Source organism: Brenneria sp. L3-3C-1 (genome assembly GCF_016456245.1).
Lineage (GTDB): Bacteria > Pseudomonadota > Gammaproteobacteria > Enterobacterales > Enterobacteriaceae > Brenneria.
In genome coordinates this window covers 1-922,746 of the sequence record NZ_JAEMHF010000001.1, presented here as the reverse complement: position 1 = coordinate 922,746, position 922,746 = coordinate 1, and the positions used below count along the sequence as shown (strand labels likewise).

Below are 922,746 nucleotides of genomic sequence, written 5' to 3'. Positions count from 1 at the left end.
TAAGAGGAACCGTGACGGATGAAAGTTTAATGCAACGAATACGGTCGATGTTTTCCATAAACAAACCTTTTAATCAGTAGGGAGTAGGGAAAGTTATCTTCTATTCCCTTGGACTGATTGTCTAATCCAATCTAGGCATGGATTTATGCGCGTTTTAAATAAATGTTTCTCGTAGGAATAAAAATATCTGATGTCCGGATATTTAAAAAATAGAAAATGATTGGGGACGAAACGAGAATTATCGCGTCAGCAAGACGCGTGATTTTTGGGGATACGAATTATAGCAGCAAAATAGCCAATCAATCAGAAGCAAAAACCGAATTTCATTCACCAATGAATAATCATTAATTACGTTTAAACTTAATGATTACAATTGACGCCGACACTTTCTCGCAAAATGCCCGCTAACATGAAAAGCGCCGGATTATCGCTGTCTTTACGCCACACAAGGCGCAACTCACTGCGTAATTCTTGTTGCATATCCAGTTTACGAAACACGACGTTGGGCAGGCGAAATTGCTCACTACCGCTGGGCACCAACGCCAGACCCAGTCCGCCATTTACCATGGACAGTATCGCAGAGGTGGAACCGGCGCTGTGTTCATAATTGGGCTGAATGCCGCAACGGTGAAACGTACCGGCAATCAACTCATAAAAAGGTTGCCAACCTGAAGGTGAATAGATAATAAACGGTTGCTGATGCAGTAAGGCGGCGGGAATGATGTTGTCGATCTCGGCTAAAGGATGATCGGCCGGAATGGCCAGTAAAAATGGCTCATTGATTAAGACATCACTATTAAAATCCGCATCTAAAGGATAAGCGCGGATAACGCCAATATCGATCTGACGCGTTCGCAACCCATTAAGCTGCTCTGAAGACGACATCTCCTTAAGCTGGATATTGAGTTGCGGATATTTCAGTCTTACCTGGTTAATCACCGTCGGCAGGTAGGCGTAAATGGCGCAGGAAACAAAGCTGAGCGTGACGTTTCCAATTTCGCCCAGTGAGACGCGCTTCGCTATTTGAGCGGCGTGATGGGCTTGCTCAAGCAACGGATTGGCCTGGGTGAGAAACGCCCGGCCTGCCGCAGTGAGCTTAACCGAGCGGGTTGAGCGCTCAAATAGCTGAACGCCCAATTGATGCTCCAGCATCTGAATTTGCCGGCTCAATGGCGGCTGCGTCATGTTGAGCCGCTGCGCTGCGCGCCGGAAGCTGAGTTCGGTGGCGACGGCGGTGAAACAGCGTAATTGAGATAATTCAAACATTGAGTCAATTCCTGCATTAATCGATGCTATTTATGAAATTAAAAGTATCAATCTTTGCGCCTACCATACCATTGGCGTCACCCCAAAACTGTGGCGCGCCGGACACTTTTACAGCATCGTTATGCACTCCGGCATGAATCGTACCGGTGGTTGGATCGACGCGATGATGAATAATGCTAGAACGCCGGTCCGGTTAAAGATCCGGGCGGTTACCACCTTGAATTTGCCGATAAAATCGGGCGGCGCCGATGAAGATAAAACGGGTGAGCCAGCGTGCGATCAGGAAATCGCTGTCCGGCCTGTTTTTTCCTGCCAGGTGGATTAATGCCGGCATTTGCGTCGCAGGGCGCGGATCTGCCGTAGGCACTCACGCAGGGAAATCGTGCGGAAAATATCACGCATCATGGCGGCATCGGCGCGCAGACCGCGCAGCCAGCCCATTTTGGCGGCTTTGTAAGGGCTAATGACAGACCGCCACTTTACGACCTGGATGCGTACATTTTTACCGATCCAGAGACGATTGAGCCATACCTCAAGCCCGAAATGCGGCAACGAACGTAATTCATCCAGATATGGCGCAACCAGGGCGCGGGCAAATACACGCTCCCCGGAAATATAGTCAAGACCAATTATCCGCCAGATTAAAGGGCTGTTGCGTCGCAGGCTGATCGTGACATCGGACTGTTGTCGCCGTACCGGTTGTATTAATGCGGTGATGTCATCAGCCGTCAGCCCGATCAGGTCGGCATCAAGCAGCAGAAGATGAGTGCCGGCGGCGGCGGCAATACCTTCGGCCACGGCCCGGCTTTTGCCCCGGTTTTCCGGCAGCCTGATGACCGTTATTCCCTGCCGCTGCGCCAGCTTGGCGGTGCCGTCGGTGGAGCCGTCATCCACCACGATGATTTCGGACAATAGCGGGTGGCCCGTCACCGCGTCGAGTACGCTTCCGATCCTCCGGGCTTCGTTCCGCGCCGGGATGATACAGCTTACGGAGATCATTTTTTCTGCCTCAGCCACAGCACGCCGCATGCAACCAGCAGAATCAGCAGCGCCAGAGAGACATACACCAGCCAGTGATCGACCTGTTCGATGGCATGGCCGAAGAGCCAGCCGACCGCGACAAAAAACAGACTTTTGGGAATGGTGGCCAAGGTGTTATAGAGCATAAAGCTGCCAAAATGCATGCGCGCCATGCCGGCTGCCGCCAGAACAACCGCGCCGGCTGAGTGGGTAAGCTTACCGAACACCAGTAACCTGCCGCCCCGGTGGTCAAAACTGTCGACCATCTGTTCTAGCCTGGCGTGGCTCAGTCCCAGGCGGGTCAGCCATTTCGGCGGATGGCCGTCGGAATTTATCGCCCAGCGACCCAGGGCGTAAAATCCCGTGTCGCCGGCCAGATCGGCAAGGATGACCACCATACACACCGCGCTCAGACTGAAGTAGTCGAGGCGGGCCATGTAAGCGGCAATAACGGTGACAATGGGGCCTTCGATGACTGCCAGCGGTGTAAGCAATATCAGCCCATGCGCTTTGATGAGTGCCTCAATAGTTTGTAGATCGAGCATGCCGGTAATTTCTCTTCTCACTCTTTGGGTTGCTGGTTGCCTGAGGGCAGCGGCTTGGCATCCAGTACGTTACCACGCCAGACGAAGCTGCGCCCGGTCCAGCACCATAACCACAGCGCGGGCAGTAAAAGATCGCGGATCGCCATGGCCAGAACGTCTTGCAGCCGGTGCGGCCACCCGACCGCTCTTGCCAGTCCCCATTCTCCAGCATACCACAACGCCATGAGCGCCGGCGGTACTGCCCATGGAAGCACGCCTGTCGCCGACAGGTAGCTTGCCGCCGCCAGCGCCGGCAGCGATCCCAGCAATATCTCCGGCACGAACAGCCACAGAAAACCAAAGCGGCGGATACGTGCCCAGCGTAACTGCCGGCTCCAGACCGCACTCAGACTACGGCGTCCAATCGGCAGTGGAAAAGGGCGCGGAGGCAGCCGTACCTTGAGTCCGGCGCGGCGTACCAGTTTGGTTGACGCGACATCCTCCGCCAGTTCAGCGCCAAGCGCCGCCAGACCTCCGCCATTTTCCAGTACATCGCGGCGCCAGAAGAGCGTCTTCCCCTGTGCAAAGCCGGTTCCGGTCAAATCAGCCAGGAACTGCCAGCGGGCCTGATGGGTATTGAACATCGCCGCCTCCACCGAACCCCACAGATTCTGCGGCCGGACGCCGACGGCGGGAGAACTGACCAGCCCGGTGCGGTCGTCAAAGACATCTATCAGGGAGCGCAGATAATCGGTCGGCAGCAGCAGATTACTGTCGGCCATCGCCACCCAGTCCGCACGGGTGGCCAGCCAGGCCTTGTTAAGATTGTTTATCTTGGGGTTGCCGGAGATATTGTCTTCGCCTATCAGCAAACGCGCCGGCTGCCCGGGGTAGGAAGCGATAACCTTTTTCACCAGTGGGATGACCGGATCGTTTTCGGAAGCGACACAGAACAGGATTTCGTAAGCGGGATAGTCTTGCAGGAAGGTTGAACGCAGCGTCTCTTCTTCGAAATTGTCCTGTCCGCACAGAGGGCGTGTTAGCGCAATAAAGGGATACTCGCCGTGCGGGTGTTTGTTTTTCAGCGGACGACGCAGACGCCACAGGGCAAGGCCGAGGGAGCCAAACTGAATGACGGTGAGCGTCGCGCAGATGACGGCGGCAAAATTGGCGGTTAGCGTCATGCGGTAGCGGTCTCACTGTCGGGTTCTGAAACGGAAACGGGCAATAATGGCAGGGATGACGGGCAACTGCTCCAGTCAATCAGGCTGAACCTGCCCTGAGTGTCTTCCGCAATGGCGCTCAGGCTGTTAATCCAGTCTCCGCAGTTGGCATACAGAATACCGTTGCGCATTTGCAGCGCAGGTTTGTGCAGGTGACCGCAGATGATGCCGTCAGCGTCGTTTTGCCTGGCCAGATCTATCAGACGCCGTTCGATGTGATTGCCGACTCTCAGCAGCGAGCCGACCCTGCTTATCAGGTGATGGAGCGGGGCGGATGTCTCCGCACGCTGGGAGTCCGGCAACCCCTGCCGGCGGCGCAGATACCAGTCGATGCCGCTGCCCAGACGTGAGACGGCATGAGAACGGCCGGGCCAGAAATCGCAGCAATCGCCATGCAATACAAGATAGCGGCGTTTGTCGGCGGCCTTGTGGATGACCGGGTTGGCGGTCGGCGCGATGGCGGTCAACAGCGGGTGAACGCATCGTCCCGTCAGGCTAAGCGGATCGTGATTGCCGGGTAGGCGCACTATCTTGACGCCCTGCCGCTCGCGGCGGCAAAGCAAATCGATGATAAGGTCATGGTGTCGTGTCCAGTGGACTGCGCGGCGATGCCAGATGTCAAAGATATCTCCCACCAAATAGATATGATCGGCTTCATGCAGCCGGAGAAACGCCAGCAGTTTATCTGCGCGGCATCCCCGCGATCCCAGATGCAGGTCTGAGAGAAAAAGACTGCGATAGCGTATCGGGGAAAGGAGAAGACTATCGTGTGACATAATGCCTCCAAGTATAGGCTCCGATTTACAGACAGCCAAAAATGCTCAGATAATACGTTGTTATGTACCACTATAGATGCTAAATGAGGGCGTACCCAAAGTAATGGAGCCGGCAGTTAGGCATGCGGGTCTGAGTAAGACCTTGGTGTTTCGAGCTGGAAGAACGCAACCTAGAGTGAGCATGAATGGGTATCTTGCCGATGATTTCTTAAGGAAATCTTAACGACAATTTCGCCTGGGCCGCACACGGCGCCGGTTTATTTTAGCTCAGGGAAGCATGACGTGACGGGAATGGATAATTGGCGATAATCGCGAAAATAAAATGATCGGATTTCTGCCCGGCGAGCGGATAAGACTGAAAGCGCCGCGATCGTGATTCCCGATACGCAGGTTAGGGTTGGCTATCAATGGATACAAAAGGAGAGGTTTTCACCTCTTTTCAACGACCTACAGACCTTAGTGGAAGTCTGTGGAATTTGAATTGGTACGACCGAGTGGACTCGAACCACCGACCCCCACCATGTCAAGGTGGTGCTCTAACCAACTGAGCTACGGTCGTACAGGAAATACTGCATTTCAACGGATGCTGTCTTGAACACTAACCGTTTGATTAAAATGCTTTTCTTTGTCCCAGTGGCTGGAACGGACGCTATTATGGACTCGTCCGGGATAGATGGCAAGTCCTTTGTTCAGTCGCTGTTTTCAGATGCCGAATGTTTAACCTGTTACGTGCCTTGTTCACCCATCTGACCGATTTATTCCGCCGGTGGCGAGGTGTGCTTGTTGGAATAATAGATAACAAAAAATCTCAACGTTGTTAAAGAATTGAGTGATAGTTTCCGATAAAGGTAACATCAGTTACGAAATATCACCGAGTTCCAAGAATGCGAAAAAATTTGCCTGTCACCCAGAATGGTTACGTTTTCCCTGGGGATCAAACACTTATCTCTATTACCGATCTAAAAGGAAGTATTACTTACTGCAACGCCAATTTCATTAACGTCAGCGGTTTCACCAGTGAGGAACTGCTGGGCCAGCCGCACAACATCGTACGTCATCCCGATATGCCACAGGAAACTTTCCGTGATATGTGGGCCACGATCAAGTCGGGTTTGCCCTGGACGGCGTTGGTGAAAAACCGGCGCAAGAATGGCGACTATTACTGGGTGCGGGCCAACGTAACGCCGGTGCGCGACGGCGAACGTACCGTCGGCTTTCTGTCGGTGCGATCGCGGGCGCCGGATGAGGAGATTGCCGCTGCCGAGCGGCTATACGCCATCATGCGTCAGGAGGCGGATCAGGGACGCCGCCGCCACGCTCTGCATCGGGGCCAACTGGTGCGTCGCACGCTGACAGGCTGGCTGGCGCGCGGGTTCAACCCCGGATTGTGCGGGCATATCGTCTTTTTGAGCATGCTGGCCGCGGGCGGGCCGCTGCTGGCGCAGGCAGCGGGCGCGCCGTTGTGGGGAACGGCGTTGGCGGCGACCGTCAGTGCGGCGTTGGTCGCCTGGCTGTTGATGCGCCAGACGGTGACGCCGCTGCGTCAGGTGGTGGCGGTCGCCAACCTGATGGCCGGCGGCGACCTGACTCGTTTTGTGCCGGTCACCGGCCGTGGTGAAATCGCCCAGATTCAGTTGGCGCTGGCGCAGCTCAATGTTTCGGTGCGCACTGTGGTGCGCGATGTGCGCCACGAAGTCGCCAACCTGTTGGGCGGTACTCAGGAGATCGCCAACGGCAATAAGGACATGGCTACGCGCACCGACTCTCAGGCCGGCAGTCTGGAGCAGACCGCCGCGACGATGGAGCAAATCTATCGCACCATTCAGCAGACCACCCAACTGGCCAACGACGGCGCTCAACACGCGCGGTTCACTGCCGAGGCGGTGCTGCGCGGCGATGACGCGGTGCAGGGCGTGGTGCGCACCATGCAGGCGATCGAAGAGTCGTCGCAGCGCATTCAGGATATCATTCAGGTGATCGAAGGGGTCGCTTTCCAGACCAACATTCTGGCGCTGAACGCGGCGGTGGAAGCCGCGCGTGCGGGCGAGCAGGGCAAAGGGTTCGCGGTGGTGGCGACGGAAATTCAGTCGCTGGCGCAGCGTACCGCCGGCGCGGCCAAAGAAGTACGCAGCCTGGTTGAAGAGTCCGGCGCCAGGGTCGGCGAGGGCGGTAAGCGTGCCGCCGATGCGTTGACCCGTATGCGGGAGGTGACCGACGCGGTAGGCCTGGTGAGCAGTATGCTGGATCAGATCAATACCGCCGCCCGGGAGCAGTCCGCCGGCGTCGGGCAGGTGAATGACGAAGTCTCCAGCCTGGATACCATCACCCAACAGAACGCCACGATGGTGGATGATCTGGCCTCGGCGGCCAACGCCCTTAACCGTCAGGTGGAGTTGGTGCATAACACTATCCGGGTGTTCCGTCTCACCGAACGCGATACCACGCTGGCTGAGGTGGATGCCGGCGAGTTGCGCCGTAGCTGGAATAGCGGCATGAGCGGTGAGGGGAGCCATATCGATTTCGAGCATGCCGTCACCAGCCACCAGCAGTGGCGCGTTACGCTGCGTAACGCCATCAATCGTAAGCTGGCGCTGGATCCGAAAGCGGGGCGCGACGACAGCTGCGCGCTGGGAGCCTGGTTGAATGGGCCGGGTAAAGCGCGGCTGGGAGGAACGCCGGAGTACGAGGCGCTGGTTAACGCGCACCGGGCGTTTCACGCCGAGGTGGGTACGGTGGCGGAACTGATTAACCGCAAGAAGATGAGTGAGGCGGAACAGAAGCTGGCCAGCAACCAGCCGCTGTATGACGCCGGACAGCAACTGGTACAGGCGATCCGCATGCTGTCGGGCCGCGCGTAATGGGGTTGCGGGTACTGGTGGTGGATGATGATGTTCTGAACCTGCGCATCGCCGCTCGGCTGTTGCGTGAGTTGGGGCACTCCGGCGCGCTGGCGGGCGAGGGTGAAAAGGCGTTGCAACTGGTGCGACAACAGCCGTTTGACCTGATGCTGCTGGATATCAATATGCCGAAGCTGAATGGCGAAGAGACGTTGCGCGCCCTGCGGGCGCAGGAGCGGCGCAGCGGCGGGCCGCATCTGCGGGTAGTGATGGTTTCCGGGCACAACGGCGAGGAGACACGGCGTCATTACCTTGCCCTTGGCGCCAATGGCTTTCTGGAAAAACCGCTTTCTCAGCCAGCGTTGCAGGCGGCGCTGGCGCAACTGGACAAAGGCTGAATGCGATGACGGCGGTTTTCTGCTGGGGGATGGCGGCGACGGTAGCGGCGCTGGTGCTGTACTGGCGCCACGTGCGCCGTCGTGACTGGGATTATATGAGCCAGATGGTCGGTATGATGCGGTTGCGCAGCGACGCCGCCTGCCTGCTGCGGCCGGATGGCCGGGTGGCGTGGGTCAACGAGGCTTATGGCGAAATCACCGGCTTTGGCGGCGCGGCGTTGACGGATAGCGACTGGTTCGGCTTCCTGAGCGAACGGGTGGCGGACAGCGCGCCGGTGGCGGCGATCGACAGCGCCATGAGCGGACGGCGTGAGCTGCGTATCGACCTGATGTTCCGTCTGGCCCGCGGCGAAGAGCGCTGTATGATTGTGGAACTGCACCCGCTGCGCAAGCTGGGGCGCGGCGCGCTGTCGGGGCGCTCATTCACCGGTTATCTGGTGGTGCAGGTGGACATCGACCAACAGCGTCGCGAGCGTAAAATGACGCAGCTCGCGCTGCGTGACCGCCAGGCGGTGCTGGATATCCTCGATCGTTACGCCATCGTCACCGAAACCGATCTGCAAGGCCGAATCACCAAGGTCAACGACCGTTTTCTAACGGTTAGCGGCTACCGCGCCGAGGAGGTCATCGGCCAGCGCCACAGCATGTTCACTTCCGGCACGCATGACGCACCGTTCTGGCGCGAAATGTGGCGCACCGTTTCTCGCGGCGGCATCTGGCACGGCGAGATCTGCAACCGCGCCAAGGATGGTTCGCTCTACTGGCTGGACAGCGTGATTGCGCCGATGCTGGGGGAAAAGGGCCGCCCGGTGAAATACATGTCGATCCGTTCCGATATCACCAACCTGAAACTGAGCCTCGATATGCTGGAACGTACCGGCAAGATCGCCAGCGTGGGCGGTTGGTATTATCTCCCGGAAAACCGGAAGCTGCACCTCACCCGGGGAACGTGCAATCTGCTGGGGCTGTCCGAGCGGGTGATGAATCTGGACAGAGTGCAGGCGCTGATACAGCGCATGATGCCGCAGCAGTGGTCGGCCTATCGCGCGCAGGTGCGCCACACGATGGAGAGCGGCGAGCCTTTTTCATTTGAGGTGCGGCTTGTGCTGATGGGCGGGCGCGCCATTTGGGTCAACATCAGCGGCGAGGTGCAGTATCAGCAAGGCAAACTGTACCGGCTGGTGGGAGCGATGCAGGATGTCAGCGCTCAGGTGGAGGCGCGGCTGCGCGTCGAAACCAGCGAGCGGGTGCTGAGGTCGGCGCTGGATGCGCTGGATGAAGCTTTTGTGCTGTATGACGCCGATGAACGGCTGGTGCTGTGCAACGACCGCTACCGGGAGATATTTGGCGATAGAGGGCATCGGATACAGCCCGGTATCTCCGCCGAGGCGGTGCTGGAACTGGCGGTGGAGGCCGCTATCACGCCGGAGGTGCACGACGACGCCGAGGGTTGGCGGCGCCAGCAGCGCGAACTGTGGTTTCAGCCCACCTTTCACCAGCAGATAAAATTGAGCGACGGGCGCTGCATCAAACGTGTCGGCGTCACCACCTCGGACGGTATGCGGGTGCTGTTCTGGATCGATGTCACCGACCTGCATCAGGCGCTGGAAGAGGCCGATGCCGCCTCGCGCAGCAAGAGCCGCTTTTTGGCTAACATGAGTCACGAAATTCGTACGCCGATGAACGCCATCATGGGCATGATGCAGCTGATAGAACACACCGGCGCCAGCGCTGAACAGCGCGAATTGTTGCGCAAGATGGAAGGCGCGGCACATTCGCTGCTGGACATTCTCAACGATATTCTCGACTTCTCCAAAGTGGAAGCCGGCATGATGCTGCTGGATACCGAGCCGTTCAAACTGGCGGATTTGCTGGCGGATGTCTCCACCATTATGTCCGGCACGCTGGGCGGCAAACGGCTGGAACTGGTGTATGAGTTGGATCCCGCCGTTCCGCCGCTGTTGTTGGGGGACGCGCTGCGGCTCAAACAGATCCTGATCAATCTGGGCGGCAATGCGGTGAAGTTTACCGCCAGGGGCGAGGTGCGGTTGCAGTTAAGCTGCCTGCGGCACAGTGAACAGGGCGTGTTGCTGGAGTTCGCGGTGCAGGATACCGGCATCGGCATCAGCGAGGATGCCATCAAACACATTTTCACCGGATTTAATCAGGCGGAAGCCTCTATTTCACGCCGCTACGGCGGCACCGGGCTGGGGCTGACCATCAGCCACCGGTTGGTGGAACTGATGGGCGGACAACTGCGGGTGCGGAGTGAAATAGGGCGCGGCAGCCGCTTCTGGTTCCAGATTTGGTTGCAGCCGGTGAAAAAATTCCCGGCAGACATTGCTGATGTTGCGTTAGCGCCGCCCCGTCAGAGCAATGAACAGCGATGGGATGTGGCGGAAGATGGCGCGTTGCCGCCAGCGTTGGCGGGGAAACGGGCGCTGCTGCTGGAGCCGCATCCGCTATCCCGCACGGCGATCGGCAAGCTGCTTGAGCGCTGCGGCGGCTGGCAGGTCGCGGCCTGTGTCGATGCTGCATCCGCGCTGGCGGCGCTGGATGACGAAGCGCCGCCGCAACTGGCGCTGCTGAGCGTGGATGCGCCGGGCTATCAGCCGTTGCTGGCGCGGTTACGCGCCGAACCGGGCCTGCCGGGGCCGGTGATCCTGCTATTGTCATCCAGCCCCAGACCGCCGCACGACGGCATGCCGATGTTGTACAAGCCGATCAGCTTTTCCATGATCCAACATGCGATTCAGCGGCGCAGCCGATTAGCGCAGTCCGATTCGCCGACGCAGCCATGCCGGTTGGCCGGGATACGCCTGTTGCTGGTGGAGGATAACGAAATCAATCAGGATGTGGCGATCCGACTCTTGGCGCGCGAAGGGGCGCGGATTAGCGTGGTGAGCGACGGGTTGCAGAGTATTCAGGCGCTGGATGCGGCGCCGGACGCCTACGATCTGGTGTTGATGGATATGCAGATGCCGGTGATGGATGGCTTGCAGGCCACGCAGGCTATCCGCAGCGAATCGAGTTTCGATCGGCTGCCAATCATCGCCATGACCGCCAACGCCATGCCGTCGGATCGGGACGCCTGTCTTGAGGCGGGCATGAATGGTCATATCGGCAAACCGTTCCATCTGGAAGAACTGGTCGACATTATTCTGCGCCATACCGGAAGAACGGTTCGCGCCGACGTCGCGCCGGCGCCTGAAGCGGATGCGACGCCGTCGGCGCCAGGCGATGCGGCGCTGCTGGATGTCGCCGACGCCCTGCAACGGTTAGGTCAGGATCGGGCGTTCTATTCGCAACTGCTGCATGACTTTGCCCCGGCGTCCCGGCGTCTGGTCGCGCGCATCACCTGGAGTCTGGCGGAAGGCGAATGGGCCGACGCGCGCGATGCCGCCCATCAACTCAAGAGCACTGCCGCCGCGACCGGCGCGCGCCGATTGACGGCGGCCTGCGCCGCCATCGAACAGGGCGTCGGGAACGGCGCTGAACGTCCGGCGCTGACGCGGCAGGCCGCTGGTCTGCCTGTGGCGCTGGATGAAGCGCTGGCGGCGCAACAGGCGTGGTTACTGCGGCATGACGGCGTTGTTGAAACGCGCGCGGACGATCTGATTACCGCGGATAACCGCGTGCTGGAATCGGATCTGGCGGAGCTGGCCGCGGCTTTGCAGACCAACGACATGGCCGAGCTGGATCTGTTTGATGCGCTGCTGGCGCGTCATGGCGCCGATTTAAGCCCGCAGACGCAGGCATTATGCGACGCGATGGACGCCTTCGATACGGATACCGCGCTTGCCATCGTTCAGGCATGGTTGGAAGAGAGGCATGGGGCGTAACGCCGTATCCCTCTCGCGGCGTAAACGGCTATCGCGCGCTTACTGTTCTTCGCTCAATACCCGCTGAAGAATGGCAAACAGCTCATCAATCTGCCCGCGTGTTGAAAGCAGGATCGGGGCGATAATCAATGAATCTCCGGTTGATTTGAGGTGCAGCCCTTGCTCAAACAGCTTCTTTTGTAGCCGATAACCGCGCAGGCCGGGTTTCTCCGCCGGGCGCACATCAATGCCGCCCAGCAGCCCGAACCCGCGGATATCGGTAATAACCGGTATGCGCTGTAATTCAAACAGCTTATCCAGAAAGTAGGGGCTAAGCGCGTCACTTTTCGCGAAAGCGTCATCGGTCTGATATAGCCGTAGGGTAGACAGCGCCGCGGCGCAGGCGGCTGGGTGGGCGCTCCAGGTGTAGCCATGAAAGAATTCAATGCTCAGCTCATCGGCGGCGTTAATAATTTCATCATAAATGCGGCGGTCTACGGCGACGGCGGCCATCGGTTGTGTGCCGTTGGTCAGCGCTTTGGCAAGGGTGATAATGTCCGGGCGAATATTAAACGTCTGGCTGGCAAACGCCTTGCCTGTGCGGCCGAATCCGCAGATCACTTCATCCAGAATCAATAAAATATCATAGCGATCGCACAGTTGCCGAATACGCTCCAGATAGCCTTTGGGCGGCACCAGCACGCCGGTGGAGCCGGCGATAGGTTCGATGACACAGGCTGCTACATTTTCTGCCCCGTGTAACTCAATCAGGCGTTGAAGGTCGTCGGCCAGATAGGCGCCGTGTTCCGGTTGACCCCGGCTATAGCGATTCTCTTCCAGCCAGGTGTGGCGCAGGTGGATAACCTGCGGCCAGCTACCGGCGAACTGTCGACGATTGTTGGTCAGCCCGCTTAAGGCAACGCCGCCAAAGTTGACGCCATGATAGGCGCGCTCGCGGGAGATAAACAGCGTGCGTGAACCTTGTTTACGCGCGCGCTGGTAGGCAAGCGCCACTTTCAGCGCGCTATCGATCGCTTCTGAACCCGAGTTCGCAAAAAAAATGCGATCAAGCCGGGGCGGCAATATTTTCGCCAGTTCATGGGCGGTTTTAAACGCCAGAGGGTGACTGCGATAAAAGCTGGACGTGTAGTCCAGCGTCAGCAACTGCTGATAAACCGCCTCGGCAATTTCAGGGCGACCGTGCCCCAACGCGGAGGTAAACAGACCGGAGGCGCCGTCCAGTACGCGGTTGCCAGCGGCATCCTGATAGTAAACGCCTTTCGCTCCGGTGAATAATTTCGGATCCTGGTGAAAGTCACCATTGGGGGTAAAGGGGATCCAGAAATTATCGTTAATCAGCTTACTCGCATCTTCTTGCTGTTTGGACATGGCGCGTACCTAGCTCTATTCGGGGGTTAAACACCTTGGTCGGATTACCGGCTAAATCATCTGACAACCAGCCTGGCTTATCATACCGTTTTTCAAAGAAGTCATGCGGCGAACGATGCAGGCATGGCTACATAATAGACAACGTCGAGCCGCTGCGCCGCAAGCGCGGGTTGAGCGCGGTATGCAATGCGTCGCTCAGCAGGTTAAGCGCCATGACCGTCAGCATAATGGCCACGCCGGGGAGGGCGGTCATATACCATCCGGTGCGCAGCGCATCCCGCCCGGTGCCAATCATCGACCCCCAGCTCACCACGTTGGGATCGCCCAGCCCGAGGAAAGATAAACCGGCTTCGGACAGGATAGCGTTGGCAATCAGCAGCGCGGTGGAAACCACCACCGGCGTCCAGGCATTGGGGAGGATTTCACGAAAGATAAGATGCATATCGCCGGCGCCCAGAGAAATACTGGCGCGGACGAATTCCCGTTCGCGCAACGCCAGAAATTCAGTTCGCACGAGTCTGGCGATGCTGGTCCAGGAGGTGATGCCGAGGGCGAAAATGATGGTGGCGATGGACGGCTGCAATACCGCCACCAGAATGATAGCCAGCAGAAATGCCGGAATGGTTTGAAACAGCATGGTGATCCCGGTCAGCACGCTGTCTACCCGTCCGCGGTAAAAACCGGACGCCACACCGACGGCGATGCCGATCAGTAGGGCCATCACCGTTGAGGCGATGCCCACCAGCAGCGATACGCGGGCGCCGTGAAACAGTCCGGCCAGAATATCCCGTCCCATCAGGTCGGTGCCGAGCGGGAACTGAACGTCCTGCCCCGGCCACAGATAGGGAACGCCCACCATATTCATAGGGTCCTCGGGGAAAAGCCTGCTCGCCGCACCGGCAGCCGTCAGTACAGCCAGCAGGATGGTAAGGCCGATCGTGGCCGAGGGTTGTAGTAACCAACGCATTCTCTTTCCTGTTTATCTTGCCGGCGTTCAACGCCCGCGATTAACGATTCGTACCCGCGGATCGAGCCAGGCATGCACCATGTCCACCGCCAGATTCGATAACACCACCAGCACGCTGCTGAACAGCAATACACCCAGCAATACCGGGATATCCCGGCTACGGATGGCGTCAAACGACAGTTGCCCCAGTCCCGGCCAGGCGAAAACGGTTTCCACCACGATCGAGCCTCCCAGCAGGGCGCTGCTCTGTAATCCCAACATGGTGATCACCGGCAGCAACGCATGACGCAGCGCGTGGCGGAAAAGCACCCGCTGTTCACGCGCGCCTTTGGCCCACGCGGTGCGGATAAAGTCCTCGGACAGCGTTTCAATCATCGATGCGCGGGACAGCCGGGCATAGACCGCCATGTAATAAATCGCCAACGTCAGCACCGGCAGCACCAAGTGCGCCGCTATATCCCACAGTTGACGCAAACCGGTGTATCCGGCATTGATATCTTGCCAGCCGCTGGCGGGCAACCATGACAGCTTAACGGCAAACAGTACGATCAGCATGAGCGCGACCCAGAACATCGGGGCCGAATAGCCGATGGTGGCAAGCGCGGAAATGACCGTGTCAGCCGCGCCGTGCGGCCGCCGTGCCGAGGCGATGCCCAGCAGAACGCCGACAGTCACCGACAGGATCAGCGCGGCGCCCACCAGCAGCAGGGTCGCGGGCATTCGGTCCAGAATCAGATCCAGCACCGGTTCGCCGAAACGGAACGAGAACCCCAGATTGCCCCGCGCCAGTTCTCCCAGATAGGCCATGAGCTGTGCGAACAGGTTGCGATCCAGCCCGTACAGTTCGCGCAGATGCTGGATGAGTTCAGGCGCGGCGCTACCGCTTTCGCTGGCGATGACATCCACCAGATCGCCCGGAAGCGCCTTCAGCAAGAAGAAGTTAAGCACCGCCACGGCGATGACGACGCCAACTAACTGAAGCAACCTGAAAAGAAGCCGTTTGCTCATCGTGTCATTTTCCTGCTATCGCGCCTCATTTTTTGTCCAGCCAGACATGAGCAAAATTATTCTGGCTATGGTTGAACGTGTCCGTCACGTTACGCAGATTCCTGGCCCAGATGCCAAACCACTGGAATTCAAAAATATTAATCTGCGACAGATCGCGCTGCACAATTTGCTGCAATGCATGATAGAGCGCCACACGCTTTTGCGGATCCACCTCGATTTGCGCCGCTTCGATAATTTGGTCGGCCTCGGGGCTGGCATAGCCGGAGGCATTGGTCCAGGGGGTGCCTTTGCTCTCCGCTTTCGACCAGTACAACTGTTCGACGCCCAACTGCGGATCGGTCCAGTTTACCCCCCAGGAGCTGGCTAACTGGTAGTCATAATCCTTAAAGACATTTTTACTCCAGGTAGCCAGATCCAGCGCGCGCAGCGTCACGTCGATGCCAATGGCGCGCAGCGCCTGACGCACGAATTCGCCGGTTCGGCGGTAGTCGTCGCCAAAAGGAATAAAGTCATGATTCAGTTTAAAGCGCCAGCCATCCGCTTTTTTCGGATAGCCCGCTTCATCCAGCAGCGCCTGCGCCTTTTTAGGGTCGAAAGGATATTGCTGGGTATCGGCGGTGTAAAAGGTGCTTAGCTGGGAGGATACCGGGCCGGTAGCCGGTTTGGCATAGCCGCCCCATACCGTTTTAACCAGCAGATCTTTATTGACGGCATGGGCGATGGCCTGGCGAACCTTCAGGTTGCCCAGAATCGGATCGCGCAGATTGGGGAGCAGCCAGAATGAGGTGGCGAAACCATTGTACCCCGCGGTATCCAGCGTCAGGTTAGGCAGTTTCGCCAACCGATCCGCATCGGCGAAGGTCACGGGGTTACGCTCGCCGTATTGGATCGCGCCGGTTTCAAACGCGGTGGCGCGGCCGGAAACATCGGGAATGATTTTGAATAACAGTTTGTCGAGGAAAGGTCTGTCGGGCTGCCAATATTTATCAAATCGCTCCAGTGAGATATGGCTGCCGCGCTGCCATGCCTTAAACACGAAAGGCCCGGTGCCGACCGGTTTGTTGTTATACGGATTATTGGGAATATCGGTGCCTTCATACAGATGTTTGGGCAGAATCGGCGTCGCGACCACATCAAGGGCGTTAAGCACCACCGGCGTGGGCTTGGAGAGCGTCAGCACCACGGTATGGTCGTCAGGCGTTTCCGTGGCGGTCAGATACTGGAACACCCGGCGGGCGAAGGGGGAATATTGCCGCCAGATATGTTCCGCCGAGAACTTCACGTCTGCCGAGGTGAACGGCTGGCCGTCGTGCCAGAAGACGTTTTGGCGTAAATGGATCGTCACCTTCAAGCCGTCATCTGAAAGCGCGACCTTTTCCGCCAACTGCGGGCGGGGGGAAAGGTCCGGCGCGTAATCAAACAACCCATCGAAAATCTTGCTGACCACCGTACGCCCGGGCGTCGAGGTATTGATAAAGAAAGCCAGCGTGGGCGGTTCCGGATGCACCACCGCCTCCAGCGTACCGCCGCGCACCGCGCCGGCCACGGTATTCGGCAGGCTGCCGACCTCGGCCATACTGTCTCGCGGCCATAGCCCGCCAAACACGCCAGAAGCCAGGATCGCGCCGGAGATACCGAGAAATTTTCGACGGTTGATTTCGTATTCGATAAGCGCCTCCGGGGTGTTGTCGGAAGGACGCCGAGGATCGGTTGGGTGATTAGGCATAGTGCATTTTCTCCGGGTGAGGTGGATGATTTTTTTTGCCGGGCACGGCATCTAGCAGCGTGCGGGTATAAGGATGTTGAGGTTGATGCCAGATGCGCTGGTGATCGCCTTCTTCAACGATGCGTCCGCCGTTCATGACCAGAACACGATCGGCGATATAGCGCACCACCGCCAGATCGTGAGAAATAAACAGATAGGTCAGACCCAGCTCCGCTTTTAAATCCACCAGCAAATTAAGCACCTGAGCCTGAACGGAGACATCAAGCGCGGAAACCGGCTCATCGCAGATCAATAATTGCGGGCGTAATACCAGCGCCCGGGCGATGCCGATACGCTGGCGTTGGCCGCCGGAAAATTCGTGGGCATAGCGATTTCGTGCCGTGCCGGGCAGGCCGACGTCATCAAGAATGCGCACAATGCGCCGTTCCCGCTCGCGTTTATCTTTGATGCCGTGGATCGCCAGCGCGTAGCCAAGAATATCGTCAATGCGGTGACGCGGGTTGAGCGAACTGTACGGGTCCTGGAAAATCATTTGTATCTGTTTTCGCCAGGGCAGCAACGCCTTACGGGATAGCGGCGACAAATCCTGCCCGTTAAACCGCACCTGGCCGCTCTGCACGGGTTCCAACTGCATAATGGCGCGCGACAGCGTCGACTTGCCACAGCCGGATTCCCCCACCAGACCCAGGGTTTCGCCGGCCTGAATATGCAGTGAAACATCGTTAACCGCCGCGGCGCCGCCTCGGTCGCTGTTATAGTTTACGGTGAGGTTGTCAACCGACAGCAGCGGAACGGTATCCGGCTGCGGCTCAGGAAAATGGAGCGGGCGCAGCGGAGGCGGCGCGAGCGTAAACCCTTCCTTATCACTGAAATGAATTTCCGCCAGACGCGAGCGGCGGTAATGCCGCTCCTGATCCATATGCAGCGAAGCCCGTAGCAGTCCTTGCGTATAGGTGTGCTGCGGATTACCCAGCACCTCATCGACCGGGCCTTCTTCCAGTTTGCGCCCGTTATGCATGACGGCCACCCGATCGGCCCATTGGGCGACGACGCCTAAATCATGGGTGATCAGCAATACCGCCATCTTTAATTCCCGACGCAACTCATCAAGCAGCGCGAGGATTTGTGCCTGAATGGTGACATCCAGAGCGGTCGTCGGCTCATCGGCAATCAACAGCCGAGGCTGACAGGCGATGGCTATGGCGATCATCACACGCTGGCGCTGGCCGCCTGACAGGCTATGGGGATAATCGTTAAATCGGTCTCTGGGATTGGGCAGCCTGACCAACGCCAGCATCTCAATCGCGCGTTCTTTCGCCTGCGCCCGACTTAATGGCTGATGCAGGGTCAATGCCTCGGCGACCTGTTGCCCGATGGTCAATACCGGGTTTAACGAGGTCATCGGTTCCTGAAAAATCATCGAAATAACATTGCCGCGCATTGCGGCTAGCTGCTTTTCACTCTGACGTAGAACAGCGGTTCCATCCAGCAGGATCGCGCCGCTAAGCGTGGCCTGTTTGGGCAACAGCTGCATAATGCTCAACGCCGTGGTGGACTTCCCGCAGCCCGATTCCCCCACCAGCGCCAGCGTTTCTCCCGCGGTTATTTGCAGGTCAAGATTATCTACCGCCATCTGCTCGCGGAAATGAACGCTCAGTCCCTTTATATCCAGTAATACCGTCATCCAGATACCTTAAATAAATTGCCGCATCGTTTTGCCCGTTTCCCTGAAATAATCGTGGGCGGGGGAAAGAGGGTCGCAGCCGTCGGCCCGCGAAAGCAGACCGGCGACGCGTAATCACTTTAATCGCATTGGCGGCATGTTCTTTAGGATAGTTTTGCATTAGTTATGCTGCGTGATTATATGATGGTTGCCACAATATGGGTTCCGGCTACTTTTACTACGCCAATAAAAAGATAAACTTAGCTGTGAAGATGCCGATATGGGGTTCAGGGAACAGATTGTTTACACCGGCAGGGAGTTCGCAGCGATGAAATCGATTAGCAGAACAGCAAAAGTCGCCATGATTTTTAATATCGCGCTCGGCGCGCTGTGCATGCTACTCCTCGGCCAGTTGGTGATAGCCGAAATCGATCAGCAAAAATTACGTGATTACTCCGCGTCGCTGGTTCTTCGGGCGGACGGCGTGGCGATGCAATCCGCACGGGCGATTGATGAGGCCAGCCGTTTGGCATTCGATCCCTGTACGGATGACGATCTGTTTCATCTGCGTTTTCTGGTCTACAAATACCGCTACCTGCTGGATATCGGTCGTCTTCACGATGGCAAACTGATCTGCACCGCCGGACGCGGGATCCTGCCGTCTCCGCTCGAACTGCCGGCTTCCGATCTGGTGGGGAAAAGCGGAGCCCGGCTTTGGCGGGCGATAAAAGGATTGATTGACCCCAGAATGGAAATGGATGCCGCCAGCCAAAACGACGTCGTCGTATTCACGTCCCCTGATGCTTTCGAGCGTTTCTCCCTTCCCATTCCCGGCTATAGCGCGCTAATAACCACGGCGGACGATGGTCATATTTTCCAGACGTTTGGCGCAAAAGAGACCTATTCGCGGCAGGGCAGCGCCTGGTATCAGCAATACCGACTGGGGTATCAGTGCAGTCAAGTTTATAACATCTGCATCTACGTTCGCCTCAACGGGTCAGGGATCTTTTCTCTGCCGGTTTATATCAGCATGATCGTTTCGCTGCTGGGCGGATTATTGAGCGGGGCGTTATCGCTGGTGGCGATACTGCTTATCGAGCGGAACAAATCGTTCAGCAAACAACTTTATCGAGCCGTATGCGATAAACAGTTTCACGTCAGATTTCAACCCATCGTCTGTCTGCGCGATAACAAAATGATCGGTGCGGAAGCGCTGATCCGCTGGACCAATCGCCAAGGGGAGGCGATTCCGCCGGATGTTTTCATCCCGGTAGCGGAAAAAATGGGCATTATCGGGCAAATTACCCGTCAGGTAACCCGCATGGCGTTGATGGAGCTACAGGATATCCTGACCGCCAGTAAAACCTTTTACATCAGTATTAACCTTGATATTAGCGATGTATTGGATACTGATTTTCAGTCTTATCTTGATGAACTCACGCAGTCATCCGGCATTGCCAGACAACAGATTATGTTGGAAGTCACGGAGCGTTCGACGGCAAATCATACCTTGATGTCCAAAAGGCTCACCGAGTTGCATGATGCGGGATACCGGATTGCGCTGGATGATTTCGGCACCGGTTATTCTAACTTGTCCTATCTGGCCGTAATGCCGTTTGATGTGATTAAAATCGACAGGATCTTTACTGAGGCAATCGGCACGGATTCCGTGAATGCGCAGATGGTTGAGTATCTCTTTAACCTGATGGCCATGTTCGATGCAACTGTGGTGGTTGAGGGTATAGAAACCGCTGAACAGGCCGACTATGTCGGTCTGCATTGCCCACATGCGGTTGGGCAAGGCTGGTATTTCGGCAAACCGGTGAGTAGCGCGGATCTCAAGGCGCGTTATCTTTCCGACGCGGCCGATAAAATCTAATCGTCTATTTACGCAAACGTTTTCTTACTACGCTGTTTGTTTATAAAAAGCGGTTCAAACCGGCGAAATTGTTTAGCAAAATATTCCGAGGCTAAAAATTTCCCATGTAGGGCGCAGGTAAATAAATGTTACCCGGATTGTCGGAAAAGGTAAGAAAATGATAGCGCTGAAGTATTTTTTTAACCGTATAAATCAGAGTGAAAGATTAACGAATATACAATGTCCGGTTGATGATTTTTTCGCCTAAAAGACAGCATCTAAATGAATTTATTTAAAAAATGGATTCAGACTTTGCCTTAAGGCAACTAATTTTCTTGTGGTTTTATTTTAACCACCTAAATCTTTTTAAAATATGAGTGATTGAAAATAGAATATGGAGTATGTACCGTAATAGGGATTTTATGAAAATCAGGGAATGCCGGGAATAACACCTTGTAATATTGTTATAGTTTGAATTGCAGTAAATTTTGCTTGCTATTTAACCGTTTAGGTTTATAGAGATTTAATGTCAATAGGCTTATAGTCCTTCCCTACTACCAAAACTGATTAAACATCCAACAATAAAAGCAGCGTTTATAATCACTATCCGGTTGCTTTTTTTTGCTGTGGTTTTATTAATCGTTTGCAATGACAGTCGTTGGATTTAATTTTCAGACGATAGCTTTTATCAAAAAATTTTTTGATTGTTTTTTATATGGATAAGTAAACGAAAATGAATGATGAAACGGATAAATTAGATGAATAGATTATGTACTCATATAAATATTTAGAATGGTTTGGAGCTTTATATTATAAATAATAAGCTAATTAATTAAATATTGTCATATCAATAAAATATGTAATAAATAGGGATGGAATCCTGTGTCTGAGCAAGAAATATTTTTTCGTAATACGCAAAACAATTCGTATAAACACGCTTTTCCACTGTCTGCGGCGCAGCGAGGGATCTGGTTTGCCCAGCACCTTAACCCCAGTGCAAAAGCGAAGGTTTTCAAGATTGCCGAATATTTTGAGATTTCGGGTTCGCTTGACCCGAAAATATTTGAAACCGCCGTTCGCAGAACGGTTGCCGAAACCGAGTCCCTGCGGATAACGCTGAAAAACGAAGCACAAGGTCCCCGGCAGTATGTTGGTGTGACCCCCGATTGGGCTTTTCCGATACTCGATCTGCGTGGGAACGCCGATCCCGATGGCGCGGCGGCCAAGTGGATGCAGGCCGATCTGGATAAACCTTACGAGCCGCAATGCGGCAGACTCTTTTCCTTCGCTCTGATTCAGACAGCGGCGGAGCGATTCTTTTTCTATCACTGCGACCATCATCTGATTACGGATGGTTACGGCTCGGCGTTGTTTGTTCGCCGCCTGGCCGAGGTTTATTCCGCCCTTGTCGCAAACCATGAACCGCCGGCCTGCACATTTGTCGGGCTGGCGGATGCGCTTGACGCCGACAGCGACTATGAAACGTCGTCTCTGGCTCAGCGCGATCGCCGATACTGGATGGACCTTCTTGCGGATCGGCCTGCGCCGGTCAGTCTGGCTGGAAGGCAGGCGGTTTGCTCCGATATTGTGCGCCAGCAACAGTATTTACCGGCGCGAACCGATGATCTGCTGCGCCGTGTCGCGCGTCAGCATGATGCAACCTTGCCGCAACTGCTGATTACGTTAATCGCCATCTACCTGTATCGAATGACCGGACAGGATGATTTGCTGCTCGGCTTGCCGGTAACGGCCCGGTCCAATCGTAAGCTGCGGCGTTTCCCAGGCATGGTCAGCAACGTTCTGCCGTTGCGGCTGAAGCTGGCATCCGCTGCCACGCTGGTTGATTGCCTCCGGCAGACCGAGAGCCATGTGTATGGCGCGACCCGGCATCAGCGTTACCGGGGCGAGGCGCTGAACGCGGAACTGGATCTGATGGCGGGGCGCGGCATGTTGTTCGCCACGGCGATCAATATTATCCCGCTCCAATATGACCAGCTTTCCTTTGGCGGTTATAGCGCGACGGTGCATAACCTGGCCCTCGGCCCCACGGACGACCTCTCCATCACCGTACTCGACCGCGGCCCGGGCGGCGGTCTGGAACTGTGTCTGAGTGGGAATGCCGCGCTGTACGGCAGCGACGATATGGACTGGCATTTCCGTCGTTTAGCGCATTTTTTTGCCGCCACGGCGGATAATCAGGACAAGCAGATTGGGGATTACGCGCTGCTGCTGCCCGATGAGCTTGCGCTGCTCAGGCAGTGGAATGCAATGCAGACCGTCTATGCGTCGCCGGACTGTATCCACCAACGGTTTGAACGACAGGCGCGGGTACGTCCCGATGCGGTGGCCGTGGTCTATGAAGATTGTCAGTTGAGCTATGGCGAATTGAACGGAAAAGCCAACCAGCTGGCGCATTGGCTGGTTGAGCAGGGTGTGCGTCCGGACAGCCGGGTGGCGATTGCGCTGGCGCGCGGCTGTGACCTGCTGGTCGCCATTCTGGCAACGCTAAAGGCGGGCGGCGCCTATGTGCCGCTCGATCCGGGCTATCCGCAAGAGCGCTTGCGGTATGTGTTACAGGACAGTGCCCCCGAGGTGTTGATCACCACCCAGACGATCCGGCCTCTGCTGGGCGATTTGCCTGATCATCTGAGTCTGGTTGCGCTGGACGACGACAGCCAACCCTGGGCGCGCTGCTCCGCCGCGGATATCGCGGCGGCTGCGTTGGGGCTGACGGCGCGCCATCTGGCCTACATCATTTATACTTCCGGCTCTACCGGCCAGCCCAAAGGGGTGATGGTCGAGCACCGCAACGTGACGCGTCTGCTGGCGTCGACGCAGTACTGGTTCCACTTCGATCCTCAGGACACCTGGACGCTGTTCCACTCTTACGCCTTTGATTTCTCGGTCTGGGAAATTTGGGGCGCGCTGCTGCATGGCGCTCGTCTGGTGGTGGTGCCGCAGTCTGCCACGCGCTCGCCACAGGACTTCTATCGGTTGCTGTGCCGGCAAAAGGTGACGGTGCTCAACCAGACGCCGAGCGTATTCCGCCAGCTGATTGCGGCGCAGGCGGAAAGTCGCGACGCGCATTGCCTGCGCTATGTCATTTTCGGTGGTGAAGCGTTGGAGGTCGCCACGCTTGCGCCCTGGTATCGGCAGAATGCCGACAGTATCACGCAGTTAATCAATATGTACGGCATTACCGAGACGACGGTGCATGCCACTTATCGTTCTCTGGACGCCGCCGATGTGACACTAGCGGGAGAAAGCCCGATAGGCCGGCCATTGCCCGATTTGCGGGTATATATTCTGGATGCGCAGGGTAATCCGTTGCCGCTGGGCGTAGTGGGGGAACTGTATGTCGCCGGCGCCGGGGTGACGCGCGGTTATCTCAATCGGCCGCAGCTGACCGCTGAACGCTTCCTGCCGGATCCGTTCGCCGATGAAGCGGATGCCCGCATGTACAAGAGCGGGGATTTGGGGCGCTGGCTGGCCGACGGCACCATCGAATACCTGGGCCGTAACGATTTTCAGGTCAAGATCCGCGGCTATCGCATTGAACTAGGCGAGATCGAGTCGGCGCTGCTGGCCTGCGACGGCGTGCGGGAGGCGGTGGTCGCCGCCGTCAGCGCGCCCTCGCAAACACAGGATAAACGCCTGGTGGCCTACTATGTTGCTGGCGGCGAGCATAATCTCTCCGTCGAAACGATGAAGACACAGCTTGGCGCTCGATTGCCGGAATATATGGTGCCCGCGGCTTATGTCGCCCTGGATAACATACCGCTGACCGCCAACGGCAAGGTGGATCGCAAGGCGCTGCCGGCGCCGGATGAAGCGGCCTTTGTCCGTCAGGTTTATGAAGCGCCGCAAAGCGCGGATGAACAGGCGCTGGCGGCGCTGTGGCGATCGTTGCTGGGCGTGGACAAGGTCGGTCGTCACGACAGTTTTTTTGCGCTGGGCGGCCATTCGCTGCTGGCGGTGCAGTTGATTTCGCGGGTACGCAGCGAACTGGATCGCGAACTGACGCTGGCGACGCTGTTTGCCCGGCCGGTGCTCAGCGAGTTGGCGGCGGCGCTGGAGGAGGCGCGGCAGGGGAGTCTGCCGGCCATTGTACCGCAGCCGGACGGCGAGACGCCGCCGCTGTCGCTGGCCCAGCAGCGGCTGTGGTTTCTGGCGCAGATGGATGAGGCGGCCAGCGCCGCGTATGTTATCGCCGGCGGCGTACGGATGCTGGGTGAGCTGGATGTGGCGGCGCTGCAACAGGCGCTGGATCGCATCGTGGCCCGTCACGCCGCGCTGCGTACCCATATTGAGAACCGAAACGGGGTGCCGGTGCAGGTGATTGAAGCGGAAGAGCGCGGCTTCCCGCTAAGCAGGATTGATATGGACGGAGAGAACGGCGATCTTGCGCCCTTTGCGCCGACGTTCTATCTGACCACCGGGCCGCTGGCGCAGGGACAACTGGTGCGGGTAAACGCGCAAGAGCATCGGCTACGGCTGGCGATGCACCACATTATTGCCGATGGCTGGTCGTTAGGCGTGTTTATGCGGGAATTAAGCGCGTTATATGGCGCTTTTAGCCAAAACCAGAACGACCCTTTACCCGCTTTGTCGATCCAATACGGCGATTATGCCGCCTGGCAGCATCAGCACCTGCGCGGGGAGGTATTGCACACCCAGCGGCAATATTGGGTGGAACAGCTGCGCGGCGCGCCGGACTGTCTGACCCTGCCGACCGATCGGCCGCGGCCGCAGACCCAAAGCTATGCGGGCGCCGGCGTATCGGTCACGCTGGACAAGACGCTGACAAAGGATCTGAACGCGCTAAGCCAGCGCCACGGCTGCACGCTGTTTATGACCCTGCTGGCCGGCTGGGGCGCGCTGATGGGGCGGCTGTCCGGGCAGGACGATATCGTGATGGGTTCGCCGATCGCCGGGCGTAACCGTCGTGAGATCGAACCGCTGATCGGGATGTTCGTCAACACGCTGGCGCTGAGGATTGATCTCTCCGAGCAGCCGGACACCGACGCCCTGCTGGCGCAGGTTAAAGCCACGGCGCTGGCGGCGCAAAGTCATGCCGATATCCCGTTTGAGCAGGTGGTCGAGGCGCTGTCGCCAACCCGCAGCCTGTCGCACAGCCCGCTGTTTCAGGTGATGCTGGCGTTGCAGAATACCGCTGATAACGCGCTTGAACTGCCGGGGCTGACGCTGTCTATACATGCCGGTGAGATAACGACCTCCCAGTTTGATCTCAGTTTGGATCTGCAAGAGGTGGCCGGGCAACTTGAGGGAACGCTGTACTACGCCACCGCGCTATTTGATGAAAATACGGTGCGGCGCTATCTGGATTACTGGCAGAGACTGTTGCGCGGCATGGCGGCCGCGCCGCATCAGCCGGTGCGGGCGCTGCCGATATTGTCGGCCGCCGAACGCCAACGGGTGCTGGTCGACGTCAACAATACTGCGATGGCGTATCCGCCCGAATGCTGCCTGCATACGCTGTTCGAAGCGCAGGCCGCGCAACAGCCGGAGGCGCTGGCGCTGATCTGTGACGACCGGCGGCTGAGCTATGGCGAACTGAACGCCCAGGCGAATCAACTGGCGCACTGGCTGATTGAACAGGGCGTGCGCCCGGACAGCCGGGTGGCGATTGCGCTGGAACGCAGCAGTGAACTGATCGTGGCGATGCTGGCGACGCTTAAGGCCGGCGGCGCCTATGTGCCGCTGGATCCGGGCGTGCCGCCGGAGCGGCTGGCCTATATGGTGGCGGACAGCGCGCCGCAGGTGATGATCGCCAGCCGTGCGACGCGAACTCGATTGGGCGAGCTGCCGCCGGAAACGCAACTGATCGCTATCGACGCCGGGGCGTGTCCGTGGGCCGACTGCGCGCGGGACAATATCGCGCCGCCGCGGCTGGGGCTGACGCCGCGTCATCTGGCCTACATTATCTATACCTCCGGCTCGACCGGCCAACCCAAAGGGGTGATGGTCGAGCACCGGGGCGTCGTCAACCTGGTGCGCTGGCACTGTCAGGCCTTTGGCCTGCGGGCGCAGGACGCCGCATCCTGCGTGGCGGGGCTGGGCTTTGATGCCGCGGTGTGGGAAATCTGGCCGCCGCTGTCGGTCGGGGCGCGTCTGCTGCTGCCGTCACCGGCGGTGTCCCGTGATCCCGGGCAACTGCTGGATTGGTGGGCGGCGCAACCGATCAATGTGGGCTTTTTGCCGACGCCCGTCGCCGAGCTGGCCTTTGCCCGCGGACTTAACCACCCGACGCTGCGCACCTTGCTGGTGGGCGGGGATCGGTTGAACCGCCGACCGGCTGAGGGTGCAAACTTCACGCTGGTCAACAACTATGGCCCGACCGAAAATACGGTGGTGGCGACCTCCGGGCGCATCTGCGCCGCCGATCGGGTGCTGCATATCGGCCGTCCGATCGCCAATACCCGCACATATATCCTGGATGCCGAGGGGCAGCCGGCGCCAATGGGGGTCAGCGGCGAGCTGTATATCGGCGGGGCGCAGGTGGCGCGGGGATATCTCAACCGGGCGGATCTGACCGCCGAACGCTTCCTGCCGGATCCGTTCGCCGATGAAGCTGACGCGCGAATGTACAAAACCGGCGATCTGGGACGCTGGCTGGCCGACGGCACCATCGAATACCTGGGGCGTAACGATTTTCAGGTGAAAATTCGCGGCTTCCGCATCGAGCTGGGAGAAATCGAATCGGCGCTGCTGGCCTGTGAGGGCGTGAGTGGGGCGGTGGTAACTGTTTCGGGTGAAGAAAAACGTCTGGTGGCCTACTACACCGCCGACGATGCCACGCAGGCGACGTCCATTGAGGGGCTAAAAGCCCAACTTGGCGTTCGCCTGCCGGAATATATGGTGCCGGCGGCCTATGTAAGACTGGAGCGTATTCCGCTGACGCCAAACGGCAAGGTGGATCGCAAGGCGCTGCCGGCGCCGGATGAAGCAGCCTTTATTCGTCAGGCATATGAAGCGCCGCAGGGCGCGGATGAGCAGGCGCTGGCGGCGCTGTGGCAATCGCTGCTGGGGCTGGACAAGGTGGGGCGTCACGATAATTTCTTTGCGCTGGGCGGCCATTCGCTGCTGGCGGTGCAGTTGATTTCGCGGGTGCGTACTGAACTGGATCGCGAACTGACGCTGGCGACGCTGTTTGCCCGGCCGGCGCTCAGCGAGTTGGCGGCGGCGCTGGGCGAGGCGCGGCAGGGGAGTTTGCCGGCCATTGTACCGCAGCCGGACGGCGAGACGCCGCCGCTGTCGTTGGCTCAGCAGCGGCTGTGGTTTCTGGCGCAGATGGATGAGGCGGCCAGCGCCGCATATGTTATCGCCGGCGGCGTAAGGATGCTGGGCAAGCTGGATGCGGCGGCGCTGCAACGGGCGCTGGATCGCATCGTGGCCCGTCACGCCGCGCTGCGTACCCATATTGAGAACCGACACGGGGTGCCGGTGCAGGTGATTGAGGCGGAAGATCGCGGCTTCCCGCTGAGCAGGATTGATATAAACGGAGAGAGCGGCGATCTTGCGCCCTTTGCACCGCGATTCAATCTGACCACCGGGCCGCTGGCGCAGGGACAACTGGTGCGGGTAAACGCGCAAGAGCACTGGCTGCGGCTGGCGATGCACCATATTATCGCCGATGGCTGGTCGATAGGCGTGTTTATGCGGGAATTAAGCGCGTTATATGACGCTTTCAGCCAAAACCAGAGCGACCCATTACCCGCTTTGTCGATCCAATACGGCGATTATGCCGCCTGGCAGCATCAGCACCTGCGCGGTAAGGCGTTGCAGGCTCAGCAGCAATACTGGACAGAGCAATTGCGCGGCGCGCCGGACTGTCTGACCTTGCCGACCGATCGGCCACGACCGGCGGTACAAAACTACGCCGGCGCGCATATGGCGATCACGCTGGATAAGGCGCTGACGAAGGATCTGAACGCGTTAAGCCAGCGCCACGGCTGCACGCTGTTTATGACCTTGTTGGCCGGCTGGGCCGCGCTGATGGGGCGGCTGTCCGGTCAGGACGATATTGTGATGGGTTCGCCGATCGCCGGGCGTAACCGCCGTGAGATCGAACCGCTGATCGGGATGTTCGTCAATACCCAGGCGCTGAGGGTCGACCTGTCCGGTCAGCCGGACACCAACGCCCTGCTGGCGCAGGTTAAAGCCACGGCGCTGGCGGCGCAGAGTCATGCCGATATCCCGTTTGAGCAGGTGGTCGAGGCGCTGTCGCCAACCCGCAGCCTGTCGTATAGCCCGCTGTTTCAGGTGATGCTGGCGCTGCATAACATGCCCGACAACGCCTTTGAACTGCCGGGTCTGAGGCTGTCTCCGCTGCCTAACGAGACGGCGACGTGCCAGTTCGATCTCAATCTGGAACTGAGAGAGACGAATGGTCAGTTGGCAGGCACGTTGTATTACGCTACCGCGCTATTCGACGCCGGCACGGTTCGGCGTTATCTGGATTACTGGCAAAGCCTGTTGCGCGGCATGGCGGCCGCGCCGCGTCAGCCGGTGCGGGCGCTGCCGATATTGTCGGCCGCCGAACGCCAACAGGTGCTGGTCGACTTCAATAATACCGCGGCGGCGTATCCATCCGAATGTTGCCTGCCTGCGCTGTTCGAAGCCCGGGTTGTCCAACAGCCGGATGCGGTGGCCGTTGTCTGTGAAGAGCGGCGGCTGAGCTATGGCGAACTGAACGCCCGGGCGAATCAACTGGCGCACTGGCTGATCGCACAGGGGATTCGTCCTGATGATCGGGTGGCGATCTGTATGGCGCGCAGCCTCAACATGGTGGTGGCGCTGTTGGGGATCCTCAAGGCGGGCGGAGCCTATGTGCCGCTGGACCCTATCTACCCTCGCGAACGTCTGGCTTACATGCTCAAGGACAGCGCGCCGATGGCGGTACTGATCGACGGCATGGGGCGGTCGGTGCTGGCGGGATGTTGCGCCATGCCGCCCGCCTTTGATCTGGAGGCGGACGCCGCCCGATGGGCCGACCAGCCCGCCGGCGATCCAGACCCACGGGCCATCGGGTTGACTCCACAGCATCTGGCCTATGTGATTTACACTTCCGGTTCGACAGGGCGTCCCAAAGGGATCGCCATGCCGCATGCGCCATTGGTGAATCTGATCCACTGGCAGAATCGCAGACCGACGGTATCCACGCTGCAATTCGCCTCCTTCGGCTTTGACGTCGCATTTCAGGAGATGCTCAGCTCGCTGGCGGGAGGCGGTGTGCTGGAGATGGTGGCGAGCGAAACCCGACTCGATATGACGCGTCTTGCGCGCTTTCTGAACGATCGCTCCATCGCACGCGCTTTCATTCCCCCGGCGCTCTTGCAAGCGCTGGCCCGGGAGAAGCAGGAACAACAACCGGCGCTGCCGATTGCCGAGGTCATCACCAGCGGTGAAACGCTGCGCGCCAGCGCAGAGATCCGTGCGTTGTTCGCCGGTTCTCCCCAGTCCCGGCTTCACAATCAGTATGGGCCGGCGGAGACCCATGTGACGACCGAGTATATCTGTCCAGAGGCGGTGTCTGACTGGTCGGCGTTGCCGTCGATTGGCCGTCCGATCGCCAACGCCCGGATTTACATTCTCGATGCGCAGGGTGAACCGGTGCCGATAGGGGTGGCAGGCGAGATCCATATCGGCGGCGTCGGCCTGGCGCGCGGCTACCTGAATCTTCCGGAACTGACCGCCGAACGTTTTCTGCCCGATCCATTCGCCGATCGGCCGCAGGCCCGAATGTACAAAACGGGCGATCTGGGACGCTGGCTGGCTGATGGCGCCATCGACTATCTCGGTCGCAATGACTTTCAGGTGAAAATTCGCGGTTTCCGTATTGAGCCGGGGGAGATCGAAACCTGCATGCGCGCTCATCAGGGGGTTGAAGAGGCGCTGGTTGTGGCGCGTGAGGCGACGGCGGGCGAGACGCGTCTGGTGGCGTACTATCAGGGGCCGGCCGGCGTCGATGCATTACGCGCCCATGTGGCGGATCGGCTGCCTGATTATATGGTGCCGTCCGCCTGGGTATCGCTGGCGGCTTTCCCGCTGACCCCGAACGGCAAAGTGAATCGTCAGGCGCTGCCTGAGCCGGATGACTCGGCTTTTGCGCGCATGGCATACGAAGCGCCGGAAGGGGAAATGGAACAGGCGATCGCGGTTATCTGGCAGTCGCTGCTGAATGTGGATCGCCTCGGCCGCCACGATAATTTTTTCGCGCTGGGCGGCCACTCCTTGCTGGCGGTGCAATTGATTTCTCGCATTCGCCTCGAACTGGAAGTTGAAGTCCCATTGGCCGAATTATTCGCTTATCCGAGTCTGAGCGCGTTTAGCGAACGGGTGGTGGATATCAGCATCGAGCAATTTGATATCACCGATCTGCTGGAGATCGCAGGATCGTTGGAAGGAGAAAACCATGCATAACAGGGATGAAAATCAAATAACCATTAACGCATTGTCTAGAGAGGAAAAAGCCAGACTACTTGAGTTGGCAAAATCGAAAGGGCTGAAGCGTAAAACCGATCGACATAGTCAAACCATTCAACCCGCCGCCCGCTCCCCCGAGGGGGAGCCGCTGGCCTTCGCGCAGCGTCGGCTGTGGTTTCTGGCGCAAATGGAAGACAGCAGCGCGGATGCCTATATTCTGGGCGGCGCGTTTCAGCTCAAGGGGCGGCTGGACGTCGCCGCGCTGCGCGCCGCGCTCGATCGCATGATCGCCCGTCACGAAATATTGCGCACGCGTTTTATCAACGCGCGCGGAACGCCGCTGCAACGGATTGACCCCGCCGACAGCGGATTTATCCTGGATTATCGGGAATTACAGGAGCCCACCGACGTCGAGCCGCGTTTTTCTCCCCGCTTCGATCTGGAACACGGCCCGTTGATTGGCGGGCAACTGGTTCGCGTGGCCGAAGAAGTCCATTTGCTGCGCATCGCCATGCATCACATTATTGCCGACGGCTGGTCGATAGGCGTGTTTATGCAGGAACTGGGCGCCCTGTATGCGGCGTTCAGTCAGGGGCTGCCCGACCCCTTGCCGGCGCTGAATATCCAGTATGCCGATTATGCCGCCTGGCAGCATCAACACCTGCGGGGCGCGGCGCTACAGGAGCAGCAGGCCTATTGGGCGCAGCAACTGCGCGGCATACCGGCGTGTCTGACCCTGCCGGGCGATCGGCCGCGGCCGCAAACGCAGGATTACCGCGGCGCCGGCGTACCGGTCACGCTGGACAAGACGCTGACGGCCGGGCTGAAAGCGCTGGGGCAGCGCCACGGCTGTACGCTGTTTATGACGTTGCTGGCCGGCTGGGCGGCGCTGATGAGCCGGCTGTCCGGTCAGGACGACGTGGTCATCGGCACCCCGATCGCCGGACGTAACCGCCGTGAAATCGAATCGCTGATCGGCATGTTCGTCAACACCCAGGCGCTGAGGGTCGATATGTCCGGCCGGCCGAATACCGATGCGCTGCTGGCGCAGGTCAGAGCCACGGCGCTGGCGGCGCAACGTCATGCCGATATGCCGTTTGAACAGGTGGTTGAAGCGCTGGCTCCCAGCCGCAGTCTGTCCCATAGCCCTATTTTTCAGGTGATGCTGGCGCTACAGAACACCCCTGGCGATACGTTTGAACTGCCCGGATTGACGATATCGCCAGTGACCGGCAAGGCGGAGACCTCCCAGTTTGATCTGAGTCTGTCGTTGGCGGAAACAGGGGAACAGCTTGCGGGGACATTATTCTATGCCACCTCACTGTTCGATGAAGCCACCGTACAGCGTTATCTGAATTACTGGCTGCGATTGTTGCGCGGCATGGCGGCCGATCCTCTCCAGCCGGTGCAGAGCTTGCCGATGTTTTCGGACGCTGAACGGCGGCAGGTGCTTTATGATTTCAACCATACGCAGGCGGCATACCCGGTCGAACGCTGTATACATACGCTGTTCGAACGGCAGGCGAAAGCCTGTCCGGACGCGGTGGCGGTGGTGTATGACGACCAGCCGCTAAGCTATGGCGACCTTAACGCGCGCGCCAACCAACTGGCGCACTGGCTGGTCGAACTGGGCGTACGTCCGGACAGCCGGGTGGCGATTGCGCTGGCGCGCGGCAGTGAAATGGTCGTGGCGATGCTGGCGACACTCAAGGCGGGCGGCGCCTATGTGCCGTTCGATCCGGATATCCCGCAGGAGCGGCTGATCTACATGCTGCGGGACAGCGCGCCCAGCGTGCTGATCGCTACGCGGGCGATGCGGGACAGGCTGGGCGCGATGCCGGACTCTCTCTCCACGGTCGAACTGGATAGCGACGTCCGCCCCTGGATACAGTGCCCCGCCACGGATATCGCGGCGGCCACGCTGGGGCTGACGGCGCGCCATCTGGCCTACGTGATCTACACTTCCGGATCAACCGGTCAGCCCAAAGGCGTGATGGTTCATCATCAGGCGGCGGTGAACTTCCTGCTGTGCCAGCAGCGTCAGCATAAGGTGACGCCGGAGGCGCGTCTGCTGGCGGTAACCACCATTTCGTTCGACATCCACGTGCTGGAAATCTACCTGCCGTTGATTAGCGGCGCGCAACTGCATCTGGCGAGCGACGCGCTACGCCGGGACGGCGAGCGTTTGGGAAACTATCTGTGCCGGCAGGCGATTTCCCTGTTTCAGGCTACCCCGGCGACGTGGAAACTGCTGATCGAATCCGGCTGGCGCGGGGTGCCGGGGTTGAAAGCCCTGATCGGCGGAGAGTCCTTCCCGCAGGGGCTGGCGGCGGCGCTGCTGGCGCGGGTGGGCGAACTGTGGAATATGTATGGCCCGACGGAAACCACCGTATGGTCCACCACCTGGCGCATCGACGACGCGGACGAACCGATATTGATTGGCCGGCCGATCGCCAATACGCAGGTGTACCTGCTGGATGCGCAGCACTCGCCGGTGCCGGTGGGCGTTGCGGGTGAAATTTATATTGCCGGCGCCGGGGTGACGCGCGGTTATCTTAATCGGCCGCAGCTGACCGCCGAACGCTTCCTGCCGGATCCGTTCGCCGATGAAGCGGATGCGCGGATGTACAAAACCGGCGATCTGGGACGCTGGCTGGCCGACGGCGCCATCGAATACCTGGGCCGCAACGATTTTCAGGTGAAAATTCGCGGCTTTCGCATTGAACTGGGTGAGATCGAGTCGGCGCTATTGGCCTGCGACGGTGTGCGGGAGGCGGTGGTCGCCGCCGTCAGTGCGCCCTCGCAAACACAGGATAAACGCCTGGTGGCCTACTATGTTGCTGGCGGCGAGCATAATCTCTCCGTCGAAACGATGAAGACACAGCTTGGCGCTCGCTTGCCGGAATATATGGTGCCGGCGGCTTATGTGAGGCTGGAGCGTATTCCGCTGACGCCAAACGGCAAGGTGAACCGCAAGGCATTGCCGGCGCCGGATGAAGCGGCCTTTGCCCGTCAGATTTACCAAGCGCCGCAAGGCGCGGATGAGCAGGCGCTGGCGGCGCTGTGGCAATCGTTGTTGGGCGTGGACAAGGTCGGTCGTCACGACAATTTCTTTGCCCTGGGCGGCCATTCGCTGCTGGCGGTACAACTGATTTCCCGGGTGCGCAGCGAACTGAATCGCGAGCTGGCGCTGACGACGCTGTTTGCCCGGCCGGCGCTCAGCGATCTGGCGGCGGCGCTGGGGAAGGCGCGGCAGGAGAGTCTGCCGGCCATTGTATCGCGGCCGACGGGTGAGGCACCGCCATTGTCGCTGGCCCAGCAGCGGCTGTGGTTTCTGGCGCAGATGGATGAGGCGGCCAGCGCCGCGTATGTTATCGCCGGCGGCGTACGGATGCTGGGTGAGCTGGATATAACCGCGTTGCAACAGGCGCTGGATCGTATTGTGGCCCGTCACGCCGCGCTGCGTACCCATATCGAGAACCGACACGGGGTGCCGGTGCAGGTGATTGAGGCGGAAGATCGCGGCTTCCCGCTGAGCTGGCTGGATGCCGGGGGGCAAATGGATAATCTGCCGCCCTTTGCGCCGAGGTTTGAGTTGACCACCGGGCCGCTGGCGCAGGGACAATTGGTGCGGGTAAACGCGCAAGAGCACTGGCTGCGGCTGGCGATGCACCACATCATCACCGATGGCTGGTCGATAGGCGTGTTTATGCAGGAACTGCGCGCGCTGTATGCGGCGTTTAGTCAGGGCCGCCCCGATCCGCTGCCGCGGTTGCCGATTCAGTACGGCGATTATGCCGTCTGGCAGCATCAACATCTGCGCGGGGAGGTATTGCACACCCAACGGCAGTATTGGGTGGAACAGCTGCGCGGCGCGCCGGACTGTCTGACCCTGCCGACCGATCGGCCGCGGCCGCAGACCCAAAGCTATGCGGGCGGCAGCGTATCGGTCACGTTGGATACGAAACTGACGGCCGAACTGAAGGCGTTAAGCCAGCGCCACGGCTGCACGCTGTTTATGACCCTGCTGGCCGGCTGGGGCGCGCTGATGGGGCGGCTGTCCGGGCAGGACGATATCGTGATGGGTTCGCCGATCGCCGGGCGTAACCGCCGTGAGATCGAACCGCTGATCGGGATGTTCGTCAACACGCTGGCGCTGAGGATTGATCTCTCCGAGCAGCCGGACACCGACGCCTTGCTGGCGCAGGTTAAAGCCACGGCGCTGGCGGCGCAAAGTCATGCCGATATCCCGTTTGAGCAGGTGGTCGAAGCGCTGGCGCCTACCCGCAGCCTGTCCCATAGCCCTATTTTTCAGGTGATGCTGGCGTTGCAGAATACCCCCGACCGCGTTTTTAATCTGCCGGGACTGACTTTGTCTGCGTTGTCCGAAGAGGTGACGGTGTCACACTTTGATCTTAGTCTGGAACTGAGTGAAACGGATGGTCAGCTCAAGGGGAGCGTATTTTACGCCAGCGCGCTGTTTGATGCCGGAACGGTGCGGCGCTATCTGGATTACTGGCAGAGACTGTTGCGCGGCATGGCGGCCGCGCCGCATCAGCCGGTGCGGGCGCTGCCGATATTGTCGGCCGCCGAACGCCAACAGGTGCTGGTCGACGTCAACAATACTGCGATGGCGTACCCGCCCGAATGCTGCCTGCATACGCTGTTCGAAGCGCAGGCCGCGCAACAGCCGGAGGCGCTGGCGCTGATCTGTGACGACCGGCGGCTGAGCTATGGCGAACTGAACGCCCGGGCGAATCAACTGGCGCACTGGCTGATTGAACAGGGCGTGCGCCCTGACAGCCGGGTGGCGATTGTGTTGGAACGCAGCAGTGAACTGATCGTGGCGATGCTGGCGACGCTTAAGGCCGGCGGCGCCTATGTGCCGCTGGATCCGGGCGTGCCGCCGGAGCGGCTGGCCTATATGGTGGCGGACAGCGCGCCGCAGGTGATGATCGCCAGCCGTGCGACGCGAACTCGATTGGGCGCGCTGCCGCCGGAAACGCAACTGATCGCTATCGACGCCGGGGCGTGTCCGTGGGCCGACTGCGCGCGGGACAATATCGCGCCGCCGCGGTTGGGGCTGACGCCGCGTCATCTGGCCTACATTATCTATACCTCCGGCTCGACCGGCCAACCCAAAGGGGTGATGGTCGAGCATCGGGGCGTCGTCAATCTGGTGCGCTGGCACTGTCAGGCCTTTGGCCTGCGGGCGCAGGACGCCGCATCCTGCGTGGCGGGGCTGGGCTTTGATGCTGCGGTGTGGGAAATCTGGCCGCCGCTGTCGGTCGGGGCGCGTCTGCTGCTGCCGTCACCGGCGGTGTCCCGTGATCCCGGGCAACTGCTGGATTGGTGGGCGGCGCAACCGATCAATGTGGGCTTTTTGCCGACGCCCGTCGCCGAGCTGGCCTTTGCCCGCGGACTTAACCACCCGACGTTGCGCACCTTGCTGGTGGGCGGGGATCGGTTGAACCGCCGACCGGCTGAGGGTGCGAACTTCACGCTGGTCAACAACTATGGCCCGACCGAAAACACGGTGGTGGCGACCTCTGGGCGCATCTGCGCCGCCGACCGGGTGCTGCATATCGGCCGTCCGATCGCCAATACCCGCACATATATTCTGGATGCCGAGGGGCAGCCGGCGCCAATGGGGGTCAGCGGCGAGCTGTATATCGGCGGGGCGCAGGTGGCGCGGGGATATCTCAACCGGGCGGATCTGACCGCCGAACGCTTCCTGCCGGATCCGTTCGCCGATGAAGCGGATGCGCGGATGTACAAAACCGGCGATCTGGGACGCTGGCTGGCCGACGGCACCATCGAATACCTGGGGCGTAACGATTTTCAGGTGAAAATTCGCGGCTTCCGCATCGAGCTGGGAGAGATCGAATCGGCGCTGCTGGCCTGCGAGAACGTGAGCGGGGCGGTGGTCACCGCCGTCAGCGCGCCCATGCAGACGCAGGAAAAACGTCTGGTGGCCTACTATGTTGCTGACGATAACCTGTCCGTCGAAACACTGAAGACACAGCTTGGCGCTCGATTGCCGGAATATATGGTGCCGGCGGCCTATATGAGGCTGGAGCGTATTCCGCTGACGCCAAACGGCAAGGTGGATCGCAAGGCGTTGCCGACGCCGGATGAAGCAGCCTTTGCCCGTCAGGCGTATGAAGCGCCGCAGGGCGCGGAAGAGCAGGCGCTGGCGGCGCTGTGGCGATCGCTGCTGGGCGTAGACAACGTGGGGCGTCACGACAATTTCTTTGCGCTGGGCGGCCATTCGCTGCTGGCGGTGCAGTTGATTTCGCGGGTGCGTACTGAACTGGATCGCGAACTGACGCTGGCGATGCTGTTTGCCCGGCCGGTACTCAGCGAGTTGGCGGCGGCGCTGGGCGAGGCGCGGCAGGGGAGTTTGCCGGCCATTGTACCGCAGCCGGACGGCGAGACGCCGCCGCTGTCGCTGGCCCAGCAGCGGCTGTGGTTTCTGGCGCAGATGGATGAGGCGGCCAGCGCCGCATATGTTATCGCCGGCGGCGTAAGGATGCTGGGCAAGCTGGATGTGGCGGCGCTGCAACGGGCGCTGGATCGCATCGTGGCCCGTCACGCGGCGCTGCGTACCCGTTTCGAAAGCCGGGGGCAGCAGCCGATGCAGATGATTGAGGCGGAAGATCGCGGCTTTCCGTTGAGCAGGATTGATATAAACGGAGAGAGCGGCGATCTTGCGCCCTTTGCGCCGCAATTCGATCTGACCACCGGGCCGCTGGCGCAGGGACAACTGGTGCGGGTAAACGAGCAAGAGCACTGGCTGCGGCTGGCGATGCATCACATCATCGCCGATGGCTGGTCGATGGGGGTATTTATGCGGGAACTGCGCGCGCTGTATAAGGCGTTCAGTCAGGGCCGCCCCGATCCGCTGCCGCGGTTGTCGATCCAGTACGGCGATTATGCCGCCTGGCAGCATCAACATCTGCGCGGTGAGGTGTTGCAAGCCCAGCAGCGGTATTGGGTCGAACAGCTGCGCGGCGCGCCGGACTGTCTGATCCTGCCGACCGATCGGCCACGGCCGCAGACCCAAAGCTATGCGGGCGCCAGCGTATCGGTCACGCTGGACAAGGCGCTGACGAAGGATCTGAACGCGCTGAGCCAGCGCCACGGCTGCACGCTGTTTATGACCCTGTTGGCCGGCTGGGCCGCGCTGATGGGGCGGCTGTCCGGTCAGGACGATATCGTGATGGGTTCGCCGATCGCCGGGCGTAACCGCCGTGAGATCGAACCGCTGATCGGGATGTTCGTCAATACCCAGGCGCTGAGGGTCGATCTGTCCGGTCAGCCGGATACCGACGCCCTGCTGGCGCAGGTTAAAGCCACGGCGCTGGCGGCGCAAAGTCATGCCGATATCCCGTTTGAGCAGGTGGTCGAGGCGCTGGCTCCGGCGCGCAGTTTGTCGCACAGCCCTGTTTTTCAGGTGATGCTGGCGCTACAGAATACCCCTGACGAAGCGCTCGACCTATACGGACTGACGCTGTCGCCGCTGGTTAACGAAACGACCACCGCCCAGTTTGATCTCAGTCTGGAACTGAGAGAGACGAACGGTCAGTTGACCGGCGCGTTGCGCTATGCCAGCGCGTTATTCGATGCCGGCACGGTGCGGCGCTATCTGGATTATTGGCAGAGATTGTTGCGCGGCATGGCGGCCGCGCCGCGTCAGCCGGTGCGGGCGCTGCCGATATTGTCGGCCGCCGAACGCCAACGGGTGCTGGTCGACTTCAACAATACCGCAGCGGCGTATCCGTCCGAATGCTGCCTGCATACGCTGTTCGAAGCGCAGGCGGCCCGTCAGCCGGAAGCGCTGGCGATAATGTATGCCGGTCAACAGGTTAGCTATGGCGAACTGAACGCTCGGGCCAATCAACTGGCGCACTGGCTGGTCGAACAGGGCGTGCGTCCCGATAGCCGGGTGGCGATTGCGCTGGAGCGCGGCAGTGAACTGATCGTGGCGATGCTGGCGACGCTCAAGGCCGGCGGCGCTTATGTACCGCTGGACCCAAGCTATCCGCCGGAACGTTTGCAGTTCATTCTGGCAGATAGCGCGCCCGAGGTGCTGATTACCGATTCGCAAACCCGTGGGGTGTTTGACACGCTGCCGCAGGCAATGATTGTGTTGAATCTGGATTGGACGCCGCGGCGCGATGACGGTCGCATTGAAAATAGCAACCCGGCACGGAAGGGGATCGCCGCCGCGAATCTGGCTTACATTATGTATACCTCAGGTTCTACCGGCCAACCCAAAGGCGTGATGGTGGAACATCGCAACGTGGTCAAACTGGCGCTTAATAACGGCTATGCGGATTTTCAGGCCAATGACCGCGTGGCATGTCTCGCCAACCCGGCATTTGACGCCAGCACCATGGAAATATGGGGAACATTGCTCAACGGCGGCGGCATGGTGATCTTCAGCCGCGACCTGGTGCTGGATGCCGAACGCTTTGCGGCGGAGCTGCGTCGTCAGCAGGTCAGCGTCATGTTTATGACGATTGCCTTGTTTAATCAGTATGCGGAAACCTTGCAGGAGGCGCTGCCCGCTCTGCGTTATTTGATGGTGGGGGGAGAATCGCTGGATTTGGCCTTTATTCGTCGTGTGTTACGCCACGGGCCGCCGCAGCACTTCCTGCATGTTTATGGCCCGACTGAAACCACCACCTTTGCCACGGCTTACCGCATGAATGATGCCGATCCGCAGGCGGCGAGTATGCCGATTGGCCGGCCGATTGCCAACACGACGACTTACCTACTGGATAGTTATCATCAGCCGGTGCCGGTCGGCGTCGCCGGCGAGATCCATATTGGCGGCGCCGGAGTGGCGCGGGGGTATCTGAATCTGGCGTCACAGACGGCGGAACGCTTCCTGGCGGATCCGTTCGCCACCGAACCAAAGGCCCGCATGTATAAAACCGGCGATCTGGGGCGCTGGCGCGCGGATGGCACGATCGAATTCCTGGGACGTAATGATTTTCAGGTCAAAATTCGCGGTTTCCGTATCGAACTGGGAGAGATCGAATCGGCGCTGCAGGCCATTGACGGTGTTCAACAAGCGGTGGTGCTGGCGCGAGGGGATTCCGCTCAGGAAAAACGTCTGGTGGCGTACTTTACCTCGTCGCAAACGAATGTCTCCATTGCTTGCCTGAAAGCTCAGCTTCAGGCTCATCTGCCGGAATATATGCTGCCGTCGGCCTATGTAAGGCTAGAGAGCATTCCGTTGACGCCGAACGGCAAAGTGGATCGTAAGGCGCTGCCCGAGCCGGATGACGGGGCGTTGATACATCAGGTCTATGAAGCGCCGCAAGGCGAGGTGGAACAGATCCTGGCGGAGGTTTGGCAGTCCCTGCTGGGCGTCGAGCGGGTGAGCCGCCACGATGACTTCTTTGCGCTGGGCGGCCATTCATTGATGGCGGTGCGGTTGATCAATGAAGTGCGTAAACAGGGCATTGAGCTGGCGCTGGCGACGTTATTCGCCGCGCCGCAGTTGCAGGCGTTGGCCGTGCGCCTCCAGACCGGCTTTATTCATGGCAGGCACGATCAGGCGATAGCGTTTCGCTCTTCAGGTTCGCAACCTCCGCTGTTTATTGTGCCGGAAGCCAGCGGCGAGCTGTTTTATGGGCCGCTGCTGACGAGCTGTATCAATAGCGATATTCCGGTCTACGGTTTGGCGGCACCAGACCGCAATCAGCCTACTTTCAAGACATTACAAGGCGCCGCCGCCCGTTATGCGCGCATGATCCGCGCCACGCAGCCGGAAGGGCCTTATCGGCTGCTGGGTTGGTCGTTTGGCGGTACGCTGGCCTATGAAATTGCCGCGCAGCTTCTGGGGCAGGATCAGCAGGTTGAATTTCTGGGCATGTTGGATACCCGGCTGCCGGACTCGCCGGACGGGCATATCGTTCCCCTGAATGAATTGTTTGCCATGACGGATGAGGAAGATATGTTGTCTTTCCTCGTCCGGGGCGACCTTGAGGCGATGGTCGGCGACGATGAGGCGGCAGAGGTGGCGCGGAAAGGGAACTGGCGGGATCATTATGCCCTTGGTCAGAAAATCGGGATGTTGCCGGCAGGCTGGTCGCCGTCATATTACCGGAATTGGCTGTGCCACCGGCTGGATCTGCTGCGAGTGGAATACGCGGTTCCAACCCTGCCGCTGGCGCTGGATATCGTTGTCGCGCAGGATGAGGCGGTTGACGGCGGTCGTTGCCTCGGCTGGGATCGGGTGTTGCCGGAGAACCGTATTCAGCTTATACCGGTGTCCGGCGATCATAAGAGCCTGGTGTCCGAACCTTATGTGCGCGAAGTAGGACTGGCGATTTCCGATGCGATTCAGGCGCGGAGCCAGCGGCGGGTATCCAATACCGAGGCATCCTCTAACGACGATGATCCGGTGATGACATTACAGACGGGCCAACGCCACAGCCCGACCCTGTTGTGCATCCCCGGTGCGGGAGATAATGTCTTTGCCTTTATGGATCTGGTTCAGTCGCTGAACGCGGACTGGACGGTGCTGGGACTGCAACCCCGCGGCCTGTTGGGGGATGCGGTGCCCCATGCCGGCGTGGAAGCGGCCGCTATGCATTATCTGCGGGCGCTTCGCCGCCATACGCTGGAAGGCCCGGTGCATCTGTTGGGACACTCGTTTGGCGGCTGGGTGGCGCTTGAACTGGCGGTGCGACTGGAGGCCGAGGGCATTTCACCGGCGTCTCTCACGCTGGCGGACTCCGATGTACCGGAGCCGGTGGCTCGGGAGTACACGGATCTACAGGCGCTGATGGCGCTGATGGAACTCTTCGAAATGCAGGGAGAGACGCTGGGGATAATGGAAAGCGATTTGGCCGTCCTGACTCAGCCGCAGCGGCTGGCGGTGCTGCACCAGCGTCTGATTGCGCGGGGGCTGCTGCCGGTGAAAGCGCAGGTTGGGGATCTGGCAAACATTTTCCGGGTATTCGCAACCAATATTCGCACCGGTTTTCAACCCGCCGCCTTACCGACGATCGCCTCTCATCTGGTGCTGGCCAATGATAGCGACGCGCGACGACTGGCGGGATGGCAAGCCCTGCTGCCGCAGTTACAACACGTATACAGCGCAGGCAACCATATCAGGCTGCTGAAAGCGCCCTATGTTCGGTTGTTGGCTGATACGCTGAAACGGCGATAAATAAAGGCGGTTTGATCTTGCGGCGGCACTGTTCAGTGCGCCGCGCATAGGGCCGGGGGATGACTCCGGCCCTATGATTATCCCTGATCCTTTGGTCATTCTAGGCGGTATATGCGGTCAGACTGTGATAATTATCTTTAGCGATTTGCCATAAGTCATCTTCCCAGTGGGTTGGGCTTAACTGCTCCGGGCACCAGACGCCATCATAGCCCGTGGCGCGCACCGCGTTTATCCACGCCGGAATATCCACATCCCCTTCGCCAGGTTGGTAATCGCGCTGCACCCATTCGTCCCATACTTCGCCCGGTCGCGCCGCACGCCCGTCGCAGAAGTGGACGCCGTATATCAGATTCACATCCATGCGCGCCACTTCATCCGGCGTCGTCGCGCCGCCCGCATGCAGGTGCCAGAAATCGATAACCAAACCGACATTATCGCGTCCGACACGTTTAATAATCTCAAGCGCCTGGCTCAGGCTGTTAAAGCGGGTAAAGGCGACCACTTCTATCTGGAGCTTGATGCCATAGCTTTTTGCTATATCAGCGATCTCCGAGATATTCTTCACCAGGATCTCATTGCGGGTTTCTTCACTGAGGTCGTCCAGTTCGTTGAGCGCCATAACTTGCACTACCGGGCAGCGTAACATCTGCGCGGCATGACAAATTTTGCGCGCTTCCTGGATCAACGCTTCGTGTTCGGCAGGCTGGTATCGCCCAATGCGCTTAAGCGCGTTAATGCAACTGATTTCAATACCATAGCTCTCCATCAGTTGGGTGAAGTTTTCGAAACTTCCGCCATTGTCCAGATAACGAAACAAATGCTCCGGCAAAATTTCCAGCGCATCAAACCCACTGTCTTTTGCAATCCGTAGCTGAGTGACCGCGTTGCTATACCAGACAGAAACGCCATGTAATGCTTTTTTCATTTTAACTCCATCCAAATCAAAAAGTTGGGAATACCGATTAAGCTAGCTATCCCCTCTGGCAAAGCATTAATCAGGTTAAGGTTGTTGGAGAGGATTATAGGAAATGAATATTTCATTTTTTGGGTGAAATAGAAATTGATTTTTTGTTTTTTCATGTGATCTATATCACGAAATATGAGTGATGGTTTTACTCGTGTTTTTTTGTCTTTATTTTTTATGATGTTATGTTTCTTTTTTCATCCATCAAGGCGCCGGTGGTTGATAAACAGATAGCGGCATTATTGTTTGTTTTTTTGATCTCCTTCCCAAAATGAAAAATAAATTTTATTATCTGTTGATATGGAGGTTTTTTATTTCATACTAGCAAAAAAGAAATTCGTTATGTCATCCGTTGCCGTTCAGGGGGAGCGGGCGTCAGGGAAAGGGAACGTTTTCCGGTGGATTTCGCCAAAATTGCTGATGGAGATGGTGGTATGAACTCTCGTGTCATTCTGTATGAAACGTTTCAGAACGCGTTAAAAGATGTCCGATGCCGGACGGTATTCACGTTTACCGGCGGTCATACTCTGTCAAAGACACTAGCGCATATATCCCTGAGCAACGCCGTGTTGCCGGGGTAGATGTTGCGGGTCGGATAAAGGTGATGAAACGGTTTTTCTTTTATAAGAAAGATCACCTTATAGCACGCAATAATTAATACGAAGTTATTATGGTTTATCTATTTTGCCGATATGGCAGGTGCTATTTTTACCCGGACTTTGTTTTGAGGAAAAATAAAACCGCATTATAAATGGTTGATTTTTTTCCTGAAATCATCTGTTTTGCATTTATTTAGAATAATACAAGTTAATGTTTGTTTTTTTAATCAATTTCATTCAAATCCTAACATACATCGGTGATGGAATATTTTTCATAAGCCTGTATGCGGCGTACATAAGGGTACTATTATGAATAGTGGGGAAAAGAAACATAATCTTGCATATGTCCTGCTGATATGTAGCGTTGCTGCATTGGGGGGGCTGTTGCAAGGTTATGATACATCGGTTATTTCAGGCGTTATTGAACCATTAAACAAGCATTTTAGTTTAACGTCCTCTGAAACGGGATGGGCCGTTTCCAGTATTGTTATCGGTTGTGTTGTCGGCGCTTATCTGGCCGGTAAATTGGCCGATCGCTATGGCCGGAAAGCGGCGTTGATTATTACCGTTTTTTTAATGATGGTGTCGGTTTTAGGCATGGCGCTGGCGACGACATTTACTCTCTTTATTATCTTCCGGATCCTGGGAGGGTTCGGTATAGGTCTGGCGTCGGTCGTATCGCCCATTTATATGACGGAAGTCGCACCCAGGGATTATCGCGGGCGCGTCGTAACCATGAATATGATCTGTTTTGTCGGTGGTCAGGTTCTGGTTTTAATCGTCAACTACTTAATTGTCAGAAACGCTGAAGAGTCATGGATAATAGATCTCGGCTGGCGTTACATGCTGGCCATCGGCATTATTCCCTGCATTTTATTTCTGTTGTTTGTCGGTTTTATTCCCGAGTCTCCTCGTTGGAATGTCATGAAGGGACGAGACAGCGCGGCGCTTCACACGTTGACGCGAATCTCGAACCAAGAACATGCCCGTCATGTTTTGCAGGAGATTAAAGAGTCATTCATTACCAAAGCGCCATCCGCCGAAAACGCCGGTCTGTCAGGGCGTGGGATTCATCGCAAAGGCACTTCATTTATTATCATCGCTGTCATGATTGCCATGTTTAATCAACTTACCGGAATTAATGTTATTCAGTATTTTGGGCCGACGCTGTTAATGAATGTGACGGGAAATATGCAGGAAGCCATGTATATGGTGACCTGGCTGGCGGGTTTGCAATTTATTGGCGTATTAGTCGGGATGACGTTGGTTGACCGCTATGGCCGCCGAATTTTATTACTTATCGGCTCCTGCGGTACGTTTTTCTGCCTTGCTTTGACTTTCGTGACGTTCTATTTCGGCGTAAGAGGTTATGCCTCGATCATCGGTTTATTGGGATTCATGTTTATTTTCGGTATGACCTGGGCGCAAATAGCGTGGACCGTAATAGGCGAAATCCTGCCTAACCGTTTACGCGCCGTCGGGATGGGAATCGCCTATGCGGCAATGTGGGGATCAAACTTTGTCATCAGCCAGATATTCCCCGTCATTAATGATCATCCCTGGTTACGTGAGAAATTTCATGGCGGATTCCCGCTGCTGTTGTTCTCCATCTGTTGCCTGATCTCCTGGTGGTTCGTACACCGCTATGTTCCTGAAACAAAAGGTGTGGCCCTGGAGAAAATTGAAGAATTGATTTCTGTACGGCGGGAACAAAAGCCAAACGTCACTGCGACCACAGATGTAATAAATTAAGCCCTTAATTAACGATATTTTGTCAATGGAGAGATTACGATGACCATACATATTGCAAATGCGCCTTGTAGTTGGGGTGTGGACGATCCGAAGAATCCAAATTTGCCTCCATGGGAAAAAGTACTTAAGGAAGCCAGCCAGGCCGGTTATAAAAGCATTGAATTGGGGCCGTGGACGTATTTGCCGACTGATGCGGTAAAACTGACGGAAGCGTTGAATCAATATCAACTGTCCATTGTTGCCGGTACGATTTTTGATGATCTGGTCAGTGAAGCGAATTTCGATAACATGATCGAACTTACGCATAATCTCTGTCGGAATCTTGCCAAAATTCCGACGGCGCAAAAAACGCATGGTAATAACTACCCGGCGCCGTACCTGGTGATTATCGATTTCGGCGACGCCGAGCGTGCGCGTTATGCCGGACACTCCGATAAGGCGCCCAGGCTCAGCGCCCAGGACTGGCGACGAATGATGGATCATATTAAACAAATCAGCCAGATTGCCTGGAACGAGTACGGCGTTCGGCCGGTAATTCATCCCCATGCCGGCGGTTGTATTGAGTTCGCCGACGAGATTGATCGGCTGGCGAAGGATATTCCCCATGATATCGCCGGCCTCTGCCTCGACACCGGGCATCTTTATTATTCGGGAATGGATCCTGTGACCTGGTTAACGCGACATTTCGACCGTTTAGATTACATTCACTTCAAAGATGTCAACGAGCCGGTGCATAAAGATGTGCTCCGCCGGGGACTGGATTTCTTTGCGGCCGCGGCGGAAGGGGTTATGTGTCCGATAGGGAAAGGCGCCATTGATTATCCTGCGGTAAAAGCCTTGCTGGTCGAACGAGAATACCAAGGTTGGATCACGATCGAGCAGGAACGCGATCCGCGCCAGGCTGAAGGCAGCCTGCGCGACGTGACCGAAAGCCTGCATTACCTGAAAGCCGTCGGCTTCTGAGATGAGGGGAACATTATGATTAATGGCACCAAACCGGTTGGAAGATCGTTGCGCTGGGGAATGGTCGGCGGCGGCGGGACGAGCCAGATCGGTTACATTCACCGTTCCGCGGCGCTACGCGATTCGACATTTACCCTGCTTGCCGGCGCGCTGGATATTGATGCGGAACGCGGCCGGGAGTTTGGTCGGCAACTGGGCATCGACCCTGAACGTTGTTACCCGGATTATCAGACTCTGTTCGCGGAGGAGGCTAAACGCGAGGACGGGATCGAGGCGGTCTCCATCGCGACGCCCAACAATACCCACTTTGCCATTTGCAAAGCCGCACTGGAGTCAGGTCTGCACGTCGTCTGTGAAAAACCGCTATGTTTTACCGGCGAAGAGGCCGGCATTCTGGTGAAGCTTAGCGAAGCGAAAAACAAGATCGTGGGTGTGACCTATGGCTATGCCGGCCATCAGTTGATTCTGCAAGCCAGGGATATGATAGCCCAGGGCCTGTTGGGCGAAATCCGGATTATCAATATGCAGTTTGCTCACGGTTTCCATGCCGAAGCGGTGGAATTGCAGAATCCGAGCACCCGCTGGCGAGTGGATCCGAAGTTTGTGGGGCCGAGCTACGTGCTGGGCGATTTGGCCACGCATCCGCTGTTTTTGGCCGAAACCATGGTGCCGCAGTTGCATATCAAGCGCTTGCTGTGTTCACGCCAGAGCTTTGTGAAAACCCGTGCGCCGCTGGAAGATAATGCCTACGTGCTTATGGAGTATGACAACGGCGCGGTGGGCACGATGTGGAGTTCCGCGGTGAACAGCGGTTCGATGCATGGTCAGAAAGTACGCGTTGTTGGCTCGAAGGCCAGCCTGGAATGGTGGGATGAACAGCCAAACCAGTTGCGCTACGAAATTCAGGGTGAACCGGTACGCATTCTGGAGCGCGGTATGTCGTACCTCAGCCCGGTGGCGCTGGCTGACGATCGCATCGGCGGCGGTCACCCGGAAGGGTTGTTTGAGGCATGGTCTAACCTGTATCGCCGCTTCGCCATTGCCATGGATGCGGCGAACCGCGGAGACAAGGCGTTCCTTGACGGGTTCTGGTATCCGGATGTCCGCGCCGGGCAATTGGGCGTCAACTGGGTCGAGCATTGCGTAAAATCCGCCGATGCCGGCGCTCAGTGGGTGGATTTTAATATCGAATAAGGCATTACCGACAGGCCCTGCCATCAAAGTAGGGCTTCTTTTTAACGGAGTGATTATGTCTGCAATCCCATCAGTAAACGAGATTATCGAGCAGGAACAGCGGATTCGGGTGAGCGATTTTGATTTTAACGCCGCCTGGTTTATTGGCGGCCGGATCCGCGAAAGGGCGATTAGCGAAAACCTGCCAATCGCGATTGAAGTCTATGCGTTTGGGCAAATACTTTTTCTTACCGCACTGAAAGGATCAAGCGGCGAACATCTTGAATGGATGGCGCGCAAGAGAAATACGGTGTTAAGAAATTCCCGTTCTTCATTATTGACCGGTGAGCAATACAAGGCCGAAGGTCGGTCAATGGAAGATTTGCCCTATATTGATGCCCGTCAGTATACGGACAGCGGCGGCAGTTTCCCTATTTTAATGAAAAGCGGCGCGGTGATTGGCGCCGTGACGGTAAGCGGTCTGGCTTCTCATGAGGATCATGATTTAGCCGCGTGGGGGATCGAGAAATATCTGCAATACCGGGATGAAAATAGCGATCGCCAGTGACTGATGATAAGCCGATGCAGAATGATGTTTCTGTATGAAATTAAATGAGGTGTTTCTATGTTTAATATAGCGTTGCTGGGTGCGGGAAAGATCGGCAGTATTCATGCGAATAATATTTTTAGACATAATGAAGCCACGCTGTGGTCTGTTGTGGATCCTAATGCTGATAATGCCAAACGGTTAGCCGAGAAATATGGCGCTCAGTGGTATATCACGGCGGAAGACGCGCTGGCTGATAGCAACGTTGATGGCGTTTGGATTGCATCGGCAAGTCATACTCATGCGGATTTAATCGAACTGGCCGCCCTCCATGGAAAGGCCATATTTTGCGAGAAGCCCATCCATCTTGATTCCGCACGAGTGAGCGAATGCCTGGCAACGGTTCAAAAGCACAATGTTCCGTTGATTATAGGCTTTAATCGTCGATTTGATCCGCAATTCAGCCGTATTAAAGCGCTTGCGGATCAAGGGAAAATTGGCAAAAAAGAATCGCTGTTGATTATTTCCAGGGATCCGCTTCCGCCGCCTATCGACTATGTCAAAATTTCGGGAGGACTCTTCAAGGATATGATGATTCATGATTTTGATATGGCCCGATTTATCATGGGGGAAGATCCCGACTCAATTTTTGCCCAGGGGAGCAATTTAGTCGATCCGGAAATTGGCGCCGCCGGAGATATTGATACGGCATTCGTGACGTTAAAGTTTCCATCGGGAGCGATAGCGACGATTGTGAATAGCCGTCGCTCCGGCTATGGCTACGACCAGCGTATTGAATTGCACGGTTCTGGCGGATTGCTTAGCGCGGGGAATATCTATGAGGATCAGGTCTGCGTCTGGGATACGTCCGGCAGGAAATCGGCGCCGCCGGAACACTTTTACCTGCAACGGTACAAGGATGCTTATGCCGCGGAGTTAGATCATCTTGTCGCCGTCATGGGCGGGAAAACGTCGCCCGGATGCAGCGGCGAGGATGGCGAGAAAGCGTTGTTGCTGGCGCTAAAAGCCGCGGAGTCTTTAAAGGAAGGTAAGGAAATTCCAATCAGCTACTAGTTATCGTTGAATATCCGCCCGGTGCGTCTGGTTGTGAGGCGTGTCGGCGGCGATTGGGATTGTTGTGATCGGAAGCTTCTCGTTATATTGCAATGGTCGGCAATCGGGTTGATTTTATCTGGGGCACCGACAATGACGTTGCAACGTAAAGCTGATTTATTACTGGTTTTGACCACCCTCATCGCCGCCTGCGGCTGGATATTTTCCCGTGAAGCGATCGCCGGTATGCCGGTGTTTGCTTTTCTTTGTTTACGTTTTCTCGGCGCGGCCGCGTGCCTGTTGCCTTTCTGTCGCGGCCGGCGCATTCCTCGTCGTCAGTGGCGTCCGGTGCTGGTTAGCGGCCTGTGGATGGCGCTGAGCATGTGCTTATGGATTTATTCCGTCGCCACCACGCTTTCCCTTGGCGAAGGGGCGTTCATTATGAGCCTCTCGATGCTGTTTGTGCCGCTGGTCTCCTGGGGATTAATGAAAGCCCGCCCGTTACGCGCTTTCTGGGAATGCCTGCCGGTGGCGATGGTGGGGCTGGGCCTGCTGAGTCTGCGCCAGCCGGTGGAATTTCATGCCAGCCAGGGCTGGTTTCTTCTGGCGGCTATCGCTCAGGCGATAGCGTTCTGCCACACCAGTCGTTGCGCCCGTGAGGTGCCGCTGATCCCCCTTACCACGATACAATTGGCGTGTACCGGTTTCAGTGGCCTGGTTCTGACTCTGATATTCGAGGAGTGGTCGCAGCCTTTCACGCTGACCACCGGGTTGTGGCTGCTGGTCAGTATTTTTATTGCCACCTGTTTACGTTTCGGTCTGCAACTTCAGGGACAAAAACACACCACGGCCGCCAATGCCGCCATTATCATGATTCTTGAACCATTGCTGACGGTGATCGCCGTTGCTCTCTGGTACGGCGAACAGTTGCCTGCTCAGCAGATTATCGGTGGGATCCTGATTCTGCTGGCGCAATTCTGGTATCGCTGCCGCACCTTCTTTCTGATGTCGGTCAACGTCAGGAAATCCCTGTGATCTCGACGATTGCCTTTGGTCTGAGTCTGCCTTGGCGATCAACGGTTTCGACAGGGAGTCGCGTATTCAGTCGATGCTGAATTTAATCATTGGCGGTGCTCATAACGTAAGGGAAAAAGTAATGCTGGCGGTATATCAGTGAATAATTTTTTTCACTATCGGTAATTTTTTTAAAAAATGCGTTTCGAATAAACAAGAGAATATCTGTTTTTTAACCTTTAACATTATTTTTTGTTACATCCGCCGGAAGAAAAATAGAAAGCTAAAAAAAGCTATAAAGAACAATGCGCTTATGATTGGTTTCATAAAAAATGCCTAAATTAATAACGTGTTATTTATCATTTTGTTGAAAGGCTAAATAACATTTTTCATCCAGTAGCCGACGCTATCCATCCAAATTTCACTGAAAAAGAAACGATATTCTTTATATTTGATCTATCTCCCAAAAATGGAATTTTCATTCCAGTTAGAATAAAAAAAGAAAAAATAATCGTTATTGTAGGTGGGGGCTCTCTTCTTCCGGGATGCAAGGGCGCATCTTGATTAAATCGGCGATGAGGAATCAATTTTTTTAACTAAAAGCCAGACATGCTCAAGGGCAAGGGCGGCAAGGATGATACCGGCAAGACATTCCCTTGGTGAAAGGGAGGGTTTTTACTTAAAAATTTAATCCCTTTAGGAGAACACTTATGTCAGTTGTCAAAAACAGTGCCGAGCTGGACAAACTTGTCACCCGAGTGCTCAACGCACAGCGTGAATACGCCAGTTTCACGCAACAGCAGGTGGACAAAATTTTCCGCGCCGCTGCCCTTGCCGCGTCGGATGCCCGTATTCCGCTTGCCAAAATGGCGGTGGACGAATCCGGCATGGGGGTAGTGGAAGACAAGGTGATCAAAAATCACTTTGCATCCGAATATATCTACAACGCCTATAAAGACGAGAAAACCTGCGGCATTCTTGAAGAGGATGTCGCCTTTGGAACGATAACCATCGCCGAGCCCATTGGGATCATCTGCGGTATCGTGCCCACGACCAATCCGACTTCCACGGCGATTTTCAAGGCGTTGATCAGCCTGAAAACCCGCAACGGCATTATTTTCTCCCCCCATCCCAGAGCGAAAAACGCCACCAATAAAGCGGCGGAAATCGTTTTGCGCGCGGCGGTTGAAGCCGGCGCCCCGGAAGACATCATCGGCTGGATTGACGAGCCTTCCGTCGATCTCTCCAACCAACTGATGAACCATCCCGGCGTAAACCTGATCCTGGCGACCGGCGGCCCGGGTATGGTCAAGGCCGCCTACAGCTCCGGTAAGCCGGCTATCGGCGTCGGCGCCGGTAATACGCCGGTGGTGATTGACGAGACCGCGGACATTAAACGCGCCGTGGCGTCGATTCTGATGTCCAAAACCTTTGATAACGGCGTTATCTGCGCTTCCGAGCAGTCGGTGGTGGTGGTTGATGCGGTGTATGACCGGGTGCGGGAACGTTTTTCCTCGCACGGCGGCTATCTTTTGCAGGGGAAGGAGCTGAAAAAGGTTCAGGATATTATCCTGAAAAACGGCGGGCTGAATGCGGCGATAGTAGGTCAGTCGGCGACCAGGATTGCTGAAATGGCGGGAATCGCCGTACCGCCGGATACCAAAATCCTCATCGGCGAAGTGACGCTGGTGGAGGATAGTGAACCCTTTGCTCACGAAAAGCTCTCTCCGACGCTGGCGATGTATCGTGCGAAAGATTTTGAAGACGCCGTATACAAAGCGGAAAAACTGGTGGAAATGGGCGGCATCGGCCACACCTCCTGCCTGTATACCGACCAGGATAACCAAACGGCGCGTGTGGCCTACTTCGGCGACAAAATGAAAACCGCCCGGATCCTGATTAATACCCCGACTTCGCAGGGGGGGATCGGCGATCTGTACAACTTCAAGCTCGCCCCGTCGTTGACGCTGGGATGCGGCTCATGGGGAGGAAACTCCATCTCTGAGAACGTGGGGCCTAAGCACCTGATCAACAAAAAAACCGTTGCTAAGCGAGCTGAAAACATGCTGTGGCATAAACTCCCCAAATCCATCTATTTCCGTCGCGGTTCGCTGCCTGTCGCATTGGATGAAGTCATCGGCGACGGCTACAAACGTGCGTTTATCGTTACCGACCGTTTCCTGTTCAACAATGGCTACGCCGATCAGGTCACGTCCGTATTGAAAGCCGCCGGTATTGAAACCGAAGTCTTCTTTGACGTGGAGGCCGATCCCACCCTGGCTATCGTGCGTAAGGGCGCGGAACTGATGAACTCCTTCCTGCCGGATGTCATCATCGCGCTGGGTGGCGGTTCGCCGATGGATGCGGCGAAAATCATGTGGGTGATGTACGAGCATCCGGATACCCACTTTGCCGATTTGGCGCTGCGCTTTATGGATATTCGTAAGCGTATCTACCGGTTCCCGAAAATGGGCGTGAAGGCGAGAATGATCGCCATCCCCACGACGTCCGGCACCGGTTCTGAAGTCACGCCTTTCGCGGTCGTCACCGACGATGCCACCGGGCAGAAATATCCGCTGGCCGACTACGCTCTGACGCCGGATATGGCGATCGTCGACGCCAATCTGGTGATGAACATGCCGAAATCCCTGTGCGCCTTCGGCGGTCTGGATGCGGTTACTCATGCGCTGGAAGCCTATGTCTCCGTTCTGGCCACCGAATTCTCCGACGGTCAGGCGTTGCAGGCGCTAAAACTGCTTAAAGAAAATCTGCCGGCCTCTTACCGCGAAGGCGCTAAAAATCCGGCGGCCCGCGAGCGCGTACACAGCGGAGCCACCATAGCCGGCATCGCCTTTGCCAATGCGTTCCTCGGCGTGTGTCACTCCATGGCGCATAAACTGGGGTCGCAATTCCACATTCCGCACGGTCTGGCGAACGCATTACTGATCGCTAACGTTATTCGTTACAACGCGAATGACAATCCGACCAAACAGACCACATTTAGCCAGTATGACCATCCGCAGGCCCGTCGCCGCTATGCGGAAATCGCTAATCACCTGGGGTTGACGACGGCGAGCGATCTGACTTCGCAGAAGATTGAGAAATTGCTGAACTGGTTGGAGGAAATCAAGGAAGAACTGGGTATTCCGAAGTCGATTCGCGAAGCCGGGGTGTCGGAAGCCGATTTTCTGGCGCATCTGGACAAACTGTCGGAAGACGCATTTGACGATCAATGCACCGGGGCAAACCCGCGCTATCCGCTGATTGCCGAACTGAAGCAGATTCTGCTGGACAGCTACTACGGGCGCGAATATGTCGAGGAGTACAACGCTGTTCCGGCAGCCGGCGAGCGTGTTGATTCCCGCGCCGCGCCACAAAAGGAAAAAGCGAAAACCGATAAGGAAATCAGCCAGTCGCTAAGTTAATCGCGGGACTGGAGGCAGGGAGGCCGATTCGGATAAATAACGCGGCGTCGTCTATTCGTGTTGGAAACGCTGGGGTCGGATTGCATGTATGCAAAACCATGCCCTGAGGATGAACAAAGATTGGACATCATACTGATTGGAGAAATCTTATGTCTAAAGTAGAAACGTTAAAATATTTTGTTAATGGCCAATGGTTGGATTCAAAAACCGATCGGTTTATGGATGTGCATAATCCCAGTACGGGCGAAGTGATAGCCAAAGCGCCTTGCTGCACGGAGCAGGAAGTGCAGGCGGCGATTACCGCCGCCAGGAACGCCTTTCCTGCCTGGTCGGATACGCCGGCTATCAAGCGTGCGCAAATTATGTTCCGTATCCGTGAGCTACTCATCAAGCACGAAGAGCGTCTGACCGCCCTGGTCGCCAGGGAAAACGGCAAAGCCTGGGGCGATGCGCTTGGCGATGTGCTGAAGGCCAAAGAGGGCACGGAGCTGGCCTGTTCCGTACCCACCTTGCTGGCAGGTGAAAATTTGCTGGATGCATCGGCAGGGATTGATACTAACCTTTACAGAGAACCCATCGGCGTCTTTGCCGGTATCGTCCCGTTCAATTTCCCCGCGATGATCCCGATGGGGTGGATGGCGCCGTTATGTATCGCTTCCGGCAATACCATGGTGATCAAAGCGGCAAGTATGACGCCGTTGACCTGCATGGAAATCGCCAAACTTTATCAGGAGGCCGGCGTGCCGGAGGGGGTTATCAATATCGTCACCTGCTCGCGTCATGAAGCGGATCTGCTCCTGACCAACCCTGATGTAAACGGCGTTTCCTTTGTCGGTTCCACCTCCGTCGGTCTGCACGTTTATTCAAAAGCCGCGGCGCATGGCAAACGCGTTCAGGCATTGTGCGAAGCGAAAAACCACGCGCTGGTCTTAGCGGATGCGCCGGTGAACCGTACCGCCGCGGGGATTATCAATGCGGCCTTTGGCTGTGCCGGCGAACGCTGTATGGCTTTGCCTGTGGTGGTGGTTCAGGAAGAGATCGCCGACCAGCTTATTGCCGCCGTGGTTGAAAAGGCGAAGGCGCTGAAAGTCGGTCCCGGCTATTTGCACGAAACCGATATGGGGCCGGTCGTCTCCGCCGAACATAAAAAATCGGTGGAAGGCTGGATAACCAAAGGCGTGGAAGAAGGGGCCAAACTGGTGCTCGACGGCCGGGGTTATAACGTTGCCGGCTATGAAGAGGGCTACTATGTCGGTCCGACGGTGTTCGACCATGTAACGGAAGAGATGAGCATCGGCACGGAAGAAATTTTTGGTCCGGTTTTGTGCTTTAAACGGGTGAAAACTTTCGACGAAGGGTTGACGCTCATGAACCAGAATCCCTTTGCCAATGGCTCGGTTATCTTTACCCAAAATGGTTACTACGCGCGGGAATTCCAGAAGCGAACCCACGGCGGTATGGTCGGCATCAACGTCGGCATTCCCGTGCCGGTAGGCGTATTCCCGTTCTCCGGGCATAAGCATTCTTTCTTTGGCGACCTGCATTGCCTGGGCAAAGATGGCGTTCGTTTCTATACCGAATCCAAATGCGTAACCAGTCGTTGGTTTGACGAGGAAGAGATCAAGCGCGAGAAAGTCGACTCCTGGGACGGCACCATCTGATCGTTTGGTACGATGCCGTCCTCTGATGAGGCCGGCCATCGGGTCAAACCCCGAACATTGGGTAACCAATCAGTAGGGGTTCGTTCACCTCACGCCGCTATTCGAAAAACATCAATCATAATTTTCCCCGTAAAGACCGATCAACCGGCGCACCACGCCGTTCGTCCAGCCAAAACCATCCTGAAGCGGGTATTCGCCCCCGCCGCCTTCACGCGGCGTACCGTCGGCAATGTGATATTTTTCAATCAGCTTATGGTTCTGCCGGTAAAAAAGATTCACCGTTTTTAGCCAGTTACGGGCGATTTCATCGCCAAGCGCATCATTGCCGTACAGCTTAAAGCCCTGAATGGCCATCCATTGCAGCGGCGCCCAACCGTTGGGTTTATCCCATTGCTCACCGGTTTCATACTCGGTCGCCATCAGCCCCCCGGGGGTGAGCAGACGGGCGCGCACCGCTTCCGCCAGCCTGTCGGCCTGTTCGTGCGTGGCAAGCCCCACATACAGCGGTACGATACTGGCGGCGGAAAAGAGCGCCATCTGCTGACGATGCCAGTCATAGTCGCGAAAATACCCGTTCACTTCATCCCACAGATAGCGGGTGATCGCCGTGCGGCGGTCTTCCGCTTTTTGACGGAATAGCGCTTCCGTCGCTTTATCCCCTTTCAAAACAGAGATATTGGCGATAGCGCTCTCCAGCTTGTAAAGAAACGCATTGAGATCCACCGGGATAAACTGTGTGGTGCGAATACTGGCGAGGCGATGCGGATCGCGCAGCCAGCGCGACGAGTAGTCCCACCCCGACGCCGCTCCCGCCCGTAGATCCCGGTAAACTTGATTCGCCGGACGGCTGGAGTGTTTCGCGGTTTCCACATCTTCCAGCCAGGATTCGTCGCGCGGGGTATCCCTGTCGTCCCAGTAGCGGTTAAGCAGCTCGCCGTCGGGCATCCGTACCACGTGGCGATAGGCTTGATTCAGCGCCAGCGATTCGGCGCCGTCCATCCAGAAAGCATACTCTTGCTGTAGATGATCCAGATAACGCCGCGCGCCGCGCACGCCGTCTTCTTCAAACAGCTCCACCATCAGGGCGAACACCGGCGGCTGCGAACGGCTGAGATAATAGGTGCGATTGCCGTTGGGAATGTGGCCGTAGTTTTCAATCATCCAGGCGAAATTATCCGCCATACAGCGCAGCAGATCGTCGCGTCCGCTTTCCGCCAGCCCCAGCATGGTGAAGTAGGAGTCCCAGTAGTAGGTTTCGCTGAAACGGCCGCCCGGCACAATATAGGCCTGCGGCAGCGCCAGCAGCGACGACCACGGAATATGATCCTGAGGCTCGCGCGTCAGCACGACCCACAGATTATCGATATGTTCCTTAAGGGAATTTTCCGGGTCGGAGACATAATCGCTGCTATGGTCTTCCTCCAGCCAGAAATGCTCGTCGACAAACTGTCTCAGGTCAAACCCCGGCTTATTTTTCACCCGCCGGTAGCGAATAAGAATCTCCAGCGGGTCGCGTTTGGGCGCGCAGTCGGGGAAAGTCTTGCTGTCATCAAAAATACGCGCGGACTGCACGTGTTCGAACAATTCCAGATAGCGATCGGCGGGGGTCAGCGCGTCGGAGGGCGGAAGCCCTTCGATCATCTCCGGCTCCGGCTCCGCTTCGGGCATGTTATCCAGTGTCAACTCGCAGGGTTCAAGTTCGTATTGGCGATTTTTGTCGATGTCGGACTCCACTGATTCAGCAACGTGTAATTTTGAATTGAACATGTGCTACAAACCTCAGCATTGCGTCGAAAAAAATACGGGATATTGCCTGAGCGTGTCTCTATTTAAGTGTAGACATTCGCTTTATCACCTCCAGTAAAAATGTGCTATTCATCACACTTATGGCTATCGCCAATGCAGGGGGTGATTATATAAGGGATTATTTATAAAGGTAAAAATAACGATCCTCCGTGAACGCGCCACGCAAAAATCCGGCGTGTTTCATTTGCAACGATTTATGAACGGCCCCGGCTGGCGGGGCAATATTGAGGAAGGGAGGGGCGCACGCCGGCATCGAAAGCCGGACGGCGTTAGGGCGTCATAATGTCGGCGCGTCGGCGACCGCGCTGTGTCCGGCGTCGCGCGGCTGGATAGCCCGCAGGTCTTTTAGATAACTTTCACGCCAGTGCGCGATATCGTTTTCACGCAACACCGCCATCATGTCGTTGTAGCGGGAGAGACGTTCGGCCAGCGGCATAGTCAGCGCTTTATCCAGCGCTGCCGCCACCTCATCCCGATCGTAAGGATTGACGATCAGCGCGGCGGTCAGTTCATTGGCCGCGCCGGCAAAGCGTGACAGCACCAAAACGCCCGGATCGTCAGGATCCTGCGCGGCCACGTACTCTTTCGCCACCAGATTCATGCCATCACGCAGCGGCGTGACCAGCCCGACATCCGTCAGACGAAATATTTTCATCAGCAGACGGCGGTCGAAATGCTGGTTGAGATAGTAGAGTGGGGTGCGGTTTAGCGTGCCGTATTTGCCGTTAATCCGGCCGACCTCCATCTCCAACTGGTGGCGGATATCCTGATAAGCCTGTACATCTCCGCGCGAGGTTGGGGCGATTTGCGAATAGCGAACCTTGCCGCGATGCTGCGGGTAGTGCTCCAGCAAGGCTTCATACGCCAGGAAACGTTCCGGCAGCCCTTTAGAATAATCCAGCCGCTCGCAGGAAATAATATTCTGCGCATCGCCCAACTCGCGTTTCATCGCGACCATTTTGGGCGGCAGCGGCCCTTCCGCCATCTCTTTAATGCTGTCCGGCTCTATGCCTATCGGATAAACCGCGGTCATAAACGTATTGCCGAAAGCGCTATGGGTTTTCGTCCCGATCTGCTGCAACTCGGTCAGTTGGTTGAGGTTGTCAAGAAACGCCGTCCGGTCGGCTTCCGTTTGGAATCCGAGCAAATCAAATTCGCACATCATTTCCAGCAATGTTTCATGCGTGGGCAGCGCAGTAAAGATTTCCGGCGTCGGGAACGGGATATGCAGGAAGAACCCGATACGGTTATTCACTCCTATTTTGCGCAACGCGGCGGCAAACGGCAGTAAATGATAGTCATGGATCCACAGAATATCGTCCGGCTTAATCAATGGCTGTAGCCGTTTCGCCAGCATTTCATTAACCCGGCAGTAGTTTTCCCAGGCTTCGCGCTGAAACTGCACCAGATCGATGCGGTAATGGAATGCCGGCCAGATGACGGTATTGGAAAACTGGCAGTAATAAAGATCGTAATCGTTTTGATTAAGCGGCAGCGAGGCATATGTGATGCCATCCTGTTCCACCAGACTCAAATCATCATCATCTTCTTCACCAGAGATTTCACATATTTCTCCATTCCAGCCAAACCACAACCCCCCGGTGGTTTTCAGTGCATCCAGAATACCTACGGCCAGTCCGCCGGCGCTGGACTTCGACCCATCAGGAATAGCGATACGGTTAGATACGACTACCAGACGACTCATAACTTTAACTCCTTACCGACGTTATCTTGCTTTAATCGCAATAGTAGTTGTTCAAGCCAACCGTAAACATCCGCCACGTGTTTGAGGCGGTAGCGGGCATGGCCTGAACCGTCTCCGACCTTGACTGAAATGCCTTGCATGGCGTTCACTACCGCAAATCCTTTCTCATCCGTCAGGTCGTCTCCAACAAAAACCGGAATGCGCCCGGCGAAAGGGGCTTCTTGCATAAAAGCGGTAATCGCCGCGCCTTTATCCGTTCCTTGCGGCTTTATCTCCACCACGCACTTGCCCGGCTGTAGCGTAAGCTGAGGAAAGCGCGCCACGGCGGACTCCGCCAGCGCCAATACCCGCTGTTGATACGGCATCGCCTGGCGGTAGTGCAGCGCGAAAGCCATGCCTTTGGTTTCCAGCAAGGTGCCCGGCATGGCGGCCATCCCCTGTTCCAGCATGTGCCGCAGGGGAACCGCCACGTCAGCCGGCAGCATGACGCGATGCAGATTGCCCTCGCCGTCACGCCGCTCGGCGCCGTGCACGCCGGCCAGAGGCAGCCTGAGCGGCGCAGCCAGTTTATCCAGTTGTTCGATAGGACGGCCCGATACCAGCGCCAGCGCGCCGCGACACGCGGCCGACAGCGCCTGCAAATTGGCGCGGACGGCGCGAGGTATGACAACGTCGTCTGGCTGCGGTCGAATCTCCGCCAGCGTGCCGTCCACATCGAAAAAGAAAGCGTATAGCCCGCCGCCCAGCGCGGGGAAAGGGGGAGTGTCTGTGGTGTTTTCTGTTGTTATGGTGGTCAAACTGATTCTCCTGTCTGAATGAGGTTCGCACTGCACTGTGTGACGGTAAAGTGTTACGCGACTTATCGTCGCGGTGTCATTGCACGCGCCAGGTGAAGTTCCTGAATCGCAATCGCGCGAGGAGTGTCTGATGCCACGGTGAAGCAAGGAAACGCCGCAAACGAAATAACGTGAACATGCGGCGAATGGGTAGGATAAAAACAGCTTATTTCGATAACTTCGTTGATAGTACGCTCTACAATTGAATAGATATAACCCAATAACCATAACCTGACTGTGAACATCATTGTGTTCTAGTGTAGACGCGGCTGGATATTTTTCCAGGCCGCGCGGAAGCGATCCGCCGCCTCATCAGGATAAGGATACAGGGTCTGGGCTGCTGCAAGCAGCCTGAACCTCTCTACTGAAGTTGCTTATCTTCGGCGGGCAGGGCGTCATGTTTATCAGCACGATGCTCGATACTCACGCGGTATTGGCGTTGCATATCCGTTCTCCCTTGGCCGATGAGTTAGCCCCTGGTTTTTCCCGCCGCCGGGGCCGCGCCCAGCGTCCCAAACTCAGCGGCGACCTTGACGTAAAAAAGGTGTATTTGCGCTGTATCCAGATGCTGTAGAAAACGTTGGGCCTCTTCTTCAGTTACCACCAGCGTTACCTGAACCGGCTGATCCGACAAATCGAAGAGATTGACCGCATGCAGTGCGCCATCATGCCCCAGCCCTTCAAGGGCGCCATTCAGCGTAGCGCCGCGCAGGCCCTGACGTTTGGCTTCCTCAATCAGCCATTGAGCAAGCGGCAGACGACCATACATGCGATCCTGCTGGGTAAAGAAAGTAATTTGATAGCCGTGCATATTTCCCCCTGAAAGAAGTAAGTTGACCCGGTAGTTTTCGTCAGCGTCCGATCTACCTTTACGTTGACGTTGATTCGGCGCTTTTGACACGAACGGTCGGCGTGACCGACATACCCACGCGCAGCTTTTGCGCATCTTTCTGCCCGTTCTGCAATTGAATACGGACGGGAAGACGCTGAACGATTTTAGTGAAATTACCCGTGGCGTTATGAGCCGGCACCAGCGAAAAACTTGCGCCGCTGGCCGGCCCTACGCTTTCAACATTACCTTTGAGTCGTACCCCGGGCAGCGCATCCACCGTGATGTCAACCGATTGGCCGATCTGCACGCGGGCCAGTTGAGTCTCACGGAAGTTGGCCTCAATATAGACTTTGTCCAGCGGAACCAGGGTGAGCAGGGATTCGCCCGTCTGCGCATAGCCGCCGACCCGCACATGACTCTGGGCAACGATGCCGGCAACCGGCGCGGTCACGCTGGCATAGGACAGCTTCAGATCCGCATTGGCTTTTTGCGCCCGCGCCTTTTCAAGCTCGGCGCGCAGGATCGTCACTTGCTGTTCGGCCGAACGCAATCCGGCCTGATCGCGTTCATAAGCGGCGCGCTGCACGGCCCGTTCCGCTTCGGCCTGCTGCTGCGCCTGCACCGTGCCCGATCCATTACGCGCCAGGTCGGCGAAGCGCTGATGGTTTCTTTCGGCCAACTTGAGACTGGCGCTCGATGCGGCTACGACTGAACGCGCCTGTGCGATCACGCTTTGCTGGCGATCCAACTGCGCCTGGAGGCTATCGACGGCGGCTTGCGCATTGTTTACCTCGACGATCAATTCGCGATCGTCAATGTGAAACAGCGGCGCGCCTTTCTCTACGTGTTGATTGTCATCGACTAATACTGTGGTGATAACGCCCGAAACCTGGGGAGCTATCACCGTTAAATCCGCCCGCACGTAGGCATCGTCCGTAGTTTGCGAGGAGGCGCTGGCTTCCGGCCTGTTGAGTATAAAAAATGCGGCTGTCAGAACGACGGCGGCAACAAGCGCGATGATGATTTGCAGATGATTTTTTTTAGTCATTTTCACTTTTCTTTAGCTTATTTTGGCGGCCGCGTCAGTTTGAGCGGCCGATGGAACGGATGGAACAATGCGAGGCACCACGGGCGCCGGAATGTGTTGAAACTTCAGTACGAGCGGGATCAGCAACAGCACCATGAGGCCGATCGCACGATAGACGTCCGCCACGGCCAGAACGCTGCTTTGCCTTGCAATCTGCTCGGCCAGTTCGGCGGGCGTGGTATCAAAGCCGGCCCAGTGAGGCATGAGGTTGCCGGCCCGATCGCGCAGCGTCTCGTAGTGGAATCGGGAGCGCTCCACGTTCAACTGGCCGGTGAATGCTCCGGCCAGGATGGTGCTGATGACCCGCACGATATTGACCAAGCCGGCGAGAAAGGGTCCTTCCATCGGCTGCACGACGCTGACGATAAGAAACAGCATGGCGACCATCGCCAGCGGTTGCCCAATGGCGTGCAGCAGTGTGGCGGTCAGAAACTGCCGCACCATCCATTCATCCGTGATGCCGGAGGCTAACCAGCACGCAGCGGCCATGCATGCCAGCCCGGCCGCAAAGACATGGCGCGCGTCGACCCAGCGCCGATACAGCAGCATCGCCACGCAGGAGCCCAGCACCAGTTGCGGAAGCCCGACCATCAGACCCAGTGGCGCACTTTGTTGCAGACGAAAACCATGCAGAGTGGCAAGCGCATTTGCCGGCAGGCCAACACCGGCAAACATCGCCACCAGAAGGCCGGTCAGAGAAATGAAGCCCAGCCAGATGTTGCGGCGCTTTAGCAAGTCCAGCCGGACGAACGGCGCAGCGTGAAACCACTCACTCACCAGGAACAGCGCCGTGAAGCCGACGCCGACACCGAGCGCGGCAACGATAACGGGCGAGTGGAGCCAGTCCAGACGCACGCCTTGGTCGATACCCACCACCAGCAGCATCAGGCCGGGTATGGCGAACATCATGCCGAACCAGTTAGCCTGTTTCAGCCGCGGCAGCGCCGTCGGCATTTTGGGAATACCCCAACCGACCATAGCCATGGCGAGCAGCCCGAGCGGGATCACATGCCAGTAAGCCCATCGCCAGTTCTCAAGATGATCTACGCTCAAGGCGGCCAGCCAGAGCGCGACATTGGGCGACAGCGTGGCCGTCATTGCAAACAGCGCCAGGCCGTGCAACCGAATCGGCGCCGGCAGGAAACGCAGGGCGGCCATCATCAGAATCGGCACCAGCGATCCGGCGCACAGGCCGTGCAGAACGCGCAGCGCCAGCAGTACGTGCAGATCGCGAATAAAGGGCAGCACGGCGGCCAGCGTAAGCGCCGCCGCCAGCATCGTCAAATGGAAGCGGCGCATCGAGAACGTGATGGCGAACCAGGCGGCAAACGGCATAGCAGCCAGCTCGCCGGCCGAATAGGCCGTGGAGAGCCAGGAAATATCATCTTTAGCGAAACCCAGCCCTCCTTGTATATCAACCAATACCAGTGCGGGAACGCGACTGCTTAGGCCCGCCATCATAGCGGCCAAAAGAACCCCCAGCAGACCGACGGTCAGACGGATACCAAAAACCGGCTGCGCCGGCGAGACGGCGGGAGCCGGCGCGGATATTGCGGCGCTCATGATAACGCCTTGGCCGAAGCCGCATCGCAACGGTTGGCGACGCCGTTGCGCTCCCGGCTTGCGTCGAAACGCAGAGCCGCTGATGTCGGGCCGATGGACAGGATCTGCCCCGAGGGGACAACGGCGCACTCTGCCCGTAATCGAGCAACCAACGCAGGGGGGCCTTGATACAACGGTGTGTATCGAGCAGGACGATTCATTTAATTCCTCAAACCGAGACGGTACTGACTGGTCTCTTCATTTAAACGTCAAAAAGAAAGGGGATATTACGAAATACTTGATGTGTGGAAACCGGTCGGTATCCTACAGTTCAAGACAAGCGCCGTCAATTGGCTAATATTGATATCATCAATGGGTTTTATGAATGGATACCGGCAGGTATACTTGCCAAAACCTGAAGTTTACTGTGCCCCTGGAGCTCCCTGTGTGCGAATCTGCTTATCCCCATCGCGACAAGACGCCCGTCATCTTGCGCGCCGCGGCATCGGTGTTCCTGACCCATGGCTTCAGCGCTGCGACCACGGATATGATCCAGCGCGAAGCCGGCGTCTCCAAAAAAACGCTGTACGCCTGCTTTCCCAGTAAAGAAGCCATGTTCATGGCGATGATCGAGTGCCAGTGTGCGTCGATGGCGGCGACCGTCAGGGCGATACAACCGGCCCCAAACGATCTTAATAAAACACTGACGGATATCGGCAGAGCCTATCTGGATATCGTGCTGTCTGATACTGGCGTGGCGTTGTTCCGGGTGGTTGTCGCGGAGGCCCCGCGTTTTCCCCAGGCCGGGAGGCATTTCTATCTGGCTGGCCCCAAAGTGGTCACATCGATGGTGGCGGAGTGCTTAAGCGAAGCCTCGCGGGCCGGCGATATCGACATCCACGCCATCGGCGCCGAGACCGCAGCGTCGTTATTCATCGGCATGGTGCGTACGGAAGGGCAGTTGGAGGGGTTGCTGCATCCGGGGTCGCGGCCCTCCGTCGAGCAACTGGACCGGTGGGTACGGCTGGCAGTAGATACTTTTCTCGGCCGATTCGCCGTCGCGCGCGCATGATTGCGCCGTTGCCGGAAAGGGGTATGGCAAGTAGGGGCGTAATTTATTTAACGATCTATGGTCATTAGGGGATGTCTGCGGAACAAAAAATGGTGCGTTCTAATGGACTCGAACCATCGACCCCCACCATGTCAAGGTGGTGCTCTAACCAACTGAGCTAAGAACGCATTTGAGGATAAATTCTTTGAAAATCAGGCTGTCAGCCTGACAGCGGGACGAATATTAGCGGGCTATACTGCGGCTGGCAAGGGGAAAAATGCAATTTTGTTCCCTCGGACGGCGCGGCTGCTGCACTTGTATTCATTCCGCTGGTTTTTCCATCATTTATGGCGCAAAGAGCCGCGTTCGTCGCGGCTGAAACCGGGGTTAACGGGCCGCCCGCGCTAAAATCAGCGCCGCTGGCTGGCGCTGAAGCCAGCGGATCCGGGTCATCATCATGATCGCGGCGGCGGTTAAGCCAATAATAAATCCGCACCAGAAACCCGCGGGGCCCATGCGGGGAACGATATGGTCCGTTAGCGCCAGCAGATAGCCGCTGGGCAGCCCCAGTACCCAATAGGCCGTGAAGGTGATGTAAAAGATCGAGCGGGTGTCTTTGTAACCGCGCAACACCCCGCTGCCGATAACCTGTACTGCGTCGGAGATTTGATAGACGGCGGCCAGTAACATTAAGTGGGATGCCATCGCTACCACGGCCGGATCCTGATTGTAAAGCAGAGCGATAGGCTCACGTAACAAGGTGGTGAAAATCGCCGTGCAGAGCGCAAACAGCACGCCGGTCATCAGACCGGTATAGGCGGCGATGCGGGCGAGTTCGACGGCGCCTTCCCCCAGCCGGTGACCGACGCGAATGGTGGTGGCGACGCCGATGGAAAGGGGAAGCACGAACATCAGTGAACTGAAGTTCAGCGCGATCTGGTGGCCCGCGACATCCACCACCCCCAACGGAAGCACCAACAGCGCCACCACGGCAAAGAGGGTAACTTCAAACAGCAGCGCCAGCGCAATAGGCAGGCCGAGAGTAAACAGGCGCTTCAGCGTGTGCCAGTCGGGCCTGAATCGACGCGGCAATTTAATATCGCGCAACCAGGCTACACGTTTGGTGTAGCCTAACAGCAGCAACAGCATGATCCAGTAAACGGTTGCGGTTGCCACGCCGCAGCCAACCCCGCCCAGTTCCGGCAGACCGAATTTACCGTGGATAAATACATAGTTAATGGGAATATTGATTAAAAGTCCGATAAAACCAATGACCATCCCCGGTTTGGTTTTCGACAATCCCTCGCACTGGCAGCGCAAAACCTGATAGAACAGATAGCCCGGCACCCCCCACAGCAGCGCATGCAGATAGCCAATCGCTTTTTTCGCCAGTTCCGGCGATCCGTCATTCATCAGGTTGATGACGTATTCGCCCTGATACAGCGCCAGCATGATGAGAAGCGAGGCGAGCAGCGCCAGAAAGAAAGATTGTTGAACCTGATGCGCGATGCGCTCCCGACGGCCGGCCCCATTCAACTGCGCGACGACCGGCGTCAGCGCCAGCAATAATCCATGCCCGAAAAGAATGGCGGGCAGCCAGATGGACGTTCCGACGGCGACGGCGGCCATATCCGTGGCGCTGTAGGCGCCGGCCATAATGGTATCGACCACCCCCATGGATGTCTGAGATACTTGCGCAATAATGACAGGAACCGCGAGCGCCAATAAATTACGCGCTTCTGACCGATACTTCTGCACAAACACCTTCCTTGAATTGACGAACCGGATAGCGGAATAATTAATCGTGGATAAATACAATTCTGTCTCAGCCCGAGACGAGGCTGGTATTGTAACGACTTGTCGGCCGGAAACCAGCTTGCCGGAGAATAAATTAACCGAAGGCGACTGGCCGATTAACATACTCGCCGATTTCGGTAATGGGTTTGGTTTTCAACTTAATCTGGGGCACACTGCATAACAGTCATTTATAGCAATCGGCAATGAGCGTGCTATCGGTATCGTTTAGCACCTATTTCATTTACATCGTTTTTAAGAGGCAAGCCGTATGTTTACCGGTATTGTTCAAGGCACCGCGCCGGTGGTGTCCATTGATGAAAAATCAAATTTTCGTACCCATGTTATTCAACTGCCGCCCGAATTATTGTCGGGACTGGTTCCCGGCGCTTCCGTCGCTAATAATGGCTGCTGCCTGACGGTGACCTCAGTGAAAGGCGATCGCGTCAGTTTTGATTTAATGAAAGAAACGCTCCGGCTGACCAATCTGGGAGAGATCGCCGAAGGCGATCGGGTAAACGTTGAGCGGGCGGCAAAATATGGTGATGAGATCGGTGGACACGTGATGTCCGGTCATATCATCTGTACCGCAGAGGTGGTGAAAATTCTGGTGTCGGAAAATAATCACCAGATTTGGTTCCGGCTGGCTGACGAATCACTGATGAAGTATGTGCTGCACAAAGGTTTTATCGGGATTGACGGCATCAGTCTAACGATTGGGGAAGTCACCCGCAGCCGTTTCTGCGTGCATTTGATTCCTGAGACGCTGAACCGCACCACGCTGGGACAAAAGCGCCTGGGGCATCGGGTGAATATTGAAATCGACCCGCAAACACAAGCGGTCGTCGATACGGTTGAACGGGTATTAGCCAACCGGCAGCCGGCTCCGGTTACGTCGGAAGAGTAGGCTGACGAAAAAAACGCTGGCGCGGCGTTAAGCGTTTGGCTAGCAAAAGCAAGCCGTTCGGAAAAGGTTCCCGTACGGCCTTGTCAAAATCCGTTCAGCGTGGAACGCGCACGCCGCCTTCGATACCGTCAATGCTGAACAGCACTTGCCAAAGCTGAATGTTACGGGCGCGAAATGCGCCGGCGCAGGCATTGAGATAGTAGCCGAACATGCGACGGAACCGTGCGGAGTAGCGCTCGGAAAGCTCAGGCCAGGATTGTTGGAAACGCTCGTGCCATGCCATCAGGGTGCGATCATAATCGGCGCCAAAGTTATGCCAGTCTTCCATCACCATATAAGGTTCGCTGGCGTGCGCGATATGTTGTACTGAAGGTACGCAGCCGTTAGGGAAAATGTATTTATTAATCCAGGGATCGACTTCGGCGTTGGTTTTTTTGGCGCCTATGGTGTGCAGTAAAAATAATCCGTCTGCTTTAAGATTTTTTCTGACGACACGGAAATAGGTGTCGTAGTTTCTCGGCCCGACATGTTCAAACATCCCGACAGAGACGACCCGATCAAATTGCAGATTCAGATCGCGATAATCCTGTAGCAAAATGGTGACATCCAGATCTTTGCAGCGCTCCTGCGCCAGCTTCTGCTGTTCTTTGGAAATGGTGACGCCGCAGACCGAGACGCCATACCGGCGAGCGGCAAATTCCGCCAATCCGCCCCAGCCACAGCCGATATCCAACAGTTTCATTCCTGGTTTGAGTTGCAGCTTTTCGCAGATCATCGCCAGCTTGTCTTGCTGAGCCTGCTCCAGCGTGGACGCCTGTTTCCAGTAGCCGCATGAGTACTGCATCGCGGGATCCAGCATCAGCGAAAATAAGTCGTTGCCTAAATCATAGTGCTCTTTGCCGACTATCCAGGCGCGCTTTTTGGATTGTAAATTTATCAGCCGTGCGGCAGCGATGCGCAAGATATCTTTGAGATGGTGGGGGATTTTTTCATCCAATCCGGCGCGTAATACGCGATGAAAAAATATGTCTAGTCTCTCGCACTCCCACCAGCCATCCATATAGCTTTCACCCAATCCCAATGATCCTTCACGCAATACGCGCTTAAAAAAATCAGGATTTTTAACTTTGATATCGAAAGGGCGGGAACCGTTGATTTTGATATCAGCGATAGCCAGCATTTCCCGCACAATTTGGAACCAGGATGTGTTATGGCGGTCAAGCTCCGCCACATCTTCTATACATGATGAACTCATAACTTCTCCCTACCTTGCTTTCATGATGAAACCGCAAGGAAAACATAGACAATTTTTACCTATTCTCGGTATCGGTGGGGATCGCCCATCGTCTACTCTCTGAATCGTCAGAGGAAATTGAAGAGAAAAGCCGGTACGCAAATACGTAGGGGCACTTATCCTTAAGATAAAAACGCACATTCCCTATGCGCTTAACACTAAAAGATAGTGATAAATAGAATTGTTGTCACAAAAAATCATAAATAGTTTATGACTGCTTCAGTCGGGGTACAAGTATAAATTGACTGAAGCAGTTGTTGGTATCAAGCATCTTGCCGCGTGATATAAGAAATTCGTCTGTTATCAGGAGTAACGTCGATAGTCGCGAAAGGGACCGTCGGCAACGGAACGGCGCTCAATCAGGGTAGGGTGTACTTCGATAACCTGGGCATCTTCACGCTTGCTGGTGATACGGTCCAGCAACATGGAAAAAGCGGATTGCCCCAGCCGTTCTTTGGGCTGATGAATGGTGGTCAGCGCCGGGGTAAAAAAGCGGGCATGGCGGATATTGTCGTAGCCAATCACCGAAATATCCTGAGGAACGCGCAGCCCCAGTTCATCGGCGGCGCAGATCGCTCCCATCGCCATAATATCCCCGCCGCAGAACACCGCCGTCGGCCGGTGTTTCTGCGCCAGAATTTGGTGCATCGCCTTATAGCCGGATTCCGGCTCGAAATCGCCCTGAACGATCCATTCATCATGAATCTGAATATCGGCGTCGTTCAACGCTTTTAAAAAACCAAGATAGCGCCCGCTGCCGGTATTTCGCTCTTGAATGCCGGGGATGGCGCCGATGTCCCGATGACCGCGCTCGATAAGGTAACGGCCCGCCATATAACCGCCCTCAAAGGCGTTATCGATAATGGTATCGGTAAAATCGCTGTGCGCCTGACCCCAATCCATAACCACCATCGGAATGCTGCGATAGTTTTCCAGCATGGCGAGCAATTCGGGTGGATATTCCGCACACATGACCAGCAAGCCATCGACGCGTTTTTGCGCCAGCATGGAAAGATAGGCGCGTTGTTTATCAAGCTCGTTATGCGAATTACATAAAATCAGCGTATAGCCTTTGGCATAGCAACTGTTTTCAACGGCTTCTATGATTTCCGCAAAATAGGGAGCTTCACTTGACGTCGCCAGCAAACCAATGGATTTAGTGTGATTAACTTTAAGACTGCGGGCGACGGCGCTGGGCGAATAGTGTAATTCTTTAATGGCTGCGCGTACGGCAGCCTTGGTCTCTTCGGCGACGAAACGTGTTTTATTAATCACGTGTGATACGGTTGTGGTAGAAACGCCGGCGCGTTTCGCCACATCTTTGATCGTTGCCATGTAAAAATAACTCCTGAACGCACTTATTACAGTCGTAAGTATATTGTTAATCGTTTGCCTGCGTTTATCGTTCTCTTTCTTAGTGAAAAAACAGGATTTCAGAAGGAGAATGCCGAATGTTATACCTGAAGGGGCAAGGTTGACGTTTTTCGACCACTATTTTTCGAATACTACGCGGCGCGTCGTTAAACAGCGGATTTTGTCCGATTTGCCACCAAAGTGGAAGCGGTAATTTATACTATTATTGATACATAGGTATAAGATTTTTCTTTCAAACTATGGAAGAATCGCTATCGTCATTAAGCGGTTTTTTACCCGAGGTTGGGGCTGAGCTTCCAAAGATGGTCAATACTTTCTTCCGATAACTTGTGTGCGCAAAGGAGACACCTATGGATACTGACCTGAAGATGTCGTTGCTGACCACCGTTGGTGCGCTGGCGATGATCATTGTCTTTAGTTTTGTCGCGGTACTGAATTAATTGGCGTTGGGGCGTTCCGCCGTTTAACGCTATCACTATTTACTCAGGCATGTTTTACGGTGTGAAAACATGCCTGAATTCTTTCTGCCTCGCAGTTTAGCTTGTTGTGCCCTCTCTGAGCCAGCGTCAGCGCATGGTCTGAGGAGTGACGACGCGCCGTGCGCCGACATAATGATCCTGCCAGTAATCCTCACTCAGTTTACTAATGCGAATATCCGAGCCGGTACGCGGCGACTGAATGAATTTCCCGTTGCCCAGATAAACCCCGACATGATCGGCGACGCCGCGATTGTTGATGCGGAAGAAAACCAAATCGCCGCTTTCCAATTCGCTTTTCTGAATCGGCGCCGCATCGCGTAAATGATACATTTCATTCGCCGTGCGGGGGATGGGGATTTTAACCACGTCTTTGTAGGCGTAATAAACCAAACCACTACAGTCAAAACCGGTAAAAGGCGATGATCCGCCCCAGCGATAAGGTTTTCCCACCTGGCTCATCAGCTTGTTCATCGCCGTTAATTTGGCTTGTTGATAGCGTTTTTTATGCGCGGCGCTTAATGCCAATCCTTTCTCTTCGCTTTTCCGGTTTTTTAGATCGGTGTTTTTAAGGCCGTGTTTTACTCTGGCGTTCGACGAGGAAAGTCTTACCCCGTTTTTCGTCTGCGACTTTTTGAGGCCGGTCTTAATTAACGCCGGGGTGTTGTTCTTTGTTCTTGATGCGATTTGCTGCGGTTTATGCTGCGTCGTGCGGACGGTTTTAACTTTATTGATCTCAGGATGCGGCGTATTCGCTTTGCGGCTGTTTCCGGGGTGTTTGTTTTTTTTATGATTGTCATCAGGTACGGCGCCTACGCTGGTTTTTGGTGACGATGATTTTGGCGTATGCGGCGTCGCCTGAGCTATGCTCGGGAGTAAATTACTGAAAAATAATATAAAAATAGCAATAAACACGCGCATCATGAAAATGGCCGAATTTAATCCTTAAATCGTTCAAGCGGAACAGTATTCCCGAAAACGGCCGTATAAAAAAGTGGGAATGACCACTTTGTGTATACAGAATAGTGAAAAAAAGTTAATGATGGTTTTTCGGTGGATTTATCATCGTTTTCTGCCGTGAATTTATCAACAGCGGTGTACGCTAGGGGAAAATATATCCCTACAAAAAATAGCGTTTTTTTGTGGCGGCCGCTCTCGGTACAATATCATTGAGTGGATGGCGCTGTAATGGCACATCTGATAGCGCTTATGGTTAATGAACATGACGTTAGCCATCCTATAGGTTAAGGAAGCAAGAGAATGACGACAACGACAATTGAAAAAATTCAGCGCCAGATCGCTGAAAACCCGATTCTGCTGTATATGAAAGGTTCACCTAAATTGCCAAGTTGCGGGTTTTCCGCACAGGCGGTACAGGCGTTGTCGGCTTGTGGCGAACGTTTCGCCTATGTCGATATCCTACAGAACCCGGATATCCGTGCCGAATTGCCTAAGTACGCAAATTGGCCGACGTTTCCCCAGCTGTGGGTCGACGGTGAATTGGTCGGTGGCTGTGACATCATTATTGAAATGTATCAGCGCGGCGAGTTACAGCCGCTGATTAAAGAAACAGCGGAAAAATATAAATCTCAGCAGGAAGGGCAGGAATAAATCCAGCGGGAGTCGCATACGCTTGCATATGCAATGCGGATAAAATTGCGGCGGGATGAAAAAAAGACAGCGTGGCGAAAGCTACCCTGTCTTTTTTAATGCGGTTTAACTGGCAACGGAGGTGGTTGCTGATTGGTTTTCGTCAAAAGCGATAGGCCATCCGCCCATCCGTTTCCAGCGGTTAACCAGTTCGCAAAACAACAGCGCAGTCTGATTGGTATCGTAAAGTGCGGAATGCGCCTGGCTGGAGTCAAAAGCGATCCCGGCGGCAAGACAGGCTTTGGCGAGAACGGTTTGCCCCAAGACCAGGCCGCTCAGCGCCGCCGTGTCAAACGTGGCGAAAGGATGGAAAGGATTGCGCTTCAAACTGCATCGTTCAGCCGCAGCCATCATGAAGCCATGATCAAAGGTTGCGTTATGCGCCACGATAATTGCTCGGTTGCATCCCTGATCTTTTATGCCCTTGCGCACGACTTTGAAAATTTCATGCAGGGCGTCATACTCGCTGACCGCGCCGCGTAATGGGTTAGTGGGGTCAATGCCGTTAAACGCCAGCGCGGCGGGTTCCAATATTGCGCCCTCGAACGGCTCAACGTGGAAATGCATGGTGTCATCCGGCTGTAGCCATCCATCAGCGTCCATTTTTAATGTTACCGCTGCAACTTCCAGTAATGCATCGGTTTTGGCATTAAACCCGGCAGTCTCAACATCGATCACTACCGGGTAAAACCCGCGGAAACGACCGCTCAGGGCGTTCAGGTCATTTTTATCAGCCATTAGTCTCTTAATCTTTAGCAAAACGCAGCGCGCATTATGGCAAATTTCGGCGAGAGATGCAGTATTCCCCGCTTACCCGGGCCTGGCGCATATAAAGGACTGGTGCCTGTCAGGCACCAGTAAAGCGTCACTGATTGCCAATTCCCTGACCTGATTGCGCTCTTTCAATCAGCTCGATTTTGTAACCGTCCGGATCTTCAACGAACGCAATGACGGTGGTGCCGCCTTTTACCGGACCGGCTTCGCGGGTCACATTTCCCCCCGCCTGGCGAATGCGATCGCAGGTGGCGGCGACATCATCGACGCCCAGAGCGATATGACCGTACGCATTGCCTAGATCGTAACTCTCTATGCCCCAGTTGTACGTCAATTCAATGACCGCCCCTTCGCTTTCCTCGGTATAGCCGACGAACGCCAGGGTATATTTATACTCTGCATTTTCATTAGTACGCAGCAATCGCATACCCAGCACTTTGGTATAAAAGTCGATGGAGCGTTGTAAATCACCAACACGCAGCATAGTGTGAAGTAGGCGCATAATTTCAATTTCCTCGATTGGCTACTGTAATTAACGGCAACATGACGGAAAAAAGCTGACCGGAGGCAAGTATAGCGTTGTCGATATGCTGAGTCCAAGCCATTGCCGGGAAAAGCAGCAAGCCTGGCGACCCGCCGTTGCCGGGGCATAATTATGTTAGCACATCGCTTCTGGCGGCCTTTTATCGGCTGTAAGGCGGGAAGATCGCGCCGGGAGGCCGCATAACGGCGCGGAAAAATCGTTTGAAATTACAAGGGCTACCTAATTATTTTGCTCGTTATCGTTAGCAAGGGCTTGCCAGAGAGTGAGAACAGAGCTTCAATAACCCTGTAGTAAAAGAAAGGAGGTACGGTGCCAGAGCAACTTGAACTCTTTGCTGTTCCCAATCCGTGCCGTGGCGTTTGTCAGGCTGATGCGCGCGGCTTTTGTCGCGGTTGCTTTCGCAGTCGTAATGAGCGTTTTGCCTGGGGGCAGATGAGTGATGCCCAGAAACAGGATGTCCTGCGCTTGTGCAGGCAGAGATGGAAACGTTCGCAGCGAATGGAGAACGTCAAGCAGGCCGAAGAGCCGCAGCAGCCGTCTTTATTTTAACGTTAGCTAAACAGTCACTGAATAAAATAAGCTCAAGATCATTTTTAAGAGACTTTTATTTGCTAGAATCCTTTTTTCTAAAATAATAAAAGCTATTTTTCTATTTTTTATAAATCAGAATTGATTGCAATCCAGGGATATAACTTAGCATGCTAATTATAAGGAGAGGTTATGGAATTGCCATTAGGATCTGATTTAGCCCGTTTAGTGCGCGTCTGGCGCGCATTAATTGATCATCGGTTAAAACCACTTGAGCTGACCCAAACGCATTGGGTAACCCTGCACAATATATATCATCTGCCGCCGGGGCAGTCACAGATTCAACTGGCCAAAGCTATCGGGATCGAGCAGCCTTCATTAGTCCGTACATTGGACCAACTGGAAGAAAAGGGATTGATTACCAGACACGTATGCTCACATGACCGACGTGCTAAACGTATACTGCTTACTGAAGCCGCCGATCCGATAATACAAGCGGTTAATGATGTGATTAGCCATACCCGCAACGAGATTTTATTTGGCATCACTCCCGAACAGCTCGATGAATTAGTCTCGTTGGTTGCGCGGTTGGAACAAAATATACTGGCATTGCATGAGAGTCATTCTTAGTTAATTACCCAAAATAGTCTTTGAGGAAAAGAAATAAATTTCGGCAATGTTAGCTACGTTTATTATTGATCGTCTTTTGGCAGAGACTTAATTATTGACAGCCATCACCACCCGTGCAGGTGGTGATGGCTGTTATGGATTAGCGGGGAGAGACGGTAATGCTGCGGCCGTTGCTCGCCATTGCTACACGCTGCCCGGCGCTGAAAGTTGTGTTGCCTTGTTTTTGAACAACCATGATGGTGCTGCCGTCGTCTTTACGGATTTCCAGCTCAACACCTTGAGTGCGGTTCATCGCGCCCGTCGCGCTTTGACCGGCTACGCCGCCTGCAACCGCGCCAGCGGCCGTTGCCAGACTACGACCGGTTCCCCCGCCGACGGTGTTCCCCAGAAAGCCCCCCAAAACCGCACCGCCAAGGGCGCCGATGACGTTGGAATCTTCACCCGCCTGAATTTGTACCGGACGTGTCGATACAATTGTACCGTAGGTGACGGATTGCACCTGTTTGGCTTCGGAGGCGCTGTAAACATCTCCTGAAAGCGTACTGGTATTGGCACAACCAGCCAGTGTGATACCCGCCAGGGTAACCACAAACAAACGCTTCATCATATTCAATACTCCTGTAATGGCGATATGTCGGGTTGGCTGAGCCTTGGCCGACGAATGTTATACAATCAAATTATGGTCTGGCTTAATGCTCCATTCCACTATTTTTACGCTTTTTTGCAGAATATAATCGTGTTGTTAAATTGAGAGTAAACGGAGAGCAAAATCCGCCAAATTCGTTTCTTGTTAAAAAAGATCGTCAATCGACTATTTTTTAACAAAAATTCACCCGAGATAACAAAACACAAAAAATATAATAATCCCGTGTTTTAAAATGCTATTTTTGTCGTAATCCAATTTTCAATGGTGAGTTTTCTTATATCCCGCGGGGAAAAGGTCAGGAAATGAGATCAGGCAGATACATTGGTGTGATGTCAGGCACCAGCCTCGACGGTATTGATGTCGTGATGGCCGCTATTGATGAATACACTGTGGCACAGCAAGCCAGCTATTGCCATCCGCTACCGCAGGATATCAAAAAGGCGATTCTGGGGATGTGTCAGGGGCAGAGGGTCACGCTGTCTGCGCTTGGGCAACTGGATACTCGTCTGGGCATAGTGTTCGCAGAGGCCGTGCTGGCGCTGCTCAAACAAACCAGAATGAGCGCGCGCGATATTACGGCTATCGGTTGCCACGGGCAGACCGTCTGGCACGAGCCGACGGGCGAAGCGCCCTGTACGCTACAGATTGGCGATAATAACCGTATTGCCGCCATGACCGGTATTACCACCGTGGGCGATTTTCGCCGCCGCGATCTGGCGTATGGCGGGCAGGGCGCGCCGCTGGTGCCGGCATTTCATCATGCGCTGTTGCAGCACCCGGTCGAGCGGCGCATTGTGCTCAATATCGGCGGTATCGCCAATGTGTCGCTATTGGCGCCGGGCGCCGCCGTACGCGGTTATGATACCGGTCCGGGAAACATGCTATTGGACGCCTGGATCTGGCGTCATTGCGCGCAGCCCTACGATAAAGACGCCAAATGGGCGATGACGGGGCAGGTTCACCCGCTGTTGTTACGCCGCATGATGGCCGATCCCTATTTTTCGCTCAGGGCGCCGAAAAGCACCGGGCGCGAATATTTTAATCTGGGCTGGCTGGAGAAAAGGCTGGCGGGTCTGCCGCCAATATCGCCTCCGGACGTTCAGGCTACGCTGGTTGAACTGACGGCGATGAGTATTGCCGAGCAGGTGCTGCTGAGCGGCGGGTGCGAGCGATTACTGGTGTGCGGCGGCGGCGCCCGCAATCCCCTTATTATGGCCAGGCTTTCGGCGCTGTTGCCCGGTATAGAAGTCAGTACGACGGATGAGTTCGGCGTCAGCGGCGATGATATGGAAGCGCTGGCTTTTGCCTGGCTGGCGTCGCGAACCCTATCGGGCTTACCGGGAAATCTGCCATCCGTTACCGGCGCTAGTCAGGAAACGGTGTTAGGGGCCATTTATCCCGCCATGACGGACTAATCGGATTTTGCTGAGGTTTCATTAACTAACCTATTGTTAAACTGCTAACAGTGGAGATGTTGCCGTTGCGGCGCGCATTTCACTGACATCAGAAAACAGGAGAAAATAATGAAACCACTGCTGACAGGGGCGGTGCTGATCCTATTAAGCGGATGCAGCTATTTTGGTCATCAACAATCGGTTAGAACCTTGTCTTACCAGTGCGGCACGATGCCGCTGACGGTAACGATACAACAGGAGGATAAATCGGCCTCGCAGGTCAGCTTTCTGCTTGACGGGGAGCGCCACACCTTACCGCAATCGGTCTCCGCCTCCGGAGCCAGATACAGTGACGGAACCTATACTTTCTGGAGCAAGGGAAACCATGCCTTTATTCAGCGCGGTGAACGGGTCATCGTTGATGACTGCATGTTGAAATGATGATGCCATAGGGCAAACAGCGCATATTGCGGCCGAACGGATTGATTCTGACCGGCGGCCGGCGGACTGCGTTGTTGCTGATTGAGATTTTCCGGGCGCGGGCGCAGAATAATAAAATTCATATCCTCTTTCGAGTCGTTATTGCCACAGCAGGACATCATCACACTATGACACAGGAAAGTACGCCCTCCAGCACCACGCCTTCCTTTCAGGAACTCGATATTGCCGATCTGCGCCGTGAATATACCCGCGGGGGACTGCGCCGCAGAGACCTCACCGATAACCCGCTGGATCTGTTTGAGCGCTGGTTAAAACAGGCGTGTGAAGCGAAGCTGGCCGATCCCACGGCGATGTCGGTCGCCACGGTGGATGAACGGGGACAACCCTATCAGCGTATCGTGTTGTTAAAACATTATGATGAAAAGGGCATGGTGTTTTACACCAATATGGGCAGCCGCAAAGCGCAGCATCTGATGCACAACCCACAAATCAGTCTGCTGTTTCCCTGGCATATGCTGGAGCGGCAGGTCATGGTGTTGGGCCGTGCCGAGAAACTGCCCGCGCTGGACGTGCTGAAGTATTTCCACAGCCGCCCCAAAGACAGTCAGATTGGCGCGTGGGTGTCTAAACAGTCCAGCCGGATCTCTGCCCGCGGCATTCTGGAAAGCAAATTTCTGGAGTTAAAACAGAAATTTCAGCAGGGCGAAGTGCCGCTGCCGAGTTTCTGGGGCGGCTTCCGCGTGACTATCGACGCCATGGAGTTCTGGCAAGGCGGCGAGCACCGTCTGCATGACCGGTTCTTCTATCAACGGCAAAATGATGGCTGGCAGGTTGATCGTTTAGCGCCTTAATCTTGAAATATCCTGGTTAAACTCTGGCGCTCCCGCCGTGAGCGCTTTATCCTATGGCGTTTCGCGCCTGCGGCGTGTTTGCCCGGATTGCGCGATTAGCTTGGCGTTTCAGCCTTGATTTAAACGGGATGCGTATACCTATTAATATGTACCGGCAAGCTGGTTGCCTTGGCGGGACAATGACACATTTTGCATAAAAACGGAGTTATCGATGGCGAGTAGTGACCTGATTAAACAATTGCAAGAGCGGGGCCTGATTGCTCAGGTGACGGATGAGGAAGCGTTGTCAGAGCGGCTGGCGCAAGGGCCGATTGCACTGTATTGCGGCTTCGATCCTACTGCTGACAGCTTGCATTTGGGGCATCTGGTGCCGCTGCTTTGCCTGAAACGTTTCCAGTTGGCCGGGCATAAACCGGTGGCGCTGGTAGGCGGCGGGACCGGCCTGATTGGCGACCCCAGCTTTAAAGCAACGGAACGTAAACTGAACACTGAGGAAACCGTCCGTGAATGGGTGGAGAAAATCCGCCGTCAGGTTTCTCCGTTCCTGGACTTTGACTGCGGTGAAAACAGCGCGATTGCGGCCAACAACTACGATTGGTTCGGCAATATGAATGTGCTGGATTTCCTACGCGATATCGGCAAACATTTCTCAGTTAATCAGATGATTAATAAAGAAGCGGTTAAGCAGCGTCTGAACCGTGACGATGTGGGGATCTCCTTTACCGAGTTTTCTTACAATCTGCTACAGGGATATGACTTCACCTCTTTGAATAAGCAGTACGGCGTCGAACTGCAAATCGGCGGCTCCGATCAGTGGGGCAACATTACGTCCGGTATTGATTTGACCCGCCGAATGAATCAGAAACAGGTTTACGGCATGACCGTGCCGCTGATTACCAAAACTGACGGCACCAAGTTCGGTAAAACCGAAGGCGGCGCAATCTGGCTGGACGCCAGCAAAACCAGTCCTTATAAATTCTACCAGTTCTGGATCAACACGGCCGACGCCGATGTTTATCGCTTCCTGAAGTTCTTTACCTTCATGAGCCTGGGAGAGATTGATACGCTGGAAGAAGAAGATAAAAACAGCGGTAAGGCGCCGCGCGCTCAGCACGTACTGGCGGAAGAAGTGACCCGTATGGTGCATGGCGAAGCGGGATTGGCCGCGGCACGCCGCATCACACAGAGCCTGTTTTCCGGTTCCTTGCAGGATATGACGCAGGAAGATTTTGCCCAGTTGGCTCAGGACGGTATGCCGTTCGTCGAGCTGGAGCGGAATGCCGATTTGCAACAGGCGCTGGTCAGCGCCGAGCTGGTGCCGTCGCGCGGTCAGGCCCGCACGATGATCGCCTCCAATGCGGTGACGATCAACGGTGAAAAACAAGCCAATCCCGAGTATGCGTTCAGTGACGGCGATCGTCTGTTTGACCGTTATACTTTGCTGCGTCGCGGTAAAAAGCATTACTGCCTGATCTGCTGGAAAGCATAAAAAAGGGCAGGCCGACAGGGAGCGAAAGCTCCCTGTATTTTGTCAGCCGTTATTGATGCGCAGTTGCGCAGGCAAGGATTTGAGTCATACGTAATGAAAAATATACTTTCTATTCAGTCACATGTTGTTTTTGGACACGCGGGGAATAGCGCCGCCGAATTTCCGATGCGGCGCATGGGCGCAAACGTTTGGCCGCTGAATACGGTGCAGTTTTCCAATCATACGCAATACGGCCATTGGACCGGTTGCGTTATGCCCGCCAGTCATTTAACCGAGATCGTTCAAGGCATCGCGGATATTGATCGTCTGAAAGATTGCGATGCGGTGCTGAGCGGTTACATTGGTTCGGCTGAACAGGGCGAGCATATTTTAGAGATTGTCCGGCGGGTCAAAACGGCGAATCCCGAGGCGCTCTATTTCTGTGATCCGGTAATGGGAACGCCGGAAAAAGGGTGTATCGTGGCGCCGGGCGTGTCGGAGTTCCATTGCCGCCGGTCGTTACAGGCTGCCGATATGATTGCGCCCAACCTGCCTGAACTGGAGCTGCTCAGCGGTCATACCGTACATAATGTGGAAGAAGCGGTGGCGGCGGCTCGGGCGCTATGCGCGCAAGGCCCGGAAATTGTGCTGGTCAAGCATCTCAGCCGGGCGGCTTATCGTCATGACAGTTTTGAAATGCTGCTGGTGACGCCGACGGATGCCTGGCACATCAGCCGTCCGCTGGTTGAATTTGAACGTCAGCCCGTCGGCGTCGGCGATTTGACCAGCGGAGTGTTGCTGGTGAATTTACTCAAGGGCGTTGCGCTGGATAAAGCGTTGGAGCACACCACGTCGGCGGTTTACGAGGTTATGCTGATGACCAAAGAAATGAACGCCTATGAACTGCAACTGGTCGCCGCTCAGGAAGGCATCGCGAATCCGCGTCATCATTTTCAGGCGCTACGTTTGTAGCGTCACGGATAATAAAATAAAGCGCATGGCGACTCGCCGCGCGCTTTACTCTTTAACCTTTCAACCTTTCAACCTTTCAACCTTTCAACCTTGAGCGCCGTTGCAACCGACGGCCTGGCGGCGATGTGTTCAAGATAAGCGGCCAGCGCCGGATGACGGAACATATCCAGCTTCAATGACTGCGCCCAGCGCATAACCGTAAACAGGTAGGCGTCCGCGATGCTAAAACGGTTGGCGACCAGGTAGTTCTGTTCACTCAGCACCAGGTTGATATAACGAAACCTCACCTGTAGATATTCAAATAACAGTTCTTTATAGGTTTCCGGCGTACCGGGACGAAATATGGGGGCAAAGGATTTATGCAACTCCGTGGCGATGTAGTTAAGCCACTCAATGGTGTGGTAACGCGCCATGCTGCCAATGGGGGCGATAAGGTTGCAGTGCGGAACCCGGTCTGCGACGTACTGGGCAATGGCGACGCCTTCGGTCAACACGGTGCCGTCGTCCAGTAACAAGGCCGGCACCAGCCCTTTAGGATTAATCGACAGATAATCGATACCGCGTTCAGTTTTCCTAGTTTTGAGATCCACCTTTTCAAGTTTGAAGTCCAACTTGGACTCCAGCAAAACGATATGAGTAAAAAGGGAACTGCTTTCAGGCTTGTAAAACAGTTTCATATATAACCCCTTGATATTATTATTTTATCCATCAAAAGATGGGCTACCGTTTATTTAATAAACGTATTTTGTATTTTTACTATAAATCTTGATATCAGGTTGTGAAGCGTCTTGCAAAACATTAGTCATACAAAAAAGCAATGAAAAAATTACCTGTTGGCTTTATTTATATCGGTCAAAAAGACCGTTAACTTTACTTAATTTAGCCGCAGTCTAAACCTTCCTTCAGACTTTTATTAATCGTCATAGGCTATCGCTGCATTCATATCGCATGTTGCGAAAATGTTATTATTTGTTTGTGTTATATTTAAACAAGACCGTATGTTCAGGCTGGATATTGAATGGTCGGTTGACACAAAATAATGATTAATCAGGTCACTTTGGGAGGAAGCATGTCATCTCATTTTCTTCGCGACACCTGCCTGGATACGCTTAGGGTGCGGCAACAAACCTATCACTATTACAGTTTGCCCCTGGCGGCCCGGCAGCTTGGAACGATTGATAACTTACCCAAGTCGTTAAAAGTATTATTGGAAAACCTGTTACGCCATCTGGATGGCGATACGGTTCAGCACGACGATCTTCTGGCCGTGGTTTCATGGCTGAAAACCGGGCATGTCGAGCGGGAAATCGCCTATCGTCCGGCGCGCGTGCTGATGCAGGATTTTACCGGCGTACCCGCGGTGGTCGATCTTGCCGCGATGCGCGCGGCGGTGGAGCGCCTGGGCGGTGACGTTAATAAAGTGAACCCGTTGTCGCCGGTTGATCTGGTTATCGACCATTCGGTGACGGTAGACCACTTTGGCGATGAGCAAGCGCTGCTGGACAACACCCAGTTGGAAATGGAGCGCAACTATGAGCGATACCAGTTTCTGCGTTGGGGACAGAATGCGTTCAGCCACTTCAGCGTGGTGCCGCCGGGAACCGGCATTTGCCACCAGGTTAATCTCGAATATCTGGCGAAAGCGGTGTGGTATGAAAAACGGCAGGATAAGCTGATGGCTTATCCCGACACGCTGGTCGGGACGGATTCACATACCACCATGATTAACGGCCTTGGCGTGCTGGGGTGGGGCGTCGGGGGGATTGAAGCGGAAGCCGCGATGCTGGGGCAGCCGATTTCGATGCTTATCCCGGACGTGGTGGGCGTTAAATTGACCGGAAAAATGTGCGAGGGGATCACGGCGACCGATCTGGTGCTCACCGTGACCCAAATGTTGCGCAAACATGGCGTGGTCGGGAAATTTGTTGAGTTCTACGGCGACGGTCTGGATTATTTGCCGTTGGCCGACCGGGCCACCATCGCCAATATGGCCCCGGAATACGGCGCCACCTGCGGCTTTTTCCCGGTTGACCACATTACGCTGGAATATATGCGGCTGACTAACCGCAGCGAAGAGCAAATCGAACTGGTGGAAGCCTATAGTAAGCAACAGGGATTGTGGCGAAACGCCGGCGACGAACCGGTATTCACCAGTCAGCTGACGCTGGATCTGGGTAGCGTTGAAACCAGCCTCGCCGGCCCTAAACGGCCGCAGGACAGAGTGGCGCTGAGCGCCGTGCCGCAGGCGTTCAACGCCAGCAGGGAGCTGGACGTCAATACGGTGAAAAACCGGCCGGACTATGAAGAATTCACGCTGGCCGGTGAGACGCACCGCTTGTATCAGGGCGCCGTGGTGATTGCGGCGATCACCTCCTGTACCAATACGTCAAATCCCAGCGTGTTGATGGCGGCCGGATTACTGGCCAAGAATGCGGTAAAACGCGGGCTGAAGAAAAAACCCTGGGTTAAAACATCGTTGGCTCCCGGCTCCCGGGTGGTAACCGATTACTACGCCAAAGCGGGACTGACGGCCTATCTTGATGAACTGGGTTTTAATTTGGTGGGTTACGGCTGCACGACCTGTATCGGTAATTCAGGGCCGCTACCCGAATCCATTGAGGCGGCGATTAAAGCCGGAGATTTAACCGTAGGCGCGGTGCTATCGGGAAATCGTAACTTTGAAGGCCGTATCCATCCGCTGGTGAAAACCAACTGGTTGGCCTCGCCGCCGCTGGTTGTGGCGTATGCGCTGGCAGGAAATATGAATATTGATCTTACCCGTGAGCCGCTGGGTGAAGATCGGGAAGGTCGGCCGGTTTATCTGAAGGATATCTGGCCTTCGGCGAAAGAGGTGGCCAATGCGGTATTGAATGTCAGCGCGGATATGTTTCATAAACAATATGCCGCGGTATTTGAAGGTACGCAGGAGTGGAAAGACATCGAGGTCGATGACAATCCCACCTACCAGTGGCCCCAGGAGTCGACCTATATTCGTCAGACGCCATTCTTCCTTACCATGGGGAAAGAGCCGGAACCGGTGCAGGATATCCATAACGCCCGCATTCTGGCGATGCTGGGCGACTCCGTCACCACCGACCATATCTCCCCGGCGGGTAATATCAAACGGGACAGCCCGGCCGGCCGCTACTTATTGGATCGCGGCGTCGAGACCAAAGAGTTTAACTCTTATGGTTCGCGGCGCGGAAATCATGAAGTGATGATGCGCGGCACCTTCGCCAATATCCGTATCCGCAACGAAATGGTGCCGGAGAAGGAAGGGGGATATACCCGGCATATTCCTTCGCAAAATGTGATGACAATCTATGACGCGGCGATGCGCTATCAGGAAGAAAATGTCCCGCTGGCGCTGTTTGCCGGAAAGGAGTATGGCTCAGGATCCAGCCGGGACTGGGCGGCGAAAGGCCCGCGTTTGCTGGGAGTGCGTGTGGTGATCGCCGAATCATTCGAGCGTATTCACCGTTCCAATCTAATCGGTATGGGGATCCTGCCGTTGGAGTTCCCGCTTGGGGTGACGCGTAAAACGTTGATGCTGAGCGGCGATGAGCAAATTTCCATTACGGGATTAAACCGCTTGACGCCCGGCGCGTCGGTAGATGTGGTTATTACCGATGGCGAAGGGAGAAATGAAGTGATTAAAACCCGTTGCCGTATTGATACCCGCAACGAACTCACCTATTACCAGAATGATGGCATCCTGCATTATGTGATCCGCAATATGCTCTGAGCCATGCCCGATACCGGCGGCTCCCGGTATCGGGATAACGGTGGGCAGACTACGCGCTGGATCAAATTCTAATCATTGAGGTGATTGTATTTCGTACGGTTAATGACAACGTTCACAGTTCCACCCGGTGCGCTGCGCTAAGGTTCTCGACGGAGTTGCCGTTTTCCGGCGAGAGTTTCTCGCCCTGCAAGCTGGGGAAGACAACCTGTCCTCACGGATATGCAGGGTCGGAACTCTCTCGGCGCTCTGGTTTTCAGACGTCATCAGGATAGTCTTAGGGCGATAGCGAACGCGTTTGTCATAACCGGGTTGTCTTCGTATTCAATCGTCCGTTTCCTTTTGTGGATGCCAGTCAGGCATAACTCTCTTTTTAAATCAAATACCGTTAATAACCGCGGATATAAATTTCCAGCTGTCGCTGTATGACATCGAAAAAATATCCATGTGATTTGAATGGTTAAAAAATAAGCCAACGCCGTCGCCATTTGAAAAAGGAATGCTGAACAAGGCGTTAAAGCGTCGGCGATAAGAAACTCAATAATAAGAATAGAGATAAAGAGAGGTTGACTTATGAAACGTTTATTTCCTATCAGAATCCTGCTCGCCGCGTTGGGGGCGGCGCTGTTTTCTCTCCCTGTCCATGCGGATCAGGTATACAACACCGATATCGTCGTCGTCGGTGGGGGCGCTACGGGTCTCGCTGCGGGCGTACAGGCAAAAATGCTCGGGGCTGAGGTAATCATATTGGAAAAACAGGCCATTATGGGAGGTTCGGCCAACTTCGCCGAAGGTATTTTCGCCGCGGAAAGCGCGATGCAAAAAAGACAGGGTATTGATGTCTCCAAAAAATTCGCCTTCCAGGCGATCATGAATTACAGCCACTGGCGCGCCAATGCGCCTCTTGTCAGCGCCATCGTCCTCAAATCCGCCGAAACCCTCGAATGGTTGCGACAATTCGGCGTGAATTATGAGTTCATCGGCGTAGGAGGGTTCGGCGGGCCTCTGACCTGGCATGTGGTAGGCGAACTGGAGCTTAACGGCAAACGCTATCACCACGGTAATGCCGTGATGGTGGCGCTTGACAAGAAGTTTCGCGACCTGGGCGGCACGGTGCTGCTCCAGACCCCCGGCAAGAAACTGATCAAAAAAGATGACCGGGTGGTTGGCGTTGAAGGCGTAAACAAAGACGGCGAGAAAGTGATCGTCAACGCCAAAGCGGTCGTCATCGGAACCGGCGGTTACGGCAACAATAAGGAAATGCTGCAAAAATACTCCAGATTTCCCGACGTGATCATGGTGGGTCAGGCGGGTAAAGACGGCGAAGGCATTCAGATGGCCTGGGAAGCGGGCGCCGCCGAGGAGGGCGCGGAGATTATGATCTCCTATCGCCCCGGCCTGGCTGATTTTTCCACCAAGTCGCACCTTATCGCCGCCGCCGTTCAGCCCTACCTTTACGTTGACCCCAACGGCAGAAGATACACCGATGAGTACAACATCGCCGAGTGGCCATTCTCCGGCAATGCGCTGGAGCGAATCGGCGGCGTGGCTTACTCCATCTACGACGAGCAGACAAGACAACTGTTTCTGAACGAAGGTATCCAGATGCCGATAGGCGAATGGGTAACCTATGGCACCCGGCTGGATAAACTCGACGAGGAATTCAATAAAGAGCTCGCCAAGAACAACGGCAACGTTTTCAAATGCGGCACCATCGAGGAGGTTGCGCAAAAAATCGGTGCGGATCCTGACGTGCTTAAAGAAACCATTGCGCAAAACAACAACGCGGCGGCAAGGCATAAGGACGAACAGTTCTTTAAAAACGCCGATTTCCTGCGTCCGGTGGAAATAGGCCCGTTCTATGTGACGAAACTTCAGCCCAGAGCGCTGGGGACGTTCGGCGGTATCCGGATCAATGAGAAAACCGAGGTCGTCACTGCTCAGGGAAAAGCGATTCCCGGGCTTTACGCCGGCGGGCTTGATGCGGGCGGCATGTACGGCGACAGTTATGACCTTGAAATGGGCGGAGCCAGTTTCGCCTTTGCGCTGAACTCAGGTCGGATCGCCGCTGAAAACGCGGTCAAATACATAAAATAATTATCCGCTATTAACCCGCTGCCTATTGGCGCGGGTATTTTTCATTTTTTCGAGAGGGACGCAAAATGAAAGCTCTGGCTTTATTATCAATCGTAATCGCCTTGGTGTCAGGCTCCCCGGTATTTGCAGCAGACAATCTGAAACAGGCCTTTGAACAGGGAACGCTCAAGGGGGAACTGAGAACCTATTATTTCGAACGAGAGTTCGAAGAAAGTGATAAACGCGCCGATTTAGCCACCGGCACGTTATTCTACTATCACACCGCCGCGGTTAATGGATTGAGCGCGGGCGCCGCTTTCGCCAGCGCCAATGATCTCGGCAGCAATGATGACCACAGTGTTTATGGTCTGGTTAAGGGATACGGCACCAACAAGCATCAAAGTCTCTCCCGCCTTCAGGAATATTATATTCAGGGCGAATGGTTCGATACCAAAATGAAATTCGGCGCCCAGGAAGCCAATACGCCCTTTATGAATGCGCATGACGTAAGGCTGATGCCCAAGACCTACAGAGGCTTTTCCGCGGTGAACAACGCCATAGAAAATCTGGAACTGTCGGCGTACTACATGACCGACTTCGCCGGCTGGTGGGACGATAGGTTCACTTCCCTGATCACCGTGAATGGCGAAGAAGTTAACCGGGATCTTATGGTCGGCGGCGTGAAATACACGCTACCTTTCGATTCCGCGCAAGTTCAGCTCCAGGGCTGGATGTACCATATGGACGATGTATTCGACTCCGGTTTCTTTAAAGTTCACGCGGCGAAGAAGGTCGGCGACTACGAGCTGTTTTTCGTTCCGTCGGTGTTGTTCCAAAAGTCAATCGGCGATGAGTTGGGCGGCCGGGCGTTCGACACTTACCAGTATGGCTTCAATACCGGTTTCAAAGCCCACGGTTTCAATGTGGCGGCTTTTTACGCCAAGACCGGCGACGACGAGCTGTATACGCCCTGGGGAGATGAAAGAGTCATCATACAGCAGGTCAACGCCGCAGGCCGGGCCGATGAAACGGCTTACGCGCTGAGAGTGGCCTATGATTTCTCTCAAATAGGCATCAAAGGGCTTAGCGCCTATGTATTCCACGCCTATTACGATACCAACAGCGTTCAGTATTTCTCGCAGCAGGCGCAGGATGTCAACGAGACCGATTTTAGCGTTCAGTATGACTTTTCCGGCGCGCTTGAGGGACTCAGCGCGCGGGTGCGTTATGCGATCATCGATGCGGAGAAAGGGGAGAACCTCAATGATTTACGGTTTTATCTCCGTTACAGCTTTGTTCTCGGCGGAAAATAAAACCTAACCGAATGTTTTTTTGTTGCGCGCCGTCAGGTCAGGCGACTCGCCTGACCTGGCTTTATCCGGCTATTTCATATCCAGCAGATGGCCCATCTTGGCGGCTTTCGTCGCCAGATAGCGTTCATTCTTCGGGTTGCGGCCGACCAGCAGCGGCACCCGCTCGACGATATTAATGCCGGCTTCATTGAGGATTTTTACTTTTTGCGGATTATTGGTCAGCAGTCGGACTTCATCAATACCCAGCAGCTTGAACATGTCCGCACATAATGTGAAGTCGCGCTCGTCGGCGGCAAAGCCCAGCTGGTGATTCGCTTCAACGGTATCCGCGCCCAAATCCTGCAACGCATAGGCGCGAATTTTATTCAGCAAACCAATATTGCGGCCTTCCTGCCGGTGATACAGCAGGACGCCGCGGCCTTCTTCGGCGATATGGCTCAGGGCGGCTTCAAGCTGAAAACCACAGTCACAACGCAGGCTAAACAACGCATCACCTGTCAGGCATTCAGAGTGCACCCGCGCCAGAACCGGGATCGGGCCGGAAATATCACCATAAACCAATGCGAGGTGATCGTGTCCTGTGGCTAATTCTTCAAATCCCACCATCAGGAAATCGCCCCAGGGGGTGGGTAATTTGGCATCTGCCACCCGTTTTAGCTGCATGTTATTCTCCAAAAAAACAAAAATGCTGACGCGCATCCTACTGCCGGATTGGGGCCTTGACCAGCAAAAAGCCATAGCTGAAAAGTTAGGGCATTGCACTCGCCGATCGTGTTCAGGCGGCTCAAGAATTTTACGGCGATGTTCGCTCATTGACGAAACCGGGAGCTATTTTACGCCATACTGACCGTTGATGTCGGTTTTTCTGATAGAATTGTGAAAATATTGTTTCAGTCATCACACTGAATTATAGGAAGAAATGATGTACGAAATCGCCAGACGGACCACTATCGGTGCAGCATTTCTGCTGCTAATGCCATTGATTATTTGGGCTAGCGGATGGCAGTGGCAACCGAAAGATAGCGGGCTATGGTTGCGGATGTTGTTCTGGACGACAGAGACGGTGACGTCGCCGTGGGGCATTTTAACCAGCACGATATTAAGCGTCTGGTTTCTGTGGTGCTTGCGATTTCGACTGAAACCGGCGCTCGGCCTGCTGGCGATCATGATTATCACGGTTCTGATCGGCCAGGGGATGAAGTCGGCGATCAAAGAGTGGGTGCAGGAGTCGCGTCCGTTCGTCGTCTGGCTGGAAAAAAATCACCAGATCGACGAAGGCTACTTCTATTCTCTGCCGCGCAAAGAGCGCTCGGCGCTGGTAAAAAACCAACTGCAAGACGAAGCGCAGATCCCCCAATGGCTGCGTCATCACTGGCAGTTTGAAACCGGGTTCGCTTTTCCGTCCGGGCATACGATGTTCGCCGCCACCTGGGCGCTGCTGGGCGTCGGATTGTTGTGGGCGCGCCGGCATTACAAAACGGTGGTGGTTTTAATGCTGTGGGCGAGCGCGGTGATGGGAAGTCGTCTGGTATTGGGGATGCATTGGCCGCAGGATCTGGTGGTTGCCACGCTGATAAGCTGGTTGCTGGTGATCGTTGCCTGCTGGCTGGCCCAGCGCTGGTGCGGCCCGCTTTCGCTGCGACGTGAAGAAATCGCCGAGCAGCAACAGGATGACGCTTCTCAGAGGAAAGCGTAAATCGCCCAAACGGCGCATTATGCGCCTTAATACTCTTCTGAATCTCCGCGGATGACCGGCCGTCATCCGCCTGCGTACCGCTCAATTCCCGCCTTACTCTGCGTTGAATCACAAATGTAAACAATTTGTGAGCTGCTTCGCTATTCCTGTTTTTACCATTGGACAATTTCCATTTTGCTTGCAAAACTCCATTTGAATGTTAATTCAATATTGAATATATATTCAATGAGAGGAATAATAATGAAACCTTACCTACTGAAACCCTGCCTGACGGCGATCATGCTTTCCCTTTCCGCCGCTGCCTATGCGGCCGACAACGGGCTGATTGCCATTATTACGCCATCCCACGATAACCCTTTTTTTAAAGCCGAGGCGGAAGGCGCCAAGGCCAAGGCAACTGAATTGGGCTACACCACCCTGGTCGCTTCCCACGATGATGACGTGAGCAAGCAAAACCAGCTGATTGAAACGGCGATTGCCCGCAAAGCCAAAGCCATCGTGCTGGATAACGCCGGCGCCGATGCCACCATCGGGCCGTTGAAAAAAGCCAAAGCGGCGGGAATACCGGCCTTTCTCATCGATCGCGAGATTAATGAAACCGGCGTCGCGGTGGCGCAGATTGTTTCCAATAACTATCAGGGCGCGCAGCTTGGCGCCGAGAAGTTTGTTGAATTGATGGGGCAAAAAGGCAAATACGTGGAATTGATCGGCCGTGAGTCAGACACCAACGCGCACGTTCGTTCCCAGGGCTATCACGACGTGATCGATGAATACCAGGATCTGAAGATGGTTGCCCGGCAGACCGCCAACTGGAGCCAGACCGAAGCTTTCAACCGAATGGAAGCCATCCTACAGGCTAATCCGGATATCACCGGGGTCATTTCCGGCAACGACACCATGGCGCTGGGCGCCGAAGCGGCGCTAAAGGCGGCTGGGCGGCATGATGTCATTGTGGTGGGGTTTGACGGCAGCGACTACGTGCGCGATTCCATTATCAATAAAGGCAACATCAAGGCGACGGTGCTGCAACCCGGCTGGGAGCAGGCCCAGATGGCGGTGGAACAGGCCGACTATTATCTGAAGAACGGTAAAGCCCAGCATGACGAAAAGCAGTTGATGGACTGCATTCTGATTGATGAATCCAACGCCGGCAAGCTCAATACCTTTGCGTTGAAACCCTAAGCGCGCGGCAACCGTAAAAAGGACTGACCGGGGGGCGTAAGCGCCCCGCGTCAGGCAAGCTGCGACATCGCATAACATTAGGAGCCATTATGCAGCGTTATCAACGATGCCGTACCGGGTGGATCGGCCTGTGCGCGCTGTTGCTGTCGGCCTGTACGGTGGTGGATCTGGATGAAAACGGCAAACCGATTATCCCCGCCGATCCGTCCGCGACCCCGAGCTACAGCAACATGACGCCGGATACTATTGCGACCGAACTCTGGCAGCCGAAGCTGCTGCCGCTGGCGCAGGAACAGGCGCTGAGTTGGGATGAACTGAAAAAGTTGCAGGCATCGCTAACGGGCAGCGCCGGCAAAGCGGTGTATGCGCGGTTTCAGGGGCAGGTGGTGAAAATCGATCGTCAAGGCCGTGAAGGACGGCTGGAGATCGGCGTGCAGGGCGAGACGGTTGTGTTGCAACTGGGGCCTATCGTCAAGGGCAATGCGCTTCGCGATGCCGCCGGATTCATTCGCTTTGAGGATTTTAAAAATCAGGTGCAGTTCGCCCAGTTGGCGCGTTCGCTGAATAAAAAGGCCATCGAGAATTTGCCGGTTATTGATGACGGCTGGCAGGGAAAAGATATCCGGGTGCTAGCCGCGTTAAGGCTGACCGTGCAGGGCATCAGCGACGCGGTGCCGCTCGAATTGCTCCCGCCCGAATCTTCCGGGGAGGCGCAGTAAATGACTCAGAAACCGGATATTGTTATGGCTACCCGCGGGGTCACGATGCTGTTTCCCGGCACCAAAGCGCTGGATAACGTGGATTACAACGTCTATCGCGGCAAGGTGAATGTGATCATCGGGGAGAACGGCGCGGGCAAATCGACGCTGATGAAAATACTGGCCGGCGTTCAGCAGCCGACCGCCGGCCAGATCCTGCTGAACGGCGAGGTGGTTCGTATCGCCAATACCCGCGATGCGGCGGCCAAAGGCATCGGCATGGTGCATCAGGAGCTGAACCTGTCTGAAAACCTCACCGTGGCGGAGAACATTTTTCTTGGGCGGGAGATTCAGAAAGGGCTGGGGCCCATCGATTACCGGCAACAGGAGAAAATCGCCGCACAGCTGATGGCGCGCCTCGATCAGGATATATCGCCCCGCACCGAGGTGGCCGGCCTGAAAGTGGGGCAGCAGCAGTTGGTGGAAATCGCCAAGGCGCTGGCCGAACAAGCCGATATTCTGATTCTGGATGAGCCTACCTCGGCATTGAGTAAAACCGAAGTGGACATTCTGTTTCGGGTGATCCGCGAACTTACCCGGCAAAACGTCTCCATTATCTATATTTCCCACCGTCTGGAAGAACTGATGGCCATTGGCGATTACATCACCATTTTGCGCGATGGCCGTTTTCAGGCGGAAGCGGCGGTCAGTGAAATCGACGTGCCGTGGATCATTCGGGAGATGCTGGGAGGCGATCCGGTATCCAGTTTCCTCCAGCCGGGGAGGACTTTTGGCGCGCCGGTACTGGAAGCGGAACACATCACCTGCCTCAACGATGCGGGCAACAAAGTGGTCAACGATGTCTCCTTTGTGGTGAGAGAGGGTGAAATCGTTGGCGTTTACGGTCTGATGGGGGCCGGACGCACCGAACTGTTCGAGTGTCTGCTGGGAACGCAGCATGACTATCTGGGCAAGATTTATCTCGATAGCAAACCGGTGCATACGCGTCTATCCACCGCCCAGCGCATCCGCATGGGCATGAGCCTGGTGCCGGAAGACCGCAAAAAAACCGGCATTTTCCCCTTATCGTCGGTGGCCTCCAACCTGACCATCGCCAGCTTATGGCGGCGGCTGAAATACGGTATGGCGATATTTCACCAGGAGGAAGAGAAAGTGGTCGCCAGCACTATCGGCAGACTGGGTATCAAGGTTTCCTCGCCGCAGGTGGAGATTCAGGCGCTGAGCGGCGGCAATCAGCAGAAAGTGGTTATCGGCCGCTCGCTGCTGACCAGCCCCAAGATCCTGTTGCTGGATGAGCCGACCCGCGGAATCGACGTGGGCGCAAAGGCCGACGTGTTTGAGATGATGGTCAAACTGTCGGAGCAGGGGATCGGCGTACTGTTTTCCACCTCGGACCTGAAGGAAATCATGGCGGTATCAGATCGTATTCTGGTGATGTCGAACGGCAAACTGACGGCGAATATTGTTCGTCAGTCCGCCAGCGAGTCGGCATTGGTTTCGGCAAGTGCACAAGGGTTCTGACAATGAAAACGACTAACCTTCCGGCGGCGTCCGGCGCGCTATTACCCGGCAAGTTCGTACGCTCGCGGGAGAGCATGCTTTTATTGATCCTCAGGTTGCGCACTTTTATCGCGCTGTTCCTGATTCTCGGCTTTTTCGCCTTTACCGTGCCGGGTTTTCTGGCGACCGGCAGCCTGATCATTATGGTCAAACACATCGCCATCAATGCGTTTCTGGCGCTGGGGATCACCTTCGTCATCATCACCGCCGGCATCGACCTATCGATAGGCGCAACGCTGGGGCTATGCGGCATGATCGCCGGCTATATGATTACCCAGGGGATCGTACTGCCGATGTTCGGCGTCGCCATTTTCCCCAGCGTATGGGTGATTGTGCCGGTGGTATTGCTGATCGGCGCCTTTATCGGGGCGATTAACGGCTGGATCATCACCCGTTACAACGTGGCGCCGTTCATTTGTACCCTGGGTACGATGTACATCGTACGCGGCGCCGCCATGCTGATTTCCGGCGGTGAAACTTTTCCGGGATTAGCGGGAAATCCCCAACTGGGCAATACCGGTTTTGAACTGATCGGCGCGGGCACGATCCTCGGCCTCCCGTTTGCCATCTGGCTGATGTTCGTGCTGGCGCTGATTATCGCCTATGTGGCTCGCCGTCTGCCGTTCGGCCGCCATGTTTACGCCATTGGCGATAACGAACGCGCCGCCGAGCTATCCGGGGTGAAAGTGCGCCAGGTAAAAGTCTGGGTATACACCATTTCAGGTTTCTGCGCCGCCATTGCCGGGATTGTGGTTTCTTCCCAACTGGTCGCCAGCCATCCGGCCACCGGGACGGCGTTTGAAATGAACGCCATCGCCGCGGTGGTGCTTGGCGGAACCTCGCTGGCCGGAGGAAGGGGAACGATACTGGGAACGCTGATCGGCGCTTTTGTCATCGGCATTCTGGCGGATGGCCTGGTGATGATGGGGGTAAGTGAATTCTGGCAGATGGTGATTAAAGGCATTGTGATTATTGTGGCGGTCATCATTGACCAGATGCAAAACCGCATGCAGCACAAAGCGGCGATTGTATCGCAAAAGGTAGCAGCGGAAGGGGTGTAGCGGTCTGGCATCGCTATGCCGCCAGTGGCTGCTCAGCAAGTGGGAGGAGGCAGTTGGTGGGCGCGCCAGATCGGGAATGCTGTTTTTTTTGTCTGTTGTGGAATAAATATTCGAATTTGAGTAAAAATTCAAGGCGAGGTGAGGTATGAATCCGTATGCATTGTCGGTGGAGGCGCTGACGCGAAAAGCCCGCGCCATTCGTCGCCGAATCATTAATCTGAATGCCAACAGCCCGGCGGGCGGCCATACCGGAGCCGACCTTTCACAGGTTGAAATCCTGACGGCGCTTTACTTCCGTATCCTGAACTGCGCGCCGGACCGTCTTCAGGACCCGCAGCGGGACATCTATATCCAGTCCAAGGGACACGCGGTGGGAGGGTATTACTGTTGCCTGGCGGAAGCGGGTTTTTTCCCTGAATCCTGGCTGGCGACTTATCAGCACCCGGACTCGCATTTACCGGGACATCCGGTGAAGTACAAGACGCCGGGGATCGAGCTGAATACCGGCGCGCTGGGTCACGGCCTGCCGGTTTCCGTGGGGATCGCGCTGGCGGCGAAACGGGACAACAGCCCGCGGCGGGTATTTGTGGTGACCGGCGACGGTGAGCTGGCCGAAGGCAGCAACTGGGAGGCGGCCCTGGCGGCGGCGCATTATCAACTGGACAACCTGGTCATCATCAACGACAAGAACAAGTTGCAACTGGCCGGCACCACCTGTTCCATCATGAACACCGACCCGCTGGCGGATAAATGGCGCGCTTTCGGCCTGAACGTCACCGAATGCGCCGGCAATGATATGCGGTCGGTAGTGGAGACGCTGGAGAACCTGCCCGCTAACGGTAAACCCAACGTGGTGATCGCCAATACGGAAAAAGGCGCGGGCGTCTCCTTTATTCAGGGGCGCGCGGAATGGCATCACCGGGTGCCGAAAGGCGAAGAAATCGCGCTGGCGTTGGAGGAGTTAAAAGATGAATAACGCGGAACATCTGGCCAGTGTGATGGTCGAGCAATTTATTAAAGCGGTTGAGCGGGGCATCGATCTGGTGCCGGTGGTGGCCGACTCTACCTCCACCGCGAAAATCGCCCCTTTTATTAAGCGATTCCCCGAACGTATCGTCAACGTGGGGATTGCGGAGCAAACCATGGTGGGAGCGGCGGTGGGGCTTTCCATCGGCGGTAAGGTGGCGGTGACCTGTAACGCCGCGCCGTTTTTGATTTCGCGCGCCAATGAACAGGTCAAGGTCGATGTCTGTTACAACAACAGCAACGTCAAGCTGTTCGGGTTGAACGCCGGATGCAGCTATGGCCCGCTCGCCAGTACCCATCACAGTATCGATGATATCGCGATACTGCGGGGCTTTGGCAACATTGAAATCTATGCGCCGTCCAGCCCCGAAGAGTGCCGCCAGATTATCGACTATGCCCTGGAGCATCAGGGGCCGGTGTATATCCGCCTTGACGGCAAACCGTTACCGGCACTGCACGATCGGCATTACCGCTTTGCGCCGGGGCAGATCGATGTGCTGCGTACGGGCCGCGATATCACGCTGCTCGGGCTGGGGTCTACCGTGCACGAAGTGGTTGCCGCCGCTGAGTTACTGGCGGAAAAAGGCATCGCTGCTACGGTGGTCAACCTTTCTTCGGTACGGCCGTGCGACACTCGCCGACTGCTTGAAATTCTGCGCACGGCGCCGCGGGTCATCACCGTTGAAGAGCATAACGTCAACGGCGGGGCGGGCAGCCTGGTGGCCGAGGTCTTGGCGGAAGCGGGCAGCGGCATTTCCCTGTTGCGCCTGGGTATTCCTGACGGCCAGTATGCGATAGCGGCGGATCGGGAGGCGATGCGCGCGCACCACGGCCTGGATGCGTCAGGCATTGTGCAGGCGGCGCAACGTCTCTGTCCGGGAGCCTAATCATGTTTACACCGGTTATTTTGGCAATAGACGAAGGCACGACTAATGCTAAAGCGGTCGCGGTAGATGCCCAGGGAAATATTCTGTCCAAGGCGGCGGTCGCCTTGCAGATCGCCCACCCAGAGCCGGGACGGGCGGAGCAGGACGCCATGGCTATCTGGCACGCCGTTTGCCAGGCGGTGGAGGGCTGTCTGTCATCGCTGAACCGGGTGCAGGTGGCGGGTATCGCCATCAGCAATCAGCGTGAGTCGGTGCTGATTTGGGAAAGGCGTTCCGGACGGCCGCTGACGCCATTGGTCAGTTGGCAGGATCGCCGTTCAGAACGTTTTTGCCAGGCCTTGCAGGGCGGCGCCGAAGAAAAGCTGATCGAAGCCCGCACCGGTCTGCCGCTGGATCCGCTGTTCCCGGCGGCCAAAATCCACAGCATGCTGGCCGAGTTGCCGGACGGCGTGTCCCGCGCCGCCCATGGCGAATTATGCATCGGAACCGTTGACTGCTGGCTTAACTGGCAGCTCAGCGGCGGCCAGGCCTACTCGACGGATTACTCCAATGCCGCCCGCACTCAGCTTTTCGATATTCACCGCCAATGCTGGGATGAAGACCTGCTGGCGCTTTTCGCCATTCCCAGCGTATGTCTTCCTGCGGTGACGCCTTCGGCGGCGCTGCATGGGCATACCGCGCTGACGGAAATAAAAGGGTTGGCGGCCGGCATACCGATCGTCGCGCTGATTGGCGATTCCCACGCCGCATTATACGGACAGGGGATCAATCAAAGCGGCGCCATCAAGGCCACCTATGGCACCGGCTCGTCGTTGATGACCACCATCGCCGGCCCGCACGCTCACGCCAGCGGATTAAGCACCACTATCGCCTGGCACGACGGCGAGCTGCGCTATGCGCTGGAAGGAAACATTACCCATACCGGCTCCGGCTTTGCCTGGATAGGCAAGATGCTGGGCATTCCTTCCGTCGCGCAGTTGACGGAACTGGCTTTGAGCGCGACGTCGGCGCAAGGGGTGTTTTTTGTCCCGGCGTTATCGGGACTCGGGGCGCCGCACTGGGATACCCATGCCCGCGGTCTGCTCTGCGGCCTGACCGACGCAACCACGCCGGCAACCATCGCCAGAGCGGGGTTGGAGGCGATTGCCTACCAGATCGCCGATGTTTTTTTTGCCATGGAGCAGGCGGCGCAATGCACGTTGCCGGCACTGCGCGTAGACGGCGGCGCCACGCAAAACCGCTGGCTGATGCAATTTCAGGCCGATCTGCTGCAACGTCCCCTTATCCGCAATCATAACGCCGAGGTCTCGGCGCTGGGGGCGGCCTATCTGGGGGGTAAAACGCTGGGATGGTGGCGTGACGGCGAGCAAATCGCCGCCTTGCCGCGAGAAGTGGAGTTTATCGAACCGCGGGCGCTGCATGGGGCGCTCCAGGAGAGTTATGCGCAGTGGCAGACGGCGGTGGCCCGCGCTCGTTTCACCCGGTCTCTTTGATATGCCAGGCGACAATACCTGTGCCTGGCTGATTACTAATAAATGAGGACGACTTAATTATGGCAACCTACACCTATCCTGAATTCGGCGCCGGTTTATGGCATTTCGCCAACTACATCGATCGTTACGCCGTCGATGGCTATGGTCCGGCGCTGAGTACGCTGGATCAGATTAAAGCGGCGAAAGAAGTCGGCGAACTCTCTTACGTCGATTTACCTTATCCGTTCACGCCCGGCGTCACGCTGGCGGAAGTAAAAGATGCCCTGAAAGACGCCGGGTTAAAAGCGATTGGCATCACGCCGGAAATCTATCTGCGGAAATGGTCGCGCGGCGCGTTTACCAACCCCGATCCTGCGGCACGGGCGGCGGCCTTTGAACTGATGCACGAGTCGGCCGGCATTGTGCGTGAATTGGGGGCGAACTACGTCAAAGTCTGGCCGGGACAGGATGGCTGGGACTATCCGTTTCAGGTAAGCCATAAAAATCTGTGGAAACTGGCGGTCGACGGCATGCGCGATCTGGCCGGCGCCAACCCGGACGTAAAATTCGCCATCGAATATAAACCGCGTGAACCGCGCGTCAAAATGACCTGGGACTCCGCCGCCCGTACATTACTGGGTATCGAAGATATCGGTCTGGATAACGTCGGCGTGCTGCTGGATTTCGGACACGCGCTGTACGGCGGCGAATCTCCCGCCGACTCCGCTCAGTTAATCATCGATCGCGGCCGCTTATTCGGTATGGACGTCAATGATAATCTGCGCGGCTGGGACGATGACCTGGTGGTCGGCACCGTGCATATGACCGAAATTTTCGAATTCTTCTACGTATTAAAAATCAATAACTGGCAGGGCGTCTGGCAATTGGATCAGTTCCCATTCCGCGAAAACCATGTCGAAGCCGCCCGACTATCGATCCGTTTTCTGAAACACATCTATCGGGCGCTGGATAAACTCGATATTTCCGCGTTGCAGGCGGCGCAGGAAGCGCAGGATGCCTTGCGGGCGCAGCGTATCGTACAGGATGCGCTGCTCTCGTCGATCAATGTCGACGAGTAGGGGATAAACCGCCCGCCGGGCTCCTCCGGCGGGCAATCAGTTCTGAATTACACCAGCGTTTCGGCCGTAAGCCTGTCGGTGATCAGCACGTCAATATAGTTGCCCGTTAACGCGCCCTGAATGGCGGCGCTCTTGTCCACGCCGCCGGCCAGGGCGACCACCCGCGGACAACTGCGCAACTGCGGCAGCGCCATGCCGATAACCGGATCTTCCCCATCCTGCAATACCGGTTCCCCCCGCGCGTTATAGTAGTGCAGACACAGGTCGCCCACCGCGCCGCGCTGCGCCAATAAATGCAGCATTTCCTCGTGGTAATAGTTGCCGGAATTTTTTAACAACTGCGACGGCTCCAGTACGCCAATGCCAACCAGGGCCAGACTGACATCGCTGAATTTGTCGACCACGCTGGACACTTCATCGCTGGTAATCAGCCGGGTGCGGTCTTCCACCGAGCGTTCTATACTTTGCGCCGGCAGCAGATAGGCCGGGCAGTTTAGCAGGTTGGCCAGGGTTTGCGTCAGGATGGTGGCCTGCACATTGCCGTTGGGGCCGACGCCGCCGAGTAATTGAATCACGCCACGCGCCTTGGTGCCGAGCGGGTGGAGATTATCCACCATCGCGCGCAGCGTGCTGCTCCATGATGAGATACCCACCAGATCGTCGGGGCGGATACTGGTCTGTAGATAATGGGCCGCCGCCGAACCAATGGCCTGTTTCACCTGGGAAAGGTTGGCAGTATCGGCTACATCGACCACAATTGCCTGGTCGATGGCATAGCGTTTCTGAATGGCCGATTCCAGCGCCATAAACATATTGGGGGGCTGAACCACGCTGATTTTGACCACCCCCTCTTTAACCGAGCGGGTAAGGGCGCGTGATACAAAAGATTGTGACAAATGGAGGGAGTCGGCAATTTCTGATTGTTTCATCCCTTCGCTATAATAGAGCGTGGCGATCTTGACCAACAGTCGCTGTTCGTCCTGTTTTGACATGTTTATCCCTCCGGTTGACGCGCGCCTATCATTTTTATTCAGCTTGGAATAAATAACAAGCACAGGCGCTAGTCGCGGCATACGGCAGGGGCGCGATTTCCCAGCCGGCGGGGGAAATGGTAATTTAATGGGGTTTATCGCCAAAATTTGGCATAATTCATTTAGTTAATAGGAAATCACAGGAAAGAAAACGTGAAATATTTGCTGATTTTTTTACTCGTGCTGGCGATATTCATCATTTCTGTCACACTGGGTGCGCACAACGATCAGGTGATTACGTTTAATTATCTGCTGGCGCAAGGGGAGTATCGTATATCGACGCTGCTTGCCACATTGTTCGCGCTGGGATTTATTCTTGGCTGGGTGATTTGTGGCCTGTTTTATTTGCGTCAGCGCATTGCGTTAGGCCGTGCTCAACGTAAAATCAAGCGCCTGGAGCAACAACTTTCAGTCTCGAATGAGGAAAGCGTGACGCCAGTACAGCCAGCCACCCACTAAGGAATCATTTTCTATGTTAGAACTGCTGTTTCTGTTGCTGCCAGTAGCCGCCGCATACGGCTGGTACATGGGCCGCAGAAGTGCGCAGCAGGATAAGGATCAAGAGTCTAACCGCCTGTCACGCGAGTACGTAACAGGGGTAAACTTTCTGCTATCCGACCAACAGGATAAAGCCGTCGAGCTGTTTCTCGACATGCTCAAGGATGACAGTAATACCTTTGAGGCACATCTCACGCTCGGCAATCTGTTTCGCTCACGCGGCGAAGTCGATCGCGCTATTCGTATTCATCAGGCATTGACGGAAAGCACCTCTCTCTCCTTTGAGCAGCGCTTGCTGGCGGTGCAGCAGCTTGGCCGGGACTATATGGCCGCGGGGCTGTACGATCGGGCCGAAGAGATTTTCAATCAACTGGTGGACGAAGAAGATTTCCGCCGCGGCGCGCTACAGCAGCTTTTGCTGATTCATCAGGCGACCAGCGACTGGTTAAACGCCATCGAGGTGGCGGAAAAACTGGTCAAAATGGGTGAGCATCAACTCCGGGTGGAAATCGCCCATTTTTACTGTGAGCAGGCGTTACTCGCCATGGGGAGCGACGATCTGGACAAAGCGCTGGCGCTGTTGAAGAAAGGGGCGGTGGCGGATAAGCAGTGCGCCCGCGTATCAATAATGATGGGGCGAATTTACATGGCGCAAGCGCAATACGCCCGCGCCGTCGATTCGTTGCAACAGGTGCTCGATCAGGACAACGAACTGGTCAGCGAGACACTATCGATGTTGCAAGAGTGCTATCAGCATCTACAGCAGCCTCAGGCCTGGGCCGAGTTTCTGAAACGTTGTGTGGAGGAAAACTCCGGCGCGACGGCGGAACTGATGCTGGCCGATATCCTTGAGCAACAGCAGGGGGCGGAAGCGGCGCAGATCTATATTACTCGTCAGCTTGAGCGGCACCCGACGATGCGGGTCTTTCATCGGCTGATGGATGTTCACCTTAATGAAGCAGAGGACGGCCGGGCAAAAGAGAGCCTGCTGGTTCTGCGCGACATGGTGGGTGAGCAAATCCGCACCAAACCTCGTTACAGCTGCCGCAAATGCGGTTTCTCCTCTCAATCGTTATATTGGCATTGTCCTTCCTGCCGCAGTTGGGCAAGCATCAAACCTATCCGTGGACTAGACGGTCAATGACCGCGCCGTCGCATCACGCCGTGTACGGCGCGATGTGTTCTTAGGTTACTCTCAATTTAGTTACAACATACTATATTAATAACCCAACTTGCCGTTCCAGTCGCTATCATTGATGGTATCCGCTGAACAGGCGGCTGGGATTTCGGCGGCAGGGCATGTAAAATGCGGCGGGAATTTTGAACGCGAATAATGACTTGGCAACAGCAACGGGTGACACGTGAAAAACGAAAACAGAAAAGAGAACCGTCGGGCCGCATCATCTCCGATTATTGTGGCGCTGGACTATGCCGATCGACAGTCTGCGTTGTCGTTTGTTGACCGAATTGATGCTCAGGATTGCCGGTTAAAGGTGGGCAAAGAAATGTTCACGCTATTTGGCCCGGACTTTGTTCGTGAGTTGCAGCAGCGCGGTTTTGATGTCTTTCTCGATCTCAAGTTTCATGATATCCCGAATACCGTCGCGCATGCCGTTGCCGCCGCGGCCGATTTGGGAGTATGGATGGTGAATGTCCATGCCAGCGGAGGGTCAAGAATGATGATGGCGGCGAAAGACGCGTTATTGCCATTCGGTGATGACGCGCCATTATTGACCGCCGTTACGGTGCTGACCAGTATGGAAGAGGACGATCTGCGGGCTTTGGGCATCACGGCCAGCCCGGCGGAGCAGGCGGAAAGGTTGGCGCTGCTGGCGTATAACTGCGGTCTTGATGGCGTGGTCTGTTCCGCGCATGAAGCCGAACGTCTGAAACAGGTCTGCGGGGAGTCCTTCAAATTGGTCACCCCGGGGATCCGTCCCGCCGGCAGCGATGTCGGCGATCAGCGCCGCATTATGACGCCGGTTCAGGCGCAGAGCGCCGGTGTGGATTATATGGTGATCGGCCGTCCGATCACCCAGTCCGCCGATCCGGCGCAAACGTTGCGTGATATCCGCGCTTCGCTGGTCAGCGGAGCGTAAGTGATGAACCGTAACGACAATAGCCATTTAGTATATTCCACCGAAACCGGACGTATTAAGCCGGCGGAAGAGAAGGTTGCCCGCTCCCCGGGCGACGGTATCGTCCGTATTCAGCGCCAGACCAGCGGGCGCAAGGGTAAAGGCGTTTGCGTAATAAGCGGTATCGATCTGGATAACGGAGCACTGGATAAGCTGGCGGCTGAACTAAAGAAAAAGTGTGGCTGTGGCGGCTCGGTGAAAGACGGCGTGATTGAAATTCAGGGGGATAAACGCGACTTATTGAAACAACTGCTGGAAGCCAAAGGAATGAAAGTCAAGCTGGCTGGCGGGTAAGCTGGACGGCGAATAACAGCAGGCCCAGAAAAAACGCTCTGACGCCTGCTGTCAGCGAATTCGTTAGTCGACCTGACGGCCGATAATGCCCCCGATGGCCGCGCCACCCAATGTACCCAGCGTGCCGCCGTCGGTCAGGATAGCGCCACCCACCGCACCGGCGCCCGCGCCAATGGCAGTGTTACGGTCTCGCTTAGACATATTTGAACAGCCAGCTAACGCCACTGTCAGCGCAATAGCTAAAACTGAAGTAGCAAACCGCTTATTTACTTTCATATTGTTCCCCTTTCTACTCTTGGCCTCACTTTTTCAAGTGAATAAAATATCGTACTGCCACTTTTTCACGGTATTAAATAAACAGACCGCGCCTTCCTTTCTCTGCTGGTCAGTATAATCATCGGAAAAAACCGTAACAGGTAAAAAATCTTAATTCCCTAACGTTACGATAACGATAGCAATATTTGGTAAAATAGTTTGTTTTTTAGACACACAAATAAAAATAAATAGCGTCTTACAGCAGAACGCTGCCGGATCTTTAGCGATTTAGCCCATAGCGACGGCAGCAGGCGGTCGGGAGAATGGCGTGATATCCATTCATAGGGGCAGACGATGTTAGATGAACTTAAGCAACAGGTATTGGAAGCCAATCTGGCATTGCCGCGGCATCATCTGGTGACGTTTACCTGGGGTAATGTCAGCGCCGTAGACAAACGGAGCGGTCTGCTGGTGATTAAACCGTCAGGCGTGGAATATACCGCCATGAAGGCCGATGACATGGTGGTGGTGGAACTGGAAAGCGGCAAAATTATTGAAGGGACGAAAAAACCGTCTTCCGATACCGATACTCATCGCGTGCTGTACCTGGCGTTTCCTGAGATCGGCGGCATTGTCCACACCCATTCCCGCCATGCCACCATCTGGGCTCAGTCGGGTAAAGATATCCCGGCCTGGGGAACCACCCATGCGGATTATTTTTATGGCGCCATCCCCTGTACGCGTTTAATGACCGATGAGGAAATTAACGGTCGCTATGAATGGGAAACCGGCAAGGTGATTGTCGAAACCTTTCATTCCCGCCAACTTTCCCCGATGGCTATTCCCGCAGTGCTAGTGAACGCGCATGGGCCGTTTACCTGGGGAAACGATGCCGATAACGCAGTGCATAACGCCGTCGTGCTGGAGGAAGTGGCCTATATGGGGATGTTTTCACGTCAGTTAACGCCTGAGCTGAATGTGATGCAGCAAACGCTGCTGGATAAACACTATCTGCGCAAGCATGGTAAAAACGCCTACTACGGGCAATAACCCGGTTGAAAAAATCCCTCCGTTGCGGAGGGATTTTGATGCTGAACGGTCGGATTTCGAACCGGCTGATTAACTGCGATGCGCATCCTCACGAAACATCACCGGCGTTTCCTGCGCGGTCGGTGTTTCGCTGTTCAGGGCGCGACGGATAACGAACAGCGCCGATATCAGCATCGTAATGGCGACCAGCATAAAGAAACCGCACAGCGCGGCGTTAATCTGGTTACTGAATACGATGGTTTCCATATCCTTAATGGTTTTAGCCGGGGCAATCAACGTGCCTTGCTCAATGCCGGCAGAGAAACGTCTGGCCTGCGCCAAAAAGCCGATGTTGGCCTGCTCATGGAAAATCTTCTGCCAGCCGGCGGTCATGGAGGTAATGAACAACCAGATCGTCGGAAGGATAGTGACCCAGGCATAGCGCTGCTTTTTCATCTTGAACAGTACGACGGTGCCAAGGATCAACGCCATGGACGCCAGCATCTGGTTACCGATACCGAACAGCGGCCACAGCGTATTGATCCCGCCCAGCGGATCGATAACGCCCTGGTAAACGAAGAATCCCCAGCCTGATACCGCGACAGTCGTCCCGGCCAGATTACCTAACCACGAATGGCTGTTTGCCAGTCTGGGGATCACCACGCCCACCAGATCCTGCACCATAAAACGACAGGCCCGGGTGCCGGCATCCACGGCGGTCAGGATAAACAGCGCTTCAAACAGAATGGCGAAGTGATACCAGAAAGCCATCATTGCCCGACTGTTAAATATTTCGGTAATGATATACGCCATTCCCACGGCGAAGGTCGGGGCGCCGCCGGCACGGGACAGCACCGAGGCTTCGCCCACGTCGGCGGCAATGGCGGAAAGCGCTTCCGGCGTAATGACAAAGCCCCAGCTATTAATCACCTGCGAGGCGCTTTCCACCGTGGTGCCAATCAAGGCCGCAGGGGAGTTCATCGCGAAATAGACGCCGGGTTCGATGACCGAGGCGCAGATTAACGCCATGATGGCGACAAAGGATTCCATCAGCATGGCGCCGTAGCCGATAAACCGGATATGGCTTTCACGCTCCACCAGTTTTGGCGTCGTACCGCTGGACACCAGCGCATGGAAGCCGGAAATCGCGCCGCAGGCAATGGTAATAAACAGGAAAGGGAACAGACTGCCGGAGAACACCGGGCCGCTGCCGTCGATAAAGCGGGAAACGGCGGGCATTTTCATTTCCGGCATGGCGAAGACGATACCGACAGCCAGCCCGACAATCACCCCGATTTTCAGGAAGGTTGAGAGATAATCACGCGGCGCCAGCAGCAGCCAGACCGGCAGCACGGAGGCGATAAAACCGTAGATCACCAACGCCCAGGTCAGCGATGTCCCTTTTAAGGTGAAGAACGGCCCCCAGTAGGGATGAGCCGCGATGTTGCCGCCATAAACAATCGCCAGCATCATCAGTACAAAACCAATAATCGATACTTCAGCGATTTTCCCCGGGCGCAGGAAGCGCATATAAACGCCCATAAACAACGCAATCGGAATGGTGGCGGCAATGGTGAATAATCCCCAGGGACTATCCGCCAGCGCTTTTACCACCACCAAGGCCAGCGCCGACAGGATGATGATCATCACGCCCAATGCCCCAAGCATGGTAATCACGCCGGCAAAGGCGCCCAGCTCTTGCTTGGCCATTTCCCCCAGAGAGCGGCCGTCACGGCGGGTAGAGATAAACAGCACCAGAAAATCCTGCACCGCCCCGGCCAGCATGACGCCGACTAAAATCCAGATCGTACCGGGCAGAAACCCCATTTGAGCGGCCAGGATCGGGCCAACCAACGGCCCGGCGCCGGCAATGGCGGCAAAGTGGTGGCCGAACAGCACCCATTTATTGGTAGGAACGTAGTCCAGACCGTCATTATGGCGTTCTGCCGGCGTCAGGCGTCGGTCGTCAAGCTCAAAGACTTTTTTAGCGATAAACAGACTGTAGAAACGATAGGCAATGCTGTAACAGGCTACCGATGCAACAACCAACCACACGGCATTGACGTGCTCACCGCGGCTAAGGGCCAGCATGGCGAAAGCGGTTGCTCCCGCCAGACCGACCAGCAGCCAGATCACGATGCTCTTGACGTTATTCATAACCACAGCTCCTTCATTATTCAGGAAGATGTTAGCGCGAGTGTTAATGCAATTTAACAATAGTGGGTTTAATGGCGAAGAGAAGCGGCTGGATAAGAAAATGTGAGCAACAATAAGTTTTTGTAAAGAAATTTAAAGACTAAACCGCTGTTGACCGGGCAGAGGCGGCTATAAAAGCCTAAGAACCACGTTTATGCCGCCGATCCGTTGCGCATCGGCGGCATAAGGGCGATTAGGCGGCCGGTTTGGCGATAATACTGCGGGTTTCGAGGCGCACCTCGGCAATAACCACATCCAGGGTATCGCCCTGACGATAAACCGCTTCACCTTTGATCAACACGGTTCCGGTGTCCTGGCTGCATACCAGCTCATCGCGCACGGCGTGAATAAAGGAGGAGGGGATAAACGCCACCGCGCCGTTATCCAGCAGGCGAACGCGCAGGCCGCCGCGGGTAACATCCATGATTTCCGCCGGGAAGCGAGTAGAGGTTCCCGCCTTATCCTTAAGAAAACGGGCGTACAGCCAGTCGCCGACGTCTCGTTCCGCCATACGGTTAAGGCGACGACGCTCCGATAGCTGCGCGGTTATTTCATCCTGCGGTTTTTCCGCCGTCTGTCCGGCGATCACCGCCTTCAGCAACCGATGGTTGACCATATCGCCGTATTTACGAATCGGGGACGTCCAGGTGGCGTAGGCTTCCAGGCCCAAACCAAAATGCGGCCCCGGCGTAGTGCTGACTTCGGCGAAAGACTGGAAACGACGAATGCGGCTATCCAGAAACTGGGTGGGTTGCGCATCCAGTTCGCGGCGCAGGGCGCAAAAACCGTCAAGCGTCAGTAGCGCCTGCGCATCGGCCTGAATACCGTGCGTATCTAAAACGGCGACGGCTTGTTCGACGGACGCCGGATCGAAACCGTTATGGACGTTATAGATACCAAAACCCAGTTTGTCGCGCAGCACAATGGCGGCGCAGACGTTAGCGGCGATCATCGCCTCTTCGACGATGCGATTGGCGATACGTCGCGGCTCAACGACGATATCCAGCACTTCGCCTTTTTCGCCCAGCAGGAAGCGATAATCCGGGCGATCTTTGAACACCAGCGCGTTGGCGGTGCGCCATGCGTTGCGGGATAGACAAACGCGATGCAACAAGCGGATCTGCTCGGCAATCGCCGCGGAAGACGGCTGCCATTCACCCGCTTGTTCCAACCAGTCGGAGACCTCGTCATAGACCAGCTTGGCTTTGGATTCGATCCAGGCGGCAAAGAAGTGGATATCATTACCCAGCGAACCGTCGGCGGCGATGGTGACGCGGCAGGCGAGAACCGGGCGGCGCTCATCGGCGCGCAGCGAACAGATATCATCTGACAATTGGCGCGGCAGCATCGGAATATTGAAGCCGGGCAGGTAATTGGTGAATGCGCGCTGGCGGGCGATGTTATCCAGTTCGCTGCCTGCTTCAACGTACGCCGTGGGATCGGCAATGGCGATAGTCAGCAGCAGCGAGCCGTCGCCCTTGTCCTGCACATACAACGCATCATCCATATCTTCGGTGCTGGCGCTGTCGATGGTAACGAAACTCAACGCGGTAAGATCTTCGCGTACCAGCGCGCCATCGTTGAGTTCGGCGGCATCGGCATCGGGGGCGGCGCGCTCCAGATTGTGTCGTGACAGTGTCACCCACCACGGCGCCAGCGGATCGTCGCCGGTGGTGATGTATTGGGTCAATTCAGCATGAAAACCGCGATCGCCCTTCAGCGGGTGGCGACGCATTTCAGCCACCGCCCAGTCACCATCCTGAAACGTATGACCGAGGTCGCGGGCGGGACGGCAACCGATGGCCTCTTTCAGTAACGGATGATCGGGAATAATGGATAAACGATCGTCTTTTTTCTGCACGCGGCCGACAAAGCGGCTCAGGAAAGGTTCAATCAGCGTTTCCGGTTCAGCAATTTCACGTTCTTTTTCGGTGTGCAGCGTGGCGGTGATGCGGTCGCCGTGCATCACTTTTTTCATGTGCGGCGGGGGAATGAAATAGCTTTTTTGCGCATCAGCTTCAAGAAAGCCAAATCCTTTGTCGGTGCCTTTGACGACACCTTCGACTCGTGGCGTCTGAGAGTGAAGTTGCTGTTTTAGCTGTGCAAGCAGCGGATTATCTTGAAACATAGCGTCCAGAAATACGGTTATAAGTAGCTCGATTAGCGGCAGACAGTTTTACGCGAATCAGCGGCCGGCGGCAAGCCCGATGTGCGGATGATCCGGCGCGCTGCGCCGCCGGATATGACGGCGATTTTACGCGGTTGTGATGTTTTTCAGCGCCTTCGACGGCAGGTCGGCCAGCGGCAGGTTTGCGCGAACGCGCCCAACATCAGATAAGACGGCGTTTCTTCTTAAAATGTGACCAAACGCAGATTCTTGATCTTTTGTCTAGTTGTATAGACAAATCTTGCCATTTTCCGGCTATTACTTAATCAATGCCGAAAAACAGGAAGGGTAGATGATGAAAGATCTTGGCAATAAAGTTCATGCTTTTGGTAAAGCGCTGATGATGCCGATTTCGGTGATCGCCGCCGCCGGGATTTTTTTAGGGCTGGCGGCAGCGATGCAAAACCCGGCCGTCACCGGCGATGCCTTTGCGGATATGCAAATTCCGCAATTGATCATTGGGTTTATCCGCCAGATTGCCGGGGCGCTGTTTGCCAACCTGCCGCTGTTTTTTGCCGTTGCCAGCGCGATTGGTCTGGCGAATGCGGAAAAGCCCACGGCGGCCTTTGCCGCGGTGATCGGCTTTATTTCCATGCACGTCGGGGTAAAGGCGACGCTTACCGCACAAAACCTGACGCCCGTCACCACGTCCATTGATGCGCTGACTGCGGCAGGCATGGATCACACCGCCGCGCTGATGTATGCCGCCGAATTTACCCAAACGCTGGGCATCTTCACCTATAACATGAGCGTGCTGGGCGGAGTGATTGCCGGGGTGATCACGGTGCTGTTGCACAACCGCTTCTACACCATTGAATTACCGACGGCCATCAGCTTTTTTGGCGGGCGACGCTTTGTGCCGATCATTACCGTGGTGTGCCTGCCGTTAGTCGGCATCGGGCTGGCGCTGATTTGGCCGACCATCGGCAAAGGCATCGCCTGGGTGGGAGAACTGATCGGTCACAGCGGACAGTATGGCGCTTTTTTGTATGGCTTTTCAGAACGTATTCTGATCCCGACCGGCCTGCACCATATTCTGAATGAAACGGTGCGTTTTACGCCGATTGGCGGGGTGGCGACCATCGATAACCAAACGGTGGTCGGCGCGCTGAATATCTTTAATGCGTCGTTGACGCATCCGGGGATGGTCAGTGACGAGACCATTCGCGGGGCGACCACCTTTCTGGCGCAGGGCAAAATCCCGATCATGATGTTTGGTCTGCCCGGCGCCGCGCTGGCGATGTATCACTGTGCGCGTCCGCAGCATAAAAAACGGGTGAAAGCGCTGGTGCTGGCCGGGGCGCTGGCCTCATTCACCACCGGCATCACCGAACCGCTGGAGTTCTGCTTTATCTTCGTCTCTCCGCTGTTATATCTGATCCATGCCGCGCTGAGCGGGCTGTCTTTTATGCTGATGTCGATGTTGCATCTGATGATCGGCAACATTCAGGGCGGAGCGATTGATCTGGTGGTGTTCGGCATACTGGGCGGGTTGGAAACGCGCTGGTGGTATGCCGTGTTGCTGGGGTTAATTTACTTTCTGGCCTACTACTTCGCTTTCAGGTTCATTATCCGGCGCATGAACGTTGAGACGCCCGGGCGGGAATCCGAGGAGCACGCGCCGGAAACTCAGCCGATCAGCGCCGACCAGCGCACGAAAGATATCATTACCGGACTGGGCGGAGAGAACAATATCACCGACGTGGATTGCTGCTTTACCCGCCTTCGCGTACAGGTGAAAGACATGACGCTGGTGGTGGACAAGACGTTGATGTCCACCGGCGCGAACGGTATCAACCGGGTTAACGAGCATAATATTCAGGTTATTTACGGCCCGAAAGTGGAAAAAATCGCCAGTGACGTCAAAATTGCGCTTGGCGTGACAGGGTAACGTTATTTGAACCGGACAAAACAGGAAATGGCTATGACGAAGACGTACAGCATGGTGATTGTCGGTGGCGGATCAACCTGGACGCCGGGTTTGTTGAAAGCATTATGTAAACGGCAGGCGACCTTTCCGCTCAAGCGCGTGGTGATGTTTGACGTCAACGCCGGGCGGCAGGCGGTGATTGGCGATTTTGCCCGACTGCTGTTCAGTGAGGAATATCCGCAACTCGATTTCTCCTATACCACCGATGTGGACGAAGCGTTTCGGGAGGTGGATTTCGTTTTCTGCCAGATGCGCACCGGCGGTTATGACATGCGGGAAAAGGATGAAAAAATTCCGTTGTCGCTGGGGGTTATTGGACAGGAAACCTGCGGCCCGGGCGGTTTTGCCTATGGGATGCGCTCTATCGGCGACATGATTGAACTGGTGCAGAACGTGCGTAGTCGTTCACCCGATGCGTGGATCCTGAACTACACCAACCCGGCGGCGATCGTCGCCGATGCGCTGCGGGTAAAATTTCCCCACGATCGGCGCATCCTCAATATCTGCGATCAGCCGGTCAATTTGCTGCGTTCTTACGCTCGTTTGTTGGGACGCGAGGCTAATGAGTTCGAACCGGTCTATTTTGGTCTGAACCATTTCGGCTGGTTTACCCATCTGTATGACCGGGAAGGGACGGATCTGCTGCCGCGGTTAAAAGAGATTATCCTCAACCAGGGGTTTAAACCGGCGGACGCGGAACAGCGGGATCGCTCCTGGCTGGATACCTATGCGGTGGTTGCCGACATGATGCGGGATTTCCCGGATTTTCTGCCGAACACCTATCTGCAATATTATCTCTATCCCGACTATAAGCTCAGCAAGCTGGATCCGAACTTTACCCGCGCCAACGAGGTGATGGCCGGAAGAGAGAAGCGGGTGTTTGAAACCTGCCGCGCCGCGGTGAAAGCCGGCACCACAAAAGACGCCAGCGTGGTGCATAACGATGCGCACGGCGACATGATTGTCGAAGTCGCTGAGTCTATTGCCTACAACCAGCATCGTATATTTGTGGTGATCGTGGAAAACAATGGCCTGATAAACAATCTGGATGACAGTGCGATGGTGGAAGTGGCCGCCACGTTAGGCAGCAACGGGCCGCGGGCTTATGGCGTCGGCAATATTCCCACCTTTTACAAGGGGATGATCGAACAACAGTTCGCCTATGAACGGCTGACGGTTGAAGCCTGGTTTGAGGGTTCTTACCACAAGGCGCTACAGGCGCTGACCCTCAATCGGTTGGTGGTGGATGCCAAAAAGGCCCGTAAGGTGCTGGATGCCTTGATAGAAGCGAACAAAGGCTATTGGCCGGCGCTGAAGTAGTCGCGAAACAGGTTATAGCGCCAGCAACGGGCGCGGCGGCGCATCAAGCGTAAAGGTATAGTGCCGCTGGTTGTAGTAGACATTCGACAGTTCGAATGGCACGCCGTTGGCGAAAAATGCGATCACGCTGGCGCGCAGCACGGGTTCATCACGCGCCAGCCCCAGCGCTTCCCGTATTTCCGACGCGGGAAGTTCGGCAAAGATCTGTTTGCGGCTGCCGACGGCGTCATAGCCTTTTGATTTGAGGTAAGCATATTTGGACTGGCTGAGATCCTGCTCTTGCAGATCGGGGAACAGCGCCTGATTCATCCACGATTGTTCATAGACAAACGGCGTGCCGTCAATCAGGCGCAGGCGAACCATATACAGAACCGGCGCGGATTCAGGCAGTTGCAGCGCGCTGGCCACCTCAGGACTGGCCGTCTGCCGGGAAAAGTGCAGCAGATGATTGACGATCTTACGCTGGGCGCTGCTGGCGACCTCGCTGGACGTCAGGTGTTGATCGAGCGGCAACTGCACCTTGACGCGGGTATCTGGCTGGGCGACAAAGGTGCCGCGGCCGCGAAAACGCTCGACCAACCCCTGCCTGACCAGATAATCCACCGCTTTGCGCGCCGTCATCCGTGAAACCTGATATTGCTGACACATTTCCGCCTCGGTGGGCAGCGGATCGCCGGGCTTCAGCACATTCTCACGGATCTGGCGGCCCAGAATCTGCTCGATTTGCAGATAAAAAGGGACAAAGGAATGCTTATCAATCATCTCATCTTTCTCCCGTTGGTTCGCCTGTCCGGTCTATAGTATAGACGGGCAGTTATCTATACAAGCAGGCGGCGGCGACCCTGCGCGCATAAAAAAACACGCCGTGATGGTGTGTCAGACCGTTGACAAAGCTCGTTATTAGGGAGAGCGTGGCGAGGGGCCGTAGCGGCGTAAGCCGCCGGAGCGCCCCTCGGTACGGTAGGCCCGGGTATCTCGGGCTTACAAACGACTTTGTCAGCAACCTCACACGCCGTGATGGCGTGTTTTTTAACCCGACGGACAAATTTAGGCGCCGTTTCCGGCAAAACCCTTAATTATCCAGATCGCCCATGGCGGCGATATTGAAACCGCCGTCGACGTGCAGAACTTCACCGGAGATGCCGGCTGCTAAATCAGAGCACAGGAAGGCCGCAGAGTTACCGACGTCTTCGATGGTGACGACGCGGCGGATTGGCGTTACGGCTTCACAGTGAGCCAGCATTTTCTTGAAGTTTTTAATGCCTGACGCGGCCAGCGTACGGATCGGGCCGGCGGATATGGCGTTAACACGCACGCCTTGCGCACCCATGGCATTCGCCATATAACGCACGTTCGCTTCCAGAGAGGCTTTGGCCAGGCCCATCACGTTATAGTTCGGGATGGCGCGCTCTGCGCCCAGATAGGACAGGGTAACCAGCGCGGAATTCGGGTTCAGCATTTTACGGCAGGCTTTCGCCATCGCCACGAAGCTATAAGAGCTGATGTCATGGGAGACGCTGAAACCTTCACGGGTGACGGCGTCGACATAGTCGCCGTCAAGCTGGTCGGCCGGCGCGTAAGCGATGGAGTGAACGAAACCATCAAAGTTAGGCCAGACGTTGGCCAGTTCGACAAACAGCGCTTCAATACTTGCATCTTCAGCGACATCACACGGCAGAACAATGCTGGAACCCAGTTCGCTGGCAAAGCCTTCAACGCGAGATTTCAGTTTATCGTTTTGATAGGTGAACGCCAGTTCGGCGCCTTCGCGGTGCATCGCCTGTGCGATACCGAATGCAATGGAACGGTTACTGGCAACACCAGTTACCAGAATGCGCTTGCCGGTAAGAAAACCCATAGCAGTAATCCTTGTGATCATTGTTGCTGCGCTCATCAATGTTGAAATAAGTCGTTAATGATGAGCGGGATGAATAAACCGGCCGATTCTAGCATGCCTGAAGCCGATAGCGATACTCTGTGTTTATGTCCGATGATGCGGCGCGGTTACCATTGCGCCCCCCCGTCGCGTCGCCAGGCATCGGCGCTCAGCGCCTCGCCGAAATGGCTGGCAATCAGGCGCTTGGTCAGATCGTGAAGTGGAGAAGAGAGCACGTCGGCCGTGCTGCCGCGTTCTACCACCTCGCCCGCCTGCATGACCAGGATCTGATCGCTGACGTGTTTCATCATGCCCAGATGCTGGGTGACATAAATATAAGAGATACCGTGCTTTTCCTGGAGTTCCAGCATCAGATTAATAATCTGTGATCGCATAGACATATCCAGCGACGCCAGCACTTCATCCGCGACGATGACTTTAGGTTGCAGGATCAGCGCCCGCGCCAGCCCGACGCGCTGTTTCTGGCCGGGAGCCAGCGCGTGGGGGTAATAGTAAGCGTGATCCGGCCGCAGCCCCACCTGTTGCAGCGTCAGATTTATCGCCTTTTCGCGCGCTTCGGCGCTGAGATCGGTATTCAACCGCAGCGGGACATCCAGCAACTGGCCGATGCGCTGCCGCGGATTCAGCGCATTGCCGGCATCCTGAAAAATCATACGGATACGCTGGCTGCGATAGCGATAATCACCGTAGTGCAACGGATGATCGTCGATGAGCAGTTCGCCGGAGGTCGGGGCTATCATGCCGGCCAGCATTTTCGCCAGCGTGGATTTCCCCGAACCATTTTCGCCGATGATGGCCAACGTCTGACGTTCACGTAAGGTAAAGCTGACGGACTTCACGGCCTCAACATGCTGACGGTGAAACAGACCGGTGCGATAGCGGAACGTTTTGGTCAGGTTACGGGCTTCAAGTAATGTTTCAACCATCAGGACCCCTCCATGTTGAGTGGAAAGTGACAGGCATACCAATGGTTCTTGACCGAGAGCAACTGCGGGGTTTGCATACACTGTTTCTGTGAGTAAGGACAACGCGGCCCCAGACGGCAGCCGACGGGTAAATGCTCCAGCGAGGGGATCGCCCCCGGCAGGGTATTCAAGCGGCTTTTGTGCGGCAGCGAGCGGCCAAAGTCCGGCATCGCCCGGATCAGCGCCTGGGTATAAGGGTGATGCGGCGCGGTAATCAGATCTTCACTGGTGGCGCTTTCCACCGTCTGGCCGCAGTACAGCACGTTAATGCGATCGGCCCATTTGCTCATGGTTTGCAGATCGTGACTGATCAGCAGGATGGTGGTGTTGTTGTTCTGGTTGAGTCGCGCCAATAAGCGAAAAATCTGCGCCTGCGTGGTGGATTCCATTGCGTTGGTGGGTTCATCGGCGATCAACAGGCGCGGCTGGTTTGCTAGCGCGATGGCGATCATCACTTTCTGGCATTCTCCATCCGTCAGTTCATAGGGGTGGCTGCCCATAATATTTTTATGATCTTTGATGCCGACGCGGTGCAGCAGTTCGACGGCCCGACGTTTTCGCCAGTTGAACCGTTGCCACCAGCGACCTTTATACGTCCAGCCGGGGATAGTTTGTATCAATTGCCGGCCGATTTTTTCGGCGGGATCCAGGCAGGACTGCGGCTCCTGAAAAATCATGGAGACGTTATGTCCCACCAGTTTGCGCCGTTCGCGCGGCGTCAGTTGCAACAGGTCAATGTCATCAAAACGAAAACGATCGGCGGTCACCCGCCAGTTATCTTTGGTGATACCGCAGATGGCTTTGGCAATCAGACTCTTGCCCGATCCCGATTCGCCCACCAGGCCGCGGATTTCCCCTTCGTTCAGCGTCATGCTCACCCGGTCGACCGCTTTTACCGCGCCGTCCGCGGTGAGAAATTCAATGGTCAGATTACGAATATCAAGCAAGGGCATACGTCGTCTCCGCCATTATTCCGTTTCTGCCAGCAGGGCGCGGCGAATGCCGTCCCCGAGCAGGTTAACAATCAGAATGCTTAGGGCAATCGCCGCGCCGGGCAACATCACCGTCCAGGGGGCGGCATAGACCAGCTCTAAGGAATTACCCAGCATGGCTCCCCATTCGGTGGTCGGCAACTGCGCCCCAAGGTCAAGAAAACCGAGTGCGGCTATGTCGAGAATCGCGATGGACAAGGCGCGGGTGAATTCCGACACCAGCGTCGCCGCGATATTCGGCAACACCACATACCAGACAATATACAGCATGGACGCGCCATCGAGACGGGTGGCGACGACATACTCTTTGTCCATTTCATCATGCACCGTACTATAGAGGGTACGCACCATGCGGGGTAACAGCGCCAGCCAGACTGCCAGCATGGCGTGCTCCAGTTTCGGGCCGATAAAGGCAATCACCACAATGGCCAACAGCAGCGACGGAATGGACAACAGGGTGTCGAGAATATGGTTAAGCAGGGCGGAGCGCAGCCCGTGGGTGACGCCGGCAAACACGCCCAGAATGACGCCGCACAGCGCCGCCGCATGGGTGACGAGCAATGCCGCTCCCACGGTAGGGGCGGCGCCGCTCAGTAGCCGGCTCAACAGATCGCGCCCCAGATCGTCGGTGCCGAGGAAGAACGAGACTTCACCGTAGTGCGACCAGGACGGCGGCAGCATCTGGTAGCCGAGGAATTGCTGGCTAACGTCGTAAGGCGCCAACAGTTTGCCGAACAGGCACAGGCCGAGCAACAACAGAAAACCGTAGAAGCCGATCATCGCCAGCGTATCCTGATGGAATACCCGCCAGGTATCGCCCAGACGGCTGGGGATCCGTTTTTCGCTGTAAACGTTATCGAAGGGCATAAGATTCCTTATGTTTCAACGGATTTGTCATTGCGCCCCATACATCGGACAGCACATTAACCGTGATGACCATTGCGCCGACGACGATGACGCCTGCGGAGATCGCCGCATAATCCTGCTGGCGAATCGCGTTGACCAGCCAGCGCCCCAGCCCCGGCCAGTTGAACACCACTTCGGTAATCATCGTGAGCGTCAGCATGGTGGAAAACTGCAATCCCAGCTTCGGCATGATTGGCGGCAGCGCATTATGCAGCACGTGGCGGCGAATAATCGTCAGGCGTGATAAACCGCGCGTCGCCGCCGCTTTAATATAACTTTTGCCGATAACCTCGGTGGTGCTGATCCGCATCAGCCGTATCACCTCTGTCGTCGGCCCCACCGCCAGTACGGTAACGGGAAGGATCAGGTGCCGAATGGCGCTGACGATCATCTCATTACGATAAGGCGAATCGGACAGCCAGGCATCAATCAGCGCAAAGCCGGTTACGGTTTTTACCTGATAGAGCAGGTCGAAGCGCCCGGATACCGGCAGCCAGCCGAGGTGCAGGGAGAAAAACAGCGTGAGCAGCAGCGCCAGCCAGAATACGGGCAGCGAAAAACCGATGAGCGCCAGCGTACTGATAACAATGTCCGGCCCTTTGTTTTGCATCACGCCGGCGGTAATCCCCAGCGGGATCCCCACCAGCAAAGAGAGAATAAAAGCCAGCAGACACAGTTCGATGGTGGCGGGAAAAACTTCTTTTAGCTGCACAAGGATGGCCTGACCGTTGATGCTGGAGCGGCCGAAGTCACCCTGCAACAGGCCGATAAGGTAAAAGCGATAGGCGTCAAACAGGGCGGCGCCGCTGAGCGGAGCGTGCGGCGTGTAATAGCTCAGACTGAAACCAACCAGCGTCAGCAGGAACAGCGTCACCAGCAACAATAACAGGCGGCGCAGGGTAAAGATAATCACGGTTTTTCTCCTCCCGCGGCGCTTTGCTGATGAGCGCGGCCATTCTCCCGAAAAACGCCGGCGAACGAGGCGTTGCCGAACGGGCTGAGCACGATCCCTTTCATATCGTAACGGTAAGCGAGCAGACGCAAGGATGAGGCCAGCGGCAAAACCGGTAGCTGTTCGGCCAGAATCTTCTGCGCCTGTTGGTAATATTCAATCCGTTTCGCCAACTGCTGGGAAGACAGCGCGTTTTGCAATACCTCATCAAAAGTAGGATCACACCAATGAGCATAGTTAGTTTGGGAGCGAATGGCGGCGCAACTCAATAACGGGCGAAAAAAACTGTCAGGGTCGTTACTGTCGGTCGTCCAGCCGGCCAACGTCAAATCGTGGCTGAGTTCCATCAGCCGCGCTTCCTGAAAACGTCCTTCAACCGGCACAATGGTCACCTGTACGCCCACCTGAGCCAGATCGGCCTGTATCAGCTCCGCGGTTTTCAGCGGGCTGGGGTTGTAGGATTGCGACGCGCTGGGCACCCACAGACGCAGGCTGAGATTAGTTATGCCCAGCTCCTGCAATAGTTGGCGGGATTTCTGCGGATTGTATTCGGTTATCTGCGCGTCATTGTCATACGCCCAGGAGGCGCGCGGTAAGATCGATGCGGCGGTTTCAGCCGTGCCGTAATAAATTGACTGCATCAAGCGGTCATTGTTGATCGCCAACGCGATGGCTTCACGAATGCGGCGATCGTCCAGCGGCGGTTTACGCACGTTAAATGCCAGATAGGCGACGTTCATCCCGGGGCGTAATGACAGGCGTAAGCGCGGATCGTTACGTAAAATAGCGAGCTGGCTGACGGCGGGGTAGGCAAGCACGTCGCATTCGCCGGTCAGTAATTTGGACAACCGGCCGGTGCCGCCGGAGCCAAGATCGACCACCACCTGCGGCATGCGCGGCAAACCGCGCCAATAGAGGTCGTTGCGCGTCAGGCGAATATATTGCCCGTTGCGGTATTCATTCAGCATATAGGGGCCGGTGCCGACCGGTTCGCGATCCAGTAATTCTTGCTTGTCATGTTCAGACAGCGCCTGCGCATATTCGGCAGACAAGATCGGCGCATAGTGTGTCGCCAGATGCCACAGGAAAGAGGCATCCGGGCTGTTTAGCCGGATTTCAACGCTGTACTCGCCCAATTTGCGAATGCTTTGTACCGAATCGGCAAATTGCAGACTGTCGAAATAGGGATATTCACCGCCGTTGACATCATGATACGGGTGTTTTTGATCCAACATGCGTTGAAAGCTGAACAGCACATCGTCCGCGTTCATTTTACGGGTAGGGGCGAACCAGGCGGTGGTTTGAAAAGGAACGTCGCGTCGCAGATAAAAGCGATAGGTCGATCCGTTATCCAGCACTTCCCATCGCTGGGCCAGCTCCGGCATCAGGCGATATGTATAGGGGTCCACATCCAGCAGGCGATCGTAAAGCTGGGCGGCCAGCGTATCAATCGTAACGCCGCTGCGCGCCATTTGCGGATTAAACGTATTCAGCACATCGTTAACGCAATAGACAAAGCCGCTTTGGCGGATATCCTCCGACGGCGCGGGGGTTGAGGCCGCCGGCGCGGGCGCAGCCAGCCACAGCAATGCCAGTGCGAAATAAGTTTTTCCAGACATACGGGAGTTTTCTGTCAAGACGTAATACACAGAGTGTACCGCACTCTGGCAATCCTCCCCACTCCGTTGTGTGCGGATGGCGACTTTCCAACCGATGGTATTATTTATAGCGAATGTTTGTCTTGGATCACGTTGGGGTCATTCCATGACGAGAATTACGGATGATCGGCTAAGTTATGCAGCGATGATGCCGTTATACCTAAAAACTTTGTCTGAACAATGGAGCCATTCAGGATGGACGCTATCAAGCCTCCTTGCCCCCTTAGCCTCGAATTTTCACATGAGACGGAAACGGAAGATGTCGCCAATAACCCGGCTGATTTAAGCGCGGACGCCGCCGTTGCGATATTCGAGTCCATTCCGTTTTCCGATGACAGCGTGGCGCGCACCGAAAGCGACACCGCCAGGCAGCCGCCAAACCTGCTGCCGGCGCTAAGCGAAGAAGAAAAAGAGAAGTTAAGGCAGTTGGCGGAGGCCTCGCCCGCGACGCCGTTGGATCGTGTTGACGATCTCGCCGCCGCTTTTTTTATTATCGCCATTGAAAGAACCCGGGGTTCGGCCACCAAACTTGCCAATGCCTTATATGATGCCTTTTCCGGCCCGCTAAATGACGACAAGACGGCGATGATGGAGGCGTTTGATATCGCGATGAAAAAAGAGATGCTCTCTTTTATCAAGATGACGTTTATCCCCGAAGCGTATCAGCCTCAGGCCGCATCAATAATCGACAACTATATCGGCGAACTGGTGTCGCGGCGGGATGGCATCCGTCTGGGGGCGGCCAATGCGGAGTTTTTGCTGGCTTCCAGTCTGGGCGATGAAGACCATGCTGCAAGGGTGCGGGGCGATATTGACGCGATGAAACAGGGCAGATATCACTCACAGCGCGAAATGTCCCAGGCGTTATCCATTGCCGACAGCGCGTGCAGCGCGGTGGATATGCTCGACCAATTTGAAATGATGCTGAGAAACAGCGATTGTTGCGCGCACACGCTGGACACCGAATTGCAGCACTTAAGTCTGCTGGCCGACCACTGGGAGGATTTTGTGCAAAAGTATGCCCGGCTGACGTTGAAAAAGCACTGAAAGCGCGATAAAAGCGTCGAGCCGATTGGTGAGGAACCCTATAATCAGTATGGAAATGAGAAAAATTCTCAACAAAGTGCTTTACAAATGATAGTGATAACTATTACCATCAATTCCGCGCTTCAGTAGTTGCCGCTTCGCAGGCACTAAAGAAGAGCACGACATTGCTCACATTGCTTCCAGTATTATTTTAGCCAGCCTCCGTGCTGGCTTTTTTTTTCAGTCGATCCGACCGCTATGGCGTCGCGGGCCAGGTCTTCATCCGCAGGGGAAGGGCGTCACCCAATGGCCCCGTTGCTGACGCGCTTGAAACGCGCGCCGCCGTTTTGCGCAAACAGTTGTAGCATGCGTTGCCGTTCCAGCGGGTAGATGCGGCTACTCAGACAGCTTTCACCGTCATTAACGAAGATTTCAACCGAAGAGCGATCGAAAAAGACGCGCAGTTGCAGGGTATCGAGCGACGTCACCGGTACGCTGCGATAGCCGCTGATGCCATACTGTGGATAACGGCGTTCCAGCACCACACGCTGCGACTGATTATCGACATAGATAAACAGCCCTTGTTCGATATTTTCCTGGCCGCCGAGCGACAAACCATACTTCTCGGCATCGCTGGCCCGCAGATCGATGTCCAACGTCACGTAATGCGCCTCGCAATCCTGCATCAGCGGCATGCTGGCGTTTTTCAGCTCGATATCCTGCTGGCGATGCGGCTCGCGGCAACTGGCGTCCACTTCTGCCGCCGGGACGACGCGCAGCGTATTGTCCGGTTTCAGCGTCAGTTCGCGCGGCATTGACAGCATACCGGCCCACAGATGGTCTTTTTCCGGCATCGGCGACTCCCACATGTCCAGCCACCCCAGCATAAGGCGTCGCCCGTCCGGCCCCGATAGCGTTTGCGGCGCATAGAAATCGTGACCGGCATCGATCTCGATAAACGGCGTTTCAATAACAAACTCGCCGCCGGGTTGCCATGTCCCGACCAGATAGCCGCTCTGGAACAGATTACGGTTGTGGTATCCATCGGCTTTCATTCCCTGCGGCGAGAACATCAGCACCCATTTATCCCCCAGCGGGAAGAAGTCAGGACATTCCCACATGTAGCTTTCGCCGGGCGCAGAGCGCGCCAGCACGCCTTGCGGCTGCCAGTTGTGAAGGTCGTCGGAGCGCCACAGCCGGACTTCGCCGCGGTCTGCAACGCGCAGCCCGACCACCATGTACCAGTAATCGTCCATTTTCCAGACTTTCGGATCGCGAAAATGCTGAATGCCATCCGGCGCATCGAGGATTTTTCCCTGTGCGGTGAAGTTCACCCCGTCGCGGCTGGTGGCCAGACATTGAACCTGACGCAGCCCTTTATCGCTGGCGCGGTCGCCGTCGTGAACATGGCCGGTATAGATCAGCGATAGTTCACCATCGTTATCCACCGCCGAACCGGAAAAACAGCCGTCTTTATCCGCGTCGCCAACGGGCGCCAGCGCTACCGGCAGATGTTCCCAGTGAATAAGGTCGGAACTGCGCGCATGGCCCCAGTGCATCGGCCCCCAGGTGGCGTCATAGGGATGATGTTGGTAAAACGCGTGCCACATCCCCCCGAACCAGATCAGTCCGTTTGGATCGTTCATCCAGCCAACGGCGGGCGCCAGATGCCAGGTTGGATACCATTGCATATTCATCAACGGCCGGGTGGCGGCAATGTGACTATTCGCTTTATCGAGTAATTCATTCATAACAACTCACTTTATTGTGCGCAGAGTAAAGGAAAGGGGAGGACGAACGGATTTATCCGGCTCCAGTAGAACGCAGGAAATCAGCGTGGTGACCAGAACGATGCTCCCCATGAACAGGTAGGTCTGGGCGAAGCCCAACAGTTCATAACCGTAACCCGCGAGTGGAGACAACAGGCTGCTGACGACGGAACTGATGCAGGTAAAGCCCACCAGATAAATGGTTGACGACAACCGCTTATCAAAATTCAGGCTGTTATATTTAAACAGAGAAATTAAAAGAATCGGTAACTCAATGGCATGCAGTAATTTCATCATCGAGATCAGATACACGCCGCTGACCAGACCGGAACCAATGACGCGCAGCGCCATGACTGCGCTCGCCAGCAACAGGCCATTTTTGGCGCCGATGCGGTTAACCAGAAACGGCGCGAGGAACATGCCGCCGGCCTCAAGGAAAACCTGTAGCGAATTCAGGTAGCCATACATGGTATTGCCTGAATGAAGATCGGGAAACTGTGAGGAGAAATAGATCGGGAACTGCTGATCATACACGCCATAAACGCAGGTGCCGATGACAAAGATGACCAGCGCCCAGAAGCGTTGCAGACGCAGCAAACCCAGCGCGTCGGCCAGCGTGATATTGGCCGGGTTGCCGAACTGAAGTTGGCTCATGGCATTATCTTTGGCGATGCGCAGCAGGCTCAGACTAAGCAGAAACAGCCCGCCGGACACGGACGCCAGCGCAAAGTTGTACCAGGGATTGATATTGAAATTGATGCCGGCGAAGAACGTAGCCACCGCCCAGCCCAGCGAGCCCCACATTCTGGCCCGGCCGTACTCAATGCTTTTCATCCGGCAGAATCGCTCGATATAGGCTTCCAGCAGACCGATGCCGCCGTTGAACGTGGCGCCGATGTATAGCCCGCCGACGATACCGCCGAGATAGATGTTGAAGCGCAGAATGTCCGCGAACCCCATAAAAAACGGGCCGCTGCTCACCAGCAGAGCGGCAATCACCCATAGCTGATGTTTGCCCAGCCCCAGCTTGTCCTGAATGTATCCGTACAGCGGCTGCGAACAGAATGACACCAATGAGATGGCGGCAAAGATAATGCCGGTATCGGTCGCTTTCAGATTGACATACTGATTAAGCCAAATGGACAGCAGGGAGCAAGTGGATGACCAGGTAAAGAAAAAGAAGAAAAATAAGCTACTTAACAACAAATACGTTTTTCTGGTTTCAGCGTTCATGGTGAGAACTCCTGACAGGTCGATAACGCAATTGTTAACGTTAACTTAGAATAAACCAAAATGGTTAATAACGGATATGTGATGTTAATCATGAAAGTTAACGTTAACATTTTATTTTTATCCGCAACCCGATACATTCCGTTCAGACGCTTTCCAGCCCGATTGAAACGGGCTACCGCCGGATCCTGCGTGAGGGCACGCAACGAAACGGTGTTCTATCTTTTTGATAATCAAGATGTTGCTGAGGTAACTATGGCGAATAAAGTCTGGGTGTTGGGCGATGCGGTCATCGATTTGTTTACTGATGAGATGCAGCGCCTGCTGCCTTGTCCAGGCGGCGCGCCCGCCAACGTGGCGGTGGGGATCGCCCGACTGAACGGGAACAGCGCGTTTATCGGCCGGGTGGGGGATGAACCGTTCGGCCACCGTTTGCAACAGGTTCTGCAACAGGAACGGGTCGATACCGCGTTCCTGCATTACGACACGCGGCATCGAACCTCCGTTGTGCTGGTGAGCCTCAATGATGACGGTGAGCGACAGTTCACTTTCATGGTTCGGCCCAGCGCGGATTTGTTCCTCGAAACCGGCGACCTGCCGCCGTTTTCCGCCGGAGAATGGCTGCACTGCTGTTCTATTGCGCTGGCGGCGGAGCCGTCGCGTTCCACCACGCTACAGGCGATCAGGGAAGTCCGGCGAGCCGGCGGCTGGTTAAGTTTCGATGCCAATCTGCGCGACGATCTGTGGCCTGACCGCACGATGATGCTGAGCTGTGTGCAACAGGCGCTGGCGCAGGCTGACGTGGTGAAGCTGTCCGACGACGAACTGAAGCAACTGACGGGGATGGACGACATCACCCGCGCCATCGACGCGCTGAGCGCCGATATCAATCCGGCGCTATTGGTGGTTACGCAAGGCAAGGCAGGCGCCTGGGCCGGTAAACCCGGGAGTATGTCTTTCTATGCGGCGCAGGCGATTCGGGCGGTGGATACCACGGGGGCCGGTGATGCATTTATGGCCGGTCTGCTGGCTGGGTTGAGCGGGTTGGGCGACAACTGGCGCGACAGCGATGCGCTGCCGGCCATGATGGCGCAGGCGCAGGCCTGTGGCGCACTGGCAACCACCTCGAAAGGCGCAATGACGGCGCTGCCGCACCGTGAGGCGTTGGCCGACTATCTCTCGGTGATGGAGATGTCGCCGCACTGTTGAGCAGGAGGGGGCGATGAATATTTTCATTCATATGGCGATGGCGCTCTGTCTGGCGGCGCCGGTGTCCGGTATCGCCGCGCAGATAACGGCCTGGGTGATTGACGGCGCGCCGGAGCGCCCCTATTTCGCCCAGCTCGAACAGGGCTTTAACCAACGTTATGCCGCGCAGGGGATCTCGATAAAGATCAAACCGATACCCGGTTACAACGATGCGTTGCAGGCGGCATGGATGTCCAACGATCTGCCGGATCTGGTGATGATAGATGGCCCGAATATGGCGAGCTATATCTGGTCCGGCATGCTACAGCCGCTGGATCCGTTTATTGCGCCTGAGGTGTTGCATGATTTTCTCGATGGGGTAATCGCGCAGGGCACCTATAGCCCGGATAAACACGTTTACATGCTGAGCCAGGGAGACTCGTCGGTGGTGCTGTGGGGGAATAAACGTTACCTTGAGGCGGCGGGCATCCCCATCCCGACCCGGCTTGAAGACGCCTGGGACTATGCGCAATTCAGCGCGGTGCTGGCGAAGCTGGCGGCCCTGCCCGAAGTGAAATGGCCGCTGGATTTCAAGCTCAACTACAGCGGCGAATGGTTGACCTACGGCTATTACCCGTTTATCCGTTCTGCCGGTGGCGATCTGATCGACCAACGGCGCTGGCGGGCGAGCGGCACTCTGGATGGCCCGGCGACCGTCGCCGCCGTCGAGAAGCTGAAACATTGGCAGCATCAGCGTTGGCTGGTGCCCGCCACGGCGGGCGACAACCGTTTCTTTGGCGACAGAAGCGCCGCGCTGTCCTGGGTCGGCAACTGGATGTGGGAAACCTACCATCAGGCGCTGGGGGACGATCTGGTGCTGATCCCGGCGCCGCGCTTCGGGCGTCAGGCTTATGCGCCGAACGGCAGTTGGGGTTGGGCGGTGCCCGTTTCGACCACCAAACGGCAGGAGGTGAGCCAGTTTCTGAATTACCTGTTTTCCGCCCGGCAGATAAAGACCTACTGCGACTTTACCGGCTATGTTCCGGCGCGGCGGGCGGCAATTGCGCTGATGCCGGCCTATGCGCCCGGCGGCGCGCTCAGCCTATTGACGCAGCAGGCCAGCCATATTGCGCTGGTACGGCCGGTTCATCCGGCATACCCGGTGATCTCCGGCGAATTTGGCAAAGCGTTGAAAAACAGCATGCAGGGCGCGGATAGCGCGACGGCGCTCAAGCGGGCGGCCGCCGCCATCGATCGGGATATTGACGACAACATGGGGTATCCACCGTTTAACGGGGTTCCCCTGCCTTCCTCCGCTGAATGAGATCACACTATGCGCAAACTACGATATCGCGTTCCGGAATATGCCATGCTGCTTCCCGCCGTGGTTTTGCTGACGGCGTTTGTGGTGATCCCGTTTATGTGTTCGATTGCCTTTTCATTTACCAATGAACGGCTGATGCCTCGGCCGATACCTACCGCATGGGTTGGCCTGACCAACTACCGGCGCATTTTTACCGACCCCGAGTTTTGGCAGGCGGTCGGCAATACTCTGCGCTTCGCGGCGATAGTGATACCGCTGCAACTGGCGCTATCGCTGGGGGCGGCCCTGCTGCTTAACAGTAAATTGCGCGCTATGGCGCTGTTTCGCAGCATTATAATCATGCCGCTGCTGATCCCGATGACGGTGATTGCCGCGATCTGGTCGGTGATGCTGCAAACCCCGGATGGGCTGTTCAACGGCCTGTGGGCCGCTCTCACCGGCGCGCAACAGGTGAAAGACTGGCTTGGCGATCCGCGCTATGCGCTGTATGCCATTATCGCGCTGTCTATTTGGGCGTCGTTCCCGTTCCAGATGCTGATTTATCTGGCCGGATTGCAGGAAATCCCGAAAACGCTGTACGAGGTGGCGGTCATTGACGGCTTCGGCCGTTGGCAGCAGTTCCGCTATATCACTTTTCCCGGCCTGCGCAATACGCATATTTTTGCGGTGATCATCACCACAATCGGCGCATTCAGCCTGTTTACACAGGTGAACATTCTGACCGGCGGCGGGCCGAACGGCGCGACCACCACCATTATTCAGTACATGTTCAGCAACGGATTCTCGGCACAGCGCATTGGCTTCGCTTCCGCCGTGTCGGTAGTGTTCTTCTGTGCGGTGCTGCTGCTCGGCCTGGCGCAGAAAAAACTGATGAGCGAAAAATAACGGTGACCGTATGCAACTAATCAAATACCTGTTAATCAGCGTGCTGGCGCTGACGATCGCGGTGCCGCTGATGATGATGGTGACCATTAGTCTGAACCCGGATAATACGGATATCCTGCGCAGTATGGGGGGGTGGCGAGCCTTTATCCCGCGGCATTTTTCTCTGGACAACTATGCGGCCATTCTGGCCGATACCAACCATCCGTTCGGCCGCTATATTTTCAACACGGCGCTGATCACCGCCGTAACGCTGACGCTGTCCCTATTGATTAACTCCGCCGCCGCCTTTTCACTGGCCTGGGGGCAGGGGAAACATCGGGCGGCGCTGCTGGCGCTGATCGTTGCCTTGCTGGCTATTCCAGGCGAGACGCTGGTATTGTCGCAACTGTTCATCGTCAGTCGGGTGGGGATACTGGATACCTATCTGGTGCAGATTATTCCCTGCGTGGCGAACGCCTTCTTTATCTTTCTGTTTTATCAGTTCTTCAGCCGCATTCCGCGCGATCTCATCGACGCCGCGCGCGTGGACGGTTTCAGCCTGTTTCGCACTTGGCTCAATGTTGGTCTGCCGTTGTCAAAGCCGGTGTTTGTCACGGTGGCCACGTTACAGTTTCTCGGCAGTTGGAACAGTTATCTATGGCCGATCATGGTAACGCGCGGCCCGGAAGTCCGTCCGCTGTCGGTGGCGATGTCCGCTTATTTCGGCAGCAACCAGCTTTACTGGGGCAATATCATGGCCTTCGCGGTGATGATGGCGCTGCCGGTGATGCTATTTTTCCTGCTGGTACAGCGGCACTTTATTGCCAGCATTACCGGTTCGGCGGTGAAAGAGTGACCCTGCGGGGACACGTATTAAGGATGCGCCATGTCTAGTCTGATCCTGAAAAATGTACATAAATCATTTGATAACACGCCTGTTTTGCACGACATCAGTATGGAGATCCATGATGGCGAGTTTATGGTCTTCGTCGGCCCTTCCGGCTGTGGTAAATCCACGCTACTGCGGCTGATTGCCGGGCTGGAGAGCATCGGCGGCGGTGATATCTGCATTGATGGGCGGCGGGTAAACCGGCTGTCGCCGTCCGAACGCGGTATCGCGATGGTGTTTCAATCCTACGCGCTTTATCCGCACATGACGGTGCGCGAAAATATGAGCGTCGCCCTTAAGGTGGCCGGCGTCAGCAAAGCGGACATCGTGCGCAAGGTGGATAATGCCGCGCAGATATTGCAGTTGGAAACGCTGCTCGATCGTAAACCGAAACAGCTGTCCGGCGGTCAACGCCAGCGGGTGGCTATCGGCCGGGCGATTGTCCGTAGCCCGCAGGTGTTCCTGTTTGATGAGCCGCTGTCTAATCTGGATGCGGAACTGCGCGTACAGATGCGTCTGGAGATCGCCAGCCTGCATGAACAGCTGAAAAGCACCATGATATACGTGACGCACGATCAGGTTGAGGCGATGACCATGGCCGATCGCATTGCGGTATTGCGCGCCGGGCGGGTAGAACAGATCGGTACGCCGTTGGATCTGTACCATCATCCGCTCAATCAGTTTGTCGCCGGCTTTATTGGTTCGCCGAAGATGAATTTTATCCCCTTGAAGCTGCTGCGGCGCGATGGAGTTCGGGTCTGGCTGCAAACCCTTGACGGACAAACGTTGACGCTGCAAACCCAAACACCGCTGCCGCACGACCTGCCGTTTGCCACGCTGGGGATCCGGCCTGAGCATATTGCCGTTGACGGCAGCCGGGAGTGTGTCCTGCCGGTCACCGTAACCGCCATTGAGATGCTGGGGGGAACCAGCTATGTGCATGCGCGCACGACCGACCAGCAAGAAATTGTCTGTGAAGTGAAATCCTCGCAGTTGCCTGAAAAGTACCGCCAGGCTGATTTCTGTTTCTCCTCCGCCGACTGCTATCTGTTTGATCATCTGGGCAACAGCCTGCCGCTGCACCGTTGATTCTTCTGCCTATCGCGTCCTGACCAGGGCTTGATAGGCGGTTGACGCTCCTTCACGTTCTCCCGCCGATCCGAAAGTTGGTTTTTATTTATGATTTTCCAAGGCTATTATTGTCATGGGATGAGGTGATGGATGATAAAATGGAAAAGAAGAGTAATCGTATAGTTTCATATGTATTGATGATATTAGGCGCCGTTTTCTTACTGATTTTTATAGTTGTTGGCTATAAGACCATGCTTTCTAATGGACATTCTGTTTTTGACAGTAGAACATTTTGCGGCGAAGTAAAAAATGCGAATACGCTATACTCGTCTGACTCATTATTGCTGAGGTTGGATAATAATATTAAGGGAATAATGCAGTTAAGCGGCAGTGTCAATATTAGCGAGGAAACATTTAAAAAATACAATCTGGATAAAAACAAATTGCATTTAAGAATGGAAGGGTTACAGGTTATTCCCGCATTTCCATCGTTTGTTTTCAACGATATTGTCGTCGGCGAGTTTAAAAAAAACTTCAATTCAGTAAATAAAAACGCATTTGCAGAAATTGAAAAAAAGCCTGTTGATTTGCACAGCAATGACGAGGATTTTCCATTTGAGACGTATCGCTATGGCTACAGGTTTATTCCCTATATAACGCTTGACGGCCAGAGAGTGGATATCGCGATGAGTAATATAATAACCATCGCTCAGCTATCGTCATCCTTTTCCCCCAGAGTGGCGAGTTCACCGGCACAATATATGGACAATAGAACCGGTGAAGATAGCCTGGATCAATTTAACGGCGGCTACAAAAATAATGAGTGCGCTATTCTTATAGAAAGAAGCGCTATGTTTAAAACCATGGTGATTTTATTGATTGTTTTTTTGTTCTTTCCCTGTTTGTTTGCCTTTTTAAGGCAGGATATTCAGTCAGGAATTGATATCATTGCCGCATTGATCAGCGTGGCGGTCATTCGTTCATTTTTGATCGGTTCAATCGATGATTTTGATTTTTATAAAATAGACTTCTTCTTCGGCCTGGCAATCGTATTGCCTGCGGTGATCCCGCTGTTACGGTCTCCGTGGTTTAATCGTGAAAAAAATCGTCTTCTTCCGGCGGGTAGACGGCGGCGTTAGTCGCGTCGCAACGGCATGAGGATATCCCCATGACGATCCGGCAACGGAAATCGGTGCGCCGCGGGGGCGCACCGTCGTCGCGCGGGGGTGTCGGATCAGAAATTGAAATCCGCGGACAGCATGTAAGACATATTGATGGCCTTGCCGTTGGTCACCCAACTGCCGCCCTGTTTGTCATCCGAGGCTTTTACTTCACCGGCGACGGTAAACCGCTTGCTGACAGGGTAGGTGGCGCCCAGCGCCGCGTATTTGTAGCGGGTGTTTTGGAAGACTTCGCCATCCGTTTTATTGGCGTTGTATTTGCGATAGTGGCCGATGCCGCTGTGCAGCGTAGTGGTCAGGCCGCTGTCCCAGTTATGCCAGACGCCGATGCGGGTGGTCCAGTCCTGGTCATTGATATCTCCCCACTGTTTGCGCTGCATCGTGGCTTCGCTGTAGCGGCTGCGCAGCCAGACGCCGGTGCTGTCGGTAATGATGTACTGTATGCCGGGTTCGATTTCACTGGTCGAAATATCCGTGTCGTTAATGAATTCGCCGCCGGCGGATCGTTTGTGCTGTAGATCCTGATACAGGTAGCCAAACATCGCTAGGCGATCGGTAAGGCGATATGTGCCATAAAGCTTGTAGCGCACCTGCCAGCGTTCGTTGAGCGATTCGCTGCCGCCCAGCAGTTCCGCGCCAACGCTGCCGCGTGCGAACGGGTGTTCGTAGCCGAAGATCAACTGGGTACGCTGCGTCTGCCGTTCATAGCGCTGGCTGGTAAAACCGCCCTGATATTCCGTTTCCCGCGCATTGTAAAAGGCCAGATACCATGGCGGCAGGCTGTCATGGCGCAATACCGCCTGCGACAGCACAAAGTTATCCGCGCCGTTGTGGGTAGCGCTGTTTTTCCAGTTGGAATCGGTGATTTCCAGTTTACTTTTAATATTGCCGTGGACTTTTCCGCCGTGCGGATAGGACGAACGCGTGGTCGTCCACATCACATCCTCATTCAGATAAGACCAGGGATTGACCCCGACTACGGTGCCATTATCGTTGCGCATGATATCCATGGCTGCCTGACTGGCTGCCGGCAGCAGCGCGATGGTGAGCAGAACCCATGTTGTGGAGATAACGGTTTTCATAAATAATCCCTTGCGACGGTTTTCGCAATGCAGTGAGAAATAGGGCGATACGCGAATCAAAACTGCCGAATACGCAGATTGCGGGTATCGATATCATTCCGGGTGGCGCTGATCGCCCATTTCTTGCCGGCAATATGGTACATGCGCGTGCTGAAGGCGATCGTGTCATTGATGTAGAACACGGCAATGGAGTCCTCAATAATCACTTTCAGCGCAAGCGTGTCGGATAATGGCGTAGTTATCCCGCTTTCCGGCTGACTGGTTGGCAGCGCATCGATGCCGGCGGTATAGAAAAGGACCTTATTGGTCTTTTTATTAAACACGACGTTGACCGGCGCGTTTTGCGGGATATCGTCGCTCATGCCGAAGCTGAAAATAGCGCCGTTGCCGGTGAGGCGCAGATCGCCGCTAATTTCGGTAGTGCCGGTCAACGGCGCAAATACCCGGCTGCTGATTGCGCCGAACGAGGCGGCGCTGTGGGTCGTCGCGACGGGGTGTAATACGCTGGCCTGAGGGACTTTTTGTGCGAAAGCCGCCTCCATTTCCTGCGGCAACCTGGTGTGCAGTTGGCCGTCGGTCGCGGCCGTCAGTTCATGAGCGATAAGGTTGCCCGCCCAGTCGGTGGTGCCTTTATTGTTTTCATCGGCTTTGGTCGGCACCCAGCCGAAAACAAACAGACGTTTGTTCTGTTCCACCAGCTTGCCGGCGTAGAGTCCGGCGCCGTCAAAATAAAATTTTTCCGGTTTAACAAAGGGGCCGTTGGGGGATTCCGCCATACGGTACTGGGTCTGGCGATGAGGCCATTGGTCGCTGAAGCTGAGATACCAGCGGCCGTTGAAGTTAACCAACGTCGGGCATTCCAGATTGGCGTCATAGCTGGGGGTGTCATTGCGAAACAGAACGCCTTCGTCGCGCCAGGCGGTCAGGTTATCGGAGGTGTATTTGACAATTACGCCCGCGCCATTTTGACGGGTGGTAATCAGCATCCAGTAGCGGTTTTCCTCAGGAATATAGACCACATGCGGATCGCGGAAATCGCTTGCCCGATAGTTTTTGCCGGGGAGGAAGGTATCCTTAGGGTGCTTGGTCCAGTTGCGCATATCGTTACTGGTCGCATGCATAATCGACTCTGCCGGATAGACGTTCTGGTTATGCGCGGTGTACCAGGCGTGATAAACACCGCCGACTTTAATCACCGAACCGGTGCCCAGCAACAGTTCCGGGTTATCGAGATCGTTGATATAGGGAATCACTTCGCCCAGATTTTTATAATGATACAAATTCTGGCTTTCCAGCAGATGCCAGGCGTGTACGCCCAGATCCTTGCCGCCGCGAACGTCATTAAGGTGAAAAACGTAAAACCGGTTATTTTCGGAAAAGGGCATGGGGTCGCCGATATAGGAGCCGGGGATGCGTGGAAAAAACGCGCTTACCTCACTGGGTGTCCCGGTTTCGCTGGCCGCCGGCTTGCTCTGAGCCGGCGGCATTGAGTAGGCGGTATTCAGCGATGTTATCAGCAGCATCAGTATCGCCGTGGAAATGTTGTTGGGTCTGAACATGATGTTCTCTCTTGTATGGAATAGTTATTTTCACAGGGGCATAGGAATCAGAAACTGTATTCAACGCCGACCACGGTAAACGGATTCCAGGAATGGCCGTCATTGGCCCATTGGCCGTGCGACTTGGTAAACTGGGCTTTGAATTCGCCGTAAAGACGCAGGTTGTCGACAATGGGGTAGCTGGCGGTGGCGCCGATGAAGTGATATTTGCCGTTGTAGAATATTTCGGATCTGTTGGCGTCATTATAAATTTTGTCATTGCCAAATCCGACATACACCGACGTCAGTAGGGGATACCAGTTGCGCCATAATCCGGCGCTTATTTTCCACTCTTCTTCGATAATATTTCCCCAGAATTTGCGCGCCTGTTTATCCCAGGAATAATAAGGACGCAGATAAATGCCTAAATCCGGATTCGCCCGATATTGCAGCGAGGGTTCCATTTCCATGGAATGGTGTTCCAGATCGTTATTATTCGAATCGTTACTTTGTGGTTGATATTCGCGGAACACGTAGCCGGAGACCGACCACTTATCGGTCAGACGGGATTCGCCCCACAATTTCAGCCGGCCTTTCCAGCGTTTTGTCGCGCTTTCAGTGCCGCCCAATACTTCGATGCCCCAGTTGCCGCGGTAAAATTCGTTGATTTTGCCGATATACATCTCGTTGATGGTGTTGGTGCCGCTATAGTCCTGATTAGAAAACTGACCTTTATAATTATCTTCGCGGGCGTTCCAGTAACCAAAATACCAACCCGGTAATTCATCATGCCGTAACCAGGCCTGAATCAGCGCCAGCTTGAATTTGCCGCCGTTTTTGCTGTTGTCTTTCCAGCGCGTGTCGTCAATTTCAATTTTACTGCCGATATTACCGTGCAGGCCGCCCGCGTCCAGCGAACTGTCCACGGTGTTCCAGTGCACCGACTGTTGCTCCTGAGAGATGCGGGCGATATCCACATTCTCCGCTTGATAATCATTCGCCGCGGTCGCCTGCCCGGTCGTCCCCAGAGAGGCTACCCCGGCGCTGTCGGTTGTGCCGCCGGATGACACGCGCTGTTCCGCGGCAGGCGGTTCCTCGGTTGTTGCCGCGGCGGCCTGACCGGCAAGCAGCGCCATCGAAATGCAAAAATAGGTATTTTTCATCGCGTATCATTCTCGTTGTCATTATTGATAGGGAGATAACATCTTTGCTCCATCTACACGGCAAACCGTGTTAGTTAACGTTAACATCACGCCATAAAACAGGAGAAGATCAGGGATGATGGATTTATGATGTTAATCACAATGGTTAACGTTAACATTGGTTTTATGCGAGCGACATCATGTTTATTATTTAAACTTATTATTTTTGCAGCCGGCGGCCTGAATATACGTAGAATCAGCCGCGTGGGCGGCACGACGCCGTTAGCGGTTGCCGCCGGTCGGTTGGTCACCTCGCACGAGGGAAACACAAATGATTCAGTCAGCGATGTTCACCCACGAAACATCGTCGTTGTCGGATATAAAGTAGGGAAAGGACGGTATGGCTTCTTTAAAAGATGTGGCAAAACTGGCGAATGTTTCTCTGATGACGGTATCCCGGGCGCTTAACAGTCCGCAATCGCTGAAGGCGGAAACCTATCAGCGCGTCAAACAGGCGATTGAAACCCTGAACTACGTTCCCGACCTGTCGGCAAAAAAAATTCGCGGCGCCAGAGCAACGCCGAAAACCATCGGCGTACTGGCGCTGGACACCGTCACTACGCCGTTTTCGGTTGAAATGACGCTGTCGATTGAAGAGACCGCCCGGGCGTACGGCTGGAACAGCTTCGTCGTCAATATGTTCGAGTCAGACTGCGTGGATGACATCGTTGACCTGCTGCTGTCGCACCGTCCTGCCGGGATCATCTACACCACGATGGGGCTGCGTAGAGTACCGGTGCCGAAAAAGCTGCTCAGCCTGCCGTGTGTGCTGGCGAACTGTGAAAGTGAGCAAGACAAGGTCGCCAGTTACATACCGGATGATGAGCAGGGGCAGTATGACGGCTTTCACGCGCTGCTCAGCGCGGGCTACCGTAAGCCGCTGTGTATCCATCTGCCGCAGGAGCGGCTGGCCAGCGGTCGTCGGCGTCAGGGCCTGGAGCGCGCCTGCCTTGATTTTTCCCTCGATCCGCAACAGATCTGGCAGCATCATCTGCGGCTGGGTGACGAGCACTATATGGATGCGGTGACTATCGTCGAGCAATATCTGCATCGCGGCAAACCGCTGTTCGATTCGGTGGTGTGCGGCAACGACAGGGTGGCGTTTCTGGTCTACCAGACGCTGCTGTCAAAGGGCATTCGCATTCCTGATGACGTTGCGGTGCTGGGCTATGACAATCTGGTGGGGATCGGCGATCTGTTCCTGCCGCCGCTGACTACGGTACAACTGCCGCATTACGAAATTGGCCGACAGTCCACTCTGCATATCATCAATCGTCTGGAAAACCACGATATCACTAAAATCGCCAGTCCATTGCTGCGCCGGCGCTCCCTGTAACCTGACGGCCAGGGCAGGCCGTTCGCCAGCGCGCCCGACCGGCGCGATGGGTTGCCGCTGGCGCAGGGTTAGTCATTGACCATAATAGCGTGCTTTTTCAGCAGCCCCCGCAGTTGATGATAGGTCAGGCCCAGCAACTCGGCGGCTTTGCGTTGATTAAACCGCGCCTGCTTCAGCGCCTGATCGATAAAGTCCTTTTCCTGCGTGAGCTGCCACTGCTTCAGATCCAGCGGTAAATCCGGCAGCGCGCGCTGGTCGGCCGTTGTGCCGGGTTGGGTTTCCGGCGCGGAAGAAGGCTTCTGGAAAGGATTGAGGATAATGCTGTCCAGCGCCCGATCGCTGCTGCCGTGCCGGTACACTGAACGCTCAACCACATTCTTCAATTCACGGATGTTTCCCGGCCAGCCATAGTTCAGCAGCGTGTCGCGAGCGTGCGGCGTGAATCCTGGAAACAGCGGCAGGCGTAATTCGCGGCACATCTGAATGGCAAAATGCTCCGCCAGCAGCATGATGTCCTGCTGGCGTTGGCGCAACGGCGGCAGTTGCACCACGTCAAACGCCAGCCTGTCAAGCAGGTCGGCGCGGAATTTCCCGCTGGCCGCCAGCGCGGGAAGATCGTCATTGGTGGCGCACACTAGCCGGACATCCACCTGAAGTGACTGACCGCCGCCGACGCGCTCCAGCACGCCATATTCAATCACCCGCAGCAGTTTTTCCTGTACCAGCATGGGCGCGGTCGCCAGTTCATCCAGAAAAAGCGTCCCGCCGTCGGCGCGCTCAAAGCGGCCCAGATGGCGTTTCTGCGCGCCGGTAAACGCGCCCGCCTCATGACCGAACAGCTCGGAATCCAGCAGATTTTCATTCAGCGCGGCGCAGTTCAGGGAAATAAACGGCCCTTGCCAGCGGGGAGAGAGGTAGTGCAGGCGGCTGGCAATCAGCTCTTTGCCGGTGCCGCGTTCGCCAATCACCAGCACCGGCTTGTTGAGCTGCGCCAGTTGCGAAACCTGTTCCAGCACTTCAAGAAAGCTGTTGGCTTCGCCGAGTAAATTTTCTTTTTCCTGCGCCATCGGTTTCACCCTGTTATTTTTACTAATAATTAGCCTATTTGACTAATCTAGCGGGTATTGAAGAATAGTCAAAATTATTCAGGTCATATCTTTCAATGAGTTAGAGGAAAATTGAAATTGGCACGGTTATTGATATAGGTATAACCATATCGCTGCTCGCGGGTGGTGATAATCAATCAGGCGTAATCAGACGCTGGAAATCATTAAGAGGATTGGATTATGGGTATTTTTTCTCGTTTCGCCGACATCGTGAACGCCAACATTAATTCATTGCTGGATAAGGCTGAAGATCCGCAAAAGCTGGTGCGGCTGATGATTCAGGAAATGGAAGATACGCTGGTTGAAGTACGTTCGACCTCTGCACGCGCGCTGGCGGAAAAGAAACAGATTGCCCGCCGTATTGAGCAGGCTCACACGCAGCAGGCGCAGTGGCAGGAAAAAGCGGAACTGGCATTACGGAAAGATAAAGACGATCTGGCCCGCGCCGCTTTGATTGAAAAACAGAAACTGACGGACCTGATTACGCTATTGCAGCATGAAGCGGAAAACGTGGAAGAGACGCTGGATCGCATGAAGCGCGAAATTGGCGAGCTGGAAAATAAACTGAGCGAAACCCGCGCCCGCCAGCAGGCGTTAACGCTGCGTCATCAGGCTGCGTCCTCATCGCGCGATGTGCGTCGTCAACTGGACAGCGGGAAACTGGATGAAGCCATGGCGCGTTTTGAACAGTTCGAACGCCGCATTGATACGATGGAAGCGGAAGCGGAAAGCGTGGGTCTGGGAAAACAAAAACCGTTGGATCAGCAATTTGCCGAGCTGAAAGCCGATGATGAAATCAGCGCGCAACTGGCGGCACTTAAAGCTAAAGTTAAATCAGCAGAATAAACCGGGCCGGCTGTCGCCAAGGGTGGCGGCAGCCATAACGGCGAACATAATAATTTTAAGGAGACACGATGAGTGCTTTGTTTCTTGCCATACCGCTGACCATTTTTATGCTGTTTGTGGCACCGATATGGCTTTGGCTACATTACAGTCAGCGCAAGCAAAACAATGCTCAACTGGGACAAAGCGACATGCAGCGTCTGACGCGACTGACCGAAGATGCCCGCCGTATGCGCGAACGCATTCAGGCGCTGGAAGAAATTCTGGACGCGGAACATCCGGACTGGAGAAAATCGTAATGAAAAATACATGGTCGGGTAAAACCTTATATCGCATACCGGAAGAGGGGATGCTGAAAGGCGTCTGCGCCGGGTTGGCGCGTTATTTTGATGTACCGGTCAAATTGCTGCGGGTGATTGTGGTGCTGTCGATGTTCTTCGGCCTGTTCTTCTTCACCATACTGGCTTATATCATTCTCAGCTTTATTCTTGAGCCGGCGCCGGCGAATAGCTACCGCGATGCGTCGCCGCAGACGCCGAATCAGTTGCTGAATGATGCCGATGCCACCCTGAACGCCAGCGAGCAGCGCCTGCGCAATATTGAACGCTATGTCACTTCCGATACCTTTGGCGTCGAGAGCCGCTTTCGCCAGCTTTAAACGTTTTACCTCTCTGCAACGGTAATGCTAAATATCCGCTAAGCGTGCGACGCCGATGTTATTAAAAAATAATATCGCGTCGCGCCTTACTTTTTCGCCCCAGACGGCCGTCGGCGTCAGGTTTGTGAGTCTCCCTGATTTCGTGTACAAACGCATCATTGGTTTCAACTAAATAAGGTGCTTCATGGATGATTCAATGTGGGTGATCGGCTTATGGCTGTTGCTGATTTACATCATTTTGATGCCGTTCGTGGTGTTGGTGGCGTATAAGCGCAGCCTGCGTAATCAACAGCGGACCGAGCAACTGGCGCAAACGGTGGCGCAGTTGCGCTCGGATCTGACCCGTATGTCGGCGCAGATTACTCAGCCGCCGCATCAGGCTTACTCACCCTCATCGCCGGGCGCGACAGCATTATCACCCATGACGTCGGCGCTGGCCGAGGCCGACGCCGCAACACAGCCGGTTATCCCGTCAGCCGACGTCGACGCGGCGCCGGTAAAAGAAGACGCCTCGTCATCTGCGGATAACGTCTGGCGATCCGCCTCATCCGAGTCGCATTCAGGTCTGTTTTCCTCTCTGGCGGGCTGGCTGCTGCAAGGCAATCCGCTGGCGAAGATAGGGATCCTGTTGCTGTTTTTCGGCCTGGCTTACCTGATGAAGTTCAGCATTGAGCACGACATACTGTCCATTGAGTGGCGTCTGGGGATCGCGGCGTTAATCAGCGGCGGGCTACTGGCGTTCGGCTGGTGCCTGCGGCGCCGGCAACGGCTGTATGCGCTGATATTACAAGGCGGGGCGGTCGGCGCTTTGTATATCACGATATTTGGCGCCTTTAGGCTGTACCTGCTGTTGCCCTATACCCTGGCTTTTGCCCTGCTGCTGGCGGTTTGCACCGCCAGCGTCGGACTGGCGGTGTTGCAGCGTTCCTTAAGCCTGGCGATGTTAGCCAGCATCGGCGGTTATTTGGCGCCGATCCTGCTGTCGCAGGGAAGCGGCGACCATGTGGTGCTGTTTTCCTATTATCTGCTGTTGTCGCTGGGTATTCTGACCATCAGCGCGCGCCAGTCCTGGCGGGAGCTTAACCTGTTAGGGATGATTTTTACCTTTGGCGTGGCGACGGTTTGGGGGGCGGAGCATTATCAGCCGGCGCACTACCTCAGCAGCCAGCTATTCCTGATTGTCAATATTCTGATCTTCGGCGTCGGCGCGCTACATTTCTCGCTGCGCCATCAGCCTGTGGGCAAACAGATCGTCGATGGCCTGCTGCTGTTTGCTCCGCCGTTAATCGGCTTTGGCATGCAGTATCTGATAACGCAGCCGTGGACCTATGGTCCAGCGTTATCGGCACTGGGCTACGGCCTGTTTTATCTGTCGTCGGGAATATATTTCCGTCGCAAAACGCCGCGTTTAGGGCTGTTTTCATTGGCGTTGAGCGCCTGTTTTCTGACGCTGTCCGTGCCGCTGGCCTTTTCCGCGCAATGGACGTCAATGACCTGGCTGTTGGAAGGGTTGTGCGTCTTGTGGGCGGGACTGTACCAAAACCAGCGGCGCATGGGATGGAGCGGGGCGGCGATTATGCTGCTGGGCGTGCTGTCGGCCGGCTATGCGCTGTTTTTCACGTCGCTCACGGTTCTATCCTTCCTGTTTATCTTCGGTATTCTGGCGATGACCGCCCTGTGCGCCAGCCTGTGCTGGCGGCGCTATCGTCAGGTGGAAACGCATTGGCGCGCATTCAGTCGCATCTTCTTTATGCTGGGCATCGCGACATGGCTTGGCTGGTTGCTTTATGCCGTCGATCGGGCGCTGAACGCCTACGTCGCCGCATTCTGGCATGGCAGCGAGTTTATGCCGCCCTGGCGCACGCATGCGTTGCTGTTCCCCCCATTGCTTCTGCTAACCATCGCCTTGTCCGCGTTGATATGGCATACCGCGGGGAGACGTCTTAACTGGGCCGCGCTGCGCTACAGCGGTGGGTTGCTGTGGGGCGCTATACTGCTGGCGGTGTTGCAGCAATTTCTCGGGGCGGAATATCGGCAGTTGCCGCTACTGAATATCGGTGAACAACTTACGGCGCTGGGAAGCTGGCTGGCATGTTTCGCCATCGCCTACCGGTTGCTTTATCGCGATGAAATCTCGCTGCCAATCCGACTGACGCAGGGTTTTCATCTGTCGCTGTTCTGGATGTGGGTGAGTTTTCTGTTTCTGATGGCGTCACAGTATCTGTATCCGCTGATCCCGCCGCAGGTGGAAGAAGGCGCGCCGCTGCTGACGATCGTGCTGCTATCGGCCATCGTCATCGCGCTGGCGTCGCCAACACGGCATCGGCTGTGGCCGCTGACGCGGTGGGCGCCGTTGTATAACCGCACGGGGCTGGTGCCGTTGGTCGCCATTCTGTTTACCCTGCTGGGGAACGTCAACCTGATGGACGGGCAGTGGAACAGTGACCAGGCGTTTTATATACCGCTGTTTAATCCGCTGGAAGCCGGCATGGCGCTGGCGCTGGCTGCGTTGGTCATAGGATATCGCCGGATGATAACGGCGTCGGCGCAGAATGCAGGATTAAGACGTCGTTGCCGTTTCGCGCTATGGTTATTAGGTTTCTGGCTGCTCAACGGGATGCTGTTGCGTGCGCTGGCCAGCTATACCCCGATCCCCTGGTCAGCCGACGCCCTGTGGGATTCGCGACTGGTACAAACCACCTTCGCGCTGCTATGGACGCTTTCCGCGCTGATCGGCATGGTGTGGTCAACCCGACGCCAGCAGCGCGGCGGCTGGTTGGCCGGGGCGGCGTTGCTGGGCGTGACGATAGTCAAACTATTTTTAGTGGATAGCGCGGTCGGCGGCGGACTGGCGCGAGCGGTGGCCTTTATCGGCGTCGCGATCCTGATATTGATTGTCGGCTATTTTGCCCCCTTGCCGCCGAAACAGCGCTCGAGCGCCTCTGCAATATAAAGACAAGGCATACAGGAGTCAGAGTTTATCCAATGAAGCGATTACAAAATGAGATTAATTCGCTGGTTAACCGCGGCGTGGACCGCCATCTGCGGCTGGCGGTTACCGGATTGAGCCGCAGCGGGAAAACGGCCTTCATTACGGCATTTGTCAATCAATTGCTGAATATACACAGCGGCGCCCATCTTCCGCTATTTTCCGCCGTACGTGAAGGGCGGTTGCTGGGCGCCAAACGCGTTCCGCAACGCGACCTCGGCGTTCCGCGGTTTGCCTATGATGAAGGGATGGCGGCGCTTTATGGATCGCCGCCCGACTGGCCGACGCCGACGCGCGGGGTCAGTGAAATCCGTCTGGCGCTTCGCTACCGCTCCAATGACTCGCTGCTGCGGCATTTTAAGGATACTTCCACGTTGTATCTGGAGATTGTTGATTACCCCGGCGAATGGCTACTGGATTTACCGCTGCTGGAACAAACCTACCTGAGCTGGTCGCGCCAGATGGCGGGGCTGTTGCAGGGCGATCGCGCCGAGTGGGCCAAACCCTGGCTGGCGCTGTGCGAAAAACTCGACCCGCTGGCGCCGGCTGATGAAAACCAACTGGCGGCCATTGCGCAGGCTTATACCGATTATTTAGTCCGCTGCAAACAGCAAGGATTACATTTCATCCAGCCGGGACGCTTTGTGCTGCCGGGGGATCTGGCCGGCGCGCCGGTGCTGCAATTTTTCCCGTGGCCGCAGATAGATAAGCTGGGTGAGGCTAAGCTGGCGCAGGCGGATGTCAAAACCAATATCGGTATGCTGCGCCAGCGTTTCGACTATTACTGTCAGTCGGTGGTGAAAGGGTTTTATAAACATTACTTTGTGCGTTTCGACCGCCAGATTGTGCTGGTGGATTGCCTGCAACCGCTGAACAGCGGCATACATGCCTTCAACGATATGCGGCTGGCGCTCACCCAACTGATGCAAAGCTTTCATTACGGCAAACGCACGCTGTTCCGGCGTCTGTTCTCTCCCTGTATCGATAAACTGATGTTCGCCGCCAGCAAATCCGATCATATTACCGCCGATCAACATGCCAACCTGGTGTCGTTGCTTCAGCAACTGGTGCAGGAAGCCTGGCAGAACGCCGCGTTTGAAGGGATTAGCATGGATTGCGCCGGTATCGCCTCGATCCAATCGACGCAAAGCGGCGTGGTCGAGCATCAGGGGCAGAAAATACCGGCGCTGAAAGGCAACCGCCTGAGCGACGGCCAGCCTTTGACGGTTTACCCCGGCGAAGTGCCGGCCCGTTTGCCTGGCGCGGCGTTCTGGCAGGCGCAGGGATTCCATTTTGATGAATTTCGCCCGCGTGAAATGACCGTGGACACGCCATTGCCGCATATCCGGCTGGATACGGTGATGGAGTTTTTGTTGGGAGATAAATTGCGATGAACGAACCACTGAAACCGCGCATGGCCTTTGATAAAGCATCGCCTGCGGAACCTCAACCTCAGTTACGCGCCAACGTCGCCTTCGATGAGCAGGATGCGGAACACTTTTCACCGGTCAGCCGCGAACAGGAAGTCCCTGAAGAAGGCGCCGCGGAAGCGGTCGTCAATGCGGCTTTACGCCCTAAACGCAGCCTGTGGCGGCGCCTGGTGATGGCCGGGCTGACGTTGTTTGGCGTCAGCGCCATCGCCCAGGGCGTGCAGTCGCTGCATAATTCCTGGATACAGCAGGACTGGATCGCGTTGGGCGGGATTACGGCAGGCGGTTTGATTGTGGTGGCGGGCGTGGGATCGGTCGCCGTCGAATGGCGGCGTCTTTATCGTTTGCGGCAGCGGGCGGAGGAGCGGGATATTGCCCGCGATTTGCTGCACAGTCACGGTATTGGCCGCGGGCGTGAATTTTGCGAAAAACTGGCCCGTCAGGCGGGGCTGGATAATGGACACCCCGCGTTACAGCGTTGGCAAGCATCGCTACATGAAACGCATAACGACCGTGAAGTGATTGAACTCTATGCCCGGTTGGTTCAACCGGTGCTGGATAGTCAGGCAAGGCGTGAAATCAGCCGTTCGGCGGCGGAATCGACATTGATGATCGCCGTCAGCCCGCTGGCATTGGTCGATATGGCGTTTATCGCCTGGCGAAATTTACGGCTGATCAATCGCATTGCCGCGCTGTATGGCATCGAGCTGGGTTACTTCAGCCGTATCCGTCTTTTTCGCTTGGTGCTGCTGAATATTGCTTTTGCCGGCGCCTCCGAACTGGTGCGGGAAATCGGCATGGACTGGATGTCGCAGGATCTGGCCGCCCGGCTGTCGGCCCGGGCGGCGCAGGGCATCGGCGCGGGTTTGCTTACCGCCCGGCTGGGCATCAAGGCGATGGAGCTGTGCCGCCCGCTGCCCTGGCTGGATGACAAACCCCGCCTGGGCGATTTTCGCCGCGAGCTGATAGGGCAGGTGAAAGAGACGCTGCAAAAAAACCGCTAGCAGATGTGACGCGTTGCCCGCCGCCGGCTGGAAAATAGATCGTTAAGTGTCAACTTTTGCTGACACTTTGCTTCATCCTGCGCGGACGAAAGAGTATTATCAGATCTTATTAGCCTGTCGCACCTGTTAAAGAAGGTTGTCATTGATGCGTCTGGAAGTTTTTTGTGAAGACCGTATCGGTCTGGCCCGCGAATTATTGGATCTTCTGGCGTCGCGTAATATTGATTTACGCGGCATCGAAATCGATCCTGCCGGTCGTATTTACCTGAATTCATCCACTCTGGATTTTGATGATTTTCGCCTGTTAATGGCGGAAATCCGCCGTATCGAAGGCGTCAGCGATGTGCGCACCGTGGCCTTTATGCCCTCTGAACGGGAACACCGGGCGTTGAATGCGTTATTGGAATCCATGCCTGAGCCGGTGTTTTCACTGGATATAAAAGGCAAGATTGAGCTGTCCAACCCCGCGGCCGTCAGCTTGTTCGACATTCCCGCCGAGAAAATCTGCAATCTGACCGTTTCGCATCTGATCGCCGGATTTAACTTCGCCGCCTGGCAGGAGCAGGGAAGCAAGCCGGTAACGGAGCGGGTGGTGATCCGCGGTCAGGATTTCCTACTGGAAATCACCCCTATCCATCTGGACGATGAGCAGGGTGAAAACTCAGCGGCAGGCGCGCTGGTGATGCTCAAATCCGCGGTGCGAATGGGGCGGCAGTTGCAGGATTTATCGGTTAATGACGATAACGCGTTTGAGCACATTGTCGCGGTCAGTCCAAAAATGCGTCAGGTGGTCGAGCAGGCCCGTAAGCTGGCCATGCTGGATGCGCCGCTGCTGATTATCGGGGATACCGGCACCGGCAAAGATATGCTGGCCCGCGCCTGCCATTTGCGCGGCCCGCGCGGCAAGCAACCGTTTCTGGCGCTGAACTGCGCGGCGCTGCCGGATGACGTGATGGAAAGCGAGCTATACGGCCATGCGCCGGGAGCCTACCCCAATGCGTTGGAAGGCAAGAAAGGCTTTTTTGAGCAGGCCGACGGCGGTTCCGTGTTGCTGGATGAAGTCGGCGAGATGTCGGCGCAGATGCAGACCAAACTGCTGCGTTTTCTGAATGACGGCACGTTTCGTCGGGTAGGCGAAGATCATGAAATGCACGTTAACGTCAGGGTCATTTGCGCGACGCAGAAAAATCTGCTGGAGATGGTGCAGCGCGGTGAGTTTCGCGAAGATCTCTATTACCGCCTTAACGTGTTGACGCTGACCTTGCCGCCGCTGCGCGAACGCCCGGCGGATATTATGCCGCTAACGGAACTGTTCGTTGCGCGTTTTGCCGATGAGCAGGGCATTCCGCGTCCCAAACTGGCCGCCGATCTGCATCAGTTCCTGCCGCAGTATGGCTGGCCGGGTAATATACGCCAGTTGAAGAATACGATTTACCGGGCGCTGACGCAGTTGGCAGGCTATGAACTACGGATGCAGGATATTGAACTGCCAGTCTTTTCGGTTGAGCTGCCGCAGAGCGAGGAACTGTTGGATGGATCGCTGGATGATATCAGCAAGCGTTTCGAGCGTTCGGTGTTGACCCGGTTATATCAGACCTATCCCAGCACGCGTAAACTGGCGAAGCGCCTGGGGGTATCGCACACCGCGATTGCCAATAAACTGCGGGAATACGGCCTCAGTCACCGCAAGGCGTCGGGAGAGGACGAGGAGTAAAAACGGCTGCGTAATGCAGCCGTTTGTTTCATGGGGTTATTTCAATACGGCCAGCGCGGCATCGTAATCCGGCTCGGTGGTGATCTCGTTCACCAGCTCGCTATACAATACCGTGTCATTCTCATCCAGCACCACAACGGCGCGGGCCGTCAGGCCTTTCAGCGCGCCATCCGCGATAGCGACGCCATAGTTTTCTTTGAACTCTGCGCCGCGCAGGGTGGACAATACCACGACGTTATTCAAACCTTCCGCACCGCAAAAACGCGACTGTGCAAACGGCAGGTCGGAAGAAATACACAGAACAACGGTGTTATCCAGTTCAGCGCCCAACTGGTTGAATTTACGCACGGATGTGGCGCAAACGCCGGTATCAATGCTGGGGAAAATATTCAGAATTTTGCGTTTGCCAGCATAATTGCTGAGAGCGACGTCCGACAGATCTTTGGCAACCAGCGTAAAGGCTTTAGCTTTGTCGCCCTTTGCGGGAAAGCTGCCTGCCAACGGCACTGGATTACCTTGAAAATGTACGTTCTGTGACATGTATGCGTCCTTAATTACAGATGGTTAACATGCTGCTCAGTTTAGGGCAACATCGGCAACATTGATATAAAAATTACGACATGACAAGCAATGCCGTCATGGCATTCAGATAACACTCACTGGCGGCGTCCGCCGAAACAGGCGGGAGCTCCGCCGTAATGCATGGCAACATTCGATCGGCGCACCAGCTGCCAAAGGAGCCTGGCGTGTCGTAACCCACGTTGGTCACTAACGGTAAGTCAAATTGCTGCGCCAACCACTGTCCGAAAACCGAGCGTTGAGGATCCTCAATGCAGGCCAGTGGTTCATGAAAAGAGACAACCCAGGCGGGATTAAGTTTCTCAATCAGCCCGCAAAGCGCCTTTGTTTCTGGTTCCGAAGCCGGCGTTTCACCGGTGGACAGCTCCACATCCCGCTGTTCGGCGCGGCTATTCCAGCGGTATACCGTATTACCCGGCTGCCAGTTGGTGGCGGGAAAATTGCGGTTGAGATCGACGCCGTTGGCGTTTGCCCGCAGCCCTAACTGACAGCCGTCAGGGTTGACGGCAAGCACCACGTGGTGATGGCGTTGTCCGGGAAACAGAGTTCGCAACGCACAAGACAGCGTCACGACGGCGGCCGTCTCATCGCCGTGCGTGCCGGCGATAATCAGTCCGCTGCGCTGCTGAGCCAATTCAGCCGGAAAATAGAGTAATGGCGCGCCCAGCAGCGATTTCCCATAGGGTTCGCCCAGAGAAGGGAGATTGCCTCGCAGATGGCGAGCTTGCAGGGGGATGGTATTCTTTTCCATTGGTTTGCCCGTTAGAGTCTTTAACCTGAACCTGTTTCATCATAACGGCTGGGGGTAAAAATAGCATCTGTGATGCGGGTAGGGCTAAATACGGCAATATAAAAGGTTTACGCTGGCTGCATCGTATGATTTCTGACTATTATATTATTCAATAACTTCATCATTGTCTGAGTCAAATCATCATGCGATATGGTCATTTTGCATTCTATGCCGCGCTGACCGCGGTTGCGGCCGGAAACGCCACGGCGGCGCAGGTTCCGGCGGGCGCCGTGTTGGCTGAAAAACAGGAAATTGTACGTCACATTAAAGACGAACCGGCTTCGTTGGATCCGATAAAAGCCGTCGGGTTGCCGGAAGCGCAGGTCGCGCGGGATCTGTTTGAAGGTTTGGTTAATCAGGACGCCAACGGCAACATTGTGCCGGGCGTGGCGCAACGCTGGCAGACTAATGATAACCGCACCTTTATGTTCACCTTGCGCAATGACGCCCGCTGGTCGAATGGCGACCCGGTCACGGCAAAGGATTTTGTCTACAGCTGGCGTCGGCTGGTCACGCCGGAAAATAGCTCGCCGTTTGCCTGGTTTGCCCGGCTGGCGGGGATAATGAATGCCGAACAGATTATCAATGGCGCAATGCCGGCCGATAAGCTCGGCGTTACCGCCGTTGATGACCATACGCTGAAGGTTCAGCTCAGCAAACCCGTGCCGTATTTTGTCAGCCTGCTGGCGAATTTTAGCCTGTTTCCGGTGCATCAGGCCACGGTGGAAAAATACGGCAACGACTGGACCAAACCCGGCAATCTGGTGGGCAACGGCGCGTTTAAACTGCAACAGCGGGTGGTAAACGAAAAGCTGGTGCTGACGCCCAATGAATATTATTGGGATCACGCCAATACCCGGCTGACGCAGGTGACGTTCGTGCCGATTAATCAGGAATCGAACGCGACAAAACGTTATTTATCCGGCGACATCGACATTACCGAGTCATTTCCCAAAAACATGTACCAGAAGCTGTTGAAAGAGTTGCCTGGTCAAGTCTATACGCCAGAACAGTTGGGAACCTATTACTATGCTTTTAACACCCAGCGGGCGCCAACTGACGATGCGCGGGTGCGTAAAGCGCTCTCTTACGCGATCGATCGTAAAGTTATTGCGGAAAAAGTGTTGGGAACCGGTGAAAAACCGGCGTATCACTTTACACCGGATGTGACCGCCGGGTTTACGCCTACCGAGAGTCTGTTGCAGCAATATTCACAGGCCGAGCTGGATGCGCAGGCAAAAGCGTTGCTGTCCGCCGCGGGCTATGGCCCCGGCAAGCCGATGAAGCTGTCGTTGTTGTATAACACCTCGGAAAACCATCAGAAAATCGCCATCGCCATCGCCTCAATGTGGAAGACGAAATTAGGCATTGACGTACGCTTGTCCAATCAAGAGTGGCAGACCTATATCGACAGCCGCAACAGCGGCAATTTTGACGTGGTGCGGGCTTCCTGGGTTGGAGATTATAACGAAGCGTCCACTTTTCTGTCGTTATTAACCTCGCATCACAGCGGCAATATTGCGCGATTCAACCATGCCGATTATGACCGTTTAATGGATGAAGCCGGTAATCAAACCAACGCTCAGGCGTTGAATGCCGATTACAACCGGGCGGAGCAAATTTTGATGGAAGAAGCGCCAATCGCGCCGATCTATCAATACACCAACGGGCGTTTGATTAAGCCCTGGGTAAAAGGCTATCCGATCGCCAACCCCGAGGACGTGGCCTACAGCCATATGCTCTATATCGTCAAACACTAGGTCAGATTGCCGGAGGCAAGCGTGGGATCCTTTGAGGGAAAAGAACTGCAACATACCGGCGCTGTTTATGCGTATCAGTTGGACGGTAAGGGCGGGATCGCGCCGATAGGCGATCGTGACGTGGCAAATAGCATCAGGCCCTGCTGGTTGCACCTTGACTCCACGCAGCCAGCCAGCGCGCACTGGCTGAGCGAAACCGATCTGGTGCCGGACAGCGTACGCGATGCGTTATTGGGCGAAAGCGTGCGCCCCCGAGTCACCCGGCTGGGTGAGGGCACCATGATTACGATGCGCAGTATTAACTGGAATGAGAATGCGCGTCCGGACCAACTGGTTGCCATACGGATTTTTATTACCGACAAGCTGATTATCTCTACCCGGCGACGTAAGGTTTTGGCTATCGACGAAGTGATGACCGATCTTAAAGAAGGCCACGGCCCTACGGATAGCGGAAGCTGGCTGGTTTCCATCGCCGAGTCGCTGACCGATCATACCAGTGACTTTATCGATGATTTGCATGAAAAAATTGTCGATCTGGAAGAAGATCTGCTGGAGCAAAAAATTCCGCAGCAGGGCGAACTGGCGCTGATCCGCAAACAGCTGATCGTCTTGCGGCGTTACATGACGCCGCAGCGTGATGTGTTTTCCCGTCTTTCGGGAGAGAAGTTTCCCTGGATGCAGGATGACGACCGCCGGCGCATGCAGGAAATTGCCGACCGACTGGGGCGCGGACTGGAAGATCTGGATGCCAGCATTGCGCGCACCACCGTCTTATCGGATGAAATAACCACCTTAATGACCGATGCCATGAACCGGCGAACCTATACCATGTCGCTTCTGGCGATGGTTTTTTTGCCCACCACATTTTTAACCGGATTATTCGGCGTCAATCTGGGCGGGATCCCCGGCGGCGGTTCCCCGTTGGGGTTCGCCACTTTTTGCCTGATGTTGGTAGGATTGGTAGGTGGCGTTGCCTGGTGGTTAAAACGCAGTAAATGGTTGTGAACGCCGGTTTATGATTATTGCATAATGCATCACAGGCTCCGGCCGATATGCAGAAAAACGTGACTAAGTTGAGCAATATCAACATTTGTTGCAGGCTGCTGCGGCACTATTACCCTCGCAGGTGAATGCAACGTCAAGCGATGGGCGTTGCGCTCCATATTGTCTTACTTCCTTTTTTTGAATTACTGCATAGCACAATTGATTCACACCATGCCGACGATTTCGTCGGCATTTTTTTATGGCAATCTGCCCGTCGGCCCGTGTAGAAAGGGCGCCGGGCGCGCCGGTGCTATTTAATTTCCAGTACGTCCAGCCTGGTCTGCGGCTGAGCCTCTTCGTCGTCTTCCGGCTGCCAGCCGACGGGCCGCAGCGGCAGCTCTTCCCGGTCAAAGGCTAAATCGCCGCCGTCGATTACGTCACTGCCGTGGTGAATACTTTTAAAATCAAACAGCGCATGATCGGCAAGGTGGGAGGGAACCACATTCTGCATCGCGCTGAACATGGTTTCGATCCGGCCGGGATAGCGCTTATCCCAGTCACGCAGCATATCCTTGATTACCTGACGTTGCAGATTCGGCTGCGAGCCGCAAAGATTACATGGAATAATCGGATACTGACGGGCCTCGGCAAAGCGCTCAATATCTTTTTCACGGCAATAGGCGAGCGGACGGATAACTACGTGTTTGCCATCGTCGCTCATCAATTTGGGCGGCATCCCTTTCAGTTTTCCGCCATAGAACATATTCAGAAACAGCGTTTGCAGAATGTCATCACGGTGATGACCGAGCGCAATTTTGGTCGCGCCCAATTCCGTTGCGGTGCGATACAGAATGCCGCGCCGCAGACGCGAGCACAGTGAACAGGTGGTTTTGCCCGCCGGAATTTTTTCTTTAACAATGCCGTAGGTGTTTTCTTCGACGATTTTGTATTCAACGCCAATAGCATCAAGGTATTGCGGTAATACATGTTCGGGGAAACCAGGCTGCTTCTGATCCAGATTGACGGCAACCAGCGAAAAGTCAACCGGCGCGCTTTGTTGCAGATTTCGCAGAATTTCCAGCATGGTGAAGCTGTCTTTACCGCCGGACAGGCAAACCATAATGCGATCGCCTTCTTCAATCATATTGAAGTCAGCGATAGCCTCGCCAACGTTACGACGCAGGCGCTTTTGAAGTTTGTTGAGATTGTATTGTTGTTTTTGACTGACCACGGCTGTCTCTACAGTAAGCACATTAACGGTTAAATAAAGCAACACCGATGTAAAACCGATCGGCGCAGGTATCGCCAGTATGGTACGGATTACGGCGACGAATGCCAGATCGTTTTACCGCAGTGTTTTAAATAAGAAATATTTTCATGTGTGGCAAGCGGCAGATTCGTCGTAGCGAAGCACCATCACTCTGGAAACGAAATCCTCATCTTTTTTCGTATGCGGCACATTTATCGGTGTAATGGTGAAATAAGGTGTGGTAAATAACGTTGTGTAGATTAATTAACCATTTCGTTCTAAAAAATGTACTGGAGTCAGGAATGAAATTGCATCACTGGCTATTCACTGCCGCTGCCCTTGTGCTGGCAGGGTGCGGGAGTAGCGAAAAAACCACGACGGTAGACCAGGCGTTTAATAACAGCGAAAGCGCGGTGGCGCTGCTGAAGAGCAGTACGCTCGCGGACGTTAACTGTACGCTGGCGGGGGGGACTATGGCGATGTCCAGGCAATTGGACGGCGCCAGTGTGGGAACCTGCCAACTGGCTAACGGTAAGCGCTGTGATGAACGGTCGTTGATGAATGGCACCTGTCCCGCCGGCTGATCCCTGCGGAGGCGCGAGAACCGCCGCAGGGCAAGCGATATAGGTTAGGGGTTCAATAGATTAGGGCATTCATCATCCCTGATTATCTGGTGCAGGTTTTGCAGCGTTGTTTGTGAAATACTGGTCAGGGCTTCTTCGGTCAGGAATGCCTGATGTCCGGTAAACAGCACGTTATGACATGCCGACAGACGCCGGAAAACATCGTCCTGGATAACGTCGTTGGATTTGTCCGCAAAGAACAGATCGCGTTCGTTCTCATAGACATCCATGCCTAACGCGCCGATTTTCTGTTGTTTCAGCGCGTCAATGGCCGACTGTGAATCAATTAATCCCCCGCGGCTGGTATTGACGATCATCACCCCGTTTTTCATCTGCGAGAACGCGCTCTGGTTAAGCAGATGGTGGTTTTCCGGCGTCAGCGGGCAGTGCAGCGAAATGACATCCGAGCGGGCGTACAGTGTTTTCAGATCCACATATTCCGCGCCCAGCTCAAGCGCCTGAGGGTTGGGATAGGGATCAAACGCCAGCAGGCGCATACCGAATCCTTTCAAAATACGCATGGTCGCGACGCCGATTTTTCCGGTGCCGATAATACCGGCGGTACGATTGTGCATATTGAAGCCAATCAACCCTTCCAGGGAAAAATTCGCATCGCGGGTGCGTTGATAAGCGCGATGAATGCGGCGGTTGAGACACAACATTAATCCGACGGCATGCTCGGCAACGGCCTCCGGCGAATAAGCCGGAACCCGAACCACTTTTATTCCCAACTCGTTGGCGGCGTCAAGATCGACGTTATTGAAGCCCGCACAGCGGAGCGCCACGATTTTCACGCCGAGTTCGGCCAGTTCGGTCAACACTTCGCGACTGCCGTCATCGTTGACAAAAATGCACACCGCCTGACAACCGTCGGCGGTTTTCGCTGTGCGTGACGTCAACATAAATTCAAAAAACTCCAGCTCATAGCCAAACTGCTGGTTGACCTGCTCTAAATATTTACGGTCATATTGTTTGGTGCTGTAGACTGCCAATTTCATAGCGTAGTTTCTCCGCATAATTCCCAGATCGCGCTATCAGAAAATGCTTAATAGCCAAAATTGTTGCTTAACTAACAATAACAGTTTGGGAATGAAATAAGTGCAAATAATTCATTCATAATGATAGAACGCGAAAGGTGTTTTCGGGTTTAAATAAAACAGGATATTTTTCATCCGCTAATGATTAAAAAATACTCGCTGGCAGGGTTGGTGCTGATAGTTCTGTTGTTGGTCGGATCGTGGCGGGCGCTGCCTCAGTGGCTGCCACGTCTATTGAGTCTCTGGTTGCCGTCAGAGATGTCGCTGACGTTAAATTCATCGATGGGTTGGCATAACCGCGGACTGCAAAACGATGGTTTTAGTCTCAAGGCGGGCGACTGCCTGCTGCTTGAGGTGCGTGATATCTCTTTGCATCGGCAGTCAGGCCGCTGGCGAGTCGGTATCGAGACCGCTACGCTGGATAGCGACTGCCTGTCGCACTTATCTACGGAGGATAATGCCGCGCCGGCGCAACTTTCCCAGTGGCAGCAGCGTTTGCCCGCCGCAGATATCGTGATTGAAAAATTCACTCTGCAACCCTGGCTGGCGTACGCCGGAAAAGCCCGGTTAACCTTTGATGGTCATCAGCGGCAGATAGTACATTATCAGGGCGATCGGTTGGCTTTTCAGGCTGAACTGAATGATCGGCATCTAACATTGCATGACGGCATGTTGGCGACCCCGGCGGGCGATACCCGGTTGCGGGTCAGCGGGGAGATGGAACTGGCCGCCACGCTGGCGCAGTCGCCCGCGCAGGGCAGACTAAACGGCCATCTTGAGAGCGGGCAAACGCCGGAATCCGTATCCGTGCTGGTACGTTGGGAAAATCAACAGGGCGAGCTTTCGCTGAATGCGGCTGGCGATAACCAACCGCTGGTGTCATTACCGTGGCGGCTTACTGAAGACACGATTCAGGTGAATGAGGGGCTTTGGCGCTGGCCTTATGCCGCGCAACCCCTCTCCGGCAAGGTCGCCATCACGCTGCGGGACTGGCGTCAGGGGCTGGATAAAACCCGTATCGATGCGCGTATGAACCTGTTGACCCAGGGGCATAACGGTAAAGCCAATGCGGTGCTGGTGTTGGGGCCGGGCCATCTGGGGCTGATCAATAGCGAGCTGCGTTTTCAGTTGACCGGTCAGGCCAATCTGTCGGCGGTGTCGTTGACCGCATCGTTGCCGGGCATGATACAAGGTTCGGTATTAAATCCGGAATTGACGATTTTACCGGGCGCGTTGTTACGGGCATGGGGAACGCTGGCGCCTCAGGTAAGGCTTGAGGAAGCCCGCTGGCCGCTGGCGGGATTGCGGGTCGGCGCCACGGGAATTAACGGTCGCTTACAGGCCATTGTTAAGGCGCGGGACGAATATTGGGGCCGATTTAACCTGCATCTTGACGGTCAGGCGCGGGACTTCTGGCCGGATAAAGGCCAGTGGCAATGGCGCTACTGGGGCAGCGGGCAACTGCCGCCGCTGAAGGGAAAATGGGATGTCGCCGGCCGCGGGAGCTGGCAGGACACGCTTATTGAGATTGAGCGGCTTTCCAGCGGGCTGGATCAGTTGAGCTATGGGTTAGTGAGGGTGCGTCAGCCCCGGCTGACGATCGCCGAACCGTTGCGCTGGCAGCGCGCCCGCTCGGGAGAGCATTTTCAGGGCGCATTGCAGCTTGCGGCGCAGCAGGTGGATTTCAGCAACGGCGGTTATCTTCCTCCGTCGCGGTTAACGCTTGAGCTAAATGGCCGCGACCCCGCCGATTTCCTGTGGACAGGACAACTGCAAGCGCAGGATATCGGGCCGGTCACGCTGCGCGGCCGCTGGGACGGCGAACGTCTGCGCGGCGGCGCGTGGTGGCCGCAACAACCGCTGAGAGTCTTTCAGCCGCTGCTGTCCCCCGGATTGAAAATGACTATTCGTACCGGACAGTTTTACGCCCAGTCGGCGTTTTCCGCGGCTCGCGGCGAAGGGTTCAGCGCGGGCGGGCACTGGGTCGTGAAAAACGGCGGGCTGTGGTTGCAGGACGGCGAGGTGAGCGGGGTCAATTTTACGCTGCCTTATCGTCTTAAGGATCAACACTGGCAATTGGGCGTGAAACAGCCGGCCACGCTACGCATTGATACGCTGGACAACCTGTTCAGAGCGACCAATATCCGCGTCGATCTGCAAGGGTTTTACCCTTACAGCGAAAAACAGCCGCTGACTTTGTCACAGGCCAGTATGGATGTATTACGCGGACACATCGATCTTTCGGCATTACGCTGGCCGCAGCGCGAGGCGGCATTGCTCAAAGTGGAAAGCGTGGAGCTTAGCGAGCTGTTGACGGTATTGAAGTTGAAACAGCTGGCGATGTCCGGGCGGGTGAGCGGGGTCTTGCCGCTGAACTTTAATCATCCGAACAAGCTGATCCAGGGGGGACGTTTTAGCAACGATCGCTTCCTGACGCTGCGGCTGGATAAGCAGATGGCCGACGAGCTGGCAAGCAAAAATAGTGTCAGCGGCGCGGCCATCGACTGGTTGCGCTATCTGGAAATCGGCCGTTCCTACGCGACGGTCGAGTTGGATAATCAAGGGGCGATGTCGCTTAGCGCGCAGATTGAAGGGAAAAATCCTACACTCAGCGCCGACAGACAGGTGATACTCAACTATCGCCACCAGGAGAATATCTTCCAGCTATGGCGCAGTTTACGGTTTGGCGATAACGTGCAGGATACGCTGGAGCAGCAAGCTAATGAATAAGTTCAGGATAGGATGATGAAAAATCTGTATATATTGTCGGGAACGCTCTGCGCCCTGAGTTTACTGGCCGGGTGCGTGCCGCGTATAGAAGTCGGGGCAAAAGAGCCGATAACCATCAACATGAACGTCAAAATCGATCATCAGATTCATATCAAGGCGGATCAAGAGGCCGTTCAACTACTAGGCCAGTCAGACAATGCGGCGGGGGAAGAGATAAAGAAAAGCGCGCCGCAGGGCGCGCAATAAAGAGCCAAGCACAAAAAATGAAACACAGGGTAGTAATGATGAGGATTGACGTTAAGACGCGGCCAACTGAGATAGCTGCGCTTTGGCGTCTTCAGCGGCTTTTTTAGCCACGTCCGGGCCGTAAGCGATGCCTTCGGCAAAAACGAACTCAACGTCGGTAATACCGATGAAACCCAGGAACAGGCGCAGGTACGGTTCCAGCAGGTCGCTGGGCGAATCTTTATGGATGCCGCCGCGGCTGGTCAGCACGATGGCGCGCTTGCCTTTTACCAGACCTTCAGGGCCTTGCTCGGTATAGCGGAAGGTCACGCCGGCGCGGGCAATCAGGTCAAAATAGTTTTTCAACTGCGTCGGAATATTGAAGTTATACATCGGAGCGGTAACCACGATGACATCATGGGCCTGCAACTCGGCAATCAATTCATCGGACAGCGTCAGCGCTTCCTGCTGGCGCGGAGTCAGCGGCGCATCAGACGGGCGCAGGGCGCCGACTAATTCACCGTCAAGCACCGGAATCGGCTGGGCGGCCAAATCGCGAACCGTGATACTGTCGCCCGGGTGGGCGGCCTGCCATTGTGCACTGAAGTAGTCAGCCAGTTGGTTTGACTGGGAGAAATCCGCCAGGATGCTTGATTTCAGAATTAATATTTTACTCATGCCAATTCCTTATTTTATTGAGGTTGGGACACCATTGACCAAACGCCCCTTGTTGAGTCACATCTTATGCGGCCTGTTAGCCGGTTGAAAGTGCAATATTTCGAGCACATTGTTCGATTTTATTGAATAAGGATTCGGTGCCGCCGGTTAGAGCCGCGGCCGGCGATGTGCTACCATGCCCGCCGAAAAATGAAAGGCGGACAAACATCCCGCCTGGTCAAAGAGTATTAAGGAATAGCCACGTGAAATCACCTCTCAACGCATTATCTTCGCAGCTCAGTGAGTTAATGCTGCGCGATGGGCAACGTCTGCGCCGTCGTTTACAGGGCGCGGCGAAAGTCGGCAGTCCGCAGGCGCAGACCGCCATCGCCCAGGAAATTGAAGGTGAGATCGCCGCGGCCCGCCAGAAGGTGGAAAACCGCCGGGCAAGCCGCCCGTCCATCACGTACCCTGAACAACTGCCCGTTAGCCAGAAAAAAGATGCTATCCTGAATGCGCTGCGCGATCATCAGGTAATTATCGTCGCCGGGGAAACGGGGTCGGGCAAGACCACGCAGCTACCGAAGATCTGTCTGGAGTTAGGGCGCGGCGTGCGCGGGCTGATCGGCCATACCCAGCCGCGGCGTCTGGCGGCCAGAACGGTGGCCGATCGTATTGCGGCGGAACTGGAGACGCCGCTGGGCGGTTGCGTGGGCTACAAGGTTCGCTTTAATGATCGGGTGGGGGATAACACGCTGGTGAAGCTGATGACCGACGGTATTTTGCTGGCGGAAATTCAGCAGGATCGTCTGTTGATGCAGTACGACACCCTGATTATCGATGAAGCGCACGAGCGCAGCCTGAATATCGACTTCATTCTGGGGTATTTACGCCAGCTGTTGCCGAAACGCCCCGATTTAAAAGTTATTATTACCTCCGCCACCATCGATCCCCAGCGTTTTTCGCGTCATTTTAACCACGCGCCGATCATTGAAGTGTCCGGGCGAACCTATCCGGTCGATGTGCGTTATCGCCCGGTGGTGGAAGAGGCGGAAGACAGCGATCGCGATCAGCTACAGGCGATTTTTGATGCCGTGGACGAACTGGGACGCGAAGGGCCGGGGGATATCCTGATTTTCATGAGCGGCGAGCGCGAGATCCGCGATACGGCGGATGCCCTGACTAAATTGGATTTGCCGCATACCGAGATCCTGCCGCTGTATGCCCGCTTATCCAATCAGGAACAGAACCGGGTATTTCAGTCGCATCATGGCCGTCGCATCGTGCTGGCGACCAACGTGGCGGAAACCTCGTTGACGGTGCCGGGTATTCGTTACGTGATCGACCCCGGCACCGCCCGCATCAGCCGTTATAGCTTCCGTACCAAAGTACAGCGTTTACCGATTGAAGCCGTCTCGCAGGCGTCGGCCAATCAGCGAAAAGGGCGTTGCGGCCGCGTCGCCGCCGGGATTTGTATCCGGCTTTATTCCGAGCAGGATTTTCTGTCCCGCCCGGAATTCACCGATCCTGAAATTTTGCGCACCAATCTGGCTTCCGTCATTCTGCAAATGACGGCGCTGGGGTTAGGCGATATCGCGGCGTTCCCCTTTGTGGAAGCGCCGGACAAGCGCAACATTCAGGATGGCGTACGATTGCTGGAAGAACTGGGGGCGATTCAACTGGCGGAAAACGGCCATTATCAACTGACGCCGCAGGGGCGCCAACTGGCGCAGTTGCCTATCGATCCCCGTCTGGCGCGTATGATATTGGAAGCGAGCAAGTCAGGCTGCGTGCGGGAAGTGATGGTGATTACGGCGGCGCTGTCGATTCAGGATCCGCGTGAACGGCCGACGGACAAGAAGCAGGCGTCGGATGAAAAGCACCGCCGTTTCGCCGATAAAGAATCCGATTTTCTGGCCTTCGTCAACCTGTGGGACTATCTGCGCGAACAGCAAAGGGCCTTATCGTCCAGCCAGTTCCGGCGGTTATGCCGCAGCGAGTACCTAAATTATCTGCGGGTGCGCGAATGGCAGGATATCTACACCCAACTGCGTCAGGTGGTGAAAGAACTGGGGCTGCCGGTGAACAGCGAGCCGTCCGATTATCGCAGCATTCACTGCGCGTTGCTGACGGGGCTGTTGTCGCACATCGGCCAGAAAGATATTGAAAAACAGGAGTTCAGCGGCGCGCGTAATGCCCGCTTTGCGATTTTCCCCGGTTCCGGTTTGTTTAAAAAGCCGCCCAAATGGACCATGGTGGCCGAACTGGTGGAAACCAGCCGTTTATGGGGACGTATCGCCGCACGCATCGAACCTGAATGGATTGAGCCGCTGGCGCAGCACCTGATAAAGCGCAGCTACAGCGATCCGCACTGGGAAAAAGCCCAGGGCGCGGTGATGGCGCAGGAGAAAGTCACCCTGTTTGGTCTGCCGATTGTGATGGCGCGTAAGGTGAACTATAGCCAGATCGATCCGCTGCTGGCGCGTGAATTATTTATCCGTCATGCGCTGGTGGAGGGCGACTGGCAAACGCATCACGCTTTTTTCCGCGCCAATCTAAAGCTGCTGGCGGAAGTCGAGGAATTGGAAAATAAATCCCGCCGCCGCGACATTCTGGTGGACGATGAAACGCTGTTCGCATTTTACGACCAGCGCTTGCCGCACGATATTATTTCCGCCCGCCATTTTGATAAATGGTGGAAAAGCGCCAGCCGTCAGGATGCCGATCTGCTGAACTTTGAAAAAAGCATGCTGATTAAGGAGGGGGCGGATAAGGTCAGCGCGCTGGACTATCCGAACTTCTGGCATCAGGGCGACCTGAAGCTGCGCCTGTCGTATCAGTTTGAGCCGGGAACCGACGCCGATGGCGTGACGGTGCATATCCCGCTGCCCATTCTCAATCAGGTGCGCGAAGAGGGTTTTGAATGGCAAATCCCCGGCGTGCGGCGCGAACTGGTTATCGCGCTGATCAAATCCCTGCCCAAACCGATGCGGCGCAACTTTGTGCCGGCGCCGAATTACGCCGAAGCGTTTCTGGCGCGCGCGACGCCGCTGGAACGAGGGTTATTGGATGCGCTGGAGCGCGAATTGCGACTAATGACCGGGGTGACGGTGCCGCGTGACGAGTGGCAGTGGGAACAGGTGCCCGATCATCTTAAAATCACGTTCCGCGTGCTGGATGAGAAAAACCGTACTCTGCGGGAAAGCAAAGATCTGAATGCGCTGAAAGAGCAGCTCAAGGATAAAGTCCAGCAGACGTTATCGGCGGTGGCTGACGAGGGACTGGAGCAGCGCGGTATCCACGTCTGGAGCTTTGGCTCCCTGCCGGACTGCTATGAGCAGAAACGCGGCGGCTATTCCGTGAAGGCCTATCCGGCGTTGGTGGATGAGAAAGACAGCGTGGCGATCCGTCTGTTTGATACGCCGCATCAGCAACAGCAGGTTATGCGTCAGGGGTTACGGCGTTTGCTGTTGCTGAATATTCCGTCGCCGATTAAGTATCTGCATGAGAAACTGCCCAACAAAGCGAAGCTGGGCCTGTATTTTAATCCTTACGGCAAAGTGCTCGATCTGATTGACGACTGCATCGCCTGCGCGGTGGATAAGCTGATTAGCGAGTTTGGCGGCCCGGTATGGCAGGAAGAGGCGTTCCAACGCCTGCATGAAAAAGTGCGGGCGGAACTCAACGATACGGTGGTCGATATCGCCAAACAGGTTGAGCAGATCCTGACGGCGGTGTTCGCCATTAACAAACGGCTGAAAGGCCGGGTGGATATGGCGCTGGCGCTGGCGTTAAGCGACATAAAAAGCCAGCTCAACGGCCTGGTGTTCCGCGGCTTTGTCACCGCCAACGGTTGGCGGCGGTTGCCGGATGTGCTGCGCTATTTACAGGCCATTGAACGTCGGCTGGAAAAATTGGCGCAGGATGTGCACCGCGACCGGGCGCAAATGCTGAAGGTTGAGCAGGTGCAACAGGCCTGGCAGCAGTGGTGGAATAAACTGCCTCCTGAGCGCCGCGACGACGACGATGTGAAAGCGGTTCGCTGGATGATTGAAGAACTGCGGGTGAGCTATTTCGCCCAGCAGTTGGGAACCCCGTTCCCGATATCAGACAAGCGGGTGCTCCAGGCGATGGAGCAAATCGAAGCATAAACGCGCCGCGCGCGGCGTTAAGCATGGCGCTCGGCATCAGGCGGGCGGGCGTCAACTTTTAGCCGCACATAAACCGACTTGATTTCCTCTTCGCCGTATTTTTGTTCCAGACGTTTGATGATGAAATGGCCTTTCGCCATATTTTGATAATGATTAATGAACAAGGTATTAATGGCCGCTCCGCTGGCCGCGCCGACAATCGGAACGATCTGGGCGGCCATTTTTTCGGTGATGGTAATACCCAGTCGTGTGGCGACGGCGTCAATCAACCTGGCCAGCGTCCTTCCCGCCTGGGACGAGGTGATCCTGGCCGAGGTTTTTTCCGCCCCTTTTTTACTGGCGATATCGATTAATTCACGCGTGGTATGTTTGGTAATGTCGGCCAGCACCGCCCGGGAAGCATAGTAGGCGGAATCGGCGGCATCATCGCTTTTGGAACGGCCGCCGAGGGCGAAAACCTCGACGCAGGCGGCTTTGACGGAAAAATCCGTCAGCGAAAAGCCTTCGCTGCGGGCGATATCGGCGACGGAACGCATCATAATCGTGGTGCTGACGGGAAGTTCGACGATTAAGCCGGCCGCGCCGAAAAAACCGCTGACGGCGCCGGACGTGGCGGCCGCCAGCTTATGGGTTTTAGGCGATGAAGCCCTTTTCGGATCGTCATCCAGGGTATACAGCGCGGCATCGACGGACTTATGCAACGCAGCATGCACCACATCCTGTATTTTGCTTTTTACCCACTTAGGCAGTTTGGACAGGCTCCACTCAATCGGCCCGCCGACCAGATTCGCCAGTTGTATGGTGATGGAGGGCGCCTCCAGCAGGGCAATCGCCTGTCTGATGTCATGAATATCTTGTTGGTCATCAAAAATGGTCATAGCAATGGTCTTGGCCCTTATCTTGTCGGCTTCCTACCACCGTCTGTGTCGCGCGCGTTCCTACGCCCGCGCCTGACGGTTAATCAATACTTAAGTAGTAGTGAATGACGGAGGGATATGCAATGTCATGGCGAAGAATTAAAATAGCCGCACGGTGCGCCGCCCAACCCTGTCGGCACGGATAACATTATCCGTGCTGATGGTGACTCAGCCACGCCATGAAATCTTTTGGCGGCAGCGGCCGGGAGAAATAATAGCCCTGAACTTCATCGCAATCGAATTGCGTCAGGTATTCGAGCGTTTCTTTATTTTCAACGCCCTCCGCCAGAACATCGTAATCAAGCTTATGCAGCATACTGATGATCGATTCAACGATGGTTCGACTATCGTGATTGGTTTTAATATCCTGGATCAACGACTTATCCAGCTTGATGATGGTCGCCGGGATATTTTTCAGGTAACTCAAATTGCTGTAGCCCGCGCCAAAATCATCCAGCGAAATCGTGAAGCCGCGCTGTTTTAGTTCGAGGATGGTGGCAAGCGTCTCGGAGCTTTCCACGATTTTTTGCGTTTCCACGCATTCAATTTCAATATCAGCGCTCGTCAGCCCGTGGTTGCTAAGGATATTGACTAGCCGCGAAATAAAATTATCTTCAGCGAAATTACTGGCGGCGACGTTAATGGATATCGGAAATACAATGCCCGCCTGACGCCAGAGTTTTGCCTGCTGAGCGGCTTGCTGAATAACCCACTCGGTTAGCGGGCGCATCAGGGTCGTGCCTTCCGCCAAAGGAATGAAACGGTCGGGGTAAATCTCCCCCAAATTGGGATGATGCCAACGGATAAGGGCTTCCGCGCCGATCACGTTGCCGGTCTTGATATTCAATTTGGGCTGATAAACCAGATACAGGCCGGGCTTGTTATGCTGCAAAACATCGGAAAGCTCGTTGAGCAGGGTAAAGGCGATTTGCTGCGCCTTATCGCTGCTTTCGTTGTAAGCGCATTGGCGGACATTATTTTTCATCGCATCCTGCACCGCGCTCATTGACTCGCGCAGAATGCGCTGCGGATCGTTTACCGGAACCTGAAATTCCGTATAGCCGACAAATAATTCCAATTTTAATGGGACATGGCTGGTGATGCTTTCCGGAATATGATCGGCACAGCGCATCAGTTCAGCTAAAATCCGTTCTTTTCTATCCGCCTTGATCAGCAGGGCAAAGCGGCCGACGGCGACGCAATAGACATTTTCACGTGAATCAAACGCCAGGCGCAGAAACAGGCCGATATCTTTCAGCACGCTTTCGACCGTCGGCATACCCAGCGCCCGCCCCATTTCATAGGCATAAGAGATATCAATGCTGTCAATGAGTATCAGCAGATAGTTTTCATAGATATCCGTCATGTGATTAATATCCTCTATTAATCGCTGACGGTTCGGCAACATGGTGACCGCATCGATGAGGCCGATAGCATTACGGTATTTGATCAATGATATGGCGATGGCCGCCAGATTCTTTAGCGTGTGCAACTGGAGCATGCTGAACGTGCGGGGCGTATAGTCGATGACGCACAGGGTGCCGATGGCGTAGCCTTCTTCGGTGAACAGCGGGATCCCGGCATAAAAGCGGATATGCGGCGGGCCGGCGACATAGGGACTGTCTTTAAATCGTTCATCCTGCAAAGCATCCTGACAGATAAGAAAACAGCCGGTTTGCACGGTAAATTGATCGAACGAGCCGATTTTTTCCATTTCGTTCAAGGCGAAATTGGTTTTCGCTTTGACGTGCTGTTTCTGTGATCCGCTCAGGGTGATTAATGCGGTCGGCATTTTCAGCAACTGGCATGCCAGCACGGTGATCTTGTTAAGCGTATTATCCTGAAAGGTATCCAGATCCTGCACGATATCCAGAGTCTGCATGCGTTTTTTTTCATCATGATTTAAATGGCGTAACATGCTGATTCCTCTTTACTCGTAACAACATATCTTATGCTTACACAGTAGCATGGCGGCACCGGGCAAGCTAAGGCGTTAGTGATGACGATCTTGATTTGTTGGCCAATGTTTCCAGCGCTTGACGGATTGCCGTCACCGCAATGGCGCGATTATCCGCTTTATCACGATCGCCGGCGGCAGGCGCGGAACTTTGAATGCCCATCAGCACCCATCCCGAGGCGGTGCGCAGCAGTAACGGCGAACCGCTGTCGCCCGGCAAGGTATCGCATCGATGTGATAGCACCGCAGACTGGATCCAGCCGGTAATCACGCAGTCCTGATGACGGTAAAGCGTATTCGGATGATCTTCAGGATAGCCCGCCTGCGTAACACGTTGCCCATGTTGCGCCAAGGCTTGCATCAATGCCAGGCGGCTATCTTGCCATATGGGCAGGGGGGTAATCCCCGGCGGCGTCCGCTTTAAGCGAATAAGGGCGTAATCCCACGGCGCAGCGGCAGGGGGAACAATCCAGCCGTCGCCATCGGCCTCCAGTCTTTCACTGAGTTTCTTATTGACCAAAACCTCAATGTCTTTTGCTTCATATTGCCAGCCGTTGTCTGTCGACAAAAAACGCAGCGCGACCGGCAGGTCAGGCTCGCTGTTGGCGGGGCTCAACACACAATGCCCGGCGGTGAGCGCCAGATGCGGCGAGATAAGCGTTGCGGTGCACAGATTGCCACTGGCGCTTTCAAGCTGGCCGATAGCCTGCCACGGCCATTGTGCGGCATCAGGAACCCGATCCCGATCGTCATGGTTGAAAAATAACCTCTGCTGCTGTTTTTCAGCTTCGGATGCGGTATCTCCCGCCCAACTAAACAGGGTGAAAAAAGATAATGAACATAACAACCAGGCTGATATGCGCATGTACATGTAATAGTGTGCCTTAATCTGGACGTCAGCGATTTGTTAAATAGCTTTGATTAAATAACTATAGCGTCAATTTGCCGGGAAAGAGGATTGCTTGGCGGTGTTTTTAGCCAGTAATGGGAACTTAACCTGATGATCTATAGAAAAAAGAGCAAGGCGATAAGTCCGCAGATAAGCACCAGGGATAGCATGATTTCAAATGAATAACGATGCGGCAGCATTCGATATCCCATAAAAGAAACACCCGTCTTACCGGGTGTCTGAGGTGGATAAAAATCGGTCACGGCATAACGCCGCGCTTATCAAGCCGCCGGCGTGGTGGTCGCCGGTTTGACGGTTTTGGCTTTTTTCGCTTGTTTTTTAGCGGCCTGTGCTTTTTGCTCGACCGTATTGGCTTTTTTCAGGTGTTTTTTATTGTGGGTTACTTTAGCCGGCGCGGTAGGGGCGGCCGCTTGAGCCGGGGCGCTGGGGGCGATGTCGGCGGCAAATGCTACGGAAGACAGACCCAGCGCCGCACCGGCGATCATTACTACGACTTTATTCATCATCATTATTTCCTCGTTATCTCATTCAGGTTTCGTGACCCGGGTTTGGGTCGGTGAAGAGAGCATAAAGAAAAGAGCAATCGCGTTCCGTAAGTGATTGGTATCGGCGTGTAACAGTTTGTACAGCGCCCGTTTTCAGCCAAAAGATCGCCGAGTTACCGATCGGCTCTCGGTGTGGCGGCGGTTTTCACCGGCCAGCAGAATCGGAAACGGGCGCCGCCCAGCGGGCTGCCGTCCACGGTGATGCTCCCTTCATAAGCGCGAACGATGGCATAAACGATGGCCAGTCCCAGGCCGCAGCCGCCGCTGCTGTTTTCGATCCCGGCCTCCAGGCGAATAAAAGGCTCAAAGATAGATTTTCGATTTTCGGGTTCGATGCCGGGGCCGTCATCCTCAACCTGCAAACAGGCTCTGTCGCCGCCGTCCGGTTGCAGACTGATATGCAAGCGCGAGCGGCAGAAGCGCAGGCCATTGTTGACCAGATTATCCAGCACGCGCTCCATCAGGCGCAGATCGAGCGCGCCGAAATTTGCCCGGCGGGAAATATCAAGCGTGATGGTTTTGTCGGGATGGATCAGCCGAATATCATCGATTTTGGTTTGCAGCCAGACGGGAAGATCAATCTCGGCGAGGTGCAGCGTGACCTGTGGTCGATCCAGCCGGGCATAGGTAAGCAACTCATCGATCAAAGCTTCAAGCTGACCAATATCCCGGTTTAATGCCAGCTGTTCCTCGTCGGTCAGATGTTCACTGATAGCGAGTCGATAACGGAGTCTTACCAGCGGCGTGCGTAGCTCATGGGCAATATTATCGATCAGTCGTTTTTTGCTGGTGATCAGCTGATTCAGGTTGTCCGCCATCAGGTTAAACGCGACGCCAAGCCGAAACAGGCTGGAGGTGTTATCGAAGTGCGTACGCGCTTCAAGGTGTCCATCCCCCAGGCGTTGAGCGGCGCTTTCCAGTTTCAGCATCGCCCGCCAGTGCGGGCGCATCCACAGGAAGACCGGCAACGCCAGCGACAGGCCGATCAACATGACCAGCAACAAGTCCAGCAAGCGCATTTCATGCAGAAAAAACAGATAGGGAATCGGCCCGACCGCCAACACATAATGGCTGCGCGGAATACGCTGAATAAACGTGTATTCATCATCTAGGGCGACAATCGCGCCCTGATTCAACCGCTGCTGGGTTCTGGCGGGCAGCGTGTAGTTGCTCAGTGGTTCAATGTGCAGTTTAAACGACAGGTTCAAATCAAGCTGGTTGATGGTCTTATGCCAGTCGCGGGGCGGAATAGCGCGCAGCTCGTTACGGATCAGATAGAGCGAGCTTTTCATCAGGTCGTCCATGGATTGCCGTCCGGCGCGTTCGGCGGTGACTTTATACACCAGACCGACCAGCAGGGTCATCACCACAAAGCAGGCAAACAGCAGCAGAAAAAACTGGATGAACAGCTTTTTCATGGTGCGACAGGCTCCCAGCTATTAGGGGCGAACAGATAGCCTTTGTTACGCACCGTCTTGATGCGAAAGGGGTCCAGCGGATTGTCGTACAGCTTTTTACGCAAGCGGGAGACGGCGACGTCAATGCTGCGATCCATGCCATCGTAACTGACGCCGCGCAGACTTTTCAGCAATGCATCGCGATCCATAATGTGGCCGGCATGGGTCGCCAGTTGCCAGAGCAGGTCAAAATCAGCGGTTGATAGCGCAATATTTTCGTCACCCAATGTAACTTCACGGTTAACCGGATCGATATGCAACAGGCCGAAATTCAGGGATTTATGGATCTGCAACGGCGTAGCGGACGTAGCCGCGGCGGCTGACGTTGAGGCGGCATACTGCCGGAAATGCAGCCGCAGGCGGGCGAGCAGCACTGCGGGCGGGGTGGTTTTCAAAATATAGTCGTCGGCGCCCATTTCCAGCGCCAGAATATGATTCATATCGCTGTCCAGCGAGGTCAGCAGAACAATCGGGCCGCCATACTGCGGACGCAACTCCCGGCAGAGGGTCATACCGTCTTTACCGGGCAGCATAATATCCAACAGCACCAGGTCGGGCTGTTGCTGTTCGACGAACGCCAGCGCCCGATCGCCACGCGGCTCCACCCGAACCTCAATATCATATTTACCCAGATAGGCGGCAATCAGCTTACCGACTTCAACATCGTCTTCTACAAAAACAATTTTATGCATGGCATCCGTATCATCATGAACAATGCTGCCGATAGCATAGATCGATGGCTATTGCGGCACTAGTCATGAAGCGTAAACGGGTGTTAAACCGCCGGCCGATTGTTATCTCAACGCAGCGGCCGGCCGCCATCCAGCGCGATGGTTTCTCCGGTGATATAGCGGCTGGCGAGCAGGTAGTCGACGAGCCGCACAATTTCCTCTTCGCCTGGCGCGATTTTCATCAGGGATTTATCCAGCGCCTGCCGGCGATATTGCGCATCATCATGGGGATGAAACATGATCAGCGCGGGGGCGATGGCATTAACTTTGACTTCGGGCGCCAGTTTACGGGCAAAGGAACGGGTCATATTATCCAGCGCGGCTTTACTGGCGGCATAGGCGATATGTTTATCACTGCCTTTTTCCACCACAAAGTCGGTCAGATGAATAATATCAGCGCCGGCGACGCCTTGACCGCACAGGCAGGGCTCCAGCAACTGATTGAGCAGATAGGGGGTATAAACATGGATCTGGAGCATATCCGCCAGCGTCTTTTCCGGTGGAATATCGGCACTTTCCGCCTGCCAGCTACTGGCGTTATGGATAATCGCCCGCAGATGCGGCGTCAAGGTTTTGATCTGCTCGGCGAACGTATAAATCTGCTCGGTGGTGGAGAAATCAGCCGGCAGACAGACCGCGCCCTGTTGCGCTAATGCCTCAAGCTCGGGATAAGGCGTGCGTCTGCTGATGATGACCGGGATGTCCCGCGCCAGAAATGAGCGAGCCAAGGCCAGCCCGATGCGTCGGGCGCCGCCGGTAATCAATACGGGGGCGGAAGGAAAAGTTGCCACAGTCAATACTCCTGAATTGGCTGGTAACACGACAATAAACCGTGACAATATACCTGAATAAACTATCTTGCATGATAGGGTTTTGTGGTGAAAATGTGCGATAAATCCACTGGTAGAGAGGTGTAAAGGGGAATGGAAACGCGTCGCCCTGAATCTGTATATTCCAGTGAAAAAATCTGTATCGATTACACAGATTATCTGGCCGCGCTATGCAATAAGCGCTGGCGTTTCATGGATGCCATGTATGGCGTGTTGCCGATTTTCGGCATGGTGACGAAAGCGCCGTTAGCCAGACAGACGGCACCCAAAGATCGGCTGAAAGTGCTCGCCTTGCAGGTCTTGTCCACGCAGGTGAGTGATGAAACCAATATTGTCAGGCTGATTGCGCTGGCCCGGCGTCAGGGGCTGGACGCTTTTGACATCCAGTTGCCTTACCCGCTGACGCACGAGCAATTGAGCGTAATTGGCGAGGAGTTCCATGACTCGCTGTCATTAACCCAACGCGACGATCGTCTGTCCGTTCGTCTCGATTTACCCGCCGTGCCTCACTAAAAAAACATGTCGTCCGGCCGAGGTTTTCGTGTCATCCCGCGACCGCTGTTTTTCTTTCTTCCGCCGTTACTTCAAGCGCCTGCGCCAAAGAGCCGTAAAAGCTAAGACGGCCTTCGACGGGGTGCACATTCGCACGGGCCAGCGTTTTCAACGGCTGGAACGGAATATCGGTAATGATGAGGTGTTTACCTGCCGGTAAGGCGTCGCTAAAGCGCAGAAGGGCGTTCAAGCCTCCGGCGTCCAGTACCGAAACGGCATCCCATTGCAGAATGATGGTTTGGTAATTTTCACTGCGCATCATCAAATCATTAAAGATACGCTCGGCGGCGGCAAAGAACAGCGGGCCGTTGACGCGCAGCACCAATTGCTCCGGTTCCCGGGTTTCCGGCAATTCACTCAATTTGGTCATCTGAGCGATGCGCCGCATAAACAGCAGCGAAGCCAGCACAATTCCGACGGTGATGGCGATCACCATATCGAACAAAACGGTCAGCGACATGCACAGCAGCATCACGATGATGTCGTCTTTCGGCCCATGACGCAGCAGGTCGATTACCTTATGCGCTTCACTCATATTCCAGGCGACGATCAGCAGCAGCGAGGCCATCGCCGCCAGCGGCAGGTAAGACAGCCAGGGCGCCAGCACCAGCAAGGCCAGCAACACCAGCAGCGAGTGGACAATGGCGGACACCGGCGATGTGGCGCCGGCGCGAACATTCGCCGCCGAACGGGCGATGGCGGCGGTGGCGGTAATGCCGCCGAAGAACGGAGCGATGATATTGCCAAAGCCTTGTCCCATCAGTTCGGCGTTCGAGTTGTGTTTTCTGCCGGTCATGCCATCCAACACCACGGCGCACAGCAAAGATTCAATGGCCCCCAGCATGGCCATTGAAAACGCCGCGGGCAGCAGGGCTGAGATACTCTGCCAGTCGAGTTTCATGGACTGACCGCCGGGCGTCACGACATCCCAGGGCAGAACAAGCTGCGGCAGGATAGGCGGAATGCCCTGGCCTTGTGTGCCATCGGCAAGCAGATAGCTGAAACGAGACCCGATGGTCGCCACCTCGCCGCCAAACAGCGACACCACGCCCATTACCGCAACGCCCGCCAGCAATGCCGGCAGATGGCCCGGCAAGCGGATCCCCAGTTTGGGCCAGCCGATCAGCACCAGCAGCGTGGCGACGCCAATCAGCGTATCGCCAATTTGTAAGGTGGGCAGAGACTGGGCCATCGCTGAGACTTTTTCAACATAGTGTTCGGGCACCACGGCCATCTGCAAACCGAAGAAGTCCTTGATTTGCATCGTACCGATGGTAATCGCGATCCCCGAGGTAAAACCGAGGGTGACCGACAGCGGAATATATTCGATTAAGCGCCCGAGACGGCATATTCCCATCAGCAGCAGAAACACGCCGGAAAGCAAGGTGGCGACCAGCAAGCCAGACAGGCCGAACTGTTGCGATACGGGATAAAGGATGACGACAAAAGCCGCCGTCGGGCCGGAAACGCTATAGCGGGAGCCGCCGCTGACCGCGACGACGATCCCGGCAATCGCCGCGGTATATAAACCATATTGAGGAGGAACGCCGCTGGCGATAGCCAGCGCCATTGCCAGCGGGATGGCAATAATCCCAACCGTGATCCCTGCAATAATGTCCTGGGTAAAACGTTGAAGTGTATATTTTTCGCGCCAGCACGCCTCGATCAGGGCGCTGAACGGTTTGATACCGTTAATTCCATGCGTTTTCATCTAAGAGAGAACCAATAAAAGAAGAAACAAAAATGGCGGGCCGGCTGGGTCCGTCGTAGAAATGCGCTATATACGATACGCCGGATGTGCTTGGAAGATCCAGATATACATCAAAGGTAAGCGGATTGAGGCAGGCCGACACTGCGGGAATACAGTGTCGGCAGGCGGGGCGATTAAAGCATGATGGTCATCAGATAGGCGGCGAACAGCGCCAGATGTGCGCTGCCGCTCAGGACATTGGTTCTGCCGGTTGAAAACGTAATGTGACATAGCACCAGCACGGCCAGCATCACCACGATATGCGGCATATCCAGACCGAAGTTCAGCGTCTGGCCGGTGATCATGGCGATGATGGTCACGGCGGGGACGGTCAATGAAATGGTAGCCAGAACCGAGCCGAAAAACAGATTCATCGCCCGCTGTACCTGATTTTTCAGTACCGCACGGATTGCGCCCAACCCTTCAGGCGACAGAATCAGCAAGGCGACCAGGAAGCCGGTAAACTGTGCCGGCGCATTCATTTCCGTCAACAGGGCTTCCAGCGGCTGCGAGTCCATCTTGGTGACGCTGATAACGGCAATCAGGTGGATCAGCAACCATGCCGTGTGCCACAGCGAACTGTGCGCCGACGGCTTGCCATGATGAGCGTCGTCGTCGCCTTCATCTTCATGCTCATAGACAAACAGGCTTTGGTGAGTACGGGTTTGGATCAGCAGAAATACGCCATACATCGCGGCGGAAATCAGCGCAACCAGCAGGGATTGCGTCACGCTGAAATTTCCTTCAGGCAAGGCGCTGGGGAAAACCAGCACAATCACCGACAGCGGAAAAATCGCCATTAAATACTGTTTAATACCGCTCAGGTTGACGTATTGCGTCGCAAACTTGCGGCCGCCCAGCAGCAGCGCAAAGCCGACCAGACCACCGGTGACGATCACGATAATTGAATAGAGCGTGTCGCGCATCAGATCCGGGCCTGCGTCGCCGGTCGCCATCAAGGCTGAAATCAGGCTGACTTCAAGAATGACCACCGACAGGCTTAGGATCAGTGAACCGTAGGGTTCGCCCAAGCGATGAGCCAGCACGTCGGCATGGCGGACAACGCTAAAGGCGCTGAAAAGGATCCCGGCTAAAGCCAGTAAGTTAATACCCAGAATGGCGAGGAAATCTTGTGTGCCCCCCCACAGGAACAGAACGATCAGCGCGGCTATCGGCAGAATAAGTGAATATTCCTGATGGCGGGTTTTGACAACCTCAGTGTAAGACTTCATTGCGGGGTTCTCCTTATCCAACGGAATTATGCGCTATGGCATAAAAAACGGAATGTCATCAGTTTTTCTTTTCTTTTCGGCAAAGACGTTACTAAAAAGTAGTTATAGCGTAAAAAAAGAACCTGTAGATTAACAGATTCTCTAATGGCTCGCGGACTTTTTACCGATTTTTACGCTTTGAGCGGTAATTAAAATGAAAAGGGAGAATATCGTTAATCTTCTCCCTATCTATATAATATTAATTATTTTTTTTATAGCTAATCAGCATAATTGTCCATGATATCGTAGGGTTTATGCTGATAAGCCTCTTTATTTAGTCCTTCTCGCCAGTAAGGAGCCGCATAAAGCTGATTCCTCTTATATCCGCCATCGCGCCGGACTTGGATAAACCGAGCGTTTGTGACCTGCATTGCACCCGCGATCCGTGTGGATTAACCTTAGCAGGTTTGTATTTTACGCGCCGGATAAGAATGGGGTTCCTGATACAAAAATCTGTTAACCGGCGAAACGATTGGCCGATCTATGTTACCTAGAGAGCGGGGAGAGCGAATTATCCGCGTAAATGACGCAATCGTGCGCTTTTGTGTTTTTGTGAACGACATCAAACTTGATTGCGATGCCGGAAATGAATAATCTCAGTGTCGTTGCTGTCGTAAAATTAACCAAGCGACAGTGTTGGGTTTTAAGGATGGAACGACAACAGGCCAAATGGGTAGAAGTAGAAAAGGATAGGGTTCGGGGGTTATATAGCCGTGTTGACACGCGATTTTTTGCAGAAAGCAGATTGTAGAACGTCTTTTGGATCGATTGAGGAAACCTTATTACTTACGCCGCAACAACGTGCTGATTCGCTGGAGAAAACGCTGGCCCGTCGCCCCGATTGCAGTCCTGTCTGGGTATTCGGCTACGGCTCACTGATGTGGAACCCGATTTTTGATGCGGAAGAAGCCTGTCTGGCCACCTTGCACAACTGGCATCGGGCTTTTTGCTTGCGTTTGACCCTTGGCAGGGGCACGGTTAGCTGTCCTGGTCGTATGCTGGCGCTGAAACCGGGCGGGAAAACCACCGGTTTGGCTTTTCGTCTGTCAGAATCGTCGCTGCGTGAGGATCTGGAACTGCTGTGGAAGCGTGAAATGCTGACCGGATGTTACCGCCCGCTGTGGTGTGAACTGCATCAGCAAAACGGTGACACCGTCACGGCTCTGGTGTTCGTTTCGGAACCGGCGCATCCGCTGGTTGAAGAGGACACCTGCATTCAACGGGTTGCGCCGTTGATTGCTCAGGCCAGCGGCCCGCTGGGAACCAATGCACAGTATCTGTTTGCGCTGGAACATGCGTTGAAGAACTTCGGAATGGCCGATGAAGAGCTAAGCGAACTGGCTCAGCGGGTTCGTTTGCTACAGCAACAGATCGCGGCTAATAACACCGGCAATGCCTGAAAAGACAATCGACGAACGACCTGTCCCTGACGTTCGCCGATCGAATCCCAAGCAGAACGCGGAGGATCACCAGCCGACGCCGACACCCATCGTGTACAGCGTATCGTTAACATTCCCCTGATCGCTTTCGATGCGGGTGCGCGACACTTTCATACTCAGGGAAGACCAGTCAGTCAGCTTGAAGCGCAGACCGGCATCGGCTTTCAGATAAAACGGCGCGGTAGCGTCGAAAGAACGACCCAGTTCACCGCCGGTGAAAGCCTGCACCGATTTACTGAACAGATAGCGGTTGTAATCCCACTTAATGCCGCCTGAGTAGAAATTATCTTGCTCGTTGGTCTGATAGACATAGGTTTGAGAACTGATCAGCGATGTCAGCGAGAACGCCCCAAGATCGTTATCCCAGAACTGATAACCCGGGCCGAGACCGATTGAGCGGTTGATTTTAATGCTTTCTATCCAATCGCGTTTGTACTGGTAGCGCCCCTGCCAGAACCAATGTTCATCCAGGAATTTATCCAGCGCATATTCGCCGCCCGCATTCTTGGTGCTTTCCACATTGTTTTCTTTAGCCAGATGGTAACTACCGTCAAGGTTATGACGCCAGGTGCCATGTCGGGCCTGTGTGTTGAGGGTCACATCATAGTTATCGGTTTCGGTCGAACTTTTCTTATGCGCCATGCCTGCGTCAATGTTGCCTTTCATGGTGAAGTCCTGTACCAGCGGCTTCTGTGCAACAATGGAGGTGATTTCCGACAGCTGTAGCGTTTGCGGCCCGGTTGCCTCGCTGGAAATCGACGGCGTGGCGATAATGGCGCGATTGTCTCCGGCTTTAATCACCGGATACAGCTCGCCTTCCTTATACCGTTCCCCTTGAATCACCAAACCGTGATCGGTCTCGAAGGTTTTCACTTTGTCCCATGCCACGGAGATTGAACCGGCATAGTCGGAGGTGATGAATAATTTACCGCCGTCAAGCAGTGTGATTTTACCACTGAGTTTGTCGCCATTGGTCAACCAAATGGTATCGGCATGGCTTTGGGAAATGCCGGTGGACGCCAGGGCGATAACCAGACTCAGGGAAGATATTGCATGTTTGGATAGTGTCATTTTGCCAGATAAACAGTGGTGACAGGTTTTGAAAGACGTCATTTAAGACGTGCAGCCGATGAATAATGAACCGGTTCAGTCCGGAAGCGCAAACAGTAACAGGAATCGAAAGGATGCTCTAGCCCAAAAACGCGATTGATTAGAATGTAAATAGTTATAAAAGATATGATTGATGATTAACAGCTATAACGCGATGTTCATCACATTTGCGTTATAGCTGTCGACAGGGTTAAGCCGCGTTTCGCGAGCGGGATGGCGGGCGAGGAGTCAGGAAGCGTGCCGTCAGGAACTGCCGGACACGAAAAACAATCCGCTCCTGGAACAATACGCACAGCGCCACGGTGGATAGCAGGAAAATGAGATATCCCATCATGGATAACTGAACCTGCCCGGCGGCGGCGATACACTGATCCCAATCGCTGAAACAGGCCAGCGGATTACCCCTAACCAATTGTTCCATCGTGCGGAAGAGATTAAACAGCGGTACGTGAAGCGCAAAAATGGACAGCGATGCGGCGCCCAATCGTGGCGACCAGTGTCGCAGCCATTCGCTATTGGGATCGCGGGCCAGCGCGCTGAGGCAAACCAACCCAACCTGAGCGGGCAATAATAACCCGTTGTGCAGCAGGAAATACCAATACGCCTCACCGTGGGTGAAAAGCCAGGTGGCAACGATAAAATTGGCGACAATGAAAAGCGCCGCGGCATAACGCTGGCCTTTAGTGAGCGGTTCGACGCCTTGCTGACGATATTTTCGGAACAGGGCATAGCCCAGAATACCGGCCAGAAACTCGGGCAAACGGAAAATGGGGCCGCGTTGTAACAAGCCGGTGTAGGGCATGCCGTATTGCTGCTGCCAGATGACCCAGATCGGCGGCAGCAGATACAATAGGCAAATAATCCCCATCCATAACCACGGATGGCGGCTGTTGAGCAGCCGGGGCGCCAGCAACGGGAACGTCATATAAAAGAAGAACAGGGTGGAAAGCGACCACAGCGGCGCATTGAAGGTTAGAAAATAGGGGTTCCATGCCTGTAGCATTAACAACTGCAAGAAGCTGTTAAAAGCCAATTGGGTATTCGTCATATAATGACGCAACGCCTGCGGATCGGCTGCCGGATCGTTGGTGTCGTAAATTACAAAGCGAGCGCTGGCGACCTGTCCTTCCGGCGGAATTGCGAGCCATTGCATGAGAGTGACAACGGCGATAGAGGCCAGCAACGCGATAATATGAATCGGATAGAGATTAAAAAGACGTTTTGCCCAGAACTGACGGGCCGGTTCGCGCAAGCGTCCGTCTTTGATGTAAACATGCGCCAATAAAAAGCCCGACAGCACAAAAAACGTGCTGGTGGCAAAAAATCCCATGCTGGTGAGTTCACTTAAAAACGGCACGCGCTCACGTTGGGGATAAATATGCACGGTGTGATAAATCATCACATAACAGCCGAGCAGAAATCGCAGCCATTCCAGCCCGATAAAGCGCTCTTTACTCACTTTCTTCATGTCGTTCCTCATTCAACCGCTGTTATAACAGCGGGCAAGTGCGGTAATTGCTCAGTTTAAACGAGAGCAACGCTGCGTTAATTAGGATAATAGCTATAATTGCCGCCCTCGTTTAGGAATTGTTTAGTTTTGCGCGAGCAGAAAAATTCGCTGGAAAATCCGACTCATAAAGGAATAATCTACTCCCTACGGGTCTTCTTCGTGGCTGTGCGTTATCAGTCTTTACAGTTAAGGGAACAGAATAGTGTCCGAATATATTGCATCAATAACCTGGGAGCGCGACGGGCAGCCTTTTCTCAATAACCGCTATAGCCGGCTGCATCACTGGCAGTTCGATGGCGGCATCAGATTACGCGCATCGTCCTCACCGCATGTTGTACCGTTGCCCATGTCGGTCAGTGATGCGATCGATCCTGAAGAGGCGCTGGTGGCTTCGCTGTCGAGCTGCCATATGCTGTGGTTCCTCTCCATTGCCGCACAACATAAATTTTGCGTCGATGATTATCAGGACAACGCTGTCGGCACGATGGGGGTGAATCAAGCCGGCAAAACGGCGATGTTGAAGGTGACATTACGCCCGCAGGTGCGCTTCAGCGGCGAAAAACAGCCTACCGCTGATGAGTACGAGCAACTGCACAAACTGGCGCATGACGCCTGCTATATCGCCCATTCGGTGAATTTCCCGGTGGAGTGTCAACCGCGGATTGGGTGATTGCGTTACAGGCGCGCACCATTTACACTGTATAAAAACACAGTTAAAGGGGCGCTATGCAACGGTTTATCCCTGATCCGCATCCCGAGGCGCTGGAGATCAATCTCTATGCCGATGCGGTGCCGGCCGGGTTTCCCAGCCCGGCCAATGATTATGTCGAGCAGCGAATCGACCTAAATAAGGTTTGCGTCCACCATCCGGCGGCGACCTATTTTGTCCGGGTCGCCGGCCAGTCGATGGTGGAGGGCTGCATCCATGATGGCGATCTGGTGGTGGTCGACAGTTCATTGCAGGCGCGGCACGACGATATTGTCATTGCCGCCCTTGACGGCGAATTTACCATCAAGCGCTTGCAGGTACGACCAACGCTGGCGCTGATGCCGATGAATGCCGCCTACGCGCCGATCCCCATTAACGACAGCGCCAACCTGGATATCTTCGGGGTGGTTACCTATGTCATACACGCGACGCGCTAATGTACGCGCTGGTGGATGTGAACGCGTTTTACGCCAGCTGTGAGACCGTCTTTCGGCCGGATCTGGTCGGAAAACCGGTGGTTGTGCTCAGCAATAACGATGGCTGCGTAATTGCGCGCTCCCACGAGGTAAAAAACCTCGGGGTGAAGATGGGCGCGCCGTTTTTTCAAATAGGCGATCTGATCAAAAAATACAATATCGCCGTTTTCTCCTCCAATTATGCGCTGTACGCAGATATGTCCGCCCGCGTGATGAGCATTCTGGAGGAGATGGCGCCGGCGGTGGAGATTTACAGTATCGATGAGGCTTTCCTTAATTTGTCCGGCGTTGGCCACTGTATGTCGCTGGAACAGTTCGGCCGGCAGGTGAAAGAGAGGATCAAGCGCGAGGCGCATCTGACCGTCGGCGTGGGCATCGCCCCGACCAAAACTCTGGCTAAACTGGCCAACCATGCGGCGAAAACCTGGGCGAAAACCGGCGGCATTGTGGATTTATCCAGCCCGGTGCGACAGGAAAAGCTGCTGGCGATCACCCCTGTCGGCGACGTCTGGGGGATCGGACGGCGGCTGGCGCGTAAGCTGGAATCGGCCGGCATTGATACGGCGTTAAAACTGGCGCGCAGCGACCTCGCCTATATCAGAAGAACGTTCAGCGTAGTGATGGAGAGAACGGTCAGGGAACTGCGCGGTCAGTCTTGTCTGGAGGTGGAGGAACTGGCGCCGGCGAAACAGCAGATACTCTGTTCCCGGTCGTTCAGTTCACGCATTACCGACTACGCGCATATGCGTCAGGCGGTTTGCCGCTATGCGGAACGCGCGGCGGAGAAGCTGAGGCACGAGCGGCAATACTGCTGTCAGGTGTCCGTTTTTATCCGTACCAGCCCGCATGTGGGATATGAGGCGTATTACGGCGATCAGGCTACCCGCATGACGCGCGTGCCGACCGACGATACCCGGGATATTATTTCTCTGGCCGTTGAATCATTGGATCATATCTGGGCGCAGGGATATCGGTATATCAAGGCGGGCGTTGTGCTGTCCGATTTCTATCGTCACGGCGTGGCGCAGTTGGACATGTTTGATGCGAGGAAACCGCATGTGAACAGTGAGTCGCTGATGTCGACGATTGATCGCATCAATCATTCGGGCAAAGGAAAAATCTGGTTCGCCGGACAGGGGATTAATCCCGGCTGGTCGATGAAAAGGGAGCGGTTGTCTCCGGCCTATACGACGCGAATTGATGAGTTAAGGGTGGTGAAGTCATGATTGTGCCTGAAAAAATGCCCGATATATACCAATATCCGGAACATCTGCGCGATGCCCTGGTCGGGCTGCCGGCGGCGCCGGGTGTGTATGTGTTCCACGGCAGCAGCGATATCCTGCCGCTGTACATTGGCAAAAGCGTCAATATTCGGGCGAGGGTGATGTCGCATATGCGTACACGCAACGAGGCCAAACTGTTAAGGCAGACCCGGCGTATCACGTTTATCGAAACGGCAGGGGAAATCGGCGCGCTATTGCTGGAAGCGCAGATGATTAAACAGCATGGGCCGTTATTCAATAAACGCCTGCGCAGGTCGCGTCAGCTCTGTTCTATTCGCTTCGACGGCGTCAGCGTGGAGGTTGTCTATGCGAAAACGGTGAATTTTTCCGCCACTCCGAATCTGCACGGGATATTCAGCAACAGAATGTCTGCCCTCAATACGCTGAAAGCGATCGCCGATGAAGAAAAGCTTTGTCTGGGGGTATTGGGGCTCGAAAAGATACCGGCCGGCAGACCCTGTTTTCGCCACGCGCTGAAAAAGTGTGCGGGCGCCTGCTGCGGTAAAGAGTCGCTGACGGCGCATCAGGGTCGACTGGGCGGTCGGCTTGACGCCTTACGGCTGATTTGCTGGGCGTTTCCCGGCCCGGTCGCCATCAAAGAGAGTCGTCCGGGCATGACGCACTACCATATCATTCATAACTGGCTTTACCTGGGGACGGTACGGCAATTGCAGGATGCGTCGTCGCTGAAGCAGGTGGCGACGAATTTTGATAGCGATGGCTATAAGATTCTGTGCAAACCCATTATCAGCAATAGCGTGGAGATTATCCCCCTTGACGAGTAATCCCCGCGTCAGCCGACGACGCGGATTTTTTCCTGCGCCTGGCTGACGGTTTTTTCAATCCTTGTCTATACTTGGATTCGCGTCTTATCGATTGGAAAGGTAAGGGCGTTATGGAACTAAAAAAGCGAGGGTATTATGGGAATTTTGTCTTGGGTAATTTTTGGCTTGATTGCGGGTATTTTGGCGAAATGGATTATGCCCGGTAAAGACGGCGGTGGTTTTTTCCTGACGATAGTGCTCGGTATTGTGGGTGCGGTGGTGGGGGGATACATCAGCACTTTCTTTGGTTTCGGCCGGGTAGACGGTTTTAACTTTGGCAGTTTCGTTGTCGCGGTGATCGGCGCCATTGTGGTGCTGTGGATCTATCGCAAAATCCGCAGTTAATTCATCGGCAAGATCAAACCGCCCCGAATAAACGGGGCGGTTTCGTTGTATACAGAATGCCCCCTGCCAGGCAGGGGGCGTTTCTAAGGCATATCCCATCAATGCGTGGTGATCACATCCAGCGCGCGCAGGTGCTCCGGGTGCCAAGATAAGGTGACTTCCGAGCCGGGTTTCCAGTGCGGCTGGATTTCACTGGCAGGCAGTTTGACCATAAACTGCGGCTGGCCGGCGACTTCCGTCATCATCCGTACGTGGTCGCCCAGATAAATAAACTGTTGGATCCGCGCTTTCACCTGCTGAGCGCCGTCGGCGATGTGTTCGGCGTTAATCCGGATCCGTTCCGGGCGGATACACAACGTGATCTTTTTGCCCGGTGAACTGGGGCGCACTTTCAGCGCCCGTAACTGGGTGCCGTCATCCAGCGTGGCGCGATAGAAGTCGCCCTCCGCACCCGCCTGGGTCGCGAGCAGCGTATTGTTTTCCCCGATAAACTGCGCCACAAATGCGTTTTCCGGCTTTTCGTAAATGTCGCTGGGGCTGGCCATCTGCTGGATAATCCCGTCGTTGAACACCGCCACCCGGTTGGACATCGTCATCGCTTCGCTCTGATCGTGCGTGACATACACTACCGTTAGTTCCAGCGCCTGATGCAATTCTTTGATTTCCAACTGCATATGTTCGCGCAGCTGTTTATCCAGCGCGCCCAGCGGTTCGTCCATCAACACCAGCTTCGGTTCAAACACCAGCGCACGGGCCAGCGCCACACGCTGTTGCTGGCCGCCGGACATTTGTGCCGGATAGCGGTCGGCCAGATTGGTCAGCTTGACGCGATCGAGCACCCGATCGACTTTCTCTTTTATATCTACGCGGCTCAAACGACGTATCGACAGCGGAAACGCCAGGTTCTCCGCCACGGTCATGTGCGGGAACAGGGCATAATTCTGGAATACCATACCGATACCGCGCTGGTGGGGGGGAAGGTGATGCAGCGGCGTATCACGCAGCAGAATTTCGCCCTGAGTCGGGTTTTCAAATCCGGCCAGCATCATCAGACTGGTGGTTTTTCCTGAACCAGAAGGGCCAAGCAGGGTCAGAAATTCGCCTTCATGGATATCCAGATTCAGGTTTTTCACCACTAAACGATCGCCATCGTAGGTTTTCTGGATGTTCTTGAAGCTGACATAATTTCTCATTCTTCCATTCTCTCGCGGTGACTGTATCTTAAATAAGTTGAATGCATAAATCATGCCGACTTTAGTAAAACTGAGCATTACGAGGGAGTTAAAACCGATAGGGCGGAAAATGGAGATGTGGTGTTGCCCCATTATGGTGAATGCTACTTATAGAGTGGCTCCATAATGGTGCATAAAAAGCAGACTGATCAGGGGGCCAAAGCGGCGTGTTTCAGCGCCTGAATGCACTCGACGATAACGGCAAACGCATCGCTCATTTTAGACTCTTCAACGCAGGCATAACCCAGTAATAACCCCCGCTGATTGGTCGGCCGCAGGTAATAACTGGACAGCGGTTTTACCATCACCCCTTGTCGAAGAATACGCGAGCTGAGCAGGACATCATCGATATTCGCCGGCAGCTTCAGCAGCATATGCAGCCCGGCATTACTGTTGTCGCCGACATAGTCCGCCCCCAGATATTGTTCGATCAGTTCGGTCAGCAGGGCGCGGCGCCTGGCGTACAGCAGCCGCATTCGGCGAATATGCGCGGCGTAGTGACCTTCCTGAATGAACTGGCTGAGGGTGGCCTGCGTCAGCCAGTGGCCGCCGCGATAGAGTTCGGCGTGGGCGATTTTCAGTTCCTGCGCCAGCTGCGGCGGCAGCACCATATAACTGACGCGCAGGCCGGGATACAGGGTTTTGCTGAAGGTGCCGATATAGATCACCGGCGACTGGGTCTGCAACCCTTGCAGCGCGGGGATCGGGTTGCCGGAGAAGCGAAATTCGCTGTCGTAATCATCTTCCACCACCCAGCAGCCGTGCTCCTGCGCCAGGGTCAACAGCCATTGACGGCGCGCCAGGCTCATCACGGCGCCTAACGGATACTGGTGCGACGGCGTCACGCAGATTAACCGGGGCGTTGACTGCGGCGATACCGTATCCGGCGGCACCATGCCCTGATCGTCCACATCAATCGGCGCCACCCGCAGTCCGTTAATCGTCAGCACATTACGCATCCCCCAATAACAGGGATCTTCAATCCAGGCTAAATCGCCGGGGTTACACAGCATTTTCGCCAGTAAATCCATGGCCTGATGGGTGCCTTCGGTGATTAAAATCTGTTCGGCCGTACATTCCACCGAGCGCGCCACGCGCAGATAATCCACCAGCGCCAACTGAAGCTCCGGGTTGCCGCCGATAGGGGAATAAGAAAGCTGTTCGGGGATGACGCGCCGGGTCAGGCGGGTTTGTATGCGGCGCCACAGGTCGTGGGGAAAGCTGGCGATGTCGGGAATTCCGGGCATAAACGCGCCCCATTGCCGGGCGGAGGCACCGGCATAGCCCAGCAGATGCAGCCCCCTGCGCGACAGCTCCTGCACCGGCAGGCGGGAGGAGGATTCCCGCTCATCCCGCACCGGGGTCATATTGCCGTCGGGCAGCTGTTCCGTGACGAAAGTGCCGCTGCCGGTACGGGTCTCGATATAACCTTCGGCCAGCAGCTGTTCATAGGCCGCCAGCACCGTATTGCGCGACAGCGACAGCTCCTGCGCCAAATCGCGTGAAGAGGGCAGCCTGCTGCCCGCGGTGATGGCGCCGTCGAGGATCGACAGACGGATACTGTCATACAGACGCTTATTCAGCGTACCTTCCTGTTGGCCACCTAGCCGCTGAAGCAACAGGTCGGTTAATAACGAGCGCAAAGTGGATCCCTCAAATATTCAGAACTGGCACTGGATTATAGAACCAACTGGCGCATAAATAGCAACAGAAACATGTGACGCCACGCATCACATAGCCTCTACGGATATAATGAGTTTGGGTGTGTTCTTAGAATCGGAGCAGGAAATGAAGAATAGCGAATTGAATCAACGCCGTTTGGCCGCCACACCGCGCGGTGTCGGAGTGATGTGTGATTTCTACGCCGCTCGGGCGGAAAACGCCACGCTGTGGGACGTTGAGGGCCGTGAGTTTATCGATTTTGCTGCGGGTATCGCCGTACTGAACACCGGCCACCGTCATCCCAAGATTTTGGCGGCGGTGCGCGAACAACTGGAATGCTTCACTCACACGGCTTATCAGATTGTGCCTTACGGCAGCTACGTCAATCTGGCCGAGCGCATCAATGCGCTGGCGCCGATTAACGGCCCGGCAAAAACCACATTCTTCACCACCGGGGCTGAAGCGGTGGAAAACGCCGTGAAAATCGCCCGCGCCTATACCAAACGTCCCGGGGTGATTGCGTTTAATGCCGCCTTCCACGGCCGCACGCTGCTGACCATGACGTTAACCGGCAAAGTGGCACCTTATTCCACCGGTTTCGGGCCATTTCCTGGATCCATCTTCCATGCGCTGTATCCGAGCGAGCAGCAGGGCATCACCGTCGCGCAGTCGCTGGAAAGCATTGACCGTCTGCTGCATACCGACATCGCGGCGGATCAGGTTGCGGCGATCCTGCTGGAGCCGGTTCAGGGCGAAGGCGGTTTCAACGTCGCGCCGCCCGAGTTTATCAGCGCATTACGCAAACTGTGTGATGAGCACGGTATTTTGCTGATTGCCGATGAAGTACAAACGGGGTTTGCCCGTACCGGCAAGCTGTTTGCGATGGAATACTATACTGAACAGGCTGACCTGATCACCATGGCGAAAAGCCTGGGCGGCGGTTTCCCCATCTCCGGCGTAGTAGGGCGCGCCGACGTTATGGACGCGCCCGGCCCTGGCGGTTTGGGCGGCACTTATGCCGGTAACCCGCTGGCGGTGGCCTCGGCGCTGGCGGTGCTGGACGTGATTGAAGAGGAAAAGCTGTGTCAGCGCTCGCAACGTCTGGGAGCGGCGCTGGTGGAAACGCTGGAAAAAATCAAACAGCAGTGTCCGGCGCTGGCGGCGATTCGTGCTCAGGGTTCAATGGTGGCGGCTGAATTTAACGATCCGCAGACCGGCAAACCCTCGGCTGAGCTTACCCGCCAGTTCCAAAAAGAAGCGTTGAATCAGGGGCTGCTGTTACTGACCTGCGGCATCCATGGCAACGTGATTCGTTTCCTGCACCCGTTGACGATTCCGGACGATCAGTTCAGCAAGGCGATGACTATTCTGACTCGTGTATTTACGAAGTAAAAGGAACGCTATGCAACTGAAACAAAAAGAGTTATTACGCCAAAGCTGCTTAATTGACGGTGAATGGCATGACAGCCAAAGCGGTGAGAAGCTGGACGTGACCAACCCGGCGACGGGCGACGTTCTGGGAACCGTTCCTTTGGTGACGCCGCGGCAGACGGAGCAAGCCATTGCAGCGGCTGAACAGGCGCTGACCGGCTGGCGTCAGCGTACCGGAAAAGAGCGCGCCGCGGCGATGCAAGCCTGGTCGCGGCTGATTATGGACAATCAGGAAGATCTGGCGCTTCTGCTTACGGCGGAGCAGGGCAAACCGCTGGCGGAAGCGCGCGGGGAAATCGCCTATGCCGCCTCGTTCATCGACTGGTTCGCCGAAGAAGCCAAGCGCATTGAAGGCAGCGTGCTGCAATCGCCGCAAGGGCAGCAGCGCTTGCTGGTGATCAAACAGCCTATCGGGGTGTGCGCGGCGATCACGCCGTGGAATTTCCCGGCGGCGATGATCACCCGCAAGGTGGCGCCGGCGCTGGCGGCGGGCTGTACCATGATTGTCAAACCGGCCGAGCAGACGCCGTTCACCGCACTGGCGCTGGGTGAGCTGGCCCAACAGGCGGGCATTCCTCGCGGCGTCTTGCAGGTGATTACCGGTGATTCCAAATCGGTCGGCAAAGTGCTGTGCGATAGCCCGGTGGTGCGTAAGCTGAGCTTTACCGGCTCCACCGAAGTGGGCCGGATTTTAATGGCGCAAAGCGCGCCGACGGTGAAAAAACTGTCGCTGGAGCTGGGCGGCAACGCGCCGTTCATCGTGTTTGACGATGCCGATGTGGATTTGGCGGTGAAAGGCATTCTGGCGTCTAAATTCCGCAACAGCGGGCAAACCTGTGTATGCGCCAACCGAATTTATGTGCAAACAGGGATTTATTCGGCGCTGGTGGAAAAGCTGGTTGAAGAAGTCAAAAAGCTGAAAGTCGGCGATGGCACTCAACCCGGCGTGACCCAGGGGCCGCTGATCGATGCGGACGCCATCGATAAAGTTCAGCAGCACATCGCGGATGCGCTGAAGCAGGGAGCGACACTACTGTTGGGCGGTAAGCCGCATGAACTGGGGGGGACGTTCTTTACCCCGACGATTGTCGGCGATGTGACCCGTGATATGCGTTTCGCCCGTGAAGAAACGTTCGGCCCGGTGGCCCCGCTGTTTCAGTTCAGCGATGAAGCGGAAGTAGTCGCTATGGCGAATGATACCGAGTTCGGTCTGGCGGCGTATGTCTATACGCGGGACGCCATTCGTCAATGGACCGTACCGGAAGCGTTGGAGTACGGCATGGTGGGGATTAACACCGGCCTGATATCCAATGAAGTGGCGCCGTTCGGCGGGGTGAAACAGTCCGGTTTGGGACGTGAGGGATCGCGTTTCGGTATCGAAGATTATCTGGAAATGAAATACCTCTGCGTCGATCTTTCCCGATAGCTTTTATCGGGGAGATCATGTTGGGAAAACCGGTGGCAGCCGGGTATGGCTGACGCCGGTTCACTAGAACCCGCACGCAACCCTATGGTGCAAGGAAATCGCAATATGCACCATCAAAAGGCAACGCAGGTAAAAGAAAAACAGTGCGATCGTTCAGGTATTAATCACGACGTTTTGCATGGCCTTTCCCACCCGTCATGATGACCAAACATTAATAAAATTGCTGAAATGGCACGGTTTATGCTTGAAATATGATACATGATGCATCAAAAAACAGCTGATGCGTAATTGCCGATTTTTACGTTGACTAACACTCCAGGAGCCAAACTATGTTTAAGACCAAAACAAGGTTAAAGAAAGTTGCCGTATCCGCATTTCTTATCGCCATGGCCTGTCAGGCTCAAGCGGAATCCTTAACGGTTGTGTCTTTTGGCGGCCTGAATAAGGACGCGCAGGATAAAGCATTCTATAAACCGTTTGCCGCCGCCGGTAAAGGCACGGTGGAAGCCGGCGAGTACAACGGTGAAATGGCCCGTATCCGCGCAATGGTGGAAACCGGTCAGATTGGCTGGGACGTGGTTGAGGTCGAAGGCCCGGAACTGCTGCGCGGCTGTAATGAAGGCTTATTTGAACCGCTGGACTGGTCAAAGCTGGGCGATGAGTCTCAGTTTGTAAAAGGTTCAGTGTCAGAGTGCGGCGCGGGGATCTTCCTGTGGTCGACCGCGCTGACCTATAACGCGCAGAAACTGCAACAGGCGCCAAAAAACTGGGCGGATTTTTGGGATGTGCAAACCTACCCCGGAAAACGCGCCCTGCGTAAAAGCGCCAAATTCACGCTGGAAATCGCGTTGCTGGCCGACGGCGTGAAACGGGAAGATCTCTATAAAGTGCTGGCGACGCCTGCCGGCGTCGACCGCGCCTTCAAGAAACTGGATCAGATTAAATCCAATATTCAGTGGTGGGAATCCGGCGCGCAACCCGTACAGTGGCTGGTTTCCGGCGATGTGGTGATGACGTCGGCCTACAACGGTCGAGTGGCATCCGCGCAGCAAGAAGGGCATGACTTCAAGATCGTCTGGACGGACAGCCTCTACGATCTGGACAGCTGGGCTATCGTTAAAGGTTCCAAGCGCAAGGATTTGGCGGAACAGTTTATTGCGTTTGCCAACCAGCCTGAAAATCAGAAAGTGTTTGCTGAAAACATCCCTTACGGTCCGACCCATGTGAAGGCCACCAGCATGCTTGAACCCGCGGTCGCCGCCACCCTGCCGACGGCGCCAGAGAACCTGGCACAGGCCTTGCAGGTTGATACGGAGTTCTGGATCGACCACGGCGAAGAGTTGGAACAGCGCTTTAATTCATGGGCTGCGCAACGATAATCCGGTGGGTTAAGCCGAATTTTCGTGGCGCCGGGACAAGGCGGCGATGCCTTGTCCCGCAGCGCAGGCCGGCGATGGATAGTTAAGCGCGGGATGCCGGCCGATAAATCAGCAGTTGTTTTACCGTAAGTATGATGGAGATAAAACCTATGTCCCAGAGCGAAATGTTGGCGACGACGCCGCCATCCGGCGAGAAAGAAGGGAATGCCGCTCTGAAACAGCAATTGCGTGTCGCGCAGTCGATGTATAAAAAACGCTCTCTGTTGCTGATTGCGCCGCTGTTTCTGTTTATCGTGGTGAGCTTTCTCTTCCCCATTGTGTCGATTCTGGGCAAAAGCGTAGCGAATCCGGAACTGAGAGAAAACATGCCGAGCACGGTATCCGCAATGCGCCAGTGGTCTGGGAATGCCGTCCCGGATGAAAGCGTATTTAAAGCGGTGGTCAGCGATCTGCGCGAAGCACGCAGCAGCGGGAAACTGACCGCAATTACCAAACGACTGGGATACGAAGGCTCTGAATACCGCTCGTTGATCACCCGCACGCTGCGCAAACTGCCGGCGGATGATAGCGCCGATATCCGCGGTCAGCTAATCAGCGAGCAGCCGTTATGGGGCGAGCTTACCACCTGGCAAACGCTGGATCGCGCCTCCCGGCCTTTTACCAGCTATTACCTGTTGGCGGTTTTTGACCATAAGGTCGATGCGCAGACTCAGAAAATAGTGGCGCAACCGGCCGAACAGTCGCTGTATGTCGATGTGTTGCTGCGTACTCTGCTGATGGCGGGCGTGGTGACGTTGCTGTGTGTCGGGCTGGGCTATCCGTTGGCGTACTGGCTGGCGAAACAGCCGTCCAACCGCGCGAATTTGCTGTTGATTATGGTACTGCTGCCTTTTTGGACCTCATTGATTGTACGTACCGCTAGCTGGATCGTGCTGTTGCAGTCCGGCGGCTTGATTAACCGGACGCTGCTGAGCGTCGGCATTATCGATGAACCGCTGGTGCTGGTATTTAACCGCATCGGCGTCTACATCTCGATGACGCATATTCTGCTGCCGTTTTTTATCCTGCCGTTATATGCGGTGATGAAAGGCATTTCACCCAACTATGTTCGGGCGGCGATATCCCTGGGCGCGCATCCCTTTATTGCCTTCTGGCGGGTCTATGTACCGCAGACTTATGCCGGCGTCACCGCCGGCGCAATACTCGTCTTTATGATGGCGATCGGCTATTACATTACGCCGGCCTTGTTGGGCGGGCCAAGCGATCAGATGCTGAGTTACTTCGTTGCTTTCTTCACCAATACCACCATGAACTGGGGTATGGCCGCCGCGTTGGGTACGCAGTTGCTGGTCATCGTTACGCTGTTGTACGTGGTATACATCCGCGTCACCCGTACCAACGCCGAAATCGCGGCGCGCTAACGATGCTCTGTTTATTGATGAAAACAAGGGGAAACGAAAATGAAACAGCAGGGTGAGTTAGTTATCCGCTTGTGGAATACTTTCTTTAACTTTTATGGCGCGGCAATGTTGTTATTTTTGATCGTGCCGGTATTGGTGATTGTGCCGCTGTCTTTTAACGCCGGCTCCTTTCTGAGCTATCCGCTAACGGGCTTTTCCCTGCGCTGGTATCACGAGTTTTTCAACTCCAGCGCCTGGCTGGGCGCGTTGGGCAACAGCTTGCTGATTGCGCCGTTGGCGACGCTGTTGGCCACCGGACTTGGCGTGCTGGCTTCGGTTGGGCTGGTGCGCGGCGAGTTTCGCGGTAAATCGCTGGTGATGGCGGTGCTGATATCGCCGATGATCGCCCCGGTGGTGATTGTGGCCGTCGGGATGTTTTTCTTTTTCGCCAAGCTATCATTATTGAATAGCTACCTCGGTCTGGTGCTGGCGCATGCCATGCTGGGCGTGCCGTTTGTGGTGATCACTGTGACGGCGGTGCTGAAAAACTACGATCAAAATCTGACCCGCGCCGCCGCCAGTCTCGGAGCGCCGCCGCTGCTGGCGTTTCGCAAGGTGACGTTTCCGCTGATCGCGCCCGGCGTGTTCTCCGGGGCGTTGTTCGCGTTCGCGACATCGTTTGACGAAGTGATCGTCACGCTGTTTCTGGCCAGTCCGCGTCAGCGCACCTTGCCGCTACAGATGTTCGCCGGTATCCGTGAAAACCTTGATCCGACCATTGCGGCGGCGGCGTCGATGATGGTGGGCGCCGCGCTGATCTTGCTGATTGTGATGGAAGTTTTACGCCGTCGATCGGAGCGTTTGCGCAGCGGGCGGTAAGAATCCCCACGCCGGCCTCCCTCTGACGGGAGGCCGGCAGGTGGTATCAACTCTCTGAGCTGAATAAATTTCAGCTTTTTTTACGCAGTATTTTATGATGCATCAAACATCTCATTGAACAGCTATCGAGAGGTAATGGTATGACAGACCAAAAGACATTACTGCTGACCGGCGCCAGCCGGGGGATTGGGCATGCCACCGTGAAACACTTCCATGCCGCTGGCTGGCGAATATTCACCGCTTCCCGTCAAAGCTGGGTTGAGGAATGTCCGTGGGCGGAAGGGCTGCTGAACCATATTCACCTCGATCTGGAAGATATCGATAGCCTGCAACAGACATTGCCGTTGATTAAGGCGAAGCTGGGAGGACGGCTCGACGCGTTGGTGGATAACGCGGGAATTTCGCCCAAAGGCGAGGGCGGTAGCCGTCTTGGCGTGCGTGATACCGACTATGCGACCTGGATGCGGGTGTTTAACGTGAACCTATTTTCCTGCGCGCTGTTGGCGAACGGCTTATTTGATGAACTAAAAGCTTCGCAAGGCAGCGTCATAAACATCACCTCGATCGCCGGTTCCCGCGTCCATCCGTTTGCCGGTGCGGCCTATGCGACATCAAAAGCGGCGCTCTCCGCCCTGACGCGCGAAATGGCCTTTGATTTCGGACAGTATGGCGTGCGAGTCAATGCGATTGCGCCGGGAGAAATTGAAACCGCGATTTTATCCCCCGGCACGGACGATATCATTGAGCGGCAGGTGCCGATGCAGCGTTTGGGCAAACCGGAAGAGGTGGCGAGTCTGATCTACTTCCTGTGCACCTCGGGGGCCTCGTATGTCAATGGCGCGGAGATCCACGTCAATGGAGGTCAGCATGTCTGAATGGCCGGGGGGTAATCAGCCATTGCCGTCGCCGAATGCCGAGGTATTTATCGATGCCGATCTGATGACGCAGTCGGTGCCGCAGGTATCCTGCCGGCAGGCGGCGGAGGTCGTGCAGCAACATTATGGTCTGCGTGGCGACGTTAAACTGTTGCAGGGCGAACGCGATCTGAATTTTTGTCTGACCGTTTCGCCTGAGCGGCGCTATATGCTGAAAGTGATTAATGCGGCGGAGTCCGCCGAAGTCAGCGATTTTCAGACTTCGCTGTTACTGCATATTGCCCGGCAGGCGCCCGAGTTGCCCATTCCCCGCGCGATCGTGACGCTTGACGGGCAGGCGGAACCGATTGTGGATATCGGCGGCGTAGCGTTACGGGTGCGTGTGGTCAGCTATCTGGCGGGAACACCGCAGCATCTGGCATTTCCCGCGGTCGCGTTGATGCATGATTTGGGCGACACGCTGGCGCGGTTGGATCGGGCGTTGCACAGTTTCACTCATCCGGCGGCCAAGCGTTCGCTATTGTGGGATATTAGCCGGGCGGAGCAGGTGCGCCCTTATCTGACCTATGTCCGCGACCGGGAACAACAGCAACATATCAGCCGGGTATTTGACCGCTATGATGAATATGTCGCGCCGGTATTAGCCTCGCTGCGCCATCAGACTATTCATAACGATCTCAACCCGCACAATGTACTGGTTAACCCGCAACAACCGACCCAGGTGGCGGGCATTATTGATTTTGGCGATGCGTTGCATGCTCCGCTGGTTTGCGAACTGGCGACGGCGCTGGCGTATCAGATCGGCAACGGCGCCGATCCGTTTGAATATGTTGTGCCGTTTGTCTTTGCATATCACCAACAGTTGCCGCTGACCGCCCGGGAGATCGCGCTGTTGCCCGATCTGATCGCCGCCCGGATGGCGCTGACCATGACCATTGCCCAATGGCGCGCGTCGCTGTATCCCGCCAACCGGGATTATCTGCTGCGTAATCTGCCGTACTGCTGGCGCAGTCTGCGCCAGATGAAAAATTATACCTACGATCAATGCGCCGCCAGACTGTATCAGGCCTGCTATGGAGAGGAATTATGAGTAAAGTGACAATGTCACACGAAGCGACGCGCAGTGACGATCTGTTGTCCCGTCGTCAGCGGGTATTGGGCAGTGGATACCGACTATTTTATGAGCAGCCACTGCACGTGGCGCGGGGCGAAGGCGTCTGGCTGTTTGACCATCAGGGCAACCGCTATCTGGATGTTTATAATAATGTCGCCTCGGTGGGACATTGCCATCCGGCGGTGGTTGAGGCTATAGCCCGGCAGAGTGCGACGCTGAATACCCATACCCGCTATCTGCATGAGGCGATTGTTGATTTCGCCGAAGATTTGCTAAGCGAGTTTCCGGCTGAGTTAAATAATGTGGTGTTCACCTGTACGGGCAGCGAAGCCAACGATCTGGCCCTGCGGGTCGCCCGCCACGTCACCGGCGGAACCGGCGTTCTGGTCACCCGCTGGGCGTATCACGGCGTCACCAGCGCGTTGGCGGAGCTGTCGCCGTCGCTGGGGGCCGGCGTGCCGCGCGGCAATCACGTTAAGCTGATTGATGCGCCCGACCGCTATCGCCGGCCCGGCGAGTTTATCGCCAGCATCCGCTCAGCGCTGTCCGCGATGCAACGCGAGGGTATCCGGCCTGCGGCGCTATTGATTGATACCATTTTTTCCAGCGATGGCGTGTTTTGCGCCCCCGAGGGCGAAATGGCGCAGGCGGCGGCGCTGATCCGTCAGGCCGGCGGACTGTTTATTGCCGATGAAGTTCAGCCGGGATTCGGCCGCACCGGCGAAACCCTGTGGGGCTTTGCCCGGCATGGCGTGGTGCCGGATCTGGTCAGCCTGGGCAAACCGATGGGCAACGGCCACCCGATAGCCGGACTGGTCGGGCGGTCGGCCCTGCTGGAGGCTTTTGGGCGTGAGGTGCGTTACTTTAATACGTTCGGCGGTAATCCGGTGTCCTGCCAGGCGGCGCATGCGGTACTGCGCATTATTCGGCAACAACGGCTACGGCAGAACGCGCAACGGGTGGGAAATTATCTGCATCAGGGATTACAACAGTTGGCGCGGGATTTTCCGCTGATAGGCGATATCCGCGCCTACGGGCTGTTTATCGGCGTCGAACTGATCGCCGAAAGTCACGGTAAACGGCCGGCCACCGAGTTGACGGCAAAGGTGGTGAATGAAATGCGCCGGCGGGGTGTGTTGATTAGCGCCACCGGTCCGGCGGCGAATATTCTGAAGATCCGTCCGCCGCTGATATTTAAGGAACCACACGCCGACCTGTTTCTCAATACGTTGAGTGATGTGCTGAAGTTATTGCGATAGTCACGGAGGTTACTCCATCTCGATAATCTCTTTTTTCTGCGCGTCCTCCAACTGGCGCAGGACGCGATAAACCTGCGCCACCGCCTGTAATGTTTCCCGCGGAATATAGTGGCCTTCCGGGGTGCGGCGGTACAGTGTGCGGGTCAACCAGATAAAGCGGATCACCGGGATGTCCGCTTCTTTGGCGCGGGCAATCAGCTGTTGCGCCTGTTGGTCTTCGCCTTTGCACAGTATGCGCGGTAGCGGCGTTTTACCCGGCCGGTAGTAAAGCGCCACCGCATAGTGCGTCGGGTTGACCAGCAGCATATCCGCATCTTCCACACGTCCTTTGGGACGCGGCGCGGCGGGCTGGTTTAATAGCTCATTCGCCATCGATTTGCGGTGTCCTTTCATGTGCGGGTCGCCTTCCGAATCTTTGTGTTCGTTGCGTAAATCCTGGTGGCTCATGCGCTGTTGCTTGAGGAAAAAATATTTTTGCAAACCGAAATCCATCACCGACAGCACCAGCAGCGCGGTCAGCGTGGTGCGGGCGATACGGGTCAGCAGCGCCTTGACGCCTTGCCAGAATCCGTTCAGATCGCCGTAAGCCAGCTCGACCAGCGCCTCCAGCTCCGGCACCACCACTTTATAAAATACCGTGCCGATGACCGCCGCTTTCAGAATATTGGTCAGCATTTCCGTCAGCTTGCGCATGGAAAACATTTGTTTGAATTGATTGACGGGGTTCAGCCGGTTCAGGTCGAACTTGAGCGCTTCGGGGGCAAACAGCGGGCCGTACTGTATCCAGCCGCCGACGATGCGCAGCAACACCGCTATCGCCGCGCCCAGCAGGCAGAGCGTGCCCGCCAGTATCGCCGCATCGTGAAAGATCTCTTTTGCCGCCTGGGCAAACGGCGCGTCCAGCCGGCGCAACGGCAGTTGTATCAGCGACTGTAGTTTCCCCAGCGTCGTGTCGGCCAGCGCCATAACGCACTCAATCAGCCCCACGCAGATCAGCAACTTGGGCACATCCTGACTTTGTCCGACTTCGCCTTTACGCCGGGCGTCTTTAAGTTTTTTGTCGGTAGGCTTTTCGGTTTTTTCGCTCATCGGCGCATACTCTGTTGGTTTTCTCCGGCTGACGCTCGCGCGTTTCGCCTCCTGGCACGCTAATGGGAAAAAAGCAGGGGAAACACATGCTTCAAATCCGGCAGCACCCGCAGTTTCTGATCGCCCAGGTAGTGCAGCACCGGCAGATAGACGATAAAAAACGCCATGCCCAGCAGACACTTGGCCGGAATCGACAGCACGAAAACCTGTAGCTGCGGGCTATAAAGACTCAGCAGGGAGATACTGAACTCCAACAGCAGCAGCAACGCGACCAGCGGCCCGGCATAGATCACCAGATGGGTGAAGGTTTCCGCCAGCAGCGTCAGGTATACCTCAAACCCCTGTTCGCCGGGCGCGGGCAGCCAGGCGAGGGCGGGCCACACGCGATAACTGTCCCATAACAGCTGGGTGAGGCTGCTCAGGCCGCCCCCGATAATCAGCAGCAGAATAATCAACTGCTTGAGCAGATGGCCGAGCGGGGTGCTGTCGGCGCCCAACGCCGGGTTGAGCTGGCCGCCCATCAGGGCGCCGCGCTGGTTGTCAAACAGCGCGCCCACCGACTCGAACAGCCAGAACGGCATCGCCAGGATCAGCGCAATCAACAACCCGACAATCACCTCCTTGAGCAGCAGGCCGGGCAGCATCGGCCACGAGAGCGGCGTTTGCAGCAACTGCTGCTGGATAACCGGGGCCGGCAGCAGCGTCAACGCGATCACCACCGCGTTGCGCATCATGCCTTTCAGCACGTTAAGCGAAAAAACCGGCACCAGAATAAAGCAGGGATATATCCGGGCCAGCCCCAGCGTGATGGCGATGATAAAATCATAAACCTGCTGAATAGTGGCAATCATCGCGCGTCCTCAGACTCCGGTATGTTCAATCATATTGAAGGCGGTGATGGCGAGCTGCATCAGCTCCACGCCGATCCACCGTCCGCACAGGGCCAGCACCAGGCCGACGGCGAGCAGTTTGACGGCGAACGGCAGCGTTTGATCCTGCAACTGCATCACCGCCTGTAACAGCGAGATCAATACGCCGACGGTAACCGCCACCAGCAGCGGCGGCGCGGAAAGCAGCACCACCATCACCATGGCCTGCCGGAAAAGGGTAATAATCTCCATCAAAGCCTCACAGGTAACTGTAAAACAGCCCGTCCAGCAGGCGCGTCCAGCCGTTAACCAGCACGAACAGCAGCAGCTTCAACGGCAGGGAAAGCGTCATCGGCGCGACCATCTGCATCCCCAGCGCCAGCAGGACATTCGACACAATCAGGTCGATGACGATAAACGGGATATAAATCAGGAAGCCGATTTTAAAACCGGCCTGTAACTCAGACAGTACAAACGCCGGGATCACCAGCAAAAGGTTTTGCGTGTTCACCTTTTCCGATAGCGATACGGGCCACATGCGCAGACTGTTTTCATGCAAATGGGTGAGAATATCCGGGTCGGTATTGCGCGCCATAAAGGTTTGCAACGGGCCGAGTCCATAGCTCACGCTGTCCTGCAAGCGCGTGATATCGGTCATATCCAGCGGCTTTTCCTGCACCCGCTTGGTAATGTCCTGAAACACCGGCGCCATGACAAACAGCGTCGCCGCCAGAGCGATACCGTACAGCGCCATATTGGGCGGCACCTGCTGTACGCCGATGGCGTTGCGGGTAATCAACAGTACGATGGCAATCTTCAGAAAGCAGGTACAGACAATCATCAGCAGCGGGATCAACGACAGCGCGCCGAGAAACAGCGCAAACATCAACGGATCGAACGCACCCGACGTCATAGGGCCGACTCCCGTTCTGATGTGTTTTCCGCGTCGACGGACGCCGCGAGAGACAACAGCCGGGTGATCTGCAACCCCAGTTTGCCCTCCACATCCACCAGATCCCCCTGGGCCAGCGGGATCTCGCCGTAGTAGAGCCAGGCTTCCCCCGGCGTCACGTCACTGAGCGTCAACACCGAACCCTCGGCTAAACGCTGTAAATCGGGCAGCGTAGACATCAGGTTTCCACACCGGACGGTCAGAGTAACCGGCAGCGGCGGCAATGGGGCCGTAAAATCGGTGACGTTGTCACTCTCTTGATGGAAAACGGCCGGATTTTCCGACGGTAAGGGCGCGATTGATGAACTCACAGGCAGGTTCTCCATGTCAGTAACGGTAAAACGATAAGGGGCAAGTCCGGTCAATTGCAGGTTGCCGTACAGACGCCATGGCGGCAAAACCACGCTCCCCTGACCGGAAGGTGAAAAATAGGGATAATTCGGCAGCAGCACCGCGCCCGGCTGGATGTGGCGCAGAGCTTCAGGCGTCACCATCGCTTCGGCCAGCACCAGCGGCGATGACAGGGTAAAAATATCCGGCAAGGGCGCGCAGGGCCGCCGCCAGCCGGCGTGGGACAACAGCGCCAGCCAGGTGCTCGCCGCGGTCTGTATCCGGCTGCGGCTACGGATGCCGTTCCAGCTTACGGTCAGCCAGCCGTCAATCGGCTCATGATGAGTCTCGGACTCCGCGTACGGATAAATTTCACCCAGCAAAGCATGCAGCGCCGGACAGAGCGACTGGTTATATAGCGTCCAGTACCATTCATAGGCCGGATCGGCGGCGTCGGTGACCGGCAACAGCGGGCAGTCGGCGAGCAGGCTCAGCATCGGCGCGGGTTCGGAAAGGGAGAACCGTCCGCCGTCGCAACGCCAGTGGCTATTCAGATCCTGACTTTCCCCGTCGGCCAGGCGCAGATGCAAAGCGCCGGCCTGGCTGTCACGGTGGAACGGCAACGTCAGTCCGGCGGCCAGCGCCTGCCTTACCTGCGCCTGTTCGGCGCTTATCGACGCCAGCGTCAGCGGACGAACGTTCATCGGTATGACTCCCTGGCCTCAAAGCTCAGGTTCACCGGACAATTCAACGCGTCAGATAAGGCGCGGCGACACGACTCCCGGCGATCTTTCAAACACTGGTAGCTTTCCCGGCTGAAGCGTAATGAGATATCCCAGCCGCGCGGCGTCAGATTTGCCAGCCGGGCGTCGATATCGCCTAACTGCGGGAGCTGCAAGCTGAACGAAAAGGGCGGATAGCCGATGTTGTCCAATGCTTCAATCAGTTCGCATTGTAACGGCGACCAGAGAGACGGCAACGATTGTGACGGCGTCACGTCTTCTGCGCCGTGCGGGGCGAAAGACGGCGGCGAAAGAGAAAGGCAAGCCGGATCGGTCGGCGGCAGGTCGCGGGCGTCATCCTGCTCCAATGCGAATTCAAAGCCGGTCGAGAAGTTGAAAGCCTCCCAAAAATCCACACCGGCTTTTTCCTCCGACGAGGTCGCCCGGCCTCCTTGCGTGTGGAAAGCGGCGGTTTCCGGTGATGAAATCAGTCGATTGTTCATAGATTCTCCTGAGGTAACGTGAGCAGAAATTCCAGTTTTTCTACCGCTTTCTGACACTGACGGGTGGTCTGCCGGGCGTGCTTAACCTGTTGTTGTTGGTTCTGCTGCGCGACACGGTTGCTTTCGCCCCGTTGCGTTTCGGCATGGATGTCGTGAAGAAGTCGCTGCTCGTCATGCAATCGCTTTTTAAGGTTTTCCTGCGTCTGTTGCCGGCCTTGCATCTGGCTTACAAAGGCGTCCCGCTGTTGCCGGCCGCTCAGTTGCAGGGCGTCCAGACGTTGCCGATGCGCCGCTTGTTCGGCGTCAAGGCGGTTAAGCGTTTGTTCTTCCTGGCGTAGCTGCCGCTCGCTGCGGCTCAGCCGCTGGCGGCGTATCGGCATCAGCAGGTTTAGCGTAGCCTGCAACGCGTCGGCTTCGGGGAGGTTATGAGGCATAGCGGCTGACTCCGGCCAATTGTTGCTGAATGACGTCATACGGCATGGGATCGCGCATGGCCTGACGCAGGAACTGGGTAATTTCCTCATGGGCGCTGACCGCCGAATCGGTCAGCGCATCGTGACCGGGCTGATATTCCCCCAGCCGGATCAGCATTTCGACCTGCTTGTAGGCCGCCATCAGGCGACGGATGGCGCCGGCATGGCGGTTATGCTCGAGCTCAACCACATTACTCATGGTGCGACTCAGGCTGGCCAGCACATCAATGGCCGGATAATGCCCCTGTTCGGCCAATCGCCGGGTGAGCACAATGTGTCCGTCAATCAACGAGCGCACTTCATCCGCCACCGGATCGTTCATCGAATCCTGTTCGATCAGCACCGAATAGAGCGCGGTGATGGCACCTTGCTGCGTCTGCCCGGCGCGTTCCACCAGCCGGGGCAGTAAGGTATAAACCGAGGGGGGCAAGCCGCCGCGTCCCTGCGGTTCGCCCAGCGCCAGCCCGATCTCCCGCTGGGCGCGGGCAAAACGTGTCAGCGAATCGATAATCAGCAGCACCTGTTTACCGGCGGCACGATAGGCTTCGGCAATGGCCGTAGCGGTAAAGGCGGCGCGCGCGCGCTCCATACTACTGCGATCGGAGGTGGAGCAGACCAGCACGGTACGGCTGCGCAATTCGTCATCCAGTTCATGATCGAGGAATTCGCGCAGTTCGCGGCCGCGTTCGCCAATCAGCCCGAAAACGATGGCGTCGCACGGGGTGTTGCGCGCCAGTTCCGCCAACAGCGTGGTTTTGCCGCAGCCGGCGCCGGCAAAAATGCCGACGCGCTGTCCCTGACCGAGGGTGAGCAAGCCGTCAACCGCGCGCAGGCCGGTGGGCAATGGGGCGCTAATGCGCGGACGGGCGGTCGGCGGCGGCGCATCGCCCAGCACCGGCATGGCGTGGCCGTGCGCGTGGCCGGGTTCGACAAACGCGCTTTGGCCGCCGGCCTCCAGCGCCCGCCCGAAGCCGTCCAGCACGCTGCCGAACAGGGCGTCGGAAACCTGAATGCAATGGGGCTGATACAGCGGCGTGACTACGGCGCCCTGGGCGATGCCGTCCAGCGCCCCCAGCGCGGACAAAAAGGTGTTATGCGGGCTAAAGCCCACCACCTCCGCCATCATCTGGCTTCCGTCCTTGCGCGACACCAGACACAAATCGCCGATGCGCGCCTGCGGCAAGCCGCACTCCAGCAAAATGCCGCTAATCGCCAGGATACGCCCCTTTAAATCAATGGGCGCGAAAGCGGATAGATGTTGTCGCTGCTGCTGAACCCAGTGAGCGAGCAGCGGGAAGGGAGCGATTGCTTGCGTGTGCATTTACCAGTTCACCTTTATCTGCTGTTTGCCGCCAAATTCAATCTGATGATCGTCAATGCTCACCAGACGAAGGCTGTCGATTTCATCGCCGACAAAAAAACGTCTGCCGTCGGCGGTGACCACGTTGGCGTGCGGTCCGCCGGTCACCTGAACTATCTGAAAGGGCAGTTTTTCCACTTTCAGCCGGGTGCGGTTTTCGACGATCAGCGCGGTTCTATAACGTTGGTGGAGTTGGATGAGCATCCGTTCCAGTTTTTTTTGTTCTTCAGGCGTTAATTGTCCGGTCAACGTAATGCGGTCGTGATTGGCCGCGGTTTTCACCGCGCCGCCGAGTTCCCGTTCCTGCAACAGGGTGTGCAACGTCGCGCTCAGTTGCGGCAGCGTCCCGATCGCCCGGCGCGAGTCCTGCGGCGATGGCGCGGCGGGCATCGCTACGCTCTCCTGTAGCTGCCAACTGCCGATCATGCTAATCAGCAATAGGCTGAGCAGCAGATAGCAGCCCTTGGCCCATAGGGGTAAGCGGGAAGGTTTGACCGGCGAGACGTCAGGAACCGGCTGGGGGGAGGATCTTTCCGCCACAGCCGCCGATTCCGCGCTGGCCTCTGCTTCCGGGATCGCGCTATCCGGCGGCGCGCGCTCTTCTTCTTCATCGTGCCAGGGGGTATCGGCAGCCACGACGCACAGCCAGATCTGGCCGGCGGCAAACGGCGTACCGGGCGACAGATCGGCGACCTGCGCGATCGCGTGTCCTTCGGCGTCACACAGCGCGCCGGCCAGCGCGGAAAGCCGCCAGCCGGTTTCCGTTTTTTCCAGCAAACAATGATGGGACTGAATCCCTGGATCGTAGAGCACCAGGTCGGCATCGTCGGCGGCGCCCACCCGCCAGGAAGTACCGCTTAACGGCAGCGCCGCGCCACGATGTAAACCAGTCAGCACGCGTAACTCAAACATATCTTCTTCCTATGCGCTAAAAGGGGCTGAGGCGTCATACAGGTCAATGCGCCCGATGACGTTGATCGACAAATTGGATTCCAGTTCGGTAAAAGAGAGCACCGGAACGCGGTGGAATTCGTCCTGCAATAGCGTCCGCAGCGGGCTGCGTAAGTCTTGCGCCACCAGCAGCAGACCGGAGAGCGGCGCAAAGGACGGAAAGGCGCGCCGCAGTTGTTCGAGCAGGGCGCCTGCATCGTCCTGCGCCAGCGCAAAGAAGGTTTCATTTTGCGTTTGGCGCAGCGCGTCGCGCAGTTGTTCTTCGCTTTCCGGCGTCAACAGCCAGACGGCCAGGCTGTTCTCCTGACTATACTGATGGCAAATTTGCGACTTCAGCGCCAGACGTACGTAGTCGGTCAATGCATGGGTATCCCGTTCATGCTGGCCGACCTCAATCAGCGCTTCGGCAATCGGGCGAACCGAACGTAACGGAACCCGTTCGGAAGCCAGCCGCTGCAATACGCCGGCAAAACGCGACAGCGGCATAATGCGTTGCAACTCCTGCGCCAGTTCCGGTTGTTCGCTCTCCAGCCAGGCCAGAATGGATTTGGTTTCCTGCAAACCGATGAACTGCGCGCCGGTGCGGTGGATAGCCTGCTCCATCCGTTCAAGAATCAACTGTTCCGCAGACCAATACGCCATCTCATCCTGCTGTAGCGCGGCATGCGTCTGCGGCAGCCACAGCCAGTGGTTTTCTTCCCTTAACGGCGATCCCGGCTCATGCCCGTCGGGCATTTGCCGATCGACGGACGATAGCCTCACGGCAACAAGGTCGGCGGTGAAAGTCGCTTTGACGTAAGGGATCTCATACACGCAAAACTGAAATTCATCCTCGGCGAGACGAGCGCTGAACTCGATATCAAACGACGGCAGAGTAAAGCCGAACTGGTAAACCAGCCGGTTGCGCAAGCGGCGAATATTTTGTATCAGCGAAAGGGTCGCCGGTTGCCCCTGCCAGACCGGATGAAAAAGCAGTAAATAGGCGCGGGTCGGGTTGAAGCGACGCAAGTCCTGATAGCCGTTTTGCTCCGCGGGCAGGTTATCCGCCTGCAACTGGCTTTCACTCAGCAACCCTTGCTGTTTGATGCGCCAAAGTTGAAACAGGCCGCTACCCAGCGAGCTCAGGCTGATCATGACAAACACCAGGGTCGGCATACCGGGCAGCAAGGCAAAACCGAACATGCCAATGGCGGAAATAATCCAGGCTTTCGGCTGACTGGTCAGCTGCTCGGCGATTTCCCGGCCGATATTGGCGTCAACTTTTTGTCCGTCTGCCGAGACGCGGGTGATAATCATCCCGGCGGTCAGGGAGATCAGCAGCGCCGGGATCTGGGCGATCAGTCCATCGCCGATGGTTAACACCGAATAGATATGCATGGCGTCGGCGGCGGCCATCTCATGCTGCAATACGCCGATAGCGAAGCCGCCGATCATATTGATAAACACAATCACCAGCGAGGCGATGGCGTCGCCCTTAACGAATTTCATCGCTCCGTCCATCGCCCCGAACAACTGGCTTTCTTTGGCTAGATTCTCACGCCGCTGGCGAGCCTGATGGGCTTCAATCAATCCGGCCCGCAGATCGCTGTCGATAGACATTTGCTTACCGGGCATGGCGTCCAGCGTAAAACGCGCCGCGACCTCGGCCACCCGCTCGGAACCTTTGGTGATCACCAGAAAGTTCACCACGGTCAAAATCAGGAAGATCACCAGACCGACCGCCAGATTACCGCCCACCACATAGTTGCCGAACGCTTCCACGATATGACCGCCGTCCTGTTGCAACAGGATCTGGCGAGTCGTGGAGATGGACAGCGCCAACCGGAACATGGTGGTCAGCAGCAATACCGCCGGGAAGGTGGAGAAAGCCAGCGGCTTGGGTAAATACATCGCCAGGACGATCAATAGCGACGAAATACAGATGTTAAAAGCAATCAGCACGTCAATCAGGCTGGTTGGCAGCGGAATAATCATCATGAACACGATCGACATGACGATAACGGCCCCCACCACCTCGGAGCGCTGCATGGCGCTCAGGGCGATGCGGTTAAGAAAGACGATCAGTAGATTCATGCCGACCCCTTACCCGGCGAATGGGCGGCCTGCTGTTTTTCATACTGCGCGAATTCGCCGATCAGACCGCGAATAATCTGTAGCGCCGTTTGCCGGTTTTTGACATCGCGCCACAGCGGCTGCGGCAGTTGACTCACCAGCGGCAGCAGGCCATTGAAAAACAGCGTTTGATGGTGCGGTTGCGTACCCGCCACTTCCCGCCCCAGGTTATGCAGATCGCGGGCATAGGCGCCGTTGGCGCTCAGGCCGATCAAGCGGCGCGTCAAATCCACCGCGCCGAGCGTAAACGCCGGGAGTTTGGTTTCCAGCCGGGCGAGCAGGGCCTGACTGGACGACAGCGTATGGCTTAAATGTTGCGCGTCGTTGAGGTTGCTCAGCATCTTGCTTAAGACGGTTTTGGAAATGGACGGCGCCAGTGATGCGATGTCCGCCGCCAACGCACGTTGCAACGTTCTCAATCCGATAGAAAAGGTTTTGCTGTCAAAACGCTCCAGCAACGAATCCAGCAGGGCGCTGGCCGATTGCTGATGCACGATTTTCTGGTAATAGAGATCGCGCATGGCCTGTTTTTGTTCCGGCTGGGTGCTGAACAGGGAAATGGCCGCTGCCGTATTCAACCCCGCCCGAACCTCCGGCCCTTTTGCCTGATGCAGCGTTTGCAGCGCCTGTTCAGCCACCGCCGCCAGCGCCGGTTGCTCCTGCGCCTGACTGAGAACGTGGCGTAACAGAATATCGCCGCGCGCCGGGTCATTGCCGGCAGCCTGTAGAATATCGTCCAGCGTTGGCGGCGTTTCCCGCATCAACAGGTTGCGCATGCGGCCTAGCTGTTCATCCAGCGTACTCTGTGACGGATTTTCCAGCATTCGGAACAATTCAGTGAGTTTTTCAATCCGCTCGACGCTGGCCGTGGTGTGCCCCTCCGGCTGGCTAATATGACGCCGGTTCAGGGACTTGCTTCTGCGCTCGGCATGCTCGCCGAACGCCATGGCGATTTCTTCCATTGAGGTCGATAACGGCGCGTGCAGCGGCGCATGTTGCGCCGTGGCTTTCGGTGTTGCCGCGGCCGCCGGCTCATCGTCGCTGGTTATCTGCCGAGTCAACGGCGTAGTTGGCGGTAAGACACCGGGGATCTTGATCATTTTGCGGTCCTGCGTGAATCGACAAGTGCTGTTGTGTGGCGGAAAAGCGCGGCAGGTTCCCGAAAATAGCGTGAAAGCAATTTGCGGCGTCCGGGAGAGTGGTAATGTGACTGAAATGTTATTTTGCATATTGCAAAAACTGGCGAAATCAATTGGTTTTTCTTGGCAAAAAATGGCACAAAGATAGGCTGTGTTAAAATTAAATATTTAAATATCAGTTAGATAAAATTAAAGTCGGGCTGGCACAGGGCTTGCTCTACCGTTTTCGCCAATAGGGGCAAATTAACGGAGAGTAAACCAATGGAAATGTTCACCCTGACACATGCCGAGCAAGTCAACGCGGTATACCCGACGCCTTCTGTTAACTGGGAGGCGGTGTTTCGTCAGCACGGGAAGAAGCTGTATCACTTCATCTACAAACGTGTCGGTAACCATGACGACGTCGAGGATTTACAGCAAATGACCTATCTGGAAGTGCTGAAACATCAGGATAAGTTTGCCGGCGCCTCTCGCCCGGAGACCTGGGTATTTGGTATTGCGCTTAATCTGGTGCGCAATTATTTCAGACAGGCCAGGCTGCGTTCACAGGAAATAGGGGATGAAGCGCTGGAACACCTGGCGGGTGATGCCGATCCGGGCATTATCACCGAGAGCCAGAATGCGCTGAAGAGAGCGCTTGAGGCGATGGCGTATTTACCGGAGGACACTTGCCAAATGCTGATTCAGCTGGTTGATTCCGACGCCAGCTATCAGGATCTTGCTGTACGGCTGAATATTCCTATTGGTACGGTGCGCTCGCGTTTGTCGCGCGCACGTTACGCTATTCGTCGCGCTGTGGATGCCTGAACCGTGTTCGGCAGCGCGGATAATTGTCGCTGTCAGGTGATGCGATCTTCATCATCGCCGGTTTTTCCCTGTCAATAATCCTGTGGCGTTGACGAAACACCTGCATGGCGGGGCCATGCAGGTAATCTTAATTCACCAAGGAGATGACAATGATGTTTACCCAACCCTTTCGTGCGGATCACGATACGCAACTCCCCAAACTGGAATTGGTGGATTTTGCATTCAGCCGCATCAAAGATGCGATTTATATCGTAAATGCCGAGGAGCGCTTTTGTTACGCCAATGAAGCCGCCTGTCAGACGCTGGGCTACAGCATAACCGAGTTTATGCGCCTGAGCGTGGTGGATATCGATCCTCGCTGGCCTTCTCAGAATCGCATACCGACCTGGTGGCAGGAATATAACTCGGATAGAGGAATAACCTTTGAAACGCAGCACATGACCCGATATGGCATGATTATTCCGGTAGAAGTCAATTTAACCCACTTCAAACATAAAGGATGTAGCTACAGCATGTGTGTAGTAAGAGATATCAGGGAACGTAAACATATTGAGCAGTTGGCCTATGCACGAGAACAGGAGTTTCGCGCGCTGGTCGAAAATACGCCCGATTTGATTATTCGTTTTGATCCGCAATTAAACTGCCTGTACGCCAACCCGGCGACGCTGACCCACCTTAATTTCACCATCGAGCAATTACGCGGGCGTATGATGACCGAATTGATGCCGGGGGCAGGATGCGCGGCGCGGATGGAACAACTGGTGAAACAGGTGGTGGATACACGCAGCAGCGCCGAAGGCGAACTCATGGAAGAACGGGGAAAAGGCGTTCAGCGCCACCAGGCTATTCAACATATTCGCTGTGTGCCTGAATTTGATCAGCATGGCGCGCTGGTTTCTATCCTGACGGTGGGCAGGGATATCACGGCGATCCGCTACGCGGAGAAAAAGCTGGCGGATTCACATATGCAACTGCGTCTGCTGGCGCGCCAGCGCGAAATTTCACGCGAGGAAGAGCGTAAACACATCGCCCAGGAGATCCATGACGAACTGGGGCAACATCTGACGACCATCCGTATGAGCCTGTCGCTGCTGCGGATGTGTTTTGCCAAAAATAACCCGGATATGCTGGAGCCGTTGCAGAAACTGATGCTGTTATCGGATCAGACCATCCAGGTGGTGCGCAATGTCGCCACCCAACTGCGGCCCAATGTGCTGAATATGGGGCTGACGCCGTCGCTGGAGTGGTTGTGCGACGAATTCAACCGTAATCATCGTACCGTCTGTCTGTTCAAGTGCAGCGGCCCGCGGGTGGTGCTTAATGATGAAAGCGCCACGGCGGCGTTCCGCGTCGCGCAGGAATCCCTGACCAATGTGGCCCGCTATGCCGATGCAACACAGGTGGTGATAACGCTGAAGAACCAACCTAACAGGGTCGTGTTGCGTATTCAGGATAACGGTAAGGGCTTCGATGTACGGATCAATAACCCAAACGCCTTTGGTCTGATAAGCATGAAAGAGCGCGGACGTATGCTGGGCGGCGATGTGTCTATCAAGAGTACGCAAGGAAAAGGGACGGTGGTACAACTGAGTTTTCCCAAGGAAGCGGCGAGCTGAAGCCGGAACAACTTACAAAAAGGAATGATGCTATGTCTAAACAGATACGTTTAATGATCGCCGACGACCACGTGATCATGCGTGAAGGGCTGAAGCAGATTTTTGCGCTGGATGCGGCGTTGAGCGTGGTGGCGGAGGCGGGCAGCGGGGCGCAGGTGTTGACCCAGTTGCGCTGTCACCAAATTGATATGCTGCTGCTGGATATGTGTATGCCCGGTATCAGCGGCGAAGCGCTGATACTGCGCATCGTGGCGCAGTATCCCCGGTTGCCGATTCTGGTGCTCAGCATGTTCAGCGAGGCGCAAATCGCCCAGCACGCGCTCAAGAGCGGCGCCAGAGGCTACATCACCAAAGATAAGGATCCGGAGGCGCTGCTGTCCGCCATTCGACGGGTGGCCGGCGGGGCGCGCTATATCGACCATACGATTGCCGAGCAACTGGTGTTCTCCAACTGCGGGGAAAGCGGCCGGGCGGCGCACGACATCTTAACGTCGCGTGAGCTGCAAATCATGATCATGTTCGCGCAGGGCATGGGGATTAACACCATCGCCGATGAGCTGGCGATCAGCAACAAAACCGTCAGTACCCATAAGGCGCGTCTGATGGAAAAAATGCAGTTCAGCACCAATGCTGAAATTATTAAATATGTGTTTACCAAAAAGCTGATCGCCTGAGCGGCCTTTACAGTTTCTTGAATATAACCTTACGATTTCTTTAATATTGGATTTTTCATTAACCTATTGTATTTATATGGATTAATTTCAAAATTGTAGGAATTTCCTGACAATATTTTCGGCAATTCCTACGTGATGTTCAGCGATAATCCGATAGTTTCAATTTTCAATGCCGGTAATGCTTGTTACGGTTTCAACAACGTGTAACCGGGTTCGCTAATCCTCCCCGGTGTTGTATGGATCGAATGGCCAATTTAACCATGAGCGGTATACGGAAGGTATAAAGTTAGCCCGGATGGGCGCAGGAGCAGGCATGATTAATGATTTCTATCAAGATGGACATTCTCATTTGATTCCAGAGACTGCCGCGCATTACAGCGATGATTTTCACGCGGCGTTGTCTCCTCTGATCAACACCATTGCACCACTCAATGTCGATATTGTACTGGAAGGAGAAACCGGAACAGGGAAAGATACGCTGGCTCACCGTATTCATCAGGCATCAAAATGCAGCGGCCCGCTGGTTGCGGTGAACTGCGCGGCTATTCCCGAGAGTCTGGCGGAAAGCGAATTGTTCGGCGTGGTGTCCGGCGCCTATACCGGCGCCAGCCGCTCCCGCGCCGGTTATCTGGAAAGCGCCGACAAAGGCATCCTTTTTCTGGATGAGATCGACAGTATGCCGATGACGCTACAGGCTAAAATGCTGCGGGTGCTGGAAAGCCGGGGCGTAAAGCGGTTGGGCAGCACGCAATTTACGCCTGTCGATATGCGGGTGATAGTGGCGACCCAAACGCCGTTGCTGCAACTGGTGGAGAAAGGCTTATTCAGACGGGATCTCTATTTTCGGCTGGATACGGTAAAAATACAGTTGCCCACTTTGCGTTCGTGCAGTGATTTAATTATCCCGCTCTTTCAGCGTTTCAGTCTGGAAGCCGCGCAACGTCTGAAAAGGTCCGTACCGCTGTTGACGGCGGATATTCACGAATTGCTGCTGACCCACGCCTGGCCCGGTAATATCCGCGAGTTAAAGGCGGCGGCCGAACGCTGGGTGCTGGGGATTTCTCCGTTGGCCATGGTGCCGCTGGCGCGTCATTCCCCTCTGCAACTGCGAGACCGGTTAAAGCGTATCGAGAGATTCCTTATTCAGGACTCCCTGCGTCGGCACGATCACTGCATCGATGAGGTGGTGATGGAACTGGGGATCCCCAAACGCACGTTATATCACCGTCTTAAGGTGCTGAACGTCAGCGCGCGGTAGGTCACCCCCGGCCTGCATACGTCAACTGCTTCTTCGTTATAAATTCACGGGGAGGTTTCGCGGTAATGATTTTTTGGCAACGTTGCATTGTTCGGGCTCATTCCCATCTTTTGCCGTTGGCCGGCGTAAAAAATTATGCTGAGGAATCGGAGGTCTCCCGAATGAGCCGCAGGACGCGGCGAAAGCCAGTGCCGCGTCGGGAACGCGTCACTGGCGGTTCGACAGGAGACCTTCGGTTCCGAAGGCACCGCGCAGCGGCATAATTTCAGCCGAAAGCCAGGGTTCGCAGGGCTGCGGCGCTTGAGCGCCCTGCGTCGGGCGCGTGCTACGGCGTGGCATGAAAATACCTCTCTTTTCGCGCACGAAATAGCGCTGAACTCACATATACCCTTAATCGGTAAATATGTACTAAAAGACAGAGGTCAAAGGGAGTACAGGGGTAACCCGCAGCGGTCTAATAATTGTTCTGGTTTGATAAAAACTTTCTCCCGGGCGGGAACTCCCTGAAGCGCGCTTCCACTTAATGGATGAACAAGATAACTGTATGCACAGTATGACGGTTCACTACCGTAAACATTCATTATATTGGAGATATATCATGGCGATGGGACTTTCTCAGATTGCTTCACAGGGCGCAGCGCAAACGTTGGATTCCGCAATGGCGGGTTCGCTGACTCGTGCCGCCGGCGCTCAGGCACAGAAAATTGCGTTGGATACCGAAAACTCCATTCTGGATGGTCAGATGGATTCTGCATCCAAATCACTGAACTCAGGACAGAAAGCGGCTAAGGCGATCCAGTTCTGATAATAGGTTACACCGCCGGGGAATCATTCCCCGGCTTCACGTTTATCCTGCCCGCGACGGAATACCACACCATGAAAATTACCCGTGTTAACGAGCAGCCTTCGATAGGCGGCAACCTTGAAGCGGAACCGAACTCGGTCAGCAGCCACGATGTGTCCTGGTTCAGCGCAGCGCTTGAAGACGCGCCGGTGACGCCGGTCAGCGGCAATAGCAGTTGGCTGGGCGCGCTGGCCGAAAAATCACAGGGGTTGGGATCGGTATTTAAGGAGGCGGAACGCGAGGTGGGGCAATCCATGCGTTCCAATAACCCGAAAGATGTGCTGGATGCGACGCGCACCCTATCGTCTTTTTACCTGGAAAGTCTGCTTAGCGCCAAGCTGGTGGCGAAAAGCGTGCAGAGTCTGGAAAAACTCACCAACTTACAGTAATGGCCTATGAAAACGCAGACACGAGCGATAATTGTTTTGTTAGCGCTGTTGCTGACCGGCTGCGGGAAGCTTATCGAGCTTAACCGAGGCCTGTCGGAAAACGATGCCAATGAAGCGATCGCCATGCTGGGTCGTTACCAGATTGTCGCTGAGAAACGGGCTGACAAAACGGGCGTCACGCTGGTGATCGAAGCGCAAGATATGGAAAGGGCGGTCAATATTCTTAACGCCGCGGGTTTGCCGCGTCAGTCGCGCACCAATCTGGGGGAAGTGTTTCAGAAAAGTGGCGTGATCTCGACGCCCCTGGAAGAGCGGGCGCGCTATATCTATGCGCTGTCACAGGAAGTGGAAGCCACCTTGACCCAAATCGACGGCGTATTGGTCGCCAGAGTCCATGTGGTGCTGCCGGAGCGTATTGCGCCCGGCGAACCGGTGCAGCCGGCCTCCGCGGCGGTGTTTATAAAATACCGCGCCGAACTGGATCCGGACGGCATGGAGCCGCGTATTCGACGAATGGTTTCCAGCAGTATTCCGGGGCTGGCAGGGAAAAGCGATAAAGATCTGGCGATTGTTTTCGTACCTGCGGAACCTTATCAGGACACCATCCCGGTGGTTACGCTGGGGCCGTTCACGTTGACGCCGGATGAAATGGTGCGTTGGCAGTGGTGTGCGGCGCTGCTGGGCGCGCTGCTTATCGGTCTGCTGGGGTGGCGGGTTGGAAAACCCCATCTACGGCAGTGGCGGCGGAAACGCGCCGATGCACAGCAGCACCGAGCGGGGGCGGCATGAAGGAGAAAGCAATCCCGCTCAACGCGTTGACATGGTGGGTCGGGGGCTGCGTATTGCAGTCCGATGCCAGTTGGAACAGTCGGGCGTTTTTCCCCCCGGACATGGGCGACGCGTCGGCATGGATTCACGTCAATGCGCAACAGGTCTGCCGCCATTTTCATCTGCCGCTCTCGTTGCCGCAGGCGCCTGTATTTTCTCTGATGCATATCGGCCGGCTTAGCGCCTCGCAACGTAAGCAGATTTTGCGTCTGATGGCGCTGGTTTGTCAGCCTCCGCGACCGGCGCAGGCGGTAACGGAAGAGCAGGGAAAATGGTGCCGGCGGCTGGCAAAAGCGCTGCGTCCTGGGCTGTGGCTACCTGACGATCTCACCTTTATTGACGACGACTATGCCGATACGCTGACGCTGCTGCGCGCCTGCTATGGCGAACGTTGCTGGCCCCGCTTACGGTTGCTGTTCCCTCGCCCGTGGACGACAGGCTGCCGATTACTGGCAAATCCCTTACCGGGCGCAAGGCTGAATACCTTATGTGATGCGCTGATCTGGAAAGCGGCCGCTGTCGAGCACGATGAACCTCTATTTCGGGAGAAGGAAGATGTTAACCAGAAAGACGTTTAGCGCATTACCCGGCGCGACCGGTAATGAAGCGATAATTATTTCCGCGGCGCGGGTGGCCGAACATCAACGAAGCCGAACGCTGTGGGACGAGGCCAATGCGCGCGCGGCGATTTTACTGCAACAGGCGCGCGAGCGGGCGCAACAGGAGACGCGTCAAACGCTTGAGCAAGCCGAAGCCGGCTTTTGGCAGCAGGCGAATCAGTTGTTGCAGGGGATGGCGCAAGAGCGGGACAACCTGGAGCAGATTTTGGTAAAGCAGGCCGGACAATTACTGCGTGAGGCGCTGAGCCGTTTACTGGATGAGGTTCCCGAGTCGGCGCAGCATACGGCGTTGCTAAAGCAACTATTAAAGCAGCAACAGGGGGAAGGGAAAGGCACGCTTTATTGCCATCCGGGGCAATTAGCGGAAGTGGAACGCTGGCTGAAAGCGCATCCCCATCTGGAATGGCGTCTGGCCAGTGATGAGACGCAGGACGACGATGCGCTGAAGCTGATTACCGCCCACGGCGTAATGTCGCTGAGTTGGCGGCGGGCGATCGCTCAGTTGCTGCCGCCGGACGTGCCGATGTCAGCGGATAGCGGCGAGTCTGGCGCGCCGTCCGAGCAAATCGCGTAATAACGCGCTCTCGTAGGGAACCGCCGTAATGGATTGATCACTCAACTATCAGGTCAATCACAGGAGAGTTCATTATGGCTATTAATCCTACACAGCGTCGTCTGGACACGCATTTGGTTAACGCACAGCAGAAACTGGACGACATCGCCTTGAATGTCGCGGACGGGGGGGCCAGTCAGGCCGATAGTTTCGCCTTTTTTGAAGCCAGTATGGATTACTCGAATGCCAGTTGGGCGGTCGGGCAACTGTTGAGCGTCAAACATGGTTTGGCGAAGGCCATTATCAATGACTTCAACTGATTTGGCGGCCGTACTGGAGGACTGGCTGAACAGCGCCTCAGCCATGTTGCGGCTGGAAATCGACCGGGGCGCGGTGGCCGTTATGCGGCATCCGGGCGGTATCGCCTGCTGCGCCGCCATTCCGCTTGCCGCCGCGCCGAACGACATGCTGCTCGAACGCGCTCTGTGCCTGGCTGAAGCCGCGCGTCGCCAGTTTCATGATGATGCCGCCATGTTGTCGCTTTCGCCTCAGGACCAACAGCTATGGTTATGGATGCGGCGCGAACCTGACGACATCATGCAACTGTGCCGCACTCTGGAGACGCTTCTTAATCAACGGGATGCGTGGATGAACCTATTGTTGCCCCCGCCCAGAACGGCCCTGTCTGCATCACTCAATTTGAATACGCAGGTTTTTTTGCAAGGAGAACAGCATGCATAAGGCGTTATATGGATTTTTATTGGCGTTGTATCGCGTGTTTTGCTGGTCGCTGGTGCTGATCGGCATGGTCCCCACGCTTCATGCCGCCACGCCGCCGGAATGGAACAAAGGCGCCTATGCCTATTCGGCGGAACAGACGCCGCTGTCGATTATTCTGACCGATTTTGCCAACAGCTACGGCGTGGATCTGGTGCTGGGGAATATTTCCGACAATGAGGTGAGCGCCAAAATTCGGGCCGATAGTCCGGTTGCTTTTCTCGATCGGTTGGCGCTGGAGCATCGTTTTCAATGGTTTGTCTATAACAACGCGCTTTATGTCAGTCCGCAGGATGAACAGGCCTCGGTGCGTTTGGAAATTTCACCGGACGCCGCGCCCGATCTTAAGCAGGCGCTCAGCGGCATCGGGCTGCTCGATCCGCGTTTCGGCTGGGGAGAGCTGCCGGACGAGGGGGTGGTGCTGGTCACCGGGCCGCAGGCCTACATTGATTTAATCCGCAATTTTAGCCAGCAGCGGGAAAAGCAGGATGAACGCCGCAAGGTGATGATATTTCCGCTGCGCTATGCCTCGGTTTCTGATCGAACGCTGCAATACCGCGAACAGCGCGTCGTGATCCCCGGCGTCGCCACGATCCTCAATGAACTGATGGACGGTCAACGCAGTGCGCCGGTCGGCGCCTCGGGGCCGCTTCCGGCGCAGTCGGACCCCGGCATGGAGGCGATGCGCGAAAGCACCCGATCGATGATGATCCGGCTTGCCGAACGCAACAATCCGCCCCGCGGCGGAGAAGAACGCGGGCGTTATACGCTGAGCGGTAAAATCTCCGCCGATGTACGCAACAATGCGTTGCTGATCCGCGATGATGAGAAGCGTCGCGAGGAGTATCAGCAATTGGTCGAGCATATCGATGTGCCGCAAAATCTGGTCAACATTGACGCCATCATTCTGGATGTGGATCGCTCCGCGCTATCTCGGCTGGAGGCCAATTGGCAGGCGCAGCTCGGCAACGTCAGCGCGGGCAGCACCATGATGATGGGGCGCAGTACGCTGTTTGTCAGTGATTTCAAACGCTTCTTCGCGGATATTCAGGCGCTGGAGGGTGAAGGCACGGCCTCGATCGTCGCCAATCCCTCGGTGCTGACACTGGAAAACCAGCCGGCGATTGTCGATTTCAGCCGCACGGCGTTCATTACCGCGACCGGTGAACGGGTGGCGGAAATTCAGCCCGTTACCGCCGGCACCAGTCTGCAAGTAACGCCGCGGGTGGTGGGGCAAGGGGATCAGCGCAGCATCCAACTGGTCATCGATATTGAAGACGGTCAGGTTGAAACCGGGCGCGACGGCGCCGCATCCGGCGTGAAGCGGGGTACGGTCAGCACCCAGGCGTTGATTGGCGAAAACCGGGCGCTGGTGCTGGGCGGTTTCCACGTGGAAGAGAGCGGCGATCGCGATCGCCGCATCCCGATTCTGGGCGATATCCCGCTGTTGGGCGCGTTGTTTACCTCCACCCGGCATGAAGTTTCCCGCCGTGAACGGCTGTTTATTCTGACGCCGCATCTGGTCGGCGATCAAACCGATCCGACACGCTATGTGTCAGCGGAAAACCGGCACCAGTTGAACGGCATCATGAATCGGGTTTCACAGCGCAACGGAAAAACGGATTTGTACAGTCTGGTGGAAAATGCCCTGCGGGATCTGGCCGGCAAGCAATTTCCGGCCGGCTTTCAACAGGAAAATCGCGGTGCGCGACTGGGAGAAATCTGTCGATCGCAGCCCGGACTGGTCTATGACAGCGCCCGTTACCAGTGGTACAGCAACGGTCAGGTGCGATTGAGCGTCGGCGTGGTGCGTAACGCCGGTACGCGACCGCAGCGCGTCGATGAAGCCGCCTGCGCCGGCAGCCGGACGCTGGCCGTGGCGGTGTGGCCGAAAACCCTGCTGGCCCCGGGCGAATCCAGTGAGATTTTCCTGGCGTTGCAGGCTGCGGCAGCGACGCAACCGGCGCGTCGTTCCTTACTGACGTCTCACTAGCGGCGATAAGACAGGAGAAAGAGAGAAATGATATGGCGTAAATATGGATTACTCATTGCTACGGCGCTGTTGTTAAGCGCCTGCTCCGCGCCGCGGTCGGTGGTGAACTGTACGTCGGTCACCTGCCGCCCGCAGCCTGACGATCGGCAGCTCATCATTTGGTGGCAGCCGGATTTGCGCAGCGGGCCGGCGGACTATAGCCGAGTCAGCCTGGATGAATGAATACATGGATGTTTTCACCAGCCAGGCTGATTTTTCGACCGCGCTGGGCCGCTTGCCGGCCGGCCGCTGGGAACCCCAGCCTGGCATAACGCTACAGTTTCAGCAGCTCGACTCCCCGCAACAGGAACGGCGCAAGATCCTGCAATTGGCGCTTGCGCCCGGCAAGCGCTATCCCGGTATGCTGCGCCAGATTTTACAACGGCGCTTTCTGGAGGCGGAGACGATCGCGGAGTGGTATCTCAGTCTGGATGAGCGTCAGAACCTGCTATTGCGCTGTGTGTTGCCTGTATCCGATGACTTGCACCAGCAGGTCATCGCCGATTTATGGCGGCTGGCCGGCTTGCCTGCGCGTTGATAAGTCATTCAGAAGAAAATGCTTTTTTCAAACCGTCACCGGGGAACCGAACCGGCCGCGGAATCACTTAAATGGGGAGCGCTACTTTGGATTTTCCGCAGGGCAAATACGACGGCGCTTTAACAATCCATTTAATTGTTGAGGAAATATTATGCTTAATTCACTTGGTAGCGGTGCCTCTGTGCAAATTACTATTAAGGCCGGTGGCGGCGACAACCCGTCGCAAGCGAACGGTCTGCCGGGGCTGGTGCAGAACCTGGCTAACGGACAAGGCAATAATTCTATTGTAGACCAGTTGTCCGAACTCATGACCTCCATGCTGTTTATGGGAAGCATGCTGGGCGGCGGTTCACAGGGGCAGGGGATGGGCGGCGGTATGTCGAGCGGCCTGGGCGGCGGCTTGGGGAGTACGCTCGGCGGCGGTTTGGGCAGCATGCTGGGTGGTGGGTTGGGCGGCAGCTTGGGCAGTACCCTCGGCGGCGGGTTAGGCAGTGGGCTTGGCGCCGGTCTGAGCGGCATGAACCCTTCCATGCAGTTGGGCAATCTGCTGCTAAGCGCGTTGTCCGACTTGCTGGGCGGCAATCAGGCGCAAAATGGTCAGAACGGCCTGTTCGGACAAAAACAGCCAACGAGCGAGGAAACCTCGGCTTACACGCAAGGCGTTCAGGATGCGCTGACGGCAATTTTGGGCAACGGTTACAGTCAGGCCTCCAGCAACTTCTCGCCATTGGCGTTGGGCAATAACGGTCTGGAAGGGTTGAATGGGGCGTCTTCATTCAACCAACTGGGCAGCACGCTGGGCATGAGCGTGGGGCAGAAAGCCGGTCTGGAAGCGTTAAACGATATCAGCTTTCATGGCAGCAAAAATCACCACTTTGTCGATAAGAAAGATCGCGACGTGGCGCAAGATATCGGTCAATTCATGGATCAGTATCCTGAAGTTTTTGGCAAACCGAAGTTTCATAAGGTCAGCCTTGGCCAAGATATTGAAGACGATCGTTCCTGGGCTCAAACGCTTAAAAAGCCTTATCGCGAAGGGATGACCACGGACAGCATGGAGCAGTTCCAGAAAGCGGTTGGTATGGTGAAAAGCGCCGTTGCCGGGGATACAGGCAACACTAACCTGAATGCCCGCGGCAACGGCGGGCAGTCGCTTGGTATTGATATCTCCATTCTGGGCGACAAGCTGATCAATAACGCGCTGGGTAAGCTCGGGAGTTAATCGCCGAAAGGTTACTCTTTAGTAAAAAAGAAGAAGCGGGGATTTCCTCGCTTCTTCTTTTTTTTATCCCGATAGCCTGTCGGACTCAGGGTAACTCAACCTTGCAGAATAAATACAAAAGTTGCGTAAGTTCTTGCATAAATTCGACTTAAAGAAAAGTTGATGTAAGGCAATGTTTAATAAAAATAATATGATAAAAATCAGTAAACTTATGGATATACAACCAGTGAAGTTAACACGTTCTTTTAACAACAAGGAGTAAGACCATGCCACCCTCATAAGGCCGACCATCCCCTGGTGCGGGCGGTGGCCAATACCGACACCATCCGCCTGAAAGCCGGGTTTGACTGGAGCAGTCGGGAGGATGTGCGCATCGCGTTTGTCGGGCTGTTTGATACGGTCAAATCGTCGTACCATCCCCGCGTCAATATCCGTTTGCGGGACGACAGCGCCGAGCGGGTGGTGCATCTGACGGCGCTGGATGAAGTACGGAAGCACTTTCCGCTATCGCGCATTACCCCTACGGCCATCGGCACCAGCATCCCGTCGCATTTTACCGAACTGGCTCTGCCGGGAGCGCACTCGGATATCGGCGGCGGCTATTACAGCCGCTGGAGTCTGCGTAACCCGAACAGCAACCCGGCGCTGACCGAGTGTATCGAACTGGAGCGCTTTATGAGTGAAGAAGAGGCCTCCACGCCCGATACGGCCAGCCGTGCCTATCGTCAGGCGCTGGCCTATGCCGAGGAGAAAGTTGCATTGGGCTGGGTCGGACGGCTTAATCCTCACTTGCGGCGTGGGGCCACGCCACCGGTGGGGGAAATCAGTTTACTTCCCTATTCGTTTATCCGGCGGCGCGGGAAGGATGATGCCTGGCCGAGAAAGGCCGTTTATGTGGAGGTGGTGATGAGCCGGGTGGTGGAGGGGGAATACGCCCGCATTCCGTTACATATGATGGTGGAAGCGGGGCGGGCTGTCGGCGTACCGTTTAAGGCGTGGCGTTCAGAAGACAAGATGCTTCAACTCGAACCGCTCTCGATTAATCGCCCGGCGGTCAATCTGACTAAATTGGATGAATATTGGGCGCTGGCGGCCACCGAACAGGGCGTGGTGAAGAACCTGGGTCAGTCGCTGCCGCCGGAGGTTTACCGGGCGCTGCGTCGTGACTATATGCACCACAGCGCCAGCAGTCAGGGTATCGCCAATCCGGCCAATACCCACAAACAGGAAACCAGCGTGAGCCGGGAACGGCGGCATATCATCGGCAATCAGGAGGCATGATGTTTAAACAACTTATTGTATTACTGGGGCTTTGTATCTCATTGGCTGCCTGTGCTGCGACACCAATGATCCCGGACTTTTCATGGCGATATGGTACCGGCAGCAATATTGATATCACTCGAAATACGCGGACGGAGTTTTATCGTGATGGAAAACTGGTTTACTCCGATCGCGAAGCTGGCGGTGGGGCCGGTGGGCTCTTAAGTGACCGAATCAAAGGTCAGCGTTACTACTGGGCCGGGGGGGGCGGATTGCCTACCGAAGGCGTCGTTGTCCCAGACGAAGCGGTGATAGAAATGGTGTCCTTCTACGATCGTAAACGTTACCGCATCAAGGTTGATTTACCCGCGGATTTAGAGCAGCAGATGAGGACGGTTTATCAAATACACGGACGCTATGATCGCCGGGAACGTTTGTACTTTGGGCTGGCGCCCGGCGGCTATTATGAGGTTGTTTTGATGGGGCGTGGGCTTGGCGTAAGTCCGGATCTATTACTTGGCCGGGGTATTGCCGAAGAGGTTACCGATGACTGGTACGATAAAAAAGTACCGGTGGCAAGGCAATATGGTATTGACGAGTTTGATCAAAAATACGGCGAGTTATTTAAGCAACATCTTATCCCACAGGGAATGGACTGGGCGCCGATAATGGATGCCTACCGCGCCGCGCAACCTAAAACGGATCAGCATCCATTTAAAGAATAAGCGTCGGTCGTGCGTCATAACGCTATTTGTCTGAGGCGGTGTGATACACCGCCTTTTTAAACGCCGTTACTGCCGGCGCAGGGCGATGCAATTATCCGCCACCCGCCGGGCGATCCAGAATGCCGTCTGGGCCGCATCGCTGTGTAAATCGTTTGCGATGCGCCCCTCGGCCTGGTGCAGAAAGTCCGGCTCCAGCGAATCGACAAACGCGTCAAACGCGAATTTGCCACGGTATGGCGCGCTTCGCCGCGACAACACGGCATTCAGCTGTTCGCGAACCAAACCAATAGCGCGTTCGAACGCTTCGCGTTGCATGGGGGTCAGGTATCCCCCCTGCTTCACCACGTCAGCCCAGCGGGAAGGCGCGGCGTGATTATCGCCTGTTATGTGCAGCATCTTAGTTCACTCCTATGCTGGCGGAATCGGGCACTTTGTAGTGATTATTGACGTTCACCAGATTGATGTTGTTACCGGTGATTTTTAAGTTATCACTGTCGCTTTTCACAAAAGAGAACTTGCCGTTTTCTGCGTCAATATTGCTCAGGTTCATGTTCCAATTGCCTTGCTGACCGCCATTGGTGCGAATAAAGGTGCCGAAATCTTTCACCTTGAAGTTATCAATGGTCAGATTGGCATCGGCATTCAGTTGGAACACTTTGTCTGAGGCGTTCTGCGCGCTACTGTTGGTGATGTGTACGTTGGCCGGCTTACCGTTGTTGGATTTAACGGTTAGCGCATCTTCACCGACGTTGGTCCAATGCACGTTGTTAATCTCGGCATCACCACGCACGTGCACGCCGTCCGCGGCATTATCGCCAAACACCACGTTTTTCAGGGTGGCGCCGTGAGCCAGTTCAAACACCGGCTTCTGTCCCTCTTTCTGACTGCCATCGCCTAATTTACTGCTGGCGACAAACGTTTTACCTCCACCGTCAAAAACTTGTCCGGGGCCGACCTTAATTGTTTCATCCACGGTGGTGACGTCGCTACCGGCGGTGGGAAAGGCTACAGCGGCGGCCTTACCGGTATCGGATACGGCGCCGTTGCCTGCTACGGTCGAAGAGGGTGAGGAAGGCGGTGAAGAGGGCGCGGCGCCGTTGCCGGCAGGGGCTGAAAACCCGGGCGAACCGCCGCTGCCGACATTGCCGTCGGCAGGAACGGATGGTGCGCCTTTCCCGCCGCCGGATGACGTCGGCGCTGCCGCGCTGCTCGGCGCGGAAATGTCCTTGTCCTGATTATTCGGCTGACCGAATGCTCCCTTTTGCGCATCCATCAGGTTGGCAATCAGTTCCAGCAGCGCTTTCAACAGCGGGTTGTCGCTAATCTGACCACCGCCGTCGCCGGTGGGGCTGATGGCGTTACTCAGCGCATTGTCTGTGGTGTCCTGTAATAATTTCCGGCTCAGGTCTTCCGGTTGTTGCGCGTCCCCGCTGCCGGCGGCTCCCGACAGCGGCGATGCGCCTGCGCCCTGACCGGCGCCCGAGGAGGTGTTGTTTTGCGCATCGTTGGGTATCAATGCTTCCAGCAGTTTCATCAGCATGTCGGCCGCGCTGCTGTTCTGACCGGCGTTCTGACCGCCGGAACTCCCGGGTTCGGCGGCTTGGCCGGTCGGATCGTTGCCCGATGACGCTTGTCCGCCACTTGCGGCGGAGAGAAGGAGAGCGCTGAGCAGCATCCCCATCGTTTCTTTCAGTTGGTCGTTTTGATGTGCGGAACGGGGCGAAGCTCCCCCGCTGGCGGACTGCGGTGAGTCGGTGTTCGGCGTCAAGAGTCCCGCGCCGGGCGGCAGGTTAAATGAGAGTGTGATTTCAGACATGGTTGCTCCTTTACAGGGTTGGTTTTGGTAGCAAATAGCCGTAGTAAATGGCGATTTGTGGTTAGTCGAGTGTTAAGTGATGAAAAGGAGCGCATTGGTTCCGGATGGGGCTGGCAAAGAGAAAAAAGGGGTGAGGGAACCGATAAACAAATACGGCCACTTAGCAAGCAACGCCATTTTCTTATCCGGGGAAGTTGATTATGCAAAAAATTCAGCACGTGCAGTCAAGCAGGCCAATTTCGGAGATTGAACCAGCCTCATCGTCCCAATCCACGCTAGCGCAGGGTAAAAGCAGTAACGCGAGTCAGAAAGGTTCGCCGTCGCTGATTCAGCAGGGACTGCATGATAAAAATAAGCCGCCGGTGCTTGAGCAGGGAAGCGGCAGTCAGGTGAGGCATCAGGGCGCGCGTCCGACGGATCTGCGCTCGTCGCTATCCTCGGGCGGATTGATCCAGGGTTTGCCGCGCTCGCTGCGCGATTCGCTGTCGTCAGGGGGGCCGATTCAGAGCCTGGCGCGTCGGGAATCGTCGCCGGCGTCGTTATCACCGGGAGGCGGCGGCAGACTGACCGGCAGTGAGCGAGGGCATAGCGAGCGGTTCTTTACGCCCCCAAGCTCGTTGCCTGCTTCCCCTCGGCACAGCAATGCCGACAGCGACAGCCACGGGTCGCAGCGCTTCTATACCGCCCCCTCATCGCCGTCCGGTTCGCCGCCGCGCGAGGTGGGCCGCAGGGTATTCGAGCAAGGCGAAAGCAGCCATCAGGCGCCGATTTCCGGGGCAACCTCTCAGCCGTCAAGCGCCATTGCGCCTTCACGTTCATCGCTGGGTTCCGGCGGGCCGATTCGGAATCTGACGCGCTTCGCTCCCCCTGAGGAATTCAAGGTTAAGATAGATGACCATGGCAAAATTCAGTTCGGCAAAGGGCTGCCGAATACGTTGGCGACGTTATTACAGCAGACGCTGGGGAAAAACAGTCAGCCGTTTATTGCCCATCATGAAAGCCAGGACGCCCAACAGCACGCGTTGTTAGATAAATCCGGCCGCGTGTTTGTGATCCAGCGCGAGGGGGAAAACGCTATCGCGCTGCACAGCAGCGGGCGCAGCCCCATTCCCGGCGTGGGCCGTGCGGGCAGTGCGCCGTCAGGCAGCGTGCAGTTGACGCTTACGCCGGGCCAAATCAAGCTTCAGTCTTCTTCTGCCGGCGCGCGCGGAGAAGAGGTCAGTATCCCGTTGTCGGGAAAGATGAATCACGAACTGCTGACCGGGATTTACCGACAGCCGGCCTCCGCGTCCGCGCCGGGCGAGCAATTGCGCATTCATGATAAAAAACTGTTTGCGCTCAGCCCCGACTTCGGCGTTTGGCAGCAAACCAGCGAGGTTCCTCACAGCTTGTTATCCCGGCAGGGCGACGGGCAATTGTATGCGGTTGAGGATAAACATACTCTGAATAACCTCTCATCAGGGGCGGGCGCGTCGAAGTTCAGCGACGAAATCAGCGATTTCTCCGCCAATAAAAACGGGCAACTGGCGGTGCTGACCAAGCGCGATCACCTGACGCAACTGCATCTTTTGCCCGCGCTGGACGCGTCTCCCCAGCCTGTCGACTTGCTGAATGATGGCAAACCGGTGCAAGCGCAGTCCGTTGCCCTCACCGCCGAACACCTGCTGATCGCCGATCATGAGGGTAATCTCTACAATGCGCCGCTGCCGGGGAAGGACGAGAAGAGCGTGACGTTGACGCCTTATGATACGCCGGAATTGGACGCCACGTTGGGGGCCAATCGCCGCATTACCGGATTTGCCCATGATGAGCACGGCCAGACGCATGCGCTGGCGACCGATCGGCAAGGTCAAAAACACGTGGCGTCATTGGGGCAAAATGGACTGTCGCCGGAACCAGGCTGGAATCTGAGCGATCGTCTGGTGGTGGATGACGCGCTGGGGCTGAAGGCTCAGGCGCCGGTGGGGCTGGATACCATTGATCTGGGGCGGTTGGGGAAGCTGGCGCTCCAGGACGGAAAAGTTCATTTTTACGATAAAAACAGCCAGAGTTGGGAAGCATCCAGCGTCGAGGCCGGTCAGCTTAAGCGCGGGCTGGATAATCAGGCCTACATCCTGAAAGACAGCAAAATTACTCCGTTATCTATCGGCCAGAAATCCGATGAATTCATGCACGGCGACAATACGGTGTTCGCCCTGTCGCAGGTGCGCCAGATGCCGACTGACGGTACCGCGCTGCCCGGTATTAGCAAAGAGGACAACGTTTCGGTCATCGCGATGATTAATCGCAATAAATTCGTGGCCGTCAATCAGCAAGGCGATCTGCATTTCCACCAGCATAAACCGGGTCTGGATCAAGTGGCTATCCCGCCGCTGGCGCTGCCCAAAAACGGCCTGTCCGGTGAAATACGTGACATCACGCTGGACAAGCAGCAGAACCTTTTTGCGCTGAATAAAGAAGGGCAACTGTTTCAACTGCCGAAAGCCGACTGGCAAAACGCGGCTCATCACGGCGCTGCGCAGTGGCGGCCGGTCGGTACGCCGATAGACGGTAAAATAAACGCCATCGGAACCGATGCGCAGCATCATTTACAAATCGCGCACGACGAGCATCAGTTGTATACCCGGCAGTCGGACGAGTGGAAAAGCGAGGTGCCGAAAGGACAAGCAACGCCTTCCGACGATGCGCGAGCCGCGGAAACCGTGTTCGGCACCTTGCGACGCGCCACCAAAGGCAAGCGGTTGCCGGCTACCGGCGTTACGGCCAAAGCCGATTTGCAGATTATGGGAAAAACCGGCGCAGAGTCGCAGAAGGTTAAAAGCAAGCTGTCCGATCTGGTGCGGGCGCATATCTTCAACACGTCGCTGGATATACCCCGACCGATAAAGACCTTTGCTAACCATGTACAGCATCAACTGGTGGGACGGGAAGGGCTGAAGCCGATTTATGAGATGCAGACCGCTTTGCTGAAAAAGCTGGAGGCGAACACCGGTCAACCTCAGGAACCAATGATGGATCTGGCGAGCAAGATGGAAAAACTGGATCTCGGCGAACAGGGTAAGCCGTTGGTGGACCTATTAAAGCAGTTTCGTACCGAACTGGAGACCAGTTCGGCCAGAGCCGCGTTGAACATCGGAAAACATTTGGGCGTAGTGGATGCCAATGGCGCGATAAACACGCAGAGCAAACCGGCGCTCCCGGACGAACAGTCCAATGCCGTCAGCCTGAGTCGTCAGGAGAAAGATCTGGCGCCCATGCTGCTCGCCGCCATGGAAACCACCCCCGCATCCAAAGAGAGTATGGCCAGAACGCTGGTGAAACAGTTTGTGGATAACCAGATGCCGATACAGCAGAAGCTGAATTCCGCTACGCTCGGTCAGCAGCGGGATACCCACGATGCATTGTCGCTGGCTAAAACCCGGCTGGTGTTGGATACGCTGACCCTGGGGGATTTGTATCAGTTGACCGACCGCCTCGGTACATTGTCCGGCACGTCGCCCGGCAAGGAGGCGCTGGCCTCGTTGACCACGGAGCTTAACGCGCTGCGGCAGGATACCTACGGGGCGAACCCGGTGAAGAAACTGACCGATATGGGCTTTGCCAATCATAAGGCGCTGGAAGCGGACTACGACTCTATCAAAACGTTTATGAAAGCGTTCAGGAAAGAGGAGAACGCGGTCAGCGTCACGTCCAGAACCGTGATGCGGGCCGGCAGCCAGACTGATATGATTGATAAAATGAAAGCCACGCTGCTGTCGCTGGATAGCAGCGAAAGCATCGCTTTCAGCCGCACTTATGGCGGCGGCGCATCGTTGGCGTTTGTGGTATTGGGAACGCCGCTGCCTTTCCCGCCGGTGCCCGGCGGCAGCGTCAGCGGCGAAAGGACTTATAATTTGAGCTTTGCCCGCGGGGATAACGGCGTTTCTGTGACGTTCGAACGCAGCGGCGGCATTACCGGCAAACTGTCCTATTCCGGCGGTTACGACGTCAGTGAATACCTGACGGGGACCACCTCGGCGGAAATGACGCAGGAAATCAACGATAAACACAGCTTTGTTCCCGATATTCGCGCCTCTGCCAGCATATCCGCCAGCCTACAGGTGGCGCAGCAGAACGCCATGAAATTTTCACTGACCGAGGAAGAGCTGCCAGGGTTTATCGAAGGGCTGACCAAAGGCACGCTTAACCCGCTGGCCCTGATGGATAAGGGCGAACAACACAGCGTGAAGTCGGGCAGAACGGTCAGCTTTAATCTGGACGGCAGTGCCGCGCTGGAGATACGCGGCGGGATTGACTTGACCACCAAAGGCGCTAAGCCTTCCACCGTCACGCTGCGCGGAACTGCCGGGATGACGGCAAGCGCGAACGTGCTGTCCGCGAACAGCGCCAAAAGTGTCGAGCAGAGTGAAAATTCGGACAGCTATACGGTCTCCGACAACCGTATGCAATTCATGAATCAGATTGCGCTGGGGGCCAACGCCGGGATCAACGGCGGGATCGCCAGAACCACCGATGATGGGTCCGGGCTGGTCCCGATCTTTGCGGCGGCGAGCGTTGGGGTAAACGTTGCGGTGGATTCGCGTACCAACCAGTCTATCAGCTTAAATATGAAGAAAGCGGTGCCGATGCAAAAAACCGACATCGCCTCGATGACCCAATCGCTGGCGGCGGCCTTTACCGATCCGGCCAGCAATCTGGTACTCGATAATGTGAAAAAAATGACCAAACCGGATGACCAGTTGGCCATCCTGAGCGAGCATTTTGCCGACAAAACCGCGAAAACGGACATGCAGCATCAGGTGCTGACGCAGTTGAAACGTCTGGACCTGCGTCAGGACGCCGCGATGCGGGATGGCGCGACGCTGGACAGCGTAAAACACTCCACCTCATATACCAATCTGAGCAAACTGACGGAAAACGGCCTGTTTCAAGTGCTGGGCAGCCATCTGTTTTCGACGCTGCCGCCCAGTAATGCCGATCGCGTTAATCAGATGATTGCGCAAAATCCGGCGTTAAAAGATATCGTGAGTCGGTTGCAGGATAAGGATAACGCCACGGTGACGGTGGGGCTGGAACTGAAAGACGATGTTCGGGCAAAAGTAGAGCAGGGTATTCAGAATAAAACGCAAGGAAAAGATGACGTTATCGCGCTGTTCAAAGATAAGAGCAACCTGCGCCTGGCGAGTATCGAGGTCATGCAGACGGTGAAAAAGAGCGAGGGGTTCACTACGCCGGCAGTCATCATCAACGCCGCAAGCAGCGCGGCCGTAACCATGAGCAAACTGCTTGGCAGCGTCAGCTTCACTTACGGCCAGGACCAGACGATACCGCAAAGCTACACGCTCGGCGGAGAAATCGCCAAAGCGCATCCGTCCACCGCCAGCGCAATACAACAGTTGCAGCAGACAGGTTTGCAACTGAAAAGTTAATCGTGATTAAGGAGAAAACCCATGACACCGGCCCAACAACATATTACCCGTTTATTACACCATTACGGCAAGATTCATCAGGTTTCGCTTAGTTTACAAGACGGCGTTTGCGCGCTGTATGAGCCAGGCGGGCAGGAGGCGGCCGTATTGGAAATGCCCGCTAATGGCGACGCGTTGTTATTGCACGGCGAGATTATGCGCTTTCAGGACGATAACCCTGCGGCGACCTATCACCTTATGCTGCTGCTTAATTTTGAAATGGCGGCGATGAAAGGTTGCTGGCTGGCGCTGGATGAGAACACCACGCTACGCCTGTGCAGCCGGCAAACGGCGGACTCACTGGACGAGTCCCGTTTTACCGCGCTGCTTTCCGCGTTTATCGATCAGAAAAAGGAAGTCCGGCTGCTGATCAACGAACTGCTGTCGCCGGGAAAAGCGGCCTGATACCGCCGGCGGGAGCCGGCTTAGCCTACGCCTGCTGCTCGGCGGCAATAAACGCCAGCATGGTTTCGCTGCCATCCAGAATATCGCGCTGGATGGCGCGCATCGCGGCTTGGCCGTCTTGTTGGCGCAGGGCGGTCAGCACTTCCTGATGATGTTCGATAGCCATTTGCAGCGAGAAATGGGCATAGGCCCGGGCAATCAGCGGCCCGGTGCGCATCCACAGGCTGCCGATAAACTGCGTCAGCAGCGGCATCTGGGCCGACTGCGCCAGCAACAGGTGAAATTCGCTGTTCAGCCGCAACGCCTCGCTCAGGTTTTTGTCTTCAATCGCCTGGCGGTTGCGTTGAATATTTTCTTCGATACGCCGTAAATCCTGCGGAATAATCAATCCGGCCGCCAGTTCTGCGCCCGTTCCCTCCAGCGACAGTCGCAGGGTACGGATTTCTTTGAATTGATCTTCGGTTAATTGTGGAACGCGGATATCGCGGGGGGTCTTCAGCACCAGCGCCTGTTCTTTAGCCAGTTGCAGAATCGCGTCCCGCACCGGGGTAACGCTGGTACCGACCTGCGCGGCAAGCTCCCTGATGCGCAGGCGATCGTCAGGCTTGAGGCGACCGACAATCAGCGCCTCGCGCAACATGGTATAAACGCTGGAACCCAGATAGCTGTGGTTGATTGGTCCGATTGGATAATTCACGCCTGCTCCCAAAGAAAGGGCGTCAGCGCCGCCCAAAGTCATCAATATACAATATGATGCATCAAAAATGCCATTCAAGATGCCACAGGTTTCCCTGATTTCTTGCGGTGTCATTATTCTTCTATTTCCTACGTGGAATTCACTATTTTTTGCGGCATCGAAATGACGAACGTCATATTTCTGTAATTATTCGTTAGTGCGATATTTTGTATTGAGTTAAGCCAAATTAATTATTGTAAAATAATATGTCGAAAAATATATTGAGCTTGGTAATTAACGGTTCTACTATGCCAGAAAAAATTAATAACCTCAGGGATGAAAACGATGCTGGTTTTTATCAGGCGGCTTTTGATTCTGCCTATTCTTTTTCCTTATTTCGTATTGTCGGCACCGCTTAACCCGGCAGAGTGAGGCTAAGCGGAAGCTCAGGCCCGGGAGCGATTGAGTCGTGAAGGCGTCCCGGCCGAAGAGATGGATGCGCGGATACGTACCAGCGATGAAGTAAAACAAGTTGAACAGGACTATGGTGTCGGCGGACGATACTGGATGGCGGGAACGGCGCTGACGGCCGCACTGTCGGGCGGACTCGGCGGTAATGTGAACGGTGCGGTTGCCGGCGCGGCGGCCCCCTACCTGGCGGGTCTGGTGAAGGACGTTGCGCAAGGGAATGAGCCAGCCCGCATCGCGTTGCATACGGTACTGGGCGCGTTTCTGGCACAGGCGCAGGGCGGCAGCGCGGCGGGGGGCGCGGCGGGAGGATTGACCTCAGCGGCGGCGGCAGGGATGCTCGCGAAAGCGCTGTATCCGGAAGTCGAGCCGGAAGCGTTGTCGGCCGAGCAAAAACAACTGGTGGCGAATCTGGCGGCGATCGCAGGCGCTGGCGTGGGAGGGCTAAGCGGTGGTAATCTGGCCTCAGCGGGCAGCGGCGCGAACACGGCGAAGAATGAGGTGGAGAATAACTATCTGAGCGTGTCTGAGAAATCAGAGCTTGAGATAGCGAAGCAAAAACTCCGTAACAGCAAAGACCCGGAAGAGCGGGAGCAGGCCGAGAAAGATATTGCCCGGTTAACGGAACTGGATATCTCAAGGGATGGGGCTGTACTTGTGGCCTGTGGTAATGGTGCCGCCGGAAGCGCGACCTGTGCAGCGGCCAGACTGGATGCGTATCAGGCCAAAGCCGAGTACGAAAACACCGGCAACTATAACTCCAGAGCCAGCCAGCAGTACGCCGATGCCTACGGCCAGATAGTGAACCTGCTGAATATCACCAGCGTTGATGCGCAGAATCAGCAGCAGGTGAAGGATGCGATGGTGAACTATGCCATGCAGCAGCTTGGCGTGGATAAGGCGACAGCGGAGCAGTATGTCTCGACTTATGATGGGATGAAGATCGTTGCTGCTTCTGTTACTCCTGTATTGGGAAGCGCGGCGGCGAGTAAATTAGAAGCCATAGGTAAAAGCTCAGCCTTACAGACAAATATAGGTGGTAAGCCTATAACGTTCGATGGTGAGTTTTATTCTGTAGATGGAATGAAATTCAGTAAAAGTTATTACGAAAGATTATGGACCCAGGGGCGGCCTGCGCCATTCATACAAGCTAAGGAAGTCTTGAATAGTAACCCTAAAATCGAAAAAGATCCCAGAGGTGCTCCCGGATATTACAGATATGAAGGTGCGGGGTTGGAAATGATTTACAATCCTTCTACTGGTCAGATTGGCCATATTCAGCCAGTCAAAATTAAGTAAGAGGTGAATATGGATTTGTGGCTTGATTTAGAAGATGCATTGAAGCGTTATCAAGATAATATATCGTTGATTAAACAATATATTAGGAAGTATGAAATGCGTTGTGAGGAGTTGATCGAAGCCATCAGCGCTAAAGAATTTAATGATTGTCAGGAGGATTTTAATGAGCTTTTTGGCATTCAACAGTATTTTGCAACTGCATTATATAAGTATGATTTTCATCCAGAAAAAAAGATAACTGATTTTATTTATCATATGGATCGTGATGATCTTTATTCTCGTGAATTCTGGTTTAAGAAATTTAAAGAAGGTCAAAAATGGCCCAGTGATTAAAACAAATCCCGGCCCCTAAAACAGGCCGGGATTTTTACATTTACCAATCAGAACCTAACCTCCGTCTCAATCACCAACTTCCCGCGCTCAATGGTCACGATAACCGGCCGGCCGGTATAAAGCCCAGCTCTTCCAGCCACCTGCCGCTGAGCTTAAGCTGCGGGCTGGGCGGCTTCTTACCGCCGTCGGGGCATATGGTAATGAGGTTGTAGGGGTTTATAAGGAAGAAGGGGGTGACGGAACGGGAAAGGAAGAAAATACTAACAGATAATAATAGATAATATCCTGTATGGTTGGAGGCAATGATGGCAACCAGTATCGCGTTAAGTCCTTACTTCGAGCAATTTATCCGTGAACAAATCGAAAGTGGCCGTTACAACAATGTCAGCGAGGTCATCCGTGCAGGGCAGCGGGCATTGGAAGAGCGAGAGCAGCAGGTAAAGCTTGATGCGCTACGAACGGCGGTAGAGTTGGGTATGAACAGCGGAAAGGGCAAGGATGCTGAAGTGGTGTTCGGGCGTCTATCGCAGAAATATCGATGTATGGTTGAGGGTGAGAAAGCGGAATGAAACTGACCGTATCGCCGCTGGCAGAGCAGGATATCGAGGCGATAGGGGACTATATCGCGCAAGATAATCCGGTACGAGCGCTGAGCTTTATCAAAGGTCTTTACTAACAGTGTTGTGTAACAGGCGACAATCCCTGGCTTTACCGCGAGCCAATCCATCAGAAGTTGTGCCTATGGCCGTTATCTTATCCTGTACGGCACGACAGATACGAAGTGAGGATCGAGCGTATCTTGCATGGTGCGCGTGATATCGACAGCCGGTTCTCTGTGAGGATGCAGGCTGCGCCCTCTGCTGTTGGCAGTGGCAATCGTTCTGAAACCTCGCAGGTATGGCCACCCTCCCTGGCGGCGGAAGCCCCAGCGTCAGTGCTCAGGCAACGTCAACCCTGAAAGGGAAATCGCCCCTGACGGGCATCACCTCTCCACTGCACCACCTACACCGTAGATAGCATCCCGCAGATCGGTAACGAAGCTGCCGGCCATTCCTTCATATAAGGTATTGGTAAGCGCCACCGCGCTGATCCCTTGTTTTTTATCCACAAACCACGAATGGCCGTAGACTCCGCCCCAACGCCAGGTTCCTACTGATTCCGGCGATGCGGCGGCCAGCGGGTCGCGCAGTACGGAGAACCCCAGTCCGAAGCCAATGCCGGGCGCATCAGGCAGAGGCTGTCCGTTGGTTTGATCGCGGCCCATTTCTTCAACCAGATCAGCGGAAAGTAATGGCGTCCCGCCCTGACGCAAGGTCTCCAGCAAGGTCGATACATCATCGGCTGTGCCGATCATGCCGGCGCCGCCTGACGGAAATGCCTGTGGATTGTACGCACGCGCGAGAGAAAAACGTACGCCGCCGCCGCTGCCTTCTGAAAGCGGAACTGTGTCGCCTTCCTGCAAGCGATATGGAGATGGCGATGCATTGACGTAAGGCGTAACAAGGCGATCGGCATCCCGGGTATAAAAACCGGTGTCATCCATATGCAGCGGATCGGTGACCAACAAGCGTACGGCATCGCCTAACGGTTGGTTGCAAACTTGCTCAATAACCGCGCCCAACACATCCATCGCCAGCGAATATCCCCATGCCTTTCCCGGCGGATAAAGCAGCGGAACGCTTGCCAACCGGCGTAGATTCTCGGCCAGCGTTATCTGTGCGTCGTCCAGACCGTCAGAGATCCCGGCGCGGGCATAAGCGCCGTGGTCATCGCTTTCGAAAAAACGATAGCTCAATCCAGCGGTATGGCTGAGTAACTGGCGCGGGGTGATTACCGGAATGTCGCCGTTTGCCAGTCGCGGCTGAAAATCAGGCAGCCAGCGCCGGATGTCCTCATCAAGTCCCAGCCTGCCTTGTTCCACCAGCGCCATCGCCGCAGTGGCGACAATCGGCTTACTGACGGACGCTAAACGAAACAGGGCGTCCTCTGTCATTGGCCGTCCGCTTTCCCGATCGGCAAGACCGGCGGCGCGGCGGTATAGCGCTTTACCATGATGGCGGATAATAATTACCGCGCCGACAATACGTTGCCCGGCAATGGCGCGATCAACCACCGCATTCACGCGGGCAGGCAACGCGGCATCCATAGCCGGCGGCGATATTTCTGACATCGTTAACTCCTTAGGCGAATGATGCCGAAGATAGATATTTATGCGAGTAGCGACAGCAAGGCTGGGGCATTTATCGCTAAAGCTCAAAACCGGGCGCCACCTCTTTTACCGGCTTTTTGCACTCCTCCGGTTTGGGGGTTCCGGCAGGAATATTCTTGCAGTCGGTGGCGAAAGGATTGAGCGCGTCACGGTTGAGATAGAGGATAAACAGCACCAGTATAATCAAGATCAGGATACGTTTTCTTTTCATTATTCTGCTTCACGCCGCTAATAAATATAAGCTTTCAGCATTATACAGGAATGTTTTTGCTGCGCCGATTGTTATGGGACGCCACGGGCGGTAATCCATTATTCAGCACGCCCTGCTGATGCAATGCCGCTTCAGCCAGTTGTGCAAAATAACGGGCCGCGGGGGCGATAGCGCTTTCTTTCGGGTTGAACTGCGGGTGGTGCAGGCCGAATTGGCTATTCGAACCGATGCTGACAAAGGTTCCCGGCACCTGCTGGAGATACAGCGCAAAGTCTTCGCCGCTCATTTGCAGTTCGGCGTCTTCCACATGGTAACCCGCGTCACGGGCGATTTTCTTGCTGAAGTCCGCCCAGTACGGCGTATTGACCACCGAGGGCGGCCCCGGTTGCCAATCCAGATGCGCTTTTGCCCCCAAAGCAAGGGTAATGCCGTTAATCAATTGTTCGATGCGTGCCGGGATCTGTTCCCGAATCTCGGCGTTGTAGGTGCGCACCGTACCTTCCAGTTCCACCGTTTGCGGCAGCACATTCCAGGTATTTCCGCCCTGTATCCGCGTAATACTGATAACCAGCGATTCAAGCGAGCTAAAGCTGCGGCTAGGCAAGGTCTGCAACGCATTCACAATGTTGCAGGCGGTGACGATGCTGTCGATGCCTTCTTCCGGTTTGGCGGCATGAGCGCCTTTACCCGTTACGCTGATGGCAAACCGGTCAACGTTGGCATAGAACGGCCCGCTGCGCGTGGCGAAAGTGCCCGCCGGTAATTCAGGGGCGTTATGCAAGCCGAAGACCGCGGCGACGTCTTGCAAGGCGCCCGACTCAATGAAATGCCGGGCGCCGCTGGAAACCTCTTCCGCCGGCTGAAACAGAATACGGACTTTACCGGGCAGCGACGATTCGCGTTTTTTCAGTAAACAGGCGGCTCCCAGCATCACCGCGCTATGAAAATCATGACCGCAGGCATGCATAACGCCCGCGTGCCTGGAGCGGAAAGCCACATCGGTCAGTTCTGCAATGGGAAGAGCGTCGATATCGGCGCGTAATGCGACGATCGGCCCCGGGCCGTTGCCCAGTTCAGCCACCACGCCGGAAGTTAACGTCAGCGGCAGTAAACGAATGTCCCTTTCTTGTAACCACCGGGTAATTCTGGCGGTGGTCTGGTGTTCCTGGTTGGAAAGTTCGGGGTATTGATGTAACTCGCGGCGCCATGCAATCAGTTGTTGGTCGAGCAGAACGTCACGACAGGGGATAATTTCAGTCATATCAATCAGACAGCCATTCCGTGATGAATTAAGTCAAAGGTAGTTGAAGGGCACCACTAACATAAATACCGTCTGGTTATATTTCATAGCGGATTATCATGACCGCGTTTTGCCCGCCGTCGGCCGATTCCTCCTGTCGTCTTTGTCTCCTTTACAACAATTAGTCAGATTATTGTACCTAACCCCCCGCGACACACCGTGTCCGTAATATAAATTATCATTATTTATCAAATAATTAACCTCTTCCGTGCGGCTGGTATGCACCCTGCAAGATAAATCGGGACATTCACTGTGAAAGAGGAAGACACCATGGCAATACGTCAGTGTGCGATTTATGGCAAAGGGGGGATCGGCAAGTCCACCACGACGCAAAATCTGGTGGCGGCGCTCGCCGAACTGGGTAAAAAAGTGATGATTATCGGCTGCGATCCGAAAGCCGACTCCACGCGTTTGATTCTGCATGCCAAGGCGCAAAACACCATTATGGAAATGGCCGCCGAAGTCGGATCGGTAGAGGATCTTGAGCTTGAAGATGTATTGCAGATTGGCTACGGCGGGGTGCGCTGCGCCGAATCCGGCGGCCCGGAGCCCGGAGTGGGCTGCGCGGGACGCGGGGTGATTACCGCCATCAACTTCCTGGAAGAAGAGGGCGCGTATGAAGACGATCTGGATTTCGTGTTCTATGACGTGTTGGGCGACGTAGTGTGCGGCGGGTTCGCCATGCCGATCCGCGAAAACAAGGCGCAGGAAATCTACATCGTATGCTCCGGCGAAATGATGGCGATGTATGCGGCCAACAACATTTGCAAAGGGATCGTGAAATACGCGAAATCCGGCAAGGTGCGTCTGGGGGGATTGATTTGTAACTCCCGCCAGACCGATCGCGAAGATGAGCTGATCATCGCGCTGGCCGAAAAGCTGGGCACCCAGATGATCCATTTCGTGCCGCGCGACAATATCGTACAACGCGCTGAAATCCGTCGCATGACGGTGATTGAATACGATCCGACCTGCAAGCAGGCTGACGAATACCGCACGCTGGCCAGCAAGATCGTCAACAACACCAAAATGATCGTACCGACGCCGGTCACTATGGACGAACTGGAAGCCTTGCTGATGGAATTCGGGATCCTCGATGAGGAAGACGAAGCCATCATCGGTAAAACCGCAGCCGAAGAAGCGGCGTCGGCCTGAGGAGTCAGCACATGACAGACACCATTACGCAACAGAATCAGGCGCTGATTCAGGAAGTGCTGGAAGTCTTTCCCGAGAAAACCCGGAAAGAACGCGCCAAACACATCATGACCGTTGACGAAGGGATGGAATCGGTCGGGAAATGCATGACGTCCAACCGCAAGTCTCAGCCAGGGGTGATGACGGTACGCGGTTGCGCCTATGCCGGTTCCAAAGGGGTGGTTTTCGGGCCGATTAAAGATATGGCGCACATTTCCCACGGGCCGATTGGCTGCGGGCAATACTCCCGCGCCGGTCGACGTAATTATTACACCGGGGTGAGCGGCGTCGACAGCTTCGGCACCCTGAATTTCACCTCGGATTTTCAGGAAAAAGACATTGTTTTCGGCGGCGATAAAAAGCTGCGCAAGCTGATTGATGAGCTTGAACTGCTGTTCCCGCTGACCAAAGGGATCAGTATCCAGTCAGAATGCCCGGTCGGGCTGATTGGCGATGATATTGAAGCCGTCGCGCGCTCGGCCAAAGAGGCGCTCGGCAAGCCGGTGGTGCCGGTGCGTTGTGAAGGATTCCGTGGCGTATCGCAGTCGCTCGGTCACCATATCGCCAACGATGTTATCCGCGACTGGGTGCTGCCCGCGCGAGACGACCAACCGTTTGCCGCCACGCCGTATGACGTCGCCATCATTGGCGACTACAACATCGGCGGCGATGCCTGGTCTTCCCGTATTCTACTGGAGGAAATAGGGCTGCGGGTGGTGGCGCAATGGTCCGGGGACGGCACGCTGATTGAAATGGAAAATACCCCCAAGGTGAAGCTCAATCTGGTGCACTGCTATCGCTCCATGAACTATATCTCCCGTCATATGGAAGAGAAATACGGCATTCCCTGGCTGGAGTACAACTTCTTTGGGCCGACGCAGATCGCCGCCTCGCTGCGTAAGATCGCCAGCCAGTTCGACAGCGTTATTCAGGCCAACGCCGAAGCGGTGATCGCCCGCTATCAGGCACAGACCGACGCGGTGATCGCCAAATACCGCCCGCGTCTGGAAGGGAAGAAAGTGCTGCTGTATATCGGTGGGTTACGTCCCCGTCACGTGATTGGCTCGTATGAAGATCTCGGCATGGAGATCATCGCCGCCGGGTATGAGTTTGCGCATAACGATGACTATGACCGTACCTTGCCGGAGCTGAAGCAGGGCACCCTGTTGTTCGATGACGCCAGCACCTATGAGCTGGAAGAGTTTGTCAAGCGGCTGAAACCCGATCTGGTGGGCTCGGGTATTAAAGAGAAGTACGTGTTCCAGAAGATGGGGGTGCCGTTTCGGCAGATACACTCCTGGGATTACTCCGGTCCTTATCACGGCTACGACGGATTTGCGATCTTCGCCCGTGACATGGATATGACGCTGAATAACCCGTGCTGGAAACAGTTAACCGCGCCCTGGCTGAAATCCGCCTGAGGCCTGACGACCCGTTTATCCCGTAAGTTCACCGATTCGTGGCGCGGGAGGAGAATGCGATGAGCCAGAATACCGAGAAAGTGAAACCCTGTTATCCGCTGTTTGAACAGCCGGAATATCAGGCGCTGTTTGCCAGCAAAAGCGAACTGGAAGAATCACACAGCGCGGAGCGTGTGCAGGAAGTCTTTGAATGGACCACCACGCCGGAATATGAGGCGCTTAATTTTCAGCGTGAGGCGCTGACCGTTGACCCGGCGAAAGCCTGTCAACCGTTGGGCGCGGTGCTGTGTTCGCTGGGATTTGAGAAAACCTTGCCATATGTGCACGGTTCCCAGGGATGCGTCGCCTATTTTCGTACCTACTTTAACCGTCACTTTAAAGAGCCGGTAGCCTGCGTTTCCGACTCGATGACCGAAGACGCGGCGGTGTTCGGCGGCAATAACAACATGAACCAGGGGCTGCAAAACGCCAGCGCCCTGTATAAACCGGAAGTGATCGCGGTTTCCACCACCTGTATGGCGGAGGTCATCGGCGATGATTTGCAGGCCTTTATCAGCAACGCCAAAAAAGATGGCTTTGTGGCCGATGGCATCGAGGTGCCTTATGCCCATACGCCCAGTTTTATCGGCAGCCATATCACCGGCTGGGACAATATGTTCGAAGGCTTTGCCCGTACCTTTACGCAGGGCGTTGAGGGATATCAGGCCGGCAGCAACGGCAAGATCAATTTGGTCACCGGATTTGAAACCTATCTCGGCAATTACCGGGTGCTGAAACGGATGATGGCGCAGATGGCGGTGCCGTGCTCGCTGCTGTCCGATCCGTCGGAGGTGCTGGATACGCCGGCCGACGGTCATTTCCGCATGTATGCCGGCGGCACCACGCAGGCTGAAATGCGCGATGCGCCAAACGCCATCGACACGCTGTTGCTGCAACCCTGGCATTTGGTGAAAAGCAAAAAAGTAGTGAAAGAAGACTGGGGGCAACCCGGTACGGAGGTTTCGGTTCCAATGGGACTGGCCGCCACCGATGATTTTCTGATGACCGTGAGCCAACTGACAGGGAAACCCATTGCCGAAGAGCTGGTTCTGGAACGCGGCCGGCTGGTCGATATGATGATGGACTCCCACACCTGGCTGCACGGCAAGCGTTTTGGCCTCTATGGCGATCCCGATTTTCTAATGGGCCTGACCCGCTTTCTGCTGGAACTGGGCTGCGAACCGGCGGTTATCCTTTGCCATAATGGCTCCAAGCGCTGGCTGAAGGCGATGAACAAACTGCTGGAGTCGTCGCCGTATGGCAAAGACAGCGAGGTGTTTATCAACTGCGACCTGTGGCATTTCCGCTCGCTGATGTTCACCCGTCATCCGGACTTTATGATCGGCAACTCATACGGCAAGTTTATCCAGCGTGATACCAAAGCCAAAGGCGACCGGTTTGAAGTGCCGCTGATCCGCATCGGTTTCCCGATCTTCGATCGCCACCATCTACATCGGGCGACGACCTGGGGTTACGAAGGGGCGATGACGATGCTGACCACGCTGGTGAACGCCATCCTGGAAAAACTCGATCAGGATACGATGGCGCTGGGTAAAACCGACTACGGTTATGACCTGATTCGCTGACGATAACGCCGTTCCGCCCCAAAGGCGGCACGGTTTTTTCCGATCCACCGGAGGACGTATGGCCAGTATCATTCTTCGTCAGCTTGCTGACGGCATCCATTGCTATATTGCCAAAAAAGATCTGGAAGCCAGAGTCACGTTTCTGGAGTTCGACCGGCCCGACTGCTGGGGCGGGCGGATCCAACTGGAAGGGGGACAAGACTGGTTTGTTACGCCGTTAACGGAAAAACCCACGTTTCCCGTCACCTTACGGGCGAAGAAATGTGAAGGTTAACGGCTGCCTACGGCCTTTCGAACACCACAACTACCGGAGATGCTCATGAGCCTGACTCGGGACGATTTACTTTTCTGGCGGCTATTCGCCCTGGCGCAACTGCTGCCGGAAATTGCACCCGCAACGTTGATTAACTGGCTGGAAACCACCTGCGACGAGGCGCTGACGCTGGAGCGCCTGTCCGCACTGTCGCTTGACGAATTATCCCGCCATCTCCCTTTGGATAAGGCTGCGCTGAGCGTAGCCCGCTGGCAGCAAATCATGGATTGCCTGCACGGTAATCTTCCCCCCCATTTGACCGCGCAATCCGAGCGCAAGCAGGGGCAACAGCTACAGGTGGCGTTCGCTTCCAGCAACGGTCTGACGGTTAACGGCCACTTCGGTCAGTGCCGCCTGTTTTTTATTTACGCCTGGGATCGGCAGGGGCCGTTTCTCAGCGGATTACGCCGTTATCAGCCGCAGGAGGGAGAAGACGGAAACGAAGGACGGCTGCGGCTGCTGACCGATTGTCATCTGCTGTTTTGCGAATCGATCGGCGGGCCGGCGGCGGCCAAGGTGATCCGGCATAATATCCACCCGATCAAGGTGCCGGCGGCCACTACCATTGACGAGCAATTACGGGCGCTGCAAGGGATGATTAGCGAGCATATGCCGCCCTGGCTGGCAAAACGGCTGGGCAAAGACAATCCGTTGCAACAGCGGCAGTTCGGCTTTTAATCTGCGACCTGAGGGGCACGGAGCGTGCCCCTCAGGGGGATTAGCGATGGCTGTCGCCGCAGTCGCAGCCCCAGTTTTTCAGCTTCGAGGTTTTGCCAATTCCCGGGTTGAGGCTATTGGTCGGATCGTTGTGCTGATAAAACGCTTTAAGTTGAGGCTTAGCCTGGTACAGATGCCCGACGTTATGCTCGGCCGGATACTCCGCGCCGCGTTGGTCGAGTAGGGCCAGCATTTTCTCTTTCAGCTTATGCACATCGACGCCTTTCTTCACGATGTAATCCTGATGGAAGACGTAGCACATGAAGTGACCGTAATACAGACGGTGTTCCAGCATGTCATCAAACTCCGCCGGCAGGTGCTCAAACCATTCGTGATCGTTACGCCGCAGGGCGATATCCAGCGGCAAAATGTTTTCCACTTCTTTGCTGTGTACCGCATGGTAGCGGATCGCCGCCCCGGCCGCCGCAAAGCGGTGCAGAAAAGCTTTGGCGCCTTCTTTCTGCGTACAGACAAAAAATTCGCCGTCGGCCTCGCGGAAATACTGCTCCAGCCACTGCCGAGCCTCTTCAATCCCGTCGCCGGCCATTTTCAGCATCAGGTGATGTTCAAAGCGATCGCGATAGGCTTTCAGCCGATCAGGCAGGTGTGAAGGCAGCAGGCGGCTGAGTAGCTGCATGGTGCGATCCACCAAATGTGACGGCAGAAAGGGCGCTTTACCGAAGATCGCGTCCATCCGTCCTTTCAGATTAAAGAACATCGGCATTTTATCGGTGCCCAGCTTGTCGATCATGATGAACGTGTCTTTACCGTAAATTTCGGCCATATTGAACATATCGCGGTGCAGATATTCACCCGCCACCGGCAGGTTTTTAAAGTTGGCGAGAATATGACGACGCAGTTCGGTCAACACCTGCGGCTGATTGGTGCCGATATAGAACACCTGCTGCGACTTTTGCGCCGGGAAGGTATCCAGACGGACGGCGAAAACCGCCAGCTTCCCGGCGCAGCCCGCGGCCTCAAACAAACGGCGTTCATCGGCGTTAAAGCGTGACGGCGTGTCCGCGTCCACATCACGGATACGTTCGGCATATTCATGGTCGGACGCCTGCCGCTCGTCGTGGATCACATCCTGAGCGCGGTATTGCTTTGACTCCAGACGGGTCAGGATCTCTTCCGGGGTATTTCCCAGCTTGATCCCCAGATGGTTAATCAATTCCGCCTGTCCCTGTTCATTCACTCGTCCGTAAAGCGCCATTTCGGTATAGGCCGGGCCGCGGTGCACCAGCGAACCGCCGGAGTTGTTGCAGATACCGCCGATCACCGACGCGCCGATGCAGGAAGAGCCGATCACCGAATGCGGTTCGCGTCCCAGCGGCTTCAGCACCCGCTCCAGGTGCCACAGGGTACTGCCCGGCAGCGCCACAACCTGCTTGCCGCCGTCCAGTAATTGAACCTTATCCAGCCGCAAGGTATTGATAATCACGATTTCACGGTCGTAGCCATCGCCGCTCGGCGTCGAACCTTCCGTCAGACCGGTATTGGCCGCCTGCATCAGTACGATACGGCCGGCCTCGATACAGGCTTTGAACACTTTCCACTGTTCCAGCAGTGACGCGGGGAACACCACGGCCAGCGCATCGCCCTGACCCGAACGGAATCCTTTACGATAGCGCTCGGTTTTATGCTCATCGGTAAGGATATGGGATTGTCCGACAATGCTGGTTAGGGTGCGAATAAGCGTCTGAGAATTAACGGAGGAAGTTGGGGGGGTTGCATAGTCCTGCATGACAATGTGTCCTGGTAATTAATCTATAGATAGCGATAAAAGCATAGCGCTTACTTTGAATTTTGCTCACCGTTGTTGCGCCGTTAAGTCCTTGATTCCGTCTGCCCGCCTGACAATCATTGTTGGTTTTGTCGCACAAACGACAATGATAAATGATTAAAAATCAAATAATTAATTTCTGGCTCGCCAATTGCAGCAGGGATGATGGAGCCACATTAACGGTGCCGAGGTGAGTGATGAGAAAGAGTGAAATTGTGGCATTAATGGATCAGCCGGCCTGTGATCATAATGGCGGTCATAAAACCGGCTGTAGCGCCCCCAAACCCGGTTCGGCGGCGGGAGGCTGCGCATTTGACGGCGCGCAAATCACCCTGTTGCCGATTGCCGATGTCGCCCATCTGGTGCATGGCCCGATTGGCTGTGCGGGCAGTTCCTGGGATAACCGCGGCAGCCACAGCTCCGGGCCGCAGATTAATCGGCTGGGGTTTACCACCGATATGAGCGAGCAGGACGTGATCATGGGACACGGCGAGCGACGCCTGTTTCATGCGGTGCGCCATATCGTCGAGCGCTACCGTCCGGCGGCGGTGTTTATCTACAACACCTGCGTCCCAGCCATGGAGGGGGACGATATAGAAGCGGTGTGCCGGGCGGCGGAGCAGGTCAACCATGTTCCGGTTATCGCTATCGATGCCGCCGGATTTTACGGCAGTAAGAATCTGGGTAACCGCATTGCCGGCGATATTATGGCGAAAAAGGTGATCGGCGGCCGGGAACCCGCCCCCTGGCCGGCGGACTTCGCCATCCCGGAAGCGCAGGGACACAGCATCGGTCTGATTGGCGAGTACAACATCGCCGGCGAGTTCTGGCATGTATTGCCGCTGCTGGATCGGTTGGGGATCCGCGTGCTGGGCAGCCTTTCCGGCGATGCCCGCTTTGCCGAGCTTCAGACGTTGCACCGCACCGAAGTCAATATGTTGGTGTGTTCCCGGGCGTTGATTAACGTGGCCCGCCATCTCGAAATTCACTATGGCACGCCGTGGTTTGAAGGCAGCTTTTACGGCATCCGCGAGATGTCATCCTCGCTGCGCACGCTGGCGGGGTTGCTGAACGATGCGGATTTGCAGGCAAGAACCGAAAAGCTTATCGAACAGGAAGAGCGGGCCGCCGGCCTGGCGCTGGAACCCTACCGTCAGCGGCTGCAAGGCAAGCGCGCGTTGCTGTACACCGGCGGCGTAAAGTCATGGTCGGTGGTGTCTGCGCTACAGGATCTGGGCCTTGAGGTGGTGGCGACCGGAACCAAAAAATCCACCGAAGAAGATAAGGCGCGCATCCGCGAACTGATGGGCGATGACGCCGTGATGCTGGAAGACGGCAACGCCCGCCTGCTGCTGGATACGGCCTATCGCTATAACGCCGACATCATGATTGCCGGCGGGCGCAACATGTACACCGCCTATAAAGCCCGCCTGCCGTTTCTGGATATCAATCAAGAACGGGAACACGCCTTTGCCGGTTATCAGGGCATTGTCGCGCTGGCCCGTCAGCTTTGCCTGACGCTGGAAAGTCCAATCTGGCCGCAGGTAAATCGCCGGGCACCCTGGCATATCTGAGGAAGGAGAAGCGTAATGGCGCAGGTTTTAAAATCGGCAAAACCACTGGCGACCAGCCCGATTAAAAGCGGGCAGCCGCTGGGGGCTATTTTAGCCAGCATGGGGCTGGAGGGGGGTATCCCGCTGGTGCATGGCGCCCAGGGGTGCAGCGCATTTGCCAAAGTGTTTTTCATTCAGCACTTTCACGACCCGATCCCCCTGCAAACCACCGCGATGGATCCGGTCACTACCATCATGGGATCGAACGATAACATCCTGGCCGCCTTGTCGTTACTGTGCGAGCGCCATAACCCGAAGGTGATCGTGGTGCTGAGCACCGGCCTGTCGGAGGCGCAGGGAACGGATCTGGCGTTTGCCTTACGCCAGTTCAGAGAAGGCTATCCCAAATATCAGTCTGTCGCCGTGGTCACGGCCAGTTCGCCGGACTTTTACGGATCGATGGAAAATGGCTATGCCACCGTGCTGGAAAGCGTGATTGAACAATGCGTGCCGGCGTTGCCGACCGCCAGCGTGATACGCAAAAAGCGGGTGAATCTGCTGCTGGGGCATATGCTGACGCCCGGCGATCATGAACAGATCCGCAGCTATGTCGAGGCGTTCGGCCTGCAACCGATTATCCTGCCCGATCTGGCGGGGTCGCTGGACGGCCATCTGGCGGAGGGTGATTTTTCCGCCTTGACCCAGGGCGGTACGCCGCTGCGCTTGCTGGAACAGATGGGGCAGAGCGCGTCCACCGTGGCCATCGGGGTATCGCTACAGCGGGCCTCGCGCCTGCTGGAAAGCCGCAGCCATACGCCATCGCTCTGGCTGCCGCACTTGATGACGTTAGACCAGTGCGATGCGTTTATCGATCATCTGCGCCAGTTGTCCGGCCGCGAGGTGCCGAACTGGATCGCCCGTCAACGCGGTCAGTTGCAGGACGCGATGATTGATACCCATGTCTGGTTACAGGACAAGCGGCTGGCGATTGCGGCAGAAGGCGATCTGCTGGCCGCCTGGCTGGATTTCGCCATCAGTCAGGGGATCCGCCCCGCGTGTGTGGTCGCCCCGGCGAACCAACCCGGTTTATCTTCACTGCCCGTCGCCGAGGTGCAAATCGGCGATCTGGAAGACATGGACGATAAGTTACAATGTCACTCAGCGGATATGCTGTGCGCCAACTCGCATGCGGCGTCGCTGGCGCAGAAATACCATCTGCCGCTGGTGCGTATCGGTTTTCCGCTGTTCGATCGCATCGGCGAATTTCGCCGTCTGCGGCAGGGTTATGGCGGCATTCGCGATACCCTGTTTGAGTTGGCGAATGCCATGCGCCAGGCGCACCACGAACTCCCGGTTTATCACTCTCCGCTGAAGCAGGCTTTTCCCTCTGCCGTTACGCAGCAACCCATCATGGAGATAAAGCCATGCGACATTTAACCCGTCAGTTGGCGATCCCCTCTGTCGATAGCTGGATTATTCGCATCGCGTTTGCCAGCGTCGATTTACGCGTCGTCGATCAGCATTTTGGTTCATCGCCGCGTCTGGCGATTTATGGCATCCGTCGTGATGAAGTACAACTGCTGGAAGTGGCTGATTTCACCGTCTTGCACGGACACAGCGAAGACAAACTGCTCAGCCGAATCAGCGCGGTGGAAGGCTGTTTCACCCTCTACTGCACGGCCATCGGCGATACGGCGTTCAGACAGCTGCTGGCCATTGGGGTGCGGGCGGTGAACGTTGCCAACAATACCCCGATCGCCATGCTGCTGGCCGATGCGCAGGCGTTGTGCGACGAGGGACGGATCAGGAAATCCCAGCGGAAAAAAGACAGCAACCGTTTTGACGCCATGATGCAGGAAAGCAGCTGGTACGACGAACAGTGAAACGTGTCGGCTGTGCGACAAAACCGACAATTACCGGCGTTTATGCAACAGCTCAACAATCACCTGCGTCGCTATCTCACTGATAAAAGAGATTTTTGTGACTGGCATCACATTTGCTCAACGATAAGTGTCAGGTACAGGAGCCAAACCATGATCCATATCGATGCGATGACCGTAAACCAACTCAGGCGGCGCCAGCAGCAGCGCGCTCAGCCTACCGCCGGACTGGCGCTGGTCGTCAGGGGCGATGCCTGCCGCGGCTGGACATTACAGATGATCTGGCGGACGCAGGCGTTACCGCACGAAGAATGCCATGACATCGCCGGGTTGCGGCTGTTCGCCGCCGAGCAACATTGGCGGCAGTTGGATCAGGCGCGCATCAGCTCGGATACGCAAGGTATCTGGGTGGAGTTTCAGCCGCTGGGATGCCGTTGTGAAGACGGGTCGTGCGCGGTGGCGACATTATAAGATCGTGAGCCGTAACAAACGGGAGAAGAGAGCATGTGGAATTATTCTGAGAAGGTAAAAGAGCATTTCTTTCATCCGCGTAACGCCCGTGTGGTGGAACAGGCGAATGCGGTGGGCGATGTCGGTTCTCTCAGCTGCGGCGATGCCCTGCGGTTGATGTTGCGGGTCGATCCCGATAGCGAAGTGATTCAGGAAGCCGGATTTCAAACTTTTGGCTGCGGCAGCGCCATCGCCTCTTCATCGGCCTTGACCGAGCTGATTATCGGTAAAACGCTGGACGCCGCCTCGCAGGTGACCAACCGGGATATTGCCGATTATCTTGATGGCTTGCCGCCGGAGAAAATGCACTGTTCCGTCATGGGACAAGAAGCGTTGCGGGTGGCGATTGCCAACTATCGCGGCGAAACGCTGAATGAGGATCACGAAGAGGGCGCGCTGATCTGCAAATGCTTTGCCGTTGACGAAGGGCAAATTAAACGGGCGGTGCTGACCAACGGGCTGACCTCGCTGGAAGAGGTCATTCAGTACACCAAAGCCGGCGGCGGATGCACGGCATGCCATGAAAAAATCGAGCAGGCGCTGAGCACCATTTTAGCCGCCGCCGGCGATAACCCGACGGCGGTGGAGGGAAAAGAGAAAAGCGAACGCTGGCGGGCGGTGGAAGAGGTGATTACCGGACTGCGGCCGCATATCCAGATGGACGGGGGCGACATCACGCTGGTCAAGGTAACGGACGATGAGGTGCGCGTCGCGCTGTCCGGCAGTTGCAACGGCTGCATGATGACCGACATGACGCTGGGCTGGCTGCAACAGAAGCTGCTGGAACGGCTGGGGGTGGTTATCCGCGTGGTTATCGATACGCCCGCCGCCGCCGGGGTCATTCTCCAGACTTCTGACCTTTAAGGAATGCGCATATGAAATCAATCTATCTGGATAACAACGCCACTACCCGTCTGGATCCGATGGTGCTGGAAGCCATGCTGCCGTTTTTGCAGGATCAGTACGGCAACCCGTCGTCGATTCATGACTTTGGCGAACCCTCCCGTCGCGCGCTGGCCAAAGCGCGCGAGCAGGTCGCCAGTTTTCTGGGCGCGCGCCACGACAGTGAAGTCATCTTCACCTCCTGCGCGACCGAAGCGACATCGACCGCCATTCTCTCCGCGGTGGAAGCCTTTCCCGCCCGGCGTGAAATCATCACCACGGCGGTGGAGCACCCGGCTACGCTGGAGGTCTGCGAACATTTGGAGCGGCAAGGCTATAAGATCCATCGGCTGGGGGTAAACGAACAGGGCGCGCTGGATTTGGATGTCTACCGCGCCTTATTGCATGACGGCGTCGCGCTGGTGAGCGTGATGTGGGCGAATAACGAAACCGGGGTGCTGTTTCCGGTCGAACAGATGGCGCAACTGGCCCACGAACAGGGCATTTTGTTTCACTGCGATGCCGTACAGGCGCTGGGGAAAGTACCGGTCTCGGTGGCGGATTCAGCCATTGATATGCTCTCATGTTCGGCGCATAAAATTCACGGACCGAAAGGCACCGGCTGCCTGTGGCTGCGGCGCGGCACGCGCTTTCGTCCGCTATTGCGCGGCGGACATCAGGAGCGCGGGCGGCGGGCGGGCACGGAAAATATTGCCGGTATCGTCGGTATGGGCATGGCGAGCGAACTGGCCGCCATCCACCTGCCGATGATGAACGCCAGCATCGCTCCGCTGCGCGACCAATTGGAAGCCGGGTTGCAGACCATCGCCGGCACCCGAGTGATGGGCGCCGGGCAGCCGCGCACGCCGAACACGCTCAATATCGCCTTTGAATTTATCGAGGGGGAGGCCATTTTGCTGATGCTGAATCAGGCAGGGATTGCGGCTTCCAGCGGCAGCGCCTGTACCTCCGGTTCGCTGGAACCTTCCCACGTCATGCGGGCGATGAGCATTCCCTATACCGCCGCGCACGGCAGCATCCGTTTTTCGCTATCGCGCTATACGCGCGAAAAAGAGATCGACTACGTACTCGAACAGATCCCGCCGGTGATCGACCGTTTACGTGCGCTGTCGCCTTACTGGCAGCAGGGGAAACCGGGTGAATTCGCGCCCGCCTGGGGTTAACCGGGGAGATTCCGCCGATGAAAACCATCGTCATTAATGACACCACGCTGCGTGATGGCGAGCAAAGTCCGGGCGTGGCCTTCAGCGCCAGTGAAAAATTGGCGATTGCCGAATCGCTGGCGCGGGCGGGCGTACCGGAGCTGGAGGTTGGCACGCCCGCGATGGGCGAAGAGGAGTGCGCACGCATTTATCAGATCCGTCAGGCGTTGCCGGATATCAGCCTGATGGCCTGGTGCCGGCTTAATGAACAGGATATTCAGCAGGCGGCGCGGCTGGGGGTGAACTGGGTCGATATTTCGCTGCCGGTGTCCGCCTGTTTACGGCAGTTCAAAGTCGGCCTGCCGTGGGCCGACATGCTGCGGCGGCTCAGCGACCTGATCCCGTTTGCCCTGTCGCAGGGGCTTAAGGTGTGCGTCGGCGGTGAAGACGCCTCACGCGCCAGTGAGGCGGATTTGGCGGCGGTGGCGCAGGTGGCGATCGTCGCCGGCGCCCGCCGGATGCGCTTTGCCGATACGCTGGGATTGCTCGATCCATTTTCGACCCTGCGCCAGATCCGGCAGCTACGGCGGTATTGGCCGGGCGAATTGGAGATCCATGCCCACAACGACTTTGGCATGGCGACGGCAAACACGCTGGCGGCGGTGCGCGCCGGCGCTACGCACGTCAGCACCACCGTTCTGGGATTGGGCGAGCGGGCGGGCAACGCCGCGCTGGAACAGGTGGTGCTGGGGTTGTCGCATACGCAGCTGGGCGACAGCCAGATTGATACCCGTCAACTGTCGGCCCTGTGCCGACAGGTCGCCGCCGCCGCCGGGGAAAATATTCCTTACCGGCAGCCGCTGGTAGGCGATCGGGTATTCACTCATGAATCGGGCGTACACGTGGCCGGTCTGTTGCAGGGCGTGGAGAGCTATCAGAGCATCCCGCCACAGTTGCTGGGGCGGGAACATCAACTGGTGTTGGGCAAACATTCCGGCCGGCGGGCGCTGGAAGCGGTGTTCGCACAGCTTGGGCTGCCGGTGAGCGCGCCGCAAATTCCGCTGCTTCAGCAGGCGCTGCGCGCGTTTGCGGAAACCGATAAACGCAGTCCCACCCGCGATGAGCTTTACCGTCTGTATTGGGGGATAAGCGACACACCGGCCACGGCGCTTAACGTTGTCTGAAGGCTGAGGACTCCCTGGAAAATAAGTCCGCATAAAAATGTGGCTAAGGGACAGGGTCTAAAGGGGGATAAGTATGGACTGGTTTGATGAACTGCCCGGCGTAAGCCAGTTAGAGAGCGCCGAGGATTTTCTGCGCTTTTTCGCCATTGCATTTGATGAACAGAGCGTGCGGGTTAAACATCTGCATATTCTGCATGCTTTCAACCTGCGGCTGCGGCGATATCAACCCGATGATGAGCCGGATCTCGCGCCGCAACAGCGTCAGCGATACCGGCTCGAACAGGTCCGATCGATGTTGCGGGAAAGCTATTGGCACGTTGTCGGCGGCGAACTGCGGGAGCGCTCGCCGCTGAAAGTGTATCAACGCACCGCCCGCTGTTTTATCCCCTGGCTGCTGTTGGATGAAGGAGAGCATAGATGAAACCCCGGTTTGAATTTGGCGAAGCGGTGCGGGTGATCCGTACCCTGCGCAATGACGGCACTTTTCCGGCGCTGGCGCGCGGCGAGCAACTGGTGCGGCGCGGGACGGTGGGCTATGTGCGGGAATGGGGCACGTTTTTGCAGGACAATATTATCTATCAGGTACATTTTCTGGATGACGATCGCATCGTGGGATGTCGCGAGCACGAACTGCTTCCCGCCTCGGCGCCGTGGGTCGATGGGGGTTTCCAATACGGCGATTGGGTCTCCGCCGCCATGATTCTGGCTACCGATCATCATATCCGGGTACAGGCCGGAGAGGTCGGCCAGGTTATGGGCGTTGAACGAGATAGACAACCGATGCAGTTTATCGTGCTGTTCGGCGGCACATTGTTACAGGTGCCGGAACACGCTTTGGAGGCCCTCGATCATGACAGCCTGTAAAACGGAAACCTTCTCCATGTGGCAACGCTATTGCCAACTCAAGTTATCCTTATCGCTTTATCACTGTCTGCCGTGGCAATTAACGTCAACGCAGCAGGCCGAATTTAGCCAACGGTTGGCGCATCAGTGGCGGCTGGAAAGCGCTATTCAGGCGCAGGCGAAACAGCAGGGTATACGGGCGGATGAGCAAAGCATCATTACCGCACAGTATGTGCTGCGCACTTTTTTCGATGATGAACCAGCCTGGCATGATGCATTGAGACGCGCGGGTATTAATGAAACCGGACTGCGACAGGCGCTGGCGCATGAGGCCACGTTAACCGCGATGCTTGAAACGGTCGCGGATCGGGCGCCGCCGGTCAGCGATAGCGAGATAGAGACAGGGTATCAGCAACATAGGTCTCGTTTTCAGCAGCCGGAGAAGCGGTTGGCGCACCATTTATTACTGGTGGTGGATGAAACGCTGGCTGATTCCGGCCGCGATAGCGTGGCGGACAGAATGGCGACGCTGCAACGGCGGTTACAGATAGATCCTCGCCGTTTCTCCCGGCTGGCGAAGCGTTTTTCCGAGTGCCCCACGGCGTTGGAAGGCGGTAAGTTGGGATGGGTTAAGCCGGGAATGCTGTACCCTGAACTGGACAGGGTCTTATTTTCACTGGAGGCGGATGCGCTTAGCCCGGTGGTGGAAAGCCCGATGGGTCTGCATATTCTCTGGTGCCAAGCGATTCAGCCCGCCGGAGAACTCCCCAAAACACAGGCGCTGGCGCAAATCCGCCAGCAGTGGCGGGAAACGCGCCGTCAGCAGTATCAGCGCCGGTGGCTGGCGGAGATTTTGCGTTAAATCGGGTTGGTTAAGCCCGCGCCTCCCCGCCTTCGCGATGAGGCATCATCCCGATAGCCGTTGACGGTTCCAGCGAGAGATCCCCGCCTACTGCTGCGGGGATGACGGGTAGAGGCGTATAACGGAGTGGCGGAGAGTGACGGCGATGGCAAGACTGTGAACACCGTTTCCTGCTATTAAATCGTCGCCAGAAGCTCGCTGACCCACTGCGTGACGCGTTCTTCCGTCAGATCCTGCTGATTATCCTGATCCAACACCAGCCCGACGAAGCTGCCGCTTTCCAACGCCGCGGAGTCGGTGAAGGTATAGCCTTCGGCCGGCCATGTGCCGATGATGTTGGCGCCGGCCTCGCTGACGATGTCGTACAGCTCGCCCAATGCGCTGACAAAGGCATCGGGATAGCTGACCTGATCGCCTAGTCCGAACAGGGCGACGGTTTTGCCGCTCAGATCGGCGTTTGCCAATTCATCGGCGAACTCCGCCCATGATTCGCTCATACATTCCGCATCCAGACCGGGAAGTTGCCCGTCGCCCAGCGTGGGGGTGCCCAGAATCAAGGTGTCGTAGGCCAGCAAATCGCTGAGTGAGGCGCGGTTGATATTCACCGGTTCAGCGGCCTGTTCGCCCAGCTTTTGCTTGATAAGCTTAGCCACCTTGCGGGTTTTACCGGTGTCAGTTCCGAAAAAAATGCCGATAGTGCTCATGGTTACAGTCTCCTAAGACAAAAATTACTCATCGTCGTCCGCCTGCGCGGCATTACGTTCAATCGGCAGATAGATTTCTACCCGATCGCCTTCGTGAATTTGGCTGTCGGCAGGACAAAGACGGCCATAAATCCCCATACGGTGAATGTCCGGATCCAGCGCGGGATACAGCGCCGGTAGCGGTGAGGCCAGAAAGGCCTGCCGCAACGTGACGGGCTCGGGCATCTCCATTTCGATGCAGCGGCTCTCGTCGCCGTTGGCGTGGGCAATGGTGAATTTCATCCGTGGCACCCTCCGCATCCGGCGCCGCAGCCGGAACCCGACGCCTCTTTCTTCAATACGTCGCGACCATAGCGCAATACTTTGACGCCGCGGATCGCCGCCAGCACCAATCCCATCACCACAAAACCGCCCGGCGGCAGTAACATCAGCAGGAAACCGTCATAGTTCGGCAGCAGGTGCATTTCCAGAAAATGGAACGCCGGCCCCAGCAACTGCTCGGCGCCGCTGAACAGCGTGCCGCTGCCGATGATTTCGCGGATCGCGCCCATTGAGGTCACTCCGAGGGTAAAACCGAGTCCTGTCGCCATGCCGTCCAACGTGGCAGCAAACGGCGGGTTATGGGCGGCAAAGGATTCCGCCCGGCCGAGCAGGGCGCAGTTCGCCACAATCAGCGGGATAAACAGCCCGAGGATTTTGTGCAGATCGTGCATCCAGGCGTTCATTGACAGATCAAGCAGCGTCACCAGGCTGGAAATGATCAGGATATAAACCGGGATCCGGATCTGATGCGGGGTGATATGCCGCAGCAGCGACACCAGCAGATTTGCCCCGGCCAGCACCGCGGTGGTCATCATCCCCATCCCGAAACCATTGGTCGCCGTGGTGGTCACGGCCATCAGCGGGCACAGGCCGAGGATCTGCACGTAGGTGATATTGTTGGTCCAAATCCCGCTGACCAGAATGTCCCGGTAGGCGGGACGCTCGGGCGGCGCGGTCGCGGTAATTTCACTCATGGGGTTTCTCCTCATTCAAGCCAAGCAACGCCGCGCGGTGACGTTGAAACAACAGCAGCGTTTGATGAACGCTTTTCACCACCGCGCGCGGGGTAATGGTGGCGCCGGTAAAGGCATCAAACTCGCCGCCGTCTTTTTTGACGCGCCACTGTTGCTCGGTGGTGTTTTGCAGCGATTTACCATTAAAACCCAGGATCCAGTCGCCGTGGCTCAGCTCGATTTTGTCTCCCAGTCCCGGCGTTTCGGTATGCGAGATGGTTCGCACGCCGGTAAGTTCGCCGTCGGCGTTAATGCCAATCAACAGGCTGATGACGCCGCTGTAGCCTCTTTCGGCGCCAAACATCACCACGCCGCTGGGTTGACCGCGCAGCGCGGCACGATAAATCCGTACCGATTGCCCCTCCAATGTCAGGGTAATTTCACTGTCGCTGAGCACATTATCGTGCAGCGCCGGCGGGAAAACGGCCGACAGCTGACGCTGGGTGTCTTCCTGATGACGCAGTTCAATTTCTTGATAGGTGGCCCACCACACGCCGCCGATCATCAGGCTGATCAACAGGGTAAAGGTGCCGAGCAATAAACTCAGGTTGATCGGGTGGCTGCGTGGCGGCCAGCGCAGCCCGTTGTAAGAGGCAGAAGCCATATCATTTCTCCTTCTGCGTTTGATAGCCGTAGGCGCGCGGACGGGTCCAGCTATCTATCAGCGGCGTAATGGCATTAACCAGCAGCACCGCGAAAGCGACGCCTTCGGGATAGTTGCCGAAGCTGCGGATAGCCCAGACCAGCAGTCCGGCCAGCGTGCCATAATACAGGCGGCCTCGCGGGCTGCCGGGGCCGGTCACCGGATCGGTGATAATGAAAACCACGCCCAGCATCAGCCCGCCGGTGGTCAGTTGCGCCATGGGCGGCAAAATCGTCTCCGGCGCGATAAGCCACTGCACTGTGCCGGGAAGCAGGCAGCCAACCAGCATGGCGACCGGCGCATGCCAACTGAACACCCGCTGCTGTAATAACCACAGTCCGCTTAGCGCCAGCAGCAAGGTGGAGGTTTCGCCAAAGCTGCCGTTATGGGTGCCGAGCAGGGCGTTCTCCCATGAAAAAGCGGCTTGAGCCTGTTCGCGGAAAGCGCCCAGCAGGGTGGCGCTGGTGGTGCCGTCGGTATGCAGGGAATACACCGCGCCGTGCCAGAATTCACTGGGAACGACCCAATGGGTCATTTGCACCGGAAAGGATATCAACACCACGACGCGCGCCAGCATGGCGGGATTAAACAGATTCTGGCCGAGTCCGCCATAGATATGCTTACCCAGCAGGATGGCCACGGCGGAACCGAATGCGCCCAGCCACAGCGGCGCATGAGGCGGCAGGCTGAGGGTAAACAGCAGAGCGGTCAGCAGCGCGCTGCCGTCAAACACATGGCCGAGCGCTACCGGGTTTATCCGCAGGCACAGCGCTTCGCACAGCAGGGCGGTGACAATGCTGGTGAACATCAGCATCAGCGCCGGGGCGCCAAACTGGATAATGCCCAGCAGCACCACCGGCAGCAGCGCCAGATTAACTTTATACATCAGGTTTTGGGTGCTAAGCCCTTGATGTACGTGAGGTGATGTCAGCATGCGGAACCCTCCATCGGCGCATCGGGTGTGGTAGCGCGGCGGCGCGATGGCTTGGCGGCTTTCGCCGCGGCTTTTTCCGCCGCTTCACGAGCCAGTCGTTCCTGTCGGCGCAGGCTGTTGGCGCTGGTGCGCTGTATTTTTTGCTCCTGACGTTGTTCCAGCCTGAGCTGCTGTTGTCCCCAGTCAAAAAACTGCGTTAGCGGCAGCACGGCGGGACACACCCATGAGCAGGAGCCGCACAGCAGACAACTGCTCAACCCCAGATCCCGGGCGTTATTCAAGGCATCCATTTTCAGCTCGGCCAGCATGGCCAGCGGGGGCAGTCCCATCGGACAGGCATCCACGCAGCGACCGCAGCGCAGGCAGGCGCTGGCGTGCGGCTGGGGAATTTCATCTTCTGTCAGCAGCAGCAGGCCGCTGGTGCCTTTGGTGATCGGCGCCATAAGATCGGTGGTGGCGCGGCCCATCATCGGCCCGCCTAGAATTATTCTGGCCGGCGTGCTTTTTAATCCGCCGCAGGCGGAGATGATGGCGTTTATCGGCGTGCCGATAGGCACCAGCAGATTGCCGGGTTGCTCAATCGCCCGTCCGCTGACGGTGATGACCCGGTGGGTCAACGGCTGACGAAAACGGATGGCATGAAAAATGGCGATGCAGGTGCCGACGTTCTGCACCAGCACCCCCATTTCAGGCGAGCGTTTGTTATGCGGGATTTGCCGGCCGGTCACCGCTTCAATCAACTGTTTGGCCGAACCCATCGGGTAGAGGGAAGGCAGGGCGACCACATCGATATCCGTTTCATCCTGACACAGCCGGTCAAGCCGCTGGATCGCCTCGCTTTTGTTATCTTCGATGCCGATGTAGACATGACGGGCTTTGGTCAGCTCCTGTAAATAACGGATACCGCCGATAAGAAATTCAGCCTGCTCCTGCATCATGCGTTCGTCGGCGGTAATGTAAGGCTCGCACTCGCCGCCATTGATGATCAGATAGTTGATTTTATGCCGCATCGCCAGCCGGATTTTATCCGCCGCCGGGAACATCGCGCCGCCCATGCCCACAATGCCCGCCTGCGCGATTAACGACAGCATCTGTTCGGCGGAAGGGGCCGGCGGGGTTTCCAGCCGTATGCTTTTCGCCGGGGAGGGTAAAACCCGTAGCCGGATATAACCGGACTCGCCGGGAACCACCTCGGTCACTATGCCGCTCGCCGGACTGTGCAACGGCGCCGACATACGGCCAAACGGCCGGGCCAGACGCTGGCCTGAGGTGACGGCGTCACCGACTTTCACTTCGGGAAGCGCCGGCGCTCCGGTATGCTGGCGCAGCGGCAGGGTCAGTTTATCCGGCATGGCGAGAGTCCGGATCGCCAGGTCGCGGGTTAACGATTTGTGGCTATAAGGACGGATGCCGCCGTGCGGCGTGGTGAGGGCTTTAAGCATAATCAGGCTCCTGCCGTAAAGGTAACCCCGGTTTGGCGATCGCGGGGGTAAGATGAGGATCGGCCTGGAGATCGATACAATTGTTGGGGCAGGCGGCGACGCAGGCGCCGCATCCGGTACAGTCCTCACTCAGCACGCCATGCAACTGCCGGGTGGCGCCGATGATGGCGTCAAAGGCACATTGTTTTAAGCAACGGCCGCAGCCGTCACAGGTTTGGGGTGCGATCACCGCCACTTTCGGCCCTTGCGTGCCGTCGTTATCCAGATTGACCCCCATTAATGCCGCGATGCGCTGGGCAACCCTGTTTCCGCCGGGCGAGCAGATCGTCACCGCGGCTTCGCCGCTGGCGATGGCAATCGCGGCCGGCCGGCAGCCGGGGTAGCCGCATTGCCCGCACTGTCCGCTCGGCAGTATCGCCACAATGCTCTCGACCATCGGATCGCTGTCTATTTTCAGGTAGATAGCGGCATAGCCCAGCAAGGCGCCGATCATCGCGGAGATTAACGGGATGACGAGTAAGGAAAGTAAAAGCATCGCCGTCTCCCTATGAGGACAAACCGGCAAAGCCGGTAAAGGCCAGCGCCAGAATGCTGGCGGTAATAAAGTTGAGCGGCGTGCCTTTAAATAGCAGCGGCGGCAATGCGCTGGCCTGCCGTTCGCGTAAACCGGCAAAGATAACCATCACCAGCGAATACCCCAGCGACGCGCTGAATCCAAACAGTACGCTGTGGGTGAAACTGAGTTGCTCCTGGAGGATCAACAGCGCCACTCCGAGCACGGCGCAGTTGGTGGTAATCAAGGGCAGAAAGATGCCCAGCGTGCGGTAGAGCGCCGGGCTGTACTTCGCAATCACCATTTCAATCAGTTGAACCAGCGACGCGATCACCAGAATAACCGACAACAGCCGCAGATAGCCCAGGTCGAGCGGCAGCAAGATCCAGGCGTCAACCATCCAGCTCAGTCCGGCTGCCAGGGTAATAACCGCGGTGGTGGCGATGGATATACCGATCGCGGCGTGAACCTGATTGGTGACGCCCATAAAGGAACAAAGCCCCAGGAAGCGCGCCAGTACAACATTATTGACCAGAATATTGGCCAACATGATTAACAGTATCTCTTTCATTTTTCCCCCAGACGTGATGATTGCCAAAGGAGTATTGCGAAAGCCATGCCAGCTTGCTCAGGTCAATAAATGTGCAATCAGGGTGCAAAAAGCTGCGCCAAAAGCGAGCAGAGGAAGGGAGGTTAACGATGTGATACAGCTCACAGACAACGAGAAATCGCTTATTCGGCTGAAAAACCCTTATCAGGATCAAGGTTTTTGCTGTTTTCTGTCAACGAGGAACAAATCTTGCACTTTCACTAGGGTTATTTCATGTCGTTCGATGTCTGTTCCGCAATCTGACAATTTGTCATGAAGCCGACAGAATCCGCAATGCAAACCGGAGGGGCCCGGATGAGTTCATCATTAATCTTGGATGATGTGCAACTGATTACATCATCTTTGGGGGGAAGGGGGCTGCATGCGGCAGTATTCCACACTGCGGTTGAGCAATCTTCAGTGGCGATTTCCATTACCGATCCGCAGGCCAACATTGTTTACGCCAACCCGGCCTTCGCCGAGCTGAGCGGCTATACGCTGCAAACCTTGATTGGCGCCAACCACAATCTGCTCTCCAGCCACCAGACGCCGGAATCGGTTTATCAGTCCCTGTGGCAAACGATCACCGGCGGCAATGCCTGGAGCGGCCAGCTTATCAACCGGCGGAAAGATTCCTCGCTTTATCTGGCGGAGATCACGATTTCGCCCATCGTCAACGCGCAGGGCGAAATCGAACATTATCTCGGTATGCACAAGGATATCAGCGAGCGCTATGCGCTGGCGCAGCGGGTACGTAACCAGATGACGCTGATATCCGCCGTACTGAATAATATTCCGGCGGCGGTAGTGGTGGTGGATAGTCAGCAAAAAATCGTGATGGATAATCTGGCTTATAAAACCCTTAGCGCCGACTGCGCGGGTCAGGAGCCGCTGGCGTTACTGGACGGTTTGAACCGTTGCGCGCCGGCCCCGTTGCTGCCGCTGACCATTCGCGGCGCGCAACGGTGGTTTTCGGTCAGCTGTTGGCCGCTGCACGCGGTTAATGAAGAAGCCAGCCTGTATTTCACCGACAGCGCGCCGCCACGGCAGTTGGTGGTGATTGTTGACTGCACCGAGCAACAGCGGCAGATGACTCAGGATCGCCGCACCCACCTCGAACGCCAGATTAGCGTCAATAAAATGATGGCGGCTATCCGGGAAACGCTGGACGCGGCGCTGATCCAACTCAGTTGCCCGTTGAATATGCTGTCCGCGGCGCTACGGCTGAATCCTGATGCCGATAATGTCGCCCTGCGCGCGGCCTGGAATGAAGGCAAAGAGGCGCTGGCGCGTCTGACGGCTTGCCGTCCCTCAATGGATCATGAATTAGCGGATAGCTGGCCGGTGGCGGGGATGTTGATGGATCTCGCGGAGCTTTATCAATATCGTCTGAACAAGGTGGGCAAATTGGTCTGGTCCTGTTCTTCGGAGGATTTAACGCTGCGCGGGCAGCGAACGCTGATCCTCACAGCGCTCAGCCTATGGCTCGATCGCTGTCTGACGCTGTCAGGAAAAGATGAGGCGGTGATTGAGATCCAAGCTCGGCAACAATGCCGCCATCTGTGTTTTTCCGTCTACGATAACCTGTCGCCATCGGCACTGCGCGCTCCGCATCCGATGGTGGAAATTCTGGCCACCGGACAGTGCATGGAATTGCGCCTGATTCAGATGATTATGTCGCAGTTGCACGGTACGGTCAGCATAGAGACGTTGTCATCGGGTAGTACTCGGATGACGCTCGCTCTGCCGCTCGACGGCTTATCCCTCACCGATACCGACGCTTTGGGAGGATGAAAAAATGGCTCATTTTCCGACCACGGAACGCGTTACCCGCCGCTTAGACCTGCAACAGCAGGTTGTCGCGTTGCATAAAATCAGCGTGGCGCTCAGCCATTCGCTGGATTTACCCCACACGCTGGAGGCAATGATTCAGGCGCTGCACGATCATGCGTTTATGCAATACGGCATGGTATGCCTGTTTGATAAAGATCGCTCGGCGCTGTTCATTGAGGCATTGCAGGGTGCAGATACGCAGATTATTAAAGGGGGACGAGGCATTCGCTATCGGGTTGGCGAAGGTATTTTAGGGTCGGTGATGAGCCAGCGCGCATCGCTGGTTTTACCCCGGGTATCGGACGATCCGCGCTTTCTGGATCGCCTCAACCTTTATGATTACGCCCTGCCTTTTATCTGTGTGCCCATCCCAGGGCCGGATGAGGTGCCATTGGGCGTGTTAGCCGCTCAGCCGATGGAACTGCACGAAGACCGTCTGCCTTCCAGCACCCGCTTTCTGGAAATGGTGGCCAACCTGATAGCGCAAACGGTTCGTTTGGTCAGCCACGCCACCGGGGAAAGCGAAGCGCTGCGAACCGAGCGCGACAGTCTGCGCAGAAAAGTTCAGCAACAGTATGGTTTTGACAACATCGTCGGCAAGAGTCTGCCGATGCGGCATATTTTCGACATGATGCGTCAGGTGTCCCGTTGGGACACCACGGTGTTGATCCGCGGCGAAAGCGGCACCGGTAAAGAGATGATCGCCAACGCCATTCACTACAACTCACCGCGCGCCGGCACGCCGTTTGTGAAGTTTAACTGCGCCGCCTTACCGGATTCACTGCTGGAAAGCGAACTGTTCGGACATGAGAAAGGGGCGTTTACCGGCGCGATTAAGCAGCGTAAAGGACGTTTCGAACTGGCGGATGGCGGAACGTTGTTTCTGGATGAAATTGGCGAGAGCAGCGCCTCCTTCCAGGCCAAGCTGTTACGCATTCTTCAGGAAGGGGAAATGGAGCGCGTCGGCGGCGACGAAACCCTGCATGTGGATGTGCGCATTATCGCCGCCACCAACCGCAATCTGGAAGATGAGGTGCGAGCCGGCAACTTCCGCGAAGATCTCTATTATCGTCTGAACGTGATGCCGATTTTTTTACCGCCGCTACGGGAACGGCTTGAGGATGTGCAGGATCTGGCGCAGTTTCTGCTGACGAAGCTGAGCAAGCGGCAAGGGCGGGAACTGCATATCAGCGACGGCGCGCTAAGGTTGCTGATGAACTACGACTGGCCCGGCAATGTACGCGAGCTGGAGAACTGTCTGGAGCGTGCGGCGGTGATGGCGGAAGACGGCCTGATCGATCGGGACGTCATTCTGTTCAACTACAAGGAGAACTCGCTGGCGCCGTTTAGCCGCGGTAAAACGAGCGATGCGCTCGCTAACGTCAGCGGCGAACCGAGCATTGAAAGCATACAGGACGAGCGGCAAAGATTGATCGCCGCGCTGGAGCGTACCGGTTGGGTGCAGGCCAAGGCGGCGCGTTTATTGGGGATGACGCCCCGGCAGGTGGCCTACCGTATTCAGATCATGAACATCAATATGCAGCGGATGTGACATGATGTCGCATTCAATACATTGTCTGACAATGTCAGTTATGAAGCAGGATGGCTACCAGATAACTATCTATTTATTAAAAAGTTTTTATTTTCCTTTTCCCGGCATGGCGTTTGCAAAAATAAGCTGAGGTTCGCTCATTACTGGGGTTATGCATATGGAAAACAACGCGTCATTTTCAGGCAAACGCGCATGCGGGCCGATGAACACGGCACATTTTACGCCGTTACAGGCGGATAAAGTTTCCCGTCATCCGTGCTATTCACCGCTGGCGCACCATCGCTATGCGCGTATGCATCTGGCCGTCGCGCCGGCCTGCAACCTGCAATGCAATTACTGCAACCGCAAGTATGATTGCAGTAACGAATCCCGGCCCGGCGTTGTCTCTGAGCTGCTGTCGCCGGAGCAGGCGATCGCCAAAGCCAGGTATGTGGCCTCGCAAATCCCGCAACTGTCGGTCATCGGTATTGCCGGCCCCGGCGATCCGCTGGCTAATCTGGCCCGTACTTTCAAAACGCTGGAAGGGCTACGCACGGAAATGCCGGACATCAAACTGTGCCTGTCGACCAACGGCCTGATGCTGCCCGATGTGGTCGATCGGCTGGTTGATCTCGGGGTCGATCACGTCACGGTGACGGTGAATGCGATCGATGCGGTGATAGCCGAAAAAATTTATGACGGCCTGTGGTATGAAGGAGACAAGCTGCACGGGCGTATTGCCGCCGACTTGCTGATAGAGCGTCAGGGGGAGGGCATTCGTCGGCTGGCCGAGCGCGGGATTATGGTTAAAGTGAATTCTGTGCTGATCCCGGAAATTAACGCGGCGCATCTCGGCGAAGTCAGTTTACAGGTTCGTCAGTGGGGCGCGGTGCTGCACAACGTGATGCCGCTGATTGCCAGACCGGAACACGGCACCAAGTTTGGTCTGGAAGGCGTACGCGAGCCCAGTGTGGAAGAGTTGGGTCAGGCCCGCAGTCACAGTGGACGCTATATGCCGCAGATGGCGCACTGCCAGCAGTGCCGCGCCGATGCCATCGGCATGTTGGGTGACGATCGCAGCCAGGAGTTTCCGCTGGCATCGTTGCCTGAGCAGCAGGAGCCTAAACTGACCACGCTATTTCGGCGGGCGAGCATTCAGGCCAGCATCGCGTCGCAAGGGGAGTCCGAGGAGCCAGACGCCTGTCTGGTGGCGGTGGCGACCGGGCAGGGCGACGTTATCGACCAGCATTTCGGTCATGTCGATCGCTTCCATATTTACAGCATTTCCCGTGCGGGCATCATTCCGTTGGGCGAGCGTTTCACGCAGCGTTACTGCAAGGGGCCGGCCGATTGCGAAGAGCAGGAGCCGGAAGATCGGTTGGAGCAGGTGATTGCCCTGCTGGCGGATGTCAAAGCCGTCTTCTGCGCCCGTATAGGTTTGGCGCCGTGGCAGCGTCTGGAGTCGGCAGGCATCGAACCTGACGTCAACGGCGCATGGCGGCCGGTGCGGGAAACGCTGGAACAGTGGCGCGCCCAGCGCATTCAACCGGAGGTCAGTCAGCAGGGGGTGGCATGACGATCGCAATTCAGACGCCTGAAGCATGGTTACGCCGTCTGGTCGACAATCATCTGCGCGGTCTGGCTCGTTTTCCGGCGCAAATGAATCTGGATGATGCCGCCTGGCACAGCCTGCTGTTACGGGTGGGATTATCAGACACCGCCCGTTCGCCGCATTTACGCCAGCAGGATGCGCTGCTGAGCCATTTACTGACGCCTCGTCGTCAGGAGTGTGAGCAACTGGCCTGCTGGCTTGAGCAATACATGACGCCAGACGCCGTCCCGATGCATGCGTTAATTGCCAGTGCATCGATGGGGTTTAATCATCTGTGGCAGGATCTGGGGCTGGCGTCGAGAGCGGAGTTGCGCGAGTTGATGACGGCCTGTTTTGAACCCCTGATCGGCATGAATGCAAAAAATATGCGCTGGAAAAAGTTTTTCTACCGCCAGGTTTGTCTGGCGCAGGAGGGCGAGTTGATCTGCCGTTCGCCCTCCTGCGAAAGCTGTAGCGAAATCGCGTTCTGCTTCGCACCGGAAGTCTGATGTGGCAACGTTCTGGTAAAAAACAAGACGGAACTGCTAGCGCTAATTGAAGCGCATTCTGATGAGCAACTCTATGGTCAACCCTGGTATGGCAAATGGACGCGCGGCAGGATGATCCAGTTTAACACCGCTTCACCCTATAAAAATGCAACGGGCCGGCTGCGTGACTGGGGGAAGAAAAAGTAGATTATGGTCACGCCGGCGATCGGTATTCTGCTTTATGGTGCGGCTTATCCATTACCCTGCGGTACGGCGTTTTTTCAGACAAAACCTTAAATATCCCTTGTCTTCGACTGTTCTATACTCAAAGTAAGTTATGAATCAGGCGTATGAATGGAGGGAAAACAATGATCAATATCAGCACATTTTCTTCAGTGCCATATAACCCTATAAACAACCACGAGTACGTACAAAGGATTGCCCGCGTGCAGCAGTTAGGCGGTCAGGCTAATCAGGAGGCCTCTTCCGGTACGACAGAGGATAATGAGGCCTCACAGTTGAAAGCTAAAATGCTGGAAGCGCAAATTGAAACGCTACAGCAACAGCTTTCCAGTCTACAGTCTCGGCGCGGTCAGCCGACCGGCTATGACAGCGGCGCCGATGTCATATCGCCGGTGGCCGATGGCATTAATCGCCCGACGGCGACGAATCAGGTCAACGTCTACGTATAAAGCGTTTCTAAACATGCCAGGTGCTGTCAGGCACATCGGTGATAAACATATGCCCGGGCGCATGGGTGATGGCAAAAGGCACGCCGGACGCCATCACCGCTGCCTGAGGGGTAACGCCACAGGCCCAGAACACCGGAAGTTCGCCGGGTTCGATGCGCACGGCATCGCCGAAGTCGGGGCGCGCCAGATCGGCAATGCCCAACTGCGCCGGTTCGCCAATATGTACCGGGGCGCCATGTACCGCCGGGAATCGACCCGATATGGTCGCGGTCTCCGCGATGCGATCGGCGGGGATGGGGCGCATGGACACCACCATCTCGCCGTGCAGGCGGCCTGCCGGCCGACACTGACGGTTGGTGCGGTACATCGGAACATTGCTGCCATCGGTAATATGGCGCACCTCTATTCCCGCTTCCTGTAGCGCCGTCTCGAAGGTAAAGCTACAGCCGATAAGAAACGTCACCAGATCCGGATATTCGGCCCACAGTGTGCTCACGTCACTCAATTCCTCCACCAACTTGCCGTCGCGCCACAGGCGATAGAGCGGAAAGTCGCGACGCAGATCCGCGCCTTCGGCCAACACCGTGGTGTGGCTGCCGGGATCGCTGACGTCCAGAATCGGGCAGGCCCGTGGATTGCGCTGAGCGTAAAGCAGAAAATCGTAGGCCCACTCGCGCGGCAGCGCGATCATATTGGCCTGCGTCATGCCGGGTGCGACCCCGGCCGTGGGGGCAATCAACCCGCCGCGATAACGGTCGCGCGCCGCGCGGGCGGCATCGACAGCCTGACGTTTTGCCTGTTCGAGTGCGTTCATAACACCTCCTGAGTCGTAAAGGGACGAAAGCGTAGGCCGAAATGTGCCTGACGCGCCACTTTCCACTGACCGAAACTTTTACCCCAATGGCTATTGTCGAGCGTTGCCATGAGGCGCCTTTGCCTCAATCCACGCTGAGGAAAGCGAAAATCGGGCCAATGGATTTGATCGCCATATACCAGGTCAGCAGACAGGTGACGGCCCCCAACAGCAACAGCCAGCGCGGATAGAAATAGCCTTTCATCAAATCGCTGCGCCGCCAGCCGACGTAAATAAACAGCGTCAGGCCGATGGGGAGGATTAGCCCGTTGAATCCCCCGGCGAAAACCAGCAGCGCCGCCGGCGGCGTACCCAGCAGCAGGTAGATCAGCAGGGATAGCGCAATAAAGATCACCGTGGCCTGATTGCGTCCGCGTTCGGTTATCTGCGGTTTGAACACTGTGATAAAGGAGATGGAGGTATAGGCGGCGCCGATCACGCTGGTAATACCGGCAGCCCACAGGATCAGCCCGAAAACACGTAGCCCGAACTCACCGGCGGCGGCCTGAAAGGCTTGTGCCGCCGGATTAGCGCCCTGACCTGAGGTATCGATAATCACGCCGCTGCTGACTACCCCAAGAATCGCCAGGAACAACACATAACGCATGACGCCAGTCACCATAATCCCGTGCAGCGCGGCTTTGGAAACCTCGTTGATGTGCTCCGCCCCGGTCGTGCCTTTATCCAGCAGACGGTGAGCGCCGGCATAGGTGATATAGCCGCCGACGGTGCCGCCGACAATAGTCGTAATGGTGGCGAAGTTGATGTGATCCGGCCAGACGGTCTGGCGAAGCGCTTCGCCCAACGGCGGATTGGAAGCATAGGCGACGAACAGCGTCAGGGCGATCATCAACAGCCCGAGCACGATCATGATGCGGTCAACGGCGACCCCGGCGCGGCGCGACAGAAAAATCCCGATAGCGATGACGGCGCTCAGCGCGCCTCCCCATTTGGGCGGCAGCCCGAGCATGGCATTCAGCCCGAGGCCGGCGCCGGCAATATTGCCGATGTTGAACACCAGCCCGCCGAAAATCACCAGCACCGCCAGCAAATAGCCACTGCCGGGCAGCGTCGCATTGGCGATATCCGAGGCGCGCATACCGGTCAATGTCACAATGCGCCAGACGTTTAACTGAACGACAAAGTCGATCAATATCGAGGCCAGAATACCGAATGCGAAAGCGGCGCCCATTGTGGCGGTAAAGGTAGCGGTCTGGGTAATAAAACCGGGGCCGATCGCCGAGGTGGCCATCAGAAATATCGCCGCGGTAAGTGAAGCGCGGCGTTTTTTGGCAAAATCACCGGTTGCCTTGGTTGGCATGGTATGAACTCCTGGCGGATTAATGTTTACGGATAAAAAGCAATAGTTGTGCCAGTGTCATACCTTTGAAGATAACCTATTGGTTATTAAAGATTGTTTTGTTGAGGCATGACGTTGATATGGTTGTCCTTATGAACCAGCATAGAACATGTAACGGCGAACGCGCACCGTATGGGTCTGGAAAGGGAGGGAGCGGCATTGCCGGCGCGATCGTCGCAGGCGGCATTAGGTAGCTATCAGGCGTTTTTCTGCAAGGAGCGATTCGGTGACAAGATCGCGCTTGTCACCGGTATTTTGATGTTTAGACGTTAAACAAGAAATTCATCACGTCGCCATCTTTTACGATGTACTCTTTGCCTTCTGAGCGCATTTTTCCGGCTTCTTTGGCACCTTGTTCGCCTTTATAGGTGATGAAGTCTTCATAGGCGATGGTTTGTGCGCGAATAAAGCCTTTTTCAAAGTCGGTGTGGATCTTACCTGCGGCCTGTGGGGCGGTTGCGCCGACAGGAATGGTCCAGGCACGGACTTCTTTAACGCCCGCGGTGAAATAGGTTTGCAGATTCAGCAATTCATAACCAGCGCGGATCACGCGGTTCAGACCGGGTTCGGTCAGGCCCAACTCGGCCATAAACTCTTCACGCTCTTCATCATCCAGTTCGGCGATATCGGATTCAACCGCGGCGCAAACCGGAACGACGACAGAACCTTCCGCCGCGGCAATCGCCCGAACCTGATCGAGATACGGGTTATTTTCAAAGCCGTCTTCGTTAACGTTGGCAATGTACATGGTCGGTTTTAGCGTCAGGAAGCTCAGATAGCGGATGGCGGCTTTTTCTTCCGGGCTAAGATCCAATGAACGCAACATACCCGCATTCTCAAGCTGCGGCAGGCATTTCTCTAACGCGGCCAGTTCGGCTTTGGCGTCTTTGTCGCCGCCTTTGGCTTTTTTCTGTACGCGATGGATAGCGCGCTCACAGGTGTCCAGATCGGACAGCGCCAGTTCGGTGTTGATAACATCAATATCATCAGCCGGGTTAACTTTGCCCGAAACGTGAATAATGTTGTCGTTTTCAAAGCAGCGCACCACGTGACCGATGGCTTCCGTTTCACGGATGTTGGTCAGGAACTGGTTACCCAGGCCTTCACCCTTGGAGGCGCCTTTTACCAGACCGGCGATGTCAACAAACTCCATCGTGGTGGGGAGGATACGCTGCGGCTTGACGATCTCGGCCAGTTTATCCAGACGCGGATCCGGCATCGGCACCACGCCGGTATTCGGTTCAATGGTACAAAACGGAAAGTTGGCCGCTTCGATACCGGCTTTGGTCAATGCATTGAACAGAGTGGATTTACCGACGTTAGGCAGCCCAACGATACCGCATTTGAATCCCATGTTTATATCACCTTAAATTACTTATTAATCAGACAATTAGTATCGCATGCCTGTCAGAATGAAAATATTCCGGCCGATTATACACGGAATGACGATTTATCTCGAACCGTCGACAATGAATTATGCCGCTTTAAACGCGTGTAAGCGGTTCATGGCTTTGACCATGTCTTCTTTCAGCAGAATCTCGGTGCAACGAACCGCTTCATCAATCGCGTCATCGATCAGCTTTTGCTCGCTGGCAGGCGGTTTGCCCAGAACAAAACCGGTCACTTTGCTTTTATCGCCCGGATGGCCGATGCCAATGCGTAAGCGATGGAAGTTAGGGTTATTTCCCAACCTACTGATAATGTCTTTCAAGCCATTGTGGCCGCCATGTCCGCCGCCAAGTTTAAGTTTGGCGATACCGGGCAGTAAATCCAGTTCATCGTGCGCCACCAGAATTTCATCTGGTTGAATACGATAAAACGTCGCCATAGCGGCGACGGCCTTGCCGCTCAGGTTCATAAACGTGGTGGGAACCAATAACCGGATATCATGCCCGGCCAGATTCAGGCGTGAGGTATAACCATAAAATTTGCTTTCTTCTTTCAGCGGCTGACGGTGAGTTTCAGCCAGACGATCAACGTACCAGGCGCCCGCGTTGTGGCGGGTAGCGGCATATTCGGCGCCAGGATTGGCCAGACCAACAATTAACTTGATGCTACTCACGATAGTGTTCCAGATTGAGCGTTGTGTAGAAATAACGCGGCGTGATTTAAATAAGCAGTAAAGTGCGCTAGTTTACACACAGGGCAGGGCAATCGCCAAATATCAACCTGACGGACGGTACGAATAATAATTAATACCGGTTAGTTATTATTAAATGTTTCGTCTATTTATTTGTTTAAACGTAAAGAAATCTCTCTTTTCACACCATTATCTGTGATCGCTCACGCAATCATCCGACCAGTCATTGTCTATAATTACATCAACACGAAAAGGATCGCAGTGGCATCCTCATTCATCCACCGAATTTATCAGGAGGTGACAGATGAAACGTAAAAGTGCAACCACATTAGGCAATGTGCTGATGGGTATCGGGATGGTTCTGATGATTGGCGGAATTGGTTATTCCGTCATCAGTCAATTCCCTGAATTGAACTTACCGCAATATATGACCTATGTTGATTTGGTCGCTATTTTCGCCGGGGCTATTTCCTGGCTGGTTGGCGCGCGTATTAGCGGTCGTGAAAAAGTGGCCGATCGTTACTGGTGGGTAAAACATTTCGATAAACGCTGCCGGCGCGAGCATCATTCATAAATCAATAAAAGCTGAACCCGAATTCAAATTCCGCCGTGGCGTGTAGCTATGGCGGTTTTCTTTTTTATATTGCTGATAAAAAATGCACCCTTACTTATTGGCCTGAACGTCCAACTTTCGGGGTGCGGTTCATTTCTTAGCGGTAAATCCATTAATCGTCAGTAACCGGGTATCCGGTTAAAAACGATTAATGCTCAAACATGGCGGAAATAGATTCTTCGTTGCTGATACGGCGAATCGCTTCAGCCAGCATACCTGAGAGGGTCAGGGTGCGGACATTGGGTAGCGATTTGATTTTGTCTGTTAGCGGGATGGTATCGCAGACAATTACTTCATCAATAACTGAGTTTTTAATGTTGTCGTACGCATTACCTGAGAAGATCGGATGCGTAGCGTAGGCAAACACGCGTTTGGCGCCTCGTTCTTTCAATGCCTCGGCGGCTTTACACAGCGTACCGCCGGTATCGATCATATCGTCAACCAAAACGCAGTCACGGCCGGCAACGTCGCCGATGATATGCATCACCTGAGACACGTTGGCGCGTGGGCGGCGTTTATCGATAATCGCCATATCGGTGTCATTCAGCAGCTTGGCAATGGCACGGGCGCGAACTACGCCGCCAATATCGGGGGAAACCACAATCGGATTCTCCAGATCTTGTTGCAGCATGTCTTCCAGCAGAATCGGGCTACCGAAAACGTTATCGACTGGAACGTCAAAGAAGCCCTGAATCTGTTCTGCGTGCAGGTCTACCGTTAATACGCGGTCAACGCCGACGCTGGAAAGAAAATCGGCCACCACTTTAGCGGTGATTGGCACACGGGCGGAACGCACCCGGCGATCCTGGCGAGCATAGCCAAAGTAAGGAATAACGGCGGTGATACGTCCCGCGGAAGCGCGACGCAGAGCATCAACCATAACAACCAGTTCCATCAGGTTATCGTTGGTAGGCGCACAGGTGGACTGGATGATGAAAATATCACCACCGCGTACATTTTCATTGATTTGCACGCTGACTTCGCCATCGCTAAAACGACCGACAGCGGCGTCGCCTAGGCTAGTGTACAAACGGTTGGCAATACGTTGTGCTAGTTCCGGGATGGCGTTACCAGCAAAAAGCTTCATATCAGGCACGAGAAGAACCTCAGGCTTGCGTCCAGAGAAATATTGTACCCGCTATACTATCCGGGAGCGGGGAACAACAACAGGTACAATATGCATACGGGTGTATGAATTAAGTTTGATTAGACACTACCCAACCGCGGGCGGGTTATCATCAAAACCTAACATTGCCCGGAAATCGTACGTTGCAGCGGAGAGACATTAACGCCTCGCGCCACAAAACCATTTAACCATTCCGGGGCCTGGTCAAGCACCTGACGGGCTTCGTGCTCGGTGTCAAACTCAGCAAACACACAAGCACCCGTTCCGGTCAGGCGCGCCGGGGCGTATTCTAGCAGCCATGAAAGTAGCTGTTCAACCTCGCGAAAACGTTTTCTTGCGATAGCTTCACAATCATTGACGAAGGTCTGTTTTAATAGCGATTCTAACGATCGGGCCGGAGAATTTCGTTTTAGCTGCGGATCGCCGAAAATCAGCGGGGTGGAGATACTGATGCCGGGGTGGGCGACCAGATACCATTTCTCCGGCGGATTGGCGGGCGTCAGCTTTTCGCCGATGCCCTGCGCAAACGCCGCGTGCCCATGAACAAACACCGGAACATCGGCGCCGAGTTGCAGGCCAAGCGCGGCCAATGCGTCGGCGCTCAGGCCGCATCGCCATAGGTGGTTGAGCGCCACCAGCACCGTGGCCGCATTGGATGAGCCGCCCCCCAGACCGCCGCCCATCGGCAGACGTTTATCAATGCCGATGTCCGCACCGAAGAAATCGGGATGGATATCCTGACTTCGGCAATGCCGCTGGAGCAATCGCGCCGCACGAACAATCAGGTTCTGTTGATCATCAATGCCGTCTAGCGGGGTGAGCAGACGGATATCATCATCCTGACGCGGAATGATGGTCAGCGTATCGCCATAGTCCAAAAACTGAAATAAGGTTTGCAGCAGGTGATAGCCGTCCGCCCGACGTTCGGTAATATAAAGAAACAAATTCAGCTTGGCCGGCGCGGGCCAATTCTCAATTAAATTGGGCCGCATGGGTTAGTTAACCGTCCAGTTATCCATTTTCAGTTTAATGCGCTGCTCGCCCTGAGTGAGTTCCAGACTCTCCGGCATCGGCGGCGTTACTTTATGACTATAACTTTGATAATTGACGGTCCAGCTCTGATCCCCCTGACGGTAGGTCGCGGTCTTGAGCAAATACTGGCTGTCGAGCGTGAAGTCGCTGGCGTCGCCGGGCAAACCGAGGATCCACTGACGCAGGTTATTCAGCGGGATCGCCATGCCTGTCAGCTGTCGCACCATATCTTCGGCATCTTTGCCGACATAGCGCTTGCCCTGATTGTCGCTAATCTGCACGCTGCCCGGCTGTGCTCTTAACTCCAGTTCAGTGCTGCCCAACGGATTGGTCAGCAGCAGACGATAGCGTTCGGCCGAGGACTCATGCCAGAAAAAACGGGCATATAGTTTTTTGCTATCGGAGATATAGGCGAAGGAGCCGCGCGTCTGATATTCGCTCAATTGTTGCACTTTTTGCTGGTGCTGTTGCCACTCGGGCGATGTCGGACTTTTCCCCGGTAACGAAGGTTGATGAAGGCTACAGGCAGCCAGCAGAAGGCTGGTTAACGGCAGGAGCCGCAGGCAACGGGCGGTATTTAGTGGCATGTCGCTCAGATCCTATCAATCAGGTTTAGTATCACGAATGGTCACGCTAACGGGCTTGTCGGTCAGCGTCAATGTTTGTCGCTTATATCACAGAGTATATACGTCCTATGGCGTGCAACCGCGCGCTGTCGCTTTTCTTGCTTCTCCGCATCAAGTAGAATGCCATACGGACCAAACCCATACTAACATCGGTATTACTCAAGAATTGTTCAATGACCCTGCTTGCGCTTGGTATTAATCATAAAACTGCGCCGGTTTCTTTGCGGGAACGTGTTGTTTTCTCGCCTGAAAAACTGGGGCAGGCGCTGAATAGCCTGTTACAGCAACCGCTTGTTCAGGGCGGCGTAGTGCTGTCTACCTGTAACCGCACCGAACTCTATCTCAGCGTGGAAGAGCAGGGGAACCAGCGTGAGCAACTGATCGACTGGCTGTGCGAATACCACCACTTGCATCCCGATGACGTCAGCACCAGCCTGTACTGGCATCAAGACAACGCGGCGGTCAGCCATTTGATGCGGGTAGCCAGCGGTCTGGATTCACTGGTGTTGGGTGAGCCGCAGATTCTGGGTCAAGTGAAAAAAGCCTTTGCGGAATCACAGCGCGGACACTCCCTTTCCGGCGAACTGGAGCGGCTGTTCCAGAAATCATTTACCGTCGCGAAGCGGGTGCGTACCGAAACGGATATCGGCGCCAGCGCGGTTTCCGTGGCGTTTGCGGCCTGTACGCTGGCGCGTCAGATTTTTGAGTCTCTTGCCGATGTTAACGTGCTGTTGGTCGGCGCGGGGGAAACCATCGAACTGGTTGCCCGTCATTTGCGGGAGCATCAGGTCAACCGTATGGTGATAGCCAACCGCACCCGCGAACGCGCGCTGTCCCTGGCGGCTGAAGTGGGGGCGGAGGTCATTACGCTTGCCGAACTGGATGAGCAGCTTGCTCATGCCGATATTGTGATTAGCTCCACGGCCAGCACGTTGCCGATTATCGGGAAAGGAATGATGGAAAGGACGCTGAAGGCAAGACGCAATCAGCCAATGTTGATGATAGATATCGCCGTCCCGCGCGATATTGAACCGGAAGTGGGTAAATTGCCTAACGTTTATCTCTACAGCGTAGATGATTTACATGCCATCATTCAGCACAATCTTGCTCAACGAAAAGCCGCCGCCATTCAGGCGGAGTCGATCGTTCAGCAGGAAAGCGCTGACTTTATGGCCTGGCTGCGGGCGCAGTCTGCGGTCGAAACCATCCGTGATTACCGTGCTCAGGCCGATGAACTGCGGGCGGAAATGACGGCCAAGGCGCTGGCGGCCATTCAGCAGGGGAATGATGTTGAAGCGGTGATCCAGGAATTGACGCACCGCTTAACCAATCGTTTAATCCATGCTCCCACCAAATCTCTTCAACAGGCCGCCCGCGACGGCGATCTGGACCGTTTACAAATTTTACGTGACAGCCTTGGGCTGGACTAGCATTCATCTCTCTTAACAGGATTTAACAGCCCGCATGAAGCCTTCTATTGTTGCTAAACTGGAAGCGTTACAAGAACGCCATGAGGAAGTTCAGGCGTTGCTCGGCGAGTCTGGCGCGATCGCCGATATGGATCGTTTTCGCGCCTTGTCTCGCGAATACGCCCAGCTTACTGACATTACCCGCTGTTTCCAGCAATGGCGGCAGGTACAGGAAGATATACAAACCGCTGAAACCATGCTTGACGATGTGGAAATGCGCGAAATGGCGCAGGAAGAATTAAAGCAGGCCAAAGCCGAAAGCGAAGAACTGGAACGGCAGCTTCAGGTTCTGCTGCTACCGAAAGATCCCGATGATGAGCGCGGTTGTTTTCTGGAAGTGCGCGCGGGAACGGGTGGGGATGAAGCCGCGATTTTCGCCGGCGATCTGTTCCGCATGTACAGCCGTTATGCCGAAACTCGCCGCTGGCGGATTGAAGTCATGAGCGCCAGCGATGGCGAACACGGCGGCTATAAAGAAATCATCGCCAAAGTATCCGGCGACGGCGTTTACGGACAGCTCAAATTTGAGTCCGGCGGCCATCGCGTGCAGCGCGTTCCGGCTACCGAGTCGCAGGGGCGAATTCATACCTCAGCCTGTACCGTGGCGGTGATGCCGGAAATCCCCGAAGCCGAGCTGCCGGAAATCAGCCCGGCCGACTTGCGTATCGATACGTTCCGTTCTTCCGGCGCCGGCGGTCAGCACGTTAACACCACCGATTCCGCCATCCGCATTACCCACTTGCCGACAGGCATTGTTGTGGAGTGCCAGGATGAACGTTCCCAGCACAAGAACAAAGCCAAAGCGCTCTCCGTGCTGGGCGCGCGTATTCGTGCGGCTGAAATGCAAAAGCGCCAGCAGGAAGAGGCCTCTACCCGGCGTAATCTGCTCGGCAGCGGCGATCGTTCGGATCGTATCCGAACTTACAATTTTCCACAGGGAAGGGTGACCGATCACCGTATCAATCTGACGCTTTACCGTCTGGACGAGGCGATGGAAGGCAAACTGGATATGCTGATCCAACCGGTGGTGCAGGAATATCAGGCCGACCAGCTTGCCGCGCTGTCCGAGCAAGAGTAATGAACTATCAAACCTGGTTGCTGCTCGCCGCCGAACGTCTGTCGGCGGGGGAAAGCCCGAAACGGGATGCGGAAGTCTTGCTGAGCTTCGTCACCGGCAAAGGGCGGACGTTTTTGCTGGCGTTCGGCGAGACCGTGCTGACCGATACGCAACAGCAGCGGCTGGACGCCTTACTCACGCGGCGGATCAATGGCGAGCCCATAGCCTATCTGACCGGAGAACGGGAGTTTTGGTCTCTGTCTCTTGCGGTATCGCCCGCTACGCTGATCCCGCGTCCTGATACCGAGTGTCTGGTTGAACAGGCGTTGCAACGCCTGCCGCCCGCGCCGTCTTCCATATTGGATTTAGGCACCGGTACAGGCGCGATTGCGCTGGCGATCGCCAGTGAGCGCCCGGATTGTCAGGTAATCGGCGTGGATGTCCAGCCGGAAGCCGTTGCGCTGGCCAGTCGGAATGCCAGCCGGCTTGGCATTGCCAATGCCGGTTTTCTGGTCAGCGACTGGTTTTCAGCGCTGTCGCCGGAACGCTTTGCGCTGATCGTCAGCAATCCGCCTTATATTGATGCCGATGATGCGCACCTGTCCCGGGGGGATGTACGGTTTGAGCCTGACAGTGCGCTGGTCGCAGCGGAAAACGGGTTAGCCGACCTGCGGTTTATTATTGAAAACGCCGTCGGCCATATACAGCCGCAGGGTTGGCTATTACTGGAGCACGGCTGGCGGCAAGGGGCGGCGGTGCGTCAACTGTTGCAGGCGCGGGGGTTTCAACGGATAGAAACCTGTCAGGATTATGGCGGCAACGACCGCGTCTCGCTGGGGCAATGGTCGGGGCGATAAATAAATCATTATTCAGAAGGAAACGCGAGTGGCACTGTTTTTAGGATTCGCCTATCTGCATATGGTGACCGTCGGCGTCAGCATTGCTTTGTTTGTTCTACGTTTTTTCTGGTTGTGTCGACAATCGGTCATGTTGCGGCAACGTTGGGTCAAGATACTGCCGCATATAAACGACACCTTGTTGTTAGTCAGCGGGATCGGCTTGATGGTGCTTAATCGTGTTTATCCGTTTACTGCGGAGCAAAGCTGGCTGACGGAAAAACTGTTTGGCGTTATTATTTACATCCTGCTTGGCGCCGTTGCCCTCGGGAAACGCCCACGCAGTCAGAATGTGCGCTGGCTGGCGTTTATACTTGCTTTGGTATGCTTTTATCTGGTTATGCAGATTTCGCTTACCAGGTTACCGTTGCTGATGGAATAACTATGAGTTCTATTGCTGATTTTGAATTCAACCGTTCACAGTTAAGTGAAGGCGTCGTATTAGTTTCACAGGCCATTCGCCGTGACTTCCCCGCTCAGGATGTGCGGAAAAATCTGCAACAGTTGGTTGACGAGGCCCGTGCGGCTATCTCCGAAGATCTTGAACAGGATCTGCGGCTGGAGAAATTAATTAAGCTTTTCTTTCACACCTGGGGATTCGGCGGGGCCAGCGGCGTTTATCGGCTTTCCGACGTGCTGTGGCTGGATAAGGTGCTGGAGTCCCGGCAGGGAATGCCCGTCTCTCTTGGGGTTATTTTTCTGCATATCGCCCATGAGCTGGAGCTTCCGCTTATGCCGGTCATTTTCCCGACCCAGCTGATTTTGCGGGCCGACTGGCTGGACGAAGAAATGTGGCTGATCAATCCGCTGAATGGCGACACCTTGAGTGAACATGTGCTGGAAGTGTGGCTGAAAGGCAATATCGGCCCGTCATCGCAGCTAATGGATGAAGATCTCGACGAAGCAGAGAATGTGCTGATTGTTCGTAAAATGCTGGATACGCTGAAAGTCGCGCTGATGGAAGAAAAACAGATGGAGCTGGCCTTGAGAGCCAGTGAAGCGGTGTTGCAGTTTGATCCTGACGACCCGTATGAAATTCGCGACCGCGGTCTGATTTATGCCCAACTGGACTGCGATCATATCGCACTGTCCGATCTTAACTATTTTGTTGAGCAATGCCCGGAAGATCCGGTGAGTGAAATGATCAAAGTCCAGATTCACTCAATAGAGCAAAAACAAATCGTTTTGCATTAATCCCTATTTAATTTATCCGACATTAAGGTAACTGCATGAAGAACAAAGTGGTCAAGGTTGGGGATATCCCTGTTGCCAACGATCTGCCTTTTGTATTGTTTGGCGGCATGAATGTGCTTGAATCACGCGATATGGCGATGCGCATCTGTGAACATTACGTAACGGTGACGCAGAAGTTGGGCATTCCCTACGTGTTCAAGGCTTCATTTGACAAAGCCAACCGTTCCTCTATTCATTCTTACCGCGGGCCGGGTCTGGAAGAAGGGATGAAGATTTTCCAGGAGTTGAAACAGGCGTTTGGGGTAAAAATAATTACCGATGTGCACGAATCCCATCAGGCGCAGCCGGTTGCCGATGTTGTCGATGTGATTCAGCTACCGGCTTTTCTGGCTCGCCAAACCGATTTGGTTGAAGCCATGGCGAAAACCGGCGCGGTGATCAATGTGAAAAAACCGCAGTTCGTCAGTCCGGGACAAATCGGCAATATCGTCGATAAATTTATCGAAGGCGGCAACGATCAGGTGATTCTCTGCGATCGCGGCAGCAACTTTGGCTACGATAATCTGGTTGTGGATATGCTGGGCTTTAACGTAATGAAGCAGGTATCCAACGGTTCGCCGGTGATTTTCGACGTCACGCACGCGCTGCAATGTCGCGATCCGTTTGGCGCCGCTTCCGGCGGTCGTCGGGGGCAGGTGACCGAACTGGCCCGGGCGGGCATGGCGGTGGGGTTGGCGGGGCTGTTTATTGAAGCCCATCCCGATCCGGCTAACGCCAAATGCGACGGCCCTTCGGCGCTGCCGTTAGATAAGCTGGAGCCTTTCCTAAGGCAGATCAAAGCCATTGATGATCTGGTCAAAAGCTTCCCTGAGCTGGATACCAGCAACTAAGCGAAAAATACCGGCGTAAAAAACCCGCAATAATGCGGGTTGAAGTCGCCGTATGACCCGCAAAATGCGGTTTTTTTTATTTATACAAATCGGCGCTGATCGTCATGTTCGAGCCTTTGTTCTGCGATTTCTGAGTAATGTGATAGTACTTGGCGCCTTTTTGTCCGGCGCGTTTGGCTACCGCCTCAGAGACGGCGGGTTCAGTGGTGAAATTTCCACGGAAGGTGATCGAATCAAAGGGCACCATCTGCGCCGCCGTGGCGTTATTCAACTCCTCGATTTTCGTCCCATTCGATAACGTTACGGTGTAACGGCCGCCTTTTGATGACTGCGTTTCAAAGAAATTACCCACATTACGGCTCGGGCTGCCGGAGTTGGCGACGCCGGGGATTTCCACCTTGGCCGCCGCTGCGCCGCCTGTGGCCAGAGCGGCGCGGCCGGCGTCGGAATCGGCAGGAATGAGATCGGTGCTTTGTATCTGACGTTTTGGCGCATCGGCTTTGTAGACGTAGGCCGTGACTCTCTGATTACCGCCGCTTGAGTTAACGTCAATTTGCCGCACGATATAGAAAGAGTCGGCATTTTTCTCTTTTGCCGCTTTACCGATGGCCTCGTTCAGAACGGGCTGAGTAGGGAATAAGCCGCTAACGGTGACCGTATCAAACGGTTCCAGGCTGTAAGCCGCGTCTTTTGTCAGTTCTTTTACCCCATGAAACGTACGTAACTTAACTTCATTGCTCACCTTCGGCGCATCTTTATGATAGAGATCGACCGTCACATTCCAGTTTCCCCGGGAATTTACGTCGCTCATGGCCTGCACATAAAAGGCATCGGCGCCGTGTTTGTCCGCACGCTTTGACGCCGCGGCAACCGCGTCATTGATAGCGTTAAAACGGCCGATGAATGAAATTCGTTCAAACGGTTGCAATGATTCAGCCTGTTCCGGCGTGAGTTCCTGTGCTGCCTGTGCTGAAAATGCAGCTAATGAAAGTAACGTGGATGCAATAACGGTAGTTTTCAGCTTCATAAAAAATCCTTTCGCCCGACGCATTGGGTTTTAACGTGCTTAGACATCAAGATGTAACAGAATAGCCGTCGATTATCGCATGGAATAAACACTCACGCTTCAGCATTTTCAACGACATCCGAGGTTTCTTTGTGCGCGGGGGAGGAAGGAAAATGCCAATAATAACGGTTAATGATTATTTTGCCATCATAAGCGATATTTATACAGGTTCTATACATTAACAACCCTGTAACACGTGGTTTTTGTGAAATACCCCAGAACAATACTTCATTAATAGTGCTACAAAAGAGCGAGGTAAGCGTGATTTTTGACCAAAAAAAGCCTGCGGCGCCTGCTATAACTCGGCTTTTATATGAAATTCATTTTATGTATGGATCATCGATCACATTTTCAGTAGGTTATAGGTGAATTTGCTTAAAGAGATAAAAGGTACAATGGGTCTCGGCTGATTCATATACCGATAGGGTGATGATAATAACCTTCGTTAAAAATAAGCGAAAAAGGGAATCAGTATGCGTATTGGTGTTCCAAGAGAACGGTTGACCAATGAAGCTCGGGTTGCGGCAACGCCGAAAACGGTTGAACAGTTGCTGAAACTTGGTTTTGAGGTCTCGATAGAACATGAGGCAGGGAAACTTGCCAGTTTTGACGATGCGGCTTATACAGAAGTCGGCGCGTCGGTGGTGGATAACACAGCAGTCTGGCAATCCGACATTGTCCTCAAGGTCAATGCGCCGCTGGACGATGAGATTGAGCTTACCCGCGCGGGAAGTACGATCGTCAGCTTTATCTGGCCTGCTCAAAATCCTGAATTGCTGGAAAAACTGGCGGCCCGTCAGGTGACGGTGCTGGCGATGGATTCGGTTCCCCGAATCTCTCGCGCCCAGTCAATGGATGCGCTCAGCTCAATGGCGAATATCGCCGGTTATCGCGCCATTGTCGAGGCGGCCCATGAGTTTGGCCGTTTCTTCACCGGTCAGATTACCGCCGCCGGTAAAGTGCCGCCGGCCAAAGTCATGATCATCGGCGCCGGGGTTGCCGGCCTGGCCGCGATTGGCGCCGCCGGAAGTTTAGGGGCGATTGTCCGCGCTTTTGATACGCGTCCTGAAGTGAAGGAGCAGGTCAAAAGTATGGGCGCCGAGTTCCTGGAACTCGATTTTGAAGAGGAAGCCGGCAGCGGCGATGGCTACGCCAAAGTCATGTCTGAAGCGTTTATCAAAGCGGAAATGGCGCTGTTTGCCGCACAGGCGAAAGAGGTGGACATCATTGTCACCACGGCGCTTATTCCAGGCAAACCCGCGCCGCGTCTGATTACCAAAGAGATGGTTCTGAGCATGAAGCCCGGCAGCGTGATTGTCGATCTGGCTGCGCAAACCGGGGGCAACTGTGAACTGACCGTGGCCGATCGGGTGACGGTGACGGAAAACGGCGTCAAGATTATCGGTTACACCGATCTGCCCAGCCGTTTGCCGACCCAGTCTTCCCAGCTTTACGGCACCAATCTGGTTAATCTGCTGAAGCTGTTGTGCAAAGAGAAGAATGGCGAAATTGACGTTGATTTTGAAGACAATGTCATTCGCGGCGTAACGGTAATCAAAAATGGCGAAGTGACCTGGCCTGCGCCGCCGATTCAGGTTTCCGCGCAGCCGCAGCAGGCAAAACCTGCGGCCGCCGTCGTCAAAGAAGAGGTTAAACCCGCTTCTCCGTGGAAGAAATATGCTTTCCTCGCCATTGCCATCCTACTGTTTGGCTGGCTGGCGAATGTTGCACCGAAAGAGTTTTTATCGCATTTCACCGTCTTCGCCTTGGCTTGCGTGGTGGGGTACTACGTGGTGTGGAATGTCAGTCACGCGCTGCATACGCCATTGATGTCGGTCACCAATGCGATATCGGGCATTATCGTTGTAGGGGCATTGTTGCAAATCGGTCACGGCGGATGGGTCTCTTTCTTCTCCTTTATTGCCGTATTGATTGCCAGCATCAATATTTTCGGTGGTTTCACCGTCACTCAGCGCATGCTGAAAATGTTCCGCAAAAACTAAGGGGTAACACATGTCTGGTGGATTAGTGACAGCTGCATACATTGTTGCCGCGATTTTGTTTATTTTTAGTTTGGCGGGCTTGTCCAAGCACGAAACCTCCCGTCAGGGGAATATTTTCGGCGTCGTCGGGATGGCGATTGCGCTGATCGCCACGATCCTGGGGCCTGACGCCGGAAACGTCGGCTGGATTATCATCGCCATGGTTATCGGCGGTGCGATTGGCGTTTATCTGGCGCGTAAAGTCGAAATGACCGAAATGCCGGAACTGGTCGCCATTCTCCACAGTTTTGTGGGGCTGGCCGCGGTACTGGTCGGGTTTAACAGTTTTCTCGATCACGGTGAAATTACCGATCCGGTGATGGTGAATATTCATTTGACGGAAGTCTTTCTGGGTATCTTCATCGGTGCGGTGACCTTTACCGGTTCGGTGGTGGCCTTTGGCAAATTGCGCGGCATTATTTCATCCAAACCGCTGATGCTGCCTCATCGTCATAAAATGAACCTGGCGGCGCTGGTGGTGTCTTTCCTGCTGCTTCTGGTGTTTGTCAATAGCGACAGTGTGGCGTTGCAGTCCGTCGCCTTACTGGTGATGACGGCGATTGCTTTGGTGTTTGGCTGGCATTTGGTTGCTTCCATCGGCGGCGCCGATATGCCGGTGGTAGTTTCCATGCTGAACTCGTATTCCGGTTGGGCCGCCGCCGCCGCAGGCTTTATGTTGAGCAATGACCTGTTGATCGTCACCGGTGCGTTGGTGGGGTCTTCCGGTGCGATTCTGTCTTACATCATGTGTAAGGCGATGAACCGTTCCTTCTTCAGCGTAATTGCCGGCGGCTTTGGTACGGATGGTTCCTCCACGGGTGAAAGCGAAGAAATGGGCGAATACCGCGAGGCTTCGGCAGAAGATGTCGCTGAATTGCTCAAGAATTCGTCTTCGGTGATTATCACGCCGGGGTACGGTATGGCGGTCGCACAGGCTCAATACCCGGTACATGATATTACCGCGAAGCTGCGCGCCCGCGGCATCAACGTTCGGTTTGGCATCCATCCGGTGGCAGGCCGTTTGCCGGGTCATATGAACGTGCTGCTGGCCGAAGCGAAAGTGCCTTACGACATCGTATTGGAAATGGATGAAATTAACGATGATTTCGCCGATACCGATACGGTGTTGGTCATTGGCGCGAATGACACGGTAAACCCGGCTGCTCAGGAAGATCCGCATAGCCCGATTGCGGGGATGCCCGTTCTGGAAGTGTGGAAAGCGCAGAATGTTATCGTGTTTAAGCGTTCGATGAATACGGGTTATGCCGGCGTTCAGAACCCCTTATTCTTTAAAGAAAATACGCAAATGTTGTTTGGCGACGCCAAAGACAGCGTAGAGGCGATTCTGAAAGCACTGTAATCTTTATACCGACGAAACAAAGGGGCGATGTTCGCCCCTTTGTTATATATCACCCGCTAATCCTATTTTTTATCCTCATCGTCGTCCTCTTCCAGCGTAATCGGCGAGACGAAGTCATCGGGCTTTATCGCCAGCAAATCGCATTTCAGATGGTCAATCACATGCTCCACCGTATTACCGATAAATGCCGCGGAAAGACCGGTTCGGCCGAGAGATCCCAAGACCACGACTCCCGCCTGCAAATGTTCCGCCAAATCGGGAATAACTTCCTCCGGCAAACCCTTTTCGACATGCGTGACGCGCTCATCCAGATTGAATTTCTGGCGTAATGCCTTCATGGCGATAAGGTGCTGGCCGCGGATGGCATCGTTGTAGACGCCGGGATCAAAATCAGGCAGTTCAATAGCGATATTAATCGGGGTAACCGGATAGGCGCCAACAAGATGGACTTCAGTTTGGTTGACCTGCTTAGCCAGCTCCAGCGTTTCTGATACCAATTTGAGGTTTAGGGGATCGTGATAGGGGTCTTCGCTGGACAGGTTGACGGCCACCAGCGCCCGGCTTTCTTCCGGCCAGGGCTGATCTTTGACCATCCAGACCGGGCAAGGGCATTTACGCAATAGCTGCCAATCGGTGGGCGTGAAAATCACCGCTTCCAGGCGATCGTGCTGATGCGCCATTTTCAGCAACAGGTCATGCTGCCCGGCGATAACCTCCTGGATGATGGCTTCAAATGGCTTATTGTGCCAGACCACTTTAATTTCTATCGGTACACCCGCATCAAGATAATATTTGCATTGTTCCGCAATCCACTCGGTACGCTGCTGAATTACCCCCTGACGCATTTCTGTCCGTTCGTCAGGGGACAGCAGGGTGGTCATTTCATAAGAAAAATCATAAATAGGCAGGAATGCCTTGATACGGCCGCCAAGTCGCTGAACCAGATAAACCGCCCGACGCAGCGCTGGTTGGTCATCCTGATTCGGGTCAATAGCTACAAGTAAGTTCTGATACTTTGCCATAGGTCCTCCAAACAGCTGTTAATTCACAGTCTGTAATTTAAGAGTACCCAACGGAATCGTTTTCGACAACAGATGAAGAGGGCCGGATCAATAAAATGAGACAATAACTGATCCGGCAATGACTTAGGATTTATTCGGAGAAGAACCCGCCAGTTCGGAAAGCGCGTCGACATTTTCAATGGTGATATATTTGCCTTTCACGGCGAGAGTTCCATTTTTTTGAAAACGGCCAAGCAGGCGGCTGATGGTTTCCACCGTTAATCCCAGATAGTTGCCGATATCACCACGGGTCATGGTTAAGCGGAACTCACGGGGGGAGAAGCCGCGTTCGGCAAAACGACGGGACAGGTTATAAATGAAAGCCGCCAGACGCTCTTCCGCATTCTTTTTCGACAGCAGCAGGATCATGTCCTGATCGCCGCGAATCTCACCGCTCATCAGACGCATCATTTGCTGACGCAAATTCGGCATTTTCCCGGAGAGGTCATCAAGCGTTTCAAATGGAATTTCACATACCATGGATGTTTCCAGCGCCTGAGCAAAGCTGGGATGTTGCGCGTTGCCAATCGCATCAAAGCCAACCAGGTCGCCCGCCAGATGAAAACCAGTTATCTGCTCATCGCCTTGTTCGGTGATGGTATAGCTTTTAATCGTGCCCGAACGGATAGCGTAAAGCGATTTCAACTCGTCGCCCGCTTTGAACAAAGCCTGTCCCTTCTGGATAGGCTTTTTCCTTTCAATGATATTATCGAGCTGATCGAGTTCGTGCTCATTTAAAGTAAATGGGATACATAGCTGGCTGATGCTGCAATCCTGGCAGTGGATGGCACAACCACCAGACTGGATGCGTCGGATAATTCGCTTTTCCGGTATCATAGACTTTGCTCAGGCGATAATTGATATTGGTCAATTTTAACAGCTTTTATCGTCGGTGATAAGTCCGACAACCCTTGGAATAGACTAATAAATAGTGAACTAATGATAGTTTTAATGCCATATGGGGGAAAATAGTCGTTAGCGATCAGCATTTTGTCAGAAAAATATTTTTTATAGCGGCAATATATTTTGCTGCGGGAAATAACCTTCATGCGTTAATAACCATTGTTTACGATGAACGCCGCCGGCATAACCGGTTAATGTACCATTGGCGCCGATAACTCTATGGCAGGGAACAACAATACTCACCGGATTGGCGCCATTGGCCATACCCACCGCACGAGCGGCGGCCGGCCGTGCCAACTGGGCAGCCAATTCTCCATAAGTAGCTATTTTACCACAGGATATATGCCGCAGCGCCTGCCAAACCTGCTGTTGAAACGCCGTACCGACCGCGGCAACCGGCATAGTTTCAATAACATGTAAATCACCGTCAAAATAGCGTTGCAATTTTTCCGTCAATCCACCGGGATTGCGGTAAGGCTGTAACGAGTAGGGATCATTTCTGTAACCGATTTTAAGCAAACGATGTAATCTTTCTTGATATTCACGCCATTCAACTGCTCGCAGGCAATTATTTTCATCAGCAATAATTATCAATTCCCCTATAGGGGTTGGCATACTATCCAGAAAGAAAATCTGCACAATGATTCCTTACCTAATATATTACGTTTGCTCATTTTTCCTTTCAAACCTTAATACCTGCATGCGGCCTGAATAAACCGCACTATATCAGAAAATATATTAGGATGAGTTCGATCCTCTTAAAGAGGCATTTCTTTATGAGTGAGAGTGCATTTATCTGGTTTTTCTGCCAACGATGCCGGCGTAATCAACTCCAGCTCAACGCCCAGACGGATAGCCTGCCGGGCGTTGCTGACGCCCAGTTTGGAGACAACATTCCCCATATGAAATTTCACGGTACTGACAGAAATTCCGGCGATGACGGCAATCTCCGCATAGGTTTTTCCCATACTGGCCCAGTACAGTATTTCGTTTTCCCGGTGGGTAAATATGGCCTTGTTCGTAGCGAGTTCGTTCTGTTGTCTGCCGGATGAGGCAGAGCGGGCAAGTCGATACATCTGTTCGTTAATATCAATCAGTAACATCTGCATGGCTCCACGTTCAGCAGACAGGCGCTCTTCCAGCTCCCCCTGTCCTCGGCTATTGGTAATGACGGACAGCAGGGCCAGATTGTTGAGTTGATCGTGGAGCACAAAAGTGAAACCGTTGACGATATTGTATTGTCGGGAAAGCGAAAAGATTCTATCCGACATCAGCGTGATATTTTCATCCCACGCAAAAGGAGATGTCCGTCTGAACGCATTAAGGATCACCGGATCAGTAAGCTGAAAATTGTTGGCGCGGTAGAGATTGATCCATTCCTCAGGATAACTGGAAATAATAATCACATCTGATGGATTTTTTTTGCTGATGACAGTGTAAGCGTATTTGGGATTTCCCGGCAGGAGTAATTTTCTGTCAATATAGTCGCTCAGCGTTTTCATTACTGCCTGATTTTCATTGAAAATAGAAAACATGCCGGCTCCCAAAGGTATCCCTTCCCGCTGGACAGAAAATATGTACTTAAGTACAGGTCAGTTTCAACTTAAGTACAACTTACGGATTCAACCCCATAATTTATAATACCCGCGTTGCGGCGGAAATAAAAAATCGCCGCCCTCTACGTCCCGAAAGGGACGGGCAGGGGAAGCCCGTCATAAAAAACCTGACCAACAGGGTCAGGCAGCTAATTCAGCCAACACCAGGGAAAACCTTCCGGCCAGACGGGACAGATAAAAAGTCACTGCTGACCGGAATACTTTTATCTATTGTTTCAAACCTGGCGCAGAAGCTTAGCGAAATAAATCTCATGTTAAGCTACTTTCTCCCGCTCAGGTTACTTTTTAACGTATTTTTTACACGATGCCCCTCAATTCCCTTTAATAACCCCGCAGGCCATACGTGCGCCGCCGCCGCCCAGCGCTTCCGGGCTATCGGCGTAGTTATCGCCGCCGGCATGGATCATTAACGCATGGTTTTGCACGTCGGACAGTGATTTTATCCGCGGCGCCAGTACCTGGTAGGTGGCGCTGCCATCGGCGTTGACCACCAGTCCGGGCAAATCGCCCAGATGCCCTTTATCATTATAAGGTCCCAGATGCTGGCCGGTTTTTTCAGGATCGAGATGCCCGCCCGCCGCCAGCGCCGGAACAGATTTACCGTTCTGTTCCGCCGGTTCGCAGCTTGCTTTTTCATGAAGATGGAAGCCGTGGATCCCCGCCGCCAGTCCTTTTAAATCCGGGGTAAAGAGCAAACCATGCGGGGTTTCCGTCACCAACACGTCGCCAAGCGCGTTGCCATTGCCGGTTGGCAGCGCTTCATAAAGCGTCACCGTAGTGCTTGCGGCGTACACGGAACAGGAAAAGAACACGCCTGTAAGGATAAGTGCCTTCAGTTTCATTGTCTCTTGCCTCTATTGTTGTGGAACCGTTTGAGTATTCAACAAGCCAATATCGCCATGCCGGAATGAAAGACAGCTTGGAATGAAATAATAGTTGAGTCTGAAGGCGAGTCAAATGGTTGCGGTTTTCCGTTGCCCCCGGCCTGACGGCAGGGGGCGGATGGAGAATATTACTTTTCGGCGGGCTTTATCACATTCAATATGGCACCCAATTGCTCGCGTTGTTCGGCGCTGACCTCACGTCCGGCAGCATATCCGGCATTTTGAACGATCATTTCATTAAGACCGACCAGCCAGTCGTAGATATAAAACGCCGTGTTGTTGATAGGGGTCGGCGCCAGCCTGGTCAGCCGTTGCGATGCGCCCCAATTCACCGCCTGTTTTACCGGTTTGGCGAAAATTTTATGTCCTCGATTTATACGGCTGGCAGGACGCAGCGCTTCATCCATCTGCTGAAATCCCAGCCAGGCGACAAAGTCGCCCAGCACGGTGAGAACGCGCGATACCTGGCGATCCGCTTTACTTTCACGATGTACGCTTAACTGTTCCGTATCCGCCAGCATGCTGACCAACGTGTCTTCGATGTTCAGCCGGATGCTGGCAGTGATAAGCTCTTCCGCCAGCAGTTCAATGGTCGCTTTGGCCACCCCCAGCAGTTCTACCAGCGGGGCGTTTTCCGGCAGGCTGCGCAGATGGTTGATCCAATAGCGGTAAACGAGGTGGGCGTATTCCGCTTCATAGCCATGATCGCGCGCCTGGAGCGGAGAGGCGGGTTGATCGACGTCGATAGGATCGTCAGCAAACAGATCGATGTCGATCCCGATGCCGAACGGCTCGGAACCGGTTAACGATGCGCCGGGTTCGTCGCTTTCCTGATGGTGGTGATAGCCGGGCTGAACCTGCTGTTTCAGGTAGAGGCGGCGCAATTCGTCGCGTGACGGCAATAAGCGCTCCAGCAATTCGCCATGTACGCCGGTGCGGGTTTGCAAGGCTTTAAGCAAGGTTTCGGCGATACGCTGCTTTTGGGCCGGATCGTCCGTACCCGCTGGCTGATACCAGTTGCCCAACAGGTTATCTCCCAGCTCACGCTGAATTTCGCTGAGTTGTTCGCTGATGCGCCCGAGTTTCACTTCGCGGTGAACTTCCGTACCCAGCCAGGCCGCCATCCGGCTTACGCCCCGTTTATCCATTGCCAGCATGGTGCCCCACGCATCGCCCGGGTTCCCGACATAGCGCTGAACCGCGGCGTCATGATTTTGCCCGTGGGTAATGCGTCGATCAAAGCGGGTTACGGCCCAGATCAATCCCGGTTTGCGACGACTGCGAACCTGCGTATTTTCGCCCTGAGTTTGTTTGACCCAGTAATCCAACGCCTTGCCGACGATTTTTACATCAGCGCGCTTGCCCGCGGCGGTGCAGACCATCAGCACATTCATTTCCTGATTATCGGTATAGCGTTCAAGCAGATAGGCGCGCTTGGCCCGCAGAAGCGTATGCGCCAATGGATGAATATCCATTTCGGTTTGTTGTGGGTCAGCCGAGTCGGGCGTATCACCGAAACCGGGAAAATCCAGTATATCGACCTGTTCAAACAGCGCTTCACGGGTAGGGGAATGCAAAGGGATCAATAATTCCGCCGCCAGCATCGTCAGTTCGGCCTGCGATAACTCCGCGGCTTTTCCCGCCCGTCCGTTCAATACCGGACGTACCGAAATACCGGTATCATTGACGGTGTTAAGGTGCGCCAACGTCGCCCCGTTAATAATTCCGTTCACGGGGCGCAGGGACTCATCCACTAACACCCGGATCGGAGCCAGTACCTTATGCGCGCCGGAAAGATGTTGCAGCGTGTGGGCGAAATGACGATAGGCCGCGGTCAGCGCCTGATGATCGCCCCACAATAGCGAGAACAATTGCGCGCGATCGTCAACGCTGAGGTAAGGCGCCAGATCGATGGCCACCGGCCAAAAATGCGTTTCCAGTTGCTTTTGCCGCTTAGCGTCATGGCGGGCCAGATAGTCCCACAATGCGACCACTTCATCGGCGCTCATTCCTGCAACCGGTTCTGGCTGACGGTGCATCAGCAGCGTTTTCAGATGTTCGCCGATGTACTGCTCATCCAGCTCCTCGAACGCTTTTTCCTGATTGAAATCGTGCAGAAAGGCGTTGGCGATAATCTTGCCGATATCCGCTTCGCTGAGCAGCAGCAACTGAACAGGGAAGGACTTATTTTTTACGCCGGCCTGACGGCTAAAACGGGTAACCAACGCGGCGGATTGATTTTCAGGGTTAATATGAGTAAGAAAATCAAGCTGTTGACCTTCAAGCGAGGTTTCCAGTTTACCATTCTCACCGCCGGCCAGGGCGGAGATCAGATAAGATTTTCCGGCCTGCGATAGACCAAAGAAACCAATGGCGATCTCTTTTAGCGATACGTCCGACAGGTGATTGGCTTTATTGCGGTGGCGGCGCAATTTAACCATCAGCCTGTCGGCTTCCATATCCAGCCGCGGCGCATTCTGCCGCGTGGTTTCAATCCAATCGATCGCCCGATCAACACCTTGCGCTACGGCCTGTAGCTGGCTATTGAGTCGGCTTGACAGTTGTTTGGGCGTTAATGGTTTCATTTTCTAAATACGCTCCCACTATCGATCCAATAATGGGTTGCTCCTGAGCCGTTAGCGGCTAATGTGTTCAATTTCAGCCGTAAATGTTGGGGGGGAACGCGAGTGCCATCGTCCAGAACGGCGTCGGCGATTTCAAAGCGTTCCGGACTGTGCCGATCGTCGCCGTTGTTCACGGCCAACTTGACGCGCAACACGCTATCGCCAACCACTTTTCTCGCCAGATCCTGATCGACAATCGACAGAATATACAGGGACGATGCGGGCCAGCGTTCATTGTCCAACTGACGGAAACCGAGGCAGAGCGATCCGCGCACCTGGAAGCTGTCGTTAGGATCGAGCGCAAAATCAGGATCGTCCAGATCGATCTCGCCGTAGTAGACATTGTCGGTGGTCAGCGCGTTATTGCTATCCATCATGCCCAGATAGCGCACGGTGGAATAGGGCTGGAAATCACCGACTTTAAAATAGAAGCCGGGCAAGCGCAGGTCGAGCGCCAATAGACAGAGCATGGCGCCGACCGCCGCGGTGGATTTCGGATTATCAATACGGCCGCGTTTGTTAAACGGATACCAGTCGTTGGTATGATAGCCGTCCAGCGACAGCATGCGGTTAATCGGCAGCGGCTGTAAATGCCGGAATAAGGCCTGGATACCGGGGAAACGGGAAGGGCGGCCGGTAAGCAACAATACATCGCAGGAGTAGAGCGAGACCACCTCGGACATTAAGCGCAGGTTTTGGGTGATATTCATGCGGTTGGATAGAAATTCCCCATGCAGCTTGCTTAATCTGAGAATAAGCGGCACCTGCAAAATATCAAACGAACTGTCGCCGGCCGGCAGTTCGCGCTGAACTTCGGTATTGATGTATTCCAACACTTTCTGCGTCGGTTGCTGTTCCAGCAGTTCGCCAAAGGCGGACTCTATTTCAGCGCTGACGTCCAGCGGATCGAAACGCTCATAGGCTTCCAGAATCGATCGGCCGATAGGAATGAAAATCTGTAACGTGACCTGCTGACGCAACGTGAGTTGCCCGTCTATGCGACCGTCGTTGCCGAACAACCTGGCCATCAACTCGTCGGGGCTGGCTATGCCGGCCGTTTTCAACGCCGCCTGTAACGCCGGTAAAACATAAAGCTGGATGACATCCAGCAGAATATCGTCGCCCGCAACCTTAAATCCTTCGCGGAACAGCAACCGTGGGATGATTTTGACATTACTGCCGATGCCGTCATCCAGTAAATATTGCGTGATAGCCAAATCCGTCGTACCGCCGCCGATATCAATAGACGCAATGCGTAATGTTTTACCGGCCGGCTCATCTGCGGACAACTCTTTATCCGGGCGCGCCATACTGGCAAAAAAATCTTCGGCGCGACCGCCGAAATTAACCTGCGCTTCGTTGTACAGATACACCATTTGCCCACAGGTCGCTTCATCCCACTCGATCTGTACATTCGGCACCGGAACACGGCTTTTCTGCTTATCTTCAGGCGTCGTGAAATCGTCATCCAACGGATGCCAGCCCATCGATTTCCATACCAGGGCAATCGCTTCATTCATCCGGCGCCGAAAAATTTCCCGCTCGGGTTTCGGCATTGCCGAGGGCAGGGTAAGAATGATGTTACGCAACTGACGCGGCGCCGTGGCGTGGATCATTTTCAGGCGCTGAGCCGCGCTGTTCATCTGCATCAAAGCCTGCAACAGCAGTTCGGACAGCATAAACGTCATCACTGAACTGCGGCTATAGTGTGGGGAAAAAACCGGCAAACGCGTCTCGAACGGCAGATCGTACAGCGGCTGACCTTCATCATTAAGCAAGATGGTCAGCGGCATGGCCGTCGCCAGAGGCTCGTTGAGGGTATCCGCTTCGGGCTGACTGAAACGCCAGCCCGGCGCATAACTCTCTTCATCCCACAGATAACGGCGCGGGCTGGAGATACCGGTCGATCCTTCCGCGCCCTGGCGTAACAGCGCCATGCGGCTGGCTTCACGGCCGACGCGGGTAATTGACGGCCAGATAAACGCATCATCGCGGCCGCTTTCAACGGAGAAGTTTTGCTTACCGAATTTAGCCTGGGCGAATTCAACCCGGCTTTCAAACAGCTCGTTATACAGGTAGTGCGGCGCGCTCAGGTCGCGCAGTTGCAATTCGTATGTCTGCTTTAATCCGTTGCTTTCATCGGCGTGGTCTTCAACTAAAATACCGCAGGTGTGCGAGTTGCCCACGTCCAGAATCAAATCGACGTTAACCGCCGGTTCCTGAAGCGTACTGGCGTTAATGCGTATTTCCGGCACGGATAGCTGATTGCCCAGCATATCCAGCAAATTCATGTAATGCGCCTGATACTCAAATCCCCTGAGCGCTATTTTAATCTCTCTTTCATTACGATTTTCCAGTCTACTCACCTGCTGAGTAAAGACTTCGCGCAGCCAGCCATCGACCCAGGTCAGATCAAGAAACTCGCCCAATTCATCACTGTGATAGGCCAGAGCAAAACTGCCTCCGGTTTTGATGTCGTTGACATTGGGCGCCAGGGATTCATATTCATGTCCCTCGGGATAAACTTTGGTATCAAAAGCCAGGCAAATCCGATGGGTGTTACCGTCCTGATCCGGCGTATCCAGCGCTAAAACCTGCACCCGCGCCCAGTTATCCGGCCCGCCCATAAAGGTGCGCGGCGGATTAAAACGGAAAAAGGGCAGCGGCAGCCAGATTTTTTCCAGTAGCTTCAACGATTGCGTAAGCGGAATGCTCAGCTCCGGCTTCACCACTTCAGGCGGCGCGCCCGCCGGCGACGGGAGTAAGTATTTATCCGTCTGCTGGTTATAGATCAGGCGCAGCAGCGGCCCGTTGGCGCTTTTGCGCACATAGGTATTCGGCAAGTCATCGGCCGGTTCCGGTTTTAGGGCGAAATCCAGAAATTGAATGCCGCTGTCCTGAATAAGCGTAATTCTCTGTTTATAATCGGTGATCGTCGCCAACATTATGATTTACTCTCGCGCTTTATCGTCATCGGGAAGACCGCATCAGCGTTATAGCGACCGATACACTCTGCAACGCCCGCCGAACCTTGTTTACATACCAGTTCGGGCATCTGGAATCTGGTGTTATCGCTGCACCGCGCCCGATATCGGCTGTTGATCACCAGATTGCCCGATCTCATCAATCCGGCCTCAATGTCCGCCCGGCACGTGACGCCATCGCCATGCGTGATCCTTGCCGTACCCTTGCCGTTCTTAATCTGATATCTCAGGCTTGGCGGGCGACCGGTCACGGTCAGCGGGGTTTTGGCGTCAACGGAAACCCGCCAGTTTCCGTTAAGGAAGTTGACCGATCCAATCCTTACCGCATCCGCCGGCATGACCAGTACGTCTTTGCTTACGGCGACAGCTGGAGCAGGGGGCTCCTGCGTGATTACCGGCTCCGGAACCGTCTCTTGTTCCGCTATGGGATCTTTCGGTTCGGTATCCGCCGGCGGCGTGGCGACGATGGGTTCAACCGGCGTCGGCGGCGCTTCAACAGGTTCAGTCACCGCGGCTTCCACAGGATTAGCGGTTTCGCTATCGGTAGACGCTTCAGGTTCAGGAGCGGCTTCACGCGCCGATGAAGGTAAGACGCGTTTTTCGGGTGTTGCCACTGCCGCGATCGGTATCGACTCGGCCGTGGCCTGGTGATCGGAGACGCATCCGCGGATCTGTAGAAACAGGATCGCTAATAAAGCGGCGGCGGGGAATAACCACCACAGGCGCAGCCACTGATTGGGGGAAGATGCTGCGACTTCCTGTTGTGGAATAGGGGGTTGCGGCTTGACTACCGGCTCAGACGGCGCGATCGGCGCAGCGGCAGGGGGCTCAACATTGACTGGCGCTGGCGCGAGAATAGGCTCCGCGTCTTTTAGCGCCAGACGTAAACAATCCAGCGCATCCGCCCGGGATTTTTTATCGAGATTGACAAAGCCCCAGAAGGTCAATACCGGTTTGCCATCCACCAGATAAACATGGTTCGAACCGGGGAACTGAATGGCTTTCGCCAGTAACACCCCAAAAAGCTTTTGACCGGGTTTTTCTGCGTTTTGCGCCTGTTGGCTGATCTCAGCGACGGCCGACTGATAGGTTTCCAACAGCTTTAACGCTACGGCGCGTTCCTCTTCACTGGCGGCAATCCAGGATGTTACCTTGCCTTCAATCGGCGAGTACCAGTCAATGCGATCGCCAGCTTCGTTAGGTTGGGGGATGGCCAGACAATCCGCAATCTGTTGTTGTTTCCTGAGACGTAATGTTTCCCGTAACTGAAGCGCTGATGCATAAACTGGCTGTCCATTTTCGCCCAGAGCCAGAAAATCATCCAAACTCCCGCTACGTAAAAATAATTTTGCCACGCAAAAGAGACCTTTTGTAATAGATGCCTAAGGCAGAAAATAGAGTGTAATCTGCGACAGGGTATACTTTAGTGCTAATGATGGCGAATCAAACGCTTAAAGAAGGGGCAAAACTAACAAATATTTAAGGCATAGACCGCGTGTTTTCCGTCACACGCCCTAATACGTTGTTGACTCAGGCGCGGAGATACCGTCGCCTGAGTCGATTATTTCCACTAAACCGCCGGATGCTCTAACGGCGCGGCCCGCGTAAATTGGTGCTGGACGACCATTCATAGGTAGCGGCTATATCAGGTTTAAATTTGTTCTTTTTTTTCTCGGCGCGGGCTTGTCTGGCGATAGCTTCCCGTTCTTTCATCAGCTTATCGATGTAATCGTCTTTGATATGATTACTTTCAGAATTAGTCAGCGGACGGCCGTGTTTTTTTCTTTCCTGATCGAGCAGCGTTTTCAGTTGACGTTGTTCACTTTCCGTCATGTCTTTTTGCGTCAGTCTTGGCATAGGTATCGGCCTGATTGAGGGCTGGAAGTTTCATTGTAGAGGAAAACCGCGCCGCGCTCAGGAAAATCATAACGGCTGATAAACAATTGGCTTCTAAGTGGCTTTAAATTAAGGCAAACTGACCATCGGGGTTTGGCGGGAAATTCCTTACAGGCCTCTAACAAACATCGCTATTTCTTATGAAACAATGGTCGTGTAGTCCCCATTGTTTGTTCGCTTAAATTTATAAATCATATTCGGATCAACATTCAGCTATGCAAGATATCGCTTTCCGCGCCGACGTCGTCGGCAGTTTTCTCCGTCCGGCAGTGCTCAAGCAGGCACGTGCCGATTTTCAGGCCGGCAAGATCTCTGAAGACGAACTTCGCCGTGTCGAAGACGAGGCCATCATCGATCTGGTCGCCAAGCAGAAAGCCGCTGGCCTTAAAGCGGTCACCGACGGCGAGTTCCGCCGCACCATGTGGCACTCGGACTTTTTCTGGGGCTTCGACGGCATTGAGCGCAAGTCGTCGGACTACCGCGTAAAGTTCAATGAAGTCACCACGAAATTTGATACCTCGCGCATTGTCGGCAAGATACGCTTTAGCCGCCATCCGTTTATCGAGCACTTCAAATTCCTGAAATCCATTGCCGGCGACGATGTCATTGCGCGCCAGACCATTCCTTCGCCATCGCAGTGCTATTGGGAATTCTTCCGTCCTGACAACTTGCAGGAAACGCTTCAGCAATATCCCGACCTGACCGAACTACAGCAAGATATTATCCAGGCTTACCGCGATGTGGTTCGGGCCTTTTATGATGCCGGCTGTCGCCATTTACAGTTTGACGACTGCACATGGGGTTTCCTGGTCGATCCTAAGAAATTCAATGAAATGAAAGGACTGGATGTCGATTTTGAGACAGTCGCCCAGCTTTACCTGGACATCAACAACCAGGTTCTCGCCGACAAGCCGGCCGATATGGTGATCAACACGCACATCTGTCGGGGAAATTACTCGTCAGACTGGTGGACCTCCGGCGGCTACGAGCCGGTCGCGCCATATGTACTCAACAAAGAAAATGTCGATGCGTTCTATCTGGAGTACGACACCGATCGGGCCGGCGGTTTCCAACCGTTGGAAAAAGTGGGCGAGGGTAAAACCGTGGTTCTGGGGCTGGTAACCTCAAAGTCGCCGGTACTTGAAGATAAAGAACAACTCAAAGCACGTATCCGCGAAGCGTCAAAATTCGTTCCGCTTAAACACCTGTGCTTAAGCCCGCAATGTGGTTTCGCCTCCAACGAAGAAGGCAATATGCTGACTGAAGAAGATCAGTGGGCCAAAATCCGACTTATCGTCGAGGTTGCCAATGAGGTCTGGGGTGAATAAGACCGTACGGGGATACTGAGCCAAGAGAGATAGAGGCGGGTGGAAAACCTGTCTCTATTCTCTATTTATAAAAGGTAAGAAGCGTTCTTTGCCCATGAAGTTAATTTAACATAATATACATTATGCGAACCAAGATAAGAATGGGCGGAAACTGGCGCTCCCGGTGCTGTCATTGTGTTGATACGCTGAATCAAACACCACTTCCTCAGTGCCATCATCATGCCGGATAATCAGGTCTTTCAATTACGTCAGTCATTCTCCCCGAAACTTTATAAACCATACACACCGCAAAACCCCATTTAAATCAAACATCGAGACATCCGCGGCTAAATGACCTTTTCAGCAAAACGTCTGTCCGTGTGAGGCAAGCACGCTGCGGATTCCCCCTACATAGTATCAATAGATTATCAGCCCGGTTTTGGCACTGATACCAACGTTTTCACCTATCTGCCAAGCGACAATAATGAGGAAATGCCATGGCTATTGAACGCCCTAGTCTTGAAGAACTGCAACAGATCGCCGGCCGATTGCACATTCAGCTTTCACCGGAGCTGGCCAGTGAATATCTGGCGCTGATGCAAGCGAATTTCGACGCCTATGACCTGATTGACGAACTGCCTGATGATATCCCCGAGGTGCGTTATCCACGCGACGCAGGTTATCGGCCCAAGGAAACGGAAAATCCTTATAACGCCTGGTACTACAAAACCGAAGTGAAAGGCGCCGACGGCGGCAAGCTGGCTGGCCGTACCATCGCGATCAAGGATAACGTTGCGCTGGCCGGCGTACCGATGATGAATGGCACATCGACGCTGGAAGGATTCGTACCGTCCTATGACGCCACCGTCGTCACCCGACTGCTGGATGCCGGCGCCACTATCCTCGGCAAGGCTACCTGCGAGCACTTTTGTCTTTCTGGCGGCAGCCATACCTCCGATCCGGGGCCCGTACACAACCCCAACCGTCACGGCTACTCCTCCGGCGGTTCTTCATCCGGAAGCGCCGCACTGGTTGCCGCCGGTGAGGTTGATATGGCTATCGGCTGCGATCAGGGCGGCTCCATTCGCATCCCCTCGTCGTTTTGCGGCACCTACGGTATGAAACCGACCCACGGTTTAGTGCCTTACACGGGCATTATGCCTATTGAGGCCACCGTGGATCATGCCGGTCCGATCACCGGCAATGTGCGCGATAATGCCTTGATGCTTGAAGTTATCGCCGGTGCCGACGGGCTCGATCCCCGTCAGTACGCGCCGTCGGTTCAGAACTACAGCGAATTTTTAGGACGCGGCGTCGATGGCCTGAAGATCGGTATTGTGACGGAGGGGTTCCAGTTGGCCAATCTGGATCCGCGCGTCGCCGCCAAAGTCCGCGAGGCCATTGCTCGCCTTGAGTTTCTGGGCGCGACGGTGGGTGAAATATCGCTGCCCGAACACAGTCTGGCCGGCGCGCTCTGGACCCCGATCGGATGCGAAGGACTGACCGCGCAGATGATGCACGGCAATGGCATGGGATTTAACTGGGCCGGTCAGTATGATGTGGCGCTGCTGGATAAACAGGCGCAATGGCGCGCCAACGCCGATGCCCTTTCCGCTTCGCTCAAAATCTGTATGTTCGTTGGTCAGTATGGTCTGGATCGCTACCACGGGCGCTACTACGCCAAAGCCCAGAACATCGCGCGCCGGGCTCGTGCCGGCTATGACCGCGCGCTGGCAAGTTATGACCTGCTGGTCATGCCAACAGTTCCGATCGTCGCCCAACCGCTGCCGGAACCCGGCTGTTCGGTGACCGACTATATCGCCCGTGCGTTTGAAATGATCGGCAATACGGCGGCGCAGGACATTACCGGTCACCCTGCCATGTCCCTTCCCTGCGGCCTGGTTGATGGCCTACCCGTGGGGATGATGCTGGTTGGCCGTCATTATGCCGAAGGCACCATCTATCAGGCGGCGGCGGCGTTCGAAACGGAAGGCGACTGGCGCACGTTCTAAAATCCGCCACGGCAAGGCCGACAGGTCTTGCCGTGGCTTGAAACGTTTTATCGAATGGCCGCATCCGTAAGTTACTGTGTTTTATGGAGATAATATGTCGCAATATGCACCGCTTTTTTCAGCTTTCCGGTCATGCCCTCTCGCCCTCCGCGCTCTGTATCCCCGCAAGATTCGTCCCCTAAGTCGTTGGCCCCTGCTGATGCTCTTGGCGGGTTCCGGGTTTTCTTCTTTTACCTACGCCGCCGCCACTCACTACCCGCTGACTGTCGAAAACTGCGGTCACATGCTTACTTTCCAGCGCGCGCCGACGAAGGCGGTAACCATCGGTCAGACCGGCAGCGAGATGTTGTATGCGCTGGGTCTGGGCGACAAACTGGTGGGAACCTCGCTCTGGTTTAATGACATTTTGCCGCAATACAAAGCGCAAAACGATAAGGTCCCGCGACTTGCCGACAACGCCCCGGGTTTCGAGACCGTGATTGAAAAACGTCCGGAATTGGTGGCGGTGCAATTTGAATGGATGGTCGGCCCGCAAGGCGCAGTGGGTACTCGTCAGCAATTTCATGAATTACATATCCCCACCTACCTTATGCCCGCCGACTGCGAAGGTAAAAACAATTTGATTGGCGCCGACGGCACACGTCTGGAAACGTTCAATATTGAAAGCATCTATAAAAGCATCCGCCAGTTGGCGGCGATTTTCGATGTTCAGGCGCGCGGCACGCAGCTTATTGATGAACTCCAGGCCAGCCTGTCCGAAACCAAAGCGATGTTGCAGCATAAAGATTTAAGCAATATCAGCGCGTTATTCTGGTTCTCCAGTTCGGATCTGAACAGCGATCCTTTTGTCGCCGGGCGCAAAGGTATCCCCGATTTCATGCTCAATACGCTGGGCGTACGCAATATTGTTCAGTCCGACGAAGAATGGCCGACGGTAGGCTGGGAGACCATCGCCAAAGCCAACCCCACTTTTCTGATCGTTGCGCGCATGGATCGGCGTCGTTTCCCTGCCGATGATTACCGCAAGAAACTGGCGTTTCTTCAGCATGATCCGGTCACCCGTAATATGGACGCGGTCAAGAATAACCGCATCATTATCCTTGACGCCGAAGCCATGCACGCCAGCCTGAGAATGTTCAACGGCCTGGAGACGCTCGCATCATCCATCGTCAATGCAGATATGCCGGAATGACAGGGAAACTGATCGCGAGTCTGCTGGCCTGCCTGTTACTGCCGATGGCGATACTGGCGGGTATCGCCATCGGTGAGACATCGATTAACCCTGCGGTGGTTATGCAGGTGCTCGCCAATAAGCTGTGGTCGGCCGGCTATATACTGGATCCGATAGACGAAGGCATTGTCTGGAACTATCGGCTGACGCGCGCGCTGGTCGCCGGCGCCTGTGGCGCAGGTCTGGCTACCTGCGGCGTCATTCTGCAATCCCTGCTGCGCAACCCGCTGGCTGATCCCTACTTGCTCGGCATCTCCGCCGGCGCCTCGACCGGCGCGGTTTTGGTTGCATTATTTGGTTTGGGGGCCGGCTACCTTTCTCTCTCCGGGGGCGCGTTTATCGGCGCCATCGCCGCCTTTTCTCTGGTAACGCTACTGGCCAGAGCTGGCGGAACCGCCGCACCCACAACGCAGATTATCCTGGCGGGCATTGCCGGTTCGCAACTGTTCAATGCGCTCACCGCATTTTTAATCACCAAGTCCGCCAGTTCCGAACAGGCGCGCGGCATTATGTTTTGGCTGCTGGGTAGCCTCAGCGGAGTACGCTGGCCATCCGTGTGGCTCGCGGTTCCCGCATCATTGGTAGGGCTGCTCGTCTGCCTGTGGCACCGCAGAGCGCTTGACGCATTCACCTTCGGCGTCGATTCGGCGGCGGGGCTGGGCATCTCGGTACGACGGATACAACTGCTGCTGATCGGTTGCGCCGCGTTGGTGACCGCCGTCATGGTTTCCATCGTCGGCTCTATCGGTTTTGTCGGACTGGTGATCCCTCATGCGGTTCGCCTGCTGGCGGGAACCCGGCACGCTCGGTTGCTGCCGCTCAGCGCGCTAAGCGGCGCGCTGTTCTTGATCGCCGCCGATATCCTCTCCCGCACGTTAATTAAAGGCCAGGTAATACCCGTCGGGGTCATCACGGCCCTGGTCGGCGCCCCGGTATTCGCTCTGATCCTGATGGGCAGAAGGAAAACAAGATGATCGCCGCAAAACCGCTAACAGAACACATTGTACTGCGTTGCTCAAATCTGGGTTTCAAAGCCGGTAATACCCTGCTGCTGCAAGATGTCGAACTGGCCGTACGCCGTGGAGAAACCCTCGGCATCGTCGGCCCCAATGGCTCAGGCAAATCAACCCTACTCAAACTGCTCGGCGGTTTGCGTATTCCCAGCGCCGGAACCCTCTGGCTTGATGAGAAAAAAATGCAACACTGGCCTCGCCGGCATATTGCCCGCGAGCTGGCTATGGTCGAACAACAGGCCGATACCGATGACGCTATCAGCGTATTCGATGTCGTCGCGTTGGGGCGTACGCCGTGGCTGTCGGCATTACATCCCTGGTCGCAGGACGAGGATGCCATCGTCTGGCAGGCTCTGCGCGACGTCGGCGCCGCTCATCTCGGCAACAGGCGTTGGAACAGCCTTTCAGGCGGCGAACGCCAACGCGTGCATATTGCCCGAGCTCTGGCGCAGCGTCCGCAAATTCTCCTGCTGGATGAGCCTGGCAACCATCTGGATATCCAGCATCAATTGGATATTTTGCAACTGGTTCATGACCTGCCCGTGACCACCTTGATTGCCTTGCACGATCTCAACCAGGCGCTTGTATGCGATCGGCTGGCCGTGCTGGATCGTGGTCGGCTGGTCGCTCTGGGGCCGCCGCTTGAGGTTTTGACGCCACAATGTTTGCTCAATACATTCGGCGTCCGCGTCCATTATCTGACCGACCCGTTCGACGGCGCGGTTTTACTGCGGTTTAAGCAAAATGATGGCGGCGGGTTGTCCCTATCGCAATAGTGAATGTCCCATACAGCAAAGCGTAATAAGACAAATCTCCCTATTTTGATTTCACGGCACCTGGTGCCTTTACCGTAAGTACGCGATTAAGAACAATCACTGGGGAGTTTACGATGAATCATCTGGATAATAAGCAATTGTCTTCGAGCGGCGCCGGGCCCAAGCTGGCGGCGCTCGGCCTATTGATGGCGGCGCTGGCACCGCTAAGCGCCCAGGCGATTGATGTTGATGCCGCCGACTTTGTGCCGGCGCCGGCGGGCACCACCGCCGGTTTGCTCTACCTGCAACACGCCGAGCGCGATCGCTTTTATGCCCAGGGACGTGAAACCTTGCGGGATCCGCGGCTGGTTTCCAATGTCGGCATCGCCAGGCTGATTCACTACACTGACGTGGGCGGGCTAACCGTCGCGCCGCAAATACTGGTGCCTTTCGGTCGTCTGGCGGCCAGCCGCGATACCAGCGCCCTGGGCGATACTCGCGGTGTGGGCGACGTCATCGTGACGGCCCCGACCTGGCTGGTCAACGATCCCCAGTCGCGTACCTACTTCGCTCTGGCGCCTTACCTGTATTTGCCGGTCGGAAGCTATGACAAAAACCGGTCGCTAAATATGGGCGAGAACCGCTGGAAGTTCAACCTACAGGCCGGGCTGGTGAAAGGCTTTACCGATAACTGGTTTATCGACATAACCGCCGATGCCATGTTCCACGGCAGGAACGACGACTATGGCGCATCCGGCGCCACGCTCAAACAGGATCCGCTCTATCAGGGGCAAGCCTATCTGCGTTATCAGTTCACGCCTACGGCGAATGCCTTCGTCGGGCTGTCCCAGAACTGGGGAGGCAAGACCAGGGTAAATGGCGTAACCAATGATGATGCCGCCGAACAACGTAAATTCAGCGTCGGCGGCAGCTACTTCGTTACCCCTAAAACCCAACTGCTGGTCGCCGCGGGGCGCGATATCAAAGTGGAGAATGGCTTCAAGGAAGACGCCCGCATCAACTTCAGAGTGATGCAGGTATTTTAAGCCGGATTAAGGTGATTGCAGGAAAATGCGGCGTATCCGGAACGGATCTCCCTTGTTATCGTCGGCGCCTGTCCTTGTCAGCCTATCCGATGTCCGGTACAGCAAAGCAGGCGGCAGGCAATCACCTTATCTTTCCTTTATCGCGGTTTTCGATGCCTTTTCTTGCGGGAATACGCCCGCTTCTGGCTGGCCGTTACCGGGGCGGTCGCCAGCAAAAATCCCAATCCCGATGTTATCGAGGGGGTTACATGAACGGAGTACACGACATTGGCGGTATGGACGGCATGGGGCCGGTGGGACCGACCAAGTGGGAGCCGGTCTATCATGCGCCGTGGGAAAAGGCGGCCTATGCGCTGTTTCCTTTTGCGGCGCGCGCAGGGATGTTCGGACTCGACGAGTTCCGCTGCCATCTTGAGAAACTGCATCCGCTCCACTACCTGACGGCGTTCTACTATGAACACTGGGTCGATGCAACCGAACAAATCGGAGAGAAAAAAGGCTACTGGACTCAGGATGAGCTCGACAAGCGTACCGAATACTATCTGCAATATCCTGAGGTTCCGCTGCCCCCCAATAACGATCCCGAACTGGTTCAATTCGCCGAATGGGCGGTACGCAATGGCTTTTCGACCGCGCGTCAACTGGATACCGAACCTAAATTCAAGATTGGCGATCGGGTGACGGTCGACGCCAGCGTACCGAAACTCCACACGCGGCGAGCAGGCTATGTGCGTGGACGCACGGGCGAAATCATCATGTGTCACGGCGCGCACGTTTATCCGGATACGACCGGTAACGGCCTGCCTGAAACATCGGAACACCTTTACACGCTCCGCTTTACCAACGAGGAACTGTATGGCGCCGAAGCGGCCGAGCCGAACGGCGCCGTTTGCACCGACGCCTGGGAACCCTACCTTACTTTGGCCAAATAAGGAATTGCCGTTATGACACGAGTTAGCCTTGCTTACACCCCGAAAACCGAGGAGGAGATCGCCGCCCGCGTTAAGGCGATTGAATCCATCCTGATAGAAAAGGGTCTGATGTCCGAGGCCGGGGTCAATAAATTCGCCGAGCTTTATGAAAACGAGGTCGGGCCGCATCTGGGCGCCAAGGTGGTAGCCAGAGCCTGGACCGATCCGGCGTTCAAGCAACGTCTGCTGGCGGATGCGACCAAAGCCTGTCAGGAATTGGGCATCGGCGGTCTACAGGGCGAACATATGATTGCCCTGGAATGCACCGATACGGTACATCACGTTATCGTCTGTACCCTTTGCTCCTGCTATCCCTGGCCGGTGCTCGGCATGCCGCCGAACTGGTATAAATCGATGCCCTATCGTTCGCGGATCGTTCGGGAGCCGCGTAAAGTCCTGAGCGAGGATTTTCATTTTGAACTTCCCCTTTCGACCGAAATACGGGTGTGGGATTCCAATTCAGAGATCCGCTATTGGGTGTTGCCTAAACGTCCGGCGAATACCGAAGGCATGAGCGAAGAGCAACTCGCCGCGCTGGTGAACCGCGATGCGCTGATCGGCACCGGACAGGTAACGGCCGCCTAACCCTATCGGAGAACCTATGACCACTCTCATCAGCAAGGATAATAACGAACTGGCAGCGGTGTTAAATCGCCGCGAAGGACAGGCGCCATTCAACAAACCCTGGGAATTGCGGGTCTTTGCCATCGCCGTGGCGGCCTGTGAGGCCGGCGAGTTCGAATGGGCCGAGTTTCAGGAAGCCCTGACGGAAGTAATAAAACAGTGGGAGGCCGCGAATCCCGGCTTTACCCAGGACGACTGGAGCTATTACGAGCATTTCGTCATCGCCCTGGAAGTGGTGCTGGCCAGCCATGGCAAGCTGTCGGAAGACGGCTTGGATCAGCGTGCGCAGGTGATCCTTGAGACGCCGGTACATAAACACCATGTGGCGAAATACGATCCCATCATGATCGATCCGGCACGCATCTGATTGCCCGACCGGTTGTAAAAACGTTCGCGTATGGAACGGGGCCTTGCCCTGTTCCATACGATGACCGCCGTTGAATCACCGCTATTTTCCCGCCATTTTTCATTTCTGAGTCTGTCCCGACGTCGCATCGATCCCAGTGAATTTACCTGATTGCCCTCTTCCGGCGGAAACCATTGCACTACAAAAGAGCGCCTGCGCCAAATTGAATCAGATAAGTTTACTTATCCTATTGATTTTTATTAATAAAATATTGGAATGGTTTTTGCTTATATTCATCGTCAGGAGGATCAGGCTGTTTCAGTTGGATTTTTCCGGAGTCACTGCACGATGAGGGTTATTTATGTCTATCACTTATTCAACGGCCCATATCTCTGAAAAGCAGAGGTTTGAATATTGGAAAGAGGTTGTTTGCAGCCACTGTCTTTTAGCCAAAAGCGAACCGTTGGGAAGCCGGAGCTTTGATGCTTCCATGCAGTTTCATTCCGCACACCCGATGGCTATCAGTACACTATCCGCGCCCGCGCATCAGTGGAAGCGTTCGGCAGAAGCGATACGTAAAGGTCCTGATGACGATCTCTGGTTAGCATTAATCCAGCACGGTCAGGCCTGGATAGAACAGAATGGCCGACAGGCCGTGCTGTCGCCGGGTTCGATGGTGATTTATGACTCGGCAAGAGAGTTCGATTTCAGGATAGACTCCCAGGCGCTTCATCTGTTAAGGATCCCGCGCCATTTGCTGGCTGCCCGTTTTCCCAAAGCAGAACATCTTACCGCGATAACCCTGGACGCCTCGCGCCCCGGGATCGTTCCGTTACGTGAAATGTTGTTGCAAGCGCGCAGCGAATCCGTGGCCAGCGTTAATCCCAACACCGCCTCGCGGTTCTTTACGATGATGCTGGATATGTTGGCGTTCAGCCTTGAGATCGACGCGAGTCAAGAGCATTTGTCCGGTTCGCGTAATCTTTATGAAAAAGTGATGCGCTTCATCCGTAATCACTTGCAGGATGAGACGTTATCGCTGGAAAGCATAGCCAAGGCACATTATGTTTCCTCCCGCACCCTTACCCGCGCGTTTGCCATTCACCAGAAAACCCCGATGTCCGCGGTATGGCATGAGCGCCTGTTGGCCAGCCGCTGCGCGTTGGAGGAAGGCCGGGTTCACAGCGTTTCACAAGCCGCGCTGGAGTACGGATTCAAAGATTTCTCTCACTTCAGTCGCGCATTTCGCCGTACTTTCGGCCAATCGCCGAATACGCTGCTGATGCATACTTCATTCAAATAAAGGCTCAGGGGCCAGCTATCTCAGCCTGCATAACTTGACCGTGCAGGTCGTTTGGCCCTGACTTATACTCGTCATACTTCAGTTGCATGTGCGTTGGCTGCTCTCACTCACCGCGGCCATTACGTAATTTGCCTAACCGGCGATTTATGCATAGAGTTAAAGTTAGTGATGTAATTCACATTTCATTTTCAGCCTGGCAAATCAGTTATAGACAGCAACTCAACGCAGCGTTGTACACCCATCGTTATTGTCCATCTATCCCCGATAATTTATGGAGAACCAATGTCAGAATTGAGTTCCAATCTGATGATTTTCAGCGATCTTGATGGTTCGCTGCTTGATCATGATACCTACGGTTGGGAGCCTGCGCGTCCGTGGCTGGAACGACTGGCGCAGCTTGCGATCCCGGTGATCATCACCACCAGTAAAACGGCGGCGGAAGTCGAGCAACTGCGAGAGGCTCTCGGCCTCGCCCGTTTTCCTTATATCGCCGAAAATGGCGCCCTGATTGCGCTGCCGGCCGACTGGCGCTCGCACCCGAGTTATCCGCGTAAGATTTTTGATGCGGACTACCCTTTCATTTGCGCTCAGCTTAATCAACTGCGGGAAAAGCATGCCTTTCGCTTTAAAGGCTTTGCCGATATGGATTGCGCCGAGGTTGCCGCGTTAACCGGATTGTCGGCGCGGGATGCTGAACTCGCTCGCCGCCGCGAAGCCTCTGAACCTATTCAGTGGCTTGACGATAGCGATGCGCTGATGCGTTTTCGTCAGCGACTGACCGATTGCGGATTATCACTGACCCAGGGCGGACGCTTTTATCACGTGATGGGCATTGGCGTCAGTAAGGGGATCGCCGCCAACTGGATAAAAAAACAGTACCCCTATAAAGGCGAACATCATGTCACGACCATTGGTCTTGGCGACGGGCCGAACGATGTCTCTTTACTGACGGCAATGGATAATGCGGTCGTGATTAAAGGTAAAGGAAATCAACTTGTCGACTTACCCGATAACTATGCCGGCCGCTTATATCGCACCCGGTCTATGGGGCCTGCCGGCTGGAGCGAGGGCCTCGACCACTTTCTTGGTGATTAACTTTTATATTAAATATTAATTAAATAAATAATAAATGGCATGGGAGAACACGATGAGTGAATTTTATCAGGATGGGATAATTACCAACTTTCATAATCTGACCCGGCGAAATGTTGAAGAGTTGGAATATGAACTTCAGGTGTTTTCCGGGCAGAACAGCATGGGGCTTATCCTCCCTTCTCTCTATTCAGAGCTGGAAGGACCCGCTTTAGATAACATCGTCGACCTATTGTCCCAGGTGCCCTATCTTGGCGAGATTGTCATTGGTTTGGATCGGGCCGACCGGGAGCAGTTTCACTATGCCCGTAAGTTTTTTTCCCGCTTGCCGCAGCGTCACCGAATCCTGTGGAATGACGGCCCGCGTCTTAAACAACTGAGCGATGAACTGGCTGATAAATCCCTGGCGCCGACCGAGCCGGGCAAAGGCCGCAACGTGTGGTTTTGTGTCGGTTATACATTGGCTTCGCGTCGATCGGCCTGCGTGGCGCTGCACGATTGTGACATTGTCACCTACGATCGCCGCATGCTGGCCCGCTTGCTCTATCCGGTGGCGAATCCGCATTTCCATTATGATTTCTGCAAAGGTTATTACGCGCGGGTGGCGGACCGGAAACTCAACGGCCGTGTGGGCCGCCTGCTGGTTTTCCCGTTACTCAAATCGTTGCAAAAGGTTTACGGCAATTCTGACTATCTGGAGTATATGCGCAGCTATCGCTATCCGTTGTCGGGCGAATTCGCCATGCGTACCCATATATTGAATAACCTGCGTATTCCCAGCGATTGGGGACTGGAAATCGGCGTGCTGTCGGAGATACACCGCGGGACGGCAACCAGCCGTATCTGTCAGGTGGATATTGCCGACAATTATGATCATAAACACCAGCCGATGTCGGAAGACGATCCCAATACCGGCCTGCAACGCATGGCAACCGATATCACCAAAGCGTTGTATCGCAAACTGGCTATTCAGGGCGTGAATATCACCACCGACTCTTTCCGTGTGCTGCGCGCGACCTACTACCGCACGGCGCTGGATATGATTGACGCCTTCGAACACGATGCCCGCATGAATGGGCTACAGTTCGACCGCCATCAAGAAGAGTCCGCGGTTGAGTTGTTTGCCGATGTCATTACGCTTTCCGGTCAGGTATACACTGAAAGCCCGGGCGACAAACCCTTTGTTCCCAGTTGGAACCGCGTACAGTCCGCTTTCCCCGATATTCTTGAGCGCTTATATAACGCCGTTGAAGCGGATAATCAGGACGACTGAATTTCTGTACCATCGGTTTCCGTTACGTTCCCGGCCCTCATATTAGGGCCGTTAAAACTGGATTTTTCAGACAAAGTGGCACAAAGTCATGACTGTCCTGCAACCTGTCTGGGAGTAAAAAATGGAATATCGTCAATTAGGCCGTTCAGGCCTGAAAGTATCGGTTCTGAGCCTGGGCACCATGACATTTGGTGGTCAGGGAAAGTTTGCGAAAACCGGCAATACCGATCTGCAAGGCGCCCGTCGACAAATCGATCGCTGCATTGATGCGGGCATTAATCTGTTCGATACCGCCGATGTCTATTCAAACGGAGATTCAGAACAAATTCTTGGTAAGGCATTGAAAGATAAACGCCATCAAGTATTGATTGCCAGCAAGGCGCGTTTTCCCATGGGCAACGGCCCGAACGATCGCGGTTCGTCCCGTCATCATATTATCCGGGCCTGCGAAGCGAGCCTGAAAAGGCTGGATACGGATTACCTCGATCTCTACCAACTCCATGAATGGGATGGACTGACTCCGCTGGAGGAAACGCTGGATGCGTTAGACTACCTCGTCAGCAGCGGGAAAGTGCGCTACGTCGGCGTATCCAACTTTTCCGGCTGGCATGTGATGAAAACATTGGGTATCGCTGAAAGGCAACGTACCGTACGTCCGGTTAGCCAACAGATCCATTACACATTACAGGCGCGGGAAGCGGAATATGAATTGCTGCCGATAACTCACGATCAGGGGCTGGGGGTTTTAGTATGGAGTCCGCTGGCCGGCGGCTTGCTGTCAGGAAAATACCGCCGTAATAAACAGCCCGAGGGAACAACCCGGCATCTTGAAAACTGGAACGAACCGCCCGTGCGCGATGAGAATGCGCTATATGATATTGTCGAAGTATTAGTTGATATTGCGGCGCAGCGCGGAATTTCCGCCGCCCAGGTCGCATTGGCCTGGCTATTGAATAATCGCGCCGTCAGTTCGGTAATCATTGGCGCCCGGCGCGACGACCAGCTTGAAGATAACCTTAAAGCTGTTAATGTTATCCTCAACGAGCAAGAGATTGCGCGGCTAAATGACGTCAGCCGGCTCCCTCTGCTTTATCCGTACTGGCATCAGGCGCAGACAGCCTCCGATCGCCTAAACAATGCCGATTTATCGCTCATCGCCCCCTATTTGAAATAATGACACGCAGTCAGAGGAAGATAACAGCATGATAATTTTTGTTACCGGCGCAACCGCTGGATTTGGTGAGTCTATTACCCGCAAATTTATCAAAGAGGGTCATAAAGTCATCGCCTGTGGTCGCCGTCAGGAACGGCTGGATGCCCTGAAAGAAGAGTTAGGCAAGTCGCTGCATACGTTACGGTTGGATGTGCGCAATCAGAAATCCATCGATCAGGCGATAACCTCCCTGCCCGCCGCCTGGCGCAACATCGATGTTCTGGTGAACAATGCCGGGCTGGCTCTGGGCCTGGAGCCGGCGCACAAGGCCTATGTGAATGACTGGGAAAATATGATCGATACCAATAACAAAGGGCTGGTCTTTATGACCCGCGCCCTGTTGCCGGATATGGTCAAACGCAATGTCGGGCATGTTATCAATATCGGTTCCACCGCCGGCAACTGGCCTTATCCCGGCGGGAATGTCTATGGCGCGAGCAAAGCTTTTGTCCGGCAGTTCAGCCTTGGCCTGCGGGCGGATTTATTCGGTACTCAGGTTCGCGTCACTAACATTGAGCCAGGCCTGGTCGGCGGGACAGAGTTTTCCGCCGTCCGTTTCAAAGGCAATGAAGATAAAGTCAATCAGGCCTACGATAAAACCAAGCCGCTTATGCCCGAAGATGTTGCCGAGGCCGTATTCTGGGTAGCGACGCTGCCTGCTCACGTCAACATCAACTCTCTGGAAATGATGCCGGTCAGCCAGTCTTTCGCCGGGCTGAACGTTTATCGCGAAAGTTAATCCTGCATGGCGCGGAGTCGATCTTCGCGCCGTAACCTCCCTTCCGCCGTCTACCCGACCTCCGCCGTTATAGTGCCGTTGATAGGAAGAATGATACACTTCTACCCTAAGCGGCGAATGTTCCCGGCCTCTTCCCTCCAGCGCCATTACGTGCGGCGGGGTTGATTTTTGTCATTACCGACATCATTTGCCATAGTAATGACGGTTGTCTTTATCCTATTTTTATCAAGGTGAACCATGAACTCACATTCTTTTGTCTCTTTGATTCGGGCCTTGATCCCGCTGTCCATGATAATGGTCGCCGCCGCCTGGCAGCCCGCGGCGCTGGCGGAAACCCGCCATGTTATTGTCGAATCGGGGGATAGCGCCTTATCCAAAGAAGCGGCGCGTCAAAGCGGCGAACAGTGGAATTCAACCCGTTCTTTGCGCAGTAAGGTCAACGCGCGTACCGAGAAAGAATTCGACAAAGTTGAAAAGGCGATTGACGGGCAGGAGAAGTGTAACGCCAGCTATAACGTTAACGCCTACTGGGAAGCCAATACCGAGCGCTGTCTCGACCGCCGGACGGGTCGCCCGGTTACCCCCTGATTTTTAGTCTACGCTTGTAAAGTAAACATCATCTGCCTGACGGTATAACGTCGGGCAATGGGTAGGACTTTATTCAGAAAAAGGGTGATAAGATGAAAAAAACAATTATTTTTGCTGCGGCTTTATTGGTGATTGCCCCTTTGGCGGCGCAAGCGTCCTGTGAGAGCGTCAAGGCGGATATATCACAGAAAATTATCAATAACGGCGTGCCGGAGTCCGGATTTACGCTTGATATCGTTCCTAACGATCAGGTGAGCCAGATCGGTGGTCAAGTAGTTGGACATTGCGAAAACGACTCGCAAAAGATTGTCTATACCCGCCATGCCGATGGCGAAGCGAGTACCGACAGCGTCCCGTCGACGGCGGATAGTCAACCCGAGACCAGCGCGCAATAACGCAATACGCCGGATTTCCCTGACAGACTAAGGCGCGGTTTCCGCGCCTTAGTCTTATATAGCATTCCACTATTACCGCCCTGCTGGCGCATGTCCCGGTCGTTGACTGGCGGGGATCATCCAGGCGGAAAATAAAGCAATCACCGAGATCAACGCGGAAACAATAAACACCCAGTGTAAGGAAGTCGAAACCTGCCACGACAGCGATTCAAGCTGCGTTACGCTCATGATGCTCTGGCGGTGGGCGTCCATCAGCGTTTGTAATGGATCGCTCATTTCAGGCAGACGTAGATGCAAATTGATATTCAGCGTGGCCCCCAGGATTGCCGTACCCAGCGCGGAACCCAGCATCCGAGTGAACATCGTGGACGCGGTCGCAATGCCACGGATGGAATAATCCACCGCGTTTTGCACCGAGACTAAAAAGGTGGTGTTGCTTAATCCCATCCCTGCTCCGATAAGAAAAGCCGCGACGCGCGCCCAGTTCAGATTGCGATCGGGCGCGAGGATCAGTAATGTCAGGCTACCGGTAATAAGCAGCAATCCCCCGCAAACGGCGGTAAAACGGTAGGATGTCCACAGCATTAATCTTCCGCTCAGGGTACTGGCCAGCGGCCAGCCAATAGACGTCAGCGCCAGAATACTGCCGGCTTCCAGCGGCGTTCTGCCCATCACGCCCTGAATAAAGGTCGGCAGAAAGGCACTGACCCCCATCATGGCGGCGCCGATAACCAGGCCGCCGAGGTTACCTGCGACAATCACCCGGTTACGCCACAGCGCCAGCGGAAAAAGCGGCTCCGGGGCGCTCGTTTCCTGCCTGAATAACAACATGCCGCCAACGACGGTGATCGCCAGTAAAGGAATAACCCACAATCCAAACATTTCCGCCTGTAATAACGCCATCAACAGGCTGGCGACCGTGATGGCGAGGTAGAATGCCCCCGCCCAGTCCAGTTGATGGGGCCGAACCTGGTTAACCGCGGGTAAAAAACGGGCTAATAAGAATATCGACAGCAACCCAATGGGGACGTTAACCCAGAAAATCAGCGCCCAGTTGAAATGCTGAACAATAAAGGCCCCCATCAGCGGGCCGACTATCGCTGATACCCCCCACACGCTGGAGAGATAGCCCTGAATTTTAGGCCGCTCCGTAGCGCTATACACATCGGCGACAATCGTAAAGGCGATTGGCGTAATCGCCCCGGCGCCCAGCCCCTGGATGGTGCGAAACAGAATTAACCATCCCATATGGGTAGAAAAACCGCACAGTACCGATCCCAGCAGAAAAATAATCATGCCAATGAAAAATACGCGCTTACGGCCGAAAAGATCGGCCAGTCGACCATAGATGGGAATGCTGATTGCCTGCGTCAGCAAATAACCGGCGAAAACCCAGCCCAGCAGTGAGAAACCGCCTAAATCGGCGATAATCGTCGGCAATGCCGTTGCCACAATGGTGACTTCAATGGCCGCCGTGAACATCGCCAGCATGCAGGCAATCAACACCCAGTGACGATGCGCTACCGGAGGATGTTCAGAATTATTCGCTGTTTTCATTATACTTTCTGCCTGGAGGGGAGAATTTGTTTTGAGTATATCAGGTGTTGCCCTGCTGAATATGAAGGGAAAAAGTAAAAAAAGCGGGTATCCCGCATTTTGCGGGAATTGAGCAAACGAGAGACGGAAATTTAAGACGCGTTATGCTGAAAATAATCTATTCAATCGCATTAATTAACTCACAGCGGAAAGATCGATATAGGAAGATAAATCACGCTGTTCGGCCCGGGGTAAATAAGGTAATTCACCTAATTGCGGCGCGGGAATTTTTTTACGCAGGGCGGTAATAATTTCCGCATAATTCGCCAGCCCGGGATTAATCCGGTTTGCGACCCATCCTACCAACGGCAATCCATCGTTAATAACGGCCTGCGCGGTTAATAACGCATGACTGATGCAGCCTAATTTAATGCCGACCACCAAAACAACCGGCAACTGTTCCTGCACCACCCATTCCGAATAAGGACGCAGATCGTTCATCAACGTACGCCAACCTCCGCTGCCCTCTATCACCACAACGTCGGCCAGTTCGCTCAAGTGATTCAGCCCCTGAGTCATGGCGCTGTAATCAATCGGATGTTCGCTGGCGCTGATTTCATCTTCCCGTAGCGCAATAGGATTAACCGACTCATAGGGTAAAGCAAGCGAGGATGCCGCCTGCAATAACAGCGCGTCTTTATTTCGCAACCCGTCTTCCGTATCCACACATCCTTTTGCTATCGGTTTATAGCCTGCCACCGGCTTGCCGGTCATTGCCAGTTTTTGCAGCAACGCTCTGGATACCACCGTTTTACCCACTGCGGTATCGGTGCCTGTGACAAAAATACGTTTCAACATGAGATAACTCCGGGCCACCTGAAAAATAACAAGCACTGCAAAAAAATGCTTTCCAAGAGTGAAAGTCTAGGCGATGCACCATTCAGGCAGCTTGCGTTAGCTCAATGTTTTGCCTGTCAGAACTTTCGCGCCGGAAAGAGAAATATACAGCGAAAGATGGCAATTACCCCTGCAACAATTTCACCAATAATGAACCGTTATACAACGCCTCTTTTACCAATGCTGCGCCAGGCATGGTGCCCTGATTATAAAACTCGGTCGCTTCGACCTGAATATTATGACTATAAGGAGGAAAAGACTGCTGATGGATACATCCCATTATGGCCGGATATAAAATGTCGGCCGCTTTATTGAGTGGAGAACCGACTAATATTTTATCGGGATTAAATAAATTGACCATAATGGCGACAATACGTCCCACGTTATTACCGACATCGGTAATCACATCCTTCGCCAACTGATCGCCTTGCAGCGCCGCTTCACACAGGCTATCCACCGTTAGGGCGGAATCATGCAGCATTGAGCTCATCGATGTACTCATGCGCCGATGCGCCAGTTCCAACATACTTTCCGTACCGGCGACGGTTTCAAGACATCCGTGATTACCGCAATAACAGCGTTTACCGTAAGGATCGACCTGCGTATGCCCTATTTCGACCAGATTACGGCTGCCCGCATGCAAAATACGCCCGCCGGTAATGACGCCGGCGCCGACATTGTGATCGATAACCACCTGAATAACGTTCTGACAGCCGCGCGAGGCGCCGTATAACGCCTCTGCCATCGTCCAGGCGCAGATATCATGTTGTACATAAACGGGTAATCCGGTTCGCTGCTCCAGCGCCGGCCCGATGGCCATCTCTTCAACGTCGTAAAACGGCATCCGGTGAATAATGCCGGTTGCGGCGTCAATCATGCCCGGCGCGGTAATGGCGATGGCGGTCAGCCGCTCCAGCTGTTTTTGATGGCGAATAAAGAAGCGATCGATTTCATTCAGAATACGTTCGAGCAACGGCTGCGGATGTTCCGCCGGAAGAGGAACGCAATCTTCAACAACCAGCTTGCTGCTCAGATCGCGCAGCGCCAGCGTGATGGAATTGTGGCTGATGCGAGCGGAAAGATAATGCCACGCCTGCGTATCAAGGATCAGCCCGATAGCCGGACGCCCCCTGCTGCCGATATCCTGATATTCGGTTTCCTGCACCAGATGGGCTTCCAGCAGCTCGCGTACAATCTTGGTGATGCTGGCCGGCGCCAACTGCGCCCGTTTGGAGAGTTCGATGCGTGATATCGGGCCATATTTGTCGATCAGCCGGTACACGGAACCGGCATTCATTTGTTTAATTTGATCGATATGTCCTGGCTGTCCGTCGGCAATCACAAACCTGACTCCTACTTTTCATTGCTAGCACTGCTAATGGGGGATCTGTTTATTACTGCATTACAACCGTACATTTTTACCATCGCGCAAACTGCCGCTACCGTATTCTATTTTTCACGCTGCGAAATAAAAAACTGAGGGTATGGTGGAGCTTTTCGTTAAAAGCGTCAAATATTTGATTCGTTATGTGATTTAACGCACATATTGAAAATATTATCGGTTAAGCATTAGCGAAATCAGCGTCTGGGCCGCCGCCTTCAAAGGCCGGTGTCGGGCCGTGACCAGCCATACTTCCGTAATCGCATCCTGTTCAGCCAGCGGCAAATATTTCACGCCGTCGACATTAATACGCATAAAAGATGCCGGAAGAATGGAAACCCCCAACCCTGACGACACCAGGCCGACAATCGTCATGGCTTCGCCGACTTCCTGCGTGATATAGGGGCTAATACCGTACCGCTTCAGCAGCGTCAATGTCTCGTCGCACAGGGCCGTACCGACGGCGCGTGAAAAGAAAACAAACGGCTCATTCGCCAATTGGCGAATACTGATAGATCCGCCAGACCGGCTGGCCAGCGGATGTTCCTCATGTACTACGGCAACCAGGGCTTCATGCAGCAACAGTTGATGCTCAAGGGCATCGGGCAGCGGATTATTACGCATAACACCCAGATCGAGTTTACCGTTTAGCAGGGGTTCGATCTGCTGTTTGGTATTCAACTCCATCATCTGAATATGTACCTGAGGGAAGGATTGCCGAAAGCGCAGCAAACTGCGGGATACTTTTTTGATAAAAGGAGCTGATGAGGTAAAGCCGATGGTTAACTCCCCCGTTTCACCGCGCTGGATCCGTGCGGCGCGTTCCGCCGCCTGATTCACCTGCGCGATAATTGACCAGGCCTCTTTTAAAAACATTTCGCCCGCCGGCGTCAGCCGGACATTACGGTTATTGCGCTCTAATAATCTGGCGCCGACCTGCTCTTCCAGAATCTGAATTTGTTGGCTGAGAGGCGGTTGGGAAATAAGCAATTTCTCCGCCGCACGACCAAAATGCAACTCTTCGGCAACAGCAATAAAGTAGCGGAGATGACGTAATTCGATATTCATATTTTATAAGTATTAATCATGATTATTAATATATTATACAAAATATTATCGCTCTTCTATGATCGCCGCATCTTTCCTTTCTGAACCTGGAATTATTTTGAGTACCCCGTCATCTCCGGCATCGGGGCCGATGCCCGTGTCTATCACTCATGATGTAGATGCTAAACCGACCGTTAACGGTAAGTTACCTTATATCAAACGTGGCACTCCGCAGTTTATGCGCGTGACGCTGGCTCTGTTTTCCGCCGGACTCGCCACGTTCGCCCTGCTTTATTGTGTCCAACCGCTGTTACCGGTTCTTTCTCAGGACTTTGCCATATCCCCGGCGACCAGCAGTCTGTCGCTTTCGGTATCAACGGTCACGCTGGCCATCGGGTTGCTGTTTACCGGCCCTTTGTCGGATACCGTCGGACGCAAGAATGTGATGGTTGTTTCGCTGATGTTGGCGGCTACCTGCACCCTCATTTGCGCGTTTATGAGCAGTTGGAACGGCGTACTGATCATGCGCGCCATGATTGGGTTATCGCTGAGCGGCGTTGCGGCTGTCGCCATGAGTTACCTGAGTGAAGAGATCCATCCCAGCGTACTGGCTTTTTCGATGGGACTTTATATCAGCGGCAACTCCATTGGCGGCATGAGCGGACGCCTGGTCAGCGGCGTATTGAGCGACTATTTCCCGTGGCGGGTCGCCGTTGGGGCGATTGGCGTACTGGCGCTAATCGCGGCGCTGACTTTCTGGAAAATTTTGCCTGAATCACGGCATTTCCGGCCCGGCTCGCTGCGACCCAAGAGCTTATTGCTGAATGCCAAACTACACTGGCATGACGCCGGATTGCCGTTGCTGTTTTTGCAGGGCTTTTTGCTGATGGGATCGTTCGTTACGCTGTTTAATTATATCGGCTACCGATTATTGGCTTCCCCCTACTTGCTTAGCCAGGCGATCGTCGGTTTATTATCAGTAGTTTACCTGACCGGCAGTTACAGTTCGCCGAAAGCCGGCGCATTGACTTCCCGCTACGGCCGGGGGCCGGTGTTGAGCATTTCCATTATGTTGATGCTGCTGGGGCTTGGCGTTACCGCCTTAAGCCCGTTGGCGTGTGTTTTTATCGGTATGATGTTGTTTGCCGCCGGTTTTTTCGCGGCCCATGCCGTTGCCAGCGGCTGGATTGGTCAGCGCGCCCGCCGGGCAAAAGGCCAGGCCTCGTCGATGTATCTGTTTTCCTATTATCTGGGCTCCAGTATAGCGGGAACCCTGGGCGGCGTATTCTGGCACGCTTACGGTTGGGCGGGGATCACCGTATTCCTGACGACGATGCTGCTGATGGCGTTACTCGTGAGCTTTCGCCTGAAACAGCTTTCCTGATGCCGCATTGCCCGATAAATCCCTGCTTGGCGAACTGATACACTGTTGCCGATGTCAGGGATTTATATTATAACCATTAGTATGTTGTAACTAAATTGGTGTGCTGTTATGGATCGTTATTCGCTCATTCATCAAATGCACGGTTGCTTTACGTCGCTGGAAGAAAAGCTGGCCTCGATGCAGGATCTATTTTCCGCATTCAGATTACTGGCCGGACGCGTTTATTCGTTACCCGATATCGAAAAAGGCACCGAACACGACGCCATAGAACAGATCGCCGTTCGCCAGCATATCGGCCAGGAAGCGCGGGAAGTCGGATTGGCGCATTTTAAGCGTTTGTTTATCCACCACTACCCTGAAACGATCAGCAGTAAAGCCGCAATACGACTACCCGGCGCGCTGTGCTTTTCCGTCGATCGGCAGCAGTATCAGCAGGCGCAACGGCTCATTACCGAGATCAACGCGCTGAAGAAAACGCTGGAACGGATTGTCACCGTTGAGTCCGGGTTGGCGCCTGAACAACGCTTTGAGTTTGTACATGCCCATCTGCCAGGGCTGATTACATTAAGCGCCTACCGGACGCTGACGCCGATTGTCAATCCCGCTTCCGTGCGTTTTGGCTGGGCAAATAAGCACATCATCAAAAATATGACGCGCGCGGAGTTACTGGCGAAGCTGGAAAAAAGCCGGCAAGCAGGCAGAAGCGCCGCGCCGTACAGCAAAGAGCAATGGGGAGAATTAGTGGCGCAGGAAATTGAAGAAATATTGCGCTTACCGGAACAGGCCGTGTTGAAAATAAAGCGACCGGTCAAAGTCCAACCGATCGCCAGAGTGTGGTATCCGCAGCAGCAGAAGCAGGTGCAGCACCCCTGCCCGTCACCGCTGTTGGTGCTGTGTCAGCAAGAGTGCGGCGGCGGCGCGCCCATTATTGGCGAACTAAATAACTATGATACGAACAACATAAAACATAAGCATAAACCACCGGCCACGCCGCTGCGTTTGCTGATACCACGTCTGCATCTGTATACCGATGAACGGTAAGTCAATGTCCAGGCAGTCGCTCACGCCAGACAAGACAACCCCATTGAAGCATCAGCGTTTCAGGCTGCCGACCATATCCTGCGGCCGCACCCACTCATCGAACTGCGCATCGGTAAGATACCCCAGTTTCAGCGCCGAAGCCTTCAGCGTCAGCCCTTCTTTATGCGCCTTCTTGGCAATCTCGGCGGCTTTGTCATAACCGATATGGGTATTGAGCGCCGTAACCAACATCAGCGATTCATTCAGCAACTGATCGATGCGTTCGCGATTGGGTTCGATACCGACCGCACAGTGTTCATTAAAGCTTTTCATTCCATCGGCCAGCAGGCGGACGGATTGCAGGAAATTATGGATCACCATCGGGCGGTAGACGTTCAGCTCAAAGTTACCCGATGCGCCCCCGATATTAACAGCGACGTCATTGCCCATAACCTGACAGCACAGCATGGTCATGGCTTCGCACTGTGTCGGGTTAACTTTGCCCGGCATAATGGAGCTGCCGGGTTCATTTTCCGGAATGCTCAGTTCGCCGATGCCGCAGCGCGGGCCGGAGGCCAGCCAGCGAACATCGTTGGCAATCTTCATCAATGACGCGGCCAGCCCTTTCAACGCGCCATGTCCGTGAACCAGCGCATCACAGGTGCCCAGGGCTTCGAACTTATTCGGCGCGGTCACCAACGGCTGCCCGGTGAGTTTCGCCAGTTCCGCCGCCACGCGAACGGCATATTCGGGATGGGTATTTAACCCGGTTCCGACGGCCGTTCCGCCCAGCGCCAGCTCGCACAGATGGGGCACGCTGTTTTCAATATGCTTTAGATTATGTTGCAGCATGGCGACCCAGCCGGAAATTTCCTGCCCCAGCGTCAGCGGCGTGGCATCCTGCAAATGGGTGCGCCCGATTTTCACGATATCGTTAAACTGTTCGGCTTTATCGGCCAGCGTACGCTGCAACTCCTGTAGTTCGGGGATCAGATGTTCATTAATCGCCGATACCGCGGCGACATGCATCGCCGTTGGAAAAACATCGTTAGAGCTTTGGCTCTTATTGACATCATCGTTGGGGTGAACCAGGCGATTATTGCCCCGCTCTCCGCCCAGCAGTTCGCTGGCGCGGTTTGCCAGCACTTCATTCATGTTCATATTACTTTGGGTGCCGGAACCGGTTTGCCAGATGGCTAACGGAAACTCGTCGGCATGCCGGCCGGCCAGCACCTCATCGGCCGCCTGAACAATAGCGTTGCCTCTGTCTGCGGGGAGCAATTTCAGATCCATATTCACGCTGGCGGCCGCACGCTTGGTTTGAGCCAAGGCGTAGATTAATGCCCGCGGCATTTTTTCTTCGGAAATACGAAAATGCTCCAGCGAACGCTGCGTCTGCGCGCCCCATAAACGTTCGGCGGGAACATCGATCGGCCCCATTGAGTCTTTTTCACTACGCGTCGTGGTCATTGCCTTTTCTCCTTAGCATTCTGAATGATGAGATGAATAGCCTTAGCCGCACTGTCTGGAATAGTGGCACATAAAACATTACCATGGTGTGAGCAGAGACAACGTATTCATAGTCAATCACTTTATTAACTATTTGAATTATTTCAACCAACAGATATTTAACATTTAGGAAGCCAACATGCAAAAAATGCTCAATCGTGTCCAGCACTACGCCTGGGGTAGCAAACACGCATTAACTGAGCTTTATGGCATTGATAATCCTAATGATTTACCAATGGCTGAACTATGGATGGGCGCTCATCCGAAAAGCAGTTCACACGTAATCGATGAAAAAGGTCACCAACGCAGTCTGCGGGACGTCATCGCCGCGGATTTATCCGGACAGCTTGGCGCAAGCGTGGCGCGGCGTTTCGGGGAATTACCGTTTTTATTTAAGGTGTTGTGCGCGCAACAGCCGCTTTCCATTCAGGTTCACCCCAGTAAATCGGCGGCGGAACAAGGCTTTGCTAAAGAAAATGCAGCCGGGATCGCGCTGGATGCGGCGGAAAGAAACTATAAAGACGCCAATCACAAGCCGGAATTGGTTTTCGCGCTCACCCCTTTTCAGGCGATGAACGGCTTTCGGGAATTATCTGAAATCGCCACGCTATTGCAGCCCGTCGCCAGCGCCCATCCCTCCATTACCGCCTTTTTACAGCAGCCGGACGGCAAAAATCTCGCCATGCTGTTTACCAACCTGCTGAGCATGGATGGCGATCAAAAAAGCCGGGCGCTGGGCGTGTTAAAAGCCGCCCTGAACAGCCAGCACGGCGAACCCTGGTCAACCATTCGGGACATCACGCAGTTTTATCCGGACGATTGCGGCCTGTTCTCGCCGCTGTTGCTCAATGTGATTACGCTTCAGCCGGGTGAAGCCATGTTCTTATATGCGCAAACGCCTCACGCCTATTTAAACGGGGTGGCGCTGGAAGTCATGGCCAATTCGGACAATGTGCTGCGGGCAGGATTAACGCCGAAGTACATTGATATTCCGGAACTCCTGGCCAATGTGCAATTCGACGCCAAACCGGCGGCCCAGTTATTGACCGCCCCCATTTCGCAAGGAAATGAGCTAAGCTTCCCTATTCCCGTCGACGATTTTGCTTTTTCTCTGCATAACCTGGACGGCGCTTCACAAACGCTCAGCCAGAACAGCGCCGCCATCGTTTTCTGTGTTGACGGCGATGCGCGGCTGCAAAAAGGCGACGCGCAAGTCAGGCTCAAGGCGGGGGAATCCTGCTTTATTGCCGCCAATGAATCGCCGGTGACGGTGCAGGGACAAGGGCGCATCGCTCGCGTATTTAATCGGTAATGACCGGTACATACCCACCCGCCCGGAAGAGTCCGGGCGCGCGTTTAATAAAGGATGAAAAAATGAAGAAGTCATTAGTTGCCGCCAGCGTGATCGTCGCTCTGGGAGCAGTCTGGACCGGCGCTTCCTGGTACACCGGTAAACAATTGGCTCAGCATATCGATGAGTTTACCGACAACGTCAATATGCAATTGAAAACAGCTTATCCCGACGCCGGATTGAAAGTCGTGTACCGCGATTATCAGGGCGGTATCTTCAGCAGCAAATTGGCGTACGTTGTGCAAGCCGATGGCTCGGCAAAAGGACAACAGATCCTCGCTCCCGGCGAGGAAGTGGTCTTCAATGAGTCGGTTTCTCACGGCCCTTTCCCGTTAGCGCAGCTTAAAAAGTTTAACCTGATCCCGGCGATGGCCTCGGTACACAGTGAACTGGCGAATACGCCGGTGGTGAAACCGTTGTTCGATCTCACCGGCGACAAACCGTTTATCGCCGCCGAAACCCGCGTGGCCTATAGCGGCGATACCCGTTCGGATGTGACGCTGCTCCCCATTGAGTATCAGGGCGCCGATCAGAAATTCTCTTTCAGCGGCACTGAATTGCAGTTGGATATCGCCAATGATTTGCGCAGCAGCAAGCTGGCGGGCACTGTGAATAACCTGCTGATGGAGAAGAAAAATCCCTGGGGTGAAACCGAGCAGGTCAGCATCAATGACATTGTGGTGAACACCAACAACCATAAAGGTAAATTCGACCTCAATTTAGGCGACGGCGCCCTGGCGTTTAAGACGTTGAAATTTACCGTCGAAGGCGGTGAGCCGGTTACCTTGAATAATCTGTCGGTACAAAGCAGCGTGACGGAAGATGAGAACAATCTGGCAGGCAACATAGCGATGACGCTGGCCTCGCTGGCGATCGGCGATCGTAACCTCGGCGCAGGCAATATCAATATCGCTTTCTCACGTTTGGATGGCGAAGGCACGAAACGTTTTGCCGCCGAGTATCAGCAGAAAGCGCAGCAGCTTCTGCAAAACGCCGACACGCTGGATCCCGCAGTCTATCAGCATGAAGTCGCCATGATTTTCCTGCACAATTTGCCTCAGTTGTTGAAGGGCAATCCGAATGTCACCATCGCCCCCATCAGTTGGAAAAACAGCAAAGGCGAAAGCACCTTCTCGCTGGCGCTGGATTTAACCGATCCTTTGCAGAACAGCGCGAAAGCCGCCGATCCGGCCGCATCAGATGAAGAAAAAATCATTCTCCAGTCGGTCAAAAAGCTGGATACCCGCTTGAATGTGCCGTTAGCCATGCTGGCCGAACTGATGGTTCAGGCCGGGCCACAACCCGCCAATGAAGAAGAGAGGACGCAAGCCAATCAAATGGCGCTGCAACAGGCGCAGATGATGGCAAGTATCGGACAAATGAACCAGCTTACCGTCACCAAAGACGATGCCATCACCAGTTCGTTACAGTATGCCGACGGTCAGGTTGATTTCAACGGCAACAAAATGCCACTGGCGGATTTCATCGCTCCCTTTATCCGCATTCCCGGCGAAGAGGAGTCCCTTCCTGCTCCGCCCCCCGCTCAGTAACATATTGCGGTTCGGATAGCGAAAACCCCGTGACGGCCTGCGTCGTCACGGGGTTTTCCGGTTGCCGGAGGCTATGCCCCGTTGAGAGATTGAGTATGCAAAAATTCAAACTTTTCATGGAAGAACATCAAACCGCAATCTACTTTATCGCGGTGATAACGGCCGTGCCGATGGCCCTGTTACTCCCCGGGACAGAAAAACTGAGTACGGCGATCAATCCGGCGCTGGCCCTGATGCTCTTTGTCACATTCCTGCAAGTGCCGCTAACGTCACTGAAACGGAGTATGACCCAGGCACGGTTTCTTATTGCCTTGCTTAGCGCCAATTTTATCGTTATACCGCTGTTTCTCGCCTGCCTGCTGCCCTATTTACCTGCCGATCCGCTGATCCGGCTCGGTATTCTGCTGGTATTGCTCGCCCCGTGCATCGACTACGTGGTGACATTTTCGCATCTGGGACGCGCGGATGCGCCGAAGCTGCTGGCCGCCACGCCATTGCTGCTGGCGGCGCAAATGCTGGCATTGCCGTTTTATCTTAATCTGTTTCTTAATCAGCAAGCGGCGGCGCTCATCCATATCGCGCCGTTTGTGCATGCGTTTATCGGGCTGATTGCGCTTCCCTTGCTGCTGGCCGGAGGGGTTCAGTGGGGGGCTGCGCGTTTTCAGTCCGTGAACAACGCGGCCGACAAGCTCGGTCTGTTGCCCGTTCCCGCCACCGCGTTGGTGTTATTCGTGGTGGTGATTACGGTTATTCCCCAGCTTAAATCCACCTGGTCTATCGTCGCGATCGCCATTCCATTCTATGCGTTGTTCGCGCTCGTCGCGCCGATTCTGGGATGGTTCACCGGTAAAGTCTTCCGTCTCGATCCCGCCGGCGGACGCGCCATTGCCTTCAGCGCCGCGACGCGCAACTCGCTGGTGATTTTACCTTTGGCGCTGGCCATACCCGGAGCGATCCCGGTGCTGCCGGCCATCATTGTCACTCAGACGCTGGTAGAGCTGTTAAGCGAACTGATTTATATCCGCGTGCTCCCCAAGCTGGGCGGGCGAACACGCCGGACGCCGGCCCGATAAGGTGATTTTCGCTACCCGGTCATCGATATCGTCGCCGACTTTTTTTAGCAAAAAATGGCAATTCGCCATCATTTGTTTTTATACTGCACGGCACTTACGGGCTATTGTCCGGTTTACTGATACGACTATTTGCAAAGAGTACATCATGATTGACTCGCTACTCCCTCTCACGGATATTCACCGCCATCTGGATGGTAATATCCGCGCTCAAAGCATTCTGGATCTGGGCCGCCAGTTCAACATCGCCTTACCCGCCAACGATCTGGCGTCGCTCCGCCCTCATGTTCAAATTATTGAAAATGAACCGAATCTGCTCGGTTTTTTGCAAAAACTGGACTGGGGCGTCGCCGTTCTTGGCTCACTGGATGCCTGCCGTCGTATCGCTTATGAAAATGTTGAGGACGCGGTCAACGCCGGGCTGGATTACGCGGAACTCCGCTTCTCCCCCTACTACATGGCGATGAACCATCAACTGCCGATTGCCGGCGTGGTTGAAGCCGTGGTGGATGGCGTCAGCGCCGGTTGCCGCGATCTGGATATTGATATCCGCCTGATCGGGATCCTGAGCCGCACCTTTGGCACGGAGGCCTGTCAACAGGAGCTGGACGGCCTGCTGGCCTATCGCGATAACATCGTGGCGCTCGACCTGGCCGGCGATGAACTGGGCTATCCCGGCGAGCTGTTTTCCTCGCATTTCAGACAGGCCCACGACGCGGGTTGGCACATTACCGCCCATGCGGGAGAAGCCGCCGGCCCTGAGAGTATCTGGCAAGCCATCAATCAACTGAAAGCGGAACGAATTGGTCACGGCGTAACGGCCATTATCGATAGCGAATTAATGAGGTACATGGCGGAAAACGACATCGGCATTGAGTCCTGCCTGACTTCCAACATTCAGACCAGCACCGTTGAGTCGCTGGATCAGCACCCGTTGCTCCATTTCCTGCGTCATGGTATTGCGGCGACGATTAATACCGACGATCCGGCCGTACAGGGCATCGAAATCAAGCATGAATACCAGGTTGCGGCGCCGTTGGCCGGTCTGACGGCGAAAGAAACCCGGCAGGCGCAAGAGAATGGATTAACCATCGCCTTTCTCAGCGATCAGGAAAAGAAACAGCTACGCGAAAAAGTGCTGCGCAAACGCGCTTCGGCACAGTAGCCGTCATAAAAAAAGCGACCGATGAACCATTAATGCCGTTGCTGAAGGATACTTAGGTGGTATATAGAGCACCGAACGATCATATCGCCGGTGCTTTTTTCCGGAAGAATAAAGGTTTTTACGTTTTATCTCATTCAACCGGCCGCTCAATCAAAAAATCCGCACTGAAATAACAGCCATCAAATAGCGTCAGGGGCGGCAGAAACCAGTCGGTGAGCCAGCGTCGACTCACCTTCCGCCGTCAGTAACCTCTCGAAGACATCCCGGACGATAGGTTTACCGTCACAAGAAGCGCCCGGTCATTCAGTGCACGCGTCCAGTCGCCCTTCCACATAGCCTTTATTTTCGCGAGCCAGCTTGATCCATTTCCATATCCCAAAAGCGGCGATGAAAATCAGCAGTGTGTATTCCAGAGACATGAAATAGACACCCTGCTTCGCATACAGCCAGACCGACAGCACGTCCAGCCCGCACCAGATGATCCAGTTTTCGACATACTTTTTTATCATCAGTATTGTGGCGACAATCGACATGACCATGATGGTGGAATCCGCTATCGGATAAGGATCCGGAATGGCTTCCGGGCGCGGTAGCGTAACGCCGAAAATGTGCATCACATCGAGCGCCACATTACTCAGCCAGACGAATACCGTATCAATGTTAGCCGCGACCAGCGCAATACACAGCACGCTAATAATGCAGACCACCACCGTATGTTTTACCGGCATCCATCTGACCACAATTGCCGGGCTTTCTGAGTTATCGCTCTGGTGCCACATGTACCAGCCGACTATGTTAGCGACGAGGAAGAACACTTGCAGCAACATGCTCGCGTACAGCTGGATTTGGTAAAATACCAGCGTGAATAACAGCACATTTAAAATTCCGAATAAATAGTTGATGGTGATTGCCCGACTCGCCAGCCAGATATTAATTAACCCCAGCACTGTGCCAATGGCCTCAATCCACGATAGATCGTAGCCGCCGGTACCAATAGGAATATGTACCATTATATTGTGAATACTGAACAGGTCTAACATGGCGGCCTCTTACTTATTGTTATATTGATTCAACAGGGAAATAACGTCGCTGGTTTCAGCTACCCAGCCGTAATTCTCTTCAATAACGCTCATGGATTCAGCCATACGTTTCTCGTTCATCGCCGCGATAGCATCGCTAACAGCAAGAACGGCATAAGCGTGATTCCAGGCTTGACGTACCGTATCTTCGACGCAGCATTCAGCAACCACTCCGGTAACCACCAACGTATCCACGCCAAGCAGGGCCAGAAGTTCGCCAAGCGACGTGCCGTAAAAGCCCCCGTAGCCGTATTTAAATACGGTGAACTCGTTATCTCTGGGTTTTAGCTCGTCAATCACCGCCGAGCAATCCAGTTCCGTTTCAGTATCGCGATAGCGGCGCTTAAAGCCGAGACGGCAGGATTTCGTGTTCTCGTCCAGTAAGCTCATCCAGGAAAACTTACCTCCCAGGCGATGATGTGGATCATTCTCCACCGCCAGCCATCTTAAAAAGATCACCGGTTCGCCTCTCTCACGAAAATAGTGCAGCAGTGCTAAGTTACGACCAATAATATCCCTGCCCCCCGGCACCTCCAGCGGAGCCCCATCCCGAATAAAGTCGTTCTGCATATCCACAATAATCAATGCAGTTTTTTTAATAGCGGGGAAATTTTCTGTACTCATTTTATCCTCCAGTGGCTTTGAGAGGCGTTTTGCAAGGTTTATGCCAGCTTCAGGCAGGCGCTTTAATACTTTCAGGAGAGGCGGTTTATTTTGTTGGGGAGATGGGTCAGACGATATATTTCACTGGAAAAGCGATCTTAAAAACGGCGCCCTAGTTCCCATTTTCCCGTAGATTCAGCGTTGACGGCCTCCGGCAGAAAACGTCAGGAAGAAACAATAATGCACCATAAAAAACAATAACTCAGAGCACCTGCACTACAACGGCACAAGCGGGCGCAGAGTGTTCATAAGAAGGGCCGGAAACAAAAAAGCCTCGGAATAGACGAACGCCGTTCACTTAAGCCTTATGTGACTTGTAGCTGAACGGATACTTAGATGGTATATAGAGCACCGAACGATCATATCGCCGGTGCTTTCTTTTTCAGGGGACTGATTCCGGATTGTCTCTTACCGGCTATCGCTTAAGTACTTTTAAACGATCGGCATTAACCGGTGAACCAGCGCTTTTTTACAACGCATGGCGGATTACTTCTGCGGCGCGGTGTTTTGCTCTGCCGAAACAGGTTTTAACCGTTTGGCGTAGCGCTGCGCCAACGCCGCGCAAACCATCAGCTGAATCTGATGGAATATCATTAATGGCAATACCATCGCCCCCACCGCCGCGGCCGGGAACAAGACGTTCGCCATCGGAATGCCGTTCGCCAGGCTTTTCTTGGAGCCGCAGAATACGATCGTGATCTCATCTTCCGTATTGAATCCCAGCTTACGCGCCACCAGCACATTGATCGCCAGCACGATGGTCAGCAACACAATGGAACATCCAACCACGGCCAGTAAAGACCAGCCGTTAATCTGACTCCAGATCCCCTGCACCACGGCTTCGCTAAAGGCGACGTACACCACCAGAAGAATTGATGACCGATCGGTAATATTAATCAGTTTACGGTGACGTTCTATCCATTTGGCAATCAACGGGCGCGATAAATGACCGATCACGAACGGCACCATCAACTGCATGATAATCGAGCCGATGGCGTGCAGCGTATCCGTCGATCCTTCGCCTTGCGTGTGCATCAGCAGGCCGACCAATATCGGCGACAGGAATACGCCGAGGATGCTGGAAGCCGATGCGCTGCAAATGGCGGCCGCCACGTTGCCCCCGGCCATCGAGGTGTAGGCAATGGCCGACTGTACGGTCGCCGGCAAGGCGCACAGATAAAGGAAACCAAGATACAGCGTGGGGGTAAGCACCACCGGCACCAGAACGCTCATTCCCATGCCCAGCAAGGGGAACAGTAAAAACGTGCTGGCGAACACCACCAGATGCAGCCGCCAGTGTCCCATGCCGGCGGTAATCGCTTCCCGCGACAGCTTGGCGCCATGCATAAAAAACAGCAGCGCGATAGCTGCTGTCGTCAGATATTCAAAAAAGACCTTAACGGCGCCCTCACAGGGAAACACGGATGCCGTAACCACCACCAAAACCAATACCAGCAAAAATTTGTCAATGCGTAACCGCTGCAACCACCCCATTTTTAATACCTTTTCCCAATGGCTAATCATTAGCCTGATTTAAACAATACAGGCGATCCTAAGATCGCCTGCTTAAACCCTGAAGCAACTATCTGTGATAAAAAACGACAGGTCTAGCTATTTTTCAGCGTCATCGCTTTTTTCTGTTGATGCGAGATCAGCCCCAGCTCAATCAGTTCCATGACCTGGATCGCCTGATGAACCGTCACCGGATTCTCCCCTTTGCCGGTTAATGCATCACGGATCGCCGCATAATAGGCCGGATAGTTGCCGGGAAGCGAGGGAACGACCTGCTCGGCCGTGATGCCGTCATGATGCAGAGTCAACACGCCATCCTGCCGATCCTGTCCCCAATCCGCCTGGGGCGGACGCTCACCCTTTTTCAACCGATCTTCCTGCGGATCCAACCCGTATTTGACAAAGCTGCCGCGCGTGCCGTGGACGATATAACGCGCGGAAGGCGCGGCGGCCAGCATGCTGGCATGGAGAACGATACGGCGTTGGGGATAAATCAGGGTGGCGTGGAAATAGTCTATTGCCTTGCTTCCCGGCCGCAGCTGCGCCATATCCACCTGAATCGCCACCGGGAAACCAAACAGTTGCAAAGCCTGATCCAACAAATGCGGCCCCAGATCGTACCAGATGCCGCTGCCATTGCTGCCATCTTCACGCCAGCGTTGACGAACTTCCGGGCGGAAACGGTCAAAGTGCGACTCCATATAGACCACATCCCCTAACGACCCGCTATGCAATATATTCTTCAATGTCAGAAAATCGCTGTCCCAGCGGCGATTTTGGAACACCGAGAGCAGTTTGCCGGTATGTTCCGCCACCAACCCCAGTTCATGGGCTTGTGACAACGTCACGGTAAACGGTTTATCCACCACCACATGTTTGCCCGCTTCCAGCGCCTGTTTGGCTAACGGAAAGTGGGTGTCGTTAGGCGTGGGGATCACAATCAGATCGATATCAGGGTCGTTGAACAACTGTTGCGGCTCATGCACTACTCGCATATTCGACCAGTCGGCATGAACTTTATCGGCATCGCTGCTGGAGACAGCCACCAGCTCCAGACCTGACGTCCCGGCAATAAGCGGCGCATGGAACGTCTTGCTTGCATAACCGTACCCTATTAATCCAACACGAACGCTGTCACTCATGACGATCCCCCTTTAGACCGTTTTACTTCAAATAGTGAGCACAGTATAGCATTGGAAAAATCGCCTATTTACCGGATTAAGTCATCTTATTTAGCCGCCGCTCAGGCGCCGATAACTTTTGCGGCCCTGGCTCCCCACATCGGCGAGTCTGGCGTTTTAACCGCAGGATAATTGATTTCACTGCTGCGACGCCGGAAATCGCTGGGGCTGACGCCGACGCGTTTACGGAACACGCGTGAAAAATAAAGTTGATCGTCATACCCGACGACCCGGCCGATATTGGCGATGGATTCCTGTGTGGTCTGCAACAGTAATTTGGCGCGGATCACCCGCTGGTCTTCACGCCAGCGCAGAATATTGATGCCAACCTGTTCACGGAACAGATGGGCCAGCCGCGACGGCGACAGGCAGACGTGCCGGGCGACCTCATCAATCCGTAGCTCGCCGGCAAGGTTGGCGGTAATAAACTGACAGGCCTCAATCACCCGCGGATCCATAATTTTTTGCGGACTCAGCGGATCTTCTTCCATGGCCCTCAATAGTAGGCGTTCAAGTAAATTCATGCCCAGCTCTTCCGAGAATCGCCGCCCGGAGCGCTGCGTTTGTTCAATATCGGCAAACAGCCGATCGAACTCCAGCAACAATTGATTATTCGGCAGGCTCAGGCGCCCGACGTCGCAGTGCCGACTATGCCACTCCAGCCAGTCGGCCCAATAGGCCCGAGGGCGGAAATACACCCAGCGGTGATACCAGCAATCGCTGTCGGGCGAGCGTCCGTAAAAATGCGCCGATTTTGGGGGAAACAGCAGTAGCTCCCCCGGATTGCAATAAAAGGCATTCTTACCGTCAAAAACCTGCCCTCGCCCTTTTATCGTGAGATTAATAATGTAGCCTTTCATGCCGTCAGGGCGATCGATAAAGAAATCGAGCGGGCCGTTCGCCAGGATCGGCGTCAACCCGGCGACCAGATAGGCGTTAAACGCATAGCCCGGCAGCAACGGATTGGACTGGGATTCATCTGCCACGCGGTGATACATCAAACCTCCGGAATGCGCAGAGTAAAATACGAAATTTTTCTTCCTTGTCCCTTATCCGCGCCGCGCCGATAGGGACATAACGGTCATCAAGCCTATGCGGTCTTTTTCGCCATCTGTTTGTAACGGTCGAAGATCACCGCCGCCAGCAGAATCAAACCGCGCACCACATATTGGGAAAACGGCGAAATATTCAATAGGTTCATCGCATTTTCCACGGTGCCCAGAATCAGCACCCCGGCGATCACATAGGAAATTTTTCCGATGCCGCCCTTCAAAGACACCCCGCCCAGCACACAGGCGGAGATCACGATCAGCTCATAGCCAATGGAGGTCATCGGCTGGCCGCTGGTCATGCGTGAGGCCAGAATGATGCCCGCCGCGGCGGATACCAGCCCGGAAAGCGCAAAGATGATGATTTTCGTGCGAACGACAGGCACTCCCGCCAGCCGCGCGGCCTCTTCATTGCCGCCGATCGCCAGCGTATTGCGCCCGAAGGTGGTTTTATTCAGCAGCAGCCCGAACAACACCATGCACCCCAGGGTAATCCAGATCGGCGCCGGCAGTCCCAGCCAGTTGGCATAACCCAGTTCAAAGAAGCGTTCGTCTTCAATCCCCACCGCCTTACCATCAGAGATGATGTAAGCCAGCCCGCGCGCAATCTGCATCGTCGCCAGCGTGGTGATCAGCGCGTTGATCTTAAGACGCGCAATGATAAAGCCGTTAAGCAGACCGAATGCCACGCCCAGCAATAATCCGGCGCCGACGCCGATCCACAGGCTTTCGCTGAGGTTGATCACCACCGCCGTGGTCACGCCGGCGCAGGCGATAATGGACGCGACGGACAGGTCGAAATCCCCGGACGCCAGGCAGAACAACATGCCGCAGGCCACCATACCCGACATGGATATCGCCAGTCCCAGTCCTTTCATATTGATAAAACTGGCGAAGTTGGGCACAAAAATCGCGCATCCCAGAAACAGCACGGCAAAAACCACCAGCATGCCGTAGTTATCCCAAATGCGGGACATGCCGGCCCCGACTCTTTTCTTCTCGGAAGCCGCAGCGGTTACCGTTGAATCTGTTTTACTTATTGGCATGGTTTTGCTCCTTTACGGTCAGGCAACCGCAGATTCGATATCAGGGGTTCGTAACATCGCCAGACTCAGCGCTTTTTGCTCAGTGGCCTCGTCATGCAGAAGTTCGCCGGATACCTCGCCCTCGCGCATCACAATAATTCGGTCCGCCAGTCCGAGCACCTCCGGCAGATCGCTGGAGGCGAACAGAACGGCAATGCCTTGTTTCGCCAGTTCATAAATGACGTGGTAAATTTCATGTTTGGCGCCGACATCAATCCCGCGCGTTGGCTCATCCAGCAGGATGACTTTCATCTCTTCCGATAGCCAGCGGCCGAGAATCGCCTTCTGCTGATTACCGCCGGAAAGATTCATCATCAATTGTTCCGCGCTCGGGGTTTTAATGTTCAGCGCCTGAATGCGGCGGGCGGCATTATCTTTTTCCCACGGGGTGTTGATGATAAAACCGGCTTTCAGACTCTTGCGGCGGGCGCTGATATTAATGTTGTCGCGCACCGAGTGAACGGCAATGATGCCCTCCGCCTTGCGGTCTTCCGGGCACAGCATCACGCCCTGACGGATGGCATCAATCGGCGAATTCACCACCAGCGGCTTGCCGTCCAGCAGCACCTGCCCACCGCTGATGCGGGTCGCGCCAAACAGCCCTTTCATCAGTTCGCTGCGCCCGGCGCCCACCAGTCCGAACAGCCCGACAATCTCCCCTTGACGCACATGCAGCGAAATGGCCGACTTCACCCCCGGCGCCTTAACCTCCCTCAACGTCAGCCGCTCCTCGCCGTGCGGACGTGGCGCATAGCCATAGATATCCCCCAGATTTCTTCCCACCATCGCCAGCACCAGCGATTCATGGTTGACCTGTTGCATATCATCGAACGTACGCACATAGCGGCCGTCTTTAAACACCGTGATGGCGTCGGCGAGAGCGAAAATTTCCTCCATACGGTGTGAAACGTACAAAATAACCCGCCCTTCGCGGCGTAATTCGGCGATCACCCGGAACAGTTGTTCGATTTCACGCGCGGATAGCGAACTGGTCGGCTCATCAAAAGCAATAATTTTCGCGTTGCGGGCCAGCGCCTTGGCAATCTCCACCATTTGCCATTGACCGATAGACAGGTACTTAAGCGGGGTATCGGGGTCGATATCCACCCCCAGATGTTCAAGTTGCAGTTTGGTTTCGTAACGCAGCAGCGAATAATTCACCAGGCCGTACTTGTGCGGCAACTGACCGAGATAAATATTCTCCGCCACCGTCATTTCCGGCACCAGATGCAACTCCTGATAAATAATCGCCACGCCGGCATTCAGCGCATCCATCGTATTGTTGAACCGCACGGGCCGCCCCTGAATATGGATTTCTCCGGCGGAAGGCAAATAGTTGCCGCTCAGGATTTTCAGCAGCGTGGATTTACCCGCCCCGTTTTCTCCCATCAATGCATGGATCTGACCTGCCTGGCAGGAAAAGCTGATGTCCGCCAGCGCCTTGACGCCGGGAAATTCTTTTCCAATGCCATGAAACGACAAATAGGGTGACCGTGCCGTCATTTCCGTGTCCTCATGGTTAAAACCGTTGTGGCAGAAACGGCGAAGACATCCATGTCTTGCCGCAAAAAAGGGCTTACAACAGGCCTTTTTTCTCCAGTTCGACTTTGAAGTTGTCGCGGGTGATCAGCACGACATCGGTAACTTCGGTAAATTTTTGCGGTTCAACCCCGTTGGCGACCCACTCATTCAGCATCTGGATACTTTTATAGCCGTGGATATCGGGACTCGGCAACAGCGAACCATAAAAGCCCGTGCTCTGTCCTTTTGACAGTTCACTCACCGCATCCACGCCGTTAATGCCGATGCCAATCACGTTCTCCGCTTTGAACCCTTGCCCTTCGGTAGCCCGCACGCCGCCCAGCACGGTGTTATCGTTCATGCCGACAATCAGCCAGTTTTTCACTTGCGAATGTTGCACCAGCATGGAGTTGGCGGCGTCGAATGCGCCGGGAATATCATTGGATTTGGTCGGCACCTGATAGATTTGTTTTTCCGGGAAACCGGCGGCTTTCAAGGCATCCATCGAGCCGGAAGTCCGGCGGCGGGCGGTATCCAGTTCATTGGCGGTAATCGCCATCACCGCCGTTTCATCGACTTTCCAGCCGCGTTTATTCATTTCCTTCCACAGCTCCTGCCCCTGTCGCTCGCCGATTTTGGTGGCGGCCATCATCACCAGCGGCACGGTATCCATCGGTTCCCCTTTGGCGTTGACGAACTGATCGTCGACGGCGATGACTTTCAAATCGTAGCCGCGCGCTTTGGCGACAATGGCCGGCCCCAATTTCGGATCGGGAGTGCAGATAACGAAACCTTTCGCCCCGCTGGCCGCCAGGCTATCAATCGCGTTAAGGGTTTTTTCGCCGTCCGGAACGGCAATTTTGATAACGTCGAAACCGAGATCTTTTCCTGCCTTATCAGCAAATTTCCATTCAGTCTGAAACCAGGGTTCTTCGGGTTGTTTCACCAAAAACCCCAGCTTCATTGTTTCGGCGATAGCCGATTGTGACATAACGGCGGCCAGCCCAATCGTCGCCAGCGCCTTAGTGAATTTATGCATGATGTTCTCCGGTATAGTGATTTTTTACACCTCAGAGGATCGTGGGTGTGTAATCGTTTCCAGTAAGGCATTTTCAGTCTGGATAAAGTAAAAACACGGACTTAGTGCAAATTCTTTACTCAGCGGCATTCAGACGTTGTATGTTTTAGCGGTTATTTTCATCAATAATATAGAGCGTTATCACATAGCGGAATAACGACAGGTTTGTGCATATATTTAGCAAATTTAACCAGTCATTAACTTTTGACGAACATCACAAAATGACTATCGGCGGCAGAAAAATACATACTTCCAGCTAACCGCTCCTCACTCCGCCGGGCATCCCCCCTCTATCGTAACCAGCAATAAATAACGGCGGATGAACAGGAGCAGAGCAATGAATGCGGGTGCGATTACGATTGGCCTCGACTTTGGCAGTGATTCGGTGCGCGCATTGGCCGTTGACTGTCAAACCGGACAAGAATTAGCAACAGAGGTGGTTTTTTATCCCCGCTGGCGTGAAGGAAAGTATTGTCAGCCGGCGCAAAACCAATTCCGCCATCATCCGTTGGATTATATCGAATCACTGGAACAGGCGATTCGTGCGGTCGCGGAACGCCTGACGGCCGGACAGCGTCAACAGATCATCGGCATCGGGGTGGATTCAACCGGCTCCACCCCGGCCCCTATCGATGCGCAAGGCGACGTTCTGGCATTGCGTCCCGAATTCGCCGAAAACCCCAATGCCATGTTCGTACTATGGAAAGATCACACCGCCATAGAGGAAGCGGAGGAGATCAACGCCCTGTGCCGCAGCGGTCGGTTTGCGGATTACACCCGCTACATCGGCGGCGTTTACTCCTCGGAATGGTTCTGGGCCAAAATTCTCCACCTATCGCGTCAGGACGCCGCCGTGCGCCAGGCCGCCGTTTCCTGGATCGAACTGTGTGACTGGGTGCCCGCCCTGCTGTCCGGCGCCACAACGCCGGGCGGCATCAAACGCGGCCGTTGCAGCGCCGGCCACAAATCGCTCTGGCACCCGGACTGGGGCGGCTTGCCGTCAAAAGATTTTTTACAGGCGCTCGATTCCCGCCTGACCGAAAACCTGCAATACCCGCTGTTTACCGACACCTTGACCGCCGATCGGCCGGTCGGCACTCTTACCGCTGACTGGGCGCGGCGCCTCGGCCTGCCGGCGACCGTGACGATCGCCGGCGGCGCATTTGACTGCCACGTCGGCGCCGTGGGGGCCGGCGCCAAACCCTATACCCTGGTCAAAGTGATCGGAACATCCACCTGCGACATTCTGATTGCCGACGACGCGCGCATCGCCGATCGGACAATCACGGGGATTTGCGGCCAGGTTGATGGCAGCGTGGTGCCCGGCTATATCGGGCTGGAAGCCGGGCAATCCGCCTTTGGCGATATGTATGCCTGGTTTAGCCGCCTGCTGAACTGGCCGTTGCAGCAGGCGATCAGCGATCATCCCGAACTCAAAATCCCCTTACAGGACACCGAAACCCGGCTGCTGGAGCGGCTGACCCAGGCCTGGGCTGAAAACCCGACGCTGGATCGCCTGCCGGTGGTGCTCGATTGGTTTAACGGACGCAGAACTCCGTTCGCCAATCAGCGGCTAAAAGGCGTCATCGCCGACCTGAATCTGGCAACCGACGCCCCAACGCTGTTCGGCGGGTTTATCGCCGCCACCGCCTTCGGCGCCCGCGCCATTATGGAATGTTTTGAAGATCAGGGCATTGCGGTTGAAAACATTATGGCGCTGGGCGGCATCGCCCGTAAATCGCCCGCCATCATGCAGGTCTGTAGCGATGTGATGAACCGTCCGTTGCAAATTGTGGCCTCCGATCAATGCTGCGCCCTGGGCGCGGCCATCTTTGCCGCCGTCGCCGCCGGCGTTCATGCCGATATCCCTGCCGCGCAACGCCATATGTCCAGCGGTATCGAACGCACACTAATGCCGGATAGCCGGCGTGTTGCCCGCTACCAGCAGCTTTACCAACGTTACCAACAGTGGTGCCGCATAGCGGAACCGGCTTACGGCCCGCAGTCCGGGGCCGAAGCGTAGAACCTATTTTCCCCCCACGGGAATACCGCAACAGGAGTCAGCATGGATCATTTTAAGCAACATGAAGTCTGGTTCGTTATTGGCAGCCAGCATCTTTATGGGCCGGAAACCTTACGTCAGGTAAAAGAAAATGCGGAAAAAGTGGTTGCCGGTCTGAATCAGGAAGCCCGTCTGCCGGTAAAACTGGTGCTTAAACCGCTGGTGAAAACACCGGATGAAATCATCGCGCTGTGCCGCGACGCCAACTACCAGCCAACCTGCATCGGCCTGATCGCCTGGCTGCATACCTTCTCGCCCGCCAAAATGTGGATCGGCGGACTGACGATTCTCAACAAGCCGCTGCTGCAATTTCATACGCAGTTCAACGCCGAAATTCCGTGGGACACCATGGATATGGATTTTATGAACCTAAACCAGACCGCGCACGGCGGGCGGGAATTTGGGTTTATCGGCGCCCGGATGCGTCAGGCGCATCAGGTTGTGGTCGGTCATTGGCAGGATAAAAACGCGCACCGGCGCATCGCCAAATGGATGCGGGTGGCCGCCGCCATTCAGGAAAGCAAACAGCTGAAACTGGCGCGCTTTGGCGACAATATGCGTGAAGTGGCGGTCACGGAGGGCGATAAGGTCGGCGCACAGATCCAGTTCGGCTATTCCGTCAGCGCCTGGGGGCTGGGTGATTTAACCGAGGTGGTCGATGCCGTTTCCAAAGCGGATATTGATGCGCTGGTGGAAGAGTATGAAGCCAGCTATCAGTTGACCGACGCCGTAAAGTTGCACGGCCCCAATCGCCAAAACCTGCTGGACGCCGCACAAATCGAGCTGGGTATGCGGCGTTTTCTGGAGCAAGGCGGCTATAAGGCCTTCACCACCGATTTTGAAAACCTATACGGACTGAAGCAGTTGCCGGGGCTGGCGGTACAGCGTCTGATGCAACGCGGCTACGGCTTTGCCGGCGAAGGCGACTGGAAGACCGCCGCCCTGCTGCGCATCATGAAAGTGATGGCCGGCGGATTGCCGGGCGGCACCTCGTTTATGGAGGACTACACCTACAATTTCCAGCACGGAAATAATCTGGTGGTCGGTTCACATATGCTGGAAGTCTGTCCCAGCATCGCCAAAGAACAGCAACCCGTTCTGGACGCGCAGCATCTGGGGATTGGCGGCAAAGCGGACCCCGCCCGTCTGATTTTCTCCGCCCCGGCCGGACTCGCCCTGAATGCCAGCGTTATCGATATGGGCGATCGCTTCAGAATGCTGGTCAACATGGTGGATACCATCGAGCAGCCCCGTCCCTTGCCCAAACTGCCCGTCGCCCGCGCCATCTGGCAAGCCCGGCCGTCGCTGGAGGTGGCGGCCGAAGCCTGGATGTTAGCCGGAGGCGCGCATCACACGGTATTCAGTCAGGCGCTGGACGTGGATTATATGCGGCTGTACGCTGAAATGCAGAACATTGAGTTACTGGTGATCGACAACGATACCCGACTTGCTGATTTCAAGGATGCGCTGCGCTGGAACGAAGTGTACTACAAGCTTTGTAGCCGCTAAGGCGCAAATAGCATTATTGGCATAGGCCGGCGAACGCCGGCCCATACCCTTTATTATCGCCATCTGCTAACCTTTGCGTTTCTTTCATCCTGGCTACGATATCGACACCTATTCAGGTTTTCGCCTATATCCCTACTTTAGATGTGTTGTCGAAAGCCTGACAATACCCGATAATACGCGGGTTTTGTTTTTTAGGCATAGTAATGACCGAATACGCACTGCTGTTTGTTAGCGCCCTTCTGGTGAATAATTTCGTTTTAGTGAAATTCCTGGGGCTGTGTCCGTTTATGGGCGTTTCCAAGCGATTGGAGACGGCCATCGGCATGGGCCTGGCCACGACATTCGTGATGACGCTAGGCTCCATGTTCTCATGGATAATCAACGAATTTATCCTGGTTCCACTCAATATCGTTTACTTGCGGACGATGGCGTTCATTCTGGTATTGGCGGTGGTCGTTCAGTTTTCCGAGCTGGTGGTGCGTAAAACCAGTCCGGAGCTTTATCGCCTGCTGGGGATTTTTCTGCCGCTGATCACCACCAACTGCGCCGTGCTGGGGGTTGTATTGCTCAATGTCAACATGTCGCATGGCTTTCTTCAGTCAACGATCTACGGGTTTGGCGGGGCGGCCGGTTTTTCTGTTGTTATGGTGCTGTTTGCCGCCATTCGCGAACGTCTCGCCGTGTCTGACGTTCCCGCGCCTTTCCGCGGCTCATCGATCGCCCTCATTACCGCCGGCCTGATGTCGCTGGCTTTCATGGGCTTTACCGGTCTGGTGAAGTTCTGATGACGGCTATCTGGATCGCCATTGCGGCTCTCAGCTCGCTGGCACTCTTTTTCGGATTGATCCTGGGCTATGCCTCGCGCCGTTTCCAGGTGGAGAGCGATCCGGTCGTTGAACAGGTTGAAGCCATGCTGCCGCAAAGCCAGTGCGGCCAGTGCGGCTACCCCGGCTGCCGGCCCTATGCCGAAGCGGTTTCCCTGAATGGCGAAAGCATCAACAAGTGCGTGCCCGGCGGCGAAGCGATGATGCTCAAGCTGGCCGAGAAGCTGAATATCGATCCGCAGCCGCTCGATGGGGACAGCGCGGCGCGGAATCCAGAGCGCAAAGTGGCCTGGATTGATGAAAGCAACTGTATCGGCTGCACGAAATGCATTCAGGCCTGCCCGGTAGACGCCATTATCGGCAGCACCAAAGCCGTACACACCGTCGTCAGTGAGTTATGCACCGGCTGCGACCTGTGCGTCTCCCCTTGCCCCACTGACTGTATTGAATTGCGGCCCGTCGCCCCGACGCCCGCAAACTGGAAATGGGATCTCAATACGATTCCGGTGCGCGTTATTCAAGTAGAACACCATGCTTAAGCTGTTTTCCACCTTAAAAAATCGCCTGGAGCGTGCGACGGCCCGCAGGGAAACGGGCAGGAAGCCCGTTACAATAGAAGACCGGATTTGGGATTTTAACGGCGGCATTCATCCGCCGGAAATGAAAACGCAGTCCAGTCGGGTTCCATTACGCGCCGTACCGCTGCCGGAACAATTTATCATCCCGCTTAAACAACATCTCGGGCCGGAAGGCGAACTGTGCATAAAAATCGGCGATAAGCTCCTGCGCGGTCAACCGCTGACGCTGGGTAAAGGCCGGACGTTACCCGTCCATGCCCCGACCTCCGGCACCGTCAGCGCCATTCGCCAACATATGACGGCGCACCCTTCCGCCTTGCCTGAACTCAGTGTGATCATCACCCCCGACGGCGAGGATCGCTGGTGTGAACGCCATCCCCTCAGCGATTATCGCACCCAACCCGTAGCGACCCTGCTCAGCCGTTTGCATCAGGCGGGGATTGCCGGGTTAGGCGGCGCGGGCTTTCCTACCGCCGCTAAATTACAGGGCGGCATGCGCGGGATTGAAACGCTGATTATCAATGCCGCCGAGTGTGAACCCTATATCACCGCCGATGATCGATTGATGCAGGAACACGCGGATGAAATTGTACAAGGCATCGATATTCTGGCTCATCTGTTGCAGCCGCAGCGTATGCTGATCGGCATCGAGGATAATAAACCGGAAGCCATTGCGGCGCTACGACAGGCCTTGAACGCGCGTACCGATATCCATTTACGCGTTATTCCGACCAAATATCCTTCCGGCGGCGCCAAACAGCTCACCAAGATTTTGACCGGCAAAGAAGTGCCCTTTGGCAAACATTCCGCCGCCATTGGCGTACTGATGCAAAATGTCGGCACCGCCTTCGCAATCAAGCGCGCCATTATCGACGGCGAACCCCTGACCGAACGGGTGGTAACGCTGACCGGCGAGGCATTGCGTCAACCGGGAAACGTCTGGGCCAGATTAGGTACTCCGGTTCGCCATTTACTGCAACACGCCGGGTTCGAGGTTAATCAACAACCCATGGTGGTGATGGGTGGGCCGTTGATGGGCTTCACGCTGCCCTCGCTGGATGTTCCTATCGTCAAAATCAGTAACTGTATTCTTGCCCCGTCACATTCAGAGATAGCGCCTGCCGCCGAAGAGCAATCCTGTATCCGTTGCAGTCAATGCGCCGACGCCTGCCCCGCCGGATTATTGCCGCAGCAGTTGTATTGGTTCAGCCGCGGGCAGGAACATGAAAAAGCGCGCGACCATCATCTGTTTGACTGCATCGAATGCGGCGCCTGCGCCTACGTATGCCCCAGCAACATTCCGCTGGTGCAGTATTACCGGCAGGAAAAGGCGGAAATCCGGGCGGTAGATGAAGAGACACGGCGCGCGGCGCAGGCCAAAGCGCGTTTTGAAGCCAAACAGGCGCGTCTCAAACGTGAAAAACTGGCGCGGGAGCAGCGGCATAAACAAGCCGCCGCCGGCGTGACAAGCAGCGACAAGCAAACCGTACAGGCAGCGCTGGAACGCGTTCGCAACAAGCAAGCAACGGCGAAATCCGCTGCCGCGCAAGCGGTAATTGAGATTGTGCCGGGGCAACAACCGGACAACAGCGCGGTGATGGCCGCCCGCGCCGCACGTAAGGCGCAGGCGCGCGCCCAGCAAACGCCATCCGCTGAAACGCCCGCGGCCGCCACGGTTGATCCGCGTAAAGCCGCCGTCGCCGAGGCTATCGCCCGGGTGAAGGCCCGCAAGGCTGCGCAGCAGGCCGAGACGAACGGTGAAGCTCCACCGCCCCCTGCGCCGCATACCACCGACGCCGAACCCGACGCGGCGGTTGATCCGCGCAAAGCCGCCGTCGCCGCGGCCATTGCCCGGGTGAAAGCTCGCAAGGCTGCGCAGCAGGCCGAGAGCAACGGTGAAACTCCACCGCTCCCTACGCCGCACATCGCCGACGCCGAATCCGATACGGTGGTTGACCCGCGTAAAGCCGCCGTCGCCGCGGCCATTGCCCGGGTGAAAGCCCGCAAGGCTGCGCAGCAGGCCGAGACCAACGGTGAAACTCCGCCGCCCCCTGCGCCGCACATCGCCGACGCCGAACCCGACGCGGCGGTTGACCCGCGTAAAGCCGCCGTCGCCGCGGCCATTGCCCGGGTGAAAGCCCGCAAGGCCGCACAAGCTTTATCGAAGCATCAAGAGGAATAAATGGCTTTTAAGATTGCGAGTTCACCATTTACACATAATCAGCAGCGCACTCAGCGTATTATGTTGCTGGTGAGCATTGCCTGTATTCCTGGCATGTTGGCTCAGTATTATTTCTTTGGCTATGGCAACCTGATTCAGGTATTGCTGGCGGCGGTTACTGCTCTCGCCGCGGAATCAGTGACATTGTCACTTAGAAAATTCCCTGTTCGCGCCACGCTGGTCGACAATTCCGCTTTGCTCACCGCCATTCTGCTCGGCATCAGTCTGCCGCCGCTGGCGCCCTGGTGGATGGTGGTCATGGGAACCGCCTTTGCCATTGTGATTGCCAAGCAACTCTATGGCGGGCTGGGTCAAAATCCGTTCAACCCGGCGATGATTGGCTATGTGGTGTTGTTGATTTCATTTCCGGTGCAGATGACAAGCTGGCTGCCTCCCGTGCCGCTTCAGAGTTTCCCCATCGGTTTTTACGATACGCTACTGACCATTTTTACCGGCCATACGCCGTCAGGCCAGTCGGTGCAACAGCTGATGCAAACGGTTGACGGCGTCAGTCAGGCGACGCCGCTGGATACGTTTAAAACGGCGTTACGCTCAGGCCAGCCGCCGCAACAGATCCTGCAACAGCCATTATTTTCCGGCGCGCTTGCCGGCGTTGGCTGGCAGTGGGTGAATATCGGTTTCCTGATTGGCGGCCTGTTCCTGCTGCAACGGGGAACGATTCGCTGGCATATTCCCGTCAGCTTTCTGCTGGCCTTGACCTTGTGTGCGACGTTGGGCTGGCTGCTGGCGCCGGGAAAATGCGCGCCGCCGCTGCTGCATTTACTCTCAGGCGCCACCATGCTGGGAGCATTTTTTATCGCCACCGATCCGGTCACCGCCTCCACCACCAACAAAGGCCGTCTGATTTTCGGCGCGCTGATCGGTCTGTTGGTCTGGCTAATCAGAACCTATGGCGGTTATCCTGACGGGATTGCCTTTGCGGTCTTGCTGGCAAATATTACTGTACCGCTGATTGATTATTACACCAAGCCTCGTGCTTACGGCCACCATCGCTAAGGAGTGATCATGTTTTCCACGATGCGTCGCCACGCGGTGACGCTGGCGCTTTTCGCCGCAGGCACCACCGCGCTTACCGCCGTGGTCAATAGCCTGACGGCACCGACCATTGCGCAGCAGACAGCGTTACAGCAAAAAAGGCTGTTGGATCAGGTTGTTCCCGCCGACCACTATAATAATGATATGCAGCAAGAATGTTACCTTGTCACCGATTCATCGCTTGGTTCGTCTACGCCGCACCGGGTGTTTATTGCCCGCAAAGACGGCGAGCCGGTGGCGGCGGCGCTGGAAAGCACCGCGCCGGATGGCTATTCCGGCGCGATCTCTCTACTGATTGGCGCGGACTTCAGCGGTAATGTGCTGGGCACGCGTGTCACCGAACATCATGAAACACCGGGGCTTGGTGATAAAATCGACGTGCGTATTTCAGACTGGATTACCCGCCTGAGCGGCCAAACCGTACAAGACGGCAATGACGCGCGCTGGGCGGTCAAAAAAGAAGGCGGCATGTTCGATCAGTTTACCGGCGCCACCATTACGCCGCGCGCCGTACTCAATAGCGTAAAACGCAGCGTACTCTATCTGAAAACGCTGCCGCCCCAGCTTAATTCCCTGCCCACTTGTGGAGAGAGTCAATGAGTGAAGCCAAACATCTGCTGATCCAGGGATTATGGAAAAACAACTCGGCGCTGGTGCAACTGCTTGGGCTGTGCCCCCTGCTGGCGGTTTCCTCCACCGCGACCAACGCCCTGGGATTAGGGCTGGCGACCACGCTGGTGCTGATCCTCACCAACGTTGCCGTTTCCGCGCTGCGGCGCTGGGCGCCGGCGGAAATCCGTATCCCCATTTACGTGATGCTTATCGCCGCCGTGGTCAGTACCGTTCAAATGCTGATCAATGCTTATGCTTACGGGTTATACCAGTCCCTGGGTATTTTTATTCCGCTGATCGCCACTAACTGTATCGTGATCGGCCGCGCGGAGGCCTTCGCCTCTAAAAATCCGGTGGGGCTGTCTGCGGTGGATGGTCTGGCTATGGGGCTGGGCGCGACCAGCGCCCTGTTGGTACTCGGCGCCCTGCGAGAAATCATCGGCAACGGCACCCTGTTCGACGGCGCGGATTTGCTGTTGGGCGACTGGGCCAGAGCGCTGCGTATTGAGGTGATCCATCTCGACTCGCCGTTCCTGCTCGCCATGCTGCCTCCCGGCGCCTTTATCGGACTGGGACTGATGCTAGCGGCAAAATATCTGATTGATGAAAAAATGAAACAGCGCAAAGCGAAAGCCGCCGCGGAAGTAAAATCCACTTCAGCCGGCATCGCCAGGGAAACAGTATGAATAAACAAAAAAGGATTGAGATTTTAAGCCGGTTGCGCGCCGTTGATCCGCATCCCACGACCGAACTGAAGTTCACCACGCCGTTTGAATTGCTGATTGCGGTTCTTCTTTCCGCGCAGGCAACCGATGTCAGCGTCAACAAGGCGACGGCGAAACTTTATCCGGTGGCCAACACGCCCGAGGCGATGCTCGCCCTGAGCGTCGATGGCATCAAGGCGTACATCAAGACCATCGGCCTGTTTAACAGCAAAGCGGAGAATGTGATCAAAACCTGCCGCATACTGATAGAACAGCATCAAAGCCAGGTGCCGGAAGATCGTGCGGCGCTGGAAGCCCTGCCCGGCGTGGGGCGAAAAACCGCCAACGTCGTGCTCAACACTGCTTTTGGCTGGCCGACCATTGCCGTGGATACGCATATTTTCCGCGTCTGTAATCGCACGGGCTTTGCGCCAGGCAAAAACGTTGAACAGGTTGAAGAAAAGCTGCTGAAGGTGGTGCCGGCTGAATTTAAGGTGGATTGCCACCACTGGCTGATCCTGCACGGACGATACACCTGTATTGCCCGTAAGCCCCGCTGCGGCTCCTGCCTGATTGAAGATCTCTGCGAATACAAAGAAAAGGTATACGCATAAATCAACGCCTTGTTATCCGGGCGTTCAACGACTCAGGAAGCGAGTATTGAACGCCGGAATAAGCCGACTATTTTACCGGCAGCGCAATGTCTTTAAACATGGCTTCAATTTCGTCATTCGAACGCAGAGCCACGGCGGTATCCACCACGTCACGCGTCAGATGCGGCGCAAACCGCTGAATGAAATCGTACATATAACTTCTCAGGAAGGTACTGCGCCGAAAGCCGATTTTAGTGGTGCTGTAGCTGAAAATACTGTTTGCGTTGATCGTCACCAAATCGGTTTCGATCTGCGGATCTACAGCCATATTGGCTATCACCCCGACGCCCAACCCCAGCCGAACATAGGTTTTAATCACGTCCGCATCGGTTGCGGTAAACACGATGCGCGGCGTCAGACCGGCGCGATTAAACGCCGTATCCAGTTCCGAGCGCCCGGTAAAGCCAAAGGTATAGGTCACTATCGGATAAGCGGCCAGCTCTTCAATGGTGATATCCGTTTTCGCGGCCAGCGGATGATCGGGCTTGACCACAACGGCGCGATTCCAGTGATAGCACGGCAGCATAATCAAATCGTCGTACAGGTGTAACGCTTCGGTGGCGATGGCGAAATCGGCCGACCCTTTGGCTACCGCTTCGGCTATCTGCGTCGGCGACCCCTGATGCATATGCAGCGAGACCCGGGGATAACGTTCAATAAAGCCTTTAATCACGCTGGGTAAGGCGTAGCGAGCCTGCGTATGCGTAGTGGCGACGTATAGCGAGCCTTTATCCGGGTAAGTATGCTCCCCGGCGACGGCTTTGATGGCATCAACTTTCGACAACACTTCCCGCGCGATACGGATGACTTCCTGCCCCGCGGGCGTCACCTGCGTCAGATGCTTGCCACTACGGGCAAAAATCTGAATGCCCAGTTCATCCTCCAACATTCTGACCTGTTTACTGATCCCTGGTTGAGAGGTATACAACCCTTCCGCGGTAGAAGAAACATTCAGGTTGTGATTAACAACTTCAACAATATAACGAAGCTGTTGCAGTTTCATAATTTATCCCATTCTTAATTGAATAATGCGCACGACACCCAAAATCCCGACGATGTTCCGTTGTTTTAAAATAGACTTCCGCACCCTGACAGTCCGGTGCATATTTTCATCAATTAATGCCATTTAATCATAAAAATAGGTTTTATATAACCACCATCGGATGGTGTTCCGCAATAAATCGCTATCCCTCTATCCCGATCAAAAAAAGCCAGCCTAACAAGGCTGGCTCAGTACGGAATGAACGCTGGTCAAGACAGCGTTAGAGGTTGCTGACAAAGTCGTCGGTAAGCCCGAGATACCCGGGCCTACCGTACCGAGGGGCGCTCCGGCGGCTTACGCCGCTACGGCCCCTCGCCACGCTCTCCCTAATAACGGGCTTTGTCAACGGTCTGGAACGCAGGTCAAGACGGCGTTATTTCTTGCCTTCCACCCACTTGCCGTCAACATAGAACGCTGACCATCCGGTCGCCTTGCCGTCTTTTTCTGACGAAACATACTGCTGTTTGGTCTTACGGCTAAAACGCACCATGGTTTTGTTGCCGTCTTTATCAACCAGCGGCGCATCAGCCAGATAGCGTAATTTCTCCGGCAGGCGATCCTTAAACCGATGCAGTTCTTCGACCAACGGCGCGCGCGTCTCACGGGATTTGGGGAACGTATTGGCCGCCAGAAATACGCCGGCCGCCCCATCTCGCAACACGAAATAGGCATCGGACTTCTCACACGGAAGTTCCGGTAAGGGAACCGGATCTTCCTTAGGCGGCGCCACTTCGCCGTTACGCAGAATTTTACGCGTATTGCCGCAGGTGTCGTTGGTACAGGCCATGTATTTACCAAAACGGCCCATTTTCATATGCATTTCCGAACCGCATTTTTCGCATTCGACAACCGGGCCGTCATAGCCTTTGATACGGAACTCGCCGGCTTCAATCTCATAACCGTCACACGCCGGGTTGTTGCCGCAGACGTGCAGTTTGCGTTGGTTATCAATCAGATAGCTATCCATTGCCGTGCCGCATTTTGAACAGCGGCGACGGGCGCGCAGCGCGTTGGTTTCAGCCTCATCCCCTTCCAGCACGTTAAGCACTTCCGCTTCAGGGATCAGATTGATGGTGGTTTTGCAGCGCTCTTTCGGCGGCAGCGCGTAACCGGAGCAGCCGAGGAACACCCCGGTACTGGCGGTACGGATGCCCATTTTGCGCCCGCAGGTCGGACAATCAATGCTGGTCAGCACCATTTGGTTGGGCCGCATACCGCCCTCTTCAGGATCCTGCTCCGCGGTTTCCAACTGCTGGCTGAACTCGGCGAAAAACTCGTCCAGCACCGCTTTCCACTGCGCCTGATTGTTCGCCACCTGATCCAGACTGCTTTCCATACGGGCGGTGAAATCGTAGCTCATCAGCTCACGGAAATTCTCTTCCAGCCGATCGGTGACGATCTCGCCCATTTTTTCCGCGTAGAAACGGCGGTTTTCCACCCGCACATAACCGCGATCCTGAATAGTCGAAATAATCGAGGCGTAGGTGGAAGGACGGCCGATACCGCGTTTTTCCAATTCCTTAACCAGCGAAGCATCGCTGTAGCGAGCGGGCGGCTTGGTGAAATGCTGCCCCGGCAACAACTTCTGTAGCCTGAGTTGTTCACCCACCGCCACGGTCGGCAACGTGCGATCTTCATCATTTTTACGCAGCGCCGGCATCACCTTGGTCCAGCCGTCAAAACGTAAGGTGCGTCCTTTGGCACGCAGTTGATAATCCACCGCCTTAACAATCAGCGTCGTGGAGTCGTACTGCGCCGGCGTCATCTGGCAGGCCACAAACTGCCGCCAGATCAGTTGATACAGTTTCTGCGCATCGGCTTCCATATCTTTAAGATGATCGGCAAGCACTTTCACATTGGAAGGACGAATGGCTTCATGCGCTTCCTGTGAATTTTCTTTGCTGCTGTAGTGATTGGCCGCATCAGGCAGATAGCGCTTGCCAAATTCCGCGCCGATATAATCGCGCGCCATGGTCAGCGCATCCTGACTCAGATTGGTTGAATCGGTACGCATATAGGTAATGTGGCCGGCTTCATACAACCGCTGCGCCATCATCATGGTTTTCTTGACGCCGAAGCCCAGGCGGGTACTGGCGGCCTGTTGCAGCGTGGAGGTAATAAACGGCGCCCCCGGCTTGCTGCTGGTGGGTTTGTCTTCCCGCTCCGCCACCACATATTGGGCTTTTTCCAGCAGGCTAACGGCGGCCTGGGTCTGATCTTTATTGACCGGCTTGAACGGCTTGCCGTTATGGTGAGTAACCTGCATTTGCAACTGGGTATCGCTGCCCGCCAGCAAATCGGCATGCAGTTCCCAGTATTCTTCAGGAACAAAGGCTTTAATTTCACGCTCGCGATCGACAACCAAACGCACCGCCACGGACTGTACGCGCCCGGCGGATAAACCGCGGGCAATCTTTTTCCACAGCAACGGCGAAACCATGTAGCCGACGACCCGATCCATAAAGCGGCGGGCCTGCTGGGCATTCACGCGATCGATATTCAACTTGTCCGGATGTTCAAACGCCTGCTGGATCGCGTTCTTGGTGATTTCGTTAAACACTACGCGGCTGAAACGCGAATCGTCGCCGCCGATAATTTCCCGCAGGTGCCAGGCAATGGCTTCCCCTTCGCGGTCAAGGTCGGTTGCGAGATAGATGTGGTTGGCGTTTTCCGCCAGCGTTTTCAGTTCGGAAACGACTTTTTCCTTACCGGGCAAAATTTCATAATTGGCCTGCCACCCATGATAGGGATCGACGCCCATACGGTTCACCAGCGCGGATTTCTCATCCTTTTTGACTGCTTTTTTGGTTTTGTCTTTGGTTGAGTCTGCGTTCTTTTTACTGGCTGAGCCACTGGTCGGCAAATCGCGCACGTGACCGACGCTGGATTTCACCACGTAGTCATTGCCTAAATACTTATTGATCGTTTTGGCTTTTGCCGGGGACTCAACTATAACGAGAGCTTTACCCATATGTACTATTACCTACTGGATTCTTCTGAAAATCAGATATCTTTTGGGGGCACCCGCCGCAATAAACAAGGGCGGATACGCGATTAATTGTGGATCACGGCGTCGTTCGCTTATTCATCATAGACGAGCGTTGTTAGCCAAGTGACCGTCCGTAACCTTTCCTATTCTGTCTGAATAGCCAGGTGTTTATTTCAACATCGGATAAACGTGGACGGCCATAACGTAAAGAATTCATTCCACTGACCGCGCAAAATCCCACACTCTACCTGATAAATGACGTCACGCAACCTAATTAACATGGAAAAACCGTTTTATCCACCCGATGCTGAACTCAGTATCGGCAGGCAAGTGACTAAAACTTAGTACATTTGCGATGGAATCGTTTTGAGCGGTACAATTCTCCCCAACCTAGCGGCGAGGTCGAACAGCGAAAAGCGTCGATCGCGAAACACCACGGCAAAATAAGTTTGATTTCTGGAGTGTGTAATAAATGTCCGATGAAATGCAGTTTACCGCAGAAAAATCCCCCATCGACCGCCAAACCCTGCTGGCCGAAGCCAATCGCCTCATCAAGGAGCACGATGATTATTTACACGGTATGGCGGCGGATGACGTAGAGCAAAAAAATGGCGTGCTGGTGTTCAAGGGGGAGTACTTTCTCGATCACAACGGCTTGCCCACATTAAAAACCACCGCTGTATTCAACATGTTCAAACACCTGGCTCACGTACTGTCGGAAAAATATTATCTGGTTGATTAATACGCCATCGCCCGCGGTTATCGCGGGCGATGAGCATCGGACAGGACGGATATTAAAGCAGCGGCTTATTTCCGCGCTGCCACCAGCGCAGCATTAGCCGTTCAAGAGTCTCACCCGCACTGCCGGTCAACCGGTCCAGCAGACGCTTACGGCGCGTATAGCGCACGCTGAGCACTTCGTGATTGGCCATCTCGGCAATCAGCAAATCGTCGCTGGTGCCAATCGCATCCACCAGCCCCAAATCTTTGGCCTGCGAGCCAAACCAATGTTCGCCGGTCGCCACCGCATCGATGTCAAGCGAAGGGCGCATCTGTTGCACAAACTGTTTGAACAGGCCGTGGGTGACATTCAAGTCTTCGCGAAATTTCTCGCGCCCCTGTTCGGTATTTTCGCCAAACAGCGTTAAGGTACGTTTAAACTCGCCCGCGGTATGCAGTTCAACATCAATATCTTTGTTTTTCAGCAAACGGTTGAAGTTGGGGATCTGGGCGACCACGCCAATCGATCCCACAATGGCAAACGGCGCAGCGACAATACGATCGGCGACGCAGGCCATCATGTACCCGCCGCTGGCGGCCACTTTATCGACGGCCACCGTCAGACGAACGCCGCCCTGACGCAGTCTTTGCAGCTGCGACGCGGCCAGGCCGTAACCATGAACCACCCCGCCGGGGCTTTCCAGACGCAGCAATACTTCATCCTGCGGTTTTGCCACCGCCAGCACCGCGGAAACTTCCTCGCGCAGCGAACTCACTTCTCCGGCATCCATACTGCCATTGAAATCCAGCACATACAGACAGGGTTTGGCGCTTTTTTCCTCACCGCGCCTGGCGCGCTGCTTATCTTGCCTGGCCGAGGCCTTTTGTTTCTTTTTTTCCTGTTTGGATAACAGCTTACGTTCGGCATCGCTTATGTACGCCATCCGCATGTCCCGCTGCATATCGCGATACTGCTCCCCCAGGTTAACCACCTGCAATTCGCCTTTTCGCTGACGTTTTCGCTGCGTCATACCGACGACTAAAACCACCAGCGCGCCAATAGCCACGACGATGGTGAGCGCTTTAGCCAGGAATAAACCGTACTGAGAAAGTAATTCCACAAATACCGCCCTCATTGACTGCGTATTGAATATGATGTTGATTATGCTAACCAACCGCGTGGTCAGCGTCTTACTTAACCTAACCGATGACGCGCAATATGGCGATGTTATTCACGCCGTTTGTGTATTTCCCGCTGCTTTTTACCGCACACGCGCTAAGAAATGGCGTCAGTCTCATTGAAAACAGCGCTTATTTAAGGCATAAAACCGTCATCTTGATCCTATTTCGAATGCCTTTACAGCCAGATACCTTGGCATAGCCTTATTCACGCATTTTATTGAAGGTATCCGGTTCGTCTGTAAGAGGATATTGCCCGTGTACTACCAGCCTCAAAACGACCTGCTGCAACAGAGAATCATTCTGGTCACCGGCGCCGGTGACGGCATCGGTCGCGAAGCCGCCCTCACCTATGCCCGCTTCGGCGCCCGGCTTATCCTGCTGGGCCGCACAGAAAGTAAACTTCAGGCGGTAAAACAGCAGATTCGCGAAGAAAACGGCGCCGCAGCGCAGGTTGTTGTCTGCGATATGTTAACCGCCGATTCGGCCCAATTTTTTCAGATAGCCGAACAACTGGCCGGCATCGTTCCTCATCTTGACGGGGTGCTGCACAATGCCGGAATGCTGGGAGAAATTACGCCGATGACGCAACAATCGGTCGCTATCTGGCACGATGTGATGCAGGTTAACGTCAACGCGACATTTATGCTTACCCAAGCGCTGCTGCCCCTGCTGCTGAAATCCCCCAGCGCCTCGCTGGTGTTCACCAGTTCCAGTGTCGGGCGCCAGGGCCGCGCCAACTGGGGCGCCTATGCGGCGTCAAAATTCGCCACCGAAGGCATGATGCAGGTGCTGGCGGACGAGTATCGCCAGCAAAATCTGCGAGTGAACTGCATCAATCCCGGCGGGACGCGCACCGCCATGCGCGCGGCGGCATTTCCCGAGGAAGACGCGGAGAAACTGAAAACGCCCGAGGATATTATGCCGCTGTACCTCTACCTGATGGGCGACGACAGCCGCCGCAAAACAGGCATGAGTTTTGATGCTCAACCCGGCAGGAAAGCGGGCCCGGCCGAATAACCCGAAGAGGAACTCCCATGAGTGACCAACGCCACCAACAGCGTCAACAACGGATCAAAGAGCGCGTCGACGCCCGCATTGCCGCCGCCAGCGAAATACGCGGTATCCTGATGATTTTCACCGGTAACGGCAAAGGCAAGACCACTGCGGCTTTCGGTACGGTGACCCGGGCCGTGGGCCATGATCTACGCGCCGGCGTCATTCAGTTCATTAAAGGCGAGTGGCCCAACGGCGAGAAAAACCTATTGCAAAAACATGGCGTGGAGTTTCAGGTTATGGCGACCGGTTTCACCTGGGAAACGCAGAATCGCCAGACCGACACCGACGCCGCGCAAAAGGTTTGGCGACACGGCAAGCGGATGCTGGCTGATCCACAGTTGGATCTGGTGGTGCTTGATGAACTGACGTATATGGTCAGCTATGGCTACCTTGAACTGGAAGAGGTGCTGAGCGCCTTGCGCGATCGCCCTGCCGGACAGACGGTCATCATCACCGGCCGGGGTTGTCACCGTGATTTACTGGAGATGGCGGATACCGTAACCGAAATGCGCCCGGTAAAACATGCCTTTGAAGCCGGCATCAAGGCGCAGCAAGGCATTGACTGGTGAAGCGACGGGCAGCAGCGCTGCCCGTCGGACGTTGAAACTCTACCCGTTGCGCTTCGGTTTCGGCGAGGAACGGCGCGCCGGGGCAACCTGACTATGGCGTTTTACCGCGCGGCGGATCTGGTTGGCCTTCACCCGCCGGCGCTCACGCTCAACCGGCAGCTTAGTGACGGTTTCCGGCGGCAACTGTACCCGTTCGCGCAGATAGTTCACGCTTTCCAGCGCCATTTCCGACCAGCCGCCGCGCGGCAGGCCTTTCGGCAACGGGATGTCGCCGTAACGCACGCGGATCAGGCGACTGACCTGAACGCCGACCGCTTCCCATAAGCGACGCACCTCACGGTTACGCCCCTCGGTCAGCGTGACGTTATACCACTGGTTCAGTCCTTCACCGCCCTGATAACGGATGGTGCGGAATGAGGCCGGGCCGTCTTCCAGCTGTACGCCTTTACTCAGCTGTTTGATCTTCTCATCGTTGATTTCACCAAACACCCGCACCGCATATTCACGTTCGACTTCATGGCTGGGATGCATCAAACGGTTTGCCAGCTCGCCGTCAGTGGTGAACAGCAGCAATCCTGAGGTATTCACGTCCAGACGCCCTACCGCTACCCAACGCGAACCCTGAATTTTCGGTAATCGATCGAACACGGTCGGACGACCATCGGGATCGCTGCGGGTACATAGCTCGCCTTCCGGTTTATAATAGATGAGAACGCGGCAAACGGTCTCTTCGGTTTCCTTAACGGAAACGATATGACCATCAATGCGGATTTTAGTGGCTTTTGTCACATCGACCCGGTCGCCCAGGGTGGCGATTTTGCCGTCCACGCTGACGCGATTGGCCTGGATCATACTTTCTATTTCACGACGCGAACCATGTCCGGCACGCGCTAATACTTTCTGTAACTTTTCGCTCATCGAGCAACCTCTGAGTGTCGCCTTCACAGGCGTCGGGGGGATTCATAAATCACTGTTTAAATTCAGTTACTTATGTATAGATCGTTGGTTATAAAAAACGCTGGCGCGATTATACAGAGATCCGCGCCGTTTGTATGCCGATTGTTACAATCGGCGGCTATTTTTGTCTGTTTCTCAACCAAATCAACGCCATGTGCAGGCTATCGGTAAGTTGATGCTAGAGGAACGGCGTGATATCCCCGGTTCCTTCACGGGCAATGCGGGGCGTGGATTCGGTCAAATCGATAACCGTGGTCGGCTGCTGACCGAGAAAACCGCCATGAATCACCAAATCGACATGTTTTCCCAGCGTTTCCTGAATCTCTTCCGGATCGGACTCGGCAAAATCGTTGCCTGGCAGCATCAGCGTGGTCGACATCAGCGGCTCGTCCAATGCGGCTAATAAAGACAGCGCGATGGGATTGGACGGTACGCGCAACCCAATGGTTTTACGTTTTTCATTCATCAAACGGCGCGGCACTTCTTTCGTTGCCTTGAGGATAAAAGTGTAATTACCCGGCGTGTTGTTTTTGATCAGACGAAACGCCGCATTATCGACGTAAGCGTAGGTCGACAGCTCGGACAGATCGCGGCACATCAGGGTGAAATTATGGTTATTGTCCAGATCGCGGATACGGCAGATACGCTCCATCGCATTCTTTTCGCCCAACATGCATCCCAGCGCATAACCGGAATCAGTCGGGTAGACAATCACTCCGCCTTTATGCAGAAAGTCCACCGATTGATTGATCAACCTTGGCTGCGGATTCAGTGGGTGGATATAAAAAAGCTGACTCATGACCCTACCTCATGCTTCTAAAATACGGGAACGCGGTTCATCACGCCCCGTGTAATCGTGCAACGTCGTTATTTTCGCTTCAGCGGCCGAGGTGAAGAACGCGTGTCGCCACCGTCTACCGCATTCATTATTCCGCCAATGCCGGATGCCGCCATACCGGCTCCACCCCGGCAGGCAACCATAGCTTGCGCCCCAATTCAATCCAGGCGCAAGGCTGATGGAAATCCGATCCCTGCGATCCCAGCAACTGAAATTCAGCGGCATAACGGGCAAGTTGCGTACGCTCGTCCGGCGCCTGCTGGCATTGCGCCACCTCCATAGCGTCGCCGCCGTTGTCCGCAAACGCGGTCAACAAACGTTTTAACCATTTAGCGGTTAAATCATAACGCCCGGGGTGCGCCAGTACCGACACCCCGCCAGATTGATGAATAGCATCAATCGCTTGCTTTATTGTACACCACTGCGGCGGGACATATCCGGTTTTCCCTTTTGCCAGATACTTCTTGAACACCTGATTAATATTCGGCGCAATGCCCTGCTCCACCAGATAACGGGCAAAGTGTCCCCGGGTAATCTGGCCGCCAATCGCCAGGCGACTCGCGCCGGCCAACGCATCGGGTATGCTCGCTTTGGCCAAACGCAGCGCGATCTGCTCCGCCCTTGCCTGCCGTGACTGCGCCTGACGCAGCAACAGTTCACACAGCGCCGGATGATGGATATCCATGCCCAAACCCACGATGTGAATCTCATGGTTTTCCCACAGGGTGGAAATTTCCACGCCGGAAATCAATCTCAATGGCAATGCCTGCTCATTAATCGTCCGCTGGGCCTCGGTCAGTCCGCCGGTTGTATCATGATCGGTGATCGACAGAACATTAACCCGCATCGCTACCGCCCGGGTCACCAATGCGGCCGGCGCCAATACCCCATCCGAGGCCGTAGTGTGGCTATGCAGATCGTAGAGCGCAAAAGAGGGTGGCTGTTGAGGTTGTTGTGGCACAAATATTCCCGTTACTGGCTGTGTTCATGGTTTAAGTTGGCTATGATGCCATTAACGCGCCGGGAAGAGTAATCAAGATCCCGCCATCGCGGCGGACGCGGCACCAGAAAGTTTAGGCGAGCCAATAAAATAATCTTATTACCGGTGTTGACTTTCAACGCCCGAACTAGTTTACTAGTACGCAGGTTCAGCATACAGCAAACGAGATAATGATAATGGCAACGCAAAACACGATGAAACTTGGTTGGTGGCGCTCTTCCCTTTCGCGGGTGGAGTAATCACGCATAGCTTTTATCATTACATGCAGATATTCCCAAGCCCGCTTATCCAGCGGGCTTTTTTATGGCGGACAATTCCTGTCCGCCCCCTTTTCGGGCCGTCACTGCGTGACGTTGAAAAACACTTGCGTGTTTTTTTATGGGCAAGTAAATAAAACAGGTAACAATGATGCAAACAATACGACCGCAACTGGAGCTTCTGCGTACCGAGGCCGTCTACCGAAACGATCCTAACGCCATTTTTCATCAGCTTTGCGGCGCCAGACCTGCCACCTTGCTGCTGGAATCGGCTGAAATCGACAGTAAACGAAATCTGAAAAGCCTGTTAATTATCGACAGCGCATTACGCATTACCGCGCTCGGTCAGCAGGTTTCCATTCAGGCGCTGACGGCCAACGGCGCAGCGTTGCTGCCGCTGCTGGACGCCGCTCTGCCGCCCGGCGTGATTATAGAAGCCCGTCCCAACGCTCGGGAACTCACCTTTCCGCCTATCGACAGCATGCAGGACGAAGACGCCCGTTTACGCTCGCTGTCGGTCTTTGATGCGCTGCGCACGATTCTGACGCTGGTCGCCTGCCCTGCGGACGAACGCGAAGCCATGTTTTTAGGCGGTCTGTTCGCCTATGACCTGGTCGCCGGTTTTGAAGCCTTACCCGCATTGAGCCAGCAGCAACGTTGCCCGGATTTCTGCTTCTATCTGGCTGAAACGCTATTGATTCTCGATCATCAACAACAGGTCACGGTTCTCCAGGCCAGTCTGTTTACGCCGGACGGCGCGGAACGGCAACGACTGCAACAACGACTGACGCAGTTACAGCAGCAACTGGAACAACCCGCGCCGGCGCTGCCGCATCAGTCGATTGACAGTATGACGCTCAACTGCAACCAGAGCGATGAGGCATTTGGCGCCGTGGTCAGCCAGATGCAACAGGCGATTCGCATCGGCGAGATTTTTCAGGTGGTGCCGTCACGGCGCTTTTCATTGCCTTGCCCTTCGCCGCTAGCCGCCTATCAAACGCTGAAAGACCATAATCCCAGCCCTTATATGTTTTTTATGCAGGATCAGGACTTCACGCTGTTCGGCGCGTCGCCGGAAAGCTCGCTGAAATACGATGCCGACAGCCGCCAGATTGAAATTTATCCGATTGCCGGCACTCGCCCACGCGGACGGCGGGCGGACGGTTCATTGGATCGCGATCTTGACAGCCGTATCGAACTGGAAATGCGCACCGATCATAAAGAAATGGCCGAGCACCTGATGCTGGTCGACCTGGCGCGTAACGATCTGGCGCGCATCTGTCAGCCCGGCAGCCGTTATGTGGCTGACTTAACCCAGGTTGACCGCTACTCGTTTGTTATGCATCTGGTCTCACGCGTGGTGGGCACCCTGCGAGAAGATTTGGATGCGCTGCACGCGTATTGCGCCTGTATGAATATGGGCACGCTGAGCGGCGCGCCGAAAGTCCGGGCCATGCAACTGATTGCCGACAGCGAGAAAACCCGCCGCGGCAGCTATGGCGGCGCCGTAGGTTACTTTACCGCCCGCGGCGATCTGGATACCTGCATCGTCATTCGCTCAGCCTACGTTGAAGACGGCATCGCCACCGTTCAGGCCGGCGCCGGCGTCGTTCTGGATTCCAATCCTCAGGCGGAAGCCGATGAAACACGAAATAAGGCCCGCGCCGTTCTGCGGGCCATTGCCAGTGCGCACAACGCAAAGGAGTTGTTCTAATGGCGGATATATTACTGCTCGATAATATCGACTCGTTCACCTACAACCTGGTGGATCAACTACGCGCCAGCGGTCATCAGGTGGTCATTTATCGTAACCATCTGCCGGCCGACGCCATTATTGAGCGCTTAAAGCAAATGGAACGGCCGGTGCTGCTGCTGTCGCCCGGGCCGGGAACCCCCGCCGCCGCCGGTTGTATGCCTGAGTTGCTGCAACGCCTGCGCGGTCAATTGCCGATTATCGGCATCTGCCTGGGGCATCAGGCCATTGTGGAAGCCTACGGCGGCCAGGTAGGTCAGGCCGGGGAAATTCTGCACGGCAAAGCCTCCATTATCGATCATGACGGCTTGGCGATGTTCGAAGGCTTGCCTAATCCGTTGCCGGTCGCGCGCTACCATTCGCTGGTCGGCAGCAATATTCCGGCGACGCTGACCGTCAACGCCCATTTTAACGATATGGTGATGGCGGTTCGCCACGATGCCGACCGCGTTTGCGGCTTTCAGTTTCATCCGGAATCCATTTTAACCACCATGGGCGCACGGCTGCTCGAACAGACGCTGAACTGGGCATTGGCGTAAAAAAAAAGGACATCATCATGCAAAACATTCTTGAAAAACTCTATCAGGCTGAGACGCTCAGCCAACAGGAAAGCCAGGCGCTGTTCGGCGCCGTTGTCCGCGGCGAGCTTGAAAACAGCCAGTTGGCGGCGGCGCTGATCAGCATGAAAGTTCGCGGTGAACATCCGCAAGAGATTGCCGGCGCGGCGAACGCCCTGCTGGCCGATGCCCAGCCGTTTCCGCGCCCCGACTATCCGTTTGCCGATATCGTCGGCACCGGCGGCGACGGCACCAACAGTATCAATATTTCCACCGCCAGCGCTTTCGTGGCGGCCAGTTGCGGGTTGAAGATCGCCAAGCATGGCAACCGCAGCGTCTCCAGCCGTTCAGGATCGTCCGATCTGCTGGCGGCGTTTGGTATCCGGCTTGATATGCCCGCCGAGCAATCCCGGCAGGCACTGGATGATTTAGGCGTGTGCTTTCTGTTTGCGCCGCAGTATCATCCCGGTTTTCGCCATGCGGCGCCGGTGCGCCAGCAATTGAAAACCCGCACCCTGTTCAACGTACTGGGGCCGTTGGTCAACCCGGCGCGTCCTCCGCTGGCGCTGATTGGGGTTTATCGCCCGGAACTGGTGCGCCCTATCGCCGAAACCTTGCGGGTTCTGGGATACCGGCGCGCGGCGGTGGTACACGGCGGCGGCATGGACGAAGTCGCCATTCATGCGCCGACCCAGGTCGCCGAGCTGAACAACGGCGATATTGAAACCTATGAGCTGACGCACCAAGACTTCGGACTGGACAGCTTCCCGTTATCGGCCTTGCAGGGCGGTTCGCCGGAAGAAAACCGTGACATTCTGGCCGCGCTGCTACAAGGTAAGGGAGCGCGTGCGCACGATGCGGCGGTTGCCGCCAACGTCGCGCTGTTAATGAAGCTGTTCGGACAAGAAAATTTGCGTCAAAACGCGCAACAGGCGTTGGAAGTGATTCATAGCGGACAGGCCTACCAGCGAGTCACCGCCCTGGCCGCAAGAGGATAAAGCCGTCATGCAGGAAACCATACTGAATAAAATAGTGCGTGATAAAGCCCTATGGGTTGAAGATCGCCAGCAAAAGCAGCCGCTGTCGACGTTCCGGCACGATGTCGTGCCCAGCCAGCGGGACTTTTATCACGCGCTGCGCCAGAATCAGCCGGCGTTTATTCTGGAGTGCAAAAAAGCGTCCCCCTCAAAGGGATTAATTCGTGATGATTTCGATCCGGTGAAGATTGCGCAGGTCTATAAAGACTACGCCTCGGCCATTTCCGTGCTGACCGATGAAAAATATTTTCAGGGCGATTTTGCTTTTCTTCCGCAGGTCAGCGCGGCGGTTCATCAGCCGGTGCTGTGTAAAGACTTTATTATTTCGGAATATCAGATCTACCTGGCCCGCTATTATCAGGCAGACGCCATCCTGCTGATGTTATCCGTGCTGAACGACCAACAGTATCGGCAGTTGGCCGATGTCGCCCATAGCCTGAAGCTGGGCGTGTTGACCGAAGTCAGCAACGAGGAAGAACTTCAGCGCGCCATTCAACTGGAAGCCCGGGTGGTCGGCATTAACAACCGCGATCTGCGCGATCTCTCCATCGATCTTGAGCGTACCCGCCGGCTTGCCCCACGTCTGCCGGCGGAGGTGACCGTCATCAGCGAGTCGGGGATTCATCGTCATGCGCAAATTCGCGAGCTGAGTCAGTTCGCCAACGGTTTTTTAATCGGCAGCTCCTTGATGTCCGAACCCGATCTGACGCTGGCCGTGCGCCGCGTTATTCTGGGAGAAAATAAAGTCTGCGGCCTTACCCGCGCGGAAGACGCGCAGGCGGCCTACCAGGCGGGCGCCGTCTATGGCGGTTTGATTTTTGTCGACGCCTCGCCCCGTCATGTCGAGATCGAACAGGCGGCGGCGGTTATCAACGGCGCCCCGCTGCGTTATGTCGGCGTGTTCCGCGATGCGCCGGTCGAGCGCATCGTCAGTATCGCCAAGCAGTTGAATCTGGCGGCTGTCCAGCTTCACGGCGGCGAAGATCAACACACCATTTCTTTGCTGCGTCAGCAGTTGCCCGCCGCCTGCCAAATATGGAAAGCGCTGAGCGTCGCGTCCGGCCTCCCCGAGAGAAATCTACAGGCGATCGACCGCTATGTGCTGGATAACGCTCAGGGCGGCAGCGGTCAAGCGTTCGACTGGTCGGTGCTCAATGGCCAGAACCTGGACAACGTGCTGTTGGCGGGCGGTCTGAACGCGGATAACTGTACGCAAGCCGCCCGACTGGGTTGCGCCGGGCTGGACTTCAACTCCGGGGTGGAAAGTCAGCCCGGGAAAAAAGATGCGCATAAAATCGCGGCTGTTTTTCAGGCATTACGGGCCGTAACCCCGTAACACCCTGGCAGCACGGCTCATATTAAATCGATAAAAGACAGGAATATTATGACGTTACTCAACCCATACTTTGGTGAATTCGGCGGCCAGTATGTGCCGCAGATCCTCATCCCGGCTCTGCGTCAACTGGAGGAAGCCTTTGTCGCGGCACAGCAGGATCCCGAGTTTCAGGCCGAATTTACTGATTTGCTGAAAAACTATGCCGGACGGCCGACCGCGCTGACCCTATGCAGAAACCTGACCCACGGCACCCGCACCAAACTGTATCTGAAACGTGAAGATTTGTTGCATGGCGGCGCGCACAAAACTAACCAGGTGCTGGGACAGGCGCTGCTCGCCAAACGGATGGGGAAAAGCGAAATCATCGCCGAGACCGGCGCCGGGCAACACGGTGTCGCCACCGCGCTGGCGTGCGCCCTGCTGGGGTTGAAATGTCGTATCTATATGGGGGCGAAAGACGTTGAGCGTCAATCCCCCAACGTGTTCCGTATGCGCTTGATGGGCGCCGAGGTCATTCCGGTGCACAGCGGTTCCTCAACGTTGAAAGATGCCTGTAATGAAGCGCTGCGCGACTGGTCCGGCAGCTATGAAACCGCGCACTATCTGCTGGGCACTGCCGCGGGTCCCCATCCGTATCCGACGATTGTGCGTGAGTTTCAGCGCATGATCGGTGAAGAAACCAAAGCGCAGCTGCTGGAAAGAGAGGGCCGCTTGCCCGATGCCGTACTGGCCTGCGTAGGCGGCGGCTCCAACGCCATCGGGATGTTTGCCGACTTTATTGATGAAACCGCCGTTCGCCTGATCGGCGTTGAACCCGCCGGACTCGGCATTGAAACCGGACAGCACGGCGCGCCGCTTAAACATGGGCGGGTCGGCATCTATTTCGGTATGAAATCTCCGATGATGCAAACCGCTGACGGGCAAATCGAAGAGTCCTATTCGATTTCCGCCGGTTTGGATTTCCCCTCCGTCGGGCCTCAACATGCGTATCTGAACAGCGTCGGCCGGGCCGATTATGTGTCCATCACCGATGACGAAGCACTGGATGCCTTTAAGGAACTCTCCCGGCATGAAGGTATCATTCCGGCGTTGGAATCCTCTCATGCGCTGGCTTATGCGCTGAAAATGATTAAGCAGGAACCGGAGAAAGAACAAATTCTGGTGGTCAACCTGTCGGGCCGCGGCGATAAAGACATATTTACCGTTCACGATATTTTGAAAGATCGGGGAGAAATTTAATGGAGCGCTATCAACACCTGTTCAAACGTCTGGCTGACAATAAAGAAGGCGCTTTTGTTCCCTTTGTCACGTTGGGCGATCCATCGCCTGAGCAGTCGCTGAAAATTATTGATACCCTTATCGCGGCCGGCGCCGACGCGCTGGAGCTGGGCATCCCCTTTTCAGACCCGCTGGCCGATGGGCCAACCATTCAGGACGCCACGCTGCGCGCCTTTGCCGCGGGCACCACCCCCGGCCACTGCTTTGAGATGCTGGCCGCTATCCGGCAGAAATACCCTGATATTCCTATCGGCTTACTGATGTATGCCAATCTGGTTTTCAGCAACGGCATTGATGAATTTTATCAACGTTGCGCGCAGATCGGCGTCGATTCCGTGCTGGTCGCCGATGTCCCGGTTGAGGAGTCCGCGCCTTTCCGTGCCGCGGCGCAACGTCACGGCATCGCCCCGATTTTTATCTGCCCGCCCAATGCGGATGACGACCTGCTGCGTGAGATTGCGTCCTACGGCCGTGGCTATACCTATTTATTGTCGCGCGCCGGCGTCACCGGTGCGGAAAAACGCGCTCAGTTGCCGCTTCATCACCTGGTCGCCAAACTGCATGAATACCATGCCGCGCCGCCGCTTCAGGGATTTGGTATTTCAGAGCCTTCTCAGGTGCGGGAATCATTATCGGCGGGCGCCGCCGGCGCCATTTCCGGCTCGGCAATCGTGCGGATTATTGAAAAAAACCAGCATCAACCTGACGAAATGCTGGCGCAGCTTCACGCCTTTGTCAGCGAAATGAAAGCGGCAACGCGTTGATAACATTTCCACACAGCGCCAACGGCGGATAGTTATCCGCCGTTGGCGATTTGATGCGCCGCCGGGCAGGCTGGCGCATCATGTCATTAACATCAGAAACGATATCCGACGCCAAACATAAACACCCACGGGTCCAAACGGGTGCTGACGTTTTGCTGTTCGCCGCCCGCTTTAAACCTCACTTCCGTGTCGATGTCCATCCACCACAGTGACGCATTAATCAACCAGTTTTCATCCAGGTTGTAATCCAGACCGGCTTGCGCGGCCACGCCCCAGGAATTTTTCAGGCTCAGATCGCTCAGCCCGGCATCTTTCCCTCTTTGATTGAATTTTTCATCATAAAACATGGTGTAGTTCAGACCGACGCCCAGGTAAGGACGCAGCTTGTCGGCTTTATCGCCAAAGTAATACTGTGCGACCAGAGACGGCGGCAAGTGGCTGACTTCGGCAATGTTGCCGACGCCGTTAAGGCCGACGCGATGGGTGAACGGCGTCGCCGCCAATAACTCCACGCCAATGTTGTCGGTCACCAGATAACTGAACGTCAATCCCAACTGGGTATTATTATCAACCTTGAACGATCCCAGACTTCCCAGCACATTATCCGACCCTTCCACCGGACGAACCGTTGCCGTTCCGCCACGAACAATGATATCACCCGCCTGATGAGCCTGGGCAAATGCCGGCATAAGTGCAGCAGCCAGTAATACAAAAGACGCTTTTTTCATTATCCACTCCCTTTATATGGTTTAAATTTCGAGCGAAATATACCTCCATGTGGGTATTGTTGTTTTAATCCAGATCACATCTTTTAAATACTTTTTGCAAAAAACGAACTCGATCAATTCTACGTAACTCATTAAAAATGCAAGAATTGATCTACATCAAAAATAACTAAAGATACATAAAATGCGTTTTGGGAAAAATACGCTGCCAAAAGGGTGATTTCAGCGCTAGATTTTTATTCTGACTGACAGGATTCAATACCGGTTAAGGGCGGTAATTAATTAAATGAGTGACAATGCCTGTATGCACTGCGGCGCTTGCTGCGCTTATTTCAGGGTATCTTTCTACTGGGCTGAAGCTGATGATGGCGGCGGCGTAGTACCTGCCTTACTCACAGAACCTCTTACCCCTTTTTTACGCTGCATGCAGGGTTCAAATAGCAAAAATCCTCGCTGCTGTGCGTTGGAAGGCAAGATCGGCGTCAATGTCAGCTGTTCGATTTATGTTAATCGGCCATCGCCATGTCGTGAATTTATGCAATCCGGAGAAAACGGCCAAATAAATGACGCCTGCAATCGTGCGCGGGCCAGTTATGGATTGCCACCGCTGATCGCCGCCATTGAACCATCGGCGGCGGGATGATGAGAAATGAGAAGATCGCGCCCCCTGCGGGGGTGCCACAGTCTGGCGTAACAGGTTACAATTAAAGGCTAAGTAACATTGCTTATCTTTTCTCAAGGAGTTTGCATGCCTATCACGGCTAACACTTTGTACCGTGACACAATGAATTTTACGCGTAATCAGTTCATCAGTATTTTGATGATGGCGCTGTTGACCGCGTTCATTACTGTCATTCTGAATCAGGCCTTAGCCCCCGGCAATGAGGAATTACAAACGCTTAACGCCGCCAGCGGCGATCTCTCCTCATCCGCCGAACTGGGTATGATGGACTTGATCCAGCAGATGACCCCGGAACAGCAAACCGTGCTGCTCAAAATGTCTGCGGCCGGAACCTTTGCCGCCTTGATCGGCAACGCGATTCTTACCGGCGGCATACTGCTGCTGATTCAGATGGTTTCCGCCGGTAATCGCACCAGCGCGTTGCGGGCGATCGGCGCCTCCGCGCCCGTCTTACCCCGCCTTTTTATCCTGATCCTGTTCTGTACCCTGTTGGTTCAGCTTGGCATGCTGTTTCTGGTTGTTCCGGGCGTGTTATTGGCTATCGCATTAAGCCTGTCGCCGGTTATTGCCGTCGTTGAGAAACGTGGCGTATTCGGCTCCATCAAGGCAAGCGCGAAACTGGCTTATGCCAACCTACGCGTCACCGCGCCGGCCGTGATCCTGTGGTTATTGATCAAAGTTGCCATTCTGCTGCTGGTGACCAAAATCCCGATATTTTCGCCGACCGTCATTGCGGTGTTGCTAAATGGCCTGAGTAACCTGATATCCGCTATCCTGCTGATCTATCTGTTCCGCCTTTATATGCTGCTTCGCGCCTGATTTAACCTGTGCCGTACAAGCTGCGGCACATCTTCTTGTTTTTTATTGTTACTGCGCCGCCAACCTTTCCAATCGTAATTTTCTGCAAATTATTACGATATCAAGGGAACTGTGCCCCACAATAAAGGATAATACGCGCAGTTATCAGATAGCCATCCGGGTTATCGTCAACAAATTAGTGAGTGACGGATTGACACAATGAAGCAACTTCTTGATTTTCTCCCGCTGGTGGTTTTTTTTGTTTTTTACAAACTGTATGACATCTATGTTGCGTCCGGTGCGTTGATCGCGGCGACAGCGCTGGCGCTGATCGTCACCTGGGTGATTTATCGTAAAATAGAAAAGATGATGCTGGTGACCTTTGCCATGGTCGCCATTTTCGGCACATTGACGCTGGTATTCCATAACGATCAGTTTATTAAGTGGAAAGTCACCATCATTTATGCGCTATTCGCCATCGCGCTGCTGTTCAGCCAGTTCGTGATGAAAAAAACGTTGATCCAGAGAATGTTGGGCAAAGAGTTAACCCTACCGCAGGCGGTTTGGGGAAAACTGAACTTCTCCTGGGCCATGTTCTTTCTGGCGTGCGGATTGTTAAACATTTATATTGCTTTCTGGATGCCGCAAAGCGTTTGGGTTAATTTCAAAGTCTTTGGTTTGACTGGCGTTACCCTGCTATTTACATTGATCTGCGGCGTTTATATTTATCGGCATTTGCCTGACGATCGGGAAAAGTCAGAAGAAAACGGCGGCGAGCACTAACAATGCCCGCTTGATAAAAACAGCATAATTTATTGATACCACAATGAGCCAACAAAACGTGTTACCTCAGGGCGAGCTGGTACTTCGGACTCTGGCAATGCCTGCGGATACCAATGCAAACGGGGATATTTTCGGCGGCTGGCTAATGTCGCAGATGGACATGGGCGGCGCTATTCTGGCAAAGGAGATCGCAGAAGGCCGCGTCGTGACCGTACGGGTCGACGGAATGTCGTTTTTAAAACCGGTCGCCGTCGGCGACGTCATTTGCTGCTACGCGCGTTGCGTGCGTACCGGCCGTAGCTCCATCAATGTGAACGTCGAAGTTTGGGTAAAGAAAGTATCATCCGAACCGATCGGCCAACGCTATCGTGCGACCGAGGCGCTGTTTACTTATGTCGCCGTTGATGAAGACAGTCGTCCGCGCGAGCTGCCGATGGGCAAATGTCACTTTAACCCCGAAGACTGATACGCGCTTTGCTGCGCCAGCCATCCCACAAAAGAGAAAAGCCGCTGATAGCGGCTTGAGGTTGCTGACAAAGTCGTCTGTAAGCCTGAGATACCCGGGCCTACCGTACCGAGGGGCGCTCCGGCGGCTTACGCCGCTACGCCCCCTCGCCACGCTCTCCCTAATAACAGGCTTTGTCAACGGTCTGAAAGCCGCTGGTAGCGGCTTTTCTCCTAAACGCAGGCGTGATTACTCCATCACCGCCCCGCCATCAATCCTGAAGACGATGGTCACGACCAAATCCTTACCCGGCTTGTTGGCCTCATAACGCCATTTCCGCATCGCCTGTTTGATATCACGTTCAAACATATTCCGAGGCTCTGCTGAAACCACCCGAACGTTGTCTACCCGTCCGGAACTATCCACATCAAACTGCATTTTCACCCGGCCTTCAACCCGCAATGAAAATGCCCGTGCCGGATACTGCGGCTGAACCCGACTAAGCGGTCTCGGCCCTGTCGACTGTGTGTTCGCTACCGGCGCGGGAGCTTGTCTGACTGGCGCATTGGTCACATTTCGCGTTGGTTCATCGCTGGTAAAGGGTGCCGGCGGCTGTTTTTCAGCGACCTTCTCCCGTTTGACCGGTTTCGGTTGCTCCACCTTCTTCACCGGTTTTGGCTTAGGTTTAGGTTGTGGCTTCGGTTCAGGAAGCGGTACGGGGACAGGCTCAGGGATCGGTTCAGGTTCAGGAACCGGCTCGGGTTCCGGGATTGGCTCAGGCTCGGGAACAGGTTCCGGCTGTTTTACCGGTTCCGGTTCAGAGGGAGCGGGCTCTGCCGCTGGCGCCGCTTCAAGCGCGGCCGGATTCACCATAACCACGCTGATTGGTTTAGCGTGCTGAGGCAGCTCGATCGCGTTATTAAACGACGCGTACAGCAAACCCGCAATCAGTGAACTGTGAACGCCAACTGAAAGTATAAACGGCCATGAATAGCGGCGGGTCAGGAGAAACTTTTTTTGCGGCATAGTATGTCTTCATCCTCTTATGCCGCCCAAGTTTAAATGCAAATAGCAATCATATTCAATAACAACACGTGTGATTGTTAAAAAAAACCAGGCTAAACTTTATTTATCTGGCAAATCAGTCTATTGCCCCTGCCGTTCCATCACGTATGATAAATCACTTCTTTTACCCCAACCTGTGAGGCTCGCCGATGTTATATGTTATTTACGCCGAAGATTCCGCCGATTCACTGGAGAAACGACTGGCGGCAAGACCCGCTCATCTTGCCCGACTGAAACAGTTGCAGGATCAAGGACAACTTATTACAGCCGGCCCCCTGCCGGCCGTTGACAGCGAAGATCCGGGCGCCGCCGGTTTTAGCGGTTCAATCATTATCGCCGAATTTCCCTCGCTGGAGGACGCGATATCCTGGGCAAACGACGATCCCTACGTTGCCGCCAACGTTTACCAGCAGGTAACGGTAAAACCCTTCAAAAAAGTTTTTTGATGTGTATGAAAAATTAACGGCCGTTCGATGCGGCCGCTAATTTTTTCAGCAGATTACCACTCGTAGGCTACCGCATATAACAGCGCGCGCCGCTGCTGTTTTTGCTGCAAATAGCGGGCGTAGTGAATATGGCGGTAAGTGCGCGATTGCGCCTCCAGCCAGCGACCTTTTCGACGCTGCATCTGACGCAACATCCTCCAACGGCTGACTTCATTCCGGCTGCGTTTCATGGCATAACTCTTATATCAGTAACTCGCGGCGCATATTATAGGCCCTTGATTGCGCGATCCAAGCAGTGTTTGCATTTCCCTTAGCGTACAATGCATCAATAGCGCTATTTTATTCAGAGCAAAGACATTTCCTCTTTTATCAAACTATGCGTACACTTTGTCGATGACTTACAGAAGGGATCTCCGCTGCCTTTATGACAACATTTTATACCGTAATAAGTTGGCTGCTTGTTTTCAGTTACTGGTTGCTGATCGCAGGTGTTACCCTGCGTATTCTGATGAAACGTCGGACGGTTCCCTCCGCCATGGCCTGGTTACTGGTTATCTACATTCTGCCCCTTGTCGGTATTGTCGCTTATCTCTCTTTCGGTGAATTACACCTTGGCAAACGCCGGGCGGAACGCGCCAGTAAAATGTGGCCATCCACGGCGAAATGGCTGCGTGAACTGAAAGAATACCGGCGGATTTTCGCTACGGAAAACAGCGAGGTCGCCAGCGCATTATTTCAACTGTGCGAACGCCGTCAGGGCGTGGGCGGCGTAAAAGGCAACCAGTTGCAACTGCTGACCACCTTTGATGACACCATTAAATCGCTGATCCGCGATATTGAACTTGCCCATAACAATATTGAGATGGTGTTCTATATCTGGCAGGCCGGCGGGATGGTCGATCAAGTCATGTCGTCACTGATTGCCGCCGCCCGCCGCGGCGTGAATTGCCGGATATTGCTCGACTCCGCGGGCAGCGTGCAGTTTTTTCGCAACCGCTACCCGGAACTGATGCGCACCGCCGGTATTGAGGTCGCCGAAGCGTTAAAAGTGAATTTACTTCGGGCATTTCTGCGGCGTATGGATTTACGCCAGCATCGTAAAATTATTCTGATCGATAATCGTATTGCCTATACCGGCAGCATGAACATGGTCGATCCGCGTTTTTTCAAGCAGAACGCAGGCGTGGGTCAGTGGGTTGATCTAATGGCCCGTATTGAAGGTCCGGTTGCGACGACGTTGGGCATTATCTACTGCTGCGACTGGGAAATGGAAACCGGCAAACGGCTATTGCCGCCCCCGCCCGACGTCAATATGATGCCGTTTGAACAAGAAACCGGGCATACCATCCAGTTGATTGCTTCCGGGCCGGGCTATCCGGAAGAGTTGATCCACCAGGCGCTGTTAACCTCGGTTTACTCCGCGCGTAAGCAGTTGATTATGACCACGCCCTATTTCGTGCCCAGCGACGACCTGCTGCACGCCATATGCACCGCGGCGCAACGCGGTGTGGATGTCAGCATCATCGTGCCGTATAAAAATGATTCCGTACTGGTGGGCTGGGCCAGTCGGGCATTTTTTGCCGAATTACTGGCGGCGGGGGTAAAAATCCATCAGTTTAAAGACGGACTGCTGCACACCAAGAGCGTGCTGGTCGATGGGCAATTGAGTCTGATCGGCACCGTCAACCTCGATATGCGCAGCCTGTGGCTAAACTTTGAAATTACCGTGGTGATTGACGATGCGGGTTTCGGCACCGACCTCGCCTGTGTGCAGGAAGATTATATTGCCCGCTCCACGCTGGTGAATGAAATTGAATGGCAAAATCGGCCTTATTGGCAGCGGATCGTCGAGCGACTGTTTTACTTTTTCAGCCCCCTGCTATAAATATGGTTTTTCCCGTGTTCTAATAGCGCCATCACGCATTAACAGGATATCTTGTATGGATTTGAATAATCGCCTGAGCGAAGACGAAACGCTGGAACAGGCCTACGATATCTTTCTTGAGTTGGCGGCGGATAATCTCGACCCGGCGGATATTTTGCTGTTTAACCTACAGTTCGAGGAACGCGGCGGCGCCGAGTTATTCGATCCTGCCGAGGACTGGTTGGAACATGTTGATTTCGACCTTAACCCCGATTTCTTTGCCGAAGTGGTAATAGGGCTGGCGGAACAAGACGGCGAGGATATCACCGACATTTTTGCCCGCGTGCTGATTTGCCGGGAAAAAGACCACAAGCTTTGCCATATCCTGTGGAAAGAATAGGCCGTCGCTTTTCTGACCTATCTACGCCCGTCGCCCCTTATCCTAGGGACGACGGAGATAATCATCAGGCTTTCTCCGGCAACAACGACTGCGGGTCCACTTTCAGGCAGGATACCGCATGGGTGAAACTCCCTTCCAGCAGCGGTCGGGTTATCGCACACTCGGGGCCGACAATCGGACAACGCGTACGGAAGACACATCCCGAAGGCGGATTAATCGGCGAAGGCAGTTCCCCCTCCAGCAACGGTATCCGCTTATTTCTTTCCTTATCCGGATCAGGAATGGGAACGGCCGACATCAAGGCCCGGGTATACGGGTGCAGCGGATGGTAATAGACCTGGTTATAGGTTCCCAGCTCCACCGCATGCCCCAGATACATAACCAGCACCCGGTCGGAAATGTGCTTCACCACCGATAAATCATGCGCAATGAAAATCAGGGACAGCCGCATTTCACGCTGCAATTGCCGCAGCAGGTTGACAACCTGCGCCTGAATGGAGACATCCAGCGCGGAAACCGGCTCATCGCAGATGATCAGTTTCGGTTCCAGAATCAACGCCCGGGCGATGCCTATACGCTGGCACTGTCCACCGGAGAACTCATGCGGGTAGCGATTGATCAAATTGGGCAGTAAACCGACCTTCAGCATCATTCCTTTGACGCGTTCTTTCACCGACTGACGAGAAAGTTTGGGATGGTAGGTTTTTAACGGCTCCGCGATAATTTCACCGATCGTCATCCGCGGATTAAGCGACGCCAACGGATCCTGAAAAATCATCTGGATATCGCTGCGCACCCTGCGCCACTGCATATCGTTCATCCCCAGCAAATCTCTTCCCAGCCAGGTGATGTGTCCGGACGTGGCCTTCACCAGACCGATAATGGCGCGCGCCAGGGTGGATTTGCCGCAGCCGGATTCGCCCACGATGCCCAGCGTTTCGCCTTCATACAAGCGCAGCGTAACGCCATCCACCGCCTTCAGCGTTTTCGCCGGCTGCCAGAACCATTGTTTATCATCCCTCACCTCAAAGTGAACTTTCAAATCAGCCACTTCCAGCAAGACTGTTTTTCCCTCCTCCTTATTCATAACACCTCCTCGATGGCTCTAAAGCAGGCTCGCAGGCGACCCTGTTCGAAAGACTCCAGCGCCGGCGTGCCATGACACACATCCATCGCATAGGGACAGCGCGGCTGAAACGGGCAACCTTTCGGCAACCGCAGCAAATTAGGCGGATTTCCAGGAATGGTCGCCAGCGTTTCATCCTCCGCATCCAGGCGGGGAACGGCATGCAGCAGCCCGACGGAGTATGGATGACTGGGGCGATAAAACACATCACGCGCGCTGCCATATTCCATGGTGCGTCCCGCGTACATTACCAGCACCTTGTCACAAATACCGGCCACCACCCCCAGGTCGTGGGTGATCATAATAATGGCGGTATTGAATTCGCGTTTCAGATCGTTCAATAACGCCATAATCTGCGCCTGCACCGTCACATCCAGCGCCGTTGTCGGCTCATCCGCAATCAACAGTTTGGGGCGGCACAGCAGCGCCATAGCGATCATCACGCGCTGCCGCATGCCGCCGGAAAACTCATGCGGATACATTTTCATGCGTTTTCTCGCTTCCGGCATTTTTACCGCGTCGAGCATTCTGACCGATTCTTCAAAGGCTTCACTTTTGCCAAGACGCTTATGCAGCATCAGCACTTCCATCAGTTGTTCGCCGACCCGCATATAGGGATTCAACGACGTCATCGGATCCTGAAATATCATGGCGATTTCTTCAGCGCGTAACTTATTTAACTGACGCTCCGGCAGATTGAGGATCTCGCGGCCATGAAAGCGTGACGAACCGCTGATATAACCATTGCCGGCTAACAACCCCATCAGCGCAAATGCGGTCTGGGATTTTCCCGAGCCGGACTCGCCGACAATCCCCAGCGTCTCCCCCGCATTCAGGGTAAAATTGAGATCGTTTACCGCGGTCACTTCGCCGTCCGGGGTACGGAACGTCACCCGTAAATCCTGAACGCACAGCAGCGCTTCGGTTGAATCCATCCTATTCATGCGACACCTCATCAGCGATCTTTCGGATCGAGGGCATCACGCAGGCCATCGCCGATAAAATTAAAACAAAACAGCGTCACCACCAGAAATGCGGCGGGATAAAACAGTAGCCAGGAAGACACTTCCATGGAATTGGCGCCATCATTCAGCAGCGCGCCCCAACTGCTTAACGGCTCCTGGGTTCCCAGCCCCAGAAAGCTCAGAAATGATTCAAACAGGATCATGCTCGGCACCAGTAATGAGGCATACACCATCACCACGCCCAGGACATTCGGTACGATGTGACGTAACACTATGCCGCGCGTCGATACCCCGGAAACCACCGCAGCCTCAATGAACTCCTTACGTCTCAGACTGAGCGTCTGCCCGCGGACAATACGCGCCATATCCAGCCAGGACACCATGCCGATCGCCACAAAGATCAACAGCATGTTCTGACCGAAAAAGGTCACCAGCAAAATAACGAAAAACATGAACGGGAATGAGTTGAGGATCTCCAGCAGACGCATCATCACCGAGTCGACTTTGCCGCCAAGATAACCGGACAGCGCCCCATACAAGGTGCCGACAATCACCGCGACCAGCGCGGCGGCCACCCCCACCATTAACGAAATCCGTCCGCCAATGGCCACGCGCACCAGCAGGTCGCGCCCTGAAGAATCCGTACCGAAATAGTGCCCGGACGCCATATCCGGAGCGGATGACATCATGCTCCAGTCCGTATCCGCATAATTAAAGGGCGATAACAGCGGAGCGACGATCACAAATAACGTAATCAGTCCCAGCATAACGAGACTGGCCAAGGCGGCGCGATTGTGAATAAACCGCTGCCGGGCGTCTTGCCACAGGCTGCGGCCTTCAATTTCCATCTGCTCGCTGAAATTATCCAACGCCTCAATATCTCTGCGATTCCAAAACATAGCGCCTCCGGTCAGTAGCGAATTTTCGGATCGATAACCGCGTATAACACATCAATTATCGCATTGAATAAAATCGTTAATCCGCCGACCAAAATAGTCAGACTCAACACCAATGAATAATCGCGATTCAGCGCTCCATTAACAAAAAGTTGCCCGATACCCGGTAAGCCAAAAATCGTTTCGATAACCATAGAGCCGGTAATAATGCCGACAAAAGCCGGCCCCATATACGACAGCACCGGCAACAAGGCCGGCTTTAAAGCATGGCGCAGAATAATGCGACGCAAAGGCAATCCCTTGGCGCGCGCGGTACGAATAAAATTGGAATGGAGCACTTCAATCATCGATCCCCGGGTAATGCGCGCGATACTGGCGATATAAGAGAGCGATAATGCCACCATCGGCAAAATCATATATCTGGGCGCCCCGCCATTCCAGCCGCCACCCGGCAGCCAGCGCAGCGTAATCGAAAATATCAGCACCAGTAACGGCGCCACCACAAAACTGGGGATCACCACGCCGGTCATGGCAAACCCCATTACCGTATAATCCCATTTACTGTTTTGATTCAGCGCGGCAATCACCCCGGCGCTGACGCCGAAAACCACCGCCAGCAAAAATGCGGCCGCCCCCAATTTAGCGGAAACCGGAAATGAAGCCGCCACCAAATCGTTCACGGAATAGTCTTTATATTTAAATGAAGGGCCGAAATCCCCCTGAGCCAGTTGCCATAAATAGCTGCCATACTGGGTCAGTATCGGGTCGTTAAGGTGATATTTGGCCTCAATATTGGCCATCACTTCAGGCGGGAGGTTACGCTCCCCGGTAAAAGGGCTACCGGGTGCAAGACGCATCATAAAAAATGAGAGCGTGATCAGAATAAACAGCGTCGGAATCGCTTCCAGACAACGACGGAAAATAAATTTTAACATTGCCCGTACCTATAAAACCTGCAAAGAGACGCGGGCGCCAGTGTCAGGCCGCCCGCGATATTATCAGTGCTTAATGATATAAAGATCTTTCACATAGATATTATCCATCGGATCTTTACCGGTTAACCCACCGACGTAAGGCTTTACCAGCCGGGTATTGGCGTAATAGTAAACCGGAACGATAACCGCATCGTTATCCAATAGCGTTTCCGCCTGTTGATAGACGGCGGCACGCTCTTCTTCCGTTTCGACCTGCAACGATTTGGCGATCAGCGCATCAAAATCACTGCTCTTATAATGTGATGTATTACTGCTGCTATCGGACAGCATACTGTTGAGGAAGGTGGAAGGTTCATTGTAATCGGCGCACCATCCGGCGCGGGCGACATCAAAGCTGCCCTGATGGCGGGTATCCAGGAACGTTTTCCATTCCTGATTCTCAAGTTTCACATTCACGCCAATATTCTGTTTCCAGATGGAGGCCGCCGCAATCGCCATCTTTTTATGCAAGTCGGAGGTGTTGTATAACAAATTGAAGGTCAGCGGCTTGTCCGGGCTATATCCCGCCTCCGCCAGCAATTTTTTCGCTTCCTGATTGCGCTTTTCCTGCGGCCAGCCAAACCATTCCGGCGGCGTTTGGGCGATACCGTCAATATAGGGCGGCACAAAACCATAGGCGGGAATATCCCCCTGATTCTTAACTTTGTTGGTTAAGATATCCTGGCTCAGACCCAGGCGCAGCGCGGTTCTGACCCTAACGTCGTTAAACGGCGCTTTTTGATTGTTCATCTCGTAGTAGTAGGTGCACAAATACGGGTTTATTTGCACTTCCTGCGGGAGCTCTTTTTTTAATTTTTGGAACAGTTCAATCGGCAGGTAGTTATAGGTCATATCGATTTCACCGCTGCGATAGCGATTAACATCCGTCACTTCTGATGAGATAGGCAAATAAGTCACCTGATTGATGACTGTTTTTTCGTTATCCCAATAGTTGGCATTGCGCTCCAGCACAATCTTTTCATTCACGATCCACGTTTTCAGCTTATAGGCGCCATTCCCCACCCAATTCTGCGGTTGCGTCCATCTTTCACCAAACTTCTCCACCACCGCTTGGTTCACCGGCGACATGGCGGGATAAATGGGTAGTTTATAAAAATAGGGAACCGCCTCAGAGAGCGTGACTTCCAGCGTATGATCGTCCAGCGCTTTTACCCCCAGCGTATCGGGACTCTTTTTACCGGCGATGATGTCATCAATATTCAGTAAATGGCCGTATTGCAGATAGCTGGCATAGGGAGAAGCGGTTTTCGGATCGGCCAACCGGCGCCAGCTATATACGAAATCGTGCGCAGTGACAACGTCACCATTTGACCACCGCGCATCTTTACGTAAATGAAAGGTCCACACCTTGAACGCGTTGTTGTCCCAGCGTTCCGCAACCCCGGGGATCACCCTGCCGTCGACATCCGAAATCACCAGCCCTTCCAGTAAATCGTGCGACACATTGGACTCAGGAACGCCTTCTATTTTATGCGGATCCAATGATGCCACCTCTGCGCCATTATTACGTACCAGCACCTGATTCTCTGCCAGCGCCACACCAGCAGGCACCGTAGCGGACCAGGCTTGAGTGCCTGAAATTACACCTAGAACGACGATGATGCCTGCGGCGGCCAATCTTTTTTGGGTGGTAATATGCGTCATTATCTTCTCCTGTTTTGTTTATCACATACCGGTAAACTCATCCTGTAATTACTCTTTTGATAACTTCACTATTATTTGATTACTCCCTGTACAGCCCCTCGCTTCCTGGCTGTCGCAGACGGGTACGGCGGGAAGAATATTCACCATCCACGAAAGAAACGACTGGAAGAACACGCGATCTCATCTCTATGGATTGCCTTCTTATCCCCTTCAGATGTTCAATGCGATAAATACCCTTATATCATTTGATCACGCGTTAGTTACTTATAACGCTAATGATTATGACAATGCCACAACATTTAGCGGGACTAATAAGTTTAGTTTATGAATAGACCTAAATAACCGCCCACAACTCGACGCTATTATCGAAAAAGTGACGCCATACAAATGGCGCGAGGGATGAGGCTTGATATATAAGAATTTTTTACAACAGATAAAATGAGGGGAATGAAGATGTCATCATGGAGACATTTTTCGAGATAAGTCGCTACTTATCGTTGATAAGATAGTTAGTCATACTGATAAATAGGGGAAGAACGCCTGTCAGATCGATCAATCCAAACAATCCGATGAGAAACTTGATACAGTCCGAAAAATCCCTCAATAAGTGACCACATACCCTCTCGTTCGGGTTGCGCACGCACGGGTGCCTCGGCGGCGCCGATATCATATAACATGGCTATATTTATCCTTACTTTGCTGCGGGATTTTATTTCACGCTCTATCTGTTAAATAACATTTAAAAACAATTTATATACATTTTGCAGTTACATATAAAAGGAAGCGGACGATAAAATAGCGCCTTGTTGAGAATTATTCTCAAAAAAGCCCTGCTGAAAGGTGTCAGCATCGAAAAATATAGATGGAGATCACAAAAAGAACCTTTATAAGCGAGTATGCTGTTCCGTAACCCGTGGTCGGTACTGTGACAAGCTCTTTGAGTCAATCAATGCAGAAATGAGAATAGTGACCCTGTTAGGTTTCTCCGAGCAAACACAACATGCGCTCATTTATCTATACTCATTTACTTAGCAAACTATTGACTGAAAGAGTTTAACATTATCAGGAGAGCATTATGGCCGTAACCAATGTTGCTGAACTTAACGCACTGGTCGAAAGAGTGAAAAAGGCGCAGCAGGAATTTGCCAATTACACTCAGGAACAAGTCGACAAAATCTTCCGGGCAGCCGCGCTTGCTGCCTCAGATGCTCGAATTCCACTGGCGAAGATGGCTGTCGCCGAGTCTGGAATGGGTATCGTGGAAGATAAAGTAATCAAAAACCACTTTGCTTCCGAATACATTTACAACGCCTATCAGGATGAAAAAACCTGTGGCGTGCTTTCTACCGACGACACCTTTGGCACGATCACCATTGCCGAACCCATCGGTCTGATCTGCGGTATCGTTCCGACTACCAACCCCACTTCCACTGCGATTTTCAAAGCATTAATCAGCCTGAAAACCCGTAACGGCATCATCTTTTCTCCGCATCCGCGGGCAAAAAATGCGACCAACAAAGCCGCCGATATCGTCCTGCAAGCCGCTATCGCCGCGGGCGCGCCAAAAGATATCATCGGCTGGATCGACCAACCTTCGGTTGAACTGTCCAACCAGTTGATGCATCACCCGGATATCAATCTGATTCTGGCTACCGGCGGCCCAGGCATGGTTAAAGCCGCATACAGCTCCGGTAAACCGGCAATCGGCGTAGGCGCAGGTAATACGCCGGTGGTTATTGATGAAACCGCCGATCTTAAACGCGCCGTAGCGTCAATTCTAATGTCAAAAACCTTTGATAACGGCGTTATCTGTGCTTCTGAACAGTCAGTGATTGTAGTCGACAGCGTCTACGACGCCGTTCGCGAACGCTTTGCCTCGCACGGCGCTTATATGCTGAAAGGTAAAGAACTGCATGCCGTACAGGGCATTCTGTTGAAAAATGGCGCCCTGAACGCCGATATCGTCGGTCAACCGGCGCCAAAAATCGCGGAATTGGCTGGCATCAGCGTCCCTGCGAACACCAAAGTGCTGATCGGTGAAGTCACCGATGTTGACGAATCCGAACCGTTTGCTCACGAAAAACTGTCCCCGACCCTGGCGATGTATCGCGCTACCGATTTTAACGATGCCGTGATAAAAGCCGAGAAACTGGTCGCAATGGGCGGGATTGGTCACACCTCCTGCTTGTACACCGATCAGGATAACCAACCGGAGCGTGTGAATCACTTCGGCAACCTGATGAAAACCGCCCGTATCCTGATCAACACCCCGGCTTCTCAAGGTGGTATCGGCGATCTGTACAACTTCAAACTCGCCCCATCCCTGACGCTGGGTTGTGGTTCCTGGGGGGGTAACTCCATCTCGGAAAACGTCGGTCCGAAACACTTGATCAACAAGAAAACGGTAGCCAAGCGAGCAGAAAATATGTTGTGGCATAAACTTCCCAAATCTATTTACTTCCGTCGCGGTTCATTACCGATTGCGCTTGAAGAAGTCGCTTCCGACGGGGCAAAACGCGCATTCATCGTGACCGACCGTTTCCTGTTCAATAACGGCTACGTCGATCAGATCGTTTCCGTCCTGAAAGAGCGTGGGCTGGAAACCGAAGTCTTCTTCGAGGTTGAAGCGGACCCAACGCTGAGCATCGTGCGTAAAGGCGCGGAGCAGATGAACTCCTTTAAACCGGATGTCATTATCGCGCTGGGCGGCGGTTCCCCGATGGATGCGGCGAAAATCATGTGGGTCATGTACGAACACCCGGATACGCATTTTGAAGAACTGGCATTACGCTTTATGGACATCCGTAAACGTATTTACAAGTTCCCGAAAATGGGCGTGAAAGCCAAAATGATCGCGGTTACCACCACCTCCGGCACCGGTTCCGAAGTCACGCCGTTTGCCGTGGTGACCGATGATGCCACCGGGCAGAAATATCCATTGGCCGACTACGCATTAACGCCGGATATGGCGATTGTCGACGCCAACCTGGTTATGAATATGCCGAAATCCCTGTGTGCGTTCGGTGGTCTGGATGCCGTCACTCACGCGCTGGAAGCCTATGTTTCCGTGCTGGCGAACGAATATTCAGACGGTCAGGCATTGCAGGCGTTGAAACTGCTGAAAGAAAACCTGCCGGCCAGCTATCATGAAGGCGCGAAGAACCCGGTAGCTCGCGAACGTGTTCATAATGCCGCGACGATTGCCGGTATCGCTTTCGCCAACGCCTTCCTGGGTGTTTGTCACTCAATGGCGCACAAGCTGGGCTCTGAGTTCCACATCCCGCACGGTCTGGCGAATGCCATGTTGATCTCAAACGTTATTCGCTATAACGCCAACGACAACCCGACCAAGCAAACGACGTTCAGCCAGTATGACCGCCCGCAAGCTCGTCGTCGCTACGCTGAAGTCGCCGATCATCTGCGTCTGACAGCACCAAGCGATCGTACTGCGCAGAAGATTGAAAAATTGTTGAACTGGTTGGAAGAAATAAAGGCAGATCTGGGTATTCCTACCTCTATCCGTGAGGCTGGCGTACAAGAAGCCGACTTCCTGGCGAAAGTGGACAAACTGTCCGAAGATGCCTTCGACGACCAATGTACCGGCGCTAACCCGCGTTATCCGTTGATTTCAGAACTGAAACAAATTCTGATGGATACGTATTACGGGCGTAAATTCTCTGAAAACACCACAGAGAAAGGTGCTACCGAAGCCGTTGCGGCAACACCCGCCGCGCCTGCAACAAAAGTAGCCAAGCAAGCCAAAAAAGTGACGAGTTAACCCGTCGGGGGAATAACAGCCTCAACAGAGGCTGTTGTCCAAGCACCTCGCATCAATACCCTGTCAGCCCGCTGTCAGGGTATTTTTTCGTCCTGCGTTAAAAAAGCCGCCGTAGGCTATTGTCGGAATAGTTTATCCCTGGCGGAGTAAATCTGCGCATTGATTTGCATTAACCTTGTTACCCCCCCTCGCCTCATTTCGCCCCTCTGCGAGCCTGTGGCGCGAATTCAGCGACCCCCTACGAGAGGGGTTAAGATTATTTAATATCGCCGTCTGGAGCCGTTTTCGAGCGTTAAATGCCATCGTAGGCGACGCTGCATAGCTTATTCAATTTCGCTTCTAACTAACCCTAATGCGATTTTGTAGTGCTTTCTGCAAACGGAGACATAACTGTCATTGCCGCCGATAACCACCTGTTCCCCTTCGTGGAGAGGATTTCCCTGCGCATCCAGACGTAACACGCGGTTCGCTTTACGGCCGCAATGGCAAATCGTTTTGAGTTCAATCAACTTATCGGCCCAGGCTAATAAATAGTGGCTGCCTGAAAACAGCTCGCCACGAAAATCCGTGCGTAAGCCGTAACACAATACCGGGATATCCAATAGGTCGACCACATCTGAAAGTTCGCTAACTTGTTCACGCGTCAGGAACTGACATTCATCAATTAATACGCAATGAATAGGCTGGCTACGGTGCTCTTTCAATAGCAGGCTAAATAAAGGCGTCTGCTGATTAAACAGTAGCGCAGGAGAAGAAAGGCCGATCCGCGAACTAACCATCCCCACCCCATGCCGGTTATCTATTTCCGCGGTGAAAACCAGCGCCCTCATGCCGCGCTCTTGATAGTTATATGAGGACTGTAATAGCGCAGTGGATTTCCCTGCATTCATTGCTGAATAATAAAAATAAAGTTGAGCCATACTCAGATGCTCCAAAAGACGGGCTATATCGCGTATGCGGTTAAAATTTATTGTAACAACCCACCGTTAGCCCATGCAATGGGCTATTACTTGCGCAGCCTCGCCCGGTTCATCTATTGATAGGCTTCATCGGATAAAAGATATAAACATTCCTTATAACGATAGAATCCGTCACAATATCTTATCGAACACATCGGCGCGGCAAATGACGGTTAAATGTATTCTCCGTAGGAGAGACGTATTTTATATTCATGTAACATGGCATGTGATATCTGTTTTAAAAATGGCAATTTTTAACAAACTTACAAATTTGACTATTGCAGAAAAGAAAATAGCACTCTATTATCTCACTACACGCCACCAATAATATAAATTTGAGATTATCACAATGAGCGAAGCACTAAAGATTCTAAACAACATCCGTACTCTGAGAGCCCAGGCAAGAGAATGCAGTCTGGATACTTTGGAAGAAATGCTGGAAAAACTGGAAGTCGTGGTAAATGAACGCCGCGAAGAAGAAAGCCAGGTTCAGGCAGAAGTTGAAGAACGTGCACGTAAATTACAGCAATATCGCGATATGTTGATTGCGGACGGTATCGATCCTAACGAATTATTACAATCTTTAGGTTCAGTCAAAGTTGCCGGTAAAAGCAAGCGTGCCGCCCGCCCGGCCAAATATCAATATACCGATGAGAATGGCGAAGTTAAAACCTGGACAGGTCAAGGCCGTACTCCTGCGGTAATCAAAAAAGCGATCGAAGAACAAGGTAAATCTTTAGACGATTTCCTGCTCTAATCTGTATTTAAAATACACCAAACGCAGATACCCTTGATTTTTATCAAGGGTATTTTTTTGTGCAAAGTAACAGGTATATCGGTGAGAATTCATGCTCCCTGTCCTGTGTAATAAAACAGAGAGCAGTTATTGCTAAATATTATTTTTCTTCAGCTTCAATAGTTTCCCGCAGCCATTGGGTGAGTTCACCGCCCAGGCTATCATGGCGCATACCATATTCCACGAACGCCTGCATATACCCGAGCTTGTTGCCACAGTCATGGCTGACACCTTTCAGGTGATACGCTTCCACCGTTTCTTTTTCCATTAACAACGCAATGGCGTCGGTTAGCTGAATCTCATTGCCGGCGCCTGGAGGGGTTTTCTCCAGCAAAGACCAAATTTCAGCAGAAAGAACATAACGGCCGACAACGGCTAAATTTGAAGGGGCCTCGGAAGCTTTCGGCTTTTCAACCACGCCAACCATTGGCGCACTGTCGCCCGCTTTTAATTCCACGCCCTTGCAGTCTACAACGCCATAACTGCTGACATCGTCAACGGGCTCAACCATAATCTGACTATGGCCGGTTTCAGAAAACCGTTGCAACATTTCGCTCAGGTTATCTTTCTTCAGATCGGATTCATATTCATCAATAATCACATCCGGCAAAATAACCGCAACAGGTTCATCACCCACTAATGGATGGGCGCACAATACGGCATGCCCTAATCCTTTAGCCAGCCCCTGACGAACCTGCATAATGGTAACGTGCTTCGGACAAATAGATTGCACTTCTTCCAACAGTTGACGCTTAACACGTTTTTCCAACATGGCTTCCAGTTCAAAACTGGTATCAAAGTGGTTTTCGATGGAATTTTTAGAAGAATGTGTAACCAAAATTATTTCATTGATTCCCGCGGCGATACACTCGTTGACTACATATTGAATGAGCGGTTTATCCACCAATGGCAGCATTTCTTTGGGAATAGCCTTCGTGGCCGGCAACATACGCGTTCCCAATCCCGCGACAGGGATTACCGCTTTTTTTACTTTTTTATTAACAGTCGACATAAACAACCTCTTATATATCGTTCAAATAATGAACTTTATTTATCTGGTCTAAAAACTGGATAAGTATACCAGTTTAGCCGGGCCACGCTTGCCCATCGTTATAGTTCCATTAAAAATAAGACAACTACCTACATAGTAGAAAATAAAAAATAATAACGAAAGGCGAACACGGCCAGAAGAGAGTTATCACCCCTACCTATCGGATTATTCTGTAGAAAGCATTAAGCGTAAGCGCCCGCCACCGCCCCATATCTGGCATTGCCACGCTTCACACTGGTGATTTAACTGATTGAGGTAAGCCTCATCGAGTGTTCCCAACGGCACGCCGCTATTGAGCGCAATTTGATTTTCATTGACGTTTAATGTGGCGTTTAACCCGGCGGAGATCAGTATCAGCCGTTTTAATTCACGATGATAATAACCGACCAGCAAGGGGAAACGCCCTTCCAAACTTGCCTGGCGTAATAACTGATTTACCTGTTTTAATAAAAGCGGCAAATGGGGTAAACGGTGCTCCTGGTTTGCCAGATGCTCCTGAAGCACGCCGTTAAACAAAGTACGAAGTAATAATGCGGCCAACGTGCCGTTATTGTTGACCGCCTGAGTGACATCAAGGCAGTAGAAAGCCAGTTCATCTTCAGAGAGCGCGGCAATATCCAAAACCAATCCCGGCTGTTCGGCAACCGTAAGCTGTCGATAATTAATTCGACAACGGGCGAGCGTTTGCTGCACCGGCGGCTGTAGTTGCGCTAAAAGTTTTGCCACCGCATCAGGCGATTGATTAAGCGAATCCATATCCAACATTAATTGCTCAAGCTCATGAGCCGGCGAAGTAAACATGTCCGGATACAGACAAGTCATAACCGCCTCGCGTAAACGAGCATAATCACGAATAGGTTTCAGCAACACATCCTGAACGCCAAGCCGCAGAACCTTGGCGACGTCCGCCATTTGACTGGTCGCGGAGATCACCAGTATCGGGATATGGTTGTCTTGTAAGCGTAACCGCTCCAGGAACTCAATGCCGCCCATCATCGGCATCTTTAGATCGCAAATAATTAAATCAGGCTGATGATGCTCCAGAACGCTCAACGCCTCCAGGCCATGAATAGCTTCCAAAACCGAAGCACCAAGCGAAGTCAGATAACCGGAAAGTACGGAGCGGAAAACAGCCTCATCCTCGATAATCAATATATGTTTACCCGCCAATGGTTGTTCCATCAGTTGCCCCTTACTTCAAACTCTTTAATGTTTTACCGCCAACGCTCAGCACGGCCTGACGTCGCTTATACTGGTTTTCAATGCGATTTTTTTACCAAAGGTAACAATTCATCGCGCTTTTTCTCCACTGCCTGACGACCGGCTTCAATCGCTTCCTGTGCCCGATGAAAATCCAGAGTGGCGATTTGCGGGCAATAAGGCTGTAAGAGTACATCAGGCGGGTCGCCCGCCATCCGGGTCATCTTTAATCGGTTTTCAAGAATCTGGATTGATGTACTCATGATTTCCATTGCTGTCGGCGAAATCCCGGTGCGCTGGCGACGTTTTCGTAACAAACGCTCACGAATTCTCCCGCGCCAGTTATTTACCGCAACATCCCCTTCAGACTCTGGCAATGTCGGCTTAACCGACAGCAAATCATGGTGGTCAAGGCTGGCGTCCTGTTGCAAATCAACGGCGATCACAACATCCGCCCCCATCGCCCGAGTCAGCGACACCGGGACCGGATTTACCACCGCGCCATCTACCAGCCAGTAGCCATTAAACCAAACGGGAGACAACAAACCAGGGATACTGCAAGAAGCCCGAATTGATTGATGTAAATCTCCTTTTGTTAACCACAACTCTCGTCCCGTGCTCAGGTTGGTGGCCACGGCGCCATATTTAATATCACAATCTTCAATCCTCTGCGTATGTAACAAGTGCTTCACATTGTTAAATACGCGATCGCCGCGTAATAAGCCGCCGCGCTGCCAGGAGAGATCCATCAAGCGGATTACGTCCCAATAGCCAAATCCGCTTACCCAATGCTCCATGTCATCCAGCCGGTGCGTCGCGTACGCCGCGCCGACCAATGCCCCGACGGAACAACCGGCAACAACATCAATGTCAATGCCCAACTCCGTCAGCGCCTTGATAACGCCAATGTGAGCCCATCCTCTGGCGGCCCCGGAACTGAGTGCCAGACCCACTTTTATCTGCCGCATGGTTGTCCTCATGTGTTTTCATTCTAGCGCACATTGCTACATCCTGAGCTTCTTAGGTAACATATCGGCCTCATGGATGGGAAGCTCACTATTATTTATCAAGTTTTAAATTAATTTTCGTCAGGAGATGCTGTGCCGGAACTTTGCCCCTGTAGCCGCGGGCTGCCATATGACTCATGCTGCCAGCCGTACCATGCCGATACGATGACGGCTGCCGACCCTGTTACATTGATGCGCTCGCGCTATGCCGCCTATGTCAAATGCGACGTGGATTACCTGATAGCAACCTGGCACCCCAGCCATCAAGCGGAAAAATGGCGAGCCTCTGTGACCGAAAGTTGTCAGGAGACCCGCTGGCTTGGACTTAACATATTGGCAACCTTTCCGGGTAAAACGCCAGACGAAAGTTATGTCGAATTCGCCGCCCGCTATACCTCTGCCGCGAACCCACAACAGGCAGGATTGATGCGGGAACGCTCGCGCTTTCTTCGTTATCATGATCGCTGGTACTATATGGACGGCATTCATCTGCAAACCGGCAGAAATGAACATTGTCCGTGCGGTTCCGGCAAAAAATACAAAAAGTGTTGCGGACAGTAAGATACGGGCATTAACCCGCAGTGAATTTCGGCACTGCATTAACCTACGATCGCTATTTTAGTTTTGGACAGGATCCACGCGCTCATGCAATCGCAAAATATACAAAGAAAAGTATTACGGACTATTTGCCCCGATGCTAAAGGGCTTATCGCAAAAATTACCAATATTTGTTACAAGCACGAACTTAACATTGTGCAAAACAACGAGTATGTCGATCACCGCACCGGGCGCTTTTTTATGCGTACCGAACTGGAAGGAATTTTTAACGATACCACCCTGCTCGCCGACCTTGACGGCGCGCTTCCTGACGGATCGGTGCGTGAACTGACCAATGCCGGCCGCCGCCGGATTGTCATTCTGGTGACGAAAGAAGCCCACTGCCTGGGCGATTTACTCATGAAAAGCGTTTACGGCGGTCTGGACGTCGAAATTGCCGCCGTTATCGGCAACCATGAAACATTACGTACCCTGGTTGAGCGGTTTGATATTCCTTTCCATCTGGTCAGCCATGAAGGCTTATCCCGCGAAGAGCACGATCAACTGATGATCGGGCAAATTGACCAATATCAACCGGACTACGTTGTTTTGGCAAAATACATGCGTGTGTTGACGCCTGCTTTTGTGCAGCATTATCCGAATCAGGTCATCAACATTCATCACTCATTCCTGCCGGCATTCATCGGCGCCCGCCCTTACCATCAGGCCTATGAGCGCGGCGTAAAAATCATCGGCGCAACGGCGCACTACGTGAACGATAGCCTGGATGAGGGGCCGATCATCATGCAGGATGTCATCAACGTTGATCACACCTACACTGCCGATGACATGATGCGTGCCGGCCGGGATGTCGAGAAGAACGTATTAAGCCGCGCACTTTACCGGGTGCTGGCGCAGCGTGTTTTTGTCTACGGGAATCGCACGATTATTCTTTAACTCGCGTTCGGGCATTGTTTTTGTATGCGAATAACGCGAATGGAATAAAAAATCGGCAAATACTTTTGTTTTTGATATATCAGGCTTTACAGCGGCGCATCATTTGATATGATGCGCCCGCTTGAAGCGAAAGCCTCTTGCAGCAAGGCCAGTGGTGGGGTTCCCGAGCGGCCAAAGGGAGCAGACTGTAAATCTGCCGTCACAGACTTCGAAGGTTCGAATCCTTCCCCCACCACCACTTCAAATTAGTATTCTGAATCAACTTCCACGCTAAAAATTCATATTCCCGTCAGGGGAAGGTGAGAACCTTCGAGCAAGTCAGACTAACTCTTCCAACTCCCCGACACATAAGAAAAAACCGGCAGTTGCCATGACCAGCGGATCGCCGCCAGCCGCACGGATAGACCGATGCTGAATGAAATCAACAGATTGATATCATGATTGACGTTTAGCGCCTTCAATCCCAGATAAAGCAGCGCCACTAACAGCGACACGCTGGCGTAAAGCTCTTTCTTGAGCACCATCGGCGTTCGATTACAAAAGATATCCCGCAAAATACCGCCAAAAATCCCCGTCACAATTCCCGCCATAACCACCACCGTGATGGAGTAATTTAACCCCAGCGCGACGTTACAACCGATAATCGTAAAAGCGATCAACCCCATGGCATCCAACACCAAAAACAGACGGTGCAAATGATGCATAACGCGCGCGATGATAATGGTGAAGAGACCGGCGCCGATGGTGAGATAGATATAACCGGGATGTTGAGTCCAGCCGATAGGATAGTTGCCAAGCAGAATGTCGCGCACCGTTCCACCGCCAAGCGCAGTGATAAACGCGATCATGCCGACACCGAAAATATCCATATTACGCCGTCCGGCCGCCAGCGCTCCGGACATGCCTTCCGCGGTGATCGCGATCAGATAGATATAGGTAAGCACACAAGATTTCCTGTGGAATGCGCCCCTCCCTCTGTCCGTTTTACCTGAGAGTTTACGCAGCGAGCGCTGCTTGCCCCTTCGGTGGGTTGCCGCAACAACCTCTCTCCAGTTGGCTTAAATGGAATTCGCAGTATGGCGGCCTGAGCGATTATGGGAGTTTGCGCCTTCGGCGGGGCGCCACGTTTCGACGCCCTCTCTCCTGCGAGCAGCGGAGTATACGGGCTCTTCCCTTACGGTTCAACTACCGTAACTGATTCTTATTTTCCTATTATGCCTGCTCCCACGCAACCGTGACTCGTCACCTGAATTTCTGTTAACATCTGAGAACATTTTCATTGAACGGCAGCTAACATGAAAGTTGTTTCTTTTAATATCAATGGCCTGCGGGCGCGCCCTCATCAGTTGGCCGCCATTATCGAACAGCACCAGCCGGATGTGATCGGATTACAGGAAACCAAAGTCCATGACGATATGTTTCCGCTGGAAGAGGTGAGCCAGTATGGCTATCACGTTTTTTATCACGGGCAAAAAGGTCACTACGGCGTTGCGCTGCTGTGTAAGACCGCGCCGATGGCGGTGCGTCGGGGTTTTCCAACGGATGAAGAAGACGCGCAACGGCGGATTATTATGGCGGATTTCGCCACCGAGCAGGGTACGCTTACCGTGGTGAACGGCTATTTCCCTCAGGGTGAAAGTCGCGATCATCCGATTAAATTCCCGGCCAAAACACGCTTTTATCAGGATCTGCAAACCTATATTGAGCAGAGCCATATCGCCGATCAGCCGTTAATCATTATGGGCGATCTGAATATCAGCCCCACCGATCTGGATATCGGCATTGGCGAAGAGAACCGCAAGCGCTGGCTGCGCACGGGCAAATGCTCGTTCTTGCCGGAAGAGCGCGAATGGCTGGCCCGCTTACAAACCTGGGGGCTTACCGATACGTTCCGGGCGGCCAACCCGGACTGTAACGATCGTTTTTCATGGTTTGACTACCGTTCTGCCGGTTTTGATACCAACCGGGGCTTGCGTATCGATTTGATACTGGCGAGTCGGTCGCTGGCGGAACGCTGTATCGACACCGGCATTGACTATGATATTCGGGCGATGGAAAAACCGTCCGATCATGCGCCGATATGGGCGGAGTTCTCGTTGTAGTCGTAAAGGCAGAGGCGTAACGGCGAACCGCCGTTACGCCTCACCGCTGATTGAATCCGCTGCTCAGGGTTACTGTTTGAGCGGTTGCCAAATCAGGTTATTGGTTCCCAGCGTTTGTTTATCCCGCACGCATTGCAGGATCACGCCGTCTATTTTCAACACCGCGCCTTCCGAATAGTTACGATTTTCGTAAACACAACAGCGCATACAATTATTCTGTCCACGCGTAGCGGAACCCGCGCCCCACGCTTCGGCGGGAACAGGCACCACGATATCTGTCGCGCCACGATTTGGATTTGCCTGAACCGTCGCCGACAACGTCAGCACCGCGGCGGAAATAAACCAGCAAACTAACGATCTCATTAACTCTGATCCTTCTTTTTGGGCTGAGGCTTACGCCGCTTTTTACTGCTTGCCTGAGGGGCGGTGATGCCTTTAAATGCACTCACGCCTCGACTCTGTCTGGCTTGATAAATCAACGCCTGCAAAGAATGCGTCAGCGGTTGCATAAAATCCTGATAGCGACACTTTTTTTCGCTGATTTGCGTCAGCGTCGCTTCCCAATGCGCCGTCATATCCGGATGTGCTGCGCTGTCCGGCAGAGAGTGAATCAATGCCCGCCCCGCTTCGCTGGCATGAATATAACGCCCCTTTTTGAATAAAAACGTCCGCTTGAACAGTAACTCGATAATACCCGCGCGCGTGGCCTCCGTTCCTAAACCATCGGTTGCCCGCAGGATTTTCTTCAGTTCTTTATCCTGCACAAAGCGCGCGATGCCGGTCATCGCCGACAACAAACTTGCATCGGTAAACGGCCGCGGAGGCTGCGTTTGCCGTTCCACCACCTCGCCGCGCTCGCACAGCAACTCATCGCCTTTGGCGACCACCGGCAACGGGGTGCCCTCATTTTCCTCATCCCGCTCCTTCCCGCCCAGCAGCGTACGCCAGCCGGCCTCCGCCAGAAACCGGGCTTTGGCGACAAATTTCCCCCCGGCGATATCCAGATCGATAACGCATTTCCGAAACACCGCGTCGGGGCAAAACTGCATGATATATTGTCGGGCAATCAGCCCGTAAACTTTACTCTCATTATCCGATAATGCGGCAGGCGCACTGCGCGCCGTGGGGATAATCGCGTGGTGGGCATCCACTTTTCCGTCATCCCAACAGCGGTTGCGACGCTCGATATCCATAACCGGCTGCGGCAATAAATCCGACTGATGCGCCGAAATGGCGTTCAGAACCGCGTGGCGGCCGGCAAAATGCTCCTCCGGCAGGTAACGGCTATCGGAGCGCGGATAAGTAATCAGCTTGTGGGTTTCATACAGCTTCTGACAAATATCCAGCACCTGCTGGGCGCTGAGCGCAAACCGTTTGGCGGCTTCAATCTGCAACGTCGACAACGAATAGGGCAACGGCGCCGTTTCCGATTCCCGCTTATCATTATAGCCAGTCACAAACGCAGGCTGACCGTCGATGCGTTTGACAACGTGCTCCGCCAAAGAACGGTGTAGTAACCGCCCTTCTTCATCCTGATAAGGCTCACAGGACTCGCTCGGCTGCCATAGCGCGACAAATCGTTCGCCTGCCGGGGTGAGGATATGCGCTTTAACCTCGAAATAATCTTTCGGGACAAAGTTCTCGATCTCTTCATCACGGCGCACCACCAGCCCCAGCACCGGGGTTTGCACCCGGCCGACCGACAGCACGCCGTCATAGCCGGCATTGCGCCCCAGCAGCGTGTAAGCACGGGTCATATTGATGCCATACAGCCAGTCGGCCCGGGAACGCGCCAGCGCAGAGACGCACAGCGGGATGAACTCCCGGTTCTCCCGCAGCCTTGACACGGCCCGTTCGACCGCCTGGGGATTAAGATCGTTGACCAGACAGCGCCTAACCTGATGGCGCTTTTCTGCCGGCAGGGAAAGATACTCCAGCACCTCGTCAACCAGCAGTTGCCCTTCACGATCGGGGTCGCCCGCATGAATGATTTCGCTGGCGTCCGCCAGGAGTTTTTTGATGGTGTTGAGCTGTTTGCTCACCGAAGGTCGAGGCTGCAACAGCCATTTCTGCGGGATAATCGGTAAATCGGCCAATGACCAGCGCGCGTAACGCGCGTCATAAACATCAGGTTGCGCCTGTTCGAGCAAATGCCCGACGCACCAGGTCACCACATCGTTCTGACCGCAGGCGATAAAACCCTCGCCGCGTCGATGCGGTTTCGGCAATACGTCGGCGATCGCCCGCGCGAGGCTGGGTTTTTCGGCAATAAAAAGTCGCATTACGCACCATTGCGCTGAAAGACGGTTTCACAACTGCCGTTGTGCAAACAACATGGAAAAAGCGGGAAGAAACAACGCCCCTTCAATTGGCGCCGATCAGAAATAACGGACAAATTTTTCAGCATCAAGCGGCATCACCCGGGTCGAGGCTTTCAGTTGCGGCGTCCCCAGATAGAGGAAACCGACAATCTCATCCTGTTCGCGGCAATCAAAGGCTTCGCGTACCTGCGGATGATGCGTCCAGGCGCCGCTGCGCCAGATGCCGTTATATCCCTGGGCCAGGGCCGCCATTTGCATGGCCTGAACGGCGCAGCCGGCGGAAACGACCTGCTCCCAGCGCGGGACTTTGGGATTAGCTTCGCAATGCGCCACAACGGTAATAATCAGCGGCGCGCGAAACGGCGCCTGCCTGGCTTTTTCTATGCCGGCTTCATCCATGCCTTCCTGCTTTGCCGCTTCGGTCAGTAATCGGCTAAAACGTTCGAGCCCTTCATTTTCGATTACAAAGAATCGCCAGGGCTGTAAAGTACCGTGATCCGGCGCTCGCATACCGGCGTGGATAATATGGTTAAGCGCTTCACCGGAAGGAGCGGGTGTTGTCAAGCGTGAAGCCGAACGACGATTAAGTAACAGTTCGAGAGCATCCATCGCACATCTCCTGTATGGCAATCTGATTTTTGTGGTAAGGCGACATTGCGCGCCACGGTAGCACAAGTAGAAGTTTTGTTACAAGATACCCCCATCCGGGCGCCGTCCGGGTACTATTTAATGCTGACTTTTTACCGTCCGCTCATTAGGATATTAAGCTGTTTTCCCGTTCCCGGAGATATCATGCGCACATTGTGGCGAATTTTTAGCGGATTTTTTAAGTGGACATGGCGTCTGCTTAATTTTATCAGAGAATTTATTCTCAATATTTTTCTTATCGCGCTCATTCTTATTGGCGTCGGGATTTATACACAATTCAGCGGCACCCCGGCCGAGACCGCCCGCGGCGCGTTGCTGATCGATCTGACGGGCGTGGTGGTCGATCAGCCCACCATGAATAATAAATTTCGTCAGTTGGGGCGCGAATTTTTCGGCGCTTCCAGCAACCGTCGGCAGGAGAACTCCCTGTTTGATATCGTTGACAGCATTCGCCAGGCAAAAAATGACGATAACATTACCGGCATCGTGCTGGATCTGAGCGATTTTACCGGAGCCGACCAGCCATCATTACACTATATCGGCAAAGCCCTGCGGGAGTTCCGGGACAACGGCAAGCCGGTCTACGCCGTCGGCGATAGCTATAATCAGGCGCAATATTATCTGGCCAGTTTCGCCAATACCATCGCGCTAACCCCGCAGGGGAATGTGGATCTGCACGGTTTGGCCACCAACAATCTCTATTTCAAATCCCTGTTGGACAAACTGAAAGTCACCACCAACATTTTCAGGGTTGGAACCTATAAATCAGCCGTTGAGCCATACCTGCGCGACGATATGTCCCCGGCCGCCAGAGAGGCGGACAGCCGCTGGATCAACACGCTCTGGCAGCACTATCTGGACACCGTCGCCGCCAACCGGCAGATCACCCCGCAGCAGTTGTTCCCCGGCGCAGCCGCTATCATCGCGGACTTGCAGGCCGTACAAGGCGACACCGCACGCTACGCCTTGCAAAACAAGCTGGTGGACGAAGTCGCCTCCCGTTCCGTTATCGAGCAAACACTGGTAAAAACCTTTGGTTGGAACAACAAAACCAATAACTTTAATTTCACCAGCATTTATGACTACGCGCCTAAGCCGCCGGTGCAGAATAATAATCAGATAGCCGTGATTTTTGCCAATGGCGCGATTATCGACGGCCCGGAAACCCCTGGCATGGTAGGCGGCGACACGACGGCCGCCCAGATCCGCGCCGCGCGTCTCGATCCGAAGATTAAGGCGGTGGTTATGCGGGTCAATAGCCCTGGCGGCAGCGTAACGGCCTCTGAAATGATCCGTTCGGAGCTGATGGCGGTACGTCTTGCCGGCAAGCCGGTGGTGGTGTCAATGGGCGGTATGGCGGCATCGGGCGGCTATTGGATTTCAACGCCGGCCAACGCCATTATCTCCAGCCCGAGCACCCTAACCGGTTCTATCGGCATTTTCGGCGTGATCACCACATTTGAAAACTCACTGGAAAGCATCGGCGTCCACACCGACGGCGTGGCGACCTCTCCGCTGGCCGATCTGTCGATTACCAAATCGTTACCCCCGGAATTCAGCCAGATGGTTCAGTTGAGCATCGATCGCGGGTATAAGAATTTTATCGACATCGTCGCTCAGGCGCGTAAGAAAACGCCGGAACAAATCGATCAGATCGCACAGGGACATGTCTGGACCGGCAGCGATGCCAAAGAGAATGGACTGGTCGATCAATTAGGCGATTTTGACGATGCCGTGAAAAAAGCCGCCGAACTGGCCAAACTGGGCCAGTATCAGCTTAGCTGGTTTGCCGAACAGCCAAGCCTGTTTGACGCCATGCTGAACCAGATTAACGCTTCGGTTTACGCCTGGTTGCCCACCGCCGTTCAGTCGCTGCTGCCCACCCCGATGGCGCAGTTGGCCCAGGCGGTACAATCACAGCCGTCCATCATGAATAACCTCAACGACCCGCAGCACCGCTACGCACTCTGCCTCACCTGCGGTGAAATCCGCTAAAGGCGGCTTAAGTCCGGCGTTGCCATTTTATGCGGCGACGCCGGACTGTTATGATCGCCGGCGGCGGGGAAAACGACATTAATCACGGAGTCAGCGATGAACAGAGCGCTATTACTGATCGATTTGCAGAATGATTTTTGTCCCGGCGGCGCGTTAGCCGTCAACGAAGGGGATCGGGTAATCGATGTCGCCAATCGCGCCATCGCCGCCTGCGTCACCGCGAACATCCCGGTTATTGCCAGCCAGGACTGGCATCCGGCCGATCATGGCAGCTTTGCCGTCAACGCCAACGCGCCGCTGGGCGAAACCGGCGAGCTGGACGGACTCCCGCAGGTCTGGTGGCCGGTGCACTGCGTTCAGGATCGGCCTGGCGCGCAGTTTCATCCGGCATTACATCGGCAGGCGATAGAATGGGTGGTGCGTAAAGGCACTCAGGCCGACATTGATAGTTACAGCGCGTTCTTTGACAACGGCCACCGCGCTAAAACCGAACTGGACGACTGGCTGCGCTCCCGCCAAATCACGCATTTAACCGTAATGGGCCTCGCCACGGATTATTGCGTCAAGTTCAGCGTGCTGGATGCGTTGGCGTTGGGCTACAAAACGGATGTGCTGACGGAAGGGTGCCGCGGCGTCAACCTTCGCCCGGAAGATAGCCAGACCGCCCTTCAGGAAATGCAACGGCATGGGGCGAACCCGATCTCGCTGAAAAACTTCATCGCCAGTCTGCCGCGCCGCGCATAGCGTATGAAGTCGGAGTGGGATCAGTCCCGCCCGCTGGGGCAGCCTGCCCCGCGCCGTGTTTATTTCTGTGGTTTGATCCTGACGAAGGCCGCGGCGTCACTGAACTGTTGCTTAAGCTCCTGTTTGCTTTTCATGACGATTTCACCATCGGTGCCAATGGTCATGTGCTCTGGCTGTTGGTTATGACGCGCTTGCCATAACATCACCATTTGCAGACAGTTCTCTTTTTGCTCCGCGGATAAAGCGACGCCATCCGGCCACTTCCCTAATTCAACCGCCGTTGCCAGCCGCTGATAAATCTCCGGCGTCATCGCATCAATCAGGCTATTGAGTTGCATATCCTTATCCCTGCATGTATTTAGCTGAAACGTTTAAAGCTATACGACTGCACCGACGCCGATTAGCCGTCGACGCGCTCGCCATCCACGTCATCAATAAAACTTAGCGACGCGGAATTGACACAATAACGCTCCCCCGTCGTCGGCGGGCCGTCAGGAAAGACATGCCCTAAATGCGCGTCGCAGTTTCCGCAGCGGATCTCGATACGACGCATATTATGGGAGTGATCGTCAATATAGCGAATGGCGTCCGCCGACACCGGCCGGTCAAAGCTCGGCCAGCCGCATCCTGAATCATACTTATTATCTGAATAGAACAATGGTTTCCGACAGCACAGGCAATGATAAACACCCGTACGCTTGTTGTGCAGCAACTTACCGGAATAAGCGGGTTCAGTGCCCCGTTGCTGGGTCACGTAGCGTTGCATTTCTGTCAGATCTGTTGCCTCTGAGGCTGTTTGCTGAGAGGGATGGTTACTCATAGGGATCTCGCAAAGTCTGGTATCTATAAAATTCATCATCAATTATAACAAAAAATTAACAACCTTGCAGGCCATTTTGGCTTAATATAATAGCGGCTATCAGGGGAATATTTAATTGTGATGCTTGTCACAATTTTGCCTGATACAGGCTTTACTATAGAAGCAAAATGCCCGTTATCAGGCTGAGATGTTCTTAATTTACAGCACTGGCGGATTTTCGTTCAAAGATTGGTCATAGGTTTGACTTACAGCAACTATTGACACGATTCCGCTTGACGCCCAGCAAGGTTTTTGTAATTTTACAACCAACCTTTTATTCACTAACCAATATCTGGTGGAATATATGACTATCAAAGTAGGTATCAACGGTTTTGGCCGTATCGGCCGTATTGTTTTCCGCGCTGCGCAAGAACGCTCTGACATCGAAATCGTTGCGATTAACGATCTGTTAGACGCTGATTACATGGCGTATATGTTGAAATATGACTCTACTCATGGTCGTTTCAACGGCACCGTTGAAGTCAAAGATGGCCATCTGGTTGTTAACGGCAAAACTATTCGTGTTACCGCAGAACGCGATCCTGCGAACCTGAAGTGGAATGAAGTAAACGTTGATGTTGTTGCTGAAGCAACCGGTCTGTTCCTGACTGACGAAACCGCTCGTAAACACATCACCGCCGGCGCGAAAAAAGTGGTTCTGACCGGCCCGTCCAAAGACAGCACGCCAATGTTTGTTATGGGCGTTAACCACAAATCTTACGACGGTCAGGATATCGTTTCCAACGCATCTTGCACCACTAACTGCCTGGCGCCGCTGGCTAAAGTCATCAACGACAACTTCGGTATCGTTGAAGCGCTGATGACCACCGTTCATGCGACCACCGCGACTCAGAAAACCGTTGACGGCCCGTCTCACAAAGACTGGCGCGGCGGCCGCGGCGCATCTCAGAACATCATCCCGTCTTCTACCGGCGCTGCCAAGGCAGTAGGTAAAGTCATCCCTGAACTGAATGGCAAACTGACCGGTATGGCGTTCCGCGTTCCTACTCCGAACGTATCCGTTGTCGATCTGACTGCTCGTCTGGAAAAACCGGCTTCTTACAAAGAAATCTGCGCGGCTATCAAAGCAGCTTCTGAAGGCGAACTGAAAGGCGTTCTGGGTTATACCGAAGATGACGTGGTTTCCACCGATTTCAACGGTGAAAAACTGACTTCCGTATTCGACGCCAAAGCCGGTATCGCACTGAGCGACAACTTTGTGAAACTGGTATCCTGGTACGATAACGAAACAGGTTACTCTAACAAAGTACTGGATCTGATCACCCACATCTCCAAATAAGTTCGTGTGATGATTCAATGATGAAGGGCGACCGGTTGGTCGCCCTTTTTATTTGCTGATTAACAACAACCAAAAATAGGCAACATCATGAATGATAAGATTTTCGAGCTTCCCGTCACCCAAAAGATTACCCCGGCCATAAGCCTGCGACAGGTAGAGCAACTGCCGGTGGTTGTCGTGGATCATCCTCAGGTTCGCGCGGCCGTAGCGCTACAGGGCGCGCATCTGTTGAGCTGGCAGCCAACGGGTCAGGCGCCCGTTCTTTGGCTGAGCGGCAACACGACGTTCGTCGAGCATGTGGCAATCCGCGGCGGCATTCCGATCTGTTTCCCGTGGTTTGGCCCCTTTGCCGAACCTAATCACGGTTTTGCCCGTTTGCTGCCGTGGGAATTCACCTCCCACAGCGAAGATGAACATGGCGTACAGCTGGCTTTTACCCTGCGGGACACCGCAGAAACGCGTAAAACCTGGCCGCATGAGTTTACCCTGATCGCCCGTTTCAAGCTGGGTAAAACCTGTCATATCGAACTGGAAGCGCATGGCGATTACTCCATCACCAGCGCCTTGCATACCTATTTCCAGATCGGCGATATCAGTAAGGTCGCCATCCGCGGCCTGGGCGATCGGTTTATTGATAAAGTGAATCAGGGCAAGGTAACGACGCAGTCAGGCGATCTGGTTTTTAGCGATCGTACCGACCGCATCTATACGCATCCGCAGGATATTAGCGTTATTAATGACCCGGCATTACAACGCACGATTGAAGTGCATCACGCCCACCATAGCGATGTTGTATCGTGGAACCCCGGCGCGGAATTATCGCACACCATCGGCGATATGACCGACGACGGTTATAAAACCTTTGTGTGCGTGGAAACGGCGCGAATTCATCAGCCTTTCGTCGCAACCGTGCAGTCTCCTGCCCGTCTGTCCGCGACTATTTACATCAAGCCGGCCGCGTAACCGCAAGATGGCCTATGCTCTCCCGATCATAGGCCATCAACACCGCTGGCTCACACCACATCCAGATGCTGTTTACGCTGAGGCGGCGGAAATGCCCGATCCAGCAAGACGAGCTCATCAGGTTGCAGCATAATATCCATCACCTGTGCATTTTCTTTAACATGCTGTTCGGAACTGGCTTTAGGAATGGCTATCACGCCGGGTTGGCGAATAACCCAGGCCAGCAAGACCTGAGCCGGCGTGATGGCGTGCTGCCTGGCGATAGCATTGACCACCGGATCGGCGAATAATCCATCACGCAACCGCCCCGCCTGTGCAATCGGACAGTAGGCCATCACCGGCACATGTCGTTGCCGGCACCATGGCAGCAAATCGAACTCAATGCCGCGTGACGCCAGATGATATAGCACCTGATCGGTCATGCATGCGTTGCCGCCATCCAGCGACCAGAGTTCCTGCATATCATCGGTATCAAGGTTGGACACGCCCCAACGACCGATTTTGCCTGACTGCTGTAGTTGCTGCATGGCCGTTATCGTATCGATTAGCGGAATGCCGCCGCGCCAGTGCAGCAGATACAGATCGATATGGTCGGTTTGCAGACGTTTCAAACTCTGTTCACAGGCTTTAATCGCTTTTCCGCCGCCGGCGTTGTGCGGATAAACTTTAGAAACCAGGTAGACCTTGTCGCGCCGCCCGCGGATCGCTTCGCCGACGACGATCTCCGCCCCGCCCTCCGCATACATTTCCGCCGTATCGATCAGCGTCATTCCTTGATCAATGCCGGCCTGAAGCGCTTTTACCTCCTGGTCTTTTGTCCGGGAATTTTCGCCCATATACCATGTGCCCTGCCCGACAGCAGGCACTTTCGTTCCGTCTGGAAAACTAACGTCTCTCATCGCCATGATTGATCCCCCTGAGATAAAAATAGCACAACGCTGAGTGCACAATTAATGTGCAAATGGGGTGATTTCACCCCATTTTTGTGCAGCGAATGCACCATGATATCGAAGGCGCGTTAAAAGCGATAACTGACACCCACGCTCATTAACGCGCTATAGCTGCTATCGACTATCGGGCTATCTTTCGTTTCGTCGGACAAACGGGTATAACGGCCCACGGCCCAGGCGCTCCAGCTTGGGTTTATCTGGTAGTTGGCGCTAAGCTCGACAAACGGCGCCCATCCATCGCCGGGACGATAACGGCTAAACCCTGAACGCGCCGATTCCTGACTGCTGACGCCATAGTAATAGCGGTTCATATGCTCGCTGAACCAGGTCGCGCCGATGCCCGGCGTAATGCTCAGGTCGCCCAGCATGAAGCGATAAAGATAGGCGGTATCCCAGATGAACCCGTTGCTGTAATCCAGCGTGTCGCCGGCCAGTACGGTACGAATCTGCCCCCAGTCGGCGATATGGCTATAGGCCGCCCCGGCCATCAGCGTGCCGCGCCGCTTATCCAACTGCCTCATCCGCGGGTCATCGTTATCGCCGGGCTTAAACCCCAACGGCAGGTAATAGGCCGTCAGCGATAGCTTGTTGGCGCCGTCATTCCACAAATAGTACCCACCACCCAAACCACGAAAATAAAAATTTTCGCTTTCGTAATTCAGCACGGGAAAAGGGAAAACATGATTGTCATCACCGCGATACACCGACGTTGAACCGTACGCTCCCGCGCCTAATGACACCTCAGCCGCATGGGCCGCGGGCAACGCGACGGCAACCGACACCAGCGCGGCTGACAGACATAATTGAGGCCTATTCACAATTTTTTGTTTCCTATTCCAGATAAACATCGTTAAAAATGATGACTCAAGCATTCATACTCTCGCCTGGTTTACATAAAAATAAGGCGGCGAGTTACTTATATCAATATTGCCGCAGTCTCACAAACACGGCGTCAACACCCACCAGACGGGATGTTACACGCTATGCTCAGGAAGTGAGTCATTGAAATATCTTAAAAATATGTCTTCCGGGTAGAGAAATTTTTGCGGATGCAAACTACGCTTTAATAGAGAAGGTGAAGTTTTCCGAGTCTACGAGCCGGCATAAAAGCACAATCTCGCTTTGCACCACAAGTTGGCATAAGGGTTGCTGTACTCAGGGGGATTTCTTCTTTCGGAGAGCTAATACATTATAGGTTGTGCAAATTCCACACGCTCTCTTAATCTGTGCTAATCGACGAAGGACGGGCATCGCTATGAACATATTTGATCATTACCGTCAGCGCTACGACGCTGCCAAGGATGAAGAGTTCACATTGCAGGAATTCCTTACCATCTGTCAGCAAGATCGTAGTGCGTATGCGAATGCGGCTGAGCGATTACTAATGGCCATCGGTGAACCCATGATGGTGGATACCGCTCATGAATCGCGCTTATCCCGTTTATTTTCGAATCGGGTCATTGCCCGCTATCCTGCTTTTGAAGAGTTTTATGGTATGGAAGACGCCATAGAACAAATCGTGGCTTACCTGAAACACGCCGCTCAAGGATTGGAAGAGAAGAAACAGATTCTGTATCTGCTGGGGCCGGTGGGCGGGGGTAAATCCTCCCTGGCTGAACGCCTGAAAGTGCTGATGCAGCATGTTCCCATTTATATTCTCAGTGCCAACGGCGAACGCAGCCCGGTCAACGATCATCCGCTGTGCCTGTTCAACCCGCAGGAAGACGCCGCCATTCTGGAGAAAGAGTACGCCATTCCGCGGCGGTATCTGGGCACCATCATGTCACCCTGGGCGGCTAAGCGTTTGCAGGAATTTGGCGGCGACATCACTAAATTCAAAGTGATTAAAGTCTGGCCGTCCATTCTGGCGCAGGTGGCTATCGCCAAGACGGAGCCGGGGGATGAAAACAATCAGGATATTTCGGCGCTGGTCGGGAAAGTCGATATCCGCAAACTGGAACATTACGCCCAGAACGATCCCGATGCTTACGGATACTCCGGCGCACTCTGCCGCGCCAACCAGGGCATCATGGAATTCGTCGAAATGTTCAAAGCGCCGATTAAAGTGCTGCATCCGCTGCTGACGGCAACGCAGGAAGGTAACTACAACGGTACGGAAGGCATCGCCGCCCTGCCGTTTAACGGCATCATCCTGGCGCACTCCAATGAATCTGAATGGGTGCAGTTCCGTAACAACAAAAACAATGAGGCCTTCCTTGACCGCGTCTACATCGTGAAAGTGCCCTATTGCCTGCGCGTCTCTGAAGAGGTCAAGATTTATGACAAACTGCTTAACCACAGCGAACTCACGCATGCCCCTTGCGCGCCGGGTACGCTGGAAACGCTGGCCCGTTTCTCGATCTTGTCGCGCCTGAAAGAACCTGAAAACTCCAGCCTCTATTCGAAGATGCGGGTTTATGACGGCGAAAGCTTGAAAGATACCGATCCGAAAGCGAAATCCTATCAGGAATACCGTGATTATGCCGGCGTGGACGAAGGCATGAACGGTCTTTCAACCCGTTTCGCCTTTAAGATCCTTTCCCGGGTATTTAATTTCGATCACAGCGAAGTGGCGGCTAACCCGGTACACCTGTTCTATGTGCTGGAGCAACAGATTGAACGCGAGCAATTCCCGCAGGAGCTGGCGGAAAAATACCTGGAACACCTGAAAGGTTACCTGATCCCCAAATATGCGGAATTTATCGGCAAAGAAATTCAGACAGCCTATCTGGAGTCCTACTCCGAATACGGGCAGAACATCTTTGATCGTTATGTCACCTATGCTGATTTCTGGATCCAGGATCAGGAATACCGCGACCCGGATACCGGTCAACTGTTTGACCGCGAGTCGCTGAACGCCGAGCTGGAGAAAATTGAGAAACCTGCGGGGATCAGCAATCCCAAAGATTTTCGTAACGAAATCGTCAACTTTGTGCTGCGCGCCCGCGCCAACAACAGCGGACGGAATCCGAACTGGACCAGTTATGAGAAACTGCGGACGGTGATTGAGAAGAAAATGTTCTCCAACACCGAAGAGCTGTTGCCGGTGATTTCGTTTAATACCAAAACCTCAACGGATGAACAGAAGAAGCATGATGATTTCGTCGATCGCATGATGGAGAAAGGCTACACCCGCAAGCAGGTTCGTTTGCTGTGCGAATGGTATCTGCGCGTGAGGAAGTCATCATAATGCGGCACGATGCTGGCAATGTCGTTTGGGGGAAATATGGCCTATTTCATTGATCGACGGCTTAATGGCAAAAACAAAAGCATGGTTAACCGCCAGCGCTTTCTACGCCGCTATAAGTCGCAAATAAAACAGTCGATTTCCGAGGCCATCAATAAGCGTTCGGTGACGGATATCGAAAGCGGGGAGTCGGTGTCGATCCCCAATGGGGACATCAGCGAACCCATGTTTCATCAGGGCCGCGGAGGACGGCGTCATCGCGTCCATCCCGGGAACGATCACTTTGTACAGAATGACCGAATCGAGCGGCCGCAGGGAGGCGGCGGCGGCTCCGGTCAGGGCGATGCCAGTAAAGACGGCGAAGGCCAGGATGAGTTTGTGTTTCAGATCTCCAAGGATGAATATCTGGATCTGCTGTTTGAGGATTTGGCGCTGCCGAATCTGAAAAAAACCCAGCACCGGCAGCTTAATGAGTACAAAACCCATCGGGCGGGTTACACCGCCAATGGCGTTCCCGCGAATATCAGCGTGGTGCGCTCGTTGCAAAACTCGCTGGCTCGACGGATGGCAATGACCGCGGGCAAACGCCGGGAGTTGCATGTCCTGGAGGAAACGCTGGAGCAACTGGCGAACACCGAGCCGGCGCAGCTGCTGGAAGAAGAGCGTCTGCGCCAGGAGATTGCCGAGCTGCGCCAAAAGATTGCCCGCGTGCCGTTTATCGATACGTTTGACCTGCGTTACAAAAACTATGAACGCCGGGCCGAGCCATCCAGTCAGGCGGTGATGTTTTGTCTGATGGATGTTTCCGGCTCCATGGATCAGGCGACAAAAGATATGGCTAAGCGCTTTTATATTCTGCTCTACCTGTTTCTCAGCAGAAACTATAAAAACGTCGATGTCGTTTATATTCGCCACCACACGCAGGCCAAAGAGGTGGATGAGCAAGAGTTCTTCTATTCACAGGAAACGGGCGGGACCATCGTTTCCAGCGCCTTAAAGCTTATGGAAGAAGTCGTCAAGGAACGTTATGACCCGTCGCAATGGAATATTTATGCCGCCCAGGCATCCGACGGCGATAACTGGGCCGACGACTCACCGCTGTGCCACCAGATCCTGGCCAAACAACTGCTGCCGATGGTGCGCTATTACAGCTACATTGAAATCACCCGGCGTTCACATCAAACGCTGTGGCGTGAATATGAAATGTTGCGCGATGAGTTCGACAATTTTGCTATGCAGCATATTCGCGATCCGGATGATATCTATCCGGTTTTCCGCGAACTTTTCCGTAAACAGACCGTCGGTAATTAGCATAAATAAACCAGCCAGTTACTCTTTTCTGGCTGATTTTATGCTCCCCATCCCCTGCCGGTTCGCTACGTTCGAGCGCGATTTTGTGGTCAACGCGCGATAGTTCGGCCTGCACGAATTAGCGCAACGGCATCTTTTGTTACAACGTCACCAATATAACGCTTTCATTCATGAACCGCGGGCATTACCCTATCGGTAAATAAAATTTAGGTTTCTGTCTGGTGATGCAAAAATTTGTTCTGCTCTTGCTGGCTCTGGTATTACTGGGGCCGCTGGGCATCGATATTTATTTACCCCTGATCCCCGCCATTGCTCAAGGATTGAATAGCTCGGAACCTCTGATTCAATCAACTATCGCACTGTTTATTCTGGTGATGGGTTTGGGCCAACTGGTCGCCGGCCCGCTGGTAGACATGTACGGTCGCCGACCGATGGCGCTTGCCGGCGTGATTCTCTACATCATCGGGGCGGCGATGGCGGCGTTGGCAAATGATGCCGTCGTTTTTATTGTTTCACGCCTTTTTCAAGGTATCGCCGTCTGCTGCACCGCCGTGGCGATTTTCAGTTGCGTACGCGACAGACTGAATGGCAATGATGCCGCCCGAACATACGGTTTTCTTAACGGCACGCTCAACATCGTGCCGGCATTGGCGCCGTTGCTCGGCGGACTGCTGGCCGAAGCCTTTGGCTGGCGCGCGCCGTTCTGGTTTCTGACCGGCTACAGCGCGGTGATCCTGGTGTTGATCGGCTTTTTTCTGCCCGAAACCAGGCCGGACACAACCCTGCCTATTCGTGAGTTGCCCCTGCGGCAATATGCCCGCATTTTATCCAATCCGCGCTTTTTAGTCTTTGCGTTAGTCAATGCGGGAGCAATGGGAATGGCGCTGACCTATGTCACCTTTTCATCAGTGGTATTGATGAATCAGGCGCAGTTGACGCCGTTGCAGTTTTCATTCGCTTTCGGCGGAAATGGCTTTTGGATTATGCTGGTCAGCTTTTTTGCCAACCGGATTATTCGCAAAGCCGGCCGGCCGGTTTGTCTGACGATGGGCAGCATACTGATGGGGGCCGGATTCCTCAGCCTTCTTCTGGGCGTTGCCCTGCTGCCGCCGCATTTGCAGAATAGCTGGCCAAGCTACATGCTGCCCGTCGGACTGGCCTGCGCCGGGCTGGCATTTTTAATCGGCCCGGCCACCAGCTACGCGCTGGAACCGTACTCCAATGAAGCCGGGATTGCCTCGGCGATGGTCGGCTTTATTCAGATGGCCGGCGGCGCGGTATTAGGGCTGGCGGCGATGGCATTGCCGCTGCCCGCTAAAGTGTCACTGGCGATGGTCATGCTGTGCGCGGCGTTGCTGGCCGTCCGGGCCAGGCTGTTAACCCGCACGTTGAAAGGCCGCATTACACCGCTGCCTCAGCGTTAGACCTTGGCGTAGCGGAATACCGATAAATCGTCGGATTGAATATCCGGCGTTTTACCCGAAATAATATCGGCCAGCAGTTGGCCTGAGCCACAGGCCATCGTCCAGCCTAAGGTGCCATGCCCGGTATTCAGGTACAGGTTTTTCAGCGGCGAACGTCCGACCAACGGCGTGCCGTCCGGCGTCATAGGACGTAACCCGGTCCAGAACGTCGCCTGCTCAATCGGCCCGCAATGCGGGTAAAGATCGCGTACCACCCTCTCCAACGTTTCACGCCGTCTCCCATTCAGCGAGGTATTGAAACCGACGATTTCCGCCATGCCCCCTACGCGGATACGCCGATCAAAGCGCGTGATGGCGACCTTATAGGTTTCGTCCAGCACCGTGGAAACCGGCGCGGCGCTGGCATCCGCCAGCGGAATGGTCAGGGAGTAGCCTTTAAGCGGATAAACCGGAATAGCGAACCAATCGCGCAACAGCCCGGTAGAATATGAACCGCAGGCCATGACATAAGCATCCGCGGTTAACACTTCATCATCACATTGCACGCCAACGATCTGTTGCCCTTCCACCTGTAGATGGCGAACGGCCATACCGAACTTAAATACCACGCCGGCGTCCGCGGCCATTTTCGCCAGTTGGCGGGTGAATAACTGACAATCCCCCGTTTCATCATGCGGCAGACGCAAGCCGCCGGTGAGTTTATCCGTCACGTTCGCCAGCGCAGGTTCGACGGTGGACAATTGCAGCTTATCCAGCAGTTGATAAGGTACGCCCGCCTCTTTCAATACCGTGATATCGCGGGCCGCGTTTTCGTATTGCTGCGCCGTGCGGAACAATTGCAGCGTGCCGCCCTGCCGGCCTTCATATTGGATATCGGTTTTCTGACGCAGCGTCTGCAAACAATCCCGGCTGTATTCAGCCAACCGAACCATACGGGCTTTATTGATTTTGTAATGGCTGCTGTCGCAATTCAGCAGCATCTGCCACATCCAACGCAACTGTTCAGTCGAAAAATCCGGCCGGATCGCCAGCGGAGCATGCCGCTGAAACAACCATTTGACGGCTTTCAACGGGATACCCGGCGCGGCCCAGGGAGCGGAATAACCCGGGGAGATCTGTCCGGCATTGCCGGCGCTGGTTTCAAGCGCCGGCTCCGGCTGCCGGTCGATGATCGTCACCTCATGCCCGGCCTGCGCCAGATACCAGGCACTGCTTACCCCAATAACGCCGCTCCCTAGAATTGCAACCCGCATCTTTACTTCTCTCCCTCAATGATTCCGATTTACCGTAACCCTGTAATATGCTGGATAATCGATTGTCTATTAGAATAAAAGACTACTCTAGCATTTAGGTAAAAATTGTCATCAGGTGTAGATATAGCATTTATCTATTGTTCGTTAGCGGTGCGAACAGCCTATTATACGAACCTATGCCATGAATATTTTCTGCCAACCTACCGTTTTTACGTCACTTTTATCAGATTGAGCTACGATTAATAATGTCTGTACGATATGGTGCAGACGAATCACGTAAGGGGCGCGCTGATGGCTATATCGACTGATAACCCGGTAAAAAAAACGCATCACCTGGACGATGGGCCAGACTGGTCGTTTGAGTTATTGCAGGTCTATCTGGATGAGATAGATCGGGTAGCGAAACTTTATCGTCTGGACACCTATCCTCATCAAATTGAAGTGATTACGTCCGAACAAATGATGGATGCCTATTCCAGCATCGGTATGCCGATCAACTATTCTCACTGGTCATTCGGGAAAAAATTTATCGAAACCGAGCAGCGTTACAAGCACGGTCAACAAGGTCTGGCTTACGAAATCGTTATCAACTCAGACCCTTGTATCGCTTATCTGATGGAAGAAAATACGCTGCCCATGCAGGCGTTGGTCATGGCTCACGCCTGCTACGGACATAACTCCTTCTTCAAAGGCAATTATCTGTTCCGCAGTTGGACTGACGCCGGCTCGATTGTCGATTATTTGATTTTCGCCCGGCAGTATATTGCGCAATGCGAAGAGCGCTACGGCGTGGAAGAGGTGGAACAACTGCTGGATTCCTGTCACGCACTGATGAACTATGGTGTCGATCGCTACAAACGTCCGCAGAAAATATCGTTGGAAGAGGAAAAATCCCGGCAGAAGAGCCGTGAAGCCTATTTGCAAAGTCAGGTCAACGATTTGTGGAAAACGCTTCCCCGCCGCGAACAGGGCGTTTCTCAGGAACAAGCGCGGCGTTTCCCGCAAGAGCCGCAGGAAAACCTGCTCTACTTTATGGAAAAAAACGCGCCGCTGCTGGAACCCTGGCAGCGAGAAATTTTACGGATTGTCCGTAAGGTCAGCCAGTATTTCTACCCGCAGAAACAGACTCAGGTGATGAATGAAGGATGGGCCACGTTCTGGCACTACACCATTCTTAACCACCTATATGATGAAGGCCGGGTTTCCGAACGTTTTATGCTGGAATTCCTGCATAGCCATACCAACGTCATATACCAGCCGCCGTATAACAGCCCGTACTACAGCGGGATCAATCCCTACGCACTGGGCTTTGCGATGTTTCAGGACATTAAGCGCATCTGTCAGGAACCTACGGAGGAAGATCGTTACTGGTTCCCGGATATCGCCGGTAAAGACTGGCTCGACACGCTTCATTTCGCCATGCAGAACTTTAAAGATGAAAGTTTTATCAGCCAGTTCCTGTCGCCGAAGCTGATGCGCGATTTCCGCCTGTTTACCGTTCTTGACGACGATCAGAATAATTATCTGGAAATCGCCGCGATTCATGATGAAGAAGGCTATCGATTAATCCGGCAGGAGTTGTCCGCGCAATATAACCTCAGCCATCTTGAACCGAATATTCAGGTCTGGAATGTGGATTTGCGCGGTAATCGTTCCATGACTTTACGCTATATCCCGCATAACCGTGCGCCGCTGGATAAAAGCAGGAATGAAGTGATGAAGCATGTTCATCGCTTGTGGGGATTTGAGGTATTTATGGAACAGGCGAATGACGATGGCAGCATCGAGTTGCTGGAGCGGTGTCCGCCACGCAGCGTATCGTCCTCATAGCGCTCGAACATTGATAGCAAAACGCCCGTTGATAAAGGGTATTCAGATAACAGCCTGAATACCCTTTTCGTCATCAGCGACGGATTTCAGCGATATCGCGTGGAATGGCGCTCTGCATGCTATGCCAGATCGCACCGCTTTCCTTACCATAATGACGCACCACATCCATCACCTGCTCATATAATCCGTCATGACACAGCGTTTCCAGCCGGCTATAGAAATCCAAAGCCAGTTTTCGCGCGTCAGGATTAGAAAAATAGTAACGGCCCACGCGAATATACAGCCCTTTCAAGCCGTTCAGGATCAGGCCGTAAATCGGATTACCGGACGCAAACGCCAGGCCGCGGAATACGTTGTAATCAAGCTGGGCGAAAGAATCCGCATTATCATCCACCGATGCGGTTTGCTGTAAGACTTCGCGGGTCTTTTCCGGGTGTTGCCGTAACGCCGTACGGATAAAAATAGCCGCGATATTGGTACGAACCGCCAGAAGATTATCAATGAGTTGCGGGACGCTATCGTGATCGAGCCGGGCCAGCGTTTCCAGAATATTCAGCCCCGAGGTTTCCCAGAAGTTGTTGATTCTCGTTGGTTTACCATGCTGAATGGTCAACCAGCCGTCACGGGCCAATCGCTGAAGCACTTCTCGCAATGTGGTGCGCGTCACCCCTATCAGCTCGGAAAGCTCTCTTTCTGCCGGCAGAATCGACCCCGGAGGAAAGCGGTTATTCCATATACTTTCAATGATATATTCTTCCGCGAATCCGGCCGGACTTTGCGCCTTTATTACCATGAGTTTGATATTCCGTAGCGATATTTACTGATGAAAGCTTAGCTCATCATACCAGACGAACTAAACATGACATAGTATGGCGGCGATACGCCCGACAAATTCAACCTAAAACTGTGACCACCGGCAAAACCACCCAAAGCGTCCACGCTATATAACCGGCCGGCTATTGAATTTTTCCTCTGGCCCCGAGTCCAATACGTTTAGCGATGAAAAAGCGCCTCTGCGTCGATCAGGCGTGGTTATGGCCGTCATTAACGGCCGCGATCGTGTATAGTGGTCAGGCGATAGTAAGTACCGTCAGCAGCTTTCAGTGGTGTTGAACTATCGCTGAATAAAGAAGAGAATCAAATAAATACCTTTGTTACAGTTTGCACAGTGAAATGATGGTAGTGAAACCGGCCAGGTTTACGCTGCTGATTCGATCATTTTTAGCATGGAATACTCGTATGTTGCGATTTCTCAACCGTTGCTCGCGCGGGCGCGGAGCCTGGTTGCTATTAGCATTCACGGCCTTAATCCTGGAATTGGTCGCGCTTTATTTCCAGCATGTCATGCTATTGAAGCCCTGCGTGCTTTGCATTTATCAGCGTAATGCGCTGTTCGGCATCATGGGCGCCGGTTTGTTAGGCGCGATAGCGCCAGCCAGCCTGTTACGTTATCCCGCTATTGCGCTATGGATATACAGCGCATATGAAGGGCTGCGTCTGGCCTGGAAGCATACGGATATCCTGCTGCACCCATCGCCTTTTAATACCTGCGACTTTTTCGTCAGTTTTCCGTCATGGTTGCCGCTGGATAAATGGCTCCCCGCCGTCTTCAACGCAACGGGGGATTGCGCGGAACGTCAATGGCAATTTCTTTCGCTGGAAATGCCGCAGTGGCTGGTGGGGATATTCGCCGTCTATTTGCTGATTGCGGTGCTGGTGTTAATTGCTCAGCCTTTCCGCCCTAAGCGTCGCGATCTTTTCAGCCGCTGAAAAATTAGCGTACGGCCAGAAAGAAAGCCCGGATGAAAAAACCGGGCTTTCTTAGCTATCGTTGCTGCTGTGCTCCATAAATATCCCTGTAATGGTCTAATCTTTCTATGAAATACTGCCTTTTCTCTTGTGGGATTTTTTCCGCTATTTCATCAGCATTAATCTTTTTTTTCTGACTCTCCATGAAAGCAATCGTTGAAGCAGCAAAGTCAGCGTACTGATCGCTGTACCCAAGAATCATCTTTTCAAAGTTAATCATCTGCTCCCCCCTTTGTTTCGCCGTTGTTGTATTAAAATTATACAACACATTTGGATTTTCACCTGGGAGAGGCGCAGCAAAATATGACGTTATCTGGCCCACGCCGGCTTGTTCAGGATATGGTCTTGCCAATCCACAACCTCATTTTCCCGCACGGCAATGTGCCGGACAGAAATGCGCTCGCCGTGCATCGCTGCTTTAGAGCCGGTAATCAACGGATGCCATTGCGGCAACCCTTTTTTTTCATGGATGAGCCGATAGGCGCAGGTGGCCGGCAACCAGTTAAAGGTCAGCAAATTTTCGCGGGTAAGTTTGATGCAGTCAGGTTCATACTCAAAGCGCCGGCTGTAATTACGACATTGGCAGCTTTTTATATTCAGCTGATTACAGGCGACGTTGGTAAAGTAAATCTCCTCCGTATCCTCATCAATGAGTTTATTCAAACAGCACTGCCCGCAGCCATCGCACAGCGACTCCCATTCGTCGTCGGTCATGTCGGATAAGGTCTTTTGCTGCCAAAAAGGGCGTTCAGTCATTTTTCTTTCCGGGTTAATCTGTTGGGGCGCTCTGTATAACGGGTTTAACACGCCGAGGCAAGTTTTGCTACCCGTCCGCACCGACGCGGGTAGCACGGCATTTAGATAATACGGGTGTTGAGGGTACGGTCATTGACGGTGATTTTCAGCATATCGCCAGACTGAATCGGCCCAACCCCTTGAGGCGTTCCGGTCAGAATGATATCGCCGGCCCGTAACGTAAAGAAGCGGCTCATATAGGCAATCAACGGCAGGATCGGTGTAATCATATCGCGGGTGTTCCCCTGCTGGCGAACGTCGTCATTCACTTTCACCCTCAGTTCGGTCTGCTGCGGATCGCCGAATTCGGCCACCGGAATAAAGCCGGAGATCGGGCAGGAGCCATCAAATGCCTTCGCTTTTTCCCACGGTTGCCCCGCTTTTTTGCATGCGGACTGTACGTCGCGCAGCGTCAAATCCAGCGCCACGCCGTAACCGGCGATCGCCCGCGCGACCCGTTCTTCATTCGCCTGCTTAAGCGGCGTGCCAATCAGCACCGCCAGTTCGACCTCATGATGTACCGAGCCGAGATTTTTGGGAATAGCGACTGGCTGACGTAAATCGCACAGCGCAGTTTCCGGCTTGATGAATAAAACGGGTTCAGTCGGCGTCGCGCTTCCCATTTCTTTAATGTGCGCGGAATAGTTGCTGCCAACGCACACCACTTTGTTTACCGGGAAATCAAGCAGCGCCCCCTGCCAGTCTCTGTGTTGATACATGAATCGTCTCCTGCCCTGTCAGTTGGGTAAATATTACACTTATCACAATAAGAGCGTATAAAAATGCAATCTTGCAGAAATACGCGCTATCACGTCAAAACTCAGCCTTTGGAGAAAGGAGGGCTTGCCTTGAAGCAACCCCACCTTTTACCCTATTCCACCGTTCAATTCTGCCATCATCATCACTCTCTGCGCCATCGCGCCGCAGGGAAGCGCATTTCTTTTTGAAAAATAAACCGGACGTTATTATGACTAAGGCATTATCCGAAAATAACGGTGGTATTATTTTTTTACATTTACCAAAGCGTTTTTAATAAATTTTCCGGCGGCGGCGGAACCTGTAGATAAAAACCCTGATCTTCAAGCGCGCGTTTAACTTTTTCAATATCGGCGCTGGCCAATTTCTTACTGCCGTCCAGCGGTAATAACATGGCTAAATGCGGCGTGCCGAAACTTTTCATCAATTCTTCCGGCACCCGGGAAAAATCGTCTTTTTTTTCGACATACAGATAGGTTTGTTCGCGTTTGGCGCTTCGGTAGATCACACAAAACATTTTTTTTACTCTATTTAATGAGAATGGCGTCTTGCCTGTATATAATTGTGACTATAACATGCTTACAGCGCTCTGGAATATCATGCCTTAGATGTTACTCTGAGGATTAAAAGATGCTGAAACTGAGTCAGGATAGATGTCACAAACGCCAATTGAACTAAAAGGCAGCAGCTTTACCTTATCGGTTGTTCATTTGCATGATCCCCAACCCGAGGTAATTTATCAGGCATTACAGGAAAAGATCGAGCAAGCGCCGGCTTTTCTGAAAAATGCCCCCGTTGTCATTAATGTCGCCGCGTTAACCGCGGATATCGACTGGATAAAATTACAGCAGGCCATTTCTTCCACCGGGCTGCACGTCGTGGGCATCAGTGGATGCAAAGACGAGCAGTTGAAACAGGTTATCACGCAAGCGGGGTTGCCCCTGCTGAGCGAAGGAAAAGAGCAGCGGCGGGCGACGCCCCCCGTCATGGCGGTGCCTGCCGTCGTGAAGACCCAAGTCATCAGCACTCCCGTTCGTTCCGGCCAGCAAATCTATGCGCGGAACTGCGATCTGATTGTGACCAGCAGCGTCAGCGCGGGCGCGGAAGTGATCGCCGACGGCAACATTCATATTTACGGCATGATGCGCGGCCGCGCCCTGGCCGGCGTATCCGGCGATGTGCAGAGCCAGATATTTTGTACGCATCTGGCCGCAGAGCTGGTGTCGATCGCCGGCCGCTACTGGCTTAGCGATCAGATACCGTCTTCATTTTCCGGGCAGGCGGCAAGGGTTAACCTGAACCTGCTGGATAACGTTTTAAACATACAACCTCTAGACTAAGCCCTTTCAAGGAAACATTTATGGCACGCATCATTGTTGTTACATCGGGTAAAGGGGGCGTTGGCAAGACCACTTCAAGCGCGGCCATTGCTACCGGTTTAGCCCAAAAAGGAAAAAAGACGGTTGTCATCGACTTTGACATCGGTCTGCGCAACCTCGACCTGATCATGGGGTGCGAGCGTCGTGTGGTTTATGATTTTGTTAATGTTATTCAAGGCGATGCCACATTAAATCAGGCGCTGATTAAAGATAAGAGGACGGAGAATCTTTATATTCTGCCGGCGTCGCAAACCCGCGACAAAGATGCGCTTACCCGTGAAGGCGTGGAAAAAGTGCTTGATGACCTGAGCGAAATGGCTTTTGACTTCATCGTCTGCGACTCTCCGGCCGGCATCGAAACCGGCGCGCTGATGGCGCTCTATTTCGCCGACGAAGCCGTTATCACCACCAACCCGGAAGTCTCTTCAGTACGCGACTCCGACCGTATTCTGGGTATTCTGTCCTCCAAATCGCGCCGTGCCGAACGTTCGGAGGAGCCGATTAAAGAACACCTGCTGTTGACCCGCTATAACCCCGGCCGGGTCAATCGCGGCGACATGCTGAGCATGGAGGACGTACTTGAGATTCTCCGCATTCCGCTGGTTGGGGTGATCCCGGAAGATCAATCCGTTCTGCGCGCGTCCAACCAGGGCGAACCGGTGATCCTAGACCCGGAAGCCGATGCGGGTAAAGCCTATTCAGACACCGTTGATCGTCTGTTAGGCGAAGAGCGGCCTTTCCGCTTCGTTGAAGAAGAGAAGAAAAGTTTCCTTAAACGACTTTTTGGGGGATAAATTATGGCATTACTCGACTTCTTTCTGTCCCGCAAAAAAACGACGGCCAATATTGCCAAGGAACGGCTGCAAATTATTGTCGCGGAGCGACGTCGGGGAGATAGCGAACCCCATTATCTGCCGCAATTAAAACGGGATATTCTGGAGGTCATCTGTAGATATGTACAGATCGACCCGGAAATGGTCACCGTTCAGTTAGAGCAAAAAGGCGATGATATTTCCGTGCTTGAACTGAACGTCACATTACCGGAAGCGGAAGAAACACCGAAATGATTTTTCCGCCATAACACTCTCTGCTTATTTGCAGAGAGTGTTATATAACCGAAAAATACGCGAGTTGAATAAAAGACATTGCTGCTGAAAGGGTTCTCTGTTTATTTCGGATATCTCCGAAATAAACGTTTTTTACGCCCGCCGTTAATACGCCTGTAAAATTTCCCGCAGCTCATCGCCATATAAACGATTACGCCAGCCAGACAACATTTCCGGCGCCGGCTCCTTCCCGCCACTTAATTTCCAGTGCCAGTTAAGCAGCCGATTAATCTGACGCCGTGACGCCAGTAGTTCGGCGGATAATCCGCTACGTTCGTTTACGCGTTGTACCAGCGCCTTAATATCTTTAAATGCCTTTTTATAGCCGGGATAGTCGATAAGATTGATCACCGGAGCCGGGCAGTCGGCGTCGGTCATGGCGTTAGTCTGATCGACCAACGCCAGCAGCGTTTTGCCGTGATAGCGGATCTCCGGGCCGCTCAGCCCTAACGAATCCAGCTCGCCCAGCGACGCGGGTAAAAAACGCGCCACCTGCCACAGATTCTCTTCACGTACCACGAAATTCACCGCGCTGTCGCGTTCACGCGCTTTGCGCAGACGCCACTCGGCAAGCTTCTGAAGACAGGCCAGATTACGGCCGCGCAACTGCCAGGCATTGCCTATTTCACGATAGGCCAACTCGGGAGCCAATATTTCCTGCTTGCGCTGACACAGTAAACGGCACTCATCCAGCGCAGCCGCCATCCATCCGGCGGCCTCCGTTTCCTCGACCAGTTTTATTGCCATCGGCAACAGATAGAACACATCGGCGGCGGCATAGTCGCACTGTCTGGCGCTTAATGGACGTGCCATCCAGTCAGTTCGCGACTCGCTTTTATCCAGCGCGACATCCTGATATTCGGCCACTAACGCCGCAAAGCCATAAGAGAGCGGCTTGCCTAAAAAAGCGGCCAAAATCTGGGTATCGATAAACGGCTCGGGAGACAGGCCAAACGCATTGAAGAAAACTTCCAGATCCTCGCTGCCGGCGTGCAAAAACTTGATGACCTGCTCGTCGCGCAATAGTAGCTGAAAAGGCGTCCAGTCGGCGATCGTCAAGGGATCGATAAGCGAAAGCCGTTCACCATCGAACAACTGAATCAGCCCTAATTGCGGATAGTAGGTACGGGTTCTGACGAACTCGGTATCCAGCGCAACCTGTTTATATTGGCGCGCATGCGTGCAAACCTGTTTTAACCCGGCGTCGGTGGTGATCAACTGATAATTCAAAACATCATTCTCTTGGTTGTTTCAATATAAAACATTGATAAAAAGTAACGCCGGCTATACCGGCGTGAGATTGGCCGCGGCGCGTAATCCGCCGCCTATCGGCAGGGTCAACGATAATGCCTGAAACCTATGATATCCTGTCCTGCCCGCATCTGGCAGACGTTTTACTGATAAATCACCCGCGGCTATCCATTCTGCTACGGCGTTGCGGTTTCCCTGGTTTTATCGGGGTCGTCGCGCAACTCCCGCCGCAAAATCTTTCCTACATTCGATTTAGGTAAATCCTCGCAAAACTCAATTTCTTTCGGCACTTTATACCCGGTAAGATTGCGGCGACAGTGAGTGATCAGTTCGTCTTTGGTCAGCGAACCGTCACGACGCACCACAAAGGCTTTTACCGCCTCGCCGGAAACGTCATTGGCGACGCCGATAACCGCAGATTCCGAAACTTTAGGATGGCGGGTAATCACATCTTCAATTTCAGTCGGATAAACGTTAAACCCCGACACCAGGATCATATCTTTTTTGCGATCGATAACCCGCAGGAAGCCTTGATCATCCGCGGTGACAATGTCACCGGTGGCCAGCCAGCCGTCTTTCAATACCTCGTCGGTCGCCGCGGGCTGCTGCCAATAGCCCAGCATCACCTGCGGGCCACGGATCCACAGCTCCCCTGATTCGCCGGGCGCGACATCATTGCCTTCGCCATCAATGATGCGCACATCCGTCGACGGCACCGGCAGACCGATGCTTCCGCTGTAATATTTCAAATCGTAGGGATTGCCGGAAACCAGCGGCGAGCTTTCCGTCAGCCCATAGCCTTCCAGCAGATGTTTGCCGGTCAGCTTTTCCCAGCGTTCGGCCACCGCCTGCTGTACCGAGGCCCCGCCGCCGACCGACAATCGCAGCGTCGAGAAATCCAGCTCATGAAATTCTTTATTATTCAACAGCGCATTAAATAACGTATTGACCCCGACCACGACGGTAAACGGATGCTGCGATAACTCCTTCACCAGCGCGGGGATATCACGGGGATTGGTTATCAACAGATTGGTTCCGCCAAATTCGATAAACAACAGGCAATTCACCGTCAGGGCGAAAATATGATACAGCGGCAGTGCGGTGACCACCACCTCATGCCCTTCCTGCAATACCGGGCCATAGGCCGCTTTACACTGCGCCAGATTCGCCTGCAAGTTACGGTGAGTCAGCATCGCGCCTTTGGCGACGCCGGTGGTGCCGCCGGTATATTGCAGGAAAGCCAGGTCGGCATTGATGATATCCGGCTTCACATATTGCAAGCGCCGCCCCTCTTGCAACACCCGCCGGAATGAAATGGCGTCCGGCAGATGATATTTAGGCACCAGCCGCTTAATGTACTTAACCACAAAATTGACCAGCGTCCCTTTCGCCGTCGATAGCTGATCGCCCATGCGCGTTAGGATAACGTGCCGCACCTGAGTGTTATGCACCACCTTTTCCAGCGTGTGCGCGAAATTGGATACAATCACAATGGCGCTGGCGCCGCTGTCTTTCAACTGATATTCCAGTTCACGCGGGGTGTACAGCGGATTGACGTTGACCACCACCATACCGGCCCGTAGCACGCCAAACAACGCCACCGGGTATTGCAACAGATTTGGCATCATCAATGCCACACGGTCGCCTTTCTTCAGTTTAAGCTGATTTTGCAGATAGGCGGCAAACGCCCGGCTGCGCTCTTCCAGCTTACGGAAAGTCATCACTTCGCCCATATTGCTGAATGCAGGCCGATCGGCGTAACGCGCCACCGCATTCTCAAACATTTCAACCAGTGAGGAATAGCAATCCGGATCGATGTCGGCGGGTACACCTGCCGGATAGCGCGATAGCCAAATTTTGTCCAAGACATCACTCCCGAGATATTTTTTTAGCGGCATCGTCAGCCTCACTACCAGATGATTGTTAACATTATTTTAACTCAGCTTACCAGTTGAAAAGCAAACAATGTCAAGGTTGCGAGGCCGATCACTTATTTTATGTTAATAACTTGTTCAAAAAAAATCAGGCAACCCGAGTCGCCTGATTTCTATCGTGCCCAACGGTGGTTTATTCCGTCACTACCGTCTCAATCTGAGCCGGGCCGTACCATCCACCGCCGAATCCCCAACCGGGGCCCCAGCCATAGCCGTAGCGGGCATGCCAGCCCCACGGGCCGTAAGCCCCCGGCGGCATCACCACACGCTGCGCCACATTCCAGCGTTTATATCCCTGAGCGTCAACCACCACATAGCGGTATGGCTTGTCGCCGATGGCCCCCTGCTCCGTTCCCGTGATGGGGCCGACAACGGTAACTAATTTGTCTTTAAAATCCACCGGCTCCAGAAAGCGGTTTACATAAGCAATAAAGCGTCCTTCGGAAGGCAGATTCAGACGGGGTTTAGCGCCGCTGTCCAGCGGCATGGCGGCAATTTCCAATCGGGTTTTGTCGGCTTCATTCCGAATGCCGACCACCCGGCCGCCAAAGCGGGACTCTTGCCCCACATACAGCTGCGGCGCATTCATGACCCGCACAAGATCGTCCTGAGGCGTTGGAGAAGTTCCCTTGATGGCATCAGGCACCGTGACGCATCCGGAAAGCAGCCATGCTGCGGCGATAAGGATACCGCCCCAGACAGCCCGTTGCCGCCGGGCATGCCGCGTTTTATCATTCATATACCGTGCAATAATCATGACATCTCCTTTTCCAGGGCCTGATAATTAGACTATATCGCACAGAATAAGTTGCTGTTCATTCACGACCGGGCAGTTTTTTCCAGGCGACTTCATTGCGCAGATAACGGGGTTGAACCCGTTCCACGCTTACCGCCCGACCGTCCAGCCATTGCATCAATGCCAGCGGCAGCATATCTTCCGCTTGGGGTAACAGCGTGTCGCCATCCAGCAATGCTATTGCCGGGTGATTCACCAGATCGGCGTAGGTTTTCCATCCCGTGCCGGCGGTTGCCCACCGGCCACTCAATTCAGCGCTCAGATCCCGCGCCTGTTGCGGCGTCAGCACGGCTTCAGACGCGTCGCCTTGCCAGCGCCCATCGGCCTCTTGCTGGTATCTGGCCCAGTAAACTTCACCCATGCGGGCATCAATGGCAGCCAATACCCGCGTGGCGCCGGTACGGCGAAATGCGCCCTGCGCCAGGGTCGCCAGCGTGGAAACGCCGATCATCGGCAGCTCGGCGCCCAGAGCAAGTCCCTGAGCAATACCAATACCGATACGCACGCCGGTAAAACTCCCCGGCCCCTGACCAAATGCCAGCGCATCCAGCGCATTGAGCGTCAGGCCGCTTTCCGCCAGCACCTGCTGAACCATCGGCAACACACGCTGCGTATGTTCCCGGGGACAAATTTCAAATAAAGAATGAATTTCACCATCATTCCAGAGTGCGACGGAACAGGCTTCCGTCGCGGTATCAAGCGCTAGAATTCGCGTAGACATGCCAACCTCAGGCGGGATAAAAAATAAGTCTTAACGGCGCGCATCATAACATAGCCCCCGGCACATTTCCGTTATGCTTTCCGGGTAAGAAATTCGATGGCCTGGCCGAGATCGCGGGTGCGGGGAGCCGGCGGCAGGCTATTGAGAAACACGGCGCCATACGGGCGCATAACCAGACGGTTATCGCAAATAACCAGCACGCCGCGATCGTCAATATCCCGAATCAAACGCCCTACACCCTGTTTCAGCGTGATCACCGCATCCGGCAATTGCACGTCATCGAAGGGTTCGCCGCCCCGCAAACGGCAATCTTCAATGCGCGCCTTCAATAGCGGATCGTCCGGCGAAGTGAACGGAAGTTTGTCGATAATCACGCAAGACAGCGTATCGCCGCGCACGTCAACCCCTTCCCAAAAGCTGCTGGTCGCCACCAGCAGTGCGTTACCCGCCGAGACAAACTGCGAGAGGAGTTGCGCTTTACCGGTTTCCCCCTGCAATAAAACCGGCAACGTCAGCGTTGCCCGGAATTCGGCGGCCAGCTCGCGCATCATCTGATGCGAGGTGCACAACATAAAACAGCGCCCCTGATTCGCCTCAATCAGCGGACGCAGCATGGCGGCCAGTTGCCGGGCGGCGCCGGGTCGATGGGTTTCCGGCAGATAGCGCGGCACACAGAGCAATGCCTGACGGGCATAATCAAACGGACTGGGCAGCAGCAAGGTATGGGTATCGGCGTCATCCAGCCCCAGCCGCCGGGTAAAATGCGTGAGCTGCTCATTAACTGACAGCGTGGCGGAGGTAAATACCCAGGCCGACGGTTTTTCTTTCATCAGTTCGCGAAAGCGATCGGCAACGGAAAGCGGCGTCAGCGCCAGAACGAAGTGACGGGAACTGCATTCATACCAGTAGCTGTAACCGGGTTGCTGCACATCCAGCAATCGTTTTAAACGCCCGCGGTATAGCGTCGCCCGTTCAAAGGCGGCGTCCAGCAAAGCTGAGCGCCCCAGCGAGAGTTTAGCCACGTCATAACACAGCTCCAGCGCATCATCCAACAGCACCAGCGCGCGCTGAAGCGACGGCTGATTGAGGATTTCGCGCAGATTGCCGCGGAACCCGGGGTCGCCCAGCGCCAGGCGGAAATCCTGGGTGCTTTGCGTCAGACGATCCGCGCTCTTTTGCAATTGCGCCGCGTCACGCACCTCGGTGCGGTAGGCGATGCTCATATCTTTCGCCAAATCCATCAGTTGCCGGCTGGAAAGCTGCTGACCGAAATACTGGCTGGCGATATCCGGGATCTGATGGGCCTCGTCAAAAATCACTACCTCGCTGTCGGGGATCAGTTCGGCAAAACCACTCTCTTTAACCACCATATCCGCCAGATAGAGATGGTGATTGACCACCACGACATCCGCATCCATGGCTTTGCGGCGCGCCTTAACGACAAAACATTCTTTATATCGCGGGCAATCACTGCCCAGGCAATTATCATTGGTGCTGGTCACCAGCGGCCAGACCGGGCTATCTTCCGCCACCCCGGCACAGGTCGTCACGTCGCCCTCCGCCGTTTCAGAAGACCATCCCCGCAGCCGAACCAGTTCGCTTAGCGTTTCCGCGGAAAGATCGCCGCCCGCCAGCGACTGTTGGTCAAGGCGCTCCAGACACAGATAGTTGGATCGTCCCTTCAACAGCGCCAATTTACCTTTGTATTTCAGCGCCTGCGCCACCGTCGGCAAGTCTCGGCTATAGAGCTGATCCTGTAATGCTTTCGACCCCGTCGAAATAATGACTTTTTTATCCGATCGCAGCGCCGGCGCCAGATACGCATAGGTTTTGCCGGTTCCGGTTCCGGCTTCCACCACCAGCGCCTGCCGCTTATCAATCGCCTGAGCGACAGCCTGTGCCATTTGCCGCTGGGGTTCACGCGGTTTAAATCCGCGGATGGCTTTCGCCAGCGCCCCGTCGGTTGCAAAATCATCTATTACACGATCGTTTGTCACACTGTCTCTCTTTATCGGATATGCAGACGGCCGACGTTACCTGATGATAGCGCCGCGCCGATTATGCCAAGACTCAACTACGGCTACCACCCTAAATCAGACGGACTTTTTATCCGCGCAAATGAAAGCGGCGTAAAAGATTATGTTAGGCTTGACGCCGTTATTCACCAACGATGAAGAGACAACACGCTTATGCCAATTACCAGAATCGATGCTGAAGCCCGCTGGTCCGATGCTGTTATTCACAACAACACGCTGTATCACACCAGCGTGCCGGATAATCTGGATGACGACGCCCGCGCCCAGACCGAAAATGCCCTGGCGGCGCTGGATGCCGTGCTGCAACGGGCGGGAACGGATAAAAGCCGTCTGTTGGACGTCACCATTTTTCTGGCCGACGCCGAAGATTTTGCGGCGATGAATGCCGTCTGGGATAGCTGGGTCGTGTCAGGCAGCGCGCCGGTGCGTTGCACCGTACAGGCCAAGCTGATGAATCCGAAATATAAAATTGAAATAAAAGCGATTGCCGCCGTATAAAGCGATAGCGGAGGAATAGCCGTCAGTGCTCTTCCTCTTCTTCGCCGTCGTCAAAAGAGCGCGTCTCATCCTCATCGTTTTCATTGGTTTCTTCATCATCAAACATAGCAGTGACCCTGTCACCTTTATGCGTTTCACGAATCTCGGCCGCCACCGTCGCGATAGCCTGACCGCTGCTCATTCCCTGCGACATCAGCGCCTGAATACGCTCTACGGCTTCCTGCTGCTGCTCATGCGTCAATGCCGGCATACCTGCAATCATGATAAACTCCTGGTGGTTGAATCGGGGCGTATCATCGCACGCTATCTCAGCCATACACCAGAACTTCCGGTTTGTGGTACGCTAGCCCACCGGGAAAATCCCCGGGCTCACCACAGAAACCGACGTCCACCTGCAAAGCATGAGATTATACGAAAATACCATGTCCTCATCCCCTGTCTATCACGCGCTGCCCTATCAGCCGGATGCATTGCTGACGCTTTTCGCGCCGTTTTCGCAACAACCGTGGGCCATGTTGCTGCATTCCGGTTTTGCCGAACATTCCCATAATCGTTTTGATATTATGGTGGCCGACCCCAGAGTGACGATCTGCACGCGCGGCGGGCAAACGGACATTATTCGTGACGATGGCAGGCTGGTCTCCGCCGACGATCCCTTTTCACTGTTACAACAGCAAATTGAAAGTCTGGGGATCGCCGCCGACCCGCACCCTGATTTCCCCTTTCAGGGCGGCGCGCTCGGTCTGTTCGGTTACGATCTCGGCCGCCGCATTGAAACGTTGCCGACACAGTCCGCGCAGGACATCGACCTGCCGGATATGGCCATCGGTCTTTATGACTGGGCGTTAATTGCCGATCATCAGCGCCAGACATTAACGCTGATCGTACATCGCCACCTTCAGCATCGGCTCGACTGGTTAGCGAACCCGCCGGTCTATGATCGTCAGGCGGATTTTCAGCTCACCGGGCCGTGGCGCGCCAATCTGTCACGCGAAGCGTACGGCGAAAAATTTCGCCGAATACAGGATTATCTGCTGTCGGGAGATTGTTATCAGGTCAATCTGGCGCAACGCTTTGTCGCCGAGTATCAGGGCGATGAGTGGCTGGCTTTTTTACGCCTGTCATCCGACAACAAAGCGCCGTTCTCCGCTTTTCTGCGTCTGCCCGAAAATACGGTGATCAGTCTGTCTCCGGAACGTTTTCTGTGGCTGGAGAATCAACGCATTCAGACGCGGCCGATTAAAGGCACGCTGCCGCGGCTGGCGGACCCGGCGGCGGATGCCAGACAGGCCGAGCGGCTGGCCCGGTCGGAAAAAGATCGGGCGGAAAACCTGATGATTGTCGATTTACTGCGTAATGATATTGGCCGGGTCGCGGCGCCCGGCAGCGTCAGCGTACCGCAACTGTTTGCCGTTGAGCCTTTTCCGGCGGTGCACCATCTGGTCAGCACCATCGTGGCGCGGCTTCCCGAGACCTGCCGCGCGACGACGCTGCTGCGGGCCTGCTTCCCCGGCGGTTCCATTACCGGCGCGCCCAAAATCCGGGCGATGCAGATTATTGAAGAGCTGGAGCCGCACCGGCGTAATGCCTATTGCGGCAGTATCGGCTACCTTAGCGTTTGCGGCACCATGGACACCAGCATCACCATTCGTACCTTATTAACCGAACAGGGGAAAATATACTGCTGGGCCGGCGGCGGAATTGTTGCCGACAGTCAGGAACAGGCGGAATATCAGGAAACATTTGATAAAGTAGGCCGTATCTTGCCGTTGCTGAATGCATCGAATCAGCAGGATGAATTGGATCGTCAACCAGATGCTCAGGTTAATACCCGTGACACATTCCGTGATTGAGACCAGCGCGCCGGCGCTACGCTCGGCTGCGCCTTTTAATTTGGCCGAGTTTATTACCCGCTTTCAACTGCAAACGCCGCCGCCCGCGTCTGTCGCCCGCCAGCCGCGCCATGCCGCGGTGTTGGTGCCGATTGTCTGCCGCCCTACGCCGACCCTGCTGCTCACCCGACGGGCCTCCAACCTCAGAAAACACGCCGGACAAGTCGCTTTCCCCGGCGGCGCGGCCGATAGTGATGACCGCTCATTGATCGCGACGGCTTTGCGCGAAGCGCAGGAAGAAGTCGCCATTCCGCCGCAGAATGTGCGGGTGCTGGGCGTGTTGCCGCCGGTAGACAGCATCAGCGGGTTTCAGGTCACGCCCGTTATTGGTCTTATTGCCGCCCGGACGCATTTTTATCCTAATGAACACGAAGTGGCCGAGCTGTTTGAAATGCCGCTTGAAGAGGCATTGGCGCTGACGCGCTATTACCCCGTTGATATCGAGCGACGGCAGCGGCCCCATCGGGTTTACCTTTCCTGGTATCGGCAGCAATTTGTCTGGGGATTGACGGCATCGATCATTCGCCAGCTTGCGCTGCATGTTTCCAGCGCGCCCTGATATTGCCCCCACTTCTTTTCCATCGCCAATTATCCCTGCTATTTACAGGGTTATAATGGTGATTAATTACCCCACCCAGCCTTTCTGGAATAAGTTCTGTTGTGAACTGGCATAAGTTTATTTCATGCGAAAAAGAAAGCCACACAACATATTCCACACTACAATAGCGCAATTTTGAGAATTTTATTCTAACCAGCGGATTAACGTGCGCTTTTTAAGGGGTTTTGTGTGATAAGCGTTTTCGACATGTTTAAAATCGGTATTGGCCCCTCTAGCTCTCATACGGTAGGACCGATGAAAGCCGGTAAGCAATTTGTCGATGAGCTAATAAGCCGGCATTTACTGGACGCCACCACGCGGATCGCGGTTGATGTTTACGGTTCGCTGTCGCTGACCGGAAAAGGACATCACACCGATATCGCCATCATCATGGGGCTGGCAGGCAACATGCCGGACACCGTCGACATTGATGCCATTCCGAGTTTTATCCGCGACGTTGAGCAGCGCGAACGCCTGTTACTGGCGGATGGGCGGCATGAAGTCGATTTCCCGCGTGAAGGCGGTATGGTGTTCCGCAGCGAAAACCTGCCGTTGCATGAAAATGGTATGACCATCACCGCGTTTGCCGGCAGCAAAGAGCGTTACCGCAAGACCTACTATTCCATCGGCGGCGGGTTTATCGTCGATGAGGAAAACTTCGGCAACAGCGTGTTAAATGAAGTCTCGGTGCCCTATAACTTTCATTCAGCGAAAGAAATACTGGCGCACTGCAAACAAAGCGGCCTATCACTCTCCGGCATGGTAATGCGTAACGAACTGGCTTTGCATAGCCGTCAGGATATCGAAGATTACTTCGCCGCCGTCTGGCAAACCATGCGCGCCTGTATCGATCGCGGCGTCAATACCGAAGGCGTTTTACCCGGCCCTCTGCGGGTTCCCCGCCGTGCTTCAGCCTTGCGCCGCATGCTGGTCGCCTCCGACAAACTGTCAAACGATCCGATGAATGTCGTCGACTGGGTCAATATGTTTGCCCTGGCGGTAAATGAAGAGAATGCCGCCGGCGGACGCGTCGTTACCGCGCCGACCAACGGCGCCTGCGGCATCGTGCCGGCCGTCCTCGCTTATTACGACCATTTCATCGAACCGGTGGGGCCGGGCATCTATATCCGCTATTTTCTCGCCGCCGGCGCAGTGGGGATTCTGTACAAAATGAATGCCTCCATTTCCGGCGCGGAAGTGGGTTGTCAGGGAGAAGTGGGCGTCGCCTGCTCAATGGCGGCCGCCGGGCTGGCGGAATTAATGGGCGCCAGTCCGGAGCAGGTCTGCGTCGCCGCGGAAATTGGCATGGAGCACAATCTGGGCTTAACCTGCGATCCGGTTGCCGGTCAGGTGCAGGTTCCGTGCATTGAACGCAACGCCATCGCCTCGGTAAAGGCGATCAACGCCGCACGAATGGCGATGCGCCGCACCAGCGAACCGCGGGTATCGTTGGATAAGGTGATCGAAACCATGTACGAAACCGGTAAGGATATGAACGCCAAATACCGCGAAACGTCGCGCGGCGGGCTGGCGATTAAGGTTCAGTGCGACTGATTTACGCTATGTGAGAAACATCGCGGCGGAAACCAGCCCCGTAGAGTTCGGGGCTGTTTTATGACGCTTACTCTTCTTCCTCATCAACCGGCTCGGTGATTTTTTCCACCCTGACCAGCTCAATGCGGTACTCCGACACCTCCATGATTTGGAAGCGCAACCGGTGGATTTCAATCACATCGCCCACCTGCGGAAACTCATCGCTGTGTGCCAGCAGCATTCCCGCCAGAGAGGCATAATCCTCTTTCGGGCTGACCAGATCGCTGCTGTCGACGACCTGCTGCAATGAGTGCAAATCCGTGCCGCCTTTAACCAGCCAACCGTCGCCGTCCGCCACAATCTCCAGCGTTTCATCCTCATCCGGGAATTCACCGGCAATGGCTTCCAGTACGTCAAGCGGCGTCACCAGCCCCTGCACGACACCGAACTCGTTGCTTACCATAACCAGGCTCCCTTTGGCCCGACGCAGCACCGGCAGTAAATTGATCACATCCAGCGTTTCCGGCACCACGATGGGCGGGTTCGCGGCGGCAAAGCTCTCTACATCGGTGTGATCTTCCAGCGCGACCAGCAAATCCTTGGCGCGGACGACGCCAATGAGTTCATCCAGCGAACCCCGGCAGACAGGAAATAGACTGTGGGGGGTATCCAGCAGTTGCAAGCGAATTTCGTCAATGGAACGCTCACTGTCCACCCAGGAAATTTCCGTTCTCGGCGTCATGACACTGCGTAAAGAACGCGACGCCAATGTCAGAACCCCGCTGATCATATAGCGTTCCTCTTCAGCAAAGGTTTCGGTCATGACTTTCTTCGGTTCATCGTCCACATCGTCGGTGGTTTTTCTGGTGCCCATCAAACGCAAAATCGCCTCCGCGGTTCGCTCGCGCAGAGGGCGTCGCGACTGATGTTTCATAAAGTTATGTCGGGCAATCTGGTTAAACATTTCGATCAGGATCGAGAAACCAATCGCCGCATACAGATAACCTTTGGGAATATGGAAGCCGAAACCTTCCGCCACCAGACTTAAACCAATCATCAGCAGGAAGCTGAGGCACAGCACCACCACCGTCGGATGGGCGTTGACGAAATTGGTCAGCGGTTTAGACGCCAACAGCATTACACCCATGGCGATAATGACCGCGGTCATCATCACGCCAAGATGGTTAACCATTCCCACCGCCGTAATAACGGCATCCAGCGAGAAGACCGCATCCAGCACCACAATCTGCGCCACTACCGCCCAAAAGCTGGCGTGCGCGCGATTGCCGTGCTCATCATGCGATTTATTCTCCAGCCGTTCGTGGAGTTCCATCGTGGCTTTGAACAGCAAAAACAGCCCCCCGAACAGCAGAATAAGATCGCGTCCTGAGAAGCTAAAATCAGCAATGTGAAACAGCGGACGAGTCAGCGTGACCATCCAGGAAATCAGAGACAACAGCCCCAAACGCATTAACAGAGCCAGCGATAAACCGATAATACGGGCTTTATCGCGCTGTTTGGGCGGCAGCTTATCCGCCAAAATGGCAATAAAGACCAAATTGTCGATGCCCAGAACAATTTCAAGTACCACCAGCGTCAATAGGCCTGCCCAGATTGAAGGATCCAGCAAAAATTCCATGTCAGACTCCGAAAAATGAACGAGCAAATGACATCAATGCGTTAATTGCATTGAAGGGTAATAAAAAGAGTGGGTTTGAATCAGGGTGCCTCAGATGAAGATGGGAACGACCAACTGAGTACAGAAAACCACCAGCGTTAGCGGGTAAACAGAGAACGTTTTGTCGGTGACAGTCCATGGGAAGGGCGGATGCCCGGTGCTCCTAAGCAATTTAAGGGAAGATTACTCTAACAGGTTGCCCCCATTTTTCACAAAGATTTTCTTACGCTCAGCATCAACTAACCGTATGCAACATTTCTATTGTTTACTCCACATTTGAGTAACAGATCAAACTTTTTACCGATCAAAGGTGGAGCCGCATCACACTATTTATTTTTTCGATGAGTAAAATAAATCCGTCAAATCGTCGTTTCACGTTTGATTGCCTGACCCGATTCATTGAATGTCGAATGAATTTTAACGTTTTTTACCTATTGGATAACCAAGTTAGATTCTTACGACCATACTGATAACACTGCGGTTAACTTTCAGTATCTGAACGTTAATCCTGTTTCCTGACGTATTACACATGCAATTTGATGGTGAATAATGAGGAGGTAGCAAGTGAGTATTGCGATAATGTTATGCACTCACGGAGCCACTGCGGGGCCGCTGCTAAAAACGGCTGAAATGATCCTTGGCGAACAAAGCAACGTCGCCTGGGTTGATTTTGTCCCCGGTGAGAACGCTGAAACATTAATGGAAAAATATCAGCAGGAGCTGGCCCGGTTAGATACGTCGCTTGGCGTATTGTTTTTAGTCGATACCTGGGGAGGAAGCCCGTTTAACGCGGCCAGCCGCATGGTAACGGATAAAGAAAACCATGAAGTTATCGCCGGGGTAAATATCCCCATGCTGGCGGAAACGTTTATGGCGCGAGACGACAATCCGGCATTCGCCGATTTGGTGGCGATCGCCCTTGAAGCCGGCCGGGACGGCGTAAAGGCGCTGAAAACGCAGGAGAAACCGAAAGCGGCCGTCTCCCCTGCTCCGGCATCCCCCAAGGCGCCCGCCGCCGCTCCGGCTTCCGGAACCGGCGAACATATGAAAATAGGTCTGGCGCGTATCGATGATCGCTTAATTCACGGTCAGGTCGCCACCCGTTGGACAAAGGAAACCAATGTCACGCGCATTATCGTCATCAGCGATGACGTCGCGGCCGATCATGTCCGCAAAACCCTTCTGACCCAGGTCGCCCCTCCCGGGGTTACGGCGCATGTAGTCGATGTCGAGAAAGCCATTCGGGTTTATAACAACCCGAAATATGCATCCGATCGCGTTATGTTGTTATTTACCAACCCGACCGATGTATTACATCTGGTTGAAAATGGCGTAAAAATAACCTCCGTTAATATTGGGGGCATGGCATTCCGTCAAGGAAAGACGCAGGTCAATAATGCGGTCTCTATTGATGAAAAAGATATTGCCGCGTTCAAAGAGTTGGATAAACGCGGAATTGAATTGGAGGTCAGAAAAGTTTCCAGCGATACCAAACTCAAAATGATGGACTTAATTAATAAGATGGCTCGTTAACACCCAATAAATAACGCGGCGTAACGATTTATTTTATACCCTTAAAATTTCAAATTGCCGCCAGGCGGTAATCGGGCGAATCCCTGAAGCTTGCGCAAAATAAGCGAACGGGACGAACGAAAGCAGCCGACGCAGCAACGTGAAAAATGACGGGGATACTCAGAAACGCTTTCATAGGAGAAGTACAATGGAAATCACCACACTTCAAATTGTGCTGATATTTCTTGTCGCTTGTGTCTCGGGGATGGGATCGATTCTTGATGAATTTCAATTCCACCGCCCACTGGTCGCCTGTACGCTCATCGGGGCGGTATTAGGCGATTTGCAAACCGGGATCATTATCGGCGGTACGCTGGAGATGATCGCACTCGGCTGGATGAACATTGGTGCGGCGGTCGCCCCCGATGCAGCGCTGGCTTCCATTATCTCAACCATCCTGGTTATTGCCGGCGGACAAAGCGTCGGCGCCGGGATTGCCCTGGCGATCCCGCTGGCCGCCGCCGGGCAGGTACTGACGATTATTGTCCGAACCATTACCGTTGCCTTCCAGCATGCCGCCGACAGCGCGGCGGAACGCGGTAATTTAAGCGCCATCAGTTGGCTGCATGTCTCAGCCCTGCTGCTTCAGGCGATGCGTATTGCCATTCCTGCCGTTATCGTTGCGATTTCCGTCGGTACTGATGCCGTTCATGCCATGCTGAATTCAATCCCGGACGTCGTCACCAACGGCCTGAATATCGCCGGGGGCATGATTGTGGTGGTCGGTTATGCGATGGTCATCAACATGATGCGCGCGGGCTACCTGATGCCTTTCTTCTATCTCGGTTTCGTTACTGCCGCATTCACCGATTTCAACCTGGTGGCGCTGGGTGTGATTGGCGTTGTCATGGCCGTGCTGTATATCCAGCTCAGCCCGAAATACAACAAGACGCAGGGTCAGCCTGTAGCGGCGGGTAGCAACGATCTTGATAATGAACTGGACTAATAGGGGTGAGAGAAATGGTTGACACAACTACAACTGATGTAAAGAAACTCACGGCCGGTGATATTCGCGGGGTGTTTATTCGCTCCAACCTGTTCCAGGGGTCATGGAACTTCGAACGTATGCAGGCGCTCGGTTTCTGTTTTTCCATGGTGCCGGTGATCCGCCGTCTTTACCCCGAAAATTCGGAAGAACGCAAACAGGCGATTAAGCGCCATCTGGAGTTTTTCAACACCCAACCGTTTGTCGCGGCCCCGATTCTGGGCGTGACGATGGCCATGGAGGAGCAACGCGCCAATGGCGCGCCGATTGACGACGGTGCGATCAACGGCCTGAAAGTGGGCCTGATGGGGCCGCTGGCCGGCGTAGGCGACCCGATATTCTGGGGCACCGCGCGCCCAGTTTTTGCCGCGCTCGGCGCGGGGATTGCGATGAGCGGCAGCCTGCTGGGGCCGATACTCTTTTTCGTGCTGTTCAACCTGGTGCGTCTGTTGGTTCGCTACTATGGCGTGGCTTACGGCTACCGTAAAGGGGTTGATATCGTTAATGATATGGGTGGCGGCTTCCTGCAAAAGATGACCGAGGGGGCATCGATTCTCGGCCTATTTGTCATGGGGGCGCTGGTCAATAAGTGGACGCACGTTAATGTGCCTTTGGTGGTATCGAGGATCACCAATCAAAACGGTGAAACCACGGTGACTACCGTCCAGTCGATTCTCGACCAGTTGATGCCGGGGTTGATCCCGCTGTTGCTGACTTTCGGCTGTATGTGGCTGCTGAGGCGTAAAGTCAACGCCTTGTGGCTCATCATGGGATTCTTTGCCATCGGGATCTTCGGTTATTGGATCGGCCTGCTTGGTTTATAATGCGTACCTTGCCGGAGGTTTTCACCTCCGGCCTTACGCGGCCGAAACACAACTCAAGTCTGGAATACCCTCTTGTCCGGCGCGATATTCCGGCTTAAAACACCATTCAGATTAACACTCGCTGTTCCTCATACTTACAAATGGAGTTACCCATGACGGTTACGGATATCGCCCTGGTTGTGTCGATTGCACTGGCGCTGATTTATGCCATCTATGACGAATTCATCATGGATAGGCTGAAGGGAAAGACGCGGCTCCGCGTCTTGTTAAGGCGTGCAAACCGACTGGACGCGCTCATTTTTATTGGTTTAGTCGCCATTCTTATTTATCAAAATATCATGAATAATGGCGCGATAATGACGACCTGGCTCTTACTTTCCCTGGCATTAATGGCGATCTATCTTGCCTATATTCGCCGCCCCAAGTTGCTGTTTAAATCAGCAGGGTTCTTTTATGCCAATATATTTATTCCTTATAACCGTATTAAAAATATGAATTTATCTGAGGATGGGGTTTTGGTCATCGATCTGGAGCGGCGGCGATTATTAATTCATGTCGAGCAACTTGATGATTTGGAAAGAATATATAATTTTATGATTGAAAATCAATAGGATATAGTAAAATTATCGTAAATTTTTAATATTATTAAACATACCATTAACTTATTTGTGGTATTTAATCCTTATTCTATCTGACGTTATTTTATGCATTTATCCCTATCTTTATTTAAATGAAAATAATTATCAATTGCATTATTAACACTTAGATTTTTTATTGTTGTTTCACCCCTAAATAATATGCTAAGGTTGCGCCGTCATTGGGGAGTAGCCGGTTTCTGATATTTAATATTAGAAATGCTCGTATCAACATACTCGTTTTATATCCGTATTAAGGATATTTAAAACGTGGTGCGGGCGGCCGATTGGCAGGCGAGACCATAGACACGGCGATCATCATCTGGTTGGGGATGATCTACGTGGATATGGAGAACCACCCAGCCGAGGCTATTACAATGAACCTATCAGCAACACTTATCCTGGCTTTTGGCATGTCGATGGATGCATTCGCCGCATCAATTGGTAAAGGCGCCGTACTGCACAAACCCCGATTCCGGGATGCCATTCGTACCGGTCTGATTTTTGGTATCGTTGAAGCCATCACACCGTTAATTGGCTGGTCGCTCGGTTTTTTTGCCAGTCAGTTCATTATTGAATGGGATCACTGGGTTGCTTTCATGCTGTTGGTGATTCTCGGCGGGCGCATGATCATCGGAGGCTGTAAAACGGCCAAGACCTGTCACTGCGAAAAAATCAAGAAACACAGTCTGGCTCTGTTGGTCTGCACCGCAGTGGCAACCAGCCTTGATGCCATGACCCTTGGCGTGGGACTGGCATTTTTACAAGTTAATATTTTCCACACGGCGATGGTTATTGGCTGCGCCACCATGATTATGGTGACGTTAGGCATGATGATTGGCCGCTATATTGGCCCGATCCTCGGCAAAAAAGCGGAGATAGCGGGTGGCATCGTGCTGATTGCCATCGGCTGCAATATTCTTTACGAACATCTTGGCTATTTAGCCTGACGCCCGCGCCTGCACTGAGGTCTCATCGGTGCAGGGCTTCCCGCCCCGCACGTTTTACGCTATCGCAGTTTATGCCGGCTCCCCGGCGGGGCCGGCATCGTCAATACGCTGATGCAGCCGGATAATAAAATCCGTCTCGCAGCTAAATTGCCTCATTGCCAACAGCTTTTGGCTGACCTCCGGCGTGGCGCGCCAGGCGAACGGCGTCATCTGCAACAAGGCGGCGCTCTCCTGCCCCGATAATTGCATCGGATAGGCCAGGGGTTGCTGTTCGATCAACTGAAACCCCGCAAGCGTTTCGTCTCTGATGGGATGCAACCGTACCTGGTCATAGACTTCGGCTTTTAGCTGGTAAAGATGCCGCGGCCCCGGCGATACGGTAATAACCCAGCCGCCGCCTTTGACCGTGCGCTGTAGTTCAGCCTCATTGCAGGGCGCATAAATCTTCAATATGGCATCCAGCGAGCCGTCGTTGAACGGCAGTCGTTGGCTTGATGCGACACAGTAGTCGACCTGCGGATAACGTTTTGCCGCACGTTGGATAGCGGCTTTTGACACATCCAGTCCATAGACGGTTATTGCCCGGCTTGATTTAAGCGCGTCAGCCAGCGCCGCCGTGTAATACCCTTCCCCGCAGCCGATATCCAGCAGCGCGGCCGCATCATGCGGCAATGCCTCATTAATGCGCTGCGTAACATATTCACGCAATGGCTGATAATGTCCCGCCTCCAGAAAACGTCGGCGCGCCTGCATCATCTCGGCGCTGTCGCCCGGCTGTTTTGAACGTTTAAATTGCACCGGCAACAAGTTCACATAACCTTCTTTCGCACAGTCGAAACTGTGACGACCGCACGACCACTGCTGCGCTATCCGGCGTAAGGGTTGCCGGCATAGCGGGCATTGATAAAACATCAGCACGTATTCCCTGCTAAAAAATATTCTTTATACCCGTCATACTTCAAGTTGCAGGCGCGTTGGCTTTATTACTCGGCCCTCTATGGGCCTCGCCCCGTTGGGGCCGCTGCAAGCAGCGTTCAAATCTGCCTCAGGCAGATTTGAGATTGCTAACAAAATCGTCTGTAAGCCCGAGATACCCGGGCCTACCGTACCGAGGGGCCATTATGGGACACATCCTTGTGTCCCACCCTGCGGGCCAGCATAAATGCTGTTCAAATTTGCTCCTGACAAATTTGTCGGCGGCTTACGCCGCTACGGCCCCTCGCCACGCTCTCCCTAATAACGGGCTTTGTCAATGGACTGAAATCAGCCCCAGGCAGATTTGTCGCTCACCCCGATCGCTCACGGGCGTAAGCTCCCGGGGATGAATGAGAGACATCCGGTCTCTCACCGCAGGCCAGCCGTTGGCTGGTCAAATTCGTTCCCGACGAATTTGTCGCGGTGTCGCCGCCTTGCTGCAACTCGAATTATTTAGTGTATATATTTGCGTCATAAGTGTTGCGTCGATAAAAATCAGGCAACAAAAAACCCGCACCATGGCGGGTTTTGCAACGTGTGCGGTAATTACAGCGCAGTAACGTTGACGGCAGACGGACCTTTCTGACCGTCTTGAATTTCGAACTCTACGTTCTGGCCTTCAGCCAGAGTTTTAAAGCCGTTGCCTTGAATTGCAGAGAAATGTACGAATACATCTTTGCTTCCGTCAGCCGGAGTGATGAAACCAAAGCCTTTAGACTCATTGAACCACTTAACCTGACCTTTAATCTTTGCCATTTCAGATATTTCCTTTAATTGTTTAAACCGCCAGAGGCGTTATACAGACAAACCAAAGTCGTTACTGCTTGAGGCACTAAGATAAGGATCGGCAGAGAAGCGGTATTCAACGCTAACGTTTGTACTCATATCTTCTTTACTGAAAATGCCATTCATATACAGAACTGTACCTCGTTTTACCCAAGTGCGTTATTACACACTCTTTAATCAATGGCAAGCCATTTTTTTTCAGTCGTGGACGAGCTGCACAGATTAGGCGTATTGATGACTTATAAATACGCAATGACGCGCTAAATCACTGTCCCGGATAAGGAACATGTCGCCCTGAAATGAGGACAATGTGGAAATGAAAAAGGCAAAAGTGGTAAATCGCCGAGGCTTAGATAAAAAATAACTATCAAATACCATTTTTGCCTTTTATGGACCGCGCTTTAAATCAACAAGTAAGAAATGTCACTTTTTCTATAACTTTTCTTACTTTTTTTGATTAGTCCAGCGATAACATAACAATAAACAATGGAACTAATAAAATAAGTAAAATACAACTTATCAGCTTCCAACGTCTTTCTGATTTTGAACTCATATTCCTGTGCTTCCTCCCGACACAAAATGTAGACTAAAACCCTATGTTTTGTGTTTTATCGGCAGACTCGGTGATTTTATTAGCTCAATTGTTCAGCGTATCGGGTAATCTGGGCTTATTGCGCATAAACAGTGCGGATATGCGCGTTAGGGTTAGACTTACGTTGCAACGTTACGTACGATTTATTAAATTATATCAATATTTTTGTTATCGAAGGAGCATTATGAGTTTCATGCTCATGTGCACACAGTTCATCACCCGCCGAGTCGTTCAACACGCCATCAATATCCATCGCTCTCTTGACTTAAATGATATTGATAATTATTCTCAAAAACCATTTCCCGACTTGTTAAGGATGTTCGTATGAATGTTGTTCTGGCCCAGTTACCTCCTCTTTTGCGACGTATTGCGCTGTCGAGCGTCCTGATTATGTCCGTTTGCAGCGTCCAGGCGGCGGAAAAGCTTAAAGTCGTCACGACATTCACCATCATTCAAGACATGGCGCAAAACATTGCGGGAGACGCCGCCATTGTCGAATCCATTACCAAGCCGGGGGCCGAAATTCATGACTACCAACCGACGCCGCGCGACATTGTTAAAGCGCAATCGGCCCAGTTGATATTATGGAACGGCATGAATCTGGAACGCTGGTTTGAGCGTTTTTTTGAGAATGTCAAAGATGTTCCCGCCGTGGTGGTGACCGAAGGCATTACGCCGCTTCCCATCCGTGAAGGCGCCTATAACGGCAACCCGAATCCGCACGCCTGGATGTCGCCTTCCAATGCGCTGGTCTATATTGAAAATATCCGGGCCGGACTGGTGAAGTATGACCCGGCGAACGCGGAAACCTATAACCGCAACGCCAAAGCCTATGCGGAAAAAATCCAATCCATCGATTCGCCGTTGCGTGAGCGGTTGTCCCGTATTCCTGAACAGCAGCGCTGGCTGGTTACCAGCGAAGGCGCATTCAGCTATCTGGCAAAGGACTACCAGTTCAAGGAAGTCTATTTGTGGCCGATCAACGCCGATGAACAGGGATCGCCTCAGCAGGTGCGTCGCGTGATTGATGTCGTCCGGCAGCAAAAAATCCCGGTGGTGTTCAGTGAAAGCACCATTTCAGACAAGCCGGCAAAGCAGGTCAGTAAAGAGACTGGCGCCAACTATGGCGGCGTACTCTATGTCGATTCTCTGTCAAACGAAAAAGGCCCGGTTCCGACCTACATTGACCTTTTACAAGTCACCGTAGAAACCATCGCCAAAGGATTTGATCAATGAGCAGTGAGAGTGCTACAGCTACGCAATCATTAGAAGTCAACGATGTCTCCGTAACCTACGGCAACGGACATCAGGCGATTCGTCATGCCTCTTTCGCATTGAACGGCGGCACGATTTGCGCGCTGGTCGGAGTCAACGGCAGCGGGAAATCCACCCTATTCAAAAGCATTATGGGTCTGGTGAAACCCACCGCCGGGCAAGTTCTGTTGAACAAAAAACCCATTGTTCAGGCTTTGAAACAGAATCTGGTCGCTTATGTTCCACAAACCGAGGATGTGGACTGGAACTTTCCGGTGCTGGTCTCCGATGTGGTGATGATGGGACGATACGGGAAAATGAATTTTCTGCGTATTCCCAGTCAGCAGGATCGCGCCATCGTTGCCGAATCACTGGAACGCGTCGGTCTTTCGGCGCTACATCAACGGCAGATAGGCGAATTATCCGGCGGCCAGAAAAAACGGGTTTTTCTGGCGCGCGCGCTGGCGCAACAGGGCAGCGTGCTGCTACTGGACGAACCCTTTACCGGCGTGGATGTGAAAACAGAAAACGCGATTATCGACCTGCTGCGCACATTACGTAACGAGGGACATCTGATTCTGGTTGCGACGCATAATCTCGGCAGCGTCCCCGAGTTCTGCGATAACGTTATTTTGGTGAATCGTACCGTGTTGGCCTCAGGGCCGACGCACAGTACGTTTACCCAGAGCAATCTGGAAAAGACCTTTGGCGGCGTTCTGCGTCACATTAACCTTGGCGGCCCGCACCTTCACGATGATGATGATGCCCGAACGGTAACGGTGCTGACCGATGATGAGCGCCCCGCCGTTTTTTACGGCTCAACCAAAAGCGATCCTCCCGCTTCACGCGCCATCGCTCCGGAGGAGAAAGAACACCAATGATCGAACTGTTGCTACAGCCCTTTAGCTATAACTATATGGTGAAAGCTATCTGGGTCAGCGCCATAGTAGGCGGCGTTTGCGCCTTTCTCTCCGCCTATCTGATGCTTAAAGGCTGGTCATTGATGGGCGATGCGTTATCGCATTCCGTCGTTCCCGGTGTCGCCGGCGCCTATGCATTAGGTCTGCCGTATGCCGCCGGCGCTTTTTTTACCGGGATGCTGGCCGCGCTGGCCATGACCCTGATCCGGCACATCACCCGATTGCGCGAAGATGCGATTATCGGGTTTATTTTTTCAACCTTTTTCGCCGTCGGGCTGCTGATTATTTCACTCAATCCCACGTCGGTTAACGTTCAGTCCATTATCTTCGGCAATATCCTGGGTATCGCCGATGAAGACGTGCTTCAGGTTGAGATCATTATCGGTATTACCTTTATTATTCTGTGCCTGATATGGAAAGACCTGCTTGCGGTGTTCTTTGATGAAAACCATGCCCGGTCTATCGGCCTGTCGCCGCTGAAGCTGAAAATTCTGTTTTTTACCCTGCTTAGCGCCTGTACCGTCGCAGCGTTGCAAACCGTCGGGGCGATCCTGGTCATTGCGATGGTGATTACTCCCGGCGCGACGGCCTATCTGCTCACCGATCGATTCGGCCGTTTGGTGCTGATCGCTATCGCGCTTGGCGCAATCACCAGCGCGGTGGGCGCCTACCTGAGCTTTTTCCTGGATGGCGCCACCGGAGGCGTCATCGTCACGTTGCAGACGGTGGTGTTCCTGCTGGCGTTTCTGTTTGCGCCCAAACACGGATTGCTCGCCTCGCGTCGCTTAAGCCGGCGCGAGCAAACGGGAGATGCGCTATGAGCCTGATACTGAGTTGGATAGCAGAGCCGTTATCCTACCCGTTTATGCAGCGGGCGCTTATCGCCGCGGTGGTGACCGGGACAGTGTGCGCGGTATTGTCGTGCTATCTGGTGCTGAAAGGCTGGTCATTGATGGGAGATGCGATTTCACACGCCGTTTTACCCGGTATCGTGGTTGCCTTTCTGCTGGGGATCCCTCTAGTGATTGGCGCGTTTATTTCCGGCGTTTTCTGTGCGGTCGCCACCGGTTATGTCAAAGAGCATAGTCGGGTTAAAGAAGACACCGTGATGGGGATCATCTTTTCAGGCATGTTCGCGCTGGGGCTGGTGCTGTTTGCCCGTATCGATACCGACCAACACCTTAATCATATTCTGTTCGGTAATGTACTGGGGATCACCTCGCAGGAACTGACGCAGATACTGATTATCGCGGGAATTACGCTGGCGGTGATCCTGCTCAAGCGCCGGGATTTCATGCTCTACTGCTTCGATCCCAATCACGCGCGCGTTATCGGGTTGCCCGTCAAGCTGCTGCATTACGGCTTGCTCTGCCTGCTGGCGTTAACCATCGTCGCGTCATTGCAGGCCGTCGGCGTCATTCTGGTCATCGCCATGCTTATCGCCCCGGGTATCATTGCGTTTATGCTCTGCAAGCGTTTCGACCTTATGCTGCTCGTGGCGACGCTGGTTTCCATCCTATCCTGTGTCGCCGGCACGATGATCAGTTTCTACATCGATGGCGCGACCGGCCCCTGTATCGTTATCGTCCAGGCGTTGTTCTTCGCCGTGGCGCTGAGTTATCACCAGTTGAAGCTTCATCGCCAGCCGGCCAATCAGGCCGCGGTAAACACCGTACCGCGCTGATCCTCTCTGAAACCGGCGGTTCTCCGTCGGTCAGACCGTTGACTAACCTATTACCCTTTATTGAACGGTAATAATGGAATGGAAGAGTAAAGCGTCCGCGCCAGGGATGGCGCGGTTCGAGCTTACAAGGATGTACTTGCAGCGTCTTTACGATCCATCCATCATTACCGCTCACCGGACTTTGTCAGCAAACTCACCGGCGATTCTCCGCCGGTTTCGCTTTCCGTCCGCCGTGTTATTTGCAACAGCGTCTATACTTTTCTGCGGACATCCTTTCACCATTGCATCAATCGTCATCACTGTGCTGTAGATTCAGTTTTTATAAAGTTCAATAGATTACCGTAACGGCATGACCCAATCGCACAAACGGGTATCGGGCAACATCAACGGGAGAATGATCTTATGTGGCAAGCTATCAGCCGGCTTTTGGAAGAACATCTCGGTGCTGCTGAAATTCAGGAACGCCGGGAACTGTCGGGCGGAGAGATGCACCCAGCCTGGTATATTCGTTATGGCGAGCATGAGGTTTTCGTCAAATGCGACCTGCGCGAAATGCTGCCGAAGTTCACCGCGGAAGCCGATCAACTCGCCCTGCTGGCGCGTAGCGCTACCGTCAACGTGCCCGAGGTATACGGCGTCGGCAGCTCCCGTGATAACAGCTTTCTGCTGTTGCAGTTCCTGCCGGTAAAACCGCTGGATGCCCACAGCGCCTGGTGTCTTGGCGAGCAATTAGCGCGCTTGCATCAATGGAGCGATCAGCCGCAGTTCGGCCTGGATTTTGATAACGATCTGTCGACCACGGTTCAGCCCAACTGTTGGCAGCGGCGCTGGTCGTCTTTTTTTGCCGAACAGCGTATTGGCTGGCAATTACAACTGGCTGCGGAAAAAGGCATGCATTTCGGTGAGGTTGATAGCCTGATTGCGCGCGTGGAACAACGGTTAGCCGGCCATCAGCCGCAGCCGTCGTTACTGCATGGCGACCTGTGGCCGGATAATTGCGCCAACAGCGATAATGGCTGTTATCTGTTCGATCCGGCATGTTATTGGGGAGACAGAGAGTGCGATTTGGCGATGCTGCCCCTCTACCCGGCGTTGCCGCCGCAAATTTACGACGGCTACCAAAACATCTGGCCGCTGGATAAAAGCTTTATCGAACGGCAACCGGTCTATCAGATTTACTACCTGCTCAACCGCGCCAACCTGTTCGGCGGCAAGCACATTGTCGAAGCTCAGCAAGCGATAGAGCAACAGCTCTATTCCTGACCCCTCGCAGCGGTTGTACGGCAATCATGCGATTCCGGCGCCTACCGGCGCCGGAACGTCGAACTAGGCCAGCAAGCCTAATAACCGCAGCGCCATATACCCCACTCCGGCAATCATCACCGGCAAAATATAGAGCGGGAAGAATTGCAGAAAAATGGTGTGACGCGGCACCACGACGCGCCCTTCCAGCTTCTCGCGGGTGCTGCTTTCGTTGCCTTTCGCTTTTTCCAGGATCAGTTGATCCTCAATGCCTTCACGAATCGCCTTTACCTGCCGGGACATGCGGGCGCCGGAAACCTGTAGCGCCAGGCCGACAAAAATCAGAATGTATATCAGCCAGAACATCAGGCTGGCGGCGATAAAAAAACGCGAGAAATCAGGAACCGGCGAGTTGTACCAGAAAATATTCAGGAACGGCGTATTAAACCGCACCATATCGATCATCAGATGCAGGAAATCCAGCAGCACCGCATCAATTCCCTGCTTTTTCTGCGTATAGGCATAAAGATAATTTGCCAGCGAAATAATCGTGGACAGCAAAGCCGGAATAAAAATGATCCATCCCGCGATACGTTTAACCACCGCTAAGCGACCGGCCTGTTGATACGTCATGAGTTCCCCTTTGAGTGACGCACTGTTGTTATACGCAACACGATGTTGCGTATAACAAGTGTATACCTAAAACTTTAAGTTTATCATCAGTCAACGCATCAGCGCTCGACTGGCTTTATAAGCAACCGTTTAGCTTATAATAAGCCGTTACAATAACCTATGTATTACGGAGCCACTCGCATGACCTCTGCCCCCTCAATTCGCGCGGTAATTTTTGATATGGACGGCCTGCTGATCGATTCTGAACCATTATGGGATATGGCCGAACTTGAGGTCATCGCCTCACTGGGGATCGATACTTCGCTGCGGCAATCCATGCAGGATACGCTGGGATTACGCATTGATATGGTGGTTGATCTCTGGTATCAGCTTGCGCCCTGGAAGACCCCCAGCCGGGAAGTGGTTGTCGGCCGTATTATTGAACGGGCGATTGCCCTAGTCGCCGAGCGCCGCCCTTTACTGCCTGGTGTCGAACATGCTTTGCAACTCAGTCGCGAGCAAAATCGCAAAATCGGCCTGGCCTCGGCGTCGCCGTTGATGATGCAGCAACAGGTGTTGCGTATGTTCAATCTGGAACACTATTTTGACGCGCTGGCTTCGGCCGAAAATCTGCCCTATAGCAAGCCGCATCCGCAAGTCTATTTGAATGCGGCCGAACAGTTGGGCGTCTCGCCTTTACGGTGCGTCACGCTGGAAGATTCGGTGAACGGCATGATTGCGACCAAAGCGGCCCGAATGCGTTCCATTGTCGTACCCCAGGCGGAATTCAGCCAGGATCCGCGCTGGGCTTTGGCCGATCGCAAGCTTAGCTCGTTGCAACAGCTTGAGGCAGCGCATATTTCGTAAATAAAACCGAGGAAAGCCTGAAACGCTGCTGGAAAAACGCGGTAGCATTGGCCGGAAAAAAACCGGCCAACCGCCAGGCGATTTAAAGGAAATCGTCGCGTTTCGGTGAAAACGTGTCAATCAATATACTGCCGTCTTCCAGCGCAACCACGCCGTGCATTTCGTCCTTTACCGCCATATAGGCATCACCGGTTTTCAGGACGCGTTTTTCACCTTCAATCACCACTTCAAAACTGCCGGCGGCGACATAGGCAATCTGATCGTGAATATCATGCTTGTGAGCCGTCCCGATGGCGCCTTTGTCAAAATGCACGCAGACCATCATCAGCTCATCACTCCAGGTCATGATCTTACGCTTGATCCCGCCGCCGAGCGCTTCCCACGGCGTTTCGTCGTCAATAAAATACCTTCTCATCATTTCCCCTTATATTTCTATTACTCATCGGTATCGAACAAAGATGAGCGTGTCACGGTGACTACCGCCATCTTAGTGACATCAGCGCCAGATGAAACCTAAAATAAGCAAAATCATGACGCCCCTCAAGAAATAAATAAAACATAATTTCATTTTTATTGAATTCGCATCCCAATCAAACTATTATCCTGCTTAACAAGAAAGAGCCGGGCAATTGACGTTCAAGTGACGTTGTCACTGCCACGCAGCCTCATTTGTTCCGCCCGGTACTTTCTCCAAAGCGCTAAAGCGTCATTGTTGTTTTGTTGATGTCTGAAAGAGAGGCGAAAAGTTAAAAACGAGCAGGCGGTGTTGTTACCGATCTGCTCGATCCATTCCGGTGTGGGCACCAGACGCTGCACCTTTATCTGGGGCATGGTTGGCGAGGGTCCGGTTTTCGGTGACAGGGATCACGTCAAGGTTAGCGAGTTACGTTAATCGCTTTCAGCCGGAATAACCGGTGTTCCCTACAGTAACAGCTAACGACGAATTATTGTCGCTTATAGAGAGATTAACGCTATGATTTTAAATTCTTTTGATTTACAGGGTAAAATTGCTCTTATCACAGGCTGTGATACAGGGTTAGGACAGGGTATGGCTATCGGCCTGGCGCAAGCCGGCTGTGATATTGTCGGCGTCAACATTGTCGAACCGAAAGACACTATCGAGAAAGTCACCGCGCTGGGCCGCCGTTTCCTAAGCCTGACCGCGGATATGAGCAACATCAACAGCCACGCGGAACTGGTGGAAAAAGCCGTTGCCGAATTCGGCAAAGTTGACATTCTGGTCAACAACGCCGGCATCATTCGCCGTGAAGACGCCATCGAGTTCAGTGAAAAGAACTGGGACGATGTGATGAACCTGAATATTAAGAGCGTGTTCTTTATGTCTCAGGCGGTCGCCCGTCAGTTCATCAAGCAAGGCAGTGGCGGTAAAATTATCAATATCGCATCGATGCTGTCTTTCCAGGGGGGGATCCGCGTTCCTTCTTACACCGCCTCAAAAAGCGCCGTGATGGGCGTTACCCGTTTGCTGGCGAACGAGTGGGCCAAGCACCGCATCAATGTCAATGCGCTGGCCCCGGGATATATGGCAACCAACAATACCCAGCAGCTACGCGCGGATGAAGAGCGCAGCAAAGAAATTCTGGATCGCATCCCGGCAGGCCGTTGGGGATTACCGCAGGATTTGATGGGCCCCGCCGTATTCCTGGCTTCCGGCGCGTCTGATTATATCAATGGCTATACTATCGCCGTTGACGGCGGGTGGCTGGCTCGCTAGTACAGGCTTTCGCAGTAACCATTACGCTATAACCCCCTGTTAAAAGGCACAATATTGATTGTGCTTTTTTATTTATTTTTCAAAAAGTTATTTTTACTTCTATTTTATCCCTCTTCTCTAAAATGCGTTTTTAAAAAATTTAAAAACAACGTTCCGACTTTGATCACACTTTCGCGATTGCGTGAATGACGGCAAGGCGACTCGCGCAATATAATCAATCAAAACAGTGTTTCTATTTATAAGGAACTGTTGCGCAGTTCCATAAGCAGGTACTCCATGAGTATTTTTGAAAATTTTTCCACCAGCAAAAAAGCCAGACTTGATGAATGGGTTGATGCCGTAAGCCGCCATATCGACACGGTTCAGAATGTGGCTCACAGCCGCACAAACCCTACGCCGTTGTTGGCTGATGGATTTGATGTACGCAGCATGGAACCGGTCGTGTGGCGGTTTCCTGATGGTCGCAACGCGCCAATTTCAAACTTTGCCAGTCAGCAAAACTGGCTGAGGACACTGTGCGCGATGAGCATCATTAGCGGGGAATCCCGTTATCAGCAGCAGGCCGAGGCGCTTAGCCGCTATTTCCTCAACCATTTTGTCGATGAGAACAGCGGATTATTTTATTGGGGCGGCCATCGTTTTATCAATCTGGATACCCTGCAAAGCGAAGGCCCGGAATCGAAAGCCCAGGTACATGAGCTCAAGCATCATCTGCCCTACTACGCGCTGCTGCATCGCGTCAACGCGGAAAAGACGCTGAACTTTTTTCAGGGTTTCTGGAACGCCCATGTCGAAGACTGGGATTCGCTGGATCTGGGCCGGCATGGCGATTACGCCAAACCCCGCGATGCAGACGTTTTTCTTCATCCCCGTCGTGATGTGGTCGACCCTGCGCAATGGCCGACGCTGCCGCTGACTAAAGGATTGACCTTTGTTAACGCCGGCACCGACCTTATTTACGCCGCCTTTCACTATGCGGAATATACCGGCGATCGGCAAGCGGCCGCATGGGGCAAACATCTATACCGGCAATACGTGCTGGCGCGCAATCCGGAAACCGGCATGCCGGTTTATCAGTTCAGCTCGCCGCTGCAACGTCAACCGGCGCCGCAAGATGACAACCAAACCCAATCGTGGTTCGGCGATCGCGCACAGCGGCAGTTCGGCCCGGAATTCGGCGACATTGCCCTAGAGGCCAACGTCCTGTTCCGTGACATGCGTCCGTTGCTGATCGACAACCCGTTAGCGATGCTGGACATTCTGCGTACCCGGCCAGACGACGAAATCCTTGGCTGGGTTATTTCCGGGCTAAAAAACTATTATCAATATGCCTATGATGTAACCAGTAACTCGCTGCGTCCGATGTGGAACAACGGTCAGGATATGACCGGTTATCAATTCAAACGTGACGGCTATTACGGAAAAGCGGGCACGGAATTGAAGCCCTTTGTTCTGGAAGGCGATTATTTATTGCCTCTGGTGCGGGCTTACCGCCTTAGCGGCGACGAGGATCTGTACGCATTGATTAATACCCTGCTGACTCGTCTGAAGCATGAAGATATTCATCACATCGCCAGTCCGGTTTTTTTATTCGCCATAATTGAACTGGCCGAGCACACACAGTCGGAACAATGGGCGCAATACGCCTGGCGGTTAGCTGACGTTTTATTTGAAAAACATTTCCATCGAGGTTTATTTATTCGTTCAGCGCGACATCGCTATGTTCGTCTGGATGATCCCTTTCCATTGGCTTTATTGACTTTCGTGGCCGCCTGTCGCAACCAATTAAGCGATATTCCACCGTTTTTAACCCAGGGTGGGTATGTTCACGGTGATTTTCGCGTTAACGGGGAAAATAGAATTATCTATGACGTGGAGTTTATTTATCCAGCGTTATTAACGTCTTAATTTTTTGTTTTTTAATGATTCACAATTACTAAATAGGTAAGCATTATGAATGAAAACAGAATGCTGGGGTTAGCCTATATCTCTCCCTATATTATAGGATTGATAGTCTTTACCGCTTTCCCCTTTATTTCATCTTTTATACTCAGCTTTACCGAGTATGACTTGATGAGTCCTCCTGAATTCACTGGTATTGAAAATTACCATCGGATGCTGCTTGAGGATGATCTTTTCTGGAAATCAATGGGCGTAACCTTTGCCTATGTATTTCTGACCATTCCGCTGAAATTAATATTCGCGCTATTAATTGCGTTTGTGCTTAATTTCAAATTGCGCGGCATCGGCTTCTTCCGTACTGCTTATTACGTTCCGTCCATTTTGGGCAGCAGCGTGGCGATTGCCGTGTTATGGCGTGCGCTTTTCGCCATCGACGGCCTGTTAAACAGCTTTCTGGCCGTGTTCGGCTTTGATGCCGTCAACTGGCTCGGCGAACCGTCGCTGGCATTAATGTCCGTTACCCTGCTGCGCGTGTGGCAGTTCGGTTCGGCGATGGTTATCTTCCTGGCCGCGTTGCAGAACGTACCGCAGTCGCAATATGAAGCCGCCATGATCGACGGCGCCTCCAAATGGCAAATGTTCCTGAAAGTCACGGTGCCGTTAATTACGCCGGTTATTTTCTTCAACTTTATTATGCAGACCACCCAGGCATTCCAGGAATTCACCGCGCCTTACGTCATTACCGGCGGTGGTCCAACGCACTACACCTACCTGTTCTCGCTCTATATCTACGATACGGCATTTAAGTATTTCGATATGGGCTACGGCGCCGCGCTGGCATGGGTTCTGTTCCTGGTCGTTGCCGTCTTCGCTTCGATTGCCTTTAAGTCGTCCAAGTACTGGGTGTTCTACTCCGCGGATAAAGGAGGAAAAAATGGCTGACATGCATTCAAATATGAGCTCCGCGCAAGAGATTGCGGCGTTGGAAATTCGCCGTACGCTGCGTAAAGAAAAAATCAGCGCCGCCATTCGTTACGTGATTCTGTTGTTTGTCGGTCTGCTGATGCTCTACCCGCTGGCCTGGATGTTCTCGGCATCGTTCAAGCCGAATCATGAAATCTTTACCACGCTCGGTCTGTGGCCGGAACACGCCACCTGGGACGGCTTCCTTAACGGCTGGAAAACCGGTACGGAATATAATTTCGGTCATTACATGATCAACACCTTCAAGTATGTGATCCCGAAAGTGCTGCTGACCATTATCTCTTCCACCATCGTCGCTTACGGCTTCGCCCGTTTCGAGATCCCGTGGAAGAATTTCTGGTTCGCCACGCTTATCGCCACCATGCTGCTGCCTAGCACCGTGCTGTTGATCCCCCAGTACATCATGTTCCGTGAAATGGGCATGTTGAACAGCTACCTGCCGCTGTATCTGCCGCTGGCGTTCGCCACCCAGGGTTTCTTTGTGTTCATGCTGATCCAGTTCCTGCGCGGCGTGCCGCGTGATATGGAAGAAGCGGCCCAGATTGACGGCTGCAACTCCTTTCAGGTGCTGTGGTATGTGGTGGTGCCGATTCTGAAACCGGCCATTATCTCCGTCGCGCTGTTCCAGTTCATGTGGTCGATGAACGATTTTATCGGTCCGCTGATCTATGTCTACAGCGTGGATAAATATCCGATTGCGCTGGCGTTGAAAATGTCCATCGACGTAACAGAAGGCGCTCCGTGGAACGAAATCCTGGCGATGTCCAGCATTTCGATTCTGCCCTCCATCATTGTTTTCTTCCTGGCGCAGCGTTACTTCGTACAAGGCGTGACCAGCAGCGGCATTAAAGGTTAATAGAGGATCTATCATGGCTGAAGTCATTTTCAATAAGCTGGAAAAAGTTTACTCCAACGGTTTCAAAGCGGTACACGGCATCGATCTGACCATTAAAGACGGCGAATTCATGGTTATCGTCGGCCCTTCAGGCTGCGCGAAATCCACTACGCTGCGGATGCTGGCCGGTCTGGAAACCATCAGCGGAGGCGAAGTGCGTATCGGCGAACGCGTGGTAAACAACCTGGCCCCCAAAGAGCGCGGGATTGCGATGGTGTTCCAGAACTATGCGCTCTACCCGCATATGACGGTAAAAGAGAATCTGGCGTTCGGCCTGAAGCTTAGCAAAATGCCGAAAGCGCAGATTGAAGAGCAAGTTACCGAAGCGTCCAAAATTCTGGAATTGGAAGATCTGATGGATCGTCTGCCGCGCCAGCTTTCCGGCGGCCAGGCGCAGCGCGTCGCGGTGGGCCGCGCCATCGTGAAAAAACCGGATGTTTTCCTGTTTGACGAACCCTTGTCAAACCTGGATGCCAAACTGCGCGCGTCCATGCGTATCCGTATTTCCGACCTGCACAAGCAGTTGAAGAAAAGCGGTAAAGCGGCAACCACCGTGTATGTCACCCACGACCAGACCGAAGCCATGACCATGGGCGATCGTATTTGCGTGATGAAACTGGGTCATATCATGCAGGTGGATACCCCGGATAACCTGTACCACTTCCCGGTAAACATGTTTGTCGCCGGCTTCATCGGCTCTCCGGAAATGAACATCAAACCAAGCAAACTGGTGGAAAATGACGGTCAGATTGGCCTGACCGTCGGGCACTACACGCTGGTATTGAATCAGTCCCAGCAGGATAAGGTTCGCCCTCACGCCGGTCAGGATGTGTTCTTCGGTATCCGTCCGGAATACGTGACCGTTTCCGAAACACCGTTTGAGGCCAACCATTCTCAGGGTGAACTGGTTCGCGTAGAGAACATGGGCCATGAATTCTTTATGTACATAAAAGTTGATGGCTTTGAATTAACCACCCGCGTCCCGTCCGACGAAGCGCGGGTGATTATCAAGAATGGCCTGCACCGTCAGGTGTTCTTCCAATTTGATATGGATAAATGCCATATCTTTGATGCAAAAACAGAAAAAAACATCTCTCTCTAACAGGAGTAGTAACCGATGAAAAAAGCGATCCTACACACGTTGATAGCCTCATCTCTGGCATTATTGGCGGCTCCATCTTTTGCCGCCGATCAGGTTGAATTAAGAATGTCCTGGTGGGGCGGCAATACCCGCCACCAACAAACGCTCAAAGCCATTGAAGAGTTCCATAAGCAGAACCCGAATATCACGGTTAAAGCAGAGTACACCGGTTGGGACGGACACTTGTCCCGTCTGACCACGCAAATTGCCGGTAATACCGAACCTGACGTTATGCAGACCAACTGGAACTGGCTGCCGATTTTCTCTAAAAACGGCGAGGGTTTCTATGATCTGAACAAAGTCAACGATACGCTGGATCTGACGCAATTCGATCCCAAAGAGCTCAGCAGTACCACCGTCAACGGCAAGTTGAACGGCATTCCTATTTCCGTCACCGCCCGGGTGTTCTATTTCAATACTGAAAGCTGGAAAAAAGCCGGTCTGGAATATCCGAAAACCTGGGATGAATTGCTGAATGCCGGCAAGGTGTTTAAAGAAAAACTGGGCGATCAATACTATCCGGTGGTGCTGGAGCATCAGGATTCACTGGCGCTGTTAAACTCCTATATGGTTCAGAAATACAACCTCCCCGCCATTGATGTGAACGCGCAGAAGTTTGCGTATACCGATGCGCAGTGGGTTGAATTCTTCGGCATGTATAAAAAGTTGGTCGATAGCCACGTAATGCCTTCAGCGAAATACTATGCTTCTTTCGGTAAGAGCAACATGTATGAGATGAAGCCGTGGATCAATGGCGAGTGGAGCGGCACCTATATGTGGAACTCGACGATCACCAAATATTCCGACAACCTGCAACCGCCCGCCAAGCTGGAGTTAGGTCACTATCCCATGCTGCCGGAGGCCAAAGACGCCGGCCTGTTCTTTAAACCCGCGCAAATGTTGTCAATCGGCAAATCAAGCAAACATCCTAAAGAAGCGTCTCTGCTGATTAACTTCCTGTTGAACAGCAAAGAAGGCGTTCAGGCGCTGGGACTGGAACGCGGCGTTCCGTTAAGTAAGGCCGCCGTAGCCCAACTGACGGCTGACGGCGTAATTAAAGATGATTCTCCGGCGGTTGCCGGTCTGGCTCAGGCGCTGTCACTGCCGCATAACGTGAGCGTTTCGCCTTACTTTGACGACCCGCAAATCGTTTCTCTGTTTGGCGATGCTATTCAGTCCATCGATTACGGTCAGAAATCCGTTGAAGAAACCGCGAAATACTTCCAGCGTCAATCTGAACGTATTCTAAAACGTGCGATGAAATAAAATACGCTGCAATTTATCAATTAACCAACCTGCCATTAACACGGCAGGTTTTTTATTGTTTTTAGTTTTATTTATTTTAAAACAATGAGTTTATTTTATTTCATTTAAATTGAAACAACCCCACTATCCAACCCGATCGCAATCACAATTTAAAACATCATTTCAATTCTAATTTATCAAACAGACCTGGATCACAAAATACATTTTAATAATAAATACAATAGAACTTGCTCCAAAAAAGAAAAACGCGTCTTTGTATTAAACATCATCCTAACTATATAGGAATTATAACAATGAAATTAAAATTACTCGCTCTGGCTGTCACTTCATTAGTCAGTATTAACGCGATGGCCGTCAATATCGATTATCGCCATGAAATGAAAGATACGCCCAAGAATGATCACCGCGATCGTCTGTTGATGTCTCACCGTTTCGCTAATGGTTTTGGCCTGTCGGTTGAAGCTAAATGGCGCCAATCTTCTGCTGATACCACGCCGAACAAACCTTTTAATGAAACCGTAAGCAACGGTACTGAAGTGGTGGCCAGCTACGTTTACAATTTTGATAAAACTTTTTCTCTTGAACCAGGATTCTCTTTAGATTCAAGCTCTTCATCCAACAACTACCGCCCTTATCTGCGCGGTAAAATCAACATCACCGACGATCTGTCCACTTCGCTGCGCTATCGCCCTTATTACAAACGTAACAGCGGGAATATCGGTAAAACCGATACGCAGGAAAATGGTTATAACCTGACCGGCGTTATCAGTTATAAATTCCTGCAAGACTACCAGATTGATTACGAACTGGATTATAAGAAAGCCAATAAAGCCGGCGCTTACCAATATGATAACGAAACCTATAATTTCGATCATGACGTAAAACTCTCTTATAAGCTGGATAAAAACTGGAAGCCCTATATGGCGGTGGGTAATGTCGCTCAGGACGGCACCAGCGATCATCGCCAAACGCGCTACCGCGTCGGCGTAACTTATAGCTTCTAATCCGCCAACGGTTGTTTTAATGTTTAGACCTTATTAATAACCAGGGATGTTGGAATTAATGTATTAGTCAAGTTAATTTTAACATCCCGTTATTAAGGTAGTCTGTGGTTAGTGAAACAAGTAAGTGAGTATTGTTTTGTGTTAGGTAAATGGCTGTGTCTGAATTACCCTCATCGTATATTAACGTAATTTATTGATTTATTTTTGCGGTTCAGGGTGGTCATTCTCTCTCCGATTCAATGACCGCCCTATTTTTTGTCGCCGCCCCATTCGCCGTAAAAACCCTGGTTGCCGCATCGGCGCCGGGCGCATCCCCGACTGTCGCCTACCGCCATATAACAAACTTATAAAAGAACTGATATCCTGTCGGTGTTTGTCATCATTTTTGAAAAATTGCTCATCTAACTGATAGGGAGAAGTGGAGATGAATTTTCCGCTGCTGTTAAATATTTTGGCGTTTGCCGCACTGCTGCTTTTAGTGGGATACGCCAGCAAAGGCAAGTCATGGAGCCTGGCAAAAAAAGTTTTGCTGGGTCTGGTTATCGGGGTTCTGTTTGGTCTGGCCCTACACCTGATCTACGGCGGCGATAACCCGGTTATCAGCCAATCGGTCGCCTGGTTTAATATCGTCGGCAACGGCTACGTGCAACTGTTGCAGATGATTGTTATGCCGCTGGTATTTGTTTCCATCCTGAACTCGGTCGCCAAGCTGCATAATGCCTCGTCGTTGGGGAAAATCAGCGTATTAACGCTGGCTACCCTGTTATTTACCACGCTGATTGCCGCGCTGGTCGGGGTTTTCGTGACCAATCTGTTCGGGTTGACGGCAACTGGACTGGTGCAGGGCGCGCAGGAAACCGCCCGCTTGTCGGCCATCGAAAATAACTACGCGGGCAAGGTTGCCGATCTGAGCATCCCGCAGATCATTCTTTCCTTTATTCCTAAAAACCCGTTTGCCGAACTGACCGGCGCCAATCCCACGTCGATTATCAGCGTCGTTGTTTTTGCCGTCTTCCTCGGCGTTGCCGCGCTGCAACTGATGAAAGACGACGCCGCCAAAGGCGAGCGGATCCTGGTTGCCATTGATACCTTGCAATCCTGGGTGATGAAACTGGTTCGTCTGGTGATGAAACTGACCCCGTACGGAGTATTGGCGTTAATGACCAAGATGGTGGCCAGCTCCAACCTGCAAGATATCCTCAAGCTAGGGAGCTTTGTGGTGGCGTCTTATCTGGGTCTGGCTATCATGTTCGGCGTTCATGCGCTGATTCTGTCGCTGACCGGCATTAATCCTGCCCGGTTTTTCCGTAAGGTATGGCCGGTGCTGACATTTGCCTTTACCAGCCGTTCCAGCGCCGCCACCATCCCACTGAGCATCGAAGCGCAAACCCGCCGTATCGGCGTACCAGAATCCATCGCCAGCTTTGCCGCCTCATTTGGCACCACTATCGGCCAGAATGGCTGCGCCGGACTTTATCCCGCCATGCTGGCGGTGATGGTCGCTCCGACGGTGGGGATTAATCCGCTCGATCCGGTATGGATTGCCACGCTGGTCGGGATTGTCACCATCAGTTCGGCAGGGGTGGCCGGCGTCGGCGGCGGCGCAACCTTTGCCGCGCTGATCGTTCTGCCGGCAATGGGGCTGCCGGTTACCCTGGTTGCTTTGCTGATTTCTATTGAGCCATTGATTGATATGGGACGTACGGCGTTGAATGTAAGCGGTTCAATGACCGCGGGCACGGTCACCAGTCAGTTATTGAAGCAAACGGATAAAACCGTGTTTGATGCGCAGGAAGAAGCCGAGTTGGCGCATCGATAACATTAAATAAAACGATAAGGCGTCGGTAAGCGATACCCGGGCCTAGCGTACCGAGGGGCCATTATGGGACACATCCTTGTGCCCCACCCTGCGGGCCAGCATAAATGCTGTTCAAATTTGCTCCTGGCAAATTTGTCGGCGGCTTACGCCGCTACGGCCCCTCGCCACGCTCTCCCTAATAACAGGCTTTGTCAATGTCGGTAATGATTTACCGACGCCTCTTACGACTAATTCAATGCGCTATTCAGAAGAATGGCCGTGATTATCCCGGTGGCAGCGGCAATCAACACGTAGTTGCCGTTAATATAAGCCCAGTGCTGCCCGGCAGGCGGTTCACGTAAGCCGCGGACGCGCCAGTCATTCACCCGATAATTATCGCCACGAAAATGCTTGGGCGCCGCCTGGCCTTTTCTGAAATCATTGCCGTTCCACGCAAAGTGGTCCCGTTCGCGGAATTTGGCCGTATTACGCTGTTCACGTGAAGCGGACTTTACGCCATTTTTCCCTTTGTCGCTGTTGTGGTGACCGTTGGAGACATTTCTTTGTTTACCGGTACGCTCACCGCCCTTTTGGTTGTTACCTTGTTGCCATTTCTGGTCTTGCGATCTATTCGGCCCTTCAGCAAAAGTGAGGGGTGAAAAAGAGCTGGTGATCAGAAATAACGACATCGCCAGTGCCAGTGTTTTTTTCGTCATTGCATTTTCCTCGACGCATGTACAGTCTTGTAAACCGGTTAGCAGCAATATCGGTTACAATCTCACGCGGGTGAAGATGGAATAATCTTAATCCCCTGTCATCTGACAATGTTTTACCTAATCCAGGCAAATTCTTAACACTACCCATTAACACTGCATCTATTAACACTATGCGCGCGTGCTTTTCTCCCCCGCTCATTCAGGGTGAGGCGCTTTGGGGACGCAAGGTCTACAACGATGTTTACAGATCATGCTGAAAGCCGCTGTTCTCTGATGAGAAAGCGTCTTCCAGCATGTTTTCAGATATGAGAATGTAGATATAGCAGAAAGTCAGATAAGCCCATGCGCTACGTTATGATGTAGCTATTAATTTCAATTACCGCTGCGGGTTAGTGTCATAAGCCTGACAGCTTTGGAAACCTTTGTTACGGACATGGCCGGTGTCGTCATAGCTGACAAAGTAATTCTGCGCCGTGCCGTCACGATTTTTCAGCAGATAATCGCTACAGGTGCCTGTCGCGTTCACCAGACGTCTTTCCATGCCTCCCGAACCAGCAATCTGAAGAACCTGCTGCTTCGTCATCCCGACCTTAACGTCTTTCACCACCGGTTCATTGACATAACTCTCAGCTTTGTTATAAGTCGAACATCCAGAAAGAAAGACTGCTCCTGCCGCCGCAATACACAACATTAGTCGATTATTTTTCATTGCATTACCTCATGTGAATGGGTCATAGATAAGGCTAGATGGCAAACGGCGTTTTTTCAAATTATAACCCTACCTATAACAAAATTAGATAAGCGCCCGGAACGGCTTCATCCATAGGTAAAACAACTGGCTGCGTGCTTGTTCTTTTTCTTCATGCCAATTAGCTTTACACTCTGGTAATTGGGATAATTATTTCGCAGGATCAATAAGTTCAGAAGGGGGGAGATTATGTCATTACAGCAGGAGATTATCACTGCGCTGGGGGTGAAAAGCGCCATCGACCCGGTGAAAGAAATCCGCGTTAGCGTTGATTTTTTAAAGAATTATCTGAATGCTCACCCGTTTGTGAAATCTCTGGTACTGGGGATCAGCGGTGGTCAGGATTCGACGCTGACCGGCAAACTCTGCCAAACGGCAATTACCGAGATGCGTAATGAAACCAGCGATGACAGCTACCAATTTATCGCCGTCCGTCTGCCTTATGGCGTTCAGGCCGATGAAGCCGACTGCCAGGACGCCATCGCTTTTATTCAACCAGACAGAGTGCTGACGGTTAATATCAAACCGGCGGTGGAGGCCAGCGAAGCCACGCTGAAAGCGATTGGCATCGAGCTTTCCGACTTTGTTAAAGGTAACGAAAAAGCCCGCGAGCGGATGAAAGCCCAGTACAGCATCGCCGGCATGAATGCCGGACTGGTGGTAGGAACCGATCATGCGGCTGAAGCCGTGACCGGCTTTTTCACCAAATACGGCGACGGCGGAACAGATATCAACCCGATATTCCGTCTGAATAAACGTCAGGGGAAAGCGCTGCTGCGGGAACTGGGCTGCCCTGCTCATCTTTATACCAAGGCGCCGACGGCCGATTTGGAAGAAGACCGCCCGTCGCTGCCCGATGAAGTCGCGCTGGGCGTGACTTATGAAAAGATTGATGATTATCTCGAAGGGAAGCAAATTGGCGCGCAAGACGCCGCCATCATTGAAAACTGGTATCGTAAAACCGAGCATAAACGTCGGCCGCCGGTTACCGTTTTCGACGATTTCTGGCGTTAATCCTTCAGTTTTGTGTGGAACGGATGCAGGCAACGGCATCCGTTTTTATTATTTCCGCTCCCTATACCTAAGTCAGACACAACATCATGATCTTGACGCCGCAACGCGCCACACTCGCTGGTTTGCTGGCAATTGTTCTGTGGAGCACCTCCGTCGGGCTGATCCGCAGCCTGACCGAATCACTCGGCACCCTTGGCGGGGCCGCGATGATTTACAGCACCAGCACGCTCTGTCTGTTGCTGTTTTATGGTGTACCCAAAATAACAACGCTGCCCAAAGTCTATCTTCTGGCCGGGGGAACGCTCTTTATCTGCTACGAAATTTTTCTGTCCGTCTCTATCGGACTTGCCAATACCCGTTTACAGGCCATGGAACTCGGCATGATTAACTATTTGTGGCCCAGCCTGACCATCCTGTTCTCCATCTTTATCAACCAGCAAAAAAGCCGCGTCCTACTTTGGGCGGGGCTGGCTCTTTCACTATCCGGTATTGTCTGGATTATGCAGGGGGAAGGCGAATGGTCTCCGCGCATGCTGTGGCAAAACATCCTCACCAATCCGCTGGCTTACGGGCTGGCCTTCTCGGCGGCCATCGCCTGGGCGCTGTATTGCAATATCGCCAAACGTTTCGGCCGCGGGGAAAGCGGCGTGTTAATCTTTTTCCTCATCACCGCCATCGTACTATGGCTGCAATATGCGTTCAGCGCGGAGAACGCCCTGAGCTTCACCATCACCAACGCCATTGAACTGATCTTCATGGGCGTCTCCACCGCCGTCGCCTACTCCGCGTGGGACACCGGCATTCAGCACGGTAATCTGACGTTGCTGGCAACCGCCTCTTATTTTACCCCGGTGATTTCAACGCTTTTGGCCGCACTGTGGCTGAGCATCACCCCTTCGTTCTCTTTCTGGCAGGGCGTCATCATGGTGACGCTGGGATCATTGCTGTGCTGGTTTACTACCCGTCAGAATCGCAGATAAGCCGTTAAATCGATTTCACCGCCCTTGGATCACCTCATCCACGCTGCAATCCCCATCAAGGAAAAAGGCCGCTTGCGCGGCCTTTTGTGTTATCACTTTTACTCTTTGGGAGAGGCGTTCTCTACCCTGCTTTTTAACTTTTGCCCCGGACGGAACGTGACCACACGGCGCGCCGTAATCGGAATATCTTCGCCAGTTTTTGGGTTACGTCCCGGACGTTGGTTCTTGTCTCGCAAATCAAAATTGCCAAAACCCGACAGTTTGACCTGCTCGCCATTTTCCAAAGCGCGACGAACTTCTTCAAAAAACAGCTCGACTAGCTCTTTGGCATCCCGTTTGCTCAGCCCGAGCTTCTCAAACAGGTATTCTGACATTTCAGCTTTAGTAAGCGCCATAGGTTCAATCCCTCAAGGATGCTTGGAATCGCTGTTTTAATGCTGCTACACATTGCGCAACGGTAGCGGCAATTTCCTCTTCTGCCAGTGTACGAGAGGTATCTTGCAAGATCAGGCTGATAGCCAGGCTCTTATACCCTTCCGCTACGCCCTTACCTCGGTACACGTCGAATAAGTTTACGCCAACTAACTGATTTGCGCCAACTTTCTTACACTCGGCTAAAATATCACCAGCGGGAACGTTTTCAGCCACTACCACAGCGATATCACGGCGGTTCGCGGGGAAGCGAGAAATGTTGCTCGCATCAGGCAGCACGCGGTCTGCGACCTTATTCCACAGCAGTTCAAATACCACGGTGCGGCCATTCAAATCCAGCTTACGTTCCAGTTCCGGGTGGATAACCCCAATAAATCCAATGCGTTCCCCGCACAGATAAATAGCAGCACTTTGCCCCGGATGCAATGCCGGATTACCTTCCGCTCTGAACTCAACGGCGGATAATTTACCCGTCAATGCCAGTATCGCTTCCAAATCGCCTTTTAAATCATAGAAGTCAACCGCCTGACGCGCCAGATCCCAATGCTCTTCATAACGACTGCCGGTAATAACCCCCGCCAGCATCACATCCTGACGAATGCCCAGATCGGCGCCGCTGTCCGGTACAAAGCGCAATCCGCTTTCAAACAGGCGCAGGCGGTTTTGCTGGCGGTTCTGGTTATACACCACCGCGCTCAGCAGGCCGCTCCACAGCGACAGACGCATCGCCGACATCTCCGCGGAGATCGGGCTGGGCAGCATTAACGCCTCTTCACCGGGATGGACAAGCGCCTGAATTTTAGGATCGACAAAACTGTAAGTAATTGCTTCCTGATAGCCGCGATCGACCAATAGCGTCTTCACGCGCTTCAGCGGAAGAGAAGCCTCGCGATGAGACGTCATCTTCAACGGCGCCTGAGTGGCGATATTGGGGATATTGTTATAGCCATACAGACGGGCAACTTCTTCCACCAGATCTTCTTCGATTTCCATATCGAAACGCCAACTTGGCGCGGCGGCCTGCCATCCAGCATCGGTCTTTGTTACCTTGCAGCCGAGGCGGCGTAAAATATCATCGACCTGATCGTCGGCAATATGATGACCGAGTAAACGATCGAGTTTTTCACGGCGCAGCGTAATGGTCGCCCGCGCCGGTAAATCCGCCTCGCTGGTTACATTCACCACCGGGCCGGCGCTGCCGCCGCAAATATCGATTAACAGAGCGGTCGCCCGCTCCATCGCCTTAAACTGCAAAGCCGGATCGACGCCGCGCTCATAGCGATGAGAAGCATCGGTATGCAAACCGTAGCGACGCGCACGTCCGGTAATCGACAGCGGATTAAAGTAAGCGCACTCCAGTAAAACATTTCGCGTCTCTTCATTAACGCCTGAATGCTCGCCGCCAAAAATCCCGCCCAGCGCCAGCGCTTTTTGTTTATCCGCGATCACCAGCGTATCGGCGTTCAGCGTCACTTCATTGCCGTCCAGCAGCGTCAACGTTTCGTTATCCTGGGCCATGCGGACCACAATCCCGCCTTCCAGACGGTCGAGATCGAACGCATGCATCGGCTGACCAAGTTCCAGCAACACATAGTTGGTGACATCCACAACCGGATCGATAGTGCGAATGCCGCAGCGGCGCAGTTTTTCACGCATCCATAGCGGCGTAGCGGCTTTGACATTGATGTCTTTGACCACCCGCCCCAGATAACGCGGGCAAGCCTGCGAGGCTTCAACCTGAATCGGGAACCTATCCTCAATGGTGGCCGCAACGGGCTGAATATCAGGCTCTGTCAGCGGTAATTGGTTCAGCACGGCCACATCGCGGGCAACGCCGATGATGCCCAGACAATCGGCGCGGTTCGGCGTGACGCTGATATCAATAGCGTTGTCGTCCAGTTGCAGGTACTGACGAATATCCGTCCCGATCGGCGCATCCAGCGGCAGTTCGATGATGCCGCTATGATCGTCGGAAATACCCAGTTCAGAAAATGAACACAGCATCCCTTCGGACGGCTCGCCACGCAGTTTGGCGGCTTTGATTTTGAAATCGCCAGGCAATACCGCGCCGATGGTCGCCACCGCCACTTTTAGCCCCTGCCGACAGTTCGGCGCGCCGCACACGATGTCCAGCAGGCGCTCGCCGCCCACGTTGACTTTCGTTACGCGCAATTTATCGGCGTTCGGGTGTTGTCCGCACTCGACCACTTCGCCGACCACCACGCCGTGGAACGCGCCGGCAACCGGTTCGACGCCGTCGACTTCCAGACCGGCCATAGTGATTTGTTCAGATAATGTATCGCTGTCTACCGCCGGGTTTACCCACTCGCGCAACCAGAGCTCACTGAATTTCATGATGATATTCCCGCCTTACTTAAACTGTTTGAGGAAACGCAGATCGTTTTCGAAGAATGCGCGCAAATCGGTTACGCCGTAACGCAGCATGGTCAAGCGCTCCATGCCCATGCCGAATGCAAAGCCGGAGTAAACCTCAGGATCGATACCCACATTGCGCAGCACATTCGGGTGCACCATGCCGCAACCCAGCACTTCCAGCCACTTGCCGTTTTTCCCCATCACGTCCACTTCAGCGGACGGTTCGGTAAACGGAAAGTAGGAAGGACGGAAACGAACCTGTAAATCTTCCTCGAAAAAGTTACGCAGAAAATCATGCAGCGTCCCTTTCAGGTTGGTAAAGCTGATGTTTTTATCAACAATCAGCCCTTCCATCTGATGGAACATCGGCGTATGGGTCTGATCGTAATCATTGCGATATACGCGACCAGGGGCAATGATGCGGATCGGCGGCTTCTGTTGCTCCATGGTGCGAATTTGCACGCCGGAAGTTTGCGTACGCAGCAGGCGTTGCGCATCAAACCAGAATGTATCGTGATCGGCGCGCGCCGGGTGATGCCCGGGGATATTCAACGCATCGAAGTTATGATAATCATCCTCGATTTCCGGCCCCGTCGCCACGGAGAACCCCAACTCGCCGAAAAAGGTTTCAATGCGATCGATCGTGCGGGTCACCGGATGCAGGCCACCGTTCTCACTGGTGCGTCCCGGCAGCGAGACGTCGATGGTTTCCTCAGCCAGACGGGCGTTCAACTCAGCCGCCTCCAGCGCCTGCTTACGCGCATTCAGCGTGTCCTGCACCTCCTGCTTGGCCTGGTTAATAACGGCGCCGGCCGCAGGGCGCTCTTCCGCCGGCAGCTCGCGCAGCGTGGTCATCTGAAGGGTTAAGTGACCTTTTTTGCCAAGATACTCAACGCGCACGTTATCCAGTGCGCTGATATCCCCGGCCTCTTCTATGGCTGTTCTGGCTTTGGCAACCAGTTCTGCGAGATGTGGCATTGCATTCCTCTTCTTCTGCCTGTACGGCCAAATGTCATGATTGGAAAATGTCATATCAATAGCGCGTCATGCTTGCCCGCGCATTGAAAAATTACGTCGTATTAAACAAAAAAGCCTCCCTGAGGGAGGCTTAGGCGCTACTTTTCGTTTCTTTTCTTACGCGCAAAGCCCCCCGGAGTTCAGGCGCTAAAGTAAAAAAAGAAACGGAAAATAGCAGTATGCATACTTGCGTTACCTTGTCGTTATTGGAAAACGGAAAAACAAAACAACGTTATTGAAAAATGAGATACCAAAAATGTCAACAGCAACACTTATTGCGCTGAACGCCAAGCGGGTCAAAACGAAAAGAGGGAGCCAAGCTCCCTCTCTTCACTGACTTACGCCAGCGCTGCTTTCGCTTTTTCAACCAGTGCGCTGAATGCGACTTTGTCGAATACGGCGATATCAGCCAGGATCTTACGGTCGATTTCAACAGAGGCTTTTTTCAGGCCATTGATGAATTTGCTGTAAGACAAGCCATTCTGACGGGCTGCTGCGTTGATACGTGCAATCCACAGCTGACGGAATTGACGTTTACGTTGACGACGGTCGCGGTAAGCGTATTGACCAGCTTTGATTACTGCCTGGAAGGCAACACGATAAACGCGCGAACGGGCACCATAGTAACCTTTCGCTTGTTTCAGTATTTTTTTGTGACGTGCACGAGCAACCACACCACGTTTTACGCGAGCCATATGCTCTCTCCTAAAGTCTTATTCTAAATTCAAAAAAGGTTACTTATGCGTACGGCAAACAGGCGATGACCAGACCCAGATCCCCTTTGGAGACCAGACCTTTCGGACGCAGATGACGTTTACGTTTAGTCGCTTTTTTGGTCAGAATATGACGCAGGTTAGCATGCTTACGCTTAAAACCACCGTTGGCGGTTTTTTTGAAGCGTTTAGCGGCGCCACGTACTGTTTTGATCTTTGGCATGTTAATTTCCACTTCGCATTGTTAATTACAACGAATCAGATAAGGCGAACAAAACCCGCACGGCGCGAACGCGGCGCGGGTTCAGCTACTTGAATGCCTTACTGTTTCTTCTTAGGTGCGAGCACCATGATCATCTGGCGGCCTTCAATCTTCGATGGGAAGGATTCAACCACTGCCAGTTCACTCAGATCGTCACGAACGCGGTTAAGCATTTCGATGCCAATCTGCTGGTGCGCCATTTCACGACCGCGAAAACGCAGCGTGATTTTGGCTTTATCGCCGTCTTCCAGAAAGCGAATCAGGTTGCGTAGTTTGACCTGATAGTCGCCATCATCGGTACCAGGCCGGAATTTAATTTCCTTAACCTGAATGACTTTTTGCTTCTTCTTCTGTTCCTTTGTAGCCTTACTCTTCTCATAGAGGAACTTGCCGTAATCCATGATTCGGCAAACCGGCGGCTCGGCGTTAGGACTGATTTCAACTAAATCAACACCTGCTTCCTCGGCTTTTTCTAATGCTTCATTCAGACTGACAATGCCAAGCTGTTCGCCTTCGACGCCTGTCAGGCGTACCTCATGTGCGCGAATTTCTCTGTTGATGCGATTAGGACGCGCCGGTTGAACTCGTTTTCCGCCTTTAATACCTTATTCCTCCAATTGATGAAGACTACGGCTGCGAATCTCTTGTTGCAGCTTATTAATAACGTCACTGACATCAAGGCTCCCCAGGTCTTTACCGCGACGGGTACGGACAGCAACTTTGCCTGCCTCAACCTCTTTATCGCCACAGACCAGCATATAGGGAACACGCCGTAAAGTGTGCTCGCGGATTTTAAAGCCTATCTTCTCATTTCTCAAGTCTGCTTTTACGCGAATGCCTGCTTCTTGCAGTTTTCTGGTCAATTCGCTGACATAATCAGACTGGCTATCGGTGATATTCATGATCACCGCTTGTACCGGGGCCAACCAGGTTGGGAAGAAACCGGCGAATTCTTCGGTAAGGATACCGATGAAACGCTCCATTGATCCCAGAATGGCCCGATGAATCATTACCGGTACCTGACGTTCGTTACTTTCACCCACATAGGAAGCATTCAGGCGACCCGGTAGTGAAAAGTCGAGTTGCACCGTACCACACTGCCAGGCGCGATCCAAACAATCATGTAAGGTAAATTCAATTTTTGGTCCGTAGAACGCCCCTTCGCCCGGCTGATATTCAAATGGAATATCATTTTCGGTCAATGCGGCGGCCAGATCTTCTTCGGCGCGATCCCACATTTCATCGCTGCCGATACGTTTTTCAGGACGGGTAGACAGTTTCACCACGATTTTTTCAAAACCGAAAGTGCCGTACATATCGTACACCATCTTGATGCAGCTATTCACTTCCTCACGGACCTGTTCTTCCGTGCAGAAGATATGCGCATCATCCTGCGTAAAGCCGCGAACGCGCATCAAACCATGTAATGAACCCGACGGTTCATTACGATGGCAACTGCCGAACTCAGCCATCCGCAGCGGCAGATCGCGATAAGATTTCAATCCCTGATTGAAAATCTGCACGTGCCCCGGGCAGTTCATCGGCTTGATGCAATATTCCCGGTTTTCCGACGAGGTGGTAAACATCGCTTCTTTGTAGTTGTCCCAGTGCCCGGTTTTTTCCCACAGCACGCGGTCCATCATGAACGGGCCTTTAACTTCCTGATACTGATATGCCTTCAGCTTCATGCGCACAAACGCTTCAAGCTCGCGGAAGATAGTCCAGCCATCATTGTGCCAGAACACCATTCCCGGCGCTTCTTCCTGCATATGGTAAAGATCGAGCTGCTTGCCAATCTTGCGGTGATCGCGTTTGGCGGCTTCTTCAATACGTTGCAGATAGGCGTTGAGCTGTTTTTTATCCGCCCAAGCCGTGCCGTAAATACGTTGCAGCATTTTGTTGCTGCTGTCGCCGCGCCAGTAGGCGCCGGACGTTTTCTGCAATTTAAAATGGTGGCAGAAACGCATATTCGGTACGTGCGGGCCACGGCACATATCGACATATTCCTGGTGATGATACAACCCAGGACGGTCGTCATGACTGATGTTTTCGTCCAGAATGGCGATTTTATAGGTCTCGCCGCGGGCGGCAAAGGTGTCGCGCGCTTCCTGCCAACTGACTTTCTTTTTAATCACGTTATAGTCGGTATCGGCAAGCTCATGCATACGCTTTTCAAGCAGATCGATATCTTCCTGCGTCAGGGTGCGATCGATATCCACATCATAATAGAAACCGTTATCGATGACCGGACCAATCGCCATCCGGGTATCAGGCCACAACTGCTTGATGGCATGACCCAGCAAGTGAGCGCAGGAGTGACGAATAATCTCCAGACCCGCTTCATCTTTGGCGGTAATAATCGCCAACTGGGCGTCGGTTTCGATTTTGTCGCTGGCGTCGACCAATTCGCCGTTCACGCGGCCGGCGATACAGGCTTTTGCCAGTCCGGGACCGATATCAAGGGCGACATCAAGGGGAGAAACGGCGTGGTCGTAGTGACGCTGACTTCCATCAGGAAGGGTAATAACAGGCATTATAATTCCCTTATTTGCAGTGGTGACCCACACGAAAGATCACATGCAAAAAACAATTTCTTTAATTTCAGATGATTGCATGTCAAATCAGACCCACAATGTCAGATTGGCAAGCAAGTTGGCACACGGTTTCGTTTGATGTGCACACATTCGCCTAAAAAGGCAGTCAGGATAATATCACTAAATAATCCAAGGATAAACGAACACATGCCGTTTGGAATAGCCATCATATTAGCCACAATAAAAATGCGTCATTAGCGCAAATTTGTTAATTGGCACACTGAATTCAAAAAGATGAAACGCTATTCTAATCGAGTATCAATGCGTCATTTATTAACTATACACCGTTACTATATCTATCATTCAGAAAGGAAATGAAGCATGAAAATGAAATTTTTACCCATCGTTCTCGTGGGTTTCGTTGCCGTTACTGCTTTTGCCGCAGAAAGCGTGATTAAGGATGGCACCTATAAAGCCGAGGCCATCGACTTTGATGCGCACGGATGGAAACCCTTTCTGGATCTGACATATAAGGATGGGAAAATCACTGAGGTCAAATTTGACTATACCAGTGAAAAAGACGGTCGCCTGAAAACCAGCGACAACGAATACATCAAGAAAATGGCCGCCACGACGGGCACATCACCGGATATCTATACGGTAAAACTCTCACAAAGCCTGTTGGCAACGCAGAATATCGACGCTGTCGATGGCGTAACGGGAGCAACGCACTCGACGGAAGACTTTAAAATACTTGCCGGCGCGGCAATAGAGAACGCTAAAGCGGGTAATTTAGAGACGGCTAAAATCGAATAAACTTTTATCGTTCCATGCGGCAGCAAAGTCGCATTTTCCTGTACCGCCTGAAGGCGCAAGATAATCCGCTTTGCTGCATATTACACCCTCTTTACGTATTCTTTCCGGCCGTCATTAACGTTCTGGAATGACGTTTTTAAAGTCAAGCACCGCATCATCCTGCGCCTGCAAATCGGCGGTATCTTCCTTTGCACGTTGTGGCACTAACATATTCAGCAAATCCAGCTGTTGCCGTTGTTGTTCAACGATCTCCTGCAACAGTTTGATTTGCTCATTCGCTCTGACGCTGGCCCGGTTAATAAAAAACCAGACCAGTAGAACCAGAAGCGCAATGAGTGCAATAAAAATCATCTCTAATGTATTCACAGCTATGCCACTCATAACAATTTGCCAGATAACAACTCACGGGCTCTCATCTTAGCATCAAGCCGAAGGTAAGTTCGATACTCTGCAATGCAGCCTGACGCCCGCGACCATCGCTGCGCCGTGGCGCGGTTTTTTACAGCGTGCGCGACATCGCGCAGGACAGCAGGCCGCCATAAAAAAACCTGTCGCAAGGACAGGCTTATATGCAGACATGTCTTAATATCAGAAAGGGTAATCGTGATAGCCCATTTGTTCAGAGATATTTCTGGCGGCGGTATGCAACATGCCGACATATCCGAGTTTATTTTCTTCAGAAAAACGAATGGTCGGGAATGAAATACTTAACCCCGCGATAACGACGCCGAAACGGTCAAAAACAGGAACCCCGATGCAGCGTAACCCTTCTTCCTGTTCTTCATTATCCTCACCGTATCCCTGTTCACGAACCACATCCAACTGCGTCAGCAGATCTTCGGCAGTGCAAAGGGTATTCGGCGTGCTGCGCGTAAACTCGACGGTAGATAGAATATCCTTGACTTCCCCGCTATCGCGCCACGCCAGCAACACTTTACCAATGGCCGTACTATACAATGGATTACGGCGACCAATGCGGGAATACATACGCAGGTTATACATCGAATCAATCTTGTGGATATAGACGATGCTGTCTTCATCCAGTGCGCCGAGGTGAATGGTTTCCCGGGTAAGCGCGGAGAGCTCCCGCATTTGGATATCCGCGCTGCGGATTAAATCGACGTTCTGCAAAGCTTTCGCGCCGAGCTCAAACAATTTCAGCGTCAGCGAATATTTCTCTGATTCGCCTTCCTGCGCCACATAGCCCAGGGATTTCATCGTCTGCAAGAAACGGTACACGGTACTTTTAGACATCATCACGCGCTGCGAGAGTTCGGTAATACCGATTTCACGCTCTTCGCCTAATGCCTGCAAAATACCAAAAACCTTTAAAACGGACGACACGGAATCGGGTTGTTTATCTAAATCTGCAATAGCCATTTTTGTGGTTACCCTACTCAGTTTTCTTGTTTTAAAAAAAATAGAACAATGGTTTTAGTATAAAGGGAACTCGTTGATGATGGCAATGGAACAACGACGATAATCAAGCAACTTTGATAAATATCAGGGTAAAAAAAATTTACTAATTAATAGGTAAGTTAATTCGTGGTCATAAACTGCGCCGTGTAATGACGCAGTTTATTCACGTAAATTACTGCCAGACGGAATCCGGCACTTTAGCCAGATAAAGCGCCGGTTTACCATCGACATCGGACGTAAACAGAATGTGTTTATTATCCGGCGTGAAGGAAGGATGCGGGTGAGTGACCTGACGGTCTCCTTCTAATACCGCCCAGGAGGTATTGTGCTGCGCAACACGGTACTGTTTGCCGCTGTGCATATTAAATACGTACAGGAAAGGATCGTTTTCAATCTTATAACCGCTATCATCCTGCACATCAACCGGTGCATCAGAACCATCGCCGACCAGCAATGAGCCGTCAAAATTGCTCATCAGGTGAGAACAGGCCGGCATAACCATTAACTGACGGTTTTCCAGCGTAACCGGATCAACCCGGCAGATATACCGGTTCGGATCGCCTTTGTGGTAAGACACATAGATCATCGCCGAACCGTCTGGCACCCAGAATTCATGGGTGCAACTCTCGCCTTGCGCATGTGCTTTTACTTTACGCATGTTGCTGCCGTCTTCATTAATGAACCACATCCGGGCGTCCACCCGATCGTGCGGGCCTTCATGACAGAAAGCTACGGTATTATCATCCCCGGGGCGATAAATCGGATGGCCCAGCCATTGGTTTTCCTGAAGTATGGTTTGCGCTTTACCGGTTGCCAGATCGACCCGGATCAGGCGGCAACAGGGATTGGTAAAATAGAATTCCTGGAATTTTTTCCAGTCCGTCAACGGCCGCCAATCTTCTTTTTTAATTTCAATGCCGACCATTTTAGTACAATCGGAATTCGCCACCCAGGTACCGTAACCCACCCAATCATCAGGAACCTGGTAAATCATTTTCTCTTCCAGCGTTTCCAGATCGACACGCATCAGATTACGTACATTTTTTACGTAATACAGCGCATCGTCGTCAGGGGAGAGGAAACCGCCAAAGGTATTATCGCCCTTGCCTTCGGTTAACTGCGTTGCCTGCTGCGTTTCCAGATCCAGCAGGTAATAGTTCCACGGGCCATCAAAAGCGCCGCCAAACAGCAACTTGCTTCCATCGTTGGTGAAACATTTCTGATAAAAATAATTGCGGTGGCAGATAACATCGGGCGGAGTCAGCCGTACAACGTCTGTGCCGGTTGCCGAATCCTGATAGGTATGAAACGCGAGGGAGAGCTTGTTGCCTTTGGCCATTCCGTAAATCCTTAGAACCGATCGTGAAAAGTCTGACGCCGTGCGCGCATACCATGATGTCGCTTATCATTGCGATCATCTAAAACTCCACCTTCCTGGCTCACGCGATAACGCCGGTCACCCAACATTATAGAAACAATGTTTCAATTTTCCGTGATCGCGATTTTGTTTTATGAAACATTCCGGTATTTAGATCGGCGCTTTCTGATTTAATGACATTGTTATTGTTGAGGCAAAAAAAAAGCCGCGCAGGACATTAACGGGAAACAGAAATGACCAAGGCCCGTTAAGGGCCTTGGGGGAAACAGACTTGAACGGTTATTTCAGGTAGGCGCCGGAACGCAGAGCTTCGATCCGTTTATCCAACGGAGGATGCGACATAAACAACTCGCTGAACGACTTGGATTTACCGTTAATACAGAAGGCCAGCATGCTGCTCTCTTCCTGTGGTTCATAACTGGTTTTCAGCCGTTGCAACGCGGCAATCATTTTTTCACGCCCTACCAGTTTCGCCGACCCCGCATCCGCATGGAATTCACGGTAGCGAGAGAACCACATGGTAATAATGCTGGCAAGAATACCAAACACCAATTCCAGCACCGTGGCAACGGCAAAGTAGACGAGCGGATTACCGCTTCCCTGGCCTTCATCCCGATTCCCGGACAGAAAGCCGGAAGCGACCTGAGCAATCAGGCGGGAAATAAAGATAACAAAGGTATTCACTACGCCCTGGATTAACGTCATGGTGACCATATCGCCATTAGCCACATGGCTGATTTCATGAGCAATGACCGCTTCTGCTTCATCACGGCTCATATTTTGCAACAGCCCGGTGCTGACAGCGACCAGCGATGCGTCACGCCGCGCCCCGGTGGCGAAAGCGTTAATATCCGGCGCATGATAAATCGCCACCTGGGGCATCACGATACCCGCCTGCTGAGACTGCGAACGGACGGTTTCCAGCAACCAACGTTCTGTTTCGTTACGTGGTTGTTCAATCACTTCCCCACCAACAGATCGTAATGCCATCCATTTAGACATCAGCAGTGACACAAACGCACCGCCAAAGCCGAACAGCCCAGCCATAATCATTAAACCCTGGACACTGCTGGATTGAATTCCCGTCAGGCTGAGTACCAGCCCGAAAACCAACATCACCGCCAGGTTGGTGATCAGGAAAAGCGCAATACGCATCATAGAAGTTTGATTTCCTCTCGCAGAAAAATAAAGTTTGCAACAATCCATATCGTATGGGCTGCGGCGCCATTTTCAAGCATTCTTAACTTTTCAGTTACTAAATCCACATAACTTTACATTTTTCAAAAGGAAAGTCGCGATAAAGCCAAAGCGGAGCGCGCATCGGCGGCGGTCAAGGTTTTGTTTCCAGCATCGCATGTTGACGAAAAGTCATGTCGATGACGGCCAGCGCTCCCCCCGCTTGAACGTGAATTAGCACATCCTGTTCAACAGCAGATAGGATCTAAGGCAAAAATAAGCGTACTATCAATTTATGTCGATAAAGTTAACACTTGGTCATTAGAGTATTATTGTAGTGTTGCAGAAAAGAGATACGCTGTTTGTTCGGACATCCATCGCCCCCCGACAGCGTTTACCATCATGTGGAAATATCTAGCTTAAGCAGTCTCTACGTATTTCCCTCTATTATAAGGAAAATAATATGGCCTACGCCACAACGAACCCTTACACCGGGGAATTAATAAAAACTTTTCCTGATGCGACGGATGCCGAAGTCGCATCCGCAATAGAACACGCGCATGCGACTTTCCTGGCATGGAAAGACACCTCTTTTGCGGAAAGACGAGCCATCATGCAACGTGCAGCGGATTTACTGCGTGAAGAGAGCGACAGCTACGCAAAACTCTTGACGTTGGAGATGGGTAAACTGTTCACCGAAGCAAAAGCGGAAGTCGAGTTATCCGCCCAGATTTTCGAATATTACGCAAAATACGCGGAATCACTGCTTGAACCGGAAAAGCTTCCGGTAGCCGATCCTGCCGAAGGTGAAGCAGTGGTATACCATGAACCGCTTGGTGTCCTGTTAGCCATCGAACCGTGGAATTTCCCTTATTACCAGATTGCCCGCATCATTGCCCCGCAGTTGTCCGCCGGGAATACCATCTTGCTGAAACATGCCTCAAACGTTCCGCAGAGCGCGGCATTGTTTGACCGTCTGATGCGTGATGCAGGCTTGCCGGAAGGGGCTTTCAAAAATATGTACGTCACGCGTTCCCAGATTGAACGCATCCTTAACGATCCGCGCGTGCACGGTGTTGCGCTCACCGGCTCTGAAGACGCCGGCGCGCTCGTTGCCCAGCAAGCCGCCAAAGCACTCAAAAAATCGACGCTCGAACTGGGCGGCGCGGATGCGTTTATCGTACTGGCCGACGCCGAAATGGAAAAAACCGTCAAATGGGCGGTATTCGGACGTCACTGGAACGGCGGACAGGTCTGTGTGTCATCTAAACGCATGATTATCGTCGATGAGGTTTATGACGAATTCCTCAAGCTGTATACCGATGGCGTAGCGGCATTACGCGCAGGCGACCCCATGTCCCCCGATACCACGCTTGCCCCGCTTTCATCGCAAAAAGCGGCGGATGAGGTGAAAGAGAAAATTCAGTTTGCTGTGGATCATGGCGCAATCGCCACAGAGGTTGGTCCTAAGGTCCCGGAAAAAGGCGCATTCGTTCAGCCAACCATTCTGACAAACGTGTTACCGGACAACCCGGCCTATTCCATGGAGTTTTTCGGACCGATATCAATGCTTTTCCGGGCCAAAGATGAAGCTGACGCGATCCGCATCGCCAATGATTCTCCCTTCGGTTTAGGCGGCTCTGTCTTCACCCGGGATACCAAACATGGCGCGGAAGTCGCAAAAAAAGTCTCAACCGGTATGATGTTTGTTAACCATCCGACCATGGTTAAAGCCGACCTTCCCTTTGGCGGGGTCCGTCGTTCAGGGTATGGCCGTGAGTTAATTGGATTGGGCATCAAAGAATTTGTAAACCATAAATTGGTCAACATTGTCGATATTGATGCTGAATTCTGATCGCGGGTTTTCTGACATAATGACCTGTATGCGGTGTTTTCACTGCGCAGACTAAAAATACAGGTCATTATTTAAATGAACATTATTATATGGAAGAAAATATTATGGCGACTATTAATCTCGTAGGTATAGCAGGCAGTTTACGTCAAAAATCAACCAACAAAGGCCTGTTGCGGGCAGCGAAATCACTATTACCAGACAATGTATCGCTGGATATTGCTGATTTAAACGACGTGCCCTTTTATAATGCAGACATAATAATCGTACCCGATGCCGTTCAACGAATAATACAGCAGGTCAAAAAAGCGGACGGTTTAATTATCGCCTGTACGGAATACAATTACTCTATTGCTCCCGCGTTGAAAAATATTCTGGATTGGATATCACGTGACGACGATAAAACATTACTGGCAGGAAAGCCGTTAGCGATAATGGGTTCCGGCGGCGGTATGGGAACATCGCGCGCGCAGTACCATTTACGTCAGGTTTGCGTATTTCTTGAGTTGCAACCCTTGAATAAACCAGAGGTTTTCTCAAACGCCTTTAGCGGTAGCTTTGACGCGGACGGCAACCTTGTTGACGAAAAAATCAAAGGTTTAATATCACAACAGATATCCGCGCTAGTGGAAACCATCAATAAAGCGTAAAAACACAATGGTCAGCATCAACCTGAAAAGCGCTGTCTGACATAGGTAATATAAAACCTATGGCGCGAGTCAACTATGCTGACCACGATAAAACATCAAGCTGGAAAATAGGTTATCGAATGCTCGGGCGTATCGTTTTTAGCATTGATGATCAAATCCCAGTCGCCGGTATAAGGGACCGTTAAATATATTTCATTCTCAGCTCTTACGCTAATAGCATCCTGCATAACGCTTTTATTCTGAGGGTCGGTCGCGTGCGCGCCATTAACCATCTGAAGCTCAAACGCATTAGCGCATCGAACGATTACCGTATCACCACCAAAAAGACTTAAACACGTGCGAATTACAGACATACATCCTCCGCGGCACACAGCCATTGGCATGCCTTCATGAAACAAATCTATGGATCATTTCCCACAACGGGATTTTCATAAGAACAAAATGTATACCGATAGATTGTGATCTAGATCAACTTAATTCCACGTTTCCGGCGAATCGCCTGTGGAATAAGATTAGCTTATGGCAGGCAACCTTACTTACATACACAAAAAGCGCTAATTGATAATCCTCCGCCTATACTTTCAGGGTCATGGTGAAATTACAGAGGCTTTTATGCTTTGGTTTGAGGAAGGTTTGTATTTAAGAATAAAACAGTTGGAAAACGGCCCCTCACCCTTGCCGCTTAACAGCGGGTTTAACTGTGAAACCGCCTACCGAGCGATTGGCGTGTTCAATCCGTCCGAAACATCGGACGCCTATTATATTTTTTCCAACGATAGAGATGAGATATGGTTTATCTGCAACAGACACCTGCGAACGGTGGCCATCTCGCCAAAACCCGCGGATTTCCGCCGGCCGCTGGCTTCATTTTCAGCGATGACCTGAATGATAATCGGACGCAAAGTCCAAAAGAGTGCTTGAGCGTAAAAAGAGCGCGTTGAAGCGATCCGCAATCGCATTAGAATAATAAACGGAAGCATTAAGCCTCCGTTTATTGGATAACCGTCGCTTACATGTTATCGATAATATCCTGCGCGAACTCGCTACATTTCCGCAGCTTAGCGCCATCCATCAGACGTTCGAAATCGTAGGTCACGGTCTTATTCTTGATCGCGCCTTCAACGCCTTTAACAATCAGGTCGGCGGCTTCGAACCATTGCAGATGGCGCAGCATCATTTCAGCAGACAGGATAACCGAACCCGGGTTCACTTTGTCCTGACCGGCGTACTTCGGCGCAGTACCGTGAGTCGCTTCAAACAGCGCGCATTCATCGCCGATGTTCGCGCCGGGGGCAATACCGATACCGCCGACCTGCGCGGCCAGGGCGTCGGAAATGTAGTCGCCGTTCAGGTTCATACAGGCGATGACATCGTATTCGGCCGGACGCAGCAGAATTTGTTGTAAAAACGCATCCGCAATGACGTCTTTAACCACAATCTCTTTACCGGTTTTCGGATTGTTGATTTTAACCCACGGGCCGCCATCAATCAGTTCACCGCCAAACTCTTCACGCGCCAGTTGGTAGCCCCAGTCTTTAAAGGCGCCCTCGGTGAATTTCATGATATTGCCTTTATGAACCAGCGTGACGGAGTCGCGATCGTTGGTAATCGCATATTCAATCGCCGCGCGCACCAGGCGTTTCGTGCCCTGCTCGGAACAGGGTTTGATGCCGATACCGCACTGCTCTGGGAAACGAATTTTGTTTACGCCCATTTCGTCACGCAGGAATTTAATCACTTTATCCGCTTCAGCCGAGCCGGCTTTCCACTCGATACCCGCATAGATATCTTCCGCGTTCTCACGGAAGATCACCATGTCGGTCAATTCAGGGTGTTTAACCGGGCTTGGCGTGCCTTCGTAGTAGCGCACCGGACGCAGACAGATATACAGATCCAGTTGCTGACGCAAGGCAACGTTCAGAGAACGGATGCCGCCGCCGACTGGCGTAGTCAACGGACCTTTAATCGCCACACGATATTCACGAATCAGATCCAGCGTTTCTTCCGGCAGCCAAACGTCTTTGCCATAAACCTGCGTTGATTTTTCGCCGGTATAAATTTCCATCCAGGAAATAGCGCGCTTGCCCTGATAGGCTTTTTTTACTGCCGCATTAACAACATTGATCATCGCCGGCGTCACATCGACGCCTATGCCGTCCCCTTCGATAAAAGGAATAACCGGATTATTGGGAACGATCAGCTTGCCTTGAGCATCAACCGTGATCTTTTGACCTTCTGTCGGTACCACTACTTTGCTTTCCATTAACCTCTCCTTCGAGCGCAATTGTGTTAATGACTTGTAAGATGTGAGTCGATACTACTTGAATATTTTGCCCGCGCCAATCGCAAACCATTTCGAGTATAATGATTTTGTTATCCGCGACCATAAAGACGATGAATAAATTCCCTGTTAAAAATCACCAAGTTAAACGTTTCAGCTCACGGGCGGCGGCAAAACGCGGCAGTAAGGGACCACGACGTATCGTATTGTTCAATAAACCCTTTGACGTGCTGCCGCAATTCACCGATGAGGCCGGACGCTCAACCCTGAAAGACTATATCCCGATCGAGGATATCTACGCCGCCGGACGTTTAGACCGTGATAGCGAAGGGCTGATGATCCTCACCAATGACGGCAAGCTTCAGGCCAGGCTCACCCAGCCGTCGCGAAAAACCGCCAAGACCTATTATGCTCAGGTTGAAGGCATTCCCGATCAAGCGGCGCTTGCGAAATTTCGCGCCGGGCTGGCGCTGAAGGATGGTAAAACCTTACCGGCGGGCGTTGACATCGTTCCTGAACCTGAATGGCTGTGGGAACGGGTTCCGCCTATTCGGGAGCGGAAAAGCATTCCCGACTGCTGGCTGAAAATCACGCTGTATGAAGGACGCAACCGTCAGGTGCGCCGTATGACGGCTCATATCGGTTATCCCACGCTGCGTTTGATCCGCTATGGTATGGCAAACCAGACCGTGGAAAACCTGTTGCCCGGAGAATGGAAGGAGATTGTTGATGTTTAAGCCGCACGTTACCGTGGCCTGCGTAGTGCAGGCTGAGAACCATTTTCTGGTGGTCGAAGAGTTGATTAACGATAAGCTGCTGTGGAATCAGCCCGCCGGACATCTCGAAGCCGATGAAACGCTGATTCAAGCCGCCAGCCGCGAGCTATGGGAAGAAACGGGCATTCAGGCCGCGCCGCAGAGTTTTCTGCAACTGCACCAGTGGATCGCGCCGGATCGGACGCCGTTTCTGCGCTTTTGTTTTGCTCTCGACTTGCCGCATCGTCTGGAAACCCAGCCGCACGACAGCGATATTGAGCGCTGCCGCTGGCTGACGGCCGAGGAAATCCTTCACTCCAACCAGTTGCGCTCACCGTTAGTCGCCGAGAGTATTCGCCGCTATCAGCAGCCGGAACGCTACCCGTTAACCCTGCTCGGCGCCTTTAACTGGCCATTTTAGCGGACAACGCATCAGGAATAGCGATGCAGGCCCGGCCGCATCATGATAAAATGCGCCGCTTGTTTTTCGCTTTAATGCGTAAGTGTTCCAGTTCGTGAGATCGTGAGACGTCCATGTCAGATAACAGCCAGAAAAAAGTGATTGTCGGTATGTCCGGCGGTGTTGATTCATCCGTTTCCGCTTACCTGTTGCAGCAACAGGGCTATCAAGTCGAAGGCCTGTTTATGAAAAACTGGGAAGAGGACGACGACACGGAGTATTGCTCCGCCGCCGCCGATCTTGCCGACGCGCAGGCCGTCTGCGACAGGCTTGGCATTGCGCTGCATACCGTCAATTTCGCCGCCGAATACTGGGACAATGTGTTTGAACTGTTTCTGGCCGAATATCGGGCGGGCCGCACGCCTAATCCCGATATTCTGTGCAACAAAGAGATAAAATTTAAAGCCTTTCTTGAATTCGCGGCGGAAGATTTAGGCGCGGACTACATCGCCACCGGCCACTATGTCCGCCGCCAGGACGTTGACGGGAAAAGCCGCCTGCTGCGCGGGATCGACGGCAACAAAGATCAGAGCTATTTCCTCTATACGCTGAGCCATGAACAGATTGCGCAAAGTTTGTTCCCGGTGGGCGAACTGGAAAAACCGCAGGTGCGTAAAATCGCCGAGCAATTGGATCTCGCCACCGCCAAAAAGAAAGACTCCACCGGTATTTGCTTTATCGGCGAACGTAAATTCACTGATTTCCTGGCCCGCTATCTGCCTGCCCAACCAGGCCCGATTTTGTCCGTGGATGACGGTAAATCCATGGGGCAGCATCAGGGGCTGATGTATCACACCCTGGGACAGCGGAAAGGGTTGGGCATCGGCGGCGTCAAAGATGGCGGCGAAGATCCCTGGTATGTGGTGGATAAGGACGTAGAAAACAACATCCTGTATGTCGCCCAAGGACATGAACACCCTCGCCTGATGTCTTACGGTTTACTCGCCCAGCAGTTGCACTGGGTTGATCGCCAGCCATTAACCACGGCATTACGTTGTGTGGTGAAAACCCGTTATCGTCAGGCTGATATCCCCTGCACCGTCACCCCGCTGGGTGACGATCGCATCACCGTACGTTTTGATGAGCCGGTAGCCGCGGTGACGCCGGGTCAGTCGGCCGTTTTCTATCTAGGCGACGTTTGCCTGGGTGGCGGCATCATTGAAGAACGCTTACAGGAGTGATCGTGGCCAAGAATTATCATGATATTACCCTGGCGCTGGCAGGCGTCTGTCAGTCCGCCTACCTGGTGCAACAGTTAGCCCATACCGGCAACTGCGACAATGACATTCTGCATACGTCGCTCAACAGTATTCTGGTGGTGAACCCGGCCTCGACGCTGTCCGTCTATGGCGATACGGAGCGCAATCTGAAAACCGGGTTGGAAAGCCTGCTGGGTATATTAAACACCAGCGGCAAAGGCCCGGGAGCGGAATTATCGCGCTATGCTTTCAGTCTGATTGCTCTGGAGCGCAAGCTGCACGCCAAAAGCGCGGCGCTCGACGAACTGGGTAAGCGCATCGGGCAGTTGGAGCGTCAGTTGGAGCATTTTGAACTGCTCTCTGATACGATCATCGGCGCGCTGGCCGGCATTTATGTGGATGTGATCAGCACGCTGGGGCCGCGAATTCAGGTAACGGGGTCGCCAGAGATACTGAAAAACAGTCAGATCCAGGCCAAGGTGCGCGCTGCGCTATTAGCCGGTATTCGCTCTGCGGTGCTGTGGCAGCAGATTGGCGGCGGACGCCTGCAACTGATGTTCTCCCGCGGTCAACTGGTGAAAGAAGCAAAACAGCTATTGGCACGGTGCTGACCCCCAATTTACGCGTACTTATTGTTATTAAAATCAATCCCAGGAGTTGCTTGCGATGGAATTATCCTCACTGACCGCCGTTTCCCCGATAGATGGCCGCTACGGCGATAAAGTCAGCACGTTGCGCGCTATTTTCAGCGAATTCGGTTTGCTGAAGTTTCGCATACAGGTTGAAGTACGTTGGCTGCAAAAGTTGGCGGCCTGTGCAGAAATCCAGGAAGTTCCTGCATTTGATGCCGACGCAAACGCTTTCCTTGACCGGATTGTCGCCGAATTTGACGAACAGGACGCCGCGCGCATTAAAACCATTGAGCGCACCACCAACCACGACGTCAAAGCCGTCGAATATTTTCTGAAGGAAAAAGTCGCCGCCGTTCCGGCGCTGCACGCCGTCAGTGAATTCATTCACTTTGCCTGTACTTCGGAAGACATCAACAACCTGTCTCATGCGCTGATGCTGGATACCGCGCGCCGCGAAGTCATTCTGCCCAACTGGCGTAAAATCATTGACGCCCTGGCGGATCTGTCCCGGCAATATCGCGATATCCCGCTGCTGTCGCGCACTCACGGTCAGCCGGCCACGCCGTCGACCATCGGCAAAGAGTTTGCCAATGTGACCTATCGTATGGAGCGTCAGTATCGCCAGCTTCTCCAGGTCGACATTCTGGGTAAAATTAACGGCGCCGTGGGCAACTATAACGCGCACATTGCCGCCTACCCCGACGTTGACTGGCACCGGTTCAGCGAGGAGTTCGTCACTTCGCTGGGGATCGCCTGGAACCCCTACACCACCCAGATCGAGCCGCATGACTACATCGCGGAACTATTTGACTGCATCGCCCGCTTTAACACCATTTTGATCGACTTCGACCGCGACATCTGGGGTTACATTGCGCTTAACCACTTCAGGCAGAAAACCATCGCCGGTGAAATCGGCTCTTCCACCATGCCGCATAAAGTGAACCCGATTGATTTCGAGAACTCAGAAGGCAACCTGGGATTAGCCAATGCCGTTTTAGGCCATTTAGCCGGCAAACTGCCGGTTTCCCGCTGGCAGCGCGACCTGACCGACTCGACGGTATTACGCAACCTGGGCGTCGGCGTCGGCTATGCGTTGATCGCCTATCAGTCAACGTTGAAAGGCATCAGCAAGCTGGAGGTTAACCGCGACCACCTGAGTGAAGAACTGGATCACAACTGGGAAGTGTTGGCGGAACCGATTCAAACCGTGATGCGCCGTTATGGCATTGAAAAACCTTACGAAAAGCTAAAAGAACTGACGCGGGGCAAACGCGTTGATGCGGCAGGCATTCAGGCCTTCATCGACGGGCTGGCCCTGCCGGAAGCAGAAAAAACGCGGCTGAAAACCCTGACGCCGGCGAATTACATCGGCCGTGCGGTAAAAATGGTTGATGACCTGAAATAAGCGTATATCACCACTGGCGGGCCGCGCGCCCGCCTTTTACTCCCTTCTCCTCCCCCTTTTCCCGCCTGTTTATTCTCTGTTTATGCTCTCTATGGATAATTACTAGATTAAAATTAAATAACACGATGAATTTCGATTGCGTATGACTATGATACGAAACAGTGTTTGCCTATGGACCGCTTTACCTGTTTGACAGAGGAAATAACGATGCGCATTCTGGTCGTCGAGGATAATGTTTTATTACGCCATCACCTTACCGTTCAAATGAATGAGATGGGACATCAGATTGATGCTGCCGCGGATGCCAAAGAAGCCGATTATTTCTTACACGAACACTCGCCGGATATTGCAATCGTCGATCTCGGATTGCCTGATGAAGACGGCATGAGTCTGATCCGTCGCTGGCGTTCACAACAGATTAAGTTACCCATTTTAGTGCTGACGGCGCGAGAAGGCTGGCAGGATAAAGTGGCCGTATTGGAAGCGGGCGCGGATGACTACGTCACCAAGCCTTTTCATATGGAAGAGGTGGTCGCCCGTCTGCAAGCCCTAATGCGCCGCAATAGCGGGCTGGCGTCGCAGATTATCAGCATCCCGCCGTTTGAAATCGATCTGTCGCGGCGCGAAGTGATGATTAACGGCGCGGCGATCAGGCTGACGGCATTCGAATACACGATCATCGAAACCCTGATCCGCAACAATGGCAAAGTGGTCAGCAAAGAATCGCTGATGTTGCAGCTCTACCCGGATGCCGAGCTGCGTGAAAGCCACACCATTGACGTACTCATGGGCCGATTGCGCAAAAAAATACAGCTTGCCGATTCGCCCGATGTCATCACTACCGTTCGCGGATTAGGTTATCGTTTCGATATTAATACCTGTCAGGCGCAAAATGAGTAATAAAAAATCGCCGGGATCGATATTCAACATCGCCGGCGACGGCCCGAAAGGCGGCGAGCGGGCAGCCCGCCGTAAACGCCCCCCATTTTCACTGCGTGTCCGCTTTTTATTGGCCACGGTCGCCATTGTGCTGGCGCTCTCCTTGTCTTACGGCGCCGTGGCGATTATCGGCTACAGCATCAATTTCGATAAAACCTCTTTCCGCTTGCTGCGTGGTGAAAGCAACCTGTTTTACAGTCTGGCGCAGTGGCGGGATAACCACTTAACCATCGCCACCTCGCCGGATATCGATATCAATTTCCCCACATTGGTTTTAATTTACGATCGGCACGGAAATATACTGTGGCGTGAAAAAGAAGTGCCTGAGCTGGAAGCCCTTATCAATCCTGAATGGTTGAAAAAAACCGCCTACCATGAATTGGATACCGATACCGATACCAGCAGCGCCGTGCTGAAAGGCAATACTCTGGTACTGAATAGCCTCAAAGCGCTCCACGGCGTTCATTCGAATACGCTGACGCATTCCATCGCCGTTAATGTCTATCCGCGTACGGAACATCTTCCGCCGTTGACGATTGTGGTGGTCGACAGGATCCCCCAGGAGTTGCAACAGGAAGATATTGTCTGGGAGTGGTTCAGCTATGTTTTTATCGCCAATCTTATTCTGGTTTTTCCCTTACTCTGGCTGGCGGCGCACTGGAGCCTGCGTCCGATCAAAAATCTTGTTGAGCAAATTGCCGAACTGGAAAACGGCACCCGCGAACAGTTGGATGAAAACCCGCCCCGGGAATTATTCAGTCTGGTCAGCAATCTGAATATTTTGTTGAACAACGAGCGCCAGCGCTATCACAAATACCGCACCACCCTGACCGACCTCACCCACAGTATGAAAACCCCGTTGGCGGTGCTGCAAACCACGCTGCGGGCTTTACGTACCGGTAAGGAAATCAACATCGATCAGGCGGAACCCATTATGCTGGAGCAGATAAGCAGGATATCGCAACAGATTGGTTATTACCTGCATCGGGCCAGCGTGCGTTCCGAGCACCATATGCTGATGCGCGAGGTGCACTCGGTACCCGCATTGCTGGACGGACTGTGCTCGGCGCTAAACAAGGTTTACCAGCGCAAAGGCGTTGTCCTGACGCTCGATATCTCCCCCGAGCTGACCTTCGTCGGCGAAAAGAACGACTTTATGGAAGTGCTTGGCAATGTGCTGGACAACGCCTGCAAATACTGTCTGGAGTTTGTGGAAATCAGCGCCCAGCATTCCGACCATAGACTGCATTTGATTATTGATGATGACGGCCCCGGCATCCCGGAAAGCAAGCGGGCGCTGATTTTTCAGCGCGGACAGCGCGCCGACAGATTACGCCCGGGTCAGGGGATCGGCCTGTCGGTCGCCGCGGAGATTATCGAACAATATCAGGGCGAGATCATCATCAGCGACAGTGTTTTAGGCGGCGCCCGGGTAGAAGCCATCTTTTCCCGCCAGAATCTTAGTCAGAATCTTAGTCAGAATGAGGTATGAAAGTCAGTACAGCCAACCACGCTTCCGCTATAATTGCTGACGGCCCCCGTTTTCTGGAAGATATGGTATGGACTATCAACTCAATCTCGACTGGCCGGATTTTTTAGCGCGCTACTGGCAAAAATATCCGGTTATTATCAAGCGTGGTTTTACTAATTTTATCGATCCTATCTCACCCGATGAGTTGGCCGGTCTGGCCCTGGAAAATGAGGTCGATAGCCGGTTGGTCAGCCATCATGACGGACGCTGGCAGGTAAACCACGGCCCCTTTGAAAGCTTCGATCACCTGGGCGAAAACAATTGGTCGCTGCTGGTTCAGGCGGTCGACCACTGGCACGAGCCCTCCATCGCGCTAATGCGTCCTTTCCGACAGTTGCCCGACTGGCGTCTTGATGATCTGATGATCTCTTTTTCCGTACCCGGCGGCGGCGTTGGCCCGCATCTGGATCAGTACGACGTGTTCATCATTCAGGGAACCGGCCGCCGCCGCTGGCGGGTGGGCGAAAAGGTGGCGATGAAACAGCATTGTCCCCACCCCGATCTGCTTCAGGTCGATCCGTTTGAAGCGATTATTGATGAAGAGATGGAGCCGGGCGATATTCTGTATATCCCCCCGGGATTCCCGCATGACGGTTACTCACTGGAAAACTCGCTCAATTATTCGGTGGGGTTCCGCGCTCCGAATGCCCGCGAGCTGGTGAGTGGTTTCGCCGATTACGTGCTATCCCGCGAACTCGGCAGCTATCGCTACAGCGATCCGGCGATCCCGTCCCGCGATCACCCAGCCACCGTGCTGCCGCAGGAGTTAAACAATCTACAGCACATGATGCTGGATCTGGTTCAACAGCCAGAACATTTCCAGAACTGGTTCGGCGAGTTTATTTCGCAGTCCCGTCACGAACTCGATCTCGCGCCGCCGGAACCGCCCTACCAGGCCAGTGAGGTTTATGATTTTCTGCGGCAGGGCGAGCAGTTGCGCCGCCTAGGCGGATTACGCGTGCTGTGCGTCGGCGATAACTGTTTCGTCAACGGTGAAATGATCGATAGCCCACACAAACCGGCGCTTTCAGCGCTGGCCGAACATCATGCGATTGACGCCGCGATGCTGGCGGACGCGCTGGAAGATCCGGCGTTTCTGGCCCAGCTAACCGTTTTGATTAACAATGGCTATTGGTATTTTGCCGACTAGATCAATTACTGCTCAGGCGGGATCTTCCCGCCTGTTTTTGATGACGACTATCCCTGCCCGCCCACGACGTTTAAAAACGCTTTCCGGCGTTTTATATCAGGTTTTAGCGCGTAATGCGGTTAACTCGGCGATACGCATAATGACCGACACAGACTGCTCCATGCCTTCCAGGGTAACGAATTCATGCTTGCCGTGGTAGTTGTAACCGCCGGTAAACAGATTAGGACACGGTAGCCCCTGAAACGACAGATGGGCGCCGTCAGTACCGCCGCGGATCGGCTTAAGCACCGGTTCGATATCGCAATCGCGCATGGCCTGCTGCGCCAGCGCAATAATATGCGGATGCTGCTCAACCTGCTCACGCATGTTGTAGTAGCTGTCGGTTATCGTCACCTCTATATAGCAATCGGGGTGCAGCCCCTGTCCCACTTTCTCCGCAATATCCAGCATCTTTTTCTTGCGCTGCTCAAACCCGTTACGATCAAAATCACGAACGATATAATGCAACTCCGCCCGTTCGACCACGCCTTTAATGCTATGCAGATGATAAAAACCCTGATAGCCCTCGGTATTTTCCGGCGCCTCATCGGCGGGCACCTCATGATGATAACGCGACGCCAGATTAAGCGCATTGACCATCACCCCTTTGGCGCTGCCGGGATGCACGTTATTACCGACAATTTTCACCGTCACCGAGGCGGCATTAAAGTTTTCATACTCAAGTTCACCGACGCCGCCGCCGTCAACGGTATAGGCCCACTGTGCATTGAATGCCTTTACGTCAAAAAATTGCGCGCCTTTGCCAATTTCTTCATCTGGCGTAAACGCAATCCGGATCTCCCCATGGGGCACCTGACGTTTTTTCAACCGCACCAGCGCGGTAATGATTTCCGCAATTCCGGCTTTATCATCCGCGCCGAGCAGCGTTTTTCCGTCGGTGGTAATCAGCGTATGTCCCAGCAACTGATGCAACACCGGGAACATCACCGGCGAAAGCACTTCATCGCCAATGCCCAACGCGATGTCGCCGCCGCGGTAGTTTTCCAAAATTTGCGGGTTAACGTGCTTTCCGGTGTAGTCGGGAGACGTATCCATATGAGAAATAAAACCGATAGTCGGCACCGACCAGGCCACATTGGCGGGTAACGTCGCCATGACACATCCGTGTTTACTTAGCGTGACCTGCTCAAATCCCAGATCGAGCAATTCCTGCTGTAATGCGCGGGCAAGCTTCAGTTGCCCCTCAGTGCTTGGCACCTGCCGGACACCCGCTTTTGATTGAGTATCAAAAGAAACGTAATTTAAAAATCGATCGAGTAATTTATCCATCTCTATTGCCTCTTGAACCCTGAATTTCATTATGAAGACGGCATCTACGGCAGATATTGCGTCAGGTCAGTTTTTACCGTGTTAACACGCAGAAGCGAAATAGCGCTCCCGATCGCCAACTGCGCTTAAATGACCGATTAGCGCCACCATAAGAAAGTAAAGTCGACAGAACCCCGGCCGCGAATTACAAACCGCTTTCAATAAAACAACAACCGAGCAACATAATATTCCTGCCGCATTGCCCATCCGGCAAACGATTTGTGGTTGTTATCGCCAAGTGTAGCGGCACAAGTTGTGCGTTCAGCCTGCTTTCCCGTAGAATGCCGACCCTCAACTGAGATTCCAGGCTGAAAGGTGATAACCCTTGGCCGCCGCCCTCTTCCGTGGACGCGCCATATTTGGAAATAGAGCAATAACCCTAAATGAAAGATAATCGTCCTGCTACTCCGGTCGTTGAACTGCTCGACGTCCATAAAAGTTTTGATGGTAAAGACATCATTTCTCACTTTAATCTCACCATTAACAACGGTGAGTTTCTTACTATTCTCGGGCCTTCCGGCTGTGGTAAAACCACCGTGCTGCGCTTGATTGCCGGTCTGGAAACCGTGGACAGCGGCAGGGTAATGTTGGAAAAACAGGATATTACCCACCAGCCTGCCGAGCACCGGCACATTAATACCGTTTTCCAAAGCTATGCGTTATTTCCCCATCTCAGCGTTTTCGACAACGTCGCCTTTGGATTGCGGATGCAAAAAACGCCCGAAGCGGAAGTCGTTCCCCGGGTGCTGGAAGCGCTGAAGATGGTGCAGTTGGAAGAGCTGGCCCCGCGCCGGCCGCATCAGCTCTCCGGCGGGCAGCAACAGCGCGTGGCGATCGCCCGGGCAGTGGTGAATAAGCCTAAGGTGCTGTTGCTGGATGAATCGCTCTCGGCGCTGGACTACAAGCTGCGTAAGCAGATGCAGAATGAGCTAAAGGCGCTGCAACGGACATTGGGTATCACCTTTATTTTCGTCACCCACGATCAGGAAGAGGCGCTCACTATGTCCGATCGTATTGTGGTGATGCGCGACGGCCGCATCGAACAGGACGGCACGCCGCGTGAGATTTACGAAGAGCCGCGCAATCTGTTCGTGGCCAGCTTTATCGGCGAGATCAACATATTCGATGCGACCGTCATCGCACAAATTGACGAGCAACGGGCGCGCGCCAGCGTCGAAGGACACGAATGCGTCATCACCGTCGGTTTTCCGGCAATGGTCGGACAACGGCTCAAGGTACTGTTGCGGCCGGAAGATCTGCGGGTAAAAGAGATCAACGACAACGCCGCCACCGCCGGGATTATCGGCTATGTCCGCGAACGTAACTATAAGGGAATGACGCTGGAATCCAGCATTGAGCTGGAAAGCGGGAAAATAGTCATGGTCAGTGAATTCTTTAACGAGGACGATCCCGATGTCGACCATTCGCTGGATCAAAAAGTAGCGGTAACCTGGGTCGAAAGCTGGGAGGTCGTTCTGCACGATGAAGAAGCCGCGTAAACGCTTTCAAAATACCATTATCACCATTATTGTGGCCTGGCTGGTACTGTTCGTTTTCATGCCCAATCTGATGATTATCGGCACCAGTTTTTTAACCCGTGACGATACCCATTTCATCAGTATGACGTTGACGCTGGACAACTATACGCGTCTGGCCGATCCAATGTATGCCTCGGTGCTGCTGCATTCGCTGAATATGGCGGTGATAGCGACGTTGTGCTGTCTGCTGCTTGGCTATCCTTTTGCCTTTTTTCTGGCCCGCCTGCCGCAAAAAGTCCGGCCCTTGCTGATGTTTTTATTGATTGTTCCGTTCTGGACCAACTCCCTGATCCGTATTTACGGGCTGAAGCTGTTCCTGAGCACGCGCGGCTATCTGAATGAGTTTCTGCTATGGATCGGTCTGATTGAATCGCCCCTGCGCATCATGTACACCTCGGAAGCGGTGATCCTCGGCCTGATCTACATACTATTGCCGTTTATGGTGCTCCCGCTTTATTCCAGCATTGAGAAGCTGGATAAATCCTACCTTGAGGCCGCCCGCGATTTAGGCGCCAATAAGTGGCAGGCGTTTGTGCGCATCGTTATTCCGCTAACCATGCCCGGCATCATTGCCGGTTGTCTGCTGGTGCTGCTGCCGGCGATGGGGCTGTTTTTCGTGGCCGATCTCATGGGCGGCGCGAAAAACCTGCTTATCGGCAATGTGATTAAAAGTCAGTTCCTGAATATTCGCGACTGGCCGTTCGGCGCCGCCACCAGTATTTGTCTGACCCTGATCATGGGTCTGCTGCTGTTGGTTTACTATCGCGCCGCCCGGCTGTTGAACAAAAAAGGGGCGCTGGAATGATTGGTCGTCTGTTGCGCGGCGGATTTATGTCCGTCATTTACGCCTATTTGTATATTCCCATCATCATTCTGATCGTCAACTCCTTTAATCAGGCTCGCTTTGGCATCAACTGGCAGGGCTTTACCCTCGACTGGTATCGGCTGCTGATGAATAACGACAGCCTGTTGCAGGCTGCCCGGCACTCTCTGACCATGGCGGTGTTTTCGGCCAGCCTGGCCACGCTTATCGGCTCGCTGACCGCGGTTGCGCTCTATCGCTATCGTTTTCGCGGTAAACCCTTTGTCGGCGGCATGTTGTTCGTGGTGATGATGTCGCCGGATATCGTCATGGCGATATCCCTGCTGGTGCTGTTTATGCTGCTGGGCATATCGCTGGGATTCTGGTCGCTGCTGTTTTCCCACATTACTTTTTGTCTGCCTTTTGTGGTGGTCACCGTCTATTCACGTTTGAAAGGGTTCGATGTGCGGATGCTGGAAGCCGCCCGCGATCTGGGCGCCAGCGAAGCGATCATTCTGCGAAAAATCATTCTGCCGCTGGCCATGCCGGCGGTGGCGGCATGCTGGCTGCTGAGCTTTACCCTGTCAATGGACGACGTGGTGGTGTCATCATTCGTTACCGGGCCGGCCTATGAAATCCTGCCGCTGAAAATTTACTCCATGGTCAAAGTCGGCGTTTCGCCGGAAGTGAATGCGTTAGCGACCATTTTGCTCATACTTTCGTTATTACTGGTGCTATGCAGTCAGCTTATCCTGCGCGATCGCACTCAAAAATAATCTTTATGCTTTGGGATATAAGGAGACAAACAACATGAAAACGTGGTCATATCTGCTGGCTGCCTGCGCCATGGCTTTCAGCCTCAACACGGCCAATGCCAACGATGGAAAAACACTGTATTTCTATAACTGGACCGAATATGTTCCCCCCGGTTTGCTGGAACAGTTCACCAAAGAAACCGGGATCAAGGTGATTTACTCTACCTATGAATCCAACGAAAGCATGTACGCCAAGCTGAAAACCTATCAGGACAGCGCCTACGATCTGATCGTGCCCTCGACCTATTTCATTTCAAAAATGAGTAAAGAAGGCATGCTGCAAAAAATCGACACCAGCAAACTCAGCAATTTCCATAATCTCGACCCGAACCTGCTGCACAAATCGTTTGATCCCAATAACGACTACTCCGTCCCTTATATCTGGGGAGCGACGGCCATCGGCGTCAACCGCGATGCCATCGATCCCGCCAGCGTCACGAGCTGGGCCGATCTGTGGGATAAGCAATATAAAAACAGTCTGTTATTGACGGACGACGCGCGCGAGGTGTTCCAAATCGCGCTGCGTAAACTCGGATACTCCGCCAATACCACCGATCCGCAGCAGATAGAGGCAGCCTATAAAGAACTACAGAAATTAATGCCCAACGTGCTGACCTTTAATTCAGACAACCCGGGCAATCCGTTTATGGAAGGCGAAGTGGATCTCGGCATGGTGTGGAACGGCTCGGCTTACGTGGCCCGGCAGGCCGGCACGCCGCTGGACATCATCTGGCCGCAAGAGGGAGGGATTTTTTGGATGGATAGTCTGGCTATCCCCGCCAACGCCAAAAATGTCGAGGGCGCGATGAAAATGATTAACTTCCTGCTACGCCCGGAAATCGCGGCGCAGGTTGCGGAGACGATCGGCTATCCAACGCCGAATCTGGCGGCGAAAAAATTGCTGCCGGCGGCCGTTTCAGGCGACCAAACGCTGTATCCGGATGAAGCGATAATCAACCACGGGGAATGGCAGAATGACGTCGGCCACGCCAGCGCCCTGTACGAAACCTATTTCCAACAGTTAAAAGCCGGGCACTGATCGGCCTGGCAGTCTGACCGGCAGGCGGCTCCCCTGCCGGTCAGGCACAAAAAAACTACCGACCGCCCCACTCATAATACTGACTCAGGCTTTTATCGCACGAACAGCAACTTCCGCATTTGCCGCCGTCCTCAGCCCGGTGCAGCCGTATTTTGCCTTTTTGCACCCAGACCTCCAGCATCCCTTCGATCACGCCCGGTTCAGTGTGAAATGCGCTGCTGATTTCCTGCAATGACGCTCGCTTTTGCCGGCGCACATAATCACGTAACTCAATTAAGGTCATACCGCCTCCGTGCAGGCGAGTTCCCTCACCTGCGACATTAACAACTCAAACGCTCTCGTTCAGTTGACTCACGCCAACCGCTGGCCTTGCTGCGGCATTTCGGCGTAAAAACAGGATGGTTATCAGCAACGCCAACAGCACAGCGGCAATCGCCAGCGTTGAATAGATCGGATGTTGGGCGAAACGACCAACCTGATAGACCACCACCGCCGTGCCGTAACCTAATTCAATGGTCCAGGCCACGCAAAACAGCGTCCACGCCGTACCAACCTCACGCCAGATGGCGGCCACCGCAGCGACGCAAGGTACATAAAGCAGCACCATCAGCAGGTAGGCGAACGCCCCCAGCCGGCCATCAAACAGTTGGCCGATCACCGTCAACGATGAAACCGAAAACGCATTTTCTTGCGCCACCGATTCGGCATTGCTCAAATCACCGACCTCAATACCCAGCGGGTCCAGTAAGGCGCCGCCCAGCCCGCTGAGGTTTTCAGGAATGGTCGCCAGCGCGCCGACGATCCCCGCTTGCAGGCTGAATGGCGCCTCCGCGCTTTCGTCAGCCCCGCTCTGGGCATCGGCCATCGCGCCATAAAGCGAATCCAGCGTCCCGACCACCGCTTCCTTGGCGAAAATACCGGTAAACACGCCGACCGCCGCCGGCCAGTTTTCCGCTTTTATGCCCATAGGCGCGAATACCGGCACAATTTGCCGCCCGATAGCCGACAGCACCGATTTGTCGCTATCCTGATTATCAAATGTGCCGTCAGTACCCATTGAGTTCAGAAAACCTAATACGGTGACCACGATGACAATCAGTTTCCCGGCTCTGAAAATAAAATTTTTCAATCTGTCCCAGGTACGAATCAGCACGCTGCGCAGGCCGGGTAGATGATAAGGCGGGATTTCCATGACGAACGTGGACGCCTCGCCTTGCAACACGGTTTTTTTCAGCATAAAACCGGTGGCGACGGCGGCGACGATCCCAATCAGATACAGACCGAACACCAGATTCTGCCCACCGCGGGTGAACAGCGCCGCGGCAAATAAGACGTACACCGGCAAACGCGCGCCGCATGACATAAACGGCGCCATCATCACGGTGACGATGCGGTCACTGTGTTTTTCCATGGTGCGCGTCGCCATCACCGCCGGCACGTTACAGCCGAAACCAACGATCAGCGGCACAAACGCCTTGCCTGGCAGGCCGATGCTGCGCATGAAACGATCCATGACAAACGCGGCCCGCGCCATATACCCGGAGTCTTCCAGATACGACAGGAACAGATAGAGACAGCCAATCACCGGGATAAACGTCGATACCGTCTGAATCCCGCCGCCAATGCCGTCGGCAATCAGCGTTTTCAGCCAGGCGGGCGTATTGAGCGCAACCAGCAGTTCCCCCATGCCGTCAACAAAAACAGTACCGAAGAATTGATCGAAGAAATCAATAAAAGCGCTGCCGATATTGATCGTGAATACAAACATAAGGTACATCACCAACAGGAATATCGGGATGCCCAGAAAACGATGCAATACGATGCGGTCTATTTTATCCGTCAGCGTGGCGGACATTTCACCGCGGCGAGTAATCACCGAGCGCGCAATCGCCGACACGAATTGATAGCGGCCATCCGCCAGAAAGATATCCAGCTCGTCTTCATAGTGTTCAATCAACGCCGCCACTTTGGCATCGGCCATTGCCAGCAGCGATGCGGGAATGCCGGCGCGAACCGTGGTATCCCCTTCAAGCAGCTGAAGCGCCAGCCAGTGAGGATTGGGTATTTCAGCGTGTTCGGCGAGCCGTTGCGCAATGTCTCGCGCCGCCAGTTGAAGCGGCGCATCGTAAGGAATGGCGACGTTGGGCGCCGCCGGAAGAGAGACGGCCGCAAAGCAGGTCTGGCGTAAATTATCGATGCCTTTTTTCTGACTGGCGGTAATAGGAATGACCGGGCATCCCAATTGTTGCTGTAGCCCGGCGATATCAATATCCAACTTACGTGATAACGCGATATCCATCATATTTACGGCGACGACCATCGGGACATTCATATCCAGCAGTTGCGCCGTTAAATAAAGATTTCGCTCCAGATTGGACGCATCGATAATATTCAACACCAAATCCGCTTCGCCGGATAAAATATAATCTCTGGCAACGCGTTCATCTTCTGAACTTTCGGATGAGGGATTGAGTGAATAAACGCCGGGAAGATCCACCAGCGTCGTGAGCTGGTTTTGATAGCGGTAGTAGCCGACTTTTTTCTCTACCGTCACCCCCGGCCAGTTGCCTACCGTCTGCTTACCGCCGGTAAGCACGTTGAACAATGTTGTCTTGCCGCAATTAGGGTTGCCGACAACGCAAATAACGGGTTGCGCATCCATAAGGATTCCTGCCTGATTTTATTGATTCAGCATTTTTCGAGAATAAGTATTTGCGCCTCGCTCTTACGGACGCTGATTGCCGCGCCGCGTAAGCGCAATTCGATGGGATCGCCTAGCGGCGCAACCCGCGACACGGCGAACTCCACCCCCGGCGTGACGCCCAATGCCAGCAGACGCTTACGATAATCCGTGGAGCCTTTTTGAAAGCCAATGACTCTCCATTTGGTCGCGACGGTGAGTTCTTCCAGAGACATCTTCACTTACCTTCTGTTAGTGCGTCGACTGTGGAGAAACCCACACCTGTTTTCCCATATCCCAATTAATGGCGATGCGCCCGTCACCGGCGGCAAGCATCAACGGCTGGTTTTCTTCCCGCTGAATAACACGCACATTGCCGCCCACACGGATACCTAACTCGGTTAAACGCTGCCGGTTTTCCTCGCTCAAACGAATGCGGGCAACAACCGCATTCGCATTGAGAGGGATATCCAGCAATGTTTGAAGAAGTAACGCCATGTTTATTTCCTTGCTTCTATAAAATTAAATTCAAATAAAATAATTATATTGAGTATTATCACCCGGAATACACGCCGGAGAATGAATATGACTTATAACTATTCTCAATCATATTCCTGCATCGACTCGTACGCTTGATTCACATCAAATAAAAGCCCGTTCCCGCAGGGCAGGACGCGCTAATAAACGAAACGGCTATTATGCCGGCAAGAAAAACCCCGGACGCGCCGGGGTTGGTTCAGAACAGATAATAAACGGTGACTGACTACTTTTGTTGCTGTGCCAGATCGTGAGCAATCTGCACCGTTTCATCCAGATAAGGATCCGGAGCCTGATAATCTTTCGGCAAGGCTTCCAGCGATTTCAGCGGCTTTTTGCCTTCGCGGATCAAACGATCGTTAATCCGGTTCAGACGCATCGCTTCATCATCGTTATTCTCTTTCTCACGCTGGGCAAGATTGAGCGATACCGTATTGCGTTTGTCTTTCATCGCGTTATATCGCGCAATATCCTCGGCGATATATTGAAACTCCGGATCTTTGGCAATACGCGTCTGATGATTTTCATTTAGCGTGCTGATAATCGGTTTCAGATCGCCGCTCTTGGTGTAGTCAGCGGCTTTAATGCTATCCCACGGCAGCGCGTTGTCCTCGAATTTCTCGCCGGTATCAACCGTTTCGGTTCCGGTCGGCATCATCACATCGGGCGTTACGCCTTTCATCTGCGTACTGCCGCCGTCAATACGATAAAATTTCTGGATGGTATACTGAACCGAGCCTAATGACGGCCACTCGGGGCGCAACATCTGATCATAGATGCGATTCAGAGAACGATATTGCTGCACGGTGCCTTTACCAAAGGTCGGTTCGCCCACCACCAGCGCGCGGCCGTAGTCCTGCATCGCCGCGGCGAAAATTTCGGACGCGGAGGCGCTGAAACGGTCGACCAGCACCACCAGCGGCCCTTTGTAATACACCGTGCCGTCAGTATCGCTGTCTGCGCGAATTTTGCCGTTATTATCGCGAATTTGCACCACCGGCCCGCTGGGAATAAACAGGCCGGACAACCCTACCGCTTCGGTCAGCGCGCCGCCGCCGTTGCTGCGCAGATCGATAACGATGCTGCTGACGTGCTGTTTCTCCAGCTTCTGCAACTGCACTTTCACGTCATCCGTCAGGCCCACGTAGAACCCCGGAATATCCAGCACGCCCACTTTCTCTTTGCCGACATTCTTGACCGACATCTTGACCGCGCGGTCTTCAAGACGAATGCGCTCGCGCGTCAGCGTCACCGTCCGGGTTTTGGTGCCTTTGCCCGCCGGCAGAATTTCCAGCCGAACCTGACTGCCTTTCGGCCCTTTAATCAGCGCGACCACATCGTCAAGACGCCAGCCGATGACATCCACCATCGGTTTACCGGTCTGACCGACCCCCACCACGCGATCGCCCACCGTAATGCTTTTGCTTTTCGCCGCCGGGCCGCCGGGCACCATGGAGTTAATCACCGTGTAATCGTCGTCCATCTGCAATACCGCGCCGATCCCTTCGAGCGACAGGCTCATTTCGGTATTGAACTGCTCGGTATTCCGTGGCGATAAATAGCTGGTATGCGGATCAATTTCCCGCGCAAAGGCGTTCATGATCAGTTGGAAGACATCTTCGCTATTGCTCTGGGCCAAACGGCGGATGGCAAACTGATATCGCTTGGTCAGCGTTTCCTTAATCTCTTTATCTTCTTTACCGGTCAGCTTCAGGCTTAACCAGTCGTATTTAACTTTCGCGTCCCATAAGCGGTTCAGCTCGCCCACGTTTTGCGGCCAGGGCGCCTTGCTGCGATCGAGGTCGATAGTATCATCGCCGCTAAACGTCATCGGCTTGTCCAATAACGACAACGCATACTGATAGCGCTCAAAACGCCGCTTCTGCGCCAGATTGTACAGCGCATAGGGAAGATCCAGCGTGCCGGACTTCAGTTGATCATCCAACTGCGTTTTCTTATCGGCAAACTGCGCGATATCTGAAGCCAGCAGCACGTTATGGCTGTAGTCCAGCATATTCAGATAGCGGGAAAAAATTTTCTCGGAAAACGCGTCGTCCAGCATAAACTGGCGATAGTGAGAACGCAGAAAGCGCGAGGCGACTCTGTCGCTTACCGTGACATGCTGCGGCTCCTGCTGTAACTGAGGAACTTGTTCAACGCGCGTTATGGTCTCATTTGCAAATGCAAAACCGACGCCCGCCAGCAGTAGACCTGCAATAACGGTTATTCTGGCTAAATTGTTCATGCCCAGGTTGGCCTCCGTATCAGAACTGCAAGTGTTCTGCGCGCACGATCATCGCCATTCCCGAAGCCAACTGAACCCTGACCTCGCCTTTGGCAATCTCAAGCACAGTGGCATCCATGGCATCTTTGCCGGCTCTGACTTTGATTTCCTGACCGATTTGCAGTTTGGATACGTCCGTAACCGCAACCCGCTGTTGTTGAGGCTCGTTGCCGGCAGGTCTTGCCTGACGGGGCTGAGCGTTGGCGGGATGCTGAGAAGAGGACGATGACTGACGGGAAGAAGCCTGGCGTGGTTTACGCGGCGCGGTACGATTGGCGTCGCGCTCACGACGCGGCGCGTTTTTACCGTTCGCCGGGCGAGCACGCGCCGGTTCGGCCGTCTCGCCGGCTTCGCGTTTTTTCGCTTGTTGCTCGGCACGCTGGGCCTGAACCCTGGCTTTCGCTTCTTCCAGTTGCTTACGCGCATGATCGACATGCTGCTGTTCCAGTTCGCCGCAGGGATTTCCATCCAAATCCACACGCTGAGCGCCCAGCTTAACACCGTACAGATAACGCCAGCTTGAGGTATAGAGCCTCAATGCGGAACGCAATTGCGTTTTGCTGACGTTATCCGTTTCGTGTACGCGCTCAACAAGATCTTGAAAAATACCGATCTTTAACGGTCTGGTTTCACCTTCGGTGGTGAAACAAAGCGGGAACCGCTCTGCCAAAAGGGCAATGACTTCTTTACTACTGTTCAACTTAGGTTGATTTTCCATGAAATTTCCTGATTACAACGGGTTTGCCAACCGGCGCAGGCATGAACAGGCGTCATTATAATGACGCCATCGGCAATTGCTACGTTATCCTTGTCTCAACGTGAGAGAATTGACAAAAGTCAGTACATCGCTCTGTTCAAGTTGTGCACAAAGTGCTGTCGCCACCGCCTTAAGCCCCTCTTCATCATCTGCGTCAAACCGTTGATAAACAGTGCTATCAATATCTAAAACACCGATCAACCGACCGCCGACCGTCAGCGGCAGCACAATTTCGGCGTTACTTGCGGCATCGCAGGCAATATGGCCGGGAAACGCATGAACATCGCCTACGCGTTGAATCTTATTTTCAGCGACTGCCCGGCCGCATACGCCTTTACCTACCGGAATACGTACGCAAGCCACCCGGCCCTGAAACGGCCCCAAAAACAGCGAGTCCTGTTCCAGTAGATAAAAACCGGCCCAGTTAACCCCATCGAGACGTTCGAACAACAGTGCGCTGCTGTTCGACAAGAGGGTGATAAAACGATTCTCCCCCTCAATCAGCGCGGATAAATCGCGAACCAGATCGGTATAAAATTGTTGTTTTTTCATAAAATACTATTCTGTCTTTTTCAATCTATCAGCCATATACACCAAAATCACAAACCACAAGCAACCGCTACAGGATGCCACAAGATTTATTCATTAGCGCGCGGAATCATCCTCTTTAAAATACCGTGACCCTGCATATCGTGCTATTTGTCATTTAATCTTATCATCTACAGAGTGTAGCGCCGTTTTATGTCACCCATCATTCAGTTACGCTATGCTCTGGTTCGGTTACACTTATCCGTACCCGATACACGCGCAAGCGGGTCCATCTGACAGCAGGAAATATGAAAATAGTTAGCATAGCCAGTCCTGCGCCACTCCCGCCATCAAGGCCCCCCTGTGTTGACGGCGCCGGCGTGCCCGCGCGACGGGCCGGACGTTATCACCGTTGTCCTGAATGCGATGCTTTTTTTGTCTTGCCCGAGCTTAAACATAACCAGACGGCAAACTGCCCGCGTTGCGACGCCAGGGTAAGCTCAGGACGCGACTGGTCAATATCCCGGTTGGCGGCGATGGCCGTCGCCATGCTATTGCTGATGCCGTTTGCGTATACCGAACCGTTGATCAGCATCCGTCTGCTTGGCGTCTCCATTAATGCCAGTCTGTTTGAGGGGATCTGGCAAATTACGCGGCAAGGGAATCCGGTCACCGCCAGCATGGTGGCGTTTTGTACCGTCGGCGCGCCGCTGACGCTGGTATTTTCGCTACTGTATCTGTTTTTTGCGCCGCGCATCGGCTTGAATCTGCGCCCGATTTTGTTAATGCTCGGCAAGCTCAAAGAGTGGATGATGCTGGATATCTACCTGGTCGGCATCGTGGTCGCCGCCATCAAGGTCAGGGAGTTTGCCGACATTCAGCCAGGCGCCGGCCTGATTGCCTATCTGGCGCTGATGACGCTAAGCGTGTTGACGATCATCCACCTGAATACCGATCAGCTATGGCAACGGTTTTATCCGCGCCTGCGCCCGGTTATCTCACCGGAACGTTACCGGATATGCCTCGCCTGTCATTTCAGCAGCGCGCCGGATAACCGTGGACGCTGCCCGCGCTGTCATATTCCGCTGCGCCTGCGGCGAAGACATAGCCTGCAAAAATCCTGGGCGGCGCTGATTGCGTCGATTATCTTTCTGTTGCCTGCCAATCTACTGCCGATTTCCATTATTTATGTGAATGGCGTTCGCACCGAAGACACCATTTTTTCCGGCATTCTGTCGCTGGCATCGGGCAATATCCCGGTGGCGTTGGTGGTTTTTATTGCCAGTATTCTGGTGCCTTTTACTAAGGTTATTGTGCTGACAGGGTTGCTGTTAAGTATTCATCTGCGGGTTGAGGACGGTCTTCTCGCCCGGATGAAGATGTTGCGCGTCATTCGCTGGATCGGCCGCTGGTCAATGCTGGACTTATTCGTCATTGCGCTGACGATGTCGCTGGTCAACCGCGATCAATTACTTGCTTTTACCATGGGGCCTGCGGCTTTCTATTTTGGCACCGCAGTGATTTTAACTATCCTGGCCGTTGAATGGCTGGATAGCCGACTGATGTGGGATAACCATGCAAGACAAAATATCCGAGACACCAACCGCCGCCGCTGTGAAGAATAAACGCCGGCTGTCGCCGTTTTGGCTGCTGCCGTTGATTGCGCTGATGATCGCCGGTTGGCTGGTGTACACCAACCAACAGGAGCGAGGCACGACCGTCACCATTGATTTTGTGTCGGCCGACGGCATCGTCGCCGGCCGCACGCCGGTACGTTATCAGGGGGTCGAAGTCGGCACCGTGCAGAACATTACGCTCAGTGACGATTTACGCACCATTCAGGTTGAAGCCAGTATAAAAAGCGACATGAAAGACGCGTTACGTTCCGGAACCCAGTTCTGGCTGGTCACGCCGAAAGCGTCGCTGGCGGGGGTTTCCGGTCTGGATGCGTTGGTCGGCGGTAACTATATCGGCATGATGCCCGGCGACGGCGAACCCCAGGAGCATTTTTCCGCGCTGGATACCCAACCCAAGTACCGGGTCAACACCGGCGAACTGCTGATCCATCTGCACGCCGATGATTTAGGCTCCCTGAGTAATGGCTCTCTGGTCTATTACCGCAAGGTTCCGGTGGGAAAAGTCTACGACTACACCGTCGCGCCGGATCATAACGGCGTCATGATTGACGTGCTGATCGAGCGACGATTTACCCATCTGGTAAAGAAAAACAGTCGTTTCTGGAATGTATCGGGCTTCAACGCCGACGTCAGCTTCGGCGGCGCCCGGGTCGAAATGGAAAACCTCGCCGCGCTGGTCAACGGCGCCGTCGCCTTTGACTCCCCCGATGACAGCGAAACCGCCAACGCGGAGCAATCCTACCGCCTCTATCCCGATCTGGCGCAAAGCCAGCGCGGCGTGGCGATCTCGCTTGATTTACCCTCCGGCGACAGTTTGTCGGCGGGGCGTACGCCGCTGATATATCAGGGATTGGAAGTCGGCACGCTGGAAAAAATCACGCTGGTGCCGAACAGCAGCAAGGTCGCGGGCGAACTGATTATCGATCCGGCGGTCGTCGCGTTGATGCGTGAAGGGACGCGTATCGAATTGACCAAACCGCGCTTGTCGCTGAGCGATCTGAATATCTCCCGTCTGCTCAGCGGCCCGACCCTGACGCTCATTCCCGGCGAGGGCGAACCGCGCCACCACTTCACCGTGGAGGACAGCGGCCAGCAACAGTTGGCACAACCCGGCGCGTTGTCCATCCAACTGAATGCCGCGCAAAGCTACGGTATCGATAGCGGCCAGCCGGTGTTATTGCACGGCGTACAGATTGGTCAGGTGGTTAAGCGCACCCTGGACGAAAAAGGCGTCAGCTTTACCCTGGTGATCGAACCTCAGTACCGGCAGCTTCTGCATCGCGACAGTAAATTCGTCGTCAATAGCCGCCTGAACGTCAAAATGGGTCTGGATGGCATACAGATGCTGGGAGCCAGCGCGCAAGAGTGGATCAGCGGCGGCGTTCAGGTCTTGCCCGGCAGTCAGGGCGAGGTGCAGCAGCGTTATCCGCTTTATAGCGATCTCGACAAGGCGGAAGCCGGCATCCGTGGCGGCGCACCCTCCCCGACCTTGACCCTGGTGACCGACAGTCTGCCCGATATTCAGGACGGTTCGATTGTGTTGTATCGCAAGTTTCAGGTTGGCGAAATCATGCAGGTACGGCCGAAAGCGGATTCCTTTGAGGTGGATGTCTATATCCGGCCGGAGCACCGCAAGCTATTGACGGATAAAAGCGTTTTCTGGGCTGAAGGCGGCGCCCGCATCCAGTTGAACACCTCCGGGCTAACGGTGCAGGCCTCGCCGCTTAACCGCGCGCTCAGGGGAGCCATCAGCTTCGACAATCTGGCGGGCGCGCCGGAAGTCAAAGGCGGCAAGCGAGTCCTTTACAACAACGAAACCGCGGCACGCGCCGTCGGCAGCCGCATTACCCTGCGAACCTTTGATGCCGGCAAGCTGTCGCCGGGCATGCCAATCCGCTATCTGGGGATCGATATCGGTCAGCTTGAATCCCTGCGGCTCTCCGAGCAACGTAATGAAGTATTGGTACAGGCGGTGCTTTATCCTGAATATGTGCGCGGATTTACTCGCGCGGGAACTCGCTTTTCGGTGGTTACGCCGGAGATTTCAGCAGCCGGGGTTAATCACCTGGATACCCTGTTCCAACCCTATATCAATGTTGAACCCGGCAGCGGCAGCGTAACCCGCAGTTTTGAACTGCAACAGGCCAGCATTTCGGACTCTCGCTATCAGGATGGTTTGAACATCAGCGTGGATGCGCCGGAAGCGGGCGCATTGCAGGTAGGCACGCCGGTGCTGTTCCGGGGAATTGAAGTGGGAACCGTCACCGGCCTGTCGCTGGGCACGCTGTCCGACCGCATATCCGTCGCCCTGCGCATCAGTAAACGCTATCAGCATCTGGTGAGAAACAACTCGGTCTTCTGGCTGGCCTCCGGCTATAACCTGGAGTTCGGCCTGACCGGCGGCGTGATAAAAAGCGGGACATTCCAGCAGTTTATCCGCGGCGGGATTGCATTCGCCACCCCGGCGACCACCCCGCTGGCGCCGCGGGCCCAGGAAGGGAAACATTTTCTGTTGCGCAACGAAGAACCCAAAGAGTGGCGGCAATGGGGAACGGCGATCCCCGCGAATTAAGCGCGGCAAAGGGCAGTTTGACTGCCCTCAGACCGTTGACAAACCTATCACCCTTTATCGAACGGTGATAATGGAATGGAAGAGTAAAGCGTCCGCGCCAGGGATGGCGTGGTTCGAGCTTACAGGGACGTACTTGCAGCGTCTTTACGATCCATCCATTATCGCCGCTCACCAGACTTTGTCAGCAAACTCAGGGCAGTTTGACTGCCCTTTTTCTTCCCACGCGGTAAGCCCTGCAAATATGTTACACTCCACCACTTAATCTTTATCGCGGTAACGGAACCTCTTAGCGTGGCTAAACAGACCCCAGCCCATTTACCCCCGGAATTTCTCTCGGCAATCCAGACGATCATGCCCGCCCATCTGACGATGGACGATTTTATCGCCGCCTGTCAGCGCCCCTTGCGCCGCAGTATTCGCGTCAATACGTTAAAAATCAGCACCGCGGAATTCGTAAAGCTGGCGGAGTCCTATCAATGGCGTCTCGAACCGATTCCCTGGTGCAGTGAAGGTTTTTGGCTGCTGAACGGCGATGATGAAACCGTGCGGTTAGGTAATATGCTGGAGCACCTGAGCGGCCTGTTTTACATTCAGGAAGCCAGTTCCATGCTGCCGGTCAGCGCCCTTTTTCATCAGGATACCGCCCCGCGCCAAGTATTGGACATGGCGGCGGCGCCCGGCTCCAAAACCACGCAAATCGCCGCCGGAATGGATAATCAGGGCGCCATCATCGCCAATGAATATTCCGCCAGCCGGGTGAAGGTACTGCACGCCAATATCAGCCGTTGCGGCGTCAGCAATACGGCGTTGACCCACTTTGACGGACGGGTCTTCGGCGCCGCGTTACCCGAATATTTCGATGCGATCCTGCTTGATGCGCCCTGCTCCGGCGAAGGGGTGGTACGTAAAGATCCTACGGCGATGAACCACTGGTCGCCAGAAAGTATCGTCAGCATTGCCGCAGTCCAGCGCGAACTGATCCTCAGCGCCTTTCATGCTTTAAAACCCGGCGGGGTAATGATTTATTCCACCTGTACGCTGAACACGCAGGAAAATCAGCAGGTATGCCGCTGGTTGCAACAGGCTTATCCAGAGGCCTGTGAATTCGAGCCGCTGACCGATCTGTTCCCGGATGCGGCGCTTGCCGCCACGGAAGACGGTTTTTTACACGTCTTCCCACAAATTTACGACAGCGAAGGCTTTTTCGTCGCGCGTTTGCGTAAAACGGCCAGCGTCCCGCCGCTGCCTGCGCCCGGTTACAAAGTCGGGAAATTCCCTTTCTCGCCGCTGAGCGCCAAAGACAGTGCGTCGGTTGTTCAGGCGGCGCATCAACAGGGACTGAGGTGGGAAAACGAACGGTTACAACTGTGGCAACGCGACAATGAAATCTGGCTGTTTCCCGCCGCGCTGGCATCCGCTTTCGGGAAAATCAGATTCTCACGCATTGGCCTTAAACTGGCGGAACGGTTTCCCAAAGGCTATCGTTGGCAGCATGAAGCCGTTGTCGCCCTGGCGAACGCTGATGTCGGCCACGCCTATGCGCTCAGCGATCGACAGGCATGTGAATGGTTTCAGGGCAAGGACAGCTATCCGGAACCCGCGCCCGCGGCCGATGAACTGTTGCTGACCTATCATCGCACGCCGGTGGGACTGACCAAGCGTATTGGCAGCCGGATAAAAAACAATCTGCCGCGCGATCTGGTACGCGACGGCGCCTGTTCCGCGGTACAGATTAATAACCGCTAAACCTCGCATCCGTCTATCCGGTGGCGATAAAACCACCTGATAGACGGCATCGCCTCACTTCTCCCTGATTTTCATCTACAATTGCCTACATAGCGACGAGGCAACAGCAGCACGATTTATTACGGAGAGTTGAGAGCATCATGTTTGCACTGGTGATATTTGTTTGTTATCTCGGCAACGGCTGTGATGAATTGATGATCGGTGCTTACAATACGGAACCGCAGTGTCTCAAGGCCATGGATGAGCAACGATTACGTCACGCCGGGTGCTATCCTATCGAAGAATTTATCGATGGTTTTTGGCTGCCCGCTCAGGAATACGCGGACTTTTAACCCGTGCCTGCCCGATACTCAGTTAGCGACACACGCCAAAACCGCGCATCCCCAGATGAAAATGATTGGCATGGGCCGCGTTGTATTCCGGCCCCAGCGAATTGCCAAAAAAACCACAGCTTTGCTCAAACGTGGTTCGCAGATAATCGCCGGTTTCATCCGTCGCTTTCCACTGATTCAACACGCTGATGCGTCGCCCGTCCGCTAGCCGGAAACCGGCTATATCCCAGGCATCCGCCGTGGCGTGTTCGCTTAGCCGGCCTTCGGGACGATGATAGATATTACGACACGCATAGCTGCCGAGATGATCAATGCGCGACAGCGCGGCGCCAAGCCGCTGCGCCTGCGGTATCGCCGATTGCGTGACGAACATCGTGCTGCTGAGCGCCAGCGGGCAACTGGCTAAAAAGCTTGAACCGAGCGTCACGTCGCCAAAACGCTGAACGCGAACAGGAGAAGATAACGGGCATTGCCCGTCAATATCGCCTGGCAAAGAGAACGTAATGCGGCCCTGATCCTGCGCCTGCCTTAATACCGCCAGACAGGCAGCGGGATCGTCCGCCAACTGCTTTAGTTTGATACGGGTAATGAACGTTGGCGGATCGTCGACAGACAACGGCGAGAACGGATCGTAACCGGGCGGAAGGTGCCGTTGGAGTACCGGAAAAAAAGCAATCAACGCCCCTAAAACAACCAGGCACACCAGCAACTTCCACATTTACCCTGTCTCCTCGGTTATCGCGCACCCTTAAACAATACTAGGTTATCGGCGTAAGGGCGTAAAAAACGCGCCTGTTCGGAAACATGGCGGCAACAACGTCACCGGTTTTATAAAGTAAAATCCTCAGCGGACATGCCCAGCGAAACGCCGGCTTCAACGATCTTTTGCCACTCCTGATCGGAAATGACAATCCCGTCGGCCTGCCGCCGCGCGCGGGTTTTTATCTCTGGTTCACCGGCAATCAGAATCGGCTGTTCAGGATCCGGCGCTGTTGAAGAGCGGACATAGTCCAGCATCGCATCATATTCTGTCTGCAACCACGCCATTGACACCATACTGGCCGGGTCAATCACAATAGTGGTCATGTTATTTACGATCGCCCCCCGGCGTGGATTTTCCGGCTGGATCGTCCCACCGCCGGACAACAATCCCGCCAGCAGTTCGGCGGCAATAATCAGTCCACCGCCTTTGTGCCGGGCGATAGGCTTCAATGCGCCGTGTTTTTCCCCTTCCCACATCACCCGCGGGTCGTTGGTGGAGATGCCGTTGGCGTCAAGCATAACCTCTTCATCAAACTTTTTTCCCGCCAGATAGGCTACCCGGGTTTTCCCCAGCGCGACGATGCTGGTGGCGAAATCGAGTACGAAAGCGGCATTGTTTTCACTCCCTGGAAAAGCGATACAAATCGGATTAGTGCCAAACCGCGCTTCGCTGCCGCACCAGGGGGCGACGATCGGGTCGAGGTCATTCACATTAACAAAATGAATCGACACCAGCCCCGCTTTGGCCGCCATTTCGCCATAAGTGCCGATACGGCCCAAATGACAGGTTGACGAAAGCGTCATCAAACATACGCCGGTGGTCTTCACCCGCTCGATCGCCGCCTGCATGGCCTCTTTACCGGTGCGCTGACCAAATCCGCGCTCACCGCTAAACTGCAACACCGCGCCGCCGTCGCGGATTTTACGGGCCGGGGTGTTCGGATGCATTACCCCATCCGCAATAAAACTTACATAATGCGGCAACATCCCCACACCGTGACTGTCATGCCCTTTCAGGTTGGCCGCCACTAAATGTTCGGCCACACAAGCGGCCTCCTGTTCTTCACAGCCCACTTTTTGCAATAGCGCCTGTGCAATACCCGTTAAGCGACTTTCTGAAATCTGCATCTGTTTCCCTTCGCATTTTGCTAACGAATTAAGTTATCTAGCTCTACTTATCCTACTGCTGAATTTATCAGCATGAAAACCTTTAAAATACGCCATCCGCCCGGTGCTTGATCGATAGAACACCACGGATGGATGAATCGATCGCTACAACCGATCGATAACGCAGAATTGATCTGTATAAACGTTTATAAAATACACAAATCCAATGTCATGATAATGCTGAAACTCAAACAATAACGATGACATCAGGGAAAGCAAAGCCCATCCTCTGTAGGTGGGCTTTTTTTATATCGAGCGGTGGCCGGGAGCTCATTGATGAGATCCGCCAACCGTTCATGCGATAGGAAATCTTGCCTGGCGACGCGAAGGGAAGGAGAAAGGGAAAGAGTTTGTCCGGAAGTTACGCGGTCACAAATCAGCCAAAATGACGGACACGTGGGTGGATGCGCGAGGAAAAGAATACACTTATCTGTAAAAGACCGAATATCGATTTTCGGGGGGAATTTCGGGATTTTTCGGGATCTCAAAAATAAAATCATTAAATATCAATAATTTAAAAAAAGACCGAATACGATTCCTGTATTCGGTCTAGGGAAATGGCTCTTGGAAGAGAGCCGTGCGCTAAAAGTTGGCATTTATACAAGCTGAACTAGCCTTGTCACCTAAGCGTAGCCAACTCCCTTGCATTTTCCAGTTTCCCTCTCATTGTGATTATCACAAATGGAACGTATTTCACACTTTATAGTAACCATTAGTAATTATTTAATTAACATTTACTCAAAAATCAACCGCATTATGGTTTACTGATGGGATCGCAAAGTTGTTCGGCACGTTCAATAAAAGGCTGTAAACTTTTTTTCTGTCCGGGATTGGCGGGATCATCCAACCAGATGGCATCAATCGGCTGCGCGTTGACCAAGCCGGCTTTCATTTGTGCGGTCGCGATGTCATTGAGCGGATACTGCATCAGGGTGCCCGTGTGTAAGGCATACAGTGCATTGCCAGGGCGGCAAATAAGTTGAACCTCTTCCCGCGTAAATGCCCACTTCTCTCCGTACTGTAGACGGCTTATATTCGCCAGTTTTGCGGCGGCAACGGCATTAACGGACAGTGAAGCGAAAACGAGAGATAACAGCAATTTCTTCATCATAATGCTCCTGAACATGACTATTCAGACGATCATGCCCCATCGCGGTCGCGTAATGATCTGAATCAGAAAGACAGTTTTATAGCATATAAAACATAAGGTTACTATATGGATGCCGGCAGCGATCATAACGATAGCGGCGGATAAAGTCGAGCGGCAAAGTCAGCATCATTCAGGATGTGGATGTGCAAAACAGAGGTAAGATAAGCGATGAGCCCTAGCGGAAGAAGGTTGGGAAAGGAATATCAGAGATTTGAAACCGGTTCAGCGTGTCGCAAGAGCGGGACAATGCGCCCATTCAACCGGGGCGCACCGTGTTTCCGTCAGCCGACAGGACTCAGGCTGATTCGCCACCCGCGACATTCGCCGCCATTTTTTTCAGATCCTGGTCGATAAAGAACAGGCCGCCTTCACTGGTGTTAACCAGCGCCAGCTTATCAAGGATAGATCGGAACAGTTTTTCTTCTTCATGCTGTTCAGCCACGTACCATTGCAGGAAATTAAATGTTGAATAATCCTGCAAAGCCATTGCGGCATGGGCCAGTTCGTTGATTTTTCCAGTAATCAGTTGCTCATGTTCATAGGTCAGTTTGAATACGTCAGCCAGCGACGCAAACTCGACCGGCGGCGCGGCGATGGTGCCTAATACGGGCATGCTGCCGGTATCGTCCAAATAGTTGAACAGGCGCTGCATATGCTCCATCTCTTCCTGAGAGTGTGTCTTCAGAAAAGCGGAAGCGCCTTCAAAGCCTTTGTCGCCGCACCAGGCGCTCATCTGTAGATACAAATTCGCAGAATAAAATTCCAGGTTAAGCTGCTCGTTCAATTTTTGAATCATTTCTTTTTTTAACATCGTCGTCCCTTATATCTCTGGCAGGTAAATTAATTCGAAATTATTATGCCTTGAATAAATAAAATAAAAAACATCTTATTAACTAAATTAACAATAAATATTTATATCCTTATAAATCAATATATTATTATTTTGCGTTATTGATATTAATTTTCATTTCCAATAAATAATTCGTATTATGAGTGATAATCATTTTTATTATCAAAGAGCAAATTAAATATAAATTTAACTTATTTTTGTCATCGGCAGACATTACCGCGGCTTGCCATTTTACCGCCTCTGCTTTACCTTGACGCGCAAAGTGTCGTCGATAAGCAGGAGAAATCCCACATGAGATATAATCTGGCAGACCTTTCCAAAGAAGAGATGGACAAGGTGAATGTGGATCTGGCGGCGTCAGGTGTTGCCTTTAAAGAGCGTTATAACATGCCAGTGATCCCTGAAGCCGTGGAGCGGGAACAGCCGGAACATCTGCGTAATTATTTCCGTGAGCGCGTTGCCGTCTATCGTCAGCTGTCTTTGCAGTTTTCACGTCTGCCCTATGAGCCTAAATCCAAGTAACCGCTGCCGCCTATCACGCCGGACATACTTCGTATTGATAAAAAATACTTTCTCCTTGCATGTGGGGCCAAACAGGCAGCTAATGGATTAGCAAGCCACCCTTTTACCAAGCGAGGTCAGAAATGAGTAAAGGAATGGACAGCAAAAAGAACAGCAAGAAGAAACCCTTGAAAACCGCAGCGGAAAAACGCGCGGATAAAAAGGACAAGAAGGCTAATCCGCAAGCGGATGCCATCACTTAAAAACATCAATGCTGATCGGTAAACCCGCTTTCAGCGGGTTTACTCTCACTAACTCAGTCGCTTTCAAGAACCATCAGCAGAAACGCATATTCCAACGCAATATCCTCATAATGCTTAAAGCGCCCCGACTTTCCGCCGTGCCCGGCGTCCATATCGGTATACAACAGTAAAAGGCGTTGATCCGTTTTCATTTCCCGCAGCTTTGCCACCCATTTCGCCGGCTCCCAATACTGGACTTGCGAATCGTGCAACCCGGTGGTAACCAGCAGGTGCGGATAAGCCTGCTCCGTTACCCCATCATAGGGACTGTATTGTTTGATGTAGTCATAGTACTGGCGATCGTTCGGATCGCCCCACTCGTCGTATTCGCCGGTAGTCAGAGGGATAGACTCATCCAACATGGTGGTCAGAACATCAACAAACGGAACCTGCGCGACGACGCCTTTAAATAAATCCGGCGCAAAATTCACCACCGCGCCCATCAGTAATCCGCCGGCGCTGCCCCCCATTGCGAACATTTTCCGGCGATCGCCATAGCCTTTTTCAGCTAATGCGTTTGATACATCAATAAAGTCGGTAAACGAATGCATTTTGTTCAGCAACCGGCCGTCGTCATACCACTGTTGCCCGAGTTCGCCGCCCCCTCGAATATGGGTCAGAGCAAAGACGAATCCTCTGTCCAGCAGGCTTAATCGACTGACGCTGAAATCCGGATCCATACTGCTGCCGTAGGCGCCATAACCATATACCAGTATGGGATTCCGACCGGGCTTGAAATGCTTGCGGTGATAGACCAGAGAGACGGGAACCTCTACGCCGTCCCGGGCGGTGATCCACAGGCGCTCGCTGCAATAATCATCCGCAGTAAAATTTTTTACTTCGGCCTGCTTGAGTAACTGTTGCTGCCCGGTGTCCATATTCAGTTCATAAAGCGAACTCGGAGTGGTCATGGATGCGTATCCATAGCGCAGCAACGAGGTTTCCGGCGAGGGATTATAAGATAACCAGGTTACGTAGCTTGCATCATTGAAGGTAATATTTTTCTCCGCCTGCGTTTGCCAGTGAATTTGCCGCAGGCTGGTTAATCCCCGCTCTCTTTCCTCGACCACCAGCCAATCGCGAAACAGCTCGAAACTTTCAAGAACTCGCTGCTCCCGCGGAGCGATAAGCGTTTCCAGGTTGCTTTCTCCCCGATCCGGCGTGCAATACAGGCCGAAATTTTTCCCTTCCCGGTTGGAACGCAGATAAAACATGCCCCGATAGTGGTCTACGCCATACTCATGCTCTTTGCGACGCGGGATGAAGACCTGCGGCGCCGCATCGTCGCGGGTCGCATCGATCAGCAAAACTTCCGTGGTAGTCGTGCTGCTGAGGTAAATAGTGATGTAACGCTCTGAGGTTGTCTTACCCAAACTGACGTAATACGTATCATCCTGCTCTTCATAAACCAGTTCATCGGACGATGGATGGCTTCCCAGCCGATGGCGATAGACCTGATAAGGTAATAAGGTTTGCGGATGTTTGCGGACATAATAAAGAACGGCGGAGTCTGCCGACCATTCCGCCCCTGAAGAAACCTTTTCAATCACGTCGGGCAGCCAGGCGTCGCTGTTCAGATCGCGAAAACGAATATCGTACTGACGGCGGGACAGAAAATCCTCCGCCAATGCCAATACCTGATTATCGGGGCTGACGGCCAACGCGCCCAGACTGTAGAACTCATGATTTTCCGCTCGCTGATTCCCATCAAGCATCGTCTGCCATTTATCCGTCTCGCTCTCCGGCTGGCGCAGATAAATAGGATACTCTTTACCCGGCTCATAACGACTCTGATAACGGTAACCGTTTTTAACATAGGGAACCGACATATCCTCCGACGGTATCCGGTTAACCATTTCATCATACAGCGACTGCTTCAGCGCGTCGTAAGGCGCCATCACCTCGCGACTATACTGGTTCTCCTGCTGAAGATAGGCCAGCACGTCAGGATCTGTGCGCCGGTCGTCACGCAGCCAATAGTAGTTATCAATACGGGTGTCATTGTGAATGGTCAACGGATGGGGTCTTTTTGCTGCTTGCGGTACGGTCATGTCGTTCAGATCCTTGGTTTGGGAATAAAAAGAGTGGCACGATTCTCCGTGGATGCCAAGTAACGCCGGCTTTCCCTTTCGTCACATCATTACCTCAGATGCGTACGCAAACGTTTTCGTTTATACTGCGGCCATTTTTCACAACCAGATCAGGTATCACGTTATGTTAACGATTGGAACTGCCCTGCGTCCCGATGCCACACGCGTCATGCTGCTGGGCTCCGGTGAGTTAGGCAAAGAAGTGGCGATTGAGTGTCAGCGGTTGGGAATCGAAGTTATCGCGGTCGATCGCTATGCCGATGCGCCAGCCATGCAGGTTGCTCATCGAAGCCATGTCATTAACATGCTGGACGGCGAAGCATTAAAAGCGCTGGTTGAAGCCGAGCATCCTGATTATATCGTGCCAGAGATCGAAGCTATCGCCACCGATATGCTGGTTAAGCTGGAACAACAGGGGCATCACGTGGTTCCCTGCGCCCAGGCCACGCGTTTAACGATGAACCGTGAAGGTATTCGCCGTCTGGCGGCCGAAACGCTGTCCATACCGACGTCAAGCTACCGCTTTGCGGACAGCGAAATAAGCTTTCATCAGGCCGTGGCTGACATTGGTTACCCTTGTATCGTTAAACCCGTCATGAGTTCATCAGGTAAAGGGCAAAGTTTGATTCGGGAACCCGGGCAGTTGGATAAAGCCTGGCAGTATGCTCAGCAAGGCGGCCGCGCGGGCGGCGGACGGGTTATCGTTGAGGGATTGGTCAATTTTGATTTCGAAATTACCCTGCTGACCATCCATGCGGTGGATGGTATCCATTTTTGCGCGCCAATCGGTCATCGTCAGCAAGACGGCGATTATCAGGAATCCTGGCAACCACAGCAGATGAGCCCGTTGGCGCAGGCGCGCGCGCAAGAAATCGCCGGCGACGTGGTGAAAGCGCTGGGCGGCTACGGGCTGTTTGGGGTTGAACTGTTTGTCTGCGGCGACGAGGTTATTTTCAGCGAAGTCTCGCCACGCCCGCATGATACCGGCATGGTGACGATGATTTCTCAGGATCTGTCAGAATTCGCCCTGCACGTGCGCGCGTTTCTGGGGTTGCCGATCGGCGCCATTCGTCAGTACGGCGCGGCGGCCTCGGCCGTGATCCTGCCGGAACTGGAGAGCCGGAATGTTCGCTATCAGGCGCTGGCGACCGCGCTGCATCCCCACACGCAGATCCGTCTGTTTGGCAAACCGGAAATCCAGGGTAAACGCCGCATGGGCGTTGCGCTGGCGACCGCGGAAACCATCGATGAGGCCGTCGCGCTGGCGAAAAAAACCGCTTCGGCGATAAAGGTCGAGGGTTGAGCGGGGCTGAATCCGTAAAAAAGCCATCCGGCGGATGGCTTCAGCAATACTTCGATAGGCTTATTACGCCGCCGCGCCTGCAACGGCCTTGCGCGCCAGCTCAGTGATACGCGCATAATCGCCGCTTTCCAACGCATCATTCGGCACCAGCCAGGAACCGCCGACACAGAGTACGCTTTTCAGCGCCAGATAATCACGGTAGTTATTCGGCGTAATCCCCCCGGTCGGACAGAAGCGAATTTGCGCAAACGGCCCGGCGATCGCCTGCAACGCTTTAACGCCGCCATTGGCCTCCGCCGGGAAGAATTTAAACTCGCGCAAACCGTAATCCATACCCAGCATCAGTTCAGAAACGGTGCTGATACCCGGAATCAACGGGATGCGCCCTTCCGTCGCCGCTATCAGCAACGGCTCGGTGAGACCGGGGCTGATAGCAAATTGCGCCCCCGCCTCAGTCACCGCGGCCAGTTGCTGAGGATTGATTACCGTACCTGCGCCGACAATCGCTTCAGGCACCTCTTTCACAATGGCGCGGATAGCGTCTATGGCGCAGTCGGTACGTAATGTCAGCTCCAGCACGCGAACGCCGCCAGCGACCAGCGCCTTTGCCATCGGCACCGCATGCTCCAGCTTGTTAACCACAATAACAGGAACAACGGGGCCCGCCGTCAAAATCTGTTCCGCGCTCGTTTCCCAGTTTTTCATCAAGAGTTATCTCCAGTCATGCCCAGGGGCATCATTAATGATATAGCGCGCCCCTGCCACAGGGGTCTGCATTTGCAGACGTCCGACCGCACCGTTAGCCACACATTAAAACCATAACCACATAATACAAATGCACCCTGTCCGAGCCGCGGACACGGCGTATCCGTTATTCAAACTCGTTCCACGAACGACCGTCGCGGGTGATCATCGCCACCGACGCCACCGGCCCCCAGCTCCCCGCCTGATAAGGCTTCGGCGCGTCGTTGTCCATTGACCAGGCGTCCATGATCGAGTCAACCCACTTCCAGGCTTCCTCGACCTCGTCGCGACGCACAAACAACGCCTGAATCCCCCGCATGGTTTCCAGCAACAGGCGCTCATAGGCATCGGCCAGGTGTTGTTGATTAAAGGTCTCGGAGAAACTCAGATCCAGCTTCACCGTTTGCAAGCGGTGCTTATGCTCCAGTCCGGGGATTTTATTCAGGATCTGAATTTCAATCCCTTCATCCGGCTGCAAACGAATAATCAACTTGTTCTGCGGCAATTGCTGATAAGAGTCGCGGAACAGGTTCAACGCCGGGTTTTTAAAATACACCACGACTTCGGAGCATTTCGTCGGCAGACGCTTGCCGGTACGCAGGTAAAAAGGCACCCCCGACCAGCGCCAGTCATCAATATCAACGCGTATTGCCACAAAGGTTTCGGTGCCGCTGCTTTTATTCGCGCCCTCTTCTTCCAGATAGCCGGGAACTTTATTCCCCTGCACAAAACCAGACGTATACTGACCCCGTACCGTTGTTTCATGCACGTTATTACGATCGATGCGGCGTAACGAACGTAGTACTTTCACTTTTTCATCACGGATGCGATCGGTCGTCAGGTCAGAAGGCGGCGACATCGCAATCATGGTCAGAATCTGCAACAGATGGTTCTGGATCATATCGCGCATCTGACCCGCTTTATCGAAGTAACCCCAGCGTCCCTCAATCCCCACTTCTTCAGCAACCGTGATTTGTACGTGATCGATCGTCCGGTTGTCCCAGTTGGCGGAGAACAACGAGTTGGCAAAACGCAGGGCCAGCAGGTTCAGCACCGTCTCTTTACCCAAATAATGGTCGATACGATAAACCTGACACTCGTTAAAATACTCGGCGACCTGATCGTTGATGACGCACGAGGAAGCCAAATCGGTTCCCAGCGGCTTTTCCATCACCACGCGCGCCGGCTCTTTATTCAGTCCTGCGGTGCCCAAACCACGGCAAATCGCCCCAAAGGTACTGGGCGGCATAGCAAAGTAGTTAATGGTGGTGCGGCTTTTCTGGTCGAGCATTTTGCCCAACTTGCCGAAACCTTGCGTATCGTCAACATCAAGATTACAGAAATCCAACCGGTTGCTTAACGTTTCCCACAACGCTTCATCAATCGGCTCTTTCATAAAGGTATCCAGCGCATCACGGATCACGCGGGTGTATTCAGCTTTATCCCAGTCGGCTCGTCCTACGCCGATGATCCGCGTTTGCGGATGGATATGACCTGCTTTTTCCAACTGATACAGGGAAGGCAGCAATTTACGGCGCGCCAAATCGCCCTTCGCGCCGAAAATAACCAAGTCGCACGCCTGGGCTGTTGAAGTTACCGCCATGTTCATCTCCTCGTTGCGGGATACTGTAATTTTATTACAGCAGTAATGTACTCTTTTTGACTCGGGCCAGTAAACCCGTCCAAATACTCAAAACCTCGGTTTAAGCTTACTGAAAATTACCCAAAAACCGGCTTGTTACAATGACTAAAGCGCATGAGGCATATGCCTGAAAGAGAAATCTTTCATCATTTCTGACAGCAGATTACTTTTCTGAAAGTTAGACACATGTCATGTTCTGGCAAAAAAAGCGCACAACTTCACGTTTTGCTCTCTGCCAACCGTCAAAGGCCGTAGTATATTTTCACGAAATCCGCATCGGTTGCTCCTTTGGTTGAAATCGGAAAAACTTACATGGCCTTTCTCATATGAATATGCTGGAAAAAATTCAGAACCACCTGGAACTTCTGAGCAAGTCGGAAAGAAAAGTCGCTGAAGCGATCCTGAGCGCCCCGCAAACGGCAATCCATTCCAGCATCGCCACCCTGGCCAGAATGGCTGTCGTCAGTGAACCCACCGTCAACCGTTTCTGCCGCCGTCTGGACACGAAAGGGTTTCCTGATTTTAAGCTACATCTGGCGCAAAGTCTGGCGAATGGCACACCTTATGTGAATCGCAACGTAGAAGAGGATGACAGTGTCGATGCCTACACCAGCAAAATATTTGAATCTACGATGGCCGGGCTGGAACATGTGAAGTCCTGTCTGGATATCATGGCGATTAACCGGGCGGTGGATCTGCTTACCCAGGCGAAAAAAATCTCTTTCTTCGGTTTTGGCGCATCGGCGGCGGTCGCCCATGACGCCATGAACAAGTTCTTTCGGTTCAATATTCCCGTGGTTTACTTTGACGACATCGTCATGCAGCGCATGAGTTGCATGAACTCCAGCGAAGGAGACGTTGTTGTGCTCATCTCGCATACCGGAAGAACGAAAAGCCTGGTTGAAATGGCGCGGCTAGCGCGGGAGAATGATGCTACAGTGATCGCCATCACATCCGACGATACGCCTTTAGCGCGTGAAGCCTCTCTGACGCTCAGGGTGGAAGTTCCGGAAGATACGGATGTGTATATGCCGATGGTATCCCGCATTGCGCAACTTACCCTGATTGACGTGCTGGCAACCGGCTTCACGCTGCGGCGCGGGGAAAAATTCAGAGATAACTTGAAGCGAGTCAAGGAAGCATTACGGGAATCGCGCTTTGATAAAGAGGCGCCATTTCTCCACCCTTTCAGTTGATTTTTAATACTGAACGTTATTTATTTTTACAAGGCTATAACCATTTAATCTGAAAGATAGAATAACTATAAACCAGACTCAATACGGAACTCGGGTAACGTATATCCAACCGATTTCAAGGCCCGCCGGATGGTCACGGAACGAATCCTCGCGGTTTAGCAAACCCGCCGACGGGATGCGGGAAAAAGACCGGCGACGTGAAAGATGAAAGGTATAGATGAAATAGTTTCGTTGTAAAGTTACACTTTACATCGTTATCCGATATTAATCGCAACACTACTGCTTCACAAGTCAACGGAGTTATACATGTCCAGACGGCTCAGAAGAACCAAAATCGTCACCACCCTGGGGCCAGCTACCGACCGCGACAACAATCTGGAAAAGATTATCGTTGCAGGCGCTAACGTAGTACGCTTGAATTTTTCTCATGGCACAGCAGAAGATCATCTATTACGTGCCAATAAAGTGCGTGAAATTGCGGCGAAATTAGGCCGCCATGTTGCCATTCTTGGCGATTTACAGGGTCCCAAAATTCGCGTTTCCACCTTCAAGGAAGGTAAAGTTTTTCTGAATATCGGTGATAAATTCCTGTTGGACGCCAACATGTCCAAAGGCGAAGGCGATAAAGAGAAAGTCGGTATTGATTACAAAGGCCTGCCCAGCGACGTGGTTCCCGGCGATATCCTGTTATTGGATGACGGCCGTGTGCAGTTGAAGGTTCTTCAGGTTGAAGGCATGAAGGTTTACACCGAAGTCACCGTCGGCGGGCCGTTGTCTAACAACAAAGGGATTAACAAGCTCGGCGGCGGTCTTTCTGCCGAAGCGCTGACGGAAAAAGACAAAGAAGACATTATCACCGCGGCTAAAATCGGTGTGGATTATCTGGCCGTCTCCTTCCCTCGCACCGGCGAAGATTTGAATTACGCCCGCCGTCTTGCTCGCGATGCTGGTTGCCACGCAAAAATCGTTTCCAAAGTTGAACGCGCAGAGGCCGTTTGTTCCGACGAAGCGATGGACGATATCATTCTGGCTTCTGACGTCGTCATGGTCGCCCGCGGTGATTTGGGCGTCGAAATCGGCGATCCCGAACTGGTCGGCATCCAGAAAAAGCTGATCCGCCGGGCGCGTAAGCTCAACCGTGCGGTGATCACCGCCACGCAGATGATGGAATCGATGATCACCAATCCGATGCCGACACGAGCGGAAGTCATGGACGTCGCCAACGCCGTACTGGACGGCACCGATGCCGTTATGCTCTCTGCCGAAACCGCCGCCGGGCAATATCCGGCCGAAACGGTATCGGCGATGGCGAAGGTGTGTCTTGGCGCGGAAAAAATCCCCAGCATCAACGTATCCAAACACCGCCTTGATGTACAGTTCGATAACATCGAAGAGTCCATTGCGATGTCTTCAATGTACGCGGCTAATCACCTGAAAGGCGTGACGGCGCTGATTGCTATGACGGAATCGGGGCGCACCGCGCTGATGATGTCCCGTATCAGTTCCGGTCTGCCCATTTTCGCCATGTCGCGTCATGAACACACGCTGAATCTGACGGCGCTTTATCGTGGCGTTACGCCAGTGCATTTTGACAGCTATACCGATGGCGTCGCCGCCGCCAATGATGCGGTCATCCAGTTGCGCGATAAGGGCTTCCTGATGTCCGGGGATCTGGTTATTGTGACTCAGGGCGACGTAATGGGCACCGTCGGCACCACCAACACCATCCGTATCCTGCGCGTCGAATAACCGTTCGCCATCACCATAGCGAACCGATCAAAAAAGCCGGATGATTGAAAAATCATCCGGCTTTTTTATGCGCCCATTGTTCTTAAAAGCGGCTCGGCGCATTCAGGCCGCTATTGCTTATAGAGATCGTCACGGCAGTAGGGTTCTATCTCCCCCGGCTTGCGGGTTTTCAGCAATTTCAGGATCCAGGTGTACTGTTCCGGATTCGGCCTGACCAGGATCTCGACCTCTTCATTCATGCGGCGGGCAATCTGCCTATCGTCCGCATTTTCCAGACCGTCCATCGGCGGGCGAATGAATACGTCAAGACAACAGGTTTTCGCGTTATACACCGGGAACAGCGGCACAATATCCGCACGGCATACTTTCATCAGGCGACCAATCGCCGGCAACGTCGCTTTATAGGTGGCGAAAAAATCCACAAACTCGCTGTGCTCCGCCCCATGATCCTGATCGGGAAGATAGTATCCCCAGCACCCTTTCCGCACTGAGCTGATAAACGGTTTTATACCGTCATTACGCGCATGTATACGCCCGCCAAAGCGGCGGCGCAGCGTATTCCACCAAAAGTCCACCAGCGCATTTTTTTGGTTATGGAACATCGCCGCCATACGCTGTCCGCGAGACGTCATCAGCATCGCCGGAATATCGACGGCCCAGCCATGCGGCACCAGGAAAATCACGTTACGGCCTTGTTCCTTCAACTTATTCAGTATCTCTTCGCCGTGCCAACGGACGTGTTTTTCCACACTTTTGGGATCGCGGATACCCACATCCACCATCATGATCATCGCCTGCGGCGCCGTGGCGAACATATTATCGATAATGGTTTCACGCTGCGCCTCGGTTAGCTCGGGCATACAATACAGCAGATTAATACGCGCCCGCCGACGGGCACCCTTTGCAAACCGACCAACCAGACGGCCTAACCCGCCCAGGACGGGATTTCTCAAGCGCGCAGGGATATACGCGGCAATCGCCATCGCCCCAACGCCCAGCCAGGTGCCCCAATAGCGCGGATGATAAAAGGCGCGCTGGAACTGCGGAACAAACTCATCGTTGTTTTTTTTATCTTTTTCCATACATCAACTCTTCAAATAAACCTAAAGCAAAAATATCAGGAACCTATAAATGAAAACGCCGGCAGCAAGCTGCCGGCTAACTATTCGTCATCAGCAACTAATCAAACTTGAGCTGAGGAACAATCTCTTTCACCTGAGCCAGATAATCATTGCGTTCCTTACCAGCCAATCCTTCAGAGCGAGGCAGTTTGGCCGTTAATGGATTGACCGCCTGTTGGTTTACCCAGAATTCATAATGCAGATGCGGCCCGGTGGAACGGCCGGTATTCCCGGATAAGGCGATGCGATCCCCTCGCTTGACCTTTTGGCCCGGTTTTACCAGGATGCGATTCAGGTGCATATAGCGCGTGGTGTACTGACGACCATGACGTATCGCAACATAGTTGCCCGCCGCGCCGCTGCGTTTGGCAATCACCACTTCGCCGTCACCCACGGCCAGCACCGGCGTTCCCACCGGCATGGCGAAATCAACGCCTTTATGCGGCGCGACGCGGCCGGTAACAGGATTAAGACGGCGGGGGTTGAAGTTGGAAGAGATTCGGAACTGTTTCATGGTAGGGAAACGCATAAATCCACGCGTTAAGCCGGAGCCTTCACGATCGTAAAATTTACCGTCTGCGGCGCGGATCGCAAAGTAATCTTTACCGCCGGTATTCAGGCGGACACCCAGCAGTTCACTCTGTTCACTGCGGCCATCCAGCATCTCGCGGGACATCAGCACGGAAAAGGTGTCATCTTTGCGCAGCTTGCGAAAATCCAACTGCCATTGCAGCGCTTTAATCACCGCACTGACTTCACTGTTGGTTAAGCCGGCATTTCTGGCGCTGTTGACGAAACTGCCGTTTAGCCGACCATTTAACACGCTATTGCGCCATTCCCCTTTCAGCATTTCGATCCGCTCTTTGAAATCGGAACCGACGCGCTCATAAATCCGGGTTTCCCGGCGGGACATCTGCCAGGTCAGACTCTGCAAGTCGCCGTTATCGCCCAGCACCCAGGATATCTGCTGACCAATCTTAAGGTTGCGCAAATCCCGATTTTGCTCTGCCAGCCGTGTGACATCGCCAATATCAATGCCGTACTGAGTAAGGATGCTGCTTAACGTATCACCGGTCGACACCACATATTCATGCACCCCGCCGTCATCAGCGACTTTATCGTCCAGCTCATCCTGCGGGATCTCGTCATCCGGCGTAGGCTGATCGATAGGTTCGCTGGCCTCCGGCGTCAGTGTGCGCAATTGCTGGTTTGCGTCCAGCGCGACATCTTTCACTATTACCGGGGCATCATTAACGGGGGGATAAACAAAAGGCCGCCAAACAGCAACGGCCAATGTGACGACGGTAAGCGACCCCAGCATGACGCGGTGGGGTCTTGGTAAGCTATTATACGCCAGAGCGATAGTTCGGACTATCTGCTGCACTTATTCGTATCCTCATGATTTTTCCTCCAGGCAGCTCAGATACTGGCTCGACAGCTGCGTCAAGAAATTCACATAGCTATCTTTACCCAGTGCGATATCGCTTCCCAACGGATCCAGCACGCCCGAGCGCACGTCAGTTCCCTTGGCGACAGCATTAATAACGGCTGGCCTGAATTGTGGCTCAGCAAAAACGCATACGGCTTTATGCTCAACCAACTGTGTTCTTATCTGATGTAAACGCTGTGCGCCGGGCTGAATCGCCGGGTTGATCGTAAAATGACCTAATGGGCTTAAACCATAGCGTTGCTCAAAGTAGCCATAGGCATCATGAAATACGAAATAACCTTTACCCCGCACAGGCGCTAGCATGTTAGCAATTTTTTTATCTGTTTGCGCGATTTTATCTGTGAAATAAAGCAGATTCGCGTCTAGTTTGTCTTTATTCTGAGGCATAAGTTCCAATAATTTTTCATGAATAGCGACGGCTGCTTGTTTTGACATCTCCGAAGACAGCCAAATGTGCATATTGTACTCACCGTGATGGTGCCCATCGTCATCTTCCGCATGCGCCGAATCCGCAGCGTGATGAGGCTCACTGACGCCCTCGTGATGCTCGTGATCATGGTGTTCATCTTGATGATCGCCATCGTCATGCGCGTGCTGATGTTGGGCTTCTTTTTTCAGCGCCGCTTTTATCGCCGGCAATTCGGATAACGTAATTTGCCTGGCGGGCGCCAACTGCGACAGCGGCTTGCCTAAAAAAGCTTCCATTTCCGGGCCGACCCAAATAACCAGCTCAGCCGACCGTAAACGCTGGACATCAGCCGGACGCAAGGCATAATCGTGGGGCGAAGCGCCGTTGGGCAGCAGGACATCGGTTGGCGTAATTCCATCCGTTATCGCGGCGGCGATAAAACCCAGCGGGCGGATAGAGGTTACGACCTCGGCGCAAGCCGCATTAATCGACGCACCGGAAGCCATCAGTGCGCTGACAACAAACACACTTTTTAACCATTTATTTTGTTGAATAGGCATTTGCATCGCATATTTTCTCATTGATTCAGGTGTGAATTGTTATATTATAACATTACGAAATCTGTGCAAGTCGAATTCTATGTCCACATTGGTATCACTCAATAATATTTCCGTGTCATTTGGCAGCCGGACAGTGCTGTCGGATATCTCGCTGTCGTTACAGCCGGGACGTATTCTTACGCTGCTGGGGCCTAACGGCGCGGGGAAATCCACCCTGGTGCGCGTTGTTCTAGGCTTGCTGTCGCCCACCTCCGGCTCTTTGCAAAAAACGCCCGGGCTACGTATTGGCTACGTCCCGCAAAAACTTCATCTGGACCCTACGCTGCCGTTAACCGTTAGCCGTTTTATGCGCCTGCGTCCCGGCGTGAAACAACAGGATATCTTACCCGCCCTCAAACGCGTTCAGGCCGCGCACCTGCTGCAACAGCCGATGCAGAAACTGTCCGGCGGCGAAAATCAGCGCGTTCTGCTGGCCCGGGCTTTAATGAACCACCCACAGTTGCTGGTCTTGGATGAACCAACGCAGGGCGTGGACGTCAACGGCCAGCTCGCGCTTTATGATCTGATCAATCAACTGCGTCAGGAATTCAACTGTGGCGTATTGATGGTTTCCCACGATCTCCATCTGGTGATGGCAAAAACCGACGAAGTGCTGTGCCTTAATCAGCATGTCTGTTGCTCGGGATCGCCGGAAGTGGTGTCCCTGCACCCCGAATTTTTAGCCATGTTCGGCCAGCGCGGCGCCGAGCAGTTAGCGATTTACCGACATCATCATAATCATCGTCACGACTTAAACGGACGTATCATTCTGAAAAGACAAGGCGGGAACGACGCATGATTGAGCTTTTGCTTCCCGGCTGGTTAGCCGGTATTTTCCTTGCGCTGGCCGCGGGGCCGCTGGGGTCATTTGTTGTCTGGCGGCGCATGTCCTATTTCGGCGATACGCTGGCTCACGCCTCCCTGCTGGGTGTGGCCTTTGGCCTGTTGCTGGACATTAATCTGTTCTTCGCCGTCATCGCCGTCACACTGGCGTTGGCGCTGGGTCTGGTCTGGCTGGAGCGGCGCCCTTATCTGGCGGTTGACACCCTGCTGGGTATTATGGCGCATAGCGCGCTGTCGCTCGGTCTGGTGGTGGTCAGCCTGATGGATAACGTTCGGGTGGATTTGATGGCTTATCTGTTCGGCGACTTGCTTTCCGTGACCACGGACGATCTGTGGATTATCGGCTGCGGCGTGGCCGTGGTGGTTGCGGTGCTGAGCTGGCAGTGGCGCCCGCTTCTATCCATGACAATCAGCCCTGAACTGGCCCATGTGGATGGCGTCAATCTGCAACGCACCAAGCTGCTCCTGATGCTGGTTACCGCGCTGACGATTGGCATCGCCATGAAGTTCGTCGGCGCGTTAATCATTACCTCGCTGCTGATTATCCCGGCCGCCAGCGCCCGCCGCTTTGCCCGCACACCGGAGCAAATGGCCGGCTTCGCGATTATTATCGGCACCATCGCCATTACCGGCGGTCTGGCGTTTTCCGCCGGTTACAACACGCCCGCCGGGCCGTCTGTCGTTCTGTGCGCGTCACTGCTGTTTATGGCAAGCCTGATCAAAAACCGCCGGGAGCGATTCTAAACGCCGCCGAGTATCTCAGGCTTATTGACGACTTTGTCAGCAACCTCAGCCGCCTTACAGCCGGCTACTCTTCACGCGTCAGGCCAAAATGGCGGTAGGCATGCTGGGTCGCCATACGCCCGCGCGGCGTGCGCTGAATAAAGCCCTGTTGAATCAAAAAAGGTTCCAGCACATCTTCGATGGTTTCCCGCTCTTCGCCGATCGCCGCCGCCAGATTATCCAGCCCGACCGGGCCGCCGGTAAACTTCTCGATGATCGCCAGCAGCAGTTTCCGATCCATGTAATCGAACCCTTCGGTATCCACGGCCAACATATCCAGCGCCAGCGTAGCGACTTCGCCGGTGATTGCCCCCTCGGATTTGACTTCCGAGAAGTCCCGCACGCGACGCAGCAACCGGTTGGCAATACGCGGCGTACCGCGTGAACGGCGCGCCACTTCCAGCGCGCCGTCATACGTTAACTCGACGCCCAGACATTGCGCGCTACGACTGACGATATGTTGCAGATCGGCCACCTTATAAAACTCCAGACGCTGCACAATGCCAAAACGATCGCGCAACGGCGAGGTGAGCGAACCGGCGCGAGTGGTCGCGCCGATAAGCGTAAACGGCGGCAAATCAAGTTTAATCGAACGCGCGGCCGGCCCTTCGCCAATCATGATATCCAGTTGATAATCTTCCATCGCCGGATACAGAATCTCTTCGACCACCGGCGACAATCGGTGGATTTCATCGATGAACAGCACATCGTGCGGTTCGAGGTTGGTCAGCAGCGCCGCCAAATCCCCCGCCTTCTCCAGTATCGGCCCGGACGTGGTGCGCAAATTCACGCCCATCTCGTTGGCGACAATGTTCGCCAACGTCGTTTTCCCCAAACCGGGAGGCCCGAAAATCAGTAGATGATCCAGGGCGTCGCCGCGTTTGCGCGCCGCCTCAATGAAAATTTCCATCTGCTCGCAGACCTGAGGCTGACCGACATATTCCGCCAACAGCTTCGGGCGAATGGCGCGATCAATAAATTCCTCTTCGGGAACAGCCTCTGCGGAAATCAAACGATCTGCTTCAATCATGAATACCTCACAGCGCAGCGCGTAATGCGTCCCTGATCAGGGTTTCGCAGTCTGAATCCGGACGAACAACCTTGGCGATTAACCGGCTGGCTTCCTGGGGTTTATAACCCAGAGCAACCAGCGCGGAAGCGGCCTCCGCTTCCGCATCGCCGGCCGCATTATCGGCGGAGGACGTCGATGTCGGCGGGATATCGCTGGCTGAATTAAACAGATCGCCGCTTAGCCCTTTAAAACGATCCTTCATTTCAACCACCAGACGCTCGGCGGTTTTTTTACCTACGCCGGGCAACTTAACCAACGCGCCGATCTCTTCGCGTTCAACTGCGCTGACAAACTGCGAGGCGGACATCCCGGAAAGAATAGCCAAGGCCAGTTTCGGCCCCACGCCATTGACTTTAATCAGCTCGCGAAACAGCGCCCTTTCCTGCTTGTCATTGAAGCCAAACAACAGTTGCGCGTCTTCACGCACCACAAAATGGGTAAAAATAACCGCTTCCCGGGACAGTTCCGGGAGTTCGTAAAAGCAAGTCATTGGCATGTGGACTTCATAGCCAACGCCGTTGGCTTCTATCAGCACCTGCGGCGGTTGCTTTTCCAAAATAATGCCTCTGAGACGACCTATCACGTTGATCTTCCTTTTACGTATTATCAGCAAACAACAGGATATAGCTTATAGCATAAAAAAGGCTGGATGAATATCCAGCCTCGGTTTCAGCGTAACCGCCCAGACGCCGGATGACGTTTCTCAATGCCGAGACGGATAAGGTTCTGGTTAAAATGACAGTGGGTAATGGCGATCGCCAGCGCATCGGCCGCATCAGCCTGCGGACTGGCGGATAATTTGAGCAGCGAGCGCACCATATGCTGCACCTGCTTTTTATCGGCCGCGCCCGTTCCCACCACCGTCTGCTTCACCAACCGCGCGGCATACTCGAACACCGGTAAATCCTGATTCACCGCCGCCACGATCGCCGCGCCGCGCGCCTGCCCCAGCTTGAGCGCCGAGTCGGGATTTTTCGCCATAAACACCTGCTCAATGGCGAAACAGTCCGGGTGAAACTGGGTAATGATTTCACTCACCCCGGCGTAAATCAGCTTAAGGCGGGTAGGCAAATCATCGACAACGGTGCGGATACAGCCGCTGCCGAGATACGCGAGCTGACGCCCCTGCTGGCGAATGATGCCATAGCCCGTTACGCGCGAACCGGGGTCGATGCCGAGTATTATCGCCATCGTCACGCTCCGCCGGTTCGCCGGATGGAAAGGCGCCGCCTCTCCATCATCGTGCCGCCGTTATAGTAATTCGGCCACCTCATCGGAGATCTCGCCGTTGTGATAAACTTCCTGCACATCGTCGCAGTCTTCCAGCATGTCGATCAGGCGCATCAGCTTCGGCGCGGTTTCGGCATCCATATCCGCTTTGGTGGAGGGGATCATCGACACCTCGGCGGCTTCGGCCACCAGGCCCGCCGCATCCAGCGCATCCTTGACTTCGCCAAAGGTTTCCCATGGCGTGAAGACATCAATGGCGCCGTCGTCATAGGTTACCACGTCGTCCGCGCCCGCTTCCAACGCGGCATCCATCACCGTGTCTTCATCCAGACCCGGCGCATAGGAAATAACGCCTTTTTTGGTAAACAGATAAGCCACCGAACCATCCGTGCCGAGGTTGCCGCCGCTCTTGGAAAAAGCGTGGCGCACTTCGGAAACCGTGCGATTGCGGTTGTCGCTCAGACATTCAACCATCACCGCCGTACCGCCGGGGCCGTAACCTTCATAAATGATGGTTTCCATGTTGTTGTCTTCGTCGCCACCCACTCCGCGGGCGATGGCGCGGTTCAGGGTATCGCGCGTCATGTTGTTGGACAGGGCTTTATCGATGGCGGCGCGCAGACGCGGGTTTGATCCCGGATCGCCGCCGCCCAGCCTGGCGGCGGTAACCAGTTCGCGGATGATCTTGGTAAAGATTTTGCCGCGTTTCGCGTCCTGTGCTGCTTTACGATGCTTTGTGTTGGCCCACTTACTATGACCTGCCATAAAAATCTCCGAAAAAAGCCTGTTTGTTCAGGCCGGATAAATAACAAATTCCTCAATCGCCTGCCGGTTGCTCCACGACTTGGTAAGCCGCGCCGCGCTGGGCGCATCCAGCCACTGGTAAGCGAGGTGTTCGGTAATCGCCACCTCGCGTTCCTCGGGTAGCGCCAGACAGAACCAGTGTTCTGTGTTGCGCGTCACCCCCGGCGCATAGCGACGTCTTAAATGAGCAAATAGCTCAAACTCAATACAGCGCTGACAGTCAAAGAGTGATAACGCCTCTGCGGATATATCAATATTAACTTCTTCTTTAACTTCACGCTGTGCGGCCGACGGCGCATTTTCGCCTTCCTCAATGCTCCCGGTGACGGATTGCCAGAAATCAGGATCATCACGCCGTTGCAGCATCAGCACCCGCCCGGTGTCACGGGCATAAATCACCACCAGAACCGAAACGGGCCGCTTGTATTTCATCTTATTGGTTCCCGGATTTACCGTCCTGCGCCGCTTTCCCTTTCCCCACCACGGCAATCGACAACTCCTCAAGCGCGGTTGGGTTGGCGAAGCTCGGGGCTTCCGTCATCAGACACGCCGCCGCCGTGGTTTTCGGGAAAGCGATAACATCGCGAATATTATCGGTGCCGGTCAGCAACATCACCAGACGATCCAGACCGAACGCCAGTCCGGCATGCGGCGGGGTGCCGAATTTCAGCGCGTCCAGCAGAAAGCCGAATTTTTCGCGCTGTTCGTGCTCGTTGATGCCCAGAATGCCGAACACCGTTTGCTGCATATCGCCGTTATGAATACGCACAGAGCCGCCGCCGACTTCATAACCGTTCAGCACCATGTCGTAGGCGTTGGCGATGGCCGCTACCGGATTGGCGGCAAGTTCGGATGGGGACATGTCGCGCGGCGCGGTAAACGGATGGTGCATGGCCGCCAGACCGCCTTCGCCGTCGTCTTCAAACATCGGGAAATCGATAACCCACAATGGCGCCCAGCTCCCTTCCCGGGTTAGGCTCAGATCGCGGCCCAGCTTCAAACGCAACGCGCCAAGCGCATCCGTCACCACTTTGGCGCTGTCGGCGCCAAAGAACAGGATATCGCCATCGGCGGCGCTGGTACGCTCCAGCAGGGCGGACAATACCTCTTCACTGAGGAATTTGGCCACCGGGCTTTGTACGCCCTCAAGACCTTTGGCGCGTTCGTTAACCTTGATATAGGCCAGACCTTTGGCGCCATAGATTTCGATAAACTTGCCGTACTCATCGATCTGCTTGCGGCTAAGCTTCGCGCCATCGGGAACGCGGATAGCCGCGACGCGGCCTTTGGCATCGTTCGCCGGGCCGGAAAAAACTTTGAATTCAATATCTTTTACCAGATCGGCCACATCCACCAGTTCCAGCGGGTTGCGCAAATCCGGCTTGTCCGAACCAAAACGGCGCATGGCTTCGGCAAATGTCATGATCGGGAACGCGCCCAGATCCACGCCTTTAATTTCCAGCCACAGTTCGCGCACCAGTTTTTCCATCACCTCACGCACCTGCGAAGCGCTCATGAACGAGGTTTCCACATCGATCTGGGTAAATTCAGGCTGGCGGTCGGCGCGTAAATCTTCATCGCGGAAGCATTTGACGATTTGATAATAGCGATCGAAACCGGACATCATCAGCAGCTGTTTGAACAACTGAGGCGACTGCGGCAGCGCATAGAATTTGCCTTTGTGCACCCGGCTCGGCACCAGATAGTCACGCGCTCCTTCCGGCGTCGCTTTGGTCAACATCGGCGTTTCAATATCCAGAAAACCGTGATCGTCCATAAAACGACGCACAAAGCTGGTAATGCGCGCACGGGATTTCAGACGCTGAGCCATTTCAGGGCGGCGCAAATCCAGATAACGGTACTTGAGACGCGCTTCTTCCGTGTTGGTCTGGTTCGAGTCCAGCGGCAGCGGCTCGGCGCGGTTGATGATGGTCAGCGCCGTGGCAAGAACTTCCACTTCACCGGTGGCCATATCCCGGTTGATTTGACTGTCAGGACGGGCGCGTACTACGCCTTTCAGTTGAATACAGAATTCGTTGCGCAGTTCGGATGCCTGTTTCAGTACATCCTGCCGATCCGGATCAAAGAACACCTGCACCAGACCTTCGCGGTCGCGCATATCGATAAAAATCAAACCACCCAGATCGCGACGGCGGTTAACCCAACCGCACAATGTCACTTCCTGGCCCACATGGGACAAATTCAACTGCCCGCAATATTCAGTACGCATCACTATGTCCTTTTACTCAGCCGCACAACCCACCCCTTTTCGCCGCACTGAGCGGTTGAAAAAGCCGTGGTATCTTTGCTGAACGGCATGGTTTTTCTGGATTACTGTCCGATGAAAAAAGGCGGCTATTATAAAGGAAATTCGCCCGGACGATAAGTATGAAGGTAACGCTCTGCGGCTAGCCCGCACACTCTTTTTGACAATTTTCGTTATCGGTTAATGAAATGATCGCTAATATAGGCTTAATTTGTTACCGGAACAAAACAATGTATATCGGATTACCCCAATGGCAACATCCTGCCTGGAGTCGTTTAGGATTGCACGATCTGGCGGATTATTCCCGCTACTTTAACTGTGTTGAAGGGAATACGACTTTTTATGCGTTGCCCAGCCGTGAACTGGTGATGCGCTGGCGTGATATGACTAGCGATGATTTTCGATTCTGCTTTAAATTTCCGTCCGCCATCAGCCATCTGGCTGGGCTGCGCAACTGTGAACAGGAGGTGCTCGGCTTCTACCAATGTCTGGCCCCGCTGGCATCGCGGATTGGGCAACTCTGGGTTCAGTTGCCCGCGGCTTTCGGCCCGGCCCAGCTTCCCACGCTGTGGCAATTTCTCGACGCGCTGCCGCAAGGCTTCAGCTACGGCGTTGAGGTTCGCCACCCAGATTTTTTCGCCAAAGGCGAGAGTGAACGCGCCTTGAATCAGGGGTTACGGAAGCGTGGGATGAACCGCGTTATCATGGACAGCCGCCCGGTACATCATGCCGCGCCGGACAGTCCGGCGATGCGGGAGGCGCAACGCAAAAAACCGCGCGTCCCGGTTCATGCCGTGTTGACCGCCACGCAACCGTTAATTCGCTTTATCGGCAGTGAGGATCTTGAGGAAAATCGGTCCTGGTTTCAGCCGTGGCTCAATAAACTGCCGCAATGGTCTCACGCGCGACCTTTTCTGTTTATTCATACGCCCGATATCGGCGATGCGCCGTTGCTGGCGCAACAGCTCTGGCCGTTACTGGCCGGTATTATTCCCACGATGCCCGCGCCGCCAGACTGGCCTCAGCAGGCATCCCTGTTTTAATAACCATTTGTTGTTGACTGACAAAGACTGATAACTCATGTGAATAACCGCGGCGCGCCCGTTATTCATTAGTTCTTTTCCTTATAAACGTAACTATAACCGGGTTCATTTCAGATAAAAAAAGTTGGCTTTACAGGCGACAGTTCTGCCAGGGAAAGCTATTATTCTGCAAGCCGTTTTCGGTCAGTCATGGAGTTAAAAATGGTAAGCGCGCTCTACGTAGTGCTTGGCGCATTGTTGTTGATCAAGTTGTCTGTCGACGTGGTTAAACTCAGAATGCAGTACCGCGTAGCCTATGGCGATGGTGGATTTTATGAACTACAGACGGCCATCCGGGTTCATGGCAATGCGGTGGAATATATTCCTATCGGCGCTATTCTGTTAGTTTTGATGGAGATGAACGGCGCCATCGTCGCGATGATCCACCTGTGCGGCATGCTGTTGATTGTCGGGCGTCTGTTTCATTACTACGGTCTGCGGCAGCGTGAGTTTCGCTGGAGACGCTCGGGCATGGCGGCAACCTATGTCTCATTACTCCTGATGTCGCTGGTCAACCTCTATTATCTTCCCTGGGAAATGGTTTTTACCCTGTATTAAGCCCTCTCGCGCCCCAAGTCATGCCGGGTTCGGATGATGTCGACCGGCAGCCAATACGCCGGTAGCTTGAAAGATGCAGGGTATACATGCTTTCTTGCATCATTCTGCTAGAATATGCCCCCTCAATTATCACTCTCAGCCATTACTTTTGCCATGCCAAACCGCGACCTGCTTTTTTCCGCCCCGATTGCCAATCTCGGCGACTGGACATTCGATGAACGCGTTGCCGAAGTCTTTCCAGATATGGTTCAGCGTTCCGTCCCCGGCTATTCCAACATTATTTCAATGATCGGAATGCTGGCGGAACGCTTCGTGCAACCGGAGAGTCAGATCTATGATCTGGGCTGCTCCCTGGGCGCCGCCACCTTGTCGATAAGGCGCAATATTCACGTGCCGGGTTGCAAAATTATCGCGGTGGATAATTCGCCGGCGATGATAAAACGCTGCCGCAATCATATTGATGCTTTCCGTTCGGATACCCCGGTGGAGATCCTCGAAGCGGATATTCTTGATATTGAAATTGCAAACGCATCCATGGTAGTGCTGAACTTCACCCTTCAGTTTCTCGATCCGGCCAACCGGCAAACATTGATCGACCGGATCTATGGCGGGTTAAAACCCGGCGGCGCGCTGGTGTTGTCCGAAAAATTCAGTTTTGCCGATGCCGAGGTGGATGAGCTGTTATTCAACATGCACCACGATTTCAAACGCGCCAATGGCTACAGTGAATTAGAAATAAGCCAAAAGCGCAGCATGCTGGAAAACATCATGCTGACCGACTCCGTGGATACCCATAAGCGTCGCTTGAAGCAGGCTGGCTTTGAGCATGCCGAACTCTGGTTCCAATGCTTTAATTTCGGTTCATTACTGGCGCTCAAGACAGGGGACAAGGCGTGATCGATTTCGGCAATTTTTATCAGCAAATCGCTAAAGGTCCGCTAAGTCACTGGCTTAATACCCTGCCCTCGCAGTTAAGTCGCTGGCAGCAGGAATCGCTGCACGGTAAATTCAAACTGTGGTTCAACACCCTTGAGCATCTTCCCGCGCTGACGCCCACGCATCTCGATCTGACAAATAGCGTGACCGCCGGCATGGCGCCGGATATTTCCGCCGGACAGCGTGAAGGGATAGAAGTGCTGCTGCGCAACCTGATGCCGTGGCGCAAAGGCCCGTTCTCGCTTTACGGCGTAAATATCAATACCGAATGGCGCTCTGACTGGAAATGGCAGCGCGTGCTTCCCCATATCTCGCCGTTGCAGGATCGTCTGATTCTTGATGTCGGCTGCGGCAGCGGCTATCACCTGTGGCGGATGGTAGGTGAAGGCGCGCGTATGGCGGTCGGCATTGATCCCATGCAGTTGTTCTTGTGTCAGTTTGAAGCGGTACGCAAGCTGTTGGGTGATGACCAGCGCGCCCACGTGTTGCCCCTTGGCATCGAACAGTTGCCGGAGTTGGCGGCGTTTGACACGGTTTTTTCCATGGGCGTGTTGTATCACCGCCGCTCGCCGCTCGATCATCTGTGGCAGTTAAAAAATCAGTTGGTGTCCGGCGGCGAGCTGGTGCTGGAAACGCTGGTCATCGACGGTGACGAAAATCAGGTGCTGGTGCCGGGAGAACGCTATGCGCAGATGCGCAATGTCTATTTTATCCCCTCGCCCGATGCGCTGACCCAATGGCTGAAAAAATGCGGATTTGTGGATGTCCGGGTCGTGGATATCTGCCCCACCACGCCGGAGGAGCAGCGCAGAACCGACTGGATGATCACCGAATCACTGGCTGATTTTCTCGATCCCGCCGATCGCTGTAAAACCGTGGAAGGCTACCCTGCGCCCGTGCGCGCCGTGCTGGTCGCCCGCAAGCCTTGAGGTTATGGGCAGAAAAAAAGCCCCGGCAACACGCCGGGGCTTGGTACTCGCAAGCAAACCTGTCGGTATGCTGCGCGGCAAGGGTGCTCTGGCAGGTTGATATGCACAACCTGAAAACAGTTATGAAACCGATGATGTTGCACGGTCTGTGCTTAATGCTCGTTTCATCGCAGCCACCACATCGCCATCAACACAATACTGGCTAAACTCATCCATATCGGTATCTGAGCACATGGACACACCAATTTTGCGATAGCGCATCACTGATGGCATCCACAGTCCGGCAGAGCTATGCAGTTCTTGAATACCGCTTTGCTGGAATTTATGGAGATTGGTCAATCGCACACCGGATCCGGCCATAATGATTGGACCGCGGCTGGCATGAGTTAGTTCACGCAATAATACCAATCCGTTTTCGGCAGTCTGCTGTTGCCCGGACGACAGGATCCGGGCGACGCCCAAATCCGTCAGTTGTTCCAGCGCAATATAAGGATTCAGGCACATATCGAACGCGCGGTGAAAAGTCACCGCCATTCCCCGGGTCAGCGACATAATCTCTTTCATCCGCGGTAAATCGACATGCCCTTCAGCATCAAGAATACCGATAACCACACCAGGAAAACCCATCTCCCGAATTTGCTCAATATCATATTTAATCGACGCGAATTCGCTGGCGCTATAGCAAAAATCACCGCCGCGGGGACGCACAATAGGATGAACGGGAATCGCTATTTTCTCACGAGCAAGGCGCAAGACTCCATATGCCGGCGTTAATCCCCCGTCCCGTAAGCCGGAGCATAGCTCAACCCGATCCGCACCCGCCTGTTCTGCGGTGATTGCGCACTCAATGCGATAACAACATACCTCCAGTTTTGGCATATCCACCTCCATTTAACGCTGCTGAATACCACTAAATTTCATTTCCCTAAATTACGCGGGATCGTCCATGAATTACGTGAATTGATAACTATGGCATTCAAGCGTGCGCCATGAGGAGACCAGGGTCACATTGAATACGATAAATACCTGCAATAAATATGACATAAACCACAATTCTATTAATGTGTTTAGCAGCAGGATAAATCGTGAAACGCTGGCTGCTCGGTCACAACAATTTCCGTCAGCGCCGCTTTCATAGGTCGCCGTTTTCACTTGCCACAATATCCCGAATATCAAATGGGTGAAACTTTATGGTTACCTTTCCATTGGTGACGGCCAGCGTGGGATTAGGGATACGCTCTTTTTCACCCTGCGGCGAACTGAAATTAAGTTTTATGCCCGGCGTACGCAATGCTTCATCGGATAAACCGGCTAGCGCTCTCTGATGCAAAGTATCCGGTTCGCCCGGCAGCAACAACTCCACATGCTCCCATCCTTCATGCGGATAATGTTTTTTCCCCGGCCAGGGTAACTCAATACAATCAATGCGCCAGGGGCCGATTTTGATTGCCGAATTTAATATAAACAGACAAATAGGTCGCCCATTAATCCTATTTTCGGAAAGCAGGCTTCCGATGTTCAACATCTGTGTTTTCCAGCGTTCCGCGGTCGCATTCTGATGGCAACGCAACGAAATGTGATCGGCGTTGAACTGCGTCAAATCCAGTTGAAGCACCGCCGCAAACTCATTCAACTTTTGCTCGAAACGAACCAGATCCACCGCCAAATCTTCAGGCAACATATAGGTATGACTCCTCATTAACCACGCAAATTATCAGGGGGAAATTTACAGGGTGAGAATATCACCATCCATCACTTTTTAATGTGGTTATATTTTTATTCTTTTTTGGTTATTCGTGCTTTCGGCGCCAAAAGTCATCGTGAAATCGGGATAAACAGAATCAACAGGATTGATTAATAATCCCAAAAATGCCTGCTATTTATTGACCTACCGATCCTCGCCCGACCTTTGTTGAGAGTTGTCTTAAATAAAATCACACCCATTGAATGAAGAAAAGAAACAGGATAATTTGAACGTCCAAATAATAATGCGAGTCTTCATCATGATGCTATTAATCATTTCAATTCTGCTGGTCATTATTGCGGCATATGCTATTTTTCGCCACTTTAAAACCAAGAGCGAACACAAAATTGGCGTAAACTCAAAGACAAAGAAACGTTAAGATCGAAACGCTCGGTTGTCCCTATTTCACATAAAAATTTCAATACGCCGGCCAAATATCACTTTTTATCTCATCCCATCTCCCGTCACTTTCAATGTAAGCATGTCACTTCCCACCGCCGCGCCCGCCCCATCTGCTGACTCGTAAAGGCAAATATGGTATAAGCAGGGCTTGATTTTTTATTTAAGGTAAACCGGTGAATATTCAGGCTCTTCTCTCCGAAAAAGTTAGCCAGGCATTGGCCGCAGCGGGCGCTCCTATTGGTAGCGAAGCGCAGGTCCGCCAGTCGGCGAAAGTACAGTTTGGCGATTATCAGGCTAACGGCGTTATGGCCGTTGCCAAAAAACTTGGCATGCCTCCGCGTCAATTGGCGGAAAAAGTCGTTCAGCTTTTAGCGCTGGATGGCATCGCAGAAAAAACAGAAATCGCAGGCCCGGGTTTTATTAATATCTTTCTCGATAAACAGTGGGTTGCCCGCCAGGTAGAGAATGCGCTGATCGCGCCCAAACTGGGCGTAACACCGGTTGAACCGCAAACTATCGTGGTTGATTATTCAGCCCCCAATGTGGCCAAAGAGATGCATGTCGGCCACCTGCGCTCCACCATTATTGGCGATGCGGCGGTGCGTACATTGGAATTCCTGGGTCACCGCGTCATCCGGGCCAACCATGTCGGTGATTGGGGCACACAGTTCGGGATGCTGATCGCCTATCTTGAAAAAGTGCAGAATGACAATGCCGGAGAGATGGCGCTATCTGACCTTGAAGCGTTCTACAGGGAAGCGAAAAAGCATTATGACGACGATGCCGAGTTCGCGGAACGAGCCCGGCGCTATGTGGTAAAACTACAGGGCGGCGATGAATATTGCCGTCAGATGTGGCGCAAGCTCGTGGACATCACCATGACGCAGAATCAGATCTCCTATGAGCGCCTTAACGTCACGCTGACGAAAGACGATGTCATGGGCGAGAGCCTGTACAACAGCATGTTGCCGGGCATCGTCGCCGATCTGAAAGCGCAAGGTCTGGCGGTTGAGAGCGAAGGCGCAACGGTTGTTTTCCTTGATGAATTCAAGAACAAGGAAGGCGAACCGATGGGCGTTATCATCCAGAAAAAGGATGGCGGCTATCTCTACACCACAACCGATATCGCCTGTGCGAAATACCGCTATGAAACGCTGCATGCCGACCGGGTGCTTTACTACATCGATTCGCGTCAGCACCAGCATCTGATGCAGGCCTGGGCGATTGTACGTAAGGCGGGCTACGTGCCGGATTCCGTCAGTCTGGAACATCATATGTTCGGCATGATGTTGGGCAAAGACGGCAAGCCGTTTAAAACCCGCGCCGGCGGCACCATTAAGCTTTCCGATCTGCTGGATGAGGCCTATGAGCGCGCCTGTAAGCTTATTGCCGAAAAAAATCCGCACATGGACAGCGACGAATTGCATGAGCTGGCGAAAGTGGTGTCCATCGGTGCGGTAAAATATGCCGACTTGTCCAAAAGCCGCACCACCGACTATATTTTTGACTGGGATAACATGCTGGCGTTCGAAGGCAATACCGCGCCTTATATGCAGTATGCCTATACTCGCGTGGCCTCGATCTTTAAACGCGCGGACATTCAGGAAGGCAGCCTGACACAGCCGGTTATGCTGAGTGAAGAACGTGAAATTGCCCTCGCCACCCGGTTGTTGCAATTTGAAGAAACCATCACCACGGTTGCCCGCGACGGGACGCCGCATGTGATGTGCGCCTATCTGTACGATCTGGCGGGGCTGTTCTCCGGTTTTTACGAACACTGCCCGATTTTGAATGCCGAAAACGATGAGGTTCGTCAAAGCCGCCTGAAACTGGCATTGCTGACGGCCAAAACGCTCAAACAAGGCCTGGATACGCTGGGTATTGCTACCGTAGAGAAGATGTAAACTCCGGCCCTCCCCTTAACTGAACCGATCCCTAAACCTGGACATCAGTTTAGACGGGGAGGGAGAAAACGAGTTTGGAAGAGCAACTCAGACGCTGCGGCGGGCGAAATCGCGCGGTCGGAATCCCAGTACCGCCAACGTGACAAAATAGGCCCCCGCCCCCGCCGCCACGACCAGCATCAGCCGTGTTATGCGCCAGGTCATACCGCCGACATCCCAGGCGGGCATCCACCACAGCAGGCCAACCAACACCAGCGACATCATAATCACGGCAATGGCCAGCTTCAGCAGAAAGCGCGTCCAGCCGGGTTGCGGATGAAAAATATCCTGCTTGCGTAATTGCCAGAACAATAATCCGGCATTCAGACAGGATGCCAGCCCGATGGAAAGCGCCAGCCCCGCATGTTGCAACGGACCGATAAAGATCAGGTTCATCACCTGAGTCAGAATCAGCGTCACAATCGCAATTTTCACCGGCGTCTTGATATCCTGCCGGGAATAAAACCCGGGCACCAGCACCTTCACAACGATCAGCCCCATTAACCCCACGGAATAAGCAATCAACGCCCGTTGCGTCATCGCCGCATCAAAGGCGCTGAATTTTCCGTATTGAAACAGCGATACCGTTAACGGTTGGGCCAGAATCCCCAATGCGACCGCGCTGGGCAGCGCCAGCAAAAAGCACAGCCGCAATCCCCAGTCCATCAGGCGGGAATATTCATCATGATTGCCGCTGGCAAAGCTTTTCGCCAGCGAAGGCAGAAGAATGGTGCCCAATGCCACGCCCAGCACCCCCGACGGGAATTCCATCAGCCGATCGGCGTAGTACATCCACGATACCGCCCCTTCACTGAGAAATGAGGCGAAAATGGTATTGATGATCAGTGATATTTGACTAACCGATACCCCCAGAACCGCAGGCCCCATCAGTTTCATCACCCGCCAGACGCTCGGCTCGCGCCATTTGATTCGGGGCAATACTAGCATGCCGATCTTTTTCAGGTGCGGCAGTTGGTAGCCGAGTTGCAGCAAACCGCCGACCAGTACCGCCCAGGCCAGCGCCATCACCGGCGGATCAAAATACGGCGTCGCGAACAGGGCAAAACCGATCATGCTGACATTCAGCAGCGTCGGAGCAAATGCCGGCACCGAGAACCGATTCCAGGTATTCAGCACCGATCCCACCATTGAGGTCAGGGAAATCAGCAAGATATAAGGGAACGTGACCCGCAACAGCGCCGAGGTAAGTTCAAAACGATCGGGCGTAGCCGCAAAGCCGGGGGCGGTCACCATAATCACCCACGGCGCCGCCACCATACCCGCCACGGTCACCAGCGCCAGGATCAGCGTCAGCATACCGGAGACGTAGGCGAGAAAGGTTCGGGTCGCTTCATCGCCCTGCTGACTTTTATATTCAGCCAGAATGGGCACAAAAGCCTGAGAGAATGCGCCCTCCGCAAAAATGCGGCGTAACAGATTAGGGAGTTTAAAGGCGACAAAGAATGCGTCCGTCGCCATGCCCGCGCCAAAAATTCTCGCCACTATTGCATCACGCACAAAACCTAACACGCGTGAAAGCATGGTCATTGAACTGACGGCTGCCAGTGATTTAAGTAAATTCATCCGATTATATTCTGAAATGTTCGGGACTGTTATCGACCATTCTGCGGTCATCCTGATTGCGCGGTGCGACTAGTCTACGCATTGCGCGCTTAATAGCTACCCGGCATTGTAACGACCGTTGAACTTTTCAGCGCATTCTCAGCACGTCTCTATCACTCGCGGGGTTTATCCCTTTACGCCAACAATGCCGCAATCTGCCGCTTAAGCTCCGCCACCGCTTTCTCCAGCGCTTCGACGCGCACGGCAAGCGGAAGCGAGGCTGTCTCCGTCTCTGTCGGCAACGCAACGTCTTCGCTTACCTCACCGCTGAAAAGATGCATATAGCGGCTTTCGCGTTTGCCCGGCTCTCGGGCCAGACGCACCACAAACGGGCCATCTTCGCGCTGCCGCATCTGTTCCAGCACGTTTTCCACCTCATTCACATCCGCAAACTCGTGCAAGCGAGCGGCCCGGGTACGCAGTTCACCGGGAGTTTGCGCGCCGCGTAGCAGTAACGTCGCCACCAAAGCCACTTCGGCGGAAGACAATTTCAGATCGCCGAATTCCGAGTTACAAAACCGCTGCTCGTATTTAACCACCCGATGACCAAATCCGCTGAGCGTGCGCAAAAAATGTTTTTTTACCAGCAGATCGAGCGTTTGCTGAACATCGTTTTCGCTCAGATCCATTACCGGTTCACGATTCGTTTTCTGATTGCAGGCTGTTGTCACGCCGTTTAGCGACATCGGATACTGTTCCGGCGTGGTGATCTGCTTTTCCAGCATACAGCCAATTACTCTGGCTTCTCGAACACTTAGCTGATATTTCATCAGGTACCCTTAGCGCGGCGGCTTCCAGTTAGGGGTAGTCAGGACGGTCAGAACGTGGTCCTGCCATTTTCCATCGATAAGCAGATAATCTTTCGCATACCCTTCCCGTTCAAATCCCAGCCGGGCCAGCAGATTTCCGCTACGTTGGTTGTGCGGCATATAGTTAGCCATAATGCGGTGCATATATTGCTGACGTTGCATATAACGCAACGCAGGCTGAAGCGCTTCGTACATCAACCCCTGCCCCTGCCATTTTTGACCAAGAGAGTACCCCAGATAGCAGGCGTAGAAAGATCCCCGCAGCACATTGCTAAAATTCGCCACCCCCCACACCTCATTCTCATTGGGGTCAAGCAGTAGAAAATAATAGGCGCTGCCTTGTTTGTGCATATCATTAATCACACTCAACCGCGCCTGCCAGCCCGAAGGATAGCAATGGCTGGCATCACGCAACGGTTCCCAGGGCTTAAGGAAATCACGGTTTTCCGAATAGTATTCCGCCAGACGCCAGGCATCACGCTCATGGGCCAAACGCACCACCAGCCGATCGGTCGTCAAATGCACCCGTGATGGCGCAGAACGGTAGCCAAACATTTCCCCCCCTGAATTGCGGGTTGCTCGATAAATAAAATTTATCGGAATAAACGGATAAATATTTCCTACAGACAGAAAATATCGTTATTACTGACCACTCTTACTATAACCGCATAAATTCTCTGGCGTAAAATCCCCACCGCTGAGTTATTGTTCGATCGGAACGATAAACTGCGCTTTTTTAGCGGAAATGCTAGCCGGATAACGCTCTGACGATAAAAAAATATTATCCATCAACAGGCTATCCCAAACACCCAATAGAGTTCAAAATAGTCACGTGGGTTATTTTCTTTCTTCTTCCTCGTGGTGAAACATGCCTCTGATGTCACAAGCTCGGAGCTTGGGTAAATATTTCCTGTTACTGGATAATATGTTGGTGGTTCTGGGGTTCTTTGTTGTCTTCCCCCTTATTTCCATTCGTTTTGTCGATCAACTGGGTTGGGCTGCGTTATTGGTCGGCATTGCGCTGGGATTACGTCAGCTTATTCAGCAAGGGCTGGGCATTTTCTCCGGCGCCATTGCTGACCGGTACGGCGCAAAACCGATGATTATCACCGGGATGCTATTACGCGCCGCCGGTTTCGTTTTTATGGCTATTGCTGACCAACCCTGGCTGTTATGGTTATCCTGCGCGCTTTCCGGGCTGGGCGGCACGCTATTCGATCCGCCGCGAACGGCGCTGGTGATTAAACTGGTTCGACCGCAGGAGCGTGGCCGTTTCTACTCCCTGCTGATGATGCAGGACAGCGCCGGGGCGGTAATTGGCGCGCTTATCGGTAGTTGGCTGCTTCAGTATGACTTTGAAGTGGTTTGCTGGGTCGGCGCCATTATTTTCGTGCTGGCCGCAGCGTTAAACGGATGGTTGTTGCCGGCTTACCGAATTTCGACCGTCAGAACGCCAATCCGTGAAGGCATGACGCGCGTTATCCGCGATCGGCGTTTTCTGACCTATGTCCTGACCCTGACTGGTTATTACATGTTGGCGGTGCAGGTGTTGTTAATGCTGCCCATCATGGTCAATGAGATTGCCGGCACGCCGGCGGCGGTAAAATGGATGTATGCCATTGAAGCCGCCCTTTCGCTGACGCTGCTTTATCCGATTGCCCGCTGGAGCGAGAAACATTACCGGCTGGAGCAGCGCCTGATGGCCGGGCTGCTGATTATGACCGTCAGCCTGTTCCCCATCGGTTTGACCGCCAGTCTGCAATCCTTGCTGATGCTAATCAGCCTGTTTTATATCGGCGCCATTATTGCAGAACCGGCGCGCGAAACACTGAGCGCCTCGCTGGCGGATCCCCGCGCCAGGGGCAGTTACATGGGGTTCAGCCGTCTGGGGCTGGCGCTGGGGGGCGCCATTGGCTATAGCGGCGGCGGTTGGCTGTTCGACGTAGGGCATACTCTGGAGCAACCTGAATTACCCTGGTTCATGTTAGGCGTTATCGGCCTGTTGACGCTGGCCGCGCTCTATTGGCAGTTCAATCAGCGCCGTATTGAACCGGCAATGCTCGGCGGTCACTGATTTAGCTGTTTTACCGGCGTATTTGATCTCCCGGGTATTGCGCTGCATACTTTCCTAATGCATTCAATCGATTGTTGCTCTGTCGTTTGATGACCCGTTCCACTCGCGGCCGCAGGCGCGGCCATGTGTTATCAGTGAACCAGAGGATACGAATATGAAGCTATATGTCTACGACCACTGTCCGTATTGCGTAAAAGCGCGCATGATTTTCGGCCTGAAGAATATCCCTGTCGAACTGCAAATTTTAGCCAACGATGATGAAGCCACGCCCAAAAAGCTGATCGGGCAAAAAATGGTGCCGATCCTGCAAAAAGACGACGGCAGTTGTATGCCGGAAAGCATGGACATCGTTCATTTCATCGATAATTATGATAAAAAACCGTTACTGACCGGTCCCATCAATTCGGCGATCGATGCCTGGCTGCGTAAGGTATCCGATTATACGCCGCGTCTGATTATTCCACGCTTTGCTCAGGCAGCGTTTGAAGAGTTCGCCTCCGCATCGGCGCGGCAATATTTCATCAATAAAAAAGAGGCTCAGCTCGGCAGTTTTGCAGAGCATCTCAGTCACTCGAAGGGGCTGATCAAAAAACTGAATAATGATTTGCAGGAGCTTGATCCGCTGATCGTTCAGCCCAACGCCTGCAACGGGGAATTGTCCACCGATGATATCCACCTGTTTCCTCTGCTACGTTCTCTGACGATTGTCGCTGGCGTCACGCCGCCGTCCCGGGTTGCCGACTACCGTGACAATATGGCCAAGCAGACGCAGATCACGCTGCTGAGCAGTCTCGCGCAATAATAACAGCATTTTCCAGCCGCTTCGCCGGGAAGCGGCTTCGGCGTTTTCAGGGCTATCCGATTGGTGAAGACCACCCGGCGGCGCACACTGATACCGTGGCATCAACCACAAGATTACACACCTGGAAATAATAATAGAGGTCAGAAAATGAAGAAGTTGGGATTCGCAGCCACGGCATTGCTGCTGGTCTTTACGTTAAGCGGCTGTAACAAGCTGACGCAGTACACGCTCAATGAGCAGGAAATCAACGAATACCTGCAAAAGCACAATGATTACCAGAAACAACTGGGTATGCCCGGCGTTGTGGACGCCAATATCGTCTTAACCGACCTGAGCAGTCAAATCGGCCGGACTGAGCCCGGTAAAGTTACCCTGTCCGGCAATGCCCGGGTTGATGTCACCTCGCTGCTTGGCGATCAAACCGCCGATCTGAAACTGACGCTGAAGGCGCAACCGGTGTTCGATAAGGCGCAGGGCGCCATTTATCTGAAAGAGATGGAGTTGGTTGATTACACCGTCCAGCCGGAAAAAATGCAGACGGTGATGAATACCCTGAGTCCCTATCTGAATCAATCGCTGAAAAGTTACTTCGCGCAGAAACCCGCCTATATCCTGAATGCGGATAACAGCGCCACCGAGGCGTTGGCGAAGAAGATGGCGAAAGGCATTGAGATCAAACCGGGACAAATCATTATTCTGTTCACTGACTAATACGCACCGCAGGTGACGGCGCCGCTGTCACCTGATCCCTGCCGGAAAATGCCCTACTCTGCGTCGGTTGACAATCCGCCCGCCTCATCCAGTTCATCACGCATGGCGTCAAGCGCCTCACGGCAAATAGCCGCCAGCGTACGGTAAAATGCCGTCTTCGCGTGGCTTTCCACCTTACCCAAAAAACGGCCGCTCCAGGGCAACAGGTATTCATCAAACAGCGCGATCTGTGCGGCGGTTTCGTCTTCCCCGGCCTGATCCTCCAGCCATGACGCCGCCAGGAGCAACCCGCCGAAGTGATCGACTGGCCCGTCGTTAAGCGGCATCCCGCGCTGTTGTAAAAATGTTCTCACGTCAGTGGGTTCAGCATCCGTTTGATAGGCCGAACGCCAGGGAGACACCGCGCAGTCATCGCCGACGAACAGAGACTGATAATCGGCCTCCATGGCTGACGCGTCATAACCCTTTTGCAAGCGCTCCAGCAAGGTATCCTGTTCCAGCGGCCAGTGCTGTTGCAGTTTGCCTTCTTTAATCAGCGTAAGCAGCGGTGTTAACAGCGGATCCTGCGGCTGGCGATAAAATAAGGAGCCGAGGATGCGGCACACTATAGAAAACTCATTCATTCAGACAACCCGTTGATGATTATTAAGTGACAGCGTCACAAATCGGCAAGTTCGGCAATTGCCGGCCTTCCCCTCTGTTCAAGAAAATTCAATACCCGTCGGGGACTCACGTTCAATACGCGTTCCTGCGGGAAATTCACCTCCTGCAAAATACGTTGGCAATGGGTGAAGTCTCCCAGAGAAAATGCGATATGGGAATCAGAACCTAAAGAAAGCAAACCACCGGCATCACGCACGGCTTCGGCGATAGCCCGGCAGTTAGGCTCGCTCCCTTTACGCGAATGCATAAATGAGGAGTTATTTAACTCCAGCGCCACATTATATTTGGCGGCGGCCTCGGCGATAGCGCGAATATCGACCGGGAATTTCGGGTTGCCGGGATGACTGATAATATGCGCGTCGCCGTTGGCCATCGTGGCGATCATGGCAGCGGTATGGGTCTCTTTATCCTGCGGCGGGAATACCGGCTCATGAAAGCCGGCAATGATTAAATCCACTTGATCCAGCATCGGCCCGGCGCAATCAATTTCCCCTGCCACATTTTTAATGTTGGCTTCGATGCCGCGCAGAATACCTACGCCATCCACCTGTCGCGGCCAGATCCGCATATTCATAAAGTGCCAGTAGTGCGGCGCATCGGCCATATCGGGGCCATGATCGGTAATGGCAAACAGACGGATACTCTTCTTTTTCGCCTCGGCGATATAGTCATGCAAGGTGCTATATGCGTGGGTGCTGGCAACGGTATGCATATGTAAATCGACGGGATACATAATTTCTCCTGAGTCAGCTTTTCGTCGAAAAAGCATAACATTTTTGCGCGCCGCGCACAGCCAATGAACGGCCCAATAACCATGGAGCAACAAAAAAGAAACATTCCACTAAATACATCAGGCGCCATTTGAAATGACAAACAGGGATAAATGGCGAGTAAAGCAGCAAATTGCGTTAACTTTAGCTAAACGCGCGCCGTAGCAGCAGAAGTTTATTGACGCTGCTGCGCAATTTCCCTACATTAGCGCCGTCGCCGGTACTGCGTACTGACGACCCCCGGTGAGGTGTCCGAGAGGCTGAAGGAGCACGCCTGGAAAGTGTGTATACGTGAAAACGTATCGAGGGTTCGAATCCCTCCCTCACCGCCATATTTGATACAAAATCAATTAGTTACATTACAATATTGATTTTGTCCTGCATAAAGTAATGCATAAAAAAGTTCGCTTCGGCGAACTTTTTTGTTTGTGAAATCCAGTATCCCTATCATTAGGCCAGTTTTTTCCTTCGCCAACTTCCCAACAGACAGATAAAGAAAAGCTCGGTGAGGGAACGGGAAGAAATCATCGATCAATGTCGGGCATTAATTTACGCGGTCGTTGAACTGGATGAACCCAAGGTTAAAGAGATTTTGATCTTCGTGCTGTGGGAACGACTTGAGCTGTTATTTCGATCTTTTCATGTTCAGGGATAAAGGGTGATAGGGTAAATAATGAAGGCCAGTCATAGCCTTCATCAAACGATCACCATCTGAGCATTGAAGTAGGTAAATATGTTATTGCCTCAACTTTTTCATTAAGATCATAATCTATCTGCATACTCACCGGAAGACTATAATTTTTTAAATGATAAAGATCTGTATAGCCAATATCTCTTTTTAATCTCTTCCTTGGTGGCAGAAATTTACAGGGTTCACCAAACTTTTCCTGAACCCAGCTTCTTGACATCGTATTTTTTAGCGGATGCGGTAGTTTATTTGGGAAATAATACCCGGATTTTCTATTTGATATAATCAAAGTAATTTCATTCAATACTCGATCATTTCTATTAAAAGAGAGATAAATACCCTCTTTTGCCATATCCAGACTAATACTAGAGCTGCCAGAAAAACCAGTCGGTTTGGTTTTATAGGAAATCAGACCTGCATCAAATATTTCCTGATGAGTTTTCCCCAAGCTATCGATTAATGCTTCTACATTTACGGTCATTAATACAACCCCTGATCTTCATTGAGTTTATGCATTTTTTCCCTTGCCGCCTCCAACTGCTCTTCTGTCACACCATACTCTTTCAGAGTAGGTTTTATCGCGTCAAAGTTGCGATCTACCGCACCGCGTAAATCATGAGAGTCTCGATCAATATCTTGCGGCCCATTGCGCCAACCATAAGTTTCACTAATTTTTTGGTGAACTTCAGCAGGAATGATTATAGCCGAGACATCCTTAGCCATCTGTTCTAATTCATATTCTTTAGCATCAGGATACAACCGCTTCAAAAACTCTATTACAGCTGCAGCCGATGGCATATGGTCTGCATGGTATTTTCCCTGCCGTGAACGCCCCTTAAAATTACTGTATAAATCAACATCAAGCAAGTTAACGGGTGGCTTACTCAAATAAACATAAATCGGCGGAAATGCATTTTCCGGAAACACCAGAATATAATCCCGAAAATCTTTCTCTTCCGGGATAGGTGTCGCAAGGATACTGACATCCTCAATTTCCGGAATTTCAAATCCCGGTATCGCTGACGGGATAACCGGCTGTTCACCGTGTGCCGTGTCCGTTGGCAATTCCATTCCCGGATTATCCGGCGTCCATAAAATGGTTGGCCCGGTTGCGCCATCTTCCCAGAACTCGTAGCGGTTATTGGGGAAATCATGTTTCAGCAGCCTGACACGAACCCGATCGCGTCCGCTTTCCATGCTGGTGTGGTAGCCCACCGCTTTCAGTCTGCCGGTTTCCTCATCTTCCACCCACTGATAACGCACTCGGCTCGGCGCCGTTCCCTGCTTTTTCGCCGCCTCCAGCAGCTTTCCCGGGGTTAACAGGTCAGATTGTTCACCTTTCAGGTGCTGTTGAACCAGCGCCCCCATCAGCAAAAAACTCTGCGCCATCTGTAGCTGCCCCTGCCAGACGGGCGGGCCGGAGAGCCGTTTCATCTGATGTGTCAGCGCCTTAGCCGCATCTTGATTTGCCTGTGCCACCGCGCCGCCAGCAGCAGTCGCGCCTGCTTCCGCTGCCGTACCGGCCATCACCAACTGTGGCGGTGGCGGCAACATAGCCGCATCCGCTTTACCAACAAGCAGGTCGAATAGCGTCTTATACCACGGCTCCAGCGGCGGCGATTCAGGGCGGGTATGGGATGATGTCCCGGTTAATAATTTAGCGGAAACAGAGGCATCGGTTTTGGCCGGCAACGGAGAGGTTTTTTTCGTTTTCGCCGCCTGCGCATATTGCTTCACCTCACTCTGTTTCTCAGGTGATGCAACAGGCTCAGCGACATAAACGCTCATTTCCCCGATGTTAGACTGCGGCTCGTTTTCCTTTCCCGCGTCCGTACAGCCCGCGCCACGCAAACAGGATTTGGCGAAAACCGGCTCTATTGTCAGCATGGGTGTCAAGGCCACGATGGGAGAGCGATTCAGTGCCGTTTGTTTTGCGCATTCCTGAACAGGGGACTTATAGGGCGTATCGCCAATGATAACGTTGCCGCTGCCGGAGATAATCACCCCGCCACAGCTAATTCCATCACCCATACGCGCGGCGGGTTTACCGTTAATAAAGACGGTGGATGAACCTTCGGCTATTTTTCGTGAATGCACCCCGTGCGGAGCATCGGGACAGGGGCAACCGTGAAGCTGGACAGTATCCCCCTGACGGGCTGCGGGCCGGCCGTTGATGAAAACGTCAGGGCTGCCTTCGGTTATCGGTGTTTCAGGAAAGCACTGGTGACCGCTTCCGCTATCGTTAAGACGCGCCGCACCCGGCATAGTCATTCTCCTTTGACAATCAAGCATTCCTTTTGATAGGCGGATTTTGTACGTTTTTTATGGGTCATTCAATAGCGGAACCGTTAACCGCCATAGAGGAAATATCGATAAGGTTCGGACGCCGCTAAGCATAAAAAAGCCCCCGCAAACGTGCGGAGGCAGTTCCCTTATATACATGACAAGACGCGTTAAGCGGTAACCGCCCTGTCCTCCATGGCCTGTCGCCAACCTCCCAACCAGTAGGACCGGGCGTTTATTGATTGATAAGGACAAAACTCCCTCGGTCTGCCGGAAATACCCGCTTGATAACCACGTGAATGAGCCCTTTCAAGGCGATCGCGTTTCTGTCTCTTCATGCCTTATTTCCCTCATTATTCATCTGGTGGAAAGAAAACAATGATTACTTTATAAGCAACCACAGACTATGAATAGCCATTTTGCCGCCAAAGATCAAGGCGCAAAATTCACGCCAATGTCACATTTGTGAACTAAAATAGGATTTTTCCCTGACAGGAAAGAAAGGCGCCGTTAGCCGCCGGAGTAAAGACCGCTGAGGGCGATGCCCATTCCGGCCATCACCCCCAGAGACCCCGTCAATCATCAGGACTAATAGGTTGAAGCCGTCTGCTGGGCGATGGATTGCGCGACCTGCCGCCATCCCTGCGCCAACGTTCTGACCAGCGCATCATAGCCATCCTCCGACTGCGGCAGCACCAGGTTAAACGGTTGTTTAAGCAGTTGTCCGTGATGATTCAGCACCCATTCCCCGCGGATCGCGACTTTGCCATCGTAACGGCCGTGAAAAGCGGTCACCGAGATATTCAGCACCGATTGCTCACTCCCCTGCGGCTGAGTCGTCACCAGCCACCCCGGCATGTCGTGGCTCAAATTCGCCACCAGCGATTGCTGGAGCTGTTGCTCCAGCGGGCTGGCCCACAGGTTATTGCTGGCAATGACATATTGCACATCATTAGTTTGGTAAACCAACCCCGCACTCGCCAGATAGTCCGCTAGGCTGAGGTGTTCCAACCACAATTGCCGGCCGTTCGCCGTTTTCTCGACCGGCGCAACCGCCTCCTGCATAGCCGGCAACTGATAGTAGGTTTTTTGCGGGTTGCTGCCGCAGGCCGTCAGCAACAACACCAACGCCAGAGTCCATCCTTTCATCATTGTTTTGCCTTCTTCGGTTGAGGATCTTCGCTGCCCGATGCCTCAAACACCAGGGCGTTGCTCTTCTCATTCAAGGTGCGCAGAACGGGCTGTAGTTCGCGCAGTACCTGATCCAACCGCTGCATATCGCCCAGCATCTTGTTATAAGCCGGGGAACCAGGCTGGAAGCCTTTCATGCTGCGGTTCAGCTCGCGCAAGGTTTGCTGCATATCCTGCGGCAGATCCTGCATCGCCTTGCTGGTGGTGATCGCATTGAGCGAGGCCAGCGTTTTTTGCATTTCGCGCAGCGTTGCCTGACTTTCCGCCAACGTTTTGGTTGCTTCGTTCACCATCGGATTCAGCGGCAATGCATTCACTTTATCCAGTACCGACATCAACTTATGCTGAATCTGAGACAGACCGCCGCTAACGGTCGGTAATACCGGATAACCATCAATCGTCAGCAGCCTTTTATCCACCTTTTCATGCGGATAAAAATCGAGATCGATATATAGCGACCCGGTCAGAAGATTCGCGCTTTTTAACGCCGCCCGCAGCCCTAACGGCTGGGCTTTGCTCAAATGCTGTTCGAAATCGAATTTGCCGCCCAACTTGTGATCAAAGCGATCGGGTTCAATGCGGATCAATACCGGGATCCGGTAATCGTTATCGATATTCTGTTTCAGATCCTTGGTGAAGAACGGCACCGTCGCCACCGTCCCCAGCCGGATCCCCCGGAATTCAACCGGCGCGCCGGGTTGCAATCCGCGAATGGATTCGCTGAAAAACACCAGATACTCGCGGTAATCGGTATATAGCGAATCCTGAATGCTGCGCTGGTTGTTGAATAGCCGATATTCGGCCTGCGCGACAGCCGGGTCGCCGGGCCCCCAGCCAGTCGGCACATCAAAGCTTACGCCGCCGCTGAACAGCGTGGCTATCGATCCCATTTCCAGCCGCATCCCCTGCGCCGACATATCAAAAGACACGCCGCTGTCTTTCCAGAAACGAACGTTGGTGGTCACCAAACTGTCGTAAGGTGCGGAAATAAAGAGTTGATAGCGCATTTTCCGCGCGCCGGGATCGAACTCGCTGGTTTCAACCGAGCCGACCCGATAACCGCGAAACAGTACCGGATCGCCGGCATTCAGTTGACCGGCCTGCTCGCTGTCGAGAATAACGCGAATGCCTTTGGCATCCGGGGAGGCCAAAGGCGGTGAATCCAGCAGGGTAAATTCCTTTTTTTCGCCGTGGTGAGAACCGGGCTGAAGTTCAATATAAGCGCCCGACAGCAGCGTGCCCAGACCGGAGATCCCCGCACGCCCGACCTGCGGTTTAACCACCCAGAACGCCGAGTCCTCCTTGAGCAAACCATCCATATCATCATGCAGGCGCGCTTTGATTTCCACCCGATGGAGATCGTCGCTCAGTTCGACGCTTTCGACGATGCCGACATCCACGCTGCGGCTCTTGATCGTGGTTTTCCCCGCTTCAATGCCCTCGGCATTACTGGTCACCAACGTGACCTGCGGCCCTAAATGGCTAAAGTGATAAAACAGTATCCACGCCCCGATCAACACCGTTACTATCGGAACGATCCAGACAGGCGACCAGCGTTTAATCGTTTCTACACCCGCAACGGCGTATTTATCTTTCGTCAACGGAGGACTCCTTATGCAAAACATCATCACGGCGATCCCACAGTAACCGGGGATCAAAGGTCATAGCGGCAAACATCGTCAGGATCACCACCGAAGCAAACAGCACCGCGCCAATGGCAGGATAAATGCTCATTAGCAACCCGACGCGCACCAGCGCCGACAGCACGGCGATAACAAACACATCGATCATCGACCAGCGCCCGACAAATTCCACTATTTCATACACCACATGCAGGCGCTCGCTATCCGGTTTCCCCTTGCCGCCGGCGCTCCAGCATAACCACCCTAATGCCAGCATTTTCAGCGACGGCACCATGATGCTGGCAATGAAAATCACCATCGCCACCGGATACGATCCCGATCCCCACAAAAAGATGACGCCGGACATAATCGTCGATCCCATCAGGCTGCCTAACGATTCCGTTATCATAATGGGCATCAGATTCGAGGGGATATACAGCATTACCGACGTGATCAACAGCGCCATCGTCCATTGCAGACTGTGTTTTCTGCGCGCATGTCCGCGACTGTGGCAACGCGGGCAAACCAACCGATCGGCGGGCAATATCGCCGTACAGCACCGACAGGAGCGAAGCCCTTGCGCCAATCCGCTGACGCCGGTCTGCGGAATGGCCGGCAGATCGGGCGGCGGCACGATATCGTTCCACAACCAGCGGCGATCCAGACTTTGGAACGTCAACAGTTGCAGCACGCAGAACAGCACATAGGGAATAAAGCTGTTTCCAACGCCAATATCGCCGTAAGCCATCAGTTTGACGAAACTGACCAGCACCGCGGCCAGGAAAATCTCCGCCATGCCCCAGGCTTTCAGTTGGAACAGGATCTTCCCCATGACTTTTTTTATCGCCAGCGGTAACGAGATACGCAAAAACAGCAGAATCACCGTCGCCATACACATGGCGGGAACAAGCTGAACAAACAGCATAAACAGCGTCGCCACGCTGGCATAATCTTCCGCCACCATCACTTTGGGGATTTCAATCAGGGTGATCTTGCTGGTGACGCCGGCGACCCGCATGGAAACAAACGGGAACAGATTAGCCAGCAAAAGCATAAACAGCGCGCTCAAGGCATAACCGATCGGGCGTTTGCGCGGTTCCGTCTGATAGCTGGTCAGCGCCGTTTTACAGCGCGGGCACACCGCTTTTTGACCATGCGCCAACTGCGGCAGTTTGACCAACAAATCACACTGCGGGCATAACATATAGTCATCGTGATGATGGTCGTGAGAACACACCGCTCGCCGTCTCCTTCAGGAATGCGCCTGACGCGGCCATCGCGTCAGGCCGTTTAATGCTAAATCAGCCGTTCCTTTGCGCTTCAAGCGCTTCCCAACGTTCAAAACAGGATTCCAGCGTTTTTTCAGCCTCCGCCAATGCCGTCAGCACCTGCTGGGTTTCCTCGTGCGGACGACTGAAAAATCCGCTATCGCTCATTTGTGTTTGCAGCGCCTCGATTTGCTGTTCCAGTTGCTCGATTTGCAACGGCAGTTGATCCAACTCGCGCTGTTGGTTATAGCTGAGTTTTCCCGCATTGCGTTTAGCGGGCGGCGCGCTGCCGTTGCCCACGGATGATGTCTGCGCCGGCGCGGAGGATGCAGACGCGGTGCGCAGCGGCGTCGACTCGCTACGCTGCTGCTGGGCATCGTAGTAGCCGCCGACATAGCGGGAAATCACCCCGTTGCCCTCAAAGATCCAACACTCCGTCACCGAATTATCCACAAACTGGCGATCGTGGCTCACCAACAGTACCGTACCCTGGTAGCTGTCGATCAACTCTTCCAGCAATTCCAGCGTTTCCACGTCCAGATCGTTGGTGGGTTCATCGAGGATCAGCAAATTACTGGGCTTCAGGAACAAGCGCGCCAGCAATAACCGATTACGTTCGCCCCCGGACAGCGCCTTTACCGGCGTCATCGCGCGTTTGGGATGGAACAGGAAGTCCTGCAAATACCCCAGCACATGACGCGGGCGGCCATTGACCATCACTTCCTGTTTGCCTTCCGCCAGGTTATCCATCACCGTACGCTCCGGATCCAACTCGGCGCGGTGCTGATCGAAATAGGCCACTTCCAGCTTGGTTCCACAGTGTACCCGTCCGCTGCTTGGCGTCAGTTCGCCCAGCATCAGCTTTAACAGCGTGGTCTTACCGCAGCCGTTCGGCCCCACCAGGGCGATTTTATCGCCGCGCTGTACCTGCGCCGAGAAATTACGCGTCAAAACCTTATTATCGATCTGATAGTTAACCTCTTCCAGTTCAAACACGATTTTGCCGGAACGTGCGGCTTCCTCCACCTGCATTTTCGCCGCGCCCATCACTTCACGGCGCTGCGAACGCTCATTCCGCATGGCTTTCAGCGCGCGCACCCGGCCTTCATTACGCGTGCGACGTGCCTTGATGCCCTGCCGGATCCACACTTCTTCCTGCGCCAGTTTGCGATCGAACTCGGCATTTTGCAGATCTTCCACCCGCAGCGCTTCTTCTTTCCCGGCCAGATACTTATCGTAATTTCCCGGCCAGGACACCAGCTTGCCGCGATCCAAATCGACAATCCGGGTCGCCATATTGCGTATAAAGGAACGGTCGTGGGAAATAAACACGATGCTGCCCTGGAAAGTTTTCAGAAAGGCTTCCAGCCAATCAATGGTTTCGATGTCAAGGTGGTTGGTCGGTTCATCCAGCAGCAAAACCCGGGGCGAACTGACCAGCGCCCGCCCCAGCGCCGCTTTACGCAGCCAGCCGCCGGATAAGGACGCCAGCGGCGCGTCGGCGGCCAGGCCAAGCTGTTCCAGCACCTCGTGAATGCGGCTTTCCAACTGCCACAGCCCCTGGTGCTCAAGAATATCCTGAAGCTTGGCCAGCTGATTCAGATTCTTTTCACTGGGATCGGTTTCTACCAGGCGCAGCGTCGCGTGATAATTCTTCAGATAATCCGCCTGCGCGGCGACGCCTTCAGCGACAAAATCAAATACGCTGCCGGCGATATCGCGCGGCGGATCCTGTTGCAGACGCGCGACGATCAAGTCTTGCTCATAGGTGATCCGGCCGTCATCCAGCGGAATTTCTTTGGCCAGTATTTTCAACAGCGTCGACTTGCCCGCGCCATTGCGGCCGACCAGACAAACGCGTTCGTTTTCTTCGATATGAAGTTCGGTGTTATCCAACAGGGGGGCGTCGCTGAATGACAGCCATGCGCCCGATACGCTGATTAATGACATTGCTATTACTTTTCCTCGCCGGCATGCTTTAGCAGCCAGCAGTTATGAATCTGACGGTTGCGGGCAAAATCCTGTGATTGGGTACGGGCGGTGATCTCGTGCGCCGCCAGACCTAACGCAGCCAATCCCGGCATATCCATCTGGAATCCGCGTTTGTTGTTGGAGAACATGATCGTTCCTCCGCGACGCAGCAGCCGTTTAAGATCTTTCATTAACGCCAGATGATCGCGCTGTACGTCAAAGGTGTCTTCCATGCGTTTGGAATTGGAAAACGTCGGCGGATCGATAAAAATAACGTCGAACTGTTCATTCGTTTCACGCAGCCACGACAGGCAATCGGCATGGATCAGGCGATGTTGCCGCCCGGTCAGGCCATTGACCCGCAGGTTTTTCTCCGCCCATTCCAGATAGGTTCGCGACATATCCACAGTGGTGGTGCTACGCGCGCCGCCCAACCCGGCATGCACGCTGGCCGTGCCGGTATAGGCGAACAAGTTGAGAAAATCTTTGCCCCGGCTCATCTCACCGAGCATTTTACGGGCGATGCGGTGATCGAGGAACAAGCCGGTATCCAGATAGTCCGTCAGATTGACCCACAGCTTGGCGTTATACTCTTCCACCAGCAAAAATTCGCCCTTTTGCGCCAATTTTTCATATTGGCTTTTCCCCTTCTGACGCTCACGGGTCTTCAGGATCAGACGATTCGACGGCAGTTCCAGCACGCTTAGCGTGGCGTTGATCACATCAAACAGACGCTGGCGGGCTTTCTGCGCATCAATGGTTTTAGGCGGCGCGTACTCCTGCACCACCACCCAACTGCCGTAACGATCGACGGCGACATTGTATTCGGGCAGATCGGCGTCATACAGGCGGTAACACTCAATGCCCTGCTGTTGCGCCCATTTTTCCAGCTTACGCAGATTTTTACGCAGCCGGTTGGCGAAATCCTCGGCGATCTGCCCCGCGCCTGCGCCCTGACTTTCCGCCAGTTGATAATTTTTCTGCACACAGTCCAGCGGGCCGTTTTTGGCCTTGAACTGGCGTTCAGCGCGCAGTTGCAGACAGCTGAGCAATTCCGGAGAGGCGCTGAATAACGACAGTTGCCAGCCGCCGAAATCGCTTTTCATCTTGCGACCCAACATATTGTGCAGCGCGATCAGCGCCGGTTCGCTTTCCAGGCGCTCCCCGTACGGCGGGTTACTGACGACCGTGCCTTTCGGCCCTGCGGGTAACGGATTCTGAAGCTGTACGGCGTCTTTGACGCTGAAGGTAATTAAATCAGCCACGCCCGCCCGACGGGCATTGGCCCGGGCAATGTCGATCACCCGGCGATCGTTATCCGAACCAAAGAAACGCGAAGTGGTTTCCTGTAATCCCTGCCGGGCGCGCCGCTGCGCTTCGGTGGTGATTTCATGCCATAACTCGGCATTATGCTGCAACCAGGCGCTGAATCCCCAGTGGGTACGATGCAAACCGGGCGCGCGATCGGCGGCAATCATCGCCGCTTCGATCAATAACGTGCCGGAGCCACACATCGGATCAACCAGCGGGGTGCCCTTTTGCCAGCCGGAGCGCAAGACAATGGCGGCCGCCAGATTTTCTTTCAACGGCGCCAGCCCCGCCAAATCGCGATAGCCGCGCTGATGCAAACCCTCGCCGCTAAGATCCAGCGCCACGCTTGCCGTGTCGCGCTGTAAAAAAACATTGATGCGGATATCCGGCTGCTGTTTAGCCACATCAGGTCGTTGACCGGTCTTACGGGTAAAGCTGTCCACAATCGCATCTTTTACTTTTAACGCGCCATACTGACTATTGCGGATATCGTCATTGGTGCCGGTAAAATGCACCGCAAAGGTTTTGTCGACGCTGAAAATCGTCGACCAGTCAATCGCCTGTACGCCGAGATACAAATCCAGATCGCTATGCACCTTAAATTCATTCAGCGGCAGCAGAATACGTGATGCCAGACGACTCCACAGCAGACTCTGATAAAGCAGGCGGTTATCACCCTGAAAATGCACCCCGCCCTGCACCACGGCACAGGCCTGCGCGCCCAGCGCTTCCAGCTCACTTTTTAACAGTTCTTCCAGACCACGGGCCGTGCTGGCAAACAGAGCATTCATATCGTCGATATCACCAATAAAGAAAATTGAGCCGCATTATAGCTAATCCGTGACGCTTGTCATAAAGTTGCCGTTTTACTTCAGCAAGGATCAATCAGTGCTCGGCGTAACGCGGCTTTATATTCATCCGGTAAAATCCATGCGCGGCTTGCAGTTGTCCCATGCCTTGGCGTCCCCAGGCGGTTTGGCGCACGATCGTACTTTCATGGTAACCGAGCCCGACGGAACCTTTATCACCGCTCGCCAGTATCCGCAGATGGTGCGGTTTACCCCGGCCCTGCTGGCGGATGGCGTGTTTATTTCCGCCCCCGACGGGCAAACCGCCAGCGTTCGCTTTACTGATTTCATCAACACGCCGCAGCCCACGGAGGTCTGGGGCAATCACTTTACCTCACTCATCGCCCCTGATTCCGTTAACCAGTGGCTGAGCCGCTATTTTCAACGTCCGGTGCAATTGCGTTGGGTCGGCAACGCGCCGTCGCGGCGCGTCAAGCGTCGCCCCGACGTTCCACTCTCTTTTGCCGACGGTTATCCGTTTTTACTGATCAACGACGCCTCTTTCCAGGCGCTGCGTCAGCGCTGTCCGGCAGGCATCAGACTGGAGCAGTTCCGCCCGAATCTGGTGGTCGCCGGCGCGGCGGCGTTTGCGGAAGATAGCTGGCAAACCCTTCGCATCGGCGAGGTCATTTTCGATGTGGTCAAGCCTTGCAGCCGCTGTGTTCTGACCACCGTCAGCATTGAACGCGGCATAAAACACCCGACCGCGGAACCGCTGGCAACCTTGCAATCGTTCCGCACCGCGGAAAATGGCGACGTCGATTTCGGGCAAAATCTGATCGCCAGGAATTCCGGTATTATTCGAGTCGGCGATGCGTTGGAGGTGCTGGCCGTCAAACCGCCTCGTCACTATGGTTCAGGGCCAGTCGTGGAGAACGTTCCCGCGCCGGAGAAAGAACAACAAACCGTAACGATTGAGTATCAGGGCAAACGTCTGATGGGAAATAATCAGCAAATCCTGCTGGAACAGCTGGAACAACAAGGCATGCGCGTTCCCTATTCCTGTCGGGCCGGCGTATGCGGCTGTTGTAAGCTGACGTTAATCAGCGGCACGGTCTCAGCGCTCAAGAAAAGCGCAATCGGAGAAAATGGCGCGATCCTCGCCTGTAGCTGCATTCCGCAAAGCGATATCCGCCTGCAATAGCAGATGCCAGAGGTTAAACGACCTTGGCGAACAGATAAGACGATGGCGTCTGTTCAGGTTCACTCTGGATGGCAACCGGCAATAATCGGTCATGCATGATTTTTATCGCATCCCCCAGCACCATCATTTTGGCGTTCAGTATTAGCTGTTCCTGCGCCAGCAGACACAGGCTGGCTTTATCGCCGGCTTCGGCGATCAGAAAACACGCGGTATCATTGTTTTCGGTCAATTGAACCTGAACGATATCGCCCGCCTGCGGCGCGGGTACAGTCGCGACATGCTGCTGCACGAAATGCCAGCTTTTGGGCATCAGCGGTTTAAGAAAACGACTGGCGACCAGCGCATTCAAAATTAGCTCACCCTGAAGGTCGCGACTCAATGCCATCTTTTGGCACTTTTCGTTATAGGTAAAAAATAAAGCCGCGTCTTCAACACAAAATGCGCTTTCATTAAACGCATCCGGGGTTAACATTTTAGACGGGAAACGCGAACGGAATAACATGCCATTGGCGAGATCCAGCATCACCCGATCGTGTTCGGTATCAAAATACCAGCGCCAGTTATCGTCAGGTTTTAACTTCATATTATTTACCCTTCGCCTTTTGTTGCATCTATTATAGGAAATGGCTGATTGCAAAACCATGTAATAAAAAACTATGCAATAAAAAAACCGGCAGGTGTTGATAGTTTATTTATGCAAACGAGTAAAATATAGACTAGCCGGGGGAATAAATAAACCCCCGGAGATAAATGAAAGACAGAAATGATTAAATATGCGTAACAATATCTTTAATCAGGCCGGGTCCCCGGAAAATAAAGCCTGAATATATCTGAATCAATGTCGCGCCCGCATCCAGTTTTTCACGCGCGGCAACCAAAGAATCAATGCCGCCTACGCCGATAATCGGCAATCGTCCGGCTAATTCCTGCGATAACCGCCGGACAATTTCCGTGCTATGCAGCTGTAAAGGACGACCGCTTAATCCTCCGGTCTGACCGCAGTGATTTAATCCCTGGATCAATTTTCTGTCGAGCGTGGTATTGGTGGCAATCACGCCGTCAATGTTATGACGAACCAGGCTGTCGGCTATTTGGATCAATTCCTCTTCAGAAAGATCCGGCGCGATCTTTACCGCCACCGGAACATATTTTTGATATTTCTCACTTAACTCGGTCTGCTTATTTTTTATCGATAGTAAAAGATCGTCCAGCGCCTCGCCATATTGCAGCGTGCGCAATCCCGGCGTATTGGGCGAAGAGATATTTATCGCAATATAGCCGGCGTGAGGATAGATCTTATCCATGCAGATCAGATAATCCTCTTTACCTTGTTCTACCGGGGTATCTTTATTTTTACCGATATTGATCCCCAACACGCCGCCAAATTGTGATTTTTTGACATTCTCGACCAGATAATCGACGCCTTTATTATTAAAGCCCATCCGATTAATTAATCCTTCGGCTTCAACAATGCGGAACAATCTCGGCTTATCGTTCCCGGGTTGCGGACGCGGCGTGACCGTTCCCACTTCAATAAAGCCAAACCCCATTGCGCCCAATGCGTCAATACAGTCGCCGTCTTTATCAAGCCCTGCGGCCAGGCCAAGTGGATTTTTAAATGACAATCCCATGCAGCTAACGGGTTTGGTCGGAACGGACTGACGGACGAGAAATTCAAAAGGGGTATGGGTAATGCGGCGTAATTGCTGGAAGGTCAACTCATGTGCTCGTTCTGGATCGAGCTGAAATAACGCTTTCTTGATAACGGGATAGAACATATCGTCTCCTGAGATCCCAATCGCGAATAAACAAAGTCGGAATACGGCGAGATGGTAGTTCCATCACAGCGGAAAGTAAAACGTTTGCGCAATTCCGTTGACTAGCCGCAAACCTGAAAGAGAGGTGAGATGCCCGATATCACGGGCATCTCACCACGGGGAAAAGACCAAATAAGGCGAGGAAAAAGCGTTAATCCTGCAACGCTTTGCCAATCTTCTCGAACAGATCGCCAGACAAATTCTCCAGCGTTTTCAACTGTTCCAGCGCCTGACGCATCAACCCCTGCCGTTTGGCGTCATAACGTTTTAAGCGGATCAACGGCTCAATTAACCGCGCGGCGACCTGCGGATTGCGGGTATTAAGATCGATAAGCACCTCGGTCAGGAAACGATAACCGCTGCCATCTTCCGCATGGAATGCGGAAGGATTAGCGGCGACGAACGCCCCAATCAGCGCCCGCAGACGATTCGGGTTGTTCGGGCTGAACGAGCGATGGCGCTGGAGTTCACGAACCCGCTCAAGCACATCCGCCGCCGGGCTGGTAGCCTGGATCGTAAACCATTTATCCATGACCAGGCCGTCCTGATGCCAGCGATCGTCAAAGCGGGCCAACAGCGCATCGCGTCCCGGTAACTGCGCGCTAACCGCAGCGGACAGCGCCGCCAGCGAGTCCGTCATGTTATCGGCCTGCTGGAACTGCGCGGTTACCAGGTTGTCGGCCTGAGCCTCATCGCCAAACGCCAGATAATACAGGCAAATATTCCGCAAGGCGCGTTTACCGATATCCGCGTGCTCAATGCGATATTGCGGCGTCTGATTGGCGCGATAAACCGCCAGCCATTCATCCGCCATCTCTTTTGCCATCGCGCGGATCAGGCCATCGCGCACCGCCGCGATCGCCACCGGATCGATGGTGTCGAACAGCTCGGCGATTTCATTCTCGCTTGGCAGCGTCAGGATCTGCGATGCCAGCATGGGATCCAGATTTTCATCCAGCAAAATAGCGCGGAAAGCATCAACTACATGCATCGGTAACGAAAGCGACTGCTGTTGCTGATAACGGGAAACATTCAGACGAATGTAATTGGCCAGCAAACTTTGCGCCGCATCCCAACGAGAAAACGCATTGCTGGCGTGACGCATCAGGAACGTCAGTTGCGCATCGCTCCAGGCATAATTCAGTTTTACCGGCGCGGAAAACTCACGTAATAAAGAAGGAACCGGCTGACAGGGAACCCGATCGAAAATAAAGGTTTGCTCTGCTTCGGTCACGTTCAATATGGAAGACAGCCGCTGACCGTTTCTTTGCAGCGGGATCGCCTGTCCCTTCTGGTCGTACAATTCAATATCCAGCGGGATATGCAGCGGCAGTTTGGCCTGCTTATCGGCCCCCACCGGCGTCATCTGGCTGACGCTCAATAAATATTGCTGCGTTTGCGGATCGTAATCGTCGCGCACCGTCAGCACCGGCGTACCCGACTGACTGTACCAGCGGCGGAACTGAGTGAGATCCACACCGGAAGCGTCTTCCATCGCCTGGACGAAATCATCGCAGGTCGCTGCGCTGCCATCATGACGCTCGAAGTAGAGACGCATCCCGGCCTGAAATTTCTCTTCCCCTAATAAAGTATGCATCATCCGGATCACTTCCGATCCTTTTTCGTACACCGTCAAGGTATAGAAATTGTTCATTTCTATCACCTGATCGGGACGAATAGGATGGGACATCGGGCCGGCGTCCTCGGCAAACTGCGCCCCGCGCATCACACGCACGTTATCAATACGATTAACCGCGCGGGAACCCAGGTCGGAACTGAACTCCTGATCGCGGAAAACCGTCAGCCCCTCTTTCAAACTCAGTTGGAACCAGTCACGGCAGGTGACGCGATTTCCGGTCCAGTTATGGAAATACTCGTGACCGATCACCGCTTCGATATTCAGATAATCTTTATCGGTTGCGGTTTCAGCCTTGGCGAGCACATATTTGGAGTTGAATACATTCAATCCTTTATTTTCCATCGCGCCCATATTGAAGAAGTCCACCGCCACAACCATATAGATGTCGAGGTCATACTCCAGCCCGAAACGGGTTTCATCCCACTTCATGGCATTCTTCAATGAGGCCATCGCCCAGCCGGCGCGATCCAGATTGCCGCGATCGACATACAGCTCAAGCGCCACATCCCGGCCGGATCGGGTGGTAAAGCGATCCTGTAAGACATCAAAATCCCCCGCCACCAGCGCAAACAGATAGCACGGTTTGGGGAACGGATCCTGCCATTCGATCCAATGGCGGCCGTCGGCGAGATCGCCTTGCGCAATCCGGTTACCGTTGGAAAGCAAATAGGGATAACGCGACTTGTCGGCAGTGATGCGCGTGGTGAATTTAGCCAGCACGTCCGGGCGATCGAGGTAATAGGTAATGTGACGGAAGCCTTCCGCCTCGCACTGGGTGCACAGCGCTTCGCCTGACTGGTATAACCCTTCCAGCGCGCTATTGGCCGCCGGATTGATTTCAGTTTCAATACTCAGCGTAAATTCAGCCGGTAACTGCGTCAGTGTCAGCCCGTTATCCTGTTGCTGATAATGCGGCCATGACGAGCCATCCACATGCAGGCTTACCAGCTTGAGGCCCTCGCCGTCCAGCTTCAGCGGCGCGCCCGGTTGACCTTGCAACACCACCTGACTCACTGCTTTTACATGGGTTTTCTCCGCATCCAGTTCAAAATCCAGCGCAATATCGGTAATGGTGTAATCCGGCGCTCGGTAGTCCTGGCGATATTTTACTTGCGGCTGTTGATTCATATAAAGTTTTCACCTCGTCATAAGCTTCAGAAATTAAGTTTATGCCTGTTACGCCAATGTTACCATGATAAAATAATGAGAATAATAATCATCTCAGAGCACATTTGAATCTCGCCTAAGCGGCCCCATTATGTTGTGATAAGGCAAAATTTGGCTAAGCAGGGTATACTGCGTGAACCCTGCCGATTGTCCCGACTGTGGATATGCGTCTAACGAGGATGCTGTAACGCATTATGACTTTACACACTTCCCCGATTCTAACCTCATTATTGGATACCGATGCCTATAAGCTGCATATGCAACAGGCGGTATATCATCATTATTATCCTGTCGATGTAGCGGCTGAATTCCGCTGCCGCGGCGATGAGTTGTTAGGAATCTATGCTGAAGAGATCGCCGAACAGGTTGATCTTATGCGGTACCTGGTTTTGAGTGACGAAGAATTCAGCTATCTTTCTTCTCTCCCTTTCTTTAAACAGGATTATCTCAACTGGCTGCGGAAATTTCGTTTTAATCCGCAACAGGTCAGTATTAAAAATCATCAAGGCAAATTGGATATCCGCATTGCCGGGCCGTGGCGCGAGGTCATTTTATGGGAAGTCCCGCTGCTGGCGGTGATTAGCGAAGTCGTCCACCGCAACCGCTCTCCTCTGGTTGGCGCGGCGCAGGCGCTGGATCAACTGCATAAGACATTTGAGCACTTCCGTAAAATCAGCGCCGATGTCGATATCAGCCATTTCAAGCTGATGGATTTCGGCACCCGTCGTCGCTTCTCACAAGATGTGCAACAGACGATTGTCAGTACGTTGCAGGCCGAGTTTCCTTATTTAATCGGCACCAGCAACTATGACTTGGCTCGCCGATTAAAACTGGCCCCCGTCGGCACGCAGGCGCACGAATGGTTCCAGGCTCACCAACGGATAACCCCGGTGCTTGCCAACAGCCAGCGCGCCGCCTTACAGATGTGGTTACGTGAATATCCCGACCAGTTGGGTATCGCGCTGACAGACTGCATTACCATGGATGCCTTCCTGCGCGACTTCGATCGCCCGTTCGCCACGTCTTACCAGGGGCTGAGGCATGACTCCGGCGATCCCGTTGCCTGGGGAGAAAAAGCCATTGCCCACTATCAGCGCCTGGACATCGATCCGTTAAGCAAGACGCTAGTATTCTCTGATAATTTGAATCTTGATAAAGCGCTGGCGCTCTACCGCCATTTCTGGCAGCGCATCAATCTGGTATTTGGTATAGGGACGCGTCTGACGTGTGATATTTCCGGGGTCAACCCCTTGAATATCGTGATTAAGCTGGTGGAATGCAATGGTAAACCAGTGGCGAAACTGTCTGACAGCCCCGGTAAAACGATTTGTCAGGATCAGGCTTTCGTGTGCGAATTACGCAAAGCTTTCGCCCTCCCCCGCGTTAAAAAAGCCAGTTGACCCGTTTCGAGACCCTTTGATTGGATAACTTTTAACCCAGCCACGCCGGAATGCGCAAAACTTTATGGCATTCCGGCGATTTCTGCTTGTGTCCTGCCCGACGGCAAGTAACATAACGAAATGCCCGCAGACAGGGCATTCACTGTTTTTAAACACTATTAATTGAAGAGAGAATTTTATGAGCGTAGTGCCTGTAGTCGACGTACTGCAAGGCCGTGTTGCCGTTGACAGCGAAGTCACCGTGCGCGGCTGGGTGCGTACCCGGAGAGATTCTAAAGCCGGTATCTCCTTTGTTGCCGTTTATGACGGCTCCTGCTTTAATCCATTACAGGCTGTCGTTAATAATAATCTCTCCAATTACCAAGACGACGTCCTGCGTTTGACTACAGGGTGTTCCGTGGAAGTCACCGGCAACGTCGTCGCCTCTCCGGGCGAAGGTCAGAGCTTTGAGTTGCAGGCATCCGAAGTCAAGGTTATTGGCTGGGTGGACGATCCGGATACCTATCCCATGGCGGCCAAACGCCATAGCATCGAATATCTGCGTGAAGTCGCGCATTTACGTCCCCGGACGAACCTGATCGGCGCGGTGGCCCGCGTTCGTCATACGCTGGCTCAAGCTATTCATCGTTTCTTCCACGAACAGGGTTACTTCTGGGTGTCAACTCCGCTGATTACCGCGTCCGACACCGAAGGCGCGGGGGAAATGTTCCGAGTTTCCACCCTCGATCTGGAAAACCTGCCGCGGACTGAACAAGGTAAAGTCGATTTCAGCGAGGACTTTTTTGGTAAAGAGGCCTTCCTGACGGTTTCAGGTCAGTTAAATGGCGAAGCCTATGCCTGCGCGCTGTCTAAAGTTTATACTTTCGGCCCGACTTTCCGGGCGGAAAACTCCAACACCAGCCGTCACCTGGCCGAATTCTGGATGATCGAACCGGAAGTGGCCTTTGCCTCTCTGGACGATATCGCCGGACTGGCCGAAAGCCTGTTGAAGTATGTGTTTAAAGCGGTGCTTGATGAACGGGCGGACGACATGGCGTTTTTTGCCGAGCGGGTGGATAAAGAAGCGGTCAGCCGTCTGGAAAGCTTTATCACCTCTGATTTTGCTCAGGTCGATTACACCGACGCCGTCGAAATCCTGCTGAACTGCGGGCAAAAATTTGAAAATCCGGTGTACTGGGGCGTCGATCTTTCCTCAGAGCACGAACGTTATCTGGCGGAGAAACATTTCAAAGCGCCGGTGGTGGTTAAAAACTACCCGAAAGATATCAAAGCCTTCTATATGCGCATGAACAGCGACGGTAAAACCGTTGCCGCCATGGACGTATTAGCACCGGGCATTGGTGAAATCATCGGCGGATCTCAGCGCGAAGAGCGTCTGGATCAGTTGGACAAACGTTTGGAAGAGATGGGACTGAGTAAAGAAGACTACTGGTGGTATCGCGATTTACGCCGTTACGGCACCATCCCTCATTCCGGATTCGGATTGGGATTTGAACGTCTGATTGCCTATGTTACCGGCGTACAAAACGTGCGCGATGTTATCCCCTTCCCGCGTACACCGAGAAACGCCAGTTTCTAAATAAAAATTTAATATAAGTAAAACAAATAGGTAGCAAAGAAGAGTCGGTTTTCCCGACTCTTTTTTTTTTAATTTTAGTTATGCGTCACAAAGTTCCCTAAAATTTACATTTTGTAATACATATTTTCCATTAGTTACTGGATTACGAAGTTAGTAGCATTTTCGGGGTGGATTAACAGGCGTGTGAATGGAAAACTGCGTTCAGACACAGGAAGACACCAAACTTTCAGGAATGTTCCGTAAGGAATTTTTTATGGCAGTGGCAGGTGTCTGAATAACACCAATGAGGGTAATAATGATGAAGCGCAACATTCTCGCAGTGGTAATCCCAACTCTGTTAGCAGCTGGTGCAGTAAACGCAGCCGAAGTTTATAACAAAGACGGCAACAAGCTGGATCTGTATGGCCGAGTACAAGGCATGCATTACTTCTCCGATAATACCGGTAATGACGGCGACAAAACCTATGCGCGTCTGGGTTTCAAAGGTGAAACTCAGATTACCAGCGACCTGACTGGTTATGGTCGTTTCGAATACGAATTCAGAGGGAACAGATCAGAAAGTGGTGGTTCAGCTAACAGCGACAAAACTCGTTTTGCCTTTGCCGGTCTGAAGTTCGCGGACTATGGTTCTTTCGACTATGGACGTAATCAGGGTATCGCCTATGACGGTATTGCTTATACCGACGTATTACCGGAATTTGGTGGCGATCAGTCTAACACTGATAACTTCCTGACTAGCCGTTCTACTGGCGTGGCGACTTACCGTAATACCGACTTCTTTGGCCTGGTTGACGGCTGGAACTTTGCTATTCAATACCAAGGTAAAAACAGCAGCGATACCTCGAATAACCGCAGTAACATCAGTGAACAAAATGGTGATGGCTGGGGTATTTCATCCTCTTACGAATCAGACATTGGTCTGGGCGTTGTAGCTTCTTATGCTGCCATCGACCGTACTAATGAGCAGAATAGTTCTGTTACTACTGGTCGTGGTAAGAAAGCTGAAGCCTGGGCTACCGGTCTGAAATATGACGCTAACGCTATTTACTTGGCTGCAACCTACGGCGAATACCGCAACCTGTCGTTTATTGGCCAGGAATCTACCCCTGCCAGTCTAACTGACACCGATGGTTTCGCAGACAAAACCAAAATCTTTGAAGCTGTAGCTCAGTATAACTTCGATTTTGGCTTAACGCCTTCTTTAGCATATGTATCAGGTAAAGCTAAAGATGATGTAAATGGTAAAAACGATTACATCACCAAGTATGTCAGCGTTGGCGCGACCTATGCTTTCAACAAAAATATGTCTACCTTTGTTGATTATCAAATCAACCTGATTAAAGACGACAACGCATATGGTGTCAATGATGACGACACTGTTGCAGTTGGTCTGGTTTATCAGTTCTAAGTTGATTGCATACCGTATAGCGGTTTAAACCGTTTACCGTATAGAAAAGGCAGAACTTCGGTTCTGCCTTTTTGTTTTTTTCGTCCCTATTATTCCTTTGTTGCCAGTCTTTTATTTTGTTTCCCCCGTTCCGCTGGTTATTTCCCTTTCTTTTTTAACCCAACGGTTGGCAAAGCCTTTTACTGGCGGTAATCTGAGAATTCTTGCTTAATCTCTGCCATGGAACACCCTATCAATGTTTGAAAATATCGCTGCCGCACCCGCTGACCCCATTCTCGGACTGACCGATCTTTTCCGCGCCGACGATCGTCCGCATAAAATTAATCTGGGCATCGGCGTTTATAAAGATGAAACCGGTAAAACACCGGTATTAACCAGCGTCAAAAAAGCGGAACAATTTCTGCTGGAAAACGAAACCACCAAAAACTACCTCGGCATTGACGGTTTGCCGGCATTTGGTCAGTGCACGCAGGAACTGCTGTTTGGCAAGCAAAATAGCATCATTGCCGACAAACGCGCCCGTACGGCGCAAACGCCGGGCGGTACGGGCGGTTTGCGCGTGGCGGCCGACTTTATCGCCAACCAGACCAGCGCCAAACGCATTTGGATCAGCAACCCGACCTGGCCGAACCATAAGAACGTATTCTCCGCCGTGGGGCTGGAAGTACGTGAATATGATTACTACGATGCCGCCAATCACGCATTAAACTTTAATGCCCTGTTAAGCAGCCTTGAATCGGCTCAGGCTGGCGATGTGGTCTTATTCCACGGCTGCTGCCACAACCCTACCGGGATCGATCCTACGGCTGAGCAGTGGGCGCAATTGGCCGAGCTTTCGGTGCAAAAAGGCTGGCTGCCGCTGTTCGATTTCGCCTATCAGGGTTTTGCCCGCGGATTGGAAGAAGATGCCGAAGGACTGCGTATTTTCACGGCCAAGCATAAAGAGCTGATCGTTTGCAGTTCTTATTCCAAAAACTTCGGTCTGTACAATGAACGCGTGGGCGCCTGTACGCTGGTTGCCGCCGATGCCGACACTGCCGATAAAGCCTTCAGCCAGATGAAAGCCGCTATCCGCGCCAATTACTCCAATCCTCCCGCTCACGGCGCAACGGTGGTGGCAACCATTCTGGCTAACGATGCCCTGCGCGCCATCTGGGAGCAGGAACTGACGGCGATGCGCGAACGTATTCAGCGGATGCGTCAACTATTTGTGAATACGTTGCAGGAGAAAGGGGCCAAGCAGGATTTCTCTTTCATTATTAACCAAAACGGCATGTTCTCATTCAGCGGGCTGAATAAAGAGCAGGTTTTACGGCTACGGGATGAATTCGGAGTTTACGCCGTCAACTCCGGCCGTATTAACGTAGCCGGAATGACGCCGGAAAATATGGCGCCGCTATGTGAAGCCATTGTCGCCGTGCTGTAAACCGGCCAACCGATAAACGTAAAAAAGCCGGTGACAAACCGGCTTTTTTATGGCGATCTACCGCCACCGTCTCTGGGTGACATTGAAAACGCGCCGGCGTTTTTTGCTGCCGACGTTCAAGTGTTTATTACATCGCTACCAAACCGCAGGCTCATCGCGAATAAACGGATTGGTTTTACGTTCCTGACCAAAGGTTGATATCGGCCCGTGGCCCGGAATAAAGGTAATATCATCCCCTAGCGGGAGTAATTTATTGCGGATTGAGGAGATTAAAGCCTGATGATCGCCCTGGGGGAAATCACTGCGCCCCACGCCGCCATTGAAAATAACATCACCCACCTGCGCCAGACGCGATACTTTATCAAAGAAAACGATATGTCCGGGCGTATGGCCAGGGCAATGAAATACCTCAAGGGTAACCTTGCCGATTGTAATCTCATCGCCTTCTTTTAACCAACGGGAAGGCGTTAACGGTTTACACTCACTCAGCCCGAACATACGGCTCTGCGCGGGCAATCCTTCCAGCCAGAACGCATCTTCGATCTGCGGGCCGATAATCGGCACCTGATAAAATTCCGCCAGTTCAGCCGCGGCGCCGACATGATCCAGATGCCCGTGAGTCAACAGAATCTGCTTAACGGCAACGCCTGCCTGCGCCACCGCCTGTTTTATTCTATCCGCATCCCCACCGGGATCGACGATGGCGGCTTCATTGGTATTCTCACACCATAATAATGTGCAATTCTGGCTGAATGCCGTAACGGGGATAATTTGATATTTCATACTGCTCCGGGATAAACAAAATAATAACAATCCATTACAGCCAGTCAGTTTACCAGGTGCGAACAGGCCCCGTATCAATATGGACAAAATTACTGCGCGGATAATATCCAACGCCGCCGGCACGCATTTTCATCGCGGCTTTACGCAGGTTGGCAAGCTGGACGCCTTCAATATGGAAGTCCATCGCCTGCCCTTTGGTATGATAGCTTTGCTTGGCGACGCCTTTGCGATGCGCCCGCAGTTCATTATTGGTATCTATTGCGCGATACCCGGAAATCAGTTGAACCGGCTTGTTGGTTTCCAACATCACCTGTAATCGATAAAGTTGATCAAACAATTGCGGATCAATCGTTTTGACTTTGTTAGCCCGGTAATCGCGGAAAAAATGATTAAGACGGGATAACTCTTCTTTATTATATCGCCTGCCGTCAAAAAACTCGGCTTTAAGGCGTTCTCCCGTATTGAGATTATTGAACGTCAAAATACGTGGACGGGGCGTAGATAACGTAGCCATTGCCTGACCGGGAAGAAGTGCAATACCTAATGCCGCACCACCCAGCGCCAGCCATTTACGGCGATGATTGTCGATGTCTTCCATAAAGCGGATTACCTGGATATAAAGAACGGTGTCATGGGAGCACGTAAAATGCGCCGTCTGGAACCATAACCGCCTATGAAAAGTGAGTCAACCCGCTTTACTCAAGGGTTTGCGGGGGATCGCAATGATTCCCCGCCTGGCAAATAATGGGCTTATTTCGCTAAACCCCGAAATATTCAATACTTACTGCAATAACAACCCGGCTCTGGACAGAATGTGCGTCCCCGATCGCGCCGTGGAATCATAATTGTAAATATCTGTTCGGAACTGCGGCTTACCGTCATCGGCCACCCATGCGGTTAAATAATAAAGACTTACCGGGATCCTATGTTTCATCGGCACATAGGTGGTATTGCCCCGCTCCAGCGTCGACGTGATACGCTCATTATTCCAGCCGGTATCCTGCAATAACATATTGGCAAGTTCGGAGGCTTTATTCACGCGAACACAGCCGGAACTCAGCGCCCGGATATCCCGCTGGAACAAATTATGATTCGGCGTATCGTGCAGATAAATCGCTTCAGAATTGGGCATATTGAACTTATAACGCCCCAGCGCGTTATTTGCCCCCGGCGCCTGACGCAGGCGATAGGGGAAACGGCCGGGCGACACCATCGGCCAGTCAATCATCATCGGATCGATCGCTTCCGCTTCCTGACTCCAGTCAGCCAGAATGGTGTAACCGTGGCGCTGTAAGTAACCGGGATCCTGAATAACCTTGGGAATAATATCCTGTCGCGTTAACGTCGTCGGCACGTTCCACGGCGGGTTGACCACCACATTATAAAGCGAACTGCGCATAAGCGGCGTTTTGCGCTTCGGCTGGCCGACAATGACCCGCGATGACAGCCTTTCGGCGCCATCCTGATAATAAATCAGCGAGTAGTTCGGGATATTAACCATGATGCCGGTGTGAACGTTATCCGGCAGCAGGCGCAAGCGCTGGATATTCAGCGCCAATAGCGTAGCGCGCGTTTGCGGCGAAACATTCAGCCAGTCGCGGGTTCGCTTACCAATAACGCCATCGCCATCCAGCCCCTGCCAGTGCTGAAAACGTTTTACCGCGTCGACCAATTCGCCGCTGTAGATATTTTCAGATGCAATAAGCTCGCCGTCCGCCGACGGGTTGTCCAAAGATTGACTCGCCGCCGCCGGGGATGCGGCGGTCAGCGTATGATCATTAAACAACGCGCTCTCCCCGGCAGGCGCCAACATCCCTGTGCGCTGCAAAATTTCACGCAGCGCCGGCAGCGCCTGACTTGACTGCCCCGGACGTAAACTTTCAGACAGGTTCAATGTCGGCCAGGGGCGATTATCCGCCAGCATTGCCTTCAGCGCCTGATGCATTTTGGCATACTGTGAATGCTGCGGGGCCAATGCCACCACATAAGCGGCGTTATTGCCGGCCATCACCGCCTGTTGCCACTGACTGACGACCATTGCTGAAGGAGATTGCAAACGATAAGGCACACTGCTGTATAACCAGCTATTGCCATTGCTTTCCACGCCGGAAACAAACTGTAAATAGCCCAGCATGGCATCGGATAAAACAATATCACGCGCAAAACCGGTTAGCTGAGGATCGGTAAGCCAGGTCACCCAAGTGGTAAACTGCGGCTGCACGCCAGCCATCGCCAGCTCAGCCAATTGCTGTTGAAACTGCTGTACGGCCCGACTGTCCGTCCACATCGGTTGCATTTGATGCTGTGCATAGAGCGATGATAAATCGGAGAGATAATACGGCGTAATGCTTTTAGGCAACGCCGCCAACAAGCTCGCCCGGCTATGTTCCACCGAAACGGCCCCCACACTTTGGGATAGGCCAGACAACGCCACGGCTGATGTTGCCAGCACCGAAAACGAAGGAGACAGGCTACAGACCCAAATACAACCACTCCACAGTAGCCTCTGCGTTTTTCGCTTATGTAACAACATCCATTTATCCCCTGTACACATTAACCACAATGCCTTCCACGACAAGCCATTTTGATGGTGTAAATAAATTAACCCGGCTTAAATATTGCAGAGAAAATGGTTGTTTTTTTAAGTAGCAATATTAACCGGTAATTATCTGCGGCATATATTGCCTTTCCAGACTGAAATACTTCATCGGTCTTACTATCAGTATATAAAGAGAAAAATATTTTTGCTTCTCTGATGACAGGATTATTTTACTGGTCCGGCAAGTTGCCCGATTAACTTTCACATAATCATCGTCAGGCTAAAAAATAAAGCCGCTCAAAAAAGCGGCTTTGCACATAAAATACTTTGTTCACCCACGCTAGGAAGCCTGTTCCCGGATCTCTGTCGCGTCACCGGCAAAGCCCCGCAGCCCTACCACATGAACGTGTTCGTTGTTCTGATAGACCTTACGAACCAGCTTATAGGTAGTGCCTTTTTCCGGGCTGATATTTTCCGGGGCGGCAATAATCAACTGCATTTCCAGACGATCGCAAAGCTCAAACAGCGTAGCAATCGACTTCGCATCCAAGCGGGCGGCCTCATCAAGGAACAATAAGCGGCAAGGGGATATGTCTTTGCCACGCAGGCGCTTCGATTCCTCTTCCCAGCTTTGCACCACCATGACCAGAATCGACATACCGGTGCCGATCGCCTCCCCGGTCGACAACGCGCCGCTTTCGGCCCGTAACCAGCCATCGGCTCCCCGGTTGACTTCGACTTCCATCTCCAGGTAGTTCCGGTAATCCAGCAGCTCTTCGCCAATGGTTTGCGGCGTCCGCTGCCCCATATCGATTTCAGGATTCAGGCGTTGATACAGTTTCGCCAACGCTTCGGAGAAGGTCAGCCGGTTACTGTTGAACAGATCCTGATGCATCTCCTGCTGTTCGGACAATACGTTCAGCAATGTAGTATGCGTTTCCCGCACGTTCACGTTCAGACGCACGCTTTTCACCTGACCGAAAGCGACGGATTGCAGCCCCTGATTCAACATGCGGATACGGTTTTGCTCGCGCTGGATGGTCTTGCGGATAATATTCGCCACGCTGCGCGAACTGATGGCCAGCATCTGCTCACGCGCGGTCAGCTCTTCCGTCAGACGATTCAGCTCAATCTCCATCTGTTCGATGGCCTCCACCGGATCGTCGGTACGGATAATATCCTGCCGGATACGCTCGCGCAGATGCTGGTATACCGCGATATAGAACTGAATTTTGCGCTCCGGGCGTTTGGGATCTTCGGAAAGACGCAGCACGTCGCGCAGATGTTCATTATCCGCTACCGCCAAACGCAGCGCGCCCAGCGCCTTGTCCGACATGGAACGCAGTTCGTCGCCATCCATATAGGCCAGTTCACGGCGGTGCAAACGCCGCTCAACGCCGTTATCCCTGACCAGGCGCATCACCGTGCACCAGCCCGCCTTGGCGGTTACCACCTGCTCGCGCATCTGATGGTAATCCCGCTCCAGTTTGCGTAATTTCTTCTGCAACCCCTCCATTTCCGCTTCACAGAACGTAATCTGTTTTTCCAACTGATTGCGGCGCGCGCGGTTATTACTTAAGGCGGCATGCAGTTCATCGCGACGTTGACGGGCGCGAGACTCGGCATCCGCATCCGCGCGCACGCCAATGTCCTGAAGCTCTTGCGTCAGCTCTTTCAGCATGTCGCACTTCGCGTCGTAAGAGCTTTTCAGCGACGCCTGCACCTGACTGTATTGCGTCAGTTGAGACTGATGCTGACGCAGTTGTTCGCGGGCCCGGGTTCGTTCCGTCTCAGCCTGCTCCAGACGATGGCGCAGTTTGTCATTCAGGTCTGCGTTTTCGCCCAGCATCCCCGCCGAGTCGGTATAGCTGAAATGCGCCCGACGTTGCACAACCTCGGTGAGCGCAAACGCCTGCTGTTTCGCCTGGCGCTGCGCATTCTGCGCCTGCACGTAATCTTCCTGAAGCTGTTGATGCTGTTGCGGATCGTTTTCCAGAACCGACGCCACTGATTCCAGCTTTGTCAGCGCCGCGCCATGTTGCTGGATAAAACGCACCGACTCTTCGGTCTCTTCCAACTCGGCGCGAATTTCCTCAACGCGATCCGGCAAGCTGTCATCGCACAACAGGCTGATGCGCGGGATCAGCTTATTAAGCTGACTGCTGCCCTCTTTCGCCTGTTCATATTGCTGACGCTGCTGCTGATTCTCACCGTCGAAATTCGCCATCGCCCGCTCAAGCTCGCCACGGCGTGAATTCAAGGCATGAATTTCCGCTTCCGGATCGTCATCAAACGCCACCGCCAGATGCGTACCGATAAAACGGCTAAAGGATTGATGCAACCGCTGGGTTTTCTGCACGTCGAATGACAGCGTGGCATAGTGCTCCGCCAGCGTTTCACGTTCGTCGCGCAGGCTTTCGAGACGCATTTCGCGCGCGGCGCGGCCAAATAAAGGCACCTCCGGGAAGCGGGAGTAACGCCACTGCCGGTCGGCCACTTTCACCACCACCGCCCGCTCCAGCTCCTCGACGGCAAACACGCTGTCATCAAATGATTGCGGATCCCCTTCGATCAGGTACAGATCTTCAGGGCAGTCTTCCAGACCCGCCAACTGCTCCCGCACCAATGAGAGATCCGCCACCACGATGCCGTGCCGGGAAGGGCCATAAAGCGCTGAGAAATAAGGTGCGTCATCCAGCGTGACGTCATCGTAGATTTCCGACAGCAAGACGCCGCCAAAGCGTTCCGCCAGCGCATTCAACCGCGGATCTTCGGAACCGCCGGGCTGGCTGAGGCGCTCAATCTGCGCTTCGATACTGCGTTTGCGGGCGGCAATTTCATCGCGCTCGACCGTGGTTTCACGCTCGCGCTCCAGCAATTGCTGCATGTACTCCGTCACCTGCCGGCTGTCTTCAAACGTCTCGCCGCTTTGCTCGCTCAACTGGGTCAACGTTTCCTGCGCCGCCAGCCAGACCGGCGCGCGGGCGGTCAATTGCTGAATGCGTTGCTGTACCTGATCCAGTTCCTGACGCAGCGCCATGCGGCGCTCGCCGGCTTCCGCCACCAGCGACGACAGGGTTTCAATACGCGCCTCAAGCTCCTGCTGAAGAGATTCGAGATCTTCCGGCTGATAATCCTGCCCGTGACGTTTACAGAAATCCTGCAATAGCCGCTCCGCGTCCTGCTGTTCGCGCAGTCGCTGTTCCAGCTCCGATAACCGCATACGCAACGGCTGCACGCGCTCAGCCTGATAACGCTGTGAGGAACTGTCGCGCAATAGATCACGCGCCACCTGCCAGGCGTCGCCGCGGCTGACCGCGCCGGCAATCCGGGTCACCAGTTGGTAAGCCTGTTCAAACTGGCTGTGCGCGGCATCCGCCACGCTCAGTTTCTGCTCCAGCATCAGCAGCACTTCCGTGGTTTCCTGCTCTTTCGCCTGATAGCTTTCCAGCCATTCATCCGCGTTGTCGGCGGTTAGCTGCGGCAACTGGCATAACGTACGCGCACGCTCCAAGGCCTGTTGCGCCTGCTGATATTGAATCGCCCGGGTTTGCTGCACATCAAGCGCCTGCTGGTAGTCGGCAAGCTGGCTTTTCAGCTCATCCACTTCCAGTTCGGCGGCATCGGCCCGGGCTTCATTCTCAGCCTGTTGCTCCCGCGCCTCTTCAACCACTTCATTTTGTTCTTCCAGCCGGTAGCTCAGCTCTTCCAGATCCGCGTTGTAACGCTCGATTTTTTCCTGCTGACGCATGGCGGTCTGCACCAGATTCAGGTGGTCGCTGGCAGCCTGATAATCCGTTTCCAAATCGCTCTCGGCGCCGCTTTGCTCTTCGAGTTCACGGGCCATTTCAACATGGCGGTATTGTTCGGCAACCAGCTGTTTACGGCTGCCGAACAGATCGCGACGCAGTTCCAGCGCGCTATCCAGATGAATACGCCGCTCATTGGCATGGCGCATATAGTCTGCGGCGACATAGGACGTGGCCTCGGAGATCAAGTGCTTAAACAAATCACGATCGGACTGGGTGACGCGGATGGCTTCCAGCGTCATGCGGTTCTCGCGCAGTGCCGCTTCCATATCCTGGAACGCTTTGCGCACGCCGCTGTTTTCCGGCAGTAAATAATCGCGCAGCGAGCGGGTGATGGCGCTGGAGATGCCGCCGTACAATGACGCTTCAATCAGCCGATAGAACTTGCTGCGATCGGCGGCCGAACGTAAACGGCGCGGAACCACGCCCAGATCGAACATCAGCGAGTGGTAATCGGTGATGGAGTTGAATTGTTTGAACTGAACCCCTTCCATCTCCTCAACCCGCTCTTTCAACTCCTGCAAAGAGAGAACGCGCGCCTGACGCTCGCCGACCACCTCGGTCAGAATTTGCGTCGGCTGGATGGCCGTCGGCAGCCCCTGGATGGTGAAAGGCTTGATATCCACCTTGCGATCGCGGCCGGCGACCTGTTGCAGGCGCACCCCCACCAGCACACGCTGATGACGGGAGTTAATCACATCAAGGGTGGAATAGCAGACCCCGGCGCGCAGCTTGCCGTGCAGCCCTTTGTCGCGTGAACCGCTGGTGGCGCCGGCCTCGGTGGTATTACGGAAATGCAGTAACGTCAGGTCGGGGATCAGCGCCGTAATAAACGCCGCCATGGTGGTCGATTTACCCGCCCCGTTGCCGCCGGATAGCGTGGTGACCAGCTCATCCAGATCAAACGTGCGGGCGAAAAAACCATTCCAGTTAACCAGCGTCAGTGAGCGAAATTTACCGCGTTCAATCATTCCTGTTCATCCTCAACACTCTCCGACCGGGTATCGTCTGCGCGATCGTTTTCGTCGCTTTCGTCTTTCAGCGACAGGCTGCCTTCAACCGGCATCGCTTCACCGTCGCGAATCATCCGTAGTTGCGCCTCACGGGCATCGTCGCCGCTGCGCACATCGGCGCCGAAGCGGAATACCGATTCGGTAATACGAAACTTGCTGTTGTCGCTGCCCATGAAATAAATCATGCCCAGCCGACGCAGACGGTTGAGCGACGTGCGTACTTTTTCCTGAAGCTTTTGTCGATCCAGATCGGAACCTGTCGAACGCTGGTTAACCAGCTTCAGCAATTTGTTTTCATCCGCCAGACTGAGCAATTCTTCATACAGCTCCTGCGGACTGAAAATACCTTCATGCGCCAGACGTTCAGGACTGAGGTATAAATAGCAGAGAATTTTCCCCACCATCATATCCAGTTCAGACAAGACCGAGCGCGGGATCAGCGTCGTCGAGCGCGGACGCAGGTAGAAAAAACCTTCCGGCGCGCGGATCAGCTCCACATTGTAACGGCCGTAAAACTCTTCCAGTTCTTCCTGAAAATCCATCAGAAAGGCATGATTTTCAAGCTCTTCAATCCCGATATGACGGCCGGCGCGAAGCTGGCTGTCCAACGCGGGGAAGAGCATATTCGACAGCGCCGTCGCCAGCCTGACTGGCATGATTTGTTCAATATTTGTCGATGACATGGGCCTGTACCTTGGCTCCGTAATCATTGATTACCTGCCATAGCGCAGGCAATCCGGTGAAATCTGATTCGGCCACACCCAGGCGGACAGCCTGGTCGACCACGATTCGGGCAACATCAAAATGCCGAGAGCGGGGATACTGCGTGAGATACTCGCGCATCACATCGCTTAAATTAAGCGGTATTTGTTGCGCCTTATATTTATGCAGCGCCTGTTCCACCAACGCGATCAACTGCTCGCGCATCTCGCTGAACTCTTCATATTCCAACTCCGGCGGCAATTCGCCGGTCACTTCGTCACTGCGTAACGCCAACTCCTCATCACGCATATCCAGCAAACGATCGGCGTTGGCGAAAGTTAATGCCCACGGACTGTCAAAATAGCTTTGCACCGACTGGCGCAACCGTTGGGCGAACACCCGGTTTTTATCCATATCAATGGCGGTACGGATAAATTTATGCACGTGGCGATCGTAACCGATCCACAGATCAATGGTTTGCTGGCCCCAACTGACGATACGGTCAAGTTTGCTTTGCAGATCGAACACCAGCTTATCAACAAATTCCAGGTTATTCGGGTTGTTCAGAATCGCATCCTGGATACTCAACAGACTGGCCTGCAATTTGTCGCCCGCCGCTTCCAGCGTATCCTGCAATTCGCGCAGCGTGCTTGATGTTTCCGTCAACAGCTGTTCACAACTGGTGATCGCCGCGCGCCAATCCTGGCTCAGCAAGGCGGCGATATCGTCTTTTACCCCCTGCTGCTGTTCATCCATCAGCCGTTGGGATAGATCGATGCTGTCAAAAATTTCCGCGACGGAATATTTCAACGGCGCAAAAACATGCCGATGCCAGTGAAACTCGTCGCCGCCCTCTTCCGCCGCATCAGCCGCACGTTTAAGCTCCTGAGCCACAATAGAAAGCTGCATGGAGAGACGCAGCGTCGAGAACTCACGCTGGCGAATGTAATAATCGGTAATGCCGATCCCCAGCGGCGTCAGGCGATAGATGGCATTGCCATCCGCCAGTTCGCTGGTAAAGCGATTAAGCAGCCGTTGGCGCACCAAATCGTTAATTGCATTATTGGCGCGCACGGCAATGGTTTCGTTTGTCTGATCAAATCCCTGACTGACATGGCGAAAAGCATCAACCAGTTCGCCTTCGCTCATTTCACCATCCATGCGCTCACCGTTCAGTGTCGCTATCGCCAGCAAAAAAGCCAGACGCTCCGTGGGAAGTGAAAGGGAAAAATCATTTTTTCGTGCCCAGGCCACCAGTTCGGGTACAGTCTGGGAAAAATCACTCATAATGCATCCTTCAAATGGGGTTTGCGCGCCATGACATGGATATAGCGCCCCAGACTCACAAAGGGCTCCTGCCGACAGTAACGCTGCTCAAGTTCCAGGATCTCGGCAAAATTATCACTTTGTTGCTGCTTATTCTGCAAATAGTCATGAAACACCCGCACGCCCGTCTTACCCTGGATAGACAACCCCAGCTCATCAAGCCAGCCATAAACCTGCTGCGGATCCAGCGGGTGATCGGGCGATAGCGACCGCCGTTTACGCTTCGGCATGCCGGCCTGCACATAGGCAAAATTACCCAATACCATATTGCGCATCAACAAAGCATGCTGGTTATAGAACATCAGCGACAACACACCGCCCGGCGACAAACAATCATACAATATCTTAAGCGCCTGCTGTGGTTGCGCCACCCATTCCAGCACCGCGTGAAACAATATCAGATCGGCGGGCTTATCCATATATTGACCGATATCCTGCGCGGCGCTTTGTACAAAACGCATGTTATGGATCACATCCTGTGCGCCGGCGGCCTGTTTGGCGCGCTGAATCATCTCATCTGATAAATCGCACAACAAGACCTGATGTCCTAAAGCCGCCAGACGGCAGGCCATATGTCCTTCGCCGCCGCCCGCATCCAGAATGTTCAGGGGCCGGTCGGGAAACTGCGCCAGCAGACCGCTGAGATCCTGCCATAATACCGCCTGTCGCAGTCTCCCCTTGGTGGTGCCATAAATGTTCCGGGCAAACTTTTCAGCGATATCGTTAAAATTGCGATCCTGCATCAGTCAAAGGTTCCGCATAATGATAGTCATGGCTAATAAAAAATGCGTGGCAATCGCGCGCACCGGGCTTGGTTGAAGCTGCTATTCTGGCACAGGCTGACGTAGAATAAATCGTCTTACCTAATGATATCTGCCCGGATGCGGTTTTTTTCACCCACAGGATGCAATTGTATGCTTTTCATCGTTAAAAAATCTATCGGCGGCCTGTTGCAGCCCTTACCGTTGCTGTTGTTATTAATGGGCATCGGTCTGTTGCTGTTGTGGCGCACGCGATGGCAACGCGGCGGTAAAACGTTGATTCTGGTGAGTTGGCTGACGCTGGTGTTGATCAGTATTCAGCCCGTCGCCGATCGTCTGCTCTTGCCGTTGGAAAAGCATTATCCCACCTGGCGGCAGAACCAGCCCCACGTGAATTACATTGTGGTATTGGGCGGAGGATACACCTATAACCCGGACTGGGCGCCAAGCTCCAACCTTATCGGCAACAGCCTGCCGCGCGTAACCGAAGGTATCCGGCTTTATTACGCCAACCCCGGCGCCAAAATGATTTTCACCGGCGCCGCGGCGCAAGGCAATCCGGTGAGCAGCGCGAAAACGGCGGCGCTGGTTGCTGAAAGCTTAGGGATCCCGGCTCAGGATATCCTGATACTGGATACGCCGCGGGATACGGAAGAAGAAGCCGCCAGCACGGCAAAAATCGTCGGCAGGCAGCCCTTTTTACTGGTGACCTCGGCTAACCATTTACCCCGCGCGATCCGTTTTTTCCAGGCGCAAGGCTTGAACCCGATCCCCGCCCCCGCTAATCAAATGGCGATTACCACGGCGCTGAATCCGTGGGAAAAGGTATTTCCTTCGGCCTACTATCTGTCGCACAGCGAGCGGGCCTGGTATGAAACGTTAGGGCGCCTATGGCAAAGCCTGAAAGGCGTCAAAGCGGCGCAGAACTCGCCGGATCAATAAGCGTCGCCGGCTTTTATTCCAACCAGGGGGACAGCTCGCACGAGGCGGCATCAAACAATCGGCGATCCAGTTGGCCGGTATGAATATAGCGGGCGACGGCTTCCCAGATAACGTACAGCCAGCGGCGGTAAACAAATGACTCGGCAACCGGCGCTTTGCTGAGATAGTGATATAACAGCTGTTCCGGCATGCCCGATTCGCATAGCCGCAGCAGCTCGTACTCTCTGGGCGCCCAGAGCATCATGCCCGGATTGATCATCGCCAGTAGCTGATCGCTGCGGGGATCTTTCAGCATACTGCGTAAAGAGAGATTACCGTGCACCAACACACAGCTATCGTTGAAATCATCAAATAACGCCGGGAGGCATTGACGGGAACGGTATAGCAGACTGCGATCGCCCTGCGTCAATAACGGCGCATTGATGTTGAGCAGCGTGGCCCACAGAACTTCCAGGCGCTGTTGATACCAGCTAAACCAGTCATTTTCCTGCGTGCTGTCAACCGAACCGACACAACCGTGGCTATCGATACGGTGCCAGGCCAGCACGCTTTCCACGATTTGATCCATCAGCAGCGTCCAGCGCTGCGCCGTGCGGGTCGGCGCCTCCACGGAAACGCCGCGCAGACGTTCGATCAACAGCAGCTCTTTATAGGGCGGCTGCTGGGTAATCACCACGCCGTATACCGTCGGTAGCCGGACATCGCCTTCACGCGCCAGCATGGAAAGCTTATAGGCCTCCTGCTGCGCCACCCCCTGACAAACGTAGCTTTTCGCTAGCAACGGGATAGCATTGCCTTCTTTATCGTACAACGCGTACAGATGCGCGTAAGGCTGTTCGCTTACGCACTCCAGCCGACTCAGGCTTTCCCCAAGCACCGTACTTAATTCAGCTTTCAACAGTTCCATAAATGGCTAAAACCTCTACTGAGCAGAATCGCTCCATTTGCCATCATGCGGTCAGCCGGTGACAATTTCCTCAATACAGATCAAATAAAGGAAGATCGGCGGTCGTTCTGGATAACCACCCTCTTCATGATGCGCTCACGTCAACGCGCCATGACTTCCCGCACGCGCGCCAAATCCTCCGGCGTATCGACGCCCACGCTGGGAACCGCTTTCGCCACCGCAACGTGGATTTTTTCGCCATACCACAGGACCCGCAGTTGCTCCAGCAGTTCAATTTTCTCCAACTGACTGGGCGCCCAACTGACATAACGGCGCACGAAACCTGCCCGATAGGCATAGATGCCGATGTGCCGCAAAAAATGGTCGCCGATGGTCTCTTTTGAATGCGCAAAGCGCTCACGATCCCAGGGGATGGTCGCACGGGAAAAATACAGCGCGTAACCTTGCGCATCCGTCACGACTTTAACCGCATTGGGATTGAACGCCTCTTCACTGGTTTCAATCGGCACCGCCAGCGTCGCCATCCCGGCGTGGCTGGCGGCCAGATTTTCAGCGACCTGACGGATGATCACCGGCGGGATTAGCGGTTCGTCACCCTGCACATTGACAATGATTTCATCATCGGAAAACCCGTAGCGTTCAATCACCTCCGCCAAACGCTCGGTGCCGGAATTGTGATCCGGACTGGTCAGGCAAACCTCGCCGCCAGACTGGCGGACCACCGCCTGCACATCCGGATGATCGGTCGCCACAATAACCCGCTGCGCCCCCGACTCCTGGGCGCGCTCCATAACATGCACAACCATCGGCTTGCCGTTGATATCGGCCAGCGGCTTGCCCGGCAAACGGCTGGACGCAAAACGCGCCGGAATGATGACGTTGAAGTTCATTGAGTTATCTCGTCAGCCCCTAACGTACGCGCTTCGTGCTCCAGTAAAACAGGAATGCCGTCGCGCACCGGATAAGCCAGCCCATCAACCTTGCATATCAGTTCCTGTTTTTCTTTATTAAAGTACAGTCGTCCGTTACAGACCGGACAGGCGACAATTTCAAGCAAACGGTGATCCATGCTTCCTCCATCAAGAAGCTATCTATATCCGTTATCTTTCAAGTTGCAGCGAGTTGGCTTGCCGCGCCTCAAAATCCATCGGGTATAACAAGGTTAAAATACAACAAACATCGTCAGTCGCAACGCTGGCGCCGGTCTTTCCGCGACAGTTGAAGCAGCCTGTCTAATCGGTTGAGCAATTGTGCGGCATGCGGTTCGGCCAACACCGCGTCAACCGGCAAATACCACCAGTTTCGGCAGGCGAACGGCTTGCATTTGACCGCATCCTTTTCCGTCATCAGCAAGGGTTGCTTTTCATCAACGGTCAGTCGTTTTAGCTGGTCGGCCTGATAGCTTTGATGATCGGCAAAAGCCACCTCACGGGAAACGCTCACGCCTGCATCACGAAGCGTAGCAAAAAAACGCTGTGGATGACCGATGCCCGCCATCGCCACCACGTTCGACAACCGATTCACCGGGCATTTTTCCCCGGAAACCAGATTAACCGCCATTCCTGCCGTCAAGTGCATGGCGATCTCACCGGCCTGCGCCGTTCCGCCGTTGACGATGACCGCATCCACCGATCGCAGCCGGTTTTCCCGCTCACGCATCGGGCCGGCCGGCAACCACCAGCCATTGCCAAAACGCCGAACGCCGTCAATCACCACCAGTTCGATGTCGCGCTCCAGCGCATAATGCTGCAATCCGTCATCGGTGATCACCACATCCAGCGGATAACGCGCCAGCAGCGCTTCCACCGCCTGACGCCGCACTGGCGCGACGGCGACCGGCGCGCCGGTGCGTTGATAAATCAGTACCGGCTCATCGCCTGCCTGAGCCGCGGTCACGCCATCACCAACCAGTAACGGGTAGCATTCCGCTTTGCCGCCGTAACCACGGGAAACGACGCCCGCCCGATACCCTTGGCGCTGCAACTGCTCTACCAGCCAGATAACGACCGGGGTTTTGCCGTTCCCCCCCGCCGTCAAATTTCCCACCACCAATACCGGCACCGACGCTCGCCAGCGTTTACGCCATCCCCGGCGATAACTTAGGCGTATCAGAAAAGTGATAAGCCCGTATAACGCCGACAAGGGTATTAATAGCCAATAAAGCGGCGAGCGTCCCGACCAGATTCGCTCAATCATTCGCCAAACTGCATTTTATGTAATTGGGCGTAGGCGCCATTATTTTCCAGCAGCGCCTTATGCTCGCCGCGTTCAATAATACGCCCGTCTTCAACAACCAGAATCTCATCGGCTTTCTCAATGGTGGACAGACGATGCGCGATAACCAACGCGGTACGATCTTTCTGCAACTCATCCAGCGCCGCCTGAATGGCGCGCTCCGACTCGGTATCCAGCGCCGAGGTCGCCTCATCGAGGATCAGAATAGGACAGTCGCGCAGCAAGGCGCGGGCGATGGCGATACGCTGCCGCTGCCCGCCCGACAGCAGAACGCCGTTCTCGCCGATCATGGTGTCCAGTCCGTTTTCCATCTTGCTGATGAAATCCATGGCATGCGCCATTTTAGCCGCGCGCTCCACCTCTTCCCGGCTATAGCGGTCATTACAGGCATAGGCGATATTATTGGCGATCGTGTCATTAAACAGGTGCACATTCTGCGACACCAGCGCCACCTGACTGCGCAGGGACGCCAGCGTGTACTCGCGCAGGTCATGCCCGTCCAGCAGGATTTCGCCGGCCTGAATGTCATAAAAGCGGGTGATCAGATTGGCGATGGTGGATTTACCCGATCCCGAACGGCCGACCAGCGCGACGGTTTTACCAGGTGGAATATGCAGGCTGATATTTTTCAACGCCAGATTCTCTCTGCCCGCATAGGCAAAATCAACGTTGCGGAACACCAGATCGCCCTTTGCCCGGCCAAGCTCCAGTTTGCCGGTATCTTTTTCCTGCTCCATATCCAGAATGGCAAACAGCGTCTGGCAGGCGGCCATACCGCGCTGGAACTGAGCATTAACGTTAGTCAGCGATTTTAACGGACGCATCAGCGCAATCATTGATGAGAAAACCACGGTAATGGTCCCGGCGGTCAGGGTGTCCATAACGCTTGGGAAACTGGCGGCGAACAGCACGAAAGCCAGCGCCAGCGAAGCAATCATCTGAATAATGGGATCGGAAATCGATGAGGCGGAAACCAGCTTCATGCCCTGCTGGCGCATACGGTTGCTGACCTTGTTGAAGCGCTGAGCTTCCACCTCCTGACCGCCGAAAATCAACACCTCTTTGTGGCCTTTCAACATCTGCTCTGCGCTGGTGGTGACCTGCCCCATCGTATTCTGCATATTTTTACTGATATCGCGAAAACGCTTGGAGACCAGCCGGATCGCCACCGACACAATCGGCGCAATCACAATCAAGATGATGGATAGCTGCCAGCTATAGTAAAACATCAGAATGAAGAGACCGATAATGGACGCCCCTTCCCTGACCACCGTAATCAAGGCGTTTGAGGATGAGGCGGCGACCTGCTCGGAATCATAGGTAATACGGGACAACAGCGTGCCCGTTGATTGCTGGTCGAAAAAGGTAACCGGCATTCCCATAATGTGGTTGAACAGGCGGCGACGCATGCTCATAACCACTTTACCGGACACCCAGGCCACGCAATAACTTGACACAAAACCCGAGGTGCCGCGCATCAGCATCAGTCCGATAACCACTAACGGCATCCAAACCAAAACGGTACGATCGGCTTTGCCAAATCCTTCATCAAGTAATGGCTTAAGCAGAGACAACATTAAGGTATCGCCAGCCGCATTAATAACCAGCGCGATCGCGGCCACAATCAGCCCCGCTTTAAAAGGAGTGATCATCGGCCATAGGCGACGAAACGTCTGCCAGGTGGAGAGATCCTTATCATTCAGCATGCAATAAACCTGAACCGGGAAGAAATAGCCGCCTATTCTACTCATTATACCGCTTTACGCCAAACCACCGATGATACCAGCGGGGCGATATTTGCTCTCTGAAGCGCAGCAGATGCCACGAATCGTTGAAAAAACGCACACTCAGCTGTCCTGACGTCGCCGTATCAAGCCATTCATAGCCATACTGGCGATAACGCGCCACAATTTTTGTCGACGGCAGACGCCACGGATTATAGCGCGCGCTGGAAGAGATAATGCGCTGTGCGTCAACGGCGCGGATAAAAGGCGGCGAAGACGAACTGCCGCTTCCGTGATGAGGAATTTGTAACAAATCCGCAGCCAACGCATTTCTTTGCCATTTAACCAGTTGCCGCTCCGTTTCGGTCTCAATGTCCCCGGTCAGCAATACGCGGTGTTTTCCATCGTCGATACGCACCACGCAGGAATCGTTATTCTCCGCCCTCTCGACCTGCGACACCGGCCACAATACGGTAAAGCGCAACCCCTGCCAGCGCCAGTTTACGCCCTGCCGACAAGGCTGATGGCCGTCCTGTCTGAAAGCGCTGTAAATTTCCGCGTCAGGATACGCCGCTGTGACGGACGCTAATCCGCCGGCATGATCGCTATGGCTGTGGCTCACAATGATTTTTTCCACCACCAGCCCGCGCCACCGTAGATAAGGCAGTATTTCCCTGGTCGCCATGTCGCCGCCGTCCCAACGGTTTCCGGTATCGTACAGGATGGCTTTCCCGTTACGCTCGATAACCACGGCAAGCCCGTGCCCGACATCCAGCATGTCGACCCGCCAGTTGGGTTCCTCATTTTTTATCCGGGACAGGGCCAGAACCAGGACGATGGCAACCACGCTGGCAGGATAGTCGCGCCACCACGTAAAGCGCCAGATCACCACCATCAGCCACCCGGCAATACTGCCGATAAGCAGGGACGCGTGTAGATCAATCCAGCCGGTCTGCATCACGGTCAGCGGGATAAACACGGCTCTCAGCGAACTGTCCGCCAGCCACCATAGCCAGTAATTCAGTTCGGTGACGAACATCATGGGCAAGGCCAGCAGCACTAAGGGCGTGGTGATCAATGACACCACCGGCACGGCCCATAGATTTGCCGGCAAAGAGGTCAGGCTGAATCCATGAAACATACTGAGTTGCAGCGGCATCAACAGCAGCGTCATCCCGGTTTGCAAATGCAGCCAGCGTAGCCAGCACCAGCCAAAACCGGTTTGACATCGTTGCGGCAAGGGCGCCCACTGAAACCAGAAAATCAATGAGGCCACCGCCAGACAGGATAGCCAGAAGCTGTCGGACAGCACGCTGAGCGGGTCACAAACCAAAATAAGCGCCACACACCATAGCCATACCTGCCATGGCGAACAGATGACGCCTTTCATCCTCAGCAGGATCCACAGGCTGAGAGCCAATGCGGCCCTTATCGCCGGGGGATTCCCGCCGGCGAGCCATACATACCCCCACGCCACCAATCCGCTGGTGAATAAGGGAAAACGGTAGCCGATTGTGTGCTCCGGCAAAAAATATTGCATCGTCCGGGCGATCCCCCAGCCGAATAATGCGGCAAGCGCAATATGCAGCCCGGAAATCGCCATCAGGTGCAAGGTGCCAGTTCTCTGGAGTGTAAGCTTGGTTTCGGGACTGACGGTTTTCATTTCGCCGAAAGTCAGCGCCAGTAAAATAGAACGCCACGGCAGCGTCATTGTCCGTTGTTCGGCATGGGAAATAATACGCTGGCGCAGACCACAGGATGGGTCGATCGCCTGCGCCGACATTATCCGTGCCGATAATGGCTGACGCCTGGATATCGCCCAGCGTTGACTGTCAAACCCGCCTTGATTCAGTCGACTATGTACCGGGCGAAAATTGGCGGCGATCCGCCAGCGTTGACCGCCGCACCAGCCCCGCATATTTTGTGACAATGTCACATTCGCGTAAAGGGGTGGAAATATCCGCTTCTGGTCTATTTTCTCCAGCCGGATAACCACCCGAGACTCATCAAGTTCGGCAAAACGCATACTGTTAATCGTGACGACCGCGTTGACCGGGCGCGATGTAACCTGCTCAATTTGTTGCAATAGCGTTTGCGCCGTTAATCCCGCCCAACAAAAACCGAACAGAACGACCGCCATTATCCGTAACGCATAATGAAGACGCCGCCATCCCATCATCACGGCCAGCGCCATCCCGCCCCATAGCACGCCGGCTGGGGGAATTTGCGGTAGGATCAGCAACGGCAAAATACCGAGGATCGCGGCAATAGCGACAGTGCTTACGGATAATCGGCTCATCACCCCGCCCCCCTGGAAACAGCGCTTAGCCGTATCAATGTTTTTAGGAGAAGGAATAGTGCGACATCATGAACCGTTGGCGCAGGTCAAAAATCAATCCATACAATGGGCTACGCAATCAATATTGTCGGTTTCAGTCAATTAAGGGGAGGAATGCGAAGCGCATTCAGCTTTCAGCGCGGGAAATGAGCGCCAGGTATCTACAGCAAACCGGTACGGCCGTAAAATAGCGCGGCAGGGATTAAAAAATCAGGGACCGCTTAGGCGATCCCTGATTGTTACAGCGGTTAGGTTCAGCCGCTCGGGTTATTTCACTTCACCCATAGTTTTCAATTTTTTGGACAATTCACGACGCTCTTTCGACAGATCGGCGTTTTTAATGATGTAATCATCCACGCGATCTTCATAATCACTGCGCATGCTGGCAATGATGCCCTGAATGTCTTCGATGGTCATGCCAGGCTTAATGTACTCGCTCAGGTTATCGAGCAGTAAGACACGCTTCTGGTTATCACGAATTTTCTTTTCGTTATCGACGATTTCACGTTGCAGTTTATTTTTACGACGAAACATACGCACAAACTCCAGAACATCCTGGAAACAAGGCTTAGTATCCTTATCCATTTTTCTACCCTTACTTAAGTCATACACAAATTCTAATACGCTAACCATACAGGTTAGCAGCTATCTGCGACAAGATGGTTTTCTCCGGAATCGATTAATTACCGATAATACACGGCGATACGTTGGCTATTCACCTGCTCGATAGCCACCTCGGTATCAAAGATATCTTCCAGTATTTCAGAAACCATAATCTCTTCGGGCTTACCGCTGTAGATAATCCGCCCTTTGCGCATGGCGATAATATAGTCGGAGTAGGCTGAGGCAAAATTGATATCATGAATGACCAGAACAATGGTTTTTCCCAGTTCATCCGCCGCCCGACGGATCTGTTTCATCATTGCCACCGCATGTTTCATGTCCAGGTTATTGAGCGGTTCGTCCAACAGCACATACTCCGTATCCTGACATAAAACCATGGCCACATAGGCGCGCTGCCGCTGTCCGCCTGAAAGCTGATCCAAAAAACGGCCTTTCAATTCGGTCAGATCGAGAAATTCCAGCGCCGCATCTATACGCTGACGATCGTCTGCATTTAACCGCCCTTTGGTATAGGGATAGCGCCCAAACCCAACCAACTCGGCCACGGTCAACCGGCTGGTAAACTGATTCTCCTGCCGCAGCACCGACAAACAAGTTGCCAGCTTGTCACTCGGCGTCCTGGCGACATCCATGCCGTTAACGCGGACCTGCCCGCGATCGGCGTCCAATAAGCGGCTGATGATGGACAATAACGTCGATTTCCCTGCCCCGTTAGGGCCGATAATCGAAGTCACGCCGCCCCGGGGGATGGTGGCGGTAACGTTTTCCAATACCGCCATATGATTATAGGTTTTAGTTACATCGCCGATCTCAATCACACGGAAACCTTTTTAAGTAACAATAGAATAAACAGTGAACCACCGATAAATTCAATCACCACCGATAATGAGCCGGACATCCCCAGCAGATGTTCCAGCAGCAGTTGTCCGCCGACCAGGGAAATAATGCCCAGCAGAAAGGCGGCCGGCAGCAAAAAACGATGTTGTCTGGTGCCAATAATCATATACGCCAGATTGGCCACCATAAATCCCAGAAAGGTCAACGGCCCGACCAGCGCCGTCGATATCGCCACCAGCACGGAGACCAACAGCAAAATCACCGTCACGCTGCGCTTGTAATCCAGCCCCAGATTAATCGCGGTATTACGTCCCAGCGCCAACACATCGAATCGAAAGCGCATCCGCCATATCACGACGGCGATAATCACCGAGATCGCCGCCGACAGCCCGATCAACTCAGGCGCGGCGCGCGTGAAGGTGGCGAATATACGGCCCTGCAAAATAGCAAACTCGCTGGGGGAGAGTAAGCGTTGCATCAGGTTGGCGACGCTGCGAAACAGCGTGCCGCAGATAATGCCCACCAGCAAAATCAGATGCAGGTTGTTACCATTTCCGGTAAATAACCAGCGGTAAAGCACGGCGGAAAACATCACCAGCAACAACGCCTCGGTGATGAATTTACCCTGAATGCCCAAACCCGGTATGCCCTGAGTACCGAAAATAAAAATCAAGGCGGTTTGAATCAGAATAAACAGCGCCTCAAACCCCATGATGGAAGGCGTCAGAATACGGTTATTGGTCACCGTCTGGAACAACACCGTCGATACGCTGGCGGCAAACGCCACCAACAGCATCGTCGCCAGCATCCATCCCCGATGCGTCAGGATATAGCGCAGATTGCTGCCGAGATTGACGGTCATAAATATCGCCATCGCCGCCAGTGACAAGGCGCCCAACAGCAATAAACGCCGGCGGGGAGATAATCCCCGTTGTTTTTCGTGCGCCACGGCAGGCACCGCCGAATTCACTTTATTAACTGACATGACGTTTTTGACTTAGCAGCAGGAGAAGAAAAACGATAGCCCCGATGACACCCAGAATGACGCTGACCGGTATCTCAAACGGATAGCGAACCACCCGGCCGATGATGTCGCACAATAACACCAGACCTCCCCCCAGCAGACACACCCACGGAATGGTTTTACGGATATTATCGCCCATTATCATACTGATAAGATTGGGAACGATAAGGCCGAGGAACGGTAACGCGCCAATCACCACCACCACCACGCCGCTCACGACCGCCACAATCGACAGCCCCATCAGCATCACCCGCCGATAGTTAAGCCCGACATTGACCGAAAACTCACGCCCCATGCCCGCCACGGTGAAGCGATCCGCGATCCAGCAAGCGACAAGCGTCAGTATACCGACCAGCCACAGCAGTTCGTAGCGACCTTTCAATACGCCGGAAAAATCCCCCGACTCCCAACTGCCGAGCGCCTGCAACAGATCAAAATGCATGGCGCCGAACGTGGTGATCGCACTGATAACGGCGCCGAGCATAATCCCCACCAGCGGCACCACCAATGCGGATTTCAGCACTATCCGCCGCAACAGCAGCATAAATAATAGCGTACCGGCCATCGCAAACAGACTGGCGACAATCATTTTGACAAACACGGAAGACGTCGGCGCCAGAACCATCATAACCAGCAGGCCCAATCCTGCGGACTGGGTTGTTCCGGCCAATGACGGCTCCACGAAGCGGTTTTGCGTCAACAATTGCATGATCAAACCGGCCACGCTCATCGCGCTCCCCGCCAGCAGCAATGCCAGCGTTCGCGGAATGCGGCTGATCAGGAAAATATCGCGCATGGACTGATCGCTCCAGAGCGCCTGCATACTCACCCGGCCGGCGCCGACAAACAGACTGGCAACGATCATTCCGCCCAGCAGCATGATACCAAGCGCAAAATAGAAAGGTTTCATTGTTCCTGCCACGATCGTGCTATTGCTTATTCAACGCGTTATCGACGTCCGTAATCAGCTTTTTATAGCTTTGCAGGCCTCCGGCGATATAAAGCGATGCGGAATCCAGATAAACGATATGATTATTTTGCCAGGCGTTGGTCTTATGAATCAGCGGATTGTCCAGCACCTGCCGCGCCGACTCCCCGCTCGCCTGCCCGATGGCGCTATCGCGATCCAGCACAAACAGCCACTCAGGATTTACGCTGAGTATGAATTCCGAGGTCACCACATTACCGTGCCGGCCCGCCTGCGGAAATTCCGTGGCGGGGGTAAATCCCAACTCATCAAAAATAAATCCAAAACGCGATGCCGGGCCGTAAGCCGACATTTTTCCGCCGCTGATCATCAGCACCAGGGCATTACCGGCATTGACGGCTTTAGCCTGGGTTTGGGCAATCTGCTGTTTAAAATCAGCTAACTGTGCTTTGGCTTCCTCTTCTTTGCCGAAGAGGGTTCCCAATTGTTCAATACGTTGGGAGAAACTCTGCATAAACTGGTTTTCATCAACGTCGAGCGATATCGTCGGCGAGATGGCGCTCAACTTATCGTAAGCATCGGTGGCGCGTCCCCCGGCGATAATCAGGTCAGGTTTCATGCTGCTGAGCACTTCATAGTCAGGCTCGAACAACGTGCCGACGTTGATGTATTCACTGCCGCGATATTTGGCAAGAAACTCAGGCAGTTGCGTACTGCTCTGCGGAACGCCGGCCACCTCGATATTCAAGGCATCCATCGTATCCAGGGTGGAGGGATTGAAGACGACGACTTTTTGGGGATGCAGCGGAACCTGCGTGGTTCCTTGCGCATGCTCAACGGTTATCGTTTCCGCGTTTTCTGATGACGAAACCGCCTGATCGCAACCTGCCAGCGCGAGCATTGACGCGAGTAACGTCGTTTTCACCGTAAAAGCTACGTTCACCTGCATTATTTTCCCCTTTCGCTGATTATCGCTTGGGACAATAGGCCGCAAGCAATAAATAAAAGAATCTAATTATCATTCGCATTAAAGGGGAAATTGTACCCGAATGGGCGTCAACATGCCTAGCAATTATACCCGCGCGGGATTTGACCCACATCAGGAAAGCGACACAGAAAACCTATTCAATGATATTCTTATTGCTTTATTAGCATTCAAACTCATCATCTAACGCAATGTAAATATGGCCGATAAAACACAACCTACGTTTTTCATTCATGACTATGAGACATTCGGTAAGCACCCGGCCCGCGATCGGCCCGCGCAGTTTGCCGGAGTGCGCACCGATATGGATTTCAACATCATCGGCGATCCGCTGGTCATCTATTGCAAACCGGCGGATGATTATCTGCCGGAGCCTGAAGCGGTGATGATCACCGGCATCACGCCGCAGTTGGCCTTGGCCAAAGGCGTGAACGAAGCCGAGTTCGCCCGCCATATTCATGAAGCATTCAGCGTTCCCGGCACTTGCGTCATGGGCTATAACAACATCCGGTTCGATGACGAAGTCAGCCGCAATATCTTTTATCGTAATTTCTATGATCCTTACGCTTACAGTTGGCAAAACGGCAACTCGCGCTGGGATTTACTGGATGCGCTGCGCGCGTGCTATGCGCTGCGGCCGGAAGGAATTGTCTGGCCGGACAACGATGACGGCTTGCCCAGCTTCAGACTGGAACATTTAACCCGGGCCAACGGCGTCTCCCATGAACATGCCCACGACGCCATGTCCGACGTTTACGCCACCATCTCCATGGCCCGGCTGCTGAAGCAGGCTCAGCCCAAGCTTTTTGATTATCTTTTCCAGTTGCGCAACAAGAATAAGGTCAACGCACTGCTTGATATTCCGCAAATGAAACCCCTGGTTCATGTTTCCGGCATGTTTGGCGCGGCGAGGGGCAACACCAGTTGGGTGGCGCCGCTGGCGTGGCATCCCGACAACCGCAACGCCGTCATCATGTGCGATCTGGCCGGCGATATGACCCCGCTGCTGGATTTGGATGTCGATGAATTACGCCAACGGCTGTATACCCGCCGGGATCAACTGACGGCCGACCAGCAGGCCGTTCCCATCAAATTGGTTCATATCAACAAATGCCCGGTGCTTGCGCCCGCCAATACGCTGAGACCGGAAGACGCGGCACGATTGGGTATCGATCGCCAACGGTGTCTGGATAATGTAAAACTGCTGCGGCAGAACAGTCAGATCAGAGAAAAAGTCGTGGCGCTGTTTGCCGAGTCGCCGGCATTTAACGCGCCAAGCGATGTCGATCAGCGTCTCTATGACGGCTTTTTTGGCGATGCCGATCGCATGGCGATGAAAATCATTCAGGCAACCGCGCCGCAAAATCTTCCCGCGTTGGATCTCAAATTCGTCGACGACCGTCTGGAGCCGCTGCTATTCCGCTATCGCGCCCGCAACTTTCCAAACACGCTGGACGACAGCGAACAGCAACGCTGGTTGCAGCATCGCCAGGGGGTGTTCACCGCGGAGCGGTTGCAGGAATACATTGCCGAATTGGATGCGCTATATCAGCGTTATGACGGGGATAAACAAAAAACCGATTTAATTAAGGCGCTGTGGGCTTACGCGCAAGATCTGGCGAGCTAGTCGCTCATTGCCGAAAGTCCGGGGCGGAGAACCGGTTCTCCGCCCTTTTCGTCCGGCTATTCAGCGAGGTGCCGGATAACTTAAATCAACTCTTCACTGCATTGCGGCACCGGTTGACGGAAACTGCGCGTGACGAAAGCCAGATAAAGCAGACCCATCGTTGCCCAAATCAGGCCGAGGGTCATGGAGCTTTCCTCCAGATTAACCCACAGCGCGCCAACGGTCAGCGCGCCCAGAACCGGTAAAATAAGGTAGTTGACGGTATCTTTCAGCGTGCGATTGCGGCGCTCGCGAATATAGAACTGTGAAATCACCGACAGGTTCACGAAGGTGAAGGCCACCAGCGCGCCGAAGTTAATCAACGCGGTAGCCGTTACCAAATCGAAAGAGACCGCCGAGAGCGCAATCGCGCCGACCAGCAATACGTTCAGCGATGGCGTCCGCCATTTCGGATGAATATAGCCAAAAAAGCGTTCGGGGAATACGCCATCGCGGCCCATCACATACATCAGGCGCGATACGCCGGCGTGCGCCGCCATCCCGGACGCCAGCACCGTCACGCAGGAAAACACCAGAATAATCGACTGAAAAAATTTCCCGGCGACATACAGCATGATTTCCGGCTGCGAGGCGTCCGGATCGTTAAAGCGCGAGATATCCGGAAAGTACAGTTGCAGAAAATAGGCGACGGCGATAAAAATCACCCCGCCGATCAATGCGGTCAGAAAAATCGCTTTCGGGATAACATTGCCGGCATCCTGCGTTTCTTCAGACAATGAACTGATGCCGTCAAACCCCAGGAAAGAGAAGCAAAGGATCGTCGCGCCGGTGATCATCGGCACGACCTGCGCGTTTTCCGACCAGAAAGGTTGCGTGCTGACGAGCGTTCCGGCCCCTTCTCCGTGATAAACGCCCTGAATGACCAGTCCCAAAAACACGACCATGATGGCGACCTGCACCACCACGATGACGGAATTAAGATTGGCGACCACATTGATGCCGCGCAGGTTAAACAGCGTCATCAATCCGACCAGCGCCGCGACGAAAATCCATGACGGCACGCCGGGGAAAATGGCTTCAAGGTAGATTTTCGCCAGCAGAATATTGATCATCGGCATAAACAGATAGTCCAGCAGCGATGACCACCCCACCATAAATCCAACATGCGGGCTAATGGCTTTTTGTGCGTAGGTATAGGCGGAACCGGCGGATGGAAAGCGGCGAACGAGCTTGCCATAACTTAAGGCGGTAAACAGAATGCCTGCCAGGGCGAAGGCATAAGCGGTGGCGACGTGGCCGTCGGTCAGGCCGGAAACGATACCAAACGTATCAAAAATGGTCATTGGCTGCATATAAGCCAGCCCCATCATGACAACCGGCCATAACGTGAGTGTTCTTCTTAATTGCACACGTTTCGCGGAACTTACTGATTGCCCCATTATCCCTTTCCTCACGGTGGCTCACTGGCACACACAAGCAGACTTATCTATCCGGATCATTGTCCGGCCTCTTTAGTTGAAGACCTAAATGCAAAAAAATAACCGACGCTATGGAGCGTCGGTTATTTTGCAAGGCGCGTATTCTGCACCAGTCATTCCCGTCTGACAAGATGTTGAGAAATCCGGAAACAATTTTATGGCTATCGCGTTTTATTAAAAAGTCATCATGCGGCTGCGTGTAAGCACGTTGGCAAAAAAATCACAGTTCCTGAAACTTTCTTTTCTTCTCATTGTGTAATCTTTCAAGCTCGAAAATGACCTGTTGCAGGTCACGTTCCTGGGCGGCAGACAGCATCGGAAATTTAAAGCTCAGGCGCTGGGTGATTCTCACCTCGCCTTTATTATCCACGTCTTTCATCGTCGATTGACCGACAAACTGCAAATCCACGCAGAAGAACCCATATTCATCGAGATCCATCTCAACCCCGCTGATGATATCCCCTTCCTTCAATAACCCGGTGGTATCCCGATCGGTATACAGGCTTACCCCGCCGAGAGAGAGATCCCTGATGGTAAATTGAAAGCGGCTGTCATCCGGTAATTCGCCACGGCACAGCAATGGCGGCCAAAGCGGCGTATTAATACGGAAATAGGTTCTGCGCTGGATGAGGTAGAGTTGTTCCGGAATAGAGGCGGTGAACGCGGGTAAGCCTTGAAAATCAACCGTTCGGGCGATTTCAGCGCTAAACTCGACTTTAGCTCCGGTCGGTTCAGCCACGAAACTCAATGCTCCCGCATACAAGGCGCGGCTATTCTCGCGTTCGACGCCACCCAGATCAAAAATAAAAATGTTATTGTCGGGTATGACATCAAGTATTTTACTGATGAACTGACCACGAGAATGATGAACCATAACCGTGGTGTCATTTTTCTTTAATTCACGCAGCGTTGCGCAGATAGCCAGTTTGTTACGCTTAACAAACTGCTCTTTCAAATTTTCATCCACTACTTCCATCCCCACCGTTTAGCCAATGGTTTATATTTATGTTTTGACATGATAAATATTGCTTCAATCGGTATCGACCGGCACAGCTCACAACTTTAGAGCAAATGCCGAAAAAAATACAATAACCCGTCGGCAAATCAGCGCTTTCTCCTGACGCCGGAGGATCGCCGTTCTGGTCGTTGCTCTCCGCTGCCCGCAATGGGGAAACAACACCGCATATGCCTTTTATTTTCTGATTAAATACGCCGAATTGCTGTTTAAACGCTCATTTTTCACACCGAAAAATTGCTATTTATCATCTTCAAAAATAAACTCGGCTTAATAAGAATTTACTATGAATTTTTCGTATATTTGCACAATAAACCCCGTGCTTGCGCCCAACGCCAAGAGATCTTAATCACAAATTCTTATTACACCTTATAAAAAAACTAAAACTCCAGGCATGCGGACCGATAAATCATCTCGTCCATAAATCAAATAATATTTCCCATTATTCATCATGAGTGTGTTTTATACACGGAGAGGCACAATGCATTCTTTAATTTCCCGCATTCGTAATGTTAAAATTTCCCACAAGCTTTACATCGGCTTTGGCGTTGTCCTTCTATTGGTCATTATTGCATCGTATCTGAGCGTTAATCGATTTAAAGAAATTAGAAATATTTATGAAAAAACCAACCTGATATACAATATTAACATTGAGGTTTTTCAGGCTAAAATCAATCGGCTAAAATATTTTTACACTGCTGATGAACAGTCTCGCGAAGTTATGTCAAACTATATCAAACACGCGACTCAGTTTACCCAGGAAGCAAGTAAGTTGTCATGGAGCGCTGAGGAAATAGCACATATTAACGATATAGATCAGTATCTTGATGAATTTCAGACCACCATTGGCAACATGGGCGTCGCCACAAAGAAAACCGTTGATTACAAAGCACAAATAGACAGCCTTAATAATGAAAATCACCTTCAAAATTTCAACAACAATCTTTATCGTCAATTAATAGAGAACGATCTTTTTCATAAAATTAACGATTTTTCGTTATTAGTTACGGAGATAAAAAATCACGCGTATGAACTTCAAATTAAAGGCACCGATGAGTCGCTAAAAAAACTGGAAGAAAAATTCAGTAATTCAGAAAAGGCTTATCAGGATATCGCCCCGGCTTTGTTGCCGGAGCAAAAGGTCTTAGTCGATGGCCTGTGGCGATATGCGGTCAACTACAAAACGCTTAATGAGGATTATTTTAAATCTCTGAACGAACTGAAACTGGCGGAGGATGCCGTTAAAGTTGCGGGCGATAAAAGTAGCGCGGCCCTTAAAGCCATCATTAACATTGTAAAAGAAAAAAATGATGTTCTGGCCTACGACTCCGCCAATATCACCATTATTATTGGTCTTATTGCCGTTATCATTGGCATCGCCGTTTCAATGTATATTACACGCCAAATCACCAAACCCGTTATTCACAATCTTTCTCTGGCTGAACAAATCGCCAGCGGCGATCTTACGGCTTCAATAACCGTCGATCGCCATGATGAACTAGGGCAATTGACCGCGGCAATGGCACGAATGAACGAAAAACTGCGCCGTATGATTAGCGATGTCCGCGACAGCGTGGATAGCGTCGCCAACTCGGCCGCCAAAATCGCGGTCGGCAATAACGACCTGTCGTCCCGTACGGAACAGCAGGCGGCCGCCGTGGTTGAAACCGCCGCCAGTATGGAAGAATTGACCTCCACGGTGAAGAACAATGCGGAAAATGCCCGACATGCCAGCCAGATAACGGCGGAAGCATCGCACAATGCTTATAAAGGGGGAGAAGTGGTGCGCAACGTGGTCAGCACCATGGATGACATCTCAGCCAGTTCCAGGAAAATCGCCGACATCACCGCCGTGATTAATAGTATCGCTTTTCAAACCAATATCCTGGCGCTGAACGCCGCCGTTGAAGCGGCCCGGGCCGGCGAGCAAGGACGTGGGTTCGCCGTCGTCGCCAGCGAAGTGCGTAACCTTTCTCAACGCAGCTCTCAGGCGGCCAAAGACATTGCCGGTCTGATATCCGAATCGGTTTCGCGCATTGATGTGGGTAACCAGTTGGTTGCCCAGGCGGGTGATACCATGGATCAAATCGTCGCTTCCGTTTCCCGGGTTAATGACATCATGAACGAAATCTCCGCCGCATCCGATGAGCAAAGCCGTGGGATTGAACAGATAGCCCGCGCAATCGGCGAACTGGACACCACGACCCAGCAGAATGCGGCGCTGGTGATGGAATCGTCTATTTCGGCCAACTCGCTGGAGGAACAGTCAGACCTGCTGGAAAAAATGGTGGCTAATTTCCGTTTGTCCCAGAACGAAAACCCCGCACAAACCAGGCTGGCGGTAATCACCCCGCCTTCAGCGCAAAAAACGCTGCCTCAGGCCAGCCGCGGCGCGGACACAACGGCGCCGAATAAAGACTGGTCGGCATTCTGATCCCCATGCCCTGATTGCCGCCAGGCTAATCAGGGCAACCTGAAATCTCAGGTTGCCTGCATTCTGTTACCCCAGCGGCATGGTCATCGGATCCGGATACTGATAGTCAAATCCGAGTTCATTGCAAATACGCTGACCATCAACGATACGGCCTGAAGCCATATTTTCATCAGCGACAAACTGCGGCGGGGTTAATCCTAACTGACGAGCCTGCTCGGGATAATAATCCTGTTTCGCCGGGTGCCCCGGCGCACAGAGATTATACAGATGCCCGCCGTGCGGGCGTTTTAATAATAGCTGGATGGCTTCCAGCACATCTTCCTGATGAACCAGATTCACGCCGCGAGCGCCGCCGGTCAGCCCGGTTTTCCCGGCCAGAAAACGACCGGGGTGACGATCGATACCCACCAGTCCGGCCAACCGCAGGATATCCACCGAGGTATCCGGCAAATGTTGCAGCCACTGTTCGAGCGACACCAGTACCTTGCCGGCAATGGATACCGGTTGCAGCGGTGAGTTTTCCCGCACGACGCCGGTGGTATTGCCATACACGGAGGTTGAACTGGTGAAGATAATCCGCGGAACTTTAAAAACCCGGGCGGTATTAACCAACTGTTGCACCGCCTGAGCATAATGCTCCCCGCCCTGCGCCGTACGGCTGGCGGGCAACGTGATAATCAGCACATCCACCTGCAATAAGGCGGTTAACTCGTCGGCATCACACATCAGCTCAGGCGTCAGTCTGAGCTGATAACATTCGATGCCGCTCAGCCGGGCGGCTTCAACGCCGTCAATGGTGGTTTTACTGCCGACAACCTGATAGCCATGACCATTCAGCGCCAACGCCAGCGGCATACCCAACCACCCCAGTCCGACAATCGCCACTTTCTTCATCATTCACTCTCCCGCACATCCGCCGCAATATTTATCGGGTACTTACCGTCGATGACACCCTGCACGATCAATCATCCCGCATCCAGTAAAAAAGTGTTGCACAAATACCCGCACATGGTTTAGGTTATCCGACAGGCAGTTACTCTATTGATACAACCAAGAGATATTTTATGACAAGCGTTCTGTTTAACCACCATCATCACCATCACCCTGACTAGTCTTTCAGGCGATTGGTGCTGGAAGACGTTCAGATCTTCCAGTGGCGCAGAACGAAAAGAGAGCCCTCGGAAGATCACTTCCGAGGGTTTTTTTATGGGCTGGCTTTCATGCCTCCCCCTGCGGGCCGTTGCCAAGCAACGTTAAAAAAACGCTCCGCGGTTTTTTATAGCCCGATTTTTTTAGCATAGTATTTAATTTGACAGGTAATGAGGTTTCCATGCTGGATAAAACACGTTTACGGATAGCAATGCAGAAGTCAGGCCGCCTGAGCGATGATTCACGCGAACTGCTGGCACGTTGCGGTATCAAAATCAATCTGCAACAACAGCGTCTTATCGCGTTTGCTGAAAACATGCCGATCGACATTCTGCGCGTTCGTGATGACGATATTCCGGGACTGGTGATGGATGGCGTCGTCGATCTGGGCATCATCGGTGAAAACGTGCTGGAAGAAGAGTTGCTCAACCGCCGCGCCCAGGGCGAAGACCCTCGCTACTTTACCTTACGCCGTCTGGACTTTGGCGGCTGCCGTTTGTCGCTGGCCATGCCGCTGGACGAAGAATATACCGGCCCGCAGTGTCTGCAAAGCAAACGCATCGCCACCTCCTATCCTCACCTGCTCAAACAATATCTCGATAAACAAGCCATTGATTTCAAATCCTGTCTGCTGAACGGTTCGGTTGAAGTCGCGCCTCGCGCCGGGTTGGCGGACGCGATCTGCGATCTGGTATCGACGGGCGCCACGCTGGAAGCGAACGGCCTGCGCGAAGTCGAAGTCATCTACCGCTCCAAGGCCTGCCTGATTCAACGCGACGGTGAAATGTCCGCCGACAAACAACAGCTCATTGATAAATTGCTGACGCGTATGCAGGGCGTTATTCAGGCGCGTGAATCAAAATATATTATGTTGCACGCGCCAAGCGAACGGCTGGAAGAAGTCGTCGCCCTGCTGCCTGGCGCGGAGCGCCCGACCATTCTGCCGCTGGCCGGCGACCAAAGCCGCGTCGCCATGCATATGGTCAGCAGCGAAACCCTGTTCTGGGAAACCATGGAAAAACTCAAATCTCTCGGCGCCAGTTCCATTCTGGTATTGCCGATTGAGAAAATGATGGAGTAATGACGATGGCCGACAGCAACTTCAATACCCTGATTGACTGGCAAGCGTGTAGCGCCGAAGAACAGCGCCGGTTACTGACTCGCCCGGCGATCTCGGCGTCCGATCGCATCACCGGTATCGTAAAAGATATTCTGGCAACCGTGAAAAGCAGCGGCGACCAGGCATTACGTGAGTACAGCGCAACGTTTGATAAAGTTCAGATCGACGCTATCCGCGTCAGTGAAGCGGAAATCGCCGCGGCCTCGGCCCGTCTGGGCGAAGATGTGAAACAGGCGATGGCGGTGGCCGTGCGCAATATCGAAACCTTTCACAATGCGCAAAAACTCCCCACTGTCGATATCGAAACTCAGCCCGGGGTACGCTGCCAGCAGCTTACCCGCCCTATCGCCACCGTCGGCTTATATATTCCGGGCGGCTCGGCGCCGCTGCCTTCAACGGTGCTGATGCTGGGCACCCCGGCCCGCATCGCTGGCTGTCAACGCGTGGTGTTGTGTTCTCCCCCGCCTATTGCCGATGAAATTCTGTACGCCGCCCAGCTCTGCGGTATTCAGGAAGTGTTCCAACTGGGCGGCGCGCAGGCTATCGCCGCCATGGCCTTTGGCACGCAAAGCGTCCCCAAAGTGGATAAAATATTCGGCCCCGGCAACGCCTATGTTACCGAGGCCAAACGTCAGGTCAGTCAGCAGCTTGACGGCGCGGCGATTGATATGCCCGCCGGCCCGTCCGAAGTGCTGGTGATTGCCGACAGCGGCGCCACCCCGGCGTTTATTGCCGCCGACCTGCTGTCACAAGCGGAGCACGGCCCTGATTCACAGGTTATCCTGCTGACGCCCGACGCCGCATTGGCCAAAGCGGTGGCCGATGCCGTCGAGCAGCAGCTCGCCCAGCTTTCCCGCGCCGAGATCGCCCGGCAGGCGCTGTCCGGCAGCCGGGTCATTGTGGCCCGTGATTTAGCGCAGTGTGTGGAAATCAGTAATCAATACGGCCCGGAACACTTGATCATTCAGACGCGCGATGCGGAAAAATGGGTCGACCGCATCACCAGCGCCGGTTCCGTTTTCCTGGGCGACTGGTCACCCGAATCGGCGGGCGACTATGCGTCCGGCACCAACCATGTATTGCCGACTTATGGCTATACCTCAACCTATTCAAGTTTGGGATTGGCGGATTTCCAGAAACGGATGACGGTGCAACAGTTAACGCCGCAGGGTTTGCTGCAACTGGCGCCGACCATCGAAACGCTGGCGCAGGCCGAACAGCTTACCGCCCACAAAAATGCCGTCACCCTGCGTGTCGCTGCCCTTAAGGAGCAAGCATGAGCATTGAACAACTGGCCCGCGCCAATGTGCGCGCCCTGACGCCCTATCAGTCTGCCCGCCGGCTGGGCGGTAACGGCGACGTGTGGCTGAATGCCAATGAATATCCGCAGGCGCCGGAATATCAGCTCACGCTATCGACGCTGAACCGCTATCCTGAATGTCAGCCCAAACAGGTGATTGAACGCTATGCCGAGTATGCCGGGTTAGCGCCGGAGCAGGTGCTGGTCAGCCGCGGCGCGGACGAAGGCATCGAACTGCTGATTCGGGCTTTCTGCGAGCCGGGTAAAGACGCCATTCTGTTCTGTCCGCCGACCTATGGCATGTATGCGGTAAGCGCCGAAACGTTCGGCGTGGAACGCCGTACCGCGCAAAGCACCCTTGACTGGCAGTTGGACATGGACTCCATCGAACGGCAACTGGACGGCGTAAAGCTGGTGTATGTATGCAGTCCCAATAATCCGACCGGCAATCTGGTGAAACAGGAAGACCTGCGTCGCCTGCTGGATCTGACCCGGGACAAAGCGCTGATCGTCGTCGACGAAGCCTACATTGAGTTCTGCCCGCAGGCCTCGACCGTCGGCTGGTTGGCGGACTACCCGCATCTGGTCATCCTGCGGACCCTGTCGAAAGCCTTTGCGCTGGCCGGACTGCGCTGTGGCTTTACGTTGGCCAACGCGGATGTGATTGCCTTATTGCTGAAGGTGATTGCCCCGTACCCGCTGTCGCTGCCGGTTGCCGATATCGCCGCGCAGGCGCTGAGCGCGCAGGGAGTGGCGAACATGCGGAGAAACGTGGCCGAGGTGATGGAAAATCGGCGCTGGCTGGCCGACCAATTAGCGTCGCTGGCCTGTGTGGAAAAGGTATTCCCCAGCGAAAGCAACTATCTGCTGGTGCGTTTTACCGCCTCCAGCCAGGTTTTCAAGATTCTGTGGGATGAGGGCATTATCCTGCGCGATCAGAACAAACAGCCCGGGTTGTCCGGCTGTTTACGCATCACTATCGGCAACCGTTATGAATGCGAACGCGCCATCGACGCATTACGGTCATTGCCTGGAATCAACGCTTAATCTCAAGGAGCCAATGTGGGCCAGAAATATCTCTTTATCGACCGTGACGGAACATTGATTGCTGAGCCGCCCGAGGATTTTCAGGTTGACCGGTTGGATAAGCTGGCGTTTGAGCCGGAGGTTATTCCCTCTCTGCTGGCATTGCAAAAAGCCGGATTCAAGCTGGTGATGATCACCAATCAGGACGGACTCGGCACCGCCAGCTTCCCGCAGGAAACGTTCGATCCGCCGCATAATCTTATGATGCAAATCTTTACCTCGCAGGGGATCCGCTTTGAACAGGTGCTGATTTGTCCGCATTTGCCGTCGGACAACTGCGACTGCCGCAAACCCAAAACGGCGCTGGTGGAGGCCTTCCTACAAGGCAGCGTGATGGACAGCGCCAACAGCTATGTGATTGGCGACCGCGAAACCGACGTAACGCTGGCGCAAAACATGGGCATTACCGGCCTGCGTTATCAGCGTGAAGGCCTGAACTGGAGCGCCATCACCCACCAGCTCACCAAACGTAACCGCCACGCGCATGTCGAGCGAGTGACGCGCGAAACGGCCATTGACGTTAACGTCTGGCTGGATCAGGAAGGCGGCAGCAAGATCAACACCGGCGTCGGTTTTTTCGACCACATGCTGGATCAGATCGCCACTCACGGCGGTTTCCGCATGAAAGTGGAAGTGAAAGGCGATCTGTATATCGACGACCACCACACGGTGGAAGATACCGGTCTGGCGCTGGGCGAAGCGCTCAGTAAAGCGTTGGGCGATAAACGCGGTATCGGCCGCTTTGGCTTCGTCCTGCCGATGGATGAATGCCTGGCGCGCTGCGCGCTGGATATCTCCGGGCGACCGCATCTGGAATACAAGGCCGAATTCAGCTACCAGCGGGTGGGCGATCTGAGTACGGAAATGGTCGAACATTTCTTCCGCTCGCTCTCCTATGCCATGGGCGTCACGCTACACTTGAAAACCAAAGGGCGTAACGACCATCACCGCGTCGAAAGCCTGTTTAAAGTCTTTGGCCGGGCGCTGCGTCAGGCCATTCGGGTTGAGGGCGATACGCTGCCGAGTTCAAAAGGGGTGTTGTGATGAAGGTTGTCATTCTGGATACCGGCTGCGCCAACCTGTCCTCCGTTGACTATGCGGTGCGGCGTTTAGGCTATCAGCCGGTGGTCAGCCGGGAAGCCGATGTGGTGCTGCATGCCGACAAACTGTTTTTACCCGGCGTCGGTACGGCGCAGGCGGCCATGAACCAGTTGGCTGAACGCGATCTGATCGATCTGATCAAAGCCTGTACCCAGCCGGTGTTGGGCATTTGTCTCGGCATGCAGTTGCTGGGAACATCCAGCGACGAAAACGGCGGCATTGCCACGCTCGGCATTATTGATACGCCGGTCAAACGCATGACGGATCATGGTTTGCCGCTGCCCCACATGGGATGGAACCAGCTCGTTCCGCAGGCCGGGCACCGACTGTTCCGCGATATTGACGAAGACGCCTACTTCTACTTTGTCCACGGCTACGCCATGCCGGTCTGCCCGCATACCATTGCGCAGGCAAACTACGGCGAGCCTTTCACCGCCGCGGTGGAAAAAGATAATTTCTTTGGCGTGCAGTTTCACCCCGAGCGTTCCGGCGCGGCCGGCGCCCAACTGCTGAAAAACTTTCTGGAGATGTAAATCGTCATGATTATTCCCGCATTGGATCTGATCGACGGACAGGTCGTCCGGCTGCATCAGGGCGATTATGGACAGCAACGCCAGTACGGCAGCGATCCCCTGCCCCGGCTACAGGATTATCAGCGGCAAGGCGCGCAGGTGTTGCATCTGGTCGACCTGACCGGCGCCAAAGATCCTTCCGCCCGTCAAATTCCCCTGCTGAAGACGCTGCTGTCCGGCGTAAGCGTACCTGTCCAGGTCGGCGGCGGTATCCGCAGCGAGCACGATGTGGAAGCGCTGCTCAACGCCGGCGCCCGCCGCGTGGTGATTGGCTCCACCGCGGTAAAACAGCCGGCGCTGGTTCAACAATGGTTCACCCGCTATGGCGCACAAGCGCTGGTGCTGGCGTTGGATGTGCGCATTGACGCCAGCGGCGTCAAACAGGTGGCGATCAGCGGCTGGCAGGAGAATTCGGCCGCGACGCTGGAGCAAACCGTCGAACACTATCTGCCGTTTGGCCTGAAACACGTGCTGTGTACCGATATTTCACGCGACGGCACGCTCAGCGGCTCAAACGTCGAACTGTATCGTGAAATCTGCCAGCGCTATCCGCAGGTGGCCTTTCAGGCATCTGGTGGCATCGGTAACCTGGCGGATATTGCCAATTTGCGCGGTAGCGGTGTGCAGGGCGTGATCGTCGGACGTGCTCTGCTGGAAGGTAAATTTAACGTAGCGGAGGCCATTTCATGTTGGCAAAACGGATAATACCCTGTCTGGATGTTCGTGACGGGCAGGTGGTCAAAGGTGTACAGTTCCGCAACCATGAAATTATTGGTGATATTGTCCCACTGGCGCAGCGTTATGCACAGGAAGGGGCCGATGAACTGGTATTTTACGATATCACCGCCTCATCGGACGGCCGCGTCGTCGATAAGAGCTGGGTCTCCCGCGTGGCTGAAGTGATTGATATCCCTTTCTGCGTCGCCGGCGGCATCAAGAGCATAGAAGAAGCCGGGCAAATACTCTCTTTCGGCGCGGATAAGATCTCGATTAACTCACCGGCGCTGGCCGATCCGACGTTGATTACCCGCCTTGCCGATCGTTACGGCGTACAATGCATCGTGGTGGGTATTGATACCTGGCATGATGCGGCAACCGGCCGTTATCACGTTAATCAATACACCGGCGATGAAACGCGCACCAAAGTCACGACCTGGGAAACACTGGATTGGGTGGCGGAAGTACAAAAGCGCGGCGCGGGTGAAATCGTACTGAATATGATGAACCAGGACGGCGTGCGCAACGGCTATGATTTACATCAGCTCAAGCTGGTGCGTGAGGCGTGTCATGTTCCGCTGATTGCCTCCGGCGGCGCCGGCACCATGGAGCATTTCCTGGCCGCCTTTCAGGATGCTCAGGTTGACGGCGCGCTCGCGGCATCGGTATTTCATAAACAGATCATTAATATTGGTGAACTGAAACACTATCTTAAGCAACAAGGCGTGGAGATTCGGGTGTGTTAAGCGAACAGCGTATTTTAAACGACGAACAAAGAAACCAACTCGATTGGGAAAAAACCGACGGCCTGCTGCCGGTTATAGTGCAGCATGCGGTTTCCGGTGAAGTCCTGATGTTGGGCTATATGAATCAGGATGCGCTGAAAGCGACGGAAAGCAGTGGCAAAGTGACGTTTTTTTCCCGTACCAAACAGCGTTTGTGGACCAAGGGAGAATCTTCCGGCAACTTTCTCCACGTGGCGTCAATTACGCCGGATTGCGATAACGACACGCTGTTGGTTCTGGCGAATCCCATTGGACCGACCTGCCATCGGGGCAGCAGCAGTTGCTTCTCTCCCGCCGCCAGCGAGTGGCAATTCCTGTATGAACTGGAACGGTTGCTCGGCGAGCGTAAGAGCGCCGATCCGGCCAGCTCTTATACCGCCCGCTTATATGCCAGCGGCACCAAGCGCATTGCGCAGAAAGTGGGCGAAGAGGGTCTGGAAACCGCGTTGGCCGCCACCGTTCACGATCGGGAGGAGTTGACCAACGAAGCGGCGGACTTAATGTATCATCTGCTGGTGTTGCTACAGGATCAGGATTTGGATCTTGCCACTATCATTAACCGTTTACGCGAACGGCACCAATAATCATCGCTCGGGCATTCCAGTCAGCGGATGCCCGGTTTAACCTCGATCGACCGCTGATTACAGCCTGTTCGTCTCTTCTTCTGAGACTCTCACTGCACCATTTTCGTACAAATCGATAGCCAAAACGGTGCATTGCACCACGCCTTTGTGACCATGCCTCTACCTCTTATGCGGGCATGAAATCGGCATTCTCATTATTAATCAACTGATAATCATCGCGGCAATATCACTGGCACAAAATATGCTTAGTTCTATAAATAGGAACCAGGTTCCATTTTATGAGACTTTGTATGAGCATATTAAATACCACGGCGGCCATTCTGAACTTAATGAGTCAGCTAAAACGCGGTATTACCGCCGGCGATATCATTACCCATTTGCAGTTGCCCAAAAGCACCACCTCCAGAGTGCTGAAGCAACTTTGCGAAACCGGATTTCTAAGCAAGGATACCCATAGCGCCACCTATCACCCGGCATTAATGCTGCTGGAAGTGGCTTATCTGGCGCATCGCACCTCGTCGCTTACCGACGACATTGAAAAGGCGCTACGCGCTTTATGTCACGCTACCGGCCATACGGGTTATCTTTCGGTATTGGATGGGGCGGATATTCTGGTGTTGCGGGTGATCCCCGGACGCCATGCGTTGCAGGTCATGACCTATCCGGGAACCCGTTCCCCCTGCTGGGCGACATCGACCGGTCGTTCTCTGCTCTCACGCTTTACCCCTGAGCAGTTGCATTCCTATTTCGACGACACGCTATCACCCGAGAGCAAAACGCAGATCGCATTCGAACGGCTGGAGGAACAGCTCCAGACGGTCAGGGAACAACGCTGGTCTTCCGCTATCAACGAAGCCGTTTCCGGCACCGCTTCGATCAGTTGTTCGGTAAAAAATCCGCAAAGCGGCGAAGCCATCGCTTTTTGTCTGACATTCCCGGCCAGCATGGCGAATGAACAGGAAATACAGCATCTGGCAAGGCAGCTTGGCAACGCCGCCATGTCAATCGGCAAGAAATACGGCGATCCGTACTGGTTACGGTGAGTCCGTAAATTAAAAAAACAAGCATCTTCTTTTAACATCAGGAGTGGTATTACATGTCAGATCATTCATCCCTCCACCAGACGAATCATCCGGGGAAAGAGAAAAAACCGCATCACGCAAGCTTTAATCCGCTGACGTTGGTATTTCTGGTCATCCTGAGTCTGTTTGGCGCGGTTATCGGCATTCAGCTATTGACGACCCTGGGCGTCACGCCCAACACCTCAATTATCGGCGCATTGATCGCGATGATTATTGCCCGTGTTCCACTACAGCTGTTACGCCGCTTCCGCTCGATCCACGTGCAAAATCTGGCGCAGACGGCCATTTCCTCAGCTACCTTTGGCGCGGCCAACAGTCTGTTGCTGCCTATCAGCGTGTTATGGCTGTTTGGCCGGCCCGATCTGGTCGTACCGGTATTTATCGGCGTCTCTCTGGCCATGTTGCTGGACGCTTTTCTGCTTTACCGGATGTTCAATACTTCCGTGTTTCCGGCGACCGGGACATGGCCGCCGGGGGTAGCGGCCGCAGAGTCGATCAAGGCCGGCGATCGGGGGGGCAGCCAGGCGGCGATCCTCAGCGCCGGGGTGGCTATCGGCGCCATCGGTTCCTGGTTCAAGTTGCCGATGGCCGCATTGGGTACGGCGTTCATCGGCAATATCTGGGCGCTTACCATGTTTGGTATCGGTCTATTATTACGCGGCTACAGCCAGCCCATTTTGGGCATTGATATTAATAAAAATTACATTCCGCACGGCATGATGATCGGCGCCGGCCTCGTCGCGCTTGTTCAGGTGGTTATGCTAATCCGCGGTAAAAAAACCACCCAGACAGTGCTGTCGGCCGCAGCACTGAAAGCCGCCAATGACGACCGCCGGCATATTCTCAGCGCACTCCGCATGGGCGCCATCGGCTATATTGTGCTGGCGATGCTGATTGCGGCGGGCACCGGGCTTTATAGCGAAATGTCCATCGTCATGTTGCTGGCGTTTATTCTCTATGCCGCTTTTGCCGCTTTTATCCACGAATTGATTGTCGGACTGGCGGCCATGCACTCCGGCTGGTTCCCCGCATTTGCCGTCGCCTTGATCACCTTGATTATCGGTATGATGATCGGTTTTCCATTGCTGGCGTTGGCCGTACTGTGCGCCTTTTCCGTCGCCACCGGTCCCGCTTTTGCCGATATGGGTTATGACCTGAAGGCCGGGTTTATCTTGCGGGACAACGGCGCCGATCCCGCTTTTGAATTGGAAGGACGTCGCCAGCAGCTATTTGCCGCCATGATCGCCTTTATCATCGCCATCCCGGTGGTTTATTTCTCCTATCAAAGTTATTTCCAGAATAATTTGGTTCCTCCCGTCGCTAAAGTGTATGTCGCAACCATTCAGGCCGGCGTGTCGATGGATATCGCTAAATCCCTGATGATCTGGGCGGTGCCGGGCGCATTGATCCAATGGCTGGGCGGTTCAAAACGTCAACTGGGCGTTCTGCTGGCGACCGGTCTGCTGATCACCAATCCCTTGGCCGGCTGGGCGGTATTGCTGGGGATTACGCTACGCCTGCTGGTCATAAAAGTCGGCGGAGAAGAAATGCGTAACCGGATGGAAGTTTTTGCCGCCGGACTGATTGCCGGAGATGCCATCTTTAACTTCTTTAACTCGATTCTCGCCAGCAAGATCGGCGGAAAATAACGCTAATAAACTATTTTTGTACGCAACGAATGTCACATCATCTAACCATGAGAGAGTAAAATGAGCCTGTTACAAACCTTACACGTATTCGAAGCGCTTGATAGCGCCGCCGCCAGCGGAAAAACCGTGGTTGAGCTGCTGTCCGCCTATCCCGATGTCAATGTCAGCGTGACGGAATTCAAGGGCGATAAAGGAAAAACGGACTTTGTTAAAATCGTTATTCCCGGCAACGCCGGCAAACACGCCGGCGGCCAGGCTCCGACGCTGGGTATTGTTGGACGTTTAGGCGGCATTGGCGCCCGACCGGAGCGCATCGGGCTGGTTTCCGATGGCGATGGCGCCGTCGCCGCCATCGCCGCCGCGTTAAAGCTGGCGCATATGCAAACACAGGGAGACACGCTGCCGGGCGATGTGATTATCACCACCCATATCTGCCCGGATGCGCCAACCCGGCCGCACGAACCTGTGGACTTTATGGACTCTCCGGTCGATACCGAAGATATGAACGAACAGGAAGTCATGCCGGAAATGGATGCGGTGCTGTCTATTGATACCACAAAAGGCAACCGTATCATCAACCACAAGGGATTTGCCATTTCACCCACCGTGAAACAGGGTTACATTCTGCGCGTAGCCGATGATTTGCTGCGCATTATGGAAATGACCAGCGGCAAACTTCCGGTCACGTTCCCGATCACCACCCAGGATATCACCCCGTACGGCAATGGCGTGTTTCATCTGAACAGCATTCTGCAACCCTCCATTGCGACTTCAGCTCCGGTGGTCGGCGTGGCGATCACCGCTGAAAGCGCGGTGCCTGGCTGCGGAACCGGCGCCAGCCATGAGGTGGATATCGCCGCCGCCGCCAAATTCGTGGTCGAAGTGGCTAAAGAGTTTACCCGCAATACCTGCCGCTTCTTCGATCGGGACGAATACGATCGCCTGATTGAACTCTACGGTTCGCTGGCCCACTTGCAAAAACGCCAATAATGGAGATGTCGATGCCTCTGCTCGGTACATTGACCATCGGTCAGGCGCCTCGCGCCGATATTACTCCCATACTGGCGTCACACCTGCCGGCGGGAACGCGCTGCATTCATGCCGGGGTTCTGGACGGTTTGGATAAAACGGCCATTGAGCGGCAATTCGCCCCGCAGCCGGACGATGCGCTGTTAACCAGCCGTTTGCTGGACGGCAGCGCGGTTATTTTAGGCAAAGCGGCGGTACATCAAGCGATCCAACAAAAGCTGCGTTACCTCGAGCAACAGGGGTGTTCACTGATTCTCTTGCTGTGCACCGGCGAGTTTCATGGTCTTTCCTGCCAGCAGGCATGGCTGGTTGAACCCGACCAGGTGGTTCCTCCCGTTGCCGCCACGCTGATCGGCGAGCGTCAGGCCGGCATCCTCGTGCCGCTGGCGAAACAGATCGCCAGCGAAGGGCAAAAATGGGGCGATATGCGCCATCCGCCGGTTTATGCGACGGTTTCGCCTTACGACGGCAGCCGGGATGAGTTGATACAGGCAGCGCTCGCCTTAAAAGACCAGCAGGCAGAAGTCATCATTATGGATTGTATGGGTTATACCGAGTGGCACCGACAGCAGGTTCGTCAAGCGACCGGTTTGCCGGTGTTGCTTTCCAACGCGCTGATAGCCCGCCTGATCGCCGGGCTACTTTAACCACAAGGAATACCTTATGGAGCTATTACTGTTAAGCAACGGAACGCTGCCGGGGAAAAACTATCTGGAACATGCCCTGAACGCCATTCAGGCACGGGTGAAAACCCGGCGGAATGCATTGTTTATCCCTTTTGCCGGGGTGACGACGAGCTGGGATGATTATACGCAAAAAGTGCGACACGCATTATCGGCGATAGATATCACTATTACCCCGATTCACACCCAGACGAACCCGCAGCAGGCCGTACTCGATGCTGATACCATCATCGTCGGCGGCGGAAATACCTTTAACCTGCTGAAATGTTGTCGTGAGCGGGGATTGCTTAGCGCCATCCGCCAACGCGTCCTGGAGGGCGCGGCTTATATCGGCTGGAGCGCCGGCGCCAATCTGGCCTGTCCGACGATTTGCACCACCAACGATATGCCCATTGTCGATCCGCAAGGATTTGATGCGCTGAATCTGATCGACTTCCAGATCAACCCGCATTACACCAACAAACTTCCCGATGGGCATCAGGGGGAAACCCGGAACCAGAGGTTAGCCGAACTGTTGATGGCCCAGCCGGACATCACCATTATCGGCCTGCCTGAAGGGGATTGGTTGACCGTCGACGATCGGCAGGTCTGGCTGAACGGCCCCTACCCGGCAATACGGTTTACCGCGCGGCAACCGCCGCAGACGCTGGCTTGCGGCGAAATACGCCTGTCATAACCTCAGCGGTTGTTATCCATAAATAAGGAGCGCCCATGACACTCGGCATTATTCGCGTACTTACCACGCAAGATCAAACCCTGCTTGAAGAGCACGGTCGCCTGCTTGAGCAGGAGTATGGTTTATCATCCATCAGCCGTTGTATTTCCGAACAGGAACACGGCATTTTTGACCAGCGCAGTGAAGCCATCGCCGTCCCTAAAATCATTGCGCTCGGCCAGTCCTTTCAACAAGCAGGATGCCAGGCTATCTTTCTTAGCTGCGCCGCCGATCCCGGTCTTGAACAACTGCGCCAGGCGGTCACCATCCCGGTTATCAGCGCGGGCAGCGCCTGCGCCCGGATAGCCGCCAGTCTGAAATTACCCGTTGCGGTTATCGGGATTGGCGGCCAGGCGCCCGCGCCTTTCAGGCGGTTATTGGGGGAGACGGTTGCCTACGCGCGTCCGGATGGCGTAACGCAAACCACCGATTTGTTGACGCCGGAAGGAAAAGAAAGCGCATTCGCCTGCGCCCGACAGCTCTATGATAACGGCGCGAAGGCGATCGCATTTTCCTGCACCGGCTTATCGACTATCGCCCTGGCGTCGCGTATCAGGCAAGAAATAGGTTGCGTTGCCATCGATGCCGTTAGTGCCGCGGGTATGTTTGCCATTGAGTGGTTAGGTTCGCCGGCATCGTCCAGCCGCTAATACATAACCGTCGCCGTCAAGCTATCGCGCCATAAAAAATGGCACCTTTTCAGGTGCCATTCAGGAAATTCTCTTGCAAGCAAGACTACAGTCCATCAGCCGAAAATAGCGGCATGATTAACCGTAGATATTGGCGCGATCGCGCAATTCTTTACCCGGCTTGAAGTGAGGGACGTACTTGCCTTCCAGCTCAACTTTTTCACCCGTTTTCGGATTGCGACCAACGCGTGGTGCACGGTAGTGAAGTGAAAAACTGCCGAACCCACGGATCTCAATACGATCACCTTCGGCCAACGTTGTGGCCATCTGCTCGAGCATCTCTTTCACTGCATCCTCAACCACTTTGGCGGGGATATGAGATTGCTGTCCAGCAAGTCTTTCAATAAGTTCAGACTTGGTCATGGTTCCTCCAAGTACGTGATTACGTGAATAACCACGATAACTTACTACCGTTTCAAGAGTGAGCAACCAGGTTGCTCACTCCACCGTTATTACTCGCCTTTCGCTGCTTTGAAAGCTTCAGCCATAGCGCTGGAGAAGTTGCCGTCTTCCTGTTTGTTGTTAACAGTGGCGATAGCATCTTTCTCGTCTGCTTCGTCCTTGGCACGAACGGACAGGCTGACAACGCGGTTTTTACGATCAACACCGGTGTATTTCGCTTCAACGCTGTCGCCAACGTTTAATACCAACGTTGCATCTTCAATGCGGTCGCGAGACGCTTCAGAAGCACGCAGATAGCCTTCTACGCCGTCTGCTAATTCAACTGTAGCACCTTTGGCGTCAACTGCCGTAACTTTACCAGTAACAATCGCACCTTTCTTGTTTACAGACAGGTAGTTATTGAACGGGTCTTCAGCCAGTTGTTTCACGCCCAGGGAGATACGCTCACGCTCTGCGTCAACCTGCAATACAACAGCGGCGATTTCGTCGCCTTTCTTGTATTCGCGCACCGCTTCTTCGCCGGCCACGTTCCAGGAGATGTCGGACAGGTGAACCAGACCGTCGATGCCGCCATCCAGACCGATGAAGATACCGAAATCAGTAATGGACTTGATCTTGCCTTCAACGCGGTCGCCCTTGTTGTGGGTTTCAGCGAATTGCTGCCACGGATTGGCTTTGCATTGTTTCAGACCCAGGGAGATACGACGACGCTCTTCGTCGATATCCAGAACCATAACTTCCACGACATCGCCAACGTTGACAACTTTGGACGGATGGATGTTTTTGTTGGTCCAATCCATTTCGGATACGTGCACCAGGCCTTCAACGCCTTCTTCGATTTCAACGAAGCAGCCGTAGTCAGTCAGGTTGGTCACACGGCCGGTCAGACGCGTGCTTTCCGGGTAACGCTTAGCGATAGCAACCCAAGGATCTTCGCCCAGCTGTTTCAGGCCGAGGGACACGCGAGTACGTTCGCGGTCGAACTTCAGCACTTTAACGGTGATTTCGTCGCCCACATTAACGATTTCGCTTGGATGTTTAACACGTTTCCAAGCCATATCAGTGATATGCAGCAGGCCGTCAACGCCACCCAGATCAACGAACGCACCGTAGTCGGTAAGGTTCTTGACGATACCTTTGACTTCCATGCCTTCTTGCAGGTTTTCCAGCAGTTGATCGCGTTCAGCGCTGTTTTCAGATTCGATAACCGCACGGCGAGAAACAACAACGTTGTTGCGTTTCTGATCCAGCTTGATCACTTTGAACTCAAGCTCTTTGCCTTCCAGATGCAGCGTGTCGCGTACCGGACGAACGTCTACCAGAGAACCAGGCAGGAACGCACGAATGCCGTTCAGCTCAACGGTGAAACCGCCTTTAACTTTACCGTTGATAACACCGGTAACCGTCGCAGCTTCTTCGTAAGCTTTTTCCAGCATCAGCCATGCTTCATGACGTTTGGCTTTCTCACGAGACAGCAGCGTTTCACCGAAGCCATCTTCAACAGCGTCCAGCGCAACGTCGACTTCATCGCCAACCTGAATTTCCAGTTCGCCCTGGGCGTTTTTGAATTGCTCTACCGGAATGGCGGATTCAGATTTCAGACCGGCGTCAACCAGTACCACATCTTTATCAATAGCAACCACAACACCACGAACGATGGAGCCAGGACGGGTTTCGATTTCTTTCAGGGATTCTTCAAAGAGTTGAGCAAAAGATTCAGTCATGTTGATAATCTTAGGAGTCTTCAATTTAACGTCCATCTGGCTTCCTGCTCGATGGGGTTGTTTAACATGCCCCGCTGTGCATCCTTACAGCGAGGTAAAAATTCTTGGGTTTTCCGCGTGTTACGCTAAAATTTCGCGGGAATAAGCCAGCGCTCGCGCAATCACGTCGTCAATTGTCATAGCCGTTGAATCCAGCACCAATGCATCAGTCGCGGGCACCAATGGCGCAACGGCCCGATTACGATCGCGATCGTCGCGTTCTCTTATCTCGGACAAAAGACGTTCAAAGTTAACATTAAAGCCCTTCGCCTGCAACTGTAGCATGCGCCGCTGCGCCCGTTCCTCTGCGCTGGCATCCAGAAAGATCTTCACCGGCGCATCCGGAAACACCACGGTTCCCATATCGCGGCCGTCGGCAATCAGCCCCGGCGCTTCACGAAACGCACGCTGGCGGCGTAATAATGCCTCGCGGACCCGTGGGAACGCCGCCGTCTGAGACGCCGTATTGCCGACCGTTTCGGTGCGGATCTCATTACTGACGTCCTCACCTTCCAAAATCACCTTTAACTGCCCGTCCTCAGAGATAAAACGCACATCCAGATGTGAGGCCAAAGGCACCAGCGCCTCTTCCGAATGGATATCCACCTGATGGTGTAACGCCGCCAGCGCCAGAACACGATAAATCGCCCCTGAATCCAGCAAATTCCACTGTAAAGCTTCTGCCAGCGCCTTGCACAAAGTGCCCTTACCCGCGCCACTCGGTCCGTCAACCGTAATCACCGGTGCAGTCACCGTCATTTCTCTCTCCTTTACACTGGGAATACCGTTGCTGTCGTTTAAGACACTACGGTGCTTCATTATACGCATCAATGGCGAGAAAGGTTATATCGACGGGAAAAATAAGACGGCGCCCGATCTCGTCGGATCGGGCGCTGAGCAGGATTGGGGTTGAAAATCGCCCCTGTTACGCCAGTTCGCTTAAGCGCGCCAGTTGTTCAAAATAGTCCGGAAACGTTTTGGCGGTGCATTTCGGATCGAGAATGGTGACCGGCGTATCGGACAACGCGACCAGAGAAAAGCACATTGCCATCCGGTGATCGTTATAGGTTCCTATTTCAGCAAATTTCAGCCGGGCGGGCGGCGTGATGCGAATATAATCCTCGCCCTCTTCAACCTCCGCGCCCACTTTACGCAATTCCGTCGCCATTGCCGTCAAACGATCGGTTTCCTTTACCCGCCAGTTATAAATATTACGCAGCGTGGTCGTCCCGCCCCGGGCAAACAGCGCGGTGGTCGCAATGGTCATGGCGGCATCGGGAATGTGGTTCATATCCATATCAATGGCATGAAGTTCGCCGCGCCGGCATTCAATATAGTCATCACCCCAGCGGATGTCGGCGCCCATCTTCTCCAGCACATCGGCAAAGCGGATATCGCCCTGAACGCTTGCGCGCCCCACGCCGGTAACCCGCACCGTTCCCCCCCTGATGGCGCCCGCCGCCAGGAAATAAGACGCCGATGACGCATCGCCTTCGACCAGAAAATCGCCCGGCGCACGGTATTGCTGACGACCTGCGACAGAAAACCGCTGGTAATTATCGTTACGCACATCGATACCAAAGGTTTTCATCATATTCAGCGTGATATCGATATAGGGTTTGGAAACCAGATCGCCCCGGATGCGGATATGGGTATCCTGAGGAGCCAGCGGCGCGGCCATCAGCAGCGCGGTCAGAAATTGGCTGGATACGCTGCCGTCGACGCTGATTTCCCCACCCTGAAACCCGCCGCGCAAGCGCAAGGGAGGATAGTTTTCCTGCTCCAGATAATCCACTTTCGCGCCGCCCTGACGCAGGGCGTCAACCAGATGACCGATAGGGCGCTCTTTCATGCGCGGTTCGCCGGTCAGAATGATATCGCCGTCGCTCAGACACAGCGCCGCCGCCAACGGACGCATTGCGGTTCCCGCATTCCCCAAGAACAGCTCAAGCGGTTGCCCGGCTTTCAATGCGCCGCCCAGACCGGTGATTTCGCACTGGGTGCGGTTGGCGGAGAGTTGATAATTTACCCCCAACGCCTGTAACGCAGTCAGCATATGACGAACATCATCGCTATCCAGCAGATTCGTCAGCCGCGTTACCCCGTCAGACAGTGCCGCCAGTAGAAGCGCGCGATTGGATACGCTTTTTGAGCCGGGGAGGTTAATGGTGCCGTTAATCAATTTAACCGGCTGTAGGGTCAGGGATTCCTGCATGTGAAACTTATTCTCCAAACGTGAACACAGAAACCCCGGTCTCGCCGGGGTTTCTGAATCAATTACCCATAATCAGTTGGCGCCCGACGGCATTACCCGTGACGACGTTCAAAATCCGCCATGAATTCGGTCAGCGCCTTAACGCCCGCCAGCGGCATCGCGTTATAAATAGATGCCCGCATACCGCCTACCGCACGGTGTCCTTTCAGCGCATGAAGACCGGAAGCCTGGGCTTCTTCCAAAAAGACTTTGTCCAGGTCGGCATTGGCCAGCAGGAAAGGCACATTCATGCGGGAACGGTTGGCGACGGCAACGTCATTGCTATAGAAATTGCTGTTATCAATCGCGCTATAAAGCAGGTCCGCCTTGTCCTGGTTGCGTTTTTCCATTTCAACCAGACCGCCCTGCTCTTTCAGCCACTTAAAGACCATGCCGGAAAGATACCAGGCAAAAGTCGGCGGGGTGTTAAACATGGAGTCGTTATCGGCAAGGATCTGATAATCCAGGATCGATGGCAACTCACGACGCGCCTTGCCCAGCAAATCATCACGGACAATCACCAGCGTCAGCCCTGCGGGGCCAATGTTTTTCTGCGCGCCGGCATAAATAACGCCATAGCGGCTGACATCAATCGGGCGGGATAGAATGCTGGAAGAGAAGTCCGCCACCACGACTTTATCGCCAAAATCCGGGGTTTCTTCGATAGCCAGCCCGTCAATGGTTTCATTAGGACAATAATGAACATACGCGGCATCGTCAGACAGTACCCATTCGCTCATGGGTTTGGTGCTGCGCAGGCCATTCACGCGCGTTTTCACATCGATGACCGTCGGGGTGCAGTATTTTTCCGCCTCATTTACCGCACTGTGCGCCCAATAGCCGCCGTCAATATAGTCGGCCTGCGTTTTATCCCCTAACAGATTGAGCGGAACGGCCGCAAACTGCGCGCGGGCGCCACCGTGACAAAACAGCACTTTATAGTTGGAGGGGACTTTCAGCAAATCGCGCAAATCCTGTTCGGATTCGGCGGCGACCTGCATAAACTCTTTACTGCGGTGGCTGATTTCCATTACCGAAGTACCCAGGCCATGCCAGTTGCATAATTCCTGTTCAGCCCGACGTAACACTTCAACCGGCAGCATAGCTGGACCGGCGCTAAAATTAAAAACCTGAGTCATTTCCCCTCACCACATCTTAAAAATAGCGATTAATTTATCACAATGGTTCGAAACACACTGCTTTACCCTGATACCGGTTTTATCACTCGTCACCCGTGGCTGCAATGCTTATTGCGCTTTGTCGCGCAAAACAGCGTGGCTGACGGCGTGTCTCACTCCATGTTATCAATCTGTTATAGAATGAATAGAGTCGGCGGCCAAAAGCCCGTATCATGCACCTCTTATTCAAACCTGCAAAAGTGAAAACCATGACCCAAACGTTCATCCCAGGCAAAGACGCCGCCCTGGAAGACTCCATCGCCCGTTTTCAACAGCAACTCCTGGATCTGGGGTTCAACATCGAAGAAGCCTCGTGGCTGAATCCGGTGCCTAACGTCTGGTCAGTCCACATTCGCGATCGCGATTGTCCGCTCTGTTTCACTAACGGCAAAGGCGCCAGCAAGAAAGCCGCATTAGCTTCAGCGCTGGGCGAATACTTTGAACGTTTATCGACAAACTATTTCTTTGCGGATTTTTACCTCGGCAAAGCGATTGCGCAGAGTGATTTCGTGCATTATCCCAATGAAAAATGGTTCCCCCTCCCCGCGGATAATACGCTGCCGGACGGCATTCTGGATCCTCGCCTGCGTGAGTTTTACGATCCGGAAAACGAACTCGGCGCCAGCGATTTGATCGATCTGCAATCAGGTAACGCCGCTCGGGGGATCTGCGCGCTGCCGTTTATCCGCCAGTCTGATTTGCAGACGGTGTATATTCCGATGAACATCATCGGCAACCTGTATGTTTCCAACGGCATGTCCGCGGGCAATACCGCCAACGAGGCCCGCGTTCAAGGGCTGTCTGAAGTGTTCGAACGCAGCATCAAAAACCGCATCATTGCCGAATCAATCAGTCTGCCGGCCATTCCGCAGGCGGTATTAAACCGCTACCCCGGCGTGGTTGAAGCCATTGCCACGCTGGAAAAAGAAGGCTTCCCGATCTTCGCTTACGATGCCTCTCTCGGCGGTCAATACCCCGTTATCTGCGTTGTGCTGTTTAATCCGGCAAACGGAACCTGTTTCGCCTCATTTGGCGCGCACCCTGATTTCGGCGTGGCGCTGGAACGTACCGTAACCGAACTGCTGCAAGGCCGCGGGCTGAAGGATTTAGACGTTTTCACACCGCCGACCTTTGATGAAGAAGAGGTGGCGGAGCATGCCAATCTGGAAACCCACTTTATCGACTCCAGCGGTCTGATCTCCTGGGATATGTTCAAGCAGCAGGCGGATTACGCGTTTGTCGACTGGAGTTTCAGCGGCACGACGGAAGAAGAATTTGCGACGCTGATGGCGATCTTCCAGCGGGAAGATAAAGAAGTGTATATTGCCGACTATCAACACCTGTCCGTCTACGCCTGCCGGATTCTGGTTCCCGGCATGTCAGACATTTACCCGGCCGAAGACCTGCTGTTGGCGAATAACAGCATGGGCGCCCACCTGCGTGAAACGCTGCTGGCCCTGCCGGATAGCCAGTGGAAAAAGGAAGATTACCTTACTCTGCTGCAACAGCTGGATGACGAAGGCTTTGATGACTTCACCCGCGTACGCGAATTACTTGGTATCGCCACGGGTAAAGATAACGGCTGGTTTACTTTGCGCATCGGCGAACTGAAATCCATGCTGGCGCTGGCCGGCGGCGATCTGGATCAGGCATTAATCTGGGTAGAATGGACGCTGGATTTCAACGGCTCGGTCTTTACCGCCCAACGCAGCAATTACTACCGCTGTCTGCAAACGCTTTTGCTGCTGGCGCAGGAGCCGGAACGCGAACCCGCCGAATATTACGACGCCTTCGTCAGAATGTACGGACGTGAAACCGTGGACGCCGCCAGCGCGGCAATCGCCGGCGAACAGAGTTTCCACGGGTTGTTCTCCATCGACGATGGATTTACGGCCTTACCTGCGCATCGATCGCTGCTGGCGGCTTATGAGAAATTGCAACAGGCCAAGCGTCGATACTGGCCTTGAAATAGCTGACTGGGCGACGCCGGCGATGCCCCCTGTCGCCCGTCACGCCCGTCACGCCCGTCACGCCCGTCACGCCCGGGCGATGTTCTACTAAAAAAACCATGCGATAACCCTTAGTTTTAAGGGGTTATCGCTGTTTGATAATCAATATCGCCGGTTAATCCAATCCTTATCATTCCGCACATTGTTATTAAATGGTTAAATTTAAATTAAATTACATCAAAAATACCGCACCTAAATTATACAAAACGTTATATTTATTAACCCCAAAACGGGATGGAAATGCCGGTTAATTCAAATCTTTTTGCAAACTTTAAAATATTTTTTCCAAATAAAAATCAAATGGATACATGTAAAACGCCCCCTTTCATCCCCATGCAAGCCGGCGTTAGTTTTGAGCAATATGATCCACGTCAAATTTTGCTTTATACTGCTTTGTTAGTATCTCGACGCTGATAAATTTTAAGAGAGAGTTAGTGTGAAAGCTGACAACCCCTTTACTCTACTATTACCGGCCGCAATGGCGAAAGTAGCCGAAGATGCCGGTGTCTATAAAGCAACAAAGCAACCGTGGACCACGTTTTATTTAGCGATCACCGCAGGCGTTTTTATCTCGATCGCCTTTGTCTTTTATATTACGTCCACCACCGGCACCTCGACGATCCCGTTTGGCATCGCCAAGCTGATCGGCGGTATTTGTTTCTCGCTGGGGTTGATGCTGGTCGTGGTGTGCGGCGCGGATTTATTTACGTCCACCGTACTGACGGTTATCGCCAAAGCCAGTGGACGTATAACCTGGAAACAACTAGCCTGTAATTGGGTTAATGTCTATATCGGCAACTTGATCGGCGCGCTTTTCTTTGTCGCGCTGATTTGGTTTTCCGGCGAGCACATGGTCGCCAATGGCGCATGGGGGCTCAACGTTCTGCAAACCGCCGAGCACAAGCTTGAGCATACCTTTGTTGAAGCGCTGTGCCTGGGGATTCTGGCGAACTTGATGGTATGTCTGGCCGTATGGATGAGTTATTCCGGCCGTACCCTGACCGACAAGATGTTTGCGATGATTTTACCGGTCGCCATGTTTGTCGCCAGCGGATTTGAACACAGTATCGCCAACATGTTTATGGTTCCGATGGGGATCGTAATCAAAAATTTCGCGGAGCCGGAATTCTGGCACGCAATAGGAATGGCGCCTTCCCAGTTTGAACATTTGACCGTTAGCCATTTCATCAGCAGCAACCTGATTCCAGTCACGATAGGAAACATCATTGGTGGCGGCCTGCTGGTAGGTTTAACATACTGGGTAATTTATTTGCGCGGCGGAGACAAGCACTAGGGTGCAATCGGCCGCAACGTCGGGTTTTAAAAAATCCATATCAAAGGTAGGTGTAAAATGACCGAGCTGAATGAAAAATTAGCCAGCGCATGGCAAGGCTTTAGCAAAGGTGAATGGCAGGATGGAGTCAACGTTCGTGACTTCATTCAGAAAAACTACACGCCGTATGAAGGTGACGAATCTTTCTTGGCCGGCGCGACTCAAGCCACTTCCGCGCTGTGGGACAGCGTGATGGAAGGCATCAAACAGGAAAACCGCACTCATGCACCTGTTGATTTCGATACCAACGTTGCAGCGACCATCACTTCCCACGATGCCGGCTACATCAATAAAAGCCTGGAAAAAATCGTCGGGCTGCAAACTGAAGCGCCGCTGAAACGTGCGCTGATTCCGTTCGGCGGCATCAAAATGGTTGAAGGTTCATGTAAGGTTTATGGCCGTGAACTGGATCCGCAGCTGAAAAAAATCTTCACCGAATACCGTAAAACCCATAACCAGGGCGTTTTCGACGTTTATACCCCTGACATTCTGCGTTGTCGTAAATCAGGCGTTCTGACCGGTCTGCCTGATGCCTACGGCCGTGGCCGTATCATCGGCGACTACCGTCGCGTAGCGCTGTACGGTATTGACTACCTGATGAAAGACAAGTTTGCTCAGTTCTCTTCCCTGCAATCCAAACTGGAAAACGGCGAAGATCTGGAAGCAACCATCCGTCTGCGCGAAGAGATCGCCGATCAGCACCGCGCGCTGGGTCAAATTAAAGAGATGGCCGCCAAGTATGGTTGCGACATTTCCCGTCCGGCGACCAATGCTCAGGAAGCGGTACAGTGGACCTACTTCGGCTACCTGGCCGCGGTTAAGTCTCAGAACGGCGCCGCGATGTCTTTCGGCCGCGTATCCACATTCCTGGATATCTATTTCGAACGCGATCTGAAAGCCGGCAAGATTACCGAAGAAGACGCGCAGGAACTGATCGACCATCTGGTGATGAAACTGCGTATGGTTCGCTTCCTGCGCACGCCCGAGTACGATGAACTGTTCTCCGGCGACCCGATCTGGGCAACTGAATCACTGGCGGGCATGGGGCTTGACGGACGTACGCTGGTTACCAAAAACAGCTTCCGTTTCCTGAATACCCTGTACACCATGGGGCCGTCGCCTGAACCGAACATGACTATCCTGTGGTCTGAAAGACTGCCGCTGAACTTCAAAAAATACGCGGCGAAAGTCTCCATCGATACCTCTTCTCTGCAATATGAGAATGATGACTTGATGCGTCCGGACTTCAACAACGATGACTACGCTATCGCCTGTTGCGTAAGTCCGATGGTCGTCGGTAAGCAAATGCAGTTCTTCGGCGCCCGTGCAAACCTGGCGAAAACCATGCTGTATGCCATCAACGGCGGCGTGGATGAAAAACTGAAAATGCAGGTTGGCCCGAAATCCGCGCCGATCAAAAGCGACGTGCTGGATTTCGATGAAGTGATGGAACGTATGGATCACTTTATGGATTGGCTGGCCAAGCAGTATGTCACCGCGCTGAACATCATCCACTACATGCATGATAAGTACAGCTATGAAGCCTCGCTGATGGCGCTGCACGATCGTGACGTGTATCGCACCATGGCTTGCGGTATCGCCGGTCTGTCTGTTGCCGCCGACTCCCTGTCCGCCATCAAATACGCCAAAGTCAAACCTATCCGTGACGAAGACGGTCTGGCTATCGACTTTGACATCGAAGGCGAATATCCGCAGTTCGGCAACAACGACGCGCGCGTCGATGAATTGGCCTGCGATTTGGTTGAACGCTTCATGAAGAAAATTCAGCAGCTGAATACCTACCGCGGCGCAACGCCGACGCAGTCTGTCCTGACCATCACCTCTAACGTGGTATACGGTAAGAAAACCGGTAACACGCCTGACGGACGTCGTGCCGGCGCGCCGTTCGGACCGGGCGCCAACCCGATGCACGGTCGCGACCAGAAAGGCGCGGTCGCCTCTCTGACCTCGGTTGCCAAACTGCCGTTCGCCTATGCGAAAGACGGTATTTCTTATACGTTCTCCATCGTTCCTAATGCACTGGGTAAAGACGATGATGTGCGTAAAGCCAACCTTGCCGGTCTGATGGATGGTTACTTCCACCATGAAGCGGCCAGCATTGAAGGCGGCCAGCATCTGAACGTCAACGTGATGAACCGTGAAATGCTGCTTGATGCAATGGAAAACCCGGAAAAATATCCGCAGTTGACCATTCGCGTATCGGGCTATGCAGTGCGTTTCAACTCACTGACCAAAGAGCAGCAGCAGGATGTAATTACCCGTACATTCACACAGTCGATCTGATTTCCCTGACTGTCTGAAAAGGCGTAAAATAAAGGCTCCACGTTAGTGGGGCCTTTTTCTCACCCTATCGCGTCACAGAGTGTCAAACCTGTTTCGCCAGCCCTCTATGAACATTCCCGCGATAAACATGGTGGATGGCTGGCAAAACAGATTCGACGCAGCATCGGTCGGGGGGTATGCGCTGTCATTATTGACAGGTATTCCGCCCATTTTCTTATGACTGCGCTCATAAAGACCGCTATTGTTCGGTCAAACCTGGAGAAAACCTCGCAATGTCAGTAATCGGTCGCATCCACTCCTTCGAATCCTGCGGTACTGTCGATGGCCCGGGGATTCGTTTTATCGTTTTCTTTCAAGGCTGCCTGATGCGCTGCCTGTACTGCCATAACCGGGACACCTGGGATACGCACGCCGGTAAAGAAATCACGGTGGAAGAATTAATGAAAGAAGTGGTGACTTATCGCCATTTTATGAACGCCTCGGGCGGCGGCGTCACGGCTTCCGGCGGCGAAGCGATTCTACAGGCCGAATTTGTACGCGACTGGTTTCGCGCCTGCCGCGCGGAAGGCATCAATACCTGTCTGGATACCAACGGATTCGTACGCCGTTACGATCCGGTGATTGACGAGCTTCTGGACGTCAGCGATTTGGTCATGCTTGATCTGAAACAGATGAATGATGATATCCACCAGAATCTGGTCGGCGTGTCCAACCATCGGACGCTCGATTTCTCCCGCTATCTGGCAAAACGCAATCAGCGCACCTGGATACGTTATGTCGTCGTTCCCGGCTGGTCAGATGATGATAAGTCGGCGCATCTGCTCGGCGAATTTACCAAAGACATGTCGAATATCGAGAAAATTGAATTACTTCCTTATCACGAACTCGGTAAGCATAAGTGGATAGCCATGGGCGAGGAATACAAACTGGACGGCGTGAAGCCTCCGACAGCGGAGACCATGGATCGGGTAAAATCCATTCTTGAAGGATACGGCCATAAGGTGATGTACTGATTTCGCCCCGCCTGAAAGCATCGAACCGCCCATAAGCATCCACTTATGGGCAGCGATTATGCCAGCCGTCCCGCCGCCTTTATCTTCACCTGAACCGCGTTTCCCGGCAAATAAGCCAAAGGGATCTCCTGATAATCCACGATCGCAATGCTGCCCGACATCGCGCCCGTCTGCTCCGCCAGCGCAATGGCTTGCTGCTGCAATTCAAGCCTGATACGGTCGCGATCGTGTTCAGAGATTTTGACCACTTTATCGATTTGCGCGCCCACCAGCCCTAAGGCGACGCCAATTGCATTAGCGGCCTCAAAGTTCCGCGGACGGATCACCTCGCTGATGCCGGACAACGTATCGGGCAGCAGTACGCTACCGCCGCCGACCAGTACGGCCGGAACGCTGCCTACAGACGATTTCATGCGATCGATCGCCTCTTCAACCTGCTGAATCATTTTCTGGTATACCTGTCGGCAAAACTCCTTGGCCAACTTGGGTAATGTTGCCGTCAGCGCCGACGGCCAGCGGCTGGCATCCAGTTGCATCATGACATCGCTTAAGGTCAGGGTGTCGCCGCCGAAGCTCAGACCCTTTTGCAGCAGGCGATATCCCACGCTGTCGGGGCCAAGCGTGATATTACCCGCCGAATCCCGTCGCACGCAGGTGCCGCCGCCGATACCGATAGAGACAATATCCGGCATTCTGAAGTTGGTGCGAATATCCCCCACTTCGACCGCGATGGCCGACTCCCGCGGAAAGCCGTTTACCAACACCCCGATGTCCGTGGTGGTGCCGCCGACATCAATGATTAAGGCATCGTCCAATCCCGACAGGTGGCAAGCTCCGCGAATAGAGTTAGTGGGGCCGCAGGCCATTGTCAGGATCGGATACTGCTTGACCGTATTTTCAGACATCAGCGTACCGTCATTTTGTCCGAAAAAGGGCGTCGCCTTAATGTCATGATGTGATAGCGCCTGCATAAATCCATCAACAAAGCGATGGGCGGTGCGCTGTAGCGCGGCATTGAGAATAGTGGCGTTTTCTCTTTCCAGCAGACCGATATTGCCGATTCGATGCGACTGCGACAGCGAAACATCAGGCAAGGCGGCACGGACCCAGTCGGCAACGATCTGTTCCTGGGCGCTATTCACCGGTGAGAACACCCCGCAGACGGCTACGCTATCAACGTTCCCACGCATTTTTTCGCATGCGGCCATCACCTCATCATAAATAACGGGATGAATTTCCTTACCGTCGAACTCATAACCGCCATGTAGCTGATAGAAATGCGGGCCGAGGATTTGCCGCCATTCATCACTCCAGTCAAACAGCGGCGGAACTCCGTCGCTGCTGGGTAAGCTAAGCCTTAACAGCCCCACCCGATTCAACCCTTTCCGCTCGACGAGCGCATTGGTGCATTGCGTGGTACCCAGCATGGCATAACGAATTTCCTGCGGATGCACACCGGACAGTTCAAGTACCTGGGCGATAACCTGCACAATACCGCTATAAATATCATCGCTGGTGGGGAATTTTGCCGTGGCGATACACTGAAGATCCGCATCCAAAATGGCGGCATCGGTATTCGTGCCACCGACATCAATGCCGAGGCGGTAATCATTTTTCCCGGACATAGTAGACCTCAGTGGTTAACAAGCTGCTCTATTGGCACATACTGCACCGGATACCCAAAATACCCCGGTCCGACGACCTCTAGTCCTTTAGCCGTTCGCCACTTTTCATTGCACGGATAAGCAATGATCTCAACCCGCTGACCATAACGCAGGTGCTCGGTAATAATTGGACGCCCCGTTTCCCTGTCCAGTATCGAAATCAAATCGGGCACGATCGCCAGCAGATTATCCTGGGTCGGCACGGCCACCTCTGAGGAGCGATAAGCCAGCAAAAGTTCATTTTGAAAAAGTACGGTAAACATCTCGCCTTTCGAACAGCCTATGCCTTCAACAACCACTTTTCCCCGGGCAAAACCACCGGTGGTGCGGCGATCGACATCAACGACTTTCCCTGATGCGATCACGTGCGCATTTAATACTGGCAGTAAGGCCTGAACCCCGTTGCTTCCCGACTGATGCGCCAGCCGGATGGTGCGTCCGATATTTTCAGCCAGCATCAGGGTTCCCTTTATCGCGCTTTGCTTAAGCTGCCGGCCTCTTAATGGATAGTCGCACATGGCGCAGGCGGCGCCCATTTGTTCGGTAATGGCACGCGCCAGCCGTTCAGACCAGATGCCGTCGATAGGGTTGAGGATCACCGAATTCCCTTTTTCATCGGCCAGCGTATTGGGGGCCGAAGGCAAACCATCCAGAAAAAACGTTACCATCTGCGCTTCCGGAAAAGCCCGCCCCATCGCATCGCAATCAATGACCGGTAAATCTTTTTTCGCCGCGGTGATAAAGGGGATCAGGGAATTGACGCCGCCAGCCTCAATGGGGAATGTCGCCGCGATCGGTTGCGCCAGCACGTTCTCCATGCTTTCAAACGCCTGCACAAACTGATGGGCGGTCATGATTTTTTCGACAATAACCGCGGTGGCGCCAATCATGCTGCATGGCGCCACCAGATCATCATCTTTGACTTCATCCAGACTGAGGATGGCAACCGGCTTCATCTGCCGCATAGCATGTTTAGCCATCAACGCGCCGACGTAAGGATCGCCGCCCCCGCCGGTGCCAAGTACCGCTGCGCCTAACGCAATATCGTCAATCGTTTTAGCGTCAATATAACGGACCATTATTCACCCGGTTACCACTTCAATCACAAGCCTGACTGCGATGAGTCGGCCAATGGCGGAAAGATTTTATTTATGGCGAGATAAACCGCCATACTAGCCATCACGCCATCCAGGGCGGAAATTGAACTTATCGTAAAGGCGTCAAAAAAATCCGGGGACGTTAAGACGCTAACCACACTGCCGCACAACCATGCAAGAGCCGCAGTCAGGTTGAGCGCACAGGGTTGTGATATAGCCTGCTTCAGGCGTTCGGCATTAAGGAAATAATATTCGACGAGATAAACGCCCGCGATAGGTGAAATCAACACGCCTAAAAGCGATAAGAATTGGGTAAAGTTATTAATCATGCCATTGTAGGCCAATAACAACCCGACAATCGCCATCAGAACAACCAACACCGGTCGGGATAATGCTCTAACCACGACGGATAATCCCAAAGATGCGGAGATCAGGTTAGAACTATTGGTTGTCCATTGAGCAAAAATCAGCACCAGAATCGCTGACAACCCCAAACCGATGCTGAAAAAGACTTCAACCAGATCTTCACTGCCGACCAAACGGGTCAATACCAAAGCAACCAATATGGTGGAGCTATTACCCAAACAAAAACCCAGCCCCGCGCCGAGCAGCGCATCCTTACGGGTTTTAGCATAGCGTGCAATATCCGGGGACATGACGGCGGAGACGATCCAGATGGAAACAACATAGGAGATGGCGGCGCCCATGCCGATAGGCGTTTTAATGGCTATTTCCGGCGCGGTTGAATGACTTGTCGCCGCCAGCGCAATGCCGGTAATAATTAATATCAGCATAAGCGGCACGCTGAATATGCTCAGCTTACCCAGCGCCCTGACGCCCCAGATAGCGGTAAACGTCATTAACGCCATACCAAAGAGCAGTATCGGCAGGCGGCCGGGCTCAAATTGATAATGCATTAATGCCTTTTGCAGCATCACGCCAAAGAAATCGAGTTGGAACGCAAACCACCCAACAAAAGAAATCGCCGAGAAAATCCCAATCAATTTACCGCCGAGGCGGCCAAATACAGAAATACTCAGCAGTGTGGTCGACAGTCCGCAACCATGCCCGACGTTAGCGCATAGTGCCGCCAGTATCCCCAGCAGGGCGGAACCGATCAACGTGGCGCTGACCGCCTGTATAAAAGGCAAGCCGGAGCTTAAAAAAGCGCCGAGAAATAAACCTGAAATATCGATCCCGATCGCCAGCCATATCAGGGCGATAACATACCAGCGCTTACGGGCTTCAGGCGGCACGGTTTCATATTCATAGTCATAGATTTGCCGGACTTTCGGCCGAGCTGCTGGCGCAATATTCCCTTGAGACATATATCCTCCACTAAATAGCAACCTAATTATTATTTTGCCTTTATTATATTTTATAGGGGTTATATGACGCCGTATAGAAAAATGGCGCGGCCAAATAATTGACCGAGCCATTTTTGAGAGAGACCCTGGTGTGACGCATAAAACCACGTTTTTTCGTGGCGTCACATTAAATACGTGACGTGCATACAAGATAATGAGGAATTATATTGATTAATACAGATATATTTTGATGTTAACATTTACGTTTATTATGTATTCGAAGGAACGGCTATGCGCTTAGACAAACTGGAGATTCGCTGGTTAAAGCTTTTCTGTAAAATAGTGGAAAAACAAGGAATTACAAACGCCCAGGCTGCCACAGGCCTCAGCCAGCCGATACTCAGTCACTATCTTTCACGGCTTGAAGATGAGCTGGACCTGGTGCTCTGTGAACGAGGCCGCGGGGGGTTTTCTTTAACAACGGAAGGCGAAGCCGTCTATCAGGAAGCAAAATCCCTCATTGCCACGCTGGATGATTTCGCCAATCGATTAGCACACATTAAGCATCAACTGATCGGCAAGGTTCGCATTGGCTGTCTGGACAATACGGTAACACACCCGGCAAAAGTCATATCAACCGCAATCGCCAAACTCTATAGTCAAAGTGAAGAAGCGACGGTTGAACTTGAAATAGGCGATTATACCCCGTTGATGGAACGCTTAAAAAACGGTCACCTAGATATCATTCTCAGTGTGCTGCCCGACGACATTCCACCTGATATCTTTTTTCAGCCGGTTTTTATTGAACATAGTAATTTTTATTCCGCATCGCAAAATGCAGATCGGATAGAACAGGAATGGCGAAATGGCACGCTTAACCCGCGCCGATTACTGATTGGAGGACATGCATTGCATGAAATCAGCAAGCAATTAGGGCCGGTCGCCAAGCAAGGGTTACAAAATACAGCCTGGCACCTTGAAAGCAGCTTATTGCTGCTATTGGCGGGAACACATACGGGTTTTCTTCCCGATCACTATGCTTCCCCCTGGGTTGCGCAAGGGAAGCTAACCGCGATTTCACCAGACATTCTTGGCCTGACCAGTATTTTTTATCTTATTCGCAACGCCAAACAGCGGCTAAGTCCGGTTGCAGAGGCATTGTGGAATAACATGGTCAAAGCCGGCGAGAGTTCACTCGCCGGCTTGCAGTCATAGCGTCAGGCCGCTGCGAATGGTTTTGGATGGTGATCGGCTTTCTTCAGCAACATCACCAGATAAAACAGCGAAACGGCGGCAATCAGGACAAACAGCAACCGATCTGAATACGTTTGCATCAGTACCGCCGCCAAGGCAGGCCCACACAGACTGCCCAACGTACAGCTCAGCAATAGCGCCTGATTCATGGCGATGAGTTCATCAGGGCGAACTTTCTCGCAGGCCCATGACATCGCCACGGGATAGAGCGTAAAGCCGGCGCAACCCAGCACGAACAATGCCGGAGCCAATGCATAATGACTAATGCTGAGCATCGCAAGACACCCGACAATCACGGCAAAAACCAGCACCCGCAGCACCAACAGTCGGCCATAGCGGTCAGCCATACGCCCGACCGGCCATTGGCCGACAATACCCGCACTAATCAGCAGCGCCATCCAGTAGCCAACCCGGGCATCGCTCATCCCTTGATGGGAAAGATACAGCGGCATTAAACCGTACAGCGAACCAAGAATAACGCCGGAAATAACACAGCCGTGAATACCTATACGCGCACTGCGATATTTCAGCATTTTCCAGATATTAACCTTATGTTCCTGCCCTATCGGCGCCGGAATACGGGTAAACAGCAGCGGCAATATCGCCAGAACAATCAACGCCATCACCCAGGGTAAAACGCTGAGCAACGCCGTTGGCAACATGCTAAGCAATAACTGCCCCATTACGCTGCCCAGATAATAGGCCATCATATAGGCGGCTAAAAGTTGGCCTCTCTGGGTTGAGGTGCCGCTGCAAAGTAGCGCGCTTTCGACTATCACCCAAATTAGCGCACAGCCCACACCGGCCAGAAAACGCCAGAATAACCAACTCCAGAAATCAACAGAAATGCCCAGACCGAGGGTCGCTATTCCGAACAACGCGACGGCGCAATAATAACTGCGATTAAATCCATAAAACCTGATTAACCGGCCTGCAAATAACGTCCCGACCAGATTTCCGCTGAAATAAGACGACCCGACAAGGCCAACCTGCCAAACTGGAAGTTGCTGATAATTTAACCACAGGGGTACCATGGTATTCAGTACGGCAATACAAACCGTCAGCAACAAAAGGCCGCAGAGCAATAACAGCACTGGGCGAGAATAAGCGGGCATAGTGAAATGGATAACCAGACAACCAGAAAAAAGTGATCGCATCATGCCACTGCGTATTTAAAAGTCAATCCAGTGAAAATCAGTGCATTACACTGATTTCTCCTTTGATTTAAATAATTTATCAAACGCAGGTTTAAACGGATGAGCGGCAGAATGATCTGGGATCTACCTCAATGATTTTAAATAAATTTAATTTTTAGAAGATAATCAAAACGTATAGTCGAGCTGAAAAAAGTATTTTCTTGATTAAAAAATATTACCGTATGACGGCATTAAAAAAAGCGCCATCAGGCGCTTTTTAAGATAGTGGACGGTTAATTAGCCGATAAATTCCTGACCGCTCATATACGGACGCAAAACGTCAGGGATCGCAATGCGGCCATCCGCCTGCTGATAATTTTCCAGCACCGCAACCAGAGTACGTCCGACAGCCAGCCCCGAACCATTCAAGGTGTGAACCAGGCGGGTTTTTTTATCGGTTTTACTGCGGCAACGCGCCTGCATGCGTCGGGCCTGAAAATCCCACATATTGGAACAGGAAGAAATTTCGCGATAAGTATCCTGAGCCGGTAACCACACTTCCAGATCATAGGTCTTACTGGAGCCGAATCCCATATCTCCGGTACACAACAGGACTTTACGGTATGGCAGTTTCAGCAATTGCAATACGGTTTCAGCATGGGTGGTTAATTCTTCCAGTGCCTGCATTGAATCTTCGGGACGCACAATCTGCACCAGCTCGACTTTGTCAAACTGATGCATGCGAATCAAACCGCGGGTATCACGGCCATAAGAGCCGGCCTCCGAACGAAAACACGGCGTATGGGCCGTCATTTTCAGCGGTAATGACGCTTCATCCAGAATTTCATCGCGCACCAGATTAGTCAGCGGAACCTCGGCGGTAGGAATCAACGCGTAGTTGCTGGTTTCCGCCTCTTCGCTTAACGGCTTGGTATGAAACAGATCTTCGCCGAATTTCGGTAGCTGCCCCGTCCCGTACAGCGTCGCATGGTTGACCAGATAAGGAACATACGCTTCCTGATAGCCATGCTGCTGAGTGTGCAGATCGAGCATAAACTGAGAGAGCGCACGATGCAGACGGGCGATCGGCCCTTTCATCACCACAAAACGGGCGCCGGCCAGTTTTGCGCCGGCAGCGAAATCGACCCCATCGGCCATCTCGCCAAGCTCCACATGATCGCGCACCGGGAAATCAAACTTGCGCGGTTCTCCCCAGCGGCTGACCTCTTTATTGTCGCGCTCATCCTTACCAACTGGAACGGAATCATCCGGCAAATTGGGGATCGCCAACGCTAAATCGCGGATTTCATTTTGCAGTTGATCCAGCTCGGCTTTGGCCGCATCCAGTTTCTCGCCCAGCTCGTTAACTTCGCGGCGCAACGGCTCGATATCTTCACCACGGGCTTTTGCCGCACCGATCTCTTTCGATCGGGAATTACGTTCCGCCTGTAGATTTTCAGTGTCTACCTGTAAAACCTTGCGACGTTCTTCCTGCTTACGCAGAGTATCAACATCCAGCTTAAAGCCTCGGCGAGCCAGTAGTTTTGCGGCGACTGCGTCTAGCTCATTGCGCAGTAAATTGGGATCGAGCATGCTAATCCTGTGCTTATGATTATCAAATGAAAGGGTGTTGTTCCCGGCATATACACGCGTCCGGGCGTCAGAAATTATCGCGTTAACCTTACCGCAACGCTTGATTTAGCGGTAGCGTTTTGTCGGGCTATTTTGATCCTGAGCGGCAAGCCAGGCGAGCTTTTCACCAATTTTTCCCTCAAGACCGCGTGACGACGGGGTGTAATACTGCGCATCGGCCATTTCGGGTGGGAAATAGTTCTCTCCCGCCGCATAAGCATTGGGTTCATTATGGGCATAGCGATATTCCGCTCCCAGGCCCATTTCTTTCATCAGGCGCGTCGGAGCATTCCGCAGATGCTCGGGAACGTCGTAATCCGGCTTTTCCCGCGCATCATGCAGCGCGGCCTTAAATGCCGTATAAACCGCGTTGCTTTTCGGCGCGCAGGCCAGATAAACAATCGCCTGCGCAATCGCGCGTTCGCCTTCCGCCGGTCCTACGCGGGTAAAACAGTCCCAGGCGGCGATAGCGACCTGCATCCCGCGCGGATCGGCATTGCCGACATCCTCAGAGGCAATCGCCAACAGGCGGCGGGCAACATACAGCGGATCGCCCTCGGCGGTAATGATGCGCGCATACCAATAGAGCGCGGCATCAGGCGCCGAGCCTCGCACCGATTTATGCAGCGCCGAAATCAGATCGTAATAACGATCGCCTTTATTATCAAACCGGGCGCTGCGTTCGCCTGACACTTCTTTCAGCAAGGCCGGCGTCAACGTGCGTATGCCTTGCGCATCCACCTCGGCCATATCCGCCATCATTTCCAGGCTGTTCAGCGCCCGACGGGCATCCCCATTGACCAATTCAGCCAACATGCGCCGGGTATCGTCTGGCAATACGATATTTTGCCCGCCGTAGCCCCGCTGACCGTCATTCATCGCCTGTTGCAGCACCTGCTCAATATCTTCCGCGGTGAGCGCTTTTAGCAGATACACACGGGCGCGAGATAACAATGCCGAGTTGAGTTCGAAAGAGGGGTTTTCGGTCGTCGCGCCGATAAATGTAATTGTGCCGTCTTCAATGTGCGGTAAAAACGCATCCTGCTGACTTTTGTTGAACCGGTGGACTTCATCGACAAACAAAATCGTACGCCGCCCGGCATAACGATTTTGCCGCGCCCGCTCGATGGCCTCGCGAATCTCTTTTATTCCTGACGTCACCGCCGAAATCCGCTCGACGTCCGCCTGCCCGTAATGTCCGATCAATTCCGCCAGCGTCGTTTTCCCGGTGCCGGGCGGCCCCCACAGGATCATCGAATGAAGCTGACCGGCCTCAATGGCGCGCGGCAACGGTTTACCCGCGCCTAAAAGGTGCTGTTGACCAATATACTGGGCCAATGTCGCCGGCCGCATACGCGCCGCCAGCGGTTGGAATTCATTACGGGAAAAATCAAGCGACAGATTGCTCACCCGGACCTCACTGACGTTGATCGTCCAGCGACACGCCTTGCGGCGGCGTAAAAGTAAATTTTGCTGAATCAACCGCGCTGTTTTGCTGATTCTTCAGCACATAGCGGCTACGCTGCCCATCCTGCTCCGTGGCGGTGAACTGCCTGATGGTGCCGTTGGGGGTTACGCTGATCGCAAATTGCTTCAGGTTGCCGTTGGCGGACTTGGGCGTTAGCTCAAAATCGTCGCCTTTCTGGCGCACATCATATCTGCCCCAATCGCTGGCGTCGTTGCGGGTAATCAGCATAAACGGCGTATTGCCTGTCGCGTCTTTTAACCAGGTGGCCGTCACCTGTTCGACAAACGGGTTGTAGAACCAGAGGGTTTTACCATCAGACACCAAGACACTTTCGTCCGGCGACGTGGTTTGCCAGTTGAACAGATTGGGGCGTTTCAGCCACAATTCGCCTTCGCCTTCCTGCACGGTGGCGCCATCGGCGCTGGTCACGGTCTGCGTGAAACCGGCATGGAAACTGTTTACTTTACTAAGCCGATTTTGCAAATCACCGGCCGCATCCGCCCACACCACGGTTGATGTGATGCCAGACATCAAACAACAGGCGACTAACCATTTTTTCATCATACTAAAATCCTTTGAATTTCCTGACATCACAACCGGGTTGTGAAGACATCAGACTCTCTGCGTGGTCAATACTTTAGCTGAACCCACTCAGACAGCGATAGGCGAATTGTCTGCTAATTGCGGCTTTTACGCTTCTTTGCATAAGGGCTGCAACCGCAGCCCTTTATATTCACTCCATTGGCGGCGGGGCCAGCACCTCGCGGTTACCGTTATGCCCGGGAGAACTGACGATCCCCTGCGCTTCCATCTGCTCCACGATACGCGCAGCGCGATTGTAACCTATGCGGAACTGTCGCTGTACGCCGGAGATCGATGCCCGGCGCTTGTCCACCACAAAGGCAACGGCCTGATCAAACAGCGGATCGAGTTCTTCATCGCCATCCAGACCGAGGCTGCCCCCTTCGCCATCGTCGCCGCCGCTGACGATATTCTCAATATATTGGGGCCGCCCGCGCGCTTTCCAATCCTGAACCACCGCGTGAACTTCCTGATCGCGAACAAAAGCCCCGTGCACACGCACCGGTATTGATGAGTTGGGCGCCATGTACAGCATATCCCCCATCCCCAGTAGTGATTCGGCGCCGCCCTGGTCAAGGATGGTGCGCGAATCAATCTTGCTGGATACGGTGAACGCGATACGGGTCGGAATATTGGCTTTGATCAAGCCGGTGATCACATCCACCGAAGGCCGTTGCGTAGCCAATACCAGGTGAATACCCGCCGCACGCGCTTTCTGCGCCAGTCGGGCGATCAACTCTTCAACTTTCTTGCCCACCGCCATCATCAAATCAGCAAATTCATCGACCATCACGACGATATAAGGCAGTTTTTCCAGCACCGGCGGCGTCATATCCATACTGTCGCCCGGCTTCCAGAACGGATCGGGAATAGGACGCCCCATCGCATTCGCTTCCATCACCCGTTCGTTATAGCCGGACAGATTACGCACCCCCAGCGCCGACATCAGCTTATAGCGGCGCTCCATTTCACCGACGCACCAGCGCAGCGCATTCGCCGCATCTTTCATGTCCGTAACGACTTCCGTTAACAGATGCGGGATCCCTTCATAAACGGACAGCTCCAGCATTTTCGGGTCGATCATGATAAAGCGCACTTCTTCCGGCGTGGCCTTATACAACATGCTGATAATCATGGCGTTAACGCCGACGGATTTACCGGAACCCGTCGTACCGGCCACCAGTAGGTGCGGCATTTTCGCCAGATCGGCCACCACCGGCTGCCCGGCAATATCTTTACCCAGCACAATAGCCAGCGGCGAAGGATTATCACGGAACTTGGCACAGTCCAGCACTTCCCGCAGATAAACGGTTTGGCGGTGCTTGTTAGGCAACTCCAGCCCCACATAGGGTTTACCGGGGATAACTTCAACAATACGTACGGCAACCACCGACAGCGAACGCGCCAGATCGCGTGACAGATTGGAAATACGCGCGGCCTTCACGCCCGGCGCCAAATCCAACTCAAAGCGGGTAATCACCGGCCCGGGATAGTGATCGACGACATCGGCTTTTACCCGGTAGTCACCCAGCCGCGCCTCGATCAGACGCGCCGTCTGCTCCAGCGCGAAACTATCCACCGGCGCTTCACTTTCCGGCGGCGGCGTCAGTAAATCCAACGTCGGCAGCGGTGTGGTCGGTTTTTGCAACGGCTGATCGTTACGAACCAGGAAAGGGTGAATCAAACTATCCATTATCGGTTTACGCGCGGGAGCCGCCGGCTCTATCGGCGAAACCGCATCGGCGTTGGCGGCCGACGTGTTCTGCTCATGTTGCCGGGAATCAACCGCATCATCTCCGCCCTGTTGCGGCGGCGTATCGACATGTTCGGAAGCGGATAAGGTAAACAGCGGTTCACTGGGGCCGTCATCAACCAGATCGGCCAGGGGAGAAAAGCCGGGAATCTGTGCGCCCGACGGCATATCAGACAAGGCGGCGCGATTTAGCGTCGGTTGCTGCTGCGCCGGCATGCTCTCATCCACCCCGCCATAGCGGGACTGCTGCTGAGCATCAAAATCCTTAGCCAGTTGCGCTTGCAGCAGCGCTTCCTGATCGTCTTCCTGTTGCGGATAATCTTCGCCATAGCGCTGACGCTGCTGCTCGATATACGCCTGCTGTAACGCGGCTTCCTGCTGCGCAATATCATCCGGGGATTCCTCGCCGTGCGCCGGACTGCTGTTATCCATATCGCTCTGAGCTTGCGACGCCCTGGCCTGTTGTTCAGCCAAGCGCTGCGACGGTAATGTAATACCGTACGAGGCCAGCTCGCGACGAGTCGGGATGCGAACCGGATTCGGACGCGGCAACTCCGGCCCAACGCCCTGTTTTACCTGAGAATTGCCGTCATCATCGGCACTAAAGGCCGGCATAAAGGTATTATTCGCCTTGAACGAAGGTTCCGTTCTGTCTGGCGTTTCGGACTGCCCGGCATAAGGCGCCCGATCGATAGGCTGCGCGACCTGCGATTGCGCAATCGGCGGCGTATCCGCACTGCCGGATGGGTGGTAGGCTTCCGCGCCGTCGTCATGGGCCGCGGGAACGGGCGTCGGCACCTCAAAAGAATACAACGGCGGATTGAGCGTTGAAGCGACATCAATTTGCTGCCGGGCGGCGGGTTGCTCCGGCATGCCCTGCTGCGTGTCCATCGCCAGAGACGCCACGAGCGACGAATCCGATGAGGGGGCGGCCGCTGGCTGCTCGCCGCCCTGCTCCGCCGGACGTGTTTCGTGGGTTGCCGAGGCTATCGACGGCGCCGAGAATAAAACATCATCATCGCTGTCGGCCGACGTTACGGACAGATCTTCCCGACGATCGACGGACTCGGAAGACAGCGGTTCAGGCAGGTTATCGCTGCGCGAGCGATTAGACATGAACGTCAGACAGCCCAATACCGCCGAACCTATTTTTTCGGCGATGGTCAACCATGACCAACCGGTAAACAGCGTCAGGCCCGCGGCCCAGACGCACAGTAATATCAGCGTCGCCCCCATGCCGTTAAAGCGGGGAACCATCGAACTGCTCAGCAGGCTGCCCAATACGCCGCCGGAGGCAAAATAGTAGAGGTCGTCAATATTCAACGCCGCCAGGCCGCAGGAGGTCAGAATCAGCGCCAGAGTGCCAATCAGGCGCAACGAAAATGTAAAGTAGTCGATCGCGCTCTGGTTATCGCGATGACGAAAAGCCGACCAGCACAGACACAACATTATCGGCGGAATGGCATAAGCCAACACGCCAAAAACAAAAAACAAGGTATCCGCCAGCCAGGCGCCCGCTACGCCGCCGAGGTTATGGATAGGTTCGTGCCACGCGGTTTGCGACCAACTGGGGTCAGAAGGACTAAAACTAAGCAACGCGACGCTTAGATAAACAGCAAAAAGCGCCACTACGATCAATATCGCTTCAAGTAAACGGCGAGAACCACTGAGTTTTCTCAGGGTAATGTCTTTATCTTCTGTGTATTCCTGGCTCAAGCGTCTCTCCAGGGGCCTGTAAAGGTTTATGACAAAGCGCCGAGAAAAACCCGGCGCTGAAACTGTATAAATTCACAGGAGTGTAGCTGAATTTATCGGGTTTTGCACCCATGCATTTATCGGGTCTTAATGACCAAACGATTGCTTTGTTTAACTTCTTCCATCACCACATAGGTGCGGGTGTCGTTCACACCCGGCAATCGAAGCAGCGTCTCGCCCAACAACTTACGATAGGCGGACATATCCGGTACACGGGTTTTCAACAGATAGTCGAAATCGCCGGAAACCAGATGACACTCCTGAATTTCTTCAAGCTTTTGCACTGCCGAATTAAATTGCTCAAACACATCGGGCGCGCCGCGATTTAGCGTAATTTCAACGAACACCAGCAGCGATGCATCCAGATAGTGTGGATTCAGCAGCGCGGTATAGCCATTAATAAACCCCTGCCGTTCCAGGCGACGTACGCGCTCCAGGCAAGGCGTCGGCGATAGTCCCACTCGTTTGGACAGCTCGACATTAGAAATACGTCCGTCTTTTTGTAATTCGTTCAGGATATTGCGATCGATACGATCGAGGTCTTTTCCTGGCCGTTTTTTAGTCTCTACCATTATTATTGTCTCTCTCACTCTTCCTTGCACCTGCTACACTCCGACCAACTTCAATGTATCAGAGCCACCCTAAAGAAGACCCGCTGTCAATTTTGTATATCAAAAGTCATTGTCTCTTTCCGCCGCTGTCTGTCATCGTCATGCGCTAGTGGTAAAATGTCGAACCAGGCAAAAACGAATTGTCCGTGGCTTAAAGACCAGCCAGCCAGACGACGAATAAAAAGCCGAGCTTTTAACTATTCACATACAAAAAATTTCCTCTTACCCAGATGTTTTCGCAAAAGCACAGCGGATTGTCAAAGCAAAACAACTAAAATCAGAAGAAAGTACCAGATTAGATAAGGCAAACGCGTATTGTGGGGCGCATTCAGTCATTTTACTTATGAATGTGGCTGATCTATCAGCCATTTATCGTCGCAATAGCCACCAACGATTAAACCTATAGCTAACAACTTCGCCACATACTTTTTTTACTTCGGTAATTTCCTTACAATCACGTTAATCTCCGTCATCATGAAATGAGGAACTCATGAGTACCGTTAAACACCACAAGTTATTGATTTTGGGTTCAGGCCCGGCCGGATACACTGCCGCGGTTTATGCTGCACGGGCTAATTTAAAGCCGGTACTCATCACCGGGATGGAGAAAGGCGGCCAGTTGACCACCACCACCGAAGTCGAAAACTGGCCGGGCGACGCTGAGGGTTTGACCGGGCCTCTGCTGATGGAACGGATGCAGGCGCATGCGGAAAAATTCAATACCGATATCGTATTCGACCATATTCAACGCGTTGATTTGCAAACCCGCCCTTTTCGTCTGTTTGGCGACAGCGATGAATATAGCTGCGATGCGCTGATTATCGCCACCGGCGCCTCCGCCCGTTATTTGGGCCTGCCCTCCGAAGAAGCCTTTAAGGGCAAAGGCGTGTCTGCCTGCGCCACCTGCGACGGTTTCTTCTACCGCAATCAGAAAGTCGCCGTCGTCGGCGGCGGCAATACCGCCGTTGAGGAAGCGCTCTATCTATCCAATATTGCAGCGGAAGTGCATCTGATTCACCGCCGCGACAGTTTCCGCTCAGAAAAAATCCTGATTGACCGTCTGATGGATAAAGTGAAAAACGGCAATATCATCCTGCATACCGACCGTACGCTGGATGAGGTTCTCGGCGACAACATGGGCGTGACCGGCGTGCGTCTGCGCGATACGCACAGCGGCGCGACGGAAGAACTGGAGCTGGCCGGCGTATTTATCGCTATCGGCCATAGCCCGAACACCGCGGTATTTGGCGGTCAGCTTGAACTGGAGAATGGCTACATCAAGGTACAGTCGGGGATCCACGGTAATGCCACCCAAACCAGCATTCCTGGCGTTTTTGCCGCGGGTGACGTGATGGATCACATTTATCGTCAGGCAATCACCTCGGCAGGAACCGGCTGCATGGCGGCACTTGACGCCGAACGGTATCTGGACGGGCTAACCGCCGCGAAATAACCCCGCTTTGCCTTCCGGGGCGTTTTCACCGCCCCGGATAACGTTCTCTTTTCCCTTCATCACGCAAAAATTGATCGTCTCCCTGCCTTTTCGTTTGCAGAGCGCTTTTGTCGCGGTAACATGGCGGCATTCTGAGCGTAGGAGAATAAGCTTGTTAACTAACGGTTATATAAGCGTTATTTTCCATTAACACTCTTCATGTGAAATAACCACCTGGTGCCTGATGAAAAAAACCAGACAGCAAGAACTGACCTCTTGGCTGAAGCAGCAAAGTAAGCTGGCGCAACGCTGGTTACGGCTTTCACTGTTGCTCGGTTTCCTTAGCGGGGTGCTGATTGTCGCGCAGGCATGGCTCTTGGCCTCGCTGCTGCATGCCTTGATTATCGATCATACGCCGCGCGATGCGTTGCTCACGTCTTTTCTGCTGCTTGTCGCCACCTTTGTACTGCGGGCATTGAATAGTCTGCTGCGCGAGCGCGTGGGTTTTCTATGCGGACAGGCGGTACGTCGGCAAATCCGTAAGCTGGTATTAGATCGCTTGCAGCAGTTGGGCCCGTCCTGGGTTCAGGGGAAACCGGCGGGAAGCTGGGCGACCATGATCCTCGAACAGGTTGAAGATATGCAGGATTACTATTCCCGCTATCTGCCCCAGATGTATCTTGCCGCGCTGATCCCGCTGCTTATTCTGATTACCCTATTCCCGATTAATTGGACGGCAGGTCTGATTCTGTTGCTGACTGCGCCGCTGATCCCGCTGTTTATGGCGTTGGTCGGCATGGGCGCGGCCGATGCCAACCGGCGTAACTTTCTGGCGCTGGCGCGTTTGAGCGGCCATTTTCTCGATCGTCTGCGCGGGCTGGAAACCCTGCGTCTGTTTAATCGCGGCCGTGGGGAAACGGAGCAGATCAGCAAAGCGTCTGAAGACTTTCGCCGCCGTACCATGGAAGTCTTGCGCATGGCTTTCCTCTCCTCCGGCGTACTGGAATTCTTCGCCTCGATTTCTATCGCCGTGGTGGCCGTTTACTTTGGTTTTTCTTATCTGGGAGAGCTGAATTTCGGTCATTACGGCGCCGGCGTGACGCTGTTCGCCGGGTTTCTGGTGTTGATCCTGGCGCCTGAATTCTTCCAGCCGCTGCGCGACCTCGGCACGTTTTACCACGCCAAGGCTCAGGCCGTCGGCGCCGCGGAATCGCTGGTGACTTTTCTGACGGCGGAAGGCGAAACCGTGGGCTTTGGCGAGCGTGAATTCAGCAGCGAGCGGCCGATAGCGATCCAGGCCGCCGATCTGGTCGTTCTGGCGCCCGACGGCACGCCGCTCACTCAGCCGCTGACATTTACCATTGAGTCCGGCCGGCGTATCGCGCTGGTGGGCATCAGCGGCGCGGGAAAAAGTTCGCTGCTGAACGTGCTGCTTGGCTTCCTGCCCTACCGCGGCTCCCTCACCGTAAACGGCATTGAGCTGAATACGCTGTCGCCCGAATCATGGCGCCGGCAGTTAAGCTGGGTGGGACAAAACCCTCATCTGCCGGAGCAGAGCCTGCGGGGGAATATTTTACTGGGAAAACCGCAGGCAACCGGGGATGAATTGCAGCAGGCCATTGAACGGGCGTACGTGCATGAGTTTCTGCCCCAACTGCCGCAGGGTTTAGATACGCCCATCGGCGATGGCGCGGCGCGTCTTTCCGTCGGGCAGGCGCAGCGCGTCGCGGTCGCCCGCGCGCTAATCAATCCATGCCGTCTGTTGCTGCTTGATGAACCGGCCGCCAGCCTGGATGCGCACAGTGAACAGCGGGTAATGGGGGCGTTGAATGCCGCGGCGCGTAATCAAACAACGCTGCTGGTCACCCATCAATTGCACGACACCCTTGATTACGACGCTATCTGGGTCATGCATCATGGCCAGCTCGTGCAACAGGGTAACTATCGGACGCTCAGCGCGCAATCCGGCGCCTTTGCCGAACTGATGGCGCAACGTCAGGGAGTGTTATGATATGTCTCAAATAAAAACCATGCGGGTTTTAAAACCCTTTCTGAGGTTATATCGCCGTCATATCTGGCGCTTGAGTCTGGGGATCCTGTTAGCCATTGTGACGTTGCTGGCCAGCATCGGGTTGCTGGCGCTGTCGGGCTGGTTTCTGGCTGGCGCGGCATTGGCAGGCGCCGCCGGGTTATATACCTTTAACTATATGTTGCCCGCGGCCGGGGTGCGAGGCGCGGCCATTACCCGTACCGCAGGCCGTTACGCCGAAAGGCTGGTAAGCCATGACGCCACTTTCCGCGTTCTGCAACACCTGCGCATATTTACCTTTTCACGGATTCTGCCTCTGTCTCCCGGCGGCATCGCACGATTTCGTCAGGCCGACCTGCTGAACAGGCTGGTCGCCGATGTTGATACGCTCGACCATTTATATCTGCGCGTTATTTCGCCGATTGTCAGCGCCCTGCTGGTGATTCTGATCGTCACTTACGGTCTAAGCTGGCTGGATGCCTCGCTGGCGCTGACATTGTGCGCCATCATGCTGAGCCTGCTGTTGATTCTGCCAGTCGCATTCTATCGCGCGGGTCATCCTATCGGTGAGGATCTGACCGCCTTGCGGGCGCAATATCGTATCCAGTTGACAACCTGGCTACAGGGTCAGGCGGAATTGACCGTTTTTGGCGCGCTGTCGGCTTCGCGTCAACGGTTGGCGCAGTTGGAAATGCGCTGGCTGGCGCGGCAACAGCAGCAGGCTAACCTGACCGGACTGTCTCAGGCGCTGATGATCTTATGCAGCGGGCTGACGGTCACCCTGATATTATGGCTGGCGGCGGCAGGTATCGGCGGCGATACGCAGCCCGGCGCGTTGATTGCGCTGTTTGTCTTTGCCGCGTTGGCCGCCTTTGAAGCGCTTGCGCCCGTGACCGGCGCTTTCCAGCATATGGGACAGGTTATTGCTTCCGCCGCCCGTGTCGATCAGATTATCCGCCAGCCGGCCGAGATTACCTTTCCGCAACAAGGTCCGCCGCTCGCGCCGACGGCCTCGCTGGCGTTAAATCGCGTCAGTTTCACCTATCCGGATCAACCACTGCCCGTACTAAGCGATATTTCGCTTAGTATCCGTGCCGGCGAGCATCTGGCCCTGCTTGGACGGACCGGATGCGGCAAATCCACCCTGCTGCAACTGCTTACTCGCGCGTGGGACTGCGCACAGGGCGAGATCGCCCTGAACGGCTTGCCGTTATCCGCATGGCGAGAGGATGAACTGCGCGGCATGATGAGCGTCGTGCCTCAACGCGTGCATATTTTCAGCGCCACGCTGCGCGATAATCTGTTACTGGCCGATCCCGAGGCGCGGGATGAACAGCTGAAGACGGTGTTAAAACAGGTTGGTTTGGATAAACTCCTGGAAAATGAAGGACTGAATGCCTGGCTCGGCGAAGGCGGCCGCCAGCTTTCCGGCGGCGAACAGCGCCGTGTCGGCCTGGCCCGGGCCTTGTTGCACAATGCGCCGCTGGTATTGCTGGATGAGCCAACCGAAGGTTTGGATGCAGAAACCGAACGGCGTATTTTGCAACTGCTGCGTCGACACTGTGAAGGAAAAACCTTGATTGTGATTACGCATCGGCTGTATGAGTTAGCATCAATGGATCGTATTTGCGTGATGGATGGCGGTCGGATAATCGAACAAGGGAACCATCAGGCGTTGATGGCTCAGCAAGGGCGCTACTGGCAATTTCACCAGCATATTTGAATCTCCAACCGCCTGTCAGAGTGTAGGCGGTTATTTAACCGGAATATTATGCGACTGTATCAGCTTTCCTGCGACTCACTTCATTTCCCCGATCCGATTAATGCGCTGGACGAGCCGAACGGATTATTGGCGATAGGCGGCGATCTTTCCGTTGCGCGGCTGACGGCGGCTTATCGGCAGGGGATATTTCCCTGGTATTCCCCCGGCGAACCTATTTTATGGTGGTCGCCCGATCCGCGAGCGGTACTGTTTCCGGGCGCCTTTCATATCAGCCGCAGCATGAAGAAATTTCTGCGTAAGCACGATTTTCAGGTCACCCTCAACCATGCTTTTAATGACGTGATCGCCGCTTGCGCCAATGAGCACGACGGCGGAACCTGGATTAGTCAGGAAATTACTCTGGCATATGCGCAACTTCATCAGTCAGGACAAGCACATTCTGTCGAAGTGTGGCAGAATGGCTCGCTTGTTGGCGGACTGTATGGTGTTTCGCAAGGCGGATTATTTTGCGGCGAGTCAATGTTCAGCCGAACCGATAATGCATCCAAATATGCTTTACTGACATTCCAACAACATTTTATTGGTCACGGTGGTTATCTGATCGACTGTCAGGTACTAAATGCGCATACCGCATCACTGGGGGTAGGTGAAATTCCCCGCGACCGCTTTTTGCAATTTCTTTTTCAATTGCGGGATAAACCGGTGAGTGATGGCTGTTGGCGCCCGCAAACGCTGGCTCGGCCGAGGCCATGATAACTAACGGCGGTTTATAAATAAGACTCAGTTTATGAACGCTCCTTTACATAATGTGGGTTTTTCGGCATTATCTTGCCGGTTAAAAACAAAGGTAGTTACACCTAGAGGATTCGATGGCCAAAGAAGACAATATTGAAATGCAAGGCACCGTGCTTGATACGCTGCCCAATACCATGTTCCGCGTTGAATTGGAAAACGGGCACGTGGTTACCGCTCATATCTCCGGTAAAATGCGCAAAAACTATATCCGCATCCTGACGGGTGACAAAGTCACTGTAGAGCTGACCCCGTACGACCTGAGCAAAGGCCGCATTGTCTTCCGCAGCCGTTAACCGGTTCGCCCATCGCTGACAGCAGCGATATTCGAGGATGTACCACCTCTGCTGCCCTTTCCGTTTTCGGCAAGGGCTTTTGCTTTTGGTTGTTCCCCGCCGCAGGGAAAAAAACCGACGATCAAAAAAAGGGCGATGCGCTATGCACCACCCTTTTTGACTTTGCCGCTATTCAACGCAGGGAGTATCGCCCTTAGTGAATCGCGCCTTCGGTTTTACGTTTCTGAGCGCTCTGGAAACCATAGGTCAATTGCTGAGTGTCTTTATCCAACTCGACTTTGACCGAACCGCCATCCACCAATGAACCGAACAGCAGTTCATTCGCCAGGGGTTTCTTCAGGTTTTCCTGCATTACCCGGGCCATAGGCCGCGCGCCCATCGCTTTGTCGTAACCCTTCTCCGCCAGCCAGTCTCGCGCTTCGTCGCTGACTTCCAGCGATACGCCCTTCGCATCCAACTGTGCCTGCAATTCCACGATGAATTTATCCACCACCTGCTGAATAACCTCGGCGGACAAATGGTTGAACCAGATAATGCCGTCAAGACGGTTACGGAACTCAGGCGTAAACACTTTCTTGATCTCTTCCATCGCGTCGGTACTGTTATCCTGCTGGATAATCCCGATAGAGTTACGCTGGGTTTCCCGTACGCCGGCGTTGGTGGTCATCACCACGATAACGTTGCGGAAATCGGCTTTACGGCCGTTGTTATCCGTCAGGGTGCCGTTATCCATAACCTGCAACAACAGGTTAAAGACATCGGGATGCGCCTTCTCGATTTCATCCAGCAGCAACACCGCGTGAGGATGTTTAATCACCGCATCCGTCAGCAAGCCGCCCTGATCGTAACCGACATACCCCGGAGGCGCGCCGATTAAACGACTGACGGTGTGGCGTTCCATGTACTCGGACATGTCGAAGCGCAACAGCTCGATATCCAGCGCTTTCGCCAGTTGCAGCGTAACTTCCGTTTTACCCACCCCGGTCGGCCCGGCAAACAGGAACGACCCCACCGGTTTGCGCTCGTGGCCCAATCCCGCACGGCTCATCTTGATGGATTCAGACAGCGCTTCAATGGCCTTATCCTGACCGAACACCAGCATCTTCAGACGATCGCTCAGATTTTTCAGCACATCGCGATCGCTGGCGGACACGGTCTTTTCAGGAATGCGGGCGATACGCGCCACCACGGATTCGATATCCGCCACGTTAACCGTTTTCTTACGCTTGCTGATCGGCATCAAACGGCTGCGGGCCCCCGCTTCATCGATAACATCAATCGCCTTATCGGGCAGGTGACGATCGTTGATGTATTTCACCGCCAGCTCTACCGCCGCGCGCACCGCTTTCGCCGTATAACGGACGTCGTGATGCGCTTCATATTTCGGCTTCAGGCCGTTAATAATCTGCACGGTTTCTTCCACGCTCGGTTCGGTGATATCGATTTTCTGGAAACGACGCGCCAGCGCCCGATCCTTTTCAAAGATATTGCTGAACTCCTGATAGGTGGTAGAACCAATCACGCGGATCTTGCCGCTGGATAACAGCGGCTTAATCAGGTTGGCCGCATCGACCTGACCGCCGGAGGCCGCGCCCGCGCCGATAATCGTATGTATTTCATCAATGAACAGAATACTGCTCTTATCCTGTTCAAGCTGTTTCAACAGCGCTTTGAAACGCTTTTCAAAGTCGCCGCGATACTTGGTGCCCGCCAGTAACGAACCGATATCCAGCGAATACAGCGTGCAGTCGGCCATCACTTCCGGCACGTCGCCTTGCACGATACGCCAGGCAAGGCCTTCAGCGATGGCGGTTTTACCCACGCCGGACTCCCCTACCAGCAGCGGGTTATTCTTACGGCGGCGGCATAGCACCTGAATGGTTCGCTCCAGTTCTTTATCCCGACCAATCAGGGGATCGATTCCGCCGACGCGCGCAAGCTGATTCAGATTGGTGGTGAAGTTTTCCATACGGTCTTCCCCTCCGGTCTGTTCTTCATTGACAGGGTTCTCCGGGTTTGGCGCCTGCCCGGATTCTTCTTTGCGCGTCCCGTGGGAAATAAAATTCACCACGTCCAGACGGCTGACATCATGCTTGCGCAACAGGTACGCGGCCTGCGATTCCTGCTCGCTGAAAATGGCGACCAGCACATTCGCCCCGGACACTTCGCTGCGTCCCGACGACTGAACGTGGAAAACCGCCCGCTGCAACACGCGCTGGAAACTGAGCGTCGGCTGCGTTTCACGCTCTTCATCCGCTTGCGGCAGCGTTGGCGTGGTTTGTTCAATAAAGATTTCCAGCTCCTGACGGAGCGCGGTTAAATCCACCGTACAGGCTTCCAGTGCTTCACGTGCGGCCGGATTACTGAGCAGTGCCAACAGCAAATGCTCCACGGTCATAAACTCGTGTCTGTGCTCACGCGCTCTGGCGAAAGCCATGTTGAGACTGAGTTCCAGTTCTTGATTGAGCATAGGCACCTCCCCCAATAAATTGCCTGACTTCAGGCTTTTTCCAGCGTACAGAGCAGCGGGTGCTCATTTTCTCTGGCATAACGATTTACTTGTACAACTTTGGTCTCAGCCACTTCAGCACTGAATACGCCACAAATCGCCTTTCCCTGATAATGAACCGTCAACATCAATTGCGTCGCCCGTTCAATATCATAAGAAAAGAACTTTTGCAGAACGTCAATAACAAATTCCATCGGTGTATAATCATCATTGTTTAATAGCACTTTATACATTGATGGAGGTTGTAATTTTTCTTTGAGTTGATCGGCGGTCAGTTGTTCCGACTGCGACCACGTACTGTTGTTTCCCATTCTCTGCCCAATGTCGTCTGAATATCATCGTGCTCATCAGTATTTACAGTAGCACGTCTGGTTTTCATTTTTCCATTTAGCTAATTAAATGGTGGCGAGAAAGCAAAAATCAATCTTTGTCATCTCGCGAATTGACTGCGAAATCCTGAACCGTCGCCGTCAATAGCGTTATCTGCATCAAACTTTGAAAAACTCCCCCGCCCCCCTTGCTTGACGCCGGGATCGATTTCACTAAAGTGTAGAATTGAATTGATGAGGTTTTAATCAATTCGTATTCAGTTTAACCAAATAACCTCACCTTACACATAAAAGAATACTCTTTCGAAGGATGTCGATGTATGGAGACAGGTACTGTTAAATGGTTCAATAACGCCAAGGGTTTTGGTTTTATCTGTCCTGAAGGGGGCGGCGAAGATATCTTCGCTCACTACTCAACTATTCAAATGGACGGATACCGAACGCTAAAGGCCGGACAGGTCGTCAGGTTTGATGTTCATCAGGGACCGAAAGGAAATCATGCCAGTCTGATCGTGCCACTGGTGAGCGAGGCTGTTTCCTGACTCTTACTGTCTTTCAACGATTTCTGACATTTACTCGGGTAAGACAAAATGCTGGTCGCCTATCGGCCAGCATTTTTATGCCGCCGGAAGCCGGGTTCGCCCTCCCCTTGTAATGCGTCTTTCACCGCCCCGGCGCGCTAATCGGCGCGCCCGCGCGCCAGCCACAGCACCCGGGAAAACATGCTGCGAATCAAGGGCGGGATCGCGTCGCTTCCCATCGTCGCGGCTTCCATCGCCACCTCGATAGCCAAATCGGGTTTTGAGGAGCGCTGAATCGCTTTGAGGATGATTTTATGCATGGATAACGGCACCTTTTCAGGCAGCAGCGCGACGCGGTGATAGACATGTCCGAATCCGGCACGATACATATAGTGCTCCATATCCAGCGCGGGCAAGACGGTCAGATGATCCCGATCGCTTTCGCCCTGTGCCGCCAGCAGGCTTTGCGCCGTTGCCACATACTTTTTCCCCGCATCGTCGCCATCCACCAGCACATGCCATTCAATCCCCATCCGCTGGGCGAACTTCAACAGCGGCCGCAGCCCCGATTGAGCAAACTCAATCACTTTGACGCCTTCAGCCTCAAAATGATGACCGCACTGACGCGCCAGCTCATTCAACATCCAGACTTCCGTTTCCCCCTCCACCAGCAGCCAGCAACGCGCAAACAGCGACGCGGGCCGATTAAAGCGAATATGAAAGGCAATGCGGCGGCTGTCTTCCGCGCTCATCCCTTGTCGGCCGATACGGTAGGTGGCTACGCGCGATGATTCCCGCACCAGCCGGCACACCTGCTCCATCGGCACCAGCGACAGCAGTTCGCCGGAATTGGTGGTGGTGACTTTCTGTAGCGGCAACTGCATCAGTAATCCCCACGCCACCGACAGCATAATCGGATGCAGTCGCGTTTCAGGATCTTCGATCACCAGCAGAGGACGGGAATGCGGATCCAACGCCACCGCGCCTTTGGCCTGAAGCAGCGTGGAAAATAGCTCAAGCAAAATAATCCGGCGGCTGCGGCTCTTCGGATCGGCAATCAGCCGGTTGATGTTATCCAGCGAGCGCCAGGATTTGCCGTTATGCATCCGTTCATGACGATGATGCCGCCGCTCATTCAGGGTGGCGCTTTGTTCAGAAAAATAGTGCTCCAGCAATTGGCGCATCGCCGCCAGACCTTGCCGTAGTTCTTTATCCGTCAGTTTCTGCGGATTTTTAGCCAGTTCGCCCATCAGTTGTTCAAACTGCTGCGCCAGCTTTTCATTGCCGTTGTCCGCGGTGACGGCCAGGGTTCCCGAACGTAAATGCCGCATAAAGCGGGCGTCCCGCAGACGCAGCACCGGATGCAAACGGATCACTTCACGGGCCAGTTCGTCAATATTGCTTAACGCAATCGGATGCCCTTGCGCATCAAGAAAACTGCGCCAGGTAAAGACGGCCCGGCTTTCATCCACTTCGCCTTCCAGCCGATAGAAAATGCGGTGCAACGACGCATCGCCTTCGACCCAGACGCGTTTGAGCGGACGATAACGCGGCGCGAGATGGTGTCCGGGCGCATTTTCGCAAAAGGTAAAAATGATCTGCAAATGACGCTCACGGCTGTTTTCGTCACCCGGCTTAAAATAGAAGTCCTGTAATTCAAAATGATACAGGGGCAATGTCGGCGCCAGCAGCAGCGATAACGCATCCAGCAGGCTGGACTTTCCCCAGGCGTTCTCGCCTATCAGCACGGTATTATCATCCAGTACCAATGACAGGCGATTAATCCCCCGGAACCCCAGAATCTCTACGTTTTCCAGATACATCCACGTCTCCCGTTTCCGTCTCGCCGTTATGACATGATAGCAAAACAACCTGTTGCAGGTTATCCCGCCAGACGATACTTTACTCAAGATGATAATTTGTTTAATTTTAATAGATTATGTCATTTTCCCCTTCCGCCGCCGGCTTTTCTCGCTAAGGACGCCCATTCTGTGATGTATTCAGGGTTATTAATCATTTTAGTGCCGCTTATGCTTGGCTATCTGGTGCCGCTGCGCGTCAAAAAAATCTTACAGGCAATTAATCAGTTATTAAGTTGGATGGTGTATGTCATTCTGTTTTTAATGGGCATCAGCCTGGCGTTTCTGGATAACCTCAGCAGCAATCTGCTGCTGATCTTTCAGTACACCGCCGTCTGTACCGCCTGCATTGTTACGCTGAATATCGCGGCGCTGTGGTTGCTGGAAAAACGCTATGCATGGCGCGGTAGACATGAACAGCAAACGCCGCCCTCGCGCCTGCATATGATTCTGGATTCCCTCAAGCTGTGTCTGGTGGTATTTGGCGGTTTTCTGCTGGGATTAACGCAATGGCCGGGCCTGACCTATGCCAGTCAGGGCAGCGAGTATGCCCTGATCCTGTTGCTGTTTTTCGTCGGAATACAGTTGCGCAACAGCGGAATGACGCTGCGTCAGATCGTGTTGAACCGCCGGGGCATGATGGTGGCGCTGATTGTCGGCGTCAGCGCACTGGCAGGCGGCCTGCTCGCCGCCTGGCTGCTCGGCCTGCCGCTCAAAACCGGGCTGGCGATAGCCTCTGGCTATGGTTGGTATTCGTTATCCGGCATTCTGCTGACCGACGCCCTGGGGCCGGTCATCGGCAGCGCCGCCTTTTTTAACGATCTGACCCGTGAACTGTTGGCCATTATGCTGATCCCCGCGCTGGCGCAGCGTAACCGTTCCTGCGCCCTGGGGCTTTGCGGCGCAACCTCGATGGACTTCACTTTGCCGGTGTTGCAGCGCAGCGCCGGCGTGGAAATGGTTCCCGCAGCCATTGTGCACGGTTTTCTGTTAAGTCTTGCCGCGCCGATCCTGATGGCCGTATTTTCATCCTAGCCGTTCATTTCCCCCGCTGTTTTCCCGTCCTATCGCGGGCAGTGATTAAGTGTCGTTTTCATTGCCCGCGAACAAAGTTGCGCTAAATCAAGTTTATCCCACGTTGCGTTAAAAACGCCTTTTTCGCTATGCCGTGAACCTCTATGCTTCAAACAAGTATTTTAAATACAACTTTAAAAAAGGAATCATTATGTTTTGCGTGCAATGTGAACAAACCATTCATACCCCGACAGGAAATGGCTGCTCTTATGCTCGGGGCATGTGTGGTAAAACCGCGGAAACCTCCGATCTGCAAGATCTGCTGGTTGCCGTGCTGCAAGGGCTATCGGCCTGGGCGCTGAAAGCCCGCGAACTGGAGATTATCGATCACGATATTGACGGCTTTGCGCCACGCGCCTTTTTCTCCACCCTGACCAACGTTAACTTCGATTCGCAGCGGATTGTCGGTTACACGCGGCAGGCAATCGCGCTACGTCAATCGCTGGCGATTCGCTGTCGTCTGCTCGATGCGCAGGCAGCGGTCGATCATCCGTTGGCGGAACTTCAACTGGCGGGAAACGATATTCCGACGCTGCTGCGACAGGCGGCCGGTTACGCTCTTGATAATGATAAGGCCAGCGTGGGGGATGACATTCACGGTTTACGTATGCTCTGCCTGTATGGGCTGAAAGGCGCCGCGGCGTATATGGAACATGCCCATGTGCTGGGCCAGTACGATGAAACCATTTATGCGCAATACCATGCTTTTATGGCCTGGCTGGGTACGCAGCCCGCCGATGCGGATACCCTGCTGAACAACGCCATGAGCATCGGTCAGTTGAACTTTAAGGTGATGGCGATCCTCGATCGCGGCGAAACGGAAGCCTATGGTCATCCGACGCCCACCCGCGTCAACGTCCGCTCTGTCGCCGGTAACGCCATTCTGATTTCGGGTCATGACCTGAAAGATTTACGTATGCTGCTGGAACAGACCGAAGGCGCCGGGGTGAATATCTATACGCATGGCGAAATGTTGCCGGCGCACGGTTATCCGGAGCTGAGAAAATTCAAACATCTGGTCGGGAACTACGGCAGCGGCTGGCAGAATCAGCAAAACGAATTCGCCAAATTCCCCGGTGCGATCGTCATGACCTCCAACTGTATTATCGACCCGAACGTCGGCAACTACGGCGATCGCATCTGGACGCGCAGCATCGTCGGCTGGCCGGGCGTCAACCATCTGGAAGGCGACGATTTCAGCCCGGTGATTGCCCAGGCGCAACGCCTGGAGGGCTTCCCCTACAGTGAAATAGAGCGCCGGATTACCGTCGGCTTCGGCCGCGAAACCCTGCTAAGCGCCGCCGATACGGTGATCGATCTGGTGGCGCAAAAGAAATTGCGCCACGTCTTTCTGGTCGGCGGTTGCGACGGCAGCCGTGAAGAGCGCAGCTACTTCACCGATTTTGCCCGCAATGTGCCCGACGATTGCCTCATCATGACGCTGGCCTGCGGCAAATACCGCTTCAACAAGCTGGATTTCGGCACTCTGGAAGGCTTGCCTCGTCTGCTGGATGTCGGTCAGTGCAACGACGCCTACTCCGCCATTATTCTGGCGGTGAAACTGGCTGAAAAACTGGGCTGCGGCATAAACGATCTGCCGCTCAGTCTGGTGCTGTCCTGGTTTGAACAGAAAGCCATCGTCATTCTGTTAACCCTGCTGTCCCTTGGGGTGAAAAATATCTACACCGGCCCCACCGCGCCGGGCTTCCTGACGGACAATCTGCTGGCCATTCTGCATGAGAAATTCGGCATGCGGCCAATCACCACCGTCGCACAGGATATGAACGCCATTCTCGCCGCCTGATGAATTTATACGCCGTCAACCCTACAGCTACAGGGTTCTGGCCCGACGCCGCCAGACAGCCGGCCTTTCCAGCCATGATGGCGCGCTCACCGCCATCATGCATCGCTTTACTGTTGTTTTCCCCGTTCCCGGCTATAGTAATAAACCGTATCGCGATTTGTCCTCCGGAGCCTATTCGTTATGACATCCCATCCCGCCCCGATTCTGATTCTGGGCGCCAGCGGCTATATCGGCCGTCACTTAACCGAACGGTTCAGTCGGCAGGGGTTGCCGGTGATTGCCGCCGCCCGCCGGATAGACGCCATTGACGCGCAGCGCTGGCCGGGAGTGACGTGTCGGTCGGTTGATTTGTGTAAACCCGAAACGCTGACCGAAGGGCTGTGGGGCGCGGAAACGCTCTATTATCTGGTTCACAGCATGGGGGATGGTGAAAACTTTATCGCTAAAGAGCGTGTCGCGGCCATGAATCTGTTGCTGGCGCTGCCCGCCAGCCGGGTAAAACACATTGTTTATCTGGGTGCGCTACAGGCGAAAAATGACAGTTCTCCGCACTTGCAGGCCCGCAAAATCACCGGAGACATTCTGCGCGGCAGCGGCATACCGGTCACGGAACTGCGGGCCGGCATTATTGTCGGCGCAGGTTCGGCCGCATTCGAGATCATGCGGGATATGGTGTACAACCTGCCGGTATTGACGCCGCCACGCTGGGTGCGCTCCAAATCTTCTCCGATTGCGCTGGAAAACCTGTTGGTCTACCTGACCGAGATCCGCCTTCATCCGGCCCCGGAACACCGCATTATGGATGCGGCAGGTCCGGAATATATCAGCTATCAGACCCTGTTTGAGCGTTTTATCGCCATCAGCGGCAAACGCCGTTTGTTGATCCCCGTGCCGATGCCGACGCATCTGGTTTCGGTCTGGTTTTTGCACCTGATCACCTCCGTTCCGCCGACGGTGGCCCGCGCGCTTATTCAGGGACTGAAACACGATCTTCAGGCGGATGGCTCGGCATTGCAGGCGCTGATCCCCCAGACGCTGCTCACCTTTGATCAGGCCGTGCGTACGACGCTGCAAAGCGAAATGGAAAGCACTCAAAGCGCCGACTGGGGCAACGATACGGAAGTCCGCGCCCGCTGGAAGCCGGACTACGGCTTCTATCCCAAACAGGCCGGGCATTCGGTCACCACTCCGGCATCCAGCCAGGCGCTTTGGCGGGTGGTTCAGCAGATCGGCGGCAAAGAGGGCTATTTCTATGCCAATGCGCTGTGGAAACTGCGGGCCAGGCTCGACGATCTCAGCGGCAACGGTGTGAGCTATGGCCGTCCGGATCGGCCAACGCTCGAGATCGGCGATAAAATTGACGGCTGGAAAGTCATCTCCATCAAGCCACAGCGGCAATTGGTGATGCTGTTTGGCATGAAAGCGCCGGGGCTGGGGAAACTCACTTTTACCATCACCGATCGGGGCACCCAGCGCACGCTGGATGTCCGGGCGCGCTGGCACCCCGCCGGCTTTAACGGACTGGTCTACTGGTTCTTGATGATGCCGGCCCACCTGTTTATTTTCCGCGGTATGGCCGCGCGCATCGCCCGGCTGGCGGAAGAGACCGCCTGATGTCAGACCGCGGTTACAGCCTTGAACTTCCCGCCGCGCCATATTTTTCCAGCAGCGCGTCGACAATGGCTTCGGTTTGCGCATCCGCCAGTCCCTGATGATTTTCCGGGCGGAAATGCATTTGAAACGCGGCGATCGTCTGCCGTTTCTGACGTTCGGTCATGTCATCGGACAGCGGATAACCGTAGCGCGCCAGCTTATCCAGCAAACGCCCGACGTCCACCGGCTGACGTTCGGCTCTGCCATTGAGATAAAACGATACCCTCGCCTCGTCCGGCCAGGCGCCGATACCGGCCTGCGCCAGTGTTTGCCAAGGGAAAAGCGGGCCGGGATCCTGCTTACGCAACGGCGCAATATCGCTGTGCGCCACGACGTTTTGTGGCGCAATCTGATAACGCGCCACGATTTGACCGGCTATCGCCGTTAGCAGCGCAATTTGCTCCGCCGGAAAGGGCGTCCAGCGCATGCCGATCAGCGTTTGCCGATAACCCGGATTTTCAAGTTCGATACCGATCGATGAATTATTCAGCCGGGTAAATCCGCGCCAACCGCTGACGCCGGCATGCCAGGCGGCCTGCGATTCCGGCACCAGACGCCAGGCCACCGGTTTCCCGTTCTTCAGCGGCGGAACGGCCGGGATCAGATAGTGTGAACTGACCCGCTGATCGGTCAGAATATTCAGGGACGTTGGGAAATCTTCCGCCGTATAGTGAATCACCAGAAAGCGAATACGTGATTCCTGCGCCTGGGACGCCTGCGTGGTGACCAGATGGAACTCGTTTCGATCACGCCAGGAGGCGGCTGACTGGCAGCCGGCCAGGACAAACAGCATCAGCATAGTCATGCATTTAATCATGGTGTTTCCGTTGCAACACATTCCTGCACAGACGATAACCCGCTCACTAACGGCTCACTTTTACCGCCGTACCGCTCACGGTCACCATCAGCATACTGCTGTCTTTGCCGACCGTCTCGTAATCAATATCAATGCCCACGACGGCATTGGCGCCTAAATCCGCCGCCTGCTCCTGTAACTCTTTAAAAGCAATCAGCCGCGCTTTACGTAATTCTTTTTCATACGCCCCGGATCGGCCGCCGACGATGTCGCGTATTCCGGCGAAGAAATCACGAAAAATATTCGCGCCCAGGATCGCCTCCCCCGTCACGACGCCACAGTATTCGGTAATGGTAAATCCTTCCAGACTCGGTGTGGTAGATAATTGCATCATAGACTCTCTGACTGTTAACGGCGCGACAGCGCCTTTCTGCGATAGCGGATGTACTACCTTACCACGCTATTATGCGCCAATATTTCCTGCCGGCATGTTTATGCCGATTGGGCGGAGATTATTATGCTTTACCGGCAAAATCGCCCCTCAAGCCGTACGCTAATATTTTGTGCTATTATTTACGCAATAAGTCGCCTGTTAGCAAATTTTAACCCATGGCGATTGCATAACTATTCTGCCGACGTTAACATTCGCGGCATCAATGTCTATTCAATTCTTACGCATGAGTATTCAACTAAACAGCATTAATTGTTTCTACGGCGCGCATCAGGCGCTATTCGACATCACTCTGGATTGTCCTGCGGGCGAAACACTGGTGCTGCTTGGGCCAAGCGGCGCGGGCAAGAGTTCTCTGCTGCGCGTGCTTAACCTGCTGGAAATGCCGCGCTCCGGCACGCTGTCCATTGCCGGCAATCAGTTTGATTTCAGTCATGTCCCCGCCGATGGCGCTATTCGCGAATTACGTCAGAATGTCGGCATGGTTTTCCAGCAGTATAATCTGTGGCCGCACCTGACCGTCGCTCAAAACCTGATCGAAGCCCCCTGCCGCGTACTCGGGCTAGGCAAAGATCAGGCAAAGGCGCGTGCCGACAAGCTGCTTAGCCGCCTGCGCCTGAATGATTTTGCCGATCGTTATCCTCTGCACCTTTCCGGCGGTCAGCAGCAGCGCGTCGCCATTGCCCGCGCGTTGATGATGGAGCCTCAGGTGCTGCTGTTCGACGAGCCGACCGCCGCGCTGGATCCTGAAATCACCGCTCAGGTGGTGAACATCATCCATGAACTGACGCAAACCGGGATCACACAGGTTATCGTAACCCACGAAGTCGAATTTGCCCGCAAGACGGCCAGCCGGGTGGTGTATATGGAAAACGGCCGCATCGTGGAGCAAGGGGATGCCGGCCACTTTGCCCAGCCGCAGACGCCTGAATTCGCCGGCTACTTATCTCATTGATTAACATCAGGAAAATCACGATGAAAAAATTGATCGTTGCAGCACTTCTGGCGGGTTTGAGCGCATCGGCCAGCGCCGCCGACACCATCCGCTTTGCCACCGAAGCGTCTTATCCCCCGTTTGAGTTCGTGGATGCCAATAATAAAATTCAGGGTTTTGACATCGATCTGGCCAACGCGCTGTGCAAAGAGATGCAGGCGACCTGCACCTTCAGCAATCAGGCTTTCGACAGTCTGATCCCCGGCCTGAAATTCCGCCGTTTTGAAGCGGTTATCGCCGGTATGGATATCACGCCGGAACGTCAGCAGCAGGTATTCTTTACTCAGCCGTACTATGACAACTCGGCGCTGTTTATCGCTCAGAAAGGTAAGGTCGCCGACACGGCGGCGCTGAAAGGCAAACGCGTCGGGGTGCAGAACGGCACTACGCATCAGAAATACCTGATGGAGAAGCACAGCGACATTACTACCGTTCCTTACGATAGTTATCAGAACGCGGTGCTGGATCTGAAAAACGGTCGGCTGGATGCGGTGTTCGGCGATACCGCCGTGGTGAATGAGTGGCTGAAACAGAACGCCAATCTGGCCGCGGTGGGGGAAAGCGTCACCGATAAAGATTATTTCGGCGTGGGTCTGGGGATTGCCGTTCGTCAAAACAATGACGCGCTGTTAAAACAATTCAACGACGCGCTCGACAAAATCAAGCAGGATGGCACTTATCAGACCATCTACAAAAAATGGTTCCAGCAGTAATCTGACGCTCAATGATTGAATTTCAACCTCTTGCAAGCGCCGCCGGGATGACCGTCGGCCTTGCCGTCTGCGCCCTGGCGCTCGGGCTCACTCTCGCCATGCTGTTTGCCATTTGGGAAACCGCCCGCTGGAAAGCGGTAAGCTGGAGTGGAACCGCGCTGGTGACGCTGTTGCGCGGCCTGCCGGAAATTCTGGTGGTGCTGTTTATCTATTTTGGCTCTTCCCAATTGCTGCTGATGCTGGCGGACGGTTTTACGCTGGATCTCTATCTGGTGCAGGTTCCGGTTAAACTGGACATGGAGATGTACGAAATCAGCCCGTTCCTGTGCGGTGTTATCGCGCTGGCGCTGTTGTACGCCGCTTACGCCTCCCAAACGTTGCGTGGCGCGCTGAAAGCCGTTCCACAAGGGCAATGGGAGTCCGGTCAGGCGCTGGGACTGGGCAAATCGGCGATTTTCATCCGCCTGATCATGCCGCAGATGTGGCGTCATGCGCTGCCGGGTCTGGGCAACCAATGGCTGGTGTTGTTGAAGGACACCGCGCTGGTTTCGCTGATCAGCGTGAACGATTTGATGCTGCAAACAAAAAGCATTGCGACGCGAACGCAGGAACCCTTTACCTGGTACGTGGTCGCCGCGGCCATTTACCTGGCGATCACGCTGTTAAGCCAGTACGTTCTGAAACGTATTGAGCTGCGGACGACGCGTTTTGAACGGAGGCCTTCCTGATGCTCGCTTATCTACCTGAGCTATTAAAAGGCCTGCACACCAGTCTGACGCTGACGGTGGCGGCGATCGTCGTCGCCCTGCTGCTGTCGCTGCTGCTCACTGTCGTTCTGACCTTGAAAACGCCGGTGATTGCGCCGCTGGCGAAAGTCTATATCACCTTGTTCACCGGAACGCCGTTGCTGGTTCAGATCTTCCTGATTTACTACGGCCCTGGCCAGTTCACGTCCATTCAGCAAATTCCCTGGCTGTGGAAACTGCTTTCTCAACCGTGGCTCTGTGCGATGGTCGCGCTGGCGCTGAACAGCGCGGCCTATACCACGCAGCTGTTTTACGGCGCGGTCAAGGCGATCCCCGCCGGGCAATGGCAATCCTGCGCCGCGCTGGGCATGTCGCAACGCCAGACGTTGCGTATTTTGCTGCCCTTTGCCTTTAAACGCGCGCTGTCGTCTTATTCAAATGAAGTCGTACTGGTGTTTAAAAGCACCTCGCTGGCCTACACCATCACCTTGATGGAAGTGATGGGCTACAGCCAGCTAATGTACGGACGCACCTATGATGTGATGGTTTTCGGCGCGGCGGGTATTATTTATCTGTGCGTCAATGGGGGGCTTACCCTGTTAATGCGCGTGATCGAACGCCGCGCGCTGGTATTTGAACGCCGTAACTGAAACCGGAATCAATCCGTACAGTTAACTGTAAATAAATAAAGAACCGACCTGGAGCAGGTAGATGAAAAAATTATTGATCGCCACCTTACTGGCTGGAATGACATTCAGCGCCGCCGCCGCGGACACCATCCGTTTTGCCTCATCGGCGACCTACCCTCCTTTCGAATCTCTGGATGCCAATAACGAAATCGTCGGTTTCGATATGGATCTGGCGAAAGCGCTGTGCAAACAGATGCAGGCGACCTGTACCTTCACCAACCAGGCGTTTGACAGCCTGATCCCGGCGCTGAAATTCCGTCGCTATGACGCGGTTATTTCAGGGATGGATATTACGCCGGATCGCAGCAAGCAGGTGGCGTTCACCCAGCCTTATTATGCCAACTCTGCCGTAGTGATCGCCCAGAAAGGAAAATTCACCGACTTTGCTGAACTGAAAGGCAAACGTATCGGTATGGAAAACGGCACCACGCATCAAAAATACCTGCATGACAAGCACCCGGAAGTGCAGACGGTCGCTTACGACAGCTACCAAAACGCGGTGCTGGATCTGAAAAACGGCCGTATTGATGGCGTGTTCGGCGATACCGCCGTGGTGAATGAGTGGCTTAAAACCAATCCGAATCTGGCTACCGTCGGCGAGCACGTGACCGATGCGGAATATTTTGGCACCGGTCTGGGCATCGCGGTTCGCCCGGATAATCAGGCGCTGCTGGAAAAACTGAATAACGCGCTGGACGCCATCAAAGCGGACGGCACCTATCAGGCCATCAACGATAAGTGGTTCCCGCAATAAGTTTTTCGCCGCTCACACTACGCGGCCATTTTGCGCCGCGTAGTCATACTCACGCTTTTCTTTGCAACAGCGCCAGCACTTCATAGTGCGCCGTATGCGGAAACATATCGAACAGTTGCACCCGTAGCACACGGTAGTCGTCCAATTCAGCCATATCCTTCGCCATGCTCTCGGCATTACAGCTGGAATAGAGAATGTAATCCGGCGCCATACGGCTCAGGTAGGCGCACAGCTCGCCTCCGATCCCCCGACGCGGCGGGTTGACCAGCACCAAATCAGGAATTTCCGCTTTAGCGGTGGCGAACTGTGTTGAATCCAGCGCCTGAAACTCCACCTGGGTTAACCCCAACTGTCGCGCGGAGCGGCGCGCACAGGCAATGGCTTCGGGGCTGATTTCAATCCCCGTCAGGCGCACTTGCGGCGACGCACAGTGCAAACCAAAGCCGCCCACGCCGCAGAATAAATCCCACATACTGCGAATGTTCAATTCGGCTACCCAGTCGCGGGCGGTGGCATACAACGCGGCGGCCACCTGCGGATTGGTCTGGAAAAAACTCTGCGGCCGGATATGCAACGGCACCCGATTAAACGCTTCGGCCAGTGAGGAAGCTTCGCTGAGAACGATCTCCGTCTTTCCTTCCATAATCGCCTGATGAACCGGCTGGATATTGGCGGAGATCACCTCAAGCTGGGGAAGTTGCTGCCGTAACCACGGCAGCGCCGCGCGCAATGGCGCGAGCTTGCTTTCCGAACGTAAGACAAAACGCAGCATAAAAGCGCCGCTCAGGGTGCTTTGCGTCAGCAGCAGGTATTTCAGTTCTCCCCGGCGACGCGCGACGTTATAGGGCGTCAGTCCGGCTTTGGCGATAAAGGTCTTCAGTACGTCGAAAACCGGCAGGAAGCCGGCGGGATAGAGCGGACAGTCGCAAAGATCGACCGCAGTGCCATCCCGATGCAACATACCCAATAGCGGCCGCTCAACGCTTCCGCTGACCACCATTTTGGCTTTATTACGAAACGCCGTCTGTGCCGACGGGCAAACAGGCAGCCATTGCCGAACCGTGCGTGACTGTAGCAAATCAGCAAGGTGTTGTTGTTTTTCGGATAATTGCTGTGGATAGGCTTTTTCCAGCCATTGGCAGGAACGGCAGGTTCCTGCGCTGTATCGGGCACAATGCATAGATTAAAAATATAACTGTCGCGATAAATGCAGAATGAGGCGGATTATACCACCCCAGTTGACGATCCCATCCATCTTTCAGAAAAACGCCGGGAGCGCTTTTCAACGCCGCGTGCGGCGGCCCGCAGGGCGAGTCTCATGGATGAGACGAGTAAAAAAACGCCGGGAGCGCTTTTCAACGCCGCGTGCGGCGGCCCACAGGGCGAGTCTCATGGATGAGACGAGTAAAAAAACGCCGGGAACGGCGCGGTAAAAACAGCAGCACGATGACCAGTAAATCCGGTATCTTCTGCAATAACAACTGGTGCAGCACCGCCACGTGATCGTCGCCAGTGATATGGAATATGGCGGGGAAATAGTCGCTCACGGACGCCAGCAGCATATACGGCACCACCAGACACTGGCAGATAACATATCCCCAACGCCCCCAGTTGGCGCCCGTCAGCACGGCGAATCCGCAACGCACCTCGGCGCAAACCACCACCAGCGACAACAGAAAAATCAGCGTTGAATCCCATGACTGCGCGCTGCTCCCTATCCAGTCTCCCAGACCGCTCAGACCCAACTCCCAGACCAACAGTAAAACACCCAGGAAACGGGTGGCGATAATAGCGATGCCCGCCACCATGACCGGAACCGGAGCGTACGCTTTTTGCAGTGTGATTTCCTTTTTACTGTACAGAATTTCTCCTCTCTCCCTTCATACAGAACGATAACGCCACCAGACAATGGCGGCGTTATCGTTGACTCAGCGTACGGCGAAGAAACGGCTGGCGATGAATCAGCCCCGTCTCGCTTTTTGCATATCGCGCTGGCGCTGTTTCTCTGCCCTGGCCATAAACCACCAGGCAATAAAGCCAATAATTCCCACCACCAATAGTATCAAAGAAGCCAGCGCGTTAATCTGCGGATTAACCCCCATCCTCACGCTGGAGAAGACCAGCATCGGCAGCGTGGTCGACCCCGGCCCGGCGACAAAGCTGGCAATCACCAAATCGTCCAGCGACAGCGTAAACGCCAGCAGCCAGCCGGAAATCAACGCCGGGGCAATCATCGGAACCGTAATGATGAAGAATACCTTTAGCGGCGTGGCGCCCAGATCCATCGCCGCCTCTTCAATAGACCGATCCAGCTCTCGCAGACGCGCGCTGATCACCACCGTGACATACGCGGTACAGAATGTGACATGCGCCAGCCAGATGGTCAGCATCCCGCGCTCCGAAGGCCAACCGATGGCGTGCCCCAGCGCCACAAACAGCAGCAGCAGGGAAAGGCCGGTGATCACATCCGGCATGACTAATGGCGCGGTCAGCATAAACGCAAAGCCGTTCGAACCGCGAAAGCTGCCGAAACGCACCATCACCAGCGCCGCCAGCGTCCCCAGCACCACGGCCATGGTGGCGGATGCCGCGGCAATCGTCAGGCTGAGCAGCACGGCGCTGATCATCGCAGAGTTATGAAACAGCTCGACATACCAGCGCGTCGACCACCCTGCCCATACCGTCACCAGCTTGGAACTGTTGAATGAATAGATCACCAGCATCAACATCGGCGCATAGAGGAAGGTAAAGCACAGCACCAGAATAACGATACGCCACGGTGAACGAACCACCGGCAGATTGTTCATACCTCGCCCTCCGCTGCTTTGCTCTGGTGCTTGTGAAACCAGATGATTGGCATAATCAACAACAGCAACATGATAATCGCCACCGCCGATGCAACAGGCCAATCACGATTGTTAAAGAACTCCTGCCAAAGAATACGGCCGATCATAATGCTATCCGGTCCCCCCAACAGTTCAGGGATCACGTACTCGCCCACGGTGGGGATAAATACCAGCATCGAACCGGCGATAATTCCCCCTTTGGTCAGCGGTACGATAACGCTGAAAAAGGTTTTTAACGGGCGCGCGCCTAAATCAAGCGACGCTTCAACCAGCGAGTAATCCAGCCGGGTGAGCGCGGTATAGATCGGCAATACCATAAAGGGCAGATAGGAATACACCACGCCGATATACACCGCCAGATTGGTATGCAAAATCACCAGCGGCTGATCGATAACCCCCAGCCACAGCAGGAAGTTATTCAGAATACCGTTATTTTTCAGGATCCCCATCCAGGCATAGACGCGGATAAGAAAGGATGTCCACGACGGCAGAATAACCAACAGCAGCAGAATATTACGGGTGGACGGTTTGCTGTGCGCCACCGCCCAGGCCAGCGGATAGCCGATCGCCAGACAGCATAGCGTCGATACCGCCGCAACCTGCAATGATTGCAGATAGGCATCAATATAGAGCGGATCGTCGAGCAAATGCAGATAGTTTGCCAGATTCAACGAAATATCCAGCCGGTCATCCACCCAGGAAACCAGATCGGTGTACGGCGGTATGGCTCGCGCCATTTCCGCCAGACTGATCTTGAATACGATCAGGAACGGCAGCATAAACAGCAACAGCAGCCACAGATAAGGCAGCGCGATAACCAGCTTATGCCCGTGATCCTGGCGCCAGCGCAGCATCAGCAGGGTTAACCGACGGCGTTTTTTTTCCGGCGACTCCACGGTGTTATGTTCAGAAAACATTGTCATGACAATTCCTCACTACACCGTCAACACCACGCAACTATCCGCGTCCCAACACAAACGCACCTCGTCGCCCCAGGTCGGCGTGCCTTTACGGTAGCGATAGGCGTTCTGCAATTGCGCGCTGATAATCTGTCCGCTGTTCAGTCTGACATGATAAATCGACAGATCGCCCAGATAGGCGATATGCACCACTTCCCCAACGGCGAAATTGCAGCCATCAGCCGGTATCTCATCACCGAGCATGATTTTCTCCGGCCTAAGGGCGATATACACCGGCACGCCATCCACCACGGAGACATCGGAATCAACCTTCAGCGGATGCACCAGCCCCGGACTTTGTATAATCAGCGCGTCATCCCGCCGCTCCGTCAGCACCCCTTCGAACATATTGACCGAACCAATAAATTCGGCGCTGAAACGGGTATTGGGGTTTTCATATATTTCTTCAGGTTCGCCGATCTGCACAAATTTCCCGCGGTTCATGATGGCGATTCGGCCCGCCATCGTCATCGCTTCTTCCTGATCGTGCGTCACCATCACGCAGGTCACGCCGACGCGCTCCAGAATATCAACCACCTCAAGCTGCATGCGGTCGCGCAGTTTCTTATCCAGCGCACCCATCGGTTCATCCAGCAACAACAGCTTCGGACGTTTTGCCAGACTGCGCGCCAGCGCCACGCGCTGCCGCTGGCCGCCGGAAAGCTGATGCGGTTTGCGGCCGGCAAACTCCTGCATATGCACCAGCGTCAGCATTTCCTCCACCCGATCTTTGATTTCAGAACGCGACAACCGATCCTGCTTAAGACCAAAAGCAATATTCTTTTCCACCGTCATATGAGGAAACAAGGCATACGACTGGAACATCATGTTGATCGGACGCTGATAGGGAGGAACCCGTGACAGATCCTGACCATCCAGGACGATTTGCCCCTGCGTTGGATGCTCGAAACCCGCCAGCATGCGCAACAGCGTGGACTTTCCGCAACCGGACGCGCCCAGCAGGGCAAATATCTCGCCCTTATAAATCGTCAGACTGACATCATCAACAGCGGCCTGACCGTCAAATGATTTGGTCAGATTACGAACTTCCAGCAACGGGGTAACCGCTTTTTGGGGCTTGGGCTGGGGACGGGGAATGGCTTCATTCACTTCGCATTGCTCTCCGGCAAAAGCAGAACAAGTCACCGCCTTGATGTATCAAGGCGGTGACACAGATATTGTGCAAACAGGCGGGATTAGCCGCCTGTTAGTTATCCCATGAATTCAGAGCAAAAAACGTTTATTTACCGCTTTTTACCTTAGTCCATGCACGCGTACGGGTACGGTCAATCTGGGGAGATTGCACCTTAAGCGTAAACAGTTTAGCGCGAACATCCGCAGGCGGATAGACACCCGGATCGTTACGAATTTCTTCGTTCACCAACGGCACCGACTCTTTATTCGCACTGGCGTAGTACACATGATTACTGATATTGGCCATCACATCCGGCTTCAGCAGATAATTCATAAACTGATAGGCTGAATCAACATTCTTGGCGTCGACCGGCATGGCAAGCACGTCAAAGAAAGCCAGCGCCCCTTCTTTCGGGATGCTGTAATGAATGTTGACGCCATTTTTAGCTTCTTTGGCGCGGTTGGCCGCCTGCATCACGTCCCCCGCCCAGCCGATAGCCACACAAATATCGCCGTTAGCCAGGTCGTTGATGTATTGAGACGAATGGAAGTAACGAATGCTGGGGCGCAGTTTTAACAACAGGTCGGTGGCTGACGTGGTGTAGTCGCCCGCCGTGGTGCTGTTCGGATCCTTGCCTTGATAGTTCAGCACGGTGGCGAAAATTTCTTCCGGCGCATCCAGGAAAGAGACGCCGCAGCTTTTCAGTTTTTCCAGATTTTCCGGTTTCAGCACCAGATCCCAGCTGTCCACGGGCGCATCGGCTCCCAGAGCGGCTTTGACTTTATCAATGTTGTAACCGATGCCGGTCGTCGCCCATAAATACGGCAGCGCATATTTGTTATCCGGATCGTGCTGGGCGATCAACTTCAACAGTTCGGGATCGAGATTGTTATAATTCGGCAGCTTACTTTTATCTAATGGCTGAAATACCCCCGCGGCAAGCTGGCGTTCCAGGAAGCTGGCCGAGGGAACGACCAAATCAAACCCAGTGCTGCCGGCCATCAATTTGCCTTCCAACACTTCATTGGAGTCAAACACGTCATAAACCACTTTTACGCCTGTTTCCTGCTGGAAATTTTGCAACGTATCCGGCGCAATATAATCAGACCAGTTGTAAACATGCAGCGTTTTCTCTTCCGCAGATGCGGTGACGGACGCGGCCATCAGCAAGCCGGCAACAACACCCGATAACAATTTTTTACGTTGGGTGAACATCCGTTCCTTCCTCCATACAAGGGGGTGATTCATGGGAGTCTGTGTGTCTCATTCAGAGACGAAACTCCACCTGCGCCTGTGCGGCAGCGATAGAAATCAATGAATGACTATGCACTGAATTCATCATAGTAGATATCGACCTAAAGACGACGCTATCGCATGCCTGTTACAGCAATCAAGCATAACCGCACTACATCGGTCATACCATAGTCGAAAGTAAAAAATGGCTTTTATCGATTTTTTATTCACATTTTATCTATGTAATACGGCCAATTAGCGATAAACAGCGCTGAATATCCGGCAATCGGGCGATAAATGCAGAATAAACAGCGGGTAGCAGAAAATAAGAGAAACTGATTGCTGCCGTTGGCAGCAATAGGACTAATGAAGGAAAGAGCTATTCATTCCGCCAGCAGAGGACTCTTCTTCATCACCGATAAACAGCAGATTATTGGCGCCGGCCTCTAAAATCACCATCGAGATTTGTTCTTCAGACTGCTGCATGAAATGCCTGAACTGTTCCAGCGTCATACCCGCGGCGACGCTGAACGCCTGACAAACAATCAGCTTCGGCAGATTATCATCCTGAACATCGATAAATGCTTTTACCGTCAGGGAGCTGGCGTTGATCTGGCTCAGGTCGCCGACCAACGGAATCAACGCGCTGGGCTTCACCTCCGCCAGCGCGGAGAACAGAACCACGTTATCCACCAGATCGACTTTCGCATCGAATACCCCATCAAAATTCTGCATGTGAGGTAAATGGAGCGCCTGACAGGAATCACATTCAAAAAACACGATGTTTAATTGATCCAGCCACCGCCGTAGCATAGTCAAATCCGGGACGATGAGTGAATCCATCATTTTTGCCTCATACCGACTGTTGTTAAAAAGGGCCCATAGCTTACGGAATATTACGTTCCGACGCCATGATAAACACGCCTTAAATCACATTAAACCGTGATAAATCACAAACGATCGGTTCCGATATTTACCGGCCAGACCGCCAGGCGGAAAACTACCTTTTATTCACCAATAACGCACGAACATGCTGCTCAATAAATTCGATCATCATGCCGGCAATATCAACCCCGGTGGTGGTTTCAATCCCCTCCAGCCCTGGGGAGGCATTGACTTCCATCACTAAAGGGCCGCGTTCGGCCCGCAGAATATCGACGCCCGCCACGTTCAGCCCCAGCGTTTTTGCGGCTTTAACGGCAATGGCCCGTTCCCGGGAAGTTATCTGAACTTTACTTGCCGAACCGCCGCGATGCAGATTGGAACGGAACTCGCCCGGTTTTGCCTGCCGTTCGATGGCCGCCACCACCCGGTTGCCGATAACCAGACAGCGAATGTCTCTGCCCTGCGCTTCACGGACATACTCCTGCACCAGAATATGGGCATTCAGTCCCCGGAATGCGTCAATAACGCTTTCCGCCGCCTGTCGGGTTTCAGCCAGCACCACCCCGATCCCCTGCGTCCCTTCAACCAGCTTGACCACCAGCGGCGCGCCGCCGACCATTTCTATCAGATCGCCGGTATCATCGGGTGAATGAGCAAAACCGGTGACCGGCAAATCCATGCCGGCGCTGGCTAATAGCTGTAGGGAATGCAGTTTGTCGCGGGCACGAATAACCGCGACGGAATTGTTCAGCGGAAAACCGCCCGACATTTCAAACTGGCGCAGCACCGCCGTGCCATAAAACGTGATAAGCGAACCGATACGCGGGATAACCGCATCATATTTCACTAACCGACGGCCGCGGTAATGCACCGACGGCGCCGCCGAATTGATATTCATGTAGCAGGACAACGGGTCAAGAATATCTATCTGATGTCCGCGCTCTTCCGCGGCTTCGCGCAGACGTTTGCAGGAATATAACGACCCGTCACGAGACAGAATGGCTATCTTCATAAATGTCCGAGGGATACGCTAGCGTACCGCCCATCCCTGTTGATGTAAGTAGTCCAACATAAACGGGCGCAGTTCTTTTTTCAGCGTGCGCCGTACATGCTCGCTCCAGGTGTCGCGCCGATTGCTGGTGCGCTGAAGATAATACTCCGCCAACTGCTGGTCATATTCCGCCAACTTCTGGCGATCGAGCGGCTGATAAACGTTCTCATGCACCAGCATCTCCACCGGCATACGCGGCTTTAACTGCGGATCGGCGTCAGGGTAGCCCAGGCAAAGTCCAAATAGCGGCAAGACCTGTTGCGGTAGTTTCAGTAATGTCGTGACATCCGCAATCTTGTTGCGAATACCGCCGATAAATACGCCGCCAAGCCCCAGGGACTCCGCGGCGACCAGCGCATTCTGCGCCATTATCGCCGTATCGACGCAGCCGATCAGCAATTGCTCCGCCAGGCCGGTTTCAGCCTGTGGAAATATTTGCAGATGACGATGGAAATCGGCACAAAAAACCCAGAACTCCGCCGCCTGAGCGACATAAGCCTGCTCACCCGAATAGTGAACCAGCGTTTGCCGCATCGCCGGATCGGTAATACGGATAATGGCGCTGCACTGCAAGAAACTGGAACTGGACGCACTCTGCGCGGCGGAAAAAATCGCGCGACGTTGCTCGTCCGTCAGCGGTTGTGCGGTAAAAGCACGGATGGAGCGATGGCGTTGTAGTAAATCAATAGTGGGCGTCACTCTGCATATCCTTCAGGCATTAAGTCATACACCGTAATGGTTCCCCCGCCCGCCGTCTCGACCGGGACGAGGGAGACACCGAATAACTGCATCATACTGATGACGATTATATGCCAGCCGGCCGGACAGACCAACGCCGCCTGCTTTTCAGCCTCATCATTGAGAGAACAAATCGATGCAACAGGTAATTACTACTTCTTTTCATCAAACAATGCGAGCATAGTAACGCCCATTAACGACAGGCATTGCGCCAATAGTTTTGGAAAAACATTTTTTATTGTTCATTTTACTAAGGAGTTTACATGTTCGCTGTGATTTTCGGGCGGCCTGGCTGCCCTTATTGCGTCCGCGCTAAAGAATTGGCGGAAAAACTGGCGGAACAGCGTGATGACTTCAGATTCCGCTATGTCGATATCCGCGCGGAAGGGATCACCAAAGAAGATTTGTCGAAAACGGTAGGCAAACCGGTGGAAACCGTGCCGCAGATTTTCCTGGATGAAAAGCACATCGGCGGCTGCACTGATTTTGAGGCTTACGCCAAAGAAAACCTGTGTTTATTTCAGCAATAACCTCTCCGACACATAAAGCAAAAGGCGCATCTTGCGTCTTTTTTATGCCTGCGGCTTAACGGAACGCCCGCTCAGCGCAAATACCGCCGATAGATCGCATGCAGAAATAAAAAAACCAGCGCCCCCAGCACGCTCCAGAAAACGGCGCTCAGCATATAGGCCAACTCCTGCCAGAAAGAGTGATGGGGCGTACGCCAAAAGTGCAGCACAAGCAGGCACACCGGCATTGCCACCAACGCGCCAATCAACGGGTAAAGCAATCGCCCATTCGCGGACAGGCAGCTGGCGACCACCCCGGGTAATAAAAAAAGCAGCATTCCGAAGTCGCCGCGCAGTCCATCCCCGGCGACCACATCGGACACATTCATTTTTTGACTTAAAAAAACCACGGTAAACAATAAAAAACAGCAGGTCGCACCAACCCAACCTTTATCGCTCGCCATACGCATCCTCTCTTGTCTGATACCGCCTCTGACACAGTCAATATGCGCAGCTGAACATCCCCGATATGAAAAAAAGTGAGGTATCGCCGCTATTTATTCAGCGTATACTGGTTGTAGAGTCAACAAACCTCTAGAATAGCGGCGCCACAATAATTGCACTGAACAATTTGTACTGAAGGATTTATACTGATCACCGCTGATTTCTTTCAGCTGACGGTTATTTTTGATGTCAGTGGAATCTCTGCACTTAATGGTTAAATTTAGCCTCTATCGCTTTTTATATCAAGAACTTACTGGTAAACAACAAGTTACATCCCATGAATATAAACGTCGCTGATTTGTTAAACGGGAATTACATTCTGCTTTTATTCGTGGTTCTTTCATTAGGACTCTGCCTGGGGAAATTACGCCTGGGGCCGGTACAACTCGGTAATTCTATTGGTGTTTTAGTTGTATCGTTATTACTCGGCCAGCAGCACTTTTCGATTAATACCGAAGCGCTCAGCCTCGGATTTATGTTATTTATTTTTTGCGTCGGTGTTGAGGCCGGGCCAAATTTCTTTTCCATTTTTTTCCGCGACGGCAAAAATTATTTGATGCTCGCCCTGGTGTTGGTCGGCAGCTCACTGCTTTTAGCTTTGGGATTGGGAAAATTTTTCGGCTGGGGGATCGGGCTGACCGCCGGTATGCTGGCGGGCGCCATGACGTCGACGCCGGTGTTGGTCGGCGCCGGCGATACCTTACGAAATGTGTCCAGCATCGGCTCACAGCTCGGCGTCGAACAGGATAACCTCAGCCTCGGTTACGCCCTCACCTATCTGATTGGTTTGGTCAGCCTGATTTTTGGCGCCCGCTATCTGCCCAAATTACAGCATCAGGACTTACCCACCAGCGCCCAGCAAATTGCCCGTGAGCGCGGACTTGATACCGACAGCCAAAGAAAAGTTTACCTGCCGGTTATCCGCGCTTATCGCGTCGGGCCGGAGTTGGTCGCCTGGGCGGACGGTAAAAATCTGCGGGAATTGGGCATTTACCGCCAAACAGGTTGCTACATCGAACGTATTCGACGTAACGGCATTCTGGCTAATCCCGATGGCGACGCCGTGCTGCAAATCGGCGATGAGATTTCCCTTGTCGGCTACCCCGATGCCCACGCCCGCCTTAACCCAAACTTTCGCGACGGAAAAGAAGTCTTCGATCGCGACCTGCTGGATATGCGCATCGTAACCGAAGAAATTGTGGTGAAAAACCACAATGCCGTCGGTAAACACCTCAGCCAGTTAAAACTAACCGACCATGGCTGTTTTCTTAACCGCATCATTCGCAGCCAGATTGAAATGCCGATTGACGATGGCGTGGTGCTGAATAAAGGTGATGTGTTGCAGGTAAGCGGTGATGCGCGCCGGGTAAAAAGCATCGCCGATCGGATTGGGTTTATTTCCATTCATAGTCAGATGACCGACCTGCTGGCCTTCTGCGCTTTCTTTATCATCGGCATCATGGTCGGCCTGATCACTTTCCAGTTCAGTAATTTTACCTTCGGCATCGGCAACGCCGCGGGCTTATTATTCGCCGGCATCATGCTCGGCTTTTTGCGGGCCAACCACCCGACTTTCGGCTATATCCCGCAAGGCGCGTTGAATATGGTGAAAGAGTTCGGCCTGATGGTGTTTATGGCCGGCGTCGGGCTCAGCGCGGGCGGCAGTATCGGCCGCAGCTTCGGCGAGATCGGCGTACAAATGCTGGTATCGGGGTTAATTGTCAGTCTGGTGCCGGTGGTGATTTGTTTTCTGTTTGGCGCCTATATACTGCGGATGAACCGCGCGCTGCTGTTTGGCGCGATGATGGGCGCACGAACCTGTGCCCCGGCGATGGAGATCATCAGCGATACCGCCCGCAGCAATATTCCGGCATTGGGCTATGCCGGAACTTATGCCATCGCCAACGTATTACTGACGCTGGCGGGTTCATTGATTGTGATTATCTGGCCTGAATTACCGGGTTGATAGTAAATGTAAAAAACCGTCACTATTTATTAGAAGGGGCAGAACTTTTTCCTAGCGACGAAGTCTGAATTAATGCCACTGCTTTTCTTTAGATATCCCCATATTGAGGAGCCCATCTTTCCCGCCTTTGAGGTTCAAGATTGATGGGCCTTTTCTTTTTCCGAGCCTTCGGAAATGACGCTGATACGCCTTTTCAAGGTGTCGCCATTAACCGAATAAACCACCAAACCACTGCTGAAGTTTTATCATCACCGAATCCCACAGCCGGCTGAAAATTCCCGCTTCAGGAATGTCGTCCAGCGCCACCAGTTGACGTTGCCCGATGCTTTTGCCATCCAACTGAAAATCAATGGTGCCGACCACCTGATTCTTCGCCAATGGCGCAGACAACTGCGGCTGGAGCAGCGTAAAGCTGGCTTTCAGATTTTTCATCTGTCCTTTGGGGATCGACAGTGCGGCATCTTGCGCCACGCCGAGTCGGGCGTCTTTTTGCGTGCCGAACCAGACTCGCTGCGTGGTAAAGGGAGCGCCCGCCTTGATTGGCGTTACCGTTTCAAAAAAGCGGAATCCCCAGGTCAGCAGTTTTTCGCTTTCACGGAACCGCGTCGCATCCGTCGGCGCCCCCAGCACCACGGAGATCAGGCGCATATTTCCTTCCGTGGCCGACGCCACCAGATTATGTCCTGCTCCGCTGGTATGACCGGTTTTTATACCGTCCACATTCAGATTGGTGCTCCACAGCAACCGGTTACGATTGGGCTGCCGGATATTATTGAACGTGAACTCTTTTTCTTTATGCAACGCGTATTCGTCCGGCACGTCACGGATCAATGCCTGCCCCAGTAACGCCATATCCCGCGCGGTACTGTACTGGCCCGGCGCATCGAGGCCATGGACGGTGAGAAAGTGGGTGTTGGTCAATCCCAGCGCGTTGACATAATTGTTCATCAGACTGACGAACGCATCCTGGCTGCCGGCGACATAGTCAGCCAGCGCAATGCTGGCATCATTACCCGATTGAATAACGATACCTTTATTCAGTTCCGAAACCGGAATGCGATCGCCAGGTTTAAGAAACATCAGCGAGGAGCCGCGTAATACCGGATTCCCCGTCGCCCAGGCATCCTTCCCCACGGTGACGATATCCGTAGGATTGATTTTCCCGGCCTTTATCGCCTGCCCGGTGACATAACTCGCCATGATTTTCGTCAGGCTGGCAGGATCAAGACGCTCATCCGCGTTAGATTCAGCCAGCACTTTTCCGCTGTGGTAATCCATCAAAATATAGGCTTTAGCGTCAACCTGAGGAACCGCCGGAAGCTGCTCCGCCTGCGTTAAAGGCGTGATACTCGCCAGTAATATCGTTCCCGCAGTAAAGAATGTTAATCTGGAAAGGAGAGTCGTTGTCTTCATGAGATCGTCGCGATATCCATAGGTCATTAAAAATATTTGCTTTTCAATATGTTTTGAAAAATTCTGCAACATCCAAAGGTAACGTTTCGCCACCCTCAAGGAAACTGTTCAGTTGTAAAGATAATCAAAGAAATGAAAAGGTCTAAAAAATCAAAGATAAACAAAGGAATTGCGTTGGCAATAAGAAGTGTCTTACTACAAAAATACATAGAAAAGGATGTGCGTGGCTATCTTTGAGAACCTCCTCCCTGAGGTTCTCTGAATGTAAAACCTGAAAGGCTTAACGCCGCTCGCGCTTATCCGCCCGCTTTGACAGCCAGTCGCCCAGCGTTTGAACGATCTGCACCAGAATGACCAGCGCGATAACCGTCACGATCATGACATTGGTTTCATAGCGATAATAACCGAAGCGAATCGCCAGATCGCCGACGCCGCCGCCGCCGACAATCCCCGCCATCGCCGAATAACCGATCAGGCTGACCAGCGTAATGGTCAGGCCGCGCAATAAGCCGGCTTTGGCTTCCGGCAATAACACGGTACAGATAATACGCATCGGGCTGGCGCCGAAGGCCTCGGCTGCCTCGACAATACCGGGATCCACTTCACGCAGCGCGCTATCCACCAAACGAGCGTAGAACGCAATGGCCGCCACCGACATCGGCACCGATGCCGCCACCGGGCCGATGGTGTTGCCTAACAAAATCTGCGTCAACGGCAACAACAGCACCAGCAGAATCACAAAGGGTATCGACCGAATGATATTGACCAGCACCGTGCTGAGTAGATACACCGCGCGGTTCTCCCAAAACAGGTGACGATCGGTGACATAAATCAGAAAACCCAACGGTAACCCACCGATAATCGCCAGCAGCGTTGAAATGCCGACCATCTGAAACGTTTCGCCGAATGCCGCGACCAGATCAAACCATAAATCAGCCATGTAACACCTCCACCTGCGCGGTTCTGGCCTGAATATACCCGACGGCTTGCGCGACTTTTGCCGGATCGTCAGGATGCGTTAACAGAGCGACCAGTATTCCCAATGCGCGGTTACCGATATATTCAATTTTGCCGTGCAGAATGTTGACGGAAACGCCGTAACGGGTTGCCACATCAGAGAGCACCGGCTGCTCGGCCGATTCGCCGACGAACAGGATTTTCAGCAAGGTTCCCTGTAAATCTTCCAGCAGGCGGGGAGGCAGCTCAAGATTCAGCGTATGGGCCACCAGTTGCCGTGTGAATGGATGCTGCGGCGCGGCGAAAATATCAAACACATCGCCCTCTTCCACCACTTTACCGCCGGTCATCACCGCAACCCGGTCGCATACCGATTTGATGACACTCATTTCGTGTGAAATCAAGACGATAGTAATACCCAGTTTCTGATTAATCTCTTTGAGCAATACCAGGATCGCCGCCGAGGTTTCCAAATCAAGCGCCGAGGTCGGTTCATCGCACAGCAGCACTTCAGGATGATTGGCAATGGCGCGGGCGATCCCCACTCGCTGTTTCTGCCCGCCGCTCAACTGAGACGGAAAAGCGGCGGACTTATCGGATAACCCCACCAGACTAAGAATTTCCGGCACCCGCTGAGCGATGTCAGCATTGGATTTCCCCGCCGCTTTCAGGCTGAATGCGACGTTTTCCGCCACCGTGCGCGTTTGCATCAAATTGAAATGCTGGAAGATCATACCGATTTTCTGGCGCTGTTCGCGCAGGCTTTTGCCATTCAGATCGCTGACTTTCACCCCGTTGACCCGCACAACTCCGGCGCTGGGGCGCTGTAATAAATTGATCGTGCGCAGCAGGGTGCTTTTCCCGGCGCCGCTGGTTCCAACGATGCCGTAAACCTCTCCCGGCTGAATATGCAACGTCACATTATCAACTGCACGATTGCCCTGCTGTTTCCCCTGTGGGAAATCAACGCACACACCCTCTAACTGAATCATTATCCGCAAACTCCCGGCATGAGCGGAAAAAACAAAGCCGGTCACAGACCGGCCAGACAAATACAGCATATTAATCATTAATCGCCCGTCAATACCGGCTGGCATATTACTGTGCGGGCGTTGGCGTTTTCGCCTGCATCCATTCCGGTTTCTGGAACTGACTGAACATTGAATCCGGCTGGTTAATCACCGCCGCATAAGCCGGCGATTCGACGACGGCCTGGGTATCTTTGACAAACGGCTTATCCAGATCGTCAGTGCGCACCGCAATCACGTTTTTCAGATTTTCATCCAGCGTTTCCAGTTTGATCGCCGACGAAAGCTTCAGCCCTGCCGCAAAAGCAAAGTTACCGTTAACCAGCGAGGCGGTCACGCTATCCAGCGTGCGCGGCAACTGTGCGGCTTCCAGCGGTTTGAATACCAGCCCGCGCGGATTTCCAACGATATCTTTTTCCGATGCCTTGGTTGGGTCGATATCGGGCTTGATGGTGATCAGCCCCAGCGATTGTAAAAAGCGCAGGCCGCGAGCCAGATTGGTGGCATCGTTGGACAAGGTGATGACATCGCCGGTTTTCAATTCGTCCAGCGACTTGATTTTATTGGAGTACAGTCCCATGCTGGCGGTCGGTACAACGATCAGCTTGCTGATTTTGAGATTTTTGTCGGCGGCGAATTTTTCCAGATACAACGTATGCTGGAACAGGTTGGCGTCAATGCTGCCGTTGGCTAATGCGAGATTCGGCTGAACATAATCGCTGAACTCACGCACCACCACTTTATAGCCTTTCTTGGTCAACTCAGGTTTAATCGCCTGATTAACCATATCGCCATAAGGCCCCGGCGCCACGCCAAAGACGATGGTTTGCGGATCGCCGCTGGCACAAGCCAGTTGCACACCGGCGGCGAGCAGCGCAATACCCAGCGTTGCGCGAAGAGAATACGTTAATTTCATTGCTTGGCTTTCCTGTCTGAATATAACCTGCTGTCATTATTAGGAATGACACGTTAAATCATAAAGACCAAAAAGGCATATCATTATTTCTCATCTTCTATTCACTTTCTGATTCATTCAGTCGGTGTCAGAATAAAAGCTCTTTTCTCATGCTGAGGTGCGACATGATAACCATCTGGGGTCGTGTAAATTCGACCAACGTTAAGAAAGTGCTTTGGTGCGCGGCGGAATTGGCCCTGCCTTATCAACATATTTTGGCGGGCAGAGAGTTCGGGCGCAATCATGACGCCGACTATCTGGCGATGAACCCCAACGGACTGGTCCCCTGTTTACAGGACGATAAATTGGTACTGTGGGAGTCCAACACTATCGTGCGTTATCTGGCGGCGCAATACGGTCAGGATTCGCTGTACATTGCCGACGCCGGCGCGCGGGCAAGCGCGGAAAAATGGATGGACTGGACCAGTACGCTGGCGGTTTCCTTTGCCGGCGTATTTATCAGCCTGGTGCGCACGGCGCCGGAAGATCGTGATATGGCGCTGGTGGAGAAAAGCCACGCAGAATGCGAGCGTTTACTGACGATTGTCGATACCGCGCTGGCAAGCCAACCGTGGCTGTCGGGCGATAAATTCGGTATTGGCGACATTCCGCTGGGCTGCATCGCTTACGCCTGGTTTAACATGGATATCACGCGGCAACCGCATCCCCATCTGGAGCGCTGGTATCGGCAGTTAACCGAACGCCCGGCCTATCAGCAAACGGTGATCATCCCGCTGACCTGAATGTTTTACGCTCACAGGCACCCCGCAAGGTGCCTGTATTGTTAACCGCCCGCGCCATTGCCGTTACTCCGGCCCGACTTTCAACAGCTTGCCGTTATCATGATCGGTCAACAGATAGATATAGCCGTCAGGCCCTAAGCGCACCTCACGGATCCGTTCGCCGCGATCCTGCAACAACCGCTCTTCCGCGACCACCTTGTCGCCCTCCAGCGTCAGACGAATCAGATTTTCTTCCGCCAGCGCGCCAATAAACAGCGAGTTTTTCCACTGCGGGAAACGGTCGCTGTTATAGAACGCCATTCCACTGACGCCCGGCGACTTTTTCCAGTAAAAATCCGGGTTAACCATTCCGGCGACCTCTTCGCCCTTGGATTCCGGGATCTTCAGCCCGGAATAGTTAATACCGTGCGTCGCAATCGGCCAGCCGTAGTTTTCACCCGCTTTAGGAATGTTGATTTCATCACCGCCTTTCGGGCCGTGTTCGTTTTCCCACAGTACGCCGGACCAGGGATTAATCGCCAGCCCCTGGGGATTCCGATGCCCATACGACCAGATTTCCGGACGCGCATTCGGCGTATTGATAAACGGATTATCCGTCGGTATTTCGCCATTTGCGGTCAGACGCACAATCTTGCCCTGTAACTTATCCAGATCCTGCGCCGTCGGACGCTGGTTATTTTCCCCTAAGGCGATATACAGGTATCCCTGACGGTCAAAGGCCAGTTTGCCGCCGAAATGATTGCCGGTGGACAGTTTCGGCTCCTGACGGAAGAAAACCGTGAAATTCTCCAGTTGGCTCTCATCGTCCGACAGACGGCCATAGCCAACGGCCGTTCCCGCTTTTCCATCGCTGCCCTCCTCGGCAAAACTCAGGTAGATTCGGCGACTTTGCTCAAAATCAGGCGATAGAGCCACCTCCAGTAACCCGCCCTGTGATTCGGCATACACCTCGGGTACGCCTGCTATCGGCGCGGAAAGCCCGGTTTCAGCCTGCCAGCGGCGCAGGTTTCCGGAGCGCTCGGTGATCAACATTCCCCGATCGCCCGGCAGAAAAGCCAGCGACCACGGATGATCGAGCTTATCCTGCAATTCCGTGACTTTGGGCTGAGCCGCCGGCAAATAACCAGAAAACATCAAGGACGCGCCGATCAGTAACCAGCGCGTCTGACGCAGCCATAACCAAGGCCGGGAAGCATTGCGTATGGCGTTATCAGGCAACGGGTGATTAAACATAGCGTTGTCTCCGTTCAACTAATGTGCTGTAAATTTAGGTGTTGGACGATATTTGTGCAAAAAAATACGCCGACGTTTACATTTTTAGGCGCAGACATAATTAACGTGCTGAGTTTTAACCAGTGACTATAAGCCACACTAACTATAGTGTAGAATTCTGCGGTTTTCTTTTTGAATGAATTGTGAGCAAATAACATGCAACAACACCGTATTGGATTCGTTTCTCTCGGTTGCCCGAAAAATCTGGTGGACTCGGAAAGGATCCTGACCGAACTGCGTACCGAAGGCTATCAGGTGGTGCCGCGCTATGACGATGCCGAACTGGTGATCGTCAATACCTGCGGTTTTATTGACAGCGCGGTACAAGAGTCGCTGGAGGCCATCGGTGAAGCGCTGAATGAAAACGGCAAGGTCATCGTCACCGGCTGTCTGGGCGCGAAAGAAAATCAAATCCGCGAAGTGCATCCCAGGGTGCTGGAAATCACCGGGCCTCATAGCTACGAGCAGGTGCTGTCGCATGTCCATCGGTACGTGCCGAAACCGGAGCACAACCCGTTCACCAGCCTAATTCCGGCTCAGGGAGTCAAGCTGACGCCCCGCCATTACGCCTACCTGAAAATATCGGAAGGCTGTAATCACCGCTGCACGTTTTGCATTATTCCGTCGATGCGCGGCGATCTGGACAGCCGTCCCATCGGTTCGGTGCTGGATGAAGCCAAGCGTCTGGTGGACGCGGGGGTCAAGGAATTGCTGGTGATCTCTCAGGACACGTCCGCCTACGGCGCCGACGTTAAGCAACGCACCGGATTCTGGAACGGACAGCCGGTTAAAACCAGTATGGTCAGCCTGTGCGAACAACTGGCTTCGCTGGGCGTGTGGGTTCGTCTGCACTATGTTTACCCTTATCCGCATGTGGATGAGGTGATCCCGCTGATGGCGGAAGGGAAAATCCTGCCGTATCTGGATATCCCGCTGCAACACGCCAGCCCGCGCATCCTCAAGCTGATGAAGCGCCCCGGCGCCGTCGAACGTACGCTGGAACGCATAAAAAAATGGCGCGAAATCTGCCCGCAGCTGACATTACGCTCGACGTTTATCGTCGGCTTCCCCGGCGAAACGGAAGAAGACTTCCAGATGCTGTTGGATTTTCTGCAAGAAGCCCGGCTGGATCGCGTCGGCTGTTTCAAATACAGCCCGGTGGAAGGCGCGACGGCCAATCAACTGCCGGATCAGGTGCCGGAAGAGGTCAAAGAAGCGCGTTATCATCGCTTTATGCAGCTTCAACAAGGGATATCCGCACAGCGGTTGCAGGAAAAAATCGGCCGCGAACTACAGGTGCTGATCGACGAAATTGATGAAGAAGGCGCCATCGGACGCAGCATGGCCGATGCCCCGGAAATCGACGGCGCGGTCTACCTGAATGGCGAAACCAACCTTAGCGTCGGCGATATCGTGACGGTAAAAATCGAACACGCCGACGAGTACGATCTGTGGGGAATCCGCGTTTAACCGAACCCGGCGCCATCGGCCGGTGGCTTGAATCATTTAAGCCGCCGGCATTTTTATCCGCTATTTTGCCGTCATCGTCGAAAAATCAGGCAATAAGTCCCACCGACGTCGCCTGTGTCTTGCGTCCCCCAGTCAGGTAAAGTAGCCTTGAGACATGACAACCCCAATCGCCTTACCTGAGGCATAAGCATGTGGAAACGCCTGATATACGGCCTGTTAACGATCATTGGCGTGCTGTTGCTGTCTGCTTTTGCTCTCGATCGCTGGATCAGTTGGAAAGCTGCGCCCTTTGTTTACGATGATTTGCAGCAACTGCCGTCACGCCAGGTCGGCGTGGTGCTGGGCACCGCCAAGTATTACCGCACCGGCGTCATCAACCAGTATTATCTTTTCCGTATTCAGGGCGCTTTGAATGCCTATAACAGCGGTAAAATCAGTTATCTGCTGCTTAGCGGCGACAATGCGCTGCAAAGTTACAACGAACCCATGACCATGCGGCGCGATCTGATTGCGGCAGGCGTGACCCCGGTAGACATCGTGCTGGATTATGCGGGGTTTCGTACATTGGACTCGATCGTCAGAACACGCAAAGTCTTTGATACCAATGATTTCACCATCATCACCCAGCGTTTCCACTGCGAGCGGGCATTATTTATCGCCCTGCATCTGGGTATTCAGGCGCAGTGCTATGCGGTTCCCTCGCCCAAAAATATGCTGACGGTACGTCTGCGGGAATTTGGGGCCAGGCTGGGCGCGCTGTTTGATCTGTACATTCTGAAGCGGGAACCCCGTTTTCTCGGGCCGCCGATCTCCATTCCTACCGAGCATGACATTCCCGATGACGCCCCGGACTACCCTGCCGTTCTACCTGAACAGATCCTCAAATCGGCCCGGTAGCACGTTGGGTTATCGTCTGTCGCCGCTGTGCGTAAGTTTCACGCCGCCGTCACGATCATAAGACCGTTTTGGCAATCGCCATGGTTAGCTTGCGCCACAGCCATTCAATTGGCCCCTGTCGAAAATGACTCAGCCAGTAATGAGAAAGCAGCAGGTTCACCCCCCAGACCAGGGGAACGACCGCCAGCAGTTGCAGACGGTCTAAGCGCATAAACAGTCCGAGATGGTTAAACAGCAGAGTACAGACCAGGGTTTGCAATAAATAATTCGTCAGCGCCATGCGTCCGATATCACTGACCCAATAGGTAATCCGCCACTTGCATAATGTTGACCAGAATCCATAGCACAACGCGAGATATCCCACCGCTTGCAAAAGGGCGCTCAGTTCGCGCGGGATCTGCAATAACAGGCCGCTCCAGCGATATTCCCACTGCACGGCCCACTGAGCGACGACACCGCTGGCGTTGATACCCAACGCCAGCGGAATCAACCATAAAGCAAGCTTACGGTAATGCGCCTGGCTGAACGTCCCTTTTAGCCAGCCGCTGCGCATCAGGCCGGCGCCCAATAGCATCGAACCGGCCAACAGCCAGCCGTACTGGACGCCCAGCGACAATAGGCTGTCAGTCAGCAGACTCACCCGGTTGCCCCACGCCTCCGGCCCTCCCGTCGTTTGCCAATAGACCTCATAGGCAATATCGGATGCGGCCGGTTGCCAGAATCGTCCCGATTGCAGACTGAGCAACTGACTTAAAATAAACAGGACGCCGACCCCCACCAGATACATTATCGCTCCGGTGCGCAGCAGAGCCTGACTTCCCTGCGCATGGCGGATCATGCCGTAGCACACCAACCCAATCAGGCCATAATCCAGCAGAATATCGCCGTCCCAGAAAAAAATGCTATGCACTAAACCCAGCAGCATCAGCCAAAAAAGCCGGGCGTGAACCCAACGCTTTCCCCTGGGCAACAACAGCTGTAGTCCGGCCCCGAACAGCAGAGAAAATAACGTCAGAAATTTTGCCTGCACGATAAGATCCATCACGGCCCAGGTCCAGACATCACTCAGCGATGGCGCGCCTTGCCAGGCAGGATTGAGATAGGCCGCTTTCGGTAAGCCGAATGCGTTGATATTAAGTAATAGAATCCCGAGTACAGCGACGCCCCGGGCAAAATCCAGCGTGGCTATACGGGGTGACGGCGTCGGTTGAGAAGGCATAGATCTTAGGTATTAAGTCATCGGAATGACGATTGTATTAATAGATGACCGGAAATAATACGCATTTTATTGATACGTTGGCCATTATCTGGCGCCGGCCAACGTATCAATGCGAAAAGAACGGAACTAATTGTGGTGACGTACCGCGCGCAGGAACTCCTGACGGGTATTCTGACTGGATTTGAACAATCCGCCCAGTGAAGTGGTGGTGGTTGCGCTGGTTGCGTCACGGATGCCGCGCGCTTTAACGCAATAATGTACGGCATCGATCGATACGGCGACGTTGCTGGTGCCCAGCAACGTTTGCAAGGCGGTCAGGATTTGTTGCGTTAAGCGTTCCTGAACCTGTGGGCGCTGGGAAAAGAACTGCACGATACGGTTGATTTTCGATAAACCGATCACACCGTCTTTCGGAATATAAGCCACCGTCGCCTTACCATCAATGGTCACAAAATGATGTTCGCAGGTGCTGGTTAACGTGATGTCGCGGACGGTTACCATTTCATCCACCTTCATCTTGTTCTCGATGATGGTGATTTTAGGAAAATTGGCATAATCCAGCCCGGAGAAAATTTCATCGACATACATTTTGGCAATACGGTGCGGCGTCTCCGCCAGACTGTCATCTTCCAGATCGAGACTTAACAGATTCATGACTTCCGTCATATGCTCGGCAATGCGCTGTTTACGCGTTTCCCGGTCCAACAATTCGCCGCGTAACGGCGTTTCGAGGCCGCGCGCCATCAGCGCCTCATGCACCAGGACGGCTTCTTTACTTAACGATGACATTATTATTCTCCTGCAGGTGTTACTTATATTGATGCTGGTCAGGCCAAAACGCCGTCACCACTCTAGTTGAGAGAGGCACGATTATCCAGTGATTGTATGTCATGATTGTTGAAATAGATTCAGCTTATCGCCAACCGATCTTCAGCGGCAAACCGAAATGAAATGATGGAAAACAACAGGCGCCGAGAGCGACCCCGGCGCCTGTCTGGCGTTTACTATCGCTGATGCGGCCTTAAGATCGGCCGGTATGCTTATTTTTTAATTAGAACGTTTCCCAATTGTCATGCGCGCCGCCCCCCTTTTTACCGCTATTTGTCGTCAATAATGCGGGCTTTATTGCCGTCGCCGGTTCTCCAGACAGCAGATTTTTACCGTATTGCCGTTTTTCGCCTCCCGGCAATTGGAAGACGGATACCGCTTCGTTTAACTGACGGGTTTGTTCTTCCAGAGAAGCGGCGGCGGCGGCGGATTCCTGCACCAAGGCGGCATTCTGCTGGGTCACGCCGTCCATTTCAGCCACCGCCTGACCAATTTGGCTGATGCCGCGGCTTTGTTCGTCAGACGCTGAGGCGATTTCGCCCATCAGATCGTTTACCCGGCTAATGGCGGTGATGATTGACTCCATCGCGTCACCGGTTTGCGTTACCTGATGCGAGCCGGTATTCACCCGTTCTACCGATTCAGCAATCAGCCCTTCGATCTCCTTGGCGGCCTGCGCGCTACGCTGCGCCAGATTACGCACCTCACCCGCCACGACCGCAAAACCGCGCCCCTGCTCGCCGGCCCTGGCCGCTTCTACCGCCGCGTTCAGCGCCAGAATATTGGTCTGGAAAGCAATGCCGTTGATTACGCTGGTAATATCGGCGATCTTCTTCGAACTGGTGGAAATATCGGCCATGGTTGACACCACGCCGGTAGTCACTTCACCGCCTTTTTTAGCGGCAACGGAGGCATCCAGAGCCAATTTGCTGGCCTGATGAACATGCTCTGCGTTTTGTTTCACCGTGGCGCCAAGCTGCTCCATGCTGGCAGCCGTCTGTTCCAATGCCGCGGCCTGCTGTTCGGTGCGGGAAGAGAGGTCATTGTTGCCGCTTTTAATTTCACTCGCGCCTTGATAAATAGAAGCGGAACTGTCGCGAATGGTTGAAACCGTGTTGATCAGGCTTTGCTGCATATGTTTTAAAAAAGGGATCAACTGGCCGACGCAGTTGCGGCCAAACTCTTCCAGATGAAGCCCTAACTGACCATCGGCCAGCACCCTGAAATGATCTTTAATGAGGTTTAACGGCTTAACCAGATAATTGACCAGATAGCGATCGGTCAACACCAGAATCAGCAGGCCGAGTATCACCGCAACCAGTAACGTACTTTTATTCCAGCTGACTAGCTCATACACCCGGGACAGCGAACCGCTGGAGGCGGCAAGCGCGCTGGTCTGATAGTTATCCATCGCCAGACTGTATGCCACGCGCGAAGGAAGAAACCGATCTCTGAACTGCTGACGAAACGCCTCGTTATTATTTTCCCTGACCACCGCAAGAAAAGGCCTTAATCCATCTTCCAGCGCCGCTTGCCATGTCTTTTGCAGATTGTCCACCGTGGCGGTATCGACGCCGCGATGATCGGCGGCCTTAAATTTATCCAGCACCGCCTGGGCATCCTTCAATGCCGCCTCAGCCTCGGTAAGATTTACGGCCGCCTTATCCGTTTCGCCGGTTTGGGTATAATCCATTGCCAACTGTATGCGGGTCAGCGTACGCGCAAACTGCTCGCTGCCGTCTGCCAGCGTGTCGACATTCAGTTTCTGCACCTCGCCGGATTCCAATAATTTTGTCATTTCACTCAGTGAAGATGACATATAGAAAGAGACGCCTCCCCATAAGAGTAAGAATATTCCCAATATTGTTAAAAGCATCGCTCTGATGGTGATATTTTTTAAAAAGCTCACGGAAGACTCCTGTTAATTATCTGGTACTTCGCACCTGCGTTTTTTTAGTCATTAACCAGCGCATTTTTAAATAAAACTCGACTGACGTTGCATAATTTAATGATGAGTGGTGAGGGAATTTACTTAACCTCCTCTTGTTCACAACAGGAAAGAGACATTCCATCACAGAACCAATAGCATTCTTTCCTGATGAACACTCTTGTTATCGGCAGATTTCGTCAGGGGTTTACCTTTTTCGATCACCAATCACGATCAAAAACCCGCCAATGATAGATTTAACCTATTGTTTACTCGTGATTATTTATAAAACCTTTTAACTTGTTATTTTAACGGTTTATTTATAATTCTTTTCGTATCCAGGATTTGAAATTCCAGATATTTATTCAGCCCAGGATAGTCTGTTTCAGGATCAAAAAAATATGCAGTTACGCATTCTATTTTGTCCGCTTCGTCACAGAAATATATTTAAATAAATAGAATGTCACACTAAATAATTCTTATTCCTGAAAGACTGCAAGCGACGGACAATTCGTCGGGAACGAATTCGACCAGCCAATGACTGGCTCACACTTTACGGCCAAGCTTTCAGCTAGGTGTTACATGAAAGTTGCTAATAGAGTGACTTATGGTTAAACTCACAAAAAATGAATGATTCATGCAAAGTTAATGACAAAAAGTGAAAAAAATGGATCTGACCCAGTTACGTATGTTTTGCCTGGTTGCCGAAACGGGTTCAGTCGTCCGGGCGGCAGAACAACTTCACCGGGTTCCATCGAACCTTACGACCCGCCTGCGGCAGCTCGAACATGAGTTGGGAACCGATCTCTTTATCCGCGAAAAGCAACGCTTGCGGCTGTCCCCCGTCGGGCACAATTTTCTTTGCTACGCGCAACGTATTCTGGCGCTGAGTGAAGAAGCCATCAGTATGACCCGCACGGGTGAACCGGCTGGCAATTTTGCCTTGGGTTCGATAGAAAGCACCGCCGCGACCCGACTGCCGGGCCTGCTTGCAGCTTATCATCAACGCTATCCCGCGGTGGCGCTTTCACTAACGACCGATACCAGTGGGGAAATAGTCGAACGGGTTCGCGCCGGAACGCTGGCCGCGGCTTTCGCGGACGGCCCGGTTTCCTATGATGAACTGAACGGCTGCCAAACCTTTCCTGAGCATCTGGTGTTGATCTCGGATGCCAATCACGCGCCGATTCACCGGGCGCAGGATGCCAAAGACGATACGCTGTTCGCTTTCCCGCCGCGCTGCGCCAACCGTTCCCGATTGGAAAAGTGGTTCAGGCAGGATGGCGTGGCGCCCGGCAACATTATGGAAATCCGGTCATATCAAGCCATGCTCGCCGGCGTCGCCAGCGGAGCCGGACTGGCGTTTATCCCCGTCTCCGTACTTGAACGGTTAGCGGCGCATGAGTACGTGCAGATACACCCATTACCCGCTGAAATCGCCGATACCGCCACCTGGCTGATATGGCGGCGCGATGCGTTCGGCCCCAATGTCGAAGCGCTGAAAAAGCTCATCATTGAACAATCTTCAACCTGACGCCATGTTTTACCGAGACCAACAATAATTTTAACTGCTTCCGCAACCTATTGCCGCTAGAGGAGTAACACCATGCAAATGATCAAAACCCGCGCCGCCGTCGCCTGGGGCCCAAACCAACCCTTGTCGATTGAAGAAGTCGATTTGATGCCGCCGCAGAAAGGCGAAGTTCTGGTGCGCATTATTGCCACCGGCGTTTGTCATACCGATGCGTACACCCTGTCCGGTAAAGATCCGGAAGGCGTTTTTCCGGCCATTCTGGGTCATGAAGGCGGCGGCATCGTTGAAGCCATCGGCGAAGGCGTGACCAGCGTAGCCGTTGGCGATCACGTTATTCCGCTGTACACCCCTGAATGCGGCGAGTGTAAATTCTGTCGTTCCGGAAAAACCAACCTGTGTCAGGCTATCCGCGCCACGCAGGGCAAAGGTCTGATGCCGGACGGCACCACCCGTTTCTCTAAAAACGGTCAGCCGATTTTCCACTATATGGGAACATCGACGTTTGCAGAGCATACGGTGGTGCCGGAAATTTCTCTGGCTAAAATCAGCAAAGACGCTCCGCTGGAAGAAGTCTGCCTGCTGGGCTGCGGCGTGACCACCGGCATGGGCGCGGTGATCAATACCGCCAAAGTAAAAAAAGGCGATACGGTAGCGATTTTCGGCCTCGGCGGCATCGGGCTGTCGGCCATTATCGGCGCGCAAATGGCCGGGGCCGGCCGGATCATCGGGATTGACCTCAATACCAGCAAATTCGATCTGGCGCGCAAGCTGGGCGCCACCGATCTGATCAATCCGAAAGACTACGATAAGCCGATTCAGGACGTGATCGTCGAACTGACCGACGGCGGCGTTGATTTCTCATTTGAATGTATCGGCAACGTGAACGTGATGCGTTCCGCGCTGGAATGCTGCCACAAAGGCTGGGGCGAATCGGTGATTATCGGTGTCGCCGGAGCCGGTGAGGAAATTTCCACGCGTCCGTTCCAATTGGTGACGGGCCGCGTCTGGCGCGGTTCCGCCTTCGGCGGCGTGAAAGGCCGCAGCCAACTGCCGGGCATCGTACAGCGCTATCTGGACGGCGAATTCCAGCTTAATGATTTCATCACCCACACCATGAGTCTGGATGAGATCAATACCGCGTTCGATTTAATGCATGAGGGCAAATCGATCCGTTCGGTTATCCATTTCAGCTAACAGCGACATCAACCCGGCCCTTTTGATTTCAAGGTATTGCCGCAGACGTCCCGGACATCCGCCGGTTAGGGTGTCCGGGATCGCCGCAGACTCGCGGCAACCGGAAAGATTAAGGGATATACCCGATAAAAGGAGGCAGCACAGCGATGATACCGTCACTGGAACTTCTGGAAGAACACCGAATGTTTGGCGGCTGGCAACAGCGCTACCGCCACGCGTCCGATACGCTGAACTGCGACATGACATTCAGCATCTATCTGCCGCCGACGCCGGATGACACGCCGCCGCCCGTGCTTTACTGGCTGTCCGGACTCACCTGCAACGATGAGAATTTCACCACCAAAGCCGGCGCTCAACGCATCGCGGCTGAAAAGGGGCTGGTTTTGGTCATGCCGGATACCAGCCCGCGGGGGCAAGGCGTTGCCGATGACGCGGGATACGATCTTGGACAAGGCGCCGGCTTTTACGTCAACGCCACCCAGCAGCCTTGGGCCGCGCACTATCAGATGTATGACTATATCCGTCAGGAATTGCCGGCCATCATTCAGCAACACTTTAATGTGAACGATCGGCAGTCTATCAGCGGACATTCCATGGGCGGACACGGCGCGCTGATGCTGGCCTTACGCAATCCGGGGCAGTACCTTTCCGCGTCCGCCTTTGCGCCGATCGTCAACCCGTGCCAGGTTCCCTGGGGACGCAAGGCGTTCGAGAGCTATCTGGGCCAGGACGAAACGCAGTGGCTACAGTACGACAGTTGCCATCTGCTGGCGAATACCCGGCATAAGCTGCCCATTCTGGTCGATCAAGGCGACTGCGACCAGTTCTTACCCGACCAGCTACAGCCGGCGAAACTGGCCGAACTGGCTCGACAGCACCAGCAACCGCTGACGTTGCGTACGCAGTCTGGTTACGACCACAGCTATTTCTTTATCGCCAGCTTTATTGAGGATCATCTGCGCTTTCACGCACAGTATTTGTACCAGCAATAATCTCCGCTATGCAGGAGCCGACGCCGATCGGTTCCTGCGTCTTGTCCGCCTGAATTACCGCTCTCGACCGACCGCAAATTGCTGCTGGAGAAAATTGTTTTTTTCCGGTAGACAAACTTATAATCAGACGCAGCCTTTAAACACGCCATGCCCGTTTCTTGAAAAGAAGCAAAAGAACATGACGCCTGGCTGGAGATCGGCGCACCGGTGCCGATATACACATTGCGGTAACGTCGATATCTGGAATGTGGCATTGATTGTTCAGGAGTACGGAATTTTGCAAAGAAAACGGGTTTCATCATCAGAGCTGTTCGCTATCGGATACGATGCGGAAAAGAGTCTATTGGAAGTCGAATTGCTGAATGGCAGCATATATCAGTATTCCGGGGTCGCGCGGATGATCTATGAAGAGTTAATGGCCAGTTCGACCAAATACCGCTATTACTCACGTTACATCAGAAGCTCGTTTCCCTACGAAAAAATACAATAGCGGCATAAACTTTAAATAACAAAAGGTTGTTTTTGGGGATGTTCTCTTCGCGTAAAAAATCGCGCTGAAGTGGACGGGTCCGCCGGGTGAGCGGCAGGACGCCGCGAAAACCAGTGCCGCCCCATGTCGGGCTCGTACGGCAACGGTTGCAGAAAGCCGTATTGGTTGGTGCGCACGAAACCCCACTGCACTGGCAGAAATTTTCCCCAAAATTTATGGGAATTCCTCAGCCTTTACCGGCGACGCTCATTTATAAGCCCCGTTGCTTGCCGTTAATCGGCCAGCGTCTCCACCTTATGAAACGCATCCAGTATGACCTGCTCATCCAACGCCAGCGGCAAATAGTGAATAGACTCGCCCGGTTTCAGCGCGCGGGCGATCACCGCCTGCATCGCGGCGCGATCGTTGATATCCACCGCCAGCTCCGCCAGCGACGTCGGCAATCCCAGCACCTTGAACGCGGCGCGGAGCTGCCGCAGCGTGGCATCATCCCCCAGCAAGGCGCTTTGAACCAAAATGCCGTAGGCGACTTTTGTCCCGTGCAAAAACCGTTCGGTCTGCGGTAAAACCGTCAGTCCATTGTGGACGGCGTGCGCCGCCGCGACCCGGGTATAACGCTCCCCCAGACCGCCGACCATACCGCCGCCGGCAATAATGGCATCCACAACGTCCAGGAAATCCTGCGTCAGTTCGCCGCGGGCGACGGCCGTCATCGCCGAGGCACTCTGCTTCAGCAGCACATCGCGGATATCCAGCGCCGTTTGCAGGCCAAGACGCACCGTTAACGATAAGGCGTCAGGCTGCGGGCTGAGCACCATGGCCTCATACCACTTCGCCAGCGTGTCGCCGATGCCCGCCAGCAGGTATTCTGGCGGCGCGGCCAGAATAATGCGCGGTTCTACCAGCACCAGATGATTGGCATCGGTGAAAATTTCAAAATTCAGCGCCTGACCGGCATCGTTATACCACACCGACAGCGGCGTCCAGGCGGCGCACGTCGCCGCAATCGTCGGGATCGCCACCAGCGGAACGCCCACCTGCCGGGCCACCACTTTGGCGGTATCCAACACCGCGCCCCCGCCGATGCCGATCACCACCTGACAATGCTCCCCGGCCCGCGCCGCCAATCGGGCCACTTCGCTTTCGCTACAGTGCGCGCCGCACAGCACACGCCGGGATGAATCGGCATTAAACGCCGCAGGTAAAAACGGCTCGGCGGCGGCCAGAGCGCGTTCTCCGTATATCCACAGGGCATTGTTAAGCACCGCCGGCGGATAAAACGTCAGCAATTTATCGATTGCCCCGGGAAAAGAAAAGTAGTTGGCCGGACCGACCTGTACGCGGATTGCCGTTGTGTTCATCTGCTGATATTCCTTGCGGTGCGATTTTTGTTATGAGAGCCACATGCGCGGGCTAACCCGTCATCCCTGCATCGCCAGGTCGTTGGCCTGTTGACGCGAGGAGGACGATAAAACCAGTTTGCTGATAACACCATCTTATTCACTTGGCTGACGCGGTTTAAGAATTTTTTTACTTAACTTATGCTTTTTCATTCGTAGCCTGCGCGCCGCCGGGCGCTGAATCTGTATTTAATTCTGCCGGTTATGTGATACCTTTCACATCCGTTTTCTGACGATATTTACCGCCAAGAGCGTTAACGAACCATGACGTCCATCACCCAACCTACCCGATTGGAAATGCGCGACATTTCTATTTCATTCTCCGGCTTTAATGCCTTGAAGCAGGTTAATTTCACGCTGGAAGGGGGATCCATTCATGCCTTGACCGGCGCAAACGGCGCGGGTAAATCGACACTGATGACCATTTTGTCCGGCGCCTATCGTCACTATCGCGGCGATATCCTGATTGACGGCGTTCCGGTGGATATTCACTCGCCGCGCGCCGCCAAACGCCACGGCATTCATCTGGTGCAGCAAGAGGTGGATGTGGCGCTGGTTCCCAGCTTATCCGTGGCTGAAAACATCATGCTGGATACGCTGGCACAGACGGGCCATCTGCTCGATTGGCCCCGGCTATATCGACAGGCGCAGGCGCTGCTCGATCAGCTCGGCGTAGATCTGAACGTACGTCGGCGTCTGGACAGGTGTTCTCTCGCCGAGAAGCAGCAGATCCTGCTCGCCAGAGCGCTGTCCCATGAGTGCCGTTTTTTAATTCTGGATGAACCGACCGCCCCGCTCGATCAGGCGGAAAGCGCGCGCCTGTTTCAGGTGGTTCGCCGCTTGCGGGCTGAGGGGATCGGGATTGTTTTTATTTCTCACCGCATCCATGAACTGAGCGAAATTTGCGATACGTTAACCGTACTGCGCGACGGCGCATTGGTCAGCAGCGGCCCGATGCAGGGCTTAAGCGGCGAACAGATCGTGGAACGCATGCTCGGTCATCAGTTGGATGACATTTTCCCGCCGCGTCGGACGCGACCGCCGCAAGAGGTATTGCTTCAGGTCAGCGGGCTGCACGATGAAATTCTGCTGCGCGATATCTCTCTGACGCTGCGCAAAGGTGAAATTCTGGGCATAGCCGGGCTGGCCGGCGCGGGGAAAACGGAACTGTGTAAAGCGCTGTTCGGCGCGACCGTCAGTCAGGTCGCCGACGGCGAATACCGTGGCGCGCCCTGGAAACCGCACTCCCCCCATCGCTCGGTTGAAATCGGCATTGCGCTGGTGCCGGAAGAGCGGCGTAAGGAAGGGATCTTTATTGAGGAGTCGGTCGCCATGAACCTGAGCGTCAGCGCCAGCGACAGTTTTTCCCGCTGGGGCGTATTCAGCCACCAGCAGGCCCTTCGCTGGGCCAGACACCTCATTGCGCAGTTGACCGTTCGAACCACCGGCCCTATGCAGAAACTCGCCCGGTTATCGGGCGGCAACCAGCAAAAAGTCGCCATTGGCAAATGGTTACGCAGCGACGCGCAGGTGCTGATTTTTGATGAACCCACCAAAGGGGTGGATATCAAAGCGAAACAGGATTTGTTTTCCCTAATTGATGGCTTGGCGCAACAAGGCAAAGGCATTATTTACGCCTCGGGCGAATTTTCCGAACTCGTCGGCCTGTGCGATCGGATTTGCGTACTGTGGGACGGCCGTATCGTCGCCGAACTGAATGCATCAGACATTGATGAAGAAACATTACTATTGTATTCAACTGGAGGAACTCCCGCGTGAGTCACCAACTTTCACCTAACGGGGTGATCCCCTTTCGCCACCGCTTTTTCGAATTTTTGTACCAGTGGGGCATGCTGATTACCGTCGTGGCCTTGATTGCGTTGTTTGGGATGGCTTCGGATAATTTTCTGGATCCTTACAATATCATCAATATCTTGCGCTCGATTGCCATTGTGACGGTCATCGCCATTGGCGTGTCCATTTCGCTGTCGGTGGGCGGGTTTGACCTGTCCGTCGGTTCGACCGCCTCGCTGGCCAATGCGCTGGTGATATCCCTGTTCGTCTGGCATGGATTTGGCACTACCGGCGCGATTGTCCTGACGTTGTTGCTGTGCACGCTGGTCGGGCTGTTCAACGCGTTTCTGATCGTGGTGCTGAAGATCCCCGATATGCTGGCGACGCTTGCCAGTCTGTTTGTGATTCAGGGCGTGGCGATGACCTACAGCTATGGCGGCTCCATTACTCAAAACATGGTGTTGCCGAGCGGTGAAATGGCCGAGGGCGTTATTCCTGAGTTTTTCGCCACGCTGGGGCAGGTTCCGGTGATCGTCGTCGTCATGCTTGTCGTCACGCTGGTTGTGCAGTTGTATTTATCATTGACCAAGCATGGACGCAGAATGTATGCCATCGGCGGTAATCCTGAAGCCGCGCGATTGGCGGGTATTCGCACGGCCCGCTATCGGGTTCAGGCCTATATTTTCTCATCGCTGCTGGCGGCGCTGGGCGGCATTCTGCTGGCTTCGCGTATCGGTTCCTCGCAGGTCAACGCCGGCGGCGGCTATCTGATGGATGCGGTTGCGGCGGCCTATATCGGTTTTTCACTGGCGGGATCGGGCAAACCGAATGCGCTGGGAACGCTGGTAGGCGCCGTTATTCTCGGCGTATTGCAAAACGGGCTGGTGATGCTCTCCGTTCCCTACTATGCCATGGACATCATCAAGGGGTTGGTATTGGCGCTGGCGCTGGCGATGACCTACATTCAAAAACGCTGATTATAATCATACTCACCGCCGGCAAAGGCGGTGAGATACCGGACGCGGCTTTTATTTATTCCTGGCATCCTACTATTTTTAATAGCCAGACTGCCGGCATACTGCATTTCCGATCCCGGCCGTTTCCCTGCCGAAAAATAACGGCCATTGCGCGACCTTTGCCTAAATCAGCAAGGCTGATAGTTTCAATCATCATGAATTAATCGCATTCAAGCACTAACGGTAAATATCCGGCGTCTATTAGATAAGAAGCAATAATAGAGTAACCACAAAATAATAAGGCGTATCGGTAGCGTATTAATCTTGTTCGTCTAATGTCGCTTTCATTTATTAATCTTATTAATCGCCTTGCTGCTGAACAAACTCGTCGATATTCTCAATTGTTTTTTCCATCAATGCCTGTAGCGACGATGCCGATGTCCAGGAAATATGAGGCGTAATCAATAGATTAGGAAGTATTTTTGCCGCCAGCATAAGCGGATTGTCCTTAGCGGGCGGTTCTTGCGTCAAACCGTCCAACGCCGCCCCCGCAATGCCGCGCCGGTTTAACACCGAAATTAAGGCCGCTTCATCAATCAACCCGCCTCTGGCGGTATTAATAATAAACGCCGTCGGTTTACACAATGCCAGCGTTTGCGAATTGATCAGACAGCGGGTTTCCTCACTTAACGGACAATGCAGAGAAATAATGTCCGCAGATTGCAAAACCTGCTCAAACGGCAAATATCCCGGCCGACACGGCGCTCTCCCGTTGCGCTCGGAAAAAATGACTTTCATCCCCAGCGCCGTCGCCAGCCGAGCCACCTCGCGGCCAATCGCTCCCGCGCCGAAAATCCCCAACGTCGATCCGGCAATGTCCTTAACCGGGTGGTCAAAGTAGGAAAACTGCGTCTGGCTGGCCCATCGATCGCTAAGCTGATCGCGATACCATCCCATCAGGCTGTGCTTAAGCGCAAAAATCATGGCGATGGTGTGCTCGGAAACGGCCTGGGTTGAATAGTCAGGCACATTCTTCACGGCGATCCCCAACTCGGCGGCAGCGACGGTATCAATATTGTTTGTCCCGGTCGCCGTTACCGCAATCAGCTTCAGATCGGGCAATGCCGATAGCGTTTCTCGCGTTAATAACGTTTTATTGGTAATAATAATATCACTGTTTTTTGCCCGGGCGATAACCTGCTCGGGAGACGTATAACTATATTCAACCCATTGATGACGACATTGCGGTCGCCTGAAACTATTTTTTTTCAGAAAAATGGTTTCAGGCAATGCGCCCTTATCCAGAAAGGTAATTTTAAGCATCGTAGTTAACCTGATAATTATTTATACGTTAAAAGTATGATCGCGATAGTAACAAAGTCCATTCGCCAAACCTAATAACGCCATTTTTTGCCCCTGAATAACCGATGAAATATGCCGACTATATTTCAACAAAAAGATAGTGAGTTAATTATTTCATTAAAAATTACTTTGTGATAAATCTGAATATCACTAAGTATTGATGATAATTGTCAAAAATACAGCTAAGGATAGCGTGCGATAAGGACGGGCAGGAATAACCGCCATAAAAAAGGGTTGTTCCCGTCTGGCGGAACAACCCGATAAAAGCGCTTATTTGTGATCGGGGAAAGTCATATCCTGATATTTGATAAAGCGCGTTCCCCGGCACAATTTGTAGCCAAACCAGATCAGTAAAAATAGCGGGAGCCCGACATACGTCGCCGTGACGCCATACCAGTCAATTTTATCTTCCAGAAACGCCTGATAGTTCTGTCCCAGCGTAATCACCAGACAGAGTACGAAAGCAAAAATCGGCCCCAGCGGGAAGAAGCTCGAACGGTATGGCAGGCGATTCAAATCATGCCCTTGCATTATATAACCCCGGCGGAAACGATAATGGCTGATCGCAATTCCTAGCCAGGCGATAAAGCCGGTCATGCCGGAGGTGTTTAACAACCACAGATACACCGTCTGGTTGCCATACATGGATGACAGGAAACACAGCGCGGCGACTACCGTCGTCGCATACAGCGCATTCCGCGGCACGCCGCCTTTTGACAATCTGGCGAAAATACGCGGCGCCTTGCCTTCCGAGGCCAGGGTAAACAACATACGGGTGGAGGCGTACATTCCTGAATTCCCCGCTGACAGCACCGCCGTCAGGATAACCGCGTTCATCACCGCCGCGGCTGAAAGCAAACCGGCATTCTGGAACACCAGCGTGAACGGGCTGACGGTGATGTCTTTTACGTCATTACGCAACAGGTTAGGATCGGTATACGGGATAATCAGGCTGATGATCAGGATGGCTAAAATATAGAACAACAAAATACGCCAGAATACCTGACGAATCGCCCGCGGAATATTCTTACCCGGATCTTGCGACTCGCCGGCGGCGACCCCAATCAACTCCGTACCCTGAAAAGAGAAACCGACAATCATCGCCACCCCGATCATGGCGGAGAAACCACCGGCAAAAGGCGCATCGCCAATTTGCCAGTTATGGAACCCCGCATTTTCGGCGCCGCGCAGAATGCCCACGATCATCAGGACACCCACGGCAATAAAGATAATCACCGTCGTCACCTTGATCAGCGAGAACCAGTATTCCGCTTCGCCAAATCCCTTCACCGAAATGTAATTCAGCAGGAACATCAGCGCTAAGAACAGCGCGCTCCAGATCCAGCCGGACACTTCCGGGAACCAGTACCCCATCACCAGTTGGGCGGCGACAAGATCGACCGCAATGGTCACCGCCCAGTTGTACCAGTAGTTCCAACCCAGCGCGAAACCGAATCCTTCTTCTACATAGCGCGAACCGTAGGTTGAAAACGAACCGGAAACCGGCATAAACGCCGCCAACTCTCCCAGGCTGGTCATCAGGAAATAAACCATCAAACCAATCAGGGCATAAGATAACAACGCACCGCCCGGCCCCGCCTGTGAAACCGTCGCGCCGGAGGCGACAAATAATCCGGTGCCTATCGAACCGCCAATGGCGATCATCGTCAAATGCCGTGCCTTAAGCTCACGACGCAGGGTAGGTGTCCCCTGGGATTGAATATCTTGCTGAGTCATTATTATCCTGACTGCCGTTACTAAAAATCGAGGCGGGATTGTAGCAAATAGCCTTTATCTGAATAGCCATGATCGCTGTGTTATAAGATAGCTTAATAACTCGAAGCCGATCATTAGCAATAGCTTTTTCCTATCCGGCCTCCCGGCAATAACTCAGGAAACGCTGCAAAACATTCGAAATATGCTTCTGACGGTGATGAACCAGATACAGCGTACGCATGAATTTGGGCAACGGCACAGACAACTCAACCAGCGTGCCGGTTTCCAACTGTTCGGCAATGACCTGGCGCGACAGACAGCTAATACCAATACCATGACGTACCGCGTGTTTAATGGCCTCGGAATTGCCCAACTCCATCACTAAACGAAAATGAGGCAAACGCGCCAGCAGCAGATGATCCAGCACTTCCCGCGTTCCCGAACCGCGTTCGCGCATAATCCAGGGCGCGTCGGCCAATGATGATAGGGAAAGTTCCCGCTGGCTAAGCGGATGCGTCGGCGAACAAAAAACCACCAGTTCATCTTCCAGCCAGGGTTGGGTAACCAGATCGGTATGATGGCATGGCCCTTCTATCAACCCAAGGTCGACACTGAACTCCGACAGGCTGGTAATCACATCCTGCGTGTTCCCAACATGCAGTTCCAGAGGAATGTCGGGGAAATCCTGCCGGTAACGGGCAATCATGGCCGGCAACAGATAGTTGCCGATGGTGCTGCTGGCATAAATGCGCAATGCCCCATTGTCCTGGCGAAAAAGTTGTTCCACCTCCAGTGATTGTTCAAGCAACGACAAAGCCTTCGGATAGAGCAGTCTGCCATGCTCATTCACCACCAGTCGTTTGCCGACGCGATCAAAAAGCTGAACGCCCAGTTGCCCTTCCAAATCGGCCAATGCGGCACTCACGGCGGATTGAGAGAGTGCAAGCACAACCGAAGCCTGAGTGGTGGAACCACTCCTCAGGACTTCTGCAAAAACTTCCAGCTGGCGTAAAGTGATATGCATAAGGGCTCTTTATCGAAAATAGCTATAGGTTGCGAATATATTAATCAATTTATTTTTTAAGTCTTCTGATTATAGGCTGAGCCCGTCGCTCGGAATACGCAGAACAGCGTTACAAAATGTTGACTCTTTCTGCTGTGCCGCCCCCGAACATCTCCTGTCACAGAACGATAACGCGGCTTCCCGACTTATCAGCGATAAGTTTAATAACTTTTTTTATTCTCTGACCGGCAAATATTCCGAAAGTATCACCATGGGATCGGCGCCAGGCAAAACCGCGGCGGCCGCTGACGGAGCGGATATCAATCCAGCCGTTGAAATGATGCCATTGGCGCGAATAATTTATCCGTTAACGTCTCATTACCCCACCGGACAATGGCATAATGCCGCCGTCATCAAGAGGAGAAGAACATGAAATACGTAGGTGCCCACGTCAGCGCCGCCGGCGGCGTCGATCAAGCCGTTATTCGCGCCCATGAACTGAACGCAACGGCGTTCGCGCTGTTTACGAAAAACCAGCGCCAATGGGAGGCGGCGCCGCTCACTGCGGAAATCATCGAACGGTTTAAAGCGGCTTGTGAACGCTATGCCTACGCGCCGGCCCAGATCCTGCCTCATGACAGTTATCTGATTAACCTCGGACACCCCGAAGACGCGGCGCTGGAGAAGTCTCGCGTCGCCTTTATTGACGAAATGCGCCGCTGCCAACAGCTCGGACTGAGCTTGCTTAATTTCCATCCGGGCAGCCATTTGAAACAGATTGATGAAGATCGCTGTCTGGCACGTATCGCCGAGTCGATTAATCTCGCGTTGGCGGAAACGCAGGGGGTGACCGCCGTTATCGAAAATACCGCCGGACAAGGGAGCAATCTGGGATACCGTTTCGAACATCTGGCCGCCATTATCGACCGAGTTGAAGATAAAAACCGCGTGGGCGTCTGTATAGATACCTGCCATGCTTTCGCCGGCGGTTACGATTTACGTACTACAGAAACCTGTGAATCGACGTTTGCCGAATTTGAACGCGTGGTGGGATTCCATTACCTGCGGGGGATGCATTTAAATGATGCGAAAAGCGAATTCAATAGCCGCGTCGACCGGCATCATAGTCTGGGTGAAGGCAATATTGGTAAAACCGCCTTCAGCTATATCATGAAAGATAAACGTTTTGACGGGATCCCTTTGATTCTGGAAACCGTTAACCCGGATATCTGGGCGCAAGAAATTGCCTGGCTAAAATCTCAGGCTTAACCCCATCGAAAAAAATAGCGCCAGTCGGCATGATGCCGACTGGCGCTACTCCACAACCTCCCTGTTTATGGCCGAACGATTAAGCTTTTACCAATTGTTCATCCGGGCGCTTTAGCAACGCGTACAGCACGCCCGCCACCACGGTTCCGGCAATGATTGACAGCAGATAACCAATAGCCGGCGTAATCGCGCCAGGGATCAGCAGAACAAACAGACCGCCGTGCGGCGCCATCAGTTTCGCGCCGACCGCCATGGACAACGCGCCTGTCAGCGCCCCGCCGACGATACAGCACGGCAGAACACGCATCGGATCGCGGGCCGCAAACGGAATAGCCCCTTCGGAAATAAAGCACAGCCCCAGAACCAACGCGGCTTTGCCCCCTTCACGCTCGGTCGTGTTGAACTTGTTGCGCGCCAGAAAAGTCGCCAGCCCCATCGCCAGCGGCGGAACCATACCGCCCGCCATGACCGCGGCCATCGGCGCGTAAATCTGACTACTGAGCAGCGTGGTGCCAAATACATAGGCCACTTTGTTTACCGGCCCGCCCATATCCGTACACATCATGCCGCCCAGGATCGCCCCCAGGATCACCGCATTCGCCGTTCCCATGGATTGCAGCCAGCCTGTCAGGCCGGTCAGGATTTTAGCCACTGGCGTACCAACGACATAAATCATGATCAGGCCGGTAATCAGCGTCGCGATCAGCGGAATAATCAGAATAGGCTTAAGCGCGGCCATACTCTGCGGCAACGGCAGCCGGTTGTTTATCTCTCTGGCAACGTAACCGGCCAGGAAACCGGCGATGATCCCGCCGAGGAAACCCGCGCCGGTGCTGACCGCCAACATCCCGCCGACCAGGCCCGGCGTTAACCCCGGACGGTCGGCGATGGAGAAGGCGATGTAACCGGCCAGTATCGGCACCATCAGCGCAAACGCGGAACCGCCGCCGATCTGCATCAGCGCCGCCGCCAGCGTTCCTTCCTGTTTAAAGGCCTCGATACCAAACACAAACGACAGCGCGATACACAGACCGCCGGCAACCACCATCGGCAGCATGTAAGACACGCCCGTCAGCAGGTGACGATACGGACCCGCGCCGCCTTTCTGAGCGGATTCCGTGCCTGCCGCCGTTGTTTGACCGCTCGGCTGATAAACTTTGGCTTCCGCTACCGCTTTATCCAGTTCCTGTGCGGTCTTTTTCAGCGCCAGGCCTGTAGAAGTGCGGTACATTTTCTTACCGGCGAACTTGCTCAGATCGACTTCGATATCCGCGGCGACGATCACCAGATCGGCCTGTTCGACCTCTTCCGGCGTAATCGGATTCCCGGCGCCCACCGAGCCGCGGGTTTCCACTTTGACCCACCAGCCGCGTTTTTTCGCTTCGGTTTCAATCGCTTCAGCGGCCATAAACGTATGGGCGACGCCTGTCGGACAGGCCGTCACCGCAACAATGCGTTTGGCTGCGGTATTTTGCTGAACCGGTGCTGACGCGGCGGCCTGATAGGTCGCGGCTTCCGCTTGCGCCTTGGCGAGGAACGCGTCCGGCTGGCTGGCTGCCAGCTCCACATCGCCCACAAACACGCGTTTGCCATTCAACGCGCTGTCCGCCGCGGCGGTCGCACCCAGAATGATCACCAATTCAGACTCGTCAGCCTGTTCCGTAAACGTCAGCCCTGCTTTCGCAGCGGCAGCGCCGAGTAGGTTCTTCACCAGATGGCTTCTCGCCAGACCCAGTGATTTATCTAAAATCAGCAGCGTTTTCATTGTTTGTCTCCTGCTGTTAATTAAAGGGTTTCAGATCGACACGCGCCATCATTGCGGCCAACTGAGGACGGTCGGTAATTCCAACATTGCTTTGGCTTACGGCCAGTGCGGACACCGCCGTCGCCAGACGCAAAGTATGTTCACTGGACTCACGCATTAATAAGCCATAAATCAGTCCCCCAACCATGGAGTCGCCTGCTCCTACCGTACTGATCACTTCGCAGGCCGGCGGTTTCGCCAACCATGCGCCCGAGGCATTCACCCACAGGGCGCCTTCCGCTCCCAATGAGATCACGACATGCGCGATACCCTGCTCACGCAGCGCATGCGCGGCATCAACCACATCCGCCAGCGTAGGCAACTTACGTCCGGCCCAGATTTCCAGTTCCCGGCGATTGGGTTTTACCAACCAGGGCGCGGCTTTCAAACCTGCCACCAGCGCGTCGCGGCTGCTGTCGAAAATAATGCAGGGACATTGGCTGCGCAGGCGGGACATCCAGTCGGTAAAGTCGTCGGGCGCGACACCCGCCGGCAGACTTCCGCTAACGGCGACCATGTCGAACTGCCCCAGCCAACTCAGCGAGTCGTTGACAAAGCGCTGCCAGTCCTGCGGCGTAACATCAAACCCGGAAAAATTGAAGTCGGTAACATCGCCGTCTTGTTCTGTTAATTTGACATTGATACGCGTGCGGCCTGAAACCACCTGAAAGCGGTTTGCAATGCCCAGTTCGCTGAACAACTGCTGGAAACCATCCTGATTGTCTTTGCCCAGGAATCCACCCACCGTGACATCAATCCCGAGGTCTTTCAGCACCTTGGCAACGTTAATACCTTTGCCGGCGGCGTGGAGGCCTGCCGTCTGAACCAGGTTCACTTCGCCCCGCTCAATCTCCGGGCAATAGCCAACCAGATCGTAAGCCGGATTCAGGGTAATGGTGGCAACTCGCCTGCTCATGCTGCCTCCTCGCCCAAACCAGAACTAATGGCTTCGCCAATGGCGGCCAGCGCCTGCTCGGCATCGTCGCCGTTCGCGGTAAACCGCAGTTTGTGACCTTTCTTCACACCCAGCGCGATAACTTTCATCAGGCTGCGACCGTTCACCGGTTTGCCCGTACCGTTAAGGTTGGCGACGGTAATTTCGCTGCCGAACTGTTTGATCACGTTAACCAGCATCGTGCCCGGACGCGCATGCAAACCATGGTCGTTGCGAATGGTGAATTCGGCCGTCAGTACTTTACTTTCTTCCGGCACGTCGCTGGTCAGCAGCGCCAACAGCGTTGCGGCGTCGGCGGTCAGCAGACGTTCAGCTTTTTGTTCGATCAGTAGTTTGCTCAGGTAATCAATCGGCGGAAGCGCTTGTTCATCGGCGGCGGCGACCGTCACCAGCAATGCGACCGACTCATCATCAACCTTAAACGGCGCGGCGGGACGAGCAACGGCGACCGCGCTGCTGAGGTTCCCCTCGGCGTTGTCGCTGAACCAGACGCCCTGCCCCAGATTCAGCGGCGTGGCGCCGACAACCGCGCTGACGAAACCGGCATCCACCGCGCCGATCTGTTGCAGACGACCGGCGTTCAGCGCCTGAAGCGTCAGCAGGTTGTCCGTCGCCACATCCAGTGAAATCAGCGAAGTATCGAAACGGAAATCGGCCAGTTGCTGCTCGCCCATCAGCAGGCTGCGGAATTCTTCCGCCGAGTCGGTGCTCGCCAAACGCGCGGCGACGCGGTCGTCGCTAAGCACATGCGTGAGTTGACGTAACAACGCCAGATGCTCATCGGAACGCGCGGCGATCCCCAGCACGACATAAGCGGTCTGGTCTTCACCCCAGGCGATGCCCTGAGGAAACTGGAAAACCTGTATTCCGGTTTTCAGCACCAAATCGCGGGTATCGGTGGTGCCGTGCGGGATCGCAATACCGCTTCCCAGATAAGTGGACGTCTGTTGTTCGCGCTGTAGCATGCCATCGACATACGCTGCGCTGACGCACCCGGCGTCGGTCAGTGCGGAAGCAACAAGCTGTATGGCTTCCTGCTTGCTGCTGGCCGTCGCGCCTAAATGAATATCTTGCTGTGACAACTGGAACATGGCTCTCCTCTCTTACTGAAAGTTGAATCGTTTCAGCTTTTATGTGGAAAAAAGCGTGGCTCGTGTAGGCATTGCTTCCAAAGACATCGCTGAAACGTTTCAATGAGTCTGTTGCCATTACGAGGTTTATGCAAGTATTCTGCACAATCGGCGTAACGAAATTATGACATCACGCACATTTTTGCCTGCACCAACCGCAGCGGCGCCATAAAAATCGCCTTAAGCTGAAACCTTGCTGAAGAAAAATAATGAAACAGTTTTTCTGTTTTTTTATAAACCGGCGTAGAATGACGCGCTCGATCTCTCCTCTGCCTGCTGCTTAAGCGTTACCACTTTATGCACACAACCGTCAGCACAACCCGACGTCAGCCCGACCTGACTTCGTTAGCCTTTTTAGTCATCGCATTCCTGACCGGGATCGCCGGGGCATTGCAACTTCCGACCCTCAGCCTTTTCCTTTCCACAGAAGTGCAGGTACGGCCATTTCTGGTTGGGATGTTCTATACCGGCAGCGCGGTCATCGGCATAATCGTCAGCCAGCTACTGGCGACCCGCTCAGATCGGCAGGGCGATCGCAAGACGCTTATTTTTCTGTGCTGTTTATTAGGCGCCCTGGCCTGTATTTTGTTTGCCTGGAACCGTAATTACTTCATTTTGCTGTTCGTCGGCGTATTGCTCAGCAGTTTCGGCTCTACCGCCAACCCGCAGCTCTTCGCACTGGCCCGGGAACATGCGGATCGCACGGGCCGAGAAGCCGCGATGTTCAGCTCCATCCTGCGCGCGCAGATCTCCCTCTCATGGGTTGTCGGCCCGCCCATCGCATTTGCCCTGGCCCTGGGTTTTGGCTTCACGGCCATGTATCTGACCGCCGCGGTGGTTTTTATCCTCTGCGGCATACTGGTCAGGCTTTTTCTGCCGTCCATGCCGAAAGTGAAGGTGAAAACCGCCGCCACCCTGGAATCTCCCCGTCGCAACCGCAGAGACACGCTACTGTTATTCGCCGCCTGCACGCTGATGTGGACCTGTAACGGTATCTACATCATCAATATGCCGCTCTACCTGGTGCATGAGTTGCATCTGCCGGAAAAACTGGCCGGAGTGATGATGGGAACCGCCGCCGGGTTGGAGATCCCGACCATGCTGATCGCCGGTTATGTCGCCAGACGTTTTGGCAAACGCTTTCTTATGCGGCTGGCAATCTCTGCCGGCCTGCTGTTTTATGTAGGATTATTGTTTCTTGATAGCGAGATTGCCTTGCTAGCGTTACAGCTGCTGAACGCGGTGTTTATTGGCATTCTCGCCGGGATCGGCATGCTGTATTTTCAGGATCTGATGCCCGGTCAGGCCGGCGCGGCAACAACGCTCTTTACTAACACCACCCGGGTAGGCTGGATTATTTCTGGCTCACTGGCCGGTATCGTCGCGGAAATCTGGAACTATCACGCCGTTTTCTTTATTGCGCTGATCATGATAGTCGGATCGGGTTATTGCCTGTGGCGCATCAAAGACGCGTAACGCGATCACCGTCAGGCGCGGTGTCGGCTTCCAGTTGGATCAGGTAAATCAGCGCATCGTCCCGATGGCTGAAACACATATCGGCCCGCGGCTGTAACCCGGCGCACACCGCGGGTCTGAGCGGCGAATGAAACAGTCCGCAGCGCATATGCGCATCCAGGTGAATACACCGGGTATTGGCAGGCTTGCCGTTGGGCATCCCCGGCAGCGGGCTGGATATTGAGGGCGCGATGCAGCAGGCGCCGCAATCAGGGCGACAGTCCATCAGTAAGCTCTCCGGCGGGCTGACCAAAGATCAGGGATCGTTCGACACCTTAACAGTCATCCGGGCAAAAACCTACGCCTATCGGCCATCCGGTTATTCGTGCGGGCGCTATTATTAAATGATGCTTGACGTATGAATTCCCGCTTGCCTGAATCCGGCGGCGCGAGTAACGTGTCGCCACAAAAAACTCACTCCTCATAACAGGTAATTTTTATGGCAAGAGCGAACGAAATTAAACGCGGTATGGTCGTTAACTATAACGGCAAGCTGTTATTCGTGAAAGACGTCGATATCCAGAGCCCAAGCGCCCGCGGCGCCAGCACATTGTACAAAATGCGTTTTTCCGACGTGCGCACCGGGTTAAAGGTTGAAGAACGTTTTAAAGGCGATGATATTCTCGATACCATTTCCCTGACCCGCCGCACCGTCACCTTCTCTTATATTGACGGCGACGAATACGTCTTTATGGATGACGAAGATTACACGCCTTACCACTTCAAAAAAGAACAGATAGAAGAAGAGCTGCTGTTTATCCCCGAAGGCGGTATGCCCGGTATTCAGGTGCTGTCATGGGATGGTCAAATCATCGCGCTTGAATTGCCGCAAACGGTGGATATGGAGATTATCGACACCGCCCCGGGCATCAAAGGCGCGTCAGCCAGCGCTCGCAACAAACCGGCGACCATGGCAACCGGCCTGACCATTCAGGTGCCGGAATATCTGAGCGCCGGCGAGAAAATCCGTATCCATATCCCTGAGCGCCGTTACATGGGACGTGCCGATTAAGTTCCCGTTGCTCATCCCGCCGGGCGACGCGGCGGGATCAATCCTTTCCAATATTCGCTCTGGAGCCTGTTTTGTTAACGAAAGTGAATTTGATTACCGGCTTTCTTGGCAGTGGCAAAACCACGACGATTCGTCATCTGCTTGCTCAGAAACCCGAGCATGAAGTCTGGGCCGTATTGGTCAATGAATTTGGCGAGGTTGGGATTGACGGCGCGTTACTGGCGGATTGCGGGGCGGTATTGAAAGAAATCCCCGGCGGCTGCATGTGCTGCGTGAATGGCTTGCCGATGCAAATCGGGCTGAACATGCTGCTACAGCAGAAAAAACCGCACCGTTTGTTGATTGAACCCACCGGCCTGGGTCACCCGAAACAGATCCTTTCGTTGCTGACGGGCGAAAGTTACCAGCCCTGGCTGACGTTACAGGCGACACTCTGTCTGCTGGACGCCCGCCAACTGCATGAGCCGCGTTATACGGAAAATGAAAATTTCCGCGATCAACTGGCCGCCGCCGACATTATCGTCGCCAACAAGCAGGACACCTATGGCGATGCGGATCGCGCCGCTTTACGACAGTGGCAGCGCAATAATCACGACGATCGGCTTATTGTTCCGGCCTCGCGGGGACAGATCGATCGGCAGTTGTTGGACCAGCCGCGTCATAACGTGCGTGAACTGCCGGCAAGCGCGCACCATCACCCGCACAACGCCACGCACGGACTGGCCGCTTTACGGCTGCCGGACGCAGGCTCCTGGCGCCGTTCATTGAATCAGGGTCAGGGCTACCACGCCTGCGGCTGGGTTTTCTCTGCGGAGACGCTATTTGATACCGCCGCGCTGCTGGATTGGGTTCGTCTGTCCCCGGTCAGCCGGGTCAAAGGGGTTATGCGAATAAAGGAAGGCACGTTGATCGTCAATCGTCAGGGGTTCGACCTGCATATTGAAACCAAACCCGCCGCACCGGTCGATAGCCGTATTGAGTTGATTAATGAACAACCGGCAGAATGGAATAATTTACAAGCCGGGCTGTTAAAGGCTCGTTTAACTACGGCGGAATAGAATAACCGTTTGGTTCTCGGATTTTGAGTTATTCCCCGCATGTCTCGACGTAATATTCCTGCTATTTTGCTGCTCAATATCTTGGGTATTGGGCTATTTTTATCCTGGTATCTGCCGCCAAACCACGGCTTTTGGTTTAGGTTGGACAGCCATATTTTCTTCTATTTTAATCATCAACTCACCCAAAGCCCGCTATTCCTGAAATGGGTGGCGCTGACCAACCTGCGGGCGTTTGATGGCTGCGCGCTCATCGTGATGGGCCTGTTGTATCTGTCGTTTTATCTAAAGGCCGCGCCGCCAGAGCGCCGACGTTTGCTGATTATCGGCATCGTTATGCTGTTCACCGCGTTGGTGCTTAATCAACTGGGACATTTATTGCCGGTTCAGCATGCCAGCCCCACGCTTTACTTCAGCGATATCAACCGGGTTGCCGACCTGACGGATATTCCCGCCAAAGATGCGTCAAAAGACAGTTTCCCGGGCGATCACGGCATGATGCTGATGGTGTTCGCCGCCTTCATGTTACGCTACTTTACCCGAAGCGCGTTCGCGGCAAGCGTCGCAATCGCGGTGGTTTTCGCCTTACCCCGTATCATGATCGGTGCCCACTGGTTTAGCGACATTGCGGTTGGCTCGCTCTCGGTTGTGCTGGTCGGATTAAGCTGGTGGCTGCTCACCCCCGCCAGCGACGCATTAATTAATTTGCTGCAATGCTGTTTGCCCGGCAAATACTCGTTAAGAAAAAACCATCCCTAACCCTCAATTACGACCACGTTCTTCTTGCCGATCGTCTAATCGATCGGCAAATAAAACCGTCCCGTCCCCGCCACAAAACCAGCACGAGATTGTTTACTGACACATTTCCTCAACAAAAAGTGCTGTTATTTGAGTTTTTTTTACATCGTTTTTTTTGCTAATTTCATCATTAAATCTTATAAATAAAATAGTTAAAACTGCTCGCAATCTGTTTATCGATACGGTAGTCTCAACGAAGTTTGCTTTTTTCCACTCCTTGAACTAGCGGAAATAAGAAAATAATGTGCATTCCGGCACGTTTTCACCGTTGCGCATTTGGTGAACCGGGAACTCTGCTTTAATCTGAATCTCGTTTTCGTTTGGCATTTATTACATAACGGTATTTATCGTTAAGGACTTCAAGGGAACATAACAATAATGGTCAAGTCTCAACCGATTTTGAGATATATCTGGCGGGCGTTGCCTGCCGTGGCGATAGCAATAACGCTTTCCGCATGTGGTAGTAACAGTGCATCTAACAATCAAAATGCTCAAACTGAGATGCATGCAGTCAATGATAAAGACGGTCTTTTACTGCAAGCCTCTCAGGATGAATTTGAAGCATTAGTTCGTAACGTGGATATCAAATCCAAGTTACTTAACCAATATGCCAGTTGGAAAGGTGTGCGCTACCGTTTAGGCGGCGACAGCAAGCGCGGCATCGATTGTTCCGCGTTCGTTCAACGAACGTTCCGCGAACAGTTCGGTATGGATTTACCCCGCTCAACCTACGAACAACAAGAAATCGGCCAGAAGATCCAACCCGCTAAACTGCGTCCCGGCGATCTTGTCCTGTTCCGTGCCGGTTCAACCGGGCGCCATGTCGGTATTTATCTCGGTAATAACCAGTTCGTTCATGCCTCAACCAGCAGCGGCGTGATGATTTCCAATATGGATGAAAGCTATTGGAAAAAACGTTATCACGAAGCCCGGCGCGTACTGAGCAAAGGAACGAACAGCTAATCGATTTCTCCCCTTGATGTACGATGTACAATACCAAACGAGATGATGGAACGCTGCTTAGCAATAAGCGGCGTTTTTTATTTGCCCCGCGCCGACGGCGCTTTGCGCTCAGCGTAGCTACGCCCTGGTCAGATGATGATTATGGTAGGTCTATGGGTGGAATTCGTGGTAAAAGTGGAAAATCGGGTTTAGGGAGGTAATGATAATGCCTGTTGTTTCAAGAACTTTATGACGTTAAAAACCTCTATAGAAAATCACGCCTGAACACAGGCCTTGGGTAAATCGAATTCATCCGCAGGAGATTACCGTTAAGATGTTGAAACGTGTCATGACTGCCGTATTACTTTACACCCTGTCCCTGGGATCGTATGCCGAAACCGAAACTATTGGGCACAGCGATGCTTTCGCGCTTTTGGGTGAACCTAAATACCGCGCCGATTTCCGTCATTTTGACTATGTCAATCCCGATGCCCCGAAAGGCGGCAGTATCACGCTCAGCGCACTTGGCACATTCGATAACTTTAACCGCTATGCTCTGCGTGGCGTGGCGGCGGTTCGTACCGAACGTCTCTATGATTCACTGTTTGTCGCCTCCGACGATGAACCCGGCAGTTATTATCCGTTAGTGGCCCAATCAACCCGTCACGACGCCAATTTTCACTGGATAGAAGCCACGTTGAACCCCAACGCGCGTTTCCATGATGGCTCGCCGATTACCGCCGCCGACGTGGCGTTTACCTACAATATGTTTATGACGCAGGGTGTGCCGCAGTTTCGTCTCTACTTCAAAGGGGTTACCGCCAAAGCCGTGGCGCCGCTTATCGTGCGTTTTGATTTTCCCGTCCCTGATAAAAACCGCATGTTCAGCCTGCTCTCGCTGCCTATCATGCCGGAGAAGTTCTGGAAAAATCACAATTTTAGCGAGCCGTTATCCTATCCTCCTCCGGCCAGCGGCCCGTACCGCATCACCGCTTACCGTACCGGACAATACGTCACCTATTCACGCGTGAAAGACTATTGGGCCGCCGATCTCCCGGTGAACAAAGGCCAGTATAATTTTGACACCATCCGCTATGACTACTATCTGGATGACAGCGTGGCGATGGAAGCCTTTAAAGCGGGAGCGTTCGATATGCGGGTGGAAAGCTCGCCGAAACACTGGGCGACGCAATATCATGGCGGCAACTTTGAACGCGGCTACATTCTCAAGCAGGATCAGGAAAACCAGTCCGCACAGGATACCCGCTGGCTGGCCTTTAATATTCAACGGCCAATATTCAGCGATCGGCGGGTGCGCCAGGCGCTGACGCTGGCATTCGACTTCAACTGGATGAACAAAGCGCTTTTTTATAGCGCCTATCAGCGCGCCAATAGCTATTTTCAAAATACCGAGTATGCCGCCACCGGGGAGCCGGGCGCCGACGAATTGGCCTGGCTGACGCCATTGAAGGATAAGCTTCCCCCCGAGGTGTTCGGCCCCCGTTATCAATCGCCCTCTTCCGACGGCAGCGGCTACGATCGGCAGAACTGGTTAACAGCGCTGAAACTGTTGGAGCAGGCCGGATGGGAGTTGAAAAATCAGCAACTGGTTAACCGCCAGACCGGCAAGCCGTTTACTTTCGAATTGCTGCTGCCCAGCGCGGCGAATTCCCTGTATGTGCTGCCTTTTCAGCAGAATTTAAAAAAGCTGGGCATCAACATGACCGTGCGTAATATTGACAGCGCGCAATTCACCAGCCGCCTGCGCAAGCGTGATTTTGATATGCTGCCAACGCTATACAGCGCCGTTCTCTATCCCAATGATGACCTGCAAATACGCTGGCACTCGCACTATATCGATTCCAGCTACAACACGCCCGGCGTGAACGATCCGGCCGTTGATTCACTGATTGAGGCGATCGTCGCACATCAGGGACAGAAAGCCCCGCTGCTGTCGTTAGGCCGGGCGCTGGACCGCGTGCTGACCTGGAATCAGTTTATGATCCCCATGTGGTATTCCAATCACGACCGTTTTGCCTACTGGAATAAGTTTGCCATGCCGGCTATTCGCCCGGCCTACTCGTTAGGTTTTGATGGCTGGTGGTACGATGTTAAACACGCGGCAACACTGCCGGCAGAGCGACGTTAAGGAGTCAACGTGGGCGCTTACCTGTTACGCCGTCTTTTATTGGTGATCCCGACACTGTGGGCGATTATCACCATCAATTTCTTTATTGTACAAATCGCGCCGGGCGGCCCGGTCGATCAGGCCATCGCCGCAATTGAAATGGGTCATGGCAGCGGTTTCACCGCCAGCGGCGGCATTGATGCCGGCATCGCCCGTTCAGGCGGAAACGGCGCGCCGTCTATCGAAAATAGCTATCGTGGCGCGCGCGGGCTGGATCCGGAAGTGATTGAAGAAATCACCCGGCGCTATGGTTTTGACAAACCCATTCATGAGCGTTATTTCAAGCTGCTGTGGGATTACATGCGCTTTGACTTCGGCGACAGCCTGTTCCGCGGATCGTCGGTAATGCAATTGATTAAGGAAAGCATGCCGGTTTCGATTACCCTGGGCTTGTGGAGCACCTTGATCATTTATCTGGTTTCCATTCCTCTCGGGATCAAGAAAGCGGTGAAAAACGGCACGCCGTTTGACACCTGGAGCAGTACGCTGATCATTATCGGCTATGCCATTCCGGCTTTTCTGTTTGCCATTCTGTTGATTGTTCTGTTCGCCGGCGGCAGCTATCTGGACTGGTTCCCTTTACGCGGTCTGGTGTCCAGCAATTTTGACACCCTGCCCTGGCACAGCAAAGTAACCGACTATCTGTGGCACATCGCCTTGCCGGTGTTGGCCTCGGTGATCGGCGGTTTCGCCACCCTGACCATGCTGACCAAAAACTCATTCATGGACGAGATCCGGAAACAGTATGTGGTCACCGCGCGCGCCAAAGGGCTGGATGAGAAAAGCATTCTCTATCGCCACGTTTTTCGCAACGCCATGCTGCTGGTGATTGCCGGGTTCCCGGCCACCTTTATCAGCATGTTTTTTACCGGTTCGCTGTTAATTGAAGTGATGTTCTCGCTGAACGGGCTGGGGCTGTTGGGTTATGACGCCACGCTGCAACGCGACTACCCAGTGATGTTCGGTACGCTTTACATCTTTACGCTGATCGGTTTGTTATTGAATATCCTCAGTGATATGACCTATACGCTGGTTGATCCGCGTATTGATTTCGAGGGACGCCAATGAGCCGATTAAGCCCGATTAATCAGGCGCGCTGGGCGCGTTTTAAAAGTAATCGCCGGGGATATTGGTCGTTGTGGATCTTTCTGGCGCTGTTTATCGTCTCCCTGTTCTCAGAACTGATCGCCAATGACAAACCGCTGCTGGTGAAGTATGACGGCCAACTCTATGCGCCGGTTTTCGTCGACTACAGCGAAACGACTTTTGGCGGCCAGTTTGATACCGCGACGGACTTCCGCGACCCTTATATCGCGCAACGCCTTGACGCTCACGGCTGGGCCCTGTGGCCGCCGGTTCGCTATAACTACGACACCATCAACTACGCCACCACCGTGTCGTTCCCTTCGCCGCCGTCATGGCGCAACCTGCTGGGAACGGACAGCCAGGGAAAAGATGTCGTCGCTCAGGTGTTATACGGCTTTCGCATCTCGCTGCTGTTTGGCCTGGCGCTGACCGCGCTCTCCAGCGTGATTGGCATTACCGCGGGGGCAACGCAAGGATATTACGGCGGCCGACTGGATCTGTGGGGGCAGCGTTTTATCGAGGTCTGGTCCGGTATGCCTACGCTGTTTCTGATTATTCTGCTTTCCAGCGTAATTCAGCCTGATTTCTGGTGGCTGCTGGGCATTACCGTGTTATTCGGCTGGATGAGCCTGGTGGGCGTGGTGCGGGCCGAGTTCCTTCGCACCCGCAATTTCGACTATATCCGCGCGGCGCAGTCGATGGGCGTCAGCGATCGGGTTATTATGTATCGCTGCATGCTACCCAACGCGATGGTCGCCACGCTGACCTATCTGCCGTTTATTCTGTGTGGTTCGATCACCACGCTCACCTCATTGGACTTTCTGGGATTTGGTTTGCCGATGGGCTCCCCCTCATTAGGCACGTTATTGCTGGAGGGCAAAAACAACCTTCAGGCTCCCTGGCTGGGCATTACCGTATTTATGGTGTTGTCTATTGTGCTGTCATTACTCATTTTTATCGGCGAAGCGGTGCGCGACGCCTTTGACCCCAGCAAGGCGCATTAATATGTCATCTCCTTTATTACATATTCAGGATCTCAGCATCGCGTTCCGCAGCGGAACGCAGGAACAGCGGGTAGTCGACCAACTTTCGCTAACGGTCAATGCCGGTGAAACGCTGGCGCTGGTTGGCGAATCGGGTTCGGGAAAAAGCGTCACCGCGCTGTCGGTTCTCCGTTTACTCCCGTCCCCCCCGGTGGTCTATCCGCAGGGTGATATTTTGTTCGCCGGCCAGTCGCTGCTGCATGCCGAGGAAAAAATACTGCGTCAGATACGCGGCGATCGCATCGCCATGATCTTCCAGGAACCGATGGTTTCGCTCAATCCGCTGCAAAGCATTGAGAAGCAGTTAGTCGAAGTGCTATCGCTGCACCGGGGAATGCGTAATGAGGTTGCCCGCAGCGAGGTGGTTTCCTGTCTGGATCGCGTGGGCATTCGGCAGGCCAAAAGCCGGTTAGGCGATTTTCCCCACCAGCTTTCCGGCGGCGAACGGCAGCGGGTGATGATCGCCATGGCCTTGCTGACCCAGCCCGATCTATTGATCGCCGATGAACCCACCACCGCGCTGGACGTTACCGTACAGGCGCAAATTCTGAAGCTGCTGGACGAGCTGAAACAGGAACTGGGGATGAGTCTGTTATTCATCACCCACAACCTGAATATCGTCCGGCGCTTAGCCGATAACGTGGCCGTCATGCAGACGGGCAGATGCATTGAGCGCAACACCTGCGCAGGGCTATTTGCCGCCCCCCGGCATCCCTATACCCGTCAGTTGCTGGACGCCGACCCCTCCGGCGAGCCACAGCCGTTAACCAGCGAAGAGGCGCCAATTCTGCGGGTTAATCAGCTGCAAGTCTCCTTCCCCGTCAAACGCGGCCTGCTGCGACGCACCGTCGATGAAAAACAGGTGGTTAAAGATATCAGTTTCACGTTGCGGCGGGGAGAAAGCCTGGGGCTGGTGGGCGAATCCGGTTCGGGGAAAAGCACCACCGGGCTGGCGTTACTACGTTTGCTGCGTTCCCGCGGAGAAATCTGGTTTGATAACCAGCCGCTGCATGAATTTAACCGCCAGCGGATGTTGCCCTTCCGGCGGCGGATCCAGGTGGTCTTTCAAGATCCCAACTCCGCGCTGAACCCGCGGCTGAACGCCGAACAGATTATTTCCGAAGGGCTGACCGTACATCAAAAACTCAGCAATGCGGCGCGGGAACAGCGGGTGATTGAGGCCATGCAGGAGGTGGGATTAGATCCGGCCACGCGTCATCGTTACCCTTCCGAGTTTTCAGGAGGACAACGTCAGCGTATTGCGATTGCCCGGGCGCTAATCCTGCAACCGGAACTGCTGATCCTTGATGAGCCTACGTCGTCGTTGGACAGAACGGTGCAGGCTCAGATACTCGCCTTGCTGAAGTCGCTTCAGCAGAAGCACCAGCTGGCTTATCTGTTTATCAGTCACGATCTACAGGTGGTTCGGGCATTGTGTCATCAGGTTATCGTGCTAAAACAAGGTGAAGTGGTGGAACAAGGCGACTGCCGGCAGGTATTCACGCATCCGGCACAAGACTACACGCGGGAACTGTTGCAATTGTCGTCGTAATAAACGACGGGCATTAAACCACGATATACCAGGAAGCGCGGCAATGCCGGGGGGACGGATGTTGCCGCTCAAAACGGATACTGTGCCGACACGGTTTCAGCAATCGCCACGCCGACATTTTTCAAACGACACATAACCGTGCTTTCATCATTACGGTGTAAAAACAGGCAAGGCTCGCCTTCCCATTCCACAACGGCGCACTCAACCTGAATTTCGCTCAGAGACTGATTCAACTGGTGCATAATTTTCCACGCGACATCGCCATCGTGACTCAACAATTTGAGACCAATCAGATTATTGCCTTCATCTCTGCCGCTCAACGGAATCGGTTCAACTTTTACACCGGCAAAACCCGATAACCAGCGATAACTTTGCGGCAAACGATGCACTACCGAAAGTTGGAAGTTATCCACTACTGTTCTTCCTCAGGTTAAATTTTACTGCAAATTCACAATACAATAACATATTTATCATAGTAGCCTGAGCGCCACATCTTTTGCCACTTTTTAAGGCTATAAAAAGCAACAGGATCGACTCAAACAAGCCTCTACACATGTTGATATAGGTTACAGCAAGACACATTAATGTTAGAGCGATCACAAATTACGCTTCTTTTCAGGCTATATGTAACCTTTTCCACGTAATACCTCAACCCCTTTTACTTTATTTGTTCACTTATAAGTCATATATTTTACATATATAAAACAAATTAACCTACCGAACGCAGATGTGTCCAAGGCATATCGGAGCAACCGGGGAATGAATAGCGGGAAAAACAAAGATATGTGACAGCCGACGACCGCTCGCTGTCACAAAATTAGAATGGGCCGCAACGACTTGGCGTAGCGCTTATGCGGACGGCTTATCTGATGCCGGCGATTTCCTGGCTGCTCAGTTCCCGGTATTCGCCCGGTTCTAATGCGCTGTCCAGGATGATATCGCCGATACGCTCACGATGCAGCTGTACGACACGATTGCCGACCGCGGCGAACATCCTTTTCACCTGATGATAACGCCCTTCGCTGATGGTCAGACGCACCTGATAATCCGTTATCCGCTCCAGCGTAGCGGGTTTGGTTAAATGCTTCTCGCCATGCAACTGCACGCCGTGGGCAAACTGCGCTGCGGTATCCTCGCTTAATGGCTGTTCCAGCGTCACCAGATAGGTTTTCTCACAGTGATGCTTAGGCGAAGTAATACGATGCGACCATTGTCCGTCATCGGTCAGCAGCACCAGCCCGGTGGTATCGATATCCAGACGCCCTGCCGCATGCAGCTTATACGCGACGGGAACATCCATAAAATACAGAATGGTCGGATGATCGGGATCTTCCGTTGAACACACATAGCCCTGCGGTTTATTCAGCATAAAATAGCGAGGCCCGGATTGCTGTATCAACGGATTACCATCAAACGCCACCTCATGTTCAGGCAACAGCTTAAAAGCGCCGCTTTTTACCACCTCACCATCAACGGTGACCCGCTGCGCGCGCAGTTCGCGCGCCACCAGCGAACGGCTGATTTCCAATTGCTGGGATAAAAATTTGTCCAATCGCATTAAAGACCAACTGACTGTTTAACTCATGAGAGCGACACACGCCGCACCTTGCGTCAGCGTGCCGTACTCATGAAAATGAAAAAGGAGCAACGTGACCCGCTGCCGGAATCGTCTAGTATAACGGGGCGTTAGCCGAGGTACTAGAATTCAACGACGCTCATTCCGCTTTGCCGCCGCGCTAATCGTCAGCGGATATCTCACGCGCGCTATCGCACCGGACATCGGCAACAGGCATAATAAGCACAATTGCTTACGTTGAGGGTTAAGATATGTCATCCATTCACGGCCATGAAATCTTGCAAATGATGATCGCCACCGGTGAATCTTTCACCACCGAGCAGCTTATCGCCGCCATTGAGCGCCGTTTTGGCCACGACGCACGTTTCCACACTTGCTCAGCCGCGGAGATGAGCGCCGCCATGCTGGTACAGTTTCTGGCCGAGCGAGGCAAGTTTATTCCGCTGGATACCGGGTTTACCACCAGCGCCAGCAAAATCTGTCAGCACTAAACGATGTCGTTTACCCTACGGCCCTATCAGCGTGAGGCCGTATCCGCTACGCTCGACTATTTTCGCCGTCACGCCCAACCGGCGGTCATTGTACTGCCCACCGGGGCGGGTAAAAGCCTGGTCATCGCCGAATTAGCTAAACTGGCACGCGGCCGCGTGCTGGTTCTGGCGCATGTCAAAGAACTGGTGGCGCAGAATCATGCCAAATACCGCGCCTGGGGATTGGAAGCCGACATCTTCGCCGCCGGACTCCGGCAGCGGCAAAGCCAGGGAAAAGTCGTATTCGGCAGCGTACAGTCCGTCGCGCGTAATCTGGATCAATTCGATCACGCCTTTTCATTACTGATCATTGATGAGTGCCACCGTATCAGTGATGACGACGACAGCCAGTATCAGCAAATTATCCAGCATCTTCAACAAACCAATCCGCAACTACGGCTGTTAGGACTGACCGCCACGCCTTATCGGCTGGGGAAAGGCTGGATTTATCAATATCACTATCACGGCATGATTCGCGGCGACGAAAACTGTCTGTTCCGCGATTGTATCTATGAACTGCCGCTGCGCTACATGATCAAACATGGGTTTCTGGTGCCGCCTGAACGGCTGGACATGCCCATTGTCAAATACGATTTCAGCAAACTGGCGGCCAGAAGTCATGGCCTGTTCAGCGAGGTCGATCTTAATCGTGAACTAAAACGTCAGCAGCGCATCACCCCGCATATCATCAGCCAGATAGTGGACTACGCGCAGACACGCGCGGGCGTGATGATCTTCGCCGCAACCGTGGAACATGCCCGTGAGATCCATGCGTTATTACCGGCCGATCAGGCGGCGCTGGTCAGCGGCGAGACCCCTTCCGCGGAGCGGGATGCCCTTATCGAGGCCTTTAAACAACGGCAGTTACGCTATCTGGTCAACGTTGCCGTATTGACCACCGGTTTTGATGCGCCGCACGTTGACCTGATCGCCATATTGCGCCCGACAGAATCCGTCAGCTTATATCAGCAAATCGTAGGCCGGGGCCTACGCCTGTCTCCCGGCAAAACCGACTGCCTGATTCTCGACTACGCCGGCAATCCCCACGACCTCTACACGCCGGAGGTCGGAAACAGCAAACCGCACGCCGATAGCCAGCCCGTTCAGGTATTTTGCCCGCAGTGCGGGTTTGCGAATTTATTCTGGGGGAAAACGACGACGGATGGCGAGGTCATCGAACATTACGGTCGTCGCTGTCAGGGTTGGGAACAGCCGGACGACGGCCCGCGCCGGCAGTGTGATTATCGATTCCGTTTTAAAGTCTGCCCGCACTGCGGCGCCGAAAACGATATTGCTGCCCGCCGCTGCCATCAGTGCGAGGACGTGCTGGTCGATCCTGACGATATGTTGAAAGCCGCGCTGAAGCTAAAAGATGCGCTGGTGCTACGCTGTAGCGGAATGCAGCTCACGCCCGGACGAGACGCCAAAGGAGAATGGCTGAAAATCACCTACCATGACGAAGATGGCGCAGAGGTCAGTGAACGCTTCCGCCTGCAAACGCCGGCCCAACGCCATGTCTTTCAACTGAATTTTTTACGCATTCATCAACGGGCGCCGGGCGTCCCTATGGTCTGGCAAACGGCGGCGGATATTCTGGCGCAACAGCCTCTATTGCGCCCCCCCGACTTTGTCGTCGCCCGCAAACAGGGGAAATTCTGGCAGATCCGGGAAAAAATGTTCGATTATCAGGGCCGTTTTCGCCGCGCAAACGAACTGCGGGGCTAACTAATTCGCGGTTTTATTTGCCCGACGCACCATATTCCGCTAAAATTCAGCCCGCTTTTGTACCGCAAAAGCAGAACAACCCAACTTGCTGCTGGGTCGCCTGTAGCAGGATTACTTATCTTAAGTAGAGTAAAAAATGATTACTATCAAAGCAGAAGCACGTAAAGAGCAGGGTAAGGGTGCGAGCCGCCGCCTGCGTACCGCTGGCAAATTCCCAGCCATCGTTTATGGTGGTTCAGAAGCGCCGATTTCTATCGAATTGGATCACGATGTAGTAAAAAACCAGGAACTGAAAGAAGGTTTCTACGGTGAAACCGTTATCCTGTCTATCGATGGTAAAGAAATTCAGGTGCGAGTTCAGGCTGTGCAGCGTCACGTATTTAAGCCAAAACTGACTCACATCGACTTCGTTCGCGTTTAATTACGCTGAAGTCATCCGGGACGCCGGGAAAAACGCCGCTTTCGCGGCGTTTTTTTGTCATCATGACTAACCGTACGCATTGAGGGTACGCTGGCACAGTTCAGAGCGCACGCAATCCTGTTTACCGAAAGACACCACGCCAATCATATCGTCCTCCGCAAAACGCTCCAGCGCATCGCGCAGCCCGGACTTAACGCCGGCGGGTAAATCGCACTGCGTCACATCACCATTCACAATTACCGTTACATTTTCTCCCAAACGAGTAAGAAACATTTTCATTTGGTTAACCGTCACATTCTGCGCTTCGTCCAGAATCACGACCGCATTTTCAAACGTCCGACCACGCATATAAGCAAACGGTGCGATTTCCACTTTGCCTATTTCCGGGCGTAAACAATACTGCATAAACGACGCGCCCAGCCGTCGCAATAACACGTCATAAACCGGACGGAAATAAGGCGCAAACTTCTCGGCAATATCTCCGGGTAAAAAGCCTAAATCCTCATCGGCCTGTAATACCGGCCGGGTTACAATAATACGATCAACCTCTTTATGAATAAGCGCTTCCGCCGCCTTGGCCGCGCTCAGAAACGTTTTGCCACAACCCGCCTCACCGGTGGCAAAGATTAACTGTTTATTCTCTATTGCAGACAAGTAATGCTCCTGGGCTAGTGTCCGGGCTTCAATGACAGAGGTGTCGCGATTTTCCCGCGCCATACCTATCGATTCAATCCCGCCCATATTAACCAGAGAAGTGACCGATTCTTCCTCACGTTGACGATGACTACGCGATTCGCGCCGAATAACGCGCTTCGCTTCACGACGTGCTTTGATCACTGCTTTTTGTCTTCCCATAGTGGCACCTTACAGTTTGTTTCACTTACCGCACTGCCGCAGCAGCGCGTGACGTTTCACTCACAACGAGGTTTGGCTTCCTTATTAAGCCGATGAGAACAGAATAGACAACATGCAAACCGGAACGGTACGCAGACCGGTTGGATGGAATAATCAATGAGGAATAACCAGACGGAACGGATGAACAAGAAAATGGGGTTAACAACAGGTAGCGCAGTGTAGAAAAATGGTGGGAGGAAAATCCCTCGCATCGGCGAGTCGACAAACTTCGACAACGTAGTCCAAAGCAGGACATTACCATCCGCGTTCCTCACTGTGACAACAACTATTCCAATGAATAATGATTGACCGCATTAGAACCACTGTTAACCATTAGACTAAAAATTAGTGCTGTATGATTGCAGTAGTATGACAGTGCAATAGTTTGCCCCTATCTTGCAAGCTTTTTCACACTGCCATAACATTTACGTATAGTCGGGATACCACGATCCGGCAACCTTCGGGTATAAAAAAAGATGGCATCGATCAGTAGTGCTTCTGCCAATCCAGATATTGATCGTATTTTCGCAACGCGCTCCTATAGATATTATTGTCGATTTCGGGGAGGTAATCGTGAATATATTGCTGTAGGTTTTCTTTGGTAAACCGTTCTATGGGATAATTTCTTGCCGTCAGCAGTTCGTCTAAACGACGCAACCGAATCACATATTCACGCAGTGTGCTGTGCCTGACTTCCGTCTGTTCAATGAGGTATTGGGTGAACGCTTTTATATCGAAATAGTTAGCCTGCATATTGCATAATATTTCGCTACAAAAACGACAGAGGGGGATGAGCTCCTGTTGCAGACCTGACCATATTTCGTCGTCAATTAACCTATCGATGTCGCCTACCGATTTTTTATTAATAAGCTGATTACGAAACACCAACGAAACGCGGTCAAGTTGTTTATTACAATGCGAGCAATGTGTTTGTTTATGTTTGAAATCTTTCAGATAACGGCTGAGAAGCTGTTTCTTCCGAATTGATAGAGGCATGAATCCATTCCATGACAAATACTTGTGATAACACGATCCCTACGCAGCTAAATTAAACATCGTTCATTAATTTTACGCGCAGGCGCTTTATCGCCTGGCTATGCAACTGACTGACCCGTGACTCCCCTACTTCCAGCACCGCACCGATCTCTTTCAAGTTCAGCTCTTCCTGATAGTAAAGCGTCAACACCAATTTTTCGCGTTCAGGCAGGTTTTCAATCGCCTCCATTACCCGATGGCGTAAATTACCTTCCATCAGTTGATGCAACGGATTGGCATCTTCATTCCCTTCCAACAACGCTTCTGCGCTATCGCCATGTTCTTCACGCCACTCATCGTAAGAAAAAAGCTGGCTATTATTGGTATCCAGCAAAATCTGACGATAGTCTTCCAGCGTGATGTCCAAAGACTGCGCAACTTCCTGCTCCGTTGGTGCACGGCCCAGCTGCTGTTCAGCTCGTTGCATTGCTTGTGCCACTTCCCGCGCATTACGCCGCACACTGCGCGGCGCCCAGTCGCGACTGCGTAACTCATCCAGCATTGAACCACGGATTCGCTGAACTGCATACGTCGTAAACGCCGTACCTTGCAGTGAATCGTAACGCTCAACCGCGCTAAGCAAACCGATACCGCCGGCCTGCAACAGATCATCAAGCTCAACGCTCGCGGGGAGACGAACCTGTAGACGCAAGGCTTCATGACGCACTAAAGGAACATAGCGCTTCCAAAGTGCGCTCTTATCCATTGTGCCTTCGGCGGTATACAGATCGCTCACAGTGACAAATACCTACGATGATAGTGTTATCGACACTATTATGCTTTTGAGTAGGGTCGCCAATCGCTTGAATAGCGCCAGAAAAGGCACCCTATTTAGGATATGCTCGTATCCGCGCGGCTAAACGTCCGCTATTGCCATTGGGTAAAACGTCAGTCAAGTCGCGGCCCAACGATGAGTTTTAATTTTATCATCCGAGGCTACCGTCAAATCCAGCAACGGGAACGCCGGGTAACACATTCCTCTCAGGCCTTGTTATAAACTTGGCAACAAGATTTATCTGGTATGTTCCGCCTTTATTTTTTCTTTTATCTCAAGCGCCGCATCTATCAATGAAATTGCATATCTTGCCATTCTTATTCTGGCGCTAGACATTAAATAAACCAGCGTTATCGATAAGAAAAAGAGGCTACCGATAATAAAATAATGACTATCACTCCATAGCAAACTAAAGTCTATCCTACCAATTTCTTTAAAAAAGAAAACTGCGCTTCCCGAACAAAAAATGGAAAGCATAACAATAATTGACCGATTCAGACGCTGTGAATAACCCACACTAATCTCTTCTATTTTCTTCATCTTAAACAAGGTGATATCACTTACACATGTTAGTCGATCAATCGCTTTCCCCACATATTCCCTGTCATTAATTTCAATCTACACACTCTAAAGAATTCAATGGAAAGCAAAATGAAATAACATAAAGACAAGAAAAAAACCATTGAAAATGAAATATTCTGAATATTTCTGAAAAACGACCAGCCATATTCAAACCATAGAAAAAGTAAAGCCACAACCACTAATATTGTCATTATCCCTATAATCCATGGAAGAGATTTTATGAAATATGCTTCACCTTTATTAGCTGTAAACGGTTGGGTATATTCAAAGGATTTTTTTATTTCCTCATTCATAGTATCTCCTTTATGGGGAAAAACCCAGCAGCGGTTTCTCCCCATATTTACCCTATCAATCCGGCAGCCACGCCTTACGCCATAACGCCAGATTGTCGCCGGTCAGCATCCAGTCGCGTTTCACCGCGGTCTGCAACGCATCACCCATCTGCGCGGTGGCATCCAGATCGGCCAGATGCATACGAATCGCATCCATCCAGTCTTTATAGCGATTGCGTACTCGAGTAACCGGCAGATCGCCCTGATACGGGTCGAGGTCGGTACAGATAACCGGGAAACCGCAAGCGCCGTATTCCAGCAGGCGCAGGTTACTTTTACAACGGTTAAACAGGTTATCTTCCAGCGGCGCCAGCGCCAAATCGAGGTTCAGCGACGCCAGTTTGGCCGGGTAGAGATCGATCTCCACGCCGCGATGGAATTCATGCACATAGGGGCGCAGTTTCTCCGGGCACATGCCGAAAAATACCCACTCTACTTCATCGGCCAGATCGCGCACAATATCGGTAATTAACTCCAGATCGCCGGTGTGGCTGCTGCCCCCGCCCCAACCGACGCGCGGTTTTTTGCCCTGACGGCGTTCCCCCTGAACACTTCCCCACCACTGCGGCGGCAGCCGGTTTTCCACCACGCGGATATTGGGGTGCAGATCGGCAAAGGCTTCGGCCAGCGGCGCGGTAGAGACCACAAAGCGATCCATAAAGCCGAGGCTTTTACGCATCAGACGCACCACATCTTTGGGAATTTTGGCCCGATGCACGCTCTTTAACGGCACGTTGGGCAGATAGTCGTCCAGCTCATAAACCTTAAACGTCCGCGTGAAGCGGTTAAGACGCGCGATCCAGTCATGGAAGTAGGCCGAGGTTTGGCGCTGCAAGATCAGCACATCCGGCGCATAGCGTGCCATGGTGGGCAGATTAAGATAAACGTTGGACAGTTTGCCGTCGATCAGCCCCGCCTCTTTTAGCGCATTAAAGGGTTTCATCACCCGGTAATGGCCGCAGCCGGCCTGATCGGCAAAATGCGCCATCACCACCGGCAGCGGACGCCAGGTCAAAGGCCGCCAGCTTAGTTCGGCATCCGGCTCCAGTTCAAAACCCCGGCCGTGCAATGACAGATTGGTGTTATAAGCGGGATCGCGGGCGATCACCGGCAGCCATTTCTGATACATGGCGTCCTGCTCGGCGGCAAAGCGCAGACGCTTGGCTTCCGCCACGGCGGTATCCACGTTTTTCTGGCTGACGCTGCCTTCGTGCATCACCACCGCATACGGGGTCCAGACGGTAAGGTAGCCCGCCTCACGCACCTTAAGGCACAGATCGACATCGTTATAGGAGACCTTAAATGCCTGTTCATCCAGTCCGCCCACCTGCTGATACACCGATTTGCGGATCAGCAGACAGGCGGCGGTCACCACACTATAGTTTTGATCGACCTGCAGGCGCTGCATATAGCCCGCCGCATCCATCGGGTCGCCGTTAAACGGATGTTCCGCCGGGCTGCGCAGCCCCAGAATCACGCCGCCGTGCTGGATGCGCCGATCCGGATAGACCAGCTTGGCGCCGACAATACCCACTTCCGGGCGCAGGGCGTGATTGAGCAGATTATCCAGCCAGTCTTCCTGAATAATCGCGGTATCGTTATTCAGCAACAGAAGGAAGTCGCCGCGCGCCTCATCCACCGCCATATTATTGATGGCGGAATAGTTGAAGGCATGCGGATAACGCAGCACGCGAATACGATTCGGGTCGACCTGCGCTAGGCCGTTTAGCCATGCCTGCGCTTCCGGGGTTTCGCTGTTGTTATCGACGATCAGCAGTTCGTAATTTTTATAGCGGGTCTTTTCCAGCAGGCTGGTGACGCAGGCGATCAGCACCGGCAGTTGATCTTTGGTGGGAATAATAATGGAAACTAGCGGCTGTTCCTGATGGGCATAATTCAGCCGATAATGGCCCGGCAGCACGGATAAAACCTGTCCCTGCGAATAACCCCGGCGCTGTAAATGGCGCACCAGAATCTTTACTTCATCGGCAACCGTGCGCAGACTGATATTGTCCGCAATGGTCAGAAACTCCGCCAGATGACCAATGGATCCGATGCCTTTCTGTTCAATCAGCCGGACGATAAATTCGAATTCCAGCGCCTCGGGAAATGCCGCGTCAAAGCCGCCCAGCTCGCATAATACCTGCCGGTTAAACAGCCAATGCCGCGCCATGACCGCAGGTAAACTCAGCAGATAATCAAGGTTAAAATCCGGTCGGCACGATGCGCCCAGTTGATTATCCGCGCCGCGCAACAGTTGATCGCCATATACCGCGGCGCAGCTCTGCGCAGAAACCAGTCCCAGGCTGGTCATCAGCAGGCCGCCGGCGGTAAAGGTTTCCCCGGCCTGCACCAACATCAGCCAGTCAAAGGCGTAATCATCCGCAATCTGATTCAGCGACTGCGCCAGCGACTGTTGCTCTCTTTTACGCAGATCGTCGCACGGGAACCGATCCAGAGACAGATCGGCGCTGGTCAGAACGATGCGCAGCAGCTTCACGCCTGGATGCTGGGCGGCGATAATGCTGTCCAGCGTCGCCAGCAGCTTCTCTTCGTCTCCCTCTTCATCCAATACGACGATGGCAAACTCGCGGCCATCGGGATGCTGTGCCAGATAATCGGTAATCAGACGCGATTCACTGGCCGTCGGCACACGCTGCGCCAGCCATTCGGCGGTGGATTTTACCCCGGCACTACGCTGCTGCGCCTCTTGCAGCGCCTGTTCAAGATTAAACGGCGTAAAGCTATCCGGCTGGGCGGGGTCGGCGATTTGAATCTGACGACTTGGGGCGGCAACGTTATCGCCATCCTGCCAACCACGCAGCGTATCACGGAACAGCGTATACTCGCCTTCCGCCTTAGCACTCAGCGTGGACGATAGCGGCTCGCTGTCGATACGGTGATCGGTCAACGGCTCCGCCAGCATAATCAGGTTGCCCTGACGCAGCAGTTGGCTGTAAAGCGCCAGATCGGCAATCGATGCGATCTCTTGTCCATCAATCTGGAACCATGCCGGTGCCAGCGCCAGTAAATCCGTGCGACGAAACAGTACACAGCTCAGTTCGCCGATAAAATTCAGCACCGATTCGGCCAGAAAATGGTTCAGGCTGCGCCCGTCGATGATCTGATCCGCAGCGAACGGGTAAGCGGTGGCCATAATATCTTTTTGCACCTGCCCTTCGCCATCAATGCGGCGGCGGCGCGAACTGGCCAGCACAATATCGGGACGGGTCTCTATGGCCGTCATCAGTTTACGAACATGGTCTTCGCGCAGCACATCGCTGTCGGCCAGCAGCTTGATATACTGCCCTTGCGCCTGTTGCAGCGCCTGATTCAGCACCTCTGCGCGTTCAAATGAGGGTTCATGACGCTGGTAATGGATGGGGTAGCGGGAGGCGCTGCTTAGCCGGTAAACAATATTCTCGACCAGATTATCCCCGGTGCCGTCGCAGACGATAATTTCCAGGTTATCGATATCCTGCAGACAGGCACTGCCTAACGCCTGTTCAAAATAGCGCGCGTTGGCGGCCAGAATAATCACGCTGACCAGCGGGCTTGCTGTCATGAGTGGACCTCTTTAACGGTGAATTAACCGGCGAGCGCGACACGTATTGCCACCATCCGGTGAAAAAATAACGGTTATTTTAAAATGATACGAGGGGGAATGATGCGGTAAGCTCAGCCGGTTTACGGCGGTAATTCCGGCTATAAAAAAACCCTGCCGAAGCAGGGTTGAGATGCATGCAAAAATAAGAAAGGAATTATTGCAGCAGAGACAGTACGGTCTGCGGAACCTGGTTGGCCTGGGCCAATACGGAAGTACCAGCCTGTTGCAGGATCTGCGCCTTGCTCATGTTAGACACTTCCGTCGCGTAGTCGGCGTCCTGAATACGGGACTGGGCTTCGCTCAGGTTAGTGGTTGTGCTACTCAGGTTATTAATGGTGGAATCAAAACGGTTCTGCACTGCACCCAAGTTGGAACGCATATCGTCAACAGTAGACAGCGCTTTATCAAGCGTAGTCAGCGGATCGCTGGTCGCGGCTTTAGTCAGGTTATCCGTCGAAGTATCAACGTTTACAGTCAGGCCACCGCTGCTATCGATAGACATATCATTAGCAGTCAATTTGTAGTAAGCCGTATCACCGCTCGCACCAACGCCGTCTACATCGCCAGTCAAAGTACCGCTGACAAAGTAGTTGCCATTGCTGTCTTTAATCAGACCAGAAGCATCCAGAGAAGACGTGCCGGTACCGCTCAGAGAAACACCGGTGATTTCGGTGCTGTTGTATTTGTCACCAGTTACAGTGGTACCATCGCTGATAGCAACAGCACCAGTAGTGCCACTCGGACCATCAACGTTGAAGCCGGTCAGGTTCAGCGTAGAAGTGTTAATTGCTTGTAAGTCGATCTTGATGGTCTGACCATCCTGAGAACCAACCTGGATAGAAACAGAGGTTTTGCTACCGTCCAGTACCTTAACGCCGTTAAAGTCGGTCTGCTGAGAGATACGGTCTACTTCAGACAGACGCTGAGTGATTTCGTCCTGGATGGACTGCAGGTCAGAAGAGCTGTTGGTACCGTTCTGCGCCTGTACGGTCAGGGTACGGATAGCTTGCAGGTTATCGTTGATTTCGTTCAACGCGCCTTCAGTGGTCTGCGCCAAAGAGATACCGTCGCTGGCGTTGCTGGAAGCCTGAGTCAGGCCGTTGATGCTGGAAGTGAAACGGTTAGAAATCGCCTGACCGGCGGCGTTGTCGGCCGCGCTGTTGATTTTCAGACCGGAAGACAGACGTTCGATCGCCGTACTCAGTGATGCCTGAGACTTGTTCAGGTTATTCTGTGCAACCAGCGAGATGCTGTTGGTATTGATTACTTGTGCCATATAAGGAGTTCCTTTTAATCATCCAGTGGATGTTTAGCAATAAAGGTTCAGGCTTAACTGCCTACGGCGTCTACCACCGTCCTCTCTGATATCGGCGTTACCTTTCTAACCTTTAGCATTTAATTTAAAAAATTTTTACGTCAGGAGGAGTTTTATTCCGCTGCTCGGTGCTTTTATTACATTTATTCCGCCGTCTCTACGTTTTTACGCTGGCCCTCATTTCCGTCGTCCCTGCGGCCGTTGGTAGGGATCTGCTTTAAATGGCAGCTCGGTGCAGGAGATGCGCTTCTGTGCGCTGAGGGGGCCTCATAAATTGGAATATGTTATATCGAGAATATTTCGTGCGCGATAAAGCCACCATTTCTCTGCTACGTCGTAGTACGCGCCCGACGCAGGGTGGTTCAAACGCCGCCACCCTACGAACCCGGGCTTGTGGCTGAAATCACGCCGCTGGCGCGGTTCCTTCGGCGGTCGCCCCCTTTCCCGAACCGCCAGTGACGCGGCATACTCGCCCCATCCATGGGGCTCGCCCTAACGGGCCAGCACAAGTGCTGTTCAAAAACGCTCCCGGCGTTTTTGTCCGACGCGGCACTGGCTTGCGCCGCGTCCTGCGGCGCATTCGCGGGGTCGCCCACCTCAGCGTAATTTCTTACGCCGTAGGGTGAATAGCTTAAAGACTGAATTTATATTTAATATCAGCATGCTAAATATAAAGATACAAACAAGGTATTTTTATAGGGATTCCCCAGTGCCTTCGCAGACATGATGGGGAAAGTGGCCTGACTGCGAGTGCTTAACACAGTATTTGCGGCCGTTGGCGGAAACCTCCGAGCACGACCGAAAAAGCAGACATATCGCAGATCCGCGCCGTACTCTTCTGTTAATAGCCCGATAAAGCCATCATCAGTTTGCTTATTAACGGCAACGATATTTTTTCTTTCAGGTAAATTTTTATTCCATGCTGCCGATAACCACAAAACTGGATTTAAACGTCACTCATCAGGAGTAAGGATTTATGGCAACCACCATCGCCTCTACTACATCTACTATCGGGTCGCTGACATCGACGCTGGGACTCGGCGTGGGTTCCAGCCTGGATCTGTCCTCGCTGCTGGAATCCATGCAGGCCGTGGAAGAACAGAAGCTGACGGTCATCAGCAATAAACAGACCGCCTATCAGGATAAATCCGACGCCTATGAGGCGCTGCAGACGGCGCTGGAAACCTATTCCACCGCCACGGCAAAACTGACCGACAGCGATCTGTTTAACGCCAAAAAAACCTCCACCAATACCGCGTTTACCACTGAAGTCAGTTCTTCCGCCACCTCCGGCAGCTACAGCGTTAACGTAACCCAGTTGGCAACCGCGCAAACGCTGGTCACAGAAACTCAAGACAGCAAAACTACTCAACTGGGCACCAGCGGGCTAAGCGATCGCACCTTGAGCATTACCGTCGGTACCGGCAGCGCGGTGAGCATCAGCCTGACCGACGATCAGACCACTCTGACCGGCATCGCCAGTGCGATTAACTCAGCCAACGCCGGCGTTACCGCCAGCATTGTGCAGTCCGGCGATAGCAGCTACCAGTTGACCATCACCTCCAATGAAACCGGTGAAGCCAATACTATCGCCATCAGCAGCAACGACAGCGCGCTGGAAAGCATTCTCGGCGATACCAGCACCACCCGCACCGAATCCGTTGCCGCGCAAAACGCCAAATTGACCGTTAACGGCGTGGCGATTGAGCGTAGCAGCAATACCGTTACCGATGTGCCGGCCGAGGGCGTGACGCTAACGCTGACTTCGACCTCCAGCGCGGCGGAAACGCTGACCATCAGTAAAAGCATTACCGACGCCACCAGCGCCATTAAAGCCTGGGCGACCGCCTATAATACCCTGCAGACCGCGTTTACCACCCTCTCCGATCCCGAACAGGATACCGGCGTGCTTTCCGGTGATTCGGTGCTGCGTTCGGTAAAAAATCAGCTTAAATCGTTATTAAGCACCGCACAGAGCAGCGACACGTTTAAGGTGGTCAATGAGCTGGGTATTACGCTGAAAAGCGACGGCACGTTATCCGTCAACGATACCGACCTGATCAACACCCTGACCGAGAACTCGTCGGCGGTCAGCGACTTTTTCGTCGGCGATGGCAAAACCACCGGGCTGGCGACGCAAATGGTGGCCAAAGTGGACACCTTTACCGCTACCAAAGGCACCATCGCCCAGGCGAAAGAAGATATCACCGATATGCTCAGCAACCTGAGCAAGCAGTACACCAAGGTGCAGACCAGCATCGAGTCCACCATGGCCCGCTACAAAACCCAGTTTGTTAAGCTGGACGTGTTGATGTCGGAAATGAGTACGCTGAGTACCTATCTGACCAACCAGTTTGAAGCGCTGACATCCAGCAGCAACAGTTAATTTTGGAGTTCACCATGTCAACGATGTACGGCTCTCAGGCCTATGCCAAAGTCGGATTGGAAAGCAGCGTGATGAGCGCCGGCCCGCACAAACTGATTACGCTGCTGTTCGACGGGGCATTAAGCGCGTTGATGCGCGCCGATATCTTTATTCAGCAGGGCGATACGGTTGCCAAAGGCAATGCCATCACCAAAGCGATCAAAATTATCAGCAGCGGGTTGCAGGCCTCGCTGGATATGCAAAAAGGCGGTGAAATCAGCCAGAATCTGGCCCAGCTTTACGATTATATGGTGCGGAAACTGCTGCACGTAAATTTATACAATGACCGTGATACGTTGGCGCAGATTATCGAGTTGCTGCGCGGCATCGCCGATTCCTGGAAAGAAATTGGCGAGGATACGCCGGAGCAGGCAAAGGCCGGCTAATATAAACATTCCTGTAGTTTTATCGCGTTTTACACAAGGAAAATGTAATGCACGTCAGTCAATCCATGCTGAGCGGCTATAAAAGTATATTAGACATTAGCATTAACATGCTTCAGCTGGCGCAGCAGGCTGACTGGGAGAAGTTGATCGAACTGGAACAACTGTACGTTAATGCCATCAATGAACTGCCCGCCATCACCGAAGAGCAGACCGATAAGACGACGTTATCAGAACAGCAGCAGATCCAGGATTGCCTGCAACAGATTCTGCATAATGAAAGCGAAATCAGCCGCTTGCTTAAAGAGCGGATGGAAGAGCTAAAAACGCTGATCGGGACGTCATCACGGCAAAAGTCGGTGAATCAGGCTTACCATAAATTTGCTGATGATGAGTCTATGTTGCCGGGAGATATAAGTTAACCAGACAGACGCCGCTTACGGCGGCTTGAAAGACGGACATCTCCCGCGCCAGCAAACGCAGACCCCGCCTAAGGCAGCGGAGAATACGGGAAAGAGACGATGGTATAGGGCAGGAATGGCATTTTTCAGGGTAATACGGATTAACCAGATAATCGCTTATCGGTATTACACTGTCATATTCATAACTTCCTGGTAAGCCGAGACCAGCTTATTTCTTACCTGAATGCCCATCTGTAATGAAAGAGAGGATTTTTGCAAATCAACCATCACATCATTAAGCGCTATGCCGGGCTTGCCCAGTTCAAAATCCTGCGCCTGAGTACGCGCCGCCTGTTGCTGCGTGCTGATTTTGTCAAGGGCGGACTTCAGCTCAGCGGCAAACCCACCATTGCTCACATTCGATGAGACGCCGCCACCTGCCTGCGCCTGTATCGCGGTTGCCTGCAACTGCTGCACTACGGACTCTATACCCTGAATTGACATTTCGTTACCACTACAAATTAAATCATGATGAAACCATACCAGATTATTGCGTCTTCTAACGCGCTAAATAGCTATAAAAAACACAGCTAATTCAGCCATCGAAAGTGTACCTACAAGGAAATAATGTCATTCCTCCCCATTGGAGGCAGCCATTGTTGATGCGAATAACGTTATAGCTCATCAGGGAGTCTGTTTTGTTGTTACTAATAATTATCAAGATGTTTACCATCAGGAATATTGCATGAGCTCCGTGAAAAGCAGCCCACTCTCAAAAGGTAGTGATGGATTGACAGCGCTGCTCAGTCGCTTACGGGCCAACCCTAAAATACCTTTATTAATAGCGGCCGCGGCAGCCATTGCCATTATTACCGCACTGGCCCTGTGGGCGAAGAGTCCGGACTATCGGGTGTTGTACAGCAATCTGAACGATCGCGATGGCGGAGCCATTGTACAACAGTTGACTCAGATGAATATCCCCTACCGCTTCGCTGAAGGTGGCGGGGCATTATTAATTCCGGCCGATAAGGTGCATGAAACCCGCTTGCGTCTGGCACAATCGGGGTTACCCAAAGGCGGCGCGGTTGGATTCGAATTGCTCGATCAGGAAAAATTCGGCATCAGCCAGTTTAGCGAGCAGATTAACTACCAGCGGGCGCTGGAAGGTGAATTATCCCGTACCATTGAAACCCTGGGACCGGTGCAAAATGCCCGGGTCCATCTGGCCATGCCGAAACCTTCGCTGTTCGTGCGCGAGCAAAAGGCGCCCTCCGCATCCGTTACTCTGAATCTGTATCCGGGACGGGCGCTGGATGAGGGGCAAATCAATGCTATCGCCTATATGGTATCCGGCAGCGTGGCCGGCCTTCCGCCCGATAACGTCACCGTGGTGGACCAGAACGGCCGTTTGCTGACGCAATCCGACGGCACTGGCCGCGATCTGAACGCTGCGCAGTTGAAATACACCAATGAAGTGGAAAGCCGCTATCAGCGCCGTATTGAAGCCATCCTGTCGCCGATGGTCGGGACCGGCAACGTTCATGCACAGGTAACGGCTCAGTTGGATTTCGCCAGCCGGGAACAGACCGACGAGCAGTATCAGCCTAATCAGGCGCCGGAAAAAGCCGCGATTCGCTCGCAGCAACTCAGCCAAAGTGAACAACGCGGCGGGGCAAATTCTGGCGGCGTACCCGGGGCGCTGTCCAACCAGCCCTCCCCCGCACCTGTCGCTCCGATTACCACGCCGGCGGCCAATGCAAACAATAATGCCGCTAATCAGGCCGGGCAACAAAATAACGCAACAACCGCCCAAACCGCTGCCACTAGCCTGCCCGGCAATACCCGCCGCGACGAAACCACCAACTATGAGGTAGATCGCACCATCCGCCACACCAAGCAGAGTGCCGGAACGGTACAGCGTCTATCCGTAGCGGTGGTGGTCAACTATCTGCCGGCGGGTGAAGAGGGTCAACCCGCCGCCCTAACCGACGCGCAGTTGAAACAGATCGAAGATCTGACCCGCGAAGCCATGGGGTTCAGCAGCGAACGCGGCGATTCAATCAACGTGGTCAATACGCCCTTTACCCAGTCAACCGAGGGCGGCAGCGAGCTTCCATTCTGGCAGCAGCAGGCCTTCTTCGATCTGCTGATTAATGCCGGCCGCTGGCTGCTGGTGCTGATTGTCGCCTGGATATTATGGCGCAAGCTGGTGCGTCCGCAGTTGCAGAAGAAAACGCAGCAACAAGAGGCGGCGCTGGCTGCCGCCACTATGGGTAAAGGCGGAAAAGATGATGTGGTCGTGAACCTGAGCACATCGGAAGTAGAACTGCAAAGAAAATCGCAACAGCGTGTCAGCGCCGAATTGCAAAGCCAGCGCATCCGCGATCTGGCCGAAAATGACCCGCGCGTTGTCGCCTTGGTAATACGTCAATGGATGGGTAGTGAACTATGAGTCTGACCGGAACGGAAAAAAGCGCCATCTTATTGATGACGATCGGCGAAGATCGTGCGGCGGATGTGTTTACTCACCTCTCTACGCGTGAAGTCCAGCATCTGAGCGCATCCATGGCCAATATGCGTCAGGTTTCCCATCAGCAACTGACAGAAGTGCTGAAAGAGTTCGAAGTGGATGCCGAACAGTACGCCGCGCTGAGCGTCAATGCGGGCGATTATCTGCGTTCCGTGCTGGTCAAGGCGTTAGGTGAAGAGCGCGCCTCCAGCCTGTTGGAAGACATACTGGAGAGCCGTGAAACCACCTCGGGTATGGAAACCCTTAACTTTATGGAACCGCAAAGCGCCGCCGATCTGATTCGTGATGAGCATCCGCAGATTATCGCCACCATTCTGGTGCATCTGAAGCGCGCGCAGGCCGCCGATATTCTGGCGTTGTTCGATGAGCGCCTGCGCAACGACGTTATGCTGCGTATCGCCACCTTTGGCGGGGTGCAGCCTGCCGCACTGGCCGAACTGACCGAAGTGCTGAACGGTTTGCTTGACGGGCAAAACCTCAAGCGCAGCAAGATGGGCGGCGTGCGCACCGCCGCTGAGATTATCAACCTGATGAAAGCGCAGCAGGAAGAAGCGGTTATTGAAGCGGTACGCGAATTCGACGGCGAGCTGGCACAAAAAATTATCGACGAAATGTTCCTGTTCGAGAATCTGGTCGACGTGGACGACCGCAGTATTCAGCGGCTATTGCAGGAAGTGGAATCCGAATCGCTGCTGTTGGCGCTGAAAGGCGCAGACGAACCGCTGCGCGAAAAATTCCTGCGCAATATGTCGCAACGGGCGGCCGAAATTTTGCGCGACGACCTAACCACCCGCGGGCCGGTGCGGATGTCGCAGGTGGAAACCGAACAGAAAGCCATTCTGCTTATCGTTCGCCGTCTGGCCGACAGCGGCGAGATAATTATCGGCGGCGGCGAGGATACCTATGTCTGATGCCCTGAACGATCAACCATGGCAACGCTGGACACTGGACGACTTCGCCGCGCCGCCAGTCTCGCCAGCGCCGGAATCGCCATCCAGCGACGCGGATGAGCGAACGGAGGCGGCGGACGCGGTTGTTCAACCCGTTGACGAACTGCAAATATTGCGTGACCGTGTTCAGCAGGAAGCTTATCAGACGGGTTTTAGTCAGGGACAAAAACAGGGGTACGATGCCGGTTATCAGGCTGGATTGACAGCCGGTCAACAACAGGGGTTACAGGATGCTCACCAGCAGCAACAGCCGCTGACCGAGCAGTTGCAGCAGATGGTCACCGAATTCCAGCAAACGCTTGACGCGCTGGACAGCGTTATTCCCGCCCGGCTGATGCAGTTGGCGCTGACGGCCGCCAAACAAATTCTGGGACAGCCTCCGGTCTGCGACGGCACCGCCCTGCTCAATCAGATTCAGCAGTTGATTCAGCAGGAACCCATGTTAAGCGGCAAGCCTCAGCTACGCGTGCACCCGGCCGATCTCGAACGTATCGAGCAGGCTCTCGGCCCAACGCTAAGCCTGCACGGTTGGCGTCTGCTGGCGGATAATCAGCTTCACCCCGGCGGATGCAAAGTCAGTGCCGAACAGGGCGATCTCGACGCCAGCCTGGCGACCCGCTGGCAGGAGCTGTGCCACCTTGCGGCACCGGGAGAGCTATGATGACGCAACGCCTCGCTCGCTGGATCTCGTCGCTGGATGTGCTTGAAAAGCGCATTGCCGCTACGCCGTCCGTACGTCGCTACGGCCGCCTGACGCGAGCGACCGGGTTAGTCCTTGAAGCCACGGGGCTGCATCTGCCGTTGGGCGCGACCTGTTTTATCGAGCGGCAAAACGGTCATCAGACCGAAGAGGTTGAAAGCGAAGTAGTCGGCTTTAAAGGGCAGAGTCTGTTTCTGATGCCGCTGGAAGAAGTTGAAGGCATTACGCCAGGCGCGCGAGTCTATGCCCGGCAAAGCCTTGAGGGCACCCCACAGGGGAAACAATTGCCGTTGGGACCCGAACTGCTCGGCAGAGTGCTGGACGGCAGCGCTAAACCGCTGGACGGTTTTCCTGCCCCGGAAACAGGTTATCGCGCGCCGTTGCTTACCGCACCATTCAATCCCTTGCAGCGTACCGCGATTGAACATGTTCTGGACGTTGGAGTACGCGCCATCAACGCGTTGTTGACCGTCGGCCGCGGCCAGCGTATGGGGCTATTTGCCGGCTCCGGCGTGGGTAAGAGCGTGCTGTTGGGGATGATGGCCCGTTACACCCAGGCGGATGTTATCGTGGTGGGGCTTATCGGCGAACGCGGTCGGGAAGTGAAGGATTTTATTGAAAATATTCTCGGCAGCGAAGGGCTGGCTCGTTCAGTGGTCATTGCCGCGCCGGCGGATGTGTCTCCCCTGCTGCGCATGCAGGGCGCGGCCTATGCCACGCGCATTGCCGAAGATTTCCGCGATCGGGGCCAGCACGTCTTGTTGATTATGGACTCCCTGACCCGCTATGCCATGGCCCAGCGCGAAATCGCCTTGGCGATTGGCGAACCACCGGCGACCAAAGGCTATCCGCCCTCCGTTTTTGCCAAGCTCCCGGCGCTGGTGGAACGCGCGGGTAACGGTATACATGGCGGCGGCTCCATCACCGCATTTTATACTGTGCTGACCGAAGGGGACGACCAGCAGGATCCGATAGCCGATTCCGCTCGCGCCATTCTTGACGGACACATTGTTCTGTCTCGTCAGTTGGCAGAGTCCGGCCATTATCCGGCCATCGATATCGAAGCGTCGATCAGCCGCGCCATGACGTCGCTGATCGACGAGCGCCACTACGCCACGGTACGTCAGTTTAAGCAATTGTTATCCAGCTATCAGCGCAATCGCGACCTTATCAGCGTGGGAGCCTATGCCAGCGGCAGCGATCCGATGTTGGATCGGGCGATTCAACTGTATCCGCAGTTGGAGGCTTTTTTGCAGCAGGGCATGTTTGAACGCTGCGACTATGAAACGGCGCGGCAGAATCTGGACATGCTTTTCCAGACAGATAGGGGCGCATGATGAAAAGTGAATCGCCGATGGAAACATTACGCGATCTGGCGCAAAAAGATGCGGACGAAGCAGCCGTACTACTGGGTAAAGTTCGCCAGTCGCATCTTCAAGCGCAAAAACAGCTCGACATGTTGCTGCAATATGAGGACGATTATAGGCAGCAATTGCAAAATAATCTGGGAAGCGGCATCGCCTCTAGCAATTGGCATAATTATCAACAATTTATACAAACGCTTGAAAAAGCGATCGAGCAACATCGGCAACAGTTGACGCTATGGAATCAGCGCTTGCAGCAGGCGATTCAAGCCTGGCAGGCAAAACAGCAACGTCTGAACGCTTTTGTCACATTGCAGGAACGAGCCACGCAGAAGCTGGTGCGGCAGGAAAACCGTCGCGAACAAAAACTGATGGATGAGTTTGCACAACGTACCTCGTTGAGGAAATAATTTATGAATCTGTCCACTGTCACCATGATTACTACAAATGACAATCAACGTGTTGACCAAAACGTTGTGAATAGTGGTATTCCCGATTTTTCTGCACCAGAGCAAAGTTTCGATCGGGTTCTTGCGTCTACGCTGAACAATAGTCAGAAAACCGCGGTGAAGGAAGAAAAAACGTCGGATAAAAATCAGGCGGATAGCGCCGAGCCGCAGGGCGCGGAGGTTGCTCAGGCCAGCGGCAGCGCCGAACAGGCATTGACGGAAGTCGCCGCGGAAAATGTATCTTTCCATAAGAGCAAAAAATCAACGCAGGATGAGAACGTCGATGCCGCCAGCGCGGATGTCGCGCTTTCTTTCGTTGCTGCCGGTATGCAGAGTGAGAGTAAAATAGCTTTACCCACCGCTGACGGCTCTACGGCGGTAGCGGTCGGGCAGAGTCCGGCGACGGCGGATGAAGCGACTCAATTGCTGGTTTCGATGATCCAGGCTAGCCAGACGCCGGCGAGTACGTCGGTTCCGGCGGCCAGCGTCGCCGCGGAAGGTACTGAGCAGGCGGCAACCGCAGCGATACTGGCGCCCGTAACGCAGGCGAAAGCATCAGCCACGGCAGTGGATAACAGCGCCCTTCTGGCGGAAGATAATGCGCCCGATACGCTGCCATCGGCCACCACGGCCTCGCAATCCAAATCTTCGCTCTCCGGCCGTAGTCTATCCGAACATAACGAAGCCATCGCCAATGTAAAGAGCCGCACACAGGCTCTACAGCAAGAAACCTCGCTCAGAGCCGGGTCTGACGTCGCATCATTTACTTCGGCCGGTCAGCACGACGCGCAGCCCGCCGGCAATCAGTCGTTATCCACCGCGACCGTTGCCGTACAGCAACCGGTATCCGTAAGTGCGCAAGCACCGGCAATTCAGACCAGCGCATCAATAGCGCCAACGATAACCGCGCAGATCAACGCGCAGTTGGGCAGCGACGAATGGCAACAGGCCGTCAGCCAGCAGGTGATTATGTTTACCCGCAACGGTCAGCAAAATGCGGAACTGCGACTGCACCCGCAGGAACTGGGGGCATTGCAAATCAGTCTCAAGTTGGATGACAACCAGGCCCATCTGCATCTGGTATCGGCAAACAGCCAGGTAAGAGCGGCGATGGAGGCAGCCCTCCCCCATCTGCGCACCTCAATGGCGGAAAGCGGCATCAACTTAGGGCAAGCCAGTGTGGGCAGTGATGCCTCGCCAGGGTGGCAGCAGCAGGAACAGCAGCAATTCCAGAGTGGAAGCGCCGAGCAAAGCCTATTGAATGAAGGCATTGGGGCGCAGACAGTCGTTCAAACAGCATCGGTCGCCGATGTGGCCGCCCTCTCTGGCAGAGTAGATATTTTTGCCTGACCTGTGTGAGTAAACGCACAAGTTAACGCGATTTTCTTGGTCTATTCCCGCTATTGATGGCCGGAATTGACGGGATAATCATTGATATTACGCATTAATTCAGAGCGCTGCTATTCTGCACTGGATATCAATAGTCACAGGAATTATCTTTAGCTATGTCTGAAAATGCACTCCCGTCAGGACGTAAACGCTCTGTTTGGCTTATCGTTTTGCTTATTATCCTCTTTGCCGGCGGCACCGCGGCGGGCGTAAGCTGGTGGTTTTTGCATCAGCAAAAATCTGCCGCCGCCGAGCAGGTAGCGCCTCCGCCGCCAGAGCCGGTTTTTATGCCGTTGGATACGTTTACGGTTAATCTGGTCAACCCAGACAACGACCCTGACCGGGTACTGTATGTCGGTTTTACCCTGCGTTTGCCGGATGAGGTGACGCGCAGTCAGTTAAATAACTATTTGCCCGAAGTACGCAGCAGACTACTGTTGCTGCTTTCCCGCCAGAATGCGATCGAGCTGGCTCAAGAGCAGGGGAAACAGAAACTGGTGGAGGACATTAAACAGGTTCTAAGTACACCACTGGTTCCTGGTCAACCGAATCTGATCGTTACTGATGTTCTGTTCACTGCTTTTATACTGCGATAAATATTATGGGCGATAGCATTCTTTCTCAGGCAGAAATTGACGCACTACTGAACGGTGACAGCGATGGCGGCGAAAAACCGGATGTCGCCTCCGGAACCGATGGGGATGTCAGGCCCTACGATCCCAATACGCAACGCCGCGTCGTGCGGGAACGTTTACAGGCGTTGGAAATTATTAACGAGCGTTTTGCCCGCCAGTTTCGCATGGGGTTGTTCAACCTGTTAAGACGAAGCCCGGATATTACCGTCGGGGCGATAAAGATCCAGCCTTATCATGAGTTTGCCCGTAACCTTCCGGTGCCGACCAACCTGAACCTGATTCACCTCAAGCCGCTGCGCGGTACGGCTCTATTTGTTTTTTCGCCAAGCCTGGTGTTTATCGCCGTCGATAACCTATTTGGCGGCGACGGCCGATTCCCTACCAAGGTCGAAGGTCGTGAATTTACCCATACGGAACAGCGTGTTGTGAAGCGTATGCTACGTCTGGCGCTGGAGGCTTATAGCGATGCCTGGAACGCCATCTATAAACTCGATATAGAGTACGTTCGCTCCGAAATGCAGGTAAAGTTCACCAATATCACCACCTCCCCTAACGATATTGTAGTAACCACGCCTTTTCACGTTGAAATTGGTTCGCTGACCGGCGAATTTAACATCTGTATTCCTTTCGCGATGATTGAGCCGCTGCGTGAATTGCTGGTGAATCCGCCGTTGGAAAACTCGCAGCGGGAAGACCAAAGCTGGCGGGAAACCCTGACCAAACAGGTACAACATTCAGAGCTGGAACTGATAGCCAATTTTGTCGATATTCCTTTACGCCTGTCGCGGGTACTCAAATTGCAGCCCGGCGACGTACTGCCGATTGATAAACCGGAAAGATTAATTGCCCACGTTGACGGCGTTCCGGTGCTGACCGGGCAATACGGCACGCTGAACGGGCAATATGCCTTGCGTGTGGAACATTTAATTAACCCCATATTGAATTCTCTGAATGATGAGGAACAGCCCCATGAGTGACAACAAGAACCCGTCCGAAGAAAAGGATTCCGTGGACGATCTGTGGGCTGATGCGTTTAACGAGCAACAAGCCGCAGAAAAAACCCCCGCCAGTACCGACGGCGTTTTCAACGCACTGGATGTGCAGGACGGTATCGGTTCGCTGCATGACATCGATCTTATCCTGGATATTCCGGTCAAACTTACGGTCGAACTGGGCCGCACCAAGATGACGATTAAGGAGCTCCTGCGTTTATCCCAGGGGTCGGTCGTCGCCCTGGACGGATTGGCCGGCGAACCGCTGGACATCCTGATTAACGGATATCTGATCGCCCAGGGGGAAGTGGTGGTTGTGGCGGATAAATATGGCGTCCGTATTACGGATATCATTACTCCGACCGAACGTATGCGTCGCTTGAGCCGCTAATGCTGAGCTCGCTTCCATCATCTTCCCAGACTGCACTGTCGACCGTCCCGGCCGAACCTCCCTTGACCGGTGGTATGCTGCTGACGCAGGTCGGCGGCGTACTTGGCGGGATCCTGCTGTTCATTCTTTTGATTGCCTGGCTAATGCGTAAACTGGGTTTTGCCCCGCAGACCAAGTCCAATAAATTGCTCAAGGTGGTTTCGGCATGTCAGGTCGGCCAGCGGGAAAGAGTAGTGATTGTTGAAGTGGATGACAGTTGGCTGGTGTTAGGCGTGACCACGCAAAACGTTACCCTGCTGCACACGCTGCCCGCCCGGCCGCAGGATATCGTCGAATCCGCTCAGGCAAAGCCAATGGAGTTTGCCCGGTTGTTGCAAAAAGTATTAAAGCGTCCGGAAAAGCCGGAATGAATATGATCCAACGTCTATCATCCCGTTTATTGAAAGCGTCCCGCGGGTTGGCCTACCCGGTCGCCGGCAGTTTACTGCTGCTGTCTCCCGCCGTTTTTGCCCAGTTGCCGGGATTAGTGAGCCAGCCGCTGCCGAATGGAGGGCAAAGCTGGACGTTACCGGTTCAGACTCTGGTTCTACTGACGTCGCTGACGTTTATTCCGGCTGCGCTGCTGATGATGACCAGCTTTACCCGTATCATCATAGTGCTCAGCCTGTTGCGTAATGCGCTGGGCACCCCTTCGGCGCCGCCGAATCAGATACTGCTGGGGCTGAGCCTTTTTCTGACGTTTTTCATTATGTCGCCGGTGCTGACCAAGATTTATCAAGACGCCTACCTTCCGTTTAGCCAGGACAGCATCAGTATGGAGGTAGCGATCGAACGCGGTGCCCAGCCGTTGCGCGAATTTATGCTGCGTCAAACGCGCGAAGCCGATTTAGCGCTATTTACCCGCCTGGCCAATATCCCGGCACCGGAAGGCCCGGAAGCCGTTCCCATGCGCGTATTGTTGCCGTCTTTCGTCACCAGTGAATTGAAAACCGCGTTTCAGATCGGTTTTACCGTATTTATTCCTTTTCTTATTATCGATCTGGTGGTTGCTAGCGTCCTGATGGCGCTGGGGATGATGATGGTTCCGCCGGCGACGGTATCGCTGCCGTTTAAACTGATGCTGTTCGTGCTTATTGACGGTTGGCAGCTCCTTCTGGGTTCCCTGGCTCAGAGTTTTTATAGTTGATCTAAAAATAGTGTGGGGAAAAGAGCATGACACCAGAATCGGTAATGGCTCTCGGCTATGAAGCGATGAAAATCGCCTTGTTGCTGGCTGCGCCGCTGTTGCTTTCCGCGCTATTTAGCGGATTGATCGTCAGCCTGTTGCAGGCGGCAACGCAGATTAATGAAATGACGCTCTCTTTTATTCCCAAGATATTGTCCGTATTTGTCGCCATTCTTATCGCCGGACCCTGGATGCTCAGTCTGATCCTTGATTATATGAGAACGCTTTTCAGCAATCTGCCGACCCTTATCGGTTAGCCATGATTGAATTAAATAGCCAGTCGTACGCTGAATGGTTGGTGCAATATTTCTGGCCTTTCGTCAGACTGCTGGCGCTGGTGGCGACCGCGCCGATACTTAGCGAACGGGAGATCAACTTTCGGGTGAAAATTGGTCTGTCCCTGCTGATAACCTTTCTTATTGCTCCGCATATCGAATTTAATCCAACGCCTATTTTTTCCGCCGCAGGGTTCTGGCTACTCTTGCAGCAGATGCTTATCGGTATTACGTTGGGACTCACCATGCAGTTGGCGTTTGCTATTTTCCGCCATGCCGGTGAAGTGATTGGCCTGCAGATGGGGCTATCTTTCGCCACCTTCTTCGACCCTTCCGGCGGTCCGAATATGCCGGTATTAGCACGGTTCCTGAATCTGCTGGCAATGATGCTGTTTCTGACCTTTGACGGCCATTTATGGCTGATTTCTCTACTAGCCGATAGCTTTCACACGCTCCCCATCGGCGGCGGGCCGTTAAATGCCAACGTTTTTCTATCCATAGCCAGAGCCGGCGGCATCATTTTTATTAACGGACTCATGTTGGCTTTGCCCATCATCACGCTGCTGCTGGTGATTAATATGGCGCTCGGGATATTAAACCGGGTTTCACCGCAGTTATCCGTCTTTGTTATTGGTTTTCCCGTTACGCTGACCGTAGGGATATTAACCATCGGATTACTGCTTCCCCTGATTGCCCCTTTCGCCGAACATGTATTTGGCGAAATCTTCGATTTGCTGGCCAATATATTGTCAGATTTGCCATCCTAATGGATAAAAAAATGTGTGTCATCATTACGATGACACACATAAAAAATGTGCCCGGTTTGTAGCACATTTAAATTACGTAAACGCTTTATCCGTTAATCTGGAATAATGATAAATCTTTCATACCGGAGAAGGCTTGCAGCGCTGCCTGCAATGTCGTCTGTTGTAAAATAAAGGAAGAATAGGTGGCGATCGGGTCGGCCTCGACCAATGAACTCATTCGATCCGAGTATAAAATATCCCGCGAACTGCCGATGGTAGTCAGCGTGGTCAATTCGTTAACTTTACTTCCGACTTCCGCCTGCACAGTGAGCACATTATCCAGCGAATTTCCGAGTCCGCGATTGGCTTTGTCCATCAATGCGGTATAAGCCTCGGTGTCTGCGTCGGTGCTTTCGTTCAGCGACATACTCAGGGCTTCCAGCGCATAATCAATGGTATTGAAGATATTGCTTTCGCTGTCGGAACCATCAGGCTCGGTGGTAAAACCGGCCGCCAGCGTCATAAATACGCTGCTGCCGGTGTTGCCGATGGTCAGCGTACGGCTTGAATCCACTTTCAGGCTGATTGCCGTATCGCCTCCCACGTAGCTGACATTGCCATCGGCATCGGCGGTAAAAGGCGCGGTATTCGTTGCATAACCGGCAAAAACATAATTACCGTTGCTGTCCGTACTGTTGGCCAGAGATAGCAGTTGATCTTTATATCCCTGCAATTCGGTGGCCATTGACTGGCGATCCGCATCACTGTAAGTGGTATTCCCCGCTTTCACCACCAGCGTCTGAATACTTTGCACCACGTCAACAACCTGCTCCAGTATGGTACTTTCCAGATTCAAACTACTGCTTGCGCTGGTACGCGCCGCGGTATATTGGCTGCTGGCCGCCTGAGTCTGCGCCAGAATAACCGCCTGAGAGGCGGCTATCGGATCGTCTGATGGCGAATTGACACTTTTCCCTGACGCCATTTGTAAGGCGGTATTCTGAAACTTGCTATTGACCTCGTTGATATTATTAATCAACGTCTGGTAACTGTTCATGGTGCTAAGACGCATGGGATCGTCCTCTTGCTGAATTTATGCCGTATGCGGGCGAGAATCAGTTATTCACTGCCGACAGTAATGAATCAAAAATAGTACTTGCAGTAGACAGTACCTTCGCATTGGCCAGGTAATACTGCTGATAACGCGTCAAATCGATATATTCTTCATTCAGATCAATACCTGAAATAGACTGCTGTTTTTCAGTAAGCTGATCGACAATACTGGATTGCACCGTACGATTGGTTTCCGCGCTTTGCGCTTTGACGCCGATATCACTAACCAGGGAGGCGTAGGCATCGTTAAAGGTCGCATTGCCGCCAACCAGGTTTTGATTTTGCAAATCCAATAATGCCAATGCGTTACTGTTATCGCTTTCACCACCGCCGCTGCCGGCCGCAATCAGCGCGACATCGGTGATTTTAACGGATAGGCTGTTGACGACATCGCTAACGGTATTAACGACAAAACTGTCATTCGCCGCCGCGTCGCCGCTCACGGTTACCGTCAGTCCGTCAAAACTTAACGTGGTATTGCCGTCAACGTCGGTGTCGCTGTCCACCGTTATACTGGCGTTATCGGACACGCGCGTCACCTGCCAGGCGGAGCCATCATAGCTCACTGAGTAATCACTGGCTTTCACCGCGCTGGTATCGGTATAAGCGGCGGAAAGCGTGGCGGTGCCGCTGTTTTTGGTGCTGCTGGCTACCGCAGGCGAAGAGAAGCTGAAGAATTCATCTCCCGGCTCGCCCTCTAAATCCACGCCGGCTTGGTGCTGGGTATTAAAACTGTCCGCCAGGGTCAACGCCACCAGCCCAAGCTGATCGCGCGCGCTGTCCAGCACGTCGCTGCGGAAGGATAACAGCCCGCTGATGCTGCCGCCGGTCAGCGTACCCTCATCTATTTCGACTGGATCGCCGATGCCGTTATCATAAGCAATGGTAATACGGGAGGTATCCGTACTGGAAGCAACCGCGGTCAACTGATAGGCGGTATCTCCCTGAACCAGCGTCTGCCCGTTGGAAAGGCTGACATTAATGACGTTGCTGTCCTGGGTACTGACCGTGACGCCAACCAGTTTATTCAGGTTATCAATTAACAGATCGCGTTGATCCAGCAAATCATTAGCAGAAGTACCGCTGCTGCCCAGACGGGTTATTTGCTGGTTGATATCGGCGATCTGTGAGGCGTAGTTATTGACCAAATCAATGTTTGTCGACAGTTGCTGATTAATCGAGCTATCCATTTCACGCAGATAGTTATCCGCGCTGACAAACTGGTTGACCAGGCTTTGTGCGCTGCTGATTACCGTTTGGCGCGCCGAAGTATCGCTGGCGTTTTCCGTCAGCGACTGTAGGCCGGAGAAAAAGGAGGACATAATGGTGGAAAGACTGCTTTCACTGTCGGACAACAGATTATCCACCTGGGAAATTTGCTCGTAATAGGCATTGATCGACTGATAACTGGCCGTCGATGAGCGCAGCTGCGCCACGACCAGCGCGTCGTATGCGCGATCGACCGTCAGGATCTTCACCCCGGTACCCACAGTACCATAGCTGGTCGTCGTTCCCGCGCTTTCCGCCAGGCTGACGCTCTGACGGTTGTAACCGTCGGTATTGGCGTTGGCAATATTATTTGATGTGGTGCTTAACGCAAGATTTGCCGCCTTCAGGCCTGAAGATGCAATGTTAATCAAAGAACTGGCCATTATATTTCCTTCTTCTGCCATCGGGAAAACCCGATAACGCTTCGTCTATTCTGTTTATCGGCGTCCGGGAACAAAACTTGAGGAGAACTCAGGTAAAGATGGTGATAAAAATTTAAAATAAGGTGTTTAAATCATGTGTATAAGCCTGCGCCGCTTTCTGGGCCGAACTGCGGATTTGTTCAATAATCTGCACCAGTTTGCGGCCATAGTTCGGATCCGTGGCATAACCTGCTTTCTGTAGCGCATAGGCCGCCTGTTCCGCACTATTCGCCTGCAACACCTCTTTGTAGCGGGAATTTTTCGTCAGCAGCGTAATGTAATCGTTCAACGCGTGCAGATAGGAATCGTATACTCTGAAATCCTGCTTCAGTTTATAAGACTGACCATCCTTGTATTCCGTGGTCATTACAGATGTTATCTCGCCGTCCCAGTTGCCGCCGGCTTTTACCCCAAAAATATTGTGACTGGTTTTGCCGTCACTGGTGGTAATTTCTCGTTTACCCCATCCGGACTCCAGCATCGCCTGAGCCATAATCAGGTGATGAGGGATGCCGCTCTGCAAACTGGCTATCATCGCCGGCACCGACAGACGCTCGGCAAAAGACGCGCTGCCCGTTGCCGAATAACCAACGGCGTTATTTTCCTGCGCGGCGTTTTCCAACTGGCTGCGACGGATAAATTCACCGATAAGGGCCGGCGGCATGGTCGAACTCGCCAACCGCTCCGGTCCCAATGGCATCGGCGTTTTGCCCGCCTCTTCACCCGGCTCCGCAGCCGCTTGACGGCTCAATTGTTTGACCATCATGTCCGCCAGCCCCAAGCCTTTGGTCGACAAATTCTGGGCTATCTGCTGATCATACATGCTGGTAAACATACGCGTCTGGTCGCTGCTCAGCAGACCATCCTGAGGCAGAGTATTACGCATGCTCTTCAACATCATATTGACGAACAATCCTTCAACCTGCTGGGCTACTTTATGCAATGCCCCAGGCGTATTCTGCACAGCCTCGCGGCGCAATCCACTCACGGATTGTACATCGTAGGCCGCCGAGGCCTGCTCCATCAGGTTGCTAGGCGGTAACATTAAATGATCTCCACTTCCGCTTTCAGACAACCTGCGCTATGCATTGCCTGGAGGATCGACATCAAATCCATTGGCGTGGCGCCCAACGCATTCATCGCCCGCACCACATTATTTAAATTGGCGCTGGCGTTAACGCGCTGCAAGGAGCCGCCCTCCTGCCGCACGGAGATTTCGGTCTGTTGCGTTACCACGGTCTGGCCGCCCGCGAAAGGCGTGTCCGGCTGGCTGACCGCTTGCTGATTATCTACCACTACGGACAGGTTGCCCTGCGCCACCGCGCAGGAGTCCAGCATGACATTCCGGTTCATAACTACTGAGCCGGTACGGGAATTAATGATGACTTTGGCATCAATTTCCCCGACATCCACGTGGATGTCCTGTATTTGTGCCAGAAAACGCACCTGCTGAGTATTGCTTTGCGGCAGTACGACCTCCACCGTGCGGCCATCCAGCGCTTGAGCGGTGCCCATGGTATTCTGGCGGTTGATAGCGTCGCTGATACGTTGTGCAAGACTAAAATTGTCCTGCTTCAATTGCAGACTGATCCGGTTCGAACTGCCAAAAGTGCTGGGAAGTTCTCTTTCGATAATCGCACCATTATTTATTCTGGCGCCGGAAAGTTGGTTAACCTTAACCTGACTGCCGCCGGATGAAGCGCCGGCGCCCCCTACCAGTAAGTTACCCTGAGCCAAGGCATAAACCTGGTTGTCAACGCCCTTCAATGGCGTCATCAGCAGGGTTCCCCCACGCAAGCTTTTAGCCGAACCCAGAGAGGAAACCACCACGTCGATTTTTTGCCCGGCGCGAGCAAAAGGCGGATAGGTAGCGGTTACCATCACCGCCGCCACATTTTTCAGTTGCATATTGGTCCCGCTGGGGACGGTAATCCCTAGCTGAGAGAGCATGTTGGTCAGACTTTGCGTAGTAAACGGCGTCTGGGTGGTCTGATCGCCGGTTCCATCCAGGCCGACCACCAGGCCATAACCAATCAGCGGGTTATCCCGCACGCCCTGAATGTCAACCAAATCACGCAACCGTTCCGCCGTTGCGGATGAAGTCAGCGCCAGCGTAAAAAATGCGTACATAATCAGTTGACGATACATTGACATAATAAACCTCTTAGAACGGTGCAATGTTAAGGAAGAATCGTTGCAGCCATCCCATGTTCTGCGCTTCATTAATATAACCTTTCCCAACGTATTCGATTCTGGCATCGGCTACCTGGGTTGAGACAACTGAATTACTTCCTGTGATTGTTCTTGGATTCACTATGCCGGAAAAACGGATATATTCAGCGCCCTGGTTAATGGCAATCTGCTTTTCACCTATCACTTTCAAATTGCCATTAGTCAGAACATCGCTAACCGTCACGGTGATGGTGCCCGAGAAGGTATTCTGTGCGCTGGCCCCGCCGGTTCCCTCAAAATCGTTAGTGCCCGAGGCGGTCAGGTCTGCTTTGCCGTTACCCAGCAATCCGCTTAGTGCCGTCGGTACGACCGAAAACCCCACAGCGGTGGAACCATCGCGGCTGGCATTCGCCGATGAGCTTTTACTGGCGCTGACGTTTTCCTGTAGGGTAATCGTCAGGATATCGCCGACATTGCGCGGCCGACGATCTTCAAACAATGGCTGATAGCCATAGTTCATCGGCTGCACCGACTGGAAAATAGAACCGTTGGTGGCATACAGCTGGGCTGGCGCAGGCGACGCGCTGGTTTCACCCTCCACCAACGATTTATGCGGAATGTATGCACACCCGCTTAAAATCATCACCGCCAGCAACGGCCAGCTTAATCGCCTTTTCCGTAATAAAGGCTTTGAGGTCCAACAACACAACATGCTTAACCTTATGTTCTTTTTATGCCAGAGATTGATCAGAGCTGTGTTAAGCGTTGCAACATAGCATCGGAGGTCGACACGGCTTTACTGTTGATTTCATACGCGCGTTGAACCTGGATCATATCGACCAATTCCTCGGCAACGTTGACGTTCGAGGTTTCAACGTAGCCCTGGTACAGCAGCCCCGCACCATTTTGCCCCGGCGTGGATTCGGTAGGCGCGCCGGAACTCTCCGTTTCCTGATACAGATTTTCGCCCAGACTTTGCAACCCGGTAGGGTTAATGAAGGTACTGAGCGTCAGTTGCCCGACCTGACTGGCCGCGGTTTGTCCCTGTAGCGTCACGCTAACCACGCCGTCACGCGCCACCGTCATGGTTAAGGCGGTATCAGGAATGGTAATCGCTGGCTGTACCGAATAGCCGCTGGAGGTTACCAACTGACCGTTGGCATCCAGTTGGAAAGAACCATCGCGCGTATAGGCAGTCGTGCCATCCGGTAACTGGATCTGAAAAAACCCCTGCCCGTTGATGGCCACATCCTTGCTGTTTTCGGTTTGCTCCAAGTTACCCTGGCTGTGTAAACGCTCGGTCGTCACTGGACGGACGCCGGTACCCAGTTGTAAACCGGAGGGTAACGTAGTTTGTTCCGACGACTGAGCGCCAGGCTGACGAACGGTCTGATACAGCAGATCCTCAAATACCGCCCGCTGTCTTTTAAACCCATTGGTACTCACGTTCGCCAAGTTGTTGGAAATAACATCCATGTTGGTCTGTTGAGCATCAAGCCCGGTTTTGGCAATCCAGAGAGAGCGGATCATGGTGTTTCCTTAATAGATAAATTAACTCACGGATAGCAACTGGTTAGCGCGTTCAGCATTCTGATCCACGCTGCTGATGATCTTCATCTGCATTTCAAAACGACGAGAGTTGCCAATCATATCAACCAGGGCATCAACGGTGTTGACATTACTTCCTTCCAATACGCCGGGCATGACTCTAACCGCGTCATCGTCCGGCAACGCGTTGCCCGCCTGCTGACGCGCCGCATCGCTTAGATGGAAAAGGCCGTCATCGCCGCGCACCAATTGCCCAGGTTCCGAGCTCACCAGCTTAAGCGCCCCCACCTGGGCGATGGTATTGGGGTTGTCGCCGTCGCCCAACGCTGAAACCGTGCCATCCGCCGCGATAGTGATACTCGCCTGGGTGGGCACCGCCAGCAGGCCGCCATCGCCCACAACGGGATAGCCCTGAATCCGCAATTGTCCTTCAGCATCAACCTGAATGCCGCCGTTGCGCGTATAGGCTTCTTCGCCATTCGGTAACTGTACTGCCAGCCAGCCCTGATCTTGCAGCGCCACATCCAGAGAACGCCCGGTATAGTTCAGCGGCCCCTGAGACGTATCCGCCATTGGCGTTGAAGCTACCACCAGCGTCCGCGTTTGCAATGTCGGCCCTTCCACCGGCACCGCGCGCATGGCGGTCAACTGTGCCCGAAAGCCCGGTGTGGACGAATTAGCCAGATTATTGGCAATAACGGAGTGCTGCTCCAGCGTTTGGCTGGCCGCCCCCATAGCGGTGTAAATTGCGTGATCCATAAAGCCATCCTGTACGGTTTATTAGCGCAGGTTCACCAGGGTGTTCAGAATGGAGTCCTGGGTTTTAATCGTTTGCGCGTTCGACTGGTAGTTGCGCTGCGCAACGATCATATTCACCAGTTCGGAACTCAAATCGACGTTTGACGACTCCAGCGCACCGCTGGTAAGTGTCCCGAATACCCCGACGCCGGCGGTACCCACAATCGCCGCGCCTGAAGAGGAGGTCGATGACCAGACATTATCCCCTTCGGATTTCAGGCCCTGCGGATTGGCAAAGCTGGCCATAACGATCTGACCCAATAATTGAGTTTTCCCGTTGGAATAGGTGCCTGTGATGGTGCCATCGTTATTGATGGTGTAAGAAGAGAGGCTTCCGGCGGTATAACCATCCTGACTTGAACTGCTTATACTACTGGCGCTGGCGCTTTGCTGGGTAGTGCCGGTGAATGCCAGAGTGAAAGAATTATCCGCAGAGCCGTTAATACCATTGGTTTCAATAGTCAGTTCAGTGCCGCTGGTTAACACGCCACTGCTGTTAAAACCCAATGCCCCCAGAGTCTGGACTGTAGCCGTGGCGTCGCTGCTATCAATACCATAGACGTTCCAGGTGTTATCTGCCGTTTTAGCAAAATACAGGTTAATGTTGTGAGTATTTCCCTGGCTGTCATAGGAGGTCAGCGTACGTGAGTAGCTATAGGTACTGGAATCTGTCGCATCAAAGGCGCTGGTAATTATATCTTCGCTGGAGTTCAGGTTCAGTACCATTGACGCGCTGTTAGTTGCCTGAGCGGCGATGTCGCTGGAGGAGATATTGAGTACCGTAGGTTCGGCGCCGGTGTTAATCGCCGGCGGCGTACCTGTTGCCGCGTAGCCGGTCAGGTAATAGCCGCTACTGTTAATAAGATTGCGTTCGTTATCCAGCGACAGTTCGCCATTACGTGAGTAGTAAACCGAGCCATTTTCATCGGTCATGCGGAAAAAGCCGGTTCCGGCGATGGCCACATCCAGACCGCGATCGGTAGACTCAACCGTACCGTCGCTAAAGTCCTGATTGACGGAGGCTATCTTGACCCCCAAACCAACCTGGGAGGAAGCGAAAATATCGGCAAAGGATACCGACGCCGATTTAAAACCGGTTGTTTCCGAGTTGGCAATGTTGTTACCGATGACATCCAGGTTGCTGGACGCGGCATTTAAGCCACTAATCGCCTGTGAAAAACCCATAGCGGGGTACTCCTTGAATAAAGTAAGTTACGCCAAACGCCTGCGTTAGCCGCGTTCAACGTGGAGAAATAGACATTAAATAATCTGCTTCACATCGCTAAGCGATGCGGTTCCCGCCAGACCCAGATTAAGCGTGGCGCCGTCTGAACTGGTATTCACGCCATAAACCAGCGCATATTTCAGCGGCGTGGCTACTACGCTGCCTCCGGATGAAGACGTAGCGGTTACCGTATAGCTGTAGCTACCTTCGGCAACAGCGGCGCCGCTATCATCGGTGCCATCCCAACTGTATGTCTGCACCCCGGCGCTTTGCTCACCCAGGCTCACCGTGCGTACCGCATTGCCGCTCGAATCCTTAATGGTCACCGTTACGTTGCTGGCCGCGCTGTCCAGCTCGATACCAAAAGGCGTAATCGAACTGCTTTCACCCACCACTATGCTGTTGCCGGAAATAAGCACGCCATGACCGATCAGGGTTGAAGCCTGTAATGTCTGACTGGTATCCAGTTGTCCGGAAATGGAACCCAGCGTGGTATTGAGCTTCTCAATGCCGCTAAGCGTGCTGATTTGCGCCAACTGGCTGGTGAGTTCGGTGTTATCCATCGGATCGGTGGGATCCTGATTTTTTAATTGCGCCACCAGCAACGTCAGGAACTCGCTCTGGAGATCCGAACTGCTACTGGTCGTTGATGACGAGGTGGTGGTAACCGTACTGTTATCGGTCGACTCATTAACTGAAATAGCAATGCTCATGTCCCCTCCGTTACTGGCCTAATGTCAGCGTTTTTTGCATGAGTGTTTTTGTCGTGTTCAGGACTTCAACGTTAGCCTGATAACTCCTTGAGGCTGAAATGGAGTTAACCATTTCGGCGGTAACATCGACATTCGGCATACGAACATAACCCCGTTCGTCAGCCAGCGGATTGCCAGGTTGATAGACCAGTTTGTCCGGCGCCGGATCTTCAATTACGCCAGCCACCTGAACACCCCCGATCTCCTGACCGGCGGGAGCGGCCACCTTGAACACCACCTGTTTAGCCCGGTATGGCGTACCGTCGGCACTGGTGACGCTGTCGGCATTGGCCAGGTTACTGGCGCTTACGTTCATGCGCTGGGACTGTGCCGTCAGCGCCGAGCCGGAAATTTCAAAAATATTGAGTAGTGACATAGGCGTTATTTATCCTGTAACACTGACGTCATGCCTTTAATCTGCCCGCTCAAAACGGTAAGGCTGGTTTGATAACGCAGGCTATTATCAGCAAAATTGGTTCTTTCCCGATCCATATCGACCGTATTACCATCCAATGCTGGCTGATCGGGTATCCGATACAACAAGTCCAACGATGGCGGCGACGACGTTTGCGCGGGGATGTGCCGGGATGATGTCACGGCGAGAGAAAGCTCCGAACCGGACGCCCGGCCTTGCTCAATGGCTTTAGTCAGTTCGGTGGAAAAATCGATATCGCGCGCCTGATAACCTGGCGTATCCGCATTGGCGATATTGCCGGCCAGAATCTCCTGCCGCTGCGCACGCAAATTCAGTGCTTCTTGTTGAAAGCGTAAAGCCGCATCAAGTTTGTCCAGCATCTCTCTACTTTCTCCCAGGGAATTTACATCGGCAGACACTATCCAGTGCAGATAGCATAAACGGGATAGAGATACCCCTATCGCTGGAATAAGCGGGAAATGAATGGCTAATTTCCCGATTGGCGGAAGTGGCGAAAAGGTACACTACCGACGGTGGAATAGATTCCCGGCAATGTAACGTTGCTGATTAAGGCTTTAAATCAATTGACGAGGGCAAATCATGGGGGGCAATCGACTGGTTTGGTTTAACGTCGCTTTGGCTCTGCTGGCGGTCGGGCCGGCTTTCGCCAGTGAGCCTTATCCAAAGGCATCATCTTCACAAACCTCATCGCCACAAACGCTGTCCTCGCAAATAGAAACATTTATCCGTCAGCAGATTACTATCCCCGTCGAACGTATCGATGTGAAGATAAAGACGCCGAACGCCGGCCTGCCTGACTGCGCCGCGCCACAGTTTGCCCTCCCTTCGCGCAATAAAATATGGGGCAATCTGAGTATCAGAGTCACCTGTGGTTCTGATAGGTATTTCGTGCAGACCAGCGTTCAGGTAACGGGAGAGTATCTTGTAACCGCGCGCCCAATTCCCCCGAAACATAAAATTAGCGTTGAGGATATCAAACGGCAGCGAGGAAGGCTCGATACCCTCGCCACCATACCGGTAACCGAGCCCGGCCGGGTCCTGGGTTCCGTCAGCCAACGGATGATCGGCGCCGGACAACCGCTACAGGAAAGAATGTTCCGTCAGCCGTGGGCGGTCAAATCCGGGCAAACAGTACAGGTCATTGCCAGCGGGGACGGTTTTAACATCAGCAGTGAAGGTAAAGTAATGAACAATGCCGTATTGAATGATAAAGTCAGAGTCAGAATGAATTCTGGTCAGATAGTGAATGGCTCGGTGGAAGCTGACGGTACCGTTAAGGTTGCGTTATAAATAATTAAAGATTTTGCTCAGTTAGCCGATGAATTAGTCATAACCCGTTAGCTGTTTGCCATAACGACCCGAGAGGACATCATGAGTATCGATAGTACACGCCCGATATCAGGGGTAAAATCTGTTCAAAGCCAAGAGACAGAGTTACTCCCTCATGCCAAAAACAAGACCAGCCAGACACCGGTGCAGAGTACGGTCGCTACTGAAACGCAGGTCAATATCAGCAATGCCCAGACGCAACTGACTCAATCAAGCGAGTTCGATATCGATATCGAAAAAGTTGAAAGTCTGAAGCAGGCTATTCGCAACGGCGAACTAAAAATCGATACCGGTAAAATAGCGGACGCACTCATTGCCGAAGCGCAATCAGGAATAGACGGATTATGACCGCATCGGCTACGGACATGTTCGATATTCTGACCCGCATCCAGGATGCGCTGCGGCAGCTAGATGAGATACTAACCCAGGAACAGCAGGTGCTAAGCGCCGGTAATGTCAATGCCGCTTTTTTGCATCGTCTGACTGAAAATAAAAATGAACAGTTGTCTACGCTCGATCATTTCGACAAGTTACGCATTCAAATGGAGCAAACGCTCTCCATTACCGCGCCTTACGATCGGCATCCCGAACTTAACGAGTCCTGGCTGGCTATCCAGAGTCAGACCCGTAATCTAAGCCAGAATAATCATCGCAATGGCCTTCTGCTTGAACAACATTTGAAACATACGCAAGACGCGCTTGGTTTTCTGGAAAAGAAAAGCCAGCAAAACCTCTACGGGCCGGACGGTCAGTCTCACCGGCAGGGAAGTAAACTAGGCAGGAAATTTGGCGTGTGAAGCGTCGTGGTTAATATTGATAAATGAGTATGGCAGATAGTTAATCCCGATCGCGGTAGTTAACCAATACCTGGTAGCTCAGCACTCTTACTGGTGGCCTAATCGCCCCTTTCCCCGGTAGCTGATATAAAAAGTACAGCGGATTATTAGCATCAATCCCCTGCAAAGCCTGAGTTCTGCCGCTCCCCCCATCCAACGGAACACAAAGACCCGGCGTGCATAATGCGACCCGCATTCCTGATGGCGGCAACGCCTGTAGTTTATAATTCCAATGAATGGAAGTTACCACACGGCCGGGAGGAAGCGCCCCCTGGGAGCGCATAACCGGAGATGAGGTAGCAATGCCACGCTGGCTTATCACGACGTTTGCACCGCTACCTTCCCAGCTACCATCAGCCGCCAGCGCGGTCTGGATAAAAAACGGCAGTAATAGCAAAGCGAGTTTTTTCATTTCGTCGCACCAATTACCGACGTCATATGTATCTGGCGATTGTCGTTGATTTCCTGATTCGACAACACCACCAGTTGTGGGACATTACGGCGTAAAAAGCGCGCCAACAGCGGGCGCAGTGCATGATTGACCAATAAAACCGGCGGGGCATTGAGCGCTTCCTGTTGCTGCACGGCCTGCTTCGCTTGTTCCAACACCCGATCGGCCAAGCCAGGCTCTAATCCGCCGCCGTTTTGCAACGCTTGCAGCAGTATTTTTTCCAGACCGAAATCCAGGCCTATCACCTGTATTTCATCCTGCCCAGGGAACCATTGCTGGGTAATGGCGCGTCCTAAGGCAACACGAACAACCACCGTCAGCTCATTGGGATCTTTTTGTATCGCCGCGTGTTCTGATATGGTTTCAATAATTGTTCGCATATCTTTAATCGACACCCGCTCAGCCAGCAAATTCTGTAATATCTTATGCAATACGGTGAGCGTGACGACGCCAGGAATAAAATCCTCCGTCAGCTTTGGCATTTCTTTGGTAACCCGCTCCATCAATTGCATGGCTTCCTGACGACCAAATAGATCGCTGGCATGTACAGTAATCAGGTGATTAAGATGCGTGGCTACCACCGTGCTTGCCTCAACCACGGTGAATCCCTGAGCCTGAGCCTGCTCTTTCAATGCGCTTTCGATCCATACGGCAGGTAAACCAAAAGCCGGATCCTGAGTGACGTCCCCTGGCAACTTGCCAATGGCATTACCTGGATTAATCGCCATCCAGCGACCGGGGTGCGCCTCGCCCTGCCCAATCTCAACGCCGTTCATCAAAATGCGATACCCGGCCGGCTGCAACTCCAGGTTATCCCGGATATGGACGACCGGCGGTAAGTACCCCATTTCCTGGGCGAACTTCTTACGAATACTGCGGATCCTGCCCAATAACTCGCCATTCTGCTGGGAGTCGACCATGGGAATCAACCGATACCCCACTTCCATACCCAGCGGGTCTTCCAGTTGCACATCCGCCCAGCTGGCTTCAATGATTGGCTGGTTTTCTTTAACCGCGGGTTCAGCGCTACCGGAGGGAGTATCCGCCACCTGTGCGCCTCTCATCCACCAGGCCAACGCCAACAGCGCTGTGGTAAACAGCAGAAATACAAAATTGGGCATACCGGGAACCAACCCGATCAGCCCCAGCACCGCCGCGCTCAATATCATCACCCGGGGATTATTAAACAATTGGGTGACCATCTGCTGCCCGACATCCTGATCGGTGCTGACGCGGGTAACAATCACCCCCGCGGCGGTCGAGATAACCAAGGCGGGAATTTGCGCCACCAGGCCATCGCCGATGGTGAGCAGCGTATAGCTCTCCGCCGCCTGCGCAAGCGGCATGTCATGCTGTAGTATCCCAACCATTAATCCGCCGACAATGTTAATGACCATAATCATCAACCCGGCGATGGCATCGCCACGCACAAACTTGCTCGCACCGTCCATCGAACCATAAAAGTCGGCTTCCTGAGTAACTTCAGAACGCCGTTTTTTCGCCTCGTCCTCGCCGATCAATCCGGCGTTGAGGTCGGCGTCGATCGCCATCTGCTTCCCTGGCATACCGTCCAATACAAAGCGCGCGCCCACTTCGGCGATACGCCCGGCACCTTTGGTGATCACCATAAAGTTGATCAGAACCAGAATGATGAATACCACGATACCGATGGCGAAATTACCGCCTACCAGAAAGTGCCCAAAGGATTCAACCACTTTCCCGGCGGCCGCCGTTCCGGTGTGCCCTTCCAGCAAAATAATACGCGTCGAAGCCACGTTCAGCGACAAACGCAGCAACGTGGAAAACAGCAGAATGGTCGGGAATGCGGCGAACTCCAACGTACGCTGGGTGAACATTGCCACCAGCAGTACCATAATCGATAAGGCAATATTGAAAGTAAACAGCAGATCCAGAATAAAAGGGGGCAGCGGCAGTACCATCATCGACAAAATCAACAGGATCAGTATCGGTCCCGCCAGAATCTGCCATTGGGTGCTTTTAAAATTACTGGGTAAACGCAGCAATGCGGCCAGATTAGCCATCAGTATCGTTCTCTCTCGCAAAGTCCAGGGCGTCTGGCACAGGTAAATGTTCAGGTTTGCGCGGTATCAATCCCCCTTCGCGCCGCCAGCGTCGGAGCTGATAGACCCACGCCAACACTTCGGCAACCGCAGAATATAATTCGGCAGGAATATGTTTTCCCACTTCGGAATGACGGTATAGCGCTCGAGCCAGCGGTGGTGCCTCAAGCACGGGGACGCGGTGTTCTACACCGATTTCACGGATACGCAAGGCAATCTCGCCCGCGCCTTTTGCCAACACTTTAGGCGCATTCATCTTCTTTTCATCGTATTTCAGCGCCACCGCATAGTGCGTCGGGTTGGTGACAATGACATCGGCCTTGGGCACATCAGACATCATTCTTCGCTGCGCCATGGCCCGCTGTTGCTGACGAATACGTCCTTTTACGTGCGGATCGCCTTCATGTTCCTTGTGCTCGTCACGTATTTCCTGCTTGGTCATGCGCAATTTTTTGATATGGCTCCAGATCTGCCAGAACACATCAAATGCTACCATGGGGATAAGCCCCATCAGAATAAACAGCCCGCATATGCTAATCAGATTAAGCGCATCCCCTAGCGCCGCCACCGGCGGTTCGCTAATCAGGTGCAGCATATGCGGCCAGTTATGCCAAAGAAACCAGCCGGTAATCCCCCCGACCATGGATGATTTCAATATCCCTTTGAATAACTCGGCCAGCGCCTGGCTGGAAAAAATTCGCTTCAGCCCGGTTAGCGGGTTCAGTTTCTTCAAATCAACCTTAAGCGATTTAGTACTGAACAGAAGCCCGCCAAGCAGCATAGGCGCAGAAAGCGCGACCAACACCGCGCCCCCCATAATCGGCAGCAGCGCCATCACCGCATGTTTAAGCAGTCGCCCAAGCTGCCGCAGCATCTGCTTATCATCATTGATGATCGCGTGGTTGAAATACAGCCCGTCGGCAATCATCGCCGTCAGCTTTCTGGCCATCGCTTCTCCGCCCACCCACAGTATCGTCAGCCCGACGGTCAGCATCAAAATAGAAGTCAATTCACGGGAACGGGGGATCTGACCATCTTCACGCGCCTTCTCCTCTTTATGGGGAGTGGGGGATTCTGTTTTTTCCAGATCGCTATCTTCAGCCACTTCAGCGTTCCTGTTGTTACTACCTGGGATAGGGATTTGCTGCCTAGCATGACAAATATGGAAAAACTTTATGGCTGGAACAACGGGAGAAACTTACGTTTCTTTAGCGGATAGTAAATGAGTCATTAGGGAAGAAAACGGCTTAACTATTTACGGCCGGATAAAACGGCCATAAATAGCTAAAGATTATGCTTATGCATCTCAACTCGCGTGTGTGACGGTGTTATGCGACACACGCTGTTTTTAATCTCTGGAACTAGAACCCCAGGCTATCTAACAGATCATCGACCTGATCCTGATTAGAGACAACGCCCGCCGCGGTTTTATCCACCTGAGGACCGTTTAACAGACCGTCATTGGCGCGTTTGGGCGTAGCCGGTTTCTCCGGCATATTTTCCAGCAGCACCATCAGTAATTGTTTTTCAATTTCCTGAATAACATCCATCATGCGCTTGATGACCTGACCGGTAAGATCCTGGAAGTCTTGAGCCATCATGATTTCCAGCAGTTGCGCGTTGGTAAATGAGGTATGTTGCGGGACATCCTCAAGGTAGCTACGCGTATCGGTCACCAACTCGCGCGCATCGGCCAGCTCAATAGGATTTTCAAACCATTGATCCCAACGAGTCTTCAGCGATTTAGCATCAGCTTCCAGCTGATTCTGACGTGGCTGTGCGGCTTCAACACAGCTTAGTGCCCGCTCTGCCGCCTGGGCGGTCATTTGCACGACATAGTCAAGACGATCGCGGGCATCAGGGATAGCTTCCGCCGCTTCTGCAATCGCATTATCCAGTCCTAACTCCCGCAGGCTGTCACGCAGCATGCGAGTCAATTGACCAATACGAGAAATAATCTCGGTGGCCGAAGCGGTGTCGTTCACGGGCGGCATCGGATGTGACGTCATAAGATCCCCTTACATACCCAGTTTTTCGAAAATCTTACTCAGCTTCTCTTCCAGGGTAGCAGCAGTAAATGGTTTAACTACGTAACCACTAGCACCAGCCTGTGCTGCGGCGATAATATTTTCTTTCTTCGCTTCCGCGGTGACCATCAATACCGGGAGCTTTGAAAGCGCGCCGTCGGCACGAATGGTTTGCAGCAATTCCAAACCATCCATATTGGGCATATTCCAGTCAGAGATGACGAAATCAAAAGCACCGGCACGAAGCTTGTTCAGCGCGTCAGCACCGTCTTCCGCTTCTTCTACGTTATTAAAGCCCAGTTCCTTTAGCAGGTTGCGAACAATTCGGCGCATTGTCGAAAAATCATCTACTACTAAAAACCTGAGTTCTTTGTCGGCCATACCTACTCCTAAAATATTTATTGCTCACCGGGAGCTGCTTATATACGTAATGCCTGTCCGGCAGAGATTTGAGCCAGCATCCGCTGACTAACCTGGTGCAAATCCACCACTTCGTCGACGCCCCCCATAGCGATAGCTTCACGCGGCATACCAAATACCACGCAACTCGCCTCGTTTTGTGCCAGGGTATAGGCACCGGCCTGATGAAGTTCCAACAAACCGGCAGCTCCGTCGTTTCCCATTCCCGTAAGGATAACCCCTACGGCATTTCGTCCGGCATACTGCGCGACCGAACGAAATAATACGTCAACTGATGGACGGTGACGGTTAACCGGCGGACCATCATTTAAGCGCACCTGATAATTCGCACCGCTGCGTGCCAATTCAAGATGCCGGGCTCCCGGAGCAATATACGCATGTCCTGGCAAAACACGCTCACCATCCTCAGCTTCCTTCACGGTAATCTGACATAGCTTATTCAGACGCTCAGCGAAAGATTTGGTAAATCCCGGCGGCATATGCTGCGTAATCAGCAATGCCGGGCTGGTCGGAGGCAGGGGCTGCAACACGTGGCGTATCGCCTCCGTTCCCCCTGTCGATGCGCCAATGGCGATCAATTTCTCACTGCTGAGCAATGGCGTATGTTGAATCATCGCCATCGGCTCATTGGTTTTGCTGCGCTGCGGCAATCGCGCCTTAGCGGCCATGCGGATTTTCTCAGCGATAAGTTCGCTGTACGCCAGCATGCCTTCACGAATACCTAATTGCGGTTTGGTCACAAAATCGATGGCGCCCAATTCCAAAGCGCGCAGTGTGATTTCAGAACCTTTCCCGGTCAGGGACGACACCATAACAACCGGCATCGGGCGCAGGCGCATTAATTTTTCCAGAAAATCCAATCCATCCATGCGCGGCATTTCGACATCCAGTGTTAATACCTGCGGATTGAATTTTTTAATCAAGTCGCGGGCGACCAGTGGATCCGGCGCCGTGGCAACCACTTCCATATCAGGGTGGCTGTTAATGATTTCAGTCATGATCTGACGCATAAGGGCAGAATCATCAACACACAACACTTTAATCTTGCTCATTATCTTTCCTTAGCCAGTCCATAAACAGTCTGCCCGCGCAGATAGAATTCCCGGCTGATCTGACTGAAATTCTCTGAATGACCGGCAAATAACAGCCCGCCCGGTTTAAGCAACGGAACAAATCGGCGTAAAATGCGCTCCTGTGTTTCTTTATCGAAATAAATCATAACATTACGACAAAAAATGGCATCAAACGGAGCAGGAATCGACCACTCGGGCGCCAACAGGTTTAATTGCTGGAAATGCACCATAGAGGCCAGTTCCGGGCGAACACGCACCAACCCGCTATGCGGGCCGGTGCCGCGCAAAAAGAAGCGCTGCATCTGCTGTGGAGAAAGCGAACGCAATTCCTCCTGCCGATATATGCCGGCCGTGGCTTTTTCCAGCACTTGCGTATCAATGTCGCTGGCCCACACCTGGCAGCCGCTGACGCGGTTACCCAAAACCTCGGCCAGCGTCATCGCCAGAGAATAAGGCTCTTCGCCGGTTGACGCCGCCGTGCTCCAGACGGTATAGCCATTAGGGCGCTTACGTGCGTGTTCCGCCAGTATCGGAAAGTGATGGGCTTCCCGAAAAAAAGCCGTCAGGTTGGTGGTTAGCGCATTCACAAAGGCCTGCCATTCAGCACTGTTGGGATCGGATTCCAGCAATGCCAGGTATTGGCCAAAATCAGTTATTCCAAGCAAACGCAAACGTCGCACCAGACGGTTGTAAACCATTTCTCTTTTATGATCGGCCAGCACGATGCCGGCCCGCTGATAAATTAACTGGCTGATGCGCCGGAAATGAACATCCGACAATGGCAACCGGTCTACCATCTGCGTCAGGATCGAGGCAGATTCAGGGCGATTTTGCGATGGTGAACTTTTCATATCAAACCGCTCGAATATCTAATTTTGCAATGGTGTTTTCCAATCTGAACTTTCCCTTACAGCTATAGCAGGTTTGTCTTTGTTATCATTTATCAGGTATTCATCTCTTGATGATGCGAGATTAAAAACTGACACTGTACTGGTGAGCATCCCGGCCTGTTCCGCTAGCGATCTGACCGCAGAAGATGCCTGTTCCACCAAAGCCGCATTTTGTTGGGTAACGCTATCCATCTCCGTGACAGCTTGAGCGACCTGCTCTATTCCCCGACTCTGTTCATCGGAAGCTGATGCGATTTCACCCATAATATCTGTAACCTGTGCTACAGATCGAACAATATCACTCATCGTGCTACCCGCCGATTCAACCAATTCAGAACCTTGCAGGACACGGCTGGCAGACTCATCAATCAGCCCTTTGATTTCTTTGGCCGCTTGCGCGCTGCGCTGCGCCAAACTCCGTACTTCACCCGCCACGACGGCAAAACCCCTTCCCTGTTCGCCTGCTCTGGCCGCTTCCACCGCCGCGTTTAATGCCAAAATATTGGTCTGAAAGGCAATGCCATCAATGACGCTGGTTATGTCGCTGATTTTTTGTGAGCTCAATGCGATGTGCTGCATCGTTATCACGACATTATCCGTTATTTCACCGCCCTTACGCGCCGTAACCGAGGTCTGCTGCGCCAGTTTCGCCGCCTGGTGAGCATTATCGGCGTTCTGTTTCACTATCGACGTCAATTGCTCCATGCTGGCGGCGGTTTCTTCCAGAGCCGAGGCCTGCTCTTCCGTTCGGGAAGACAAATCATCATTGCCGGCGGATATCTCCTGCACGCCATGTAACATGGCGTCAGTTCCCTGTCTGACGGAATGAACCATCCCCGCCAGCGAAGCCTGCATTGTTTGCAAGGCGCTATACATAACGCCTATTTCGTTGCGTCCAAAGTCGGCAATTTTTTCAGCAAGATTGCCGTCAGCAATGCGCTCAAAATGCTCACGCATCATGTCCAACGGCTGTAACAACGCCTTTTTCAACCAAACTAATCCGAGCAGCGTAATCAAAATCGATAGCGTGACCACAATACCGAACGACCATTTAGAGTCGGAATAAGATTGTCGACTACTCTCTCCGGCCACGTTCAAATGCCCATTTACATATTCCAGATAGGCTGAAAAGTTAACTTCAAAGTTATCCTGAAAAGACTGTGTCGGCTGATCAAGAAACGGCTGCAATTGCCCGCTGTCCAAAAACATAATCAATTCAGCGAGGGCGGCATGAAGCTTCTCATAGCTCACCCTTACGTTATCCGTCAGTTCCACGCCCTTATCGGTTATTCTGGGAACGGCAAGATACTGTTTAAAATGTCCGTCCGCCTGAGCCAAATACGCTCTGGCGCTGGTCATCAGAACCGATACCTGCTCCTGAGCAACATTGCGGGCAGCACGTGTTGCCGCCCGGTTCAATGTATTACGCGTTTGCAGCAACGCGACCCAACTCATCGTCAATGCATCCCGCTGCTGGCTTCCCACATTTACCTGCGTGAAATTCCGGTAGTCCGCCCGAAACCCGTTAAACGAGAAACTACTTGATGCCAACTGTATAACGAAAAACACCATCAACAATAAAAACAAGCTGGTGGAAATACGGATCCGCCGAAACATTCAATATCCCTTAACTTTCCTAATTAAGCCAAAAAACCTTTACGACAGATTGATATTGGTTAGGTTTAGAACGTTTCCCAATTCTCTGTCGAGTGGCCTTCTTTCGACTTTTTATCCGCATTCGTAGATGCCGCCAACAGCGCAGGTTTCTGACGACTTTCCGCTTGCGGCGCTTTATTCATGCTTGTATTCGCCTCTGAAAGGCGGAATACCGCCACAGCCTGGTTGAGAATACGAACCTGCTCTTCTAATGCGACGGCCGCAGAGGCAGACTCCTCAACCAACGCGGAGTTTTGCTGCGTTACGCTGTCCATTTCCGTGATAGCCTGGCTGACCTGATCGATCCCTTTACTTTGCTCGTCAGACGCGGAGGCAATTTCGCCCATAATGTCAGTAACCCGGGTTACCGCACTGACAATCTCCTCCATGGTTTCACCCGCACTTTCAACCAGCACAGAACCTTCATCGACACGGCTGACGGAATCTTCAATCAAACCTTTAATTTCTTTTGCAGCCTGTGCGCTGCGCTGGGCCAGACTACGAACTTCGCCGGCGACTACCGCAAAGCCACGCCCTTGTTCCCCTGCCCGCGCCGCTTCGACGGCGGCATTCAGCGCCAGAATATTGGTCTGGAAAGCGATGCCGTCAATCACACTGGTAATATCGGCAATTTTTTGCGAGCTGCCGGCAATATTGTGCATCGTTTTGACCACATTATCGACGACCTTGCCGCCTCGCTGCGCGGTCTCTGAGGCGCTTAACGCCAGTTGGCTGGCCTGACGGGCATTCTCGGCATTCTGCTTCACCGTCGAGGTCAATTGTTCCATGCTGGCGGCCGTTTCTTCCAGCGCGGCGGCCTGCTGCTCGGTACGCGAGGAGAGATCGTTGTTGCCGGCGCTAATTTCGGTCGCGCCGGTATAAATCGCATCCGTTCCCTGACGCACCGCGCTTACCGTGGTAACCAGTTCACTCTGCATATCCCGGATACTGCCCGCCAGTATCCCCATTTCATTTTTGCTGTGAAAATGGATAGCTTTCGTCAGGTCTCCCCTGGCGATATGCCGAATATGTTCAACAATATGATTTAATGGCGTAATCAATATGCGTTGGATACCCATCCAGGTAATTAACGCCAATAAAAAAACCAGCGCGATGATTGTGCCTAGTATCCACAGCGAGGAATGATAAGCGTCATCGTTTTCAGCGATACCCGACTGATGCAGCTTCTCACTATCAGCCTGATAGGCGTAATAAGCCCGTTCAAAATTGTCCTGAAATCCCTGGGTAGGTTGTTCGACAAATTTTTCAAATTCATTGCTGCTGAGGAACTGAACCAGCTCTGACAAAGCCTGATACAGCGCCGCATAATTTTCTTTCACCGCATTGGCTACCGCCGCATCCTGCTGCATGACAAGTGCCGTTTTCTCATAATTGGCAAAATGCGTACCGGCAGAATTCAACTGTGTTTTGGCCAGATTGAGTAATTCATCAAACGCAGCGCCCGCTCCCCGCCCTTCCGTGTCCAACGCCACGCGAATACCTGCCCGGTTTAGCGTATTTCTCGTTTGCAGCAAATATGACCAGGTTGCATCTAATTCTGATTTTTTCTGATTAATAATCTGAGTCGAACTAAAAATATCTTTATCATTTTTTAGCGCACTGAAAAACAGTCCGCCAGATATAAGCTGAAGTGCGCCAAATAATACCAATATAAGTATCAAACTTGTAACAACTTTCATGCGAGTGAACATATCATATCCTTTGAGTAGAGCAACTACCGGTAGTATCGGCATTGTTCTGAATATCTTTATGATTTCTTAGATCGAAGGGGCTTGAAGGAGAGGTGCGGGCCACTTGTGAGCGACCCACACAAATAAGTGATAAATCAGACTTTCATTACACTGTCGACCAGTGCCATTTCTTCACTGCTGAGAAGTTTTTCAATATCAACCAGGATCAGCATCCTTTCACCTAATGAGCCCAACCCGGTCAAATATTCAGTTGACAAGGTAACGGCAAACTCAGGCGCTGGGCGGATCTGGTCGGCAGTTAAAGAAAGCACATCAGAGACGCCATCGACGACAATCCCGACAACACGCTGTCCGAGATTCAACACGATAACGACAGTGTTGTCGTCATAATCAACTTCTTGTTGAGCAAATTTAATACGCAAATCAACAATAGGCACAATTACGCCACGCAGGTTGGTGACGCCTTTAATGAAAGTCGGCGTATTGGCGATCCGGGTTACCTGATCGTAACCACGAATTTCCTGTACCTTTAAGATATCAACACCGTATTCTTCATCGCCCAGCGTAAAAATTAAGAACTCCTGTCCTACAGTTTCACCGGCTAATTTCGCGACGTTTGCAAGTCCAGTCATGTTTTCCACCCTTTATTCAACTAGCTATTTTATTTTCAAGCAGCGGTTTCAACCACACGCTTTTCACGATTAAGCGCCTGTAACGCCGATACATCCACAATCAACGCAACACTACCGTCACCTAAAATAGTAGCGGCGGAAACACCTGGCACCTTGCGATAATTACTTTCCAGATTTTTAACGACAACCTGATGCTGTCCGATCAACTGATCCACCAGCAATGCATAACGGCGGCCCGCACTTTGCAGGATCACCACGATACCCTGAGTCGCATCGGTCTTAGCGCCATCAACATCAAAAATATGAAACAGTTCGACTAATGGCAAATACTCGCCACGTACTTGTAAAACCCGTTCGCCGCCGGCCAATGGATAGATATCTTCCGCCTGTGGCTGCAATGATTCCATAACCGCATTAAGCGGCAGGATAAAGACTTCGTTATTTACTTTGACAGACATCCCATCAAGAATAGCCAGTGTTAACGGCAGCAGAATCCGGATAGTCGTTCCTTTCCCGGCCTGGAAATGGATTTCAACGTGCCCGCCCATTTCCTGAATATTACGTTTCACCACATCCATACCCACGCCACGCCCGGAAACGTCGGTCACTTTTTCCGCAGTCGAAAAACCGGGAGCGAAGATCAGCATGCCGATTTCCTCATCAGACATGCCGTCGCTCACGGTCAGTCCTTGTGAAATCGCCTTGGCCAAAATCCTTTCCCGGTTCAGCCCGGCGCCGTCATCCACCACTTCAATGCAGATATTACCGCCTTGGTGTTCGGCGGACAGCGTCAGATTACCGACTTCAGACTTACCGGCGGCAATACGCTTCTCTGGTGATTCGATGCCGTGATCAAGACTATTGCGCACCAGGTGGGTAAGAGGATCGATAATACGTTCGATCAGACTCTTGTCTAATTCAGTGGAACTGCCAAGCAGCGTCAGCTCTACCTGCTTGTCCAACTTGGCCGCGAGATCGCGGACTAGGCGCGGGAACCGGCTGAAAACATACTCCATCGGCATCATACGAATAGACATGACCGACTCTTGTAAATCGCGGGCATTACGTTCCAGTTGCCCCATGCTATTCAGCAAGTCGCCGTGTACAACCGGGTCCAGTTCACTTGACTGCTGTGCCAACATGGATTGGGTAATGACTAATTCGCCGACCAGGTTAATGAGCTGATCAACCTTCTCTACCGCCACGCGGATACTGGTATCACCCGTTTTACTGCGGTTCTTCGCCGCATCGTGGACGACATGCGGTTTTGCAACGGCAGGTGCGGCGGCAGTTTTAGCCGCCGGCGCGGCAGGCGCGGCCTCGGCCACTGGCTCTTTGATCGCCGGTTGAGCGTCTGCAACAGCCGCTTCCGGCTGGCTGGCTGCTCCGGGATTAAAGCTGATCTGCTCAGGCTCCAACACAAAACACAGAACCGCGCTGATATCTTCTTCACTGGCGGAAGTCTCTAAAGTGACTTCCACGCTGCTATCGGTCTGGTGTGTGTCTTTCACCGTGCCCAGATTACCAAGCTCCTCCAGCATTTGGGGAATTTCCTGCGACTTGAGGCCGGTAAGCGCAATGCGTATCTCGCCCTGCCCTGCCGACGCTGGCGTTTTAGGAGCAGCGCTATTCTGCTCCGTCGCACCAGGAGCGGGAGCAGCCTGAGTCGCGGCGGCATCTGCCTGAGACTCTAAAGCCAGTTGGCGCAGAGCCTGACAGATATACTCAAAGCTCTCAGCATTGGGCTCCTGTGCGGTTTTATAAGCGTCCAACTGATCCTGCATAATATCTTTTGTTTCCAAAAACAGGTTGATGATATCGGTGCTAAGACGCATTTCACCACGTCGCGCACCATCAAGTAGATTTTCTAAAAGATGGGTTGTTTCCTGTAAAACAGTAAAGCCAAATGTTCCGGCCCCCCCTTTTATTGAGTGAGCGGCGCGGAAAATGGCATTCATTTGTTCCGTATCGGGTTCCAGGGGATCGAGCAACAATAAGTGCTGTTCCATATCCGCCAGTAATTCGTCTGCTTCATCAAAGAATGTTTGATAGAAAGCGCTCATATCCATGCTCACGTGGTCACCTCTGCTGTGAATCGCGGCTTATTATTGAGAAGGCGTCGCCTGACTGTCCGGCGCAGCAGGCAACTCAGTAGTTGGCTGTTGACGCTCCGGAGCAGGAACTCCATTAACGGGTTGCGGCGGAGTTTCACCACTTCCATCCATATTATTACTATTGTCGGCAGATGGAGCGGTAGGTTTAGGATTTTCCAACTCCATATTTTGTAAATTGTCCGCGTTATCGATATCTACTGCGTTGCGCTCCGCATTTTCGTGTTCAATATTCCTTTGCGCCTGCCTATTGAGCACCAACAGACTGATTCGACGATTGATAGCATCACTGCCGCCGCTCGCCTGCTTCAGGCCCATCGTCGCCGCCATACCGACCACCCGAAGCACTTTACCGTCAGCCAACCCTCCGATGAGAAGCTCACGACGGGAAGCATTCGCGCGATCGGCTGATAATTCCCAGTTGCTGTAGCCACGCTCGCCGCTGGCGTACTGCACATCATCGGTATGACCGGAGATACTCAATTTATTCGGAATATCATTCAGGATAGGCGCGATCGCACGCAGAATGTCACGCATATAAGGTTCCACCTGCGCACTGCCCGTTTTAAACATCGGGCGATTCTGGCTATCAATAATCTGTATACGCAGCCCTTCATCCACCATCTCGATCAACAAATGCGGACGTAAAGCGCGTAACCTTGGGTCTGCTTCAATAAGCTGATCTAATCTTTCTCGCAGCCTGTTCAAACGGATTTCGTCTAATCGCCCTTCCAGCGTATCCATTTTCACGGTCTTTTTAACCTCGCCCTCCTGCTGTGTCGGATCATCGCCACCGCCGGGGATCACGCTGGAACTCTCACTGACCTTAGAACCGGTGGTTAAGGCTATTTTTAGCGGAGTTCGGAAATATTCCGCAATCTGGGCAAGCTGCATTGGCGTAGAAATCGCAATCAGCCACATCACCAGGAACAATGCCATCATCGCCGTCATAAAGTCAGCATACGCAATTTTCCAGGAGCCGCCGTGGTGAGCGGCGTGCCCGGACTTACGTTTTTTACGAATAATGGGGTGCTGGTGTTTCATGCGTCATTTTCCGCTGCCTGCTGAGCGGGAGCTTTCACCCGACGGATATGTTCTTCCAGTTCGATAAAGGAAGGTCGTTCAGTCGAGTACAATGTCTTACGACCAAACTCTACCGCAATTTGCGGTGCATAACCGTTAAGGCTGGAAAGCAACGTAACTTTAATGCATTGTAAAACCTTTACTTTTTCAGAGTTTTTCTGGCGAAGCAACGTTGCCAATGGAGAAACGAAACCATAGGCCAGCAAAATGCCCAGGAAAGTCCCCACCATTGCGTGGGCGATCATCATTCCGAGTTCAGCGGCGGGACGATCGACATACGCCAGAGAATGAACAACTCCCATTACCGCGGCAACAATACCGAACGCCGGTAATGCATCGCCGACCATCGCCAGACTGTTGGCCGGAACATCGCTTTCATGTTCGACCGTTTCGATTTCTTCATCCATCAGCGTTTCAATTTCAAACGCGTTCATATTGCCGCTCACCATCAAGCGCAGATAGTCGGTAATAAACTCAACAATATTATTGTCTGCCAAGATGCGGGGATAGCTTGAAAAAATTTCGCTTTCTCGTGGATTATCAATATCAAACTCTAAGGAGAGCATACCCTGTTGGCGGGACTTGGCCATCAGGCGAAAAAGCAACGCCATGAGATCCATATACAACGCTTTATTGTATTTGGATCCTTTGACCAGAAGCGGCAAGGCCCTCATGGTTGCTTTTATCGCTTTGCCATTATTGCCGACGATAAAAGCCCCCAGGGCCGCACCGGCGATAATCAATACCTCAGCAGGTTGATAAAGCGCGCCCAGGGCCCCACCGACCATGAGATAACCGCCAAGTATCGAGCCCACAATCACGATATAACCCAATATAACCAGCACAAGAATTCCTTAATGTAAAAAGGTGGGCGGAAAATGAGATAAAACGCAGCGGTTTGAAGCCAGGAATTACTTGAGGAGAAATCTATCACTGTCCTCAATAACAAACAGTGATAGATTCACAAATCGCTACCAAGCTCAGACTGCGTGTTTTACCTGTTCATCCAGCAGTTGAGGTATTATATCGGCAAGATTTTGCGAAAGTTTACGTCTTTTTACCGCCCTGGAAGGGGGCTGGCATAAGCTACAGACAAAACTGTTTTTTGGCTGGTGTGCGTGAGTGATAAACATACCGTTACAGCAGTGACATGCTGAGAGTTGCAGCATCCCGCTATCAACAAATCGAACCAGCGTCCAGGCCCGCGTTAACGCCAGCAAAGGCGTGTCATTATGCGGTGAACATTGCTCTAAATATAGCCGATAGGCCTTAATGACCGCCTCGACACCGCTGCATTGCCCATTTTTCTGCAAAAAACTATAAGCGTTATAGAACATGGACGAATGAATATTCTGTTCCCAGGTCATAAACCAGTCCGTTGAAAAAGGCAGCATTCCCTTTGGCGGAGGACTTCCTCTAAGTTCTTTATATAGCTTAATCAGGCGCCCGCGGCTTAGTTGCGTTTCACTTTCCAGCATCTGCAAACGCGCACCCAGAGAAATGAGTTCCATTGCTAACTGGATGTCTTTCGCTTCCTGAACAATACTTTTCTCCGCCATTACTATGCCCTTTTCTTAGGCAGATTCTCTTCTTTCGAAGTTAACTGTTGTAATAAATGACTCGACAACAAAATACCCGTATGAATTTGCTGTAAATCATCCACACGTGATTCTTGAGTCAAGAGCTTGATGGTATTGTGATCGTTAAAACGGAAATGACATATCAGTTGGTTGGTTTCAGCCAATTTGACCATCTGCGGCAAAGTCAGCTGCATCAGCATATCCGCCATCGCTTCATCAATGCCCAAACGAAACATCGCAGAGGCTTTTTCATCATTAATTAAGCGTTGTGCCAGTAACAAATAAGACAGATTAATGTCATAAATGTGTTTGAGTAATTCAGAGGTACCCATATTTCCCATCCCGACAGGCTATGTTTAGAACATAAGTTAGGTGATAGACCATATCGCCCAGTTCAAAAATCACTCTCCATTGATGGCATAAAAAACTATCAGCGCCAAATGCAGTTACTCTTTTCAATGCAGGATAGTAAGTACTTCCGCCAACTCTCATCATGCATCCATTACGCATCGAATCCATTCGTCTTCCAGCTCTTCAAAGCCCTTCAAGGTCTCTGTTACAACCAGAGCATAGGATTAATCCTAAAACAGAGCAACTGTACCGCCTTATCCGTAGCACATACAACGCGACTGAAGAATGATTTTAGTGATTATGTGATAGCGATCACAAAAATGAAAGCACTACGCGTGATTTTTCATCTAGCAAGCGTTCTGAATTACTCATTTTTCACACAAAAATTAGCATTAAGCGTTACAAAAAAGCATCATTTATGGTGAAAAAAAACTCTTTATACGCTATCCAAATGATAAATAAGCAAAAAATAGAATTTACGACCGCACAGCGAATTGACATCGAGATAACTGCTTGTGCTTTTTACTAAAAACGTTCATTTCCTTACGAAATGAAGCAGTCTCACCCCCCTCGCTTACTCGTCACCCCGTCGCTCCTTTTGATGGTTGATGCGCGACGCCCCAGCAGAAAGTCGCAATGCATGCAGGAGCCACGTTTCCCTCCTTACGCTCATGCATTACGATTCTCTATTTCTTCATGCCCGGAAAAATAAAAAACGACAGAAACTGTTGTAATATAGAAAGCCGGCCTGACAATTTACCAATTTTGATTACTGAAAATAGATTATTCAGATAATAGAAACTAACGACAGATGTTTCGATTAGATTTATGAAAAAACAATAAACGATGCTGCTCTACCAGACGATAAAGTTAATGTAATCGCATATAATCGAAAGTCGTTTAATTTCTCCATCATGATAGATATAAAGTTTAATCGATTCGTCACCGGAAACACCTGACATAAAATTATAAACGCATTAACCTTATCGCACCCCGAATATTGAGTTCATACAAGGACTGACAAAACGGAAACCACACCCGTGTTTATATTTAATTTATTGCACTACGGCCAACCGGGAGCAGTGTAATCCCAAAGTAGCAGTTGCTTCACGTTACTAATTTCCTTTCATCAAACATTTACCAATATTTAGGATTTAACAACAATCGATTTTATTTTCGTTTAAAGAGTTAAAAACGTGACATAGATCGCACTGAACCTTATTAAGGTTTATCCAAATTTGCCGATTATCTTTTACATTAGGCATCAGGTTAACAGAGTGTCGTCAACACAGACTTTTAAACTGAAATGCCAATGCTGCGAGCCAGCAGCAGCGTAAATTATAATGACTTCTTCTGACAATGAGCGGATAGATATGACAATAAATTCAAGACCTGAGCAGCAGGGTAAAACTGGCTTGTTAAGCAATTTACGGCTAGTCCCTTTATTCGTCATTATTCTCGGGGGTATCATGCTGTTGTTTGCCTTATCGATAGGCGCGTCCAGTTATTTTTTGCAAAACAGCAACCGTTCGCTGGCAAATGTGATACACGAAAGCGATGTTCGTGCGGAAATCTCGGATAGCACCAACCATTTGCGAACTGCGCGTCTGTTGTTGATTCATGCGGCGGCGGCGGCCCGCATTGGCGATACCGCCGTCTTTAGCGAGAATTTAAAGCTGGCTATGTCGCGAATTGAACGCTCCAAACAGGCATTTGACTTTTATGAGCAGCGTGCGGAAAAAAGTGAACGCGAGGCCGCTTTTGACGTAGAACTGCGTAACGCCTATGAGGCTTATGTCAACCAGGGGATCATGCCGCTTATCGATTCAGCCAAAGAAGGATTATTCGAGGAAGTGTTATCGCATGAATCGGAAGAAACCCGCAGGTTGGATCTGGCGTATAACATCCCGCTGGCTCAGGCTCTTGACTATCGGGTGCAACGCGCTCAATCGCTTAATGAAGCCGCGCAAGAAAATGCCCTACGCGGCTATTCGCTGATGGGCGCCAGCTTCGCTATTTCCATCGCATTAACATTAGTGACGTTTTTGCTTCTCCAACGCGCATTAATTAAACCGATGAACCAGTTAGTCGGCCGCATCCAACGTATAGCACAAGGAGATCTCACCCAAAAATCTGAAAAATATGGTAAAAATGAAATCGGCCTGTTGGGGCAAAACGTGCAACAGATGCAGTTTTCGTTGGTTAACACGGTAACAACCGTACGCGAAAGCGCAGACTCAATCTATCAAGGTTCTACTGAGATCTCATCCGGCAATATCGATCTTTCCTCCCGGACAGAGCAGCAGGCTTCGGCGCTGGAGGAAACCGCCGCCAGCATGGAACAGTTGACCGCCACGGTGAAACAGAACTCTGAGAATGCGCATCACGCGAGTCAACTTGCCGCCAATGCCTCAGATAAAGCGAAAAAAGGCGGGGATATTGTCGCCAACGTCGTTAATACAATGAATAATATTTCAGGCAGTTCCAGAAAAATATCTGAAATTACCAGCGTAATTAACAGCATCGCCTTCCAGACAAACATTCTGGCATTAAATGCGGCGGTTGAAGCCGCCAGAGCCGGCGAACAAGGCAGAGGTTTTGCCGTGGTTGCCAGTGAAGTTCGCAGTCTGGCGCAGCGCAGCGCGCAAGCGGCAAAAGAGATAGAAACATTGATCTCGGAATCAGTGGATTTGGTTAATAACGGATCGGTGCTGGTTGATAACGCCGGTCAAACCATGAAAGAGATTGTTGATGCTGTAACTAACGTAACAGATATCATGGGAGAAATTGCCACCGCCTCTGATGAACAGAGTCGTGGTATCACTCAGGTCGGTCAGGCTATTTCTGAAATGGACAGCGTAACCCAGCAGAACGCGGCTTTAGTACAAGAAGCCAGCGCCGCGGCGGCTTCTCTGGAAGAGCAGGCCGCGCTGTTGACCCGTGCCGTGGCGACATTTATTCTGTCCGAGCATCAGTCAAAAACGAACACCGCCGCCCCTGCATCCCGGGCGGCCATATCAACACAATCCCCCTCCTCACTGGCATTGCCCCGGCAAAAAAACCCATCGGGTAAAGAACATTGGGAAACCTTTTAACATAGCGGGCTAACGCCCGTAGCAGGTATTGACCAGGTCAATACCTGCTATACATCACTCCCTGAAGAATGCTTAAGTTCCACAAACGTCCCGTCTTTACTCTCAACTTCATTAAAGAACCAAACGCCGGCAGGATAGTCTTCAAGCGAGACTAAATACATCGTTCCTTCCTGAAACTCTTCAACGGCCAGGATAACCCCTTCTCTCCGCTCCCTTCCATCGGTTTTAACTGTGACTAAGTCATTAACTTTCATAAAATTTCTCAAAAATCTCTCTGACCCAAAGGAACATTATCAGCATTGCTGAACGTGATATCCAATAAATTTCAAGATACGGAGGAGACAGCCGGCTCGCCTGCAACTTGAAAGATGAAAGGTATATAATGATATAACATGTAGATAACTGTTAGCTTATCTTTACAGGTTCGGACGATATATCAAACAATTGCCCTAATAGCTTCCATTATCCAGAATAAGCGAATAAATTCCCATCTTAAAACTCCCGACACATCGCAGATAGAGATCAAAATTTGAACAACCCATTGAATGCTAAGAGACAGATAGAGAACGAAACAGCAAGTTACCACCACGCTGTGCTGTCAGAATGGAAACTGTTGATAACCATAACCTCGCCTGAAGCCTTTCATCTGCTGCAAACACTTGCTGATAAGAAGTCCTCGCTCCTGGCAGATGAATTCTATTCACACATGCTGGCAGATAACGAAGCGGCCCTATTTCTTTCAAATCAGCAAGTCCATAACAAACTTCATGGTTCAATGCATAAATGGGTAGCCGCTATCCTATCTAATACGGGTGAACACCTGAGCGAGTTAATTGCGCATCAGAAAGAAATCGGGAAAATTCATGCCCGTATTAGTATTCCCATCGAGTTAGTTGCGCGCGGTGCGCGGTGTTTAAAATGGAAACTCTACGAATATATATCCCAAGAAACTGACGACAAGACATTATGTTTTGAAGTGATGCGTTTTGCTTCAATTTCTATGGATATCGCGATAGAAATAATGAGCGAGACCTACTCCCAATCCCATGATAGAGAGGCAAGAAATGAAGAGTCTTACCGCTTATTCTCAATTTTGGGCAATGCCGACATAGAGCGTGAGCGTCAAAACGCGGCGTTATTAAACTGGGAGAACGCATTTATTTTTAGTGTAGCTACCGGCGCCCCGCTGGCGAGTATTCAAACGTTAGAGGATTCTGAGTTTGGTTTATGGTTTAACCATAAAGGGAGATCCTGCTTCAATAATACTCATGAAGTAAATGCCATTAGTGAAATGATCGTTGAGATTGATAAATACGTTGGTAACTTTACTCATACATCGCCGCTGGCACAAATCGACTACTCGCCATTACTTAAATCAGTAAGGAATAAAATTTATAAAATAAATACATTAATGGGGTATTTATTTGATGAAGTTCAAAAATTAGAGAGTGGAAAAGACACGCTGACATTTTTACTGAATCGCCGCTTCCTGTCGACAATTCTGCGGCACGAAACCTCACTAGCTATGCATACAAACGTCCCGCTCACGGTGGCCATGATTGATATTGACCATTTTAAATTCATCAACGATACCTATGGTCACGTGATAGGCGACACCGTATTAAAAAGCATTGCCGACATTCTTTATGAAAATACCAGGAACAGCGATTATGTTTTCCGCTATGGTGGAGAAGAGTTCATGTTGGTCCTGGTCGCAACCTCAAAAGAAGCGGCCTATATACTTATCGATCGTCTCAGAAAAGAAATTCAGGATCACGAAATCCGCCTTCAGAGTGGTGAAATAGTAACGGTAACCATAAGCGCAGGGATCGCCGTTTATAACGGACATCCTGACTATCAATGTTTAGTCAAATCAGCGGATGATGCGCTCTATCAGGCCAAAACTCGCGGCAGAAACCGGATTGAATACGCCCACGGATAAAACAGCGACTCACATTACAGATAAAAGCGGGCGCAGTACCCGCTCGGATGCCGGCGAACGCATCCAGACAGGCAAACGAAACACTGGCGTACATTCGATAAATAAGCATGATCATTAACAACACGACACGTGTAAAATCCTTTATAGTTCTATCCAGCGTCCCACACCAAGGAGGATAAGTCATTGCAGCGGCAATTTGTGTCATCGTCAAGAATTCGTTCGATTGGATACGATCCTGAAAAACGTATTCTTGAAATAGAATTCCATAACAAAGATATCTATCAATACATTAGCGTTCCTGAACGCATTTACGGGAAATTTGTTTCTGAATCTGTTGTATCCAAAGGCCGCTTCTTTGATGGCGTAATAAAAGACAAATATCTGTGCCGAAAAATAAAATAACGGTCGGATACAGTAGGGAAATAAGGGTTAAGGATCTGCCTTTCGTCAACCAGCAGCCATAGCGCTGCCCTGCTTTAGCGCCCAGTTTTCGACGGCGCCGCCGTCGATGAGCATCTTTTAAAAGAAAGGGCGCTCCAGATAATTGGCATGCGGACAGTCCGCTGCATGTTGCAGGCCGTCACGCACTGCCATCAAATGTTAGATCGTTTCATCAATGGCTCTGGCCTTTGCTGCCGGTTTGCTCGTCAGTTATATACGGCGGTGTTAACGGTGAACGTATGTACGGTTACGCAGTGTCAAGACTCATACCACATTTGGCGTGGTCTGTATTTTGCGGCGTTAGTAACCAGTTGGCTGATGGGGTAAGAAAGACTGCCCGTATAGATGAGTGCAGCCACTTAAACCGCAGACGACGCGCTATTTCCGAGCGGATAAGCACGTTTCCCCAGCTTGCTTTTTATTTACTCGCTTTTTTTCAATCTGTTATACGAACACCTAACCACTACGCCTTCGATCGTTTTCACCGATCGATACGATCTAATCGATCTATGAAAACGATTATCTTTTGATCATAATCGCGGATAAGATATTTCTGAAATTAAACATAACAACATGTTTCGATTACGTTTTTATTCTCATCACGGGAAGGGACTTGTGCGCTCATTACCACCTGGGAGGAAACCAGCATGTTGGGAAAGACGTAACCGACTCAGCGAGAAACTATAGAGAAATATTTTTATATATCGGGAAACAGGTATATAAAAAGCATTCAGGTTAATTTTAATGAATATGATTTTCTTAAACGATGCGTTATTGATATCTCAGGGCGTCCATCGGGCATGCTATTGCCATCCATTAATGCAGGACAAATGTATAAAAGTACATTTAAACGGCGAATATAATCGCGAAACCATTAGAGAAATTAAATATTATCAGCGGATAGCGAATAAAGTATTTACAGTTCCTGTAATATCGCACTATCATGGTATAGTTAAAACCAATCTTGGAACAGGTTATGTTTTTGATCTTATCAAAGACTATACTGGAGACGTATCAAAAACGTTGGAGCACTACATCATCGACAGTTTACTCTATAAAAAACATAAGGCGGATATCGAACTGGCCTATCATCGTATGGCTCTATGGGCGAAAAAATACGCCATCGTCACGATGACGTTGAAACCTTACAATATTATATATCGTTTAAAGAATCAGAATGATGGCGACCTGATTATTATCGATAACCTAGGATGTGCGAATTTATTTCCTTTGGTGTATTACTCGGACTTTTTCGCCAGACAGCAGTTATCCAGAAGGTTTTTTAATTTTGAAAAAATGCTGAGCCATCAATATGGAATAATGCTTCCATGCAGCAGTAATGAAATTCACATTACTCCATAAATAATTTAGGTTCTAAATGAATTTTTTTACAAAAACTGGCTTAGTTGAATAAACTGGAAAACAATAAAAAATGAATTCCCCTTCTATTCAGAAAAAATACTCATGGTCTGCTATGTTATGGCTTTTAGTATTTTTCTTGTATTTCTCATGCACGCTGCAACTGGTTATTCTGTTTTCCGGACACAGCGGATTTAACGGATTAAGGGATGCGTTGCTGTATAGTCTGTTATGGTTCATTCCGGTATTTTTCTTTCCACGTCAGACGCGCCTTATTACCGCAGTGCTCGGTATTATCCTGTGGGCAACAGCCTGTGTCGCGCTGGGATATTATCTAATATATGGGCAGGAGTTCTCACAAAGCGTACTGTTCGTGATATTTGAGTCCAATAGTACAGAAGCCGGGGAATACGCCAGCCAGTATCTCAGTATCAGGCTGATTGCCGTGATTCTGCTGTATACCGCCATCGCCGTCTATCTGTGGACTCACATACGCCCGATCTGGTTGCCTATGCGCTATCGCCTCGTTTCCACATTCGTCATTCTCACGGTGCTGTTTGGCGTCCCAATCTATAAAAAAATAATAAAGCAAAATCTGCCGGGTGAAGAAGCCGTCGCCTATCTGGCCGGACGCATGGGCACCACCGCGCCGTGGCAATTTGTCGGCAGCTATCTGGAATACCGAAATCAACTCGCCAGTATGGAATCCATGCTGCGACAGAACGCTGCTTTACCGCCACTGCCGAATCTGAAAGATGCCAATGGCGATATTCCCCGCACGCTGGTGCTGGTCATTGGCGAATCCACTACCCGTACCCGCATGAGCCTGTACGGCTATCCCCGTCCCACGACGCCCCGCCTCGATGCATTGCGCAAAACCGATCCCAATCTGGTTGTATTCAATGACGTGGTAGCGCCGCGACCTTACACCATCGAGTTATTGCAGCAGGCGCTGACCTTTGCCGACCAACAGCAGCCGGATCGTTATCTTACTCAGCCATCATTAATGAACATGATGAAACAGGCCGGGTATAAAACGTTCTGGATCACCAATCAGCAAACCATCACCAAACGCAATACCATGCTGACGGTCTTCTCACAGCAGACGGACCGGCAATTTTATCTGAATAACCAGCGCACGCAGAGTTCCCGGCAGTATGACGACGCCGTGCTGACACCGTTTGACGAAGTGCTGCGCGATCCGGCGCAGAAGAAATTTATCGTGGTGCATCTGCTGGGCACACATATGAAATACCTGTACCGCTACCCGGAAAGCTATCAACGCTTCAATGACCGCAAAGGCATACCCGCCGGGTTAAGCGATCAACAGGCGGAGACTTACAACAGCTATGACAATGCCGTACTGTATAACGATTTTGTCGTCGGCAGCCTGATCGAAACCTTTGCCCGCCATCAGCCCAACGGCTTTCTGCTTTATTTCTCCGACCACGGCGAGGATGTGTATGAAACCCCGCCGCATAACGTGCTGGGCCGCAACGAGAGCGCGCCGACCCGCGCCATGTACACCGTTCCGTTTATTTTGTGGCTGTCGCCCGAATGGCAAAAAAGCCATCCTCGCCAATACACTACATATACAGACCGGAAATACAGCAGCGCCCATCTCATTCATACCTGGGCAGATTTAGCGGGGCTGAGTCATGATTTCTACGAACCGGGCAAAAGTCTGGTCAGCGCGGACTTCAGGCCGACAGCACGCTGGATCGGTAATCCATATGAGAAAATCGGATTGAAGGATTTTGATGCGTTGCCTTCGGTTATTAATACACCTAAAACTGAGTAATGAAACTCTGGCTGGTCATTAATAACAAAATGCGATTATTATCGCCAAAAGTATATTATTTACCGGTGGTTAGCCGCGTGGTATCAGTCTTTGCAGCGTGAGAGTGAGAGAGAAATACAGGCCCAAAATATCATTGAACAGGTGGCTGCCATCCGGTTGCAACAACCCCGGTTGGGTACGCGTAGATTGCATTACTTGTTACGACAGCAAGCAGAGCCTGCATTGCAGGTTGGCCGCGATCGCCTGTTCCAGATACTGCGTTGCTCGCGATTACTGGTGATGCCTAAACGGGCTTATCACAAAACGACAAATAGCCATCATCGCTTTCATCGTCACCCTAATTTATTGAAGTCAGGAGAAAATCAGATTGTTGCTAGCCACCCGGAACAGGTATGGGTCGCAGATATCGCGAACCTTCCACTGCGTAAGGGAACGGCGTATGTGAGTCTGGTAATAGACGCCTGGTCGAGAAAAATAGTGGGATATCATGTACATGAAAGCTTACATACCCACTACGTGGCCAACGCGCTCAAGATGGCACTCGTTAACAGACGCACGGCATCTCCGCTGGTACACCATTCGGAAGGGGTATCCAATACTGTTCAACAGAATATCAGACGCTACATGAGCGTCACGGCGTCATCTGCTCGATGACGGATGGATATGACTATTATCAGAATGCGCTGGCGGAACGGGTAAACGGGATATTAAAAATGGAATATCTACGCGTTAAGCCGGAAGATATTGGGCAAGCAAGAAAGATGGCCAGGGAGTCGGTAGAAATCTACAACACACCCGATGAAGTTCATCGGGCTTTAAGGCTGAAAAGTGTCAACCTATATCAGAACCAGTCACTAAAATCGGTGCTGCCAATCTGCTGCCATTTTGCTGCCACTTGCCATTTTCCAGGCACAAAAAAACCGCCTGTTTGGCGGCTAACGACATTGCACAAAGTGCTTGTTTTAATTGGGTTTTTATCGATGGTGCCCGGGGTGGGACTTGAACCCACACAGCGCGTACGCCGAGGGATTTTAAATCCCTTGTGTCTACCGATTCCACCACCCGGGCTTGGATATTGGAGGCGCGTCCCGGAGTCGAACCGAGGTAGGCGGATTTGCAATCCGCTGCATGGCCACTCTGCCAACGCGCCTTACCTTTAAATCTTTCCCAGCATTAATCGCTGAAAATATTGGAGCGGGAAACGAGACTCGAACTCGCGACCCCGACCTTGGCAAGGTCGTGCTCTACCAACTGAGCTATTCCCGCGGTCATACGAACATGCTGATTTTTTTACTAACTTTCAGCAAATCAGCGCTGCTGTTGATGCGGTGCATTCTACTGACCTGACGTGATGAGTCAACAGAATTATCGCCCAAAGGCGTTCGTTTGCTGGTTTTTACAGCGGGCTATCCCTGCCCGCTGCCCTTCGGGCCGTCGCAAGCGACGTTTAAAAACTCTCCCGGCGTTTTTATACCGCGGGCTATCCCTGCCCGCTGCCTTCCGAGCCATCGCAAGCGACGTTTAAAAACGCTTCCGGCGCTTTCCTTCACTCAAGGTTGAAGCAAATCATGTCGTGCGGCATTCAAGTATTGAAACATTGACCAGAACGTCAACACGGCGGCAATGTATAAAGCGATCACCCCGGCGCCTTCTACAAAACGTTCCGGACGCCACAATAAAGCCACCAATGCCAGCATTTGCGCCGTGGTTTTTACTTTCCCAATCCAGGAAACAGCCACGCTGCTGCGTTTACCTATCTCCGCCATCCATTCACGCAATGCGGAAATGATAATTTCACGTGCAATCATCGTTGCAGCAGGCAACGTAATCCACCAGGAATGATAGTGCTCCGCCACCAAAACCAATGCGACGGCAACCATCACTTTATCTGCGACGGGATCGAGAAACGCCCCGAATCGCGTAGTTTGCTTCCAGCGGCGGGCCAGGAAGCCATCAAACCAGTCTGTAACCGCTGCAAAAACAAAAATCAACGCACACACCAAGGGTGCCCAGACGAATGGAAGATAAAACGCCAGCACAAAAAACGGGATTAAAGCAACACGAAACAAAGTCAGCAACGTCGGTATATTAAATTGCATAGCGCTTAGGTAACTATTTGGCTGGAGTGGATATTACGAGTATGTTGCTACATTGTCCCTAGTGTTTCAATGCATGGAAGATTTTTTCTGCCAATGCATGTGAAATACCCGGCACATTTGCAATTTCCTCAATGCTGGCGTTCATCAAAGGCTGCAACCCGCCCATGTATTTCAGCAGGGTCTGTCGGCGTTTAGGGCCGACGCCTTCAATGAGCTCTAGTGTACTGGTATTTTTAACTTTTGCTCTTTTCTTACGGTGCCCGCCAATCGCGTGATCGTGTGAGTCATCACGAATATGCTGAATAACGTGCAAAGCAGGAGAATCTGACGGTAAAGCAATACCCTCGCCCGTTGCCTCAAAAAACAGCGTCTCCAGGCCGGCTTTGCGGTCACTGCCTTTAGCCACCCCCAGCAACAGAGGCTTATTCTTATCCCAGGGAACCTCTAACGAGTCAAATACGGCTTTTGCCTGACCAAGCTGCCCTTTACCGCCATCAATAACGATTACATCAGGGATTTTTCTGTCGTCCAACGCCTTACCGTAACGACGTTTAAGAACCTGAGTCATCGCGGCATAATCATCACCGGGCGTAATCCCACTGATATTATAGCGCCGATATTCCGAACGTAGCGGACCATTCGCATCGAATACCACACAGGATGCCACAGTCTGCTCTCCCATAGTATGACTGATGTCAAAACACTCCATGCGATTAATTTCCGGCAGTTGCAAAACCTTTGCCAACGCAGACAAGCGCTGGTGTATGGTTGACTGTTGCGATAACTTCGTCACCAGCGCCGTTGCCGCATTCGTGCGGGCAAGTTTCAGATAACGAGCGCGATCGCCACGCGGTTTGGTCTGAATCTGCACTTTTCGTCCGGCGACTTCCGTCAAAGATTCAGTTAGCAGATCTTTATCCGGCAACGTGAAATCGAGCAGAATCTCTGCGGGTAAGGTTCGAGCCAAACTTCCCTGCAAGTAAAATTGCCCCACGAATGTTTGTACAACTTCACCCAGTTCGGTTCCGCCGGGAACTTTCGGAAAATAGCTGCGGCTGCCCAATACTTTTCCCTGTCGGATGAACAACACGTGTACACAGGCCATTCCGGCGTCAAAAGCCACGCCGATGACATCCAAATCTTCTCCAGTGCCTGAAACAAACTGCTTTTCCGTGACTCGTCGAACAGCCTGAATCTGATCGCGGATACGGGCGGCTTCTTCAAAATTCAGCGCAGAACTCGCCGCTTCCATTCGCGAGATAAGCTGATTAAGCACCTGCTGATCTTTACCGGACAAAAACAAACGTACATAGTCAACCTGCAACCGGTAGTCTTCTTCACTTACCAGCCCGCTGACGCAGGGCCCAAGACAGCGACCAATTTGATATTGCAGACAAGGACGTGAGCGGTTGCGATACACGCTATTTTCACATTGCCGAACCGGAAAAAGCTTTTGCAACAGAATCAGCGTTTCACGTACGGCGTTACCGTTCGGAAATGGCCCGAAATATTCACCTTTTGCGTGTTTGGCTCCACGATGAACAGCAAGGCGGGGGTGTCGATCGGCGCTCAGAAAAATCATGGGATAAGATTTATCATCACGCAGTAAGACGTTATAGCGTGGCTGATAAAGCTTAATATAGTTATGTTCCAGCAGTAAGGCTTCGGTCTCAGTATGGGTGATCGTCACATCGATCTGTCTGATACTTTTTACCAGAGCTTCTGTTTTACGGCTGGCGACGTTGCGGCGGAAATAGCTGGACAGCCGTTTTTTTAAATCTTTCGCTTTACCGACATAGATTACCGTATTCGCGGCATCATACATGCGGTAGACCCCTGGCTGGCTGGTTACCGTCTTTAGAAATGCCGGGGCATCGAAACTTTCACTCACTACTTAACAATGTCTCCGCATTAAAGAGGCCGTGGCGAATTGCCAGGTGCGTTAACTCCACGTCACCATGAATGTTCAGTTTACTGAACATCCGATAGCGATAGCTGTTCACCGTTTTAGGACTAAGATTGAGCTGATCTGAAATTTCAGTCACCTTTTGTCCTTTGGTGATCATCATCATAATTTGCAATTCACGCTCAGACAAACACTCCAGCGGCGTCTCTGCCTGCGGCTCTAACTGACTCAATGCCATTTGCTGCGCAATATCGGAGGCAATATACCGTTTACCTGCATGCACGGCGCGGATGGCACAGATAACTTCCTGCGGGGCAGCGGCTTTACTGACGTATCCGGCGGCACCCGCCTGCATTACTTTAGCAGGTAAAGGATTCTCCGTATAAATAGTTAGCATGATAACCTTTATATCAGGAGAAAATCGCAGTATTTTACGCGTTGCCTCAAGACCGCCAATCCCCGGCATATTCATGTCCATTAAGACAACATCAACATCATTGCTGCGGCACCACCTGACGGCGTCCTCACCACATGATGCCTCGCCAACGACTTTGAGACCTTTGATATCGTCAAGAATGCGCCGTATCCCTGCCCGCACCAGTTCATGGTCATCAACAAGAAAAACGCTAATCAAAGAATAATTCTCCAAAAAAGGGAGTAACACTTACATAACGAGTTGCTTGCAGGTGATACTACGCTGGTTTCAAAAGATAACGAATACAGAATTTATATGAATTATGTATTTTTAAATATGCGATGTAGTAATAAACGCTCGCTACCAGAGCACAATGATAACAATATATCATTAACTCCGGGATGCATATTGATCACATTCTTAACATTTCAGATTATGGCTTTCAAAACGCTGACCCCATATCACCAGTCATCCGCGCATCGTAAAAACACAACGACAATCAGTAACATTATGTTTCTATGTCAATCAAAGATAGCTATTGTAACCATATGTTATATCAGTGCTTTTCATCCACTATGCGTATATTTTATAAAAAATATAGTAAGAAAAAGCGTCCAGGCTGAAAGCCTTATGTATTCAGTCAAAAATTTCTAAGCACTGCCCACTATATAAACCTGGGCAATTAAATACAATTAAAATAAAGTTAAATGCGTAAAAAACAGCCACTACATAGTGATTGCTCATTAATAATAGCCGTGAGGAATACACATTATGCTATACTCGCGGCAATCTGACGATGCTGGCAGCGGCTCTTTCGCCCCCTGTAGGCTGACTAAAACACATTTTATGCTGTTTCTTGTTAAGGAGAAAACATGAGCAACGTAGATTTTTCCACCGCAGCGACCGTAGAAACGCTGGCACACGAAGTAACTTGTTTAAAAGCAACCATCACGCTGTTATTAAAAGCCATCGGCCAGGCTGATGCAGGCAAAGTCATCATCAATATGGAAAAATATATCGCTCAACTGGAAGACCCTGAGCAGGCTGAAGCCTTTAGCACCACCGTCAAACAAATCAAACACGCATATCGCCAGTAATCTGTTTCCCGTCAGCCACAAGTCTCTTGATGTCGCTGGCGGTGCCTTTCTTTGGAGGTGAAGCTCTTCGTATGAGGACTCATGTTCGATATGACGCTTCATGCCCGCAGAAAGCGCTTCTTTGTATACCGTTCCTATGTCCATTCTGTGTTTTCGCTCGCTGATACTTTGCAATTAGTGCTAAATGTTACTGTTACTTTATGGTTACTAAAAATAACAGTAATTAAAAAACAGATAAACTTTTATTAAAATAAGGAGAAATAAAGGTTATTCACTCCTGACACTTAATTAGCAAAGGCATCTTATTGTTTGATAATTATTTTATCCGGATGGCATTTATTTAATGTGCGCATTAAGAAACTCAATACAGAAAGCAGAATAACGACATCGAAGAGGTGTTACAGGACAAGCAACGATAGGATAGATTAAGAAATGATGTAACTCATTGAAATGTTGGTGGGTCGTCGGGGGTTCGAACCCCGGACCAATTGATTAAGAGTCAACTGCTCTACCGACTGAGCTAACGACCCAACGGCATGGATTATTCTCTTCTTGGCGGCAACTGTCAAATAGTTCACATTGATTTTTTCTTACTTTTCCACACGCCAAAATTACATTGTGAGCCATACGTAATTTTGCTAACCTGTGCGCCGCGCAATTTAGTCCTTTCATATTACAATATGCCATTTATTCGGGGCAAAAAACACACAGAATCATTTCGTGCAATTATTCGCCATATTTATACCAGCCACTCCCTATAATCAGTGCGACAGATAGGCTATCTTATCCATACCCATTTTTGTTATGAGAGAGCCGTTCAAGATCTCAAAACAACATCACATATAAAAAGGAAATTGTATTAAATGGTAGATCAATCAAAAGAGGTGACGGACCTTGCCGATTCTGGAGGCGAAGGGCTACGGCGAAACCTGACCAATCGCCATATTCAGCTCATCGCTATTGGGGGCGCCATTGGTACCGGGTTGTTCATGGGGTCGGGAAAGACCATCAGCCTGGCGGGGCCGTCGATCATCTTCGTTTATATGATCATCGGTTTCATGCTGTATTTCGTTATGCGAGCAATGGGCGAGTTACTGCTCTCCAACCTAAACTATAAGTCCTTCAGTGATTTTTCCGCCGACCTGCTCGGCCCCTGGGCAGGATTTTTTACCGGTTGGACATACTGGTTTTGTTGGGTCGTTACCGGTATTGCCGACGTAGTGGCGATCAGCGCTTACGCGCAGTTCTGGTTTCCCGACCTATCACAATGGATATCATCATTACTCTGCGTTCTATTATTGCTCACGCTTAATCTGGCGTCAGTAAAGCTGTTCGGCGAAATGGAATTCTGGTTTGCGATGATCAAAATTGTGGCCATTGTCGCCTTGATTGTTATCGGCGTGGCGCTCGTCATGATGGCCTTCCCTTCGCCATCAGGTTCTGTCGCATCGTTTAATAACTTATGGAACGATGGCGGTATGTTCCCTAAAGGCATTGGAGGATTTTTTGCCGGATTCCAAATAGCCGTATTCGCTTTCGTCGGCATTGAACTGGTTGGCACAACAGCTGCAGAAACGAAGAATCCAAGAGTCGTGCTTCCCCGGGCTATCAACGCGATACCGATCCGCATCATCATGTTCTACGTTTTTGCGTTGGCCATGATCATGTCAGTTACGCCGTGGCGCGATATTGCAGCCGACCGCAGTCCCTTTGTTGAAATGTTTGTACTGGTCGGGCTGCCCGCCGCGGCCAGCGTGATTAATTTTGTAGTGCTGACTTCCGCGGCATCGTCAGCCAACAGCGGCGTTTTCTCCACCAGCCGGATGTTGTTTGGGTTAGCCAAACAGGGAGATGCGCCGAAACATTTCAGTATGTTGTCTAAACGCGCAGTTCCTTCCACAGGATTACTGTTTTCCTGTATCTGCCTGTTGTTTGGTGTCGTGTTGATTTATCTCATCCCGAATGTGATGACGGTATTTACTCTGGTAACGACGGTTTCGGCCATTTTGTTCATGTTCATCTGGAGCATTATTCTCTGTTCTTACCTGGTGTACCGTAGAAAAAGGCCTCAATCGCACGCCGGCTCGCAATATAAAATGCCTTGGGGTATTGCTATGTGCTGGGTTTGTCTGGCGTTTTTTGTCTTTGTGATCGTTCTGTTAACTCTACAGCCCGATACCCTGCAAGCACTGACGGTAACGCCATTGTGGTTTATTATCCTGGCGATAGCCTATCGGGTTATTCGGAAGAAAAAACAGCTGGCTTGAGATAAATAAGAATAGTTTGGACTCACTAAAGACGCTGGTTAAAAATCAGCGTCTTTATTTCTTTGGCATTTGAAGATAAAGACAAAAACATTAATTTCATAAACCGAATTACAGCAAGCTTTATAAACGAACATTAAACGAAATCATTAATTAGCCTAGTTTTCATAACAATATGGAAAATTAATCACGTATAGAGATGCTCGTGATGCGATTAATATTTCTAGTTAATAATTCGGCTGCTAAACAAAAATCCTCGCCCTTGCTCTGCGTAGCCTCTGCTAATACGCCTTGTACCTTCTTGGTTAACTCATTAATTTTCTCGTCATCTAGCATTGAAACAATGGCAACCACCAACATTTCTAACGATTCGATTTTGGCATGAAGTTCTTTTTCCCCGACCTCTTTTTCTGCCAGTCTTATCAAGAGTTGATAGAGAAGACTATTCATATGAACCCCTTACTCAAAAAAATTAACTGTTGTATATCCCGACAGGCACCAACAGTACGTTAGTGTATGGGATTTAAAAACATTGTGAGGATTAATGTAACACCTAAACCAACCTTACTACCAGTATATATCACAACTTTGATATCAACACATTCAACGGGGAGGCGATAAAATGAAATCGCAGATAAAGTAGGTAAGCGAAGTCATATTTAAAAAAGCATTTTATTTTATATATGCAGAAGATTTCAGGAAGCGGGAAGCGAGCAACTGACGAGACGAATGTTGTGGAGAGAGCAAGCGTTTTCAGGAGAATCAACCGTTTGCCACATTGAGAGACAGCGGATATAGCCAGCCATCACGAAATGGCTGGCTACTAAAATCTATACGTTTACCGACTGCCTGACCCCATTCACTGCACTTTTGGCCTGTTCGCATTGGTATAAAATGGTTTGCGCATGCGAATAAAGGATTTTCCCTGCTTCTGTGGGAGTAACTCCACGTCTGCTACGTACCAGCAACTGTTTTTCAAGCTCACTTTCCAGCGTAGCGACCTGCTGACTCAGCGCCGGTTGCGCAATGTGCAACAACTCAGCAGCCTGGGTCAGGCTACCGATATCAACGATTTTCACAAAATATTTGAGCCGTCTAAGATTCATTTCTGCCTCCTGAGTAGTTACCCCAAAGAAGGTTGCAATAACCGCGCCATATTGTGAACGTAAGACGTTGGAAACCTGATACCTGCTTGATAAGTTACGGGTAAAATAAGGAAAAGAAATGGTTCACCGGCTAAGGCAGACCAGTTGAAAGGGAATGATATCGATTTTTCTTTGTCTGGATGTGCACCACGCTAATGCAACTACTGCTATTTCAAGGTGCAAGCGCCGATGTAAAAGCACCGGAGCCGCGTCAAATCATCATGCAACTTGCGCAGTGATTTCAATATGTTGATTATTACTTCAGCAATCAATTGCTATAAAGCATAACAGCCTTTGACAAGGTGAAATGCTCCCGCTATTATCCCCCGCAGTTAACCGATTCCTCTGTAGTTCAGTCGGTAGAACGGCGGACTGTTAATCCGTATGTCACTGGTTCGAGTCCAGTCAGAGGAGCCATTTACTAGTTCTGTTGATGTCTACTGACGTCTACAGGTCATTGAAAGAAGAGTGAAAACCTTCCTTCTACATTCCAACAATATCCACTGAAATCTACCTATATCATCCGGTATTTTTAAGTCCATCGGAAAATCGGGAAGATTGTGTTCGCATTGTTGCTGCTATCCTTTGTGACCGGAACCCAAAATCCAGCTCTGACCTTTAATCAGGAGCTACGATCGTGGCACTTTCCGATACCGCTGTCCGCCGGGCCAAAGCAATCGGCAACGCCTATACCCTTTCCGATATGCTCACGACACGATCGTAGTCGCATTGGCCCGACACGGCTTGTTCTGAAGTAGTCCTTGTGTTACGGCCCGCTTTGGGGCCGTCTTTATAACTATTCTTTGCACCTTAGACCGCTTTCTTAAACGCCAGGCAACCAAAATTTACTCGATCATGTCCAGTAAATGATTTCATTATCGTTTTTCAAATCTCCGAGAAAGCTATTCAATACGATTCTGTCACTGGTGCTGGGGGTCACACTATGGACATACGCTCCATTGAGCATTGCAACATCCCCTGTCTCTACAGGAATATCAATATAATCAAAATTGCTCAGATAGTCCTGTGGATAAGGATAACCGACACCTTCCACCCCAAACTTCTCCGCTAGCTCAGAACTATGCTTCAAATCAAAGACGCGGAGCATTCCACTTCCACTTTGGCAACGCGCGTAGAAGTTGACGGCTACCAGAGTGGTGATGTGTTGAGTTTCCCAGCCTTCATTCCTTGAGCAGAAAACCTGCGATACGTCGTCATGAGGCCGCAGAAGAAACTGTGACCCCGGTTTCTCCTGCCATGAAATAGCCCTGGTAGGTAATGCTTCATGTTCACACCAGGTAGCCGGACGGAACATATTGCCTCGATAATTCTGGGCTATAGAATATAGTTCCTGCACCGGGTTTTGATCAATGTCCTCGAACAGAGACGCGACTGCCTTCCTTTGCTCGCCGCATACTTTGTAGTAATTTTCCGGAGACTTAAAATAATGCGATTCACCGATCATTATTCCCGGGACATTATCCTTACGAGGCTGCGCATCGCCTGTAGAATAAAAATTACTGGATATCTTTTCGCATACTGAAATATCAGAAAAACCTCGCAACCATACCGCATCAACTTTACCTTCCATTATATCGAACACAGCCTTACCAACATCTTCGCTGTTATTCCCTTGAACTTCTCTAACTCTGACCATTTGTTTCTACTCCTGTAGGCTTCTTTAATAACCTGAATACATCCCATTTCAAATTTATTCCTGCCGCCCCCAAAAGAATCAGACCTATTCCAGCCCATTGATCCAATGAAAGAGTGACGCCCAAAAATACAGAATCAATAAAAATAGCTAATGCCGGATATATGAATGAAATAGAAGCAGCACGGTAAGCTTCAATTTTTTGAAGTGCACCATAGAGCAGGATGTACATCACTCCGGTGTGCAAAACACCCAAAAGCACGGTGGCGAATGTTTGGCGGTCCCATGTCGGAGAGATAAGCATGCTCAGATCCGCAAAAGGCCACAGCGCCACAGCACCTAACGTCATCTGGAATAGCGCGATCAGCGTCGGTGGGTACCCTTTCAGGATACGTGCGTACAAAGCCGCCACTGCATAAAGCGCAGCCGCAATCAATGCCTGAGCAACGCCAATCAAATAATGGCTTGTCTCATTTGGAATACCATCATGACCAACCATCTGTGAAATAAATAGCAATCCGGCAAGCGAAACGGATGTCCAAATAATAATATTCGCTGTAATCTTTTCTTTGAAAAGAATGCTACCCAGTATGATCATCATTATCGGCTGGGTATTATATATCGTGGTCGCTACACCGATTGATGTTTTTTCATAGGACGCAAACAAGAAATACCAGTTCCCGAGAAGTGCAGCGCCGCCAATGAGCGATCCCATAATAAGGCGGGAAGTAATCAACTTATGATTCAGATATTTTCTAGCAAAGCATATTCCAAGAAGAACAATCATACCAAAAAGACAACGATAAAAAATCAAACTGACTTCAGTCTGTCCGGATGTCATTACCGTAATGCCGATCGTTCCACAGATCGTCATTGCTGCAAGCATCTCAACTATGCCTTTATTTTTCATAAGCCCACCATTAATTAATGACAGGTAAATTTTATTTTATAGTCCTTTCACATTGAATACATTTAATGATATGTTTAGGCCTTAAAGCCTTTTTTAATGACTTTTTTTTGATTATCGGCTAATTTAATTAAATATGGATAAAATAGACTGCAAGCTGCTCGAAACCCTTCACGGGGACGGTCGTATGACCGTAAAGTCACTTAGTGAGCACATCAACTTGTCACAACCCAGTTGCGCAGAGAGACTTAGGCGGCTTCAGGACCAAGGTATTATCGAAAAATTCTCGGTTCAGCTTTCGCCTAGTGCACTAGGATTCCCTATCACCGCCATCGTGCGGGTACGCCCTCTCCCGGGAGAACTTAATCGCGTGGAAAAACTCATCGCCGCGATCAAAGAAATTACACAGTGCGATAAGGTAACAGGAGATGATGCGTTCTTTTGTCGACTTCATTTACGCCATATTGAAGAGCTGGATATTTGTCTTAGTAAAATTTCCCGCTATGCAACGACCAGCACATCTATTGTAAAATCAAGCCCTGTGGCTAACCGATTGCTGCCGTTGCGTTCTTCAGAGTAGAGCAATGATCCAGCTAAAAGAGGATCTTGCTCAGCGACGGTGGACACAGCCTTAAGCGAGGTTTCTTGTTTCACATTGTCGGACTTAGTCCGCTCCGGCGGGGTCGGTTGTAATCAACCTCGATATACTCGAATACTGCCGATTTTATCGTTTTCCGAGTAGTAAAACGCTCTCCCTGGATCAACTAATTTATAAACGCCCTGGAGTTCTAATGAATTCCAGGGCGTTTTTCATTTTCAGAGGTTAATGGCGCGGCTATTCACGACAGCGTCAGAAAGCCAGGCTTCATAGCGGGGATGATGCTCACGCATCAAACCCGCTCATCATGCATTACCATCCCATGATGCGGTGCCAGATACCCTGCCCGCCATTGTCCTGACTGAGCACCTGATACTGCTGATGCATGGCCGCTGTCGCGCAGGCATGATTTGGCAAAATGCGTAACCGTGATCCCACCGGAAAGTCATCCGGCTTCAGCGTGCTCTCAACGGGAAGCGCGATGATGCCGTGCTCCTGGTTGGTCGTTGTGAGACAAACATCCAGCGGTTTACCATCCATATCGCAGACCAGCCCGTAACCATAATCGGTCGGCTGCGTGGCGGTGCCGCGATCGCGAGACATGGCCATCCATCCGGCATCAATGAACACCCAGTTCTTGTCGCGGTTGTGACCGATGACCGACGCTACGACAGAGATAGCAATGTCGTCTATGTTGCAGACACCCACATTCTTCATGACCAGATCAAAACAGGTAAACACGCCTGCACGAACTTCTGCAATGCCCGACAGGTCTTCGGCAAAATGTGCCGTGGGGGTCGCGCCGACGCTCAGCACCGGACAGGCAATGCCTTTAGCCCGAATACGCGCGGCGGCAGCCCGGATAGCATCGCACTCATTGCGCGCGGCCTGACGAATTTGTTCATCCGTCCGGCAGTTATAGGATTCACCCGCATGCGCCAGCAACCCCGTCAATACCGCGCCGTTGCCGTGAACGAGCTGGGCCAATTCCGACAGCGCTTCGCTTTCCGGCGGAATACCGCCACGGTGTCCGTCGCAGTCAACCTCGATGAAAACTGAATATATCACGCCGTTATCACTGGCGAACGCCGACACAGCCCGCGCCTGCTCCGGGCTGTCCAGCAGAATATGAATATTGACGCCCTGCTTCATCAGACGCGTCACACGCTCCAGCTTATGCGGTGCAATGCCAACGGCATAAAGCAGATTGGTGTACCCGGCCGCGGCAAAGGCTTCGGCTTCCGCGAGCGTAGACACCGTGGCGGGCGAGTCCGGATTTTTCAACAGATAGCGGGAAGCCTCAAGGGAGCGAAGCGTTTTCAGGTGCGGGCGCACCTGGCTGCCCAGCTTCTCGATCCGCTCATATAACCGATCGATATTTCGCTGATACTTATATTCATCAATCAGCAGAAAGGGAGTATTAATATTCTGTAGCAACAGTAAATCAGACATGATGTGTTTTCCCGGTAAGTCGACGTCGCTATTCGCGCATTATTTCACGGTCGCCAGTGCAACGGCTTCGACCTCGACTGCCGCACCGTAATGAAGTTCAGAAACGCCGGCGACAACACGTGAGGGGCGAGCATCACCGATCCAGTCGGCATAAAGTGTATTAAATGCGGGCCACAGGCTAATATCCGTAACGTAAACCCGCACCGAAACCAGCTCTTTGCGGCTAACGCCCGCACCGACCAGACAAGCATCAAGGTTACTGAGTACCTGTCGAACTTGTTCTTCGAAAGGCGCGGCAACCTGTTTTTCTCCGGTCGTTTTAATGGGCAGTTGACCTGAAATCCAGACGAACCCGCCCGCCGTACAGCTGTGTGAATAGTGCCCGCCGGGAGGCGGGGCGTTGTCAGCGTTATTAATCACAATCTGTGTGTTCATGATGCTTTTTCCTTTCGTGAGTATAGCCGCCGCACGGTATAGTCTCGCGGCCAATGTCGACGCGGCCCGCCGGCGCAGAGCCGGCAGCGTGATCCCACAGAGTCCATGAATCAAAGAGCGCGGTGAGAAGATCGAAAAGTTTCGCTTGGGGATAGTCTGGATTGACAGTAGCGAAAGATTGCTGCATTGCGCTGGCCTTTTTCGCAATCGACGCGTATCAATAGGTCCGATTATAAAGTTCGAACAGGCACTGTCAATTAAGTCACTCTAACTCTTATAGTTAGTAAAACTGAATCTAAAATCAGGCAACGCTTTCAAATCGGCTTCACCCATCGCTTACGCGCCAAAGCACTATCAGGTTCGCCACGGAGGAGTGGGTTTGAATCTGCTCTGCAAATACGTCATAAAGTGTCGGGTTCGCGCCGGTAAACCGGCACGGTTGTGAGTCAGAGCGATCACATTGGCGTCTGGCGCCTTCCAGGTCGGTAGCAGCCTGACAAGTCTTCCGCTTTGAATATCGTCGGCGACGTCCCATTCGGAGCGCAGGATGACACCACGTCCTTCGCAGCCCCAACGGCGAATGACGTCGCCATCATTGCAACTGAGGCTTGACGACACTCTTACGCTGCGGCTGGTTTTCCCTTTGCTGAAATTCCACAAGGAAACGTCTTCGTTGTTCTCCGAGAGCACGATGCAAGGCATATGCATTAGTTCATCCGGAGTGGTTGGGTTGCCATAACGCTGAATAAACGACGGCGAGGCGCAGACGAATCTGGCATTTGGCGCAATGGCAAATCCAACCAGATTGGAGGCGAGCAATTCGCCGATATGTACGACGATATCGAAGCGATCGACCGTTTCGGTGAGCGGACGGTCTGAAAGCGTTAACGCCAGGGTAACCTCCGGGTGCTGCTGCTGAAAGTCGGCAATAACCGGAGCCAGGTAACGACGCCCGAATCCCAGGGGCGCGTTAATCTTCAAGGTGCCGACCAATCCTTCCCTGCGTTCGTGCAAATCTTCAAATAGCGCATCGAACTGTTGCAGCAGATCCCCGCCGCGTTGGCATAGCAGTTGCCCCTCCTCCGTAAAGAGAAGTTTGCGCGCGGTGCGATCCACCAGCCGCATCGACAATTTTTTTTCCAATAATTGCAAACGTTGGGTTACCGCAGAAGGGGATAAACCCAGTTTCCGCGAAGCGGCAGTGAGGCTTCCACTGTCCCTGATTGTGAGCAGGAACCGAATATCGCTGGATTCTGTCATTGCAGTTTTTCTAACTTTAAAAGTTAGCCATATTAAATCGTTTAACCTCATGGTCAAGCGATCTCAGCCCGCACGCGTCGGCATGTCGGGACAGATAAGCCCCCTTGAAATCGGACTTAACCCGACGTTGATCGGCATCGGATAAGATCGGCGCCGCAACGCCCTTCCGGCATACTGAAAACCACCAGAAGCCATTCTCGTTTATTGATAAAACGCAGGTTTAATTATTTTAATATTCGGGATTTGCCGGCCTCTGCCCGTTGCTTAACGTTGATAAGGCAGAGACCGTGGAAAAAAGAACCATCGTTCGAAATTAATGGGACGGCGCGTTATCAAGCACACCCTGAATCGCCGTCGCCAATTCGTTAATTTCGAATTTTGCCACATAAGCATCAGCCCCTACATTGCGAACATGATCTTCATTGGCGCTGCCGGACAGCGAAGAATGGATAATAACCGGAATATGCTTCAGGAAATCATTACGTTTAATATTTCTTGTCAGCGTAAAGCCATCCATTTCCGGCATTTCCAAATCGGTCAACACAAACGCGATCTTGTCCGAAATCGGCTTACCTTCCGCCTGCGCTTCTTGCGCCATCATCTGTATTTTATTCCAGGCCTCCAGCCCGGTAATATGCATAACGGAAGGAATAGCCATCATATTCAGGCCTTGTTCAAGCAGCGAACGGGCAACTTTGGAATCCTCCGCCACAATAGCCACCGCGCCCGGTTTGATATCAAACGTTTTCGATTCCACGTTCTCGATCTGAATATCGCGATCAACGGGAATGATGTCATGCAGGATCTGCTCAACATCCAGCACCAACGCCAGGCGATTACTCTCTTTATCGCTGTCAAGGCGCGCGATACTGGTGATATAGCTGCTGCTGACGCCAGACTCGGCAGCAAGCACCTGACTCCAGTCAAGACGCACAATGTCGTCAACGGATTCAACGGCAAATGCCTGGGTGCTACGCGCGTATTCTGTCACAAGAAGAATATTGAGCCCGGTAACCGGCGTACAGCCCGCTACGGCGGGAAGATCGATGACGGGAATAATCTGTCCGCGAATATTCACCATGCCAAGCATCGGTGATTTCATCCCCGCCGCCTTGGTCAAGGATGGCATCGGAACGATTTCGCGTAGCTTAAATACATTAATCCCAAATAACTCTGACTGTTCGCTGTGTAATGCAGTCCCTAATCGGAACAATAAAAGTTCAAACTTGTTAGCTGAAGTGAGGTTTGCTCTCTCATCAATCTCTTTTTGAAAATTATCCATACTTTCCTCAATGCAAAGGCATTATCAATGCTCGGTCACAACCCGGCATTAGCGATGCGGACTACATCCGACGTCCTCACTTTACGCGATCAATAGCCCTGTTCCAATCTCCCTTGGATGTTATTCCGCCCGTTGCGTTATTCGTTGTTGATCCCCACGGAATATGGTTTTCCGCGGCGAGTAAAAACGGCCACTCTATGAGCGGCCATTTTCCCTGCCGGCAAGGCGTTAAAAGCCGTAACGGATCGCATCCTTGCTCTGCTGCATCAACGCATCAATTTTTTGTGAATAGCGCTCCGCCCCGCCGCTGTCGCCGGCCTGAGCACATTCACGCCGTCTGATATTGTAGGCTTTCATCAGTTGCGCCTGAGCAAAACCGGGTTTGCCATAACACGCAATACTTTTTTCCCAACAGGCGATGGCATGCTCGATATCATTTTGCTCCAGGGATTTTTTCCCCAGGTCATTCAGCGCCTTGGCGCGCGCCTCATCGCTCAGCCCCTGTTGCATAATATCGTCTATCGTGGCGCTCATACGGCCTCCGTCAGGCACTATTGGAAGAAGTTAAGAATGTAGCCGAACACCAGTCCGACGCTGATAACGTCTGAATCGCTGAATGTGACATTCTCCAAACCAAACGACCCCAGCAGCGGTAACAGCAACGCGGGCAATAACGTAATGAACAACCCGTGGAAAACCCCGCCGATGATGGCTCCGCGTCGCCCGCCGACCGCATTGGCGAAGATACCCGCCGTGCCGCCGGCAAAGAAATTGGTCAGCATTCCCGGCAGTATCATCGCCAGCCCGACGGTGGGGAATAGAAACATGCCGATCACCGCGCCCACAGTGGTGGAGATAAAGCCGATAATCACCGCATTGGGCGCATAGGGGAACAGCACCGGGCAATCCAGCGCCGGCACCGCATTGGGTACGATACGCAGCGCAATACCGCGGAACGCGGGAACGATTTCCGCCAGCAGCAGGCGAACCCCGGCCAGCAGCACATAGACCCCGACCACAAACTGGATCGACTGGATAAAGGCATATACCAGATAATTGACGCCATTCGAGGAGGCCGCCACCACCTCCGGGCCGGCGGCAATCGCCGGGATAAGGTAGATGGGGATCATCACCACCATCATGGACAGATAGGTGTCCTGTAAAAAGGATAACGCCGGCGGTAATTCCAGATCTTCGGTGCTTTTACTGGCATCGCCGGTCACTTTCGCCACGCCGGCCTGCACGATATAACCAATGGTGCAAAAGTGCCCCAGCGCGATATCATCGCTGCCGGTAATTTTACGCACGATCGGTTGCGCCATGGCGGGCATTAATACCGCCATCATCCCCGCAATCACCCCGCCAAGCAGAATGAGCTCCACGCCGCGCAATCCCCCCATATAGCCGATAACCGAACACACCGTCGCCATCCATAGCGAAGCCTGCCCGGTTAAAAAGATATATTTGTGGCGGGTAAACCGGGCAATGGCGATATTCACCACAAACGCGATAACCATAATTAATGCGGTTTCCCTTCCCAACGTTTGCTGGGCGATCCCGGCAATAGCGCCAACGTCGGTAACCACGCCGCGCATATTAAACCCTTGCTGGAAAATATCGCCAAGAAATGTCAGCGTCGCCACGATAATATTGGCGCCGGCGAGCAAAACTAAAAAACCCAGTAATGTTTTTAATGTTCCGGTGATAACCTGACCCGGACTTTTCTTTAGTGCAATCAGCCCGATCATGGCAATTAATGATACCAATATCGAGGCTTGACCTAGCACGTCATGGACAATGAAATTAAGGAAAGACATAACAATCCCCCTGTTCTATTTCGTCGTAATCGGATAACTCAGAAAAAATTAAATAAGATAGCCTTTTTCTTTCAAGATCGGTTCCAGCTTGGTTTTTATCTCATTTTTATCAACCAGCCGTTTTAAATAAATCACGGTGGCATTAATGGTATAATGCTGAAACTGCGATCTGAAATTTTCACCCGTCATAATAATATCCGCCCGGGAAGAGGTCGCGCTGGATATATCACAATGTGAAAGCTCGGCTTCAACACCCAGATCTTTCAGGGCTGACTCAATACTCATCTCACAGGCAAAGCTACTGCCCAGCCCGGCCCCGCATACCGCAAGAATCGATAGTTTTTTCATCAGTATTTCCTTAGTTGATCATATTCAGGTTTCGCGCCGCGATAACCCAATGCGGATCTCATTCTCATTTGCCATCGACGGCAATGCCCACCGGCGGCCATGACCTGCTCGTTATTCAAAATAGACTAATAATATCAAGCACCTCGATTTTGCTACCGGCATTTTTTAACCTGCTGACGATTTCATCCTCGCAAAATAGTTTTGAAAGACTGGCGATCATTTCAATATGGGAATGGCTATCGATGGCTGCCAGTGCAAAAACAACGTAGACCGGATCATTATCAGGGCTACCGAACTTTACCCCTTCAGAAATAATCATTAATGAAAGTGCGGTTTTAATCACGCCATCTTCCGGCCGTGAATGAGGCATCGCAATTCCCTCCCCTAATACATAGTAGGGACCAATCTCTTCATGCATGGCATAAATAGCGTCAAGGTAGCGAGGTTCAACCGAGCCATCATCGATCATTGGCCGGATGGATAATGCAACCGCCTGACGCCAATCATCAACCTGCGTGAACAATTGAAGATTATTTTCATTAATCCAGTCAGTTAACATATTTCTCCTTATTCAGAATGAGCGTGTTAATTTAATATACTTTCCGAATAATTTAAAAAACGTGATCAAGTTTAATTATTTGGATCTAATTTAATATATCTATAACAATGAATAATTAATTTAACACAAAAGGTCTTTCTGATTAGATGAATTAATCAGTCAGTTTTATTTTCTCCATTAACTATAATTTAGGATAATTCCGTATATCTTTTTAAATTAACCTTAATTGATTATTTATTCAGATAATACCTCCTGCATCCAGGCGGTGATTTTTTCAATATCAACCGGCAACGTTTGGTCGACAATAAAAAGCGGGCCTAATTTCATCGGCTCGGCCACCCGCGCCAGTTCAATCAGTTCAGGAATATAGTCGGCACCGGGATGGCCGGGTAAACGCTGCCCCAGACGGGATTCATAACGCTGCGCCGCCAGCTCGCCGGCGATCTGGCACCACACTTCCGCAAGCTGCGTCACCCCCGACTCCGCCAGATAAGCCTTAAGGCTGGCTTTAGGCTGGAAGCCAAACCACGCATCGATAATAAAAGTATTTCCCACCGGCGCGCTGGCGACGATAGACCAAATCGCCTGATAACTCGCCATGCCCAGCAGACGGTTGAATTTACGATCCACGCCGTCAAGATGCTGTAAAAACGGATTCTTGACGCCATCCAGCGATAGAACGGGCCAGCCGGTCGCGGTCGCCAGCGCGATGGCGATGCTGCTTTTACCGGATGCGGGAACGCCGTTAACCATCACAACGCGTTTTCCGGGCACCCCGACAGGCGCTGCGGATTGCTTAGGCATGATTTACCCGATCCTCTCTCTGATGTTCAGTGTGTTGAGCGCCATGAAAATGTTGACCGATCACCGCTTGAATCTCTTTCAGCCGCGGGATGGCAAGTTTTTCCAGCTTTTCGCGGGTTACCGCGCGGTCGAGCGAAATACAGTCTTTCCACAACGCGCGCCCGGCGATCACTCCCGACGCGCCATTTTGCATGGCATCGGCCACCTGCGTTAAGAACGTGCTATGGTCGACCCCCGCTGAGAGTACCGCCCACGGCACCTCTCCGGCAAGTTCGGTAATCGCGGCACAGGCCTGCGCCGAGCCGGGATAAGGGATTTTCAACACTTTCGCCCCGCATTCCAGCGCCATTTTGGTCCCTTCGTAGATCAGCGACGGAAGTTTGCTTTTGTATTGCGCCTCCGTTTCCCCTGCCAGCGGATAGGTCAGAAATTCCACGACCAGCAATAAATCTTCACCGGCAAAGTCTTCGATGCATTGGCGTAGAATAGCCATATTATGGATATTCGCCTGCGGACAATCGGCGCGTAAATACACCATGATTTTACCGCCATTGCCGCCTAACTCACGTACGCGGCGGGCGTTGATGCCGGGCACCAGCCGCGAAAGGCGATAGCCTTCGTCGGTGGCGTCCCACCCGGAGGCATCCAGGCCGATCAATAGCGCGGTATCACGCGCGATAATGCCGTCGTCCACCAGGTCGGGAACCGCACAGACCGGATCGACCAACACACAAGAAGCCTGACTCGCCAGATAGCGGGTAATATCCGCTTTAATCTGTCCCAGTTGATGTTCGGAAATATTGGCCTGTTGATCGGGGTTCGAAGAGAGCAAACTACGCATTGCCCCGCGTTGATCGCAGGCAATAACCAGCATCGCGCCGTTACTGCCGCAAATTTGCTGATAACCGCGTAGTTCAGAGGTGGACATATGTGACATTGCGTTCTCCTTGGTAGGGTTTTTCGTCGATGAAACATCGTGTTGATAGCTGGCGTAACAACCTTCAACATGCTGTCCTGTCAGGGTTTTACGCCTCGACTACGGATTGCAATTTCAGTGGTGTTGCGCAATAATTCTCCAACTGACGAAATGAGTGTAATACATTGCAGAAAGGAATTTCAAGCTGAAAGAAAATATTTTACCCGACGTCGCGGCAACGCGGGCGATGATGCACATGGTGGCAAAACTGCACTACCAGTCAGATATGTCTCAGGTTGATATAGCTAAAAAACTGGGCGTCTCTACCGCAACCATTTCGCGACTGTTAAACAAAGCACGCGCAGCGGGTATTGTGCGTATTGAAGTCATTGAGTTGACCTCCGCCGAGGAAATCACCGCCGATCTGATCCAGCATCTGGGGTTGAAAACCGCGGCGGTGGTTGAACCCCCGCCGACCAACGTGCTTGGCGCGCTGGTCACACCGCTGGCCGGGTTATTACAGCAGGCGGATTTGCCTGCCGGCGCCATTATCGGCATCGGCTGGGGACGCGCGGTCAGAGAGGTGACGCTGTCAGGTTTGCCGCGTCTGCCGGGCGTACTGACCGTGGCGCTTAACGGCGGGATGCAGCAGGCCGCGGCCCATTTTCAGATCAATGAGTTTGTGCGCCAGGCCGCGGAACAGATGGGCGGCACGCCGCATTTTCTGCATGCGCCGTATATTTCCTCCACCGAGCTGCGTGACGCCTTTCTTTGCGATCCCAGCGTTCAGCAGATAGCGTCACTGTGGGACAGGCTTGATGTGGCAATCGTCGGCGTTGGATTGACCCATGCCCCCAACCCGTCTGAAACCACCACCGCCACCCCGGACGAGCAGGCGCTTAGTCAGGCGGCCGGCGATGTTATCCGCCATTATTTCACCGAGTCCGGCGAGATCCTGCACTGGGCCGGGGAAGATCGCATGATCGCCGCCACGCCGGCGCAGTTGCGTCAGACCCCGCTGAGTATCGGCGTCGCCGCCACGCCGGAGAAAGCGGCCGGGATTATCGGCGCGGCGCGTTCGGGGATGATTAATGCGTTGGTTACGGATGTGAAAACCGCTCAGGCTATTCTTGACCGCCTGCTAGATTCCTGAATACGCCGCGGCGCGCAGTGGAAAAACAAAGCGCCGCGGCCGGGCGCAGGCGGGTTTTTACTCCTGACAATGGCGGGCAAACCGGCTTCAGATTAGCGGACGTTCGCCAGTTCAGTGGTTCTTTTCACCGCCGCCAGTACGCTACGCTGCAACCCCGCGGCAAAATCACTGTTGTTAAGCTCGAACAATCCGTGCATTCCCACCCCTGCCGGCGAATTATTGATGTCCAGCAACTGGCGCGGATGTTTCTTGCTGATCTTCAGCATTTCAGCGGCGCCGACCAGGTTTTCCAACACCACCTGGGTCGCCTGCGCGCGCGGCAATCCCGCCAGCACGCCGGCGTCCGTCAATGATTCGATAAAATAGTAAATATAGTTTGGCCCGGCGACGCCAAAGCCGGTAAAGACGTCGAGCAACCGTTCTTCGAGATACAGAAACTTGCCGAAGCCCGATAGAAAATCCTCAATATTTTCAGCGCGGGCATGGGCGTTCAGCGTGACGCCGCTATAGCCGTAGCCGGTGTCGGTCAGCGTGTTGGGTATCACCCGGGCGATCGCCCGGCTCGCATCCAGCAACGACGCCAACTGGGCCAGGGTCACGCCCGCCACAATCGACACGATGGTGCTGTGCGCCGCCGCATGCTGGTTAATACGCTGCGCGACGGCGGACAGATCGTCCTGCGGACGCACGCCAATCACCACCAGATCCGCCTGCGCCAGCGCGTCCGCGGCGTCTTGCGCAGTCGACAGCCGATAGGTCTGGCTGACCGTTTCGATACGGGCCGGATCAATATCTTCAATACTGATGCGATCGGCGGATAATGTTTTGCGCGCCAGCGATGCGCGAATAATGGCCTCCGCCATCTGTCCGGCGCCAATAAAATGAACCTTTGCCATATTAACCTCCCGGTCATATCCCATGCGGGATAACCGTTATTATCGTGATGAATCCTGCGACAGTCGGATCGATTTTTGAGTGCTCGCCTGCACCGCCTGAATGATCGCCGCACGGAATCCTTTTTCTTCCAATACGCTGACGCCGTCAATGGTGGTGCCGCCCGGTGAACAGACATTGTCTTTAAGGACTGCGGGGTGCTGACCGCTTTCCAGCACTAACCTGGCGGAACCCAGCACCGTTTGGGCGGCAAACTGATAAGCCTGATGGCGCGACAACCCGCCGGCCACCGCCGCATCCGCCATCGCTTCAATCAAAATAAAGATAAAGGCCGGCGCGGAGCCGCTTACCCCCGTCACCGCATGAATCAGGTGTTCCGCCACACGCTCGCAACGCCCGACGCTGCCGATAATCTGGCTAACCAACGTATACTCTTGCGGCGTAACCTGTTCATTGGGCGTAAGTGAACAGATAGCGGCGCGCACCAGCGCTGGCGTGTTGGGCATAACCCGCACCACTTTTTTATCGCGCCCGATAATAGAGGTAATCGTCTCAATGGTAATCCCAGCGGCAATTGAGATTAAAATATGATGAGGCTGTAACCAGGGCGCGATATCTTGCAAGGATGTACGGATAACATCCGGCTTAACCGCCAGAAAAATAATATCCGTTTGTTGCGCCAGCGCCGCGGCGCTATCCGCGGCGACAATGCCGTTCTGCCGGGCAAGCGTATCGGTAATTTCACTCACAATGTCATAACCGAAAATTTGCCGCGGGGAGACGCTTTCACTGGAAATCAAGCCCAGCAAAATTGCCTTGCCCATATTCCCGCAGCCGATAAAACCTATTTTTTTATCCATTACATCATCCGATTATATTAACCTTAAATAAACTGATATTCCCCATCACCGACGAACAGGCTGAGCTGTTTTAATTCAGGGTTGTCAGTCTGCAACCGAATCGCCGCCAGACGATTCAACTCGCCGGTCTGGAAAATAAATTGCCGATCGCCAATACGCAGCCGCGCCGGATCCTGTTCGCTGTACGGCAAATTAAACAATCGCTGCCAATGGGCGGCGACCTGTTGCGGCTGTTTGACCTTGAACAGCGCGGATTGGATCGTGATATTGCCCGCCGGATGAGGCCGATCGAGACCCCGCTGGCGGAGTAAACGCAAACGCGCGTCGTCGGCGTCGCCCCACTGAATAATGAACGGATAGGCAACGCCCTGATAATCGCCCGCGATGGTGAACATGCGCCACTCGATAAGATTGCCTTGGGCGTCATGACGCTTGCCATCAACGATCGGGGAAAGCGCCAGATCGTGCTGCTGAAGCGCGGCGTAGCTGGCATCAATGTCATCGCTGCGCAGGGCAAGGCGATACAATATCTGATGTTGCGGTAAAAGGGTCTGCGCGTCATGCGCCAACAAAAACGTATCCCGGGCGGCAGCCAGCTCGGCCGCATCGCGGATAGCCAAAAATTCGATATAGGTCAGACCAAAATAGCTCAGCGCATTATGGGTTCCCCATCCCGGATGGGAGCCGCCGGGAAAAGCCGCCAGTTGATGGTGGTTAAATGCCGCCACGGCATCGTCCGGATTATTCACGTAGTGAACCACATGATCCCATAATAAATTTGCCATACTCGCCTCTCATAATAGATGGATAATAATATTAGAAGAGTAATCAGGTTATTTGGTTAATGATTTTTTTATATTACCTTTTCCGGAAAATGAATATATAAAATCTTCACTTTGTATATATCAATAATGCAAGGCGATAGAATAAAACGTCATTTCCCTAATAATAATTTCTGCCTTTATTCTGCCGTTCAATTGCACTATTTTCTTCTTTAACAGGGATTGCTATGAATATTTCACGCAGACGTTTATTGATCTCTTCGGCTGCCATCACGGCCGCCTTGCCCTTTAGCGCCTTCCTGTCGGCCACGCCGAGCGGCGCGCTTGCGGTTGCGCCGGGAAGTCCGGTTAAGGGCGGGACGCTTGGCGTCCATCTGGCGTCGGAACAGCGTATTCTCAATCCGGCGTTGCGCGCGTCTACCGGCGTTTACATCGTAACCAGCAAAATCATTGAGTCGCTGGTGGATTTGGATGCGCAAGGCAATATCATTCCGCAGTTGGCTACCGAGTGGCACACCACGCCTGATGGCAAAACCATCACTTTTAAGCTGCGCGAGCAGGTGAAATGGCATGACGGCAAACCCTTTACCGCCAAAGACGTGCAGTACAACGCGCTGGAATTATGGAAGAAGCAGCTTAATTACAGCACCGCGCTGCAACAATACCTGGAGACGGTGGATACGCCGGACGATCACACCGTGGTGTTCCACTATTCCCGTCCGATGCCGATTGAACTGCTGTTGCGCGCGCTGGCCGACCTCGGCTATGTGGTTCCCCGCCATATCTATGAAAACACCAACGTACTGGAAAATCCGGCGAATACCGCGCCGATTGGCACCGGGCCGTTCAAATTCGTGCAATATGAACGCGGTCAATACATTATCGCCACCCGCAACCCGGATTACTGGCGGCAGGATCAGCCGTACATTGAACGGATTGTCTGGCGCATCATCACCGATAAATCCGCCGCGACCGCCGCGTTGGAAACCGGGCAACTCCAGCTTAGCGCTTACTCTCAGCTTTCGCTGGCGGATTTGGATCGTCTGAATAAACACCCGGACTTTGAGGTCACGCCGAAAGGTTCGGAAGCCAACGTGTTTAATAACACGCTGGAATTCAATTTCCGCCGCAAAGAGATCGCCGATGTGCGCGTCAGGCGCGCGCTGGCCCACGCCATTGATATTCCGTTCTTTATCGAGAATTTCCTGTACGGTCAGGGAAAACCGGCCACCGGCATTATTCCGTCCACTTCGACGAAATTTTACCCGCCCGACAGCAAACCGCCCTACCCGTTCGATCGCCATAAAGCGGAAGCCCTGCTGGATGAAGCCGGCTACCCGCGGGCCGCCAACGGCGAACGCTTTAGGCTGAAGCTGGTGCAGTTGCCGAACGGCGAGGATGTTCCGCTGTTCGCCACGTTTATTCAGCAATCGCTGGCCGAGGTGGGGATTAAGGTGGATATCGCCAACTACGACTACGCCGGCGCGTTGTCGGCCGTTTACAAAGAACACAGCTTTGATATCGCCACCGGCTGGCACCAGTACCGCGGCGATCCTGCGGTGTCCACCACCGTCTGGCTGCGTTCCGGCAGTCCGGCGGGATCGCCGTGGACCAATCAGTTCGGCTGGCGGTCCGATGTGATTGACGCCTTGATTGACGACGCCGCCTCCGAAATCGACCCGCAAAAACGGCGCGAACTTTATGCCAGGCTGGTTGAAGAGGCCAATGAACAGTTTCCGATCTGATTCGCCATCGAGCGTCAGTTCTATACCGTGGTGAACAAAAAGCTGAAAAACGGCCTGAACACCGCCCGCTGGCCCTCCAGCAGTTGGCACGATGCCTGGTTAGAGGCCTGAGCGGTATGAGGCTATTACTACTCAGCGGCCGCCGTCTGGCGGCGGCCATTCCGGCATTGCTGATCATCCTGACCGGTTTGTTTCTGCTGTTGCAGCTGGCGCCGGGCGATACCGTTGATGCGCTGGTGGCGCAGGTGGGCGGCGCCGATCCCTCGATGATCGAAGAACTCCGCCGCTATTACGCGCTCGATCAGTCCACGACGGTGCGGCTGGGTGATTATCTATGGCGCCTGGTTCACCTCGATCTCGGTCAATCGGCGATTTACGGCAAACCGGTGGCGGAAGTGATTCTGGAACGTTTACCGGCGACGTTGCTGTTGATGGGGTCGTCGCTGGCGCTGGCCGTGCCGGTGGGGATGGCGCTGGGCATTATTTCCGCGCGCCGGGTGAATCGCTGGCCGGATACCTTGATTTCCTTGTTGGGGCTGATTTTCTATTCCACCCCGTCGTTTTGGTTTGGATTAATGGGGATCTTCCTGTTCTCTATCTATCTTGACTGGCTCCCTTCCGGCGGTTTTGAAACCATTGCCAGCGGGTTGTCGGGCTGGCCCCGCATCTGGGATATCGCCCGGCATCTGGTGCTGCCCACGCTGACGCTGGCGCTGATTTTTCTGGCCATTTATTTACGCATCATGCGCGCCTCGATGCTGGAAGTCGCCACGCTGGATTTTGTGCGTACCGCCCGCGCCAAGGGCCTGAGCGAAAACCGGATTGTGACCAGGCATATTCTGCGCAACGCGCTGCTCCCGCTGATCACTCTGGTTGGGTTGCAGGCGGGCACCATGCTGGGCGGCTCGGTAGTGGTGGAAAGCGTATTCGCCCTGCCCGGTCTGGGCCGACTGGCCTATGAGTCGGTGATGCAACGCGATCTCAACACCCTGCTGGGGGTGGTTTTTGTGTCCGCCCTATTGGTGATCGCGATTAATTTTTTGGTAGACCTGCTGTATGCCAGGCTCGATCCGCGTATTTCAGGTGAACGGTCATGAGCCGGTTTTTCAAACGTTACGCCCGCAGCGCCGCAGCGCTATGCGGCCTGATTTTGCTGCTGTTGGTGATCGGTATGGCGCTCACCGCCGATATTTTTTTCCCGGACAACCCGCTGCGGCTGGCGGGAAGACCGCTGCAATGGCCGTTGAATAACCCGAACTTTCTGCTTGGCACCGACCATACCGGGCGCGATATCGCCGCCCAGATTTTCCACGGCGCACGAATTTCGCTGACCATCGGGCTGGTGGCGACGGTTATCGCCATCCTTATCGGCATTGTGGTGGGCGCCCTGTCAGGCTTCTACGGCGGGGTGGTTGACGATGTGCTGATGCGCTTAACCGAAGCGTTTCAGATCCTGCCCAATTTTCTGCTATTGCTGGTGCTGGTCGCCGTTTTTGGCTCGACCTTGTCCACGGTGATCCTGGCGATTGGCATTGTCTCCTGGCCGCCCGCCGCCCGTCTGACCCGCGCCGAATTCATGTCGTTGCGCAACCGTGAATTTGTCCAGGCCGCCCGTTCGCTGGGGATGCGCGATATGCCGATCGTATTTCGTGAAATTCTGCCCAATGCGTTGCCGCCGATTGTGGTGTACGCCAGCGTGATTATGGCGGTGGCCATCCTGCTGGAAAGCGCGCTGGCGTTTCTCAACCTGTCCGATCCCAACGTGCCTTCCTGGGGCAACCTGATCGGCGGCGGGCGTAGCGTGCTGCGTCAGGAATGGTACGTATCGGCCATTCCCGGCATTGCCATTTTACTGACCGTGCTGTCTGTTTCGCTGGTCGGACAGGGACTCAATGATGCGCTAAATCCAAGGCTGAAAAACCGATGAGCGTTTTATTATCGATTAACGATCTCAGTGTCGCACTGCCGGCCGATGCCGATCGCCCGTGGGCTTTGCGCCACGTGTCACTCGAGCTGCACAGCAATGAAATCCTGTGCGTGGTGGGCGAAAGCGGCTCGGGTAAATCCATGACCGCCAGCGCGATTATGGGATTATTGCCCGATCAGGTTCGTCCGACGGCAGGCAGTATCACGTTTGAAGGACAGGATCTGCTGCGTCTGACGGAAAACGAACTGCGCCAACTGCGCGGCGCGCGTATCGGAATGATTTTTCAGGATCCGATGACCGCGCTGAATCCGCTGCACAGGGTGGGCGATCAGATCGCCGAAATGTTTCTTACGCATCAGCATGGGCTATCGCGGCGCGAGGTGAACGACAAAGTGCGGCAGTTGCTGGCCGATGTGCATATCCCGGATCCGCCGAGCGCCGAGCGCGCCTATCCTCACCAGCTCTCCGGGGGACAGCGCCAGCGGGTGATGATTGCCCTGGCGCTGGCACTTGAACCGCGGGTGTTGATCGCCGACGAACCGACCACCGCGCTGGATGTCACCACCCAGGCGCAGATCCTCCAGCTTATTCGCGAACTGCAACAGCGCAAGGGCACGTCGGTATTGTTTATCACCCATGACTTCGGCGTGGTGGCCGACATCGCCGATCGGGTTGCGGTGATGCAGCACGGCCAACTGGTGGAACAGGGGCCGGCCAGCCGCGTGCTCTATGCGCCGCAGCATGAATATACGCGCGCATTGATTGCCGCCGTTCCCGCGCTGCATCCGGCGACGCCGCGTCATGCCGCCGATAATCCGCCGATCCTGACGGTAAAAAACATCGCCAAAACCTTCCGGCAGTCGGGATGGCTCAAGCGTCATCAGCGCCAGGTCAACGCCGTACAGGATGTCAGCTTTGCGTTGCCGCAGGGCAGCACGCTGGGGATTGTGGGGGAAAGCGGCTCGGGAAAATCAACGCTGGCGCGCTGTATTGTGCGCCTGTACCGGCCTGACGCCGGCGAAATCCTGTTTGCCGATGGCGATCTTGCGCCGATGAGCGGTCAGGCGCTGCGAGAACAGCGTCGCCATATTCAGATGGTGTTTCAGGATCCCTTCGCCTCCCTCAATCCCCGGCAGAAAGTGGGCGAAATTGTGGCGAAAGGCTTGCTGATACAGGGCGTATCGCGTGATAAGGCACGGGAAAAGGTTGAGGAATTGTTTACGCTGGTCGGACTCGATCCCGCCGCCATTCAGCGCTATCCGCATGAATTCTCCGGCGGTCAGCGTCAGCGTATCGGCCTGGCGCGCGCGCTGGCCGTCGAACCCAGAATTCTGGTGGCCGACGAACCGGTCTCCGCGCTGGACGTGTCCGTGCAGGCGCAGGTATTGGCCTTGCTGGCGGAACTACGTGAACGACTGGGGCTGTCGTTGATTTTCATTACCCATGACTTACGCGTTGCGGCGCAGGTCTGCGACCGCATTATCGTGATGAAGTCAGGCCGTATCGTGGAGCAGGGCTTGACCGGGCAAGTGTTCCTGCAACCCCGGCACGACTATACCCGACAGCTACTCAGCGCCATTCCCGGCCGGGAATGGCAGGCGCCGGCGGCCTGATCGGCAGGCTCGTGAATTGTCATCGACATCGCTATTGATTCGCTGCCGGCATTCGGCAGCGAATCAAATAACGTCCTTGTCTTCTCAGGCGTTAAAGCCCAAGCAGCTTATCCACCATCACGTTCAGTTGCAGCCAGAACGTATAGCCATTCTCGGACTTGATGCCGGTATAAGGGTACTGCCAGTTGCTGTTATTCCAGGTGCGGGCGCCGATCATCTGCAAGTTGACTTCCGGCGTCAGCATGATGGAGGCGTCGATGCTAAGCTGATATTCGTTGCCCGGCACCTGCCACCCCGTTCCGCCCGACACGTCGTACATATCCTGTAAGTAGCTTCGCTCGCTGCTGGTGAGTTTGGCCCAGCGGAAAGTCAGACCATAGCTGTCGTGAGGACGGCTCTGCCACGGCCCGGACCAGATCAGTCCGGCATCCGCCAGCGTGGCGATGCCATTGTGAGCATGCGATTGCAGCGCATGCGTCACGCTGCCATGCAGGCTGATGGCGCTGGGGGCCGGGTTTTGTAGATCGCCCCCGCCGTCGCGCCGCCACAGGGCTTTTTTGGCGGTGAGATAGACGCCGGAGACGCCATCGTGGGTGCGCACCGGCGAACTCGCGTCGTACACTTTGGAGGTGCCGTTTACCGTGTAGTAAACGTCGTCATACTCCTTGAAGTTGTGAAATGCCATGGCTTCCCAGTTGAAGGGGTACGGCTCCTGTTGCCAGTTGACGCGCCGCGCCAGATTAGCGACCAGCAAGGTGTTGCCGCTCTCGAAATCATCTCCCCATCTTTCCCAGCCGTTGGTGAACGGAAACGCCTGATAGGTGCGCCAGACGCCGACGCCGGACTCCAGCGTCGGCGCAAAGCGATAGCCGATACGCGCGCCCCAGCCGGCATAAGGCGGCGGCGCGAATACCGCCGTTTCGTTCAGAATGGTATTCACGCAGGACGACGCGATATTACAGTTGGTGAAGCCGAAGAACTGTCCGGGATTGCTCTTACCGGCCTCAATCGATATCCGATCGTCGAACAGCTTCTGCTGGTAGGTAAAACGCATCAAATGCGCCGTTTTGGGAATGTAGGGCGGCGGGTTGCCGGCCAATACCCCGCCGGACTGGGTGCCGAGATCCAGATTATGGGTAAAAGGCACCCACAGTTGCATAAAGTGGATGCTGCCGCCGGGAATCAATCCCATATGATCGAGATCGAAATCCGCGCCGGCCATCAACATCGTCAGCGTTTCATGATTACCGGTGTCGGTTCCTGCGCTGGGGTTGCCCAAATAAAGCTGAGAGGCGATCAGATGCGGCGTAACCCCATGTTCCGCCAGCCATGTTCCCGCTTCGGACAGCGGACGTCCCGAGGTTTCCTCGTCGGCGGCAAACACCGGGCCCCCCGCCAGCAGCATGCCGGATACGACAACGCCGGCGGATAGCATGCTAGTCCATATATTATGATGCGTTATTTTCATTGTTCTATCCCACAGAGAGCAATGAGACGAGAACAGCCCGTCATAGAATGACAAAAAACAACAGAGTGAAATAGGAATCCCTATTTATTGCCGGTTATTTATTTCAGCGTTACGTTATCCCGGCGCTAAATAAGATTTACTCACACTCTTTTCGGTCACGAATACATTTAATGACGGTTCGATAATAATAATCCCCCGACTGCCGGTTTTATTTTTATCGTGCGGTTTCCGTCTCTGGTTTTAATTAATGCGGCACATTCTGTCGGTGCCGCATGGTTGTAAGGCAATACGACCGTTATTTTTTAAGAATAAATTGCGCCGCATGTTCACCGGCGATACGCCCGGAGTTGAGCGCAAAACCATTCGCCAATCCCTGATAAGGCGGATAACCCGGCACGCTATAGAAACCGGCCGCATTGTTCCCGACCGCATACAGGCCGTCGATAGGTTTCAGGTTCGCATCGGTGACCTGCAAATCGGAGTTTACCCGCACGCCGCCCAGCGAACTCAGGCTGACCACTACCGCCTTGAAAGCATAAAACGGCCCTTTTTCGATACCGTACGCCAGATATTCAGGCTTTTTGCCGAAATCCTTATCCTGTTTGGCCTTCACGTTGCCATTGTAGCGGTCAACGGTGGCTTTCAGACTCTCAGGCGCGATCCCCATGTTCGCCGCCAGTTCGGCAATGTCCTTGCCCTTGAAGATCGTCTTGCTCTGTCCGCCTCGGGTGCCCGCATCCGCCAGCGCGACGAAGTCGCCGGGTTTGGGCGGGTTGGCCGGGCCGGCACCCGACAGCGGGAACGGCATGGCGTTGGCGGTAAACGATTTCAGCGTCGGGGTATCGACGACGATGTAATAATTCCCGCCGACGGAATAGGCGACGTTGGCCCAGAACGCGGTATCGTAGATATGACCTTCGTTGGCGAAGCGCTCACCCACCACATCCACCCACAGCAGCGGGGATTTAAGCAGCCAGATCAGCGGGCTGTCCAACGCCGCCGCGTCGCCGCCGCCATGATGCGCGGCTTCCGAAGGATCGATGCCAACCAGTTGGGCGGCGTGAATCAGCGCGGACTGCATATCCCATTTCGCGCCGCCGGCCGCCCAGGCCATTTGCAGCCCTTCACCCATATTGGGCCATGCCAGCGGGAAAATGTTCGACGTCAGCATCGCTTCATCCAGCATCTTTTTGTTGGCGCCGAATCCGCCGCTGGCCAGAATGACCGCTTTGGCATGCACGGTTAATTTACCGCCGTCGGCCTTTTCCGCGATCAACCCTGTCACTTTCCCTTTATCGTCCTGAATCAGTGATTTACCAATGGTTTTGGTCATCACTTTTCCGCCCAGCTTGGTAAAGTCGTCGTACAACGTCTTGTAAGCCGCTTCACCGCCGTTTTTGATGCGGTGATAAACGTCCGATTTAATCGGGTCTTCAAGGTGCGCCTGCTGTACCGAGCTTTGCTTGGCGTCGCGCGTGGTTTCCACGATTTCCAACTCCACGCCATGTTTGATCATCCAATCGACCGTCGATGCCGATTTATCGATGATCTTTTTGGTCAACGGCCCGTTGGACAGATACTGGTTATATTCCAGCAACCGCTGCGTCAGTTCGGCGGCGGTATATTTCATGCCTTTCGCTTTTTGCAGCGACGACTCCACCGCGGTAAAGCCGCTGGCCATCCGACCCGCGCCCCCCAGCACCGGCATCTTCTCGATGACCAGCACCGTGGCGCCCTTTTCCGCCGCGGCCAACGCCGCGGCGGTGCCGGATACGCCGCCGCCGACCACCACTACGTCGACGCGGGTTTCCTCATCCTGCCCCTGTCTGGCGACCTTTCCCTGATAGCGCGCCACGTCCGCCCCCGCCTGACTCAACGCATTGGCGACGGCTTTTTTTACCGCGTTGCTGGTCATCGTCGCGCCGGTCACGCCGTCCACATTCAGGCTCTGATGTTCGACAATCGCCTGGCCCACCGCCGGCCCGGCCTCGCCGCCCAGTTCCGGCGTTTCCTGACTGGCATCCACCGCGATATCTTTAATCACCCCTTCCTTATCGACGGTGACCGTCACGCTGACCATTCCCTCGTTGCCTTTCTCCGCGGCGCTGTACTGCCCGGCGGTAATCGCGGCCTGAGCCGCGCCCATCATGCCGCACGCCAATAACACGATGGCAAGCCGCCCTTTCCAGGCGCTTCCCTTATTTTTAGTTATCATAATTTCACCTTTATAGAGATATTTTCATTATGCTAATGTCGCATTTGCCATTTCGTCCTTTATTTCCATCCGCAAAAATAACCACACTTATTTTTTAAAATCAGTGATATAAACGACAAAACCCTTTTCACCGCGCTTATTTACCTTTACCTGTCGTGGTCTTTAATGCATTTTTTCGAATGACTTACGTTTTCCCTACATGACGTTCAAATGCGTTCCACTATCACCGCTACGCCCTGACCGCCGCCGACACACAGCGTCGCCAGCCCCAGCGTTTTATCTCTGTCAACCAACGCATGTAACAGCGTCACCAGGATCCGCGCGCCGGATGCGCCAATCGGATGGCCCAGGGCGATAGCGCCGCCATTAATGTTGGTTTTATCCCGATCCAGCTTCAGTTCGTGGCTGACGGCGACAAACTGAGCGGCAAAGGCCTCGTTGGCTTCGATCAGATCAAGATCGCCCACCGTTAAGCCAGCCCGGCTCAACGCCTGCCGGGTGGCGGGAACCGGCCCCAGCCCCATCACCGCCGGATCGACGCCGCTGACGGCATAACTGCGAATACGGGCCAAAGGTTGAATCCCCTGCCGTTTCGCCCATGCCTCGCTCATCACCAGCAGCGCCGCCGCGCCGTCGTTGATGCCAGATGCGTTGCCCGCCGTTACCGAGCCTGCCGGATCAAAAGCCGGCGCCAGTTTGGCCAGACTTTCCGCCGTGGCGTTGGCCCGCAGGTGCTCATCAACGGCAAAGATGCTGTCGCCGTGCCTGCTTTTCAGCGTCACCGGGACGATTTCCCGCTGGAATGCGCCGCGCTCAATCGCCGCCGCCGCCCGCCGCTGGGAAAGCAATGCCGCTTCATCCTGCTCCTGACGGCTGATATGACAGCGTTTGGCGACATTTTCCGCCGTGACGCCCATGTGATAATGATTGATGGCGCAGAACAGACCGTCAGTGACCATGCTGTCCGTCGCCCGCTGATCGCCCATTCGGTATCCCCAGCGGGCCTGATTGAGCAGATAGGGCGCCGCCGACATGTTTTCCATGCCGCCGGCCAGCACCACATCCGCATTACCGGCGGCGATGCTTTGCGCGGCGAAAATCACGCTTTGCAGGCCGGAACCGCAGACCATATTGACGCTGGTGGCCGGCGTGGTATCCGGCAGTCCGGCTTGCAGCAGCGCCTGCCGGGCCGGATTCTGTCCCAGCCCCGCCTGTAGCACGTTGCCGAAAATCACCTCATCGACCGCCGATGGCTCAAGCCCCGCCCGGCGGATCGCCGCGTCCATCACCAATGCGCCCAACTGCGGCGCGCTAAAGGTGCTCAGGCTGCCGCCAAATTTGCCAATCGCCGTTCGCGCCGCGCTGGCAATAACAAGTGATGTCATAAATGCCTCTCGTAATCGAAATTAAAAACGTCGCGATAACCCAACGTCATCCGTTTCATTTCCCGTCGGATGCGCTCGGGCCAACCGCTACCGGCGTCACGTCGGTCAGCCAGATCAACACCAGCGCGACGCCGCCAACGCCCACCAGCAGCAGATAAGCGCCGGTATAGCCGCCCAAATAGGCCAGCCCGAAAGCCAGAATGGAGAACGCAAAACAGCGCACCACCGATTGGATCGGATGCACAATGCCGATGGCGCGAACATAGAGACGACGGGGAAATTTGGTGGCGATCAGCGAGGTGCTTAAATTGGTGGCCCCGGGCAGGCTAAAACCGATCATCAGCAGCGAGAGCCACAACATGGCGGGCTGATGAGCGAACAGGTTGATCACCACCGCCACCATCCACCAGCCGGTGTAAACCAACAGCGCCTGCTTCACGCCGATCCGGTGATTAAGCCAGCCCCAGCCATATGCGCCCAGCGTGCCGAACAGCGCCGACACCGTCATATAGAAGATGGCGGTGTTCAGCTCATAGCCCATTTCCATCAGCCGGGGAACGATCTGGCTGACTACCCCCACCAGCATGATGTAGATAGCGCCGGTGGCAATCCCCATAAACCAGACATCCCGCATTCCCAGCAATTGCCGGACGCCAAGCGGGCAGACATAGTCGTCATGCTGGCGCATCCGCTCGCCCAGTTCCGCCGCGGAGAGCGGTTCATTATCCGGGGCCAGGCCGACATCCTCGGGTTTATTGGCGACGAACAGCAGCACCAGCACCGCCATGATGAACATCATGACCGAGATGCCCCAGAAGCCATGCCGGATCCCCAGCCAGACGAACAGCGCCGCCAGCGTGGGAACGAAAAACGCGCTGGAAAAGGTCTGCCCCACCGTGCACCATCCCAATGCCAGCCCGGCCTTGCGCACGAACCAACTGGTCATGATGGCGGTGCCGCCGACATAAGCAAAACCGGTGCCGAAGAAACAGACGCCGGCGAACAACAGGGTGAACCCCACCAGCGAGCCGCAGTACCCCAGCAGGCCGAAACACAGCCCGCAGGCGATTAAGCAGAAAATGATATTGAATTTGGCCCCTTTCTTTTCACACAGCCAGGCGCATACCGGCCCCGCCGGAATAGAAGCCCAGGAAGCCGGCGTCGCCAGCGCCAGCAGTGTGCTGTAATCCAGATCGTAGGTCTGCGACAGCGCAGGCAGCATCACGTTCAGGCCGTGGGTCACCGCGCCTGCGGCGATCCAGAACATAACCGCCTGAAACACGATGATGGTCCAGCCGCGCGCGCCGAAACCGTTGCGGTCGGCGGCGGAAAGACAGGTATCATCCCGGGTAGAACACGCTGTGACTTTATTTAATGCCATGTTATTTTTTTGCCCAGCCATAAAGAGGTGCTCCTGCGGCGCGAACCTGCGAATGCGGGATCGCCGCCGTGATTAAGCCTGCATAATTGTCAACCGATCGGCGACGATCAGCTTGGGTTCGACCTGCCGTTGAATATCGTCGGGCGTCAGCCCTTCCAGCAGCTCGACCAGCACCAGCCCATCGTGCGTGACGTCAATGACACACTGCTCGGTGACGATATGGTCTACGCAGCTTTTGCCGGTCAGCGGATAGCTGCATGAGTTGACGACTTTGGCCTTGCCATCCTTGGTGCAGAGTTCCATGGTGATGATGACTTTCCGCGCGCCGTTAACCAGATCCATCGCGCCGCCCATGCCAAATACGCGGCCGGGCTGCGCCCAGTTGGCCAGGTCGCCGTTCTCCGCCACCTGCAATCCCCCCAGCACCGTCGCCGCCAGTTTGCCGGAACGCACCAGAGCGAAAGATTCCGCGCTGTCGAACACGCTGGCGCCGGGCACCGGCACGAAGCGCAGCGCGGTGGCGTTGGAAAAGCCCTCCACCGCCAGCAGCCCGTCAACCAGCGGCCCCATGCCCACCAGACCGTTTTCGGTGTGGAACATCACGCCGGGCGGCGCATAGTCGCTGCACAGGCTGGGGATGCCGATGCCGAGGTTAATGACGTCGCCGTCCGAAAAATATTGCGCGGCGCGGCGCGCGATTCTGTCACGGGCATTCATGGCCGTTCTCCTTGCATCGTCAGGATTTTGTCCACATAGGCGCCGGGGGTGATAATGCTGTCGATATCGAGTTCGTCCACATCCACCAGCATATCGGCGTCCACCAGCGTCAGGCGGGAGGCTTTGGCGACCAGCGGATTGAAGTTGCGCATGGTGCCGCGATAGGTCAGGTTGCCCAGCGGATCGGCGGTACGGGCGCGCACCAGACCGATATCCGCTTGCAACGGCGTTTCCAGCAGCCAGATTTCACCGCCCACCTCGATGTGCGGCTTGCCTTTATCCACCATGGTGCCGATGCCGGTCTTGGTCAGCACCCCGCCCAGCCCGGAACCGCCGCAGCGCATGCGCTCGGCCAGGCTGCCCTGCGGCACCAGTTCCAATTCGATTTTGCCGGCGGCGACCAGCGCCACGGTTTCGGTATTACGCCCGATGTGCGACGCAATCAATTTGTCCACCCGTCCGTGATGAATAAGACGCCCCACGGTGAGATCCGCGTCGCCGGAATCGTTGGCGATCAGGGTAAGGTGGCGTGCGCCGCTGTCGATCACGCACTGGATAAGGTGGTTCGGTACGCCATGGTTGGCGAAACCGCCGCACATGATGGTCTGCCCGTCGTGAAACAGGCTGATGATTTCATCTGTTGAAGCAAATTTTCCCGGCATCATCATTCCCTCGTCAGCAGAACCGCAACGCCCTGACCGCCGCCGACACAGAAGGTAATCACGGCATTGTTCAAATCACGGCGCTGCATGTCATAAACGGCTTTGGTCGCCAGAATGGCGCCGCTGCCGGCCAGTGGATGTCCCAACGCAATCGCCCCGCCGTTCGGATTAACCCGATCCGCATCCATGCCGATATCGCGGATACAGGCCAGCGACTGAGCGGCAAAGGCTTCATTCAGTTCCCACAGGTCGATATCTTTCACCGCCAGACCGGCCTGCTTCAGTAATTTAGCCGTGGCGGAAATCGGCCCCAGCCCCATGTAGTTGGGATCCACGCCGGTGACGGCATAGCCGCGGAACACCGCCAGCACCGGCAGTCCCCGCTGTTGCGCCAGCGAGCGTTCCATGACCACCAGCGCGCCGGCGCCGTCGCTCATCGGCGAGCTATTACCGGCGGTGCCCACGCCGTCGGCGCAAAAACAGGGACGCAGTGCGGAGAGCGTTTCCAGCGAACAGTCAGGACGCACCGACTCATCTTTGCGGACAATAATGTCCTGCCCCCGGCGATCCGGCAGCGTAACCGGCACCACCTGTTCATCAAATCGTCCCGCCTGCCAAGCCGCTGACGCCAGCCGGTGGCTGCGCAGCGAAAACGCATCCAGTTCTTCGCGGCTCAACGCATAGCGCCGGGCAATATTTTCAGCGGTGATCCCCATTGAAGGGTTGCCCAGCCGATCCGGTGAAGTATGAATATCGACAAAGCGCGGCGGCTGAACCGAATACGCCGTTTCCGTTTTCTCCAGCGACCAGGTACGGCGTGAATCGCTCTCTACGCCGCCGACCACCACGGTTTCGGCAAAACCGGCCATGATCTGGATTGCGCCATAGGCCAAGGCGTTAAGCGAAGCGGCACACTGGCGATCGAGCGTAATGCCCGGCACCGTAACGGGCAGCCCCGCCTCCAGCGCCACCATCCGTCCCATATTGTTGATTTCGTTATTCATCAAATTGGCGAAGATAACGTCATCAATGCTTTCAGGGGCGATCCCGGCCCGACGCACCGCTTCTTTCACCGACAGCGCGCCCAGCACATGGGCGGGAACCGGCGCCAACGTACCGCGGCACCGGCCGATCGGCGTGCGAACCGCCGCAACAATGACTGCTTCTTTCATAATCTTTTCCCGATGTAACCGCATAAAGGGACAACTACAGAGAACGGATCCCCAGCATTTTTCTGGCGCTGGCCGATGTCGCCACCTGTTTGCCCGCCAGGCGGATGGCCTGCGCCGCGCGTTCAACCAGCTGTGGATTGGTGGCCTTCACGCCTTTGCTGAAATAAACATTGTCTTCCAGACCGACCCGCACATGGCCGCCCAGCGCCAGCGTGGCAAACAGGATCGGCAGATGGTGCTTGCCGACGCCAAAAGCCGACCAGGTGGCGTCGGCGGGAATGCGGGAAACCAGATAGTTCAGATTCTCCACCGTGGCGGGCATCCCCCCCGGCACGCCGAGACAGAATTGATAGTGCAAGGGCGATAGCAGCTTGCCCTGCTCAACAAAATAGCCGGCGACGCCCAACATGCCGCTGTCGAAGATCTCCACTTCCGGCTTGATCCCCCGTTCCGTCAGGATTTCACCCAACTTGCCGAGGAACTGCGGTGAGTTGACAAACACGCCGCCGGGCATCCAGTTAAATGAGCCGGCGTCCCAGGAGGCCATTTCAATCCCTTCCAGCCGGGAAACGTGTTCCATACGCTGCGCGTCGCTGGCCCGGTGATCGCCGGAGGTGGTGCAGTTGATAATCACATCGCAGTCACGGTAGCCGCGCAGCAGGCGGATGGTTTGTGCGAACTTCTCGCAGTCCATCGTCCCCAGCCCCTGGTCGTCGCGCATATGCAGATGCACGATGGCGGCGCCCTGCTGCCAACAGCGATAGGCGTCGGCGGCGATTTCTTCTGGCGTCAGCGGAATATGTTCATTGATGTCTTTCGGCGTGACCGCGCCGGTCAGCGCGGCGGAAATAATGACGTTATTGCCTGTGCTCATGGACTTACCCCACTCACAGTTTATTTTTATGTAGATCAAGATATTACCCGGGCCGATTCATCTCCCGGACAGCGTACGGCCCACTGACGGCGACCGTTTTATTACCTTGTCGGGCGAACGTTATCGCGCTCGCCCGACGATAGCCAAGCAGGGCGGTTATTTGATCTCTTCTTCTTCCTGTCCGCCGCCAAGCCGCGGACGAATCACCTTGCCTTTCTTCTCGGCGGCCCTGACCAGTTCGGCCTCTTCGTGCGCCCAGTTCCAGTAGTTGACTTCGTGCGGCGAGTGCTCCGTGGCGGTGACGAACATCTCGGTGGCGAACGCGTTGCGCAGTTCGTTGGCGATATCTTCCTTCCAGGCTTTGCGCAGTTGCTGCGTGGTCATGCGGCGGGTGACGCGGGTGCCGGTGTGCATAATCAGTTCGGCGATTTCCCAGGCTCTGTCGTAGCAAGATTCCGTATCAGGGGTAATTTCGTTAACCATACCGAGAGCCAGCGCTTTGCGGGCGGTAATGATTTCACCGGTCAGTTCCGCATAGGCGAAACGCTTGCGGCCCATCAGTTCGCGCCAGGCGATCTGGATGCCGTCGCCGGGAACCATATTGACCCGGAAGTGCATGTCTGTTGTCCACGCATCTTCGGTACAGAGGGTGATGTCGCTGAACAGCACCAGATCGGTATGGAAGGCGGCGCCGTTCCAAACGCCGATGGTGGGCACTTCAATGTCAAAGACCTGGCCTTCTATATCGTTAGTGCCGTCATAATATTGATATTCATACATTTTCCAGGCTTCTTCCGGCGCGGACGCAAACTCGGTGGCCGGTTGCCAAACGCCGTTTTCATCAAGCCGGCCGATTCCCCGCATAAAGTCCTTGCCGGTGCCGCCCAGAATGATCACTTCATTGTCCGGATCCCTGCCGGCCCAGTCGAAAAAGTAGTGCAGCGCCTGGTGCGCCGGCGCCCCCCATTGCAGGCTGTCGCCGTTGGTATGAAGCCGTGCTTCGAGGATGCCGTTCTTCCGTTTCATGGTGAAACAGTGTTTGAGCTTTTCCGAATATTCTTCGAAAGGCATATGGGGAATAGTTCCCAATTCCTTATGTGACATTTCTTTACGTTTATCGTGATCGGACTCATAATTGGCTTTAATCACCATGATTTACTCCTTTTTTATTGCTTTATTTGAATTTATTGAAATGCATTGGAAGCGGCATCGATTTAAATGATGTGATTCACATTTTCCTCTGTTTCTTCCAGACAATAAAAACCTATCACCGCCTCCCGAACGGTAGAAATTCTTTTTATTTTTCCGCCTATGCATTTTCAACATAACCATTTATACAATTGCGGATAAAATATTATTTACCCTTATAAAACAACAATACGGGCCAACCCAAAATGTGTATTTTGGGTTGGCCCGTTTAAAATTGACGTCGATTAATAAGATATTAATGAGAGGCGTATCACATTTAATTATTTGCCCTTTTTCTTTCAATTCGAGAAATATTTCATTTTATCTTTTACCTGCGTCACAAAATGGGCGCCGCACCGGAAAGCTATTCGAACGCCGCGCTGCCGTCGCGACGTTTATCGGATTATTAATAAGCCGTCGTTTCATCGAACGTCCAGTAGGGAACCGGAGGAACGGGTTCCAATACCGCCTGACGATCGGGCCGATAGTCCCAGGTGGTGGTGGGTTTGCGATCGGGCTGAAACGCTTTTGGCAGTGGCATTTCCCCTGCCGCATCGATGCGTTGTTTAACCCAACTGCTTTCAAAGGGGCTAAAAAACAGGCTGTAGACATGTAAATGCCAGATTTTCCACTCGCCGTCTTCTTTTATAAAATCGGCGCCATACTTCATCCACCCCCAATTCGCCGTCAGTTCATCATTCATCAAGGCGGTTTCCACCCCTGGCGACATCCAGACCGCCTTGGCGGTGTTAAGATCGCCCGCCACTTCGACGATGGGCGTCGTAAGAGTATGAATGTGCAGCGTGCCCTTGGCGTATTCGCCCTGTTTATTGGTATCGGCCCACACATGATAGCCGCTGTACAAGCGCTGTATGCTCTCCGCCCCCTCATAAACGCCCCACATCATTTCGACGCGCAATCCCGGCGTTTTCAGGGCGAATAATTGTTCCGCCTCTTTATGCTTATTGGCCGTGTGCAAAAACACATAACGGCCCAACACATTCTGTATCGCGGTGACGGCTTCTGCCCGTTCAATACGCTGTTCCGGCGTCAGTCGCGCGATAATGGCTTTCTCGGTGAGCGGGGCCTGGGTTGCGGCCCACGATGACGAGATTAGCGGGAATAGCATACACAGCGCATAGCAGGCGTATAACAAAGCAGGACGGCATCCTCTCTGATGAACATTTTTTATATGCATAATAGGGCCTCATGATATTCATTCTGGTTTATCGGATAGTTCATGATTCATTGGTGCTTAAACTTCGGCAATCCCATAAGATCGCCGATGCTGAAAGTCATCACTGCGCCGGTGAAAAAGCCTTCCCGGGGTTGTTGCGGGGTATCAGGGTTATAGGCGGTGTTAGGACTGAAGCCGTAGGCGATAAAAGGATTGACCGAAAGATAGCGGGTAACGCCAAATGATCCATACAGCATAATAAACGCGGAGTCCCGGCCATGAATATTCCCGCCGCCGCCGCTATTAATATTGGCTTCATCCAGCGCCTGCCACTTCTCTTTGGTTAAACGGGTATGATTATATTTTATTCCCAGGGTATCCCCCTCCCGGCCAAAGGCATTGGTCCATGCCATACCGACGGTGGCGTTATAAGTGACGCCGGCCGCATTCCAGGGTTTTAGATTCGCGCCATACATACCATATAAATATAAAGCCTCGGCTGTCTCGGCATTCTGTTGATTAAATCGTTTAACCACCTGGCCCGCGCTGATAATAAAACCCCGATTACCTTTGTGTTCTATTCCAGTATCAGGGGCGGTTTCTTTGGCGTTAACATAATAGCCGACCACTTCAAAATGTTTCGGATATAAGGTTGAGTCCAATGGCTCATCGTAGCCCAGCGTAAACAGGCTCGTGGTGCCTGACGAACCGTTGGTGCGAAAGTTCCATCCATCGTAACCCCAGTTTTTTACGTTGTACTCCCAGAAACCGGCCCGGGTATAGAAATGACGCCCCAGATCCACTCGGCCCTGAAACATCCATGTGGCATAAGGAGGCGGAGCCGTCAGCCATGTGATGCTATCCATCCGGCTCCCGCCTTCCCAGGCGGCGAACCTATCCATAAAATACCAGGTGACATTTTTGCGCCCCATATCGACAGCAACGCGATCGTTGAATAAACGCTGCGTATAACTGACTACCGGCACATCCCGTCTTGGCGCATTGGGCGGTAATTGCGCCAAAGGGAAGGAACCGAAAGAACTGCCAATCGCGTTATTTCGCCGGGTAAAATTGTTTTCCGTTTCCAGGTGAAAACTGGCGGAAGGAATATTCAGTAATTTTTCGAGGTCTACATCCAGGTTTAATGCCAATAAAGAGATATCCTGAAGCTGATTCTGTCCTGAACTTAATCCATAATCGATGCTGTAAAACAACTTTGATCTCAATAAAACCGTAGGATATATCCCGTTATCATCCAGCCAGGTATAAAATTCATTATCCGGGTTTTTATTATCCGTCGATCCGCTTAATACCGGCATGCCGCTGGTTTTATTTTCACTACGCGATAGACACCAGGCATCGGTAATCAATAAAAGGCACAGACACGGCAGCAGGTAATGTATTCGATATCGTATAGGCATATCCATCCCCTACCCATTTATCCCCGTCAGGGTTTAAGTCGCAGAGGCGTTGGCCTGCCTGCGATGTGAAATATGACGGGGATAATTTCATCATTAATTATTTTTACGGAGATAGTCGACCGCATTTTCACCCGCGATGCGGCCCGAATTTAAGGCAAAACCAAAGGTTCCCCCGGCCACATTGAGATCATAGGTATCGCCATACATACCGCCTGCGTCATCCCCCGCGGCATATAACCCCGCAATAATCTGGTTATCCTCGGTGGCCACCCGCATTTCACCATCAATCTTTATTCCCCCCAGCGTTCCCAACATTTGCGATATTGATTTGATGGCATAGAACGGCGCGGTTTTTACCGGGAGGAGGTAGTCGGGATTTTTGGTAAATAGCCGATCTCTTTTCGCCTCGGCGAATTGGTTATAGCCTTCCACCGTATCCTGCAATACGTCGGGATCAACGGAAATCAATGCCGCCAGCTCGGCCAATGTATCGGCTTTAAACGCATACGCCGGTTCCCGTTGCGCCAGGCTGGCAAAATCCGCATCGAGTTTCGTCATCCGGGTGCCGGTGGGAATAAAATCGCCCAGCCCGACTTTGATGCCGTCATTAATCAGATGTTCCCGCGTCGCTTCATCGTAGAGGGTATACATCACGCCGCCGGCCTTCACCAACGCATTCCCCGCATGCGGCCACATGATGATATTTTCTTCATTGGTAAAACGCCGCCCCTGACGGTCGACCCACAAATAGGGCTGACCGGCGGCCATCACCGCATGATTTTCCAACGACGTTCCCGGTACGCCGGGGCGATGTCCGTGCAACGTTCCCAATCCTTCTTTGCCGGCGCCCGCCGCCCAGGCCATATTAAGGCCGTCGCCGTCTTTACCGGCGCTGGCGACTGAATAAATCTCTTCGATGCCAATAAAATCCTTCAGCATTTTTTTATTATTGCTAAACCCGCCGGTGGCGATAATCACCGCGTTGGCATCAATACGAATGGCATTCCCCTTGCTGTCTTCGGCATACATTCCCGTAACGACGCCCTTATCCGTAATCAGCGATTTCCCCACCGTTTTCATCATGATCTTCACGTTATCCATGGCTTTTAACCGATCATGGAAATGGGTAATGAGAACCCGGCCACGCCCGCTGCTCGGCCCCTTTATGACGTGCCAGGTCATCCACCCGCCCGGCGTTCCGGGGCCGATATATTCAAATTCAACCCCTTTGGACATCACCCAATCAATGGTATCGGCGGACTTGTCGACAAACGAGCGGGCAACGTAGGGGTTGGCTTTCCAATGGCTGTAATCCATGATCGCGTTAAAAGCCATATCGGGCGTGACCCTGATCCCTTGCCGCTTCTGCATGCGACTGTCCGCGGCGAATATCCCTTCGGCAAAATTCCCGGCGCCGCCGACGATACCCGATTTTTCCACCACAATGACTTTGGCGCCTTTTTCACCCGCGGCCATGGCGGCGGCGGTTCCCGCGGCGCCCGCGCCGATGATCACCACGTCCGCCTTTTCAACCACCGCGGGCTGTTGCGCATTCATTTTTTCCAACCCCTGCGCATGACAGATCGCAATACCGGTCATGGCGATGCCATATGACGCCACCGCCTTGATTACGCCCGACAGCGGGCCAACGCGGCGCATAGTTAAATAGTGATGCAGGAAATGCTTTATCCAGAGAGACATAATTCCCCCGTCCATTACAATTACCGGTGGTTTAAATACGGCGTGTTCAACGATTGTTTATTCCGTTTTTTTATTATGTGATAATTCGACGGTAATTTAATACTTACCTTTTACAGACGGAATATTTACCCTATCCAAATAATGGGATAACAGAAACCCAACTTGGATCACATTATTATGACAGTCGTTAGTTTATTAATTCATTGTGGTTTACATAAACATTATTTTAATTTATCCAGAATATATTCTCCATGTGCAATAACGGATATTTATCTTCACGAAAATGAAGTAAATAATCATTTGTTTTTTATTATAGTAAATATCAATTTTCGCAGAAAGCGATAAATCCAAAACACCCTAATCAAAAAATGGAACACTATGAATCTGAATGCGCTTCAGGATTTTATTGATATCACCGCCAGGGGGGGATTCGGCGCCGCCAGCCGCCACACGGGTATCCCTAAAGCGACCTTATCACGCCGCATTCGGCAACTCGAAGATACCCTGGGGATGCGCTTGTTCGAGCGAGCGAGCACCGGTTTTCGCCTTACCGATGAGGGAGCGATGTTGTATGAACGCATGGCGCCGCTGTTACAAGAAATAACCGATGTCAAAAACGATATTCTGCATCTTCGCAATACCGGAGCAAGCGGCCGTTTGCGGATTAGCGTGCCGACCATTATCGCCCATTACATTACCGGCCGGTTGGCGGAGGTCTATCATGCACGTTATCCGAATATTGAATTAGATATCGTTGCCGATGACAACCGGGTCAACCTGATTAAGGAAGGTTATGATGCGGTAATCCGCGTCGATCCCGATGTCAACGACGATATGGTTGGAAAGGTGCTGTTCACATCCAAGCTCTATCTGGTGAGCGCGCCTCACGCCGTGATAAGCGGCGATGAATTGCCTTTTATTGATTCAGAACATGGTCATATCCCGTCGTGCCTGCATGTCACCCGCAGCGGCGAAGATAAAATATATAAGCTGCGTACCGTTATGCGCTTCTCATCTCCGCAAATGCATCGAGAGGCGGCCATAAGCGGCGTCGGCGCGGCATTGTTGCCCGGTTTTTTTATTTCCGGGGATATCCTCTCCGGTAAGTTAACCATTATCGGCGTCAGCAATCTGCCTGATATCGTATTTTGGTTTCTTTACCCCAGCCGCAGATATGTCACTCCCCGGCTACGCAATTTCCTGACCATCCTCCACGATCTTTTTTCTCAGGATAAGTTGATTAATAACCCGTTATGTTGCGAAGCAAAGCACGTGGAGATTTCAGAGGCCTCTCTTTCTCAGTGATATGCCAGGCGTACTTAGGGAACGCCAGAAATGAAAATATGCCAGTGGGGTGAACAATTAAAATGATAATTTTGTATTTAATATCATTAACTTAACTATAAAAACACAAGCAAGGTATTTTCTGGGGATTTTCAGCCTGAAAGGACGCAGCCCGGAGAGGGGCCGGGTAACCAGAGCGGCCGACACGCCGGTTAAGGTGAACGTCGGATGGCATTCAGGACAGTAGATCCTTATTATTTAAAAAATACTTAAATTCTTTTAAAAATAGCGGAATACAAGGATTGGTGTTTTTGTTATCCCACACCAGCTCCAGATCGAACCAGTAGTCGTTCTCTATCACTTCCAGTAATACGCTGTTATTACCGAGTAAATATCCCCGATGTTTCGGCATCAATAAGGCGACCCGCTCCCTAAATTCCAGATTAAAGCAGCAGGTTTTAAGATTGGGATATTCCTTGTCCAGATTAAACGCAATATTATAGCAATCGAAAAAACGGGTGCTGTATTCTTCGGCTAATAAAAATTCACGCGGATCGACGCGAATAATCGGCCATTCGCTCACTTCCCTTAACGATACCCGCCCCCGTCCGGCCAGGGGATGGTTTTTGTTTACCGCCACGCACAGCGGATCGGTTTGAAATGTTAAGTAACTGAATTTTTTATTTTCCAGAAAGTTAGGGCGAATCAACAGGCCCAAATCGCAGGTATGTTCTTCCAGCAAAAGTAATGCTTCATCCAGTTCGCTGTCGCGGCAATCCACCACCACGCCGATATTATTTTTCTGAAACTGGGTTAAGAAAGTGATCAGCACATGCTGTATGGCTTCGCCCAGAAAGGTAATGGTCAGCCGACGGCGGCTTTTACCCGTAAAAGCATTAACAATGGAGACCGAACTTTCATATTGGTAAAGTATTTTGCGCGCTTCCCCCGAAAACAATTTACCGATCGACGTCAGCTCGACACTATGCGTATCACGCCTGAACAATTCCACGCCAAGCTGCTCTTCAAGATATTTCATATGACGGCTCAATACCGGCTGCGTTATATTCATTTTCTGTGCAGCTCTACTGAAATTAAGTAATTCCGACAACAGAATAAATTCGTATAAAAGCTGCATTTTCATCGTTGGGCGCTTCCCCCTTGAGACATCCCCCTCTATATGACAGCCACTATAGCGAAATCACGCCGGATGAAATGTGAAAGCTATCAAATAGCCTTTATTACGCTCATCCGGTTATGTTCAGCGCAACAGCGTTTGAACAGTTCAGGGAGCATTCTGCTATCCTGAGCAGTGGAACATCCTCAGAGGGCCTTACTATGACCAGTAGAACGATTAAATTTCAGCACCCTGCATACCGGGATGATATTGGCGAGCTTTCAACAATCCGTCCGGTTCCGGGGCCAGAGGTTGAGCAAATCGATCCCTTTTTATTTCTCAACCATCATGGCCCTCAGACCTATCCGCCGAATAACGCCGGCCTGCCGTTCGGCCCGCATCCCCATCGCGGTTTTGAAACGGTCACCTTTATTCTTGCCGGCGAATTGTCTCACCTCGACAGCGGGGGACATGAAAGCATCATCGGCGCCGGGGGCGTACAGTGGATGACCGCCGGTTCCGGGCTGGTGCATGCCGAGATTTCACCCGCGTCGTTTAAACAAAACGGCGGATTGTTGGAGATCCTTCAGCTGTGGGTGAACCTCCCCGCCAGACTAAAAATGACCAAACCGGCCTATATCGGCCTGCAAAAGGCGCAGATCCCCACGATTCCGGCCGATGACGGTCGGGTCGGCGTCAATCTGGTTTCAGGCGATTTTGCCGCGGCAACCGGGCCGATTGCCTCACTGACCGATGTATCTCTGATGACCGTCGGCATGAAACCCGACGGCAAAATAGCGCTGCCCGCGCCGCAAGGGCACAACGTATTTTTATATACCGTGCGGGGAAATATCGCCATTGACGGCGTACCTGCCCATCCCCAACATTTGATTGAACTGAATGATGAAGGCAATGAGGTCAGTATCACCGCGTCAACGGATGCGGTGATACTGTATGGACACGCCAAACCGCTGAATGAACCGGTTGTCGCACACGGGCCTTTTGTCATGAATACCCGTGACGAAATTAGTCAGGCAATTCGTGATTATCAGTCAGGCGCGTTTGGCAAGGTCGCACTCTGAACGGCGATCGGCGTCTCACGCCCTCGCCGCCGCTCGATCAGGCCTGAGCGACCGGAATCATACTGCTGGCGCCCTGCTCGGCGCCCGACAGTTGTTCGCGCAGCGCGCCGAATAACTCCCGGCCGCTACCACTATGCAGCGCGTCAAGATCAGGGTGATGCGCTTCGCGCCCGGCCAGTTCGGATTCATCCACCAGCAGATTCAATTCCCCCGTCCGGCCATTAACCCGGATCATATCGCCATCGCGTACTCTGGCTAACAGCCCGCCGTTGTAGGCTTCGGGCGTGACGTGAATAGCGGAAGGCACTTTACCCGAAGCCCCCGACAGACGTCCGTCGGTTACCAGCGCGACGTTGAATCCACGATCCATCAACACCCCCAGTGGCGGCATTAATTTATGCAGCTCCGGCATCCCGTTCGCTCGCGGCCCCTGATAACGCACCACCACCACACAGTCGCGATCCAGTCGTCCGGCCTCAAATGCCGGCACGATATCGTGTTGGCTGTTGAAAACCACCGCCGGGGCTTCAACGATCTGGTTTTCCGTCGGTACGGCAGAGGTCTTCATCACCGCCCGTCCCAGATTGCCGGACAGCAGTTTGGTGCCCCCATGATGTTCGAACGGCCGCGTACGATCGGCAATAATCTGCGTATCCAGAGAAGCCCGCGGCCCCTCGCGCCAGGCCAGTTGGCCCTCATCCAGCCACGGTTCCCGCAGATACCGTTCCAGACCGAAACCGACGACGGTGTTGACATCCTGATGCAGCAACCCCTGCTGCAACAGCAGCCGGATCACCAGCGCTACGCCGCCGGCGGCATGAAACTGGTTAATATCGGCCGGGCCGTTGGGATAGATACGGCACAGCAAGGGAACGACCTCCGACAACTCGGAGAAGTCATCCCAGTTGATGATGATGCCGGCGGCGCGGGCCATCGCGACCAGATGGATGGTCAGGTTGGTGGAACCGCCCGTTGCCAGCAGCGCGACGATACCGTTGACCACCACCTTTTCATCCATCAAACGACCGATAGGCATATAGCGGCCGCTCTGCTCCGTCATGCGGGTCACCTGGATGGCCGCCGCGTCGGTTAACGCGTCGCGCAGCGGCGTGTCAGGCGCAACAAATGACGAGCCGGGCAGATGCAACCCCATCACTTCCATCACCATCTGATTACTGTTCGCCGTGCCGTAAAAGGTACAGGTTCCGATACCGTGATAAGAGGCGGACTCCGCTTCGAGCAGCGCCTGCCGATCCGCTTTTCCTTCCGCATACTGCTGACGAATACGAACTTTTTCTTTATTCGGCAAGCCGCTGCTCATCGGCCCGGAGGGCACGAACACCGAAGGCAGATGGCCGAAAGACAAGGCCGCCATGAGCAGGCCGGGCACGATTTTATCGCAGATACCGAGATACAGCGCGCCATCGAACATATTGTGCGCTAACCCGATGGCGGCGGACATGGCGATCACATCCCGGCTCATCAGCGACAGCTCCATGCCGTCCTGCCCTTGCGTCACCCCATCGCACATGGCGGGAACGCCGCCGGCAACCTGCCCTACCGCGCCCTTACGATTCAGCGCCTGCCGGATGCGCTCCGGGTAGCGTTCATACGGCTGATGGGCCGACAGCATGTCGTTATACGCGGTGATAATGGCAATATCGCTATGCAGCATATTTTTCAGCAACGCTTTATCTTCCGGCTGACAGGCGGCGAAGCCGTGGGCCAGATTGCCGCAGGCCAGTTGCGCCCGATGCACGGTCTGACTACGCGCGTCGTCGATCCGCCGCAAATACGCGGATCGCATCTGCCGGGAGCGTTCAATAATGCGTTGCGTGATGCGGGACAGCGTTGCGTTTGTCTGATTCATTAATGTATTGACCCGTGATATCCGTGAAGCTTAATAGAGCGGAACGGCATTCGTCGCGCTGGCGCGGGTGCCTGGCGGACGCCGGACAAAACGTGATTTTCCGAGCGTCATCAACCGGCCGGACACCGCGCTGCGTATGGCTTATTAATGAGATGCCCGTTTACGCTGTTTTCTGTTATATCGCCATTCAGCGCGTTAATCAGGTTGTCCACGGCACAGGCGGCCATGTTGTGGCGCGTTTCATGGGTTGCCGAACCGATGTGCGGCAACGCCACCACATTGGACAACGTCAGCAGTTCCGAATCGACAGGCAGAGGTTCCACTTCAAAAACATCCAGTCCGGCGCCGCGGATGACGCCGTTTTTCAACGCGTCGATCAGCGCGGGCTGATCGACAATCCTGCCGCGGGAGCCGTTAATCAGAATGGCGCCCGGTTTCATCATGCCCAGGCGCGCGGCATTGATCAGATGATGCGTCTGCTCGTCGTAAGGCAGCGTCACCACCACAAAATCGGCGTTAGCCAGCAGCGTATCCAGATCGCAGCGACGCGCGCCCAGCGTTTGTTCCACCTGGAGATTCCGCCGATCGTTCCAGTACAGCACCTGCATGCCGAATCCCGCGCTGGCGCGGCGGGCCACCGCCGAACCAATGCGTCCCATCCCTAAAATGCCGATGGTTTTATGATGTACGTCCGTACCGTAATATTCGCTGCCGATACTGCGTTGCCACCGGCCGGCTTTCACCAGTTCCGCCATTTCCTGCGCCCGCCGGGCCGTCATCAGGATCAGGGTGAATACGGTGTCGGCCGTTGTTTCCGTCAGCACCGTCGGCGTGTGCATAAGCACGATGCCGCGTCGGGTCAAATCCTCAACGTCGAACTGATCGTAACCCACAGAGATGGTGCTGATCGCCTTGAGCTGCGGAGCATGATTGAGCAACGCCTCGCGCACCGGCACGCTGGCGCCGATCATCCCTTTGGCGTCGGCCAGCGCGCGAATCACCTCCGCCTGATTGGCCGTGTTAATGCCGTCAAAAAAGCGCACATCGAATCGCTCCTCCAGATGCTGGAGCAAATCCTGGGGAATTTTTTTATACAATACAACCGGTTGTTTCATCTGTTACTTCTCCTGTGGAACCGCGCTATAGCCGCCAGCCGTAGCCCGCTTTTGCGTATCGGACGGTTTAACGATGATGGTGAGCCAGACGGCGGTAAACAGCGCGCCCGCCATAAACACGTAGGAAGCGGCAGGCGACCCGGTCGCGCCGTTGAGATACCCGACAAACCAGGAACCAAAGAACGAGCCCAGCGCGCCCATGCTGTTGATCAGAGCCATCGCCCCGCCGGCGACATTACGCGGCAACATTTCGGGAATGATGGCGAAGAACGGGCCGTATGGGGCGTACATGGCGGCGCCGGCAATCACCAACATCGCATAGGACCACCAGAAATGGTCGGCGCCGAGCAAAAACGATCCGACAAACGCCAGCGCGCCGATCAGCAGCAACGGCCAGACGAACAGCTTACGATTTTGCAGTTTGTCCGAAGCCCAGGAGACCAGAACCATGGCTATCGTCGCCGCCAGATAAGGGACGGAAGACAGCCAGCCGGCCTCGACCATGCCCATATCGGAACCGTGGCGCAAAATAGACGGCAGCCACAGCACGAAGCCGTACACGCCGATGCTCCAGGCAAAATACTGGGCGCACAGCAGAATGACGTTGCGGGAACGGAAAGCTTCGCCGTAGTTGCGCACCACTTTGATATTTTGTTGCTCTTTCAGTAACTGAGCCTGCAAGGCGGATTTTTCTTCGTTACTCAGCCAACTCACCTGCTCCGGTTTATCTTTGACCAACACCCACCAGCAAAACGCCCAAATCACCGCCGGGAAGCCTTCAATGATAAACATTTCACGCCAGCCATAGGCCTGGATCAGATAACCGGAAACCACGGACATCCACAGCACCGTGACCGGATTCCCGAGGATCAGTATCGTATTGGCGCGGGAGCGTTCCGCTTTGGTAAACCAGTTACTGATGTAGATTAGCATCGCCGGCATGACCGCCGCCTCGACGACCCCGAGCGAAAAACGGATGGCGGCAAGCGCAGGAATATTGCTGACCAGGCCGGTCAGGGTGGCGCACATTCCCCACAGGATCAGACACCAGAAGATCAGCTTGCGCACGCTGCGCCGTTCAGCGTAGATGGCGCCGGGGATCTGGAAGAAGAAATACCCTAAGAAAAACAGCGCCCCCAGCAGGGATGCCATGCCTCTGGTGATCCCCAGATCATCATTGATGCCGGCGGCGGAAGCGAAACTGAAATTGGCGCGATCCAGATAGGCCAAGCTGTAGGTGATAAAGATCACCGGCATGAGATACCACCAGCGTTTCTGGGAAATTACTGTATTTTTCATCATTGTTATCCTCAGTATTCAGGTATCGGGCATCCCTGCCCCACGTAGGATCCAGAGAGAGGGCAGATCGGTTATTCGTCCAATTGCGCCCGCGTCGGCAGCCCTTCGCTGTCGCCGATGGCCTGTACCGCCAGCGCGCCAATTCGGTTGCCGCGCATAACAGCCTGCGCCAGCGTCTTCCCTTCCAGCAGCGCGCTGATTACGCCGACGGCAAAACCGTCCCCGGCGCCGACCGTGTCCACGACATTGTCCACGCGAACGGCGGCCACATGCTGCTGATGTCCGTCGGCGGTTTTAAACCAGGCGCCATCCGGCCCCAGTTTGATAATCACCGCCTTCACGCCTCTGGCGAGGTAGAAATCGGCAATCTCTTCCGGCGTCTGTTTCCCGGTCAGGATCTGGCCTTCTTTCAAACCGGGAAGCACCCAATCCGCTTGAAACGCCAGTTCGTTCAGCTTTTCACACATCACTTGCCGGCTGGGCCACAGCACCGGACGCAGGTTGGGATCGAACGACAGGGTTTTGCCCGCCGCCCGCATTTCCCGCGCCGCGTGATTGGCCAGCGCCAGCGAGCTATCGGAAAGCGCGGCGGCCACGCCGCTCAGGTGCAAATGGCGGGCGTTAGTGAAATAGCGAGGGTCAAAATCACTGACCGACAGATGGCTGGCCGCAGAGCCACGGCGAAAATACTCCACGATGGGATCGGTTCCATTTTCGGCCCGCGATTTTAGCTGAAAGCCGGTAGGAAAACGCTCATCGACCGTCACGCACTGATGATCGATCCCTTCCCGCGCCAGCGTATCCAGGGTAAAACGACCAAAAGAGTCGTTCCCTACCCGGCTAACCCAGCCAACCTTAAGTTCCAGCCGCGACAGGCCGATGGACACGTTCAGTTCGGCGCCGGCGATACGTTTGCTAAAGTGTCCGGCCTGCGCCAAATCGCCGGTTTCACTGGCGACAAACATCGCCATCGCTTCACCGTAGGTGATAACGTCCAGTGGAAGTATGGTGCTCATCGTCAGTTCATCCTCAGTAAGTTGACATAATGCCGGGTAACCGCCGTCAAATCCTCACCGACCAGCGGAAACTCAATACCGCGCATGGCCTGCGCGGGCAGCAGGGAAATCAAGGATTTCCAGCTACCGTCGCTGTCGTCCAGCGCCACCGCGCGCCAGCCGCTGTGGGACGGTTTTGCCGCTTTTACGTGGATATAGTGCACATGGTCGGCAAGCTGAGCCGCGGCCTGTTCGGCGTCTTCATCCACCCAACGCCAGTTCGCCATATCAAAAGTCATGCGTATCGGTGACTGACTCCGGCGGGCGGCACTGAAAAAAGCATTCAGGGGCGACAGTATCCCACACGCTTTTGTCTGGTCGTTTTCCACCACAACCTGCACTGGCAGCGCGCTAAGCCGCGCATTCAACGCGCTGAGATCGTAAGCGGGCCGATAATGTCCCAGCGAAAATTTGACGACTCTAGCCTTCAGCGCGACGGCCTCGGCGAGCCGGGTTTCCAGTTCAGGGTTCAGGCCGCCATCCGGGGAAAACAGCCCTTCAGGTACGGAATACACCGCAAACAGCTGGTGCTGCTCGATGCGCACGGCCAGTTCAGGCAAGTCCTGTAACGCGTGTTGCGTTAATAACTCGCGCCGGATTTCCACCCCGTCGGCGCCCGCTCCCGCGATGACCGGCAACAGTGCCTCCTGCCCGCCCAGTTGTCTGACGGTGTCGTTCCCATAAGCGGCCGTGACCACGACGATTTCTCTTTCCATCTCAGCTCCAGTGGCAGTCAATCTATTACCTGCTATTTTGTTGTGGTCATAGTAGATGGTATCGGTTCCATAAAAAATCGCGACGCGATTAAAATGTGAACACAATCACAGCGAAAATAATTTTCACTTTAATATTCAATCAGATAAACATAGCGAATTTCAGCCGGTACGCGAATAACCGCTATCCGGCGCTAAGGTGGCTGAGCGCCGCGGCCTCGGCGCATATCCCGCCATCGGCACAGAAGAACGCCCGCGGATTTACAACATAAAATTCACCGCGATTATGGTAGGCTGTAGGCTTCAGACCTGTCATATTCAGAGGAATAGCGTGGTGAAAAGCCAGGGAAACCGCACAACAATCAGCGACGTGGCAAAAGCGGCCAAAACGGGTAAAACCAGCGTGTCCCGCTACCTCAACGGGGAGCAGCACCTGTTATCCGATGCCCTCAAGCTGCGGATTGAAACCGCGATTCGGCAGCTTAACTACAATCCCAGCCAGATGGCCCGCAGCCTCAAAAAAGGCCGCACCAAGCTGATTGGCATCATCATTGCGGATATCACCAATCCCTACTCGGTAGACGTCTTGCGCGGCGTGGAAGACGCTTGCCAGCAGCATGGCTTTACCCTGCTGATGTGTAATACCAATAATGAAGTGGATCAAGAACAACATTATCTGGAGTTATTCAGCAGTTATTGTGTTGAAGGCATCGTGGTCAACGCGGTAGGCATGCGCGAAGATGCCTTTGCCAAGCTACAGCATTCCTTACTGCCGATGGTGCTCATCGACCGCAAAATCGCCGGATTATCCTGCGACATGATCGGGCTGGATAATCAGGGCGCCACCATCGCCGCAACCAATCACCTGATTGAACAAGGTTTTGAGGCTTTTCTGTTTCTCAGTGAACCGTTGGGCCTGGTGAATACCCGGCAGGAGCGGCTACAGGCCTTTCAGCAAACCATACAACGCAATCCGCCGCTGATTGCCTGCCACTATGACATCCGGCTAAGCGATACCGAACAGTTGGATAAGATCCTGTATGACTTTTGTCAGCGACATCGCGGGATGCGCAAGGCAGCGATCTCGGCGAACGGCGCCATGACCCTGCAAATCGCGCGCGCCATGCGTCGGCTGCGCCTGAACTGGGGAAGCGATATGGGGTTATTGGGTTTCGATGAAATGGAGTGGGCGGAAGTGGCCGGCATCACCACGCTCAAGCAGCCAACCTATCAGATAGGGCGCGCCGCGCTCGAGCAATTGATTTCACGCATTAACGGCGACGCTCGGCCCAACGCCGAAAAAACCTTCCCTGGCACACTGATTGTTCGGGAATCAACCATTCGCTAACGGCAACCGTCTTTTGTGACCGCAAAAACCGGCTGCGCGGAAAATGCGGATCTAAATCGCCACCAGCCCGCGCACCCCGTCTGTTTCCATATCCTTACCGCGCCCACGCTGCACAATCTCGCCGCGCGACATGACCAGATAGCTGTCGGCCAGTTCGGCGGCAAAATCATAAAACTGTTCAACCAGCAAAATCGCCATATCGCCGCGCCGCGCCAACTGACGGATAACGGTTCCGATTTCTTTGATAACGGACGGCTGGATCCCTTCCGTTGGTTCATCCAGAATCAAAAGCTGCGGTTTGCAGGCCAGCGCACGGCCGATAGCCAACTGCTGTTGTTGCCCGCCGGACAGATCGCCGCCGCGACGTTGCTTCATGTCTTTCAGCACCGGAAAAAGCTGGTAGATGTCATCCGGTACTTGTCTGGCCTGAGAGCCGGGAAAACGCGACAGCCCCAGCAACAGATTCTCTTCCACGGTTAAACGCGGGAATATTTCCCGCCCTTGCGGCACATAGGCGATGCCCGCCCGCACCCGCTGATGCGGCTTACGGTGATTAATGGTCTTACCTTGCCAGAGGATGGTGCCCGATTTAGCCGGGATCAACCCCATCAGACACTTTAACAAGGTGGTTTTACCCACTCCGTTACGCCCCAGCAGACAGGTAATTTCCCCCAGTTGCGCCTCGAACGACAAACCGCGCAGGATATGGCTGCCGCCATAATATTGATTAAGTTCCGATATCTGTAACATCTCAGCGCCCCAAGTAAACGTCAATCACCTGCTCGTTGGCCTGCACTTCACGCAGCGACCCCTCCGCCAGCACCTGCCCCTGATGCAGCACCGTGACATGATCGGCAATGGTTTCAACAAAGCCCATATCGTGTTCCACCACCATCAGCGAATGTTTGCCCGCCAGATTGCGAAACAGCTCCGCCGTGTATTCGGTTTCGGCGTCGGTCATCCCCGCCGCCGGTTCGTCCAGCAGTAACAGATGCGGCTCCTGCACCAGCAACATGCCAATCTCCAGAAACTGTTTTTGCCCGTGCGACAACAGCCCGGCCGAGCGACGACGCTCGCCGCCAAGACGCAGCAGATCCAACACCTCAGCGATACGATCGCGCTGCTCGCCGCTGAGTCTGGCGCGCAGACAGGCCCACACCGACTTATCCGTTTTTAACGCGATTTCGAGATTCTCAAATACCGTCAGCGCTTCGAATACCGTCGGTTTCTGGAATTTTCGCCCCACGCCGGCGCGGGCTATCTCCACCGGCGAAAGGCGGGTGAGATCGGTGTTCTGATCGTAAAATACCTTGCCGCTGTCGGGCCGCGTTTTACCGGTAATCACGTCCATCAGCGTCGTTTTACCCGCCCCGTTAGGGCCAATGACGCAGCGGAGTTCGCCGACGCCGATCTGCAACGACAAATCCGTCAGCGCGCGAAAACCGTCGAAACTGACGTTAATCCGGCTGAGTTGCAGTACCGGATCGGTCTGATGGCGATAACGATCCGCCGGATGCGCCTGCGTAAAAAGCGGCTCAGTCATGTTTCCTCCGCTGAATCAATCCGATAACGCCGCGCGGCAGGAACAGCGTGACGAGAATAAACATAAGACCAAGGAAGAACAGCCAGTATTCGGGAAACGCCACGGTGAACCAGCTTTTAGCGCCATTGACGATGCCGGCGCCGAGCAATGGCCCCACCAGCGTGCCGCGCCCCCCGAGCGCCACCCAGATAGCCGCCTCAATCGAATTGGTCGGCGACATTTCGCCCGGATTGATGATACCCACCTGCGGCACATACAGCGCTCCCGCCAGGCCGCACAACACCGCCGACAGCGTCCAGACAAACAGCTTGAACCCTTGCGGATCGTAGCCGCAAAACATCAGACGGTTTTCCGCATCCCGCACCGCCGTCAGCACCCGGCCAAACTTGCTGCGGGCCAGCGCAAAGCCAATCGCCAGGCTGGCGGTCAGCAATAGCACGGTGGCGATGAATAACCCGATGCGGGTGCCCGTCGCCGTCACCTGAAAACCGAGCAGCGTGGTAAATCCGGTAAAACCGTTGTTGCCGCCAAACCCGGTTTCATTACGGAAGAAAAGCAACATCCCGGCGTAGGTCAGCGCCTGCGTCATAATCGAGAAATAGACGCCTTTGATTTTGGATCGAAAAGCGAACCAGCCGAATACCAACGCCAGTACCCCCGGCACCAGCACCACCAGACACAGCGCCCAGATAAAATATTGCGTACCGCCCCAAAACCACGGCAGTTCACTCCACGACAGGAACGACATAAAGGCGGGCAGCCCTTCCCCCGCGGCCTGGCGCATCAAATACATGCCCATGGCATAGCCCCCCAGGGCGAAGAACAGGCCATGACCGAGCGACAATAATCCGGCATATCCCCACACCAAATCCAAAGCAAGGGCGACAATGGCATAGCAGAGGATTTTGCCAACCAGCGTCAGCGTATAGGTGGAAATGGCCAACGGATTATCGGCCGGCAGCAGCGCAAGCCACGGCAGAATCAGCAGCGCCAGCAGCAGCATCAGGCCGATGCCGAGCGCCAGTCGCGGTGCTTTTTGCACGACGGTTAACGTTATTGGTTGTGTCATCAGTCAATTACCCGCCCTTTCAATGCAAACAGTCCCTGTGGCCGTTTCTGAATAAACAAGACAATCAACACCAGAATCAGGATCTTGCCCAGCACCGCGCCGATTTGCGGCTCCAGCACTTTGTTCAGAATGCCCAGTCCAAACGCCGCCGCCACCGTACCCGCCAGTTGACCGACGCCGCCCAGAACCACCACCAGAAAAGAATCAATGATATACCCCTGCCCCAACTCCGGCCCGACGTTGCCGAGCTGTGACAGCGCCACGCCACCCAGGCCGGCGATGCCGGATCCCAGTCCGAAAGCCAGCATATCGACCCGTCCGGTCGGTACGCCGCAACAGTCGGCCATCGCGCGGTTTTGAGTTACCGCCCGCACATGCAACCCGAGCCGGGTTTTATTCAATAGCAGCCAGGTGAGCAGCAATACGCCGATTACAAACAGGATCACCGCGATACGGTTATACGGCAGAACCAGATTTGGCAGCACGGTCATGCCGCCCGACAGCCAGCCCGGATTGGACACTTCCAGATTCTGCGTGCCAAACAATACGCGCACCAGTTGGATCAGCATCAGGCTAATTCCCCAGGTCGCCAGCAGCGTTTCGAGCGGACGCCCATACAGATGGCGAATAACCGCGCGCTCCAGCAACATGCCGATCGCGGCGGTAATAAAGAACGCGACCGGCAGCGCCAATAGCGGATAGTAGGCCAGCCATTCCGGGGCGAACCGTTGCAGCAGCGACTGAACCATCCAGGTTGAATAGGCTCCCAACATCAGCATTTCACCGTGGGCCATATTGATAACGCCCAGCAAACCATAGGTGATCGCCAGCCCGAGCGCCGCCAACAGCAGGATAGATCCCAGCGACAAGCCGGTGAACGCCTGCCCCAGCCACTCGCCTAAAACCAGACTCTGTTTGATTTGCTTCAGGCTATCGGCGGCGGCGGCCCGCACCTCGGCATCGGGTTCATTTTGTTCCAGGGTCAACGGCTGGAGACGGGCCTGCATTTGCGGATCGCCGGTCTCGCCCAGTCGTTGCACCGCGCTCAAACGGATCGCCGGCCGACTGTCGCCGAGTTGTAAACCGGCCACCGCTATCGTCAGCGCGGCATGAACGTCACCGTCCTGCTCTGCCGCCAGACGCTGCATCAAAAACGGCAATTGTTCGGCGACGCCCACGCTTTGCAGCATCCGCGCCGCGTGCAGCCGGATGGCGGGGTCGTCGCCGATCAATTGATGTGACGCCAGCGTCGCGCCGATCAAGACGCGCAGGCGGTTATTCATAAACAGTTTTTTAGGCGTGCCGACGGGTTGCGCATTGCCCTCCATCGGCGTCAGCTTGCCCTGACGTTCGCTGAACGGCTGTTTGTTCTGATCGACCATTACCGACTCACTACGCAGCGCCTGTAGCAACGGCAAACGTTCGATATCCGGCGCGACCGCCCATCGCTGGAGCATATCGGCCTGCTGGGTGCGGCTCGCCGCGACAAAATCGGCCGCGGGCCCGGCCAGCGCCGCCAGCGGAGCCGCCAAGCAGAGCGACAGAAACAGCTTAACGAATTGACCCATTATCATCGCAATGCCTGTCATGTAAGAAAGAAGGTTTCCCCCTTTTCCCGATAGGGAAGAAAGGGGAACTGGAACCGCGGGCGCTCTCTCCTGGCAAGAGAGCGCCAAACGAACTCATCACTGGGATGCTTTCACCGGGCTATCCGATTTCTTATCATTACCCGGGATGTACGGACTCCACGGCTGGGCGCGTACCGGTTGATCGGTCTGCCATACCACATTGAACTGACCGTTATCTTCAATTTCGCCGATCATCACCGGTTTATGCAGATGGTGATTGGTCGCATCCATGGTCAGCGTGAAGCCGTCCGGGGCCGCGAAGGTTTGCCCGGCCATCGCCGCACGGACTTTATCCACATCGGTAGTGCCGGCTTTTTCAACCGCCTGCGCCCACATATGAATGCCGACATAGGTGGCTTCCATCGGATCGTTGGTGACTACCGTGTCCGCATTCGGCAAATTGCGCGCTTTGGCATAGGCCTTGTAAGCCGCGACGAACGTTTGGTTAGTCGGATTATCCACCGACTGGAAGTAGTTCCACGCCGCCAGATGCCCGACCAGCGGTTTGGTGTCAATCCCCCGCAGTTCCTCTTCCCCTACCGAGAAAGCGATCACCGGAACGTCGGTGGCTTTGATCCCCTGATTCGCCAGCTCTTTGTAGAACGGTACATTGGAGTCGCCGTTGATGGTGGACACCACCGCCGTTTTCCCGCCGGTGGAGAATTTCTTAATGTCGGAGACGATGGTCTGGTAGTCGCTGTGGCCGAACGGCGTATACACTTCCTCGATATCCTTGTCCTGAACCCCTTTGGCGTGCAGGAAGGCCCGCAGGATCTTATTGGTGGTGCGCGGGTACACATAGTCGGTGCCCAACAGGAAGTAGCGTTTCGCCGCGCCGCCGTCTTCGCTCATCAGATATTCCACCGCGGGGATCGCCTGCTGATTTGGCGCCGCGCCGGTGTAGAACACGTTCGGCGACATCTCTTCACCTTCATATTGCACCGGATAAAACAGCAGGCCATTCAGCTCTTCAAACACCGGCAAAACGGATTTACGCGATACCGACGTCCAGCAGCCGAATACCACCGCGGCTTTATCCTGCGTCAGCAACTGGCGCGATTTTTCGGCAAACAGCGGCCAGTTGGAGGCGGGATCGACCACCACCGGCTCCAGTTTTTTACCCAACACGCCGCCTTTGGCGTTGATCTCATCAATGGTCATCAACGCCACATCCTTCAGCGGCGTTTCAGAAATCGCCATCGTGCCGGACAGCGAATGCATAATGCCAACTTTAATGGTATCCGCCGCCTGTACTCCCCATGCCATCCCCATGCCGACAACCGTCGCGGAGAGTGCGAATACCTTTAACAATGAACGTCTTTTCATCTCTGAGCCCTTATAAAGTATTGAGTGATGATTCAGATGAAACAGGTTGAAGCCTTGCCTGTTGCAACATATGCAAGGTTATTTTTCTGACTTCGGCCTTACTTACGGAGATATGGTCGGTCAAGATACGCTGCGCCTCCTCGGTTTTTTGTTGTAATACCGCCAGCAAAATACGGGCATGTTCGCTATACGTTGCATCCACGCGATCCTCTCGGGTGAAATCGAGGCGACGGATAATGCGGATTTTTTCTGTCAATTCGCTATGAACGCGCGCCATTTCACTATTTCCGGCTACCGCCACCAGGGTGATATGGAATTGCTCGTCATAACGCGACACCGTTTTGCCATCTTCCAGACGCGGCGCATCGACCCAGAATGTCTTCAAGTCAGCCAACAGCTCGGCGCAGCGCCCCGGAGGCAGGCCGCACAAACGCTGCACCGCTTCACGTTCCAGCACGATGCGGAAATCGTACAGCGCCTCGAAATATTCAAAATCGAACGCCTTCACCTGCCAGCCGCTGCGAAAATAGACCTCCACGTAACCTTCCCGCTCCAGCCAGAACAACGCCTGACGCACCGGTGTACGGCTGACATTCATCCGTTCGGCGATTTCACTCTCGCTGAAGCGATCGCCCGGCATCAGCCGAAAGTCAAAAATGTCGTTTTTAAGCGTTTGATAGACACGCTCGGCCAGCGCTTCCGGGCGGGCTTTACCGCGTTTCTTTCGCATATCGATTGGCATACTTATTCCTCCAGCCACAGCAGCGCATCGCCGGGGCTTACCGGCCGGCCGGGCTGACACCCTATCCGCTTCACGCGGCCCGCTCGCGGCGCAGGGATCGTCAGTTCCATTTTCATCGCCTCGACGATGATCAGCGGCTGGCCCTGCTCCACTTCATCGCCGGGCTTCACCAGTACTTTCCAGATGTTGCCGTTCATATCCGCGCGTACCTGAAACGCGTTATCATCCTCCTCCTCGGGCGGATAGACCGTCTCGTCGGCCGGCGCTAGCGCGTCTTCCTGCTGCTGCCATCGCGCCACTTCGGCATCGAACGCCGTGGTCTGACGCTGGCGGAATTCAGCAATAGACCGCGCGTGCTCATTCAGGAAATCGGTATAGGCGGCGAAATCGAACTCGGTCTCTTCAATGGCGATGGCGGCGCGCCCCTCGCGGAAATCTTCACGCAGCACATCCAGTTCGGCTTCGCTAACCGGATAAAAACGCACCTGATCGAAGAAGCGCAGCAGCCAGGGCTCATCCGCGGCAAACTGCGCGTTCTTGAGGTATTTGTTCCAGATAGGCAGGGTACGGCCCACCAGCTGATAGCCCCCCGGCGAATCCATGCCATAGATGCACATATACATGCCGCCGATACCCACCGTTCCCTCGGCGGTGAAAGTGCGGGCCGGGTTATATTTGGAACTCAGCAGACGATGACGCGGATCGATCGGCACCGCGCAGGGCGCCCCGAGATAGACATCGCCAAGACCGAGGATCAGATAGCTGGCGTCAAAAATAATATCCCGCACCGCTGTGCGCGTCGGCAGGCCATTAATGCGCTGAATAAAATCAACGTTGTTGGGCAACCAGGGGGCGCTGGCGCGAACCGTTTCCTGATAACGCGCCACCGCCCCCAGGGTCGCACTGTCTTCAAAAGCCATCGGCATATGCACGATGCGCGACGCCACTTTCATCCGACTGACATCACCGAGTTTTTTCTCCAGATCCAGCAACAGCGACATCAGCCGTTGCTGGCTGAGGATCCGGCTGTCATAACGGATCTGCAACGAACGCACGCCGGGCGACAGCTCCGCAATGCCGGGCTGCTCGGCGTTGCGGATGGCCTCCATCAACAGATGCACCCGCAGGCGCAGCGCCAAATCCAGCACATTATCGCCGTACTCAATAAGGATATAGTTATCGCCCGCCTGACGATAAATCGCGGTCGGCGCACCGGCGGTGGCCTTAATGGCGGCCAACACGGTCGCGGACCCCTGCCCGGTATCGGCCAGCGACGGCACGTCAAAGGTCGGCGCAGGCGCCGTGGTTAAGCTGTTTATCTGCTCAGCCTGCGTTTTCTCCAGCGCCAGCGCTTCATCAAAGCTGATAGGATGAAAACGAATACGATCGCCCGGTTTCACCTGACCGACTTTCCACAGCTCGGCTTTGGCGATAGTGACCGGACAGACGAATCCCCCCAGACTCGGCCCATCGCGGGTGAGGATCACCGGGGAGTCGCCGGTAAAGTTCACCGCGCCAATTGCATATTCACAATCATGCACGTTGGAGGGATGCAGCCCCGCCTCCCCCCCGTCGGCGCGGGTCCAGGCGGGTTTAGGCCCGACAAGACGGACGCCCAACCGGTTGGAGTTGTAATGAACCTGCCACTCGCTGGCAAAAAACTCGTCGATGGACGCATGGGTGAAAAAGTCCGGCGCGCCGTGCGGCCCGTAAAGAACGCCAATATGCCATTCGTCGGCGTAGGTCGGCACCAGCGCCGGCGCGATCGCCTGCGGCTGGCTGACCGGCGCCGCGGTGGTGCAAGCCGCCAGATTCGGCTGGGATATCGCCAGCATATCCGCCACGCGCAGCGTTCGTCCGGCGTGACCGCCGAACTGCCCGAGGGCGAACGTCGAGCGGCTGCCGAGGTATTGCGGAACATCGATGCCGTTGCGTACCGCCAGATAGGTGCGGCAACCCGATATTGCCCGCCCCAGCGTCAGCGTCTGCCCCGCTTTCACCGCCACCGGCCGCCAATAGGCGATCGGCTCGCCATCGAGATCGGCTGGGCAGTCCGCCCCGGTCAACGCAATCAGCGCCTCGCAGTGAAAACGCAGCGTCGGGCCTTGCAGCGTAAACTCCAGCCCGGCGGCCTCTTCGGCGTTGCCGACGATGCGGTTCGCCAGACGAAAAGCGAAATCATCCATCGGGCCGGACGGCGGCACGCCGATATCCCAATATCCCAGCCGACCGGGGTAATCCTGTACGCTGCTCCAGGTGCCGGGCTGAACAACCTCGATAACCGGCGCCGCGGGCGTAAAGCCGTCGAGCATCCGCGTCCAGACATGCCCCTGACGGAAAGCATCGGTGGCGACAATCTGCCGCAGGTAGTCAAGATTGGTGGCAATGCCGTGCAGGCGCGTTTCATTCAGCGCCCGCCGCATTTTCGCCAGCGCCTGATCGCGGGTGGGCGCATGAACGATCAGCTTGGCAACCATCGGATCGTAATACGCCGACACCTCGCTGCCGGTGCTGATCCAGCTATCAACCCGCACGTTGGCCGGAAAACAGACTTCAGTCAGCACGCCCGGACTTGGCTGAAAGTTTTTCAAGGGATCTTCGGCGTAAATACGCACTTCGATGGCCGCGCCCTGCGGCGCCTGCGCCAGCCGCGCCCAGTCGAGCGGTTCGTCAGCGGCAACCCGCAGCATGCACTCCACCAAATCCAGCCCGGTCACGCATTCGGTGACCGGATGCTCCACCTGCAACCGGGTATTCACTTCCAGAAAGAAGAACTCGTCCCGTTCGGCATCGTAGATATATTCCACCGTACCGGCGCTGCGATAGCTGACCTGTTCGCCCAGTTTTACCGCCGACGCCAGCAGGGCGGCGCGGGTGCTTTCCGGCAGATTGGGTGCCGGCGTCTCCTCCACCACTTTTTGGTTGCGGCGTTGCAGCGAGCAGTCACGCTCGCCCAGCGCGATGACATTGCCTTTGCCGTCGCCAAAGATTTGCACTTCGACGTGACGCGCCCGATCGATGCAACGTTCGAGGAATACGCCGGCATCGCTGAAAAACTGCTCGCCCAGCCGCCGCACGCTTTCCCAGGCTTGACGCAGCGCCGCCGCGTCGGCACAGCGCGTCAGGCCGATGCCCCCGCCCCCGGCGGTGCTTTTCAGCATTACCGGGTAACCGATTTCTTCCGCCGACGCCAGCGCCTCTTCCAGCGAAGCAAGCAGCGCGGTGCCCGGCGTCATCGGCACCCCCGCGCTGGCGGCCAGTTCACGCGCCCGATGTTTAAGGCCGAACTCGCCAAGCTGTTGCGCGGTGGGGCCGACGAATACAATACCGGCTTCTTCACAGGCCGCGGCAAAAGGTAAGCTTTCCGACAAAAAACCGTACCCCGGCCAAACCGCTTGCGCCCCGGACTGTCTGGCGGCATTCAGGATCTTGTCGATACACAGATAGCTGTCGCCGGCCTTATCGCCGCCGATCGCGATGGCGATATCGGCGTCTTTGACATGTTGCGCGTTTTTATCGGCGTCGGAGTAAACCGCCACGCTGGTAATTCCCAAACGTTTCAACGTGCGCATTGCGCGGCAGGCGATCTCGCCGCGGTTAGCGATGAGTACGGTGTTAAACATGATCATTCTCCTGACGGGCAAGCCAGTTGCGCCAGCCGCCAAACCCGGTAATATCCAGCGCATCGCTCAACGCGGCCGGTTCGCAAATAAAGCCTTTCACCAGCCGGCCATCGGCCAGCTCCAGCGTCCCTATCCCCAGCGGAGCCGGAATTTCCGCGACAAACTCGCCAAAACGCGCCAGCGGGATATCCCACAGCTCAACGGTAATCGCCGCCCCGTCATCCTTTCTGACCAACCCGGGTTTGGCAGGCTGGGTGTTAGCCAGGGCATAGAGGCGATAGCAGGCCGCCGTGGTGGTTTCCTCCACCCACACCGCGTCGCGGCGGGTAAGCTGATGGTTGAGCGGCATCCCCGTCAGGTGTGCGCCGACCACCGCCACCCGCACATGCAGAGGTGAAACAGGAAGCGACAGGCGGCGCGCCGGCTGAGGCTTCCCGGTCGCCCCCAAAGTTAATGCCGACTGAGCTTGCCAGCGCGCGCCAAAAGCGGCCAGCGCGCGGTCGTGCCAGGCCGGTGCAATCAGCGTAATTCCGGCGGGCAAACCGTCTTCGCGCAGCGGCCCGGGCAGCGCCAGCGCCGCCAGATCCGCCAAATTGGTGAAGTTGGTGTAAGTACCAAACTGCGAGTTGTAGCGCACCGGTTCCTGCTTTATCTCTTCGAGGGTGCGAATGGTCGGCGAGGTCGGCACCACCAGCGCATCAAACTGGCTGAGCGTCTGCTGGATCTGACGCGTCAACCCGGCACGCCGATATTCGGCCTTGAAGGCATCAACCGCGCTATAGCGCTCGCCGTTGGCGACGATGCCGTACACCACCGGATCCATGTTCTCCGGATGTTGCAGCATTTCGCCGATGGACGCGGTGCGTTCAGCCACCCACGGGCCATGATAAAGCTGCTCCGCAAGCTGCTGAAACGCGCTGAAATCAATCGGTTCTAGCGTCGCGCCGCCGTCTTCCAGCGCAGCCAACGCTTTTTCCCATGCCTGCTGCGCCAGCGTGTCGCCAAAAAAAGTCGGATTGGCGGGTACGGCGAAATGGGGAGATGCAGGCAGCGCGGCCGGCGCCAGACCGGGATTACTGCGTGAATACGCGTCGGCGGCATCGTAGCCGCCGGCAAGCTCGGCGAGGGTAAAAGCATCCTCGACCGTTAAGGCAAAGATTGAAATGGTGTCGTTCAACCGACAGGCGGGCACCACGCCGCTGGCGGATAGCCAGCCTTTAGTGGGTTTCAGGCCAACGATGTTGTTAAAACCGGCCGGTACGCGCCCGGAACCCGCCGTATCCGTACCCAGCGAAAATCCCACCAAACCACGCGCCAGCACCGACGCAGAGCCGGAACTCGATCCTCCGCTGACGTATTCGGGATTAAAGGTGTTGCCGACCGCGCCAAACGGCGAGCGCGTCCCCACCAGACCGGTCGCATACTGGTCAAGATTGGTTTTACCGATGAGCACCGCGCCGGCCGCTTTCAGCTTCGCCACCGCCGTGGCGTCTTTCTCCGCCAGATAGGTGAATGCCGGACAGGCGGCGCTGGTCGGCCACCCCGCCACATCTATGTTGTCTTTGACCGCGAAAGGCACGCCAAAAAGGGGAAGCGCGGCCGGATTTTGTCGATAAAGCGCCAACAGCGGAGCGATCTGCGCGCGCAACTGCGCCGGAGTCGCCAGATAAATCCAGGCATTATCATCAGTTGACAACGTTGCCAGATGCGTTTCCAGCGTAGGGTAAATGGCCTGCGCATCCTGCTGGTAATATTGTTGCCACTGGTAAAGCGTGAGTCCAATCGCTGATGTCATGATTTGAATTCCAACTGGTATACAAGATTGAATTCAAATTAGCAAAGCGCATACCAACTTTTAATTTATTGATTTTTATTACTTTATTTATTTCGCACGACCATGCGCACGCACAACCAGCGGGCAGCCGTGCGCTATAAAAGGGCAAGGAGATAACGAAAACTGATGAATATGCGGATCAGAGGGCAATGCCATAGCGCGACCGCTATATGTTATATTTTTTTGTTCATTGCACCAGAGCGGCATTGCGTTTATATCGAAGGAAAACATTCGGTCAGGTAAAGGTATGCATCTGGATTTGCGACAATTGCGCAATTTTCTCGCGTTGGCGGAACACGGCAGTTTTGTGCAGGCGGCGGAATCGGTCTGTTTGTCGCAGTCGGCGTTCAGCCGCAGCATTCAAACGCTGGAACAAACCATGGGCTATCCGCTCATCGACAGACAAAGCAAACGCTTTGCGCTGACGTGGCAGGGGAAAAAATTATTGCCTTTCGCCCGCCGGATACAGGAACTCTCCTGGGAACTGATCAATGACATGCAACAAATCAGCGACGAGGGCGGCGGCGAGTTGACCTTTGGCTGCGGCCCCGCGCCCGCCGTCGCGCTTATTCCGCTCGCGGTGGCGCATTTCCATCAACTGCGGCCGCGGGACAGAGTGGCCTACAGCGTGGATAACTGGCAGTCGCTGCGTCAACGTTTGCTGGCCGATGAATGGCCGTTTTTCGTTGCCGACACCTGGCATGCCGAACTCGAAGACAGGTTTCGGGTGCAGCCGTTAAGCCAGCAGCGCTGCTTTTTTATCTGTCATCGTTCACACCCGTTGGCGCAACAGGCGCGGGTTATGCCGGATGAACTGCTGCGTTATCCGCTAGCCTCGCCTTATTTGCCGGTCGGCATGCGCAAAATTCTGGCTACGTTGACACGCCAGCCCGACTTTCGCCCACAAATCCAGTGCGACCATATCTACTCGTTGTTCAACGTGCTGTGTCATACGCAGGCAATCAGTTTTGCCAGTGAAGACGGCTTTGCCCTGGGCCATCGCAGCCATCAACTGGTGGAAATTCCCCTGGCGGAAACGCCGCCGGAATGGGGAGAGATGCGAACCCGGTTTGGCATTATCTCCAACCTGCAAAAAAACCTCCCGCCACTGGCGCAACTGATGATCGACACTCTTATCGAGCAGGACAGGCAGCGCCAATCCGACGACTATTTCACCGATGCCTGACCAACAGCGTCATACGCAGGCCAAACCGCTTGCCACTGTTGGTCGGCCAGCGCCCGATCGACAAAACGGCTATCGAACCAGTCGCCCACCGGATAATCACGACGGATCAGCCCGGCGCTTTTTGCCCGTTGAATGCTGTCCTCAAAACTGCTCTGCAAAAAAACATCCAAACGCGGCGAGCTTTGGAAATTGAGATCGTCCGGCGCCAACTCTTCCTCAAACAACGCCTGCGGGATCTGACTCTGTGCCGACATCAGCGCGATATACTCCGCCAAATGCGCGGGGTCGCTGACCCAGCGGGCGTTCTCCACCAGCACATTCACCAGTTGTTGCGTCACCTGCGGGTAGCGCTGGATAAAATCGTCCGTCGCCAGCACCGCCGCCTGCGTGGTGTTGGCGCGGCCCAGCGCCCCGCTGCTCACCACAATGTTAATCCCCTGCTCACGCAATACCAGAAGCCCCATACCGCCCCATACCGCATCAACCCGTCTGGCGGCCAGCGCCGCTTTGCCTGCCGTCCAATCCAGATTAATCACCCGGATATCCCGTTCATTCAGTCCGGCGCTTTTCAGCGCCCGCTCAAAAGAGAGCTGATCCGCCGTTCCTTTATAGACCGCGACGCGTTTGCCGCGTAAATCTTCAATCCGCTGAATACCTGATTCCGGGGTGGCCGCCAGATAGGAATTTGCGCCGCGCGCCCCCACCAGCACCCGGGTCGGCAACCCGCCCGCCCGACCGATGATCGCCGCCAGATCCCCCAGGTAGACCACGTCCAACTGTTGGTTCGCCAGCGCTTCGTTCACCGCCGGCCCCGCGCCTTTAAAAAACGACCACTTGACTTTGATCCCTTGCGGTTCAAACACCTGCTCCAACTGCTGACGAATATGCGCCAACCCTAGCGGCCCACGGATAAACGGTTTACTGCCCGCACTCTGATCGGGCAGGCCGATACGAATTTCCGTCGGTTTATTTTCCGCCGCCTGTACGGCCGACGCGCCTGTCAGCACAAAGCCGATCAGCATCAGCGCGCCTGCGAGGCGATGGATGGTCATTCGCCAACCATATCGCGGTGTTAATGATGTTTCCTGCATGATCTTCTCCGTGAATAACAGAACGTTACCACCAAACTAGCGAAACGATCGGCCACGGTTTAAATAACATTTACGGCTTTAGTCAGTGAAAAAAAGCATAAATCAGTGGGCAAGCGGCAATCCGCCATATATGCATTTCTTGCACGGCGGCTATCGGTTTAATGCATTGGCGTTAGAGGCTAAAAGCTGTTTTTTATGCCTTATCCGTCTTTTTTAGCCGATTCCCCGGAAAAAAATGAATAAGGTTATGTTGCTGAAAATGCCTACGCCGACGTGGCCCCCGGCGCCGCACAGGGCGTTTTATCCGTTCATCGTCCCGCTCGCGCTATTGCTGTTATGGTTCGTCAGCAGCCGGCAGGGGTGGATGCCGCCTCAAATTCTTCCCGCCCCCGTCACGGTGATGCAAACCGCCGCCGAGCTTTGGCAGGGCGATCTGGGTTCACAGTTGCTTATTAGCCTGTACCGGCTGATAACCGGCCTGCTGGCGGGGTTGCTCGCCGGCACCTTGCTGGGCGCGCTAATGGGCGCCTCGCCGCGCGCGGCCAATCTGCTGCACCCGACGGTTTATGCGCTGGCGCAAATTCCCACGCTGGGATGGATACCGCTGTTTATGGTGCTGTTCGGTATTGACGATGCGCTGAAGCTGGCGGTGATTGTCAAAGCGGTGATCGTCCCCGTCACGCTGCATACCCAAAGCGGCGTACGCAACGTCCCTGCTTCGCTGCTGGAAGTGGCGCGTATCCTGCGGCTGACTCCCTGGCAACGTCTGCGGCGTTTAACCTTGCCGGCGATGCTGCCGGTCTGGTTGACCGGACTGAGGCTGGCGCTGTCGCAGGCCTGGGTCTCTTTGATTGTGGTGGAGTTGCTGGCCTCTTCACAGGGCATTGGCTACCTGTTGGTATGGGGCCGTCAGCTGTTTCAACTGGATATTGTGTTTGTCTGTATCGCGGTCATCGGTTGCGCCGGGCTGGCGATGGAATGGCTGATTAACCAACTCGAACGGCGGCTGGTCTACTGGCCGCACCCACCGGTCAGTCGTCTTAACGCCATACCGTCAGGCCGGCTGTCCGGCGTGCTGCTGCCGGTAGCGCTGCTGGCGTTATGGCAGCAGGCCAGCCTGTCTGGTTGGGTGGATACGTCGCTGCTGCCCCCGCCGTCCGTCGTATGGCAAACGCTGGTTCAGGGCGTCAGCGACGGCGTCTTACCGGATGCCATGCGCCGCAGCCTGATGCGGGCGCTGGCGGGCGCGGCGGGCGGCATCACCGTCGGTCTGCTGCTCGGGGTGGTGCTGGGACTCAGCCCGCGCGCCGACGCGCTGTTCACGCCGACCTTTGCCACGCTACGCCAGATTGCGCTGTTTGCCTGGCTGCCGTTGCTGACCGCCTGGGTAGGCAACGATGAAACGGGCAAAGTGGTGTTCGTGTCGCTGGCGTCCTTCTTTCCCATGCTGGTAGCCAGCCACCGTGGCGTGCGTCAGCGTTCGCTGGCGCTACAGGAGGTGGCGCAGGTACTGCAACTGTCGCTGGTCGTGCGGCTGCGGGTACTGATCCTGCCCGGCGCGGCGCCCGCCATCTTCGCCGGCCTGCGTCTGTCGCTGATTTATGCCTGGCTCGGTACGATCGGCGCGGAGTATTTCATGTCATCGGATATCGGCATCGGTAGCCTGATGATTAACGCCCAGCAGTTGCTGGACATGCCGACCATTCTCAGCGGCATGCTGTTGATTGGCCTTACCGGAGCGGCAATCGACCGCGCCGGCCTCATTCTGGAAAAACGCGCCACCCGCTGGCGCCGCGCAGGAGAATCCGTATGACCGCCATCCAGACCGGCCATCCGCCGGTGGTGCAGTTTGAGCGCCTAAAAAAACAGTTCAACGTGCAGGGACAACCGCTGACGGTGATTGACAACTTTTCGCTCTCCATCGATAGCGGAGAGCTGGTGGCGATTGTCGGCAGCAGCGGCTGCGGCAAATCCACGCTGCTGCGTATGCTGGTCGGATTGGATAACGACTATCAGGGCCGCATTCTGGTCGATGGCAAGCCGGCGCATGGCATCAGCCGCGAACGGGGAATGGTGTTTCAGGAACCACGACTGTTTCCCTGGCTGACGGTTCGCCAGAATATCGCGCTGGGTCTGGCGCGCGAAAAACAGCATCGCTCGGCGTGTGAACGCCTGATCGACCACTTTATCCGACTGGTTGACCTGCATGATTTCGCCGACGCCCTGCCCGCCCAGCTCTCCGGCGGTATGGCGCAGCGCGTCGCCATCGCCCGCGGTCTGGTGGCCAACCCGCGGATTTTATTGCTGGATGAACCCTTTGGCGCGCTGGACGCCTTGACCCGTCAGCAGATGCAGCAGGAGCTGCGGCGCATTCATCAGGCGGAAGGCACCACCACGCTGCTGGTAACGCACGACGTAGAAGAAGCGGTCTATCTGGCCGACCGCGTGGTGGTGCTGGCGCCCCGTCCAGGACGGATCAGACACGTCGCCACCCTCACGCTGCCGCATCCCCGGAAGCGCGACAGTCAGGCGTTTCACCAACAGTGCGGCGAATTGCTGTCGCTGTTGACCCAGCCGGCTTCATCGGCACACCCTCTCACCACTTTTTGAATGGAGTTTTGTTATGGGACACCCTTCCGTTTACCCCACCGGCACCACCCTCTATAACCCGGACAAGGCCTGGGGCGGCTATACCGTATTTCAGGCGCTGGAAAGCGGCGCCGTGCTGATCGATATGAACGGAACCGAGCTACGCCTGTGGGAAGGTCTGCATGGTTTCCCCAACAAAATCCTGCCCGGCGGCTATATCCTCGGCCATAGCGGTGAACGCGATCCGCGCTACGGCATGCAGGACATGGTTGATCTGATCCAGGTTGACTGGGAGGGGAATATCGTCTGGAAATTCAACGGCTATGAACAGATTAGCGATCCCGATTTGCCGGTTGAATGGATGGCGCGCGTTCACCATGACTATCAGCGCAGCGGCAACCCGGTAGGTTATTACGCACCGGGGCAAGAACCGCAGTCGATCGGCGGCAATACCCTGATTCTGGCTCATAAAAATCTGCACAATGCGCAAATCAGCGACAAGCTGCTGCTTGACGACACCATTATCGAAGTAGACTGGCAGGGAAATATCCTGTGGGAGTGGCGATGCAGCGATCATTTTAATGAACTGGGCTTTGACGACGCTGCAAAAACCGCTATCTACAACAACCCCAATCTGCGCAAAAGCGGCGGCGGCATGGGCGACTGGATGCATATCAACTCGATGTCGGCTCTCGGCCCCAATCCGTGGTTCGATCAGGGCGACAGCCGTTTCCATCCCGACAACATTATCTGGGACGCCCGTGAATCCAACATTATCGCCATTATTGATAAACAGAGCGGCAAGATCGTCTGGAAGCTCGGCCCGGACTACCGCACGCCGGAACTGAAGCATCTGGGCTGGATCATCGGCCAACACCATGCTCATATGATCCCCGCCGGCTTACCCGGCGCGGGCAATATTCTGGTATTCGACAACGGCGGCTGGGCAGGCTACGGCGCTCCCAATCCGGCATCCGCCGATGGCGTTAAAAACGTCTGGCGCGACTACTCGCGCATACTGGAAATCAACCCGGTCACGCTTGATATCGTCTGGCGCTATTCTCCCTATGAAGCCGGAATTCCGCACCCTACCGACGCGTTCCGCTTCTACAGCCCTTATATCAGTAATATTCAGCGCTTGCCCAACGGTAATACGCTGATCAATGAAGGCGCTAACGGCCGACTGTTTGAGGTGACGGCGGAACATGAAATCGTGTGGGAATATATCTCGCCGTACTGGGGGAAAACCGTTAACACCAATATGCTTTACCGGGCGTATCGCGTCCCTTACGACTGGGTGCCGCAGTTGGCCCGCCCGCAGGAAACCCCGGTCGTGGCGCCCGACAACACCCATTTTCGTCAACCGGGCGCCGCTCAACCCGGTTTCGCCAGCGTGATTCATGTCAGCGGCGTGCGACCCTATAAAAAAAACGGCGACGCGCTGTGCGTCGCCACCGACAGCGAGGATCTGAAACGCAGCCCCAAACTGTTCACCGTCAATCGTTCGCGCTTTACGCCACTGGCGGGCGACGGTTGGGAAACGCTGAAACAACACGCCGCGCCGCAGTTATTGCTGGTCGGCGCGGAGCGCTGCGTCCACTGTAAAAGTCTGTACCGCCAGTTGGAAGCGGTACTGAACGAAGAGCAATACCGCTCTCTTGCCAGCCACTATCTGGATGCCGACAGTCATAGCGACCTGGCCCGGCAGTTGGCGGTACGTACGCTGCCGACCCTTTTGTGGCTGGAACAGGGCGAGGAAAAAGGACGCATCGGCGGCGCGCAGTCACCGCAGAAGCTGCGTCAATGGCTCGCCGGCGTCGTCCGGTAATCCCCTCTTCTTGTCGGAAGCTGCCGCTTAGTCACCTATTTACCGCTAACGGCAGCGGTGCCGTCAGCGTGAGGTGGTGCGCCAAAGCAAGGTAGTTTCATGCAACGCGTTATATGCCCCGATAAGCCGCGTCAATCGCCGCGGCGCCTTGTGCGATGACTTTCGGCGCAACGTGGCGTAAATATTCAAGCTGTAGCAAAACGTTTCCTTTGCATCGCCCGCCTTTATTTTGTTATGTTATCACATATCAAATATTCAGCACGGCTCATCATGATAAGCAGGCACAGACAAACCGACGCGATACTGCAAATCGATCGTCTTGATTTATCTCTTGGCGGAGACAGTAAAGTCAGCGATGTGAGTTTCAGCCTGTACCCGGGCGAAAGAGTTTGTCTGATCGGCGCCTCCGGCTCCGGTAAGTCGCTAACCGCCAGAGCAGCGATCGGCACGCCGCCGGCTGGCTGTCGGATAAACGGGCGAATCCGGGTCAACGGCGAAGACGTCACCCATCTGAAGGCGCTGGCCCGTCCGGCGTCGGCGCGAGTATCGGCCATTTTTCAGGACTCCGCCGGCGCGCTTAATCCCTTGATGAGACTCGGCAAACAGCTGTCGCTGGCCTTGGGCGCTTCATCACAGGCCGAACTCGCCGCGCTGCTGGATGACATGGGGCTGGGGGATATTCCCCACCTGCAACAACGTTTTCCGGCAGAGCTATCCGGCGGGCAACGCCAGCGTATTTGCATCGCTCTGGCGCTGCTGGGCAAGACGCGTCTGCTGGTGGCCGACGAACCGACGACCGCGCTCGACGTCATTACCCAACAGCAGGTTTTGCAAGTATTGCAGGCCCGATGCGCGCGCCCCGACGCCCCCGCCTTGCTATTCATTACTCATGATATCGCCGTCGCTGCGCAGATTTGTCAGCGCGGGCTGGTGATGGAAGCGGGTCGACTGGTGGAATCCGGCGACATGCGGCAATTGCTGAATGCCCCTCGGCACCCGTATACGCGTAGCCTGATTGCGGCGGCGCGGCGCGCCGGCTTGTCATTGCCGACCGCCGGAGGCCTGGTCGGATGAACCGCCATCTTCACGCCATATCAACCCCTTTTTTGCGCATGGAACGCGTCAGCCGTTATCGTCAGGCGCCGCGTTTCCGGTGGCGAAAAGCCGATCCCGCCGGCGCCATCTTTCGCGATCTGTCGCTGACGCTGCAACGCCATGAACGCGTTGGTCTGGTCGGCGCCTCCGGCTGCGGTAAATCCACATTGCTGAAAACCCTGCTGGCGTTGGACACGCCGGACAGCGGCACGATACACTGCGACGGCCAATTGGTGCGGCCGGGTTCGGTACGTTCACTGCTGTGGTATCGCCGTCGCGTACAGTATATTCCGCAGGATCCGGCCGCATCTCTGGATCCGCGCCAGCCTGTCGGCGCACTGATTGCCGAACCCTTGAAACGCCTGAGAAGCGGCGAAAATATTTCGTCATGCGTGCGGATGGCGATGGATCAGGTCGGTCTGAGCGTCAGCTTATGCTCAAGGCCTGCCGGTCTGCTGTCGGGCGGACAGGCCCAGCGCGTCGCGATGGCCCGTGCGCTGGTGACGCGCCCCGCTTTTTTACTCGCTGACGAGCCCACCAGCGGATTGGATCTACCGCTGCGTGAACAAATCAAAACGCTGCTGCAACAGGTAACGTCGCAAAATAATATGGGATTGCTGATGGTGTCACACGACATTTCACTACTTGCGGGTTTATGCGAACGTATGCTGGTCATGGACGATGGGCGCATTATCGAAGATCGTCCCACCGCCGATGTGCTGGCGTCGCCACAGCGCCGGCATACTCACCGGTTATTGCAGGCCATCCCTTCTTTACCTATTTGAACGGATAACTTTTATGTCAGACCTTATAGCCGGCCGCGCGGGACGGCCTTACCCGCCGTTATTACTCGGCAGCCAGTTGGTTTTCAATATTGGCTTCTATGCCGTGGTTCCTTTTCTGGCGATTTTCCTGCGTGACGATATGCTGCTTTCCGGCTGGGCGATCGGGCTGGTCATCGGATTAAGAACCTTTTCGCAGCAGGGCATGTTTTTGGTCGGCGGCGCGCTGGCCGATCGCTTCGGCGCCCGCATTATCATCCTCTGCGGCTGTGTGGTGCGCATTGCCGGATACCTGCTGCTGGCGCTCGCCGATTCGCTGTGGCCGATCATTCTCGGCGCCTGTCTGACCGGCGTCGGCGGCGCGCTGTTCTCGCCGTCCATTGAGGCGCTGATGGCGCAGGCCGGTACGCACAGCGAAAAAGACGGCAAACGCAGCCGTTCGGAATGGTTCGCGTTATTTGCCGTCTGCGGCGAGCTTGGCGCCGTACTCGGGCCGCTGATCGGTTCAATGCTGGCCGGCTACGGCTTCCAGCGGGTGGCATTGGCCGGGGCGTTCGTTTTTCTGCTGGCGCTGCTGGTGCTGTTTTTCAGCCTGCCCGCCACGCCGCGCAATCAGTCGCCCCTGCATATCGCGCCCTGGTGGCAAACTTTCCGCCAGCGGCGTTTTGTCGCTTTCATCATTGCCTACAGCGCTTATCTGTTCAGTTATAACCAGCTCTATCTGGCTTTGCCGGTGGAACTGCACCGCGCCGGCGGCAGTGAAAAAGATCTCGGCCCGCTGTTTGTGCTGGCCTCCATTCTGGTTATTTGCCTGCAACTGCCGCTGGCGCGTTTTGCCCGTCGTTACGGCGCGGCCCGCATGCTGCCGCTGGGGTTTGCGCTGTTATCCGCGTCTTTCGTCAGCGTGGCGCTGTTTGCGCCCGGCGTCCCGCCGGAAGGCTGGCTGCGATTACTGCCGGCGATATTATTGATTACGTTACTGACGCTGGGACAAATGCTGATCGTCCCCGTCGGTATGGATCTGATCCCTCACTTTGCCAATAACCATAATCTGGGCGCGCACTACGGCGCCTTGGCGTCAATGGGCGGGGTGGCGGTGTTGGCGGGTAATTTCCTGCTTGGCGGTCAGCTTGACCATGCGTTGACCCCCTCGCCGCGGGCGGCGGTTCCATGGCTGATGCTGGCCGCCGTTCCGCTGTGCAGTTCGCTGGCGATGGCGCTGATTTGCCGCCCGTTTAACCCCTTTCCGCGCTGAATCGATAAGGACCACCCGATGAGTATCCGCCCTTTATGGCCGGTTTCCGCTTTGCTCTGCGCCACCCTGCTGCTCTCCGGCTGCTTCAGTGAGCCAGAGGAAAAGCCGGCCGCCAATGACCGCAGCCGTATAAAACTCGCCATGCTGCAACCGCCGCGCTCCGGCCTGACGCCGCTCAGCGACGATGCCTTTAAGCTATCGCGCTGGAGTACGGCGGAGACGCTGGTGGCGCTCGATGCGCTCGGCGAAGCGCAGCCCGCGCTGGCGACGCAGTGGCGGCAAATCGATGATAAGACCTGGCGTTTCGAACTGCGCCCGCATGTACGTTTCCATGACAACACTGCGTTGACCGCCGCCACGGTGGTCAATGCGTTGACGGCGGCGTCCACCGCCGCGCCTAAACCGCGTATCCTCGACGGCGTCCAGATGAAGGTGATGGCCGAGGGCGATGGCGCGGTGCTGGTTTCAACCGATAAGCCGGATCCGCTGCTTCCTCAACGGTTGTCCAGCCCGCAGTTGGCGATCCTGTCGGCCAATGCCTATGGCGCAAACGGCATCGTCAACCCGCAAAATACCGGCAGCGGCCCTTTCGTGTTGCGTAGCGTGAACGGCACCAGCGGCGCGACGCTGGACAGATTCGACGGCTATTGGGGCGAAAAGGCGCAGGCCGGCGGCATCGACGTCAGCTTCGTGCCTGACGGCGCGGCCCGTGCCGCCGCCTTGCGTACCGGCGCCGCCGATATCGTTGAAGCGATCCCGGTATCGCAGGCGCCGTTATTGGATCAACGGCTGGTGCATGAAGTGCCGATGCCGCGCACCAACACGCTGTACCTCAATACCCGGCAGGGGCCGATGGCGGATCCGGCGCTGCGCGCGGCGGTTCGCGATGCCGTGAACCGTCGGCAACTGGTGGATAACGTTTATGAAAAACGCGCCGATGTCGCGCAAGGGTTGCTTGGCCCGGCCCTGCCGTGGGCGGCGACGCTGCGCCAGCCGATAGCCGCCCCGGTGCCGGCCGCGTCGCCTAACGGCGCCGGCATCACGCTGGCGACCTTCAGCGATCGCGCGGAACTGCCGGAAGCGGCGGTTTATCTGGCGCAACAACTTACCGCCGCCGGCTTCACGGTAAAACAGGTGGTACGCGAATACGCCCAAATCGAAAGCGATGCGCTGGCCGGTAAATTCGACGCCTTTATATTGTCGCGGGCCACCGTGCTGGACTCCGGCGACCCGGTGGCCTATCTCTACAGTGATTTCGCCTGTGAAGGCTCTTTCAATATTTCCCAGCTCTGCCGCCCGGAAATCGATCGGGCCTTGCAACAGGCCGCCGCGATCCCGGCGGGCGATGAACGGCGTCAGGCGATTATGCGGGCGGAAAACCTGATCCTCGCCAGCGACGCCGCCATCCCGATGCTGCATGAACGCGTGATTCAGGGGGAAAGCGCAGCGGTAACAAACGCGTTGCGTGACCCGCGCGAACGCACGCTCATCAACTCAGCGACCCGAATCCGTTCGGATAACGACGCGAATTAATGAGCGCGCCGCAGCCGTGAGCGAACAACCACCATGAGTGAACAGATCTATTGCCGTACCTGCGCCAATCTCAGCCGTACGCGCCATCCGCGCTACGGCGTATTGATCCCGCTGGCGTCACGTCTGCTGACGTTGGCGGGCATTATCGCGCTGATCGGCATTTTGCCGTGGCTGTCAGGGCAAGATCCGGCGCTGGCCCTGCTGCGCGCCCGTTCCGGCGAGCAGGAAGCCACGGCGGAAACGTTAAATGCCATCCGTCAGTCGCTGGGGCTGGATCAGGGGCCGTTGCGGCTACTGGCAAACTGGCTCAGCGGATTGCTGCGCGGCGATGCCGGCCATTCATGGGTATCGGGACGGCCGGTATTGCCGGGGATGTTACAGGCCGCGGGAGTATCGCTGACGTTGATGGCGTCGGCCGCGCTGGTGGCCTTTTCGCTGGCGGCGGCGCTGTGCGCCCGCACCTTCCGGCAAGGGCTGCGCGGTCAAATCAGCCGCTCAAACGGTCTCTTCGCCGCGCTGTTCACGGCGCTGCCGGAATTCCTGCTGGCCTCGTTCCTGCTGATCGTCGGGGCGGTATGGCTGCAATGGTTTCCGCCCTATGGCTGGCAGGGGCTGCATTACGCGGTATTGCCCGCGCTGGCGCTGGGTATTCCCGCCGGCGGATACCTCGGTCGGATTATCGCCGATGCGCTGTCGGCGACCTTCAGCGAAAGCTGGCTGATAACCTGGAGCGTTGCTGGCGTCAGCCGCCGGCATCTTGCGCTGGCGGTGCTCAAACGCACCTTGCCCAGCGTGATGCCGCTTGTCGGGCTGGTTTTAGTCTCCTTGACGGGCGGGGCGATCGCGGTAGAAAAAGTCTTCGCCATTCCGGGACTTGGCCGAGCGACGCTGGGCGCGGCGGCGGCGCAGGATCTGCCCGCGTTACAGGCCGGCGTGTTGATTTTACTGATTATCGCGTCATTAATCGGTATGGCGGCAGGCGGCATACGATTGCTGATCCTTGGGCGCGCCCTGAACAGCGGCGCGATGCCGGTGCCGGAAGAAACGCAACTGACGGTATCACGTTACGCCCGCTGGGTGCCGCTGCTTTGCCTATTGCTATTAGCATTGCTGTTGCTCGCCGGATTGCCGCGCGATCCCTATACCTCCGCCTTTTTACGTTTGCAATCCCCGTCCTGGGAACTGCCTTTCGGCGCGGATGCCATGGGGCGCGATCTGCTGGCCCGCGTGGCGCATGGTACGCTTAACACCTGTTTGCTGGCATTAATGGTATCGCTGGCCTGTCTGGCGATCGGCCTGTTTATCGGGCTGTTTCCCCGGCTGTTTAGCGGCCCGGTCGAAGTGGCCAACGCCCTGCCTCCGGTTATCGCCGGCCTGTTGGTGGCGGCAATCAATGGCCCGACGTCAATGGGCGCGGCGCTGGCGGTGATCGCCGTCAGTTGGGCGCCGCTGGCGGCGCACACCGCGGCGTTGGTTGCCGAAATCGGCGCGCGCCCCTATATCCGCATGTTGCCGGTGATCGGCGTCGGCCCGGTACGCCGCAGCCTGTTTTACGTGTTACCGGCGTTAATCGGGCCGCTATTCCGCCATGCGATGCTGCGTTTGCCCGGTATCGCCCTGGCGCTGGCGTCGCTGGGGTTTTTAGGCTTAGGCGCAGCGCCCCCCACGCCGGAATGGGGCCGCGTACTGGCGGAAGGGATGCCCTATATTGAGCGGGCATTCTGGGGCGTATTGGCGCCGGCCGCCGCGCTGGGCATTCTGTCGATTCTGGCGGTCAGCGCCGCGAACCTGTCCGGTCAGGCAAAACGGTAACGCTTTTGCTTCCCTTTTGCGCCAGCCTGTTACAGCATGGTTCATCACTAACGCATTCAAAAAATAAACGGAGAAAACGATGGGCGACAACGGATCCGGCACAAACCTCACCACCGCCGAGGCGCTTGATAAACTGGAAGCGTTGTATGATAAGGCGGTTTCAGCGCTGCGCGACGCCATCGGCGATTTCATCAGCCACGGTAAACTGCCTGACGTGAAGGCCCGCGCCGAGGGTCTGTTCGCCTATCCTGAGCTGCGCGTCAAATGGGATGGCGTAACGCCCGGCCACCCCAAACATCGGGCCTATGGGCGTTTTACCCGCCCCGGCAGCTACGCCACCACCATTACCCGTCCCCATTTTTTCCGTCACTATCTGGCAGAACAGTTGTCCCTGCTTGAAGGCGAGTATGCCGCCAGCATCGATGTGGCGCCGTCACAGCAGGAAATCCCTTTCCCGTACGTTCTGGACGGCTCCGATCTGCTTCTCGATCGTTCGATGAGCGCCGGGATCGCCAAGCATTTTCCGACCACGGAACTTTCTCAGATCGGCGACGAAACCGCCGACGGGTTATTCCACGCCACCACCACCTCTCCGCTGTCGCATTTTGACGCCCTGAGGACGGACTTCTCGCTGGCGCGATTGCGGCACTATACCGGCACGCCGGTGGAACATTTTCAGCCTTTCGTTCTGTTTACCAACTATACCCGTTACGTCGATGAATTCGTGCGCTGGGCCTGTAGCCAGATTGCCGATCCGGACAGCCCGTATGACGCCCTTTCCTGCGCCGGCGGCATCGTCATTAGCGCCGAAACGGCGGATCCCGACCAGACCGTTTCCGATCTCGCCTGGAAAAATCACCAGATGCCGGCTTACCATCTGATTTCGCGCCACGGCAAAGGCATTACGCTGGTCAATATTGGCGTCGGGCCGTCCAATGCCAAAACCATCTGCGATCACCTCGCGGTGCTGCGCCCGCATGCCTGGTTGATGATCGGCCACTGCGGCGGCCTGCGTGAAAGTCAGGCGATTGGCGATTATGTGCTGGCGCATGCCTACCTGCGCGACGATCATGTTCTGGATTCGGTGCTGCCGCCAGACATTCCGATCCCCAGCATCGCCGAAGTCCAGCGCGCGCTTTATGACGCCACCAAAACGGTAAGCGGCATGCCCGGCGAGGAAGTGAAACAACGGCTGCGCACCGGCACGGTGGTCACCACCGACGATCGCAATTGGGAGCTGCGTTATTCCGCCTCGGCGCTGCGATTTAATCTCAGCCGCGCGGTTGCCGTGGATATGGAAAGCGCGACGATTGCCGCGCAGGGTTATCGCTTCCGGGTGCCTTACGGCACGCTGCTGTGCGTCTCGGACAAGCCGTTGCATGGTGAAATCAAGCTGCCCGGCCAGGCCAACCGCTTCTATGAAGGCGCCATTTCTGAGCATCTGCAAATCGGTATCTGCGCCATCGACCTGCTGCGCGCGGAAGGCGACCGCCTGCATTCACGCAAGCTGCGCACCTTTAACGAACCACCGTTCCGCTAAAGCGCGATTCATTAAAACAAGGCCGGGGGCTTGCGGGAATATCGCCGCTACCTTTTGTGCAGCAATTCTTTGATTTCCTGCGTTTCTTTTGCATCAATGCTTAATTCCGCCGTCGGTCTTAGCAACAGACGGCGCAGCCCAATGGGGTCGCCCGTTTCAAGACAATAGCCATATTCGCCGGTTCGTATACGCTGCAATGCCGCATCGATTTTCGGCAGCAGCCGGCTTTCGCGGTCGATCTGGCGAAACAGCATTCGCTGTTCTTCCTCTCTGGTGGCTTTATCTCCGTCATCCCCCTGCCGCTCGTTGAATTGAAGATTCCCCTTAAGCTCATCAATATGATTGAGGAGCGCGATCCGCTCCTTATCAAGCCGGCTTTTAAAAAAATCCAACTGCTGCTGGTTCATATACGCTTCCGACGGCATGGCCAGAAGCTGTAATTCTTCTTGTGCTGATTTCGGCATCTTTGCCTCCAAAAAGGTGGGTAAATCCTGTTCTCTCAACAGCGATAACTGGCGGTAAAACATGATTTAGTCTGCCAGTAAATTCGTTTCCCATCCGCTTGTTATGTCACAGGCGGGGAATCAATGCCGCCCCTGTAGCATAGTTCCGTTCCGGCATTCCGGCATTCGACAGCGAGCGAGCTTTTTCAGCGCGCGGCGTAGTGAGTTGATTAAAGACAACGGGTGACGATTACCAGGAATTGCGAACAGATATGAGCGGGCGGATTTTCGTCAGAACAGGAAATATCGATGCATAAAAAACCGCCCCTTCCCCTTAGTTTTGGAATCCTGTCCGGCGTGAAGGGGCAGTTCAATGATCCATCGCGTTAATTTATTTCCGGGTGCTGAACGATCAAGGCTTTTCTTCTCTTCTGTAGCGCCGCAATTTGCTCATCAATATCTTCTATTTTCTGCTCGATATTATCATATTGCTCCTGCAACAATTCTCTCGCCTCGGCCCGGTCTGAAGCCGCCGGCGTCGCGCCTTTTAATGGCTGGTTGGCCGTTTCTTTCATCGATATCCCGGTGACCAGACCAATAACGGCGATAACCATTAAATAATAGGCCGGCATATAGAGATTATTCGTCGCTTCAACCAGCCATGCCGCCGCCGTGGGAGTAAAACCGGCAACCAGAACGGAGATATTAAATGATATTGCCAACGCGCTATAACGGATATGCGTCGGGAACATGGCCGGCAAAATAGACGCCATTACGCCGGTAAAAGAGTTCAGCAGAACAGCCAGAATCAACAACCCGCAAAAAATAAGACCAATTACGTCGCTGTTAATCAACATAAAACTTGGAATGGATAAAATAAACAGCCCAATGCTGCCGCAGATAATAAAAGGCTTACGCCCAAATCTGTCGCTCATTAATCCCATTATTGGCTGTACAAATAACATACCGATCATCACGGCGATAATAATCATGACGCCATGATCTTCAGAATAATGGAGGCTGTGTGAAAGGTAACTCGGCATATACGTCAGCAGCATATAGTAGGTGACGTTGGTGACAATAACCACGCCGACGCACAGCAGCAAATTCCGCCATTGCGTGGTTGCAATCTCGCGGAACGACACCTTCGGCGATGATTGCAGGCTATCTTTCGATGCTTTATCAATATTGTCAAAATGTTGCTGGAAAGTAGGCGTTTCCTCCAATGCGTGTCGCAAATAGATCCCAATCAGGCCCAAAGGCGCCGCGATAAAGAAAGGAATGCGCCATCCCCATTCAAGGAAATCCGCTTCGCCGACAATGGATGAAATCAGCACCACCACGCCAGCCCCTAAAACAAAACCGGCAATCGATCCAAAATCCAGCCAACTGCCTAAAAATCCGCGCTTTCTGTCGGGTGAATATTCGGCGACGAATATCGCCGCGCCGGTGTATTCGCCGCCAACGGAGAACCCCTGGGCCAATTTTGCCAACAATAATAATATCGGCGCCCAGATACCGATTGACGCATAGGACGGGATCAAACCGATACAAAACGTACTGACCGCCATAATAATAATGGTGATCGACAACACTTTCTGGCGACCGAATTTATCGCCCATCGCGCCAAAAAATATCCCGCCCAGCGGCCTGACCAGAAAAGGAACGGAAAATGTCGCCAGCGCGGCAATCATTTGCACGCCGGGATCGGCGCCGGGGAAAAATACCCTGCCGAGGGCATAAGCAACAAAACCATATACGCCAAAATCAAACCATTCCATGGCATTGCCAAGCGCCGCCGCCGTAATGGCCTTTTTAAGCTTGGCGTCATCAATAATAGTAATGTCCTGTATTTTCATTGGCTCAGTTCGTTTCTTTCTGAATACCATTTATGACTTCCTCTGTTTAAAAAACAACCACTCATAAAACGATATCTATAAGCCATTGCAATAACCGTATCCCAAAACCTTCTGATTATAGAATATTTTAAAAAGCGACGCATGTTACGCCCGGAAATTGATACAGGCGGAAATTTCATTGAGTGATAAATAACCAGGCGTTATTTCAATTTGAAATTATTTGGCGACGAAATACTAAACAGGAATACTAAACAGATCGTTAAGCCGACGTCCCAGACAAAAGGGAAGTCGGCTTTAGAAGCTTTTAGCGTGAACTGCGGGCGGCAATGATCGCTTCCGTCACATTACGCGGCGCTTCCACATAGTGCTTAAACTCCATGGTGTAGGTGGCGCGCCCCTGAGACATCGAACGCAGCGCGGTGGAATAGCCAAACATCTCAGACAACGGCACCTCGGCGCGAATAACCCGTCCGGCGATCATTTCCTCCATGCCCTGCACCAGACCGCGCCGGGACGACAAGTCCCCCATCACGCCGCCGGCATACTCTTCCGGCGTTTCCACCTCCACTTTCATCACCGGCTCCAGAATCACCGGGTTGGCGCGTTTAATGGCGTCGCGGAAGCCGAAAATCGCCGCCATTTTGAAGGCCATTTCCGAGGAATCCACCTCATGGTAGGAACCGAAGGTCAACGTGACCTTGACGTCGACAATCGGATAGCCCGCCAGCACGCCGGTCATCATCGCTTCGCGCACGCCTTTTTCCACCGACGGAATAAATTCGCGCGGAACCACCCCGCCTTTGGTGGCATCCTCGAAAGCAAAGCCTTTGCCCGCTTCCTGCGGCTCCACCGTCAGCACCACATGACCGTACTGGCCTTTCCCACCGGACTGGCGGACAAATTTCCCTTCCACGTCAGTCACTTTGCTGCGAATGGTTTCACGATAGGTGACCTGCGGCCTGCCGATATTGGCCGCCACGCCGAACTCACGCTTCATGCGATCGACAATAATTTCCAGATGCAGCTCGCCCATGCCGGAAATGATCGTCTGACCGGATTCCTCGTCGGTTTTGAGCCGGAATGAGGGATCTTCGGACGCCAGCCGTTGCAGAGCGATGCCCATTCTTTCCTGATCGGCCTTGGTTTTCGGCTCTATCGCCAGCGAAATCACCGGTTCGGGGAACTCCATACGTTCCAGCGTCAGCACGGCATCCGGGTCGCACAGGGTTTCCCCGGTGGTCACCTCTTTCAGACCGACGCAGGCGGCAATGTCGCCGGCCCGAATTTCATCCACCTCGTGACGGGCATTGGCATGCATCTGGACGATACGCCCGATGCGCTCTTTCTTGCCCCGCACCGGGTTATAGACGCTGTCGCCTTTTTTCAGCACGCCGGAATACACCCGCACGAAGGTCAGTTGGCCGACGTAAGGATCGGTCATCAGTTTAAACGCCAGCGCCGAGAATTTGTCGTTGTCGTCGGCGTGACGGATCGCCTCGTTGCCTTTTTCATCCATACCGCTGACCGGCGGAATATCCAGCGGCGACGGCATCAATTCGATAATGGCATCCAGCATGCGCTGCACGCCTTTATTTTTAAACGCGCTGCCGCACAGCATCGGCTGGATGTCACCGGCGATGGTGCGGGCGCGCAAACCAAAGGTAATCTCCTCTTCGCTCAGCGCCACGCCGTCCAGATACTTAGTCATCAGTTCGTCAGACGCCTCTGCCGCCGCCGTCACCATTTTCTCCCGCCATTCCTGCGCCGTCGCCAGCAAGGCGTCCGGGATCGCCTCATAGCTAAAGGTCATGCCCTGCGAGGCTTCATCCCAGATGATGGCGCGCATCTTGATCAGATCCACCACGCCAATAAAGTTTTCTTCGCTGCCTATCGGGATCACAATCGGCACCGGATTGGCTTTCAGCCGGTCAATCATCATCTGACGGACGCGGAAATAGTCGGCGCCGGGGCGATCCATTTTGTTGACGAACGCCAGCCGCGGCACATGATATTTATTGGCCTGACGCCAGACCGTCTCCGACTGCGGCTGCACGCCGCCGACAGAGTCATACACCATCACCGCGCCATCCAGTACGCGCATTGAACGCTCCACCTCAATGGTGAAGTCCACGTGTCCGGGGGTATCGATAATATTGATATGGTGCCTGGGATAGCGATGATCCATGCCCTGCCAGAAGCAGGTTACCGCCGCCGAGGTGATGGTAATGCCGCGTTCCTGCTCCTGCGCCATCCAGTCGGTGGTTGCCGCGCCATCGTGTACTTCCCCCATCTTGTGACTCACCCCGGTGTAAAACAGGATGCGTTCCGTGGTGGTGGTTTTCCCGGCATCAATGTGGGCCGAGATGCCAATATTACGATAGCGTTCAATGGGGGTTGTACGAGCCATATAAAACATCCTTAATTAGTGAAACTAATTCTGGGCCGGCAGATAACTGTCTGCGACAGAACGCGGTACTGATATCGGCGAACAGTATAGTACAATTGTACGAGTATATACGAACTATTTAAGGCATTGCTTTTCCCCAACGGCCATAGCGCTTTTCGGACGATTGGCATGCCAAACTTCTACAGTATTACCGATCGGGAGATTTTTGCCGAAAAGTGCCTTTATTGTATTATGCGCGCTCCGGCGTTGATTGCCGTCACACATACTTTCCCTGATCGTTGTCATATCAATCTACTTTTTCTATATATAGACTCACAGGGCGTTACGAATAAAGGCGAAACCTGACAGATCTGGCTTTATTGCCAGGTCTGTCAGGTTTTTTTTTGGCGCTAGAAAAGGAGCAACTCGAATGAATAAATTACTCGCAGCCGGATTATTGCTGCTCTCCACCGCCAGCCAATCGGTATTGGCCGACCAACCGCAGGTCACGCTGCACAGCGGGCGTATTGCGGGAATATCCGCTCAGGGCGTGGAGGCGTTTAAAGGCATCCCGTTTGCCGCCTCTCCCATCGGCGAACGACGCTGGCAACCGCCGCAGCCGGTCACAAGCTGGACGGACGTCCGCCCCGCCGTCGACTTCGGCAAAGATTGTTTACAGGAGCCGTTTCCCGGCGATGCCGCGCCGCTCGGCATCGGTTTTAGCGAGGACTGTCTGACCCTTAACGTATGGCGTCCGGCCAATGCCAGCGGCCCGTTGCCGGTCATGGTGTGGATCCACGGCGGCGGTTTCGTCAACGGCGGCTCATCGCCGGACGTCTACGCCGGGGAATCATTTGCCCGTCAGGGGGTCGTGTTCGTCAGTTTCAATTATCGCCTCGGCCGTTTCGGCTTTTTTGCCCATCCGGCATTGGCTGACCAGCCGCTGCGCGGCAATTACGGTTTAATGGATCAGATTGCGGCGTTGAAATGGGTGCAAAAAAACATCGCCGAATTTAATGGCGATGCGCAAAATATCACGCTGTTCGGCGAATCGGCCGGCGGGTTCGCCATCCATTCACTGCTCACGACTGATTTGGCGAAGGGGCTGTTTCATAAAGCCATTATTCAGTCGGGCGGCGGCAGACATAATCTGGCGATCGCTCAAGACTGGTCCAGCGCGGAACAGGCCGGAGCGGCATTCGCGCAATTAAACGGCATCAGCGGAAAAGATGAGAACGCCCTGGCGGCGCTGCGCAACATTCCGGCGGATAAGGTGGTGAATGGCCTGAACATGGCAATCAATCCGGCGGATTATTCCGGCCCGATGATTGACGGCAAACTGATTACCGGCGAACCACAAGATCGTTATCGTCAGGAGGCGTTCCATCGCATGCCGCTGATGGTTGGCGCCACCGACGCCGATATCGGTTTTCCCCCTGAGGTGGCGACGCTGGATGAAGCGGTGGCCGTTTTCGCCGCGGCCGATCGCCAGCAAGCCAAACAGGCTTATCAGGACATGTCGCCCCAGGACGCCGCCATGGCGATCTCAAGCGATGGTTTTATGGTGGAGCCGGCCCGGTTCATCGCCCGCATTTGGGAAAAGGCCGCCATTCCGGTCTGGCAGTACCGTTTTGGCTATGTGGCCGACAGCATGCGCGGCGAGTGGCAGGCAGCGGTGCACGCCAGCGAGATCCCTTACGTGTTCAACACCCTGAGCGCCCGCTACGCGGATAAGGTCACGGCCAAAGATCAGGCCGTCGCCCGGCAAACGCATCAGTATTGGGTCAACTTTGCCCGTACGGGTAATCCCCATAGCGCCGGGTTGCCGGCCTGGAATGCGTATAACAGCCGGCAAGATAATGTGCTGATCATTCCGGCCGCCGGTGCGGAACACACCAAAGAGTTTGCCGATCCGTGGAAGACGCGGCTTGACCTGATTGAAAAATTGGCGGAAAGCAGCAACTAACGTTTTTCAACGGTATGGCGTAGCGGCCCGCAGGGGCGCGGACAAAAACCGCCCGCCATAAAAAAACCAGTCAGGATTAACTGACTGGTTTTTAGCATAACGAAAAGAAAACACGGTATGTCCGGTCGGCATGGCGTGTATTACTCAACCACGTATTCCTTCACTTTATTCTCTCCTGTGCTTTCTTCCGACATCACGCCTCTGAGCTTTTTTAACACCTCACCCGCTTCTTTCAGCACGCGCGCGCACTGTTCGTGAGTGATGGTCAGCGGCGGCTCGATACGCACCGATTTAGCATTATTCAGCGTCCCTGCGACCAGAATATGGCGATGAAAAAGTTCTTTCGCAAACGCATAACCGATCTCGTTTTTCCTGAATTCGATAGCCAGCAGTAAGCCAAGACCACGGGATTCGGAAATCAAATCAGGATAGTCGGCGGCAAGCTGCTTCAATCCTTGCAGCAAAAAGCCTCCTTTTACCGCCGCCTGCTCCGGCAGCTTTTCCGTCAGCAGGACATTGATGGTCGCCAACGCCGCCGAACAGGCCAGGGGGTTGCCGCCAAAGGTGGTGGTGTGCAGGAACGGATTTTCGAATAGCACGGAAAACACCTCTTCCGTCGCCACCGTTGCGCCAATGGGCATTACGCCGCCGCCCAGGGCTTTAGCCAGACACAGAATGTCGGGCTGAACGCCATAATGCTCACAGGCAAACATCTTGCCCGTCCGCCCCATGCCGGTCTGAACTTCATCCAGAATCAGCAATGCCCCAACCTCATCACATAATGCTCTGACAGCAGGCAAGTAATTATCCGGCGGTACAATTACGCCGCCTTCTCCCTGAATAGGTTCAAGGATGATGGCGGCAACGTCGTCTCCGGTCTTCTGGCATTGATGAACCTGCTTCCTGATGGCAGCGATATCGCCAAAAGGAACATGGTGAAAACCCGGCAGTAACGGCATGAAAGGACGACGAAACTCGGCCTTGGCGGTAGCGGACAGCGAACCGAGCGACTTACCGTGAAACGCGCCCGATGCGGCGATAAAGGTATATTTGCCGCGCTGAGATTGATAAGCCTTAGCCAGCTTCAACGCCGCCTCAACCGCCTCCGTTCCGCTATTGCTTAAAAAGCTGTATTTCAGATTGCCCGGCGTTAGCGCCGCCAGCGTCTTTGCCAACATGGCCCGTAGCGGATCAAGGAGTTCCTGACTATGCAAGGGTTGTTTGGCAAGCTGCTGCTCTACGGCCGCGATAACCGTGGGGTTGCGATGACCGACATTGAAGATGCCGTAGCCGCCCAGACAGTCCAGATATTCCTGTCCCTGAGTATCAACCAGCGTATTCGGGCCGCTGGCGCGCCATTCGACTGCGCCGTACTCGCCCCCGGAGGTGACGGATTTTCGATATTCAAGAAAACCCGGATTGACGTATTCACGAAATGAGTTCAAGACATCTTGATTTAACGAGGAAATCTCCCCGGTAGTCAGTTTTTCACACTTAATCCATTTTAATGCCTGCTGAGTACACTCTAGCGGGTTGAGGTTAGCCTTTGATCTGGACAAAATGCACTCCTTGATAACTGATATCACGTGATATCAAGTTAATTAATGCACATAACACGCCAGTTGGCTGCATAAAACGGCAATAAAATATTAAAATCTGATACAGCACGCAAAACTAAAATAAAAACAAAAGTAAAACCGCCACGTCAGCATAAAAACGCAATATCGACGATTAATTCAGGGGAAAAGGCAGAAAAAAACGCCTAAATGCATCATAACTGCGCACCTGGCACTATTTTAGTGCAAAACAGCGAAAAAAAGCCGCACTCAGCAACCGTGCGGATTATCGGCAATCCCGCATGGCTCGATTAATGATCAAGCCATACGGGATGATGCGCCCAGGCGGGAAATCAATGGCGGATCATGACGTGACGAACGAGGGTGTAATCTTCCAGGCCGTAGATCGACATATCTTTGCCATAGCCGGAAAGTTTCTGGCCGCCGTGCGGCATTTCGCTCACCAGCATGAAATGGGTATTAACCCAGGTACAACCATACTGTAGATTAGCCGCCAGACGGTGCGCCCGGCCGAGATCCTGGGTCCAGACCGACGAGGCCAGTCCGTAATTGGAGGCATTGGCCCAGCCAATCACCTGCTCTTCATCGTCAAACGGCGTGATGGAAACCACCGGGCCAAAGACCTCTTTTTGCACGATCTCATCTTCCTGACGCGCCCCCGCCAGCACCGTCGGCTGGAAGTAGTAGCCCTTGCCCGCCACCCGTTCGCCGCCGGTCACCACGGTGATGTGCGACAGCGCCTTGGCCCGTTCAACAAATCCGATCACCCTGTCCAACTGTGGCTCGGTAATTAACGGCCCCAGCTCGGTTTTTTCATCCAGCGGATCGCCCATGTTCAATGTGGATACGGCCTCGCCCAGTTCGGACACCACCCGATCATAGATATTGCGCTGTACATACAGGCGGCAGGCGGCGGTACAGTCCTGCCCGGCATTATAAAAGCCGAAGCTGCGAATACCGTCGACCACCTGTTCGATATCCGCGTCGTCAAACACAATCACCGGCGCTTTGCCGCCCAACTCCATATGCGTACGTTTTACGCCGGAGGCCGTATTAGAAAGAATGTGCGCGCCGGTGGCAATGGAGCCCGTCAGCGAAACCATCCGCACCAACTCATGCCCGGTCAAGACATCGCCAATGTCGGCGCCGCGTCCGAACAGAATATTCACCACGCCGGCCGGCAGAACATCCGCCAGCAAATGCGCTAAATAAAAGGTGGTCAGCGGGGTTTGTTCAGCGGGTTTCAGCACCACGCAGTTCCCCCCGGCCAGCGCAGGCGCCAGCTTCCACGACGCCATCATCAGCGGGTAATTCCACGGGGCGATGGACGCCACCACCCCCACCGGATCGCGCCGGATCATTGACGTATGCCCTGAAAGATATTCGCCCGCCGCCGAACCGTTCAGGCAACGCGCCGCGCCGGCAAAAAACCGGAATACATCGGCAACCGCCGGGATCTCATCATTCAGCACCGCATGATAAGGTTTGCCGCAGTTAATGGACTCCAGCCGGGCAAACTCCTCAGCATGCTCTTCAATCACATCCGCAATTTGTAATAAATACGCGGCACGGTCTTTCGGCGTGGTTTTCCCCCACTGCGCAAATGCCGCATCCGCCGCCTTGACGGCGGCATCGACCTGAGCCAGGTCAGCCTGCGCAATCAAGGCGATTTGCTCTCCGTTTGCAGGATTAAAAACCGCCAAAGCCTCACCCCGGCCTGCAACTTGCTTACCCTCTATGAGCAACTTGTCGTGCATAATGGTTTCCTTATAAACAGAAAATCAGTGGTGGTTTTCATTTACTGGTTCTTCAGCCAATAACGGACACCTGCAAAATATCTGCCACTTTGTCAGGCTGATGAACACGTTGATGTTGTCTGTTGTCTGCTACCGCGACGGCGCATTGCCTGTCTCTTTCTTGATCCGCTCTTTCCTGGTCTGCTCCGCGGCGTTTTTAGCCTCTTCGGCCAGGGCTTCAATTTCTTCTTCCGTCAGTCGGTCGGACGCTTTATGCACTTTCGCCAACCCTTCGCTGACGGTCACATCTTTTGGATTTGATTTAGTCATGCTGTCTTTAACTCCTGCTATATAAAAGGTGAAAGATATCAAAAAGTATAGTCGGTCATCCCGATACTCAACGGTATGCGCCAACAAGGCGCTACGCTTGATTAACGATGCGGGTACGGTTAAGCGCTGCCGACGGCGCAAGAAATGAGCGAAGAGGCCATCACTTAACGCGGCGCCTATTCGGGATGAGGGATAATATATTCTAAAAAAATTTATAAAATGATCGGTTTAATAACTTATAAAGCTATCAATAAAAATAGCCCAAATTTCATCAAGAAAAAATAAAAATACAATAAAAGGCAATTTTAGACAAAACCGAGCGGTAAATTTCCACCATTATCATTGATAGCGCCGACCGCCGGCGTAGAATTATTGACATTCACCCCCAATAAGAGGTGCGTTATAATTAAATAAAAATATACAATTAAATCAATATGATAACTTAATTCACTTCATAATAAATAGCTTTCTCCGGCTAAAAAAAGGTTTTCTCAGGCATAAATCAAACCAGATAAGCCAAAAACAAAAACCAATATATAACAAAAGGAACACAATAAATTAATGAATAATCAATATTTAAAACATGAATTTATTCAAATAAGAGCATGGCATTTAAAAAACTAATATTACAGTTAAAAAACTAAATAAAGCAGATAAAAATAATTATTGCGACTTACTTCTTTTATTTGAAGTAAAAAAAAGAAACATAAAAAATAATAGACTTAGATCAAGAAAAATAATAACAAATAATACCTATAGTACCCGCGACGAAGGTAAGACAACCTAATTAATTAACTCGTCACTTTTAGCAATGGGGTATCTATGGATTTTATCATTCAACTAGTCATTGTCCTGATCTGTCTTTTCTACGGTGCTAGAAAAGGCGGGATCGCGCTGGGGTTATTAGGCGGTATAGGACTCGTTATTCTGGTCTTTGTATTTAAACTTCAACCAGGTAGACCACCCGTTGACGTCATGTTGGTTATCATCGCCGTGGTAGCCGCATCGGCAACACTTCAGGCCTCGGGCGGCCTGGATGTCATGTTACAGATCGCAGAGCGTCTGCTGCGCCGTAATCCAAAATACGTCTCGATTATTGCGCCGTTCGTCACCTGTACTCTGACCATTCTGTGCGGAACCGGCCACGTGGTCTACACCATCCTGCCGATTATCTATGATGTCGCCATCAAAAATAATATCCGCCCGGAAAGACCTATGGCCGCCAGCTCCATCGGCGCGCAAATGGGGATCATCGCCAGCCCGGTATCGGTGGCCGTGGTCTCGCTGGTCGCCATGCTGGGTAACTTTACCTTCCAGGGCAAACATCTGGAGTTCCTCGACTTACTGGCGATTACCATTCCCTCTACTCTGCTGGGTATCCTGGCGATTGGTATTTTCAGTTGGTTCCGCGGTAAGGATTTGGATAAAGACCCGGATTTCCAGAAATTTATCTCCGTCCCTGAAAATAAACATTACGTTTATGGCGATACGGCGACACTGCTGGACAAAAAACTTCCGCGCAGCAACTGGGTTGCCATGTGGATCTTTTTGTCCGCCATCGCCGCGGTAGCGATTCTGGGCGCCGTATCGGAGCTGCGTCCGACATTTGATGGCAAGCCGTTGTCCATGGTGCTGGTTATTCAGATGTTTATGTTGTTCGCCGGCGCCATCATTATCATGGCGACCAAAACCAACCCGGCATCCATTTCCAAGAACGAAGTGTTCCGGTCAGGGATGATTGCCATCGTGGCGGTGTATGGGATTGCCTGGATGGCCGAAACCATGTTCGGCGCGCATCTGGAGCAGATTAAAGCCACGCTGGGTACGCTGGTAAAAGAGTATCCGTGGGCCTATGCGGTGATTCTGCTGCTGGTATCGAAATTTGTTAACTCACAGGCCGCGGCATTGGCGGCGATTGTGCCTGTTGCGTTGGCAATCGGCGTTAATCCGGCTTATATCGTTGCGTCAGCGCCGGCCTGCTACGGTTATTACATTCTGCCAACCTACCCAAGCGATCTGGCGGCGATTCAGTTTGACCGCTCAGGCACCACCAAGATTGGTCGTTTCGTTATCAACCACAGCTTTATCCTGCCTGGCTTGATCGGGGTAATCACATCCTGCATATTCGGCTGGGTATTTGCCGCCATGTATGGCTTCCTATAATAGCTAACGCCAGCCAAAGGCCGTTCGGTTTCCGAACGGCCTTTTACTTTGGGTTAGCCCGCGGCAGAACGCCGCCATTCCCGGACGCAAGCCTGGGCCAGCGCTCGCGTCGGATCGATACTGACATCCAGCCAGCGCGAATTTACCGCCGTCAACGCCGGCGGCACCTCGGTACAGGCCAATACCAGCCACTCCGCGCCACACTCAATCAGGCGTTGGGCCAGTTGATCAAGCAACTCCCCGCCCTTTGATAACTCGCCGCGTTTGACCGCATAACAGCCCGGCACAAACAGCGTCGCCATTTCCTGCTCATTCGGCGTCAGCGTAACCGCGCCCAACGAGGCAAATCGCTGCTGATACCACCCGGCGTCAAGCGTGCCCGTTGTCGCGATCAGCCCGATTTTGCGCGGCGCCTGAACCTGACCTTGCGCCAGACAGACCGCGGACGCCAGCGTTGCATCGGCGATATGAATCAAAGGAACGAGGCTCTCTGCCTGTAATGCGTCAAACCAGTGATGCGCCGTATTGCAGGGAATAACGATATGACTGAGCGGCAACTGATTAAGCTGGCGAATTGCCGCCAGCAGCACCGGCAACGGCGACTCCCCGGTTCCCGCCAGCGCCTGCTGGCGATCCGGGATTTGAGGCACATTCCAGACCACTACCGGCACATGATCCTGATCGCGGCAGGCGGGAGTTTCTTCGATAATTTTCTGCAACAGGTCAACGGTTGCCAGCGGCCCCATGCCGCCCAGCACGCCAATCAAGGTTGCGTTGTCTGGCTGAATATTCATCAGAAAGTCGTTTGTTCAAAAAGCTGGCGATAACCAAACAGTCCGGCTGCGCCGCCGGTATGAATAAAGACGATGTTCTGATCGCGGTCAAAATGCCCCTGGCGGATCAGATCGATCAATCCCGCCATACCTTTCCCGGAATAGACCGGATCAAGCAGAATACCTTCCAACTGCGCCAGTAAAGTCAGGGCTTCCAGCGTGCCTTCGGTCGGAATACCATATCCTTGCCCCACGTAGTCGCTATTGACTTTCACCGCCTGACGGGGAATTTCACCGGCGATGCCCAGCAGTCGCCAGGTTTGCTGGGCCAGCGCATACACATTTTCTTCCTGCTTCTCCCGCGGCGCTCTCACGCTGATGCCCAATAGGGGGATCTGGCTGTTGGTCGCGGTTAATCCGGCGACCAGACCCGCCTGCGTACCGGTGCTGCCGGTGGCGTGCACAATATGATCGATGCGCAAGCGCTGCTGACTGGACTGAAACAGCAGTTCCTCCGCACAGGCCACATACCCCAGCGCCCCAACAGGGCTTGAGCCGCCGCCGGGGATCACATAGGGTTTACGTCCCTCTTTACGCAACGAATCCGCCAGCGTTTCCATCGCCTGCTGCATATCGGTGCCGGCCGGCAAATGGTCGACAATTTCGCCCCCCAGCAGGTTATCCAGCAAAATATTACCGGAGCGCTGATACTCCTCGCCGTAATCGGCAACGCGCTTTTCCAGCAGAATTTTGGTTTTCAGCCCCAATTTTGCCGCGGCGGCAATCGTTTGCCGGACATGGTTGGACTGCGTGGCGCCCTGGGTGATAATCACGTCGGCTCCTTGCTGCCGAGCATCGGCCAACAGGAATTCCAGCTTGCGGGTTTTGTTGCCGCCGGTGGCCAATCCCGTGGCGTCATCACGTTTGATGTAAATCGTCGGGCCGCCCAGATAGTCGGTCAGCGCAGGTAAAAGCTCCAGCGGCGTGGGGAAATGCCCCAACGCCAGCCGGGGAAAACGGGCAAGGTGCATGATTTTCTCCTCAAAAAGTAAAGTCAGCTGCTTACAGATTAATATGACGCCGGGCTTCCTCACGGACACGATGCAGCACGTGCCGTTTCAGCTCCGCGTACTCAGGATGCTGCGCCAGTGTTTCAATATTCCGTTCCCGTCCAAACGGCAGACGAATTTCTTCGGCGATACGCCCGGGGCGCGCCGACATCACCAGCACGCGATCGGCCAAAAACAACGCTTCCTCCACATCGTGCGTCACAAACAGCAGAGTGGTGCCGGTTTTCTGCCAGGCCGACAACAGTAGCTCCTGCATCATCAAACGGGTTTGCGCATCCAGCGCGCCAAATGGTTCATCCATCAGCAGCACTTCGGGTTGAGGCAACCACGCCCGCGCCAATGCCACCCGCTGCTTCATGCCGCCGGAAAGCTGCCACGGGTAATGTTGATGAAATCCTTCCAGCCCCACCAGCGCCAGATAGTCCGCCGCTTCGCGCTGAACCTGCTTTTTATCCGCCCCTTGCATCCGCGGGCCGAAAGTGACGTTGTCCAGCACCGTTAACCAGGGAAATAAATTGGCCTGCTGAAAAACCATGCCGCGCGACGGCCCCGGGCCGGAGACGGGTTGCCCTGCGCACAGCACCTGCCCCCGGCTGGGATTTTCGAAACCGGCAATCAAATTCAAAATGGTCGACTTACCGCACCCGGAAGGGCCAAGCAGTACGACAAACTCCCCACGATTCACCTGTAGCGATACGTCATCCAGTACGGTCAACCTTTCGCTCCGGGAAGGAAAAGTGAGGCTGACGCGATCGACGGCGATATGCGCCTGATTTGCTTGCGTCATTATTCTTTTCCCGCCCACGGCACTAAAATGCGTTGCAACCCAACCAGCAACAGATCGAGTAAATAACCGATAGCGCCTAATAGCAAGATCCCCAGCATGACGATATCCGTTCGCAGATAGGCGCTGGCGTTCATAACCATCCAGCCGATACCCGAGGTCGCCGCCACCATTTCCGCCGCAATCAGCGATGTCCAGCCAATACCGATGGAGAGTCGGACGGTGGTAAAGAGTTCTGGCAGCGTATCAGGCAACACCACGCGAAAGAAAATCTGCCTGCGGCTGGCGCCCAGCGTTTGCGCCACCCGAATGCGGTTACGGCCGATACGCTCCACGGCGGCATTGGCGCCGACCACCACGCTGAGAAAGGTGGCGATAAAAATCAGGAAGAATTTGGATGCCTCGCCGATCCCCAACCACACCACCGCCAGCGGTATCAGCGCGATTTTCGGCAGCGGACGTAAAAACTGCACAAAAGGATTAAAAATTGCGGCGATCGGGGCTGACAACCCCATTACCAATCCCAAAGGGACGCCGATAAGAATCGCCACGCTGAAGGCGCTCATGGCCCGGGCAACGCTGACCATCACATGTTGCCACAGCGGCACCTGCCGGTAGCCCTCCTGCACCAGTTCCCGAGCGGTCAGACCGATGTCCGACAACGGCGGCAACAGCAAGGGATCGATCCACTGTCTGATACCGGCTATCTGCCACAAGGCCAGCACAGACAGCACGGAGATGATGCTTAATAATGCATAAGACAATTTTTTCACGGCCCGTTAATTCCCTGCCGCCGCCTGCTTCAGATAGGTGGAATTAATCGAATCGGCAAAGGAGGACGGAATGTCGCGCTGGCGAATTTCACCGATGCCTTCCAAAAAATGCGCCGTTTTGGCGACGGCCTGTCCGATGCCGCTTTGATCCGTATCGCTGCCGTCCCCCAGCCACTGGGCCGTTGCCTGTTGCTCAAGCGTTGGATATTCCAGACCCGACAGCGTATTGGTCGCCGTGGTGACGGCCGCGCCGACTTCTTTTGCCACCGTTGCCGCCGCTTTTTCCGGGTCTTGCTGGAATTCTTTCACTTTTTGCTGATGCACCTTGAGGAAACGAGCCACGGTTTGCGGATACTGCTGGGCGAAAGCCTTTCTGACCACATAGTTGTTGTAAATCAGATAACCGTCTTTTTGCAAATCTTTAGTCGCGAATACGCCGTGCCCGCCGGAGGCTTCCAACTCCTGGGCAAACGGCGCCCAGACATAACCGGCGTCAATATCGCCGCGTTTCCACGCCGCCACCATTTCGGCCGGACGCAACGGTATCAGGGTGATTTTGCCGCGATCGAGCTGATGGACGGCTATCGCGGCTTCCAGCGCATACTGTGCGGTGGAGTTAGGCGGATAGGCGACCCGTTTGCCTTCTATATCCTTCAGTGAGGTAATACCCTGTTTGGCGATCAGCCGCTCATAGGTGGCAATCACACCTGAAACGCCGATAATCTCAATGGGCAACTTACGCACGATCCCAGCGGTCGCCGGACTCGATCCGAAATTGGCAATATCAATCGCATTACTGGCGAAATAATTAAGCGCATCCGCACCGGAGGCGAATTGCACCCACTTAACCGGCGTGCCCAGCGCTTTTTCCAACGATCCATCCGCTTTTGATAACACCAATACCTGTGAACCGCCGCTGTAGGCAACCCGGACTTCATCCGGTTTATTTTCCGCCGCCCATGCCGATGTAGCGATGAATAACAGGCTGCTCATCCCCAAGACGCTGGCAATATTTTTTCTCACGTTTATTTTCCCTATTGGATTAAAATAGTCATACCGAATTATGCAACCTGTTTATTTAAATCAGTAAGTTGCCGCCAACTGGTATCATCAACGTAAATACCCTCTTTAATTCGCTGAAGATATTTTTGTTTTTCCGCATCGCCCGGCAATAATAATTCCCCATCATCGCGCGACTGGCGAACCCAGGCTAATAAGGCAGGAATTTCCTGCTGATAAGAATCCGCGCCGCCTAAGCGATTCGGATCAATTAAAATAGACAGCATACTGTTGATAATCTGTTTCTTTTCCCCTTTTGCCGTGCGTTCGGTTTTCCCGCCGGTTAATGCGGCGCCCAACAGCGAACAAATAAGTGATAATCCCGATCCTTTATGTTGCCCAAACGGCAGTAACGCCCCCAGCGGCTGTTCCATCAGCCAGCGCGGATCAACCGTCGGGTTCCCCTGATTATCAACAATGCAGCCGGGTGGCAGGCGTTTACCTTCGTTCCAGGCAATGCGCGCTTTATTACCGGCAATCACGCTGGTGGCGAAATCCAGAATCACCGGATCGCCTTCCGCTACCGGCACCCCGACACAGAAAGGATTAGTGCCGAAACGAGGCCGCTCTCCCTGCCACGGTAAAACCACCGTGGTATGAACATTGGCGAAATGCAGCGAAACCAGCCCGGCGTCCACGGCCTGTTCGGCCCAGGCGCCAATGCGCCCCAGATGATGGGCGTCCGCCAGACTGACCACCGCCACACCGTGCGTTTGCGCGCGGGCAATCCCTTCGGCCAGCGCCTGCTTCGCCACCACCTGACCAAATCCCTGTTGGCCGTTAAAGGAAATAAGCGGCCCGAAATCCAGGGTTTTCTCTGCATTGGCGTGCGGCGCCAGCCCACCTTCTTTGATAGCCGCGATATAACGGGGCAGCATACTGACGCCGTGCGAATCATGCCCCTTGAGGCTCGACTCCACCAAATTATCCGCCACGATCTGCGCCACACTGGCATCAACTTCGATATTCACTAATCGGTCACGCAAATAATCGCGTAAATAATGATGACTAAATATCGGCATAATCGCCTCTGAATACGAATTAAATTATATGGGCAACACTATAACGCCGGCACTTTTATACCTAACTGAGAAATAAAACTATCGATAGCAAATAATGTGCTAAAGCCATTACCTGTCGATATTTACTTGATATTTGGCAACAAGTTTAAAATTCATTCTAAGTTATTCCAAAACGGACTTTAGCAATAAATGCAGAAGAAAATAGGATGCGAAAATCCTGTCTATTTAAACCAGGTCTATCAGCTTTATATTTTATTTAGCTGTCATCAGGGTAATGCCAAAAGAGAGAAAAAAATGAGCCAACCACCCAAAAATAAAACCTTCCGTCATTTGACTCTGGCGGCAACGCTGGCATGCACGTTAGCCTCATTTGGCGCCGGTGCGGAAGGGAAGATCAGCATCGCCCAGCAGTTTGGCATTGGTTATCTCATCCTGGATGTGGTGCGCGATCAAAACTTGATCGAAAAACACGGTAAACAACAGGGGATTGATATCCAGGTGGACTGGCGTACGCTCTCCGGCGCAACCGCCATCAATGAAGCGCTGCTGTCCGGCGCGCTGGATGTCGCGTCGGCCGGCGTACCGCCGATGCTGACCGTGTGGGATCGCACTCACGGCCGCCAGAACGTCAAGGCCATCGCCTCGCTGGGATCGATGCCCAACTATCTGCTGAGCAATAATCCGGCGGTGAAAACCATTGGCGATTTAAGTGAAAAGGATCGCATCGCCGTTCCCGCCGCCGGCGTAGGGTTCCAGTCGCGCACCTTACAGATTGAAACCGCCAAGCAATACGGCGTCGATGACTTTAAGCGCTTTGACAAAATCAGCGTAAGCCTGCCCCACCCCGACGCCAGCGCGGCGCTGGTTGCCGGCGGCTCTGAAATCAGCGCTCACTTCTCCAGCCCGCCATTCCAGTACCAGGCGCTGGAGAACAAGAATGTGCATAAAATTCTCAGCTCTTACGACGTGTTAGGCGGGCCGGCGACGTTCAACGTGCTGTACACCACCCAGAAATTTCATGATGAAAACCCTAAAACCTACCGCGCGTTTTACCAGGCGCTGGCGGAAGCGGCTGAAATTATCAAAGCCGATAAAGCGGCGGCGGCTGAAACCTATATCCGGGTGGAGAAATCACGGCTCGACCCGGCGCTGATCAAGCGCATCGTTGAGGATCCTGAAATCGACTTCACCATCACCCCGCAGCGTACCTATATCTATGCCGAAAAATTACATCAGCTTGGGGTACTGAAAAACAAGGCGGACAGTTGGAAAGATTACTTCTTCAGTGAAATCCATGACCAGCCGGGAAGCTAAGCGGCTGAGCGCTAACCCTCGGCTCATCACGCACAGGAGGATTTATGGACATCTCTAATCACGACGCGTCGGCACAGCCGCTGTTGCAGATAGACGGCGTCGGGCTGGAATACCGCACCCGGCGCAGCCAGGTACGGGCCACCCACGACGTGAGTTTCGACGTGTTTCCCGCCGACCGTTTCGTGCTGCTGGGGCCGTCGGGATGCGGCAAGTCCAGTCTGCTGAAGTCAATCGGCGGCTTCCTGCCGCCGGTGGACGGCGAGATCCGGCTGGATGGCGAGGCCATCACGCGGCCGGGGCCGGATCGGATCATGGTATTTCAGGAGTTTGATCAGCTACCGCCGTGGAAAACCGTGCTCGAAAATACGCTGTTTCCGCTGGTCGCCAGCCGCAAAGCCAATCGTGCCGAAGCACGGGACAGGGCTATGTATTTTCTGGAGAAAGTCGGCTTGACGAAGTTTGCCGACGCCTATCCGCATACGCTGTCCGGCGGCATGAAGCAGCGGGTGGCGATTGCCAGAGCGCTGGCGATGCAGCCCAAAGTGTTGCTAATGGACGAGCCGTTCGCCGCGCTGGATGCGCTGACCCGCCGTAAAATGCAGGAAGAACTGCTGATCCTGTGGGAAGAGGTGCGGTTCACGCTGCTTTTCGTCACCCATTCCATTGAAGAAGCGCTGATCGTCGGCAGCCGGGTGCTGCTGCTCTCGCCGCATCCGGGACGCGTTCGCGCTGAAATCAACTGTCACCAGTTCGCCCTGGCCGATCAGGGCAGCGAGGCTTTCCAGGCGACGGCCCAGCGCATTCACCATCTTCTTTTCCCGGCAGAAGGCGCCGCACCAACGCCAGCCGCTACGCATCAGGGTAACTATTATGAGCATCCAGCCGCCCGTCCGACCCGAGTATCAGCGTGAACTGACGCCGCTGACCCATTTCACGCTGGCGCAGCCGCTGCCCCTGTTCACCCGGTTATGGAATCAGGAATGGTTGCGCAAGCTGGTGATTCTACTGGCGCTGCTGGCGCTATGGGAGTTGGTCGCCCGCTGGCAGAACAACGATCTGATGTTCCCCGGTTTTGTGCAAACCTTGCAGGCCTTCAAGGCCGATGTGGCCAGCGGCGAGCTGCCGGAAAAAGTGGTTGTTTCGCTTGGCACGCTGCTGAAAGGCTATGTCATCGGCAGCCTGCTGGCGCTGGGACTCAGCGCGCTGGCGGTGTCAACCCGTACCGGGCGCGATCTGCTGGCGACCTTGACCTCGATGTTCAACCCGTTGCCCGCCATTGCCCTGCTGCCGCTGGCGTTGCTGTGGTTTGGTCTGGGAGAAAACAGCCTGATCTTCGTGCTTGTCCACTCGGTGATGTGGCCGATGGCGCTTAATACTTACTCCGGTTTCCTCAGTGTGTCGGAAACGCTGCGGATGACGGGACGCAACTATGGTTTAACCGGCCGACGTTATGTGACCTATATTCTGATCCCGGCGGCGTTGCCCTCCATCTTGTCCGGTCTGAAAATCGGCTGGGCGTTCGCCTGGCGAACCCTGATCGCCGCCGAACTGGTCTTTGGGGCATCCAGCGGCGGCGGCGGTCTGGGCTGGTATATTTTCCAGAACCGTAATGAACTGTATACCGACCGTGTTTTCGCCGGTCTGGCGTCCGTCATCATAATTGGTTTACTGGTGGAAAGCCTGATTTTCGCCAGTATCGAAAAACTGACGGTAAAACGCTGGGGGATGCAACGTTAAGCAATAGTTGGACGATTCTGGTTATGCGAAATTTACCCATGCTTAGCCAGAATCATTCTTTTGCCGCGTAGTGCATCGCTGCTACAACTACTTATCCCTTTTCCCAGATATGCGAGGCCTCGTAGATGATCGCAATACAAGCGCCGCAGACCTACCTGAATCGTGATGGCGTCATCACTACCGTCGGTGAGTTTGTCAAACCACTGGCCGACACCCTGCTGATTGTAACCAGCCCGCAGGCATGGCGCGCCACGGCGGAAAAAGTCGAGCGCAGTCTGAACCAGCACGGCCTGAAGTATCAGGTGGAATTTCTGCCGGGAGACTGCACCAAATCCGCCATCGAAGCCTTGACCATACAGGCCCGCAAGCTTGAGGCTGAACTGATTCTGGGGATTGGCGGGGGACGGGCGCTGGATGCGGCCAAAGCCGTCGGCGAAGTATTGGGGCAGATCCCGGTGATTACGGTTCCCACCATCGCCGCCACCTGCGCCGCCTGGTCGCCCATCAGCGTGATCTACAGCGATACGGGGGCGCATCAGGGCGCATTAGCGCTGAAGCGGCTGCCGGTATGGGTATTGGTGGACAGCGAAGCGATCGCCCAAAGTTCGCCGCGTTACCTTAAGGCCGGCATCGTTGACGCGCTGGCGAAATGGTATGAATTCCAGCCCTATCTGCGCAACGGCGATGACGGGCTGGCGCTGGCATTGAAAGCGCAGGCCGCCAGACTGGCGCTGGATACGTTTAATGCCTACGGCGAACAGGCCATCGCCGACAATCAGCAAAAGCAGGTTACCCCGGCATTACGCAAAGTGATTGACGCCGTTATCGCGCTGGCGGGCGTGGCGAACAGCATGAAAGACGACGTGCCGCGTATCGGCGTTGCTCACGCCATTCATAACAGCATGACGCGCCTGCCGGAACTACATCACTGGCTACACGGTGAAAAGGTGGGATTCGGTCTGGCGGCGCAAACGTTTCTGGAACATGACAACGCCCGTGACAGAGAAGAATTATTATCGCAGCTCCAGCGTTACGGCGGCCCGTTAACGCTGACGTCGCTCGGTCTTGACCAGCAGCCCCAGCGCATTGATGAAATTGCCGACAACGTGAAGATCACGCCCCCTATTGCCGCCTTACTGCCCTTCTCGGTCGAAGCGGCGCGCATTAAACAGGCGTTATGGAGCACCCAGCAACTGGCCGCGCTAACGGCCGATAACCAGGCCGCCTGATCCCGTTTCCCCGATCTTTTCGGGGAAGCCTTTGGTTTACGCGCTGAGCGCATTGATAAACGAGTGGGTGCGGCTATTGTCCGGCCGCTTGAATACCTGTTCAGGCGTGCCTTGTTCAACGATCCTGCCATGCTCGGTAAACACCACCTGATGGCTAACCTCCTGCGCAAAACGCATTTCATGGGTGACCAGAATACAGGTCATCCCGTCGTTTACCAGTTCGCGGATGACCGTCAACACCTCCCCGACGGTTTCCGGATCCAGCGCGGAAGTCACTTCGTCAAACAACACCAGTTCCGGCTCCATCGCCAGCGCACGGGCGATCGCCACTCTTTGCTGTTGTCCGCCGGACAGTTCGCCGGGATAGCTATCGGCCTTATGCTCCAGCCGCACCCGCTTGAGTAACCGCCGGCCAAGCCGCTCCGCCCGGTCACGCGTCTGGCCGAGGATCTTGACCGGCGCGACCATGATATTTTCCAGCACGCTGAGATGGGGAAAAAGATTGTACTGCTGAAACACAAACCCCACCCGTTTACGCAGCGCAATTTTATCGACTTCGCGCTTTAATTCATGCACGGCGGTATCACCGACATAGATATGCCCCTGATGAGGCGTCAGCAATCCATTGATGCAGCGCAGGATAGAAGACTTTCCTGAACCGGATGGGCCGATAATCGTGGTCACTTCCCCCTGATTAACCACCAGATCGATACCTTGCAGTATCGCATTGTTCCCCAATGTCAGATGCACATCCTCCAGCCGCACCAGGGTTCGGGCGGCGGAACGCGGCTTAAAGGGTAATGTCGTCATCAGTGGCTCCTCTGTCAAATAAGGGTGCGTTATTGCGTCTGACTAAAACCGAAACGACGTTCAAGACGCTGGGTAAAGCGCGCGATCGGGTAGCAATAAGCAAAAAACAACAGCAACACCGCCAGATAAACCAGCATGGTGAAGCTAATCTGATTGACCGTACTGGCGGCATTGCGGGCCGATTCCAGTACGTCGCCCACGCCCACCAGCGAGGCCATGGTGGTTCCCATTGCAATATGGGCGTACAGATTCATCCACGGCGGCAGCATACGTTTAAAACACTGCGGCAGGATCAGCCAGCGCAGCGCCTGAACCCGGCTGAACGCCAGCGAAAGCGCCGTTTCCCATTGCGCGGCGGGAATCGATCGGATCGCTCCGCGAAAGATCTCCGCCACATTGGCGCAGGCCGGCAACGCCAGCCCCAGCATCACTTTGATCCAGTCAGGAAAAGGCACATAGACGTCGCCAATCTTTAACTCGAACGGGAACAGATAGGTGGTGAAAAATATCAACACCAGCAACGGCGCATTGCGGAAAACATGAATAAACAACCGGGCGGGGGCGTTCAGCCAACGCCAGTCCGAGTGAGCCATGGCCCCGACGATAAGCCCGGTCAGGGTGCCCAACGCGATGGCTAAAATACTGATCCAGATATTCAACGCAAAGCCTTTCAGCAGATACGGCATCCACTTAACCAGTTGCGCCAGGCCGCTATTCTCCGCCGGCCGCCATATCTGGCTGAGCAACAGCAAGGCGAATAGCGCCGCCGCCGTCACAATAACGCGCTTCAACTTGCCCGTTGAGGTCCAGAACGCCACCGATGAATCAGGCATAACCCGGCATCCTCAGTTTCTCCTCAAGATAGCGTCCGGCCACCGCCACCAGCCAGGTCAGCAAGCTGTAGATAGCCAGCAACAGGATCATCAACTCCAGTACGTTGTCGCGCTGTGACCAAATCATCAGCGATGCGTAGGTCACTTCGCCCACCGCCACGGCCGCGCCCAGCGACGTGGACTTGACCAGATTAACCAAGTTATTGACCAGCGCAGGCAGGGCAAAACGCGTGGCAATCGGCAGATCAACCAGCGTCAGCAGTTGATAACGGTTAAACCCCATCGACCGGGCTGATTCGCGCATCACGTCAGGCACCGCGCCAATCCCGGCGCGAAGCGCCTCGGCGTGCAGCGCGCCATAGTGCATCGCCAGCACGATGACCACCCACACATACGCAGTGAGCGGATTGTTAGCCGCGCCATCCGTCACATGCAAATTAATCAGCATATTCAGTACCAGCACGGCAAAATAAATCTGCACCAGCGTCGGCGTATTACGGGTAAGCTCGACAAACCATCGCGTCGGCAGCGCCAGATAACGGCGTTCGGAGGTTAACATGGCGGAAAACAGCACGCCCAGAATCAGGCTCAGCACCAGCGTAACGGCCACCAGATTCAGCGTCGTCACGATGCCGTCGAGCCACGCCTGACGATCGTAAGGGCTGAGCAGAAAGGCATAGTCCAACCCGATACCGTCAAACCATTGCACCGCGGCGCTGATAACATTCATCATCATGCTATTCCTATGGCGTTGCGAGAACGATTAAGCCGCCGGCTGGTTCAGGATTTCCTGATGCAGCTTTTCCAGCTCGGGCGTCAGGTAAGGCCAGTTATTCTCTTTAGCCACGTTGACCAGCCACCCGGAGCGATGCCATTCGTTGACGATCTCGTCCAACGCGGTTGCCGTATCCTGCTGACCTTTCTTCACCCAAATGACGCCGGGCGACAGCTCCAGCGGCTGCTGAATCGGCACTTCATAATCAGCCCAATCCGGATTGGTCGATAACAGATAACGCAGCGAGGCGCCGTCATGCACCGAAGCCGAGCAATTGCCGCCCTTTAATGCCAGCAGCGATTCGGCCGAACCGGCCAGCCCTTTGGTCTTGATGCCATACCCCTCCACCAGCGGTTTGGCATAGTTGCTGCCCTGCGACAGGCACACCTCTTTACCCCGCAAATCTTCCCAGCGCGTCACGCCGCTGCCCTTCCTGATCATTGCCGAGCCGTAAGCGTATTTATACGGCGTTTTGGCGTGATCCAGCGCTTTTTCACGCTCTGGCGTCACCTGCATGTTGGCCAGCAAGGCATCCACCTTTCCCTGCTGCAAAAACTGTACGCGATTGGCTGGGTTAACCTGAACAATCTCGGCTTCGGCACCCAGACGCTTGGCAATATCATTAGCCAGTACGATTTCAAATCCGGCCGGCTTGTGGGTATTCACATCGGTATAGCCAAGCGGCGGGCTATTGAGAATGACGCCGATACGCACTTTTTGGGTTGCCTGGATACGATCCAATGTCGCATCCGCGTTCGCCTGTGACATCAGCGCCATGCCGAATACGATCAACGCTGTTTTTAGTTTGGTTTTTTTCATCTTGTTGCGACCCTTTGATCTACACATCCCCCGGTTCCGGCTAAACGACAATCCAGACCATTAAGAAATCACCTTAATGGCTCTTCAGCCACCGCGACAAATGACTTATTTGGCTTTAGATTGATGGAATACGCATTTCCGGGCCGTATGCCGGCTTTTATTCGGTACGAGTGCGTGGAAGATAACAGGACACGGGGTTCAGACCCTGCCCGCCGGAGCGGCCAGGGTGAGTAAGGATACAAGAGAGGAAAGAGTGAAAATGCTATCCCTGCCGGGCAGGTTCAGTGCGGATACCGTTCAGTTCGCGTTCATAGGCGCGCGCTTTTTCCTCGTCAAACTGGTGTTCCCACTTGGCAATCACCAGCACCGCCAGCGCATTGCCCACCACATTGAGCGCGGTACGCGCCATATCCAGAATGCGATCCACCCCGGCAATAAACGCCAGCCCTTCCAGCGGGATACCCACGCTGCCGAGCGTCGCCAGCAGCACGACAAAAGAGACGCCCGGCACGCCGGCGATCCCCTTTGAGGTCAGCATCAGCGTTACCACCAGCACGACTTCCTGTCCGATAGACAGCTCAATGCCATACAGCTGCGCAATAAAGATCGCCGCGATGCTCTGATACAGCGTCGAACCATCCAGGTTAAACGAATAGCCGGTCGGCACGACAAAGCTGGTGATCGATTTCGGCGCGCCGTACGCCTCCATCTTCTCAATGATGCGCGGCAATACGGTTTCCGAACTGGCGGTGGAATAAGACAGAATCAGTTCATCTTTCAGAATGCGGATCAGCATAGTGATGCGCAGTTTACACAGCCGGGCAATCCCTCCCAGCACGATCAGAGCAAAGAACAGGATCGCGCCGTAAACCAGCACCACCAGCTTCGCCAGCGGCCACAGCGAGGAAAAACCGAAATTAGCCACGGTGACGGAAATCAGGGCAAACACCCCGACAGGCGCATAGCGCATGATCATATGCGTCACTTTAAACATGCTTTCCGACACGCCGCGAAACACATTCAACAGCGGTTCCCGATTCGCTTTTGGCAAAGAAGACAGCCCCAGGCCAAACAGCACCGAGAAGAAAATGATCGGCAGCATGTCTCCGTCGGCCATGGCGGCAAAAATATTCGGGGGGATTAAAGACAGCACGGTCGCCACCAGACTATGGGAGCCGCTCTGCACCTGTTCCGTGGTTTTCTCATATTGAGAAATATCAACCGAGGTCAGCATCGACATATCAATGCCGACACCCGGTTGAAAGACGTTTGCCAGCGTAATCCCCAATATAATGGCCAGGGTGGTGACGATTTCAAAATAGACGATGGTTTTAACGCCAATCCGCCCAAGCTTTTTTGCATCGCCGACGCCGGCAATCCCCACAATCAAGGTGGCGATAACAATCGGCACGACGATCATCTTGATCAGGCGAATAAAGATATCGCCGGCAGGGCTGAGAATATTACTGATAAGCCATTGGCGACTGTCCGGCTGTTCATGCAATACCGCACCGAGGGCGATACCGAGGACCAACGCAATAAGGATTTGCCAGGCCAGGCTGATTTTCTGTGTTTTCATAGCGATCTTCCGTTTCAAAACTCCCCGCCACGAACGAATGGCGATAACGCGAATTGCAGCTCAATGCGAGCCGAAAAATAAGCGTGGAGATAGCGAGTATCAGGCATGTTTGATGGGGCAGTTACCGATATTTTTTCGGGTATCGGTACGCAGAATGAATTACATAATTATGCAATAAAAACCCACAAGTCTTTGTATCTAAAAACAAAACATCAAACATAACTTATTGTTATGCGGGAGGATGCTACTATCCCGGTACGGTGAGATCAAGCGGATTGTTGATGGGTAAAACCATAAACATGCTAATGGCCTGCATGAATACTACGGCCTGGACGATAGGATAAACAGGCAAAACAGCGGTGGAAAAACGCGGGCGCAGCCAGATATTTTCTGGCTGACTAACCAATTAGCCTCCGGCGGATTTCGAGGCGCAGCCAGACGACAATCTGAGAACGGATCGGCGGTCGCTACGGCAATAAATCAGATTTGGTAATCAATCACGTTCTCGTCATTCTCGGCGAACACTTTGTCTTTAATCTCATCCAGGGACAACTCTGTGTTGCATAGCTGGATAAACTTCCAGGCATAGTTACGTTGTAACTGATTCTTTTTTAACCCCAGCCAAACAGTGTTGGCTTCAAACAGATGCTCGGCATTCAGCCGCACCAGTCCTTTGTCGCGCTGCGGATCGTAAGCCTTATCCGCCAGAATGCCTACCCCCAACCCCAACTCCACATAGGTTTTGATGACATCGGAATCCTGCGCGCTCAGCGTAATATCCGGCGACATGCCCGCCGCCTGGAAGGCGCGATCCACGCGAGAACGCCCGGTGATCCCCTGACGATAGGTAATCAACGGCGCCGCGTTGAGCATATCCAGCGTGACCACCGGCTCGTGCGCCAGTGGGTGCGCTTCCGGCACCACAATCGAATGGTGCCAGCGATAATAAGGAAACGCCGCCAGCGAAGGATCGTTAATCAGCCGTTCGCTGGCGATCCCGATATCGGCTTCCCCTGAATGCAGCATCGTCGCGATCTCGTCGGGCGTGCCCTGATTGAGCACCAGCCGTACCTGCGGATAAAGCGCCCGGAATGCCTTGATCACTTGAGGTAAGCTGTAACGCGCCTGGGTATGCGTGGTGGCGATCACCAGTTGCCCGGTATCATTATTGGTAAAGACATTGGCTAAACGTCGGATATTGCTGGCGTCATTCAGGATCCGCTCCGCCACGATCAGCAGCTCTTTACCCGGCTCGGTCATTCCCAGCAGACGTTTACCGCGACGGATGAATATTTCAATCCCCAGTTCCTCTTCCAACTCGCGAATATGGCGGCTCACACCGGATTGAGAGGTAAACAGCGCATTCGCCACTTCGGTCAGATTGTAATTACACCGTGCTGATTCACGAATAATCTTCAATTGCTGAAAATTCACCCTGTACTCCATCACTGTTGCAACATATAGGTGTATTGATACGGAGGAATAATGGCGGGGACAAATAAGGAAATGGTTTTGTTTATATTTTTTTATACTAACGCCGATCGCACAATCAACGTTGAGCGACAAATGACGCGGACAAGAATAAAAATAGTTTGTATTCAATGTATTGGAAAAGACATAAAATCATGACGGGTATTTCCCCGGCGAATATTTAGATCTTTACGCTATGAATTATTGGTTTTAAATCTAACCAATCCCGCTGCGTGGGAAGGCGTGGACGGGAATATGCGAGGCGCATATTTACCAAGACAGCCGCGCTTTACCTGCCATACACTACACCGAACGCGGCTCAGCCAACAAAATAAAACAGGTTTTATCATGCCAACTGGTGTTCTCTTTGCTCTTTCCGCAGGATTACTGTGGGGATTAGTGTTTGTCAGTCCTCTGCTGGTGCCGGAGTATCCGGCCGCCTTGCAATCAACGGGACGCTACCTTGCCTTCGGCCTGATCGCCTTGCCGCTGGCCTGGCTGGATCGCCGCAGGCTGCGTCGGTTAACCCGTCAGGATTGGTGGGAAGCGGCCAAATTAACCACCGTCGGCAACCTGCTTTACTACTTTTTTCTGGCCAGCGCCATTCAGCGTACCGGTGCGCCGGTTTCAACCATGATTATCGGCACCTTGCCGGTGGTGATCGCCGTGACGGCCAATCTGTTCTACGGCCGCCAGGATGGTCGGGTATTATGGCGCCAACTGATACCGGCTCTGGCGCTGATCGCCACGGGACTCGTTTGCGTCAATATCGCCGAATTGAAAGCCTTAGCGCTCACGCTGGACGTCTGGCGTTATGTCAGCGGTATCGCGCTGGCCTTTATAGCGGTTATCTGCTGGACCTGGTATCCGTTACGCAACGCCCGCTGGCTGCGCGACCACCCAGGCAGCAATCCCACCACCTGGGCGACGGCGCAAGGGCTGGTTACGCTGCCGCTGGCGCTGCTGGGATATCTGCTGGTTTGCGGCCATCTTGTTTTTACCCGCGAGGAATTCAGCCTGCCGTTCGGCCCCCGTCCCGCGGTGTTTATTCCGCTGATGGTGGCTATCGGTCTATTTTGCTCCTGGATGGGCACGCTGTGCTGGAATGAAGCCAGTCAACGGTTGCCGACCGTGCTGGTCGGCCCGCTGATCGTGTTCGAAACCCTGGCCGCCTTAACCTATGCCTTTATTCTGCGTCAATCCTGGCCGCCGTTGTTAACGCTGGGCGGCATACTCTGCCTGGTTGCAGGGGTGATTTATGCGATGAGAATCAAACCGAAACCGATGGTGGTGCCGGTGACGATCGCGGACCCGGTGGGGAAATGAGTACGCATCAGCGCTCCGCGCATCACGCCCCGTGAGCCAACCGCTCGAACAACGCGGTCAATTGCTGCTCATCCCGCGCCCCCTGATGTTGGGCGGTGACGTTGCCGTTGCCGTCAATGATAAATGAGGTGGGCGTGCCAATCACCTGATAGCGCTCTTGGGTGATGCCAAGCTGATCGCGGATAACCGGGTAGCTGATGTTTTGCTGATCCACCAACGGGGAAATATCCACGCTGTCGGGATCGGTATTCACCGCCACCACCACTACGCTGTCAGCATAATCTTTGCTAAGCTTTTCCAGCGTGCCCATTTCGGCCAGGCACCCCCCGCAGCCCGAAGACCAGAAATTCAGGTAGACGCTTTTTCCCTGCCAGCGCGTCAGATCGACCGGTTGCCCTATCAGATCATACGCCGCCAGCGCCGGCGCTTTTGCCCCGACGCTGACCCGTTCTTCTTTACAGCCGCCAAGCAACGTCAGGATGGCCAACAGACAACTGACGATTAACCCGTTACGCCATGACATGATGATTCACCTCTTCGCCGAAATATTTACCGTGCTGTAAGCGGATAATGCGGTCGGCAAACTTACCCAGTTCAGGGTTGTGCGTCACCATTACGATGGTGCGCCCCTGCCGGTGCAAATCTTTCAGCAGCTCCAGCACCCGCTGTTCGTTCTCTTCATCCAGATTGCCGGTCGGTTCATCGGCGAAAATAACCGGCGGTTCATTCACCAGCGCCCGGGCAATACACACCCGTTGCTGTTCGCCGCCGGAAAGCTGACTGGGTAAATGGCCGATGCGATGTTCCAGCCCCACCTGCTCCAGCACCCGCCGTGCGGCCGCCTCATCCACGATGCTGTGATAATGCTGCGCCAGCATGATGTTTTCCAGCGCGGTTAAAAACGGGATCAGGTGGAATTGCTGAAAAACCAGTCCGATTTTATCGGCCCGAAATTTACGCCGCCCCTCTTCGTCCAACGCGGCGGCATCAATACCATCCAGCAGCACCTGGCCTTCGCTCACCGTATCCAGACAGGTGAGAATATTCATCAGCGTGGTTTTACCCGAGCCCGACGCGCCCATAATGGCGACAAACTCGCCGCGGGCGATGCGAATATTGATATTTTCCAGCGCGGTGACCTGTCCAAAGCGTTTATACAGCTCGCGGGTTTCAATCACCGCCTCGGGTGCCGGCTCCACGGCCGGAACATTTATTGATGGGCCCATCGCTACTCTCCTTTTAACACTTTAGCCGGTTCGACATGAATCGCCCGTCGGGTGGGAACAATGGCCGCGGCGGCGGCGACCAGCAGAGAGAGCGCCAGCGTCAGCGGGAAGACCGGCGCCCGCAGCGAGATCGTGGCATTGAAAACGGCCATCCCCAGAAGCTGCGCCAGCAGATACCCCAGCAGCCAGCCGCATACCACCGCCGCCAACGCGATAATCCCGGTTTCCGCCAGCATCTGACGGATGATATCCCGCCCGCTGGCGCCCAGCGCTTTCTGCAAGGCGAACTCGCGCGCCCGTTCCCCGACAATCGCCATCAGCGTCGTGTTTACGCACAGCGAGGACAGCACCAGAATGACGGCGGAAACCAGCCCCATCAGCCCTTTGATTTTATTCAGCACCTGGCCTTCAGACGCCGACACTTTGAGAATCGGGCGGATTTCCAACTGCGGATACTGTTGCTGTAAGCGCGCGGCGAATTGATCCACCTGCCCGAGATCGTTGCTGACGCTGAGCAGCGCATTGCTGATCGTCCCGGCTTTATCCAGCCATTTCTGCGCCAAATCCAGGTTCACAATCAGCATGTTGTCCGTGGCGTCGCCGGATTCCACGATGCCTTTAATCTGTAAACGCTGCCTGCTGCCCTCGCCCACCAGCGTAATGCCGTCGCCGACGTTAACGTTCAGCCGCTCCGCCAGCTTGACGCCGATCATCGCGTTGCGATCGTCAAAGCTGACGCCGATCCAGTTTCCTTTCACCTGCCAATAGGGCGCGAGCGGACGCAATGATTCAAACCACACCCCCATCAGCACCACTTTTTCCAGTTCGGTGCGCGCCATGCCGTACAGATACGGGCTGGCGGCATTGATTAACCCGGCCGGCGCATCATCCACGATCTGCTGAAAGGTCGGCTGGGGCAGCGAATTCCCGCGCGCCGGGCCGATGTAAAAGTTCGCTCCAAAGGTACGCAGTTCCTGACTCATTTTGGCGTTGATGTCGAAATACACCGCGGACATGGCGGTGACAATCGCCGCGCCGACCGTTAAGGCGGCAAACACCACGCTGACCCGCTGCATCCGCAGCCGTAGCGCGCGGATCACCAACCGCCAGAACATCCCGTTCATCCAGCCATTAGCGGCCATACAGCACCTCCACCGGATAGAGTTTGCTGATGCGCCGCGCCGGGAACCAAGTGCCGATCGCCGCAATCAGCACCGAAATCACCAGTACGCAGGGGATCACAATCCAGGCAAAGCTGAGCGGCACCCCAAACAGCATCAGGCCGATGGCTTTCGCCAGCCCCCAGCCCGCCACACAGCCGGCGATCCCGCCAAGCAGGCCGCTCAGCGCCGCTTCCAGATAAAACAGCAGCATAATCTGCCACTGGCGGGCGCCCAGCGCTTTCATCAGGCCGATCTCTTTCGCCCGCTCCATAATGGTGCTGGTCATCAGCGAGGCAATGCCCATCGCCGCCGCCACCAGCGCCGCAAAGGTGACCACCGCCAGCAACAGCTGGATCTTATCAATCACCACCCCTTCCGAGGCGGCAACCTGCCAGATAGGTCGCACCACCGAACCGGAAATCGCCTCTTCCAGTTGATGGGCGATCGATGAAACATAGGCGGTGCAGTACCACAGGTCATACTCTTCGGCATTCAGCGCTTCCAGATTTTCACGCGCCCGGCGCGACAAATCATTCTCCGGCACCGTCAGCGCGGAAACGCGAATCGCCTGTATTTTTCCTTCCAGCCCCAGCAAGGCCTGCACCACCTCCAGCGGCATCACCAGTAGGTTTTCCTCCTCGCCGCCGCTGCTCAGAATGCCGCTGATCCGAACCGTGGTTTCGCCTTTCGGGCCGCGTAACCGCAACTGGCCGCCAGTCTGCCAGTTATTCTGCTGGGCCAGTTGCTTGCCGACCAGCGTCTCCGCCGCCGCGCCGTCAGTCACCGGCTCCCGCGGCCATTGACCGGCCACCTGCCAGTAAGGACTGACGGCGATCTGCCCGGTGCGATAGTCTTCTTCGTCCGGCACCGCCACCGGCTGTGAGAAAAAGGTGCCCAACACCGCCACCGGCTGTCCGTTTATCTCAACGTCGCCGCTCAGCAACGGCGCAAAGCCGACAATGTTGTTGCGCCAGAAAATATCTTTGATATTGGGCAGTTCCGACTCATCCAGAAAATCCTGCCCCTCCAGCGGATTGCTGCGCTCGCCGAACAACGCCGGAAGCGCCGCCTGCCCCGCCGGCTCAATCAGGATATTCGCGCCATAGGATTTCAGTTCGCGCGCCATTTTGTCGCCGATATCGATCGACACCGCCAACAGCGCCGAAATCAACCCCGCCGCCAGGAACACCGTCAATACCGCCAGCGATTTACGCCGGATATTTCTGCGCCAGGACTGACGTAACATGCGCCATAACATGATTATTCCCCTTCCGCTTGTTCGTCGGCCGCCGCCGCTGAACCGACATATTTAGCGGGGTTTGCGCGGAAGTGGTTGTAATTCGCTTCCGTCGAGAAGAAATAGGTTTTACCACCGTAGCGATACTTATGTTCGGCCTTCACGTTGGTCAGCCTGGAACCGTCCACCGGATCGACTACCTCCAGCGATATCACCGTGGTGAAATAGTTGACGCCTGCCGCCAGCGACGCCTGGCTAATCACCAGCTCATTGTCGTCATTGCTCCAGCCTTCGATCGGCACCGGGTTACAGCCCCCGGCCTTGCCGATGGAGGGAATGAAAATACGCACGTCGCAGGCCACGCAGATCACCTGATTACCTTCCATCACATAACCCTGATCGCCGCACAGCAGGCAGGCGTCGAACACTACGCCCAGCCGCAGCCGATCCGGATAGCGGTTAATGACGAAAAAACGCACCGCTTTGCCATCATCGGCAATCCACACAAACCGATGCAGTTTGCCGTCGCGAATCTGTTCGAGGGGAATATGCACCTTGCCATCGGCGGCCAGCGTCACCGGCAACGCTTCCGACAGCCGGGGGGGCTGTGAGGCGACTTTATCCCAGTAAAGCTGCGCCAGGACGATCGCCAGCAGCGCAATCAGCATAGCCAGCACCGTGCGGCGCACGTTGCGGTAATCGGCGGTGGCTTTGCGTCTGGCAATGGCTTCGGCGGCGGCCTGCATCCGTCGGCGCGCGCGTAATAACGGCAGCAGATAGCCGGCCGCCGTCACCGCCATCAATAGCGCGCTGAGATAATTTAATAAATAGGCGCTATTGGTGACCTGCGCCACATAGCTCAGACGCGGCTTGGTCAGCCCCAGCGCCTGTAGCTTCATCAATAACAACAGCAGGTTGCCGCTGATCGGCAACATTAATAACGTCGCCAGCAAAATCAGCAGCGGCCAGCGCAGTACGCCGAGACGCCGTACCATCATGCCGCAGAGCGCCGCGCTGAACGCCAGCCAGCCAAAAGCCGCCGCCACCGCGCTGAAATTCAGCAGCAGATCGGTATTCACCACATGGGTGTTGGTCAATGCGCTCAGGTTGGGATCACCGCCCCAGTGGGCAGCCGCACCGGCAACCAATATTGCCTGCCATAGATAGCCGATACGTAAATGAGAGAAAAACTGACTGATAAGAAACAGCGCCAGGGCCAGCGCCTGGATGCCGATCACCCAGAGTTGCAGTTGCTGGCCGTTGGGCATGCGAATACCCACTAGCGTACCCGCAATCAATGCCAGCAGCGTCGTCCAGACCAACGGCCTGATTTCAGGCGTGGAACGGTGGCTCCAGTTCAGCCCCAACAGCAATGCTATCGGCAGGAATGACTGTAGCGTGGTAACAAAGAAATAACTCATATTCCCTTCATCTTTCACGTTGCAGGTGCGTCGGCTTCCGCACCTTGAAATCTATCGGGTATCACAACGCACACGCAGACGAGAAAGCCCACGCCCCTGACACCATGACCGGCAGAGGCGTGGAACACTACCGCGATGAAAAGGCGCTCATCGCGGACGGGGCGATCACTTTAAACCGACATATTTGAAATCAAAGCTGACATCAAACGGTTTCCACCAGCGGCCGACACCGGTTTCGTCGTCGGTGTGACGGTGCATACCGGCTTTGGAAGGCGGGTCGATGTGGTAAACGACTTTGTAGTTGCCCACGCCCATCATTTTGATGTTCGCGCCATAGTGCGGGCCATCGCTGGCGACCATCGGCATAAACGTCCCTTCCTGCTTGGCGCCGGTATCGGTGTTAGTCAGGGTATAGGCGATGGTCAGAAACGGCATCCACTCACCGGCGCCGAATCCGTTTTTATTCCCTTCAACCGCGTGAATATCGGCTTCCAGATGGATATCCGCTTTTGCCGCCGGCAGCCCCATGCCACGGGGTTCCATATCAATCGGTTGCAGGTAAACCGCCGCGATTTCCAACTCATTTATGGTCACTGGCTCGCCGGCCGGATACTCTTCAAACGCCAACACCGCCGGCGCCGTGAAAATGCCGGCGATTAACGCGCCGGTAATCAGACTTTTTTGCATATTCATCAACCCATCCTCATATCATCAATGTCCCCGTCTTGTTTCAAATTACCGGCGTATTGGTTGCCTGCGCCTTGAAATCAATAGGGGGTGTAACGGCCGTTTCTGGTTATTTTTGCCTTTCACTGCATCCAGTATCAGATCGCCGCCGCCCTGCGCCGCATGATCCAAAGCGCGGCCAGGGCGGCGACCAACAGCACCCCTTGCGGTATTAAGGTTTCCACATAGGGATAAATACCCAACCCGCTGATTTCCGGTACGCCGGTCAGCAGTGTCGGTTCGAACAGTTTGCCTTCAATCAGTTCCAGTACCCCTTTGCCGGCAAAGACAAACGCCATCAGATACATGAAACAACCGGTGAACATAAAGAAAGGCTTAAGCGGCAGTTTAACCACCGTAAAGCGCATGATCAGATAGGCGATAATCAGGATCACGCAGCCGATGGCGAAGCCCGCCAGAATGGAAAGATGGCCGGCCAGATTGTTGGCGTCGCCCACCAGCGCGTAGTAGAACAGCACGGTTTCGGCGCCTTCGCGGTAAACCGCCAGGAAGCTGGTCAGCCACAGCCCCACCATCGAACCGCTGCTCAAAGAATGGGATAGTTTGCCTTCCAGATACGCTTTCCAGTGGCGGGCTTCCACTTTTGACAGCAGCCAGTAGCTCATAAAGAACAGCATCACCACGGCAATCAGCATCGTCACGCCTTCCAGCAGTTCGCGGCTGGCGCCCGAATTGGTGAACAGTAGCTGGAAAATCACCGCGGTAATCACGCTGCACGCCAGCGCGACATACACGGACTGACGGATTAACGGCAGTTTGTCGTGCTGATTATTCTTCACCAGATAGGCAACGATCGCCGCCACGATCAGCAGGGCTTCCAGCCCTTCGCGCACAATAATCAGCAGGCTGTAGATCAACAGGCTCCAGTGCGTTTCATTGCCCTCGCCCAACATATCGGCCGCTTTCGCCAGATCCTGTTTCAGCGCCTCGGCCTGAATTTGCAGTTGTTCAACCGGTTGTCCGGCATTCATCAAGCTGACCAGACGGGTAAAATAGCCCTCCAGCGTCGATTTGAACGCCGCATCGCGGGAACCGACTTTATTTTCCATTCCGGTGGCTTCGAACAGATCGAAGTAAGCATCCTGCACGGCTATCATCGCCGGTTTAACCTGCCCCTGCCGATAGGTTTCTATTGCCGCCAGAATGGCCTGATTAATATCGTCGGAAACGTTTACCCAGTTGGCATCCGGCGCATCGTCGGCAACGCCATCATCGGCCGATGGCGCCGTGACCGGCTGGCTGTCGCGCGTGGTGGGCAACCCCGGCAAGAGATCTTCAATATCCTGCAACAGGGTGGTGACCCGATAGGCCACTTCACTCATCTGGTCGGGCTGATTGGTCAGGGCAATCAGCAAGGTGAACTGTTGGTTAATCGCGGCGGCCTGCTGCGAGGAGCGATTTTGCCGCACCGACATTTCCATCTCGGAATTTTTAAACCCCTGATAATGCGCCGACTGCACGCTCTGACTGGCTTTTTTATACTCACCGGCCTGATAGTCGCTGACGGCCTGCGCCAGCCCGTCGTCAATAATTTTAAAGCTCTGCTGCCAGTACAAAGCGATGTCCGCGTTGTCATAAGCGCCGTGCTGCTGTTGCGCCACCAGCTTATGGCCGTCTGACAAGACCGGCAGAACCGCGTTCAATTCGCCTTTCAGCCAGGACACTTTCGCCTGCACTTCCGCCAGCGGTTTTCCTTCGCCGATCATGCGGCGAATTTCGCCAAAGGTGGCTTCCAACTGATAGCTTTTTTGCGCGGAGATATTGATTCGGATCGGGCCTTCGAGGTTTTCAAACACTTCGAAATAGGCCATCTGTACTTCGGTGCGGGCTTCATCCGGCTTTTGCTGTTCATACAGTTGAGCCGTTTTATCCAGTCTGGATTCAATATCCTGGATAAAAGTAGCGTAATCCGTGGCGGCTGACGCCAGAGAACTGCCGACTAGCCAACACAATGCGAAGAAAAGTTTTTGCCAGGTAGACATAAGTGAAGGAAGCGCTAATGATATTTATTCTCATTATCACCCTGATAAACAGATATGTCTTGATTTACATCACGGAAAAATCGTTATTGATGCAAAAAAATTGTAACATCTTGTTCCACCTCTTCCATTTGCCGCAACGCATCGAGAGTGGCATAGGCTTCCTGTTCATCTAACAGGCTCATGGCAAACCCGACATGAACCAGTACCCAACGGCCAATCAGTTGATCGCTATTGATGCCGTCCGCAACCAACGCAATGTTCACCTCGCGCCGGACGCCGCAAACATCGACCCACGCCAGCTGTTGCTCGACGGACGCCAGCTCGACAACCTTTCCCGGAATACCCAGACACATGATGCTTTTCCATTAATGATTTGAAGAATAAAGTACCTAGCAATTTATATGCCAATAAATAAAAAATGAGGTTGAATCTGGCGCCGACACCCTGATGATTAGCCGTTTCTTTACATTAAGCTTGAGAAGATTTACATAAAACGCCGGTTTTTTAGCCTGTTTGATGCCCCCCTTTTCTATCGTCGTCACCCTTGATTTTACTATCGTCAAAAGTGTCGAAACCGCTCCGGGGGGATCGCTCGTCACTAGTGTCGAATGACACGGCATCGCCGTCATTTTCAATAACGCCTTTGCGCTCAATCCCTTATCTAATGCGGCCTGCCCTATCCACGCGCCTGACGTGGCACGAAATATGCTTTACGCAGCCAACCTTAATAGAATCCCCCGGAGGGTATGGCTATGAACCGCTTCGTCATTGCGGAGCCTAAACGCTGTATCGGCTGCAATACCTGCATGGCCGCCTGTACGCAGGTGCATCGCCGCCAGGGATTGCAGACGCATCCGCGGCTGACGGTAGAGCGCGACATCACGGGCACCGCGCCGGTGTTATGTCGACATTGTGAAGAGGCGCCCTGCGCCAAAGTCTGTCCGGTAAACGCCATTACGCATCAGGATCAGGCGGTGGTATTAGACGAAAGCACCTGCATCGGCTGCAAACTGTGCGCCATCGCCTGTCCTTTTGGCGCGATTACGCCGTCAGGCAGTAAACCGGTCGCCATTCCGGACACCTTCGACCAGCACATTCCTTTATCCCTGCTTTCCGACGTGCCGGTCAGCGTGGCGTCCGTCAATCCGTTTCTGGCCTGGAATGCCGGGATACGCAGCGTCGCGGTGAAATGCGATTTGTGCGCCTTTCAGGCCCAGGGGCCGGAATGCGTGCGCGTCTGTCCGACCGATGCTCTGCTGGTCATCGACGATAGCAAAATCGAACAGGCGGCTGCCGCAAAACGCCGGCAGGCGATGGATTGGCCCGCTGGCAACATACCGTTCCCGCCCGCCGCAACCGAACGGGAGAATAAACGATGATGACTTCACTGGAATGGTTGGCGTGGGCGCTGGCCCTTTATCTGGCGGGCGCGGCGCTGTCGCTGTGTCTGTTTCGTCTCGAATCCCTGGTCATTCCGCTCAATGCGCTGCTTACGGCGCTCGGCGGGCTGTGCGCCATCGCCTCGGCGCTGCCGGTATTGCGCGACAATGTGACGTTAACCGCCGCCGTGGCGACGCCGTTTTCCGCTTTCGCGCCGCTCACCCTGCGTCTGGACGCGCTGGCCGCGCTGATGATGCTTATCATCTCGCTGCTGACGATCGTCATCGCGCTCTATTCGCTGGCCTATCTGCGGGAATACCGCAGACGCGCCGGGTTCATCGGTTGGTTTATGAACCTGTTGGTTGCCGCCATGCTGGCGCTGGTGTGCGTGGATAACGCCGCTTACTTTATTATTCTGTTCGAGGCGATGACGCTGTGCGCCTGCGCGCTGATGCTGTCCGGGCGCAACGGCGAGGCCGGGGCGGGAACGGGCTATTTTTTCAGCGCGCATATCGGCATCGTGCTGGTCATACTGGCGTTCTGGCTGCTGTATCGCCAGAGCAACAGTCTTGATTTCGCCGATTTTCGCCAGCTCTCCCTGTCAGCCTCCCGGGCGTCCGGCGTGTTTGTGCTGGCCTTTGCAGGGTTCGGCGTCACGGCCGGCCTGGTTCCGCTGCACGGCTGGCTGCCGCGCGGTCTGCCGGCGGCGCCGTCCCACGCCTCGGCGCTGCTCGCCGGCGTGATGGTCAAGATCGGCCTTTTCGGCATCATCAAAGTGGCGATCGACCTGCTCGGCGCCACCGAAATCTGGTGGGGCGTCATGGTGATGCTGTTCGGCGCCGCGTCCGCGGTATTGGGCGGGCTATATGGGTTGGCGGAACACAACATCAAGCGCGTACTGGCTTACCACACGGTTGAAAATGTCGGCATCATTCTACTGGGCATCGGTGTGGGTATGGTGGGGATTGCCAGCCGCCAGCCGTTACTCGCGGCGCTCGGCCTGCTGGGCGGGTTGTACCATATGCTCAACCACACGGTATTCAAAGGGCTGCTGTTTCTCGGGGCGGGTTCGGTTATTTACCGTCTGCATATCAAAGATATGGAACGAATGGGCGGGCTGGCGCGGCTGATGCCTTATACCGCCGTGACCTTCCTGATCGGCTGTATGGCGATTTCCGCGCTGCCGCCGCTGAACGGCTTTGTCAGCGAATGGTTTACCTATCAGTCGCTGTTTATGCTCAGTCAGGATAGTCGCCTGCCGCTGCGTCTGGTGGCGCCGCTTATTATCGTGGTGCTGGCGATAGTCGGCGCGCTGGCGGCCATGTGCTGCGTGAAATTATACGGCATTACCTTTTCAGCCGCTCCCCGCAGCGCCGCCGCCGCCGAAGCGCGCGAAGTCCCGTGGGCCATGCGGGCGGCCACGCTGCTGCTGGCGCTGCTCTGCATCCTGCTGGGCCTCGGCGCCAGCGAGGTGGCGCCCGTTATCCTGCGCGTGGCCGTCAGCCTGACCGGCGCCGACGCGCTCGCCGTCGCCCAGGGCGGCCTGTTGTTCCCCGGCTCCCCCGACCAGACCTCGCTGTCGATGCCGCTGATCTTTATCCTGCTGCTGGCCTTGCCGATCCTGCCGGTGCTGATTTACCTCGGCGCGAAAGGCTCGCGCCTGGCGTTTCGCCGGCACGGTACGCCGTGGGCCTGCGGTTATGCCTATGAAAACGATATGGCGGTTTCCGCCGCCAGCTTTACCCAACCCTTGCGCGTGATGTTCGCGCCGTTCTACCGCCTGCGCGCCTGGCGGTGGCCGGGCGTCGCCTCGTCACAGGACACGCATTCTTCATCCGCTGCGGGAGAACATCATGATCGCTGAAACCCCGATCGCAGTAACGGTCACGCTGCCGGCAATGATGGCCTTCGGTTTTTTGCAGGCGCTGCTGATGCTGGCGATTGCTCCGCTGATGTCCGGCATGTCGCGGGTTATCCGCGCCAAAATGCATTCACGGCAAGGCCCGGGCGTATTGCAGGACTACCGTGACCTGTTCAAGCTGCTGAAACGTCAGGATATTGCGCCGCTGCACGCCGGCGGCGTTTTTCGCCTGATGCCCTATGTGATGATTGGCACCCTGTTGCTGATCGCCATGACGCTGCCGGCCGTCACCTGGGCATCGCCCTTTGGCGCGGGCGGCGATGTGATCACCCTGCTCTACCTGTTCGCTCTGCTGCGTTTTTTCTTTTCCCTGTCGGGGCTGGATACCGGCAGTACCTTTGCCGGCATCGGCGCCAGCCGCGAGATGACGCTCGGCGTACTGGTGGAACCCACTCTGATCCTGTCGCTGCTGGTGGTGGCGCTGATTGCCGGTTCCACCAATATCGGCGCCATCAGCAGCGCGCTGGCCGCCTCGTGGGTGTCGCCTGCGGCAACCTTTATCGCCCTGCTGGCCTGCGCCTTCGCCGCCTTTGCGGAGATGGGCAAGATACCGTTTGACGTCGCGGAAGCCGAACAGGAGTTGCAGGAAGGCCCGCTGACGGAATATGCCGGCGCCGGGCTGGCGCTGGTGAAATGGGGCCTCAGTCTGAAACAGGTGGTGGTGGTCGCGCTGTTCCTGGCGGTGTTCATCCCCTTCGGCAAGGCGGAAACCTTTACGCCCGCGGCGCTGGCGACGGGCGCGGCGTCCTTTGTCATCAAGCTGACGCTGGTGTTTATCATCGCCTCGCTGATTGAAAACAGCATGGCCCGCGGACGTTTTCTGTTTATCGGCCGAGTGACCTGGCTGGGATTCGCCGTCGCGGTACTGGCATGGTTTTTTTATCTTATCGGCCTATAAGGGATTAATACTCGCTATGAAAAAAACGTCCTTTACCGCCGCCTACCCGCAGCGCGTCGCCCCGGCAATCGCCGGGCCGCACGCGTTGCCCTCTTTCCGTCAGGAGATGTACCGTGATGAATGAAACCTCTGCTGCCAGCCTCAATGCGTCGTCTGGCAAACGCGGCGTCGGTTATGCCGCTCAGGTCAGACAGCGGTTTCCGGCAGCCATTCTGCAAGAAGAGTGGCAAACACCCGAGCAGTTGACGCTGACCGTCAAGCTGAACGCCCTGCCCGAGGTGGTGGAATTTCTGTACTACCAACAAGGCGGCTGGCTATCGGTGCTGTTTGGTAATGATGAACGGTCACTGACCGGCTATTTCGCCATTTACTACGTGCTGTCCATGGAACAGGGCGAGAAGTGCTGGGTCACCGTGAAAGCGCTGGTCGACGCCGATAACCCTGAATTCCCCTCCGTCACCCCCCGCGTGCCCGCCGCCGTGTGGGGAGAGCGCGAGGTGCGCGACATGTACGGTCTGATCCCGGTCGGATTGCCCGACGAACGCCGTCTGGTGCTGCCGGATGACTGGCCGGACGATCTGTATCCGCTGCGCAAGGACGCCATGGATTACCGCCAGCGCCCCGCCCCCACCCGCGATGAAGAATCCTATTCGTTCATCAACGACGCCGACGGCGAAGCGCGCATCGTACCGATTGGGCCGTTGCATATTACCTCTGATGAACCGGGCCATTTCCGCCTGTTCGTCGACGGCGAGCGCATTGTCGATGCGGATTATCGGTTGTTTTACGTACACCGCGGCATGGAAAAACTGGCGGAAACGCGGATGGGCTATAACGAAGTCACCTTTCTGTCCGATCGGGTGTGCGGCATCTGCGGGTTTACCCACAGTGTGGCCTATACCACCGCGGTTGAAAACGCGCTCGGAGTGATCGTGCCGCCGCGCGCGCACAGTATCCGCAGCGTGTTGCTGGAGGTGGAACGGCTGCACAGCCATCTGCTGAATCTCGGACTGGCCTGCCACTTCGTCGGCTTTGATACCGGGTTTATGCAGTTCTTCCGCATCCGTGAAAAGTCGATGACCATCGCGGAGATACTAACCGGCGCCCGTAAAACCTACGGGCTGAATCTGATTGGCGGCATCCGCCGCGATATTCTGAAAGACGATCGGTTAAAAACCATCAGGCTGATCCGGGAAATGCGCGCCGAAATCACCCAGCTTTGCGATATGTTGCTCAATACGCCCAACATGGCGCAGCGTACGCAGGGCGTGGGCATTCTGGATAAAAAGATCGCGCGCGATTACAGCCCGGTCGGCCCGATGATCCGCGCCAGCGGCTTCCAGCGGGATACGCGTACCGATCACCCGTTCGCCGGTTATCTCGACCTGCCGATGGAGTTGCAGTATCTGGACGCCGGCGATGTCCATTCGCGCGTGCTGGTCAGGATACGTGAAGTCTTCACCTCGTTGGCGATGATCGAATACGGGCTGGACAACCTGCCGCAAGGGCCGCTGCTCAATGAGCAGATCCCTTATCAGCCGGGCAAATTCGCGCTGGGCTTCGCCGAGGCGCCGCGCGGCGACGACATCCACTGGATCATGACCGGCGACAATCAGAAATTGTTCCGCTGGCGCTGTCGGGCCGCCACCTATGCCAACTGGCCGGTACTGCGCTACATGTTGCGCGGCAACACGGTTTCCGACGCGCCGCTGATTATCGGCAGCCTCGATCCCTGCTACTCCTGCACCGACCGGGTGACGCTGATTGACGTGCGTAAACAGAAAATCACCACCGTGCCTTATAAAGAAATGGAGCGTTACGGTCTGGAACGCACCCATTCGCCGCTCAAGTAGGGGATGAACCATGTTGAAACTGTTTAAAACCATCCTGCAAACCGGCAACAGTACGGTGAAATACCCGTTTAAACCGCTGGATTTGCCGGCGGGATTTCGCGGCAAACCCCAATACGACGCCGCGCAATGCATCGCCTGCGCCGCCTGTACCATGGCCTGTCCGGCCAATGCGCTGACGATGGAAACCGATGTCGCCGACGGCACCCGTACCTGGCAGCTCTTTCTGGGGCGCTGCATTTTTTGCGGCCGCTGCGAAGAAGTGTGCCCGACCCGCGCCATCGTGCTGTCGCAGGAATTTGAAATGGCGGTGAGCAATAAAGCGGATCTCTATCAGCGCGCCACCTTCACCCTGCTGGACTGCCGGGTTTGCCATCGTCCTTTCGCGCCGCAAAAGGAGGTGGACTACACCATGGCGCTGCTGAAACAGTCAGGGATGTCCGCCGACGAGGTCGAATCACAGCGGCCCCGCTTCGAAACCTGCCCGGAATGTAAACGTAAACAGAACATGAACAACCAAGGCAATGTGATGCTGAGCCAGTCTATTTCCCCGGCTGCCAGTTCATCACCGGCCGCTGTCAATGGGAGCAAATCATGAGCACCCTGTCCACTGGCGTCGATCATTACCAGACCACGCCGATTGTTTTGGATGAACAGGCGCAAAAACTCAAGAAAACGCTGTTGCAAGACATTCAGCGCTCCGCCTACGTCTACCGTATCGACTGCGGCGGTTGCAACGGCTGCGAGATAGAGATCTTCGCCTCCGTCGCGCCGCTGTTCGACGCCGAGCGTTTCGGCATCAAAGTGGTGGCCTCGCCGCGCCATGCGGATATTTTGTTATTTACCGGCGCCGTCACCCGGGCAACGCGGATACCGGCATTGCGCGCCTATGAAGCGGCGCCCGATCCGAAAATCTGCATCTCCTACGGCGCCTGCGGCTGCGGCGGCGGGATCTTTCACGATCTGTATTGCGTATGGGGCGGCAGCGACGCCATTGTCCCCATCGACGTTTATATTCCCGGCTGTCCGCCCAGTCCGGCGGCCACCATCTACGGCTTTGCCGTCGCGCTGGGTCTGCTGGAGCAGAAACTGCACGGCAGCGACTATCGGCAGGCGGAACAGGAAAAAGCCGCGTTGATTCACCCGGACGTGCCGCTGGATTTACGCGTGCTGCTGGAACGGGAAGCCCGGCGCATGGCGGGCTATCGTCAGGGACGGGAAATCAGCGACGCCTTTTTGGCCCGACTGGAAAACCAACCGCTGGACGAACTGGATCGGCGCATTGCCGACTGGCTGCAACAACAAAACGACCCGCGCCTGACGGAGATTGTCGGGCAGCTTCAGCAGATCTATCTGGCGCTGTTGAACGGGGAGCGCTGCCGATGAGCGCGCAGGTGATTTTCTACGCCCTGAGCCAGAAGTTTCTCGACAGCAAAGATAAAGTGCCGGATCAGGCGCGACAGGTGATGTATTACTCACTGGCGATCGGCCACCACGTCGGGGTGATCGACTGCCTGAAACAGGTTCTGATCTGCCCGCAGGCGGACTTTCAGCGCTGGATCGGGCAGTTGGCGGAAGGCGAGGCAAAACGCAAAATGAGCGGCCTGCTGAAATTTGGCGAGATCGTCATCGACAGCAGCCATACCCAAACGCTGGGCCGCGCCTTTGGGGCCTTGTCCGGCGAACAGGATGCTTATCCGGACTGGAGCAAAACCCTGTTGGCCTATTTGCGCGCCATTGAACAGGAAACCGCGCTCTATTTAATGGTGAAACGCGTTGATGATTGAGCAAAACGGGCGCACGGAAACGCGTGTCGCCAACGAGAATATGGTGCTGACCGTGGGCAACAGCATGATGGGCGATGACGGCGCCGGGCCGCTGCTGGCCGAGCGCATGACGCAAAGCCCGGTCGCCGGCTGGTCGGTGATCGACGGCGGCGCCATTCCGGAAAATGCCGCCCACAGTCTGCGGGCGCTTCGTCCCCGCCGTCTGCTGGTGGTGGACGCTACCGATATGGGGCTGGCGCCGGGTGAAATACGCATCGTCGATCCGCAGCGCATCGCCGAAGACATGCTGATGAATACCCATAATCTGCCGCTGAATTTCCTGATCGACCAGTTAAAAGACGATATTCCCGAGGTGATCTTTATCGGTATCCAGCCCGCATTAGTCGCTTTCTATTGTCCGCTTAGCGCGGCGGTGGAACAGGCCGTGGCGCTTATTCATCAGCGGCTGGCCGGGTGGCGGGGGAACGGCGGTTTCCAGATGCTGTAGCGCGATTATTCAGATAAACCGCATCGTGCTCCATTACCTTTCCCATCCATGAGAATACGCGTTGATAGGCGGAAAAAATGACCGTTTTTTTTCCGCTACGGCCGTCATAAAACGCACCGCTACGCGACAATCAGTCGGCATTTCTCCCCTCCCGCGTTACGGCGGCGTTGCTTATTGGCTAAAGGTTTATGTGCCCTACGCTTTCGTCAATCGTTTGTCGTCAAATCTGCCGAAACGCGCCTCTTAGTATCGTCACCTGGGGTATTTCAGCCATAAAACCAGGCGAAAATTTAATAAAAATCGTTAATTTTCAAATCATTAAATTATTTTATCTTTTTTTGGCATAAACCCTGCTTTACCGGGCGGTGATGTGTCACACCCTGATATGTCGACACAACAATTTTTTGTCGGAGACGATGTCATGAACCGGTTCGTTATTGCAGATTCGAGGAAATGTATTGGCTGTCGCACCTGCGAAGTTGCCTGTGCGCTGTCCCACAACGACGATAAAACAGCCTCATTATCCCCAGAGCACTTTTCACCACGCCTTAAGGTCGTTAAAGGATTGAATGTCAGCACCACGATTCAGTGTCGCCAGTGTGAAGATGCGCCGTGCGCCAACGTGTGTCCGAATGGCGCCATCATTCATGCGGATGATTGTATTCAGGTACAGCAGGAGAAATGCATTGGTTGTAAGACATGCATTGTAGCTTGTCCTTACGGCGCCATGACCGTGATCAGTAAACCGGTCGCCCGTATCAGCCATTATCAAACGTTGGGCAACACGATCAAAGCCGAAGCGCAAAAGTGCGATCTTTGCCATGAGCGCACAGCAGGCCCGGCCTGTATTGAAGTTTGTCCGACAAAAGCATTACGACTGATCGGCCGCGATGATATGCAGGCCATGATCCAACAAAAACAACGTCGCGCGGCGCTTGACGACGCCGCGGGCATGCAGTTCTGAACAGTGCCGTAACGGTACGCAGAAGGAGAATAACCATCATGCAGAAAGTGATTACCGTCTGTCCTTATTGCGGTTCAGGCTGCAAAATAAACCTGCTGGTTGAAAACGGCAAGGTGGTGGGCGCCGAAGGCGCCAACGGCCAGATCAACGAGGGCGAACTCTGTCTTAAAGGCTATTACGGCTGGGATTTTCTTAATGACACCAAACTGCTGACGCCGCGTTTGAAGCAGCCGCTGATCCGCCGTCAAAAAGGCGCGCCGTTTGAAGCGGTGTCCTGGGACGAAGCGATTAGCTTCGCCAGCTCACGGCTGAAGGCCATCAAAGAGAAGTACGGCGCGGAGTCGATTATGCACACCGGCTCTTCCCGCGGCCCGGGCAACGAAACCAACTATGTCATGCAAAAATTCGCCCGCGCCGTTACCGGAAATAACAACGTTGACTGCTGCGCCCGCGTCTGCCACGGCCCGTCCGTCGCCGGTTTGCGGGTCACGCTGGGCAATGGGGCGATGAGCAACTCCATCTGTGAAATCGAGCATACCGAATGTATTCTGGTATTCGGTTATAACGCCGCGGATTCACATCCCATCGTTGCCCGCCGGATCCTGAAAGCCAAAGAACGCGGCGCAAAAATCATTGTCTGCGATCCGCGCCATATCGAAACCGCGCGCATCGCCGATCTGTGGCTGCCGCTGAAAAACGGCTCCAATATGGCGCTGGTCAACGCCTTTGCCAACGTGCTGATCAATGAGGGCCTCTATAACCAGGACTATGTCGCCCGTCATACCGAAGGATTTGAGGAATATAGCCAGATCGTCGCCAAATACACGCCGGAATACGCGGCCGAGATCACCGGGCTGTCGCCTCAGTTGGTGCGCGAGGCGATGCGGATGTTTGCCGCCGCTCCAACCGCCACTATTTTGTGGGGAATGGGCGTCTGTCAGTGGGGTCAGGGCGTGGATGTGGTCAAAGGCCTGTCCGGGCTGGCGCTGCTGACCGGTAATCTGGGACGGCCGAACGTCGGCGTCGGGCCGGTGCGCGGTCAGAACAATGTTCAGGGCGCCTGCGACATGGGCGCCTTGCCGAACATGTTCCCCGGTTATCAATCCGTTACCGATCCGGAAATTCGGAATAAATTCGCCCAGGCCTGGGGCGTGGCGGAGCTGTCGGACAAAGTCGGTTATTCCCTTACCGATGTGCCGCACAAGATTAAAGAAGGCAAGATCAGAGCAAACTATGTGATGGGAGAAGATCCGCTGCAAACCGAACCGGATCTGTCCATGATGCGGGAAGCGTTCAGCGAACTGGAATTACTGATCGTTCAGGATATCTTCATGACCAAAACCGCCGCGGTGGCCGATATTATTTTGCCGGCCACCTCCTGGGGTGAACATGAAGGCGTGTACTCCGCCGCCGACCGCAGTTTCCAGCGTTTCTACAAGGCCGTCGAACCGCAGGGAGACGTCAAGCCGGACTGGGAAATCATCAGCCTGATGGCTACCGCGCTGGGCTACCCGATGCATTACAACAATACTCAGGAAATCTGGGACGAGATGCGGCATCTCTGCCCGACGTACTACGGCGCCACCTATGAGAAAATGGCCGGGCTGGCCTGTGTGCCCTGGCCGTGCCCCACCGAGGACAGCCCGGGCACGCCGTGGCTGTACGAAGGCAACCAGTTTGCCCGTCCCGGCGGCAAAGGCCTGCTGTTCGCCACAGAATGGCGGGCGCCGATGGAACTGGTCGATGAAGATTATCCGCTGGTGTTGTGTACCGTGCGGGAAGTGGGCCACTATTCCTGTCGTTCGATGACCGGCAACTGTACGGCGTTGCAAACGCTGGCCGACGAACCCGGTTACGTTCAGGTCAATCCTGAAGACGCCGAACGGCTGGGGCTGCGCGATCAGCAACTGACCTGGATCTCGTCGCGACGCGGCAAAGTGATGAGCCGCGTCGACGTCAGCGAACGGGTGAATAAAGGAGCGGTGTATATGACCTATCAATGGTGGATCGGCGCCTGTAACGAGCTGACGCTGGATCACCTCGATCCGATATCCAAAACGCCGGAATACAAATACTGCGCCGTCAAGCTGGAAGCGATTGAAAACCAGCAGTGGGCGGAAAATTACGTGCAGCAGGAGTATAGCCAGTTGAAAGCGCACCTGCGCAAAACGGCGGAAGTGAATTAACGGTCTTCCTTCACGGCTGAAGATCCCCACAAATGTGGGGAAGAATTTCTGTCAGTGCAGTGAGGGTTTCGTGCGCACTAACCAATGAAGATTTCTGCAACCGTTGCAGCACGCGCCCGACATGGGGCGGCTCAATCGCCGCCGCCCCATGTCCCCAGGCTTTTCGCGGGAAATCGCGTCGCTGCGCGATGCCTTCGGCGTTCGTGACCGCTGTTCGGGCCGCCAGTGACGCGCTCCCGGCGCGGCACTGGCTTTCGCGGCTGTCCTGCCGCTCACCCGGCGGTCCCGCCCACCTCAGCGCGATTTTTACGCGAAAGAAACCATTAAGCATGCAACCTTTTGTTATTTAATGTGATTTACCGAATAATACTTAATTATTTTCTGGGAGTTACCCCTCACGGGAAGACAGAGATCGCTACCCCGTAAAACGCCCCTACGTGATGCTACTCCATACTTTCCAGCATTCTGGCGGAGATCCCCATGCGTTGCATGCGCGACAGCAGCGTGGTGCGTTTCAATCCCAGCCTGGCGGCGGCGCCTCTCGGCCCGGCGACAATACCGTTGGTTTCCCGCAGCACCCGAATAATCCGCTGGCGCTCCGACTCATCCTTATGCTCTTTCACCGGCGAAGCCGCAGGAACAGGAAGCACCGCCGCTATCGCGGGAGACGGTTGCGGAACATCCAGGGGCGAGAGATGATATTGCAGTTCGGCCAGTTGCAAATTCAGCGTGGTTCCTCGGGTAAGGATCACCGCCCTTTCGATCACATTCTCCAGTTCACGCACATTTCCCGGCCAGGGCAGTTTACTCAACTGACGCAGCATTTCAGAAGGAATGCTGTCGATGGTTCGATTCATCCGGCGGGCGATCTTACGGGCGAAAAACTTGGCCAACAGCGGGATATCCTCCGGCCGTTCACGCAGCGGCGGTATCACGATAGGAAAAACGTTTAAACGATAATAGAGATCGCTGCGGTATTCCCGATCGGACACCATCTGTTTCAAATCACGATTGGTGGCGGCAATCAGGCGCACATCCACCGGAATGACTTTACTGCCGCCCAGCCGCTCAATCTCCCGTTCCTGCAATACGCGCAACAGTTTGGGCTGAAGCTCCAGCGGGATATCGCCCACTTCATCCAGAAACAGCGTGCTGCCATCCGCCATTTCAAAGCGCCCCTGCCGTTGGCTCGTGGCGCCGGTAAACGATCCTCTCTCATGTCCAAACAGATCGCTTTCCAATAAACCGGAAGGTATCGCCGCACAGTTCATTTTCACCATGCGTTTGGCCTTACGCCGGCTCAGACTATGGATAGCCCGGGCGATCAGTTCCTTGCCGGTGCCGGTTTCGCCCAGAATAAGCACGGTACTGTCGCTGTCCGCCACCATTTCCACCTGTTGCAACACCTGACGGATCGCCGCGCTGCGGCCGATAATTTCCCCAAAGACTTCGCCGCCCAGGCTTTGCGTTTGTTCGGTCAACTGTTCCGTCAGATAGAAGTTCTCATGAATCAGGCTATCTTTCAGGCGGGTAATCTGCTCATAGGCCAGCGCATTATCCAGCGCGATGGCGATGCGCGATGCAATCTGGCTCAGCAATTTCATTTCCGCATCGCTGACCGATAGGTCGCAATGGTGAGCCAGCTCCAGCACCCCCAGTACCCGATCGCTGAAGGCCAGCGGAAACAGGCAGGCGTGTTTTAATCCGCTGTCGAACCACTGCGCCAGATAACGCGGCTGACCGGGCTGATTGACCCGATTATTGATTCGCGTAACCTCATTGTTCTGCATCACTTCAGCCGCCCGGGTTTCCGATAGCTTGCGTTCCCCCTCCTCCAGACGCGGTGAACGTCCGGCAGGAAAATGGGTGGCGTAATACTTCAATGTCTTATCGTCGTCGTCATTATCCCGTAATGCCAACGCCACAAAGTCGATACCGAAAAAGCGGTGGATCTCCCGGGAAACCTCCTGCGCCAGCGCTTTCAGTTCCAGTTTGGAAATCACGGTATTCGTCACATCAACCAGAATGCGAAAATGATCGCGTTCGTGGCGCAGTTTCTCCGCTTCGCGCTGCGCCTGCTCGCGCTCGCTGATATTTTCCAGCGCCGAGGTAATCACGCCCGATAAGGCCTGAAAAAAGGCGATCTCGCTGTCGTCGAACAGGCTGCCGTCGATTTTAATAAACTCGACGCCGCCCAATGCCCGGTGCGGCGTGGATAATGGCAGTTGGCAATAGTCGCTGAGTCCGGCGTAGGCGGGTTGATCCATCAGGTGGGGAAAGTCGCGCTGGAAACGATCCCGGTCGCAATGCAGCAGCGTATGCGTGTTCCACACCACGCTGCCCGGGCCGCCTAATAACAGCAAGGGATCTTCACTACGAATAGTTTTATTCGCGTCGCGGTCACGACGATAAAACAGGGTTTGATTATGTAACGGATCGAGCAGTAATAGATTGACCCGCCCAAACCTGACTACCGAAAAAGACAAACTATCCAGTACCTGTAGCAGCGCATCGATGCTACGTTGCTGCAACAGCGTCTGAGACACTTTCAGCAGGCTATCCTGCCACAGAATGGACAAACGTGATGGGGAACCTGTCAGTCGTATCGCCATAACCACCGCAAAATCATCATAACCAATAAGGTTAATAGTGTAAGGACTAACGAAAGGAAATCCTATGTCGCCACGTCGATTGATTGATCTGAATCGTGATCGCAGAGAGGAATAGCCCTTCCCGACAAAAAATAAGCCTACGAACCATTTACTTTTTTGCGGTTGGGCGTTCAGTAGCGTCACTGTCGCCAGACTTTTATTTAATCCCCGAGCGTCGCGGATTATGCATATAACGTCATTGCCGTTTTTTCCGAGTAACAAAAATATTACTTTCATTTATCATCAAAAATACAAAAACCGCCCATTCCATTATTCTTATTGGCGGAATAATAAGCAAATTAAGCGATTATTTATCAATCAAATAAACTGTTGGACGGATACAGGCCTTCCGGTTAAGCATCAGCGTAATTAAATCGTCGGCAACAACCCCGCTGAAAGAATAAATTCTGAACAAAATTCTATTTATTGCTAATACTGACAAGATTATAAGTTAATCTGATGATGCAGAAAGCCAACGCACAGCATATCGCAGGAATGTAAAAATAACCCGTTGTTTTTATTAATTTTAATAAAAAATCCGTCTCTTCACGCGTAACGCTAAGCTATCCATTATCGTCATAACCGGCCCGTAAGTATGCTTTTTTTGCATCGAACAATTATAATTCGCATCTTATCACCCAGAAAAAAAACGGTAAAAAATCAGAATCAAGGTAATATCTGCGTGCAGACACAACACCCCCAATAACAGTCAGGGTGCTGGTTCAGTGCGTTCAAGGAATACGCGCGATCCACCACGCTGCAATAATACTGTGTTGTCTGAATCTATTCACCAACATGAGGTCAATATGCAAAGGCAGAAGTTAGTTATACAGATAGCCGTCGCTATCTTATTAGGGATATTAGTGGGATGGCTATGTCATCAATATCTTGATGGCGGACGAGCAAAAGAAATCGCCTCTTATTTCAACATGGTTACCGATATTTTCCTGCGTTTGATCAAGATGATCATCGCACCGCTGGTATTCGCCACGCTGGTTTCCGGTTTGGCCAGTATGGGCAACTCTTCCGCCGTCGGTCGTATCGGCATCAAAGCCATGACCTGGTTCATCACCGCTTCTTTCCTTTCCCTGCTGATCGGCATGGTGCTGGCTAACTTTTTCCAGCCCGGCGCCGGCATGAATCTGGAAGTTCCGGTCAATGCCGCGCACGTGGCAACCGGCCTGAACACCGATGGCTTTACGCTTAAGAACTTTATCAGCCACATTTTCCCGAGAAGTATCGTGGAAGCGATGGCGAACAATGAAATTCTGCAAATTCTGGTTTTTTCCCTGTTCTTTGGCTCCGCGCTCGCCTATGTGAAAAATAAGAACAAAGGCGCGACGGTCATTGCCTCCATGATTGAGGAACTGGCCAAGATCATGTTCCGCGTGACGGACTACGTGATGAGCCTGGCGCCGATTGCGGTATTCGCCGCGATTGCCTCCGCCATTACCACACAGGGGCTGGGTCTGCTTTACGACTTCGGTAAACTGATCGGCGAGTTCTATCTCGGTCTGGCCTTGCTGTGGGGCGCACTGTTCCTGGTTGGCTATGCGTTTCTGGGCAAAGCCATCGTTACGCTGGCAAAACTGATCCGCGAGCCCACCATGCTGGCCTTTGCGACCGCCAGCAGCGAATCCGCCTATCCGAAAACCATGGAAGCGCTGACTAAATTTGGCGTACCGAAGAAAATCACCAGCTTTGTGCTGCCGCTGGGTTACTCTTTCAACCTGGACGGCTCAATGATGTATCAATCCTTTGCGATCCTGTTTATCGCTCAGGCATACAACATTGATTTAAGCGTGACGCAGCAAATCCTGATTCTGTTGACGCTGATGATCACCAGTAAAGGAATGGCCGGCGTCGCGCGCGCTTCCGTCGTGGTGGTCGCGGCGACGCTGCCGATGTTCAGCCTGCCGGAAGCGGGGATTCTGCTGATTATCGGTATCGACCAGTTCCTGGATATGGGCCGTACCGCCACCAACGTCATCGGCAACAGTATCTCTACCGCGGTGGTGGCCAGTCTTGAAAAAGACGTCCATGACGACGAGGAAGAGGAAGAAGACGCGGTCGTTTCCTATCAGGAAGTTCAGGCCAGTCAGAACAGTTAATCTTGATGGTCATCTCATAGCGGCCGTCCGGCCGCTATGAGGTTGATGACAACGTGCGTCGAGCGGTGAGAATGGATAGATCGTAAAGACGCTGCAAGTACGTCCCTGTAGCTCGAACCGCGCCATCCCTGGCGCGGACGCTTTACTCTTCTATTCCATTCTCACCGTTCTGGTTCAGTAGATAGGTTTGTCAACCGTCGGATAGCGGCCGTCCGGCCGCTATTTTTTTATCTGCCGCCGATGCGATTCCTTCATATAGCGCCAGAATTTTTCCGACGCCATATTCAACCGCGCATCCAGCCGATAAAGATAAACGCCCATTTGCATCACGGCGTTTTCCATATCGAGGATAACCAGCCGTTTGTTTTTAAGCTCTTCTTTGATGGAGTAATCCGGCAGCCAGGCAATGCCGTAACCTTGTTGCGTCATCCGCTTTAGCAGATCGCTCATTGAAGAGACGAAATGCACCGTAAATCTGTCGCTGCCGACGGTGGATAAATAGCGGCTTACCTGACGCCCCATATAGCTGGTGTCGGTATAATTAAGCAGCGGTACGCCGGGGGCGTTAATATCAAACAAGGGTTTACCGGCGCCGTCAGCGGCGCAAACCGGATAAAGCCGGGATTCCAGTATCTTTTCATGCATAAAGGGTTCAGACATCAACTCTTCATTGTAAAAAGAGAAGATAAAATCGCTGCGCCCTTCTTTAAGATTTAATACCGCCTCATCAACGTCGATTGACTCGACATAAAATATTTTCTCCTGAGATTCCGGTACGTTCTTTAGCAACTCAGGCATTATGAAAATCGATAACGAATGCGCCGCGGCAATAATGATTTTATTTTTATAATTGCTGCCGCCGTGCAGTTTATTAAGCTGATATTCCAAATCATCCAGCGTATTGCGAATATGCGCATGAAAAACCCGGCCCGGCTCGGTTAATTGTAATGGTGAGGAACTACGGTCGAAGATGTCGAAACCAATTGCGGTTTCCAGCGCGCGAATGCGCCGACTGAATGATGACTGAGAAATATTTCTTTTTTCCGCCGCCAGCGTAAAACTACGATATTCTTCCAGCGCAATAAAATCATACAGCCATTTTGTCTCGATATTATTCAACATGATATTTCACCGATTATATTTTACCGCGTTGTTGAACCCAAGAAAAGCATGAGAAGACCATTCGCTATGCAAATCATACATAGCAGATGGGAATTTAGCAATTCACATTTCTCGACGATATGCGATTATCCTTTTAATTTCAAAAATCTACAATGACGGCTATATAAGGTGAACATCATGAACCGCTTAGTGGGCATACTCGGTGGCATGGGACCGGGCGCAACCGTTGATGCGATGCAGAAGCTGATAAAGAATACGCCGGCTTACCGGGATCAGGACCATATTCCAATGATTGCGGTATCGATACCGGATATCCCGGACAGAACAAAATGTATTCTTGATCACAGCGCGTCGCCGTTGGAAAAAATGATCCAATATATGAAAATATTGGAAAATGCCGGCGCCGAGTGCATTATCATTCCCTGTAATACCGCACATTACTGGTTTAATGAATTAAAACGGCACACCCGTGTCGAAATGATCAGTATTATTGATACGACCTGCCAGGTTATTCAGGATAAAAAGATAGTCAAGGTCGGGCTATTGGCCACCACCGCCACCATCCAGGCGCAGATTTATCAGGATAATCTGGGTAAGAACGGTATTTATTGTCATATTCCTACCCGTACGGAACAGGATTTGGTGATGGAAAGCATTTATGCGTATAAAGCGGGGAAATTTAATCAAGCACACGCCATGTTATCGCCGATAAAAGATCGGATGCTGCAAGCAGGAATCGAGAAAATTATTCTGGGCTGTACCGAACTCCCGCTTATCTTAGCGCGAGAGATACAAAAAACCCCTGACGACTATATCGATGCGACGGAAGAATTAATTAAAAAAACCGTCGAGTGGTATTTTTCGCCTTCCCACAACCATGAAGTTGCCGCCTGAGATACTGTTAACTCGCTTCCATTTTTATTTTCCAGGCTTGCTAGCTGCCGCATTACTGCGCATGATTACATTTTGATGACGGCAGACTAACGTGGCAAACCATGATTAATGTGGCTCTGATAGACGATCACATCGTTGTACGGTCTGGCTTTGCCCAGCTTCTGGCGTTGGAAAAGGACATTCAGGTCATTGGGCAGTATGCCACTGCCGCGCAGGCATGGCCGCACCTGCTCAAACAACCTATCGACGTGGCGGTGATTGATATCGCCATGCCGGATGAAAGCGGCCTGAGCTTATTAAGCCGCCTGCGCCGGCAGCGCCCCGGCTTTCGCGCCATTATCCTGAGCATCTATGACACCAGCGCCTTTGTGCAAAGCGCGCTGGACGCGGGGGCCGGCGGCTATCTGACCAAACGTTGCGGCCCCGAAGAGCTGGTTCAGGCCGTCCGCGTCGTCAGCGGCGGCGGGCTATACCTGTGCGCCGATGCGCTGCACGCGATACGCCACCAGCAGCAACCGCCAAAGGAACTGCTCGCGTTGACGCCGCGTGAACGGGAAATATTTACCCTGCTGATTAACGGCTTGAGCGTGAAAAGCATTGCGGAGCAGCTCGCGCTGAGCCACAAAACCGTGCATGTTCACCGCGCCAATATCCTCGGCAAATTGCAATGCGACACCACGGTTGAACTGGTGCACTTTGCCTTACAGCATCAATTGCTGGCAGGAAGCTGATCGATGTTCAATCCGCGTTTCGTCGGCATGACGCTGTTCCTTATTTTTTCCTATGGCTTAAGTTGGCTGGCGCTATGGACCATCGGCTTCTATCTGAGTCATAACGGCCAACAGGCGATACTGCTGCTGCCGCAGGGATTACGGCTGGCGTTGATGATCCTGCTGCCGCGTAAATACTGGCCGGCGCTGGTGCTGTCGGAAATGGCGATTCAATTCTGGTTGTTCGGCGAACAGCTTCAGACCCAGATGCTGATCGCGCTTTCCCCCTGGCTGAGTCTGTTACCGGCGGTCATCACGCAAAAAATCTGGCATCGCTATACCCTTTACTGGCAGCGGCTTCTGCTATTGCTGGCCGCGTTAACCCTGAACAGCATCCTGCACGGACTGTTTATCGGCCCCTGGCTCCAGACGCAGCTCACCCAGACTTTACTGGCGACCTTTACCGGCGGCGTGCTGCTTATTCCCTTTACCTACCTGATCCATGAATATATCAAACAGCAGCATCTGCAAACCCTGCTGGCGCAGGCGATCCCCGATCCGCCGCTGCGCACATCGTTGTTGGTCTGGTGTTCGCTGTTTTTCTCGATTGGCGTCTGCCTGCAAATCACCTTTACCCCGGAAATGGAGCGCCTGCTGATCATTTTCGTTTTCCTGCCGAACGTCGTCATGGCCTATAAGTTTGGCTGGCAGGGCGGGGTCTTATCCGCTGTGCTGGGAAGCCTGATGATTACCGTTACCCGGCAGGTCAGCGGCGCGTTTAACGACTTACGCGAACTGGAGCTATTCTTATCCACACAGGCGCTATTGGGTATCGGGCTGGGGATCGCCATCAGCCGCCAGCAACAGTTGGCGCAGCGCTTGCAACGCTATCGTCAGCAGTTGGAGCAGGAACTGAAAACCCGCCGCCAGCTGATGGAACAAATCATCCATACCGAAGAGGAAGTGTGCAAGGATATCGCCCGCGAACTGCATGACGATATCGGACAAAATATTACCGCGATTCAGATCCAGGCCATGCTGGTTAAGCACAGCGCGCCGGAAGGAACCGCCCGGCAGGCCGCCGGACAAATCAGCGATCTGTCGCAGCGTATTCATCACACGACCCGGCAGCTATTGCGCCGCTTACGTCCTCCGGCGCTGGACGAAATGGTGCTGGATAAAGCGCTGCACCATCTGGCGGACGAGTTCGCCTTCAACGCCAGGGGAATTCGCTTCAATCTGGACTATCAACTGCCGCAACAGCCCTATGACGATGTGGTGATCTTTACGCTCTATCGATTACTTCAGGAACTGCTCAATAACATCAACAAACATGCGATCGCCAACCATATTGAGGTGCGGCTCTATCAGCATAACGACCTGATTACCCTGGAAGTCACCGATGACGGCATCGGTATGGCGCCGGACAACAGCGGCGGTTTCGGTCTGCGGGGAATTGAAGAGCGCGTGCGCGCATTAGGCGGCAACTGGCAGGTTCAAGCCAAGGCGCGGCCTCCGTCCGGCGGCGAACCGTCGCCGGGCAAGGGCACGCACATAACTGTTAACCTGCCCACAAAATTCACACAAAAAACCGAATAGCTAGGAATTTTTCCTAGCATCCTAAAACCTTATCTCATCTCTTACGGCTTTTTTCCCCCTACTCTTCCCTCAATGCGACGGAGATACCCATGCAGGCAACGACGCTTTCACCGACCCAAATCAGCCAGCGCTATCGTTACTGGCGGCCGCGACTGCTGATTTCGATGATCATCGGGTACGCCACGTTCTACCTGACGCGGCGCAGCGTTAATTTCGCCATGCCGGTGATGCAGTTGGAATTGGGGCTAAGCAAAGACGATATCGGCCTACTGGGTACGCTGTTTTATCTGTGCTACGGCGCCTCGAAGTTTATTTCCGGCATGGTGTGCGATCGCAGCCAGGTGCGTTGGTTTATGGGCGTCGGGCTGTTGATCACCGGAATATTGAACATTTTATTCATGTTCTGCGAATCGCTCAGCGGGTTGCTTATCGTCTGGGCGTTAAACGGATTTTTTCAGGGATGGGGCTGGCCGCCCTGCGCCAGACTGCTGACCAGTTGGTATTCGCGCAACGAGCGCGGTTTCTGGTGGGGATGCTGGAACACCTCGATCAATATCGGCGGCGCGGCGGTGCCTTTACTGGCCGGTTATCTGGCTGCGCAATGGGGCTGGCAGGCGGCGCTGCTGGTGCCGGGGATCGTCGGCATCCTGATCGGGCTGTGGCTGTGCTGGCAGTTGTGCGACAAACCGCAGCAACAGGGGCTGCCCAGCGTCGGACAATGGCGGCGTGATGCGCTGGAGATCCGGCAGGAACAACAAAGCCCGCCGATGCCGATGCGCCAGATCCTGCGGGATACGATCCTGTGTAATCACACCATCTGGCTGCTGGGGATTTCCTACATTCTGGTGTATCTGATTCGCATCGCACTGAATGACTGGGGAAATATCTGGCTGGCGGAAAGTCACGGTTTCAACCTGCTCAGCGCGAACGCCACGCTGTCGCTGTTTGAACTGGGCGGGCTGATAGGCGCGCTGTTTGCCGGCTGGGGATCGGATCTGCTGTTTCGCGGTCAGCGCGCCCCGATGATCCTGCTGTTTGCGCTGGGGCTGTTTCTGACCATGACCGCCCTATGGCTGACGCCGGTTCACCATGCTTCGCTGCTGGCGGTCTGTTTTTTCAGCATCGGTTTTTTTGTTTTCGGGCCGCAAATGCTGATCGGCCTGGCGGCCACCGAGTACAGCCATAAGGATGCGGCCGGCACCGTCACCGGATTTCTGGCCTTGTTCGCCTATCTGGGCGCGGCATTGGCCGGCTGGCCGTTGGCGCAGGTGCTGCAATACGCCGGCTGGTCCGGATTTTTTACCCTGCTGGCGCTGGCGTCGGCCTGTATCGGCCTGCTCCTGATGCCGCTGCTGATGGCCGGCGTCAGCCAGCGGGAGACACTGAGATCGCTGTAATGCGAGTACCCCTACAATCCGATAAGGAAAATATAATGAAACTGACCACCCTTGCCACCATGATTGCCGCCGGGCTGACGCTGGCAGCCGTCTCCGCCACTACGCAGGCCGCCGGACGGCTGGTGATTTACTGTAGCGCCACCAATGCCTTTTGTGAGGAAGAAGCCAAGGCGTTTGGCGAAAAATACGATGTCAGAACCTCGTTTATCCGTAATGGTTCCGGCAGTACGCTGGCGAAAGTCGAAGCCGAGAAGAGAAACCCGCAGGCTGACGTCTGGTACGGCGGGACGCTGGATCCGCAGTCTCAGGCCGGCGAAATGGATCTGCTCGAACCCTACCAATCCCCCAACCTTGAGCAGATCATGCCGCAATTCCGCGATCCCGCCAAACGTAAGGGCAACTACTCGTCCGCCGTGTACGTGGGGATCCTGGGCTTTGGCGTCAACACCAATCGTCTGAAAGAGAAAAATCTGCCGGTTCCGCAGTGCTGGAAGGACTTGACCGATCCCATCTACAAAGGCGAAATCCAGATTGCCGATCCGCAAAGCTCCGGCACCGCCTATACCGCGCTGGCGACCTTCTCCCAGCTGTGGGGCGAGGATCAGGCTTTCGATTACCTGAAAAAACTCAACCTCAATGTTTCCCAATACACCAAATCCGGCATCGCTCCGGCGCGTAACGCCGCGCGCGGCGAAACCGCCATCGGTATCGGCTTCCTGCATGACTACTCGCTGGAAAAAGAGAAAGGCGCCCCGTTGACGCTGGTTTCCCCCTGCGAAGGCACCGGTTATGAAATCGGCGGGGTCAGCATCCTGAAAGGCGCCCGCAATCTGGATAACGCCAAGCTGTTCGTTGACTGGGCATTATCGAAAGAAGCGCAGGAGCTATCGTGGAAGAAAGGCCAGTCGTATCAAATCCTGACCAATACCACGGCCGAAGCCTCCCCCTTGTCGCTGAAGCTGCAAGATCTGAAACTGATCAACTACGACATGGACAAATACGGTGCATCAGACGTGCGTAAAGAGCTGATTTCCAAATGGGTCAATGAAGTCAAAATGGGCAAATAGCGGTGACATGGCGGATAAGCCAGAAGGCACCCGGGCACAAGCTTATCCGCCGTCCGGCGTCATGAAAAAAATAACAATAACGCATGCAAAACCTACGTAATAAATGATGACAACACCAGGGAATCCATCATGTCGCACACATTAGCTCTCTCTCCAACGCCGAAACGGGATGCCGTATTCCTGTGGCTGGCGCTGATCGCCGTCGCATTTACGCTGCTGCCCGCCTGGAGCCTGGACTATGGCCTGTTTGATGTATCGCGTGATGAACTGTTGGATGCCTACAGTTGGTCAAGCCTGAATATCAGCCTGCTATGGTTTTTGCTGCCGCTGGGGCTGCTGTTGCGCCCGGTGGTCGCCGCCAGCCGGGAACAACGCGGCCGGCATCGTTTTGACGCGGCCTATTCACTGTTCTGCGCCGTGTTTGTGGTGATCAGCGCTACCCTTGAAGGGCGCGGCATGGGTTACGCCACCATTCTGCTGTTCATCGCGCTCGGCGCCATCATCACCCTGTCGCTGTCGCGGCTTGACTGGCTGGGCGGCGACCAGTTCGTTATCGGCTCGCTGGTCGGCATCATCGCGCTGATCGGGGTATTTATTCTTTATCCCAGCATTGCCATTTTTATTCCCATGTTCACCACCGACAGCGGCGAATTTGCGCCACTGTTGTTTATGCAGGTGCTGGGACAAGCCCATATTTTGCAGGTGATCTGGAATTCGTTCATGCTGTCGGTGGCGGTCGGTATCGGCTGTACCTTTTTCGGTATGGTGCTGGCGATTTACACCTCGCGCATCGCCCGGCGCTCCGCCATCATCGGCCGGATCTTCTCTATTTTGCCGATCGTAACCCCGCCGTTCGTCGTCGGGCTGGGCGTCACCCTGATGATGGGGCGCTCCGGTTATGTCACCGAACTGATGGTCAGCTGGTTTGGCCTGACCAATACCAACTGGCTCTACGGCTTTACCGGCATCTGGCTGGCGCAGGTGCTGGCCTTTACCCCGATGTCGTTTATGATCCTTGAAGGGGCGATTAAAACCATCCACCCGTCGCTGGAAGAAGCCTCTTACACGCTACGGGCCAACCGCTGGCAAACCTTTCAGCGGGTATTCCTGCCGCTGCTGAAACCGGCGCTGGCGAACTCGTTCCTGATTGTTATCGTGCAGTCGCTGGCCGACTTCAGCAACCCGCTGGTGCTCGGCGGTAACTTCGACGTCCTCGCCACCCAGATCTACTTCTATATCGTCGGCGCACAGTTGGATTATCAGGCGGCCAGTACGCTCGGCGTGGTCCTGCTGCTGTTCTCTCTGGCGGTGTTCTGCATCCAGTATCTGTGGATCGGCAAGCGTTCCTACGTCACCATTTCCGGCAAATCCTACCGGGGCGACGTGCAGCCGTTGCCGGTCTCGCTGGTGTGGATCGTCAGCATTCTACTCTATGTCTGGATTGCCTTTAACGCCTTGCTGTACGGCAGCATTTTCTACGGTAGCTTCACCGTCAACTGGGGCGTCGACTACACCCTGACGTTGAACAACTTTATCCAGCTGTTCGGACAAGGTTTCAGCGAGGGCGCCTGGCCGTCGATGCTGGATACCCTGCTGTTTGCCGGTATCGCCGCGCCGATCACCGCCATGCTGGGGCTATTGATTGCCTATATCGTGGTGCGTCAGCAGTTTCATGGCAAGAAAACCATTGAATTCACCACCATGCTGTGTTTCGCGGTGCCGGGAACCGTTGCCGGGGTGTCTTATATTCTGGCGTTTAACAGCGCGCCGGTATACCTGACGGGCACCGCCGCCATCGTGATTATTTCAATGGTGATGCGTAACGTGCCGGTCGGCATCCGCGCCGGTATCGCCGGGCTGGGCCAGTTGGACAAATCGCTGGATGAGGCGTCGCTCAGCCTGCGGGCCGGTTCGATGCGTACCGTATTTTACATCCTGCTGCCGCTGCTGCGCCCGGCGATCCTGTCGGCGCTGATTTACAGCTTCGTGCGCGCCATTACCACCGTCAGCGCCATTATCTTTCTGGTTACGCCGGATACCCGTGTCGCCACCTCTTACATTCTTAACCGGGTGGAAGACGGCGAATACGGCATGGCAATTGCCTACGGCTCCATCCTGATTGTGGTCATGCTGGCCATTATTTTCCTGTTTGACTATCTGGTCGGCGAAGCGCGGGTTTCCCGTTCCAAAGCCCAGAACAGTGACTAAGCGGAGTGATTACCTTGAATACCAAAAATAAAAAACCGTCGGAAACGTTTTCTAACGCCGCTTGCGGCGGTACGCAGGACGCTGGTCATAAAAATTTTGTTGAACTGAAACAGGTCACTAAACGCTTCGGTCACAACACCGTCATCGACTCGCTGAATCTGGCTATCCCGCAAGGGAAAATGGTCACACTGCTCGGCCCGTCCGGCTGCGGTAAAACCACCGTGCTCCGGTTGGTTGCTGGGCTGGAAAAACCGACGGAAGGCCAGATTTTTATCGATGGCGAAGACGTGACCGATCGCTCCATCCAGCAGCGTGACATCTGTATGGTATTTCAGTCCTATGCCCTGTTCCCGCACATGTCGCTGGGCGAAAACATTGGTTATGGGCTGAAAATGCTGGGGCGTCCGAAAACGGAGATTAAACAGCGGGTAAAAGAAGCGCTGGCGCTGGTCGATCTGGACGGGTTTGAAGATCGTTTTGTCGATCAAATCTCAGGCGGACAGCAGCAGCGCGTGGCGCTGGCCCGGGCGCTCATCCTCAAGCCTAAGGTGCTGTTGTTTGACGAACCGCTGAGTAACCTGGATGCCAACCTGCGCCGTAGCATGCGTGAGAAGATCCGCGAACTTCAGCAGCAGTTCAACATCACCTCGCTGTACGTAACGCACGACCAGAGCGAGGCTTTTGCGGTTTCCGATATGGTTCTGGTGATGAACAAAGGCAAAATCATGCAGTTAGGCGCGCCGCAGGAACTGTATCGTCAGCCTGCATCCCACTTTATGGCCAGCTTTATGGGGGATGCCAACGTCTTCCCGGCGACGATCGCGGATGACAGCGTGGATATTTATGGCTATAAACTGCCGCGACAGCAGGGTTTTGCCGCGGGACTAAACGCGTGTACCGTCGGTGTTCGCCCTGAGGCCATCACGCTCGGCCAGCAAGGCGCGGAAAGCCAGCGCTGCACCATCACCAAGGTGGCCTACATGGGGCCGCAATACGAGGTGCAGGTAGAATGGCACGGGCAATCGTTGCTGTTACAGGTTAACGCCACGCAGCTCCAGCCCAATCCCGGCGATTGTTATTACTTACAAATCCACCCCTACGGAATGTTCGTTCTGGCCGACAATTAATAATCAAGGGCGGCATCCGCCGCCCTTGATTTCCGCTTAATCCGCCACGCCAAAATAGCGCCCTCATACTGGCAAAATACGCGATAAAACACCGTTATAAACCAAAATCACCGCCGGTTGCGCATTCTCTCGCCAAACAAATCAAATTTGTGGTTTCCGCCTTTGACATGCGCGGTACACCCCGTTATGATGCGCCCCGTTCACACAATTCCTCTGTAGTTCAGTCGGTAGAACGGCGGACTGTTAATCCGTATGTCACTGGTTCGAGTCCAGTCAGAGGAGCCATTTACTTGTTTTCATGCATTCTTGCGAATCCCTATTTGTACATTGATTCAACAGGTTAGCGTGAAAATCCTTCCCGATGCGTTTCTAGTTTTCCCTCCGCATCGGGAAAAAATGGTGGTCAGATTTGGGGTCTTTCCAGTTCGATAACGGAGTGACCCGCATATGCCCCTAAACGACACGAAAATCCGCAACTTAAAACTTCCCGTTACCCCCATAAAACTATCCGATTCACACGGTCTATATCTCCACGTTAAACCTACTGGTTCGCGTCTCTGGTACTTCAGGTACTATTTCGGTGGCAAAGAAACCCGCATAGCGCTGGGCGCCTATCCGTTAATCAGTTTGTCGGAAGCACGACAGAAACATGATGTACTCCGCAAACTACTGGTGCAGAATATCAACCCGGCGCAGCAACGAGCCGCTGAAAAGGCAGCGCGTTCACCAGCAAAGAGTTTCAAGACCGTTGCGCTGAGCTGGCATAAAAGCAACAGAACCTGGTCGGAGAACCATGCCGCTCGCCTGCTTGCCAGCCTGAACAATCATGTTTTTCCGGTGATCGGTAATCAGCCGATAACGGAACTGAAAACCCGACACTTCACTGCCCTCCTGAAAGGTATTGAGGAAAAAGGTTTGCTGGAGGTGGCCTCCCGCGCACGGCAGCATCTGTGCAATATTATGCGTTACGCGGTTCAGCAAGGATGGATTGAAAACAACCCGGCGTTGAATCTGGTCGGCGTAACGGCTCCGCCGGTTAGACGCCATTATCCGGCCCTGCCGCTGGAGCGTCTGCCGGAACTACTGGAACGTATTGACGGCTATCATCAAGGACGGGAACTGACCCGGCTGGGGGTACTACTCACCCTGCACCTGTTTATCCGTTCCAGCGAACTGCGCTTCGCTCGCTGGCGCGAGATAGATTTCAAAAATAGAATCTGGACCATTCCCGCCACCCGCGACGCAATTGCCGGCGTCCGCTATTCTGGACGCGGAGCGAAAATGCGCACGCCGCATATTGTCCCGCTATCCCGACAAACCATCGACATTCTGAAGCAAATTCAAGCGATTTCCGGCCATTTGGAACTGGTGTTTCCCGGCGATCATAATCCGTATAAACCAATGTGTGAAAACACGGTCAACAAGGCGCTGCGTCTGATGGGTTATGACACCAAAACGGATGTCTGCGGCCACGGATTCCGGGCGATGGCTTGTAGCGCTTTGATGGAATCGGAGTTGTGGTCGCAGGATGCCGTTGAGCGCCAGATGAGCCATCAGGAGCGCAATAGCGTGCGGGCGGCCTATATCCACAAAGCCGCCCATCTTGAAGCCCGTAAAGCAATGATGCAGTGGTGGTCGGATTATCTGGATACCAACCGAGAAGGATATGTTGCGCCATACATTTATGCTCAACAGCATAAGACGGGTGGAGCTGCCTGATCGATAACGCACCTAAGAGCAGATCCTGATAAAAGGATCTGCTTTTCAGATTACGAGAAAATCAGGCCTTAGAACTTCAAAAAAATAGATAAATATCAGTAAATTAATCAGGACGCACACATGAATGAAGGTCTATTGCGGGGTAATCGACAACGTAGAATTAGGGTTACTTTTCTTATAACGATGGTATTGCAATATTAGCGTTGCGAGATCTTCATCGACAGCATAAAAATAGGCTTCCGGCACATCCAGCACCGCCGCAAACCGGCAAACCAGACCAAAATCCGGTGAACTGACTTCCCTTTCATATTGGCTTACGCGGGAACTCGACGTCTCTTCATCCAGTCCAGCGAGACAACCGAGCTCGACCTGTTTTAATCCTGCATTCACCCGGGCCAATCTTAATCGTTTACCAATCACGGCATTACCTGCTTCGCAGATTAACATAAGCCGATTATCGCCGTTCCCGCCATGCCTCTCTTGAAGTGGTTCTTCACCCAGTAAATTTAAAATTTATTTTTGGTTATTTTAAGATCAAAAATGAAGATTTAATTCATTGAGAGTAGGAATAATTAAATTTAGGAGGGTAAACGCACAGAGATTGAACACCATGACGCATTAGGGCATCAACCTTACTGAGGTGTGATGAGCAGCGTGGAGTTTGGGTTGGCTTTCTTGAAACGGTGATACTGTAATAAGATCAAGGTGGCGAGATCGTCATCAACAGCATAGAAATACGCTTCAGGAACATCCAGCACTGTAGCAAACCGAGAAACCAACCCAAAATCTGGCGCACTGACTTCTCTTTCATATTGGCTCATACGAGAGCTTGCCGTTTCCTCATCCAGACCAGCTAGACAACCGAGCTCTGCCTGCTTTAATCCCTTATTCACTCGGCCTAGGATTCACATTCGAAGAATTGAATGCTCTCAATCAGCTATCCCTCGACGAACTGTTTATCGTCAGCCGGGCATCGGCGCAGTTTATGTCGATCACCGTTCGTCACGACATTCTAAAGCAGATCCTGACGCTGTCCCATCAGGAAGCGCAACGCCAGCAACAGATAAATCGCGCCATCAGATTGGGAGGATCTATTGCACTCCTGAATCATTTTTTTGGCCTCACCTCAAATGAAGTCTGCGCTCGCCGCCGATTGCTGGGTGTCACCATCCCTTATGGCCGAACGCCTATTCCCGATGAAACCGTTGATACCGAAATCTGGCTGTCATGGCAAAAGAAACGCACTGAAAACCTTGATACACCTGACGCGCTGGAAGCAATGATGCAGGTTACTGAATCATTGTCTTCCCGCGAAAAAGGGCTTTCCCTGATCGCCGTCTGGAACCGTATCACCTTTGTGAGAAAGAAGCACTGAACAGGAGGACATCGCATGCCAGATGAGATCGATCGCGATCAGGAATTTAATGAGCAACGTCTTGAAGAGATGATTGAACAGAATCGTTTTAAGCCAGCAGCTACGCCCTCATTACATTACTGCCGTTTGTGCGGTGAATCCATTCCCGAGAAAAGGAGGAAAACTCTTCCGGGAGTAACAACTTGCACAGAATGCCAAACTATTATTGAACACCGCCAGTACTGATAACAGGATGACATTCGCGCAGAGAAGTTATTTTCTCTGCGCGTTTTTTATTATATGAATAAGTAAGCAACCATGAGGATTTTAAACTGTGAAATACTGAATAGGAAACTACAGCCATTATTATTTATCTGTGTTGGCTCAGACTTGCGCTGGAAGTGTTCTGTGTTGAACACGATTAAACTTAATAGTCAGCAATGCGTGAGGAGCAAGCATAAAGTTACCAGTTTTATCTGGCTGACCAGATATTCAGCCTGAAATTTCTGGTACAACACCAGGTAGCAGTTTTTATCAGGTGCTATTCCGCCTGAAACATTTCCCATTTTTTTCTGAGCTTATCTTTATTTAAGGCCAGACGGTGAGGATGAATGCGCTTTCCTTCAAACATGGATGAGTAAATGCATCTTACTTTGAAGTGTATTGTTAGTTTCTCCGGCTCAATACCCATCAGATTTTCATCAAACAACCGGTGGCAATCTGCTGACAGCAGTATTCCGTTGTCGGTACTCATATTGCCACCCAGAGCATAATCCTCAATGTGGCACGCCTGTAATAATGCGCCAATTTTTTGCCCGGTTACAGCGCAGCAGTGATAAAAATTTTCAAGAACCCGTGTTTTAAAATTAGTCTGCAGGCTTGCTGAACGGCTTGAAATGCTATGGAGATAACGATTGGGATCAATAAGATTAAAATGGCGTAGTGCGGTGAATTTAACAGGTGTAACCAGCCTTGAAGCTAAAACAACCCTGTGCTTAATGGACGGTGCTCTGCACATACGGATGCAGTTTGTAGTCCAATCGGCGATGCTCTTGCGGAGATAGCCTTCGGCTTTCTCACTGTTGGTGGCCACGTTAAGCGCGGCAGTATGGTCAACTCCCGCACTTATCTGCAGCCAGTAACACAGAGTATGTATATAGCAAAATTCACCTGTCAGGAACGGTACTTTCTGCAACGCCGTATTCTTCGCTTTGTTTTTGACAATACGCCAAGCTTCATCACGTGACATACTCCTTAAAAGCTCGAAATACAGCGCACGGTCAAAGTCCTCAGTGACCTCCGTTACCGGGAACTGAAGAGGATTTTTCGGCAGAACGGGAGCATGAACCTGTGGTGGCGGGACCTGAATCACTGCCGGCTGCGGCACGAGTTTTGTATATGTCGTGAATTTACTTATGGCTTCTCGATGGGCAGCCGCTGCACGGGCTTCTTCTGCAATTAGCTGCCTGCGCCGCTCGTCACGCTTTGCCCCCTCTTCGGAAAGAACAAAGCCATCATTAACCAACAGGCTGCGGGGAATTCTCTGGCCTTTTTGAAGCCGCTCCCTGACTTTTAGCTGAATCTCACGTTCGACATCTGTCATCACCCGATGGTATTTATTTTCCGCCTGATGCAGTCTTGAAAGGTTGCCATGACCAGAATATTTTAGCTTTGCGCGTTCAAACGTACTCCTGACTTCGCTCTTTTTTTCAATCAGGGATTCCAGGGATAAAAAATAATAGGGTCGTTCAGATACTAATTTTCGGTATTTCTTCTGTTTCAGTTCACGCGAAAAAACGGATGATGCATCTTCCTCTCTGTTTTTTGAACTATTATCTTCCTGGGGTGAGAGCTGGCTCTGGGGATATGGTTTTCTAAAGGATAATTGTCCTCTTTCCCGTCTCCCCGTTTTTTTTTCCGTGATTCGAGAACGACGCGCAACCTCTTTCTGTTCAATCTGATTCAGCATGCCAGAAATTGTGTTCGCCATGCCATTATCTTCACCAGCATTATTGATGGCTTCAACAAATAATGATGCAAAAACACTGATTTTCATGTTAATCACTCTTTCCTCGGGAATGATTAGTATAAATAATAATTGGCGCTATGCTGACGTACAACACTATTATTTTTTTGAGAGAAAAGCGGCCCCCTCATCCTGCTCCTCCTCGCTCGGAGCTGCCTGACTGGTGGTCCCCAAAGGGCAGTTATGAGCGAGGGGCGCACGCTCGCATTTGTCATCGCCGCCGGGATGCAGGACTAACATTAACATGTGATAATCGTCGGGGAGCAGGTCAAAGCTGCCATTCCATCCCCCTCTCTGTTAACAACGGCCGCTTCACGCCCTGAGACATTCGACAAGCTTTTTATGGCCTCAGTATGGGCGAGCTTCGCTCTTCCAGTGCCAGTAAATATTTCGCTTCGTCGAAGAGGGCCTACAACTTCAGCCTGACGCTAGCGGGTTTCAGCAAACTTGGCCGTGCGACGGTTCATATGACGTTAGCAGGCTAAAGATCCCGACTATCGTCTGAAAGGCATCTTCGCCGCAATGATGTGCGTCATCGAACATTCGGGGACATTATCGCCTTCATGTCACTGGTAAGCGCCTCTGCCCGCTTTTCCAAAGCTGCTAGCATGAGGTCTTTTTTATCCTTTAAACTAACTAGAGAATAGAAAGGTTCACTATTCGTGCAGGTCAAACGTGAGATTGTAAAGTCATCATGATGCGGTATTAATGCGCGATAGTTTCCTTGAGAGATAAACATAAAACGGGCATTAGGATGTTCGCTAAGTAACATATATTTATTATTGCAAAAAAAAGTGTCGCGCGTATCATATTTCATGGAAAATTCGAAACCAAATTTGATGATAGAAAGCGCTTGTACATTAAATGCAATATATGAAATATAGCCAATAATAAACAGCGGAGCAAAAATCGACATTGAATAGTTAATGTCAACAGAAGAATTTCTCTTTATCTTTTTTGTTTGCGAGGTGATAGAGGATAAAAAAGCAATAAAAATAAAGTAAATGACATAATAGAAGATAAAAATAAAAAGTAACGCTGTGACTACCGTTATGAGTTTATTGAATGTGGTGTCAAAAGGAATATCCCATGAATTAGATGTTAACGAACGAGCGAGATAGTATGAGATAAATGACACGATTAGCCATGAATATTTAACTGCTAGTTTTACTCTCAGGGCTATGGTTTTTTCTTTGTTATCGATTGATTTTATATGGGATACAATGGTGTAGATAATTAATATTGCAGTTATGAATATTAACGTATTCGGAATGACGATGCTAGTATAATTGGATATTTTAAAGGAAACGCAAGTTAACAAAAACAGTAATGTCGAAAGTAATGCCACTCTTGGCGTTTTTTTATGATTATTCCGAAATCGAGTAACAGATTGATTAAACGATATTTTACGCCAGTAAAATCGCACAATTAACCCGCTAAAGATAATCATACCAAACCAAATAACAATGGGGTATAGCTGCGTTCTCTTCGGCGTGACAACGAATATTGCCATATAGAACAATAAAAAGTGCGCGACACCAAAGTTTAATGAATTCCATATTTTTTTCATAGAGGATCTGTTTAATAATAAGTTATTCTATTGAGTTTTAGAGTTCTTCTTTATAACAGACGCCAGCAAAAACAGGAAAGTAAATTATGGTCGCGGAAAGGAAAAAAGTGAATTGCAACAGATTTAACAGACATATCAGAGGATATGTTCGCGGATTTTCTTCAATCCCCATCCTCTGAACAATGCATTTTAGGCAATGCCTGATACGTTCGAGCGGTGGAACCTATTAAACATGCAGCAATACCCACTACTTCCCCCCTTCTGACACAAGGCTGTCTGTCAGATTAGGTATACCCATAACTTACAATAGTGCCAACTCAAAACCAAGCTAAACAGCCACCCGTTCAAACAATTACCACGCTATTTATTTTCTCTCTCACTTCCTTTTTGATTTTAGCATTTCCCTCCTAACGCTGATATCGCACGCTAATCGTGCCACCTTCCACTGGCGAGCTTTATGGACGTTTATTCGTCCGGGTCGAGTATTGCTCTTTAAAAATACGAATCGGGCTGTCACGCAACCAAAATTCAGGGTGCCGCTGAATGTTCTCGCTGACCCGTTGAAACCGGAATGCAGAATCGGGATGTGATCAATTGAGTTAGTTCACCATGACTTTTTATTAAAGGAAATAGTATGAGAAAACCTACCTATCACGTATTTGTCACTCAGGAAAACCAGCCCAATTCTAACGGAGAGAAAAACACGTACTGGACAAAAGTCGGCGTGGCGTTCGCTCATAACGGAAAACCTGGATTGAACATCGTACTGACACCCGGTATTGCTGTCTCCGGCAAGCTGGTGCTCCTTGAGCCGAGAGACGATAGCGACACACAGCAAGCCCCCCAGCACGATTAACGCACCCTCCTCACGCACCTCTCCCCTGCCACCGCCAGCCTGATGACTACGTGTGGCTCGACTTTTTACCGAGGCAACTATGCTTTCCCCCACTGCCTTTCTGGTGGCGGCCATGCAGTGTGCCGCCACGATTCACCCCTCCACCGCGTTTGATGTGGCTAAAGTGGAATTCAGCTTTAATCCTTACGCCATCGCTGAAATTGTGCCAAGGGAAGAAAGAGCGCCCGGTAGCGTAGGCGTCATTTCTCATCAGCCCACCAGCAAACAAACTGCCGCCAACATCATCAAGCGGGTAGCAGCGAAAGGTCGCCGCTATTCGGTCGGGCTGATGCAAATCACCAGTACCAACTTTCGCCATTACGGCGTAACAGCACATGACTTGTTAGATCCCTGCACCAATCTGTCTGTTTTTGAGCGAATACTCACCGACTGCTACCAACGCGGTGGCACGCTGAAAATAGCACTCAGTTGTTACTATTCCGACAATTTCGATACGGGTCAGCAGCCAGAATCCGCCTTTAACCAAACCAGTTATATTCAGCGTATTGGCTATGCGGTCCCGTCTACGCGGGAAGATCTCAACCGCAGTACCACCAGCCAATCCACATCAGATGTTCATTATCCGACCACCGTACTGCGCAGTGAACTTACCGATAAAGCCACACCGGTTTTGACCTCCCTGCACTATCCCGACGCCATCATTCGCGGCGATGTATCCATGCCTGTAATTATAGACGAACTTGAACAGGCTCCCGTCAGCCACGATTAAAGGCATGCCTGTTTAACAGAATAGAAAGAAACGTCAGAACCCGTCGATGAGAAAGTCTATTGCAGCCTTTACCTGAGAACGGTACTGCGAAGCATCACAAAACACCGCACCCAGGGCCTGGACAGGGATACTTGCCAGCTCGTGGGTCATTACGGCGTATTCTTTGCCGTCCGTCAGCCTGACGACGGGGACAAGGCGATCCGGTCGGCGGCCTGCCGGATACTTTTCAATAGGGAGCAATGGGATCACTATCCGACGATTCAATCGTCCAATAATATCGCTCGTGACATCGAGCAACAGCGGGTAAACGACGCTTTTCCCGGTATTACCGTATACAGTGAATTGCATGGTTAAAACGTCCTGTATTCATCGCTGAAACAACCCTGCTCATCATGAAAACGATTTAGTGCTGCGAGAGCCTCCCTGTTTTCTTCTTGCCATTTTTTCGCTTCATGATAGCGAAGCTCTGCATCCAGGGCGGTTGTCAGGGTAGCACTCAGATTAATGCCCGCTTCACGCGCTCTTACCAGTAAGGCACGCTCTACTGTCATGGTCACGCTCTGCGTGTTGCGTTGTTTCGCGGTCATGGTTTCTCTCCTGTATGAAATACGTGCGCATTACACGGCATAATACACTTATCATAACACCAAAAACAGGCTCTGCTACCGTTGCAGTCCTGCAAACTTCACAGTCAGCCGCCATACCTGGGCCGTCGTTTAGCAATCAGCGGTGTACAAACGCCGTTTGCGGGATGCGCGGGCTCTTTGCCGCCCGCACCGCAGCCTGCGAATTTTCCGGGCATCGAATGCCCGGAAAATTCGCAGGGAAATTAATCTCCCTGAGACTTCTGTCACTCTGCCGCCCCGCAATAAGGTTAAAGCCGCACTCCTTTGCGGCTTATCATCACCGACTCAAATTTTACCCATCAGGTAACGATGCGCTTTTGAGGCGGCGCTGGCCGCTTTGAAAACATAGCGCTTGTCGTTTTTCAGCGCCTGGAGCCATGAGGCAATATAGCTTTCATGCTGCACCTCTCCAACAATCCCCAAATCCGCCATCAGAAAAGCACTTCCCAGCTCCGCCACTAATTCCTCCTCCGCATAATCTGCACTGCCAAATTTTCCTTTCATTTCACGGTTAAGGCGTTTTTTACTACCGCTCCAGTGAACCAGTTCATGCAGGCCGGTAGCATAGAAATTAGCTGCATCTGAAAACAGATGGCGCTCCGGCAACCAGACTTCATCGGTAGACGGTCTGAAAAAGGCATTTTGTCCTTTCTCAATGATGTTTGCGCCGCTCTTCTGGAACAGATTTTCAGCCTCCGGCAACGGGTCAAAGGTTGCTTCTGGGCTGACGGTTTCAGTTGTCAGTGGAAGGCCATCAATTTGTTCAACATTGAACACATTGAAGGTCTTCAGCATCGGGATCTGGTCGATTTCACCGTCTTCGTTTTCTTTCTCTAAGGTTGTATAGAAAATGGCTGTCGTGCCGTGCTCGCCTTTGCGAACCTGCCCATCTACTGCCTGTGCTTGTTTGTAGGTCATCCAGCGTGAATCATCGAAGCCCTGTTCTGACGCTCTGCACCACAACAGCATGATATTCATTCCGCTATACGCGATACCGGTTGCGAAGTTGGAAGGCAACCCAGACATGCCCGGCACTCGTTGCCACGGGCAAGACCATGGTTTTACACCGGCTTCCAGCGCGGCGATGATGCTGTCGGTGACGGTCTGGTAAATATCGGTTTTGGTTTTAGAAAATTTCGTTTTTAAGGAGCCTGACTGCTCCAGCGGGGATACGCTGGTAGCCGCTGCGGTGTTAGGGGCGCTAGTCTGGGTATGCAGGGAAATCGTCATGGTTTTTTCTCCGTCAGTGGTGTGATTTTCGTCTTCGTATCGCCTGACGGTTCGCTTTCCCGGCATCGTTCCGGTCAGCAAGGGCGCAGAATGCGTGCCATTTACCCTTGCGGGACGGGTTGTGTTGGGAAACGATTAAACGGAAGCTGATACGGGAACGGAAGGCACACGGGAGAAAAACTGACCCTGCATAGGCGGGCGTAGCGCCCCTTGGTTCGCAGAGGGGAAATGGATTTGGGGTTTGGGGTTTGGGCGGATGATTTTAGTTCTTCGTGATAAACGTAGATAAATGGTCATCCGTGCCGATTAAGACGGGAGCATTTACGCCGCTCAGGCCTATTTCACATCAACTCCATCGTGCAGATAGTCACTTAAAATGTAAGGGGTTATAATCAAGAAGGCCTATCTGAATATAAGGACAATTTCAATGTCAGACAGCTTGCTTGTTCGAGCCAGTAGGGATGGAGATCAATTTCACTATCTTTGGGCTGCCCGCAGAGCCCTCCGATTGTTAGACCCTAAAGCGTCTTTAACTGCAATTACCATTGAAGGTGCTTCGACAGCGGAAATGGGATCACAACCATCGGTGGAGGAAGGCGAAGAGATCATTGATATTGCCGAATACTATGGCAGTAATGAGTTCGAGCAAGCTACTACTGTCAGATATATGCAATTGAAGCATTCAACATTACATGCTGAAACTGCATGGCCCCCCAGCGGATTACAGAAAACGATAGAAGGATTCGCTAAACGGTATAAAGAACTTTTGCAGCGATTTCCTGCTGAATCTTTGCATACTAAGCTTGAATTATGGTTTGTCACTAACCGCCCTGTCAGTACGAGTTTCAGTGAAGCAATTACAGATATGGCAAATCAACGCCCTCCTCGCCATCCAGACGACCTTGCTAAACTAAAAAAATTCACAGGTCTGGAAGATCAAAGGTTGGTGTCCTTTTGCCAAATGCTTCGCATTGAAGAACGACAGGATGGTTACTGGGAACAGCGAAATATTCTCCTGAGAGAATCTAACGGATATCTCCCCGATCTCGACACCCAAGCCCCTCTGAACCTAAAAGAACTGATTACCCGGAAAGCGCTATCAGAAAGTGTGTCAGATCCTGCTATTACCAGAATGGATGTTTTACGTGTGTTAGGGGTAGACGAAACAGATCTGTTCCCCGCACCTTGCCTGATAGAGAAAATTGATAATGTGATACCTCGAATACAAGAGGTTTCACTGGTCAAAAATATTGTTGAGTCCATGGGCTCACCTATCATCGTTCATGCAGACGCTGGTGTCGGCAAATCAATTTTCTCAACCCGCATTCATCAACACCTGCCTGAGGGGTCAGTCAGTATCCTGTATGACTGCTTTGGTAATGGTCAATATCGCAATGCTTCAGCCTATCGCCATCATCACCGAACTGCATTAGTACAGATTGCCAATGAGATAGCCTCATATGGTCTATGCCATCCTTTAATTCCGAACGCGAGTACTGACATTTCTCACTATATGCGGGCATTTATGTATCGTATTGCTCAAGGGGTTTCCACGCTTCGGGCGTCACATCCTCAGGCAATATTGTGCATTATTGTTGATGCCGCAGATAATGCACAAATGGCTGCAGAGGAAATCAACGAATCACGTTCATTTATCAGAGATCTACTCAGAGAGGATATTCCCGCAGGCGTTTGTATTGTCGCTCTTTGCAGACCACATAGGCAGAGCCTACTTGATCCACGCCCCGGCACGCCTAGCCTGACTTTACAGCCTTTCGACCGTAGCGAAACTGCCGCACATCTGCGTGGAATATTCCCGGATGCAAATGATCAGGATGTGGATGAATTCCATCGACTGAGCTCTCATAACCCCAGAGTACAGGCGTTATCACTGTCGCGACGTTTATCACTGTCAGAAACATTGAGATTGTTAGGTCCTAATCCCAAAACGGTGGAGGATACTATCGGAGAAGTGCTCGAAGCCGCCATCGGACAGTTGAAAGATGCTACAGGGCATACAGAACGAGCGCAGATCGATTTTATTTGTGCAGCACTGGCGGTACTTCGCCCACTCATTCCCATAGCCATTTTGGCTGCCATCGCTGAAATCGATGAATCCGCAATAAAAAGTTTTGCGTTGGATCTTGGGCGGCCGCTAATCGTCAATGGGGATACTATCCAGTTCTTTGATGAACCCGCTGAGACGTGGTTTCAGGAACGATATCGCCCTAAAGAAAAAGAGCTTCGTCAGTTTATTGCCCGGCTGACGCCATTAACAAAAAATAGTGCCTACGCTGCGTCAGTATTACCACCGTTAATGCTTGAGGCTGGGCAATTTTCGGAACTCGTCACTTTGGCAATGACATCACAAGGGTTGCCAGAAACGAGCCCTATCGAACGCCGTGATATTGAGTTTCAAAGACTGCAGTTTGCCCTGAAAGCAGCATTACGCCTTGAGAAGTATCAGGATGCTGCAAAACTTGCACTTAAAGCAGGTGGAGAAAGTGCTGGCGACAGCAGGCAGCGAAAATTATTGCAGGATAATATTGATCTGACTGCAAAATTTATGGACAGCCGCAGTGTTCAGGAGCTTATTTCACGCCGCGCCTTTTCTGATACTGGTTGGGTTGGGTCACTAAACGTCTACAACTCAGCACTTTTATCGGAATTTCCTGAGCTCTCTGGTGACGCCCGTAGCCGACTGCGTATTGCTCTGGAATGGTTAGATAACTGGAGTTCACTAAACGATGATGAACGCAGAAGAGAAAACGTAACCGCTCAGGATACAGCAGTTATGGCGATCGCCTATCTCAATATTCATGGTGCAGATGAAGCGGCAAGAAGCCTTCGCCAATGGCAACCTCGGGAATTATCTTTCGATGCCGGCATAATCATTGCCAAACAACTACTGGATCATGGCCGTTATACAGAGCTAAACCAGTTAGCTATTGCGGCAGGAAATGATATTGGATTAATTTTGGCTATTATACTGATTGCCAGAAAATTCCATTACCGATTACCTGAACAATCTATAAAGAGAGGCTATCGTTTATTAGCCAGTTCTCATCTGAAAATCAAAATAAGATACTCATTTGATAATCAGACAATAGCAGCAATAACCAGCATGGTTGAAATGGCGCTACAGCTTAATGTCTGTAATGACAACGAAGCTATAACACTTTTAAACCGCTACTTACCCCAATCCGCTCCGAATTCCCTGTCCTCTGAACACAGTAAAGAACGTGTGCAATATATACGAATGTATGCGCTACGCGCGACATTAACTAATTCACCATTAAGTTTGAGTGATATTGCATCTGAAAAGGTCATTGAAGAGATAAACGCTGAAAGCAAGCATAGTGAATCACAGGAACTTCGCGAACTAAAGCAATATAGTGGTGTGTTAATTCCTTGGTATAACTTATGGTCTAAAGCTCTTTTAGGAAAAGTATCCAAGGCTGAGTTAGATAATCAACTCGCTGATGCAAAAAAGTTATCAGCGGAAATAAAAGGTTATTCATACTCGGAACATTCCTCTAGCAGTGATGAAATAGCTAATATCTGGTTCGATATTTTATCTGAAGTCGGAGATATTAGCTGTGCTGATATCGAAGAAATCACTGCATGGTATCAGCATAAAGACAAGCGGGTCTTTACACCGACATTGCACAGATTTTCCCATCTTTGCTCGCAGATAATTGGGCTTGAAAAATTTTCATTTATCTTCGCGCAACAGGCTCTATCTTTGTGGAAAGATGACCACAATGACGCACAAACCAAGGCTGAGAACTATATCGATATAGCTAGATCGCTTATTTTACTCGATAAGTCAGAAGCTCAAGAATATTTTAACTACGCTATTGAGGTCACCAATAAAATCGGTGATGAAAATCTGGAAAGATGGGGAGCATTACTTGATCTGGCGGAATACATTGCCGACAAAAACATAGCGTCACCAGAAATTGCCTATAAATTTTCACGCTGTGCCGAATTAACTCGAGAATATGTTGATCGTGATAAACATTTTGCATGGAATGATACGATCAAAGCGTTGTCTGAATTATGCCCATCTTCCACTCTGGCCATTATTAGTCGTTGGCGAGATCGTACGTTTGGCGATCACCGAAATATACTGGCGCTAACGATAGAACAACTAGTAAAGAAAAATAAAATCAATCCACTTGATGCAACATCATTACTCCCTTTCCGGGAAGAGTGGGACGAAGATAAGTTGTTGATAGCTGCTTTGCCTTTATGTAAAAACGATCAGGACAAACAAACGCTTTTTCAATTGGTTTATAATTACATCCAATTCACCTCACCTCGTTCAGAAAAATTAGCACGAATTAAAACCATTGCTTTATCCATCGGAATAGATCCCACTGTTCTAAATATATACATTTCAGCTGAAGAGCAGTCCAGATCAGATTTGGAATCAACAAGCGACCACGCCACCGAAACTGACGAAAAATCTAAAGCAGCATGGCAAAGAGTTTTTTACATGTGTGATTTATCCACATCCGAAGGGATTTCTATCGCATACCAAAACTTCCGTCATGAACCTGATCTCTATTCAACCGAGTCATTTATTCAAGAGGCGATAACTCTTATTAGTTTTGGCAAAGAAAAAGACTTTATTAACGCTTTTGGTGAATTATCTGAGATCAGCCTTTATAGTTTCGGGACTTTCCTTGAATCCATCCCTCAAGAATGGACAGCCAGATTAAGCATAAAAACAGCTATTGCTTCAGTAACCAAAAGTTACTGCCAGCGGTTCTGCATGCTTATTAGAAAGCATCGCTACTACGAAGTGTTCCCTTTTAAGCTTGCCAGCGAACTTTCCGGGCTCGATGAAGATGAGTTAATCAGTATTGTTCTAAATGCGACATCTGAATCACCAGAACCATCAGATTCACGACAATTGTTTAGCCTTGTCGGGCTATTGGTTGATAAGTTGACCCCAGAAGAAGCATTAAATGTCCTGTCTTATGGGTTGGACTTATTCAATGAAGTATTGAAAGAGGAAGATGGTGATGGCCCATGGGGACCAACATTAATTCCCCCAACTCAGGTAGAGGATTCTCTTGCGGGATATGTATGGGCCAGGCTAGGGTCGCCAGAATCAACCGTTCGCTGGGAAGCCGCTCATGCCGTTTTTATGCTCTGCCGACTAGAACGTTCCGAAGTACTTCAAGCAATATTTCAACATGCTGAAAATTGCTCAACACTACCCTTTTGCGATCGCAATCTCCCCTTCTATAACCTCCATGCTCAATTATGGTTATTAATTGCTGTTGCACGTGCCGCGCAAGATGACGGAAAAGCGCTGATACCCTATACCGATTATTTTTATCACTACGCAACAATTGAACAACCACATGTATTAATCCGCCTTTTTGCCGCCAGAACCCTGCTCGCACTTAATGAAGCTGGGTTGATATCTATAACCGCTCAAGAAAGGGACAACCTTTACAACATAAACCGATCAACTTATGACTCAACCATGAGTCAGTCTGAACGTTTAATGAGCGAAGATTCGTACACTTTTGGTATTGATTTTGGCCCATATTGGTTGAAGCCTTTAGGTCAATGTTTTGGAGTATCTCAAAAGCAACTCGAACCGGAAATGTTATGTATCATCCGCGATGACCTTGGTTTTAAAGGAACCCGTAACTGGGATGAAGATGAGCGGAACAAACGGCGTTATTATCGAGACAGAGATAATCATCACAGCCATGGTTCCTATCCACGTGTTGATGACTACCATTTTTATCTCTCCTATCATGCAATGTTCATGTGCGCTGGAAAGCTACTAGCGACCAAACCTCTGGTTGATAGTCGTTACGACGAAGTAGAAGATGTTTTTCAGGACTGGCTCAAAAGACATGATATTTCACGCCGCGATGGCCGTTGGCTCGCTGATCGGCGAGATCCGCAACCCGAGATCAGACCAAGCTGGATTAATGATACTTCTGGTAATCTCAATGAATGGCTGGGATCAATTTCAGAAAACATTTTTGACAAAGCATTAAGTCCCGCAGTTGGATTGCTGACCGTATGGGGGCACTGGTCAGAGAATCGTACTGATCGAAGAGAATCAGTTTCCGTTTATACGGCCTTAGTTTCACCTGAAAGATCATTCTCTTTACTCCGGGCACTACAAACTGCCGAAAATGTATATGACTATAAAATTTCCAGTGCTGGTGAGGATATGGAAATTGATCATATGTCCTATCAATTAAAGGGGTGGATTAAAGACATCAGTGAATATAAAGGCATTGATAAACACGACCCATGGGCTGGTGATGTGACATTCCCGTTACCTAAGCCAGCGCCGTTTATCGTTGAAGCCATGAAATTAACTACGGATAAAGACCAGCGAGTATGGCATACCACTCATAGCACCGAACCAGAAATGATCTCCAGTATCTGGGGTAACCTAGCAGAAAAAAATGAAGACGAAAAACCAAGTGGTCATAAACTTTGCGCCTCTGTAGATTTTATCAAAAACGTGTTAACTACATTAAACATGGATCTCATTATAGAGGTTGATGTAAATCGCTACTCGCGGAGTGACAGATATGGGCGGAGTAATGAAAATGAGCTCGAGAATATCCCCTCAAGTACCAGAATCTTCCTCGTTAAACATGACGGAACCTTCCGAACGCTACACGGCAATTATACAACTGGGGAAAAAGCTGGTTGAAGAACTTGAGTTAAACAATTCTGTTGATACGTTAGGCCGTTGGATGGCTCACCATATTGCAGAACTGATTTACGACGCAGAAAATACCACGAATGAAACTATGCGCATCGCGAAACAGTTGGAGATCAGGGACTCTGTTTGGGCCTTCTGGGCTAACCGCTACGAATTACCATTTGGCAATAAGCCATTTAAAGAGCTAGAACCCATCCTAAGGGCTTTAGAAAGTCTTGATCCTGAAAACCAACAGCCGAGATATTTCTTTCCCAACCTAGGGCTAACGAATAGAGAAAAGGAATCTACGGAAACTCAGAAATGGTTAAAAGTGGCCGAAAATATCGATTCGTCTTCAAAAATCCTGATTGATTATTGCCTCTCTTTAGCCGCAGAAAATTCTATTGATAAGTCTCAAGAATGGGTGGAGCTGGCACAAAAAGCTGGATTAGACGACGACATTGATCTAATTGAATTTCGTATTTTTCAATTACGTGGTAACCCAGCAAACACAACTCATCCCAGCAGTGCGCAACGGCGAGTTCTGGAAAAACGACAAAAAAATCTTGCCGCATTTCTTTCATTGGCCACTCAGTTAGACGAACAACTCAAATCACAACTTGAGGCCCTACCAGTAATTGAAGATGAGCCAGAAAAAGACGGTGACGATGTTTAAGATGACACATTTCTAGTATTCATGACAATTAAATAAACATATTACGCTCTAGCCCAAAACGTTGTGATTCCCCTTAACATTTAGTAAAAGGAGTTTTTATGTCAGTATCCAGATTTTTGATAGAGAACAACGGTTCAAATCAGAACAATATAAAGCTCGCCATAAGCAAAACCTATCATCTATGCAAAGATGCAGGACTGCAGCGAATCTGACCTGCCCCCAGGATTAGATACAACACTCAGTTAGTAATGTCGGATCCTTCACTCTCAGAATTACCCTTTCTCCAGGCCGCCGCAAATTCAGACGGCGTCTGATAATTCAGCGCGGAGTGCGGAC

At 53.9% G+C, this 922,746-nt stretch carries 804 protein-coding genes, 10 tRNA genes, 9 pseudogenes, 2 riboswitches and 3 other annotated features (1 of these 828 only partly in view); of the genes and pseudogenes, 405 read left to right on the top strand and 418 right to left on the bottom strand.

Going from position 1 to position 922,746, the window contains the following annotated elements:
* The 8 genes from JG725_RS04110 to JG725_RS04075 form a co-directional block, all read right to left on the bottom strand.
* On the bottom strand, positions 1–58 hold the 5' end (the start) of the coding sequence (locus JG725_RS04110) for a mandelate racemase/muconate lactonizing enzyme family protein (protein WP_172289281.1). 1,076 nt of this gene lie to the left of the window's left edge; 58 of the gene's 1,134 nt are visible here — the first part of the coding sequence; it begins with the start codon at positions 56–58; its stop codon lies off the left edge, out of view.
* 302 nt (positions 59–360) lie between these two features.
* Positions 361–1,266: a LysR family transcriptional regulator gene (locus tag JG725_RS04105; protein ID WP_199376720.1), complete on the bottom strand. Its 906-nt coding sequence runs from the start codon at positions 1,264–1,266 to the stop codon at positions 361–363.
* 193 nt (positions 1,267–1,459) lie between these two features.
* Complete coding sequence (locus tag JG725_RS04100; protein ID WP_199376718.1) at positions 1,460–1,600, bottom strand: hypothetical protein; 141 nt, start codon at positions 1,598–1,600, stop codon at positions 1,460–1,462.
* Positions 1,588–2,265: a glycosyltransferase gene (locus JG725_RS04095; protein ID WP_199376716.1), complete on the bottom strand. Its 678-nt coding sequence runs from the start codon at positions 2,263–2,265 to the stop codon at positions 1,588–1,590. Before JG725_RS04095 ends, JG725_RS04100 begins: the two co-directional genes overlap by 13 nt.
* Positions 2,262–2,831 carry a DedA family protein gene (locus tag JG725_RS04090; RefSeq protein ID WP_199376714.1) on the bottom strand — a complete coding sequence of 190 codons (570 nt, stop codon included), beginning with the start codon at positions 2,829–2,831 and terminating at the stop codon, positions 2,262–2,264. Before JG725_RS04090 ends, JG725_RS04095 begins: the two co-directional genes overlap by 4 nt.
* A gap of 17 nt (positions 2,832–2,848) precedes the next feature.
* Positions 2,849–3,994, bottom strand: a complete 1,146-nt coding sequence (locus JG725_RS04085) for a ceramide glucosyltransferase (protein WP_199376712.1) — start codon at positions 3,992–3,994, stop codon at positions 2,849–2,851.
* Entirely contained in the window at positions 3,991–4,809 is an 819-nt protein-coding gene (locus tag JG725_RS04080) for a UDP-2,3-diacylglucosamine diphosphatase (RefSeq protein ID WP_199376710.1), read from the bottom strand. The genes JG725_RS04085 and JG725_RS04080 overlap by 4 nt, the downstream gene beginning before the upstream one ends.
* Positions 4,810–5,291: 482 nt before the next feature.
* Positions 5,292–5,368, bottom strand: a tRNA-Val gene (locus JG725_RS04075).
* Positions 5,369–5,693: 325 nt separating this feature from the next.
* Between JG725_RS04075 and JG725_RS04070 the strand changes: the two genes are divergently transcribed.
* The 3 genes from JG725_RS04070 to JG725_RS04060 are packed head-to-tail and all read left to right on the top strand — an operon-like array spanning position 5,694 to position 11,886.
* Complete coding sequence (locus JG725_RS04070; RefSeq protein ID WP_199376708.1) at positions 5,694–7,667, top strand: methyl-accepting chemotaxis protein; 1,974 nt, start codon at positions 5,694–5,696, stop codon at positions 7,665–7,667.
* Positions 7,667–8,044, top strand: coding sequence for a response regulator (locus JG725_RS04065; protein WP_199376706.1), 378 nt, complete (start codon positions 7,667–7,669; stop codon positions 8,042–8,044). Before JG725_RS04070 ends, JG725_RS04065 begins: the two co-directional genes overlap by 1 nt.
* Positions 8,045–8,049: 5 nt before the next feature.
* Positions 8,050–11,886, top strand: a complete 3,837-nt coding sequence (locus tag JG725_RS04060) for a response regulator (protein ID WP_199376704.1) — start codon at positions 8,050–8,052, stop codon at positions 11,884–11,886.
* 39 nt (positions 11,887–11,925) lie between these two features.
* Here JG725_RS04060 and JG725_RS04055 read toward each other — a convergent pair whose 3' ends face one another.
* From JG725_RS04055 to JG725_RS04035, 5 genes are all read right to left on the bottom strand, one after another.
* Positions 11,926–13,254: an aminotransferase class III-fold pyridoxal phosphate-dependent enzyme gene (locus JG725_RS04055; protein ID WP_199376702.1), complete on the bottom strand. Its 1,329-nt coding sequence runs from the start codon at positions 13,252–13,254 to the stop codon at positions 11,926–11,928.
* A gap of 127 nt (positions 13,255–13,381) precedes the next feature.
* Positions 13,382–14,221 (bottom strand): ABC transporter permease, encoded by an 840-nt coding sequence (locus JG725_RS04050; RefSeq protein ID WP_172289292.1) that lies wholly within the window; start codon positions 14,219–14,221, stop codon positions 13,382–13,384.
* A gap of 27 nt (positions 14,222–14,248) precedes the next feature.
* Positions 14,249–15,229, bottom strand: coding sequence for an ABC transporter permease (locus tag JG725_RS04045; RefSeq protein ID WP_172289293.1), 981 nt, complete (start codon positions 15,227–15,229; stop codon positions 14,249–14,251).
* Positions 15,230–15,254: 25 nt separating this feature from the next.
* On the bottom strand, positions 15,255–16,955 hold the full coding sequence (locus tag JG725_RS04040; protein ID WP_199376700.1) for an ABC transporter substrate-binding protein: 1,701 nt from the start codon (positions 16,953–16,955) through the stop codon (positions 15,255–15,257).
* Positions 16,948–18,639, bottom strand: coding sequence for an ABC transporter ATP-binding protein (locus tag JG725_RS04035; protein WP_199376697.1), 1,692 nt, complete (start codon positions 18,637–18,639; stop codon positions 16,948–16,950). The genes JG725_RS04040 and JG725_RS04035 overlap by 8 nt, the downstream gene beginning before the upstream one ends.
* Positions 18,640–18,946: 307 nt before the next feature.
* On the opposite strand from JG725_RS04035, the gene JG725_RS04030 reads away from it, so the two are divergent.
* The 3 genes from JG725_RS04030 (at position 18,947) to JG725_RS04020 (ending at position 42,113) form a co-directional block, all read left to right on the top strand.
* The gene (locus JG725_RS04030) at positions 18,947–20,497 is read left to right on the top strand and encodes an EAL domain-containing protein (protein WP_199376695.1); all 1,551 of its coding nucleotides are present in this window, start codon (positions 18,947–18,949) and stop codon (positions 20,495–20,497) included.
* Positions 20,498–21,358: 861 nt separating this feature from the next.
* Positions 21,359–30,919: a non-ribosomal peptide synthetase gene (locus JG725_RS04025; protein ID WP_199376693.1), complete on the top strand. Its 9,561-nt coding sequence runs from the start codon at positions 21,359–21,361 to the stop codon at positions 30,917–30,919.
* Positions 30,912–42,113, top strand: a complete 11,202-nt coding sequence (locus JG725_RS04020) for a non-ribosomal peptide synthetase (RefSeq protein ID WP_199376691.1) — start codon at positions 30,912–30,914, stop codon at positions 42,111–42,113. The genes JG725_RS04025 and JG725_RS04020 overlap by 8 nt, the downstream gene beginning before the upstream one ends.
* Before the next feature lie 100 nt (positions 42,114–42,213).
* On the opposite strand, the gene JG725_RS04015 is transcribed toward JG725_RS04020, so the two are convergent.
* Positions 42,214–43,038: a sugar phosphate isomerase/epimerase gene (locus JG725_RS04015; RefSeq protein WP_199376689.1), complete on the bottom strand. Its 825-nt coding sequence runs from the start codon at positions 43,036–43,038 to the stop codon at positions 42,214–42,216.
* Positions 43,039–43,985: 947 nt separating this feature from the next.
* On the opposite strand from JG725_RS04015, the gene JG725_RS04010 reads away from it, so the two are divergent.
* The 8 genes from JG725_RS04010 to JG725_RS03975 all read left to right on the top strand — a co-directional run bounded on the left by JG725_RS04010 (position 43,986) and on the right by JG725_RS03975 (position 55,264).
* Positions 43,986–45,428, top strand: coding sequence for a sugar porter family MFS transporter (locus JG725_RS04010; protein WP_199376687.1), 1,443 nt, complete (start codon positions 43,986–43,988; stop codon positions 45,426–45,428).
* Between the two features lie 39 nt (positions 45,429–45,467).
* The gene (locus JG725_RS04005; protein WP_199376685.1) at positions 45,468–46,391 is read left to right on the top strand and encodes a TIM barrel protein; all 924 of its coding nucleotides are present in this window, start codon (positions 45,468–45,470) and stop codon (positions 46,389–46,391) included.
* A 15-nt stretch (positions 46,392–46,406) separates the two neighbouring features.
* A complete protein-coding gene (locus JG725_RS04000; protein ID WP_172289302.1) occupies positions 46,407–47,585 on the top strand; it encodes a Gfo/Idh/MocA family protein in 1,179 nt (392 codons plus the stop codon).
* Between the two features lie 55 nt (positions 47,586–47,640).
* A complete protein-coding gene (locus JG725_RS03995) occupies positions 47,641–48,132 on the top strand; it encodes a heme-degrading domain-containing protein (protein WP_172289303.1) in 492 nt (163 codons plus the stop codon).
* 57 nt (positions 48,133–48,189) lie between these two features.
* Positions 48,190–49,185 (top strand): inositol 2-dehydrogenase, encoded by a 996-nt coding sequence (iolG, locus tag JG725_RS03990; RefSeq protein WP_199376683.1) that lies wholly within the window; start codon positions 48,190–48,192, stop codon positions 49,183–49,185.
* A gap of 132 nt (positions 49,186–49,317) precedes the next feature.
* Positions 49,318–50,199: a DMT family transporter gene (locus tag JG725_RS03985; RefSeq protein ID WP_199376681.1), complete on the top strand. Its 882-nt coding sequence runs from the start codon at positions 49,318–49,320 to the stop codon at positions 50,197–50,199.
* 689 nt (positions 50,200–50,888) lie between these two features.
* On the top strand, positions 50,889–53,603 hold the full coding sequence (gene adhE, locus JG725_RS03980; RefSeq protein ID WP_199376679.1) for a bifunctional acetaldehyde-CoA/alcohol dehydrogenase: 2,715 nt from the start codon (positions 50,889–50,891) through the stop codon (positions 53,601–53,603).
* A gap of 149 nt (positions 53,604–53,752) precedes the next feature.
* A complete protein-coding gene (locus JG725_RS03975; protein ID WP_172289307.1) occupies positions 53,753–55,264 on the top strand; it encodes a CoA-acylating methylmalonate-semialdehyde dehydrogenase in 1,512 nt (503 codons plus the stop codon).
* A 111-nt stretch (positions 55,265–55,375) separates the two neighbouring features.
* Here JG725_RS03975 and JG725_RS03970 read toward each other — a convergent pair whose 3' ends face one another.
* From JG725_RS03970 to JG725_RS03940, 7 genes are all read right to left on the bottom strand, one after another.
* Entirely contained in the window at positions 55,376–57,031 is a 1,656-nt protein-coding gene (locus tag JG725_RS03970; RefSeq protein WP_172289308.1) for an alpha,alpha-trehalase, read from the bottom strand.
* 316 nt (positions 57,032–57,347) lie between these two features.
* Positions 57,348–58,775, bottom strand: coding sequence for an alpha,alpha-trehalose-phosphate synthase (otsA, locus tag JG725_RS03965; RefSeq protein WP_199376677.1), 1,428 nt, complete (start codon positions 58,773–58,775; stop codon positions 57,348–57,350).
* Positions 58,772–59,572, bottom strand: coding sequence for a trehalose-phosphatase (gene otsB, locus JG725_RS03960; RefSeq protein WP_199376675.1), 801 nt, complete (start codon positions 59,570–59,572; stop codon positions 58,772–58,774). Before otsB ends, otsA begins: the two co-directional genes overlap by 4 nt.
* Before the next feature lie 508 nt (positions 59,573–60,080).
* Complete coding sequence (locus tag JG725_RS03955; RefSeq protein ID WP_172289311.1) at positions 60,081–60,422, bottom strand: DUF190 domain-containing protein; 342 nt, start codon at positions 60,420–60,422, stop codon at positions 60,081–60,083.
* Positions 60,423–60,480: 58 nt separating this feature from the next.
* Positions 60,481–61,491: an HlyD family secretion protein gene (locus tag JG725_RS03950; RefSeq protein ID WP_199376673.1), complete on the bottom strand. Its 1,011-nt coding sequence runs from the start codon at positions 61,489–61,491 to the stop codon at positions 60,481–60,483.
* Between the two features lie 12 nt (positions 61,492–61,503).
* Entirely contained in the window at positions 61,504–63,093 is a 1,590-nt protein-coding gene (locus JG725_RS03945) for an MFS transporter (protein ID WP_199376671.1), read from the bottom strand.
* Complete coding sequence (locus JG725_RS03940) at positions 63,090–63,293, bottom strand: hypothetical protein (RefSeq protein WP_199376669.1); 204 nt, start codon at positions 63,291–63,293, stop codon at positions 63,090–63,092. The genes JG725_RS03945 and JG725_RS03940 overlap by 4 nt, the downstream gene beginning before the upstream one ends.
* 224 nt (positions 63,294–63,517) lie before the next feature.
* Between JG725_RS03940 and JG725_RS03935 the strand changes: the two genes are divergently transcribed.
* Positions 63,518–64,144 (top strand): TetR/AcrR family transcriptional regulator, encoded by a 627-nt coding sequence (locus JG725_RS03935; RefSeq protein ID WP_330527508.1) that lies wholly within the window; start codon positions 63,518–63,520, stop codon positions 64,142–64,144.
* Between the two features lie 90 nt (positions 64,145–64,234).
* Here the strand turns inward: JG725_RS03935 and JG725_RS03930 are convergent.
* Positions 64,235–64,311 (bottom strand) — tRNA-Val (locus JG725_RS03930).
* Between the two features lie 199 nt (positions 64,312–64,510).
* A complete protein-coding gene (locus JG725_RS03925) occupies positions 64,511–65,881 on the bottom strand; it encodes an MATE family efflux transporter (protein WP_199376665.1) in 1,371 nt (456 codons plus the stop codon).
* Positions 65,882–66,188: 307 nt separating this feature from the next.
* Here JG725_RS03925 and JG725_RS03920 point away from each other — a divergent pair, with 307 nt between their 5' ends.
* A complete protein-coding gene (locus JG725_RS03920) occupies positions 66,189–66,824 on the top strand; it encodes a riboflavin synthase subunit alpha (RefSeq protein ID WP_199376663.1) in 636 nt (211 codons plus the stop codon).
* Between the two features lie 94 nt (positions 66,825–66,918).
* Here JG725_RS03920 and cfa read toward each other — a convergent pair whose 3' ends face one another.
* On the bottom strand, positions 66,919–68,079 hold the full coding sequence (gene cfa / locus JG725_RS03915) for a cyclopropane fatty acyl phospholipid synthase (protein WP_172289318.1): 1,161 nt from the start codon (positions 68,077–68,079) through the stop codon (positions 66,919–66,921).
* A gap of 342 nt (positions 68,080–68,421) precedes the next feature.
* Positions 68,422–69,453 carry an HTH-type transcriptional repressor PurR gene (gene purR, locus JG725_RS03910; RefSeq protein WP_172289319.1) on the bottom strand — a complete coding sequence of 344 codons (1,032 nt, stop codon included), beginning with the start codon at positions 69,451–69,453 and terminating at the stop codon, positions 68,422–68,424.
* A 389-nt stretch (positions 69,454–69,842) separates the two neighbouring features.
* On the opposite strand from purR, the gene JG725_RS03905 reads away from it, so the two are divergent.
* A complete protein-coding gene (locus tag JG725_RS03905; RefSeq protein ID WP_121575788.1) occupies positions 69,843–69,932 on the top strand; it encodes a YnhF family membrane protein in 90 nt (29 codons plus the stop codon).
* A gap of 126 nt (positions 69,933–70,058) precedes the next feature.
* On the opposite strand, the gene JG725_RS03900 is transcribed toward JG725_RS03905, so the two are convergent.
* Positions 70,059–70,889, bottom strand: a complete 831-nt coding sequence (locus JG725_RS03900) for a C40 family peptidase (protein WP_199377208.1) — start codon at positions 70,887–70,889, stop codon at positions 70,059–70,061.
* Between the two features lie 339 nt (positions 70,890–71,228).
* On the opposite strand from JG725_RS03900, the gene JG725_RS03895 reads away from it, so the two are divergent.
* Complete coding sequence (locus JG725_RS03895; protein ID WP_172289320.1) at positions 71,229–71,579, top strand: Grx4 family monothiol glutaredoxin; 351 nt, start codon at positions 71,229–71,231, stop codon at positions 71,577–71,579.
* A 105-nt stretch (positions 71,580–71,684) separates the two neighbouring features.
* On the opposite strand, the gene rnt is transcribed toward JG725_RS03895, so the two are convergent.
* Complete coding sequence (rnt, locus tag JG725_RS03890; RefSeq protein WP_172289321.1) at positions 71,685–72,356, bottom strand: ribonuclease T; 672 nt, start codon at positions 72,354–72,356, stop codon at positions 71,685–71,687.
* Positions 72,357–72,483: 127 nt separating this feature from the next.
* Positions 72,484–72,894, bottom strand: coding sequence for a lactoylglutathione lyase (gene gloA / locus JG725_RS03885; RefSeq protein ID WP_199376661.1), 411 nt, complete (start codon positions 72,892–72,894; stop codon positions 72,484–72,486).
* 351 nt (positions 72,895–73,245) lie between these two features.
* Between gloA and JG725_RS03880 the strand changes: the two genes are divergently transcribed.
* Positions 73,246–73,485, top strand: coding sequence for a DUF1289 domain-containing protein (locus JG725_RS03880; protein ID WP_172289323.1), 240 nt, complete (start codon positions 73,246–73,248; stop codon positions 73,483–73,485).
* 171 nt (positions 73,486–73,656) lie between these two features.
* Complete coding sequence (slyA, locus tag JG725_RS03875; RefSeq protein WP_172289324.1) at positions 73,657–74,094, top strand: transcriptional regulator SlyA; 438 nt, start codon at positions 73,657–73,659, stop codon at positions 74,092–74,094.
* Positions 74,095–74,233: 139 nt separating this feature from the next.
* On the opposite strand, the gene JG725_RS03870 is transcribed toward slyA, so the two are convergent.
* Positions 74,234–74,701, bottom strand: a complete 468-nt coding sequence (locus JG725_RS03870) for a glycine zipper 2TM domain-containing protein (protein ID WP_172289325.1) — start codon at positions 74,699–74,701, stop codon at positions 74,234–74,236.
* 341 nt (positions 74,702–75,042) lie between these two features.
* On the opposite strand from JG725_RS03870, the gene anmK reads away from it, so the two are divergent.
* The 5 genes from anmK to pdxY all read left to right on the top strand — a co-directional run bounded on the left by anmK (position 75,043) and on the right by pdxY (position 79,866).
* A complete protein-coding gene (anmK, locus tag JG725_RS03865; RefSeq protein ID WP_172289326.1) occupies positions 75,043–76,155 on the top strand; it encodes an anhydro-N-acetylmuramic acid kinase in 1,113 nt (370 codons plus the stop codon).
* A gap of 108 nt (positions 76,156–76,263) precedes the next feature.
* Positions 76,264–76,575: an MliC family protein gene (locus tag JG725_RS03860; protein ID WP_199376659.1), complete on the top strand. Its 312-nt coding sequence runs from the start codon at positions 76,264–76,266 to the stop codon at positions 76,573–76,575.
* 167 nt (positions 76,576–76,742) lie between these two features.
* Complete coding sequence (gene pdxH / locus JG725_RS03855) at positions 76,743–77,426, top strand: pyridoxamine 5'-phosphate oxidase (protein ID WP_172289328.1); 684 nt, start codon at positions 76,743–76,745, stop codon at positions 77,424–77,426.
* A gap of 211 nt (positions 77,427–77,637) precedes the next feature.
* The gene (gene tyrS / locus JG725_RS03850; RefSeq protein WP_199376657.1) at positions 77,638–78,915 is read left to right on the top strand and encodes a tyrosine--tRNA ligase; all 1,278 of its coding nucleotides are present in this window, start codon (positions 77,638–77,640) and stop codon (positions 78,913–78,915) included.
* 93 nt (positions 78,916–79,008) lie between these two features.
* Entirely contained in the window at positions 79,009–79,866 is an 858-nt protein-coding gene (gene pdxY, locus JG725_RS03845; RefSeq protein ID WP_199376655.1) for a pyridoxal kinase PdxY, read from the top strand.
* 68 nt (positions 79,867–79,934) lie between these two features.
* On the opposite strand, the gene gstA is transcribed toward pdxY, so the two are convergent.
* Positions 79,935–80,543, bottom strand: a complete 609-nt coding sequence (gene gstA / locus JG725_RS03840; RefSeq protein ID WP_172289331.1) for a glutathione transferase GstA — start codon at positions 80,541–80,543, stop codon at positions 79,935–79,937.
* A 392-nt stretch (positions 80,544–80,935) separates the two neighbouring features.
* On the opposite strand from gstA, the gene acnA reads away from it, so the two are divergent.
* From acnA to JG725_RS03825, 3 genes are all read left to right on the top strand, one after another.
* Positions 80,936–83,611: an aconitate hydratase AcnA gene (acnA, locus tag JG725_RS03835; RefSeq protein WP_199376652.1), complete on the top strand. Its 2,676-nt coding sequence runs from the start codon at positions 80,936–80,938 to the stop codon at positions 83,609–83,611.
* Positions 83,612–84,181: 570 nt separating this feature from the next.
* The gene (locus JG725_RS03830; RefSeq protein WP_199376650.1) at positions 84,182–85,705 is read left to right on the top strand and encodes an FAD-dependent oxidoreductase; all 1,524 of its coding nucleotides are present in this window, start codon (positions 84,182–84,184) and stop codon (positions 85,703–85,705) included.
* 65 nt (positions 85,706–85,770) lie between these two features.
* Positions 85,771–86,997: an OprD family outer membrane porin gene (locus tag JG725_RS03825; RefSeq protein ID WP_172289334.1), complete on the top strand. Its 1,227-nt coding sequence runs from the start codon at positions 85,771–85,773 to the stop codon at positions 86,995–86,997.
* A gap of 69 nt (positions 86,998–87,066) precedes the next feature.
* Here JG725_RS03825 and ribA read toward each other — a convergent pair whose 3' ends face one another.
* A complete protein-coding gene (ribA, locus tag JG725_RS03820; protein WP_199376648.1) occupies positions 87,067–87,660 on the bottom strand; it encodes a GTP cyclohydrolase II in 594 nt (197 codons plus the stop codon).
* A gap of 259 nt (positions 87,661–87,919) precedes the next feature.
* On the opposite strand from ribA, the gene pgpB reads away from it, so the two are divergent.
* The 9 genes from pgpB (at position 87,920) to JG725_RS03775 (ending at position 97,679) form a co-directional block, all read left to right on the top strand.
* Entirely contained in the window at positions 87,920–88,693 is a 774-nt protein-coding gene (gene pgpB, locus JG725_RS03815; protein ID WP_172289336.1) for a phosphatidylglycerophosphatase B, read from the top strand.
* Between the two features lie 240 nt (positions 88,694–88,933).
* Positions 88,934–89,875, top strand: a complete 942-nt coding sequence (locus JG725_RS03810; protein WP_172289337.1) for a D-ribose ABC transporter substrate-binding protein — start codon at positions 88,934–88,936, stop codon at positions 89,873–89,875.
* A gap of 89 nt (positions 89,876–89,964) precedes the next feature.
* Positions 89,965–90,594: a DUF2291 family protein gene (locus JG725_RS03805; protein ID WP_199376646.1), complete on the top strand. Its 630-nt coding sequence runs from the start codon at positions 89,965–89,967 to the stop codon at positions 90,592–90,594.
* Complete coding sequence (locus JG725_RS03800; RefSeq protein WP_172289339.1) at positions 90,595–92,115, top strand: sugar ABC transporter ATP-binding protein; 1,521 nt, start codon at positions 90,595–90,597, stop codon at positions 92,113–92,115.
* A gap of 2 nt (positions 92,116–92,117) precedes the next feature.
* Positions 92,118–93,215, top strand: coding sequence for an ABC transporter permease (locus JG725_RS03795; RefSeq protein WP_199376644.1), 1,098 nt, complete (start codon positions 92,118–92,120; stop codon positions 93,213–93,215).
* Positions 93,216–93,360: 145 nt separating this feature from the next.
* Positions 93,361–94,191: a transketolase gene (locus JG725_RS03790; protein WP_199376642.1), complete on the top strand. Its 831-nt coding sequence runs from the start codon at positions 93,361–93,363 to the stop codon at positions 94,189–94,191.
* On the top strand, positions 94,184–95,128 hold the full coding sequence (locus JG725_RS03785; protein WP_199376640.1) for a transketolase family protein: 945 nt from the start codon (positions 94,184–94,186) through the stop codon (positions 95,126–95,128). Before JG725_RS03790 ends, JG725_RS03785 begins: the two co-directional genes overlap by 8 nt.
* A gap of 2 nt (positions 95,129–95,130) precedes the next feature.
* Positions 95,131–96,621, top strand: a complete 1,491-nt coding sequence (locus JG725_RS03780; protein ID WP_199376638.1) for an FGGY family carbohydrate kinase — start codon at positions 95,131–95,133, stop codon at positions 96,619–96,621.
* A 59-nt stretch (positions 96,622–96,680) separates the two neighbouring features.
* A complete protein-coding gene (locus tag JG725_RS03775) occupies positions 96,681–97,679 on the top strand; it encodes a sugar phosphate isomerase/epimerase (protein ID WP_172289344.1) in 999 nt (332 codons plus the stop codon).
* Positions 97,680–97,726: 47 nt separating this feature from the next.
* Here the strand turns inward: JG725_RS03775 and JG725_RS03770 are convergent, their stop codons facing one another.
* Positions 97,727–98,671, bottom strand: a complete 945-nt coding sequence (locus JG725_RS03770) for a sugar-binding transcriptional regulator (RefSeq protein ID WP_172289345.1) — start codon at positions 98,669–98,671, stop codon at positions 97,727–97,729.
* Positions 98,672–98,863: 192 nt separating this feature from the next.
* Here JG725_RS03770 and JG725_RS03765 point away from each other — a divergent pair, with 192 nt between their 5' ends.
* From JG725_RS03765 to yciH, 4 genes are all read left to right on the top strand, one after another.
* A complete protein-coding gene (locus JG725_RS03765) occupies positions 98,864–99,169 on the top strand; it encodes a LapA family protein (RefSeq protein ID WP_172289346.1) in 306 nt (101 codons plus the stop codon).
* Positions 99,170–99,182: 13 nt separating this feature from the next.
* Positions 99,183–100,352: a lipopolysaccharide assembly protein LapB gene (lapB, locus tag JG725_RS03760; protein ID WP_172289347.1), complete on the top strand. Its 1,170-nt coding sequence runs from the start codon at positions 99,183–99,185 to the stop codon at positions 100,350–100,352.
* A gap of 217 nt (positions 100,353–100,569) precedes the next feature.
* A complete protein-coding gene (gene pyrF / locus JG725_RS03755) occupies positions 100,570–101,307 on the top strand; it encodes an orotidine-5'-phosphate decarboxylase (RefSeq protein WP_199376636.1) in 738 nt (245 codons plus the stop codon).
* A 3-nt stretch (positions 101,308–101,310) separates the two neighbouring features.
* Complete coding sequence (gene yciH, locus JG725_RS03750) at positions 101,311–101,640, top strand: stress response translation initiation inhibitor YciH (protein ID WP_172289468.1); 330 nt, start codon at positions 101,311–101,313, stop codon at positions 101,638–101,640.
* A 63-nt stretch (positions 101,641–101,703) separates the two neighbouring features.
* On the opposite strand, the gene osmB is transcribed toward yciH, so the two are convergent.
* A complete protein-coding gene (gene osmB, locus JG725_RS03745; protein WP_172289349.1) occupies positions 101,704–101,916 on the bottom strand; it encodes an osmotically-inducible lipoprotein OsmB in 213 nt (70 codons plus the stop codon).
* A gap of 333 nt (positions 101,917–102,249) precedes the next feature.
* Here osmB and araD point away from each other — a divergent pair, with 333 nt between their 5' ends.
* Complete coding sequence (gene araD, locus JG725_RS03740; RefSeq protein ID WP_172289350.1) at positions 102,250–102,945, top strand: L-ribulose-5-phosphate 4-epimerase; 696 nt, start codon at positions 102,250–102,252, stop codon at positions 102,943–102,945.
* Between the two features lie 69 nt (positions 102,946–103,014).
* Here araD and JG725_RS03735 read toward each other — a convergent pair whose 3' ends face one another.
* Both JG725_RS03735 and JG725_RS03730 read right to left on the bottom strand, forming a co-directional pair.
* A complete protein-coding gene (locus tag JG725_RS03735) occupies positions 103,015–105,081 on the bottom strand; it encodes a carbon starvation CstA family protein (protein WP_172289351.1) in 2,067 nt (688 codons plus the stop codon).
* A gap of 232 nt (positions 105,082–105,313) precedes the next feature.
* Positions 105,314–107,248 carry an exoribonuclease II gene (locus tag JG725_RS03730; protein WP_199376634.1) on the bottom strand — a complete coding sequence of 645 codons (1,935 nt, stop codon included), beginning with the start codon at positions 107,246–107,248 and terminating at the stop codon, positions 105,314–105,316.
* A gap of 334 nt (positions 107,249–107,582) precedes the next feature.
* Between JG725_RS03730 and JG725_RS03725 the strand changes: the two genes are divergently transcribed.
* Positions 107,583–109,178 carry a PTS transporter subunit EIIC gene (locus JG725_RS03725; RefSeq protein WP_199377206.1) on the top strand — a complete coding sequence of 532 codons (1,596 nt, stop codon included), beginning with the start codon at positions 107,583–107,585 and terminating at the stop codon, positions 109,176–109,178.
* 33 nt (positions 109,179–109,211) lie between these two features.
* The gene (locus tag JG725_RS03720; RefSeq protein WP_172289353.1) at positions 109,212–110,537 is read left to right on the top strand and encodes a 6-phospho-alpha-glucosidase; all 1,326 of its coding nucleotides are present in this window, start codon (positions 109,212–109,214) and stop codon (positions 110,535–110,537) included.
* Between the two features lie 12 nt (positions 110,538–110,549).
* On the opposite strand, the gene JG725_RS03715 is transcribed toward JG725_RS03720, so the two are convergent.
* The 7 genes from JG725_RS03715 to sapA form a co-directional block, all read right to left on the bottom strand.
* Positions 110,550–111,299, bottom strand: coding sequence for a GntR family transcriptional regulator (locus JG725_RS03715; RefSeq protein WP_172289354.1), 750 nt, complete (start codon positions 111,297–111,299; stop codon positions 110,550–110,552).
* Positions 111,300–111,609: 310 nt separating this feature from the next.
* Complete coding sequence (gene fabI, locus JG725_RS03710) at positions 111,610–112,395, bottom strand: enoyl-ACP reductase FabI (protein WP_172289355.1); 786 nt, start codon at positions 112,393–112,395, stop codon at positions 111,610–111,612.
* A 146-nt stretch (positions 112,396–112,541) separates the two neighbouring features.
* The gene (gene sapF, locus JG725_RS03705; RefSeq protein WP_172289356.1) at positions 112,542–113,360 is read right to left on the bottom strand and encodes a putrescine export ABC transporter ATP-binding protein SapF; all 819 of its coding nucleotides are present in this window, start codon (positions 113,358–113,360) and stop codon (positions 112,542–112,544) included.
* Complete coding sequence (sapD, locus tag JG725_RS03700) at positions 113,360–114,352, bottom strand: putrescine export ABC transporter ATP-binding protein SapD (RefSeq protein WP_172289357.1); 993 nt, start codon at positions 114,350–114,352, stop codon at positions 113,360–113,362. Before sapD ends, sapF begins: the two co-directional genes overlap by 1 nt.
* 15 nt (positions 114,353–114,367) lie before the next feature.
* Positions 114,368–115,258, bottom strand: coding sequence for a putrescine export ABC transporter permease SapC (sapC, locus tag JG725_RS03695; protein WP_172289358.1), 891 nt, complete (start codon positions 115,256–115,258; stop codon positions 114,368–114,370).
* Positions 115,245–116,210, bottom strand: coding sequence for a putrescine export ABC transporter permease SapB (sapB, locus tag JG725_RS03690; protein ID WP_172289359.1), 966 nt, complete (start codon positions 116,208–116,210; stop codon positions 115,245–115,247). The genes sapC and sapB overlap by 14 nt, the downstream gene beginning before the upstream one ends.
* Entirely contained in the window at positions 116,207–117,868 is a 1,662-nt protein-coding gene (gene sapA, locus JG725_RS03685) for an ABC transporter substrate-binding protein SapA (protein WP_172289360.1), read from the bottom strand. Before sapA ends, sapB begins: the two co-directional genes overlap by 4 nt.
* A 234-nt stretch (positions 117,869–118,102) precedes the next feature.
* Here sapA and JG725_RS03680 point away from each other — a divergent pair, with 234 nt between their 5' ends.
* The gene (locus JG725_RS03680; RefSeq protein ID WP_199376632.1) at positions 118,103–118,954 is read left to right on the top strand and encodes a hypothetical protein; all 852 of its coding nucleotides are present in this window, start codon (positions 118,103–118,105) and stop codon (positions 118,952–118,954) included.
* 278 nt (positions 118,955–119,232) lie between these two features.
* Here the strand turns inward: JG725_RS03680 and JG725_RS03675 are convergent, their stop codons facing one another.
* Together JG725_RS03675 and JG725_RS03670 are read right to left on the bottom strand one after the other, a co-directional pair.
* The gene (locus JG725_RS03675) at positions 119,233–120,684 is read right to left on the bottom strand and encodes a glycoside hydrolase family 32 protein (protein WP_172289362.1); all 1,452 of its coding nucleotides are present in this window, start codon (positions 120,682–120,684) and stop codon (positions 119,233–119,235) included.
* Positions 120,685–120,690: 6 nt separating this feature from the next.
* A complete protein-coding gene (locus JG725_RS03670; RefSeq protein WP_172289363.1) occupies positions 120,691–121,935 on the bottom strand; it encodes an oligosaccharide MFS transporter in 1,245 nt (414 codons plus the stop codon).
* A 252-nt stretch (positions 121,936–122,187) separates the two neighbouring features.
* Between JG725_RS03670 and JG725_RS03665 the strand changes: the two genes are divergently transcribed.
* From JG725_RS03665 to JG725_RS03640, 6 genes are all read left to right on the top strand, one after another.
* Complete coding sequence (locus tag JG725_RS03665) at positions 122,188–123,141, top strand: aminoimidazole riboside kinase (RefSeq protein WP_172289364.1); 954 nt, start codon at positions 122,188–122,190, stop codon at positions 123,139–123,141.
* Between the two features lie 13 nt (positions 123,142–123,154).
* Positions 123,155–124,444, top strand: coding sequence for an extracellular solute-binding protein (locus JG725_RS03660; RefSeq protein WP_199376630.1), 1,290 nt, complete (start codon positions 123,155–123,157; stop codon positions 124,442–124,444).
* A gap of 9 nt (positions 124,445–124,453) precedes the next feature.
* The gene (locus JG725_RS03655; RefSeq protein WP_199376628.1) at positions 124,454–125,329 is read left to right on the top strand and encodes a carbohydrate ABC transporter permease; all 876 of its coding nucleotides are present in this window, start codon (positions 124,454–124,456) and stop codon (positions 125,327–125,329) included.
* A 10-nt stretch (positions 125,330–125,339) separates the two neighbouring features.
* The gene (locus JG725_RS03650) at positions 125,340–126,164 is read left to right on the top strand and encodes a carbohydrate ABC transporter permease (RefSeq protein WP_199376626.1); all 825 of its coding nucleotides are present in this window, start codon (positions 125,340–125,342) and stop codon (positions 126,162–126,164) included.
* A gap of 30 nt (positions 126,165–126,194) precedes the next feature.
* On the top strand, positions 126,195–127,286 hold the full coding sequence (locus JG725_RS03645; RefSeq protein ID WP_172289368.1) for an ABC transporter ATP-binding protein: 1,092 nt from the start codon (positions 126,195–126,197) through the stop codon (positions 127,284–127,286).
* Between the two features lie 140 nt (positions 127,287–127,426).
* Entirely contained in the window at positions 127,427–128,407 is a 981-nt protein-coding gene (locus JG725_RS03640) for a hypothetical protein (protein WP_199376624.1), read from the top strand.
* A gap of 95 nt (positions 128,408–128,502) precedes the next feature.
* On the opposite strand, the gene JG725_RS03635 is transcribed toward JG725_RS03640, so the two are convergent.
* From JG725_RS03635 to JG725_RS03625, 3 genes are read right to left on the bottom strand one after another with little or no spacing between them, the layout of a single operon-like run.
* The gene (locus tag JG725_RS03635; protein WP_199376622.1) at positions 128,503–129,531 is read right to left on the bottom strand and encodes an OmpG porin family protein; all 1,029 of its coding nucleotides are present in this window, start codon (positions 129,529–129,531) and stop codon (positions 128,503–128,505) included.
* Between the two features lie 56 nt (positions 129,532–129,587).
* Complete coding sequence (locus tag JG725_RS03630) at positions 129,588–131,090, bottom strand: glycoside hydrolase family 32 protein (RefSeq protein ID WP_199376620.1); 1,503 nt, start codon at positions 131,088–131,090, stop codon at positions 129,588–129,590.
* Between the two features lie 47 nt (positions 131,091–131,137).
* On the bottom strand, positions 131,138–132,232 hold the full coding sequence (locus JG725_RS03625) for an OmpG porin family protein (protein ID WP_199376618.1): 1,095 nt from the start codon (positions 132,230–132,232) through the stop codon (positions 131,138–131,140).
* Positions 132,233–132,358: 126 nt separating this feature from the next.
* Between JG725_RS03625 and JG725_RS03620 the strand changes: the two genes are divergently transcribed.
* On the top strand, positions 132,359–132,679 hold the full coding sequence (locus JG725_RS03620; RefSeq protein WP_199376615.1) for a hypothetical protein: 321 nt from the start codon (positions 132,359–132,361) through the stop codon (positions 132,677–132,679).
* Positions 132,612–133,607 carry a LacI family DNA-binding transcriptional regulator gene (locus JG725_RS03615; RefSeq protein WP_172289373.1) on the top strand — a complete coding sequence of 332 codons (996 nt, stop codon included), beginning with the start codon at positions 132,612–132,614 and terminating at the stop codon, positions 133,605–133,607. The genes JG725_RS03620 and JG725_RS03615 overlap by 68 nt, the downstream gene beginning before the upstream one ends.
* 68 nt (positions 133,608–133,675) lie before the next feature.
* On the opposite strand, the gene pspF is transcribed toward JG725_RS03615, so the two are convergent.
* Positions 133,676–134,674, bottom strand: coding sequence for a phage shock protein operon transcriptional activator (gene pspF / locus JG725_RS03610; protein ID WP_199376613.1), 999 nt, complete (start codon positions 134,672–134,674; stop codon positions 133,676–133,678).
* A 219-nt stretch (positions 134,675–134,893) separates the two neighbouring features.
* Here pspF and pspA point away from each other — a divergent pair, with 219 nt between their 5' ends.
* The 7 genes from pspA (at position 134,894) to tyrR (ending at position 143,351) form a co-directional block, all read left to right on the top strand.
* On the top strand, positions 134,894–135,559 hold the full coding sequence (gene pspA, locus JG725_RS03605; protein ID WP_172289375.1) for a phage shock protein PspA: 666 nt from the start codon (positions 134,894–134,896) through the stop codon (positions 135,557–135,559).
* Positions 135,560–135,627: 68 nt separating this feature from the next.
* Positions 135,628–135,855 carry an envelope stress response membrane protein PspB gene (gene pspB / locus JG725_RS03600; protein ID WP_172289376.1) on the top strand — a complete coding sequence of 76 codons (228 nt, stop codon included), beginning with the start codon at positions 135,628–135,630 and terminating at the stop codon, positions 135,853–135,855.
* Positions 135,855–136,214 (top strand): envelope stress response membrane protein PspC, encoded by a 360-nt coding sequence (gene pspC / locus JG725_RS03595; RefSeq protein WP_172289377.1) that lies wholly within the window; start codon positions 135,855–135,857, stop codon positions 136,212–136,214. The genes pspB and pspC overlap by 1 nt, the downstream gene beginning before the upstream one ends.
* 184 nt (positions 136,215–136,398) lie before the next feature.
* Positions 136,399–139,167, top strand: a complete 2,769-nt coding sequence (locus JG725_RS03590; protein WP_233356296.1) for a DUF2339 domain-containing protein — start codon at positions 136,399–136,401, stop codon at positions 139,165–139,167.
* A gap of 32 nt (positions 139,168–139,199) precedes the next feature.
* Positions 139,200–140,597 (top strand): YcjX family protein, encoded by a 1,398-nt coding sequence (locus JG725_RS03585; RefSeq protein WP_172289378.1) that lies wholly within the window; start codon positions 139,200–139,202, stop codon positions 140,595–140,597.
* Positions 140,594–141,637, top strand: coding sequence for a YcjF family protein (locus tag JG725_RS03580; protein WP_199376611.1), 1,044 nt, complete (start codon positions 140,594–140,596; stop codon positions 141,635–141,637). The genes JG725_RS03585 and JG725_RS03580 overlap by 4 nt, the downstream gene beginning before the upstream one ends.
* A 145-nt stretch (positions 141,638–141,782) precedes the next feature.
* On the top strand, positions 141,783–143,351 hold the full coding sequence (gene tyrR / locus JG725_RS03575) for a transcriptional regulator TyrR (RefSeq protein ID WP_199376609.1): 1,569 nt from the start codon (positions 141,783–141,785) through the stop codon (positions 143,349–143,351).
* A 36-nt stretch (positions 143,352–143,387) separates the two neighbouring features.
* Here tyrR and tpx read toward each other — a convergent pair whose 3' ends face one another.
* The gene (tpx, locus tag JG725_RS03570) at positions 143,388–143,891 is read right to left on the bottom strand and encodes a thiol peroxidase (RefSeq protein WP_199376607.1); all 504 of its coding nucleotides are present in this window, start codon (positions 143,889–143,891) and stop codon (positions 143,388–143,390) included.
* Positions 143,892–143,964: 73 nt separating this feature from the next.
* The gene (gene mpaA, locus JG725_RS03565; RefSeq protein ID WP_172289382.1) at positions 143,965–144,681 is read right to left on the bottom strand and encodes a murein tripeptide amidase MpaA; all 717 of its coding nucleotides are present in this window, start codon (positions 144,679–144,681) and stop codon (positions 143,965–143,967) included.
* Positions 144,682–144,863: 182 nt separating this feature from the next.
* Here mpaA and JG725_RS03560 point away from each other — a divergent pair, with 182 nt between their 5' ends.
* Both JG725_RS03560 and zntB read left to right on the top strand, forming a co-directional pair.
* On the top strand, positions 144,864–146,480 hold the full coding sequence (locus JG725_RS03560) for an ABC transporter substrate-binding protein (protein ID WP_199376604.1): 1,617 nt from the start codon (positions 144,864–144,866) through the stop codon (positions 146,478–146,480).
* 21 nt (positions 146,481–146,501) lie between these two features.
* Positions 146,502–147,485, top strand: a complete 984-nt coding sequence (gene zntB, locus JG725_RS03555; protein WP_172289384.1) for a zinc transporter ZntB — start codon at positions 146,502–146,504, stop codon at positions 147,483–147,485.
* Between the two features lie 289 nt (positions 147,486–147,774).
* Here the strand turns inward: zntB and ttcA are convergent, their stop codons facing one another.
* Positions 147,775–148,695, bottom strand: coding sequence for a tRNA 2-thiocytidine(32) synthetase TtcA (gene ttcA / locus JG725_RS03550; protein ID WP_172289385.1), 921 nt, complete (start codon positions 148,693–148,695; stop codon positions 147,775–147,777).
* A gap of 320 nt (positions 148,696–149,015) precedes the next feature.
* Between ttcA and JG725_RS03545 the strand changes: the two genes are divergently transcribed.
* On the top strand, positions 149,016–149,297 hold the full coding sequence (locus tag JG725_RS03545) for a DUF333 domain-containing protein (protein ID WP_199376602.1): 282 nt from the start codon (positions 149,016–149,018) through the stop codon (positions 149,295–149,297).
* Positions 149,298–149,341: 44 nt separating this feature from the next.
* Here the strand turns inward: JG725_RS03545 and JG725_RS03540 are convergent, their stop codons facing one another.
* The gene (locus tag JG725_RS03540; protein WP_199376598.1) at positions 149,342–150,334 is read right to left on the bottom strand and encodes a 2-hydroxyacid dehydrogenase; all 993 of its coding nucleotides are present in this window, start codon (positions 150,332–150,334) and stop codon (positions 149,342–149,344) included.
* A gap of 180 nt (positions 150,335–150,514) precedes the next feature.
* On the opposite strand from JG725_RS03540, the gene JG725_RS03535 reads away from it, so the two are divergent.
* Together JG725_RS03535 and JG725_RS03530 are read left to right on the top strand one after the other, a co-directional pair.
* On the top strand, positions 150,515–153,103 hold the full coding sequence (locus JG725_RS03535; protein WP_199376596.1) for a YdbH family protein: 2,589 nt from the start codon (positions 150,515–150,517) through the stop codon (positions 153,101–153,103).
* 15 nt (positions 153,104–153,118) lie between these two features.
* Complete coding sequence (locus JG725_RS03530) at positions 153,119–153,349, top strand: YnbE family lipoprotein (RefSeq protein WP_172289389.1); 231 nt, start codon at positions 153,119–153,121, stop codon at positions 153,347–153,349.
* Positions 153,350–153,400: 51 nt separating this feature from the next.
* Here the strand turns inward: JG725_RS03530 and JG725_RS03525 are convergent, their stop codons facing one another.
* Positions 153,401–154,006, bottom strand: a complete 606-nt coding sequence (locus JG725_RS03525) for an FMN-dependent NADH-azoreductase (protein ID WP_172289390.1) — start codon at positions 154,004–154,006, stop codon at positions 153,401–153,403.
* 242 nt (positions 154,007–154,248) lie between these two features.
* Between JG725_RS03525 and hrpA the strand changes: the two genes are divergently transcribed.
* Positions 154,249–158,136 (top strand): ATP-dependent RNA helicase HrpA, encoded by a 3,888-nt coding sequence (gene hrpA / locus JG725_RS03520; RefSeq protein ID WP_199376594.1) that lies wholly within the window; start codon positions 154,249–154,251, stop codon positions 158,134–158,136.
* A gap of 17 nt (positions 158,137–158,153) precedes the next feature.
* Here hrpA and JG725_RS03515 read toward each other — a convergent pair whose 3' ends face one another.
* The 7 genes from JG725_RS03515 to folM form a co-directional block, all read right to left on the bottom strand.
* The gene (locus JG725_RS03515) at positions 158,154–159,014 is read right to left on the bottom strand and encodes an EcsC family protein (protein ID WP_199376592.1); all 861 of its coding nucleotides are present in this window, start codon (positions 159,012–159,014) and stop codon (positions 158,154–158,156) included.
* 187 nt (positions 159,015–159,201) lie between these two features.
* Positions 159,202–160,971, bottom strand: coding sequence for an EAL domain-containing protein (locus tag JG725_RS03510; protein WP_172289393.1), 1,770 nt, complete (start codon positions 160,969–160,971; stop codon positions 159,202–159,204).
* A 67-nt stretch (positions 160,972–161,038) separates the two neighbouring features.
* Positions 161,039–161,875: a serine protease gene (locus tag JG725_RS03505; protein ID WP_199377202.1), complete on the bottom strand. Its 837-nt coding sequence runs from the start codon at positions 161,873–161,875 to the stop codon at positions 161,039–161,041.
* Between the two features lie 305 nt (positions 161,876–162,180).
* Positions 162,181–162,426 carry an acid resistance repetitive basic protein Asr gene (gene asr, locus JG725_RS03500; RefSeq protein WP_233356295.1) on the bottom strand — a complete coding sequence of 82 codons (246 nt, stop codon included), beginning with the start codon at positions 162,424–162,426 and terminating at the stop codon, positions 162,181–162,183.
* Between the two features lie 152 nt (positions 162,427–162,578).
* Positions 162,579–163,883, bottom strand: coding sequence for a two-component system sensor histidine kinase RstB (gene rstB / locus JG725_RS03495; RefSeq protein ID WP_199376590.1), 1,305 nt, complete (start codon positions 163,881–163,883; stop codon positions 162,579–162,581).
* Positions 163,880–164,614 (bottom strand): two-component system response regulator RstA, encoded by a 735-nt coding sequence (gene rstA, locus JG725_RS03490; RefSeq protein WP_199376588.1) that lies wholly within the window; start codon positions 164,612–164,614, stop codon positions 163,880–163,882. The genes rstB and rstA overlap by 4 nt, the downstream gene beginning before the upstream one ends.
* 107 nt (positions 164,615–164,721) lie before the next feature.
* The gene (folM, locus tag JG725_RS03485; protein ID WP_199376586.1) at positions 164,722–165,444 is read right to left on the bottom strand and encodes a dihydromonapterin reductase; all 723 of its coding nucleotides are present in this window, start codon (positions 165,442–165,444) and stop codon (positions 164,722–164,724) included.
* 132 nt (positions 165,445–165,576) lie between these two features.
* Between folM and JG725_RS03480 the strand changes: the two genes are divergently transcribed.
* Complete coding sequence (locus JG725_RS03480; protein ID WP_172289397.1) at positions 165,577–165,996, top strand: hypothetical protein; 420 nt, start codon at positions 165,577–165,579, stop codon at positions 165,994–165,996.
* Between the two features lie 31 nt (positions 165,997–166,027).
* Here JG725_RS03480 and dauA read toward each other — a convergent pair whose 3' ends face one another.
* The 3 genes and pseudogenes from dauA to JG725_RS20840 form a co-directional block, all read right to left on the bottom strand.
* Entirely contained in the window at positions 166,028–167,746 is a 1,719-nt protein-coding gene (gene dauA, locus JG725_RS03475) for a C4-dicarboxylic acid transporter DauA (protein WP_172289398.1), read from the bottom strand.
* 173 nt (positions 167,747–167,919) lie between these two features.
* Positions 167,920–169,017 (bottom strand): sodium-potassium/proton antiporter ChaA, encoded by a 1,098-nt coding sequence (gene chaA, locus JG725_RS03470; RefSeq protein WP_199376584.1) that lies wholly within the window; start codon positions 169,015–169,017, stop codon positions 167,920–167,922.
* Between the two features lie 257 nt (positions 169,018–169,274).
* Positions 169,275–169,397 (bottom strand): annotated as a pseudogene (locus JG725_RS20840) (siderophore-interacting protein); the annotation flags it as partial.
* A 372-nt stretch (positions 169,398–169,769) separates the two neighbouring features.
* Here JG725_RS20840 and JG725_RS03465 point away from each other — a divergent pair.
* On the top strand, positions 169,770–170,456 hold the full coding sequence (locus JG725_RS03465) for a gamma-glutamylcyclotransferase (RefSeq protein ID WP_172289400.1): 687 nt from the start codon (positions 169,770–169,772) through the stop codon (positions 170,454–170,456).
* Between the two features lie 66 nt (positions 170,457–170,522).
* Here JG725_RS03465 and JG725_RS03460 read toward each other — a convergent pair whose 3' ends face one another.
* Together JG725_RS03460 and JG725_RS03455 are read right to left on the bottom strand one after the other, a co-directional pair.
* Positions 170,523–171,566 (bottom strand): DUF481 domain-containing protein, encoded by a 1,044-nt coding sequence (locus tag JG725_RS03460; RefSeq protein ID WP_172289401.1) that lies wholly within the window; start codon positions 171,564–171,566, stop codon positions 170,523–170,525.
* A 229-nt stretch (positions 171,567–171,795) separates the two neighbouring features.
* On the bottom strand, positions 171,796–173,073 hold the full coding sequence (locus JG725_RS03455) for an acyltransferase (RefSeq protein ID WP_172289402.1): 1,278 nt from the start codon (positions 173,071–173,073) through the stop codon (positions 171,796–171,798).
* A 244-nt stretch (positions 173,074–173,317) separates the two neighbouring features.
* Between JG725_RS03455 and JG725_RS20605 the strand changes: the two genes are divergently transcribed.
* From JG725_RS20605 to JG725_RS03430, 5 genes are all read left to right on the top strand, one after another.
* Entirely contained in the window at positions 173,318–173,785 is a 468-nt protein-coding gene (locus JG725_RS20605) for an OsmC family protein (RefSeq protein WP_199376582.1), read from the top strand.
* A gap of 56 nt (positions 173,786–173,841) precedes the next feature.
* The gene (gene umuD, locus JG725_RS03445; protein ID WP_199376580.1) at positions 173,842–174,261 is read left to right on the top strand and encodes a translesion error-prone DNA polymerase V autoproteolytic subunit; all 420 of its coding nucleotides are present in this window, start codon (positions 173,842–173,844) and stop codon (positions 174,259–174,261) included.
* Positions 174,261–175,526: a translesion error-prone DNA polymerase V subunit UmuC gene (umuC, locus tag JG725_RS03440; protein ID WP_172289405.1), complete on the top strand. Its 1,266-nt coding sequence runs from the start codon at positions 174,261–174,263 to the stop codon at positions 175,524–175,526. Before umuD ends, umuC begins: the two co-directional genes overlap by 1 nt.
* Positions 175,523–176,368, top strand: coding sequence for an excinuclease Cho (gene cho / locus JG725_RS03435; RefSeq protein WP_199376578.1), 846 nt, complete (start codon positions 175,523–175,525; stop codon positions 176,366–176,368). The genes umuC and cho overlap by 4 nt, the downstream gene beginning before the upstream one ends.
* A gap of 135 nt (positions 176,369–176,503) precedes the next feature.
* A complete protein-coding gene (locus tag JG725_RS03430) occupies positions 176,504–176,752 on the top strand; it encodes a GlsB/YeaQ/YmgE family stress response membrane protein (protein WP_172289407.1) in 249 nt (82 codons plus the stop codon).
* 98 nt (positions 176,753–176,850) lie between these two features.
* Here the strand turns inward: JG725_RS03430 and JG725_RS03425 are convergent, their stop codons facing one another.
* Both JG725_RS03425 and JG725_RS03420 read right to left on the bottom strand, forming a co-directional pair.
* Complete coding sequence (locus JG725_RS03425) at positions 176,851–177,945, bottom strand: ABC transporter ATP-binding protein (protein WP_172289408.1); 1,095 nt, start codon at positions 177,943–177,945, stop codon at positions 176,851–176,853.
* Positions 177,946–178,133: 188 nt separating this feature from the next.
* Positions 178,134–179,627 (bottom strand): PLP-dependent aminotransferase family protein, encoded by a 1,494-nt coding sequence (locus tag JG725_RS03420; protein WP_199376576.1) that lies wholly within the window; start codon positions 179,625–179,627, stop codon positions 178,134–178,136.
* A 145-nt stretch (positions 179,628–179,772) separates the two neighbouring features.
* Between JG725_RS03420 and JG725_RS03415 the strand changes: the two genes are divergently transcribed.
* The 8 genes from JG725_RS03415 (at position 179,773) to JG725_RS03380 (ending at position 189,409) form a co-directional block, all read left to right on the top strand.
* Positions 179,773–181,038, top strand: coding sequence for a 4-aminobutyrate--2-oxoglutarate transaminase (locus JG725_RS03415; protein WP_199376574.1), 1,266 nt, complete (start codon positions 179,773–179,775; stop codon positions 181,036–181,038).
* A gap of 10 nt (positions 181,039–181,048) precedes the next feature.
* Positions 181,049–182,503 (top strand): NAD-dependent succinate-semialdehyde dehydrogenase, encoded by a 1,455-nt coding sequence (locus JG725_RS03410; RefSeq protein ID WP_172289411.1) that lies wholly within the window; start codon positions 181,049–181,051, stop codon positions 182,501–182,503.
* 329 nt (positions 182,504–182,832) lie between these two features.
* Entirely contained in the window at positions 182,833–183,882 is a 1,050-nt protein-coding gene (locus tag JG725_RS03405; protein WP_172289412.1) for an ABC transporter substrate-binding protein, read from the top strand.
* Positions 183,883–184,031: 149 nt separating this feature from the next.
* Positions 184,032–185,303: an ABC transporter permease gene (locus JG725_RS03400; protein WP_172289413.1), complete on the top strand. Its 1,272-nt coding sequence runs from the start codon at positions 184,032–184,034 to the stop codon at positions 185,301–185,303.
* Between the two features lie 39 nt (positions 185,304–185,342).
* Entirely contained in the window at positions 185,343–186,161 is an 819-nt protein-coding gene (locus tag JG725_RS03395; protein ID WP_172289414.1) for an ABC transporter permease, read from the top strand.
* 140 nt (positions 186,162–186,301) lie between these two features.
* Positions 186,302–187,036, top strand: coding sequence for an SDR family NAD(P)-dependent oxidoreductase (locus JG725_RS03390; protein ID WP_172289415.1), 735 nt, complete (start codon positions 186,302–186,304; stop codon positions 187,034–187,036).
* Positions 187,029–188,126 carry a phosphotransferase gene (locus JG725_RS03385; protein WP_233356293.1) on the top strand — a complete coding sequence of 366 codons (1,098 nt, stop codon included), beginning with the start codon at positions 187,029–187,031 and terminating at the stop codon, positions 188,124–188,126. Before JG725_RS03390 ends, JG725_RS03385 begins: the two co-directional genes overlap by 8 nt.
* Positions 188,123–189,409, top strand: a complete 1,287-nt coding sequence (locus tag JG725_RS03380) for an aspartate aminotransferase family protein (protein ID WP_199376570.1) — start codon at positions 188,123–188,125, stop codon at positions 189,407–189,409. Before JG725_RS03385 ends, JG725_RS03380 begins: the two co-directional genes overlap by 4 nt.
* A gap of 9 nt (positions 189,410–189,418) precedes the next feature.
* Here the strand turns inward: JG725_RS03380 and sctU are convergent, their stop codons facing one another.
* The 11 genes from sctU to sctW are packed head-to-tail and all read right to left on the bottom strand — an operon-like array spanning position 189,419 to position 199,870.
* Positions 189,419–190,498, bottom strand: coding sequence for a type III secretion system export apparatus subunit SctU (sctU, locus tag JG725_RS03375; RefSeq protein ID WP_199376568.1), 1,080 nt, complete (start codon positions 190,496–190,498; stop codon positions 189,419–189,421).
* A gap of 59 nt (positions 190,499–190,557) precedes the next feature.
* Entirely contained in the window at positions 190,558–191,349 is a 792-nt protein-coding gene (sctT, locus tag JG725_RS03370) for a type III secretion system export apparatus subunit SctT (RefSeq protein ID WP_172289419.1), read from the bottom strand.
* A 9-nt stretch (positions 191,350–191,358) separates the two neighbouring features.
* A complete protein-coding gene (sctS, locus tag JG725_RS03365) occupies positions 191,359–191,619 on the bottom strand; it encodes a type III secretion system export apparatus subunit SctS (protein WP_172289420.1) in 261 nt (86 codons plus the stop codon).
* A 7-nt stretch (positions 191,620–191,626) separates the two neighbouring features.
* Positions 191,627–192,280 carry a type III secretion system export apparatus subunit SctR gene (gene sctR, locus JG725_RS03360; protein WP_172289421.1) on the bottom strand — a complete coding sequence of 218 codons (654 nt, stop codon included), beginning with the start codon at positions 192,278–192,280 and terminating at the stop codon, positions 191,627–191,629.
* Positions 192,277–193,353, bottom strand: a complete 1,077-nt coding sequence (locus tag JG725_RS03355; RefSeq protein ID WP_199376566.1) for a FliM/FliN family flagellar motor switch protein — start codon at positions 193,351–193,353, stop codon at positions 192,277–192,279. Before JG725_RS03355 ends, sctR begins: the two co-directional genes overlap by 4 nt.
* Complete coding sequence (locus JG725_RS03350; RefSeq protein ID WP_199376564.1) at positions 193,350–193,874, bottom strand: type III secretion system HrpP C-terminal domain-containing protein; 525 nt, start codon at positions 193,872–193,874, stop codon at positions 193,350–193,352. The genes JG725_RS03355 and JG725_RS03350 overlap by 4 nt, the downstream gene beginning before the upstream one ends.
* On the bottom strand, positions 193,871–194,308 hold the full coding sequence (locus JG725_RS03345; protein ID WP_172289424.1) for a type III secretion protein: 438 nt from the start codon (positions 194,306–194,308) through the stop codon (positions 193,871–193,873). Before JG725_RS03345 ends, JG725_RS03350 begins: the two co-directional genes overlap by 4 nt.
* Entirely contained in the window at positions 194,298–195,668 is a 1,371-nt protein-coding gene (sctN, locus tag JG725_RS03340) for a type III secretion system ATPase SctN (RefSeq protein WP_172289425.1), read from the bottom strand. Before sctN ends, JG725_RS03345 begins: the two co-directional genes overlap by 11 nt.
* Positions 195,669–196,619, bottom strand: a complete 951-nt coding sequence (locus JG725_RS03335; protein ID WP_199376562.1) for an FHA domain-containing protein — start codon at positions 196,617–196,619, stop codon at positions 195,669–195,671.
* Between the two features lie 9 nt (positions 196,620–196,628).
* Entirely contained in the window at positions 196,629–198,731 is a 2,103-nt protein-coding gene (sctV, locus tag JG725_RS03330; protein WP_199376560.1) for a type III secretion system export apparatus subunit SctV, read from the bottom strand.
* Complete coding sequence (sctW, locus tag JG725_RS03325; protein ID WP_172289428.1) at positions 198,728–199,870, bottom strand: type III secretion system gatekeeper subunit SctW; 1,143 nt, start codon at positions 199,868–199,870, stop codon at positions 198,728–198,730. Before sctW ends, sctV begins: the two co-directional genes overlap by 4 nt.
* Before the next feature lie 300 nt (positions 199,871–200,170).
* Between sctW and JG725_RS03320 the strand changes: the two genes are divergently transcribed.
* The 4 genes from JG725_RS03320 (at position 200,171) to JG725_RS03305 (ending at position 204,264) form a co-directional block, all read left to right on the top strand.
* Positions 200,171–200,716 carry an RNA polymerase sigma factor gene (locus JG725_RS03320; RefSeq protein ID WP_172289429.1) on the top strand — a complete coding sequence of 182 codons (546 nt, stop codon included), beginning with the start codon at positions 200,171–200,173 and terminating at the stop codon, positions 200,714–200,716.
* Between the two features lie 149 nt (positions 200,717–200,865).
* Positions 200,866–202,332 (top strand): PAS domain S-box protein, encoded by a 1,467-nt coding sequence (locus tag JG725_RS03315; RefSeq protein WP_172289430.1) that lies wholly within the window; start codon positions 200,866–200,868, stop codon positions 202,330–202,332.
* Positions 202,333–202,364: 32 nt separating this feature from the next.
* Entirely contained in the window at positions 202,365–203,006 is a 642-nt protein-coding gene (locus tag JG725_RS03310) for a response regulator transcription factor (protein WP_172289431.1), read from the top strand.
* A 313-nt stretch (positions 203,007–203,319) separates the two neighbouring features.
* Complete coding sequence (locus JG725_RS03305) at positions 203,320–204,264, top strand: sigma 54-interacting transcriptional regulator (protein WP_172289432.1); 945 nt, start codon at positions 203,320–203,322, stop codon at positions 204,262–204,264.
* A gap of 207 nt (positions 204,265–204,471) precedes the next feature.
* Here JG725_RS03305 and JG725_RS20785 read toward each other — a convergent pair whose 3' ends face one another.
* Positions 204,472–204,603: a hypothetical protein gene (locus tag JG725_RS20785; RefSeq protein WP_255556131.1), complete on the bottom strand. Its 132-nt coding sequence runs from the start codon at positions 204,601–204,603 to the stop codon at positions 204,472–204,474.
* A gap of 259 nt (positions 204,604–204,862) precedes the next feature.
* Between JG725_RS20785 and JG725_RS03300 the strand changes: the two genes are divergently transcribed.
* From JG725_RS03300 to JG725_RS03240, 13 genes are all read left to right on the top strand, one after another.
* Positions 204,863–205,069: a hypothetical protein gene (locus JG725_RS03300; RefSeq protein ID WP_172289433.1), complete on the top strand. Its 207-nt coding sequence runs from the start codon at positions 204,863–204,865 to the stop codon at positions 205,067–205,069.
* A gap of 71 nt (positions 205,070–205,140) precedes the next feature.
* Positions 205,141–205,497: an EscI/YscI/HrpB family type III secretion system inner rod protein gene (locus JG725_RS03295; protein WP_172289434.1), complete on the top strand. Its 357-nt coding sequence runs from the start codon at positions 205,141–205,143 to the stop codon at positions 205,495–205,497.
* 6 nt (positions 205,498–205,503) lie between these two features.
* Positions 205,504–206,286 carry a type III secretion system inner membrane ring lipoprotein SctJ gene (gene sctJ, locus JG725_RS03290; RefSeq protein WP_172289435.1) on the top strand — a complete coding sequence of 261 codons (783 nt, stop codon included), beginning with the start codon at positions 205,504–205,506 and terminating at the stop codon, positions 206,284–206,286.
* Entirely contained in the window at positions 206,283–206,903 is a 621-nt protein-coding gene (locus JG725_RS03285; protein WP_199376558.1) for a type III secretion protein, read from the top strand. The genes sctJ and JG725_RS03285 overlap by 4 nt, the downstream gene beginning before the upstream one ends.
* Positions 206,881–207,519 carry a type III secretion system stator protein SctL gene (sctL, locus tag JG725_RS03280; protein ID WP_199376556.1) on the top strand — a complete coding sequence of 213 codons (639 nt, stop codon included), beginning with the start codon at positions 206,881–206,883 and terminating at the stop codon, positions 207,517–207,519. Before JG725_RS03285 ends, sctL begins: the two co-directional genes overlap by 23 nt.
* A gap of 74 nt (positions 207,520–207,593) precedes the next feature.
* Positions 207,594–207,818, top strand: coding sequence for a type III secretion protein HrpF (locus JG725_RS03275; protein ID WP_172289438.1), 225 nt, complete (start codon positions 207,594–207,596; stop codon positions 207,816–207,818).
* Positions 207,805–208,239 carry a type III secretion system chaperone gene (locus JG725_RS03270; protein ID WP_172289439.1) on the top strand — a complete coding sequence of 145 codons (435 nt, stop codon included), beginning with the start codon at positions 207,805–207,807 and terminating at the stop codon, positions 208,237–208,239. Before JG725_RS03275 ends, JG725_RS03270 begins: the two co-directional genes overlap by 14 nt.
* Positions 208,232–210,268: a type III secretion system outer membrane ring subunit SctC gene (gene sctC / locus JG725_RS03265; protein WP_172289440.1), complete on the top strand. Its 2,037-nt coding sequence runs from the start codon at positions 208,232–208,234 to the stop codon at positions 210,266–210,268. The genes JG725_RS03270 and sctC overlap by 8 nt, the downstream gene beginning before the upstream one ends.
* A gap of 27 nt (positions 210,269–210,295) precedes the next feature.
* Entirely contained in the window at positions 210,296–210,490 is a 195-nt protein-coding gene (gene hrpT / locus JG725_RS03260) for an HrpT family type III secretion system protein (protein ID WP_172289441.1), read from the top strand.
* Positions 210,483–210,845 carry a type III secretion protein gene (locus JG725_RS03255; protein WP_199376554.1) on the top strand — a complete coding sequence of 121 codons (363 nt, stop codon included), beginning with the start codon at positions 210,483–210,485 and terminating at the stop codon, positions 210,843–210,845. The genes hrpT and JG725_RS03255 overlap by 8 nt, the downstream gene beginning before the upstream one ends.
* A 151-nt stretch (positions 210,846–210,996) precedes the next feature.
* Positions 210,997–212,067, top strand: coding sequence for a harpin HrpZ family protein (locus JG725_RS03250; protein WP_233356292.1), 1,071 nt, complete (start codon positions 210,997–210,999; stop codon positions 212,065–212,067).
* A 306-nt stretch (positions 212,068–212,373) separates the two neighbouring features.
* On the top strand, positions 212,374–213,348 hold the full coding sequence (locus JG725_RS03245; RefSeq protein ID WP_330528677.1) for a DUF2235 domain-containing protein: 975 nt from the start codon (positions 212,374–212,376) through the stop codon (positions 213,346–213,348).
* Positions 213,348–214,052: a DUF2931 family protein gene (locus JG725_RS03240; protein ID WP_199376552.1), complete on the top strand. Its 705-nt coding sequence runs from the start codon at positions 213,348–213,350 to the stop codon at positions 214,050–214,052. Before JG725_RS03245 ends, JG725_RS03240 begins: the two co-directional genes overlap by 1 nt.
* Positions 214,053–214,118: 66 nt before the next feature.
* Here the strand turns inward: JG725_RS03240 and JG725_RS03235 are convergent, their stop codons facing one another.
* Positions 214,119–214,448, bottom strand: coding sequence for a DNA-binding protein (locus tag JG725_RS03235; protein WP_172287501.1), 330 nt, complete (start codon positions 214,446–214,448; stop codon positions 214,119–214,121).
* 1 nt (position 214,449) lies between these two features.
* Complete coding sequence (locus JG725_RS03230; RefSeq protein ID WP_172287503.1) at positions 214,450–215,868, bottom strand: pectate lyase; 1,419 nt, start codon at positions 215,866–215,868, stop codon at positions 214,450–214,452.
* 200 nt (positions 215,869–216,068) lie between these two features.
* On the opposite strand from JG725_RS03230, the gene JG725_RS03225 reads away from it, so the two are divergent.
* Entirely contained in the window at positions 216,069–221,297 is a 5,229-nt protein-coding gene (locus tag JG725_RS03225) for an AvrE-family type 3 secretion system effector (RefSeq protein ID WP_199376550.1), read from the top strand.
* Positions 221,298–221,318: 21 nt separating this feature from the next.
* A complete protein-coding gene (locus JG725_RS03220) occupies positions 221,319–221,741 on the top strand; it encodes a type III secretion system chaperone (RefSeq protein ID WP_199376548.1) in 423 nt (140 codons plus the stop codon).
* A 25-nt stretch (positions 221,742–221,766) separates the two neighbouring features.
* Here JG725_RS03220 and JG725_RS03215 read toward each other — a convergent pair whose 3' ends face one another.
* Positions 221,767–222,438, bottom strand: a complete 672-nt coding sequence (locus tag JG725_RS03215) for a GntR family transcriptional regulator (protein ID WP_172287508.1) — start codon at positions 222,436–222,438, stop codon at positions 221,767–221,769.
* 441 nt (positions 222,439–222,879) lie between these two features.
* Between JG725_RS03215 and JG725_RS03210 the strand changes: the two genes are divergently transcribed.
* The 4 genes and pseudogenes from JG725_RS03210 to JG725_RS03195 all read left to right on the top strand — a co-directional run.
* Positions 222,880–224,184, top strand: coding sequence for a VENN motif pre-toxin domain-containing protein (locus JG725_RS03210; RefSeq protein WP_233356291.1), 1,305 nt, complete (start codon positions 222,880–222,882; stop codon positions 224,182–224,184).
* A 9-nt stretch (positions 224,185–224,193) separates the two neighbouring features.
* Positions 224,194–224,517 carry a hypothetical protein gene (locus JG725_RS03205; protein WP_199376546.1) on the top strand — a complete coding sequence of 108 codons (324 nt, stop codon included), beginning with the start codon at positions 224,194–224,196 and terminating at the stop codon, positions 224,515–224,517.
* A 305-nt stretch (positions 224,518–224,822) separates the two neighbouring features.
* Positions 224,823–225,086: a type II toxin-antitoxin system ParD family antitoxin gene (locus JG725_RS03200; RefSeq protein ID WP_199376544.1), complete on the top strand. Its 264-nt coding sequence runs from the start codon at positions 224,823–224,825 to the stop codon at positions 225,084–225,086.
* Positions 225,083–225,352, top strand: a pseudogene (locus tag JG725_RS03195) (type II toxin-antitoxin system RelE/ParE family toxin); the annotation flags it as partial. The gene JG725_RS03200 and the pseudogene JG725_RS03195, both read left to right, overlap by 4 nt.
* A gap of 147 nt (positions 225,353–225,499) precedes the next feature.
* Here the strand turns inward: JG725_RS03195 and JG725_RS03190 are convergent.
* The 3 genes from JG725_RS03190 to JG725_RS03180 all read right to left on the bottom strand — a co-directional run bounded on the left by JG725_RS03190 (position 225,500) and on the right by JG725_RS03180 (position 228,198).
* Positions 225,500–226,687 (bottom strand): serine hydrolase, encoded by a 1,188-nt coding sequence (locus tag JG725_RS03190; RefSeq protein ID WP_199376542.1) that lies wholly within the window; start codon positions 226,685–226,687, stop codon positions 225,500–225,502.
* A gap of 76 nt (positions 226,688–226,763) precedes the next feature.
* Positions 226,764–226,937 carry a hypothetical protein gene (locus JG725_RS03185; protein ID WP_172287514.1) on the bottom strand — a complete coding sequence of 58 codons (174 nt, stop codon included), beginning with the start codon at positions 226,935–226,937 and terminating at the stop codon, positions 226,764–226,766.
* 40 nt (positions 226,938–226,977) lie between these two features.
* On the bottom strand, positions 226,978–228,198 hold the full coding sequence (locus JG725_RS03180; RefSeq protein ID WP_199376540.1) for a M20 peptidase aminoacylase family protein: 1,221 nt from the start codon (positions 228,196–228,198) through the stop codon (positions 226,978–226,980).
* 309 nt (positions 228,199–228,507) lie between these two features.
* Between JG725_RS03180 and nifH the strand changes: the two genes are divergently transcribed.
* The 5 genes from nifH to JG725_RS03155 are packed head-to-tail and all read left to right on the top strand — an operon-like array spanning position 228,508 to position 233,468.
* Positions 228,508–229,392 carry a nitrogenase iron protein gene (gene nifH, locus JG725_RS03175; protein ID WP_172287517.1) on the top strand — a complete coding sequence of 295 codons (885 nt, stop codon included), beginning with the start codon at positions 228,508–228,510 and terminating at the stop codon, positions 229,390–229,392.
* Between the two features lie 11 nt (positions 229,393–229,403).
* Positions 229,404–230,852: a nitrogenase molybdenum-iron protein alpha chain gene (nifD, locus tag JG725_RS03170; RefSeq protein ID WP_172287518.1), complete on the top strand. Its 1,449-nt coding sequence runs from the start codon at positions 229,404–229,406 to the stop codon at positions 230,850–230,852.
* 59 nt (positions 230,853–230,911) lie between these two features.
* Positions 230,912–232,477: a nitrogenase molybdenum-iron protein subunit beta gene (gene nifK / locus JG725_RS03165; protein WP_199376538.1), complete on the top strand. Its 1,566-nt coding sequence runs from the start codon at positions 230,912–230,914 to the stop codon at positions 232,475–232,477.
* A gap of 58 nt (positions 232,478–232,535) precedes the next feature.
* A complete protein-coding gene (nifT, locus tag JG725_RS03160; RefSeq protein ID WP_172287521.1) occupies positions 232,536–232,751 on the top strand; it encodes a putative nitrogen fixation protein NifT in 216 nt (71 codons plus the stop codon).
* A 51-nt stretch (positions 232,752–232,802) separates the two neighbouring features.
* Complete coding sequence (locus tag JG725_RS03155; RefSeq protein WP_172288750.1) at positions 232,803–233,468, top strand: NifB/NifX family molybdenum-iron cluster-binding protein; 666 nt, start codon at positions 232,803–232,805, stop codon at positions 233,466–233,468.
* 40 nt (positions 233,469–233,508) lie between these two features.
* On the opposite strand, the gene dld is transcribed toward JG725_RS03155, so the two are convergent.
* Positions 233,509–235,254, bottom strand: a complete 1,746-nt coding sequence (dld, locus tag JG725_RS03150) for a D-lactate dehydrogenase (protein WP_199376536.1) — start codon at positions 235,252–235,254, stop codon at positions 233,509–233,511.
* A gap of 236 nt (positions 235,255–235,490) precedes the next feature.
* Between dld and nifE the strand changes: the two genes are divergently transcribed.
* From nifE to nifM, 10 genes are all read left to right on the top strand, one after another.
* Positions 235,491–236,867 (top strand): nitrogenase iron-molybdenum cofactor biosynthesis protein NifE, encoded by a 1,377-nt coding sequence (gene nifE / locus JG725_RS03145; protein ID WP_199376534.1) that lies wholly within the window; start codon positions 235,491–235,493, stop codon positions 236,865–236,867.
* A gap of 15 nt (positions 236,868–236,882) precedes the next feature.
* Positions 236,883–238,283, top strand: coding sequence for a nitrogenase iron-molybdenum cofactor biosynthesis protein NifN (nifN, locus tag JG725_RS03140; protein ID WP_199376532.1), 1,401 nt, complete (start codon positions 236,883–236,885; stop codon positions 238,281–238,283).
* On the top strand, positions 238,271–238,729 hold the full coding sequence (locus JG725_RS03135; protein WP_199376530.1) for a NifB/NifX family molybdenum-iron cluster-binding protein: 459 nt from the start codon (positions 238,271–238,273) through the stop codon (positions 238,727–238,729). The genes nifN and JG725_RS03135 overlap by 13 nt, the downstream gene beginning before the upstream one ends.
* A gap of 150 nt (positions 238,730–238,879) precedes the next feature.
* Complete coding sequence (locus tag JG725_RS03130; RefSeq protein ID WP_199376528.1) at positions 238,880–239,197, top strand: hypothetical protein; 318 nt, start codon at positions 238,880–238,882, stop codon at positions 239,195–239,197.
* Positions 239,198–239,230: 33 nt separating this feature from the next.
* Positions 239,231–240,100, top strand: coding sequence for a Fe-S cluster assembly protein NifU (gene nifU / locus JG725_RS03125; RefSeq protein ID WP_199376526.1), 870 nt, complete (start codon positions 239,231–239,233; stop codon positions 240,098–240,100).
* Positions 240,101–240,111: 11 nt separating this feature from the next.
* Positions 240,112–241,302, top strand: coding sequence for a cysteine desulfurase NifS (nifS, locus tag JG725_RS03120; protein WP_172287532.1), 1,191 nt, complete (start codon positions 240,112–240,114; stop codon positions 241,300–241,302).
* Between the two features lie 17 nt (positions 241,303–241,319).
* The gene (gene nifV, locus JG725_RS03115) at positions 241,320–242,465 is read left to right on the top strand and encodes a homocitrate synthase (RefSeq protein WP_199376524.1); all 1,146 of its coding nucleotides are present in this window, start codon (positions 241,320–241,322) and stop codon (positions 242,463–242,465) included.
* Between the two features lie 73 nt (positions 242,466–242,538).
* Positions 242,539–242,886, top strand: coding sequence for a nitrogenase-stabilizing/protective protein NifW (locus JG725_RS03110; RefSeq protein ID WP_172287535.1), 348 nt, complete (start codon positions 242,539–242,541; stop codon positions 242,884–242,886).
* On the top strand, positions 242,883–243,329 hold the full coding sequence (locus JG725_RS03105; protein ID WP_199376522.1) for a nitrogen fixation protein NifZ: 447 nt from the start codon (positions 242,883–242,885) through the stop codon (positions 243,327–243,329). Before JG725_RS03110 ends, JG725_RS03105 begins: the two co-directional genes overlap by 4 nt.
* Positions 243,316–244,170, top strand: coding sequence for a nitrogen fixation protein NifM (nifM, locus tag JG725_RS03100; RefSeq protein WP_199376520.1), 855 nt, complete (start codon positions 243,316–243,318; stop codon positions 244,168–244,170). Before JG725_RS03105 ends, nifM begins: the two co-directional genes overlap by 14 nt.
* A gap of 176 nt (positions 244,171–244,346) precedes the next feature.
* On the opposite strand, the gene JG725_RS03095 is transcribed toward nifM, so the two are convergent.
* From JG725_RS03095 to rsxA (JG725_RS03060), 8 genes are read right to left on the bottom strand one after another with little or no spacing between them, the layout of a single operon-like run.
* Positions 244,347–244,874, bottom strand: coding sequence for a flavodoxin (locus JG725_RS03095; protein WP_172287540.1), 528 nt, complete (start codon positions 244,872–244,874; stop codon positions 244,347–244,349).
* 24 nt (positions 244,875–244,898) lie between these two features.
* Positions 244,899–245,156: an RnfH family protein gene (locus tag JG725_RS03090; protein ID WP_172287541.1), complete on the bottom strand. Its 258-nt coding sequence runs from the start codon at positions 245,154–245,156 to the stop codon at positions 244,899–244,901.
* Entirely contained in the window at positions 245,153–245,890 is a 738-nt protein-coding gene (locus tag JG725_RS03085; RefSeq protein WP_172287543.1) for an electron transport complex subunit E, read from the bottom strand. The genes JG725_RS03090 and JG725_RS03085 overlap by 4 nt, the downstream gene beginning before the upstream one ends.
* The gene (gene rsxG / locus JG725_RS03080) at positions 245,883–246,533 is read right to left on the bottom strand and encodes an electron transport complex subunit RsxG (RefSeq protein ID WP_172287544.1); all 651 of its coding nucleotides are present in this window, start codon (positions 246,531–246,533) and stop codon (positions 245,883–245,885) included. Before rsxG (JG725_RS03080) ends, JG725_RS03085 begins: the two co-directional genes overlap by 8 nt.
* Position 246,534: 1 nt before the next feature.
* Positions 246,535–247,506, bottom strand: a complete 972-nt coding sequence (locus tag JG725_RS03075; RefSeq protein WP_199376518.1) for an RnfABCDGE type electron transport complex subunit D — start codon at positions 247,504–247,506, stop codon at positions 246,535–246,537.
* Positions 247,500–248,948 carry an electron transport complex subunit RsxC gene (rsxC, locus tag JG725_RS03070; RefSeq protein ID WP_199376516.1) on the bottom strand — a complete coding sequence of 483 codons (1,449 nt, stop codon included), beginning with the start codon at positions 248,946–248,948 and terminating at the stop codon, positions 247,500–247,502. Before rsxC (JG725_RS03070) ends, JG725_RS03075 begins: the two co-directional genes overlap by 7 nt.
* Positions 248,941–249,483, bottom strand: a complete 543-nt coding sequence (locus JG725_RS03065) for an RnfABCDGE type electron transport complex subunit B (RefSeq protein ID WP_172287550.1) — start codon at positions 249,481–249,483, stop codon at positions 248,941–248,943. The genes rsxC (JG725_RS03070) and JG725_RS03065 overlap by 8 nt, the downstream gene beginning before the upstream one ends.
* A 10-nt stretch (positions 249,484–249,493) precedes the next feature.
* Complete coding sequence (gene rsxA / locus JG725_RS03060; protein WP_199376514.1) at positions 249,494–250,072, bottom strand: electron transport complex subunit RsxA; 579 nt, start codon at positions 250,070–250,072, stop codon at positions 249,494–249,496.
* A 333-nt stretch (positions 250,073–250,405) separates the two neighbouring features.
* On the opposite strand from rsxA (JG725_RS03060), the gene nifL reads away from it, so the two are divergent.
* From nifL to JG725_RS03030, 6 genes and pseudogenes are all read left to right on the top strand, one after another.
* Positions 250,406–251,884 carry a nitrogen fixation negative regulator NifL gene (gene nifL, locus JG725_RS03055; protein ID WP_172287554.1) on the top strand — a complete coding sequence of 493 codons (1,479 nt, stop codon included), beginning with the start codon at positions 250,406–250,408 and terminating at the stop codon, positions 251,882–251,884.
* A 4-nt stretch (positions 251,885–251,888) separates the two neighbouring features.
* A complete protein-coding gene (gene nifA / locus JG725_RS03050) occupies positions 251,889–253,475 on the top strand; it encodes a nif-specific transcriptional activator NifA (protein WP_172287556.1) in 1,587 nt (528 codons plus the stop codon).
* A gap of 157 nt (positions 253,476–253,632) precedes the next feature.
* Positions 253,633–255,030: a nitrogenase cofactor biosynthesis protein NifB gene (gene nifB / locus JG725_RS03045; protein ID WP_172287558.1), complete on the top strand. Its 1,398-nt coding sequence runs from the start codon at positions 253,633–253,635 to the stop codon at positions 255,028–255,030.
* On the top strand, positions 255,027–255,554 hold the full coding sequence (locus JG725_RS03040) for a nitrogen fixation protein NifQ (protein WP_199376512.1): 528 nt from the start codon (positions 255,027–255,029) through the stop codon (positions 255,552–255,554). The genes nifB and JG725_RS03040 overlap by 4 nt, the downstream gene beginning before the upstream one ends.
* A gap of 12 nt (positions 255,555–255,566) precedes the next feature.
* A pseudogene (locus tag JG725_RS03035) lies at positions 255,567–255,740 on the top strand (ClbS/DfsB family four-helix bundle protein); the annotation flags it as partial.
* Positions 255,741–255,979: 239 nt separating this feature from the next.
* On the top strand, positions 255,980–256,225 hold the full coding sequence (locus JG725_RS03030; protein WP_199376510.1) for a hypothetical protein: 246 nt from the start codon (positions 255,980–255,982) through the stop codon (positions 256,223–256,225).
* 7 nt (positions 256,226–256,232) lie between these two features.
* Here JG725_RS03030 and JG725_RS03025 read toward each other — a convergent pair whose 3' ends face one another.
* The 4 genes from JG725_RS03025 to pth all read right to left on the bottom strand — a co-directional run bounded on the left by JG725_RS03025 (position 256,233) and on the right by pth (position 260,500).
* Positions 256,233–257,039 (bottom strand): putative hydro-lyase, encoded by an 807-nt coding sequence (locus JG725_RS03025; RefSeq protein ID WP_172287566.1) that lies wholly within the window; start codon positions 257,037–257,039, stop codon positions 256,233–256,235.
* Positions 257,040–257,163: 124 nt separating this feature from the next.
* Positions 257,164–258,399 carry an NRAMP family divalent metal transporter gene (locus JG725_RS03020; RefSeq protein ID WP_172287568.1) on the bottom strand — a complete coding sequence of 412 codons (1,236 nt, stop codon included), beginning with the start codon at positions 258,397–258,399 and terminating at the stop codon, positions 257,164–257,166.
* Positions 258,400–258,700: 301 nt separating this feature from the next.
* Positions 258,701–259,792 carry a redox-regulated ATPase YchF gene (ychF, locus tag JG725_RS03015; protein ID WP_172287569.1) on the bottom strand — a complete coding sequence of 364 codons (1,092 nt, stop codon included), beginning with the start codon at positions 259,790–259,792 and terminating at the stop codon, positions 258,701–258,703.
* Between the two features lie 120 nt (positions 259,793–259,912).
* A complete protein-coding gene (pth, locus tag JG725_RS03010) occupies positions 259,913–260,500 on the bottom strand; it encodes an aminoacyl-tRNA hydrolase (RefSeq protein WP_199376508.1) in 588 nt (195 codons plus the stop codon).
* Positions 260,501–260,822: 322 nt separating this feature from the next.
* On the opposite strand from pth, the gene ychH reads away from it, so the two are divergent.
* A complete protein-coding gene (gene ychH, locus JG725_RS03005; RefSeq protein ID WP_199376506.1) occupies positions 260,823–261,092 on the top strand; it encodes a stress-induced protein YchH in 270 nt (89 codons plus the stop codon).
* A gap of 187 nt (positions 261,093–261,279) precedes the next feature.
* On the opposite strand, the gene prs is transcribed toward ychH, so the two are convergent.
* From prs to lolB, 3 genes are all read right to left on the bottom strand, one after another.
* On the bottom strand, positions 261,280–262,227 hold the full coding sequence (prs, locus tag JG725_RS03000; protein WP_009112736.1) for a ribose-phosphate diphosphokinase: 948 nt from the start codon (positions 262,225–262,227) through the stop codon (positions 261,280–261,282).
* Positions 262,228–262,376: 149 nt separating this feature from the next.
* Positions 262,377–263,249, bottom strand: coding sequence for a 4-(cytidine 5'-diphospho)-2-C-methyl-D-erythritol kinase (gene ispE, locus JG725_RS02995; RefSeq protein ID WP_199376504.1), 873 nt, complete (start codon positions 263,247–263,249; stop codon positions 262,377–262,379).
* A gap of 3 nt (positions 263,250–263,252) precedes the next feature.
* The gene (gene lolB / locus JG725_RS02990) at positions 263,253–263,876 is read right to left on the bottom strand and encodes a lipoprotein insertase outer membrane protein LolB (RefSeq protein ID WP_199376502.1); all 624 of its coding nucleotides are present in this window, start codon (positions 263,874–263,876) and stop codon (positions 263,253–263,255) included.
* 212 nt (positions 263,877–264,088) lie between these two features.
* Here lolB and hemA point away from each other — a divergent pair, with 212 nt between their 5' ends.
* The 6 genes from hemA to kdsA are packed head-to-tail and all read left to right on the top strand — an operon-like array spanning position 264,089 to position 269,421.
* Positions 264,089–265,345 (top strand): glutamyl-tRNA reductase, encoded by a 1,257-nt coding sequence (hemA, locus tag JG725_RS02985; protein WP_172287578.1) that lies wholly within the window; start codon positions 264,089–264,091, stop codon positions 265,343–265,345.
* 34 nt (positions 265,346–265,379) lie between these two features.
* A complete protein-coding gene (gene prfA / locus JG725_RS02980) occupies positions 265,380–266,462 on the top strand; it encodes a peptide chain release factor 1 (protein WP_199376500.1) in 1,083 nt (360 codons plus the stop codon).
* Positions 266,462–267,298, top strand: a complete 837-nt coding sequence (gene prmC / locus JG725_RS02975; protein ID WP_172287581.1) for a peptide chain release factor N(5)-glutamine methyltransferase — start codon at positions 266,462–266,464, stop codon at positions 267,296–267,298. Before prfA ends, prmC begins: the two co-directional genes overlap by 1 nt.
* Positions 267,299–267,326: 28 nt before the next feature.
* Positions 267,327–267,719: a SirB2 family protein gene (locus JG725_RS02970; RefSeq protein WP_330526846.1), complete on the top strand. Its 393-nt coding sequence runs from the start codon at positions 267,327–267,329 to the stop codon at positions 267,717–267,719.
* 2 nt (positions 267,720–267,721) lie between these two features.
* Positions 267,722–268,531 (top strand): invasion regulator SirB1, encoded by an 810-nt coding sequence (sirB1, locus tag JG725_RS02965; RefSeq protein ID WP_172287583.1) that lies wholly within the window; start codon positions 267,722–267,724, stop codon positions 268,529–268,531.
* A 35-nt stretch (positions 268,532–268,566) separates the two neighbouring features.
* The gene (kdsA, locus tag JG725_RS02960; protein WP_199376498.1) at positions 268,567–269,421 is read left to right on the top strand and encodes a 3-deoxy-8-phosphooctulonate synthase; all 855 of its coding nucleotides are present in this window, start codon (positions 268,567–268,569) and stop codon (positions 269,419–269,421) included.
* Between the two features lie 76 nt (positions 269,422–269,497).
* Here the strand turns inward: kdsA and ydgH are convergent, their stop codons facing one another.
* The gene (gene ydgH, locus JG725_RS02955; RefSeq protein ID WP_172287586.1) at positions 269,498–270,448 is read right to left on the bottom strand and encodes a DUF1471 family protein YdgH; all 951 of its coding nucleotides are present in this window, start codon (positions 270,446–270,448) and stop codon (positions 269,498–269,500) included.
* A gap of 512 nt (positions 270,449–270,960) precedes the next feature.
* Here ydgH and pntA point away from each other — a divergent pair.
* Entirely contained in the window at positions 270,961–272,490 is a 1,530-nt protein-coding gene (pntA, locus tag JG725_RS02950) for a Re/Si-specific NAD(P)(+) transhydrogenase subunit alpha (RefSeq protein WP_172287588.1), read from the top strand.
* A gap of 10 nt (positions 272,491–272,500) precedes the next feature.
* A complete protein-coding gene (gene pntB / locus JG725_RS02945; protein WP_172287590.1) occupies positions 272,501–273,889 on the top strand; it encodes a Re/Si-specific NAD(P)(+) transhydrogenase subunit beta in 1,389 nt (462 codons plus the stop codon).
* 62 nt (positions 273,890–273,951) lie between these two features.
* Here the strand turns inward: pntB and uspE are convergent, their stop codons facing one another.
* From uspE to JG725_RS02900, 9 genes are all read right to left on the bottom strand, one after another.
* Positions 273,952–274,911: a universal stress protein UspE gene (gene uspE, locus JG725_RS02940; protein ID WP_172287591.1), complete on the bottom strand. Its 960-nt coding sequence runs from the start codon at positions 274,909–274,911 to the stop codon at positions 273,952–273,954.
* 123 nt (positions 274,912–275,034) lie between these two features.
* A complete protein-coding gene (fnr, locus tag JG725_RS02935) occupies positions 275,035–275,787 on the bottom strand; it encodes a fumarate/nitrate reduction transcriptional regulator Fnr (protein ID WP_172287593.1) in 753 nt (250 codons plus the stop codon).
* A 171-nt stretch (positions 275,788–275,958) separates the two neighbouring features.
* Complete coding sequence (ogt, locus tag JG725_RS02930; protein ID WP_172287595.1) at positions 275,959–276,492, bottom strand: methylated-DNA--[protein]-cysteine S-methyltransferase; 534 nt, start codon at positions 276,490–276,492, stop codon at positions 275,959–275,961.
* A gap of 119 nt (positions 276,493–276,611) precedes the next feature.
* Positions 276,612–277,388 (bottom strand): LuxR family transcriptional regulator, encoded by a 777-nt coding sequence (locus JG725_RS02925; RefSeq protein WP_199376497.1) that lies wholly within the window; start codon positions 277,386–277,388, stop codon positions 276,612–276,614.
* A gap of 392 nt (positions 277,389–277,780) precedes the next feature.
* Positions 277,781–278,311: a superoxide dismutase family protein gene (sodC, locus tag JG725_RS02920; protein ID WP_172287596.1), complete on the bottom strand. Its 531-nt coding sequence runs from the start codon at positions 278,309–278,311 to the stop codon at positions 277,781–277,783.
* Between the two features lie 170 nt (positions 278,312–278,481).
* Positions 278,482–280,938, bottom strand: a complete 2,457-nt coding sequence (locus tag JG725_RS02915) for a putative virulence factor (protein ID WP_199376495.1) — start codon at positions 280,936–280,938, stop codon at positions 278,482–278,484.
* Positions 280,935–283,922 (bottom strand): virulence factor SrfB, encoded by a 2,988-nt coding sequence (locus JG725_RS02910; RefSeq protein WP_199376493.1) that lies wholly within the window; start codon positions 283,920–283,922, stop codon positions 280,935–280,937. Before JG725_RS02910 ends, JG725_RS02915 begins: the two co-directional genes overlap by 4 nt.
* Entirely contained in the window at positions 283,922–285,316 is a 1,395-nt protein-coding gene (locus JG725_RS02905) for an SrfA family protein (protein WP_199376491.1), read from the bottom strand. The genes JG725_RS02910 and JG725_RS02905 overlap by 1 nt, the downstream gene beginning before the upstream one ends.
* Positions 285,317–285,548: 232 nt before the next feature.
* A complete protein-coding gene (locus JG725_RS02900; RefSeq protein ID WP_172287603.1) occupies positions 285,549–285,818 on the bottom strand; it encodes a DUF3811 domain-containing protein in 270 nt (89 codons plus the stop codon).
* 254 nt (positions 285,819–286,072) lie between these two features.
* On the opposite strand from JG725_RS02900, the gene JG725_RS02895 reads away from it, so the two are divergent.
* From JG725_RS02895 to JG725_RS02820, 16 genes are all read left to right on the top strand, one after another.
* Entirely contained in the window at positions 286,073–287,185 is a 1,113-nt protein-coding gene (locus tag JG725_RS02895) for a 5-methyltetrahydropteroyltriglutamate--homocysteine S-methyltransferase (RefSeq protein WP_172287604.1), read from the top strand.
* Positions 287,186–287,661: 476 nt separating this feature from the next.
* On the top strand, positions 287,662–289,176 hold the full coding sequence (locus JG725_RS02890) for an amidase (RefSeq protein WP_199376489.1): 1,515 nt from the start codon (positions 287,662–287,664) through the stop codon (positions 289,174–289,176).
* Between the two features lie 199 nt (positions 289,177–289,375).
* Complete coding sequence (locus JG725_RS02885) at positions 289,376–290,368, top strand: ABC transporter substrate-binding protein (RefSeq protein WP_199376487.1); 993 nt, start codon at positions 289,376–289,378, stop codon at positions 290,366–290,368.
* Complete coding sequence (locus JG725_RS02880) at positions 290,365–291,381, top strand: iron ABC transporter permease (protein WP_199376485.1); 1,017 nt, start codon at positions 290,365–290,367, stop codon at positions 291,379–291,381. Before JG725_RS02885 ends, JG725_RS02880 begins: the two co-directional genes overlap by 4 nt.
* A complete protein-coding gene (locus tag JG725_RS02875) occupies positions 291,378–292,196 on the top strand; it encodes an ABC transporter ATP-binding protein (protein ID WP_172287612.1) in 819 nt (272 codons plus the stop codon). Before JG725_RS02880 ends, JG725_RS02875 begins: the two co-directional genes overlap by 4 nt.
* 113 nt (positions 292,197–292,309) lie before the next feature.
* On the top strand, positions 292,310–293,221 hold the full coding sequence (locus tag JG725_RS02870; RefSeq protein ID WP_199376483.1) for a transporter: 912 nt from the start codon (positions 292,310–292,312) through the stop codon (positions 293,219–293,221).
* 248 nt (positions 293,222–293,469) lie between these two features.
* Complete coding sequence (nthB, locus tag JG725_RS02865; protein WP_172287614.1) at positions 293,470–294,153, top strand: nitrile hydratase subunit beta; 684 nt, start codon at positions 293,470–293,472, stop codon at positions 294,151–294,153.
* 12 nt (positions 294,154–294,165) lie between these two features.
* Positions 294,166–294,777, top strand: a complete 612-nt coding sequence (nthA, locus tag JG725_RS02860) for a nitrile hydratase subunit alpha (protein WP_172287616.1) — start codon at positions 294,166–294,168, stop codon at positions 294,775–294,777.
* 16 nt (positions 294,778–294,793) lie between these two features.
* Positions 294,794–295,183, top strand: coding sequence for a nitrile hydratase accessory protein (locus tag JG725_RS02855; RefSeq protein ID WP_172287617.1), 390 nt, complete (start codon positions 294,794–294,796; stop codon positions 295,181–295,183).
* A 340-nt stretch (positions 295,184–295,523) separates the two neighbouring features.
* A complete protein-coding gene (locus JG725_RS02850; RefSeq protein ID WP_172287619.1) occupies positions 295,524–296,465 on the top strand; it encodes a helix-turn-helix domain-containing protein in 942 nt (313 codons plus the stop codon).
* A 282-nt stretch (positions 296,466–296,747) separates the two neighbouring features.
* A complete protein-coding gene (locus tag JG725_RS02845) occupies positions 296,748–297,560 on the top strand; it encodes a mannosyl-3-phosphoglycerate phosphatase-related protein (protein WP_199376481.1) in 813 nt (270 codons plus the stop codon).
* Between the two features lie 52 nt (positions 297,561–297,612).
* Entirely contained in the window at positions 297,613–298,830 is a 1,218-nt protein-coding gene (locus JG725_RS02840) for a glycosyl transferase (RefSeq protein ID WP_172287622.1), read from the top strand.
* A gap of 121 nt (positions 298,831–298,951) precedes the next feature.
* Positions 298,952–300,004 (top strand): aldo/keto reductase, encoded by a 1,053-nt coding sequence (locus JG725_RS02835; RefSeq protein ID WP_199376479.1) that lies wholly within the window; start codon positions 298,952–298,954, stop codon positions 300,002–300,004.
* 28 nt (positions 300,005–300,032) lie between these two features.
* Positions 300,033–300,782, top strand: a complete 750-nt coding sequence (gene ydfG / locus JG725_RS02830; protein ID WP_172287625.1) for a bifunctional NADP-dependent 3-hydroxy acid dehydrogenase/3-hydroxypropionate dehydrogenase YdfG — start codon at positions 300,033–300,035, stop codon at positions 300,780–300,782.
* Between the two features lie 237 nt (positions 300,783–301,019).
* A complete protein-coding gene (locus tag JG725_RS02825; protein WP_172287626.1) occupies positions 301,020–301,370 on the top strand; it encodes a DUF1283 family protein in 351 nt (116 codons plus the stop codon).
* A gap of 92 nt (positions 301,371–301,462) precedes the next feature.
* Complete coding sequence (locus tag JG725_RS02820; protein ID WP_172287628.1) at positions 301,463–301,765, top strand: DUF1161 domain-containing protein; 303 nt, start codon at positions 301,463–301,465, stop codon at positions 301,763–301,765.
* A gap of 72 nt (positions 301,766–301,837) precedes the next feature.
* On the opposite strand, the gene JG725_RS02815 is transcribed toward JG725_RS02820, so the two are convergent.
* The 4 genes from JG725_RS02815 to JG725_RS02800 all read right to left on the bottom strand — a co-directional run bounded on the left by JG725_RS02815 (position 301,838) and on the right by JG725_RS02800 (position 306,647).
* Positions 301,838–303,322 carry an MDR family MFS transporter gene (locus tag JG725_RS02815; RefSeq protein WP_199376477.1) on the bottom strand — a complete coding sequence of 495 codons (1,485 nt, stop codon included), beginning with the start codon at positions 303,320–303,322 and terminating at the stop codon, positions 301,838–301,840.
* 174 nt (positions 303,323–303,496) lie between these two features.
* Positions 303,497–304,159 carry a dethiobiotin synthase gene (gene bioD / locus JG725_RS02810; RefSeq protein WP_172287631.1) on the bottom strand — a complete coding sequence of 221 codons (663 nt, stop codon included), beginning with the start codon at positions 304,157–304,159 and terminating at the stop codon, positions 303,497–303,499.
* 163 nt (positions 304,160–304,322) lie between these two features.
* Complete coding sequence (locus JG725_RS02805) at positions 304,323–305,540, bottom strand: ROK family protein (protein WP_199376475.1); 1,218 nt, start codon at positions 305,538–305,540, stop codon at positions 304,323–304,325.
* A 213-nt stretch (positions 305,541–305,753) separates the two neighbouring features.
* Positions 305,754–306,647, bottom strand: coding sequence for a LysR substrate-binding domain-containing protein (locus JG725_RS02800; RefSeq protein WP_199376473.1), 894 nt, complete (start codon positions 306,645–306,647; stop codon positions 305,754–305,756).
* 130 nt (positions 306,648–306,777) lie between these two features.
* Here JG725_RS02800 and JG725_RS02795 point away from each other — a divergent pair, with 130 nt between their 5' ends.
* Both JG725_RS02795 and tus read left to right on the top strand, forming a co-directional pair.
* Entirely contained in the window at positions 306,778–308,010 is a 1,233-nt protein-coding gene (locus JG725_RS02795; protein WP_172288756.1) for an MFS transporter, read from the top strand.
* A 108-nt stretch (positions 308,011–308,118) separates the two neighbouring features.
* Positions 308,119–309,051 (top strand): DNA replication terminus site-binding protein, encoded by a 933-nt coding sequence (gene tus / locus JG725_RS02790; protein WP_199376471.1) that lies wholly within the window; start codon positions 308,119–308,121, stop codon positions 309,049–309,051.
* Positions 309,052–309,102: 51 nt separating this feature from the next.
* Here tus and fumC read toward each other — a convergent pair whose 3' ends face one another.
* Complete coding sequence (gene fumC, locus JG725_RS02785) at positions 309,103–310,500, bottom strand: class II fumarate hydratase (RefSeq protein ID WP_172287637.1); 1,398 nt, start codon at positions 310,498–310,500, stop codon at positions 309,103–309,105.
* Positions 310,501–310,678: 178 nt separating this feature from the next.
* Here fumC and manA point away from each other — a divergent pair, with 178 nt between their 5' ends.
* From manA to add, 4 genes are all read left to right on the top strand, one after another.
* Positions 310,679–311,851 (top strand): mannose-6-phosphate isomerase, encoded by a 1,173-nt coding sequence (manA, locus tag JG725_RS02780; protein ID WP_172287639.1) that lies wholly within the window; start codon positions 310,679–310,681, stop codon positions 311,849–311,851.
* A gap of 62 nt (positions 311,852–311,913) precedes the next feature.
* Positions 311,914–313,440 (top strand): YdgA family protein, encoded by a 1,527-nt coding sequence (locus JG725_RS02775; protein ID WP_199376469.1) that lies wholly within the window; start codon positions 311,914–311,916, stop codon positions 313,438–313,440.
* A gap of 95 nt (positions 313,441–313,535) precedes the next feature.
* Positions 313,536–314,513: an arsenic resistance protein gene (locus tag JG725_RS02770; protein ID WP_199376467.1), complete on the top strand. Its 978-nt coding sequence runs from the start codon at positions 313,536–313,538 to the stop codon at positions 314,511–314,513.
* A 145-nt stretch (positions 314,514–314,658) separates the two neighbouring features.
* Positions 314,659–315,675, top strand: a complete 1,017-nt coding sequence (gene add, locus JG725_RS02765; protein WP_172287644.1) for an adenosine deaminase — start codon at positions 314,659–314,661, stop codon at positions 315,673–315,675.
* Between the two features lie 299 nt (positions 315,676–315,974).
* Here the strand turns inward: add and pnuC are convergent, their stop codons facing one another.
* The 8 genes from pnuC to JG725_RS02725 form a co-directional block, all read right to left on the bottom strand.
* Positions 315,975–316,715, bottom strand: coding sequence for a nicotinamide riboside transporter PnuC (gene pnuC, locus JG725_RS02760; protein ID WP_199376465.1), 741 nt, complete (start codon positions 316,713–316,715; stop codon positions 315,975–315,977).
* Between the two features lie 9 nt (positions 316,716–316,724).
* The gene (locus tag JG725_RS02755) at positions 316,725–317,378 is read right to left on the bottom strand and encodes a cysteine hydrolase family protein (RefSeq protein WP_199376463.1); all 654 of its coding nucleotides are present in this window, start codon (positions 317,376–317,378) and stop codon (positions 316,725–316,727) included.
* A gap of 525 nt (positions 317,379–317,903) precedes the next feature.
* Positions 317,904–318,911: a bile acid:sodium symporter family protein gene (locus JG725_RS02750; RefSeq protein ID WP_172287649.1), complete on the bottom strand. Its 1,008-nt coding sequence runs from the start codon at positions 318,909–318,911 to the stop codon at positions 317,904–317,906.
* A 113-nt stretch (positions 318,912–319,024) separates the two neighbouring features.
* Entirely contained in the window at positions 319,025–320,071 is a 1,047-nt protein-coding gene (locus JG725_RS02745; RefSeq protein WP_199376461.1) for an oxidoreductase, read from the bottom strand.
* 101 nt (positions 320,072–320,172) lie between these two features.
* Positions 320,173–321,108, bottom strand: coding sequence for an arabinose operon transcriptional regulator AraC (araC, locus tag JG725_RS02740; RefSeq protein ID WP_199376459.1), 936 nt, complete (start codon positions 321,106–321,108; stop codon positions 320,173–320,175).
* 92 nt (positions 321,109–321,200) lie between these two features.
* Entirely contained in the window at positions 321,201–322,205 is a 1,005-nt protein-coding gene (gene araH, locus JG725_RS02735; protein ID WP_172287655.1) for an L-arabinose ABC transporter permease AraH, read from the bottom strand.
* Positions 322,206–322,223: 18 nt separating this feature from the next.
* Positions 322,224–323,747 (bottom strand): L-arabinose ABC transporter ATP-binding protein AraG, encoded by a 1,524-nt coding sequence (araG, locus tag JG725_RS02730; protein ID WP_199376457.1) that lies wholly within the window; start codon positions 323,745–323,747, stop codon positions 322,224–322,226.
* A gap of 73 nt (positions 323,748–323,820) precedes the next feature.
* A complete protein-coding gene (locus JG725_RS02725) occupies positions 323,821–324,804 on the bottom strand; it encodes an arabinose ABC transporter substrate-binding protein (RefSeq protein ID WP_172287658.1) in 984 nt (327 codons plus the stop codon).
* A gap of 376 nt (positions 324,805–325,180) precedes the next feature.
* Between JG725_RS02725 and JG725_RS02720 the strand changes: the two genes are divergently transcribed.
* The 9 genes from JG725_RS02720 (at position 325,181) to nth (ending at position 335,023) form a co-directional block, all read left to right on the top strand.
* A complete protein-coding gene (locus JG725_RS02720) occupies positions 325,181–326,866 on the top strand; it encodes a ribulokinase (RefSeq protein ID WP_199376455.1) in 1,686 nt (561 codons plus the stop codon).
* Between the two features lie 42 nt (positions 326,867–326,908).
* Positions 326,909–328,414, top strand: coding sequence for an L-arabinose isomerase (gene araA, locus JG725_RS02715; RefSeq protein WP_172287661.1), 1,506 nt, complete (start codon positions 326,909–326,911; stop codon positions 328,412–328,414).
* 203 nt (positions 328,415–328,617) lie between these two features.
* Positions 328,618–329,199: an electron transport complex subunit RsxA gene (rsxA, locus tag JG725_RS02710; protein ID WP_199376453.1), complete on the top strand. Its 582-nt coding sequence runs from the start codon at positions 328,618–328,620 to the stop codon at positions 329,197–329,199.
* The gene (rsxB, locus tag JG725_RS02705; RefSeq protein ID WP_172287664.1) at positions 329,199–329,777 is read left to right on the top strand and encodes an electron transport complex subunit RsxB; all 579 of its coding nucleotides are present in this window, start codon (positions 329,199–329,201) and stop codon (positions 329,775–329,777) included. The genes rsxA (JG725_RS02710) and rsxB overlap by 1 nt, the downstream gene beginning before the upstream one ends.
* Entirely contained in the window at positions 329,770–331,998 is a 2,229-nt protein-coding gene (gene rsxC / locus JG725_RS02700; RefSeq protein WP_199376452.1) for an electron transport complex subunit RsxC, read from the top strand. The genes rsxB and rsxC (JG725_RS02700) overlap by 8 nt, the downstream gene beginning before the upstream one ends.
* Positions 331,999–333,054 carry an electron transport complex subunit RsxD gene (rsxD, locus tag JG725_RS02695; RefSeq protein ID WP_172287667.1) on the top strand — a complete coding sequence of 352 codons (1,056 nt, stop codon included), beginning with the start codon at positions 331,999–332,001 and terminating at the stop codon, positions 333,052–333,054.
* A gap of 9 nt (positions 333,055–333,063) precedes the next feature.
* A complete protein-coding gene (gene rsxG / locus JG725_RS02690; RefSeq protein WP_199376450.1) occupies positions 333,064–333,693 on the top strand; it encodes an electron transport complex subunit RsxG in 630 nt (209 codons plus the stop codon).
* Complete coding sequence (locus JG725_RS02685) at positions 333,690–334,391, top strand: electron transport complex subunit E (RefSeq protein ID WP_199376447.1); 702 nt, start codon at positions 333,690–333,692, stop codon at positions 334,389–334,391. Before rsxG (JG725_RS02690) ends, JG725_RS02685 begins: the two co-directional genes overlap by 4 nt.
* Positions 334,388–335,023, top strand: a complete 636-nt coding sequence (nth, locus tag JG725_RS02680; RefSeq protein WP_199376445.1) for an endonuclease III — start codon at positions 334,388–334,390, stop codon at positions 335,021–335,023. Before JG725_RS02685 ends, nth begins: the two co-directional genes overlap by 4 nt.
* 67 nt (positions 335,024–335,090) lie before the next feature.
* Here the strand turns inward: nth and cysB are convergent, their stop codons facing one another.
* Both cysB and topA read right to left on the bottom strand, forming a co-directional pair.
* On the bottom strand, positions 335,091–336,065 hold the full coding sequence (gene cysB / locus JG725_RS02675) for an HTH-type transcriptional regulator CysB (RefSeq protein ID WP_172287673.1): 975 nt from the start codon (positions 336,063–336,065) through the stop codon (positions 335,091–335,093).
* A 412-nt stretch (positions 336,066–336,477) separates the two neighbouring features.
* Complete coding sequence (gene topA / locus JG725_RS02670; protein WP_172287675.1) at positions 336,478–339,075, bottom strand: type I DNA topoisomerase; 2,598 nt, start codon at positions 339,073–339,075, stop codon at positions 336,478–336,480.
* Between the two features lie 490 nt (positions 339,076–339,565).
* Here topA and JG725_RS02665 point away from each other — a divergent pair, with 490 nt between their 5' ends.
* Positions 339,566–339,835 (top strand): YciN family protein, encoded by a 270-nt coding sequence (locus JG725_RS02665; RefSeq protein WP_172287677.1) that lies wholly within the window; start codon positions 339,566–339,568, stop codon positions 339,833–339,835.
* Between the two features lie 52 nt (positions 339,836–339,887).
* On the opposite strand, the gene sohB is transcribed toward JG725_RS02665, so the two are convergent.
* Positions 339,888–340,934, bottom strand: a complete 1,047-nt coding sequence (gene sohB / locus JG725_RS02660; protein WP_199376443.1) for a protease SohB — start codon at positions 340,932–340,934, stop codon at positions 339,888–339,890.
* A gap of 316 nt (positions 340,935–341,250) precedes the next feature.
* On the opposite strand from sohB, the gene JG725_RS02655 reads away from it, so the two are divergent.
* A complete protein-coding gene (locus JG725_RS02655) occupies positions 341,251–342,012 on the top strand; it encodes a YciK family oxidoreductase (RefSeq protein ID WP_199376441.1) in 762 nt (253 codons plus the stop codon).
* Between the two features lie 17 nt (positions 342,013–342,029).
* A complete protein-coding gene (cobO, locus tag JG725_RS02650; protein ID WP_172287681.1) occupies positions 342,030–342,620 on the top strand; it encodes a cob(I)yrinic acid a,c-diamide adenosyltransferase in 591 nt (196 codons plus the stop codon).
* Positions 342,621–342,659: 39 nt separating this feature from the next.
* Here the strand turns inward: cobO and rluB are convergent, their stop codons facing one another.
* The 3 genes from rluB to JG725_RS02635 form a co-directional block, all read right to left on the bottom strand.
* The gene (gene rluB / locus JG725_RS02645; protein ID WP_172287683.1) at positions 342,660–343,538 is read right to left on the bottom strand and encodes a 23S rRNA pseudouridine(2605) synthase RluB; all 879 of its coding nucleotides are present in this window, start codon (positions 343,536–343,538) and stop codon (positions 342,660–342,662) included.
* A 217-nt stretch (positions 343,539–343,755) separates the two neighbouring features.
* Complete coding sequence (locus JG725_RS02640) at positions 343,756–344,376, bottom strand: L-threonylcarbamoyladenylate synthase (protein ID WP_172287684.1); 621 nt, start codon at positions 344,374–344,376, stop codon at positions 343,756–343,758.
* Positions 344,377–344,503: 127 nt separating this feature from the next.
* Entirely contained in the window at positions 344,504–345,376 is an 873-nt protein-coding gene (locus JG725_RS02635) for a PHP domain-containing protein (RefSeq protein ID WP_199376439.1), read from the bottom strand.
* A 239-nt stretch (positions 345,377–345,615) separates the two neighbouring features.
* Positions 345,616–345,720 (top strand) — a sequence feature (Trp leader region).
* Between the two features lie 103 nt (positions 345,721–345,823).
* Between JG725_RS02635 and JG725_RS02630 the strand changes: the two genes are divergently transcribed.
* From JG725_RS02630 to trpA, 5 genes and pseudogenes are all read left to right on the top strand, one after another.
* A complete protein-coding gene (locus JG725_RS02630; RefSeq protein ID WP_172287688.1) occupies positions 345,824–347,386 on the top strand; it encodes an anthranilate synthase component 1 in 1,563 nt (520 codons plus the stop codon).
* Positions 347,386–348,980 (top strand): annotated as a pseudogene (gene trpD, locus JG725_RS20600) (bifunctional anthranilate synthase glutamate amidotransferase component TrpG/anthranilate phosphoribosyltransferase TrpD). Before JG725_RS02630 ends, trpD begins: the two are co-directional and overlap by 1 nt.
* Positions 348,981–348,987: 7 nt before the next feature.
* Positions 348,988–350,355: a bifunctional indole-3-glycerol-phosphate synthase TrpC/phosphoribosylanthranilate isomerase TrpF gene (gene trpCF, locus JG725_RS02615; protein ID WP_199376435.1), complete on the top strand. Its 1,368-nt coding sequence runs from the start codon at positions 348,988–348,990 to the stop codon at positions 350,353–350,355.
* Between the two features lie 45 nt (positions 350,356–350,400).
* The gene (gene trpB, locus JG725_RS02610) at positions 350,401–351,594 is read left to right on the top strand and encodes a tryptophan synthase subunit beta (RefSeq protein ID WP_172288758.1); all 1,194 of its coding nucleotides are present in this window, start codon (positions 350,401–350,403) and stop codon (positions 351,592–351,594) included.
* On the top strand, positions 351,594–352,397 hold the full coding sequence (gene trpA / locus JG725_RS02605) for a tryptophan synthase subunit alpha (protein WP_172287695.1): 804 nt from the start codon (positions 351,594–351,596) through the stop codon (positions 352,395–352,397). The genes trpB and trpA overlap by 1 nt, the downstream gene beginning before the upstream one ends.
* Before the next feature lie 92 nt (positions 352,398–352,489).
* Here trpA and ompW read toward each other — a convergent pair whose 3' ends face one another.
* Positions 352,490–353,125: an outer membrane protein OmpW gene (gene ompW / locus JG725_RS02600; RefSeq protein ID WP_172287697.1), complete on the bottom strand. Its 636-nt coding sequence runs from the start codon at positions 353,123–353,125 to the stop codon at positions 352,490–352,492.
* A gap of 283 nt (positions 353,126–353,408) precedes the next feature.
* On the opposite strand from ompW, the gene JG725_RS02595 reads away from it, so the two are divergent.
* From JG725_RS02595 to yciA, 4 genes are all read left to right on the top strand, one after another.
* Positions 353,409–353,765, top strand: coding sequence for a YkgJ family cysteine cluster protein (locus JG725_RS02595; RefSeq protein WP_199376433.1), 357 nt, complete (start codon positions 353,409–353,411; stop codon positions 353,763–353,765).
* A 105-nt stretch (positions 353,766–353,870) separates the two neighbouring features.
* Positions 353,871–354,623, top strand: a complete 753-nt coding sequence (locus tag JG725_RS02590; protein WP_172287701.1) for a YciC family protein — start codon at positions 353,871–353,873, stop codon at positions 354,621–354,623.
* Positions 354,624–354,821: 198 nt separating this feature from the next.
* Complete coding sequence (locus tag JG725_RS02585) at positions 354,822–355,385, top strand: septation protein A (RefSeq protein ID WP_172287703.1); 564 nt, start codon at positions 354,822–354,824, stop codon at positions 355,383–355,385.
* A 43-nt stretch (positions 355,386–355,428) separates the two neighbouring features.
* Positions 355,429–355,851, top strand: coding sequence for an acyl-CoA thioester hydrolase YciA (gene yciA, locus JG725_RS02580; RefSeq protein WP_172287705.1), 423 nt, complete (start codon positions 355,429–355,431; stop codon positions 355,849–355,851).
* Positions 355,852–356,079: 228 nt separating this feature from the next.
* Here yciA and tonB read toward each other — a convergent pair whose 3' ends face one another.
* Complete coding sequence (gene tonB, locus JG725_RS02575; protein ID WP_199376431.1) at positions 356,080–356,856, bottom strand: TonB system transport protein TonB; 777 nt, start codon at positions 356,854–356,856, stop codon at positions 356,080–356,082.
* Between the two features lie 188 nt (positions 356,857–357,044).
* Here tonB and JG725_RS02570 point away from each other — a divergent pair, with 188 nt between their 5' ends.
* Positions 357,045–357,341, top strand: a complete 297-nt coding sequence (locus tag JG725_RS02570; RefSeq protein ID WP_199376429.1) for a YciI family protein — start codon at positions 357,045–357,047, stop codon at positions 357,339–357,341.
* Positions 357,342–357,394: 53 nt separating this feature from the next.
* On the opposite strand, the gene JG725_RS02565 is transcribed toward JG725_RS02570, so the two are convergent.
* Positions 357,395–357,571, bottom strand: a complete 177-nt coding sequence (locus JG725_RS02565; RefSeq protein ID WP_172287709.1) for a YciY family protein — start codon at positions 357,569–357,571, stop codon at positions 357,395–357,397.
* Positions 357,572–357,765: 194 nt separating this feature from the next.
* Here JG725_RS02565 and cls point away from each other — a divergent pair, with 194 nt between their 5' ends.
* Together cls and JG725_RS02555 are read left to right on the top strand one after the other, a co-directional pair.
* On the top strand, positions 357,766–359,226 hold the full coding sequence (cls, locus tag JG725_RS02560; protein ID WP_199376428.1) for a cardiolipin synthase: 1,461 nt from the start codon (positions 357,766–357,768) through the stop codon (positions 359,224–359,226).
* A gap of 55 nt (positions 359,227–359,281) precedes the next feature.
* A complete protein-coding gene (locus tag JG725_RS02555; RefSeq protein WP_172287712.1) occupies positions 359,282–359,605 on the top strand; it encodes an HI1450 family dsDNA-mimic protein in 324 nt (107 codons plus the stop codon).
* A 64-nt stretch (positions 359,606–359,669) separates the two neighbouring features.
* On the opposite strand, the gene oppF is transcribed toward JG725_RS02555, so the two are convergent.
* The 5 genes from oppF to oppA all read right to left on the bottom strand — a co-directional run bounded on the left by oppF (position 359,670) and on the right by oppA (position 365,231).
* Positions 359,670–360,692 carry a murein tripeptide/oligopeptide ABC transporter ATP binding protein OppF gene (gene oppF, locus JG725_RS02550; RefSeq protein WP_199376427.1) on the bottom strand — a complete coding sequence of 341 codons (1,023 nt, stop codon included), beginning with the start codon at positions 360,690–360,692 and terminating at the stop codon, positions 359,670–359,672.
* Complete coding sequence (locus JG725_RS02545) at positions 360,689–361,687, bottom strand: ABC transporter ATP-binding protein (protein WP_172287715.1); 999 nt, start codon at positions 361,685–361,687, stop codon at positions 360,689–360,691. Before JG725_RS02545 ends, oppF begins: the two co-directional genes overlap by 4 nt.
* On the bottom strand, positions 361,687–362,595 hold the full coding sequence (gene oppC, locus JG725_RS02540; protein WP_199376425.1) for an oligopeptide ABC transporter permease OppC: 909 nt from the start codon (positions 362,593–362,595) through the stop codon (positions 361,687–361,689). Before oppC ends, JG725_RS02545 begins: the two co-directional genes overlap by 1 nt.
* 11 nt (positions 362,596–362,606) lie before the next feature.
* Positions 362,607–363,527, bottom strand: coding sequence for an oligopeptide ABC transporter permease OppB (oppB, locus tag JG725_RS02535; RefSeq protein WP_172287718.1), 921 nt, complete (start codon positions 363,525–363,527; stop codon positions 362,607–362,609).
* 63 nt (positions 363,528–363,590) lie between these two features.
* Positions 363,591–365,231, bottom strand: coding sequence for an oligopeptide ABC transporter substrate-binding protein OppA (oppA, locus tag JG725_RS02530; RefSeq protein WP_199376423.1), 1,641 nt, complete (start codon positions 365,229–365,231; stop codon positions 363,591–363,593).
* Between the two features lie 1,075 nt (positions 365,232–366,306).
* Here oppA and adhE (JG725_RS02525) point away from each other — a divergent pair.
* A complete protein-coding gene (gene adhE / locus JG725_RS02525) occupies positions 366,307–369,009 on the top strand; it encodes a bifunctional acetaldehyde-CoA/alcohol dehydrogenase (protein WP_172287721.1) in 2,703 nt (900 codons plus the stop codon).
* Between the two features lie 323 nt (positions 369,010–369,332).
* Here the strand turns inward: adhE (JG725_RS02525) and JG725_RS02520 are convergent, their stop codons facing one another.
* Entirely contained in the window at positions 369,333–369,929 is a 597-nt protein-coding gene (locus JG725_RS02520; RefSeq protein WP_172287723.1) for a thymidine kinase, read from the bottom strand.
* Positions 369,930–370,317: 388 nt separating this feature from the next.
* Here JG725_RS02520 and hns point away from each other — a divergent pair, with 388 nt between their 5' ends.
* Positions 370,318–370,725: a histone-like nucleoid-structuring protein H-NS gene (hns, locus tag JG725_RS02515; RefSeq protein WP_009112886.1), complete on the top strand. Its 408-nt coding sequence runs from the start codon at positions 370,318–370,320 to the stop codon at positions 370,723–370,725.
* Between the two features lie 139 nt (positions 370,726–370,864).
* On the opposite strand, the gene galU is transcribed toward hns, so the two are convergent.
* The 3 genes from galU to rssA form a co-directional block, all read right to left on the bottom strand.
* Entirely contained in the window at positions 370,865–371,776 is a 912-nt protein-coding gene (gene galU / locus JG725_RS02510) for a UTP--glucose-1-phosphate uridylyltransferase GalU (RefSeq protein ID WP_172287724.1), read from the bottom strand.
* Positions 371,777–371,980: 204 nt separating this feature from the next.
* Positions 371,981–372,997 carry a two-component system response regulator RssB gene (gene rssB / locus JG725_RS02505; protein ID WP_172287726.1) on the bottom strand — a complete coding sequence of 339 codons (1,017 nt, stop codon included), beginning with the start codon at positions 372,995–372,997 and terminating at the stop codon, positions 371,981–371,983.
* A 77-nt stretch (positions 372,998–373,074) separates the two neighbouring features.
* Positions 373,075–373,983: a patatin-like phospholipase RssA gene (gene rssA / locus JG725_RS02500; protein ID WP_199377194.1), complete on the bottom strand. Its 909-nt coding sequence runs from the start codon at positions 373,981–373,983 to the stop codon at positions 373,075–373,077.
* 132 nt (positions 373,984–374,115) lie between these two features.
* Here rssA and JG725_RS02495 point away from each other — a divergent pair, with 132 nt between their 5' ends.
* The 3 genes from JG725_RS02495 to JG725_RS02485 all read left to right on the top strand — a co-directional run bounded on the left by JG725_RS02495 (position 374,116) and on the right by JG725_RS02485 (position 375,754).
* Positions 374,116–374,583, top strand: coding sequence for a YchJ family protein (locus JG725_RS02495; RefSeq protein WP_199376421.1), 468 nt, complete (start codon positions 374,116–374,118; stop codon positions 374,581–374,583).
* A gap of 84 nt (positions 374,584–374,667) precedes the next feature.
* Positions 374,668–375,516, top strand: coding sequence for a formyltetrahydrofolate deformylase (purU, locus tag JG725_RS02490; RefSeq protein WP_172287729.1), 849 nt, complete (start codon positions 374,668–374,670; stop codon positions 375,514–375,516).
* 153 nt (positions 375,517–375,669) lie between these two features.
* A tRNA-Tyr gene (locus tag JG725_RS02485) sits at positions 375,670–375,754 on the top strand.
* 85 nt (positions 375,755–375,839) lie between these two features.
* Here JG725_RS02485 and JG725_RS02480 read toward each other — a convergent pair.
* Positions 375,840–376,460 carry a trimeric intracellular cation channel family protein gene (locus JG725_RS02480; protein ID WP_172287730.1) on the bottom strand — a complete coding sequence of 207 codons (621 nt, stop codon included), beginning with the start codon at positions 376,458–376,460 and terminating at the stop codon, positions 375,840–375,842.
* Between the two features lie 118 nt (positions 376,461–376,578).
* Positions 376,579–376,672, bottom strand: a riboswitch (glycine riboswitch).
* Between the two features lie 139 nt (positions 376,673–376,811).
* Here JG725_RS02480 and xthA point away from each other — a divergent pair.
* A complete protein-coding gene (gene xthA / locus JG725_RS02475; protein ID WP_199376419.1) occupies positions 376,812–377,618 on the top strand; it encodes an exodeoxyribonuclease III in 807 nt (268 codons plus the stop codon).
* Between the two features lie 69 nt (positions 377,619–377,687).
* On the opposite strand, the gene JG725_RS02470 is transcribed toward xthA, so the two are convergent.
* From JG725_RS02470 to JG725_RS02460, 3 genes are all read right to left on the bottom strand, one after another.
* Complete coding sequence (locus JG725_RS02470) at positions 377,688–377,981, bottom strand: DUF1496 domain-containing protein (RefSeq protein ID WP_199376417.1); 294 nt, start codon at positions 377,979–377,981, stop codon at positions 377,688–377,690.
* Positions 377,981–379,900, bottom strand: coding sequence for a DNA topoisomerase III (locus tag JG725_RS02465; protein WP_199376415.1), 1,920 nt, complete (start codon positions 379,898–379,900; stop codon positions 377,981–377,983). The genes JG725_RS02470 and JG725_RS02465 overlap by 1 nt, the downstream gene beginning before the upstream one ends.
* Before the next feature lie 96 nt (positions 379,901–379,996).
* Positions 379,997–380,548 carry an NAD(P)H nitroreductase gene (locus tag JG725_RS02460; RefSeq protein WP_172287737.1) on the bottom strand — a complete coding sequence of 184 codons (552 nt, stop codon included), beginning with the start codon at positions 380,546–380,548 and terminating at the stop codon, positions 379,997–379,999.
* Between the two features lie 183 nt (positions 380,549–380,731).
* On the opposite strand from JG725_RS02460, the gene sppA reads away from it, so the two are divergent.
* Entirely contained in the window at positions 380,732–382,582 is a 1,851-nt protein-coding gene (gene sppA, locus JG725_RS02455) for a signal peptide peptidase SppA (RefSeq protein ID WP_199376413.1), read from the top strand.
* Between the two features lie 96 nt (positions 382,583–382,678).
* On the top strand, positions 382,679–383,326 hold the full coding sequence (gene pncA, locus JG725_RS02450) for a bifunctional nicotinamidase/pyrazinamidase (RefSeq protein WP_172287740.1): 648 nt from the start codon (positions 382,679–382,681) through the stop codon (positions 383,324–383,326).
* A gap of 59 nt (positions 383,327–383,385) precedes the next feature.
* Here pncA and JG725_RS02445 read toward each other — a convergent pair whose 3' ends face one another.
* The gene (locus JG725_RS02445) at positions 383,386–383,664 is read right to left on the bottom strand and encodes a YeaC family protein (RefSeq protein ID WP_199376411.1); all 279 of its coding nucleotides are present in this window, start codon (positions 383,662–383,664) and stop codon (positions 383,386–383,388) included.
* Positions 383,665–383,726: 62 nt separating this feature from the next.
* A complete protein-coding gene (msrB, locus tag JG725_RS02440; protein ID WP_199376409.1) occupies positions 383,727–384,146 on the bottom strand; it encodes a peptide-methionine (R)-S-oxide reductase MsrB in 420 nt (139 codons plus the stop codon).
* 343 nt (positions 384,147–384,489) lie between these two features.
* Here msrB and gapA point away from each other — a divergent pair, with 343 nt between their 5' ends.
* Together gapA and JG725_RS02430 are read left to right on the top strand one after the other, a co-directional pair.
* Positions 384,490–385,485, top strand: coding sequence for a glyceraldehyde-3-phosphate dehydrogenase (gene gapA / locus JG725_RS02435; RefSeq protein WP_170158883.1), 996 nt, complete (start codon positions 384,490–384,492; stop codon positions 385,483–385,485).
* Between the two features lie 87 nt (positions 385,486–385,572).
* Complete coding sequence (locus JG725_RS02430; protein ID WP_199376407.1) at positions 385,573–386,448, top strand: D-hexose-6-phosphate mutarotase; 876 nt, start codon at positions 385,573–385,575, stop codon at positions 386,446–386,448.
* Positions 386,449–386,498: 50 nt separating this feature from the next.
* Here the strand turns inward: JG725_RS02430 and JG725_RS02425 are convergent, their stop codons facing one another.
* Both JG725_RS02425 and JG725_RS02420 read right to left on the bottom strand, forming a co-directional pair.
* Positions 386,499–387,353 carry an aldo/keto reductase gene (locus JG725_RS02425; protein ID WP_199376405.1) on the bottom strand — a complete coding sequence of 285 codons (855 nt, stop codon included), beginning with the start codon at positions 387,351–387,353 and terminating at the stop codon, positions 386,499–386,501.
* A gap of 113 nt (positions 387,354–387,466) precedes the next feature.
* The gene (locus JG725_RS02420) at positions 387,467–388,216 is read right to left on the bottom strand and encodes a MipA/OmpV family protein (protein ID WP_330526914.1); all 750 of its coding nucleotides are present in this window, start codon (positions 388,214–388,216) and stop codon (positions 387,467–387,469) included.
* A 437-nt stretch (positions 388,217–388,653) separates the two neighbouring features.
* Between JG725_RS02420 and yeaG the strand changes: the two genes are divergently transcribed.
* The 3 genes from yeaG (at position 388,654) to JG725_RS02405 (ending at position 393,320) form a co-directional block, all read left to right on the top strand.
* Positions 388,654–390,588 (top strand): protein kinase YeaG, encoded by a 1,935-nt coding sequence (yeaG, locus tag JG725_RS02415; protein ID WP_172287747.1) that lies wholly within the window; start codon positions 388,654–388,656, stop codon positions 390,586–390,588.
* Positions 390,589–390,624: 36 nt separating this feature from the next.
* On the top strand, positions 390,625–391,896 hold the full coding sequence (locus tag JG725_RS02410; protein WP_172287749.1) for a YeaH/YhbH family protein: 1,272 nt from the start codon (positions 390,625–390,627) through the stop codon (positions 391,894–391,896).
* 224 nt (positions 391,897–392,120) lie between these two features.
* Complete coding sequence (locus JG725_RS02405) at positions 392,121–393,320, top strand: multidrug effflux MFS transporter (RefSeq protein ID WP_199376403.1); 1,200 nt, start codon at positions 392,121–392,123, stop codon at positions 393,318–393,320.
* Here JG725_RS02405 and JG725_RS02400 read toward each other — a convergent pair.
* Positions 393,317–394,573 (bottom strand): D-amino acid dehydrogenase, encoded by a 1,257-nt coding sequence (locus tag JG725_RS02400; protein ID WP_199376401.1) that lies wholly within the window; start codon positions 394,571–394,573, stop codon positions 393,317–393,319. The genes JG725_RS02405 and JG725_RS02400 overlap by 4 nt on opposite strands.
* Positions 394,574–394,864: 291 nt before the next feature.
* On the opposite strand from JG725_RS02400, the gene JG725_RS02395 reads away from it, so the two are divergent.
* Positions 394,865–396,403 (top strand): SpoVR family protein, encoded by a 1,539-nt coding sequence (locus JG725_RS02395; protein ID WP_199376399.1) that lies wholly within the window; start codon positions 394,865–394,867, stop codon positions 396,401–396,403.
* A 73-nt stretch (positions 396,404–396,476) separates the two neighbouring features.
* Here the strand turns inward: JG725_RS02395 and fadR are convergent, their stop codons facing one another.
* A complete protein-coding gene (gene fadR / locus JG725_RS02390; RefSeq protein WP_172287755.1) occupies positions 396,477–397,196 on the bottom strand; it encodes a fatty acid metabolism transcriptional regulator FadR in 720 nt (239 codons plus the stop codon).
* A gap of 446 nt (positions 397,197–397,642) precedes the next feature.
* Here fadR and dsbB point away from each other — a divergent pair, with 446 nt between their 5' ends.
* Positions 397,643–398,173, top strand: coding sequence for a disulfide bond formation protein DsbB (gene dsbB / locus JG725_RS02385; protein ID WP_172287757.1), 531 nt, complete (start codon positions 397,643–397,645; stop codon positions 398,171–398,173).
* Between the two features lie 55 nt (positions 398,174–398,228).
* On the opposite strand, the gene JG725_RS02380 is transcribed toward dsbB, so the two are convergent.
* The 4 genes from JG725_RS02380 to JG725_RS02365 form a co-directional block, all read right to left on the bottom strand.
* Positions 398,229–398,432, bottom strand: a complete 204-nt coding sequence (locus JG725_RS02380; RefSeq protein ID WP_172287759.1) for a DNA polymerase III subunit theta — start codon at positions 398,430–398,432, stop codon at positions 398,229–398,231.
* A gap of 89 nt (positions 398,433–398,521) precedes the next feature.
* Entirely contained in the window at positions 398,522–398,968 is a 447-nt protein-coding gene (locus JG725_RS02375) for a YcgN family cysteine cluster protein (protein ID WP_172287760.1), read from the bottom strand.
* A 101-nt stretch (positions 398,969–399,069) separates the two neighbouring features.
* Positions 399,070–399,726 carry a fumarylacetoacetate hydrolase family protein gene (locus JG725_RS02370; protein ID WP_199376397.1) on the bottom strand — a complete coding sequence of 219 codons (657 nt, stop codon included), beginning with the start codon at positions 399,724–399,726 and terminating at the stop codon, positions 399,070–399,072.
* 296 nt (positions 399,727–400,022) lie between these two features.
* Complete coding sequence (locus JG725_RS02365) at positions 400,023–400,280, bottom strand: YcgL domain-containing protein (RefSeq protein WP_172287763.1); 258 nt, start codon at positions 400,278–400,280, stop codon at positions 400,023–400,025.
* Positions 400,281–400,416: 136 nt separating this feature from the next.
* Here JG725_RS02365 and minC point away from each other — a divergent pair, with 136 nt between their 5' ends.
* Genes minC through minE form a run of 3 tightly spaced genes read left to right on the top strand, consistent with a single transcriptional unit; the run spans position 400,417 to position 402,209 of the window.
* Positions 400,417–401,103, top strand: coding sequence for a septum site-determining protein MinC (gene minC / locus JG725_RS02360; RefSeq protein ID WP_172287765.1), 687 nt, complete (start codon positions 400,417–400,419; stop codon positions 401,101–401,103).
* 20 nt (positions 401,104–401,123) lie between these two features.
* Positions 401,124–401,936, top strand: coding sequence for a septum site-determining protein MinD (gene minD / locus JG725_RS02355; protein WP_172287767.1), 813 nt, complete (start codon positions 401,124–401,126; stop codon positions 401,934–401,936).
* A gap of 3 nt (positions 401,937–401,939) precedes the next feature.
* Positions 401,940–402,209 carry a cell division topological specificity factor MinE gene (minE, locus tag JG725_RS02350; RefSeq protein WP_005968801.1) on the top strand — a complete coding sequence of 90 codons (270 nt, stop codon included), beginning with the start codon at positions 401,940–401,942 and terminating at the stop codon, positions 402,207–402,209.
* Between the two features lie 144 nt (positions 402,210–402,353).
* Here the strand turns inward: minE and rnd are convergent, their stop codons facing one another.
* The 5 genes from rnd to JG725_RS02325 form a co-directional block, all read right to left on the bottom strand.
* Positions 402,354–403,478: a ribonuclease D gene (rnd, locus tag JG725_RS02345; RefSeq protein ID WP_199376395.1), complete on the bottom strand. Its 1,125-nt coding sequence runs from the start codon at positions 403,476–403,478 to the stop codon at positions 402,354–402,356.
* A 197-nt stretch (positions 403,479–403,675) separates the two neighbouring features.
* Positions 403,676–405,364: a long-chain-fatty-acid--CoA ligase FadD gene (gene fadD, locus JG725_RS02340; RefSeq protein ID WP_172287770.1), complete on the bottom strand. Its 1,689-nt coding sequence runs from the start codon at positions 405,362–405,364 to the stop codon at positions 403,676–403,678.
* Between the two features lie 202 nt (positions 405,365–405,566).
* The gene (locus JG725_RS02335) at positions 405,567–406,172 is read right to left on the bottom strand and encodes a Slp family lipoprotein (protein ID WP_199377192.1); all 606 of its coding nucleotides are present in this window, start codon (positions 406,170–406,172) and stop codon (positions 405,567–405,569) included.
* Positions 406,173–406,248: 76 nt separating this feature from the next.
* Positions 406,249–406,950, bottom strand: coding sequence for a tRNA (adenosine(37)-N6)-threonylcarbamoyltransferase complex dimerization subunit type 1 TsaB (tsaB, locus tag JG725_RS02330; RefSeq protein ID WP_199376393.1), 702 nt, complete (start codon positions 406,948–406,950; stop codon positions 406,249–406,251).
* A gap of 71 nt (positions 406,951–407,021) precedes the next feature.
* On the bottom strand, positions 407,022–408,947 hold the full coding sequence (locus JG725_RS02325) for an ATP-dependent DNA helicase (protein WP_172287774.1): 1,926 nt from the start codon (positions 408,945–408,947) through the stop codon (positions 407,022–407,024).
* A 192-nt stretch (positions 408,948–409,139) separates the two neighbouring features.
* Here JG725_RS02325 and JG725_RS02320 point away from each other — a divergent pair, with 192 nt between their 5' ends.
* On the top strand, positions 409,140–409,484 hold the full coding sequence (locus tag JG725_RS02320; RefSeq protein ID WP_172287776.1) for a RidA family protein: 345 nt from the start codon (positions 409,140–409,142) through the stop codon (positions 409,482–409,484).
* 22 nt (positions 409,485–409,506) lie between these two features.
* Here the strand turns inward: JG725_RS02320 and JG725_RS02315 are convergent, their stop codons facing one another.
* Positions 409,507–409,746 (bottom strand): YoaH family protein, encoded by a 240-nt coding sequence (locus JG725_RS02315; RefSeq protein ID WP_172287778.1) that lies wholly within the window; start codon positions 409,744–409,746, stop codon positions 409,507–409,509.
* 160 nt (positions 409,747–409,906) lie between these two features.
* Between JG725_RS02315 and pabB the strand changes: the two genes are divergently transcribed.
* From pabB to sdaA, 3 genes are all read left to right on the top strand, one after another.
* On the top strand, positions 409,907–411,337 hold the full coding sequence (pabB, locus tag JG725_RS02310) for an aminodeoxychorismate synthase component 1 (protein WP_199376391.1): 1,431 nt from the start codon (positions 409,907–409,909) through the stop codon (positions 411,335–411,337).
* Entirely contained in the window at positions 411,318–411,935 is a 618-nt protein-coding gene (locus JG725_RS02305; protein ID WP_330528650.1) for a CoA pyrophosphatase, read from the top strand. Before pabB ends, JG725_RS02305 begins: the two co-directional genes overlap by 20 nt.
* Positions 411,936–412,163: 228 nt before the next feature.
* Positions 412,164–413,528 (top strand): L-serine ammonia-lyase, encoded by a 1,365-nt coding sequence (gene sdaA, locus JG725_RS02300; protein ID WP_199376387.1) that lies wholly within the window; start codon positions 412,164–412,166, stop codon positions 413,526–413,528.
* A 67-nt stretch (positions 413,529–413,595) separates the two neighbouring features.
* On the opposite strand, the gene JG725_RS02295 is transcribed toward sdaA, so the two are convergent.
* On the bottom strand, positions 413,596–415,146 hold the full coding sequence (locus JG725_RS02295) for a TerC family protein (RefSeq protein ID WP_172287784.1): 1,551 nt from the start codon (positions 415,144–415,146) through the stop codon (positions 413,596–413,598).
* 603 nt (positions 415,147–415,749) lie between these two features.
* Here JG725_RS02295 and manX point away from each other — a divergent pair.
* The 5 genes from manX (at position 415,750) to mntP (ending at position 420,151) form a co-directional block, all read left to right on the top strand.
* Complete coding sequence (gene manX / locus JG725_RS02290) at positions 415,750–416,718, top strand: PTS mannose transporter subunit IIAB (protein ID WP_199376385.1); 969 nt, start codon at positions 415,750–415,752, stop codon at positions 416,716–416,718.
* A 187-nt stretch (positions 416,719–416,905) separates the two neighbouring features.
* Positions 416,906–417,703 (top strand): PTS mannose/fructose/sorbose transporter subunit IIC, encoded by a 798-nt coding sequence (locus JG725_RS02285; protein ID WP_172287787.1) that lies wholly within the window; start codon positions 416,906–416,908, stop codon positions 417,701–417,703.
* A 14-nt stretch (positions 417,704–417,717) separates the two neighbouring features.
* Complete coding sequence (locus tag JG725_RS02280; RefSeq protein WP_172287788.1) at positions 417,718–418,566, top strand: PTS mannose transporter subunit IID; 849 nt, start codon at positions 417,718–417,720, stop codon at positions 418,564–418,566.
* Positions 418,567–418,718: 152 nt separating this feature from the next.
* A complete protein-coding gene (locus JG725_RS02275; RefSeq protein WP_199376383.1) occupies positions 418,719–419,177 on the top strand; it encodes a DUF986 family protein in 459 nt (152 codons plus the stop codon).
* A gap of 196 nt (positions 419,178–419,373) precedes the next feature.
* A riboswitch (yybP-ykoY riboswitch) is annotated at positions 419,374–419,572 on the top strand.
* 6 nt (positions 419,573–419,578) lie between these two features.
* Positions 419,579–420,151, top strand: a complete 573-nt coding sequence (gene mntP, locus JG725_RS02270; protein ID WP_172288766.1) for a manganese efflux pump MntP — start codon at positions 419,579–419,581, stop codon at positions 420,149–420,151.
* 69 nt (positions 420,152–420,220) lie between these two features.
* Here the strand turns inward: mntP and rlmA are convergent, their stop codons facing one another.
* The 3 genes from rlmA to JG725_RS02255 form a co-directional block, all read right to left on the bottom strand.
* The gene (gene rlmA, locus JG725_RS02265; RefSeq protein WP_199376381.1) at positions 420,221–421,063 is read right to left on the bottom strand and encodes a 23S rRNA (guanine(745)-N(1))-methyltransferase; all 843 of its coding nucleotides are present in this window, start codon (positions 421,061–421,063) and stop codon (positions 420,221–420,223) included.
* A gap of 609 nt (positions 421,064–421,672) precedes the next feature.
* Positions 421,673–421,882: a transcription antiterminator/RNA stability regulator CspE gene (gene cspE, locus JG725_RS02260; protein ID WP_005968829.1), complete on the bottom strand. Its 210-nt coding sequence runs from the start codon at positions 421,880–421,882 to the stop codon at positions 421,673–421,675.
* 39 nt (positions 421,883–421,921) lie between these two features.
* Positions 421,922–422,038 (bottom strand): DUF2627 domain-containing protein, encoded by a 117-nt coding sequence (locus JG725_RS02255; RefSeq protein ID WP_172287793.1) that lies wholly within the window; start codon positions 422,036–422,038, stop codon positions 421,922–421,924.
* 790 nt (positions 422,039–422,828) lie between these two features.
* Here JG725_RS02255 and JG725_RS02250 point away from each other — a divergent pair.
* From JG725_RS02250 to JG725_RS02230, 5 genes are all read left to right on the top strand, one after another.
* A complete protein-coding gene (locus JG725_RS02250) occupies positions 422,829–423,740 on the top strand; it encodes a metal ABC transporter substrate-binding protein (RefSeq protein ID WP_304502320.1) in 912 nt (303 codons plus the stop codon).
* The gene (locus tag JG725_RS02245) at positions 423,737–424,639 is read left to right on the top strand and encodes a manganese/iron ABC transporter ATP-binding protein (protein ID WP_172287795.1); all 903 of its coding nucleotides are present in this window, start codon (positions 423,737–423,739) and stop codon (positions 424,637–424,639) included. Before JG725_RS02250 ends, JG725_RS02245 begins: the two co-directional genes overlap by 4 nt.
* Positions 424,636–425,499, top strand: coding sequence for a metal ABC transporter permease (locus tag JG725_RS02240; protein ID WP_172287796.1), 864 nt, complete (start codon positions 424,636–424,638; stop codon positions 425,497–425,499). The genes JG725_RS02245 and JG725_RS02240 overlap by 4 nt, the downstream gene beginning before the upstream one ends.
* A complete protein-coding gene (locus tag JG725_RS02235) occupies positions 425,496–426,362 on the top strand; it encodes a metal ABC transporter permease (protein WP_172287798.1) in 867 nt (288 codons plus the stop codon). Before JG725_RS02240 ends, JG725_RS02235 begins: the two co-directional genes overlap by 4 nt.
* A gap of 402 nt (positions 426,363–426,764) precedes the next feature.
* Entirely contained in the window at positions 426,765–427,625 is an 861-nt protein-coding gene (locus tag JG725_RS02230; protein WP_172287799.1) for a fructosamine kinase family protein, read from the top strand.
* Between the two features lie 63 nt (positions 427,626–427,688).
* Here the strand turns inward: JG725_RS02230 and JG725_RS02225 are convergent, their stop codons facing one another.
* Positions 427,689–428,237, bottom strand: coding sequence for a YniB family protein (locus JG725_RS02225; protein WP_172287801.1), 549 nt, complete (start codon positions 428,235–428,237; stop codon positions 427,689–427,691).
* Positions 428,238–428,417: 180 nt separating this feature from the next.
* Here JG725_RS02225 and hxpB point away from each other — a divergent pair, with 180 nt between their 5' ends.
* Positions 428,418–429,083: a hexitol phosphatase HxpB gene (hxpB, locus tag JG725_RS02220; RefSeq protein ID WP_172287802.1), complete on the top strand. Its 666-nt coding sequence runs from the start codon at positions 428,418–428,420 to the stop codon at positions 429,081–429,083.
* 82 nt (positions 429,084–429,165) lie between these two features.
* Here hxpB and JG725_RS02215 read toward each other — a convergent pair whose 3' ends face one another.
* Entirely contained in the window at positions 429,166–429,498 is a 333-nt protein-coding gene (locus JG725_RS02215) for a cupin domain-containing protein (protein ID WP_199376379.1), read from the bottom strand.
* Between the two features lie 330 nt (positions 429,499–429,828).
* Between JG725_RS02215 and JG725_RS02210 the strand changes: the two are divergent.
* From JG725_RS02210 to JG725_RS02170, 9 genes and pseudogenes are all read left to right on the top strand, one after another.
* A pseudogene (locus JG725_RS02210) lies at positions 429,829–429,975 on the top strand (5-keto-4-deoxyuronate isomerase); the annotation flags it as partial.
* Positions 429,976–430,056: 81 nt separating this feature from the next.
* A complete protein-coding gene (kduD, locus tag JG725_RS02205) occupies positions 430,057–430,818 on the top strand; it encodes a 2-dehydro-3-deoxy-D-gluconate 5-dehydrogenase KduD (RefSeq protein ID WP_199376377.1) in 762 nt (253 codons plus the stop codon).
* A 276-nt stretch (positions 430,819–431,094) separates the two neighbouring features.
* On the top strand, positions 431,095–432,726 hold the full coding sequence (pelW, locus tag JG725_RS02200) for a pectate disaccharide-lyase PelW (protein WP_199376375.1): 1,632 nt from the start codon (positions 431,095–431,097) through the stop codon (positions 432,724–432,726).
* Positions 432,727–432,771: 45 nt separating this feature from the next.
* Positions 432,772–433,662, top strand: coding sequence for a carbohydrate ABC transporter permease (locus JG725_RS02195; RefSeq protein WP_172287808.1), 891 nt, complete (start codon positions 432,772–432,774; stop codon positions 433,660–433,662).
* On the top strand, positions 433,655–434,560 hold the full coding sequence (locus tag JG725_RS02190; protein ID WP_172287810.1) for a carbohydrate ABC transporter permease: 906 nt from the start codon (positions 433,655–433,657) through the stop codon (positions 434,558–434,560). The genes JG725_RS02195 and JG725_RS02190 overlap by 8 nt, the downstream gene beginning before the upstream one ends.
* Positions 434,561–434,573: 13 nt before the next feature.
* Positions 434,574–435,701 (top strand): ABC transporter ATP-binding protein, encoded by a 1,128-nt coding sequence (locus JG725_RS02185; RefSeq protein WP_172287812.1) that lies wholly within the window; start codon positions 434,574–434,576, stop codon positions 435,699–435,701.
* A 15-nt stretch (positions 435,702–435,716) separates the two neighbouring features.
* On the top strand, positions 435,717–437,006 hold the full coding sequence (locus JG725_RS02180; protein ID WP_172287813.1) for an ABC transporter substrate-binding protein: 1,290 nt from the start codon (positions 435,717–435,719) through the stop codon (positions 437,004–437,006).
* Positions 437,007–437,299: 293 nt separating this feature from the next.
* Positions 437,300–438,010, top strand: coding sequence for an oligogalacturonate-specific porin KdgM family protein (locus JG725_RS02175; protein WP_199376373.1), 711 nt, complete (start codon positions 437,300–437,302; stop codon positions 438,008–438,010).
* A gap of 424 nt (positions 438,011–438,434) precedes the next feature.
* The gene (locus JG725_RS02170; protein ID WP_172287816.1) at positions 438,435–439,829 is read left to right on the top strand and encodes an L-cystine transporter; all 1,395 of its coding nucleotides are present in this window, start codon (positions 438,435–438,437) and stop codon (positions 439,827–439,829) included.
* Between the two features lie 227 nt (positions 439,830–440,056).
* On the opposite strand, the gene JG725_RS02165 is transcribed toward JG725_RS02170, so the two are convergent.
* Together JG725_RS02165 and osmE are read right to left on the bottom strand one after the other, a co-directional pair.
* Entirely contained in the window at positions 440,057–440,524 is a 468-nt protein-coding gene (locus JG725_RS02165; protein ID WP_199376371.1) for an RcnB family protein, read from the bottom strand.
* Between the two features lie 376 nt (positions 440,525–440,900).
* On the bottom strand, positions 440,901–441,233 hold the full coding sequence (osmE, locus tag JG725_RS02160) for an osmotically-inducible lipoprotein OsmE (protein WP_172287819.1): 333 nt from the start codon (positions 441,231–441,233) through the stop codon (positions 440,901–440,903).
* Positions 441,234–441,461: 228 nt separating this feature from the next.
* Here osmE and nadE point away from each other — a divergent pair, with 228 nt between their 5' ends.
* A complete protein-coding gene (gene nadE, locus JG725_RS02155) occupies positions 441,462–442,286 on the top strand; it encodes an ammonia-dependent NAD(+) synthetase (protein WP_172287821.1) in 825 nt (274 codons plus the stop codon).
* Between the two features lie 92 nt (positions 442,287–442,378).
* Positions 442,379–443,266 (top strand): aromatic amino acid DMT transporter YddG, encoded by an 888-nt coding sequence (gene yddG, locus JG725_RS02150; RefSeq protein ID WP_199377190.1) that lies wholly within the window; start codon positions 442,379–442,381, stop codon positions 443,264–443,266.
* 98 nt (positions 443,267–443,364) lie between these two features.
* Here yddG and ihfA read toward each other — a convergent pair whose 3' ends face one another.
* The 8 genes from ihfA to thrS all read right to left on the bottom strand — a co-directional run bounded on the left by ihfA (position 443,365) and on the right by thrS (position 450,600).
* The gene (ihfA, locus tag JG725_RS02145) at positions 443,365–443,661 is read right to left on the bottom strand and encodes an integration host factor subunit alpha (protein WP_009112984.1); all 297 of its coding nucleotides are present in this window, start codon (positions 443,659–443,661) and stop codon (positions 443,365–443,367) included.
* Positions 443,662–443,665: 4 nt separating this feature from the next.
* A complete protein-coding gene (gene pheT / locus JG725_RS02140) occupies positions 443,666–446,053 on the bottom strand; it encodes a phenylalanine--tRNA ligase subunit beta (RefSeq protein ID WP_199376369.1) in 2,388 nt (795 codons plus the stop codon).
* Between the two features lie 15 nt (positions 446,054–446,068).
* Positions 446,069–447,052, bottom strand: a complete 984-nt coding sequence (pheS, locus tag JG725_RS02135) for a phenylalanine--tRNA ligase subunit alpha (protein ID WP_199376368.1) — start codon at positions 447,050–447,052, stop codon at positions 446,069–446,071.
* A gap of 104 nt (positions 447,053–447,156) precedes the next feature.
* Positions 447,157–447,282, bottom strand: a sequence feature (Phe leader region).
* Positions 447,232–447,276 (bottom strand): pheST operon leader peptide PheM, encoded by a 45-nt coding sequence (gene pheM / locus JG725_RS02130; protein ID WP_121514181.1) that lies wholly within the window; start codon positions 447,274–447,276, stop codon positions 447,232–447,234. It overlaps the preceding feature by 45 nt.
* Before the next feature lie 147 nt (positions 447,283–447,429).
* The gene (gene rplT / locus JG725_RS02125) at positions 447,430–447,786 is read right to left on the bottom strand and encodes a 50S ribosomal protein L20 (protein ID WP_009112987.1); all 357 of its coding nucleotides are present in this window, start codon (positions 447,784–447,786) and stop codon (positions 447,430–447,432) included.
* Positions 447,787–447,829: 43 nt separating this feature from the next.
* Positions 447,830–448,027 (bottom strand): 50S ribosomal protein L35, encoded by a 198-nt coding sequence (gene rpmI, locus JG725_RS02120; protein ID WP_009112988.1) that lies wholly within the window; start codon positions 448,025–448,027, stop codon positions 447,830–447,832.
* A gap of 98 nt (positions 448,028–448,125) precedes the next feature.
* Positions 448,126–448,668, bottom strand: a complete 543-nt coding sequence (gene infC / locus JG725_RS02115) for a translation initiation factor IF-3 (protein WP_113866144.1) — start codon at positions 448,666–448,668, stop codon at positions 448,126–448,128.
* A 3-nt stretch (positions 448,669–448,671) separates the two neighbouring features.
* Positions 448,672–450,600, bottom strand: a complete 1,929-nt coding sequence (gene thrS, locus JG725_RS02110) for a threonine--tRNA ligase (RefSeq protein WP_199376366.1) — start codon at positions 450,598–450,600, stop codon at positions 448,672–448,674.
* Positions 450,601–450,981: 381 nt separating this feature from the next.
* Here thrS and JG725_RS02105 point away from each other — a divergent pair, with 381 nt between their 5' ends.
* A complete protein-coding gene (locus JG725_RS02105) occupies positions 450,982–451,416 on the top strand; it encodes an FMN-binding protein (RefSeq protein ID WP_172287828.1) in 435 nt (144 codons plus the stop codon).
* Positions 451,417–451,530: 114 nt separating this feature from the next.
* Here the strand turns inward: JG725_RS02105 and JG725_RS02100 are convergent, their stop codons facing one another.
* The 4 genes from JG725_RS02100 to htpX all read right to left on the bottom strand — a co-directional run bounded on the left by JG725_RS02100 (position 451,531) and on the right by htpX (position 455,371).
* Complete coding sequence (locus JG725_RS02100; protein ID WP_172287829.1) at positions 451,531–451,797, bottom strand: YebO family protein; 267 nt, start codon at positions 451,795–451,797, stop codon at positions 451,531–451,533.
* A gap of 207 nt (positions 451,798–452,004) precedes the next feature.
* The gene (gene kdgR / locus JG725_RS02095) at positions 452,005–452,796 is read right to left on the bottom strand and encodes a DNA-binding transcriptional regulator KdgR (RefSeq protein ID WP_172287831.1); all 792 of its coding nucleotides are present in this window, start codon (positions 452,794–452,796) and stop codon (positions 452,005–452,007) included.
* A 211-nt stretch (positions 452,797–453,007) separates the two neighbouring features.
* Positions 453,008–454,174, bottom strand: coding sequence for an oligogalacturonate lyase (gene ogl / locus JG725_RS02090; RefSeq protein WP_199376364.1), 1,167 nt, complete (start codon positions 454,172–454,174; stop codon positions 453,008–453,010).
* A 318-nt stretch (positions 454,175–454,492) separates the two neighbouring features.
* Positions 454,493–455,371: a protease HtpX gene (htpX, locus tag JG725_RS02085; protein ID WP_172287834.1), complete on the bottom strand. Its 879-nt coding sequence runs from the start codon at positions 455,369–455,371 to the stop codon at positions 454,493–454,495.
* A gap of 481 nt (positions 455,372–455,852) precedes the next feature.
* On the opposite strand from htpX, the gene JG725_RS02080 reads away from it, so the two are divergent.
* Both JG725_RS02080 and JG725_RS02075 read left to right on the top strand, forming a co-directional pair.
* A complete protein-coding gene (locus tag JG725_RS02080) occupies positions 455,853–457,244 on the top strand; it encodes an NAD-dependent succinate-semialdehyde dehydrogenase (protein WP_199376362.1) in 1,392 nt (463 codons plus the stop codon).
* A gap of 89 nt (positions 457,245–457,333) precedes the next feature.
* Positions 457,334–457,891, top strand: a complete 558-nt coding sequence (locus tag JG725_RS02075; protein ID WP_233356289.1) for an NADPH-dependent FMN reductase — start codon at positions 457,334–457,336, stop codon at positions 457,889–457,891.
* A 95-nt stretch (positions 457,892–457,986) separates the two neighbouring features.
* Here JG725_RS02075 and JG725_RS02070 read toward each other — a convergent pair whose 3' ends face one another.
* Positions 457,987–458,244 carry a hypothetical protein gene (locus JG725_RS02070; RefSeq protein WP_199376360.1) on the bottom strand — a complete coding sequence of 86 codons (258 nt, stop codon included), beginning with the start codon at positions 458,242–458,244 and terminating at the stop codon, positions 457,987–457,989.
* A 259-nt stretch (positions 458,245–458,503) separates the two neighbouring features.
* Between JG725_RS02070 and JG725_RS02065 the strand changes: the two genes are divergently transcribed.
* Positions 458,504–458,776, top strand: coding sequence for a hypothetical protein (locus JG725_RS02065; RefSeq protein WP_199376358.1), 273 nt, complete (start codon positions 458,504–458,506; stop codon positions 458,774–458,776).
* A gap of 124 nt (positions 458,777–458,900) precedes the next feature.
* Here JG725_RS02065 and icd read toward each other — a convergent pair whose 3' ends face one another.
* A complete protein-coding gene (gene icd / locus JG725_RS02060; protein ID WP_199376357.1) occupies positions 458,901–460,154 on the bottom strand; it encodes an NADP-dependent isocitrate dehydrogenase in 1,254 nt (417 codons plus the stop codon).
* 131 nt (positions 460,155–460,285) lie between these two features.
* Between icd and rluE the strand changes: the two genes are divergently transcribed.
* From rluE to JG725_RS02020, 8 genes are all read left to right on the top strand, one after another.
* Positions 460,286–460,909, top strand: coding sequence for a 23S rRNA pseudouridine(2457) synthase RluE (rluE, locus tag JG725_RS02055; RefSeq protein ID WP_233356288.1), 624 nt, complete (start codon positions 460,286–460,288; stop codon positions 460,907–460,909).
* Complete coding sequence (locus JG725_RS02050; RefSeq protein WP_199376353.1) at positions 460,902–461,348, top strand: NUDIX hydrolase; 447 nt, start codon at positions 460,902–460,904, stop codon at positions 461,346–461,348. The genes rluE and JG725_RS02050 overlap by 8 nt, the downstream gene beginning before the upstream one ends.
* A 113-nt stretch (positions 461,349–461,461) precedes the next feature.
* Entirely contained in the window at positions 461,462–462,568 is a 1,107-nt protein-coding gene (gene mnmA / locus JG725_RS02045) for a tRNA 2-thiouridine(34) synthase MnmA (protein ID WP_199376351.1), read from the top strand.
* A 2-nt stretch (positions 462,569–462,570) separates the two neighbouring features.
* The gene (gene hflD / locus JG725_RS02040; RefSeq protein ID WP_172287848.1) at positions 462,571–463,197 is read left to right on the top strand and encodes a high frequency lysogenization protein HflD; all 627 of its coding nucleotides are present in this window, start codon (positions 462,571–462,573) and stop codon (positions 463,195–463,197) included.
* Between the two features lie 55 nt (positions 463,198–463,252).
* On the top strand, positions 463,253–464,623 hold the full coding sequence (purB, locus tag JG725_RS02035) for an adenylosuccinate lyase (RefSeq protein ID WP_199376348.1): 1,371 nt from the start codon (positions 463,253–463,255) through the stop codon (positions 464,621–464,623).
* Positions 464,624–464,830: 207 nt separating this feature from the next.
* The gene (gene phoP / locus JG725_RS02030) at positions 464,831–465,523 is read left to right on the top strand and encodes a two-component system response regulator PhoP (RefSeq protein WP_199376347.1); all 693 of its coding nucleotides are present in this window, start codon (positions 464,831–464,833) and stop codon (positions 465,521–465,523) included.
* Positions 465,516–467,054: a two-component system sensor histidine kinase PhoQ gene (gene phoQ / locus JG725_RS02025; protein WP_233356287.1), complete on the top strand. Its 1,539-nt coding sequence runs from the start codon at positions 465,516–465,518 to the stop codon at positions 467,052–467,054. Before phoP ends, phoQ begins: the two co-directional genes overlap by 8 nt.
* 67 nt (positions 467,055–467,121) lie before the next feature.
* A complete protein-coding gene (locus JG725_RS02020) occupies positions 467,122–468,243 on the top strand; it encodes a cupin domain-containing protein (protein ID WP_199376345.1) in 1,122 nt (373 codons plus the stop codon).
* A gap of 96 nt (positions 468,244–468,339) precedes the next feature.
* On the opposite strand, the gene pepT is transcribed toward JG725_RS02020, so the two are convergent.
* Positions 468,340–469,572 carry a peptidase T gene (gene pepT / locus JG725_RS02015; protein WP_199376343.1) on the bottom strand — a complete coding sequence of 411 codons (1,233 nt, stop codon included), beginning with the start codon at positions 469,570–469,572 and terminating at the stop codon, positions 468,340–468,342.
* Positions 469,573–469,994: 422 nt separating this feature from the next.
* Between pepT and potA the strand changes: the two genes are divergently transcribed.
* From potA to potD, 4 genes are read left to right on the top strand one after another with little or no spacing between them, the layout of a single operon-like run.
* Positions 469,995–471,110 carry a spermidine/putrescine ABC transporter ATP-binding protein PotA gene (potA, locus tag JG725_RS02010; RefSeq protein ID WP_199376341.1) on the top strand — a complete coding sequence of 372 codons (1,116 nt, stop codon included), beginning with the start codon at positions 469,995–469,997 and terminating at the stop codon, positions 471,108–471,110.
* Positions 471,094–471,954: a spermidine/putrescine ABC transporter permease PotB gene (gene potB, locus JG725_RS02005; protein ID WP_172287857.1), complete on the top strand. Its 861-nt coding sequence runs from the start codon at positions 471,094–471,096 to the stop codon at positions 471,952–471,954. The genes potA and potB overlap by 17 nt, the downstream gene beginning before the upstream one ends.
* The gene (gene potC / locus JG725_RS02000; RefSeq protein WP_199376339.1) at positions 471,951–472,727 is read left to right on the top strand and encodes a spermidine/putrescine ABC transporter permease PotC; all 777 of its coding nucleotides are present in this window, start codon (positions 471,951–471,953) and stop codon (positions 472,725–472,727) included. Before potB ends, potC begins: the two co-directional genes overlap by 4 nt.
* Positions 472,728–472,761: 34 nt before the next feature.
* The gene (gene potD, locus JG725_RS01995; RefSeq protein WP_172287860.1) at positions 472,762–473,805 is read left to right on the top strand and encodes a spermidine/putrescine ABC transporter substrate-binding protein PotD; all 1,044 of its coding nucleotides are present in this window, start codon (positions 472,762–472,764) and stop codon (positions 473,803–473,805) included.
* A 55-nt stretch (positions 473,806–473,860) separates the two neighbouring features.
* Here potD and JG725_RS01990 read toward each other — a convergent pair whose 3' ends face one another.
* From JG725_RS01990 to JG725_RS01960, 7 genes are all read right to left on the bottom strand, one after another.
* The gene (locus JG725_RS01990; RefSeq protein WP_172287862.1) at positions 473,861–474,088 is read right to left on the bottom strand and encodes a FeoC-like transcriptional regulator; all 228 of its coding nucleotides are present in this window, start codon (positions 474,086–474,088) and stop codon (positions 473,861–473,863) included.
* Between the two features lie 45 nt (positions 474,089–474,133).
* Positions 474,134–476,467, bottom strand: a complete 2,334-nt coding sequence (gene feoB / locus JG725_RS01985; RefSeq protein WP_199376337.1) for a Fe(2+) transporter permease subunit FeoB — start codon at positions 476,465–476,467, stop codon at positions 474,134–474,136.
* Between the two features lie 26 nt (positions 476,468–476,493).
* Positions 476,494–476,721: a FeoA family protein gene (locus JG725_RS01980; protein ID WP_172287865.1), complete on the bottom strand. Its 228-nt coding sequence runs from the start codon at positions 476,719–476,721 to the stop codon at positions 476,494–476,496.
* A gap of 16 nt (positions 476,722–476,737) precedes the next feature.
* On the bottom strand, positions 476,738–476,983 hold the full coding sequence (locus JG725_RS01975; protein ID WP_199376335.1) for a FeoA family protein: 246 nt from the start codon (positions 476,981–476,983) through the stop codon (positions 476,738–476,740).
* 265 nt (positions 476,984–477,248) lie between these two features.
* Positions 477,249–479,267, bottom strand: a complete 2,019-nt coding sequence (gene prc, locus JG725_RS01970) for a carboxy terminal-processing peptidase (RefSeq protein WP_199376333.1) — start codon at positions 479,265–479,267, stop codon at positions 477,249–477,251.
* Positions 479,268–479,286: 19 nt separating this feature from the next.
* Positions 479,287–480,024, bottom strand: coding sequence for an RNA chaperone ProQ (proQ, locus tag JG725_RS01965; protein WP_199376331.1), 738 nt, complete (start codon positions 480,022–480,024; stop codon positions 479,287–479,289).
* Positions 480,025–480,108: 84 nt separating this feature from the next.
* Positions 480,109–480,615 (bottom strand): GAF domain-containing protein, encoded by a 507-nt coding sequence (locus tag JG725_RS01960; RefSeq protein WP_172287871.1) that lies wholly within the window; start codon positions 480,613–480,615, stop codon positions 480,109–480,111.
* A gap of 284 nt (positions 480,616–480,899) precedes the next feature.
* On the opposite strand from JG725_RS01960, the gene yebS reads away from it, so the two are divergent.
* From yebS to JG725_RS01940, 4 genes are all read left to right on the top strand, one after another.
* Complete coding sequence (yebS, locus tag JG725_RS01955; protein WP_199376329.1) at positions 480,900–482,216, top strand: membrane integrity lipid transport subunit YebS; 1,317 nt, start codon at positions 480,900–480,902, stop codon at positions 482,214–482,216.
* Positions 482,167–484,800 carry a PqiB family protein gene (locus JG725_RS01950; protein WP_199376326.1) on the top strand — a complete coding sequence of 878 codons (2,634 nt, stop codon included), beginning with the start codon at positions 482,167–482,169 and terminating at the stop codon, positions 484,798–484,800. Before yebS ends, JG725_RS01950 begins: the two co-directional genes overlap by 50 nt.
* A gap of 291 nt (positions 484,801–485,091) precedes the next feature.
* The gene (gene rsmF, locus JG725_RS01945) at positions 485,092–486,546 is read left to right on the top strand and encodes a 16S rRNA (cytosine(1407)-C(5))-methyltransferase RsmF (RefSeq protein ID WP_199376324.1); all 1,455 of its coding nucleotides are present in this window, start codon (positions 485,092–485,094) and stop codon (positions 486,544–486,546) included.
* Positions 486,547–486,686: 140 nt separating this feature from the next.
* The gene (locus JG725_RS01940; RefSeq protein ID WP_172287879.1) at positions 486,687–486,878 is read left to right on the top strand and encodes a YebW family protein; all 192 of its coding nucleotides are present in this window, start codon (positions 486,687–486,689) and stop codon (positions 486,876–486,878) included.
* Positions 486,879–486,900: 22 nt separating this feature from the next.
* Here JG725_RS01940 and JG725_RS01935 read toward each other — a convergent pair whose 3' ends face one another.
* The 4 genes from JG725_RS01935 to ftnA form a co-directional block, all read right to left on the bottom strand.
* Positions 486,901–487,596: an extensin family protein gene (locus JG725_RS01935; protein ID WP_172287881.1), complete on the bottom strand. Its 696-nt coding sequence runs from the start codon at positions 487,594–487,596 to the stop codon at positions 486,901–486,903.
* A gap of 110 nt (positions 487,597–487,706) precedes the next feature.
* Positions 487,707–488,768 (bottom strand): malate/lactate/ureidoglycolate dehydrogenase, encoded by a 1,062-nt coding sequence (locus JG725_RS01930; RefSeq protein WP_172287883.1) that lies wholly within the window; start codon positions 488,766–488,768, stop codon positions 487,707–487,709.
* A gap of 793 nt (positions 488,769–489,561) precedes the next feature.
* Positions 489,562–489,918, bottom strand: coding sequence for a YebY family protein (locus JG725_RS01925; protein WP_199376322.1), 357 nt, complete (start codon positions 489,916–489,918; stop codon positions 489,562–489,564).
* A gap of 334 nt (positions 489,919–490,252) precedes the next feature.
* Positions 490,253–490,768: a non-heme ferritin gene (ftnA, locus tag JG725_RS01920; protein ID WP_199376320.1), complete on the bottom strand. Its 516-nt coding sequence runs from the start codon at positions 490,766–490,768 to the stop codon at positions 490,253–490,255.
* 330 nt (positions 490,769–491,098) lie between these two features.
* Between ftnA and JG725_RS01915 the strand changes: the two genes are divergently transcribed.
* Positions 491,099–491,329: a DNA polymerase III subunit theta gene (locus tag JG725_RS01915; RefSeq protein ID WP_172287981.1), complete on the top strand. Its 231-nt coding sequence runs from the start codon at positions 491,099–491,101 to the stop codon at positions 491,327–491,329.
* Between the two features lie 295 nt (positions 491,330–491,624).
* Here the strand turns inward: JG725_RS01915 and JG725_RS01910 are convergent, their stop codons facing one another.
* A complete protein-coding gene (locus JG725_RS01910) occupies positions 491,625–493,661 on the bottom strand; it encodes a S9 family peptidase (protein ID WP_172287982.1) in 2,037 nt (678 codons plus the stop codon).
* Between the two features lie 163 nt (positions 493,662–493,824).
* Between JG725_RS01910 and purT the strand changes: the two genes are divergently transcribed.
* Positions 493,825–495,003, top strand: a complete 1,179-nt coding sequence (gene purT / locus JG725_RS01905; protein WP_172287984.1) for a formate-dependent phosphoribosylglycinamide formyltransferase — start codon at positions 493,825–493,827, stop codon at positions 495,001–495,003.
* Between the two features lie 63 nt (positions 495,004–495,066).
* Here purT and JG725_RS01900 read toward each other — a convergent pair whose 3' ends face one another.
* A complete protein-coding gene (locus JG725_RS01900) occupies positions 495,067–495,708 on the bottom strand; it encodes a bifunctional 4-hydroxy-2-oxoglutarate aldolase/2-dehydro-3-deoxy-phosphogluconate aldolase (RefSeq protein ID WP_199376318.1) in 642 nt (213 codons plus the stop codon).
* 166 nt (positions 495,709–495,874) lie between these two features.
* Positions 495,875–497,350, bottom strand: a complete 1,476-nt coding sequence (gene zwf / locus JG725_RS01895) for a glucose-6-phosphate dehydrogenase (protein ID WP_172287987.1) — start codon at positions 497,348–497,350, stop codon at positions 495,875–495,877.
* 365 nt (positions 497,351–497,715) lie between these two features.
* On the opposite strand from zwf, the gene JG725_RS01890 reads away from it, so the two are divergent.
* Both JG725_RS01890 and pyk read left to right on the top strand, forming a co-directional pair.
* Positions 497,716–498,585, top strand: a complete 870-nt coding sequence (locus tag JG725_RS01890; protein WP_172287989.1) for a MurR/RpiR family transcriptional regulator — start codon at positions 497,716–497,718, stop codon at positions 498,583–498,585.
* A gap of 306 nt (positions 498,586–498,891) precedes the next feature.
* Positions 498,892–500,334, top strand: coding sequence for a pyruvate kinase (gene pyk, locus JG725_RS01885; RefSeq protein ID WP_172287990.1), 1,443 nt, complete (start codon positions 498,892–498,894; stop codon positions 500,332–500,334).
* 110 nt (positions 500,335–500,444) lie between these two features.
* On the opposite strand, the gene lpxM is transcribed toward pyk, so the two are convergent.
* From lpxM to znuA, 3 genes are all read right to left on the bottom strand, one after another.
* Entirely contained in the window at positions 500,445–501,416 is a 972-nt protein-coding gene (gene lpxM, locus JG725_RS01880) for a lauroyl-Kdo(2)-lipid IV(A) myristoyltransferase (protein ID WP_172287992.1), read from the bottom strand.
* 97 nt (positions 501,417–501,513) lie between these two features.
* Entirely contained in the window at positions 501,514–502,839 is a 1,326-nt protein-coding gene (gene mepM / locus JG725_RS01875) for a murein DD-endopeptidase MepM (RefSeq protein WP_172287993.1), read from the bottom strand.
* A 12-nt stretch (positions 502,840–502,851) separates the two neighbouring features.
* The gene (gene znuA / locus JG725_RS01870; protein ID WP_199376316.1) at positions 502,852–503,880 is read right to left on the bottom strand and encodes a zinc ABC transporter substrate-binding protein ZnuA; all 1,029 of its coding nucleotides are present in this window, start codon (positions 503,878–503,880) and stop codon (positions 502,852–502,854) included.
* A gap of 73 nt (positions 503,881–503,953) precedes the next feature.
* On the opposite strand from znuA, the gene znuC reads away from it, so the two are divergent.
* Positions 503,954–504,712 (top strand): zinc ABC transporter ATP-binding protein ZnuC, encoded by a 759-nt coding sequence (gene znuC / locus JG725_RS01865; protein ID WP_172287997.1) that lies wholly within the window; start codon positions 503,954–503,956, stop codon positions 504,710–504,712.
* The gene (gene znuB / locus JG725_RS01860) at positions 504,709–505,500 is read left to right on the top strand and encodes a zinc ABC transporter permease subunit ZnuB (RefSeq protein WP_172287998.1); all 792 of its coding nucleotides are present in this window, start codon (positions 504,709–504,711) and stop codon (positions 505,498–505,500) included. Before znuC ends, znuB begins: the two co-directional genes overlap by 4 nt.
* A gap of 64 nt (positions 505,501–505,564) precedes the next feature.
* On the opposite strand, the gene ruvB is transcribed toward znuB, so the two are convergent.
* The 6 genes from ruvB to aspS all read right to left on the bottom strand — a co-directional run bounded on the left by ruvB (position 505,565) and on the right by aspS (position 510,875).
* Positions 505,565–506,569 (bottom strand): Holliday junction branch migration DNA helicase RuvB, encoded by a 1,005-nt coding sequence (gene ruvB / locus JG725_RS01855; RefSeq protein ID WP_172288000.1) that lies wholly within the window; start codon positions 506,567–506,569, stop codon positions 505,565–505,567.
* 7 nt (positions 506,570–506,576) lie between these two features.
* Positions 506,577–507,194 carry a Holliday junction branch migration protein RuvA gene (ruvA, locus tag JG725_RS01850; protein ID WP_172288002.1) on the bottom strand — a complete coding sequence of 206 codons (618 nt, stop codon included), beginning with the start codon at positions 507,192–507,194 and terminating at the stop codon, positions 506,577–506,579.
* Positions 507,195–507,280: 86 nt separating this feature from the next.
* Positions 507,281–507,802, bottom strand: coding sequence for a crossover junction endodeoxyribonuclease RuvC (gene ruvC / locus JG725_RS01845; protein WP_199376314.1), 522 nt, complete (start codon positions 507,800–507,802; stop codon positions 507,281–507,283).
* A 60-nt stretch (positions 507,803–507,862) separates the two neighbouring features.
* Positions 507,863–508,606: a YebC/PmpR family DNA-binding transcriptional regulator gene (locus tag JG725_RS01840; protein WP_172288004.1), complete on the bottom strand. Its 744-nt coding sequence runs from the start codon at positions 508,604–508,606 to the stop codon at positions 507,863–507,865.
* A 27-nt stretch (positions 508,607–508,633) separates the two neighbouring features.
* Positions 508,634–509,077, bottom strand: a complete 444-nt coding sequence (nudB, locus tag JG725_RS01835; protein WP_172288006.1) for a dihydroneopterin triphosphate diphosphatase — start codon at positions 509,075–509,077, stop codon at positions 508,634–508,636.
* 1 nt (position 509,078) lies between these two features.
* Positions 509,079–510,875, bottom strand: a complete 1,797-nt coding sequence (gene aspS, locus JG725_RS01830; protein ID WP_199376312.1) for an aspartate--tRNA ligase — start codon at positions 510,873–510,875, stop codon at positions 509,079–509,081.
* A gap of 266 nt (positions 510,876–511,141) precedes the next feature.
* Here aspS and JG725_RS01825 point away from each other — a divergent pair, with 266 nt between their 5' ends.
* The 4 genes from JG725_RS01825 to cmoB all read left to right on the top strand — a co-directional run bounded on the left by JG725_RS01825 (position 511,142) and on the right by cmoB (position 514,416).
* Complete coding sequence (locus JG725_RS01825; protein ID WP_172288009.1) at positions 511,142–511,954, top strand: DUF72 domain-containing protein; 813 nt, start codon at positions 511,142–511,144, stop codon at positions 511,952–511,954.
* 201 nt (positions 511,955–512,155) lie between these two features.
* Complete coding sequence (locus JG725_RS01820; RefSeq protein ID WP_172288010.1) at positions 512,156–512,551, top strand: MAPEG family protein; 396 nt, start codon at positions 512,156–512,158, stop codon at positions 512,549–512,551.
* A 153-nt stretch (positions 512,552–512,704) separates the two neighbouring features.
* On the top strand, positions 512,705–513,448 hold the full coding sequence (gene cmoA / locus JG725_RS01815) for a carboxy-S-adenosyl-L-methionine synthase CmoA (RefSeq protein ID WP_199376310.1): 744 nt from the start codon (positions 512,705–512,707) through the stop codon (positions 513,446–513,448).
* The gene (gene cmoB, locus JG725_RS01810; RefSeq protein WP_172288012.1) at positions 513,445–514,416 is read left to right on the top strand and encodes a tRNA 5-methoxyuridine(34)/uridine 5-oxyacetic acid(34) synthase CmoB; all 972 of its coding nucleotides are present in this window, start codon (positions 513,445–513,447) and stop codon (positions 514,414–514,416) included. Before cmoA ends, cmoB begins: the two co-directional genes overlap by 4 nt.
* A 120-nt stretch (positions 514,417–514,536) precedes the next feature.
* Here the strand turns inward: cmoB and cutC are convergent, their stop codons facing one another.
* Together cutC and JG725_RS01800 are read right to left on the bottom strand one after the other, a co-directional pair.
* Entirely contained in the window at positions 514,537–515,295 is a 759-nt protein-coding gene (cutC, locus tag JG725_RS01805) for a copper homeostasis protein CutC (RefSeq protein ID WP_199376308.1), read from the bottom strand.
* Positions 515,296–515,548: 253 nt separating this feature from the next.
* Positions 515,549–516,097: a VOC family protein gene (locus JG725_RS01800; RefSeq protein WP_199376306.1), complete on the bottom strand. Its 549-nt coding sequence runs from the start codon at positions 516,095–516,097 to the stop codon at positions 515,549–515,551.
* 638 nt (positions 516,098–516,735) lie between these two features.
* On the opposite strand from JG725_RS01800, the gene argS reads away from it, so the two are divergent.
* Positions 516,736–518,466, top strand: coding sequence for an arginine--tRNA ligase (gene argS, locus JG725_RS01795; RefSeq protein WP_199376305.1), 1,731 nt, complete (start codon positions 516,736–516,738; stop codon positions 518,464–518,466).
* Positions 518,467–518,553: 87 nt separating this feature from the next.
* Here argS and murJ read toward each other — a convergent pair whose 3' ends face one another.
* The 3 genes from murJ to rimJ all read right to left on the bottom strand — a co-directional run bounded on the left by murJ (position 518,554) and on the right by rimJ (position 521,492).
* Positions 518,554–520,089, bottom strand: coding sequence for a murein biosynthesis integral membrane protein MurJ (gene murJ / locus JG725_RS01790; protein WP_199376303.1), 1,536 nt, complete (start codon positions 520,087–520,089; stop codon positions 518,554–518,556).
* A 173-nt stretch (positions 520,090–520,262) separates the two neighbouring features.
* A complete protein-coding gene (locus tag JG725_RS01785; protein ID WP_199376301.1) occupies positions 520,263–520,898 on the bottom strand; it encodes a YceH family protein in 636 nt (211 codons plus the stop codon).
* A gap of 9 nt (positions 520,899–520,907) precedes the next feature.
* A complete protein-coding gene (gene rimJ / locus JG725_RS01780; protein WP_172288021.1) occupies positions 520,908–521,492 on the bottom strand; it encodes a ribosomal protein S5-alanine N-acetyltransferase in 585 nt (194 codons plus the stop codon).
* Between the two features lie 313 nt (positions 521,493–521,805).
* Here rimJ and mdtH point away from each other — a divergent pair, with 313 nt between their 5' ends.
* From mdtH to JG725_RS01765, 3 genes are all read left to right on the top strand, one after another.
* Positions 521,806–523,011, top strand: coding sequence for a multidrug efflux MFS transporter MdtH (gene mdtH / locus JG725_RS01775; protein WP_172288023.1), 1,206 nt, complete (start codon positions 521,806–521,808; stop codon positions 523,009–523,011).
* Positions 523,012–523,165: 154 nt separating this feature from the next.
* Complete coding sequence (gene grxB, locus JG725_RS01770) at positions 523,166–523,813, top strand: glutaredoxin 2 (protein WP_199376299.1); 648 nt, start codon at positions 523,166–523,168, stop codon at positions 523,811–523,813.
* Positions 523,814–523,960: 147 nt separating this feature from the next.
* Complete coding sequence (locus JG725_RS01765) at positions 523,961–524,524, top strand: lipoprotein (protein WP_172288026.1); 564 nt, start codon at positions 523,961–523,963, stop codon at positions 524,522–524,524.
* A 53-nt stretch (positions 524,525–524,577) separates the two neighbouring features.
* On the opposite strand, the gene JG725_RS01760 is transcribed toward JG725_RS01765, so the two are convergent.
* Entirely contained in the window at positions 524,578–525,147 is a 570-nt protein-coding gene (locus JG725_RS01760) for a molecular chaperone (protein WP_199376297.1), read from the bottom strand.
* Positions 525,148–525,182: 35 nt separating this feature from the next.
* Entirely contained in the window at positions 525,183–525,920 is a 738-nt protein-coding gene (locus JG725_RS01755; RefSeq protein WP_172288029.1) for a phosphatase, read from the bottom strand.
* A gap of 279 nt (positions 525,921–526,199) precedes the next feature.
* Here JG725_RS01755 and JG725_RS01750 point away from each other — a divergent pair.
* Positions 526,200–526,289, top strand: a tRNA-Ser gene (locus tag JG725_RS01750).
* 173 nt (positions 526,290–526,462) lie between these two features.
* Entirely contained in the window at positions 526,463–526,612 is a 150-nt protein-coding gene (locus tag JG725_RS01745; protein ID WP_199376295.1) for a hypothetical protein, read from the top strand.
* Positions 526,613–526,661: 49 nt separating this feature from the next.
* Here JG725_RS01745 and JG725_RS01740 read toward each other — a convergent pair whose 3' ends face one another.
* The 9 genes and pseudogenes from JG725_RS01740 to rlmKL all read right to left on the bottom strand — a co-directional run bounded on the left by JG725_RS01740 (position 526,662) and on the right by rlmKL (position 537,082).
* Positions 526,662–527,126, bottom strand: a complete 465-nt coding sequence (locus JG725_RS01740; protein ID WP_172288032.1) for a DUF6392 family protein — start codon at positions 527,124–527,126, stop codon at positions 526,662–526,664.
* Entirely contained in the window at positions 527,126–528,433 is a 1,308-nt protein-coding gene (locus JG725_RS01735; protein WP_233356325.1) for an S-type pyocin domain-containing protein, read from the bottom strand. Before JG725_RS01735 ends, JG725_RS01740 begins: the two co-directional genes overlap by 1 nt.
* A 93-nt stretch (positions 528,434–528,526) precedes the next feature.
* Positions 528,527–528,910 (bottom strand): annotated as a pseudogene (locus JG725_RS20595) (type VI secretion system PAAR protein); the annotation flags it as partial.
* A 188-nt stretch (positions 528,911–529,098) separates the two neighbouring features.
* Positions 529,099–529,266, bottom strand: a complete 168-nt coding sequence (gene rmf / locus JG725_RS01730) for a ribosome modulation factor (protein WP_172288036.1) — start codon at positions 529,264–529,266, stop codon at positions 529,099–529,101.
* A gap of 250 nt (positions 529,267–529,516) precedes the next feature.
* A complete protein-coding gene (gene pqiC / locus JG725_RS01725) occupies positions 529,517–530,080 on the bottom strand; it encodes a membrane integrity-associated transporter subunit PqiC (protein WP_172288037.1) in 564 nt (187 codons plus the stop codon).
* Positions 530,077–531,747: an intermembrane transport protein PqiB gene (gene pqiB / locus JG725_RS01720; RefSeq protein WP_370541581.1), complete on the bottom strand. Its 1,671-nt coding sequence runs from the start codon at positions 531,745–531,747 to the stop codon at positions 530,077–530,079. The genes pqiC and pqiB overlap by 4 nt, the downstream gene beginning before the upstream one ends.
* Positions 531,707–532,978, bottom strand: coding sequence for a membrane integrity-associated transporter subunit PqiA (pqiA, locus tag JG725_RS01715; protein WP_199376291.1), 1,272 nt, complete (start codon positions 532,976–532,978; stop codon positions 531,707–531,709). The genes pqiB and pqiA overlap by 41 nt, the downstream gene beginning before the upstream one ends.
* A gap of 64 nt (positions 532,979–533,042) precedes the next feature.
* On the bottom strand, positions 533,043–534,959 hold the full coding sequence (locus tag JG725_RS01710; RefSeq protein WP_172288042.1) for an ABC transporter ATP-binding protein: 1,917 nt from the start codon (positions 534,957–534,959) through the stop codon (positions 533,043–533,045).
* Between the two features lie 5 nt (positions 534,960–534,964).
* A complete protein-coding gene (rlmKL, locus tag JG725_RS01705) occupies positions 534,965–537,082 on the bottom strand; it encodes a bifunctional 23S rRNA (guanine(2069)-N(7))-methyltransferase RlmK/23S rRNA (guanine(2445)-N(2))-methyltransferase RlmL (RefSeq protein ID WP_199376289.1) in 2,118 nt (705 codons plus the stop codon).
* A gap of 97 nt (positions 537,083–537,179) precedes the next feature.
* On the opposite strand from rlmKL, the gene JG725_RS01700 reads away from it, so the two are divergent.
* Complete coding sequence (locus tag JG725_RS01700; RefSeq protein ID WP_199376287.1) at positions 537,180–538,283, top strand: YcbX family protein; 1,104 nt, start codon at positions 537,180–537,182, stop codon at positions 538,281–538,283.
* A gap of 13 nt (positions 538,284–538,296) precedes the next feature.
* On the opposite strand, the gene JG725_RS01695 is transcribed toward JG725_RS01700, so the two are convergent.
* The 3 genes from JG725_RS01695 to pepN all read right to left on the bottom strand — a co-directional run bounded on the left by JG725_RS01695 (position 538,297) and on the right by pepN (position 542,867).
* Positions 538,297–538,866: a cell division protein ZapC gene (locus JG725_RS01695; protein ID WP_199376285.1), complete on the bottom strand. Its 570-nt coding sequence runs from the start codon at positions 538,864–538,866 to the stop codon at positions 538,297–538,299.
* 184 nt (positions 538,867–539,050) lie between these two features.
* On the bottom strand, positions 539,051–540,061 hold the full coding sequence (gene pyrD, locus JG725_RS01690) for a quinone-dependent dihydroorotate dehydrogenase (protein WP_199376283.1): 1,011 nt from the start codon (positions 540,059–540,061) through the stop codon (positions 539,051–539,053).
* Positions 540,062–540,251: 190 nt separating this feature from the next.
* Positions 540,252–542,867, bottom strand: coding sequence for an aminopeptidase N (gene pepN, locus JG725_RS01685; protein ID WP_199376281.1), 2,616 nt, complete (start codon positions 542,865–542,867; stop codon positions 540,252–540,254).
* A gap of 233 nt (positions 542,868–543,100) precedes the next feature.
* On the opposite strand from pepN, the gene pncB reads away from it, so the two are divergent.
* The 4 genes from pncB to JG725_RS01665 all read left to right on the top strand — a co-directional run bounded on the left by pncB (position 543,101) and on the right by JG725_RS01665 (position 548,719).
* Positions 543,101–544,306: a nicotinate phosphoribosyltransferase gene (gene pncB, locus JG725_RS01680; protein WP_199376279.1), complete on the top strand. Its 1,206-nt coding sequence runs from the start codon at positions 543,101–543,103 to the stop codon at positions 544,304–544,306.
* A 178-nt stretch (positions 544,307–544,484) separates the two neighbouring features.
* A complete protein-coding gene (asnS, locus tag JG725_RS01675) occupies positions 544,485–545,885 on the top strand; it encodes an asparagine--tRNA ligase (protein ID WP_172288053.1) in 1,401 nt (466 codons plus the stop codon).
* Positions 545,886–546,180: 295 nt separating this feature from the next.
* On the top strand, positions 546,181–547,293 hold the full coding sequence (locus tag JG725_RS01670; protein ID WP_304502318.1) for a porin: 1,113 nt from the start codon (positions 546,181–546,183) through the stop codon (positions 547,291–547,293).
* Between the two features lie 235 nt (positions 547,294–547,528).
* Complete coding sequence (locus tag JG725_RS01665) at positions 547,529–548,719, top strand: amino acid aminotransferase (protein ID WP_199376277.1); 1,191 nt, start codon at positions 547,529–547,531, stop codon at positions 548,717–548,719.
* Positions 548,720–548,854: 135 nt separating this feature from the next.
* On the opposite strand, the gene JG725_RS01660 is transcribed toward JG725_RS01665, so the two are convergent.
* From JG725_RS01660 to cmoM, 7 genes are all read right to left on the bottom strand, one after another.
* Complete coding sequence (locus JG725_RS01660; protein WP_199376275.1) at positions 548,855–549,502, bottom strand: MBL fold metallo-hydrolase; 648 nt, start codon at positions 549,500–549,502, stop codon at positions 548,855–548,857.
* 49 nt (positions 549,503–549,551) lie between these two features.
* On the bottom strand, positions 549,552–550,100 hold the full coding sequence (locus JG725_RS01655) for a YcbK family protein (RefSeq protein ID WP_172288057.1): 549 nt from the start codon (positions 550,098–550,100) through the stop codon (positions 549,552–549,554).
* Between the two features lie 183 nt (positions 550,101–550,283).
* The gene (gene ldtD / locus JG725_RS01650) at positions 550,284–552,035 is read right to left on the bottom strand and encodes a L,D-transpeptidase (RefSeq protein WP_199376273.1); all 1,752 of its coding nucleotides are present in this window, start codon (positions 552,033–552,035) and stop codon (positions 550,284–550,286) included.
* Between the two features lie 346 nt (positions 552,036–552,381).
* Positions 552,382–556,821, bottom strand: a complete 4,440-nt coding sequence (gene mukB / locus JG725_RS01645; RefSeq protein WP_199376271.1) for a chromosome partition protein MukB — start codon at positions 556,819–556,821, stop codon at positions 552,382–552,384.
* Positions 556,818–557,546: a chromosome partition protein MukE gene (gene mukE, locus JG725_RS01640; RefSeq protein WP_199376269.1), complete on the bottom strand. Its 729-nt coding sequence runs from the start codon at positions 557,544–557,546 to the stop codon at positions 556,818–556,820. The genes mukB and mukE overlap by 4 nt, the downstream gene beginning before the upstream one ends.
* A complete protein-coding gene (gene mukF / locus JG725_RS01635; RefSeq protein ID WP_199376267.1) occupies positions 557,527–558,852 on the bottom strand; it encodes a chromosome partition protein MukF in 1,326 nt (441 codons plus the stop codon). Before mukF ends, mukE begins: the two co-directional genes overlap by 20 nt.
* On the bottom strand, positions 558,849–559,634 hold the full coding sequence (gene cmoM / locus JG725_RS01630) for a tRNA uridine 5-oxyacetic acid(34) methyltransferase CmoM (protein WP_199376265.1): 786 nt from the start codon (positions 559,632–559,634) through the stop codon (positions 558,849–558,851). Before cmoM ends, mukF begins: the two co-directional genes overlap by 4 nt.
* A 171-nt stretch (positions 559,635–559,805) precedes the next feature.
* Here cmoM and elyC point away from each other — a divergent pair, with 171 nt between their 5' ends.
* The gene (elyC, locus tag JG725_RS01625) at positions 559,806–560,594 is read left to right on the top strand and encodes an envelope biogenesis factor ElyC (RefSeq protein WP_172288067.1); all 789 of its coding nucleotides are present in this window, start codon (positions 559,806–559,808) and stop codon (positions 560,592–560,594) included.
* Between the two features lie 13 nt (positions 560,595–560,607).
* Here the strand turns inward: elyC and JG725_RS01620 are convergent, their stop codons facing one another.
* The 11 genes from JG725_RS01620 to JG725_RS01570 form a co-directional block, all read right to left on the bottom strand.
* Positions 560,608–561,501, bottom strand: a complete 894-nt coding sequence (locus tag JG725_RS01620; RefSeq protein WP_172288068.1) for a YcbJ family phosphotransferase — start codon at positions 561,499–561,501, stop codon at positions 560,608–560,610.
* Between the two features lie 140 nt (positions 561,502–561,641).
* Positions 561,642–562,391 (bottom strand): 3-deoxy-manno-octulosonate cytidylyltransferase, encoded by a 750-nt coding sequence (gene kdsB, locus JG725_RS01615; RefSeq protein WP_172288070.1) that lies wholly within the window; start codon positions 562,389–562,391, stop codon positions 561,642–561,644.
* On the bottom strand, positions 562,388–562,570 hold the full coding sequence (locus tag JG725_RS01610; RefSeq protein ID WP_172288071.1) for a Trm112 family protein: 183 nt from the start codon (positions 562,568–562,570) through the stop codon (positions 562,388–562,390). Before JG725_RS01610 ends, kdsB begins: the two co-directional genes overlap by 4 nt.
* A 113-nt stretch (positions 562,571–562,683) precedes the next feature.
* On the bottom strand, positions 562,684–563,697 hold the full coding sequence (gene lpxK / locus JG725_RS01605; protein WP_199376263.1) for a tetraacyldisaccharide 4'-kinase: 1,014 nt from the start codon (positions 563,695–563,697) through the stop codon (positions 562,684–562,686).
* Positions 563,694–565,442, bottom strand: a complete 1,749-nt coding sequence (msbA, locus tag JG725_RS01600; RefSeq protein ID WP_172288792.1) for a lipid A ABC transporter ATP-binding protein/permease MsbA — start codon at positions 565,440–565,442, stop codon at positions 563,694–563,696. The genes lpxK and msbA overlap by 4 nt, the downstream gene beginning before the upstream one ends.
* A 37-nt stretch (positions 565,443–565,479) precedes the next feature.
* Positions 565,480–567,759 (bottom strand): ComEC family protein, encoded by a 2,280-nt coding sequence (locus tag JG725_RS01595; protein WP_199376261.1) that lies wholly within the window; start codon positions 567,757–567,759, stop codon positions 565,480–565,482.
* 306 nt (positions 567,760–568,065) lie between these two features.
* The gene (gene tmaR, locus JG725_RS01590; RefSeq protein ID WP_172288075.1) at positions 568,066–568,383 is read right to left on the bottom strand and encodes a PTS system regulator TmaR; all 318 of its coding nucleotides are present in this window, start codon (positions 568,381–568,383) and stop codon (positions 568,066–568,068) included.
* Positions 568,384–568,481: 98 nt separating this feature from the next.
* Positions 568,482–569,240, bottom strand: a complete 759-nt coding sequence (locus tag JG725_RS01585; RefSeq protein WP_199376259.1) for an ABC transporter ATP-binding protein — start codon at positions 569,238–569,240, stop codon at positions 568,482–568,484.
* Entirely contained in the window at positions 569,237–570,244 is a 1,008-nt protein-coding gene (locus tag JG725_RS01580; RefSeq protein WP_172288078.1) for an iron chelate uptake ABC transporter family permease subunit, read from the bottom strand. Before JG725_RS01580 ends, JG725_RS01585 begins: the two co-directional genes overlap by 4 nt.
* A complete protein-coding gene (locus JG725_RS01575; RefSeq protein WP_172288080.1) occupies positions 570,234–571,193 on the bottom strand; it encodes an ABC transporter permease in 960 nt (319 codons plus the stop codon). Before JG725_RS01575 ends, JG725_RS01580 begins: the two co-directional genes overlap by 11 nt.
* Before the next feature lie 19 nt (positions 571,194–571,212).
* Positions 571,213–572,154: a siderophore ABC transporter substrate-binding protein gene (locus tag JG725_RS01570; protein WP_370541599.1), complete on the bottom strand. Its 942-nt coding sequence runs from the start codon at positions 572,152–572,154 to the stop codon at positions 571,213–571,215.
* A gap of 241 nt (positions 572,155–572,395) precedes the next feature.
* On the opposite strand from JG725_RS01570, the gene sbcB reads away from it, so the two are divergent.
* Positions 572,396–573,823: an exodeoxyribonuclease I gene (gene sbcB, locus JG725_RS01565; protein WP_199376255.1), complete on the top strand. Its 1,428-nt coding sequence runs from the start codon at positions 572,396–572,398 to the stop codon at positions 573,821–573,823.
* Between the two features lie 80 nt (positions 573,824–573,903).
* Here the strand turns inward: sbcB and JG725_RS01560 are convergent, their stop codons facing one another.
* The gene (locus JG725_RS01560; protein WP_172288085.1) at positions 573,904–575,262 is read right to left on the bottom strand and encodes an APC family permease; all 1,359 of its coding nucleotides are present in this window, start codon (positions 575,260–575,262) and stop codon (positions 573,904–573,906) included.
* 259 nt (positions 575,263–575,521) lie between these two features.
* The gene (locus JG725_RS01555; protein ID WP_172288794.1) at positions 575,522–576,277 is read right to left on the bottom strand and encodes a flagellar brake protein; all 756 of its coding nucleotides are present in this window, start codon (positions 576,275–576,277) and stop codon (positions 575,522–575,524) included.
* 520 nt (positions 576,278–576,797) lie between these two features.
* Between JG725_RS01555 and JG725_RS01550 the strand changes: the two genes are divergently transcribed.
* Complete coding sequence (locus tag JG725_RS01550; RefSeq protein WP_199376253.1) at positions 576,798–578,750, top strand: methyl-accepting chemotaxis protein; 1,953 nt, start codon at positions 576,798–576,800, stop codon at positions 578,748–578,750.
* Positions 578,751–578,816: 66 nt separating this feature from the next.
* Here the strand turns inward: JG725_RS01550 and JG725_RS01545 are convergent, their stop codons facing one another.
* Positions 578,817–579,644, bottom strand: a complete 828-nt coding sequence (locus JG725_RS01545; RefSeq protein ID WP_199377183.1) for an SDR family oxidoreductase — start codon at positions 579,642–579,644, stop codon at positions 578,817–578,819.
* Positions 579,645–579,837: 193 nt separating this feature from the next.
* Positions 579,838–579,958: a sequence feature (His leader region), on the top strand.
* A 122-nt stretch (positions 579,959–580,080) separates the two neighbouring features.
* Between JG725_RS01545 and hisG the strand changes: the two genes are divergently transcribed.
* The 14 genes from hisG (at position 580,081) to JG725_RS01475 (ending at position 592,972) form a co-directional block, all read left to right on the top strand.
* Positions 580,081–580,980: an ATP phosphoribosyltransferase gene (hisG, locus tag JG725_RS01540; protein ID WP_172288088.1), complete on the top strand. Its 900-nt coding sequence runs from the start codon at positions 580,081–580,083 to the stop codon at positions 580,978–580,980.
* Positions 580,981–580,985: 5 nt separating this feature from the next.
* Positions 580,986–582,299 (top strand): histidinol dehydrogenase, encoded by a 1,314-nt coding sequence (hisD, locus tag JG725_RS01535; RefSeq protein ID WP_199376251.1) that lies wholly within the window; start codon positions 580,986–580,988, stop codon positions 582,297–582,299.
* On the top strand, positions 582,296–583,366 hold the full coding sequence (gene hisC, locus JG725_RS01530; RefSeq protein ID WP_199376249.1) for a histidinol-phosphate transaminase: 1,071 nt from the start codon (positions 582,296–582,298) through the stop codon (positions 583,364–583,366). The genes hisD and hisC overlap by 4 nt, the downstream gene beginning before the upstream one ends.
* Before the next feature lie 15 nt (positions 583,367–583,381).
* A complete protein-coding gene (hisB, locus tag JG725_RS01525; protein WP_199376247.1) occupies positions 583,382–584,449 on the top strand; it encodes a bifunctional histidinol-phosphatase/imidazoleglycerol-phosphate dehydratase HisB in 1,068 nt (355 codons plus the stop codon).
* The gene (gene hisH, locus JG725_RS01520; protein WP_172288094.1) at positions 584,449–585,039 is read left to right on the top strand and encodes an imidazole glycerol phosphate synthase subunit HisH; all 591 of its coding nucleotides are present in this window, start codon (positions 584,449–584,451) and stop codon (positions 585,037–585,039) included. Before hisB ends, hisH begins: the two co-directional genes overlap by 1 nt.
* 6 nt (positions 585,040–585,045) lie before the next feature.
* The gene (gene hisA / locus JG725_RS01515) at positions 585,046–585,783 is read left to right on the top strand and encodes a 1-(5-phosphoribosyl)-5-[(5-phosphoribosylamino)methylideneamino]imidazole-4-carboxamide isomerase (RefSeq protein ID WP_199376245.1); all 738 of its coding nucleotides are present in this window, start codon (positions 585,046–585,048) and stop codon (positions 585,781–585,783) included.
* Complete coding sequence (gene hisF, locus JG725_RS01510; protein ID WP_172288097.1) at positions 585,765–586,541, top strand: imidazole glycerol phosphate synthase subunit HisF; 777 nt, start codon at positions 585,765–585,767, stop codon at positions 586,539–586,541. Before hisA ends, hisF begins: the two co-directional genes overlap by 19 nt.
* 11 nt (positions 586,542–586,552) lie before the next feature.
* Positions 586,553–587,164, top strand: a complete 612-nt coding sequence (hisIE, locus tag JG725_RS01505; protein WP_172288798.1) for a bifunctional phosphoribosyl-AMP cyclohydrolase/phosphoribosyl-ATP diphosphatase HisIE — start codon at positions 586,553–586,555, stop codon at positions 587,162–587,164.
* A gap of 290 nt (positions 587,165–587,454) precedes the next feature.
* Positions 587,455–588,207 carry an IclR family transcriptional regulator gene (locus JG725_RS01500; protein WP_172288099.1) on the top strand — a complete coding sequence of 251 codons (753 nt, stop codon included), beginning with the start codon at positions 587,455–587,457 and terminating at the stop codon, positions 588,205–588,207.
* A gap of 53 nt (positions 588,208–588,260) precedes the next feature.
* Positions 588,261–589,895, top strand: coding sequence for an OPT/YSL family transporter (locus JG725_RS01495; protein ID WP_172288101.1), 1,635 nt, complete (start codon positions 588,261–588,263; stop codon positions 589,893–589,895).
* A 60-nt stretch (positions 589,896–589,955) separates the two neighbouring features.
* Positions 589,956–590,885, top strand: a complete 930-nt coding sequence (locus tag JG725_RS01490) for a DUF1177 domain-containing protein (protein WP_172288103.1) — start codon at positions 589,956–589,958, stop codon at positions 590,883–590,885.
* Between the two features lie 11 nt (positions 590,886–590,896).
* Positions 590,897–591,571, top strand: coding sequence for an AroM family protein (locus tag JG725_RS01485; protein ID WP_233356286.1), 675 nt, complete (start codon positions 590,897–590,899; stop codon positions 591,569–591,571).
* A gap of 16 nt (positions 591,572–591,587) precedes the next feature.
* Complete coding sequence (pepE, locus tag JG725_RS01480) at positions 591,588–592,283, top strand: dipeptidase PepE (protein WP_199376241.1); 696 nt, start codon at positions 591,588–591,590, stop codon at positions 592,281–592,283.
* A gap of 35 nt (positions 592,284–592,318) precedes the next feature.
* Positions 592,319–592,972, top strand: a complete 654-nt coding sequence (locus JG725_RS01475) for an aspartate/glutamate racemase family protein (protein ID WP_199376239.1) — start codon at positions 592,319–592,321, stop codon at positions 592,970–592,972.
* Positions 592,973–593,089: 117 nt separating this feature from the next.
* Here JG725_RS01475 and ihfB read toward each other — a convergent pair whose 3' ends face one another.
* The 5 genes from ihfB to serC form a co-directional block, all read right to left on the bottom strand.
* Entirely contained in the window at positions 593,090–593,440 is a 351-nt protein-coding gene (ihfB, locus tag JG725_RS01470; protein ID WP_255556128.1) for an integration host factor subunit beta, read from the bottom strand.
* A 23-nt stretch (positions 593,441–593,463) separates the two neighbouring features.
* Positions 593,464–595,137: a 30S ribosomal protein S1 gene (gene rpsA / locus JG725_RS01465; protein WP_172288800.1), complete on the bottom strand. Its 1,674-nt coding sequence runs from the start codon at positions 595,135–595,137 to the stop codon at positions 593,464–593,466.
* Between the two features lie 120 nt (positions 595,138–595,257).
* On the bottom strand, positions 595,258–595,935 hold the full coding sequence (gene cmk, locus JG725_RS01460) for a (d)CMP kinase (RefSeq protein ID WP_172288111.1): 678 nt from the start codon (positions 595,933–595,935) through the stop codon (positions 595,258–595,260).
* A 166-nt stretch (positions 595,936–596,101) separates the two neighbouring features.
* Positions 596,102–597,391 (bottom strand): 3-phosphoshikimate 1-carboxyvinyltransferase, encoded by a 1,290-nt coding sequence (aroA, locus tag JG725_RS01455; RefSeq protein ID WP_199376237.1) that lies wholly within the window; start codon positions 597,389–597,391, stop codon positions 596,102–596,104.
* A gap of 92 nt (positions 597,392–597,483) precedes the next feature.
* Positions 597,484–598,569, bottom strand: coding sequence for a 3-phosphoserine/phosphohydroxythreonine transaminase (serC, locus tag JG725_RS01450; RefSeq protein WP_172288114.1), 1,086 nt, complete (start codon positions 598,567–598,569; stop codon positions 597,484–597,486).
* 248 nt (positions 598,570–598,817) lie between these two features.
* Here serC and ycaO point away from each other — a divergent pair, with 248 nt between their 5' ends.
* The 4 genes from ycaO to pflA all read left to right on the top strand — a co-directional run bounded on the left by ycaO (position 598,818) and on the right by pflA (position 605,267).
* Positions 598,818–600,575 carry a 30S ribosomal protein S12 methylthiotransferase accessory factor YcaO gene (ycaO, locus tag JG725_RS01445; RefSeq protein WP_199376235.1) on the top strand — a complete coding sequence of 586 codons (1,758 nt, stop codon included), beginning with the start codon at positions 598,818–598,820 and terminating at the stop codon, positions 600,573–600,575.
* A 478-nt stretch (positions 600,576–601,053) separates the two neighbouring features.
* On the top strand, positions 601,054–601,911 hold the full coding sequence (focA, locus tag JG725_RS01440; RefSeq protein ID WP_172288118.1) for a formate transporter FocA: 858 nt from the start codon (positions 601,054–601,056) through the stop codon (positions 601,909–601,911).
* Between the two features lie 57 nt (positions 601,912–601,968).
* Positions 601,969–604,254, top strand: coding sequence for a formate C-acetyltransferase (gene pflB / locus JG725_RS01435; protein WP_172288120.1), 2,286 nt, complete (start codon positions 601,969–601,971; stop codon positions 604,252–604,254).
* Between the two features lie 272 nt (positions 604,255–604,526).
* The gene (gene pflA, locus JG725_RS01430; RefSeq protein WP_199376233.1) at positions 604,527–605,267 is read left to right on the top strand and encodes a pyruvate formate lyase 1-activating protein; all 741 of its coding nucleotides are present in this window, start codon (positions 604,527–604,529) and stop codon (positions 605,265–605,267) included.
* A gap of 56 nt (positions 605,268–605,323) precedes the next feature.
* Here pflA and JG725_RS01425 read toward each other — a convergent pair whose 3' ends face one another.
* From JG725_RS01425 to JG725_RS01415, 3 genes are read right to left on the bottom strand one after another with little or no spacing between them, the layout of a single operon-like run.
* Positions 605,324–606,892, bottom strand: coding sequence for a hydantoinase/oxoprolinase N-terminal domain-containing protein (locus JG725_RS01425; RefSeq protein WP_199376231.1), 1,569 nt, complete (start codon positions 606,890–606,892; stop codon positions 605,324–605,326).
* Between the two features lie 8 nt (positions 606,893–606,900).
* Positions 606,901–608,010, bottom strand: a complete 1,110-nt coding sequence (locus JG725_RS01420; protein ID WP_199376229.1) for a DUF917 domain-containing protein — start codon at positions 608,008–608,010, stop codon at positions 606,901–606,903.
* Positions 608,011–608,033: 23 nt separating this feature from the next.
* Positions 608,034–609,356: a cytosine permease gene (locus JG725_RS01415; protein WP_199376227.1), complete on the bottom strand. Its 1,323-nt coding sequence runs from the start codon at positions 609,354–609,356 to the stop codon at positions 608,034–608,036.
* A gap of 270 nt (positions 609,357–609,626) precedes the next feature.
* On the opposite strand from JG725_RS01415, the gene JG725_RS01410 reads away from it, so the two are divergent.
* A complete protein-coding gene (locus JG725_RS01410; protein ID WP_172288130.1) occupies positions 609,627–610,550 on the top strand; it encodes a LysR family transcriptional regulator in 924 nt (307 codons plus the stop codon).
* Between the two features lie 2 nt (positions 610,551–610,552).
* Here the strand turns inward: JG725_RS01410 and JG725_RS01405 are convergent, their stop codons facing one another.
* The 6 genes from JG725_RS01405 to lrp all read right to left on the bottom strand — a co-directional run bounded on the left by JG725_RS01405 (position 610,553) and on the right by lrp (position 619,487).
* Positions 610,553–611,704 carry an MFS transporter gene (locus JG725_RS01405; protein WP_172288132.1) on the bottom strand — a complete coding sequence of 384 codons (1,152 nt, stop codon included), beginning with the start codon at positions 611,702–611,704 and terminating at the stop codon, positions 610,553–610,555.
* 318 nt (positions 611,705–612,022) lie between these two features.
* Complete coding sequence (gene serS / locus JG725_RS01400; RefSeq protein ID WP_172288134.1) at positions 612,023–613,318, bottom strand: serine--tRNA ligase; 1,296 nt, start codon at positions 613,316–613,318, stop codon at positions 612,023–612,025.
* Between the two features lie 105 nt (positions 613,319–613,423).
* A complete protein-coding gene (locus JG725_RS01395; RefSeq protein WP_199376226.1) occupies positions 613,424–614,767 on the bottom strand; it encodes a replication-associated recombination protein A in 1,344 nt (447 codons plus the stop codon).
* Between the two features lie 7 nt (positions 614,768–614,774).
* A complete protein-coding gene (gene lolA, locus JG725_RS01390; protein WP_172288802.1) occupies positions 614,775–615,386 on the bottom strand; it encodes an outer membrane lipoprotein chaperone LolA in 612 nt (203 codons plus the stop codon).
* Between the two features lie 172 nt (positions 615,387–615,558).
* Positions 615,559–618,876, bottom strand: coding sequence for a DNA translocase FtsK 4TM domain-containing protein (locus JG725_RS01385; protein ID WP_199376224.1), 3,318 nt, complete (start codon positions 618,874–618,876; stop codon positions 615,559–615,561).
* A gap of 116 nt (positions 618,877–618,992) precedes the next feature.
* Entirely contained in the window at positions 618,993–619,487 is a 495-nt protein-coding gene (gene lrp / locus JG725_RS01380; RefSeq protein WP_172288140.1) for a leucine-responsive transcriptional regulator Lrp, read from the bottom strand.
* A 529-nt stretch (positions 619,488–620,016) separates the two neighbouring features.
* On the opposite strand from lrp, the gene trxB reads away from it, so the two are divergent.
* The 5 genes from trxB to infA all read left to right on the top strand — a co-directional run bounded on the left by trxB (position 620,017) and on the right by infA (position 625,798).
* The gene (trxB, locus tag JG725_RS01375) at positions 620,017–620,979 is read left to right on the top strand and encodes a thioredoxin-disulfide reductase (protein ID WP_199376222.1); all 963 of its coding nucleotides are present in this window, start codon (positions 620,017–620,019) and stop codon (positions 620,977–620,979) included.
* A 223-nt stretch (positions 620,980–621,202) separates the two neighbouring features.
* Entirely contained in the window at positions 621,203–622,969 is a 1,767-nt protein-coding gene (cydD, locus tag JG725_RS01370; protein ID WP_199376220.1) for a cysteine/glutathione ABC transporter permease/ATP-binding protein CydD, read from the top strand.
* Positions 622,970–622,988: 19 nt separating this feature from the next.
* Positions 622,989–624,710 (top strand): cysteine/glutathione ABC transporter ATP-binding protein/permease CydC, encoded by a 1,722-nt coding sequence (gene cydC, locus JG725_RS01365; protein WP_172288804.1) that lies wholly within the window; start codon positions 622,989–622,991, stop codon positions 624,708–624,710.
* A gap of 48 nt (positions 624,711–624,758) precedes the next feature.
* Positions 624,759–625,463, top strand: coding sequence for a leucyl/phenylalanyl-tRNA--protein transferase (aat, locus tag JG725_RS01360; RefSeq protein WP_199376218.1), 705 nt, complete (start codon positions 624,759–624,761; stop codon positions 625,461–625,463).
* Positions 625,464–625,579: 116 nt separating this feature from the next.
* The gene (infA, locus tag JG725_RS01355; RefSeq protein ID WP_002211347.1) at positions 625,580–625,798 is read left to right on the top strand and encodes a translation initiation factor IF-1; all 219 of its coding nucleotides are present in this window, start codon (positions 625,580–625,582) and stop codon (positions 625,796–625,798) included.
* Positions 625,799–625,991: 193 nt separating this feature from the next.
* Here the strand turns inward: infA and clpA are convergent, their stop codons facing one another.
* Positions 625,992–628,268 (bottom strand): ATP-dependent Clp protease ATP-binding subunit ClpA, encoded by a 2,277-nt coding sequence (gene clpA / locus JG725_RS01350; RefSeq protein ID WP_199376216.1) that lies wholly within the window; start codon positions 628,266–628,268, stop codon positions 625,992–625,994.
* 29 nt (positions 628,269–628,297) lie between these two features.
* The gene (clpS, locus tag JG725_RS01345; protein ID WP_172288150.1) at positions 628,298–628,618 is read right to left on the bottom strand and encodes an ATP-dependent Clp protease adapter ClpS; all 321 of its coding nucleotides are present in this window, start codon (positions 628,616–628,618) and stop codon (positions 628,298–628,300) included.
* 338 nt (positions 628,619–628,956) lie between these two features.
* Here clpS and cspD point away from each other — a divergent pair, with 338 nt between their 5' ends.
* Entirely contained in the window at positions 628,957–629,178 is a 222-nt protein-coding gene (gene cspD, locus JG725_RS01340) for a cold shock-like protein CspD (RefSeq protein ID WP_109055519.1), read from the top strand.
* A gap of 137 nt (positions 629,179–629,315) precedes the next feature.
* Here cspD and JG725_RS01335 read toward each other — a convergent pair whose 3' ends face one another.
* On the bottom strand, positions 629,316–630,980 hold the full coding sequence (locus tag JG725_RS01335) for an ATP-dependent endonuclease (RefSeq protein WP_172288152.1): 1,665 nt from the start codon (positions 630,978–630,980) through the stop codon (positions 629,316–629,318).
* Between the two features lie 171 nt (positions 630,981–631,151).
* Here JG725_RS01335 and JG725_RS01330 point away from each other — a divergent pair, with 171 nt between their 5' ends.
* The 3 genes from JG725_RS01330 to JG725_RS01320 all read left to right on the top strand — a co-directional run bounded on the left by JG725_RS01330 (position 631,152) and on the right by JG725_RS01320 (position 635,508).
* Positions 631,152–632,051 (top strand): lysine exporter LysO family protein, encoded by a 900-nt coding sequence (locus JG725_RS01330; RefSeq protein ID WP_172288154.1) that lies wholly within the window; start codon positions 631,152–631,154, stop codon positions 632,049–632,051.
* 190 nt (positions 632,052–632,241) lie between these two features.
* Positions 632,242–633,894, top strand: a complete 1,653-nt coding sequence (hcp, locus tag JG725_RS01325; RefSeq protein ID WP_199376214.1) for a hydroxylamine reductase — start codon at positions 632,242–632,244, stop codon at positions 633,892–633,894.
* A 180-nt stretch (positions 633,895–634,074) separates the two neighbouring features.
* Positions 634,075–635,508: a DUF2867 domain-containing protein gene (locus JG725_RS01320; RefSeq protein WP_199376212.1), complete on the top strand. Its 1,434-nt coding sequence runs from the start codon at positions 634,075–634,077 to the stop codon at positions 635,506–635,508.
* Positions 635,509–635,521: 13 nt separating this feature from the next.
* Here JG725_RS01320 and JG725_RS01315 read toward each other — a convergent pair whose 3' ends face one another.
* Together JG725_RS01315 and JG725_RS01310 are read right to left on the bottom strand one after the other, a co-directional pair.
* On the bottom strand, positions 635,522–636,364 hold the full coding sequence (locus JG725_RS01315) for an N-acetylmuramoyl-L-alanine amidase (protein ID WP_199376210.1): 843 nt from the start codon (positions 636,362–636,364) through the stop codon (positions 635,522–635,524).
* 46 nt (positions 636,365–636,410) lie between these two features.
* Complete coding sequence (locus JG725_RS01310; RefSeq protein WP_199377181.1) at positions 636,411–636,734, bottom strand: heavy metal-binding domain-containing protein; 324 nt, start codon at positions 636,732–636,734, stop codon at positions 636,411–636,413.
* Between the two features lie 286 nt (positions 636,735–637,020).
* Between JG725_RS01310 and artP the strand changes: the two genes are divergently transcribed.
* From artP to artJ (JG725_RS01285), 5 genes are all read left to right on the top strand, one after another.
* Positions 637,021–637,749, top strand: coding sequence for an arginine ABC transporter ATP-binding protein ArtP (gene artP, locus JG725_RS01305; protein ID WP_172288808.1), 729 nt, complete (start codon positions 637,021–637,023; stop codon positions 637,747–637,749).
* A 20-nt stretch (positions 637,750–637,769) separates the two neighbouring features.
* On the top strand, positions 637,770–638,501 hold the full coding sequence (artJ, locus tag JG725_RS01300) for an arginine ABC transporter substrate-binding protein (protein ID WP_172288162.1): 732 nt from the start codon (positions 637,770–637,772) through the stop codon (positions 638,499–638,501).
* An 11-nt stretch (positions 638,502–638,512) separates the two neighbouring features.
* Positions 638,513–639,229 (top strand): arginine ABC transporter permease ArtQ, encoded by a 717-nt coding sequence (gene artQ / locus JG725_RS01295; RefSeq protein ID WP_172288164.1) that lies wholly within the window; start codon positions 638,513–638,515, stop codon positions 639,227–639,229.
* A complete protein-coding gene (artM, locus tag JG725_RS01290; RefSeq protein WP_172288166.1) occupies positions 639,229–639,897 on the top strand; it encodes an arginine ABC transporter permease ArtM in 669 nt (222 codons plus the stop codon). Before artQ ends, artM begins: the two co-directional genes overlap by 1 nt.
* A gap of 61 nt (positions 639,898–639,958) precedes the next feature.
* Entirely contained in the window at positions 639,959–640,690 is a 732-nt protein-coding gene (gene artJ / locus JG725_RS01285; protein ID WP_172288168.1) for an arginine ABC transporter substrate-binding protein, read from the top strand.
* 49 nt (positions 640,691–640,739) lie between these two features.
* On the opposite strand, the gene rlmC is transcribed toward artJ (JG725_RS01285), so the two are convergent.
* From rlmC to nfsA, 9 genes are all read right to left on the bottom strand, one after another.
* Positions 640,740–641,870, bottom strand: a complete 1,131-nt coding sequence (rlmC, locus tag JG725_RS01280) for a 23S rRNA (uracil(747)-C(5))-methyltransferase RlmC (RefSeq protein WP_199376208.1) — start codon at positions 641,868–641,870, stop codon at positions 640,740–640,742.
* Between the two features lie 175 nt (positions 641,871–642,045).
* A complete protein-coding gene (locus tag JG725_RS01275) occupies positions 642,046–642,534 on the bottom strand; it encodes a YbjO family protein (RefSeq protein ID WP_172288810.1) in 489 nt (162 codons plus the stop codon).
* 117 nt (positions 642,535–642,651) lie between these two features.
* Positions 642,652–643,497, bottom strand: coding sequence for a putrescine ABC transporter permease PotI (gene potI, locus JG725_RS01270; RefSeq protein ID WP_172288172.1), 846 nt, complete (start codon positions 643,495–643,497; stop codon positions 642,652–642,654).
* Positions 643,494–644,459 carry a putrescine ABC transporter permease PotH gene (potH, locus tag JG725_RS01265; RefSeq protein WP_172288174.1) on the bottom strand — a complete coding sequence of 322 codons (966 nt, stop codon included), beginning with the start codon at positions 644,457–644,459 and terminating at the stop codon, positions 643,494–643,496. The genes potI and potH overlap by 4 nt, the downstream gene beginning before the upstream one ends.
* 12 nt (positions 644,460–644,471) lie before the next feature.
* Positions 644,472–645,605 carry a putrescine ABC transporter ATP-binding subunit PotG gene (gene potG / locus JG725_RS01260; RefSeq protein ID WP_172288176.1) on the bottom strand — a complete coding sequence of 378 codons (1,134 nt, stop codon included), beginning with the start codon at positions 645,603–645,605 and terminating at the stop codon, positions 644,472–644,474.
* A 130-nt stretch (positions 645,606–645,735) separates the two neighbouring features.
* On the bottom strand, positions 645,736–646,845 hold the full coding sequence (gene potF / locus JG725_RS01255; protein WP_172288178.1) for a spermidine/putrescine ABC transporter substrate-binding protein PotF: 1,110 nt from the start codon (positions 646,843–646,845) through the stop codon (positions 645,736–645,738).
* A gap of 381 nt (positions 646,846–647,226) precedes the next feature.
* Positions 647,227–647,706 carry a YbjN domain-containing protein gene (locus JG725_RS01250; RefSeq protein WP_172288812.1) on the bottom strand — a complete coding sequence of 160 codons (480 nt, stop codon included), beginning with the start codon at positions 647,704–647,706 and terminating at the stop codon, positions 647,227–647,229.
* 157 nt (positions 647,707–647,863) lie between these two features.
* A complete protein-coding gene (rimK, locus tag JG725_RS01245) occupies positions 647,864–648,760 on the bottom strand; it encodes a 30S ribosomal protein S6--L-glutamate ligase (RefSeq protein WP_199376206.1) in 897 nt (298 codons plus the stop codon).
* A gap of 18 nt (positions 648,761–648,778) precedes the next feature.
* Complete coding sequence (nfsA, locus tag JG725_RS01240) at positions 648,779–649,498, bottom strand: oxygen-insensitive NADPH nitroreductase (RefSeq protein WP_172288182.1); 720 nt, start codon at positions 649,496–649,498, stop codon at positions 648,779–648,781.
* A gap of 302 nt (positions 649,499–649,800) precedes the next feature.
* Here nfsA and JG725_RS01235 point away from each other — a divergent pair, with 302 nt between their 5' ends.
* Entirely contained in the window at positions 649,801–650,067 is a 267-nt protein-coding gene (locus tag JG725_RS01235; RefSeq protein WP_172288183.1) for a GrxA family glutaredoxin, read from the top strand.
* 71 nt (positions 650,068–650,138) lie between these two features.
* Here JG725_RS01235 and JG725_RS01230 read toward each other — a convergent pair whose 3' ends face one another.
* A complete protein-coding gene (locus JG725_RS01230) occupies positions 650,139–650,510 on the bottom strand; it encodes an inner membrane protein YbjM (RefSeq protein ID WP_172288184.1) in 372 nt (123 codons plus the stop codon).
* 317 nt (positions 650,511–650,827) lie between these two features.
* Here JG725_RS01230 and JG725_RS01225 point away from each other — a divergent pair, with 317 nt between their 5' ends.
* Entirely contained in the window at positions 650,828–652,516 is a 1,689-nt protein-coding gene (locus JG725_RS01225) for an aspartate:alanine antiporter (RefSeq protein WP_199376204.1), read from the top strand.
* A 207-nt stretch (positions 652,517–652,723) separates the two neighbouring features.
* Here JG725_RS01225 and JG725_RS01220 read toward each other — a convergent pair whose 3' ends face one another.
* From JG725_RS01220 to JG725_RS01205, 4 genes are all read right to left on the bottom strand, one after another.
* Entirely contained in the window at positions 652,724–653,929 is a 1,206-nt protein-coding gene (locus JG725_RS01220; RefSeq protein WP_199376202.1) for a serine hydrolase, read from the bottom strand.
* A gap of 280 nt (positions 653,930–654,209) precedes the next feature.
* Positions 654,210–654,869, bottom strand: coding sequence for a methionine ABC transporter permease (locus tag JG725_RS01215; RefSeq protein WP_172288187.1), 660 nt, complete (start codon positions 654,867–654,869; stop codon positions 654,210–654,212).
* On the bottom strand, positions 654,862–655,878 hold the full coding sequence (locus JG725_RS01210; protein ID WP_172288189.1) for a methionine ABC transporter ATP-binding protein: 1,017 nt from the start codon (positions 655,876–655,878) through the stop codon (positions 654,862–654,864). Before JG725_RS01210 ends, JG725_RS01215 begins: the two co-directional genes overlap by 8 nt.
* A 106-nt stretch (positions 655,879–655,984) precedes the next feature.
* The gene (locus JG725_RS01205) at positions 655,985–656,830 is read right to left on the bottom strand and encodes a MetQ/NlpA family ABC transporter substrate-binding protein (RefSeq protein ID WP_199376200.1); all 846 of its coding nucleotides are present in this window, start codon (positions 656,828–656,830) and stop codon (positions 655,985–655,987) included.
* A 164-nt stretch (positions 656,831–656,994) separates the two neighbouring features.
* On the opposite strand from JG725_RS01205, the gene JG725_RS01200 reads away from it, so the two are divergent.
* Positions 656,995–657,612, top strand: coding sequence for a glutathione S-transferase family protein (locus JG725_RS01200; protein ID WP_172288193.1), 618 nt, complete (start codon positions 656,995–656,997; stop codon positions 657,610–657,612).
* A gap of 63 nt (positions 657,613–657,675) precedes the next feature.
* Here JG725_RS01200 and JG725_RS01195 read toward each other — a convergent pair whose 3' ends face one another.
* Positions 657,676–658,746: a PQQ-dependent sugar dehydrogenase gene (locus JG725_RS01195; protein WP_199377179.1), complete on the bottom strand. Its 1,071-nt coding sequence runs from the start codon at positions 658,744–658,746 to the stop codon at positions 657,676–657,678.
* A gap of 294 nt (positions 658,747–659,040) precedes the next feature.
* On the opposite strand from JG725_RS01195, the gene rimO reads away from it, so the two are divergent.
* Positions 659,041–660,354 carry a 30S ribosomal protein S12 methylthiotransferase RimO gene (rimO, locus tag JG725_RS01190; RefSeq protein ID WP_199376198.1) on the top strand — a complete coding sequence of 438 codons (1,314 nt, stop codon included), beginning with the start codon at positions 659,041–659,043 and terminating at the stop codon, positions 660,352–660,354.
* A gap of 189 nt (positions 660,355–660,543) precedes the next feature.
* Positions 660,544–661,251: an outer membrane permeability protein SanA gene (sanA, locus tag JG725_RS01185; protein WP_172288197.1), complete on the top strand. Its 708-nt coding sequence runs from the start codon at positions 660,544–660,546 to the stop codon at positions 661,249–661,251.
* Positions 661,252–661,306: 55 nt separating this feature from the next.
* Here sanA and yeiB read toward each other — a convergent pair whose 3' ends face one another.
* The 3 genes from yeiB to JG725_RS01170 all read right to left on the bottom strand — a co-directional run bounded on the left by yeiB (position 661,307) and on the right by JG725_RS01170 (position 665,207).
* Positions 661,307–662,470, bottom strand: coding sequence for a DUF418 domain-containing protein YeiB (yeiB, locus tag JG725_RS01180; protein ID WP_199376196.1), 1,164 nt, complete (start codon positions 662,468–662,470; stop codon positions 661,307–661,309).
* Positions 662,471–662,596: 126 nt separating this feature from the next.
* A complete protein-coding gene (gene folE, locus JG725_RS01175; protein WP_172288201.1) occupies positions 662,597–663,259 on the bottom strand; it encodes a GTP cyclohydrolase I FolE in 663 nt (220 codons plus the stop codon).
* Between the two features lie 262 nt (positions 663,260–663,521).
* Positions 663,522–665,207 carry a methyl-accepting chemotaxis protein gene (locus JG725_RS01170; protein WP_199376194.1) on the bottom strand — a complete coding sequence of 562 codons (1,686 nt, stop codon included), beginning with the start codon at positions 665,205–665,207 and terminating at the stop codon, positions 663,522–663,524.
* Between the two features lie 685 nt (positions 665,208–665,892).
* Between JG725_RS01170 and JG725_RS01165 the strand changes: the two genes are divergently transcribed.
* The 4 genes from JG725_RS01165 (at position 665,893) to JG725_RS01150 (ending at position 669,435) form a co-directional block, all read left to right on the top strand.
* Positions 665,893–666,759, top strand: coding sequence for a LysR family transcriptional regulator (locus tag JG725_RS01165; protein ID WP_199376193.1), 867 nt, complete (start codon positions 665,893–665,895; stop codon positions 666,757–666,759).
* Positions 666,760–666,831: 72 nt separating this feature from the next.
* Positions 666,832–667,953 carry an S-(hydroxymethyl)glutathione dehydrogenase/class III alcohol dehydrogenase gene (locus JG725_RS01160; protein WP_172288207.1) on the top strand — a complete coding sequence of 374 codons (1,122 nt, stop codon included), beginning with the start codon at positions 666,832–666,834 and terminating at the stop codon, positions 667,951–667,953.
* 146 nt (positions 667,954–668,099) lie between these two features.
* The gene (gene fghA / locus JG725_RS01155; RefSeq protein ID WP_172288209.1) at positions 668,100–668,945 is read left to right on the top strand and encodes an S-formylglutathione hydrolase; all 846 of its coding nucleotides are present in this window, start codon (positions 668,100–668,102) and stop codon (positions 668,943–668,945) included.
* Positions 668,946–669,222: 277 nt separating this feature from the next.
* Positions 669,223–669,435: a KTSC domain-containing protein gene (locus tag JG725_RS01150; protein WP_172288211.1), complete on the top strand. Its 213-nt coding sequence runs from the start codon at positions 669,223–669,225 to the stop codon at positions 669,433–669,435.
* A gap of 272 nt (positions 669,436–669,707) precedes the next feature.
* On the opposite strand, the gene JG725_RS01145 is transcribed toward JG725_RS01150, so the two are convergent.
* Positions 669,708–670,796 carry an oxidoreductase gene (locus JG725_RS01145; protein WP_199376191.1) on the bottom strand — a complete coding sequence of 363 codons (1,089 nt, stop codon included), beginning with the start codon at positions 670,794–670,796 and terminating at the stop codon, positions 669,708–669,710.
* 303 nt (positions 670,797–671,099) lie between these two features.
* Here JG725_RS01145 and JG725_RS01140 point away from each other — a divergent pair, with 303 nt between their 5' ends.
* Entirely contained in the window at positions 671,100–672,614 is a 1,515-nt protein-coding gene (locus tag JG725_RS01140; RefSeq protein ID WP_199376189.1) for a sugar ABC transporter ATP-binding protein, read from the top strand.
* 71 nt (positions 672,615–672,685) lie between these two features.
* Positions 672,686–673,606 carry an ABC transporter permease gene (locus JG725_RS01135; protein ID WP_233356315.1) on the top strand — a complete coding sequence of 307 codons (921 nt, stop codon included), beginning with the start codon at positions 672,686–672,688 and terminating at the stop codon, positions 673,604–673,606.
* A gap of 339 nt (positions 673,607–673,945) precedes the next feature.
* Here JG725_RS01135 and JG725_RS01130 read toward each other — a convergent pair whose 3' ends face one another.
* The 3 genes from JG725_RS01130 to yieE form a co-directional block, all read right to left on the bottom strand.
* Complete coding sequence (locus tag JG725_RS01130; protein ID WP_172288219.1) at positions 673,946–674,908, bottom strand: 2-hydroxyacid dehydrogenase; 963 nt, start codon at positions 674,906–674,908, stop codon at positions 673,946–673,948.
* 309 nt (positions 674,909–675,217) lie between these two features.
* Positions 675,218–676,684, bottom strand: a complete 1,467-nt coding sequence (locus tag JG725_RS01125) for an amino acid permease (RefSeq protein ID WP_199376185.1) — start codon at positions 676,682–676,684, stop codon at positions 675,218–675,220.
* 130 nt (positions 676,685–676,814) lie between these two features.
* Positions 676,815–677,687, bottom strand: a complete 873-nt coding sequence (gene yieE, locus JG725_RS01120) for a DNA-binding transcriptional regulator YeiE (RefSeq protein ID WP_172288223.1) — start codon at positions 677,685–677,687, stop codon at positions 676,815–676,817.
* A gap of 408 nt (positions 677,688–678,095) precedes the next feature.
* On the opposite strand from yieE, the gene nfo reads away from it, so the two are divergent.
* A complete protein-coding gene (gene nfo, locus JG725_RS01115; RefSeq protein ID WP_199376183.1) occupies positions 678,096–678,935 on the top strand; it encodes a deoxyribonuclease IV in 840 nt (279 codons plus the stop codon).
* Positions 678,936–679,014: 79 nt separating this feature from the next.
* Here the strand turns inward: nfo and fruA are convergent, their stop codons facing one another.
* Genes fruA through fruB form a run of 3 tightly spaced genes read right to left on the bottom strand, consistent with a single transcriptional unit; the run spans position 679,015 to position 682,785 of the window.
* Positions 679,015–680,700 carry a PTS fructose transporter subunit IIBC gene (gene fruA, locus JG725_RS01110; RefSeq protein ID WP_172288227.1) on the bottom strand — a complete coding sequence of 562 codons (1,686 nt, stop codon included), beginning with the start codon at positions 680,698–680,700 and terminating at the stop codon, positions 679,015–679,017.
* Between the two features lie 16 nt (positions 680,701–680,716).
* Complete coding sequence (gene fruK / locus JG725_RS01105) at positions 680,717–681,655, bottom strand: 1-phosphofructokinase (RefSeq protein WP_172288229.1); 939 nt, start codon at positions 681,653–681,655, stop codon at positions 680,717–680,719.
* Complete coding sequence (fruB, locus tag JG725_RS01100; protein WP_172288231.1) at positions 681,652–682,785, bottom strand: fused PTS fructose transporter subunit IIA/HPr protein; 1,134 nt, start codon at positions 682,783–682,785, stop codon at positions 681,652–681,654. The genes fruK and fruB overlap by 4 nt, the downstream gene beginning before the upstream one ends.
* A 336-nt stretch (positions 682,786–683,121) precedes the next feature.
* Between fruB and setB the strand changes: the two genes are divergently transcribed.
* Positions 683,122–684,300 (top strand): sugar efflux transporter SetB, encoded by a 1,179-nt coding sequence (gene setB / locus JG725_RS01095; RefSeq protein ID WP_172288233.1) that lies wholly within the window; start codon positions 683,122–683,124, stop codon positions 684,298–684,300.
* Here setB and JG725_RS01090 read toward each other — a convergent pair.
* On the bottom strand, positions 684,287–684,565 hold the full coding sequence (locus JG725_RS01090) for a YkgJ family cysteine cluster protein (protein ID WP_172288235.1): 279 nt from the start codon (positions 684,563–684,565) through the stop codon (positions 684,287–684,289). The two genes, setB and JG725_RS01090, sit on opposite strands and share 14 nt — an antisense overlap.
* 213 nt (positions 684,566–684,778) lie before the next feature.
* Here JG725_RS01090 and yeiP point away from each other — a divergent pair, with 213 nt between their 5' ends.
* From yeiP to yejF, 8 genes are all read left to right on the top strand, one after another.
* Positions 684,779–685,351 carry an elongation factor P-like protein YeiP gene (yeiP, locus tag JG725_RS01085; protein ID WP_172288237.1) on the top strand — a complete coding sequence of 191 codons (573 nt, stop codon included), beginning with the start codon at positions 684,779–684,781 and terminating at the stop codon, positions 685,349–685,351.
* A gap of 71 nt (positions 685,352–685,422) precedes the next feature.
* Positions 685,423–686,409, top strand: coding sequence for a GTP-binding protein (locus JG725_RS01080; RefSeq protein ID WP_199376181.1), 987 nt, complete (start codon positions 685,423–685,425; stop codon positions 686,407–686,409).
* Positions 686,410–686,448: 39 nt separating this feature from the next.
* On the top strand, positions 686,449–687,165 hold the full coding sequence (locus JG725_RS01075; RefSeq protein WP_172288241.1) for a phosphatase PAP2 family protein: 717 nt from the start codon (positions 686,449–686,451) through the stop codon (positions 687,163–687,165).
* Between the two features lie 417 nt (positions 687,166–687,582).
* Positions 687,583–688,167 carry a bifunctional murein DD-endopeptidase/murein LD-carboxypeptidase gene (mepS, locus tag JG725_RS01070; protein WP_172288243.1) on the top strand — a complete coding sequence of 195 codons (585 nt, stop codon included), beginning with the start codon at positions 687,583–687,585 and terminating at the stop codon, positions 688,165–688,167.
* 328 nt (positions 688,168–688,495) lie between these two features.
* A complete protein-coding gene (locus JG725_RS01065; RefSeq protein ID WP_370541598.1) occupies positions 688,496–690,295 on the top strand; it encodes an extracellular solute-binding protein in 1,800 nt (599 codons plus the stop codon).
* Positions 690,296–690,304: 9 nt separating this feature from the next.
* The gene (locus JG725_RS01060) at positions 690,305–691,402 is read left to right on the top strand and encodes a microcin C ABC transporter permease YejB (protein ID WP_172288247.1); all 1,098 of its coding nucleotides are present in this window, start codon (positions 690,305–690,307) and stop codon (positions 691,400–691,402) included.
* Positions 691,399–692,424: an ABC transporter permease gene (locus JG725_RS01055; RefSeq protein ID WP_172288249.1), complete on the top strand. Its 1,026-nt coding sequence runs from the start codon at positions 691,399–691,401 to the stop codon at positions 692,422–692,424. Before JG725_RS01060 ends, JG725_RS01055 begins: the two co-directional genes overlap by 4 nt.
* Before the next feature lies 1 nt (position 692,425).
* On the top strand, positions 692,426–694,015 hold the full coding sequence (gene yejF, locus JG725_RS01050; RefSeq protein WP_199376177.1) for a microcin C ABC transporter ATP-binding protein YejF: 1,590 nt from the start codon (positions 692,426–692,428) through the stop codon (positions 694,013–694,015).
* 68 nt (positions 694,016–694,083) lie between these two features.
* Here the strand turns inward: yejF and JG725_RS01045 are convergent, their stop codons facing one another.
* Positions 694,084–694,428, bottom strand: coding sequence for a YejG family protein (locus JG725_RS01045; RefSeq protein WP_172288253.1), 345 nt, complete (start codon positions 694,426–694,428; stop codon positions 694,084–694,086).
* A gap of 449 nt (positions 694,429–694,877) precedes the next feature.
* Positions 694,878–695,573: a 16S rRNA pseudouridine(516) synthase RsuA gene (gene rsuA, locus JG725_RS01040; protein ID WP_172288255.1), complete on the bottom strand. Its 696-nt coding sequence runs from the start codon at positions 695,571–695,573 to the stop codon at positions 694,878–694,880.
* A gap of 269 nt (positions 695,574–695,842) precedes the next feature.
* Here rsuA and JG725_RS01035 point away from each other — a divergent pair, with 269 nt between their 5' ends.
* The 3 genes from JG725_RS01035 to rplY all read left to right on the top strand — a co-directional run bounded on the left by JG725_RS01035 (position 695,843) and on the right by rplY (position 698,267).
* Positions 695,843–696,082, top strand: coding sequence for a YecH family metal-binding protein (locus tag JG725_RS01035; protein ID WP_199376175.1), 240 nt, complete (start codon positions 695,843–695,845; stop codon positions 696,080–696,082).
* A 3-nt stretch (positions 696,083–696,085) separates the two neighbouring features.
* Positions 696,086–697,846 (top strand): DEAD/DEAH box helicase, encoded by a 1,761-nt coding sequence (locus tag JG725_RS01030; protein WP_199376173.1) that lies wholly within the window; start codon positions 696,086–696,088, stop codon positions 697,844–697,846.
* 136 nt (positions 697,847–697,982) lie between these two features.
* Positions 697,983–698,267 carry a 50S ribosomal protein L25 gene (rplY, locus tag JG725_RS01025; RefSeq protein ID WP_172288261.1) on the top strand — a complete coding sequence of 95 codons (285 nt, stop codon included), beginning with the start codon at positions 697,983–697,985 and terminating at the stop codon, positions 698,265–698,267.
* A gap of 66 nt (positions 698,268–698,333) precedes the next feature.
* Here rplY and phoH read toward each other — a convergent pair whose 3' ends face one another.
* From phoH to JG725_RS00990, 7 genes are all read right to left on the bottom strand, one after another.
* Positions 698,334–699,122: a phosphate starvation-inducible protein PhoH gene (gene phoH, locus JG725_RS01020; RefSeq protein WP_172288263.1), complete on the bottom strand. Its 789-nt coding sequence runs from the start codon at positions 699,120–699,122 to the stop codon at positions 698,334–698,336.
* 525 nt (positions 699,123–699,647) lie between these two features.
* Positions 699,648–700,157, bottom strand: a complete 510-nt coding sequence (fliZ, locus tag JG725_RS01015) for a flagella biosynthesis regulatory protein FliZ (protein WP_199376171.1) — start codon at positions 700,155–700,157, stop codon at positions 699,648–699,650.
* A 52-nt stretch (positions 700,158–700,209) separates the two neighbouring features.
* On the bottom strand, positions 700,210–700,932 hold the full coding sequence (locus JG725_RS01010) for an RNA polymerase sigma factor FliA (RefSeq protein ID WP_172288267.1): 723 nt from the start codon (positions 700,930–700,932) through the stop codon (positions 700,210–700,212).
* A gap of 276 nt (positions 700,933–701,208) precedes the next feature.
* Positions 701,209–701,565: a hypothetical protein gene (locus JG725_RS01005; RefSeq protein WP_199376169.1), complete on the bottom strand. Its 357-nt coding sequence runs from the start codon at positions 701,563–701,565 to the stop codon at positions 701,209–701,211.
* Positions 701,541–701,846, bottom strand: a complete 306-nt coding sequence (locus JG725_RS01000; protein ID WP_199376167.1) for a hypothetical protein — start codon at positions 701,844–701,846, stop codon at positions 701,541–701,543. The genes JG725_RS01005 and JG725_RS01000 overlap by 25 nt, the downstream gene beginning before the upstream one ends.
* A gap of 55 nt (positions 701,847–701,901) precedes the next feature.
* On the bottom strand, positions 701,902–705,450 hold the full coding sequence (locus JG725_RS00995) for a glycosyltransferase (protein ID WP_199376165.1): 3,549 nt from the start codon (positions 705,448–705,450) through the stop codon (positions 701,902–701,904).
* A 196-nt stretch (positions 705,451–705,646) separates the two neighbouring features.
* Complete coding sequence (locus tag JG725_RS00990) at positions 705,647–706,768, bottom strand: FliC/FljB family flagellin (protein WP_199376163.1); 1,122 nt, start codon at positions 706,766–706,768, stop codon at positions 705,647–705,649.
* A 1,015-nt stretch (positions 706,769–707,783) separates the two neighbouring features.
* Between JG725_RS00990 and fliD the strand changes: the two genes are divergently transcribed.
* The 3 genes from fliD to fliT are packed head-to-tail and all read left to right on the top strand — an operon-like array spanning position 707,784 to position 710,037.
* On the top strand, positions 707,784–709,193 hold the full coding sequence (gene fliD, locus JG725_RS00985; RefSeq protein WP_172288275.1) for a flagellar filament capping protein FliD: 1,410 nt from the start codon (positions 707,784–707,786) through the stop codon (positions 709,191–709,193).
* Between the two features lie 14 nt (positions 709,194–709,207).
* On the top strand, positions 709,208–709,618 hold the full coding sequence (gene fliS / locus JG725_RS00980) for a flagellar export chaperone FliS (RefSeq protein WP_172288277.1): 411 nt from the start codon (positions 709,208–709,210) through the stop codon (positions 709,616–709,618).
* Positions 709,619–709,665: 47 nt separating this feature from the next.
* Positions 709,666–710,037 carry a flagellar protein FliT gene (gene fliT / locus JG725_RS00975; RefSeq protein WP_172288279.1) on the top strand — a complete coding sequence of 124 codons (372 nt, stop codon included), beginning with the start codon at positions 709,666–709,668 and terminating at the stop codon, positions 710,035–710,037.
* A 165-nt stretch (positions 710,038–710,202) separates the two neighbouring features.
* Here fliT and fliE read toward each other — a convergent pair whose 3' ends face one another.
* Positions 710,203–710,520, bottom strand: a complete 318-nt coding sequence (gene fliE, locus JG725_RS00970; protein WP_172288281.1) for a flagellar hook-basal body complex protein FliE — start codon at positions 710,518–710,520, stop codon at positions 710,203–710,205.
* Positions 710,521–710,761: 241 nt separating this feature from the next.
* Between fliE and fliF the strand changes: the two genes are divergently transcribed.
* From fliF to fliR, 13 genes are all read left to right on the top strand, one after another.
* Positions 710,762–712,468, top strand: a complete 1,707-nt coding sequence (fliF, locus tag JG725_RS00965; RefSeq protein ID WP_172288283.1) for a flagellar basal-body MS-ring/collar protein FliF — start codon at positions 710,762–710,764, stop codon at positions 712,466–712,468.
* Complete coding sequence (fliG, locus tag JG725_RS00960) at positions 712,465–713,457, top strand: flagellar motor switch protein FliG (RefSeq protein WP_172288285.1); 993 nt, start codon at positions 712,465–712,467, stop codon at positions 713,455–713,457. The genes fliF and fliG overlap by 4 nt, the downstream gene beginning before the upstream one ends.
* Complete coding sequence (gene fliH / locus JG725_RS00955; protein WP_199376162.1) at positions 713,450–714,157, top strand: flagellar assembly protein FliH; 708 nt, start codon at positions 713,450–713,452, stop codon at positions 714,155–714,157. Before fliG ends, fliH begins: the two co-directional genes overlap by 8 nt.
* A complete protein-coding gene (gene fliI, locus JG725_RS00950; RefSeq protein ID WP_172288816.1) occupies positions 714,157–715,533 on the top strand; it encodes a flagellar protein export ATPase FliI in 1,377 nt (458 codons plus the stop codon). Before fliH ends, fliI begins: the two co-directional genes overlap by 1 nt.
* Positions 715,533–715,970: a flagellar export protein FliJ gene (fliJ, locus tag JG725_RS00945; RefSeq protein WP_172288818.1), complete on the top strand. Its 438-nt coding sequence runs from the start codon at positions 715,533–715,535 to the stop codon at positions 715,968–715,970. The genes fliI and fliJ overlap by 1 nt, the downstream gene beginning before the upstream one ends.
* Positions 715,971–715,973: 3 nt before the next feature.
* Positions 715,974–717,359 carry a flagellar hook-length control protein FliK gene (locus JG725_RS00940; RefSeq protein ID WP_233356284.1) on the top strand — a complete coding sequence of 462 codons (1,386 nt, stop codon included), beginning with the start codon at positions 715,974–715,976 and terminating at the stop codon, positions 717,357–717,359.
* A 155-nt stretch (positions 717,360–717,514) separates the two neighbouring features.
* Positions 717,515–717,994 (top strand): flagellar basal body-associated protein FliL, encoded by a 480-nt coding sequence (fliL, locus tag JG725_RS00935; RefSeq protein ID WP_199376160.1) that lies wholly within the window; start codon positions 717,515–717,517, stop codon positions 717,992–717,994.
* 5 nt (positions 717,995–717,999) lie between these two features.
* Positions 718,000–719,010, top strand: a complete 1,011-nt coding sequence (gene fliM / locus JG725_RS00930) for a flagellar motor switch protein FliM (RefSeq protein ID WP_172288291.1) — start codon at positions 718,000–718,002, stop codon at positions 719,008–719,010.
* Positions 719,003–719,416: a flagellar motor switch protein FliN gene (gene fliN, locus JG725_RS00925; RefSeq protein ID WP_199376158.1), complete on the top strand. Its 414-nt coding sequence runs from the start codon at positions 719,003–719,005 to the stop codon at positions 719,414–719,416. The genes fliM and fliN overlap by 8 nt, the downstream gene beginning before the upstream one ends.
* Positions 719,416–719,826 (top strand): flagellar biosynthetic protein FliO, encoded by a 411-nt coding sequence (gene fliO, locus JG725_RS00920; RefSeq protein ID WP_199376157.1) that lies wholly within the window; start codon positions 719,416–719,418, stop codon positions 719,824–719,826. Before fliN ends, fliO begins: the two co-directional genes overlap by 1 nt.
* 2 nt (positions 719,827–719,828) lie before the next feature.
* Entirely contained in the window at positions 719,829–720,602 is a 774-nt protein-coding gene (fliP, locus tag JG725_RS00915; protein ID WP_172288295.1) for a flagellar type III secretion system pore protein FliP, read from the top strand.
* A 26-nt stretch (positions 720,603–720,628) separates the two neighbouring features.
* Positions 720,629–720,898 carry a flagellar biosynthesis protein FliQ gene (fliQ, locus tag JG725_RS00910; RefSeq protein WP_172288297.1) on the top strand — a complete coding sequence of 90 codons (270 nt, stop codon included), beginning with the start codon at positions 720,629–720,631 and terminating at the stop codon, positions 720,896–720,898.
* Between the two features lie 2 nt (positions 720,899–720,900).
* Positions 720,901–721,683: a flagellar biosynthetic protein FliR gene (gene fliR / locus JG725_RS00905; RefSeq protein ID WP_172288299.1), complete on the top strand. Its 783-nt coding sequence runs from the start codon at positions 720,901–720,903 to the stop codon at positions 721,681–721,683.
* Between the two features lie 85 nt (positions 721,684–721,768).
* On the opposite strand, the gene flgL is transcribed toward fliR, so the two are convergent.
* From flgL to flgB, 11 genes are all read right to left on the bottom strand, one after another.
* Positions 721,769–722,734: a flagellar hook-associated protein FlgL gene (gene flgL, locus JG725_RS00900; protein WP_172288301.1), complete on the bottom strand. Its 966-nt coding sequence runs from the start codon at positions 722,732–722,734 to the stop codon at positions 721,769–721,771.
* A 43-nt stretch (positions 722,735–722,777) separates the two neighbouring features.
* The gene (gene flgK / locus JG725_RS00895) at positions 722,778–724,427 is read right to left on the bottom strand and encodes a flagellar hook-associated protein FlgK (protein ID WP_199376155.1); all 1,650 of its coding nucleotides are present in this window, start codon (positions 724,425–724,427) and stop codon (positions 722,778–722,780) included.
* A 112-nt stretch (positions 724,428–724,539) separates the two neighbouring features.
* Positions 724,540–725,511, bottom strand: a complete 972-nt coding sequence (gene flgJ, locus JG725_RS00890) for a flagellar assembly peptidoglycan hydrolase FlgJ (RefSeq protein ID WP_172288305.1) — start codon at positions 725,509–725,511, stop codon at positions 724,540–724,542.
* Positions 725,511–726,620, bottom strand: a complete 1,110-nt coding sequence (locus JG725_RS00885) for a flagellar basal body P-ring protein FlgI (protein WP_370541580.1) — start codon at positions 726,618–726,620, stop codon at positions 725,511–725,513. The genes flgJ and JG725_RS00885 overlap by 1 nt, the downstream gene beginning before the upstream one ends.
* A gap of 10 nt (positions 726,621–726,630) precedes the next feature.
* Positions 726,631–727,350, bottom strand: a complete 720-nt coding sequence (locus JG725_RS00880) for a flagellar basal body L-ring protein FlgH (RefSeq protein WP_172288307.1) — start codon at positions 727,348–727,350, stop codon at positions 726,631–726,633.
* 35 nt (positions 727,351–727,385) lie between these two features.
* Positions 727,386–728,168, bottom strand: a complete 783-nt coding sequence (flgG, locus tag JG725_RS00875; protein ID WP_172288309.1) for a flagellar basal-body rod protein FlgG — start codon at positions 728,166–728,168, stop codon at positions 727,386–727,388.
* A gap of 21 nt (positions 728,169–728,189) precedes the next feature.
* Positions 728,190–728,945 carry a flagellar basal body rod protein FlgF gene (locus JG725_RS00870; protein ID WP_172288311.1) on the bottom strand — a complete coding sequence of 252 codons (756 nt, stop codon included), beginning with the start codon at positions 728,943–728,945 and terminating at the stop codon, positions 728,190–728,192.
* A gap of 21 nt (positions 728,946–728,966) precedes the next feature.
* On the bottom strand, positions 728,967–730,169 hold the full coding sequence (flgE, locus tag JG725_RS00865) for a flagellar hook protein FlgE (protein ID WP_172288313.1): 1,203 nt from the start codon (positions 730,167–730,169) through the stop codon (positions 728,967–728,969).
* 75 nt (positions 730,170–730,244) lie between these two features.
* Entirely contained in the window at positions 730,245–730,922 is a 678-nt protein-coding gene (flgD, locus tag JG725_RS00860) for a flagellar hook assembly protein FlgD (RefSeq protein ID WP_172288315.1), read from the bottom strand.
* 10 nt (positions 730,923–730,932) lie between these two features.
* Positions 730,933–731,337, bottom strand: coding sequence for a flagellar basal body rod protein FlgC (flgC, locus tag JG725_RS00855; RefSeq protein WP_172288317.1), 405 nt, complete (start codon positions 731,335–731,337; stop codon positions 730,933–730,935).
* A 5-nt stretch (positions 731,338–731,342) separates the two neighbouring features.
* On the bottom strand, positions 731,343–731,756 hold the full coding sequence (gene flgB / locus JG725_RS00850; RefSeq protein WP_172288319.1) for a flagellar basal body rod protein FlgB: 414 nt from the start codon (positions 731,754–731,756) through the stop codon (positions 731,343–731,345).
* A gap of 220 nt (positions 731,757–731,976) precedes the next feature.
* On the opposite strand from flgB, the gene flgA reads away from it, so the two are divergent.
* The 3 genes from flgA to JG725_RS00835 all read left to right on the top strand — a co-directional run bounded on the left by flgA (position 731,977) and on the right by JG725_RS00835 (position 733,523).
* Positions 731,977–732,687, top strand: coding sequence for a flagellar basal body P-ring formation chaperone FlgA (gene flgA, locus JG725_RS00845; RefSeq protein ID WP_199376153.1), 711 nt, complete (start codon positions 731,977–731,979; stop codon positions 732,685–732,687).
* A gap of 81 nt (positions 732,688–732,768) precedes the next feature.
* Complete coding sequence (gene flgM, locus JG725_RS00840) at positions 732,769–733,074, top strand: flagellar biosynthesis anti-sigma factor FlgM (protein ID WP_172288323.1); 306 nt, start codon at positions 732,769–732,771, stop codon at positions 733,072–733,074.
* The gene (locus JG725_RS00835; RefSeq protein ID WP_172288325.1) at positions 733,071–733,523 is read left to right on the top strand and encodes a flagella synthesis protein FlgN; all 453 of its coding nucleotides are present in this window, start codon (positions 733,071–733,073) and stop codon (positions 733,521–733,523) included. Before flgM ends, JG725_RS00835 begins: the two co-directional genes overlap by 4 nt.
* A 40-nt stretch (positions 733,524–733,563) precedes the next feature.
* On the opposite strand, the gene JG725_RS00830 is transcribed toward JG725_RS00835, so the two are convergent.
* The 15 genes from JG725_RS00830 to flhD form a co-directional block, all read right to left on the bottom strand.
* Complete coding sequence (locus JG725_RS00830; protein WP_172288327.1) at positions 733,564–733,974, bottom strand: flagellar protein FlhE; 411 nt, start codon at positions 733,972–733,974, stop codon at positions 733,564–733,566.
* Positions 733,971–736,055 carry a flagellar biosynthesis protein FlhA gene (flhA, locus tag JG725_RS00825; RefSeq protein ID WP_199376151.1) on the bottom strand — a complete coding sequence of 695 codons (2,085 nt, stop codon included), beginning with the start codon at positions 736,053–736,055 and terminating at the stop codon, positions 733,971–733,973. Before flhA ends, JG725_RS00830 begins: the two co-directional genes overlap by 4 nt.
* Complete coding sequence (gene flhB / locus JG725_RS00820) at positions 736,048–737,199, bottom strand: flagellar biosynthesis protein FlhB (protein ID WP_172288331.1); 1,152 nt, start codon at positions 737,197–737,199, stop codon at positions 736,048–736,050. The genes flhA and flhB overlap by 8 nt, the downstream gene beginning before the upstream one ends.
* Positions 737,200–737,455: 256 nt before the next feature.
* On the bottom strand, positions 737,456–738,103 hold the full coding sequence (cheZ, locus tag JG725_RS00815; RefSeq protein WP_172288333.1) for a protein phosphatase CheZ: 648 nt from the start codon (positions 738,101–738,103) through the stop codon (positions 737,456–737,458).
* 9 nt (positions 738,104–738,112) lie between these two features.
* Positions 738,113–738,502 (bottom strand): chemotaxis response regulator CheY, encoded by a 390-nt coding sequence (gene cheY / locus JG725_RS00810; RefSeq protein ID WP_009113347.1) that lies wholly within the window; start codon positions 738,500–738,502, stop codon positions 738,113–738,115.
* 38 nt (positions 738,503–738,540) lie between these two features.
* Positions 738,541–739,593, bottom strand: a complete 1,053-nt coding sequence (locus tag JG725_RS00805; RefSeq protein ID WP_172288335.1) for a chemotaxis response regulator protein-glutamate methylesterase — start codon at positions 739,591–739,593, stop codon at positions 738,541–738,543.
* Positions 739,593–740,465: a protein-glutamate O-methyltransferase CheR gene (gene cheR, locus JG725_RS00800; RefSeq protein ID WP_172288337.1), complete on the bottom strand. Its 873-nt coding sequence runs from the start codon at positions 740,463–740,465 to the stop codon at positions 739,593–739,595. The genes JG725_RS00805 and cheR overlap by 1 nt, the downstream gene beginning before the upstream one ends.
* An 18-nt stretch (positions 740,466–740,483) precedes the next feature.
* Positions 740,484–742,121, bottom strand: a complete 1,638-nt coding sequence (locus tag JG725_RS00795) for a methyl-accepting chemotaxis protein (RefSeq protein ID WP_199376149.1) — start codon at positions 742,119–742,121, stop codon at positions 740,484–740,486.
* A 65-nt stretch (positions 742,122–742,186) separates the two neighbouring features.
* Positions 742,187–743,872 carry a methyl-accepting chemotaxis protein gene (locus JG725_RS00790; RefSeq protein WP_199376147.1) on the bottom strand — a complete coding sequence of 562 codons (1,686 nt, stop codon included), beginning with the start codon at positions 743,870–743,872 and terminating at the stop codon, positions 742,187–742,189.
* Positions 743,873–744,006: 134 nt separating this feature from the next.
* On the bottom strand, positions 744,007–744,504 hold the full coding sequence (gene cheW / locus JG725_RS00785) for a chemotaxis protein CheW (protein ID WP_172288343.1): 498 nt from the start codon (positions 744,502–744,504) through the stop codon (positions 744,007–744,009).
* A gap of 35 nt (positions 744,505–744,539) precedes the next feature.
* On the bottom strand, positions 744,540–746,567 hold the full coding sequence (gene cheA, locus JG725_RS00780; protein ID WP_199377175.1) for a chemotaxis protein CheA: 2,028 nt from the start codon (positions 746,565–746,567) through the stop codon (positions 744,540–744,542).
* Positions 746,568–746,609: 42 nt separating this feature from the next.
* Positions 746,610–747,659, bottom strand: a complete 1,050-nt coding sequence (gene motB, locus JG725_RS00775; RefSeq protein ID WP_172288345.1) for a flagellar motor protein MotB — start codon at positions 747,657–747,659, stop codon at positions 746,610–746,612.
* The gene (gene motA / locus JG725_RS00770; RefSeq protein ID WP_172288347.1) at positions 747,656–748,543 is read right to left on the bottom strand and encodes a flagellar motor stator protein MotA; all 888 of its coding nucleotides are present in this window, start codon (positions 748,541–748,543) and stop codon (positions 747,656–747,658) included. Before motA ends, motB begins: the two co-directional genes overlap by 4 nt.
* A 135-nt stretch (positions 748,544–748,678) precedes the next feature.
* Positions 748,679–749,257, bottom strand: coding sequence for a flagellar transcriptional regulator FlhC (gene flhC / locus JG725_RS00765; RefSeq protein ID WP_199376145.1), 579 nt, complete (start codon positions 749,255–749,257; stop codon positions 748,679–748,681).
* A gap of 2 nt (positions 749,258–749,259) precedes the next feature.
* Positions 749,260–749,610, bottom strand: coding sequence for a flagellar transcriptional regulator FlhD (gene flhD / locus JG725_RS00760; protein WP_109053302.1), 351 nt, complete (start codon positions 749,608–749,610; stop codon positions 749,260–749,262).
* A gap of 1,392 nt (positions 749,611–751,002) precedes the next feature.
* Between flhD and JG725_RS00755 the strand changes: the two genes are divergently transcribed.
* Positions 751,003–752,724, top strand: coding sequence for a methyl-accepting chemotaxis protein (locus JG725_RS00755; protein ID WP_199376143.1), 1,722 nt, complete (start codon positions 751,003–751,005; stop codon positions 752,722–752,724).
* 47 nt (positions 752,725–752,771) lie between these two features.
* Here the strand turns inward: JG725_RS00755 and dsrB are convergent, their stop codons facing one another.
* On the bottom strand, positions 752,772–752,978 hold the full coding sequence (gene dsrB, locus JG725_RS00750; RefSeq protein WP_172288353.1) for a protein DsrB: 207 nt from the start codon (positions 752,976–752,978) through the stop codon (positions 752,772–752,774).
* A gap of 275 nt (positions 752,979–753,253) precedes the next feature.
* Between dsrB and JG725_RS00745 the strand changes: the two genes are divergently transcribed.
* The 5 genes and pseudogenes from JG725_RS00745 to JG725_RS00725 form a co-directional block, all read left to right on the top strand.
* The gene (locus JG725_RS00745; RefSeq protein ID WP_233356283.1) at positions 753,254–754,666 is read left to right on the top strand and encodes a diguanylate cyclase; all 1,413 of its coding nucleotides are present in this window, start codon (positions 753,254–753,256) and stop codon (positions 754,664–754,666) included.
* Between the two features lie 183 nt (positions 754,667–754,849).
* A complete protein-coding gene (locus JG725_RS00740) occupies positions 754,850–755,068 on the top strand; it encodes a KTSC domain-containing protein (RefSeq protein WP_172288355.1) in 219 nt (72 codons plus the stop codon).
* 783 nt (positions 755,069–755,851) lie between these two features.
* Positions 755,852–756,469, top strand: coding sequence for a YrbL family protein (locus JG725_RS00735; protein ID WP_172288357.1), 618 nt, complete (start codon positions 755,852–755,854; stop codon positions 756,467–756,469).
* A gap of 70 nt (positions 756,470–756,539) precedes the next feature.
* Positions 756,540–758,267 carry a phosphoethanolamine transferase CptA gene (cptA, locus tag JG725_RS00730; RefSeq protein ID WP_199376141.1) on the top strand — a complete coding sequence of 576 codons (1,728 nt, stop codon included), beginning with the start codon at positions 756,540–756,542 and terminating at the stop codon, positions 758,265–758,267.
* Between the two features lie 75 nt (positions 758,268–758,342).
* Positions 758,343–759,082 (top strand): annotated as a pseudogene (locus JG725_RS00725) (IS3 family transposase); the annotation flags it as partial.
* A gap of 166 nt (positions 759,083–759,248) precedes the next feature.
* Here JG725_RS00725 and JG725_RS00720 read toward each other — a convergent pair.
* The 6 genes from JG725_RS00720 to uvrY form a co-directional block, all read right to left on the bottom strand.
* Positions 759,249–759,335, bottom strand: a tRNA-Leu gene (locus tag JG725_RS00720).
* Between the two features lie 8 nt (positions 759,336–759,343).
* Positions 759,344–759,417, bottom strand: a tRNA-Cys gene (locus JG725_RS00715).
* Positions 759,418–759,457: 40 nt separating this feature from the next.
* A tRNA-Gly gene (locus tag JG725_RS00710) sits at positions 759,458–759,533 on the bottom strand.
* 284 nt (positions 759,534–759,817) lie between these two features.
* Positions 759,818–760,366 carry a CDP-diacylglycerol--glycerol-3-phosphate 3-phosphatidyltransferase gene (gene pgsA / locus JG725_RS00705; RefSeq protein ID WP_172288361.1) on the bottom strand — a complete coding sequence of 183 codons (549 nt, stop codon included), beginning with the start codon at positions 760,364–760,366 and terminating at the stop codon, positions 759,818–759,820.
* A gap of 58 nt (positions 760,367–760,424) precedes the next feature.
* Positions 760,425–762,257 (bottom strand): excinuclease ABC subunit UvrC, encoded by a 1,833-nt coding sequence (gene uvrC / locus JG725_RS00700; protein WP_172288363.1) that lies wholly within the window; start codon positions 762,255–762,257, stop codon positions 760,425–760,427.
* Positions 762,250–762,906, bottom strand: a complete 657-nt coding sequence (gene uvrY, locus JG725_RS00695) for a UvrY/SirA/GacA family response regulator transcription factor (RefSeq protein ID WP_172288365.1) — start codon at positions 762,904–762,906, stop codon at positions 762,250–762,252. Before uvrY ends, uvrC begins: the two co-directional genes overlap by 8 nt.
* A 653-nt stretch (positions 762,907–763,559) precedes the next feature.
* Here uvrY and JG725_RS00690 point away from each other — a divergent pair.
* Entirely contained in the window at positions 763,560–763,784 is a 225-nt protein-coding gene (locus JG725_RS00690; protein WP_172288367.1) for a DUF2594 family protein, read from the top strand.
* A 454-nt stretch (positions 763,785–764,238) separates the two neighbouring features.
* Here JG725_RS00690 and JG725_RS00685 read toward each other — a convergent pair.
* Positions 764,239–764,314, bottom strand: a tRNA-Lys gene (locus JG725_RS00685).
* Between the two features lie 333 nt (positions 764,315–764,647).
* Here JG725_RS00685 and cycA point away from each other — a divergent pair.
* On the top strand, positions 764,648–766,051 hold the full coding sequence (gene cycA, locus JG725_RS00680; RefSeq protein WP_199376139.1) for a D-serine/D-alanine/glycine transporter: 1,404 nt from the start codon (positions 764,648–764,650) through the stop codon (positions 766,049–766,051).
* Between the two features lie 180 nt (positions 766,052–766,231).
* On the opposite strand, the gene JG725_RS00675 is transcribed toward cycA, so the two are convergent.
* Together JG725_RS00675 and JG725_RS00670 are read right to left on the bottom strand one after the other, a co-directional pair.
* A complete protein-coding gene (locus tag JG725_RS00675) occupies positions 766,232–766,498 on the bottom strand; it encodes a sigma-S stabilization anti-adapter protein IraP (protein ID WP_172288371.1) in 267 nt (88 codons plus the stop codon).
* Positions 766,499–766,887: 389 nt separating this feature from the next.
* Positions 766,888–767,154: pseudogene (locus JG725_RS00670) on the bottom strand (LysR family transcriptional regulator); the annotation flags it as partial.
* 380 nt (positions 767,155–767,534) lie between these two features.
* On the opposite strand from JG725_RS00670, the gene JG725_RS00665 reads away from it, so the two are divergent.
* A tRNA-Asn gene (locus JG725_RS00665) sits at positions 767,535–767,610 on the top strand.
* Positions 767,611–768,046: 436 nt separating this feature from the next.
* Here the strand turns inward: JG725_RS00665 and JG725_RS00660 are convergent.
* On the bottom strand, positions 768,047–768,850 hold the full coding sequence (locus JG725_RS00660) for a hypothetical protein (protein WP_199376137.1): 804 nt from the start codon (positions 768,848–768,850) through the stop codon (positions 768,047–768,049).
* Positions 768,837–769,757 (bottom strand): DMT family transporter, encoded by a 921-nt coding sequence (locus JG725_RS00655; RefSeq protein ID WP_199376135.1) that lies wholly within the window; start codon positions 769,755–769,757, stop codon positions 768,837–768,839. The genes JG725_RS00660 and JG725_RS00655 overlap by 14 nt, the downstream gene beginning before the upstream one ends.
* Before the next feature lie 133 nt (positions 769,758–769,890).
* Between JG725_RS00655 and JG725_RS00650 the strand changes: the two genes are divergently transcribed.
* Entirely contained in the window at positions 769,891–770,334 is a 444-nt protein-coding gene (locus tag JG725_RS00650; RefSeq protein ID WP_172288377.1) for an Lrp/AsnC family transcriptional regulator, read from the top strand.
* 70 nt (positions 770,335–770,404) lie between these two features.
* Here the strand turns inward: JG725_RS00650 and JG725_RS00645 are convergent, their stop codons facing one another.
* The 11 genes from JG725_RS00645 to JG725_RS00595 all read right to left on the bottom strand — a co-directional run bounded on the left by JG725_RS00645 (position 770,405) and on the right by JG725_RS00595 (position 779,246).
* The gene (locus tag JG725_RS00645) at positions 770,405–770,518 is read right to left on the bottom strand and encodes an IS3 family transposase (protein ID WP_172288379.1); all 114 of its coding nucleotides are present in this window, start codon (positions 770,516–770,518) and stop codon (positions 770,405–770,407) included.
* Positions 770,519–770,664: 146 nt separating this feature from the next.
* Positions 770,665–771,804, bottom strand: a complete 1,140-nt coding sequence (locus JG725_RS00640) for a DSD1 family PLP-dependent enzyme (protein WP_199376133.1) — start codon at positions 771,802–771,804, stop codon at positions 770,665–770,667.
* A 39-nt stretch (positions 771,805–771,843) separates the two neighbouring features.
* Positions 771,844–772,239, bottom strand: coding sequence for a RidA family protein (locus JG725_RS00635; protein ID WP_172288383.1), 396 nt, complete (start codon positions 772,237–772,239; stop codon positions 771,844–771,846).
* Positions 772,240–772,593: 354 nt separating this feature from the next.
* Positions 772,594–773,499: a LysR substrate-binding domain-containing protein gene (locus tag JG725_RS00630; RefSeq protein WP_172288385.1), complete on the bottom strand. Its 906-nt coding sequence runs from the start codon at positions 773,497–773,499 to the stop codon at positions 772,594–772,596.
* Positions 773,500–773,812: 313 nt separating this feature from the next.
* Positions 773,813–774,781 carry a chemotaxis protein gene (locus JG725_RS00625; protein WP_172288387.1) on the bottom strand — a complete coding sequence of 323 codons (969 nt, stop codon included), beginning with the start codon at positions 774,779–774,781 and terminating at the stop codon, positions 773,813–773,815.
* Between the two features lie 228 nt (positions 774,782–775,009).
* A complete protein-coding gene (locus JG725_RS00620; RefSeq protein WP_172288389.1) occupies positions 775,010–775,315 on the bottom strand; it encodes a hypothetical protein in 306 nt (101 codons plus the stop codon).
* A 17-nt stretch (positions 775,316–775,332) separates the two neighbouring features.
* On the bottom strand, positions 775,333–776,598 hold the full coding sequence (locus JG725_RS00615) for a PTS sugar transporter subunit IIC (protein WP_172288391.1): 1,266 nt from the start codon (positions 776,596–776,598) through the stop codon (positions 775,333–775,335).
* 48 nt (positions 776,599–776,646) lie between these two features.
* Positions 776,647–776,946, bottom strand: coding sequence for a PTS sugar transporter subunit IIB (locus JG725_RS00610; RefSeq protein ID WP_172288393.1), 300 nt, complete (start codon positions 776,944–776,946; stop codon positions 776,647–776,649).
* A gap of 115 nt (positions 776,947–777,061) precedes the next feature.
* The gene (locus JG725_RS00605; RefSeq protein ID WP_199376131.1) at positions 777,062–777,505 is read right to left on the bottom strand and encodes a PTS sugar transporter subunit IIA; all 444 of its coding nucleotides are present in this window, start codon (positions 777,503–777,505) and stop codon (positions 777,062–777,064) included.
* A 234-nt stretch (positions 777,506–777,739) separates the two neighbouring features.
* A complete protein-coding gene (locus JG725_RS00600) occupies positions 777,740–778,309 on the bottom strand; it encodes an isopentenyl transferase family protein (protein ID WP_199376129.1) in 570 nt (189 codons plus the stop codon).
* Positions 778,302–779,246, bottom strand: coding sequence for a tagatose-bisphosphate aldolase (locus JG725_RS00595; protein ID WP_199376127.1), 945 nt, complete (start codon positions 779,244–779,246; stop codon positions 778,302–778,304). The genes JG725_RS00600 and JG725_RS00595 overlap by 8 nt, the downstream gene beginning before the upstream one ends.
* A 235-nt stretch (positions 779,247–779,481) precedes the next feature.
* On the opposite strand from JG725_RS00595, the gene JG725_RS00590 reads away from it, so the two are divergent.
* Positions 779,482–780,378 (top strand): sugar-binding transcriptional regulator, encoded by an 897-nt coding sequence (locus JG725_RS00590; protein ID WP_199376125.1) that lies wholly within the window; start codon positions 779,482–779,484, stop codon positions 780,376–780,378.
* Positions 780,379–780,470: 92 nt separating this feature from the next.
* Here the strand turns inward: JG725_RS00590 and proC (JG725_RS00585) are convergent, their stop codons facing one another.
* From proC (JG725_RS00585) to JG725_RS00575, 3 genes are read right to left on the bottom strand one after another with little or no spacing between them, the layout of a single operon-like run.
* Positions 780,471–781,274: a pyrroline-5-carboxylate reductase gene (proC, locus tag JG725_RS00585; protein WP_172288403.1), complete on the bottom strand. Its 804-nt coding sequence runs from the start codon at positions 781,272–781,274 to the stop codon at positions 780,471–780,473.
* A gap of 39 nt (positions 781,275–781,313) precedes the next feature.
* Positions 781,314–782,132, bottom strand: a complete 819-nt coding sequence (gene proC / locus JG725_RS00580; protein ID WP_199376123.1) for a pyrroline-5-carboxylate reductase — start codon at positions 782,130–782,132, stop codon at positions 781,314–781,316.
* 23 nt (positions 782,133–782,155) lie between these two features.
* Positions 782,156–782,917, bottom strand: coding sequence for a VOC family protein (locus JG725_RS00575; RefSeq protein ID WP_172288407.1), 762 nt, complete (start codon positions 782,915–782,917; stop codon positions 782,156–782,158).
* Between the two features lie 224 nt (positions 782,918–783,141).
* Between JG725_RS00575 and JG725_RS00570 the strand changes: the two genes are divergently transcribed.
* The 4 genes from JG725_RS00570 to JG725_RS00555 all read left to right on the top strand — a co-directional run bounded on the left by JG725_RS00570 (position 783,142) and on the right by JG725_RS00555 (position 788,199).
* Positions 783,142–784,659, top strand: a complete 1,518-nt coding sequence (locus tag JG725_RS00570) for an ABC transporter substrate-binding protein (RefSeq protein WP_199376121.1) — start codon at positions 783,142–783,144, stop codon at positions 784,657–784,659.
* 116 nt (positions 784,660–784,775) lie between these two features.
* On the top strand, positions 784,776–785,756 hold the full coding sequence (locus JG725_RS00565; RefSeq protein ID WP_172288411.1) for an ABC transporter permease: 981 nt from the start codon (positions 784,776–784,778) through the stop codon (positions 785,754–785,756).
* Positions 785,753–786,586, top strand: a complete 834-nt coding sequence (locus tag JG725_RS00560) for an ABC transporter permease (RefSeq protein ID WP_199376119.1) — start codon at positions 785,753–785,755, stop codon at positions 786,584–786,586. The genes JG725_RS00565 and JG725_RS00560 overlap by 4 nt, the downstream gene beginning before the upstream one ends.
* On the top strand, positions 786,583–788,199 hold the full coding sequence (locus JG725_RS00555) for an ABC transporter ATP-binding protein (RefSeq protein ID WP_172288415.1): 1,617 nt from the start codon (positions 786,583–786,585) through the stop codon (positions 788,197–788,199). The genes JG725_RS00560 and JG725_RS00555 overlap by 4 nt, the downstream gene beginning before the upstream one ends.
* Before the next feature lie 91 nt (positions 788,200–788,290).
* On the opposite strand, the gene JG725_RS00550 is transcribed toward JG725_RS00555, so the two are convergent.
* From JG725_RS00550 to JG725_RS00495, 12 genes are all read right to left on the bottom strand, one after another.
* On the bottom strand, positions 788,291–789,634 hold the full coding sequence (locus JG725_RS00550) for a carbohydrate porin (protein ID WP_199376117.1): 1,344 nt from the start codon (positions 789,632–789,634) through the stop codon (positions 788,291–788,293).
* 328 nt (positions 789,635–789,962) lie between these two features.
* On the bottom strand, positions 789,963–791,882 hold the full coding sequence (locus JG725_RS00545; protein ID WP_172288417.1) for an FAD-dependent oxidoreductase: 1,920 nt from the start codon (positions 791,880–791,882) through the stop codon (positions 789,963–789,965).
* 206 nt (positions 791,883–792,088) lie between these two features.
* Positions 792,089–793,267 (bottom strand): acetyl-CoA C-acetyltransferase, encoded by a 1,179-nt coding sequence (locus JG725_RS00540; RefSeq protein WP_172288419.1) that lies wholly within the window; start codon positions 793,265–793,267, stop codon positions 792,089–792,091.
* Between the two features lie 55 nt (positions 793,268–793,322).
* Entirely contained in the window at positions 793,323–794,669 is a 1,347-nt protein-coding gene (locus JG725_RS00535; protein ID WP_199376115.1) for a nitrate/nitrite transporter, read from the bottom strand.
* Positions 794,670–794,720: 51 nt separating this feature from the next.
* On the bottom strand, positions 794,721–795,365 hold the full coding sequence (locus JG725_RS00530) for a 3-oxoacid CoA-transferase subunit B (protein WP_172288423.1): 645 nt from the start codon (positions 795,363–795,365) through the stop codon (positions 794,721–794,723).
* Positions 795,362–796,027 carry a 3-oxoacid CoA-transferase subunit A gene (locus JG725_RS00525; RefSeq protein ID WP_172288425.1) on the bottom strand — a complete coding sequence of 222 codons (666 nt, stop codon included), beginning with the start codon at positions 796,025–796,027 and terminating at the stop codon, positions 795,362–795,364. Before JG725_RS00525 ends, JG725_RS00530 begins: the two co-directional genes overlap by 4 nt.
* Positions 796,028–796,029: 2 nt before the next feature.
* Positions 796,030–797,199, bottom strand: a complete 1,170-nt coding sequence (locus JG725_RS00520) for a thiolase family protein (protein WP_199376111.1) — start codon at positions 797,197–797,199, stop codon at positions 796,030–796,032.
* 34 nt (positions 797,200–797,233) lie between these two features.
* Entirely contained in the window at positions 797,234–798,073 is an 840-nt protein-coding gene (locus JG725_RS00515; protein ID WP_172288429.1) for a 3-keto-5-aminohexanoate cleavage protein, read from the bottom strand.
* A 156-nt stretch (positions 798,074–798,229) separates the two neighbouring features.
* Positions 798,230–799,225 carry an enoyl-CoA hydratase/isomerase family protein gene (locus JG725_RS00510; RefSeq protein WP_172288431.1) on the bottom strand — a complete coding sequence of 332 codons (996 nt, stop codon included), beginning with the start codon at positions 799,223–799,225 and terminating at the stop codon, positions 798,230–798,232.
* Between the two features lie 442 nt (positions 799,226–799,667).
* A complete protein-coding gene (locus JG725_RS00505; protein ID WP_199376109.1) occupies positions 799,668–800,459 on the bottom strand; it encodes a nuclear transport factor 2 family protein in 792 nt (263 codons plus the stop codon).
* 47 nt (positions 800,460–800,506) lie between these two features.
* Positions 800,507–801,859, bottom strand: a complete 1,353-nt coding sequence (locus JG725_RS00500) for a carbohydrate porin (RefSeq protein WP_199376107.1) — start codon at positions 801,857–801,859, stop codon at positions 800,507–800,509.
* A 93-nt stretch (positions 801,860–801,952) separates the two neighbouring features.
* The gene (locus JG725_RS00495) at positions 801,953–803,560 is read right to left on the bottom strand and encodes an FAD-dependent oxidoreductase (protein ID WP_233356281.1); all 1,608 of its coding nucleotides are present in this window, start codon (positions 803,558–803,560) and stop codon (positions 801,953–801,955) included.
* A gap of 378 nt (positions 803,561–803,938) precedes the next feature.
* On the opposite strand from JG725_RS00495, the gene JG725_RS00490 reads away from it, so the two are divergent.
* Positions 803,939–804,865 carry a LysR family transcriptional regulator gene (locus JG725_RS00490; protein ID WP_172288437.1) on the top strand — a complete coding sequence of 309 codons (927 nt, stop codon included), beginning with the start codon at positions 803,939–803,941 and terminating at the stop codon, positions 804,863–804,865.
* 214 nt (positions 804,866–805,079) lie between these two features.
* Here the strand turns inward: JG725_RS00490 and JG725_RS00485 are convergent, their stop codons facing one another.
* Complete coding sequence (locus tag JG725_RS00485; protein ID WP_255556135.1) at positions 805,080–805,982, bottom strand: LysR family transcriptional regulator; 903 nt, start codon at positions 805,980–805,982, stop codon at positions 805,080–805,082.
* 200 nt (positions 805,983–806,182) lie between these two features.
* On the opposite strand from JG725_RS00485, the gene JG725_RS00480 reads away from it, so the two are divergent.
* Positions 806,183–807,043, top strand: coding sequence for a pirin family protein (locus JG725_RS00480; protein ID WP_199376103.1), 861 nt, complete (start codon positions 806,183–806,185; stop codon positions 807,041–807,043).
* A 37-nt stretch (positions 807,044–807,080) separates the two neighbouring features.
* On the opposite strand, the gene edd is transcribed toward JG725_RS00480, so the two are convergent.
* The 5 genes from edd to JG725_RS00455 form a co-directional block, all read right to left on the bottom strand.
* Positions 807,081–808,913: a phosphogluconate dehydratase gene (edd, locus tag JG725_RS00475; RefSeq protein WP_199376101.1), complete on the bottom strand. Its 1,833-nt coding sequence runs from the start codon at positions 808,911–808,913 to the stop codon at positions 807,081–807,083.
* Positions 808,914–809,023: 110 nt separating this feature from the next.
* Positions 809,024–810,028 (bottom strand): NAD(P)-dependent oxidoreductase, encoded by a 1,005-nt coding sequence (locus JG725_RS00470; RefSeq protein ID WP_199376099.1) that lies wholly within the window; start codon positions 810,026–810,028, stop codon positions 809,024–809,026.
* Between the two features lie 3 nt (positions 810,029–810,031).
* A complete protein-coding gene (locus tag JG725_RS00465) occupies positions 810,032–811,327 on the bottom strand; it encodes an MFS transporter (RefSeq protein ID WP_172288447.1) in 1,296 nt (431 codons plus the stop codon).
* 71 nt (positions 811,328–811,398) lie between these two features.
* On the bottom strand, positions 811,399–812,343 hold the full coding sequence (locus tag JG725_RS00460) for a sugar kinase (protein ID WP_233356279.1): 945 nt from the start codon (positions 812,341–812,343) through the stop codon (positions 811,399–811,401).
* A gap of 2 nt (positions 812,344–812,345) precedes the next feature.
* On the bottom strand, positions 812,346–813,098 hold the full coding sequence (locus tag JG725_RS00455; protein WP_172288449.1) for a sugar phosphate isomerase/epimerase: 753 nt from the start codon (positions 813,096–813,098) through the stop codon (positions 812,346–812,348).
* A gap of 283 nt (positions 813,099–813,381) precedes the next feature.
* Here JG725_RS00455 and JG725_RS00450 point away from each other — a divergent pair, with 283 nt between their 5' ends.
* Complete coding sequence (locus JG725_RS00450; RefSeq protein WP_172288836.1) at positions 813,382–814,443, top strand: LacI family DNA-binding transcriptional regulator; 1,062 nt, start codon at positions 813,382–813,384, stop codon at positions 814,441–814,443.
* A gap of 51 nt (positions 814,444–814,494) precedes the next feature.
* Here the strand turns inward: JG725_RS00450 and urtE are convergent, their stop codons facing one another.
* From urtE to atzF, 8 genes are all read right to left on the bottom strand, one after another.
* Positions 814,495–815,193 carry an urea ABC transporter ATP-binding subunit UrtE gene (gene urtE / locus JG725_RS00445; protein ID WP_199376097.1) on the bottom strand — a complete coding sequence of 233 codons (699 nt, stop codon included), beginning with the start codon at positions 815,191–815,193 and terminating at the stop codon, positions 814,495–814,497.
* A gap of 1 nt (position 815,194) precedes the next feature.
* Positions 815,195–815,986: an urea ABC transporter ATP-binding protein UrtD gene (gene urtD, locus JG725_RS00440; protein ID WP_172288453.1), complete on the bottom strand. Its 792-nt coding sequence runs from the start codon at positions 815,984–815,986 to the stop codon at positions 815,195–815,197.
* A complete protein-coding gene (urtC, locus tag JG725_RS00435) occupies positions 815,979–817,055 on the bottom strand; it encodes an urea ABC transporter permease subunit UrtC (protein WP_199376095.1) in 1,077 nt (358 codons plus the stop codon). Before urtC ends, urtD begins: the two co-directional genes overlap by 8 nt.
* Positions 817,055–818,644, bottom strand: coding sequence for an urea ABC transporter permease subunit UrtB (urtB, locus tag JG725_RS00430; RefSeq protein WP_370541578.1), 1,590 nt, complete (start codon positions 818,642–818,644; stop codon positions 817,055–817,057). Before urtB ends, urtC begins: the two co-directional genes overlap by 1 nt.
* A gap of 96 nt (positions 818,645–818,740) precedes the next feature.
* The gene (gene urtA / locus JG725_RS00425) at positions 818,741–820,009 is read right to left on the bottom strand and encodes an urea ABC transporter substrate-binding protein (protein WP_172288459.1); all 1,269 of its coding nucleotides are present in this window, start codon (positions 820,007–820,009) and stop codon (positions 818,741–818,743) included.
* 10 nt (positions 820,010–820,019) lie between these two features.
* The gene (locus JG725_RS00420) at positions 820,020–820,751 is read right to left on the bottom strand and encodes a GntR family transcriptional regulator (protein WP_172288461.1); all 732 of its coding nucleotides are present in this window, start codon (positions 820,749–820,751) and stop codon (positions 820,020–820,022) included.
* A 2-nt stretch (positions 820,752–820,753) separates the two neighbouring features.
* The gene (gene uca / locus JG725_RS00415) at positions 820,754–824,374 is read right to left on the bottom strand and encodes an urea carboxylase (RefSeq protein WP_199376093.1); all 3,621 of its coding nucleotides are present in this window, start codon (positions 824,372–824,374) and stop codon (positions 820,754–820,756) included.
* The gene (gene atzF / locus JG725_RS00410; RefSeq protein ID WP_199376091.1) at positions 824,367–826,169 is read right to left on the bottom strand and encodes an allophanate hydrolase; all 1,803 of its coding nucleotides are present in this window, start codon (positions 826,167–826,169) and stop codon (positions 824,367–824,369) included. The genes uca and atzF overlap by 8 nt, the downstream gene beginning before the upstream one ends.
* Before the next feature lie 286 nt (positions 826,170–826,455).
* Here atzF and JG725_RS00405 point away from each other — a divergent pair, with 286 nt between their 5' ends.
* Positions 826,456–827,394, top strand: a complete 939-nt coding sequence (locus JG725_RS00405; RefSeq protein ID WP_199376089.1) for a LysR family transcriptional regulator — start codon at positions 826,456–826,458, stop codon at positions 827,392–827,394.
* Here JG725_RS00405 and JG725_RS00400 read toward each other — a convergent pair.
* Positions 827,376–828,485, bottom strand: a complete 1,110-nt coding sequence (locus tag JG725_RS00400) for an ABC transporter substrate-binding protein (protein ID WP_199376087.1) — start codon at positions 828,483–828,485, stop codon at positions 827,376–827,378. The genes JG725_RS00405 and JG725_RS00400 overlap by 19 nt on opposite strands.
* Positions 828,486–828,720: 235 nt before the next feature.
* On the opposite strand from JG725_RS00400, the gene JG725_RS00395 reads away from it, so the two are divergent.
* The 9 genes from JG725_RS00395 to JG725_RS00355 all read left to right on the top strand — a co-directional run bounded on the left by JG725_RS00395 (position 828,721) and on the right by JG725_RS00355 (position 840,919).
* Positions 828,721–830,298 (top strand): ABC transporter permease, encoded by a 1,578-nt coding sequence (locus tag JG725_RS00395; protein WP_199376085.1) that lies wholly within the window; start codon positions 828,721–828,723, stop codon positions 830,296–830,298.
* Complete coding sequence (locus tag JG725_RS00390) at positions 830,295–831,095, top strand: ABC transporter ATP-binding protein (protein WP_199376083.1); 801 nt, start codon at positions 830,295–830,297, stop codon at positions 831,093–831,095. The genes JG725_RS00395 and JG725_RS00390 overlap by 4 nt, the downstream gene beginning before the upstream one ends.
* Before the next feature lie 13 nt (positions 831,096–831,108).
* Positions 831,109–832,902 (top strand): aryl-sulfate sulfotransferase, encoded by a 1,794-nt coding sequence (locus tag JG725_RS00385; protein WP_172288475.1) that lies wholly within the window; start codon positions 831,109–831,111, stop codon positions 832,900–832,902.
* 270 nt (positions 832,903–833,172) lie between these two features.
* Positions 833,173–833,976 carry an ATP-binding cassette domain-containing protein gene (locus tag JG725_RS00380; RefSeq protein WP_199376081.1) on the top strand — a complete coding sequence of 268 codons (804 nt, stop codon included), beginning with the start codon at positions 833,173–833,175 and terminating at the stop codon, positions 833,974–833,976.
* Positions 833,973–834,782, top strand: a complete 810-nt coding sequence (locus JG725_RS00375) for an ABC transporter ATP-binding protein (protein WP_172288479.1) — start codon at positions 833,973–833,975, stop codon at positions 834,780–834,782. The genes JG725_RS00380 and JG725_RS00375 overlap by 4 nt, the downstream gene beginning before the upstream one ends.
* A gap of 13 nt (positions 834,783–834,795) precedes the next feature.
* A complete protein-coding gene (locus JG725_RS00370; protein ID WP_199376079.1) occupies positions 834,796–836,034 on the top strand; it encodes an MFS transporter in 1,239 nt (412 codons plus the stop codon).
* An 18-nt stretch (positions 836,035–836,052) separates the two neighbouring features.
* A complete protein-coding gene (locus JG725_RS00365; RefSeq protein ID WP_199376078.1) occupies positions 836,053–837,567 on the top strand; it encodes an ABC transporter substrate-binding protein in 1,515 nt (504 codons plus the stop codon).
* Between the two features lie 33 nt (positions 837,568–837,600).
* Complete coding sequence (locus JG725_RS00360) at positions 837,601–839,379, top strand: ABC transporter permease subunit (RefSeq protein WP_199376076.1); 1,779 nt, start codon at positions 837,601–837,603, stop codon at positions 839,377–839,379.
* 79 nt (positions 839,380–839,458) lie between these two features.
* A complete protein-coding gene (locus JG725_RS00355; RefSeq protein WP_172288487.1) occupies positions 839,459–840,919 on the top strand; it encodes an AMP nucleosidase in 1,461 nt (486 codons plus the stop codon).
* 47 nt (positions 840,920–840,966) lie between these two features.
* Here JG725_RS00355 and dksA read toward each other — a convergent pair whose 3' ends face one another.
* The 3 genes from dksA to fusA form a co-directional block, all read right to left on the bottom strand.
* On the bottom strand, positions 840,967–841,383 hold the full coding sequence (gene dksA / locus JG725_RS00350; RefSeq protein ID WP_233356311.1) for an RNA polymerase-binding protein DksA: 417 nt from the start codon (positions 841,381–841,383) through the stop codon (positions 840,967–840,969).
* A gap of 365 nt (positions 841,384–841,748) precedes the next feature.
* Entirely contained in the window at positions 841,749–843,251 is a 1,503-nt protein-coding gene (proP, locus tag JG725_RS00345) for a glycine betaine/L-proline transporter ProP (RefSeq protein ID WP_199376074.1), read from the bottom strand.
* Between the two features lie 274 nt (positions 843,252–843,525).
* Positions 843,526–845,628 (bottom strand): elongation factor G, encoded by a 2,103-nt coding sequence (gene fusA / locus JG725_RS00340; protein WP_172288491.1) that lies wholly within the window; start codon positions 845,626–845,628, stop codon positions 843,526–843,528.
* Positions 845,629–846,037: 409 nt separating this feature from the next.
* On the opposite strand from fusA, the gene JG725_RS00335 reads away from it, so the two are divergent.
* Entirely contained in the window at positions 846,038–847,573 is a 1,536-nt protein-coding gene (locus JG725_RS00335; RefSeq protein WP_199376072.1) for a carboxylesterase/lipase family protein, read from the top strand.
* A 140-nt stretch (positions 847,574–847,713) separates the two neighbouring features.
* Here the strand turns inward: JG725_RS00335 and ygjG are convergent, their stop codons facing one another.
* From ygjG to JG725_RS00320, 3 genes are all read right to left on the bottom strand, one after another.
* Positions 847,714–849,132 (bottom strand): putrescine aminotransferase, encoded by a 1,419-nt coding sequence (gene ygjG / locus JG725_RS00330; protein WP_199376070.1) that lies wholly within the window; start codon positions 849,130–849,132, stop codon positions 847,714–847,716.
* Positions 849,133–849,482: 350 nt separating this feature from the next.
* The gene (gene patD, locus JG725_RS00325; protein ID WP_199376068.1) at positions 849,483–850,907 is read right to left on the bottom strand and encodes an aminobutyraldehyde dehydrogenase; all 1,425 of its coding nucleotides are present in this window, start codon (positions 850,905–850,907) and stop codon (positions 849,483–849,485) included.
* A gap of 129 nt (positions 850,908–851,036) precedes the next feature.
* Positions 851,037–851,216, bottom strand: coding sequence for a hypothetical protein (locus JG725_RS00320; protein ID WP_172288499.1), 180 nt, complete (start codon positions 851,214–851,216; stop codon positions 851,037–851,039).
* An 822-nt stretch (positions 851,217–852,038) separates the two neighbouring features.
* Between JG725_RS00320 and JG725_RS00315 the strand changes: the two genes are divergently transcribed.
* Positions 852,039–853,379, top strand: a complete 1,341-nt coding sequence (locus JG725_RS00315; RefSeq protein ID WP_172288501.1) for an anaerobic C4-dicarboxylate transporter — start codon at positions 852,039–852,041, stop codon at positions 853,377–853,379.
* Positions 853,380–853,432: 53 nt separating this feature from the next.
* On the opposite strand, the gene JG725_RS00310 is transcribed toward JG725_RS00315, so the two are convergent.
* From JG725_RS00310 to JG725_RS00285, 6 genes are all read right to left on the bottom strand, one after another.
* Entirely contained in the window at positions 853,433–854,173 is a 741-nt protein-coding gene (locus JG725_RS00310) for an aspartate/glutamate racemase family protein (protein WP_199376066.1), read from the bottom strand.
* Entirely contained in the window at positions 854,173–855,183 is a 1,011-nt protein-coding gene (locus tag JG725_RS00305) for a D-cysteine desulfhydrase (protein ID WP_199376064.1), read from the bottom strand. The genes JG725_RS00310 and JG725_RS00305 overlap by 1 nt, the downstream gene beginning before the upstream one ends.
* Before the next feature lie 31 nt (positions 855,184–855,214).
* The gene (locus tag JG725_RS00300) at positions 855,215–856,009 is read right to left on the bottom strand and encodes an ABC transporter ATP-binding protein (RefSeq protein WP_199376062.1); all 795 of its coding nucleotides are present in this window, start codon (positions 856,007–856,009) and stop codon (positions 855,215–855,217) included.
* On the bottom strand, positions 856,009–856,779 hold the full coding sequence (locus JG725_RS00295; protein ID WP_199376060.1) for an ABC transporter permease: 771 nt from the start codon (positions 856,777–856,779) through the stop codon (positions 856,009–856,011). The genes JG725_RS00300 and JG725_RS00295 overlap by 1 nt, the downstream gene beginning before the upstream one ends.
* A 6-nt stretch (positions 856,780–856,785) precedes the next feature.
* Entirely contained in the window at positions 856,786–857,772 is a 987-nt protein-coding gene (locus JG725_RS00290) for a glycine betaine ABC transporter substrate-binding protein (RefSeq protein ID WP_199377169.1), read from the bottom strand.
* Between the two features lie 68 nt (positions 857,773–857,840).
* Positions 857,841–858,860: a malate/lactate/ureidoglycolate dehydrogenase gene (locus tag JG725_RS00285; RefSeq protein ID WP_199376058.1), complete on the bottom strand. Its 1,020-nt coding sequence runs from the start codon at positions 858,858–858,860 to the stop codon at positions 857,841–857,843.
* Positions 858,861–859,154: 294 nt separating this feature from the next.
* On the opposite strand from JG725_RS00285, the gene JG725_RS00280 reads away from it, so the two are divergent.
* The 4 genes from JG725_RS00280 to JG725_RS00265 all read left to right on the top strand — a co-directional run bounded on the left by JG725_RS00280 (position 859,155) and on the right by JG725_RS00265 (position 863,140).
* Positions 859,155–860,174, top strand: a complete 1,020-nt coding sequence (locus tag JG725_RS00280) for an ABC transporter substrate-binding protein (protein ID WP_199376056.1) — start codon at positions 859,155–859,157, stop codon at positions 860,172–860,174.
* A 44-nt stretch (positions 860,175–860,218) separates the two neighbouring features.
* A complete protein-coding gene (locus tag JG725_RS00275; protein ID WP_172288517.1) occupies positions 860,219–861,085 on the top strand; it encodes an ABC transporter ATP-binding protein in 867 nt (288 codons plus the stop codon).
* Positions 861,045–861,911, top strand: coding sequence for an ABC transporter permease (locus tag JG725_RS00270; RefSeq protein ID WP_172288519.1), 867 nt, complete (start codon positions 861,045–861,047; stop codon positions 861,909–861,911). The genes JG725_RS00275 and JG725_RS00270 overlap by 41 nt, the downstream gene beginning before the upstream one ends.
* A 125-nt stretch (positions 861,912–862,036) precedes the next feature.
* Positions 862,037–863,140 carry an iron-containing alcohol dehydrogenase family protein gene (locus JG725_RS00265; protein ID WP_199376054.1) on the top strand — a complete coding sequence of 368 codons (1,104 nt, stop codon included), beginning with the start codon at positions 862,037–862,039 and terminating at the stop codon, positions 863,138–863,140.
* A gap of 36 nt (positions 863,141–863,176) precedes the next feature.
* On the opposite strand, the gene JG725_RS00260 is transcribed toward JG725_RS00265, so the two are convergent.
* The 6 genes from JG725_RS00260 to cbl form a co-directional block, all read right to left on the bottom strand.
* Entirely contained in the window at positions 863,177–863,950 is a 774-nt protein-coding gene (locus JG725_RS00260; protein ID WP_199376052.1) for an amino acid ABC transporter ATP-binding protein, read from the bottom strand.
* A gap of 29 nt (positions 863,951–863,979) precedes the next feature.
* Complete coding sequence (locus JG725_RS00255) at positions 863,980–864,783, bottom strand: amino acid ABC transporter permease (RefSeq protein ID WP_199376050.1); 804 nt, start codon at positions 864,781–864,783, stop codon at positions 863,980–863,982.
* Entirely contained in the window at positions 864,776–865,519 is a 744-nt protein-coding gene (locus JG725_RS00250) for an amino acid ABC transporter permease (protein ID WP_199376048.1), read from the bottom strand. Before JG725_RS00250 ends, JG725_RS00255 begins: the two co-directional genes overlap by 8 nt.
* A 27-nt stretch (positions 865,520–865,546) precedes the next feature.
* Positions 865,547–866,377: a transporter substrate-binding domain-containing protein gene (locus JG725_RS00245; protein WP_199376046.1), complete on the bottom strand. Its 831-nt coding sequence runs from the start codon at positions 866,375–866,377 to the stop codon at positions 865,547–865,549.
* A gap of 262 nt (positions 866,378–866,639) precedes the next feature.
* The gene (gene gltP / locus JG725_RS00240) at positions 866,640–867,956 is read right to left on the bottom strand and encodes a glutamate/aspartate:proton symporter GltP (RefSeq protein WP_199376044.1); all 1,317 of its coding nucleotides are present in this window, start codon (positions 867,954–867,956) and stop codon (positions 866,640–866,642) included.
* A gap of 480 nt (positions 867,957–868,436) precedes the next feature.
* Positions 868,437–869,390 (bottom strand): HTH-type transcriptional regulator Cbl, encoded by a 954-nt coding sequence (gene cbl / locus JG725_RS00235; protein ID WP_172288533.1) that lies wholly within the window; start codon positions 869,388–869,390, stop codon positions 868,437–868,439.
* Between the two features lie 384 nt (positions 869,391–869,774).
* Between cbl and JG725_RS00230 the strand changes: the two genes are divergently transcribed.
* Positions 869,775–870,752, top strand: a complete 978-nt coding sequence (locus tag JG725_RS00230; protein ID WP_199376042.1) for a DMT family transporter — start codon at positions 869,775–869,777, stop codon at positions 870,750–870,752.
* 22 nt (positions 870,753–870,774) lie between these two features.
* On the opposite strand, the gene JG725_RS00225 is transcribed toward JG725_RS00230, so the two are convergent.
* The 8 genes from JG725_RS00225 to hybG form a co-directional block, all read right to left on the bottom strand.
* Positions 870,775–871,275, bottom strand: a complete 501-nt coding sequence (locus tag JG725_RS00225; protein ID WP_172288537.1) for a TlpA disulfide reductase family protein — start codon at positions 871,273–871,275, stop codon at positions 870,775–870,777.
* A complete protein-coding gene (locus JG725_RS00220) occupies positions 871,262–871,978 on the bottom strand; it encodes an ABC transporter ATP-binding protein (RefSeq protein WP_199376040.1) in 717 nt (238 codons plus the stop codon). Before JG725_RS00220 ends, JG725_RS00225 begins: the two co-directional genes overlap by 14 nt.
* A gap of 2 nt (positions 871,979–871,980) precedes the next feature.
* The gene (locus JG725_RS00215) at positions 871,981–873,093 is read right to left on the bottom strand and encodes an ABC transporter permease (protein ID WP_172288840.1); all 1,113 of its coding nucleotides are present in this window, start codon (positions 873,091–873,093) and stop codon (positions 871,981–871,983) included.
* A gap of 16 nt (positions 873,094–873,109) precedes the next feature.
* Positions 873,110–874,399, bottom strand: coding sequence for an ABC transporter permease (locus tag JG725_RS00210; RefSeq protein ID WP_199376038.1), 1,290 nt, complete (start codon positions 874,397–874,399; stop codon positions 873,110–873,112).
* Positions 874,400–874,401: 2 nt separating this feature from the next.
* On the bottom strand, positions 874,402–875,799 hold the full coding sequence (locus JG725_RS00205) for a Fe-S-containing protein (protein WP_199376036.1): 1,398 nt from the start codon (positions 875,797–875,799) through the stop codon (positions 874,402–874,404).
* Positions 875,800–875,964: 165 nt separating this feature from the next.
* Positions 875,965–876,492, bottom strand: coding sequence for an iron transporter (locus JG725_RS00200; protein ID WP_172288545.1), 528 nt, complete (start codon positions 876,490–876,492; stop codon positions 875,965–875,967).
* Positions 876,493–876,623: 131 nt separating this feature from the next.
* Entirely contained in the window at positions 876,624–878,528 is a 1,905-nt protein-coding gene (locus tag JG725_RS00195) for an FTR1 family protein (RefSeq protein ID WP_199376034.1), read from the bottom strand.
* Positions 878,529–878,611: 83 nt separating this feature from the next.
* On the bottom strand, positions 878,612–878,881 hold the full coding sequence (gene hybG, locus JG725_RS00190) for a hydrogenase maturation factor HybG (protein WP_172288549.1): 270 nt from the start codon (positions 878,879–878,881) through the stop codon (positions 878,612–878,614).
* A gap of 399 nt (positions 878,882–879,280) precedes the next feature.
* On the opposite strand from hybG, the gene JG725_RS00185 reads away from it, so the two are divergent.
* The 10 genes from JG725_RS00185 (at position 879,281) to fdhF (ending at position 890,001) form a co-directional block, all read left to right on the top strand.
* Complete coding sequence (locus tag JG725_RS00185; protein WP_199376032.1) at positions 879,281–879,907, top strand: 4Fe-4S dicluster domain-containing protein; 627 nt, start codon at positions 879,281–879,283, stop codon at positions 879,905–879,907.
* Positions 879,904–881,772 (top strand): hydrogenase 4 subunit B, encoded by a 1,869-nt coding sequence (gene hyfB, locus JG725_RS00180; protein ID WP_199376030.1) that lies wholly within the window; start codon positions 879,904–879,906, stop codon positions 881,770–881,772. Before JG725_RS00185 ends, hyfB begins: the two co-directional genes overlap by 4 nt.
* A gap of 34 nt (positions 881,773–881,806) precedes the next feature.
* Positions 881,807–882,727 (top strand): respiratory chain complex I subunit 1 family protein, encoded by a 921-nt coding sequence (locus JG725_RS00175; protein WP_199377167.1) that lies wholly within the window; start codon positions 881,807–881,809, stop codon positions 882,725–882,727.
* A 116-nt stretch (positions 882,728–882,843) separates the two neighbouring features.
* Positions 882,844–884,580 (top strand): NADH-quinone oxidoreductase subunit C, encoded by a 1,737-nt coding sequence (locus JG725_RS00170; RefSeq protein ID WP_199377165.1) that lies wholly within the window; start codon positions 882,844–882,846, stop codon positions 884,578–884,580.
* A 10-nt stretch (positions 884,581–884,590) separates the two neighbouring features.
* Complete coding sequence (hyfH, locus tag JG725_RS00165) at positions 884,591–885,175, top strand: hydrogenase 4 subunit H (RefSeq protein ID WP_172288557.1); 585 nt, start codon at positions 884,591–884,593, stop codon at positions 885,173–885,175.
* Positions 885,172–885,963 carry an NADH-quinone oxidoreductase subunit B family protein gene (gene nuoB / locus JG725_RS00160; RefSeq protein ID WP_199376028.1) on the top strand — a complete coding sequence of 264 codons (792 nt, stop codon included), beginning with the start codon at positions 885,172–885,174 and terminating at the stop codon, positions 885,961–885,963. Before hyfH ends, nuoB begins: the two co-directional genes overlap by 4 nt.
* Positions 885,960–886,364, top strand: a complete 405-nt coding sequence (locus tag JG725_RS00155) for a formate hydrogenlyase maturation HycH family protein (RefSeq protein ID WP_172288561.1) — start codon at positions 885,960–885,962, stop codon at positions 886,362–886,364. Before nuoB ends, JG725_RS00155 begins: the two co-directional genes overlap by 4 nt.
* A complete protein-coding gene (gene hycI, locus JG725_RS00150; protein WP_199376026.1) occupies positions 886,357–886,851 on the top strand; it encodes a hydrogenase maturation peptidase HycI in 495 nt (164 codons plus the stop codon). The genes JG725_RS00155 and hycI overlap by 8 nt, the downstream gene beginning before the upstream one ends.
* Before the next feature lie 421 nt (positions 886,852–887,272).
* On the top strand, positions 887,273–887,815 hold the full coding sequence (locus JG725_RS00145) for a 4Fe-4S dicluster domain-containing protein (RefSeq protein WP_172288565.1): 543 nt from the start codon (positions 887,273–887,275) through the stop codon (positions 887,813–887,815).
* Between the two features lie 38 nt (positions 887,816–887,853).
* Positions 887,854–890,001 (top strand): formate dehydrogenase subunit alpha, encoded by a 2,148-nt coding sequence (gene fdhF / locus JG725_RS00140; RefSeq protein ID WP_172288567.1) that lies wholly within the window; start codon positions 887,854–887,856, stop codon positions 889,999–890,001.
* A gap of 10 nt (positions 890,002–890,011) precedes the next feature.
* On the opposite strand, the gene JG725_RS00135 is transcribed toward fdhF, so the two are convergent.
* Complete coding sequence (locus JG725_RS00135) at positions 890,012–890,332, bottom strand: hypothetical protein (protein ID WP_199376024.1); 321 nt, start codon at positions 890,330–890,332, stop codon at positions 890,012–890,014.
* A 112-nt stretch (positions 890,333–890,444) separates the two neighbouring features.
* Positions 890,445–892,613, bottom strand: coding sequence for a sigma 54-interacting transcriptional regulator (locus JG725_RS00130; protein WP_172288571.1), 2,169 nt, complete (start codon positions 892,611–892,613; stop codon positions 890,445–890,447).
* Between the two features lie 845 nt (positions 892,614–893,458).
* On the opposite strand from JG725_RS00130, the gene JG725_RS00125 reads away from it, so the two are divergent.
* Positions 893,459–894,763, top strand: coding sequence for a dicarboxylate/amino acid:cation symporter (locus tag JG725_RS00125; RefSeq protein WP_172288573.1), 1,305 nt, complete (start codon positions 893,459–893,461; stop codon positions 894,761–894,763).
* Between the two features lie 219 nt (positions 894,764–894,982).
* Here JG725_RS00125 and hypT read toward each other — a convergent pair whose 3' ends face one another.
* Positions 894,983–895,885 carry a hypochlorite stress DNA-binding transcriptional regulator HypT gene (gene hypT, locus JG725_RS00120; RefSeq protein ID WP_172288575.1) on the bottom strand — a complete coding sequence of 301 codons (903 nt, stop codon included), beginning with the start codon at positions 895,883–895,885 and terminating at the stop codon, positions 894,983–894,985.
* A gap of 177 nt (positions 895,886–896,062) precedes the next feature.
* On the opposite strand from hypT, the gene JG725_RS00115 reads away from it, so the two are divergent.
* From JG725_RS00115 to JG725_RS00075, 9 genes are all read left to right on the top strand, one after another.
* Positions 896,063–896,779 (top strand): aspartate/glutamate racemase family protein, encoded by a 717-nt coding sequence (locus JG725_RS00115; RefSeq protein WP_172288577.1) that lies wholly within the window; start codon positions 896,063–896,065, stop codon positions 896,777–896,779.
* 101 nt (positions 896,780–896,880) lie between these two features.
* Positions 896,881–897,510: a response regulator transcription factor gene (locus tag JG725_RS00110; protein WP_199376022.1), complete on the top strand. Its 630-nt coding sequence runs from the start codon at positions 896,881–896,883 to the stop codon at positions 897,508–897,510.
* A 3-nt stretch (positions 897,511–897,513) separates the two neighbouring features.
* Positions 897,514–899,088 carry an MASE1 domain-containing protein gene (locus JG725_RS00105; protein ID WP_199376020.1) on the top strand — a complete coding sequence of 525 codons (1,575 nt, stop codon included), beginning with the start codon at positions 897,514–897,516 and terminating at the stop codon, positions 899,086–899,088.
* A gap of 89 nt (positions 899,089–899,177) precedes the next feature.
* Positions 899,178–900,485, top strand: a complete 1,308-nt coding sequence (uhpC, locus tag JG725_RS00100) for an MFS transporter family glucose-6-phosphate receptor UhpC (RefSeq protein ID WP_172288583.1) — start codon at positions 899,178–899,180, stop codon at positions 900,483–900,485.
* Positions 900,486–900,520: 35 nt separating this feature from the next.
* On the top strand, positions 900,521–901,552 hold the full coding sequence (locus tag JG725_RS00095) for an ABC transporter substrate-binding protein (protein WP_172288585.1): 1,032 nt from the start codon (positions 900,521–900,523) through the stop codon (positions 901,550–901,552).
* A gap of 129 nt (positions 901,553–901,681) precedes the next feature.
* Positions 901,682–903,760 carry an iron ABC transporter permease gene (locus tag JG725_RS00090; protein ID WP_199376018.1) on the top strand — a complete coding sequence of 693 codons (2,079 nt, stop codon included), beginning with the start codon at positions 901,682–901,684 and terminating at the stop codon, positions 903,758–903,760.
* 14 nt (positions 903,761–903,774) lie between these two features.
* Positions 903,775–904,887, top strand: a complete 1,113-nt coding sequence (gene fbpC / locus JG725_RS00085; protein WP_199376016.1) for a ferric ABC transporter ATP-binding protein — start codon at positions 903,775–903,777, stop codon at positions 904,885–904,887.
* A gap of 209 nt (positions 904,888–905,096) precedes the next feature.
* Positions 905,097–905,172 (top strand) — tRNA-Asn (locus tag JG725_RS00080).
* Between the two features lie 162 nt (positions 905,173–905,334).
* Positions 905,335–906,606 (top strand): integrase arm-type DNA-binding domain-containing protein, encoded by a 1,272-nt coding sequence (locus JG725_RS00075; RefSeq protein WP_199376014.1) that lies wholly within the window; start codon positions 905,335–905,337, stop codon positions 906,604–906,606.
* 132 nt (positions 906,607–906,738) lie between these two features.
* Here the strand turns inward: JG725_RS00075 and JG725_RS00070 are convergent, their stop codons facing one another.
* Positions 906,739–907,053, bottom strand: coding sequence for a helix-turn-helix domain-containing protein (locus JG725_RS00070; RefSeq protein ID WP_199376012.1), 315 nt, complete (start codon positions 907,051–907,053; stop codon positions 906,739–906,741).
* Positions 907,054–907,238: 185 nt separating this feature from the next.
* On the bottom strand, positions 907,239–907,511 hold the full coding sequence (locus JG725_RS00065; RefSeq protein ID WP_199377163.1) for a helix-turn-helix domain-containing protein: 273 nt from the start codon (positions 907,509–907,511) through the stop codon (positions 907,239–907,241).
* Here JG725_RS00065 and JG725_RS00060 point away from each other — a divergent pair.
* Together JG725_RS00060 and JG725_RS00055 are read left to right on the top strand one after the other, a co-directional pair.
* Positions 907,493–908,007: pseudogene (locus JG725_RS00060) on the top strand (DUF2857 domain-containing protein); the annotation flags it as partial. The gene JG725_RS00065 and the pseudogene JG725_RS00060 overlap by 19 nt on opposite strands.
* On the top strand, positions 907,997–908,206 hold the full coding sequence (locus tag JG725_RS00055) for a TraR/DksA family transcriptional regulator (protein WP_199376010.1): 210 nt from the start codon (positions 907,997–907,999) through the stop codon (positions 908,204–908,206). The pseudogene JG725_RS00060 and the gene JG725_RS00055, both read left to right, overlap by 11 nt.
* Before the next feature lie 295 nt (positions 908,207–908,501).
* Here JG725_RS00055 and JG725_RS00050 read toward each other — a convergent pair whose 3' ends face one another.
* Both JG725_RS00050 and JG725_RS00040 read right to left on the bottom strand, forming a co-directional pair.
* Positions 908,502–910,016, bottom strand: a complete 1,515-nt coding sequence (locus JG725_RS00050) for an HNH endonuclease (RefSeq protein ID WP_233356278.1) — start codon at positions 910,014–910,016, stop codon at positions 908,502–908,504.
* Positions 910,017–910,518: 502 nt separating this feature from the next.
* Positions 910,519–911,556 (bottom strand): hypothetical protein, encoded by a 1,038-nt coding sequence (locus JG725_RS00040; protein WP_199376008.1) that lies wholly within the window; start codon positions 911,554–911,556, stop codon positions 910,519–910,521.
* Positions 911,557–912,190: 634 nt separating this feature from the next.
* Here JG725_RS00040 and JG725_RS00035 point away from each other — a divergent pair.
* Positions 912,191–912,412, top strand: coding sequence for a hypothetical protein (locus tag JG725_RS00035; RefSeq protein ID WP_199376006.1), 222 nt, complete (start codon positions 912,191–912,193; stop codon positions 912,410–912,412).
* A 79-nt stretch (positions 912,413–912,491) separates the two neighbouring features.
* Entirely contained in the window at positions 912,492–913,181 is a 690-nt protein-coding gene (locus tag JG725_RS00030) for a lytic transglycosylase domain-containing protein (protein WP_199376004.1), read from the top strand.
* 33 nt (positions 913,182–913,214) lie between these two features.
* Here the strand turns inward: JG725_RS00030 and JG725_RS00025 are convergent, their stop codons facing one another.
* From JG725_RS00025 to JG725_RS00015, 3 genes are all read right to left on the bottom strand, one after another.
* Complete coding sequence (locus tag JG725_RS00025; RefSeq protein WP_199376002.1) at positions 913,215–913,529, bottom strand: CcdB family protein; 315 nt, start codon at positions 913,527–913,529, stop codon at positions 913,215–913,217.
* A gap of 2 nt (positions 913,530–913,531) precedes the next feature.
* The gene (locus JG725_RS00020) at positions 913,532–913,768 is read right to left on the bottom strand and encodes a type II toxin-antitoxin system CcdA family antitoxin (protein WP_014699357.1); all 237 of its coding nucleotides are present in this window, start codon (positions 913,766–913,768) and stop codon (positions 913,532–913,534) included.
* 324 nt (positions 913,769–914,092) lie between these two features.
* Positions 914,093–915,037: an ArdC family protein gene (locus JG725_RS00015; protein ID WP_199376000.1), complete on the bottom strand. Its 945-nt coding sequence runs from the start codon at positions 915,035–915,037 to the stop codon at positions 914,093–914,095.
* A 427-nt stretch (positions 915,038–915,464) separates the two neighbouring features.
* Here JG725_RS00015 and avs3a point away from each other — a divergent pair, with 427 nt between their 5' ends.
* Positions 915,465–921,743, top strand: a complete 6,279-nt coding sequence (avs3a, locus tag JG725_RS00010; protein ID WP_199375998.1) for an AVAST type 3 anti-phage nuclease/ATPase Avs3a — start codon at positions 915,465–915,467, stop codon at positions 921,741–921,743.
* The gene (gene avs3b / locus JG725_RS00005) at positions 921,685–922,410 is read left to right on the top strand and encodes an AVAST type 3 anti-phage proein Avs3b (protein WP_199375996.1); all 726 of its coding nucleotides are present in this window, start codon (positions 921,685–921,687) and stop codon (positions 922,408–922,410) included. The genes avs3a and avs3b overlap by 59 nt, the downstream gene beginning before the upstream one ends.
* Positions 922,411–922,746: the final 336 nt, after the last annotated feature.

Excerpts from the sequence above, each read along its gene's own strand:
- lolA (WP_172288802.1), bottom strand. The coding sequence starts at position 615,386 with ATGAAAAAATGGTTAGTCGCCTGTTGTTTGATGTCTGGCATCACATCA.
- ompW (WP_172287697.1), bottom strand. The coding sequence starts at position 353,125 with ATGAAAAAAGCGTCTTTTGTATTACTGGCTGCTGCACTTATGCCGGCA.
- cmoM (WP_199376265.1), bottom strand. The coding sequence starts at position 559,634 with ATGCAGGATCGCAATTTTAACGATATCGCTGAAAAGTTTGCCCGGAAC.
- pepE (WP_199376241.1), top strand. The coding sequence starts at position 591,588 with ATGGAGCTATTACTGTTAAGCAACGGAACGCTGCCGGGGAAAAACTAT.
- cheW (WP_172288343.1), bottom strand. The coding sequence starts at position 744,504 with ATGACTGGACTTGCAAACGTCGCGAAATTAGCCGGTGAAACTGTAGGA.
- JG725_RS03505 (WP_199377202.1), bottom strand. The coding sequence starts at position 161,875 with ATGCGCATATCAGCCTGGTTGTTATGTTCATTATCTTTTTTCACCCTG.
- JG725_RS02285 (WP_172287787.1), top strand. The coding sequence starts at position 416,906 with ATGGAAATCACCACACTTCAAATTGTGCTGATATTTCTTGTCGCTTGT.
- JG725_RS00280 (WP_199376056.1), top strand. The coding sequence starts at position 859,155 with ATGAGCCAACCACCCAAAAATAAAACCTTCCGTCATTTGACTCTGGCG.
- pnuC (WP_199376465.1), bottom strand. The coding sequence starts at position 316,715 with ATGTTAGACCTGTTCAGTATTCACAATATAATGGTACATATTCCTATT.
- JG725_RS04020 (WP_199376691.1), top strand. The coding sequence starts at position 30,912 with ATGCATAACAGGGATGAAAATCAAATAACCATTAACGCATTGTCTAGA.
- JG725_RS01030 (WP_199376173.1), top strand. The coding sequence starts at position 696,086 with ATGTCGTTTACCCTACGGCCCTATCAGCGTGAGGCCGTATCCGCTACG.
- JG725_RS01735 (WP_233356325.1), bottom strand. The coding sequence starts at position 528,433 with ATGAGCGTTTATGTCGCTGAGCCTGTTGCATCACCTGAGAAACAGAGT.
- fliP (WP_172288295.1), top strand. The coding sequence starts at position 719,829 with ATGATCCAACGTCTATCATCCCGTTTATTGAAAGCGTCCCGCGGGTTG.
- JG725_RS00040 (WP_199376008.1), bottom strand. The coding sequence starts at position 911,556 with ATGAAAAAAATATGGAATTCATTAAACTTTGGTGTCGCGCACTTTTTA.
- potD (WP_172287860.1), top strand. The coding sequence starts at position 472,762 with ATGAAAACGTGGTCATATCTGCTGGCTGCCTGCGCCATGGCTTTCAGC.
- JG725_RS02255 (WP_172287793.1), bottom strand. The coding sequence starts at position 422,038 with ATGAATGGCATTTTCAGTAAAGAAGATATGAGTACAAACGTTAGCGTT.
- JG725_RS02775 (WP_199376469.1), top strand. The coding sequence starts at position 311,914 with ATGAAGAAGTCATTAGTTGCCGCCAGCGTGATCGTCGCTCTGGGAGCA.
- pheT (WP_199376369.1), bottom strand. The coding sequence starts at position 446,053 with ATGAAATTCAGTGAGCTCTGGTTGCGCGAGTGGGTAAACCCGGCGGTA.
- JG725_RS01125 (WP_199376185.1), bottom strand. The coding sequence starts at position 676,684 with ATGACTCAGCAAGATATTCAATCCCAGGGGACACCTACCCTGCGTCGT.
- JG725_RS03660 (WP_199376630.1), top strand. The coding sequence starts at position 123,155 with ATGAATATTTTCATTCATATGGCGATGGCGCTCTGTCTGGCGGCGCCG.
- flhD (WP_109053302.1), bottom strand. The coding sequence starts at position 749,610 with ATGGGTACCTCTGAATTACTCAAACACATTTATGACATTAATCTGTCT.
- JG725_RS01910 (WP_172287982.1), bottom strand. The coding sequence starts at position 493,661 with ATGACCGTACCGCAAGCAGCAAAAAGACCCCATCCGTTGACCATTCAC.
- avs3a (WP_199375998.1), top strand. The coding sequence starts at position 915,465 with ATGTCAGACAGCTTGCTTGTTCGAGCCAGTAGGGATGGAGATCAATTT.
- rlmKL (WP_199376289.1), bottom strand. The coding sequence starts at position 537,082 with ATGAATGCTCTGTTTGCCAGCACGGCCCGTGGTCTGGAAGAACTGTTA.
- JG725_RS02215 (WP_199376379.1), bottom strand. The coding sequence starts at position 429,498 with ATGAGAAGGTATTTTATTGACGACGAAACGCCGTGGGAAGCGCTCGGC.
- flgD (WP_172288315.1), bottom strand. The coding sequence starts at position 730,922 with ATGAGCATTGCTATTTCAGTTAATGAGTCGACCGATAACAGTACGGTT.
- JG725_RS01140 (WP_199376189.1), top strand. The coding sequence starts at position 671,100 with ATGACGTCCATCACCCAACCTACCCGATTGGAAATGCGCGACATTTCT.
- JG725_RS03895 (WP_172289320.1), top strand. The coding sequence starts at position 71,229 with ATGACGACAACGACAATTGAAAAAATTCAGCGCCAGATCGCTGAAAAC.
- rstB (WP_199376590.1), bottom strand. The coding sequence starts at position 163,883 with ATGAAAAAGCTGTTCATCCAGTTTTTTCTGCTGCTGTTTGCCTGCTTT.
- hisH (WP_172288094.1), top strand. The coding sequence starts at position 584,449 with ATGAAGGTTGTCATTCTGGATACCGGCTGCGCCAACCTGTCCTCCGTT.
- pspA (WP_172289375.1), top strand. The coding sequence starts at position 134,894 with ATGGGTATTTTTTCTCGTTTCGCCGACATCGTGAACGCCAACATTAAT.
- pgsA (WP_172288361.1), bottom strand. The coding sequence starts at position 760,366 with ATGCAATTTAATATACCGACGTTGCTGACTTTGTTTCGTGTTGCTTTA.
- flhA (WP_199376151.1), bottom strand. The coding sequence starts at position 736,055 with ATGGCTAATCTGGCCGCATTGCTGCGTTTACCCAGTAATTTTAAAAGC.
- yeaG (WP_172287747.1), top strand. The coding sequence starts at position 388,654 with ATGAACATATTTGATCATTACCGTCAGCGCTACGACGCTGCCAAGGAT.
- JG725_RS00025 (WP_199376002.1), bottom strand. The coding sequence starts at position 913,529 with ATGCAATTCACTGTATACGGTAATACCGGGAAAAGCGTCGTTTACCCG.
- ydfG (WP_172287625.1), top strand. The coding sequence starts at position 300,033 with ATGATAATTTTTGTTACCGGCGCAACCGCTGGATTTGGTGAGTCTATT.
- JG725_RS03650 (WP_199376626.1), top strand. The coding sequence starts at position 125,340 with ATGCAACTAATCAAATACCTGTTAATCAGCGTGCTGGCGCTGACGATC.
- JG725_RS02400 (WP_199376401.1), bottom strand. The coding sequence starts at position 394,573 with ATGCGGGTTGCAATTCTAGGGAGCGGCGTTATTGGGGTAAGCAGTGCC.
- cheZ (WP_172288333.1), bottom strand. The coding sequence starts at position 738,103 with ATGACGTCACATCCGATGCCGCCCGTGAACGACACCGCTTCGGCCACC.
- JG725_RS00500 (WP_199376107.1), bottom strand. The coding sequence starts at position 801,859 with ATGCCTATACGATATCGAATACATTACCTGCTGCCGTGTCTGTGCCTT.
- JG725_RS02895 (WP_172287604.1), top strand. The coding sequence starts at position 286,073 with ATGCAAGATATCGCTTTCCGCGCCGACGTCGTCGGCAGTTTTCTCCGT.
- cspD (WP_109055519.1), top strand. The coding sequence starts at position 628,957 with ATGGAGACAGGTACTGTTAAATGGTTCAATAACGCCAAGGGTTTTGGT.
- nadE (WP_172287821.1), top strand. The coding sequence starts at position 441,462 with ATGTCATTACAGCAGGAGATTATCACTGCGCTGGGGGTGAAAAGCGCC.
- JG725_RS00490 (WP_172288437.1), top strand. The coding sequence starts at position 803,939 with ATGAATCTGAATGCGCTTCAGGATTTTATTGATATCACCGCCAGGGGG.
- flgJ (WP_172288305.1), bottom strand. The coding sequence starts at position 725,511 with ATGTTACCGCCTAGCAACCTGATGGAGCAGGCCTCGGCGGCCTACGAT.
- JG725_RS01580 (WP_172288078.1), bottom strand. The coding sequence starts at position 570,244 with ATGTCAGTTAATAAAGTGAATTCGGCGGTGCCTGCCGTGGCGCACGAA.
- cfa (WP_172289318.1), bottom strand. The coding sequence starts at position 68,079 with ATGAGTTCATCATGTATAGAAGATGTGGCGGAGCTTGACCGCCATAAC.
- hcp (WP_199376214.1), top strand. The coding sequence starts at position 632,242 with ATGTTTTGCGTGCAATGTGAACAAACCATTCATACCCCGACAGGAAAT.
- JG725_RS00210 (WP_199376038.1), bottom strand. The coding sequence starts at position 874,399 with ATGTTATGGCGCATGTTACGTCAGTCCTGGCGCAGAAATATCCGGCGT.
- purU (WP_172287729.1), top strand. The coding sequence starts at position 374,668 with ATGCAATCGCAAAATATACAAAGAAAAGTATTACGGACTATTTGCCCC.
- JG725_RS01250 (WP_172288812.1), bottom strand. The coding sequence starts at position 647,706 with ATGGATTCACTCATCGTCCCGGATTTGACTATGCTACGGCGGTGGCTG.
- JG725_RS01655 (WP_172288057.1), bottom strand. The coding sequence starts at position 550,100 with ATGGAAGACATCGACAATCATCGCCGTAAATGGCTGGCGCTGGGTGGT.
- JG725_RS02640 (WP_172287684.1), bottom strand. The coding sequence starts at position 344,376 with ATGAGTCAGCTTTTTTATATCCACCCACTGAATCCGCAGCCAAGGTTG.
- uca (WP_199376093.1), bottom strand. The coding sequence starts at position 824,374 with ATGTTTAACACCGTACTCATCGCTAACCGCGGCGAGATCGCCTGCCGC.
- pflA (WP_199376233.1), top strand. The coding sequence starts at position 604,527 with ATGTCAGTAATCGGTCGCATCCACTCCTTCGAATCCTGCGGTACTGTC.
- pspC (WP_172289377.1), top strand. The coding sequence starts at position 135,855 with ATGAAAAATACATGGTCGGGTAAAACCTTATATCGCATACCGGAAGAG.
- JG725_RS00600 (WP_199376129.1), bottom strand. The coding sequence starts at position 778,309 with ATGCCTAAGCAATCCGCAGCGCCTGTCGGGGTGCCCGGAAAACGCGTT.
- JG725_RS00560 (WP_199376119.1), top strand. The coding sequence starts at position 785,753 with ATGAGCCGGTTTTTCAAACGTTACGCCCGCAGCGCCGCAGCGCTATGC.
- fusA (WP_172288491.1), bottom strand. The coding sequence starts at position 845,628 with ATGGCTCGTACAACCCCCATTGAACGCTATCGTAATATTGGCATCTCG.
- JG725_RS01235 (WP_172288183.1), top strand. The coding sequence starts at position 649,801 with ATGTTCGCTGTGATTTTCGGGCGGCCTGGCTGCCCTTATTGCGTCCGC.
- JG725_RS03830 (WP_199376650.1), top strand. The coding sequence starts at position 84,182 with ATGAAACGTTTATTTCCTATCAGAATCCTGCTCGCCGCGTTGGGGGCG.
- pdxY (WP_199376655.1), top strand. The coding sequence starts at position 79,009 with ATGAAAAATATACTTTCTATTCAGTCACATGTTGTTTTTGGACACGCG.
- JG725_RS02795 (WP_172288756.1), top strand. The coding sequence starts at position 306,778 with ATGCCCGTGTCTATCACTCATGATGTAGATGCTAAACCGACCGTTAAC.
- JG725_RS02080 (WP_199376362.1), top strand. The coding sequence starts at position 455,853 with ATGGCCTACGCCACAACGAACCCTTACACCGGGGAATTAATAAAAACT.
- clpA (WP_199376216.1), bottom strand. The coding sequence starts at position 628,268 with ATGCTCAATCAAGAACTGGAACTCAGTCTCAACATGGCTTTCGCCAGA.
- cydC (WP_172288804.1), top strand. The coding sequence starts at position 622,989 with ATGCGGGTTTTAAAACCCTTTCTGAGGTTATATCGCCGTCATATCTGG.
- urtB (WP_370541578.1), bottom strand. The coding sequence starts at position 818,644 with ATGACAGGCATTGCGATGATAATGGGTCAATTCGTTAAGCTGTTTCTG.
- pspF (WP_199376613.1), bottom strand. The coding sequence starts at position 134,674 with ATGGCGCAGGAAAAAGAAAATTTACTCGGCGAAGCCAACAGCTTTCTT.
- JG725_RS02900 (WP_172287603.1), bottom strand. The coding sequence starts at position 285,818 with ATGCCAAGACTGACGCAAAAAGACATGACGGAAAGTGAACAACGTCAA.
- artQ (WP_172288164.1), top strand. The coding sequence starts at position 638,513 with ATGATTGAATTTCAACCTCTTGCAAGCGCCGCCGGGATGACCGTCGGC.
- JG725_RS02065 (WP_199376358.1), top strand. The coding sequence starts at position 458,504 with ATGCTTTGGTTTGAGGAAGGTTTGTATTTAAGAATAAAACAGTTGGAA.
- gltP (WP_199376044.1), bottom strand. The coding sequence starts at position 867,956 with ATGAAAACACAGAAAATCAGCCTGGCCTGGCAAATCCTTATTGCGTTG.
- JG725_RS01915 (WP_172287981.1), top strand. The coding sequence starts at position 491,099 with ATGAGATATAATCTGGCAGACCTTTCCAAAGAAGAGATGGACAAGGTG.
- phoQ (WP_233356287.1), top strand. The coding sequence starts at position 465,516 with ATGAGTAATAAAAAATCGCCGGGATCGATATTCAACATCGCCGGCGAC.
- JG725_RS00055 (WP_199376010.1), top strand. The coding sequence starts at position 907,997 with ATGCCAGATGAGATCGATCGCGATCAGGAATTTAATGAGCAACGTCTT.
- JG725_RS01950 (WP_199376326.1), top strand. The coding sequence starts at position 482,167 with ATGCAAGACAAAATATCCGAGACACCAACCGCCGCCGCTGTGAAGAAT.
- phoH (WP_172288263.1), bottom strand. The coding sequence starts at position 699,122 with ATGGGAAGACAAAAAGCAGTGATCAAAGCACGTCGTGAAGCGAAGCGC.
- JG725_RS02105 (WP_172287828.1), top strand. The coding sequence starts at position 450,982 with ATGAAAATGAAATTTTTACCCATCGTTCTCGTGGGTTTCGTTGCCGTT.
- JG725_RS02815 (WP_199376477.1), bottom strand. The coding sequence starts at position 303,322 with ATGAAAACAGCGAATAATTCTGAACATCCTCCGGTAGCGCATCGTCAC.
- JG725_RS01930 (WP_172287883.1), bottom strand. The coding sequence starts at position 488,768 with ATGCAGATTTCAGAAAGTCGCTTAACGGGTATTGCACAGGCGCTATTG.
- fliE (WP_172288281.1), bottom strand. The coding sequence starts at position 710,520 with ATGTCAATTCAGGGTATAGAGTCCGTAGTGCAGCAGTTGCAGGCAACC.
- proC (WP_199376123.1), bottom strand. The coding sequence starts at position 782,132 with ATGGATAAAAAAATAGGTTTTATCGGCTGCGGGAATATGGGCAAGGCA.
- nifH (WP_172287517.1), top strand. The coding sequence starts at position 228,508 with ATGGCAATACGTCAGTGTGCGATTTATGGCAAAGGGGGGATCGGCAAG.
- patD (WP_199376068.1), bottom strand. The coding sequence starts at position 850,907 with ATGCACGACAAGTTGCTCATAGAGGGTAAGCAAGTTGCAGGCCGGGGT.
- yciH (WP_172289468.1), top strand. The coding sequence starts at position 101,311 with ATGAACCGTAACGACAATAGCCATTTAGTATATTCCACCGAAACCGGA.
- JG725_RS03455 (WP_172289402.1), bottom strand. The coding sequence starts at position 173,073 with ATGAAGAAAGTGAGTAAAGAGCGCTTTATCGGGCTGGAATGGCTGCGA.
- JG725_RS02295 (WP_172287784.1), bottom strand. The coding sequence starts at position 415,146 with ATGGAATTTTTGCTGGATCCTTCAATCTGGGCAGGCCTATTGACGCTG.
- JG725_RS03625 (WP_199376618.1), bottom strand. The coding sequence starts at position 132,232 with ATGAAAAATACCTATTTTTGCATTTCGATGGCGCTGCTTGCCGGTCAG.
- nifM (WP_199376520.1), top strand. The coding sequence starts at position 243,316 with ATGACAGCCTGTAAAACGGAAACCTTCTCCATGTGGCAACGCTATTGC.
- JG725_RS00155 (WP_172288561.1), top strand. The coding sequence starts at position 885,960 with ATGAGCGCGCAGGTGATTTTCTACGCCCTGAGCCAGAAGTTTCTCGAC.
- tsaB (WP_199376393.1), bottom strand. The coding sequence starts at position 406,950 with ATGTCTACGCGAATTCTAGCGCTTGATACCGCGACGGAAGCCTGTTCC.
- mukB (WP_199376271.1), bottom strand. The coding sequence starts at position 556,821 with ATGATTGAACGCGGTAAATTTCGCTCACTGACGCTGGTTAACTGGAAT.
- JG725_RS01900 (WP_199376318.1), bottom strand. The coding sequence starts at position 495,708 with ATGAAAAACTGGGAAACGAGCGCGGAACAGATTTTGACGGCGGGCCCC.
- fliG (WP_172288285.1), top strand. The coding sequence starts at position 712,465 with ATGAGTCTGACCGGAACGGAAAAAAGCGCCATCTTATTGATGACGATC.
- JG725_RS00050 (WP_233356278.1), bottom strand. The coding sequence starts at position 910,016 with ATGAAAATCAGTGTTTTTGCATCATTATTTGTTGAAGCCATCAATAAT.
- JG725_RS00175 (WP_199377167.1), top strand. The coding sequence starts at position 881,807 with ATGATGGCCTTCGGTTTTTTGCAGGCGCTGCTGATGCTGGCGATTGCT.
- sbcB (WP_199376255.1), top strand. The coding sequence starts at position 572,396 with ATGGCCGATAAAACACAACCTACGTTTTTCATTCATGACTATGAGACA.
- ychH (WP_199376506.1), top strand. The coding sequence starts at position 260,823 with ATGAAACGTAAAAGTGCAACCACATTAGGCAATGTGCTGATGGGTATC.
- add (WP_172287644.1), top strand. The coding sequence starts at position 314,659 with ATGATTGACTCGCTACTCCCTCTCACGGATATTCACCGCCATCTGGAT.
- sctN (WP_172289425.1), bottom strand. The coding sequence starts at position 195,668 with ATGCACACGCAAGCAATCGCTCCCTTCCCGCTGCTCGCTCACTGGGTT.
- JG725_RS01315 (WP_199376210.1), bottom strand. The coding sequence starts at position 636,364 with ATGATTAAATGCATGACTATGCTGATGCTGTTTGTCCTGGCCGGCTGC.
- JG725_RS00135 (WP_199376024.1), bottom strand. The coding sequence starts at position 890,332 with ATGCTTAATGGTTTCTTTCGCGTAAAAATCGCGCTGAGGTGGGCGGGA.
- JG725_RS02320 (WP_172287776.1), top strand. The coding sequence starts at position 409,140 with ATGCCAATTACCAGAATCGATGCTGAAGCCCGCTGGTCCGATGCTGTT.
- fliS (WP_172288277.1), top strand. The coding sequence starts at position 709,208 with ATGTCAACGATGTACGGCTCTCAGGCCTATGCCAAAGTCGGATTGGAA.
- JG725_RS02405 (WP_199376403.1), top strand. The coding sequence starts at position 392,121 with ATGCAAAAATTTGTTCTGCTCTTGCTGGCTCTGGTATTACTGGGGCCG.
- JG725_RS00690 (WP_172288367.1), top strand. The coding sequence starts at position 763,560 with ATGAGCAACGTAGATTTTTCCACCGCAGCGACCGTAGAAACGCTGGCA.
- JG725_RS00610 (WP_172288393.1), bottom strand. The coding sequence starts at position 776,946 with ATGAAAAAACTATCGATTCTTGCGGTATGCGGGGCCGGGCTGGGCAGT.
- JG725_RS02520 (WP_172287723.1), bottom strand. The coding sequence starts at position 369,929 with ATGGCTCAACTTTATTTTTATTATTCAGCAATGAATGCAGGGAAATCC.
- JG725_RS01620 (WP_172288068.1), bottom strand. The coding sequence starts at position 561,501 with ATGGAACTGTTGAAAGCTGAATTAAGTACGGTGCTTGGGGAAAGCCTG.
- JG725_RS03670 (WP_172289363.1), bottom strand. The coding sequence starts at position 121,935 with ATGAACGCTGAAACCAGAAAAACGTATTTGTTGTTAAGTAGCTTATTT.
- dsbB (WP_172287757.1), top strand. The coding sequence starts at position 397,643 with ATGTTGCGATTTCTCAACCGTTGCTCGCGCGGGCGCGGAGCCTGGTTG.
- oppB (WP_172287718.1), bottom strand. The coding sequence starts at position 363,527 with ATGTTAAAATTTATTTTCCGTCGTTGTCTGGAAGCGATTCCGACGCTG.
- JG725_RS03350 (WP_199376564.1), bottom strand. The coding sequence starts at position 193,874 with ATGAACAATCGACTGATTTCATCACCGGAAACCGCCGCTTTCCACACG.
- JG725_RS02885 (WP_199376487.1), top strand. The coding sequence starts at position 289,376 with ATGCTCTTGGCGGGTTCCGGGTTTTCTTCTTTTACCTACGCCGCCGCC.
- JG725_RS04045 (WP_172289293.1), bottom strand. The coding sequence starts at position 15,229 with ATGAGCAAACGGCTTCTTTTCAGGTTGCTTCAGTTAGTTGGCGTCGTC.
- JG725_RS04010 (WP_199376687.1), top strand. The coding sequence starts at position 43,986 with ATGAATAGTGGGGAAAAGAAACATAATCTTGCATATGTCCTGCTGATA.
- asnS (WP_172288053.1), top strand. The coding sequence starts at position 544,485 with ATGAGCGTAGTGCCTGTAGTCGACGTACTGCAAGGCCGTGTTGCCGTT.
- lpxM (WP_172287992.1), bottom strand. The coding sequence starts at position 501,416 with ATGGAAAAAGATAAAAAAAACAACGATGAGTTTGTTCCGCAGTTCCAG.
- rsxB (WP_172287664.1), top strand. The coding sequence starts at position 329,199 with ATGACGGCTATCTGGATCGCCATTGCGGCTCTCAGCTCGCTGGCACTC.
- JG725_RS03975 (WP_172289307.1), top strand. The coding sequence starts at position 53,753 with ATGTCTAAAGTAGAAACGTTAAAATATTTTGTTAATGGCCAATGGTTG.
- JG725_RS01840 (WP_172288004.1), bottom strand. The coding sequence starts at position 508,606 with ATGGCAGGTCATAGTAAGTGGGCCAACACAAAGCATCGTAAAGCAGCA.
- JG725_RS00990 (WP_199376163.1), bottom strand. The coding sequence starts at position 706,768 with ATGGCACAAGTAATCAATACCAACAGCATCTCGCTGGTTGCACAGAAT.
- JG725_RS01205 (WP_199376200.1), bottom strand. The coding sequence starts at position 656,830 with ATGAAATTAACGTATTCTCTTCGCGCAACGCTGGGTATTGCGCTGCTC.
- JG725_RS03530 (WP_172289389.1), top strand. The coding sequence starts at position 153,119 with ATGAAAAATCTGTATATATTGTCGGGAACGCTCTGCGCCCTGAGTTTA.
- umuC (WP_172289405.1), top strand. The coding sequence starts at position 174,261 with ATGTACGCGCTGGTGGATGTGAACGCGTTTTACGCCAGCTGTGAGACC.
- JG725_RS03355 (WP_199376566.1), bottom strand. The coding sequence starts at position 193,353 with ATGAACGTTCGTCCGCTGACGCTGGCGTCGATAAGCGCCGAACAGGCG.
- fliD (WP_172288275.1), top strand. The coding sequence starts at position 707,784 with ATGGCAACCACCATCGCCTCTACTACATCTACTATCGGGTCGCTGACA.
- JG725_RS02315 (WP_172287778.1), bottom strand. The coding sequence starts at position 409,746 with ATGATTGCAGGTATGCCGGCATTGACGCATGAGCAGCAGCAGGAAGCC.
- JG725_RS03345 (WP_172289424.1), bottom strand. The coding sequence starts at position 194,308 with ATGCCTCATAACCTCCCCGAAGCCGACGCGTTGCAGGCTACGCTAAAC.
- acnA (WP_199376652.1), top strand. The coding sequence starts at position 80,936 with ATGTCATCTCATTTTCTTCGCGACACCTGCCTGGATACGCTTAGGGTG.
- flgK (WP_199376155.1), bottom strand. The coding sequence starts at position 724,427 with ATGGCCAGTTCTTTGATTAACATTGCATCTTCAGGCCTGAAGGCGGCA.
- JG725_RS04080 (WP_199376710.1), bottom strand. The coding sequence starts at position 4,809 with ATGTCACACGATAGTCTTCTCCTTTCCCCGATACGCTATCGCAGTCTT.
- nifT (WP_172287521.1), top strand. The coding sequence starts at position 232,536 with ATGGCCAGTATCATTCTTCGTCAGCTTGCTGACGGCATCCATTGCTAT.
- JG725_RS04055 (WP_199376702.1), bottom strand. The coding sequence starts at position 13,254 with ATGTCCAAACAGCAAGAAGATGCGAGTAAGCTGATTAACGATAATTTC.
- grxB (WP_199376299.1), top strand. The coding sequence starts at position 523,166 with ATGAAGCTATATGTCTACGACCACTGTCCGTATTGCGTAAAAGCGCGC.
- trxB (WP_199376222.1), top strand. The coding sequence starts at position 620,017 with ATGAGTACCGTTAAACACCACAAGTTATTGATTTTGGGTTCAGGCCCG.
- JG725_RS01065 (WP_370541598.1), top strand. The coding sequence starts at position 688,496 with ATGACTGCCGTATTACTTTACACCCTGTCCCTGGGATCGTATGCCGAA.
- flgA (WP_199376153.1), top strand. The coding sequence starts at position 731,977 with ATGGGGGGCAATCGACTGGTTTGGTTTAACGTCGCTTTGGCTCTGCTG.
- sctS (WP_172289420.1), bottom strand. The coding sequence starts at position 191,619 with ATGGAGATTATTACCCTTTTCCGGCAGGCCATGGTGATGGTGGTGCTG.
- sctL (WP_199376556.1), top strand. The coding sequence starts at position 206,881 with ATGTTAACCAGAAAGACGTTTAGCGCATTACCCGGCGCGACCGGTAAT.
- aat (WP_199376218.1), top strand. The coding sequence starts at position 624,759 with ATGCGACTGTATCAGCTTTCCTGCGACTCACTTCATTTCCCCGATCCG.
- JG725_RS00370 (WP_199376079.1), top strand. The coding sequence starts at position 834,796 with ATGTCAGACCTTATAGCCGGCCGCGCGGGACGGCCTTACCCGCCGTTA.
- JG725_RS00640 (WP_199376133.1), bottom strand. The coding sequence starts at position 771,804 with ATGTCTGATTTACTGTTGCTACAGAATATTAATACTCCCTTTCTGCTG.
- JG725_RS01660 (WP_199376275.1), bottom strand. The coding sequence starts at position 549,502 with ATGAAATATCAAATTATCCCCGTTACGGCATTCAGCCAGAATTGCACA.
- kduD (WP_199376377.1), top strand. The coding sequence starts at position 430,057 with ATGATTTTAAATTCTTTTGATTTACAGGGTAAAATTGCTCTTATCACA.
- sanA (WP_172288197.1), top strand. The coding sequence starts at position 660,544 with ATGTGGAAACGCCTGATATACGGCCTGTTAACGATCATTGGCGTGCTG.
- JG725_RS03275 (WP_172289438.1), top strand. The coding sequence starts at position 207,594 with ATGGCTATTAATCCTACACAGCGTCGTCTGGACACGCATTTGGTTAAC.
- JG725_RS01410 (WP_172288130.1), top strand. The coding sequence starts at position 609,627 with ATGCGCTTAGACAAACTGGAGATTCGCTGGTTAAAGCTTTTCTGTAAA.
- JG725_RS02925 (WP_199376497.1), bottom strand. The coding sequence starts at position 277,388 with ATGTTTTCTATTTTCAATGAAAATCAGGCAGTAATGAAAACGCTGAGC.
- artJ (WP_172288168.1), top strand. The coding sequence starts at position 639,959 with ATGAAAAAATTATTGATCGCCACCTTACTGGCTGGAATGACATTCAGC.
- aspS (WP_199376312.1), bottom strand. The coding sequence starts at position 510,875 with ATGCGTACTGAATATTGCGGGCAGTTGAATTTGTCCCATGTGGGCCAG.
- nthB (WP_172287614.1), top strand. The coding sequence starts at position 293,470 with ATGAACGGAGTACACGACATTGGCGGTATGGACGGCATGGGGCCGGTG.
- JG725_RS00420 (WP_172288461.1), bottom strand. The coding sequence starts at position 820,751 with ATGCCAATCGATATGCGAAAGAAACGCGGTAAAGCCCGCCCGGAAGCG.
- JG725_RS01055 (WP_172288249.1), top strand. The coding sequence starts at position 691,399 with ATGAGCCGATTAAGCCCGATTAATCAGGCGCGCTGGGCGCGTTTTAAA.
- dld (WP_199376536.1), bottom strand. The coding sequence starts at position 235,254 with ATGCAGGACTATGCAACCCCCCCAACTTCCTCCGTTAATTCTCAGACG.
- JG725_RS00470 (WP_199376099.1), bottom strand. The coding sequence starts at position 810,028 with ATGAAACAACCGGTTGTATTGTATAAAAAAATTCCCCAGGATTTGCTC.
- JG725_RS00215 (WP_172288840.1), bottom strand. The coding sequence starts at position 873,093 with ATGTTCTGGCGGTTGGTGATCCGCGCGCTACGGCTGCGGATGCAGCGG.
- JG725_RS03560 (WP_199376604.1), top strand. The coding sequence starts at position 144,864 with ATGCGATATGGTCATTTTGCATTCTATGCCGCGCTGACCGCGGTTGCG.
- JG725_RS01980 (WP_172287865.1), bottom strand. The coding sequence starts at position 476,721 with ATGTCTCTGGAAGAACTCACCGTCGCGACCAAATGGAGAGTCATTGGC.
- JG725_RS00125 (WP_172288573.1), top strand. The coding sequence starts at position 893,459 with ATGCAAAGGCAGAAGTTAGTTATACAGATAGCCGTCGCTATCTTATTA.
- JG725_RS03665 (WP_172289364.1), top strand. The coding sequence starts at position 122,188 with ATGGCGAATAAAGTCTGGGTGTTGGGCGATGCGGTCATCGATTTGTTT.
- edd (WP_199376101.1), bottom strand. The coding sequence starts at position 808,913 with ATGAATCAGACAAACGCAACGCTGTCCCGCATCACGCAACGCATTATT.
- cmoA (WP_199376310.1), top strand. The coding sequence starts at position 512,705 with ATGCCAAACCGCGACCTGCTTTTTTCCGCCCCGATTGCCAATCTCGGC.
- JG725_RS01490 (WP_172288103.1), top strand. The coding sequence starts at position 589,956 with ATGAGCCTGTTACAAACCTTACACGTATTCGAAGCGCTTGATAGCGCC.
- fliQ (WP_172288297.1), top strand. The coding sequence starts at position 720,629 with ATGACACCAGAATCGGTAATGGCTCTCGGCTATGAAGCGATGAAAATC.
- JG725_RS03085 (WP_172287543.1), bottom strand. The coding sequence starts at position 245,890 with ATGAGTGAAATTACCGCGACCGCGCCGCCCGAGCGTCCCGCCTACCGG.
- rimO (WP_199376198.1), top strand. The coding sequence starts at position 659,041 with ATGCAACAACACCGTATTGGATTCGTTTCTCTCGGTTGCCCGAAAAAT.
- flgG (WP_172288309.1), bottom strand. The coding sequence starts at position 728,168 with ATGATCCGCTCTCTCTGGATTGCCAAAACCGGGCTTGATGCTCAACAG.
- JG725_RS01960 (WP_172287871.1), bottom strand. The coding sequence starts at position 480,615 with ATGAAAAAACAACAATTTTATACCGATCTGGTTCGCGATTTATCCGCG.
- asr (WP_233356295.1), bottom strand. The coding sequence starts at position 162,426 with ATGATGAATAAAGTCGTAGTAATGATCGCCGGTGCGGCGCTGGGTCTG.
- JG725_RS03630 (WP_199376620.1), bottom strand. The coding sequence starts at position 131,090 with ATGTTCAGACCCAACAACATTTCCACGGCGATACTGATGCTGCTGATA.
- cheR (WP_172288337.1), bottom strand. The coding sequence starts at position 740,465 with ATGAAAAGTTCACCATCGCAAAATCGCCCTGAATCTGCCTCGATCCTG.
- clpS (WP_172288150.1), bottom strand. The coding sequence starts at position 628,618 with ATGGGAAACAACAGTACGTGGTCGCAGTCGGAACAACTGACCGCCGAT.
- fadR (WP_172287755.1), bottom strand. The coding sequence starts at position 397,196 with ATGGTAATAAAGGCGCAAAGTCCGGCCGGATTCGCGGAAGAATATATC.
- JG725_RS03780 (WP_199376638.1), top strand. The coding sequence starts at position 95,131 with ATGTTTACACCGGTTATTTTGGCAATAGACGAAGGCACGACTAATGCT.
- gapA (WP_170158883.1), top strand. The coding sequence starts at position 384,490 with ATGACTATCAAAGTAGGTATCAACGGTTTTGGCCGTATCGGCCGTATT.
- JG725_RS00515 (WP_172288429.1), bottom strand. The coding sequence starts at position 798,073 with ATGAGCACAGGCAATAACGTCATTATTTCCGCCGCGCTGACCGGCGCG.
- JG725_RS03510 (WP_172289393.1), bottom strand. The coding sequence starts at position 160,971 with ATGTTACGCCATTTAAATCATGATGAAAAAAAACGCATGCAGACTCTG.
- JG725_RS00170 (WP_199377165.1), top strand. The coding sequence starts at position 882,844 with ATGAATGAAACCTCTGCTGCCAGCCTCAATGCGTCGTCTGGCAAACGC.
- JG725_RS01425 (WP_199376231.1), bottom strand. The coding sequence starts at position 606,892 with ATGTCCGGGAAAAATGATTACCGCCTCGGCATTGATGTCGGTGGCACG.
- JG725_RS00995 (WP_199376165.1), bottom strand. The coding sequence starts at position 705,450 with ATGACAGCAAGCCCGCTGGTCAGCGTGATTATTCTGGCCGCCAACGCG.
- JG725_RS02545 (WP_172287715.1), bottom strand. The coding sequence starts at position 361,687 with ATGAGGTGTCGCATGAATAGGATGGATTCAACCGAAGCGCTGCTGTGC.
- flgL (WP_172288301.1), bottom strand. The coding sequence starts at position 722,734 with ATGCGTCTTAGCACCATGAACAGTTACCAGACGTTGATTAATAATATC.
- JG725_RS01800 (WP_199376306.1), bottom strand. The coding sequence starts at position 516,097 with ATGTTGCCTGAAGATTTGGCGGTGGATCTGGTTCGTTTCGAGCAAAAG.
- JG725_RS00070 (WP_199376012.1), bottom strand. The coding sequence starts at position 907,053 with ATGTTAATCTGCGAAGCAGGTAATGCCGTGATTGGTAAACGATTAAGA.
- hns (WP_009112886.1), top strand. The coding sequence starts at position 370,318 with ATGAGCGAAGCACTAAAGATTCTAAACAACATCCGTACTCTGAGAGCC.
- JG725_RS03585 (WP_172289378.1), top strand. The coding sequence starts at position 139,200 with ATGAAGCGATTACAAAATGAGATTAATTCGCTGGTTAACCGCGGCGTG.
- JG725_RS03940 (WP_199376669.1), bottom strand. The coding sequence starts at position 63,293 with ATGAATCGTCCTGCTCGATACACACCGTTGTATCAAGGCCCCCCTGCG.
- sctV (WP_199376560.1), bottom strand. The coding sequence starts at position 198,731 with ATGAATCTACTGATCGTCTTTCTTAACCGCATCGCCCTGAGCGCCATG.
- hisF (WP_172288097.1), top strand. The coding sequence starts at position 585,765 with ATGTTGGCAAAACGGATAATACCCTGTCTGGATGTTCGTGACGGGCAG.
- JG725_RS01990 (WP_172287862.1), bottom strand. The coding sequence starts at position 474,088 with ATGACCTTAATTGAGTTACGTGATTATGTGCGCCGGCAAAAGCGAGCG.
- JG725_RS00870 (WP_172288311.1), bottom strand. The coding sequence starts at position 728,945 with ATGGATCACGCAATTTACACCGCTATGGGGGCGGCCAGCCAAACGCTG.
- fruA (WP_172288227.1), bottom strand. The coding sequence starts at position 680,700 with ATGAAAACGCTGCTGATTTTAGATAAATCACTGGGTCTGGCGAGAAGC.
- JG725_RS00230 (WP_199376042.1), top strand. The coding sequence starts at position 869,775 with ATGCCAACTGGTGTTCTCTTTGCTCTTTCCGCAGGATTACTGTGGGGA.
- JG725_RS02880 (WP_199376485.1), top strand. The coding sequence starts at position 290,365 with ATGACAGGGAAACTGATCGCGAGTCTGCTGGCCTGCCTGTTACTGCCG.
- JG725_RS03095 (WP_172287540.1), bottom strand. The coding sequence starts at position 244,874 with ATGAGCACTATCGGCATTTTTTTCGGAACTGACACCGGTAAAACCCGC.
- JG725_RS00660 (WP_199376137.1), bottom strand. The coding sequence starts at position 768,850 with ATGGTCAGAGTTAGAGAAGTTCAAGGGAATAACAGCGAAGATGTTGGT.
- urtE (WP_199376097.1), bottom strand. The coding sequence starts at position 815,193 with ATGTTACAGATATCGGAACTTAATCAATATTATGGCGGCAGCCATATC.
- JG725_RS01670 (WP_304502318.1), top strand. The coding sequence starts at position 546,181 with ATGATGAAGCGCAACATTCTCGCAGTGGTAATCCCAACTCTGTTAGCA.
- infA (WP_002211347.1), top strand. The coding sequence starts at position 625,580 with ATGGCCAAAGAAGACAATATTGAAATGCAAGGCACCGTGCTTGATACG.
- JG725_RS00195 (WP_199376034.1), bottom strand. The coding sequence starts at position 878,528 with ATGTCTACCTGGCAAAAACTTTTCTTCGCATTGTGTTGGCTAGTCGGC.
- JG725_RS00390 (WP_199376083.1), top strand. The coding sequence starts at position 830,295 with ATGACCGCCATCCAGACCGGCCATCCGCCGGTGGTGCAGTTTGAGCGC.
- JG725_RS03395 (WP_172289414.1), top strand. The coding sequence starts at position 185,343 with ATGAAACAGCAGGGTGAGTTAGTTATCCGCTTGTGGAATACTTTCTTT.
- JG725_RS00110 (WP_199376022.1), top strand. The coding sequence starts at position 896,881 with ATGATTAATGTGGCTCTGATAGACGATCACATCGTTGTACGGTCTGGC.
- JG725_RS03785 (WP_199376640.1), top strand. The coding sequence starts at position 94,184 with ATGAATAACGCGGAACATCTGGCCAGTGTGATGGTCGAGCAATTTATT.
- JG725_RS01710 (WP_172288042.1), bottom strand. The coding sequence starts at position 534,959 with ATGTCATTAATCAGCGTATCGGGCGCATGGCTGTCATTCAGCGACGCC.
- JG725_RS03090 (WP_172287541.1), bottom strand. The coding sequence starts at position 245,156 with ATGAAATTCACCATTGCCCACGCCAACGGCGACGAGAGCCGCTGCATC.
- potF (WP_172288178.1), bottom strand. The coding sequence starts at position 646,845 with ATGTTCACCCAACGTAAAAAATTGTTATCGGGTGTTGTTGCCGGCTTG.
- sapF (WP_172289356.1), bottom strand. The coding sequence starts at position 113,360 with ATGGTTGAAACATTACTTGAAGCCCGTAACCTGACCAAAACGTTCCGC.
- oppC (WP_199376425.1), bottom strand. The coding sequence starts at position 362,595 with ATGTTTTGGAATCGCAGAGATATTGAGGCGTTGGATAATTTCAGCGAG.
- JG725_RS00400 (WP_199376087.1), bottom strand. The coding sequence starts at position 828,485 with ATGCAGGAAACATCATTAACACCGCGATATGGTTGGCGAATGACCATC.
- JG725_RS02410 (WP_172287749.1), top strand. The coding sequence starts at position 390,625 with ATGGCCTATTTCATTGATCGACGGCTTAATGGCAAAAACAAAAGCATG.
- rluE (WP_233356288.1), top strand. The coding sequence starts at position 460,286 with ATGAATAAATTCCCTGTTAAAAATCACCAAGTTAAACGTTTCAGCTCA.
- fliT (WP_172288279.1), top strand. The coding sequence starts at position 709,666 with ATGCACGTCAGTCAATCCATGCTGAGCGGCTATAAAAGTATATTAGAC.
- fabI (WP_172289355.1), bottom strand. The coding sequence starts at position 112,395 with ATGGGTTTTCTTACCGGCAAGCGCATTCTGGTAACTGGTGTTGCCAGT.
- cheA (WP_199377175.1), bottom strand. The coding sequence starts at position 746,567 with ATGAGCGCTTTCTATCAAACATTCTTTGATGAAGCAGACGAATTACTG.
- JG725_RS02570 (WP_199376429.1), top strand. The coding sequence starts at position 357,045 with ATGTTATATGTTATTTACGCCGAAGATTCCGCCGATTCACTGGAGAAA.
- JG725_RS00355 (WP_172288487.1), top strand. The coding sequence starts at position 839,459 with ATGGGCGACAACGGATCCGGCACAAACCTCACCACCGCCGAGGCGCTT.
- JG725_RS02050 (WP_199376353.1), top strand. The coding sequence starts at position 460,902 with ATGTTTAAGCCGCACGTTACCGTGGCCTGCGTAGTGCAGGCTGAGAAC.
- sppA (WP_199376413.1), top strand. The coding sequence starts at position 380,732 with ATGCGCACATTGTGGCGAATTTTTAGCGGATTTTTTAAGTGGACATGG.
- ribA (WP_199376648.1), bottom strand. The coding sequence starts at position 87,660 with ATGCAGCTAAAACGGGTGGCAGATGCCAAATTACCCACCCCCTGGGGC.
- trpCF (WP_199376435.1), top strand. The coding sequence starts at position 348,988 with ATGCAGGAAACCATACTGAATAAAATAGTGCGTGATAAAGCCCTATGG.
- rlmA (WP_199376381.1), bottom strand. The coding sequence starts at position 421,063 with ATGTTTTATCAATGCCCGCTATGCCGGCAACCCTTACGCCGGATAGCG.
- sctJ (WP_172289435.1), top strand. The coding sequence starts at position 205,504 with ATGAAAACGCAGACACGAGCGATAATTGTTTTGTTAGCGCTGTTGCTG.
- rssA (WP_199377194.1), bottom strand. The coding sequence starts at position 373,983 with ATGCGGCAGATAAAAGTGGGTCTGGCACTCAGTTCCGGGGCCGCCAGA.
- rsxC (WP_199376452.1), top strand. The coding sequence starts at position 329,770 with ATGCTTAAGCTGTTTTCCACCTTAAAAAATCGCCTGGAGCGTGCGACG.
- JG725_RS03430 (WP_172289407.1), top strand. The coding sequence starts at position 176,504 with ATGGGAATTTTGTCTTGGGTAATTTTTGGCTTGATTGCGGGTATTTTG.
- trpA (WP_172287695.1), top strand. The coding sequence starts at position 351,594 with ATGGAGCGCTATCAACACCTGTTCAAACGTCTGGCTGACAATAAAGAA.
- mukE (WP_199376269.1), bottom strand. The coding sequence starts at position 557,546 with ATGTCATCGACAAATATTGAACAAATCATGCCAGTCAGGCTGGCGACG.
- JG725_RS00275 (WP_172288517.1), top strand. The coding sequence starts at position 860,219 with ATGGACATCTCTAATCACGACGCGTCGGCACAGCCGCTGTTGCAGATA.
- JG725_RS03540 (WP_199376598.1), bottom strand. The coding sequence starts at position 150,334 with ATGAAATTGGCAGTCTACAGCACCAAACAATATGACCGTAAATATTTA.
- JG725_RS03580 (WP_199376611.1), top strand. The coding sequence starts at position 140,594 with ATGAACGAACCACTGAAACCGCGCATGGCCTTTGATAAAGCATCGCCT.
- pelW (WP_199376375.1), top strand. The coding sequence starts at position 431,095 with ATGAGTATTTTTGAAAATTTTTCCACCAGCAAAAAAGCCAGACTTGAT.
- JG725_RS03810 (WP_172289337.1), top strand. The coding sequence starts at position 88,934 with ATGAAACCTTACCTACTGAAACCCTGCCTGACGGCGATCATGCTTTCC.
- JG725_RS00385 (WP_172288475.1), top strand. The coding sequence starts at position 831,109 with ATGGGACACCCTTCCGTTTACCCCACCGGCACCACCCTCTATAACCCG.
- urtA (WP_172288459.1), bottom strand. The coding sequence starts at position 820,009 with ATGAAAAGACGTTCATTGTTAAAGGTATTCGCACTCTCCGCGACGGTT.
- JG725_RS00635 (WP_172288383.1), bottom strand. The coding sequence starts at position 772,239 with ATGAACACACAGATTGTGATTAATAACGCTGACAACGCCCCGCCTCCC.
- JG725_RS02825 (WP_172287626.1), top strand. The coding sequence starts at position 301,020 with ATGAACTCACATTCTTTTGTCTCTTTGATTCGGGCCTTGATCCCGCTG.
- tyrR (WP_199376609.1), top strand. The coding sequence starts at position 141,783 with ATGCGTCTGGAAGTTTTTTGTGAAGACCGTATCGGTCTGGCCCGCGAA.
- hrpT (WP_172289441.1), top strand. The coding sequence starts at position 210,296 with ATGATATGGCGTAAATATGGATTACTCATTGCTACGGCGCTGTTGTTA.
- JG725_RS03905 (WP_121575788.1), top strand. The coding sequence starts at position 69,843 with ATGGATACTGACCTGAAGATGTCGTTGCTGACCACCGTTGGTGCGCTG.
- hisC (WP_199376249.1), top strand. The coding sequence starts at position 582,296 with ATGAGCATTGAACAACTGGCCCGCGCCAATGTGCGCGCCCTGACGCCC.
- JG725_RS03285 (WP_199376558.1), top strand. The coding sequence starts at position 206,283 with ATGAAGGAGAAAGCAATCCCGCTCAACGCGTTGACATGGTGGGTCGGG.
- otsA (WP_199376677.1), bottom strand. The coding sequence starts at position 58,775 with ATGAGTCGTCTGGTAGTCGTATCTAACCGTATCGCTATTCCTGATGGG.
- pntB (WP_172287590.1), top strand. The coding sequence starts at position 272,501 with ATGTCTGGTGGATTAGTGACAGCTGCATACATTGTTGCCGCGATTTTG.
- JG725_RS03615 (WP_172289373.1), top strand. The coding sequence starts at position 132,612 with ATGGCTTCTTTAAAAGATGTGGCAAAACTGGCGAATGTTTCTCTGATG.
- potC (WP_199376339.1), top strand. The coding sequence starts at position 471,951 with ATGATTGGTCGTCTGTTGCGCGGCGGATTTATGTCCGTCATTTACGCC.
- kdgR (WP_172287831.1), bottom strand. The coding sequence starts at position 452,796 with ATGGCTATTGCAGATTTAGATAAACAACCCGATTCCGTGTCGTCCGTT.
- motB (WP_172288345.1), bottom strand. The coding sequence starts at position 747,659 with ATGAAACACCAGCACCCCATTATTCGTAAAAAACGTAAGTCCGGGCAC.
- murJ (WP_199376303.1), bottom strand. The coding sequence starts at position 520,089 with ATGAATTTACTTAAATCACTGGCAGCCGTCAGTTCAATGACCATGCTT.
- phoP (WP_199376347.1), top strand. The coding sequence starts at position 464,831 with ATGCGCATTCTGGTCGTCGAGGATAATGTTTTATTACGCCATCACCTT.
- purR (WP_172289319.1), bottom strand. The coding sequence starts at position 69,453 with ATGGCAACGATCAAAGATGTGGCGAAACGCGCCGGCGTTTCTACCACA.
- JG725_RS04095 (WP_199376716.1), bottom strand. The coding sequence starts at position 2,265 with ATGATCTCCGTAAGCTGTATCATCCCGGCGCGGAACGAAGCCCGGAGG.
- JG725_RS01760 (WP_199376297.1), bottom strand. The coding sequence starts at position 525,147 with ATGAATGAGTTTTCTATAGTGTGCCGCATCCTCGGCTCCTTATTTTAT.
- JG725_RS00510 (WP_172288431.1), bottom strand. The coding sequence starts at position 799,225 with ATGGTGATTAAAGCCAATTATGAGTCCGATCACGATAAACGTAAAGAA.
- tyrS (WP_199376657.1), top strand. The coding sequence starts at position 77,638 with ATGGCGAGTAGTGACCTGATTAAACAATTGCAAGAGCGGGGCCTGATT.
- hyfH (WP_172288557.1), top strand. The coding sequence starts at position 884,591 with ATGTTGAAACTGTTTAAAACCATCCTGCAAACCGGCAACAGTACGGTG.
- rsuA (WP_172288255.1), bottom strand. The coding sequence starts at position 695,573 with ATGCGATTGGACAAATTTTTATCCCAGCAATTGGAAATCAGCCGTTCG.
- JG725_RS03970 (WP_172289308.1), bottom strand. The coding sequence starts at position 57,031 with ATGTTCAATTCAAAATTACACGTTGCTGAATCAGTGGAGTCCGACATC.
- cho (WP_199376578.1), top strand. The coding sequence starts at position 175,523 with ATGATTGTGCCTGAAAAAATGCCCGATATATACCAATATCCGGAACAT.
- JG725_RS00395 (WP_199376085.1), top strand. The coding sequence starts at position 828,721 with ATGAATAAGGTTATGTTGCTGAAAATGCCTACGCCGACGTGGCCCCCG.
- atzF (WP_199376091.1), bottom strand. The coding sequence starts at position 826,169 with ATGACATCAGCGATTGGACTCACGCTTTACCAGTGGCAACAATATTAC.
- pqiC (WP_172288037.1), bottom strand. The coding sequence starts at position 530,080 with ATGATGAAAGGATGGACTCTGGCGTTGGTGTTGTTGCTGACGGCCTGC.
- JG725_RS02190 (WP_172287810.1), top strand. The coding sequence starts at position 433,655 with ATGGCTGACATGCATTCAAATATGAGCTCCGCGCAAGAGATTGCGGCG.
- JG725_RS02245 (WP_172287795.1), top strand. The coding sequence starts at position 423,737 with ATGAGCAGTGAGAGTGCTACAGCTACGCAATCATTAGAAGTCAACGAT.
- JG725_RS02170 (WP_172287816.1), top strand. The coding sequence starts at position 438,435 with ATGAATTTTCCGCTGCTGTTAAATATTTTGGCGTTTGCCGCACTGCTG.
- JG725_RS03425 (WP_172289408.1), bottom strand. The coding sequence starts at position 177,945 with ATGAGAAATTATGTCAGCTTCAAGAACATCCAGAAAACCTACGATGGC.
- anmK (WP_172289326.1), top strand. The coding sequence starts at position 75,043 with ATGAGATCAGGCAGATACATTGGTGTGATGTCAGGCACCAGCCTCGAC.
- JG725_RS00460 (WP_233356279.1), bottom strand. The coding sequence starts at position 812,343 with ATGAGCACCATACTTCCACTGGACGTTATCACCTACGGTGAAGCGATG.
- JG725_RS00595 (WP_199376127.1), bottom strand. The coding sequence starts at position 779,246 with ATGTCACATATGTCCACCTCTGAACTACGCGGTTATCAGCAAATTTGC.
- pgpB (WP_172289336.1), top strand. The coding sequence starts at position 87,920 with ATGTACGAAATCGCCAGACGGACCACTATCGGTGCAGCATTTCTGCTG.
- JG725_RS01225 (WP_199376204.1), top strand. The coding sequence starts at position 650,828 with ATGAATATAAACGTCGCTGATTTGTTAAACGGGAATTACATTCTGCTT.
- fnr (WP_172287593.1), bottom strand. The coding sequence starts at position 275,787 with ATGATACCGGAAAAGCGAATTATCCGACGCATCCAGTCTGGTGGTTGT.
- hyfB (WP_199376030.1), top strand. The coding sequence starts at position 879,904 with ATGATGACTTCACTGGAATGGTTGGCGTGGGCGCTGGCCCTTTATCTG.
- pflB (WP_172288120.1), top strand. The coding sequence starts at position 601,969 with ATGACCGAGCTGAATGAAAAATTAGCCAGCGCATGGCAAGGCTTTAGC.
- JG725_RS02430 (WP_199376407.1), top strand. The coding sequence starts at position 385,573 with ATGAATGATAAGATTTTCGAGCTTCCCGTCACCCAAAAGATTACCCCG.
- JG725_RS01485 (WP_233356286.1), top strand. The coding sequence starts at position 590,897 with ATGCCTCTGCTCGGTACATTGACCATCGGTCAGGCGCCTCGCGCCGAT.
- JG725_RS00805 (WP_172288335.1), bottom strand. The coding sequence starts at position 739,593 with ATGAGCAAGATTAAAGTGTTGTGTGTTGATGATTCTGCCCTTATGCGT.
- JG725_RS00360 (WP_199376076.1), top strand. The coding sequence starts at position 837,601 with ATGAGTGAACAGATCTATTGCCGTACCTGCGCCAATCTCAGCCGTACG.
- JG725_RS00505 (WP_199376109.1), bottom strand. The coding sequence starts at position 800,459 with ATGCATATAAAAAATGTTCATCAGAGAGGATGCCGTCCTGCTTTGTTA.
- htpX (WP_172287834.1), bottom strand. The coding sequence starts at position 455,371 with ATGATGCGTATTGCGCTTTTCCTGATCACCAACCTGGCGGTGATGTTG.
- ydgH (WP_172287586.1), bottom strand. The coding sequence starts at position 270,448 with ATGAAGCTGAAAACTACCGTTATTGCATCCACGTTACTTTCATTAGCT.
- fliR (WP_172288299.1), top strand. The coding sequence starts at position 720,901 with ATGATTGAATTAAATAGCCAGTCGTACGCTGAATGGTTGGTGCAATAT.
- fumC (WP_172287637.1), bottom strand. The coding sequence starts at position 310,500 with ATGACCACGACGCGTAGTGAAAAAGACTCAATGGGGCCGATCGATGTT.
- JG725_RS00290 (WP_199377169.1), bottom strand. The coding sequence starts at position 857,772 with ATGAGCAGCCTGTTATTCATCGCTACATCGGCATGGGCGGCGGAAAAT.
- JG725_RS00655 (WP_199376135.1), bottom strand. The coding sequence starts at position 769,757 with ATGAAAAATAAAGGCATAGTTGAGATGCTTGCAGCAATGACGATCTGT.
- JG725_RS01230 (WP_172288184.1), bottom strand. The coding sequence starts at position 650,510 with ATGGCGAGCGATAAAGGTTGGGTTGGTGCGACCTGCTGTTTTTTATTG.
- nifS (WP_172287532.1), top strand. The coding sequence starts at position 240,112 with ATGAAATCAATCTATCTGGATAACAACGCCACTACCCGTCTGGATCCG.
- JG725_RS00245 (WP_199376046.1), bottom strand. The coding sequence starts at position 866,377 with ATGAAAAAAACCAAACTAAAAACAGCGTTGATCGTATTCGGCATGGCG.
- JG725_RS04005 (WP_199376685.1), top strand. The coding sequence starts at position 45,468 with ATGACCATACATATTGCAAATGCGCCTTGTAGTTGGGGTGTGGACGAT.
- rpsA (WP_172288800.1), bottom strand. The coding sequence starts at position 595,137 with ATGACTGAATCTTTTGCTCAACTCTTTGAAGAATCCCTGAAAGAAATC.
- JG725_RS00795 (WP_199376149.1), bottom strand. The coding sequence starts at position 742,121 with ATGTTTCGGCGGATCCGTATTTCCACCAGCTTGTTTTTATTGTTGATG.
- pepN (WP_199376281.1), bottom strand. The coding sequence starts at position 542,867 with ATGAATCAACAGCCGCAAGTAAAATATCGCCAGGACTACCGAGCGCCG.
- minC (WP_172287765.1), top strand. The coding sequence starts at position 400,417 with ATGTCACAAACGCCAATTGAACTAAAAGGCAGCAGCTTTACCTTATCG.
- rssB (WP_172287726.1), bottom strand. The coding sequence starts at position 372,997 with ATGGAACAACCATTGGCGGGTAAACATATATTGATTATCGAGGATGAG.
- JG725_RS02375 (WP_172287760.1), bottom strand. The coding sequence starts at position 398,968 with ATGACTGAACGCCCTTTTTGGCAGCAAAAGACCTTATCCGACATGACC.
- JG725_RS03185 (WP_172287514.1), bottom strand. The coding sequence starts at position 226,937 with ATGAAAAGAAAACGTATCCTGATCTTGATTATACTGGTGCTGTTTATC.
- lolB (WP_199376502.1), bottom strand. The coding sequence starts at position 263,876 with ATGCCACTAAATACCGCCCGTTGCCTGCGGCTCCTGCCGTTAACCAGC.
- araA (WP_172287661.1), top strand. The coding sequence starts at position 326,909 with ATGGATCATTTTAAGCAACATGAAGTCTGGTTCGTTATTGGCAGCCAG.
- JG725_RS02165 (WP_199376371.1), bottom strand. The coding sequence starts at position 440,524 with ATGACGAAAAAAACACTGGCACTGGCGATGTCGTTATTTCTGATCACC.
- JG725_RS01320 (WP_199376212.1), top strand. The coding sequence starts at position 634,075 with ATGACATCCCATCCCGCCCCGATTCTGATTCTGGGCGCCAGCGGCTAT.
- yeiP (WP_172288237.1), top strand. The coding sequence starts at position 684,779 with ATGGCAAGAGCGAACGAAATTAAACGCGGTATGGTCGTTAACTATAAC.
- JG725_RS03415 (WP_199376574.1), top strand. The coding sequence starts at position 179,773 with ATGAAGAATAGCGAATTGAATCAACGCCGTTTGGCCGCCACACCGCGC.
- rlmC (WP_199376208.1), bottom strand. The coding sequence starts at position 641,870 with ATGCATTGTGCCCGATACAGCGCAGGAACCTGCCGTTCCTGCCAATGG.
- JG725_RS03110 (WP_172287535.1), top strand. The coding sequence starts at position 242,539 with ATGGACTGGTTTGATGAACTGCCCGGCGTAAGCCAGTTAGAGAGCGCC.
- JG725_RS00590 (WP_199376125.1), top strand. The coding sequence starts at position 779,482 with ATGGTGGCAAAACTGCACTACCAGTCAGATATGTCTCAGGTTGATATA.
- JG725_RS04065 (WP_199376706.1), top strand. The coding sequence starts at position 7,667 with ATGGGGTTGCGGGTACTGGTGGTGGATGATGATGTTCTGAACCTGCGC.
- flgB (WP_172288319.1), bottom strand. The coding sequence starts at position 731,756 with ATGCTGGACAAACTTGATGCGGCTTTACGCTTTCAACAAGAAGCACTG.
- JG725_RS03720 (WP_172289353.1), top strand. The coding sequence starts at position 109,212 with ATGACGAAGACGTACAGCATGGTGATTGTCGGTGGCGGATCAACCTGG.
- JG725_RS00205 (WP_199376036.1), bottom strand. The coding sequence starts at position 875,799 with ATGAGTTATTTCTTTGTTACCACGCTACAGTCATTCCTGCCGATAGCA.
- JG725_RS00530 (WP_172288423.1), bottom strand. The coding sequence starts at position 795,365 with ATGAATGCCCGTGACAGAATCGCGCGCCGCGCCGCGCAATATTTTTCG.
- JG725_RS00540 (WP_172288419.1), bottom strand. The coding sequence starts at position 793,267 with ATGACATCACTTGTTATTGCCAGCGCGGCGCGAACGGCGATTGGCAAA.
- uhpC (WP_172288583.1), top strand. The coding sequence starts at position 899,178 with ATGCAGGCAACGACGCTTTCACCGACCCAAATCAGCCAGCGCTATCGT.
- JG725_RS00225 (WP_172288537.1), bottom strand. The coding sequence starts at position 871,275 with ATGTCATGGCGTAACGGGTTAATCGTCAGTTGTCTGTTGGCCATCCTG.
- JG725_RS00315 (WP_172288501.1), top strand. The coding sequence starts at position 852,039 with ATGGATTTTATCATTCAACTAGTCATTGTCCTGATCTGTCTTTTCTAC.
- rimJ (WP_172288021.1), bottom strand. The coding sequence starts at position 521,492 with ATGTTTGGCTACCGTTCTGCGCCATCACGGGTGCATTTGACGACCGAT.
- JG725_RS00940 (WP_233356284.1), top strand. The coding sequence starts at position 715,974 with ATGAATCTGTCCACTGTCACCATGATTACTACAAATGACAATCAACGT.
- JG725_RS01785 (WP_199376301.1), bottom strand. The coding sequence starts at position 520,898 with ATGAAATATCAGCTAAGTGTTCGAGAAGCCAGAGTAATTGGCTGTATG.
- cysB (WP_172287673.1), bottom strand. The coding sequence starts at position 336,065 with ATGAAACTGCAACAGCTTCGTTATATTGTTGAAGTTGTTAATCACAAC.
- JG725_RS02890 (WP_199376489.1), top strand. The coding sequence starts at position 287,662 with ATGGCTATTGAACGCCCTAGTCTTGAAGAACTGCAACAGATCGCCGGC.
- JG725_RS00265 (WP_199376054.1), top strand. The coding sequence starts at position 862,037 with ATGATCGCAATACAAGCGCCGCAGACCTACCTGAATCGTGATGGCGTC.
- fliZ (WP_199376171.1), bottom strand. The coding sequence starts at position 700,157 with ATGCCTCTATCAATTCGGAAGAAACAGCTTCTCAGCCGTTATCTGAAA.
- JG725_RS00735 (WP_172288357.1), top strand. The coding sequence starts at position 755,852 with ATGAATATGATTTTCTTAAACGATGCGTTATTGATATCTCAGGGCGTC.
- yebS (WP_199376329.1), top strand. The coding sequence starts at position 480,900 with ATGAAAATAGTTAGCATAGCCAGTCCTGCGCCACTCCCGCCATCAAGG.
- nifB (WP_172287558.1), top strand. The coding sequence starts at position 253,633 with ATGGAAAACAACGCGTCATTTTCAGGCAAACGCGCATGCGGGCCGATG.
- mpaA (WP_172289382.1), bottom strand. The coding sequence starts at position 144,681 with ATGGAAAAGAATACCATCCCCCTGCAAGCTCGCCATCTGCGAGGCAAT.
- JG725_RS03230 (WP_172287503.1), bottom strand. The coding sequence starts at position 215,868 with ATGTCTGAAATCACACTCTCATTTAACCTGCCGCCCGGCGCGGGACTC.
- JG725_RS03640 (WP_199376624.1), top strand. The coding sequence starts at position 127,427 with ATGGAAAAGAAGAGTAATCGTATAGTTTCATATGTATTGATGATATTA.
- JG725_RS02365 (WP_172287763.1), bottom strand. The coding sequence starts at position 400,280 with ATGTTTTGTGTGATCTACCGAAGCGCCAAACGCGAACAAACCTATCTG.
- JG725_RS00130 (WP_172288571.1), bottom strand. The coding sequence starts at position 892,613 with ATGGCGATACGACTGACAGGTTCCCCATCACGTTTGTCCATTCTGTGG.
- JG725_RS00620 (WP_172288389.1), bottom strand. The coding sequence starts at position 775,315 with ATGAGCGCCACGATAGACGATATTATGCAACAGGGGCTGAGCGATGAG.
- ruvB (WP_172288000.1), bottom strand. The coding sequence starts at position 506,569 with ATGATTGAAGCAGATCGTTTGATTTCCGCAGAGGCTGTTCCCGAAGAG.
- JG725_RS02820 (WP_172287628.1), top strand. The coding sequence starts at position 301,463 with ATGAAAAAAACAATTATTTTTGCTGCGGCTTTATTGGTGATTGCCCCT.
- JG725_RS02630 (WP_172287688.1), top strand. The coding sequence starts at position 345,824 with ATGCAAACAATACGACCGCAACTGGAGCTTCTGCGTACCGAGGCCGTC.
- rsxG (WP_172287544.1), bottom strand. The coding sequence starts at position 246,533 with ATGGCTTCTGCCTCTTACAACGGGCTGCGCTGGCCGCCACGCAGCCAC.
- rmf (WP_172288036.1), bottom strand. The coding sequence starts at position 529,266 with ATGAAGAGACAGAAACGCGATCGCCTTGAAAGGGCTCATTCACGTGGT.
- JG725_RS03515 (WP_199376592.1), bottom strand. The coding sequence starts at position 159,014 with ATGACCATTTTTGATGACCAACAAGATATTCATGACATCAGACAGGCG.
- ispE (WP_199376504.1), bottom strand. The coding sequence starts at position 263,249 with ATGCGGCCCAATTTAATTGAGAATTGGCCCGCGCCGGCCAAGCTGAAT.
- JG725_RS01500 (WP_172288099.1), top strand. The coding sequence starts at position 587,455 with ATGAGCATATTAAATACCACGGCGGCCATTCTGAACTTAATGAGTCAG.
- JG725_RS03945 (WP_199376671.1), bottom strand. The coding sequence starts at position 63,093 with ATGAGCGCCGCAATATCCGCGCCGGCTCCCGCCGTCTCGCCGGCGCAG.
- tus (WP_199376471.1), top strand. The coding sequence starts at position 308,119 with ATGGATCGTTATTCGCTCATTCATCAAATGCACGGTTGCTTTACGTCG.
- JG725_RS02100 (WP_172287829.1), bottom strand. The coding sequence starts at position 451,797 with ATGAGTGGCATAGCTGTGAATACATTAGAGATGATTTTTATTGCACTC.
- sctT (WP_172289419.1), bottom strand. The coding sequence starts at position 191,349 with ATGATTGCCACTATTCAGCAGGTTTATGATTTTATCATCGCCATCACG.
- pheS (WP_199376368.1), bottom strand. The coding sequence starts at position 447,052 with ATGCCACATCTCGCAGAACTGGTTGCCAAAGCCAGAACAGCCATAGAA.
- JG725_RS03920 (WP_199376663.1), top strand. The coding sequence starts at position 66,189 with ATGTTTACCGGTATTGTTCAAGGCACCGCGCCGGTGGTGTCCATTGAT.
- JG725_RS03725 (WP_199377206.1), top strand. The coding sequence starts at position 107,583 with ATGAAAGATCTTGGCAATAAAGTTCATGCTTTTGGTAAAGCGCTGATG.
- JG725_RS03955 (WP_172289311.1), bottom strand. The coding sequence starts at position 60,422 with ATGCACGGCTATCAAATTACTTTCTTTACCCAGCAGGATCGCATGTAT.
- purB (WP_199376348.1), top strand. The coding sequence starts at position 463,253 with ATGGAATTATCCTCACTGACCGCCGTTTCCCCGATAGATGGCCGCTAC.
- JG725_RS03205 (WP_199376546.1), top strand. The coding sequence starts at position 224,194 with ATGGATTTGTGGCTTGATTTAGAAGATGCATTGAAGCGTTATCAAGAT.
- rstA (WP_199376588.1), bottom strand. The coding sequence starts at position 164,614 with ATGCATAAAATTGTTTTTGTAGAAGACGATGTTGAAGTCGGTAAGCTG.
- hemA (WP_172287578.1), top strand. The coding sequence starts at position 264,089 with ATGACCCTGCTTGCGCTTGGTATTAATCATAAAACTGCGCCGGTTTCT.
- JG725_RS01550 (WP_199376253.1), top strand. The coding sequence starts at position 576,798 with ATGCATTCTTTAATTTCCCGCATTCGTAATGTTAAAATTTCCCACAAG.
- JG725_RS01765 (WP_172288026.1), top strand. The coding sequence starts at position 523,961 with ATGAAGAAGTTGGGATTCGCAGCCACGGCATTGCTGCTGGTCTTTACG.
- JG725_RS02380 (WP_172287759.1), bottom strand. The coding sequence starts at position 398,432 with ATGATTAACTTTGAAAAGATGATTCTTGGGTACAGCGATCAGTACGCT.
- hisD (WP_199376251.1), top strand. The coding sequence starts at position 580,986 with ATGGCCGACAGCAACTTCAATACCCTGATTGACTGGCAAGCGTGTAGC.
- JG725_RS01130 (WP_172288219.1), bottom strand. The coding sequence starts at position 674,908 with ATGCTTAAAATTACCTTTCTGGATAAGGGCGCATTGCCTGAAACCATT.
- JG725_RS01215 (WP_172288187.1), bottom strand. The coding sequence starts at position 654,869 with ATGGCTGATTTATGGTTTGATCTGGTCGCGGCATTCGGCGAAACGTTT.
- gloA (WP_199376661.1), bottom strand. The coding sequence starts at position 72,894 with ATGCGCCTACTTCACACTATGCTGCGTGTTGGTGATTTACAACGCTCC.
- cycA (WP_199376139.1), top strand. The coding sequence starts at position 764,648 with ATGGTAGATCAATCAAAAGAGGTGACGGACCTTGCCGATTCTGGAGGC.
- fliN (WP_199376158.1), top strand. The coding sequence starts at position 719,003 with ATGAGTGACAACAAGAACCCGTCCGAAGAAAAGGATTCCGTGGACGAT.
- prc (WP_199376333.1), bottom strand. The coding sequence starts at position 479,267 with ATGAACAATTTAGCCAGAATAACCGTTATTGCAGGTCTACTGCTGGCG.
- osmE (WP_172287819.1), bottom strand. The coding sequence starts at position 441,233 with ATGAAAAATAATCGACTAATGTTGTGTATTGCGGCGGCAGGAGCAGTC.
- JG725_RS00095 (WP_172288585.1), top strand. The coding sequence starts at position 900,521 with ATGAAACTGACCACCCTTGCCACCATGATTGCCGCCGGGCTGACGCTG.
- pqiB (WP_370541581.1), bottom strand. The coding sequence starts at position 531,747 with ATGATGTTTTGCATAAGGAGTCCTCCGTTGACGAAAGATAAATACGCC.
- JG725_RS02800 (WP_199376473.1), bottom strand. The coding sequence starts at position 306,647 with ATGAATATCGAATTACGTCATCTCCGCTACTTTATTGCTGTTGCCGAA.
- JG725_RS00090 (WP_199376018.1), top strand. The coding sequence starts at position 901,682 with ATGTCGCACACATTAGCTCTCTCTCCAACGCCGAAACGGGATGCCGTA.
- JG725_RS04035 (WP_199376697.1), bottom strand. The coding sequence starts at position 18,639 with ATGACGGTATTACTGGATATAAAGGGACTGAGCGTTCATTTCCGCGAG.
- JG725_RS00335 (WP_199376072.1), top strand. The coding sequence starts at position 846,038 with ATGAATAAATTACTCGCAGCCGGATTATTGCTGCTCTCCACCGCCAGC.
- JG725_RS00545 (WP_172288417.1), bottom strand. The coding sequence starts at position 791,882 with ATGATAACTAAAAATAAGGGAAGCGCCTGGAAAGGGCGGCTTGCCATC.
- JG725_RS03480 (WP_172289397.1), top strand. The coding sequence starts at position 165,577 with ATGGAAACGCGTCGCCCTGAATCTGTATATTCCAGTGAAAAAATCTGT.
- JG725_RS02445 (WP_199376411.1), bottom strand. The coding sequence starts at position 383,664 with ATGCAACTCAATAGCCTGATTGATGCGATGACGCCGGAGATTTATCAG.
- JG725_RS03525 (WP_172289390.1), bottom strand. The coding sequence starts at position 154,006 with ATGAGTAAAATATTAATTCTGAAATCAAGCATCCTGGCGGATTTCTCC.
- cmk (WP_172288111.1), bottom strand. The coding sequence starts at position 595,935 with ATGACGGTGACTGCACCGGTGATTACGGTTGACGGACCGAGTGGCGCG.
- kdsB (WP_172288070.1), bottom strand. The coding sequence starts at position 562,391 with ATGAACTTCAACGTCATCATTCCGGCGCGTTTTGCGTCCAGCCGTTTG.
- JG725_RS02175 (WP_199376373.1), top strand. The coding sequence starts at position 437,300 with ATGAAATTAAAATTACTCGCTCTGGCTGTCACTTCATTAGTCAGTATT.
- JG725_RS01575 (WP_172288080.1), bottom strand. The coding sequence starts at position 571,193 with ATGAAACCTTTCTATTTTGCGCTTGGTATCATGCTGCTGGGCGGAATG.
- zwf (WP_172287987.1), bottom strand. The coding sequence starts at position 497,350 with ATGGCGGTAACTTCAACAGCCCAGGCGTGCGACTTGGTTATTTTCGGC.
- JG725_RS01820 (WP_172288010.1), top strand. The coding sequence starts at position 512,156 with ATGGTAAGCGCGCTCTACGTAGTGCTTGGCGCATTGTTGTTGATCAAG.
- JG725_RS03870 (WP_172289325.1), bottom strand. The coding sequence starts at position 74,701 with ATGATGAAGCGTTTGTTTGTGGTTACCCTGGCGGGTATCACACTGGCT.
- JG725_RS00495 (WP_233356281.1), bottom strand. The coding sequence starts at position 803,560 with ATGTCTCTCTGGATAAAGCATTTCCTGCATCACTATTTAACTATGCGC.
- JG725_RS00380 (WP_199376081.1), top strand. The coding sequence starts at position 833,173 with ATGATAAGCAGGCACAGACAAACCGACGCGATACTGCAAATCGATCGT.
- znuB (WP_172287998.1), top strand. The coding sequence starts at position 504,709 with ATGATTGAGCTTTTGCTTCCCGGCTGGTTAGCCGGTATTTTCCTTGCG.
- proC (WP_172288403.1), bottom strand. The coding sequence starts at position 781,274 with ATGGCAAAGGTTCATTTTATTGGCGCCGGACAGATGGCGGAGGCCATT.
- iolG (WP_199376683.1), top strand. The coding sequence starts at position 48,190 with ATGTTTAATATAGCGTTGCTGGGTGCGGGAAAGATCGGCAGTATTCAT.
- JG725_RS03805 (WP_199376646.1), top strand. The coding sequence starts at position 89,965 with ATGCAGCGTTATCAACGATGCCGTACCGGGTGGATCGGCCTGTGCGCG.
- JG725_RS03075 (WP_199376518.1), bottom strand. The coding sequence starts at position 247,506 with ATGCTGACATCACCTCACGTACATCAAGGGCTTAGCACCCAAAACCTG.
- folE (WP_172288201.1), bottom strand. The coding sequence starts at position 663,259 with ATGTCATCGTTAAGTAAAGAAGCCGTCCTGGTGCATGAGGCGCTGATG.
- JG725_RS02250 (WP_304502320.1), top strand. The coding sequence starts at position 422,829 with ATGAATGTTGTTCTGGCCCAGTTACCTCCTCTTTTGCGACGTATTGCG.
- JG725_RS03400 (WP_172289413.1), top strand. The coding sequence starts at position 184,032 with ATGTCCCAGAGCGAAATGTTGGCGACGACGCCGCCATCCGGCGAGAAA.
- JG725_RS03800 (WP_172289339.1), top strand. The coding sequence starts at position 90,595 with ATGACTCAGAAACCGGATATTGTTATGGCTACCCGCGGGGTCACGATG.
- JG725_RS02225 (WP_172287801.1), bottom strand. The coding sequence starts at position 428,237 with ATGACGTATCAACAGGCCGGTCGCTTAGCGGTGGTTAAACGTATCGCG.
- JG725_RS03130 (WP_199376528.1), top strand. The coding sequence starts at position 238,880 with ATGATCCATATCGATGCGATGACCGTAAACCAACTCAGGCGGCGCCAG.
- JG725_RS04060 (WP_199376704.1), top strand. The coding sequence starts at position 8,050 with ATGACGGCGGTTTTCTGCTGGGGGATGGCGGCGACGGTAGCGGCGCTG.
- potI (WP_172288172.1), bottom strand. The coding sequence starts at position 643,497 with ATGAACAATCTGCCGGTGGTTCGTTCACCGTGGCGTATCGTTATTCTG.
- cheY (WP_009113347.1), bottom strand. The coding sequence starts at position 738,502 with ATGGCCGACAAAGAACTCAGGTTTTTAGTAGTAGATGATTTTTCGACA.
- JG725_RS03020 (WP_172287568.1), bottom strand. The coding sequence starts at position 258,399 with ATGCCAACCAAGGCAACCGGTGATTTTGCCAAAAAACGCCGCGCTTCA.
- artP (WP_172288808.1), top strand. The coding sequence starts at position 637,021 with ATGAGTATTCAACTAAACAGCATTAATTGTTTCTACGGCGCGCATCAG.
- lrp (WP_172288140.1), bottom strand. The coding sequence starts at position 619,487 with ATGGTAGAGACTAAAAAACGGCCAGGAAAAGACCTCGATCGTATCGAT.
- JG725_RS03680 (WP_199376632.1), top strand. The coding sequence starts at position 118,103 with ATGGACGCTATCAAGCCTCCTTGCCCCCTTAGCCTCGAATTTTCACAT.
- JG725_RS02840 (WP_172287622.1), top strand. The coding sequence starts at position 297,613 with ATGAGTGAATTTTATCAGGATGGGATAATTACCAACTTTCATAATCTG.
- serS (WP_172288134.1), bottom strand. The coding sequence starts at position 613,318 with ATGCTCGATCCCAATTTACTGCGCAATGAGCTAGACGCAGTCGCCGCA.
- yejF (WP_199376177.1), top strand. The coding sequence starts at position 692,426 with ATGTCATCTCCTTTATTACATATTCAGGATCTCAGCATCGCGTTCCGC.
- JG725_RS03305 (WP_172289432.1), top strand. The coding sequence starts at position 203,320 with ATGATTAATGATTTCTATCAAGATGGACATTCTCATTTGATTCCAGAG.
- JG725_RS00035 (WP_199376006.1), top strand. The coding sequence starts at position 912,191 with ATGAGAAAACCTACCTATCACGTATTTGTCACTCAGGAAAACCAGCCC.
- fdhF (WP_172288567.1), top strand. The coding sequence starts at position 887,854 with ATGCAGAAAGTGATTACCGTCTGTCCTTATTGCGGTTCAGGCTGCAAA.
- nifD (WP_172287518.1), top strand. The coding sequence starts at position 229,404 with ATGACAGACACCATTACGCAACAGAATCAGGCGCTGATTCAGGAAGTG.
- thrS (WP_199376366.1), bottom strand. The coding sequence starts at position 450,600 with ATGCCTGTTATTACCCTTCCTGATGGAAGTCAGCGTCACTACGACCAC.
- JG725_RS00675 (WP_172288371.1), bottom strand. The coding sequence starts at position 766,498 with ATGAATAGTCTTCTCTATCAACTCTTGATAAGACTGGCAGAAAAAGAG.
- JG725_RS00455 (WP_172288449.1), bottom strand. The coding sequence starts at position 813,098 with ATGGAAAGAGAAATCGTCGTGGTCACGGCCGCTTATGGGAACGACACC.
- JG725_RS02555 (WP_172287712.1), top strand. The coding sequence starts at position 359,282 with ATGGATTTGAATAATCGCCTGAGCGAAGACGAAACGCTGGAACAGGCC.
- JG725_RS00375 (WP_172288479.1), top strand. The coding sequence starts at position 833,973 with ATGAACCGCCATCTTCACGCCATATCAACCCCTTTTTTGCGCATGGAA.
- JG725_RS03410 (WP_172289411.1), top strand. The coding sequence starts at position 181,049 with ATGCAACTGAAACAAAAAGAGTTATTACGCCAAAGCTGCTTAATTGAC.
- JG725_RS01925 (WP_199376322.1), bottom strand. The coding sequence starts at position 489,918 with ATGATGAAGAAATTGCTGTTATCTCTCGTTTTCGCTTCACTGTCCGTT.
- JG725_RS03995 (WP_172289303.1), top strand. The coding sequence starts at position 47,641 with ATGTCTGCAATCCCATCAGTAAACGAGATTATCGAGCAGGAACAGCGG.
- tmaR (WP_172288075.1), bottom strand. The coding sequence starts at position 568,383 with ATGGATAAGGATACTAAGCCTTGTTTCCAGGATGTTCTGGAGTTTGTG.
- JG725_RS03320 (WP_172289429.1), top strand. The coding sequence starts at position 200,171 with ATGGAAATGTTCACCCTGACACATGCCGAGCAAGTCAACGCGGTATAC.
- JG725_RS03770 (WP_172289345.1), bottom strand. The coding sequence starts at position 98,671 with ATGTCAAAACAGGACGAACAGCGACTGTTGGTCAAGATCGCCACGCTC.
- pncB (WP_199376279.1), top strand. The coding sequence starts at position 543,101 with ATGACTTTACACACTTCCCCGATTCTAACCTCATTATTGGATACCGAT.
- cls (WP_199376428.1), top strand. The coding sequence starts at position 357,766 with ATGACAACATTTTATACCGTAATAAGTTGGCTGCTTGTTTTCAGTTAC.
- JG725_RS01330 (WP_172288154.1), top strand. The coding sequence starts at position 631,152 with ATGTATTCAGGGTTATTAATCATTTTAGTGCCGCTTATGCTTGGCTAT.
- araC (WP_199376459.1), bottom strand. The coding sequence starts at position 321,108 with ATGTATCACCGCGTGGCAGATGAATCCCAGTCCAATCCGTTGCTGCCG.
- JG725_RS02870 (WP_199376483.1), top strand. The coding sequence starts at position 292,310 with ATGAATCATCTGGATAATAAGCAATTGTCTTCGAGCGGCGCCGGGCCC.
- sctC (WP_172289440.1), top strand. The coding sequence starts at position 208,232 with ATGCATAAGGCGTTATATGGATTTTTATTGGCGTTGTATCGCGTGTTT.
- sctW (WP_172289428.1), bottom strand. The coding sequence starts at position 199,870 with ATGATCAAGATCCCCGGTGTCTTACCGCCAACTACGCCGTTGACTCGG.
- JG725_RS03825 (WP_172289334.1), top strand. The coding sequence starts at position 85,771 with ATGAAAGCTCTGGCTTTATTATCAATCGTAATCGCCTTGGTGTCAGGC.
- JG725_RS04085 (WP_199376712.1), bottom strand. The coding sequence starts at position 3,994 with ATGACGCTAACCGCCAATTTTGCCGCCGTCATCTGCGCGACGCTCACC.
- JG725_RS01555 (WP_172288794.1), bottom strand. The coding sequence starts at position 576,277 with ATGGAAGTAGTGGATGAAAATTTGAAAGAGCAGTTTGTTAAGCGTAAC.
- znuA (WP_199376316.1), bottom strand. The coding sequence starts at position 503,880 with ATGCAAATGCCTATTCAACAAAATAAATGGTTAAAAAGTGTGTTTGTT.
- JG725_RS04105 (WP_199376720.1), bottom strand. The coding sequence starts at position 1,266 with ATGTTTGAATTATCTCAATTACGCTGTTTCACCGCCGTCGCCACCGAA.
- dksA (WP_233356311.1), bottom strand. The coding sequence starts at position 841,383 with ATGCCGAAATCAGCACAAGAAGAATTACAGCTTCTGGCCATGCCGTCG.
- JG725_RS02185 (WP_172287812.1), top strand. The coding sequence starts at position 434,574 with ATGGCTGAAGTCATTTTCAATAAGCTGGAAAAAGTTTACTCCAACGGT.
- JG725_RS03545 (WP_199376602.1), top strand. The coding sequence starts at position 149,016 with ATGAAATTGCATCACTGGCTATTCACTGCCGCTGCCCTTGTGCTGGCA.
- JG725_RS01310 (WP_199377181.1), bottom strand. The coding sequence starts at position 636,734 with ATGCAATTATCTACCACACCGAGTCTGGAAGGATTTACCATTACCGAA.
- JG725_RS01035 (WP_199376175.1), top strand. The coding sequence starts at position 695,843 with ATGTCATCCATTCACGGCCATGAAATCTTGCAAATGATGATCGCCACC.
- JG725_RS03250 (WP_233356292.1), top strand. The coding sequence starts at position 210,997 with ATGCTTAATTCACTTGGTAGCGGTGCCTCTGTGCAAATTACTATTAAG.
- JG725_RS00020 (WP_014699357.1), bottom strand. The coding sequence starts at position 913,768 with ATGACCGCGAAACAACGCAACACGCAGAGCGTGACCATGACAGTAGAG.
- cobO (WP_172287681.1), top strand. The coding sequence starts at position 342,030 with ATGAGTGACCAACGCCACCAACAGCGTCAACAACGGATCAAAGAGCGC.
- JG725_RS02020 (WP_199376345.1), top strand. The coding sequence starts at position 467,122 with ATGGACTATCAACTCAATCTCGACTGGCCGGATTTTTTAGCGCGCTAC.
- JG725_RS03590 (WP_233356296.1), top strand. The coding sequence starts at position 136,399 with ATGGATGATTCAATGTGGGTGATCGGCTTATGGCTGTTGCTGATTTAC.
- icd (WP_199376357.1), bottom strand. The coding sequence starts at position 460,154 with ATGGAAAGCAAAGTAGTGGTACCGACAGAAGGTCAAAAGATCACGGTT.
- JG725_RS02910 (WP_199376493.1), bottom strand. The coding sequence starts at position 283,922 with ATGTTGGCGACGATCACCGATTATAAACAGAGAATTACGCTTATTCAG.
- JG725_RS00485 (WP_255556135.1), bottom strand. The coding sequence starts at position 805,982 with ATGCAGCTTTTATACGAATTTATTCTGTTGTCGGAATTACTTAATTTC.
- araG (WP_199376457.1), bottom strand. The coding sequence starts at position 323,747 with ATGACGGCACGGTCACCCTATTTGTCGTTTCATGGCATTGGAAAAGAA.
- JG725_RS01160 (WP_172288207.1), top strand. The coding sequence starts at position 666,832 with ATGCAAATGATCAAAACCCGCGCCGCCGTCGCCTGGGGCCCAAACCAA.
- JG725_RS03620 (WP_199376615.1), top strand. The coding sequence starts at position 132,359 with ATGATGTTAATCACAATGGTTAACGTTAACATTGGTTTTATGCGAGCG.
- xthA (WP_199376419.1), top strand. The coding sequence starts at position 376,812 with ATGAAAGTTGTTTCTTTTAATATCAATGGCCTGCGGGCGCGCCCTCAT.
- mntP (WP_172288766.1), top strand. The coding sequence starts at position 419,579 with ATGAACCTATCAGCAACACTTATCCTGGCTTTTGGCATGTCGATGGAT.
- pabB (WP_199376391.1), top strand. The coding sequence starts at position 409,907 with ATGTCCTCATCCCCTGTCTATCACGCGCTGCCCTATCAGCCGGATGCA.
- JG725_RS00145 (WP_172288565.1), top strand. The coding sequence starts at position 887,273 with ATGAACCGGTTCGTTATTGCAGATTCGAGGAAATGTATTGGCTGTCGC.
- JG725_RS01420 (WP_199376229.1), bottom strand. The coding sequence starts at position 608,010 with ATGGTCCGTTATATTGACGCTAAAACGATTGACGATATTGCGTTAGGC.
- JG725_RS00220 (WP_199376040.1), bottom strand. The coding sequence starts at position 871,978 with ATGGGCCCATCAATAAATGTTCCGGCCGTGGAGCCGGCACCCGAGGCG.
- purT (WP_172287984.1), top strand. The coding sequence starts at position 493,825 with ATGTTAACGATTGGAACTGCCCTGCGTCCCGATGCCACACGCGTCATG.
- tpx (WP_199376607.1), bottom strand. The coding sequence starts at position 143,891 with ATGTCACAGAACGTACATTTTCAAGGTAATCCAGTGCCGTTGGCAGGC.
- JG725_RS01195 (WP_199377179.1), bottom strand. The coding sequence starts at position 658,746 with ATGTTTTCTGGTTATTTGCCGGCGGCTCAGCCCAAAGTCACGGAATTG.
- umuD (WP_199376580.1), top strand. The coding sequence starts at position 173,842 with ATGCAACGGTTTATCCCTGATCCGCATCCCGAGGCGCTGGAGATCAAT.
- cspE (WP_005968829.1), bottom strand. The coding sequence starts at position 421,882 with ATGGCAAAGATTAAAGGTCAGGTTAAGTGGTTCAATGAGTCTAAAGGC.
- JG725_RS00270 (WP_172288519.1), top strand. The coding sequence starts at position 861,045 with ATGAGCATCCAGCCGCCCGTCCGACCCGAGTATCAGCGTGAACTGACG.
- JG725_RS00630 (WP_172288385.1), bottom strand. The coding sequence starts at position 773,499 with ATGACAGAATCCAGCGATATTCGGTTCCTGCTCACAATCAGGGACAGT.
- potH (WP_172288174.1), bottom strand. The coding sequence starts at position 644,459 with ATGACAATGTTTTCTGAACATAACACCGTGGAGTCGCCGGAAAAAAAA.
- nifE (WP_199376534.1), top strand. The coding sequence starts at position 235,491 with ATGAGAAAGAGTGAAATTGTGGCATTAATGGATCAGCCGGCCTGTGAT.
- JG725_RS00105 (WP_199376020.1), top strand. The coding sequence starts at position 897,514 with ATGTTCAATCCGCGTTTCGTCGGCATGACGCTGTTCCTTATTTTTTCC.
- feoB (WP_199376337.1), bottom strand. The coding sequence starts at position 476,467 with ATGGATGCGCAACCCGTTATTTGCGTTGTCGGCAACCCTAATTGCGGC.
- mukF (WP_199376267.1), bottom strand. The coding sequence starts at position 558,852 with ATGAGTGATTTTTCCCAGACTGTACCCGAACTGGTGGCCTGGGCACGA.
- JG725_RS03255 (WP_199376554.1), top strand. The coding sequence starts at position 210,483 with ATGAATGAATACATGGATGTTTTCACCAGCCAGGCTGATTTTTCGACC.
- JG725_RS03775 (WP_172289344.1), top strand. The coding sequence starts at position 96,681 with ATGGCAACCTACACCTATCCTGAATTCGGCGCCGGTTTATGGCATTTC.
- JG725_RS03065 (WP_172287550.1), bottom strand. The coding sequence starts at position 249,483 with ATGCTTTTACTTTCCTTACTCGTCATCCCGTTAATCTCCGCGATGATC.
- JG725_RS00200 (WP_172288545.1), bottom strand. The coding sequence starts at position 876,492 with ATGAATATGCAAAAAAGTCTGATTACCGGCGCGTTAATCGCCGGCATT.
- JG725_RS02425 (WP_199376405.1), bottom strand. The coding sequence starts at position 387,353 with ATGGCGATGAGAGACGTTAGTTTTCCAGACGGAACGAAAGTGCCTGCT.
- JG725_RS02745 (WP_199376461.1), bottom strand. The coding sequence starts at position 320,071 with ATGAGTGACAGCGTTCGTGTTGGATTAATAGGGTACGGTTATGCAAGC.
- hycI (WP_199376026.1), top strand. The coding sequence starts at position 886,357 with ATGATTGAGCAAAACGGGCGCACGGAAACGCGTGTCGCCAACGAGAAT.
- galU (WP_172287724.1), bottom strand. The coding sequence starts at position 371,776 with ATGTCGACTGTTAATAAAAAAGTAAAAAAAGCGGTAATCCCTGTCGCG.
- hybG (WP_172288549.1), bottom strand. The coding sequence starts at position 878,881 with ATGTGTCTGGGTATTCCGGGAAAGGTTGTCGAGCTGGCGTCCGTCGAG.
- aroA (WP_199376237.1), bottom strand. The coding sequence starts at position 597,391 with ATGCAGGAATCCCTGACCCTACAGCCGGTTAAATTGATTAACGGCACC.
- JG725_RS01935 (WP_172287881.1), bottom strand. The coding sequence starts at position 487,596 with ATGTGGAAGTTGCTGGTGTGCCTGGTTGTTTTAGGGGCGTTGATTGCT.
- fliI (WP_172288816.1), top strand. The coding sequence starts at position 714,157 with ATGACGCAACGCCTCGCTCGCTGGATCTCGTCGCTGGATGTGCTTGAA.
- fliO (WP_199376157.1), top strand. The coding sequence starts at position 719,416 with ATGCTGAGCTCGCTTCCATCATCTTCCCAGACTGCACTGTCGACCGTC.
- minD (WP_172287767.1), top strand. The coding sequence starts at position 401,124 with ATGGCACGCATCATTGTTGTTACATCGGGTAAAGGGGGCGTTGGCAAG.
- JG725_RS01890 (WP_172287989.1), top strand. The coding sequence starts at position 497,716 with ATGAATATGCTGGAAAAAATTCAGAACCACCTGGAACTTCTGAGCAAG.
- fliL (WP_199376160.1), top strand. The coding sequence starts at position 717,515 with ATGTCTGAAAATGCACTCCCGTCAGGACGTAAACGCTCTGTTTGGCTT.
- JG725_RS02915 (WP_199376495.1), bottom strand. The coding sequence starts at position 280,938 with ATGAAACCATTAACGCCCAAACAACTGTCAAGCCGACTCAATAGCCAG.
- adhE (WP_199376679.1), top strand. The coding sequence starts at position 50,889 with ATGTCAGTTGTCAAAAACAGTGCCGAGCTGGACAAACTTGTCACCCGA.
- JG725_RS01200 (WP_172288193.1), top strand. The coding sequence starts at position 656,995 with ATGATAACCATCTGGGGTCGTGTAAATTCGACCAACGTTAAGAAAGTG.
- JG725_RS00570 (WP_199376121.1), top strand. The coding sequence starts at position 783,142 with ATGAATATTTCACGCAGACGTTTATTGATCTCTTCGGCTGCCATCACG.
- JG725_RS00255 (WP_199376050.1), bottom strand. The coding sequence starts at position 864,783 with ATGCCTGATTCATCGGTGGCGTTCTGGACCTCAACGGGCAAGTTGAAG.
- sirB1 (WP_172287583.1), top strand. The coding sequence starts at position 267,722 with ATGAGTTCTATTGCTGATTTTGAATTCAACCGTTCACAGTTAAGTGAA.
- ychF (WP_172287569.1), bottom strand. The coding sequence starts at position 259,792 with ATGGGATTCAAATGCGGTATCGTTGGGCTGCCTAACGTCGGTAAATCC.
- mepS (WP_172288243.1), top strand. The coding sequence starts at position 687,583 with ATGGTCAAGTCTCAACCGATTTTGAGATATATCTGGCGGGCGTTGCCT.
- flhC (WP_199376145.1), bottom strand. The coding sequence starts at position 749,257 with ATGGCGGAGAAAAGTATTGTTCAGGAAGCGAAAGACATCCAGTTAGCA.
- JG725_RS00615 (WP_172288391.1), bottom strand. The coding sequence starts at position 776,598 with ATGTCTTTCCTTAATTTCATTGTCCATGACGTGCTAGGTCAAGCCTCG.
- tonB (WP_199376431.1), bottom strand. The coding sequence starts at position 356,856 with ATGCCGCAAAAAAAGTTTCTCCTGACCCGCCGCTATTCATGGCCGTTT.
- JG725_RS02230 (WP_172287799.1), top strand. The coding sequence starts at position 426,765 with ATGTGGCAAGCTATCAGCCGGCTTTTGGAAGAACATCTCGGTGCTGCT.
- rimK (WP_199376206.1), bottom strand. The coding sequence starts at position 648,760 with ATGAAGATAGCCATTCTGTCTCGTGACGGGTCGTTATATTCCTGCAAA.
- JG725_RS01740 (WP_172288032.1), bottom strand. The coding sequence starts at position 527,126 with ATGACCGTAAATGTAGAAGCATTAATCGATAGCTTGGGGAAAACTCAT.
- JG725_RS02595 (WP_199376433.1), top strand. The coding sequence starts at position 353,409 with ATGAGTGACAATGCCTGTATGCACTGCGGCGCTTGCTGCGCTTATTTC.
- JG725_RS04000 (WP_172289302.1), top strand. The coding sequence starts at position 46,407 with ATGATTAATGGCACCAAACCGGTTGGAAGATCGTTGCGCTGGGGAATG.
- JG725_RS01825 (WP_172288009.1), top strand. The coding sequence starts at position 511,142 with ATGTATATCGGATTACCCCAATGGCAACATCCTGCCTGGAGTCGTTTA.
- JG725_RS01545 (WP_199377183.1), bottom strand. The coding sequence starts at position 579,644 with ATGAAGAAAGTGGCGATTGTCGGACTGGGGTGGTTGGGTATGCCGCTG.
- JG725_RS01165 (WP_199376193.1), top strand. The coding sequence starts at position 665,893 with ATGGATCTGACCCAGTTACGTATGTTTTGCCTGGTTGCCGAAACGGGT.
- JG725_RS03735 (WP_172289351.1), bottom strand. The coding sequence starts at position 105,081 with ATGAATAACGTCAAGAGCATCGTGATCTGGCTGCTGGTCGGTCTGGCG.
- JG725_RS04100 (WP_199376718.1), bottom strand. The coding sequence starts at position 1,600 with ATGCCGGCATTAATCCACCTGGCAGGAAAAAACAGGCCGGACAGCGAT.
- hisG (WP_172288088.1), top strand. The coding sequence starts at position 580,081 with ATGCTGGATAAAACACGTTTACGGATAGCAATGCAGAAGTCAGGCCGC.
- JG725_RS02590 (WP_172287701.1), top strand. The coding sequence starts at position 353,871 with ATGCCTATCACGGCTAACACTTTGTACCGTGACACAATGAATTTTACG.
- JG725_RS03900 (WP_199377208.1), bottom strand. The coding sequence starts at position 70,889 with ATGCGCGTGTTTATTGCTATTTTTATATTATTTTTCAGTAATTTACTC.
- pyk (WP_172287990.1), top strand. The coding sequence starts at position 498,892 with ATGTCCAGACGGCTCAGAAGAACCAAAATCGTCACCACCCTGGGGCCA.
- ihfA (WP_009112984.1), bottom strand. The coding sequence starts at position 443,661 with ATGGCGCTTACTAAAGCTGAAATGTCAGAATACCTGTTTGAGAAGCTC.
- JG725_RS01145 (WP_199376191.1), bottom strand. The coding sequence starts at position 670,796 with ATGAACACAACGGCAATCCGCGTACAGGTCGGTCCGGCCAACTACTTT.
- JG725_RS02855 (WP_172287617.1), top strand. The coding sequence starts at position 294,794 with ATGACCACTCTCATCAGCAAGGATAATAACGAACTGGCAGCGGTGTTA.
- JG725_RS03385 (WP_233356293.1), top strand. The coding sequence starts at position 187,029 with ATGTCTGAATGGCCGGGGGGTAATCAGCCATTGCCGTCGCCGAATGCC.
- JG725_RS00650 (WP_172288377.1), top strand. The coding sequence starts at position 769,891 with ATGGATAAAATAGACTGCAAGCTGCTCGAAACCCTTCACGGGGACGGT.
- JG725_RS02750 (WP_172287649.1), bottom strand. The coding sequence starts at position 318,911 with ATGGGGTGGTTGCAGCGGTTACGCATTGACAAATTTTTGCTGGTATTG.
- topA (WP_172287675.1), bottom strand. The coding sequence starts at position 339,075 with ATGGGTAAAGCTCTCGTTATAGTTGAGTCCCCGGCAAAAGCCAAAACG.
- JG725_RS01000 (WP_199376167.1), bottom strand. The coding sequence starts at position 701,846 with ATGAATGAGGAAATAAAAAAATCCTTTGAATATACCCAACCGTTTACA.
- JG725_RS04070 (WP_199376708.1), top strand. The coding sequence starts at position 5,694 with ATGCGAAAAAATTTGCCTGTCACCCAGAATGGTTACGTTTTCCCTGGG.
- JG725_RS00320 (WP_172288499.1), bottom strand. The coding sequence starts at position 851,216 with ATGACTAAATCAAATCCAAAAGATGTGACCGTCAGCGAAGGGTTGGCG.
- JG725_RS00880 (WP_172288307.1), bottom strand. The coding sequence starts at position 727,350 with ATGTTGTGTTGTTGGACCTCAAAGCCTTTATTACGGAAAAGGCGATTA.
- yieE (WP_172288223.1), bottom strand. The coding sequence starts at position 677,687 with ATGCATATCACTTTACGCCAGCTGGAAGTTTTTGCAGAAGTCCTGAGG.
- JG725_RS03380 (WP_199376570.1), top strand. The coding sequence starts at position 188,123 with ATGAGTAAAGTGACAATGTCACACGAAGCGACGCGCAGTGACGATCTG.
- JG725_RS03405 (WP_172289412.1), top strand. The coding sequence starts at position 182,833 with ATGTTTAAGACCAAAACAAGGTTAAAGAAAGTTGCCGTATCCGCATTT.
- sctR (WP_172289421.1), bottom strand. The coding sequence starts at position 192,280 with ATGACGTCGGGTGCGTTCGATCCGTTGATGTTTGCGCTGTTTCTCGGC.
- prmC (WP_172287581.1), top strand. The coding sequence starts at position 266,462 with ATGAACTATCAAACCTGGTTGCTGCTCGCCGCCGAACGTCTGTCGGCG.
- JG725_RS01075 (WP_172288241.1), top strand. The coding sequence starts at position 686,449 with ATGTCTCGACGTAATATTCCTGCTATTTTGCTGCTCAATATCTTGGGT.
- JG725_RS02070 (WP_199376360.1), bottom strand. The coding sequence starts at position 458,244 with ATGTCTGTAATTCGCACGTGTTTAAGTCTTTTTGGTGGTGATACGGTA.
- pncA (WP_172287740.1), top strand. The coding sequence starts at position 382,679 with ATGAACAGAGCGCTATTACTGATCGATTTGCAGAATGATTTTTGTCCC.
- JG725_RS03225 (WP_199376550.1), top strand. The coding sequence starts at position 216,069 with ATGCAAAAAATTCAGCACGTGCAGTCAAGCAGGCCAATTTCGGAGATT.
- JG725_RS02395 (WP_199376399.1), top strand. The coding sequence starts at position 394,865 with ATGGCTATATCGACTGATAACCCGGTAAAAAAAACGCATCACCTGGAC.
- fliH (WP_199376162.1), top strand. The coding sequence starts at position 713,450 with ATGTCTGATGCCCTGAACGATCAACCATGGCAACGCTGGACACTGGAC.
- JG725_RS02465 (WP_199376415.1), bottom strand. The coding sequence starts at position 379,900 with ATGCGACTTTTTATTGCCGAAAAACCCAGCCTCGCGCGGGCGATCGCC.
- JG725_RS00525 (WP_172288425.1), bottom strand. The coding sequence starts at position 796,027 with ATGCCGGGAAAATTTGCTTCAACAGATGAAATCATCAGCCTGTTTCAC.
- nifL (WP_172287554.1), top strand. The coding sequence starts at position 250,406 with ATGAGTTCATCATTAATCTTGGATGATGTGCAACTGATTACATCATCT.
- JG725_RS01975 (WP_199376335.1), bottom strand. The coding sequence starts at position 476,983 with ATGGCGTTACTTCTTCAAACATTGCTGGATATCCCTCTCAATGCGAAT.
- elyC (WP_172288067.1), top strand. The coding sequence starts at position 559,806 with ATGCTTTTCATCGTTAAAAAATCTATCGGCGGCCTGTTGCAGCCCTTA.
- hypT (WP_172288575.1), bottom strand. The coding sequence starts at position 895,885 with ATGTTGAATAATATCGAGACAAAATGGCTGTATGATTTTATTGCGCTG.
- JG725_RS00185 (WP_199376032.1), top strand. The coding sequence starts at position 879,281 with ATGAACCGCTTCGTCATTGCGGAGCCTAAACGCTGTATCGGCTGCAAT.
- ycaO (WP_199376235.1), top strand. The coding sequence starts at position 598,818 with ATGACCCAAACGTTCATCCCAGGCAAAGACGCCGCCCTGGAAGACTCC.
- rsxD (WP_172287667.1), top strand. The coding sequence starts at position 331,999 with ATGGCTTTTAAGATTGCGAGTTCACCATTTACACATAATCAGCAGCGC.
- JG725_RS00465 (WP_172288447.1), bottom strand. The coding sequence starts at position 811,327 with ATGAAAAATACAGTAATTTCCCAGAAACGCTGGTGGTATCTCATGCCG.
- flgC (WP_172288317.1), bottom strand. The coding sequence starts at position 731,337 with ATGTCACTACTCAATATTTTTGAAATTTCCGGCTCGGCGCTGACGGCA.
- mnmA (WP_199376351.1), top strand. The coding sequence starts at position 461,462 with ATGTCAGATAACAGCCAGAAAAAAGTGATTGTCGGTATGTCCGGCGGT.
- yciA (WP_172287705.1), top strand. The coding sequence starts at position 355,429 with ATGAGCCAACAAAACGTGTTACCTCAGGGCGAGCTGGTACTTCGGACT.
- avs3b (WP_199375996.1), top strand. The coding sequence starts at position 921,685 with ATGACGGAACCTTCCGAACGCTACACGGCAATTATACAACTGGGGAAA.
- nifV (WP_199376524.1), top strand. The coding sequence starts at position 241,320 with ATGAAAACCATCGTCATTAATGACACCACGCTGCGTGATGGCGAGCAA.
- sctU (WP_199376568.1), bottom strand. The coding sequence starts at position 190,498 with ATGAGCGAAAAAACCGAAAAGCCTACCGACAAAAAACTTAAAGACGCC.
- JG725_RS00885 (WP_370541580.1), bottom strand. The coding sequence starts at position 726,620 with ATGTCAATGTATCGTCAACTGATTATGTACGCATTTTTTACGCTGGCG.
- JG725_RS01495 (WP_172288101.1), top strand. The coding sequence starts at position 588,261 with ATGTCAGATCATTCATCCCTCCACCAGACGAATCATCCGGGGAAAGAG.
- JG725_RS03135 (WP_199376530.1), top strand. The coding sequence starts at position 238,271 with ATGCGACATTTAACCCGTCAGTTGGCGATCCCCTCTGTCGATAGCTGG.
- JG725_RS02770 (WP_199376467.1), top strand. The coding sequence starts at position 313,536 with ATGCAAAAATTCAAACTTTTCATGGAAGAACATCAAACCGCAATCTAC.
- JG725_RS00250 (WP_199376048.1), bottom strand. The coding sequence starts at position 865,519 with ATGATGATGAATGTTATCAGCGCCGCGGTGCAATGGTTTGACGGTATC.
- JG725_RS03950 (WP_199376673.1), bottom strand. The coding sequence starts at position 61,491 with ATGACTAAAAAAAATCATCTGCAAATCATCATCGCGCTTGTTGCCGCC.
- sapD (WP_172289357.1), bottom strand. The coding sequence starts at position 114,352 with ATGCCCTTGCTTGATATTCGTAATCTGACCATTGAATTTCTCACCGCG.
- JG725_RS03310 (WP_172289431.1), top strand. The coding sequence starts at position 202,365 with ATGTCTAAACAGATACGTTTAATGATCGCCGACGACCACGTGATCATG.
- JG725_RS00310 (WP_199376066.1), bottom strand. The coding sequence starts at position 854,173 with ATGAATATTCAGCCAGACAACGCAACCTTGATTGGCGTGCTGGGCGGC.
- JG725_RS03295 (WP_172289434.1), top strand. The coding sequence starts at position 205,141 with ATGAAAATTACCCGTGTTAACGAGCAGCCTTCGATAGGCGGCAACCTT.
- JG725_RS03240 (WP_199376552.1), top strand. The coding sequence starts at position 213,348 with ATGTTTAAACAACTTATTGTATTACTGGGGCTTTGTATCTCATTGGCT.
- JG725_RS02180 (WP_172287813.1), top strand. The coding sequence starts at position 435,717 with ATGAAAAAAGCGATCCTACACACGTTGATAGCCTCATCTCTGGCATTA.
- uspE (WP_172287591.1), bottom strand. The coding sequence starts at position 274,911 with ATGGCAAAGTATCAGAACTTACTTGTAGCTATTGACCCGAATCAGGAT.
- JG725_RS00365 (WP_199376078.1), top strand. The coding sequence starts at position 836,053 with ATGAGTATCCGCCCTTTATGGCCGGTTTCCGCTTTGCTCTGCGCCACC.
- JG725_RS00830 (WP_172288327.1), bottom strand. The coding sequence starts at position 733,974 with ATGAAAAAACTCGCTTTGCTATTACTGCCGTTTTTTATCCAGACCGCG.
- JG725_RS00535 (WP_199376115.1), bottom strand. The coding sequence starts at position 794,669 with ATGGCTGGGCAAAAAAATAACATGGCATTAAATAAAGTCACAGCGTGT.
- rsxC (WP_199376516.1), bottom strand. The coding sequence starts at position 248,948 with ATGCTTAAAGCCCTCACCACGCCGCACGGCGGCATCCGTCCTTATAGC.
- bioD (WP_172287631.1), bottom strand. The coding sequence starts at position 304,159 with ATGTTGAAACGTATTTTTGTCACAGGCACCGATACCGCAGTGGGTAAA.
- JG725_RS01610 (WP_172288071.1), bottom strand. The coding sequence starts at position 562,570 with ATGGATCACCGTTTGCTTGAAATTGTCGCCTGTCCGGTCTGTAACGGA.
- JG725_RS01210 (WP_172288189.1), bottom strand. The coding sequence starts at position 655,878 with ATGATTCAGTTAGAGGGTGTGTGCGTTGATTTCCCACAGGGGAAACAG.
- fruB (WP_172288231.1), bottom strand. The coding sequence starts at position 682,785 with ATGTTCCAGTTGTCACAGCAAGATATTCATTTAGGCGCGACGGCCAGC.
- nthA (WP_172287616.1), top strand. The coding sequence starts at position 294,166 with ATGACACGAGTTAGCCTTGCTTACACCCCGAAAACCGAGGAGGAGATC.
- hxpB (WP_172287802.1), top strand. The coding sequence starts at position 428,418 with ATGACCTCTGCCCCCTCAATTCGCGCGGTAATTTTTGATATGGACGGC.
- nifK (WP_199376538.1), top strand. The coding sequence starts at position 230,912 with ATGAGCCAGAATACCGAGAAAGTGAAACCCTGTTATCCGCTGTTTGAA.
- JG725_RS03235 (WP_172287501.1), bottom strand. The coding sequence starts at position 214,448 with ATGCTGCACATAACAGGCGATAATCACGCCGCGCCTTCCCGCTGGGCT.
- JG725_RS01560 (WP_172288085.1), bottom strand. The coding sequence starts at position 575,262 with ATGGGGCAATCAGTAAGTTCCGCGAAACGTGTGCAATTAAGAAGAACA.
- araD (WP_172289350.1), top strand. The coding sequence starts at position 102,250 with ATGTTAGATGAACTTAAGCAACAGGTATTGGAAGCCAATCTGGCATTG.
- JG725_RS03730 (WP_199376634.1), bottom strand. The coding sequence starts at position 107,248 with ATGTTTCAAGATAATCCGCTGCTTGCACAGCTAAAACAGCAACTTCAC.
- JG725_RS00305 (WP_199376064.1), bottom strand. The coding sequence starts at position 855,183 with ATGCACCTTGCCCGTTTTCCCCGGCTGGCGTTGGGGCATTTCCCCACG.
- minE (WP_005968801.1), top strand. The coding sequence starts at position 401,940 with ATGGCATTACTCGACTTCTTTCTGTCCCGCAAAAAAACGACGGCCAAT.
- JG725_RS03790 (WP_199376642.1), top strand. The coding sequence starts at position 93,361 with ATGAATCCGTATGCATTGTCGGTGGAGGCGCTGACGCGAAAAGCCCGC.
- JG725_RS02725 (WP_172287658.1), bottom strand. The coding sequence starts at position 324,804 with ATGCATAAATTCACTAAGGCGCTGGCGACGATTGGGCTGGCCGCCGTT.
- ruvC (WP_199376314.1), bottom strand. The coding sequence starts at position 507,802 with ATGGCGATAATACTCGGCATCGACCCCGGTTCGCGCGTAACGGGCTAT.
- JG725_RS02845 (WP_199376481.1), top strand. The coding sequence starts at position 296,748 with ATGTCAGAATTGAGTTCCAATCTGATGATTTTCAGCGATCTTGATGGT.
- JG725_RS00565 (WP_172288411.1), top strand. The coding sequence starts at position 784,776 with ATGAGGCTATTACTACTCAGCGGCCGCCGTCTGGCGGCGGCCATTCCG.
- oppF (WP_199376427.1), bottom strand. The coding sequence starts at position 360,692 with ATGAATAAGGAGGAGGGAAAAACAGTCTTGCTGGAAGTGGCTGATTTG.
- yeiB (WP_199376196.1), bottom strand. The coding sequence starts at position 662,470 with ATGCCTTCTCAACCGACGCCGTCACCCCGTATAGCCACGCTGGATTTT.
- JG725_RS02235 (WP_172287798.1), top strand. The coding sequence starts at position 425,496 with ATGAGCCTGATACTGAGTTGGATAGCAGAGCCGTTATCCTACCCGTTT.
- JG725_RS00555 (WP_172288415.1), top strand. The coding sequence starts at position 786,583 with ATGAGCGTTTTATTATCGATTAACGATCTCAGTGTCGCACTGCCGGCC.
- oppA (WP_199376423.1), bottom strand. The coding sequence starts at position 365,231 with ATGACGCATATTACCACCCAAAAAAGATTGGCCGCCGCAGGCATCATC.
- JG725_RS04090 (WP_199376714.1), bottom strand. The coding sequence starts at position 2,831 with ATGCTCGATCTACAAACTATTGAGGCACTCATCAAAGCGCATGGGCTG.
- JG725_RS03795 (WP_199376644.1), top strand. The coding sequence starts at position 92,118 with ATGAAAACGACTAACCTTCCGGCGGCGTCCGGCGCGCTATTACCCGGC.
- nifU (WP_199376526.1), top strand. The coding sequence starts at position 239,231 with ATGTGGAATTATTCTGAGAAGGTAAAAGAGCATTTCTTTCATCCGCGT.
- pdxH (WP_172289328.1), top strand. The coding sequence starts at position 76,743 with ATGACACAGGAAAGTACGCCCTCCAGCACCACGCCTTCCTTTCAGGAA.
- proQ (WP_199376331.1), bottom strand. The coding sequence starts at position 480,024 with ATGGAAAATCAACCTAAGTTGAACAGTAGTAAAGAAGTCATTGCCCTT.
- JG725_RS01695 (WP_199376285.1), bottom strand. The coding sequence starts at position 538,866 with ATGAAGTTAAAACCTGACGATAACTGGCGCTGGTATTTTGATACCGAA.
- nifN (WP_199376532.1), top strand. The coding sequence starts at position 236,883 with ATGGCGCAGGTTTTAAAATCGGCAAAACCACTGGCGACCAGCCCGATT.
- JG725_RS03335 (WP_199376562.1), bottom strand. The coding sequence starts at position 196,619 with ATGTTTGAGTTACGCGTGCTGACTGGTTTACATCGTGGCGCGGCGCTG.
- JG725_RS01335 (WP_172288152.1), bottom strand. The coding sequence starts at position 630,980 with ATGTATCTGGAAAACGTAGAGATTCTGGGGTTCCGGGGGATTAATCGC.
- JG725_RS01940 (WP_172287879.1), top strand. The coding sequence starts at position 486,687 with ATGTTTGCACTGGTGATATTTGTTTGTTATCTCGGCAACGGCTGTGAT.
- kdsA (WP_199376498.1), top strand. The coding sequence starts at position 268,567 with ATGAAGAACAAAGTGGTCAAGGTTGGGGATATCCCTGTTGCCAACGAT.
- JG725_RS02075 (WP_233356289.1), top strand. The coding sequence starts at position 457,334 with ATGGAAGAAAATATTATGGCGACTATTAATCTCGTAGGTATAGCAGGC.
- JG725_RS02720 (WP_199376455.1), top strand. The coding sequence starts at position 325,181 with ATGAATGCGGGTGCGATTACGATTGGCCTCGACTTTGGCAGTGATTCG.
- JG725_RS00550 (WP_199376117.1), bottom strand. The coding sequence starts at position 789,634 with ATGCTATCCGCCGGCGTTGTCGTATCCGGCATGCTGCTGGCGGGGGGC.
- JG725_RS00625 (WP_172288387.1), bottom strand. The coding sequence starts at position 774,781 with ATGGATAATTTTCAAAAAGAGATTGATGAGAGAGCAAACCTCACTTCA.
- JG725_RS03190 (WP_199376542.1), bottom strand. The coding sequence starts at position 226,687 with ATGTCAGAAATATCGCCGCCGGCTATGGATGCCGCGTTGCCTGCCCGC.
- JG725_RS00575 (WP_172288407.1), bottom strand. The coding sequence starts at position 782,917 with ATGGCAAATTTATTATGGGATCATGTGGTTCACTACGTGAATAATCCG.
- JG725_RS01595 (WP_199376261.1), bottom strand. The coding sequence starts at position 567,759 with ATGAGCCGATTATCCGTAAGCACTGTCGCTATTGCCGCGATCCTCGGT.
- fliJ (WP_172288818.1), top strand. The coding sequence starts at position 715,533 with ATGAAAAGTGAATCGCCGATGGAAACATTACGCGATCTGGCGCAAAAA.
- JG725_RS02240 (WP_172287796.1), top strand. The coding sequence starts at position 424,636 with ATGATCGAACTGTTGCTACAGCCCTTTAGCTATAACTATATGGTGAAA.
- flgM (WP_172288323.1), top strand. The coding sequence starts at position 732,769 with ATGAGTATCGATAGTACACGCCCGATATCAGGGGTAAAATCTGTTCAA.
- sapC (WP_172289358.1), bottom strand. The coding sequence starts at position 115,258 with ATGCCCTTCGATAACGTTTACAGCGAAAAACGGATCCCCAGCCGTCTG.
- JG725_RS00450 (WP_172288836.1), top strand. The coding sequence starts at position 813,382 with ATGGTAGGCTGTAGGCTTCAGACCTGTCATATTCAGAGGAATAGCGTG.
- setB (WP_172288233.1), top strand. The coding sequence starts at position 683,122 with ATGCACACAACCGTCAGCACAACCCGACGTCAGCCCGACCTGACTTCG.
- cptA (WP_199376141.1), top strand. The coding sequence starts at position 756,540 with ATGAATTCCCCTTCTATTCAGAAAAAATACTCATGGTCTGCTATGTTA.
- potB (WP_172287857.1), top strand. The coding sequence starts at position 471,094 with ATGAAGAAGCCGCGTAAACGCTTTCAAAATACCATTATCACCATTATT.
- mdtH (WP_172288023.1), top strand. The coding sequence starts at position 521,806 with ATGCCTCTGATGTCACAAGCTCGGAGCTTGGGTAAATATTTCCTGTTA.
- JG725_RS01755 (WP_172288029.1), bottom strand. The coding sequence starts at position 525,920 with ATGTATCCCGTCGATTTACATATGCATACCGTTGCCAGCACCCACGCA.
- JG725_RS01475 (WP_199376239.1), top strand. The coding sequence starts at position 592,319 with ATGACACTCGGCATTATTCGCGTACTTACCACGCAAGATCAAACCCTG.
- JG725_RS04040 (WP_199376700.1), bottom strand. The coding sequence starts at position 16,955 with ATGCCTAATCACCCAACCGATCCTCGGCGTCCTTCCGACAACACCCCG.
- JG725_RS02565 (WP_172287709.1), bottom strand. The coding sequence starts at position 357,571 with ATGAAACGCAGCCGGAATGAAGTCAGCCGTTGGAGGATGTTGCGTCAG.
- JG725_RS01415 (WP_199376227.1), bottom strand. The coding sequence starts at position 609,356 with ATGTCTCAAGGGAATATTGCGCCAGCAGCTCGGCCGAAAGTCCGGCAA.
- JG725_RS03535 (WP_199376596.1), top strand. The coding sequence starts at position 150,515 with ATGATTAAAAAATACTCGCTGGCAGGGTTGGTGCTGATAGTTCTGTTG.
- JG725_RS00030 (WP_199376004.1), top strand. The coding sequence starts at position 912,492 with ATGCTTTCCCCCACTGCCTTTCTGGTGGCGGCCATGCAGTGTGCCGCC.
- JG725_RS20785 (WP_255556131.1), bottom strand. The coding sequence starts at position 204,603 with ATGCCACGCCGTAGCACGCGCCCGACGCAGGGCGCTCAAGCGCCGCAG.
- JG725_RS00835 (WP_172288325.1), top strand. The coding sequence starts at position 733,071 with ATGACCGCATCGGCTACGGACATGTTCGATATTCTGACCCGCATCCAG.
- nifA (WP_172287556.1), top strand. The coding sequence starts at position 251,889 with ATGGCTCATTTTCCGACCACGGAACGCGTTACCCGCCGCTTAGACCTG.
- JG725_RS00480 (WP_199376103.1), top strand. The coding sequence starts at position 806,183 with ATGACCAGTAGAACGATTAAATTTCAGCACCCTGCATACCGGGATGAT.
- JG725_RS03270 (WP_172289439.1), top strand. The coding sequence starts at position 207,805 with ATGACTTCAACTGATTTGGCGGCCGTACTGGAGGACTGGCTGAACAGC.
- msrB (WP_199376409.1), bottom strand. The coding sequence starts at position 384,146 with ATGAGTAACCATCCCTCTCAGCAAACAGCCTCAGAGGCAACAGATCTG.
- JG725_RS00115 (WP_172288577.1), top strand. The coding sequence starts at position 896,063 with ATGAACCGCTTAGTGGGCATACTCGGTGGCATGGGACCGGGCGCAACC.
- ldtD (WP_199376273.1), bottom strand. The coding sequence starts at position 552,035 with ATGTTGTTACATAAGCGAAAAACGCAGAGGCTACTGTGGAGTGGTTGT.
- JG725_RS03985 (WP_199376681.1), top strand. The coding sequence starts at position 49,318 with ATGACGTTGCAACGTAAAGCTGATTTATTACTGGTTTTGACCACCCTC.
- JG725_RS02335 (WP_199377192.1), bottom strand. The coding sequence starts at position 406,172 with ATGAATGATAAAACGCGGCATGCCCGGCGGCAACGGGCTGTCTGGGGC.
- proP (WP_199376074.1), bottom strand. The coding sequence starts at position 843,251 with ATGGTATTCAGAAAGAAACGAACTGAGCCAATGAAAATACAGGACATT.
- rluB (WP_172287683.1), bottom strand. The coding sequence starts at position 343,538 with ATGAGCGAAAAGTTACAGAAAGTATTAGCGCGTGCCGGACATGGTTCG.
- cydD (WP_199376220.1), top strand. The coding sequence starts at position 621,203 with ATGAAAAAAACCAGACAGCAAGAACTGACCTCTTGGCTGAAGCAGCAA.
- JG725_RS01135 (WP_233356315.1), top strand. The coding sequence starts at position 672,686 with ATGCTGATTACCGTCGTGGCCTTGATTGCGTTGTTTGGGATGGCTTCG.
- rsxA (WP_199376453.1), top strand. The coding sequence starts at position 328,618 with ATGACCGAATACGCACTGCTGTTTGTTAGCGCCCTTCTGGTGAATAAT.
- pntA (WP_172287588.1), top strand. The coding sequence starts at position 270,961 with ATGCGTATTGGTGTTCCAAGAGAACGGTTGACCAATGAAGCTCGGGTT.
- urtD (WP_172288453.1), bottom strand. The coding sequence starts at position 815,986 with ATGACTGAGCCGCTTTTTACGCAGGCGCATCCGGCGGATCGTTATCGC.
- JG725_RS02585 (WP_172287703.1), top strand. The coding sequence starts at position 354,822 with ATGAAGCAACTTCTTGATTTTCTCCCGCTGGTGGTTTTTTTTGTTTTT.
- JG725_RS04015 (WP_199376689.1), bottom strand. The coding sequence starts at position 43,038 with ATGAAAAAAGCATTACATGGCGTTTCTGTCTGGTATAGCAACGCGGTC.
- manA (WP_172287639.1), top strand. The coding sequence starts at position 310,679 with ATGCAAAAAATGCTCAATCGTGTCCAGCACTACGCCTGGGGTAGCAAA.
- artJ (WP_172288162.1), top strand. The coding sequence starts at position 637,770 with ATGAAAAAATTGATCGTTGCAGCACTTCTGGCGGGTTTGAGCGCATCG.
- JG725_RS03675 (WP_172289362.1), bottom strand. The coding sequence starts at position 120,684 with ATGAATGAATTACTCGATAAAGCGAATAGTCACATTGCCGCCACCCGG.
- araH (WP_172287655.1), bottom strand. The coding sequence starts at position 322,205 with ATGCCAATAAGTAAAACAGATTCAACGGTAACCGCTGCGGCTTCCGAG.
- dsrB (WP_172288353.1), bottom strand. The coding sequence starts at position 752,978 with ATGAAAGTTAATGACTTAGTCACAGTTAAAACCGATGGAAGGGAGCGG.
- adhE (WP_172287721.1), top strand. The coding sequence starts at position 366,307 with ATGGCCGTAACCAATGTTGCTGAACTTAACGCACTGGTCGAAAGAGTG.
- rplT (WP_009112987.1), bottom strand. The coding sequence starts at position 447,786 with ATGGCTCGCGTAAAACGTGGTGTGGTTGCTCGTGCACGTCACAAAAAA.
- JG725_RS00015 (WP_199376000.1), bottom strand. The coding sequence starts at position 915,037 with ATGACGATTTCCCTGCATACCCAGACTAGCGCCCCTAACACCGCAGCG.
- slyA (WP_172289324.1), top strand. The coding sequence starts at position 73,657 with ATGGAATTGCCATTAGGATCTGATTTAGCCCGTTTAGTGCGCGTCTGG.
- JG725_RS00520 (WP_199376111.1), bottom strand. The coding sequence starts at position 797,199 with ATGAAAGAAGCAGTCATTGTTGCGGCGGTTCGCACGCCGATCGGCCGG.
- JG725_RS01405 (WP_172288132.1), bottom strand. The coding sequence starts at position 611,704 with ATGCCCGCTTATTCTCGCCCAGTGCTGTTATTGCTCTGCGGCCTTTTG.
- JG725_RS01220 (WP_199376202.1), bottom strand. The coding sequence starts at position 653,929 with ATGAAGACAACGACTCTCCTTTCCAGATTAACATTCTTTACTGCGGGA.
- JG725_RS02460 (WP_172287737.1), bottom strand. The coding sequence starts at position 380,548 with ATGGATGCTCTCGAACTGTTACTTAATCGTCGTTCGGCTTCACGCTTG.
- JG725_RS01090 (WP_172288235.1), bottom strand. The coding sequence starts at position 684,565 with ATGGACTGTCGCCCTGATTGCGGCGCCTGCTGCATCGCGCCCTCAATA.
- pyrD (WP_199376283.1), bottom strand. The coding sequence starts at position 540,061 with ATGTTCTATCCCGTTATCAAGAAAGCGTTATTTCAGCTCGATCCAGAA.
- artM (WP_172288166.1), top strand. The coding sequence starts at position 639,229 with ATGCTCGCTTATCTACCTGAGCTATTAAAAGGCCTGCACACCAGTCTG.
- JG725_RS03025 (WP_172287566.1), bottom strand. The coding sequence starts at position 257,039 with ATGAACGCACTCGAACAGGCAAAACGTCAGGCTGTCGATGCCGCCCGC.
- rpmI (WP_009112988.1), bottom strand. The coding sequence starts at position 448,027 with ATGCCAAAGATCAAAACAGTACGTGGCGCCGCTAAACGCTTCAAAAAA.
- rplY (WP_172288261.1), top strand. The coding sequence starts at position 697,983 with ATGATTACTATCAAAGCAGAAGCACGTAAAGAGCAGGGTAAGGGTGCG.
- znuC (WP_172287997.1), top strand. The coding sequence starts at position 503,954 with ATGTCCACATTGGTATCACTCAATAATATTTCCGTGTCATTTGGCAGC.
- JG725_RS02370 (WP_199376397.1), bottom strand. The coding sequence starts at position 399,726 with ATGTATCAACACAGAGACTGGCAGGGGGCGCTGCTTGATTTCCCGGTA.
- serC (WP_172288114.1), bottom strand. The coding sequence starts at position 598,569 with ATGACTCAGGTTTTTAATTTTAGCGCCGGTCCAGCTATGCTGCCGGTT.
- fruK (WP_172288229.1), bottom strand. The coding sequence starts at position 681,655 with ATGAGCAGGCGAGTTGCCACCATTACCCTGAATCCGGCTTACGATCTG.
- JG725_RS03645 (WP_172289368.1), top strand. The coding sequence starts at position 126,195 with ATGTCTAGTCTGATCCTGAAAAATGTACATAAATCATTTGATAACACG.
- msbA (WP_172288792.1), bottom strand. The coding sequence starts at position 565,442 with ATGCTGAATGATAAGGATCTCTCCACCTGGCAGACGTTTCGTCGCCTA.
- ogl (WP_199376364.1), bottom strand. The coding sequence starts at position 454,174 with ATGGCCAAAGGCAACAAGCTCTCCCTCGCGTTTCATACCTATCAGGAT.
- JG725_RS03040 (WP_199376512.1), top strand. The coding sequence starts at position 255,027 with ATGACGATCGCAATTCAGACGCCTGAAGCATGGTTACGCCGTCTGGTC.
- JG725_RS00285 (WP_199376058.1), bottom strand. The coding sequence starts at position 858,860 with ATGCCGATATTTAGTCATCATTATTTACGCGATTATTTGCGTGACCGA.
- JG725_RS03315 (WP_172289430.1), top strand. The coding sequence starts at position 200,866 with ATGATGTTTACCCAACCCTTTCGTGCGGATCACGATACGCAACTCCCC.
- fghA (WP_172288209.1), top strand. The coding sequence starts at position 668,100 with ATGATACCGTCACTGGAACTTCTGGAAGAACACCGAATGTTTGGCGGC.
- gstA (WP_172289331.1), bottom strand. The coding sequence starts at position 80,543 with ATGAAACTGTTTTACAAGCCTGAAAGCAGTTCCCTTTTTACTCATATC.
- JG725_RS03200 (WP_199376544.1), top strand. The coding sequence starts at position 224,823 with ATGGCAACCAGTATCGCGTTAAGTCCTTACTTCGAGCAATTTATCCGT.
- JG725_RS00300 (WP_199376062.1), bottom strand. The coding sequence starts at position 856,009 with ATGACGCAAGCAAATCAGGCGCATATCGCCGTCGATCGCGTCAGCCTC.
- JG725_RS02850 (WP_172287619.1), top strand. The coding sequence starts at position 295,524 with ATGTCTATCACTTATTCAACGGCCCATATCTCTGAAAAGCAGAGGTTT.
- JG725_RS03390 (WP_172289415.1), top strand. The coding sequence starts at position 186,302 with ATGACAGACCAAAAGACATTACTGCTGACCGGCGCCAGCCGGGGGATT.
- rsxA (WP_199376514.1), bottom strand. The coding sequence starts at position 250,072 with ATGAAAGAGATACTGTTAATCATGTTGGCCAATATTCTGGTCAATAAT.
- flgE (WP_172288313.1), bottom strand. The coding sequence starts at position 730,169 with ATGGGTTTTTCACAGGCGATTAGTGGCTTAAATGCCGCGTCCAGCAAC.
- JG725_RS03460 (WP_172289401.1), bottom strand. The coding sequence starts at position 171,566 with ATGACACTATCCAAACATGCAATATCTTCCCTGAGTCTGGTTATCGCC.
- JG725_RS02685 (WP_199376447.1), top strand. The coding sequence starts at position 333,690 with ATGAGTGAAGCCAAACATCTGCTGATCCAGGGATTATGGAAAAACAAC.
- sodC (WP_172287596.1), bottom strand. The coding sequence starts at position 278,311 with ATGAAACTGAAGGCACTTATCCTTACAGGCGTGTTCTTTTCCTGTTCC.
- JG725_RS03105 (WP_199376522.1), top strand. The coding sequence starts at position 242,883 with ATGAAACCCCGGTTTGAATTTGGCGAAGCGGTGCGGGTGATCCGTACC.
- JG725_RS00790 (WP_199376147.1), bottom strand. The coding sequence starts at position 743,872 with ATGTTCACTCGCATGAAAGTTGTTACAAGTTTGATACTTATATTGGTA.
- nudB (WP_172288006.1), bottom strand. The coding sequence starts at position 509,077 with ATGAAATACAAGCGGCCCGTTTCGGTTCTGGTGGTGATTTATGCCCGT.
- rnt (WP_172289321.1), bottom strand. The coding sequence starts at position 72,356 with ATGGCTGATAAAAATGACCTGAACGCCCTGAGCGGTCGTTTCCGCGGG.
- JG725_RS02665 (WP_172287677.1), top strand. The coding sequence starts at position 339,566 with ATGTCCGATGAAATGCAGTTTACCGCAGAAAAATCCCCCATCGACCGC.
- JG725_RS00075 (WP_199376014.1), top strand. The coding sequence starts at position 905,335 with ATGCCCCTAAACGACACGAAAATCCGCAACTTAAAACTTCCCGTTACC.
- pepT (WP_199376343.1), bottom strand. The coding sequence starts at position 469,572 with ATGGATAAATTACTCGATCGATTTTTAAATTACGTTTCTTTTGATACT.
- JG725_RS03220 (WP_199376548.1), top strand. The coding sequence starts at position 221,319 with ATGACACCGGCCCAACAACATATTACCCGTTTATTACACCATTACGGC.
- JG725_RS02755 (WP_199376463.1), bottom strand. The coding sequence starts at position 317,378 with ATGAGTACAGAAAATTTCCCCGCTATTAAAAAAACTGCATTGATTATT.
- JG725_RS03635 (WP_199376622.1), bottom strand. The coding sequence starts at position 129,531 with ATGAAAACCGTTATCTCCACAACATGGGTTCTGCTCACCATCGCGCTG.
- dauA (WP_172289398.1), bottom strand. The coding sequence starts at position 167,746 with ATGAAAACGCATGGAATTAACGGTATCAAACCGTTCAGCGCCCTGATC.
- nth (WP_199376445.1), top strand. The coding sequence starts at position 334,388 with ATGAATAAACAAAAAAGGATTGAGATTTTAAGCCGGTTGCGCGCCGTT.
- urtC (WP_199376095.1), bottom strand. The coding sequence starts at position 817,055 with ATGACACAACCAATAACGTTAACCGTCGTGCAAAAAGCACCGCGACTG.
- fliM (WP_172288291.1), top strand. The coding sequence starts at position 718,000 with ATGGGCGATAGCATTCTTTCTCAGGCAGAAATTGACGCACTACTGAAC.
- JG725_RS00260 (WP_199376052.1), bottom strand. The coding sequence starts at position 863,950 with ATGACGACATTACCCTTTAAGCCGCGTTCCGCCGCCCGAACCCTGGTG.
- cutC (WP_199376308.1), bottom strand. The coding sequence starts at position 515,295 with ATGCCAAAACTGGAGGTATGTTGTTATCGCATTGAGTGCGCAATCACC.
- JG725_RS03300 (WP_172289433.1), top strand. The coding sequence starts at position 204,863 with ATGGCGATGGGACTTTCTCAGATTGCTTCACAGGGCGCAGCGCAAACG.
- JG725_RS00605 (WP_199376131.1), bottom strand. The coding sequence starts at position 777,505 with ATGTTAACTGACTGGATTAATGAAAATAATCTTCAATTGTTCACGCAG.
- rsxG (WP_199376450.1), top strand. The coding sequence starts at position 333,064 with ATGTTTTCCACGATGCGTCGCCACGCGGTGACGCTGGCGCTTTTCGCC.
- JG725_RS00405 (WP_199376089.1), top strand. The coding sequence starts at position 826,456 with ATGCATCTGGATTTGCGACAATTGCGCAATTTTCTCGCGTTGGCGGAA.
- pspB (WP_172289376.1), top strand. The coding sequence starts at position 135,628 with ATGAGTGCTTTGTTTCTTGCCATACCGCTGACCATTTTTATGCTGTTT.
- fliF (WP_172288283.1), top strand. The coding sequence starts at position 710,762 with ATGAGCTCCGTGAAAAGCAGCCCACTCTCAAAAGGTAGTGATGGATTG.
- nuoB (WP_199376028.1), top strand. The coding sequence starts at position 885,172 with ATGAGCACCCTGTCCACTGGCGTCGATCATTACCAGACCACGCCGATT.
- JG725_RS02470 (WP_199376417.1), bottom strand. The coding sequence starts at position 377,981 with ATGAGATCGTTAGTTTGCTGGTTTATTTCCGCCGCGGTGCTGACGTTG.
- nfo (WP_199376183.1), top strand. The coding sequence starts at position 678,096 with ATGAAATACGTAGGTGCCCACGTCAGCGCCGCCGGCGGCGTCGATCAA.
- JG725_RS04030 (WP_199376695.1), top strand. The coding sequence starts at position 18,947 with ATGAAATCGATTAGCAGAACAGCAAAAGTCGCCATGATTTTTAATATC.
- JG725_RS02195 (WP_172287808.1), top strand. The coding sequence starts at position 432,772 with ATGAATGAAAACAGAATGCTGGGGTTAGCCTATATCTCTCCCTATATT.
- sapA (WP_172289360.1), bottom strand. The coding sequence starts at position 117,868 with ATGTCTGGAAAAACTTATTTCGCACTGGCATTGCTGTGGCTGGCTGCG.
- JG725_RS02835 (WP_199376479.1), top strand. The coding sequence starts at position 298,952 with ATGGAATATCGTCAATTAGGCCGTTCAGGCCTGAAAGTATCGGTTCTG.
- JG725_RS03715 (WP_172289354.1), bottom strand. The coding sequence starts at position 111,299 with ATGATTGATAAGCATTCCTTTGTCCCTTTTTATCTGCAAATCGAGCAG.
- JG725_RS00755 (WP_199376143.1), top strand. The coding sequence starts at position 751,003 with ATGACAATAAATTCAAGACCTGAGCAGCAGGGTAAAACTGGCTTGTTA.
- hisA (WP_199376245.1), top strand. The coding sequence starts at position 585,046 with ATGATTATTCCCGCATTGGATCTGATCGACGGACAGGTCGTCCGGCTG.
- ftnA (WP_199376320.1), bottom strand. The coding sequence starts at position 490,768 with ATGTTAAAAAAAGAAATGATTCAAAAATTGAACGAGCAGCTTAACCTG.
- prfA (WP_199376500.1), top strand. The coding sequence starts at position 265,380 with ATGAAGCCTTCTATTGTTGCTAAACTGGAAGCGTTACAAGAACGCCAT.
- potA (WP_199376341.1), top strand. The coding sequence starts at position 469,995 with ATGAAAGATAATCGTCCTGCTACTCCGGTCGTTGAACTGCTCGACGTC.
- JG725_RS03180 (WP_199376540.1), bottom strand. The coding sequence starts at position 228,198 with ATGACTGAAATTATCCCCTGTCGTGACGTTCTGCTCGACCAACAACTG.
- lpxK (WP_199376263.1), bottom strand. The coding sequence starts at position 563,697 with ATGATTGAGCGAATCTGGTCGGGACGCTCGCCGCTTTATTGGCTATTA.
- JG725_RS01665 (WP_199376277.1), top strand. The coding sequence starts at position 547,529 with ATGTTTGAAAATATCGCTGCCGCACCCGCTGACCCCATTCTCGGACTG.
- JG725_RS03860 (WP_199376659.1), top strand. The coding sequence starts at position 76,264 with ATGAAACCACTGCTGACAGGGGCGGTGCTGATCCTATTAAGCGGATGC.
- lapB (WP_172289347.1), top strand. The coding sequence starts at position 99,183 with ATGTTAGAACTGCTGTTTCTGTTGCTGCCAGTAGCCGCCGCATACGGC.
- osmB (WP_172289349.1), bottom strand. The coding sequence starts at position 101,916 with ATGAAAGTAAATAAGCGGTTTGCTACTTCAGTTTTAGCTATTGCGCTG.
- JG725_RS03655 (WP_199376628.1), top strand. The coding sequence starts at position 124,454 with ATGCGCAAACTACGATATCGCGTTCCGGAATATGCCATGCTGCTTCCC.
- JG725_RS04050 (WP_172289292.1), bottom strand. The coding sequence starts at position 14,221 with ATGCGTTGGTTACTACAACCCTCGGCCACGATCGGCCTTACCATCCTG.
- JG725_RS02875 (WP_172287612.1), top strand. The coding sequence starts at position 291,378 with ATGATCGCCGCAAAACCGCTAACAGAACACATTGTACTGCGTTGCTCA.
- JG725_RS02280 (WP_172287788.1), top strand. The coding sequence starts at position 417,718 with ATGGTTGACACAACTACAACTGATGTAAAGAAACTCACGGCCGGTGAT.
- JG725_RS02275 (WP_199376383.1), top strand. The coding sequence starts at position 418,719 with ATGACGGTTACGGATATCGCCCTGGTTGTGTCGATTGCACTGGCGCTG.
- chaA (WP_199376584.1), bottom strand. The coding sequence starts at position 169,017 with ATGAAGTCTTACACTGAGGTTGTCAAAACCCGCCATCAGGAATATTCA.